847 protein-coding genes, 6 tRNA genes, 3 rRNA genes, 1 other RNA gene, 24 pseudogenes and 1 riboswitch (2 of these 882 cut by a window edge) are annotated in these 913641 nt (G+C 65.9%); of the genes and pseudogenes, 366 read left to right on the forward strand and 515 right to left on the reverse strand.

The genetic code is table 11. The features are described from left to right. From rfaD to gyrA, 11 genes and pseudogenes are all read right to left on the reverse strand, one after another. A protein-coding gene (rfaD, locus tag QM701_RS06300) for an ADP-glyceromanno-heptose 6-epimerase (RefSeq protein WP_415166238.1) crosses the window boundary here: on the reverse strand, window positions 1-161 show its start. Its footprint begins 835 nt before the window's first position; the window shows 161 of its 996 coding nt (coding positions 1-161); the start codon lies at window positions 159-161; its stop codon lies off the left edge, out of view. A 14-nt stretch (window positions 162-175) separates the two neighbouring features. Then, entirely contained in the window at window positions 176-1108 is a 933-nt protein-coding gene (gene rfaE1, locus QM701_RS06305) for a D-glycero-beta-D-manno-heptose-7-phosphate kinase (protein WP_415166239.1), read from the reverse strand. A gap of 11 nt (window positions 1109-1119) precedes the next feature. Then, window positions 1120-2286 (reverse strand): lipopolysaccharide assembly protein LapB, encoded by a 1167-nt coding sequence (gene lapB / locus QM701_RS06310; RefSeq protein WP_415169352.1) that lies wholly within the window; start codon window positions 2284-2286, stop codon window positions 1120-1122. A 58-nt stretch (window positions 2287-2344) separates the two neighbouring features. Further along, window positions 2345-2596, reverse strand: coding sequence for a LapA family protein (locus QM701_RS06315; protein WP_415166240.1), 252 nt, complete (start codon window positions 2594-2596; stop codon window positions 2345-2347). Window positions 2597-2720: 124 nt separating this feature from the next. Continuing rightward, window positions 2721-2993 (reverse strand): annotated as a pseudogene (locus tag QM701_RS06320) (integration host factor subunit beta); the annotation flags it as partial. Window positions 2994-3002: 9 nt separating this feature from the next. Further along, window positions 3003-4682 (reverse strand): 30S ribosomal protein S1, encoded by a 1680-nt coding sequence (rpsA, locus tag QM701_RS06325; RefSeq protein WP_415166241.1) that lies wholly within the window; start codon window positions 4680-4682, stop codon window positions 3003-3005. 150 nt (window positions 4683-4832) lie between these two features. Next, window positions 4833-6782 (reverse strand): bifunctional 3-phosphoshikimate 1-carboxyvinyltransferase/cytidylate kinase, encoded by a 1950-nt coding sequence (locus QM701_RS06330; protein WP_415166242.1) that lies wholly within the window; start codon window positions 6780-6782, stop codon window positions 4833-4835. Continuing rightward, complete coding sequence (locus QM701_RS06335; protein WP_415166243.1) at window positions 6779-7663, reverse strand: prephenate dehydrogenase; 885 nt, start codon at window positions 7661-7663, stop codon at window positions 6779-6781. Before QM701_RS06335 ends, QM701_RS06330 begins: the two co-directional genes overlap by 4 nt. Window positions 7664-7673: 10 nt before the next feature. Then, window positions 7674-8765: a histidinol-phosphate transaminase gene (gene hisC, locus QM701_RS06340; RefSeq protein WP_415166244.1), complete on the reverse strand. Its 1092-nt coding sequence runs from the start codon at window positions 8763-8765 to the stop codon at window positions 7674-7676. Window positions 8766-8789: 24 nt separating this feature from the next. Next, a complete protein-coding gene (gene pheA / locus QM701_RS06345) occupies window positions 8790-9881 on the reverse strand; it encodes a prephenate dehydratase (RefSeq protein ID WP_415166245.1) in 1092 nt (363 codons plus the stop codon). 96 nt (window positions 9882-9977) lie between these two features. After that, window positions 9978-12578: a DNA gyrase subunit A gene (gene gyrA / locus QM701_RS06350; RefSeq protein ID WP_415166246.1), complete on the reverse strand. Its 2601-nt coding sequence runs from the start codon at window positions 12576-12578 to the stop codon at window positions 9978-9980. Window positions 12579-12820: 242 nt separating this feature from the next. Between gyrA and QM701_RS06355 the strand changes: the two genes are divergently transcribed. The 3 genes from QM701_RS06355 to ubiG all read left to right on the forward strand — a co-directional run bounded on the left by QM701_RS06355 (window position 12821) and on the right by ubiG (window position 15670). Next, window positions 12821-14131, forward strand: coding sequence for a TRZ/ATZ family hydrolase (locus tag QM701_RS06355; protein ID WP_415169353.1), 1311 nt, complete (start codon window positions 12821-12823; stop codon window positions 14129-14131). An 89-nt stretch (window positions 14132-14220) separates the two neighbouring features. Continuing rightward, complete coding sequence (ompA, locus tag QM701_RS06360; RefSeq protein WP_415166247.1) at window positions 14221-14907, forward strand: outer membrane protein OmpA; 687 nt, start codon at window positions 14221-14223, stop codon at window positions 14905-14907. Window positions 14908-14971: 64 nt separating this feature from the next. Next, window positions 14972-15670 (forward strand): bifunctional 2-polyprenyl-6-hydroxyphenol methylase/3-demethylubiquinol 3-O-methyltransferase UbiG, encoded by a 699-nt coding sequence (ubiG, locus tag QM701_RS06365; RefSeq protein ID WP_415166248.1) that lies wholly within the window; start codon window positions 14972-14974, stop codon window positions 15668-15670. A gap of 9 nt (window positions 15671-15679) precedes the next feature. Here the strand turns inward: ubiG and queD are convergent, their stop codons facing one another. Then, on the reverse strand, window positions 15680-16129 hold the full coding sequence (queD, locus tag QM701_RS06370; RefSeq protein WP_415166249.1) for a 6-carboxytetrahydropterin synthase QueD: 450 nt from the start codon (window positions 16127-16129) through the stop codon (window positions 15680-15682). 80 nt (window positions 16130-16209) lie between these two features. Here queD and QM701_RS06375 point away from each other — a divergent pair, with 80 nt between their 5' ends. After that, complete coding sequence (locus QM701_RS06375; protein WP_415166250.1) at window positions 16210-17043, forward strand: radical SAM protein; 834 nt, start codon at window positions 16210-16212, stop codon at window positions 17041-17043. Here the strand turns inward: QM701_RS06375 and QM701_RS06380 are convergent, their stop codons facing one another. Then, window positions 17044-17349 carry a helix-turn-helix domain-containing protein gene (locus tag QM701_RS06380; protein ID WP_415166251.1) on the reverse strand — a complete coding sequence of 102 codons (306 nt, stop codon included), beginning with the start codon at window positions 17347-17349 and terminating at the stop codon, window positions 17044-17046. A 258-nt stretch (window positions 17350-17607) separates the two neighbouring features. Here QM701_RS06380 and QM701_RS06385 point away from each other — a divergent pair, with 258 nt between their 5' ends. From QM701_RS06385 to QM701_RS06405, 5 genes and pseudogenes are all read left to right on the forward strand, one after another. Then, on the forward strand, window positions 17608-18834 hold the full coding sequence (locus QM701_RS06385; RefSeq protein ID WP_415166252.1) for an aspartate kinase: 1227 nt from the start codon (window positions 17608-17610) through the stop codon (window positions 18832-18834). Between the two features lie 59 nt (window positions 18835-18893). Then, window positions 18894-18987: transfer RNA gene (locus QM701_RS06390), tRNA-Ser, on the forward strand. 76 nt (window positions 18988-19063) lie between these two features. Next, window positions 19064-19919: pseudogene (gene folD / locus QM701_RS06395) on the forward strand (bifunctional methylenetetrahydrofolate dehydrogenase/methenyltetrahydrofolate cyclohydrolase FolD). 24 nt (window positions 19920-19943) lie between these two features. Further along, the gene (gene purE, locus QM701_RS06400; protein ID WP_415166253.1) at window positions 19944-20441 is read left to right on the forward strand and encodes a 5-(carboxyamino)imidazole ribonucleotide mutase; all 498 of its coding nucleotides are present in this window, start codon (window positions 19944-19946) and stop codon (window positions 20439-20441) included. A gap of 13 nt (window positions 20442-20454) precedes the next feature. After that, complete coding sequence (locus QM701_RS06405) at window positions 20455-21474, forward strand: L-threonylcarbamoyladenylate synthase (RefSeq protein WP_415166254.1); 1020 nt, start codon at window positions 20455-20457, stop codon at window positions 21472-21474. Window positions 21475-21492: 18 nt separating this feature from the next. Here QM701_RS06405 and QM701_RS06410 read toward each other — a convergent pair whose 3' ends face one another. The 5 genes from QM701_RS06410 to QM701_RS06430 form a co-directional block, all read right to left on the reverse strand. After that, on the reverse strand, window positions 21493-22041 hold the full coding sequence (locus tag QM701_RS06410) for an SRPBCC family protein (RefSeq protein WP_415166255.1): 549 nt from the start codon (window positions 22039-22041) through the stop codon (window positions 21493-21495). Window positions 22042-22150: 109 nt separating this feature from the next. Further along, on the reverse strand, window positions 22151-22612 hold the full coding sequence (locus QM701_RS06415) for a CreA family protein (protein WP_415166256.1): 462 nt from the start codon (window positions 22610-22612) through the stop codon (window positions 22151-22153). A gap of 2 nt (window positions 22613-22614) precedes the next feature. Next, the gene (locus tag QM701_RS06420) at window positions 22615-23580 is read right to left on the reverse strand and encodes a DMT family transporter (RefSeq protein WP_415166257.1); all 966 of its coding nucleotides are present in this window, start codon (window positions 23578-23580) and stop codon (window positions 22615-22617) included. A 14-nt stretch (window positions 23581-23594) separates the two neighbouring features. After that, window positions 23595-24122, reverse strand: a complete 528-nt coding sequence (locus QM701_RS06425; protein ID WP_415166258.1) for a glutaredoxin domain-containing protein — start codon at window positions 24120-24122, stop codon at window positions 23595-23597. Window positions 24123-24133: 11 nt separating this feature from the next. Further along, window positions 24134-24361 carry a hypothetical protein gene (locus QM701_RS06430; RefSeq protein ID WP_415166259.1) on the reverse strand — a complete coding sequence of 76 codons (228 nt, stop codon included), beginning with the start codon at window positions 24359-24361 and terminating at the stop codon, window positions 24134-24136. A gap of 98 nt (window positions 24362-24459) precedes the next feature. Between QM701_RS06430 and msrP the strand changes: the two genes are divergently transcribed. Both msrP and msrQ read left to right on the forward strand, forming a co-directional pair. Beyond that, window positions 24460-25473, forward strand: a complete 1014-nt coding sequence (gene msrP, locus QM701_RS06435; RefSeq protein WP_415166260.1) for a protein-methionine-sulfoxide reductase catalytic subunit MsrP — start codon at window positions 24460-24462, stop codon at window positions 25471-25473. Continuing rightward, on the forward strand, window positions 25473-26150 hold the full coding sequence (gene msrQ / locus QM701_RS06440) for a protein-methionine-sulfoxide reductase heme-binding subunit MsrQ (protein ID WP_415166261.1): 678 nt from the start codon (window positions 25473-25475) through the stop codon (window positions 26148-26150). Before msrP ends, msrQ begins: the two co-directional genes overlap by 1 nt. On the opposite strand, the gene QM701_RS06445 is transcribed toward msrQ, so the two are convergent. After that, window positions 26098-26355, reverse strand: a complete 258-nt coding sequence (locus QM701_RS06445; protein WP_415166262.1) for a SemiSWEET transporter — start codon at window positions 26353-26355, stop codon at window positions 26098-26100. The genes msrQ and QM701_RS06445 overlap by 53 nt on opposite strands. 155 nt (window positions 26356-26510) lie before the next feature. Between QM701_RS06445 and QM701_RS06450 the strand changes: the two genes are divergently transcribed. Further along, on the forward strand, window positions 26511-27176 hold the full coding sequence (locus QM701_RS06450; RefSeq protein WP_415166263.1) for an HAD-IA family hydrolase: 666 nt from the start codon (window positions 26511-26513) through the stop codon (window positions 27174-27176). A gap of 156 nt (window positions 27177-27332) precedes the next feature. Then, window positions 27333-27761 carry a hypothetical protein gene (locus QM701_RS06455; protein ID WP_415166264.1) on the forward strand — a complete coding sequence of 143 codons (429 nt, stop codon included), beginning with the start codon at window positions 27333-27335 and terminating at the stop codon, window positions 27759-27761. A gap of 29 nt (window positions 27762-27790) precedes the next feature. On the opposite strand, the gene QM701_RS06460 is transcribed toward QM701_RS06455, so the two are convergent. Beyond that, window positions 27791-28348 (reverse strand): Spy/CpxP family protein refolding chaperone, encoded by a 558-nt coding sequence (locus QM701_RS06460; RefSeq protein WP_415166265.1) that lies wholly within the window; start codon window positions 28346-28348, stop codon window positions 27791-27793. Between the two features lie 19 nt (window positions 28349-28367). On the opposite strand from QM701_RS06460, the gene QM701_RS06465 reads away from it, so the two are divergent. Continuing rightward, entirely contained in the window at window positions 28368-28595 is a 228-nt protein-coding gene (locus QM701_RS06465; protein WP_415166266.1) for a hypothetical protein, read from the forward strand. A gap of 52 nt (window positions 28596-28647) precedes the next feature. Then, window positions 28648-29076: a DUF2059 domain-containing protein gene (locus tag QM701_RS06470; protein WP_415166267.1), complete on the forward strand. Its 429-nt coding sequence runs from the start codon at window positions 28648-28650 to the stop codon at window positions 29074-29076. Window positions 29077-29306: 230 nt separating this feature from the next. Here the strand turns inward: QM701_RS06470 and QM701_RS06475 are convergent. Beyond that, window positions 29307-29380: transfer RNA gene (locus tag QM701_RS06475), tRNA-Thr, on the reverse strand. 108 nt (window positions 29381-29488) lie between these two features. Between QM701_RS06475 and QM701_RS06480 the strand changes: the two genes are divergently transcribed. Then, entirely contained in the window at window positions 29489-31279 is a 1791-nt protein-coding gene (locus QM701_RS06480) for a GGDEF domain-containing protein (protein WP_415166268.1), read from the forward strand. Window positions 31280-31319: 40 nt separating this feature from the next. After that, window positions 31320-33122, forward strand: a complete 1803-nt coding sequence (locus QM701_RS06485) for an FkbM family methyltransferase (RefSeq protein ID WP_415166269.1) — start codon at window positions 31320-31322, stop codon at window positions 33120-33122. Window positions 33123-33152: 30 nt separating this feature from the next. Here QM701_RS06485 and QM701_RS06490 read toward each other — a convergent pair whose 3' ends face one another. Next, window positions 33153-35522 (reverse strand): tetratricopeptide repeat protein, encoded by a 2370-nt coding sequence (locus QM701_RS06490; protein WP_415166270.1) that lies wholly within the window; start codon window positions 35520-35522, stop codon window positions 33153-33155. Between the two features lie 322 nt (window positions 35523-35844). On the opposite strand from QM701_RS06490, the gene QM701_RS06495 reads away from it, so the two are divergent. The 8 genes from QM701_RS06495 (at window position 35845) to QM701_RS06530 (ending at window position 41610) form a co-directional block, all read left to right on the forward strand. Then, window positions 35845-36657, forward strand: coding sequence for a flagellin (locus QM701_RS06495; protein ID WP_415166271.1), 813 nt, complete (start codon window positions 35845-35847; stop codon window positions 36655-36657). Window positions 36658-36756: 99 nt separating this feature from the next. After that, window positions 36757-37125, forward strand: a complete 369-nt coding sequence (locus tag QM701_RS06500) for a flagellar protein FlaG (RefSeq protein ID WP_415166272.1) — start codon at window positions 36757-36759, stop codon at window positions 37123-37125. Between the two features lie 59 nt (window positions 37126-37184). Then, the gene (fliD, locus tag QM701_RS06505) at window positions 37185-38597 is read left to right on the forward strand and encodes a flagellar filament capping protein FliD (protein WP_415166273.1); all 1413 of its coding nucleotides are present in this window, start codon (window positions 37185-37187) and stop codon (window positions 38595-38597) included. A gap of 6 nt (window positions 38598-38603) precedes the next feature. Beyond that, window positions 38604-39008, forward strand: coding sequence for a flagellar export chaperone FliS (gene fliS, locus QM701_RS06510; RefSeq protein ID WP_415166274.1), 405 nt, complete (start codon window positions 38604-38606; stop codon window positions 39006-39008). 3 nt (window positions 39009-39011) lie between these two features. Then, window positions 39012-39290 carry a flagellar protein FliT gene (locus QM701_RS06515; RefSeq protein WP_415166275.1) on the forward strand — a complete coding sequence of 93 codons (279 nt, stop codon included), beginning with the start codon at window positions 39012-39014 and terminating at the stop codon, window positions 39288-39290. Continuing rightward, window positions 39290-40417, forward strand: coding sequence for a flagellar hook-length control protein FliK (locus tag QM701_RS06520; RefSeq protein ID WP_415166276.1), 1128 nt, complete (start codon window positions 39290-39292; stop codon window positions 40415-40417). Before QM701_RS06515 ends, QM701_RS06520 begins: the two co-directional genes overlap by 1 nt. Beyond that, a complete protein-coding gene (locus QM701_RS06525; RefSeq protein ID WP_415166277.1) occupies window positions 40395-40733 on the forward strand; it encodes an EscU/YscU/HrcU family type III secretion system export apparatus switch protein in 339 nt (112 codons plus the stop codon). Before QM701_RS06520 ends, QM701_RS06525 begins: the two co-directional genes overlap by 23 nt. A 91-nt stretch (window positions 40734-40824) precedes the next feature. After that, complete coding sequence (locus QM701_RS06530) at window positions 40825-41610, forward strand: flagellar brake protein (protein ID WP_415166278.1); 786 nt, start codon at window positions 40825-40827, stop codon at window positions 41608-41610. Between the two features lie 57 nt (window positions 41611-41667). On the opposite strand, the gene fliE is transcribed toward QM701_RS06530, so the two are convergent. From fliE to QM701_RS06545, 3 genes are all read right to left on the reverse strand, one after another. Continuing rightward, complete coding sequence (gene fliE, locus QM701_RS06535) at window positions 41668-41991, reverse strand: flagellar hook-basal body complex protein FliE (protein WP_415166279.1); 324 nt, start codon at window positions 41989-41991, stop codon at window positions 41668-41670. A gap of 61 nt (window positions 41992-42052) precedes the next feature. Continuing rightward, on the reverse strand, window positions 42053-43399 hold the full coding sequence (locus tag QM701_RS06540; RefSeq protein WP_415166280.1) for a sigma-54-dependent transcriptional regulator: 1347 nt from the start codon (window positions 43397-43399) through the stop codon (window positions 42053-42055). Between the two features lie 7 nt (window positions 43400-43406). Continuing rightward, on the reverse strand, window positions 43407-44618 hold the full coding sequence (locus QM701_RS06545) for a sensor histidine kinase (protein ID WP_415166281.1): 1212 nt from the start codon (window positions 44616-44618) through the stop codon (window positions 43407-43409). An 89-nt stretch (window positions 44619-44707) separates the two neighbouring features. Between QM701_RS06545 and fliF the strand changes: the two genes are divergently transcribed. The 16 genes from fliF (at window position 44708) to QM701_RS06625 (ending at window position 69088) form a co-directional block, all read left to right on the forward strand. Next, a complete protein-coding gene (gene fliF / locus QM701_RS06550) occupies window positions 44708-46429 on the forward strand; it encodes a flagellar basal-body MS-ring/collar protein FliF (RefSeq protein ID WP_415166282.1) in 1722 nt (573 codons plus the stop codon). Continuing rightward, on the forward strand, window positions 46416-47414 hold the full coding sequence (gene fliG / locus QM701_RS06555; protein WP_415166283.1) for a flagellar motor switch protein FliG: 999 nt from the start codon (window positions 46416-46418) through the stop codon (window positions 47412-47414). Before fliF ends, fliG begins: the two co-directional genes overlap by 14 nt. Before the next feature lie 13 nt (window positions 47415-47427). Beyond that, entirely contained in the window at window positions 47428-48111 is a 684-nt protein-coding gene (locus QM701_RS06560; protein WP_415166284.1) for a flagellar assembly protein FliH, read from the forward strand. 14 nt (window positions 48112-48125) lie between these two features. Then, on the forward strand, window positions 48126-49556 hold the full coding sequence (gene fliI, locus QM701_RS06565; protein WP_415166285.1) for a flagellar protein export ATPase FliI: 1431 nt from the start codon (window positions 48126-48128) through the stop codon (window positions 49554-49556). Further along, complete coding sequence (fliJ, locus tag QM701_RS06570) at window positions 49553-49996, forward strand: flagellar export protein FliJ (RefSeq protein ID WP_415166286.1); 444 nt, start codon at window positions 49553-49555, stop codon at window positions 49994-49996. Before fliI ends, fliJ begins: the two co-directional genes overlap by 4 nt. Before the next feature lie 84 nt (window positions 49997-50080). Beyond that, window positions 50081-51085 carry a flagellar hook-length control protein FliK gene (locus QM701_RS06575; protein WP_415166287.1) on the forward strand — a complete coding sequence of 335 codons (1005 nt, stop codon included), beginning with the start codon at window positions 50081-50083 and terminating at the stop codon, window positions 51083-51085. 70 nt (window positions 51086-51155) lie between these two features. Beyond that, window positions 51156-51692 (forward strand): flagellar basal body-associated protein FliL, encoded by a 537-nt coding sequence (gene fliL, locus QM701_RS06580; protein WP_415166288.1) that lies wholly within the window; start codon window positions 51156-51158, stop codon window positions 51690-51692. 3 nt (window positions 51693-51695) lie between these two features. Beyond that, window positions 51696-52694, forward strand: coding sequence for a flagellar motor switch protein FliM (gene fliM, locus QM701_RS06585; RefSeq protein ID WP_415166289.1), 999 nt, complete (start codon window positions 51696-51698; stop codon window positions 52692-52694). Window positions 52695-52697: 3 nt separating this feature from the next. Then, window positions 52698-53123 carry a flagellar motor switch protein FliN gene (fliN, locus tag QM701_RS06590; protein ID WP_415166290.1) on the forward strand — a complete coding sequence of 142 codons (426 nt, stop codon included), beginning with the start codon at window positions 52698-52700 and terminating at the stop codon, window positions 53121-53123. 212 nt (window positions 53124-53335) lie between these two features. Further along, window positions 53336-53815, forward strand: a complete 480-nt coding sequence (gene fliO / locus QM701_RS06595) for a flagellar biosynthetic protein FliO (RefSeq protein ID WP_415166291.1) — start codon at window positions 53336-53338, stop codon at window positions 53813-53815. A gap of 94 nt (window positions 53816-53909) precedes the next feature. Beyond that, on the forward strand, window positions 53910-54680 hold the full coding sequence (gene fliP / locus QM701_RS06600) for a flagellar type III secretion system pore protein FliP (protein ID WP_415166292.1): 771 nt from the start codon (window positions 53910-53912) through the stop codon (window positions 54678-54680). Further along, window positions 54677-54946 carry a flagellar biosynthesis protein FliQ gene (gene fliQ, locus QM701_RS06605; RefSeq protein ID WP_415166293.1) on the forward strand — a complete coding sequence of 90 codons (270 nt, stop codon included), beginning with the start codon at window positions 54677-54679 and terminating at the stop codon, window positions 54944-54946. The genes fliP and fliQ overlap by 4 nt, the downstream gene beginning before the upstream one ends. Window positions 54947-54952: 6 nt before the next feature. Beyond that, the gene (gene fliR, locus QM701_RS06610; RefSeq protein WP_415166294.1) at window positions 54953-55738 is read left to right on the forward strand and encodes a flagellar biosynthetic protein FliR; all 786 of its coding nucleotides are present in this window, start codon (window positions 54953-54955) and stop codon (window positions 55736-55738) included. Window positions 55739-56093: 355 nt separating this feature from the next. Continuing rightward, a complete protein-coding gene (locus tag QM701_RS06615; protein ID WP_415166295.1) occupies window positions 56094-57842 on the forward strand; it encodes a ShlB/FhaC/HecB family hemolysin secretion/activation protein in 1749 nt (582 codons plus the stop codon). A 19-nt stretch (window positions 57843-57861) separates the two neighbouring features. Continuing rightward, window positions 57862-67551, forward strand: a complete 9690-nt coding sequence (locus QM701_RS06620) for a hemagglutinin repeat-containing protein (protein ID WP_415166296.1) — start codon at window positions 57862-57864, stop codon at window positions 67549-67551. A 1135-nt stretch (window positions 67552-68686) separates the two neighbouring features. Next, a complete protein-coding gene (locus QM701_RS06625; protein ID WP_415166297.1) occupies window positions 68687-69088 on the forward strand; it encodes a GFA family protein in 402 nt (133 codons plus the stop codon). Window positions 69089-69133: 45 nt separating this feature from the next. Here QM701_RS06625 and QM701_RS06630 read toward each other — a convergent pair whose 3' ends face one another. The 12 genes from QM701_RS06630 to flgB form a co-directional block, all read right to left on the reverse strand. Next, a complete protein-coding gene (locus QM701_RS06630) occupies window positions 69134-69649 on the reverse strand; it encodes a hypothetical protein (RefSeq protein WP_415166298.1) in 516 nt (171 codons plus the stop codon). Next, a complete protein-coding gene (gene flgL, locus QM701_RS06635) occupies window positions 69649-70854 on the reverse strand; it encodes a flagellar hook-associated protein FlgL (RefSeq protein WP_415166299.1) in 1206 nt (401 codons plus the stop codon). Before flgL ends, QM701_RS06630 begins: the two co-directional genes overlap by 1 nt. A gap of 14 nt (window positions 70855-70868) precedes the next feature. Next, complete coding sequence (gene flgK, locus QM701_RS06640; protein WP_415166300.1) at window positions 70869-72884, reverse strand: flagellar hook-associated protein FlgK; 2016 nt, start codon at window positions 72882-72884, stop codon at window positions 70869-70871. Window positions 72885-72954: 70 nt separating this feature from the next. After that, window positions 72955-73893 (reverse strand): flagellar assembly peptidoglycan hydrolase FlgJ, encoded by a 939-nt coding sequence (flgJ, locus tag QM701_RS06645; RefSeq protein ID WP_415166301.1) that lies wholly within the window; start codon window positions 73891-73893, stop codon window positions 72955-72957. A 29-nt stretch (window positions 73894-73922) separates the two neighbouring features. Further along, window positions 73923-75050 carry a flagellar basal body P-ring protein FlgI gene (locus QM701_RS06650; RefSeq protein ID WP_415166302.1) on the reverse strand — a complete coding sequence of 376 codons (1128 nt, stop codon included), beginning with the start codon at window positions 75048-75050 and terminating at the stop codon, window positions 73923-73925. A gap of 19 nt (window positions 75051-75069) precedes the next feature. After that, on the reverse strand, window positions 75070-75732 hold the full coding sequence (locus QM701_RS06655; RefSeq protein WP_415166303.1) for a flagellar basal body L-ring protein FlgH: 663 nt from the start codon (window positions 75730-75732) through the stop codon (window positions 75070-75072). Between the two features lie 9 nt (window positions 75733-75741). Continuing rightward, window positions 75742-76524 carry a flagellar basal-body rod protein FlgG gene (flgG, locus tag QM701_RS06660; protein ID WP_415166304.1) on the reverse strand — a complete coding sequence of 261 codons (783 nt, stop codon included), beginning with the start codon at window positions 76522-76524 and terminating at the stop codon, window positions 75742-75744. A 20-nt stretch (window positions 76525-76544) separates the two neighbouring features. After that, window positions 76545-77285 (reverse strand): flagellar basal-body rod protein FlgF, encoded by a 741-nt coding sequence (flgF, locus tag QM701_RS06665; RefSeq protein ID WP_415166305.1) that lies wholly within the window; start codon window positions 77283-77285, stop codon window positions 76545-76547. Window positions 77286-77319: 34 nt separating this feature from the next. Further along, entirely contained in the window at window positions 77320-78567 is a 1248-nt protein-coding gene (gene flgE, locus QM701_RS06670; RefSeq protein ID WP_415166306.1) for a flagellar hook protein FlgE, read from the reverse strand. A 12-nt stretch (window positions 78568-78579) separates the two neighbouring features. Further along, on the reverse strand, window positions 78580-79257 hold the full coding sequence (locus QM701_RS06675) for a flagellar hook assembly protein FlgD (protein ID WP_415166307.1): 678 nt from the start codon (window positions 79255-79257) through the stop codon (window positions 78580-78582). A gap of 34 nt (window positions 79258-79291) precedes the next feature. Beyond that, the gene (gene flgC, locus QM701_RS06680) at window positions 79292-79696 is read right to left on the reverse strand and encodes a flagellar basal body rod protein FlgC (protein WP_415166308.1); all 405 of its coding nucleotides are present in this window, start codon (window positions 79694-79696) and stop codon (window positions 79292-79294) included. Further along, the gene (gene flgB / locus QM701_RS06685; protein ID WP_415166309.1) at window positions 79693-80100 is read right to left on the reverse strand and encodes a flagellar basal body rod protein FlgB; all 408 of its coding nucleotides are present in this window, start codon (window positions 80098-80100) and stop codon (window positions 79693-79695) included. The genes flgC and flgB overlap by 4 nt, the downstream gene beginning before the upstream one ends. Window positions 80101-80295: 195 nt before the next feature. Here flgB and flgA point away from each other — a divergent pair, with 195 nt between their 5' ends. From flgA to QM701_RS06700, 3 genes are all read left to right on the forward strand, one after another. Further along, on the forward strand, window positions 80296-80997 hold the full coding sequence (gene flgA, locus QM701_RS06690) for a flagellar basal body P-ring formation chaperone FlgA (protein WP_415166310.1): 702 nt from the start codon (window positions 80296-80298) through the stop codon (window positions 80995-80997). Window positions 80998-81092: 95 nt separating this feature from the next. Continuing rightward, window positions 81093-81374 carry a flagellar biosynthesis anti-sigma factor FlgM gene (gene flgM, locus QM701_RS06695; RefSeq protein ID WP_415166311.1) on the forward strand — a complete coding sequence of 94 codons (282 nt, stop codon included), beginning with the start codon at window positions 81093-81095 and terminating at the stop codon, window positions 81372-81374. A gap of 7 nt (window positions 81375-81381) precedes the next feature. Further along, the gene (locus tag QM701_RS06700; protein WP_415166312.1) at window positions 81382-81858 is read left to right on the forward strand and encodes a flagella synthesis protein FlgN; all 477 of its coding nucleotides are present in this window, start codon (window positions 81382-81384) and stop codon (window positions 81856-81858) included. 18 nt (window positions 81859-81876) lie between these two features. Here QM701_RS06700 and motD read toward each other — a convergent pair whose 3' ends face one another. The 16 genes from motD to motA all read right to left on the reverse strand — a co-directional run bounded on the left by motD (window position 81877) and on the right by motA (window position 98511). Beyond that, the gene (gene motD / locus QM701_RS06705; RefSeq protein ID WP_415166313.1) at window positions 81877-82665 is read right to left on the reverse strand and encodes a flagellar motor protein MotD; all 789 of its coding nucleotides are present in this window, start codon (window positions 82663-82665) and stop codon (window positions 81877-81879) included. 3 nt (window positions 82666-82668) lie between these two features. Further along, the gene (locus QM701_RS06710; protein WP_415166314.1) at window positions 82669-83409 is read right to left on the reverse strand and encodes a flagellar motor protein; all 741 of its coding nucleotides are present in this window, start codon (window positions 83407-83409) and stop codon (window positions 82669-82671) included. Beyond that, a complete protein-coding gene (locus QM701_RS06715; protein WP_415166315.1) occupies window positions 83402-84145 on the reverse strand; it encodes an RNA polymerase sigma factor FliA in 744 nt (247 codons plus the stop codon). Before QM701_RS06715 ends, QM701_RS06710 begins: the two co-directional genes overlap by 8 nt. A gap of 12 nt (window positions 84146-84157) precedes the next feature. After that, on the reverse strand, window positions 84158-85042 hold the full coding sequence (locus QM701_RS06720; protein WP_415166316.1) for a MinD/ParA family ATP-binding protein: 885 nt from the start codon (window positions 85040-85042) through the stop codon (window positions 84158-84160). Continuing rightward, on the reverse strand, window positions 85035-86351 hold the full coding sequence (gene flhF / locus QM701_RS06725) for a flagellar biosynthesis protein FlhF (protein WP_415166317.1): 1317 nt from the start codon (window positions 86349-86351) through the stop codon (window positions 85035-85037). Before flhF ends, QM701_RS06720 begins: the two co-directional genes overlap by 8 nt. Then, window positions 86348-88438, reverse strand: a complete 2091-nt coding sequence (flhA, locus tag QM701_RS06730; RefSeq protein ID WP_415166318.1) for a flagellar biosynthesis protein FlhA — start codon at window positions 88436-88438, stop codon at window positions 86348-86350. Before flhA ends, flhF begins: the two co-directional genes overlap by 4 nt. Further along, complete coding sequence (flhB, locus tag QM701_RS06735) at window positions 88431-89570, reverse strand: flagellar biosynthesis protein FlhB (RefSeq protein ID WP_415166319.1); 1140 nt, start codon at window positions 89568-89570, stop codon at window positions 88431-88433. The genes flhA and flhB overlap by 8 nt, the downstream gene beginning before the upstream one ends. 178 nt (window positions 89571-89748) lie before the next feature. Further along, entirely contained in the window at window positions 89749-91683 is a 1935-nt protein-coding gene (locus QM701_RS06740) for a chemotaxis protein CheA (protein ID WP_415166320.1), read from the reverse strand. A 10-nt stretch (window positions 91684-91693) separates the two neighbouring features. Next, on the reverse strand, window positions 91694-92581 hold the full coding sequence (cheZ, locus tag QM701_RS06745; protein WP_415166321.1) for a protein phosphatase CheZ: 888 nt from the start codon (window positions 92579-92581) through the stop codon (window positions 91694-91696). 1 nt (window position 92582) lies between these two features. Beyond that, complete coding sequence (cheY, locus tag QM701_RS06750) at window positions 92583-92972, reverse strand: chemotaxis response regulator CheY (RefSeq protein ID WP_415166322.1); 390 nt, start codon at window positions 92970-92972, stop codon at window positions 92583-92585. Window positions 92973-92998: 26 nt separating this feature from the next. Then, on the reverse strand, window positions 92999-93943 hold the full coding sequence (locus QM701_RS06755) for a chemotaxis protein (protein ID WP_415166323.1): 945 nt from the start codon (window positions 93941-93943) through the stop codon (window positions 92999-93001). Between the two features lie 27 nt (window positions 93944-93970). Next, window positions 93971-94942, reverse strand: coding sequence for a chemotaxis protein (locus tag QM701_RS06760; RefSeq protein ID WP_415166324.1), 972 nt, complete (start codon window positions 94940-94942; stop codon window positions 93971-93973). A gap of 171 nt (window positions 94943-95113) precedes the next feature. Beyond that, the gene (locus tag QM701_RS06765) at window positions 95114-95677 is read right to left on the reverse strand and encodes a chemotaxis protein CheB (RefSeq protein ID WP_415169354.1); all 564 of its coding nucleotides are present in this window, start codon (window positions 95675-95677) and stop codon (window positions 95114-95116) included. Then, window positions 95590-96615 (reverse strand): CheR family methyltransferase, encoded by a 1026-nt coding sequence (locus QM701_RS06770; protein ID WP_415166325.1) that lies wholly within the window; start codon window positions 96613-96615, stop codon window positions 95590-95592. The genes QM701_RS06765 and QM701_RS06770 overlap by 88 nt, the downstream gene beginning before the upstream one ends. Window positions 96616-96673: 58 nt before the next feature. After that, on the reverse strand, window positions 96674-97627 hold the full coding sequence (gene motB / locus QM701_RS06775) for a flagellar motor protein MotB (protein ID WP_415166326.1): 954 nt from the start codon (window positions 97625-97627) through the stop codon (window positions 96674-96676). Between the two features lie 26 nt (window positions 97628-97653). Continuing rightward, the gene (gene motA, locus QM701_RS06780; protein WP_415166327.1) at window positions 97654-98511 is read right to left on the reverse strand and encodes a flagellar motor stator protein MotA; all 858 of its coding nucleotides are present in this window, start codon (window positions 98509-98511) and stop codon (window positions 97654-97656) included. Window positions 98512-98698: 187 nt separating this feature from the next. On the opposite strand from motA, the gene QM701_RS06785 reads away from it, so the two are divergent. Continuing rightward, window positions 98699-99232 (forward strand): NUDIX hydrolase, encoded by a 534-nt coding sequence (locus QM701_RS06785; protein WP_415166328.1) that lies wholly within the window; start codon window positions 98699-98701, stop codon window positions 99230-99232. A 2-nt stretch (window positions 99233-99234) separates the two neighbouring features. On the opposite strand, the gene QM701_RS06790 is transcribed toward QM701_RS06785, so the two are convergent. Next, the gene (locus QM701_RS06790) at window positions 99235-100011 is read right to left on the reverse strand and encodes a TonB family protein (RefSeq protein ID WP_415166329.1); all 777 of its coding nucleotides are present in this window, start codon (window positions 100009-100011) and stop codon (window positions 99235-99237) included. A 314-nt stretch (window positions 100012-100325) separates the two neighbouring features. Between QM701_RS06790 and QM701_RS06795 the strand changes: the two genes are divergently transcribed. Continuing rightward, window positions 100326-100886 carry a hypothetical protein gene (locus tag QM701_RS06795; RefSeq protein ID WP_415166330.1) on the forward strand — a complete coding sequence of 187 codons (561 nt, stop codon included), beginning with the start codon at window positions 100326-100328 and terminating at the stop codon, window positions 100884-100886. An 11-nt stretch (window positions 100887-100897) separates the two neighbouring features. Here QM701_RS06795 and QM701_RS06800 read toward each other — a convergent pair whose 3' ends face one another. The 4 genes and pseudogenes from QM701_RS06800 to crcB all read right to left on the reverse strand — a co-directional run bounded on the left by QM701_RS06800 (window position 100898) and on the right by crcB (window position 104199). Further along, window positions 100898-101605 carry a hypothetical protein gene (locus QM701_RS06800; protein WP_415166331.1) on the reverse strand — a complete coding sequence of 236 codons (708 nt, stop codon included), beginning with the start codon at window positions 101603-101605 and terminating at the stop codon, window positions 100898-100900. Between the two features lie 176 nt (window positions 101606-101781). Next, window positions 101782-103081, reverse strand: a pseudogene (eno, locus tag QM701_RS06805) (phosphopyruvate hydratase). A 363-nt stretch (window positions 103082-103444) separates the two neighbouring features. Next, window positions 103445-103795, reverse strand: a complete 351-nt coding sequence (locus QM701_RS06810; protein ID WP_415166332.1) for a DUF190 domain-containing protein — start codon at window positions 103793-103795, stop codon at window positions 103445-103447. A 17-nt stretch (window positions 103796-103812) separates the two neighbouring features. Beyond that, window positions 103813-104199, reverse strand: coding sequence for a fluoride efflux transporter CrcB (crcB, locus tag QM701_RS06815; RefSeq protein ID WP_415166333.1), 387 nt, complete (start codon window positions 104197-104199; stop codon window positions 103813-103815). A gap of 209 nt (window positions 104200-104408) precedes the next feature. Between crcB and QM701_RS06820 the strand changes: the two genes are divergently transcribed. Together QM701_RS06820 and QM701_RS06825 are read left to right on the forward strand one after the other, a co-directional pair. Beyond that, a complete protein-coding gene (locus QM701_RS06820; RefSeq protein WP_415166334.1) occupies window positions 104409-105206 on the forward strand; it encodes a ZIP family metal transporter in 798 nt (265 codons plus the stop codon). A 19-nt stretch (window positions 105207-105225) separates the two neighbouring features. Further along, a complete protein-coding gene (locus tag QM701_RS06825; protein ID WP_415166335.1) occupies window positions 105226-105723 on the forward strand; it encodes a ZrgA family zinc uptake protein in 498 nt (165 codons plus the stop codon). Between the two features lie 6 nt (window positions 105724-105729). Here the strand turns inward: QM701_RS06825 and QM701_RS06830 are convergent, their stop codons facing one another. Both QM701_RS06830 and QM701_RS06835 read right to left on the reverse strand, forming a co-directional pair. Further along, window positions 105730-109086, reverse strand: coding sequence for a UvrD-helicase domain-containing protein (locus tag QM701_RS06830; RefSeq protein WP_415166336.1), 3357 nt, complete (start codon window positions 109084-109086; stop codon window positions 105730-105732). Between the two features lie 264 nt (window positions 109087-109350). Next, window positions 109351-109941, reverse strand: a complete 591-nt coding sequence (locus QM701_RS06835; RefSeq protein ID WP_415166337.1) for a hypothetical protein — start codon at window positions 109939-109941, stop codon at window positions 109351-109353. 440 nt (window positions 109942-110381) lie between these two features. Between QM701_RS06835 and QM701_RS06840 the strand changes: the two genes are divergently transcribed. After that, window positions 110382-110678 (forward strand): EF-hand domain-containing protein, encoded by a 297-nt coding sequence (locus tag QM701_RS06840; RefSeq protein WP_415166338.1) that lies wholly within the window; start codon window positions 110382-110384, stop codon window positions 110676-110678. A gap of 43 nt (window positions 110679-110721) precedes the next feature. On the opposite strand, the gene QM701_RS06845 is transcribed toward QM701_RS06840, so the two are convergent. From QM701_RS06845 to QM701_RS06860, 4 genes are all read right to left on the reverse strand, one after another. Beyond that, entirely contained in the window at window positions 110722-113478 is a 2757-nt protein-coding gene (locus QM701_RS06845; protein ID WP_415166339.1) for a PD-(D/E)XK nuclease family protein, read from the reverse strand. Between the two features lie 12 nt (window positions 113479-113490). Continuing rightward, window positions 113491-113814, reverse strand: a complete 324-nt coding sequence (gene fdxA / locus QM701_RS06850) for a ferredoxin FdxA (protein ID WP_415166340.1) — start codon at window positions 113812-113814, stop codon at window positions 113491-113493. A 97-nt stretch (window positions 113815-113911) separates the two neighbouring features. Further along, window positions 113912-115609, reverse strand: coding sequence for an NAD-binding protein (locus tag QM701_RS06855; RefSeq protein WP_415166341.1), 1698 nt, complete (start codon window positions 115607-115609; stop codon window positions 113912-113914). Window positions 115610-115624: 15 nt separating this feature from the next. Further along, window positions 115625-116008: a DUF6394 family protein gene (locus QM701_RS06860; protein ID WP_415166342.1), complete on the reverse strand. Its 384-nt coding sequence runs from the start codon at window positions 116006-116008 to the stop codon at window positions 115625-115627. A gap of 233 nt (window positions 116009-116241) precedes the next feature. Between QM701_RS06860 and trxA the strand changes: the two genes are divergently transcribed. The 4 genes from trxA to QM701_RS06880 all read left to right on the forward strand — a co-directional run bounded on the left by trxA (window position 116242) and on the right by QM701_RS06880 (window position 120242). Beyond that, entirely contained in the window at window positions 116242-116568 is a 327-nt protein-coding gene (gene trxA, locus QM701_RS06865; protein WP_415166343.1) for a thioredoxin TrxA, read from the forward strand. A gap of 220 nt (window positions 116569-116788) precedes the next feature. Continuing rightward, window positions 116789-118045 (forward strand): transcription termination factor Rho, encoded by a 1257-nt coding sequence (rho, locus tag QM701_RS06870; protein ID WP_415166344.1) that lies wholly within the window; start codon window positions 116789-116791, stop codon window positions 118043-118045. A gap of 122 nt (window positions 118046-118167) precedes the next feature. Beyond that, window positions 118168-118383: a 50S ribosomal protein L31 gene (rpmE, locus tag QM701_RS06875; protein ID WP_415166345.1), complete on the forward strand. Its 216-nt coding sequence runs from the start codon at window positions 118168-118170 to the stop codon at window positions 118381-118383. Window positions 118384-118514: 131 nt separating this feature from the next. After that, complete coding sequence (locus QM701_RS06880; RefSeq protein ID WP_415166346.1) at window positions 118515-120242, forward strand: ArnT family glycosyltransferase; 1728 nt, start codon at window positions 118515-118517, stop codon at window positions 120240-120242. Between the two features lie 21 nt (window positions 120243-120263). On the opposite strand, the gene orn is transcribed toward QM701_RS06880, so the two are convergent. Then, complete coding sequence (orn, locus tag QM701_RS06885; protein WP_415166347.1) at window positions 120264-120809, reverse strand: oligoribonuclease; 546 nt, start codon at window positions 120807-120809, stop codon at window positions 120264-120266. 44 nt (window positions 120810-120853) lie between these two features. Here orn and QM701_RS06890 point away from each other — a divergent pair, with 44 nt between their 5' ends. The 3 genes from QM701_RS06890 to QM701_RS06900 all read left to right on the forward strand — a co-directional run bounded on the left by QM701_RS06890 (window position 120854) and on the right by QM701_RS06900 (window position 123554). Next, window positions 120854-122137, forward strand: a complete 1284-nt coding sequence (locus QM701_RS06890; RefSeq protein ID WP_415166348.1) for a M48 family metallopeptidase — start codon at window positions 120854-120856, stop codon at window positions 122135-122137. Then, entirely contained in the window at window positions 122134-123006 is an 873-nt protein-coding gene (gene rsgA, locus QM701_RS06895) for a ribosome small subunit-dependent GTPase A (RefSeq protein WP_415166349.1), read from the forward strand. Before QM701_RS06890 ends, rsgA begins: the two co-directional genes overlap by 4 nt. A 134-nt stretch (window positions 123007-123140) precedes the next feature. Further along, window positions 123141-123554, forward strand: a complete 414-nt coding sequence (locus QM701_RS06900) for a ProQ/FINO family protein (protein WP_415166350.1) — start codon at window positions 123141-123143, stop codon at window positions 123552-123554. Window position 123555: 1 nt separating this feature from the next. On the opposite strand, the gene QM701_RS06905 is transcribed toward QM701_RS06900, so the two are convergent. From QM701_RS06905 to ccoN, 6 genes and pseudogenes are all read right to left on the reverse strand, one after another. Continuing rightward, entirely contained in the window at window positions 123556-124056 is a 501-nt protein-coding gene (locus tag QM701_RS06905) for a FixH family protein (RefSeq protein WP_415166351.1), read from the reverse strand. 20 nt (window positions 124057-124076) lie between these two features. Next, window positions 124077-125502: pseudogene (ccoG, locus tag QM701_RS06910) on the reverse strand (cytochrome c oxidase accessory protein CcoG). Window positions 125503-125554: 52 nt separating this feature from the next. After that, window positions 125555-126490: a cytochrome-c oxidase, cbb3-type subunit III gene (ccoP, locus tag QM701_RS06915; protein ID WP_415166352.1), complete on the reverse strand. Its 936-nt coding sequence runs from the start codon at window positions 126488-126490 to the stop codon at window positions 125555-125557. Beyond that, window positions 126487-126705, reverse strand: coding sequence for a cbb3-type cytochrome oxidase subunit 3 (locus QM701_RS06920; protein ID WP_415166353.1), 219 nt, complete (start codon window positions 126703-126705; stop codon window positions 126487-126489). Before QM701_RS06920 ends, ccoP begins: the two co-directional genes overlap by 4 nt. 5 nt (window positions 126706-126710) lie before the next feature. Then, a complete protein-coding gene (gene ccoO, locus QM701_RS06925; RefSeq protein WP_415169355.1) occupies window positions 126711-127319 on the reverse strand; it encodes a cytochrome-c oxidase, cbb3-type subunit II in 609 nt (202 codons plus the stop codon). Between the two features lie 23 nt (window positions 127320-127342). Beyond that, window positions 127343-128767 carry a cytochrome-c oxidase, cbb3-type subunit I gene (gene ccoN / locus QM701_RS06930; protein ID WP_415166354.1) on the reverse strand — a complete coding sequence of 475 codons (1425 nt, stop codon included), beginning with the start codon at window positions 128765-128767 and terminating at the stop codon, window positions 127343-127345. Between the two features lie 358 nt (window positions 128768-129125). Here ccoN and QM701_RS06935 point away from each other — a divergent pair, with 358 nt between their 5' ends. Both QM701_RS06935 and QM701_RS06940 read left to right on the forward strand, forming a co-directional pair. Continuing rightward, window positions 129126-129749 carry an OmpW/AlkL family protein gene (locus tag QM701_RS06935; RefSeq protein WP_415166355.1) on the forward strand — a complete coding sequence of 208 codons (624 nt, stop codon included), beginning with the start codon at window positions 129126-129128 and terminating at the stop codon, window positions 129747-129749. A 129-nt stretch (window positions 129750-129878) separates the two neighbouring features. Then, window positions 129879-130595, forward strand: coding sequence for a Crp/Fnr family transcriptional regulator (locus QM701_RS06940; protein WP_415166356.1), 717 nt, complete (start codon window positions 129879-129881; stop codon window positions 130593-130595). A 34-nt stretch (window positions 130596-130629) separates the two neighbouring features. Here the strand turns inward: QM701_RS06940 and ccoS are convergent, their stop codons facing one another. Both ccoS and QM701_RS06950 read right to left on the reverse strand, forming a co-directional pair. Continuing rightward, window positions 130630-130815, reverse strand: a complete 186-nt coding sequence (gene ccoS, locus QM701_RS06945) for a cbb3-type cytochrome oxidase assembly protein CcoS (RefSeq protein ID WP_415166357.1) — start codon at window positions 130813-130815, stop codon at window positions 130630-130632. Next, window positions 130794-133259, reverse strand: a complete 2466-nt coding sequence (locus QM701_RS06950; RefSeq protein WP_415166358.1) for a heavy metal translocating P-type ATPase — start codon at window positions 133257-133259, stop codon at window positions 130794-130796. The genes ccoS and QM701_RS06950 overlap by 22 nt, the downstream gene beginning before the upstream one ends. 205 nt (window positions 133260-133464) lie before the next feature. On the opposite strand from QM701_RS06950, the gene QM701_RS06955 reads away from it, so the two are divergent. The 5 genes from QM701_RS06955 to QM701_RS06975 all read left to right on the forward strand — a co-directional run bounded on the left by QM701_RS06955 (window position 133465) and on the right by QM701_RS06975 (window position 139350). Continuing rightward, a complete protein-coding gene (locus QM701_RS06955; protein ID WP_415166359.1) occupies window positions 133465-134388 on the forward strand; it encodes a bifunctional riboflavin kinase/FAD synthetase in 924 nt (307 codons plus the stop codon). A gap of 9 nt (window positions 134389-134397) precedes the next feature. Continuing rightward, window positions 134398-137226 carry an isoleucine--tRNA ligase gene (gene ileS / locus QM701_RS06960; RefSeq protein WP_415166360.1) on the forward strand — a complete coding sequence of 943 codons (2829 nt, stop codon included), beginning with the start codon at window positions 134398-134400 and terminating at the stop codon, window positions 137224-137226. Continuing rightward, window positions 137213-137725, forward strand: a complete 513-nt coding sequence (gene lspA / locus QM701_RS06965; protein ID WP_415166361.1) for a signal peptidase II — start codon at window positions 137213-137215, stop codon at window positions 137723-137725. Before ileS ends, lspA begins: the two co-directional genes overlap by 14 nt. A gap of 7 nt (window positions 137726-137732) precedes the next feature. Then, complete coding sequence (gene ispH / locus QM701_RS06970) at window positions 137733-138656, forward strand: 4-hydroxy-3-methylbut-2-enyl diphosphate reductase (protein ID WP_415166362.1); 924 nt, start codon at window positions 137733-137735, stop codon at window positions 138654-138656. 103 nt (window positions 138657-138759) lie between these two features. After that, window positions 138760-139350 (forward strand): hypothetical protein, encoded by a 591-nt coding sequence (locus tag QM701_RS06975; RefSeq protein ID WP_415166363.1) that lies wholly within the window; start codon window positions 138760-138762, stop codon window positions 139348-139350. Between the two features lie 25 nt (window positions 139351-139375). Here the strand turns inward: QM701_RS06975 and QM701_RS06980 are convergent, their stop codons facing one another. The 8 genes from QM701_RS06980 to bioB all read right to left on the reverse strand — a co-directional run bounded on the left by QM701_RS06980 (window position 139376) and on the right by bioB (window position 149294). Then, complete coding sequence (locus tag QM701_RS06980) at window positions 139376-139849, reverse strand: type IV pilin protein (RefSeq protein WP_415166364.1); 474 nt, start codon at window positions 139847-139849, stop codon at window positions 139376-139378. Next, a complete protein-coding gene (locus tag QM701_RS06985) occupies window positions 139806-144503 on the reverse strand; it encodes a pilus assembly protein (protein WP_415166365.1) in 4698 nt (1565 codons plus the stop codon). The genes QM701_RS06980 and QM701_RS06985 overlap by 44 nt, the downstream gene beginning before the upstream one ends. 12 nt (window positions 144504-144515) lie before the next feature. Then, window positions 144516-145064 carry a PilX N-terminal domain-containing pilus assembly protein gene (locus tag QM701_RS06990; RefSeq protein WP_415166366.1) on the reverse strand — a complete coding sequence of 183 codons (549 nt, stop codon included), beginning with the start codon at window positions 145062-145064 and terminating at the stop codon, window positions 144516-144518. After that, window positions 145061-146089, reverse strand: coding sequence for a PilW family protein (locus QM701_RS06995; RefSeq protein ID WP_415166367.1), 1029 nt, complete (start codon window positions 146087-146089; stop codon window positions 145061-145063). The genes QM701_RS06990 and QM701_RS06995 overlap by 4 nt, the downstream gene beginning before the upstream one ends. After that, a complete protein-coding gene (gene pilV, locus QM701_RS07000; RefSeq protein WP_415166368.1) occupies window positions 146089-146505 on the reverse strand; it encodes a type IV pilus modification protein PilV in 417 nt (138 codons plus the stop codon). The genes QM701_RS06995 and pilV overlap by 1 nt, the downstream gene beginning before the upstream one ends. Continuing rightward, window positions 146502-147053 (reverse strand): GspH/FimT family pseudopilin, encoded by a 552-nt coding sequence (locus QM701_RS07005; RefSeq protein ID WP_415166369.1) that lies wholly within the window; start codon window positions 147051-147053, stop codon window positions 146502-146504. Before QM701_RS07005 ends, pilV begins: the two co-directional genes overlap by 4 nt. Before the next feature lie 336 nt (window positions 147054-147389). Further along, complete coding sequence (gene bioC / locus QM701_RS07010; RefSeq protein WP_415166370.1) at window positions 147390-148289, reverse strand: malonyl-ACP O-methyltransferase BioC; 900 nt, start codon at window positions 148287-148289, stop codon at window positions 147390-147392. 15 nt (window positions 148290-148304) lie between these two features. Continuing rightward, window positions 148305-149294 (reverse strand): biotin synthase BioB, encoded by a 990-nt coding sequence (gene bioB / locus QM701_RS07015; RefSeq protein ID WP_415166371.1) that lies wholly within the window; start codon window positions 149292-149294, stop codon window positions 148305-148307. 71 nt (window positions 149295-149365) lie between these two features. On the opposite strand from bioB, the gene QM701_RS07020 reads away from it, so the two are divergent. Then, window positions 149366-150091: a ComF family protein gene (locus QM701_RS07020; RefSeq protein ID WP_415166372.1), complete on the forward strand. Its 726-nt coding sequence runs from the start codon at window positions 149366-149368 to the stop codon at window positions 150089-150091. Between the two features lie 13 nt (window positions 150092-150104). On the opposite strand, the gene QM701_RS07025 is transcribed toward QM701_RS07020, so the two are convergent. The 19 genes from QM701_RS07025 to QM701_RS07115 form a co-directional block, all read right to left on the reverse strand. Continuing rightward, a complete protein-coding gene (locus tag QM701_RS07025; RefSeq protein ID WP_415166373.1) occupies window positions 150105-151718 on the reverse strand; it encodes a methyl-accepting chemotaxis protein in 1614 nt (537 codons plus the stop codon). A 197-nt stretch (window positions 151719-151915) separates the two neighbouring features. Continuing rightward, window positions 151916-153055, reverse strand: coding sequence for a tetratricopeptide repeat protein (locus tag QM701_RS07030; protein ID WP_415166374.1), 1140 nt, complete (start codon window positions 153053-153055; stop codon window positions 151916-151918). A 16-nt stretch (window positions 153056-153071) separates the two neighbouring features. Further along, window positions 153072-153464: an ExeA family protein gene (locus QM701_RS07035; RefSeq protein WP_415166375.1), complete on the reverse strand. Its 393-nt coding sequence runs from the start codon at window positions 153462-153464 to the stop codon at window positions 153072-153074. Then, window positions 153403-153909 (reverse strand): ExeA family protein, encoded by a 507-nt coding sequence (locus QM701_RS07040; RefSeq protein ID WP_415166376.1) that lies wholly within the window; start codon window positions 153907-153909, stop codon window positions 153403-153405. Before QM701_RS07040 ends, QM701_RS07035 begins: the two co-directional genes overlap by 62 nt. A gap of 37 nt (window positions 153910-153946) precedes the next feature. Next, on the reverse strand, window positions 153947-155656 hold the full coding sequence (locus tag QM701_RS07045) for a secretin N-terminal domain-containing protein (RefSeq protein WP_415166377.1): 1710 nt from the start codon (window positions 155654-155656) through the stop codon (window positions 153947-153949). Beyond that, entirely contained in the window at window positions 155653-156072 is a 420-nt protein-coding gene (locus QM701_RS07050) for a hypothetical protein (protein ID WP_415166378.1), read from the reverse strand. The genes QM701_RS07045 and QM701_RS07050 overlap by 4 nt, the downstream gene beginning before the upstream one ends. Then, the gene (gspM, locus tag QM701_RS07055) at window positions 156057-156767 is read right to left on the reverse strand and encodes a type II secretion system protein GspM (protein WP_415166379.1); all 711 of its coding nucleotides are present in this window, start codon (window positions 156765-156767) and stop codon (window positions 156057-156059) included. Before gspM ends, QM701_RS07050 begins: the two co-directional genes overlap by 16 nt. After that, a complete protein-coding gene (locus QM701_RS07060; RefSeq protein WP_415166380.1) occupies window positions 156764-157459 on the reverse strand; it encodes a hypothetical protein in 696 nt (231 codons plus the stop codon). The genes gspM and QM701_RS07060 overlap by 4 nt, the downstream gene beginning before the upstream one ends. Then, complete coding sequence (locus tag QM701_RS07065; protein ID WP_415166381.1) at window positions 157456-158331, reverse strand: hypothetical protein; 876 nt, start codon at window positions 158329-158331, stop codon at window positions 157456-157458. The genes QM701_RS07060 and QM701_RS07065 overlap by 4 nt, the downstream gene beginning before the upstream one ends. 198 nt (window positions 158332-158529) lie before the next feature. After that, window positions 158530-158967 carry a hypothetical protein gene (locus QM701_RS07070; protein ID WP_415166382.1) on the reverse strand — a complete coding sequence of 146 codons (438 nt, stop codon included), beginning with the start codon at window positions 158965-158967 and terminating at the stop codon, window positions 158530-158532. A 35-nt stretch (window positions 158968-159002) separates the two neighbouring features. Beyond that, window positions 159003-159863 (reverse strand): type II secretion system protein, encoded by an 861-nt coding sequence (locus tag QM701_RS07075; RefSeq protein ID WP_415166383.1) that lies wholly within the window; start codon window positions 159861-159863, stop codon window positions 159003-159005. After that, complete coding sequence (locus QM701_RS07080; RefSeq protein ID WP_415166384.1) at window positions 159839-160324, reverse strand: type IV pilus modification PilV family protein; 486 nt, start codon at window positions 160322-160324, stop codon at window positions 159839-159841. Before QM701_RS07080 ends, QM701_RS07075 begins: the two co-directional genes overlap by 25 nt. After that, on the reverse strand, window positions 160314-160751 hold the full coding sequence (locus QM701_RS07085; protein ID WP_415166385.1) for a Tfp pilus assembly protein FimT/FimU: 438 nt from the start codon (window positions 160749-160751) through the stop codon (window positions 160314-160316). The genes QM701_RS07080 and QM701_RS07085 overlap by 11 nt, the downstream gene beginning before the upstream one ends. 1 nt (window position 160752) lies before the next feature. Beyond that, a complete protein-coding gene (locus QM701_RS07090) occupies window positions 160753-164121 on the reverse strand; it encodes a DUF6701 domain-containing protein (RefSeq protein ID WP_415166386.1) in 3369 nt (1122 codons plus the stop codon). Between the two features lie 27 nt (window positions 164122-164148). Further along, the gene (locus QM701_RS07095) at window positions 164149-164577 is read right to left on the reverse strand and encodes a type II secretion system protein (protein WP_415166387.1); all 429 of its coding nucleotides are present in this window, start codon (window positions 164575-164577) and stop codon (window positions 164149-164151) included. A gap of 25 nt (window positions 164578-164602) precedes the next feature. Then, window positions 164603-165175 carry a type IV pilin protein gene (locus tag QM701_RS07100; RefSeq protein WP_415166388.1) on the reverse strand — a complete coding sequence of 191 codons (573 nt, stop codon included), beginning with the start codon at window positions 165173-165175 and terminating at the stop codon, window positions 164603-164605. Between the two features lie 89 nt (window positions 165176-165264). Further along, complete coding sequence (locus tag QM701_RS07105) at window positions 165265-165711, reverse strand: hypothetical protein (RefSeq protein ID WP_415166389.1); 447 nt, start codon at window positions 165709-165711, stop codon at window positions 165265-165267. Between the two features lie 19 nt (window positions 165712-165730). Continuing rightward, the gene (locus QM701_RS07110) at window positions 165731-166957 is read right to left on the reverse strand and encodes a type II secretion system F family protein (protein WP_415166390.1); all 1227 of its coding nucleotides are present in this window, start codon (window positions 166955-166957) and stop codon (window positions 165731-165733) included. Between the two features lie 2 nt (window positions 166958-166959). Then, entirely contained in the window at window positions 166960-168666 is a 1707-nt protein-coding gene (locus tag QM701_RS07115) for a GspE/PulE family protein (protein ID WP_415166391.1), read from the reverse strand. 89 nt (window positions 168667-168755) lie between these two features. Here QM701_RS07115 and QM701_RS07120 point away from each other — a divergent pair, with 89 nt between their 5' ends. Then, a complete protein-coding gene (locus QM701_RS07120) occupies window positions 168756-169220 on the forward strand; it encodes a tRNA (cytidine(34)-2'-O)-methyltransferase (RefSeq protein ID WP_415166392.1) in 465 nt (154 codons plus the stop codon). A gap of 202 nt (window positions 169221-169422) precedes the next feature. On the opposite strand, the gene trpC is transcribed toward QM701_RS07120, so the two are convergent. From trpC to QM701_RS07140, 4 genes are all read right to left on the reverse strand, one after another. Next, on the reverse strand, window positions 169423-170235 hold the full coding sequence (trpC, locus tag QM701_RS07125) for an indole-3-glycerol phosphate synthase TrpC (RefSeq protein WP_415166393.1): 813 nt from the start codon (window positions 170233-170235) through the stop codon (window positions 169423-169425). Continuing rightward, on the reverse strand, window positions 170232-171260 hold the full coding sequence (trpD, locus tag QM701_RS07130) for an anthranilate phosphoribosyltransferase (RefSeq protein WP_415166394.1): 1029 nt from the start codon (window positions 171258-171260) through the stop codon (window positions 170232-170234). The genes trpC and trpD overlap by 4 nt, the downstream gene beginning before the upstream one ends. 3 nt (window positions 171261-171263) lie before the next feature. Beyond that, complete coding sequence (locus QM701_RS07135; protein ID WP_415166395.1) at window positions 171264-171827, reverse strand: aminodeoxychorismate/anthranilate synthase component II; 564 nt, start codon at window positions 171825-171827, stop codon at window positions 171264-171266. 234 nt (window positions 171828-172061) lie between these two features. Beyond that, a complete protein-coding gene (locus tag QM701_RS07140; protein WP_415166396.1) occupies window positions 172062-172232 on the reverse strand; it encodes a hypothetical protein in 171 nt (56 codons plus the stop codon). 288 nt (window positions 172233-172520) lie between these two features. Here QM701_RS07140 and QM701_RS07145 point away from each other — a divergent pair, with 288 nt between their 5' ends. Beyond that, window positions 172521-174803 (forward strand): nitric-oxide reductase large subunit, encoded by a 2283-nt coding sequence (locus tag QM701_RS07145; protein ID WP_415166397.1) that lies wholly within the window; start codon window positions 172521-172523, stop codon window positions 174801-174803. A 163-nt stretch (window positions 174804-174966) separates the two neighbouring features. Here the strand turns inward: QM701_RS07145 and trpE are convergent, their stop codons facing one another. The 13 genes from trpE to QM701_RS07210 all read right to left on the reverse strand — a co-directional run bounded on the left by trpE (window position 174967) and on the right by QM701_RS07210 (window position 187869). Next, complete coding sequence (trpE, locus tag QM701_RS07150) at window positions 174967-176442, reverse strand: anthranilate synthase component I (RefSeq protein WP_415166398.1); 1476 nt, start codon at window positions 176440-176442, stop codon at window positions 174967-174969. Window positions 176443-176601: 159 nt separating this feature from the next. Continuing rightward, the gene (locus QM701_RS07155; protein WP_415166399.1) at window positions 176602-177288 is read right to left on the reverse strand and encodes a phosphoglycolate phosphatase; all 687 of its coding nucleotides are present in this window, start codon (window positions 177286-177288) and stop codon (window positions 176602-176604) included. Window positions 177289-177296: 8 nt separating this feature from the next. Beyond that, on the reverse strand, window positions 177297-177986 hold the full coding sequence (rpe, locus tag QM701_RS07160; RefSeq protein ID WP_415166400.1) for a ribulose-phosphate 3-epimerase: 690 nt from the start codon (window positions 177984-177986) through the stop codon (window positions 177297-177299). Between the two features lie 54 nt (window positions 177987-178040). After that, window positions 178041-179633: an HD domain-containing phosphohydrolase gene (locus tag QM701_RS07165; RefSeq protein ID WP_415166401.1), complete on the reverse strand. Its 1593-nt coding sequence runs from the start codon at window positions 179631-179633 to the stop codon at window positions 178041-178043. Window positions 179634-179646: 13 nt separating this feature from the next. Continuing rightward, the gene (locus QM701_RS07170) at window positions 179647-180414 is read right to left on the reverse strand and encodes an MBL fold metallo-hydrolase (protein WP_415166402.1); all 768 of its coding nucleotides are present in this window, start codon (window positions 180412-180414) and stop codon (window positions 179647-179649) included. 139 nt (window positions 180415-180553) lie between these two features. Beyond that, window positions 180554-181258: an FHA domain-containing protein gene (locus QM701_RS07175; protein WP_415166403.1), complete on the reverse strand. Its 705-nt coding sequence runs from the start codon at window positions 181256-181258 to the stop codon at window positions 180554-180556. Between the two features lie 27 nt (window positions 181259-181285). Further along, window positions 181286-182083, reverse strand: coding sequence for a Stp1/IreP family PP2C-type Ser/Thr phosphatase (locus tag QM701_RS07180; protein ID WP_415166404.1), 798 nt, complete (start codon window positions 182081-182083; stop codon window positions 181286-181288). Window positions 182084-182230: 147 nt separating this feature from the next. Beyond that, window positions 182231-183190, reverse strand: coding sequence for an ornithine cyclodeaminase family protein (locus QM701_RS07185; RefSeq protein WP_415166405.1), 960 nt, complete (start codon window positions 183188-183190; stop codon window positions 182231-182233). Between the two features lie 62 nt (window positions 183191-183252). Then, window positions 183253-184095 carry an ABC transporter permease gene (locus tag QM701_RS07190; RefSeq protein WP_415166406.1) on the reverse strand — a complete coding sequence of 281 codons (843 nt, stop codon included), beginning with the start codon at window positions 184093-184095 and terminating at the stop codon, window positions 183253-183255. Then, the gene (locus QM701_RS07195; protein ID WP_415166407.1) at window positions 184092-185018 is read right to left on the reverse strand and encodes an ABC transporter permease; all 927 of its coding nucleotides are present in this window, start codon (window positions 185016-185018) and stop codon (window positions 184092-184094) included. The genes QM701_RS07190 and QM701_RS07195 overlap by 4 nt, the downstream gene beginning before the upstream one ends. A gap of 15 nt (window positions 185019-185033) precedes the next feature. Further along, window positions 185034-186140, reverse strand: coding sequence for an ABC transporter ATP-binding protein (locus QM701_RS07200; protein WP_415166408.1), 1107 nt, complete (start codon window positions 186138-186140; stop codon window positions 185034-185036). A 7-nt stretch (window positions 186141-186147) separates the two neighbouring features. After that, complete coding sequence (locus QM701_RS07205; RefSeq protein WP_415166409.1) at window positions 186148-187266, reverse strand: polyamine ABC transporter substrate-binding protein; 1119 nt, start codon at window positions 187264-187266, stop codon at window positions 186148-186150. Window positions 187267-187380: 114 nt separating this feature from the next. Further along, on the reverse strand, window positions 187381-187869 hold the full coding sequence (locus tag QM701_RS07210) for a disulfide bond formation protein B (RefSeq protein WP_415166410.1): 489 nt from the start codon (window positions 187867-187869) through the stop codon (window positions 187381-187383). A 151-nt stretch (window positions 187870-188020) separates the two neighbouring features. Between QM701_RS07210 and QM701_RS07215 the strand changes: the two genes are divergently transcribed. The 3 genes from QM701_RS07215 (at window position 188021) to QM701_RS07225 (ending at window position 190554) form a co-directional block, all read left to right on the forward strand. After that, complete coding sequence (locus QM701_RS07215) at window positions 188021-188740, forward strand: winged helix-turn-helix domain-containing protein (RefSeq protein WP_415166411.1); 720 nt, start codon at window positions 188021-188023, stop codon at window positions 188738-188740. After that, window positions 188727-190139, forward strand: a complete 1413-nt coding sequence (locus tag QM701_RS07220; protein ID WP_415166412.1) for an ATP-binding protein — start codon at window positions 188727-188729, stop codon at window positions 190137-190139. Before QM701_RS07215 ends, QM701_RS07220 begins: the two co-directional genes overlap by 14 nt. A gap of 211 nt (window positions 190140-190350) precedes the next feature. Continuing rightward, window positions 190351-190554: a hypothetical protein gene (locus tag QM701_RS07225; protein ID WP_415166413.1), complete on the forward strand. Its 204-nt coding sequence runs from the start codon at window positions 190351-190353 to the stop codon at window positions 190552-190554. A 221-nt stretch (window positions 190555-190775) separates the two neighbouring features. Here the strand turns inward: QM701_RS07225 and QM701_RS07230 are convergent, their stop codons facing one another. From QM701_RS07230 to QM701_RS07290, 13 genes are all read right to left on the reverse strand, one after another. Further along, window positions 190776-192101, reverse strand: a complete 1326-nt coding sequence (locus QM701_RS07230; RefSeq protein ID WP_415166414.1) for a mechanosensitive ion channel family protein — start codon at window positions 192099-192101, stop codon at window positions 190776-190778. Then, the gene (locus QM701_RS07235; protein ID WP_415166415.1) at window positions 192098-193354 is read right to left on the reverse strand and encodes an RsmB/NOP family class I SAM-dependent RNA methyltransferase; all 1257 of its coding nucleotides are present in this window, start codon (window positions 193352-193354) and stop codon (window positions 192098-192100) included. The genes QM701_RS07230 and QM701_RS07235 overlap by 4 nt, the downstream gene beginning before the upstream one ends. A 1-nt stretch (window position 193355) precedes the next feature. Then, the gene (locus tag QM701_RS07240; protein WP_415166416.1) at window positions 193356-194417 is read right to left on the reverse strand and encodes a DUF3108 domain-containing protein; all 1062 of its coding nucleotides are present in this window, start codon (window positions 194415-194417) and stop codon (window positions 193356-193358) included. 13 nt (window positions 194418-194430) lie between these two features. Then, complete coding sequence (gene purN / locus QM701_RS07245) at window positions 194431-195087, reverse strand: phosphoribosylglycinamide formyltransferase (protein ID WP_415166417.1); 657 nt, start codon at window positions 195085-195087, stop codon at window positions 194431-194433. Continuing rightward, window positions 195084-195806, reverse strand: a complete 723-nt coding sequence (locus QM701_RS07250; protein WP_415166418.1) for a hypothetical protein — start codon at window positions 195804-195806, stop codon at window positions 195084-195086. Before QM701_RS07250 ends, purN begins: the two co-directional genes overlap by 4 nt. A 217-nt stretch (window positions 195807-196023) precedes the next feature. Continuing rightward, a complete protein-coding gene (grxD, locus tag QM701_RS07255; protein WP_415166419.1) occupies window positions 196024-196347 on the reverse strand; it encodes a Grx4 family monothiol glutaredoxin in 324 nt (107 codons plus the stop codon). A 31-nt stretch (window positions 196348-196378) separates the two neighbouring features. Further along, window positions 196379-197239, reverse strand: a complete 861-nt coding sequence (prmC, locus tag QM701_RS07260; protein ID WP_415166420.1) for a peptide chain release factor N(5)-glutamine methyltransferase — start codon at window positions 197237-197239, stop codon at window positions 196379-196381. Continuing rightward, window positions 197229-198311, reverse strand: a complete 1083-nt coding sequence (prfA, locus tag QM701_RS07265) for a peptide chain release factor 1 (RefSeq protein ID WP_415166421.1) — start codon at window positions 198309-198311, stop codon at window positions 197229-197231. The genes prmC and prfA overlap by 11 nt, the downstream gene beginning before the upstream one ends. Before the next feature lie 2 nt (window positions 198312-198313). Beyond that, window positions 198314-199567 carry a glutamyl-tRNA reductase gene (hemA, locus tag QM701_RS07270; protein WP_415166422.1) on the reverse strand — a complete coding sequence of 418 codons (1254 nt, stop codon included), beginning with the start codon at window positions 199565-199567 and terminating at the stop codon, window positions 198314-198316. Window positions 199568-199674: 107 nt separating this feature from the next. Next, window positions 199675-200820, reverse strand: coding sequence for a YbdK family carboxylate-amine ligase (locus QM701_RS07275; protein WP_415166423.1), 1146 nt, complete (start codon window positions 200818-200820; stop codon window positions 199675-199677). Then, on the reverse strand, window positions 200817-202091 hold the full coding sequence (locus QM701_RS07280) for a cation:proton antiporter (RefSeq protein ID WP_415166424.1): 1275 nt from the start codon (window positions 202089-202091) through the stop codon (window positions 200817-200819). The genes QM701_RS07275 and QM701_RS07280 overlap by 4 nt, the downstream gene beginning before the upstream one ends. Before the next feature lie 85 nt (window positions 202092-202176). Beyond that, window positions 202177-202968 (reverse strand): gamma-glutamyl-gamma-aminobutyrate hydrolase family protein, encoded by a 792-nt coding sequence (locus QM701_RS07285; protein ID WP_415166425.1) that lies wholly within the window; start codon window positions 202966-202968, stop codon window positions 202177-202179. Between the two features lie 336 nt (window positions 202969-203304). Then, window positions 203305-204201 carry a LysR substrate-binding domain-containing protein gene (locus tag QM701_RS07290; RefSeq protein ID WP_415166426.1) on the reverse strand — a complete coding sequence of 299 codons (897 nt, stop codon included), beginning with the start codon at window positions 204199-204201 and terminating at the stop codon, window positions 203305-203307. A gap of 210 nt (window positions 204202-204411) precedes the next feature. On the opposite strand from QM701_RS07290, the gene QM701_RS07295 reads away from it, so the two are divergent. The 10 genes from QM701_RS07295 (at window position 204412) to QM701_RS07340 (ending at window position 215774) form a co-directional block, all read left to right on the forward strand. After that, a complete protein-coding gene (locus tag QM701_RS07295; protein ID WP_415166427.1) occupies window positions 204412-205161 on the forward strand; it encodes an SDR family NAD(P)-dependent oxidoreductase in 750 nt (249 codons plus the stop codon). Between the two features lie 140 nt (window positions 205162-205301). Continuing rightward, window positions 205302-206240, forward strand: coding sequence for a TRAP transporter substrate-binding protein (locus tag QM701_RS07300; protein ID WP_415166428.1), 939 nt, complete (start codon window positions 205302-205304; stop codon window positions 206238-206240). Beyond that, a complete protein-coding gene (locus QM701_RS07305; protein WP_415166429.1) occupies window positions 206240-206800 on the forward strand; it encodes a TRAP transporter small permease in 561 nt (186 codons plus the stop codon). The genes QM701_RS07300 and QM701_RS07305 overlap by 1 nt, the downstream gene beginning before the upstream one ends. After that, a complete protein-coding gene (locus QM701_RS07310) occupies window positions 206797-208056 on the forward strand; it encodes a TRAP transporter large permease (RefSeq protein WP_415166430.1) in 1260 nt (419 codons plus the stop codon). The genes QM701_RS07305 and QM701_RS07310 overlap by 4 nt, the downstream gene beginning before the upstream one ends. Before the next feature lie 14 nt (window positions 208057-208070). Continuing rightward, window positions 208071-208937 carry a sugar phosphate isomerase/epimerase family protein gene (locus tag QM701_RS07315; RefSeq protein WP_415166431.1) on the forward strand — a complete coding sequence of 289 codons (867 nt, stop codon included), beginning with the start codon at window positions 208071-208073 and terminating at the stop codon, window positions 208935-208937. 109 nt (window positions 208938-209046) lie between these two features. Continuing rightward, the gene (tkt, locus tag QM701_RS07320) at window positions 209047-211008 is read left to right on the forward strand and encodes a transketolase (protein WP_415166432.1); all 1962 of its coding nucleotides are present in this window, start codon (window positions 209047-209049) and stop codon (window positions 211006-211008) included. A 28-nt stretch (window positions 211009-211036) separates the two neighbouring features. Then, window positions 211037-211876 carry a transketolase gene (locus tag QM701_RS07325; protein ID WP_415166433.1) on the forward strand — a complete coding sequence of 280 codons (840 nt, stop codon included), beginning with the start codon at window positions 211037-211039 and terminating at the stop codon, window positions 211874-211876. Continuing rightward, window positions 211873-212886: a transketolase family protein gene (locus QM701_RS07330; protein WP_415166434.1), complete on the forward strand. Its 1014-nt coding sequence runs from the start codon at window positions 211873-211875 to the stop codon at window positions 212884-212886. Before QM701_RS07325 ends, QM701_RS07330 begins: the two co-directional genes overlap by 4 nt. 244 nt (window positions 212887-213130) lie before the next feature. Next, window positions 213131-214744 (forward strand): methyl-accepting chemotaxis protein, encoded by a 1614-nt coding sequence (locus QM701_RS07335; RefSeq protein ID WP_415166435.1) that lies wholly within the window; start codon window positions 213131-213133, stop codon window positions 214742-214744. A 76-nt stretch (window positions 214745-214820) separates the two neighbouring features. Then, window positions 214821-215774, forward strand: coding sequence for a TRAP transporter substrate-binding protein (locus QM701_RS07340; RefSeq protein WP_415166436.1), 954 nt, complete (start codon window positions 214821-214823; stop codon window positions 215772-215774). Between the two features lie 69 nt (window positions 215775-215843). On the opposite strand, the gene QM701_RS07345 is transcribed toward QM701_RS07340, so the two are convergent. From QM701_RS07345 to QM701_RS07360, 4 genes are all read right to left on the reverse strand, one after another. Further along, on the reverse strand, window positions 215844-216944 hold the full coding sequence (locus QM701_RS07345; RefSeq protein ID WP_415166437.1) for a sulfate/molybdate ABC transporter ATP-binding protein: 1101 nt from the start codon (window positions 216942-216944) through the stop codon (window positions 215844-215846). Window positions 216945-216997: 53 nt separating this feature from the next. Continuing rightward, window positions 216998-217882, reverse strand: a complete 885-nt coding sequence (gene cysW, locus QM701_RS07350) for a sulfate ABC transporter permease subunit CysW (RefSeq protein WP_415166438.1) — start codon at window positions 217880-217882, stop codon at window positions 216998-217000. Further along, window positions 217879-218712, reverse strand: a complete 834-nt coding sequence (cysT, locus tag QM701_RS07355) for a sulfate ABC transporter permease subunit CysT (protein ID WP_415166439.1) — start codon at window positions 218710-218712, stop codon at window positions 217879-217881. The genes cysW and cysT overlap by 4 nt, the downstream gene beginning before the upstream one ends. Before the next feature lie 111 nt (window positions 218713-218823). Continuing rightward, window positions 218824-219834, reverse strand: coding sequence for a sulfate ABC transporter substrate-binding protein (locus tag QM701_RS07360; RefSeq protein ID WP_415166440.1), 1011 nt, complete (start codon window positions 219832-219834; stop codon window positions 218824-218826). A gap of 188 nt (window positions 219835-220022) precedes the next feature. Here QM701_RS07360 and QM701_RS07365 point away from each other — a divergent pair, with 188 nt between their 5' ends. The 4 genes from QM701_RS07365 to QM701_RS07380 all read left to right on the forward strand — a co-directional run bounded on the left by QM701_RS07365 (window position 220023) and on the right by QM701_RS07380 (window position 223872). Next, on the forward strand, window positions 220023-221231 hold the full coding sequence (locus QM701_RS07365; RefSeq protein ID WP_415166441.1) for a class I SAM-dependent methyltransferase: 1209 nt from the start codon (window positions 220023-220025) through the stop codon (window positions 221229-221231). A 61-nt stretch (window positions 221232-221292) separates the two neighbouring features. Beyond that, window positions 221293-222315 (forward strand): TIGR01212 family radical SAM protein, encoded by a 1023-nt coding sequence (locus tag QM701_RS07370; protein ID WP_415166442.1) that lies wholly within the window; start codon window positions 221293-221295, stop codon window positions 222313-222315. Window positions 222316-222351: 36 nt separating this feature from the next. Further along, the gene (locus tag QM701_RS07375; protein WP_415166443.1) at window positions 222352-223233 is read left to right on the forward strand and encodes an FHA domain-containing protein; all 882 of its coding nucleotides are present in this window, start codon (window positions 222352-222354) and stop codon (window positions 223231-223233) included. A 108-nt stretch (window positions 223234-223341) separates the two neighbouring features. Continuing rightward, window positions 223342-223872 (forward strand): ORF6N domain-containing protein, encoded by a 531-nt coding sequence (locus QM701_RS07380; RefSeq protein ID WP_415166444.1) that lies wholly within the window; start codon window positions 223342-223344, stop codon window positions 223870-223872. Between the two features lie 39 nt (window positions 223873-223911). Here the strand turns inward: QM701_RS07380 and QM701_RS07385 are convergent, their stop codons facing one another. The 6 genes from QM701_RS07385 to QM701_RS07410 all read right to left on the reverse strand — a co-directional run bounded on the left by QM701_RS07385 (window position 223912) and on the right by QM701_RS07410 (window position 231203). Continuing rightward, the gene (locus QM701_RS07385) at window positions 223912-225426 is read right to left on the reverse strand and encodes a UxaA family hydrolase (RefSeq protein ID WP_415166445.1); all 1515 of its coding nucleotides are present in this window, start codon (window positions 225424-225426) and stop codon (window positions 223912-223914) included. A 137-nt stretch (window positions 225427-225563) separates the two neighbouring features. Further along, window positions 225564-227060, reverse strand: a complete 1497-nt coding sequence (locus tag QM701_RS07390) for a tagaturonate reductase (protein ID WP_415166446.1) — start codon at window positions 227058-227060, stop codon at window positions 225564-225566. A gap of 156 nt (window positions 227061-227216) precedes the next feature. Next, the gene (locus tag QM701_RS07395) at window positions 227217-228230 is read right to left on the reverse strand and encodes an alcohol dehydrogenase catalytic domain-containing protein (RefSeq protein WP_415166447.1); all 1014 of its coding nucleotides are present in this window, start codon (window positions 228228-228230) and stop codon (window positions 227217-227219) included. Between the two features lie 58 nt (window positions 228231-228288). Further along, window positions 228289-229572 (reverse strand): TRAP transporter large permease, encoded by a 1284-nt coding sequence (locus tag QM701_RS07400; protein WP_415166448.1) that lies wholly within the window; start codon window positions 229570-229572, stop codon window positions 228289-228291. After that, window positions 229569-230087 (reverse strand): TRAP transporter small permease, encoded by a 519-nt coding sequence (locus QM701_RS07405; protein ID WP_415166449.1) that lies wholly within the window; start codon window positions 230085-230087, stop codon window positions 229569-229571. Before QM701_RS07405 ends, QM701_RS07400 begins: the two co-directional genes overlap by 4 nt. 114 nt (window positions 230088-230201) lie before the next feature. Continuing rightward, window positions 230202-231203 carry a C4-dicarboxylate TRAP transporter substrate-binding protein gene (locus QM701_RS07410; RefSeq protein WP_415166450.1) on the reverse strand — a complete coding sequence of 334 codons (1002 nt, stop codon included), beginning with the start codon at window positions 231201-231203 and terminating at the stop codon, window positions 230202-230204. 219 nt (window positions 231204-231422) lie between these two features. On the opposite strand from QM701_RS07410, the gene QM701_RS07415 reads away from it, so the two are divergent. Beyond that, window positions 231423-233276 carry a sigma 54-interacting transcriptional regulator gene (locus QM701_RS07415; protein WP_415166451.1) on the forward strand — a complete coding sequence of 618 codons (1854 nt, stop codon included), beginning with the start codon at window positions 231423-231425 and terminating at the stop codon, window positions 233274-233276. 7 nt (window positions 233277-233283) lie between these two features. Here the strand turns inward: QM701_RS07415 and QM701_RS07420 are convergent, their stop codons facing one another. Beyond that, complete coding sequence (locus QM701_RS07420) at window positions 233284-233604, reverse strand: heavy metal-binding domain-containing protein (RefSeq protein ID WP_415166452.1); 321 nt, start codon at window positions 233602-233604, stop codon at window positions 233284-233286. Between the two features lie 99 nt (window positions 233605-233703). Between QM701_RS07420 and QM701_RS07425 the strand changes: the two genes are divergently transcribed. From QM701_RS07425 to QM701_RS07440, 4 genes are all read left to right on the forward strand, one after another. Next, window positions 233704-235404, forward strand: coding sequence for an autotransporter assembly complex protein TamA (locus QM701_RS07425; protein WP_415166453.1), 1701 nt, complete (start codon window positions 233704-233706; stop codon window positions 235402-235404). 2 nt (window positions 235405-235406) lie between these two features. After that, entirely contained in the window at window positions 235407-239069 is a 3663-nt protein-coding gene (locus tag QM701_RS07430; protein WP_415166454.1) for a translocation/assembly module TamB domain-containing protein, read from the forward strand. Between the two features lie 181 nt (window positions 239070-239250). Continuing rightward, window positions 239251-240342: an ADP-ribosylglycohydrolase family protein gene (locus QM701_RS07435; RefSeq protein WP_415166455.1), complete on the forward strand. Its 1092-nt coding sequence runs from the start codon at window positions 239251-239253 to the stop codon at window positions 240340-240342. Then, window positions 240339-240821 (forward strand): glutathione peroxidase, encoded by a 483-nt coding sequence (locus QM701_RS07440; protein WP_415166456.1) that lies wholly within the window; start codon window positions 240339-240341, stop codon window positions 240819-240821. The genes QM701_RS07435 and QM701_RS07440 overlap by 4 nt, the downstream gene beginning before the upstream one ends. 13 nt (window positions 240822-240834) lie before the next feature. Here QM701_RS07440 and QM701_RS07445 read toward each other — a convergent pair whose 3' ends face one another. The 3 genes from QM701_RS07445 to QM701_RS07455 are packed head-to-tail and all read right to left on the reverse strand — an operon-like array spanning window position 240835 to window position 242734. After that, entirely contained in the window at window positions 240835-241263 is a 429-nt protein-coding gene (locus QM701_RS07445; RefSeq protein ID WP_415166457.1) for an ExbD/TolR family protein, read from the reverse strand. A gap of 1 nt (window position 241264) precedes the next feature. Further along, window positions 241265-241999, reverse strand: coding sequence for a MotA/TolQ/ExbB proton channel family protein (locus tag QM701_RS07450; RefSeq protein WP_415166458.1), 735 nt, complete (start codon window positions 241997-241999; stop codon window positions 241265-241267). A 3-nt stretch (window positions 242000-242002) separates the two neighbouring features. Continuing rightward, window positions 242003-242734 carry an energy transducer TonB gene (locus QM701_RS07455; RefSeq protein ID WP_415166459.1) on the reverse strand — a complete coding sequence of 244 codons (732 nt, stop codon included), beginning with the start codon at window positions 242732-242734 and terminating at the stop codon, window positions 242003-242005. A 448-nt stretch (window positions 242735-243182) separates the two neighbouring features. Here QM701_RS07455 and QM701_RS07460 point away from each other — a divergent pair, with 448 nt between their 5' ends. From QM701_RS07460 to QM701_RS07470, 3 genes are all read left to right on the forward strand, one after another. Beyond that, window positions 243183-245399, forward strand: a complete 2217-nt coding sequence (locus tag QM701_RS07460) for a TonB-dependent receptor (protein ID WP_415166460.1) — start codon at window positions 243183-243185, stop codon at window positions 245397-245399. Further along, window positions 245399-246616: a PepSY-associated TM helix domain-containing protein gene (locus tag QM701_RS07465; RefSeq protein WP_415166461.1), complete on the forward strand. Its 1218-nt coding sequence runs from the start codon at window positions 245399-245401 to the stop codon at window positions 246614-246616. Before QM701_RS07460 ends, QM701_RS07465 begins: the two co-directional genes overlap by 1 nt. A gap of 73 nt (window positions 246617-246689) precedes the next feature. Next, on the forward strand, window positions 246690-246884 hold the full coding sequence (locus QM701_RS07470; protein WP_415166462.1) for a hypothetical protein: 195 nt from the start codon (window positions 246690-246692) through the stop codon (window positions 246882-246884). Here QM701_RS07470 and QM701_RS07475 read toward each other — a convergent pair. Beyond that, window positions 246866-247861, reverse strand: a complete 996-nt coding sequence (locus tag QM701_RS07475; protein ID WP_415166463.1) for a helix-turn-helix transcriptional regulator — start codon at window positions 247859-247861, stop codon at window positions 246866-246868. The two genes, QM701_RS07470 and QM701_RS07475, sit on opposite strands and share 19 nt — an antisense overlap. A 120-nt stretch (window positions 247862-247981) precedes the next feature. On the opposite strand from QM701_RS07475, the pseudogene QM701_RS07480 reads away from it, so the two are divergent. The 3 genes and pseudogenes from QM701_RS07480 to QM701_RS07490 all read left to right on the forward strand — a co-directional run. Beyond that, window positions 247982-248278, forward strand: a pseudogene (locus tag QM701_RS07480) (TonB-dependent receptor plug domain-containing protein); the annotation flags it as partial. Window positions 248279-248390: 112 nt separating this feature from the next. After that, window positions 248391-250220, forward strand: a pseudogene (locus QM701_RS07485) (FepA family TonB-dependent siderophore receptor); the annotation flags it as partial. A 5-nt stretch (window positions 250221-250225) separates the two neighbouring features. Then, entirely contained in the window at window positions 250226-251179 is a 954-nt protein-coding gene (locus QM701_RS07490) for an alpha/beta hydrolase (protein WP_415169356.1), read from the forward strand. Window positions 251180-251195: 16 nt separating this feature from the next. Here the strand turns inward: QM701_RS07490 and QM701_RS07495 are convergent, their stop codons facing one another. Together QM701_RS07495 and QM701_RS07500 are read right to left on the reverse strand one after the other, a co-directional pair. Beyond that, on the reverse strand, window positions 251196-252368 hold the full coding sequence (locus QM701_RS07495) for an amidohydrolase family protein (protein WP_415166464.1): 1173 nt from the start codon (window positions 252366-252368) through the stop codon (window positions 251196-251198). Window positions 252369-252462: 94 nt separating this feature from the next. After that, window positions 252463-253467 (reverse strand): TRAP transporter substrate-binding protein, encoded by a 1005-nt coding sequence (locus QM701_RS07500; protein WP_415166465.1) that lies wholly within the window; start codon window positions 253465-253467, stop codon window positions 252463-252465. Window positions 253468-253738: 271 nt separating this feature from the next. Here QM701_RS07500 and QM701_RS07505 point away from each other — a divergent pair, with 271 nt between their 5' ends. The 12 genes and pseudogenes from QM701_RS07505 (at window position 253739) to QM701_RS07560 (ending at window position 264239) form a co-directional block, all read left to right on the forward strand. Next, window positions 253739-254740, forward strand: coding sequence for a LacI family DNA-binding transcriptional regulator (locus QM701_RS07505; protein WP_415166466.1), 1002 nt, complete (start codon window positions 253739-253741; stop codon window positions 254738-254740). A gap of 183 nt (window positions 254741-254923) precedes the next feature. Further along, a complete protein-coding gene (locus tag QM701_RS07510) occupies window positions 254924-255814 on the forward strand; it encodes a MurR/RpiR family transcriptional regulator (protein WP_415166467.1) in 891 nt (296 codons plus the stop codon). 138 nt (window positions 255815-255952) lie between these two features. Next, the gene (locus tag QM701_RS07515; RefSeq protein WP_415166468.1) at window positions 255953-256204 is read left to right on the forward strand and encodes a hypothetical protein; all 252 of its coding nucleotides are present in this window, start codon (window positions 255953-255955) and stop codon (window positions 256202-256204) included. A 9-nt stretch (window positions 256205-256213) separates the two neighbouring features. Further along, window positions 256214-257476, forward strand: a complete 1263-nt coding sequence (locus tag QM701_RS07520) for an ABC transporter substrate-binding protein (protein ID WP_415166469.1) — start codon at window positions 256214-256216, stop codon at window positions 257474-257476. A 98-nt stretch (window positions 257477-257574) separates the two neighbouring features. Next, window positions 257575-258849, forward strand: a complete 1275-nt coding sequence (locus QM701_RS07525; protein ID WP_415166470.1) for an ABC transporter substrate-binding protein — start codon at window positions 257575-257577, stop codon at window positions 258847-258849. A 73-nt stretch (window positions 258850-258922) separates the two neighbouring features. Further along, on the forward strand, window positions 258923-259801 hold the full coding sequence (locus QM701_RS07530; protein WP_415166471.1) for a branched-chain amino acid ABC transporter permease: 879 nt from the start codon (window positions 258923-258925) through the stop codon (window positions 259799-259801). An 18-nt stretch (window positions 259802-259819) separates the two neighbouring features. Beyond that, window positions 259820-260809: a branched-chain amino acid ABC transporter permease gene (locus tag QM701_RS07535; protein ID WP_415166472.1), complete on the forward strand. Its 990-nt coding sequence runs from the start codon at window positions 259820-259822 to the stop codon at window positions 260807-260809. Next, a pseudogene (locus QM701_RS07540) lies at window positions 260806-261291 on the forward strand (ABC transporter ATP-binding protein); the annotation flags it as partial. The gene QM701_RS07535 and the pseudogene QM701_RS07540, both read left to right, overlap by 4 nt. A gap of 145 nt (window positions 261292-261436) precedes the next feature. Further along, window positions 261437-261535, forward strand: a complete 99-nt coding sequence (locus QM701_RS07545) for a hypothetical protein (protein WP_415169357.1) — start codon at window positions 261437-261439, stop codon at window positions 261533-261535. Continuing rightward, window positions 261528-262232 carry an ABC transporter ATP-binding protein gene (locus tag QM701_RS07550; RefSeq protein ID WP_415166473.1) on the forward strand — a complete coding sequence of 235 codons (705 nt, stop codon included), beginning with the start codon at window positions 261528-261530 and terminating at the stop codon, window positions 262230-262232. Before QM701_RS07545 ends, QM701_RS07550 begins: the two co-directional genes overlap by 8 nt. 157 nt (window positions 262233-262389) lie before the next feature. Further along, a complete protein-coding gene (locus tag QM701_RS07555; RefSeq protein ID WP_415166474.1) occupies window positions 262390-263547 on the forward strand; it encodes an efflux RND transporter periplasmic adaptor subunit in 1158 nt (385 codons plus the stop codon). Further along, window positions 263544-264239, forward strand: coding sequence for an ABC transporter ATP-binding protein (locus QM701_RS07560; protein WP_415166475.1), 696 nt, complete (start codon window positions 263544-263546; stop codon window positions 264237-264239). Before QM701_RS07555 ends, QM701_RS07560 begins: the two co-directional genes overlap by 4 nt. 135 nt (window positions 264240-264374) lie before the next feature. Here the strand turns inward: QM701_RS07560 and QM701_RS07565 are convergent, their stop codons facing one another. The 14 genes from QM701_RS07565 to QM701_RS07630 all read right to left on the reverse strand — a co-directional run bounded on the left by QM701_RS07565 (window position 264375) and on the right by QM701_RS07630 (window position 277727). Beyond that, a complete protein-coding gene (locus QM701_RS07565) occupies window positions 264375-265049 on the reverse strand; it encodes an RraA family protein (RefSeq protein WP_415166476.1) in 675 nt (224 codons plus the stop codon). 41 nt (window positions 265050-265090) lie between these two features. Further along, entirely contained in the window at window positions 265091-266611 is a 1521-nt protein-coding gene (locus QM701_RS07570; protein ID WP_415166477.1) for a tripartite tricarboxylate transporter permease, read from the reverse strand. 3 nt (window positions 266612-266614) lie between these two features. After that, a complete protein-coding gene (locus QM701_RS07575) occupies window positions 266615-267070 on the reverse strand; it encodes a tripartite tricarboxylate transporter TctB family protein (RefSeq protein ID WP_415166478.1) in 456 nt (151 codons plus the stop codon). 31 nt (window positions 267071-267101) lie between these two features. After that, window positions 267102-268076, reverse strand: a complete 975-nt coding sequence (locus QM701_RS07580; RefSeq protein ID WP_415166479.1) for a Bug family tripartite tricarboxylate transporter substrate binding protein — start codon at window positions 268074-268076, stop codon at window positions 267102-267104. Between the two features lie 67 nt (window positions 268077-268143). Beyond that, window positions 268144-269151, reverse strand: coding sequence for a hydroxyacid dehydrogenase (locus QM701_RS07585; RefSeq protein WP_415166480.1), 1008 nt, complete (start codon window positions 269149-269151; stop codon window positions 268144-268146). A 120-nt stretch (window positions 269152-269271) separates the two neighbouring features. Beyond that, complete coding sequence (locus QM701_RS07590; RefSeq protein WP_415166481.1) at window positions 269272-270183, reverse strand: LysR family transcriptional regulator; 912 nt, start codon at window positions 270181-270183, stop codon at window positions 269272-269274. A 147-nt stretch (window positions 270184-270330) separates the two neighbouring features. Next, window positions 270331-270996 carry a GntR family transcriptional regulator gene (locus QM701_RS07595; RefSeq protein ID WP_415166482.1) on the reverse strand — a complete coding sequence of 222 codons (666 nt, stop codon included), beginning with the start codon at window positions 270994-270996 and terminating at the stop codon, window positions 270331-270333. Between the two features lie 57 nt (window positions 270997-271053). Next, window positions 271054-271713, reverse strand: coding sequence for a ribulose-phosphate 3-epimerase (locus tag QM701_RS07600; protein WP_415166483.1), 660 nt, complete (start codon window positions 271711-271713; stop codon window positions 271054-271056). 14 nt (window positions 271714-271727) lie between these two features. Then, window positions 271728-272747, reverse strand: a complete 1020-nt coding sequence (locus tag QM701_RS07605; protein ID WP_415166484.1) for a Zn-dependent oxidoreductase — start codon at window positions 272745-272747, stop codon at window positions 271728-271730. 84 nt (window positions 272748-272831) lie between these two features. Beyond that, window positions 272832-273605: an SDR family NAD(P)-dependent oxidoreductase gene (locus tag QM701_RS07610; RefSeq protein ID WP_415166485.1), complete on the reverse strand. Its 774-nt coding sequence runs from the start codon at window positions 273603-273605 to the stop codon at window positions 272832-272834. A gap of 10 nt (window positions 273606-273615) precedes the next feature. Beyond that, window positions 273616-274698, reverse strand: coding sequence for a mandelate racemase/muconate lactonizing enzyme family protein (locus tag QM701_RS07615; protein ID WP_415166486.1), 1083 nt, complete (start codon window positions 274696-274698; stop codon window positions 273616-273618). A 50-nt stretch (window positions 274699-274748) separates the two neighbouring features. Next, the gene (locus QM701_RS07620; protein WP_415166487.1) at window positions 274749-276020 is read right to left on the reverse strand and encodes a TRAP transporter large permease; all 1272 of its coding nucleotides are present in this window, start codon (window positions 276018-276020) and stop codon (window positions 274749-274751) included. Beyond that, on the reverse strand, window positions 276017-276553 hold the full coding sequence (locus QM701_RS07625) for a TRAP transporter small permease (RefSeq protein ID WP_415166488.1): 537 nt from the start codon (window positions 276551-276553) through the stop codon (window positions 276017-276019). Before QM701_RS07625 ends, QM701_RS07620 begins: the two co-directional genes overlap by 4 nt. A gap of 157 nt (window positions 276554-276710) precedes the next feature. Continuing rightward, the gene (locus QM701_RS07630) at window positions 276711-277727 is read right to left on the reverse strand and encodes a TRAP transporter substrate-binding protein (protein WP_415166489.1); all 1017 of its coding nucleotides are present in this window, start codon (window positions 277725-277727) and stop codon (window positions 276711-276713) included. 375 nt (window positions 277728-278102) lie between these two features. On the opposite strand from QM701_RS07630, the gene QM701_RS07635 reads away from it, so the two are divergent. The 6 genes from QM701_RS07635 to QM701_RS07660 are packed head-to-tail and all read left to right on the forward strand — an operon-like array spanning window position 278103 to window position 283286. Further along, window positions 278103-279311, forward strand: a complete 1209-nt coding sequence (locus QM701_RS07635; protein WP_415166490.1) for an ABC transporter permease — start codon at window positions 278103-278105, stop codon at window positions 279309-279311. Between the two features lie 7 nt (window positions 279312-279318). Beyond that, the gene (locus tag QM701_RS07640) at window positions 279319-280521 is read left to right on the forward strand and encodes an ABC transporter permease (RefSeq protein ID WP_415169358.1); all 1203 of its coding nucleotides are present in this window, start codon (window positions 279319-279321) and stop codon (window positions 280519-280521) included. Between the two features lie 20 nt (window positions 280522-280541). Then, window positions 280542-281393: an acyl-CoA dehydrogenase gene (locus QM701_RS07645; protein WP_415166491.1), complete on the forward strand. Its 852-nt coding sequence runs from the start codon at window positions 280542-280544 to the stop codon at window positions 281391-281393. A gap of 25 nt (window positions 281394-281418) precedes the next feature. After that, window positions 281419-282060 carry an HPP family protein gene (locus QM701_RS07650; protein ID WP_415166492.1) on the forward strand — a complete coding sequence of 214 codons (642 nt, stop codon included), beginning with the start codon at window positions 281419-281421 and terminating at the stop codon, window positions 282058-282060. A 25-nt stretch (window positions 282061-282085) separates the two neighbouring features. Then, window positions 282086-282451 carry an arsenate reductase (glutaredoxin) gene (gene arsC, locus QM701_RS07655; protein ID WP_415166493.1) on the forward strand — a complete coding sequence of 122 codons (366 nt, stop codon included), beginning with the start codon at window positions 282086-282088 and terminating at the stop codon, window positions 282449-282451. Further along, on the forward strand, window positions 282444-283286 hold the full coding sequence (locus QM701_RS07660) for an alpha/beta hydrolase (RefSeq protein ID WP_415166494.1): 843 nt from the start codon (window positions 282444-282446) through the stop codon (window positions 283284-283286). The genes arsC and QM701_RS07660 overlap by 8 nt, the downstream gene beginning before the upstream one ends. 17 nt (window positions 283287-283303) lie before the next feature. On the opposite strand, the gene QM701_RS07665 is transcribed toward QM701_RS07660, so the two are convergent. Next, window positions 283304-283687 (reverse strand): nuclear transport factor 2 family protein, encoded by a 384-nt coding sequence (locus QM701_RS07665; RefSeq protein ID WP_415166495.1) that lies wholly within the window; start codon window positions 283685-283687, stop codon window positions 283304-283306. 165 nt (window positions 283688-283852) lie between these two features. On the opposite strand from QM701_RS07665, the gene QM701_RS07670 reads away from it, so the two are divergent. Genes QM701_RS07670 through QM701_RS07680 form a run of 3 tightly spaced genes read left to right on the forward strand, consistent with a single transcriptional unit; the run spans window position 283853 to window position 285833 of the window. Next, window positions 283853-284062: a hypothetical protein gene (locus QM701_RS07670; RefSeq protein ID WP_415166496.1), complete on the forward strand. Its 210-nt coding sequence runs from the start codon at window positions 283853-283855 to the stop codon at window positions 284060-284062. A gap of 44 nt (window positions 284063-284106) precedes the next feature. Continuing rightward, window positions 284107-284991, forward strand: coding sequence for a neutral zinc metallopeptidase (locus QM701_RS07675; RefSeq protein WP_415166497.1), 885 nt, complete (start codon window positions 284107-284109; stop codon window positions 284989-284991). Window positions 284992-285026: 35 nt separating this feature from the next. After that, window positions 285027-285833 (forward strand): peptidoglycan DD-metalloendopeptidase family protein, encoded by an 807-nt coding sequence (locus QM701_RS07680; RefSeq protein ID WP_415166498.1) that lies wholly within the window; start codon window positions 285027-285029, stop codon window positions 285831-285833. Window positions 285834-285863: 30 nt separating this feature from the next. Here QM701_RS07680 and QM701_RS07685 read toward each other — a convergent pair whose 3' ends face one another. The 6 genes from QM701_RS07685 to QM701_RS07710 are packed head-to-tail and all read right to left on the reverse strand — an operon-like array spanning window position 285864 to window position 292058. Continuing rightward, window positions 285864-286562 carry a GntR family transcriptional regulator gene (locus tag QM701_RS07685; RefSeq protein ID WP_415166499.1) on the reverse strand — a complete coding sequence of 233 codons (699 nt, stop codon included), beginning with the start codon at window positions 286560-286562 and terminating at the stop codon, window positions 285864-285866. A 54-nt stretch (window positions 286563-286616) separates the two neighbouring features. Next, window positions 286617-287897, reverse strand: coding sequence for a TRAP transporter large permease (locus QM701_RS07690; RefSeq protein WP_415166500.1), 1281 nt, complete (start codon window positions 287895-287897; stop codon window positions 286617-286619). Between the two features lie 4 nt (window positions 287898-287901). Beyond that, window positions 287902-288501: a TRAP transporter small permease gene (locus QM701_RS07695; RefSeq protein ID WP_415166501.1), complete on the reverse strand. Its 600-nt coding sequence runs from the start codon at window positions 288499-288501 to the stop codon at window positions 287902-287904. Window positions 288502-288514: 13 nt separating this feature from the next. Beyond that, window positions 288515-289252, reverse strand: coding sequence for a 3-oxoacyl-ACP reductase FabG (fabG, locus tag QM701_RS07700; protein ID WP_415166502.1), 738 nt, complete (start codon window positions 289250-289252; stop codon window positions 288515-288517). Continuing rightward, a complete protein-coding gene (locus QM701_RS07705) occupies window positions 289249-290862 on the reverse strand; it encodes an acyl CoA:acetate/3-ketoacid CoA transferase (RefSeq protein ID WP_415166503.1) in 1614 nt (537 codons plus the stop codon). Before QM701_RS07705 ends, fabG begins: the two co-directional genes overlap by 4 nt. An 8-nt stretch (window positions 290863-290870) precedes the next feature. Then, on the reverse strand, window positions 290871-292058 hold the full coding sequence (locus tag QM701_RS07710) for a thiolase family protein (RefSeq protein ID WP_415166504.1): 1188 nt from the start codon (window positions 292056-292058) through the stop codon (window positions 290871-290873). Between the two features lie 582 nt (window positions 292059-292640). On the opposite strand from QM701_RS07710, the gene QM701_RS07715 reads away from it, so the two are divergent. Then, window positions 292641-293666, forward strand: a complete 1026-nt coding sequence (locus tag QM701_RS07715) for a DctP family TRAP transporter solute-binding subunit (protein ID WP_415166505.1) — start codon at window positions 292641-292643, stop codon at window positions 293664-293666. Window positions 293667-293727: 61 nt separating this feature from the next. Here the strand turns inward: QM701_RS07715 and QM701_RS07720 are convergent, their stop codons facing one another. Genes QM701_RS07720 through QM701_RS07730 form a run of 3 tightly spaced genes read right to left on the reverse strand, consistent with a single transcriptional unit; the run spans window position 293728 to window position 299513 of the window. Then, window positions 293728-295131: an efflux transporter outer membrane subunit gene (locus QM701_RS07720; protein WP_415166506.1), complete on the reverse strand. Its 1404-nt coding sequence runs from the start codon at window positions 295129-295131 to the stop codon at window positions 293728-293730. Beyond that, window positions 295124-298291, reverse strand: a complete 3168-nt coding sequence (locus tag QM701_RS07725; protein ID WP_415166507.1) for an efflux RND transporter permease subunit — start codon at window positions 298289-298291, stop codon at window positions 295124-295126. Before QM701_RS07725 ends, QM701_RS07720 begins: the two co-directional genes overlap by 8 nt. A 10-nt stretch (window positions 298292-298301) precedes the next feature. Continuing rightward, complete coding sequence (locus QM701_RS07730) at window positions 298302-299513, reverse strand: efflux RND transporter periplasmic adaptor subunit (protein WP_415166508.1); 1212 nt, start codon at window positions 299511-299513, stop codon at window positions 298302-298304. 253 nt (window positions 299514-299766) lie between these two features. Between QM701_RS07730 and QM701_RS07735 the strand changes: the two genes are divergently transcribed. Beyond that, entirely contained in the window at window positions 299767-300417 is a 651-nt protein-coding gene (locus tag QM701_RS07735) for a TetR family transcriptional regulator (protein ID WP_415166509.1), read from the forward strand. Here the strand turns inward: QM701_RS07735 and QM701_RS07740 are convergent. From QM701_RS07740 to QM701_RS07755, 4 genes are read right to left on the reverse strand one after another with little or no spacing between them, the layout of a single operon-like run. Further along, window positions 300414-301244: a DUF4824 family protein gene (locus tag QM701_RS07740; protein ID WP_415166510.1), complete on the reverse strand. Its 831-nt coding sequence runs from the start codon at window positions 301242-301244 to the stop codon at window positions 300414-300416. The genes QM701_RS07735 and QM701_RS07740 overlap by 4 nt on opposite strands. Beyond that, window positions 301241-302311 carry a DUF2157 domain-containing protein gene (locus QM701_RS07745; RefSeq protein WP_415166511.1) on the reverse strand — a complete coding sequence of 357 codons (1071 nt, stop codon included), beginning with the start codon at window positions 302309-302311 and terminating at the stop codon, window positions 301241-301243. The genes QM701_RS07740 and QM701_RS07745 overlap by 4 nt, the downstream gene beginning before the upstream one ends. A 7-nt stretch (window positions 302312-302318) precedes the next feature. Further along, window positions 302319-303383, reverse strand: coding sequence for a pseudouridine synthase (locus QM701_RS07750; RefSeq protein ID WP_415166512.1), 1065 nt, complete (start codon window positions 303381-303383; stop codon window positions 302319-302321). Next, on the reverse strand, window positions 303383-303727 hold the full coding sequence (locus QM701_RS07755) for an FKBP-type peptidyl-prolyl cis-trans isomerase (RefSeq protein WP_415166513.1): 345 nt from the start codon (window positions 303725-303727) through the stop codon (window positions 303383-303385). Before QM701_RS07755 ends, QM701_RS07750 begins: the two co-directional genes overlap by 1 nt. Before the next feature lie 141 nt (window positions 303728-303868). Between QM701_RS07755 and QM701_RS07760 the strand changes: the two genes are divergently transcribed. After that, the gene (locus QM701_RS07760; protein WP_415166514.1) at window positions 303869-304975 is read left to right on the forward strand and encodes an HD-GYP domain-containing protein; all 1107 of its coding nucleotides are present in this window, start codon (window positions 303869-303871) and stop codon (window positions 304973-304975) included. Next, the gene (gene tcdA, locus QM701_RS07765) at window positions 304972-305778 is read left to right on the forward strand and encodes a tRNA cyclic N6-threonylcarbamoyladenosine(37) synthase TcdA (RefSeq protein WP_415166515.1); all 807 of its coding nucleotides are present in this window, start codon (window positions 304972-304974) and stop codon (window positions 305776-305778) included. Before QM701_RS07760 ends, tcdA begins: the two co-directional genes overlap by 4 nt. 36 nt (window positions 305779-305814) lie before the next feature. On the opposite strand, the gene QM701_RS07770 is transcribed toward tcdA, so the two are convergent. The 9 genes from QM701_RS07770 to tsaE form a co-directional block, all read right to left on the reverse strand. After that, complete coding sequence (locus QM701_RS07770) at window positions 305815-306768, reverse strand: MBL fold metallo-hydrolase (RefSeq protein ID WP_415166516.1); 954 nt, start codon at window positions 306766-306768, stop codon at window positions 305815-305817. 44 nt (window positions 306769-306812) lie between these two features. Further along, on the reverse strand, window positions 306813-307373 hold the full coding sequence (gene msrA / locus QM701_RS07775) for a peptide-methionine (S)-S-oxide reductase MsrA (RefSeq protein ID WP_415166517.1): 561 nt from the start codon (window positions 307371-307373) through the stop codon (window positions 306813-306815). Between the two features lie 147 nt (window positions 307374-307520). Next, window positions 307521-307634: ribosomal RNA gene (gene rrf, locus QM701_RS07780) — 5S ribosomal RNA — on the reverse strand. 88 nt (window positions 307635-307722) lie between these two features. Continuing rightward, window positions 307723-310608 (reverse strand): 23S ribosomal RNA (locus QM701_RS07785). Between the two features lie 236 nt (window positions 310609-310844). Continuing rightward, a tRNA-Ala gene (locus tag QM701_RS07790) sits at window positions 310845-310920 on the reverse strand. A 41-nt stretch (window positions 310921-310961) separates the two neighbouring features. Further along, window positions 310962-311038 (reverse strand) — tRNA-Ile (locus QM701_RS07795). A gap of 62 nt (window positions 311039-311100) precedes the next feature. Beyond that, window positions 311101-312640: ribosomal RNA gene (locus tag QM701_RS07800) — 16S ribosomal RNA — on the reverse strand. The 16S, 23S and 5S rRNA genes sit together here with 2 tRNA genes alongside, the layout of an rRNA operon. A gap of 519 nt (window positions 312641-313159) precedes the next feature. After that, complete coding sequence (locus QM701_RS07805; protein ID WP_415166518.1) at window positions 313160-314452, reverse strand: N-acetylmuramoyl-L-alanine amidase; 1293 nt, start codon at window positions 314450-314452, stop codon at window positions 313160-313162. After that, on the reverse strand, window positions 314407-314892 hold the full coding sequence (gene tsaE / locus QM701_RS07810) for a tRNA (adenosine(37)-N6)-threonylcarbamoyltransferase complex ATPase subunit type 1 TsaE (protein ID WP_415166519.1): 486 nt from the start codon (window positions 314890-314892) through the stop codon (window positions 314407-314409). Before tsaE ends, QM701_RS07805 begins: the two co-directional genes overlap by 46 nt. Window positions 314893-314928: 36 nt before the next feature. On the opposite strand from tsaE, the gene queG reads away from it, so the two are divergent. From queG to QM701_RS07825, 3 genes and pseudogenes are all read left to right on the forward strand, one after another. Beyond that, window positions 314929-316032, forward strand: a complete 1104-nt coding sequence (queG, locus tag QM701_RS07815; RefSeq protein WP_415166520.1) for a tRNA epoxyqueuosine(34) reductase QueG — start codon at window positions 314929-314931, stop codon at window positions 316030-316032. 135 nt (window positions 316033-316167) lie between these two features. Beyond that, a riboswitch (cyclic di-GMP riboswitch) is annotated at window positions 316168-316253 on the forward strand. Window positions 316254-316383: 130 nt separating this feature from the next. Then, window positions 316384-317227: pseudogene (locus QM701_RS07820) on the forward strand (DUF1631 family protein); the annotation flags it as partial. Window positions 317228-317347: 120 nt separating this feature from the next. Further along, a complete protein-coding gene (locus QM701_RS07825; protein ID WP_415169359.1) occupies window positions 317348-318661 on the forward strand; it encodes a DUF1631 family protein in 1314 nt (437 codons plus the stop codon). A gap of 27 nt (window positions 318662-318688) precedes the next feature. Here the strand turns inward: QM701_RS07825 and QM701_RS07830 are convergent. From QM701_RS07830 to QM701_RS07840, 3 genes and pseudogenes are all read right to left on the reverse strand, one after another. Then, window positions 318689-319532 (reverse strand): annotated as a pseudogene (locus QM701_RS07830) (sulfurtransferase). Next, a complete protein-coding gene (locus tag QM701_RS07835) occupies window positions 319529-319888 on the reverse strand; it encodes an STAS/SEC14 domain-containing protein (RefSeq protein WP_415166521.1) in 360 nt (119 codons plus the stop codon). The pseudogene QM701_RS07830 and the gene QM701_RS07835 overlap by 4 nt, the downstream one beginning before the upstream one ends. 31 nt (window positions 319889-319919) lie before the next feature. Continuing rightward, entirely contained in the window at window positions 319920-320645 is a 726-nt protein-coding gene (locus QM701_RS07840) for a DMT family transporter (RefSeq protein WP_415166522.1), read from the reverse strand. Between the two features lie 285 nt (window positions 320646-320930). Here QM701_RS07840 and QM701_RS07845 point away from each other — a divergent pair, with 285 nt between their 5' ends. Genes QM701_RS07845 through folE2 form a run of 4 tightly spaced genes read left to right on the forward strand, consistent with a single transcriptional unit; the run spans window position 320931 to window position 324811 of the window. Next, window positions 320931-321212 (forward strand): exodeoxyribonuclease VII small subunit, encoded by a 282-nt coding sequence (locus QM701_RS07845; RefSeq protein ID WP_415166523.1) that lies wholly within the window; start codon window positions 320931-320933, stop codon window positions 321210-321212. Then, window positions 321209-322126 carry a polyprenyl synthetase family protein gene (locus QM701_RS07850; protein ID WP_415166524.1) on the forward strand — a complete coding sequence of 306 codons (918 nt, stop codon included), beginning with the start codon at window positions 321209-321211 and terminating at the stop codon, window positions 322124-322126. The genes QM701_RS07845 and QM701_RS07850 overlap by 4 nt, the downstream gene beginning before the upstream one ends. Window positions 322127-322151: 25 nt before the next feature. Then, window positions 322152-324005, forward strand: coding sequence for a 1-deoxy-D-xylulose-5-phosphate synthase (gene dxs, locus QM701_RS07855; RefSeq protein WP_415166525.1), 1854 nt, complete (start codon window positions 322152-322154; stop codon window positions 324003-324005). A gap of 5 nt (window positions 324006-324010) precedes the next feature. Further along, window positions 324011-324811 carry a GTP cyclohydrolase FolE2 gene (folE2, locus tag QM701_RS07860; RefSeq protein ID WP_415169360.1) on the forward strand — a complete coding sequence of 267 codons (801 nt, stop codon included), beginning with the start codon at window positions 324011-324013 and terminating at the stop codon, window positions 324809-324811. 76 nt (window positions 324812-324887) lie between these two features. Here folE2 and rplS read toward each other — a convergent pair whose 3' ends face one another. From rplS to rpsU, 17 genes are all read right to left on the reverse strand, one after another. After that, window positions 324888-325268, reverse strand: coding sequence for a 50S ribosomal protein L19 (gene rplS, locus QM701_RS07865; protein ID WP_415166526.1), 381 nt, complete (start codon window positions 325266-325268; stop codon window positions 324888-324890). Window position 325269: 1 nt separating this feature from the next. After that, window positions 325270-326088 (reverse strand): tRNA (guanosine(37)-N1)-methyltransferase TrmD, encoded by an 819-nt coding sequence (trmD, locus tag QM701_RS07870; RefSeq protein ID WP_415166527.1) that lies wholly within the window; start codon window positions 326086-326088, stop codon window positions 325270-325272. Further along, complete coding sequence (gene rimM, locus QM701_RS07875) at window positions 326085-326630, reverse strand: ribosome maturation factor RimM (protein WP_415166528.1); 546 nt, start codon at window positions 326628-326630, stop codon at window positions 326085-326087. Before rimM ends, trmD begins: the two co-directional genes overlap by 4 nt. A gap of 4 nt (window positions 326631-326634) precedes the next feature. Then, entirely contained in the window at window positions 326635-326886 is a 252-nt protein-coding gene (gene rpsP / locus QM701_RS07880) for a 30S ribosomal protein S16 (protein WP_415166529.1), read from the reverse strand. Window positions 326887-327152: 266 nt separating this feature from the next. After that, window positions 327153-328085 carry a dihydrodipicolinate synthase family protein gene (locus QM701_RS07885; protein ID WP_415166530.1) on the reverse strand — a complete coding sequence of 311 codons (933 nt, stop codon included), beginning with the start codon at window positions 328083-328085 and terminating at the stop codon, window positions 327153-327155. A gap of 14 nt (window positions 328086-328099) precedes the next feature. After that, window positions 328100-328924 (reverse strand): SDR family oxidoreductase, encoded by an 825-nt coding sequence (locus QM701_RS07890; protein ID WP_415166531.1) that lies wholly within the window; start codon window positions 328922-328924, stop codon window positions 328100-328102. Between the two features lie 44 nt (window positions 328925-328968). Beyond that, window positions 328969-329766, reverse strand: a complete 798-nt coding sequence (locus QM701_RS07895; protein ID WP_415166532.1) for an HpcH/HpaI aldolase family protein — start codon at window positions 329764-329766, stop codon at window positions 328969-328971. A 39-nt stretch (window positions 329767-329805) separates the two neighbouring features. Beyond that, window positions 329806-330585: a FadR/GntR family transcriptional regulator gene (locus QM701_RS07900; RefSeq protein ID WP_415166533.1), complete on the reverse strand. Its 780-nt coding sequence runs from the start codon at window positions 330583-330585 to the stop codon at window positions 329806-329808. A gap of 135 nt (window positions 330586-330720) precedes the next feature. Continuing rightward, window positions 330721-331470 (reverse strand): amino acid ABC transporter ATP-binding protein, encoded by a 750-nt coding sequence (locus QM701_RS07905; RefSeq protein ID WP_415166534.1) that lies wholly within the window; start codon window positions 331468-331470, stop codon window positions 330721-330723. Then, the gene (locus QM701_RS07910; RefSeq protein ID WP_415166535.1) at window positions 331451-332107 is read right to left on the reverse strand and encodes an amino acid ABC transporter permease; all 657 of its coding nucleotides are present in this window, start codon (window positions 332105-332107) and stop codon (window positions 331451-331453) included. Before QM701_RS07910 ends, QM701_RS07905 begins: the two co-directional genes overlap by 20 nt. Further along, window positions 332104-332826, reverse strand: coding sequence for an amino acid ABC transporter permease (locus QM701_RS07915; RefSeq protein WP_415166536.1), 723 nt, complete (start codon window positions 332824-332826; stop codon window positions 332104-332106). The genes QM701_RS07910 and QM701_RS07915 overlap by 4 nt, the downstream gene beginning before the upstream one ends. Before the next feature lie 111 nt (window positions 332827-332937). Continuing rightward, window positions 332938-333753, reverse strand: coding sequence for a transporter substrate-binding domain-containing protein (locus QM701_RS07920; protein WP_415166537.1), 816 nt, complete (start codon window positions 333751-333753; stop codon window positions 332938-332940). Between the two features lie 270 nt (window positions 333754-334023). Continuing rightward, window positions 334024-334100 (reverse strand) — tRNA-Ile (locus QM701_RS07925). Between the two features lie 9 nt (window positions 334101-334109). Next, window positions 334110-336056 (reverse strand): RNA polymerase sigma factor RpoD, encoded by a 1947-nt coding sequence (gene rpoD / locus QM701_RS07930; protein WP_415166538.1) that lies wholly within the window; start codon window positions 336054-336056, stop codon window positions 334110-334112. Between the two features lie 69 nt (window positions 336057-336125). Next, window positions 336126-337850, reverse strand: a complete 1725-nt coding sequence (gene dnaG / locus QM701_RS07935) for a DNA primase (protein ID WP_415166539.1) — start codon at window positions 337848-337850, stop codon at window positions 336126-336128. Window positions 337851-337918: 68 nt separating this feature from the next. Then, the gene (locus tag QM701_RS07940; protein ID WP_415166540.1) at window positions 337919-338365 is read right to left on the reverse strand and encodes a GatB/YqeY domain-containing protein; all 447 of its coding nucleotides are present in this window, start codon (window positions 338363-338365) and stop codon (window positions 337919-337921) included. Between the two features lie 124 nt (window positions 338366-338489). Continuing rightward, the gene (gene rpsU, locus QM701_RS07945) at window positions 338490-338702 is read right to left on the reverse strand and encodes a 30S ribosomal protein S21 (RefSeq protein ID WP_012807257.1); all 213 of its coding nucleotides are present in this window, start codon (window positions 338700-338702) and stop codon (window positions 338490-338492) included. 131 nt (window positions 338703-338833) lie between these two features. On the opposite strand from rpsU, the gene tsaD reads away from it, so the two are divergent. Then, on the forward strand, window positions 338834-339859 hold the full coding sequence (tsaD, locus tag QM701_RS07950; RefSeq protein WP_415166541.1) for a tRNA (adenosine(37)-N6)-threonylcarbamoyltransferase complex transferase subunit TsaD: 1026 nt from the start codon (window positions 338834-338836) through the stop codon (window positions 339857-339859). Here tsaD and plsY read toward each other — a convergent pair whose 3' ends face one another. Then, entirely contained in the window at window positions 339860-340480 is a 621-nt protein-coding gene (gene plsY / locus QM701_RS07955) for a glycerol-3-phosphate 1-O-acyltransferase PlsY (RefSeq protein WP_415166542.1), read from the reverse strand. Window positions 340481-340587: 107 nt separating this feature from the next. Here plsY and QM701_RS07960 point away from each other — a divergent pair, with 107 nt between their 5' ends. Then, window positions 340588-340953 carry a dihydroneopterin aldolase gene (locus tag QM701_RS07960; RefSeq protein WP_415166543.1) on the forward strand — a complete coding sequence of 122 codons (366 nt, stop codon included), beginning with the start codon at window positions 340588-340590 and terminating at the stop codon, window positions 340951-340953. Here QM701_RS07960 and ybaK read toward each other — a convergent pair. Genes ybaK through QM701_RS07980 form a run of 4 tightly spaced genes read right to left on the reverse strand, consistent with a single transcriptional unit; the run spans window position 340946 to window position 344123 of the window. Beyond that, the gene (gene ybaK, locus QM701_RS07965) at window positions 340946-341431 is read right to left on the reverse strand and encodes a Cys-tRNA(Pro) deacylase (RefSeq protein WP_415166544.1); all 486 of its coding nucleotides are present in this window, start codon (window positions 341429-341431) and stop codon (window positions 340946-340948) included. The two genes, QM701_RS07960 and ybaK, sit on opposite strands and share 8 nt — an antisense overlap. 55 nt (window positions 341432-341486) lie before the next feature. Beyond that, window positions 341487-342404, reverse strand: coding sequence for a site-specific tyrosine recombinase XerD (xerD, locus tag QM701_RS07970; protein WP_415166545.1), 918 nt, complete (start codon window positions 342402-342404; stop codon window positions 341487-341489). Further along, window positions 342388-342858 (reverse strand): methylated-DNA--[protein]-cysteine S-methyltransferase, encoded by a 471-nt coding sequence (locus QM701_RS07975; RefSeq protein WP_415166546.1) that lies wholly within the window; start codon window positions 342856-342858, stop codon window positions 342388-342390. Before QM701_RS07975 ends, xerD begins: the two co-directional genes overlap by 17 nt. 8 nt (window positions 342859-342866) lie before the next feature. Beyond that, on the reverse strand, window positions 342867-344123 hold the full coding sequence (locus tag QM701_RS07980; RefSeq protein WP_415166547.1) for a glutamate-5-semialdehyde dehydrogenase: 1257 nt from the start codon (window positions 344121-344123) through the stop codon (window positions 342867-342869). A 117-nt stretch (window positions 344124-344240) separates the two neighbouring features. Between QM701_RS07980 and QM701_RS07985 the strand changes: the two genes are divergently transcribed. Further along, window positions 344241-344489, forward strand: a complete 249-nt coding sequence (locus tag QM701_RS07985) for a hypothetical protein (protein ID WP_415166548.1) — start codon at window positions 344241-344243, stop codon at window positions 344487-344489. A 50-nt stretch (window positions 344490-344539) separates the two neighbouring features. Here QM701_RS07985 and holA read toward each other — a convergent pair whose 3' ends face one another. The 29 genes from holA to rfbB form a co-directional block, all read right to left on the reverse strand. Beyond that, a complete protein-coding gene (gene holA, locus QM701_RS07990; protein WP_415166549.1) occupies window positions 344540-345565 on the reverse strand; it encodes a DNA polymerase III subunit delta in 1026 nt (341 codons plus the stop codon). Window positions 345566-345569: 4 nt separating this feature from the next. Continuing rightward, window positions 345570-346079: an LPS assembly lipoprotein LptE gene (gene lptE / locus QM701_RS07995; protein WP_415166550.1), complete on the reverse strand. Its 510-nt coding sequence runs from the start codon at window positions 346077-346079 to the stop codon at window positions 345570-345572. A gap of 22 nt (window positions 346080-346101) precedes the next feature. Continuing rightward, a complete protein-coding gene (gene leuS, locus QM701_RS08000) occupies window positions 346102-348726 on the reverse strand; it encodes a leucine--tRNA ligase (RefSeq protein WP_415166551.1) in 2625 nt (874 codons plus the stop codon). 98 nt (window positions 348727-348824) lie between these two features. Continuing rightward, window positions 348825-349748, reverse strand: coding sequence for a Wzz/FepE/Etk N-terminal domain-containing protein (locus QM701_RS08005; protein ID WP_415166552.1), 924 nt, complete (start codon window positions 349746-349748; stop codon window positions 348825-348827). 22 nt (window positions 349749-349770) lie between these two features. Next, window positions 349771-351201 carry a polysaccharide biosynthesis protein gene (locus QM701_RS08010; protein WP_415166553.1) on the reverse strand — a complete coding sequence of 477 codons (1431 nt, stop codon included), beginning with the start codon at window positions 351199-351201 and terminating at the stop codon, window positions 349771-349773. Next, on the reverse strand, window positions 351167-351697 hold the full coding sequence (locus QM701_RS08015) for a nucleoside-diphosphate sugar epimerase/dehydratase (RefSeq protein ID WP_415166554.1): 531 nt from the start codon (window positions 351695-351697) through the stop codon (window positions 351167-351169). Before QM701_RS08015 ends, QM701_RS08010 begins: the two co-directional genes overlap by 35 nt. Before the next feature lie 80 nt (window positions 351698-351777). Then, window positions 351778-352338, reverse strand: a complete 561-nt coding sequence (locus QM701_RS08020; RefSeq protein WP_415166555.1) for a sugar transferase — start codon at window positions 352336-352338, stop codon at window positions 351778-351780. 324 nt (window positions 352339-352662) lie between these two features. Further along, the gene (locus tag QM701_RS08025; RefSeq protein WP_415166556.1) at window positions 352663-353880 is read right to left on the reverse strand and encodes a glycosyltransferase family 4 protein; all 1218 of its coding nucleotides are present in this window, start codon (window positions 353878-353880) and stop codon (window positions 352663-352665) included. 15 nt (window positions 353881-353895) lie between these two features. Continuing rightward, window positions 353896-355035, reverse strand: a complete 1140-nt coding sequence (gene wecB, locus QM701_RS08030) for a non-hydrolyzing UDP-N-acetylglucosamine 2-epimerase (protein ID WP_415166557.1) — start codon at window positions 355033-355035, stop codon at window positions 353896-353898. Then, window positions 355028-356038 carry a polysaccharide biosynthesis protein gene (locus QM701_RS08035; RefSeq protein WP_415166558.1) on the reverse strand — a complete coding sequence of 337 codons (1011 nt, stop codon included), beginning with the start codon at window positions 356036-356038 and terminating at the stop codon, window positions 355028-355030. Before QM701_RS08035 ends, wecB (QM701_RS08030) begins: the two co-directional genes overlap by 8 nt. 18 nt (window positions 356039-356056) lie before the next feature. Then, window positions 356057-356926, reverse strand: coding sequence for a dTDP-4-dehydrorhamnose reductase family protein (locus tag QM701_RS08040; protein ID WP_415166559.1), 870 nt, complete (start codon window positions 356924-356926; stop codon window positions 356057-356059). Window positions 356927-357037: 111 nt separating this feature from the next. After that, window positions 357038-357241, reverse strand: coding sequence for a hypothetical protein (locus QM701_RS08045; RefSeq protein ID WP_415166560.1), 204 nt, complete (start codon window positions 357239-357241; stop codon window positions 357038-357040). Window positions 357242-357254: 13 nt separating this feature from the next. Next, complete coding sequence (locus QM701_RS08050) at window positions 357255-358340, reverse strand: hypothetical protein (RefSeq protein WP_415166561.1); 1086 nt, start codon at window positions 358338-358340, stop codon at window positions 357255-357257. 105 nt (window positions 358341-358445) lie between these two features. After that, entirely contained in the window at window positions 358446-359663 is a 1218-nt protein-coding gene (locus tag QM701_RS08055; protein WP_415166562.1) for a D-glucuronyl C5-epimerase family protein, read from the reverse strand. Beyond that, entirely contained in the window at window positions 359636-361525 is a 1890-nt protein-coding gene (asnB, locus tag QM701_RS08060) for an asparagine synthase (glutamine-hydrolyzing) (protein ID WP_415166563.1), read from the reverse strand. The genes QM701_RS08055 and asnB overlap by 28 nt, the downstream gene beginning before the upstream one ends. Before the next feature lie 135 nt (window positions 361526-361660). Next, window positions 361661-362839: a hypothetical protein gene (locus QM701_RS08065; protein ID WP_415166564.1), complete on the reverse strand. Its 1179-nt coding sequence runs from the start codon at window positions 362837-362839 to the stop codon at window positions 361661-361663. Between the two features lie 16 nt (window positions 362840-362855). Continuing rightward, entirely contained in the window at window positions 362856-364001 is a 1146-nt protein-coding gene (locus QM701_RS08070; RefSeq protein ID WP_415166565.1) for a lipopolysaccharide biosynthesis protein, read from the reverse strand. A 283-nt stretch (window positions 364002-364284) separates the two neighbouring features. Continuing rightward, window positions 364285-365379 carry a non-hydrolyzing UDP-N-acetylglucosamine 2-epimerase gene (gene wecB, locus QM701_RS08075; protein WP_415166566.1) on the reverse strand — a complete coding sequence of 365 codons (1095 nt, stop codon included), beginning with the start codon at window positions 365377-365379 and terminating at the stop codon, window positions 364285-364287. Then, window positions 365376-366473 carry a DegT/DnrJ/EryC1/StrS family aminotransferase gene (locus QM701_RS08080; RefSeq protein ID WP_415166567.1) on the reverse strand — a complete coding sequence of 366 codons (1098 nt, stop codon included), beginning with the start codon at window positions 366471-366473 and terminating at the stop codon, window positions 365376-365378. The genes wecB (QM701_RS08075) and QM701_RS08080 overlap by 4 nt, the downstream gene beginning before the upstream one ends. A 33-nt stretch (window positions 366474-366506) precedes the next feature. Next, window positions 366507-367082: a DapH/DapD/GlmU-related protein gene (locus tag QM701_RS08085; RefSeq protein ID WP_415166568.1), complete on the reverse strand. Its 576-nt coding sequence runs from the start codon at window positions 367080-367082 to the stop codon at window positions 366507-366509. Window position 367083: 1 nt separating this feature from the next. Beyond that, complete coding sequence (locus QM701_RS08090; RefSeq protein WP_415166569.1) at window positions 367084-368142, reverse strand: Gfo/Idh/MocA family protein; 1059 nt, start codon at window positions 368140-368142, stop codon at window positions 367084-367086. 8 nt (window positions 368143-368150) lie between these two features. Further along, the gene (locus QM701_RS08095; RefSeq protein WP_415166570.1) at window positions 368151-369449 is read right to left on the reverse strand and encodes a nucleotide sugar dehydrogenase; all 1299 of its coding nucleotides are present in this window, start codon (window positions 369447-369449) and stop codon (window positions 368151-368153) included. 631 nt (window positions 369450-370080) lie between these two features. Then, entirely contained in the window at window positions 370081-371520 is a 1440-nt protein-coding gene (locus QM701_RS08100) for a mannose-1-phosphate guanylyltransferase/mannose-6-phosphate isomerase (protein ID WP_415166571.1), read from the reverse strand. A gap of 32 nt (window positions 371521-371552) precedes the next feature. After that, window positions 371553-373016: a phosphomannomutase gene (locus tag QM701_RS08105; RefSeq protein WP_415166572.1), complete on the reverse strand. Its 1464-nt coding sequence runs from the start codon at window positions 373014-373016 to the stop codon at window positions 371553-371555. Window positions 373017-373029: 13 nt separating this feature from the next. Continuing rightward, the gene (rfbC, locus tag QM701_RS08110; protein WP_415166573.1) at window positions 373030-373569 is read right to left on the reverse strand and encodes a dTDP-4-dehydrorhamnose 3,5-epimerase; all 540 of its coding nucleotides are present in this window, start codon (window positions 373567-373569) and stop codon (window positions 373030-373032) included. Further along, the gene (gene rfbA / locus QM701_RS08115; RefSeq protein WP_415166574.1) at window positions 373566-374453 is read right to left on the reverse strand and encodes a glucose-1-phosphate thymidylyltransferase RfbA; all 888 of its coding nucleotides are present in this window, start codon (window positions 374451-374453) and stop codon (window positions 373566-373568) included. Before rfbA ends, rfbC begins: the two co-directional genes overlap by 4 nt. A gap of 17 nt (window positions 374454-374470) precedes the next feature. After that, window positions 374471-375346 carry a DNA ligase gene (locus QM701_RS08120; protein ID WP_415166575.1) on the reverse strand — a complete coding sequence of 292 codons (876 nt, stop codon included), beginning with the start codon at window positions 375344-375346 and terminating at the stop codon, window positions 374471-374473. Beyond that, window positions 375346-376242, reverse strand: coding sequence for a dTDP-4-dehydrorhamnose reductase (gene rfbD, locus QM701_RS08125; RefSeq protein ID WP_415166576.1), 897 nt, complete (start codon window positions 376240-376242; stop codon window positions 375346-375348). The genes QM701_RS08120 and rfbD overlap by 1 nt, the downstream gene beginning before the upstream one ends. Continuing rightward, entirely contained in the window at window positions 376239-377309 is a 1071-nt protein-coding gene (gene rfbB / locus QM701_RS08130; protein ID WP_415166577.1) for a dTDP-glucose 4,6-dehydratase, read from the reverse strand. Before rfbB ends, rfbD begins: the two co-directional genes overlap by 4 nt. A 104-nt stretch (window positions 377310-377413) precedes the next feature. Here rfbB and pgl point away from each other — a divergent pair, with 104 nt between their 5' ends. The 3 genes from pgl (at window position 377414) to QM701_RS08145 (ending at window position 381181) form a co-directional block, all read left to right on the forward strand. After that, window positions 377414-378136, forward strand: coding sequence for a 6-phosphogluconolactonase (gene pgl / locus QM701_RS08135; RefSeq protein WP_415166578.1), 723 nt, complete (start codon window positions 377414-377416; stop codon window positions 378134-378136). Between the two features lie 17 nt (window positions 378137-378153). After that, window positions 378154-379548 carry a glucose-6-phosphate dehydrogenase gene (gene zwf, locus QM701_RS08140; RefSeq protein WP_415166579.1) on the forward strand — a complete coding sequence of 465 codons (1395 nt, stop codon included), beginning with the start codon at window positions 378154-378156 and terminating at the stop codon, window positions 379546-379548. Window positions 379549-379690: 142 nt separating this feature from the next. Beyond that, window positions 379691-381181: a hypothetical protein gene (locus QM701_RS08145; protein ID WP_415166580.1), complete on the forward strand. Its 1491-nt coding sequence runs from the start codon at window positions 379691-379693 to the stop codon at window positions 381179-381181. A 4-nt stretch (window positions 381182-381185) separates the two neighbouring features. On the opposite strand, the gene QM701_RS08150 is transcribed toward QM701_RS08145, so the two are convergent. From QM701_RS08150 to ilvB, 5 genes are all read right to left on the reverse strand, one after another. Next, window positions 381186-382007, reverse strand: coding sequence for a YihY family inner membrane protein (locus QM701_RS08150; protein WP_415166581.1), 822 nt, complete (start codon window positions 382005-382007; stop codon window positions 381186-381188). A gap of 94 nt (window positions 382008-382101) precedes the next feature. Next, on the reverse strand, window positions 382102-382737 hold the full coding sequence (locus QM701_RS08155) for a phosphatidylserine decarboxylase (RefSeq protein WP_415166582.1): 636 nt from the start codon (window positions 382735-382737) through the stop codon (window positions 382102-382104). A 79-nt stretch (window positions 382738-382816) separates the two neighbouring features. Then, window positions 382817-383833, reverse strand: a complete 1017-nt coding sequence (ilvC, locus tag QM701_RS08160) for a ketol-acid reductoisomerase (RefSeq protein ID WP_415166583.1) — start codon at window positions 383831-383833, stop codon at window positions 382817-382819. Window positions 383834-383865: 32 nt separating this feature from the next. Then, on the reverse strand, window positions 383866-384357 hold the full coding sequence (gene ilvN, locus QM701_RS08165) for an acetolactate synthase small subunit (protein WP_415166584.1): 492 nt from the start codon (window positions 384355-384357) through the stop codon (window positions 383866-383868). Window positions 384358-384367: 10 nt separating this feature from the next. Continuing rightward, window positions 384368-386071: a biosynthetic-type acetolactate synthase large subunit gene (ilvB, locus tag QM701_RS08170; RefSeq protein ID WP_415166585.1), complete on the reverse strand. Its 1704-nt coding sequence runs from the start codon at window positions 386069-386071 to the stop codon at window positions 384368-384370. 82 nt (window positions 386072-386153) lie between these two features. Here ilvB and QM701_RS08175 point away from each other — a divergent pair, with 82 nt between their 5' ends. The 4 genes from QM701_RS08175 to QM701_RS08190 are packed head-to-tail and all read left to right on the forward strand — an operon-like array spanning window position 386154 to window position 388109. Then, entirely contained in the window at window positions 386154-386774 is a 621-nt protein-coding gene (locus QM701_RS08175) for an RNA polymerase sigma factor (RefSeq protein ID WP_415166586.1), read from the forward strand. Next, window positions 386771-387151: a DUF3619 family protein gene (locus QM701_RS08180; protein WP_415166587.1), complete on the forward strand. Its 381-nt coding sequence runs from the start codon at window positions 386771-386773 to the stop codon at window positions 387149-387151. Before QM701_RS08175 ends, QM701_RS08180 begins: the two co-directional genes overlap by 4 nt. After that, window positions 387121-387684, forward strand: a complete 564-nt coding sequence (locus QM701_RS08185; RefSeq protein ID WP_415166588.1) for a DUF3106 domain-containing protein — start codon at window positions 387121-387123, stop codon at window positions 387682-387684. The genes QM701_RS08180 and QM701_RS08185 overlap by 31 nt, the downstream gene beginning before the upstream one ends. Before the next feature lie 17 nt (window positions 387685-387701). Further along, on the forward strand, window positions 387702-388109 hold the full coding sequence (locus tag QM701_RS08190) for an RDD family protein (protein WP_415166589.1): 408 nt from the start codon (window positions 387702-387704) through the stop codon (window positions 388107-388109). Window positions 388110-388118: 9 nt separating this feature from the next. Here QM701_RS08190 and lptG read toward each other — a convergent pair whose 3' ends face one another. Further along, window positions 388119-389195, reverse strand: a complete 1077-nt coding sequence (lptG, locus tag QM701_RS08195; RefSeq protein WP_415166590.1) for an LPS export ABC transporter permease LptG — start codon at window positions 389193-389195, stop codon at window positions 388119-388121. Beyond that, window positions 389192-390271 (reverse strand): LPS export ABC transporter permease LptF, encoded by a 1080-nt coding sequence (lptF, locus tag QM701_RS08200; RefSeq protein WP_415166591.1) that lies wholly within the window; start codon window positions 390269-390271, stop codon window positions 389192-389194. Before lptF ends, lptG begins: the two co-directional genes overlap by 4 nt. Window positions 390272-390335: 64 nt before the next feature. Between lptF and QM701_RS08205 the strand changes: the two genes are divergently transcribed. From QM701_RS08205 to QM701_RS08235, 7 genes are all read left to right on the forward strand, one after another. Then, window positions 390336-391829, forward strand: a complete 1494-nt coding sequence (locus QM701_RS08205; protein ID WP_415166592.1) for a leucyl aminopeptidase — start codon at window positions 390336-390338, stop codon at window positions 391827-391829. Next, a complete protein-coding gene (locus QM701_RS08210) occupies window positions 391826-392254 on the forward strand; it encodes a DNA polymerase III subunit chi (protein WP_415166593.1) in 429 nt (142 codons plus the stop codon). The genes QM701_RS08205 and QM701_RS08210 overlap by 4 nt, the downstream gene beginning before the upstream one ends. Next, a complete protein-coding gene (locus QM701_RS08215) occupies window positions 392251-392718 on the forward strand; it encodes a hypothetical protein (RefSeq protein ID WP_415166594.1) in 468 nt (155 codons plus the stop codon). The genes QM701_RS08210 and QM701_RS08215 overlap by 4 nt, the downstream gene beginning before the upstream one ends. A gap of 108 nt (window positions 392719-392826) precedes the next feature. After that, entirely contained in the window at window positions 392827-395646 is a 2820-nt protein-coding gene (locus tag QM701_RS08220; RefSeq protein ID WP_415166595.1) for a valine--tRNA ligase, read from the forward strand. 70 nt (window positions 395647-395716) lie between these two features. Continuing rightward, entirely contained in the window at window positions 395717-396229 is a 513-nt protein-coding gene (locus QM701_RS08225; protein WP_415166596.1) for an HPP family protein, read from the forward strand. Window positions 396230-396252: 23 nt separating this feature from the next. Then, the gene (locus tag QM701_RS08230; protein ID WP_415166597.1) at window positions 396253-396714 is read left to right on the forward strand and encodes an acyl-CoA thioesterase; all 462 of its coding nucleotides are present in this window, start codon (window positions 396253-396255) and stop codon (window positions 396712-396714) included. Between the two features lie 118 nt (window positions 396715-396832). Beyond that, complete coding sequence (locus tag QM701_RS08235; RefSeq protein ID WP_415166598.1) at window positions 396833-397909, forward strand: AbrB family transcriptional regulator; 1077 nt, start codon at window positions 396833-396835, stop codon at window positions 397907-397909. Between the two features lie 67 nt (window positions 397910-397976). Here QM701_RS08235 and sucD read toward each other — a convergent pair whose 3' ends face one another. From sucD to QM701_RS08250, 3 genes are read right to left on the reverse strand one after another with little or no spacing between them, the layout of a single operon-like run. Continuing rightward, window positions 397977-398870, reverse strand: a complete 894-nt coding sequence (sucD, locus tag QM701_RS08240) for a succinate--CoA ligase subunit alpha (RefSeq protein ID WP_415166599.1) — start codon at window positions 398868-398870, stop codon at window positions 397977-397979. Window positions 398871-398884: 14 nt separating this feature from the next. Further along, window positions 398885-400045 carry an ADP-forming succinate--CoA ligase subunit beta gene (gene sucC / locus QM701_RS08245; RefSeq protein WP_415166600.1) on the reverse strand — a complete coding sequence of 387 codons (1161 nt, stop codon included), beginning with the start codon at window positions 400043-400045 and terminating at the stop codon, window positions 398885-398887. 47 nt (window positions 400046-400092) lie between these two features. After that, window positions 400093-400641 carry a DUF2889 domain-containing protein gene (locus QM701_RS08250; RefSeq protein WP_415166601.1) on the reverse strand — a complete coding sequence of 183 codons (549 nt, stop codon included), beginning with the start codon at window positions 400639-400641 and terminating at the stop codon, window positions 400093-400095. Window positions 400642-400863: 222 nt separating this feature from the next. On the opposite strand from QM701_RS08250, the gene QM701_RS08255 reads away from it, so the two are divergent. The 4 genes from QM701_RS08255 (at window position 400864) to QM701_RS08270 (ending at window position 404232) form a co-directional block, all read left to right on the forward strand. Then, entirely contained in the window at window positions 400864-401814 is a 951-nt protein-coding gene (locus QM701_RS08255) for an AEC family transporter (RefSeq protein WP_415166602.1), read from the forward strand. A gap of 101 nt (window positions 401815-401915) precedes the next feature. Next, window positions 401916-402116 (forward strand): hypothetical protein, encoded by a 201-nt coding sequence (locus QM701_RS08260; RefSeq protein ID WP_415166603.1) that lies wholly within the window; start codon window positions 401916-401918, stop codon window positions 402114-402116. Between the two features lie 125 nt (window positions 402117-402241). Further along, complete coding sequence (locus tag QM701_RS08265) at window positions 402242-402904, forward strand: response regulator (protein ID WP_415166604.1); 663 nt, start codon at window positions 402242-402244, stop codon at window positions 402902-402904. Next, a complete protein-coding gene (locus QM701_RS08270) occupies window positions 402901-404232 on the forward strand; it encodes a sensor histidine kinase (protein ID WP_415166605.1) in 1332 nt (443 codons plus the stop codon). The genes QM701_RS08265 and QM701_RS08270 overlap by 4 nt, the downstream gene beginning before the upstream one ends. Window positions 404233-404253: 21 nt before the next feature. Here the strand turns inward: QM701_RS08270 and QM701_RS08275 are convergent, their stop codons facing one another. Both QM701_RS08275 and QM701_RS08280 read right to left on the reverse strand, forming a co-directional pair. After that, window positions 404254-404463, reverse strand: a complete 210-nt coding sequence (locus QM701_RS08275; RefSeq protein ID WP_415166606.1) for a hypothetical protein — start codon at window positions 404461-404463, stop codon at window positions 404254-404256. Then, complete coding sequence (locus QM701_RS08280) at window positions 404435-405892, reverse strand: methyl-accepting chemotaxis protein (protein ID WP_415166607.1); 1458 nt, start codon at window positions 405890-405892, stop codon at window positions 404435-404437. Before QM701_RS08280 ends, QM701_RS08275 begins: the two co-directional genes overlap by 29 nt. A gap of 144 nt (window positions 405893-406036) precedes the next feature. Here QM701_RS08280 and QM701_RS08285 point away from each other — a divergent pair, with 144 nt between their 5' ends. After that, the gene (locus tag QM701_RS08285) at window positions 406037-407809 is read left to right on the forward strand and encodes a M61 family metallopeptidase (protein WP_415169361.1); all 1773 of its coding nucleotides are present in this window, start codon (window positions 406037-406039) and stop codon (window positions 407807-407809) included. A gap of 36 nt (window positions 407810-407845) precedes the next feature. On the opposite strand, the gene QM701_RS08290 is transcribed toward QM701_RS08285, so the two are convergent. Next, window positions 407846-409720, reverse strand: a complete 1875-nt coding sequence (locus QM701_RS08290; protein WP_415166608.1) for a methyl-accepting chemotaxis protein — start codon at window positions 409718-409720, stop codon at window positions 407846-407848. Window positions 409721-409811: 91 nt separating this feature from the next. Continuing rightward, window positions 409812-411146 (reverse strand): MATE family efflux transporter, encoded by a 1335-nt coding sequence (locus tag QM701_RS08295; protein ID WP_415166609.1) that lies wholly within the window; start codon window positions 411144-411146, stop codon window positions 409812-409814. 207 nt (window positions 411147-411353) lie between these two features. Between QM701_RS08295 and QM701_RS08300 the strand changes: the two genes are divergently transcribed. After that, window positions 411354-411542, forward strand: a complete 189-nt coding sequence (locus QM701_RS08300; RefSeq protein ID WP_415166610.1) for a hypothetical protein — start codon at window positions 411354-411356, stop codon at window positions 411540-411542. A 157-nt stretch (window positions 411543-411699) separates the two neighbouring features. On the opposite strand, the gene QM701_RS08305 is transcribed toward QM701_RS08300, so the two are convergent. Beyond that, window positions 411700-412383 (reverse strand): fumarylacetoacetate hydrolase family protein, encoded by a 684-nt coding sequence (locus QM701_RS08305; RefSeq protein WP_415166611.1) that lies wholly within the window; start codon window positions 412381-412383, stop codon window positions 411700-411702. Between the two features lie 24 nt (window positions 412384-412407). After that, window positions 412408-413154, reverse strand: coding sequence for a Nif3-like dinuclear metal center hexameric protein (locus tag QM701_RS08310; RefSeq protein WP_415166612.1), 747 nt, complete (start codon window positions 413152-413154; stop codon window positions 412408-412410). A gap of 43 nt (window positions 413155-413197) precedes the next feature. On the opposite strand from QM701_RS08310, the gene QM701_RS08315 reads away from it, so the two are divergent. Further along, entirely contained in the window at window positions 413198-414370 is a 1173-nt protein-coding gene (locus tag QM701_RS08315) for a trypsin-like peptidase domain-containing protein (RefSeq protein WP_415166613.1), read from the forward strand. 1 nt (window position 414371) lies between these two features. On the opposite strand, the gene tatC is transcribed toward QM701_RS08315, so the two are convergent. From tatC to hisB, 10 genes and pseudogenes are all read right to left on the reverse strand, one after another. Next, the gene (tatC, locus tag QM701_RS08320; RefSeq protein WP_415166614.1) at window positions 414372-415103 is read right to left on the reverse strand and encodes a twin-arginine translocase subunit TatC; all 732 of its coding nucleotides are present in this window, start codon (window positions 415101-415103) and stop codon (window positions 414372-414374) included. Between the two features lie 7 nt (window positions 415104-415110). Beyond that, entirely contained in the window at window positions 415111-415518 is a 408-nt protein-coding gene (tatB, locus tag QM701_RS08325; RefSeq protein WP_415166615.1) for a Sec-independent protein translocase protein TatB, read from the reverse strand. A gap of 70 nt (window positions 415519-415588) precedes the next feature. Then, the gene (tatA, locus tag QM701_RS08330) at window positions 415589-415819 is read right to left on the reverse strand and encodes a Sec-independent protein translocase subunit TatA (RefSeq protein ID WP_415166616.1); all 231 of its coding nucleotides are present in this window, start codon (window positions 415817-415819) and stop codon (window positions 415589-415591) included. Between the two features lie 11 nt (window positions 415820-415830). After that, a complete protein-coding gene (locus QM701_RS08335) occupies window positions 415831-416181 on the reverse strand; it encodes a histidine triad nucleotide-binding protein (protein WP_415166617.1) in 351 nt (116 codons plus the stop codon). An 11-nt stretch (window positions 416182-416192) separates the two neighbouring features. Beyond that, window positions 416193-416516, reverse strand: coding sequence for a phosphoribosyl-ATP diphosphatase (locus QM701_RS08340; RefSeq protein ID WP_415166618.1), 324 nt, complete (start codon window positions 416514-416516; stop codon window positions 416193-416195). Continuing rightward, a complete protein-coding gene (hisI, locus tag QM701_RS08345; RefSeq protein WP_415166619.1) occupies window positions 416513-416917 on the reverse strand; it encodes a phosphoribosyl-AMP cyclohydrolase in 405 nt (134 codons plus the stop codon). The genes QM701_RS08340 and hisI overlap by 4 nt, the downstream gene beginning before the upstream one ends. Then, window positions 416914-417676 (reverse strand): annotated as a pseudogene (gene hisF, locus QM701_RS08350) (imidazole glycerol phosphate synthase subunit HisF). Before hisF ends, hisI begins: the two are co-directional and overlap by 4 nt. Window positions 417677-417715: 39 nt before the next feature. Then, the gene (hisA, locus tag QM701_RS08355; RefSeq protein ID WP_415166620.1) at window positions 417716-418459 is read right to left on the reverse strand and encodes a 1-(5-phosphoribosyl)-5-[(5-phosphoribosylamino)methylideneamino]imidazole-4-carboxamide isomerase; all 744 of its coding nucleotides are present in this window, start codon (window positions 418457-418459) and stop codon (window positions 417716-417718) included. A 72-nt stretch (window positions 418460-418531) separates the two neighbouring features. Beyond that, on the reverse strand, window positions 418532-419182 hold the full coding sequence (hisH, locus tag QM701_RS08360) for an imidazole glycerol phosphate synthase subunit HisH (RefSeq protein WP_415166621.1): 651 nt from the start codon (window positions 419180-419182) through the stop codon (window positions 418532-418534). Continuing rightward, entirely contained in the window at window positions 419182-419769 is a 588-nt protein-coding gene (gene hisB / locus QM701_RS08365) for an imidazoleglycerol-phosphate dehydratase HisB (protein ID WP_415169362.1), read from the reverse strand. The genes hisH and hisB overlap by 1 nt, the downstream gene beginning before the upstream one ends. A 106-nt stretch (window positions 419770-419875) precedes the next feature. Between hisB and hisC (QM701_RS08370) the strand changes: the two genes are divergently transcribed. Continuing rightward, window positions 419876-420949, forward strand: a complete 1074-nt coding sequence (hisC, locus tag QM701_RS08370) for a histidinol-phosphate transaminase (RefSeq protein WP_415166622.1) — start codon at window positions 419876-419878, stop codon at window positions 420947-420949. 5 nt (window positions 420950-420954) lie between these two features. Continuing rightward, entirely contained in the window at window positions 420955-421647 is a 693-nt protein-coding gene (locus QM701_RS08375; protein ID WP_415166623.1) for a nitroreductase, read from the forward strand. 27 nt (window positions 421648-421674) lie between these two features. Here QM701_RS08375 and QM701_RS08380 read toward each other — a convergent pair whose 3' ends face one another. The 18 genes and pseudogenes from QM701_RS08380 to QM701_RS08465 all read right to left on the reverse strand — a co-directional run bounded on the left by QM701_RS08380 (window position 421675) and on the right by QM701_RS08465 (window position 439399). Beyond that, window positions 421675-424356 carry an MGH1-like glycoside hydrolase domain-containing protein gene (locus QM701_RS08380; protein ID WP_415166624.1) on the reverse strand — a complete coding sequence of 894 codons (2682 nt, stop codon included), beginning with the start codon at window positions 424354-424356 and terminating at the stop codon, window positions 421675-421677. A 39-nt stretch (window positions 424357-424395) separates the two neighbouring features. Further along, complete coding sequence (locus QM701_RS08385) at window positions 424396-425898, reverse strand: tripartite tricarboxylate transporter permease (protein ID WP_415166625.1); 1503 nt, start codon at window positions 425896-425898, stop codon at window positions 424396-424398. Between the two features lie 56 nt (window positions 425899-425954). After that, complete coding sequence (locus tag QM701_RS08390) at window positions 425955-426416, reverse strand: tripartite tricarboxylate transporter TctB family protein (RefSeq protein WP_415166626.1); 462 nt, start codon at window positions 426414-426416, stop codon at window positions 425955-425957. Between the two features lie 120 nt (window positions 426417-426536). Next, window positions 426537-427514, reverse strand: coding sequence for a tripartite tricarboxylate transporter substrate binding protein BugD (locus QM701_RS08395; protein WP_415166627.1), 978 nt, complete (start codon window positions 427512-427514; stop codon window positions 426537-426539). 208 nt (window positions 427515-427722) lie between these two features. Beyond that, entirely contained in the window at window positions 427723-429042 is a 1320-nt protein-coding gene (gene hisD / locus QM701_RS08400; RefSeq protein WP_415166628.1) for a histidinol dehydrogenase, read from the reverse strand. After that, window positions 429039-429683: an ATP phosphoribosyltransferase gene (gene hisG, locus QM701_RS08405; RefSeq protein WP_415166629.1), complete on the reverse strand. Its 645-nt coding sequence runs from the start codon at window positions 429681-429683 to the stop codon at window positions 429039-429041. Before hisG ends, hisD begins: the two co-directional genes overlap by 4 nt. Window positions 429684-429803: 120 nt before the next feature. Continuing rightward, the gene (locus QM701_RS08410; protein WP_415166630.1) at window positions 429804-432281 is read right to left on the reverse strand and encodes a sodium-translocating pyrophosphatase; all 2478 of its coding nucleotides are present in this window, start codon (window positions 432279-432281) and stop codon (window positions 429804-429806) included. Between the two features lie 181 nt (window positions 432282-432462). Continuing rightward, window positions 432463-433716, reverse strand: coding sequence for a UDP-N-acetylglucosamine 1-carboxyvinyltransferase (gene murA, locus QM701_RS08415; RefSeq protein ID WP_415166631.1), 1254 nt, complete (start codon window positions 433714-433716; stop codon window positions 432463-432465). Then, window positions 433709-433954 (reverse strand): BolA family protein, encoded by a 246-nt coding sequence (locus QM701_RS08420; protein ID WP_415166632.1) that lies wholly within the window; start codon window positions 433952-433954, stop codon window positions 433709-433711. The genes murA and QM701_RS08420 overlap by 8 nt, the downstream gene beginning before the upstream one ends. A gap of 3 nt (window positions 433955-433957) precedes the next feature. Next, a pseudogene (locus QM701_RS08425) lies at window positions 433958-434711 on the reverse strand (ABC transporter permease). Then, window positions 434708-435634, reverse strand: a complete 927-nt coding sequence (locus QM701_RS08430) for an ABC transporter ATP-binding protein (RefSeq protein ID WP_415169363.1) — start codon at window positions 435632-435634, stop codon at window positions 434708-434710. Before QM701_RS08430 ends, QM701_RS08425 begins: the two are co-directional and overlap by 4 nt. 33 nt (window positions 435635-435667) lie before the next feature. After that, window positions 435668-435958, reverse strand: coding sequence for an STAS domain-containing protein (locus QM701_RS08435; RefSeq protein ID WP_415166633.1), 291 nt, complete (start codon window positions 435956-435958; stop codon window positions 435668-435670). Then, a complete protein-coding gene (locus QM701_RS08440) occupies window positions 435955-436569 on the reverse strand; it encodes an MlaC/ttg2D family ABC transporter substrate-binding protein (RefSeq protein ID WP_415166634.1) in 615 nt (204 codons plus the stop codon). Before QM701_RS08440 ends, QM701_RS08435 begins: the two co-directional genes overlap by 4 nt. A gap of 23 nt (window positions 436570-436592) precedes the next feature. Beyond that, the gene (locus QM701_RS08445) at window positions 436593-436979 is read right to left on the reverse strand and encodes a VacJ family lipoprotein (protein ID WP_415166635.1); all 387 of its coding nucleotides are present in this window, start codon (window positions 436977-436979) and stop codon (window positions 436593-436595) included. 70 nt (window positions 436980-437049) lie between these two features. Then, window positions 437050-437253 (reverse strand): annotated as a pseudogene (locus QM701_RS08450) (MlaA family lipoprotein); the annotation flags it as partial. A 70-nt stretch (window positions 437254-437323) separates the two neighbouring features. Then, window positions 437324-437803, reverse strand: a complete 480-nt coding sequence (mlaD, locus tag QM701_RS08455; RefSeq protein ID WP_415166636.1) for an outer membrane lipid asymmetry maintenance protein MlaD — start codon at window positions 437801-437803, stop codon at window positions 437324-437326. Further along, the gene (mlaE, locus tag QM701_RS08460) at window positions 437803-438609 is read right to left on the reverse strand and encodes a lipid asymmetry maintenance ABC transporter permease subunit MlaE (RefSeq protein ID WP_415166637.1); all 807 of its coding nucleotides are present in this window, start codon (window positions 438607-438609) and stop codon (window positions 437803-437805) included. Before mlaE ends, mlaD begins: the two co-directional genes overlap by 1 nt. Next, the gene (locus QM701_RS08465) at window positions 438602-439399 is read right to left on the reverse strand and encodes an ABC transporter ATP-binding protein (RefSeq protein ID WP_415166638.1); all 798 of its coding nucleotides are present in this window, start codon (window positions 439397-439399) and stop codon (window positions 438602-438604) included. The genes mlaE and QM701_RS08465 overlap by 8 nt, the downstream gene beginning before the upstream one ends. Before the next feature lie 183 nt (window positions 439400-439582). On the opposite strand from QM701_RS08465, the gene QM701_RS08470 reads away from it, so the two are divergent. From QM701_RS08470 to QM701_RS08530, 13 genes and pseudogenes are all read left to right on the forward strand, one after another. Further along, a complete protein-coding gene (locus QM701_RS08470; RefSeq protein ID WP_415166639.1) occupies window positions 439583-441037 on the forward strand; it encodes a sigma-54-dependent transcriptional regulator in 1455 nt (484 codons plus the stop codon). Continuing rightward, window positions 441034-442353, forward strand: coding sequence for an AAA family ATPase (locus QM701_RS08475; protein ID WP_415166640.1), 1320 nt, complete (start codon window positions 441034-441036; stop codon window positions 442351-442353). Before QM701_RS08470 ends, QM701_RS08475 begins: the two co-directional genes overlap by 4 nt. 86 nt (window positions 442354-442439) lie before the next feature. Beyond that, window positions 442440-444242, forward strand: a complete 1803-nt coding sequence (locus QM701_RS08480; RefSeq protein ID WP_415166641.1) for a type II secretion system protein GspD — start codon at window positions 442440-442442, stop codon at window positions 444240-444242. Next, window positions 444239-445522, forward strand: coding sequence for a tetratricopeptide repeat protein (locus tag QM701_RS08485; protein WP_415166642.1), 1284 nt, complete (start codon window positions 444239-444241; stop codon window positions 445520-445522). The genes QM701_RS08480 and QM701_RS08485 overlap by 4 nt, the downstream gene beginning before the upstream one ends. A gap of 121 nt (window positions 445523-445643) precedes the next feature. Next, window positions 445644-445946: pseudogene (locus tag QM701_RS08490) on the forward strand (secretion system protein E); the annotation flags it as partial. Between the two features lie 148 nt (window positions 445947-446094). Further along, complete coding sequence (locus QM701_RS08495; RefSeq protein ID WP_415166643.1) at window positions 446095-447249, forward strand: GspE/PulE family protein; 1155 nt, start codon at window positions 446095-446097, stop codon at window positions 447247-447249. 5 nt (window positions 447250-447254) lie between these two features. After that, on the forward strand, window positions 447255-448457 hold the full coding sequence (locus QM701_RS08500) for a type II secretion system F family protein (RefSeq protein ID WP_415169364.1): 1203 nt from the start codon (window positions 447255-447257) through the stop codon (window positions 448455-448457). A gap of 6 nt (window positions 448458-448463) precedes the next feature. Then, window positions 448464-450005 (forward strand): hypothetical protein, encoded by a 1542-nt coding sequence (locus tag QM701_RS08505; protein WP_415166644.1) that lies wholly within the window; start codon window positions 448464-448466, stop codon window positions 450003-450005. Further along, entirely contained in the window at window positions 450002-450592 is a 591-nt protein-coding gene (locus QM701_RS08510; RefSeq protein ID WP_415166645.1) for a hypothetical protein, read from the forward strand. The genes QM701_RS08505 and QM701_RS08510 overlap by 4 nt, the downstream gene beginning before the upstream one ends. A 21-nt stretch (window positions 450593-450613) precedes the next feature. Continuing rightward, the gene (locus tag QM701_RS08515; protein ID WP_415166646.1) at window positions 450614-451075 is read left to right on the forward strand and encodes a hypothetical protein; all 462 of its coding nucleotides are present in this window, start codon (window positions 450614-450616) and stop codon (window positions 451073-451075) included. 63 nt (window positions 451076-451138) lie between these two features. Continuing rightward, entirely contained in the window at window positions 451139-452038 is a 900-nt protein-coding gene (locus QM701_RS08520; protein WP_415166647.1) for a hypothetical protein, read from the forward strand. Continuing rightward, window positions 452029-452781, forward strand: coding sequence for a type II secretion system protein (locus tag QM701_RS08525; protein ID WP_415166648.1), 753 nt, complete (start codon window positions 452029-452031; stop codon window positions 452779-452781). The genes QM701_RS08520 and QM701_RS08525 overlap by 10 nt, the downstream gene beginning before the upstream one ends. 81 nt (window positions 452782-452862) lie before the next feature. Beyond that, complete coding sequence (locus QM701_RS08530; RefSeq protein ID WP_415166649.1) at window positions 452863-454185, forward strand: adenylate/guanylate cyclase domain-containing protein; 1323 nt, start codon at window positions 452863-452865, stop codon at window positions 454183-454185. A 134-nt stretch (window positions 454186-454319) separates the two neighbouring features. On the opposite strand, the gene QM701_RS08535 is transcribed toward QM701_RS08530, so the two are convergent. The 10 genes from QM701_RS08535 to QM701_RS08580 all read right to left on the reverse strand — a co-directional run bounded on the left by QM701_RS08535 (window position 454320) and on the right by QM701_RS08580 (window position 464006). After that, entirely contained in the window at window positions 454320-454970 is a 651-nt protein-coding gene (locus QM701_RS08535) for a 2-dehydro-3-deoxy-6-phosphogalactonate aldolase (protein ID WP_415166650.1), read from the reverse strand. A 65-nt stretch (window positions 454971-455035) separates the two neighbouring features. Continuing rightward, entirely contained in the window at window positions 455036-456016 is a 981-nt protein-coding gene (locus tag QM701_RS08540) for a 2-dehydro-3-deoxygalactonokinase (protein ID WP_415166651.1), read from the reverse strand. A 79-nt stretch (window positions 456017-456095) separates the two neighbouring features. Next, entirely contained in the window at window positions 456096-457196 is a 1101-nt protein-coding gene (locus tag QM701_RS08545) for a PfkB family carbohydrate kinase (protein ID WP_415166652.1), read from the reverse strand. Window positions 457197-457323: 127 nt separating this feature from the next. Continuing rightward, the gene (locus QM701_RS08550; protein WP_415165608.1) at window positions 457324-458007 is read right to left on the reverse strand and encodes a bifunctional 4-hydroxy-2-oxoglutarate aldolase/2-dehydro-3-deoxy-phosphogluconate aldolase; all 684 of its coding nucleotides are present in this window, start codon (window positions 458005-458007) and stop codon (window positions 457324-457326) included. A 52-nt stretch (window positions 458008-458059) separates the two neighbouring features. Continuing rightward, complete coding sequence (locus QM701_RS08555) at window positions 458060-459340, reverse strand: TRAP transporter large permease (protein ID WP_415166653.1); 1281 nt, start codon at window positions 459338-459340, stop codon at window positions 458060-458062. Then, window positions 459337-459933, reverse strand: a complete 597-nt coding sequence (locus tag QM701_RS08560) for a TRAP transporter small permease (protein ID WP_415166654.1) — start codon at window positions 459931-459933, stop codon at window positions 459337-459339. The genes QM701_RS08555 and QM701_RS08560 overlap by 4 nt, the downstream gene beginning before the upstream one ends. A gap of 140 nt (window positions 459934-460073) precedes the next feature. After that, window positions 460074-460979 (reverse strand): TRAP transporter substrate-binding protein, encoded by a 906-nt coding sequence (locus QM701_RS08565; protein WP_415166655.1) that lies wholly within the window; start codon window positions 460977-460979, stop codon window positions 460074-460076. A 232-nt stretch (window positions 460980-461211) separates the two neighbouring features. Next, complete coding sequence (locus QM701_RS08570) at window positions 461212-461967, reverse strand: SDR family oxidoreductase (protein WP_415166656.1); 756 nt, start codon at window positions 461965-461967, stop codon at window positions 461212-461214. 48 nt (window positions 461968-462015) lie between these two features. After that, entirely contained in the window at window positions 462016-463023 is a 1008-nt protein-coding gene (locus tag QM701_RS08575; RefSeq protein WP_415166657.1) for a zinc-dependent alcohol dehydrogenase, read from the reverse strand. A 23-nt stretch (window positions 463024-463046) separates the two neighbouring features. Beyond that, window positions 463047-464006, reverse strand: a complete 960-nt coding sequence (locus QM701_RS08580) for a C-terminal binding protein (protein ID WP_415166658.1) — start codon at window positions 464004-464006, stop codon at window positions 463047-463049. A 552-nt stretch (window positions 464007-464558) separates the two neighbouring features. Here QM701_RS08580 and QM701_RS08585 point away from each other — a divergent pair. Beyond that, window positions 464559-465296: a GntR family transcriptional regulator gene (locus QM701_RS08585; RefSeq protein ID WP_415166659.1), complete on the forward strand. Its 738-nt coding sequence runs from the start codon at window positions 464559-464561 to the stop codon at window positions 465294-465296. A gap of 147 nt (window positions 465297-465443) precedes the next feature. Here QM701_RS08585 and dgoD read toward each other — a convergent pair. The 6 genes and pseudogenes from dgoD to QM701_RS08615 all read right to left on the reverse strand — a co-directional run bounded on the left by dgoD (window position 465444) and on the right by QM701_RS08615 (window position 470800). Next, window positions 465444-466593: pseudogene (gene dgoD, locus QM701_RS08590) on the reverse strand (galactonate dehydratase). Between the two features lie 67 nt (window positions 466594-466660). Next, entirely contained in the window at window positions 466661-467941 is a 1281-nt protein-coding gene (locus tag QM701_RS08595) for a TRAP transporter large permease (protein ID WP_415166653.1), read from the reverse strand. Continuing rightward, a complete protein-coding gene (locus tag QM701_RS08600) occupies window positions 467938-468534 on the reverse strand; it encodes a TRAP transporter small permease (RefSeq protein ID WP_415166654.1) in 597 nt (198 codons plus the stop codon). The genes QM701_RS08595 and QM701_RS08600 overlap by 4 nt, the downstream gene beginning before the upstream one ends. Window positions 468535-468678: 144 nt before the next feature. Further along, entirely contained in the window at window positions 468679-469683 is a 1005-nt protein-coding gene (locus tag QM701_RS08605; RefSeq protein WP_415166660.1) for a TRAP transporter substrate-binding protein, read from the reverse strand. A gap of 49 nt (window positions 469684-469732) precedes the next feature. Next, window positions 469733-470437 carry a FadR/GntR family transcriptional regulator gene (locus tag QM701_RS08610; RefSeq protein ID WP_415166661.1) on the reverse strand — a complete coding sequence of 235 codons (705 nt, stop codon included), beginning with the start codon at window positions 470435-470437 and terminating at the stop codon, window positions 469733-469735. A gap of 36 nt (window positions 470438-470473) precedes the next feature. Further along, the gene (locus QM701_RS08615; protein ID WP_415169365.1) at window positions 470474-470800 is read right to left on the reverse strand and encodes a PfkB family carbohydrate kinase; all 327 of its coding nucleotides are present in this window, start codon (window positions 470798-470800) and stop codon (window positions 470474-470476) included. Between QM701_RS08615 and QM701_RS08620 the strand changes: the two genes are divergently transcribed. The 4 genes from QM701_RS08620 to glgB all read left to right on the forward strand — a co-directional run bounded on the left by QM701_RS08620 (window position 470757) and on the right by glgB (window position 478544). Beyond that, window positions 470757-471542, forward strand: coding sequence for a hypothetical protein (locus QM701_RS08620; RefSeq protein ID WP_415166662.1), 786 nt, complete (start codon window positions 470757-470759; stop codon window positions 471540-471542). The genes QM701_RS08615 and QM701_RS08620 overlap by 44 nt on opposite strands. Before the next feature lie 267 nt (window positions 471543-471809). Next, window positions 471810-473984, forward strand: coding sequence for a dihydroxy-acid dehydratase (locus QM701_RS08625; protein WP_415166663.1), 2175 nt, complete (start codon window positions 471810-471812; stop codon window positions 473982-473984). Window positions 473985-474186: 202 nt separating this feature from the next. After that, entirely contained in the window at window positions 474187-476322 is a 2136-nt protein-coding gene (gene glgX / locus QM701_RS08630; RefSeq protein ID WP_415166664.1) for a glycogen debranching protein GlgX, read from the forward strand. Window positions 476323-476360: 38 nt separating this feature from the next. Beyond that, window positions 476361-478544 carry a 1,4-alpha-glucan branching protein GlgB gene (glgB, locus tag QM701_RS08635; RefSeq protein WP_415166665.1) on the forward strand — a complete coding sequence of 728 codons (2184 nt, stop codon included), beginning with the start codon at window positions 476361-476363 and terminating at the stop codon, window positions 478542-478544. Between the two features lie 49 nt (window positions 478545-478593). Here glgB and QM701_RS08640 read toward each other — a convergent pair whose 3' ends face one another. After that, window positions 478594-480750, reverse strand: a complete 2157-nt coding sequence (locus QM701_RS08640; protein ID WP_415166666.1) for a putative bifunctional diguanylate cyclase/phosphodiesterase — start codon at window positions 480748-480750, stop codon at window positions 478594-478596. Then, on the reverse strand, window positions 480740-481897 hold the full coding sequence (gene ercA, locus QM701_RS08645) for an alcohol dehydrogenase-like regulatory protein ErcA (RefSeq protein WP_415166667.1): 1158 nt from the start codon (window positions 481895-481897) through the stop codon (window positions 480740-480742). The genes QM701_RS08640 and ercA overlap by 11 nt, the downstream gene beginning before the upstream one ends. A 492-nt stretch (window positions 481898-482389) precedes the next feature. Here ercA and tkt (QM701_RS08650) point away from each other — a divergent pair, with 492 nt between their 5' ends. The 7 genes from tkt (QM701_RS08650) (at window position 482390) to kdpE (ending at window position 492653) form a co-directional block, all read left to right on the forward strand. Continuing rightward, window positions 482390-484393 (forward strand): transketolase, encoded by a 2004-nt coding sequence (gene tkt / locus QM701_RS08650; RefSeq protein WP_415166668.1) that lies wholly within the window; start codon window positions 482390-482392, stop codon window positions 484391-484393. A 291-nt stretch (window positions 484394-484684) separates the two neighbouring features. After that, window positions 484685-484777 (forward strand): K(+)-transporting ATPase subunit F, encoded by a 93-nt coding sequence (gene kdpF, locus QM701_RS08655; RefSeq protein ID WP_415166669.1) that lies wholly within the window; start codon window positions 484685-484687, stop codon window positions 484775-484777. Beyond that, complete coding sequence (kdpA, locus tag QM701_RS08660) at window positions 484774-486552, forward strand: potassium-transporting ATPase subunit KdpA (RefSeq protein ID WP_415166670.1); 1779 nt, start codon at window positions 484774-484776, stop codon at window positions 486550-486552. The genes kdpF and kdpA overlap by 4 nt, the downstream gene beginning before the upstream one ends. Window positions 486553-486930: 378 nt before the next feature. Next, a complete protein-coding gene (gene kdpB / locus QM701_RS08665) occupies window positions 486931-488652 on the forward strand; it encodes a potassium-transporting ATPase subunit KdpB (RefSeq protein WP_415166671.1) in 1722 nt (573 codons plus the stop codon). A gap of 23 nt (window positions 488653-488675) precedes the next feature. Further along, window positions 488676-489248, forward strand: coding sequence for a potassium-transporting ATPase subunit KdpC (gene kdpC / locus QM701_RS08670; RefSeq protein WP_415166672.1), 573 nt, complete (start codon window positions 488676-488678; stop codon window positions 489246-489248). 22 nt (window positions 489249-489270) lie between these two features. Beyond that, entirely contained in the window at window positions 489271-491961 is a 2691-nt protein-coding gene (locus QM701_RS08675) for a DUF4118 domain-containing protein (RefSeq protein WP_415166673.1), read from the forward strand. Then, window positions 491958-492653: a two-component system response regulator KdpE gene (kdpE, locus tag QM701_RS08680; protein ID WP_415166674.1), complete on the forward strand. Its 696-nt coding sequence runs from the start codon at window positions 491958-491960 to the stop codon at window positions 492651-492653. Before QM701_RS08675 ends, kdpE begins: the two co-directional genes overlap by 4 nt. A gap of 51 nt (window positions 492654-492704) precedes the next feature. On the opposite strand, the gene ulaG is transcribed toward kdpE, so the two are convergent. Further along, on the reverse strand, window positions 492705-493769 hold the full coding sequence (ulaG, locus tag QM701_RS08685) for an L-ascorbate 6-phosphate lactonase (RefSeq protein WP_415166675.1): 1065 nt from the start codon (window positions 493767-493769) through the stop codon (window positions 492705-492707). A 103-nt stretch (window positions 493770-493872) separates the two neighbouring features. Continuing rightward, on the reverse strand, window positions 493873-494910 hold the full coding sequence (locus tag QM701_RS08690) for a hypothetical protein (RefSeq protein ID WP_415166676.1): 1038 nt from the start codon (window positions 494908-494910) through the stop codon (window positions 493873-493875). Between the two features lie 154 nt (window positions 494911-495064). Between QM701_RS08690 and QM701_RS08695 the strand changes: the two genes are divergently transcribed. Together QM701_RS08695 and QM701_RS08700 are read left to right on the forward strand one after the other, a co-directional pair. Continuing rightward, window positions 495065-496573 carry an FGGY-family carbohydrate kinase gene (locus QM701_RS08695; RefSeq protein WP_415166677.1) on the forward strand — a complete coding sequence of 503 codons (1509 nt, stop codon included), beginning with the start codon at window positions 495065-495067 and terminating at the stop codon, window positions 496571-496573. After that, on the forward strand, window positions 496570-497397 hold the full coding sequence (locus QM701_RS08700) for a DeoR/GlpR family DNA-binding transcription regulator (RefSeq protein WP_415166678.1): 828 nt from the start codon (window positions 496570-496572) through the stop codon (window positions 497395-497397). Before QM701_RS08695 ends, QM701_RS08700 begins: the two co-directional genes overlap by 4 nt. An 84-nt stretch (window positions 497398-497481) precedes the next feature. On the opposite strand, the gene QM701_RS08705 is transcribed toward QM701_RS08700, so the two are convergent. Both QM701_RS08705 and QM701_RS08710 read right to left on the reverse strand, forming a co-directional pair. Further along, window positions 497482-498177, reverse strand: a complete 696-nt coding sequence (locus QM701_RS08705; RefSeq protein WP_415166679.1) for an L-ribulose-5-phosphate 4-epimerase — start codon at window positions 498175-498177, stop codon at window positions 497482-497484. Continuing rightward, on the reverse strand, window positions 498177-498902 hold the full coding sequence (locus QM701_RS08710; protein ID WP_415166680.1) for an L-ribulose-5-phosphate 3-epimerase: 726 nt from the start codon (window positions 498900-498902) through the stop codon (window positions 498177-498179). Before QM701_RS08710 ends, QM701_RS08705 begins: the two co-directional genes overlap by 1 nt. Window positions 498903-499454: 552 nt before the next feature. Between QM701_RS08710 and QM701_RS08715 the strand changes: the two genes are divergently transcribed. The 8 genes from QM701_RS08715 (at window position 499455) to meaB (ending at window position 509748) form a co-directional block, all read left to right on the forward strand. Then, complete coding sequence (locus QM701_RS08715) at window positions 499455-500399, forward strand: sugar ABC transporter substrate-binding protein (RefSeq protein WP_415166681.1); 945 nt, start codon at window positions 499455-499457, stop codon at window positions 500397-500399. 106 nt (window positions 500400-500505) lie between these two features. Beyond that, complete coding sequence (locus QM701_RS08720; protein WP_415166682.1) at window positions 500506-501513, forward strand: ABC transporter permease; 1008 nt, start codon at window positions 500506-500508, stop codon at window positions 501511-501513. Continuing rightward, a complete protein-coding gene (locus tag QM701_RS08725; RefSeq protein ID WP_415166683.1) occupies window positions 501510-503066 on the forward strand; it encodes a sugar ABC transporter ATP-binding protein in 1557 nt (518 codons plus the stop codon). The genes QM701_RS08720 and QM701_RS08725 overlap by 4 nt, the downstream gene beginning before the upstream one ends. Next, a complete protein-coding gene (locus tag QM701_RS08730; protein WP_415166684.1) occupies window positions 503063-504061 on the forward strand; it encodes an ABC transporter permease in 999 nt (332 codons plus the stop codon). Before QM701_RS08725 ends, QM701_RS08730 begins: the two co-directional genes overlap by 4 nt. 75 nt (window positions 504062-504136) lie before the next feature. Then, a complete protein-coding gene (locus QM701_RS08735; protein WP_415166685.1) occupies window positions 504137-505318 on the forward strand; it encodes an iron-containing alcohol dehydrogenase in 1182 nt (393 codons plus the stop codon). A gap of 127 nt (window positions 505319-505445) precedes the next feature. After that, entirely contained in the window at window positions 505446-506246 is an 801-nt protein-coding gene (locus QM701_RS08740; protein WP_415166686.1) for a sulfite exporter TauE/SafE family protein, read from the forward strand. Window positions 506247-506519: 273 nt separating this feature from the next. Further along, window positions 506520-508685, forward strand: a complete 2166-nt coding sequence (scpA, locus tag QM701_RS08745; protein ID WP_415166687.1) for a methylmalonyl-CoA mutase — start codon at window positions 506520-506522, stop codon at window positions 508683-508685. 37 nt (window positions 508686-508722) lie between these two features. Next, window positions 508723-509748 (forward strand): methylmalonyl Co-A mutase-associated GTPase MeaB, encoded by a 1026-nt coding sequence (meaB, locus tag QM701_RS08750; protein ID WP_415166688.1) that lies wholly within the window; start codon window positions 508723-508725, stop codon window positions 509746-509748. 13 nt (window positions 509749-509761) lie between these two features. On the opposite strand, the gene QM701_RS08755 is transcribed toward meaB, so the two are convergent. The 6 genes from QM701_RS08755 to hutU form a co-directional block, all read right to left on the reverse strand. Then, entirely contained in the window at window positions 509762-510313 is a 552-nt protein-coding gene (locus tag QM701_RS08755; RefSeq protein ID WP_415166689.1) for an NUDIX domain-containing protein, read from the reverse strand. Between the two features lie 62 nt (window positions 510314-510375). Continuing rightward, window positions 510376-511320 carry a formimidoylglutamase gene (gene hutG / locus QM701_RS08760; RefSeq protein WP_415166690.1) on the reverse strand — a complete coding sequence of 315 codons (945 nt, stop codon included), beginning with the start codon at window positions 511318-511320 and terminating at the stop codon, window positions 510376-510378. After that, entirely contained in the window at window positions 511317-512531 is a 1215-nt protein-coding gene (hutI, locus tag QM701_RS08765; protein WP_415166691.1) for an imidazolonepropionase, read from the reverse strand. Before hutI ends, hutG begins: the two co-directional genes overlap by 4 nt. Next, a complete protein-coding gene (locus QM701_RS08770) occupies window positions 512528-513130 on the reverse strand; it encodes a HutD family protein (RefSeq protein WP_415166692.1) in 603 nt (200 codons plus the stop codon). Before QM701_RS08770 ends, hutI begins: the two co-directional genes overlap by 4 nt. Further along, window positions 513127-514596 carry a purine-cytosine permease family protein gene (locus tag QM701_RS08775; RefSeq protein WP_415166693.1) on the reverse strand — a complete coding sequence of 490 codons (1470 nt, stop codon included), beginning with the start codon at window positions 514594-514596 and terminating at the stop codon, window positions 513127-513129. The genes QM701_RS08770 and QM701_RS08775 overlap by 4 nt, the downstream gene beginning before the upstream one ends. A gap of 195 nt (window positions 514597-514791) precedes the next feature. Further along, on the reverse strand, window positions 514792-516489 hold the full coding sequence (gene hutU / locus QM701_RS08780; protein WP_415166694.1) for a urocanate hydratase: 1698 nt from the start codon (window positions 516487-516489) through the stop codon (window positions 514792-514794). A gap of 146 nt (window positions 516490-516635) precedes the next feature. On the opposite strand from hutU, the gene hutC reads away from it, so the two are divergent. Beyond that, complete coding sequence (gene hutC / locus QM701_RS08785) at window positions 516636-517352, forward strand: histidine utilization repressor (RefSeq protein ID WP_415166695.1); 717 nt, start codon at window positions 516636-516638, stop codon at window positions 517350-517352. A 212-nt stretch (window positions 517353-517564) separates the two neighbouring features. Here the strand turns inward: hutC and QM701_RS08790 are convergent, their stop codons facing one another. Next, window positions 517565-519640: a molybdopterin-dependent oxidoreductase gene (locus QM701_RS08790; RefSeq protein WP_415166696.1), complete on the reverse strand. Its 2076-nt coding sequence runs from the start codon at window positions 519638-519640 to the stop codon at window positions 517565-517567. Window positions 519641-519680: 40 nt separating this feature from the next. Then, window positions 519681-520439 (reverse strand): TSUP family transporter, encoded by a 759-nt coding sequence (locus QM701_RS08795; protein ID WP_415166697.1) that lies wholly within the window; start codon window positions 520437-520439, stop codon window positions 519681-519683. A gap of 299 nt (window positions 520440-520738) precedes the next feature. Here QM701_RS08795 and QM701_RS08800 point away from each other — a divergent pair, with 299 nt between their 5' ends. Both QM701_RS08800 and QM701_RS08805 read left to right on the forward strand, forming a co-directional pair. Continuing rightward, complete coding sequence (locus QM701_RS08800; protein WP_415166698.1) at window positions 520739-521560, forward strand: mechanosensitive ion channel family protein; 822 nt, start codon at window positions 520739-520741, stop codon at window positions 521558-521560. After that, entirely contained in the window at window positions 521557-522144 is a 588-nt protein-coding gene (locus QM701_RS08805) for a nucleoside 2-deoxyribosyltransferase (protein WP_415166699.1), read from the forward strand. Before QM701_RS08800 ends, QM701_RS08805 begins: the two co-directional genes overlap by 4 nt. On the opposite strand, the gene QM701_RS08810 is transcribed toward QM701_RS08805, so the two are convergent. Then, window positions 522115-522327 carry a hypothetical protein gene (locus QM701_RS08810; protein ID WP_415166700.1) on the reverse strand — a complete coding sequence of 71 codons (213 nt, stop codon included), beginning with the start codon at window positions 522325-522327 and terminating at the stop codon, window positions 522115-522117. The genes QM701_RS08805 and QM701_RS08810 overlap by 30 nt on opposite strands. A 48-nt stretch (window positions 522328-522375) precedes the next feature. Between QM701_RS08810 and QM701_RS08815 the strand changes: the two genes are divergently transcribed. The 3 genes from QM701_RS08815 to QM701_RS08825 are packed head-to-tail and all read left to right on the forward strand — an operon-like array spanning window position 522376 to window position 523990. After that, the gene (locus tag QM701_RS08815) at window positions 522376-522903 is read left to right on the forward strand and encodes an HD domain-containing protein (protein WP_415166701.1); all 528 of its coding nucleotides are present in this window, start codon (window positions 522376-522378) and stop codon (window positions 522901-522903) included. Further along, a complete protein-coding gene (locus tag QM701_RS08820) occupies window positions 522900-523364 on the forward strand; it encodes a hypothetical protein (protein ID WP_415166702.1) in 465 nt (154 codons plus the stop codon). The genes QM701_RS08815 and QM701_RS08820 overlap by 4 nt, the downstream gene beginning before the upstream one ends. A gap of 20 nt (window positions 523365-523384) precedes the next feature. Then, complete coding sequence (locus tag QM701_RS08825; RefSeq protein ID WP_415166703.1) at window positions 523385-523990, forward strand: ACP phosphodiesterase; 606 nt, start codon at window positions 523385-523387, stop codon at window positions 523988-523990. A 4-nt stretch (window positions 523991-523994) separates the two neighbouring features. Here QM701_RS08825 and QM701_RS08830 read toward each other — a convergent pair whose 3' ends face one another. Continuing rightward, window positions 523995-524483 (reverse strand): MarR family winged helix-turn-helix transcriptional regulator, encoded by a 489-nt coding sequence (locus QM701_RS08830; protein ID WP_415166704.1) that lies wholly within the window; start codon window positions 524481-524483, stop codon window positions 523995-523997. A 256-nt stretch (window positions 524484-524739) separates the two neighbouring features. Between QM701_RS08830 and QM701_RS08835 the strand changes: the two genes are divergently transcribed. Then, window positions 524740-526635, forward strand: coding sequence for a DUF4914 family protein (locus tag QM701_RS08835; protein ID WP_415166705.1), 1896 nt, complete (start codon window positions 524740-524742; stop codon window positions 526633-526635). Window positions 526636-526694: 59 nt separating this feature from the next. Here the strand turns inward: QM701_RS08835 and QM701_RS08840 are convergent, their stop codons facing one another. The 3 genes from QM701_RS08840 to QM701_RS08850 form a co-directional block, all read right to left on the reverse strand. Further along, window positions 526695-528323 carry a methyl-accepting chemotaxis protein gene (locus QM701_RS08840; protein WP_415166706.1) on the reverse strand — a complete coding sequence of 543 codons (1629 nt, stop codon included), beginning with the start codon at window positions 528321-528323 and terminating at the stop codon, window positions 526695-526697. Between the two features lie 178 nt (window positions 528324-528501). After that, window positions 528502-529569 (reverse strand): Fic family protein, encoded by a 1068-nt coding sequence (locus QM701_RS08845; RefSeq protein ID WP_415166707.1) that lies wholly within the window; start codon window positions 529567-529569, stop codon window positions 528502-528504. Window positions 529570-529818: 249 nt separating this feature from the next. Continuing rightward, a complete protein-coding gene (locus QM701_RS08850) occupies window positions 529819-530820 on the reverse strand; it encodes a LacI family DNA-binding transcriptional regulator (RefSeq protein WP_415166708.1) in 1002 nt (333 codons plus the stop codon). 267 nt (window positions 530821-531087) lie between these two features. Between QM701_RS08850 and ptsP the strand changes: the two genes are divergently transcribed. From ptsP to QM701_RS08865, 3 genes are read left to right on the forward strand one after another with little or no spacing between them, the layout of a single operon-like run. Then, the gene (gene ptsP / locus QM701_RS08855) at window positions 531088-533574 is read left to right on the forward strand and encodes a phosphoenolpyruvate--protein phosphotransferase (protein WP_415166709.1); all 2487 of its coding nucleotides are present in this window, start codon (window positions 531088-531090) and stop codon (window positions 533572-533574) included. Beyond that, complete coding sequence (pfkB, locus tag QM701_RS08860) at window positions 533571-534554, forward strand: 1-phosphofructokinase (protein ID WP_415166710.1); 984 nt, start codon at window positions 533571-533573, stop codon at window positions 534552-534554. The genes ptsP and pfkB overlap by 4 nt, the downstream gene beginning before the upstream one ends. A gap of 43 nt (window positions 534555-534597) precedes the next feature. Continuing rightward, entirely contained in the window at window positions 534598-536337 is a 1740-nt protein-coding gene (locus QM701_RS08865; protein WP_415166711.1) for a PTS fructose-like transporter subunit IIB, read from the forward strand. A 148-nt stretch (window positions 536338-536485) separates the two neighbouring features. Here the strand turns inward: QM701_RS08865 and QM701_RS08870 are convergent, their stop codons facing one another. Together QM701_RS08870 and QM701_RS08875 are read right to left on the reverse strand one after the other, a co-directional pair. Beyond that, window positions 536486-537385: an NAD(P)-dependent oxidoreductase gene (locus QM701_RS08870; protein ID WP_415166712.1), complete on the reverse strand. Its 900-nt coding sequence runs from the start codon at window positions 537383-537385 to the stop codon at window positions 536486-536488. 72 nt (window positions 537386-537457) lie between these two features. Beyond that, window positions 537458-538687, reverse strand: coding sequence for a murein transglycosylase A (locus tag QM701_RS08875; protein ID WP_415166713.1), 1230 nt, complete (start codon window positions 538685-538687; stop codon window positions 537458-537460). A 230-nt stretch (window positions 538688-538917) separates the two neighbouring features. Here QM701_RS08875 and QM701_RS08880 point away from each other — a divergent pair, with 230 nt between their 5' ends. From QM701_RS08880 to QM701_RS08900, 5 genes and pseudogenes are all read left to right on the forward strand, one after another. After that, window positions 538918-539811 (forward strand): ATP-binding protein, encoded by an 894-nt coding sequence (locus QM701_RS08880; protein ID WP_415166714.1) that lies wholly within the window; start codon window positions 538918-538920, stop codon window positions 539809-539811. Further along, window positions 539808-540752 carry a Nudix family hydrolase gene (locus tag QM701_RS08885; RefSeq protein ID WP_415166715.1) on the forward strand — a complete coding sequence of 315 codons (945 nt, stop codon included), beginning with the start codon at window positions 539808-539810 and terminating at the stop codon, window positions 540750-540752. The genes QM701_RS08880 and QM701_RS08885 overlap by 4 nt, the downstream gene beginning before the upstream one ends. A gap of 37 nt (window positions 540753-540789) precedes the next feature. Continuing rightward, window positions 540790-541170, forward strand: a pseudogene (locus QM701_RS08890) (IS30 family transposase); the annotation flags it as partial. Between the two features lie 143 nt (window positions 541171-541313). Beyond that, the gene (locus tag QM701_RS08895; RefSeq protein WP_415166716.1) at window positions 541314-542483 is read left to right on the forward strand and encodes a porin; all 1170 of its coding nucleotides are present in this window, start codon (window positions 541314-541316) and stop codon (window positions 542481-542483) included. A 520-nt stretch (window positions 542484-543003) separates the two neighbouring features. Then, on the forward strand, window positions 543004-544224 hold the full coding sequence (locus QM701_RS08900; RefSeq protein WP_415166717.1) for a DUF4160 domain-containing protein: 1221 nt from the start codon (window positions 543004-543006) through the stop codon (window positions 544222-544224). 62 nt (window positions 544225-544286) lie between these two features. Here the strand turns inward: QM701_RS08900 and QM701_RS08905 are convergent, their stop codons facing one another. The 12 genes from QM701_RS08905 to QM701_RS08960 all read right to left on the reverse strand — a co-directional run bounded on the left by QM701_RS08905 (window position 544287) and on the right by QM701_RS08960 (window position 551379). Then, window positions 544287-544700: a type II toxin-antitoxin system VapC family toxin gene (locus tag QM701_RS08905; protein WP_415166718.1), complete on the reverse strand. Its 414-nt coding sequence runs from the start codon at window positions 544698-544700 to the stop codon at window positions 544287-544289. After that, window positions 544697-544957, reverse strand: a complete 261-nt coding sequence (locus QM701_RS08910) for a type II toxin-antitoxin system Phd/YefM family antitoxin (RefSeq protein WP_415166719.1) — start codon at window positions 544955-544957, stop codon at window positions 544697-544699. Before QM701_RS08910 ends, QM701_RS08905 begins: the two co-directional genes overlap by 4 nt. A 186-nt stretch (window positions 544958-545143) precedes the next feature. Then, window positions 545144-545722, reverse strand: coding sequence for a chromate transporter (locus QM701_RS08915; protein WP_415166720.1), 579 nt, complete (start codon window positions 545720-545722; stop codon window positions 545144-545146). Beyond that, entirely contained in the window at window positions 545719-546288 is a 570-nt protein-coding gene (locus QM701_RS08920; RefSeq protein ID WP_415166721.1) for a chromate transporter, read from the reverse strand. The genes QM701_RS08915 and QM701_RS08920 overlap by 4 nt, the downstream gene beginning before the upstream one ends. A gap of 109 nt (window positions 546289-546397) precedes the next feature. Then, window positions 546398-547492 carry a porin gene (locus QM701_RS08925; protein ID WP_415166722.1) on the reverse strand — a complete coding sequence of 365 codons (1095 nt, stop codon included), beginning with the start codon at window positions 547490-547492 and terminating at the stop codon, window positions 546398-546400. Window positions 547493-547849: 357 nt separating this feature from the next. Further along, the gene (locus tag QM701_RS08930) at window positions 547850-548146 is read right to left on the reverse strand and encodes a hypothetical protein (protein WP_415166723.1); all 297 of its coding nucleotides are present in this window, start codon (window positions 548144-548146) and stop codon (window positions 547850-547852) included. A gap of 107 nt (window positions 548147-548253) precedes the next feature. Next, on the reverse strand, window positions 548254-549252 hold the full coding sequence (locus tag QM701_RS08935; RefSeq protein WP_415169366.1) for an NAD(P)H-dependent glycerol-3-phosphate dehydrogenase: 999 nt from the start codon (window positions 549250-549252) through the stop codon (window positions 548254-548256). Next, window positions 549246-549692, reverse strand: coding sequence for an SH3 domain-containing protein (locus QM701_RS08940; protein ID WP_415166724.1), 447 nt, complete (start codon window positions 549690-549692; stop codon window positions 549246-549248). Before QM701_RS08940 ends, QM701_RS08935 begins: the two co-directional genes overlap by 7 nt. A gap of 27 nt (window positions 549693-549719) precedes the next feature. After that, window positions 549720-550163 (reverse strand): protein-export chaperone SecB, encoded by a 444-nt coding sequence (gene secB, locus QM701_RS08945; protein WP_415166725.1) that lies wholly within the window; start codon window positions 550161-550163, stop codon window positions 549720-549722. Between the two features lie 87 nt (window positions 550164-550250). Beyond that, complete coding sequence (gene grxC, locus QM701_RS08950) at window positions 550251-550523, reverse strand: glutaredoxin 3 (protein ID WP_415166726.1); 273 nt, start codon at window positions 550521-550523, stop codon at window positions 550251-550253. Beyond that, window positions 550520-550939: a rhodanese-like domain-containing protein gene (locus QM701_RS08955; RefSeq protein ID WP_415166727.1), complete on the reverse strand. Its 420-nt coding sequence runs from the start codon at window positions 550937-550939 to the stop codon at window positions 550520-550522. The genes grxC and QM701_RS08955 overlap by 4 nt, the downstream gene beginning before the upstream one ends. Window positions 550940-551028: 89 nt before the next feature. After that, on the reverse strand, window positions 551029-551379 hold the full coding sequence (locus tag QM701_RS08960; protein WP_415166728.1) for an ArsR/SmtB family transcription factor: 351 nt from the start codon (window positions 551377-551379) through the stop codon (window positions 551029-551031). A 55-nt stretch (window positions 551380-551434) separates the two neighbouring features. Between QM701_RS08960 and QM701_RS08965 the strand changes: the two genes are divergently transcribed. From QM701_RS08965 to QM701_RS08980, 4 genes are all read left to right on the forward strand, one after another. Continuing rightward, a complete protein-coding gene (locus QM701_RS08965; RefSeq protein ID WP_415166729.1) occupies window positions 551435-552748 on the forward strand; it encodes a murein hydrolase activator EnvC family protein in 1314 nt (437 codons plus the stop codon). 28 nt (window positions 552749-552776) lie between these two features. Continuing rightward, on the forward strand, window positions 552777-554177 hold the full coding sequence (locus QM701_RS08970) for a S41 family peptidase (protein WP_415166730.1): 1401 nt from the start codon (window positions 552777-552779) through the stop codon (window positions 554175-554177). Between the two features lie 182 nt (window positions 554178-554359). Then, window positions 554360-554620: a hypothetical protein gene (locus tag QM701_RS08975; protein WP_415166731.1), complete on the forward strand. Its 261-nt coding sequence runs from the start codon at window positions 554360-554362 to the stop codon at window positions 554618-554620. Between the two features lie 73 nt (window positions 554621-554693). Continuing rightward, on the forward strand, window positions 554694-555452 hold the full coding sequence (locus tag QM701_RS08980) for a HesA/MoeB/ThiF family protein (RefSeq protein ID WP_415166732.1): 759 nt from the start codon (window positions 554694-554696) through the stop codon (window positions 555450-555452). Here QM701_RS08980 and ribD read toward each other — a convergent pair whose 3' ends face one another. The 4 genes from ribD to QM701_RS09000 are packed head-to-tail and all read right to left on the reverse strand — an operon-like array spanning window position 555453 to window position 558985. Next, window positions 555453-556544, reverse strand: a complete 1092-nt coding sequence (gene ribD, locus QM701_RS08985) for a bifunctional diaminohydroxyphosphoribosylaminopyrimidine deaminase/5-amino-6-(5-phosphoribosylamino)uracil reductase RibD (RefSeq protein WP_415166733.1) — start codon at window positions 556542-556544, stop codon at window positions 555453-555455. It lies immediately after the preceding gene. Between the two features lie 19 nt (window positions 556545-556563). Beyond that, window positions 556564-557034 (reverse strand): transcriptional regulator NrdR, encoded by a 471-nt coding sequence (gene nrdR, locus QM701_RS08990; protein WP_415166734.1) that lies wholly within the window; start codon window positions 557032-557034, stop codon window positions 556564-556566. A gap of 6 nt (window positions 557035-557040) precedes the next feature. After that, entirely contained in the window at window positions 557041-558291 is a 1251-nt protein-coding gene (glyA, locus tag QM701_RS08995) for a serine hydroxymethyltransferase (protein ID WP_415166735.1), read from the reverse strand. 46 nt (window positions 558292-558337) lie between these two features. Then, the gene (locus tag QM701_RS09000; RefSeq protein ID WP_415166736.1) at window positions 558338-558985 is read right to left on the reverse strand and encodes a histidine phosphatase family protein; all 648 of its coding nucleotides are present in this window, start codon (window positions 558983-558985) and stop codon (window positions 558338-558340) included. Between the two features lie 242 nt (window positions 558986-559227). On the opposite strand from QM701_RS09000, the gene QM701_RS09005 reads away from it, so the two are divergent. Next, entirely contained in the window at window positions 559228-559824 is a 597-nt protein-coding gene (locus QM701_RS09005; protein ID WP_415166737.1) for a TRAP transporter small permease subunit, read from the forward strand. Beyond that, window positions 559821-561473, forward strand: a complete 1653-nt coding sequence (locus QM701_RS09010) for a TRAP transporter large permease (RefSeq protein ID WP_415166738.1) — start codon at window positions 559821-559823, stop codon at window positions 561471-561473. The genes QM701_RS09005 and QM701_RS09010 overlap by 4 nt, the downstream gene beginning before the upstream one ends. A gap of 54 nt (window positions 561474-561527) precedes the next feature. On the opposite strand, the gene QM701_RS09015 is transcribed toward QM701_RS09010, so the two are convergent. Beyond that, window positions 561528-562610: a TRAP transporter substrate-binding protein gene (locus QM701_RS09015; protein ID WP_415166739.1), complete on the reverse strand. Its 1083-nt coding sequence runs from the start codon at window positions 562608-562610 to the stop codon at window positions 561528-561530. A 111-nt stretch (window positions 562611-562721) separates the two neighbouring features. Further along, the gene (pmbA, locus tag QM701_RS09020; RefSeq protein WP_415166740.1) at window positions 562722-564095 is read right to left on the reverse strand and encodes a metalloprotease PmbA; all 1374 of its coding nucleotides are present in this window, start codon (window positions 564093-564095) and stop codon (window positions 562722-562724) included. Window positions 564096-564190: 95 nt separating this feature from the next. Here pmbA and yjgA point away from each other — a divergent pair, with 95 nt between their 5' ends. Next, a complete protein-coding gene (gene yjgA, locus QM701_RS09025; RefSeq protein WP_415166741.1) occupies window positions 564191-564700 on the forward strand; it encodes a ribosome biogenesis factor YjgA in 510 nt (169 codons plus the stop codon). Window positions 564701-564714: 14 nt separating this feature from the next. Here yjgA and QM701_RS09030 read toward each other — a convergent pair whose 3' ends face one another. After that, window positions 564715-566238 carry a hypothetical protein gene (locus QM701_RS09030; protein WP_415166742.1) on the reverse strand — a complete coding sequence of 508 codons (1524 nt, stop codon included), beginning with the start codon at window positions 566236-566238 and terminating at the stop codon, window positions 564715-564717. A gap of 178 nt (window positions 566239-566416) precedes the next feature. Between QM701_RS09030 and QM701_RS09035 the strand changes: the two genes are divergently transcribed. The 8 genes from QM701_RS09035 to QM701_RS09070 all read left to right on the forward strand — a co-directional run bounded on the left by QM701_RS09035 (window position 566417) and on the right by QM701_RS09070 (window position 574222). Beyond that, on the forward strand, window positions 566417-567103 hold the full coding sequence (locus tag QM701_RS09035) for a Crp/Fnr family transcriptional regulator (RefSeq protein WP_415166743.1): 687 nt from the start codon (window positions 566417-566419) through the stop codon (window positions 567101-567103). 16 nt (window positions 567104-567119) lie between these two features. Further along, window positions 567120-567584, forward strand: a complete 465-nt coding sequence (locus tag QM701_RS09040) for a SixA phosphatase family protein (protein ID WP_415166744.1) — start codon at window positions 567120-567122, stop codon at window positions 567582-567584. Between the two features lie 215 nt (window positions 567585-567799). Further along, on the forward strand, window positions 567800-568225 hold the full coding sequence (locus tag QM701_RS09045; RefSeq protein WP_415166745.1) for a pilin: 426 nt from the start codon (window positions 567800-567802) through the stop codon (window positions 568223-568225). A 90-nt stretch (window positions 568226-568315) separates the two neighbouring features. Then, complete coding sequence (locus QM701_RS09050; RefSeq protein ID WP_415166746.1) at window positions 568316-570259, forward strand: tetratricopeptide repeat protein; 1944 nt, start codon at window positions 568316-568318, stop codon at window positions 570257-570259. Window positions 570260-570284: 25 nt separating this feature from the next. Further along, the gene (locus QM701_RS09055; RefSeq protein WP_415166747.1) at window positions 570285-571163 is read left to right on the forward strand and encodes a glycosyltransferase family 2 protein; all 879 of its coding nucleotides are present in this window, start codon (window positions 570285-570287) and stop codon (window positions 571161-571163) included. 4 nt (window positions 571164-571167) lie between these two features. Next, the gene (locus tag QM701_RS09060) at window positions 571168-572274 is read left to right on the forward strand and encodes a glycosyltransferase family 4 protein (RefSeq protein WP_415166748.1); all 1107 of its coding nucleotides are present in this window, start codon (window positions 571168-571170) and stop codon (window positions 572272-572274) included. Beyond that, a complete protein-coding gene (locus tag QM701_RS09065) occupies window positions 572271-573179 on the forward strand; it encodes an NAD-dependent epimerase/dehydratase family protein (RefSeq protein WP_415166749.1) in 909 nt (302 codons plus the stop codon). Before QM701_RS09060 ends, QM701_RS09065 begins: the two co-directional genes overlap by 4 nt. Then, entirely contained in the window at window positions 573176-574222 is a 1047-nt protein-coding gene (locus tag QM701_RS09070) for a glycosyltransferase family 2 protein (RefSeq protein WP_415166750.1), read from the forward strand. Before QM701_RS09065 ends, QM701_RS09070 begins: the two co-directional genes overlap by 4 nt. Window positions 574223-574292: 70 nt before the next feature. Here the strand turns inward: QM701_RS09070 and QM701_RS09075 are convergent, their stop codons facing one another. The 6 genes from QM701_RS09075 to QM701_RS09100 are packed head-to-tail and all read right to left on the reverse strand — an operon-like array spanning window position 574293 to window position 580122. Continuing rightward, window positions 574293-574619: a hypothetical protein gene (locus QM701_RS09075; RefSeq protein ID WP_415166751.1), complete on the reverse strand. Its 327-nt coding sequence runs from the start codon at window positions 574617-574619 to the stop codon at window positions 574293-574295. Further along, window positions 574576-575157 carry a glycosyltransferase family 2 protein gene (locus QM701_RS09080; RefSeq protein WP_415166752.1) on the reverse strand — a complete coding sequence of 194 codons (582 nt, stop codon included), beginning with the start codon at window positions 575155-575157 and terminating at the stop codon, window positions 574576-574578. The genes QM701_RS09075 and QM701_RS09080 overlap by 44 nt, the downstream gene beginning before the upstream one ends. Further along, the gene (locus tag QM701_RS09085) at window positions 575150-576325 is read right to left on the reverse strand and encodes a hypothetical protein (RefSeq protein ID WP_415166753.1); all 1176 of its coding nucleotides are present in this window, start codon (window positions 576323-576325) and stop codon (window positions 575150-575152) included. The genes QM701_RS09080 and QM701_RS09085 overlap by 8 nt, the downstream gene beginning before the upstream one ends. Beyond that, entirely contained in the window at window positions 576250-578064 is a 1815-nt protein-coding gene (locus QM701_RS09090) for a class I SAM-dependent methyltransferase (protein ID WP_415166754.1), read from the reverse strand. Before QM701_RS09090 ends, QM701_RS09085 begins: the two co-directional genes overlap by 76 nt. Beyond that, window positions 578061-579332 (reverse strand): ABC transporter ATP-binding protein, encoded by a 1272-nt coding sequence (locus tag QM701_RS09095; RefSeq protein WP_415166755.1) that lies wholly within the window; start codon window positions 579330-579332, stop codon window positions 578061-578063. Before QM701_RS09095 ends, QM701_RS09090 begins: the two co-directional genes overlap by 4 nt. Continuing rightward, the gene (locus QM701_RS09100) at window positions 579322-580122 is read right to left on the reverse strand and encodes an ABC transporter permease (protein ID WP_415166756.1); all 801 of its coding nucleotides are present in this window, start codon (window positions 580120-580122) and stop codon (window positions 579322-579324) included. The genes QM701_RS09095 and QM701_RS09100 overlap by 11 nt, the downstream gene beginning before the upstream one ends. Before the next feature lie 149 nt (window positions 580123-580271). Here QM701_RS09100 and apaG point away from each other — a divergent pair, with 149 nt between their 5' ends. Beyond that, window positions 580272-580655: a Co2+/Mg2+ efflux protein ApaG gene (apaG, locus tag QM701_RS09105; RefSeq protein ID WP_415166757.1), complete on the forward strand. Its 384-nt coding sequence runs from the start codon at window positions 580272-580274 to the stop codon at window positions 580653-580655. On the opposite strand, the gene argJ is transcribed toward apaG, so the two are convergent. Together argJ and secA are read right to left on the reverse strand one after the other, a co-directional pair. Next, window positions 580652-581890, reverse strand: a complete 1239-nt coding sequence (gene argJ / locus QM701_RS09110) for a bifunctional glutamate N-acetyltransferase/amino-acid acetyltransferase ArgJ (RefSeq protein ID WP_415166758.1) — start codon at window positions 581888-581890, stop codon at window positions 580652-580654. The two genes, apaG and argJ, sit on opposite strands and share 4 nt — an antisense overlap. A gap of 91 nt (window positions 581891-581981) precedes the next feature. Further along, the gene (gene secA, locus QM701_RS09115; protein WP_415166759.1) at window positions 581982-584693 is read right to left on the reverse strand and encodes a preprotein translocase subunit SecA; all 2712 of its coding nucleotides are present in this window, start codon (window positions 584691-584693) and stop codon (window positions 581982-581984) included. A 177-nt stretch (window positions 584694-584870) separates the two neighbouring features. Between secA and QM701_RS09120 the strand changes: the two genes are divergently transcribed. Continuing rightward, window positions 584871-585314, forward strand: a complete 444-nt coding sequence (locus QM701_RS09120) for a DciA family protein (protein ID WP_415166760.1) — start codon at window positions 584871-584873, stop codon at window positions 585312-585314. On the opposite strand, the gene QM701_RS09125 is transcribed toward QM701_RS09120, so the two are convergent. The 22 genes from QM701_RS09125 to rsmI form a co-directional block, all read right to left on the reverse strand. Continuing rightward, window positions 585301-585489 (reverse strand): hypothetical protein, encoded by a 189-nt coding sequence (locus tag QM701_RS09125; protein WP_415166761.1) that lies wholly within the window; start codon window positions 585487-585489, stop codon window positions 585301-585303. The genes QM701_RS09120 and QM701_RS09125 overlap by 14 nt on opposite strands. A 13-nt stretch (window positions 585490-585502) precedes the next feature. Continuing rightward, window positions 585503-586432 carry a UDP-3-O-acyl-N-acetylglucosamine deacetylase gene (gene lpxC / locus QM701_RS09130; protein ID WP_415166762.1) on the reverse strand — a complete coding sequence of 310 codons (930 nt, stop codon included), beginning with the start codon at window positions 586430-586432 and terminating at the stop codon, window positions 585503-585505. A gap of 276 nt (window positions 586433-586708) precedes the next feature. Beyond that, entirely contained in the window at window positions 586709-587881 is a 1173-nt protein-coding gene (ftsZ, locus tag QM701_RS09135; RefSeq protein WP_415169367.1) for a cell division protein FtsZ, read from the reverse strand. Between the two features lie 42 nt (window positions 587882-587923). Beyond that, window positions 587924-589153 carry a cell division protein FtsA gene (gene ftsA / locus QM701_RS09140; protein WP_415166763.1) on the reverse strand — a complete coding sequence of 410 codons (1230 nt, stop codon included), beginning with the start codon at window positions 589151-589153 and terminating at the stop codon, window positions 587924-587926. Next, on the reverse strand, window positions 589150-589890 hold the full coding sequence (locus QM701_RS09145; RefSeq protein ID WP_415166764.1) for a cell division protein FtsQ/DivIB: 741 nt from the start codon (window positions 589888-589890) through the stop codon (window positions 589150-589152). The genes ftsA and QM701_RS09145 overlap by 4 nt, the downstream gene beginning before the upstream one ends. Window positions 589891-589914: 24 nt before the next feature. Next, entirely contained in the window at window positions 589915-590838 is a 924-nt protein-coding gene (locus QM701_RS09150; RefSeq protein WP_415169368.1) for a D-alanine--D-alanine ligase, read from the reverse strand. A gap of 2 nt (window positions 590839-590840) precedes the next feature. After that, complete coding sequence (gene murC / locus QM701_RS09155; protein WP_415166765.1) at window positions 590841-592229, reverse strand: UDP-N-acetylmuramate--L-alanine ligase; 1389 nt, start codon at window positions 592227-592229, stop codon at window positions 590841-590843. After that, window positions 592226-593293 (reverse strand): undecaprenyldiphospho-muramoylpentapeptide beta-N-acetylglucosaminyltransferase, encoded by a 1068-nt coding sequence (murG, locus tag QM701_RS09160; RefSeq protein ID WP_415166766.1) that lies wholly within the window; start codon window positions 593291-593293, stop codon window positions 592226-592228. The genes murC and murG overlap by 4 nt, the downstream gene beginning before the upstream one ends. Beyond that, a complete protein-coding gene (ftsW, locus tag QM701_RS09165) occupies window positions 593290-594450 on the reverse strand; it encodes a putative lipid II flippase FtsW (protein WP_415166767.1) in 1161 nt (386 codons plus the stop codon). The genes murG and ftsW overlap by 4 nt, the downstream gene beginning before the upstream one ends. Continuing rightward, window positions 594450-595817, reverse strand: a complete 1368-nt coding sequence (gene murD / locus QM701_RS09170; protein WP_415166768.1) for a UDP-N-acetylmuramoyl-L-alanine--D-glutamate ligase — start codon at window positions 595815-595817, stop codon at window positions 594450-594452. The genes ftsW and murD overlap by 1 nt, the downstream gene beginning before the upstream one ends. A 5-nt stretch (window positions 595818-595822) precedes the next feature. After that, the gene (gene mraY / locus QM701_RS09175) at window positions 595823-596911 is read right to left on the reverse strand and encodes a phospho-N-acetylmuramoyl-pentapeptide-transferase (RefSeq protein WP_415166769.1); all 1089 of its coding nucleotides are present in this window, start codon (window positions 596909-596911) and stop codon (window positions 595823-595825) included. Then, complete coding sequence (locus tag QM701_RS09180) at window positions 596902-598305, reverse strand: UDP-N-acetylmuramoyl-tripeptide--D-alanyl-D-alanine ligase (RefSeq protein ID WP_415166770.1); 1404 nt, start codon at window positions 598303-598305, stop codon at window positions 596902-596904. The genes mraY and QM701_RS09180 overlap by 10 nt, the downstream gene beginning before the upstream one ends. Continuing rightward, a complete protein-coding gene (locus QM701_RS09185; protein ID WP_415166771.1) occupies window positions 598302-599789 on the reverse strand; it encodes a UDP-N-acetylmuramoyl-L-alanyl-D-glutamate--2,6-diaminopimelate ligase in 1488 nt (495 codons plus the stop codon). The genes QM701_RS09180 and QM701_RS09185 overlap by 4 nt, the downstream gene beginning before the upstream one ends. Next, entirely contained in the window at window positions 599786-601537 is a 1752-nt protein-coding gene (locus tag QM701_RS09190; RefSeq protein WP_415166772.1) for a peptidoglycan D,D-transpeptidase FtsI family protein, read from the reverse strand. Before QM701_RS09190 ends, QM701_RS09185 begins: the two co-directional genes overlap by 4 nt. After that, window positions 601534-601806: a cell division protein FtsL gene (gene ftsL / locus QM701_RS09195; protein ID WP_415166773.1), complete on the reverse strand. Its 273-nt coding sequence runs from the start codon at window positions 601804-601806 to the stop codon at window positions 601534-601536. The genes QM701_RS09190 and ftsL overlap by 4 nt, the downstream gene beginning before the upstream one ends. 1 nt (window position 601807) lies before the next feature. Next, on the reverse strand, window positions 601808-602758 hold the full coding sequence (rsmH, locus tag QM701_RS09200; RefSeq protein WP_415166774.1) for a 16S rRNA (cytosine(1402)-N(4))-methyltransferase RsmH: 951 nt from the start codon (window positions 602756-602758) through the stop codon (window positions 601808-601810). Then, entirely contained in the window at window positions 602755-603201 is a 447-nt protein-coding gene (mraZ, locus tag QM701_RS09205; RefSeq protein ID WP_415169369.1) for a division/cell wall cluster transcriptional repressor MraZ, read from the reverse strand. Before mraZ ends, rsmH begins: the two co-directional genes overlap by 4 nt. Window positions 603202-603559: 358 nt before the next feature. Beyond that, entirely contained in the window at window positions 603560-604537 is a 978-nt protein-coding gene (locus QM701_RS09210; RefSeq protein ID WP_415166775.1) for a Bug family tripartite tricarboxylate transporter substrate binding protein, read from the reverse strand. Window positions 604538-604646: 109 nt separating this feature from the next. Beyond that, window positions 604647-605014: RNase P RNA component class A (gene rnpB / locus QM701_RS09215), an RNA gene on the reverse strand. 31 nt (window positions 605015-605045) lie between these two features. Continuing rightward, window positions 605046-605477: a hypothetical protein gene (locus QM701_RS09220; protein ID WP_415166776.1), complete on the reverse strand. Its 432-nt coding sequence runs from the start codon at window positions 605475-605477 to the stop codon at window positions 605046-605048. A 31-nt stretch (window positions 605478-605508) separates the two neighbouring features. Beyond that, a complete protein-coding gene (pyrC, locus tag QM701_RS09225) occupies window positions 605509-606543 on the reverse strand; it encodes a dihydroorotase (protein WP_415166777.1) in 1035 nt (344 codons plus the stop codon). 66 nt (window positions 606544-606609) lie between these two features. Next, window positions 606610-607449: a 16S rRNA (cytidine(1402)-2'-O)-methyltransferase gene (gene rsmI / locus QM701_RS09230; protein ID WP_415166778.1), complete on the reverse strand. Its 840-nt coding sequence runs from the start codon at window positions 607447-607449 to the stop codon at window positions 606610-606612. An 18-nt stretch (window positions 607450-607467) separates the two neighbouring features. Between rsmI and QM701_RS09235 the strand changes: the two genes are divergently transcribed. From QM701_RS09235 to QM701_RS09255, 5 genes are read left to right on the forward strand one after another with little or no spacing between them, the layout of a single operon-like run. Further along, window positions 607468-607827, forward strand: a complete 360-nt coding sequence (locus tag QM701_RS09235) for a YraN family protein (protein ID WP_415166779.1) — start codon at window positions 607468-607470, stop codon at window positions 607825-607827. Continuing rightward, window positions 607808-608182 (forward strand): HIRAN domain-containing protein, encoded by a 375-nt coding sequence (locus QM701_RS09240; protein WP_415166780.1) that lies wholly within the window; start codon window positions 607808-607810, stop codon window positions 608180-608182. The genes QM701_RS09235 and QM701_RS09240 overlap by 20 nt, the downstream gene beginning before the upstream one ends. 49 nt (window positions 608183-608231) lie before the next feature. Then, a complete protein-coding gene (locus tag QM701_RS09245; protein ID WP_415166781.1) occupies window positions 608232-608825 on the forward strand; it encodes a phosphoheptose isomerase in 594 nt (197 codons plus the stop codon). Beyond that, the gene (locus QM701_RS09250) at window positions 608822-609472 is read left to right on the forward strand and encodes a BON domain-containing protein (RefSeq protein ID WP_415166782.1); all 651 of its coding nucleotides are present in this window, start codon (window positions 608822-608824) and stop codon (window positions 609470-609472) included. The genes QM701_RS09245 and QM701_RS09250 overlap by 4 nt, the downstream gene beginning before the upstream one ends. Before the next feature lie 28 nt (window positions 609473-609500). Continuing rightward, window positions 609501-610004: an adenylyltransferase/cytidyltransferase family protein gene (locus QM701_RS09255; RefSeq protein WP_415166783.1), complete on the forward strand. Its 504-nt coding sequence runs from the start codon at window positions 609501-609503 to the stop codon at window positions 610002-610004. Between the two features lie 96 nt (window positions 610005-610100). Here QM701_RS09255 and QM701_RS09260 read toward each other — a convergent pair whose 3' ends face one another. Beyond that, on the reverse strand, window positions 610101-611087 hold the full coding sequence (locus QM701_RS09260) for an aldo/keto reductase (RefSeq protein ID WP_415166784.1): 987 nt from the start codon (window positions 611085-611087) through the stop codon (window positions 610101-610103). Window positions 611088-611193: 106 nt separating this feature from the next. Between QM701_RS09260 and QM701_RS09265 the strand changes: the two genes are divergently transcribed. Together QM701_RS09265 and QM701_RS09270 are read left to right on the forward strand one after the other, a co-directional pair. Further along, entirely contained in the window at window positions 611194-611967 is a 774-nt protein-coding gene (locus QM701_RS09265; protein ID WP_415166785.1) for an SDR family oxidoreductase, read from the forward strand. 44 nt (window positions 611968-612011) lie between these two features. Further along, window positions 612012-612614: a nitroreductase family protein gene (locus QM701_RS09270; RefSeq protein WP_415166786.1), complete on the forward strand. Its 603-nt coding sequence runs from the start codon at window positions 612012-612014 to the stop codon at window positions 612612-612614. Between the two features lie 78 nt (window positions 612615-612692). Here QM701_RS09270 and alaS read toward each other — a convergent pair. Together alaS and QM701_RS09280 are read right to left on the reverse strand one after the other, a co-directional pair. Beyond that, window positions 612693-615309, reverse strand: a pseudogene (alaS, locus tag QM701_RS09275) (alanine--tRNA ligase). A 188-nt stretch (window positions 615310-615497) separates the two neighbouring features. Beyond that, entirely contained in the window at window positions 615498-616787 is a 1290-nt protein-coding gene (locus QM701_RS09280; RefSeq protein ID WP_415166787.1) for an extracellular solute-binding protein, read from the reverse strand. Between the two features lie 166 nt (window positions 616788-616953). On the opposite strand from QM701_RS09280, the gene QM701_RS09285 reads away from it, so the two are divergent. The 3 genes from QM701_RS09285 (at window position 616954) to QM701_RS09295 (ending at window position 621045) form a co-directional block, all read left to right on the forward strand. Next, window positions 616954-617334 (forward strand): hypothetical protein, encoded by a 381-nt coding sequence (locus QM701_RS09285; RefSeq protein ID WP_415166788.1) that lies wholly within the window; start codon window positions 616954-616956, stop codon window positions 617332-617334. Between the two features lie 22 nt (window positions 617335-617356). After that, entirely contained in the window at window positions 617357-619471 is a 2115-nt protein-coding gene (locus QM701_RS09290; protein WP_415166789.1) for a DUF1631 family protein, read from the forward strand. A 140-nt stretch (window positions 619472-619611) separates the two neighbouring features. Beyond that, entirely contained in the window at window positions 619612-621045 is a 1434-nt protein-coding gene (locus QM701_RS09295; RefSeq protein ID WP_415166790.1) for a DEAD/DEAH box helicase, read from the forward strand. Window positions 621046-621090: 45 nt separating this feature from the next. Here QM701_RS09295 and QM701_RS09300 read toward each other — a convergent pair whose 3' ends face one another. Both QM701_RS09300 and QM701_RS09305 read right to left on the reverse strand, forming a co-directional pair. Next, window positions 621091-621852 carry a PP2C family protein-serine/threonine phosphatase gene (locus QM701_RS09300; protein ID WP_415166791.1) on the reverse strand — a complete coding sequence of 254 codons (762 nt, stop codon included), beginning with the start codon at window positions 621850-621852 and terminating at the stop codon, window positions 621091-621093. Between the two features lie 142 nt (window positions 621853-621994). Then, the gene (locus tag QM701_RS09305; RefSeq protein WP_415166792.1) at window positions 621995-622876 is read right to left on the reverse strand and encodes an HDOD domain-containing protein; all 882 of its coding nucleotides are present in this window, start codon (window positions 622874-622876) and stop codon (window positions 621995-621997) included. Window positions 622877-622977: 101 nt separating this feature from the next. Between QM701_RS09305 and QM701_RS09310 the strand changes: the two genes are divergently transcribed. The 6 genes from QM701_RS09310 to QM701_RS09335 all read left to right on the forward strand — a co-directional run bounded on the left by QM701_RS09310 (window position 622978) and on the right by QM701_RS09335 (window position 633326). Beyond that, window positions 622978-623529: a cob(I)yrinic acid a,c-diamide adenosyltransferase gene (locus tag QM701_RS09310; protein WP_415166793.1), complete on the forward strand. Its 552-nt coding sequence runs from the start codon at window positions 622978-622980 to the stop codon at window positions 623527-623529. A 160-nt stretch (window positions 623530-623689) separates the two neighbouring features. Further along, window positions 623690-627007 (forward strand): DUF2126 domain-containing protein, encoded by a 3318-nt coding sequence (locus tag QM701_RS09315; protein ID WP_415166794.1) that lies wholly within the window; start codon window positions 623690-623692, stop codon window positions 627005-627007. A gap of 150 nt (window positions 627008-627157) precedes the next feature. Next, window positions 627158-629692 (forward strand): circularly permuted type 2 ATP-grasp protein, encoded by a 2535-nt coding sequence (locus QM701_RS09320; RefSeq protein ID WP_415166795.1) that lies wholly within the window; start codon window positions 627158-627160, stop codon window positions 629690-629692. Between the two features lie 2 nt (window positions 629693-629694). After that, window positions 629695-630627, forward strand: coding sequence for a transglutaminase family protein (locus QM701_RS09325; RefSeq protein ID WP_415166796.1), 933 nt, complete (start codon window positions 629695-629697; stop codon window positions 630625-630627). A gap of 191 nt (window positions 630628-630818) precedes the next feature. Beyond that, window positions 630819-632234 (forward strand): circularly permuted type 2 ATP-grasp protein, encoded by a 1416-nt coding sequence (locus QM701_RS09330; RefSeq protein WP_415166797.1) that lies wholly within the window; start codon window positions 630819-630821, stop codon window positions 632232-632234. Window positions 632235-632390: 156 nt separating this feature from the next. Beyond that, on the forward strand, window positions 632391-633326 hold the full coding sequence (locus tag QM701_RS09335; RefSeq protein ID WP_415166798.1) for an alpha-E domain-containing protein: 936 nt from the start codon (window positions 632391-632393) through the stop codon (window positions 633324-633326). Here QM701_RS09335 and QM701_RS09340 read toward each other — a convergent pair. Further along, the gene (locus QM701_RS09340; RefSeq protein ID WP_415166799.1) at window positions 633275-634339 is read right to left on the reverse strand and encodes an integron integrase; all 1065 of its coding nucleotides are present in this window, start codon (window positions 634337-634339) and stop codon (window positions 633275-633277) included. The genes QM701_RS09335 and QM701_RS09340 overlap by 52 nt on opposite strands. A 143-nt stretch (window positions 634340-634482) precedes the next feature. Here QM701_RS09340 and QM701_RS09345 point away from each other — a divergent pair, with 143 nt between their 5' ends. The 6 genes from QM701_RS09345 (at window position 634483) to QM701_RS09370 (ending at window position 637716) form a co-directional block, all read left to right on the forward strand. Then, entirely contained in the window at window positions 634483-635004 is a 522-nt protein-coding gene (locus QM701_RS09345; protein ID WP_415166800.1) for a hypothetical protein, read from the forward strand. Between the two features lie 73 nt (window positions 635005-635077). After that, window positions 635078-635302 carry a hypothetical protein gene (locus QM701_RS09350; protein ID WP_415166801.1) on the forward strand — a complete coding sequence of 75 codons (225 nt, stop codon included), beginning with the start codon at window positions 635078-635080 and terminating at the stop codon, window positions 635300-635302. Window positions 635303-635382: 80 nt separating this feature from the next. Continuing rightward, window positions 635383-635739: a hypothetical protein gene (locus tag QM701_RS09355; protein WP_415166802.1), complete on the forward strand. Its 357-nt coding sequence runs from the start codon at window positions 635383-635385 to the stop codon at window positions 635737-635739. A gap of 9 nt (window positions 635740-635748) precedes the next feature. Further along, complete coding sequence (locus QM701_RS09360; protein ID WP_415169370.1) at window positions 635749-635829, forward strand: DUF1010 domain-containing protein; 81 nt, start codon at window positions 635749-635751, stop codon at window positions 635827-635829. 420 nt (window positions 635830-636249) lie between these two features. Continuing rightward, window positions 636250-636681, forward strand: coding sequence for a hypothetical protein (locus QM701_RS09365; protein WP_415166803.1), 432 nt, complete (start codon window positions 636250-636252; stop codon window positions 636679-636681). Between the two features lie 414 nt (window positions 636682-637095). After that, a complete protein-coding gene (locus QM701_RS09370) occupies window positions 637096-637716 on the forward strand; it encodes a hypothetical protein (protein WP_415169452.1) in 621 nt (206 codons plus the stop codon). Here QM701_RS09370 and QM701_RS09375 read toward each other — a convergent pair. Beyond that, a pseudogene (locus QM701_RS09375) lies at window positions 637679-637801 on the reverse strand (IS110 family transposase); the annotation flags it as partial. The gene QM701_RS09370 and the pseudogene QM701_RS09375 overlap by 38 nt on opposite strands. A 261-nt stretch (window positions 637802-638062) precedes the next feature. On the opposite strand from QM701_RS09375, the gene QM701_RS09380 reads away from it, so the two are divergent. The 23 genes from QM701_RS09380 (at window position 638063) to QM701_RS09490 (ending at window position 656096) form a co-directional block, all read left to right on the forward strand. After that, on the forward strand, window positions 638063-638368 hold the full coding sequence (locus tag QM701_RS09380; RefSeq protein ID WP_415166804.1) for a hypothetical protein: 306 nt from the start codon (window positions 638063-638065) through the stop codon (window positions 638366-638368). 93 nt (window positions 638369-638461) lie between these two features. Continuing rightward, a complete protein-coding gene (locus QM701_RS09385; protein ID WP_415166805.1) occupies window positions 638462-638767 on the forward strand; it encodes a hypothetical protein in 306 nt (101 codons plus the stop codon). A gap of 151 nt (window positions 638768-638918) precedes the next feature. Continuing rightward, on the forward strand, window positions 638919-639638 hold the full coding sequence (locus QM701_RS09390) for a hypothetical protein (RefSeq protein WP_415166806.1): 720 nt from the start codon (window positions 638919-638921) through the stop codon (window positions 639636-639638). Between the two features lie 30 nt (window positions 639639-639668). Then, entirely contained in the window at window positions 639669-640529 is an 861-nt protein-coding gene (locus QM701_RS09395; RefSeq protein ID WP_415166807.1) for a hypothetical protein, read from the forward strand. Between the two features lie 60 nt (window positions 640530-640589). After that, window positions 640590-640976: a hypothetical protein gene (locus QM701_RS09400; RefSeq protein ID WP_415166808.1), complete on the forward strand. Its 387-nt coding sequence runs from the start codon at window positions 640590-640592 to the stop codon at window positions 640974-640976. Window positions 640977-641091: 115 nt separating this feature from the next. Then, a complete protein-coding gene (locus tag QM701_RS09405; RefSeq protein ID WP_415166809.1) occupies window positions 641092-641553 on the forward strand; it encodes a GNAT family N-acetyltransferase in 462 nt (153 codons plus the stop codon). A gap of 72 nt (window positions 641554-641625) precedes the next feature. Next, window positions 641626-642285, forward strand: coding sequence for a LysE family translocator (locus QM701_RS09410; RefSeq protein WP_415166810.1), 660 nt, complete (start codon window positions 641626-641628; stop codon window positions 642283-642285). 306 nt (window positions 642286-642591) lie between these two features. After that, window positions 642592-643074, forward strand: coding sequence for a DUF2127 domain-containing protein (locus QM701_RS09415; protein ID WP_415166811.1), 483 nt, complete (start codon window positions 642592-642594; stop codon window positions 643072-643074). A 34-nt stretch (window positions 643075-643108) separates the two neighbouring features. Next, window positions 643109-643648, forward strand: a complete 540-nt coding sequence (locus QM701_RS09420) for a GNAT family N-acetyltransferase (RefSeq protein WP_415166812.1) — start codon at window positions 643109-643111, stop codon at window positions 643646-643648. A gap of 35 nt (window positions 643649-643683) precedes the next feature. Further along, a complete protein-coding gene (locus tag QM701_RS09425) occupies window positions 643684-644184 on the forward strand; it encodes a GNAT family N-acetyltransferase (RefSeq protein ID WP_415166813.1) in 501 nt (166 codons plus the stop codon). Between the two features lie 39 nt (window positions 644185-644223). Beyond that, the gene (locus QM701_RS09430) at window positions 644224-644643 is read left to right on the forward strand and encodes a thioesterase family protein (protein WP_415166814.1); all 420 of its coding nucleotides are present in this window, start codon (window positions 644224-644226) and stop codon (window positions 644641-644643) included. A gap of 138 nt (window positions 644644-644781) precedes the next feature. Continuing rightward, a complete protein-coding gene (gene fdnG / locus QM701_RS09435) occupies window positions 644782-647847 on the forward strand; it encodes a formate dehydrogenase-N subunit alpha (RefSeq protein ID WP_415166815.1) in 3066 nt (1021 codons plus the stop codon). Between the two features lie 90 nt (window positions 647848-647937). Then, complete coding sequence (fdxH, locus tag QM701_RS09440; RefSeq protein ID WP_415166816.1) at window positions 647938-648837, forward strand: formate dehydrogenase subunit beta; 900 nt, start codon at window positions 647938-647940, stop codon at window positions 648835-648837. After that, on the forward strand, window positions 648834-649454 hold the full coding sequence (locus QM701_RS09445) for a formate dehydrogenase subunit gamma (RefSeq protein ID WP_415166817.1): 621 nt from the start codon (window positions 648834-648836) through the stop codon (window positions 649452-649454). The genes fdxH and QM701_RS09445 overlap by 4 nt, the downstream gene beginning before the upstream one ends. 63 nt (window positions 649455-649517) lie before the next feature. Continuing rightward, complete coding sequence (locus QM701_RS09450; protein ID WP_415169371.1) at window positions 649518-650501, forward strand: formate dehydrogenase accessory protein FdhE; 984 nt, start codon at window positions 649518-649520, stop codon at window positions 650499-650501. Between the two features lie 79 nt (window positions 650502-650580). Further along, entirely contained in the window at window positions 650581-652005 is a 1425-nt protein-coding gene (gene selA / locus QM701_RS09455; protein WP_415166818.1) for an L-seryl-tRNA(Sec) selenium transferase, read from the forward strand. After that, the gene (gene selB, locus QM701_RS09460; protein ID WP_415166819.1) at window positions 652002-653924 is read left to right on the forward strand and encodes a selenocysteine-specific translation elongation factor; all 1923 of its coding nucleotides are present in this window, start codon (window positions 652002-652004) and stop codon (window positions 653922-653924) included. Before selA ends, selB begins: the two co-directional genes overlap by 4 nt. Before the next feature lie 8 nt (window positions 653925-653932). After that, a tRNA-Sec gene (locus QM701_RS09465) sits at window positions 653933-654028 on the forward strand. Window positions 654029-654154: 126 nt separating this feature from the next. Then, entirely contained in the window at window positions 654155-654376 is a 222-nt protein-coding gene (locus QM701_RS09470; protein WP_415166820.1) for a hypothetical protein, read from the forward strand. Between the two features lie 17 nt (window positions 654377-654393). Continuing rightward, on the forward strand, window positions 654394-654831 hold the full coding sequence (locus QM701_RS09475; RefSeq protein ID WP_415166821.1) for a glycine cleavage system protein H: 438 nt from the start codon (window positions 654394-654396) through the stop codon (window positions 654829-654831). After that, window positions 654824-655207 (forward strand): DsrE family protein, encoded by a 384-nt coding sequence (locus tag QM701_RS09480; RefSeq protein WP_415166822.1) that lies wholly within the window; start codon window positions 654824-654826, stop codon window positions 655205-655207. Before QM701_RS09475 ends, QM701_RS09480 begins: the two co-directional genes overlap by 8 nt. 125 nt (window positions 655208-655332) lie before the next feature. Further along, window positions 655333-655671, forward strand: coding sequence for a nucleotidyltransferase domain-containing protein (locus QM701_RS09485; protein ID WP_415166823.1), 339 nt, complete (start codon window positions 655333-655335; stop codon window positions 655669-655671). Beyond that, entirely contained in the window at window positions 655668-656096 is a 429-nt protein-coding gene (locus tag QM701_RS09490) for a HEPN domain-containing protein (RefSeq protein WP_415166824.1), read from the forward strand. Before QM701_RS09485 ends, QM701_RS09490 begins: the two co-directional genes overlap by 4 nt. Before the next feature lie 121 nt (window positions 656097-656217). Here QM701_RS09490 and QM701_RS09495 read toward each other — a convergent pair whose 3' ends face one another. From QM701_RS09495 to QM701_RS09525, 7 genes and pseudogenes are all read right to left on the reverse strand, one after another. Beyond that, the gene (locus QM701_RS09495) at window positions 656218-657597 is read right to left on the reverse strand and encodes a fimbrial protein (RefSeq protein WP_415166825.1); all 1380 of its coding nucleotides are present in this window, start codon (window positions 657595-657597) and stop codon (window positions 656218-656220) included. Between the two features lie 52 nt (window positions 657598-657649). Then, the gene (locus QM701_RS09500; protein ID WP_415169372.1) at window positions 657650-658279 is read right to left on the reverse strand and encodes a FimD/PapC C-terminal domain-containing protein; all 630 of its coding nucleotides are present in this window, start codon (window positions 658277-658279) and stop codon (window positions 657650-657652) included. Continuing rightward, a pseudogene (locus tag QM701_RS09505) lies at window positions 658161-660398 on the reverse strand (fimbria/pilus outer membrane usher protein); the annotation flags it as partial. The pseudogene QM701_RS09505 and the gene QM701_RS09500, both read right to left, overlap by 119 nt. A 104-nt stretch (window positions 660399-660502) precedes the next feature. Next, entirely contained in the window at window positions 660503-661195 is a 693-nt protein-coding gene (locus QM701_RS09510) for a molecular chaperone (RefSeq protein WP_415169373.1), read from the reverse strand. Window positions 661196-661315: 120 nt separating this feature from the next. Continuing rightward, window positions 661316-661936, reverse strand: coding sequence for a fimbrial protein (locus QM701_RS09515; RefSeq protein ID WP_415166826.1), 621 nt, complete (start codon window positions 661934-661936; stop codon window positions 661316-661318). Between the two features lie 116 nt (window positions 661937-662052). Then, window positions 662053-662817 carry a molecular chaperone gene (locus tag QM701_RS09520; protein ID WP_415166827.1) on the reverse strand — a complete coding sequence of 255 codons (765 nt, stop codon included), beginning with the start codon at window positions 662815-662817 and terminating at the stop codon, window positions 662053-662055. A 108-nt stretch (window positions 662818-662925) separates the two neighbouring features. Continuing rightward, window positions 662926-663579, reverse strand: a complete 654-nt coding sequence (locus QM701_RS09525; protein WP_415166828.1) for a fimbrial protein — start codon at window positions 663577-663579, stop codon at window positions 662926-662928. Window positions 663580-664102: 523 nt separating this feature from the next. Here QM701_RS09525 and QM701_RS09530 point away from each other — a divergent pair. Further along, complete coding sequence (locus tag QM701_RS09530) at window positions 664103-664522, forward strand: hypothetical protein (protein ID WP_415166829.1); 420 nt, start codon at window positions 664103-664105, stop codon at window positions 664520-664522. A 74-nt stretch (window positions 664523-664596) separates the two neighbouring features. Here QM701_RS09530 and aroG read toward each other — a convergent pair whose 3' ends face one another. From aroG to QM701_RS09550, 4 genes are all read right to left on the reverse strand, one after another. Next, window positions 664597-665673: a 3-deoxy-7-phosphoheptulonate synthase AroG gene (gene aroG, locus QM701_RS09535; RefSeq protein WP_415166830.1), complete on the reverse strand. Its 1077-nt coding sequence runs from the start codon at window positions 665671-665673 to the stop codon at window positions 664597-664599. Window positions 665674-665900: 227 nt separating this feature from the next. Beyond that, on the reverse strand, window positions 665901-667361 hold the full coding sequence (gene tldD, locus QM701_RS09540) for a metalloprotease TldD (protein WP_415166831.1): 1461 nt from the start codon (window positions 667359-667361) through the stop codon (window positions 665901-665903). 43 nt (window positions 667362-667404) lie between these two features. Then, entirely contained in the window at window positions 667405-668214 is an 810-nt protein-coding gene (locus tag QM701_RS09545; protein ID WP_415166832.1) for a carbon-nitrogen hydrolase family protein, read from the reverse strand. 48 nt (window positions 668215-668262) lie between these two features. After that, on the reverse strand, window positions 668263-672210 hold the full coding sequence (locus QM701_RS09550; RefSeq protein WP_415166833.1) for a YhdP family protein: 3948 nt from the start codon (window positions 672208-672210) through the stop codon (window positions 668263-668265). A 353-nt stretch (window positions 672211-672563) separates the two neighbouring features. Between QM701_RS09550 and glnE the strand changes: the two genes are divergently transcribed. Then, window positions 672564-675290, forward strand: coding sequence for a bifunctional [glutamate--ammonia ligase]-adenylyl-L-tyrosine phosphorylase/[glutamate--ammonia-ligase] adenylyltransferase (glnE, locus tag QM701_RS09555; RefSeq protein ID WP_415166834.1), 2727 nt, complete (start codon window positions 672564-672566; stop codon window positions 675288-675290). A 104-nt stretch (window positions 675291-675394) separates the two neighbouring features. On the opposite strand, the gene mscL is transcribed toward glnE, so the two are convergent. Beyond that, a complete protein-coding gene (mscL, locus tag QM701_RS09560) occupies window positions 675395-675820 on the reverse strand; it encodes a large conductance mechanosensitive channel protein MscL (RefSeq protein ID WP_415166835.1) in 426 nt (141 codons plus the stop codon). Window positions 675821-675882: 62 nt separating this feature from the next. Next, complete coding sequence (locus tag QM701_RS09565; RefSeq protein WP_415166836.1) at window positions 675883-677040, reverse strand: pyridoxal phosphate-dependent aminotransferase; 1158 nt, start codon at window positions 677038-677040, stop codon at window positions 675883-675885. Here QM701_RS09565 and QM701_RS09570 point away from each other — a divergent pair. The 5 genes and pseudogenes from QM701_RS09570 (at window position 677018) to QM701_RS09590 (ending at window position 681406) form a co-directional block, all read left to right on the forward strand. Next, window positions 677018-677233, forward strand: coding sequence for a hypothetical protein (locus QM701_RS09570; RefSeq protein WP_415166837.1), 216 nt, complete (start codon window positions 677018-677020; stop codon window positions 677231-677233). The genes QM701_RS09565 and QM701_RS09570 overlap by 23 nt on opposite strands. Next, the gene (locus tag QM701_RS09575; RefSeq protein WP_415166838.1) at window positions 677230-677964 is read left to right on the forward strand and encodes a flagellar brake protein; all 735 of its coding nucleotides are present in this window, start codon (window positions 677230-677232) and stop codon (window positions 677962-677964) included. Before QM701_RS09570 ends, QM701_RS09575 begins: the two co-directional genes overlap by 4 nt. Before the next feature lie 45 nt (window positions 677965-678009). Then, the gene (mtnA, locus tag QM701_RS09580) at window positions 678010-679092 is read left to right on the forward strand and encodes an S-methyl-5-thioribose-1-phosphate isomerase (protein ID WP_415166839.1); all 1083 of its coding nucleotides are present in this window, start codon (window positions 678010-678012) and stop codon (window positions 679090-679092) included. Next, on the forward strand, window positions 679085-679738 hold the full coding sequence (locus tag QM701_RS09585) for a class II aldolase/adducin family protein (RefSeq protein ID WP_415166840.1): 654 nt from the start codon (window positions 679085-679087) through the stop codon (window positions 679736-679738). Before mtnA ends, QM701_RS09585 begins: the two co-directional genes overlap by 8 nt. Continuing rightward, window positions 679735-681406 (forward strand): annotated as a pseudogene (locus tag QM701_RS09590) (NAD(P)/FAD-dependent oxidoreductase). Before QM701_RS09585 ends, QM701_RS09590 begins: the two are co-directional and overlap by 4 nt. A 41-nt stretch (window positions 681407-681447) precedes the next feature. On the opposite strand, the gene QM701_RS09595 reads toward QM701_RS09590, so the two are convergent. Then, window positions 681448-681576: a hypothetical protein gene (locus QM701_RS09595; protein WP_415166841.1), complete on the reverse strand. Its 129-nt coding sequence runs from the start codon at window positions 681574-681576 to the stop codon at window positions 681448-681450. Between the two features lie 6 nt (window positions 681577-681582). Between QM701_RS09595 and QM701_RS09600 the strand changes: the two genes are divergently transcribed. Continuing rightward, window positions 681583-681927, forward strand: a complete 345-nt coding sequence (locus QM701_RS09600) for a hypothetical protein (RefSeq protein ID WP_415169374.1) — start codon at window positions 681583-681585, stop codon at window positions 681925-681927. A 56-nt stretch (window positions 681928-681983) separates the two neighbouring features. Next, on the forward strand, window positions 681984-682190 hold the full coding sequence (locus tag QM701_RS09605) for a DUF3820 family protein (RefSeq protein ID WP_415169375.1): 207 nt from the start codon (window positions 681984-681986) through the stop codon (window positions 682188-682190). Between the two features lie 43 nt (window positions 682191-682233). On the opposite strand, the gene QM701_RS09610 is transcribed toward QM701_RS09605, so the two are convergent. The 5 genes from QM701_RS09610 to QM701_RS09630 form a co-directional block, all read right to left on the reverse strand. Further along, window positions 682234-682599 carry a type II toxin-antitoxin system RelE family toxin gene (locus QM701_RS09610; protein WP_415166842.1) on the reverse strand — a complete coding sequence of 122 codons (366 nt, stop codon included), beginning with the start codon at window positions 682597-682599 and terminating at the stop codon, window positions 682234-682236. Then, on the reverse strand, window positions 682586-682837 hold the full coding sequence (locus QM701_RS09615; RefSeq protein ID WP_415166843.1) for a type II toxin-antitoxin system Phd/YefM family antitoxin: 252 nt from the start codon (window positions 682835-682837) through the stop codon (window positions 682586-682588). The genes QM701_RS09610 and QM701_RS09615 overlap by 14 nt, the downstream gene beginning before the upstream one ends. Before the next feature lie 131 nt (window positions 682838-682968). After that, window positions 682969-684474 carry an acetyl-CoA hydrolase/transferase family protein gene (locus QM701_RS09620; protein ID WP_415166844.1) on the reverse strand — a complete coding sequence of 502 codons (1506 nt, stop codon included), beginning with the start codon at window positions 684472-684474 and terminating at the stop codon, window positions 682969-682971. A 404-nt stretch (window positions 684475-684878) separates the two neighbouring features. Next, window positions 684879-685331 (reverse strand): D-aminoacyl-tRNA deacylase, encoded by a 453-nt coding sequence (gene dtd, locus QM701_RS09625; RefSeq protein ID WP_415166845.1) that lies wholly within the window; start codon window positions 685329-685331, stop codon window positions 684879-684881. Continuing rightward, complete coding sequence (locus tag QM701_RS09630; RefSeq protein ID WP_415166846.1) at window positions 685328-685933, reverse strand: aldehyde dehydrogenase family protein; 606 nt, start codon at window positions 685931-685933, stop codon at window positions 685328-685330. The genes dtd and QM701_RS09630 overlap by 4 nt, the downstream gene beginning before the upstream one ends. A 199-nt stretch (window positions 685934-686132) precedes the next feature. Between QM701_RS09630 and QM701_RS09635 the strand changes: the two genes are divergently transcribed. After that, a complete protein-coding gene (locus QM701_RS09635) occupies window positions 686133-686867 on the forward strand; it encodes an IclR family transcriptional regulator (RefSeq protein ID WP_415169376.1) in 735 nt (244 codons plus the stop codon). Between the two features lie 21 nt (window positions 686868-686888). On the opposite strand, the gene pbpG is transcribed toward QM701_RS09635, so the two are convergent. Further along, on the reverse strand, window positions 686889-687968 hold the full coding sequence (gene pbpG, locus QM701_RS09640) for a D-alanyl-D-alanine endopeptidase (protein ID WP_415166847.1): 1080 nt from the start codon (window positions 687966-687968) through the stop codon (window positions 686889-686891). Between the two features lie 460 nt (window positions 687969-688428). Between pbpG and QM701_RS09645 the strand changes: the two genes are divergently transcribed. Then, complete coding sequence (locus QM701_RS09645; RefSeq protein ID WP_415166848.1) at window positions 688429-690267, forward strand: phosphoenolpyruvate carboxykinase (GTP); 1839 nt, start codon at window positions 688429-688431, stop codon at window positions 690265-690267. Between the two features lie 57 nt (window positions 690268-690324). Here the strand turns inward: QM701_RS09645 and QM701_RS09650 are convergent, their stop codons facing one another. After that, a complete protein-coding gene (locus QM701_RS09650) occupies window positions 690325-692070 on the reverse strand; it encodes an ATP-binding protein (RefSeq protein ID WP_415166849.1) in 1746 nt (581 codons plus the stop codon). 177 nt (window positions 692071-692247) lie between these two features. On the opposite strand from QM701_RS09650, the gene QM701_RS09655 reads away from it, so the two are divergent. After that, window positions 692248-692886, forward strand: a complete 639-nt coding sequence (locus QM701_RS09655) for a prepilin-type N-terminal cleavage/methylation domain-containing protein (protein WP_415166850.1) — start codon at window positions 692248-692250, stop codon at window positions 692884-692886. A gap of 76 nt (window positions 692887-692962) precedes the next feature. On the opposite strand, the gene QM701_RS09660 is transcribed toward QM701_RS09655, so the two are convergent. Then, window positions 692963-695143: a UvrD-helicase domain-containing protein gene (locus QM701_RS09660; RefSeq protein ID WP_415166851.1), complete on the reverse strand. Its 2181-nt coding sequence runs from the start codon at window positions 695141-695143 to the stop codon at window positions 692963-692965. A 193-nt stretch (window positions 695144-695336) separates the two neighbouring features. Here QM701_RS09660 and fbaA point away from each other — a divergent pair, with 193 nt between their 5' ends. After that, entirely contained in the window at window positions 695337-696410 is a 1074-nt protein-coding gene (fbaA, locus tag QM701_RS09665) for a class II fructose-bisphosphate aldolase (protein WP_415166852.1), read from the forward strand. Between the two features lie 35 nt (window positions 696411-696445). Here fbaA and QM701_RS09670 read toward each other — a convergent pair whose 3' ends face one another. After that, window positions 696446-696811 carry a hypothetical protein gene (locus QM701_RS09670; protein WP_415166853.1) on the reverse strand — a complete coding sequence of 122 codons (366 nt, stop codon included), beginning with the start codon at window positions 696809-696811 and terminating at the stop codon, window positions 696446-696448. A gap of 109 nt (window positions 696812-696920) precedes the next feature. Here QM701_RS09670 and QM701_RS09675 point away from each other — a divergent pair, with 109 nt between their 5' ends. Together QM701_RS09675 and QM701_RS09680 are read left to right on the forward strand one after the other, a co-directional pair. Next, the gene (locus QM701_RS09675; protein ID WP_415169377.1) at window positions 696921-698084 is read left to right on the forward strand and encodes a UbiH/UbiF family hydroxylase; all 1164 of its coding nucleotides are present in this window, start codon (window positions 696921-696923) and stop codon (window positions 698082-698084) included. Between the two features lie 32 nt (window positions 698085-698116). Next, the gene (locus QM701_RS09680; RefSeq protein ID WP_415166854.1) at window positions 698117-698833 is read left to right on the forward strand and encodes a DsbC family protein; all 717 of its coding nucleotides are present in this window, start codon (window positions 698117-698119) and stop codon (window positions 698831-698833) included. A 45-nt stretch (window positions 698834-698878) separates the two neighbouring features. On the opposite strand, the gene QM701_RS09685 is transcribed toward QM701_RS09680, so the two are convergent. From QM701_RS09685 to gltB, 9 genes and pseudogenes are all read right to left on the reverse strand, one after another. Next, entirely contained in the window at window positions 698879-700315 is a 1437-nt protein-coding gene (locus QM701_RS09685) for a phospholipase D-like domain-containing protein (protein WP_415166855.1), read from the reverse strand. Between the two features lie 251 nt (window positions 700316-700566). Continuing rightward, entirely contained in the window at window positions 700567-702027 is a 1461-nt protein-coding gene (locus tag QM701_RS09690; protein ID WP_415166856.1) for a CsgG/HfaB family protein, read from the reverse strand. Between the two features lie 78 nt (window positions 702028-702105). Continuing rightward, entirely contained in the window at window positions 702106-702738 is a 633-nt protein-coding gene (locus QM701_RS09695) for a hypothetical protein (RefSeq protein WP_415166857.1), read from the reverse strand. A 79-nt stretch (window positions 702739-702817) separates the two neighbouring features. Next, window positions 702818-703936, reverse strand: coding sequence for a hypothetical protein (locus tag QM701_RS09700; RefSeq protein WP_415166858.1), 1119 nt, complete (start codon window positions 703934-703936; stop codon window positions 702818-702820). After that, window positions 703933-704925, reverse strand: coding sequence for a hypothetical protein (locus QM701_RS09705; protein ID WP_415166859.1), 993 nt, complete (start codon window positions 704923-704925; stop codon window positions 703933-703935). The genes QM701_RS09700 and QM701_RS09705 overlap by 4 nt, the downstream gene beginning before the upstream one ends. Before the next feature lie 502 nt (window positions 704926-705427). Further along, window positions 705428-707257 (reverse strand): glutamine--fructose-6-phosphate transaminase (isomerizing), encoded by a 1830-nt coding sequence (gene glmS / locus QM701_RS09710; protein ID WP_415166860.1) that lies wholly within the window; start codon window positions 707255-707257, stop codon window positions 705428-705430. Between the two features lie 99 nt (window positions 707258-707356). Beyond that, window positions 707357-708715: a bifunctional UDP-N-acetylglucosamine diphosphorylase/glucosamine-1-phosphate N-acetyltransferase GlmU gene (gene glmU / locus QM701_RS09715; protein WP_415166861.1), complete on the reverse strand. Its 1359-nt coding sequence runs from the start codon at window positions 708713-708715 to the stop codon at window positions 707357-707359. A 200-nt stretch (window positions 708716-708915) separates the two neighbouring features. Continuing rightward, window positions 708916-710382, reverse strand: coding sequence for a glutamate synthase subunit beta (locus QM701_RS09720; RefSeq protein WP_415166862.1), 1467 nt, complete (start codon window positions 710380-710382; stop codon window positions 708916-708918). A gap of 2 nt (window positions 710383-710384) precedes the next feature. Then, a pseudogene (gene gltB / locus QM701_RS09725) lies at window positions 710385-715059 on the reverse strand (glutamate synthase large subunit). A 498-nt stretch (window positions 715060-715557) separates the two neighbouring features. On the opposite strand from gltB, the gene QM701_RS09730 reads away from it, so the two are divergent. Continuing rightward, window positions 715558-717150: a Re/Si-specific NAD(P)(+) transhydrogenase subunit alpha gene (locus QM701_RS09730; RefSeq protein ID WP_415166863.1), complete on the forward strand. Its 1593-nt coding sequence runs from the start codon at window positions 715558-715560 to the stop codon at window positions 717148-717150. 11 nt (window positions 717151-717161) lie between these two features. Beyond that, window positions 717162-718580 carry a Re/Si-specific NAD(P)(+) transhydrogenase subunit beta gene (gene pntB, locus QM701_RS09735; RefSeq protein WP_415166864.1) on the forward strand — a complete coding sequence of 473 codons (1419 nt, stop codon included), beginning with the start codon at window positions 717162-717164 and terminating at the stop codon, window positions 718578-718580. An 84-nt stretch (window positions 718581-718664) separates the two neighbouring features. On the opposite strand, the gene QM701_RS09740 is transcribed toward pntB, so the two are convergent. From QM701_RS09740 to QM701_RS09775, 8 genes are read right to left on the reverse strand one after another with little or no spacing between them, the layout of a single operon-like run. Next, the gene (locus QM701_RS09740; RefSeq protein ID WP_415166865.1) at window positions 718665-719780 is read right to left on the reverse strand and encodes a deoxyguanosinetriphosphate triphosphohydrolase; all 1116 of its coding nucleotides are present in this window, start codon (window positions 719778-719780) and stop codon (window positions 718665-718667) included. Then, on the reverse strand, window positions 719773-720861 hold the full coding sequence (gene aroB, locus QM701_RS09745) for a 3-dehydroquinate synthase (RefSeq protein WP_415166866.1): 1089 nt from the start codon (window positions 720859-720861) through the stop codon (window positions 719773-719775). The genes QM701_RS09740 and aroB overlap by 8 nt, the downstream gene beginning before the upstream one ends. After that, the gene (locus tag QM701_RS09750) at window positions 720849-721379 is read right to left on the reverse strand and encodes a shikimate kinase (RefSeq protein WP_415166867.1); all 531 of its coding nucleotides are present in this window, start codon (window positions 721377-721379) and stop codon (window positions 720849-720851) included. The genes aroB and QM701_RS09750 overlap by 13 nt, the downstream gene beginning before the upstream one ends. Continuing rightward, window positions 721372-723579, reverse strand: coding sequence for a type IV pilus secretin PilQ (gene pilQ / locus QM701_RS09755; protein ID WP_415166868.1), 2208 nt, complete (start codon window positions 723577-723579; stop codon window positions 721372-721374). Before pilQ ends, QM701_RS09750 begins: the two co-directional genes overlap by 8 nt. Continuing rightward, window positions 723576-724097: a pilus assembly protein PilP gene (locus QM701_RS09760; protein ID WP_415166869.1), complete on the reverse strand. Its 522-nt coding sequence runs from the start codon at window positions 724095-724097 to the stop codon at window positions 723576-723578. Before QM701_RS09760 ends, pilQ begins: the two co-directional genes overlap by 4 nt. Continuing rightward, window positions 724094-724768, reverse strand: coding sequence for a type 4a pilus biogenesis protein PilO (locus QM701_RS09765; RefSeq protein ID WP_415166870.1), 675 nt, complete (start codon window positions 724766-724768; stop codon window positions 724094-724096). Before QM701_RS09765 ends, QM701_RS09760 begins: the two co-directional genes overlap by 4 nt. Next, window positions 724765-725331: a PilN domain-containing protein gene (locus QM701_RS09770; protein WP_415166871.1), complete on the reverse strand. Its 567-nt coding sequence runs from the start codon at window positions 725329-725331 to the stop codon at window positions 724765-724767. Before QM701_RS09770 ends, QM701_RS09765 begins: the two co-directional genes overlap by 4 nt. After that, on the reverse strand, window positions 725328-726407 hold the full coding sequence (locus QM701_RS09775) for a pilus assembly protein PilM (protein ID WP_415166872.1): 1080 nt from the start codon (window positions 726405-726407) through the stop codon (window positions 725328-725330). The genes QM701_RS09770 and QM701_RS09775 overlap by 4 nt, the downstream gene beginning before the upstream one ends. A gap of 212 nt (window positions 726408-726619) precedes the next feature. Between QM701_RS09775 and QM701_RS09780 the strand changes: the two genes are divergently transcribed. After that, window positions 726620-728908, forward strand: coding sequence for a penicillin-binding protein 1A (locus QM701_RS09780; protein WP_415166873.1), 2289 nt, complete (start codon window positions 726620-726622; stop codon window positions 728906-728908). Here the strand turns inward: QM701_RS09780 and cyaY are convergent. Beyond that, a complete protein-coding gene (gene cyaY, locus QM701_RS09785) occupies window positions 728905-729231 on the reverse strand; it encodes an iron donor protein CyaY (RefSeq protein ID WP_415166874.1) in 327 nt (108 codons plus the stop codon). The genes QM701_RS09780 and cyaY overlap by 4 nt on opposite strands. Window positions 729232-729269: 38 nt before the next feature. Here cyaY and lptM point away from each other — a divergent pair, with 38 nt between their 5' ends. The 7 genes from lptM (at window position 729270) to QM701_RS09820 (ending at window position 737297) form a co-directional block, all read left to right on the forward strand. Next, on the forward strand, window positions 729270-729422 hold the full coding sequence (lptM, locus tag QM701_RS09790) for an LPS translocon maturation chaperone LptM (protein WP_415166875.1): 153 nt from the start codon (window positions 729270-729272) through the stop codon (window positions 729420-729422). Next, on the forward strand, window positions 729419-730675 hold the full coding sequence (gene lysA / locus QM701_RS09795) for a diaminopimelate decarboxylase (protein WP_415166876.1): 1257 nt from the start codon (window positions 729419-729421) through the stop codon (window positions 730673-730675). Before lptM ends, lysA begins: the two co-directional genes overlap by 4 nt. After that, window positions 730672-731808 carry an efflux RND transporter periplasmic adaptor subunit gene (locus QM701_RS09800; RefSeq protein WP_415166877.1) on the forward strand — a complete coding sequence of 379 codons (1137 nt, stop codon included), beginning with the start codon at window positions 730672-730674 and terminating at the stop codon, window positions 731806-731808. The genes lysA and QM701_RS09800 overlap by 4 nt, the downstream gene beginning before the upstream one ends. 6 nt (window positions 731809-731814) lie before the next feature. Continuing rightward, the gene (locus QM701_RS09805) at window positions 731815-734907 is read left to right on the forward strand and encodes an efflux RND transporter permease subunit (RefSeq protein WP_415166878.1); all 3093 of its coding nucleotides are present in this window, start codon (window positions 731815-731817) and stop codon (window positions 734905-734907) included. Window positions 734908-734913: 6 nt separating this feature from the next. Further along, on the forward strand, window positions 734914-735312 hold the full coding sequence (locus QM701_RS09810) for an RNA-binding S4 domain-containing protein (RefSeq protein ID WP_415166879.1): 399 nt from the start codon (window positions 734914-734916) through the stop codon (window positions 735310-735312). 88 nt (window positions 735313-735400) lie between these two features. After that, window positions 735401-736000, forward strand: coding sequence for a cysteine hydrolase family protein (locus QM701_RS09815; RefSeq protein WP_415166880.1), 600 nt, complete (start codon window positions 735401-735403; stop codon window positions 735998-736000). Between the two features lie 79 nt (window positions 736001-736079). After that, entirely contained in the window at window positions 736080-737297 is a 1218-nt protein-coding gene (locus QM701_RS09820; RefSeq protein ID WP_415166881.1) for an MFS transporter, read from the forward strand. 9 nt (window positions 737298-737306) lie between these two features. Here QM701_RS09820 and hslU read toward each other — a convergent pair whose 3' ends face one another. After that, entirely contained in the window at window positions 737307-738638 is a 1332-nt protein-coding gene (gene hslU, locus QM701_RS09825; RefSeq protein ID WP_415166882.1) for an ATP-dependent protease ATPase subunit HslU, read from the reverse strand. Between the two features lie 103 nt (window positions 738639-738741). Between hslU and QM701_RS09830 the strand changes: the two genes are divergently transcribed. Both QM701_RS09830 and QM701_RS09835 read left to right on the forward strand, forming a co-directional pair. Continuing rightward, window positions 738742-739068, forward strand: coding sequence for a hypothetical protein (locus QM701_RS09830; RefSeq protein WP_415166883.1), 327 nt, complete (start codon window positions 738742-738744; stop codon window positions 739066-739068). Further along, entirely contained in the window at window positions 739065-739901 is an 837-nt protein-coding gene (locus QM701_RS09835) for an HDOD domain-containing protein (protein ID WP_415166884.1), read from the forward strand. The genes QM701_RS09830 and QM701_RS09835 overlap by 4 nt, the downstream gene beginning before the upstream one ends. A 36-nt stretch (window positions 739902-739937) precedes the next feature. Here QM701_RS09835 and hslV read toward each other — a convergent pair whose 3' ends face one another. From hslV to QM701_RS09855, 4 genes are read right to left on the reverse strand one after another with little or no spacing between them, the layout of a single operon-like run. Next, the gene (hslV, locus tag QM701_RS09840) at window positions 739938-740474 is read right to left on the reverse strand and encodes an ATP-dependent protease subunit HslV (protein WP_415166885.1); all 537 of its coding nucleotides are present in this window, start codon (window positions 740472-740474) and stop codon (window positions 739938-739940) included. 9 nt (window positions 740475-740483) lie between these two features. Further along, window positions 740484-741719 carry an STAS domain-containing protein gene (locus QM701_RS09845; protein ID WP_415166886.1) on the reverse strand — a complete coding sequence of 412 codons (1236 nt, stop codon included), beginning with the start codon at window positions 741717-741719 and terminating at the stop codon, window positions 740484-740486. Window positions 741720-741759: 40 nt separating this feature from the next. Continuing rightward, the gene (locus QM701_RS09850; protein WP_415166887.1) at window positions 741760-742770 is read right to left on the reverse strand and encodes a CobW family GTP-binding protein; all 1011 of its coding nucleotides are present in this window, start codon (window positions 742768-742770) and stop codon (window positions 741760-741762) included. Continuing rightward, on the reverse strand, window positions 742767-743204 hold the full coding sequence (locus QM701_RS09855) for a Fur family transcriptional regulator (RefSeq protein ID WP_415166888.1): 438 nt from the start codon (window positions 743202-743204) through the stop codon (window positions 742767-742769). Before QM701_RS09855 ends, QM701_RS09850 begins: the two co-directional genes overlap by 4 nt. A gap of 137 nt (window positions 743205-743341) precedes the next feature. On the opposite strand from QM701_RS09855, the gene msrB reads away from it, so the two are divergent. Next, window positions 743342-743755, forward strand: a complete 414-nt coding sequence (msrB, locus tag QM701_RS09860) for a peptide-methionine (R)-S-oxide reductase MsrB (RefSeq protein WP_415166889.1) — start codon at window positions 743342-743344, stop codon at window positions 743753-743755. 4 nt (window positions 743756-743759) lie between these two features. On the opposite strand, the gene xerC is transcribed toward msrB, so the two are convergent. The 3 genes from xerC to dapF are packed head-to-tail and all read right to left on the reverse strand — an operon-like array spanning window position 743760 to window position 746159. Continuing rightward, the gene (gene xerC / locus QM701_RS09865) at window positions 743760-744671 is read right to left on the reverse strand and encodes a tyrosine recombinase XerC (RefSeq protein ID WP_415166890.1); all 912 of its coding nucleotides are present in this window, start codon (window positions 744669-744671) and stop codon (window positions 743760-743762) included. A 1-nt stretch (window position 744672) separates the two neighbouring features. Beyond that, window positions 744673-745332: a DUF484 family protein gene (locus QM701_RS09870; RefSeq protein WP_415166891.1), complete on the reverse strand. Its 660-nt coding sequence runs from the start codon at window positions 745330-745332 to the stop codon at window positions 744673-744675. Next, window positions 745329-746159: a diaminopimelate epimerase gene (gene dapF / locus QM701_RS09875; RefSeq protein ID WP_415166892.1), complete on the reverse strand. Its 831-nt coding sequence runs from the start codon at window positions 746157-746159 to the stop codon at window positions 745329-745331. Before dapF ends, QM701_RS09870 begins: the two co-directional genes overlap by 4 nt. A 127-nt stretch (window positions 746160-746286) precedes the next feature. On the opposite strand from dapF, the gene QM701_RS09880 reads away from it, so the two are divergent. Continuing rightward, window positions 746287-747174 carry a lysophospholipid acyltransferase family protein gene (locus QM701_RS09880; RefSeq protein WP_415166893.1) on the forward strand — a complete coding sequence of 296 codons (888 nt, stop codon included), beginning with the start codon at window positions 746287-746289 and terminating at the stop codon, window positions 747172-747174. Here QM701_RS09880 and QM701_RS09885 read toward each other — a convergent pair. Beyond that, window positions 747168-748721, reverse strand: coding sequence for an ArnT family glycosyltransferase (locus QM701_RS09885; protein WP_415166894.1), 1554 nt, complete (start codon window positions 748719-748721; stop codon window positions 747168-747170). The two genes, QM701_RS09880 and QM701_RS09885, sit on opposite strands and share 7 nt — an antisense overlap. 183 nt (window positions 748722-748904) lie before the next feature. Between QM701_RS09885 and QM701_RS09890 the strand changes: the two genes are divergently transcribed. From QM701_RS09890 to QM701_RS09930, 9 genes and pseudogenes are all read left to right on the forward strand, one after another. Next, complete coding sequence (locus QM701_RS09890; protein ID WP_415166895.1) at window positions 748905-750644, forward strand: carbamoyltransferase; 1740 nt, start codon at window positions 748905-748907, stop codon at window positions 750642-750644. Then, window positions 750641-751798 carry a glycosyltransferase gene (locus QM701_RS09895; RefSeq protein ID WP_415166896.1) on the forward strand — a complete coding sequence of 386 codons (1158 nt, stop codon included), beginning with the start codon at window positions 750641-750643 and terminating at the stop codon, window positions 751796-751798. Before QM701_RS09890 ends, QM701_RS09895 begins: the two co-directional genes overlap by 4 nt. Beyond that, window positions 751791-753053, forward strand: a complete 1263-nt coding sequence (locus QM701_RS09900; protein ID WP_415166897.1) for a hypothetical protein — start codon at window positions 751791-751793, stop codon at window positions 753051-753053. Before QM701_RS09895 ends, QM701_RS09900 begins: the two co-directional genes overlap by 8 nt. A gap of 245 nt (window positions 753054-753298) precedes the next feature. Then, window positions 753299-754495: an O-antigen ligase family protein gene (locus QM701_RS09905; protein WP_415166898.1), complete on the forward strand. Its 1197-nt coding sequence runs from the start codon at window positions 753299-753301 to the stop codon at window positions 754493-754495. A 301-nt stretch (window positions 754496-754796) separates the two neighbouring features. Then, window positions 754797-756617 carry a lipid A export permease/ATP-binding protein MsbA gene (gene msbA / locus QM701_RS09910; RefSeq protein ID WP_415166899.1) on the forward strand — a complete coding sequence of 607 codons (1821 nt, stop codon included), beginning with the start codon at window positions 754797-754799 and terminating at the stop codon, window positions 756615-756617. Next, the gene (locus tag QM701_RS09915; RefSeq protein WP_415166900.1) at window positions 756614-757621 is read left to right on the forward strand and encodes an NAD-dependent epimerase; all 1008 of its coding nucleotides are present in this window, start codon (window positions 756614-756616) and stop codon (window positions 757619-757621) included. The genes msbA and QM701_RS09915 overlap by 4 nt, the downstream gene beginning before the upstream one ends. Before the next feature lie 63 nt (window positions 757622-757684). Beyond that, window positions 757685-757900, forward strand: a pseudogene (locus QM701_RS09920) (glycosyltransferase); the annotation flags it as partial. Next, on the forward strand, window positions 757887-758435 hold the full coding sequence (locus QM701_RS09925; protein ID WP_415169378.1) for a glycosyltransferase: 549 nt from the start codon (window positions 757887-757889) through the stop codon (window positions 758433-758435). The pseudogene QM701_RS09920 and the gene QM701_RS09925, both read left to right, overlap by 14 nt. Continuing rightward, entirely contained in the window at window positions 758432-759166 is a 735-nt protein-coding gene (locus tag QM701_RS09930; RefSeq protein WP_415166901.1) for a TVP38/TMEM64 family protein, read from the forward strand. The genes QM701_RS09925 and QM701_RS09930 overlap by 4 nt, the downstream gene beginning before the upstream one ends. A 15-nt stretch (window positions 759167-759181) precedes the next feature. Here QM701_RS09930 and QM701_RS09935 read toward each other — a convergent pair whose 3' ends face one another. From QM701_RS09935 to QM701_RS09950, 4 genes are all read right to left on the reverse strand, one after another. Further along, the gene (locus QM701_RS09935; protein ID WP_415166902.1) at window positions 759182-760462 is read right to left on the reverse strand and encodes a TRAP transporter large permease; all 1281 of its coding nucleotides are present in this window, start codon (window positions 760460-760462) and stop codon (window positions 759182-759184) included. A gap of 11 nt (window positions 760463-760473) precedes the next feature. After that, complete coding sequence (locus tag QM701_RS09940; RefSeq protein ID WP_415166903.1) at window positions 760474-760971, reverse strand: TRAP transporter small permease; 498 nt, start codon at window positions 760969-760971, stop codon at window positions 760474-760476. Between the two features lie 198 nt (window positions 760972-761169). Next, the gene (locus QM701_RS09945; RefSeq protein ID WP_415166904.1) at window positions 761170-762195 is read right to left on the reverse strand and encodes a TRAP transporter substrate-binding protein; all 1026 of its coding nucleotides are present in this window, start codon (window positions 762193-762195) and stop codon (window positions 761170-761172) included. 116 nt (window positions 762196-762311) lie between these two features. Continuing rightward, window positions 762312-763664, reverse strand: coding sequence for an NAD(P)H-dependent oxidoreductase (locus QM701_RS09950; RefSeq protein ID WP_415166905.1), 1353 nt, complete (start codon window positions 763662-763664; stop codon window positions 762312-762314). Between the two features lie 394 nt (window positions 763665-764058). On the opposite strand from QM701_RS09950, the gene QM701_RS09955 reads away from it, so the two are divergent. Then, the gene (locus QM701_RS09955) at window positions 764059-764994 is read left to right on the forward strand and encodes a LysR family transcriptional regulator (protein WP_415166906.1); all 936 of its coding nucleotides are present in this window, start codon (window positions 764059-764061) and stop codon (window positions 764992-764994) included. 32 nt (window positions 764995-765026) lie between these two features. Here QM701_RS09955 and QM701_RS09960 read toward each other — a convergent pair whose 3' ends face one another. The 11 genes from QM701_RS09960 to QM701_RS10010 all read right to left on the reverse strand — a co-directional run bounded on the left by QM701_RS09960 (window position 765027) and on the right by QM701_RS10010 (window position 774718). Beyond that, entirely contained in the window at window positions 765027-765902 is an 876-nt protein-coding gene (locus tag QM701_RS09960) for an AEC family transporter (protein WP_415166907.1), read from the reverse strand. 30 nt (window positions 765903-765932) lie between these two features. Next, window positions 765933-766871, reverse strand: a complete 939-nt coding sequence (locus QM701_RS09965) for a DMT family transporter (protein WP_415166908.1) — start codon at window positions 766869-766871, stop codon at window positions 765933-765935. 20 nt (window positions 766872-766891) lie between these two features. Next, window positions 766892-767338: a type II 3-dehydroquinate dehydratase gene (aroQ, locus tag QM701_RS09970; protein WP_415166909.1), complete on the reverse strand. Its 447-nt coding sequence runs from the start codon at window positions 767336-767338 to the stop codon at window positions 766892-766894. Between the two features lie 63 nt (window positions 767339-767401). After that, window positions 767402-768235: a shikimate dehydrogenase gene (aroE, locus tag QM701_RS09975; protein WP_415166910.1), complete on the reverse strand. Its 834-nt coding sequence runs from the start codon at window positions 768233-768235 to the stop codon at window positions 767402-767404. 9 nt (window positions 768236-768244) lie between these two features. Beyond that, complete coding sequence (locus QM701_RS09980; RefSeq protein WP_415166911.1) at window positions 768245-769468, reverse strand: CaiB/BaiF CoA transferase family protein; 1224 nt, start codon at window positions 769466-769468, stop codon at window positions 768245-768247. 95 nt (window positions 769469-769563) lie between these two features. After that, window positions 769564-770019, reverse strand: a complete 456-nt coding sequence (locus QM701_RS09985) for a MaoC family dehydratase (RefSeq protein WP_415166912.1) — start codon at window positions 770017-770019, stop codon at window positions 769564-769566. A gap of 34 nt (window positions 770020-770053) precedes the next feature. Further along, window positions 770054-770440 (reverse strand): VOC family protein, encoded by a 387-nt coding sequence (locus QM701_RS09990; protein ID WP_415166913.1) that lies wholly within the window; start codon window positions 770438-770440, stop codon window positions 770054-770056. Between the two features lie 10 nt (window positions 770441-770450). Continuing rightward, the gene (locus tag QM701_RS09995; RefSeq protein ID WP_415166914.1) at window positions 770451-771389 is read right to left on the reverse strand and encodes a ketopantoate reductase family protein; all 939 of its coding nucleotides are present in this window, start codon (window positions 771387-771389) and stop codon (window positions 770451-770453) included. Between the two features lie 322 nt (window positions 771390-771711). Continuing rightward, the gene (locus QM701_RS10000) at window positions 771712-772722 is read right to left on the reverse strand and encodes a TRAP transporter substrate-binding protein (RefSeq protein WP_415166915.1); all 1011 of its coding nucleotides are present in this window, start codon (window positions 772720-772722) and stop codon (window positions 771712-771714) included. Window positions 772723-772802: 80 nt separating this feature from the next. Further along, complete coding sequence (locus QM701_RS10005) at window positions 772803-773828, reverse strand: NAD(P)-dependent oxidoreductase (RefSeq protein ID WP_415166916.1); 1026 nt, start codon at window positions 773826-773828, stop codon at window positions 772803-772805. After that, on the reverse strand, window positions 773714-774718 hold the full coding sequence (locus QM701_RS10010) for a Gfo/Idh/MocA family protein (protein WP_415166917.1): 1005 nt from the start codon (window positions 774716-774718) through the stop codon (window positions 773714-773716). Before QM701_RS10010 ends, QM701_RS10005 begins: the two co-directional genes overlap by 115 nt. A 102-nt stretch (window positions 774719-774820) precedes the next feature. On the opposite strand from QM701_RS10010, the gene QM701_RS10015 reads away from it, so the two are divergent. Beyond that, window positions 774821-775735, forward strand: a complete 915-nt coding sequence (locus tag QM701_RS10015) for a LysR family transcriptional regulator (protein ID WP_415166918.1) — start codon at window positions 774821-774823, stop codon at window positions 775733-775735. A 124-nt stretch (window positions 775736-775859) separates the two neighbouring features. Here the strand turns inward: QM701_RS10015 and QM701_RS10020 are convergent, their stop codons facing one another. After that, window positions 775860-776870: a TRAP transporter substrate-binding protein gene (locus tag QM701_RS10020; RefSeq protein WP_415166919.1), complete on the reverse strand. Its 1011-nt coding sequence runs from the start codon at window positions 776868-776870 to the stop codon at window positions 775860-775862. 379 nt (window positions 776871-777249) lie between these two features. Here QM701_RS10020 and QM701_RS10025 point away from each other — a divergent pair, with 379 nt between their 5' ends. Next, the gene (locus QM701_RS10025; RefSeq protein WP_415166920.1) at window positions 777250-778176 is read left to right on the forward strand and encodes a LysR family transcriptional regulator; all 927 of its coding nucleotides are present in this window, start codon (window positions 777250-777252) and stop codon (window positions 778174-778176) included. A gap of 18 nt (window positions 778177-778194) precedes the next feature. Here the strand turns inward: QM701_RS10025 and QM701_RS10030 are convergent, their stop codons facing one another. Then, window positions 778195-779130, reverse strand: a complete 936-nt coding sequence (locus tag QM701_RS10030; RefSeq protein WP_415166921.1) for a LysR substrate-binding domain-containing protein — start codon at window positions 779128-779130, stop codon at window positions 778195-778197. A 93-nt stretch (window positions 779131-779223) separates the two neighbouring features. Between QM701_RS10030 and QM701_RS10035 the strand changes: the two genes are divergently transcribed. From QM701_RS10035 to QM701_RS10050, 4 genes are all read left to right on the forward strand, one after another. Continuing rightward, entirely contained in the window at window positions 779224-780840 is a 1617-nt protein-coding gene (locus QM701_RS10035; RefSeq protein ID WP_415166922.1) for an acyl CoA:acetate/3-ketoacid CoA transferase, read from the forward strand. A gap of 2 nt (window positions 780841-780842) precedes the next feature. Further along, on the forward strand, window positions 780843-781274 hold the full coding sequence (locus QM701_RS10040) for a MaoC family dehydratase (protein WP_415166923.1): 432 nt from the start codon (window positions 780843-780845) through the stop codon (window positions 781272-781274). A gap of 88 nt (window positions 781275-781362) precedes the next feature. Then, on the forward strand, window positions 781363-782394 hold the full coding sequence (locus QM701_RS10045) for a DctP family TRAP transporter solute-binding subunit (RefSeq protein ID WP_415166924.1): 1032 nt from the start codon (window positions 781363-781365) through the stop codon (window positions 782392-782394). A 291-nt stretch (window positions 782395-782685) separates the two neighbouring features. Continuing rightward, window positions 782686-782961, forward strand: a complete 276-nt coding sequence (locus tag QM701_RS10050) for a hypothetical protein (protein ID WP_415166925.1) — start codon at window positions 782686-782688, stop codon at window positions 782959-782961. 39 nt (window positions 782962-783000) lie between these two features. On the opposite strand, the gene pobA is transcribed toward QM701_RS10050, so the two are convergent. From pobA to QM701_RS10140, 18 genes are all read right to left on the reverse strand, one after another. After that, entirely contained in the window at window positions 783001-784176 is a 1176-nt protein-coding gene (pobA, locus tag QM701_RS10055; RefSeq protein WP_415166926.1) for a 4-hydroxybenzoate 3-monooxygenase, read from the reverse strand. A 129-nt stretch (window positions 784177-784305) separates the two neighbouring features. Beyond that, a complete protein-coding gene (locus QM701_RS10060; protein ID WP_415166927.1) occupies window positions 784306-785145 on the reverse strand; it encodes a class III extradiol dioxygenase family protein in 840 nt (279 codons plus the stop codon). A gap of 2 nt (window positions 785146-785147) precedes the next feature. Then, on the reverse strand, window positions 785148-785501 hold the full coding sequence (locus tag QM701_RS10065) for a protocatechuate 4,5-dioxygenase subunit alpha (RefSeq protein WP_415166928.1): 354 nt from the start codon (window positions 785499-785501) through the stop codon (window positions 785148-785150). 16 nt (window positions 785502-785517) lie between these two features. Further along, window positions 785518-786531 carry an aldo/keto reductase gene (locus QM701_RS10070; protein WP_415166929.1) on the reverse strand — a complete coding sequence of 338 codons (1014 nt, stop codon included), beginning with the start codon at window positions 786529-786531 and terminating at the stop codon, window positions 785518-785520. Then, window positions 786528-787478: a Gfo/Idh/MocA family oxidoreductase gene (locus QM701_RS10075; protein WP_415166930.1), complete on the reverse strand. Its 951-nt coding sequence runs from the start codon at window positions 787476-787478 to the stop codon at window positions 786528-786530. Before QM701_RS10075 ends, QM701_RS10070 begins: the two co-directional genes overlap by 4 nt. Then, window positions 787475-788326, reverse strand: a complete 852-nt coding sequence (locus tag QM701_RS10080) for a class III extradiol dioxygenase subunit beta (RefSeq protein ID WP_415166931.1) — start codon at window positions 788324-788326, stop codon at window positions 787475-787477. The genes QM701_RS10075 and QM701_RS10080 overlap by 4 nt, the downstream gene beginning before the upstream one ends. Beyond that, complete coding sequence (gene ligA, locus QM701_RS10085; protein WP_415166932.1) at window positions 788319-788732, reverse strand: protocatechuate 4,5-dioxygenase subunit alpha; 414 nt, start codon at window positions 788730-788732, stop codon at window positions 788319-788321. Before ligA ends, QM701_RS10080 begins: the two co-directional genes overlap by 8 nt. Window positions 788733-788735: 3 nt before the next feature. Beyond that, entirely contained in the window at window positions 788736-789641 is a 906-nt protein-coding gene (locus QM701_RS10090) for an amidohydrolase family protein (protein WP_415166933.1), read from the reverse strand. Window positions 789642-789656: 15 nt separating this feature from the next. Then, window positions 789657-790994, reverse strand: coding sequence for a gallate dioxygenase (locus tag QM701_RS10095; protein WP_415166934.1), 1338 nt, complete (start codon window positions 790992-790994; stop codon window positions 789657-789659). 57 nt (window positions 790995-791051) lie between these two features. Beyond that, a complete protein-coding gene (ligK, locus tag QM701_RS10100) occupies window positions 791052-791741 on the reverse strand; it encodes a 4-carboxy-4-hydroxy-2-oxoadipate aldolase/oxaloacetate decarboxylase (RefSeq protein ID WP_415166935.1) in 690 nt (229 codons plus the stop codon). Between the two features lie 15 nt (window positions 791742-791756). After that, window positions 791757-792782, reverse strand: coding sequence for an amidohydrolase family protein (locus tag QM701_RS10105; RefSeq protein ID WP_415166936.1), 1026 nt, complete (start codon window positions 792780-792782; stop codon window positions 791757-791759). Continuing rightward, window positions 792779-793885 (reverse strand): 4-oxalomesaconate tautomerase, encoded by a 1107-nt coding sequence (locus tag QM701_RS10110; RefSeq protein WP_415166937.1) that lies wholly within the window; start codon window positions 793883-793885, stop codon window positions 792779-792781. Before QM701_RS10110 ends, QM701_RS10105 begins: the two co-directional genes overlap by 4 nt. A 176-nt stretch (window positions 793886-794061) precedes the next feature. After that, window positions 794062-794568 (reverse strand): GNAT family N-acetyltransferase, encoded by a 507-nt coding sequence (locus QM701_RS10115; protein ID WP_415166938.1) that lies wholly within the window; start codon window positions 794566-794568, stop codon window positions 794062-794064. Window positions 794569-794609: 41 nt separating this feature from the next. Then, on the reverse strand, window positions 794610-795047 hold the full coding sequence (locus QM701_RS10120; protein ID WP_415166939.1) for a GFA family protein: 438 nt from the start codon (window positions 795045-795047) through the stop codon (window positions 794610-794612). Window positions 795048-795125: 78 nt separating this feature from the next. Next, complete coding sequence (locus QM701_RS10125; RefSeq protein ID WP_415166940.1) at window positions 795126-795533, reverse strand: hypothetical protein; 408 nt, start codon at window positions 795531-795533, stop codon at window positions 795126-795128. Window positions 795534-795644: 111 nt separating this feature from the next. Further along, the gene (locus QM701_RS10130; protein ID WP_415166941.1) at window positions 795645-795923 is read right to left on the reverse strand and encodes a hypothetical protein; all 279 of its coding nucleotides are present in this window, start codon (window positions 795921-795923) and stop codon (window positions 795645-795647) included. 224 nt (window positions 795924-796147) lie between these two features. After that, window positions 796148-796594: a hypothetical protein gene (locus QM701_RS10135; RefSeq protein WP_415166942.1), complete on the reverse strand. Its 447-nt coding sequence runs from the start codon at window positions 796592-796594 to the stop codon at window positions 796148-796150. A gap of 223 nt (window positions 796595-796817) precedes the next feature. Next, entirely contained in the window at window positions 796818-797744 is a 927-nt protein-coding gene (locus QM701_RS10140; protein ID WP_415166943.1) for a LysR family transcriptional regulator, read from the reverse strand. Between the two features lie 215 nt (window positions 797745-797959). On the opposite strand from QM701_RS10140, the gene QM701_RS10145 reads away from it, so the two are divergent. The 12 genes from QM701_RS10145 to QM701_RS10200 all read left to right on the forward strand — a co-directional run bounded on the left by QM701_RS10145 (window position 797960) and on the right by QM701_RS10200 (window position 809537). Further along, a complete protein-coding gene (locus QM701_RS10145) occupies window positions 797960-799129 on the forward strand; it encodes an ABC transporter substrate-binding protein (protein WP_415166944.1) in 1170 nt (389 codons plus the stop codon). A gap of 166 nt (window positions 799130-799295) precedes the next feature. Next, window positions 799296-800153 carry a branched-chain amino acid ABC transporter permease gene (locus QM701_RS10150; protein WP_415166945.1) on the forward strand — a complete coding sequence of 286 codons (858 nt, stop codon included), beginning with the start codon at window positions 799296-799298 and terminating at the stop codon, window positions 800151-800153. Window positions 800154-800166: 13 nt separating this feature from the next. Further along, complete coding sequence (locus QM701_RS10155; RefSeq protein ID WP_415166946.1) at window positions 800167-801222, forward strand: branched-chain amino acid ABC transporter permease; 1056 nt, start codon at window positions 800167-800169, stop codon at window positions 801220-801222. Further along, on the forward strand, window positions 801219-801971 hold the full coding sequence (locus QM701_RS10160) for an ABC transporter ATP-binding protein (protein WP_415166947.1): 753 nt from the start codon (window positions 801219-801221) through the stop codon (window positions 801969-801971). The genes QM701_RS10155 and QM701_RS10160 overlap by 4 nt, the downstream gene beginning before the upstream one ends. Further along, window positions 801964-802671, forward strand: a complete 708-nt coding sequence (locus QM701_RS10165) for an ABC transporter ATP-binding protein (protein ID WP_415166948.1) — start codon at window positions 801964-801966, stop codon at window positions 802669-802671. The genes QM701_RS10160 and QM701_RS10165 overlap by 8 nt, the downstream gene beginning before the upstream one ends. Window positions 802672-802691: 20 nt before the next feature. Further along, window positions 802692-803264: a hemerythrin domain-containing protein gene (locus tag QM701_RS10170; RefSeq protein WP_415166949.1), complete on the forward strand. Its 573-nt coding sequence runs from the start codon at window positions 802692-802694 to the stop codon at window positions 803262-803264. Window positions 803265-803549: 285 nt separating this feature from the next. After that, a complete protein-coding gene (locus tag QM701_RS10175; RefSeq protein WP_415166950.1) occupies window positions 803550-804008 on the forward strand; it encodes a tripartite tricarboxylate transporter TctB family protein in 459 nt (152 codons plus the stop codon). Window positions 804009-804012: 4 nt separating this feature from the next. Continuing rightward, a complete protein-coding gene (locus QM701_RS10180) occupies window positions 804013-805515 on the forward strand; it encodes a tripartite tricarboxylate transporter permease (protein ID WP_415166951.1) in 1503 nt (500 codons plus the stop codon). Between the two features lie 37 nt (window positions 805516-805552). Continuing rightward, entirely contained in the window at window positions 805553-806557 is a 1005-nt protein-coding gene (locus tag QM701_RS10185) for a Bug family tripartite tricarboxylate transporter substrate binding protein (RefSeq protein WP_415166952.1), read from the forward strand. After that, window positions 806554-808182, forward strand: coding sequence for a sulfatase (locus QM701_RS10190; protein ID WP_415166953.1), 1629 nt, complete (start codon window positions 806554-806556; stop codon window positions 808180-808182). The genes QM701_RS10185 and QM701_RS10190 overlap by 4 nt, the downstream gene beginning before the upstream one ends. Window positions 808183-808248: 66 nt before the next feature. Next, a complete protein-coding gene (locus QM701_RS10195) occupies window positions 808249-809124 on the forward strand; it encodes a sulfite exporter TauE/SafE family protein (protein WP_415166954.1) in 876 nt (291 codons plus the stop codon). After that, window positions 809121-809537, forward strand: a complete 417-nt coding sequence (locus QM701_RS10200; protein ID WP_415166955.1) for a hypothetical protein — start codon at window positions 809121-809123, stop codon at window positions 809535-809537. The genes QM701_RS10195 and QM701_RS10200 overlap by 4 nt, the downstream gene beginning before the upstream one ends. A gap of 12 nt (window positions 809538-809549) precedes the next feature. Here QM701_RS10200 and QM701_RS10205 read toward each other — a convergent pair whose 3' ends face one another. Continuing rightward, window positions 809550-810710 carry an anaerobic sulfatase maturase gene (locus QM701_RS10205; protein ID WP_415166956.1) on the reverse strand — a complete coding sequence of 387 codons (1161 nt, stop codon included), beginning with the start codon at window positions 810708-810710 and terminating at the stop codon, window positions 809550-809552. A gap of 72 nt (window positions 810711-810782) precedes the next feature. Continuing rightward, window positions 810783-811523, reverse strand: coding sequence for a FadR/GntR family transcriptional regulator (locus tag QM701_RS10210; RefSeq protein WP_415166957.1), 741 nt, complete (start codon window positions 811521-811523; stop codon window positions 810783-810785). Window positions 811524-811694: 171 nt separating this feature from the next. On the opposite strand from QM701_RS10210, the gene QM701_RS10215 reads away from it, so the two are divergent. Then, window positions 811695-812450 (forward strand): SDR family NAD(P)-dependent oxidoreductase, encoded by a 756-nt coding sequence (locus tag QM701_RS10215; RefSeq protein WP_415166958.1) that lies wholly within the window; start codon window positions 811695-811697, stop codon window positions 812448-812450. Beyond that, entirely contained in the window at window positions 812447-813058 is a 612-nt protein-coding gene (locus tag QM701_RS10220) for a LysE family translocator (protein WP_415166959.1), read from the forward strand. The genes QM701_RS10215 and QM701_RS10220 overlap by 4 nt, the downstream gene beginning before the upstream one ends. Before the next feature lie 15 nt (window positions 813059-813073). Here the strand turns inward: QM701_RS10220 and QM701_RS10225 are convergent, their stop codons facing one another. The 8 genes from QM701_RS10225 to QM701_RS10260 form a co-directional block, all read right to left on the reverse strand. Continuing rightward, the gene (locus tag QM701_RS10225; RefSeq protein WP_415166960.1) at window positions 813074-814279 is read right to left on the reverse strand and encodes an AGE family epimerase/isomerase; all 1206 of its coding nucleotides are present in this window, start codon (window positions 814277-814279) and stop codon (window positions 813074-813076) included. 69 nt (window positions 814280-814348) lie between these two features. After that, window positions 814349-815362 carry a dihydrodipicolinate synthase family protein gene (locus QM701_RS10230; RefSeq protein WP_415166961.1) on the reverse strand — a complete coding sequence of 338 codons (1014 nt, stop codon included), beginning with the start codon at window positions 815360-815362 and terminating at the stop codon, window positions 814349-814351. Between the two features lie 15 nt (window positions 815363-815377). Beyond that, entirely contained in the window at window positions 815378-816274 is an 897-nt protein-coding gene (gene opp4C, locus QM701_RS10235) for an oligopeptide ABC transporter permease (protein WP_415166962.1), read from the reverse strand. Between the two features lie 11 nt (window positions 816275-816285). Beyond that, window positions 816286-817242, reverse strand: a complete 957-nt coding sequence (locus QM701_RS10240; RefSeq protein WP_415166963.1) for an ABC transporter permease — start codon at window positions 817240-817242, stop codon at window positions 816286-816288. Between the two features lie 63 nt (window positions 817243-817305). Next, on the reverse strand, window positions 817306-818913 hold the full coding sequence (locus QM701_RS10245; protein ID WP_415166964.1) for an ABC transporter substrate-binding protein: 1608 nt from the start codon (window positions 818911-818913) through the stop codon (window positions 817306-817308). A gap of 60 nt (window positions 818914-818973) precedes the next feature. Further along, complete coding sequence (locus QM701_RS10250; protein WP_415166965.1) at window positions 818974-819981, reverse strand: ABC transporter ATP-binding protein; 1008 nt, start codon at window positions 819979-819981, stop codon at window positions 818974-818976. Continuing rightward, window positions 819978-820982, reverse strand: a complete 1005-nt coding sequence (locus tag QM701_RS10255; RefSeq protein WP_415166966.1) for an ABC transporter ATP-binding protein — start codon at window positions 820980-820982, stop codon at window positions 819978-819980. The genes QM701_RS10250 and QM701_RS10255 overlap by 4 nt, the downstream gene beginning before the upstream one ends. Before the next feature lie 6 nt (window positions 820983-820988). After that, window positions 820989-821717, reverse strand: coding sequence for a FadR/GntR family transcriptional regulator (locus tag QM701_RS10260; protein ID WP_415166967.1), 729 nt, complete (start codon window positions 821715-821717; stop codon window positions 820989-820991). Window positions 821718-821892: 175 nt separating this feature from the next. Here QM701_RS10260 and yjjJ point away from each other — a divergent pair, with 175 nt between their 5' ends. After that, complete coding sequence (gene yjjJ, locus QM701_RS10265) at window positions 821893-823236, forward strand: type II toxin-antitoxin system HipA family toxin YjjJ (protein WP_415166968.1); 1344 nt, start codon at window positions 821893-821895, stop codon at window positions 823234-823236. 30 nt (window positions 823237-823266) lie between these two features. Here the strand turns inward: yjjJ and tyrS are convergent, their stop codons facing one another. The 3 genes from tyrS to QM701_RS10280 form a co-directional block, all read right to left on the reverse strand. Next, window positions 823267-824541, reverse strand: coding sequence for a tyrosine--tRNA ligase (gene tyrS / locus QM701_RS10270; protein ID WP_415166969.1), 1275 nt, complete (start codon window positions 824539-824541; stop codon window positions 823267-823269). 274 nt (window positions 824542-824815) lie between these two features. Continuing rightward, the gene (locus tag QM701_RS10275) at window positions 824816-825889 is read right to left on the reverse strand and encodes an Ldh family oxidoreductase (RefSeq protein ID WP_415166970.1); all 1074 of its coding nucleotides are present in this window, start codon (window positions 825887-825889) and stop codon (window positions 824816-824818) included. A gap of 148 nt (window positions 825890-826037) precedes the next feature. Beyond that, complete coding sequence (locus QM701_RS10280) at window positions 826038-827036, reverse strand: LacI family DNA-binding transcriptional regulator (protein WP_415166971.1); 999 nt, start codon at window positions 827034-827036, stop codon at window positions 826038-826040. Between the two features lie 255 nt (window positions 827037-827291). Between QM701_RS10280 and QM701_RS10285 the strand changes: the two genes are divergently transcribed. The 5 genes from QM701_RS10285 (at window position 827292) to QM701_RS10305 (ending at window position 833618) form a co-directional block, all read left to right on the forward strand. Next, window positions 827292-828785 carry a sugar ABC transporter ATP-binding protein gene (locus QM701_RS10285; protein ID WP_415166972.1) on the forward strand — a complete coding sequence of 498 codons (1494 nt, stop codon included), beginning with the start codon at window positions 827292-827294 and terminating at the stop codon, window positions 828783-828785. Window positions 828786-828792: 7 nt separating this feature from the next. Then, complete coding sequence (locus tag QM701_RS10290; RefSeq protein WP_415166973.1) at window positions 828793-829800, forward strand: ABC transporter permease; 1008 nt, start codon at window positions 828793-828795, stop codon at window positions 829798-829800. Window positions 829801-829870: 70 nt separating this feature from the next. Beyond that, window positions 829871-830839, forward strand: a complete 969-nt coding sequence (locus tag QM701_RS10295; RefSeq protein WP_415166974.1) for a sugar ABC transporter substrate-binding protein — start codon at window positions 829871-829873, stop codon at window positions 830837-830839. 79 nt (window positions 830840-830918) lie between these two features. After that, window positions 830919-831959 (forward strand): NAD(P)-dependent alcohol dehydrogenase, encoded by a 1041-nt coding sequence (locus tag QM701_RS10300; protein WP_415166975.1) that lies wholly within the window; start codon window positions 830919-830921, stop codon window positions 831957-831959. 30 nt (window positions 831960-831989) lie between these two features. Next, window positions 831990-833618 (forward strand): FGGY family carbohydrate kinase, encoded by a 1629-nt coding sequence (locus QM701_RS10305; protein WP_415166976.1) that lies wholly within the window; start codon window positions 831990-831992, stop codon window positions 833616-833618. A gap of 5 nt (window positions 833619-833623) precedes the next feature. Here the strand turns inward: QM701_RS10305 and QM701_RS10310 are convergent, their stop codons facing one another. The 4 genes from QM701_RS10310 to QM701_RS10325 all read right to left on the reverse strand — a co-directional run bounded on the left by QM701_RS10310 (window position 833624) and on the right by QM701_RS10325 (window position 838023). After that, window positions 833624-834382: a GolD/DthD family dehydrogenase gene (locus QM701_RS10310; protein ID WP_415166977.1), complete on the reverse strand. Its 759-nt coding sequence runs from the start codon at window positions 834380-834382 to the stop codon at window positions 833624-833626. A gap of 75 nt (window positions 834383-834457) precedes the next feature. Next, window positions 834458-835456, reverse strand: a complete 999-nt coding sequence (locus QM701_RS10315; RefSeq protein WP_415169379.1) for a substrate-binding domain-containing protein — start codon at window positions 835454-835456, stop codon at window positions 834458-834460. A 60-nt stretch (window positions 835457-835516) separates the two neighbouring features. Next, window positions 835517-836491, reverse strand: a complete 975-nt coding sequence (locus tag QM701_RS10320; protein ID WP_415166978.1) for an ABC transporter permease — start codon at window positions 836489-836491, stop codon at window positions 835517-835519. Window positions 836492-836508: 17 nt separating this feature from the next. Further along, complete coding sequence (locus QM701_RS10325) at window positions 836509-838023, reverse strand: sugar ABC transporter ATP-binding protein (RefSeq protein WP_415166979.1); 1515 nt, start codon at window positions 838021-838023, stop codon at window positions 836509-836511. Window positions 838024-838264: 241 nt separating this feature from the next. Here QM701_RS10325 and dhaL point away from each other — a divergent pair, with 241 nt between their 5' ends. From dhaL to trmB, 9 genes are all read left to right on the forward strand, one after another. Then, the gene (gene dhaL / locus QM701_RS10330) at window positions 838265-840037 is read left to right on the forward strand and encodes a dihydroxyacetone kinase subunit DhaL (protein ID WP_415166980.1); all 1773 of its coding nucleotides are present in this window, start codon (window positions 838265-838267) and stop codon (window positions 840035-840037) included. A gap of 141 nt (window positions 840038-840178) precedes the next feature. Continuing rightward, window positions 840179-840961 (forward strand): DeoR/GlpR family DNA-binding transcription regulator, encoded by a 783-nt coding sequence (locus tag QM701_RS10335; protein WP_415166981.1) that lies wholly within the window; start codon window positions 840179-840181, stop codon window positions 840959-840961. 157 nt (window positions 840962-841118) lie between these two features. Further along, window positions 841119-842747: an FGGY family carbohydrate kinase gene (locus QM701_RS10340; RefSeq protein ID WP_415166982.1), complete on the forward strand. Its 1629-nt coding sequence runs from the start codon at window positions 841119-841121 to the stop codon at window positions 842745-842747. Between the two features lie 164 nt (window positions 842748-842911). Further along, window positions 842912-845278: a penicillin-binding protein 1A gene (locus QM701_RS10345; protein WP_415166983.1), complete on the forward strand. Its 2367-nt coding sequence runs from the start codon at window positions 842912-842914 to the stop codon at window positions 845276-845278. 96 nt (window positions 845279-845374) lie between these two features. Next, the gene (locus tag QM701_RS10350; RefSeq protein ID WP_415166984.1) at window positions 845375-845944 is read left to right on the forward strand and encodes a PadR family transcriptional regulator; all 570 of its coding nucleotides are present in this window, start codon (window positions 845375-845377) and stop codon (window positions 845942-845944) included. Window positions 845945-845960: 16 nt separating this feature from the next. Further along, entirely contained in the window at window positions 845961-846380 is a 420-nt protein-coding gene (locus tag QM701_RS10355; protein WP_415166985.1) for a DUF3861 domain-containing protein, read from the forward strand. A 55-nt stretch (window positions 846381-846435) separates the two neighbouring features. After that, window positions 846436-846636 carry a sulfur carrier protein ThiS gene (gene thiS / locus QM701_RS10360; protein WP_415169380.1) on the forward strand — a complete coding sequence of 67 codons (201 nt, stop codon included), beginning with the start codon at window positions 846436-846438 and terminating at the stop codon, window positions 846634-846636. A gap of 69 nt (window positions 846637-846705) precedes the next feature. Further along, window positions 846706-847500, forward strand: coding sequence for a thiazole synthase (locus QM701_RS10365; protein ID WP_415166986.1), 795 nt, complete (start codon window positions 846706-846708; stop codon window positions 847498-847500). A gap of 23 nt (window positions 847501-847523) precedes the next feature. After that, complete coding sequence (trmB, locus tag QM701_RS10370) at window positions 847524-848225, forward strand: tRNA (guanosine(46)-N7)-methyltransferase TrmB (protein WP_415169381.1); 702 nt, start codon at window positions 847524-847526, stop codon at window positions 848223-848225. 18 nt (window positions 848226-848243) lie between these two features. Here the strand turns inward: trmB and QM701_RS10375 are convergent, their stop codons facing one another. Next, entirely contained in the window at window positions 848244-848798 is a 555-nt protein-coding gene (locus QM701_RS10375; protein ID WP_415166987.1) for an energy transducer TonB, read from the reverse strand. 43 nt (window positions 848799-848841) lie between these two features. On the opposite strand from QM701_RS10375, the gene QM701_RS10380 reads away from it, so the two are divergent. Then, window positions 848842-849990, forward strand: a complete 1149-nt coding sequence (locus tag QM701_RS10380) for an ankyrin repeat domain-containing protein (RefSeq protein WP_415166988.1) — start codon at window positions 848842-848844, stop codon at window positions 849988-849990. Here QM701_RS10380 and QM701_RS10385 read toward each other — a convergent pair. The 7 genes from QM701_RS10385 to QM701_RS10415 are packed head-to-tail and all read right to left on the reverse strand — an operon-like array spanning window position 849963 to window position 860948. Beyond that, entirely contained in the window at window positions 849963-851465 is a 1503-nt protein-coding gene (locus tag QM701_RS10385; RefSeq protein ID WP_415166989.1) for a YiiX/YebB-like N1pC/P60 family cysteine hydrolase, read from the reverse strand. The genes QM701_RS10380 and QM701_RS10385 overlap by 28 nt on opposite strands. 4 nt (window positions 851466-851469) lie before the next feature. Beyond that, window positions 851470-853992: a PEP/pyruvate-binding domain-containing protein gene (locus QM701_RS10390; protein ID WP_415166990.1), complete on the reverse strand. Its 2523-nt coding sequence runs from the start codon at window positions 853990-853992 to the stop codon at window positions 851470-851472. Between the two features lie 15 nt (window positions 853993-854007). Continuing rightward, on the reverse strand, window positions 854008-854874 hold the full coding sequence (locus tag QM701_RS10395) for a phosphatase PAP2 family protein (protein WP_415166991.1): 867 nt from the start codon (window positions 854872-854874) through the stop codon (window positions 854008-854010). Then, a complete protein-coding gene (locus tag QM701_RS10400) occupies window positions 854871-856073 on the reverse strand; it encodes a 1-acyl-sn-glycerol-3-phosphate acyltransferase (protein ID WP_415166992.1) in 1203 nt (400 codons plus the stop codon). The genes QM701_RS10395 and QM701_RS10400 overlap by 4 nt, the downstream gene beginning before the upstream one ends. Before the next feature lie 40 nt (window positions 856074-856113). Beyond that, window positions 856114-857976: an MFS transporter gene (locus QM701_RS10405; protein WP_415166993.1), complete on the reverse strand. Its 1863-nt coding sequence runs from the start codon at window positions 857974-857976 to the stop codon at window positions 856114-856116. A gap of 6 nt (window positions 857977-857982) precedes the next feature. Continuing rightward, complete coding sequence (gene aas / locus QM701_RS10410; RefSeq protein ID WP_415166994.1) at window positions 857983-860130, reverse strand: bifunctional acyl-ACP--phospholipid O-acyltransferase/long-chain-fatty-acid--ACP ligase; 2148 nt, start codon at window positions 860128-860130, stop codon at window positions 857983-857985. Window positions 860131-860141: 11 nt separating this feature from the next. Beyond that, the gene (locus tag QM701_RS10415; protein ID WP_415166995.1) at window positions 860142-860948 is read right to left on the reverse strand and encodes a hypothetical protein; all 807 of its coding nucleotides are present in this window, start codon (window positions 860946-860948) and stop codon (window positions 860142-860144) included. A 120-nt stretch (window positions 860949-861068) separates the two neighbouring features. Between QM701_RS10415 and QM701_RS10420 the strand changes: the two genes are divergently transcribed. Further along, window positions 861069-861842 carry a helix-turn-helix domain-containing protein gene (locus tag QM701_RS10420; RefSeq protein ID WP_415166996.1) on the forward strand — a complete coding sequence of 258 codons (774 nt, stop codon included), beginning with the start codon at window positions 861069-861071 and terminating at the stop codon, window positions 861840-861842. 69 nt (window positions 861843-861911) lie between these two features. After that, window positions 861912-862721 (forward strand): PEP-CTERM sorting domain-containing protein, encoded by an 810-nt coding sequence (locus QM701_RS10425; protein ID WP_415166997.1) that lies wholly within the window; start codon window positions 861912-861914, stop codon window positions 862719-862721. Window position 862722: 1 nt separating this feature from the next. Here the strand turns inward: QM701_RS10425 and hemW are convergent, their stop codons facing one another. From hemW to QM701_RS10450, 5 genes are all read right to left on the reverse strand, one after another. Next, complete coding sequence (gene hemW, locus QM701_RS10430; protein WP_415166998.1) at window positions 862723-863955, reverse strand: radical SAM family heme chaperone HemW; 1233 nt, start codon at window positions 863953-863955, stop codon at window positions 862723-862725. After that, window positions 863952-864542 carry an RdgB/HAM1 family non-canonical purine NTP pyrophosphatase gene (rdgB, locus tag QM701_RS10435; RefSeq protein WP_415166999.1) on the reverse strand — a complete coding sequence of 197 codons (591 nt, stop codon included), beginning with the start codon at window positions 864540-864542 and terminating at the stop codon, window positions 863952-863954. The genes hemW and rdgB overlap by 4 nt, the downstream gene beginning before the upstream one ends. Before the next feature lie 67 nt (window positions 864543-864609). After that, window positions 864610-865326 (reverse strand): ribonuclease PH, encoded by a 717-nt coding sequence (gene rph / locus QM701_RS10440; RefSeq protein ID WP_415167000.1) that lies wholly within the window; start codon window positions 865324-865326, stop codon window positions 864610-864612. Between the two features lie 7 nt (window positions 865327-865333). Then, entirely contained in the window at window positions 865334-866254 is a 921-nt protein-coding gene (locus QM701_RS10445; protein ID WP_415167001.1) for a PP2C family protein-serine/threonine phosphatase, read from the reverse strand. Next, entirely contained in the window at window positions 866251-867219 is a 969-nt protein-coding gene (locus QM701_RS10450; protein ID WP_415169382.1) for a serine/threonine protein kinase, read from the reverse strand. The genes QM701_RS10445 and QM701_RS10450 overlap by 4 nt, the downstream gene beginning before the upstream one ends. Window positions 867220-867318: 99 nt before the next feature. Here QM701_RS10450 and QM701_RS10455 point away from each other — a divergent pair, with 99 nt between their 5' ends. The 15 genes from QM701_RS10455 (at window position 867319) to QM701_RS10525 (ending at window position 879909) form a co-directional block, all read left to right on the forward strand. After that, window positions 867319-868185 (forward strand): YicC/YloC family endoribonuclease, encoded by an 867-nt coding sequence (locus QM701_RS10455; RefSeq protein WP_415167002.1) that lies wholly within the window; start codon window positions 867319-867321, stop codon window positions 868183-868185. A gap of 167 nt (window positions 868186-868352) precedes the next feature. After that, window positions 868353-869651: a tyrosine-type recombinase/integrase gene (locus tag QM701_RS10460; protein WP_415169383.1), complete on the forward strand. Its 1299-nt coding sequence runs from the start codon at window positions 868353-868355 to the stop codon at window positions 869649-869651. Between the two features lie 348 nt (window positions 869652-869999). After that, window positions 870000-870326: a type II toxin-antitoxin system RelE/ParE family toxin gene (locus QM701_RS10465; RefSeq protein WP_415167003.1), complete on the forward strand. Its 327-nt coding sequence runs from the start codon at window positions 870000-870002 to the stop codon at window positions 870324-870326. Then, on the forward strand, window positions 870323-870649 hold the full coding sequence (locus QM701_RS10470) for a helix-turn-helix domain-containing protein (RefSeq protein ID WP_415167004.1): 327 nt from the start codon (window positions 870323-870325) through the stop codon (window positions 870647-870649). The genes QM701_RS10465 and QM701_RS10470 overlap by 4 nt, the downstream gene beginning before the upstream one ends. A 128-nt stretch (window positions 870650-870777) precedes the next feature. Continuing rightward, entirely contained in the window at window positions 870778-871446 is a 669-nt protein-coding gene (locus QM701_RS10475) for a hypothetical protein (protein WP_415167005.1), read from the forward strand. A 187-nt stretch (window positions 871447-871633) separates the two neighbouring features. Further along, complete coding sequence (locus tag QM701_RS10480; protein WP_415167006.1) at window positions 871634-872383, forward strand: hypothetical protein; 750 nt, start codon at window positions 871634-871636, stop codon at window positions 872381-872383. 16 nt (window positions 872384-872399) lie between these two features. After that, entirely contained in the window at window positions 872400-872837 is a 438-nt protein-coding gene (locus QM701_RS10485) for a hypothetical protein (protein WP_415167007.1), read from the forward strand. Then, window positions 872837-873187, forward strand: coding sequence for a hypothetical protein (locus QM701_RS10490; protein ID WP_415167008.1), 351 nt, complete (start codon window positions 872837-872839; stop codon window positions 873185-873187). Before QM701_RS10485 ends, QM701_RS10490 begins: the two co-directional genes overlap by 1 nt. Then, complete coding sequence (locus QM701_RS10495; RefSeq protein ID WP_415167009.1) at window positions 873187-875445, forward strand: phage tail tape measure protein; 2259 nt, start codon at window positions 873187-873189, stop codon at window positions 875443-875445. Before QM701_RS10490 ends, QM701_RS10495 begins: the two co-directional genes overlap by 1 nt. A gap of 28 nt (window positions 875446-875473) precedes the next feature. Further along, on the forward strand, window positions 875474-875710 hold the full coding sequence (locus QM701_RS10500; RefSeq protein ID WP_415167010.1) for a helix-turn-helix transcriptional regulator: 237 nt from the start codon (window positions 875474-875476) through the stop codon (window positions 875708-875710). After that, window positions 875707-875955: a hypothetical protein gene (locus QM701_RS10505; protein ID WP_415167011.1), complete on the forward strand. Its 249-nt coding sequence runs from the start codon at window positions 875707-875709 to the stop codon at window positions 875953-875955. Before QM701_RS10500 ends, QM701_RS10505 begins: the two co-directional genes overlap by 4 nt. 309 nt (window positions 875956-876264) lie before the next feature. Then, complete coding sequence (locus tag QM701_RS10510; RefSeq protein WP_415167012.1) at window positions 876265-876546, forward strand: DUF3077 domain-containing protein; 282 nt, start codon at window positions 876265-876267, stop codon at window positions 876544-876546. Beyond that, window positions 876543-876773, forward strand: coding sequence for a hypothetical protein (locus QM701_RS10515; RefSeq protein ID WP_415167013.1), 231 nt, complete (start codon window positions 876543-876545; stop codon window positions 876771-876773). The genes QM701_RS10510 and QM701_RS10515 overlap by 4 nt, the downstream gene beginning before the upstream one ends. Then, entirely contained in the window at window positions 876770-877018 is a 249-nt protein-coding gene (locus tag QM701_RS10520) for a hypothetical protein (RefSeq protein ID WP_415167014.1), read from the forward strand. Before QM701_RS10515 ends, QM701_RS10520 begins: the two co-directional genes overlap by 4 nt. Further along, on the forward strand, window positions 877018-879909 hold the full coding sequence (locus QM701_RS10525) for a DUF927 domain-containing protein (protein ID WP_415167015.1): 2892 nt from the start codon (window positions 877018-877020) through the stop codon (window positions 879907-879909). The genes QM701_RS10520 and QM701_RS10525 overlap by 1 nt, the downstream gene beginning before the upstream one ends. Before the next feature lie 160 nt (window positions 879910-880069). On the opposite strand, the gene QM701_RS10530 is transcribed toward QM701_RS10525, so the two are convergent. Beyond that, window positions 880070-880210, reverse strand: coding sequence for a hypothetical protein (locus QM701_RS10530; protein WP_415167016.1), 141 nt, complete (start codon window positions 880208-880210; stop codon window positions 880070-880072). Window positions 880211-880240: 30 nt separating this feature from the next. Here QM701_RS10530 and QM701_RS10535 point away from each other — a divergent pair, with 30 nt between their 5' ends. From QM701_RS10535 to QM701_RS10545, 3 genes are all read left to right on the forward strand, one after another. After that, entirely contained in the window at window positions 880241-880597 is a 357-nt protein-coding gene (locus tag QM701_RS10535; RefSeq protein ID WP_415167017.1) for a hypothetical protein, read from the forward strand. 113 nt (window positions 880598-880710) lie between these two features. Next, entirely contained in the window at window positions 880711-881295 is a 585-nt protein-coding gene (locus tag QM701_RS10540; RefSeq protein WP_415167018.1) for a terminase small subunit, read from the forward strand. Between the two features lie 312 nt (window positions 881296-881607). Further along, complete coding sequence (locus QM701_RS10545) at window positions 881608-882054, forward strand: PPC domain-containing DNA-binding protein (protein WP_415167019.1); 447 nt, start codon at window positions 881608-881610, stop codon at window positions 882052-882054. A gap of 18 nt (window positions 882055-882072) precedes the next feature. Here QM701_RS10545 and QM701_RS10550 read toward each other — a convergent pair whose 3' ends face one another. Next, on the reverse strand, window positions 882073-882702 hold the full coding sequence (locus QM701_RS10550) for a response regulator transcription factor (RefSeq protein WP_415167020.1): 630 nt from the start codon (window positions 882700-882702) through the stop codon (window positions 882073-882075). Beyond that, window positions 882699-884255, reverse strand: a complete 1557-nt coding sequence (locus tag QM701_RS10555) for a cache domain-containing protein (RefSeq protein WP_415167021.1) — start codon at window positions 884253-884255, stop codon at window positions 882699-882701. Before QM701_RS10555 ends, QM701_RS10550 begins: the two co-directional genes overlap by 4 nt. Before the next feature lie 361 nt (window positions 884256-884616). Here QM701_RS10555 and QM701_RS10560 point away from each other — a divergent pair, with 361 nt between their 5' ends. From QM701_RS10560 to QM701_RS10575, 4 genes are all read left to right on the forward strand, one after another. Then, complete coding sequence (locus QM701_RS10560; protein ID WP_415169384.1) at window positions 884617-885942, forward strand: MFS transporter; 1326 nt, start codon at window positions 884617-884619, stop codon at window positions 885940-885942. Between the two features lie 38 nt (window positions 885943-885980). Continuing rightward, the gene (locus QM701_RS10565) at window positions 885981-886898 is read left to right on the forward strand and encodes an acetaldehyde dehydrogenase (acetylating) (RefSeq protein ID WP_415167022.1); all 918 of its coding nucleotides are present in this window, start codon (window positions 885981-885983) and stop codon (window positions 886896-886898) included. Window positions 886899-886908: 10 nt separating this feature from the next. Continuing rightward, on the forward strand, window positions 886909-887940 hold the full coding sequence (dmpG, locus tag QM701_RS10570) for a 4-hydroxy-2-oxovalerate aldolase (RefSeq protein WP_415167023.1): 1032 nt from the start codon (window positions 886909-886911) through the stop codon (window positions 887938-887940). 348 nt (window positions 887941-888288) lie between these two features. Then, on the forward strand, window positions 888289-889146 hold the full coding sequence (locus QM701_RS10575) for an alpha/beta hydrolase (protein WP_415167024.1): 858 nt from the start codon (window positions 888289-888291) through the stop codon (window positions 889144-889146). A gap of 134 nt (window positions 889147-889280) precedes the next feature. On the opposite strand, the gene allD is transcribed toward QM701_RS10575, so the two are convergent. The 13 genes and pseudogenes from allD to rng all read right to left on the reverse strand — a co-directional run bounded on the left by allD (window position 889281) and on the right by rng (window position 904777). Then, window positions 889281-890360, reverse strand: coding sequence for an ureidoglycolate dehydrogenase (gene allD / locus QM701_RS10580; protein ID WP_415167025.1), 1080 nt, complete (start codon window positions 890358-890360; stop codon window positions 889281-889283). A 130-nt stretch (window positions 890361-890490) separates the two neighbouring features. Continuing rightward, entirely contained in the window at window positions 890491-891768 is a 1278-nt protein-coding gene (locus tag QM701_RS10585; RefSeq protein ID WP_415167026.1) for an MFS transporter, read from the reverse strand. Between the two features lie 24 nt (window positions 891769-891792). Beyond that, window positions 891793-893022, reverse strand: coding sequence for a pyridoxal-phosphate-dependent aminotransferase family protein (locus tag QM701_RS10590; RefSeq protein WP_415167027.1), 1230 nt, complete (start codon window positions 893020-893022; stop codon window positions 891793-891795). Between the two features lie 165 nt (window positions 893023-893187). After that, window positions 893188-894126 carry a carbamate kinase gene (gene arcC / locus QM701_RS10595; RefSeq protein ID WP_415167028.1) on the reverse strand — a complete coding sequence of 313 codons (939 nt, stop codon included), beginning with the start codon at window positions 894124-894126 and terminating at the stop codon, window positions 893188-893190. Window positions 894127-894137: 11 nt separating this feature from the next. Continuing rightward, window positions 894138-894938, reverse strand: a complete 801-nt coding sequence (gene allE, locus QM701_RS10600; protein ID WP_415167029.1) for a (S)-ureidoglycine aminohydrolase — start codon at window positions 894936-894938, stop codon at window positions 894138-894140. Between the two features lie 2 nt (window positions 894939-894940). Continuing rightward, entirely contained in the window at window positions 894941-896212 is a 1272-nt protein-coding gene (locus QM701_RS10605; protein ID WP_415167030.1) for an MFS transporter, read from the reverse strand. 22 nt (window positions 896213-896234) lie between these two features. Then, window positions 896235-897455: an allantoate deiminase gene (allC, locus tag QM701_RS10610; protein ID WP_415167031.1), complete on the reverse strand. Its 1221-nt coding sequence runs from the start codon at window positions 897453-897455 to the stop codon at window positions 896235-896237. 35 nt (window positions 897456-897490) lie between these two features. Beyond that, complete coding sequence (locus QM701_RS10615; RefSeq protein ID WP_415167032.1) at window positions 897491-898306, reverse strand: DUF2877 domain-containing protein; 816 nt, start codon at window positions 898304-898306, stop codon at window positions 897491-897493. Window positions 898307-898327: 21 nt separating this feature from the next. Next, window positions 898328-901138 (reverse strand): acyl-CoA synthetase FdrA, encoded by a 2811-nt coding sequence (gene fdrA, locus QM701_RS10620; protein ID WP_415167033.1) that lies wholly within the window; start codon window positions 901136-901138, stop codon window positions 898328-898330. Then, window positions 901110-901328, reverse strand: coding sequence for a hypothetical protein (locus tag QM701_RS10625; protein WP_415167034.1), 219 nt, complete (start codon window positions 901326-901328; stop codon window positions 901110-901112). The genes fdrA and QM701_RS10625 overlap by 29 nt, the downstream gene beginning before the upstream one ends. A gap of 85 nt (window positions 901329-901413) precedes the next feature. Beyond that, a complete protein-coding gene (locus tag QM701_RS10630) occupies window positions 901414-902820 on the reverse strand; it encodes a PLP-dependent aminotransferase family protein (protein ID WP_415167035.1) in 1407 nt (468 codons plus the stop codon). 198 nt (window positions 902821-903018) lie between these two features. After that, window positions 903019-903291, reverse strand: a pseudogene (locus QM701_RS10635) (transposase); the annotation flags it as partial. A gap of 19 nt (window positions 903292-903310) precedes the next feature. Then, window positions 903311-904777, reverse strand: coding sequence for a ribonuclease G (gene rng, locus QM701_RS10640; RefSeq protein ID WP_415167036.1), 1467 nt, complete (start codon window positions 904775-904777; stop codon window positions 903311-903313). A gap of 126 nt (window positions 904778-904903) precedes the next feature. Here rng and QM701_RS10645 point away from each other — a divergent pair. Continuing rightward, window positions 904904-906113: pseudogene (locus QM701_RS10645) on the forward strand (peptidase U32 family protein). Between the two features lie 16 nt (window positions 906114-906129). Beyond that, complete coding sequence (locus QM701_RS10650; protein WP_415167037.1) at window positions 906130-907206, forward strand: hypothetical protein; 1077 nt, start codon at window positions 906130-906132, stop codon at window positions 907204-907206. On the opposite strand, the gene QM701_RS10655 is transcribed toward QM701_RS10650, so the two are convergent. The 9 genes and pseudogenes from QM701_RS10655 to QM701_RS10695 form a co-directional block, all read right to left on the reverse strand. Then, the gene (locus tag QM701_RS10655) at window positions 907194-908099 is read right to left on the reverse strand and encodes a PilZ domain-containing protein (RefSeq protein ID WP_415167038.1); all 906 of its coding nucleotides are present in this window, start codon (window positions 908097-908099) and stop codon (window positions 907194-907196) included. The genes QM701_RS10650 and QM701_RS10655 overlap by 13 nt on opposite strands. 85 nt (window positions 908100-908184) lie before the next feature. Continuing rightward, a pseudogene (locus QM701_RS10660) lies at window positions 908185-908806 on the reverse strand (Maf family protein). A 7-nt stretch (window positions 908807-908813) separates the two neighbouring features. Next, entirely contained in the window at window positions 908814-909284 is a 471-nt protein-coding gene (gene rlmH / locus QM701_RS10665; RefSeq protein ID WP_415167039.1) for a 23S rRNA (pseudouridine(1915)-N(3))-methyltransferase RlmH, read from the reverse strand. 104 nt (window positions 909285-909388) lie between these two features. Further along, window positions 909389-909751, reverse strand: coding sequence for a ribosome silencing factor (gene rsfS / locus QM701_RS10670; RefSeq protein ID WP_415167040.1), 363 nt, complete (start codon window positions 909749-909751; stop codon window positions 909389-909391). Window positions 909752-909758: 7 nt separating this feature from the next. Then, window positions 909759-910433 (reverse strand): nicotinate-nucleotide adenylyltransferase, encoded by a 675-nt coding sequence (nadD, locus tag QM701_RS10675; RefSeq protein ID WP_415167041.1) that lies wholly within the window; start codon window positions 910431-910433, stop codon window positions 909759-909761. Continuing rightward, entirely contained in the window at window positions 910423-911196 is a 774-nt protein-coding gene (locus QM701_RS10680; protein ID WP_415167042.1) for a BPSS1780 family membrane protein, read from the reverse strand. The genes nadD and QM701_RS10680 overlap by 11 nt, the downstream gene beginning before the upstream one ends. 11 nt (window positions 911197-911207) lie before the next feature. Then, window positions 911208-911945 carry a BPSS1780 family membrane protein gene (locus QM701_RS10685; RefSeq protein WP_415167043.1) on the reverse strand — a complete coding sequence of 246 codons (738 nt, stop codon included), beginning with the start codon at window positions 911943-911945 and terminating at the stop codon, window positions 911208-911210. A 34-nt stretch (window positions 911946-911979) separates the two neighbouring features. Then, window positions 911980-912315, reverse strand: coding sequence for a DUF2782 domain-containing protein (locus QM701_RS10690; protein WP_415167044.1), 336 nt, complete (start codon window positions 912313-912315; stop codon window positions 911980-911982). A 37-nt stretch (window positions 912316-912352) separates the two neighbouring features. Then, on the reverse strand, window positions 912353-913078 hold the full coding sequence (locus tag QM701_RS10695) for a TIGR00730 family Rossman fold protein (protein WP_415167045.1): 726 nt from the start codon (window positions 913076-913078) through the stop codon (window positions 912353-912355). Between the two features lie 16 nt (window positions 913079-913094). Here QM701_RS10695 and polA point away from each other — a divergent pair, with 16 nt between their 5' ends. Further along, window positions 913095-913641, forward strand: partial view of a DNA polymerase I gene (polA, locus tag QM701_RS10700; RefSeq protein WP_415167046.1) — the beginning only. The gene runs 2180 nt beyond the window's last position; the window shows 547 of its 2727 coding nt (coding positions 1-547); it begins with the start codon at window positions 913095-913097; its stop codon lies beyond the right edge, outside the window.

The following is a 913641-nucleotide window of genomic DNA, read 5'->3' on the forward strand; positions in this document are numbered from 1 at the left end:
TTGTCGAGATAGTCGGCGATCTCGCAGTCGACGAGGTTCTTGAACTTCTCGGCCCGCTTGAGGTTGTCGACGGCGATGATCCTGGTCACGCCGCGCTCGTTGAGCGCCTTGACGACGTTCGCCCCGATGAAACCGGCCGCGCCGGTGACGATGGTGTACATAGTGGGACTCCTTGCTAGTTCAGTGCGGCCGCCAGTTCGTCGCGGGTGACCACGGCCGTGCCCAGCTTGCCGACCACGATGCCGGCCGCGACGTTGGCCACGTGGATCGCCGGCGCCCAGCCGGCGCCGTGCGCCAGCATCACCGCCAGCGTGGCGATGACCGTGTCGCCCGCGCCGGACACGTCGAACACTTCGCGCGCCACGGCCTTCTCGTGGATCGCCCGGTCCGCCAGGAACAGCGACATGCCCTCCTCGCTGCGCGTCACCAGCAGCGCCTCCAGGTCCAGTTGGCCGCGTAGTTCGGCCGCCCGGCGCTCCAGGTCCGCCTCGTCCTTCCAGCGCCCGACCACTTCGCGCATTTCCGAGCGGTTCGGGGTGATCAGCGTGGCGCCGGCGTAGGCGGAATAGTCGTCGCCCTTCGGATCGACCAGCACGGTCTTGCCGGCGTCGCGCGCCAGCCGGATCATCTCGCCGATGTGCGTCAGCCCGCCCTTGCCGTAATCGGAAAACACCACGGCGTCGCAGCCGGGCAGGCGCCGGGCGAATTCGTCGAGCTTGGCGCGCAGCACCTCGTGCGACGGCCGGTTCTCGAAGTCGATGCGCAGCAGCTGCTGCTGGCGGCCAATCACGCGCAGCTTGACAGTGGTTGACACCGCCTCGTTGACGTGCAGGCTGGCGTCGATGCCGCCCTCGCGAGCCAGTTGCGCCAGCCGCGCGCCGGCCTCGTCCTTGCCGACCAGGGAGAGCAGCGCCACCCGCGCGCCGAGCGCGGCCGCGTTGCGCGCCACGTTGGCCGCACCGCCGGGACGCTCCTCGCTGCGCTCGACCTTGACCACCGGCACCGGTGCCTCGGGCGAAATGCGCGAGACGTCGCCGAACCAGTAGCGGTCGAGCATCACGTCGCCGACGATGAGCAGCCGGACGGAGGAAAGATCGGGGAGGGCCATGCGGAAAAATCCTAAGGTGCCAAGTCGAATTCTTCGGTGCGCTTCGGCGAATAGGTTTCCCAGCCGCCGCACGCCGGGCAGCGCCAATAGAACTGGCGCGCCTTGAAGCCGCAATTATCGCACCGATAGCGCGCCAGACGGCGCGTGTAGCCCTGCACGATGCCCTTGGCCAGGTCGAGATCGGCGCGCGCCTCGGGTGGGGCGATCAGCAGCCGCGCCTCGATCAGCTTGTCGAAGCCGAGCAGCGTCGGGTTGCGCCGCAATTCGTCGCGGACCAGCCCATACGCCGCTTCCGGCCCTTCCGCTTCGATCACCAGCTGGAAAACGACGTCGAGCAGGTCGAGCGACGGATAGCGTTCGAGATAGCCGCGCAGCAGCAGCAGCCCTTCCTCGCGCCGCTCCAGCTTACGGAACGCTTCGAGCAGGCGTTTGGCCACCAGCGCGAGATAAGGCGGGTCCTGCTGCTCGATGCGCTGCCAGCAGGCGATGGCCTCCTCCAGGCGCCCCTGCTGCGCCGCGATGTCGCCCTGCAGCAGGCTGGCGCGCACGCACTTGCGGTTGCGTTCGAGCGCGGACCTGAGGTGCTCGGCCGCCGCCTCCGGGCGGGCGCGCATCATCTCGGCCGCAGCCAGTTCGCAATGGTATTCGGCGATTTCCTTCTGCGAGGCGAAATCCGGCAGTTCGGCGGCGATGGCGATGGCCTTCGCCCAGTCCTTTTCGAGCTGGTAGATTTCGAGCAGGTTGCGCTTGGCGTCCTCGGCGCGCGGCGACTCGCGCAGCTTGTCGAAGATGTCCTCGGCGCGGTCGAGCAGGCCGGCCTTGAGGTAATCCTGGCCGAGCTCGGACAGCGCCTGCAGCTTGAGCTCCTCGGGCAGGTCGTCGCGCTCGATCAGGCTCTGGTGCATGCGGATGGCGCGCTCGGTCTCGCCGCGCCGGCGGAACAGGCTGCCCAGCGCGAAATGCAGCTCGACCGTTTCGGGATCGACCTTGACGGCTTCGACGAAGGCTTCGATCGCCCGGTCGGGCTGCTCGTTGAGCAGGAAGTTGAGCCCCTGGAAATACGACCGGGGCAGCGCCCGCGATTCGCGCACCAGGTGGCGGATGTCGATACGCGCCGCCGCCCAGCCCAGGCCGAAGAAAAGGGGAAAGAAAAGAAGCTGCCAGTATTCGAGTTCGATCATTTTTTTGTTCACTCGTCCGGTTCGGCCCGGCGCCGCCGGGCGAACGTGCCGCGGTTCAGGGCAGCGGCGTCTCCGCGATTTCGTCCCTGCCGCCGTCGGCCTTGCCGCGCTTCAGGCGCGAGATCTCGCGCTTCAACCCGAACACCGTGCCGAGCAGGGCCAGCACGCCGAGCGCCATCCCGCCGGCGAAGAAGGCGAGCACGACGATGATCAGCGGCGCCTGCCAGGACGTATCGAAGAAGAAATAGACGTTCACCGGGTCCGTGTTCTTCAGCGCAAAAGCCAGCAGAAACAGGAAGATGAACACCCGGCAACACCACAAGAGAACACGCATCGATTCCGACCTCCTGAAAGAAAAGGGCGGCAAAACCAGTTGCCGCCCGTTCATTCATCCGAACACGTCCGTCATTCAGACCGCTTTGATCGACTTGTTCGACGCGCTCCCGCAATTCCTTGCCAGCCTTGAAATGCGGCACCCACTTTTCCGGGACGCGCACCTTGTCGCCGGATTTGGGGTTGCGGCCGACGCGCGGCGGCCGGTAGTTCAGCGAGAAGCTGCCGAACCCCCGGATCTCGATGCGGTCGCCCTTGACCAGCGCCTCGGACAACGCATCGAGAATCATCTTGACCGCAAAATCGGCATCCTTCGCGACCAGTTGCGGAAACCGCTCGGCCAGCCGCGCGATCAGATCTGACTTGGTCATGCGAGGACCTTATTGCTGGCTGTTCAGCTTGGCCTTCAGCAAGGCGCCGAGGTTGGTCGTACCCGAGCTGACGCTGCTCTCGGCCGAGAACTTCTGCATGGCCTCGTGCTGCTCGGCCTGATCCTTGGCCTTGACCGACAGGTTGATGGAGCGCGTCTTGCGGTCGATGTTGATGATCATCGCCTCGACCTCGTCGCCTTCCTTGTACACCTTGGTCAGATCGTCGATACGGTCGCGCGAGACTTCGGAGGCGCGCAGATAGCCTTCCATGTCACCGTCGAGCGTGACCACCGCGCCGCGGGCGTCGACCGACTTGACCGTGCCCTTGACGATGGCGTTCTTCTCGTGCGTGGCGATGAAGCTGGTGTAGGGATCGCCGTCGAGCTGCTTGATGCCCAGCGAGATGCGCTCCTTCTCGGTATCGATGGCCAGCACCACGGCTTCCACCTCGTCGCCCTTCTTGAAGTTGCGGATGGCTTCCTCGCCCGGCGTCGACCACGACAGGTCGGACAGGTGCACCAGGCCGTCGATGCCGCCCGGCAGGCCGATGAACACGCCGAAGTCGGTGATCGACTTGATGGCGCCCTTCACCTTGTCACCCTTCTTGTGGTTCATGGCGAAGTCGTCCCACGGATTGGCGACGCACTGCTTCATGCCCAGGGAGATGCGGCGGCGTTCCTCGTCGATTTCGAGGATCATCACCTCGACTTCGTCGCCGAGCTGGACGACCTTCGACGGATGGACGTTCTTGTTGGTCCAGTCCATTTCCGAGACGTGCACCAGGCCTTCGATGCCCTGCTCGATCTCGACGAAGGCGCCGTAGTCGGTCAGGTTGGTGACCTTGCCGAACAGGCGGGTGCCCTGCGGGTAGCGGCGCGAGATGCCGACCCACGGATCTTCGCCGAGCTGCTTCAGGCCCAGCGAGACGCGGTTCTTGTCCTGGTCGAACTTGAGGATCTTGGCCTGCACTTCGTCGCCCACGGCCAGCACTTCGGACGGATGGCGGACGCGGCGCCAGGCCAGGTCGGTGATGTGCAGCAGGCCGTCGATGCCGCCCAGGTCCACGAAGGCGCCGTAGTCGGTGATGTTCTTGACCACGCCCTTGACGATGCTGCCTTCCTTGAGGTTGGAGAGCAGCGCCTCGCGTTCCTCGCCCACCGTGGCTTCGAGCACGGCGCGGCGCGAGACGACGACGTTGTTGCGCTTGCGATCGAGCTTGATGACCTTGAATTCGAAGGTCTTGCCCTCGTACGGCGTGGTGTCCTTGACCGGGCGCATGTCCACCAGGGAGCCCGGCAGGAAGGCGCGCACGCTGTTGGTCATGACGGTGAGGCCGCCCTTGACCTTGCCGGTGATCGTGCCGGTGACCAGCGAGCCGTCGTTGAGGGCCATTTCCAGAGCGTTCCAGGCGGCGACGCGCTTGGCGCGCTCGCGGGAGAGGCGGGTTTCGCCGAAACCGTTCTCCAGTTGTTCGATGGCGACCTGGACGAAATCGCCGACCGCGACTTCGATTTCACCGGCATCGTTGAGGAATTCGTCCCGGTCGATGTAGCTCTCGGACTTCAGTCCGGCGTTGACCACGACGAAATTCTGGTCGATGCGCACGACCTGCGCGGTGATGACCTCGCCTTGACGCATTTCCTGGCGGTTGAGGCTGGCCTCGAAGAGATCGGCAAAACTTTCCTGCATGGGGGTGGGATTGGTTGACATAGGAGATTGTGTGTTACCGCGTGATGCGGATGGGGTTGAGTTGAAACCACGTCGCCGGCCCGAGGGAAAATCGTCCCGGCGACACCGAAACGGGCCTGCGCAGCAACGCTGCTGCGCCATGCCCGGCTGCTACCCGGCCGTTCCACTCCATGCCAGGACCTGCGCCACGGTTTGGGCGATGGACAGGTCCGTCGTATCGAGCAGGTGGGCCTCTTCGCTTTGCTGCAACGGCGCCACGCTGCGTTGACTGTCCCGCAGATCGCGTTCGCGCAAGTCCAGCAAAAGAGGGGTAATACTAGCAGCGATTCCTTTTTCGATCAACTGCTTATAGCGCCTTTGGGCGCGCACCTCGACGCTGGCCGTGAGGAAAACCTTGGTCCGCGCGTCGGGGAAGACGACCGACGCCATGTCCCGGCCGTCCGCCACCAGCCCCGGCGCGCGACGGAACAGGCGTTGCCGGAAAAGCAGCGCCCGGCGCACCGCCGGCAGGGCGGCGACGTGCGAGGCGCCGATGGAAATGGCCTCGTGGCGGATGGCGTCGCCGACCTCCTCGCCGGACAGCCGGATCGAGTTCTCGCCGAACTCCGCGTCGAGCCCGGCGGCGATGCGGGCCACGCCCGCCTCGTCGTCCCAGGCCACGCCGGCCCGCTGCGCCGCCAGCGCGGTCAGGCGGTAGATGGCGCCGGAGTCGAGGTAATGCCAGCCCAGCGCCGCCGCCACCTTGGCGGCGATCGTGCCCTTGCCCGACGCCGACGGGCCGTCGATGGCGATCACCGGCACGGCCTGGGTCACCTCGGCGAAGCGGGCGAAGTAGTCGGGAAAGGTCTTGGCCACGCAGCCCGGCTCGTTGATGCGCACCGGCACGCCGCGCGCGGCGAGCGAGAAGCACATGGCGATGCGGTGATCGTCGTAGGTGTCGATGCCCTGGTGAGGCGAAACGAGCGCGGCGGGCGGCGTCACCCGCAGCCAGTCGCCGCCCTCCTCGACCACGGCGCCGAGCTTGCGCAGTTCGGCCGCCATCGCGGCGATGCGGTCGGTTTCCTTGACCCGCCAGCTGGCGATGTTCTTCAGCGTCGTCGGCCCTTCAGCGAACAGCGCCGCCGTCGCCAGCGTCATCGCCGCATCGGGGATGGCGTTGCAGTCGAGTTCGATGCCGCGCAGGCCACCGTTCTCCGGCCCGCTGGCCTCGATCCAGTTCGGCCCCAGGGCGATGCGCGCGCCCATTTGCGCCAGTGCGTCGGCAAAGCGCACGTCGCCTTGCACGGAGTCCTGCCCGACGCCCTCGACGCGCAGCGGCCCGCCGCCGATCGCGCCGAGCGCCAGGAAATACGACGCCGACGAGGCGTCGCCCTCGACGTAAACGACGCCGGGCGAGCGGTAAACGCAGCCGGCCGGCACGACGAAGCGTTGCCAGCCGTGCCGTTCGACCCGCACGCCGAAGCGTTCCATCATGGCCAGCGTGATCTCGACATACGGCCGGGAAATCAGCTCGCCGACGACTTCGATGGCCGTTTCCACGCCGGTCAGCGGCAGCGCCATCAGCAGGCCGGTCAGGAACTGGCTCGACACGTCGCCGCGGATGCGCACCGTGCCGCCCGGACGGATCGCCGCCGGGCGGATGTGCAGCGGCGGATAGCCCGCGTCGGCCGTGTATTCGATGTCGGCGCCGAGCTGGCGCAGGGCGTCGACGAGGTCGCCGATCGGCCGCTCGTGCATGCGCGGCACGCCGGACAGGCGGTAATCGCCGCCGCACAGCGCCAGGGCCGCGGTCAGCGAACGGAAGGCCGTGCCGGCGTTGCCGAGGAAGAGTTCGGCGCGCTTGACCGGAAAGGCGCCGCCGGCGCCGGTCAGGCGCCAGGCGTTACCGCCCAACGGCGTCATCGCCACGCCGAGCGCGCCCAGGGCTTCGCGCATGCGCGCGGTATCGTCGGATTCGAGCAGGTCGCGGATCTCGGTGCCGCCCTCGGCCAGCGCGGCGAGCAGCAGCACCCGGTTGGAGATGCTCTTCGAGCCGGGCAGGCGGACGCTGCCCCGCGCGGACAGCAGTTCCGGCAGGTCGATGGATTCCGGCGTGCTCATCTGGACTTGCTTCCGTCCCAGGCGCGCCGCGCCGCGCGCGCCACGTCGAAGGTCTTTTCCAGCACCGCGCCGTCGCCACGCGAGAGCGCGTCGTGCAGTTCGTCGAGCTGCTCCTGGTAACGGTCCAGCTCGCCGAGCAGGGCGACGCGGTTGGCCAGGCAGATGTCCCGCCACATTTCCGGATGGCTGGCGGCGATGCGCGTGAAGTCGCGGAAGCCGCTGGCGGCGAAATTGAAATAGAGTTCGCTGTCGTCCCGCACCGCCAGGCCGTGCACCAGGGCGAACGACAACAGGTGCGGCAGGTGGCTGACCGCGGCGAAGACGCGGTCGTGCTCCTCCGGCGTCAACTCGAAGAGCTGGGCGCCGCACCACTCCCAGGCCGAGCGGACGCGCGCGACGTTGAGGACCGGGTTCTCCGGCAGCGGCGTGAGCACCACTTTCTTGTGCTGGTACAGGTCGGCCCGCGCGGCCGCCGCGCCGCTGTTCTCCGCGCCGGCGATCGGATGCGCCGGCACGAACTGACCTGCCCGTTCGCCGAGATGCTCGCGCACCGCGGCCACCACGTCGGACTTGGTGCTGCCGCCGTCGGTGACCACGGTTTCCGGCCCGAGGTAGGGCGCGATGCGGGCCATGATCTCCGGCATCTGCCCGACCGGGGTGGCGAGCAGCACCAGATCGGCCTCCACGGTCTCCTGCCCCGGATTGATCCCGATGCGGTCGATGATGCCCAGGTCCAGCGCCTGCGTCAGGGTGGACAGGCTGCGTCCGAAACCGACGACTTCCTCGACCTGCCCGGCGGCCTTCAGCGCCAGCGCGAACGATCCGCCGATCAGGCCGACACCGAAGACGACGACCTTGCCGAATTCCGGCTCGGAACTCATCGGCCCGTCCTCATCCGCGGGCGGTCTCCAGCGCCTGCAGGAAGCGCCGGTTCTCCGCCTCGGTGCCGATGGTCACGCGCAGCCACTCTGGCATGCCGTAGCCGGCGACCGGGCGGACGATCACGCCCTGCCGCAGCAGTTTGTCGTTGACCGTGGCGGCGTCGCCGGCCCGGAAGGCGACGAAATTGCCGTACGACGGAATGAACTCGAAGCCGAGCTGGCGGAAGCCCGCGACCAGTTGTTCCATGCCGGCGCGGTTGAGCTCCTGGCTGCGCGCGACGAATTCGCGGTCGTCGAGCGCCGCCGTCGCCGCCGCCAGGGCCAGGTTGTTGCAGTTGAACGGCTGGCGCACGCGGTTCATCAGGTCGGCGATTTCCGCCGAAGCCAGCGCATAGCCGACACGCAGCCCGGCCAGGCCATAGATCTTGGAAAAGGTGCGCGTGATCACCAGGTTCGGGAATTCGCCGAGCCAGTCCTTGGAGTCGGCGCTCACCCTGGCCGGCAGATATTCGTTGTAGGCCTCGTCGAGCACCACCACGACGTCGCCGGGCAGCGCGCGCATGAATTCCTTGAGCTGCGGATACGGCACGAAGGTGCCGGTCGGGTTGTTGGGGTTGGCGATCCAGACGAGGCGCGTATCCGGCCGCACGGCGGCGCGCATGGCGTCGAGGTCGTGCCCGAACTCCCTGGCCGGCACGGCGATCAGCTCGGCGCCGACGGACAGCGAGGCCAGCGGGTACACCGCGAAGGCGTGCTGCGAAAAGACCGTCGAGCGCCCCGGCGCCAGGAACACGCGCGCCGCCATGTCGAGCAGGTCGTTCGAGCCGTTGCCCAGGACGATGCGCTCCCGCCCGAGGCCGGTATGCGCGGCGACGGCCGCCTTCAGCTCGAAGTCGTCGGGGTAGCGTTCCAGCGTGCCCACCGCCGCTTCCAGCGCGGCCCGTGCCTTCGGGCTCATGCCCAGCGGGTTCTCGTTGGACGCCAGCTTGACGATCCGCTCGACCGGGATGCCCATTTCGCGGGCCAGTTGGGTGATCGGCTTGCCGGGCTGGTAGGGCGAAATGGCGCGAACGTAGGGCAGCGACTGGTCACAAAGCGACATGCTCGAATCCTCGACGAAAGTGGTTCAGTAAACGGCGACGGGATACGACCCGAGCACCTTCAGGTAGGCGGCGCGGCGCGCCAGTTCGGCCAGTGCGCGGGCCACCCGCGGATCGTCGCGGTGCCCGTCGACGTCGACGTAGAACACGTACTCCCACAGCGTATGGCGCGCCGGCCGCGATTCCAGGCGCGTCATCGACACGCCGGCGTCGGAGAACGGCGCAAGCAGTTCGCACAGCGAGCCGGTGCGATTGGGCGCGGACATGATCAGCGAGGTCTTGTCGCGTCCCGACGGGCCGGCCTCCTGGCGTCCGAGCACGACGAAGCGGGTGGTGTTGTTCGGCTCGTCCTCGACGTTGCCGACGAGCACGGGCAGGCCGTAGCGTTCGGCGGCCGCCTCGCCGGCCAGGGCCGCCGTTCCGGCTTCCGCCGCGGCCAGCTGCGCGGCCTGGGCGTTGCTGCCGACGGGAATGCGCTGCGCCTTGGGCAGCGAGCGGTTGAGCCATTCATGGCACTGCGCCAGCGACTGCGCGTGCGAATACACCTTGGCGATGTTCTCCAGCGATGCCTCGCGGGTCATCAGGTGCTGATGGATGGGCAGCACGACTTCGCCGCACATCCTGAGCGGCGAGGTCATCAGCAGGTCGAGCGTGCGCCCGATCGCGCCCTCGGTCGAATTTTCCACCGGCACCACGGCGAAATCGGCATGCCCGGCCTCGACCTCGCGGAACACGTCGTCGATCGAGGTCTGCGGCTGCAGTTGCGCGGCGTGCCCGAAGTGCTTGGTGGACGCGCTTTCCGAAAAGGTGCCGAGCGGCCCGAGAAAGGCCACGGTCAGCGGCCGTTCGAGCGACAGGCAGGCCGACATCACCTCGCGGAAGAACCAGGTCACGCTCTCATCCGGCAGCGGCCCGGCGTTCATGTCCTGAATCCGCCGCAATACCTGCGCCTCGCGCTCCGGCCGGTAGATGAAGCCGCCCTCGCCGTGCGCCGCCTTGATCTCCCCGACCTTCTGGGCGCAGCGCGCCCGGCGGTTGAGCAGGTCGAGCAGTTGCGCGTCGATGGCGTCGATTTCGCCGCGCACTTCGGCGAGTTCCTTTTTCAGCGCGTCGCTCATGGCAATGCAGGTAGCCCTCTTCAGAAAAACCTTCCCCTGGTTGGACGGAGAAAATCCGGCCCGACGCCGATCGCGCGGCGCTTTCCAACAGCGCTATTATTCCCCGTCCTGCTCCGGCGCGGAATCCGCCGCATCCTTTTCCTGGCCGTTCTCGGCGTCGTCCTCGGACTCGACCACCTTCTCCAGGCCGGCCAGCTTTTCTCCGTCGTCGAGCGCGATCAGGGTCACGCCCTGCGTCGCCCGCCCGAGTTCACGGATTTCGGCCACGCGCGTGCGGATCAGCACGCCGCCAGTGGTGATCAGCATGATCTCGTCCTCGTCCTTGACCAGCCGCGCGGCGACGACCTTGCCGTTGCGCTCGCTGGCGGCGATGGCGATGACGCCCTGTTTGCCCCGGCCCGAGTGGCGGAAATCGGCCAGCACCGTGCGCTTGCCGAAGCCGTTCTCGGTGGCCACCAGCACCGTTTCCTGGTGGTTCTCGGCGACCAGCAGCGACAGCACCTGCTGCCCCTCGCCCAGCCGCATGCCGCGCACGCCGCGCGCCGTGCGGCCCATCGGCCGGACGTCCTCCTCGTCGAACCAGACCGCCTTGCCGGCATCGGAGACGAGCACGATGTCCTGCGTGCCGCTGGTGATCTCGGCGCCGATCAGGTAGTCACCCTCGTCGAGCGCCACCGCGATGATGCCGGCCTTGCGCGGATTGGAGAAATCCGACAGCGGCGTCTTCTTCACCGTACCCTGCGCGGTGCACATGAAAATGAAGCGGTCTTCGACGAATTCCTTGATCGGCAGGATGGCGTTGATCTTCTCCCCGTCCTCGAGCGGGAACATGTTGACGATCGGCTTGCCGCGCCCGGTGCGCGCGCCTTGCGGCACCTCGTAGACCTTGAGCCAGTAGACCCGCCCGCGATTGGAGAAGCAGAGGATGTAGTCGTGGGTGTTGGCGGTAAACAAATGGTCAACGAAATCGTCTTCCTTGACCGTCGCCGCCTGCTTGCCGCGCCCACCGCGCCGCTGGGCGCGATAGTCGGCGAGCGGCTGCGACTTGATGTAGCCCGAATGCGACAGCGTGACCACCATGTCCTGCGGCGTGATGAAGTCCTCGATGCCCAGGTCCTGCGTGTCGAGGACGATCTCCGAGCGCCGCTTGTCGCCGAACTGCGCGCGCACGACGTTGAGCTCCTCGGCGATGATCTCGGTGATGCGCTCCGGCCGGGCCAGGATGTCCATCAGGTCGGCGATGCGTTCGAGCAGTTCGGCGTAGTCGGCGACGATCTTGTCGCGTTCGAGGCCGGTCAGGCGCTGCAGGCGGAGTTCCAGGATCGCCTGCGCCTGCGCCTCGGACAGCAGGTAACCGCTCCGCGACAAGCCGTATTCGAGCCCCAGCCCTTCCGGGCGCGTCGCGTCCAGCGCGGCGCGCTGCAGCATCTCGCCCACCGTCGCCGACTGCCACAGCTTGCCCATCAGCCCGCGCCGGGCGTCCGCCGGCGTCGGCGAGGCCTTGATCAGGGCGATGATTTCATCGACGTTGTCCAGCGCCACGGCCAGGCCTTCCTGGATGTGCGCCCGCTCGCGCGCCTTGCGCAGGTCGAACACGGTGCGCCGGGTGATGATCTCGCGCCGGTGCGCCAGGAAGCAGTCGAGCATCTGCTTCAGGTTGAGCAAACGCGGCTGGCCGTCGACCAGCGCCACCATGTTCATCCCGAAGGTATCCTGCAGCTGCGTCTGCTTGTACAGGCAGTTGAGCACGACTTCCGGCACTTCGTTGCGCTTGAGCTCGATGACCACGCGCATGCCGGATTTGTCGGACTCGTCGCGCAGATCGGCGATGCCGTCGATCTTCTTCTCGTTGACCAGTTCGCCGATGCGTTCCAGCAGCGAACGCTTGTTAACCTGGTACGGCAGTTCGTCGACGATGATTGCCTGGCGGTCGGCGCTGCCCTTGATGTCCTCGAAGTGCGTGCGGGCGCGCATGATCACGCGGCCGCGGCCGGTCTGATAGCCCTCGCGCACGCCGGACACGCCGTAGATGATCCCGGCGGTCGGAAAATCGGGCGCCGGAATGATCTCGATCAGATCGTCGACCGTCATCTCGGGATCGTGCAGCAGCGCTAGGCACGCCTCGACCACCTCGTTGAGGTTGTGCGGCGGAATGTTGGTCGCCATGCCGACGGCGATCCCCGACGAGCCGTTGATCAGCAGGTTCGGGATGCGCGCCGGCATGATCAGCGGTTCCTGCTCCGAACCGTCGTAGTTCGGCCCGAAATCGACGGTTTCCTTGTCGATGTCGGTCAGCAGTTCGTGGCCGATGCGCGCCATGCGCACTTCCGTGTAACGCATCGCCGCCGCGTTGTCGCCGTCGATCGAACCGAAGTTGCCCTGCCCGTCGACCAGCATGTAGCGCAGCGAGAAATCCTGCGCCATGCGCACGATCGTGTCGTAAACAGCCGTATCGCCGTGCGGATGGTATTTACCGATCACGTCGCCGACGATGCGCGCGGACTTCTTGTACGCCTTGTTCCAGTCGTTGCCCAGTTCGTGCATGGCGTACAGCACCCGGCGATGCACCGGCTTCAGGCCGTCGCGCGCATCCGGCAGCGCCCGGCCGACGATCACGCTCATGGCGTAATCGAGATACGACCGGCGCATCTCGTCTTCGAGGCTGATGGGGAGTGTTTCTTTGGCGAAGATTTCCACGGCTCGTTCCAATTCGGCGACCGGTTGACCGGCGGGTACGGACTTCGGCACCGGCATTTTCGTTTTGTCGAACGCGCCATTCTAACACGCCGCCCATTGCTCCCGACGCCCGGACCGAATTTCCGGAAGATCGCGGGACAAAACCGGCGGGTTCCGAAGTAAGCTTATACGGCGTCCGGTAAATGCGAACCGGTATCACTCACCGCGAATAAACGAACAGCGAGCGAACTGCGCGATGCCCGATCCAGTTCGACCTACTCATCGAAGCCAGATGGATCATCCCCGTCGAACCGGCCGATACCGTTCTGGAAAACCACTCCGTCGCCATCGACAAGGGCCGGATTGTTGCTATTTTGCAACAGTCGGAAGGAAAATTTCGCTTCGCCCCGCGCGAAACCAGGCAACTGCATGACCATGTCCTCATTCCGGGCCTCGTCAATCTGCACACGCATGCCGCAATGTCCCTGCTGCGGGGCCTTGCGGACGATCTCCCCCTCGACGCCTGGCTGCGCGAACACATCTGGCCGGCCGAGGCGAAACACGTCTCGCCCCAGTTCGTGCATGACGGAACGCTGCTGGCCTGCGCCGAAATGCTGCGCGGCGGCATCACCTGTTTCAACGACATGTACTTCTTCCCCCAGGCGACCGTCAAAGCCGCGCGGGAGCTGGGAATCCGGGCCGTGGTCGGGCTCATCGCGCTGGACTTCCCGACCGCCTACGCCGCCGACGCGGACGACTACCTGGCCCGCGGACTGGCCGTCCGCGACGAATTCCGCGACAGCCCGCTGCTCGGTTTCTGCCTGGCCCCGCACGCCCCCTACACGGTCGGCGACCGCACGTTCGAGAAGGTGCTGACCCTCTCGGAACAGTGCGACATCCCCATCCACCTGCACCTCCACGAGACCCGCAAGGAGATCGAGGACAGCGTGAAGCTCTTCGGCGTGCGGCCGATCGAGCGGCTGCGCCGCCTGGGCCTGCTCGGTCCGGGGCTGATCGGCGTCCATGCCGTCCATCTCGAGGATCACGAGATGCAGCTGCTGGCCCAGCACGGCTGCTCGGTCGTGCACTGCCCCAGCTCCAATCTCAAGCTTGCCAGCGGCATCGCGCCGATCGAGCCGATGACCCGGAGAGGCCTGAACATCGGCCTTGGCACGGACAGCGCCGCCAGCAACAACCGCCTGGACATCCTCCAGGAAATGCGTCTGGCATCGCTCCTGGCCAAGGGTTCCAGCGGGCGGGCCGACGCCGTCGGCGCCCACCGGGCGCTGCGCATGGCCACGCTGAACGGCGCGCGCGCCCTCGCTCTGGACAAGGAAATCGGCAGCATCGAGGCCGGCAAATCGGCGGATTTGTGCGCCATCAAGATTAATGACTCCCTATTGGCACCGTGCTACGATCAAGCATCACTGCTTGCTTATTCGGCAGGACGTGAGCATGTATCAGACGTATGGGTAGCCGGAAAGGCTTGTGTTTCCAACGGAAGCCTGCTCCACTGCAGCATGATCGAGTTGAAAAATCTGGCGGCTTTGTGGCAGAATCGAATCCGTTCGTGAAATGGTTTTCTAGTCTTTCAACAATGAGTCGCAACAAGCCACTTGGACAAACCCGCAGGCTCTAATCAACACTAACGAGGTAAATCAAGATGAATAAAACAGCAAAACATTCCGCGATGGCCTTGCTGGCCGCAACCATTGGCCTGTGCGCCTCGTTGGCGCAAGCCCAGGCTGTTGATCGTGTCTACGCCATCGACGGCCGCGGCGAGGTCGTGATGGACCCGTACGGACTGTGCTGGCGGACCAACTTCTGGACCCCGGCCGCCGCCGCCAAGGACCCTGCCGGCTGCACGTGCGACAAGGACCTGCTGCCGAAGGAAGTCTGCGAGCCCAAGGCCGCTCCGGTCGCCGCCGCTCCGGCTGCTCCCGCTCCCGCTCCGGCCGCCGCTCCGGCCCGCGACAAGGTGACCGTCGCCGCCGACGCGCTGTTCGACTTCAACAAGGCTACCCTGCGCCCCGAAGGCAAGGCCAAGCTTGATGACGTCGTCGCCAAGTCCCAGCAACTGGTTCTCGAAGTGGTCATCGCCGTCGGCCACGCCGACCGCATCGGCAGCGCCGCCTACAACCAGAAGCTGTCCGAGAAGCGCGCCGCTTCGGTCAAGGACTACCTGGTCAGCAAGGGTATCCCGGCCAACCGCATCTACACCGAAGGCAAGGGCAGCAAGCAGCCGGTCACCAAGCCGGGCGATTGCAAGGGACCGAAGAGCCCGAAGGTTATCGCTTGCCTGCAGCCTGACCGTCGCGTCGATATCGAAATCATCGGCACCAAGAAGTAATCAGGTCCGATACAATGAAAGCCCTGCCTCGGCAGGGCTTTTTTATTGCCTTGACTTGACCGCCATGCACAACGCCGATCCTCACGAACTCGACAAATTCAGCCAGCTCGCTCACCGGTGGTGGGACCCGCAGAGCGAGTTCAAGCCGCTCCACGAAATCAATCCGCTCCGCCTGGGCTGGATCGACCGGCACGTCAAACTGGCCGGCAAGGCGGTGCTAGACATCGGCTGCGGCGGCGGCATCCTGTCCGAAAGCCTCGCCCAATGCGGCGCCAGCGTCACCGGCATCGACCTCTCCGAAAAGGCACTCGGGGTGGCGAAACTCCATCTCCTGGAAAGCGGCAGGACGGTCAACTATCGGCTGGTATCCGCCGAGGAACTGGCCCGCCAGATGCCCGGCGCTTTCGACGTCGTCACTTGCATGGAAATGCTGGAGCACGTCCCCGACCCGGCCAGCACCATCGCCGCGTGCTCGGCGCTGGTCAAGCCCGGCGGCCACGTCTTCTTTTCCACCCTCAACCGCAACCCGAGGTCGTATCTGTTCGCCGTCATCGGCGCCGAGTACGTTCTAGGGCTGCTGCCCAAGGGGACGCACGATTACGCGCGCTTCATCAAGCCGTCGGAACTTTCGCGCTGGGCCCGCAGCGCCGGACTGGAGCCGGACGAGCTGATCGGCATGACCTACAATCCGCTGAGCAGGAAATACAGCCTGTGCGGCGACACCGGGGTCAACTACCTGATGCACACGGTCAAGACCGCCTGAGCGCCCGCCTCACGCCTCCGCGCGGACCGCGTCGGCCCAGCAATTCGGGGTCTCGTACAGCCGCACCCGCTCCAGCCGCAAGTGATTGCCATAGGTGTCGCGGTAGGCCGCGTCGAGAATCCGGAATGCCTTCTCGGCCAGATTCTCGGCCGTCGGAATACAATCGAGAATTACCGTCTTGTGCCCCGGCAGGGAAGCGAGGAAGTCGACGACCGGCACGTCGCCTTCATAGACGAGGAACGCATGATCCCACAGGTCAACCAGATGACTTTTCGCCAGTGCCTTGACTTCGGAAAAATCCATGACCATGCCGTTGGCGGGGTCCCCCGCCTGGCGGATGATCTCGCCGGCAAGCGTCACTTCGAGCGCGTAGCGATGGCCGTGCAGATGCCGGCATTGGCTTTTGTGGTCGGGGATACGATGGCCGGCGTCGAATTCCAGGCGGCGGGTGACGAACATGGCGAACTCGGGGAAAAAAGCTGCGCGATTATATCACCGGGAACCGCCCCGATCCCCGCCACTCTCAGGTGATGCCAGCCATGCTCACCATCCACGACCACAGCCGCGACAGCGCCGGAATGAAGTACGTCTACCCGGTGGTTTCCCGCCGCGCGGGCGGCGTTTCGGTGGGCATCAACCTCAACGTGAACAATGCCTGCAACTGGGCGTGCATCTACTGCCAGGTTCCCGATCTCAAGCGGGGCGGCCCGCCCGCAATCGATCTGCCGCGGCTCGAAGCCGAGCTGCATGAATTCCTGCGCGAGGCGGTGTCCGGGGACTTTCTCGACAAGAACGCCCCGCCCGGCTTCCGGAAACTGGTCAACGTGGCCTTCTCGGGCAACGGCGAACCGACCAGCGCCCGCGAGTTTCCAGACGCTGTGGATATCGCCGGCCGGCAGCTCGAGCAATTCGGCCTGCTCGGCACCGTCAAACTGCGCCTGATAACCAACGGCAGCCTGCTGCACCAGGCGAGCGTGCAGCGGGGAATCGCCCGCATCGGCGAGCTGGGGGGCGAGGTCTGGTTCAAGATCGACCGGGGAACGGCCGCAGGCATCCTGCGCGTCAACGGCACGCGCACGACGCCCGGCAAGCTCCGCAAAGCGGTCTCGACCTGCGCGCAGCTGGCCCCCACCTGGGTTCAGACCTGCCTGTTCGCCATCGACGGCAAGCCGATCGATGCCGCTGAATTCGACGCCTATCTCGAACTCGTCGCCTCGATCAGGAACCGGATCGAGGGCGTGCATCTCTACGGACTGGCCCGGCCTTCCCTGCAGCCCGAAGCGACGAGGCTTTCGGCGCTCAGCGCCGAAAGCCTCTCATCGTTCGCCCAGCGCATCGCCGCACTAGGCGTACGGGTGATTGCAAACCCCTGATCAGCCGGCCTTCCTTTTGGCCTTGGCCGCCTTTTTCAGGGTCTTGTACAGATCGGGGTCCTCGCTCTTGAGGTAATCCACGATATCCACGTCCTCGCGCTTGATGCGCTGGATGTCGATCTGCTCGACATGGACCAGGCGAAGCAGCTCGCGCACCGGCCGCGGCATGTTGCGGCCGCTCTCATAACGCGATCCGCCGCTTTGCGTCACACCGATCTTCGACCAGAACTGCTGTTGATTCAAACCAAGCTTGCGGCGGATCTCGCGCGGTTCACTGGTTTTGTCGTTCGTTTTCGCTGTAGTCATTTGCATCCTTTCATTCGGCTGTCAGCCGTAGTTTTGGGTCCATTTCATACATTTCGATCGCCGCGCTTCCGCTCTCGCGACCTATAACTTTCGTTATAGTGCTGGAAGTATAGAACAGGAACATAAGCCATTGCAAGTAGCATTTAAGCACTTGTTTTGAATAGATTTGAGGGGGCCGAAAGAGGGGAATTTGCCTTGTCTTTCAAATAAATGTTGCGCTAGAATCCCCGACTTTCGTTACCAACTTCTGGATTGTGAATGGCTCTGATAGTGCAAAAATTTGGTGGCACGTCGGTCGCATCAACGGACCGGATCAAAAACGTTGCCAAACGGGTGGCCCGGTGGAAGGCCCAGGGGCATGACATTATCGTGGTTCCTTCGGCGATGTCGGGCGAAACCAACCGCCTGATCGCGCTGGCCAAGGAAATTTCCACGACGCCCGACCCCCGCGAACTGGACGTGATCGCCTCGACGGGCGAACAGGTGACCATCGGCCTGCTGGCCATGGCACTGAAGGAAGAAGGCGTCAAGGCGAAAAGCTACACCGGACCGCAGGTCCGCGTGCTGACCGACAGCACCTTTACCAAGGCGCGCATTCTGCAGATCGACGACGAGAGGATCCGCGAGGATCTCGCCGACGGATGCGTCGTCGTGGTCGCGGGCTTCCAGGGCGCCGACGAGGACGGCAACATCACGACGCTCGGACGCGGCGGCTCCGACACGTCCGCCGTCGCGCTGGCCGCGGCCCTGAAGGCCGACGAGTGCCAGATTTATACCGACGTCAACGGCGTCTATACGACGGACCCCCGCGTCGAACCCGAAGCGCGCAAGCTCGACACCATCACCTTCGAGGAAATGCTGGAAATGGCCAGCCTCGGCTCGAAGGTCCTGCAGATCCGCTCGGTCGAGTTCGCGGGCAAATACAAGGTCAAACTGCGCGTACTTTCCAGCTTCCAGGACGAAGGCGAAGGTACTCTGATTACTGTTGAGGAAGAAAAGCAAATGGAACAACCGATCATCTCCGGAATCGCCTTCAATCGCGACGAGGCCAAGCTCACCATTCTCGGGGTTCCCGATCGTCCGGGCGTCGCCTACCAGCTGCTCGGCCCGATCGCCGAGGCCAACATCGACGTCGACATGATCATCCAGAACGTCGCCAACGACGAAACCACGGATTTCTCCTTCACCGTCAATCGCGGCGAATACAACAAGGCTCTGGAAATCCTCAAGGGCACCGCCGAGAAGCTCGGCGCGCGCGGCGTGCAGGGCGACAACAAGATCTGCAAGGTGTCCGCCGTCGGCGTCGGCATGCGCTCGCATCCGGGCATCGCCAGCAAGATGTTCAACGCGCTGGGCCGGGAAGGCATCAACATCAAGATGATCTCCACCTCCGAAATCAAGATTTCGATCGTCGTCGAAGAGAAGTACCTGGAGCTGGCGGTGCGCGTCCTGCACAAGACCTTCGGCCTGGACAAGGCGGAGTAAGAAATCCGCTCCGGTTCGTTTGACCGATGGATACGGAAAGGCTATCATCGCGCCCTTCCGGAGACGTGGCCGAGAGGTCGAAGGCACTCCCCTGCTAAGGGAGCATACGGGCATAAACCTGTATCGAGGGTTCGAATCCCTCCGTCTCCGCCAACAAACCCGATAGCCGGCTATCGGGTTTTGTTTTTTCCGATCCGCTGCCCGCCTCATCATCTTTTGGATTCTCCTCATGACGGCAAAAATTCTCGACGGCAACGCTCTTGGACAGAAGCTGCGCGCCGGCTTCAAGCAACGCGCGGAGGAGCTCGCGGCGCATGGCGTGCGGCCGGGGCTGGCGGTGATTCTGGTCGGCGACGATCCGGCGTCCCAGGTCTATGTGCGCAACAAGGTCAATGCCTGTGCGCAGGCCGGCTTCCACTCGGAAAAATACGCTTACCCGGCGGACACGGAACCGCGCGCGGTGCTCGCCAAGATCGCCGAGCTCAACGCCGATCCGAAAATCCACGGCATCCTGGTCCAGCTGCCGCTGCCCCGGCATTTCGACGCCGATGCGGTGCTCGACGCGATCGCGCCGGAGAAGGACGTTCAACGGTTTCCGCGCGGAGAACGTCGGCGCCCTGATGCAGGGACAGCCGTGCTTCATTCCGTGCACGCCGTACGGGGCGATGAAGTTCTTCGAGGAGGCGGGCATCACGCTCAAGGGCAAGGAAGCCGTCGTCGTGGGCCGCTCGAACATTGTCGGCAAGCCGATGGCGATGCTGCTGATGCATGCGGGCGCCACGGTCACCGTCTGCCACTCGCAGACGCGCGACCTGAAGGCGCACTGCCAGCGCGCGGAAATCCTGGTCGCCGCCGTGGGCAAGCCGAAGATGATTACCGGCGACATGATCCGGCCGGGCGCCGTGGTCATCGACGTGGGCATCAACCGGCTACCGGACGGGAAACTTTGCGGCGACGTGGATTTCGAATCAGCCAAGGAAGTCGCCGCGTTCATCACGCCGGTTCCCGGCGGCGTCGGTCCGATGACCATCACCATGCTGCTGGCCAACACGCTGGAGAGCGCGGAGCGCGCGGCCAACGCCTGATCCACCAACCCACAGGAGACAATCATGTCGGATCAACCCCTCGTCGGCATCGTCATGGGCTCGGACAGCGACTGGCCGGTGATGCGCGCCTGCGCCGAAACGCTGAAGAAGTTCGGCGTGGCCTACGAAGCCAAGGTGCTGTCCGCGCACCGCACGCCGGACGCCGCGCTGGAGTACGCGGCGACGGCCCGACAGCGCGGCATGCAGGTGCTGATCGGCGCGGCCGGCGGCGCGGCCCATCTGGCGGGCGTCCTGGCCGCCAAGACGGAGCTGCCGGTGCTGGCGGTGCCGATGCCGTCCAAGCACCTGCAGGGGCTCGATTCGCTGCTGGCCATGGTGCAGATGCCCGGCGGCATTCCCGTCGCCACCTTCGCCATCGGCGAGGCCGGCGCGACCAACGCCGCCTTGTTCACGGTGTCCATGCTCGCCCTCGGCGACGCGGAACTGGCGCGCAAGCTGAGCGAGTTCCGCGCGCAGCAGACCGCCAAGGTGCTGGCCAAGACCCTGCCCGATCTGCCCTAACTTGCCGAGCAACGTGCCTGCTTCGATCTCCGCGGATTTGACGGCGGCCGTCCGGCTGCTGCAATCCGGGCAACTGGTCGCGTTTCCGACCGAGACGGTGTACGGCCTGGGCGCCGACGCCGCCGATCCGGCCGCGGTGGCCAGGATCTTCGCCGCCAAGGGCCGGCCGGCCGATCATCCCCTGATCGTCCACCTGCCGGGCGCCGCGTATCTGGACCAGTGGGCCCGCGACATTCCGCCGTCGGCCTGGGAACTGGCCGAAGCCTTCTGGCCGGGGCCGCTGACGCTGATCCTCGCGCGCGCGCCGGCCGTGCCCTACGCGGTCACCGGCGGACAGGAGACCGTCGGCGTGCGCGTGCCGGCGCATCCGCTGGCGCTCGCCCTGCTGCGCGCCTATGCGCAGGCGGGCGGCGGACGCCACGGCATGTGCGGCATCGCCGCCCCGTCGGCCAACCGCTTCGGCCGCATCAGCCCCACCGACGCCGCGCACGTGCACCAGGAACTGGGCGATGCCGTCGCCCTGGTCCTCGACGGCGGCGCCTGCGAGGTGGGCATCGAATCGACGATCCTGGACCTGTCGCGCAACGGCATGCCGCCGCGCCTGCTGCGGCCGGGGCACATCACGCCGGAACAGATCGGCAGCGTCATCGGCGAACGCCCGGAACTGCCGGAGGGCATGCAGGCGGACGGCATTCCGCGCGTCTCCGGTTCGCTCGACGGCCACTACGCGCCGCGCACCGCGATGCGGCTGGCGGCATCCGGCGATCTGCCGCGGGCGATCGGGGAAGCGCAAAGCCAGGGCAAACGCTGCGGCCTTTTGCTGCGCGGCCGGTTGGCGCCGCCGCCGGTCCATTCGCTGCGCCGCCTGCCGGACGCTCCGGAGGGTTACGCGCGCGGGCTCTACGCCGCCTTGCGCGAGCTCGATCAGGCCGGCAACGACGTCATCCTCGTCGAGGCCGTTCCCGCCGGTCCCGACTGGGCCGCCGTGGCCGACCGCCTGCGCCGGGCGGCACGCGGCGCGGGAACGGTCTAGCCGCCGATCCGCGGCGCCCTACAGCCGCTGCCGCTTTTCCATCTCGCCGGCCAGGGCGTGAAACTGTTCCTCGACCTCGTGCTGGATGAAGATCGCGCCGAACAGCCGGGCGAGCAGCGAATCGGGTTCGATCTCGGCGTGGTAATGGATCGAGGTCCCGTGGTTGGTCTCCGCCAGATCGGCCTCGCTTTCGAAACGCTTGGCCTGGCCCGAGATCTGCCGCACGACGATGCGTTTCATCGGTTCCATGCGCACTTTCCGCTCGGACAGGAAGCTGTAGGAGATGAGCCCGAAGCGCGCCGTTCCCTCCTGTTGCACGACCACGGTGTTTCCCTTGCGGCGGCTGATCCGGCTCGACCGGAGATTGCTCACCACGCCGGCCATGTTGTCGAAGTCGGTGAGCACGTCCCAGACGGTGCGCACCGGATACGGGAAGTCGATGTCCGCGTCGACGACGAAGGTGCCGCCGGACTGTGCCACGGCGACCTTCATCTCCGGCTCGGCCGGGCGCGCGGGCGAGGCGAAGACCAGCAGGAAACAGGCGAACAGGCGGACGAGCGCGATCATGATCGACTCCTGGCGATATGACCGCTGACCGGCCGCCGCGAGGCAAGTTCCTCGCTCCCCCGCGCGGCGATGCAACGCCTGGCCGCCATGCGCTACGGAATCGCCGGGCTCAACGCGCTCCCCACGGCATGACGGGAATCGTCGAGATGCTGTTGGCCGGCGCCCCCTCGATCAGCTTGCGGCTGATCGCCAGATAGACCAGCGTCCGGCTGGTGGCGTCCCACATGCGGATGACGCGCGTTTCCTTGAACAGGATCGAGGTGTCCTCGCTGAACACTACCTCGTTCTTCGGCAGCTTGTCGGGCAGGTTGATCGGGCCGGTCTGCCGGCAGGACAGGGAGAACTGCGAGGGGTCCTGGGCCAGCCCCAGGCTGCCCTTGACCCCGCCCGTGCGCGCCTGCCCGACGTGGCAGGTCACGCCGGGCACCTTGGGGTCGGTGAACGATTCGACGCAGACCTTGTGGTTGGCCCCGAGCAGCTTCCACTCGGTCGTCACGCAGCCGATCGTCTCGGCAAACGCGGACGCCGAATGCAGGGCGAGAAGAATCAGCGGGACGGCATGCTTGCTCATGATCACGGTCTCCTTCCGTCGGGGTCGGCGACTTCGGCCTGGACGGCGCCCGCCTGCCCGCCCGCAAAGCGGTCGCGGTGGCGCGTGACATACACGCCGCCGAACACGAACGCCGCCCCCGCGGCCTGCAGGGGGCCGAAAGTTTCCCCGAGCAGGAAATAGGCGGTGACGACGGCGAACACGGGGGTCAGGTTGTTGAACACCGAGGCGCGCGCGGTGCCGATCACGCCCGAGCCCCAGATCCACAGGAAATTGCCCAGGCACAAGCCGAACACGGCCGAAAACGCGACGCTGCCCCACGCCGGAACGGGCAGTTCCGTCCACGCCACGGCGCGCATTTCCGGCACCGACACGGCCACCATCAGCACGGTGGTGATGACCATCAGGGAGGCCGTCACCTGATACGTCGAATAGCGGTCGAGCAGTTCCCGCGAAAACACCGTGTAGTAGGCGTAGCCGACCTGCGAGCCGAGGATCAGCAGTGCGCCGATCAGGTGGCCGCCGGCCAGGCTCAGTTCCCGGCCGGCGCCGAGCACGATCAGGACGATGCCGGCGATCGAGCAGCCGATGCCGATCACCACGGCGCGGTTGATCGTGTCGAACCCGTAGAAGCGGTTGAGCAGCAGCACGAACACCGGCAGCAGGCAGAACATGAACGCCGCGTTGCCCGAGGTGGTGCGCTGGATGCCCTCGGTAAACAGGATCTGGAAAACGAAGAAGCCGAAAACGCTGGCGCGCAGCAGCCGCCCGAGATCCTCGCGCGTCGGCCGGCGGTAGCTGCCCGACAGCCAGAGGGCGAGCACCGCGATGGCGCTGCCGACGACCATGCGCGCCACGTTGTAGGGCAGCGGCGGAATGTGCTGCAGCCCGAGCTTGATGACCGGCGGGTTCATGCCCCACATCAGGGCTACCAGCAGGAGCATGCATTCGGCGAGCACCGTCCTCTTCCGGTCGGGCGCGGCGGCCATGGGCGGCGTCCGGCTCAAGAGGCGTTCATCCAGGGTTTCAACAGGGCGCGCAGCCGCGATTCGTCGTAGCCATGCACGACGTCCTCGCCGACCACGATCAGCGGCACGCCCCTGCCGCCGAGCTGGCGGTAGCCGTCGCGGCCGACGCTCGATTTCTCGATGTCCAGTTCGGTGTAGCGGATGCCCTGGGCCGCGAAAAACGAGCGCGTGGCGGCGCAATAGCCGCACCATTCGGTGGCGTACAGCAGCACGTCCGGCTGCTCCCCCCGCCGGGCGGACGCCGCCGCGAAGGTTTTCTCCTGCAGCACGGGCCGGACCGCCCAGACCGCGCCGCCGAGCACCGCGCAGACCAGCAGCCCCTTGAACAGGCCGAAGCCCTGCCTGCGCGGCGGGGCGGGCGGCGGCGCGTAGCGCCCGTACGCGCCATCGACCGCGGCGCCGGCGCCCTTGTTGTAGGCTTTCTCGCAGGCGGGGCATTGCCACTCGGGCGCGGTGTCGGTCGTTTGCCGGCGATGGCCGCAGTTCGGGCAGGTTCGGGACATGTGCGGACGGCTTATTTCCGGCTCTTCGCCTTGGCGTTGTCGGCCGACTTGTCCCGGCGCAGGCAGCGCGGATCGACGTAGGTCACTTCCAGCCGGACCCATCCCGGTCCCGGCGAGGTCTGCGCGCAGACCGTGTCGCCGGTGACGCTCTGCCACCGGTACCAGGGCGCGGGCTCGGCCCGCGCCGGCAGCGCGCAGGCGAGGAACAAAGCCATGGCGATCAACTCAAAAAGCTTCATGGAGCCACCCGTCGGATTCCATCCGGGATTCACCCGTAGGCATGAAGCTTCCATTGTATGATCAAACGCAAGCGAGGAACCGCGTGGAAAGGCCGATCATGAAACGCAACGACGAGTTGGGCCCGCAAATCCACAGCAGCGAGATCACGCCGCGCGCCGTTTTCGAGCAGCGCCGAACCCTCATCCGCGCCGCGGCGGCGGGCACGTTCGGCGTCGCCCTGGCGCCGTTCTTCGCGCGCCGCGCCCTGGCCGAGACGGCCAATCCGTCGCCCACCCCGTCACCCAATCCGGACAGCGCCAAGCTCGCCGCCGGCGTCAATCCGCAGTACGCGCCGAACGAAAAACTGACGCGCTACAAGGACATCACCACCTACAACAACTTCTACGAATTCGGCACCGACAAGGGCGACCCGGCGCAGCACGCCCATGCATTGAACACCCGGCCGTGGACCGTCGCCGTCGAGGGCCTCGTCAAGAAGCCGAAGGTTTACGACATCGACGAGCTGCTCAAGCTGGCGCCGCTGGAAGAGCGCATCTACCGCCTGCGCTGCGTCGAGGGCTGGTCGATGGTCATTCCGTGGATCGGGGTATCGCTGTCCGAACTGATCCGGCGCGTGGAACCGGCCGGCAACGCCAAATACGTCGAATTCACCACGCTCGCCGACAAGAAGCAGATGCCGGGGCTTGCCGTTCCCGTCCTCGACTGGCCGTACGTCGAAGGCCTGCGCCTCGACGAGGCCATGCATCCGCTGACCCTGCTGACCTTCGGGCTGTACGGCGAGGTGCTGCCCAAGCAGAACGGCGCGCCGGTGCGCATCGTGGTGCCCTGGAAATACGGCTTCAAGAGCGCCAAGTCGATCGTGCGCATCCGCTTCACCGAAAGCGAACCGAAGACCAGCTGGCACCTGGCGGCTCCGAACGAGTACGGCTTCTATTCCAACGTCAATCCGACGGTCAACCATCCGCGCTGGAGCCAGGCCACCGAGCAGCGCATCGGCGACGGCGGCGGCAGCGTCCTCTTCCCGCCCAAGCGCAAGACGCTGATGTTCAACGGCTACGCCGAACAGGTCGCGTCGCTGTATACCGGCATGGACCTGAAAAAGAACTTCTGATGGCGCCCGGCATCCCCGGCCCGGCCTTCGGCCTGCTGCGCCTCGCCGTCTTCCTCGCCGCGCTCGGGCCGCTGGGCCGCCTGGTCTGGCTCGGCATGCACGACGGTCTGACGGCCAACCCGCTGGAATTCGTGACGCGATCGACCGGGACCTGGGCGCTCGTTTTTCTCTGCCTGAGCCTGTCCATGACGCCGCTCAGGCGCTTCACCGGCATGGGGCAATGGATCAAGCTGCGCCGCATGCTCGGACTGTACTGTTTCTTCTACGCCGTGCTGCACTTCGCCCTGTGGTTCTGGATCGACCGGGGGCTCGACCCGGCCGCCATGTGGGAGGACGTGCTGGAGCGGCCGTTCATCACGGCCGGTTTCACCGCCTTCGTCCTGCTGATCCCGCTGGCCGCCACCTCGACCAAGGGCATGATGCGCCGGCTCGGCCGCCGCTGGGTGCAACTGCACCGGCTGGTCTACCTGATCGCCGTGGCGGCGATCCTGCACTACTGGTGGCACAAGGCGGGCAAGAACGATTTCGGCGAAGTCTCGATCTACGCGGGAGTCGTCGCCTGGCTGCTCGGCGTCCGGCTGTGGTGGGCCTGGCGCGACCGGCGGGCGGCGGCCGGCGGCCGCATCAGCCGTGGCGCAGCTTCAGGGCAAGCACCACGCCGGACAGGATCAGCGTGATCAGATTGGCGGCGATGATCGGCCAGGACGCCAGCAGCACGCCATACACCAGCCACAGGCCCACGCCGCCGGAAAACAGGATGTACATGCGCAGGGAGATGGCGTGCGTCTGCCGGGTTTTCCAGATGTGCAGGACCTGCGGCACAAAGGAGATCGTGGTGAGGCTGGCGGCAAGGTAGCCGATCCATTCGGCGAAAATCATCATGCGTTCCAAGACGGAGAAAAACGGCGACCGATGGCCCGGACGGCGCGCGTCGCCGCCGCCATCGTTTTGGTCGAGCCGCAAGAATACCACCCGGCTCTTGCCCGCGGACGCCGGAATCCGCGAGAATCGGGCAAGTTTCCACTGCGAGAATGCCAATGAGATTAGCTCCGCAAACCGAAATCCGCGCCGCCTGCCTCCTGTTCGACATGGACGGGACGCTGGTGGATTCCACCCGGGCCGTCGAACGTGTGTGGCGCAGGTGGGCCGAGGCACGCGGGATTCCATTCGAGAGCTTCCGGCACACCATGCACGGACGGCGCGCCATCGACACCATGCGCGAAGTCATCCCGCCGCATCTCGACCTGGCGAGCGAACTGGCGATCATCGACGGCGACGAACTGAAGGAAACGGAGGGGATCGTCGCCACGCCTGGCGCGGCCGCGCTGCTGGCGGCGATCCCGTCCGGCGCCTGGGCGCTGGTCACCTCCGCACAGCGCCCGCTGGCCCAGGTGCGCATGCGCGCGGCCGGACTCCCCTGGCCCGAAATCGTGATCTCGGCCGAGGACATCCACGCGGGAAAACCCGATCCTGAGTGCTATCTGCTCGCGCTGCGGCGCCTGGGCTGGAACGCGGACAGCGCCGTGATCTTCGAAGACGCGCCCGCGGGCCTCGCCGCCGGGCACGCCGCCGGCTGCCGGACCATCGCGCTGGCCACCTGCGCCACGGAGGCGACGCTGGCGGACGAGGACTGGCTGCCCGACCTGTCCCACCTGGCGCTGGCCGGCGTCGACGAAGGCGAACTGCGTCTGCGGGTCAAGTAATCGCACGCGGAAGCGTCGCCGTGTCGGCAACGTTTGCCGGCACGGCCGCACGTTGTTGCCGCCCGACGCGACCGGTGCATCGACGGCTCCGGCGCCGGACGGCATGGCATCGGTCTTGCTACGGACCATCAAGGCACAACCCTACGGGAGACACCGATGATGCGGATCGATAGCGCCGTTCATTCCGCCGGCTTGATGAATCGTCTGAATACCGTCGCCGCCGGCCGTGCTTCGGCATCGACGTTCGCTTCGACGTCGGCCGCAGCGGCCGGCGAGGAAAAGGCCGCCCGCAGCGACGGCACGAAGCCGACGACCGAAGAACTGCTGAAAAAACTGAACGAGTACATCGAAAAAGGGCCGGTCGTGGCCATGCGCGAGAAAATCCTCAAGTCGATGGGTCTGACCGAAGACGAGCTGAAGACGCTGCCTCCCGACGAGCAAAACGCCATCGAGGCGGAGATCGCGAAAAGAATCAAGGAAATGCTGCTGGAACAGCAGGAGGCGAAAAACACCCCGCAAAAAAGCAATCAGGCGACCACCATGGCGGCCGCCTTCTGGGCCGCGTCGGCAAAAAGCGCGATCTGACCACGCCGGACGGAGGTCGAAACGGGGATTCAGAAGCGCCCCGGCTCTCCTCTCCCCATGCCGCCCGGTCCGCCACGGCCGCCCGCACCGGGGCCGCCGCCTTCGCCGCCGGGCCGGCCCGCGTCGCCCGGGCAGACCGGCGCGGCGTACAGCGCCGGAACGGTGCCGGCCAGACGCTGGTCGGCGATCTTCTTCTGCCCGTTGTCCAGCGACCGGTACAGCGCCGCCGCCCGCTCCGCGATGTCCTCCATCGCCGCCAGCCGGTTGCGCGCCATATCCACCTTGCCGTCGATCTGCTGCGGCGCCGAGCGCGGCGAAGGCGCGTAGATTTCACGCTTGATCTGATCGGCCATCAGGCCGCCGACGCTGGCCTGATAGGCCTCCCACAACACCACCTGCCTTGGCGTCAGCTGCAGCGCCTGCGCCGTTTCGGCGAGCTGTTCCTGTAACTGGTCGATCGGCGACCTGCACGTCCCCTGGCCCGGCCCGCGATTGCCGCCATTCTCGGGACCGCGCCCGCCCATCGAGGTGCCGCAAGCGCTGACGAGCGCCGCCATCAGGAGGAAAACGCGAACCTGCTTTCTCATGCCGCCGCTCCGGAAAATCATGGGCGACGATTGTCCTGAAACCGGCTCCGCGCCGATAGGCCGAAAAGTGAAAAAACAGGTTAAATCACGCCCGATCTCGGGAACCGCCGCCCCGCCCGACAGCCGAGGCAAAACCGCATACATCCGCATCGTTCGGCGCTTCGGGCGCACCGCGTCGTTGTCCACCGTTGCCGGACTTGCCTTTGGCATGGGCTCCGGGCATCATGCGCGGCCGAATGTCTTTTGATTTTCATCAGGCATTACCGGTCATTTGCACGACACCAATCCCGGGAGGACACATGAAATACCTGCGCATGAGCCGGACGGCGCTGTTCGCGCTCGCCTTGGCGTTCGTTCATCACGCCCAGGCGGAAGACCAGGAAATCAGGGCGGCGGCCCGGCGTTACCTTGAAGCCGCACCGATGAAGTGGATGCTGGACGAGACTTATGCCGAACTGGCCAGGCAGTATCCTGGCGATGAGCCCCCTCAATTCATCGCCGACCTGCGTTCCGCCATTTCGCTGGAGAGAATGGAACAAATCGCTCTGGCTGCCATGGTCAAGACCTTCACCGCCGCCGAACTGAATGCGCTTGCCGATTTTTACTCCTCGCAGCACGGCGCCAGCGCAATGGCCAAATTCGGGACCTACATGACGGAGATCATGCCCTCCATCGAGCAGGAATTTCGGCGCGCCAGCGCGGAAATTCAGGCACGGAAGACGAAATGACGAAGTGTGACGCTTATGCGGCCTCTGCAGGCGGGTTATCTTGTACGGCTTGCCGCCGGGCTGTAGATTACGTGCTTCGGCGCCCGTAGGCCTGATTCACTCCATCGGTCGATTTGCCTCATGCCGGCGGATGTGCCGGCGCCAAGGCAAACCACTACGGACGCGATAAACAAAAAACCCCGCGATTTCGCGGGGCCGGGAACTGTGCGGAACCACGACGGATCATTTCCTGGTGCCCCCGGTCGGAATCGAACCAACGCCTGATGATTACAAATCAACTGCACGACCTTCATGCTACGGGGGCGGAACTGCCAGTCGAGGCGCGCATTATAGCTGAACGGAATCGGCCCGGCAGTCGGGGCGTGCCGGCCCATCTTCGGGCATATACACATTTTCTGAAACACGCATAACCATGGCGACACTGACCAATCCCGCCGAGATCGCGCGGGAGACGCTGAAGCAGATGATGATCCGGCGCATGGCGCCGTCGCCGGACAACTATCGCGCGATCTACAACGAGATCGCCGGCATTCCGGAAAAAACGGCCGAGGTTTTCCCCGAGCGCGAACTCAAAGCGCTGCTGCTCCTGCTGCCCAAGGAAACGCCGGCCCAGCAGGGGCTGGCGCGCCAGCTCGACCAGGCGCTCAAGAACCAGGATTGGGACGGCTATCGCAAACCACTGGCCGACTTCATCCGGGAACACAGCAGCGAGTCCGATCTCGCCTGGGGCGAGTTGATCGCCGAGTTCCTGCAGCAGTGGGAAACCAAACAGAGCGGATTCACGCAGGCGCGCAAGCGCGAATCGCTGGATCGGGTGCTGTCGGCCAGCGGCAGGAACAGCGAGCTGCTGTTCGGCCGGCTGCAGAACCTGACCCGCTCCTGGTCGATGGACGAGACGGCCGCCAATGACATCGAACTGGCGGACGAGGCGCGGGAGGCGGCCGCGACCGGCGCCGCCGCGTCGCCGCACGCCACGGCCGGCGCCCCGCTCAGCCGCGCCAGCGAACTGCTGCCCGAACTGCGCGAAACCTTCGTTTTCACGCTGGAGACCATCGTCACCGCGCTGCTCGATGACGAGCCCGAATTCGCCGCGCAGGCCAGGGCGTTCGCGACGGCCGTGCGCGGCGCCTCGACGCTGAAGGCCGTGCAGACGCTGCTCGCGGACATCAGGCGCTTCGCCTTCCAGCTCGAATTCGTCGCCGAGGACCGCGCCGAGCTGCGCACCGGGCTGCTCAAGCTGCTGCAGCTGATGATCGAGAACATCAGCGAGCTGGTCGTCGACGACCGCTGGCTGAACGGGCAGATCGGGATGGTGCGCGAAATCGTCGGCCGGCCCATGAATCTGCGCACGATCAACGATGCCGAGCAGCGCCTCAAGGAAATCATCTTCAAGCAGAGCCAGCTGAAACACAGCCTGGTGGAGGCCAAGGAAGCGCTGAAGCAGCTGCTGACCGGCTTCGTCGACCACCTCGCCGATTTCGCCGATTCGACCTCGGACTATCACGACAAGATCGAACACTGCGCCGAGAAGATCAGCCAGGCCAACGACATCACGCAGCTCGAGGACGTGCTCGACGAAGTCATCCGCGAAACGCGCATCATCCAGCTCAACGCCCAGCGCTCGCGCGACGATCTGCGCGCGACCAAGCAGCGCGTCGCGGCGGCGGAGCAGCGCATCAACGAACTGCAGGACGAGCTCGACCGGGCCAGCCAGCTGGTCCGCCACGACCAGCTGACCGGCGCGCTCAACCGCCGCGGGCTCGACGAGATCTACGAGAACGAGGTCGCCCGCGCCCGGCGCCGCCGCTCGCCGCTGTGCGTCGCGCTGCTGGACATCGACAATTTCAAGAAACTGAACGACGCGCACGGCCACGACACCGGCGACGCCGCGCTGATCCATCTCGTCTCGGTCATCCGGGAGACCCTGCGCCCGCAGGACACGCTGGCGCGTTTCGGCGGCGAGGAATTCATCATCCTGCTGCCGGACACCCCGGCCGAGGATGCCGCCAAGGCGCTCACCCGCGTGCAGCGCGAACTGACCCGGCGCTACTTCCTGGCCAACAACGAAAAGCTGCTGATCACCTTCAGCGCCGGGGTGACCGAAGTCCGCGCCGACGACACGCAGGCCGCCGCAGTCAAGCGCGCGGACGAGGCGATGTATACGGCGAAGACGGCCGGGAAGAACCGGGTCGTATCGGCTTGACGTCAGCGGAAAAGCGACCGCCGATGCCCGCTGCGACAGGTTGACGGCCGGATTTCAATGCGATCTACTTTGTCACTCTTTAAAAAAGCGCCCTGCCCGGCAGCACCATTCCCGTTGCACCGCAATCCCGGCCGGACGAACCGGCCCGACGCCGTTGCCACGCACACATTCAAAAACCCGAGGGAACCCAATGGACAACGTTTACCAGCTCGAACTCGAAAACGGGAAATGCATCTTCATCAACCCGCAGGACAAACGCGGCGTCGCACTTATAAATTCGCAAGGCCAGCTCAACTCGAATTCGAAGAAAACCTGGGTTTACCTTGCCAAGCTCCACCCCTGGGATTTTGTCATCGACATCGGCAGCAACTACGGGGAAATGGTCGTCGCCCTCGACCTCGAGAAAAAAACCAAGGTCTATTGCTACGAGGCCAATCCGGAACTGGCGGACAATTATCTGGCGAAAACGATTGCCGGACTGGGCAATGAAAACATTTCCCTGGTCAAGATCGCCCTGGGCGAAGAGGAAAAGGACGACGTCGATTTCTACATCGACACCGTATGGAGCGGAACGTCCGGCCTGTCGAAACAAACGTCGATGAAGCTCCACCACGGCCAGGACACCACGAAGGCTATCAAAACGAGAATCGGGACCTTGGACCGGGAAATCGCCCTGGCCGATGCCTCCGCGCTCATCAAGATCGACGTCGAGGGAAACGAAAAATCCGTCCTGCTGGGGGCCTTGAACAATCTGAAGTCGTGCCGGCACTGCCTGCTGATGTTCGAATCCCTGCATCTTTCCTACCAGGAATTCATCGACATCCACGCCCTGCTGCCGGACTACGAAATTCTGGCCTTCAACGTGGAAGCGCCCGGGCTGGCGAAAGTCCCGCTCGATTCAGAGGAAGCGTTCAACCGCTTTCGCGGCCTGAGCGCATTCAATCATCAGGATTACGTTCTGGCCAAGAACATCGACATTCATCTCAGCGCGCCACTTCCCATCCGCAACAAGAAATACGTCGTATACACGGCGCTCATCGGGGAGAGCTACGAAGAACCCAACCAGAATCCCTTCCCGGAAGACGAGAACTGCGATTACGTCTGTTTCACGAACATCCCCGGACTGTATAGCGACAAATGGAACATCGTGCCGGTGACTCCCTATTTTCCCCGCGACAACATCCGCAGCGCGCGCTACCTGAAAATCATGGGGCCGCTCCTCCTGGGGGATTATGAAGCGTCCTTGTGGATCGACAACAGCGTCAGTCTCAAAAAACCGCCCAGCCAGATCATCGACGAGTGGTTGTCCGACAGCGACGTCGCCCTGCCGGACCACAGTTTCCGCTCCAGCGTCGCCGCCGAATTCGAAGCCGTCGAATCCGCCGGTTTCGACGATCCGAGCCGCATCTACGAGCAATTGATCGCCTACGCCAATACGGACCAGCAAGCCTTGCTGGAAAAACCGTATTGGACCGCCATCATCGCCCGCAAGCACAACGACACCAACTTTTCCTTCCTCTTGAGATGGTGGTCCCACGTTCTCCGCTATTCGAGGAGGGACCAGCTTTCGTTCAATTTCGCCGCCAAAGAGGAACACCTGAATCCCAAACGCATCATGATCGACAATCATGCTTCCGAATTCCACGTCTGGCCGGCGATAAGAAACAGGAACAGGAAGCTCACCGCGGAGAAGATATCGAATTGCCTCAAGATTCCGTTCATGGACCTGGGCGCGATTCACAATGAACTGACCCGCCGCCAGATTCTGATCGAGAGCCTCAGCCTGGAACTGGAAAAAGCGAAGAAATCCTCTGCGGACCCGGGCAAACAGGCAGGTAACTGATCCCTGAAGGGGCGCCCACGCCCCTGCAAGTCAGCACCAGCGCCGCCACATGGCGCGGAAAGCCTGTTCCAGATGGTGCGCCATGCGGGGAGCGTCCATCAGCGGACTGGCCAGCATGCGCTCCCGCACACCGGCGCGCAGCGTTTTGAGCCGTTCCCGGTCGCGGGACAGTGCCACCGCCCGCGACACGTAATCGTCCTTGTCCGCGGCCACCAGTTCGCCGAGCCCGACGTTCTCCAGGATGGCCTTGCCCATCCTGGACACCAGCATGTCGCCGGGCAGGGTGACATACGGCACACCCATCCAGATCGAATCGTAGCCGGTGGTGCCGCCGTTGAACGGGAAGGGGTCCAGGCCGAGATCGATGTCGTTGTAGCTCTCGAAATAGGCGAGCTGCGGCTGAATGCCGAGAATCTCCAGGCGCTCCGGCCGCACGCCGTGGCGGGCGAACTGTTCGTGGATGTAGGCGATCAGGGTTCCGTCCCGGCCGCCGCGGGCGACCACGAGCAGGCGGGAATCGGGAGCCCGCTCGAGAATCTCCGCCCACAGGCGGATCGTCTCCTGGCTGGCCTTGCGGAAATTGTTCAGGCAGCCGAAGGTAAAGGGACGGCCGGTCCGCTCGCACGGCAATCCCGGCCGGATCGGCACGTCCGGAATCCCCGTGCGCACGCCGTAGCAGTCGGGCAGGGGCCAGGGCGTCTCGGAGCACCAGGCGCCAGCCTCCAGCACCGGGTCCGGCGGCACGATGATGTAATCGATCGCCGACATGCCGCTCGTGCCGGGAAAGCCCAGCCAGGTCACCACGATGGGCGTCGGCTTGCGCGCCACGGCCAGCAGACGGTTGCCTTCGGTGTTGCCGTTGAGATCGACCAGAATGTCGATCGCATCGCCCTCGATCAGCTTGGCCAGGGCCTCGTCGCCGATGGACACCACCTCGCGCCACAGACCGACCGCCGCGCGGCAGCGTTGCGTGACCTCGTCGGCGGCCGGCGAGTTGTAGTAAACGACGGATTCGACCTGCTCCGGATCGAGCTTGCCCAGGAAAGGCAGCACGAAGGCGGCCACCGGGTGCGTGCGGAAGTCGGAGGTCAGCCAGCCGATGCGCAGCTTGCGATCGGGGCGTCTGTCGCGGCCGGGGAAATCGTCGGTACGCAGATACTGCCGGCACAAGTGGGCGTCGAATTCCCGCGCCAGCTGCAGCACGTCCGCCGCCGTCGACTCGCTCGAATGCACCAGCACCCACAGCGAATTCACGTACGCCGTCGCCGACCTGGGATTGACCGCCAGCGCCTTGCGATACTCGGCCAGCGCCTCGACGTTGCGGGCCTGGTCGGAAAACCAGCTGCCCAGGTTGAGCAGGGCATTGACGTGGCGCGGATCGATGGCCAGGATGGTTTCCGCCGCCTGCCGCGCCTTCTCGCTCAGACCCAGTTTGGTATACACCACGATCAGCGTGTTCCAGGCGTTGAGATTCTCCGGCTGGCGGGCCACCGCCATTTCCAGGTTCTCGCGCGCCACGTCCAGCTGGCCGCGCGTGGTGAACAGCAGCCCCATGTGTTCGAAGATCCAGTCGTCCGAAACGCCGAGCTCGTGCGCTTTCTCCATGGCGTCGATCGCCGGAATCGTGTCGCCGCACTGCACCAGGGCGATGCCCAGCTTGGCCCAGACGTGAGGCGTATCGATGCCGAGCCCGGTCGCCCGCTGAAAATGATCCGCCGCCCGGCGCGAGTTGCCCTGGGACAGCTCGATGTCGCCGCAGGCCAGCGCCACGTTCGCCGAATCCGGCGCCAGGGCGAGCGCCTGCTGCGCGCACGGCACGGCCTTGTCGATCTCTCCCCTGACGCGATACAGGTCGGCCAGGGACAGCCAGGCGTCCGCGTAGCCGGTATCCATGCGCGCGGCCTGCTTGAAGTCGGCCAGGGCCGCATCCAGTTCGCCCAGGTGCTGCAACGCCATGCCGCGTAAACAATAGTGCGCGGCCAGCAGGTCCTTGCCGGCCAGCACCTTGTCCAGCACCCGGCGCGCCCCGGCCCAGTCGTCGGCGGCCACGTAGGCGCCGCTCAGGGCGCAGGCGATGGCGCTGTCCCTGGGCGCCAAGGCCGCCGCCCGCTCGAGCTGCGCCACGCCCTCGGCCACCGCGCCCAGCCGGCAAAACGACTCGCCCAGGCGCTGCCGGTACGACGCCGTGTCCGGGCTCAGGCCGGCGGCATGCGCGTAAAACGCATGCGCGGACTCGGCATCGCCGACCCGCGCGGCGATCTCGCCCAGGCCGTACCAGGCGCGATGGTTCTCCGGCTGGGCCGAGACCACGATTTCGAAAAGCTGCCCCGCCTTGTCGTAATCCCCCGCTTTCAAGGCCATCTCGGCCAGGCCCTGCTCGTGCATGCGCCGCGCTTTCATAACCCGTCCATTCTTGTTACCGGAGAGTCCGGTGATGCGGAAGTATAACGTCGGCCCGTTTCCCTTTCGCTTTCTTTGCCGTCAAAAAGGCCACCGTACCCGACCCTGAAAAACAGCAACAATCATTTTATTTACAACTACTTATGAACCAGTACAAGGCGGGTTCCGAGCCCCTTCCGCCGGGCGGCGGCCTGCGCCACGAAAAATGCCTAAAGTTCTCCAGGCCCCAACCGTTAAAGGTCACAAGCGGTGAAATCTTTTTCGCAACTCACATCGCTGAACAGGACCCACCCCTCGACTACGCTCTTCAAGGAGATCGAAAATGGCACTCACCATCAACACCAACATTGCGTCGCTGAATGCCCAACGCAATCTGAACACGTCGCAAAGCGCGCTCAAGACCTCTTTGCAGCGCCTCTCCTCCGGCCTGCGCATCAACAGCTCCAAGGACGACGCCGCCGGCCTGGCCATCGCCGAAAAGATGAGTTCGCAAAGCCGCGGCATGACCGTTGCCATGCGCAACGCCAACGACGGCATCTCCGTGGCGCAGACGGCCGAAGCCGGCCTGAGCACGGTCGCCACCCACCTGCAGCGGATGCGCGAACTGGCCACCCAAGCCGCGTCGGGCCAATACGATTCGACCAACCGCGCCGCCCTGGACAAGGAATTCAAGGCGCTGGCGAGCGAAGTCTCCCGGGCCATGGACGCCACCAATTTCAACGGCACGAAACTGCTCAACGGCAGCTACTCCGGCATCAATTTCCAGATCGGCGCGACGACCGGCTCCGAGTCGAAGATCGCCATCACCATCGGATCGGTCAACGTCACCAGCCTGACCTCGATCAGCGACGTCGCCGCCGCCACCGCCGCCATGTCCGCGCTGGATACGGCCATCGACACGGTCAGCAATAGCCGTGCGGACCTCGGCGCCCTGCAATCGCGCTTCGAAGGCGTGCTCTCGCAACTGTCCGCGGCCAAGGAAAACACCGATGCAGCCCGCAGCCGCATCATGGACGCCGACTACGCCGAAGAAACCGCGAGCCTGAGCCGCGCCCAGATTCTGCAACAGGCGGGCACGGCCATGCTGGCACAGGCCAACGCTCTTCCGCAGAACGTGCTGACGCTGCTACAGTAATTCTGGGATTCTCGACAGAGATAGATTCATCGGTTCGAGGCTGAAGCGCGTCGGCGGCAACGCAAACGCGCTTTCAGCGCTTCCGGAAGGAAAAAATTCATGTCCATCCAGTCCATCGGCTCTCTCGTTCAAACACCCGTCGCGCTGCCGGACACGCACGCCCAGGCCAAGTCAGTCAGGCAGGGTGAGAGCGTGGGCGGCATCAAGGATCAGACGGCGGCGCCCACGGCCGCCAGTCCCGCCACGCCGCAGGAACTGCAGGAAGCGGTCGACGGCATGAACGATTTCGTCAGCAGCCTGAGCAACACCCTGAATTTCAGCATCGACAAGGAGACGGGCCGTACCGTCGTCAAGGTGATCGACCGGGCCACGGACGAAGTCATCAAGCAGATCCCCGCCGAGGAAATGCTGGCCATCGCCAAGGCCATCGACAAACTGAAAGGTCTGCTCATCCAGCAGAAAGCGTAAAATCGGGCGCCTGGAAGGGCCGTTTCTCATTCAACCAAGCCAGTCAGGCAGGAGGCTCCATGGCTACTATCACCTCGCTCGGGACGGGTTCCGGACTGGAACTGGAGTCGCTGATCACCAAACTGATGACGGTCGAGAAAGCGCCCCTGACCGCCCTGCAAAAGAAGCAGACCGCCTACGAGACCAAGATTTCCGCCCTGGGCAAGCTGCAGAGCGTCCTCGCCACCCTGCAGACCAGCGCCCAGAGCATGAAGCCCGGCGTGCTCGAATCGGCCACGACGAAGTTCGCCGCCTATACCGCGTCGGTCGCCGACACCGCCGTGGCCAGCGCCACCGCGACCACCGGCGCCATCGCCGGCAACTACTCGCTCGAAGTGTCGAAGCTGGCGCAAGCGCAGCAGCTGCAGAGCGCCGCCTTCAGCAGCAGCACCACCAGCATCACCAGCGCGGGCGGCTCCCTGACCCTGACGCTCGGCACGCTGGCTGAGGACGGCACCTATACCGCCGACAGCAGCCGCAGCTACACCTTCAACCTCGCCGCCGGCGCCACGCTGAAGGACTTGCAGAACGCCATCAATTCCTCGGACGCCGGCGTATCGGCGACCATCGTCAACGGCAGCGGCGGAGCGCAGCTGGTGCTGACCAGCGGCGAAGGCACCAACAACGTCATGCAGCTTTCCGGCTCCGGCATCACCGGTTTCGACTACGACCCCGCCGCCACCGGCACGCAGGGCTGGACGCAAAGCAAGGCCGCCAGCGATGCCGCATTCACCCTGAACGGCATCGCGGTGACCAGCCACAGCAACACGGTCACCGACGCGCTCGACGGCGTGACGCTGGAGCTGACGGGCACGACCACCACCGCGACCACCCTCAAGATCGCCGAGGACTATTCCGCGAACATCCAGTCGGCGCTCGAATCGTTCGTCTCGGCCTACAACTCGGCCTATTCGACCATGTCCTCGCTGGGCGCCTACGACCCGGACACGCAGGTGGCGGGCGACCTGCAGGGCAACAGCACCCTGCGCTACGCCATGAACCAGATCCGGCAGGCCCTGTTCAACACCACCTCCGGGGACGACGATTCGGACTACCAGACGCTGTCGAACATCGGCGTCAGCATCAGCGCCTCCGGCACGCTGACCATCGACAGCACCAAGCTGACCGCCGCCGTCAAGGCGGACCCGGACGCCGTGGCGAACCTGGTCGCCAATGTCGGCACCAAGTACGACTCCATCGTGCAGAAGCTGATCGGCACCGACGACAGTCCCATCCCCGCCGCCACGAGCGGCTTGAAGAAGACGGTCAGCAACCTCGAAGACCAGCAGGAAAAACTGCAGCTTCGCCTAGAATCGATCGAAGCGCGCTATCGTGCACAATTTACCGCGCTGGACACGCTGATATCGTCGTTGAACACCACGGCGGACTATCTCACCAGCTATATTTCCAGCCTGAACTCGAACGACAAGTAATCGACCATGTTTGGGAAAAGCCTAAATCCCCTTTCCGCCTATGCCGAGGCGGGCATCGCCGCCAAAGTCCAGGCCGCTTCGCCGCACCAGCTGATCCTCCTGCTGTTCGACGGCGCCGCCACCGCCATCGCGGTGGCCCGCCTGCACATCGAGCAGAACGACGTGGCGCAGAAGGGGAAACACATCTCGCAGGCGATCGACATCATCAGCAACGGCCTCAGGGTCAGCCTGGACATGGAAGCGGGCGGCCAGCTCGCGGAACAGCTGTCGGCGCTGTACGACTACATGTGCCGGCGCCTGATCGCGGCCAATATCGGCAACGATGTCGTCGCCCTCGACGAAGTCGCGCACCTGCTCGACGAAATCCATTCGGCCTGGAAAGAGATCGCCCCGACGCACCCGGGCGCCTGAACCATGAGCGGCGGCCAACTGGCGGAAATCGAGGAACTCACCCTGGCCATGCAGGAAGCGGCGCGGGTCGAGGACTGGGACCGGCTCGCCGCTCTCGAAAGCAGGCGCGTCGCCCTCGTGCAGGCCATCGACCCGACCAGCCTGCGCACGCCCGAGGGACAGGCGGCGCTGGCCCGCATCGTCGAAAACAACGCGCGCCTCGTGCAGCGCCTGCAAGATCGGAAAAACGACATCGGTTTGCTGCTGAACGGACTGACAGGTCATCCCCGACGGGATAGCTGATGATTCCGCCCGACGTCGCCAGCCGCCTGCAAAGCTCCGCCGATGTCGCGCTCCGTCCCGTCGCCCCGGCGCAGGAGCTGACCGACAAGCTCGGCGGGCTGGACGTCGGCCAGCGCGTGATGGCCGAAATCCAGGCCATGCTGCCCAACGGCACCTACCGCGCGCTGATCAACCAGCGCAACATCACCCTGGCCCTGCCCTTCTCGGCCAAAAGCGGCGACACGCTGGAACTCCTGGTCACCGAATCCGACGGCAAGGCGGCGCTGGCCGTGGTTTCCCACCAGGCCAAGGACGGCGCCGCCCAGACGGCGCGCGAAGCCGTCTCGGCCACGCTGAGCCGGACGGCGCAATTCATCAGCCAGCTGGGTTCCCGGCCGGAAGAATCGGGCGACGGCCCGAAGGGCCTGGCGCTCAACAACAACCAGCCGATCGCCACGGCGCCGCCCCGCTCGGCCCAGGACATCCTGCCCCTGCTGAAGCAGGCGATCGCGCAAAGCGGCATGTTCTACGAATCGCATCAGGCCGAATGGGTCGAGGGACGCCTGCCGCAAAGCCAGTTGCTGCAGGAGCCGCAAGGCCGGCTGTCGGCCGCGCCGCAGCCCGGCGTATCGCCCGCGCCGGCCCGCGCCGAGGCGGATGCCGCCGTCCCCGGCACGGCCCGCGACCTCGCAGCGGCCGGCACGGCGGCGAGGCCGGCGGCCGATGCTGCCGCGCAGAACGCCGCGCACCTCGTCGCGCCGCAGGCGCAACCGATCGTCCAGCACCAGCTCGACGCGCTCGCCACCCAGAATTTCGTCTGGCAGGGACAGGCCTGGCCGGGCCAGACCATGCGCTGGGAAATCGAGGAGGACGGCAAGGGCCGGGAAGGCGCGGAGGACGAACCGGCAAGCCGCTGGCGGACCGGCCTGAAGCTCACCCTGCCGACGCTCGGCGGGATAAGCGCGCGCATCCAGCTCGAAGGCTCGCAGATGACGCTGGACATCCGCGTCGACGAAGCCGCAACCGGCGCGCGCATGCGCGCCGACGGCGCCACCCTGCGCCAGCGGCTCGACGAGGCGGGGCTGACGCTGAGCGCCTTCCACATCACGCACGGCGACACGGACCATGAGCAGGAAAACGCCGGATGAGCTGAAAAGCGCGGTGGCGCTGGCCTACACCCGGACCGACGCGGCGCCGCGCGTGGTGGCCAAGGGCCGGGGCATGCTGGCCGAACGGATCATCCTGCGCGCGCACGAAAGCGGCGTGTATGTCCACGAATCGCCGGAACTGGTTTCGCTGCTGATGCAGATCGACCTCGACCAGCGCATCCCGCCGCAGCTGTACATCGCCGTGGCCGAACTGCTGGCCTGGATCTATCGCCTGGAAAACGGCCAGCCCGCGCCCGCCGCGCCGCTGCTCTCGCCGCTGCCGGAAACGCTCGACAAAAAGACGCCCGCCGGCTGAGCCGCATTCCGGCGCATGCATGGAACCCCCGGTGATCTCCTGCTAGACTGCGCGGGCTTGGGAGGAACACGAAGGGATACAGTCGATCGCGATGGAAGAAACCGAACCCGTGAAAGCCGCGCCGCCGGTCTTCGAACTCGAGCTGCCCGACGATTACAGCCAGTACCTCCTGCATTCGCGGACGGAGGTGCTCGCCGTCCTGCGCTCGGTCGTGCAGAAGGGCGCGCTGATCACCGCCCATTTCGACCAGGGCCGCTCCTTTTTCCTGACGTCGATGATCGCGCTGCAGCCGGACGACGGCGAACTGATCCTCGACGTCGGCAGCAACGAGGAGATGAACGCCAGGGCGCTCAAGGCCGGCAAGCTGATCTTCACCACGGTGGTCGACAAGGTGAAGATCCAGTTCAGCCTGGAGCGGCTGCGGCGTACGGACTACCAGGGCCGCCCGGCGTTCGTCGGTGCCGTTCCGGGCACGCTGCTGCGCCTGCAGCGCCGGGAGTTCTTCCGGCTGGCCACCCCCGTCGCCACGCCGATCCGCCTGTGCACGACCCTGATGCCGGAAGGCCGGGCCGTCAACGTTTCCCTGCTGGACATCAGCGGCGGCGGCGTGGGGCTGATGGCTCCCCTCGACCTGGCCGGTCTGCTGGAACGGGGACGCATGCTGGAGAACTGCAGGATCATGCTGCCGGGCGAAGGCCTGCTGGCGGCGACCCTGTGCGTGCGCAACCTGTTCGATGTCACCACCCGCGGCGGTTCGCGCTACGTGCGCGTCGGCTGCGAATTCGTCGGCCTGCCCACCGCCCGGCTGACCGCCGTGCAGCGCTACATCATCCACGTCGAACGGGAACGCAAGGCGCGGCTGAACGGGCTGTCGTAGGTATCACAAAAAGAAAACGGCGCCCGCGGGCGCCGTCTCGTTCCGTGCCGCAACCCGTCACACGGACATGTTCATCACGTCGTGGTAGGCGGTCACCAGCTTGTTGCGCACCTGCACCATTTCCTGGAACGACAGGTTGGCTTTCTGCAGGGAGATCATCACGTCGTGCAGGTTGGCGTTGCCGTCGCCGGCGGCAAATTTTGCCGCCATGTCCTCGGCCTGCTGCTGGGTCTGGTTGACCTGCTCGATCGTGTTCTTCAGCACCTGCGCGAAATCGGTGCCGCCCGCGGCGGCTGCCGGCGTCTCGCCCGCCTTGCTGCCCGCCTGCGCCGCGGTGGCGCGCAGCACGCTCAACATCTGATCAAGGCCCTTGGTATCCATCGACTTCTCCAGATTCGTTCATCGCAATATACGCAAAAACCGCGCCATCGAACATCCCATCCTACTCGCTGAACAATCCCGCCTCGCGGTACTGTTTGAGCTTGTGGCGCAAGGTTCGTTCCGACATGCCGAGACGTTCCCCGGCCAGCTTGCGCGAGCCGCCGACCGCGGCCAGGGTCTCCAGGATGTGTTCGCGTTCGAGATCGCGCATGTTGTCGGTCCTCGGCGCCTCAGCCGAAACGAACGCCGCGGGGCTCGCCGCCACGGCCCGGGCGATCGGCGGCACCGCCAGATGCAGCGCCCCGGCCTCGACGGTGTCGCCGGCGGCCAGGATCACCGCGCGCTGCATCACGTTCTCCAGCTCGCGCACGTTGCCCGGCCAGGCGTGGCGGCGCAGCGCCTCCTCGGCCGACGGCGCCAGGCGCAGGCCGCTGCGGCCCGCGCGCCCGCCATGCTCGGCCAGGAAGCGCGTGGCCAGCGGCACGATGTCGTCGGGCCGCTGGCGCAGCGCCGGGATCAGCAGCGGGAAGACGTTCAGCCGGTAATACACGTCCTCGCGCAGCACGCCCTTGGCCACGGCTTCGGCCATGTCGCGGTTGGAGGTGGCGATCAGACGGATGTCCAGCGCCACCGGCTTCTTGCCGCCGACCCGCTCCACCTCGCGCTCCTGCAGCACGCGCAGCAGCTTGGCCTGCAGGGCGAGCGGCATCTCGGTCACTTCGTCGAGCAGCAGGGTGCCGTCCTGCGCCTGCTCGAACTTGCCGGCCTGCGCCTGCTGCGCGCCGGTGAAGGCGCCCTTCTCGTAGCCGAACAGCGTGGCTTCGAGCAGGCTGTCCGGGATGGCCGCGCAGTTGATAGCGACGAACGGGCCGTCGCGCCGGGCCGAATGGTTGTGGATGTAGCGCGCGACGACTTCCTTGCCGACGCCGCTCTCGCCGGTCAGCAGCACCGTGGTGTCGGTCTGCGCGACGCGGGCGGCCAGGGCGAACAGGTTGCGGCTGGCCGGATCGCTGGCCACCACGCGCTCGTCGTCGAGCGAATCCGGCAGCCGGTAGCGCGCCACGTGTTCGAGCAGCGCGCGCGGCTCGAACGGCTTGAGCAGAAAGTCGCAGGCCCCGGAACGCATCGCCTCGACCGCGCGGTCCACGTCGGCGTAGGCGGTCATCAGCACCACCGGCAGATGCGCGTGGCGGCCGCGGATCTCTTTCAACAGGGTGATGCCGTCCATCGGCATCATGCGCACGTCGCTGACCACCAGCGACACCGGCTGCGCCTCCAGCAGGCGCAGCGCCTCCGCGCCGCCCGGCGCCGACACCGCCGCCTGTCCGGCCAGTTCGAGCGTGTCGCAGACCGCCTCGCGCAGATTGGGGTCGTCCTCGACGACCAGTACGGGTAATCCTTGTGCCATGGCGTGATTATCGGACGTTTTCGTCCATTCCGGCGCCAACCGGCAGCGTCATCACGAATTCCGAGCCCGTGCCCGGCTTCGAGCTGACCCCGATCGAGCCGCCGTGCGCCCGCGCCACGCCGAGCGCGATCGCGAGGCCCAAGCCGGTGCCCTGCCCACGCGTGGTGAAGAACGGCTCGAAGATGCGGGCCTGCGTCTCCGGCGCCATGCCGATGCCGGTGTCGCGCACGCCGATGCGCACCTGCCGGCCCTCGACGTCGGCCCGCACGGCGATTTCCTGGTCCGCGCCGTCGCCGCCTTCGCAGGCCTGCAGCGCGTTCTCCAGCAGGTTGAGCAGCGCGCCGCCGAGCGCCTTGCGGCTGCCGGTCAGGATGGCGTCGCCGACGTCCGCCGCTACCCGCAGCGCGACGCCCTTTTGCCGACACAACGGCTCGACCGTCTGCACCGCCTCGGCGACCAGCGCGGCCACCGGCACCACGTCGCGGCCGAGGCTCTCCCCGCGCGTGAACAGCAGCACGTCCTGGATCAGGCGTTCGAGCCGCTTCAACTGTTCGGCGGCCTTGCCGGCGAAGCGCACCCGCGCCGCGTCCGCCAGCTCCGGCTGCGCCAGGTTGGCGCTGTACAGCAGCGCGGTGGCCAGCGGCGTGCGCAGCTGGTGCGCCAGCGAGGCGGCCATCTCGCCCATCGCCGCCAGCCGCTGGTTGCGTTCCAAGTTGGCCTTCAGCTCGTGCGCGGCGGTGATGTCGTGGATCAGCAGCAGGCGCCCGCCCGCCGAATCGAGCGGGCTTTCGGCGATCGCCACGCGGCGCGCGTCGAGCTGCCACTCGTCGGGCGCGTCGGTCGGCGACAGGCGGCTGCCGGCCAGCGCCGCCCAGTCGCCGCCGGCCAGCGCCTCGCCGAACATGCGCTGCGCCGCCGGGTTGGCCTCGCCGACCGTGGCCGCGCTGTCGAGCACCACCACCCCGGCCGGCAGGGCGTCGAGCAGCAGCGACAGGCGTTCGGACAGCGCCTCCTTTTCCTGGTACTGCCGGCGCAGTTCGCCGTTGGCCACCGCCAGCTCGGCCGTCAGCGATTCCACGCGGCGCTGCAGGGCCTCGTAGGCCTGCGTCAACTCCAGCGAAACCTGGTTGAAAACGTCGAAGGCGCGCTGCAGTTCCTGCGCCTTGGTTTCAGGTGGCTGCGTTTGCGCCGCATCGCCCATTTCGTTGGAAAATCCCATGCAATAAACAGCTACAATAGTAAGATAATTCTTAGCAAATAGCGCCTTTTGCTTGATTACTCTCAGAGTTTTGACCCACTATTGCACGCATGGCGGCGACCGGAACCGAATCCCCCTCTGCAGCGGCCACTGGCAATCCGCTGGACCGCGTGCGCCAGGCGCTCGGGCAACTGACCAACCAGCAGAAGATCCTGCTGATGGTGGCGATCGCCGCGCTGGTCGCCCTGCTCGTCGCCAGCAGCACCTGGCTCAAGCAATCCGACTACCGGGTCCTGTTCTCGAACGTTTCTGAACGCGACGGCGGCGCCATCATCGCGGCGCTCGACCAGATGAACGTGCCGTACAAGTTCAACGACAGCGGCAGCGCGATCCTCATTCCCGGCGGCCGGGTGCACGAAGTGCGCCTGCGCCTGGCCACGCAGGGGCTGCCCAAGGGCGGCAACGTCGGCTTCGAGCTGATGGAGAACCAGAAATTCGGCGTCAGCCAGTTCGCCGAGCAGGTCAATTACCAGCGCGGGCTGGAAGGCGAGCTGTCCCGCACCATCCAGTCGATCGGCGCGGTGCAGGCGGCGCGCGTGCACCTCGCCATTCCCAAGCCCACTGTCTTCGTGCGCGAGGAGCTCAAGCCGTCGGCCTCGGTGCTGCTCAACCTGTACGCCGGCCGCACGCTCGACGCGGCGCAGATCGCCGGCATCCAGAACCTGGTCGCCGCCAGCGTGCCGAACCTGGCGCCCGCCAGCGTCACGCTGATCGACCAGACCGGCGCCATGATCTCCCAGTTGAAGACGCGGCTGATGGAAGCCGGGCTCGATCCGGCGCAGCTCAAGTACGTCCGGGAGATCGAAGCCGCCGCGATCCAGCGGGTCGAGGACATCCTGTCGCCGATCCTCGGGCAGGGCAACTACCGCGTGCAGGTCGCCGCCGACATCGACTTCTCGCAGAGCGAACAGACCGCCGAGACGCACCGCCCGAACGCCGTGCCGCCCGAGATCAGCATCCGCAGCCAGCAGACCAGCGAATCGGCGAGCACCATGCCGTCGGCGCAGGGCGTGCCGGGCGCGCTCTCCAATCAGCCGCCGGTGCCGGCCACCGCGCCGCTGACCCAGCCGGCCGTGCCCGGCGCGGGCGCCCCGGCCGCGGCGGGTGCGCCAGTTCCCGGACAGATCAACGCTGCCGGGGTGCAGGCGCAGATTGCCAACGTCGGCCAGCCGATCAACACGCGCAAGGATTCGACGATCAATTACGAAGTCGACCGCACCATCCGCCACACCAAGCAATCGGTCGGCGCCATCCGGCGCCTGACGGCGGCGGTGGTGGTCAATCACCGCAAGGACGCCAAGGGCGCGGTCAAGCCGCTGGCCGAGCCCGAATTGCGGCAGATCAACGACCTGGTCAGGGAGGCCCTCGGCTTCAGCCAGGAACGCGGCGATTCCGTCTCGGTGGCCAACGCGGCGTTCACCGCCATCGACAAGGCCGAGGCCGAGCTGCCCGCGTGGAAGGACCCGGAAATGCTGGCGCTGGCCAAGGAAATCTTCAAGTACGGGCTGATCGCCGCGATCGCCCTCTACCTGCTGTTCAAGGTCATCCTGCCGCTCGTCCGCACCATGCTGCAGCCGCCGCCTCCCCCGCCGGCGCGCCAGCGCGTGGGCGGCAGCATCGACATCGTCGACGAGGAAGGCGAGGGACGGACGCCTTCGGCGGCCGAGGCGCTGGAGCAGAAGCTGGCGCAGGCCCGGGACATCGCGCAGCAGGACCCGAAGGCGGTCGCCAACATCATCAAGGACTGGACGAGCGCCAATGCCGGCGGATGACGGAATCGAAAAAAGCGCCATCCTGCTGATCGCATTGGGCGAGGACTATGCGTCCGAGGTGCTCAAGCACCTCGGCCCCAAGGAAGTGCAGAAGCTCGGCCACGCCATGGCGGCGCTGAAGACCGTGCCGCGCAACAAGGTGGAGTCCGTGCTGGCCGAATTCCACCAGACGGCGTCCGAAGCCGCCGCGGTGCACATCGATACCGAAGCCTACGTCCGCTCGGTGCTGACCAAGGCGCTGGGCGACGACAAGGCCGCCAACCTGATCTCGCGCATCCTGCAGGGCGGCGACACCAACGGCATCGAGGGGCTCAAGTGGCTGGACGCGCCGACCGTCGCCGAGCTGATCCGCAACGAGCACCCGCAGATCATCGCCACGATCCTCGTGCACCTGGAGAAGGACCACGCCAGCGACGTGCTCAACCACTTCACCGAGCGCCTGCGCAACGACGTCGTGCTGCGCATCGCCACGCTGGAGGGCATCCAGCCGGAGGCGTTGAAGGAGCTCAACGACGTCATGCTGCGCCTGCTCTCCGGCTCGGCCAACATCAAGAAGTCGGCGATGGGCGGCGTGCGCACGGTGGCCGAGATCCTGAACTTCATGGGCTCGGCCAACGAGACCACGGTGATCGACTCGATCCGCGAGTACGACCCGGACCTGGCGCAGCGCATCCTCGACGAGATGTTCGTGTTCGAGAACCTGCTCGACCTCGACGACCGGGCGATCCAGCTGCTGCTGCGCGAAATCCAGTCGGATTCGCTGATCCTGGCGATGAAGGGCGCCTCGGAGCCGCTGCGCGAGAAGATCTTCAAGAACATGTCGCAGCGCGCGGCGGAAATGCTGCGCGAGGACCTGGAGTCGCGCGGCCCGGTGCGCGTTTCCGAAGTCGAGAACGAGCAGAAGGAAATCCTCAAGATCGTCCGCCGCCTGGCCGACGAAGGCCAGATCGTGCTCGGCGGCGCCGGCGGCGAAGAGATGATCTGACGACGCCGCAGCCATGATCGGTTTCATTCCCAAGGAAAAACTCACGGCCTACCAGCGCTGGGAACTGGCGGCCTTCGACGAGGAAGAGCAGGCCGCCGAGCCGCCGGCACAGGCCGGCGCGCACGCCGCGGAAACGCCGCCGCAGGCGGAGGCGCCCGAGGAACCGCCGCTCGTCCTGCCCACCGCCGCCGACATCGAGCGCATGCACAACGAGGCGCACGAGCAGGGCTACGCGGCAGGCTACACGGAAGGCCTGGCCGAGGCGCAGGACGTCAGCGCCCGGATGGCGGAAATCCTGGACAGCCTGCAGCAGGCCGCCGGGGGAATCGAACAGCACGTCGCCGAGCAATTGCTGGCGACCGCGCTGGAGATCGCCAACCAGGTGCTGCGCCAGAGCCTGCAGGTCAAGCCCGAACTGCTCCTGCCGGTGGTGCGCGAGGCGGTGGCCGCGCTGCAGCTCAGTTCCGGCCATCCGGCGCTGCTGGCGCATCCCGACGACGCCGCGCTGATCCGCGCGCACATGGGCGAGCATCTGGCGCACAACAACTGGCGGATCATCGAGGACCCCGCCCTGACGCGCGGCGGCTGCCGGGTCGAACTGGGCGCCAGCGAAGTTGACGCGACCCTGGAAACGCGCTGGAAGCGCGTCGTCGAAACCATCGGCGCCGGCCGCGACTGGCTCGGCGACAAGGCCTGAGGACGGCGGACGCCATGAGCGGCAGCACGCAGAACCGCTACCTCGACCGCTGGAACGCCTTTCTCGGCACCTGCCAGGAAACCGTCGCCCAGGCCACGCCGCTGCTGCCCAGCGGCCACCTGACGCGGATCAACGGGCTGGTCATGGAAGCCGCCGGCCTGAAGCTGCCGCTCGGCAGCTCGTGCCGGATCATTCCCGTCGGCGGCTCGCCGGTCGAGGCCGAAGTCGTCGGCTTCAACGGCGAGCGCCTGTTCCTGATGCCGTCGGAAGACGTCTACGGCCTGTCGCCGGGCGCCCGCGTCGTCGCCCTCGAAGCCCAGGCCGTGCGGCCCAAGGTCGGCCAGCCCGCGCCGGCCCGGCGCCGGGCCGTGGACCGGGCCAAGCTGCTGCCGGTCGGCGAATCGCTGCTCGGCCGGGTGATCGACGGCGCCGGCCGGCCGCTCGACCGCCACGGCCCGCTCGTGGCCGACACGCTGCGCCCCTTGCAGGGCCGGCCGGTCAACCCCATGTCGCGCGCGCCGATCGACCATTCGCTCGATGTCGGCATCCGCTGCATCAACGCCCTGCTCACCGTCGGGCGCGGCCAGCGCATGGGCCTGTTCGCCGGCTCGGGCGTCGGCAAGAGCGTGCTGCTCGGCATGATGGCGCGCTACACCGAGGCCGAGGTGATCGTCGTCGGCCTGATCGGCGAACGCGGCCGCGAGGTGAAGGAGTTCATCGAGCAGATCCTCGGCGAGGAAGGCCTGCGCCGCGCGGTGGTGGTGGCCGCGCCGGCCGACGTCAGCCCGCTGATGCGCATGCAGGGCGCGGCCTACGCCACGGCGATCGCCGAGCATTTCCGCGACCTGGGGCGCCACGTGCTGCTGATCATGGATTCGCTGACGCGCTACGCCATGGCCCAGCGCGAGATCGCCCTGGCCATCGGCGAGCCGCCGGTGACGCGCGGCTATCCGCCCTCGGTGTTCGCGCGCCTGCCGCAGCTCGTCGAGCGCGCCGGCAACGGCGCCGACGGCGGCGGCTCGATCACCGCCTTCTACACCGTGCTCGCCGAGGGCGACGACCAGCAGGACCCGATCGCCGACGCCGCCCGCGCCATCCTCGACGGGCACATCGTCCTGTCGCGCACGCTGGCCGACGCCGGGCACTATCCGGCGATCGACATCGAGCAATCGATTTCCCGCGCCATGGTCAACCTGATCACCCCCGGGCATCTCGAAAAAATCCGGCACTTCAAGCAGCTCTACTCGCGCTACCAGCGTTCGCGCGACCTGATCAGCGTCGGCGCCTACGCCGCCGGCTCCGATCCGCTGCTCGACCAGGCCATCAACTTCTACCCGTCGTTCGAGCGCTTTCTCCAGCAGACGCTCACCGAACGCTCCGGCTTCGACGACAGCGTCGGCGAGCTGGCGGGCCTGTTCGGCGATCCGCGCGGAGCGAAATCATGACCCGACCCTTTTCCCTGCAGACCGTGCTCGACCTGATGCAGGCCCGCACCGACGAGGCGACGCGCAACCTGGCCCGCCTGATCGCCAGCGAGAAGGATGCGAAGGCCCGGCTGGACATGCTGCTGGGCTACCGCGACGAATACGCCGGCCGCTTCCGCGAGGCGGCGCAGAACGGCCTGACGCAGCGCGAGTGGCAGAATTTCCAGCACTTCCTCGGCCGCCTCGACGACGCCATCGAGCAGCAGCGCGGCATCGTCGCCATGCAGGTGCGGAATACCGCCGCCGGCCAGCTGCAGTGGCAGCAGCAGCGGAAAAAGCTCAAGGCCTTCGACACGCTGTCGGAGCGGCATTTCGCCAGCGAAAGCGCGCGTGAGATGAAACGCGAGCAGAAACTCCAGGACGAGTTCGCCGCGCGGAGCAAGGATCGCCCAGAACGTTGAGCCGGGGCCGCGCCCGGCCCGCAATGGCACGGATATTGCTGAATCGCCGTCAGCGCCAACGCATACCGCTTTCGGAACGCAGCCATGCCCATCACCCTCGTATCGGCCTTGCCCAAATCAGCCCCCCTGCCCGCGCCGGACGCCGCCGCGGGGACGGAAAGCACGGATGCGGTCCAGGATTTCACCAGCCTGCTGCTCGGCCAGCTGGCCGCCCTCCGTCCCGACGCGGGATCGCTGCCGGGCGCGGCGCCCGCAGCGGAGGCCGACGACTCCGCCGGCGGCACGGACGATGCCAGCGCCGCCGGCGATCCGTCGGCCCTGCTGGCCGCGCTGGCGCAGGCGCCTTTCGAGCAGCGCAGCACGCTCGCGCCGGCTGCCGCGCCGGCGGGCAACGAGACGACGGCCATCGCGGCCCACGCCTCGCCCGCGGACGCCAGCCTGGCGGCGGCCGGCCGCACGGCGCCGGACGCTTCACAGACGCTGCCCGCCGACCGGCTGCCGGCCGCGGCAAGCGAGCCGGCGGCAAAATTTGCCGCGCTCCCGGAGACCACCGCCGCCGCGACTCAGGAACCCGCTGCGCTTCCGGCCGCGGCCGCCGCCGTGACGCCCGGCGCGCACGCCCGGCACGACGACGCGCCGACGCTCCCCGTCGCCACCTCATTGCACGACCGCGACTGGCACGACGACTTCGCGCAGAAAGTGACGTGGATCGCCACCAGCCACAAGCAGTCCGCCGAGCTGACGCTCAACCCGCCGTCGATGGGCAGCATCCAGATCTCGCTCAAGCTCGACAGCGACACGTCGACCGCCACCGCCACCTTCGTTTCGAGCAATGCCGAGGTCAGGGAAACCATCGAGACCGCCCTGCCCAGGCTGCGCGAAATGCTCGCCGGCGCGGGCATCCAGTTGGGGCAGGCGCAGGTCAGCGCGGAATCGTTCCGGCAGGCGCCCGGCAACGGCCAACAGCCGGGCGGAAGCGCATCCCCATCGGGAAACGATATGGCTATACTTGCGCCTGATTCGCTGGCGGCCGGCGGTGCCACGACGGTGGTCGGCGCCGGACGCGGCCTGGTCGATACGTTCGTCTGAACACCATCATCGGGGGGACGGCCAGGCGCGGCGGATAATACGAGAAGAACACGAGCGAGGTTTCTAGCATATGGCCAAGGAAGCAAAACCCGAAGCGGCGCCGGAAGCGGCGCCGCCGAGGAAAAGCAAGAAGCTGCTGATCATCATCGCCGCGACGCTGGTGGTGATCCTGGCGCTCGGCGCGGCGGGCGCGTTCTTCCTGATACGCAAGCACAACGCCGAGAACGCCGAGGAAGAGACGGCCGCCGAGACGACCAAGAGCAAGAAGAAGGGCGGCAAGGAAGTGCTGCCGGTCTATGTGGCCATGGATACCTTCACCGTCAACCTCGTTCCCGAATCGGGCGACCAGTTCGTGCAGCTGATCCTCTCGGTCGAGGTCGCCGACGCGCCGGCTGGCGAACGCATCAAGACCTACACGCCCAAGATCCGCAACAACGTGGTGATGCTGCTCTCCGCCAAGAAGGCGTCCGAGCTGCTGACCAAGGAGGGCAAGGAAAAGCTGGCCGGGGAAATCCGCGAGCAGATGAACCACGTGCTGGCCCCCGGCGCGAAGGAAGACGACGCGCCGGTCAAGGAAGTCCTGTTCACCTCGTTCATCATCCAGTAAGCGATGTCCACCGATTTTCTCTCCCAGGACGAAGTTGACGCACTGCTCAAGGGCGTCACCGGGGAATCGGACGAGCCGGCCGCCTCCGACGAAGGCCAGGACGGCATCCGTCCGTACAACCTGGGAACGCAGGAACGGATCGTGCGCGGGCGCATGCCGACGCTCGAACTGATCAACGAACGCTTCGCCCGCTACCTGCGCATCGGCCTGTTCAACTACATGCACCGCACCACGGAGATTTCCGTCGGGCCGATCCGGGTGCAGAAATACAGCGAGTTCATCCGCAACCTCGTCGTTCCGACCAACCTCAACCTGGTCGCCGCCAAGCCGCTGCGCGGGACCTCGCTGTTCGTCTTCGATCCGAACCTGGTGTTCCTGGTCGTCAACAACATGTTCGGCGGCGACGGCCGCTTCCATACGCGCGTCGAGGGGCGGGACTTCACGGGCACCGAGCAGCGCATCATCCAGGGCCTGCTGAACGTCGTGTTCACCGAGTATTCGCGCGCCTGGAAGCCGGTTTACGAGATTTCCTTCGAATACATCCGCTCGGAGATGAACTCGCAGTTCGCCAACATCGCGACGCCCTCCGAGATCGTCATCTCGACCACCTTCTCGCTCGAATTCGGCGGCACGGCGGCGGACATGCACCTGTGCTTCCCGTATTCGATGCTCGAACCGATCCGCGACCTGCTCTACAGCGCGATGCAGAGCGACCAGCTGTCCACCGACCAGCGCTGGATCATGATGCTGCGCAAGCAGCTCAAGGACGCCGAGGTCGAAATCGTCGCCACGCTCGGCACGACCACCATCACGCTCGGGGAAATCCTGAAGCTGGAGGCCGGCGACATCATTCCGGTCAGCATCCCCGACCAGATAACCGCCTGCGTCGACGACGTGCCCGTGATCGAATGCACCTACGGCCAGCAGGGCGGCCAGTACGCGCTCAAGATCAACCGCTTCATCACACACGAAGGCGACGAACCGGCGCCTCAGAGGAGTTAATCCATGGCCGACGCGACCGACGGCAAAGCCGCAGACGAAACCAGCATGGACGACGACTGGGCGGCCGCCATGGCCGAACAGGCGCAGAGCGAGGCCGCGGCGACCCAGGCGCGGCCGGCGCAAATCTTCCCGTCCTTCGGCGACGCGGCGGGCAAAGCGTCGATGATGAACGAGCTGGACATGATCCTGGACATCCCGGTCCAGATCTCCGTCGAACTCGGCCGCGCCAAGATCACCATCAAGAACCTCCTGCAGCTCGCGCACGGCTCGGTGGTCGAGCTCGACGCCATGGCCGGCGAGCCGATGAGCGTGTTCGTCAACGGCACGCTGATCGCCCAGGGCGAAGTGGTGGTGGTCAACGACAAGTTCGGCATCCGCCTGACCGACATCATCACGCCCTCCGAGCGCATGCGGAAGCTCGGCCGCTGACGCGGCCGGCGGCCGCATGAATGCCTGTGGAATCCACGGGCGACGCCAAAGTATCCGTGCCGTCATTCCGGCTCAAGCCGGAATCCAGTTTCTCGGGGCACGCACCGGGTCCCGGCTTGCGCCGGGACGACGAGGTTTCCCGTTCAGGCGGCTTGGATTAAGATAGCGGGCGGTCTTCACCCGCCTTCCATCCATCGCCGACGAGCCGCCAATTGCCTCATCCCCCGCTGCACTCCCTGACCCGCCATGCCCGCTTGCCGGGCGCCCTCCGGACGGGCGGGCCGCTTCTCCTGGCGCTGATCCCGCCGGGGCTGGCCGCCGCCCAGACCGGCGCCGGCGCGATCCCCGAAACGCCCGCCCTGCCCGGCGGCGCGATGCTGCAGATGCTGTTCGGCCTGGCGCTGATCATCGGCGTGCTGTTCCTCGGCGCCTACCTGCTGCGCCGGCTCAACGGCGGCAGGGCGTTCGGCCACACCGGCCCCCTGCGCGTCGTCGGCGGGCTGATGCTCAGCCCGCGCGAGCGCATCGTGCTCGTCGAGGTCGGCGAGACCTGGCTGGTGGTGGGCATCGTCCCCGGCCAGATCAAGACGCTGCACACCCTGCCCAAGGGCGAGCTGCCGGCCGGCAAGGACGCGGAGAACCGCTTCGGGGCCTGGCTCAAACACGTGGCCGAGCGCAAGAATGGCAACTAGGGAAGCACCGATTTCTTCGTCGCCCTGGCGCAGGCCGGGGGCCGGTGCGTCGGTTCGCCTGGATTCCGGCTTTCGCCGGAATGGCGCATGGGGAATGGTTCAGCGCCTCCTCAGGCTCGCGCGCCGGCTGCCGCCGCTCATCGCCGTGCTCGCCCTGCTGGCGCCGCTGGCCGCGCTGGCGCAGACGGGCGGCTTGCCGGCGCTGACCAGCACGCCGGGCGCGGGCGGCAGCCAGACCTACACGCTGTCGATCCAGACGCTGATCACGCTCACCGCGCTGACCTTCATCCCGGCGGGCCTGCTGATGATGACCAGCTTCACGCGCGTCATCATCGTGCTGTCGATCCTGCGCCACGCGCTCGGCACGCAGACCTCCCCGCCCAACCAGGTGCTGGTCGGGCTGGCGCTGTTCCTCACCTTCTTCATCATGTCGCCGGTGCTGGAACGCATCTACACCGACGCCTACGTGCCCCTGTCCGAGAACCGGATCGCCTTCGCCGAGGCGGTCGACCGCGGCGCCGTGCCGCTGCGCGGGTTCATGCTCAAGCAGACCCGCGAGGCGGACCTCGGCCTGTTCGCGCGCCTGGCCAACGCCCCGCGCATCGCCTCGCCCGACGACGTCCCGATGCGCGTGCTCATTCCGGCGTTCGTCGCCAGCGAGCTGAAAACGGCCTTCCAGATCGGCTTCATCATCTTCATCCCGTTCCTGATCATCGACATGGTGGTGGCCAGCGTGCTCATGTCGATGGGCATGATGATGATGTCGCCCGTAATGGTGTCCCTGCCCTTCAAGCTGATGCTCTTCGTGCTGGTCGACGGCTGGCACCTGATGCTCGGCTCCCTGGTGATGAGCTTCGCCACATGACACCCGAAACCGTCATGGCCCTCGGCCGCCAGGCGATCGAAGTGGCCCTGCTGCTGTCCGGCCCGCTGCTGCTGACGGCGCTGGTCGCCGGGCTGATCGTCAGCATCTTCCAGGCCGCGACGCAGATCAACGAGGCCACGCTGTCGTTCATCCCGAAGCTGGTCGGCACCTTCCTGGTGCTGAGCCTGGCCGGCCCCTGGATGCTGCAGCTGTTCGTCGACTACATCCGCCAGCTTTTCGAGAAGATCCCGCAGCTGATCGGCTGATCGCGCATGCTCACCTTCACCTCGGCCGAGCTCGACGCGCTGATCGCGGCCTTCGTCTTTCCCCTGGCGCGCGTGCTCGCGCTGCTCGCCGCCGCGCCGCCGTACAACAACGACGCGCTGCCGGTGCGGGCGCGCCTGATCCTGGGTCTGGCCATCACCCTGGCGATCGCGCCGGCCATCGGCGCGGCAGGAACGCCGCCGGGCGTCGCCCCGGCCTCGGGCGCCGGGCTGCTGATCCTGGCCGAGCAGATGCTGATCGGCTACGCGATGGGCTTTTCCATGCGCCTGGTGTTCAGCGCGGTCGACCTGGCCGGCAACGTGTTCAGCACCCAGATGGGCCTCGGCTTCGCCACCAGCTACGATCCGACCAGCACCTCGCAGACCGCGGTCGTGTCGGAAATGATCGGCCTCCTGGCGCTGCTCATGTTCATGGGCATCGACGGCCACCTGATGGTCCTGTTGACCCTGGCGCAGAGCTTCCAGGCCCTGCCGGTCGGCACGCTGCCGGGCAGCGCCTCGTGGGCCAACATCGCCAACGCCGGCGCGATCGTCTTTTCGGGCGGCCTGCTGCTGGCCCTGCCGATCATCGTCGCGCTGCTCATCACCAACACCGCCCTCGGCGTCCTCGGGCGCGTGTCGCCGCAGCTCAACCTGATCGTCATCGGCTTTCCGGTGACCATCACCCTCGGCTTCGCCGCCCTCTACGTCTGCCTGCCCTACCTCATCCAGCCGCTGATGCAGCTGTTCGAGACCGGCCTGCGCTCGATGCTCGGGAATTTCGTCGCGCGGTGAATCATTTCGGGCGGCTGGCCGATTGAAGCGATGAGCCGGCAGGATCGGGAAGGGTACCCGGCCAAGTAGTCCGCCGATCGCGCCGAGCCAGTCCGGATTTCCTCCGGCGCGCCTGGCGGCCGTCATTTCATTGTCTTGGGAACAAGCCGCCGGCCCTGCCGGGCCGAGCGCGCCGGCCGGTCCGCATTCCGCGCTTGCGCGCTCCATATCCGAATTTTCGGTCCATTCGCCGACGACGGGGCCGAAGTCATATTCTTCGTGAGTAGTGAGTATTAGTTCTCATATCTCCCACGCATCCCGTGGCATAATCCTGCGCCATATTTTTTCCGGATGACGGCAGGTTGGGGTGCTGAACATGACGCGCGCAAACAATGACAAGAACAAGCGGCCGCCACGACAACGCCGCACGGGACGGACCGGCCGCCTGCTCCGGCTGCTCATTTCCCTCCTGTTCCCGTGCCTGGCCGCATCGGCCGTCGCGGCGACGCCGGAAGAAGCGGCGGCACAGGAAATCCAGCGCCAGCAGGAGCGCGAGCGCGCGCTGCGGGAGCAACTGGAACGCCGCCCCGACGTCCGCCTGCCGGCGGGCGAAGCGCCGGCCGCCGAACGTCTGCCCGAGCACGAAACCCCCTGCTTTCCGATTCACGAAATCCGCCTCGACGATGCTTCCGGCCGGTTCGCCTGGGCGCGCGAGGCGGCCGACCTGCCCGGCGATCCGGCGACGGGGCGCTGCCTCGGCAGCGGCGGCATCAGCCAGGTCATGGCCCGCCTCCAGAACGCCATCGTCGCGCGCGGCTACGTCACCACGCGCGTCCTCGCCGAACCGCAGGACCTCACCACCGGCGTGCTCACGCTCAAGATCCTTCCCGGCCGCATCCGCGCCATCCGCTTCTCCGCCGACAGCGACCCCCGCGCCACCGCCTGGAACGCCGTTCCCGCCGCGCCGGGCGACCTGCTCAACCTGCGCGACATCGAGCAGGCCCTGGAAAACTGGAAGCGCGTCCCCACCGTCGAGGCCGATATCCGCATCGAGCCGGCCGAAGCGCTCGGCGAAAGCGACCTCGTCGTCACCTGGAAGCAGGCCTTCCCCCTGCGCCTGACGCTCTCGGCCAACGACGGCGGCTCGGAGACGACCGGCAAGTACCAGGGCAGCGTCACCGTCTCCGGCGACCATCTGCTGGCGGCGAGCGACCTCTTCTACGCCACCTACAACAACGACCTCGGCGGCGGCCGTTCCGGCGACCGCGGCACGCGCGGGACCACCCTGCACTACTCCGTCCCCTTCGGCTACTGGACGCTCGGCGCCACCGGCAGCGACAACCGCTATCACCAGAGCGTCGCCGGCGCCAGCCAGGACTACGTCTACAGCGGCACCAGCAGCACCCTCGAAGCCCGGCTTGCGCGCCTCGTCTACCGGGACGCGGCGAACAAGAGCACGGTTTACCTGCGCGGCTACCTCACCCGCTCGCGGAACTTCATCGACGACACCGAAGTGGCCGTCCAGCGCCGGCGCATGGCCGGTTGGGAAGCCGGCGCCGAACACCGCGCCTTCTTCGCCGACGCCACGCTCGACCTCGACCTCGCCTACCGGCGCGGCACCGGCGCCTTCGCCGCGCTCGAAGCGCCGGAAGAGCCCTTCGGCGAAGGTACCGCCCGGCCGCAGCTCGTCACCGCCGAGGCGGCGCTCGCGCTGCCCTTCGAACTGCTCGGCCAGCGCCTGCGCTACAACGGCCGCTGGCGCGCGCAGTGGAACCGCACCCCGCTGGTGCCGCAGGACCGCTTCTCGATCGGCGGGCGCTACACCGTGCGCGGCTTCGACGGCGAAAGCGTGCTGATGGCCGAACGCGGCTTCCTGATCCGCAACGACCTGTCGCTGCCGTTCGGCGGCGGGCAGGAACTCTACCTCGGCCTCGACCACGGCCGGGTCGGCGGCCGGTCCGCCGACCTGCTGGTCGGACGCAGCCTCACCGGCGCCGTCCTCGGCCTGCGCGGCGCCTGGCAGCGGCTCTCCTACGACGCCTTCGCCGGCCGTCCCGTCGGCAAGCCGGCGCACTTCCAGACCGACCGCGTCACCGCCGGCTTCAACCTCACCCTTTCTTTCTGAAATACCTCCGGAGAACGCCATGAACCGAGATTTTTACCGTCATGTATTCAACGAGAAGCGCGGGCAGGTGATGGCGGTGGCGGAGAGCGCGGTGGGGGATGGCAAGGGGACGGGGGCGGCCGGGCGGCATGGGGCGGGGACGGCACGCTGGGCGCGGCTGCGGCGGCTCGGGTTCTGCCTCCTGGTGGCCTTCGGCGGGGCGGCGGTGCTGCCGGCGGCGGCCCAGGTCGTCGCCTACAAGGCCGCCCCGGCCGCGCAGCAGGCGACGATCCTGTCGGCCGGCAACGGCGTGCCGCTCATCAACATCCAGACCCCGAGCGCGGCGGGCGTCTCGCACAACACCTATGGCCAGTTCGACGTCGGCGCCGCCGGCGCCATCCTCAACAATTCCAGGAACAACGTCGCCACCCAGCTCGGCGGCTGGGTCCAGGGCAACCCCTGGCTCGCCCGCGGCACCGCCCGCGTCATCCTCAACGAAGTCGTGTCCAGCACCCCCAGCCTGCTCGGCGGCTATATCGAAGTGGCCGGCGACCGCGCCCAGGTCGTCGTCGCCAACCCGGCCGGCGTCACCTGCGCGGGCTGCGGCTTCCTCAACGCCCACCGCGCCACGCTCACCACCGGCACCCCGCTCCTCTCCGCCGGTACCCTCGACGGCTACCGCGTCGAGGGCGGCACGCTGCGCATCGACGGCGCCGGGCTGGACGCGCGCGGCGCGGACTATACCGACCTCATCGCCCGCGCCGTCGAACTCAACGCCGGCGTGTGGGCGCAGACCGTGAAAGTCACCACCGGCGCCAACCGGGTCGATGCCGCGCACACGCAGGCCGTGCCGATTTCCGGCGCCGGCCCGGCCCCGGCCTTCGCCCTCGACGTCGCCCCGCTCGGCGGCATGTACGCCGGCAAGATCGTCCTCGTCGGCACCGAGGCCGGCGTCGGCGTGCGCAACGCCGGCACGCTCGCCGCCTCGGCGGGGGAGGTGCTGGTCACGGCGGAGGGGCAACTGATCAACCGCGGCACCGTGGTGAGCGGCGAGTCCTCCCTGACCGTCGCCACCCGGGGCCTGGACAACACCGGCACGCTGGCGAGCGACGGCAATCTGACCGTGGCGAGCCGGGGCGACATCGACAACAGCGGCCTGCTGCACGCCGGGCGGGAACTGGTCCTTGCCACCGACGGGCAGCTCGCCAACCGCCAGGGCACGCTCGACGGCCAGCGCCTCGACCTGACGGCCGGCGTCTTCCGCAACGACGGCAGCGTGCGCCAGAGCGGCACGCAGGCGCTCGCCCTCACCGCCGCGCATCTCGACAACGCTGCGGCCGGGGTGATCGGCCACCTTGCCGCTCCCTCCGAGGCTGGCGGCGGTACGCCTTCGGGCGGGGCCGGGAGCGGGTCCGGCGCCGGGACCGAAACCGGCGCCCTCGCCGGCGTCCCCACCGCCAGCACGGCGGGCGGCACGCTCGCCGTGGACACCGCCGTCCCGCTCCCGCTCGCCGACGGACGCATCGCCGTGGGCACCCTGGCCAACACCGGCACCCTCGTGGCCAGCGGCACGTTCGCCCTCACCGCCACCAAGGCCCTGGACAACGCCGGCACGCTCACCCTTGACCGACTCACCGCCACGGGCACCGCCTTCCGCAACTCGGGCACCGTCACCGCCACGGATGCCGCCCTCGCCGCCGCCACCCTCGACAATCGCGGCGGCGCCCTCTCCGTGAGCGGCCGGCTCGCCGTCGCCGCATACGACCTGCTCAACGTCCGGGGCACCTTCGACTACGCCGGCGCCGACGCCCTGACTCTCACCCTCGCCGGCCGCTTCGACAACACCGAAGGACGCTTCGCCAGCAACGGCCACGGCCTGTCCCTGAGCGCCGACACCGTCGACAACACCGGTGGCGTCCTCACCCTGGCCGGCGACGGCATGCTGACGCTGACGAGCGGACAGCTCATCAACGCCGCCGGGACGATCCAGGGCCAGGGCGCGGTCACCGTGCACGCGGGCACGGTGAACAATGCGGCGGGGGTTCTTGGCGCCCAAGGCGCCCTGGTGGTCACGGCGGCCGGACTGGACAACACCGGCGGCCGCATTACGAGCGAGCAGGGCGGCATGCTCACGGTCGCCGGCGCGCTCGACAACCGGGGCGGCACGCTCGCCAGCGGCCAGGCGCTGACCATTCAGTCCGCCACGCTCGACAACCGGACCGGCGGCCGGATCGTCGCCAACGACGCGCTCGCCGTCACCACCACGACGGGGCGGCTGGACAACGCCGGGGGCACGCTCTCCGCAGCGAAGGCGCTGACGGTCACGGCGCAGGGCGACGTGGCCAACGCCGCCGGCCAGCTCGTCGCCGGCACCGACCTCACGCTGCGCTCCGAGGGCGCGCTCGACAACACAGCCGGCACGCTCGGGGCGGTCGCCGGGCGGCTCGACCTCAGCGCGGGCGGCGTCGTGACCAACACCAGCGGGCGGCTCGAAGCGGCCACGGACCTCGTCCTGGCGAGCCAGGGCCTCGGCAATGCCGGCGGCACCGTGCTCGGCAAAACGCTCACCGTCGACACCCACGGGCAGGCGCTCGACAACACCCAGGGCGTCCTCGCCGCCGAAACCACCCTGCAGATCGACAGCGGCGCCCTCACCAACACCGGCGGGCTGCTCCAGGCCGGCGGCGCCCTGACCCTCGATACCCACGGCCAGGCGCTGACCAACCGCGACACCCTGGGCGAGAACCTCGGCATTCGGGGACAAGGCGCGGTCACGCTCACGACCGGGGCAATGGACAACGCCGCCGGCCTCGTCAGCGCCGGCGACGCGCTCGCGCTCACCGCCACGACCCTGGACAACCGGAAGGGCCGCCTCGTCGCCCAAGCTGGCATGCGCCTGGACGCCACCGCCGCCCTCGACAACCGGGACGGCGACATCCAGACGGCCGGGGACCTTGTCGCCCAGGCCACCGGCCGGATCGACAATCGCGGCGGCCTGATCCGCGCCGCCCAGACCCTCGCCCTCTCGGCGGCCACGGTCGACAACGCCGGCACCCTGGACACCGGCCACGGCCTCGAAGGCGGCAGCGTCGGCATCGCGGCCGGCACGCTCGCCAACGCCGGCGGCGCCGTGCGTGCCAACACCGCGCTGACCGTCACCAGCGCCGGCACGCTCGACAATACCGGCGGCCTGATCAGTTCGCAGGGAACGCTCGCCCTCCTCGACGACAGCGCCGACCGCACGCTCGCCGTCACCAACACCGGCGGCACCTTCCTCGCTGGCAGCGCCCTTGCGTTGCGCGCCAAACGGCTCTCCGGCGACGGCAATGTCCTCTCGCACGGCGATCTGGCACTCGATCTCGTGGCCGACCTCCTCAACACGGGCGACATCACCGCCGCCCGCGACCTGCACCTGACCACGGCCGGCACGGTGACCAACCGCGGCACCGTCCAGGCCGGCGAGGCGCTTGCCCTGCAGGCGGCCGCGCTGGACAACGCCGCCACCGGCACGCTCGCCGGCGGTGCCCTCGACGTGCGCGTCACCGGCGCCCTGACCAACCGCGGCCTGATCGACGGCGGCGAAACCGTCATCACCGCCGGCACGCTCGACAACCTCGGCACCGGCCGCCTCTACGGCGACCACCTGGCGATTGCCGCCGGCACGCTGAACAACCTCGCCGAAGGCGGCACGGCGCCGGTGATCGCCGCGCGCGACCGCCTCGACCTGGGCGTGGGCTCCCTTGCCAACCGCGACGGCGCACTGATCTTCTCCGCCCAGGACCTGGCCATCGGCGGCGGCCTCGACGCCGACCGCCACGCCAGCGGGCAGGCCACCGCCATCGACAACGCCAGCGCCACCCTTGAAGCCCTGGGCCATCTGGTCCTCGACACGGCGAGCCTGACCAACCGCAAGACCGCCTTCGCCACCGCGACGGTGCCGGACACCGCGCCGCCCGCCGGCGCCGCCCCGCTCGACTACGCGCCCGGCCTGCAGTTCCATTGGCCGATCAAGGAATCGAGCGCCGCGATCTGGCGCGACTACGTCCGCGACCGCTACCTCAACATCCTCGTCAAACTCCTCGGCGGCGGTCCCGACGCCGTCCTGGTCGCCCTCTACAACCCGGCGCCGGCCGACCCGGACGCCCCGGCCCCGGACCCCGACGTGCCTCCCGTCACGCCCTCCGTGCGCGACGACTTCGTCAATGTCTGGGGCGACCTGGCCGGCTACGCCGGCCCGCTCGGCGGCGGCCTCGACGCCGCCACCCGCGCCCGCCTCGTGGCCGCCGTCAACGCCCAGGACCCGCAGACGCTGGCCGACTCCCGCCGCATCTGGCAGATCCTCCTCGACACCCTGGCCGCCGAACGCCCCGCCGCCCTCGGCCAGCTGACCGCCGCGCTGGCGGCGCAGGGCGTGGCCTCGACGGCCTACTGGCAGACCTGCCGGGACATCTACGACGACTGCAGCTACATCGACAACACGGCCGCCACGACCACCGCCAGGCGCGACGTGGTCACCGCCGATTCGCCGTCCGCGGTGATCCGCGCCGGCGGCGCCATGGCCATCGCCGCCACCGCCCTGGAGAACCGCTACAGCCTCATCCAGTCCGGCGGCGACATGGTGCTGACCGGCGCCACGCTGACCAACGTCGGCGCCGAACTCTACCGGGTGACCGACACCACCGCGACCACCCAGGACTGGCACTGGGTCAACAACGCGAAGGATTCGTGGACCTCCGCCTCCAGCACGCAGACCCTGATCGGCAGCGTGCCCGGCCAGATCGTCGCCGGCGGTACGCTCACCGGCAGCTTCACCGGGCGCATCGACAACGTGACCGTCCGGCAGAACGCCGCGCCGGTCGTCGGCGCCACCGGCAGCTCGCCCGGAACGGCCGGCGCGGGCGGCGTCGGCCAGGCTGCCGGCGGCGCCGGCGCGGCCGATGCCGCAACCTCCGCCGGGCAGGCCGCGCCGCGCGTCAGCCAGGTGACCGCGGCCGGCGGCGCCAGCGGCCCGTCCGCTGTGGTCGCCACGGCCGAGCCGACGCTGGCGCTCCCCGCCAACCGGCTGTACCACACCAATCCGGCCAGCACCGGCGGCTACCTCGTCGAGACCGACCCGCAGTTCGCCAGCTACCGGTCCTGGCTCTCTTCCGATTATCTGCTCCAGGCCCTGGGCCTCGATCCGGCGCTGACCCAGAAGCGCCTGGGCGATGGTTTCTACGAGCAGCGCCTGATCACCGAGCAGATCGCCCAGCTCACCGGCCGGCGCTTCCTCGCCGGCTACGCCAGCGACGAGGAGCAATACCGCGCCCTGATGGCCGCCGGTGCCACCGTCGCCCAGGCCTGGCACCTCATCCCCGGCGTGGCGCTCTCCGAGGCGCAGATGGCCCAGCTCACCACCGACATCGTCTGGCTGGTCGAGAAGACCGTCACCCTCGCCGACGGCAGCACCCAGCGCGTGCTCGTGCCGCAGGTCTATGCCCGCGTGCGCGCGAACGATCTCGACTCCTCCGGCGCGCTGATCGCCGCCGAGAACCTCCAGCTCCAGACCGCCGGCGATCTCACCACCAGCGGCACGATCGCCGGCCGCCAGACCGTGGTGCTCACCGCCGGGAACATCGCCGTGCAGCGCGGCGCCGTGGCCGGGCGCGACGTGGCCCTGCAGGCCGCCACCGATCTTGCCGTGCTCGGCGGCACGGTCGAAGCCGAGCGTACCCTGATCGCCACCGCCGGCCGCGATCTCACCGTGGCGAGCAGCACCGTCGACCGGACGTACGCCCCCAGCGAAGGCCGGGCCGTGCACGCCGCCGTGCAGACCACGGTGATCGACCGCGTGGCCGGCCTCTACGTCACCGGCGAGGGCGGCACCCTGGTCGCCGCTGCCGGCCGCGACCTGTCCTTGCTCGCCGCGGCCGTGGCCAACGCCGCCTCAGCCGACTCGGGCGGCGCCACCCTCCTCTCCGCCGGCCGCGACCTCACCCTCGGCACCGTCACCGAAACCAGCGCAGCGTCCACCTCCAGCAAGGGCAACCGCTGGCGCCAGGACACGCGCACCGAGGTCGGCAGCACGCTCGCCGCGGCCGGCGACCTGACGCTGGCCGCCGGCAACGATCTCACTGCCCGCGCCGCTTCCGTCGTCGCCGGCGGCGCGCTCGCCGCCTCGGCCGGGCACGACCTCACCATCACCACCGGCGAGGCCGCCCTGTCCTCCGAAGCCTGGAGCAAGAGCAGCAAGAGCGGTTTCTTCGCCAAGCGCTCCAAGGAACGCCTCGACACCCTCGACGAAACCACCGCGATCGCCAGCACCTTCTCCGGCAACACCGTGGCGCTCGCCGCCGGCAACGACCTCACCGTCAGGGGCAGTTCTGTCACCGCCGCGCACGACCTGGCCGCCACCGCCGGCCGCGATCTCATCCTCGACACCGCCCAGGACACCTCCCGCGAGACGCATTTCTACAAGGAGAAATCCTCCGGCCTCAGCGTTTCCTACGGCGGGATTTCCTACGGCAAGAGCGCGCTCAAGCAGAACGCCGACGTGGACACTGTCACCCAGGTCACCAGCACTCTCTCGGGCGAGAACGTCACCCTCGTCTCGGGCCGCGACACGGTGATCCGCGCCGCCGGCGTGCTGGCCGACAACGACCTCACCGTCCTGGCCGGCCGCAACATCGATATCCTGGCCGCCGCCAACACCCAGGACGTCGAGACGCACACCCAGAGTTCGTCGAACAGCATCGGCCTCACTCCCAACGCCTACGGCCGCTGGACGCTCTACGGCAAGAGTGCCGGCAGCCAGGACGCCGACGAGCACGTCGTCAGCCAGAGTACCAGCCTGCTCTCGGCCAACACCGGCGACCTCACCCTGCGCGCCGGCCTGGACAGCCAGTACAAGGGCACCGGCCAGGGCAATCTCCTGACGCAAGGCGCCGACCTGCTCGCGGGCGATGCCCTGACGCTCTCCGGCAACGCCGTCGCCCTGCTGCCCGCGACCGACGAAACGTCCAGCCACAGCCTGACCCAGAGCAAGAGCCTCACCGTCGGCGCCCGGCTGGCCGGGCCGATCGGCGAGATCATCGACACCCTCGGCCAGATGGCCGAGCGCGCCACCCACACCGACAACAACCGCCTGGAAGGCGCGCTGGCCTTGAAGGCCGGCTACGATGCCTGGAAGCTCTATGAGAACGGCGGCAAACTGGCGAGCGACGCCACCCAGGCGGCCAGCGACAACGTGGTCAGCAACAGCGGCGGCGCAGTCGTCGGCGCCAATGCTCAGGTATCCCCCGGCATCGGCGTCCAGGTCTATGTCGGCAGCAGCAAGAGCAAATCGGAATCCTCGTCCCACACCGCCACCGTCACCGGCACCAATCTGCAGGCGAAGACGATCAACATCACGGCGACAGAGACCGACCTCACGCTGGTCGGCGCCAAGCTGCAGGCCGAGGACATCGCCCTCTCGGCCCAACGCGACATTCTCCTCGCCGCCGCCGCCAATACCGGCGAACTCGCCAACAAATCGAGCGGCAGCAGCGCCGGCTTTGGCGTCACCGTGGCCTTCGGCGGCCAGCAGAACGGGCTCTCCTTCCAGATCAACGCCAGCCAGATAAAGGGCACGGCCAACGGCTCGGAGACCGTCTACGACAACACCCTGATCACCGCCAGCGATTCGCTCTCCGTCAAGAGCGGCCGGGATACCACCCTGAAGGGGGCGCAGCTCGCCGGCGAGTCGGTGCTTCTCGACGTGGGCGGCAACCTGCTGATCGAGACCTTGCAGGACAGCAGCGTCTACCACAGTAAGCAATCGAGTTCGGGCTTCAACCTCTCCATCTGCTGGTTCTTCTGCGCCGGTACGCCGGTCACCGGCAGCGTGGGCGCGAGCAAGCAGGAGATCAAGCACAACTACCTGTCCGCCGTCGGCCAGAGCGGCATCGCTGCCGGCGACGGCGGCTTCGACATTACGGTCAAGGGGCATACCGACCTCGTCGGCGCGGCGATCACCAGCACGGCGGAGACGGAGAAGAACCAGCTCACCACCGCCAGCCTCACCAGCCGGGACCTGGAGAACGCGCAGACGACAAAGTCTTCGAGCAGCAGCGTGAGCTTGTCCTACAGCGGCGGTAGCGCCCTCTCGACGCTCGCCTCCAACACGACGTCCAATCTCCTCGCCAACCTCTCCGGCAACGCCGCAATGCCGAAGAACCAGAACGAGACGAGCACGACCCAGAGCGTGATCAGCCCGGCCAACGTCACGATCACCGGTTCGGGCAATGCGGAGACTGAGGCCAGGAGCCAGACCATCGCCGACGAGCTCATGGCCCGCGATCCGGCCACCGCCAACGGCAGCCTGACCAACTCCCTTTCCCTGCAGCAGGCCCAAGTCCTCGAACAGAAGATCCAGAAGCAGAAGGAGAACCAGGAGGCCGGACAGCTCGTCGGGGCGGTGCTCTCGGGCCTGGTCGGGGATTATGCGCAGAAACAGGCGGCCGAACTGCGTGCCCAGGGCAAGGAAGAGGAGGCCAGGCAATGGGAGGACGGCTCGGCGATGAAGATCGCTCTGCACGGTCTGGCCGGCGCCATCGCCGCCAAGGTCGGCGACGGCGGCCTCGCCGCCGGCGCGCTCGCCGGCATGACCCAGGAAGCGCTGGCGCCCATCGTCTCGAAGTACCTGACCGACCAGGGCATCGTCCCCGGCTCGGCCGAATACACCAGCCTGATGCAGCTCGGCGTGACGCTTGCCGGCACCGCCGTCGGGGCCGCCACCGGTGGCACCCAGGGCGCCGCCACGGGGGCTTCCACGGCCTACGTCGGGGTGACCAACAACTATCTAACACATGACCAGATCGACCAGAAGAAGAAAGAACTGGCCGCCTGCAAAAGTGCTGCAGATTGCAAAGTTGTCGAAGGCAAATGGAAGGCGATTGATCAGCAACAAACTGCCGAGGCGCTGGTCTGCTTGACCAACGGAAAGTGCAATTCCGTTATGATGTCCGCTGATACACTCAAGCAAATCCGCGATCAACTACAGCAAGACTGCGCCACATTTTGCTCTGCTGACGCACTTGCTTCGCTCAAGGAACTTAACGGCTACTTCCTACCCAACGGTGATATCAATCAGGATGCGTTACGTACAGGCCAGTTCGATCTGGGCCGATTTACGAAGGCGGGTATTAATCTAGCCGGATCAGTGGCGGGGGTCGGTACGGGAGCCATTTTGACAACAGCGGGCGGAGCGATAGTTCTGGCACCGGACCCGACTGGCATATCCAAACCGGCCGGCGTACTTACTACTACGACAGGCATCGCGACATTAGCTGATTCCGGTTATGGGATTTATTCGAGTCTGGTCAACCTGTATCGAGCGACACAAGGAAGCGCGGTCTACCTCCCCGACAGCGGCACCGGTTGGCTGGCCAACTGGCTGGCGCCGGGCAATCAAACAGCGCAGGATATCGCACAGATCGCCTCGCTTGGGCTCGCCTTTGCGTCGGGACGCATGTACGTGGGGACGACACTAACGCATGGCGACAGCTTGCTCGCTCAATATATGCCGGCCACCATCGATGGCATGTTGAACTCCTCAGCCGCAGCGCCATCAGGAGCATTCAAGTTTGCATTGATTCCTAATACGAATTCCGGGACGTCGATGGCGTCTTGGTTCCTTGATCGAACACAAAGGTTGCAATTATTTAACAGTTATTATGATTCAGTCCAACGCATTGAAGGTTTACTCAAATAGTTGAGAGAAGGCTTAACAACATGTCCTTTAAATTATTTCAATTGTGTTTTGATTTTTTTGTCTATATTTTTTTTGCCATCGTGATTGGGCTTTGGTGGGTTCCTGACCTTATGAGAAGTAATGCAAATACATCGTTACTACTAGCGACATTAGCCTTGGTTATTGTCTCTGGAATGTTTTACAAGTCAGTAGTTTCGGCGAAAAAACGGCATTTTGCTTGGCCTTTATACTTTTACTCCATAATAGGTTTACTAACAGTATCCTGTTATTTATATGGAGTAATTTTTAAATGGTTATAGAATAGTAATTTAAGTTTTTTCCAACCTCGACCCACCGAATAATCTGAATTTTCCAATTCACTACGCCCCCTTTTGATTCCATACGAACAGTCTAGAACTGGCTAGCCATTACAAGATATTTAGTGAGGCTGGCGTGACAAATTTTTAAATTTATCATTACACCGGTGAAAAACTGAGGCATAGATCATGACTGATCAAGTACAGGATTTGGAATGAATACTTGGTGGAAATCTTGAGCAAAAAGATGCTAGGACTATTCCCGGAAAAGATGGTGTCACCACGCATGAGACTGTTTATTTCTCTGATGATGGAAAAAACAAATTCCGGAAGTAGTTTAAAAATATAACGTGTTTCACCAACACGTCTTATACAACGAAAGGAGGAGTCAATGAAGCTGGCTGTGATATTACTCCTCCAGATAGTCCGTTGTTTCATGAGGTTATATATCACGGTGATATTAATGGGTGGTGGAAGGACATGAAGAAGAAGCCAAAGGTCTTGGGTTGCTCCTTGCCAGAATCGAAGGTGATCAATTCGTTATTTCTGATGGGTGCTCATTTCCACTACCAGAGTGCAAGATTGAATTCACTTGAATAAATGACCCCGGCACCACCGACCACCGAAGGTGGTTGTAGTGAGGTATCCCAGTTTCCACGGACAGGTTAATTAAGCCCCGTGTTACCACTCACCCCTGATCAGATTTCGGCAAGCATTCATGGGCCAAAATGGTCGTAGCGAGGTGATTTTCCAATCAACCCCCTTTGAAGGTGTCTTTGATTGGTTAGACCTTGGGTCCGCCTATTAACTGTTGGGCCTGAATACAAATCTCATGGAGCATGTTAAAAACATACTATGGCAGTTGCCATTGTGGCGCCGTCACCTTCGAGGCCGATCTCGATCTCGCGCAAAGCTCTTACCGCTGCAACTGTTCCATCTGCAGGCGCAGCCGCTTTTGGCCGGCCGTGGCCAAACCCGAGAACTTCCGGCTCCTTTCCGGCGAGTCGGAGCTGACACAGTATTTGTTCAACACGAAGAAGAACCATCACTATTTTTGCAGGCATTGCGGCATCCGTGCTTTCGGCGTCGGCAACGACACGCCTATCGGCAAGATGTATGGCGTCAATCTCGGATGTCTCGACGATGTCACGGACGAGGAGTTGTCGAAGGTGCCCGTCACCTACGTTGACGGCCTGCATGATGAATGGCAGAGCGCGCCGGAGTTTTACAGCCACCTGTGAGCATCGGGCCAAAGGCCCTGCCGGTCATCATCGCGCGATGAACGTTCAGCGGGCTTTCACCAGCTGGATCGTGCCTTCCGAGACCTTGTAGGTGAAGGGCGTGGCGGATTCGATGCCTTCGGAGTAATCGAGCAGGCGGTAGCTCTCGTAGCCCTTCTCGCGCTGGAGCTGCAGCGCCCGGCGCTTGACGATCTGCATCGCCTCGCCGTCGCCGCCGACGCGGAAATGCTTGGCGCGCAGGGAGAGGCGGTAGGTTTCCGCGTCGATCGCCTGTTCCTTGATCGTCCAGTTCGGCGCCAGCGGGTCGTAGATGATGTACAGCAAGGCGCTGTTCTTGGGGTTGAAGACCTCTCCCGGCAGGCCGAGCGCGCTGACCGGATGTCCGAAGATGAGCAACCCGCCGGCGATCGCCGCGGTCTCGGCGCTCACCGCCACGTTCGGGGTGAGTTCCGCACCGGGCCGCGAGGCCGTTTCTCCCGACGGCTTCACGGATTCGATGGTGGTGCAGGCGGCCAGGTAGCCGAGCAGAGCGGCCGAGGCCAGGGCGAGCCGGGGCTTCATCACAGGTACTTGAACAGGCTCAGGGCGCTGATCTGGGCGAAGGAAGCCTGCGCGGCCTGCAGCTGCGTCTGCTGCTGGACGAAGGCCGAAATCGTCTCGGCATAGTCGATGTCCTGCAGGTCCGACAGGCGCGACTTGTACTGCAGCTCCAGCGCGTCGGAGACGCCGCTCAGCGAATCCAGTTCGTTGAGCCGCGAACCGACCGAGGCCTGTACCGACGAAACGCTTTCCAGGGCGCGATTGAGGTTGTCCATTTCGGTGTTCATCACGTTGCTCAGGGCGGCCCTGCCGCTGGCATTCCCCTCGACATCGGTGGAGAACGCATCGATCAGGTTCTGCAAGGTGCTGAAGATGCTCTGGTTGCGGCTCGCCGAGACGGAAAAGCTGTCGCCGGCCGCCGGCGTGCCCTGGAGCGTGAAGGTCACCCCGGCAATGGACGTGATGCTGCTGCCGGCGGAGTAGGTATAGCTGCCGACGACCGATCCCGTCGTCGTGTCGGTCACCGTGTAGTCGGTCGGCGAGGAGAACGCGATCGCATAGTCGTGGCCGGACCACGCGGTCGGATCGACGACGGAGCCGGAACTGATGACGCCGGTCCCGGTGTTGCCCGAAGCGGCGCTGAGGGAGAAGGTGCCGTTGCCGGTCGGGATGTTTACGAAGATGTCCCGGCCCGAGTCGCTGACGGCGATCTGGCGCGACGAGGCGACCTGCAGGCTGCGCTGCCCGTCGTCCCCGGCGTAGCTCACCGAGCCGTCGGAGGCGGTCTGGAAGGGCCGCGTGCCGCCCTGGTAGCCGGAAAACAGGTAATAGCCGTTGGCGTCGGTGCTGTTCGCCACGCCGAGCAGGAAATCGAGCTGGCTTTTCAGGTCGTTGGCGATGTCCTGGCGCTGGCTGTCGGAGTAGGAGCCGTTGCCGCCGGCGATGACCTGCCCCAGCACGTATTGGATGTTGTCCACCACGGACTGCAGCTGGCTTTCTTCGAGCGACAGCTGGCTCGAAGCGTTGGACTGGTTGTCCGAGTACTGCGCATTGACCGCCAGCGCCTGCGAGTTGAGCAGGACCTGCGCCGCCGCCACCGGATCGTCCTGCGCCGAGAGGAATTTCTTGCCGCTCGACAGCTGGTTCTGCAGCTTGTAGAGCTTGCTCTGCCCGTCCATGAGGCTGTTCGCCCCGGAGTGGAATATCTGGCTGGTGCTGATGCGCATGTCTGGATTACCTCTCAACTGATCTCGAGAATCGAGTCGAACAACTGGGACGCGATCTGCAGCATCTTGGCCGCGGCCTGGTAGGACTGCTGATACTGGATCAGATTCACCGCTTCCTCGTCCAGGTTGACGCCCGAGACGGAGTCCCGCGCCTCCTCGGCTTCCGTCAGCATGGTCTGCTGGGCCGCCAGGACGCTCTCCAGCTCGCTGCCCTTGTTGCCCATGCTGCTGACCATCTGCGCGTAGACGGTCGAGAAGCTCGCCGTGTTGCCGGCCATGGTCTTGCCCGTCTGCATCTTGGCCAGCAGCAGGACGTTCCGGTTGTCCGACACGCCGTTGGAATTGCGCGCGATGCTGAAGGTGTCGCCGTCCTTGGGCGTGCCGCTGATGGTGAAGCTGATTCCGGAAAAGGTGAAGGTGGCGCCGTTGGTGTACGGCACCGTTCCGGAGGCGTAGGTGGTCTCCACGCCGTTGACGGTGACCGTCACGGGATAGGCGGAGAAGCCGGAGAAGCCGCCGGTCGAACTGCTGTAGGTCAGTGTCACCGGTGAACCCGACGCCGGCGCCGTGTACCCGGTCGCCACGCTGCCCGACGAGATCGTCGCCGTGCCGGTGTTGGCCGTGCCGGCCGAGGCGAGCACCGGCGCCGCCACGGCGATCTGCCGGACGTCGGCGGCCAGGGTGGCGTTCACCGCGATGTTCTGCGCGGCGTTGCGGGTCGGCTGGATGATGTAGCTCGATCCCGCCACGAAGCTGCCGCTCGCCGAAAGGGTGAAGCCTTGCGGGCCCTGCGTGCTGGCGTTGACGGCCGTGTTCAGGTCGGCGATCGACGCGCCGCTCCACGACGCCTTGTCGGAAAGCCGCGTCAGGGTGAACGTCGTGCCGTCGTAGTCGAGCTGATAGTCGCTGGCCGTCAGGTTGGTGTAGAACGTCCCGTCGCTGCTGTACGACGGGTCGGAGAACGCGGCCGACACCGTCGCCGTGCCCGCCGGGTTGTTGGTGTTGGCGACAACCCTGGGCGTGCCCAGCGTGAAGAAATCAGCCACGAAACCCGCGTCGCCGGCGATGTTGCCGAGCAGGTCCTGCCCCAGCGCGTGCTGGGCATTGAACGCCAGGGCCACCGAGGCGGCGATCTGGCCGAGCGAATTGGCCGCCGCGTCGAGCGACCCGGAACGGTATTGCAGGACGCCGGAAAGCGCGCCGCCGCTGATCAGGGATTCCGGCAGCTCCTGCGTGCCGGCGGCGTTGACGATCGCCACCGTGAGCCGGGTGGGGTCCGAGGACGATGCCACGGCGGTCAGCGACGTCGCCGTGGTGCCCACCACCAGCGGCTGCCCGTTGCCGAAAAAGACGTTCAGCGAGCCGTTGGAATTGGTCGTCGTCTGCACGCCGACCAGCTTGTTGAGTTCGCCGATGAGCTGGTCGCGCTGGTCGTACAGATCGTTCGGCGGCTGGCCGTTGGCGGCCTCGGCGGCGACGATCTGCTTGTTCATCGTGGCGATCTGCTGCGCATAGGAGTTGATCGAACCGACGTAGCTCTGGACCTGGCTGTTGACGTTCTTGTATTGCGCGTCGATCTGCGAATTCAGGCTCTGGAAGCGCGACGCCAGGGCCTGCGCGGCCGAGACCATGCTCTGCCGGGTGGTCAGCGACGAGGGGTCCGAGCTGACCTGGTTGATGCCCGCGAAGAAATCCTCCAGCGCCGACTCCAGCCCGGCGTCGTCGTCCACCAGCAGATTGTTCAGTTCGCCGATCGACGTCGAATAGGATTCGAGCGAGCTGACCGACGCCTGCGCCTTGGTCACCTGCTTGGCCAGGAAGCTGCTGTAAATGCGCTCGATGGTCAACACGTGCGCGCCGTTGCCGACGTAGCCGGAGCCGGTCAGGGTGGCGACGTTGGACACCTGGATGATGCGCTGGCGGTTGTAGCCGTCGGTGTTGGCGTTGGCGATGTTGTGTCCGGTCGTCGCCAACCCGAGTTGCGCGTTCTGCAGCGCCGAGACGCCGATGCTGTAGATTCCTGAACCCATGGAATGCTCTCCTCTTCCATGCTGCTAACGGCAACTTTGCCGGATTATTGAGGGTGGCGGCCGCGCGGGCCTAGCCGACCAGCGCCTGCCTGAGCGTCGCCCCGCCGATGATGCGGCCGAGTTTGTCGGCGTAGTCGGGGTCGGTGGCGTAGCCCGATTGCTGCAGGGAACGAGCAAACTGCATGCCATCCTGCTGGCCGAGCACGCCCGAGAAACGGGAATTGCCGCGCAGCACCCGGGCGTAGTCCTGGAAGGCTTCGCCGTAGGAGCCATAGACGCGGAATTTCTCGCGCGTGCTGCGCGCCACGCCGTCCACGTATTCGGTGGTCTGCACCTCGACGGTCGGCCCCTGCCAGCCGCCGCCGGCCTTGATGCCGAAGACGTTGTAGGACGGCGCGCCGTCCGCCCGGCGGATTTCGCTCTTGCCCCAGCCGCTTTCCAGCGCGGAATGCGCCACCAGGAAATGCGGCGGCACGCCGAGCGTCTTCGCCGCCTCGACGGCGTACGGCAGGACGCGATTGACGTACTCGCGCCCGCCTTCGGCGGTTTCCACCGACCCGCCGCCGGCGCCGTTGCCGCCATTCCCGCCGACCCGCCCGGCGCCGCCGGCAAACACGGCGGCAGAACTTGCCGCCCGCTGCTCGGACAAGGCCTGCTGGAATTGCCCGAGCGCCGTGTTCAGCGCGTCGCCGTCCTGCGGCGTCATGCTGCGTCCGAGTTGCTGCTCGATCAGCTTGGCGAAGCCGAGCGCGTCTTTCGCCGCCAGGTTCTGGGCCAGCTGCTGGTCGAGGATCGCGGTGAAGAAGCGCGTCTGGTCGTTGTCCAGCAGGCCGTCCTGCGGCGTCGCGTCGCGCATGCTCTTCAGCATGGTCTGCAGCAGCAGCCCCTCGAACTGCCGGGCCGCCTGCCGGAGGCCCGCCTGCGGGTCTTCCTTGAGGGTCTGGCGCAGGTCCGCCGTGGTGCGGGTGTCGAGCACGAAACGGGGCGCGTTGAGGTCTCCGGCTTTCATGCGCCGAATACTAGCAATTTCCAGGCCGGTCAGATGACTTCCAGGTCGGCGCGCAGCGCCCCCGCCGCCTTCATGGCCTGCAGGATCGACAGCAGATCCTGCGGATTGGCGCCGAGCGCGTTGATCGCCTTGATCACCTCGGACAGGTTGGCGCCGGCCTTGACCGCCATCAGCGCGCCGCTGCCCTGCTTGATCGTGATCTCGGACTGCTGCGTGGTCACCGTCTGCCCGCCCGACAGCGGATTCGGCTGGCTGACCTGCGGTTCGGTGCTGACCACCACCGACAGCGAGCCGTGCGCGACGGCGCACGATTCGATGGTCACCATCTGGTTCATCACCACCGAGCCGGTGCGCGGATTAACGATCACCTTGGCCATCGTCCTGGCCGGCCGGATTTCGAGGTTTTCCAGGCGCCCCATGAAGGCCACTCGGGTGTCCGCGTCCTCCGGCGCGTTCACCCGGATCACGCGGCCGTCGAGCGCCTGCGCGGTGCCCTGGCCCATCTCGCGGTTGATCGCCTCGACGGCGCGCTGGGTGGTGCCGAAATCGGTGACCGCCATCTCGTAATGCACGTACGGCCCGCTGCCGAGCGCGGTCGGCACTTCCCGCTCGACCGTCGCGCCGGCCACGATGCGGCCGGCCAGCAGGTGATTGACCACCGCCCGGCTGCCGCCCGCCGACGCGCCGGCGCCGCCGACCATCAGGTTGCCCTGGGCCTGCGCATAGATCTGGCCGTCCGCGCCCTTGAGCGGCGTCATGATCAGGGTGCCGCCGCGCAGGCTCTTGGCGTTGCCCATCGACGAGACCGTCACGTCGATCTGCTGGCCGATGCGCGCGAACGGCGGCAGGTTGGCGGTGACCATCACCGCCGCGACGTTCTTCAGCTGCATCGACTGCGTCGTCGGCAGGGTGGTGCCGAGCTGCGCCAGCATGTTGATGATGCTCTGCGTGGTGAAGGGCGTCTGCGTGGTCTGGTCGCCGCTGCCGTCGAGGCCGACGACCAGGCCGTAGCCGACCAGCTGGTTGCTGCGCACGCCCTGTACGGTGGCCAGGTCCTTGAGCCGCTCGGAAGCGGCGGCGCCGCCCCCGATCAGCGGCAGGCAGGCGCAGGCCAGGACGGCCAGGCAGCGCGCGAATTTGCCGACGTTCTCGTTCATGATCCTGTCCATCCGGCCGTCAGAACGGCAGCACCGACATGAAGAAACGCGCCAGCCAGCCCATGACCTGGGCTTCGCTGATCGCGCCGGTGGCCTTGTATTCGATGCGCGCGTCGGCGACGTTGGCCGAGCTGATGGTGTTCGCCGTGCTGATGAAGTACGGATTCACCACGCCGGACAGGCGGATGTACTCCGTGCCGTGCCCGATCGACACCTGTTTTTCGCCGGAGACCAGCAGGTTGCCGTTGGGCAGGACCTCGATCACGGTGACCGTGATGTTGCCGGTGAACACGTTGTTGGCCGCCGCGTCGCCCTTGCCGGCCAGCGTGTTCTCGCTCTCCGCGGACAGCGCCAGCCCCTGCAGGGATTTGCCCGGCAGGCCGCTGACGGTGGGCACCGACGCGCTGATGCTGGTCGAGCGGTTGACGTTGGTGTTCGACTTGGTCGAGGCCGAGGTGGTCTCCGCGATCACGATGGTCATCGTGTCGCCGACGTAGCGGGACCGGCGATCCTCGAACAGCGTGCGCGACGCGCCCGGCTGGTAGATGCTGCCGTTGGCCGGCGGCGAATCGCCGCGCGCCGCCGGGCGCACGGTCATCGGCTGGTGCACGTTGGTCGGCGGCACGGTCTCGCAGGCCGCCAGCACGAGCGCCGAAACCGTCAGGAGGAGCAGTCTGGACATGGCCGCGTCTTACAGCTGGGTGAGCCGGCTCAGCATCTGGTCGGACGTCGAGACGACCTTGGAATTGAGCTCGAAGGCGCGCTGCGCCTGGATCATGCTGACCAGTTCCTCGGCCACGTTGACATTGGACGTTTCGACGTAGCCCTGGCGCAGCACGCCGGCGCCGTTCTGCCCCGGCGTGCTCGGGGTCGGCGTGCCGCTGGCGGCGGTTTCCAGATACAGGTTCTCGCCGATGCTCTGCAGGCCGCCGACGTTGATGAAGGTGGTCACCTGCAGGGTGCCGATCTGCGTCGTCGCGGTCGAGCCGGAGGTGACCACGCTGACCACCCCGTCCTTGGCGATGGTCACCGAGGTGGCGTTGGCCGGGATGGTGATCGCCGGCTGCACCGCGTAACCGCTGGAGGTGACCAGCTGTCCCTGGCTGTCGCGCTGCAGCGAGCCGTCGCGCGTGTAGGCCGTGGTGCCGTCGGGCAGCAGCACTTCCAGGAAGCCGGCGCCGTCGATCGCCACGTCGAGGTCGTTGCTGGTCTGCTGCAGCGAGCCCTGCACCTGGATGCGCGCCGTGGACACCGGCCGCGCGCCGGTGCCCAGCTGCAGGCCGGCGGGAATCTGCGTCGATTGCGAGGATTGCGCGCCGGGCTGGCGCACGGTCTGGTAGAGCAGGTCCTCGAACACGGCGCGCGCGCGCTTGTAGCCGTTGGTGCTGACGTTCGCCAGATTGTTGGCGATCACGTCGAGGTTGGTCTGCTGGGCGTCGAGGCCGGTGCGGGCAATCCAGAGGGAGCGGATCATCGTGGGGTTCGTCCTGTCGCTTAACTCATCGAAAGTATCTGGGTGGCCTTGCTGGCGTTGGCGTCGGCGCTCTGCAGCATCTTGATCTGCATCTCGAACTGGCGGGAGAGCGAGATCAGGCTGACCATCGCGTCCACCGGATTGACGTTGCTGCCTTCCAGGGTCTCCGGCGCCAGGCGCACGTTCTCGTCGGCCTCGGCCGGCTGCCCGCTGCGCGTCCGGAACAGGCCGTCGTCGCCGCGCACCAGCGTTTCCCTGGGCGGATTGACCAGCTTGATGCGGCCGACGTCGTTGGTGCTGTTCGGCGTGCCGAACAGGGGCACCACGGAAACGGTGCCGTCCGGCGAGATGGTGATCGAGTTGTCGGGCGGCACGGCGATCGGCCCGCCCTCGCTCAGCACGGTCAGGCCGCCGGTCGTCTGCAGCTGGCCGTTGGCATTGACCTGCAGGTTGCCCGCCCGGGTATAGGCTTCCCGGCCGTTGGCCGTCTGCACGGCGATCCAGCCGTCGCCGTGCACGGCCACGTCGAGCGGCCGGCCGGTGGCCATCATCGGCCCCTGCTCGAACACGTCGGCCACCGAGGCGTCGACCACGAAAGCGCGCGTCGGCGCGCCCTCGCCCTGCACCGGCACGGCGCGGAAGCGATGCTCCATGGCACGGTAGCCGATGGTCGAGGCGTTGGACAGGTTGTGCGCGACGCCCGCCTGCTGCACGAAGGCCTGGCGGGCGCCGGTCATCGCCGTGTAGATCAGCCGGTCCATGAAGTATCCGTCCGCGTCGCGTGGCTAGGGCGCGTCAGCGCAGGTTGACCAGGGTCTGCATGATCTGGTCCTGCGTCTTGATCGACTGCGCGTTGGCCTGGTAGTTGCGTTGCAGGGTGATCATGTTGACCAGTTCGGCCGTGAGGTCCACGTTGGACTCCTCGATCGCCGACGACTGCAGCATGCCGCGCGAGCCGGCCCCCGGCGTGCCGTCCAGCCCCTGGCCGGAGGTCGAGGTCGCCTGGTAAAGGTTGTTCCCCGCGTTGATCAGGCCGTTGGCGTTGGGGAAGGTGGTCAGCACCACCTGCGCCAGCTTCTTGGTCTGGCCGTTGCTGTAGTTGCCCAGCACGATGCCGTCCGTGCCGATGCTGATGCTGGACAGCGACCCTTGCGAGAAGCCGCCCTGGTACTGCGAATTCACCGTGCTGTCGCCGGCAAAGCTGGTCGAGCCGGTGAAGTCGATGTTCCAGTTGGGCAGCCCGCTGCCCAGCGGACTGGCGGCGCCGGTGGAAACGGTCCAGGTCGTCGGCAGGGCCATCGGCATGGTCGAGGTGAGCTGGCCGTTGGTGTCGAACTGCAGGCTGCCCATCGACTGCGGATCGGCTCCGTCCAGCGTGGCGTGGACGTCCCATTGCCCGGTCGTCGAGGTCTTGACGAAGTAGTAGGTGATGTTGTGCTCGACGCCCAGCGTGTCGTAGACCGTCTGCGCCGTCGAATAGGTGTAGCTCAGCGGATTGTTGTAGTTGAACGTGGTGACCGTGGGCACGTCCTTGCTCGAATCGAGGTTGAGCACCATCTCCGCGTCGCCGCCCAGCACGTCGCCGGTCGCCCGCGGCGCGATGTTGCTGGCGTCGAGGCGGATCTCGGCCGGCTCGGACGGCACGATCTCGCCCGTCGAGGTCGCCAGGTAGCCCATCAGGCGGTAGTTCTGGTCGTTGATGATGTAGCCCTGGGTGTCGGTGTGGAACTGGCCGTTGCGGGTATAGGCCACCAGGTTGTCGCGCGTCACCTTGAAGAAGCCGCCGCCGTTGATGGCGATGTCGAGCGTGTTGCTGGTGGTGGTGATGTTGCCCTGGGTGAATTGCTGGAAGACCGAGGACAGCGAGGTTCCGATGCCGACCTGCGAGGCGCCGCTGCCGCTCAGGGACGCCGCATACACGTCGGCGAAATGCCCGCTCGACGACTTGAAGCCGACCGTGCTGCTGTTGGCGACGTTGTTGCCGACCACGTCCAGCGCCTTGGACGACGCATTGAGCCCGCTCAAACCCTGTTGAAATGACATTGCTTACCTCTGCTAGAAAACCTGTTGCACGTCGTCGAAGTCGTACTGGCCCAGCGAGCCCAGATCGAGCACGAAATTGCCGTTCGTCGTCCGCGTAAGAGCAGAAACCGTGCCAAGCTGCAAGGCTTCGGCTGTGACCGACGACGAGCCCTTGGTCGCCGTGACCTTGAAGGTGTACGAGCCGTCCGCGGCGGTCGTGCCGGAACTGGTCGAACCGTCCCAGGAGAACAGCAGGTTGCCGGCGTCGGCCTTGCCGAGCGACTGCGTCTGCACCAGATTGCCCGACGAATCGTAGATCTTGACCGTCACCGTGTCGGCGGCGCTGGCCAGATTCACGCCGCCGTAGGCGTCGCCGTCGGACAGCGTGAGATGCGAGCCCGGCACCAGCACCGTCTTGCTGATCAGCGCCGACGCCTGCACGGCCTGCGTATCGGCCAGGCTGCTGACCAGCGAGTTGAGCGTGGTGTTGAGCTGTTCGATGCCCTGCACCGTGCTCATCTGCGCCAGCTGGTTGGTCACTTCGGTGTTGTCCAGCGGATTGAGCGGGTCCTGGTTCTCCAGTTGCGCCACCAGCAGGGTCAGGAAGCGGTTCTGGATGTCCTCGCTGGTCGTCGTGCTGCTCGTCGAACGGCTGCTCGAATTCAACGTCGCGAGCACGCTGCTCGATTTCGTGCTGTCAACCGTGGTCATTTCGGGTCTCCTCGGATTCCTGGTTCGGTCGCGCCTACTGGCCCAGCGTCAGGGTCTTCAGCAGCAGTTGCTTGGCGGTGTTCATCACCTCGGCGTTGGTCTGGTACGAACGCGAGGCGGAAATCATGTTCACCATCTCGTCCACCACGCTCACGTTGGGCATCGTCACGTAGCCGTTCTCGTTCGCCGCCGGATTGCGCGGGTCGTAGACCATCCGCCCCGGACTCGCGTCCTCGACGACCTGCTTGACGCGCACGCCCATGGCGTTCTGCCCGTCCACCGGCGTCGCCTCGAAGACCACCTGCTTGGCCCGGTAAGGCCTGCCGTCCGGCCCGGCCACGCTGTCCGCGTTGGCCAGGTTGCTGGCCACGGCGTTGAGCCGCAGCGATTGCGCCGTCAGCGCGCTGCCGGCGACCTGGAAGACGTTGAATACGCTCATGATTGCGCCTGCATGGCCGCCGTCAGCATTTTCAGCTGATGGTTGATGAAGGTCACGCCGGCTTCGTAGCGGACGGCGTTTTCCGAGAACTGGGCGCGTTCCACGTCCATTTCCACGGTGTTGCCGTCGGCGCTGGCCTGCGCGGGCGTGCGGTACATCAGCCGCGCCGGGCCGCTCTCGCCGGTGCCGGCCAGATGCGCCGGATCGGTCCGCGCCACCGGCAGGCTGCCTTCGCCGCGCCCGGCCACGGCCTCCTGGAGCGCGGACGCGAAGTCGAAATCGCGCGCCTTGTAGTTCGGCGTGTCGGCGTTGGCGATGTTTCCCGCGAGCACCTGCTGGCGATAGGCGCGCAGGCCCAGGGCCTGTTGCTGGAAAAAAAGCGCGTTGTCGATCTTGCTGGCCACGATGCCTCCGTTGCTCGGAACGTCCGGTTCCCTCACAAGCAACCCGCGTGCCATTCCCGCAGCAGGCCGCCCGGCGGCCTGAACGGCACAGGCCCTGCCGGCAAATCGGCAAATATTGCCGCTGCGTCCCGCCGTCCGGCAACGCCGGCCGATTTTGTTCGCCCGCGTCCGGCGATCTGGAGGCAAAATGGCGGCATGACACGCCTCACCTTCTGCCGCCGCACCGTTCTGCTGTTCATCGCCCTCTGGCCGCCCGCCGCCTCGGTCCTGGCGCAGCAGGCCGCGGCCCCGCTCTACCGCACCGTCGAAGACTATCTCCGCACGCAGACCCAGGGGCTGCCCGGCAAGACCAGCTACCGCATCACGCCGCTCGACGCGCGCACCCAGCTCGCCCCGTGCGACGCCTACGAGCCTTTCCAGCCGGCCGGCGCCGCGCCATGGGGAAAGACCACGGTCGGCGTGCGCTGCCTCGGGCCGGCCTCGTGGACGGTGTACCTGCAGGTCCAGATCAGCGTGCAGACCCGCTACCTCGTCGCGGCGCGTCCGCTGGCCGCCGGCCAGGTCATCGGCGAAAGCGATTTCGTCGCCCGCAACGGCGATCTGGGCACGCTTCCTGCCACGGTCCTGATGGACGCCGAGCAGGCGGTCGGCCGGACGGTCAGGATCGGCATCGCTCCCGGGCAGCCGCTGCGCGGCGATCAGCTGATCATTCCCTGGGCGGTGCAGCAGGGGCAGACGGTCAAGACGGTGTCCCGCGGCACGGGGTTCAGCGTCAGCAGCGAGGGCAAGGCGCTGAACAACGCGCAGGACGGGCAGGTGGTGCAGGTCAGGACGCCTTCCGGGCAGACGGTCAGCGGCATCGCCCGGTCCGGCGGCGTGGTCGAAATCATGTACTGAGTCCGCGGAACGCTCGGCGCGCCGGAAAAAATGCTAAAGTTGCGGCCACCTGCGCCGATAGAACGTGCAAGCACGAAATTTTTCGAGGCATGGCCATGAAGATCGAACAATCCACGAAACTGAACAACGCGCAATTCGTCAAGGAAGCGCGCGCCACGCCGGCGAAGAAAGCGGAAAGCGCATCCGACGAAGTCGAGTTGAGCAGCGTGGCGTCCCAGCTGGCCGCCTCCGACAGCGAGCCGGCGTTCGACGCCGGCCGCGTCGCCGAGATCAGGCAGGCCATCGCCGAAGGCAAGTTCTCGATCAACGCGGAGGCCATCGCCGACCGCCTGATCGCCTCGGCCAAGGAACTGGTCGGCTCCCGCCAGCAGTCCTGACCGGGCCATGGCCGGGGACCTCTCGGATTTTCTGGAAGTCATCGTCCGCGAAGCGGAACTCGTCGAGCGCTTCGTCCGCCTGCTGGAACAGGAAAAAACCCTGCTCACCGAGGGCCGCACCGAGGCGCTCACCATCGCCGTCGAGGAAAAGGAACGGCTCGCGGCGGACCTCAACGACCTGTCGCAGCAGCGCGCCCGCCATCTGATCGACCACGGCTACACGCCCGACCGCGCCGGCATGGCCGCCTGGGCGGCCGGCCACGCGCAGCACCAGGAAGCGGTCGCCGCCTGGAACCGCACGCTGTCGCTGGCCGCGCAGGCGAAGGAGCTCAATCGCGTGAACGGGCAGTTGATCCAGCTGCACATGCAGTTCACCGGACAGGCGCTCGAAATCCTGCTGCGCAAGGAAGGCAAGCTGGACCTCTACGGTCCGGACGGGCGGTCGACGACGTCGGGGGATCGGCAGATCAACGACGCCGTCTGAGCCGGCGCCCGTTTCGCCTCATCTTTCCGGCGCGCTGCCGCCGTCCATGTCGACTTCGCGGCCCTTCTCCGCCACGCTCGAATCGATCAGGATCGTCACCCGCCGGTTGCGCGCCCGGCCCTCGGCCAGGACGTTCGGCTCGACCGGACGGGTATCGGCGTAGCCGATCGCGGTGAGCCGGTCGGCGGCCACGCCCGAATCGGCGAACAGCCGCAGCACGGTGGTCGCCCGCACCGCCGACAGCTCCCAGTTGGAGGGGAATTGCGGCGTGTTGATCGGCACGTTGTCGGTATGCCCCTCGATGGTGATCGGGAAGTCGGTCGGCGCCAGCACCTGCGCGATGGCGCGCATGGCCTTGGACGAGGCCGGCTGCAGGACGGCCTGCCCCGGCGCGAACAGGATGCTGTCGTTGATCTCGATGGTGACGCCGCGGCTGGTCTCGATGATCCGCACCTTGCCCTGTTCGATCAGCGGCGCCATCACGTCGAGCAGTTCCCGGGCCACGTTGCGCATCTTGTCGCGGCGCTTCTGCTTCTCGACCTCGGCCTGCCGCGCCGCCTGGGGCTGTTTCTGCGCCATCGGGATCGGCGGCGTCACCACGATCGGCAGCTGCGTCGAGCTGTTGGCCTGGATGTTGCGGAACGCCGCGGTCATCGAATCGCTGAGAATCCGGTACTTGCCCTCGTTGACCGTGGACAGCGCGTACATGACCACGAAGAAGGCGAACAGCAGGGTGATGAAATCCGCGTACGACACCAGCCAGCGCTCGTGGTTGTCGTGCTCGTCCTCGCGTTTGCGGCGCGCCATGGGCTAGAAGATGTAGCCCTGCAGGCGGCTTTCGATGATGCGCGGATTGTCGCCGTTGGCGATGCCGACCAGCCCGTCGACGATCATCTCGCGCTGCACGATCAGGCGGTTGATGTGCGCCTTGAGCTTGTTCGCCATCGGCAGGAAGACGAGGTTGGCCAAACCGACGCCGTAGATCGTGGCGACGAAGGCCACGGCGATGCCCGCGCCGAGCTTGGACGGATCGGACAGGTTCTCCATCACGTGGATCAGCCCGAGCACCGCGCCGAGGATGCCGATGGTCGGCGAATAGCCGCCGGCGGCCTCCCAGATCCGCGCGGACATGCGCAGTTCCTGCTCGTAGGTGTTGATGTCCACTTCCAGCACCTCGCGCAGGCGTTCCGGCTCGGCGCCGTCGACCAGCAGTTGCAGGCCCTTGCGCGCGAAGTCGTCGCGCAGCTGGCCCATGGCGCCTTCCAGCGCGAGCAGGCCTTCGCGCCGGGAGAGCTGGCTCCAGCCGGTGATCTGCTTGATCAGCTGCCGGTAGTCGACCGACGGCGGGTACCACACCCAGCGCACCATGCGCATGCCGCGCATGAAAGTCGCGTAGGGGCTCTGCAGCATGACCGCGCCCATGGTGCCGCCGAGCACGATCAGCAGCGCCGTCGGCTGCGACAGCGAGCCGATGTGCCCGCCTTCGAGCACCTGCCCGCCGATGATGGCCACCAGCCCGATGGTCAGGCCGAGGACGCTGATCTTATCCATTCTTCCCGGCTTTCTTCTTGATCCCCGACTCCCCGAAGAGGCGCGCACGCAGGCGGGCGACCGCCTGCGCATGCAACTGGCAGACCCGCGACTCGGTGACGCCCATGACTTCGCCGATCTCGCGCAGATTCAAATCCTGCTCGTAATACAGGGCCATCATCAGTTTTTCCCGCTCGGGAAGCAACTCGATGCCCTGCACCAGCGACTTGCGCAGGTTCTCGTCCTCCAGGATACGGTAGGGATCGCCGGCGCTGTCGGCGAAATGCCGCTCCAGGAAATCCTCGCCGTCCTCCTCGACCAGGTCCTCGAACGAGATCACCTGATGCCCGCGCGCGTCCTGCAGCATTCTCTGGTATTCGGCCAGCGGCACGCCGAGCGCCGCGGCGAGTTCGTTTTCCGCGGGCGGACGGCCGAATTCCTGTTCGAGCCGGGCGATCGCCTGCTCGATCTGGCGGAACTCCCGGCGCAGGCTGCGCGGCAGCCAGTCGTTCTCGCGCAGCCCGTCGAGCATGGCGCCGCGCACCCGCTGCGCCGCGTAGGTTTCGAACTGCGCGCCCATCCCCGCCTCGAAGCGGTCGATGGCGTCGAGCAGCCCGATCATGCCGTTCTGCACCAGATCGTCGACCTGGACGCTGGACGGCAGGCGGGCCATCAGGTGATAGGCGATGCGCTTGACCAGGGGAGCGAAGCGCTGGACCAGATGATCCTTGTTGAACTGACCTGCGGCGTTGTACATGTTCTCTGCCGGTCAGGCGTAAATGGCGACCGGATCGATTTGCCGGCTCAAGTGTAGCAGGTGCTGGACGAATTGTTCGAGCCCGCCGGGTTCCCCGTCCGGCAGGCGCCACTCCAGCAGATCGCCGGCCAGGGCGCGGCAGGCCCTGGCCGCCGGCGACTCCGGATACAGCCCGACCACCGGCTGGCCGAGCGCGGCCGCCCGCTGCATGTGCTCGTCGAGCGGCACGCAGCCGGCGAACTCCAGCCGCGCGAAGCGCCGGCCGTGCGTGACCCGCGCGATGTTGCCGAAGACCGCGCGGCCCTCCTCCATGCCGCGCACCCCGTTGACCAGCACGCGGTAGTTGCGCCGGGCGTAGCCCAGGCTGACTTTCTTGATCAGGGCGTAGGCGTCGGTGATCGAGGCCGGTGTCGGCGCCATCACGATCACCGTGTCGTGCGCGGCCAGCCCGAGCGGCGAAAAGCCGAGCGGATGGTCCGGCGAGGCGTCGACCAGGATCACGTCCGGCGGCTCGTCCAGCGCGCACAGGCCGGCGAGCAGCGCCCGCTGCTGCGGCTCGCTCAGTTTCCCGAGCTGTCCGACCGCGCCCGCCGCCGGCAGCACCTGGATGCCCGGCGCGACGCGCAGCAGCACGTCGGCGACCGGCCGCGCGCCGTCGATGACCCGCGCCAGGTCGTGGCGCGCGACCGCGCCGAAGCAGGAGGCGATGGTCTTGCGTCCGGCGTTTTCGTCGAACACCAGCACGGACTTGCCCTGCTGCGCCAGACAGGCGGCCACGCCGGCGACCAGCAGGCTTTTGCCGACGCCCGGACTGCCCGCGGCGAAGGTCACCACGCGCAGGCGTTCGCGGGCAAACAGGCGCCGCAGGCCGGCGGCCTGGTCGGCGTACTCAGCCACGGCGGCTTCCGGCCGCGGCGGCGCCGGTGGCGCTGGCCATCACCAGTCCCGGTTCGAGGCCGCCCAGGCGGTGCGGCGACGATTCGGGCAGATCCTTGAACGCCCGGTGCAGCAGGTAGACCCGGTTGGGCAGATGCAGATCCTCGGGCACGCGCTGGCCGTTGGACACGTAGTGCAGCGGCAGGCGATGGCGGATGATCACGTCCAGCGCGGTGGCCAGGCTCGCCGCCTCGTCCACCTTGCTCAGGATGCAGCCGGCGAGATCCGGGCCGCTGTAGGCGCGCACTACGTCGTCCAGCGTGTCGCCGCGGCCGGTGGCGGCCAGCAGCAGCAGGCGCTTGACGCCGCTGTGCCCGAACATGGCGACCTGTTCCTCGACCATCCGGTCGCGCTGGCTCATGCCCATGGTGTCGATCAGCACCATGTGCTTGTGCTGCAGGCTGGCGAGGGTCTGCTGCAGTTCCTCGGCGTCCTTGACCAGGAAGACCGACACGCCGAGGATGCGCCCGTAGATGCGCAGTTGCTCGTGCGCGCCGATCCGGTAGCCGTCGGTGGTGATCAGCGCGACCTTGCTGGCGCCGTGGCGCAGCACGCAGCGCGCCGCGAGCTTGGCCGTGGTGGTGGTCTTGCCCACGCCGGTCGGCCCGACCAGGGCGTAGACGCCGCCGCGGTCGATGATGTCGTTCTCGCTGCCGATGGTCAGCAGCGCGCGGTCGGCAGCGCCCTTGGCCCAGCCGAGCGCCTGCGCGGCGTTGAGCTCCCGCGGCAGTTCGGCCAGCAGTTCGCGCGCCAGGGCGGGAGAGAAGCCGGCGTCCAGCATCTGGCGCAGGGTCTCCGTCTTGACCGGCTCGGCGCGCGCCTCCTCGCCCCAGGCGAAGCCGGCGAGGTGCCGTTCGACCATCTTGCGCAGCGAGCGGATTTCGTCCATCACCTCGGCGGGAACGATTTCGGCCTGCCGCGGCGGCGCGGCCGGATCGGCCGGCGGCGCGGAACGTTCGAACTGCGGCATGGGGCGCGGCGCCAGCGGCGGCGCGTCCTCACGCGCGACGGGCCGGGCGGCCGGCGGCACGGGAGCGGGCGCCGCGGCCGGGGCCGACAGGCGCACGGTGTAGTCGCCGCCCTGGCGCGGCGGCGCTTCCCGGCCTGCCGGGGGAACCATCATCTCCATGTCGCTCGCCGCCACCGCCATGATCTCCACGCCGCCGGGAATGGCGCGATTGGACAGGATGATGGCGTCCGGGCCGAGCAGTTCCTTGACCTTGCGCAGCGCATCCCTGGCCGACGAGGCGACGAATTTCCTGACGTTCATGCTTTACCCCCAATGATCGAGGTGACCTTGATGATCTTGTTTTCCGGCACTTCCGCATGGGCCAGCACCTTGAGTTGAGAAATGCCCCGCCGCAGGAAGCGCGAGAGCAGCGTGCGCAGGTTCCCCGAGACCAGCAGCACCACCGGCAGCCCGAGCGCCTCCTGCCGCTGGGCGGCCGCCGCAGTCTCGCGCACCAGCGTGTCGGCCAGGCTCGGCTCGATGCTGGCGCCGTCGCCGCCGCCGGCGATGGCCTGCAGCAGGATGCGTTCGAGCTGCGGATCGAGCGACATGACCTGCATCTCGTCGCCGGCGGGATAGAGCTGCTGGACGATCGAGCGGCCGAGCGCGACGCGCACCTGCGCGGTCAGCGCCTCCGCGTCCTGCGTGCGCGGCGCCCATTCGGCCAGCGTTTCGATGATGGTGCGCATGTCGCGGATGGGGATGCCTTCCTCGAGGAAATTCTGCAGCACCTTCTGCAGCACGCCGAGCGGCAGCACCTTGGGCACCAGGTCCTCGACCAGCTTGGGCATCTCCTTGGCCAGGTGGTCGAGCAGCGCCTGCGTTTCCTGGCGCCCGAGCAGTTCGCCCGCGTGCGACAGGATCAGGTGGTTGAGATGCGTCGCCACCACGGTGCTGGCGTCGACCACGGTGTAGCCGAAGGCCTGCGCCTGCTCGCGCGCGGCCACGTCGATCCAGATCGCCGGCAGGCCGAAGGCCGGGTCCTTGGTCGCCGTGCCCGGCAGCTGGCCGAGCACGCGCCCGGGATTGATCGCCAGCAGGCTGCCGGGAAAGGCTTCGCCCTGCCCGACCTCGACGCCCTTGAGCAGGATGCGGTAGGCGTTCGGCTTCAATTCCAGGTTGTCGCGGATGTGCACCGGCGACACCAGGAAGCCGACCTCCTGCGCGAACTTCTTGCGGATGCCGCGGATGCGCCGCAGCAGCTCCCCGTCCTGCGCCTTGTCGACCAGCGGAATCAGCCGGTAGCCGACTTCCAGGCCGAGCACGTCGACCGGCGCCACGTCGGCCCAGCTGGCTTCCTGCGCTTCGGTCTGCAGGCTCGCCACCGGCGCCGCCTGGACCTCGACCGGCTGTTCGCGCGCCTGCTTCTTGGACGTCTCCCAGGCCAGGAAGCCCAGCCCGCCGGCCAGCAGCAGGAAAACGAAGTTCGGCATGCCCGGCACCAGCCCGAGCATGCCGATGATCGCGCCCGACAAACCGAGCACCTTGGGGTTGTCGAACAGCTGCCCGAGGAACTGCTGCGACAGGTTCTGGTTGTCGCCGACGCGGGTCACCACCATGCCCGCCGCGATCGAGATGATCAGCGCCGGGATCTGCGCCACCAGGCCGTCGCCGATGGTCAGCAGGGTGTAGGTCCGGGCCGCCGTCGCCAGGTCGAGATCGTGCTGCAGCATGCCGACGAAGAGCCCGCCGATGACGTTGATGAACATGATCAGGATGCCCGCCACGGCGTCGCCGCGCACGAACTTGGAGGCGCCGTCCATCGATCCGAAGAAGTCCGCCTCCTCGGCGATCGTGGCGCGGCGGCGGCGCGCCTCGTCCTCGCCGATCAGGCCGGCGTTGAGGTCGGCGTCGATGGCCATCTGCTTGCCCGGCATGGCGTCCAGCGTGAAGCGCGCGGCCACTTCGGCGACCCGGCCGGCGCCCTTGGTGATGACCACGAAGTTGATGATCACCAGGATGGCGAAGACGACGATGCCGACCGCGTAGTTGCCGCCGACCAGGAAGTGGCCGAAGGCGTCGATCACCTGCCCGGCGGCGCCCGGCCCGGTATGCCCTTCGAGCAGGACGACGCGGGTCGAGGCCACGTTGAGCGACAGGCGCAGCAGCGTGGTGATCAGCAGCACCGTCGGGAAGACCGAGAAATCGAGCGGCTTCAGCACGTTGATCGCCACCAGCATGACGACGATCGAGATGGCGATGTTGAAGGTGAAGAACAGGTCGAGCAGGAACGGCGGCAGCGGCAGCACCATCATCGACAGCACGAGCAGGATCAGCAGCGGCCCGGCGAGCTGCTGCAGGCCGACGCGGCCGAGGAAATTCTGCAGGCTGGCGCTGGCGCTAGCCATCTACCGCCTCCGGCACCATGTCCGCGGGAACCGGGATGTCGCGCGGCGGGATCGGATAGTGGCCGCCCTGCTGGCGCCACCGCGAAAGCTGATAGACGTAGGCCAGCACTTCGGCCACGGCGGCGTAGAGCGGCGACGGAATCTCCCGGTCGAGCTCGGTGTGGCGGTACAGCGCCCGGGCGAGCGGCGGCGCCTCCAGCTGCGGCACGCCGTGCTCGGCGCCGATCGCGCGGATCTTGCGGGCGATCTCGCCCATGCCCTTGGCCACCACCTTCGGCGCGCCCATGCCGCTCTTGTACGCCAGCGCCACGGCGAAATGCGTCGGGTTGGTGACGATCACGTCGGCCGCCGGCACCGCGCTCATCATGCGCCGGCGCGCCGCTTCGCGCTGCAGGCTGCGGATGCGTCCCTTGACCTCGGGGTTGCCCTCCATCTCCTTGCTTTCGCGGCGGACCTCCTCCTTGGTCATCTTCAGCTTGTTATGGTATTGCCAGAGCTGGAACGGCACGTCGAGCCCGACGATGATCAGCATCGACAGCACGATCATCATGAAGCTGTAGTTGATCAGGTGGCCGGCATTGGCCAGCCCGGCGTCCACGGTCTGGCCGAGCAGCGCGACGATTTCACCGCGTTCGGCCCACAGCACGTACGCCGCGACGCCGCCGATCAGCGAGGCCTTGGCGACGCTCTTGACGAGTTCCAGCAGCCCCGACCAGGAGATCATCCGCGAGAAGCCCTTGAGCGGATTGAGGCGCCCGACGTCCGGCGCCAGCACCTTGAGCGAGAAGTTCCAGCTGCCGAGAAAGAACGGGGACAACAGCGCCGCGACGACCAGCGCCAGGACGAACGGACCGAAGGCGACCAGCGCGTCGAGCGAAATCTCGGCAAAGCGGGCGAGCATGAAGTGGGGATCGCGCAGGGCCTGCCCGTCGAAGCTCAGGCCGCGCCTGACGAGGGCCGTGGTGCGCTGCATCATCCAGCCGCCGACCATCCAGAACGCCCCCGCCGAAACCATCAGGATCATGAAGGCGCCGATCTCCCGTGAACGGGGGACCTGCCCCTCCTGACGGGCCTGCTCCAGCCGTCTCGATGAGGCAGGCTCTGTTCGTTCGAGATCGCTTTCTTCGGCCATCCGCAGCTTCCATTCGGTTAGGGCGTATTATATGAAAAAACTTTAAAAAATAAAGGAGTATGAGATTTTATTTAGGCTGATTCTCGAATAGTCGCGCGCTTGCAACAAGGCTTCCGCAAGGCAAAAAAATAGACAGGAGGCCGGAGCCTCCTGTCTAGTCGTTTGTTTCTATTGGAATTTACATCGAGAGTTCGAGCGTCTTCGAATGCCGGATGCCCAGATCGCGGTCGATATGGGCGTTCAGGTCGGCCAGAAGCTCCTTCATGTCGAGGATCAGCACGATCTGGCCGTTCGACAGCGTGGTCACGCCGGCCACCCCGCGCGGCCGGAAATCGTCGAGTGACTTGATCACGGCGTCGTCGCGCCCGGCGAAGCTGTCGACCGAGAGGATGAAGCTGCGTTCCGAAGTCTGCATCAGGACGCCGTACTCCGGCCTGCGCACCTGTGGCCAGCCCAGCAGGCGCGACAGCGCGACGACGGGCAGGACCTCGCCGCGCACCACCAGCGTCTCCTTGCCGCCCACTTCCTGCATCTTTTCCTTCTCGATGGGCAGGATCTCGCGCACCATCGACAGCGGCAGGGCGAACGGCTGGTCGCCGAGCAGCACCAGCAGCACCGGCAGGATCGCCAGCGTCAGCGGCAGCGAGATGATGAACACCGACCCCTTGCCGGGCTCGGAGCGGATCTCGACCGAGCCGTTGAGCTTCTGGATGTTGGTCTTCACCACGTCCATGCCGACGCCCCGCCCGGACACGGCGGAGGCCTGCGTCATCGTCGAGAAGCCGGGCAGGAAGATCAGGTTCAGGCTCTGGCGGTCGTCCAGCGTATTGGCCTCTTCCTCGCGGATCAGCCCCTTCTCGATCGCCTTGGCGCGGATGCGCTCGGGATTCATGCCGCGGCCGTCGTCGGCGATGATCAGCACGATGTGGTCGCCTTCCTGGCGCGCTTCCAGGCGGACGATGCTCTTGGTCGGCTTGCCGGCGGCCAGGCGCTCCTCCGGCGACTCGACGCCGTGGTCCACCGCGTTGCGCACCAGGTGCACCAGCGGATCGGCGAGGTCCTCGATCATCGTCTTGTCGACCTCGGTTTCCTCGCCGAGCAGGGCCAGTTCGACGTCCTTGCCCAGCTGGCGCGCCAGATCGCGGGCGATGCGCGGGTATTTCTGGAACAGCCGGCCGATCGGCTGCATGCGCGTCTTCATCACCGAGTTCTGCAGGTCGGAGACCAGCAGGTCGAGCTGGCTCACGGCCTGGTCGAGCGCGTGCAGCGTTTCCGCGTCGTTGCGTCCGGCCAGGATGTCGGCGCGCAGGCTGGTCAGGCGGTTCTTGGTCAGGCCGATCTCGCCGGACAGGTTGAGCACCTGATCCAGGCGCGCCGTATCGACGCGGATGGTCAACTCGCGCGTGGCGATCTTCTCTTCCGCGCGCCGCCCCGTGGTCGCGCCCGAGCCGACGAAACCGGGCTTGTCGGTCACGCGCCGCCCCTCGGGCGGGAAATGCGGCGTCATCTCGGCTTCCGGCACGACGTCGGTGCCGGAAGCCGGCTCGATCCGGGTGCCGGACTGGCCGGCCGGGGCCGCTGCGACGACCGCCTGGCCGGTGACGGCGGCGTGCAGCGCCTGCCAGTCGGGTCCGGCAGCCGGCGGCTCCGCCTGCGGCGACGGTGTAGGAGCGACGGCGGCGTCCGCCGCGGGCTCCGGTTCGGCGGCAGGGGCGGCGCTCTTTTCCTGCAGCGCGACACGCAGGGCGTGGATCACTCCCTCCGGCGCCGGCCGCGGCTGCATCGCCTGGCCGAGCTCGCCGAACATCGAGCGGACGCCCTGCGTCGCCGCCATGATGGTGTCCATCAGTTCAGGCGTCAGGCCCATCTCGGCGTTGCGGAGCTTGTCGAACAGGTTTTCGGTGAGGTGGCAGAGCGTCACCAGTTCGGTCGCGTTGAGGAAGCCGGCGCCGCCCTTGATGGTGTGGAAGCCGCGGAAGATGTCGTTCAGCAGGCGGCGGTCGCCCGGGTCCTTCTCCAGGTCGACGAGCTTGTTGTCTACGTCGGAGAGCAGGTCGCTCGCTTCCTGCAGGAAATCCTGCAGCAGGTCTTCCATGCCGGAAAAATCGCTCATGTTGAATCTCCTAGAATCCCAAGCTGTCGAGCAGATCGTCCACCTGCTGCTGGCTCACCACGACGTCGGAACGCCCCTGACCGTTGATAACGGGTCCGTTGAGCAAATTCTTGACCGATGCCGTGCGTTTTTCTCCGGGAATCGTTTCGATCAAGATGCTCATCAGCTGCGTTTCGAGGTCCTGGGCGAGCGACACGATCTTCTTGATGACCTGCCCGGTCAGATCCTGGAAATCCTGGGCCATCATGATTTCGAGCAGTTGCTCCTTGGTCGCCGCCGTCCGCTGCGGCACGGCGTTCTTGAGGAAAACGCGGGTTTCGCTGGCCAGCAGCTTGAAATCCTCGACGCCCATCTGGTTGGCGTACAGGGCGTCCCACTTGGCGGCCAGCAGCGCGGCGCCCGCTTCGAGCTCCTCCTGCAGCGGACTCGCCACGTCGGTGGCGTTCAATACCTTGCACGCGGCCTGCTCGGTCAGGTCGGCGATGTACTTCAGGCGGTCGCGCGCGTCGGGAATCGCGTTGACGGTTTTTTCGAGCAGCTTGTCGTAGCCCAGCGCGCCGAGTGTGTCGTGCAGTTGCCGGGCCATCTGCCCGACCTGGGTGAACACCTTCTTCTGGGTCGGCCACTCCGCGCCCGCGCCCGCACCTTCGCCTTCCGCGCCCTGCACGCCCTTGCCCTCGGACACGATGGCGTCGAACAGCGCCTGCAATTCCTGCGAATCTTCCGTCAGATCGTCGCTTTCCTGGGCCTGCTTCATCAGCGACGGCTTTTTTTCGGCGGCCGGCGGCGGAGCGGCGGAATTCGCTGGATTTGCCGATCCTCCCCCCACGCCCCCCGCAATGCTGTCGAACAGCGCCTCGAGTTCGGCCGAGTCGCCCGAAGAAGTCGTGTCGCTCATGTCAGACACCCATCTTGTCGAAGATCTTCTGCAATTTTTCCGCCAGCGTGGCCGCGGTGAACGGTTTCACGATGTAGCCGCTGGCGCCCGCCTGGGCCGCCGCGATGATGTTTTCCTTCTTGGCTTCGGCGGTGATCATCAGCACCGGCAGATGCGACAGGGACGGGCTCGAGCGGATGGCCTGCAGCAATTGCAGTCCGTCCATGTTGGGCATGTTCCAGTCCGTCACCACGAACTCGAAGCCCCCCGCCTGCAATTTCTGCAACGCGATGGCCCCGTCCTCGGCTTCATCCACGTTGGCGAAACCCAACTCCTTGAGCAGATTCCTGACGATTCGTCGCATGGTCGAAAAATCGTCCACCACCAGAATTCTCATTTTCGGATCAGCCATTGTTCATCGACTCCTGATTTTCTTTTCTATCGTTCGAGCAGGGGACGCAAGGTGTCCGCCAACACCTCGGCGTCGAATTTCGCCACGTACGCATCCACGCCGACGGCCTGGCCCATGGCGCGGTTGGCCTCCGACGACAGCGAGGAATGCATGACCACCGGAATGCCGTCGAAGCGGGAATCGGCCTTGATGTACTTGGTCAGGACGTAGCCGTCCATTTCCGGCATTTCGGCATCGACCAGGATCAGGCGCACTTCGTTGCGCAGGCTGATGCCGGTCTGCTGCGCGTGGGAGGCCAGCCCCTGCAGCCGGGTCAAGGCCTCGACCCCGTTGGTCGCGTGCTTGTGCTTGACGTGCAGCTTGTCGAACACTTCGGCGATCTTCTTGCGCGCGACCACCGAATCGTCAACGAAAAAGACGCCGATCTCCTCGGGTACCTGGGCCGGAGGCACGTCGACGATGACCGCCTCGCCGAAGGCGTTGGCCAGGATCTGTTCGACGTCGAGCAGGGAAACCAGCGTGCCGTTCTCCAGTTCGGTGATCGCCGTGATCAGGCCCTGGTTCGAGGACAGCACGCTTTCCGGCGCCTTGACCTTCTCCCAGTCAACGCGAATGATCCGGTCCACCTCGTGCACCAGGAAGCCGAGCGTGCGCTTGGAGTATTCGGCGACCATCATGGTCTTACCCTGCTCCACCGGCTTGTCCTGATGGTCGAGGAAGCTGACCAGCGAGAGCACGGGAATGACGTTGCCGCGTAGGGACACCAGGCCTTCGACGCCTTTCGGCATGTTGGGCGTGCGGGTGATGTGCGGCGTGCGTCCCACTTCGCGCACCTTGAACACGTTGATCCCGAAGGTTTCCCGGGTGCCCAGGGAAAACAGCAGGATCTCCATTTTGTTGGACCCCGCCAGCCGGGTCCTGGCATCGACGCTATCGAGCAGATTCTTCTTTTCAACCAGATCCGTTGCCATCGACATACTCCACGCTATAGTTGGACCTCATCCGTTCGCCTGGGCGACCGGGGCAGAGCCGAGCAGGCGCCGCGTCAGGATTTCCGAGAGTTTCTGGGGTTCGAACTTGGGCACGTACTCGTCAACGCCGACGGACTTGCCCAACTGCTGGTTGGACATGCCGGACAGGGACGAATGCATGATCACCGGCACCCCGGCGAAACGCGGATCGGTCTTGATCTTCTTGGTCAGGATGTAGCCGTCCATCTCGGGCATTTCGATGTCGGTCAGCACCAGGCTCACCAGTTTCGACACTTCCTGGCCCGAAGCCTGGGCATAGGCAGCGACCTTTTCCAGCTCCTCCCAGGCCGCGCGCCCGTTGATCGCCTCCACGTAGCGCACGTGCATCGCATTGAGCGTGCGCACGATCTGCTTGCGCGCCACCACCGAGTCGTCGGCGAAGAACACCGTCAGCGTCGAATCGTTCAGCGGCTTGATGTTGCGGTATACGACCTCGTCGTCGTACTTGGTGGTTTCCGAGAGGACCTTCTCGACGTCCATCATCATCACCAGGCGCCCGTCCGGCAGTTCCGTCACCGCCGTGACCAGGCCGCCCATTTCCGCCGTCATCATGTCCGGCGGCACTTTCATCTGGCTCCAGTCGAGGCGCAGGATGGTATCCACGCCTTCGACCAGGAAGCCCTGGGTGTGCCCGGCGTATTCGGTGACGATCATGATCGAGCGCGGCGAATCGGTCGTCACGCCCGCGTACTTGGCCAGATCGACCACGGGAACCAGGGCGCCGCGCAGGCTGACCATGCCTTCCACCGAAGCCGGCATCTCGGGCGCGGCGGTGATGGGCGGGGTGCGCATCACTTCGCGCACCTTGAAGACGTTGATGCCGAAGGTCTCGCGCCGTCCGGTGCGGGAATTGGTGCCGAGCGTAAACAGCAGGATTTCCAGTTTGTTCGTGCCAGCGAGCTTGGTACGCGCATCGATGCTTTTCAGCAGCTCTGACATTCGTGATCCCCTTTTTATGGTCGTGTGGCCGTGCCAACCACTAACGCGCATCTTAATCGACCGCCCGCCATTTCACCACATTCCTCCCCACAAACAAAGGCACGGAAGCGTTTGCCGCCGCGGCGCGGAGGCCTGGAAACGGCATGGAAGGGCATGCTTTTGCGGGAATTCTCAACCGAGGCGGCTGGCGGCAAGCACCTTCTGCGCCAGCGCGTCGAGCCCGGCGATCTCCTCGACCGCCCCGATCAGCGCGGCTTCCCGCGGCATCCCGTAAACCACGCAGCTGGCCTCGTCCTGGCCGAACGTCCGGGCGCCCGCCTGGCGCATGCGCAGCAGGCCGTTGGCGCCGTCCTTGCCCATGCCGGTGAGGATGACGCCGACGGCGTTCCGCCCGACGACCTCGGCGGCCGAGTCGAACAGCACGTCGACCGACGGCCGGTGGCGGTTCACCGGCGGCGTCCTGAGCAGTTCCGTGGCATAGCCGGCGCCGGTCCGGCGCACGCGCATGTGAGAATGCCCCGGCGACACGTAAACGGTGCCGGGGACCAGCGTTTCGCCGCCCTGCGCCTCGATCACCCGCGGCTGGCACAAGCCGTTCAGGCGCGCGGCGAAGGAGCCGGTGAAGGATTCGGGCATGTGCTGCACGATCAGCGTCGGCGGGCAGTTGGCCGGGAATCCGAGCAGGAAGGTCTTGATCGCCTCGGTGCCGCCGGTCGAGGCGCCGACGAAAACGATGCGGCCGAGGTTCGCCGGCGGCCGCGCCGCCGCGCCCGGCGCGGGAGTCTGCACACCCATGTCAGCGGGCTCCGTCCGCCAGTTCGTAGAACGGTCTTGCCCTGCGAGCGGAAGAGGTCCGCCGCGTGCAGGAAGCTCTCCGAATGCCCGGCGAACAGCAGGCCGCCGCGGTCCATCAGCGGCGCGAACCGCTTGAGGATCTTGTACTGCGTCGGCTTATCGAAATAGATCATGACGTTGCGGCAGAAGAGCGCATCCAGGGGGCCGCGCACGCTCCAGTTCGGTTCGAGCAGGTTCAGCCGCTGGAAGGTCACCAGCCGGCGCAGCTCGGGACGCACGGTAAACGAGCCGTCGTCGCCGCCCGCGTTCTTCAAGAAGAACCGGTTCAGGCGCTCCGGCGGCAGCCGATCCACCCGGTCGCGCGCATAGACGCCCTTCGCCGCCGTGGCGAGCACGTTCGTATCCAGGTCGGAGGCGACGATCGACACCGGCACGTTGAAGCTGTTGAAGGTTTCGACGACCGTCATGGCGATGCTGTACGGCTCCTCGCCGGTCGACGAGGCGCAGCACCAGATCCTGATCGACGGCTTGCCCTGCAGCTTCTTGAGGTGCGCGCCGAGGATCGGAAAGTGATGCGGTTCGCGGAAGAACGAGGTGAGATTGGTGGTCAGCGAATTGACGAATTTTTCCCACTCGGCCTTGTCGCCCCGCTCCAGCAGCGCCAGGTATTCGCCGAAGGTCTTCATGCGCGTTTCGCGCAGGCGCCGGGCCAGCCGGCTATACACCATGTCCTGCTTGGCGGACGAGAGCGCGATGCCGGCATGCTCGTAGATCAGCTTGCGGACCCGCTCGAAATCGGCCTGCGTGAAGACGAACTCACGCTCGCCGCTTTCACGTGGCGGCAGCGGCTTGCCCCAGGGCGCATTATTGGCGATCACGCACCACCTCTTTTCCGGCTTGTTTTCGTTCCGGCGGCTGTGAATTCCCCGCGCCGGGTCATTGTTTGGGTTTTTCCGCGCCCAGCACGGACGACGTTTCCTCGGAGCCGTCGACCGTCAGGGTGGCGTTCCCGTCTTCCATCAGCATGGCTTCCTCGGTCCGCTTGTTCAGCACCACGATATTGATGCGCCGGTTGGACGGACTCAGCGGATCGTTCCTGTCGAAGAGGACCATGGACGACAGGCCGACCACGCGCAGGACCTTGTTTTCGTCCATGCCGCCGGCGATCATCTCGCGCCGCGAGGCATTGGCGCGGTTGGCCGACAGTTCCCAGTTGGAAAACCCCTTCTCGCCGCCGCTGAACTGCGCCGCGTCGGTATGCCCGGAGAAACTGACCTTGTTGGGCACGGCATTCAGGGCCTTGCCGATTTCGCGCAGGATCACCTTCGAGTATGGCTTCAACTCGGCGCTGCTGGTGTCGAACATCGGGCGGTTCTTCTCGTCGATGATCTGGATGCGCAAGCCCTCGGTGGTCACGTCCATCAGCAGCTGGTTCTTGAACTGGCGCAGCATGGAGTTGTCGTCGATCAGCTTCTCGATGTTGCTCTTGAGCTCGTTGAGCGACATTCTCTCGCGCCGTTCGAACTCCTTGCGCAAGTCCTCGGTGCGCGCGTCCCGCGCGCTGGGATTGGTCCTTTTGTCGGTCTGGACGTCGCCCTGCTTGACCTGCCCCGAACTCCGGGAGAGGTCCTTGCCACCGCCTTTCAGGATGCTGGTCGCGTCGCCCGCGCCCGAGCCGCCGGAAAAGCTGACCTTCAGCGGATTCTGGAAATAATCGGCGATCCCCTTCAAGTCGCCGCTGGCCGTCGAGCCGAGCAGCCACATCAGCAGGAAGAAAGCCATCATCGCCGTCACGAAATCGGCGTACGCCAGCTTCCAGGCGCCGCCGTGGTGCCCGGCGGCGCCTTTCTTGATGCGTTTGATGACGATCGGACGGAGATCTTCGCTCATGCGGTATCCTCGGCACGCGGGCGGGCTTACTTGCCCTTGCGCGCCTTGAGCTCTTCCTCAAGCTCGATGAAGGTCGGCCGGTCGTTGGAGAAGAGCACCTTGCGGCCGAACTCGACCGCCACCTGCGGCGCGTATCCCGACATCGACGCCAGCAGCACGACCTTGACCACCTGGTAGATCTTCGACCCCTCGTGCGCCTTCTGCTCCAGCAGCGAGGCGATCGGCGAGACGAAGCCGTAGGAAATCAGGATACCGAGGAAGGTGCCGACCAGCGCGCCGCCGATCATCTTGCCGAGCACCGGCGGCGGCTCGCCGACCGAGCCCATGACGTTGACCACGCCCATCACCGCGACGACGATACCGAAGGCCGGCAGGCCGTCGGCCGACTTGGCCATGACGTGCCCGGGCACCTCCACCTCGTGGTGGTGCGTCTCGATCTCCATGTCCATCAGGTTCTCGATTTCCAGCGCGTTGAGATTGCCGCCGACCATCATGCGCAGGTAGTCGGTGATGAATTCCATGACGTGGTGGTCGTGCGAGATCGACGGATACTTGCTGAAGATCGGGCTGTCGTGCGGGTTCTCGACGTCGTTCTCGATCGACATCAGGCCTTCCTTGCGCACCTTGGCGAGCACCTCGAAGAGCATGGCCAGCAGGTCGACGTAGGCCGCCTTGTTGTATTTGGAGCCCTTGAACAGGCTGGGCAGCGCGCCGAGCGTGGCCTTGATGACCTTGAGGTCGTTGCTGGCGACGAAGGCGCCGAGCGTGAGCCCGACGATCGCCAGATACTCCATCGGCACCCAGAGCGCCGCCAGACTGCCGTGCACCGCGTAGGTTCCGAGCGACGCCGCCAGTATGATGAGGTAGCCGACGATGAGAAACATTCCAATCCTCCGGGACGCGCCGGTCCAGGGCGCAAATTCGTTTGTCGGGCGTCATTGTAACGGGATGCCGGGCCACGGGAAACAAGAGTAAAGCCGCCCCGGAACGGCAGCTGACACGAGACAGCGCCGTTGCCAACACGCCTGCGGGATCGGCTAGAATCGATCCCTACCCTGACGACGAGCGGACATGAATTACTGTACCCGGTGCGGCGCCAAAGTCGTGCTGCGCATTCCCGAAGGCGATTCGCACCTGCGCCACGTCTGCCCGCAGTGCGGCGAAATCCACTATCTCAACCCCAAGCTGGTGATCGGCTGCGTCGCCGAATGGGACGGCCGCGTGCTGCTCTGCCGGCGCGCCATCGAGCCGCGCTACGGGCTGTGGACGCTACCCGCCGGCTTCATGGAGAACGGCGAATCGACCGCTCAGGCGGCGATGCGCGAGACGGTCGAGGAAGCCTGCGCGCGCGTCGGCATCGAACGGCTCTTCGCGCTGGTCAGCATCCCGCACATCAGCCAGGTCCACCTGTTCTACCGCGCCCGGCTGCTGGACGCCGATTTCGGCGTCGGCGAGGAAAGCCTGGAGACGACGCTCTTCGAGGAACGGGAGATTCCGTGGGAGCGGCTGGCGTTCCGCAGCGTCGCTTTCTGCCTGGAGGCGTATTTCCGGGACCGCCGCGCCGGCGCCTTCGGCTTCCACGAGAGCACCCTGCCGCCGCCCTGAGCTTACCCGCCGTCGTCGAGACTGAAGGTGATCTGCTGCAGCATCCGAAAATCCCGACCTTTCAGCCCCTCGGGCAGTTCGGTGTGGCGGACCGCCTGGCGGAGCGTTTCGAGCGCCTGCTCGTCGAGAATCCTTTGCCCGCTCGACGCGCTGAGCGAGAGCACCGGCTCGGCGCCCAGGCGCCGGAAATCCAGCGCGATTTCCGCCGTCCCCTCCCAGCCGCGCTCCTTCGCCAGCGGCGGATAGCGCTTGAAGCGCCGGGCGCTGATGCCCAGGGCGAAGCGGTACTGGCGGAGGTCGTCGGCGCCGATCCCGTCCTGCCGCGCGGCCGCGCCGGACGGAGCGGCCGCCTGTGGCGCGCCGCCCGAGGCGCTCGCGGAACCGGCCTGGGGCGCCGCCGACGGCGCTGAAGATGCCGGCGCAGCTGCCACGGCGTCGGCGACGGCCGGCGGCGAAGGGGCCGCCGCGACGGCGACCTCCTGCGGACGTTCATCGGGAACCTCGAGTTTTCTGGCGGCGGCCTTCGGCCCCCTGGACGGCGCCGGCGCCTCGGCGCGGGCCGGCGCTTCCACGGCGGGCGCGGGACGCGGCGCGCTCACGGGAAGGGCGGGAGGAACGGGAGGAACGGCCGGGCGGCTCATCCCCACCACCCGGATGACCGCGGGCGGCGCCTCGATGCGCGCGGGCAGAATCCTGACCACGCCGACCAGCAGAGCGGCATGCACCAGCAGGGAAACGATCAGGGCACGCACCAGCGCGCGCCGGGGATGGAAGCGCATCGAAGAAAAACCGGACCGCCGGGAATGCGGCAAAGCAGACATGGGACCGGCGATGTTACTGCACAATCGGCGCGGCGCGCCACGCGGGCGATCCCGATGCGGCTTGCGCGGCAAACCGGCGCGGGAATGCGCCAGGTTTTTCCGTCCGGCATTTGGTGTTACATTGGTCGCCCCACGCGAGGCCGCGCGGCCCGTCCACCCGGAGCACCCCGACCGATGACCGACCACGGGAGCGTCCCTTCAGCCCGAGCGCCCGTTCCTCCGCGCATTTCCCTGCCGCGCGGCCAGTGATGGCCGCGCGCGGCGTATCGGCCATGGACCACCTGATCCGCGACTCCGCGCCGCTCGAACTGTACGCTTGGCTGGACGCTGACGCCGAGCTTCCCGGCTGGGACGTGCTGTCGGACAACCCCTTCAGCCTGCCCCTGCCCGAAGACAGCTTCACCACCGTGCAGAATTATTTCGCGGAATACCATCTGGAATACTACCGCCAGCGCCTGTTCAAGGAATTCCCCAGCCGCCTGCACGCGCTGCTGCTCTTCGCCACGCGCGTCGACGCCGAGAATTTCCGCGCCAAGCACCCGGCGCGCGTCTTCGGCAAGCATCTCGTGCCCGCCCGCAGCCAGGGGGCCTACGTCGTCTCGTTCCACGATTCGAGCTGGCTCGACTACCTGCGCCTGCCGCACAGCCTGAACCTGGCGACGCTCGATGAAGTGTCGAACCACTACTGGCGCGGCCGGCTGGTCGAGGAGATCGGCCTGCGGTTCATGGACGCCGCCTGGCGGGAGCCGCCGGTCATCGAGGCGCTGTTCCAGGGGACGCTCGAACTGGTGACCCATCATCATCACACCGGCTGGCTGCCCGGCTTTTCCTGAGCGGCCGCCGGTCAGTCCTTCGCGGGCGGCGACGCCGGCGCTTCCTTGCGCAGCACGTGCTTTCCCGGTTTTTTCTCCGGTACCGCCGGACGCGGCGGCGGCGGCCGCGGATGCTCCCACGCATGCCCCGGATAGGGCGGCCGGATGATGATCGGACGCGAATGGAAACGCACCGGCGGCGCGCGCATCACCACGTGGCCGCTGCCGTCCACGACGGCAACTTCGAGTTGCACGCCGCGATTCGCGGGCAGGTAGCCGTCCGGCCAGAAGCCGGGAGGAATCACGAATTCGGTCGCCGTGAACCGCTGGTTGACGGGCCGCCCGTCGATGCGCACGATGAAGGCGTGCCCCTCGCCCAGCAGCAGCGGGGGATCGACGGCCAGCCGGACTTCGAGCAGCGACGTGTCGCCGGCCACGCTGCCGCCGTCCGCCGGCTCGACGACCGCCAGGCTGCGGTACGCGGCGGCGGCTTCGGGACGCTGGCGTTCCGCCGGCCGCGCCTCCGTGCCTCCGGGCGGTTGCGTCGCGTGCGCCGGCACGGGTTCCGGCGCGGGGATCACGGTCAGCGGCTTGAGCGTCACCTCCTTGGCGCCGGGCTGCGGCTTGTCCGAAAACACCGGCCCGTTTTCGCCGCGCGTCACGTAAACGCCCTGGGCCGGCGCCTCCGCGCAGACGAAGGCCAAGCACACGGCGCAGGCGGTGAAGGGATGCAGCTTCATGGTCATCTCGAACGTAATCCGCCACGGAAAGCGGGGAAAAAACGCGCCCGGAATCAGGGCGCTTCGCCGCCAGTATCGGCCAGCGCCACGTGCGGCGCAAGACGCCCGCAAGCGCCGCCCGGAAATGAAAAAGGCATCGCAGAGCGATGCCTTTTTTGGTGCCGGAGTGCCGGCGATCAGAAGCCCGCGCCCTTGATCGACTTGAGGCCCTTGTAGATGGCCTTGGCGCCGAGCTGCTCCTCGATGCGGATCAGCTGGTTGTACTTGCAGATGCGATCGGTGCGCGACAGCGAGCCGGTCTTGATCTGGCCGGCGCCGGTGCCGACGGCGAGGTCGGCGATGAACGAGTCTTCCGTTTCGCCCGAGCGGTGCGACGAGATCACGCCGTAGCCGGCCTGCTGCGCCATCTTGATGGCGTCCAGCGTCTCGGTCACGGTGCCGATCTGGTTGACCTTGATCAGGATCGCGTTGGCCGCGCCCATGCCGATGCCCTGCTTCAGGCGCGACGGGTTGGTCACGAAGAAGTCGTCGCCGACGATCTGGACCTTCTTGCCGAGCGCCTTGGTGAACTTGACGTAGCCTTCCCAGTCGTTCTGGTCGAGGCCGTCCTCGATCGAGACGATCGGGTACTTCTTGCACCACTCTTCGTACTTGGCGATCATTTCGTCGGCCGTGAACAGCTTCTCGGGATTCGACTTCCAGAACTTGTAGCCCTGGCGGCCGCCTTCGTCGAACAGTTCGGAGGAAGCGCAGTCGAGCGCGATGGCGATCTGCTTGCCGGGCTTGTAGCCGGCGGCGGCGATAGCCTGCATGATCACTTCCAGCGCCTCGTCGTTCGACAGGTTCGGTGCGAAGCCGCCTTCATCGCCGACGGCGGTGACGTGGCCGCCTTTCTTGAGCAGGCTCTTCAGCGCATGGAACACTTCGGTGATCCATTGCAGACCCTGCGAGAAGGTCTTGGCTCCGACCGGCATGATCATGAATTCCTGGAAGTCGATCAGGTTGTCGGCATGCTTGCCGCCGTTGATGATGTTGGCCATCGGCGTCGGCAGGACGAATTCCTTGTTCTTGTGCAGCTTGGCGATGTACTTCCACAGCGGCATCTTGCTGACGCTGGCGGCGGCGACGGTGATCGCCATCGACGCGCCGAGAATGGCGTTGGCGCCGAGCTTGGCCTTGTTCTGCGTGCCGTCGAGCGCGATCATCGCTGCGTCGAGTTCGCGCTGCTTGAGCGGGTCCTTGCCCTTCAGCAGCTTGGCGATCGGGCCGTTCGACGGCTTCGACCGCCTTCAGGACGCCCTTGCCGAGATACACCTTCTTGTTGCCGTCGCGCAGTTCGCAGGCTTCGAATTCGCCGGTGGACGCGCCGGACGGAACCGCGGCGCGCGCCAGGAAACCGTTGTCCAGCAGCACGTTGACCTCGACCGTCGGATTGCCGCGCGAATCGAGAATCTGGCGGCCGACGACCTTGCTGATCTTGACGAAGGCGGCAGCCGGCTTGGCGGCGACGACGGTCTTCTTGACGGCGGCCTTGGCCGAGGCGGCCTGCTTGGCGGGCGCGGCCTTCACGGCGGCCTTCTTGACGACGGGCGCAGGCTTCTTGGCGGGCGCGGCCGGCTTGGCCGGAGCAGCTTTCTTGGCGGAAACGGCTTTCTTGGAGGTTGCAGCTTTAGCGACAGTGGCCATCTTTGGATTCCATGACAGAAGTTATAAAAAGGGAACGGCAGACACAAGGCCGTGATTATACAATGAAATATTTGCGGCCTGACCAGAGGCGGCGGTGATGCGGCGGCTTCATGACGGGCGTATCCGCGTTGGCCGCGGGCGCGCATGCCGCTTTCATCCAGCGGCCGGCGCGCGATCCTCGGCGTCGGGGTTGATGACGCCGAAACGCGCCGGAATCCGGGCATAGAACACGCGGATTCCCGCCGCGCAGACGATCTCCAGCAGGCGCTCCGCCTCGGCGTCGTTGACGATGAACTCCACCTCGACGACGACGCTGCCGGCCAGTTCGAGGAAGCGGTTCTCGTGCAGCAGGCGATGCCGCCCGAAGCCGCCGATGGCCTGGAACGCCGAGCCGCCCCGGATGTTCAGGCCGCAGGCCTGCTCCAGCAGCCATTCCCAGAGCAGGACGCCGTGATGACGCTGGCCTTCCTCGACGTAGAACCTGAGGAACGTTCCGTTTTCCATGATTCCCTCCGCTCTCTTCACAAAATGCGCCGGACGCCGTACACCGTGCCGATGCCGGCGAACGTCATGAGCACCGAGCCGGCCACGTGCCCCGCCGTCGCTCCGGCGGCCAGCAGCAGCTGTCCTTGCTGCAGCAGCACGGTGACTTCGCCCGAGAAGGTGGAAAACGTCGTCAGCCCGCCGCAGAAACCGGTGACGATCAGCAGGCGCCATTCCGGCGCAATGGCCGGATATGACGCGAAGCAGGCCATGGCGAGCCCGATGACGTAGGCGCCGATCAGGTTCGCCGCCAGCGTGCCCGGCGGGATGGAAGGAAACAGGGCATTCAGGCGGTTACCCAGATGCCAGCGCAGCAGCGCGCCCAGGGCCGCGCCGATGGCGATGGCGGCGATCGATTTCCACATGGCTTCAGTCAGCAGTCGGATGATTTGTGCGGCCGCGCGGCACGGACCGCCCGCGGGCGGTGCCGACTATACCACCGCGCCGCCGGCCGCGCCGTGCGCCGGCCGGCGGGCGAACGGACAACACGCTGGCAAATGCAACCACGTTGCAGTTGCCAGCGTGTTGTGTTTGAATGAGGCGCCCCGCTCCGACCCATTGCCCGAAGGCCCTCATGCCGTTTCCCCTGCCCGCCCAAATCGTCCTGGCCTGCCTGCTCGGCGGCGTGCTGAGCATCGGCGCCGCGGCGCTGATCATGTTCGGCCTGCCGCGCCGGTGGATCACGCTCACCGTCAGTTTTTCCACCGGCCTGCTGCTGGCCATGGCCCTGCTGCACCTGCTGCCGGAAGCCCTGGAAGGCGGGCTGACCCCGCACGAGGCCTTCTCCATTCTGCTCGGCGGCATCCTCGGCTTTTTCACCCTGGAAAAGATCGCGCTGTGGCGCCACGCGCACCACGCCAGCGGCGACCAGCACGCGGCAGAGGCGCAGTGCGAGGACCACACGCACGCCCACCATCACGCGCACGCCGCCAACGAGGGCGCCTTCGCCATCCTGGTCGGCGACGGGTTCCACAACTTCACCGACGGCCTGCTCATCGCCGCCGCCTTCCTTGCCGACCCGGCGCTCGGCTGGAGCACGACGCTGGCCATCATCGCCCACGAGGTTCCCCAGGAAGCCGGCGATTTCGCCATCCTGCTCGGCGCGGGCTGGAAGCGCGCGCAGGCCCTGTTCTGGAACATCGTCTCCAGCCTGACCGCCATCGTCGGCGGACTCGCCGGCTATTACATGCTCGACCGCGCCCGCGACTGGATTCCGGTGATCATCACCCTCGCCGCGTCGAGCTTCCTCTACGTCGCCATCGCCGATCTGATGCCCCGGCTCAAGCGCGAATCCACGTCGATCGGCTGGCACAGCGCGCTGCTGGTCGCCGGCATCGCCGTCGTGGTGCTGAGCAGCACCCATTCCCACTGACCCTTGCGGAGGAAAGCCCATGCACATCCGACACCTCGCCCTGATCGCCGCGCTGGCCGCCTGCGGCGCATACGCCGCGGAACACCACCATCAGCACCAGCATGGCGTCGGCCTGCTCGACGTCGAGGTCGAGAACGCGGAGATCGAGATCGAGCTCGACGTGCCGATGGATTCGGCCGTCGGTTTCGAGCACCTGCCGCGCAACGCCTCGGAAAAGGCGGCGCTGGCCAAGGCGGAAGCCGTGCTGCGCGACGCCGCGGCGCTGTTCAAGCCCACGCCGGCGGCCGGCTGCACGCTCGTTTCGGCCAAGGTCGAACTGCCCGACGGCGACGACAAGCACGAGGACATCGAAGGCGAGTACGTCTTCCGCTGCGCCGATCCGGCCGCGCTGAAGGGCATCGAGACCACGCTGTTCAAGCACTTCAAGCAGCTTTACCGGCTCGAGGCGGAATACTCGGGGCCCATGGGCCGGGGCACGGCGCGGATTACGCCCAAGCAGCCCGCGCTGACCTGGTAATCCGGGTCACGGATTCAACGCGGCCCACTCCACTTCGACCAGCGCCGCGTCGGCGAACAGCAGCGCGCCGCGCACCGCACGGCCCGGATACGCGGCGGCGACCACCCGGCAGTAGCCGGCGACCTGCGCCCGGTAGTCGGCGAGGCGCTGGGTATCGCTGCCCGAGCTCTTGTAGTCGAGCACCCACAGCCCGTCGGCGAACTCGACCAGTCGGTCGAGGCGCAGCAGCGCCCCGGCGCCGTCGGTGAATTCCACTTCGTTCCACGCCCGCAGATGCAGCTCCGGGGCGAAGAAGCGGCGCAGCGGCGCGGCCGCCAGCAGGCGCTCGGCGACCGGCAGCGCGCGCCGGTATTCGGCGTCGTCGAAGCCGAGCGCCTTCCACCAACAGCCTGCGTCGCCGCCCTGCGTGCGGCGTTCCAGCAAGGCATGCAGCAGGATGCCGAAGCGTTCGCCGCCCTGCGCTTCCGGCTTGCGTTCGCCGACGGCGGGCAGCGCCTCGGCCGCGCGGACCGTCTTCCCCGACGGCGGCGGAGCGTCCGGCAAGGCGGCCGTCGGCAGCGCATCGCCGTAGGCCGGCGCACCGCCCAATGCGCCGAGCGCCTTTTCCAGCAGGCGGTACGGCGTGCCGGCGGCAGACCGGGCGCTTTCGATGCCGCTGGCGATGAACACCTGGCGCGCCCGCGTCACCGCCACGTAGAGCAGGTTCAGCTCTTCGCGCCGTGCGGCCGCCGCCTCGGCGTCGAACAGCGCCTGGCGCGCCGCGCCGCGCTCCTCCTTGCGGCCGAAAAAGGAAAAGTGGCGCGGCGCGTCCTCGTCCGGCGGCCAGTCGACCAGCACGTCCCAGGCCTCGCCGCCGCGCGGCGACTCGTTGGCGCCGAGCAGCCAGACGATCGGCGCCTCCAGGCCCTTGGCGCCGTGGATGGTGAGGATGCGCACGCGGCCCGCGTCGTCCGGGCCGGCCCCGTTCCGTTCGTCCGGCTCCGCCTCGATCCGTCCTTCGTCCGGAGCATCGTTGGCGTCGGCCTCGCGCAGGTCGCGCAGCGCGTCGATGAAGCGCGGCAGGCTCGGGTAGCGCCCGCCTTCGAGATCGAGCGAGAGCAGCAGCAGGGCGCGCAGGTTGGCCTCGACGGCCGGCGCGGCGGCGGGCGGCACCGCCAGGCGATAGCGCGCCGGCACCTCGCCCTGGTGGTAGATGCGGTCGAGCAGGTCGTGCACCGGCAGCTTGCCGGCGACGCGCAGCCAGTCGCCAAGCAGGTGCGCCGCCCGCGCCAGGCGCGGGCCGGCGGCGCCCGCCTCGGCCAGTGCGACGAGCCGCGGCCACCACGGCGCACGGGCCGCACGGCCGTCTGCCGCCACGGCGGCCGCCACCGCCGCCAGATCCTCGTCGCCGCAGGCGAACAGGGGCGAGCGCAGCGCCTGCGCCAGCTTCAGGTCGTCGACCGGCGTGACCAGGAATTCGAGCAGCGCCACGATGTCGCGCACTTCCAGCGTGTCGAGCAGCCCGCCGCGCGCGCCGGCGTCGAAGGGAATCCCGGCCTCCGCCAGCGCGCGCTCGTAGCATGCCAGGTGCGTGCGCGAACGGGCCAGCAGTATGAAATCGCCATAGCGCGCCGGACGCCGGACGCCGCCGTCCGCGCCCTTGGCCTCGATCAGCCAGGCCGGGCCGCCGCGCCCCACGATCTCCGCGATCTTCGCCGCCAGCGCGGCGGCTTCCTCCTGGCGGCGCAGGTCCTCGGGCTCGACGTCCGGCTCGGCCAAGGGATCGCGCAGGCCGTCCCGCCCGGGCGCCGTCTCGCCGGCAACGCGCGCGCACAGCGGCAGCAGCTCGACGCGGCCCGGCAGGTTGCCGGCCAGCGAGGACTGCGCGCGGAACGGGGCGAATTCCGGCACGCCGAGAAACAGGGCGTTGACCACGTCGATGATCGGCGGCGCATTACGCCGCGTCGCGTCCTGCTCGCAGCGCACCGCCGCGAAGCCGCGCTGCAGGAAGTCCGCGGCCACCGCGAACAGGCGCGGCTCGGCGCGGCGGAAACGGTAGATCGACTGCTTGGGATCGCCGACCAGGAAGACGCGCGGCCGGTCCGCGTCCGAGTAGGCGTCGAACCACGCGCGCAGGATCTGCCATTGCAGCGGGTTGGTGTCCTGGAACTCGTCGAGCAGCACGTGCTTGTAGCGCGCGTCGAGGCGCGCCTGCAGGAAGGCCGCCGTGTCGGGCTCACGCAGCAGGCGCAGCACCTGCCATTCGGCATCGGTGAAATCGATCTGCCGGCGCGCGCGTTTGAACGCCTCGACGTGCGCCAGAAAGGCGGCGAACACGGCGCACGCCCGGCGGTTGAAGGCCAGGATGCGCTCGGCGGTCTGCCGCTCCAGGCACTCCAGCACGCGCTCGCCGAGGGCGGCATGCAGCGCGGCGAGGCGCGCGGCGCCGGCCGGCGTGAAACGCTTTTCCGCCGCCTTGTTCGCTTCCCGCTTGCGCAAGGCGTCGGACGCGGTCAGCAGCACCCCGCGCAGCAGCGCGAAGCAGGCTTCCCCGGCCGGCGCGGCCAGGGCTTCGCGCAGCGCCGCCGCGTGGCGCTGGTCGGTCGCCAGCTCGCTCATTTCGAGCAATCCGAGATACGCCTGCACGTCGTCCGCCCAGCCCGTGCCGAAGAACCCGGCCAGCGCCCCGCCCGGCTCGCCCGCACCGAGCCGTTCGCGCAGCGCGTCGACCACGCGCCCGGCGAGCGCCGGCCCGTCCTCCCCGGTCGCCGCGCCCAGCGCCAGCCATTCGCAGCGGCGATCGTGCGCCCGCCGCATCAGCCGGCGCACCGCCTCCAGTCCGGCGGCGTCGAGCAGCGCGACGAAAGCGCGCGTCGCCTCGCTGTCCGGATGCCGCGCCAGCTCGGCGGCGAACGTCTGCCACAGCTCGTCGAACAGGCGCGAATCGAATTCCGCCAGCGTCGCGCCGGCCAGGTTGGCCGACAGCGGCGCCGCATCGACGAGCTGCAGGAACCAGCCATGAAAGGTATTCACCGCCAGCGCCGGCTGCGCCGCCAGGACGTTCTCATAGAGCGCGCGGGCCGTGCGCAGGGTCGCCTCGTCCGGATTCACCCCGCGCTCGACGAGGAATGCCGCCACCTCCGCTTCGCCGCCCGTTGCCAGCAGCCGCAGCCAGTCGACCACGCGCTCCTCGATCTCGCGCGCCGCCTTGCGCGTGAAGGTGATCGCCAGGATCGCGCCGGGCGGCACGCCGGCCAGCAGCAGCCGCACGATGCGCGACGCCAGCAGCCACGTCTTGCCGCTCCCGGCACACGCCTCGACGACGACGCTGCGGGCGGGATCGAGCGCCTGGGCGGTCAGTTGGGAAATGGTAGAGGTAGACATCCAAGTTTCACGGCGGCAAATTCTTTCATTTCAAACACGGACATGGACGGGCTCAGGCCCGCGTAGCGAACATCCGAATCAAACGATGACGGACTGACCAACGATTCCCTCTTGGTTTTCAGCATTTGACAAGCTGCCCGGCAACTACCGACCCAAGACCGACATTCGCAATGAGAAAAGTTTAAGGCGAGGTATGCGGAGTCGGCTTGCTGGCATAACACCCCGGAGGAAAAGCTGCATTTTGATTAGCTGTCGGACGGTCATTTACTGGTTCTTCTTTTTGGCGTTATTCAATTCCGAAAGTCTCTCAGCGATCTCAATAGCAGCCGCCCGCCGGACTTTAGTTCTTCGTTCCATTTCCTTCCGTTCAATATCTCTCAAAGATAAAGAGGTTTTAGGATTTCGAAACAGCCATATGACCAGAAAGCTGCCAATAAAAATTGATGCGGGCAGGAGTGTCCATATCGCGTAAGTTGTACTGGCGTGGCCTTGAACAAAATAGACCAAGCGAAGAATGGTTCCGGTTCCAAAGGGAAACGCAGATTGAAAAGCAATTAGGATTGGCAAAGGATTTCCTGCAAATGGCCCATTTTTAGTCCACAGAGCAAAAACGGCGATGGTAGTAATACAAAGAGCCAGTACAGTTGGCAATGGTTGCGACAGTACATCGCCTAAACGACTGCATCCCCACCCGGAAGTGCGAGTTGCGGTATAGAACGTACAGAACAGTCCTTTCGGCATTCCTTGAGCCATGGAATAAGGGATTGGGTATACCTGGAAGAAGATCACAAAGTACCCGACAATCATTAGTCCTACGGCGATAACATTTACGATACGGCGTACGTCAATCATCATTGTCTAATCGATTGTAGAAAATGGTGGGGTTCCGAATGATGCCGTGGGTGAACAGCCGAAGCAAGTCATAGTCATATCCGCAAAGGAGACTTGCTTGCCATGGCACGACATATAAACGCTCAATTCCGGCCGGTCGAATTCGATAAGCGTGGACCGTGACGCAGGAAGAGATTCTGCACCCTCGCCGCTCCGCCTGTCGCCGTCGAACGACAGCGGAAATGCCCGATTCATCGGCGTTCGCGCCGATACCCGCCGGCGCGCGTCGCCGGGAAGCGACAGATAATCCCGGATGCAACATCGGGAAATCACTTCAACCGGTTGATTAAAAAAACAAACACACGGTCTGGCACGATGCATGCCCCTGCCTTGGCTGGAAGCCTGATTCGCCGATTCCGGCAGCGGCTTCCGCCCTTTCTTCATTCACACCTTGGAGGTAAAGCATGCTGAAACGAACCGCATATACGATCGTGCCGACCCGCATCCTCGCGCTGCTGGCGGCGACGGCGTCGTGCCTGGTGTTCCTGCCGGTGCAGGCGCAGACGGGCGCGAGCTCGCCGCCGGCCGCCGAAGTGGAGAGCTTCCCGGCGCTCGACGTCAATCATGACGGTTTCATCGACAAGCAGGAAGCGGCCGCCAGCGCCGCCGTATCCAAGGCGTTCGAATCCGCCGACACGAACAAGGACGGCCGTCTCTCCACGGCGGAATTCGCCAAGATCGCGCCGCGCCCGCGCCAGTAGCGGTGCGCCGGACGCTGCCCGCGGGAAAGTCGCGGGTAGCGCGTCAGGCGAAGTCCTTGCGGCACAGGCCGCGCATCTCGCACCAGCGGCAGACGCTGTCAACGCCATGCGCCGGCAGCGGCATTCCGCCGTGGATGGCGTCGAACGCGGCGGCCAGCCGTTCGCCCTGCCGGGCGGCGGCCTCGCGCAAAGCCGCTTCATCGTCGGCCGACACCACGGCGCCGACTTCCTCGTCGTCCAGGGCGACATACGCCGCCTGGACGGCATTTCCGTGCATCAAGGCATAGGCCGGCAGCTGCACGTCGTCGGCGAGGCGTTCCCGGACGGCCTTGGCCGATTGCGTCTTGTAGTCGTAGAGCGCGGCGCCGCCGTCCGCGCGGCCGTCGATGCGGTCGATGCGTCCGTACAGTTCCACGCCGCCGCCGTGCGCCAGCGGCAGCTCGCGCGCGACGCGCGTCTCGGCCTGCTCCCAGCGCCAGCCCGCCGCCTCCTGCGCGCGTTGCCAGGAAAGATACGCCGACAGGCGCTTCTCCCAGCGCAAACGCCAGCTGGTAGCCAGGAAATCGTCGGCCACGGCCGGGGCGAAGACGCTCTCCGTACACTCGCGCAGCGCCTGCAGCGCCTCTTCTTCAGGCAGGGCGGAAACCAGCGGGCAGCGCGCATGAAAGCGTTCCAGGACGCGGTGCACCAGCTCGCCGTACTCGCCCTTGCCCATGTCCTCGCTGACCTCGTCCATGGCGCCGAGGCCCAGCACGTGGCGGGCGAAGAAACGGTACGGGCAGGCCACCAGGCTGGCGTAGCCGCTGACCGAGACGCGCCGCGGCACCAGTCCCGGCGGCGCGACCGGCGCGGCGCGTTCGGTCCGGCGCGGCGCAGTGGCTGGATCGGCCCCCGCGTCGCCGCGCGGCGGCAGCGGGGGGCGATACAGGTCGTCGTTCCACGCCAGCCCGTGCAGCGTGGATAAAAGCGACAGTTCGGGCGCCGGCAGATTGGCTTCGCCGTCGCGCAGCGACTGCCAGGTCACCACCACGCGCGGCACCGTCGCCAGCAGCAGTTCGAGGTCGCGCTTGAGTTCGCGCTCGCCGTCCTCGCGCGTGCGCAGGCCGAGTTCGCGGCGCACCGAGGCGTTGAAGAACTCGGCGTGCCCGGCCGGCGCCAGCTGCCGCGCGTCGCCGCCGAGCAGCAGCGCGGCTTCGAAACGGCGCAGGCAGACGGCGTTGAGCGGCGTCACCACGATCGGGCTGGCGATGCCGACGTCGCGGAAGCTGGCGGCCTCGAATTCGCGGTCGAGCCAGTCGCGCCAGGCGTTGAAGGAGAACGGCGAGGCGTTGCCTGCGAGTTCCGCGCGGCGTTCTTCCAGCAGGTCGAGCAGCGTGCGGCCGGCGGCGTCCCCGGCCAGCGCGGGCAGCGCGCCGACGGCGTCGAGCGCCGCATGTAGCCGCCCCAGCCAGCGCGCCAGCGGCGCCGGTCCGGCGCGCAGCAGCGCTGCCGCGGCGGCGACGCGGTCCAGCAGCGCGAAGCCGAGCGGCTTGTCCGGCACGTCAGATTCGAGCAGCGCGCGGCGCACGCGCGCCAGGCCGGACTTGACCGACGCCGCGCGGGTCGCCGATTCCAGTCCGAACACCGCAGCCTTGCGCGCCTCCTCGCCGACGTCGGCGAAAACGAACGGCGATTTGCACAGATCGAGCAGATCGCGGTAGTAGGCTTGGCCGGCCGCCACTTCGATCAGCGCGTCAACCGCCGCCGCCGCGCGCGAGGTGGACAGCAGCCAGCCGGTCTCGTCGCTGACCAGCACGTTCTCGCGCTCCAGCAGCGCGCGCACGCGCCGCGCCGTCAGGCGGTCCTGCGCGATCAGGGCGATCCGGCGCAAGCCGTCCCGCAGCCAGGCGCCGACCTGCGCCACCGCCGCCCGCGCCTCCTGCTCGCGGCCGGCCGTCGGCACCAGCGCCAGGCGTCCGGTCAGCGTGGCGGCGGGGTACTGCCGCGCCAGCGCGTGCGCGCGTTCGAGCAGCGGCGCGGGCGCCTCTCCGGCGTCGGGCCAGGCCGCGGCGAGCGTCGCCAGCAGCGGCGTCGGGCATGCTTCACGCGGTTGCGGATAGAACACGTGCAGCGGCTGCGCCGCGCCGTAGCGGTGCAGGAAATCGCGCTCGGCCGGATCGAGCGCCTCGTCCGGCGCGGCGTCGAGCAGCACCAGCAGCGGCGCGGGCGCCTCCGCCAGCGCGGCGCGCCGGGCGAGTTCGGCGAGGCGCAGACGATAGACCGCCGCCGCATCGGGCGCGCCGGCCGCGCCCAGCGCCCGCCAGAGCTCGTGCACGACGCGCGCCTCGAAGGCCAGCGGCGCCGAGGCGCGCAGGGCGTAGGCCCGGCGCAGCTGTTCGGCCAGGCTGTCCTCGTCTGCCGGCAGCTGTACCGTCGCCGAGGTCAGCTCGTCGAACAGGCCGGCCATTTCGGCGGCGATGCCCCACAGCGCCGTCTCGTCGAACCAGCCCCGCTGGCGCAGCGCCTCATGCAGCAGCACCCGGCGCTCGCTTTCAGGCAGGGGCGTCGGGATGCCTGCGAGCGGCGCGCCGTTCGCCCAGTTGCGCAGGGTGTCGCAGCGGGGAAGCAGCAAGGGACCGGGCGCGGCACGCGCCAGCGCGGCGCGCAATTCGGCGGCCATCGGCAGCGCCGGCACGAGGATGCGCAGCGCCTGCAGATCCGGACCGGACCAGCGCGCCAGCACGCGCGCCGCCAGTTCGTCGAAGAAGCCCTCGCCCGGAGGCAAGGCCTGCGCGTTCAGCGCCTCCGCCGCATTCCGCATCGGCCCGAAAGGTCAGCGTTCCAGCTTGTCCAGCTTGTCGGGAATACCGTTCCAGGCATCGGCGTCGTCCAGCGGCGACTTGCGCTCGGTGAGCGTCGGCCAACCCGGAGCCAGTTGGGCATTCAGGTCGATGAATTGGCGCTGGTTGTCCGGCACGTCGTCCTCGGCGAAGATCGCCGACGCCGGGCACTCGGCGACGCACAGCGTGCAGTCGATGCACTCGTCGGGATCGATGGCCAGGAAGTTGGGACCTTCGTGAAAGCAATCCACCGGGCATACATCCACGCAGTCCGTGTACTTGCATTTAATGCAGTTCTCGGTGACGACATGAGTCATGGCGCGCCTCTCGGCTCCTTGGTGAGGTTGATAAAACTATAGCGCATTTGCGCGCAACGCTACGCGGCCCGCGGCACCGCCGCGCCCGCCGTTCATTTCAATCGCCATCGCGCAGCAACAGGCGGCGGAACAGCCAGCTGCGCGGCGGCTCCACGCCGGTGCGCACGTAGGCCAGCGGACTCGGTTCGAGCAGGAAGCGCCGCTGCAGTTCCTTTTCGCCGCGCTGGCCGGCGAACAGAATCCGGTCGCCGGACAGCAGGCGGGTGTTCTCGGGCGGCAGCGGTATCTCCTGCCGCTTGCGCAGCAGCAACAGCGGCACGGCGCGGAGCCGCTCGGGCGGCTTTTCCGGGTTGATCAGCAGATCGCCGATGGTCAGCGGCGGGTCGACGTCCGGCGCCAGCGCCTCGCGCAGGCCGGCGTACGACGCATAGCAATCGAACACCCACATGAACGGCACCTTGTCCCCGACGCGCTCTTCGAGCAGCGCGGCGGTCTGCCGGGCCATCTCGCCCGAATCCTCGTCCAGGTACTTGAGGAAGCGGATGAGCAGCGGCGAGGTGAGCAGTTGCCGCGCCTTGTGCGACACCACCTCCGCCTTGACGAAACGCAGGTTGGCCATCGATGCGTCGATCAGGCTGGCGTTGGCCACGTGCGCCTGCCGGATCACCACGTACACGGCGGGATTGATCGAACGCGCGCGGGTCACCGTGGCCAGGTTGAGCGCGTCGCTGTCGGTGCAGACGACGATGCCGACCGCCTTGCCGATCTCCGCCGCCACCATCTCCCGCGTCATCCCGCCCGTGTATTGCAGCGCCGCGCTCTCGCCCTGCTGGCGGGAATCGAGCTCGACGCGCGTGCAGGTCACGCCGGCGCCTTCGAGCGCGGCGACGAAATACTCGGGGAAGCTGCCCGATCCGAAGACCACCCAATGCCCCTTCGGCAGGTTGAGCGGCTCCGGGCGGACGCCGCCGGGCAGGCCGGAGAGCCATTCGATCACCCGCAGGCGTTCGGGCGAGCCCATGTCCAGGCGGATGTTGTTGGCGAAGCTCTGGAACGGATTGATCGGCTCGATGTTGCGGAACGACTCCAGGTTGGCCAGCGCGATCGGCGTATGCACCCGGGTGATGATGCGCAGCGACGGATTGAGCACGGTGCCGCAGATGGCCACCGACTGGTTGGCATCGTCGTTCCCGGCGAGCGCCACCATGGCCATGCACTTGCGGTGCGTCACGCCGGCGTCGACCAGCACGTCGGGCAGGCGCCCGTCCGCGGCGAGGAACAGCGGCAGATACTGGTACTCCTCGATCTCGATGCTGGCGGCGCGCTCGCCGCGCAGTTCGACCAGCACCATGCGCTGGCCCATGCGGTCGAGCATGCGCGCCAGCATGATGCCGCTCTGCCCGTAGCCGACGATCAGCACGAAGGGCTCCTGCAGGGCGGCGACGCGCAGGGCGAAACGGCGGCGGGCGACCGCGTCGCGCAGCGTCTGGTCCTGCGACAGATGGAAGATGCTGCCCAGCGCGTAGGCCCAGGCCACCACGCACAGGTAGATGCAGACGATGGTCCACACCCGCTGCGGATCGGTGAAGGTATTGGGCAGCTCGCCGAAGCCGATGGTGGTCGCCGTGTAGCTGATGAAATACAGGGCATGGAAAAAGCTCATGCGGGCGACATTTCCATCCCCGTTGACGCCGGGAATCAGCACCAGCCCCCATACCGAGACGGCATAGGCGACGATGAGCGCGATCAGCGGCCGGCGCAGCCGGCGCAGGATGACGAACAGGACTTCGTTCAAGCGGCGGCGTCCCGTTCAGCGCGTCTGGCGCAGCGTCTCGCTGATCAGCAGAATCACCGAAATCAGGTTGGCCAGCAGCGCGCCGCCGCTCAGCGAGACGATGGTCGACATCGTCCCCCCGTTCATCGCCAGGTGGCTGATGTGCACGTGCCACATCCAGACCAGGGACGCCGCCAGCAGCTGCAGCATGGCCACCATGCTGGTCGCCAGGTGGGTGGCGCCGATGTGCGTGCGGTCGCCGAACTTCATCACCAGGGCGATCAGGTTGACCACCACGGCGGCGAAAAGATGCCCGGCGTCGTGCTCGCTGAAATCGCTCAGTTCACCGATGAAGAAACCGAAATTCAGCGTGCATGCGAGAATTACGAAAAAACCGAAAATGACCTTTTCCAGATTCATGACCGCTCCCTGCCCCCATGCATTTTCGCTGCATGATACGGGCTCCGATTTGGGCTGTAAACGGCGGAAACCTAAGCCTTCGCGGCGTTTCGAAGCCGGCCGCCGGAGCGCCGCGCCGCGGGTCCGGCGGCCGGAACGGCGCTTCCAATGCCTTTTTTTTTTCGCTACGATAGAACTTCGGCCGGCCGCCGGCCCTCTTATTTGCCACTCCCCCTACCCCACGAGGCATCCCCATGAGTGAACACATTCACTACGTCACCGATGACACTTTCGCGGCCGAGGTACTGCAGTCGCCCTTGCCCGTTCTCCTTGATTTCTGGGCGGAATGGTGCGGCCCCTGCAAGATGATCGCTCCCATTCTCGACCAGATCGCGGAGCAGTACGCCGGCCGCCTCAAGATCGCCAAGCTGAACATCGACGACAACCCGTCCACGCCGGCCAACTTCGCGGTGCGCAGCATTCCCACGCTGATGCTGTTCAAGAACGGCAACGTCGAGGTCACCAAGATCGGCGCCCTGTCGAAGTCGCAGCTCACCGCGTTTATTGACAGCCATCTGTAAAATCGCTACGCTCCGCCTGAAAGTTTTTGGCTGCGCTTCCGGAGAACAGAAACAAACCAGCCCGGCTGGCACTTTCAGGCCCTGATCCAGTGCGTGATCCCGTAGCCGCAGCAACTCCGTAGCAACCTTCCCGGCCTTACCCAAACCTCTATACGTTCTGTTGACGTCACTCGCGTGACGAATTCCGGCCTACCCGGCTTTTCCTTTCCCGACCTCGCACATGCATTTATCCGAACTCAAGGCCTTCCATGTCAGCCAGCTGCTCGACATGGCCGTGGCCAACAACATCGAAGGCGCCAACCGGCTGCGCAAGCACGAACTGATCTTCGCCCTCCTCAAGAACCAGGCCCGGAAAGGCGAGACGATCTTCGGCGACGGCACGCTGGAAACCCTGCCGGACGGCTTCGGCTTCCTGCGCTCGCCCGACACCTCGTATCTCGCCAGCACCGACGACATCTACGTCAGCCCGAGCCAGATCCGCCGCTTCAACCTGCACACCGGCGACACCATCGAAGGCGAGATCCGCACGCCGAAGGACGGCGAGCGCTACTTCGCGCTGGTCAAGGTCGACCGCATCAACGGCGAGCCGCCGGAAGCCTCGAAGAACAAGATCCTCTTCGAGAACCTGACGCCGCTGCACCCGGAACAGCACATCCGGCTCGAACGCGACATCCGCGGCGAGGAGAACATCACCAGCCGCATCATCGACATCATCTCGCCGATCGGCAAGGGCCAGCGCGGCCTGCTGGTGTCCAGCCCGAAGAGCGGCAAGACGGTGATGATGCAGCACATCGCGCACGCCATCACCGCCAACCATCCGGACATCAACCTGATCGTCCTGCTGATCGACGAGCGCCCCGAGGAAGTGACCGAAATGACGCGCTCGGTGCGCGGCGAAGTGGTCGCCTCGACCTTCGACGAGCCGGCCACCCGCCACGTGCAGGTGGCCGAGATGGTCATCGAGAAGGCCAAGCGCCTGGTCGAGCACAAGAAGGACGTGGTCATCCTGCTCGACTCGATCACCCGTCTGGCGCGCGCCTACAACACCGTGCAGCCGGCTTCCGGCAAGGTGCTCACCGGCGGCGTGGACGCCAACGCCCTGCAGAAGCCCAAGCGTTTCTTCGGCGCGGCGCGCAACATCGAGGAAGGCGGCTCGCTGACCATCATCGCCACCGCGCTGATCGACACCGGCAGCCGCATGGACGACGTGATCTACGAGGAATTCAAGGGCACCGGCAACATGGAGATTCACCTCGACCGGCGCATGGCGGAAAAGCGGGTCTACCCGGCGATCAACGTCAACCGCTCGGGCACCCGCCGCGAGGAACTGCTGCTGATGCCCGACGTCCTGCAGAAGATGTGGGTGCTGCGCAAGCTGCTCTACAACATGGACGACCTGGAGGCGATGGAATTCCTGCTCGACAAGATCAAGGCCACCAAGAACAACGCCGAGTTCTTCGATTCGATGCGCCGCTGATGCCTTGATTCGATTGCAATCCGAGGAAAAAACAAGGATAATCCGCCGTTTTCCGGAGTCGGCCACCGACGTGGCAGCCGTTCATGTCGAGCCGCTCGAATTGACCAGAAGGAATTTCCCAGATGAAATCCGATATCCATCCCGCCTACCAAGAGATCGAAGTCACCTGCTCGTGCGGCAACGTCTTCAAGACGCAATCCACGATGAAGAAGGCGCTGCACATCGAAGTGTGCGCCGCCTGCCATCCGTTCTACACCGGCAAGCAGAAGATCATCGACACCGCCGGCCGCGTCGAGAAGTTCAACAAGAAGTACGGCACGAAAGCCAAGGCCGCCTGACCTCCGGTCCGACGGCGAGTTCCTGCGGACTCGGCAAAAAGGCAGCCGCCGGGCTGCCTTTTTTGTTGTGCGGATTCCGCCCAGGGCGCCGGACGGGCCTGGCGGAACAACGTGATCGAGCGCTTTGAGCCATGCCTTTTCTCGAGGAAAAACCACGCTTCAGAGGAATCTCCCTGCCGCCCGACGGCTGGGTGCTGACCGCGCTGCTCGTCATCTACATCTTCACCGGCCTGATCGGGCACGATCCCTGGAAGCACGACGACGCGATCTCCATCGGCATCGCCCATGACATCGCCCGGCACGGCAACTGGCTGCTGCTGCAGCTGGCCGGCCGCACCTACCCGGACGCCCCGCTCTACTACTGGCTGGCCGCGGCCATCGGCAAGGCGTTCTCCTGGCTGATGCCGTTCCACGACGCGGCACGCATGACCAGCGGCGTGTTCACCCTGCTCTCGCTCGAATTCATCCTGCTCGCCGCGCGCGAACTGCACGGACGCGAACACGCGGCGGCGGCGCCGCTGATCCTGGCGGGCAGCATCGGCTTCCTGTTCCACGCCCACGAAGCGCAGCCGATGCTCGTCGCGCTGACCGCCCACACCGCCGCGTACTGGGCGCTGACCCTGCTGCCGCGCCAGCCCCGGCGCGCCGCCGCGGTGTTCGCCGCCGCCTTCGCCACCGGCTTTCTGGCCAACGGGCTGCTGCCGGTGATCACGCTGCTGCCGGCCATGGCGATCGCCGTCTGGCGCTCGGAGAACCGCGCCCGCCACGCCGGCTGGCTCCTCGCGGGCGTCGGTGCCGCCGCCGTGCCCTGCGCCGCCTGGCTGCTGGCCGTTTACACCGCTTCCCCCGGCTACTTCGCCAGCTTCTTCCAGGCCGAACTGGCCACGCTGACGCTGCCGGCCAATCCGGCCGCCAATTTCCTGCGCTACGCCAACCTGCTGCTGTGGTATGCGTGGCCGGCCCTGCCGCTGGCCGGCTGGTCGCTGTGGTCGAAACGCCGGGGGCTCGGCGCCCCGGCCATCGCCCTGCCGGCGCTGTCCTTCCTGGCCGCCCTGCTCGTGCTGGCGCTGCTGACCTCGCTGCGCAGCGCCACGGCCCTGCTCGTGCTGCCGCCGCTGGTGCTGCTCGCGGCGGCCGGCGCCGGCGCCCTGCGGCGTGGCGCGGCGAACGCCTTCGACTGGTTCGGCATGGTGACCTTCACCTTCTTCGCCTGCATCGTCTGGATCGGCTGGAGCGCCCTGGTCTTCGGCTGGCCGGAGCGGCTGGCCCGCCAGGCCGTGCGCCTGGAGCCCGGCTTCGTCGGGACGTTCAGCGCGCCGGCCTTCCTCTTTGCGCTGGCGTGCACCGGCATCTGGTTCTGGATGATCGTCACCAGCCCGCGCTCGCCGATGCGCGGCATCATGCACTGGATGGCCGGGCTGACGCTGTTCTGGCTGCTGCTCGCCAGCCTGTGGATGCCGTGGATCGATTACGGCAAGACCTTCCGCGACGTCTCCGCGTCGCTCGCCAAGGCGCTGCCCGTCAGGACGGACTGCATCGCCGGGGCGGGGCTGCAGCTGTCGTTCCTCGCCACCCTGGATTATTTCGAAGACATCCGCATCATCCCGCAGAGGAGCGAGCGGGCCGCGGCCTGTTCCTGGCTGCTGGTGCAGGGCAACCAGCACAACCCGGCCGGCCTGGCCGAGGCGGGCTGGCGCCCGGCCTGGACGGGCAATCGCCCGAGCGACCGGCGCGCCGACGACAGATTCCATCTGTACCGCCGCGGCCGGAAGGCGGACCCGGCCAGCGACCTGACCGACCTCGCTCCCGTCAGCACGGAGCCGGACCCGGCCATCCCCAGCCGCGCCCGCACCGAATAGCGGCCGGCGCGCGGGCCGGGATCACGGCTTGATGAAGTGCTCCCGGTAATACTTCAGTTCCTCGATGGATTCGCGGATGTCGGCCAGCGCCGTGTGCGCCGACGCCTTCTCGAAGCCCTTGGCCACCTCGGGCTTCCAGCGCCGGCAGAGCTCCTTGAGCGTGCTGACGTCGATGTTGCGGTAGTGGAACCACGCTTCGAGCGCCGGCATGTAGCGCACCATGAAGCGCCGGTCCTGGCCGATCGAGTTGCCGCACATCGGGCTGATGCGCTGCGGCACGTATTCCTGCACGAAGGCGAGCGCCGCCGCCTCGACCGCCGCCTCGTCGAGGACCGACGCGCGCACCCGCTCGATCAGGCCCGACTTGCCGTGCGTGCCCTTGTTCCAGTCGTCCATCGCGTCGAGCACCGGCTCCGGCTGGTGCACCACCCAGACCGGCGACTCGGCGACGGTTTCCAGATTGCCGTCGGTGACGATGATCGCCAGTTCGATGATGCGGTCGCGCTCGGGGTCGAGGCCGGTCATTTCCATGTCCAGCCAGACGAGATGATTGTCGCTCTGTGCCATATAATCCGTTTCCACCTGTCAAAACCGCATTCTGGCACAGCTTGATGTCCGACTCCGCCGCCTCGTCCGTCTCCGCGTTTTCCCTGGCCTTTCTCGCCGCGCTGGCCCTGATGGCGGCCCTGCGCCTGTGGCTCGGCGCCCGGCAGATCGCGCACATCCGCGCGCACCGGGCGGCGGTGCCGGCACAGTTCGCCGACCGCGTTTCGCTCGCGGCGCACCAGAAGGCGGCCGATTACTGCATCGCCCGCGTCCGCTTCGGCCGGCTCGCGTTGGCCGCCGAGGTCGCCGTGCTGCTGGCCTTCACGCTCGGCGGCGGGCTGCAGGCGCTGCACGACTTCTGGTCGCCGCGCCTCGACGGCCTGTGGTACGGCGTGGCCCTGATCTTCAGCGTCACCGCCATCTCGGCCGCCGTCGACCTGCCCATGTCGCTGTATACGCAATTCGTCATCGAACAGCGCTTCGGCTTCAACCGGATGACCCTGCGCCTGTTCCTGCTCGACTTGGCCAAGCAGCTGGCGCTCGGCGCGGCCATCGGCACGCCGGTCCTGCTCGCCGTGCTGTGGCTGATGGCGCGCATGGGCGAGGCCTGGTGGCTGTACGTCTGGCTGTTCTGGTGCGGCTTCAACCTGCTGATCCTGTTCGTCTATCCGGCGTGGATCGCGCCGCTGTTCAACACCTTCACGCCGCTCGACGACGCGGCGCTGAAGGCGCGCATCGAAGCCCTGCTGGCCCGTTGCGGATTCGCCAGCTCCGGGCTGTTCGTGATGGACGGTTCCAAACGCTCCGCCCATGGCAACGCCTATTTCACCGGCTTCGGCAAAACCAAGCGCATCGTCTTCTTCGACACCCTGCTCGGTCGCCTCGAACCGCAGGAGGTGGAGGCCGTGCTGGCGCACGAGCTGGGGCATTTCAAGCACCGCCACATCGTCAAGCGCATCGCGCTGATCTTCGGCATGACGCTGTTCCTGCTGTACGCGCTCGGCCGGCTGATGCACGCCGACTGGTTCTACGCCGGCCTGGGCGTCACCGCGGAGGACGCCCGCAATACGGCGATGGCGCTGATCCTGTTTTTCCAGACCGTGCCGGTCTTCACCTTCCTAGCGACCCCGCTCGCCAGCCTGCTGTCGCGCCGCCACGAGTTCGAGGCCGACCGCTACGCCGCCGAGCACGCCGTCGCTGGCGATCTCACCAAGGCGCTGGTCAAGCTGTACGAGGACAACGCCGCGACCCTGACGCCCGATCCCCTGCATTCGCTCTTCTACGACTCACATCCGCCGGCCGCGCAGCGCATCGCGCGCCTGGCCGCCCTGTCCTCGCCGCCGTCTTGAAGCTCGAAGGAACGGTCATCGCCGCGCACGGGCGGCACTACCTCGTCGAACTGCCGGACGGCGGCACGCTGCCCTGTTTCCCGCGCGGCAAGAAAAGCGAGCTGGCCTGCGGGGACCGCGTCTCGGTCGCGCGCAGCAGCGCCACGCAGGGCGTCATCGACGCCGTGCTGCCGCGCCGCACGCTGCTCTACCGCTCCAACGAATTCCGGCAGAAGCTGATCGCGGCCAACGTCACCCGCGTCGTCGTCGTCGTCGCCACCGAGCCGTCGTTCTCGGAGGAATTGGTGACGCGCTGCCTGGTCGCCGCCGAAAGCCAGGACATCGGCGTGCTGATCGTGCTCAACAAGTGCGACCTCGCCGACCGCCTGCCGGCCGCCGAAGCCGCGCTGGCCCCGTTCTCCAGCCTCGGCTACCCGATTCTCCGGCTGTCCGCGCGCGCCGGCGCCGAGGCCTTGCGGCCGCATCTCGCGGGACAGACGGGGGTGTTCGTCGGCCAGTCCGGCATGGGCAAGTCCACGCTGATCAACGCGCTCGTCCCCGAGGCCAACGCCCGCACGCGCGAAATCTCCGAGGCGCTCGACTCGGGCCGGCACACCACGACGCACGCCGCGCTCTATCGCCTGCCGGGAGATTCATCGCTGATCGATTCGCCCGGACTGCAGGAATTCGGCCTGCACCATCTGTCCGTGCCGGAGATCGAGCACGGTTTCCGCGAATTCCGGCCCTGGCTGGGCAGCTGCCGGTTCCGCAACTGCCGGCACGACCGCGAGCCGGGTTGCGCGATCCGCGCGGCCGTCGAAGCCGGCGGCATCGCCGCGAGCCGCTACGCGGCCTTTCGCGCGCTGCGCGGGGAATCGCGCCCGTCCTGAAACGCTCTTCCCGCCGGACGATCCGGCGGCATACCGGTGTGCTCCGCACCGGCGTACCGGGTTCCGTTGCGCCGATCCGGCGTGGTAAGCTTTCGGGCGTCGGTATCGCCCGCCAATCCAGCCCTTCTCCACACATGACCACGCCCACCCCAGTCGCCAGCCCAGGACAGGAAGCACGCAGCCTGCTCAAATCCTTCCAGGAAAAATACCCGGTCTTTCGCGAGTTCAAACCGCTGGCCATCGGCATCGACAAGCAGCTGCTCGCCCAGGATGCCGGACTCAGCCGCAAGACGCTGCGCCTGGCGCTCGGCATGCACACCAACTCGTTCCGTTACCTGAAAGCGATGGAAAAGGCGGACCAGCGCTTCAATCTCGACGGCACGCCGGGCGGCGAAGTGCCCGAGGAGCATCGCCGGCACGCGGCCGACATCCTGCGCGAACGCTTCCGGAAGGAAGCCGAGCGCCGCAAGGCGGAGAAGGAAGCCGAAACCGCCGAACGGCAGCGCGCGGAAAAACTGAACCAGCTCGTGCAGAAGTTCGCCAAGTAGGTCAGCGGGCTGCCGCCGGAGCCGCCGCGTCCAGGACCAGGACGGGCTGCTTTCCGGCGTCCCACGCCGCCGAGAGGCGCCATTCGCCCGCGCCGTCTTCCAGCGAAACGTACCAGCGCCCGGCCGGCTCGTCGCCGAAGGCCGCCGAATAACCGCCGCCGTCGTCGCGCCGCAGCCGGAGCGTGTGATCGAGTCCGCTGCGGGTCGGGTGGGACAGTTTCAGGACCAGCGCCTCCGGCGCCGCGGCGGGAGCGCCGCGCAGGACGACGCGCATCATCTTCCGCACCGGATCGAAGCGCATCTCGGCACCGACGCCCAAGGCCGCGGCGCGCCGGTCGCGCGACGTCGCCTGATTGATCGCCAGCCCCTGCTTGTAATAGTCGTCGGCCACCAGGCCGTCGTCGCTGCGCACCGCCAGCCATAGTGTGATCCCTGCGGCGACGATCACCAGGAACGGACCGAGCATCAGCAGCCACGGCCAGCGGTGGCGATACCAGGGCAAGACCGGTTCGTGCTCCCGCTTCATGGCATGTAGAAGGTGGATTTTTCCTGCACGGCGACGGCGGCGTCGTCGCTGTCGCGCACGGCGAAGACGATCTTGTTCGATCCCTTCGGCGCGGCGCCGTCCTTGACCGAGGCGACCACGATGAAATCCTTGTTCGACGCGGCCGGCACCTCGGCGACCGGGTCGCCGACCACGGCGATGCCGTCGATGCCGCCGACCGAGATCGCGTAGCGACGCGCTTTTTCACCGGTATTCATGATGTGCAGGCGGTAAACGTTTTCGATCCGTTCGTCGTCGGCCTCGCGGTAGAGGGTGGCCCGGTCGCGGATGACGTCGACCTTGAGCGGAATGCGCGTGGCCAGGCTCCAGGCGGCGGCCGCGACGATCACCAGCAGCAGCGCGAGATAGGCCAGCGTGCGCGGCCGCATCAGGTGGGCGCCGATCTCGCGCGCCGAATAATGGCGGGCCAGCGCGTTCTCCGTCGAATAGCGGATCAGCCCGCGCGGCAGCTTGATCTTGTCCATCACCCCGTCACAGGCGTCGATGCAGGCGGCGCAGGCAATGCATTCGAGCTGCAGCCCGTCGCGGATGTCGATGCCGGTCGGGCACACCTGCACGCACAGGCCGCAATCGATGCAGTCGCCCTGCCGGGCGGCGTCGGCGGGGGCGTTCTTGCGGCGCGGCCCGCGCGGTTCGCCGCGCGCCGCGTCGTAGCCGATGATCAGCGTGTCCGGGTCGAACATGACGCTCTGGAAGCGCGCGTACGGGCACAGGTACTTGCACATCTGCTCGCGCATGAAACCGGCCATCATGTACAGGAAGGCGGAGTAGAAGCAGACCCAGAAGATCTCCCAGCCGCCGAGCGAAAAGGCGAGGACCGACGCCGCCAGTTCCCGGACCGGGGTGAAGTAGCCGACGAAGGTGAAGCCCGTCCACGCGGCAACGACCGCCCACAAGAGATGCTTGGTCAGCTTGAGCCGGAACTTGCGCGCCGACATGGGCTGGGCGTCGAGCTTCATGCGCGCCGGCCGGTCGCCCTCGACCTTGCGCTCGATCCACATGAAGATCTCGGTATAGACCGTCTGCGGACAGGCGTAGCCGCAGAACAGCCGTCCGCCGACGGCGGTGACCAGGAACAGGGCATAGGCCGAAATCACCAGCAGGACGGCGAGGTAGATCGCATCCTGCGGCCAGAAGACGCCGCCGAAGATGTAGAACTTGCGTTCGACGAGGTGGAAAAGCACCGCCTGCCGCCCGCCCCACTCCAGCCAGCAGCCGCCGTAGAACAGGAGCTGCGTCACCCAGACCATGACCCAGCGCCAGTTGTCGAACTGGCCGTTCGACGCTGCGCGCGTAGATCTTGCGGCGCTTCTCGTAAAGGCCGGTCGTGTCAACCGGCACCGCTTTGCTCCGTGGAGCCCGTACATCGACCGTCTTGTTCATGGCGCTACTGGACTACCGTAAAGGGCGGACTATACCGCCTTTGTGCGAACCGCTATCTGGCGGCCGCCCCGGAACTCAGGCTCAGGACGTAGGCCGCCAGCACGTGGATCTTGGCTTCGCCGAGGAAATCCTTCCAGGCCGGCATCTGGTTGGTGCGGCCGCCGGTGATGGTCTCGACGATCTTCGCCTCGGAACTGCCGTACAGCCACACCTTGTCGGTCAGGTTCGGCGCGCCGAGCGCCTGCATCCCCTTGCCGTCCGGGCCGTGGCAGGCGATGCACACCGCGGCGTAGCGCTCCTTGCCCTTGGCCGCCAGCTCGGCGTTGTGCGACAGGCCGGACAGCGAGCGGACATAGTTCGCCAGTTCGCGCGCGCCGGCTTCGCCGCCCACCGCGTCCGGGTTGCCGCCGTAGGGCGGCATCATGCCGATGCGGCCGCCGGTGATCGTCTCGACCACCTGCGCCGGCTCGCCGCCCCACTGCCAGTCCCGGTCGGTCAGGTTGGGGTAGCCCTTGTCGCGCGAACCCTGCGCGGTCGCGCCGTGGCACTGCACGCAATACGTCTGGTAGAGGCGCCCGCCCATCTCCATGGCTTCCTTGTCGCCGGCCATCGCCAGCAGATCCGCCTTCAGGTACTTCTCGAACAGCGGGCCGACCTGGGCGTCAACGCGCTCGACTTCCTCGCGGTATTCGCCGACCGACGTCCACTTCAATACGCCGGGGAAGCGCCCCAGGCCGGGATACAGGATGACGTAGACCAGCCCGAAGGCGACGGTGACGTAGAACAGCCACATCCACCAGCGCGGCAGCGGATTGTTGTATTCCTCGAGCGTTTCGTCCCACACGTGCCCGGTGGTCTCCGTCGTCGTCCCGCCGCCCTTCGGCCGCACCGTGCTCTGCGCCCACAGCAGGACGGCGCAGGCCAGGATGCTGATCAGCACGATCAGGATGACATACCAGTTCCAGAACTCGTTTACGAAATCGCTCATGATGTTTTCCCTGATGTTTTCCCCGGCTCCCCGCCGCCAGGCATGCCGCCGCGCTCGGCCCGCTCCGCCTCGACGTCCGAGAACGGCAGGTTGGCGGCTTCCTCGAAGCGTTGCTTGCTGCTCTTCGAGCCGTACGCCCACCAGACGATGCCCAGGAAGGTCACGAACGAGAGCACCGTCACGGCGGAGCGCAGATCGTTGATGTCGATGTTCATGGCGTTCAGCGGACGTTCTTCACTTCGAGGCCGAGCCCCTGCAGGTAGGCGATCAGCGCGTCCAGCTCGGTCTTGCCCTCCAGTTCCTTGGCCGCGCCGGCGATCTCCTCGTCGGTGTAGGGCACGCCGACCTTGCGCAGGGCGGCCATCTTGGCGCCCACGCTGCCGGCATCGGCCGGCGTCCTGGCCAGCCAGGCGAAGGCGGGCATGTTCGACTCCGGCACCACGTCGCGCGGATTGATCAGGTGGGCGCGGTGCCATTCGTCCGAATAGCGGCCGCCGACGCGCGCCAGATCCGGGCCGGTGCGCTTGGAGCCCCACTGGAACGGATGGTCGTAGACGAATTCGCCGGCCACCGAATAATGCCCGTAGCGCTCGGTCTCGGCGCGGAACGGCCGGATCATCTGCGAATGGCAGAGAAAGCAGCCCTCGCGGACGTAGATGTCCCGCCCGGTCAGGCGCAGCGGGTTGTACGGCTTGAGCCCCTCGACCGGCGTGGTCGTCGAGTTCTGGAAGAACAGCGGCACAATCTCCAGCAGGCCGCCGACGCTGACCACCAGGATGGTCAGCACGATCAGCAGGCCGAGGTTGCGTTCGATCGAGTCGTGCGTCAGTTTCATTTTCTTGTGTCTCCCTGTCAGGCGTGGTGTCCGGCGGGCAGCAGTACCGGCGCGTCCTCCGTCTTGCCGCCGGCCATCGTCTTGACCATGTTGTAGGTCATGATCAGCATGCCGGAAAGGAACAGCACGCCGCCCATCAGCCGGATGCCCCAGAACGGATAGGACACCTTGACCGATTCGACGAAGCTGTAGGCCAGCGTCCCGTCGGCATTCACCGTGCGCCACATCAGCCCCTGCATCACCCCGGAAATCCACATCGAGGCGATGTACAGCACGATGCCGATGGTCAACACCCAGAAATGCACGGTGATCAGCCGCACGCTGTGCATCTCCGCCTTGCCGAACAGGCGCGGCAGCAGGTAATAGATCGAGCCGATGGAAATCATCGCCACCCAGCCGAGCGCGCCGGAATGCACGTGGCCGATGGTCCAGTCGGTGTAGTGCGACAGCGCGTTCACCGTCTTGATCGACATCATCGGCCCTTCGAAGGTCAACATGCCGTAGAACGACAGCGAGGTGATCAGGAATTTCAGGATCGGGTCGTCGCGCAGTTTGTGCCAGGCGCCCGAGAGGGTCATGATGCCGTTGATCATGCCGCCCCACGACGGCGCCAGCAGGATCAGCGAGAAGATCATGCCCAGCGACTGCGTCCAGTCGGGCAGCGCGGTGTAGTGCAGATGGTGCGGGCCGGCCCACATGTAGGTGAAGATCAGCGCCCAGAAGTGCACCACCGAGAGGCGGTAGGAATAGATCGGGCGCTCGGCCTGCTTGGGTACGAAGTAGTACATCATGCCGAGGAAGCCGGCGGTCAGGAAGAAGCCGACGGCGTTGTGGCCGTACCACCACTGGACCATCGCGTCCTGCACGCCGGCGTAGGCGGAATAGGACTTGGTCAGCGACACCGGGATCGCCACGCTATTGACGATGTGCAGCAGGGCCACGGCCAGGATGAAGCCGCCGTAGAACCAGTTGGCCACGTAGATGTGCGATACCTTGCGCTTCCAGATCGTGCCGAAGAAGACGACCGCGTAGGACACCCAGACGAGGGCGATCAGGATGTCGATCGGCCATTCCAGCTCGGCGTACTCCTTGCCCGAGGTGTAGCCGAGCGGCAGCGTGATCGCGGCGAGCACGATGACCAGCTGCCAGCCCCAGAAGGTGAAGGCCGCCAGTTTGTCGCAGAACAGCCGCGCGTGGCAGGTGCGCTGCACCACGTAGTACGACGTGCCCATCAGCGCGCAGCCGCCGAAGGCGAAGATGACCGCGTTGGTGTGCAATGGGCGCAGCCGGCCGAAATGCAGGAAGCCGATGTTCAGGTCCGGCCAGACCAGCTGCGCGGCGATGATGACTCCCACAAGCATGCCCACCACGCCCCAGATGACCGTCATCACGGTGAACTGGCGCACGACCTTGTAGTTGTAGGCAGACTGAATTTCCGACATGGACCCCACCTCTCGATTTATCGAAGAAACCGGCTCGGCACGCTGTTTTCAGTATTTCCGAACGATGCCGGTAGCAGGCTAGCCACTCGCCCGCGGACCGTCAACCCGCCGCGGGCCGGCGTGTTCCCCGCCCGTTTCGCACGGCGGAAGAAACCCTGCCGATAATAGTGTTTTTTGCGCTTCTGGATTGATACAAATCAAACCGGAAGATACACCCCTCCTTGCCGAGCGTTGCAATTAGGCCACATTCCGGCTCGCTGCTCTACCCATTGATTGATATAGATCAATTTTTTTCAAGAGGAAGCATACAATTCCCCTGCGCGTCACATGGTCTTTTCAACTCACAAGGGAGGAACACATGCAAGGTTCACAAAAACTCGCCGCGCTCGGCGTCGCGCTGTGCGCGAGCTTCCCGGTGCTTGCCCAGCAGGCGCTGGAAGGCAACTGGATGGTGCGCGGCCGCGCGGTCTACCTGAACTTCGACAACGGCCAGAGCTCGGGCCTGCCGCTCGGCGGGACGACCAAGGTCGAAGCGGACAGCCGCTGGATTCCGGAAGTCAACATCAGCTACTTCTTCACCCCCAACATCGCCGCCGAACTCGTGCTGACCTATCCGCAGAAGATCGACATCGACGTCGGCGGCAGCAGGCAGGGAACGATCAAGGCCCTGCCGCCGTCGCTGCTGCTGCAATACCACTTCACCGACCTGGGCGCGTTCAAGCCCTACCTCGGCCTCGGCGTGAACTACACCCGCTTCTACAAGCGCGACCACATCCTCGACGGCGCCGCGTCGGTCGACAAGGACAGCTTCGGCCCGGCGGCGCAGATCGGCTTCGACTACGCGCTGTCCAGGAACTGGTCGATCAACCTCGACGTCAAGTACATCCGCATGGATACCGACGTGAAGGTCGGCGGCGCCAAGGTCGGCAAGGTCGACCTCGATCCGATGCTTTATGGCATCGGCCTCGGCTATCGCTTCTGAGCGCCGGCCGCCGCAAGTTCCGGCCCGCCCGAACGGCGGACCGGCTTGACCGCAGGCGGCAAGGCCGGAATACTGCGCGGAACGTCGACCCGTCCCGCGCTCCCGCACACACCGGCCCGGAACCCAACCGTGGAAAAACTGAGAATCTGCACCGCCTGGCGCAACAACGCCGGTTGCCTCGCCTGCGACGGTCGCGAGAATTCCTTTTTCGCGGGGCTGTCGCCGGACGCCATCGCCACGCTGCACGTGGACGTCAACAACACCGGCATCGCCTCCGACGAAGTCCTCTATCGGCCGGGCACGCGGGCCGAACATCTGTGGGTGCTGCGCACCGGCGCGGTCAAGCTGATCGCCGCCTCGTGGGACGGCGAACCGCGCATCGTCCGCGTGCTCAAACCCGGCGACGTGGCGGGCATGGAGGGATTGCTGGCCGGCAGCTACGCCCACACGGCGGTCACCGTGGGCGCCGTGCACGCCTGCCGGACGCCGATCCGCGCGATCCAGCGGATCTGCCTCGAACACGCGGGCTTCCAATGGAACCTGATGCAGAAATGGCAGGCCGCCCTGCGGGAGACCGAGCAATGGCTGGTGGACATGACCAGCACCGGCGCCGCCGCCCGCGTGCGCATGGCCCGCCTGCTGCTGCACCTGCGCGACGGCGACAGCAACCGCGTCTACAACTTCAGCCGCGAGGACCTGGGCCTGATGCTCGGCACCACCATCGAGACGGCCAGCCGGATCATCGCGGCGTTCCTGCGCGAACGCCTGCTGGTCAGGCGCGAGGCGGGCAGCCGCTTCTACGACGCGGATATCGTGCGCCTGGAAATGGTGGCGCACGGGCATTAGGGCGGCGGTCGGCCTGCCCCGCCCGGTTGCCGCCTCACCGTTCCTCCGGCTTCCCGTTCTCCGGTTCTTGCTCCCGCGCCTTGTCGTCGTCCATCAGCAGCCGATGGCCGGGGCCTTCGAGGTCGTCGAACTGCCCGCTGCGCAGCGACCACCAGAAGGCGGCGCCGATCAGGAACACGAGCACGACGGAAAGGGGAATCAGCAGGTAGAGGATTTCCATGCTAGCGCCCGTCCCGGGGCTGCAGACGCAGTGAATTGAGCACCACCAGCAGCGAACTGCCGGACATGCCGATGCCGGCCATCCACGGCGTGACGAAGCCGAGCATCGCCAGCGGCAGGGCCGCCAGGTTGTAGAACCACCGACCAGGCCAGATTCTGCCGGATGACGCGCAGCGTCCGCCGGGCCAGCCGGTAGCCGCGGCAGAGGTGGTCGAGGTTTTCCGAGAGCAGCACCAGGTCGGCCTGCGTGCGGGCCAGCTGCGCGCCGCCGCCCATGGCCACCGACACCTGCGCGCGGGCGAGCACCGGCGCGTCGTTGATCCCGTCGCCGACCATCGCCACCACCGCGCCGCCCTCCTGCAGCGCGACGACGTAGGCGTGCTTTTCCTGCGGCGTGGCGCCGGCCCGCACCGCATCGATGCCCAACGCGCGCGCGACGCGGGCGGCGACCGGCGCCGCGTCGCCGGTCAGCAGCGCCACCTGCAGCCCTTCGGCGCGCAGCGCGGCGATCATCGCCGCCGCGTCCGGACGGATGGCGTCGCCGAAGCGGAACAGCGCCAGCCAGCCCTCCGCATCGGCCAGCGCCACCGCCGTTTCCGCCCCGTCCAGCCGCGCCAGCGCCGCCTCGGGCAGCGGCTTGCCGTGTAATTCCCCGACCCAGTCCGGGCGGCCGATGCGCACGGTTTTCCCGTCCCATACCGCGGCCATGCCGCGGCCCGGCGTGTTGGCCGACTCGGCCACGCGCACGGCGGCAGGCCCCGCCGCCTCGCGCAGCGCCGCGCCGATGGCATGCTCGGAAGCGTGTTCCACACCCGCCGCCAGCGCCGTGCACGACGCGCCGTCGAGCCGGCCGAGCGGCAGCACGTCGAGCAGCGTTGGACGGCCGTAGGTCAGCGTGCCGGTCTTGTCGAACACGAAATGCGTCGCCCGCGCCAGCGTTTCGACGGCGTTGCCGCGCGTCACCAGCAGGCCGGCGCGCGCCAGCGCCCCGCTGGCCACGGTCAGCGCCACCGGCGTCGCCAGCGACAGGGCGCACGGGCAGGTCACCACCAGCACGGAAACGGCCACCCACAGCGCCTTGGCCGGCGCGACGAAGCACCACGCCGCGGCCGCCAGCGCCGCCACCAGCAGCACCGCCAGGATGAAGCGCGAGGCGACGCGGTCGGCCGCCTGCACGATGCGCGGACGTTCCAGCGAGGCCCGTTCCATCAGGCGGACGATCGCCGCCAGCCGCGTCGCGTCGCCCGCCTGCTCGACGCGCACGAACAGCGGGCTGTCGACGTTGAGCGCGCCGCCGATCACCGGCGCGCCCGGCGCTTTCGCCACGGGCGCGCTCTCGCCGGTCAGCAGCGCCTCGTCGGCGCCGCTGCGCCCCTCGACCACGCAGCCGTCGGCGGGGATGATCTCACCCGGCCGCACCAGCACCACGTCGCCGGGACGCAGTTCGGCGGCCGGCAGCTGCTCGACCGCGCGCTCGCCGGGGTAGCCCGGAATGCGCGCGGCGAAGGCCGGGGTCAGCCGGGCCAGCGCCTCGGTCACGCCGACGGCGCGCTGGCGGGCGGTCATTTCAAGGTAGCGCCCGCCGAGCAGGAAGAACACGAACATCGTCACCGAATCGAAATAGACCTCGCCGGATGCCGTCAGCGTGGCCCACACGCTGGCCAGGAAGGCCACGCCGACGCCGATGGCCACCGGCACGTCCATGCCCGCACGGCGCTGGCCGAGGTCGCGCCACGCGCCGCGGAAGAACGGCGCCGCGGAATAGCCGACCACCGGCAGGGTCAGCGCCAGGCTGGCCCAGCGCATCAGCGACTCGATGCCGGGCGTCATCTCGCCGTCGCCCGCCAGGTAGACCGGCACCGCGTACATCATCACCTGCATCATGCCGAAGCCGGCCACGAAGACGCGCCACAGCGCGCCGCGCCGCTCCTTGCGCGCCAGCGCCTCGCTGCGCGCCGCGTCGTAGGGATGCGCGCGGTAGCCGATGGCGGCGACGGCCGCCAGGACGGCGGAGAGTTTCGTTTGCGCCGCGTCCCAGCGCACGCGGGCGCGGTGCGAGGTGAAATTGATCTCGACGCCGAGCACGCCGGGCTGCGCGGCGACGTGTTTCTCGATCAGCCAGATGCACGCGGCGCACGTGATGCCTTCGACGATCAGCGCCGCCTCGCGCTCCGCGGCGTCCAGTTCGCGCACGAAGGTCTTCTGGAAGCCTTCATGGTCGAAGAGTTCCAGGCCGGCCAAGGCCGCCGGCATCGCCTCGCGCGGCGACTCGGGCAGGGCGTCGCGCTGGCGGTAGTAGTCGGCCAGGCCGTTGTCGACGATGGCCCGCGCCACGGCCTGGCAGCCGCCGCAGCACAGGCGCCGCGGCTGCCCGCCGATATCCACGGAAAAGCCGGCGGCGTCGGGAACCGGCAGGCCGCAGTGGTAGCAGAGGTCCCGACTCATGGTGGACAGAGGCTCGCAGGGAATGGAAAGGAAAAGGTGAGCGGTCCGTGCCGCGAACGCCGCAGTATATGCCACTTCCCGGCCCGCCGTTTTCGCCGCGGGAGGAGCGGACGCGCGCGCGGCCGCAGGCCCGAAGGCCGGCCAAAGGCGTTGAAACGCCGTTATAATTCATACCTTTTCCGTTTGTCCGACGATATCTCCCCCGATGCTCGTTTTTCGCGGTTTTTCCCGTCCGGTGCCCCGGGCCACGGCGTTGACCATCGGCAATTTCGACGGCGTCCATCGCGGCCATCGCGCCCTGCTGGAGCGCCTGCGCGCCGTTGCCGAACGCGAGGGCCTGGCGACCGCGGCGCTGACCTTCGAACCGCATCCCCGCGAATTCTTCACGCCGCAGGCGGCCCCGGCGCGTCTTTCCACGCTGCGGGAAAAACTGGAGATGCTCGCCGAGGAGGGCGTCGCGCTGGCCTGCGTCTGCCGCTTCAATGCCGCCTTCGCGGCGCTGCCGGCACAGGAGTTCATTGAACGCATCCTCGTCGGCACGCTGCAGACCCGCTACCTGATCATCGGCGACGATTTCCGCTTCGGCGCCCACCGCGCGGGCAGCTTCGCCACGCTGTGCGCGGCCGGCGAGCGCCACGGCTTCCGCGTCGAGCGCATGGAAAGCGTGATGGTCGACGGCGAACGCGCATCGAGTTCGGCCGTGCGCGCGGCGCTGGCCGCCGGCGAGATGGAACACGCCGCCCGGCTGCTCGGCCGGCCCTACGCGATCGACGGCCGCGTCGTACACGGCGACAAGGTCGGCCGCAGCCTGGGATTCGCCACCGCCAACATCCGCATCAAGCACGACAACCCGCCGCTTACCGGCGTTTTCGCCGTCGAGGTGCACGGCCTGCCGGACGGCCCGCACCACGGCGTCGCCAACCTCGGCGTCCGCCCGAGCGCCAACCGGCTCGCACGGCCGCTGCTGGAAGTGCACCTTTTCGATTTCGACGCCGACATCTACGGCGTCCACCTGAACGTCCGCTTCGTACACAAGCTGAGGAGCGAACAGCGTTTCCCGTCCTTCGCGGCGCTGCAGGCGCAGATCGCCCGGGACGCCGCTGCCGCGAGAGAGTATTTCAAGCACTGAGTAACCGCCATGGCCGACTACAAAAACACGCTGAACCTGACCGACACTTCCTTCCCGATGCGCGGCGACCTCGCCAAGCGCGAACCGCAGTGGGTGAAGGACTGGCAAGAGAAAAAGCTCTACCGGAAGATCCGCGAGGCCGCCAAGGGACGCCCGCGCTTCGTCCTGCACGACGGCCCGCCGTACGCCAACGGCGACATCCACATCGGCCACGCGGTGAACAAGATCCTCAAGGACATCATCGTCCGCTCGAAGACGCTGGCGGGTTTCGACGCGCCCTACGTGCCGGGCTGGGACTGCCACGGCCTGCCGATCGAACACCAGATCGAGAAGCTGCACGGCAAGCACATCCCCGGCGACAAGGTGCGCGAACTGTGCCGCGCCTTCGCCAACGAGCAGGTCGAGCGCCAGAAGAAGGACTTCATCCGCCTCGGCGTGCTCGGCGAGTGGGACAACCCCTACCTCACGCTGGCGTTCAAGACCGAGGCCGACGAAATCCGCGCGCTCGGCAAAATCCTTGAAAAAGGCTACCTGTACCAGGGCCTCAAGCCGGTCAACTGGTGCCTGGACTGCGGTTCGGCGCTGGCCGAGGCCGAGGTCGAATACGAGGACAAGACCTCGCCGGCCATCGACGTCGCCTTCGAGGTCCATCCCAACCACGCCGACAAGGTGGCCAAGGCGTTCGGCCTCGCCCACCTGCGCGCGCCGGCGTTCGCGGTGATCTGGACGACCACGCCATGGACGCTGCCGGCCAACGAGGCGGTGAGCGCCCACCCGGACTTCACCTACGATCTGGTCGAAACCTCGAAGGGCACGCTGATCCTGGTGCGCGAACTGGCCGAGGCGTGCCTCGCACGCTACGGGCTGCAAGGCAGCGTGGTCGGTTCGGCCAGGGGCGCCGCCCTCGAACACGTGCTGCTCAGGCACCCGTTCCAGCAACGCGACGTGGCCATCATCTGCGGCACGCACGTCACGCTCGAGGCCGGCACCGGGCTGGTGCACACCGCGCCGGCGCACGGCGCGGACGACTACCTGATCGGCAAGCAATACGGCCTGCCGGTCAACAACCCGGTCGGCGACGACGGCCGCTTCCTGCCCGCCACGCCCGCGCTGTCCGTGGCGCCGCTCGCCGGCAAGACGGTCTGGGAAGCCAACCCGCTGGTGCTGCAGGAACTCGAAGCCAAAGGCCGCCTGCTCAAGACCGAAAAGATCGTGCACAGCTACCCGCACTGCTGGCGGCACAAGACGCCGATCATCTTCCGCGCCACGACGCAGTGGTTCATCGGTATGGACCACCGCGCCGCGCTGCCCGGCGAGGTCGAGCGTACGGATCAGGACGAACCCGCGACGCTGCGCTGGATCGCCGAACGCGCCGTCGACGAGACGCAGTTCTTCCCGGCCTGGGGCCGCGCGCGGCTCGAAGCGATGATCAAGAGCCGCCCGGACTGGTGCGTTTCCCGCCAGCGCAACTGGGGGGTGCCGATCCCCTTCTTCCTGCACAAGGAAACCGGCGCGCTGCACCCGCGCACGCCCGAACTCATCGAGCAGGTGGCGCTGCGCGTCGAGCAGGCCGGCATCGAGGCCTGGTTCTCGCTCGACCCGCAGGAACTGCTCGGCGACGAAGCGGGCCAGTACCGCAAGATGAAGGACACGCTCGACGTGTGGTTCGACTCCGGCGTCACCCACCTTTCGGTGATGCGCGGCTCGCACGCGGCCGACTGCGCATTCCCGGCCGACCTGTACCTCGAAGGTTCCGACCAGCACCGCGGCTGGTTCCAGAGCTCGCTGCTGACCGGCTGCGCCATCGACGGCCGCGCGCCCTACAAGGCCCTGCTCACGCACGGCTTCGTGGTCGACGGCAAGGGCCTCAAGATGTCCAAGTCCAAGGGCAACGTGATCGCCCCGCAGAAAGTCTCCGACACCCTCGGCGCCGACATCCTGCGCCTGTGGACGGCGGCCACCGACTATTCGGGCGAACTGTCGATCTCGGACGAAATCCTCAAGCGCGTGGTCGAAGCCTACCGCCGCATCCGCAACACGCTGCGCTTCCTGCTCGCCAACACCGCCGACTTCAAGCCGGAACAGGACATGCTGCCGCCGGAACAGTGGCTGGAAATCGACCGCTACGCGCTGGCCATGACGCGCCGCCTGCAGGCGCAATGCGAGGAGGACTACGGCCGGTACGAATTCCACCGCGTCGTGCAGGCCTTGCAGACCTTCTGTTCGGAAGACCTCGGCGGCTTCTACCTCGACATCTTGAAGGACCGCCTGTACACCGCCGCCGCCGCCTCGCCGGCCCGCCGCTCGGCGCAAAGCGCGCTGTGGCACGTGACGCAGACCTTCGTCAAGCTGATGGCGCCGATCCTCACCTTCACCGCCGAGGAAGTCTGGCGGACGATCACCGGCGACGCCGACGATTCGATCATGCTGCACACCTGGCAGCCGCTGCCCGCGCTCGCCGACGAAGCCGCGCTGCTCGACAAGTGGAGCAAGATCCGCGGCTGGCGCGCCGACGTCACCCGCGCGCTGGAAGAACTGCGCATCGCCGGCAAGATCGGCTCGTCGCTGCAGGCGGAAGTCACGATGTACGCCGACGGCGAGAAATACGAGCTGCTGAACTCGCTGGCCGACGACTTGCGTTTCGTCTTCATCTGCTCCAAGACGCGGGTGATCCGTGGCGCCGAGGACAAGGTCGAATGCACGCCGCTGACGCACGCCAAGTGCGAACGCTGCTGGCACGTGCGCGAGGATGTCGGCGCCGACCCGGCGCACCCGGAAATCTGCGGACGCTGCGTCAGCAACCTGCACGGCGAGGGCGAACCCCGTGCCTGCGCGTAACATCAAGCCGTGGCTGTGGCTGGCCGGGACCATCGTCCTGCTCGACCAGCTCAGCAAATGGCTCGTCCTCGGGACGCTGCATCCCGGCGAGTCGCGCTACGTCGCGCCGTTCTGGAACTGGGTGCTGGCCTTCAATCCCGGCGCGGCCTTCAGCTTCCTGTCCGACGCCGGCGGCTGGCAGCGCTGGTTCTTCACCGTTCTCTCGCTCGCCGTCTCGGCCTGGATCGTGCTGCTGCTGCGCCGGCACAGCAGCGAATTCCGCCTGTCGCTGGCGCTCACGCTGGTGCTCGGCGGCGCGCTGGGCAACGTCATCGACCGCATCCGCTTCGGCGCCGTCGTTGACTTCATCCAGTGGCACGCCGCCGGCTACTACTGGCCGGCGTTCAACCTGGCCGACTCGGCGATCACGCTGGGCGCCGTCCTGCTGCTGTGGGACCAGCTGCGCACGAAACCGACAGCCGGAAACGTGGTCGAACCACCCTCCGACACATCCCGTTAGAACCCCTATGGAAGTGATCCTTGCCAACCCGCGCGGCTTCTGCGCCGGCGTCGAACGCGCCATCGCCATCGTCGAACGCGCCATCGAGAAATTCGGCGCGCCGATCTATGTGCGCCATGAGGTCGTGCACAACAAGTTCGTCTGCGACAGCCTGCGCGAAAAGGGGGCTATTTTCGTTGACGAACTGGACGACGTTCCGCAAGGCGCGACGGTTATTTTCAGCGCGCACGGGGTTTCCAGGGTTGTGCGCGAGGAGGCGGACAGGCGCGGCCTGCGCGTTTTCGACGCCACGTGTCCGCTGGTCACCAAGGTGCATAACCAGGTCGCCCGCATGCGCAAGGAAGGCATGGAAATCATCATGATCGGCCACAAGGGGCATCCGGAGGTCGAAGGGACGATGGGGCAGAGTGGCGGCGGAATGTACCTGGTCGAGACGGTCGACGACGTACACAACCTGCAGATCGACGAAAACACGCCTCTTGCCTATGTCACGCAAACCACGCTGTCGGTCGATGACGCCAACGAGGTCGTTTCCGCGCTGAGGAAGCGCTTCCCTGCTATCGTCGGCCCCAAAAGCGATGACATCTGCTATGCGACGCAGAATCGGCAGGATGCGGTGAAAAAACTGGCTGCACAATGCGAAACCATCGTCGTTGTAGGCAGCCCCAACAGTTCGAATTCAAATCGGCTCAAGGAAGTCGCAGTGGCCCGCGGCCGAAACGCCGTCCTCATTGAAGCGCCTGAAGACCTCGACAATGATCTGATTCTGGGCGCTCGATCTATAGGCATAACCGCGGGTGCGTCGGCGCCTGAGATTCTGGTCGAAAGGATCGTCGACCGGATATCGAAGCTATCACCCGGAATCCCTATGGCCGACGATACGGGTGTTGCGGAAAGCGTGACGTTCAGTCTCCCGAAGGAACTTAGTTGAGATAATCCGAACCAGTCTCGGCCTCCGAAATTTCCGTTGCGATAATCTCGGAACTGCTCTACCGTCACCTCGGAAATCACTAAAAAGCCTCGAACCAGCAACCATGCCTCTACGGCGGCGCCTCGTCATAGCCATCTCGCTTTCGGCGCTACTGCACGCTGCAGTCTTTTATTTCCTTGCCGTCATTCCTGATCATTCGCTCAAGCCTGCACTGACCAGCGAAGGCAGCAGGACAAGGGGCACCATCACCAACGTCTTGCCCGTCCGCCCACTGGGAATAACGAAAACGCCACATTCGCACTCGATTGATGGAAGAAGTCCGGTTACCGACGCTTTTCGAACGGACATTGAAAGATACGCAACAGGGATTATCAACCCGGAAGCACGAACCTCTCGAACTGCTCACGCTCCGGACACCTTTCTTCCCCAAGAATACCTTACCCGACAACCTCGCCCGGAAAGCGAACTCTCACTGGAGGACATACCCCAGCCTGAGCAGGCCGGCGTATTTCGCATGCGCATATGGATTGATCGCCGCGGAAAACCGTTATACATCGAAACCGAAGACACCACAGCAGCACCAGCAGAATTCGTCGAGCAAATCGCGGAACGCTTCAAGGCTGCCCGATTCATACCAGGAGAGCGTCACGGTCTTCCCGTCGCCTGCATCATCCGCATCGAAATAAGCTACTGACGCCCCAATCGCCGAAACCTGACGACTACCGGTTCCAACACTCCGCGCTGCCCAGAGATGCCCCGGAAACCGATTTCTGATTGCTCTGATTCAGAATCAGCGTCCCGCATTTATCACCGGCTTGCGCCCCCTTCGGCACAGCCCGAATCCTAAACGCAGTCGCCGTTGCAGTCTCAACGAAACTGATGTCATAAAACTTCGTCGAGCTGTCCTTGGGTGCTTCCGTCACCGGCAGCACTGCGTCAACGTAGGTACCGTTCTGCGTAAAGAATCGTTCCATGAACTGCGCATCTTCCAGGAGTACCGTTTTTGCATCGGCCCGGCGAGACCGAGCCACATACTCCTGGTAGCTCGGATAAGCCACAGCAGCCAATATCGCGACGATAGCCACGACCACCATCAGTTCGATCAGGGAGAAACCGCCACATTTCTTCATAAACAAAATCCCCTTCGCTTTACTGTAGTTGCCGCCATGCCGTGCGCGGCCGTGTCGTTGCACCCTTTTCCATGACTACTTCTACGCCACCGGTAGTTCCGCTGGCGATCTTGTACTCTTTTTCACCGGACGAAATGATGGCGGGGCTCTTGATGATCCCCTCCGACGACTTGATCGCGTTCGCGGGCACGGTCATCTGCACGCCACCAACTGTAACCGTCACGTAATCAGTATTGTTTATGACTCCGTCGCCATTGACATCGAACACCGAATAGGATGGCCGATTTCCAGTTTCCGAATCGAACTCCCAAATCCAGCTGGTTCCACCGAAATCGCACGGCGACGAACTAGGAATCATCGAAGTGAAAATCACACGTTTGTTTCGCAGAATCGGGTACGTCACTACCCTTTCCCCCGTGCTGGTGGTCAGATTCATGTACCAGCCCCGCTTGGCTCCTGTGCCTGACCAGGTGATGGCTCCCACGTCATCCGTGATTTTGTATTCCTCGCCGGACGCAGTGGTAGCCGCAAGAATGGAATGCTTCTGTAAAACACTGTCCTTTTCCGCTGCTGTGTCCACAGATGTTCCGGGTATCTCATCGTTACTTTCTATCTTGTCCCATATCGCATACAATGATTGCTGCGATGTTGTCGAATCGTCATCCTTCTCGAAATACTTTCCGGTACCGAAATAGATGAAATAACCGCCGCTGGGATGAGAACCGATCTCCAGCCCGCTAGTAATCGGCTGTCGTTTACCCGTATCGTCGAAGGCCGTAAACAACGGCTTGGGACTGGCAACGGTGCCATTATCTACTTTCCAGTTATCAGTATTCGCATTCGAGACGTCGAATTTCCAGAGATTTCCTTTCAGGTCTCCCGCGAAGATCGAAGACAATGCGCCGGTTCCCTGGTCGAATATAGCGGCTGGAGACGACAAACCATTCGGACTCGACGTCGACCCGTCATGGACATCGATCTTCTTGATCAGTGTGCCATCGCTAAGCTTGACGATGTATAAAACGGCTTTCCCTGTCGCCGACTCATAGCCATTACCGAAAACGGCCGCCCAGTCGCCATTAGCCATCCGCGCGATGACTGGCTGACCGAAGGTGTAGCCGAGATCGGCATCGCCGTTCTGGTCCGTACCGGCCAGATAGTCCTTATCCGTGAATTCCCACATCACGGCTTCGGCAGCACTGAGTGCCGCATAAGTCCCCTGCGTAGCCGAAACATTTGAACTTGCCGACGTTGATCCGGTTCCAACAAAACTCTTGGTCAGATCGAGGGCGAAAATTCCCTTACCCCCTGCGGCTGCGGCACCGACGACGATAGTTCTCCATGCAGCGCCGCTCCCCTTGTCGATATACGCATCACCCACGACGACGCTCCCGTCGAGCAGATATCGATGGGACATTCCGTAATTCATTAAATTTCGCAGAGGACTACTGTCGGTACCGCTTGAACAGCCTGTTGCTCCAGTCTCGTCCTGACAGATCAGCCAACTGGGCAGATAAGTAAATATCTCGTTCCCGTTCTGCGCATCAATAGCATGCATCATCCCGTCGTTTGAATTCACTACGATCAGCGGATTCTTGACTTGGCCGGAAGTGGCAACGAGTTTGCTATTGAAGAATGAACCATACGATTCGTTTCCCGCAATGGCACTCACGCCGTCATAATAAAAATTCTGCCCCCCCAGGAACACCGGATCGGAGTTGATGACATCGCCCATCAAGGACGTCGGTCGCGGACGGTACACTCCGCTGTCGAAGACGCCATCGCTATTGGTATCTTTCAGCTCCTGCGACTGGTCACCGCGCAAATAGTCCAACACCAGCGATGACGCCTCACCCGCGTTTGCATTATCAAGCGCTGCTTTCTGCTTGTCGGAGAGGTTGTTCCATTGGAAGTTAACTCCTTTTGGGCTTGCCGCACGATTGAAAGTATAGATACGACGATCCGATGCGCTCGGAAATTTGGCGGAGAGCCCGGCATCCCAAGCCAATGTTCCAACGGCACCGTTTTCATCGAGAGGATAGGCCAACACCTGCCCACTCCAGTCCGCAGCCTTGAATCTTGCCTGGTAGATAAACGTGCCGGTATCCAACCGCGTAGAGTTCGTCGCAATTGCCGACGATGACGACGGATCGCCGAGTGACTCCTTCAGCGCAGAACCAATCGCCAGATCCAGACCTGCGGGGTTGCGAACCTCGAAGAAATTGTCGGGAATCCCGTCCGAACCTGGGGTACGCGACGCATCGTTTATCTTGACATCCCAATTCGGCCATGCCGCGTACTTTGCGGTGTAATACAGTGGATTCTTCATGACTGCGGCACTACCCGATATCGAAGGCGTATAGGCCACCCAAGTCGGTGTCGTCCAGGACGAAACGGGCTTCGTAAATTCACTGTTGGCCAAATACGTCGCATAGTCCGCACTTCCGGGACGCAGCACGTTCATGACCGTTCCATCAGCCGACGTACCAGAAATGACATATCCGTACTTCAGCGCATGGCCTGCAGCGGCCGTCATCGACGCGACCTTAATATACAGAGTATTGCTTGCGGGGGTCGTCGGCATGCCGTTCGATCCGGCATAAGGAGCACACGCACTACCGACACAATAACGCAGATGCATGACGCCATCCATATCGTAGTCGTTGCCCCAGGTGGAGTCTTCCCACATGACCTTGAAGCTTCCTGCCGTCGATGTCGTTCCCGACTCAACTTCCAGATCGACCATGCTGCACGCTCGCCATCCGGCACCGGTCAAAGTTGCGCTTCCATTGGAGTTGGCTTGGCAGAATGGCATGAACTTTACGACATGCTCTCCCGCCTGTACCGAGAAATCGGGCAGGTTTTCCGCAAGAGCAATAGTGAACGTGCTTAGGGGTTGTCGCGCTGCATATTCAGGATTGGTTGCCCCCCAAAGAGTGGTACGTTTGCTGCTGTATCCTGGCCGCAAATCATATAGCCCCGACCCCAACGCCAACCCGCCCATGTGATAACTGCCGCCCACGCTCGGCATCTCAGGACAGACCCCGGACGCCAGCGCCAACGAACTCAACGTCTTTTCCGAACACGTCGATTGGTAATTCGATTCGCCGGTGACGCTGCCGATCATGAAATCGCCGCTCAGGTTCTCGTGCGACGAATCGGCCATCATATTCGTCAATTCTGCGGTGGTCTTTGCCCACCCCAGATCGTGCGCTGTCTCGTCGTAGTCGAACGAGTTCAACCCGGTCGAAATCATGACAATGTTTGATTTTGCACACCATTCCGTGGCAGGAATCGGGTCCTTCCATGAAAGCTGAGGCAAGCCCGCCACGAAACTGGAATCACTACCATTGAAAGCCGTGGTGGGCGATGCCCCACTCGGCGACGACGCGGTACTCGTCGTTGCATTCCCGGCCCTCAGATATCGAAGCGATTCCAGATACATTTCCGAAATCGGGTTACCCCAGTCGATACATTGCCCGTTGTTGAAAGATGTCGTACCTGGGCTGTTACACACGCTGTCATACTTGTTGCCATCCCATCCGACAATCCGCAATCGGTTCAAGGTTCCGATGATTCCACCCGTGGACGGCAGATCGTCCGCCGACGACGCGCTTCGCGCCAACCCTTGTTTGTTGATGAACGTTCCGTTACAGAAATCGACTTCGTCCTCCGAACCGGAGACGAAGCCTTCGCCGGAAACGGAGCAGTCGTAGTTGTTGGGGTACTTTCCGCTGCTATTGCTCAAGCGGCCGATATTCTTCCGAAGAACACCGCCCGATTTGTTGTGTGCCCAGCTTCCGGTCATCAATCCGAACTTGAGGCTCAACGATACGTCGGCGTCGCCATACTGCTGCAGCAGCCCGATCGGCTTCTTGGCGGTCCCTTTAGGATAGGACTTGCACTTCGGCCCGGGGCCGTTGATTGTGTCGGTCCCGCCCCCATCGTCACACACCTTGACGCGGACGTTCAATGTCGTGCGCAAACTGCCCGGCTTCGTCCCGCTCCCCGTCCCACACTGCGGATGCTCGTTCGCTGCCCATAGGCGGTACTGCCCATTGGCGATTTGCATGACAGGAGGATTGGTCGAAGACTTCGATGCCGAACTGCCGTCATTTGTCAGATTGCAGAAGCTGATCGCGGACTGATCGTTGTACGGTGTGAATTTGTTCATCTCGGCGGTCGTGCCTGCATTGAACACCTTGGCGAACGCGTGCACGTCGCGGGGCAAGTGGGCACGCTCGAGGACCGTATCGCTTTCCGTATCGGTCGAGCGATAGCCGCCGTACATCACCTTCCGCAACACATCGACCCGCGTCATGCTCGCCCAATTGAGCAGATTGCCGCTCCATTTGTTGCTGCAGACGTATTGCGTTTTGCTGGCCGTGCTTCCATTCGGGAAGGTGACGGTGACGCTTTCCGTAGTCGCTGCCGCGGTCGCTTCGAAGCGATTGTTCTGGTACGTGTAACACTTTCTCGGATTGAAATACCCGTCGTATTCGATATACGGCACGAACGACGTATCGAGGAAACCATCGCCGTTCAGGTCCGAGTAGTCCGAATACGCCTTCATGAACAGTTGATGATCGCGAGAAGCCACCAGCATCACGCGCGGGTCGGCCTGCGCGCTGATGAAGAGCGGATCCTGGGCAATCACGCCGGCACCTGCGCTTGCAGCTGACAGTAAGGCAATCCACGCGGAAACGATTCTTTTCACGATGAGCTCCTCTTAACTGCAACCGCGGTCATAAAATGCTTGGAGAATTACGACGGCCTCCGTCGTTCGGCCTTGGCCGCGGGCAGTAATCTTGTAAATGGTCTTTGGTGCTGGTGGCGGCCACTTGACCGAACCGCCCGCGCACGAAACCGTCTGATACTCCTCGATGACATACCGGGGCTGTGCCTGTCCCGACAATACGGCGTTTGCTTCAGTTGCAGCGACGGATTTAGTGTTCCAGTCATGCGTATCCTGCCAGTAATCCTCTTCCGTCTGCCCGCTGGGCGACGTATCGAGTCCCTTGAAGTAAGCGCCCGACTCCCCGCCTGTTGCCGTGAACGAGGGCAGGACCGCACTCGAAAGGAATTCCTGCGCCTCGCGCAAGGCATACTCCGCGGCTTCGAAGGCCAACGCGCGGTCCCTCGTATTTCCCGCCATACGCTCTTCAAACACGCTGGTGTGCATCACGCTCAACGCGAGGATCGTGATCATGACGAGTATCAGCAGCGACATGATCAGGGTGATCCCCCGTTGCCTCTGGTTGATGAGTCCTTTTTTCATGGCAACCGATTCCTGATGCCGATATTGGTAACGAAGTCGCGCTTCAAACGCCTATCGGTAACCGATACGCCGTTGTAGGTATAGGTCTTGTTTTCCGCACCACTGTTGTCAGCTTCACTGCGCACTGAAAACCGCACCCTTATCCCCATCACCTGGTTCCAGTCGGCCACGGCGCCCAGCGTCGATCCAGTCGTCGTGATCTCGGAGTCAGGGGTACCATTTGCGTCCGTATCGGTTTTCACCGACAAGACCTGCATGTCATACACGTTTCCTGCAATATCGCTGACAACCGTCGTCGCACCGTTATGAGTAATCTCATACAACATCGGCTGATTGAGGTCGGGATGGATACCGACGAAGAACTGCTTCTCTCCAAAGCCAAAAACAACGGCCTCGGTTCCATATATTTTGGAAAAACTTGCTTCTTTATTCTTGGAACTCGCGTGCTCGATGGTCACCGGCGCCGTAGTACCCACATTAGTCGCAGCAAAAATATCCACGTTTGAGCAATCTGCGATCACCAGAACTTGATTCGCCTGCCAACCACAGGGATTGGTACCAACTTTAATCGCATCGGCGTTTGCCGTCATTTTTTCGGTCAGATTTTTTTGGCACGAACCGATCCCCTGGACCTGAATCACATCCGTCCCCGCTACGCGAGTAATGGCCGTCGGATTGATCCAGCCGGTGCCATTATCGAAAACTCTAATGCTATCGATGGGCACAGCCACATCGACGACATCATCCTTATTCAAATCGACAATGCTGTGCGGCTCAATATCCAGCGAATTGGCGCAACCGGTATAACCCGCCTGCCGGATTTCCCGTGCCAGCCGTTCCATAGCGATACGACCGTCCTCCTGAATGCGCGCCACTGCATCGTTCGCATTAAAAACCGGCCTGGAATTGATGAACGTATAGAGAACTCCCCCGAGAATCAGCAACCCGAGCGCCATGGCGATCAAGATTTCGACGATCGAAAGCCCCGCCTGAGCCAGTCTCGATCTGCTTGGCGTGCCGCGCATCAGAGTTCTCCCCGAAAAACAAACTGCTCGGTGGCACCGCCTCCAGCCGCCTTCGAATCGTCCCACTGAATGGTGATCGTGAAGAATGTCGTATTCGTCATGGCCACCGTCCCCACGCCTGCCGGTAGGGTGCCGACTGCGGCCTGCCATTCGAGCTTATCGTTCGCCGCGATCGAATTGGTCGCAGTCACGCTCGTGCTGTATTCACCATTCAAGGCTATCTGCCGGTTGACGCGCATCCGCTCCGCGAGGTCGTAGGCCAGAAAGCTCGCTTGCGTCCGGTACTGCGAACTCTGCGTGTTCTTCAACCCGTTGGTCAGCAACCCGGCGACGCCAAGCAAACCGAAACATATAATGACGATGGAAACAAGTATCTCGATCAACGAGAAACCATGCTGGACCTTGTTCCGACTCATGGACACACCCCGCCTTCTGCAACCCGTATCCTTCCGGATGAGGCAACCGACACAACACGGGACGTCCGGCCCGGAAGACAGACGGTGACATTCCCCGTCGCCCCCAGGTTCGAAGCACCCGTCGGCATAAACTGAACCGAGTTCTGCAAATCCGGCACGGAACTACCCGCCATCGACACGCCGCCAGCAGGCGAATCAAACACTTTTATCGGGGATGCTGCGGTCGCATGGATAATCCAACCGATCGACCAGTCCCCATCGGTTGTGCAGTTTTCTTTATCCAGACTTTTGCAGACGGTGACATTTGTGCCCAGTTTTACCGATTCACTCCGGGCTGTGGCGAAAGCCGCCGAGAGACTGTTCGCCGCTGATTGAATCCTTAGCCTTTCCATAACCCCCTGGAAGGCGGGCATAGCCAGTATGGTCAGAATGGCGAGCAGCACGACCGTAATCATCAACTCGACCAATGTGAAGCCTGCGTTCAAGCGTTTCTCTGAGAACATGGCCTCAGACTCGCAATGATTATTTGTTCTGCCGAGAATCTTCATCCATCCCTCGCCAAGACGCCTAGAAAACTGGGAAAACCTCCAATCCTCACAGGAATGCACTTTACGGAAACCGTCAGGCATAGGGGATAGCAATAGAACGAACGGTCTTGCTCACACGACAAATGGACGAAACGATATAGAGTTGCCGTTCATACGCAACCTGGACTATCTCCCGTATCTCGCCATTTTCGTGCGGGTAAACCAGGGCGAATCTGCGATGTGCCGATTACGCCGATGTTACGAAAAAAGCCCGCGCGAGGCGGGCTAGAGGAAAGATGACGCCGCCAACTGGAGTCGGGCTGTTGACTTCCACATTATGAACAGTCCCCGACCTCCCTAACCGAGAGGTCGCCGCTTCGTATCCAGCCGGATCACCGCCCGCCCATCCCCAATCGTCCTCGGCTCGACTTTCCACGCATGGCCGTAAACCACTTCGAAGGTCGCCGGCAAGCGCCCTTCAGTACGCAGTTTTTCATACGCGGCGCAGGCGACCTGCCAAGCCTGCTTCCCCATCAATCCGCGCCGGCGCCCGATCACCGCGCAGCTCGAACCGCTCCGGCGCAGTTCGCTGAAAAGCGCGTCCGTCGAAGGGTAGGTCACCGTCAGTCGTTCCGCGTCCATTACCGGATCGGCGAAGCCGCATTCGACCAGCATGTCGCCGTAGTCGTGCATGTTGACGAAGCGCAGGGTGTGTTCGTAGCCGTCTGAAAAGCAGGCGCGCAGTTCCTTCAGGGTGTCCGGACCGAAGGTGGAAAACATCAGCAGGCCGCCGACTTCCAGCGTCCGGTGCATTTCGCGCAAGCCGGCCAGGGGATCGGCCAGCCAGTGCAGCATCAGGTTGGACCAGACCAAGCCGGCCGCGCCCGTGCGCAGCGGCAGCGTTTGCGCATCCGCGGCCAGCAGGGAGGCGCGCTTCGGTCCGCGCAGGAAAGGCAGCATCCAGCGCAGGCGCGAACGCTGCCGATCGCCGACGCGCAGCATCGCTTCGGAAATATCCACGCCGACGATCCCGGCGTGCGGATAGCGCTCGCCGAGCGCGGCCAGGCTGGCGCCGGTGCCGCAGCCCAGATCGACGATGGCGCCGGGCTGGATCTTCACGTAGTCGAGCCGTTCCAGCATGCGCGCGGCGATCTCGCGCTGCAGCACCGCCGCAGCGTCGTAGCCAGCCGCCGCCCGGGCGAAGGCGCGCCGGACCTGGCGCACGTCGACCAGCGGCGTGACCGGGGCGGCGGGCATCAGGAAATCCGGACCTTAAATCGCCCGCAGTCCGAGCTTCTCGAACAGCGACTGGTCGGCGTTGATATCGAGGTTGCTCGCCGTCAGCAGCTTGTCGCAATAGAAAATCGAGTTGGCGCCGGCGAAGAAGCACATCGCCTGCATTTCCTGCGACATCGCCTCGCGGCCGGCGGACAGGCGGACGTAGCTCTTCGGCATGGTGATGCGCGCGGCGGCGATGGTGCGCACGAACTCGAAATTGTCGATTTTCTCGGACGCCGCCAGCGGCGTGCCCGGCATCGCCACGAGATTGTTGATCGGCACCGATTCCGGCGGCGGATTCATGTTGGCGAGCTGGGCGACCATCGCCGCGCGGTTGCGGCGCGATTCGCCGAGCCCGAGGATGCCGCCGGAGCAGACCTTGATCCCCGCCGCGCGCACCTGCGCGATGGTGTTGATGCGGTCCGCGTGCTTGTGCGTGGTGATCACCTTGTCGTAGAACTCGGCATCGGTGTCGACGTTGTGGTTGTAGTAATCGAGCCCGGCCTGCTTGAGTTTCTGCGCCTGTCCGTCCTTGAGCATGCCCAGCGTCACGCAGGTCTCCATGCCGAGCGCCTTGACCTCGCTGATCATCTGCGTGACGACTTCGAGCTCCTTCTCCTTCGGCCCGCGCCAGGCGGCGCCCATGCAGAAGCGCGTGGCGCCCTTGGCCTGGGCGGCCTTGGCGGCGGCCACCACCTCCTCGACCTGCATCAGCGCCTCGCGCTCGGTGTCCGTCTTGTAGCGCACCGACTGCGAGCAATAGCTGCAATCCTCGGGGCAGCCGCCGGTCTTGATCGACAGCAGCGCCGACCGCTGCACCGCGTTCGGATCGAAGTTCTCACGGTGGACCTGATGCGCGCGGAAAAGCAGATCCATCAGGGGCATCTGGTAAAGTGCTTCGACCTGCGAGACGGTCCAGCGGGTGCCGGGCGTCGTCGACGCCGCGGTGCTTGCCAAGGGCGAAACTGCAGAGAGCGTATTCATGGGAAACCCCTCGAAACGAGGAAGCCCGGCGGAGAACGGCCAACGGCGATCCCTACGGGACTGATTAAAAAGTGAGCATTCTAACCCAAAACCGGAGCCTGCTCGTCCGCGCCCGGAACCTCGCCGGACGCGCCGTAAACACCCTCCTGGCGCAGGATTGCCTGCTCTGCGGACAGGCCAGCGACCGGGAAATCCTGTGCCGGGCCTGCGCGGGCGACCTGCCGCGCCTTCCCTCGCCCCGCTGCCCGCGCTGCGCCTTGCCGACGGCCGGGGGAGAGACATGCGGACGCTGCCTCGCACATCCGCCACATTACGACCGAACCCTCGCCGCTTTCAATTACGGATTTCCGCTGGACAAGCTGATCCAGTCCTACAAATACGGCCATCGCCTGGCGCTGGCGGGCTATTTCGGGCGAGAACTGGCGGCGCTGGCGCCGGCGGCGGCGGCCGATCTGGTCGTGCCGTTGCCGCTGCACCCCGCCCGGCTGCGCGAACGCGGCTTCAATCAGGCGCTCGAACTGGCGCGTCCCGTCGCGGCGGCGCTCGGGCTGCCGCTCGATGCCCGGACATGCACGCGCATCCGCCACACGCCGGCCCAGGCCGGCCTGCCGTGGCAGCAACGCGAGCGGAACATCCGCGGCGCGTTCCACTGCGCGCAGGACCTCTCGGGCCGACGCATCCTGCTGGTGGACGACGTGATGACCACCGGCGCTTCGCTCGACGAATGCGCGCGCACGCTCAAGCTGCACGGCGCCGCCGAGGTCGCGCTGCTGGTCGTCGCCCGGACGCTGCCCTGAGCGGCGCCCGCGCTCAGAGCCGATAAACGCTCACCACGCCGAGCATTCCCTTGGCCAAACGGTCGAGATCGTTCGCGGCCTGCGCGCTGTTGCCGGCCGCCGCGCTGCTTTCCTCCGACATCTGGGCGATCCGCTCGACCTGCGTCGCGATGTTGTTGGTCGCCGTTCCCTGTTCGCGAATGGCGTCCGCGATTTCCCCGACCATATCCACGGCATTGCGGCTGCTGGTGCCGATCCGCTGCATCACCGCGTTGGCTTCCCGCGCGCTTTCCACGCCGGCGTTCACCTTGGCGACGACGCTTTCCATGCCGGTGACGGCGTCGCTCGCGCCGCTGCGCATGGCGCCGATGGTGTTCGCGATCTCCTGCGTCAACGCAGCCGTGCGTTCGGCCAGCTTGCGCACCTCGTCGGCCACCACGGCGAAGCCCCGCCCCTGCTCGCCGGCCCGCGCCGCCTCGATGGCGGCATTGAGCGCCAGCAGGTTGGTCTGGTCGGCCACGTCCTTGATCACCTGCACGACGTTGGCGATCTGCTGGCTGTGCTGTTCGAGCCCGTGGATGAGCCGCGCCGCTTCGTGCACGGTGCCGGCGATGTCCTGGATGCCGCCTGAGGTCTGGCCGATGGTTTTTTCCCCGGACGCCGCCAGATCGCCGGACTCGTTGGAAAGGCGGCTGGCCTCCTGGGCGCGCTCGGCCACGTGATTGACGCTCACCGTCATTTCCTCGACCGTCGCGGCCATGCTGGAAGCGGCTTCGCTCTGCAGATGCGAGGCGGTCGCCACCTGGGTCGACGTGGTCGCCATGGCGTTGGCCGCGGCGGCCACCTGCCGGGCATCATCGGCAATCGACTTGAGATTGGCCTGCAGCCGGTCGAGCAGTTTGTTGAACGCATCGCCCGAGGTGCCGAGCTCGTCCATCCGCGTGACGCCGATGCGCGTGGTGAAATCGAGCGTGTCGCTGACCTGGTTCATCAACCGGCTCAGCCGGTTCATGCGCTCGCGGATTTCCCGGATCAGCAGCCCGCCGGTCACGCCCGCCACCGCGATGGCGGCCACGATGATCGCGATCTGCACCCACCGCTCGCGGTCGTAGTCCTCGCGGTTGTCCTGGCGCAGGCCGTCGGCGTACTGGCGGACGTGTTCGGCGAGTTCGTCCACCACCTTGATCAACTCGGTCGACAGGCCGCCGAGCATCTGCGTGGCGGCCTGAATGTCGTTCGCCGACGATTTTTCCAGGACCGCCTGGTTTCTCGCCACATACGTGGCCAGCGCCGCGCGGCTGGCCTGGATCAGTTTCCTGTCGCCGTCACCGGTGGCGAACTGCTGTTCGTAGCGGTCCAGATCCTTCCCGATCGACTGCGCCAGCGCGGCCAGCCGCCCGGCCGCCGCGGATTTCGATTCCGCCGAAGCGGAGAGCAGGTGATCGCGCACGGTCATGCGCGACCGCTCGATGGCCGCGCGGATGTCGCCCAGCAGCTTGATGCTGGGAATGGACCGGTCCTGCACGAATTCGAAGCGCGACTGCGCGGCCCCCAGTCCCCACAAGGCGTAGCCGCCGACGATAACCAGCGAGACCAGCGCCACTGCCAGGGTGAATGTGATACGCGAGGCAATCGTGAGCCTGTTCATTTTTGTCCCCTCCCAGGAAATACGGCCGCACACCATCGGGAATGCGCAGCTTGCCAAGTCCGGAAGATGCGCTGCGCATGGGCAGGATCGTAGCTTATTCCCGTAAAAGACCACAACCGGCCCATGGACAAAGCAAGACGCGGAGGCGGTCCGCGGACGGCGCCGCGGCACGACGGGGGCGGCGCCGGCCCGGCCGCTTATTGTTGGCGCAGCTTCTGCTCGACCAGCGCGGCCAGTTCCCGGGACAGGTTCCCGCATTGCCGCGCGCGCTGGAAAGCGGCGAGCGCCTGGTCGTTGCGCCCCTCGGCTTCCATCGCCAGCCCCAGGCCGAGCCACCAGCGCCCGTCGTCCGGCGCGAGGCGGGTCGCCGCCTGGTACAGGCTGGCGGCCTCCTGGCCGTTGCCGAGGCGCTGCTGCAGATGCCCGGCGAAACCCAGATAGTCGGCGTTGCCGAACGCCGCCGGCAGCGAATTCTGCAGCGTCAGCGCGGCGCCGGCCGGATCGCCCCGGTCGACCTGCAGGCGCGCCAGCGTCATCGCCCAGCCGATCTGCGCGGGCTGGCCATGCAAGCCCTCCCGCAGCACCTCCACCGCCTCGTTGACCTGCCGGGCTTCGAGCAGCAGCCGCACCAGCAGCTGGCGCGCGGCGACGTGCAGGCCGTCCGCGCGCAGCGCATCGCGCAGAATCTCCTGCGCTTCGGCCGGCCGGCCCTGATCAACTGCCGCAATCGCCTTGCGGTAAGCCGTCTCGGCCCGATCTTGCGGCGGCACCGCCGGCTCGCTCTTCTCGATCGAAACGCGCTTCGCGGCGCGGTTTTCCGCGGGAGGCGTTTCCACCGTTTTTTCCACCCGGACGGGAGCCGCCTCGGCCTTGTCCGGCAAGGCCGCCGCTTCCCGCTTCGCCGGTTCGTTGCGTGGGGCTTCGACCGGCGCATCGGCCCGCCGGGCGGACACGGCAAGCGTTTCGGATTCGCGCGGGGCTTCCGCCCTGGCCGCGGATATCTCGGCCGGCACGTCCTTCCCTGCCGGCTCCGGCACAACCGGCTCGGCGGCGGGAACGGGCGCCGGCGCCACATCGGCCTCGGTCCGCACGGCAAGCGGAGCGGGTTGCGTGGCGACGGGCGGCGCGGGGGGAACCACCGGCGCCGCCGGTTCGCGCAGCGCGAAATAGACAGCCAGCGCCGCCACGCCAAAACCGGCCAGCGCCGCCAGCATCCACGGCAGGCGCGAAGGCGGCGCGGCCGGCAAGGGCCGCACGTCGTTGGGCAGATTCGCTCCTACGCCGTGCGTTTCACGGCGCGCATCGAGATCCTGCAGCATCCGGTTGATCAGACTCATGCTTTATCCATCGTCCTCACGGCCAGCACGGCCAGCCGATGCTTCTCGCGCCTTCGGTGTCCCGGCGCGCCATCCGCACGTGGCGCACCCTGACCCTCTGCCGGCCTTCGCCATACACCGCCATCAGCGACTTGTGCGCCAGGATGTTGAGCAGGCGCGGCGTGCCGCCGCTGGCCCGGTGCAGGGCGCGCAGCGCGGCCCCGGAAAACAGTCCCTCGCCGAGGTAGCCGGCGACGCGCAGGCGGTGCGCGACGTAATTCGCCACCTCGTCCTTCCCCAGCCCATGCAGCCGGTAATGGAAGGCGATGCGCTGGCGCAGCTGGCGGATTTCCGGCCGGTTCAGCTTTTCATCGAGCTTCCGGCTGGCCGAACAGGACGATCTGCAGCAGCTTGCGCTTCTCCGTCTCAAGATTCGACAGCAGGCGCAGCGCCTCCAGCGTCTCGACGGGCATCGCCTGCGCCTCGTCGATGAGCACGGCCACCGGCTTTTCCGCGCGGGCGAAGCCGAGCAGCGCCCCGTTGATCTCGCGCAGCAGATGATAGGAATCGAAGCGCGCCGGCTCCGCCACGCCCAGTTCCTCGGCCAGCGCGCGCAGCAGCGTGTCGGCGCCGAAACCGGGATTGGGCAGGTAAGCGGTCACCCACTCGTCGCCGAGCGCCTGCAGCAGGCGCCGGCACAGCAGCGTCTTGCCGGTGCCGACCTCGCCGCTGATCTTGACGAAGCCCTCGCCGGTGCCGAGCGCCAGCAGCAGCGTGTTGAGCGCCTCCTGGTGGCTGCGCAGGGAATAGGCGAAGCCGGTATCCGGCGTGATGCCGAACGGCAGCTCGCGCAGGCCGAAATGCTTCAGGTACAACGTCCGCCCCGCCTTTCCGGCCGCCCCGCCCCGCTCACTACCGCGGCGCCGGCAGGGAGAGGCGCGGATCGAGCTGGCGCACGCGCTGCTCGGTCTCGGCCAGATCGTCCTTCCAGCTCGATTCGTTGCGGATGACCGTCGGCTTGATCAGGATCACCAGCTCGCTCTTCTTCAGGTAGCTGCTCTTGGTGCCGAACAGCCAGCCGACGCCGGACGCCCTCGACGCGCCGGGCAGGCCGGTGCCGCCGGAACTCTGCTCCTGCTTCATCAGCCCGCCGATGGCCACGATGTTGCCGTCCTGCACGCGCACGATGCTGTCGGTCTCGTTGACCGAGCTGCTGGCCAGCGGCAGCGTGTAGGTGCCGAGCGAACCGAGGTTGATCACCTTCTGGCTTTCCGTCACGTTGCTGATCGACGGATGTACGTGCAGGACGATGCCGTTCTCGCCGTCGATCTGCGGCGTCACGTCCAGCGCGATGCCCGAGAAGAAGGGCTGCAGGGTGATGGTCGGCGTGGTCACGTTGCTGCTGCCGGTCGAGGTCACGGTCGAGCTGACGTTGGTCACGAAGAAATCGTCGGTGCCGACCTTGAGCACCGCCTTCTGGTTGTTGATGGTGGCGATGCGCGGACTGGACAGCACCTGCACGCTGCCCTGCGTCTCCAGGAAGTTGAGCAGCGAGGCGAAATTGGCCGCCTGGAAGGCCAGGCCGAAGAAGCCCTGGCCGAGTTCCGTGGCCACGGCGGAGCCGGCCTTGCCGGCCGTCATCGTCACGTCGCCGGTGGACATCGCCCCCGAGGTGGTCAGGCCGGCGCCGGGATTGACCGAGCCGACCGAATAGCGGTGGTTGCCGCCGCCGAACCACGCCCAGTTGATGCCGGCCTGGAATTCCTCGTTCAGGCTCACTTCGAGAATCTTGGCTTCGAGCATGACCTGCCGCTCGACGATCACCTGCGTCATGCGCAGGTAGTTCTCGACCGCGCGCAGGTCGGCCGGGAACGCCTTGACCAGCACCACCCCCGATCCCGGATTGACGATCACCGAGCGGCCGTCCTGCGCGCCCACGATGCTGGTCAGCGCGGCGGAAAGATCGTGCCAGAAATCGCTGTTCTGCGAGGTCTGGATCTGGCTGCTCGGCACCACCGTGAACGACGTGTTCGAATTGCCCGCCGGCACGCCCTGCGCCGGCTGGCCGGGCGTCGTGTTCTGCTGCGACGAGGAGATCGAACCCGAGGTCACGCGCACGTCGGACTGCCCCTGGCGCTTGCCGGCCAGATAGTTGAGCTGGAAGATGCGCGTCTGCAGCGTGTTCGGCTGGATGTAGATGCGCGTGCCCTGGATCTTGAACTCGTAGCCGTACAGCTCGCGCAGCGTTTCCAGCACCTCGCGCACGGTCACGTTCTTCAGGTTGACCGTCACCGTGCCGGAGACCTCCGGCGCCACCAGCATGCTGTAGCGCGTGCCGCTGACCAGCGCCATGAACACCTGCGCGGCCGGCGCGTTGCTCACCGCCAGGTCGAAGCGCGGCTCGGCGCGCTTGGCCGAATCCGGCAGGTCGAGCTGCAGCGGCGGCAGCATGGCCTGGTTGACCGCCTCGTCGATGCGCTTCGTCTGCGAAGCCGCCGCGCCCTGCAATTCCTGGCCGACCCGGTCGAACGTCGCGCCCGGCGCCTTCTGGTGCGAAGCGCACCCGGCCACGGCCAGCACCAGCGGCGCCAGCGCCAGCCACAGAATCTTTCTCAACATCATGGTTTGCTCCCGCTCCGCGTCCCGCCGGACGCCTGAGCCCTGTTCCTGGTAACGATAGGTGTCTTCTCGATGCCCGGCGTCAGGAACAGGCGCTCGATGCCCGCCGGTCCCTCCAGCACCGCCTCGCGCTCGGTCACGCGGATCAGGCGGCTGTCGCCGTAGTATTCGCCGACGCGCACCAGCCGCCCGCCGATCACCGCCAGCGGCCTGCCCTTCTTCGGCAGCACGACCGATTCGAGCACCGGCCCGGAGGGCGCCGCGGCCGGCGCGTCGCCGTCCTGCGCGTAGCCGGCCGGCGGCCGCGTCGGATCGGCGAGCGGCGACTGCGCCGCAGCCGGCGCGGCCGCCAACCCGGCCATCAGGCCCGCCGCCAGGCAGGCCCTGAAACGAAAGCGGCAAGTCAAACGATCAGCCATGCGCGATCCATGCTCAGCGAATAAACGGTCAGGGTGAGGACGAGGTGCGGATGCCGTTCGGCCGACAGCGCCACGCCGCCCCACAGAAGCTTCATGGGCGACTTCTCCAGGCGCGCGAGGTAGGCGGCCAGTTCCTGGTAGCCGCCTTCCAGCCGGATTTCCACGCCGTGGCGGTACAGGCCGCCCGCCTTGCCACCCGGCGCGGACGCCGCCGCGGCCTTGTCCGCCTGGGCGCCGGCCTTTTCACCTTCGCCCGCCTCCGCGTCCTTCCCCGGGAACGGCGTCGCCGGCAAGGTTTTCAGGCTGAGCAGGCGCAGGCCGCTGCGTGTGCCGATCATCTCTTCCAGCAGCGCCGCCATCCTGTCCGGCGGCACCAGCGCGCCCTCCAGCGCCTGCAGGCGGCCTCCCAGCGCCTCGAGCTGCGCCCGCAGCGCGTCCAGCTCGGCGCGCGCCGCCACGTCGGGATGACGGTTCGGCGCATCCAGCGCGGCCACCTGCGCCTGCATGTCGGCCAACTGGGCGCGCGCGCCGGCGGCGCCGCGCTCGGCCGCCTGCCCGCGCTGCAGCGCCGGCTCGATGAACAGGAGATGACCGAGCAGCACGATGCCGCCGAGCAGCGCCACGGCCACCAGCCAGCGCTCCCGCCGCTGCAGCGCGTCGTAACGCGCCGCCGTTTTCAGCCACCAGGATTTCATTGCCCGCGCCCTCCCGCCGGGCCTTTCGGCCCCTCGACCGCGCTCTCCGAACGCAGCACGAATTCCACGAAACGCGGCGGCGCGGCGGCCGTCTTCCCGGACGTCGGTTCCGGCGCGGCGGCGCCCTCATCCTTGAGTTCCCGGTCGAGCATCTCCAGCCCGGCGAAGCGGCGGCCCCGGAACGCGGGTTCGCTGCCCAGCCGCTGCACGTAGGCGGGCAGCACCGCGGCATCCAGCGTCCGCCCGCGGATCTCGATCGCCTCGCCGCCGCGCGCCACGGCAAACCCGGTCAGCCAGAGGTTCGGATTCGCCCGCGCCTGGCGCGCGAATCCGGCGAAAATCTCCGAAAACCCGCCGGCGCTGCCCAGGCGTCCGGAATCGAGCTGTTCGACCGCCGCCTTGCGCGCCGCCAGCGTTTCCTTCACCTTTTCCAGTTCCCCGGCGAGCGCCGGCGACGTGCGCCGCTCCGACACCGCCTTGGCCAGGGCCGTCAACTGCGCCTGCCGTTCGCCGACCTCGGCCTGCAGCTGCGCCGCCGTCGTCTCCTTTTGCGCCGCCTCGCGGTTCGTCCACACGGCACCGGCGGCCACCGCCGCCAGCAGGACCAGGGCCGCCACGCCGACATGGCGGCCGGAGGCCAGTTCACGGCGCGGGCGCAGGCGCTCCTCGTAAAGATTGATCTGCTGGCTCATGCGGCGGCCTCTCCGGCGCGCAGGGCCGCGCCGATCGCCAGCAGGTTCCTGGCCTGGCAGGCCGGATCGCGCAATGCCGGCACGTGCGGAAAATCGACGGCCGCCGCCAGATCCATCTCCTGCACCGGCACATAGACGTTTTCCGCCAGTTCGGCGGCCAGCCCCTCGACGCGCGGATACGCGGCCAGCACCATCTTCGAAACGGGAAAGTGGCTGTACTGCCGGTCGAAGTTGTCCAGGCTGCGCTGCATCTCCAGCACCAGCCGCTCCCGCGCGCGGGCGGCCCGCTCGGGATCGTCCGACGCCATCTGGCGGGTGGTGATCTCGCTGCGGCGCACGGCCACCAGCTCGCCGCGGTAGGTCAGCGTCAGCCGGCTGCCGCTCTCGTCGAGATGCAGGAAAGCCAGGCCGCGGTTCTCGTCCTCCAGCAGCGCGGCGACGTTGCGCTGAGCCAGTTCCGGCACGTCGATGGCCGCCAGCGGCACGCGCGCCTCCTCGAACGGCGCCGCCCGCGCGCGCACCGCCCGCTCGGCGGCGGACACCAGCAGCACGCCGGCCGCGCGGCCCGACAGGCCGTCGCTCGGTACGTCCAGCACGCCGAGGCACGCCGTCTCCACCGGATAATCGGCCAGTTCGCGCAGGGACCAGCGCAAGGCCTCCCGCCGCTCCTCCCTCGGCACCGGCGGCGCGTCGAACTGCGCCACCTGGTAGTCGCCCTCGCCCATCAGCGTCGTGCAGCGATAGGTCTTGAGCTGGCGCGCGGTCCGCAGGCGCCGCAGGGCTTCGGCCTCCCCGCCTTCGAGCGCGAAACTGTCCAGTTGCACGACCTCGGGGCGCCGGCCGGGATGGCGGACCGCATGCGCCAGCGTCATTTTTCCCTCACGGGAAAGGATCGCCAGCCAACCCGGTTTCTGCGCTGAGGAAAGGAACGAAAACATCCGGAAGCCTTGCTTATAATTTTGTCGAAAGATACCGATTAAGCTACTCAAAAACAAGGGAAAATTCCCTTGTTCCGGAAAATTTCCGGAGGGTTTGTACGCTCTGCATAGTTTTCAGTTCGCCACATCGTTTCAGTTGTTCGTTGCCAGTACCACCCGCGTTCTTTCGACGTATCCCGCCCCGGCCACTTGGGCACCGGTCGCCGGACAAGCGGTTGCGGGACAAGCCACCGCCGTGATCCGATACACCCTCACGACCCTTGCGGTGCCAGCCTCCGTCTCCCCTTCGTTGTAGCTCCATGCATTGCAGGTCACCGTCACATAGAGGCCGGTCTGCGCGGAGAGATTGAGCGTCGCCGTGCGCGTCCCTGTGTCGCACGTTCCCGCCGCCGCCCAGGACTGCGTATGCAGCGCCTTGAACAGGCCCCACTCATTACCGGCCCGTGCCGCCTGCCAGGCGCGCGCCGATTGAATATCCTGGGCCGACGTCAACTGTTGCGCCGAACCGACTGCCACGATGGCTGCGGCAAACGCGGCAAGGATTACCAGGATGACGATGGCAGCGATCATGCCGAATCCTCGCTGCCTGCAGGAGAACCTCCGAGTCATGGCACATTGTCCACGTGGACGCCGTGCGCCAAGGCGACACTCTCGCCAGCGCTGGACAATTCCAGGCGCATCCAGACGAAACCGCTCTGCTGGGTCGCCCCCTGGTTCGGGCTGTAGATGAAAGAGCACCCCGCGACGTTGTTCGCCACTGCGGCTCCGGTGGTGGCGGCGCAGACCGTGGCCTGATTCGCTCCGAATCCCGCCACGGTGCGGTAAAGCGTCGCCCCGACGCAGTTGTAGAACACCGTCTGCTCGGCATTGGCTACGACGACGAAACGCCCGCCGTCGTAGCCCTGCGGAAATTGCGTACCGCCGATCCTGATGCGATGCTGGCCGTCCGTACTTCGAGGCGCTGACGGCACCTGCGTGATCTGCGCCCGATTGGTCCCGGTGTAAACGTCACCGGCGTTCTGGTTGTCCACGACCACCCAGTCGCCCACGGCCGGCGTGATAGACAACGGCGACAATACGTCGAACACCGTCGTCGTCTGCGCCACGTCGAGCGGGGCGCTGCAGGTTCCCGACGGGGTACAGGGCAAAGCGCCGGAGTCGTTCACCGTATCGGAGGCCATGCGGTAGCGTCCGCCGGCGATCGTCGGCACCAACTGAAAGCACGTCGCTGAAACCGAGCGGATCGAATTCGGCACCGCCCGCCGAATATCCTGGGCCATCCGCCGGAGGGCCGTATCGGCCATGTCCGTCAACCCGGCCCGCCGGCCGGTATCGAAATAGGCATCGACGGATGGCCGGAAAAACACGGTCAGCACCGCCGCCAGGATACCGGTGATGACGATCACCATCACCAGTTCGACCAGGGTAAAACCGCGAGGCCTCATAGCGCGTAGCCCGCCCGCCATCCGTCGAGCGTCAAGGATTCGGCGCCATGCGTCACTGTCACCGTCACCTGCTTGACATTGCCACCCGCCACATCCCCGAGACTGGCGGCGGCGTTGACGGCCACCCGCACGTTGTAGGCCGACAGCCCGGTCACGGCTGCCCCGTCGATGTCGCAGACTCCATTCGTCGCATAGCCGTTGTAATCCGATACGTCATTGAACGCCGAGCGGGCGGCCGCGGCCGTTCCGCAGGCCACGAGCACATTGCCGGGAGCCGTGCCGCTGACGGCAAACGGCTTCAACAACGCCTCCTCCAGCATTTCCTCGGCAATCGACAGCATCTGTTTACGGATCAAAGGATCGGCGCTGGAACGTACCGTCGTGGTGAACGCCACGATCACTCCCGCCAGCCCGACCCCGATGACGACGATCGCGACGATCATCTCGACCAGCGTAAACCCGCCTGTGCGCCTAGAAAACATTACCGGTCACCCCCACCACGGTAATGCTCGCCGCGCCTGAAATATTGATGGTCCGGTCGGTTCCGCTGCCGTCGGCGGCGAAGTTCAACGCCGCAGGCAAGGGGGCGAATGCCACCGACGCATCGTCGCTGGCCACCTGACTACCGTTCGATCCCGGAACGGTCAGCGCCGTGTCGCATGTGCCGTTTTTATCCGTATCGATCTGAAAGGCGACGGTCAACGTATCGGGAAAAGTGACGCACACCAGGCGGCGATGGCTGGCTGCCGTCTTCTGGGCGTAGCGCAGCGCGGCCAGCACCCGGTCGTGGAACGATACGGCGCGAAAACCCGAGGTATCCATGCGCGGCACCGCGACTGCGGCGAGAATGCCGACCATCACGATGACCGCGACGAGTTCGACCAGCGTAAATCCGCGCACCCGCCGCATCTCAGAACAACTCCCGGACGTGGATCATCCGGCGTGTTTCCGGCGCATAGACGCCGAATGTGGCACGGGCTGAAGGATTTCCGAGGACACCCGACCACAGGTACTGCAGCCAGGGCGCTTTGGCCGTCGTCGACGCAGGCCCCGCGCCACCCACCGCCACGCAACGGTTGCCCGAGGCCGTAGCTCCGAGATTGAGCGCGATGTCCGTCGAGCCATGATTGCCCGCTCCTGGCGCGGCCAGAGTCAGCGTATAGTTCGGCGCCGTGCCGGCCACGCTGATCGCCGTCTCGCACGCACTCAGCGTCGTGGTCGGAAAGGCGAAGGAAAAATCGGACGCCTGGATCGCCGTGCACGTATCGGCGTTATTGGCAACCCACGATTTTCCGCTCCAGTATTGAATCTGCATCGGCAACTGGAGCGCTGACTTTTCCGTCCCGAAGGCGTTCGACAGCGTGATGCGGCCGTAGCGCAGCGGCGTGCTCGCCGTCTGGACCTCCGTCGCCGCCGCCATCGTCACGCCGTCGGCATCGACCGGCAAGGCGGTTACGGTCACCGCCGTCTCTCCCGTCAGATTCGTGGGACGGCTCACCTGGTGCTTGGCGCTGACGGAGGCCACCCCTTTGACCCACGTTCCCGTCGGAGCCGCCGTGCTGGCAGTCAATGTCGTCCCGTCGGGCAAGGACGCGCTGGTCGCGAAGCCGAATCCCGGACTGGCCGACGACGCCGGCGCCGCCCCCCAGGTGGTCAGCCCCAACTTGGCCAGGTTGCCCGCATAGTTCTGCGTCGTGGCATTGGCGGCGTTCTGCGCGGCCAGGGTAAAGGGAGTCAGGAAACCGTCCTGGCCGAAGTAGGAAAAGGATGTCCCGCAGGCGGGCGTGACCACGCCCGGCGTGATCGCAAAATGGTCCGGAATGAAGCGCCCGATCGTCGCCGTATTCTGCGTCAGACCAAAATTGCATCCATACTTCCCGCTGCTGTCCTTGGTATTGCTATAGCTACCCCGGACGCAATCGTTCTGCGTCGTCGGGCTATCCACGGCGGTCCATGTATCGTCGTACACGCCGCGTGGAGACGTGGTGTCCGACGCCGGGTCATACCCGGCCAGCCTGAACCCGCCCACCTCGCTGTAAGTGAAGTCCGATCCACTCGCGGTCGAGGCCCCGCTTGCGGACGTCGCCGCCGGGAATGCCACCGGAACGACCTGTCCCGCCACCGTTGCCGGCGAAACCGGAACGATTGCCGCATTGTTGATCGACGCCTTTCCGGTATAGCCACTCGCCACGCCGTTCACCCCGGAAGTCGTCAGCTTCAGCGAAAAGTTGCCGCTTCCCGCCTTGAACGCCGGCGAACCGCCTGTGGCGGCATTGGTCGCGTCGCTAGAAACCACCGAGGTAATGCTCAGCGGGCGTACCGCGAAAGAATCGGTCGAGCAGGCAGTCGTCGTACTGTCGGAAATAATGGCAACCAGCTTGCTGTACGCCGTATTCAACGTAAAGTCAGCGGATTGCTTCTGTCCCTTGTCTGATGAAGTGAAGGCCAGTATCTGGCTGGCCACCGCGGTCTTGGCCCTGCAGGTGGAATTGCAGTAGCTCGTCGAGGTGCTGGTTAGTTCGCACACGCCGTCACTGTTATCTACCAGTTTGACCGTCACGTTGCTGCCGCTGAAGGCATACGTGGTGACGATCTGGTTATCCTTCAACGCCGCCACATTCAGCTTGAAAGGCTTGCCGACCACCTTGGTGTAAATATGGCCGGTCAGATAACTTTGTACCGCGACAGGGGAAGACGCGCTACCCGGCGTGCCGTAAGCCTCGTCGATGGCGTTGAACGACGACGCCACGCCTCCGGTCGGAGGGACGATGGTCAGCGCACAGATACGCAGACCGGAAATCTCGTGGATATTGGTGCTTGATCCGGTCGACCCTGTGAAGGACACCTGCCAGTTGGCCGGAACCGCAGCCTGGGTGGCGCCTTGCGTTTTGGCGGCCGAATAAACGTCGGAAATGGAAATCAGGGAGGCATAGCCGGAACCTGTATCCCGGTTGACCGCGATCGAAGTGCTCGTTGGCTCGTTCCGCGCGTCGACGATGAGCTGATAGTAATAACCGTGCGACGGCGTAACGGAATCGCTGTCATCGATCTGGGGAGACAAGGCGTTCGTCCCGGCCAGCCAGGGATAGCCGCTCGTTCCCGAACCGGAACCGCGGATACCGACCGATTGCGGCCTGGACCCCGGCCCGCCGACGCGCGACTCGGTCGGGTTCTGGAAATTGCCGTATTCGTCGAAGGCCACGCCGATCCAGCCGCCGGCAAACCCCTTGATCGACGGCTTCTGCGCGTAGCCCAGAGAACCGCCGTAAGCGCCCGGCACGGCGGGCACCGAATAATCGGACAGAGTGACGGCCATGCCGTCGGCACCGTTCCCGTTGTACGCGAATTGCTGGAACTCGACCGAGATATAGTTCCCGGAAGCCGGGAAGATACCCGGCACGGAAGCCGCCTTGGCGTTTTCCGTGGTGTTATTGGTCAATCGCAAATAGCCGGGGTTGACGATGCTCGGGAGGATGCCCGTGCTGTCGCTGGTCGACACGATCCAGTTGGAATCGAAAATCGGCGACGGATTGAGCGCCGAGCGGTTAAAGTTGTCGCAGACGCAAGTCAGGCCGGACGGCACGTTGGAGGGCGGAGTGCAGGGCGGCGTGTAGTTGACGAAGATCTGGATCGCATCGACGCTGACCGTCCGTGAGGAGCTGTAACTATTGACCGTGGAAAAGACGACGCCGAAATTGGCGGAGTTGATCTCGCTGACGCTCCAGGTGCTTCCCCACAGGTCTGATGCTCCGCCATGCGCTTCCGTCACTTCGCTCGTGGTATAGGCGGTGGTCGTCGCCCGGCTGGAACCGACGATCGCTGCGTTCTTGAGCAGATACACCGCCGCATCGCGAACTCCCGAGCCGGTCGCGGAACTCACGGTACGCTCGACATCAACCCTCACGCCGTTGATCGTGGAACCGGAGGGGATCGCAAAACCGAATCCAGTGCACTTCAGATAACTGGAAGACTGCTTGCTGGGAAGCGTCACCGTCGCATAGGAATCGTCGCTGGTTCGCGCCCGAGTGGGATTACCCCACGGTTGATTTCCGACAGACGTGTCGTTCACGCACGAAGTCGGACTCCCCAAGGCCACCGCGGCCAAGGCAGTGTTTCCTAGCAGGCAGGCGAACATAAGAAACAGCCCGCCGACTAACCAGCCCCCGACGTACCTATTCTTCATCGCCGAGCCGAGCACACGATGGAAAATCGACGCCGTGACTTTTAAAAAATCACGACGTCGAAATCCATAAATTCGAGGCTCCAGGCAATCGTCCATCTTTCGCAGATGGTTTTACGTCAATTATTACTGGCTACAAATGACCGTTGCAGTTTGCGCATCTCCCTTGTTCCCTCGAATAGCGCAGGTTACCGCAGTGCCTGGAGCAGACGTACCTGCACAACTTCCAGTTCCGGCTGCCACGTTATATGTGTTCGAGGTGGTAGGTACGGTAGTTGCTGTTGCCAACGTGATCCCGCTAACGAATGGCTGGAGCAAGGTATGTGTACACACGTCGGCAACATTAAGGGTTTTCGTACCCTTACCTACCAAGTTAGCTGCGTAATTCACCGATGTTCCAGAGGCAATGGCTCCTGCCACTCCCTGCGTAGCGGCGTTGCCTGCTTCTGTTGTCATATCCACAAACTTAGGAATCGCCGTCGCCGCCAGAATCCCCAAAATGACGATCACCACCACCAGCTCGATCAAAGTAAAGCCGCGCTGCACTGTTTTCATACTTCTTCTCCTCTGTAAAAAATAATCAACAACCCGAAATCGTCAGCCCGCTGATCGACGCCGCGACGTTGGCGGCGTTGGGCTGGGCGTAGGTGAAGGAACAGTTGGCGGCGTCCGGCGCGCCGAGCACGCCGAAGGTGGCTACCCCCCCGCCGGGGGCGTAAGTGTAGCCTTCGGCTTCCAGCTGCGCCTGCGTGGGATTGAAAATCCCGGTTAAGCCGGCCGCCGAAAGAATGCCGGGATCGCCGCCGAAACCGCTGACCACCGGGTAGCCGAATACCATGTGGATCAGCCCGCTCTCGGTGCACACCGTGCCGGTGGCGCCGTTGCTGTTGGTCGCCGTGCCTCCGCCGCCGGGGCAGGCCACGGCGTCGGCGATGCCGCCGCGCGACAGGGTGGTGGCATGCACCAGCGTGGAGGCCGCCATCACGCTGCCGCGCGCCGCCTGCAGCTTGGCGATGCGCGCGTCGCGCTGCAGGTTGGTGAAGCGCGGCAGGGCCACGGCGGCGAGGATGCCGAGAATGATCACCACGACGATCAGTTCGATCAGCGTGAAACCCCGTTGCCGGGGGCGGTGTTGGGTTGGCTGGCGTTCCATGGGCGACATAACGGTTTCCTCGTCCGGTTCTTGAATCTTAAAATGCCGCACCCTGCCGGATGCGGAATTAAGTCACATTCCTACTGCATTTATTGAAATTTTTTTGGAATATCCACGCGCAACAGGCCGATGCCGCCCAGGCTGCCTTGCGCCCCGGCCGCTTCGGCGCCGCGCACCAGGCGGAAGCGCGCTTCGCGGCCGGAGCGGTAGCGGTACGCCAGCTCCTGCCGGCGCGTGTCGAAATACCAGACGCCGCCGTCCGCCGGCGCCGCGTCGCGTTCGCCGAGGTAGTTCTCGGGCGCGCGGCCGGCCCAGACCACGGGGTTGCGCGAATCCGGCAGGCGTCCGCCGACGGCCTGGTGGTGCGCCAGCCGGTCGAGCAGTTCGACGCGCAGCGCGGCCGCCTCGGACTGCATCGCGGCGTCCTCGAACCCGGCGCGCGCGCCGTCGAGCCGGTCCAGCAGCAGGAAGGCCAGCACGCCGATGATCGCCACCAGCACCGGGAATTCGTATCGTCTCGCCGCGCGCCTGTCCATGTTTCGCCGTCCATGGCGGTCAGCGTTTGAGCGCCACCTTGCCGAGGTCCCACATCGGCAGGAAGATGCCGAGCGCCAGGATCAGCACGAGGATGCCGAGCAGCACGATGAGGATCGGTTCGATCTGCTGGCCGAGCGTCTTCAGTTCGTACTCGACTTCCTGCCGGTACATGTCGCCGATCTCGTTCATCATGTCGTCGACCGCGCCGGATTCCTCGCCGACGGCGATCATCTGCAGCACCACCGGCGTGAAGATGCCGGAGCCGATCGCCGCGCGCAGCAGGCTTTCGCCGCGCTCGACGTTCTCGCGCATGCCCTCGACGCAGCGCGAGACGTAGCTGTTGTCCACGGTGTGCGCCGAGTTGGACAGCGCCTGCATGACCGGCACGCCGCTGCGGATGCCGAGCGAGAAACTGCGCGCGAAGCGCGACAGCGCGGCCTTGTGCAGGATCTTGCCGGCGATCGGGATGGTCAGCGAGAAGCGGTCCCAGGTGTAGCGCCCGGCGGTGGTGCCGACCCAGGCGCGGAAGGCGGCGACGACGCCGATCACGCCGCCCAGCAGGATCGGCCAGTACTCGACCATGAAACGGGAGAAGCCGAGCAGCGCGCGGGTCATCAGCGGCAATTCCGCGCCGAAGCCGGCGAACACCCTGGCGAAGGCGGGGATGACCCAGATGTTGACGATGACGATGGCCGCCGCCATGGCGAGCACGACGAACATCGGGTAGCGCAGCGCGGAGCGGACCTGCTCGCGCATATAGCGTTCGAACTCCAGGTGCTCGAACAGGAGGAAGAAGATTTCTTCGAGCAGGCCGGTGGCCTCGCCGACGCGCACCATCGACAGGTAGAACGGCGAGAAGACGCGCGGATGCCGGGCCAGCGCCTGCGACAGTTCGCGCCCGGACTCCAGGCTTTCGCGCACTTCGCCGATGACCCGCTTCATCTCCGTGTTGATCGCCGCGTCCTGCAGCCCGGCCAGCGCGCGCATGATCGGCACGCCGGATTTGAGCAGCGTGTGCATCTGCCGGCTGAACAGCAGGAGATCGACGTGCCCGACCTTCTGCCGGAACGGCCACGCCGGCCCGGATGACGTTTTCGTTCCCCGCCCCCGCGTTTCCCGTATCTCGACCGGCGTCAGCCCCTGCCCGAGCAGGACGTCGGCCACCGCTCCGGAGGCGACGCCGTCGAGCGTCCCTTCCACGAGAGCGCCGCCGGAATTGCGCGCCTTGTAGGCGAAGGTCGGCACGTTCAATCCTCGAACTGGTTGCTGACGCGCATGGCTTCATCCACCGTCGTGCGGCCCTTGGCGACGAGGCGCACGGCGTCGCGGCGGAGGGTTTCGCCGGCCATCTGGCGGCGCGCGGCGAGGACGAAGGCGCCGGGGTCGTCGCTGTTGATGGCGCCGACGATCTCGTTGGTCATTTCCAGCATTTCGAAGACGCCGGCCCGGCCCTGGTAGCCGGTGCCGCCGCAGTGCGTGCAGCCGCGCCCGTGCTGGTAGCGGCGCTCGTCGACGGCGTCGTCCAGTTCGTAGCGCAGCCACTCGCGTTCGTGCGGGGCCGGCGCGTACGGTTCGGCGCAGTTCTCGCAGATCACGCGCACCAGCCGCTGGGCCAGCACGAGCTGCAGCGACATGGCCACCATGTAGCGCGGCACGCCCATGTCGAGCAGGCGGATCGGCGTCGAGATGACGTCGTTGGTGTGCAGGGTCGACAGCACCATGTGGCCGGTGATGGCCGCGCGCATGCCGATTTCCGCCGTCGTCTGGTCGCGCATTTCGCCGACCAGCACGATGTCCGGGTCCTGGCGCAGGGCGGAGCGCAGCACGCGCTCGAAGGTGAGGTCGATCTTGTCGTGCACCTGCACCTGGTTGATGCCGGGCAGGCGGTATTCGACCGGGTCCTCGACGGTGATGATCTTCTTTTCGGTGGTGTTGAGCTCGGCCAGCGCGGCGTACAGCGTGGTGGTCTTGCCGCTGCCGGTCGGGCCGGTGACCAGGACCATGCCGCTCGGCCGGTGCACGGCGTGGCGCAGGCGTTCGAGGATGCGCGGCGGCATGTTCAGGCGGTCGAGGCCGAGCAGGCCGGTGTTCTGGTTGAGCAGACGCATGACGACCGATTCACCGAACTGCGTGGGCATGGTCGAGATGCGCACGTCGACCGTGGTGTTGCGCACCTTGATGGCGAAGCGCCCGTCCTGCGGCAGGCGCTTTTCCGAGATGTCGAGGCCGGACATCAGTTTCAGGCGCAGCGCCAGCGCCGGGGCGATCTTGGCATCGGCCTCCATCTGCACGTGCAGCACGCCGTCGATGCGGAAGCGCACGCGCAGCGAGCGGTCCTGCGGCTCGATGTGGATGTCGGAGGCGCGCGAGCGCATGGCTTCCTCGAACACCGTCTGCAGCAGCTTGACGACCGGCGCGTCCTCGACGCCGGCGGTGGCGCCGAACAGGTCGCCGAATTCGACGGGGACGTCGCCGAGATCCTCGGTCAGTTCCCGCGCCAGGCCGGTGATTTCCTCGGTGCGGTGATAGACGCGGTCGATCAGCGCCAGCAGCTGGCCTTCGGCGACGACGGCCAGTTCGATGTCGCGGCGCAGCAGGCGGACGAGTTCGTCGAACGCCTGCAGGTCGGTGGGATCGGCGAAGCCGACGCGCAGCCGGCCGTCGACCTCGTCCAGCACGACGGCCCGGAAGCGCCGGGCCTGCGCCTCGGGCAGCAGATTGATCAGTTCCTGGCGGGGATTGAACAGCTTGAGGTCGACGTAGGGCGCCCGCAGCTGCCGCGCCAGCGCCTGCGCGATCGCCACTTCCGTGACGAAGGCGCTTTCGACGACAATACGCCCCAGCTTGCGGCCGCTGCGCTTCTGCTCGTCGAGCGCGAATTTCAGCTGCTCGTCGGTCAGTAGTCCTTGCTGGATGAGCAGGTCACCGAGGCGGATTTTCTCCGGGCGCGCCATAGTAAGTTCCAGTATTTTCTAGGTTTTCTGTATAGCTGACTGATTTTAGCGGTTTTTTATCTTTTGCAAAGCACTTTCTGGAGTTCCGTTTGACCGCCGTCGTCCTGTTCCAGCCCGAGATTCCGCCGAACACCGGCAACGTGATCCGCCTGTGCGCCAACACTGGCACCGAACTGCATCTCGTCGAGCCGCTCGGCTTCCGCTGGGAGGACCGTTCGCTCAAGCGCGCGGGGCTCGATTACCACGAGTTCGCGCGGGTCTTCCGCCATGCCGGCTGGGTCGAATGCAAGGCGGCGCTGGCCGGGCGGCGCCTGTTCGCCATCAGCACGCGCGGCGGCGTGCGGCCGGACCAGACCGCCTTCGACCCCGCCGACGTGTTCGTCTTCGGCCGCGAAACGAGCGGCCTGCCGGACGAGGTAATGGCCGAATTCCCGCCGGAGCGCCGCCTGCGCCTGCCGATGCTGCCCGGCCAGCGCAGCCTCAACCTCTCCAACGCCGTCGCCGTGACGGTGTTCGAAGCCTGGCGGCAGCGGGGGTTCGAGGGCGGGGTGTAGAAAAGATCTAACCACGGCGGGCACGGCGAAAATCGGGAAAGCGCGTCATCGGCATCGACCACGGAGAACGCGGGGGGAATGTCTGGAATTGTGTGGCGCTCGGCCACGCCGCACAATCAGAGCATTCGTATCTTCTTGGTTGAAAAAGATTTTGCCTTTCGCCGTGCCCGCCGTGTCCGCCGTGGCTAACTCATCCCGCCGTTCATCCGAACAGCGCCGCGAGCCCTTCCCCCGGACTCGGCTGGCGCATGAAGGCTTCGCCGACCAGGAAGGCGCCTACCCCGTGACGGCGCATCAGGGCGACGTCGTCGGGGCCGAGGATGCCGCTTTCGGTCACCACGATCTTGTCCGCCGGAAGGCGCGGCAGCAGGCCGAGCGTGGTCTGCAGGGAGACCTCGAAGCTGCGCAGGTCGCGGTTGTTGATGCCGAGCAGCGGCGTCGCCAGTTGCAGCGCCCGGTCGAGCTCGTCGCCGTCATGCACCTCGACGAGGACCGCCAGGCCGAGCGCGCCGGCGACGGCTTCGAGTTCGCGCATCGCCGGCAGGTCGAGCGCGGCGGCGATCAGCAGGATGGCGTCGGCGCCCATCGCGCGCGCCTCGTACACCTGGTACGCATCGACCACGAAATCCTTGCGCAGCACCGGCAGGGCGCAGGCGGCGCGCGCCGCCTGCAGGTACTCGGGCGCGCCCTGGAAGAACTGGCGGTCGGTCAGCACGGACAGGCAGGCCGCGCCGTGCGCGGCGTAGTCGGCGGCGATCTCGGCCGGCCGGAAATCGGCGCGGATCACGCCTTTCGACGGACTGGCCTTCTTGATCTCGGCGATCACCGCCGGCCGTCCGGCGGCGATCCTGGCGCGGATGGCGCCGACGAAATCGCGCGGCGCGGGCTGCGCCTCCGCTTCAGCGCGCACGGCGGCAAGCGGCTTACCGGCGCGGGCCGCGGCGATCTCCTCCTGCTTGACGGCGAGAATCCGCTTCAGGATGTCCGGCGTGCCGCCGGCGCTGCCCGCGCTCATGCCGCGCAGTCCTGGGTGAAGCGCGCGAAGGCGTCGAGCTGGGCGCGCGCGGCGCCGCTGGCGATGGCTTCGCGCGCCAGGTCGATGCCGTCGCCGATCGACGCGGCCCGGTTGGCGGCATAGAGCGCCGTGCCCGCGTTGAAAACGACGATTTCGAGCGCCGTGCCGGGCACGTTGTCGAGCACCGACAGCACCATGTCCTTCGATTCCGCGGAATCCACCACGCGCAGCGTGCGGTTGGACGCCATGCGCAGGCCGAAGTCCTCGGGGTGGATTTCGTATTCGCTGACCTTGCCGTCCTTGAGTTCGCCGACCAGCGTCGCCGCGCCGAGCGAGACTTCGTCCATGCCGTCCTTGCCGTGGACCACCAGCACGTGCCTGGCCCCGAGCCGCTCCATGACGCGCACCAGGATGCCGACGAGGTCGGGATGGAAGACGCCGAGCAGCGAATTCGGCGCGCCGGCCGGATTGGTCAGCGGCCCGAGGATGTTGAAGATGGTACGCACGCCCATCTCGCGCCGCACCGGGGCGACGTTCTTCATCGCCGAGTGGTGGTTGGGGGCGAACATGAAGCCGATGCCGGTCGCGGCCAGGCATTCGCCGACCTGCTGCGGCGTCAGGTTGATGTTGACGCCGAGCGCCTCGAGCACGTCGGCGCTGCCTGACTTGGAGGACACGCCCCGGCCGCCGTGCTTGGCGACCTTGGCGCCGGCCGCCGCGGCGACGAACATCGATGCCGTCGAGATGTTGAAGGTGTTCGCCCCGTCGCCGCCAGTGCCGACGATGTCGACGAAATTGGCGCTGTCGGCCACTTCGATGCGCGTGGACATTTCGCGCATCACCTGTGCGGCGGCGGTGATTTCGCCGACGGTCTCCTTCTTGACCCGCAGGCCGGTGATGATGGCTGCGGTCATCAGCGGCGAGAGCTCGCCGCGCATGATCTGGCGCATCAGGTCGAGCATTTCGTCGTAGAAGATTTCGCGGTGTTCGATGGTGCGCTGCAGCGCCTCTTGCGGATTGATCATGGCTTACCTCGTAAGAAAGTTTTTCAGCAGGTCGTGACCGTGCTCGGTCAGGATCGATTCGGGATGGAACTGCACGCCTTCCACGGCCAGCGTCTTGTGGCGCACCCCCATGATCTCGCCGTCGTCGGTCCAGGCCGTGATCTCCAGGCAGTCCGGCAGCGTCTCGCGCTCGATCGCCAGCGAGTGGTAGCGCGTACAGGTGACCGGATTCGGCAGACCGCGGAAAACCCCGGTATCGGAGTGATGCACCGGCGAGACCTTGCCGTGCATCAGCCGCTTGGCGTGCACAACGCGGCCGCCGAACGCCTCGCCGATCGCCTGATGGCCGAGGCACACGCCGAGCAGCGGAATCCTGCCGGCGAACTCGCGGATCGCCGCGAGCGAGATGCCGGCCTGGGCCGGCGTGCACGGGCCGGGAGAAACGACCAGGAATTCAGGGTCGAGGCGGGCGATTTCGGCGACGGTGACGGCGTCGTTGCGGAACACCTTCACCTCCTGCCCGAGCTCGCCGAAATACTGGACGAGGTTGTAGGTGAATGAATCGTAGTTGTCGATCATCAGCAGCATATCTATTCCATGTCGGTAATTGGATGAAGTTGCCAGCGAATGGGCCGGACGGTCTGACGACCGCACGCGGTCCGATTTTCGCAACTCATTTGCCCCGTCTTGCGGGGCCGCCCCGACGTCCCGTCAAGCGGGAAGGGGCAAGCGGAGAGAGGTCGTATGGCGGACTACCGCCACCAGCGACCCGAGCAGAACCGAAGGAATAGGAAAGAGTGCTGCATACGGGGGATTTTACCTTCAGAGCGGATCGATGACTACTCGCTGCACGTCAATTTCATGCATCGCGCCACCGCTGGCGATGAATCGGCCGGCACGCGGGAATGCCGGGCGGCGCGGCGCGAACAGGGTCGCAACGACCATAAAAGGTAAATAGAACCCTTTTATCTCACGGTACAAAACACCGTTCAATTTTCAATCCTCTGATTATTAAAATTATTTTTCCTGGCACGACTCTCGCGTAGGCAAACGCCGAGTTCACACAAGACCAAGGAAAACGATGTTCCGGCGTCCATGACGCCGGCGCCCCAGTTTCCATAGTTTCTTTTCCACGTACCCAGGAGCAACGATGAAACGCATCGACCCATCCGCGGAACGGCATGCCCGCCACGCCGCCCCGCGGGACCGCCGACCGGCCGAAAACGACACCCTGTCCGGGCGCTTCGCGCCGGCAGCCACGCTTTGACCAAGGAGAGACGCATGGGCTCGTACAAGAGACTCTGGTTCACGCTGATCGGCGTGCTGATCGTCACGTTTTCGCTGCTGGGCTACTACGGCGCCGAGGTTTACCGGCAGGCGCCGCCGATTCCGGCGCAGGTCGCCACGCAGGACGGCAAGGTCTTGTTCACCAGGGACGGTATCCTCGACGGCCAGACGGCCTGGCAGTCGGTGGGCGGCATGCAGCTGGGCTCGATCTGGGGCCACGGCGCCTACCAAGCGCCCGACTGGACGGCCGACTGGCTGCACCGCGAGCTGACCGCCTGGCTCGACCTGGCCGCGCGGCAGGCGCACGGCAAGGACTACGCCGCGCTCGACGGGCCGACGCAGGCGGCACTGCGCGAGCAGCTGCGCGAGGAATACCGCGGCAACCGCACCGACGCGGCGGACGTGCTGAAGATTTCGGACCGCCGCGCGCAGGCCATCGCGCAAACTGCCGCGTACTACGACAAGCTGTTCTCCGACGCGCCCGAGCTGCAGAAGAGCCGCGAGCACTTCGCCATGAAGGAGAACACGCTGCCCAGCGCCGAGCGGCGCCAGCAGCTCACGCAGTTCTTCTTCTGGACCGCCTGGGCGGCCGCCACCGAGCGGCCGGGCCACGACGTGACCTACACCAACAACTGGCCGCACGAGCCGCTGATCGGCAACCAGCCGAGCGGCGAGAACGTCGTCTGGTCGATCACCAGCGTGGTGGTGCTGCTGGCCGGCGTGGGCTTCCTGGTGTGGTGCTGGGCCTTCCTGCGCCAGCACGAGGAGCCGCTGCCCGAGCCCGCCGCGCGCGATCCGCTGACCGTCTTCGCGCTGACGCCCTCGCAGCGCAGCCTGGGCAAGTACCTGTTCCTGGTGGTGGCGCTGTTCGTCTTCCAGGTCTTCATCGGCGGCTTCACCGCGCACTACACCATCGAGGGGCAGAAGTTCTACGGCCTCGACGTGTCGCAGTGGTTCCCGTACGCGCTGACGCGCACCTGGCACATCCAGTCCGCGCTGTTCTGGATCGCCACGGGCTTTCTCGCGGCCGGACTGTTCCTGGCGCCGCTGATCAACGGCGGCAAGGACCCCAAGTACCAGAAGCTCGGCGTCAACGTGCTGTTCTGGGCGCTGGTGCTGGTCGTGGTGGGCTCCTTCGCCGGCAACTACCTGGCCATCCGCCAGGTGATGCCGCCCGAGTGGAACTTCTGGCTCGGCCACCAGGGTTATGAATATGTCGACCTCGGCCGCCTGTGGCAGATCGGCAAGTACATCGGCATCCTGCTGTGGCTGGTGTTGATGCTGCGCGGCGTGGTGCCGGCGCTGCTCAAGAAGGGCACCGACCGCAACCTGCTGGCGCTGCTGACCGCCTCGGTCGGCGCCATCGGCCTGTTCTACGGCGCCGGCCTGGCCTACGGCGAGCGCACGCACCTGTCGGTGATGGAGTACTGGCGTTGGTGGGTGGTGCATCTGTGGGTGGAAGGCTTCTTCGAGGTCTTCGCCACCACCGCGCTGGCCTTCATCTTCTCCACGCTCGGCCTGGTGTCGGTGCGCATGGCCGGCGCGGCGAGTCTGGCCTCGGCCTCGCTGTTCATGCTCGGCGGCATTCCCGGCACCTTCCACCACCTGTACTTCTCCGGCACCACCACGCCGGTGATGGCCGTCGGCGCCAGCTTCAGCGCGCTGGAGGTCATGCCGCTGATCGTGCTCGGGCACGAGGCCTGGGAGAACTGGCGCCTGAAGACGCGCGCGCCGTGGATGGAGGAACTGAAGTGGCCGCTGATGTGCTTCGTCGCCGTGGCGTTCTGGAACATGCTCGGCGCCGGGGTGTTCGGCTTCATGATCAACCCGCCGATCTCGCTGTACTACGTGCAGGGCCTGAACACCACGCCGGTGCATGCGCACGCCGCGCTGTTCGGGGTCTACGGCTTCCTGGCGCTGGGCTTCACGCTGCTGGTGCTGCGCTACGTGCGGCCGCACTACGCATTCAACGCGGCGCTGATGCGCACGGCGTTCTGGGGCCTCAACGCGGGCCTGGTGCTGATGATCTTCACCAGCCTCCTGCCGATCGGCTTCATCCAGTTCCACGCCAGCGTCAGCCACGGCCTGTGGTACGCGCGCAGCGAGGAATTCCTGCAGCAGCCGCTGCTGCACACGCTGCGCTGGGTGCGCACCTTCGGCGACCTGGTGTTCATCGGCGGCGCCGTGGCGATGGCGCTGCAGGTGGTGCTGGGCCTGCTGGGCAAGGCGCCCGCCCTGCCGGAACCCGGCCGGCGGCTGAGCGAGGCGCGCGGCTGATCGAACGGCCGCTATTGACCAGGGAGGTCGCGGAAAAGGCGAAATAATCAACCACAACGACACAACGGGCACAACGACACAACGGGCACAACGAAAAAACAAGATTTTGTCTTTCGTTGTGCCCGTTGTGTCGTTGTGGTTAAAACGCTTTTTGCTTTTCCGTTCAGTCGAAGCGCGTGTCGAGCCCGTTCTCGGCCAGCTCGGCGGCGCGCAGCACGGCGCGGGCCTTGTTCTGCGTTTCCTGCCATTCGGACTCGGGCACCGAGTCGGCGACGATGCCGCCGCCGGCCTGCACGTGCAATTGGCCGTCCTTGACCAGCGCGGTGCGGATGGCGATTGCCAGGTCCATGTCGCCGTGGAAGCCGAGGTAGCCGACGGCGCCGGCGTAGATGCCGCGGCCGCTCGGCTCCAGTTCGTCGATGATCTCCATCGCCCGCACCTTCGGCGCGCCGGACACGGTGCCGGCCGGGAAGGTGGCCTTGAGCACGTCGAGCGCGTTCAGCCCCGGCTGCAGCTTGCCCTCGACGTTGGAGACGATGTGCATCACGTGCGAGTAGCGCTCGATGGTCATCTTCTCGGTCAGCTTCACCGTGCCCACACGCGCCACGCGGCCGGTGTCGTTGCGGCCGAGGTCGAGCAGCTGCAGGTGCTCGGCGCATTCCTTCTCGTCGGCCAGTAGCTCGGCCGCCAGCGCCTGATCCTCCTCGAAGGTGGCGCCGCGCTTGCGCGTGCCGGCGATCGGCCGCACCGTCACCGTGTCGCCTTCCAGGCGCACCAGGATTTCCGGCGACGCACCGACGACGTGGAAATCCTCGAAGTCGAAATAGAACATGTACGGCGACGGATTGAGCGAGCGCAATGAACGGTAGAGCGCCAGCGGGCTCGCGCCGAGCGGCTTGCTCATGCGCTGGGACAGCACGACCTGCATGATGTCGCCGTCGGTGATGTACTGCTTGGCCCTGACCACGGCCTCCTTGAAGCGCTCCTGCCCGAACACCGAGACGGCCGGCTGCGAGCCCGCCGGCTGCTCCGGCGGCACGGCCACCTGTTCGCGCAGCCGGGCGAGCAGCACCTTCAGCCGCGCCTGCGCCTTCTGGTAGGCGCCGGGCACGCCGGGCTCGGCGAAGACGACTAGCGTGAGCTTGCCGGACAGGTTGTCGACCACCGCGATCTCTTCGGAGAGCAGCAGCAGGATGTCGGGGACGCCCGGCTCGCCGGGCTTGCGCCCTTTTTCCAGGCGCGGCTCGATGTAGCGCACGGTGTCGTAGCCGAAGCAGCCGACCAGGCCGCCGCAGAAGCGCGGCAGGCCCTGCAGCGGCGCGGCGCGGAAGCGCGCCAGGTAGTCGCCGATGAAGTCGAGCGGATTGACGTTCTCGGCGCGCTCGGCGATGCGGTCGCCGGTGAGCACCAGCACCTGCTGCCGGTTGACCACGATGCGCGTGGGGCTGGCCAGCCCGATGATCGAGTAGCGGCCGAAGCGCTCGCCGCCCTGCACGGATTCGAGCAGGTAGGTGTACGGGCCGTTGGCCAGCTTGAGATAGATCGAGAGCGGGGTGTCGAGATCCGCGAAGGTCTCGAGGGTGACGGGGATGCGGTTGTAACCTTCAGCGGCGAGCTGATCGAATTGGGCTTCTTTCATGAAACGACTCCACGAACGGGAACTGCAAGACGGGACGCGGCACGCGCGGGCGTGCCGGAACGGAGGCTAGACTTTCCGGCAGGATCGCCAGGGCCACGCCTCCGCCCAGAATGCGGGCTCGGGATGCAGGTTGCGGAGAGTTGCGTTCATGCGTTCGGATTACGCTGCTCGATGACGGATCAGCCCGGCGGCCGAAACAATGCTCGGGACTATAGCATCACAATCCAGCTCCCGCACGTCGCGCCCCTCGTTGTAGCCGTAGGGCAGCAGGAAGACGCGGCAGCAGGCCGCCCGCGCGGCCAGGAAGTCGTTGACCGAATCGCCGATGAACAGCGCGTCGGCCGGCGAGACGCCGAGGCGGCCGCAGGTCCACACCAGCGACATCGGATCGGGCTTGTGCCGGGGCAGGTTGTCGCCGCTCACCACCACGGAGAAGAACTCCGCCAGCCGGGTCATTTCCAGCAGCGGCCGGGTGAAGGCCTCGGCCTTGTTGGTGATCACCGCCATCGGCAGGCCGGCGGCGCGGATCGCTTCGAGCCCTTCGCGCACGCCGGGGAAGAACTGCGTGCGCCGGCCGTTCTCGCGCGCGTAGTGCCGGCGGAAGCTGGCGAGCGCGTCGGGCGGGGCCGGCGCATCGTCCTCGGCCACGTCCAGCGAGCCGGCCAGCGCGCGCTTGACCAGATTGGCGATGCCGCGCCCGACGTAGCTGCGCACCGCCTCTTCCGGCAGCGCGGGACGCCCGAGGTCGGCGAGCATGGCGCAGACCGCGGCGTGCAGGTCGGGCACGGTGTCGAGCAGCGTGCCGTCGAGATCGAAGAGGACGGCGCGGACGTCTACGGTCGTCATCGCGCGCCTCACACCCGCGCCAGCTGGGCGCGCATGGCCGCGATCACCGAGTCGTAGCGGTGCGGATCGCTTTCCTTGCCGGCCTCGTAGATCGCCGAGCCGGCGACGAAGGTGTCGGCGCCGGCCAGGGCGATGGCCGCGATGTTGTCCACCTTGACGCCGCCGTCGATCTCGACGCGGATGCGGCGGCCGGTTTCCTGTTCGTAGTCCTTGATCCTGGCGCGCGCCTGCTGCAGCTTGGTGAGCGTGGCGGGGATGAACTTCTGGCCGCCGAAGCCGGGGTTGACCCCCATCAGCAGCACCATGTCGAGCTTGTCCATCACGTAGTCCATGTAGTGCAGCGGCGTCGCGGGATTGAACACCAGCCCGGCCTGGCAGCCGCACTCGCGGATCAGCGACAGGCTGCGGTCGACGTGCTCCGAGGCTTCCGGATGGAAGGTGATGACGTTGGCGCCGGCCTCGGCGAAGTCGCCGATCAGGCGGTCGACCGGCTTGGCCATCAGGTGCACGTCGATCACCGCCTGCGTCAGCGGCCGGATCGCCTTGCACACCACCGGACCGATCGTCATGTTGGGCACGTAGTGGTTGTCCATCACGTCGAAGTGGATCCAGTCGGCGCCGGCCGCGATGACGTCGACCACTTCCTCGCCGAGCCGCGCGAAGTCGGCCGAAAGGATGCTGGGAGCGATGAGATACATGGGTTCCGCCTGCGAAAAAAACCCTATTCTACCGTGCCGCGGCGGCGCGGCAGCTCAGTCGGAGACGTCGATCTGCGCGGGATCGAGGTATTCGCGGGCGTATTCCAGGTACACCTTGCGGCGCACGAACACCGCGTGGATGTCCGGATCGATGTGCCCGTTGCGGCTGAAGTTCTCCAGGATGCGCAGGGCCTCGGACAGCTTCATGCCCGGCTTGTACGGCCGGTCGCGCGCGGTGAGCGCCTCGAAGATGTCGGCGATGCCCATGATCCGCGCCTGCACCGACATTTCGTCGCGCGTCAGCCCGCGCGGGTAGCCGCGGCCGTCCATGCGCTCGTGGTGGCCGCCGGCGTATTCCGGGACGTTCTTCAGGTGCTTCGGCCAGGGCAGCGATTCGAGCATCTTGATGGTGGCGACGATGTGGTAGTTGATCATCTCGCGCTCGGCCGCGGTCAACGTGCCGTGGCGGATGGTCAGGTTCTCGATCTCGTCGTCGGAGAGGAAATCGACCTCGTCGCCGTCGGGATCGGTCCAGCGGTAGCGCCGCGAAATCCGGCGCACCCGCTCCTGGTCCTCGGGCCGCATCGATTCGCTGCCCTTGTTGACCTGCGCCAGGAAGGCGCGGTCCTCGGCGATGCGCTGCAGCTTTTCCTCGTAGTCGCGCGTCGCCGCGCGCGGGTCGGCGCCGGCCTGCAGCGCGCGCAGCATGGCCAGCTCGGCGTCGCGCCGGACCACCTCGAAGCGGGTGTCGATGAGCTCGATGCGGTCGCAGATGGTCTGCAGCTTGGTCGCCTTGTCGACGATGTGCACCGGTGTCGTCACCTTGCCGCAGTCGTGCAGCAGGCCGGCGATCTTCAGCTCGTGCCGGTCCTTGTCGTCGAGCGTGAAGCCGGCGAGCGGGCCGCTCTCGGTGGCGGAGACGGCCTCGGCCAGCATCATGGTCAGCGCCGGCACGCGCTGGCAGTGGCCGCCGGTGTAGGGCGACTTTTCGTCGATCGCCAGGTTGATCAGGGTGATGAACGATTCGAACAGCTTTTCCAGCTGGTCGACCAGCAGGCGGTTGGTCAGCGCCACCGCCGCCTGCGAGGCCAGCGACTCGGCCAGGTGCCGGTCGGCGTCGGAGAACGCGCCGACCGCGCCGGTTTCCGGATCGATGGCGTTGATCAGCTGCAGCACGCCGATGATTTCGTTCTCGTGATTCTTCATCGGCACGGTGAGGAAGGACTGCGAGCGGTAGCCGGTGCTGCGGTCGAAGGCCCGCGTCCCCGAGAAATCGAAGCCCTGCTCGTGGTAGGCGTCCGCGATGTTCACCGTGCGCGCATGCAGGGCGCAGTACGCCGCCACCATCGAATTGTTCGCCTCGCCGTTCTCGTGGTACAGCGGCAGGTCGCTGAACTGGGCGGAAATCGGCAGGCCGCTGATGCCGCCGAACGCCAGGTTCAGCGAATCGGTGCGCACGATCTCGAAGTGCAGCGTGCGCCGGTCTTCGCTGACCCGGTACAGCGTGCCGCCGTCGGCCCGGGTGATCGCCTTGGCCGCCAGCAGGATGCCTTCGAGCAGCCGCGCGAGGTTGGCCTCGTTCGACAGCGACACGCCGATGTCGTTGAGCTGCGCGTAGCGCTGGGAAAGATCGACGGGTGGCGTCACGCGGCGGCCCCGCTCAGAACTCGAAAACCTGGCCGTGGCGCAGGATGCCCGGCGGCGGACGCCCGCCCGGCTTGCCCAGCTCGCCGGCGATGACCTCGCTCTGCCCCGGCTTGAGGTGCGTGACGTACACCTCCGCCGGCACGGACAGCTTGTCCAGCTCCGCGAACAGCAGGCGCGGGCACAGGTGCTTCGAAATGCGCGCCAGCGCCTCCTCGCGGTCCGAGAAGGCCGTCTCGATGATCAGGTAGCGCAGGTTGGCGATACGGTTGACCACCGGCCAGAACTGGTCGTTGGCCGTGGTGTCGCCGGTGAACACCAGGCTGGCGTCGCCGGAGTCGAGGTGGTAGCCGACGGCGGGCACCGTGTGCTCGGCCGGCACGGCGGCGATGCCGCGCCCGCCCAGGCGGACCCGCTGGCCGACGCGGATCGTCTCGTATCGCATGATCCGGCGGTCGCGGATGGCGATCTCGCTGAAATCCGGCCAGATGGCCCAGTTGAAGATGTGCGCGCGGATCGCCTCCAGCGTCGCCGCGGTGGCGTGGATGACCACCGGCGCATCGCGCAGGTCGGCCACCGAATCGATCATCAGCGGCAGCGCGGCGATATGGTCGAGATGGGAATGGGTGATGAACACGTGGTCGATGGCGGCCAGCGCGGCGAGCGGCAGGTCTGTCAGGCCGGTACCCGCGTCGATCAGGACGTCGTCGTCGACGAGCAGCGAGGTGGTGCGCAGGCCCTGCCCGCCGATGCCGCCGCTACACCCCAGTACCCTGACTTTCATCCGCCCGTCCCCCGGTTTTTCGACGCCCCGCCCCGCTGCCGGTTCAATCCCGCAATCGGACAAGCTTAGCCGGCCGGCCGCCGCCGCGGCGAGGAACTATGTCACGCGGACCGGCCGCCCGCGGGGGCGCCGGATCGCGTCATCCCTTCAGGAAGAACTCCATCTTGATGCCGGCGATCTCGATCACGTCGTGATCCTTGAGCGGGTGCGCCTGGGCGTCGAGCGTCTGCCCGTTCACCGCCGGGAAGCTCGCCCCCTCGACGTGCGTGATGAAGTAGCCTTGCGGCCGCCGGGCGATCACGGCGACCTGCCGCCCCGGCTTGCCCAGGGTGGTCAGGGTCTTGGTCAGTTCCAGCTCGCGGCCGGCGTTGGCGCCGTTCAGCACCTGGATGGCGCCGAGCGCGGCCGGCGCCGCGGCGGGAACCGGGACGGCCTGCGGCGCGGGGGCGTCCCCGGCGCGCGGCGGCGCGGCCGCCGGGGCCGGAGCCGGCGCGGGCGTCAGCATGTTCGGCCGCAGCACCATGGTCCGCTCGTAGTCGGGATCGGCCGGCGCGGCGGCCTCGGCGATGTACTTGAGCTTGTATTTGCCGAGCTCGACGACGTCGCCGTTCTTGAGGAAGTGCTTCTTGATCGGCTGGCCGTTCACCAGGGTGCCGTTGGTGCTGTTCAGGTCCTCGAGAAACGAATCGTTGAGGATGGTCACCACCGCGGCATGCTCGCCGCTGATAGCCAGGTTGTCGATCTGGATGTCGTTGGACGGGCGCCGGCCGATCGTCATGCGCTCCTTGTTCAGGCCGATTTCCTTGAGGACCAGGCCATCCATGCTCAGTATCAGCTTTGCCACTGTCCGCCTCCCTGTTCTTGGCTTTCCCTACTTGTTGTCCGGGCTCTCGGGGAAGGCGTGGTGCACCTTCACCAGAATGACCGAAACGTTATCACGCCCGCCGTTGTCGTTGGCCATCTGGATGAGCTGATCGGCGGCCAGTTCCAGGTTGACCGACAGCGTCTGCAACGCCAGCAGGATTTCGTCGTCGGGCAGCATGTCGTTCAACCCGTCCGAACAGAACAGGTAGAGGTCGCCCGGCAGGACGTCGTATTCGTGGATCTCCGACTCCACCGCGGGTTCCACGCCGAGCGCCCGCGTCACCAGGTTCTTGTTCTGCGAGAAGCGCGCCTCCTCGACGGTGATCAGGCCCTGGTCGATCTGCTCCTGCAGCAGCGAATGGTCGTGGGTCACCACCGTGAACTGGCCGTCGCGCAGCCGGTAGAGCCGGGAGTCGCCGATGTGCGCCACGGCGACGCGGTCGTCGGAGAACAGGGCCATCACCAGCGTGGTGCCCATGCCCGAATACTGCGGCTCGCTGAGCGCGGCGTTGTAGATCGCGGTGTTGGCCTGGCCGATGCACTCCTCCAGGCAGCGGCTGGCGGACGGCCGGCCGTCGGCGGCGCCCCGGACGGGCTCGAAGAAGGACGTTTCGAGCGCGGAGGAAAGGAAGGAGGTGGCCATGCCGCTGGCCACCTCGCCGGCGTTGTAACCGCCCATGCCGTCGGCCAGGATCACCACCCCGCGGGCCGGATTGACGAAGACCGCGTCCTCGTTGTGCTCGCGCACCAGTCCCGGATCGGTCCGGGCGACGATTTCGAGCGCCCCGCTCATCGTGCTGACCACGTCATCTCCCCGTCAAAAACACGCCCGCTTCTCCCGCGGGCTCGCAAGTTTCGGCGAGCATTCTCCTAGCAACACGCGAAGGCCGTCAATCGGCGCGGCGAAAATCGGCGCCGCCGGTACCGGCCGTCAGACCCGCGCCGCCGCCGGTCAGGCGCCGTACGGCAGCTCGATACCCAGTCCCTGCTCGCGCGCCAGGGCCTCCAGCCGGACGGCCACCGCGATGTCCTGGATGGCCATGCCCTGCGATTCGAACAGGGTGATGTCCTCGGGCTTGGCGCGGCCCGGATGGCGGCCGAGGATCACGTCGCCCAGTTCGACCAGCTGGCGCTCGGAGAGCCGCCCCTTTTCGAGCAACGGCAGCAGGTCGCCGGCCTCCTTGAGCGCGGTGTCAACGCTGTCCACGACGATCGGCCGGCAGAGCTTGAGCACGTCCTCGCCGACCTCGCGGCGGATCACCGAATTGGAGCCCGCCGCGTTGATGTGCGTGCCCGGCGACAGCCAGGCGGCGTCGAACAGCGGATTGGCGGCCGTGGTGATGGTGCTGACGATGTCGCTGCCGCGCACCGCGTCCTCGGGCGACGCCGCCGGCACGACGTCGAGCCCCAGGCGATCGGACATCCTGGCGCAGAAGGCGGCCAGGCGCTCGGCGTTGCGCGCGAACACCTTGACCCTGCGCAGCTTGCGCACCGCCGCCACCGCCTCGATGTTGCCCTCGGCCTGCCAGCCCGCGCCGAACACGCCCATCACCTCGGCATCCGGCCGCGCCAGCCAGCGCGTGGCCACGCCCGAGGCGGCGCCGGTGCGCATCATGCCCAGGTAGTCGGCCGCCAGCACCACGCGCAGGGCGCCGCTGGCGGCGCTGAACACGTGCACCAGGAAGCGCACGCCGGAGCGGTTGCTGGTGTAGGCCTTGTAGCCGATCGCGTCGCGTCCGGGCAGCGCGCCCTGCAGGATGTGCAGCGCGGTCTGCGGCAGCCGGGTGCGCTGGCGCGGGACGTCCACGGCCCGGGCCAGGGACAGCTCCGTGTGCGCCTCTTCGACCGCCTCCAGGGTCAGCGGCATGGTCAGCAACTGCCGCACATCGTCTTCATTCAGGAACAGCGCCATATATCCTCCGAAAGTTGGTTCAATCGCGGGTCATGCAAACTTGCGCGCCGCCCGGCGCCCGTTCAGTGAAACCGCTGGGCGGCGGCCATCTCGTTGGCGCGGCGGCGTTCCTGCTGGGCGATCATGTAGCTGGCGATCGCCACGCCGATGGCCACGATCACCACCACCACCGTGGCGATGGCGTTGACCGACGGATTCAGCCCCAGCCGGGCGCGCGAGAAGATCACCAGCGGCATGGTGGTCGACCCCGGCCCGGACAGGAAGGCCGAGAGCACCACGTCGTCCAGCGACAGCGTAAAGGTCAGCAGCCAGGCCGACAGCAGCGCCTGGGCGATCATCGGGATGGTGATCAGGAAGAACACCTGCCAGGGCTTGGCGCCCAGGTCCTGGGCGGCTTCCTCCAGCTGCGGGTTGAGGTCCTTCAGGCGCGCGTGGATGACCACCGTGGCGTAGGCCATGCCGAGCAGCAGGTGGCCGAGCCAGATCGTCACCATGCCGCGTTCCGGCACGCCGAGCAGCCGCTGCAGGGAGACCAGCATGAGCAGCAGCGACAGCCCGACGATGACCTCCGGCATGACCAGCGGCGCGCTGACCATGCCCGAGAACAGCGTGCGGCCGAAGAAGCGGGGATAGCGGTGCAGCGAGGCCGCCGCCAGGCTGCCGAGCACGACCGCCGCGGTGGCGGTCGAGGTGGCGATCTGCAGCGACAGCCACAGCCCTTCCTTGAGGTCGGTGTCGGTGGTCAGCGCCTGGTACCAGCGCAGGCTGAAGCCGCCCCACACGTTGGGCACGCTCGACTCGGTGAAGCTGTAAACCACCAGCGCGACGATCGGCAGGTAAAGGAAGCCGTAGACGGCGGCCATCCACAGCCGGGACAGCATCCTGGCCCTGCGCTCCGTTCTCACGACGCCTCCTCCCGCACGCGCGCCTGGTTGCGCCCGAAGATGGCGAGCGGCACGATGATCACCAGGATCATCACCACGGCGACGGCCGAGGCCATCGGCCAGTCGTTGTTGGAGAAGAACTCGTCCCACAGCACGCGGCCGATCATCAGCGTCTCCGGGCCGCCGAGCAGTTCGGGGATGACGTATTCGCCGACGCAGGGGATGAACACCAGCATGAAGCCCGCGACGATGCCCGATCTCGACAGCGGCACGGTGATCCGCCAGAACGCCTGCCACGGCGTGGCGCCCAGGTCCTGCGCGGCCTCGATCAGGCGCAGGTCCATGCGGGACAGCGTGGCGTAGAGCGGCAGCACCATGAACGGCAGGTAGGTGTAGACCATGCCGAGGACCAGGCTGAACGGGCTGTACATCAGCTGGTCCGGCGACGGGACCAGGCCGAGCCAGGCCAGCACGTGGTCGAGGCCGGAGGCGTGGATCGGCGCGCCGACCCAGCCGTTCGGTTCGAGCAGGCTCTTCCAGGCATAGACGCGGATCAGGAAGCTGGTCCAGAACGGCAGCATGACGCCCATCAGCAGCGCCGGCTGCCAGCGCCGCTCGCTGCGCGCCATGAAGTAGGCGAAGGGGTAGCCGATCGCCAGGCACACCGTCGCGGTGATCAGCGCGTACTTGACCGACACCAGGTACGTGGCGAAATACAGGTCATCCGTGACCAGCTGCACGAAGCTCGCCAGGTGTACGCGGAAGGTCAGCACGTCGTCCGAGAGCGTCAGCAGCGGCGTGATCAGCGCCCCGTCCATCTGCGCCAGGCTGATGCGCAGCACGAGCAGGAAGGGCAGCAGGAAGAAGATGGCCAGCCAGACGAAGGGCACGCCGATCACCGCCGTGCGCGCCCCCGGCTTCCAGTCACCACTCAGGAAGGGCATGGCGGCGATCCTCGCTCAGAAGGTGAGCACGACCTGCGCCGACGGCGGCCAGCTGGCCCACACCGTGTCGCCCCAGGTCGGCTTGCCTTCGCGGTAGCGCTGGTCGTTTTCCTCGCTGACCTTGAGCCGGGCACCGCTCGGCAGGTCGAGGAAATAGACGCTGTAGCTGCCGAAGTAGGACATTTCCTGGACCACGCCGCGCACGCGGTTGTGCGGCCCGGCGGGCTCCTCGCGGGAGAGGTAGATCTTCTCGGGCCGCAGCGCCACGCTGACTCCCATGCCGACGTGCCCGGTGATGCCGTGCCCGACGAAATGCGAGCAGTCGGCGCATTCGATGGTCACCGAGCTGGCCTGGTCGTCGACCACCACGCCGTCCATCAGGTTGACGTTGCCGATGAAGTCCGCGACGAAGCGGCTGTTGGGCGTCTCGTAGAGTTCACTGGGCGTGTCCACCTGCAGCAGCACGCCCTCGTTCATGACGCCGATGCGGTCGGCCATGGTCATGGCCTCTTCCTGGTCGTGGGTGACCATCACGCAGGTCACGCCGACGTCCTTGACGATGTTCACCAGTTCGATCTGCGTCTCTTCCCGCAGCTTCTTGTCCAGCGCGCCGAGCGGCTCGTCGAGCAGCAAGAGCTGCGGCCGCTTGACCAGGCTGCGCGCCAGCGCCACGCGCTGCTGTTGCCCGCCGGAAAGCTGGTGCGGCTTGCGGCCGCCGAAGCGCTCCAGCTTGACCAGCTTGAGCATCGCCTCCACCCGCTTGGCGATCTCGTCCTTGGGCAGGCCGTCGCGGCGCAGCCCGAAGGCGATGTTGTCCCACACCGACAGGTGCGGAAACAGCGCGTAGGACTGGAACATCATGTTGATCGGCCGCTCGTAGGGCGCCAGCCCGACGATGTCCTGTCCGTTCAGGACGATCTGTCCCGAGGTCGGCGTTTCGAATCCCGCCAGCATGCGCAGCAGGGTCGTCTTGCCGCAGCCTGATGAGCCGAGCAGGCCGAAGATTTCCCCACGCGCGATGTCCAGGCTGACGGCATCGACCGCCCGCACGGCGCCGAAATCCTTGACCACCTCCCTGACTTGCAGGAAATGCTGGTCCGAGTCGGAAAGGATGGCCGCCATCGCCGCGCTATCGGTTGGATTTGAAGTTGGTGAAGGTCCGCGTGATGATGCGCCGGGTCGCCTGGTCGGGAACGCCGGGCGCCAGCATCGTTTCGAGCACGGCGGCCGACGGGAACACCGCGCTGTTGCCGGCGATCTCCGGCTTGACGAACTTCAGCGAGGCCTTGTTCGGGTTGGCGAAGAAGACCGTGTTGGTCAGGCTGGCGTGCACTTCCGGACGCATGATGTAGTCGATCCACTTGTGCGCGTTGTTAACGTTCTTGGCGTCCTTGGGGATGGCCATCACGTCGAAGAACAGCAGGCCGCCGCTCTTCGGCACCAGCACCTGGACGTTCTGCCCGGTCTTGTTCTGCCTGGCCCGGTTGGAGGCGATCATGATGTCGCCGGACCAGCCCAGCGCGACGCAGATGCTGCCCTTGGCCAGCTGGTCGATGTAGTCGGAGCCCGAACCGACGAAGCGCGTCACGTGGGGACGCACGGCCTTGAGCATCTTGCCGGCCTCCGTGTAATCCGCCTGCTCCGTGCTGTACGGATTCTTGCCGATGTAATGCAGGGCGATGGGCATCACCTCCGAGGCCGAATCGAGGATCGACACCCCGCACTTCTTCAGCTTGGAGGCATATTCCGGCTTGAACACCAGGTCCCAGGCGTTGTCGGGCAGCGGCGTGCCGCCGAGGGCCTGCTTGACCTTGTCCCCATTGATGCCGACCGTCGTGTAGCCCCACAGCCAGTTGACCAGGTACTCGTTGCCCGGGTCCATCTTGGCCAGTTGGGCCTGGATCGCCGGATCGAGGTTCTTCAGGTTGGGCAGCTTGCTCTTGTCCAGCTTCTGCAGCAGGCCCGCGGCGATCTGCTGCTTGGCGAAATGCGAGCCGGGCACGACCACGTCGTAGCCCGAATTGCCGGCGACCAGCTTGGCATGCAGCGATTCATTGCTGTCGAAGATGTCGTAGCGGACCTTGATCCCGGTTTCCTTCTCGAAATTCTTGATGGTGTCCGGGGCGATGTAGTCCGCCCAGTTGTAGATGTTCAGGACTCCCGCCTCCTGCGCCGTCGCGGCGCCGGCGGCCAGCATGACGGCGGCCAGGACGGCCAGCCGCTTGCACCCCATGGAACGCATCTTCATCGATGGTCTCCTCGCAGGAAAACAGAACCGGAAAAAAGCACGATATGATACCGAAACCCCGCGCCGTCAACACGGGGGAAGCTCACGAAAAAACGGCCGCCGGAAACCCGTCGATTACCGTACCGGCCGGCGGAACAGCGCCCAGAGCGACACGCCGAACAGCACGCAGAAACACACCCCCGACCAGTTCGCCAGGGACAGCCCGAGAAACACCCAGTCCTTGTCCTTGCACAGGCCGGTCACCATGAACATCGACGGCCACACGCTCCCCAGCCAGTCCACCAGCCGCTCGACCAGCGTCGGATCGCCGAAACCGCATTCGACCGCGTTTTGCGGCGCATATTGCATCCAGCTCTGCTCGCCGGCCGCCAGCACGCCGCCCAGCGCCGCCAGCGCCGCCAGCAGCGCCCACGGCCGGCGCCACCTCGGCAGCAGCGCCCCGGCCAGCCCGACACAGGCCAGGACCATGTACAGGAAACGCTGGAAGTTGCACCAGTAGCAGGGCTGCAGGCGAAACGCCTCGCCCAGCGCCAGCCCGCCGGCCAGCAGCCCCAGCGACACGGCGGCCAGCCCGCCGAAGATCCCTCTGTCCGAAATACGCATGCGTTCATCCCATGGCCCGATCGACGGCAGATTCTAGCAGGCCGGCCGGCGCTCCATCGCGCGGATCGCGGCGGGTTGGCCGCCCGCGCCGATCATCGAGTATCATTCTTCCGTTATTTACCCTTCGTTGCCGCAACGTCTCCACTACGCCATGAAAACACGCATCCTGCTGGTCGAGGACGATGACCGCCTGGCCAAGCTGACGGCCGAATACCTGCAGAAGAACGACTTCGACGTCACCATCGAGGCGCGCGGGGATACCGCGGAGACGCGCATCCTGAGCGACGACCCGGACCTGGTGATCCTGGACATCATGCTGCCGGGCAAGGACGGCTTCGAGGTCTGCCGCTCGGTGCGCGCCCGCTACAAAGGCGTGATCCTGATGCTCACCGCGCGCGACGAGGACCTCGACCAGATCCTCGGCCTCGAACTGGGCGCCGACGACTACCTGGCCAAGCCCGTCCAGCCGCGCCTGCTGCTGGCGCGCATCAAGGCCCTGCTGCGCCGCACGCCGGCGCCGTCCGAAACGGCGGACGCCCCCGGCGAAAACAGCGAAGCGGCGGAACTCTCCTTCGGCAACTTCCGCATCAGCCAGGCCACGCGCAGCACGCACCTCGGCGACGAGACGATCGACCTGACCACCGCCGAGTTCGACCTGCTCTGGCTGCTCGCCCTGCATGCGGGCAGCATCCTGTCGCGCGACGACCTGCTGCAGCAGCTGCGCGGCATCGGCTTCGACGGCCTCGACCGGTCGATCGACGCCCGCATCTCCCGGCTGCGCCGCAAGCTCGGCGACGACCCGGAAAACCCCACCCGAATCAAGACCGTGCGCGGCAAGGGCTACCTGTTCAGCAAGCATGACTGGCAATAGCCGCAGCAGCAGCCTGCTCAACATCTTCGGCCGCTACAAGCACACCCCGTGGCGGGGCGGCTACAGCCTGTCGCGCCTGTTCCTCAGCTTCTACCTGCTGGTGATGGGCTCGTTCGTGGTGGTCGCCTTCGTCGCCGACTTCGTCATCTCGTCGGCGCTCAAGGGCATCACCGACGACTACACCAGCCGCTTCATGCGCGGCACCATCGTGCTGATCGAGGACGCGCTGTTCCAGAAGCCGCGCTCGGAATGGTCGACGCTGATCAAGGAGCTCGACTCGCAGTTCTCGTACCGCCTGAACATCGTCAACCGCTGGTCGCTCAAGCTCAAGCCCAAGCAGGCGGAAAAGCTCGACGCCGGCGAACTGGTCGTCGACTCCGACGGCGACATCATCTATCACCGGCTGAAACAGACGCCGCAGATCCTGGTGGTCGGCCCCTTCACCCCGGACGCCAACTCGGACCGGCCGCGCGCCATGCCCTTCGACCTGCGCATCCGGCTGCTCACCTGGAGCCTGATCGGCCTGTTCGTGGCGGTCGCGGTGTGGTTCTGGGTGCGCCCCTTCTGGCGCGACCTGGAAGCCCTGCGCAAGACCGCGCGGGCGCTCGGCGAAGGGCATTTCGAGCGGCGCGCGCCGGAAGCCAAGAGCAGCGCCTTCGACCTGCTGACCGAAACGATGAACGGCATGGCCGAGCGCATCCAGCGCCTGATCGCCTCGCAGAAGGAACTGTCCAGCGCCATCTCGCACGAACTGCGCACGCCGATCTCGCGCATGCGCTTCGCCCTCGAAATGCTGGCCGAAACGCCGGAGAAGGAAGAGCGCGAACGCCTGTGGCAGATGATGGAGGAGGACCTCGACGAACTCGACGAACTGATCGAATCCAGCCTGGCCTACTCGCGCTTCGAGCGCGAGCAGCCGGAGCCCCACCTGAAATCGATCGAGTTCGCCACCTGGCTGACCGAGGAGGTCGACTCGCTGCGCATCCTCTCGCGCAACCTGGAACTGTCGATCGACACCAGCGCGCTGCCGGCCGGACAGTGCGTCGAGCTCGACCTGAAGAGCATGCCGTACGCCATCACCAACCTGCTGCGCAACGCCCTCAAATACGCCAAGAAGCGCATCGTGGTCAGCGCCGAGGTGGTGGGCAGGAACATCCGCGTGCACGTCGACGACGACGGCATCGGCATCCCGCCCGACGAACGCCAGCGCGTGTTCACCGCGTTCATCCGGCTGGACCGCTCGCGCGACCGCACCACCGGCGGCTACGGCCTGGGCCTGGCGATCGTCCGGCTGGTCATGGAACAGCACGGCGGCACCGCCTTCGCCGACGATTCGCCGATCGGCGGCGCGCGCTTCACCCTGAGCTGGCCCCTGTTACAAAGCGTCACACAATCCTGACGAAAGCGCCAAAGACAGCCTTTTTGGTGCTGACTATAGTTTCCGCCTCATTGATAAGTCCGATGGAGAATCCTGGCATGCTCCCGCGCTTTCAACCTCCCCTGCTTCGCGCCAAGAGCACGTCCCGCCAGGACGCCGGCGACCGTTCCACCGGTCCGGCCCATAGCGTCGCCGTTCCCTGTACCCCGCAACCGGCCAGGAAAACGCAAGCTTGAGACCAGCATCTTCCCGGCCGACGAAATTTCCCCTCGCCGAGGGCATCGGCATTTTCGTCGGGATTCTCGCCTGGGACCTGTTGAGCGAAGGCCGCCTCAATCTCTTCAAAGCGCTGTTGATCGCCGTCCCGTGCACGCTGGTGTGGTACGCCGTCCGCTGTTGGAAACACGCCAACCGGACGGAAAAATGGCGCCATTGAGCGCCGCGCGCAGCTTCCGGAACCGTTACAGTCCGTCACGCAAACGCCGCACAAGGCCAACAGACCGGCGGGCCCGCCTTCCCTATACTGCAAGCGTTGCTTCAGCGTCCCCCGCTGGCAATGTTTGACCCTCCCTGACCCATCGCAACGATGGGATTTATGTCCCGAACCACACCGGTTCGGGATTTTTTTTGCCTGCGCGGCGGCGAGGCGGAATCGCGTCAGGCGGGCGCGGCCGGCGCCGGGCGCGTCTCCTCCGGCGCGTTCGGCAGCATCCGCACCTCGCGCTGCGGGAAGGGAATCGAGATGCCTTCCCGGCGGAAGACGCGCAGGATTTCGAGGTTGATGTCCGAACGCACGCCGCCCGTTCCCAGTTCGGGATCGCCGACCCAGAAGCCGAGCTCCAGCATGATGCTGCTGTCGGCGAATTCGGTGAGCATGACGCCCGGTGCCGGATCGGCGAGGACGCGCCGGTGCGTCCTCGCGATCTCGACCATGAGATTCATGGCGTGCTCGACGTCGGTATCGTAGGCGACGCCGACGGTGGTCGCCACGCGGATGCGGTTGTCCGAGAACGACAGGTTGCGCACCATGTTTCCCACCAGATATTCGTTGGGAATGATCACCTCCGTGCCCGAGAGCATGCGCAGCACGGTGTAGCGCGTGGTGATGCGGGTCACCGTGCCGGTCGTCTTGTCGTCGAGCGCGACCAGGTTGCCGAGCCGGATCGAGCGGTCGAGCAGGATGATGAAGCCGCTCACGTAGTTGCTGGCGATGCGCTGCAGGCCGAGGCCCAGGCCGACCGCCAGGGCGCCGCTGAAGACGGACAGCGCGGTCACGTCGATGCCGAGCAGCGACAGGCTGAGCAGCAGGGCGATCACCGACAGCAGCGCCTTGGCCAGCCGGGCCAGCACTTCGCGCAGGTTGGCGTCCATTTCCCGCACCGCCGCCAGGCGGCGCTCGATCACGCTGCCGACCCACAGCGCGGCGAGCAGCGTGACGCAGACGGTCACCGAGCCGTGCAGCAGCGTCCACAGATCGAGGCGCTGCCGGCCGACGCTGAACGAGACCTGTTCGAGCCCTTCGATGACGTCGTCCGACAGGCCGGTCATCTCGATGATCATGCCGCCCCAGATGACGAAGGCCGCGAAGCGTTCGAAGTTGCGCAGGAAGCTGCCGTGCGGAAACACGCCGCGCAGCACGTACACGAAAATGCGCACCAGGACCCACGAGACGAGCAGCAGGGAGGCGACGCTGAGCAGCGCCAGATGGCCGACGCCGAGATGTTCGAGGACGCGGCGCAGCACCCCGGCCAGGATCAGCGCGATCAGGGGAAAGGCGATGCGCTTGATGCTGCCCGCGCCGAAGGCGAGCAGCGCGTTGTGCCCATTCAGGACGTGCGCGTGGCTGTTGCGCCGCAGGCGGTAGGCGAGCCACCAGGAGATGCCGAGAATCGCCGCCAACGCGCCGAGCAGCCAGTAGAACTCGACGGAATTGAGGTCGCCCCAGAGATGATTGAGCAGGGCGAAGATTTTTTTCTCGCTCATCGACGCTCCATGACCGCGGCAAAGAAACCGTCCGTGCCGTGCCGGTGCGGCGCCAGGCGCAGGCGCGCGCCGGTCTCGACGGCGATGCCCTGCCCGCTCAACACGTCTTGCGCGGACACCGGCGCGAATTCGGGATGTTCGGCGAGGAAGCCGTCGACCACGCCGTCGTTTTCGGCGTCGAGCAGGCTGCAGGTGGCGTAAACCAGCCGCCCGCCCGGTTTGACCAGCCCCGCCGCCGCGCGCAGGATCGAGGCCTGCTTGGCGGCCAGCTCCGCGACGCTCTCCGGCGTCTGGCGCCATTTCAGGTCGGGATTGCGGCGCAGGGTGCCGAGGCCCGAACACGGAGCGTCGACCAGCACGCGGTCCAGCTTGCCGGCCAGCCGCTTGATCTTGACGTCATGTTCCGAATCGATGCGCGCGGGGTGCACGTTGGACAGCCCGGAGCGGGCCAGGCGCGGCTTGAGCCTGGCCAGCCGCTTCTCGGCCACGTCGAAGGCGTACAGCCGCCCCTGCGAGTGCATCATGGCGCCGAGCTGCAGGGTCTTGCCGCCCGCGCCGGCGCAGAAATCGGCGACCATCTCGCCGCGTTTGGGCTGCAGCAGGAAGCCGAGCAGCTGGCTGCCTTCGTCCTGCACCTCGATGCCGCCGTCGAGGAACAGCGGCTGGCGCGCCAGCGAGGGCTTGCCGGCCAGCCGGATGCCGAGCGGCGAGAAGCGGCACGGCTCCGCCTCGATGCCGTCCGCGCGCAGTCCGTCCAGCACGGCCTCCCGCCCGGCCTTGAGCGTGTTCACCCGCAGGTCGAGCGGCGCCGGCTGGTTGAGGCTGGTCGCCAGTTTTTCCAGCTCGTCCGCCGCGAACTGGCGGGCCAGCGCGTCGAACAGCCAGTCCGGCAGGTCGAGGCGGACCGCCGCCGGCAGTTCGTCGAGGCGGACGGCCTTGGCCTGCCCCAGCCATTTCGCCTCGGTTTCGCTCAGCACCGGTTCCAGCTCGCGCCGGTTCAGGCCCTGCCCGAAGGCCAGCGCGGCGAGCACCAGCCGGCGCGAGACGACCTCGTCGAGGCAGCGCGCCGACAGCGAGCGTTTGCGGCGCAGCACCGCGTACACCGTCTCGGCGATGAAGCCGCGATCCTTGTGGCCGAGCTCGCGATGCTGGCGGAAATAGCGGGAGACGACCGCATCCGCGGCGAACGGCGAGCGCAGCAGCTCGGCGAGCAGCGCCTCGGCGTGCTTCAGGACGGCAGGGGAAAAACGCATGTCATTGTTCCAGCAGGATTTGGGTGGCCGACTGCACGTACACGCCGCCCTTGTTGTCGATGTGGCGAATTTTAACCGGCAGCAGCCGGTAATCGTAGGCCAGCCAGATCTCGGTGGTGGTCTCGCCGGGCAGCCGCAGGTGGCGGGCGCGCAGGGCGCCCAGCGGAATCTCGATGTCCTCGTCGCCCAGGTATTCGACGCGGAAGACCGCGTATTTCTTGCCCGTGGCGAGCGGCAGCGCGGCGGTCCCGCCCGGCGCGAGGTCGGCGAAGCCGAGCTGGTAGAAGACCGACAGCAGGTCCTGCGTGCCCGGTTCGAGCGCGTGCTCGCTGCGGTCGCCGATGCGCAGGCGCATGGTTTCCCAGTCGAACAGCGCCCGCTCGCGGCCGAGGCGCCCGTCGCGCAGGACGCCGAAGGCATCCGGCCGCAGGCCGCGCGCCGTGACGCGCCCGACACTCTCCATTTCCAAGCTGACCGAGCGGAGCAACCACGCCAGCCCCGTCGTCTCGGCCGACGAGGACAGGCGATAGCGGTCCCCGTCGAGTTCCCATTCCTGGCGCGCGACGCCGATCTCGAACCCCGAGTCGCCGCGATCCACCCGGAAGCGGATGCTGCCGCGCGGCGGCAGGCGTTGTTCGGACGGCCCGGCCGCCGCGGTATCCGGCGCGGCCGGGCTGCCGCTGCGCGCGGCATCCGGCGCAGCGGGACCGGCCGCGCCTGCGCCGTCCGGCGCCGGCGGCGGGGACTCCACGGGCGCTTGTACCGTGGGCGCGGAGGATTCCGGCGCGGCGGGCACGGCCAGGATGCGCGGCCGGGGCGCCGCGGGCCGGCTGGCGGAGGGCGTCCGTGCCGCGGGTTCCGCCTTGCGCGGCGCGGGGCGGAGCTCCGCCTCGCGCGGCGAGGGCGCGGGCGGCTGGACCTTGGACGGCTCCGGCGCGGGGCGCAGTTCGGCGACCAGCGCGGGCGCCTCGGGTTCGGGCGCCAGGTCGATCTCCGGCCCGAACAGCGCGGCGGCGTGCAGGCCGAGCGAGGCGAGGAAGGCGAGGAAGAGCGCGACGGGCATACGGCCCATGCCGCTAGCGGCGCTCCCGGAGGGCGGGCGAAATCAGGCAGCCGTCCGCGTCCTGCCCGGCGGCCAGCTCGACGCGCCCGCCGGCGAGGCGCAGGCGGCCTTCGGCGAACCAGCGCACGGCCAGCGGGTAGAGGCGGTGCTCCTGCGCCAGCACGCGCGCCGCGAGGCTGGCCGCGTCGTCGCCGTCGAGCACCGGCACGGCGGCCTGCGCGATGATCGGGCCGTGGTCCAGCGCCGGCGTGACGAAATGCACCGTGCAGCCGTGGATGCGCACGCCTTCGTCGAGCGCGCGCTGGTGCGTGTGCAGTCCGGGAAAGGCCGGCAGCAGCGACGGATGGATGTTGATCAGCCGGCCGGCGTAGCGCGCCACGAAGCCGTCGCCGAGGATGCGCATGAAGCCGGCGAGGACGACGAGGTCGGGCGTAAAGGCGTCGATCGCCTCGGCCAGGGCGGCGTCGAAGGCGTCCCGCCCCGCATGCCGGGCGTGGTCGACGACCCGCGTCGGAATGCCGCGCGCCGCGGCGAATTCGAGGCCCGGCGCGGCGGGACGGTTGGCCAGCACGGCGGCCACACGCACGGGCAGCGTGCCGGCGGCCGCGGCGTCGATCAGCGACGCCATGTTGCTGCCGCGTCCGGAGATGAGGATGACGATGGATTTCATTTGATTCCCAGCGCACCGACGGGCAGGAAGACCGCCGTGGCGACAGTTTGGGTCAGCCGCGTGATCGAGCGGCCGTGCCGGTCGGCGACGATCTTGGACATGAAGTCGAGCAGACCGATAACGCGGCCGAACTCGCGCTCGAAGCTCAGGTTGGGGTTGCTCCGGTCGAGCTCGTTGGAGGCCAGCAGCGCCTGCCCGCCCGGAGTGCGCGTCGAGGACATCTTCCACACGGCGATCTCGACGTTGCGCGCGCAATTGTAGAGTTTCTGCTCGTCGAGGGCGTCCAGCACGTAGAAATCGTCCTTGTGTTCGAAGGCCGCGTCGACCATGCCGATCAGCCCGGCCATCACGGCCAGCACGCGATCGCCGGCATAGTCGGCGCTGAAGGCGTACAGCGCGGCGGCGCCCTCGCGGCGCCCGCCGAGTTCGGGGAAATCGGTGCGGCCCGAGAACAGGCGGCTGACCGCCGCGTCTAGGCTAGGCTGGCCGGATTTTTTCCATTCCCCCGGATTGCGCCGGTAGAGTTTTTCCGCCACCCGGCGCAGTCCGGCCATCACTTCGGCGCGGTTGGCGTCGATTACCCGGTCGATTTCCGTCTTCGCCAGGTAGCGCGGCTCGAAGCGCGTTTCCTTCTGGCCACCGGCGCCGACTTTCGTCGCGCATCCGTCGAGCGCGAAAAAAGTCAGGAAAAACAGGAGGAAGGCGGCGATTGTCGGCATCCGGGAATGATAGCGCGGAAAACGCGGCCGCAGACGGGGCGCCGCTCGGTGCACTCCCTCCCCTTCAAGGGGAGGGCCGGGGTGGGGATGGGGGAAGTGTCGGCAAACAGCAGGAATTCCCGCACCGAATACCCCATCCCCCACCCGGCCTCCCCCTTGAAGGGGGAGGAGTCGAGGCGTTCCGCATGCGTGCGATGGCCCTGCCGCCGCGACAAACTCAGTCCGGAGCCGCCAGCCCTTCGAGCAGTTGCTGCAGCTCGCCGCTCTGGTACATCTCGCGCATGATGTCGCAGCCGCCGACGAACTCGCCGCGCACGTAGAGCTGCGGAATGGTCGGCCAGTCGGAGAAGGCCTTGATGCCTTCGCGGATCGCCGGCTCCTCGAGCACGTTGACGCTGAAGAACAGCGGCAGGTTGCAGGCCTGCAGGATCTGCACCGCGGTGGCCGAGAAGCCGCACATCGGCGCGCGCGGCGTGCCCTTCATGTAAAGCACCACCGGATGGCCGGTTACCTGTTCCCTGATGATTTCCTGTACGTCCATGTGAAAGAACCTCTCGTAAAAAAGAAAAATTTCAGGCGGGCCGCCGGCCGCCGCTGACCCGCTCTATGCCCGCGTCGTCCCGCCACGAGGCCGTTTCCAGGAAACCGGCCCGTTCCAGCAGCTTGCGCACTTCGACCGCCTGATCGTAGCCGTGTTCCACCAGCAGCCCGCCGCCGGGCGCCAGGTGCGCCGCCGCCCCGGCGACGATGCGGCGGAGGCAGGCCAGCCCGTCGCCGCCCGCGACGCCGTCGGTGAGCGCGTGCGGCGGCTCGAACGGCAGGCCGTTCAGCGCGAGGTGCGGATCGCCGTCGGCCACGTACGGCGGATTGGAGACGACGAGGTTGAAACGCTCATCGCCGAGCGGCGCGTACCAGTCGCCCTGCAGGAAGCGCACCGTTGCGCCGTGCCGCGCCGCGTTGGCCCGCGCCACGTCGAGCGCGGCGGCGGAGACGTCGACCGCCGTCACCGCGGCGCGCGGACAGCGGCGCGCGAGCAGCACCGCGACGATGCCGGAGCCGGTGCCGAGGTCGACGACGCGCAGCGCGTCCAGGCCCCGCGCCGCCAGCGCCTGCGCCGCGAGATCGACCAGCAGCTCGGTCTCGGGACGCGGGATCAGCACCGCCGGGCCGACCGCGAACTCCAGGCCGCCAAACCACGCGCTGCCGACGAGATAGGCCAGCGGCTCGCCCGCCGCCCGGCGCGCGGCGAGCTCGGCGAAACGCGCGGCTTCGGCCGGCGTCATGGCGCGTTCGGGGTGCGCGATCAGGTCGGCGTGGGTGCAGCCGCAGACGTGTTCCAGCAACAGCCGGGCGTCGAGCCGCCCGATGCTCCCGCCGGCCTGACGCCACGCCTCGCCCAGGCGCGCCGCCGCGCGGCGGCAATCATCCGGCATCGGCCAGCGCGGCCAGCTGCTCGGCCTGGTGCTCGGTGGACAGGGCGTCGATCACGTCGTCGAGGTCGCCGTCCATGATCGCGTCGATCTTGTACAGCGTCAGGTTGATGCGGTGGTCGGTCACCCGGCCCTGCGGGAAGTTGTAGGTGCGGATGCGCTCGGAGCGGTCGCCGCTGCCGATCAGGCTCTTGCGCGTCGAGGCGATCCGGGCGTGCTGCTCGCGCTCCTGCGCGTCGCGGATGCGCGCGACCAGCACCGCCATGGCCTGCGCCTTGTTCTGGTGCTGCGAGCGGCCGTCCTGGCATTCGACGACGATGCCGGTCGGCAGGTGGGTGATGCGCACCGCCGAGTCGGTCTTGTTGATGTGCTGGCCGCCGGCGCCGGAGGCGCGGAAGGTGTCGATGCGCACGTCCGCCGGGTTGATCTGCACGTCTTCGAGCGCGTCGGCTTCGGGCATCACCGCGACGGTGCACGCCGAGGTGTGGATGCGCCCCTGCGCCTCGGTCTCCGGCACGCGCTGCACGCGGTGGCCGCCGGATTCGAACTTGAGCCGCGAATACACGCCGGCGCCGGCGATGCGCGCGATGACTTCCTTGTAGCCGCCGAGCTCGGCCTCGCTCGCCGAGACCACCTCGACCTGCCAGCGCCGGCGCTCGGCGTAGCGCGTGTACATGCGGAACAGGCTGCCGGCGAACAGCGCGGATTCGTCGCCGCCGGTGCCGGCGCGGATTTCCAGGAAGACGTTGCGTTCGTCGTTGGCGTCCTTGGGCAGCAGCAGCCGCTGCAGTTCGAGTTCGAGCGCCGGCAGGCGGTCCCGCGCCGCCCGCACTTCCTCCTCGGCCAGCTCCTTCATCTCGGGGTCGGCCAGCATGTCCTGCGCCGACGCCAGATCGGCCTCGGCCTGCTGCCACTCCTTGTACAGCGCGACGACCGGGCCGACTTCGGCGTGTTCGCGCGTCATCCGGCGGAACTGGTCCAGGTCGCGCGTGGCCTCGCCGCTGGCCAGGATGCGGTCGAGTTCGTCGAGCCGGCCGACCAGGCTCTCCAGCTTGTCGCGAATGCTTTGTTTCATCGTCAGTGCGGGTCGTGATGCAGGTTGAACAGCTTGGCCACCAGCGCGCGCAGCTCGCCGCGGTTGCCCTCGGACTGGTTCAGGGCCTGCGTCGGGGCATGCAGGTATTTGTTGGTCAGGCGGTGCGACAGCTGTTCGAGCACGGCGGCCGGCGCCTCGCCCCGGGCCAGCAGCTTGAGGGCGTGCTCCATCTCGTGGCGGCGCACGCGCTCGGCGTTGTCGCGCAGGACCCGGATGAGCGGCACGCTTTCGCGCGTCTGCAGCCAGTGCAGGAAGTCGTCCACGCGCAGGTCGACGATGGCCTCGGCCTCGCTCACCGCCGACTGCCGCGACTCGCGCCCGGACTCGACGATCTGCGCGAGGTCGTCGACCGTGTAGAGGAAGACGTCGTCGAGTTGCCCGACTTCGCGTTCGACGTCGCACGGCACCGCCAGGTTGACCATGAAGATCGGCCGGTGCCGGCGCGCGCGCACGGCCCGCTCGACCAGCCCCAGTCCGATGATCGGCAGCTGGCTGGCCGTGCAGGAGACGACGATGTCGAATTCGGCGAAGCGCTCGGCCACGTCCTCCAGGCGGATGGCCGTGCCGCCGCATTTCTCGGCGAGTTCCCGGCCGCGGTCGACAGTGCGGTTGGCGATGACGATGCGCTTCGGGTTCTGCGCCGCGAAATGCGTGGCGCACAGGCCGATCATCTCGCCGGCGCCGATGAACAGCACGTTCTGCTCGGCGATGCTGCCGAAGATGCGTTCGGCGAGGTGCACGGACGCCGCGGCCATGGACACGATGTTGGCGCCGATGGCGGTGCCCGAGCGCACGTCCTTGGCCACCGAGAACGATTGCTGGAACAGCTTGTTCAGCGTGGTGCCGAGCGCACCGGCCTCGCGCGCGATGCGCGCCGCCTCCTTCATCTGGCCCAGGATCTGCGGCTCGCCGAGCACCATCGAATCGAGCCCGCTGGCCACCCGGAAGGCATGGCGCACCGCCTCGCGGTCGGGGTGGGTATACAGGTAGGGCTCGATCTCGCGCAGGGGCACGTGCCGGTATTCCGAGAGCCAGCTCGCCGCGGCGCGCGGATCGTCGGCCTGGCAATACAGTTCGGTGCGGTTGCAGGTTGACAGGATGGCCGCTTCGAGCACCCGCCCGCTGCCGGCCAGGTCGCCCAGCGCCAGGCGCAGTTCCTCGGCGTGAAACGCCACCTGCTCGCGCACCGTGAGCGGCGCCGTGCGGTGGTTGATGCCGAGAGTGAAAAGCGCCATGCCGTCGATGGATCAAGGAGGTTGCGCGGGGTTGCGAATGCCCGCGGAAGGGAGGCGATTATAGCACCCGCCCCCGGCCGATCCGGCACGCGGAGGCGGGCGCGAACTCAGGCGGTGGACGGGCGCGTGGCGGCAAAGCGTTCGGCGGAATCGCGCACCACGTCGTTCAGGTTCTTGTGCGCGACCTGCCGGGCGCGCAGCCAGTCCGAGCCGGTCGTGCCGGCGAGCAGCGCGGTGCGCAGCACGTCCAGCCAATGCCGGCAGCCGAGCGCCCTGGCGTCGTCGCCGAGCGCGTCGAGCAATTCGCGGAGGATCGTGCGCAGGTCCTCCTGGGCGCGCTTCTGCGGGCAGGAAATCCGCGCGTCGAAGCCGTAGCGGCAGGCCTGGAACTTGTTGTAGCGGGCCACCTGCAGCGCGCCGCCGGCGTCGAAGGCCGGCCGCTCGCGCAGCAGCTTGCGCGCCAGGCACTGCGCGAACGCCGCCAGCGCGGCGGCCTGCACGATGTCGAGCGGCGTGTCGCAGACGCGGATCTCGACCGTGCCGTATTCGGGCTTCGGCCGGATGTCCCAGTACAGGTCCTTGATGCTGGCGACGATGCCGCAGTCGCGCAGGAATTCGAAATGCGCCAGGAAGCCGTTCCAGTCCGCCAGTTCCGGGCACTGCCCGCTGAGCGGGAAGGCCGACACGGCGTTGAGGCGCGCCGACTGGAACAGGGTATCGACGCCGTCGACGTACGGCGAGGACGCCGACAGGGCGATGAAGTACGGCACGTAGGGGCCGAGCGCCTGGGTCAGCCACACCGCGTCGTCGGCGCTGGCGCAGCCGATGTGGATGTGCTGGCCGAAGACGGTGAACTGCTTGGCCAGGTAGCCGTAGCGTTCGTAGGTCATTTCGTAGCGCTCGCCGGGCGAGATGCGCCGGTCCGGCCAGGAATGGAAGGGGTGCGTGCCGCCGCCGCAGAGGGCGATGTTGTTGCGCGCGCATTGCTCGACCAGCAGGCCGCGCAGGGCGTCGAGATCGGCGGCGATGGCGTTGACCGAGGCGCGCGCCTGCGTGTTGATCTCGATCATGCTCTCGGTGATCTCCAGCTTGACGTCGCCGTTGGCGCCGTCGTGCTGCGCGGCGCGCAGCAGGTCCGAGGCGCCGCGCGTCAGGTCGTAGTCGCGCGTGGTCAGCAACTGCAGTTCGAGCTCGACGCCCAGCGTCAGCGGCTCGCTGCGCGTGAACTCCAGCGTATCGTTGGTATCGCTCATAGGGTCCCTCCGGGAATTTCTTTTTCAACCGCCGTCTCGCCGGCGCGGTTCAGGGCGAAGCGGCACAGGATCGGACCGGCCACGTCCATGATCGCCGCGGCGAAGAAGGCCAGCTGCAGCGAGGCGTTGCCGATCTCCGGGTAGAGCCGGCCGGCCTCGAAAACCATGAACACCGCGGTGGCCGACAGCGGCTGGATGCCGACGCCGGCCAGCAGCCGCTTGCCGACCGGCAGGGTGCCGCCGGACAGCGCCATGGCCAGCAGCTTGGCCGCCGCGCGCACCAGCAGCAGGCCGAGCGCCTGCACCACCAGCAGCCAGGAGGCGTCGCGCCACTGCAGCGAGGCGCCGACCACCACGAACAGGATGATCGCCAGCATCCAGTGCCCTTCCGGCAGGCTGGTGTAGCTGAGCACCCGGTCCTCGTCGCGGAAGGCCAGGATGACGCCCATCAGGAACAGCGTGAGGAACACCGGCACGCCGAGCATGCGCGCCACGCCGACCGCCAGCAGGGCCATCGCCACCAGCACGAAGACCTGCGCCAGCGAACGCTTGGGCAGCTGGCCGGCGATGACCAGCGCCAGGCGCGAGGCCAGCCAGCCGATCAGGCAGGCGCCGCCGCCGGCCCACAGCGGATGCACCAGCGTGACCACCCACGAGAGTTCCTGCTGCGCGTGCACGATGCCGAGCACGACCACGAAGATGATGAAGGAGGCGGCCGAGCCGAGCGCCGAATACATCATGACGCGCTCGGTGACCTGCCCCTGCGCCCGCGATTCCTCGATGATCAGCAGCACCACGGCCGGCGCCGAGGCCATGGTCACCGCCGCCGTCGCCGCAGCCCACGCCGGTTCGAGCCCGACCGCCAGGTAGGCGAACCAGTAGATCGCCATGAACGACAGCACCACGTCGCTCACGCTGCCGCGCAGCAGGTCGCGGTTGCGCAGCAGCCAGCGCAGGTCGAGGCGGCGGCCGGCTTCGAGCAGCAGCAGGCCGTGCGCCGCGTCGGCGATCGGCCGCAGCTGGGCCAGGATGTCGGTGTTGATCCAGCCGAGCAGCGGCGGCCCGAACACGGTTCCGGCGACCACGTAGCCGAGCACGCGCGGCCAGCCCCAGCGGCCGCGCAGCCACTCGGCCACCAGCAGGCCGGTGACCAGCAGCAGGCTGAGCAGCGCCAGCGTGTCGATCCGCGCGGGAAACGGCGGCAGGAAGTACAGCGTGTCCTGCAGCGCCGTCCAGGCGTCGCGGAAGGGGGCAAGGAAGGATGCAATCATCTTCGGTCACTCCTTGATGGTGATCGGCAAATCGTTCGTATCGAGCCGGCCGGCGGCCGGCCGCCGCGTTCTCCCCGCGGCACGCTCACCAGCGGCGTCCGCGCGCGGCGGCAAGGAACTCGTCGAGGATCGGCGTGCAGTCGAGCAGCTCCGACGATCCCGGCGGGTGGAACTCGGGATGCCACTGCAGGCCGAGCACGTAGGGTTTGGTTTCCAGGCGCACGGCCTCGATCACCTCGTCGTTGACGCTGGTGGCCTCGACGCGCAGGCCGCGCCCCAGCGTCTTGATCGCCTGGTGGTGGATCGAGGTCACCCGGCCGCCGGTCATGCCCGGATACAGCTTGGCGAACGCCGACGACCCGCTCCACGTGACGCCGTGCGCGTGGCGGTCGAAATCCTCATGCACGTGCGAGGCGGCGTTCTCGACCTGCAGCACGATGTCCTGGTGCAGCGTGCCGCCCAGCGCCACGTTGATCAGCTGCGCGCCCCGACAGATGCCGAGCACCGCCTTGCCCGACTCCATGAACTCGTGCAGCAGCTCCATCTCGTATGCGTCGCGCACGCGGTCGCCGGCCCAGTCCGGATGCAGCGGCTCCTCGCCGTAGCATTGCGGCGAAATGTCCGCGCCGCCCTGCAGGACCAGGCCGTCCAGGTACTCCGCGTAATCGCTGAGGCGGATGCTGCTGCGGTGCACCTGGCCGTCGCCGCTGACCGACGGGATCATGAACACCATCACGTCGCGCGACATCACCCAGTGCGCGACCGACTGTTCGAGGTATTGCAGGGACTTGGACTGGATGCCCCGGGCGCCGGCCTGGGGATGGTAAATCCTGGCCGACAGGCCGATGCGCAACGGACGCTTGCTCATGATCGCCATGATCTCCTTTCCGGGTCGGGCCGGCGGCGCGCCATCCCTCGCGCCCGCCCCGCGGCGGCGTCCGACGGCCCGCCGGACGGCTCGCGCACCTCTTTTTTAAACATCCGCGCCGCCGGCCGTCGCGGCCGCGCCCGCGGAGAAGAACCGGAGCCGCATCGCGCCACGCGCCGCCTCCGCCTGCACGCTCCGCGCCGGGGATCGGCGGAAGGATTCGCGCGCGGCCGCAGCCTGCCGGCCCGGCCTGGAAACGGCGCCCGCAGCGGCTCCGTCGGTTTGAAAGGCTCAAACTTAATCGAAGACGCGGCCCGGCGCAACCTGCCGGACGCTTGGGAAAACTCACTCGGCGGGCGTCGTTTCCGCCTGCCCGCGCATCCAGGCCGTGAACTGCGCGACCTCCGGGCGCTGGGCGTGGCGCTCGGGATAGACCATGAAATGCGCCTTGATCGGCAGCGACCAGGCGGGGTGGAACACCGGCCGCAGCCGCCCGGCCTCGATGTGCTGCGAGGCGAGCCGGTCGCTCTCCAGCGCGATGCCCAGGCCCTGCATGGCGGCCTCGATCGACATCGAGGCGCGGTCGAAGCGGAAGGCGAAGCGCTCCGGGATGCCGATCAGCGAACGGCTGGCGAACCACGCGGGCCATTGCACCAGGTTGACCGTGGACTGGATCAGCGGGCGCTGCAGCAGGTCGGACGGCACGTACACCGGCAGGCGGGCGAGCAGGTCCGGGCTGGCCAGCGGCAGGATGCGCTCCTCGAAGATCGGCTCGACGACCAGGTTCGGCCACTCCGGCACGCCGTAGCGGATATCCACGTCCACCTGCCCGAGCGCGAAGTCCGAATGCACCGGCGAGGCCGACAGCGACAGCGAAATGTCGGGAAAGGCGCGCACGAACTGGCCGAGGCGCGGCATCAGCCAGAGGCTGGCGATGCTGGTGCTCGAATGCACGTAGAGCGCGTTGCGCACGCCCTTGCGCACGTCGTTGGTGGCGTTGCCGATGGCGCCGAGCGCGCCGGCGACGCGCTTGAGGTAGCTCTCGCCCGCGTCGCTCAAGGTGATGCCGCGCGGCGTCCGCTCGAACAGCAGGAAGCCGAGGAACTGCTCCAGCTTGGCGATCTGGTGGCTGACCGCCGAGGGCGTCAGGTGCAGCTCCTCGGCGGCCCGCGCGAAGCTCAGCCGCCGCGCGACCGTCTCGAAAGCCACCAGCGCCGAAAGAGGGGGAAGATCGGTCCGCATCGCGCGCTCACCTCATGAAAAATATTCAACCGGTGTTCAAAAAACATCGTTTGTGTTCATGTCACAAGGCGGGGATTATCTGCGCCAGCACACGACCAAAGCAACCGGCCGGAGGGTCGCGGCGGGTGCCGGCGGCGGTTCCGCGCCGCTGCCGTGACCGTGCGTCCCCGGCCATACCGACACCGAACCACCCAGAAAAAAGGAGCAAGGATGTTACTAGCAAACCGCGTAGCGATCGTCACCGGCGGCGCCGGGGTCAACGGACTGGGTTTCGCCTCGGCCCGCATGATGGCCGAACAGGGCGCCAAGATCGTCATCATCGACCTGGCCGCGGCCAGCCCCGACAAGGCGGCGGCGCTGCTCGGCGGCGAACACCTCGGGCTGGCCGCCGACATCACCGACAAGGCGCAGTGCGAGGCCGCCGTGCGGCAGGTGCTCGACCGCCACGGCCGCGTTGACGTGCTGTTCAACAACGCCGGCATCACCCAGCCGCGCAAGACGCTGGACATCACCGACGCCGATTACGACGCGATCCTCGACGTCAGCCTGCGCGGCACGCTGCACATGTCGCAGGCGGTCATCCCGGCCATGCAGAGGCAGAAGTCGGGCTCGATCATCTGCACTTCCTCGGTTTCAGCGCAGCGCGGCGGCGGCATCCTGGGCGGCCCGCACTACTCGGCGGCCAAGGCCGGCGTGCTCGGGCTGGCGCGCGCCATGGCGCGCGAGTTCGGACCGGACAACATCCGCGTGAACTGCATCACGCCCGGCCTGATCGCCACCGACATCAACAAGGGCAAGATTCCCGAAGACCGCCGCGCGTCCATCCTCGAATCGATCCCGCTCGGGCGCATCGGCGACCCCGACGACATCGGCGGCGTCTGCCTGTTCCTGGCCAGCGACCTGTCGAAGTACCTCACCGGCGTCACGCTGGACGTCAACGGCGGCATGCTGATCCACTAGCAACGCAAGGTTGTTTGCAGGGCCCTCGCGTGGCCGATCCATCCGGCCACGCCTTTTCTTCAACTACAAGCGCCCTCACCACGGCGCACAGGAGGAATCAAACGATGACACGCAACCGACTTGGTTTTTTTGTGGGGCTCATGGTTTTTGCTGGGGTGGCGTTCGCGCAGCAGCCGATCAAGGTCACGCTGGGGCACGGGGCGGCGCCGGGCAATCCGCGGCATGAGGCCGCGATGCGCTTTGCCGAGCGGGTCAAGGAGAAGACCGGGGGACGGTACGAAATCTTCGTGGCGCATTCGGCGATGCTGGGCGACGACGCGGCGATGGTCACCGCGCTGCGCTCGGGCTCGCTCGACATGTCGGCCAACAGCCAGGGGCCGGTGGCCGCGGTGGTGCCGGAGTACGCGGCGCTCGGGCTGCCCTTCCTGTTCGCCGACATCGAGAAGGCCTGGACGCTGCTCGACGGCGCGGTCGGCAAGGAGCTGGCCGACAAGACCGCGGCCAAGGGCATGGTGGTGCTCGGCTACTGGGACAACGGCATCCGCCAGATCACCAACAGCAAGCGCGCGATCAAGGCGCCGGCCGACGTCAAGGGCCTGAAGATCCGCACCCCGGCCGATCCGGTGACGGTGGACATCATGCAGGCGCTCGGCGCCGACGCGCAGCAGATCAAGTTCGCCGAACTGTACGTCGCGCTGCAGCAGGGCGTGGTCGACGGCCAGGAGAACCCGCTGACCAACATCGTCTCGTCCAAGCTCTACGAAGTGCAGAAATACCTGTCGCTGTCCGGGCACAAGTACGAGGTCACGCCGTTCCTGATGGGCAAGCGCGCCTGGGACAAGCTCAACCCGGCCGACCAGAAGGTCTTCCAGGAGGCGGCGGCCGAAGCCACGCAGCTGCAGCGCAAGCTGTCCAAGGAAGCCGACGAGAAGCTGCTGGTCGAACTGAAAGGCAAGGGCGTGCAGATCGACACGGTTGACCGGGCGCAGTTCGTCGCCGCCACCAAGCCGGTGTACGACAAATGGACCACCGGCCCGATCGGCGATTTCGCCAAGCGCGTCGTGGAAGCGGCCAAGTAATGGAGCGCGCGTCGCAACCGTACCCGCCCGGGGCCGACGCGCGGCACGCGCCGCCGGCCCTGGCGCAGGCCCTGCGCGGGCTCAACGCCGTCATCGGCGCGCTGTGCCGCGGCGTGCTCTACCTGACGATGAGCGTGGTGTTCGTCATCCTGAGCGTGAACGTCGGCCTGCGCTACGCGGCGGGCACCAGCCTGTCGTGGGCCTCCGAGCTGCCCGAGATGATGTTCCCCTGGCTGATCATGGCCGGCGTGGTGCTGGCCGCGCAGCACGGCTCGCACATCGCCGTGGTGATCCTCACCCAGCGTTTCCCGGAGGCGCTCCGCCGCTGGGTGCTGAGTTTCGGCTCGCTGATCGTCGTCGGCATGTACGCCTACCTGGTGGTGCAGGCCTGGCCGCTGATGGAAATCGCGCACGACGAGAAGACGCCGATCATGCAGGTGCCCGGCTCGGTCACCGTGTGGGCGCTGATGCTCGGCTTCTCGCTGCTCGCCGTGGTGGTGCTGTCCCGCCTGTACGGCCTCTGGCATCCCGAGCACGATTCCGCAGGAGGGCACTCATGACCGCCATCATCATCACCCTGTTCGTCCTCGCCGCGCTGATCTCGATCCCGATCGCGCACGCCCTGGTACTGGCCGCGGTCGGCGGCCTGCTGATCATCGACCGCGTGCCGGTGCACCTGGCCATCGAGCAGATGATCAACCAGATGCAGAGCTTCCCGCTGATCGCCATCCCGTTCTTCATGCTCACCGGCGCGCTGATGGTCAGCGGCCGGCTCGGGCAGAGCCTGGTCAACCTGCTGTCGATGATGATCGGCCGGGTGCACGGCGGCCCGGCGCAGGTCGGCGTGCTGTCCTCGACGATCTTCGGCGGCGTCTCCGGCTCGGCGGTGGCGGACGCCTCGGCGATCGGCTCGATGCTCATTCCGTGGCTGAAGAGCCTGGGCTATCCGGCGCCGTTCGCCGCCGGCACGCTGGCCGCGGCGGCGACCATCGACATCCTGATCCCGCCGTCGATCCCGATGATCATCTACGCGCTGGTCTCGGGCGCGTCGATCGGCTCGCTGTTCGTCGCCGGCATCCTGCCGGGCCTGCTGATGTGCGCCTGCTTCATGGGCATCTGCTACGTGCAGGGGCGCCGCCGCAACTTCCCGCGCGACACCACGCCGTTCTCCTGGGACGCCTTCTGGGTGCTGTTCGGCCAGGCCGGGCCGGCGCTGGCGATGCCAGTGCTGATCATCATCTTCCTGCGCTTCGGCATCGCCACGCCGACCGAGGTCAGCGTGATGTCCACGCTCTACGCGCTGGTGGTCTCCGGGCTGGTCTATCACGACCTGACGATCGTCAAGATCAAGGCGGCGCTGGTCGAGGCGGGCATCGCCACCGGCGTGGTGCTGCTGATCATCATGGCTTCCAGCGTGGTCGGCTGGGTGGTGACCTACGAGCAGTTGCCGGCGCTGTTCACCACCTACGCCACCGAAACCCTGCGCTCGCCCTGGCTGATCATCCTGGCGATGAACCTGATCATGCTCGGCACCGGCATGTTCATCGACCTGCCCGCCGCCGTGCTGCTGCTCACGCCGATGTTCGTGCCGCTGGCTTCCGCCGTGGGCATGGACCTCATCCAGCTGGGCATCATGATGATCGTGAACCTGTCGATCGGCCTCTACCACCCGCCCATCGGCACGACGCTGTTCATCACCAGCTCGATCGCCAAGGTGCGCATCGGCGACGTCGTTTATGAACTCGTCCCCTTCTACGTCGTCGCCTTCCTCCTCCTTCTCGGTTTCGCCTACCTGCCCTGGCTGACCATCCACTGAAAGACGCAAAGACCATGACCACCGATCGCATCGTTTCCATCTCGGCGGCGCCGTACGACGGGTATGGGTTTCCGGAGGTGCTGGACAGTCTGGCGTCGTGCGGGGCGAAGCACGTGGAGCCGGCGTTCATCGTCGGCTACACGGGCGCCTTCGACGAGTCCGCCTTCACGCCCGCCCAGGCCCGGCAGTACGTGGCCTGGCTGGCCGGGGCGGGCGTGAAGTGCCACGCCTTCTCGTCGCACATCGACCTCGGGCGGGAGGACGCGGTCGAGGTCTTCAAGGGCCGCATGGACTTCGCCGCCGCGCTCGGCGCCCGGGTGATCAACACCAACGCCGCCGCGCGCGCCTGGAGCGGGCGCTTCTTCCGCAATATCGAACCGCTGGTGCGCCACGCCGAGCAGTTGGGCATGGTCATCGGCCTGGAGAATCCGGGCGACGGCAGCGACAACCTGATCAACACCGCCGCCGACGGCATCGCCCTGCTCGACCGGCTCGGCCATCCTAACCTGCGGCTCAACTACGACGCCGCCAACACCGTCTCGCACCGCCCGGTTGGGAAGCCCGGCGGCGTGATTCCGGCGGAGGATGCGTTGCTCGCCATGCCGTACTGCGGGCACGTGCATATCAAGGACGCCAGGGTGACGCCGGACGGCTACTTCTTCACCCCGCTCGGCGCAGGCGACATCGGCTGCGACCGGATCGTGCGGGCCGTGGCGAAGACCGACCTCGCCCTCTCCGTCGAAATCCCGCTGCGCCTGCACCGCGGGCCGGACGCCCGGCCGGTCCGCCGCCCCGAGCCGGTGCCGCGCGCCGAAATCGAATCCGTGGTGCGCGCCGCGCTGGCCTTCGTCGAACGCCATCTGCACGACGCAGCGGAATAAGCCTGGAGATGCCATGAACCGCGCCATCGACACTCCGGACCGGGTCGTCGGGAAAACGCCGGAAACGTCGTCGCGGCAGCGGTCCGCCTGAACGGCCGACGGACTCGCCGTGTCCCCGACCGACCCGCGCGCCGACGCCCTCCGGGCGCTTTCGCTGGATGCGGCGCTGGCGGCCGGCGCGGGCCATCCCGGCATGCCGATGGGCATGGCCGAGGCCGCCGTGGCGCTGTGGGGCGGCCACCTGAAGCACAACCCGCTCGACCCGCGCTGGCCGGACCGCGACCGCTTCGTCCTGTCCGACGGCCACGGCTCGCTGCTGCTCTACAGCCTGCTGCACCTGACCGGCTACCCGCTGCCGATGAGCGAACTCAAGCGTTTCCGGCGGCTGCACAGCATGACGCCCGGCCACCCGGAAGTCGGCTATACGCCGGGCGTCGAGGCCAGCACCGGGCCGCTCGGCCAGGGGCTGGCCAACGCCGTCGGCATGGCGCTCGCCGAGCGGCTGCTGGCGGCCGAATTCAACCGCGACGGTTTTCCGGTCGTTGACCACCGGACCTACGCCTTCGTCGGCGACGGCTGCCTGATGGAAGGCATCAGCCACGAGGCCGCCGCGCTCGCCGGGGCATGGCGGCTCGCCAAGCTGACCGTGCTCCACGGCGACAACGGGACTGCCGGCGACGGGTCCGCCGACGACACCGCGGCGCGCTTTCGCGCCTGTGGCTGGAACGTCATCGACGAGGTCGACGGGCACAGCGTCGCCGCCGTCGACGAAGTCCTGCGCGCGGCGGCGGCGCAGACGGAGAAGCCGACGCTGATCCGCTGCCGGACCGCGATCGGCCAGGGTGCGCCCACCGACGCCGGCGCACCACCCGGCGCGGCGGAGATCGCCACGGCGCGCGCGGCCTTGGGCTGGCGGCATGCGCCGTTCGAAATCCCCCGCCCTCTCTACGACGCCTGGGATGCCCGCCAGGCGGGCGCGACCCGGCAAGCGCGCTGGGAGGCGCTGATGGCCGCGTACCGCGCCAAGCATCGCAAGCTGGCCGCCGAGTTCGACCGCCGCCAGCGCGGCGCGCTGCCCGACAAGTTCGCCGCGCGTGCCGCCCGCCAGGCCAAGGCACTGCAGGCCCAGGGCGCGGCGCTGGCGACGCGCGAGGCCAGCCGGGAGGCCATCGCCTTCTTCGCCAGAACGATGCCCGAACTGATCGGCGGCTCGGCCGCCCCGAACGGCTCCAGCCTGACGCGCTGGCCGGCCGCCAGGCCGTTCCGGCCCGGCGCGGGCGGCAACTACCTGCACTACGGCGCGCGCGAGTTCGGCATGGCGGGCATCATCAACGGCCTGCAGCTGCATGGCGGCCTGCGCGCCTTCGGCGGCGCCTTCCTGGCGTTCTCGGACTACGCGCGCAACGCCCTGCGCATGGCCGCGCTGATGCGCCTCAATTCGATCCACGTATTCACCCACGATTCGATCGGGCTCGGCGAGGACGGGCCGGCGCACCAGCCGGTCGAACAGCTCGCCGCGCTGCGCCTGATCCCCAACATGGACGTCTGGCGCCCGTGCGACGCCGTCGAAACGCTGGCCGCCTGGCAGGCCGCGCTCGAACACGCGCACACGCCGACCAGCCTGGTGCTCAGCCGCCAGGAGCTGCCGTGCCAGAGCCGCACGGCGCAGCAGGTCGCCGACATCCGCAAGGGCGGCTACGTCCTGCGGCGCGAGGGCGGGCCGCTGCGGGCGATCCTGATCGCCACCGGCTCCGAGGTACAGATCGCCGTCGCGGCCTGGCAGGAGCTGGCCGCGCGGGGCGTGCACGCGCGCGTCGTCTCGATGCCGTCGTGCCACGTCTTCGACCAGCAGGAGCCGGCCTACCGGCACACCGTGCTGCCGTTCACCGTGCCGGCGCTGGCCGTCGAGGCCGGCGCCACCGCCGGGTGGGGCAAGTACGTCGGCCGCCACGGCGCGGCGATCGGCATCGACACCTTCGGCGAGTCGGCGCCGGCCGGCGAGCTGTTCCGCCATTTCGGCATCACCGCGGCGCGCACCGTCGCGGCGGCGCTGAAACTGATTTCGCATTGACCCGCAACGAGGAGAAACGAGGACAGACATGACCGACACCACATCGATCGCCGCGCTCGCCGAGCGCGCCCGCCGCATCCGCCTGCACGCGCTGCGCATGGGCGAAGTCCAGGGCCAGGGCTACATCGCCCAGGCGCTGGGCATCGCCGACGTGCTGGCGGTGGCCTATTTCCACGCCATGGCCTACCGGCCGGACGATCCTGAATGGGAGGGCCGCGACCGCTTCCTGCTGTCCAACGGCCATTTCGCCATCGCGCATTACGCCGCGCTGTTCGAGGCGGGCGTGCTGCCGATGGACGAGCTGGAGACCTACGGCTGCGATGACAGCCGCCTGCCGATGTCCGGCATGGCCATGTACACGCCGGGCATGGAGGTCTCCGGCGGCTCGCTCGGGCTCGGCCTCGGCATCGCCGTCGGCATGTGCCTCGGACTCAAGCGCAAGGCGTCGCGGTCCGTCGTCTACAACCTGCTCTCCGACGGCGAGCTCGACGAAGGCTCGACCTGGGAGGCGGTGATGTCCGCCGGACACTGGCGGCTGGACAACCTGATCGCGCTGGTCAACGTCAACAACCAGCAGGCCGACGGCCCGTCGCGCCAGATCCTGAATTTCGAGCCGCTGGCCGACAAATGGGCCGCCTTCGGCTGGCACGTCCAGCGCGTCGACGGCAACGACCTGCGCGCCGTCGTCGCGGCCTTCGATGCCGCGCGCGCCGGCGCCGATCCGCGGCCGCGCGTGATCCTCTGCGACACGCGCATGGGCCGGGGCGTGCCGTTCCTGGAAACGCGGGAGAAGAACCATTTCATCCGCGTCAACGCCCACGAGTGGCAGCTCGCCATCGATCAGTTGAACAAGGGAGACGTGCAATGAGCGCCCGCACCACGAGCAAGGATTCCGCCAAGCCGCGCCTGACCACCTCGGCGATGATCGCCTCGATCGCCGGCGCGGGCCAGCGCACCCGCAGCGCGCCCTTCGGCCACGCGCTAGCCGCGCTCGCCGCCGAGCGCCCGGAGATCGTCGGCCTGACCGCCGACCTGGCCAAGTACACCGACCTGCACGTCTTCGCCAAGGCGCATCCCGACCGCTTCTACCAGATGGGCATGGCCGAGCAGTTGCTGATGATGAGCGCCGCCGGCATGGCCAAGGAAGGCTTCGTGCCCTTCGCCACCACCTACGCGGTGTTCGCCGCGCGCCGCACCTACGACTTCATCCACCAGACCGCCGGCGAGGAGAGGCTCAACGTCAAGATCGCCTGCGCGCTGCCCGGCCTGACCACCGGCTACGGCCCCAGCCACCAGGCCACGGACGACCTGGCGATCTTCCGCGCGATGCCCAACCTGACGGTGATCGATCCCTGCGACGCGCTCGACATCGAGCAGGCGGTGCCGCAGGTCGCCGCCCACGCGGGGCCGGTGTACATGCGCCTGCTGCGCGGCGAGGTGCCGCTCGTCCTCGACGAGTACGACTACGCCTTCGAACTGGGCAAGGCCAAGCGCCTGCGCGACGGCGGCGACGTGCTGATCGTCGCGTCCGGGCTGATGACCATGCGCGCGCTGGAAGCGGCGCGGCTGCTGGCGGCCGACAAGGTCGCCGCGGCGGTGGTGCACTGCCCGACGATCAAGCCGCTCGACGAGGCGACGCTGCTGCGCGAGGCGGGCGTGCCCGGCCGCCTGGTGGTGGTGGCCGAAAACCACTCGCTGATCGGCGGGCTGGGCGAAGCCGTCGCCGGCCTGCTGCTGCGCAACGGCGTCGCGCCGTCCCGCTTCCGGCAGATCGCGCTGCCCGACGCCTACCTCGACGCGGGCGCCCTGCCCACGCTGCACGAGCGCTACCGGATTTCCGCCGAAGCCATGGCCGCGGACATCCGCGCCTGGCTCTGAGCGCCCGCCGCGCCGCGCGGAGTCCGCCGGACGGCCGCCCGGCGCCGGCCTTCCCCGGCCGGCGTCCGGAAACCCCGGCGGCGCCTCGCGCCGGGGTGCCGCCCCCATGACGCCGGGAAGACGGGCGCCGCCGCGAAGCGCCCGGCCGGAGGCCGCCGGACGAAAATCTTTCCGCCCATAATTGCAAAACATATTTTACAAATGTAGCGTTCACCTCTTTCAAGCAAGAAGAAGAGGGCATCGAATGACCATCGCGCAACGTCTCATCGCACTCATCGCCACCTCGCTGTGTTGTCTGCTGCTGTTGGCGGGCATCAGCCACCTGCAGACGGACAAGGTGTTCAAGGCCGCCAACTATGCCAACGAGCAGGCCATTCCCAGCCTCGAAGCCATCACCCGCACGATCATCTCCTACCTCCAGATCCGCACCCGGGTCCTGCACCACGCGGTGACCAACGATCCGAAGATCAAGCTGCAGAACGAGAAAAAGCTCGAAGAAGAGCTGGCCCGGCTGGACGACGACCTGAAAAACTACGAAGCGCTGGTGTCCGATGAAGAGGACAAGCGCCGGCTGGACATCGAGAAGAACCTCCTGACGACCTACAAGAACGGCATCGACGTGGCCATCGCCGCCTCGCGCAACTACGAGAACGAGCGCGCGCTGGAGGAACTGGAAAACGCGCGCGAGAGCGGCGACCGCCTGACCGAAGCCTTCCTGGAGCACATCAAGTACAACGAGGAGCTGGGCAAGCGGGCCGCCGCCACGGCGCTCGAATCGAAACAGGCGTCGACGCGCACCTCCGTGGCGGTCTTCCTGGGCGCGCTGGCCGTGCTGGTGCTGGTCGGCGTCACCACGCTGCGCAGCCTGACCTCGCGCCTGGCCGCCGCCAACGCCTCCGCGGCGCGCATCGCGGCGGGCGACCTGACCGAAGCGCGCGACCTGCGGCGCACTTCCGACGACGAAGTGGGCCGCCTGCTGCGCTCGCTCGAAACCATGCGCCTGGAACTGGCGCGGATCATCGGCGAGGTCGCCGGCAACGCGGAGAACGTGACCTCGTCCGCCAACCAGCTGGAGAATTCGGCGGAACAGGTCGCCGCCAGCACCGAGAACCAGACGGCCTCCACCGCCGCGGCCGCGGCCGCCGTCGAACAGCTGACGGTGAGCATCGACCACATCGGCGCCAGCGCCGAGGAGGCCAGCCGGCGCGCCGTCGAGGCCGGCGACAAGGCGCTCGCCAGCGGCCGCCAGGTGGATACGGCGGCGACGCGCATCGCCGAGGTCTCCGAGCACGTCGGCCACACCTCCAGCCAGATGCAGGCGCTGTCCGAGCAGGTCCAGCAGATCGGCAACATCACCGTGGTGATCCGCGAGATCGCCGAGCAGACCAACCTGCTGGCGCTCAACGCCGCCATCGAGGCGGCCCGCGCCGGCGAGCAGGGACGCGGCTTCGCGGTCGTGGCGGACGAGGTGCGCAAGCTGGCCGAGCGCACCACCACGTCGATCCGCGAGATCGGCACGGTGATCGCCAGCATCCAGGACGGCGCCACCGCCGCCGTCGACAGCATGCGCGCCAGCCGCGACGCCGTGGTCAACGTGGTCGGCGTGGCCCAGGAAGCCAGCCGCTCGATGGCGGAGATCCGCGACTCGGCGACCACCGTGCGCGACTCGATCGAGACCATTTCCGACGCGCTGCGCGAGCAGAAGACGAGTTCGGTCGAACTGTCCCGCAATGTGGAAGCCATCGCGCAGACCGCCGAGGAAAACTCGGCCGCCGTGGAGTCGGTGTCGGGCACCGTACACCACCTCGCCGATCTCTCCGGCGCGCTGAAGACGAGCGTTTCCCGCTTCCGCCTGTAGCCTGTTGCCCCCTCTTTACAACGTAGAAGAACTGGAGAACCCGATGAAGGCGCCCGCACGAACGGTAATCTTTCTCTTGAGCGCACTCCTGCTGTGCCTGCCGCAGGCATTCGCCCAGAGCCCCCTCACCCTGACCCTCGGCCACGGCAACGCGCCGAACAACCCCAAATCGAAGGCCGCCGAGCAGTTCGCCGAGCTGGTCAAGGAAAAGAGCGGCGGCAAAATCACCGTGGCCATCGAAGGCGGCGCCAAGCTGGGCGACGATCTGGCGATGATCATCTCGGTGTCGACCGGCAAGCTCGACCTCAGCATCAACTCCCAGGGCGCCGCGTCCTCGCTGGTCCCCGACCTGTCGGCGATCGGCCTGCCCTACGCCTTCGCCACCTCGGCGAAGGCCTGGGAAGTGCTGGACGGGCCGATCGGCCAGGATCTGGCCAAGAAGCTGGAGGCCAAGGGCGTGATCGTGATCGGCTGGATGGACAACGGCATCCGCCAGATCACCAACAGCAAGCACCCGGTGGTCAAGCCGGAAGACATGATCGGGCTGCGGATACGCACCACCACCGACAAGTCGATCATGGACACCATGACCGTCCTCGGCGCCTCGCCGGTGCCGATGAATTTCAGCACCGTCTACGACGCCCTGAAGCAGAAATTCGTGGACGGCCAGGACAACCCGCTGGCCAACATCCATTCGGCCAAGCTGCACGAGGTGCAGCAGTACATCTCGATCACCAACCACAACTACAGCGTCGCGCCGTTCGTCATGAGCCGCCAGGCGTGGGAGAAGCTGTCCTCGGACCAGCGCGGCTGGATCAAGGCCGCGGCCCAGGATGCCACGGCCGCGCAGCGCAAGGCGATGGCCGATTCCGACGTGCTCCTGCTCGCCGAATACGAGAAGATGCCGTCGGTCAAGGTCAACAAGGCCGATCAGGCCGCCTTCAAGGCCGCCGTCAAGAAGGTGTGGGACAACTGGGAACTGAAGCCCTTCGGCGCCTTCGTCAAGAAGCTGCGCGCCGTGTCGAACTGACCGCGGCGCGGGAAGGAACGAAAGGCCGGAAGCGTTTCGTTCCTTTTCCGGGTTTCGCCGCGGCCGGACTCAGATCCCCGAGCCGCCCTCTTCCAGCGCGTCGGCGGGCACGTTGAACACCTTGACCTGGCGCGGCTTGAGCCAGACACGCTGGCCTTCCTGCAGGCGCAGCACGTTGGCCCGCTCGCGCGTCAGTTCGACTTCCACCAGTTCCGAGGCATGCGCCAGCTCGACCCGCACCAGCGGGCCGATGGCGTGCACGTCCTGCACCATCGCCTCGATGCCGCCGGCCAGCGGCGCGGCTTCGATATCAATGTCGTGCGGGCGGACGAAGGCCAGCGCCTGGTGGCCGCGCTCGCCGGCCGGCGGTTCGGCCGCCTCCGGCGCCTCGCCGTCGGCGTCGCGGGCGATCTCCGCCCAGGCCCCATGCACGCGGTTGCGGAAGACGTTCACGTTGCCGAGGAACTGGTAGACGAACGGGGACGCCGGATTCGAATAGACCTCGTCGGGCGTGCCGATCTGTTCGATGCGCCCGTGGTTCATCACCACCACGCGGTCGGCCACTTCGAGCGCCTCTTCCTGGTCGTGCGTGACGAAGACGCTGGAGATGTGCACCTCGTCATGCAGGCGGCGCAGCCAGCGGCGCAGTTCCTTGCGCACCTTGGTATCGAGCGCGCCGAACGGCTCGTCGAGCAGCAGCACCTTGGGCTCGACGGCCAGCGCGCGGGCCAGCGCGATGCGCTGGCGCTGGCCGCCGGAGAGCTGCGACGGATAGCGCTCGGCCAGCCAGTCGAGCTGCACCAGCTTCAGCAGGTTCGTCACCCGGCGATGGATCTCCGCCGGCGAAGGCCGCTCCTGGCGCGGCTTGACGCGCAGCCCGAAGGCCACGTTCTCGAACACCGACATGTGCCGGAACAGCGCGTAGTGCTGGAAGACGAAGCCGACCTTGCGTTCGCGCGCGTGCAGGTGCGTGGCCTCCTCGCCGGCGAAGCTGACGTGGCCGCTGTCCGCCGTTTCCATGCCGGCGATGATGCGCAGCAGCGTCGTCTTGCCGCAGCCCGAGGGGCCGAGCAGCGCGACCAGCTCGCCGGTCGGGATGTGCAGGTTGATGTCGTCGAGCGCGACGAAGTTGCCGAAGCGTTTGCCGACGCCGTTGATTTCTATGCTCATGGTTTCTTATCCTGAAAACTCGAAATTCCGGCCGGGGCCGCCGCGTTCCGCACTCATTCCGTCCTTTCCGGCGGCAGGTCCGCGCGCAGCGTCGCGGTCTCCTGGCGCATCTTCCATTCGACCAGCGTCTTGGCCGCCAGCGTCACCAGCGCCAGCAGCGCCAGCACCGAGGCGGCGGCGAAGGCGCCGACCGCGTTGTACTCGTTGTAAACGATCTCGACGTGCAGCGGCAGCGTGTTGGTCTCGCCCCGGATGTGCCCGGAGACCACCGACACCGCGCCGAACTCGCCCATGGCCCGCGCGTTGGCCAGGATCACGCCGTAGAGCAGGCCCCAGCGGATGTTCGGCAGCGTCACGCGGAAGAACATCTGCCGGCCCGAGGCGCCGAGCGACACGGCCGCCTCTTCCTCCTCCCTGCCCTGCGCCTGCATCAGCGGGATCAGCTCGCGCGCGACGAAGGGGAAGGTGATGAACAGCGTGACGATGACCATGCCCGGCAGGGCGAAGACGATCTTGATCTCGTGCGCGGCCAGCCACGGGCCGAACAGCCCCTGCGCGCCGAAGATCAGCAGGAAGACCAGGCCGACGACCACCGGCGAGACGGCGAACGGCAGGTCGATCAGGGTGATCAGCAGGCTCTTGCCGCGGAAGTCGAACTTGGCGATGGCCCACGACGCCGCCACCCCGAAGGCCACGTTGAAGGGCAGCACGACGAGCGCGATGAACACGGTCAGCCCGATCGCGGACAGCGTTTCGGGATGGCGCAGCGCCTCGGCGTAGGCGCTCCAGCCGCTGGCGAAGGCTTCGGAGAACACCGCGACCAGCGGCACGCCGAGGAAGAAGAACAGGAAGCCCAGGCCGACGGCGGTCAGCGCCAGCCGCAGCCAGGCCGGCTCGGCGGCGGCCTGGCGCACCCCGGACACGTTCCCGGCGCTCACAGGCTCACCCGCTGGCGGCCGTGGTGACGGTTGGCGGCCCACCACTGCAGGCCGTTGACCGCCAGCAGCAGCACGAAGGAGATGGCCAGCATCACGCAGGCCAGCGCGGTGGCGCCGACCACGTCGTACTGTTCGAGCTTGGAGATGATCAGCAGGGGCGTGATCTCGGAAACCAGCGGCATGTTGCCGGCGATGAAGATGACCGAGCCGTATTCCCCGACCGCGCGCGAGAAGGCCAGCGTGGAGCCGGTCAGCAGCGCCGGCAGGATGCCCGGCAGCAGGACGCGGCGGAAGGTCTGCAGGCGCGTGGCGCCGAGCGTGGCCGCCGCCTCCTCGACTTCCGGCTCGATGTCCTCGATCACCGGCTGCAGGGTGCGCACGACGAAGGGCAGACCGATGAAGGTCAGCGCGACGACGATGCCGAGCGGCGTGAACGCCACCTTCAGCCCGAGCGGTTCGAGATAGCGCCCGATCCAGCCGTTGCCGGCGTACAGCGTGGCCAGCGTGATGCCGGCCACCGAGGTCGGCAGGGCGAACGGCAGGTCGACCAGGGAATCGATGAAGCGCTTGCCGGGAAACGGGTAGCGCACCAGCATCCAGGCCACCACCAGCCCGAAGAAGGCGTTGATCGCCGCGGCCAGCAGCGACGCGCCGAAGGTCACCCGGTACGCCGCCAGGGCGCGCTCGCCGGTGGCCACGTCCCAGAACTGCGCGAAGCTCAGCGTCCCGGCCTTGAACACCAGGCCGGAGAGCGGCAGCAGGACCAGCAGCGAAAGATAGGCCAGCGTGAAGCCCAGGGACAGGCCGAAGCCGGGAAGCACTCGTTTCATGGCAGAAGGTTCTTTTTTTTGACCACGGCGGCACGGCGGACACCGCGAAAAGGCAAAAACTCTTTCTTGAATTTCGCCGTGCCCGCCGTGTCGCCGTGGTTGAACATGCGCTTATTTGCTCTGATAGATCTGGTCGAACGAACCGCCGTCCTTGAAGTGCGCCGGGAAGGCCTTGCTCCAGCCGCCGAAGACCTCGTCGACCGAGAAGGTCTTGATCGCCGGGAACTGGGCGGCGTGCTTCTTGAGCACCTCGGCGTCGCGCGGGCGCAGGTAGTTCTGCGCGGCGTTCTCCTGGCCGTCCTTCGACCACAGGTACTCCAGGTAAGCCTGCGCCAGCTTGCGCGTGCCCTTCTTGTCCACCACCTTGTTGACGATCGCCACCGGGAACTCGGTGAGGATCGACAGCGAGGGATAGACCACGTCGAACTCGCCCTTGCCGAATTCCTTGGCGATCAGCTCGGCCTCGCTCTCGAACGACACCAGCACGTCGCCCATCTTGCGCTGCATGAAGGTCGTCGTCGCGTCGCGGCCGCCGGAGGCGAACAGCGGCGCGTTCTTCAGCAGCCTGCCGACGAACTCCTGCGCGGTCTTGTCGTTGCCGCCCGGCTGCTTGAGCGCGTAGCCCCACGCGGCGAGGTAGCTGTAGCGCCCGTTGCCGGTGTTCTTGGGGTGCGGCAGGATCACCTGCACGCCGGGCTTGACCAGGTCATTCCAGTCCTGCAGCCCCTTAGGATTGCCCTTGCGCACGATGAACACCATCGTCGAGGTGTAGGGCGAGGCGTTGTTCGGGAACTTCTTCGCGTAATCCTTGGCCACCAGGCCCTTCTCCGCCAGGAAATCGACGTCGGAGGCCTGGTTCATGGTCACCACGTCGGCTTCCAGCCCGTCGGCCACGGCGCGCACCTGCTTGGTCGAACCGGCGTGCGACTGCTTGAGCTCGATCGACTCGCCGGTCGTCTCCTTCCAGTGCTTCTGGAACAGCGGGTTGTAGTCCTTGTAGAAATCGCGCGCGACGTCGTACGAGACGTTGAGCAGGCTGGTCTCGGCCAAGGCCGGCAAGGCGCCTGCCAGCAGCCCGGCGGCCAACGCGCCGGCAAACAGTTTGCGAATCGATCCTGACATTTTTCGCTCCTTGAGAAAGTCGGCGGGGAAACGCCACGCGCCCACTATATCGGCGCCACTTAGAACTACAAAGCCTATTTATTTATTTGTTTATACCTGTTAGATATATAAGTCCTCTTATGGCACTTACCGGAGGTTTTTACTATCGTAAGCAATGGATATTTTTCATTTCACGGGAGAAGCCGCCGATGTTCTGGCAATCGCGTCTTGAAAAACTCGCCGCGCAGCTGCGCACCCACGACATTCCGGTACGCATCGAGCTGTGGGACGGCGTGCATTTCGACCTGGGCGACCCGGTCAAGGTGGTGATCCGCGTCGTGGCGCCGGCGGGGCTGCGGCACCTGGTGCTGCCCAGCCTGGATTCGCTGGGCTCGGCCTACGTCGAGGGGCTGCTCGACGTGGACGGCGAACTGGCGGACATCTTCGACGTCGCCGCCTGCCTGGCGCGCCACGCCGTGCGGCCGGCCGGCCGCTTCGGGCACGTGGTGCGTACCGTGCGCCACACGCGCCGGATCGACGCCGACGCCATCGCCTACCACTACGACGTCTCGAACGATTTCTACCGCCTGTGGCTGGACGAGAACATGGTGTACTCGTGCGCCTATTTCAAGGAGCGCGGCAACACGCTGGAACAGGCGCAGATCCAGAAGCTCGACCACGTGCTGCGCAAGATCCGCGTGCAGCCCGGACAGCGCCTGCTCGACATCGGCTGCGGCTGGGGCGCGCTGATCCTGCGCGCGGCGCAGCAGTTCGGCGCGCGCGCCACCGGCATCACGCTCTCGCGCAACCAGTACGAGCTGGCCCGCGAGCGCATCGCCGCCGCCGGGCTGGAGGACCGCTGCGAGGTGCTGCTCGCCGACTACCGCGACATGAGCGGAAAGTTCGACCGGGTCACCAGCATCGGCATGTTCGAGCACGTCGGCCTGAAGAACCTGCGCGCCTACTTCGCCAAGGTGCGCGACCTGCTGGCCGACGACGGCATCGCGCTCAACCACGGCATCACCTCGACCAATCCCGACTCGGGCGAAGTCGCCTGGGGCGGCGGCAGCTTCATCCACCGCTACGTCTTCCCGCACGGCGAACTGCCGCACATCAGCCTGGCCCTGAAGGAGATGAGCGCCGCCGGGCTGGAGGCCTTCGACGTGGAAAACCTGCGCCGCCACTACGCGCTCACGCTCGGCCACTGGGCGCGGCGGTACGAACGCGCGGCGGAGAAGATCCGCACCCTGGTCGACGAGCGCCGCTACCGCATCTGGCGCATGTACCTGGCGGGCTGCGCCTATTCCTTCGAGCACGCCTGGACCTCGATCCACCAGGTCCTGGTCGTCCGGGCGGACCATCCGGAGACGGACAGGCTGCCGCTCACGCGCGATTTCATGTACGGGGAAACTGCCTGACGCGCTCGGGGTCAGTATCATCGCGTACCACCGATTGCCACCGCCGAGACGGATCACCCTGATGGCCCATCCTGCCCCGCCACCCGACGCCGCCGCCCCGCCCGAAGACTTCGGCGGGCGCCGCTACAACGCCTACAACGACTGGGTGAAGCGCGCGCACGGCGGCCGCCTGCAGAAGATTTCCATCGATGCCGGCTTCACCTGCCCGAACCGCGACGGCACGCTCGGCGTCGGCGGCTGCACCTTCTGCAACAACGACGGCTTCACGCCCGCCTATCTGCGCGAGCGGCGCGGCATCCTCGCCCAGATCGACACCGGCATCGCCTTCATGCGCCGCCGCTACCCGGACACCAAGGCTTTCCTGGCGTATTTCCAGAGCTATTCCAACACCTACGGCGACCTCGCGCGCCTGCGGGACTGCTACGAAACCGCGCTCGGCCACCCGGACATCGCCGGCCTGGTCGTCGGCACCCGGCCCGACTGCCTGCCCGACGAGGTGCTCGACTACCTCGCCGGCCTGGCGCGGCGCGTGCCGCTGGAACTGGAGATCGGCATCGAGTCGTGCGACGACGCGGTGCTGCGCGACTGCCTGCGCGGGCACGACTTCGCCTGCACGCAGGACGCCATCCGGCGCGCGGCGCGGCGCGGGCTGTCGGTCACCGGCCACCTGCTGCTCGGCCTGCCGCTGGAGACGCGCGAGACGCTGATCGCAGGCGCCCGGGCCCTCGCCCGGCTGCCGCTCGACGCGCTGAAATTCCACCAGTTGCAGATCATCCGCGGTACGCGGCTGGCCAACCGCTACCGCGCCGACCCCGCCAGCGTCCCGCTGCTGAGCCCGGAGGCGTACCTGGACGCGGTGATCGACGTGCTGGAACACCTGCCGCCGGGCATCCGCATCCAGCGCCTCGGCAGCGAAGTCCCGCCCGCGCAGCGCGTGTCCCCCGATTGGGGCATCCGGCTGTCGCGCTTCCCGGCCATGCTCGACGCCCGCCTGGGCGAACGGGAAACCTGGCAGGGACGCCTGTTCCGCCCCGCCGCCGGCGCCGCAGGCAAAACGGAGGCGTGCTGCTACTATGCGGGGTAAAACAGCCCTATCGAAGAACATCCGCCTACCGTCGCCATGATCAGATCACGCAGCAAGCTTTTCCTCCATGCCAAGGTGGCGCGCACCGGAACGGACGGCGAAACCTTCGACGACGCCCAGGCGGGGCACCCCATCGAACGGCGCCTGAACCGGATCGAACGGGTCGCCGCCGCTTATTACGGACAGGTGGACCTGCGCTTCGACGACGGCATGCTGGTCACCTTCGACTCGGCGGACGGCGCCGTGCTCGGCGCCTGCGAGATGCAGCACCGCTGCGCCGTGCTGCCGCAGGTGTCGCGCCAGAAGCTGGCGCTGCGCATCGGCATCCATCAGGGGCTGGTCCGGCAGCGTTCGAAGGACCTCGCCGACGACGCCCGCGAGATCGCCTCCCGGCTGGCCCGCATCAACGACGGCATCCTGATCTCGCGGGAGATGGGTACCGGCCTCGGCAAGGAGCTGAGCCGGCTCGCCCGCCCGCTGGAGGAAGCGGACGCGGACACGCCCGTCTTCGTCATCGACTGGCGGCGCGAAATTCCCTCGGGCGCCTACGGCGGCGAATCGTTCTGGCCGACCTCGATGCATTCGCTGCCGGCGAGTCCCTACGTGTACCTGCACTTCGGGCTGAAAATGCTGGAAGTCTCGGAGAACAACCCGGTCGCCACCATCGGCCGCGACCCGGCGAGCGACCTGGTGCTCACCGACATCCACGTCTCCCGAAACCATTGCCGGATAGAGCGCACGGCCAAGGGCGTCCTGCTCACCGACTCCAGCACCAACGGCACCATCGTGCTCGGCGAGGGCGCGCAGGAACGCCTGGTCAAGAACGGCAGCGTCGCGCTGGAAGGCCGCGGCATGATCTTCTTCGGCCGCCCGTTCAAGGGCGAACGGCGCGGCGGGATTCGCTACGAGTCGTTCTGATTCCGCTGTCCGGCCAGCCGCCACAGGCCGGGAGGAACGGCGTCGCGATTGATGCAAAAGGCATGACATGTCATCATCGCGCATGACCATGCGACTGATGAGGCGCCAATGAATCCAGCCACTGCAGCTCCCGAAGCCATCTCGCAGCGGATTCTCTTCGTCCGCGGCTACAAAGCCATGCTGGACGCCGAGCTTGCCCGGCTCTACGGCGTGCCGACCAAGCGCCTGAACGAGCAGGTCAAGAGGAATCGCGAACGGTTCCCGGAAGAGTTCATGTTCCAGCTGACCACCGAGGAGTTCGACGACTTGAGGTCGCAATTTGCGACCTCAAGTTCGCCACACGGCGGCAGGCGTTCCCTGCCCTACGCCTTCACCGAGCACGGGGCGATCATGGCGGCGACTGTCCTGAACTCGCCGAAGGCCATCGAAATGAGCGTGTTCGTCGTCCGCGCCTTCATCCGGCTCAGAGAAACGCTGGCCGCCCACCAGGACCTCGCCGCCAAGCTGGAGGCCCTGGAACGCAAGGTCGGCAGCCATGATCAAGCCATTGCCGGGCTGATCGACGCCATCCGGCAACTCATGGCCCCGCCCGAACCGAAGCAGCGCCGCATCGGGTTCATCACCGGAGAAAACGGCTAGGCCGGACGGCCCGAGCCGCTTTCCCCCGGAAGGACGGCCCTACATCACCGCCCCGACCTGCCACGGCAGGAATTCGTCGTTGCCGTAGCCGAGAACCTCGCTGCGCACCTTTTCGCCGGAGGCGTGGCGGATGATCGCGTTGAAGATGCGCTGGCTGATCTCGGCCATCGGCGTGCCGTCGATCAGGTCGCCGCAGTTCACGTCCATGTCGTCGCGCATGCGCTCGTACAGCATGCTGTTGGTCGCCAGCTTGATCGTCGGCACGCCGGCGCAGCCGAAGGCCGAGCCGCGCCCGGTGGTGAAGCAGATGATCTGCGCGCCGCCGGCCGCCTGGCCGGTCGCCGACACGGGGTCGTAGCCCGGCGTGTCCATGTAGACGAAGCCCTTAGCGTCGATCGGCTGGGCGAACAGGAAGACGCCGTTCAGCGCGCTGGTGCCGCCCTTGGCCACGGCGCCGAGCGATTTTTCGAGGATCGTCGTGAGGCCGCCGGCCTTGTTGCCGACCGACGGGTTGTTGTCCAGCTCGCCGCCGGTGCGCGCGCAGTATTCCTTCCACCAGGCGATGCGGTCGATCAGCTTCTGGGCGATTTCGGGCGTCCTCGCCCGCCGCGTCAGCAGGTGCTCGGCGCCGTAGATTTCCGGCGTCTCGGAGAGCACCGTCGTCGCGCCGTGCGCCACCAGCAGGTCGGACGCGCCGCCGAGCGCCGGGTTGGCGGTGATCCCGGAATAGCCGTCCGAGCCGCCGCAGTTGAGGCCGACGATCAGGTTGCCGACCGAGGCCTCCTCGCGCTTGTACTGGTTGGCCTTCGGCAGCATGCCCTCGACCAGTTCGATGCCTTTGCGGATCGCCGCCGCCGTGCCGCCCTCGGCCTGCATGATCACCTGCTGCAGCATGCCCGGCTCGTGCTGGCCGATCGCCTCGACGAGCGGGCCGATCTGGTTCTGCTCGCAGCCCAGGCCGACGAACAGCACGCCGGCGAAGTTCGGGTGCTTGGCGAAGCCGACCATGGTGCGGCGCAGGATCTGCATGCCCTCGCCGTTCACGTTGATGCCGCAGCCGAGCGGGTGCGGCAGGGCGATCACGCCGTCGACGTGGGGAAACGCCGCCAGCTTCTCGCGTGTGAAGTGGTTGGCGATGGCGCGCGTCACCGTCGCCGAGCAGTTCACCGAGGAGATCACCGCGACGTAGTTGCGCGTGCCGACCTTGCCGTTCGGGCGCTTGTAGCCCAGGAAGGTGGCCGGCCGCGCCACCTTCGGCAGTTCATGCACGTCCTGGCCGATGCTGTAGTCGCGCTCGAACTCGCCCATGCCGAGATTGTGCGAATGGACGTGCTGCCCGGCGGCGACGTCGGCCTTGGCGAAGCCGATGATCTGGTTGTAGCGGCGGACGGGGTCGCCCGTCTTGAGATCGTGCGCGGCCATCTTGTGGCCGGGCGGGATCATGTCGCGCACGGTCACGTTCTCCGAATCGATCGCCGTGCCCGGCACCAGCTGCCGGGCCGCGATCAGCACGTCGTCGTTGGGATGCAGGCGAATCACGGTGGGTTGGGTCATGTTGTGCTCCTAAAACGAATTAACCACAACGACACAACGGGCACGACGAGAAACAGGAAAAAACACCGAATCGGTCTTGCCTTGCGTTTTCGTCGTGTTCGTCGTGCACGTCGTGGTTAAAAACTACTTCCTCCAAATCAAAGCTCGCTCATGGCTGTTTTGACCCCGGCCGCCTCGATTCGTGCCAGCGCTGCGGCCGTCTGTTCGGCGAGGCCCGGCACCTTGGTCAGGTCCTCGCCCCACAGGCGCGTATCGGCGAGCAGCGTCGCGGCCACCTGCGCGGGATCGGCGGCGCCCGACCAGGCGGCGTTCATGATCGCCAGGATGTCGGCGTTGTCCTTGATCGGGTAGGCGCCTTGCGCGCGCCGGCCTTCGTACTCGCCGTTGGCGGTGAACGTGCCGTGGTAGAAGTGGAGCAGCGCGGCCAGCGAGAACGACAATCCGGCCGGCGCCTTGCCATACTTGGCCGCGTAGTCCTTGACCGTCGGCAGCACGCGCACCTGCCACTTCGACACCGAGTTCAAGGCGATCGAGATCAGCTCGTGGCGGATGTGCGGGTTGGCGAAGCGCTCCATGATCGTCGCGGCGTAGGCCTTGCGCTCGGCGTCGGGCAGCGGCACGAAGGGGACGATCTCGTCAAACATCACCTTGTCGAGATACTTCGAGACCACCGGGTCCTCGGTCATCTCGCGCACCGTATCCAGGCCGGCGCAGAACGACGCCAGCGAGCTGGCGGTGTGCGCGCCGTTGAGGATGCGCACCTTGCGCGTACGGTACGGCTGCAGGTCGTCGGTCCACACCACGTCGAGCCCGGCCTGGTGCAGCGGCAGTTCCTCGGCGAGCCGCGCCGGGCCTTCGACGACCCACAGCAGGAAGGGCTCGGCGGCCACCGTCAGCGGATCGCGGTAACCGAACTCGGCGTACAGCGCCTCGGCCTCGGCCGCCGGGAAGCCGGGGACGATGCGGTCGACCAGCGTGTTGCAGAAGACGTTGTGCTGCTCGACCCAGGCGGCGAACCCGGCCGGCAACTGCCACGCCTCGGCGAACTGCAGCACGTAGCGCTTCAGCTTCGAGCCGTTGGCCTCGATCAGTTCGCACGGCAGGAACACCAGCCCCGACTCGGGCGAGCCGCCGAAGGCCTGGAAGCGTTCCAGCAGCAGCGCCGTCACCTTGGCCGGGAAGTTGGCCGGGCACGTGCCTTCGACGCGCGCTTCCTCGACGTAGGCGATGCCGGCCTCGGTGGTGTTGGAGACGACGAAGCGCAGCGCCGGATCGCGCATCGTGGCGAGCATCGCGTCCCACTGCGCGTAGGGATTGAGCGTGTCCTTGACGCAGCTCACCAGGCGCTTCGACTGGACCGGCTGGCCGTTCTGCACGCCGCGCAGCAGGACGGTGAACAGCTGGTCCTGCGCCTTCATCAGCTCGGCGATGCCGCGTTCGAGCGGTTGCGCAATGATCACTTCGCCGTTCATCAGGCCGGCGCCGTTGGCCACGTCGACCATCCAGTCGACGAAGGCGCGCAGGAAATTGCCGTCGCCGATCTGCAGGATGCGCGTCGGCTTCTGCGCGGACGGCTTGGACGTTTCGACGGCCAGCTTGCCGGCGGCAAGCAGGGCTCTGTTCAGGCTGTTCATTGAGGGCTCTCCAAATATTTTGTCGTAAGAAGGCGTGACTCCGCGCCGGCGTCCGCGGGCATCAGGCGGGCACTATCCTATTGCCCCCGGCCGATGTCCAATACCGATTGAACATCCGCGTATGCAAGGCACGCATGGCGGCGTACCGGCCCGGATTCACAGGACGCAGGTCACCTTCAGGTACTTTTCCGGGTGCGCCGCGATGTCGGCGACGATCGCCGGCGTCTCGTCCATCGACACGGTCTTGGTCAGCAGCGCCTCGACGTTGACCTTGCCCTCGGCGATCAGGCGCAGGCTCTCCGGAAACTGGCCGACGCTGTTGCGCGAACCGCGCACGGTCAGCTCCTTCTTGGTAAATAGCGCCGTCGGCATCGGGATGTCGCCCTTCGGCCAGCCGACCAGCGCGATGTGGCCGGCGTAGGAGACGTAGTCGACCGCGCCGCGGATGGCGCGCGCGTCGCCCGAGCATTCGATGACTGCCTCGGCCATCCGCCCCCCGGTGATCGACAGGATGCCGGCCACCGCGTCGGCGCCCGCCGGATTGACGGTGTGCGCCACGCCCAGCGAGCGGGCCAGCGCCAGCCGCTCGTCGACCGGATCGACGACGATCGGCACCGCGCCGAGGGTCAGCGCGTACTGCGCCGCGAGCAGCCCGATCTGGCCGGCGCCGGTGACCACCACGTGCTGGCCGGCCGCGACTTCCGCCTGCTGGACGGCGTGCATGGCGATGACCAGCGGCTCGGCCATCGGGACGAGGTGCCAGGGAATGCCCGCCGGCACCTTGTGCAGCAGGTGGCGCGGATGCGACACGTATTCGGCCATGCCGCCCTCGATGTGCACGCCGCGCACGGTGAGGTTCTCGCAGCAGTTGGTGTGGCCGATCGAGCACGGATAGCACTTGCCGCAATACACGTAGGGTTCGAGGATGACGCGGTCGCCGACCTTGAACTCCTGTTCGTCGTCCGCCACCTCGACCACCTCGCCGGCGATCTCGTGGCCGATGACGCGCGGATAGGACACCAGCGGATTGACGCCCTTGTAGGCGCCGATGTCGGACCCGCAGATGCCGGCGCTGCGCACCTTGATCAGCACCTGCTCCGGCTCGCGCCGTTGCTCCGGAACGTCGACCAGCGAAATGTCGCCGGGCTGCTTCAAACAGACTGTCTTCATGATTTCTCCAGCATTGCAGAAGGCGCGGCGGCGAACCGCCGCGCCGGAACTTCCGGGCCTACATCGGCACCCAGTTGGCCAGCACCAGGGAGAGCGGCGGGTAGAAGGTGGTGACGGCCAGGGTCACGCCGAGGGCGACGTAGAAAGGCAGAATTTCCTTCATGTACTCGTCCAGCTTGACCCCGGTGAGGTTGCAGGTCAGGAACATCGTCGTGCCGAACGGCGGCGTGATGGCACCGATCGACAGGTTGAAGATCATCATGATCCCGAAGTGCACCGGGTCGATGCCCAAGGCGTGCACCGTCGGCATGAACAGCGGGGTGAGCACGATGATCGCCGCGTTGCCGTCGAGGAACATGCCGACCAGGATCAGCAGCGCGTTGATGATCAGCAGGAACACCGTCGGACTGTCGGAGAGGCCCATCAGCAGTTCCGTCGTCTGCGCCGCCACGCCTTCCCAGGTGAGTATCCAGGCGAAGCCGGCCGAGGCCATCAGGATCAGCATGATCGAGCCGTTGGCCCGCGCCGATTCGGCCAGCGCCGTCTTGACGTCGGCCCAGCTCGTCTCCTTGTAGGCGAAGCCGACGATCAGCGCGTAGATGCAGGTCACCGCGCCCGCCTCGGTCGGCGTGAAGATGCCGTAGCGGATGCCGCCCAGGATCAGCACCATCAGCATCAGCCCCCAGAAGGCGTCGAGCGAGGCCTTGCCGATTTCCTTCAGCCCGGCCATCTTCGGCCGCGTCGGCTTGTAGCCGCGCTTACGCGCCACGTAGTCGACCGCCACCATCAGCAGGATCGTGCACAGGATGCCCGGCCCCATGCCGCCCATGAACAGCTTGCCGATCGAGGTGTCGGAGACGAAGCCGTAGATGATCAGGCCGATGCCCGGCGGCAGGATCGGCCCGAGCAGCGCCGAGGCCGAGGTCAGCGCGGCGGCGAACGGACGGCTGTAGCCGTTCTTGCACATCTCCGGCACCAGCACCTTGCAGATCATCGCCGCGTCCGCCAGGCCCGCGCCGGACGGCCCGCCGATCAGCGCGCCGAGCACCACGTTGGTCTGCGCCAGGCCGCCGCGCATGTGCCCCGACAGGGCGTCGGAGAGGATCAGCAGCCGGTTGGTGATGCCGGTGTAGTTGAGGATCGAGCCGAGCATCATGAAGAAGGGAATGGCCAGCAGCGGCAGGTTGTCGGCGCCGCCGATCATGCGCTGCACGACCATCACCGCCGACATGTCCTGGGCGATGAAGAAGTAGGCGAAGGTCGCCGCGCAGACGGCGAAGGCCACCGGCACGTTGATGGCGAACAGCGCCAGCATCAGCAGAAAGGCGATCAGCACGCTCATGATGCGACCTCCGGGGCGTCTGCATCGAGCGCGGGGGTGTTCTGTTTGCCGCGCAGGCTGTTCCAGAACATCCGCCCGTAATACATCAACATGAACGCGCAGCTGACCGGGATCGAGGCGTCAACGTAGCTGTAGGGAATGCCGAGGATCGGGGTGAGCTTGGTCTGGCCCTTGATGGTCAGCTGGATGCCGTAGTAGATGAGCAGGACCAGCGTGACCAGCACCACCACGTCGGCGACGAGGCCGGTGATGCGTTGCCACTGCGGCGAACAGCGCCGTACCAGCACGTCGATCGAGCAATGCCCCTCGACGTGCACCACCGCCGAGGCGCCGAGCATGGTCAGCCAGACGAAGGTGAACACCGTCACCTCCTCCACCCACCCCCACGGCTGCCCCACCACGTAGCGCATGAACACGTTGGCGCACGCCAGCAGAATGATGAACGCCATCGCCGCCATGCCGAAGAAATTATCGACCTTTCTGACGAGGTCGTAGAACGCTTGAAAAATCCTCATACGAGTCACCTGTATCGGGCGCGACAGCCCATGCCCGCCCTGTTCGGGGGACACGCCGGACTGCCGGGCGGAAAAGGAAGCAGGCGGGCGCGGGCGCCCGCCCGGGAGCGGCGATTACTTCGAACCGATGATCGAATAGACCTTGTTCATCACTTCGGGCGGGAATTCCTTGGCGAAGCGGTTCGGGAAGTCCTTCATCGCGGTCTTGAAGGCGGCGCGGTCCACCTCGACCACCTTGACGCCGGCCGCTTCCATCTTCTTGACGGCGTCCTTGTCGGCGATCTCGTTCTCCTTGTCGAGGAACTTGCCGGCCTCTTCGCCCGTTTCCTTGAGCATCTGGACGACTTCCGGCGGCAGCTTCTTGATGAAGCTGGTGCCGGCGATCCAGGAGGAGAGGTTCACCTGATGCCGGGTCATCAGCAGGAACTTGGCGCCTTCGAACATCTTGCCGCCGTAGAGCACCGGGATCGGGTTCTCGGCGCCGTTGATCACACCCTGCATCAGCGCCGGGTAGGCTTCGGCCAGCGGCATCGGCGTCGCCGTCGCGCCCATGGCGTTCATCATCTCGTTGGACAGGCGGATGTTCGGCACGCGGATCTTCAGGCCCTTGAGATCCTCGGGCTTGGTCGCCGCCTTGGTCGCCAGCATGTTGCGCACGCCGTAGATCCACTTGCTATGCACGATGTACAGCCCCTTGGCTTCGAGCTGCTTGGACAGGTCCTTGAACAGGTCGCTGTCGACCAGCTTGAAGAGCTGTTCCTGGTTGTCGTAGATGTACGGCAGATAGGTGACGCCGAAGGCGGGCACGTAGTCCATCAGGAAGCCGCCGTCGGAAATGGTGATCACGTTCGAGCCGATCGTCAGCTGCTCGGTCACGTCCTTCTGCGAACCGAGCTGCGAACTCGGGAAGTACTGGAACTCGACCTGCCCCTTGCTGCGCTCCTTCATCAGCCGGCCCCATTCGCGCACGGCCTTGTCGTTCGGCTCGCCGACGTTGTTGCCGTAGGCGATCTTGATCTTGATCACGTCGGCGGCCAGAGCGCCGCCGGCCCCCACACACATCGCCAGCCCCAGGGCGCAAACGGCCATCTTCTTGCTGAATCCCGAAAACATCATGGTTCCCCTCCGATTGGTTGTCACGGACCGGTAACGAGACCGGCCTTGCGTCGCGGGACTGCGTGCAGTCCGCACATCCATGATAGCAAGGCACATGCCAGAAATAAGCCATTGATTCGTAAAGGTGGCCCTCTACGGTTATTTCAATATTGAAACATCTGAAATTGCATTTATGAAATTACTGCGCTAGCCTCTCGTCCCTCTTCCGGAGAAAACGCCATGCCCTCCATCCTGCTGCTCAGCCCGATGCAAAGCCTGTCCGAAGCCGCGCCCGAGATCGCCGCCGAACTGGGCATCGCGCTGCGCGTCGAAACCACCGACGACGCCGGCGCCGAAGAGGTCGTGCGGCGCCATCCCGAGGTCGAGGTGGTCGTCTCGCGCGGCGGGCTGGCGGAACGGGCGGCCCGCATCGAAGGCATCAGCGTCGTCGAGATCGCCATGTCGCTCAACGAACTGCTCAGCAACGTCAGCGCCCTGACCGCGCGCGGGCTCAAGCGCATCGGCATCGTCAGCCGCGCCAACCTGTTCAGCGGCGCGGTCGGCGACTTCCGCATCCTCGACGCGCTGGTCAGCATCCACCCGCAGCCCGACGAGGAGGGCATCCAGGCCAAGGTGCGGGAACTGGCCGACCAGGGCTTCGAGGCGATCATCGGCTGCCGCGAGGCCTACTCCACCGCGCGCGAACTCGGCGTCGAGGCCGTGTTCCTGGAAAGCGGCCGCACCTCGATCAAGGCGGCCCTGCAGGAAGCCATCCGCATCATCCGCGCCAAGGAGCGGGAAAAGCTGCAGGCCGCCCAGCTCGCCGCGATCATCGACAACATCGACGAGGCGGTGATCGCCTTCACCCCGGACCACGAGGTCAACTTCTTCAATCGCCACGCCAGGCGGCTGTGCGCCATCAGCCCGGCGAGCCCGCCCGATTTCGAGCACGCGCTGTCGATCCTCGACTCGGGCGAAAAGGAGCAGGTCACCTCGATCAACGGCAACAACGTGATCGCCCGCAGCATCCCGCTCGCATTCGACGACGGCGTGCGCGGCAAGGTAGTCACCCTGCACGAGGTGGCGCGCATCCAGGCGTCGGAATCGAAGATCCGCTCGTCCTTCCACAAGAAGGGGCTGTACGCGCGCTACCACTTCAAGGACATCGTCGGCGACTCCGAAGCCATCCGGCAGCTCACCGCGCGCGCCAAGGTCTACGCCGGCCACGACTCGAACCTGCTGATCTACGGCGAGACCGGCACCGGCAAGGAAGTCTTCGCGCAGAGCATCCACAACCACAGCCGGCGCAAGTCCGGGCCGTTCGTCTCGGTCAACGTCGCCTCGATCCCGCCGAGCCTGCTCGAAAGCGAACTCTTCGGCTACGTCGACGGCGCCTTCACCGGCGCGCGCAAGGGCGGCAAGCCGGGCCTGTTCGAACTGGCGCACGAGGGCACGCTGTTCCTCGACGAGATCGGCGAGCTCGCCCCGGAAATCCAGAACCGCCTGCTGCGCGTGCTGCAGGAGCGCGAGATCATGCGCATCGGCGACGACAAGATCATCCCGGTCAACGTGCGCATCATCTCGGCGACCAACCGCGACCTCTTCGCCCAGACGCAGAACGGCACCTTCCGCCAGGACCTGTATTACCGCATCCACGTCGTCGGCCTGCACATCCCGCCGCTGCGCGCGCGCACCGACGATATCCCGCAGATCTTCGAGCACTACCTGCGCCGCTTCGCCGGCCAGGCCGGCCGCGAGATGCGCCTGGCGCCGTCGGCGCGGGAGGCGCTCAAGTCCCATTCGTGGCCCGGCAACGTGCGGCAGCTGCGCAACGTCGCCGAAGTGGTGGCCTACGGCCATGACGAGCAGATCGAGGCCCGGCACATTCAGGAAGCCCTCGGCGAACAGGAGTACGTCCCGGCCGAGGCGCGCTTCATCACCATCCCGGAAAGCGCCTCGCTCAAGCAGATGGAATCGGCGATCATCCGCAACCTGCTGGCCAAGCACCCGGCCGACGAAGTCTGCGCCCGCCTCGGCATCAGCCGCGTCACGCTGTGGCGGAAGATGAAGAATTTCGCCTCGGCGCCGGTCTAGCCGGCGCTCACTCCACGACCACCGCCGTGCCGCTCGCCGTGACCATCAGCATGCCGTTCTTTTCGCCGAGCACCTCGTAGTCGAAATCCACGCCGACCACCGCGTTGGCGCCCTGCTCGGCGGCCTGTTCGGCCAGTTCGTCGAGCGCCAGTTGGCGCGCCTTGCGCAGTTCCTTCTCATAGGTCCCGGAACGTCCGCCCACCAGATCGCGGATGCCGGCGAACATGTCCTTGAAGACATTGGCGCCGAGAACGGCCTCGCCGGCGACGATGCCGCAGTAGCGGACGATGCGCCGGCCTTCCAGGCCGGGAGTGGTGACGAGTTGCATGGCACGTGCCTTTCGTTGTCGATCATCGGGAAGAAGGCGCCGGCGGCCCGGCTCGGAGGCGCGCATGGCGCGGCGGAGACTTCCCGGTAGAATAAACCGATGCCCGTGCAATGCAAATTCCTCCGCCGCTGCCTCCCCCTGCTGCTGATGCTGATCGCGCCGATCACTTCCGCCGCCTCGGCGGCCATCGTCCTGGAAGGGCCGGACGAACTGGTCGCGCTGATGCAGCCCCACCTGCCCGACGATCCGCCCGCGCCGCAGCGCCTGCAGGCCATGCTGGAGGAAATGCTGGCCACCGAAGGCTATTTTTCGCCGACCTTCGAGGTGTCCGAAGCGGCAGGCGTCCGGCGCGTGCGCATCGATCCGGGGCCGCGCACGCGCGTCGCCGACGTGGCGGTGGACATCGACGGCCCGGTCGCCGGGGAAACGCGCAAATCGCTGATCGACGGGTGGCGCCTGCCCGCCGGCCGGCCGTTCCGCCAGCAGGACTGGAGCGAGGCCAAGCAGCAGGTGCTTTCGGGCCTGCTCGCCGTGGCCCACGCCGACGCGCGCCTGGTCGACAGCGAAGCTTCGATCGACACGGAGGAGCGGCAGGCGCACCTGACCGCCCGCTACGACGCCGGTCCGCCGTACCGGTTCGGCGCGCTGCGCACCAGCGGCCTGTACCGCTATCCGGACTCGCTGGTCGAGCGCTACAACCGCGCCGTCGAGGCCGGCGAGCCGTACCGGGAGGAAAAACTGGCGGAGCTGCAGAGCGCGCTGCTGGCCACGCCCTATTTCAGTTCCGCCCGCGTCACCATCGACCGCGACGGCGCGGTTCCCGGCGAGGACGGCTCGCGCGTCGTGCCGGTGGACGTGGACGTCCGCGAACGCCCGGCGCACCGCTTCGGCTTCGGCGCGGGCGTCAGCTCGAACACCGGCGCGCGCGTCGAGACCAGCTATCACACGCCGAACCTGTTCAACCAGGCCTGGGTCCTCGACAGCGGCCTGCGCCTCGAACAGAAGCAGCAGGCGCTCTACGCCGACATCAACCTGCCGCCGGACGAACGGAACCGCCGCCACGCCGTCGGCGCGCTGATCGAGAAGACCGACATCCAGGGCCTGCGCACCGACCGCCACGCCCTCGGCGTGCAGACGACCCAGCAGCGCGGCAGCATCGAGCAGCGCCTGTCGCTCAACTGGGAGCGCGAACGGCTGCGCCCGGACGGCGAGGAGGCAACCACCAACAAGGCGCTGGTGCCGAACGCCCAGTGGACCTGGCGGCACGTCAACAACGCGCTCGACCCGCGCCGCGGCACCGTGCTGCAGGCGCAGATCGGCGGCGGCTCCAAGGCGCTGCTCTCGGACCAGAACTTCGTCCGGCTGCACGGCCGCTGGCTGCAGTACATCCCGCTCGGCGAGCGCGATTCGCTGGCCGTGCGTGCGGAAGGCGGGGCGACGCTCGCGCCGTCCCGCGACGGCATCCCGCAGGACTACCTGTTCCGCGCCGGCGGCACCGGCTCGGTGCGCGGATACGCATACCAGAGCCTGGGCGTCGACGAGGGCTCGGCGACGGTCGGCGGACGCTACCTCGCCGTGCTCAGCGTCGAGGCCACGCACTGGATCTCGCCGACCTGGGGCATCGCCGCCTTCGTCGACGCCGGCGACGCGGCGGACCGCCCCGGCGATCTGAAACCCGCCGTCGGCTACGGCCTGGGCGTGCGCTGGAAGAGCCCGGCCGGCCCGATCGGCGCCGATCTGGCGTACGGCCAGCGGGACGGCGGGTTGCACGTGCACTTCGCGCTGGCGATCCCGTTCTGACCATGGCGCGCGCCCGACGCTACTGGTGGCTCCTCCTGCTTCCGCCGCTCGCCGCCGCGGGCGGCGCGGCCTGGCTCGCGGCCAGCGAAAGCGGCCTGCGCGCGACGGGCCGCCTGCTCGCCTCGGCCTCCGGCGGCCAGTTCGCGGCCGACGGCCTGCGCGGCCGCCTGCTCGGGCCGCTGTCCGTCGGCGAACTGCGCTGGCAGTCGGAAGGACTCTCCGTCACGGCGCGCGGCGTCGAGCTCGACTGGACGCCGGCCGCGCTCCTCCGCAGCCGGCTGGAAATCGGCGAGCTGCGCATGGCGTCGCTGGCGGTCGACACGTCCGGACCGGCCGAGCCGGCCTCCCCGCCGCCGGACGACCTCACGCTACCGCTGGCGGTCTCGATCCGGCAGGTCGCGATCGGCGAACTGCGCTGGGACGGCGCGCCGCCGGTGACCGGAATCGCCGCCCGGCTGGCGAGCGACGGGCGGCGGCACGCGGTCGAGGATCTCGCGCTGCGCGTCGCCGACGTGGCGGCCACCGGCCGACTGGCCCTGGACGGCCGCGCGCCGTTTCCGCTGGAAGCGCGCGCGGAGGTGAGCGGAATGCTGGCCGAACGCCCGCTGGCGCTCGCCGCCGAGGCCGGCGGCACGCTGGACCGGATCGACCTCTCCGTGCGCGCGCTGCAAGGCGTCGACGGCGAGGCGCGCGCCACGCTCACGCCGTTCGCCGCGCTGCCGTTCAGCGAGGCCGAGGCCGACCTGCGCAACATCGACCCGTCGGCCTGGCTGGCCGGCGTGCCGCGCGCGCAACTGGACGTCGCGGCGCGGCTGAAGGCCGAGGGCCAGGACGGCGCGACGCCGGCCGGCACCCTGCGCGTCACCAACCGCCTGCCCGGCCCGCTCGACCGCCAGCGCCTCCCGCTCGCCTCGGCCTTCGTCCGCGCGGTTCCGGACGGCGACGCGGTACGGCTGGAAGACGTGGCGCTGGCGCTCCCCGGCGGCGGCGCCCTGCGCGGCGGCGGACGCTGGTCCGAGGCGACGCTGACGCTGAATCTCGACGCGCGCCGGATCGACGCCGCGCGCCTGCTCTCCAGCCTCATCCCCACGCGCTTTGACGGCCCGCTCGCCCTGTCGCTCGCCGCCGAACGGCAGAGCGCCCGGCTGGCGTGGCGCGACGCGCGCGTCCGGCTGGCGGCGGATGCCGAACACGCCGGCGGCACGCTGACCGTCAAGGCGCTCGAACTGGCGGCCGGCGACGCGCTCCTGTCGGCCACGGGTCATCTGCAGACGGAGGGACGGCAGACGTTCGCCGCCAAGGGCACGCTGCGCCGCTTCGATCCGTCCCGCTTCGCCAAGGTGCCGGCCGCCAGCATCGACGCGGACCTCGAAGCGCAGGGGCAGCTCGGCCCGCAGCCCGTCGTCGAGGCGCGCTTCGCGCTCGGAGACAGCCGCTACGCCGGCATGCCGCTTGGCGGGCAGGGCCGCCTGTCGCTCGCCTGGCCGAGAATCCACGACGTGGACGTGACGCTGAGCGCCGGCCCGAACCAGCTCGCCGCGACGGGCGCCTTCGGCCGGCCCGAGGACCGCCTGAGCGTGCGCATCGACGCGCCCCGGCTGGCGCCGTTCGGCATCGACGGCGCGCTGCGCGGGCGTTTCGAGCTGGCGGGAACGCCGCAGCGCCCCGCCCTGACGCTCGACCTCGCGGCGCCGCGCCTCGCCCTGCCGGAAGTCGGCACGCTCGCCGGGCTGACGCTGCGCGGCGGGCTGGCCGGCGAGAGCGACTCGCCGCTCGACCTGGAACTGGCGCTGGAACGCTTCACCCGCCCCGGCGACGAGGCATCCGTGCAGGCGCTCAAGGCGCGGGTGTCCGGCAGCAACCGCGCGCATCGCCTCGAAATCGACGGCGCCATCCTGGCCTCCGGCCAGCGGCGGCAAGTGCGCCTCGCCGCCGAGGGAGGACTCCTCGACGGCCGGCGCTGGCTCGGGCAGTTGCGCGAACTGCGGCTCGCGGCGGACGACGGCCGGCCGCGGCTGGCCCTGCGCCAGGCGGCGCCGCTGGACATCTCGCCCGCCGGCGGGTCGATCGGTCCGCTGGCGCTGGCCGGCAGCGACCCGGAGTGGACGGCCGAACTGCGCGCCAGCGCCGACGCCGACCGCCTCCGCGCGGAGGCCAGCATCGACGGAAAGCAGTTCGGGCAGCTCGCCGCCCAGCTCCAGGCCGGCATGCGCGGCCCCTGGCAGTTCGCCGCCGACCAGCCCTGGCAGGGCCGCCTGCGCCTCGACGTCGGCGACCTGTCCTGGCTCGGCCAGCTGCTCGGCGAAGGCTGGCAGGCAGGCGGCAAGCTCTCCGGCGCGCTGGAGATCGCCGGCACGCCCGCGCAGCCCCGGCTCGACGGCCGCCTCGACGGTGACGGACTGGCCCTGGGCCTGCCCGAACAGGGCCTGCGCCTCGCCGACGGCAAGCTGGCCGCAGAATTCGACGGCAGCCTGCTGCGCATCACGCGCCTCGGCTTCGCCAGCATGCTGACCGAACCGCCGCGCGCGCTGCGCCAGGCGCTCGGCGACACGGCGGCGCGCTTCGCCACGCCGGGGCGCATCGACGTCTCCGGCGAGCTGCGCCTCGGCGACGGCGCCACGGCGGAAAACGCTTTCCTCGACGTCCGCCTCGACCGCTTCGGCGCCTGGCAGCTATCCGACCAGTGGGTCGCCGTCTCCGGCACCGGCCGCGTTTCCTGGCGGGCGGACGCGCTGGGCGTGACCGGCGAGCTCGGCGTTGACGCCGGCTACTGGCAGCTTGCGCCGGCCGGCATGCCCCGGCTATCGGACGACGTGGTGATCAAACGGCCGGGCGCGGCCGCGCGCGGCGACCGGCGGCTCAACCTCGACCTCGATCTGAAGGCCGACCTGGGACGCCGCTTCCTGTTCCGCGGCGCTGGCCTGCAGACCTGGCTGGCCGGCGACGTGCGCCTGAACGCGCGCGGCCGCGACCTGCCGCGCGCCAGCGGCACGATCCGCCTGCGCGACGGCCGTTTCGACGCCTATGGGCAGCAGCTCGACATCGCGCGCGGCTTCCTCACCTTCCAGGGCCTGCTCGACGATCCGGCGCTCGATGTGCGCGCCGTGCGCAAGGGGCTGGCCGTCGAACCCGGCGTGCAGGTCAGCGGCACCGCCCGGCGCCCCGTCGTGCGCCTGGTTTCCGACCCCGAGCTGCCGGATACCGACAAGCTGGCCTGGCTGCTGCTCGGCCACGGCGCGGAATCGATGGGCGCGGGCGATGCGGCGCTGCTCGTTTCGGCGGCGGGGGAACTGCTCGGCAACAACTCGGGCGGCGTGGTGCAGCAGTTGAAGAGCACCTTCGGCATCGACGAATTCGGCATCCGCCAGGGCAGCATCGGCGGCAACGGCGGCCCCACGCCGACCAGCCGCATCGTCGGCGGCGGCGTCGACACCACCGCCTCTGAAGGCAGCATCCTGAGCGTCGGCAAACGCCTGTCGGCCAACGCCACGCTGGCCTACGAGCAATCGCTGACCAAGGCCGAGAGCGTGGTCAAGCTGACCGTCAACCTCACCCGCCGCTTCGCCGTAATCGGGCGCGCCGGCAGCGACAACGCGGTGGACGTCCTCTACACGCTGACCTTCGGCCAACCGCCGCGCCGCCCGGACGCGCCCGCGGAAAGGTAGCCCCGATACCGGCGCGCCCGTCCTCCATGCGCGGCCCGGTGCAGGATTGGCGCGGAACGGCGGGCCCCGGCCCTTGTCAATCACGGGCAGGCGAATTCACCGCACGAATCCGGCGCCGGCACGGGCAGGCGCCATGCCGGCGATTTTCCATCGGCCACTCTCCACGAGCGAAGGGACTCCAATGTCCTCGATTTCACTTCAAGACCGCGCGACCGGCGCGCTGATGGGCGCCTTCATCGGCGATGCCCTGGCGCTCGGTCCGCATTGGTATTACGACCTCGATCAGCTGCGCGCCGACTACGGCGCCTGGATCAGCGACTACAGCGCGCCGAAGCCCGGCCGCTACCATGCCGGGATGCAGGCCGGGCAGTCCTCGCAGGCCGGGGTGCTGCTGCGCCTCACCCTGGAGTCGCTGCTGGCCAGCGGCGGCTACGACGAGGCGGATTTCTGCCGGCGCATGGACACGGCGTTCTTCCCGCTGATCGACGGCACGCCGATGAACGGTCCCGGCGGCTACACCAGCCAGTCGATCCGCGAGGCGTGGCGAAAGCGCGTCAAGCAGGGCCTGCCGTGGGGACAGGTCGGCGGCAACGCGGATACCACCGAGGCCGCCGAGCGCACCCTCGCCATCGCCGTCCGGTATGCGCTGCAACCGCACGACCTCGCCTCGGCGGTGGCGCGCAACACGCTGCTGACCCAGACCGACGGCACGGTCGTGGCGATGACCGTCGCCTTCGGGGCGATTCTCGGCATGCTGGTCGAGGGGCATGCCCTGGACGGGACGCTGTCGGACAAGCTCATGGCGCGCGTGAAATCGGGAGAACTGCCGTTCCATTCCGTGACCAGCGACAACCTGCAGGCGCCGCTCCCGGACGCGGCGGAAGCGCCGAGGCTCGGGCGCTTTCCGTCGCCGGACGCGCTGCTCGGCCCGTCCTTCATCGCGCGCGCGGCGGTCGATCCCGATATCCGCATCGAACCGGCGTGGAAGGCCTCCCTGGTGTACGGCCTGCCTTGCGCGATCTATCACCAGTTTCCCGCGGCTTACTATCTGGCCGCGCGCTTCAGGGACGACTTCGAGTCCGCCGTGCTGCACGCGGTCAACGGCGGCGGCCAGAATCAGGCGCGCGCCATTCTCACGGGCGCCCTGGCCGGCGCTCAGACCGGGCTGGCGGGCATACCGCAACGCTTCCTGGACGGCCTCGAAAATAGCGCCGAACTGCTTCACTCGGCGCGTGAGCTGGCCCGGCAGATGACCGAACCGGACGCCACATGAATGCGTTCCACCAGCTCAGCGCGACGAGCCTGCGCGGCCAGAACATCCCGATGAGCGACTACGCGGATCAGGTGGCTCTGGTCGTCAATACGGCAAGCCAATGCGGCTTCACGCCGCAATACCGGGGACTGGAAGCCCTTTATCGGAAGTACAAGGAGCGGGGATTCGTGGTCCTGGCCTTCCCCTGCAACCAGTTCGGCCATCAGGAACCCGGCAATGCGGATGCGATCGCCAGGACCTGCCAGATCGATTACGGCGTGAGTTTCCCGGTGTTCGCCAAAACCGACGTCAACGGGCCGGATGCGCATCCGGTGTTCAAACTGCTCACGGCAGCCAGGCCGGGATTGCTCGGCCCCGGGATTCGCTGGAATTTCACCAAATTCCTGATCGGACGCGACGGGCAGGCGCTCCGCCGCTTTGCGCCGTTCACCCGGCCGGAAAAAATCGAACCGTTCATCCGCGCCGCGCTGGAGCGGTAGCGGCGCTCCGGGGTCACTCCGGCCGGCCCGTGCCGGGCTGGGTCACGAAGCCGATCTTGGCGACGCCGGCGCGGCGGGCGGCGCTCATGGTTTCGGCGACGGCCTCGTAGCGCGCGGCGCGGTCGGCCATCAGGTGCAGCTCGACCTGCGCGTCGCGCCCGGCTGCCTCGCGCAGGCTTTCTTCCAGTGCCGGAATCGCCACGGCCCGGCCGTCGAGGGAGATTTTCCCGTCGGCGTCGATGCGCACCTGCAGGGTGCTGGGCTTGTGCTCGACCGGCGCGCTCGACGCGCGCGGCAGGTCAACGTTCACCGAGTGCGTGAGCAGCGGCGCGGTGATGATGAAGATGATCAGCAGCACCAGCATCACGTCGACCAGCGGCGTGGTGTTGATCTCGGCCATCGGCGCCTGTCCGCCGGAGGAGTTGAAGCTGCCCATCGCCATGTCAGGCTTCCCCGGAAGCCAGCCGCGCGCGCAGCGGATGGATCTGCGCGCTGTTGGCGGCGAACGGCTTGCCGACGGTGAAGAAGGCGTGCAGGTCGTGCGCGAAAGCGTCGAGGTCGGCCATGATCACCCGGTTGGCGCGGGTGAAGGCGTTGTAGGCGAACACCGCCGGCAGCGCCACGGCCAGGCCGGCGGCGGTCATGATCAGCGCCTCACCGACCGGGCCGGCCACCTTCTCCAGCGCCGCTTGCCCCGAGATGCCGATCGCCACCAGCGCGTGGTAGATGCCCCACACCGTGCCGAACAGCCCGACGAAGGGCGCCGTGGCGCCGGTCGTGGCGAGCAGCGTCAGGCCGTTTTCCATGGCCGCCTGCGTGGTCTGCAGCTGCTGGCGTAGCGCGCGCTCCATCTGTTCGGCGGGGTCGAAGCGCGACAGCAGGCGGCCGCTGGCGGCCTCGATGTCGCTGTTGCAGCAATGGGCCTGCATCGCCAGCTGCACGTAGGGGCTGTCGGCGCCGGCCTCGCGCAGTTTTTCCAGGCCGGCGGCCACCGACTCGGCGGCCCAGAACGCGCCGACGCAGCGCGCCGCGCGGCGCAGGCGCCACCAGTCCCAGGTCTTGGACAGGATCAGGTACCAGCTGGCCAGCGACATGACCAGCAGGAGTACCGCCACCGAATGCGAGATCGCATCGCCGCTCGCCCAGAGGTGGGCGAAACCGAAAGAGTTTTCCTGCATGATTTACTGCTCCAACTTGAAAATGATGGGAACCAGGACCCAGCTCTGCACGGGCGCGTCGCCGCGCCGCGCCGGGATGAACTTCCATTGGCGGACCGTGCGCAGCGCGGATTCGTCGAGCCGCGCGCTGCCGGAGGAGGTCTTGACCTCGACGCTGCCGGCGGTGCCTTCGGGCGTCACCAGCACGCGCAGGAGCACCTTGCCTTCCTCGCGCATCTTGCGCGACATCGGCGGATACGGCGGTGCCGGATTGCGCAGGTAGTCGGCGTCGAAGCGCGCCTGCGATTCGCCGCCGCCCTGCGCCGCGCTGCCGGTGGGCGTGCCGGCGGACGCATACGCGCTGCCGCTCGCCGCGCCGCCGCCAGAAGCCGCCGCCGGCTCGCTGGCCGGCGCCGGCGGCGTGGAGCTGGTGGGCGCGGCCGGCGCCGGGGCCGTTTCGGCGACGGGCGCCGGGACGGGCGGCGGCGCCTTCACGGCCGGAGCGGGCTTCGGCCGCACGGGCCGCGGCCGTTCCGGCTCGGGCGGCGCCGCGGGCCGGGCTGGCGGACGGGCGATGGATTCCTGCGCGGCGGGCGCCATCGGCAGCATTTCGACCATCATGACCTTGTCGTCCGTGGGCGGCACCGGCGACCTGACCAGGGTCAACATCACCAGGAGCAGCGCGTGCGCGCCCATGACGAAGCCGAACAGGCCGCTGCGCTGCACGCCGCTGTGTACGAAAAGCGCGGCGCTCATGCCCGCCGCCCGAAAGAACACGCGGCGGCCGGGTGCGCAGCCACGTTCAGCACCGTTCCCGGATCGGTCAACGCCGAACCGGCATCACGCAAAACCGCCGCGCACATGCGAAAAAACTTCCGAAACACGAATGGAGTCCTGTCCGATGGGGCTCAAGAATGATTCACCGACGGTCGACCGTGCCCTGCGATCGAACCTGGCCGCATATTATCATAGATAACGATAATTATTATCATTGACAAAATAAATTTCCTTGCGGAGAATCCCGCCCCGTTGCCACCTTCGAGCGTCCGACGAGCGTCCCTGGCACCCCGCCGTGAATGCCGTGCCCCTTTCCGCGCGCTTCGCGGGACGGCGGACAGCCGGCTTTGCCGCATTCCGGGCAGTGTCGCGCCGGGCGCCCGACGGCCGCCTTTCCCCCTCCACCCGACGACCGGAAGACCGACAGATGAACCCCCATACCCTCGCCACCGACACCCACCGCACACCCGTGCGCCTGACCCCGCTCGCGGCCGCCGTGCATCTCGCGCTCGGCGGACTCGCGGCGGCCGCTTTCCCGGCGCAGGCGCAGAACGCCGAAAAGACCCTCGGCGCCGTGGTCGTGGAGGCCAGCGCCGACGCTTCCGGCGCGGGGCTGACCAAGCCCTACGCCGGCGGGCAGGTGGCGCGCGGCGGGCGCGTCGGCCTGCTGGGCAACCAGGACGTGATGGACACGCCGTTCAGCACCACCGCCTACACCAGCGAACTGATCCAGGACCAGCAGGCGCGCAGCGTCGCCGACGTGGTGCAGAACGATCCGTCGGTGCGCGTCGCGCGCGGCTTCGGCAACTTCCAGGAGCTGTACGTCATCCGCGGCTTCCCGGTGGGTTCCGACGATACGGCCTACAACGGCCTGTACGGGCTGCTGCCGCGCCAGTACGTGGCGGCCGAACTGCTCGAACGGGTCGAGGTGTTCCGCGGCGCCAACACCTTCCTCTCGGGCGGCGTCGGTGTCGCCTCGGGCTTCGGCATCGGCGGCACGATCAACGCGCTGCCCAAGCGCGCGCCGTCCGAACCGCTGACGCAGGTCACCGCCGGCATCGAGAGCGGCGGCCATGCCTACGTCGCGGCCGACGTGGCGCGCCGCTTCGGCCCGGACCAGCGCGGCGGCATCCGCATCAACGCGGCGCAGCGCGACGGCGACACGGCGGTCGACGACGAGCGGCGCGAACTCGGCGTCTTCGCCATCGGCGCGGATTACCGCGGCGACAGCTTCCGGGTCTCCGCCGACGTCGGCCACCAGAACCACCGCATCGATGATCCGCGCCCGAGCGTCACCCCGAGCGGCGGCATCCCCGACGCGCCTGGCGCGAGCGACAACTTCGCCCAGCCGTGGACCTACTCGCTGGAACGCCAGACCTTCGGCTCGCTGCGCGCCGAGGTCGACCTCAACGAGAACGTCACCGGCTGGATCGCCGGCGGCCTGCGCGACGGCCACGAGAAGAACCGGCTGGCCAACCCGACCGCCACGGCCGACGGCGCGACCACCGCCTACCGCTTCGAAAACGTGCGCGACGACCGCATCAAGACCGGCGAGGTCGGCCTGCGCGGCAAGCTGTCCACCGGCCCGGTCGGGCACACGCTGGTGGTTTCCGCCGCGGCCTTCGACAGCGAATCGCGCAACGCCTGGGCCATGTCCTCCGGATTTTCCGGCGATCTCTACGATCCCTTCGACGTGGCCATGCCGGCGGCGAACTTCTTTACCGGCGGCTCGATGAGTTCGCCGAAGGTCACCGAGCGCATCCGCTCGCACAGCGTCGCGGTGGCCGACACGCTGGCCTTCGCCGACGAGCGCGTGCTGCTCACCGTCGGCGCGCGGCGGCAGAACTTCGCGCAGAAGAACTACAACTACAACACCGGCGCCAAGGAATCCGACTACGACGAGAGCCGCACCACGCCGATGGCCGGCATCGTGTTCAAGGCCACGCCGCAGGTCTCGCTCTACGCCAACTACATCGAGGGGCTGACCAAGGGCGACACGGCGCCGGGGACGAGCGGCGGCGTGCCGGTGACCAACGCCGGCGAGTCGCTGGCCCCGTACGTCGCCAAGCAGAAGGAAATCGGCGTCAAGTACGACGGCGGCCGGATCGGCGGCACGCTGTCCTTCTTCTCCACCGACAAGCCCGTCGGCATGGTCGAGGACAACGTCTTCAAGGACGCCGGGCGGCAGCGCAACCAGGGCATCGAAGTCAGCGCCTTCGGCGAGCCGATGCGCGGCGTGCGCGTGCTCGGCGGCGTCAGCTTCCTCGACGCGCGCCTGAAGAAGATGGCCGACGAGAGCCTGGAAGGCAACCGCGCCATCGGCGTGCCCAAGCGCCAGGCCAACCTCGGCGCGGAATGGGACGTGCCCGGCGTCGCCGGCCTGACGCTGAGCGGGCGCGTGGTGTACACCTCGTCGCAGTACGCCAACGAGACCAACACGCTGAGCGTGCCGTCGTGGACGCGCCTGGACCTCGGCGCGCGCTACCTGACCACCGTCGCCGAGCAAATCGTCACCTTCCGCGCCCGCGTCGACAACGTCACCGACCGCGACTACTGGGCCTCGGCCGGCGGCTATCCCGGCGCCGGCTATCTCGTGCTGGGCGCGCCGCGCACCTTCATGCTGAGCGCCACGGTCAACTTCTGATGTCGTCGCGCGCGCTGCGCGGGTGGGGCTGGCTGCACCGCTGGAGCAGCCTGGCGTGCACGCTGTTCCTGCTGATCCTGTGCCTGACCGGGCTGCCGCTGATCTTCTCGCACGAGATCGGCGAGCTGACCCGGCCGGGTTTCCAGCTGCCGCCGATGCGCTCCGACGCCCCGCGCGCGCCGCTCGACGCGGTCGAGGCGGCCGCCCGGGCCGCGCGGCCGGGCCTGGTGCCGCTCTACTTCTTCGCCGAGGAGGACGCGCCGGACCTGTGGTACGTCAAGCTGGACACCCGCACGGACACCGACGAGCGCGACGCCGTGCTCTTGGCGTTCGACGCGCGCACCGGCGGCCTGCTCGGCGCGCCGCAGCTCGGCACCGGCTTCATGGGCGTGATGTACCGCCTGCACGTCGACCTGTTCGCCGGCCTGCCCGGCAAGCTGTTCCTCGGCGCGATGGGCGTGCTGTTCGTGCTGTCGCTGGTTTCCGGCGTCGTGCTCTACGCGCCGTTCATGCGCCGGCTGGATTTCGGCGCGGTGCGCCGCGACCGGCCGGCGCGCATCCGCTGGCTCGACCTGCACAACCTGCTGGGCATTGCCACGCTGGCCTGGGCGCTGGTGGTCGGCGGCACCGGTGTGATCAACACCTGGGCCGAACTGATCCTCAAGTCCTGGCAGACCGAGCAGATGCAGCAGCTGGCCGCCGGCCGGGCCACGCCGCTGCTCGCTGCCGACGGAAAGGCGATACCGGAGCGGGAGCGCGTCCAGCGCGTGCTCGAACGCGCCACCCGCGCCGCGCCGCACATGCGCCTGTCGATGCTGGCCTACCCTGGCACGCTGCTCGGCACGCAGCAGCATTTCGCCGTCATCCTGCATGGCGACACGCCGCTCACCGCCCGCCTGCGCCAGTCGCTGCTCGTGCATCCGGAGACCGGCGAAGTGCTGCAGGCCAGCGCGCGGCCGTGGTACGTCACCCTCTTCCAGCTCTCGCAGCCGCTGCACTTCGGCGACTACGGCGGCCTGCCGCTGAAGATCCTGTGGGCCGCCCTCGACCTGATCGCCATCGCCGTGCTCGGCAGCGGGCTGTACCTCTGGCTGGCGAAGCGGGGCGCGCACCGCGCCGGCCGGGGAAAAGCGGTTGACCACGGCGAACACGGCGAAAAGACCGGAGATTTTTCGGGACGGCGCGATCGTCCGGCAGTGCGTGGCACGAAAGCCTGAAATCCTGTTTCTCGCCGTGCCCGCCGTGTTCGCCGTGGTTGAACAAGGCCTTTCGTAAACGCAGGAGTCTCTCATGCACGGCTATTGGAGAATCTTCCGCATCCCGCTGCTGCTGGCCGCGCTCAACGTCGTCGGGCTGCTCGCCGCGCTGATCGGCGACGGCATCGGCGACGCGGTGTCGTGGGTCGCGCTGGGCATCGTCGTCTGGGTCGCGCTCGCCTACCGCGCGGCGGCGCCCCGGCGGCGCGCTCAGACCCGCGCGCGGTAGGTTTTCGGCGGCAGCCCGAAATGGCGGCGGAACGCCGTGGAAAAGTTGGCCTGGCTGGCGTAGCCGGCGATTTCCGCGGCGCGCGCCACGCTCGCCCCGTCGTGCTGCAGCGCCCACGCGGCGCGGCGCAGGCGGCCGGCGCGCAGATAGTCGAAGATCGTCGCACCGAAGGCCTGCCGGAACTGCCGCTGCAGCGTCGTGGCGTTGCAGCGCATGGCGCGCGCCATCTCGGCCAGGCTCAGCGCATCGGCGCCGCCGCTGTCGAGCAGGTCGCGCAGGCGGCACGCCCGCGCATGCTCGTCCGGGCGTAGGCCGGGCGGCGACGCCTGATCCGGCGACGCGGTGCAGGCGAACGCCTCGGCGACCAGTTCGAGCATCCGGCTTTCCAGATACAGCCCGCGCAGCGGCCCCTGGAAGGCCGCCGGATTGAGCAACTGCTCGGCGATCGCCACCGCGCGCGGCGTCGGCGTCCAGCAGCGCACTTCCAGGTGGCCCGCCGCCGGGGCCGGCAACTGGCGGCCCGAGGCGAACCATTCAGCCGTCAGCGTCACCACCACCAGGCGCTGGCGCTCGCCGGCGGCGCAGCGGCGCTCGAACTCCTCGGGCCGTTCCAGGCACAGCACGACGCCCTGCGGACGCGCGTCCCGGCCGCAACCCGCGTTCATCGGCAGCTCGCGCCGGCCCAGCCGCACCTGCGCGTCGCCTTCGAGCTTGACCAGCACCTTGACGCACTTGCCGGGGATCACCGCGCGCATGACGGAAGAATGGGGATGGACGACGTCGGCGCAGCGCAGGTGCACGCCCTCGCGCAGGCAGCGCACCGAACACTCCCCGCATGCCGGCACGCACGGAGCGCCGCCGGCCGATGCGGAATCGCGCTTTTTCCGGCCGGCGACGGCGCGCGCCAGTGCCGACTCCGGCGCCTCCGTCTCGCCCGGACCCGGCGGCGCGGCGTCCTCGTTCGCTCGCTCAAACATTTTTCTTGTCCCGCCAAACAAATTCTTTACCGGATTTTGCCATACTTCGCGTCTTATTTAATGAGAATCATTTCTATTTACCGGCACGCCCTTCCGGGCGGGACGACACCTGGAGAAGACATGCGCACATTGTTCGATGGCAACCATATCCGGCCGATCGCCCTCGGCCTGATCCTGGCCTACGGCGGCCTCCCCGCCGGCGCCGCGGAAAAGGAAACCACCCTGGCCGACACGGTCGTGCTGGGCACGGCCGAGCAAACCCTGAAGCAGGCGCCCGGCGTATCGACCATCACCGCCGAGGACATCGCCAAGAAGCCGCCGGCCAACGACATTTCGGAAATCATCCGGACGATGCCCGGCGTCAACCTCACCGGCAACTCGCCGAGCGGCCAGCGCGGCAACAACCGGCAGATCGACCTGCGCGGCATGGGCCCGGAGAACACGCTGATCCTGATCGACGGCAAGCCGGTCGAACAGCCGCTCGTCCGTCCGCTACGGCTGGCGCGGCGAGCGCGACACGCGCGGCGACAGCAACTGGGTGCCGGCCGAGCAGATCGAGCGCATCGAGGTCATCCGCGGCCCGGCCGCGGCGCGCTACGGCAGCGGCGCGGCCGGCGGCGTGGTGAACATCGTCACCCGGCCGGCGACCGACGAATGGCACGGCCAGGTCACCGCCTACGCCAACCTGCCCGAGCATTCCGAGGAAGGCGCGACCCGGCGGGCCAACTTCGGCCTGAGCGGGCCGCTGTCGGAAAACCTGTCGCTGCGCCTCTACGGCAACCGCAACAAGACCGACGCCGACGACCGGGACATCAACGCCGGCCACCAGTCGCCCGGCTTCGCCAGCTCGCTGCCGGCCGGCCGCGAGGGCGTCAACAACAAGGACCTCGGCGGACGCCTGTCGTGGAAGCTGGTCCCCGGCCAAACGCTCGACTTCGACGCCAGCTACAGCCGGCAGGGCAACATCTACACCGGCGACACGCAGAACGTGGGCAGCAACGCCACGGTGGACAGCATGATCGGCAAAGAGACCAACCGCATGGAGAAGCGCACCTACGCGGTCACGCACAAGGGGACCTACGACTTCGGCAGCTCGCTGTCCTACGTGCAGCTGAGCAAGACCGAGAACTCGCGCATCCAGGAAGGCCTGGTCGGCGCCCTCGAAGGCATGTTCGCCGCCGGCACGCCGAACTTCGTCACCAACGACCTGAAGGAATGGACCGCGCACAGCGAGGTGAACGTGCCGTTCAAGGCCGGCTTCGACCAGGTGCTGACCGCCGGCGTCGAGTGGGCCGAACAGAAGCTCAGCGACCCGACCTCCAACACGCAGGCCACCACCTTCGGCACCATTCCCGGCGTGTCCAGCACCGGGCGCAGCGGCAAATCGTCGGCGAAGATCCTCTCGTTCTTCCTGGAGGACAACATCGACCTGGGGCATGCCACGCTGCTCACGCCGGGCGTCCGCTTCGACCGGCACAGCGAGTCCGGCGACAACTGGAGCCCGGCGCTCAACCTCACCCACGGGCTGACCGACACGGTCACGCTGAAAGCCGGCATCGCCCGCGCCTACAAGGCGCCCAACCTGTACCAGAGCAACCCGGACTACCTGCTCTACAGCGCCGGCAACGGCTGCTACACGGTCGGCAACGGCACCACCGGCTGCTACCTGATCGGCAACGACGACCTCGACGCGGAGACCAGCGTCAACAAGGAACTCGGCCTCGAATACAAGGCCAACGACCTCGCCGCCGGGATCACCTGGTTCCGCAACGACTACCGCGACAAGATCCAGGCCGGCACCACGCCCGTCGCCATCACCGCCACCGGCAACCGCGCCATCTACCAGTGGACCAACATCCCGAAGGCGGTGGTCGAGGGGCTGGAGGGCAGCCTGCGCTTCCCGGTGACGCGCTCGCTCGACTGGATCACCAATTTCACCTACATGCTGCAGTCGAAGAACAAGACCACCGGCGACTACCTGTCGATCATCCCGAAGTACACGGTCAACTCCTCGCTCGACTGGCGCATCAACGGCCAGGCCGGCGCCTTGTTCGCCGTCACCTGGTACGGCAAGCAGGAGCCGATGAAGTACGACTACAAGGGCAACCCGGTGACCGGCACCTCGGCCAACTCGCTGTCGCCCTACGCCATCGCCAGCATCAGCGGCCACTACGCCTTCTCCAAGAATGTGACGCTCACCGGCGGCATCAACAACCTGTTCGACAAGCGCCTGTTCCGCGAGGGCAACTCGGTGTCCGTCACCTCCACGCCGATCTACGGCACCAGCGGCGGCGCCGGCGCGGCGACCTACAACGAGCCGGGCCGGACCTTCTATCTGGCGCTGACCACCTCGTTCTGAGCACCATGCGGCCGTCCGCGTCCGCCGCCGCGCTGGCCGTGGCGGCCGTCCTGGCCGGTTGCGCGGCGCCGGCCTGCCGGGCCGCCGGCGAACCGGCGAACGGCACGCCCCGCCCCGGCTACGCCGCCGAGCGCCTGCCGCTCGCCGCGGAGTACGCGGGACACCGCTACCGCGTTTCCATCCTGCGCCCCGCCGCCGCGCCCGCGGCCGAGGCGCCGCCGGAGGGCCATCCGGTGCTGTTCATGCTGGACGGCAACGCCGTGGAGCAGGATCTCGCGGCGCTCCTCGCGAGCCCGGCGGACATGGACGGCATGCCGCCGGTCATCGTCACCCTCGGCTACGAGACGGACCGGCGCTTCGAGGTGCGGGCCCGGGCCTACGACTACACGCCGGCGCTGACGCCGGGCGCCGAGGAAACCGACCCGCTGGACGCGACGCGCCGCACCGGCGGCGCCGACGGCTTCCTGGCCTTCATCACGGATGAAATCCTGCCGGCGCTCGCCCGGCGATTCCCGGTCAACGCGCGCCGGCTGGGCCTATGGGGACATTCCTACGGCGGACTGTTCGTCCTGCACACGCTGTGGAGCGCGCCGGAACGCTTCCGCTGCCGCATCGCGGCCAGCCCTTCGCTGTGGTGGCGCGACGGCCTCCTGCTTGCCCGGCTGCCGGAGTATGGCGAACGGCTGGCCGGCCAGCGCTTCTCCCTGCTGATCACGCGGGGCGGCGCCGAGGCGAATCCCCCGCCGGACCGGCAGGAGCCGTCGGCGCGTTCGCCGCGGCGGGAACGCATCATGGCCGGCGCCCCGGCCGACGCCGTCAGGGAATTCGCCGCGCGCCTGGGCGATCTGCCCGGTGCGGACGTCGGCTATCTCGAACTGCCGGAGCAGACGCACGGCCAGGCGTTTACCGCGTCGCTGCTGCCGTCCCTGCGCTGGTTCGCTGGCTGCGCCGCGCGGTGAACCGGCCGCCGGCGGGCTAACCCTCGTTCGGCAGGTGATAGAAGGACCGGCACGGCAAGAGCTGGCCGTCCCGCAGGACCAAGCGCGGCTCCAGCAGGCGCGTCGCGCGCCGGACGTTGCCGGCGGTGCCGTCGAAGAAGGTGAACTCGCCCGCGACCTCTTCCAGGACGCTGATGTTCGCCGCGCGCCCCGTTGCCAAGCTGCCCCACTCGCGCTCGACGCCGAGCGCCCGCGCCGGATTGCACGTGGCGGCCGCGATGACATCGCGGAGCGGCATGCCGAGGCTGAGGAACTTGGACAGGGTGACCAGCAGGCTCTGCACATGCACGACGCCCAGCGACGAGAGGTCGGTGGAAATAATGTCGGGCGCCAGCCCGCCGCGCAGCAGGGTCTCGGCCGCCTTGAAGCTGAAATTGTTCTTGCCGTGGGCGCAGTCGAGGATGACGCCGCGCTCCTTGGCCTCTCTCAGCTCGGGAAAGATATCCCCGTCCGGCAGGACCATGCCGCCGGGCCGCCAGGTCATGTAGTGGCTGACGATGTCGCCCTTGCGCAGCCGTTTCAGCACGGCCCGGCTGAAGGTGTCCTGCGGATCGTTCTCCGTTCTCGGCCGGAAGTTGCCGAGGTGGATCATCAGCGGCAGGTTCAACTCCTGCGCGGCGTCGAGCGAGAGCTGGACGACGTCCGGGCGAAGCTCGATCAGCGGGTCGAAAATGCGCAGCTTCAGCCCCTTGATCACGTCCCGGTTGGCCTCCACCACGGCTTTCAGCAGGGGGAAGTCAACGTCGTGGAGCGTGCGGATTTCCGGCGGATGGAGCTGGCCGGTCGAGGCGACGTTCAGGAAGAAGGCCATCGCCGTGCGCACCCGCCCGAAATACATCTGGCGCAAGGTATGGAAATTCGCCGCGCCGGCCGAGCCGGCATCGCCGACCAGCAGCACGCCGGCATCGACGCCGGCCGTGTCGGGATGTACCGCGTGGCCGGCGAAATCGAGCGCCGGGTGGCAGTGCGCGTCGATCAGGCCGGGAACGACCAGCTTGCCGGCGAGCGGATAGGTGACCCTGGCCTGCTCCGGCGGGATGCCGGCCTCCAGACGGGCGATGATGCCGTCCTCGACGGCCACGTCGAGGATGCCGTCGATGTTCTGTGCGGGGTCGATGACCCGGACGTTTTTCAGAAGAATGTCGTACACGTGGCGTTCCTGCGAAACGGTCGTAAACGGCGCCGCCGGCCGCGCCTGGCGGCAAGCGTCGGTGCGGAGGCCGGGACGGCCTCCGCCGGCGGAGCTAGCGGGCGGCGCGCGCCTTGTCGATCTCGGCGTAGAAGCCCCTCACGAAATCCTCGCCGATCTGCGGCGCGAACTTGGTGATCACCGGCCGGACCTTCTCCTGAATCCTGGCGAGTTCGTCCGCCGGAATCGAATTCACCTGCACGCCGGCGGCCTCGAATTTGCCGATCGCCTCCTTTTCGCCCTTGTCGAGCAATTCCCGCTGGTACACGCCGGCCTCCGCCGCGGCCTTGGCCACGCCGGCGCGGTCGGCGTCCGACAGCTTGTCCCAGAACTTCTTGGACACGACCAGCGCGGAGGGCGTATAGACGTGGTTGGTCAGCGAAATGTACTTCTGCACTTCGTAGAACTTGTTGGAATAGATGTTCTGCAGCGGGTTTTCCTGCCCGTCGATGGCCTTGATCTCCAGCGCGGTGAACACTTCGGAAATCGCCATGGGCGTCGGATTGGCGCCCAGCGACTTCCAGGTCTCCAGCGCCACGGGCGTGCCCATCACGCGCACCTTCAGCCCGTCGATGTCCGACGCCTTGACCACCGGACGCTTGCTGTTGGACAGGTTGCGGAAACCCAGGCCGGTCCACGCCAGCCCGACCACGCCCGCCGGTTCGAGCTTCTCGAAAATTTTCTTGGACGACGGCCCGTCGAGCAGCGCGTAGGCCTCCCGGGTGTCGGCGAACATGAACGGCAGATCCCATATCTGGATTTCCTTCACGCGGCTGGACAGGGGCGTCAGCACGCCGATGTAGAACTCCAGCGTTCCCGCCTGGAGCGCCTGCAGCATCTTGTCGTCGCTACCCAGCGTGCCGCTGTGGTAGACCTTGATGTTGATATTATTATTGGTGTATTTCTGCGCCAGTTCGGCGAACCGGTTCATCGCCACGCCCTGCGCATAATCCTCGGGCATGAAATGGCCCAGCCTGGCGCTGATTTCGGCGCTCGCGCCGGAAGCCAGCAAGGCAAGGACATGAACCAGAACGAGCCGCCGGAAGATCCCTTTTTTCATATCCGCTTCCCCCAAGAGGAGCCGCGACATCGAACACGCGCCGCCGCCCGATTTTCCCGATTGCAGTTTGACCGCCCTGATGTTAGCGCATACATATCACGAAATCAAGCTGCCTAGTTCGTCGTGCGGATCGGCTTAACACGCTGTTTATACGCTTGATTGATGCCTGAGTCCGGTATTTAAAATAAACTGATGTATCCGATAACATCGTGAATATCTCCCTGATATGGCAGGAAAACCGAGTGAAGAAAACTGCCCCGAAGGCAGCGCATTGACCGCCCGGCCGCGCCTGAGCGACGTCGCCCGCGCCGCCGGGGTGTCGACGATGACCGTGACCCGCGTGCTGCGCGCGCCGGAGAAAGTCGCGCCCGAGACGCGCGAGAACGTGCAGCGCGTCCTGCGCGAGACCGGCTACACGCCCGACCTCCTGGCCCGCGGGCTGGCGTCGAAGCGGTCCGGGCTGGTCGCCGTCATCGTGCCCGTGCTGACCAATTCGCTGATCGCCGAGATCGTGCAGGGCCTGACCAACGCGCTCGCCCGGCAGGGCCTGCACGTGGTGCTCGGGGTGAGCGACTTCCAGCTCGACGAGGAGGAGGAACTGGTCAAGGCCTTCCTGTCGCGCCGCGTCAACGCCATCTACCTGTCGGGCGTGATCCGCTCGCCCGCCTCGCGCGCCATGCTGCTGCGCTCGGGCATCCCGGTGGTCGAAGGCGGCAATCTCGGCGCCGACCCGATCGACATGGCGGTGGGACATCCGAACCTGGCCGGGGCGTACGCGATGACCCGGCATCTCGTCGAGCGCGGCTACGACCCGATCGGCTACATCGGCGTGCAGGCGCGCGACAACGACCGCGCGATGGACCGGCGGCGCGGCTTCGAAACCGCCCTGCTCGGCGCCGGCAGGACGCCGGACCCCGGGCTGTGCGTCGAAACGACGCTCGACCTGACCGGCGGCGCGCGCGCGATGGCCGAACTGCTCGCCCGCCCCACCCGGGCGCGCGCCGTCTTCTGCTACAGCGACGTGCTGGCGGCGGGCGCCCATTTCGAATGCCAGCGGCGCGGCATCCTGATCCCGGACGGACTGGCGATCGCCGGCTACGACGACCTGGAGATCGCCCGGCAGATCACGCCCGCCCTGACCACCCTGCGCGTTCCCTGCTACGAGATCGGCGAACGCGCCGGCCAGCTGATCTGCCGGCGGCTCGCCGGCGAACAGGTCGAGGAAAGGATCGTCAACACCGGCTTCGAACTGGTGGTGCGGGAAAGCACGTAGCGCGTGCCGGATCGCCCGCAAAATCAAAAAGAACGTTTGTTCTATACTGCCGGGCGGTTCGGGCACCCGTATCGGGAAACCCGAATCCGCCGGCCGCGCGGATGAACGCCGGAGCATGTTTCATCGACTCCCGGCTTCCGGCTTTTTCGGAGCGTCCCCCAACATCACGAGGAATCGCGACGCATGAATCAGGCTGCCAACTACGAAGAGCTGAAGGCGATCATCACGCGGACCTACCCCGACATGTCCGGGCACCTCAAGCGCATCGCCCGGTTCGCGCTGGAGCATCCGAACGATCTCGCCCTCGGCACCGTGGCCGCCGTCGCCAGATCGGTCAACGTGCAGCCGTCCGCCGTGATCCGCTTCGCCAACGCCCTGGGGTACAGTGGCTTTTCCGAAATGCAGCGGATATTCCGGGGAAACCTGCTGGAACGGTCGGACAACTACCGCGAACGCATCAGCCAGATGCGCAGCCGGCGGGCGGATGACGACCGGGGCGCCGCCGGCGTGCTGCACCGGCTGGTCGCCGACACCGTCGGTGATCTCGGGCAGATGGAGGAGAACATCCCGCCCGCCGACATCGCCGCCGCCGTCGGACTCATCGCCACCTGCCCGCGCATCTTCGTCCTGGCGCAGCGGCGTTCGTTTCCGATCGCCAGCTACCTCGGCTATGCCCTCGGCCGCCTGGAGCTGCGCACGCATCTGCTCGACAGCGTCGGCGGCATGCTGCAGGAAAGCCTCGGCTCGATGTCGCCGGGCGACGTCCTGATCGTCGTCAGCTTCCGCAGCTACGCGCCGGAAGTGGTCGATGCGGCGGTCAAGGCCAACGCCGCGGGAGTCGCGGTAATCGCGATCACCGACGGGCCGCTCTCGCCGCTCAAGAACTGCGCGCGCGTCTGCCTGGAGGCGGCCATGGATTCGACGCGGGAGTTCCGTTCGCTCGTCGCGCCGATGTGCCTGGCCCAGGCCCTGGTCGTCGGAGCCGGCTACCATCTGGCCGAGCAGAAAAAAGCGCCGCCCGCGAAAACCGGGAAACCCCGCCGGAAGGCGCCGCGCAACGCAGCCGCGGCCTGAGTCGCGCGGCCGATCCCTGCCCGGGACGGAGGCGCGGCCATCCATGCATCCATGAATCGACGGCCAAGCCGGTCGTTTCGTCGGTTTCACCAAAAATTAGAACAATTGTACTATTGACTTATTAAAGTAGAACGTTCATTGTTTACCGCAGGTCATATCCCGGATTTGCGCGGACGCATCAGCGGCGGCTGGCGGCCCTCCGGGCATCGTCCCGCGCATCCTGAAAAAAGAGCCGGCATCCAGACACGGCGCGCGCCGGACGACGCAACCGGCCGTCAAGAAGGAAATTGCAGCGAGAGGGGAAACGGTTTCGATGCGGCGCAAGACGACTCGTGCGCCGGCGCCATCTTCACCAACGAGAACACGGTTGCCAAAAAACCGGATCGATGAGGGGGAACCATGAAGAGGATGTTGTTCGCAACGCTCCTGTCGACCGCCGCGCTGGCGGCGTCGATGCCCGCGGCGGCGGCCGAAGCCAGGGAGGTCAGGGTCGGCGTCCTGCTGCCGCTGACCGGCTCTTCGGCCGAGACGGGCAAGATTTCGAAGAACGGGATCGAGCTCGCCATCAACACCATCAACGCCCAGGGCGGCATCAAATCGCTCGGCGGCGCCAGGCTGGTGCCGGTGTACGCCGATTCCGCCGGCAAGCCGGAAACCGGCGTGACCGAGATCGAACGGCTGATCGTCAAGGACAAGGTCAATGTCCTGGTCGGCCCGTACAACAGCAACGTCGCCGCGCCGACGGCGGAAGTCGCCGAGAAGTACTCGACGCCCTACATGCTCACCAACGCGGTGGCCGACGGCATCCTGCAGAAGGGCTACAAGTACGTCTGGCGCGCCAACCAGAGCGCCTCGGGCGACGCCATCGACCTGATCGCCTTCCTCGCCGACGCCGGCAGGACGGCCGGCAAGCCGGTGAAGAACATCGCGCTGGTGTATGAAAGCACCGACTGGGGCAGCTCGACGGCCGAGGCGTTGAAGAAGCGCGCCCAGGAAGCCGGCATGAACGTGGTCGCCGCCATGGACTACCCGGCCAACACGGCGGACATGACCTCGATCGTGGTCAAGCTCAAGAGCCTGAATCCGGACGTCGTCCTGACCATGTCCTACCTCAACGACGCGCTGCTGTTCACCCGCACCGCCCAGGAAATGCGCCTGAACAGCGCCATCCTGGCCGCCAGCGGCGGCTTCTCGCTGCCCGCCTTCGTGGACAAGTCCGGCAAATCGGCCGAGTACGTGATGACGCTGTGCAGCTGGAAGCCGGACATCCTGAACAGCAAGCCGGCGGCGTCGAAAAAGCTGAACGAGGACTACAAGGCCAGGTACGGCACCGATTTCAGCGACTATTCAGCCAACGCCTGGATGTCGGCGATGGTGCTGTTCGACGCCGTCGAGCGCGCCGGCAGCCTCAAGCCGGAAGCGATCAAGGCGGCGATGGACGCGACCGACATCAAGGGCGATCACGTGGCGCTGTCGCTGCACGCCTACGACGGGATCAGCTTCAACCAGGAAATCCGGGGCATGCGCAGCCAGAACATCCATGCCCGCCAGGTGATCGTGCAGGTCCAGAACGGCCGCTTCCGGATGGTCTGGCCGTTCGACATGGCGCCCAAGGACGTGCGGCTGAACTGGCCGATCCCCGCCTGGAGCGACCGCAAGTAGCCGCCGCCGGCCGGCGCGCCCCGCGCGGCAGCTCCCCGGCGACGGCATCCCGCATCCGCGTTTCGCAAAAACCGTATCACCCTGCTAGGAGGGAAAACATGAAAAAGGCAATGATTGCAACGGTCCTGTCGGCGGCGCTGGCCTTGCCGCTGGCGTTTTCGACCCCCACGGCCGCCGCCGCGGATGCCAAGGAAGTCAAGATCGGCATCCTGCTGCCGCTGACCGGCTCCTCGGCCGAAATGGGCAAGCTGTCCAAGAACGGCATCGAGCTGGCGATCAACACGATCAACGCCCAGGGCGGCATCAAGTCGCTCGGCGGCGCCAAGCTCGTGCCGACCTACGCCGACTCTTCGGGCAAGCCGGAAACCGGCGTGACGGAAATCGAGCGGCTGATCGTCAAGGACAAGGTCAACGCCCTGCTCGGCCCGTACAACAGCAACGTCGCCGCGCCGACCGCCGAAGTCGCGGAAAAATACTCGATGCCGTACATGCTGACTAACGCGGTGGCCGACGGCATCCTGCAGAAGGGCTACAAGTACGTCTGGCGCGCCAACCAAAGCTCATCCGGCAACGCCATCGACCTGATCGGCTTCCTGTCCGACCTCGGCAAGAAGAGCGGCAAGCCGGTGAAGAACATCGCGCTGGTGTATGAGAGCACCGACTGGGGCAACTCATCCGCCGAGGCGCTGAAGAAGGTGGCCCAGGAAGCCGGCATCAACGTGGTCGCGGCGATGGACTACCCGGCCAACACGGCGGACATGACCTCGATCGTGGTCAAGCTGAAGAGCCTGAACCCGGACGTGGTCATTCCCATGTCGTACCTGAACGACGCCCTGCTGTTCACCCGCACCGCCCAGGAAATGCGCATGAACAGCGCGATCCTGGCCGGCGGCGGCGGCTTCTCGGCGCCGGCCTTCGTGGACAAGGCCGGCAAGTCGGCCGACTACGTGATGACGCTTTCCGGCTGGGACCCGGACATTCTCAGTTCCAAGGCGGAAACCTCGAAGAAGCTGAACGACGACTACAAGGCCAAGTACGGTACCGACTTCAGCGAGTATTCGGCCAACGCCTGGATGTCGGCGATGGTCCTGTTCGGCGCCATCGAACGCGCCGGCAGCCTCGCCCCGGACGCGATCAAGGCGGCGGTCGACGCCACCGACATCAAGGCCGGCGATCCGGCGCTGGCGCTGCATCCCTACGACGGCATCACCTTCAACCGGGACGTGCGCGGCATGAAGAGCCAGAACAACTTCGCCCGGCAGGTGATCGTCCAGGTCCAGAACAAGAAGTTCCGCATGATCTGGCCGTTCGACATGGCGCCGAAGGACGTGCCGCTGTCCTGGCCCGTGCCGGCCTGGGGCGAGCGCAAGTAAGGACGCGCCCGCGCGACGACGACGCCAGCCGGTTCCGGCCGGAACCGGCTGGCCGCCACGAAAGAGGGATTCAATGGACGCAATCATTCAAGCAGGCACCAGCGGACTGCTGATGGGCGGCATCTACAGCCTGATCGCCATCGGCCTGAGCCTGGTGTTCGGCGTCATGCGCATCATCAACTTCGCCCACGGCGAATTCCTGATGATCGGCATGTACCTGAGCTACTGGCTGATCACGCTGCTCGGCCTGGACCCGTACCTCGCCGCGCTGATCGTCACGCCGGTCCTGTTCGGCATCGGCTACCTCTTCCAGAAGGGGCCGCTGAACACCATGCTGGTGCGGGAAAAGTCGCGCGAGCCGCTGAGCATCCTGCTGTTCACGGCGGGCCTGTCGCTGGCGCTGCAGAACGTCGCGCTGATCGCCTTCGGCGCCGACGCCCGCGCCGGCAACACCGACTACACCGGCACCACCTTCGACGTCCACGACGTGATCATCTCGACGCCGCGCTTCTACGCCTTCGCCATCTCCATCGTGTGCACCCTGTACGTCTTCTGGCTGCTGAACAAGACCGAAATCGGCCGGGCCATCCGCGCCACCTCGCAGGACCGCAACACGGCCAAGCTGATGGGCATCAACGAGAAGAAGATCTACTGCATCGCCTTCGGCCTGGGATCGGCGCTGGTCGGCATTTCCGGCGCGCTGCTGGTGCCGTTCTACTACGTGTTCCCGACCGTCGGCGGCGTCTTCGGCCTGCGCTCCTTCATCATCGTGGTGCTCGGCGGCATCGGCAGCATCAAGGGCGCCTTCCTGGGCGGCATCCTCATCGGCCTGGTCGAGGCGCTCGGCACGCAGTTCATCAGCCCCGCCTACGCCGAAATCCTGGTCTTCATGATGTTCGTCGCCGTCCTGCTGTTCAAGCCGGCCGGCCTGTTCGGCCTGGAAAAATCCTGAGCGCGGGGGAGAGACAGCATGCAGAAAAGAAACCTGGCGATGCTCGGGGCCATCCTGGCGGCGGTGGCGCTGCTGCCGCTCGTCGAATCCGATCCGTATTTCCTGCAGGTCTTCATCATGATCATGCTGTTCGCCTACTGGGGCGCCGCCTGGAACATCATCAGCGGCTTCGGCGGACAGATGTCGCTCGGCCACGCGGCCTTCGCCGGGATCGGCGCCTACACCTCGACCGTGCTGTTCATCAGCTACGGGCTTTCCCCGTGGCTCGGCATGCTGGCCGGCGGGCTGGTGGCGGGCGGCTTCGGGCTGCTGATCGGCTATCCGTGCTTCAAGCTGCGCGGCACCTATTTCACGCTGGCGACGATCGCCCTGCTCAACGTCATCCGCATCCTGGTGCTGGCCAACCAGACCGTGCTCGGCTTCGAAATCCGCGGCGCGCAGGGGCTGTCGGTACCGTGGCGCGGCAACAGTCTGGCCAACATGCAGTTCCTCAACAAGGTGCCTTATTTCTACCTGATCCTCGGGCTGCTAATCGTCGTCCTGCTCGCCTCGTACTGCATCAAGCGATCGCGCATGGGCTACTACCTGGCGGCGATCAAAACCAACCAGGAAGCGGCCAACTCGCTCGGGGTCAACGTGACGCGCTACAAACTGCTGGCGCAATTCATCAGCGTCTTCTTCACCGCCATCGGCGGCACGTTCTACGCGCAGTTCATCCTGTTCATCGACCCGCAGCGTCTGCTCGGCTTCGACCTGTCGCTGGAAATGGCGATCATCGCCCTGATCGGCGGGCAGGGCACGGTGCTCGGCCCGGTGCTCGGCGCGGTCATCCTCGTTCCCGTGGCGGAAATCACCCGCGCGCACATCAGCGGAGACTTGGCAGCGTTGCCGGTGATCATCTACGGCCTGGCCCTGATGCTCATCATCTACTACCTGCCCGAAGGCATCAGCAAATACCTCGGCCGGTTCTACAACAAGCCGGCCGCCCGGCGGGGAGAAGGAAAATGAACGACCGCCTGCTGTCCGTCGAAGGCGTCACCAAGAAATTCGGCGGCCTGGTCGCCGTCAACAACGCCGACCTGCACGTCCGCAAGCACGAAGTGGTGGGACTGATCGGTTCCAACGGGGCCGGCAAGACGACCCTGTTCAACCTGATCGCCGGCGATTTGCAACCGACTTCCGGCAAGGTCGTCTACCAGGGCCGGGAAATCCAGGCGCTGCCGCCCTATCGCATCTGCCGGCTGGGCGTGGCCCGCACCTACCAGATCGTCAAGCCCTTCTCCGAACTCACCGTCCTGGAAAACGTCATGGTCGGCGCCTTTCTGCGCCGTTCCCGCACGTGGGAAGTGCGCGACCACGCCGAAGAGGTGCTGAAAACGGTGGGGCTGATCGAGCTGCGCCACGTGGTCGGCAAGGATCTCAACCTGCCGCAGCTCAAGCGCATGGAACTGGCCCGCGCGCTCGCCACGCAGCCCGAACTGCTGATGCTCGACGAGGTGATGGCCGGACTCAACCCGGTCGAAAGCGCCAAGGTGATCGAGCTCGTGCGCAGCATCGGCGAGCGGGGCACCACGCTGCTGATCATCGAGCACGTGATGAAGGCCATCATGAGCCTGTCCCACCGCGTTCTACGTCATGAATCAGGGGAAGGTCATCGCCGAGGGCGCGCCGGAGGACGTCGTGCGCAATCCCGAGGTGATCAAGTCGTACCTGGGAGAACGCGCGCATGCTTAACGTGAACGATCTGAACGTCTTCTACGGCAACTTCGAGGCGCTGCATTCCGTCTCCCTGACCATCGGCGCCGGCGAAATCGTCGCCCTGCTGGGCGCCAACGGCGCCGGCAAGTCGACCACCATTAACACCATCTCCGGCCTGACCGAACTGCGCGGCGGGACGATGACCTACGACGGCGCCGACCTGGCGGCCATGCCCGCCCACGAGCGGGTCGCCCGGGGCGTCATCCAGGTGCCGGAAGGCCGCAAGCTGTTCCCCTTCATGACCATCCTGGACAACCTGCTGATCGGCTCCTTCTCGGAAGGCACGCGCGCGCGCCGCGCGGAGACGCTGGAGATGGTCTACGAACTGTTCCCCAAGCTGGCCGAACGCAGGAACCAGCTGGCCGGCACGCTTTCCGGCGGCGAACAGCAGATGTGCGCCGTGGCGCGCGGGCTGATGGCGCAGCCGAAAATCCTGATGCTGGACGAACCGTCGCTCGGCCTGGCGCCGATCATGGTCGAGACGATCTTCGAGGCCATCGTCAAGATCAACAAGCTGGGCACCTCGATCCTGCTGGTCGAGCAGAACGTGCTGTACGCCCTGGAGATCGCCAACCGGGGCTACGTCGTCGAAACCGGCCGCACCGTGCTGCAGGGCACCAGCGCCGAACTGAGCAGCAACGAGGAATTGCGCAAGGCGTATCTGGGGCTTTGACGGCGCCGCCGGCATACCGACGCCGGACGGCGGCACGCGATGATTCCGGCGGCCGGGCGGCCTGCCGCTCCGGACGGGCATCCGGAACTTGTCACTGCATTCCTTTTGCCCCACCATGCCGCCTTGATCACCGCTCGCCGCCTTCTCCCCCCGCGCCATGCCACCCCGAATCCGCCGTACGCTCATCGTCCTTGCCTTCGTCGCGGCGGCCGCCGCCGCATTCTGGTGGTTCACCCGCCCGCAGCCCGCCGCCGTCGTCGTCCATGAAATCGACCGGGGCAAGGTCGAGGCCAGCATCGCCAACACGCGCGCCGGCACGGTGGAGGCCTGCCTGCGCACCAAGCTGTCGACCATCGTCGGCGGGCGCATCGAAGTGCTCAACGTCAAGGAAGGCGACCGGGTGCGCAAGGGCCAACTGCTGATGAGGCTGTGGAATGACGACCAGCAGGCGCAGAGCGCGCTGGCGCAGACGCAGGTGGCGACGGCGCGGCAGCGCGTGGCCGAGGCCTGCGCGCAGGCGGCCAACGCGGCGCGCGAGGCGGAGCGCCAGGCGGCGCTGCGCGACAAGGGTTTCGTCTCCCCCTCGCGCGAGGAATCGGCGCGCACCGAGGCCGACGCGCGACGCGCCGGCTGCGAGGCGGCGCGGGCCGACGTGACGCAGTTCCTAGCCAGGGTCGCGGCCACCCGCGTCGAGCTCGGGCGCACCGTGCTCTACGCGCCGTTCGACGGCATCGTCGCCAAGATCGTCGGCGAGATCGGCGAATACTCGACGCCCTCGCCGCCCGGCGTGCCGACGCCGCCGGCGATCGACCTGATCGACGACTCCTGCCTCTACGTCGAGGCGCCGATGGACGAGATCGACGCCCCGAAGATCCGCCCCGGCCAGCCGGTGCGCATCAGCCTCGACGCGCTGCCCGGGCGCTCCTTCCCCGGCCGGGTGAAGCGCGTCGCGCCGTACATCACCGCCGTCGAGAAGCAGGCGCGCACGGTGGACATCGAGGCCACCTTCGACGACCCGGCGGCGCCGGGCAGGCTGCTCGTCGGCTACAGCGCCGACGTGGAGGTGATCCTCGAAGCGCGGGAGAACGTGGTGCGCGTGCCCACCTCGGCGCTGCTCGAAGGCGGCCGCGTGCTGGTCGCCGGCAAGGACGGCACCCTCGCCGAGCGCCGCATCAGGACCGGCCTGTCCAACTGGGAATTCACCGAGGCGCTGGCAGGACTGGACGCCGGCGAACGGGTCGTCACCTCGCTGGAGCGTACCGGCGTCAAGGCCGGGGCGGCCTACACGCTGGAAGAAAAACCGCAAGGCCGATGATGGACGGACCGCTGATCGCGCTCTCCGGCATCGAGCGCGTCTTCCATCTGGGCGACAGCGAAGTCCACGCCCTGCGCCAGCTCGACCTCGCCATCGCCGCGGGCGAATACGTCGCGGTGATGGGGCCGTCCGGCTCGGGCAAGTCGACGCTGCTCAACCTGCTCGGCCTGCTCGACCGCCCCAACGCCGGCACCTACCGGCTCGAAGGGCGCGACGTGACGACGCTCTCGCCGGTCGAGCAGGCGCGCGTGCGCAGCGAGCGCATCGGCTTCGTCTTCCAGAGCTTCCACCTGGTGCCGCGCCTGACCGCGGCCGAGAACGTCGCGCTGCCGATGGTGCTCGCCGGCATCCCGCCGGCCGAGCGCCAGCGGCGCGTCGAGTGCGCGCTGCACGACTACGGCCTCGCCAACCGCGCCGGACACCGTCCGGACCAGCTTTCCGGCGGCCAGCGCCAGCGCGTCGCCATCGCCCGCGCCACGATCATGCAGCCGGCCATGCTGCTCGCCGACGAACCGACCGGCAACCTCGACCGCGCCACCGGCGAGGAAGTGATGCGCCTGTTGGAAGAACTCAACGGCCGGGGCGTCACGCTGATCGTCGTCACCCACGACGTAGGCCTCGGCGAGCGCGCGCGGCGGCAGCTGCGCATGGAGGACGGATGGCTGCGCCACGACTCCGCGGGCGACGCCTGACACGGCGTCTCTCAGGGGAACACCGATTCATTCGTCACCTCGGCTAATCCGTCATTCCGGCGAAAGCCGGAATCCAGGACGGCCGACGAACCGGCCCCCGGCTTGTGCCGGAATGACGGATCAGCGTACCGTCCGTCAGGTCACGACCTCGCACCCCAGGCGGGCAAGCGTCGCGTCGACCCAGGCGCGGTCGTCCCGCCCCGCGAGGATCGCCTGCATCTTCTTCTCCTCCAGGGCGTGCTTCTTCACGGCGGCCTCATACACCGCGTCGACCTGGTCGTAAGGCACGCAGAGCAGGCCGTCCTCGTCGCCGATGATCAGGTCCCCCGGTTCGATGACCATGCCTTCGATGGCGATCGGCACGTTGATCTCGCCGGGGCCGTCCTTGTAGGGGCCGCGATGGCTGATGCCGGCGGCGTACACCGGCCAGTCGCCCGCCTGGATGGCGGCCACGTCGCGCACCGCGCCGTACAGGACGATGCCGGCCAGTCCGCGCACCCTGGCATGCGCCACCATCAGCTCGCCCATCAGCGAGTTGGTGAGATCGCCGCCGCCGTCGACCACGATCACGTCGCCCGGCGCGGCCATGTCCAGTGCCTTGTGGATCATCAGGTTGTCGCCCGGCCGCGTCTTGACGGTGAACGCGGGTCCGGCCAGCGCGCCGCCGCCGTGCATCGGACGCAGCCGGGCGCCGCCCGCCGTCATGCGGTTCATGCAGTCGCTGACGTTGGCCACGGGCAGTTCGCGAAAACGCCGCACGGTCTCGGCGCCGACCGCGCGCCGGCGGGGAAGAATGCGGAATCCGATCATGATGGGTCCTTTCGTGATTGGGAAATCGTGGAGTCCGACGCTCAGCGCGTAGCGTCCGCCTCGGGCTCCTCATAGACGACGCGCTTGCGGCGCCGGATGGCCGGCATGGCCATGCTGGCCAGCAGCAGGACGGCGGCGACGATGAAGAACAGGCTCAGCGGACTGCGCAGGAAGACGAGCGGATCGCCGCCGGAGAGCAGCAGCGCGCGGCGCATGTACTCCTCCATCATCGGGCCGAGCACGTAGCCGAGGATCATCGGCGCCGGCGGGCAGTCCAGCCGCGCCAGCACGTAGCCGAGGACGCCGACGGCGGCGCAGACGTACACGTCCACCACGTTGCTGTTCACCGTGTAGTTGCCGAAGGCGCAGAACATGATGATGCACGGGAACAGCCAGCGGTAAGGCACCGCCAGCAGGCGCACCCAGACGCCGACCAGCGGCAGGTTGAGCGCGACCAGCATGACGTTGCCGACGAACATGCTGGCGACAAGCCCCCAGAACAGCTGCGGATCGCGCACCATCACGGTCGGGCCCGGCTGCACGCCGTACATGACCAGCGCCCCGAAGATCAGCGCCATCGTCGCGCTGCCCGGGATGCCCAGGGTCAGCGTCGGGATGAACGTGGTCTGTGCGGCGGCGTTGTTGGCCGCCTCCGGCGCGGCGACGCCCTCGACCGCGCCGGCGCCGAAACGCGCGGGATCTTTCGCCATTTTCTTCTCGACCATGTAGGCGGCGAACGACGACACCGTGGGGCCGACGCCCGGCAGCATGCCGAACAGGCCGCCGACCGTGGTGCCGCGCAGCGAAGGCGCCAGGATGGCCTTGAACTCCGCCCAGCTCATCATCATGCCGGAGACCTTCGAGGTGAACACCTCGCGCATTTCCTTCTGGCCCAGGTTGTGCACCACCTCCGGCACGGCGAACAAGCCGACGGCGAGGATCGAGAAGCCGATGCCGTCCGCCAGTTCGGGCACGTCGAAGGTGAAGCGTTCGGCGCCCGAATTCACGTCGGTGCCGATCAGCCCGAGCAGCAGCCCGAACACCACCATGCCCAGCGACTTGGCCAGATCGCCGCTGGAGAGCACCGTCGCGGAAACGAGGCCCATCAGCATCAGGGCGAAATAGTCCTCGGCGCCGAACTTGATCGCCCAGCTCGACAGCGGCCCGGCCAGCGCGGCGATCAGCAGGGTGCCGATGAAGCCGGCGATCACCGAGGCCAGCGCGGCCGTGGCCAGGGCGTAGCCGGCCTTGCCCCGGCGGGCCATCTGGTAGCCGTCCAGGCTGGTCACCGCCGAGGACGCCTCGCCGGGCAGGTTGACCAGGATGGCGGCGGTCGAGCCGCCGTACTGGGCGCCGTAGTAGATGCCGGCCAGCATGATCAGCGCGGATACCGGCGGCATGCCGAAGGTGATCGGCAGCAGCATCGAGATCGTCACCAGCGGTCCGACGCCGGGCAGGACGCCGATCAGGGTGCCGAGCAGGACGCCGATGAAGCAGTAGCCGAGATTGCTCAGCGTCATCGCCACGCCGAACCCCAGGGCCAGGTTGCTGAGGAGTTCCATGGCTCAGAACCTCCACGCGAAGAGCGGAAAATTCATGTTCAGCCCCCAGACGAAGACGGCGACCGAGAACAGGCACATCAGCGCGGCCAGCGCCGCCACTTCCCGGAAGCGGAACTCCGGCCCCGCGGCGGCCGAGGCGAAGACGAGCACGCCCATGGCCGGCACCAGGCCGACCCGTTCGACGAGCAGGCCGAACAGCACCATGGCCAGGGTCAGGATCGCCAGCGGCCGGAACGCCCACGCCGCGCGGGCCGGGCCGCCGGCGCGCAGTCCCCGGGCCGCGATCCACAGCCCCAGCAGGACCAGCAGCGCGCCGAGAACGCGCGGGAAGTATCCCGGCCCCATGTCGAGCAGGGTGCCCGCCTCGTAGCGGCGGGCGACGACGAGCGCCAGCGCGCCGAACAGCACGAAGACCGCCCCCGCCAGCGTATCCTTGTTTTGCCACGATCCCGAAGCCATCCCGCCCTCCTCGTCCCGGCCGCGACCGCCCTCAGCGCGGCTTGATGTTGGCCTTCTCGATCACCGACCGCCATTTCGGCACGTCGGACTTGATCAGGTCGACGAATTCCTCGACGGTGCCCGTGCCGGTATGTACGTCGGCGCCGCCGTTCTTGAGCTGCGCCTGGACGGCCGGGTTCTTGAGCACGGCGTTGATCTCCTTGTTGAGGCGGACGACGATTTCCCTGGGCGTGCCGGCCGGCGCGACGACGCCCCACCAGGTCACCGCCTCGCCGCCCGGATAGCCCAGCTCGACGATGGTTTGGGTGTCGGGAAGCTCCGCCTGGCGCGCCTTGTCGAACACCACCAGGCTTCTTGCGGTGCCTTCCTTGATCTGCGGCATCAGCGACGCCACCGTGGCGATGAACAGGTCGATGCGCCCGCCCAGGAGGTCCGGCAGGGCCTGCGAGGTCCCCTTGTACGGAACGTGCAGGAACTTGGTGCCGGACAGCTGCTGCAGCAGTTCGCCCGCCAGGTGCCCGCTCGTGCCGACGCCGGGCGAGGCGAACTTGATCGATCCGGGGCTGGCCTTCGCCGCGGCAAGGATGTCGTTCAGCGATTTGTATTTCGCATCCTTGGCGACGATCATCACCATCGGCGCCGAAGCCGTCAGCACGACCGGCGCGAAATCCTTGACCGGATCGTAATTGCCGGTCCCGAGCAGGGGGTTGATGACCAGATTGGCGTTCTGCGCCATGACCAGCGTATAGCCGTCCGCCTTGGCCTTGCCGCCCAGGCTCAGGCCCAGGCTGCCGCCGCTGCCGGGCTTGTTGTCCGGCGCCAGCGCCCAGCCCGTGGCCTTGCCGAGTTCAGTGGAAATCACCCGCGCCACGAGGTCGGTTCCTCCGCCCGGCGGGAACGGCACGATCATGCGGATCGGCTGGCTCGGATACTTGTCCTGAGCGTTGGTCGCCGCGCACAGCGCGGCCATCAGAATAAAGGCACTCACCCTCCACAGCTTTTTCATGAACCCTCCCGGCAGGATCGGAACTACGACAGGAACGACAGCCGGCGGCCGCCGGCGCGTGGAACGCTCAGGCGGTGGCGCGCTCGGCCGCGCCGACCAGATTGCGCGGAACGGGGGCGCCGCCGTCGAGGATATCGACGACCTGCCGCGCGGCCATGAGCGCCATGGTCCGCGTCGCCCCGTGCGTGACGCCGGCGACATGCGGCGTGACGAGCAGGTTCGGGGCGCGCCATAGCGGGTCGTCGGGCGCCGGCGGCTCCTGCGCGAAGCTGTCCAGCCCGGCGCCGCCGAGCCGGCCTTCCCGCAGGGCGGCGCCCAGATCGGCCGCGTCGACCAGGCCGCCCCGCGCCGTGTTGACCAGGATGGCGCCCGGCTTCATGCGCTCGAACTGCGGCCGGCCGATCATCCCGCGCGTCTCGTTGGTCAGCGGGCAATGCAGGCTGACGACGTCCGCCTCGGCCAGCAATTCGTCCAGCGTGCGCCCTATGGCGGCGTCGAAGGAGCGGATCGCCGCCTGTCCGTGCGGGTCGTGCGCGACGATCCGGAAGCCGAGCGCCCGCCCCATCCGCGCCACCTCCTGGCCGATCGAGCCGAAGCCGACCAGGCCGAGTACGCTCCCCTCGATGTCGCGCCCGACGAAAGTCGGCTTCAGCCACCGCCCGCCCTTGGTCGAGGCGTCCAGATGCGGCAGTTCCTTGAGCAGCGCCACCGCCAGCGAGAGGGTCATCTCGGCGACCGCGCGGGCATTCGAGCCGGTCGCGCGCACCACCGGAATGCCCCGCTCGGCGGCCGCCTTGAGGTCGACGTTGTCCACGCCGACGCCATGCTTGGCGATCACCCGCAGCTTGGGAGACGCCGCGATCACCTCCTCCGTGATCCGCCCCTGCCGGATGATCAGGGCATCGACCTGCCACCGGGCGACCTTCCCGGCCAGTTCGTCGGACGGCGTGTAGGGCGGCGAAAAAATCACGTCGACATCATGGTCGTTCAGCAGCCGCACGGCGTCCGGCGCCAGTTTTTCATGTGTGACCAGCACGCGCCGCGCGCGCCGCAACTCGGTTTCGCTCATCGTCATCACCTCGCCTGTCATGCGGCCTGGATACCCGGCCGCGTTTTCTTGTGGTTACAACGATGATGAACGACCCCGATTGATTTGTGAAATGCATTAATTACATATATAAATGTACTATTTTCATCAATCGCCGCCCTGCGCCGCCCGCCCCCGCAGGAACGTGCGCCGGATCAGGTCGTACAGCGCCCGGGCGGCGGGCGTCAGCGTTTCGCCCTGCCGCCGGACGAGAAACAACGGCCGGTCGATCACCGGGTCGACGATGGGAATCTGCACGAGGTCGCCGCCGAGCGGGTTGTCCTCCTTGGCCACCAGGATGGCGACGCCCAGTCCCGCGCGGGTCAGGCAGAAGGCGCTGGCGAAGTACTCGACGACGAAGCGCGTGCGCACGTCGACGCCGGCCTGCCGCAGCTGCGCTTCCATCAGCGTCCGGTGGCCGCTGTCGCCGCCGAGCGTGATGAGGTCGAACGACGCCAGCTCGGCCCAGCGCACCGAAGCCCGGCCGGCCAACGGGTGGTCCTTGCGGCAGTAGGCGACGATCGGGTCGCTCTGCAGCACCTCGGTATGCAGATCGGGATGGCCGGCAGGCCGCACGTGCAGCCCGAATTCGGCCTGCCGCAGCAGGACGGCCTCCACCGCCAGGGCACTGCTGCGATCGAGGATCAGCACGCGGTTGGCGGGAAAACGCCGCGCATACTCGGCGAGGATCGACGGCAGCCGGCCGAACATCAGGGATGGCGGCGAAGCCATCGTGACGTCGCCCATCGAGTCCCTGGACTGCAGCCGCAGGCGCTCGAAGGATCGCTCGAATTCGTCGACCAGGCGCTTGGCCTCGGGCAGGAACGACCGCCCCACGGACGACAGGGCCACGACGCGCGTGGTCCGGTCGAGCAGTTTGAGCCCGAGGTAGGCCTCCAGTCGCTGGATGCGCCGGGTCAGCGCCGTCTGCGTGAGATGCAGTTTTTCGCCGGCCTTGTTGAAACTGCCCAGTTCCGCGATCTGGATGAAGGCTTCGAGCCCGTCGATGGGATGCTTCATGGCGAGTCGTATCCGTTGGCATGTCGTGCGGGCATTATCGCTCCCGCGCGGCAACGCAACAGGCGAATGGCTCGGGCCGGCGAATCGGCCGGAGCATTTTTCGCCACGACGGCCGGATCGATGAACGGATGTTCCGGGCCCGCCGCCTCAGCGGGCGTGATCGAGCAGGTTGCCTTTCGAGGTCAGCAGGTGCTCGCGCATCCGCTCCGCCGCCTGATCCGGTTTCCCGGCGGCAATTCCTTCGAAAATCGCCTCGTGCTGCAATAACGACTCCTGCGTGTCGAGGTCGCGGTCGATATACAGCCGCGACAGGTGCAGGTGGATCATGAGGTGGTTGTACGCCTTGATCGCCGGCTCGTTCCCGGTGCCGGCGATTATGGCCTTGTGGAAGGCCTCGTCGGCCTCCGAGAAGCCGCGAAAGCGGGAGTAGTGTTTCGACAGCACACCCTCTTTCATGGCATCGACTGATTCCTGCAGGATCGCCAGTTGCTCCGGCGGACGCGCCCGCGCCGTTTCCGCGGCTGCCCAGGGCTCGACCACCAGCCGGTAGTCATAAAGCTGCTGGAAATATTCGAGCGACGGGATGTCGGCCACGAAGAATCCGACATACGGCTCCGCCCTCAACAATCCTTCGGCGACGAGGCGCCCCAGCGACTCGCGGATCGGGGTGGCGCTGACCGACAATTCCCGGGCCAGTTCATCGACGTTCAGATTGCAGCCGGGGCTGTAGGTACGGTCCAACACGCGCTCCTTGATCACTTCCATCACTTGATCAAGCATGTTGACGCGCCTGATTTTCGGCTTGGTGGCCACCGCCTCACTCCTGATGACTGATATATATCATATATGATACCCCATCCCGGCCTCCGGTCAGCCGACGATCGTCCTGATCCGGTCGATTATCTGGCCGTATTCGGCGATTTCGCGCCGGTGCAGAAAATCATGGCCGACGACGAATCCATCCAGGTCGAGCTTGGCCAGACGTGCGATGGAATCAAAATTCAGGCCGCCGTCGAGGAATACCTTGAAATCGTAGCCGGCCCGGAGAGCGCAGACCCGCTGGATTTTCCTTTCCATGGTGTCGATGAACTTCTGCCCGCCGAAGCCGGGATTGACCCCCATCATCATGACGTAGTCGACCATCGGCCAGAACTCTTCCAATGAGGGCAGCGAGACGCCCGGATTGACGGCCATTCCGGCCTTTTTGCCAAGCGCGCGGATGCGGCTCAGGGTGCGGGCCGCGTGCCTTTCCGAGTCCGGATGGATATAGATGATGTCGGCCCCTTTCTCGGCGAACATCTCGATGTAGCGGCCGGGGTTCTCGATCATCAGATGGACGTCGATCAGTTTGCTGGTGTGCCGCCTGACGGTTTCGAGATCCTGGAAACTCAGGGCGTAGTTCTGGACGTAATTGCCGTCCATGAAATCGACATGAAAGATGTCGGACGGCGTCGCGTCGAGCGCCAGCACCGAATCTTTCAGATGGTCGAAGTCGACACTGTAGATCGACGGGCAAAGCATTCTTGGCATGGCGGATTTCCTGGCTATTTGGTGTCGAGGACGATCTTGTAGCACTCGGCGGGCGTGGTCTCGATGGCGTGGAAAGCCTGCCCGACGTCGGCCATCGGAAAGCGGTGGCTGATCAGTTTCTCGGGTTTGAGGAGGCCTTCTCCCATCCACCGGATGACGTCGCCGAACAGCTTGTTGTTGAGCCGCGAGGCGTAGACGGTCAGTTCCTTGGCATTGAGCAGGCGCTGCGAGACGCAGGAGGGCTCGCTGGAGAAGCCCATCAACCCGATGCGCGCGGCGGGCGCGGCGATTTCGGTCGCTTGCGCGAGGATGGACGGATGGCACGCCGCGTCGATGATCAGCGTGGGCTGGATGTTTTCGGCGGCGAGATACTCCTTCAGATCGCTTTCCGCGGTGTTGAGCACCGCGTCGGCCCCGCACTCCTTCGCCAATGCAAGCCTGGAGCCCAGCCGGTCGACCACGATCAGGCGTTCGACGCCATAGACCCATTTCAGCGTCTGGATCAGGGTCAGACCGATCGGACCGGCGCCGTACACGAGCGCGATGTCGTGGCCGAAGGCGCCGGTGCGTTTGAGCATGTTGGCGGCGATCGAGAAGGGTTCGACGAGCGCCGCCGCCGCATCCGAAATGCTGTCCGGAACCGGATAGGCGTTTTCCACGGGAGCGCAGCAGTATTCCGCGAAGCCGCCCTCGCGATGCACGCCGATGACCTGCAGGTTTTTGCAGACGTTGGGCCGGCCGATCATACATTGATAGCAGTGCCCGCACGAGATCGCCGGGTTGACCGAGACGCGGGTGCCGATCAGGGCCGGCGACACGCCCTCCCCGACGGCGTCGATCACTCCGGAGAATTCATGGCCGATGACACGAGGGTATTTAACGAACGGGTGCGTCCCGTGATAGATGTGCACATCGGACCCGCAGATGCCGGCGCTGCGCACCCGGACTCTCACTTCGCCGGGCGGAGGAGCCGGTATCCCGGTTTCGGATACACGCAGCTCTTTCGGTCCGCTGACCAGCACGCTTTTGCCCATGATTCAACTCCAGGTTAATTCGTCTGCCGCGTGCGCATGAAAAATCGGAACGGCAGAGAATCGGTTAAAAAAAGAAGGGAAACCTCAAAAGCCAAAACTCAGGGCGCCGCCATCGACGGCGAAGTCCTGGCCGGTGATGTAGCGGGCGGCGTCGGAGACGAGGAACCAGATCATGGCGCCCACGTCGTTCCGGGGATGGCCGTAGCGATGCAGGGGCATGCGCCCGACGATCTTGGCCAGGCGCTCCGGATCGGCCACCACCTGGGTCATGTGCGTCTTGATCCAGCCCGGCGCGACGGAGTTGACCAGGATGTTGTCGCCGGCCCACTCCACGGCGAGGCCGCGGGTGATGCCGGTGACGGCCGACTTGGTGGAGCAGTACGGCGCCACCTCGGCGAACCCGAGATGCGCGGCCATCGACGAGATATTGACGATGCGGCCGACGTGCTTCGACCTCTTGAGGAACGGATAGCACTGCCTGGCCATGAAGAAGACGGATTCGACGTTGGTGCGGTGGATCTTTTCCCACCATTCCCGATCGACGTCTTCGGCGCGCACGCGCTTCGTTATGCCGGCGTTGTTGATCAGGAAATCGATCCCCTCGCGGCCGGCGATTTCCTCCACCGCCCTTTTCACCTGGTCGGCATCGGTCACGTCGACGGCGCGGTCGATCACGTTGGGATTCAGCGGGAAATCGACTCCATCCCCTTGCGTGGGCCGCCGGCTGAAGTTGTAGACCTTGGCACCGGCATCCGCCAGCAGGTGCGCAATGCCCAGCCCGATTCCCGAGGAGGCGCCGGTGACGATTCCGACGCGGCCGTCGAGGGAGAAAAAATGCTCGAGAACATCGGCTTTCATCGGGGGCTCCTCACCGGATTTCCGTCAGGAATTTCTTGACGAAGCCGAACCCCCAGCCGTCGCCCTGGCGCGGGTAAGCGAAGCCGTCCTCGATGCGCATCGTGTTGTCGATGATCGGATCGATCCAGTCGAAGGATTCCGCGCCATAAGGATGCGGCATCGTGCACAGCAGCGGGACGTCGTAATCCTTGTAGTAATGCGGCAGCACCGGGATGTTGTGCGCGTGCGCCAGCATCGCCGACTCGCGCCACGGCTCGACGCCGCCGATGCGGATGATGTCGGGCTGCCAGAGGTCCAGGGCGTTGCGTTCGATCAACGCCTTGAGCGGCTCCATGTCGTACTCGCGCTCGCCCATCGCCAGAGCGATGCCGGTCTTCTGCCGCAGCAGCTGGTAGCCGGCGAAGTCGGTATGCACGATCGGCTCCTCGAACCAGTGGATGCCGATCTCCGCGGCCAGCGTCGATAGCTTGATCGCGTTGGGCAGGGACATGCCCTGGTTGGCGTCCATCATGATGTTCAGGTGCGGGCCGACGGCTTCACGTACCCTGCGCAGGCGCGCGATGTCGCGCTCCAGGTCCGGCGAGCCGACCTTGATCTTGACGGCGCGCAGCCCGCGCGACTTGTAGTCGAGCACCTCGGCCAGCAGTTCGTCGTCCGAGTAGGACAGCCAGCCGCCGCTCCCGTAAACCGGCACGCGGCTGACGGTGTTGCCCAGCACTTTCCAGATCGGTTGGCCGAGCGTCTTGGTCCAGGCGTCCCACATGGCGACGTTGAGGGTGGCCGCTGCCCATTTCTGCAGGCCGTTGTTGCCGAAGTACTCGTGCTCGCCGGCGATGTCCTGCAGGAACCGGCCCGTCTCGCAGGCGTGGTAGCCGTGCGCCAGCAGGGCATCCCGCGCGTCCTTCATCGCCCCTTCGATGGCGTGCGGCGAATAGTGGAACGACAGCAGATAGCCCTCTCCCGTGATGCCGCTTTCAAGCACGACCTCGGCGACCAGAAACGCTATTTCCGAAATCGTGTGCGTGGCGTCGGCGATCGGCTTGGTCAGCGGCGACACGGCCCGGTACAGGTTGACTTCCTTGATTTTGCTCATGACTTATTTTTCCTTGACAGTATTCGATGGAAACGATTGCCGCGGCCCGGCTAGCCCTTGAACATCGCCGGCAGCACCAGCGACACCCACGGGATGTACGTGAGAATGCCCAGCACGACGACCAGCATGCCGATGAACGGCCACACTTCCCGGACGATCTCGCCGAAGCGGACCTTGGTGACCGAACTGGAGACGAAGAGCAGCACGCCGACCGGCGGATGCACCTGGCCGATGGTCAGGTTGACCAGCAGCACGATGCCGAAATGGACCAGATCGACATGGAACAGATTCAGCACCGGGATCAGGATCGGCACCAGGATGATCATGATCGCCAGCGTCTCCATGAAGCAGCCGAGGACCAGCAGGACGATGTTCATCAGCAGCAGGATGACCCACGGCTTGTCGGTCGCGTGCGTCAGGGCCTCGGCGAGCATCTGGGGCGCCTGCGCGATGCCGATGAACCAGCTGAACGGCGCGGCCGCGGCGACGATCAGCAGGATGACGGCGGTTTCCTTGGCGGTCTGCAGCAGGATCGCCGGGACGTGGGACCACTTGAGCGTTTTGTACACGTACAGGCCGACCAGCAGCGAGTAGAACGCCGCGACGCCGGCGATCTCGGTCGCGGTGAACACGCCCGCCCGGAAGCCGCCGAGAATCAGGATCGGCATCATCAGCGCCCAGGACGCCTCGCGGGTGGCGCGCTTCAGGCGGTTCCAGGCGAACGACGCTTCCGTGGGGAACTGGCGCTGGTGCGCGACGTAGGCGACGATGGCCATCATGCCGCCCGCCATCAGCAGGCCCGGCAGCAGCCCGGCCCAGAACAGGTCGCCGAGCGAGATGTTGGCCTGCCAGGCGTAGATCACCATCAGCGTCGACGGCGGGATGATCGGCCCCAGCGTCGCCGCCACCGCGCACAGCGCCGCGCCGAAGCCCTTGCCGATGCCGGAGCGCACGAATTCCGGCCCGAACACCCGCGACAGCGCGGAGCAGTCGGCCACCGAGGAGCCGGAAATCCCCGACAGGAAAACCTCGCCGACGACGACCGTGTGCGCCGTGCCGCCCCGGATGTGTCCGATGAATGCGCGCGTGAAGCCGAACAGACGTTCGCTGATGCCCGAGTCGTTCATCAACGAACCGGCCAGCGTGAACAAGGGAATGGCCAGCAGCGGGAACGACTGGACGCCGGTGACCACGCGCTGCGCGACGACCGACAGCGGCACGCCCTCCAGGCCGATCACCAGCAGCGAGGAACCGAGCATGGCCAGGGCGATCGGCAGGCCGGCCACCAGCAGGACGGCGAACGTGATGAGCAGGAGCGTCATTGCAGGCCCTCCTCTTTCATCACCAGCACTTCGGTCTCGTCGCGGAACACCGGCGCGGCGCCGAATTCCATCCAGGCGCGCAGCACGTGCATCAGCATCAGGGCAAGGCCGACCGGCATGGCCGACACGAACCACGCCCGCGAGACGCCCATCATCGGCGATTCGACGATCGCCTCCTGGAGCACCTGATCGATGCAGCTGTAAACGGCCGCCGCGAGGATCACGCTGCCGACGAGCACCGTGACCGTGTTGAGCCAGTTGAATTTGGCCATGCGGAAAACCGGGGCCATGACGTCGATGCGGATGTGCATCTGCGACCTGACCGCGGCCGCTGCGCCGACGAAGACCATCCAGGTGAGCAAGGCGACGATCAGCTCTTCGCCCCAGGTCAGCGGGGCGTTGAACACGTAGCGCAGAAACACCGAAAGCATCACCAGCAATGCGATCAGTCCATGCAGCGAAAGCACGAAAATGTCCTCGACCTTGGCCACCGCATCGTCGATCCGGCTGAAGGTCTTGCAGAAAACACCCATGGGGGGCTCCATTGAGAAAGAAAGTATTCCAATAACCGTTGATCGGCCCGGCACCCGCCCAGTCGCTTGGCAAGCTGGAGACGCACCGGGCCCGACACCGGCGTGCGCCGGCGTCTCGAATCGCTCCGCTTCCTGAAATCAGTCCTGGGCCGACGGGCTACTTCGTCGCATCCACCGCGGCGCGAATCCGCTGCAGGTTTTCCGCGCCCCACCGCGATTCCATGTTCTTGTAGACGGGCGCCATCTTGGCGGCGAAGGCGGCGCGGTCAGGATTGGTGATGGCGGTCTTTCCCGTTTTGCGGATCTCTTCCAGCATGCTCGCTTCGAGATCCTGCTGCCCCTTGGTGTTCTTCTCGGACAGCTTTTCCGCTTCCTCGATCAGGATCTTCTGCATCTCCGGCGACAGCTTCGCCAGCGAACGCTTGTTGATGATCAAGGTGTTGTTCTGGAGCATGTGCCGGGTCATCGCCAGATGCGGCTGCACTTCATAGAACTTGCGCGTGTAGATGGTGGGAATCGGGTTTTCCTGCCCATCCACCAGCTTCATCTGCAAGGCGGTATAGACCTCGCCGAAGGGAATCGGCGTGGGCGCCGCGCCCATGGCCTTGATCATTTCGACCCAGACCGGCGATTCCGGCACCCGGATCTTCATGCCGGCCATGTCCTCCGGCTTGTTCACCGCGCGGGTGCCGGTGGTGACGTTGCGCCAGCCCCAGTACCAGATCTTGGTCAGCATCTCGATGTTGTGCTTGTCCCGCAGCTCGTCGAACAGCGGCTGGAATGCCGGGCCGCGGATGACCTTCTCCGCCTGCGCCCAGTCCTTCCAGAGAAACGGCGCGCTGGCGACTTCGAGCGCGGGAACCAGGATCGCGAGCCCCGACATGGCGGATTCGGAAATATCGAGCGCGCCCGACTTGACCTGCTGGATCAGGTCGTTTTCCTTGCCCAACTGCTCGCCGGGGAACAGCAGGATCTTGACCTCGCCGTTGGTGCGCTTGCCGACGTTGTCCGCCAGTTCCTGGAACAGCACGAATCCCAGTTCGCCGGGCGTCTTGCCGTGGCCGAAGCGCAGCGTGGTGGCCGCCGTGGCAACGGTTGCCGCACCGGACAAGGCCGTCAAGACCAGCGCCGCGGCGATGGAAGCAAGGATTTTTCTTGAATTGAAGCAACGCATAGACCCTCCGTCTTTGAGAAATGACAACGCCTGACACCCCCGATCCAAGCCGCGCTTGCTACCCTGAAATGCACCGCATGAAGCCAGGGCCGTTCGATTCAAGCCGGCAGGATCACAACCCATACAATATATCATATAGGATATAGTTGCACTAAGGATTCTTTCTGTCAAGCGTGATCCGTATTTTGTAAACGGCAGGCGCCCGGCCGCGTGGCGGCGGCTGCGGGGCAAGGAAGGAAATCGGCACTGGCGGGACGGCAAAGGCATAATACGCAGCCGGCCCGATGCGGTGGCGCCGACGATTTTCCACCGCGGCGGGCACGTCTTTCCCGCGCCGAAAAACCCGATGCCGCCACGCTCCGTTCCGCCCGCGCCATGCGTGCTCCCGACCTGATCCGCTTCGCCCGCGGCGCCGCCGCCGGCAGTCCGCTGCGCTCGGCGCTGCTGGTGCTGGCGATGGCCATCGGCGTGGCCGCCGTGGTGGTGCTCACGGCGCTCGGCGACGGGGCGCGGCGCTACGTGATCGACCAGTTCTCCTCGCTCGGCACCAACCTCGTCATCGTCCTGCCCGGCCGTTCGCAGACCGGCGGCTTCAATCCCGGCAACGCCATCACCAGCACGCCGCGCGACCTGACCGTGGACGACGCGCAGATGCTGCTGCGCGCGCCCGCCGTGAGCCGCGTGGCGCCGCTCGCGGTCGGCACCTCGGAGATCAGTTTCGGCGGCCGCCTGCGCGAGGTGATGGTGGCCGGCACCACCGCCGAATTCGTCGAGGTGCGCCGCCTGGCGCTGGCGCAGGGCCGCTTCCTGGCCGCCGGCGACTGGCGGCGCGGCGCCTCCGAGGCGGTGATCGGCGCCAAGGTGCGCGACGAGCTGTTCGGCGCGGAGCCGGCGCTCGGCCGGCTGGTGCGCGTCGGCGACCGGCGCTTCCGCGTGGTCGGCGTGATGGCCGTCAGCGGCCAGGGCCTGGGCATGAACACCGACGAGCTGGTGATCGTGCCGGTGGCGCTGGCGCAGGCGATGTTCAACAGCAACACCCTGTTCCGCATCCTCGTCGAGGCGCACGGGCGCGAGAGCATCGAGCCGGCCAAGGCGCAGGTCGCGGCGATCCTGAAGCAACGCCACGAGGGCGAGGAGGACGTCACGGTGATCACCCAGGACGCGGTGCTGGCCACCTTCGACCGGCTGCTCGGCGCGCTGACCCTGGCCGTGGCCGGCATCGCGGCGATCAGCCTGGCGGTGGCCGGCATCCTGGTGATGAACGTGATGCTCGTCGCAGTCGCCCAGCGCACCGCCGAGATCGGCCTGCTCAAGGCGCTCGGCGCGACCGGCGGCGCCATCCGCGCGGCCTTCCTCGCCGAGGCGGCGATGCTCTCGCTGGCCGGCGCGGCGATTGGCTACCTGCTCGGGCAGCTCGGCGCCGCGGCGATCCGCCAGCTCTACCCGGCGTATCCCGCCTATCCGCCGGACTGGGCGGTGCTCGCCGGGCTGGCCACGGCGCTGGTCACCGGCGTGCTGTTCGGCGTGCTGCCGGCGCGCCGCGCGGCGCGGCTCGATCCGGTCGAAGCCCTGGCCAAGCGGTAGCGCCATGATCCGCCCGGCCGATTCCCTCCACCTCGCCCTGAGCGCCATCGTCGCGCACCGGCTGCGCAGCTTCCTGACGCTGCTCGGCATCGCCGTCGGCATCGCGGCGGTGATCCTGCTCACCTCGATCGGCGAAGGCATCCACCGCTTCGTGCTCTCCGAATTCACCCAGTTCGGCACCAATCTGCTGATGATCGAACCGGGCAAGGTGAAGACCTCCGGCCCCAGTCCCACCGGCATCCCGACCTCGGTGCGCCCGTTGACGCTCGACGATGCGCGCGCGCTCGAACGCCTGCCGCACGTCACCGGCATGACCGCCGTGGTGTGGGGCAACGCCGAGGTGCGCGGCAACGGGCGCGTGCGCCGCACCTCGGTTTACGGCGAGAGCGCCGACATGCCGCGCATGTACCAGATCAAACTCGCCACCGGCCAGTTCTTCCCCAAGGACGAGGCGGAGAACGCGCGCCCCTTCGTGGTCCTTGGCGCCAAGCTGAAGAGCGAGCTGTTCGGCGCCGAGAACCCGCTCGGCGCGCGGGTGACGATCAGCAACTACCAGTTCCGGGTGATCGGCGTGCTCGAACCGAAGGGCCAGTTCCTCGGCGTCGACCTCGACGAGCTGGCCTACGTGCCGACCGCGCGGGCGCTCGAGATGTTCAACCGCGACGGGCTGATGACCATCGTCCTGGCGTACCGGGAAGGCATCCCGGCGGCGCGCGTCGCCGAGCCGGCCAGGACGCTGCTCAAGGCGCGCCACGGCCGCGAGGACTTCACCCTCACCACGCAGGAGGACATGCTGCGCACCCTGTCCAACATCCTCGACATCCTGACCATGGCCGTCGGCGCGCTGGGCAGCATCTCGCTGCTGGTCGGCGGCGTCGGCATCGTCACCATCATGACCATCGCCGTCACCGAGCGCACCGGCGAGATCGGCCTGCTGGTCGCGCTCGGCGCGCCGCGGCGCACGATCCTCGGGCTGTTCCTCGGCGAGGCGGTGGCGCTCTCCGCGCTCGGCGGCGTCGCCGGACTGGTCCTCGGTTTCGGCCTGGCGCAGCTGATCCACCTGCTGGTGCCGGCCCTGCCGGTGCACACGCCGCTGGCCTTCGTCGCCGCCGCCTTGCTGATCTCCCTGGCCATCGGCCTCGCCGCCGGCGTGCTGCCGGCCCGGCGCGCGGCGCGGCTGGACCCGGTGGAGGCCTTGCGGGCAGAATAGGCGTTCCGAGGAGGACCGCCATGAGCCGGATCGACATCGAGCATCTCCGCACCTGGATCGGCCGGACGCACGTCAACGAGGACGTCATCGCCCCGCGCCACGCCCGCCTGATGGCGGCGACGATCGACCTGCCCGACCCGGCGCGCATCGCCGACGGCGCGCCGCTGCCGCCGCTGTGGCACTGGCTCTATTTCCTCGAAGGCCTGCCGCCGGGCGAACTCGGGCGCGACGGGCACCCGGCGCGCGGCGGCTTCCTGCCGCCGGTGCCGCTGCCCAACCGCATGTGGGCCGGCGGCCGCGTCGCCTTCCTGGCGCCCGTGCCGATCGGCGCGCGCGTGAAAAAGGTCTCCAGCATCCTCAAGGTCGACCACAAGGTCGGCCGCTCGGGCGATCTGGTGTTCGTCACCGTGCTGCACGAAATCCGGTCGCTCGCCGGCGAGCCGCTGATCCGCGAGGAGCACGACATCGTGTACAAGTCCGCCGGCCGCCCGCCGGCGGCCGCCGACGCGCAGCCCGCCGCCGCGGCGCCGTTCACCAAGACGTTCACGCCGACCTCGACGACCCTGTTCCGCTACTCGGCGCTGACCTTCAACGGCCACCGCATCCACTACGACCTGGACTACTGCCGCCACGTCGAGGGCTACGCCGACCTGGTCATCCACGGCCCGCTCAACGCCACGCTGCTCGCCGGCTTCGCCGAGGACGCCAGCGGCCGCCGCGTGCGCGAGTTCAACTACCGCGGCCTGGCGCCCGCCCTGCTCGGCGAGACGATCACCCTGGGCGCGACGATCGACGGCGACCGCGTGGCGCTGGCCGCGACCCTGGGCAGCGGCGTGCGCTCGATGGAAGCCGAGGCGCGGCTGGTGCCCTGACCGCGCAGCCGACCGGTCCCGCGCCATGTTCTCGCTCTACGGCCTCAGCGGCCCGCTCTTCACCGGCACGCTCGAAGCGCTCGGCCGCCTGCCGCCCGTCACGCGGCGCGGGCCGGCCGCGGCCGTGCGCGCCGTCGAGGAACGGATCGAGTCCGCCGAGGGCGGCGCCGCGCCCGCCGCCCAGACCACCCCCGCGCGGCAGGCCGTCGAGGCCTACCAGTCCATGCTGCCGGAAAATCTCGAACGCGGCCCGCTGTACCACGCCGAACAGATCATGCAGCCGCGCGTGATCACCGTCGGCGCCGACGACGACGTGGCGCGCGCCTGGCACGTGCTGGTCGGGCACCAGATCCACCAGGCGCCGGTGCTCGACGCCGGCCGGCGGCTGGTCGGCATCGTCAGCGAGCGGAACCTTCTGACCACGCTCAATGTCGAGGACGGGCAGGTGCGCGACGTGCTGCAGAAGCGGGTGGCCGACGTGATGACCACGCCGGTGGTGGCGGCCCATCCGCTCACCGACATCCGGCGCATCGCCCGCGTCATGCTCGAACGCAACGTCGACGGCGTGCCGATCGTCGACGACGGCGGCGCGCTGGCCGGCTTCGTCTCGCGCAGCGACATCCTCAACGCCGTGGTCAGGGACCCGCCGCTGAGCATGTGGCGGTAGTCCGTTCAACTTTCATGGAGGCATCATGGCCCGCAACGAGGAAGACGTCGTCATCTACCACAACGCCCGCTGCTCGAAGAGCCGTTCGGCCTGCGAGATCGTCGCCGGCCAGGGCGTCGCGGCGCGCGTCGTCGAATACCTGAAAACCCCGCCGAGCCGCGAGGAACTGCAAGCCGTGCTGAAGAAGCTCGGCATGCGGCCCTCCGAACTGGTGCGCCGCGGCGAGGACGTGTTCAAGGAAAACTACGCCGGCAAGACGCTGAGCGAGGAACAGTGGCTCGACGCGCTGGTCGCCCACCCGATCCTGATCGAACGCCCGATCGTCGTGCGCGGCGACCGCGCCGTGGTCGGCCGGCCGCCGGAAAAAGTGCTGGAACTGCTCGATGACTAGGGTCGGAGCCGGGTGGACTGCACGCGCCCGCCGCGCCGGCGCCGTGCTGCTGCCGTGTCTGGCGCTGGCCCTGCCCCTCGGCCCGGCGGCCGCGCAGGACGCGGCGGCGGAAGCCGGCAAGGTCCAGCGCATCGCCACGCGCGACGGCGTCACGGTGCCGGTGTACCTCGTCCGCCGCGCCGACGCGCAGGCCACGGTGGTGCTGTTCGCGGGCGGCGCCGGCGGCTATGGCAAGATCGGCGAGGACGGCTGGCCGGCGTCGGACAACTTCCTGATCCGTACCGGCAAGCTGTGGGCGCGCTACCCGTTCAATGTGGCCATGGTCGGGCGGCCGTCCGACGGCATCGATCTCGGCCAGGGTGAAGTGCGCGCCGGCGACGCCCATGCCGCCGACAACGCGGCCGTTTTCCGCCAGCTCAAGGAGGATATGCCGCAGCCGCTGTGGCTGGTGGGCACCAGCATGGGCACCATTTCGGCCGCTGCCGCGGCGATCCACGACACGGAGGCGCTGGTGGCCGGCATCGTGCTCAGCTCGTCGGTCACCGCCGACCGCATCCCCGGCACCGTGCCGAGGCAGGCCCTGGACAAGATCCGCGTGCCGACGCTGATCATCCACCACGTCGACGACGCCTGCCGGATCTGTCAGCCGGCCGCCGCCCGGCAGATCGAGGGACAGCTGAAGAACGCCCCGATCCACCAGACGCTGATGGTCAGCGGCGGCTCGGGCGCCAGCGGCAACCCCTGCCAGGCGCTGCACTACCACGGCTTCATCGGCATGGAGGAGCAGGCGGTGGAGCTCATCGCCCGCTGGATTCTCAAGCCGGGCGCGGAGTGAGCCGACCCGGCCGGGGCTCAGAGCATGCGCGGAATCTGCGACGAATGATGCTGCAGGATCGGCCTCGGGCGGGAAAGGTCGAGCAGGTAGCTGAAGCGCGCCTCGAAGCTGAGCAGTTCGCCGTCGACCGCGAAGCGCCAGCAGTAGATGCCGGTCATGGCGTGGATGCTCTCGGTGATGCGCTGCACGTCGAGCGTCTTCTCGTGCAGCGCGATGCTCAGTTCTTCCCGGCCGCACAGCCGGGTGAAATAGTCGCGGATGGTTTCCGGCCGCCCGAGCAGGCGGTTGGAGAAGGTCGGGATGACCACGGCGCACTCGTCGTAAAGCGCCAGCAGGCCCACGAGATCGCCGGAATTCACGGCGTCCATCCAGTCCTTCAGAAGCTGTCGAGGTTCTTTCATGGGAAGCGGTCTTTCTGAAATGGCGGTCCCGGTCCGCGCCGGGCCCGCGCGATGGACAGCGGCGGCCGGCGATAATTCAACCGGAGCCCCGCGGCGCGTCCTCTTGAACCGCGGGCGGCGCGCGCGGACAATCGGAATTTTCGGAATGTGACGAGGCGAAACGCGATGACCGGTGGAGGATGGAGCTGCCCGCACGAACTGGACGGCCATTGCAGCAAGGTCAGGAACCTGCCCTGCGATCCGGGCATGAAGGGCTGCGAGCTGTATGGGCGCTACGTGTTCTTCGATGCCGGCAAGAACACGCGGCTGGAACAGAAGAAGGCGCGCGAGGCGCGTGCGGGCGAAACGCGGCCGGCCTCGCGGACCGATGACTGAGCGCCGCGCGCCGCGACCGGCGAATCGTTCAAGGAAGGAAACATATGCGACTCGATGACCAGGACGAAAGCGGCAACGTCGAAGACCGGCGCGGCGAGGGATACGGCGGCGGCGGCCGGGGCGGCTTCGGCATCGGGCGCGGCGGCATCGGCATCGGCACCATCGCCGTGGCCTTCGCCGCCAGCTATTTCCTCGGCATCGACCCGATGCTCGTGCTCGGCATGCTTTCCGGCGGCGACGTCGCGCCGACGCAGACCCAGGCGCCCGCGCGCAAGCCGCCGGCCGATGACGAGATGGCCCGCTTCGTCGGCAAGGTGCTCGGCAGCACCGAGGAAACCTGGAGCCAGATCTTCAGCGAGAACAACGCCCGCTACCGCGATCCCAAGCTGGTGCTCTTCTCCGGTGCCACGCCCACCGCGTGCGGCACCGGCCAGTCGGCGATGGGGCCGTTCTACTGCCCGGCCGACCAGAAGGTGTACATCGACCTTTCCTTCTACCGCGACCTCAAGGAACGCTTCCACGCGCCCGGCGAATTCGCCCAGGCCTACGTGATCGCCCACGAGGTCGGCCACCACGTGCAGAACCTGCTCGGCATCTCGGACAAGGTGCGCCAGGCGCAGCAGGGCGCCGGCCAGGCCCGCGCCAACGCCCTGTCGGTGCGCCTGGAACTGCAGGCCGACTGCTTCGCCGGCGTGTGGGGCCACCGCGCCGACGCGGCCAAGGGCATCATCGAACCGGGCGAGATCGAACAGGCGCTGACCGCCGCCTCCGCCATCGGCGACGACCGCCTGCAGCAGCAGACGCAGGGCCGCATCGTGCCGGAGTCGTTCACCCACGGCACCTCCGAACAGCGCATGCGCTGGTTCAAGCGCGGACTGGACTCGGGCGACCTGCGCCAGTGCGACACCTTCAAGGCCGCCTCGCTTTGATCGGCAGCCGCCGGCGGTGGCGGCGCATCGCCGCCGTGCCGGTTCTCCTCCTGCTTTCCGCCCTCTCAGCCTGGGCGCTGCCGCTGGCCGCGAACGTTCCCGGCGGCGTCGCGCTGCTGCCGCTCGGCACGGTCCTCGAAAGCCCCGACCCGCCGCAAGCGTGGCTGGATCAACGGCCGGTCTGGGTCGCTCGGGAAAACGGCCGCTGGATCGCCGTCGTCGGCATCCCGCTCGATGCCTCGCCGGGAACGCTCGCGCTGAAAGTCAGCATCAGCGGAGAGACGCGCGAACTGCCATTCGAAGTCCGCGACAAACGCTACGCCGAACAGCGCATCCGGCTCAAAAACGACCGTCAGGTCATTCTGTCGCCCGACGACGAACGGCGGGCGCTGGCCGAGATCGAGCGTATCCAGGCGCTCAAGAAATACTGGCGGCCGGGCAGCGGCCCGCAGGCCGACTTCATCCTCCCGGCCGACGGCCGCCTCGCCAGCCGCTTCGGCCTGCGCCGCTTCTTCAACGGCGAACCGCGCGCGCCGCACAGCGGCCTCGACATCGCCGTCCCGCGCGGCACGCCGGTCAAGGCCGCGGCGGACGGCCGCGTACTCGCCGTCGACGACTACTTCTTCAACGGCAAGACGGTCTTCGTCGACCACGGCAACGGGCTGCTCAGCATGTACTGCCACCTCGACCGCATCGACGTGGCGGCCGGCGAGGCCGTCGCGCAGGGCCAGCCGCTCGGCCGCTCCGGCATGACCGGCCGCGCCAGCGGCCCGCACCTGCACTGGAGCGTCGTGCTCAATGGCGCGATGGTCGATCCGGAACTGTTCGTGCCGCGGCGTTGATCCGCGCGGGCCGGTGCGCGGCGGAGGCGGTCAGGCGTCGGGCGTCACCAGCACGCCCGCCGAGACGATGAATGCGGCCGCGCTCTCGATGTCGGTCTTGATGGCCTTCTTCGCGGCCGCGCCGTCGCGGCGGCCCAGGGCGTCCACCAGCAGCGAATGGCTGTCGATCGCGGCCCGGTTGTTCAGCCGTCCGACGCCGACGCGCAGGTCGTAATTGAGGATCGGGCCGATGCGCAGCCACAGCGCCTCGATCAGCTGCAGCAGCATCGGCATTTCCGCGGCCTGATAGACGGCGAAGTGCAGTTCCTTGTTCAGGTTGATCAGGCGCGAGCCGTCCGGCTGGTTGCGCGTCATCTCCTTCGTGAAGTCGGCGTCGATCTTGGCGATCCGGCGCGTCGCCTCCTCGGTGATCAGCTGCGCCGCCGTTTCGGTCGCCAGCCCTTCGAGGTTGATCCGGATGCGGGTGATCTCGCGGAACTGGCTGACCGTCATCGACGGCACGCGGATCGTCCGGCTCGGCCCCACTTCCAGGGCCTGCTCGGCGACCAGGCGCTGCATGGCCTCGCGCACCGGCATCACGCTGACGCCGAAGGCCTCGGCCGTGGCGCGCAGCGAGATCGGCTCGCCGGGCATCACCCGGCCGCTGATCAGCAGGTCCTTGAGCTGCTGGTAAACGTCGGTGCTCAGGGTCTGGCGCCGCAAGGGCTTCATCAAGTCGGAAATGGGCATGGGGAAAGGCGCGAACTATCCAAATATCTGTGATCACTATACCAGACTTCGGAATCAGCCCGTCAGGAAGCGCATCGGCACCAGCACGAGATCCGGGAAAACGATGAGCAGCGCCATCACCACCAGTTGCGCGAGCATGAACGGCCAGACGCCGACGATCACGCGATCCATCTTGACCTGGGTGACGCCGCAGACGACGTTGAGCGTCGTCCCGACCGGCGGCGTGACCAGCCCGATCGCGTTGTTGATGACGAAGACGACGCCGAAGTAGATCGGATCGATGCCGGCCGAGACCATCACCGGCACGAGCACCGGCGTCAGGATCAGGATGGTCGGGGTCATGTCCATCGCCGTGCCGATCGCCACGACCAGGAGGTTCACGATGACCATCAGCAGGATCTTGTTGCCCATGAACGGGCGCAGCATCTCGACCACCTGCTGCGGAATGTCGGCGATGGTGATCAGCCAGGCGGAAACCAGCGCGGAGGCCACCAGGAACATCACGATCGCCGCCGTCTGGCCGGCCTGCGCGAGGACGCCGTAGATCTGCGCGACCTTGAGATCCCTGTAGACGAACATGGAAACGAAAAGCGCGTAGGCGGCGCAGACGACACCCGCCTCCATCGGCGTGAAGACGCCGAACTTGAGCCCGAACACCAGGATGCCGGGCATGACCAGCGCCCAGGCGCCGTCGCGCAAAGCCCGGAGGACTTCGGCGGCGGAGGCTTTCGGCGGCATCTCCAGTTCCATGTCCCGGGCCATCCACCACCATGCGACGGTGATGCCGAGGGCGATCAGCAGGCCGGGGACGATGGCGGCCATGAACAGCTTGGTGATCGACAGGCTCGCGGTGACGCCGAACAGGATCAGATTGGCCGACGGCGGCACCATCGGCCCGATGATGCTGCCCGAGGCGATCAGGCCGGCCGACTTGGCCGGGTCGTAGCCGGACTTGATCATCATCGGGAACAGCAGCGCCGACATGGCCGCCGCGTCCGCCGCCGCCGAGCCCGACAGCGAGGCCAGGATGCACGAGGCGACGATGGCCACGTAGCCCAGGCCGCCGCGGATGTGGCCGACCAGCGCCATGGCCACGCCGATGATGCGCCGGGACATGCCGCCGGCGTTCATGATGGTCCCGGCGAGCATGAAGAACGGGATGGCCATCAACTGGAAGCTGTCGGCGCCGTGGATCAGGTTCTGCGCGACGACCTGCGTCTCGAACATATCCATGTGCAGCATCAGCGCGACGCCGCAGACGATCAGCGCGAAGGCGATGGGCATGCCGAGCGCCATGGCGCCGCAGAGGGAGAAGAGAAAGATGGCGACGGTCATGGCCTCAGTCCTGGTGGGGCTTGCCGCCTGCCGCAAGCCGGGTGGTTTCGCGTTCCATGGCGTGCCGCAGCCCGGCGATGGCGTGCTCGTCGAGCTCCTCCTCCGACTCCTTGACGCTGATCAGCTCGGCGTCCCGCAGCCGGCCGGCCAGCGCCAGGTACAGGTTCCTGAGCAGGAGCGCGGCGGCGGGCAGGCTGAAGAACACGCCGGCGCCGTAGAAGAACAGCCCGATCGAGAGGCTGGAGGCGGACGCCTGGGCATGGAGGTTGATGGCCGCCTGCTCCCAGCTGCCGATGCCGAACAGCGCCACGCAGAAGAGCATCAGCAGGTGGCTCAATATGTAGCAGAAGCGCTTCCCCGCCGCCGGCAGCCGGGACACGACCGTGTCCATGCCGAGGTGGGTGTTTTCGCGCATGGCGATGATGGCACCGGTGTAGGTGAGCCAGACGAAGGCCCAGCGCGAGAGTTCTTCCGACACCGCGATGCCGGAATTGAACCCGTAGCGCAGGATGACGTTGCCGAGGATCAGGACGACCATGGTGCTGATCATGAAGACCACCAGGAACTTCAGTGCCCGGAAATAGGCGTCGATGAGCGGGTTCATGCGGGCGCCCCTGCTACAGCACCATGCCGCCGCTGACGTTGATCACCTCGCCGGTGACGTAGGCCGCCTCGTCGGAGGCCAGGAAGGCGACGACGTTGCCGATGTCCTCGGCGGACCCGGCGCGGCCGGCGGCGATCTTGCCGACCATGATGTCCCACACCTTGGGTGGCACGCCGCGCGTCATGTCGGTGTCGATGAAGCCCGGACAGACGGCGTTGCAGGTGACGCCCTTCCTGGCCAGTTCGCGCGCCGCCGTCTTGGTCAGCCCGACGACGCCGGCCTTGGCGGCGGCGTAGTTGGCCTGCCCGAAGTTGCCGAGCCAGCTCATCGAGGCGATGTTGACGATGCGGCCGTACTCCTTCTCGCGCATGAGCCGGGCCGCCAGCCGCGTGCAGTAGAAGGTGCCGGTCAGGTTGACGGCGATGACCTGCTCCCAGTCCTCGTCGCTCATCTTGTAGAGCTGCCCGTCGCGGTTGATGCCGGCGTTGTTGACCAGGATGTCGACACCGCCGAAGGCCGCGACCGCCGCGGCGAACAGCGCCTCGACTTCGTCCCGGCGGGCGACGTTCGCCCTGGCCGGCACGGCGGCGCCTCCGGCCGCCGCGATCTCCGCCGCCACCGCCGCCGCGTTCTCCTCCACGAGGTCGGCCACCACGACCCGCGCCCCTTCGGCCGCCAGCTTCAGCGCGATGCCCTTGCCAAGTCCGCGCCCGGCGCCGGTGACGATGGCTGCCTTGTCCTTCAGTCTCATGCCTGATCTCCTTGTGCGAATGTTTTTCGATGGTTGGCGAACAATCTCTCGCGCAGGCCGAAACGGCCCTCGCGGTAAATCGCCGGATCGATGGTCTTCAGCGCGGGCGAGATGGCCGGCCGGAATTCCATCTGCGACAGGACGTCGCGTTCGAGGTCGACGCCGGGCGCGATCTCGATGAGCACCGGCCCCTCGGGGCGCAGTTCGAAGACCGCGCGCTCGGTGACGAAGTGCACCTTCTGCCCCTTGCGGCGGGCGATCTCGCCGTTGAACGAGACCTGCGCCACCCGGGCGACCAGCTTGCGCTCCGAGCCTTCCCTGACGATCGTCAGGCGGTCGCCGGAGAAATCGACTTCCAGCCCGCGCGCGGTGAACGTCGAGCAGAAGATCACGTGGCCGGCGTTCTGGGTGATGTCGATGAAGCCGCCGCAGCCGGTGCAGCGGTCGCCGAACTTGGTGGCGTTGACGTTGCCCGCGGCGTCCATCTCGCCGGCGCCCATGAAGGTGAAGGGCACGCCCATGCCGTTGTAGAAGTCCATCTGCACCGGGTGTTCGAGCAGCGCCAGCGTGTTGCGGGCGATGCCGAAGTCGACGCCGCCCTCGGGAATACCGCCGTAAAGCCCGGATTCGACGGTGAGCAGGATGTCGTCGGCCAGCCCCTCCTCGGCGGCGATCGCGCCGATCACGTCGTTCGGGATGCCGGTGCCGAGATTGATCGCCGCGCCCGGCAGCAGCTCCATCATCGCCCGCCGGCCGATCGCCTTGCGCACGGACAGCGGCAGCGGCCTGACCGCCGCCTCCGGGATCACCAGATCGCCGCACAGCGACGGGTCGAAGAAGAAGCTGCTCGACTGGCGATGATCGTTCTCCGGGTCGTCGCAGACGACGACGGCGTCGACGAAGTAGCCGGGCACCACCACGTCCTTGGGATGCAGCGTGCCCGTGCGCGCCAGCCGCTTGACCTGCACCAGCACCTTGCCGCCGAAGCGCTTGGCGGCCAGCACGGCGCCGATCGCTTCGAGCTTCATCGCCTCCTCCTCGCAGGTGACGTTGCCCATCTCGTCGGCGGTGGTGCCGCGCACGATGACCACGTCCAGCGGGATCGCCTTGTAGAACAGGTAGTCCTCGCCGCCGTAGCGCATCACCTCGACGAGATCCGGCAGCGGCCGGGTGCGCGCGTTCATCTTGCCGCCTTCCACGCGTGGGTCGATGTAGGTGCCCAGCCCGACCTTGCTCATCTTGCCGGGCAGGCCGCAGGCCATGGAGCGGTAAAGCTGGGCGAGCTGTCCCTGCGGCAGGTTGTAGGCCTCCACCTTGTCGCCGGTGATCAGTTCCATCCATTTCGGCGCGAGCCCCCAATGGCCGCCGATGACCCGCCGCGTCATGCCCTCGTGCGCGAAATGCTGGTTGCCCCGCACGCGGTCGCTTTGCCCCGAGGCGTGCACCAGGGTGAGATCGCGCGGCGAGCCGCCGTCGAGGAAGCGCCGCTCGATCGCCGTGAGGATGCTCTCCGCCGCGCCGACCAGGGTCATGCCGACGGTCGCCACCGTCGCACCGTCGCCGATCATGGCCGCCGCCGCGTCGGCCGAAACCACGTTCGCCTTCAACATGGCCGGGCTCATGCCTGCAGGTTTTCGAAGACGGTGGCGATGCCCTGCCCGCCGCCGATGCACATGGCGATCACCCCGTAGCGCGCCCTGCGCCGTGCGAGCTCGTGCATCAGGCGGACGGCGAGGATGGCGCCGCTCGCGCCCACCGGGTGGCCGAGCGCAATGGCACCGCCGTTGACGTTGACCTTCCCGGCCGGGATGTCGAGGTCGCGCACCACGGCCACCGCCTGCGCGGCGAAGGCCTCGTTGATCTCGAAGAGGTCGATATCGGCGAGCGACAGGCCGGCCTTCTCCACCGCCTTGCGCGTTGCCGGCGCCGGCGCGAAGCCCATGATGTCCGGGTCGTTGCCGACCACCGCCTGGCTGACCACGCGCAGGCGCGGCGTGGCGCCGAGCGCTTCGGCGCGGCGCCGGCTCATGACCACCACGGCGGCGGCGCCGTCGTTGATGCCCGAGGAATTGGCCGCCGTCACCGTGCCGCCGTCCTTGAACGCCGGCTTCATGCGCGCGAGGTTGTCCAGGGTGATGCCGAAGCGCGGATGCTCGTCCTGGGCGAAGGTCTTCGTTTCCTTGCCCTGGCGGATTTCCAGCGGCAGGATTTCATCGACGAAGCGCCCGGCCTTGATCGCCGCTTCCGCCTTCTGCTGGCTGGCCAGCGCGAATTCGTCCTGGTCCTGGCGCGAGACGCCGAAGCGGCTGGCCACGTTCTCGGCGGTGACGCCGTTCGGATAGCCGCCCAGCGGCCAGGTGAGGATCGACAGCAGGCCGTCCTCCAGCGTCTCGTGTCCGAACTTGTTGCCGAAGCGGTGCCTGCGGATGTAGTGCGGCAGCATGCTCATGTTCTCGGTGCCGCAGGCCACCACGACCTCCGCCTCGCCGGCCCGGATCGCCTGCGCCGCCGAGTTGATCGCCTGCAGGCCGGAGCCGCACTGGCGGTTCACCGAATAGGCCGTGGTCTCCTGCGGCAAGCCGGCCTTGAGCATGCACACGCGGGCGATGAAGCCGCTCTCGGCGACCTGCCCGACGTTGCCGACGATGACCTCGTCGACCCGGTCCGGCGCGATGCCGGCGCGGCGCACCGCTGCCGCGATCACCGCGCCGCCGAGATCGTGCTGGTGGAACTCCCTCAGGCTGCCGCCCATCGCGCCGACGGCCGTGCGCACGCCGCCGACGATCACCACTTCGTTTGCATTCATTTTCAGTCGTCTCCGTATGTTTCCACTCGATGGACATGCCGCGTCGGGCACGTCCTGTTTTGATTATTTATCTTTGATCTGTGATCACATAAGGCAATTTAGTGACCGCCCTTCCGTTTGTCAACATCCCGGCATCTTTTCCCTCGCATTTTTTTGGCACGTCAGTTCCCGCCCCTGCTCCGGCGAGGAGGAACGAGCGACGGGAACGGATTTTTTGCAGCCTGCGCAGCGGACCGGGGAATCAGGCCGGCCGGAGGACGGCCGCCTGGACCGGCCGGTGCGACAGGGACTGCCCCAACCTCAGGCGCCGCGACGAAGCGTACCGCGGCGGAAGAAAACGTTGACACCGTACTTTCCGGGCTATACATTCATTTCGCGTACTACTGAGATCACAGATCATAGATTTAATATCATAGATCGATCCGGCATGACGCGAAAACGCATCTGCAAGCACTGAGGGTCGTTCCGCCAGTCAAGAAAACAACCGGACTCCGCCGCCGCACGCACCGCCCTACCGGGGGACGGCCGCTTGATGGCCGATCGAACGTTTCGTAGGCAAAGACTTAGGATAGGAGATACCAAATGAAGATGAAGCGTTGCAGTCCCGCGAGAATCCTGATGGCCGCCGGCGTGCTGGCCGCATTTCTTGCTCCGCCCGGAAGCGCGGGCGCCGCCGAAATCCGCGAGCACAACTTCCGCTTCGCATCGGCCCAGACCAGCGAGCATCCCTTCACCATCGCCGCGCAGCGCTTCGGCGAGATCATCGCCCAGAAGAGCGGCGGCAAGATGAAGCCGAAGCTGTACGCCGGCGCCACGCTCGGCGGCGATGCGCAGGTCATCTCGTCGCTGCAGGGCGGCACGGTGGATGGCACCTTCGTCACCGCCGGGCTGATTTCGCCGATGGACAAGAACTTCGGCATTTTCTACCTGCCGATGATCTTCCCGACGCCCGAAGAGGCCGACAGGGTGGTCGACGGGCCTTTCGGCAGGAAACTGCTCGACCGCCTCGGCAACCAGGGGCTGGTTGGCCTGGCCTTCTGGGAGCATGGCTACCGGGACGTCAGCAACACCAAGCGGCCGATCGTCAAGCTCGAAGACTTCCAGGGCCTGAAGCTGCGGACCATCCAGATTCCGATCATCGTCAACATCTACAAGGCCCTGGGCGCCAACCCCGTCCCGCTGGCGTGGACGGAAGTCTATACGGCGCTCGAGGTCAAGGCCGTCGACGGCCAGGAGACCGCCATCCCCAGCTTCCACACGGCGCGCCTGAACGAAGTGCAGAAGTATCTTTCGTTGACCAACGTGGTCTACGATCCGCTGATCGTCCTGTTCAGCAAGAAGACCTGGGACCGCCTGAACGCCGACGAGCAGAAGATCCTGGCCGACGCGGCCCGCGAAGCGACGCTGTTCGAACGCAGGATCAACCGCGAGATGATCGATTCCGTCGTCAAGTCGCCGAGAAGCGGCCTCGCCGTCAATGACGTCTCGCCGGCGGAAAAGAAGCGGATGCGCGAACGCCTGCAACCGGTGATCGATACCTATTCCAAGGACTTCGATCCGCAGCTGCTCGGCGAATTCTGGTCCGAACTCGCCAAGGCGCAAAAATGAATCCGGCCCGTCCTCGCACGGAGGACGGGCCGGCAGGAAACCGACGGCGACCGCGCCGGCGTTATTCCGCGCCGCCGCCCAGCGCAGCGTACAGCTGAATCTGGGCGGCGAGCTTGGCGAGGCGCAGCGTCACCAGCGATTGTTGCGCGGCGAAGTGCGAGCGCTGCGCGTCCAGCACGGTCAGGAAACTGTCGATCCCGCTGTTGTAGCGCCGCTCCGCCAGGCGATAGGTGTCGCCGACGGTGGCGGTCAGGGATTCCTGCGCCGCCAGCTGTTCGTCGATGGTGCCGCGCACGGCCAGCGCGTCGGCCACTTCGCGGAACGCCGTCTGCACCGCCTTCTCGTATTGCGTCAGCGCGATCTCGCGGTCCGTCTTGCTGACGCGCAGCGCAGCCCAGAGGCGTGTGTCGAAAATCGGCAGCGAGAACTGCGGCGCGAACAGCCAGGTTCCCGACTGGCCCTCGAACAGGCGCGACAGCTCGCCGCTCGCGGTGCCCACCGAGCCGGTCAGGGTGATGCGCGGGAACAGCGCGGCCCGCGCCGCGCCGATCGAGGCATAGGCGCCCTTGAGGCGATGTTCGGCGGCAATGACGTCGGGGCGCAGCAGCAGCACCTCGGACGACACGCCGGCGGCCACGTCCTTCAGCATGCCGGCGGCGACCAGGTTGGGCGGCAGCAACGCCTCGGGCACCGGCGCTCCGGCAAGCAGAACGAGCGCGTTCAGATCCTGCGCGGCCAGCTGCGTGTAGCGCGCCACGTCGGCGCGCGCCGTGTCCACCGGGATGCGCGCCTGTTTCAGATCCAGCTCGGACACCGTGCCGACGTCGAAGCGCCGCTTGACCAGGCCGTAGGCGGCCTGCTGGCTCTCCAGCGTGGAACGGGCCAGCGCCAGGTTTTCCCGGTCGGCGGCAAGCGCGAAATAGGTCCGCGCCACCTGGCTGACCAGGGCGACCTGCGTGCTGCGCCGCCCTTCGTCGGTCGCCAGGTATTCCTCCAGCGCCTGGTCCGAAAGGCTGCGGATGCGGCCGAAGAAATCGAGTTCCCACGCGGCGAAGCCGAGATCGGCGCTGTACTGCGTCACCGTGCGCGGCTGTCCCGGCTCGATGAGGTCCGCCGACCGGCGCTGCCGCGTCTTGCCGCCTTCCGCCGTGAACGACGGGAAGAGATCGCCGCGCTGGATGCCGTACAGCCCCTGCGCGCGCTCGACGTTGAGCGCGGCGAGGCGCAGGTCGCGGTTGTTGTCGAGCGCCTGCTGGATGATCTTCTGCAACGCGGCGTCGGCAAAGAACTCGTGCCACTTCAGATCGGCGGCGCGGGGCGCATCCTGGGCGTCCTGGACGTAGGCGGCGCCGGCGGGCCATTGCGCGGCCACCGGAGACCCGGGCCGCTGGTACTCGGGCGCCAGCGTGCAGCCGCCGAGCACCAGCACGGTACCGAGCAGCGTCGAAAAAGAGACTTTATTCATGAGCATTTCCTTCCACCATGGCGGTGTCTTTCCGGTTGCCGTTGCGCAGGCTGATGGCCTTGTAGATCATCACGTAGAACAGCGGCGCGAAGAAAATCACCAGCACCGTCGAGGTCACCATGCCGCCGAGCACCGCCGTGCCGATCGCCGTCTGGGCGCCGGCGCCGGCGCCCCTGGCCAGCGCCAGCGGCAGCACGCCGAAGCCGAAGGCCAGCGAGGTCATCACGATCGGCCGCAGGCGCAGCTTGGCGGCTTCGAGCGTCGCCTCGATCAGGCCGACGCCGGCCTCGACCTGCGCCTTGGCGAACTGGACGATCAGGATCGCATTCTTCGTCGTCAGGCCGAGCGTCGTCAACATGCCGATCTGGAAGTATACGTCGTTCGGCATCGAACGCAGGCTGGAGGCGATCACGCCGCCGATCACGCCGAGCGGCAGCGTGAGCAGGATGGCGATGGGGATCGGCCAGCTTTCATAGAGAGCGGCCAGGCACAGGAAGATGACAAAGAACGAGAAGGCGTACAGGATCGGCGCCTGAGAGCTGGCCATGCGCTCCTGGTAGGACAGCCCCGTCCACTCGAAGCCGATGCCCTGCGGCAGCTTGGCCGCCATTTCCTCCATGGCCTGCATGGCGTCGCCGGTGCTGTAGCCCGGCGCCGGTTCACCCCAGATGTTGACCGACGGGAAGGCGTTGTACCGTTCCAGCTTCGGCGCCCCCTGCACCCACTTCGAGGAAGCGAAGGCGGTGAACGGCACCATCTTGCCCTGGGTGTTGCGCACCTGGAGTTTTTCCAGGTCCGTGGGCAGCATCCGGTACGGCGCGTCGGCCTGCAGGTAGACTTTTTTCACCCGGCCGGCCTGGATGAAGTTGTTGACGTAGGTGCCGCCGAACGACGCCGCGATGGTGTCGTGGATGGTGCCGATCGGCACGCCCAGCGCGCCGGCCTTGTCCCAGTCGATGTCGACGTGATACTCGGCGGTGTCCTCCATGCCGTTCGGCCGCACCCGCACCAGCCGGCGATCCTGCGCCGCCATGCCGAGCAGCTGGTTGCGCGCGGCGATCAGCTGCTGGTGCCCGACGCCGCCGCGATCCTGCAGCTGGAAGTCGAAACCGCTGGCGTTGCCCAGTTCGACCACCGCCGGCGGCGGGAAGGCGAAGACCATCGCTTCCTTGATCTGGGAGAACGCCCCCATGGCCCGGCCGGCGACGGCCTTGGCCTTGAGCTCCGGCGAGTTCCGTTCCTTCCAGTCGCGCAGCTTGACGAAGCCCAGCCCCATGTTCTGGCCCTGGCCCGAGAAACTCATGCCCGAGACGCCCATGACCGACTCGACCGCGTCCTTCTCCTTTTCCAGATCCGCGCGGGCCTTTTCCACGACGTCGAGCGTCTGTTCGAGCGAAGACCCGGAGGGCAGGATGGTCTGCATCATCAGGATGCCCTGGTCCTCGTCCGGCAGGTAGGCGGTCGACATGCGCGCGAACAGGAAGCCCAGCCCGGCCACGATCAGCACGTACACGACGACCGAGCGCAGCCGGCGGGCGAGCACCGCGCCCACCACCTTGACGTACCACTCCCTGAAGCCGAAGAACATGCGGTCGAACCACATGAAGAACGGGCGCAGGAACCAGATCGCCGCTTCCGCCGGCTCGTGCCCCTTGGGCACCGGCTTGAGCAGCGAGGCGCAGAGCACGGGCGTGAGGATCAGGGCGACGACCACGGAAAGCAGCATCGCCGCGGCGATGGTGATCGAGAACTGCCGGTAAATGACCCCGGTGGAGCCGCCGAAGAAGGCCATCGGCATGAACACCGCGGCCAGCACCACGCCGATGCCGATCAGCGCCGGGGTGATCTGTTCCATCGAGCGCGCCGTCGCGTCCCACGGCTCCGCGCCCTCCTCGGTCATGATCCGCTCGACGTTTTCCACGACCACGATGGCGTCGTCCACCAGCAGCCCGATCGCCAGCACCATGGCGAACATGGTCAGCATGTTGATCGAGAAGCCGAACAGCGCGAGCACGGCGAAGGTGCCGAGCAGCACCACCGGCACGGCGATGGTCGGGATCAGCGTGGCGCGGATGTTGCCCATGAACAGCCACATGATCAGGAAGACCAGCACCACCGCCTCGACCAGCGTCTTGACCACTTCGTTGATCGCCACCTTGGTGAACGGCGTGGTGTCGTACGGGTAGATGACCTTCATGCCCGGCGGGAAGAACTCCGCCATTTCGTTGAGCTTGTTCTTGACGTTGTCCGCCGTCTGCAGCGCGTTGGCGCCCGCCGCCTGGCGGATGGCCAGCGCGGCCGACGGCTTGCCGTTGTAGTTGGCGATGACGTCGTAGCGCTCGGTGCCGAGCTCGGTGCGGCCGATGTCCTTGATACGCACCACCGAACCGTCGGCGCTGGTGCGCAGCGGGATGGCGGCGAACTGTTCGGGCGTCTGCAGCAAGTGCTGGATGACGATCGCCGCGTTCATGCGCTGCCCGGGCACGGCCGGCGCGCCGCCGAGCTGTCCGGCCGAGGCCTCGACGTTGTAGCTGCGCAGCGAGGCGATCACGTCGTCCACGGTGAGCTTGTACTTGGTCAGCTTGTCCGGATCGACCCACACGCGCATGGCGTATTGCGACCCGAAAATTTCGACTTCGCCGACGCCGGAGACGCGCGACAGGATCTTTTCCAGGCTCGACTGCGCGTAGTCGCGCAGGTCGTCGCCGTTCATGCTGCCGTCCTCGGAAATGAGGCCGACGACCATCAGGTAGTTGCGGGTCGACTTGCTGACCTTGACGCCCTGCTGCTGGACCACGTCGGGCAGGCTGGCCATGGCCAGCTGCAGCTTGTTCTGCACCTTCGACCAGGCGATGTCCGGGTCGGTGCCCGGCGCGAAGGTCAGTTCGATGCGCGCCGCGCCGGAGGACGAACTGCTGCCCGACAGGTAGATCATGTCGTCCAGGCCGGTCATCTTCTGCTCGATGATCTGCGTCACCGTGTTTTCCACGGTCTCCGCCGAGGCGCCCGGATAGAACGCATCGACCGCGATGGAGGGCGGCGCGATCGGGGGATATTGGGAAATCGACAGGCTATGGATCGCCAGCATGCCGACCACCATCATGGCGATGGCGATGACCCAGGCGAACACCGGCCGCTGCAGGAAGTATTTCGATAGCATCGCGGACTCCTTACTTCGTCGCCGGAGCCGGAGCCGGAGCCGGTGCGGCCGCCGCCGGAGCCGCCGCGCCGGCGGGGGCGAACGGCACCGGCTTGACCGTGACCGGCGTCCCCGGACGCAGCATCTGCAGCGACTGGACGCCCTCGACGATGACCCGGTCGCCCGATTTCACGCCGCTGGTGACCAGCCACTGGTCGCCGACTTCGCGTTCCAGGGTCAGCAGGCGCATCTCGACCTTGTCCTCGGCGTTGGCGACGAACGCGTAGGGCTCGCCCTTGGCGTTGCGCAGCACGCTCTGCTGCGGTATGCAGATGGCCTGCTCGTTAGTGCCTTCCCTGATCTCCGCGCGGACGAACATCTCGGGCAGAAGAATGCCCTTGGAATTCGGGAAGACCATGCGCAGCACCACCGAACCCGTGCTCGGCTCCACCGAGACGTCGCGGAACTGCAGCGTGCCTTCCGGCCCATACGGCGTGCCGTCCTCCAGGATCAGCTTGACCTTGTTCAGATCCGCCCCGTTGGCCTGCAGATGGCCGGACTCGAAACGCCGCCGCAGGCGCAGCAAATCGCTGGTCGATTGCGTCACGTCGACGTAGATCGGATCGAGCTGCTGGATGGTCGCCAGCGCCGTCGCCTGGAACGCCGTGACCAGCGCGCCGTCGGTCACGCTGGACTTGCCGATGCGCCCGGAGATCGGCGCCGTCACCTTGGTGTAGCCGAGATTGATGCGCGCCGTCTCGACCTGCGCCTTCCAGGAGGCGATTTCCGCATCGACCTGCTTCAAGGCGGCGTCGGCATCGTCATGATCCTGCTGGCTGACGGCCCGGTCGGCCAGCAGATCCTTGACGCGCTCGGCCCGCGCCCGGATCGAATGCCGGCTGGCCTCGGCCCGCGCCAACCCCGCCAGGGCGGTGTCCAGGGCCGCCTGGAAAGGCGCCGGATCGATCTGGTAAAGCACCTGCCCGGCCTTGACCTCGGCCCCCTCGGTGAACAGGCGGCGCTGGATCAGCCCATTGACCTGCGGACGGATCTCCGCGATGCGCAGCGGCGCCGTGCGGCCCGGCAACTGCGTCGACAGCGTCAGCTTCTGCGGTTCGACGGTCACCACCGAGACCGCTGGCATGGCGCCGGCGCCCGCCGGCGCCGGCCCGCCCCGCCCGCAGGCAGTCAGCAGCAGCGCGAAGACGAGGGCGGCAACGGGAGCACGATACTTGTCAAGCATGGGCGTTTCCTTTGCAGGTGACGGACGGGGCATCGCCGTCACATCGACTGCGCGATGCACGGCAACGGACGCCTCAATCTCATTAAAAAGGGGGATCGGATACGGAAACCGAAAGAAACATTGTACATAAATTTTGACATACATTCTTGTATGTATGAAATATGTTGTAAAATGTTTCTTGTTGGATGGCGAGGCGATTGAAAGTGCAAGTGCAGGCGCACTCGCCGGAAACACCAGGGAGGAAGGAGGTCGCATGGTCAGGAAAACCAAGGAAGAGGCGCTCGCCACGCGCAGCGCGATTCTGGATGCGGCCGAGATCGTTTTCCAGGAACGCGGCGTCAGCCGGACGTCGCTGGCCGAGATCGCGGCCGCGGCGGGCGTCACCCGCGGCGCCGTCTACTGGCATTTCACCAACAAGGTCGACCTGTTCGACGCCATGGTCCAGCGGATTTTCGGCCTGATGGAAGCCAAGCTGGAGGAACTGCAGGCCACGCGCCACTACGACGATCCCGCCGAACTGCTGCGCGAGCTGGCGCTGCATTTCCTCGACCGCGTGGCCAACGATCCGCGCTACTTCCGGATCATCGAGATTTCCTGGCACAAATGCGAATACGTCGGCGAACTGGTGGAAATCCGCGACAAGCATTTCGAGCGCGGAAACTGCTTCCTCGACATCAGCGAAACGGCCTTCCGGGCCTCCCGGGAACTCGGCTGCCTGTCGCCGCGGGTGGACCCGCGCACCGCCGCCATCGGACTGATGGCCGTGGTGGATGGACTGGTGGCCAACTGGACGCTCGACCGATCGTCGTTTCCGCTGGTCGACACCGGCACCGAGATCATCGACGGCTATTTTTCCGGACTGCGCGCCCGGCGCCCGGACGGCGCCGCCGATCGGAACGGTTAACGGTCTTCCACGCGCAGCTGCGCGATCCACGGTTCGAGCCGCCGGCCGAACGCCACGCCGGCGGTGAACTTCCACGGCGTCGGCGATTCGCTCAGCAGCGGCCGCAAGGCGTACGGCACATTGATCCCGGCGATGTCGACCGCACTCACGTAGCCGCGCAGCGGGCCGTCGCCGCGCTCGCCGCTCCACGACGGCCGGACCTGCCCGCGCACGATGGCGTACCGCGCCCGGTCCGGATATCCGGCACGCAGTTCGGCAAGATCGCGTCCCGCGTCGACCACGAACAGGCGGCTGTTCTCCTTTTCCTCGCGGGCAAGCCGGTCCGCCGCGTTCTTCAGGCGGGCCTTTTTCTCGTTGCCGTCCGGCATTGCCGCCAGCGCCGCTTCTTCCTCGGCCAGCTGCCGCCGCGCCCCTTCAAGCGAGCGCTGGTACGCCTCGCCGTCCAGTTCCAGGACGAGCAGCACGCCGCGGGCCAGCGTGCGGTCGTTCCGGCGAAAAGCGCCGGACGCCTTCGACACGTCGAAGCCGAGGCGCTCCATTTTCGCCTTGTCCAGCCAATCGGGCGCACCGCCGCCGGAGAATTCTGACCCTCTCCAGCGGCCGTCGACGCGTTCACCCGGCACCGCGACCCGCCAGTTCAAGGCCAGGGCCAGGCCGCTGTTCTCGCGGTCCGCGCCCCGCCAGGGCGGGCGCAGCTCGCGCTGCGACAGCGCCAGCCGGCTCTCCGCCTCGCCCGTGCGATTCCACCACGCGCCGCCGAGTGCGACGACATTGGTCAGCACGATGGTCAGCAGCGCGGCCAGCTGCAACGGAACGCCGGGCTTCACGGCACCCTCTCCGCGTGCGTACCGCCGCGCAGCCGTTTCATCACCAGCAGGACGAGCACCGCCGTCAGGCCGAGGATCAGGAAGAACAGGTATTTGGGTAGCAGCTCCCACCACCAGTCGTAGAACTTGGTGTAGAGAAAGACCACGAAGAAAACGACGCCCGTATTGGCCGTCTCCGCCCATTGCCGGTTCAGGCCGAGCCAGATGACCAGGGCGCTGAAGACGAAGCCGGCGAGCTGATAGCCGTGTTCGACGGTGGACGCCGGCCAGTCCAGATAACTGGCGCGCCCCCAGTGCGAAAGCACCAGCACCGGCAGGAAAAAGGCGAGCAGCCCCATCAGCCGGTAGACCGCCGGGAATTGCTCGCGGCGCTCGTGCCGGAAGCACTGCGGCAGGACGAACAGGGCCAGCGCGGCGGGGATGAAATTCTCCGGCCGTTCGCCGAAATGAATCCAGTACACGCCGCTCCACGTCCCGACCCGCGCCGCCAGGAAGGCGATCAGGCAGGCGAGGCCGGCCACCAGCAGCAGGCGCAGGTCGCACAGGTAGGCCAGCAGCAGGCCGTAGACCGCCCAGGGCAGCAGGGCGTGGTCGGACGGCGTGACGTTGAAGATCTGGCCGATCATGGCCACGTTGAGCACGAAACAGGCGAAGGCCACCATGGCCGCGAGCTTGGTGAAGTAGCCGACGGCGTCGCGCGCACGGAGGAACAGGGTCGCGGCGAAGGTCGCCAGCGACGCAGCGGCCAGGATGCCGGCCTGCGCCTCTTCGGGGAAAAGTCCCCAGAACTGGCGGAACAGGAAGAACACGCTGGCGGCCAGCGCCAGCGCGCCGAGCAGCGAGGCGATGCGCATGCCCCAGGACAGCTGGCGCGAGCGCACATCGACGTCGATGTCGAACGATTGCGCGAGGCGCGCCAGCAAGCCCTCGTGATGCGCGGCCAGCGCCTGCCGCTGCGCTGCGTTCAGGGACAGCGCGCCCTCCTCGGCCAGCTGCTCCAGCTCCTTTCGGAACGCCCGGATCTGGTCGGCGCGCCGCTGCGCCGCTTCCCGTGTCGTCAGGCTCATGGGGCCGTCAGAACGTCTCGTTTTCCCGCAGGTAGCGCCATTGCCCGAGCGGCAGGTCGCCCAGGCGGACCGCGCCGATGCGCACGCGCTTGAGGCCGACCACGCGCAGCCCGACCAGCTCGCACATGCGGCGGATCTGGCGCTTGCGCCCTTCGTTGAGGATGAAGCGCAGCTGGTCGTCGTTCAGCCATTCGACCCGGGCCGGCCGGAGCGGCTTGCCGTCCAGCGCCAGCCCGTGGTTGAGCAGCGCCAGCCCGCCATCGACGAGCCGGCCTTCCACGCGCACTAGGTATTCCTTCTCGACCTTCGAGTTTTCGCCGATCAGCTGCCTCGCCACGCGCCCGTCCTGCGTCAGCACCAGCAGGCCGGTCGAATCGACGTCCAGCCGGCCGGCCGGCGCCAGCCCCTTGAGATGCGAGGCATGGAAGAGCGGCGTATCGGCGGAGCGCTGCTGGTTTTCCGGCCGGACGAGCACGATCGCAGGCTGGCATCCCGGCTCCGGCTGGCCGGAGACGTAGCCGACCGGCTTGTGCAGGAGGATCGTCATCTGGCGCTGCTGGACGGCGCGGGCCTGCGCGTCGAGGGAAATCTTCGCCGACGGATCGACGCGCGTGCCGAGTTCGGCGACCCGCTCGCCGTCGACGTAAACCCAGCCGCGCACGATGAACTCGTCCGCCTCGCGCCGGGAGCACAAACCGCGCTCGGCCATCAGCTTGGAGACGCGCACGCCGGCGGGATGATTCTCCGGTTCCGGCCGGGATTCGCCGCGCACGCCAGGCGACGTATCGGCGACCTTCGCCGCTGCCTTGGGCCTGGGCGCGGGCGGCGGTTTCGGGCGAGCCGGCGCCACCGCGGGCGGTTGCCCGCCGGGGCGCTCGCCGCGTCTGGCCGGGGATTTTTTCCGCCAGTCGATCTTGGCCGTACTCGCCGGCTCCGCGGCTTCCGCCTCGGCCGGCACGCGCCGCGCGGTGTTTCCAGTGCCGCGCACCGGCTTGCGGCGCGGGTTGACCGGACGCTGCTCGCCGTCCGCGCGCACCGGCAGACCGAGGGTCTTGCGTCGCGACTCGGGCATCAGAGGATGTCGAGCAGCTCGATCTCGAACACCAGCGTCGCATTCGGCGGGATGACGCCGCCGGCGCCGCGCGCGCCGTAGCCCAGGTGCGGCGGAATGGTCAGCTTGCGCACGCCGCCGACGCGCATGCCCTGCACGCCTTCGTCCCAGCCGGCGATGACGGTGCGCTGGCCGAGCGCGAACTCGAACGGCTCGTCGCGATCCCTGCTCGAATCGAACTTGGCGCCATCGGTCAGCCACCCCGTGTAGTGCACGCTGACGAACTGGCCCGAGGCGGCGGCGTCGCCGTTGCCGACCCGCACTTCCTCGATCTGCAATCCGGATTCCGTGGTCGTTGTGGACATGGTTCAGGCCTCCTTGCGCTACGACGAAGCGCGAAGTGTAGACCAGCACGGCATCCCCGGCCAGCGCAATTTGCCCGGCCGCGTCGGAAAATCCCCGCCTTTCGGCTAAACTTGGCGCTTGTTCCTGCCCAGGGAGACGGCATGGATATCAGATCGATAATTACGCCGGAGATCAGGGATTTTCACGCGCTGGACGAATTCGCCGAATCGCTCTACGACGCCGCGCCCGGCATCGAGCGCGACATTTCCTGCCTGCGGCAGGCGTCCGGCGACCGCCAGACCATCGGCAATCTCTTTCGCGCCCTGCATAACATCAAGGGCGACGCCGGGCTGTGCCGGATCGAACTGGCGGTCGCCGTCGCGCATCCGATCGAAACCCTGCTCGCCCGCCTGCGCAACGGCGAGATCGCCTTCAGCGACACGCTCGCCGAAGCGATCCTGCTGGCCGTCGATCGGCTCGAACTCGCCGTGGAGAGCCTGCGCGCCCGCCGGCCGCTGGAAAATCTCCGCCTTCTTGCCCTGGTGCAGGGGCTGGAAAGCCTGGCGGCCGCGTCCGCCGGCGACGTACACGCGGTTGCTGGGCAGTTGATCGAGACCGTGACGGATTTCCGCCCCGCCGCGGAGCCGGCGAACTTCGGGCGCGGCCCGGCGTCGAGCTCGATCGAACGTTCGCCGACTCAGATCGGCGACGACCTGCTGTTTTTCCGTTCGCTCGCCGACCAGCTCGAAAGCCGCTCGCCGCTGTTCAAGGGCCGCACCCTGCGGCTTCTCCGCCTCGCCGCCGAGACCAACCAGATCCGGGGCAAGATCGTCGATCCGATACAGCTGGAAGCGGCCATCTACATGCACGACGTCGGCATGATGTTCCTGCCCGAAAGCGTCTGGCTCAAGGTCGAGCACATGACCCCCGAGGAGCGGACGCTGCTGCGCAACCACCCCGGCCATGCCGCCGGCCTGCTGTCGCGCATGGCCGGCTGGGGAGCCGCCGCCGAGATGGTGGCGCAGCATCACGAAATGCCCGACGGCCGGGGCTACCCGGAAGGCATCGCCGCACCGGCGATCTGCGACGGCGCCAAGATACTGGCCATCGTCGACGCCTTCGAGTCGGTCATGCTCAAGCACGCCAGCCGCGGCAGGAATCGCTCGGTGCTGCGTGCCGTCGCCGAGATCAACGCATGCGACAACCAGTTCGCCCCCGAGTGGATCGAGCCGTTCAACCAGGTCATCCACCGCACCATCAACCCATGAGCGCCGCAGCCGCCAGCGGAGAAGAACCGGATTTCGAGCGGCGCTTCGGCGGCGTCGGCCGCCTTTATGGCGCCGGCGCGCTGCAGCGCTTCCAGGCGGCCCGCGTCGCGGTGGTCGGCATCGGCGGCGTCGGCTCCTGGGCCGCCGAGGCGCTGGCGCGCTCGGCGATCGGCCGCATCGCGCTGATCGATCTGGACATCGTCGCCGAATCGAACGTCAACCGCCAGATCCACGCGCTCGACGGCGCCTTCGGCAAGGCCAAGACGGACGCCATGGCCGAACGCATCCGCGCCATCAACGCGGCGTGCCGCGTCGAAACGATCGAAGACTTCGTCACGCCGGAAAACGTGGCCGCCCTGATCGGCCGCGATTTCGATTACGTCGTCGACGCCATCGATCAGGTGCGCACCAAGGCGGCCCTGATCGCCTGGTGCGCCCGCCACGGCCTGCCGCTGGCCACCGCCGGCGGAGCGGGCGGACAAACCGACCCGACCCGGATCGGCATCGCCGACCTCTCGCGTACCGTGCAGGACCCGCTCCTGGCGAAAGTGCGGTCCCTGTTGCGCAAGGAATACGGCTTCACGCGCGATCCCAAGAAAAAATTCGGGATTCCGGCCGTGTTCTCGACCGAGCCTGTCCGCCATCCGGAACGGGGAGACGCCTGCGCGGTGCAGCCGGGCCCGGCCGGGCTCAATTGCGCGGGCTATGGATCGTCGGTCTGCGTCACCGCGTCGTTCGGATTCTTCGCGGCCGGCGCCGCGCTGAATTATATCGCCCAGGTTGGAACAGCCGTTGGGCGATGAACCGGCGACCGCCGTGTTGCACGGCCGAAAGTGAATTCAACCCCGCGCTGCCTCGCCGTCAAGCCAGACTTCCAGCCCCTGGGCATTGATTTCGATGTCCTGGGTCAACAGCGCCAGAATTTGTTCGCGTCCGAGCGCACACCCGATGGCGCGGATTTCCTCGACCAGAAGATCGGCCAGATCGCTGCAAATGCCCGCATGGCGCGCGCTCCCGGCGTTACGGTGCCGCCGCGCGATGGCCACGTAGGCATCGATCAGGCGATGCAGGTCCGAAACGATCCGCGCCACGCCGGTCACTTGGCCGAAATGCGTCAGGTAGCACACGCCGGGATCGCAGCCGAGCAGCATGTCGATCGACGCATGCATGTCCTCGGGACTGAACTGGACGGGCGTCGTCCCGGGAAAGACGAAGCGTTTATTCCCCGCGTCGAACTCGGGATACGAGACCCCCAGCGCGTCGCCGGTGAAGATATGGCCGGTCCGCTCATCGCGGAAGCATACGTGGTGGCGGGCATGGCCGGGCGTATCCAGGACGCGCAGCCCGCGGCCGGCGAGATCGATGCGCAGGCCGTGCGTGGCCTCGACAATGCGCCCGGCGTCTATCGGCAGCACCTCGCCGTAGAGCCGCCGTATCTCGTCTTCGCCATACACCGCCGCGGCTCCGGCAATCAATCGCGACGGATCGACCATGTGACGCACGCCGCGCGGATGCACCGCCAGCCGCGCATTGGGAAACGTCCGCATCATCAGCCCTGCGCCACCGGCATGATCGAGATGGACGTGCGTCAGCAGGACATGATCGACCTGATCGGCTGTGGCCCCGAGTTGTTCGAGCGCGCACAGCACCCAGGGCAGGGAATGATTCGTCCCCGTATCGACCAGAGCGATGCGCCCGCCCTCCTCGATCACGTGAACCGCCGCAAACCGGGGGCGCAGGTAATGGGCATCGACGGCATGGATGCCGTTTCCGTAAGAAATCAGGCCGTTCATGAGAGAAAAAACCGAAGAAACGCGACTCGCCAATTATCCGCGATTCACCGGCTGTCTTCGCTCGTTCTGATCAATCGGCGGAAGTGCTTCCGCAACTTCGACAATTTGGGCGAAATCACCGCCTGGCAATACGCCTGCTCGGGGTTCTGCCGGAAATACCGATGGTGGTAATCCTCAGCGGGATAGAACGGCTGCTCCGGCAGCACCTCCGTCACCGCCGGAGTTCCCTGCGGATTCTCCGCATCGAACGCGGCGATCGCCTTTTCCGCCGCCGCCTTCTGCTCGACGGAATGATAGAAGATCACCGATCGATACTGTGAGCCCACGTCATGCCCCTGACGGTTCGGCGTGGTCGGATCGTGAGTCGCGAAGAAGACTTCGAGCAGCGTCGTGAAATCGACCCGCAGGGGATCGAACATGATCCGGACGACTTCGGCATGCCCGGTGTCTCCGCGGCAAACCTCGCGATACGAGGGATTCCCGAGCGCACCGCCGGAATACCCCGGCACGACGGAAAGAACTCCTTCGATCTGCTCGAAAACCGCCTCGGTGCACCAGAAACAGCCGCCTCCGAAAGTGGCGATTTCGCTGTCCCGTTCAGTCATGGTATCTCTCTCAAGGCAAGACAAACCATATGACCGGCGGCAAAGAAAAAAGCTCCGCCGCAGACTCTCCCAGGAGAGCGGCACGGTTTTATTCAGCCAAATAAAAAGCCCTCTGGCCTGTGAAGGCGAGAGGGCTTTGAGAGGGGAGCCTGGCGGTGACCTACTTTCGCACACGAGCTGTGCACTATCATCGGCGCGACTTCGTTTCACGGTCCTGTTCGGGATGGGAAGGGGTGGGTCCGAAGGGCTATGGCCGCCAAGCATAACTTGTCCGCACGGCCGGTGGGCCATGCGCAAAACGGGAGAAGGTTGGTTGCAATTGCAGCGTCGAGTTGCTGCGCAAGGTTATAGGATCAAGCCGCACGGGCAATTAGTACTGGTTAGCTTAACGCATTACTGCGCTTCCACACCCAGCCTATCAACGTCGTGGTCTTCGACGACCCTTCAGGGGGATCGAGTCCCCGGGGAAATCTCATCTTGAGGCGAGTTTCACGCTTAGATGCTTTCAGCGTTTATCTCTTCCATTCATAGCTACCCGGCGATACGACTGGCGTCATAACCGGTACACCAGAGGAATGTCCACTCCGGTCCTCTCGTACTAGGAGCAGGCCCCCTCAAATTTCCAACGCCCACGGCAGATAGGGACCAAACTGTCTCACGACGTTTTAAACCCAGCTCACGTACCACTTTAAATGGCGAACAGCCATACCCTTGGGACCGGCTACAGCCCCAGGATGTGATGAGCCGACATCGAGGTGCCAAACACCGCCGTCGATATGAACTCTTGGGCGGTATCAGCCTGTTATCCCCAGAGTACCTTTTATCCGTTGAGCGATGGCCCTTCCATACAGAACCACCGGATCACTATGACCTACTTTCGTACCTGCTCGTCTTGTGGGACTCGCAGTCAAGCACGCTTTTGCCATTGCACTATTAGCACGATGTCCGACCGTACCTAGCGTACCTTCGTACTCCTCCGTTACACTTTGGGAGGAGACCGCCCCAGTCAAACTGCCTACCATGCACGGTCCCAGACCTGGATTCACAGGCCATGGTTAGAACCTCAAACAAATCAGGGTGGTATTTCAAGGACGGCTCCATGAGAACTAGCGTCCTCACTTCAAAGCCTCCCACCTATCCTACACAGACCGGTTCAAAGTCCAATGCAAAGCTACAGTAAAGGTTCATGGGGTCTTTCCGTCTAGCCGCGGGGAGATTGCATCTTCACAAACATTTCAACTTCGCTGAGTCTCAGGAGGAGACAGTGTGGCCATCGTTACGCCATTCGTGCAGGTCGGAACTTACCCGACAAGGAATTTCGCTACCTTAGGACCGTTATAGTTACGGCCGCCGTTTACCGGGGCTTCGATCAAGAGCTTGCACCCCATCACTTAACCTTCCGGCACCGGGCAGGCGTCACACCCTATACGTCCACTTTCGTGTTTGCAGAGTGCTGTGTTTTTATTAAACAGTCGCAGCCACCTTTTCACTGCAACCCTTTCAGCCTTCGCGAGTAAATCGCTACAACCTACCAGGGCGCACCTTTTCCCGAAGTTACGGTGCTAATTTGCCGAGTTCCTTCTCCTGAGTTCTCTCAAGCGCCTTAGAATTCTCATCCTGCCCACCTGTGTCGGTTTGCGGTACGGTCTCTTCATAACTGAAGCTTAGAGGCTTTTCTTGGAAGCAGGGTATCAATCACTTCGCGGTACAAGACCACTCGTCGTCACGCCTCATCTTAGCCCGGCGGATTTGCCTACCAGGCACGACTACACGCTTAAACCGGGACGTCCAACACCCGGCTGACCTAACCTTCTCCGTCCCCCCATCGCATTACAAAGAGGTACTGGAATATTGACCAGTTTCCCATCGACTACGCTTTTCAGCCTCGCCTTAGGGGCCGACTCACCCTGCGCCGATGAACGTTGCGCAGGAAACCTTGGGCTTTCGGCGAGCGGGCTTTTCACCCGCTTTATCGCTACTCATGTCAGCATTCGCACTTCTGATACCTCCAGCAGCTTTCACAAGCCACCTTCAACGGCCTACAGAACGCTCTCCTACCATATGTACAAGTACATATCCGCGATTTCGGTGCATAGTTTGAGCCCCGTTACATCTTCCGCGCAGGACGACTCGACCAGTGAGCTATTACGCTTTCTTTAAAGGATGGCTGCTTCTAAGCCAACCTCCTGGCTGTCTAAGCCTTCCCACCTCGTTTCCCACTTAACTATGGCTTGGGGACCTTAATCGGCGGTCTGGGTTGTTTCCCTCTCGACACCGGACGTTAGCACCCGATGTCTGTCTCCCACGCTCGCACTCTTCGGTATTCGGAGTTTGCAATGGTTTGGTAAGTCGCGATGACCCCCTAGCCATAACAGTGCTCTACCCCCAAAGGTGATACGTGAGGCACTACCTAAATAGTTTTCGGAGAGAACCAGCTATCTCCGGATTTGTTTAGCCTTTCACCCCTATCCACAGCTCATCCCCTAGTTTTTCAACACTAGTGGGTTCGGACCTCCAGTGCGTGTTACCGCACCTTCATCCTGGCCATGGATAGATCATCCGGTTTCGGGTCTACGCCCAGCAACTAATCGCCCTTATCAGACTCGGTTTCCCTACGCCTCCCCTATTCGGTTAAGCTCGCTACTGAACGTAAGTCGCTGACCCATTATACAAAAGGTACGCAGTCACCCCTTGCGAGGCTCCCACTGTTTGTATGCATGCGGTTTCAGGATCTATTTCACTCCCCTCCCGGGGTTCTTTTCGCCTTTCCCTCACGGTACTGGTTCACTATCGGTCGATTACGAGTATTTAGCCTTGGAGGATGGTCCCCCCATGTTCAGACAGGGTTTCACGTGCCCCGCCCTACTTGTCGCAAGCTCAGTACCACGATCGGGTTTTCATGTACGGGGCTATCACCCACTACGGCGCCACTTTCCAGAGGCTTCCATTAACGCGATCGCTATCACTTGCAGGCTGGTCCCATTTCGCTCGCCACTACTCTGGGAATCTCGGTTGATTTCTTTTCCTCGGGCTACTTAGATGTTTCAGTTCACCCGGTTCGCCTCGTGCCCCTATGTATTCAGAACACGATACTCCTTGCGGAGTGGGTTTCCCCATTCGGACATCTCCGGATCAAAGCTTCATTGCCAGCTCCCCGGAGCTTTTCGCAGGCTTGCACGTCCTTCTTCGCCTGTAATCGCCAAGGCATCCACCACATGCACTTAGTCGCTTGATCCTATAACCTTGCGCTCTCTTGCGAGACCGCGAAGCTACAGGCAACTCGTTTGTGCAACTTCTTGCTAGCTGTAACAAGAAGTTGTCGATGCAATTACAACCGTATCACTGGCCTTGGTTTGTCGGCAGCCAGCGATACAACCTTCTTCCATTTTGTTAAAGAGCGTACAGATTTTCATCCGTCAGAAGTAAATACTGGACCCAGTACTTACTTCTGACCCCGGAAATCCCAGGCAATGGTGGAGGATGACGGGATCGAACCGACGACCCCCTGCTTGCAAAGCAGGTGCTCTCCCAGCTGAGCTAATCCCCCGATCAGATCTCCGCCGCTTGAACACCTCATCGTTCAAACGTTGGTGGGTCTGGTTGGAATCGAACCAACGACCCCCGCCTTATCAAGACGGTGCTCTAACCGACTGAGCTACAGACCCTCCGTCTGTACCGCATGTGACGATCGATAGGTTGTGGGTTCTTGATCCCGGTTTTTCTCTAGAAAGGAGGTGATCCAGCCGCAGGTTCCCCTACGGCTACCTTGTTACGACTTCACCCCAGTCACGAACCCCGCCGTGGTAAGCGCCCTCCTTGCGGTTAGGCTACCCACTTCTGGCAGAACCCGCTCCCATGGTGTGACGGGCGGTGTGTACAAGACCCGGGAACGTATTCACCGCGGCATGCTGATCCGCGATTACTAGCGATTCCGACTTCATGCAGTCGAGTTGCAGACTGCAATCCGGACTACGATCGGCTTTCTGAGATTAGCTCCCCCTCGCGGGTTGGCAACCCTCTGAACCGACCATTGTATGACGTGTGAAGCCCTACCCATAAGGGCCATGAGGACTTGACGTCATCCCCACCTTCCTCCGGTTTGTCACCGGCAGTCTCATTAAAGTGCCCAACTGAATGATGGCAATTAACGACAAGGGTTGCGCTCGTTGCGGGACTTAACCCAACATCTCACGACACGAGCTGACGACAGCCATGCAGCACCTGTGTCCAGGCTCCCTTTCGGGCACCCCCACCTCTCAGCAGGGTTCCTGGCATGTCAAGGGTAGGTAAGGTTTTTCGCGTTGCATCGAATTAATCCACATCATCCACCGCTTGTGCGGGTCCCCGTCAATTCCTTTGAGTTTTAGCCTTGCGGCCGTACTCCCCAGGCGGTCAACTTCACGCGTTAGCTACGACACTAAGAGGTTTAACCCTCCCAACATCCAGTTGACATCGTTTAGGGCGTGGACTACCAGGGTATCTAATCCTGTTTGCTCCCCACGCTTTCGTGCATGAGTGTCAGTAATAGCCCAGGGGGCTGCCTTCGCCATCGGTATTCCTCCACATCTCTACGCATTTCACTGCTACACGTGGAATTCTACCCCCCTCTGCCATCCTCTAGCCGTGCAGTCTCAAATGCAGTTCCCAGGTTGAGCCCGGGGATTTCACATCTGACTTACACAACCACCTGCGCACGCTTTACGCCCAGTAATTCCGATTAACGCTCGCACCCTACGTATTACCGCGGCTGCTGGCACGTAGTTAGCCGGTGCTTCTTATGCGGGTACCGTCATCTACACTCGGTATTATCAAGTGCAATTTCTTCCCCACCGAAAGAGCTTTACAACCCGAAGGCCTTCTTCACTCACGCGGCATGGCTGGATCAGGCTTGCGCCCATTGTCCAAAATTCCCCACTGCTGCCTCCCGTAGGAGTCTGGGCCGTGTCTCAGTCCCAGTGTGGCGGATCATCCTCTCAGACCCGCTACGGATCGTCGCCTTGGTAAGCCTTTACCTCACCAACTAGCTAATCCGACATCGGCCGCTCCAAAAGCGCAAGGCCTTGCGGTCCCCTGCTTTCCTGCTCACAGAATATGCGGTATTAGCGTAACTTTCGCTACGTTATCCCCCACTCTCAGGTACGTTCCGATGTATTACTCACCCGTTCGCCACTCGCCACCAGGTGCAAGCACCCGTGCTGCCGTTCGACTTGCATGTGTAAGGCATGCCGCCAGCGTTCAATCTGAGCCAGGATCAAACTCTTCAGTTCAATTCCTGTTAAAACTCTCGCTTGACGTCCTTCCAACTGCAAACCCAAGTTCCCTCAAGTCCGCAGCCTTCCTACTTCGCGCGAGCTTCCAATCTCTTAATAACCCACTTACGCAGGTCATCCCAAAGACCAAAAACCCACACCTATCAATCGTCTCATTTTTAAAGAACATTCAAAACAACCACTTAGTTGCTTTGTCGCTTGCGTCAGCAGCGAAGGCGCACATTATACAGAGGATTTTTAATCGGTCAACTCTTTTCAGAATTTATTTTTGTCTCGCCCGAAGGCAATCAAAAATCCGCAACCCTTTGATTTCCCTGCAATTTGTTTGCTGCGCCAGCAAGGAAAGATGCGCATTATACAGAGCCAGGAAGGAGCGTCAACACATTGGCAGCAAAAAATTGAGACATTTTTGCAACAAACTGCGTAAGCGCCTGTTTATGAAAAACAATGAGGCGGAAAAAAGTGGCGGCGGAAGGCCGGCCGCCTCTTTCCACGACCGGCCATCCGGGGCGGCAATCAGTCCAAGCGGGCCAATTTGGACTTGGCCAGGGGCGGATTTTTCGCGAAATAACGGCGAATGCCCGCCATGATGGCGTCGGCCATCTTGTGCTGGTAGGCCTCGTCGTTCAGGCGCTTCTCTTCCTCAGGATTGGAAATGAACGCCGTCTCGATCAGGATCGACGGAATGTCGGGCGCCTTCAGCACGGCAAAGCCGGCCTGTTCGACGCTCGCCTTGTGCAGGCGGTTGATGCCGCCGAGTTCCTGCAGGACTTCCCTGCCCAGCTTGAGGCTGTCGTTGATCGTCGCCGTCTGGGACAGGTCGAGGAGCGTGCGCGCCAGGACCGGGTCCCGGACGTCGAGATTGACGCCGCCGATCAGGTCCGCCTCGTTCTCCTTTTGCGCCAGGTAACGCGCCGCGGAACTCGACGCGCCGTTCTCGGAAAGGGCAAACACCGAGGAGCCGTTGGCATCCGGCCGGACGAAGGCGTCGGCATGAATGGACACGAAGAGGTCCGAGCGGATGCGGCGCGCCTTCTGTACCCGCATGTGCAGGGGGACGAAGAAATCGGTGTCGCGCGTCAACACGGCGCGCATGTTCGGCTCGCTGTCGATCCTGGCCTTGAGCCGTCTGGCGATGGCCAGCGTGACGGTCTTCTCGTAGGTGCCGCCGCGCCCCACCGCGCCCGGGTCCTCGCCGCCGTGCCCGGGGTCCAGCGTGATGGTCACCAGACGGTCGACGACCGCCCGGCCGGGGCGCTTGCTTTCCGCCTTGGCCACCTCCGTCGCGTCGTCCTGTTTTCCCGGATCGTCATTCCGTTCGTTTTTCTCCAGCAACTGCATCAGGGGGTCCGGAGGTTCGAGCGGGTAGACGTCAAGCACCAGCCGGTGGCCGTAGTTCCCCACCGGCGGCAGTTCGAAGACCTGCGGCCGCACCTCGTTCTTCAGTTCCATCACCAGGCGCACCACGCCGGGCTTGAAACGTCCGGCGCGCAGGAGCTTGATGTTGGGGTCGTTGACGCTGATCTTGTTCGACAGGCTCTCGAGGACGTTGGTGAATTCGATGCCTTCCAGATCGACGACCAGGCGTTCCGGGTTCTTGACCGTGAAATGGGAGAATTTCAGCGGCGCCCCGAGCTCGATCGTCACCCGCGTGTAGTCGGCGGCCGGCCATACCCTGACCGCGAGCACGCCCGGCTGGCGGTTTACCGCTGCCTTGCCGACTGGCGTGACCAGCAGCAGCAACGACGCGCCGGCGAACTTGATCAGTCCTCGCCTTGGCAGGCGGGGTTGGCGAGGGCCGTCAGACATTTGAGCCCTCGTTCCGAGCGGGCAAGCAGTTCGACGATCCGTCCGGCGCATGCATCGTGGGCCGGGAAACGCAAATGGAGCGCAAGATCGGCGGGCGGGACGAAGCCGGCCGCTTTCTCGGGCCACTCGACCAGACACACGGCGTCATCGCGGAAATATTCGTCCAGCCCGGCATCGGCAAACTCTTCTGGATCGCTGAAACGATAAAAATCAAAGTGATACCAGTATATGCTCGAAACTACGTAAACTTCAACCAGTGTGTAAGTAGGGCTTTTCACGGGACCGGCGTACCCCAAGGCCCTGAGCAGGGCGCGCACCAGCGTGGTCTTGCCCGCACCGAGGTCGCCATCGAGCCATACGACCATACCGGGCATGAGCAACGGAGCGAGCTGGCGGCCCAGCGCCACGGTCGCCGCTTCATCGGGCAGTTCCCGTTTCAACGATCCGGGCGCGCGGGACGGACTAAGATGCTGGCTATGCACACGAGGCACTCCAATACGGCCGCCGACGGCGGCTTCGACGCGGCGGCGCTGGTCGGAAAGATCAAGCGGTGGGGAAAGGAACTGGGGTTTTCCTCGATCGGTATCGCCCGCGCCGATGTTTCCCAGGCGCCCATACGACTCGAACGCTGGCTCGGGCTCGGGCGCCACGGGGAGATGGATTATATGGCCAAACATCGCGAACTGCGCGCCAGGCCTGAAGTGCTCGTTCCCAACACGGCATCGGTCATCTCGGCCCGCCTGTCTTACTGGCCGCAGGCGGCCGACAGCGCCCGGGTGCTGGCCGACAAGGAGGCCGCCTACGTTGCGCGCTACGCGCTTGGCCGCGACTATCACCGGAAAGTTCGCCAACAGTTGCAGCGGCTGGCAACGCGCATCGGGACGGAACTGGCGGCGACGCAGCCCGACCTTCCCTTCACTTATCGGGTATTTTCGGATTCCGCGCCGGTGATGGAGGTGGAGTTCGCGGTGCAGGGGGGTATTTCGTGGCGAGGCAAGCACACACTCACCCTGTCGCGGGACGGCTCGTGGCATTTTCTCGGAGAAATCTACACCTCGCTGGACCTGCCCGCCGACGCGGCCATCGACGAGCACTGCGGCACCTGTTCCCGCTGCATCGAGGTCTGCCCGACCTCCGCCATCGTCGCGCCCTACGAACTCGACGCCCGGCTGTGCATTTCCTACCTGACCATCGAGCTGCACGGCCCCATCCCTCTGCCGCTGCGCCCGTTGATCGGCAACCGCATCTATGGCTGCGACGATTGCCAGCTTTGCTGTCCCTGGAACCGCTTTGCCAAGATCGGCGATCCCGACTTCGCGGTGCGCAACGGACTGGACGACGCGAAGCTCGTCGACCTGTTCGCCTGGGACGAGCAGGAGTTCGAACGGCGCCTCGCCGGCAGCCCCATCCGGCGCATCGGCCATGAGCGGTGGCTGCGCAACATCGCGGTCGCGCTGGGCAACGCGGACCCGACGGAGGAGATCCGGGCCGCCCTGCTGGCCCGCCGCGATCATCCGTCGGCGCTGGTGCGCGAACACGTGGCCTGGGCGCTGGCGCGGGTCGCCGGCACGGACTGGTGAATTGCTTGATTTTCAGGCATTTTCCTTTAGTATTTGGTGGGTACGCTCCGTCTTCGTCCCGCGCCGGTCTCTGAACTGCGGCGCGCGGTGCGGGGCGATGCGAGAAACCGACCGGCCCCCGCATCGGTGCCGGTCTCTGAAACAGGGCAAAGCCGTCGAAAGGCGGCGACGCAAAGCCACCGGCCTACAGTCGAGACGACCAAGGTAGCGGGGCCACCAGAAAACGAGGTCGATCGTGCACCGTAACGTCAAGACATCCCGTGCCGTCAGGCGGACGAAACCGGCTTTTGCGCCCGGAGCCGCCGCCCTTCCAGAACCGCCGGCGGCCGTCGTCCGCGTGAGAGCGACATCATGACGCAAGCGGGTTCCAACGCCAGCCGGGTCGTCTCCCTGAGCGCCCTGGGGCGCGTCCGCAGTCCGGGCCAGCGGCTGCTCACCGAATGCCGCGAGCGGCTGGTCGATGGCCTGTGCGATTGGCTGCGCGGGGTCTCGGCGGCCGTTTCCGAAGAACTCTTCGTGCTGGCCGATTCCACCCGGGAGCGCCTGCGGCAGACGCGCTATCTGGACCTGCGCGCCGACATCGAACGCGATTGGCAACACCTCGTCGAGTCCTTCCGCCGCAACGTGTCGTCGGAAATCGAGCGCCGCCAGGATCAGGCGGCGACCGGCGGCGAGACGCCGCAGGCCCCGCTGGAAATACCCGATTTCGAAGGGCTGCAGCTGGTCGACGACGCGGAGCTTTCGGAGCGCATCGTCGTGCGCGAGTTTTCGGCGCAGTTGGCCGAGACATGCGACGAGGAGATGTATACGCTCAACCGCCGCGTCGCCGTCCTGCTCGGCCATGACGAAAACCAGGACGCCCAGGACAATCCGCTGGGACCGCCGGCGATCTGCCAGGCGCTTTCCGATTCCTGCGGTTCGATCGGCGCCGACGCCGAATCGCGCCTCATTCTGCTGCGCCGGCTCGAACGCCATCTGCATCTTTCCCTGCCGGGGGTTTATGGACAGATCAACGCATATCTGATCGAACGCAACATCCTGCCGGATCTCAAGCGGACGTACCGGCGCAACCTGCCGGCGGGAGGCGCCGCCGCCGGCATCGCGGGCAGTTCTGCCGGCGATCAGGCGCCGGGCATGCCGCCGCTGGCGGAACCCGCTATCCTGGAGGCGCTGCAGCGGCTCGCCGTGGCGCGCGCGGCGCAAGGGCCGGCCGGCGCCATCGCGAATTCCGGCGCGGGCTTCCAGGCCGCGCCCGCATCGCCGCCGATCGCGGAGACGCCGCCAGCGTTCGACGCGGCGACGGTCGAACCGCCTGCTGCTCGCGTCGCTGAACGAGTATCAGCATGGCCCCGCGCGTCCGGACGGCGTCCTCGTCAACCACGTCAAGCAGGTCCGCGACTCGGAGGAAGCGAAACAGGCCAGCGGTCTGGAAGCCGTGACGATGGATATCGTCGCCATGCTGTTCGACCTCATCTTCGACGACGCGCGCATCCCGATCGGCATCAAGGCCCTGATCAGCCGGCTGCAGATTCCGGTGCTCAAGGTCGCCATGCTCAATCCCGGCTTCTTCGGCGACCGCCTGCATCCGACGCGGCGTTTCCTGGCCGGCATTTCCGGCATCTCGACCCGCTGGGGCAGCGCCGTCGACGAAAGCGATCCGTTCTACGTCAAGCTGTCCGATCTGGTCGAACGCATCCAGCGGGAATTCGAGGAAGACGTCGATATTTTCGGACAGGCGGTCGATGAGCTGGAAGCGTTCGTCGACGAACGCGAAGCCGAGGAAAACGACACGGCGCTGGCCGCCGCGAACGTCGTCATCCAGCATGAAATCGAAGCCGACGCCTGGGAACGCGCCCAGCAGGCGGTTCGCTCGTTCCTGCGGAGCGCGCCGCAGCCCGCCGCGGTGGCCGGTTTCCTGGAAGAACACTGGATCGCCGTCCTGCAGCGGATCGCGGTGGACGGCAGGAAGGCCGAAGCGGACTGGGAATCCGCCATCGGCGTCATGCAGGATCTGGCGTGGAGCGTCACGCCCAAGAAACTGCCGGACGATCGCCTCAAGCTGATCGACCTGCTTCCCCGCCTGCTGGCGGCGCTCAACAAGGGACTGGACAGGATCGACGGCGATCCGGCGCAGCGCCGCACCTTTTTCGATGCGCTGGTGAAACTCCACTCCGCCGCACTCAAAGGGGAATCCGCCGGGCAGCTTGCCGAGGAAACGCCGCCAGCGGCGCGCCAGGAGGAGTCGCCACCCGCCCCGGAGGAGGAAGGCGATCTGCTGGTCATGCGCAGCGTCGACAACGGCGTCCAGGTCGAGGAAGTCATCCTCGTCGGCGCGCCGCCCGTGTGGCGCGACGGCGATCGCGACATCTTCCAGCAGGTCAACGCGCTGAGACGCGGCGACTGGGTGGAATTCATCGACGAGGGCCAGACCAGCCGCGAACGCCTGAACTGGATCAGTCCCCAGCGCGGCATCCTGCTGTTCAGCAACCACCGCTCGGCCAAGGCCATTTCGATCACGCCCGACGCGCTGGCCAAGCAGATCCGCGACGGCAAGGCGGCGATCGTGCGCGACGAGGCGATTTTCGAGCGCGCGCTGAACGGCGCGCTCGAATCGATCAATGCCTTCTAGAACCGGACCGGCCGGCGAAACGCGCGATCAGCGGGCGACGGGACGGCCGGGGTCGGCGCACCACTCGCTCCATGACCCCGCATAGAGCCGCGCGCCCGGCAGGCCGGCCACTTCCATGGCCAGCAGGTTGTGGCAGGCGGTAACGCCCGAACCGCAATACATCACCACCTGCTCCGGCTCGGCCCCGGCGAGAATGCCGAGAAACTGCTGGCGCAATTCCGCCGCCGGCCGGAACGCTCCGGCAGCGTCGAGGTTGTCGCGGAAGCAACGGTTGCGCGCTCCGGGGATATGCCCGCCCACCGGGTCCATAGTCTCGTTTTCGCCGCGGAAACGGTCCGGACCGCGGGCGTCGATCAGGCAGACGTCGTCCTTCCCGAGATTTGCCAGAACCTGGTCCGCCGTAACCACCCAGTCGCGCAGGCGGACTTCGAATTGCGCAGCAACGGGCGGCGCGGGCGGCGCGGCCGTCACCGGCCGTCCCTGGCCGATCCACGCCCCGATGCCGCCGTCCAGCACGGCGACGCGGTCGTGGCCCAGCCAGCGCAGCAGCCACCACAGCCGCACGGCGTACATGCCGCCGTCGTCGTCGTCAGACGACCACCTGGGTCCGTTCGTTCACACCGGCCGCGCCGAGCTTCGCGGCCAGGGCCTGAGGATCAGGCAGGGGATGGCGGCCGTTCCGCCCGTTCATCGGCGCGGACAGGTCCCGGTCGAGGTGCATGAAGACGGCGCCCGGCAGATGCCCCTCGGCATAGGCCTTTTCACCGTACGCGGGGTCCGTCAGGCGATGGCTGCAATCGAAGACCCGCCAGTCGGGATCGGCCAGATGGGCCGCGAGTTCCTCGCACGAAACCAGCGTCGAGAACGTCATTCGGCGACCTCCGCCGTGTCGAGCCAGGCGGTCGCCTCGGCGTCGCTGTCGAACACCTTCATCTCGGCGCTGACGAAGATGTGCGACAGCCAGGCGCTCCACGCCACCCACTGGCTTTGCGTGACGACGGCGATGCGCTTGAAATCGTTCGGATGCGCGCGGGCGAAAACGATGTCCTCCCAAGCCACGTCGACGGTGAAATCCGCCATTTCCCGCAAGTCCATGAGCAGGTCGACCGGGCCTTCGAAACGCACCTTGTAGTTCACCAACTCCTCGAATTCCTTGAAATCCGCCAGCGTGAACTCGCCGTAAACGTTAACCAAGACGCGGTTGTTTTGATGCTGGATGACGATCATGGCCACACCTCCTGTGCGGCCGAGTTTAACATCAGTCCTGATCGGCGGGATTGGCCCGGGAAAACCACGTCGCCACCACCCCGCTGGCCACGATCAGCGCGATCGCGGACCAGGCTCCGGCGCTCAGCGTCTCGCCCCAGAACGCCGCCCCGAAAAGGCTGGCGAAGATCACCGTGGTGTAGGCCAGGCTGGCCGACATGAGCGTGTTGCCGCGCTTGTAGGCCCGGGTCATCACCAGCTGCGCCAGCGTCCCGAACGTGCCGACGCCGAGCAGCAGCATCCCGCCCCGCTGGTCGAGCGGATGGAACTCGAAGAACAGCATCCAGACGACGGCCAGCACCGTCGACACGAGGGCGAAATAAAAGACGATCCGCTCCTCCCGTTCGCCGCGCTCGCCCAGTTCCTTGACGTTGAAATACGCCACGCCGGCGATCATGCCGCTGGCCAGCCCGATGATGCCCCCGAGCAGCTGTTCGGCATGGAAGGACGGGCGCAACAGCAGGGCAACGCCGGCGAATCCCAGCACCAGCGCGAAGATCATTCCGCCGCGCAGGCGGACCTTGCCGAGCAGCGCCAGATAGAGCGCCAGGAACAGCGGCGAGGTATAGGAAAGGGTCACCGCGGACGCCAGGGGAAGCATGCTGATCGCGTAGAAATAGAGCATCAGCGAAAAGCAGCCGCTGCCGCTGCGCCGGACGTGGAGCATCCACAGCGGCGTCCTGACGGACAGACCGCGCGCCCGCATCAGGATCAGCATGAACAGCAGGTTGAGGAACGAGCGGTAGAAGACGATCTCGGCGGCCGAGTACTGCGTTGAACGCCAGTTTTACGCACACGCCCATGCTGGCAAAGAAAAAACTGGCGACAATCATCCACAAGGACTGCATGGCCGTCTCGAAGCTGGAGGGAAAGCGTCCTGCCGGAATGCGCCGAACCGGGATCGGCGGCAGGGAAGCGCCATTCTATTCCCATTCGGCCACCTTTCCAATTGACCGAAGTGCTATCCTTGGGCTATTTTTCAATGTTTTAGCGGTTGTACGCCATGGTTCGATCACAGGTTGCGGAAAAGGACGCGAACGAGTTTCCCGCGTCGGCGGTACCCCCGGACACCCCGTTCGAGGCGGCCCTCGCGGAGCTCGAACGGATCGTGCAGGACATGGAAGGCGGACAACTCTCCCTGGAAGAATCGATCTGCGCCTACCGCCGCGGCAGCGAACTGCTCCGGCATTGCCAGCAGCAGCTCGGCGAGGCGGAGCGCAGAATCCAGATCTTCGAGAAGGGCGAATTGCGCGACGCGAACCTGGACGGGGAGACGCCCCGATGACCGCTTCCGTCGCCGCCGGCGCCATTCGTCCGGCCGTCCAGGAATGGATGGCCTCCGTCCAGGAGCGCGTCGAACAGGCGCTCACGCGCCATCTGCCGTCCGCGGAAGCCATTCCGGCGCGCCTGCATCAGGCCATGCGCTATGCGTGCCTCAACGGCGGCAAGCGGGTGCGCCCGCTGCTGGCCTTCGCCACCGGCGAAATCTGCGGGGCGCCCGCGGAGAAACTGGAGATCGTCTCCTGCGCGCTGGAAATGATCCACGCCTATTCGCTGGTGCACGACGACCTGCCGTGCATGGACAACGACGTGCTGCGGCGCGGCCGGCCCACCTGCCATGTCGAATACGGCGAGGCGACCGCGCTGCTGGTCGGCGACGCCCTGCAGACACAGGCGTTCGAACTGCTCGCCCGGGAAAACCTCGGCGCCCCGGCCGTTCAACTCGAAATGCTGCGCTGCCTGGCGCGCGCCAGCGGTTCGCTGGGCATGGCCGGCGGCCAGGCGATCGACCTCGACGCGGTCGGCCGCACGCTGGAACTGCCGGAACTTGAGCTGATGCACGCCCTCAAGACCGGGGCGCTGATCCGCGCCGCGGTGACGCTCGGCGCGCTCTGCGGCGAACCGCTGCCCGACGCGGCGGTCAAGGCGCTGGATCGTTTCGCCAAACGCGCCGGCCTGCTCTTCCAGGTGGTCAACGACATCCTCGACTGCACCGCCAGCACGGCGACGCTCGGCAAGACCGCCGGCAAGGATTCGGCGGCGGACAAGCCGACCTACGTGGGCCTGATGGGGCTGGAACCGGCCCGGGAATTCGCCGGCCAGCTCCGGGAGCAGGCACTCGCGTCGCTAGAGACGTTCGGCGACCGCGCGCATCGGCTCGTCGAATTGACCGACTTCATCGCCCGCCGCCAGTTCTGACGGCCTGACTCGCGACACACGCACCATGGACACCTATCCTCTGCTCGATACCATCGACCATCCCGCGCAGTTGCGCGAACTCGACCGGAAGCAACTGCGGCAACTGGCGGAGGAACTGCGCGCTTTCCTCGTGGAATCGGTCTCGCGCACCGGCGGCCACCTCTCATCGAACCTCGGCACGGTCGAGCTGACCATCGCCCTGCACTACGTGTTCGACACGCCGAACGACCGGCTGGTCTGGGACGTCGGCCACCAGACCTACGCGCACAAGATACTCACCGGCCGCCGCGCCGGGATGGCCAAGCTGCGCGGCCACGGCGGCGTGTCGGGATTCCCCAAGCGCTGCGAAAGCCCGTACGACACCTTCGGCGTCGGCCATTCCTCGACGTCGATCTCCGCGGCGCTCGGCATGGCGCTGGCCGCCAAGCTCAACGGCGACGCGCGGCGCACGGTGGCCATCATCGGCGACGGCGCCATGTCCGCCGGACAGGCGTTCGAGGCGCTCAACAACGCCGGCGTGGCCGACGCCGACATGCTCGTCATCCTCAACGACAACGACATGTCGATTTCCCCGCCGGTCGGCGCGCTGACCAAGTATCTCGCCCGTGCCCTGTCCGGCAGCACCTTCAACGCCGCCCGCCGCGCCGGCGAAAAGGTCCTCGGCGTCTCGCCCTCCCTGCTCGAATTCGCCAACCGCGTGGAAGAGCACGTCAAGGGCATGCTGACGCCCGGCACCCTGTTCGAGGAGCTCGGCTTCAACTACATCGGCCCGATCGACGGACACGACCTCGACTCGCTGATCCCGACGCTGCAGAACCTGCAGAAGCTCAAGGGCCCGCAGTTCCTGCACGTGGTCACGCGCAAGGGCCAGGGCTACAAACTGGCCGAGGCCGATCCGATCCTGTACCACGGCGTGTCCAAGTTCCAGCCGGAGATCGGCATCGAAGGCAAGTCCGGCGGCAAGCCGACCTACACCCAGGTCTTCGGGCAATGGCTGTGCGACATGGCCGCCGTCGAGCCCCGGCTGATCGCCATCACGCCGGCCATGGGCGAAGGCTCCGGCATGATGGAATTCGCCGCACGCTTCCCCGAGCGCTATTTCGACGTCGGCATCGCCGAGCAGCACGCGGTGACCTTCGCCGCCGGGCTGGCGTGCGAGGGCATGCGTCCGGTGCTCGCCATTTATTCGACCTTCCTGCAGCGCGGCTACGACCAGTTGCTGCACGACGTCGCGCTGCAGAATCTGCCGGTCGTCTTCGCCCTCGACCGGGGCGGACTGGTCGGCGCCGACGGCCCGACCCACCATGGCGCGTTCGACCTCTCCTACCTGACCTGCGTCCCCAACATGGCCGTCATGGCCCCCGCCGACGAGGAAGAGTGCCGCCGGATGCTGACCACCGCATTCCGCCACGACGGCCCCTGCGCGGTGCGCTATCCGCGCGGCACCGGTCCGGGCGTGGAGACGCAACCCACGTTGGCGGACATTCCCTTCGGCAAGGGCGAGATACGGCGGCGCGGCAAGGGCGTCGCCCTGCTCGCCTTCGGCAGCATGTTGACGCCCGCGCTGCAGGCCGCCGAGGAGTTCGACGCCACGGTCGCCAACATGCGCTTCGTCAAGCCGATCGACCGTGAATTGATCGCCGAGCTGGCGCGGGAACATTCGCTGCTGATCAGCATCGAAGAAAACGTATTGATCGGCGGCGCCGGCGCGGAAGTCGCCCGCGTTCTCGACGAGACGGGCAGCCCGGCGCGCCTCGCCAGGATGGGGCTGCCGGACCGCTTCATCGATCACGGCGATCAGTTCAGGCTGCTTGCGGAAGCCGGGCTCGACAAGGCCGGCATTCTCCGCACCGTGCAAACCTATCAGGACAGACAATGAGCAACATGCAGACCCCCGCCGCCATGGTGGACGTGCAAGGCCTCGCCGATACCCGGCGCATCGCCATCAATCGCGTGGGCATCAAATCCATCCGTCATCCGGTCAAGGTGCTCGACCGCTCGGGCGGCGTCCAGCACACTATCGCGGTGTTCAGCATGTACGTCGGGCTGCCGCACAATTTCAAGGGCACGCACATGTCGCGCTTCGTGGAGATTCTGAACAGCCACGAACGCGAAATCTCGGTGGAGAACTTCCCGGCCATGCTGCGCGAGATGGTCCGCAAGCTGGAGGCAGAAACCGGGCACATCGAGATGAACTTCCCCTATTTCATCAACAAGTCCGCCCCGGTTTCCGGCGTGCAGAGCCTGATCGACTATGACGTCACCCTGATCGGCGAGATCTGCCACGGCGAGATCGCCTCGACGATCAAGGTCGTCGTGCCGGTGACCAGCCTGTGCCCGTGCTCCAAGAAGATCTCAGACCGCGGCGCGCACAACCAGCGCTCCCACGTGACGGTCACGGCGCGCATCCTCGAACACGTATGGATCGAGGAAATCGTCCAGCTGGTCGAGGCGCAGGCGTCGTGCGAGCTTTACGGCCTGCTCAAGCGGCCCGACGAGAAGTACGTCACCGAGCGCGCCTACGACAACCCGAAGTTCGTCGAGGACATGGTGCGCGACGTGGCCGCCAAGCTCAACGCGGAAAACCGCATCGGATCGTACGTCGTCGAATCCGAGAACTTCGAGTCGATCCACAACCACTCGGCGTACGCGCTGATCGAGAACGCCAAGCGCCAGCCGGCGTAGTTGACGCGCCCTCCAGACGACACAAGGGGCCGGTTTTTGCCGGCCCCTTGTCTTTGCAGAAGAACGGAACTGCCGCTTATTCGGCGGCGGCCTTCTTCGTCTTGTGCGACAGCTTTTCCTTGATGCGCGCCGACTTGCCGGAGCGCTCGCGCAGGTAGTACAGCTTGGCCCGGCGCACGTCGCCGCGGCGCTTGACCTCGATCGACGCCACCAGCGGGGAATAGGTCTGGAACGTCCGCTCGACCCCTTCGCCGGAGGAGATCTTGCGTACGATGAAGCTGGAGTTGAGACCGCGGTTGCGCTTGGCGATGACCACGCCTTCGTAGGCCTGGAGACGCTCGCGCGAACCTTCCTTCACCTTGACCTGGACGACCACCGTGTCGCCGGGAGCGAATTCCGGAATCGTCTTGCCCAGACGGGCGATTTCTTCTTGCTCGAGTTGCGCTATCAGATTCATTTTAAGACTCCTTTGTGTTTTCCTGACCGCATTGCTCCTGATAATGCCGCAGGAGTTGCGTTTCCTCTTTCGACAGCGAACGCGCCGCCAGCAAATCCGGCCGCCGCTGCCACGTCCGCCCCAGCGCCTGCATCAGGCGCCAACGGCGGATTGCTTCGTGATGCCCGGACAACAACACGTCCGGCACCCGCGCGCCTTCGTAATCCTCCGGCCGCGTATAGTGCGGGCAATCCAGCAAGCCCGCGACAAACGAATCCTGCGTTGCCGATTCGGCGTCGTTCAGCACGCCCGGCAACTGCCTGACGATGGCGTCCAGCAGGGCCATCGCCGGGATTTCGCCGCCCGAGAGCACGAAATCCCCGATCGAAATCTCCTCATCGACGCAGCGCTCGATCAGGCGCTCGTCGATCCCTTCATAACGACCGCAGAGAAGGATCAGCCCTTCTCCCGCCGTCACCTCGCGCACCATCTCCATCACCCGCCGATGCGTCAGCGGCGCGCCTTGCGGCGACAGATACACGACCCGGCTCCGCTCCGCGCCGGCCGCACGCTGCCGCTCGCCGGCCGCACGCAGCGCCGTTTCCAGCGGCCCGGGCATCATCACCATTCCCGGTCCGCCGCCGTACGGACGATCATCGACTGTTCGATAATTGTCCGTGGCGTAATCGCGCGGATTGGTGCATTCCAGGCTCCAGCGCCCTTCCTCCAGCGCCCGGCGCGTCACGCCCGACTGCGTCACCGCGGCGAACATCTCGGGGAAGAGCGTCACCACGCCGGCAACGAAACACGCCCCCGCATTCTCCCGCCCGGCGGGACTCACCAGTCGGCTTCCCAATCGACCAGGATACGCCGCCCCGGCACATCCACGTCCCGGATGACGGCGTCCACGAAAGGAAGCAAGCGCTCCCTGCCTTCCCCGTCATCCACCCGCAACACGTCGTTGGCGGCCGTCCCGATCAGCCCGGCGACCTGTCCGAGCGACTGCCCCTGCACGTTCACCACGTCGAGTCCCAGCAGGTCGCCCCAGTAGTACTCTCCGCTTTCCGTCGCCGGCAGCTCCACGCGCGGCGCGCCCACCAGCATTCCCCTGAGCGCCTCCGAAGCGTCGCGGTCGACGATCCCTTCGAGCGTCGCGACCAGCACGCCGGACTGTTCCCGGCAGCGCATCAGGCGCACTCGGCGCCATGCTTCCGGCGCATCGCCTTCACGACCGAGCCACCAATGCGGCAGCGCCCCCCAGGAGCGCGGATCGTCGGCGAACGGATGAACTTTTATCGCACCGCGCAAACCGTAGGAATCGACGACCTTGCCGAGCACGACGATGTCGGCAGGCGGCTGCGCGCCGGTTCCTTCCCCGGCCAACGGATCAGGCCACCGCCTTGACGGACTGCTTGACCAGACGGATCACGGTCGGCGACAGTTTGGCGCCCTGCTGCTGCCAGTAGGTCAGCCGGTCGGCCGCGACACGCAGGCCTTCTTCATTGGCCGAAGCGACCGGGTTGTAGAAACCGATGCGCTCGATGAACCGCCCGTCGCGACGGGTACGCGAATCGGCCACAACCACGCTGTAGAAAGGACGCTTTTTCGCGCCGCCACGAGCCAGACGAATGACTACCATAGGTTTTCTCTTCCGAATCCAGAAAAAGTGCGAGATTATAACCAAAATTTCTGATTGTCGATAGCGCCTGTTCCCGCAAAAGAATCAAGGTCATAAACGGGTTCCCGGCGGTGGCGCCCATGCTTTTGTAATAGCCGCCACGGCTCACGAGGATCGGGCCGAGGCGGCTGCGGGGCCGTCGCGTTTCTCGCGGCAAACCGTATTTCATGTGACCGCCGAGGCGCGAATCGCGGCAAAAAAAACCGGAGCGAACCCGGCGACAGGGTTTACGCTCCGGGCCCCGTGCTGCGGGACATGGAACTCAGGCGCCTCTCTATAGAGGCTCTCCGAGATTCTTTTCCAGAACGGCCCTCACCCGCGCCTTGTCGGCATCCGAAAGCGGCTTGAACGGCCCCCGGCACGTACCGCAGTTGAACGCCTCGCAGTTGCATCGCGTACTTCACCGCGTTGAACACGCCGACGTCGACCAGCGTTTCCACGATTTCGTTGGCCTCGCGCTGCAGACGGAAGGCTTCGTCGACGCGGCCGGACAGGAAGGCGTCGCGCAAGGCGACGAACTTGCGCGCCATGAAGTTCACGGTACTGCCGATCATGCCGGACGCCCCCATCGACAAGCCCGAAAGGAAGGCCTCGTCGTAGCCGTTGAGTGCCACCAGCCGCGGATGATGCGCGAGGATGCGCTCCAGTTCGTACATGTTGGTGTTGGTGTGCTTCAGCGCGACGACCAGCGGGTGCTTGAACAGCTCGCGGATGCCGCCCTGGGTCATGTTGATGCCGGTGAACGCGGGAATGTTGTACACCACCAGCGGCATTTCGCTGGCTTCGATGAGATCGCGGTAGTAGCCGATGATCTCTTCGGTCGTGTATTTGAAGTAGATCGGCGGCACCGACGAAATCGCGTCGGCGCCGTGCTCCCTGGCGTGGCGCGACAGCCGGATCGCGGCGTCGGTGCCGCCGGCGCCGGTGTGGACGATGACCTTGAGCCGGCCGGCCGCCCGCCGCAGCACGGTCTCGGCGATCCGCATGCGCTCGTCCTCGGTGAGCAGGAAGGATTCCGCCGTCGAGCCGCCGACGTACAGGCCGTCGACGCCCTGGCCGATCTCGTAGTCGACGAGCGCATCGAGCGCCGGATAGTCAACCGCGCCGCCGGGCCGCATCGGCGTCGGCAGCGCCGGGTAGATACCGCGCAGATCTTTCATGTCGGCGTCCTTTCCTACCAGCTGGTCCAGCCGCCGTCGATCACCAGGTTGGACCCGGTCATGTAGCGCGAGGCGTCCGAGGCCAGGAAGACGATGGCGCCGTTGAACTCGTTCTCCTCGGCCATGCGCCCGATCGGCATGCGCGCGCAGTAATTGGCCTGGAACTCCGCGTCCTGGGTATCCCGGCGCACGCCCGAGGGGGTGAGGATGTTCACGCGCACGCCCTTGCGCCCCCAATACGTGGCCAGGTAGCGCGTAAAGTTGTAGAGACCCGATTTCGAGGCGCTGTAGGCCACGGGCTTGATGAACGGCCGGCCGGTCTTCTTCTCCTTGTAGGCGTAGATGTCCTGCACCGGCGAGAGCATGCCGTAGATCGAGCCGATGTTGACGATCGAGCCCCGTCCGGCCTGGGCCATGGCGCCGCCGACGACCTGGCAGCACAGGAAGGTGCCGGTCATGTTGATTTCGAGCACTTCCCGCCAGACTTCCTCGGGGAAGTCCTCGAACGGCCCGGAGACTTCCGGCGGCGCGCTCGGCTGGGTGTCGATGCCGGCGTTGTTGATCAGCACGTGCGGCACGCCCCATTTTTCGGTCACCTCGGCCAGCCCGCGCCGGATCGACGCCTTGTCGGCGATGTCGACGGCGCAGAACATGAGCCGCCCCGGATCGACGGGAAAGCGTTCGCGCAGCACCGCTTCGTCCGGGATGCGCCGGTTGAAGACGGCCACCCTGGCGCCCCGGTCGACGAATTCGAGGGTGAACTGGCGGCCGATCTGGCCCAATCCGCCGGTGACCACGATGACGCGGTCGGTAAGATCGAATACATCCTTGCGATTCATTTGTTTTCCTCTCTCAAGAAAGCGAAGGGCCGCCCCGGGGTGGCTCAGCCGGCAGCCCTGGCGGCCTCCGCGGCGCGCTGGCAGCCCTGATTGAGGAACATGACGTCGTTGCCCAGGATGATCATGTCGACCCCTTTCTTGACCAGGCTGGCGGCATTTTCCGGCGTCGGCGGAATGCATGGCGCCATGACCTTGATGCCGCGCCGGTGGCACTTTTCGATCAGCTCGTCGAGCCGCGCGTTGACCTCCGGATTCGACATGGAATAGTCGATCGGAATCTGGCGGGACAGCGAGTAGTCGGCCGGGCCGAAGTTGATCACGTCGATGCCCTCGACCTCCAGGATCTCGTCGATGTTGTCGAAAAACTCGAAGCTCTCCGCCATCGGGATGACCAGGGTGTTCTCGTTGGCGCTCTGCGTGTAGGCCGACCACTTGAAGCCCGGTCCGCCGAAGCCCGCGGAGCGGACCGAACCGTCCCCGCCCCGGCGTCCCTGCGGCGGGAACTTGGCCGCCCTGACGATGGCACGCGCCTGGTCGGCCGTGTTGACCTGCGGAATGATGACGCCCGCGGCGCCCAGTTCCAGGGATTTCCGGATGTCCCATTCGATCGTGCCGCGCACGCGGATCAGCGGCGCGATCCCGGCCACCTTCGCCGCCAGGATCAGCTTCTCCATGGCCAGGTCGATCTGGAAGGGCGTGTGTTCCGCGTCGATGAAGGCGAAGTCCAGACCCCAGTTACCGGCGATTTCGACGATCGCACACGTTCCCGTGTACATCGTGACGCCGAACGTAGGAGCGCCTTGCTCAAGTTTCGCCTTGAGGGGAATCTTTTCCTGCGACATAGCTCATCCTCCAATATGTAAAGAAGCCACCGCTGACGTTCAAGCCGTCTGCCACTTGTTGTCGAGCGCCACCCGGACGTAATGCGCGCTCCCCTCGATGTGCCGGCGGATCGAGTTCCGGGCTCCGTCGGCGTCGCCCTGCTTGATCAGGCGATAGATTTCATCGTGCTCGGCAAAGGCCGCATCGAGCGACTTCTTCGGCACGCGGCTGCTCACGTTGATCGTCTCGGTGATCAGGGCGAACAGGTTGTTGTAGAAGACGTTCAGGATTTCGTTGCCGACCGAATGGACCAGCCCGAGATGGAAGGCCGCGTCGCACGCGGTGAAGAGGGAGAAATCGTTGGCGTCGACCGCCTTGCGCATGCCGGCGATGGCGTCCTCGACTTCCCCGTTGACGGCGGCGTTTCCTTCGCCGACCGCCAGGCTGCCCACCGCCTCGACTTCGATGATCCGGCGCACGTCCATCAACTGGACGAAATAGTCGGACTTGTGCGACAGATACTGGCGCACGGTCACGGCGAGCGAGCCGAGGAATTCGCCGACGTCGTCGCGCACCACCAGCGCCCGTTCGCCGTGCTTGCGCCGCACCAGCCCCTTGGTTTCGAGTATCTGGATCGCCTCCCGCACCGAGCGGGTGCTGACGTTGAAGGCCTCCGCGATCTCGCCCTCGGCGGGCAGGCGCTCGCCTATCGGCAGTTCGCCGGAGAGGATCTTCGACTCGAAGGCTTCGACGACCGGCACGTACAACTTGTCTCTGTCGGGTCTTTTTCTCGGGAGCGCGGACGGCTTGCCCGAGCTTGACGACTTGAGCGATTCCATTTTGTGAGTCACCTCAAACATATGAATTTTTCAAGACGGCATTCCGCGCCCTGACGCGGATGCCGCCGATCCCCGTGTTGAACGGCATGCCGTTCATGTTTTTTTCCAAACCGCGACGAAACACGATCACGCCGCCTATTTTCCCGACTCCACGCCCGCCTGGATGAAGCGCCTCAATTCCTCGGTCCGCGGCTCGGAGAAGATCTCCTTCGACGGACCCTGCTCCCATATCTTTCCCTGGTGCATGAAGACGGTGGTGTTCGCGACCTGGCGCGCGAACCCCATTTCATGCGTGACCAGGATCATGGTCATGCCGGATTCGGCCAATTCGGCGATGGTCTTCAGGACTTCGCCGGTCAGCTGCGGGTCGAGCGCCGAGGTCACCTCGTCGAACAGCATCACCTTCGGCTTCATCGCCAGCGAGCGAGCGATGGCGACGCGCTGCTGCTGGCCGCCCGAAAGCTCGTCCGGATAGGCGCCGGATTTGTCCAGCAGCCCCACCCGCTGGAGCGTGGACCGGGCCGCTTCCCAGGCCTCGTCCTTGCCGGTCTTCTTCACCACGCGCAGCGCCAGCATGATGTTCTCGGCGACGTTGAGATGGGGAAACAGGTTGTAGCTCTGGAACACCATGCCCACTTCCTGGCGCAGGCTGCGCAGGTTCTTGTGATGGCCCCCGCCGGGGACGATCTCGTAGCCGGCGACCTGGATGCTCCCACCCTGGATCGCTTCCAGGCCGTTGATGCAGCGCAGCATCGTGCTCTTCCCCGACCCGCTCTGCCCGATGACGGCGATGACTTCGCTGGTCTTGACCGAAAGGCTGACGCCATTGAGCACGCACAGCGCCCCGTAGGATTTTTTCACGTCGTTAAGTTGTACCGCGTACACGTTTGCCTCGCTGGAGATATTCACTGTAATAGGACAACGGGTAGCAAATGACGAAATACATCGCGGCGACCGTCATAAACACTTCGAACGGCTGGAAAGTCATGTTGTTGAGGAGCTGGCCGGCGCGGGTCAGCTCGACGAAGCTGATCAGGGCGGTGACCGACGTGTTCTTCACGATCTGGACCATGAAGCCGACCGTCGGGCCGAGCGCTATGCGGAACGCCTGGGGCAGGATCACGTGCCGCAGTTTCTGCGGCAGCGACAAGGCCAGCGAATCCGCCGCCTCCCACTGCTGGCGGGGAATGGCCTCGATGCAGCCGCGCCAGATGTCCGCCAGGAACGCGGTGCAGTAGATCGACAGCGAGATGACCGCGGCCGCCAGCGGCGGGAAATAGAAGCCGAGAAAGCTCAGGCCGTAGTAGGCCAGGAAGAGCAGGATCAGCAGCGGCGTCGCCTGTACCAGCTCGATGTAGCCCGCGATCGCGTAGCGGACGGGGCGCGGCCCGAGGCTCCGGAGCAGCGCGAAGACGAGGCCGAGAATCCCGCCGATGACGAAGGTCAGTCCGGACAGCGCCAGCGTCCACAGGGCGCCGCGCAACAGGATCGGCAGGCTCGACAGGCCGAAGGACTGGATCATGCCTGCACCCTTTCCCGCCGGACGGCAACCGCCTCGGTCATCCGGAAAGCGGCGGCATCCTTCCTGCGGAAGAGCCACAACCCGATCAGCCAGTACGCGAGGCGAAAGACGAAGGTCAGCACGACGTAGATGGCGCCGGCGATCAGGAAGGTCTCCAGGCTGCGGAATGTCAGCGACTCGACCTTGGAGGCGGCGAGCGTCAGCTCGTTGGCCGAAATGGCGCAGACCACGCTGCTGCCCAACAGAGTCAGGGTCAGCTGCCCGGTCAACGCCGGGTAGATGACTTTCAGGGCAGGCACGATGACCACGTGCCGGATGACCTGCAGGCGGGTCAGGCCGAGCCCAAGCCCCGCCTCGATCTGCGATTTCGGGATCGCGCCGAAGCCGGCGCGGAAGATCTCCGCGGAGTAGGCGCCGAGGTTGAACGAAATGGCGATGATCGCCGACGTATCGGCCGTCAGCTGGACGCCGATGTACGGCAGGCCGAAAAAGAACAGGAACACCTGGACCAGCAGCGGCGTGTTGCGGATCAGCTCGACATAGGCGCGCGCCAGCCCTTTCACCCACCTCGGCCCGTGGTCGCGGAGCAGGGCGACCGCCAGACCGATGGCAAGCCCGCAGACGATGCCCTGCCCGGACAGGAGAACCGTATTGATGGTGCCGTCCACGAACTCCGAGCTGCGCGCCAGAACCGCGCCGAAATGCATTTCGTATGCCATGTCGAACCCAACGGAAGAGGTGAAGAAGCCGACCGGCCCGGCGCCGGCAACGACGGACGGCGCCGGAGAGGGCGCCGGTCGAACCGGCGACCCGAGACCTCGCGCGGACGCTCAGAAAGTCGGCAGCTTGCCTCCCGGAATGGGCACGCCGACCCATTTCTGATGCAGCGCATTGAGCCGGCCCGTGACTTCCTCGTAGTAGATGAAGTTGTTGAGCCACTGGTGCAGCTGCGTGGCGTCCTTGCGGACCGCCATCGACCAGTAGAGGGTGAACAGCGGCACCGCCGTCTTGACCTCGAGGTTGGTGAGGTTGCGTTTCTTGATGACGTCGTTCGCCACGGTCGCCACCGCCGCGGTCGCGTCGACCTGGCCCGAGATCAGCGCCTGCATGGCCAACGCATCGTCGTCGAAGCGCACCACCTGCAGCCCCTTGATGTCGAAGCCGCTGACCGCGACGTCCTGGGTACTGCCCTTCGGCACCGAGACCCGCTTGCCAGCGAGATCCGCCAGCTTGTTCAGCGGCATGTCCTTGCGGGCCACGAAGCGCATGTCGTAGGCCCCGTACGGGTTGGTCATCAGGAACAGCTTGGCGCGCTCGGGCGTCGCGGTCATGTGCGCGATGAGCATGTCGACGCGGCCGGACTCGAGCGCCGCGGCGCGCGAAGCGTTGTTGACCGGCACGACCTCCAGCTTGACCTTGAGGTTCTGCGCCACGTCCCTGGCGAGGTCGACCAGGAAACCGTCCGTCTGGCCGCTGGCATCGATCACGTCGTACGGCGGGATGCCAGTCAGGACGCCGATGGTGATTTTTTCCTTCTTGACGATATCGTCGATGGTCTGCGCGCCGGCAGACATCGCCATCGTCGCGGTGACTGCCCCCATCGCCATGACGGCGGCGCTGCGTTTCAGGAATCCGATCCAGCTCATGAGCCCCTCCTAAGAAGTTATGAACACCCAGATCCTCATGCGGTCCCGCATGACTTCAACCAACTGTTTCCGAAAACACCTCCGAGAAAAAACACGACATCGAATTGCGCGGCGAGCGCAATAAACTGATAAGGAGCGCTCAAGCAACACACTACCTCTGACATATTGCATATGTCAACAGTTGCTTCAGAAAAAAACGTGTGTTGGCTGCTTGGCACGGAAACCCAAAAGAAAAACGCCACGTAATCTGCTGATTACATGGCATTTTATTGGTGGGCCCGCACGGACTCGAACCGTGGACCAAAGGATTATGAGTCCTCTGCTCTAACCGACTGAGCTACAGGCCCGGAAACCGATCAACTATTGCTGCTGTCCAGGAAGCTGCGCAGTTTGTCCGAACGCGACGGATGGCGCAACTTTCTGAGGGCCTTGGCTTCGATCTGACGGATACGCTCGCGCGTGACGTCGAACTGTTTGCCGACCTCCTCCAGCGTGTGATCGGTGTTCATCTCGATGCCGAAACGCATGCGCAGCACCTTGGCCTCGCGCGGCGTCAGCGTGTCGAGCACGTCCTTGGTGATCAGCCGCAGGCTGGAGAACAGGGCCGCGTCGGTGGGCGCCAGCGTAGCGGCATCCTCGATGAAATCGCCGAGATGCGAATCGTCGTCGTCGCCGATCGGCGTCTCCATCGAGATCGGTTCCTTGCTGATCTTGAGGATCTTGCGGATCTTCTCCTCCGGCATGTCCATCTTCTTGGCCAGGGTCGCCGGATCGGCCTCGATGCCGGTCTCCTGCAGGATCTGGCGCGAGATGCGGTTCATCTTGTTGATCGTCTCGATCATGTGCACCGGGATGCGGATGGTGCGCGCCTGGTCGGCGATCGAGCGCGTGATGGCTTGGCGAATCCACCACGTGGCATAGGTCGAGAATTTGTAGCCGCGCCGGTATTCGAACTTGTCGACCGCCTTCATCAGGCCGATGTTGCCTTCCTGGATCAGGTCGAGGAACTGCAGGCCGCGGTTGGTGTATTTCTTGGCGATCGAGATGACCAGACGCAGGTTGGCCTCGGTCATCTCGCGCTTGGCGCGGCGCGCCTTGGCTTCGCCGGTGGACATCTGCTTGTTGATGTCCTTGAGTTCCTTGAGCGGGATGCCGATGCGATCCTGCAGCGCCAGTAGCTTCTTCTGCTCTTCCTTGATGTTGGGCGCGTTGCGCGCGAGCACCGACGCATAGGCCTTGCCCGAGGATGCCTCGATCTCCTGGTCCGCCCATTCGAGGTTGAGTTCGTTGCCGGGAAAAATCTTGATGAAGTGCGGGCGCGGCATGCGCACGGTATCGACGCAGATGCGCTGGATCTTCCGCTCGCAGGCGCGCGCTTCCTCGACCATGTTGCGTACCGAATCGCAAAGGCGCTCGATGGTCTTGGACGTGAAGCGGATGCCCATCATTTCCTCGGAAATCTTTTCCTGGTACTTGAGATAGGTCTTGTCCTGCGAGCCCTTCTTGGCGAGCGCGCCATGGGCCTTGGCGTAAAAGCCCTTGATGGCCCCCAGCTTCACCAGCGCGTCTTCCTTGAGCTTGATCAGCGACGCGGAGGCGGCACCTTCGCTGCCTTCGCCGTCGTCGTCCTCTTCGTCCTCGACGCCGGCTTCGTCCTCTTCGGGCAGTTCGTCGAGAATTTCCTCCTCGGCGTTCGGATCGATCAGGCCGTCGATCAGTTCGTCGATGCGCATTTCGTCGCGCGTGATCTTGTCGGCGCAGTCGAGAATCTCGGCGATCGTCGTCGGGCAGGCGGAAATCGCCTGGATCATGTGCTTCAGGCCGTCCTCGATCCGCTTCGCGATTTCGATCTCGCCTTCGCGCGTCAGCAGTTCGACGGAGCCCATTTCGCGCATGTACATGCGCACCGGGTCGGTGGTCCGGCCGAATTCGGAATCCACCGTCGACAGCGCCTGTTCGGCCTGCTCCTCGACATCGGCGTCGTCCGCGGCGACGGCCGGCGTGGTTTCGGACATCAGCAGGGTTTCGGCATCCGGCGCCTCGTCGTAGACCTGGATACCCATGTCATTGAAGGTGCTGATGATGCTTTCGATCTGTTCGGCATCGACCACATCGTCCGGCAAATGGTCATTGACTTCCGCATAGGTCAGAAAGCCACGCTCCTTGCCCAGCTTGATCAGCGTCTTGAGCCGTGTCTTGCGCGTCTCCTCGTCGATCGGAGACGGCTGGTTTCCGATCTGCGCCAGAAGCTCGGCGGCTTTGATCTTCGCCGACTTGTTGTTTGCTGCCTTTTCCCTTGCCATGACCTGTTCCCGGTTAGCGATCCACTGGAAAAACCTTAGATTTTACCATAACTTACCCAATTCGCCGCGCTACACGCGCCCGCCCAGCGCCTGCAGGTAGTGTGCCTTTTCCTCGCTCGACAGACCGGCCACGCCGAGCTTCGCCACCTTTTCCTGGAGCACGGCGAAAGCCCGCTTCCTCTCGGCTTCCAGCAGCCGGTCGATCGCACCGCTGAACTCGGCATCGATGTCCTCTTCGGCAAACGGTTGCTGCATTAGTTCGGCCGCCGCCTCGCCCAGGACGGCCTCATCCTCGCTGCCGCGCAAACGCTCCAGCAGCGCGGCATACGCCGGGATTGGATCGCCGCACTCCAGCACCGTCGAGCACAGTCTCGCGATCGCGCGCGCCTCCTCCGAATTGGCGGGCAGCGCCTCCACCGGCACGCGCCGGACCAGTTCGGGCTTCTGCAGCAGGAGGCGCAGCAGCGGGCGCAGCAGCGAGGGCGCCGGACGCGACGCTCTAGCCGGCGCCGGGCGCGCCACGGGCTTCAGATCGCACAAGCGTTCCACCTCGACCTGCGAGAAGCCGCTGGCCTCGGCCAGCCTCTTGACCAACTGTAGCCGCAATAACGGTGTTTGCAAGCGGCCGAGCAGAGGCTTGGCCTCCGCCACCAGCCGGGCCCGCCCTTCGGCGCTGGTCATGTCGCAATGCGCGGCCAGCTCTTTCAGCAGGAACTCGGAAAGCGGCATGGCCTGCGCGACCAGCCGGTCGAAGGCCGCCGCCCCGTGCGCGCGCACGAAGCTGTCCGGGTCGTCGGCTTCCGGCAGGAAGACGAAGCCGATGGTCTTCTGTTCGGGCAAGGCTTCGAGGCTGTTTTCCAGCGCCCGCCAGCCGGCCTTGCGCCCCGCGGCGTCGCCGTCGAAACAGAAAACGAGGCGGTCCACCTGGCGCAGCAGTTTCTGCACGTGGGTCGCGGTCGTCGCCGTGCCCAGCGTCGCCACCGCGTTGCCGATGCCGTGCTGCGCCAGGGCGACGACGTCCATGTAGCCCTCCACGACGATCGCCGTATTCTTCTCGCGCAGGGACTGGCGTGCCTGCGGCAGGCCGAAGACCTCGCGCCCTTTCTCGAACAGCGGCGTTTCCGGCGAGTTGAGGTACTTGGGCTCGCCTTCGCCGAGCACGCGGCCGCCGAAGGCGATGATTTCGCCCTTGGGGTTCATGATCGGGAACATCACCCGGTCGCGGAAGCGGTCGTAGAGCCGCCCCTGGTCGCTGCGCAGCACCAGACCGGCCTGCTGCAGGCCGGCGACAGAGTAGTCCTCGAAGGCCGAGGCCAGATTCTGCCAGCCTTCCGGCGCATAGCCGATGCCGAACTTCTGCGCGATCTCACCGCTGACGCCCCGCCGCTTGAGGTAGGCGATCGCCTTCTCGGAGCGCTTCAACTGCTCGTAATAGTACTTGGCGGCGCGCGCCATGATCTCGGTCAGCGCCTGCACCCTCGGCCCGTCGTGCGGCCTGGCGTCGTCCTCCGGCACCTGCATGCCGGCCCGCGCCGCCAGTTCCTTGACCGCCTCGACGAACCCCTGTCCGGAATACTCCATGAGGAAGCCGATCGCCGTGCCGTGCGCTCCGCAGCCGAAGCAATGGTAGAACTGCTTGGTCGGACTGACCGTGAACGACGGCGTCTTCTCGTTGTGGAACGGACAGCATGCGGCGTAGTTGGCGCCCGCCTTGCGCAAGGGAACGTACGCATCGATCAGATCGACGATGTCGATCCGATGCAGCAATTCCTGGATGAAGGACTCCGGAATCACTTCTGGGACGGGAAATGGAACGCGCGCATCAACCCGTGGAAGTCATTCCACATTTCGGCGCCGCCTGGTCAGCGCGCCAGCGCGGCTTTGACCCGCTTCGACACGTCGGTCATGTCGGCCCGCCCCGCCAGGCGCGGCTTGAGCACGGCCATGACCTTGCCCATATCGCCCGGCGCGGCGGCGCCGGTTTCGGCCACGGCGGCGGCCACCGCCGCGTCGATCTCGTCGCTGGAAAGCCCGGCGGGCATGTAGGTCTGCAGCAGATCCACCTCGAACTTCTCGGCGTCGACCAGATCCTGGCGGCCGGCGGCCTGGTACTGGGCGATCGAATCGCGGCGCTGCTTGAGCATCTTGTCGATGACGGAAACCACCGCCGCATCGTCGAGCTGGATGCGTTCGTCCACTTCCTTCTGCTTGATCGCCGCCAGCAGCAGGCGGATGGCCGCCAGCCGCGCCGTTTCCCTGGCCCGCATGGCGGCCTTCATGTCTTCGTTGATGCGTTCTTTCAGGTTCATCTCGAGACTCCTTGCTAAAACCGCCCGCCGCCCGCAATGGCGGACGGCGGCGGATCGATTCCTACAAACGCGAAAAGCCGCCCATCTTCGGACAGGCGGCTAATCGGCGATCAGGAATCCGGAATCAGTACAGCTTGGGCGGCAGGGTCTGGCTGCGCATACGCTTGTGATGGCGCTTGACCGCAGCGGCCAGCTTGCGCTTGCGTTCGGCGGTGGGCTTCTCGTAGAACTCGCGGGCGCGCAACTCTGTCAGCAGACCGGTCTTCTCGACCGTACGCTTGAAACGGCGAATGGCCACCTCGAACGGCTCGTTTTCCTTAACGCGAATGGCAGGCATTAACTCTATCCTAGGTTCAAGATTCGACGGACAACAAAATGAGCCAAGTATTATAAAGGAACCCGCCGTAAAAAACCAAGAGAGATTCCTGCTTTTTTTGAAACCCCCAGCCGTCGGGTAGAATGCCGGCCATGCTCATCCTCGGCATCGAATCCTCCTGCGACGAAACCGGCGTCGCGCTGTACGATACGGCAGGGGGCGGCCGCCTCCTGACCCATGCCCTGCATTCCCAGATCGCCATGCACCGGGAGTATGGCGGGGTCGTTCCGGAACTCGCTTCGCGCGATCACATCCGGCGTACCGTGCCGCTGCTGCGCACGGTGCTGGACGCCGCTGGGCGCACGCTGCGGGACATCGACGCGGTGGCCTATACGCAGGGTCCCGGCCTGGCCGGCGCGCTGCTGGTCGGCGCGGCGTTCGCCGAAGGGCTGGCGGCGGCGCTGGACGTACCCACGATCCCGCTCCATCACCTGGAAGGGCACCTGCTGTCGCCCCTCCTGTCCCGCCGGCCGCCGACGTTTCCCTTCATCGCCCTGCTCGTTTCCGGCGGCCACAGCCAGCTGATGCGGGTCAACGGCGTCGGCCGCTACCAGCTGCTCGGCGAAACCCTCGACGATGCAGCCGGCGAGGCCTTCGACAAGACCGCCAAGCTGCTCGGACTGCCCTACCCCGGTGGCCCGGCGCTGGCGGCGCTGGCCGAACGCGGCCGGCCGGACGTCTGCCAGTTCCCGCGCCCGATGCTCAATTCGGGCGACCTCGATTTCAGCTTCAGCGGCCTCAAGACCGCCGTGCTGACCCATGTGCGCGCAATCGGCACGCCCGACGAGCAGCAGCGCGCGGACATCGCGCGCGGCTTCCAGGACGCCATCGTCAACGTGCTGGTCAAGAAGTCCATGCGCGCGCTCAGGCACGGCGGCCTCAAACAGCTCGTCGTGGCCGGCGGCGTCGGCGCCAACCGGGAATTGCGGCGCCGCCTGGACGAACGCGCCGGCAAGGCGCACGTAGCGGTCTTCTATCCGGAATTCGAGTTCTGTACCGACAATGGCGCCATGATCGCGCTGGCCGGCGCGCTGCGCTGCCAGGCCGGCCTTTCGCTCAAGCCGGCGGGCGCGTTCGCGGTGCGGCCGCGCTGGCCGCTGAACGAACTGACCGGCTGATCAGGCTTTCTTGCCGGCGCCGATCTTCGGTTCGGTCCCGGCCATCAGACGCTGCAGGTTGGCCCAATGCTTGACGATCAGGGCGAGCGCGATGATGCCCACGACCATCGCCGGAATGCCGCCGCCCCAGAGCATGATGGCGACCACGGGCGCGGCGGCGGCGGCCACCAGCGCGGCCAGCGAAGAGTAGCGCAAGGTGAAGGCGACGGCCAGCCAGATGCCCAGCGTGATCAGGCCGAGCAACGGGTCGAGGGCGAGCAGCACGCCGGCAGCCGTGGCCACGCCCTTGCCGCCCTTGAACTTCAGGAATACCGGATAGAGATGGCCGAAAAACACCGCCAGCGCCACGGCGCCGACCAATCCCTGCGCAAACCCGAATTTCGGCCCGTAGGTCTGCGCCAGGAAGACGGCCAGCCAGCCCTTGGCCATATCGCCGAGCAGCGTGCAGACCGCGGCGGCCTTGTTGCCGCTGCGCAATACGTTAGTGGCGCCGGGATTCTTCGAGCCGTAGCTGCGCGGGTCGGCCAACCCGAACAGCCGGCTGCACACCACCGCGAAAGGCACCGACCCCAGCAGGTAGGCGGCGAGGACAGCGAATGCGACGATCAGAAATTCGGACATAGGGCTTCCCCAAATCGGACACGGCGGCTGAGGTAGAATGCGCGCTCATCCGGTGCGACCCTCCCGGCACCGAGCCGCGATTCTACACCGACCCGCCCGGCGTAAAAATGGACATCATCTTTATCGACGAACTGCGCATCGCCACCCTGATCGGCATCTACCCGCGCGAACAGACCGTGCCGCAGACGCTGGAGATTTCGCTGCAGATCGGCACCTCCACGGCGCATGCGGGCAGCAGCGACGACATTCGCGACACCATCGATTACGCGGCGGTGGTCGAACGCCTGCGCGCCGACTTGGAACAGCGCCACTTCCACCTGCTGGAGAAGCTGGCCGAGCACGTCGCCGGGGTGGTGCTCGACGACTTCGGCGCCGCCTGGGTGCGCGTCTCGGTCGCCAAGCCCGGCGTCATGCGCGGCGTGCGCCGTGCCGGCGTCGTCATCGAGCGCGGCCGCCCGGCGCAGACTACTTGAGCGCGACGTCCACCACCTTCGGCGCCAGGGCGCGCATCAGGTCGTGCGGATGCACGCCGACCAGGAAACCGCGCCGGCCGCCATTGATGTAGATCAGCGGCAGATCGAGAATCGTCTTCTCGATATAGACCGGCATTTTCTTCTTCGTGCCGAACGGGCTGGTGCCGCCGACCAGGAAGCCGCTGTGCCGGTTGGCGACTTCGGGCTTGCAGGGCTCCACCCGCTTGCAGCCGATCTGCCGCGCCAGTTCCTTGGTCAACACCTTGCAGTCGCCGTGCATGAGCACGATCAGCGGTTTGGCCGACTCGTCCTCCATGATCAGCGTCTTGATCACCGCGTGCTCGTCGACGTTCAGTTCGCGCGAGGAAACCCGCGTCCCGCCATGCTCCTCATACGGGTAAAGATGGCTGGAATAGGCGATTCCATGTTGGTGCAGGAACCGGGTCGCCGGGGTTTCGGGAGAGTTTTCGGATTTCATGATGTTTTCGGGACAAATCGCTCGCCACCGAAAGCATAGCAGGATACGCCCCGGCTCAGCCGCGCGGATGATGCTGCGCATGCAGCGTCTTCAGGCGCTCCCGGGCGACGTGGGTGTAGATCTGCGTCGTCGAGATGTCCGAATGCCCGAGCAGCAGCTGCACCACGCGCAGGTCGGCGCCGTGATTGAGCAGGTGCGTGGCGAACGCATGACGCAAAACGTGCGGCGACAGCCTTGCCGGCGCGATCCCGGCTGCCTCGGCATGGTGCTTCGCCAGCTTCCAGAACGCCTGGCGCGTCATGCCGTCGCCGCGCCCGGTCACGAACAGCGCGTCGCTCCGGTGGGCGCCAAGCAGCTCTGGCCGCGCCTCGTCGAGATACCGGCGCAGCCAGTGAACGGCCTGTTCGCCGAGAGGCACCAGGCGCTCCTTGCTGCCCTTGCCGAGCACCCGCACGACGCCCATGTCGAAGCTGATCTCGTACAGCTTGAGGCCGACCAGCTCGGAGACGCGCAGGCCCGTCGCATACAGCGTCTCCAGCATGGCGCGGTCGCGCAGTCCGCGCGGCGCGTCGACGGACGGGGCCACCAGCAACGCCTCGACGTCCCGTTCCGACAGCACCTTGGGCAGGCGCGCCGGCTTGACCGGCATGGCGAGCTTCAAGGTCGGGTCGCGGCCGATCCGGCCGCGCGCCAGCAGGTAGCGGTAGAAGCGCCGCAGGGTCGAGATATAGCGCGCCTGCGACGACGCCCGCCGCGTGCGCGAGAGCATGGCTACGAAATCAGTCAGCGCGGGATCGTCCACCTCGCATAGCGGCGGCTGCCGGCGTTCCGCCAGCCAGCGCGCCAGATGCGTCAGGTCGCTGCGGTAACTGGACAGCGACGCCTTGGCTAGGCCATCCTCCAGCCACAGCGCGTCGCAAAAGGCGTCGATCTCGGCGAGATCGGCGGGATTCGCCTCAACGGCTGCGCTCATGCGCCAACAGCCAGCGCTTCACGTCCAGGAAGAAGTCGCCGCCCTGCCGGGCGAACCCGCCGAGGCCGCCGCCGGCCGCGATCACGCGGTGGCACGGTACGACCACCGGATACGGATTGGCGCCGCAGGCTTGCCCCACGGCGCGCGGCGCGCTCTTGATGGCCTTCGCCACATCGCCGTAGGAGCGCGTCTGGTGGCTCGGAATCTGCGCGATCTGCTCCCAGACGCGGCGCTGGAAGCGCGTGCCGGCCGGTTGCAGGGGCAGGCAAAAGGCAAAGTCGGCGTCGGCCAGGTACGCGCGTAGCTGGCGCACCGCCTCGGCGGCCAGCGCGTTCGTCGGCGCCTGTTCGGCGCGCGGCGGCAGGAATTCGAGCGCCAGGATCTCGGCCTCGTCGCAGCGCACGCCGAGGCAGAACGTCGGCGCGGCGACGACGGCCTGGAACGGCTTTTCCATGGGCGCGCTCATCCCCTGACCTGCCCCGTGCCGAGCACCACCCATTTCTGGCTGGTCAGCCCTTCCAGCCCGACCGGACCGCGCGCATGGATCTTGTCGGTGGAAATGCCGATCTCCGCCCCCAGCCCGTATTCGAAGCCGTCGGCAAAGCGCGTCGAGGCATTGACCATGACCGACGCCGAATCGACCTCGCGCAGGAAGCGCAAGGCCCGGGTGTAGTTTTCGGTGACGATGGTGTCGGTATGGTGCGAGCCGTAGCGGTTGATGTGCGCGATCGCTTCGTCGATCCCCTCCACCACCTTGACCGAGATGACCGGCGCGAGAAACTCGCTGGCGTAGTCTTCCTCGCTCGCCGGCAGCGCCTCTTCGACCAGCGCCCGCGTCTCGGCGCAGCCGCGGATTTCCACGCCCTTGGCGCGCAGCATCGCCGCCACCGGCGGCAGCAGATCCGCCGCGCGCGCGCGCGCCACCAGCAGCGATTCGGCCGTGTTGCAGGTGCCGTAACGCTGCGTCTTGGCGTTTTCGACGATGCGCACGGACATTGCCGCCTCGGCGTCGTCGTCGAGGTACACGTGGCAGTTGCCGTCGAGGTGCTGGATCATCGGCACCCGCGCCTCGGCGAGCAGGCGCGCGATGAGCCCCTTGCCGCCGCGCGGCACGATCACGTCGACATGCTCGCGCATGGTGATCAGGCAGCCGACCGCCGCGCGGTCGGTGGTATCCACGACCTGCACGGCGTGCCGCGGCAGCCCCGCCGCCGCTAGGCCCTCATGCACCAGCGCGGCGATCGCGCGGTTGCTGCGGATGGCCTCCGAGCCGCCGCGCAGGATGGCCGCGTTGCCCGATTTCAGGCACAGCGCCGCCGCGTCGGCGGTGACGCCCGGCCGCGCCTCGTAGATGATGCCGACGACGCCCAGCGGCACCCGCATCCGGCCGACCTGGATGCCGCTCGGCCGGAACTTCAGATCGGTAATCTCGCCGACCGGGTCGGGCAAGCCCGCCACCTGCTCGATGCCCGCGGCCATGGTGGCGACGCTTTTCGCGGTCAGCGTCAGGCGGTCGATCATCGCCGGCACCATGCCGGCGGCGCGCGCAGAGGCAATATCTTCCCGATTCGCCTCAAGAAGTGCGCTAGAATCGCGTGCTATGGCTCCGGCCAAGGCACTCAGCGCCGCGTTCTTGGCATTGGCGTCGGCGCGGGCGATATGGCGGGAGGCCTCCCTCGCCTGCGAGCCGACGGTCATCATGTACTGCTGGATATCCATGGCCATCCGGTTCGTTCGTCAGGTAAAGACTTCATTATAGCCAGCGCAGGTTTCTTGAATTGAACCATTGAATAAAAACGCACTCCTATGCTCACAGTTACTTCATTAGCATCCGATATGGGCAAAAAGCTGATTCTTCCCGCCGAAGTCAAAATCTGCGCGACGTGCAGTTTCTGGGACGGGGAAAGAAAGATCGATCCTGAGTTGGCCGTCGTCGTCGTCGAGGAGGGCTGCAAGGGCGAATGCCTGGTACAAAGCAAATGCTGCCAGGCGCTGAACGACGAATTCGAATGGCGCGACGACTGTCTGTGGGAACACCTCGCGCCGGATGCGCCGGAAAACGACAAGAAGAACAACCCGGACTGACCCCGGCCCCAACCTCACATCCATCGCGGCACGCCGATCGCCGCGGCAGGTCACTCTTCTCCGCAGGAAAACTGACGTCCGGACAGCATCAGGCCGAGACGCAGAAACTCATCCCAGACGTCCCCCGCTCCGATCCCTTTGACCAGCCGGTCGATACGGGCCGCAAACCGCACTGCCGCCCTAGCCTGATCGTTGCCGATCCGCTGCATGGCTTTCTTGAACAGCGCCTGCCGCGCGCCCCACACCCGCGCTTCCTTCAACACCAGATCGACGGGACGGCCTGCGGCCACGCCGGCCTTGGCCTGCGCCAGCGCGCGCACTTCCTCGGTCATCGCCCATAGCACGAGCGGAGGCGCCTCGCCTTCCTGGCGCAGGCCTTCCAGGGTTCGGGCCAGGCGCGTCAGATCGCCCGACAGCAAGGCTTCGCGCAAGCCGTCCAGGTCATAGCGCGCGACGTTCAGCACGGCGTCGCGTATCTGCTCGAACGACAACTTTCCTGGCGGATACAACAGGCCGAGCTTGAGAATTTCCTGGTGCGCCGCGAGCAGGTTGCCCTCGACGCGCTCGGCGATGAAGCGCAGGCCTTCCCTGTCCGCGCCTTGCTGCTGGCGTTGCAGGCGCCCGGCGATCCAGGCCGGCAGGTCCCCGAGATTCGGCGGCGTCAGCTTGATCGTCGCGCCGGCTTCGGTCAGCGTCTTGAGCCAGACGGCCTTTTCCTCGCTCCAGTCGAGTCCCGGCAGCGTCACCAGCAGCAGCGCATCCGGCGACGGGCGCGCGCAATAGTCCTGCAGCGCCGCGCTGCCCTCGCGGCCCGGCTTGCCGGTCGGAATGCGCAGATCGATGAGCTTGCGCCCGCCGAACAGGGACATGTTGCAGGCGGTGCTGCCGAGGTCGTTCCAGTTGAAGCCGGCGATCGCCGTCAATACCTCGCGCTCGGCGAAGCCTTGCCGCCGCGCCGCGGCGCGCACCGCATCGGCGGCTTCGATGACCAGCAGGGGTTCGTCGCCATAGACGGTATAGATGGGCTGCAGAGCCCTTTCGAGATGGGCGGCGAGCTGCTCCCCCCTGAGCTGCATGGTCTTATTCCGTCTCGGCCGGCGGCTTCGGCTTGGCCGTCACCAGGCGGCGCATCAACTGCTGGATGAGGTCGCTTTCCATATCGCGCCACAGCAACTCTTCTTCCTGCGTCTTGGCCAGCGTCGCCGAATCGGCGTAGCTCACGTCGCGGGTCAGTTCGACGTACGCCTGCGGCACCAGATCGCGCCCCTTGGCGTTGACGATCCGATAGGCATAGCGGTAGCGCAGGCGTTTCTCGCGCACGCGTCCGGAACCGGAAAGAGACATGATGATGGAATCGCGCCATTCGCCCGCCGGGATGAACGAGGCCTGCGCATCCTCCGCGGTCTCCGCGACCCGCGTGCCTCCGGAGGCGCGGATTTGCCGCTTGAGCCCGGCGCCGATCACGTTGTCTCCCGCCGCGACGTAGATGCTCTCGTAGGGCAGCGAATACGCCCCGCGCAGCTGGAAGCCGCAGCCCGACAGCGCCAGCACCGCGCAGGCGAAGACGACGTCGCGAACCAACCGGATCATGCGTATTCTCCGCAAACGGCGTTCAAACCACGATGTTGACCAGGCGCCCGGGTACGACGATCACTTTCTTCGGCGCCTTGCCTTCGAGATGTTTCTGCGCGGCGTCGCAGGCAAGCGCCGCCGTCTCGATCGCGCCCTTGTCCGCGCCGGCCGGCACGTGCAGACTGCCGCGCAGCTTGCCGTTGACCTGCAGCACCAGCTCGATCTCATCCTGCACCAGGGCGCCGGCGTCGGCTTGCGGGAACGCCTGTGCGCCCGCTGCCTGGCCCGGACGCAGCTCGGCGTACAGCGCTTCGCAAATGTGCGGCACGATCGGATACAGCAGCAGCGCGACCGCTTCCAGCGCCTCCTGCCGGACCGCGCGGGCCGTTGGCGAATCCTCGCTCAGCTTGGCGTAGGCATTGAGCAGTTCCATTACCGCGGCGATGGCCGTGTTGAACTGCTGCCGGCGACCGTAGTCATCGGCGACCTTGTTGATCGTCTGATGCAGCTGGCGCCGGAACGCTTTCAATTCAGCCGACAGCTCGCCGCCGGCGAAGGCCGACACGGCGCCCGCCGAGACGTGCTCGAAAACGATGCGCCAGACCCGTTTGAGGAAGCGGTACGCGCCTTCCACGCCGGCATCCGACCATTCCAGCGACTGGTCAGGCGGCGACGCGAACATGATGAACAGGCGCGCCGTGTCGGCGCCGTACTGGTCGATCAGCGCCTGTGGGTCGACGCCGTTGTTCTTCGACTTCGACATCTTCTCGATGCCGCCGATGAGCACAGGCTGCCCGTCGGCGCGCAGCGTGGCGGCCACCGGGCGGCCGCGCTCGTCACAGGTCAGCTCGACGTCGGCCGGGTTGATCCAGGTTTTCTTGCTTTCGGCGTCTTCGCGGTAGAAGGTCGGCGCGACGACCATGCCCTGCGTCAGCAGGTTGGCGAACGGCTCGTCGAGTTTCTCGGCATCGAACAGACCGACGTCGCGCATCAGCTTGGTCCAAAAGCGCGAATACAGGAGGTGCAGGATGGCGTGCTCGATGCCGCCGATGTACTGGTCGATGCCGCCCTTGCACCAGTAGGCGACGCGCTCGTTGACCATCGCCTTGTCGTTATCCGGGCAGCAGTAGCGCAGGAAGTACCACGACGACTCGACGAAGGTATCCATCGTGTCGGTTTCGCGCCGCGCCGGCTTGCCGCATTGGGGACAGGTGCACTCGTAGAATTCGGGCATCTTCGCCAGCGGGCTGCCGGCACCGGTGACAGTCACGTTTTCCGGCAGCACGACCGGCAACTGGTCGTCGGGCACCGGCACGTCGCCGCAGCTGTCGCAGTGGATGATCGGGATCGGGCAGCCCCAGTAGCGCTGGCGCGAGATGCCCCAGTCGCGCAGGCGGAACTGGACTTTCTTCCCGCCGAGTTCCAGACCAGCGAGATCGGCGGCGATGGCATCGACCGCGGCCTTGTAACCGAGCCCGGTGTACTTATCCGAATTGACGCAGTAGCCGTCCTTGGTGGCGTACCACTCCTGCCAGGCATCGGTCGAGAACCCGAGTTCCTTGCCGTCTTGCCTGGCGCCCACCGACTGGACGATCGGAATGCCATATTTTTTGGCGAACGCGAAATCGCGTTCGTCGTGCGCCGGCACGGCCATCACCGCGCCGTCGCCGTAGCCCATCAGCACGTAGTTGCCGACCCACACTTCGACCTTTTGGCCGGTCAGCGGATGGGTGACGAAAATGCCGGTCGGCATGCCCTTCTTGTCCATCGTCGCGAGGTCGGCCTCGGCGACGCCGCCCTGCTTGCACTCCTCGATGAACGCGGCGAGCTCGGGATCGCTCTTCGCCGCATGGGTCGCCAACGGATGTTCGGCGGCCACGGCGACGAAGGTGACGCCCATGATCGTGTCGGCGCGGGTGGTGAACACCCAGAGCTTCTCCGCCTTGCCGTCGAGTTCATACGGGAACGCGAAACGCACGCCCTCGCTCTTGCCGATCCAGTTCTTCTGCATCAGTTTGACCTGCTCCGGCCAGCCCGGCAGCCGGTCGAGGTCGGCCAGCAGTTCCTCGGCGTAGGCGGTGATCTTCATGTAGTACATGGGGATCTCGCGCTTCTCGACCAGTGCGCCGGAGCGCCAGCCGCGCCCGTCGATCACCTGCTCGTTGGCCAGCACCGTCTGGTCGACCGGGTCCCAGTTCACCGTGCCGTAGCGCTTATACACCAGCCCCTTCTCGAACAGACGTGTGAACAGCCACTGTTCCCAGCGGTAATACTCGGGCCGGCAGGTCGCCAGTTCCCGCTCCCAATCGAGCGCGAAGCCCAGGCGGTTGAGCTGCCCCTTCATGTAGTCGATGTTGGAGTAGGTCCATTGGGCCGGCGGCACGTTGTTCTGGATCGCCGCGTTCTCCGCCGGCATGCCGAAAGCGTCCCAGCCCATCGGCTGCATGACGTTGAAGCCCCGCATCTTGTGGAAACGGCTCAGCACGTCCCCGATCGTGTAATTGCGTACGTGCCCCATGTGCAGCTTGCCCGACGGGTACGGGAACATCGACAGGCAGTAGTACTTGGGCTTGCTTGCATCCTCGACGGCGCGCGCCGCACCGGTCTTTTTCCAATGCGCCTGGGTGGCAAGTTCGATTTCTTGGGGCTGGTATTTTTCCTGCATGGCTGGAGGGATTGGAAATGAACTGAACGCTGGATTATACGCGGTTCAAGCGTCCAAGGCCGCGCGGGCTTTGGGTTCACTCGTCCTCCAGGCCGGAACTACACAGCACTACGACGCTCGCGCGCCCGTTTCCAAGCATCGGCAACAAAGACCCACATCACACCAACCAGTAGGCCCCCGACTAGTCCCAGCGCGAGCAGAAGAGCCTTTTTCGGCGAGGCCGGCTTGTCAGCAACGAAAACCGACTCGATCGCCCTTACCGGCTGGGTCGCTGGTGCTGCAAGCGCGGTCTCCAAGGCCATGATCATCTGCCTTTGATTGAATGTATCCGCCTCTTTCTCAATCCGCAACGAAGTAACCAGCGCAAGCTGCGTGAAGCGATCATCCTTCACGGAAGCGCTGGACATCAGCTTGGTCAGACTCTCCAGGTCGCGCTCAGCGCTGGCCAGTTTCTCCCGACTGATCGCCAGATCGGTGCGCATCCGTGCGATGGCAGGCTGCGCTAGGTCGGCGTGCACCTTGCCGAGCTGGCTGATGACTGCCTCCGCTTTTTTCTGTGCGGCCTCACGGGTTGGACCGCTGGCGCGCAGATCAATTAACGGCACCTGCTCCGACCCTAAGGTAGCTTTAATGACCTGGAGCGTTAAATCGTGGGCCGATCCGGAATTAGATCGCGTAATATCCGCCGCCCACTGCCGATCACCCAAAGTTTCGGCCACTCGACTCTGAAATGCCGACGTCTTCATTCGCTCAACCGTTTGCATGGGAGTTTCTATCGGTATCCCAGTGACCTTGAGTTGGCCGACTTGGCCACCTTGACCAAGCGGACTGATCTGACCGACCAAGCCAACCTGGACGATAGCGACGGCCTCATACTTTGACGGAATTGAGAAAATCGCACAAAGCGCTACCGCGACACCCAGCGCCGTTATACCCAGCACGATCTTCCAGCCTTCACGCAATCTTTGCAAAAGATCGAACAGGCTGATTTCGTCCTCTTCCACAAACTGCATTTCGTTCATCGACAATCCTTATCATCAGAATTCAGTGCAATACCGCGTCCTTAGCCTCCCCGGCAGCCAACGTCTCCCACAAGAGCAGGTTTTCGTCATGCCGTGTCGGCGTATATTCGTGCACCAGTGAAGCCAGCAGTTCCAGTACCTGCTCGTAAGCGAAAGACTGACACGCCACATCAAGCACAGTCAGGCGTTCTTCCAATATCGGCCAGGGAAGCTCATGCTCGTAAGCACGCATGATCAGCGGATGGGCCGTTCCCTCCACGTTCTTACCGATCAGCAGCTCCTCGTAAAGCTTTTCGCCCGGGCGGAGTCCGACGATCTCGATCGCTATGTCGCCGTCCGGCCTGTGCTCGTCCTTTACCGTCAAGCCGCTCAAGCGGATCATGCGCCGCGCCAAGTCCATGATCCTGACCGGCTGCCCCATGTCCAGCACGAAGACCTCGCCTCCCTGGCCCATCGCCCCAGCCTGGATCACCAGTTGCGCCGCCTCCGGGATAGTCATGAAATACCGCGTGATCTCAGGATGGGTCAAGGTGATCGGGCCACCTGCCGCGATCTGCTTGCGAAAAAGCGGCACCACGGAGCCCGACGAGCCCAGCACATTGCCGAAACGCACCATGCAAAATCGCGTTTTCCCTCCATTTCGCGCCAACCCCTGCAGGACAAGTTCGGCCAGCCGCTTGGTCGCACCCATGACGTTGGTCGGCCGCACCGCCTTGTCGGTGGAAATCAGCACGAAGGTCTCGACACTGGCGGCCAGTGCTGCTTCTGCCATTCGCCGCGTCCCCACGACATTGTTGCGCACACCTTCGATCGGATTGTGCTCGACCAGCGGTACGTGTTTGTATGCCGCCGCGTGATACACCGTGTGCACGCCGAAGCTTTTCATGATGCGCTCGTTCCGATGCAGGTGAATCACCGACCCGAGCAAGGGAATGATTTCGACCGGCAAGTTCTTACTCGCGCACAGCGCCGACAACTCCTGCTCGATCGAATACAGCGCGAATTCCGAAAGCTCCATCAAGACCAGCCGCAAAGGTTTCATGCGGATAATCTGACGGCACAGTTCGGAACCAATCGATCCTCCCGCCCCTGAGACCAAGACCACCTTGCCCGTAATACACTTACCGAGCAAGCTTAAATCCGGGCTCACGGGATCTCGACCCAGCAGATCGTCGATCTCCACCTCGCGAATCGACTCTGCCGTAATGCTCCCACTCACCAATTCCGACATGCTCGGCAGCAGCTTCACCTTGCGCTGCAGATACTCCAGGCTGTTAATGATTTCCGCACGCCGCTGGCGGCTGGCCGACGGAACGGCAAGCAAAATCTCTTCAACATTCTTTGCCACGATGATGTCAGCAAGCTCATCAGGCGAATGGACGCGCAGTCCGGCGAGCTCGATGTTCTGGATGACCGATTTATCGTTCGACAAACGCCACGGGCAAATAATCACGCCCCGCCTTCAGGGCTAGTGCTAGCTGTGTTCCTGAGCGCCCTGCCCCATAGATTACGACCGGTTTGCGCGAGTCCTGCTGGCGCTCCGCGCGAAGGAAATAGCTGCGCGCCAGAAAACGCGTCGCACCCACATAGACGATAGCCAGGAGCCAATAGATTCCAAGCACTCCCCGAGACAATCCTGTGGAATGCGTCAAGGCGGCAAGCGCCGCCAGCAACAACACTGAAAGCGTCACGCCGCCAGCAACAACAGCCAATACCCGGTCCTCCATGAACCGAATCACGGCGCGATACAAACCTAACCGGACGAATATCGGAATCGCCAAAATCGGTGCCGCAAACATTTGCCAGCCATAGCTGGAATAATCCGGAGTCAGCGTTTCAAACCGGAGCGCCAATGCAGACCAAAAAGCAAAAAAAAGCAGCACATAGTCCGTCACAACCGCAACAAGTTGCTTTTTTCGCCGCGACAGTTTCAAGAATGTCTTTAGCATCGATTGCAGTTTCTAAGGTCACTATTTAATAATCAAGCATGCTATCAGCAGCTTGCTTAAAAAACGTATGGAAGTACTCATCAATGCGATACTCCTTCCCGATGCAGCACTTTGATGAAGGTCATCCAGAGGATCTTTATGTCGAACCCAAAAGACTGCCGTTGCAAATATTCGACGTCGAGCTTCACTTTCTCTGATATAGGCAATTCATCCCTTCCATTAACCTGTGCCCAGCCCGTCAAACCCGGTACCAGTTCGTGCACCCCATACCTCGTACGTAACGAGATAAGATCATCCTGGTTGAATAGCGCCGGGCGAGGCCCGACGAAACTCATATCCCCTTTGAGGATACTCCACAACTGTGGCAACTCATCCAAGCTGGACTTACGCAAGAAGGAACCAATCGGCGTCAGGTGTGCCTTTGGATCTTGAAGCAGATGGGTCGCAACAGCCGGGGTTCCAACACGCATGCTGCGAAATTTCGGCATCCTGAAAATAGCATTGCTTTTTCCTACGCGATCTGACCAATACAGGACAGGGCCATTCGACGTCAGGCGTACCAAGATAGCAACAACCACAATGGGCAACGCTAGAACCGCTGCAGCACACACGCCAAGAAGGAAATCAAACAGACGCTTCATTAAGAACAATCAAAAAAAGCATATTTTAACCGCCCGATGCTTACTGCGATTGAATCCAGTGCGCCGCTGTCCTCCTTAATCTTCGTCGACAGTAATAAGCGGTATCCAGTCAAGGTCTTGGTCTTGCCGATATCCACCTGCAACGAGCCGCAAAGACGCTGAGCGACACCTGGTCGGCCAATCAACTTTGCACCTAGCGCGATCAAGCCCACCGGCACCGGAATCAGCCGGGCTGGTCTGCCCGGCGCAGAGTCGATGCATCCGTGCCACCGAGGCGCATACGCCTCGCCCCAAGGAAACCAGAAGCGCCTGTCAATAAAATCATCAACGTTTCGTCCGAGTCGCCAAGAGTGCTTCTTTCAAATTTCGAGCTAAGAAACGTGGCTCGAAGTGGTTCTCGTAGTAGGCGCGAGCGTTCTCCCCCATTTCTTCGAGCACATGGGTTGGTGAGTCTCTCAACTTCCTTATTGCGCAAGCCAGCCCGAAAACATCTTCTGCGGCCGACGCAATACCCGCTCCCGCCTCAAGAATGACACTCGCCCCCTCGCCATCAAGTGATGCAATAATCGGCTTTCCAGCAGCCAAGTAGGCCTGCACCTTGCTCGGCACTGTTTGATTGATGATTTTGTTCCGCACCAGACTTACAAGAAGAGCCGAGGCACTCGACATAATTGAAGGCATTGCCGAAAGAGGGAAACGTCCGGGCAAACGCACATTAGACAAATTTCGACGTGCAATTTCCGATTTAAGCCATTCACTACGACTCCCACTGCCAACTAAAATCAGCGTGATGTCCTTTTCATCCAACAAAAGCTCGGCGGCACCAATGATCGTCTCGAGTGATTGCACCGTCCCTAGGTTTCCGGCAAATACCACATTGAATCCAGAACCGAAACCTAGCGGACACTTGGCACCAACATCCGAATCCGAAAATGCAAAATCTCCGGGATTTGGGTGATAAAGAACTGGCGTATTTCCGGCCATCGCTCGGACCGGTTCAATGAAGGCCCGAGATTGAACCAAAAGCAAATCATTTTTCCGATATATCCACTCTACAAGCCACGAAACCGCAACGAGTAGCTTTGGGTTATGCACGAAACCAGCAGCACTCAAGCTTTCCGGCCATAAGTCTTGAATCCATGTGACCAGGGAGGCTTTTTTAAAACGCGCGAGCCAGATAGCGGGTATCGCCTGCAAGATGGGCGACAGCCCAAACACGAATAATTTGTCAATTGGACGGCCACGCAACAACCAAGAGCCAAATACCGTGGCGCATAAAATGAAGGACAAATAGTTAAGTAACAAACGTAGCGCGCGACCATTTCCTCTTGGAAAAAGCGGCACCCGAAAAATCGTCACGCCATCGTGCTGCTCGACCCCCACCGACCACCAGGAGTACCCTTTGAAGGGCACGCCGTCCGGGTAGTTGGGCTGGCCCGTCAATACCAGCATCTCGCAGCCTTCGTCTCGAAGTGCTTGCACAACCTCCGTGATACGAAAAGTTTCCGGCCAGTAATATTGGGAAACGACGAGAACGCGCATAAAGGTACGTCCAGCTTAAGCCACTTCTGGCTTATGCCAGATCTTCCGATTCACGAAATCCGTATAGCTCTGAACAATACGCAGCACCTTGTCTGAAACGTTGTTCGGCGAATAATCATCAACCAGACGAAGCACGCGATCTTCACCGCGCGGTTGGCCACCGAGAATGGCCAATCCTTGCATGACGCGATCGACGCTCAAGCCAACCATCATTACTGCCGCCTCCTCAAAACCTTCCGGCCGCTCGTGAACCTCGCGCAGATTGAGGGCCGGGAAGTTAAGGATGGACGATTCTTCCGTTACAGTTCCGCTATCCGACAGGACACAACGCGCCTCGGTTTGCAACTTGATGTAGTCGAGAAAACCAAATGGTTTCAGGAACCGGACCAGCGGATGCGCTTCCAGGTTCATGACTTCCAAGCGCTTGCGGGTACGCGGGTGAGTCGAAACAATGACCGGTTCTTGATATTTTTCAGCTAGGGAATTCAGAATATGGAAGAGCCTTCTGAGATTTTCCGGCGAGTTTACATTCTCTTCGCGATGAGAACTCACCACGAAGTAACGGTGTTGAGCCAATCCCAAGCGATTGAGGACATCCGATGCCTCGATACCCAGCCTGTAATGCTCAATTACCTCCCGCATAGGGCTGCCCGTCTTGATTACCTGGTCCGGCGGCAGCCCCTCACGCAAGAGGTATTCGCGGGCAATCTCGCTGTAGGTCAGGTTGATATCCGACGTATGATCGACGATCCGGCGATTGATCTCCTCCGGCACGCGAAAATCGAAGCAGCGATTACCAGCCTCCATGTGGAAGATGGGTATCTTGCGTCGTTTGGCCGCGATCGCCGCCAGGCAACTGTTGGTATCGCCCAGCAACAGCAAGGCGTCCGGCTCATACTGTTGCAGCGCCTTGTCAGCAGTCATGATCACCTGTCCGATCGTCTCAGCCGCCGTAGCCCCGGCCGCTTCAAGAAACATGTCAGGCTTGCGTATCCCCAAGTCGCTGAAAAACACCTCGTTCAACTCGTAATCGTAGTTCTGGCCGGTATGCACGATGAAGTGCTCGCAATGCTGGTCCAACTTAGCCATGACTAGCGACAGTCGGATGATCTCGGGCCGAGTCCCGACGATCGTCATTACCTTCAACTTACGCATTGACAGCCTCCCGAATGATATCCAGCTTCATCAGGGTTTTCTTGACGCCCTCGACATCGAGGCGTTCGGTGTTGTGCGAGGTGTAATCATCCAACGTCGAAACGTCAGTTTCCCCTTCGACAAAATACTTCGCGTAGTTCAAATCTCTAGAATCTGCAGGCACCCGGTAATAATCTCCCAAATCTTCGGCCCGGGCCATTTCTTCACGAGACAGCAGCGATTCGTAAAGCTTCTCCCCATGTCGGGTGCCAATGACCCTGATTTCGTTGTCCCTGCCGAGCAATTCCTTGATCGCCTGAGCCAAGTCGCCCACAGTGGATGCAGGCGCCTTTTGGACGAAGATATCGCCCGGACGTGCATTTTTGAACGCGTACAAAACCAAGTCTACTGACTCCTCAAGAGTCATGAGAAAACGGGTCATGCTTGGATCGGTTATCGTCAACGGCTTGCCCGACTGGAGTTGATCCATAAACAGGGGAATCACGGAACCGCGTGAAGCCATCACGTTGCCATAGCGTGTCGCCGAAAGAACTGTCTTGCCGGGATCACACAAGCGCGACTTGGCCACCATCAACTTCTCCATCATCGCTTTGGAAATACCCATCGCATTGATAGGGTAAACCGCCTTGTCGGTACTCAATACCACGCACCGCTTAACCTCGTTGGCAATCGCCGCGCGCATCACATTTTCGGCCCCTAGCACGTTGGTGCGAACCGCCTCCATGGGATAAAACTCACATGATGGGACCTGTTTCAACGCTGCAGCATGGAAAACGTAGTCAACGCCGCGGAGCGCGTCATGGATACTGTCGTAGTTCCGTACATCACCGATGTAGAACTTGAGCTTTTCGCTATTCAAAGCGATGCGCATATCTTCCTGCTTTTTCTCATCGCGGCTAAAAATCCGAATTTCGGAAATATCGGAATGCAGGAAACGCTGGAGAACTGCATTGCCGAATGAACCGGTACCCCCGGTGATTAACAAAACCCTGTCGTTAAACATAAAACCCACTCAAAAAAATCACGAAAAATCACACATGTCCCGAATCAACTCTGGCCACGAAGCCGGCCGGAATCCTGTTTCGCTTCTGAATCTAGATGAATCCAGCGATCGATCGATCACAAGCTGATCATCCGGTTCGATATCGATCTCTTTGCCATACACGCGCGCAACCAGCTTAAGGAGGTCATACTTATTTATCGGCTCAGCAGACAGATGGAAGAGGCCATGCAGATCCGGACGAGGAAGGACGTAGTCTCGAATAATACGGGCGACGACCACGGTTGGAAGGCCGGAAAAAATCGCCTTTCGATAGCCTTTCACGGGCCCATTCTGCGACATGAACCAGCCGATCAAACTTCGGGTGCCATCGAGTTCATGACCAATAATCGAGGTACGCAAGGTAATCGCATTCGGATAGTCCACTTCCCCAAGATATTTTGAACGCCCGTAAAGATCCTTTGCGTCCGAGAAATCTGTCTCGACATACATGCCTTTCGCACCGGAAAACACACAATCTGTACTCAGGTGAACGAGACGCGCTCCACTTGCAGCACACAAACGTGCCAAACGATGGGGAAAAAGCGCATTGATCGGTAAAGCCATCAGCGGGTCATCGACCTCGGACAATTGCTTCACCAAACCGACACAGTTGATCACCACATCGGGACGCAATTTGGCGAACAGCGAAACAACACTGTCGAGATCTGTTGCGTCAGCCGTTATCGCAATGTTCCGCTGCAAATCAGATGGCAGCAAGGCTGCGGAACGCACACTACGAACAGTACCAGTCACTCGCATTCCGGGCGAGCCTGCCAGCACTCTCAACACGGCATTTCCCAACATTCCGGATGCGCCAAGCACAAGCACATTGCCAGCAACACTATTCACCGAATTTTCCCTTCTTCATAATTAGATCACCACAAGGTATTCGCAAGAACGGTCAACTGGTTTTCAAAACAGGCGGTAAACGCATACCGATTCCATATCAGCGGCCAATCCTCACCGAACCAGCTCTTCCACCTTTTTTATCACCTTCAGCGCCTGATAATTGCGTTTGAATTGATCCAGATAGCTCATATTCGGAACAACCTTTGGCGCCCTTCCCGCCTGGACTGCCCTTAGAAGTCTCTGTTTTATTTTCGCAACATCGTCGCCATAGTAATCTCCTGTGCATGATTGGGCGATCATCTGAGCGGCAATCATGTCATCTGTTACCCTAACAGCGAGAATTTCCGTGCCGGATATCAAGTATTCGAAAATCTTTCCGCTTACAACGCCGGTCGTTTAACCCAATCCCAGCAACCACGGGTTTTGATCCAAGAAAAAGCAGAAAATCGGCTTTTCTTTGAATTTCAAGAATCTCATTGCGAGGAACTTTTCCGCACCTGACGATAAAATATTCGACCAATCCATCGCTAGCCAACGGGAAATTATCTAGGGCCGAATAATCACCATAGAACCGGATCTCTAGTTCCCCTTGTTTGAGCAACCCGCTCTCTGAAAGCTCTTTGATTGCCTGAAACAAAGGGGTCGGATCCTGCAAACCTGGCAAAATGCTTCCAGCATAGACAATTGTGACTTTTGCGCTTGTCTTTCTTTCTGAAGCCTCGACTCTTTCAGTGATTGCAATTTCTTCATCATCGAAGCCATTAGGAATGGTAAGAAAGCGGTTGCCTCCGTGAATTGACCTTAACTCAGTGACAAGCGGCTCATTGATGGAAATGATGATATCCGCCGACCGAAGAACAAATTTTTCATGCATTTTTTCCAGAAATCTGATTGGCGCACAGCCAGGAAAAATCGGGTTGCCACTCCAAAGATCACGGTAATCAGCAACCCAAACCGAGCTCTTGTCGGATGCCTTGATGACGGCAGCCGCACTGTGTGCCGTATATGAGGGAACCGTAGAAAAAACGCACTGATACCGCATTTTCTGAATCAGGCGAGCACCAAAATACGCCGCTCTCGGCCACCACAAAACTCTTGGATCAAGATAATTGCAAAGGAACCTGCGCTTCAGCCAATACTGAAACTGGACAATTTTCCGCTTCAGGCCGGTGGCTCCTTTGGCGTAACCTTGCGAGTCCGATGACTGTTGGCCTCCAATTAAAAATGGGGACACCTGAAATACCCGGATGCGCTCATTATCTTTAATCCCCGCAGGAAGTTCGCCACGATATGGCATCGTAATCACGTCAACATGGTGATCCAGTTTCGCCCAATATTTCACGAATGCATTGACGCGCAAGACGCCGACACTGGTTTCTGGCCCAAAATAACTAGAAACAACGAGTATATTCATATGAAATTCTTTGGAAACCCGCTTCCAAAAATCATGTCAGTTTGGATTTACATATAAACGAATGTTATATTTGCGATGGCTAGGATATGTATGAAGCGATGTCCATTATTTTTTCGGACTTGGGTTGGATTTCATAAACTCTCTGGCCGACAAGCGAATAAAGAGTTCATCTTCTACGAGACATTTTCCCCATTTTTCTGCATAAACGTTAAAAATAGGGTCTGATGTAATTGCATGAATTACGCGTAATTGTTCAATTATAAATTGCTGATATGCTCCTGTTACGAAATCCACGCGATTGTCCTGTGAATAAACAGACCAACAATCGACATCATATTTCGGCAACTCTGAACGCAACGCCAAAACGCCTTCGTCAAACATTGATTTTGCGAACTGCTCGCCTGTGACTCTATAAAAATCCCATATACCGAACAAAGCCCAAATGTGGCCGTTAAGAACATGGCTTGGGTTTTCTATATTCGGATACTCTTCATAAAAAACCCCTTTTTCCATTTTCACGGACAGCCCATCTTTTTTCGTCGGTCTTTTTAACCACTCCAAAGCCTTTCTGGCTGCATCCAAATAGCGAGGATCCGTGCTCAACTGGTACTCTCTGAGTAGCACTGAAATTCCCTGACTTTGGGTGAGTGCAGATATCCAAGGTGCCTTCAGACTCCTTGATGGCAAATCGAAATTCCAGTTCCATCGACCATCGACATGGTTCAGAAGGAAATATTCAGCCCGGCTCCGGAACGCATTGAGCGCGGCGGAATCGTTGAAAGCTCTTGCCGCGTCGAAATACGCCAGCGCGCATTGGGCTTTCGCTGTGGGGTTATTTTCGAAATTCAAAAAAACTTGCCTATCATTGCTTGACACTTCACAGCTTAAGACAGTCATTTGCTTGATGGAAGCCGGCAATCTACGAATGTAATAGTAGCCGAGTCTGCTCTCGAACAGGTCGAGAAGCGTAGCGGTCTTTAACTCTTCAACGCTTATTGGCGAACCAAAACGCTTCAGGTAATTCCGATACCAATTACCCCCTCCGACCGATTCGAGCCAAGTCCTGACCTCGACAGCTCGTTTTTCAAGCTGATCCTGCCCGGTCCTGCCTCGAGGTTTGTTGCTACCCAGCGTCCTGATGGCAATCTCAACAATCTGCTTGTCGGTTATATATTGTGCTGTCTCGATTGGAGAGGCATAGGTTTGCTCTCCGTAGCACGTTAAAGCAATTAGAAACGCTAAAGAAAGCTTCGAGAATCCTCCTTGAAGGCCTCTGAGCTTGAGATAGCAACAAATCACGTATTGATCCTCAGTTGATACCATCTATAGAAGTTGATCCAGCGCCAAACCTGCCAGCCGAATGGCCTTCGCCCGCCAATGATCTGGTCGAACTCCTTTAGTAGAGCTTTCTGGTCGAGGAAAGGCAATTCAATATCCGAGCCCAGCCAACCTCTAATAGTATCCGACATACCAAAAAACCACTCGCGCTCAGGGGTCGCAAAGCCGATCTTGTCCTTCCTGTCCAGAATTCTGTCAGGAACTATCCCTCGCATTGCCGCACGAAAAATGGACTTGCTCTCGCCGTTGTCTGCAACCAGATGCTGCTCTGGAAGGGAAAGGAGAAATTCGGCCATCTCGATCGTCAGGAACGGGACACGGCTCTCTACGGAAAAATGCATCGAATTGCGATCAGCATGACGGAGCAGCGCAGGCAGTCCTTTCACTGTCAGTGCATCACGCAGGGCGCTCATCATGCGGCGCCTCTCTGCATCTGAACTGCCTGTCCTGCTTGGCCACTCCAACTTGACGCCCGCTTCTCGCAACACCTGAGTATTGATCCAGTCCGGCGCGCTTCGCTGGCCAGCGAGATTCCGCAAAACGTCGTGAAGTGCTCCGTCAGTCAACTCGCCAACAAGACGGGCCGCCCCACCGCGCCAGGTTCGACCAGGCCACTTCGACCAGCTTTTCAAAAAGCGAAGCACACCGATATAGTCGCGGCGATCGACCAAGCTATGCAAACGTGGTCCCGGGTATCCGTGATAACCACCGAGCAACTCGTCGGCGCCCTGCCCATCCAGAGTGACCGTCACGCCATTTTCGCGCGCAAGCTTGAAAACACGGTATTGGGCATAAATGCTCGTACTCCCAAAAGGCTCTCCTTGCGCCACGATCATATCGTCCAGATCCCGGACCAACTCTTCCGAAGTGACGCGCACCTTATATGCGCGAGAGCCCACGTACGAACAAACGTCGTCGACCCACATTTCCTCGGATACGGCGCTATCTGCCGCTATGTAGCTGAAAGTATTGATGGTTGCTTCCGGTTCAAGACAGCGCATGGCACAGACCACGGCTGACGAATCCAAGCCACCAGACAACGCGGCCCCCAACGGTACATCGCTGCGCAGGTGCAATCGAACGCTGTCGAGAAACAAACTGCGTAGATGTTCTGCTGCATCTGCGAAAGAAAGCGAAGAGCGTTGAGAGATGTCGGGCTTCCACCAGTTTTCCTGGCTGGTCAGACCACTTCCCAGCTGGACGGTTAGCAGATGTCCAGGCCTAAGGTGCCGAACATCACGAAAGAACGTCCGCTCGCCGCTGTCGTAAACTGCCTGCACCAGGTAGTCATATGTCTGCTGAAGATCGAGTTCCGGCTTACCTTCCCGAATACAATTCAGCGCCGAAACCTCGGACGCAAATGCGAAGCTGTTTTGCGTGCAGCAATAAAAAAACGGTTTAATTCCAAATGCATCTCTGACACAGGTAATGGTCTGTTGGAGACGATCGAAAATTACGAATGCAAACATCCCAACGAGCCGAGGAAGACAATCTGCACCCCAATGTCGCCAAGCCACAAGCAAGACTTCGGTATCGGAGTCGGATCTGAATACGTACCCGGCAGCCAACAGTTCACGCCTTAGTTCCCGATAGTTGTAGATTTCCCCATTGAACACGATGGAATAACGTCCATCAATAGAGGGCATGGGCTGATGACCGCCCGAACTCAAGTCGATAATCGAAAGACGAGTATGCCCGAGATATAGCTTTCCACCAGGCTCAAGTTCAAAACCTTCGTAACCTTGGTCGTCGGGGCCACGATGGCGCATCGCGAGCAGTGCATTGGACATCCGAAGCTCGACATTCCTGTCAGGGACAGAAAACCAAGATCCTACAATTCCACACACGGCGATTCACCCAAAAAAGAGAGCTTCAAATTACGCTCCAATCAGTATCGATATTAATCAAATGAAATAACATTGAAACACTGAAATAACAGATTCCAAATATTAAATGTGTGGCCACTCTGCATCTTGTACGCATCAGAACCGTACAGGGCTCCGGACAACAAAGAGCGCTGAGAATAAAAAAATTAAAAGAAAACCGCTGCTGAACAGGTTGCCAAAAAACCCGGACACATAAAGTCCAAATGCAAACAGCGGCCAAATAGCACGCAAAGCAATATCATCACTGCTACGCATGTAATTGAAAATCCTTCCAATAGCTATCGAAATAAGCACAACACCAAGAATGCCGAAATTGATATAGGCATCAATAAAAAATGCGGCGTTGGCCGAACCAGTTCCACTTTCTGTTTGGCCCCATTGATAAGCGAATACTTCCCTTTCGAAATACAATCTCTCCGTCCCGAAGAGGCTCGAAAATATGCCAGTCGTCGCACCGTAAAGTGGCTCGCTTCGATATGTATCCAAATAATAGGAAAGCGAATCTGCCGCAGTGAAGACAGGGACGGAAAACGCTCTCCAGACGAGATATTCACCAGTTCCCGAAGGGCGGTACGTATTTGAAAAGTAGAACTCATCCGGTGCTATCGATTCACCGGACCCGAAACCCGACACAACTGCAAGTCCATACACGAGTGCCAAAGACGCCAGCGAGATTCCGAACAGCGTTCCACGATTGGCTTTCAAGTTACCAAACATAACCACCGCCAAAGGAATGATAGCTTTGATAAAGTAAACTTTCTCGATAAAAATCAAACAATAGACCAGAAAGGCATAAAATAATCGCCACCTCCAAGGGTGTCGTTTGCTGAACATGAGGGCCAGCGCATATGGAACAAACGTGCTGGTAAGCAGCGCATTGAAATATGGAAGAATAGACTCCCAACCCACCCGGGCTTTCAAGAACTGCTCCCGCAAATCGACCAGAACTTCCGTATCCGCCCCGGAGAACCAAGCCAGCAGTGGCACAGCAGGCGCAGTCGCCACCGTATAAGCTACTACTGTAAAGAATAAAAGGAATACTGCAGACAGAAAATGGTTCGCGTTAATCTTTATCTTTTGGAGCCTTCCGGGCAGGTCGAATATACGAACCTTGCTAGCTAAAAAGACACTTAAAGCTGACACGATCGCGAGCCATAAGACATCTAAGTAGAACCGATTCGCGGTCTCGACGTATGCGACCACTGGAACCAAACCGTAACCAATAAGCAGAGAGGCCGAGAAAAAGGCAGCAGGCGAGATATTGTCGATTTTCATGTCCAAAACCGCCTGATTATTTCAAGCCAAGCTGGTACCGATCGACGCGGCGAACCAAGAAATAAGCCAGAAGGAAATACGTCAGATACATCATGAACTCGCTGCAGACCAGAGTTGCAAGGAGATAATCGAGGGAGGCACCTGATCGTCCGAGAAAAACCGCTAATGCCGTTACAACGAAGTAACTGACCTGCCAAAGCGCGACCAATCCAATTCTGCCATACAGCAGAAAGACGGAAGACATCGGCGAAACGATCGTTCGGAAGACAACTGGCAAAATCACCAGGATCAGGAACATGGTATCTGTCCGCCAGCCATGTCCAAGGAAAACTGCCAATGCCCAGTCTCCCACAAAAACGATCACCACAACGGTAAGGCAGGCAAGTATGACGAGGTTCCGAAATACTCTGAGAAAGAGGGGGGTGAGAGGGGTGCTCGCTCTGATCAGGTCGCCTGCATGCTTCAGAAAGACCTGACCAACCGCCAGACCAACCAACATAAGCGGGGCGCCAATCAGGCGCTGGACTTGAGAATAGTTACCTCCGCCTGCCGTGCCAAAAATTGAAACAATCGCCAATAGGGGTAGCGCTTGCGTCAATGTATCCAGCAACGACACTGGCGCAAAGAAGACTGGATAACGCCAAGCGCGCCGGCAGGCATCGATTGAATCGCGCCAACCCGACACCAGTCCGAGCCCTCGAAAGGCGCGCGTCCCAACCAATAACGCAACAATCCAGCTAGTCGCCAGAGCAACAGAAAGATCACGGACAAGAAGCCACGCGATACCGGCAAAAGCGGCGGGCTGTACCACTTTGACAAATGCGGCAAGAACAAAATCACCTCGGCGCGTGCAGAGAGAATTCGTGACCGCTGTGACCCCTTGCATGATGGCTACGATGGCGATTGCCAACCACGCACCATCGGCAAACGATGATTTGAGCTGGTTGATCTCTTCCGGCAGCAGAGCGACAGCGCCTAGTGCCAGCGGCGCGACGATGACTGGCAGGATCAGCGCCAACCTGCTAATGGCAGACACGTCGTCGGCTGGAACAACGGGGATGGCGCTGTCCAGGCGAAGGGAGGAAACCGAAGCAATCACAGCAGCGCATGAAACGATAGCGGCGTACCCCCCAAACTGGGCAGGCGTGTAGATTCTCGCCAACACCGGTGTCGAAAGCAACGCTACAACCTGCCCGACCCCGATTCCTGCGGCGGAAACGACTAAGTCCCGCCGCATTGCCAAACCGCTGCCCGTAAGAAGAAATCCCGCAGCCCGTACTCCCCGGCAGTATCGCAGAAATGCCTGTTTAGAGAATGCGGCGATACAATAACTTCTTCTACCTGCTCTGCCGACAGCCCAAACCACGACGGCAAATATGTAGGATCGGAAGTCAAACCGACAACTACCACATAGCCGCCCTTTGGGACGCGCTTTTGAGACTCAGCTAACAAGATACGCCCGATGCCAGAACCAAGGCCTCTACGATATTGACACTCGCCTTACCGTTACCGTAGGGCGCCACTCCCTGGCAGCCTTCTTTCGCACCGATCACGGCGCTGACGATTTTATCCGTATCCGCCCCCACCAGTACATTCCAACGCGCCGAGATGGTTTCGGTCCACTCGGTCTCGTCGCGCATAGTCACGCACGGCACTCCATAGAAGAATGCCTCCTTCTGGACACCACCGGAATCCGTCAGGATGACCTTGGCCGCCTGTTCTAGGGCCACCATGTCCATAAATGGCATGGGATCGGTAATGCGCACCCTCCCCAAACTATCGTCCAGCCCGCTTTCCACCAAAAGCTTGCGCGTTCTGGGATGGACCGGAAGAACGACCGGAAAACGCTCGGAAAGTCTCGCGAGCGCTTCGACGATCTGCCGCAGCCGCTGGTGGTCATTCGTGTTTTCGGCACGATGGCAGGTAGTCAGCACAAAGCTCCTTTCCTGCAAGTCCAGTTGATCGAGTATCCTGCTTTGCTCCCGGGCGCGCTGCCGATAATGCATGGCCACGTCGAACATGACATCGCCGACATTGCTCACCCCCGCAGTGATACCCTCGGCAACCAGGTTACCAACCGCTGTTTCGGTCGGGCAGAATAAGAGTGTCGAGATGCGGTCGGAAACGATCCGATTCACTTCCTCCGGCATACGCATATTGAACGAACGTAGCCCGGCTTCGACATGCGCAACCGGGATGTGCAATTTGACTGCAGCCAATGCGCCGGCCAGTGTGGAGTTGGTGTCGCCATAAACCAGCACCCAATCCGGATGTTCATCAAGGAGAACCTTTTCCACAGCCTCCAGCATACGTCCGGTCATCGCACCATGCTGACCACCGGAAATCTCCAGATTGTACTTGGGCTCCGGAATATCCAGTTCATCGAAGAAGACTTTTGACATGTTAGCGTCGAAATGCTGGCCGGTATGGACCAGCACCTCGGAGACCCGGTCCGAGAATTTATCGCAAATGGCTCGCGATATGGCCGCTGCCTTGATGAACTGCGGGCGAGCACCGACGATAGTGACGATCTTGATCATCGATTGGCCTCGAGGAGAACCTTGACGATAGCATCCTGAACGGTTTGATCCAGATCCGCAGACATGGGGAGACTCATCACACGAGTTGCACATCGTTCCGAGCGGATCAGGTCGCCGCTAGCTCGGCAGAGGGCCTTGTAGGCCGGTTGTGAATGCAGAGTCACAGGGTAATGGACGGCTGTCGGCACCCCCGCGACCTTCATTCTCTCCTGCACCTCCCCACGGTTCTCGACGATCACTGTGTATTGCGCGAAGACGCTGGTACGATCGGAACGCTGTGTGACGATGGAAAGCTTATCTGCCAACAGTTCGTTGTAGCGTGCGCCAACCCTCAGTCGTTGCTCGACTTCCCATTCAAAGCGCTCCAACTTGGCCAGGACAACAGCGCACTGCAGCGTATCCATCCGCCCGCCAACCCCGATTCGGGTATGCACGTAGCGCCTTTCCTGACCGTGGACACGAATTTCGCGCATAGCTTTGGCCAAATTGCCGTCACTGGTGAAGATGGCCCCACCATCACCGTAACAGCCCAGCGGTTTGCTCGGGAAGAAACTGGTGCAGCCTATGGTGGACAGATTACAGCTCTTCCTGCCCTTGTACTCGGCGCCAAAGCTCTGAGCAGCGTCTTCGACGACCATCAGACCATGCCGGGTGGCGATGGCATTGATCTCGTCCATGTCGGCAGGTTGCCCGTACAGACTGACCGGCATGATAGCCCTAGTCTTCGGCGTAATCGCGGCTTCAACTAGCCTAGCGTCAATGTTGCAGGTATCCGGTTCGATATCTACGAAGACTGGGGTAGCACCAAGCAAGGCAATGACTTCAGCGGTAGCCACGAAGGTGAATGGGGTGGTGATGATTTCGTCGCCCGGTTTGATGCCGATAGCCATCAGAGAGATCAGGAGCGCCTCGGTGCCACTTGCAACGGTGATGCAGTGCTTGGCGCCAGTGTAGGCTTCTAGCTTTTCCTCCAATTCTCGGACTTCCGGTCCCATGATGTACTGGCCATGGTCAAGCACTCTCTGAATGCGGGTATCGATGGAGGCTTTGAGCGCCTGATATTGGGTTTTCAGGTCAATAAATTGAATTTCCATGCTGTTTTCCAATTCTGTAATTTCGTGATGATTTCATTCAACCACCAATGTCGTTCCTGTCAGCTTGTAGGTTTTTCCGGTGGCCGGACACTTGATGGAAGCATCGCCTTTGAGCGGCAGATCCAGTCTTTCGCCATGCTCGCTTATCCAACCGATTTGCCGGGCCGGAACGCCGGCCATCAAGGCATAGGGTTTGACATCGCGATTGACTACTGCGCCGGCAGCGACAAACGAAAACTCGCCAATAGTCACCCCGCAAACGATGGTACAGTTGGCGCCCAATGTGGCTCCCCTCTTCACCTTGGTCACCCTGTACTCGTCCTTGCGGGTGACAGCCGAGCGCGGGTTGTACACGTTGGTAAAAACCATGCTCGGGCCGCAGAAAACGTCATCTTCAAGATGCACTGCATCGTAGATGGAAACGTTATTCTGCACCTTGACGTTGTTGCCGATAGTGACATCGTTGCCAACGAACACGTTCTGGCCGAAGGAGCAATGTTGGCCAATGCGTGCACCACCGCAGATGTGGGCAAAATGCCAGACTCGGCTGCCGTCGCCAATAACAGCGCCCTCGTCCACGATTGCAGAGGGATGAATGGTGACCGCCATTTCAGTAATCCAGCGGCAAGGCAACCCGCTTGCCATCGCGCGCGGAGAGATAGGCGGCAATCAGCGTTTCGAGCGACTTGAGACCTTCGCGGCCATCGGTTTCAGGCTCCTCTTCGCCGCGCATGACCTTGATCACGTTTTCGTAGTAAAGCGGGTGACCGAAGCCGTAGACGGATGTGGTCTGATAGCTGGCTGTGGCGATCTGATCATCTTCCGGTAATTTCTCGGCAAATTCCCAATGCTGAATCTCGTTGACTGCGACACCTCCAACACGCACGCTGCCTTTCTCGCCAAGAATCGTGATGCTGCCTTCCAGATTTTTCGGGTAGGTCAGCATGGTCACGTTCATTGAACCCAGTGCCCCGGAACGCCAGCGGATACTCAGGACACCCGTATCCTCGACTTCGATGTGCCGTTCCAAGGTAGCCGTGTAGGCTTGGATGCTTTCAATGGGACCAATCAGCCAGTCGAGAAGATCAACGTAGTGGCTGGCCTGATTCATGAAGGCGCCGCCGTCGAATTCCCACGTCCCGCGCCACTTGGCGCTATCGTAATACTCTTGAGGACGCGTCCAGAACACATTGATGTTGACCATGTAGATACGACCGAATCGATTTTGCTCGACCGCGCGCTTCAAGAGTTGCAAGGTAGCGTTGCGCCGGTTCTGCTTGACGACAAAGAGCCGTACCCCAGCATCGTCGCAAGCTTTGACCATGTTCAACCCATCGTGCCAGTGCGTAGCCATTGGCTTTTCGGTCATCACATGGCGACCCGACTGGGCAATTTCTATTGTCTGTTCAGGGTGGAGGCCGCTTGGCGTGGCCAGGACGATCACATCCGCGGTGGTGGTCTTGAGCATCTCGGTCATACTCAAGTGCCCTTTGGCCTTCGTCCGCTGGATCGCTCTATCGAGCGCAGCATGGTCAACGTCACAAACATCGACAATTTCAACTTGTTCGGCGTGCCTCTCCATTGCGCCGAAGTGATTGGCAGCGATGCGTCCGCAACCAACAAGTGCCATACGAATCTTGCGATCGGTAATCGTAGGATAATTACGCATTGTTTCTCCTAAAGGCGAAATACGGTGAAGCCTGCACGAGTGGCGGCATGGCGGTCAAACAAGCATTTCAGGTCGGCCAGCACCGGTTTTCCCCCACGGCAAAATCCGCGCAGCTTCGACACATCTCCATGCCTGAATTGATCGTGGGCCACGGCAACAATCAATGCATCAACCTGATGTTTAGCATCAATGGTATCAAGTTGGATACCGTACTCGTGGGCCACCTCGTCGGCATCTGCCCATGGATCCGAAACAACCACTTTGACCCCCCAGGCTTTCAACTCGCGCACAAGATCGGCGACCTTGCTGTTACGAATGTCCGGACAGTTTTCCTTGAACGTGATGCCCTGCACGCCGACAGTGCTGTGTGCAACGTTGATGCCATTCTTCAGCATCAGTCTGATCACGTTACGGGCTGCATAGCGCGCCATATTGTCGTTGATGCGACGTCCTGCGAGAATGACTTGGGGATGATAGCCAACTTCCTCTGCCTTGTGAGTCAGGTAGTACGGATCAACACCAATGCAATGCCCGCCGACCATACCCGGACGGAAATGTAGAAAATTCCATTTGCTGCCAGCTGCTTCAAGCACTTCGAGCGTGTCTATACCAAGGCGATCAAAGATAACTGACAACTCGTTGACCAACGCGATATTTAGGTCACGCTGTGTGTTCTCAATAACCTTCGCGGCCTCAGCTACTTTCAAACTGGCCGCCGGAAAAGTGCCTGCACTTATGATGCTTCCGTAGAGAGCATCAACGGCCTTGGCGACCTCTGGCGTAGAGCCGCTAGTGATTTTCCTGATCTTGGTCAACGTATTTAACTTGTCGCCTGGATTGATACGCTCCGGGCTGTAGCCACAGAAAAAATCCTGGTTAAATTTGAGACCGGAGTGCTTTTCCAGCACGGGGACACAAATCTCTTCGGTGCACCCCGGATAGACCGTTGATTCGTAAATGGCCACTGCCCCAGCTTTCATCACTTTCCCGACCGTCTCGCTGGCCTTAATCAATGGGTTCAGGTCTGGACGATTGACCTTATCGACCGGTGTCGGCACCGTAACGATGAAAATGCCGCAATCGGCAATATCTTCATGGCGATTGCTGAAGGAAAGCTGCTTCGCCGCGGCAAGTTCCTCCGCTGTAACTTCAAGAGTACTGTCTATGCCTGACTCCAATTCCTCAATACGCGATAGATTGATGTCGAACCCGATTACAGGCCGAGACTTGCCGAATTCTACGGCCAGTGGCAAACCGACGTAGCCCAGACCGATGATCGCTATTTTCTTGTCATCTAACTGCACCATAAACTCCTTATTCCTCGGATAAATACGTCAGTTTGCGAAAGGTAGATGCGGCAATTTTTCCATGCTCTTCGGCACCAATTTCGCTCAAGTGGTGATTGTCATCATAGATAAGCGCTCACCGAAGAGCGGCACATTGGCAAACAATTCATAGACAGAATGGTCCACGAAACCGGGATATCGGCGGCCTCCCTCAGACAGGGAAGAAATAGCAAATTCATGGTTAAAAGCAGCTTCGGTTGATAAGAAAGCCGATGCTAGAGGAGGGAAAGGTAACGCATAATTATATCTGAGTTCATCACAACTGACATATCGATCATCGATCTAGCAGGGCCGAAGCATTAACACTCGTCCACAATCAAGAGTTTATGACGACAAGGTCTACACCTGGATGAGTTGGACCTACTTTTGCCCTTTGGGTAAGAGGTGAAAGAGGCGGGCATAGCCGAGCTGATCGAGCGGGTTACGGATTTGCCGGATCCGCGAGTGCCGGATATCTCCTAGCAAGGTTTCCGGATCTAGATTTCCGGACTGATCGGCCGCTACGAACGGCGAGCACAAGTGTCCCCTTACACCAGAACGACTGACGCAGGATGCGATTGCGGCACAAATCGCGGAGCCAGCCCACTTGGCATTATCTCCCGTAAACATCGTCGAAACGCACGATATCGTTTTCCCCCAGATACGACCCTGACTGAACTTCGATCATCTCGAGCGGCATGTATCCAGGATTTTCCAGCCGGTGTTTCGTGCCTAGGGGAATGAAGGTCAACTCGTTCTCGCTGACGAGGTACGACTCCTCGCCACGCGTCACTTTCGCCGTGCCGCGTACGACGACCCAGTGCTCGGCCCGGTGGTAGTGCAGTTGTAGAGACAGGCTGGCGCCGGGCTTGACGACGATGCGCTTAACCAAGAAACGCCCACCGCTATCCACGGAGTCGTAGAAACCCCAAGGGCGAAATACCTTGCGATGCAGTTCGCCTTCTGTGCGACCTGCGCGCTTGAGGTGGTCTACGATCTTCTTCACTTCCTGCGTCCTGTTCTTGTGCGAAACCAGGATCGCATCGGGTGTCTCGATCACCACCACGTCCTCGATACCCACGCAGGCCACCAGACGGTTGGACGACATGGCCAGCGTGTTGCGACAATCATGCAGCACGACGTCCCCCTGCATGACGTTACCGTCGTCGTCCTTGGGCAGGACTTTCCATAGCGCGTCCCACGCCCCAACGTCCGACCAGCCAGCCGACAGAGGAATCACCACCGCCATTGGCAGCTCCAGTTTCCCCTCGGTAATGCGCTCCATCACGGCGTAATCGATCGAGTCCGACGGACATTGCGCAAACGCTTCCTTGTCGACCCGCAGGAACATGCCGTCGACCGTCCCCCGATCCCATGCCATTTGGCACGGTCCCGTGATATCCGGCCGGCAGACACTGATCGCCGACAGCCATATCGAGGCGCGCATCATGAACAGGCCGCTGTTCCACAGATAAGAACCATCGTCGAGATACGATTGCGCCTTATCCAGATCCGGTTTTTCCACGAAGCGCGCGATCTCGCAGGCCGCATTCTTCCCGTAGGACGGACCGGTCTGGATGTAGCCGTAACCGGTTTCCGGCGCATCGGGCGTAATGCCAAAGGTCACCACGGCGCCCTCGTCCGCCAGCACGGCCCCGTAACCCACCGCTTCCTGGAAGGCAAGCGTGTCGGTGATCACGTGGTCGGCGGGCATCACCAGCAGGATGGGATCGGCGCCCTCGCGCATGGCGGCCAGCGCGGCGAGGGTCAAGGCGGGTGCCGTGTTGCGGCCGAAGGGCTCCAGCACGATCGGCCCGTCCTTGCCCATCAGCCGCAATTGCTCGGCGATCACGAAGCGGTATTCCTCGTTGCACACCACCATCGGGGAACATAGGTGGACGTCGGCGATACCGTCCACACGGCGTATCGTGGCCTGCAGCAAGGTATCCTCCCCGCCGATCAGCGATAGCAACTGTTTGGGGTGTTTCTCACGAGACAGCGGCCACAGCCGGGTACCCGATCCGCCGGAAAGAACCACGGGTTGAATCAGCATGGGAATCTCCACATTAATCGTCGGATTACAGGTCAGGCACGTGCCCGATCCGCGAGAAGTTTGAAACGCCTCAAGCCTTCCAGAACCAGTTCCTTGGCACGTTCAGGCGTTTCGGATTCGGCGTAGCACCGCAGTTCGGGCGCATTGCCCGAGGGCCTGAAGTGAACGATGTCGCCGCCGGCGAAGAACATCCGCAAGCCGTCGGTCTGGTCCAAGCGTACCAGTTTGCCGTAGAGGCAGCCCAATAGCTCGTCGATCAACGTAACCGAGGACGCAAGCTCCGACAACAGCCTTCGACTGGTCTCGGTCGGAAAATCCTGCGCGCGATCGCTGGCCGTGAAACGCGGCGGCAAGCCGAGCGTGAGGCCAGACAGCCTGCAACCCTTCTCACGCGACATGGACAGCAGACACAGCATGGGCAGGACGGCATCGCGCGTCGGCAACGGGCCGAGAATTCTGCCTGCTTTCTCGATCGCCGTGCCGACGAGGAAACCACCGTTCGGTTCGAAACCGACGGTAGTGCGGCCGCCCGCGGCTACCAGCGTTTCCATGGCCTCGATGACGTAGGGCGAGCCGATGCTGGTCCTGACCACTTCGCCAAACGCGCCGCATCGTTCCACGGCCGTGTTGCAGCTCACCGTGGTGACGACCGCCTGCGCCCGCAGATACTGCGCGCACAGGATTCCAACGATGTCTCCACGCAGCCATTGGCCGCGCTCGTCGCCGACGAGCGGCCGGTCGGCGTCGCCATCGGTGGAGACGATCGCGTCGAGGCCGTACTGGCCGGCCCAGCCGCTCGCGCGCTCGACGTCGTCGTGGCTGACGGCTTCGGTATCGATGGGAACAAAAGCGTCGGTTCGCCCCAGGGAGACGACGCTTGCGCCAAGCGTTTCCAGGAGATCGCGCAAGAGGTCGCGCGCCACGCTGGAATGCTCGTAGACACCGAGCATCATGCCGTCGAGGCATTGTTCCGGAAAGAAACACAGGTAGCGGTCGATGTAACACCGGCGCGCCTCGGGATTGACGGCGGGCAGATCGATCGCCAGCTCGCCTGAGGGCAAGGCGACGACGGCGTGGGTGATGTTGCCTTCATCCGCTTTGGTGATTTCGCCGGAGGTCCAGTAGAACTTTATCCCGTTGCGATCGAACGGGATGTGGCTGCCGGTCACCATAATAGCCGGTACGCCCTTCATCTGCGCGTACCACGCCAGCGCCGGAGTCGGAATTGCACCACAATAATCCACCGCCAGGCCCGCATGCCGTATTGCCGCCGCGCAGGCTGCTGCGATGCCGGGACTGCTGGGCCGCAGGTCGATCGCCAGGGCGACGGCGCCAGCCGTGGCGGAAACGGCTTGCAGAAAGGCCGAGGCATAGGCGAAGCAGACTTCGCTGGTCATGTCTGCGGCCAAACCGCGTGCGCCGCTGGTACCGAAACGCACACCGCTGCTTTCCATCAGATCGCGGATGGCGATCGTCCGTTGCTCGTTGTCGTTCACACCAAGCTCTCCATTATTTAGTGCTCAGCAGTGGAGGATTTTCCGCATCCTTTTCCGAGACGACCGGCTCGCCCACCAGCGGCCAGGGGATGGCCAGTTCCGGATCATCCCAGCGGATGCCGCGCTCGTACTCCGGCGCATAGTACTCCGTCGTCTTGTACAGGAACTCGGCATACTCGCTCACTACGAGAAAGCCGTGGGCGAAGCCCGGCGGAATCCAGAGCTGCCTATGATTCTTGGCCGACAGCACTTCCGCGACCCATTGGCCGAACGTCGGCGAATCCTTGCGGATGTCAACGGCGACGTCGAAGACCTCACCCGCCACGACCCGCACCAGTTTACCTTGCGCCTTCGGCGGAAGCTGGTAGTGCAGACCGCGCAGGACGTTCCTCGCGCTGCGCGAATGGTTGTCCTGGACGAAACGGACGTCTAGGCCCGTGAGCCGGCGAAACGTCTCCTGGTTGAAGCTCTCGTAGAAAAATCCGCGCGCATCGCCGAACACTTTGGGTTCGAGGAGAATCACGTCGGGGATGGCGAGCCGCGTGGCCTTCATGCGATCACCCTGTCCGTGAGCAAGCCCTGCAGGTACTTGCCGTATCCCGATTTGGCGAGACGGGCGGACGTTCTGTCGAGTTGCGCGTCGTCGATCCAGCCGTTGCGCCAGGCGATTTCCTCCGGGCAGGCGACCTTGAGCCCCTGCCGGTTCTCGATGGTGTGGATGAACTGGCTGGCTTCGAGCATCGATTCGTGCGTGCCGGTGTCGAGCCAGGCATAGCCGCGGCCCATGGTTTCCACGCTGAGTTCGCCGCGTTCCAGGTAGAGCCGGTTCAGGTCGGTGATTTCGAGTTCTCCGCGCGCGGACGGCTTGATGGTCTTGGCCAGTTCGACGACGCGGTTATCGTAAAAATACAGACCAGTCACTGCGTAGCGGGATTTCGGAGCTTTCGGTTTTTCTTCGAGGCTGATCGCGCGCCAGCGGTCGTCGAATTCGACGACCCCGTAGCGCTCGGGGTCGTTGACCGCGTAGGCGAAGACGGTCGCCCCGGACTCCTGGCCGGTCGCGCGCTGCAGCAACGCCGCGAAATCATGGCCGTAGAAAATGTTGTCGCCGAGCACGAGGGCCGAGGAGCTGTCGCCGATGAACGACTCGCCGATCAGGAAGGCCTGCGCAAGCCCGTCTGGGGACGGTTGTACGGCATAGCCGAGATCAATGCCCCATTGGCTGCCGTCGCCGAGCAACTGCTCGAAGCGCGGTGTGTCCTGCGGCGTCGAAATGACCAGGATGTCGCGGATTCCCGCCAGCAGCAGGGTGCTGAGCGGATAGTAGATCATCGGTTTGTCGAAGATCGGCAGCAGTTGCTTCGACACCACCTGCGTCGCCGGATACAGGCGGGTGCCGGAGCCGCCAGCCAAGATGATGCCCTTGCGGGTTCCCATGTTCAGCCTCTTCAGAATCAATAATTGTCATTGTCGCGTATTCGATGATAGCTGGCGAAACGCGGAATGCCACGGTCAGTCAGATCCCGATAACGAAACGTGACGACCGTGCCGATCGGTGGCGGATTACGGCGCAGCGCGTCACTCAGGCCGCTGCCCAGGTTGAATTCAACGCCGTCGTCAGTGCGTACCCGCAGCGCGCCGAGCATTTCCTTGTACTTGCCCTTGCCGGGAAGATGCCCGATCACAATCGCTTCGGCATCCTGCAGGGATTTCATTTTCAGGAGGTCGTCGCTACGCCCCGTGGCATACGGGGCATCAGCGCGGTGCAGCATGAGCCCTTCCCCGCCGGCGTGCACCACACGCGCCAGTCGCTGGTCGAGTTCCTTGCGGCTGCCGACCTCGGACTGCTCGACCGCCCGCAGCCAGGGGACGGCCGCTTCGTCGACGATCCGCCGCATGGCCCGTGCCCGCTCGCGAAACGTGCCCGGCGCCTCGGGCAACTCGAAGATCATGTAGCGCACCTCGCGCCATTCGGCGTCGACGGGCTTTTCCTTGCGTACGACCCCGGTCAGGCGCTCGAAGCGGCCACGACCGGCCCACAATTCGCCGTCCAGCGACCGGGCTGGGAATTTCTCCACGAACCAGGCCGGCGCGTTGAGCGCTCCGCCGCGGCGCGTCCTCAGCGTGCGGCCGTCCCAGAAGGCGCGGATGCCGTCGAGTTTCTCGCTGACCAGATAACGGGTCACGTCCGTATCCGCGCCGATCGTTTTGGCCAGCAGCAGTTGAGGCGCATCGTCGGCCCGGGCGGAAAGGACCACGCACGAAACCAGCGCCAGAACCCACAGGACCAGCCTTTGCCCCGCCGACAGACCGGTGCGCGCGGTACGCATCAGCCGGCCGGCAATTCGTCGAGCAGGCGCCGGACCCCGTCGCGCCAATCGGGCAGGTGCAGGCCGAAGGCGCTGCGTAACCTGGCCGTATCGAGCCGGGAATTGAGTGGCCGCCGGGCTGGCGTGGGGTAGGCGCTGGTCGGAATCGCCTCAATGCGTTCGGGCCGGACGTGGAGCGGCCGTCCGGCCTCGCGCGCCTGTTCGATCACGAAGCACGCATAGGCGTGCCAACTCGTCTCGCCGGCCGCGGCCAGGTGATACAGTCCCGCTAGTTCCGGCCGGCCGGTGACGGCCCGCAGGGCGTGCGCCGTCACGTCGGCCAGCAGGTCGGCCCCCGTCGGCGCGCCGATCTGATCGCCGACCACGCGCAGATGGTCACGTTCGGCCGCGAGGCGCAGCATGGTCCTGGCGAAATTCGCCCCGCGCGCGGCATACACCCAACTGGTGCGGAAGATCAGGTGCCGCGCGCAGCCGGCCACGGCCTGCTCGCCGGCGAGCTTGGTGCGGCCGTAGACGCTCAGCGGACCGGTCGGAGCGTTTTCCGCGCGCGGCGTGTCGCCGCTGCCGTCGAACACATAGTCGGTCGAGTAATGCACCAGCCAGGCGCCGAGCTTCCCTGCTTCCTCGGCCAGGACGGCCGGCGCCCGGGCGTTGATCGCCTGCGCCAGCTCGGGTTCCGATTCGGCCTTGTCCACCGCCGTGTACGCGGCCGCATTGACAATGACCTCCGGCGCCACGCGGCGAACGGTTTCGGCCAGCCCGGCCAAGTCGGTGAAATCGCCGCACAGGCCGTCCGCGCCTTCCTGGTCCAGCGCCACGATTTCGGCCAGCGGCGCCAGGCTGCGCTGCAGTTCCCAGCCGACCTGGCCGTTCTTGCCGAACAGGAGGATTTTCATCGGCTTCTGTCCGCGTAGTTCTTTTCCAGCCAGTCGCGGTACGCGCCGGAGCGGACGTTGGCGATCCAGTCCGGGTGATCGAGATACCAGAGCACGGTCTTGCGGATGCCGGAGGTGAAGGTTTCGGCCGGGCGCCAGCCCAGTTCGCGCTCGATCTTGCCGGCGTCGATGGCGTAGCGCCGGTCGTGGCCGGGACGGTCGGCGACGTAGGCGATCTGGCCGCCGTAGGATTTGCCGTCGCTCCGCGGGCGCAGTTCGTCGAGCAGGCCGACGATGGCGCGCACGATGTCGAGGTTGGGCTTTTCGTTCCAGCCGCCGATGTTGTAGGTCTCACCCGGCCGGCCGGCGTCGAGGACGCGGCGGATGGCGGCGCAGTGATCGCTCACGTACAGCCAGTCGCGGATCTGCATGCCGTCGCCGTAGACGGGCAGGCGCTCGCCGGCCAGCGCGTTGACGATCATCAGCGGGATGAGCTTCTCGGGAAACTGATACGGGCCGTAGTTGTTCGAGCAGTTGGTGGTCAGCGCCGGCAGGCCGTAGGTATGGTGATAGGCGCGCACGAGATGGTCGGACGCGGCCTTGGAGGCGGAATACGGGCTGTTGGGCTCGTAGCGGTGCGTCTCGGCGAACGCCGGCGCGCCGGCCGGCAGCGAGCCGTAGACTTCGTCGGTCAACACGTGCAGGAAGCGGAATGCCGCTCTTCCGGAATCATCCATCGCCGCAAAATAGGCGCGCACGCATTCGAGCAGGTTGAAGGTGCCGACGATGTTGGTCTGGACGAAATCCCCCGGCCCGTGGATCGAGCGGTCAACGTGGCTCTCGGCCGCGAAATTGATCACCGCCCGCGGTTGGTGCTTCTCCAGCAGGCGTTCGATCAGCCCCCGGTCGCCGATGTCGCCCTGGAAGAAGGCGTAGCGCGGATCGCCGCGCAGGCCGGCGAGATTCTCCAGGTTCCCCGCGTAGGTCAGCTTGTCCAGGTTGATGACCGGCTCGTCCCGCGCCTCAAGCCAGTCGATGATGAAATTGCTGCCGATGAACCCCGCGCCGCCCGTCACCAGAATGGTCATTACGCCCCTCCGAGTCTTGTTTCCAGTTCGCAGGGATAGAATCATAACGATAGCCTTATGAATCTGACAATTTTCCGAAGGATCAGGCGATGAAACCGGGCATCATGGCAACCCAAACGTGTCGTTGGCACTACGCCTCCGATGACGGAGCGTTCCTGCGACAGGCCGCGGCGGTGGTCCTCGCGACGGCGGAATCAGCGATCCGGGAGCGCGGCCGCTTCCATCTCGTGCTGGCCGGCGGCAACACTCCGCGCCGGCTCTATGAGGCGCTCCGCGCCGCCCAGGCGGACTGGACGGCCTGGCACCTCTATTTCGGCGACGAGCGCTGCGTGCCCGAGGACGACCCCGAGCGCAATTCCCGCATGGCCTTCGACGCCTGGCTGTCCCACGTCCCCGTCCCGCCCGCGCAGATCCACGTGATCCAGGGCGAACTGGGCGCGCGCGCGGCGGCCGCCGCCTACGCGGCGTCGCTGCGCGGCCTGGGTGATTTCGACCTGGTGCTGCTCGGCCTCGGCGAGGACGGCCATACGGCCAGCCTGTTTCCCGGGCACGACTGGGGCGCTTCGGCGGACTCGGCGGATGCGTTGCCGGTAGTCGACGCGCCCAAGCCGCCGCCCGAGCGCGTGACGCTGAGCGCCGCGCGCCTGAGCCGCGCCGGCAAGGTGCTTTTCCTGGTGAGCGGCGCAGCCAAGCGCCGGGCGCTGGCCGACTGGCGGTCCGGCCGGGCCATTCCGGCCGCCGCGATCCGCCCGCCGGCGGGCGTGGACATGCTGGTGTCCGCGGAACTTCTCGCACCCGCCGCGGCCAACCCGAACGGTGCTCAATAATCGACGAGGCAAATCAGATGACCACGACCCCTCCCCGACAATCCGACGCGCTGGTGCTTTTCGGAGCAACGGGCGACCTGGCCTACAAGAAGCTGTTCCCCGCACTCTATGCCATGGTCAAGCACGGCGCCCTCGACGTGCCGGTCATCGGCGTCGCTTCCCCGAAATGGCAGGAAGCCCAGGTGCGCGAGCGGATCGCCCGGAGCCTGGAGGAACACGGCGGCATCGACGACGCCCAGGCCTTCGACCGCCTGCTGGCGCGCTTCCGTTTCGTCGGCGGCAACTACAACGACGCCGGCACCTTCCAGGCGATCAGGAACGCCCTGCCCGACGCGCGGCGCCCCACCCATTACCTGGCCATTCCGCCGGGGATGTTCGAAACCATGATCAGCGGGCTGGGCGCCTCGGGCCTGGCCGACAACGCCCGGGTCATCGTGGAGAAGCCATTCGGCCGCGACCTGGCCTCGGCGCGCGAACTGAACCGCATCGCGCTGGCCGTCTTTCCGGAGGATGCGATCTTCCGCATCGATCACTACCTGGGCAAGGAAGCGATCATGAACATCCTCTATTTCCGGTTCGCCAACTCGTTTCTCGAACCGATCTGGAACCGGAATTACGTCGAAAGCGTCCAGATCACCCTTTCCGAGAAATTCGGCGTGGAAGGCCGGGGCGCGTTCTACGAGACGGCCGGCTGCCTGCGCGACGTGATCCAGAACCACCTGTTCCAGATCGTCGCGCTGCTGGCCATGGAGCCGCCGGTCTACCGCGGCTACGGCGCCGTGCAGAGCAAGACGGCGGAGATATTCCGCGCCATGCGGCCGCTCAAGCCGTGCGATCTGGTGCGCGGCCAGTACGCGGGCTACCGGGACGAGCCGGGCGTCGCCCCGGAGTCGGACGTCGAAACCTTCTGCGCGCTGCGGCTGCACATCGATTCGTGGCGCTGGGAGGGCGTCCCCTGGTTCCTGCGCGCGGGCAAGGCCATGGCGGGCACGGTGGCGGAAGTCGTCGTCCAGTTGAAGCGGCCGCCGCAGCGCCTGTTCGAGGACTGCGTCACGCCGGACGACCGGGCCAATTACGTCCGCTTCAGGATTTCCCCGAGCGCCGCCGTGGCCCTGGCCGCGCGGGTCAAGACGACCGGCAAGGAATTCGTCGGCGAACAGCACGAGCTTTACCTGCTGAACGAACGCTCGGGCGAAGCCTCGCCCTACGAGCGGTTGCTGACCGACGCGATGGCCGGCAAGGGCGCCCTGTTCATCCGCCAGGATGCCGTCGAGGCGGCCTGGGCGGTGGTCGACCCGGTGCTCGCCAATCATCCCCCGGCGCTGGCCTATCCCCGCGGCAGCTGGGGACCGCCCGAAGCGGACCGGCTGGTCGAAGCGCACGGAGGATGGAACAACCCCGCAATCGGCTGAACACCGGCGGTTCCGCTCCGCCCGGACTCCGGCGCGGCTGAACGCCCCGGCCATCCCCCGAAACCCCTCGTTCGCCGGCCGGCCCGCTCCGGACGCCCCGCGCCCACGTTATACTCCGCGCCTATTTTTCGCCCCGCTCCCCATGCCCACTCCTGACTCAGCCGCCGCTCCGGCCAACGCCGCCGGCGAAGAAGCCTCCCCGCCGCGCCCGATCGATCCCGCCACGCCGGCGCCCCAGGCCGACGCCGACGGACTCGGCGACGTGCTCGACCATCTGCGCCAGCTGAAAACCCCCGGCGCGGCGCACGCACAGGACGCATCGATCCTCGACGGGCTTTACACGCGCAGCATCGCCGCCGTCGAGGTGTGCCTGCCGGCGCTGGCCGAGATCTCCCTGCCCATTCCCCGCAAACCCAGGCAGTCCCTGCGCAAGATGCAGGAAGCGCTGGCGGCCCTGGCCGGGCTGCTGCTTGCCGCGACGGCGGACGGCATGCCGGCCGACGGCGCCCGCCCGCTGGCGCTGTGGCGGGCCCTACACCTTCTTTCCCGGCACCTGCTGATCAGCAGCCTGACGGCCTCGCCGCCCGGAGCGGGCATCTGGCGGCGCCTGCACCAGGCGTACGCGCTGGCCGACCGGCACGGCGCCGCGCACGCCGTGCCGGCGGGAGCGGCGCGCTCGCCGCTGGACGAGTACTACGCGGCGATCCTGCTCGGCTGCGCCCAGCCGACCTCGTTCACCAGCCGCGAAGTCATCTTCCTCGACGCCTATCTCGAACGTTTCTCCGAACGGGTCGACACCCACCACGGCGACCCGGCGGGCAGCCCGGTCACCTTCTGGATCGATCCGGACAGCGACGCGCCCGCCACCCCGTACGCCCGAAAGCCGCCGACGCCCGAAACGCCGGTGCGCAGCTTTTCCTGCGGCCGGCTGGCCGCCCTGCTCGAAACGCAGCTGGCCGCGCTGGAGGACGGCACGCCGCCGGAAGACCTCGACCTCCCGCTTTTCGCCGCCACGGCCGCCGGCCAGGGCGTGCTGAACCGGCTGATCAATCTCTGGGGCAACCCGGGCAAGCGGCGCTTCCCCCGGCGCCGGCAGAACTACCGCGGCGAGCTGTGCCTCGGCTTCGACAACCTCTGCCGCCTCTACCGCCCGGTGCCGCAGCCCGTCGAAACGTCCGCCTGGATGATCACCAACGAAAGCCCGGACGGCTATGCCGTGATGCACCTCGCCGGAAAGACGCGGGCGATCACCGTCGGGGACGTCGCCGCGCTGCGCACGGAAACCGGCGACAACTGGCAGCTCTGCATCATCCGCTGGGCGCTGTCGGAGAACCAGGAGCACCTCGAACTCGGCCTGCAGATCCTCTCGTCCCGTGCCTACACGGCGGACGTCGCCCTGCCGGCCGAAACGGAGGAGGCCACGGCCTGCCGCCGGCCTGCGCTGGTCCTGCCCGCCGCCCCCGTCCTGCGCCCGCACGAGGCGCTGGTCGTGCCCTCCGGGGCGCTGGCGGGACGGTCGAAGAACCTCGTCCTGGTCGTCGAGCGGGACCGCGTCGAGGTGCGCGAGATCAGCACCGCCCGGTGCGACGAGCAGAACGGCGTGATCGAGCTGTACGGGATCGTGCCGGACTAGGGTTTCAGCGTCCGCGCCGGAACTCGGGCAAGGTGACGACGACCAGCGCCCCGAGCAGCACCATGGCCCACGACAGGTACAGCCACAGCAGAAAGATCGGCACCGTGGCGAACGCCCCGTACACCAGGGTGATGGACGGGAAATACGCCAGATAGAGCTCGAACCCCTTCTGCATCAGCAGAAAGCCGAACGCCGCGAAGAAGCCGCCGTACAGCGCGTCGGACAAGCGCACGCGGGCGTTGGGCACGGCGAAATAGAGGCCGGCGAAGAACACCGCGGCGACGAACACGCCGGTGGCCTTGGACAGCAGCTTGTGCAGCCATGCCTGTTCGATCACCAGCCCGGACGACAGCGAGACGGCATACGAAACGCCCGCCACGACGTAGGCGACGGCCAGCGGCCACAGCACGATCAACGCCGCGTACAGCACGAAGCGCCGCCACCACGAGCGTGCCCGCGCCGTTTTCCAGACGTTGTTGAACGCATGCTCGACGGTGTGCAGCAGGGCGAAGGCGGTCGCCACCAGCACCAGCAGGCCGGCGACGGTGACCTTCAGCGCCTTCTGCGAGAAGTCGAGCACGTGTTCGACGATCAACCCGGCGCTGCGCTCCGGCAGCATGGTGCGCATCATGTGGTCCAGCTGATCGACCATCGACAGGAACGACGGCATGGCCGACATGACGCCCAGCACCACGGCGACCAGCGGCACGATCGACAGCAGGGTGGTGAACGCCAGGCTGGCGCTCGCCTGATCGAAATTCTCCTCGGTGAAGCGGCGGAACACCCGGACGAAAAACCGGCCGGCGAGACGCAGCCGAGGGTTCATCACGCGCCGTCCATCGGCATATCGGCCGGCGCCCTGGCGCGCCCAACCACGGACATCGACATTGACGGCCTCCCGGCGAATGCGGCGGCGGACCTCAGCCCAGTTCGGCGAGGACGCTGCTCGACGCGGAGACCCGCTCGCCGATGACCACCTTTACCTGGGCGCCGAGCGGCAGGTACACGTCGAGGCGCGAACCGAAGCGGATGAATCCGTAGCGCTGGCCCGCCGCCAGATGCGTTCCCGCATCGACGTAATTCAATATCCGCCGCGCGATCAGCCCGGCGATCTGGACGCAGGTGACGTCCTGCCCGTCCGGCGTGCGCAGGTGCAGCGCGCAGCGTTCGTTCTCCAACGACGCCTTGTCCAGGGAAGCGTTGAGAAAGGAGCCCGGCTGGTACCACTTCTGCTGGACCGTGCTCTCGACCGGCGCGCGGTTCGAATGCACGTTGAACACGTTCATGAACACGCTGACCTTCAGCGCCCGGCGGTTCAGGTAGGGATCGTCCGCCTCCTCGACCACCACCACCCGGCCGTCGGCCGGCGACACCACGCTCTTCGGCCCGCCGGCCACGACGCGCGCCGGATCGCGGAAGAACTGCAGGCAGAAAACGAAGACCAGCCAGAACGGCAGCGACCAGAGCCCGGCGGCGGACGCCAGCAGCGCCAGGAGCAGCGAACCGGCGATGAACGGCCAGCCCTCCCTGGCAAGAATCGGATGCGGATAATTCATCGAAGGCGTCGAGGAGTCGGGTTGGAAGGCCGGCGCCGGGACGGAGGACCGCGATCCTCCGCCGCCCGCGCCGGAACGCTCAGTTCCTGGTCTGATCGACCAGTTTGTTCTTCTTGATCCACGGCATCATGTCGCGCAGCTTGGCGCCCACGATCTCGATCTGATGCTCGGCCATCAGGCGCCGGCGGGCCGTCATCGACGGATAGCGGTTCTGCCCTTCCTGGATGAACATCTTGGCGTACTCGCCGTTCTGGATGCGCTGCAGGGCGGTGCGCATGGCATAACGCGACTCTTCGTTGATGACTTCGGGCCCGGTCACGTACTCGCCGTACTCGGCGTTGTTCGAGATCGAGTAGTTCATGTTGGCGATGCCGCCCTCGTACATCAGGTCAACGATCAGCTTGAGCTCGTGCAGGCACTCGAAATACGCCATTTCCGGGGCATAGCCCGCTTCCACCAGCGTCTCGAAGCCCATCTTCACCAGTTCGACGGCGCCGCCGCACAGCACGGCCTGCTCGCCGAACAGGTCGGTCTCGGTCTCCTCGCGGAAGGTCGTCTCGATCACCCCGCCCTTGGTGCCGCCGTTGGCCGCCGCGTACGACAGGGCGATGTCGCGCGCCTTCTTCGAATTGTCCTGGTAGACCGCGATCAGCGACGGCACGCCGCCGCCCTTCAGGAACTCGGAGCGCACCGTGTGGCCCGGCCCCTTCGGCGCGACCATGATGACGTCCAGGTCGGCGCGCGGCACCACCTGGTTGTAGTGGATGTTGAAGCCGTGCGCGAAAGCCAGCGTCCCGCCCTTCTTGATGTTCGGCTCGACGTCGTTGTAATAGACGGCCGGGATGTTCTCGTCCGGCAGGAGCATCATGACGACGTCGGCGCCCTTGACCGCCTTGGCCACTTCCTCGACCTTGAGCCCGGCCTTCTCGACCTTGCCCCACGACGCGCCGCCCTTGCGCAGGCCGACCGTCACCTTGACGCCCGAGTCGCTCAAGTTCTGCGCGTGGGCGTGGCCCTGGGAACCGTAACCGATGATCGCGACTTTCTTGCCCTTGATCAGGGAAAGATCGGCGTCCTTGTCGTAATAAACCTTCATGTCATTCCTTTCGCATGAGAAAAACGTGAACATCAGACTTTCAGAACCCGTTCGCCGCGGCCGATGCCGCTGACGCCGGTGCGCACGGTTTCGAGGATGAGGCTCTCGTCGATGGCCTGGATGAACGAATCGAGCTTCGACCCGCTGCCGGTCAGCTCGATCACGTAGGTCGCGTCGGTCACGTCGATGATGCGCCCTCGGTAGATATCCGCCATGCGTTTCATTTCCTCGCGGTCCTTGCCGGACGCGCGCACCTTGATCAGCATCAGCTCGCGCTCGATGTGCGCCGCTTCGGAGAGGTCGACGACCTTGATGACGTCGATCAGCTTGTTCAGTTGCTTGGTGATCTGCTCGATGACCTCGTCGCTGCCGGAGGTCACGATGGTCAGCCGGGACAGGGAACTGTCCTCGGTGGGAGCGACCGTCAACGTCTCGATATTATACCCGCGCGCCGAGAAAAGCCCGGCCACCCGCGAGAGCGCGCCCGCCTCGTTTTCCAGCAGGATTGAAATGATGTGTCGCATGCTGTCTCCCTTACAGATTCTCGTCGGCCAGGACCATTTCGGACAAGCCCTTGCCCGCCGCCACCATCGGGAAGACGTTGGCTTCCCGCGCGGTGCGGATGTCGAGGAACACCAGGTCGTCCTTGTGCTCGACGAAGGCCTTCCTGAGCGCCGGCACGACCTCCTCGGGCTTCTCCACGCGGATGCCGACGTGGCCGTACGCCTCGGCCAGTTTCACGAAATCGGGGATCGAATCCATGTAGGTCTGGGAATAGCGGCGGCTGTAGAACATTTCCTGCCACTGGCGGACCATGCCGAGATAGCGGTTGTTGAGGTTGATGATCTTGATCGGCAGGCCGAACTGCTTGGCCGTCGACAGTTCCTGGATGCACATCTGGATCGAGCCGTCGCCGGTCACGCAGGCCACCTGCCTGTCGGGATGGGCGAAGGCGGCGCCGATGGCGTAGGGCAAGCCCACGCCCATGGTGCCCAGTCCGCCCGAATTCAGCCAGCGGCGCGGCTGGTCGAACTTGTAGTACTGCGCCGCCCACATCTGATGCTGGCCGACGTCGGAGGTGACGATCGCCTCGCCGCGCGTGATCTCCCACAGCTTCTCGATCACGTACTGCGGCATGATCGCGTCCTTCATCGTGTATTTCATGCACTGCCGGGCGCGCCAGCCTTCGATTTCCGCCCACCAGTCGGCGATGTCCTTGCGCTCCCGCTCGGTCTCCAGCAGGCGGATCATCTCTTCCAGCACGTCGGACACGTTGCCGACGATCGGCACGTCGACGCGCACGCGCTTGGAGATCGAGGACGGATCGATGTCGACGTGGATGATCTTGCGCGCGATGGCCGCAAAGTCCTCCGGGTTGCCGATCACCCGGTCGTCGAAACGGGTGCCGATGGCCAGCAGCACGTCGCAGTGTTGCAGCGCCATGTTCGCCTCGACGGTGCCGTGCATGCCGGGCATGCCGAGGAACTGCCGGTCGGTGCCGGGATAGCCGCCCAGCCCCATCAGGGTGTTGGTGATCGGGAAACCGAGCAGCCGCGTCAGGCGGGTCAGCTGCTCCGCCGCGTTCGCCAGGACCACGCCGCCGCCGGCGTAGATCATCGGCCGCTTGGCGCCCACCAGCAGCTGGACTGCCTTCTTGATCTGGCCGGAGTGGCCCTTGATCACCGGATTGTACGAGCGCAGCTTGATTTCCTTGGGGTAGTCGAACTTGCACCGGGCGGCCGTCACGTCCTTGGGCACGTCGACCACGACCGGCCCCGGACGCCCCGTGCTGGCGACGTAGAACGCCTTCTTGATGGTCACGGCGAGGTCCTTCACGTCCTTGACCAGGAAATTGTGCTTCACGCAGGGCCGGGTGATGCCGACGGTGTCGCATTCCTGGAAGGCGTCCTGGCCGATATAGGTCGTCGGCACCTGCCCCGAGATAACCACCAGCGGAATCGAATCCATGTAGGCCGTGGCGATGCCGGTCACGGCATTGGTCGCGCCCGGCCCGGAGGTCACCATGGCCACGCCGACGCGCTGCGTCGAGCGCGAGAATGCATCCGCCGCGTGCACCGCCGCCTGCTCGTGGCGGACCAGGATGTGCTTGACCTTGTCCTGCTTGAACAACTCGTCGTAAATATGCAGAACCGATCCGCCGGGATAGCCGAAAACGTATTCAACCTTTTCTTCCTGCAGGCACCTGATTACAATTTCCGCACCGGTCATCATGGTCATGGTTCTTCTCGCCCTACAAAGAAAAATTGCTGGAAAAAGCTCGCAACGTTAAAGCCTGGGCCATATTTGGTCAAGACTGCCGTTGTTTGTCGACCTTATTCCAGAGGTAATCCCACACCCGTCCCCAAGGAATCGAATTCTGGCCAGCCCACGCGAACTGTCGGATTTTCTTGCCGCCACCGAGCGACGCGCGTTCAAGCAGGCGATGTTCGCCGTGCGCAACGAGGAGACGGCGCTCGACATCGTGCAGGATTCGATGATGAAGCTCGCGGAGAAGTACGGCGACCGGCCGGCCGAGGAACTGCCGATGCTGTTCCAGCGCATCATCCAGAACACGATCCGCGACCATTACCGGCGCAGCAAGGTGCGTTCGCTGTGGACCACGCTGCTCTCGGCCTTCTCTTCCGGGGAGGACGACGACTATGATCCGCTGGAAACGCTGGAGGTCGATGCCGAGGCGCAGACGCGGGATTCTCCCGAAGGACAGCTCCAGCAGGCACAACTGCTTGATATAATTGAGAAAGAAATAATGCTTCTGCCGGCACGTCAACGCGAAGCCTTCCTCATGCGTTACTGGGAGGACATGGACGTCGCGGAAACCGCTTCGGCGATGGGTTGCTCGGAAGGCAGCGTCAAGACGCACTGTTCGCGCGCGACCCACACGCTGGCGAACGCATTGAAGGCAAAGGGAATCACGTTATGAACGAGCAGCATTTCGCTTACAAGGTCAGACAGCATCTGAACCGCGGGGCGCACGACCTCCGCCCCGAGACGCTCGACCGGCTGGCCGCCGCCCGGCAGGCGGCGCTCGCCCGCCAGAAAGAGGCGATCGCCCATCCGGTGCTGGCGGCGGCGGGCAATTTCTTCTCGTTCCGTTTCGGCGATTTCCGCTTCAGCCAGACGGTGGCGGCCCTCGCGCTCCTGCTGTGCGCCCTTTATTCGACTTTCTGGATCGCCGACCAGCGCGTGCAGGAATTGGGCGACATCGATTCGGCGATCCTTTCCGACGAGTTGCCGATCGGCGCCTTCACCGACAAGGGTTTTGCCGCATGGCTCGACAGCAAATCGTCGGCGGAGTAATACTGGCCCTCTTCCTCGTTGCACCGGGCTGGACGCAGACGACCAGCCCGTCCATCATCGCGACCCCGCCGCAGCCCACCTGGAGCGAGCTGTCGGTCCCGCAGAAAATCATCCTGGCGCCCTTGAGCGACGAATGGGATTCGCTGGAGGCCTTCCGCCAGAAGAAATGGCTGGGTATCGCCGCGCGCTTCCCTTCGCTGAGCCCCGAGGAGCAGCGCCGCCTGCAGGGGCAGATGCAGGAATGGCGCCGGCTCACGCCCGAGGAGCGGCAGGTGGCCCGGGAGAACTACAAGAGCGCGAGCCGGCTGCCCGCCGACAAAAGGCAGGAACTCAAGCAGAAGTGGGAGGAGTATTCCAGCCTGCCTGAGGAAGAAAAGGAAAAACTCAAGAAACAGGCGTCCGGCAAGCAGGCCAAGCCCCTGGTGCCGGCCGTGCCCGCCATCCCCGCCCTGTCTCCGGCGGCGCGCTTGCCGATCTGGGAGGCAGGCGCGGCAAATCCGCTGCCCGTCCTGCCATCCCCCGTGGAACCGTGATGGCGGCGGCTGGCGCCGTGGCAGTTCCCGGAGTCTGCCGCCGGCTGGCCAGCCTGGGCTATGAAACCCTGCTGGTGCTCTGCCTCCTCGCCGTCGCGCTGCTGCTGCCGCACGTCCTGATCGGACATTTCCTGCACCGCCTGGCGACGCCGTTCGTGCTGTGGGCGCACCTGTTCCTGGTGCTGCTGATCTATTTCGTCGGACTGTGGACGCACAAGGGGCAGACCCTGGCCATGCGCACCTGGCGCCTCCGGCTGGTGGACCGCGAGGGACGGGCGCCGCGCCCGGGGCAGGCGCTGCTGCGCTATCTGCTCTGCTGGCCCAGTCTGGGACTGCTCGGCGTCGGGATACTCTGGGCCTGGCTCGATCCGGACCGCCAGTTCCTGCACGACCGGCTCGCCGGCACCCGCCTCGTCTGCTGCTGAGCGGCGGCCTCAGCGCCGCTCGAACCACCAGATCATGCCGATCGCCGCCAGCATGAACAGGGCTGACGGCGCGATCGCGCTGAGGAAGGGCGACCAGCTGTTGATCGCGCCGAGATTGGAGAACAGCCCGTTCAGCATGTGGAACAGCACGCCGATCATCACCCCGGAGAAAATCTTCAGGCTGACGCCGCTCACCCGGTTGTGGGTGTAGCCGAAAGGCAGGGCCAGGGCGACCATCACCAGGGCGGCCAGCGGATAGATCAGCTTCTTCCACATGGCGATGTCGTAGCGCTGCGTCTTCTGCTTGTTCTCGGCCAGATGCCGCGTGTAGGCGGCCAGGTGGGTCAACGACATTTTCTCGGGCGAGACCATCAGCACGGAGAGAATATCCGGGTTGAGCGCGGAGCGCCATTCCAGGTCCGGCATCTTCTCCAGGCGGGCGCGATCGTCCTCGATGTGGGTGCGCACCACGCCGGACAGCCGCCAGCTCGCCGGCGGCAGGTAAACGCCCTCCTCCGCCTCCGTCACCGAACGCAGGCGGGCATCCTCGCCGAATTCGTAGATGCGGATGCCGCGCAGGCGGGTATCCGGCAGCACCGTACGCACGTTGATGAAGCTGCGCTCGTCCCTGACCCACAGGCCGCTGTGCAGGTCCTGCGCCACGGCCTTGCCCTTGCCCTGCAGCTTGAGCTGCTGCGCCGCCCGCTCGGCCGGCGGGGTGACCACTTCGCCGACCAGGAAGGTGGCCACGGCGAAGACCGTGGCGATGGCCAGCAGGCTGGACAGCAGGTCGCCCGTTGACATCCCGGAGGCGCGCAGCACCGTGATCTCCGAATGCCGCGCCAGCGACGACAGCGCGTACAGCGTGCCGATCAGCACGGCGACCGGCATCAGCTCATAGATGCGGCCGGGGACGCGCAGGAGGACGAAAATGATGGCGTGATGCAGCTGGTACGAGGCGGAGCTGCCGACGTTCTTGACCTCGTTGATCATGTCGAAGAAGCTGAACAGCGCCAGGAACGCCGCCAACACCAGCAGGACGCCGGCGACCACTTCGCGCGTCAGGTAGCGGCGATAGATTTTCATCGGAAGAAGCGCGCGAAGGAAAGCACCGCGATGCGCCGGAAGAACAGGAGCGGCAGCAGGCAGAACATGAACAGGTGGATGCCGAGCAGCCCGGCCACGAAGGAGATCCGGCCGCTGGCGACCCAGGCCTGGCCGACGGTCATCATGTTGTTGTAAACCAGGTAGCCGAGCAGCGCGAGCAGGAAATTGGCCGAGCGTCCGGCGCGCGGATTGACGAACGACAGCGGGATGGCGAGCAGCGCCAGGATGATGGCCGACACCGGCATGCTGATGCGCCAGAGCAGCTCGGCCTGGTAGGCGCGGGAATCGTTGCCGATCAGATCCAGCGTCGGCGTGTTCCGCGGCGTCTTCTCGATGCCGCGCGCTTCCTTGGTTTCGACGCGCACGGCGTAGCGCGCGTACTCCATGATGCGGAATTCGGGAGAGCCCGGCTGCATTTCGTAGCGCCGGCCGTTCTGCAGCACGATGAAGCGGTCGCCGTTCTCGGCGAACTCCTGGTGCCCGGTGGCCGCCATGGTCACGCCGAGGCGCTGGTTCTGCATCGAGCTGACGAACACGTTCCTGACGAAGCGCTCGTCCTCGGAGACGCCCTCGACGAAGATCACCCGCTCGCCGGAGGAGGATTCCTGGAACGCGCCCGGCGTCACCTGGCCGGCGTCGCGCCGCGTTTCGAGGTTGCCCCGGTATTCCGCGCTTTTCGACAAGGCCCACGGCGAGACGAAGAGCGACAGGACGGTGATCGCCAGCACCAGCGGCATGATGAACACCAGCACCGGCCGCACCCAGGCGGTCAGCGAGACGCCGCAGGAGAACCACACCACCATCTCGGAATCGCGGTAGTTGCGCGACAGCGCCAGCAGGATGGCGATGAAGGCCGCCAGCGCCAGCAGCGTCGGGATGTAGTTCAGCGCCGAGAAGCCGAGCAGGGCGGCCACCGCCTCCGGCGCGATCGACCCTTCGGCGGCGTCGCCCAGCAGGCGGATCAACTGGGTCGTCAGCAGGATGGCGAAAAGGGCGATGAACACGCCGGCCGCCGACTGAGTGAATTCGCGCCGGATGGCGCGCTGGAAGATCATCTTTTGACTTGAAAGAAAAACTGCAGTGATAATCGGCTTCTTCGATCCCGAGGAGGAGAAGCCGGTGGAATTTAGCATAAAAAACAGGAACCCGGAGCAGCGGCGCAGCGGCTGCCTCGTCCTCGGCGTGTTCGAGGCGCGCGCGCCGTCGCCCGCCGCCTGGCAGGCCGCCGAGGAGACCCGGCGCTTCCTCGCCGGCGTTCTCGCCAGCGGCGACATGGACGGCAAGGCCGGCAGCACGCTCATGCTGCGCGGAATCCCGGCGCTCGACAGCGAGCGCCTGCTGCTGGTCGGCCTCGGCAAGGAAAAGGAATTCCGCGACAAGGCGTACTGCGCGGCGATCCGCGCCGCTGTCAAGGCGTTGCGCGACAGCGGCGCGACCGACGCCACGCTGCTGCTCACGCGCATCCCGGTGAAGCAGCGCAGCGCCGCGTGGCGTATCCGCCAGGCGGCGGCGGTGGCCTGCGAAACCCTGTACCGCTTCGATCGCTTCAAGAGCAAAAAGGACGACGAGCGGCCGCTCGCCAGCCTCGGCTTCGCGGTGGATGACCGGACCGGCGAGGCCGCCGCCGCGCAGGCGCTGGCGCAGGGACTGGCGATCGGCGAAGGCGTCGCCCTGGCGCGCACGCTCGGCAACCTGCCGGGCAACGTGTGCACGCCGGCCTATCTGGCCGAAGCCGCGCAGCAAATCGCCGAGGAACACGAGCTCGACAGCCAGATCCTCGAACAGGCCGACATGGAAGCGCTCGGCATGCATTCGCTGCTGTCGGTGGCCAAGGGCTCCCGCCAGCCGCCCAAGCTGGCCGTCGTGCATTACCGGGGCGGCAAGGCCGGCGACAAACCCGTGGTGCTGGTCGGCAAGGGCATCACCTTCGACACCGGCGGCATTTCGCTCAAGCCCGGCGAAGGCATGGACGAGATGAAGTTCGACATGTGCGGCGCGGCCAGCGTGCTCGGCACCCTCAAGGCGGCGGCGCTGATGCGCCTGCCGGTGAACCTCACGGTGCTCGCTCCGTGCGTGGAAAACATGCCGGGCGGCGCGGCGAGCAAGCCCGGCGACATCGTCACCTCGCTCTCCGGCCAGACCGTCGAGATCCTCAACACCGACGCCGAGGGCCGGCTCATCCTGTGCGACGCGCTGACCTATGCCGAGCGCTTCTCGCCGGCGGCGGTGATCGACGTCGCCACGCTGACCGGCGCCTGCGTCATCGCGCTCGGCCACGTCGCCACCGGCCTGTTCGCCAACGACGACGCGCTGGCGGAAGAACTGCTCGCTGCCGGCGGCGCGGCGTTCGACCGGGCCTGGCGGATGCCGCTGTGGGACGACTACCAGGAGCAGTTGAAGAGCAATTTCGCCGACCTGGCCAACATCGGCGGCCGGCCGGCGGGAAGCGTCACCGCCGCCTGCTTCCTGTCGCGCTTCGCCGGCAAGTTCGCCTGGGCGCACCTGGACATCGCCGGCACGGCGTGGAAGTCCGGCGCGGACAAGGGCGCCACCGGGCGGCCCGTGCCGCTGCTGACGCACTTCCTGCTGGCCCGGGCCGGGAAACTGCGTTGACCCAGATCTTCTTCTATCACAACGCCGCCGACCGCATCGCCGCGGCGGCGGCTCTGCTCGGCAAGGCCTGCCGGCAGGGCAAGGCGGTGCTGGTCTATGCGCCCGAGACCGAGCTTGCCGGGGCGCTCGACCGGCAGCTGTGGATCGCCCCGCCGACCGGCTTCATCCCGCACGTGTTCGGCACCTCCCCGCTCGCCGCGGAAACGCCGATCGTGATCACGGCGGACGCCACCGCGTCGGCGCAGAACGAGCGCCTGCTCAACCTGTCGTCGGACGTGCCGCCCGCATTCTCGCGCTTCACCAGCGTCATCGAGGTGGTCGGCCGGGACGGCGACGACCGGCTGTCCGCGCGCGACCGGGTGAAGTTCTACAAGGATCGCGGCTACGCGATCCAGTACTTCGACCTCGCGGAGAAGTCCGCATGAGCCATCAGGACGACGACGTCGGCTTGCCCATGCCGTCCCGGCGGCGGCGCAGTTTCCTGGCGACGCGGCAGAGCGAGCGTCCCGCCGCGCCCATGCCGGGGCCGGCGCCCGCCCCGGCGCCCGTCATTCCGGCGCCGCCGGAAGAGGACGACCTGCCCGTCCTGACCGAAGTCGTGCCGGGCGAGGAGGCGGAGGCAGCCGCAGCGCCCGCCGCGCCGCCGTCGCCGCCCGCGGACGCCGCGGCGGAATTCGAAGCCTGCGTCGAGGAACTCGCCGCGCAGATGGCCCAGGCCATCGAGCGGCAGATGGCCTGCGAACTGCCGATGCTGATCGAAGCAACGCTGCTCAACGCCGCCGAGGCGCTGCGCGAAGGCTTCACGTTGACGACGGAAGTCGCGCTGCGCGACTTTCTCGCCCAGCGCAAACAGATGCAGCTGCCGCTCGACGGACCCGGCCCGAAGTAGCGCCGGCGCGCCGGCAAACGGGCCTCGGGAGTCCTTTCCGGCGACGGCCCGCCCGGCGCGATCCGGTATAATCGCGGACTCTCTTCATCCCCTTCCCACACCCGATCTATGGAACTCGCCAAGAGCTTTGAGCCGGCCGACATCGAGCGACGCTGGTACCCCGAGTGGGAGGCCAAGGGCTACTTCGCCGCCGGCCTCGACGCGCACAAGTCCGGCGCCTTCTGCATCCTGCTGCCGCCGCCGAACGTCACCGGCACGCTGCACATGGGGCATGGCTTCAACCAGGCGATCATGGACGCGCTGACCCGCTACCACCGCATGCGCGGCGACAACACGCTGTGGCAGCCGGGCACCGACCACGCCGGCATCGCCACACAGATCGTCGTCGAACGCCAGCTCGACGTGCAGGGCATCTCGCGCCACGACCTCGGCCGCGAGAAGTTCCTCGAAAAGGTCTGGGAGTGGAAGGAGTTCTCGGGCAACACCATCACCCGCCAGATGCGCCGCCTCGGCACCTCGCCGGACTGGACGCGCGAGCGCTTCACGATGGACGCCGGGCTGTCGAAGACCGTCACCGAGACCTTCGTCCGTCTTTACGACGAGGGGCTGATCTACCGCGGCAAGCGCCTGGTGAACTGGGACCCGGTGCTGCACACCGCCGTCTCCGACCTGGAAGTGGTGAGCGAGGAGGAAGACGGCTTCATGTGGCACATCCGCTACCCGCTGGCCGACGGGTCCGGATCGCTGACCGTAGCCACCACCCGCCCGGAAACCATGCTCGGCGACACGGCAGTGATGGTGCATCCGGAGGACGAACGCTACCGGCATCTGGTCGGCAAGACGGTCAGGCTGCCGCTCGCCGACCGCGAGATCCCGATCATCGCCGACGCTTACGTCGACCTCGAATTCGGCACCGGCTGCGTCAAGGTCACGCCGGCGCACGACTTCAACGACTACGCGGTCGGCCAGCGCCACAAGCTGCCGATCATTTCCATCCTGACGCTGGACGCGAAGATCAACGACAACGCGCCGGAGAAGTACCGCGGCATGGACCGCTTCGACGCGCGCAAGGCCGTCGTCGCCGACCTCGAAGCCGCCGGCGTGCTGGTCAAGGTGGACAAGCACACGCTCAAGGTGCCGCGCGGCGACCGCACCGGCGTGGTCATCGAACCGATGCTCACCGACCAGTGGTTCGTCGCCATGAGCAAGCCCGGCGCGGACGGCACCAGCATCGTCGGCAAGGCGCTCGACTGCGTCGCTTCCGGCGAGATCAAGTTCGTGCCGGAGAACTGGGTCAACACCTACAACCAGTGGCTGAACAACATCCAGGACTGGTGCATCTCGCGGCAATTGTGGTGGGGCCACCAGATTCCAGCGTGGTACGACGAGGCGGGCAACGTCTACGTCGCGCACGACGAGGCCGAAGCCAGGGCGCAGGCCGCCGCCCAGGGCCACGCCGGCCCGCTGACGCGCGACCCGGACGTGCTCGACACATGGTACTCGTCGGCGCTGTGGCCGTTCTCCACGCTCGACTGGACGCCCGCATGGCCGGCGCAATCGAACCCGGCGCTCGACCTCTACCTGCCGTCGACGGTGCTCGTCACCGGCTTCGACATCATCTTCTTCTGGGTCGCGCGCATGGTCATGATGACCCGGCACATCACCGGCAAGATTCCGTTCAAGCATGTCTACGTGCATGGCCTGATCCGCGACGCGGAAGGCCAGAAGATGAGCAAATCCAAGGGCAACGTGCTCGACCCGATCGACCTGATCGACGGCATCGGCCTCGAAGACCTGGTGGCCAAGCGTACCACCGGCCTGATGAATCCGAAGCAGGCGCAGCAGATCGAAAAGCGCACGCGCCGGGAATTCCCGGAAGGCATCCCGGCCTTCGGCACCGACGCGCTGCGTTTCACCTTCCTCTCGCTGGCCAGCCCGGGCCGCGACATCAAGTTCGACCTGCACCGCTGCGAGGGCTACCGCAACTTCTGCAACAAGCTGTGGAACGCCACCCGCTTCGTGCTGATGAACACCGAGGGCCAGGACTGCGGCATCGACCCGCAGACGCCCGACATCTGCCCGGAGCACCTGCATTTCTCGTTCGCCGACCGCTGGATCGTCAGCCGCCTGCAGCGCACCGAGGCCGAGGTCGCGCAGCACTTCGCCGACTACCGCTTCGACCTGCTCGCCCGCGCCATCTACGAGTTCGTCTGGGACGAATTCTGCGACTGGTACCTCGAACTGGCCAAGGTGCAGATCCAGAGCGGCACCCCGGAAGAGGCCAAGGCCACGCGCCGCACCCTGCTGCGCGTGCTGGAGACCGTGCTGCGCCTGGCGCATCCGCTGATCCCGTTCATCACCGAGGAGCTGTGGCAGGCCGTCGCGCCGCTGGCCGGCCGCAAGACCGGCGATTCGATCATGCTCGCCGCCTATCCCAAGGCCGACCCGCTGAAGATCAACGAAGCCAGCGAGGCCAAGGCGCAGCAGCTCAAGGAACTGACCTACGCCTGCCGCAACCTGCGCGGCGAAATGGGCATCTCCCCGGCCCAGAAGGTGCCGCTCGTCGCCAGCGGCGACGCCGAGGTGCTGCACCGCTGCGCCCCGTACCTGAAGGCGCTGGCCAAGCTGGCGGAGGTGGACATCGTCGAGCGCATGCCGGAGGACGCCAACGCCCCGATCGCGGTGATCGGCGAAATCCGCCTGATGCTCAGGATCGAGATCGACGTCGCCGCCGAAACCGAGCGCCTGGCCAAGGAAATCGCCCGGCTCGAAGGCGAGATCGCCAAGGCCGGCGCCAAGCTCGCCAACGAGAGCTTCGTCGCGCGCGCGCCGGCGCAGGTCGTCGAACAGGAGAAGAAGCGCCTTGCCGACTTCACCGCTACCGTCGAGAAGCTCAAGCCGCAGCTCGCGCGGCTCAAGCGCGGCTGACCGAACGGAACCCCCACCCACTTTTCCGAAGAGGTTAACGGCCGGCCGCGCCCGGCCTGCGCACAGCCCCATGCATCGCCGTTCAACCGTCCGCCTGCTCTGGTGCATGCTCGGCATCGCCGCCGGCATCGGACTGGCGCTCGCCGTTTCCGGCCCGCCGGCGTCGCCGCTGCTCCTGGCCTCCCTCGGCGGCACCGCCGTCTTTCTCTTCGGCTTCACCCGCGCGCCCGCCGCGCAGCCCCGCGCGCTGCTGGGCGGGCACCTCGGCGGCGCCCTGGTCGGCATCGCCTGCTACAAGTTCTTCGGGGATGCGCTGTGGGTGTACGTCCTGGCCCAGGCCCTGGCGCTCGCGCTGATGCTCACCACGCGCACCGTGCATCCTCCCGCCGGGGCCAATCCGATCCTGATGATCCATGCCCACGCGGGCTGGTCGGCGCTGGTCCAGCCCGTGCTGCTGGGCGTCGCCGCCCTGGCGCTGGTCGCCGCTGCCTGGAGCCGCCTGTATCCCGGCCTCGCCCGCTACCCGGTTGACGCAGGCGCGCCTTCGCCCGTCCATCTCAGCTGGGGCGGCTGGGGGGAATGACGGTCCCGCTCCGGAAATCGCCCATGCCCGCCGTCCACATCAAGACCATCCGCGTCGCAGCGGATTCGATCGACGTGCACGGCCACGTCAACAACCAGGAATACCTGCGCTGGATGCAGGAGGCGGCCATCGAGCATTCGGCGCTGCAGGACTGGCCGATGGCGCGCTACCTGGAACTGGGCGCCTCGTGGTACGTGAAGTCCCATTTCATCGAATACCTGCGCCCCGCCCTGCTGGCGGATGAAATCCTGGCGTGCACCTGGATCGCGGGCATGGACAGCCGCAGTTCGCCGCGCAAGACGGTTTTCCTGCGCCGGGCGGACCGGCGGATGCTGGCGCGCGCGGAAACCCAATGGATCTTCGTCGATCTGGCCTCGGGGCGCCCGCGGGCGATTCCTCCGGCGCTGCGCACGGCCTTCGCGACGATCGATTCCGAGGAGGCGGCGCTGGCCGAGATCGACGGGCAATTGCCGTCCCCCGCGTGAACGCCGAGCGGCGCGGCCGGGCTGCCGTTGACCCGCACGTTATAATGGCGGGATTTCATCGCCCTTGCAGCCTCGGCCGCCACGGCCGTCCCTCCGATTTTCCCTGTCCAGAAACACCATGTGCGATCAAGGCAACCGCTACCCGTCCCTGAAGCGACATCCGCCCTTTCTTCATTGGGCCGTTCTGCTGGCCCTGTCCCTGGCCTTCGCCCTGGCGTTCGACGCCATCCGCCTGCCGGCCGCCCTGCTGCTCGGCGCGATGCTGGCGGCGATCCTGGTGGCCATCGCCGAAGGCGCGCCGCGCATCACGCGCAAGCCCTTCGTCATGGCCCAGGGCGTCGTGGGCTGTCTGGTGGCCCGCGGCATCTCGCCGGAAATCCTGGTCTCGCTGCGCGACAACTGGCTGATGTTCGTCTCGGTCACCGTCGTGGTCATCCTCGTCTGCGCCGCGATGGGCTGGATTCTCGCGCGCAGGCAGGTCCTGCCGGGCACGACGGCGATCTGGGGCTGCTCGCCCGGCGGCGCCGCGGCGATGACGCTGATGGCCGACGCCTACGGCGGCGACATGCGCCTGGTGGCGGTGATGCAGTACCTGCGCGTGATCATCGTCACGGTGATGGCCACGGTGGTCTCCCATTTCTGGATGGGCGGCGCCCACCCGGACCACGGCGTGTTCTCCAACTGGTTCGCCAGCGTCTCCCCGGCCGGACTGGCCGCCACGCTGCTGCTCGCCGGCACCGGCTCGCTGCTGGCCAACTTTCTCAGGATTCCCGGCGGGCCGCTGCTCGGGCCGCTGGTCATCGGCAGCATCCTGCAGGCCAAGGGGCTGCTGGCGATCACCCTGCCGCCGTGGGTGCTGACCCCCACCTACATCATCCTGGGCTGGAGCATCGGCCTGCGCTTCACGCGTCAGGCCTTGACCCAGGCGGCGCAGGCGCTGCCGTCGATGATCGTCTCGATCGCCTGCCTGGTGCTGGCGTGCGCGGGCATCGCGCTGGCGCTCACCCGGCTCGCCGGCATCGACCCGCTGACGGCGTATCTGGCCACCAGCCCGGGCGGCCTGGATTCCGTCGCCATCATCGCCGCCACCGCGGGCGTGAACATCCCCTTCGTCATGGCCTTCCAGACCGCGCGGCTGCTGCTCGTGGTCATGACCGGCCCGGCGCTGGCCCGGTTCATGGCGCGGCGGTTCTAGAACTTCGCCCGTAAAAAAGCCGGCGGCGCTTGCGCGCACCGGCTTCGGTCCCGTGGCGGCGGGCGGTTCAGAGCAGGCTCTTGAGCAGCCGGCCCATCTCCGACGGATTGCGGGTGACCTTGAAGCCGCATTCCTCCATGATCGCCAGCTTGGCTTCCGCCGTGTCGGCGCCGCCGGAGATCAGCGCGCCGGCGTGGCCCATGCGCTTGCCCGCCGGCGCGGTGACGCCGGCGATGAAGCCGACCACCGGCTTCCGCATGTGCTCCTTGCACCAGTAGGCGGCTTCCGCCTCGTCCGGGCCGCCGATCTCGCCGATCATGATCACCGCGTCGGTCTCCGGATCGTCGTTGAACATCTTCATCACGTCGATGTGCTTGAGGCCGTTGATCGGGTCGCCGCCGATGCCGACCGCCGACGACTGGCCGATGCCGAGTTCGGTGAGCTGCGCGACCGCTTCGTAGGTCAGCGTGCCGGAGCGCGAAACGACGCCGACCCGCCCCTTGCGGTGGATGTGGCCGGGCATGATGCCGATCTTGATTTCGTCGGGCGTGATCAGGCCGGGGCAGTTGGGGCCGAGCAGCAGCGTCTCCTTGCCGCCCAGGGCCGCCCTGGCCTTCATCCGGTTGCGCACGATGAGCATGTCGCGCACCGGGATGCCTTCGGTGATGCAGATGACGAGGTCGAGGTCGGCCTCGACCGCTTCCCAGATGGCGTCAGCGGCGCCGGCCGGCGGCACGTAGATGACCGAGACGGTGGCGCCGGTCCGCGCCGCGGCCTCCTTCACCGAGCCGTAGATGGGGATGTCGAAGATGCTCTCGCCCGCTTTCTTGGGATTGACCCCGGCGACGAAGCAGGCCTTGCCGTTGGCGTACTCCTGGCACTTTTCGGTGTGGAACTGGCCGGTCTTGCCGGTGATGCCCTGGGTGATGACCCTGGTGTCCTTGTTGATGAGGATCGACATGTTCTGGTTCTCCCTTACTGGACGGCGGCGACGATCTTGGTGGCGGCCTCGGCCATGGTGTCGGCCGCGATGATGGGCAGGCCGGATTCGCGCAGGAGCTGCTTGCCGAGCTCCTCGTTGGTGCCTTTCATGCGCACCACCAGCGGCACGCCGAGCTGCGTCTGGCGCACCGCGGCCATGACGCCGTTGGCGATGGTGTCGCATTTCATGATGCCGCCGAAGATGTTGACCAGGATGCCCTTGAGCTCGCGGTTCTTGAGCATGATCTTGAAGGCCTCGGTCACCTTCTCGGTCGAGGCGCCGCCGCCGACGTCGAGGAAGTTGGCCGGCTCGCCGCCGAACAGCTTGATCGCGTCCATGGTGGCCATGGCCAGGCCGGCGCCGTTGACCAGGCAGCCGATGTTGCCGTCGAGCGAGATGTAGGCCAGCCCGAACTTCGAGGCTTCGATCTCGTTGGGGTCTTCCTCGTCGAGGTCGCGGTAGGCGAAGATTTCCGGCTGCCGGTAGAGCGCGTTGTCGTCGAAGTTGAACTTGGCGTCGAGCGCCTTGACCGTGCCGTCGCCTTCGAGGATCAGCGGATTGATCTCGGCCAGCGCGGCGTCGGTCTCCATGTAGCAGGTGTACAGGCCCTTGAGCAGGGCCACGGCCTGCGGCAGCGAGGCGTCGGGGATGCCGATGCCGGTGGCGAGTTCGGCCGCCTGCGCGTCGGTGAGGCCGGCGAGCGGGTCGATGTACGCCTTGAGGATCTTTTCCGGGCTGTGCTGGGCGACTTCCTCGATCTCCATGCCGCCCTCGCTGGAGGCCATCATCACCACTTTCTGCGAGGCCCGGTCGGTCAGCGCGGCGACGTAGTATTCCTTGCGGATGTCGGCGCCTTCCTCGACCAGCAGGCGCCGGACCTTTTGCCCCTCGGGGCCGGTCTGGTGGGTGACCAGCTGCATGCCGAGAATCCGGCCGGCGTACTCGCGCACTTCGTCGAGCGACTTGGCGACCTTGACGCCGCCCCCCTTGCCGCGCCCGCCGGCGTGGATCTGCGCCTTGACCACCCAGACCTTGCCGCCCAGCGTCTCGGCCGCCTTCACCGCCTCATCCACGCTGGCGCAGAACACGCCGCGCGGCACCGTCACGCCGTATTTCCTGAGCAGTTCCTTCCCCTGATATTCATGTATTTTCATTGGCACCCTCTTGTGAAATTTGCATTGCAGGCTTTGGGCAGGAGCCCCTACCCCGGGGTTTGGCTGCGGTACCAGCGCGGATAGTAGCGCCTGACCACCTCCGAATCTGTGGAAAGTGCATGACAACGGTCGAGGTGAAAAGGTTTCTTTTCGTGCTCGCCGTGCTTCGCCTCGCCGGCGAAGGTCTGGTAGGCCGCGGTCGGCAGGGCCATCAGCAGCTCGCTCAGATGCGCGCAGCCGCGGGTGTCGCCGAACAGCGCCTTGACCGCCTTGAGGAATCCCTTGAACAGGTTCAGCCCGATGATCTGCCGGTAATCGGGCACGATCCGTTCGCACACGCCCATGAACGGGGTGTAGTCGGAACTGGCCGCGACGTTGACCACGTTCATCGCGCCGTCGATGGTCACGCGCACGCTGATGTCATGGATCGGCTCGCCGCGCCGGCGCACGCCGTTGCGCAGTTCGAGATCCTGGTCCTTGACGTTGACCAGGCGGCCTTCGATGTCCCACAGGCCGTCGTCGCGCTTGAAACCTTCGAATGTGATGGAACGCCGGTGCTTGCGCGAGCGCGCCGCCGTTGCGGGTGGAAGAGGCATCTTGAAATCCGGTTTTGGTGGCTTTGGAGCCGTAAGAATAAGACGGCGGCGGCAATCGGGCCAGCGCTCCCGCCGTCGGGTCCGTCCGCCGTTCGAGGCCGGGCGGCAAAAATTGTTCCCGAACCGCGGCGCGCGCCGCCGCCTCGCCTATAATCTGCCCCCATCGTCCACCCGCGCACTCTTCAGGCCGTCACCGGCGGAAGGCGCTTCCCGTTTTTCGTCATGCTCGACATTCTGACCGTCACGGCTCCCATCTATCTGGCCATCGGGGTGGGTTATCTGGCCGCGCGCTGCGGCCTGTTCGACAAGACCGAGCTGCGCGCGCTCGGCAAATTCGTGTTCAATGTCGCGCTGCCGGCGATCCTGCTCAACGCGCTGCTGCAGCGCCGTTTCGGCGAGACGCTCAACCTCACCTACCTCGCCGCGTACGCCGCCGGCTCGCTGGTGAACGCCGCCATCGCGCTGCGCTGGGCGCGCCGCCTCGCGCCGGACGCGCCGAGCGCGCGGCCCTACATCGCCATGGGCGCGACTTTCTCGAACAGCGGCTTCGTCGGCTTCCCGATCATGCTGCTGGCGCTCCCCGCGGTCGCCGGCGTGTCGCTGGCGCTGAACATGCTGGTCGAGAACATCCTGCTGCTGCCCCTGCTGCTGTCGCTGGCCGACCAGCACAACGCCGCCGCGCAAAGCCGCTGGGCCGCCGCCAGGCAGTCCCTGCTCGGCCTGCGCAAGAATCCGCTGATCCTCGCCATCGCCGTGGCCGTCACCCTGTCGCTGCTGGAAGTCAGGCTGCCGGCCACGCTGTCCCGGACGATCACGCTGTTCGCCCAGGCCAGCAGCGCCATCGCGCTATTCACCATCGGCGGCACCCTGTACGGCATGCCGTTCAAGGAACTGGGCGCCAAGGTCGCGGCGATCACCGTCGGCAAGCTGGTGCTGCATCCGCTGTGCATCTGGCTGGCGCTGGTGCTGTGCGTGCGGGCCGGCCTGCCGGCGCTGCCGCCCGACCTGTACGCCGCCCTGCTGCTCACCGGCACGCTGCCGATCATGAGCATCTACCCGATCCTGGCCATGCGCCACGGCCACGAGAAGTTCTGCGCCGCCGCGCTGCTGGCGACGACGGTGCTGTCGTTCTTCACCCTGAGCGGACTGCTCATGGCGTTGGGCAATCCGTGAACCGCCCCGCGCGGCCGTTAAGCGTCCGGTAAGTTTCGCCGAGGAAAATGCGTGTCAGCCCGGCAAGCGTGCCGGGCGCCCACCCACTGAAGGAGACCCGCATGAACAAGACCCTGATCGCCGTGCTGACGGCTGCGTCCATTTTCGCCTTCGGCGCCGCGCAGGCCGCCGACGCGACGGCTCCGGCCAGCCCGGCCGCCGAAGCGACCGCCCCGGCCAAAGCCAAGCCCGCCAAGGCGAAGAAAGTCGCCAAGCAGAAGAAGGGCAAGACCGCCAAGAAGGCCGACACCACCGCGAAGTAACGCACCACGCGCCGCAGCGAAAGGCCGGAACGTTTCCGGCCTTTTTCTCTTCTGCCGGGGCAACGGGCGCAGTACCATTGCCCGGCGCGGCAAGTGCGGAGACAGTCTCCTGGCGGACGGACACCTTGAAAATACTGCTGGCCGAAGATGACCCGATGATCGGCGACGCCGTCGAGCAAGGACTGCGCAACGCCGGCTGTTCGGTCGACCGGGTGCGCGACGGCAAGGCCGCGGAACTGGCCGTGCGCACCGGCACCTATGCGCTGCTGGTGCTCGATCTCGGCCTGCCGCGCCAGGACGGCCTGGCCGTGCTGAAAAAGATGCGCGACGCGGGCAACACCCTGCCGGTGCTGGTGGTCACGGCGCGCGGCGCGGTGGAGGAGCGGATCGCCGGCCTGAACCTGGGCGCCGACGATTACCTGGCCAAGCCGTTCGACCTCGACGAACTGGTCGCGCGCATGCGTGCGCTGGTCCGCCGCCATGCCGGGCGGGCGCGCACGGAGATGCGCCTGGGCCCGCTCAGCCTCGATCCGCACCGCCGCGAAGTCCGCCTGGACGGCGCGGCCGTCGAGCTGGCGCAGCGCGAATTCGCCCTGCTCGAAGCCCTGCTGGAGATTCCCGGCGCCGTGCTGTCCACCGAGCAACTGGAGGAACGGCTCTACGGCTGGGGCGAGGAGATCGCCAGCAACGCCGTCGAGGTGCACGTCCACCGGCTGCGCAAGAAACTGGGCGCCGCCTGGATCAGGAACGTGCGCGGCGTCGGCTACCGGCTGGTCGAACCGGCGTGAACTCGATCCGCCGCAACCTGTTGAAGTGGCAGATCGGCGCGCTGCTGGCGACGGGCCTGCTGGCCAGCCTGATCACCTACGCGCTGGCCTGGAACGCCTTCAACCAGATGCGCAACGACGGGCTGGTCCAGATCGCCTATTCGATCGTCCGCCACGGCCTGGTCGAGAACGAGGGGGACGGCGCCGAGGAAGAGGACGCCTCCGACAAGGGACAGTTCGTCAGCCAGATCTGGGGCGACGACGGCGAGCTCGTCTACACCTCGCTGGACAACGGCGGGCCACCGCGCCAGAAGCCGGGGCACCACACCCTGAGCTGGCGCGGCGAAACCTGGCACGTCTACACGCTGGAAGACGGCGGCGTGACCATCCAGGTGAGCAATTCGGCGGCGCGCCACTACCCGCTGTTCCGCAACATCGGACCGTGGCTGCTGCTGCCGCTGACCCTGATGACCGCCGTGCTGGGCGGCCTGATCTGGCTGGCCGTCGGCCGCGCCCTGCGGCCGCTCGACAAGGTCCGCGCGGAAATCATGGGGCAGGCCGTGCCCAGCCTGCGCACGATGGAGACCAGGGATCTGCCGACGGAAGTCGCGCCGCTGGGCGAGGCGCTCAACGCGCTGCTGCAGCGGCTGGAACAGGCTTTCGCGACGGAGCGCGACTTCATCGCCAACGCAGCGCACGAACTGCGCACGCCGCTGACCGCCGTCCGCCTGCAGGCGCAGCTCGCCGATCAGGCGCGGGACGCGGCGCAGCGCGCCGCTGCGCTGGACCAGCTGCGCGCCGGCGTCGACCGCGCCGCGCACGTGGTCGAGCAGCTCCTGCAGATGGCCCGGCTCGAACCCGACGCGCAGCAGTTCACCTTCGCCGAGGTGCGCCTCGACCAGCTGGCCAAGAACGCGGTCGCCGACTTCTCGCCGCAGGCCGAGGACAGGCGGATCGACCTCGGCGTGGGCACCTGCCGCCCGGTGCGCCTGTCCGGCCACGCGGAGAGCCTGCGCATCCTGCTCTCCAACCTGATCGAGAACGCCTTGCGCCACACCCCGGCCGGCGGACGTATCGACGTCGACGTGGACGAGGAGGACGGGCTCGCCCGGCTGGACGTCGCCGACAGCGGCCCCGGCATTCCGGAGGAATTCAGGGAACGGGTGTTCGACCGCTTCTTCCGCCTGGCCGGCTCGGACACGCCGGGCAGCGGACTGGGCCTGCCCATCGCCCGGCAGGCGGCGCGGCTGCACGGCGGCGAGATCACGCTCGGGGAATCGCCGGCCGGCGGATTGCGGGTGCGCGTCGCGCTGCCGACGCAGGCGGCAGGGCCGGCCGCGCCGCGCTAGGCCGGCCCCTCCGGCGGCGGCCTACACCACGAACTGGTTGGCCGCCTTGTTCATGCGATCGACGATGCCTTCGAGCCGGATGACCATGGACTGCGTCTGATTGACCACGGCGACGTTCTGCTCGGTCATGCTGGCCACCTGCTCGACGTTGCGCGCGAGCTGCGTCATGGCCTCCTGCTGCTCGCTGGAGGCGTGCGAAATCTCATTGACCCGCTGGATGGTGCCGCCCATTTCCTCGTCGATGCGCTGCAGCGCGCCCTGCGCCGAATGGACCAGCTCGACCCCCTCCTCGACCTGCGCCGCGCCGGCGCGCATGCCGTTCAACGGCCTTCTGCGTCTCGGACTGGATCAGGCCGATCATCGTGCTGATCTCCTCCGTGGCCCGCGCCGTGCGCTCCGCCAGCTTGCGCACCTCGTCGGCCACCACGGCGAAGCCGCGTCCCTGCTCGCCGGCCCGCGCCGCCTCGATCGCCGCGTTCAACGCCAGCAGGTTGGTCTGATCGGCGATCTCCTTGATCGAGCCGGCGATCTGGCTGATCTCGGCGGAGCGCTGCCCGAGCGCCTCGACCTGCCCGGCCGAGCGCTTGACCGTCTCGGCCAGCGAGTTGATGGTCTGGCACGCCTCGTCGGAACGCTGCACGCCGGAACGCGACACCTCGCCGGCGCTGGCCGCGACGTCGCGCGTCGAACGCGCGTGTTCCGCCACTTCGCCGATCGACACGGTCACCTCTTCCACGGCGGCGGCGGCCGACGAGGTGGCCTCGTTCTGATGCTCGGCCGACTGCATCACCGCGCGCATGCCGGTCTCGACTTCCTGCGTGCTCTGCCGCACGTGCAGCGCGGTATCGGCCATGCCCTGCACCGTGGCCTGCACCGACGCGACGAAAGCGTCCATCTGCCGGGCCACGACGCCGATCTGGTCGTCGCGGGCGATCGACAGGCGCTGCTTCAGGTTGCCGGACGACAGCACCGAGTGCAGCCAGCGGCCGATCGCATCCAGGTCGCGCCCGACCCGGGGCGCGAAATAGCCGACGAAATACAGGGCGTAGAGCACCGAGAAGCCGATCAGGAGCTGCTGCGGTAGCCGCAGGAAGGCTGGCTCGTCCAGCGCCATCCGGGCCGCTTCGGTCAGGCCCAGGGCAAGCACCAGCACGCCCATGAAGGCCATCTGCGCGCGCAGGGACAGCAGCGCCGCGACCAGGGGCGGCCGCACGCGCACGGCCCGGCCGTGGCTGACGGCCCATTTCTTTTCGCCCGCGTTGATCCGGGCATAGGCCTTTTCCGTGGCGGCGATTTCCTCGCGCGAGGGCCGGCTGCGCACCGACTGGTAGCCGACCACCTGGCCGTTCTCGCGCACCGGCGAGACGTTCGCCACCACCCAGTAGAAGCCGCCGTCCTTGCGCCGGTTCTTGACGATGCCGCGCCACGGCAGGCCCGCCTTCAGGTCGCGCCACAGGTCCGCGAACGCCGCCGACGGCATGTCGGGATGGCGCACCATGTTGTGCGGCTGGCCGATCATTTCCTCATGGGAAAAGCCGCTGATCTGGCAGAACGCATCGTTGGTCTCGGTGATCTGCCCTTTCAGATCGGTCCGCGAATAAATGAATTGATCTTCCGGAAGCAGGGTCTCCGCATTCGTCACCGGCAGGTTCTTGCGCATTTTTTTCTCTTGGATGGATGAAAAAAGTCCGTCCGGCAAGGACGGCCTCCCGACAAACCGCTTTCAGCAAATGGCGGAATGCATTATAAACAGGCCGCATCCGCCAAAATCACGCCACGCGAAGAATTCTGCCTGTTGCCGATCATGCCCGCCACGCCCATCCGTTACGCCCTCCGCCCGACGCATCCCGCCGCCCACCGCTTCATGGTGTCCTGCACCGTCGCCGCACCCGACCCCGCCGGCCAGCGCTTCGCCCTGCCGGCCTGGATTCCGGGCAGCTACCTGATCCGGGATTTCGCCCGCCACATCGTCGCCATCCATGCCGAAGCCGGCGGCAAGGCCGTCCGGCTGGACAAGCTGGACAAGCACACCTGGCGCGCCGCGCCGGTCCGGGCGGGACTGGCGCTGACCGTGACCTGCGAAGTGCACGCCTGGGATCTCTCGGTGCGCGGCGCACATCTGGATCAGACGCACGCCTTCTTCAACGGCACCAGCGTCTTCCTGCGCGTGCTCGGGCAGGAATCCGCGCCGTGCCTGGTCGAGCTGCTCCCGCCCGAGGGCAAAGCCTTCGCCGCGTGGCGCGTCGCCACCTCGCTGCCGCCGGCGGCCGGCGAAAAAGGCGGCGCCAGACGCCACGGCTTCGGCCTCTATCGCGCCGCAGACTACGACGAACTGATCGACCACCCGGTGGAAATGGGCACCTTCACGCTGATCGCCTTCGACGCCTGCGGCGTGCCGCACGAAGTCGCCATCACCGGGCGCCACGACTGCGATGCGGAACGGCTGGCCGCCGACCTGAAACGGGTGTGCGAGTGGCAGATCCGCTTCTTCGGCGAACCGGCGCCGATGGCGCGCTACGTCTTCCTCGTCACCGCCGTCGGCGAGGGCTACGGCGGACTCGAACACCGCGCCTCGACAGCGCTGTTGTGCGCGCGCAACGACCTGCCCTACCCCGGCATGAAGGGCCTGCCGGAAAGCTACCGCACCTTCCTCGGCCTGTGCAGCCACGAGTACTTCCACACCTGGAACGTCAAGCGCATCAAGCCCGCCGCGTTCGTGCCCTACGACCTCGACCGCGAGAACTACACCACGCAGCTCTGGGCGTTCGAGGGGATCACCTCGTACTACGACGATCTGGCGCTGCTGAGGAGCGGCGTCATCGCGCGGCAGGACTGGCTCGACCTCACCGCCAAGACCCTCGGCAACGTCAGGCGCGCGCCCGGCCGCCTGCGCCAGTCGCTGGCCGAATCGAGCTTCGACGCCTGGAGCAAGTTCTACCGGCCGGACGAGAACACGCCGAACGCGGTGGTCAGCTATTACGCCAAGGGCGCGCTCGCGGCCCTGGCGCTCGACCTCACCCTGCGCGCCGGAACGCGCGGCAGGACCTCGCTCGACGACGTCATGCGCGCGCTGTGGCGGCGTTTCGGGCAGACCGGCAGCGGCGTCGGCGACGACGACCTGCGGCGGATCGCCGAGGAACTGTCCGGCCTGGACCTCGGACGCTTCTTCGCGCAGACCATCCACGGCACGCGCGACATTCCGCTGGAGAAGCTGCTCGCCCCGTTCGGCGTCCGCCTGGCGTGGGCCAAGGCCAAGACGCCCGCGCTCGGCGCCAAGACCGCCAGCGAGGGCGACGAGCTCCGGCTGGCGACCGTATACGACGGCGGACCGGCGCAGCAGGCGGGGCTCTCCGCCGGCGACGCGCTGGTCGCCGTGGACGGCCTGCGCGTCACCGCGAAGAACCTCGACGCGCTGCTCGGCCGCCGCCGGCCGGGCGACACCCTGGCCGTCCACGCCTTCCGGCGCGACGAACTGATGCGTTTCGAGCTTACCCTCGGCGCGCCCGGCGACGACGCGCCGCGCCTGGACTGCGACAAGTCCGCCAACGCACTCCGGCGCGCCTGGCTGGGCGGGTAAGGCGGGAAGTCCGCCCGCCTTACCCGGCGCCGCGCGTCACACCTTGAACTGATCCATCCGCACCCGCACGTCCTGCGCCAGTTGATGCAGCCGCGCGGTTTCGCTGCGCGTCTCCTGGATCGCGGCGTCGGCGCCTTCGGTCATTTCGTGCATGCGCGCGATGTTGCGGGCGATCTCCTGGCTGGCGAGCGACTGCTCGGAGGTGGCCGAGGCGATCGAAACCAGCGCCTGCTCGACGGCCTGCGCATTGCGTTCGATGTGCGCGATCGAGCCGGTCACCGCCTGCGACTTGTCCACGCCGCGCTGCACCTGCTGCATGGCCTCTTCCATGCTGCCCACGGCCTGCTTGGTTTCCGCCTGGATGAGGCGGATGGTGTCGCCGATCTCCACGGTCGACACGCCGGTCCGCTCGGCCAGCTTCCTGACCTCGTCGGCCACCACCGCGAAGCCGCGCCCCTGCTCGCCGGCCCGCGCCGCCTCGATCGCCGCGTTAAGCGCCAGCAGGTTGGTCTGGTCGGCGATCTCCTTGATCACGCCGACGATGTTGCTGATCTGCGCCGAGCGTCCGTCCAGTTCGCGCAGGACGGCTTCGAGCCGGCGGACCGTCGTCGAGATGCGGGAGATTTCCTCGGCCGTCTCCACCATCTCGCCGGACAGCTGCTGCGACGCCCGGCCCGCGTCGCGGGTGAGCTGCTCGGCATTCTTCGCGGCATCGGCGATGTGGCCGATACTCACGGTCATTTCCTCGACCGCCGCCGCCGTGGCGTTCGCCGAGGCGGCCTGCTCCTTCGAGCCCGCGCCGATGTGCTCGGTGGCCCTGGCCACGCGCTCGATGCCCGCGAGCAGATTGCCGGCGTCGGCCTTGATCTCGCCGACCATGCCGCGCAGGATCGCCGCGAAGCGGTTGAAGGCGTCCTTGGTCTGCCCGACCTCGTCCCGGCTGTCGACCGGCAGGAGCACCGTCAGGTCGCCGCCGCCCGCCGCCATGGCGCGCATCGTGTCGCGCAGCGAGGAAATGCCGTTCATCAGGCGCGCGATCCCGAACGAGGTGGCGAAGAACGCCACGATCAGGCCGGCGGCCATCAGGCCGAGCATGCTCATCATCAGTCGGTCGACGGAGGCCATCGCCGCCTCCTCGGGGATGACGATGCCGAGCTGCCAGCCCGTCTCGCCGACCGGAAACAGCGCCGTCAGCACGGACCGGCCGCCCAGCGTGCGCGGCCGCACCTGGCCGTCGGCCTGGACCGCCGCGGCGTCGAAGCCGGGCAGCACCTCGGCGATCTTCTTCATGCCGGAATCCTTGGCCGGATGGGCGATCACCTGCCCCTCCCGGGTGATCAGGAAGGCATAGCCGTCGCCGGGCAGCCGGGCCGACAGGATTTCGTCGACGATGCGCTGCAGCGTCACGTCGCCACCGGCCACCGCCACCACGCTGCCGCCGTCGCGGCGCGCCTGGGCGAAGGTGATGATCGGCTTCTTGGTCGCCGCGTCGATGTAGGGCGCGGAAGCGATCGCGCCGGGCGAGGCGATCGCGGCCACGTACCAGGGGCGCACGGTCGGATCGTAGCCCGGCGGCACGGGCGTCGCCCCGGAGAACTGGGTCATCGTCTTGTCCGGCTGGCCGATGTACATGTCGTCGAAGCCGCCCGCGTCCCGCGCCTGGTCGAGCACCGGCTTCAGCTCGGCGGCGCCGAACCGCCCGAGCGTCGAGGCCACCACGGCCTGGCGGGAAGTCACCCATTCCGTGACGAAGCTGACCTTCGCAGCGGCCGCCTGATCGATCTGGCCGCGGATCGAATCGACCAGCGCGTCGCGGCTTTTCACGTAAGCCACCCCGCACAGCGCCACCGAGATCACCAGCATGACCAGCAGCACGAAAGCGACCATGCGCGCCTTGAGAGACTTGCCCATCCTTTTCCCTTTTGATTCGGTTGAAAAACTCGTGAAGCAGCCCCACGACCGGTGCCCGCGAAGCAAGTTTCCGGCCCGGCCGGCGCGCCGGTTAACGGCGCTGCGCGCGGGCCACCCGCCACAGCAGCCAGCCCAGGAAAAGTGCCGCGAAAACAAGGCTCAGCAGCGACGCCAGCCAGAAGCCCGCGGCGCCCATCGGACGCGGCGCGCGGAACGCCAGCCACCACCCGCCGGACAGCCCGACGCCCCAAAAGGCGGCGACATGCACCAGCATGGGCAGGAAGGTGATCTTGTAGCCGCGCAAGGCGTGCGCGGCGACCGTCTGCACCGCGTCGAACACCTGATACGCCGCCAGATAGGCGATCAGCGACAGGCCCACGCCGCGCACCACCGGATCGTCGGTGTAGGCGTCGACCAGCGCCGTCCGGCCGCACCACAAGGCCGCGCCGAACGCGGTGGAAACGAGGCCGGCGACGCACACGCCGGCCAGCGCGGACACGCGGGCGCCGCGCCAGTCGCGCGCGCCGGCGGCCTGGCCGACGCACGGCAGCGTGGCCAGCGCCAGGGACAGCGGCAGCATGTAGCAGATTCCCGCCAGGTTGGCGACGACGCGGTGGCCGGCCACGACCTGAGTGCCGAGCTGCGCGACGAACAGCGCGATGAAAGTGAACGCCGAGATTTCGACGAAGCCCGAAAGGCCCATCGGCACCCCCAGCCGCAGCAGCGTCCGCTGCATCTCCAGGCGTGGCGGGCGCCAGCCGTGAAAGAGCCGGTAGGCCCGCAGCCGCCCGCTGGTGCGCATGTACGCCAGGCCGGCGGCCAGCGCCAGCCAGCCGATCAGCGCGTTTGAGGCGCCGCAGCCGAGCGCGCCGAGCGGCGTGCCGCCCCATGCGCCGGAAACCAGCGCGCGGGCCAGCAGGCCGTGCACCAGCGTGCACAGCAGCGAGATGGCCATCAGCGGGCGCGGCTGGCCGACGGCCACGCAGAACGCATAGAACGCGCGATAGAGCAGCGACGCGGGCATGCCCCACGCCAGCGCGGCCAGATAGCCGCGCACCTTGCTCTCGACGCCCGGTTCGAGCGACGACAGGCCGAGCAGCGGGTCCGGATGGAGCAGGCACAGCACGCCGGGGACGGACAGCGTAAGCGCCAGCCAGAAGCCCTGGTGCAGCACGCCGGCGAGCTCGCCGTCCCGCCCCTCGCCCTTGAGGTGCGCGACGGTCGGCGACACCGCCTGCACGACGCTGGACAAGGCCAGGATGACCGCAACGTAGATGCCGCTGCCGACGGCGACCGCGGCCAGATCCTCGGTGCCGAAATGCCCGAGCAGCACCGTGTCGATCACCATCATGCCCATCGACGCCAGCTGGGCGATCAGCATCGGCCAGGCATGGGCGACGATCAGGCGGGATTGATGGAAGAACATCGGCAACGGGACGGCACGAAAAAGCCGGTCAGCCTAACGCAAATCCGCCGCGCCCGGAATCCCCGGCCTGTTACACACGCACGCGGAACGTTACACAAGCCCGAAGAAGAGGCTACAGACCGGAATCCCCACGGTTGTTAGCATCCGTCCGGTCAGATGAAAAAAATTCTCGTCTGGCGACGATCAACCCTCCAGAAAGGAAACGTCATGGAAATCGGCAACTATCTCCTGAACCACCCGGTCGAGTACCACCTGCTCTTCGCCGTGGCCTCCATCGCCCTCGGCGCGGCCGTGATCAAGCTCTACACCCTGGCCGCCAAGGCCGGCGAAGCGCTGCTGGGCAAGCGCGGGAATGCCGGCGCGCTGCCCGGCCGCCACGCGCTCGAAGCCCGCTGAGCCCGCAGGCCATGGCCTGTATCCACCCGACCGGAATATAGCGTTTCCCCCCGGCCAGGCATCCTTCCAGCGATGGAACGCGCTTGCCTGAAACATGCCGGCATCCGGTCGGGTTCTTTCCTGCCCTGAACCCATTCCACACGCCAGTTCCGGCGGCTCAGACCAGTTCGATCTTCAGCCCCCCCACGCCGTCGATGCCGCATTCGAGCGCATCGCCGCGCGCCACGGTCGATACGCCCGCCGGCGTCCCCGTGAAGATCAGATCCCCGGCGGCAAGCGTGACGTACGAAGACAGATTGGCGATGACTTCGGCGACGTTCCAGGTCATTTGCGCGAGATCCCCGTCCTGCCGGACGGCCCCGTTGACCTGCAGCCAGATGCGCCCCTTATCGGGATGGCCGCATTGGGCGACCCGCGTCAGCGCGCCGAGCGGCCCGCTCTGATCGAAGCCCTTGGCCATTTCCCACGGCCGCCCCTTTTCCTTGGCCTGCGCCTGCAGGTCGCGCCGCGTCAGGTCGATCCCCACGGCATAGCCGAAGACATGCGCCAGCGCTTCTTCCACGGGAATGTCCGCGCCGCCTTCGCGCAGCGCGACGACCAGTTCGACCTCGTGCTGCAGGTTGGCGGTGCGCGGCGGATAGGCGATCCTGCCGCCGCCCGGCACCAGGGCGTCCGCCGGCTTGCTGAAGAAGAACGGCGGCTGGCGCCCGTCGCCGCCCATTTCGACGGCGTGCGCCGCGTAATTCTGGCCGACGCAGTAAACCCGGCGCACCGGGAACACGGCCTCGCTGCCGGCGACGGGAAGAACGGCCGGTGCGGCCGCAGGAACGACGAACTCCATGATTTCTCCTTGCTGTCAAAAATCCTAGACGGGATTGTCGATATCGACGAACTCGCAGTCGAGGCCGAACTTCGCCGCGAGGTGGCCGGCCAGCGCCTGCACGCCGAGCCGCTCGGTGGCGTGGTGCCCGGCGGAAAGGTAGGCGACGCCGCTCTCGCGCGCCAGATGGACCGTCTGCTCGGAAATCTCGCCGGACAGGAAGGCGTCGACACCGAGCGCCACGGCCTGCTCGAAATAGCCCTGGGCGCCGCCCGAACACCAGGCCAGGCGCTCGATCCGGCGCGCCGGGTCGCCGATGGTCAGCGGCGTACGCCGCAACGCGCCGGCGACGCGGCGCTCCAGTTCGGCCAGCGTCTGCGGCGCGGCGGGACGGCCGACCCAGCCGATGTCCTGTTCGCCGAACCGCCCTTCGGCCCGCCAGCCCAGGAGCTCCGCCAGGCGGGCGTTGTTGCCGAGTTCGGGATGCGCGTCCAGCGGCAGATGGTAGGCGACGAGGTTGATGTCGTGCGCCAGCAGCGTCCGCATGCGCGCCTTGCGGAAGCCGGTCACCCGGCCGTCCTCGCCGCGCCAGAACCAGCCGTGGTGCACCAGCAGCGTGTCGGCGCCGCGCTCGACGGCGGCGTCGATCAGCGCCTGGCAGGCGGTCACGCCGGCGACGATGCGCGCGACCTCGCCCGCGCCTTCCACTTGCAAACCGTTTGGGCAATAATCCCTGAACCGCGCCGCTTCGAGCAGTTCGTCCAGATACCGTACCAGTTCCTCGCGTCTCATCCCGACTCTTATCCCGTTTCTTCCGCTATCGAAAACGCCATCCATGCGTAAACTCTGGCTGATTTTTGCACAAACCGTCACGATCAGTCTCGCCGTGGCCTTCGTCGTCGCCACGATCCGGCCCGAATGGCTGGGCGACCTGCCCTGGCCCGCGGCCTCCCGGCCCGAGCCGGCGGCGCCCGGCGCGGCCGTGCCGCCCGCGGCGAACTCCTTCCGCGAGGCGGCGAAAAGGGCGCTGCCCTCGGTGGTGCACATCTTCACCTCGCAGAAAGTGCGCGCGCCGCGCCACCCGCTGGCCGACGATCCGCTCTTCAAGCACTTCTTCGGCGACGAAGGCGAGCTCGACGATCCGCGCAAATCGGGGCTGGGTTCCGGCGTCATCGTCAGCCCGGACGGCTACGTGCTCACCAACTACCACGTCGTCGAAGGCGCCGACCAGATCGAGATCGCCCTCGACAACGGCCGCACGCACAAGGCGCAGCCGGTCGGCGGCGACCCCGAGACCGACCTGGCGGTGCTCAAGCTGCTGCCGGGCAAGGACGGGGCGCAGGCGTTCCCGGCGATCGACCTCGGGCGCATGGAAGACGTCGGCGTCGGCGACGTCGCGCTGGCGATCGGCAATCCCTTCGGCGTCGGCCAGACGGTGACCATGGGCATCATCTCGGCGCTCGGCCGTTCGCACCTCGGCATCAACACCTTCGAGAACTTCATCCAGACCGACGCCGCGATCAACCCCGGCAATTCGGGCGGCGCCCTGGTCAACGTCAACGGCCGGCTGATCGGCATCAACACGGCGATCTATTCGCGCTCGGGCGGCTCGCTGGGCATCGGCTTCGCCATCCCGATCTCGACGGTGCGCAGCGTCATGGACGAGATCATCCGGACCGGCTCGGTCACGCGCGGCTGGATCGGCGTCGAGGCGCAGGAGATCACCGAGGAGCTCGCCGAATCGTTCAACCTGCCGGACACGGACGGCGCGCTGATCGCCGGCGTGCAGCGCGGCAGCCCGGCGGACAAGGGCGGCGTCAAGCCCGGCGACGTGCTGCTGGCGGTGGCCGGACAGCCGGTCAAGGACCCTCAGGCCATGCTCAACCTGATCGCCGCGCTGAAGCCGGGAGAGACGGTCGCCTTCACCTTCCGCCGCCAGAAAACCCCCGTGCAACTGCCGATCCGCATCGGCAAGCGGCCGCCCCTGCGGCGCGACGGCCGGGAATGAGCTAGTCGCCGCCGGCCGCCGGCTTCTGCACGAAGCGCGCCATCTGCATGCCGAGCTCGTAGAGCAGGCACAGGGGCACGGCGAGCATCAACTGCGACACCACGTCGGGCGGGGTGAAGATGGCGCCGACGACGAAGGCGCCGACGATCACGTAGGGGCGCCATTCCTTGAGCGTGCGCAGTTCGACCACGCCGACCATGACCAGCACCACCACGATGATCGGCACCTCGAAGGCGACGCCGAACGCCACGAAGGTGCTCATGACGAAGGACAGGTATTTCTCGATGTCGGTCATCCAGGCCACGCCTTCCGGCGCGATCCTGGCCATGAAGCCGAACACCGTGGGAAACACCAGGAAATAGGCGAAGGCCATGCCGACGAAGAAGAGCAGCACGCTGGCCGCGACCAGCGGCAGGGCCAGGCGCTTCTCGTGCGCGTAAAGCCCCGGCGCGACGAAGGCCCAGACCTGGTACAGCACGTACGGCAGGGCGATGAGGAAGGCCACCATCAGCGCCACCTTCATCGGCACCAGGAAAACGCCGACCACGTCGGTGGCGATCATCTGCCCGCCGGCCGGCAGCTTGGACAGCAGCGGCTGCGCCAGCAGCGAATACAGATCCTTGGCCCAGGGGAACAGGCAGATGAAGATGATCGCGATCGCCAGCAGCGCGCGGATCAGGCGATCGCGCAGCTCGACGAGGTGGGAAAGAAACGACTCCTCCGGCAGCTCCATGGCGCCTTCACCCCTTGGCCGCGGGCAGCGACGCATCCTGCCGCGGAGCCTCGGCCGGTGCCTCGCCGGCCGGCTCGCCCGCGGCCGGGGCCGCGTCGGGCGACGGTACGGCGTCCTTGATGTCGGCCTTGATCGAATCGACGGTCTGCCCGACGCCCTGTTCGATCGCCTGCACTTCGCTGGAGATGCTGCGCTCGAAATTGCGCGCCGACTCCTGCACTTCGGACTGCAGCTTCTTCAACTCGTCCAGCTGCATCTCGCGGCTGATGTCCGCCTTGACGTCGCCGACGTAGCGCTGCAGCCGCCCGAGCAGCAGCCCGGCGGTGCGCGCCACCTTGGGCAGCCGCTCCGGCCCGATCACGACCAGCGCGACGATGCCGATGACGATCAGTTCCGAAAAGCCGATATCGAACATGGGAATGGAATCTGAAGACGCGAACGGCCCGGCGGGCGCCCGGAATCCCGCCGCCCGGCCGCGCCGCGCGTCACGACTTGACCTTGTCCTTGACTTCGCCTTCTATCGTCTGCCCGTCGGCGATCTGCTGCGGCGGCGTGTCGGCCGGCTTGTTCTCGGCCGTGCCGTCGCGCATGCCTTCCTTGAACCCCTTGACCGCGCCGCCCAGATCCTCGCCGATGTTGCGCAGCTTCTTGGTGCCGAACACCAGCACCACGATCAGCAGGACGATCAGCCAGTGCCAGATACTGAGACTTCCCATGAGTTTTCTCCTTAATTCCGCTTGAGCATCGGACCGACCGGCTCCGGCCCGCCCACCACGTGCGCATGCAGATGCGGGACTTCCTGTCCGCCGACCCGGCCGTTGTTGATGATGACCCGGAAGCCGTCCGGGCTGCCGTTCTCCTCGGCCAGCCGCCTGGCCACCGTCAGCATGCGGCCCAGCACGGGTTCGTCGTCGGCGGTCACCGTCTGCAGCGAGACGATGTGGCGCCTCGGGACGACCAGCAGGTGCATCGGCCGCGCCGGGTTGATGTCGTGGAAGGCGATCAGCAGGTCGTCCTCGTACACCTTGCGCGACGGTATTTCACCGCGTGCGATTCTGCAAAACAGGCAGTCTTCCATGCGTTATTCCTTCATTTGGCGGCGCGCGACTTCTTCTCGTCGATGCCCGACGTGCCTTCGCGGCGCTGCAGTTCGCCGAGCACCTCGTCGGCGCCGATGCCGTAGAAGGTCAGCAGCGCCACCATGTGATAGAGCAGATCGGCCGATTCATAAACGATGTTCTCCCGTTTGCCGTCCTTGGCGGCCATGATCAGCTCCGCGCCCTCCTCGCCGATCTTCTTCAGGATCGAGTCCGGCCCCTTGGCGAACAGCCTCGCAGTATAGGACTTTTCCGGGTCGGCGTTGCGCCGGGAGGCCAGCGTTTCTGCAAGGCGTAACAATACTTCTGTGCTCATCGCGCGTAGATTTCCTTCGGATTCTTCAAAACCGGGTCGGCGGCCACCCAGCGATCGCCCCGCAGCTCCAGGAAGAAGCAGCTTTCCCGTCCCGTATGGCAGGCGATCCCGCCGACCTGCTCGACCGCCAGCAGCAGCACGTCGCCGTCGCAGTCGGCCCGGATCGACCGGACCCGCTGCACGTGGCCGGACTCCTCGCCCTTGCGCCACAGGCGCCGGCGCGAACGCGACCAGTACACGGCATGGCCGCTGGCCACCGTCTCCTGCAGCGCTTCGCGGTTCATCCAGGCGAACATCACCACGCGGCCGCTCGCGGCATCCTGGGCGATGGCCGGGATCAGGCCGTGCTCGTCCCATTTCAGGGCGTCCAGCCAGAACAGGCGGTCGTCCAGATCGCTCACAATCGTACCTCGATGCCGCGGTCGCGCATGTATTCCTTGGCCTGGCGCACCGTGTATTCGCCGAAGTGGAAGATGCTGGCGGCCAGCACGGCGTCCGCGCCGCCGAGCGATACGCCGTCGGCCAAATGCTGCAGGTTGCCGACGCCGCCGCTGGCGATCACCGGCACGTTCAACGGCGTCCGCCACGGCGCGCGTCAGGGCCAGGTCGAAACCGTTCCGGGTGCCGTCGCGGTCCATGCTGGTCAGCAGGATTTCGCCCGCGCCCAGCTGCTGGACGCGCCGTGCCCACTCGACGGCGTCGAGCCCGGTGGCCTTGCGCCCGCCGTGGGTGAAGACTTCCCAGCGGCCGGGCGCCGCCTGCTTGGCGTCGATGGCCACCACGATGCACTGGTTGCCGACCTTGGCGGAGGCCTCGGCGACGAGGTCGGGATTGGCGACCGCCGCCGTGTTCATGCTCACCTTGTCGGCGCCCGCATTGAGCAGGCGGCGGACGTCGGCCACCGTGCGCACGCCGCCGCCGACGGTCAGCGGAATGAAGACCTGCGCGGCGCAGGCTTCGACGATGTGCAGGATGATGTCGCGCTGGTCCGAGGACGCGGTGATGTCCAGGAAGGTCACCTCGTCGGCGCCCTGTTCATCGTAGCGGCGGGCGATCTCGACCGGGTCGCCGGCGTCGCGCAGATCGACGAAGTTGGTTCCTTTGACGACCCGCCCGGCGGTGACGTCGAGGCAGGGGATGATGCGTTTGGCGAGGCCCAAGGCTGATTTCCAGTAATGCGCTCTGTCGGAGGGACGCGCTCAGGCGCCGGAGATGCGGTCGGCCTCGGCCTGCGCCTGGGCGAAGTCGAGCGAACCGTCGTAGATGGCGCGCCCGGCGATGGCGCCGGAGATGCCCTCGCTCTCGACGGCGCACAGCCGGCGGATGTCCTCGATGTCGGACAGGCCGCCGCTGGCGATGACCGGAATGTGCAGCGACTGCGCCAGCTTGACGGTGGCTTCGATGTTGATGCCCGAGAGCATGCCGTCGCGCCCGATGTCGGTGTAGATGATGGCCTCGACGCCGTAGTCCTCGCACTTCCTGGCCAGGTCGATCACGTCGTGCTTGGTCAGCTTCGACCAGCCGTCGACCGCCACCTTGCCGTCCTTGGCGTCGAGCCCGACGATGATCTGGCCGGGGAAGGCGCTGCAGGCGTCGTGCAGGAAACCGGGATTCTTGACCGCGGCCGTGCCGATGATGACGTAGCCGACGCCGTTGTCGAGGCAGCGCTCGATGGTGTCGAGATCCCGGATGCCGCCGCCCAGCTGGACCGGTATCTCGTCGCCGACGGCTTCGACGATGTCCTTGATCGCCTTCTCGTTCTTGGGTTTTCCGGCGAACGCCCCGTTCAGGTCGACGACGTGCAGGCGGCGCGCGCCCTGTTCGAGCCAGCGCGCGGCCTGTTCGCCCGGCGAATCGGAAAACACGGTGGCCTCTTCCATGAGTCCCTGCTTGAGACGGACGCACTGCCCGTCCTTCAGGTCAATCGCGGGAATGATCAGCATTTTGCGAAACGGAGGTGGTTGGGAAAAAGAATTAAAGGGTGGACGCATTCGTACGGAACGCGCGTCCGCGCCTCAGGGCGTCCACTCGACGAAATTGGCCAGCAGCGCCAATCCGGCCTGGGCGCTTTTCTCTGGATGGCATTGAATGGCGAAGATATTATCCCGTGCCACCGCACCGGTAAAGGGGATGCCGTAGCGGGCGGTGCCGGCGATGCAGTCCCGGTCCGCCGGGTCCACGTAGTAGCTGTGCACGAAATAGAAGCGCGCGCCGTCGTCGATGCCGTTCCAGAGTGGATGCGACCGGGTCTGCTCGACTTCGTTCCAGCCCATGTGCGGAACTTTCAGGCGGCTGCCGTCCGGCGCCACCATGCGGTCCGCCGGGAAGCGGCGGACGCGCCCCGCGAAGACGCCCAGACCGGGCACGTCGCCTTCCTCGCTCCGCTCGAACAGCATCTGCAAGCCGATGCAGATGCCGAGGAAGGGTTTGTTCCTGGCCGCGTCGAGCACGGCCGGACGCAGGCCGCGCGCGTCGAGTTCGCGCATGCAGTCCGGCATCGCGCCCTGGCCGGGGAAGACCACCCGCCCGGCGGCCGCCACCACGGCCGGGTCGGCCGTGACCACCACCTCGCGCCGGCCGGCGACGTGGATCAGCGCCTGCCAGACCGAGCGCAGGTTGCCCATGCCGTAGTCGACGACGGCGATCGTTCCGGCCGCATTCGCCATCAGAGCGCGCCCTTGGTCGACGGCACGCTGCCGGCCGCGCGCGGGTCTGCCTCGACGGCCATGCGCAGGGCGCGGCCGAAGGCCTTGAACACCGTCTCCGCCTGGTGGTGCGCGTTCTCGCCGCGCAGGTTGTCGATATGCAGGGTCATGGCCGCGTGGTTGACCAGCCCCTGGAAGAATTCGCGCACCAGGTCCACGTCGAAGGCGCCGATCGTCGCCCGCGTGAAGCCGACGTCGAACGCCAGTCCGGGGCGCCCGGAAAGGTCGACGACCACCCGCGAGAGCGCCTCGTCGAGCGGCACGTAGGCGTGCCCGTAGCGGCGGATGCCCTGCTTGCCGCCGAGCGCCTGCTTCAGCGTCTGCCCGAGGGTGATGCCGATGTCCTCGACGGTGTGGTGCGCGTCGATGTGCAGGTCGCCGCACGCCTCGACCTCCAGGTCGATCATGCCGTGCCGCGCCACCTGTTCGAGCATGTGATCGAGGAACGGCACGCCCGAGGCCAGCCGGCTTTGCCCGGTGCCGTCGAGGTTCAAGCGCACCGTGACCTGGGTTTCCAGGGTGTTCCGTGTCGTCTCGGCCTGCCGCATGATGTCGTCCAACGCTCGATCGTCCGCAAATCCGGGCCTCTGGAGCCCGGCGTCAGTGGCGCATGATACCATTTGAAGCTCCGTGCGCATCCACCCCCGAGCCGCCATGAGCCACTACTGGAGCCCTCTCGTCCACAGCCTGACCCCGTACGTCCCCGGCGAACAGCCGAAGCTCGCCGACCTGGTCAAGCTCAACACCAACGAGAATCCCTATCCGCCGTCTCCGCGCGCGGTCGCCGCGATGTGCCAGGAACTGGGCGACGACGGCGCGTCGCTGCGGCTCTACCCGGACCCCAACGCCGACCGGCTGAAACAGGCCGTGGCCGAACATTTCGCCGCCTTCGCGCTGACGCCGGCCCACGTCTTCGTCGGCAACGGCTCGGACGAAGTCCTGGCGCACGCTTTCATGGCGCTGCTGAAGCACGACCGGCCGATCCTGATGCCGGACATCACCTACAGCTTCTATCCGGTCTATTGCCGGCTGCACGGCATCGACAGCGTGCCGGTGCCGCTCGACGAGAATTTCGCCATCCGGGTCGACGACTACCTGCGCGAGAACGGCGGCATCGTCATCGCCAATCCGAACGCGCCGACCGGGCAGCTGCTGCCGCTCGCCGACATCGCGCGCCTGGCCGAGGCGCATCCACGCTCGGTGCTGGTGGTCGACGAGGCCTACGTCGATTTCGGCGGCGAGACGGCGGTGGCGCTGGTGCGTCGGCTGCGCAACCTGCTGGTGATCCGCACGCTGTCCAAGTCGCACGCGCTGGCCGGCCTGCGCGTCGGCTACGCGGTGGGCGATCCGCTGCTGATCGAGGCGCTCGAACGCATCAAGAACAGCTTCAACTCCTATCCGCTCGACCGCCTGGCGATCGCCGGCGCCACGGCCGCGCTGGCGGACGAGGCCTACCTGGAACAGACCCGGCAGGCGGTGATGCGCAGCCGGGCCGAGCTGACCGCCGGTTTGACGCGGCTCGGCTTCGACGTGCTGCCGTCGGCGGCGAACTTCATCTTCGCCTGCCATCCGCAGCGGGACGCGGCCGAGCTCGCCGCAGAGCTGCGCCGGCGCAGCGTCATCGTGCGCCACTTCGCGCTGCCGCGCATCGACCAGCACCTGCGCATCACCATCGGCACCGACGCGCAATGCGCGCGCCTGCTCGCCGCGCTGGCGGAAATCCTCTGACCGCCATGGCCGCCCGCGAGGAACTCTCCGTCGACCAGGCCATCCGCAGCCGCCGCTCGGTGCGCCGCTTCCTGCCGACGCCGGTGAGCGCCGACACCGTGCGCGAGTTGCTCGACCTCGCGGCGCGCGCGCCCTCCGGCACCAACGTCCAGCCCTGGCGGGTGTACGCCCTGGCCGGCCCGGCCAAGGACGCGCTGAGCCGGGCCATCCTGGACAAGTACCTCACCTCGGGCATCGACGGCAAAGGGCTCGACTACTATCCGGAACGATGGATCGAGCCGTGGATTTCCCGGCGCCGCAAGGTGGGCACCGACCTGTACGCGCTGCTCGACATCGGCAAGGGTGACAAGGAAAAGATGACCCGGCAGTGGGCGCGCAACTACCTGTTCTTCGACGCGCCGGTCGGCCTGATCTTCACCACCGACCGCATCTTCGGCCACGGCATGCTGCTCGATCACGGCATGTTCATGGAGAACCTGATGCTCGCCGCGCGCTCGCGCGGGCTGGACACCTGCCCGCAGGCCGCGTTCACCGACTTCCAGGACACCATCCGGCGGACGCTCGGCCTGCCGGAAAACGAGGTGGTGCTGTGCGGCATGTCGCTCGGCTACGCCGACCCGGACGCGCCGGAAAACCGCCTGCACACTGACCGCGTGCCGGCCGACGGCTTCACGGATTTCCGCGGCTTCGCGCCGTAAAGCGCCGGGCGCGGCGCCGCGCACCGCCTAGCGCACGGTCTTTCCTTCCCCGAGCAAATCCTCCGGCGCCAGCGTGGCGAACAGGTGCATGCCGCGCGCGACGATCCCCGTCCATCCGGTCTGATGGCTGGCGCCCAGGCCGGCGCCGTTGTCCCCGTGGAAATATTCGTAGAACAGTATGTAGTCGCGCCAGTGCGGGTCGGTCTGGAATTTTTCCGTGCCGCCGAAAACCGGCCGCCGTCCGTCCGGGCCGCGCAGGAAGATCGCGTTGTTGCGCCGCGAGATTTCCTCGGCGATGCGGTACAGCGACATCAGGCGCCCGCTGCCGGTCGGGCATTCGATCTGGAAGGATTCGCCGTAGTAGCTGTAGTACTGCAGCAGCGCCCGGATGACCAGGGCGTTGATCGGCGCCCAGATCGGCCCGCGCCAGTTGCTGTTGCCGCCGAACATGCCGCTGTCCGATTCGGCGGGCTGGTAGTCGACGCGGTACGTCTGGCCGCCGGCCGCGAAGACGTAGGGATGCGCTTCATGGTGGCGGGACAGCGAGCGGATGCCGTAGGCGCCGAGGAATTCGTCTTCGTCGAGCACCTTGGCCAGGACCCGCCTGAGCTTGTCCTCGTTCAGCACCGAGGCGAGATGGCGCCCGCCGACGCCGGGGACCCGCGAGTCATGCACGGCGGCCATCAGTTCGGGACGCGCGGCGTTGAAATGGCGATACCGCTCGATGATTTCCGGAAAGCGCTGCAGGAGTTCGCCGTCGAAGGTGGCGACCGCGCACATCGGCAGCAGCCCGACCACGGAACGCACCTGCAGGCGCTGCGCGCGGCCGTCCGGGTAGCGCAGGACGTCGTAGAAGAAGCCGTCCTTCTCGTCCCACATGCATTCCTCCTCGCCGCCCTGGAACATCGACGAGGCGATCCACAGCGAATGCTGCATGAACTTCAGCGCCATGTCGGCGTAGGAGTCGTGGTGCCGGGCCAGCTCGAACGAGATGTCGAGCATGTTCAGGCAGAACAGCGTCATCCAGGCCGTGCCGTCCGCCTGTTCCAGGTAGCCGCCGGTCGGCAGCGGCGCGCTGCGGTCGAAGACGCCGATATTGTCCAGCCCCAGGAAGCCGCCTTCGAACAGGTTGCGGCCGTTGCGGTCCTTGCGGTTCACCCACCAGGTGAAATTGAGCAGCAGCTTCTGGAAGGAGCGTTCGAGCCACTGCATGTCGGCGCGGCCGCTGGCCTTTTCCAAGCGATGGATGTAGTTCGTCGCCCAGGCATGCACGGGCGGATTCACGTCGCCGAAGTTCCATTCGTAGGCGGGAATCTGGCCGTTCGGGTGCATGTAGTGCTCGCGCAGCATCAGGGCCAGCTGCTGCTTGCTGAAATCGGGGTCGACCAGCGTCAACGCCTGCATGTGGAAGGCGAGATCCCAGGCGGCGTACCACGGGTATTCCCACTTGTCCGGCATGGAAATGATGTCGGCGTTGTACATGTGGTGCCAGTGCTCGTTGCGCGAGGACTGCGCGCCCGGATGGGCGAGGCTGTGGCCGCGCTCATCCAGCCATTTGTTCACGTCGTAGTGGTAGAACTGCTTGGTCCACAGCATGCCCGCCAGCGCCTGGCGGAAGACGCGGGCCTGGTCCTCGTCCAGTTTCGCGGGCGTCAGGTGCGCGTAGAAGGCGTCGGCGTCGCTCTGCCGCTGCGCCATCATCTTGTCGAAGGATGCTCCGAACGGCCGGGCCATCTTTTCCGGGGGCGCGTCGCAGAGGCGCAGCCGCAGCGTGCGCGACTGCCCGGCGGGCACGGTAAGCACGTGGTGCGCGGCCGCCTTGGTCCCGGTCATGGCCGGGTTGACGGCGCCGGCTTCCCCGTCGACGACGTGGCGGTGAATGCCGTCCTTGACGAAGGGCGAGGCGTTCGGCGTGCCGAAGAGGCGTTCGTTGTTCGTCTCGTTCTCGGTGAACAGGAGTTCGGGCGCGCCTTCGCAGTACAGGTAGCGGGTGCCTAGCACAGGATGCGCCGCCTCGATCGCGGCCGGCGCCCCGGTCCGCGGCGCACAGAGCAGCACGGGGCGCTCGCCGCCGTCGCCCCACGACCAGGTGTTGCGGAACCACAGCGTCGGCAGCACGTGCAGCGTGGCGTCCTCCGGCCCCCGGTTGGCCACGGTGACCGTGATCAGCACGTCCTCGGGACCGGCCTTGGCGTATTCGACGAAGCAATCGAAGTAGCGGTCGTCGTCGAAGATGCCGGTGTCCAGCAGTTCGTATTCGAGCTCGTGGCGCGTGCGCCGCCGGTTGGCCTCCACCAGCTCGTCGTACGGATAGGCCGCCTGCGGGTACTTGTAGAGGAAACGCATGAAGGAGTGCGTCGGCGTCGAGTCGAGGTAGAAGTAGTACTCCTTGACGTCCTCGCCGTGGTTGCCCTGGCTGTTGGTCAGCCCGAACAGGCGCTCCTTGAGGAAGGCGTCCCGGCCGTTCCACAGCGCCAGGCAGAAGCACAGCAGCTGCCGGTCGTCGGAAATGCCGCCCAGGCCGTCCTCGCCCCAGCGGTAGGCGCGCGAGCGCGCCTGATCGTGATTGAAATAGTCCCAGGCATTGCCGTCGTCGCTGTAATCCTCGCGCACCGTGCCCCACTGCCGCTCGCTCAGGTAGGGCCCCCACTTTTTCCAGGCCGCGGTCTTCCGGCGATCTTCCTCCAGGCGCTTGATCTCGGATGTCATTGCCTAACCTCCTTGACGGAGAGCGGGTATGGAACGGCGTCAATCTCCCTGGAAGGCTTCCTCGCGCTTTCTGGTCAGCGCGGGCAGAGCGGCCACGACGACCGCCACCACGCCGATGGCCAGCAGGGTGGCGCTGATCGGACGCTGCAGGAAGACCATCGGATCGCCGCGCGAAAGCAGCAGCGCGCGGCGCATGTATTCTTCCATCAGCGGGCCGAGGATGAAGGCCAGCAGCATCGGCGCCGGTTCGCAGTCCAGCTTGACGAAGATGTAGCCGACCACGCCGAACAGCGCCATCAGATAAACATCGAACTGCGTGTTGTTCAGGCTGAACACGCCGATGCAGCAGAACACCAGGATCGCCGGATACAGCAGCTGGTACGGCACGCTGACCAGCTTCACCCACATGCCGACCATCGGCAGGTTGAGCACGACGAGGAACAGGTTGCCGATCCACATCGACACGATGATGCCCCAGAACAGCGCCGGCTGCTCGGTGATCACCGACGGGCCGGGCTGGATGCCCTGGATGATCATCGCGCCGATCATCAGCGCCATCACCGGGTTGGACGGAATGCCGAGGGTCAGCATCGGGATGAACGAGGTCTGCGCGCCGGCGTTGTTCGCCGACTCGGGCGCCGCCACCCCTTCGATCGCGCCGCTGCCGAATTCAGCGGAATTCTTGGACACCTTCTTCTCGATCGCGTAGGCGGCGAACGAGCCGAGGATCGAGCCGCTGCCCGGCAGGATGCCGAGGAACGAGCCGATGGCCGTGCCCCTGATGATGGGGCCGATCATGCGCTTCCAGTCCTCCCGGCTCGGCATCAGGCTGGTGATCTTGCTGACCATCACCGACCGGTCTTCTTCGTTCTCCAGGTTGCGCACCACCTCGGCGATGCCGAACATGCCCATGGCCACGACCACGAAGCCGATGCCGTCGGCCAGCTGCGGCAGGTCGAAGGTGAAGCGCTGCGCGCCGGAATTGACGTCGGCGCCGATCATCCCGAGCAGCAGGCCGAGGACGATCATCCCGAACGCATGCAGCAGCGAGCCCCGGGCCAGCACCATCGACGCCAGCAGGCCGAGCACCATCAGCGAGAAGAATTCAGCGGGGCCGAACTTCAGCGCCACCGACGCCAGCGGCGGCGCGAACAGCGCCAGGATCACCGTCGCCACCGTCCCGGCGATGAACGAACCGATCGCCGACGTCGCCAGCGCCACCCCGGCGCGCCCCTTGCGCGCCATCTGGTAGCCGTCCAGGGCAGTCACCACCGAGGCCGCCTCGCCCGGCAGGTTGACCAGGATCGACGTCGTCGAGCCGCCGTACTGCGAACCGTAGTAGATGCCGGCCAGCATGATCAGCGCCGAGACCGGCGGCAGGCCGAAGGTGATCGGCAGCAGCATGGCGATGGTGGCCGTCGGCCCCAGTCCCGGCAGCACGCCGATCAGCGTGCCCAGGAAAACGCCGACCAGGCAGTACAGCAGGTTGAGCGGCGAGGCCGCGGTGGCCAGCCCGATTCCAAGGTTGGTGATGAGTTCCATGCTTTCTCCGCAAATCTTTCACGAGACGGCGGCGCACTCTCGCGGCCGCCGGCCGATCACTGCCCGAACCACGGCCCCAGGACCGGCAGCGGCACGCCCAGGCCTTTCAGGAATACCAGGACGCAGAAGACGGTGATGCCCGCCGCCATGAGGATCGTGCTTTTCCAGCGGAATTTGACGCTGGCGCTGGAACTGACCAGCACCAGCACCGGCAGCGCCACCGCCAGCCCGGCGCCGCGCACGAGCACGCCGAACAGCACGATGGCCAGCGTGATCAGCACCATTCCCCGGATGGCGAAGCTGCCCGCCGGCGTGCCGGTCTTGACGAAGGAACGCACGAGCGAGACGACGCCGATGCCGATCAGCAGGATGCTCAGCAGGGTTGGAAAATAGGCCGGCCCCATTTTTCCGGCCCGGCCCATGTCGAGGTCCTGGCACAGATAGACGGCCACCGAACCGACGGCAATGTAGATGATCCCGATCCACAATTCCTTGGGATTGCGAACGATACGCTCCAACGCCACCTCCTCATCGTTGTTCGACCCGTCCCTGCCGCTCCCGCCGCGACGGCGGGAAGGCATGGCTCCGGTTTCGCGGTGCAGCTTGCCCGGCCGCGTCCCCCGCGGCCGGAAAGAACGTCAGTCGGCGTAGACGCCGGCCTTCTTGATGATCGGACCCCAGCGGTCGATTTCCGCCTTGAGATGCGCGCGCAGCGCCTCGGGCGTCGCCCGTTCCTGGGCCACCGGCTCGGCGCCGAGATCGGAATAGCGCTGCTTGAGGTTGGCGTCCTTGAGGGCGTCCTGCAGCGCCTTGGACAGCTGGTCGACGATCGGCTTCGGCGTGCCCTTGGGCGCGTACAGGGCGTGCCAGACCGAGACCGTGAAATTCGGCAGGCCGGCTTCGCTCACCGTCGGCACCTCGGGCATCGAGGCAATCCGCTTGGGCATGGTCACGCCGTACACCTTGATCTTGCCCGACTTGATGTGGCTCGTCGTGTTGGTGGTCTGGTCGCACATGAAATCGACGGTGCCGCCGAGCAGGTCGTTCATCGCCGGCCCGGTGCCCTTGTACGGCACCGTGGTGAGATCGGTCTGGATCTCGCTCATGAACAGGATGCCGCACAGGTGCGAGGCCGAGCCGATGCCCGCGTTGGCCATGTTGACCTTGTCTTTGTTGGCCTTGACGTAGGCCAGCAGTTCCTTGAAGTCCTTGGCCGGGAAATCCTTGCGCGAGACGAAGGTCATGGCGCCGTCGTTGATCAGGCCGATCGGCTCGAAATCCTTGATCGGATCGTAGGTCAGCTTGCGGTAGAGCGCCGGCGCGGTGGAGTGGCCGATGTGATGGACGAACAGCGTGTAGCCGTCCGGAGTGGACTGCGCCACCCGCGCCGCGCCGATCGTGCCGCCGGCGCCGCCGACGTTCTCGATGATGATCTGCGTCTTGAGCGAGGCGCTCATGGTCTGGCCGAGGATGCGGGCGATGGTGTCCGACGGTCCGCCCGCGGCGAACGGCACGACGATGGTGATGACCTTGTTGGGATACTGCTGGGCCCCCGCCGCCGACGCCCACAACGCCACGAGAATGCACGCGATCGACCTGGCAATTCTTTGGAACATACCCGACCTCCTCCGTAGTTATCGATTGTTGAAGCGGAAGGGATATATCCGCCAGCGCCTTCCGCCAAAGCTGCTCCTGCGACCCGCGCGAACCTGCGCAGGTCCGTGCGGGCCATTATCACACTCTGGCGGGATTCTTCACAATCGAAATGCGGATCGCCGCAGCGTCGCGCGCGGTCCGGCCGGCCGGGAGCCGGACGGCTCCGGTTCAGTCCTCCGGCCCGCAGCGGTATTCGGCGGAGCGCGCGTGCGCCGGCAGGCCCTCGCCCGTGGCCAGCACCGCGGCCACGCGGCCGAGCGTCCCGGCGGCTTTTTTGGACACCCGGATCAGGCTGCTGCGCTTCTGAAAGTCATAGACGCCGAGCGGCGAGGAAAAGCGCGCGCTGCCGGAGGTCGGCAGGACGTGGTTCGGCCCGGCGCAGTAGTCGCCGAGCGACTCGGAGGTGTACGGGCCGATGAAGATGGCGCCGGCATTGTGGATCTTGTCGACCCAACGTTCGGCGTCGGCGATCGACAGTTCGAGATGTTCCGGCGCGATGCGGTTGGCGACCGCGCAGGCCTCGTCGAGATCGCGCACCGTGATCAGCGCGCCGCGCCGCTCCAGGGCGCTGCGGATGATGTCCCGGCGCGGCATCGCCGGCAGCAGCCTCGCGATGGACTCGGCGACGCGCCCGACGTAGCCGGCGTCGGGGCACAGCAGGATCGACTGCGCCAGTTCGTCGTGCTCGGCCTGCGAGAAGAGGTCCATCGCCACCCAGTCGGGATCGGTGCTGCCGTCGCAGATGACCAGGATTTCGGACGGCCCGGCGACCATGTCGATGCCGACCACGCCGAACACGCGGCGCTTGGCCGCGGCGACGTAGGCGTTGCCCGGCCCGACGATCTTGTCGACCGGCGGGATCGTGCGCGTGCCGTACGCCAGGGCGCCGACCGCCTGGGCGCCGCCGATGCAGAACACGCGGTCCACGCCGGCCAGCGCGGCCGCGGCCAGCACCAGCGGATTGCGTTCGCCGCCCGGCGTCGGCACCACCATGATCAGTTCGCCGACCCCGGCGACCTTGGCCGGAATCGCGTTCATCAGCACCGACGAGGGATAGGCCGCCTTGCCGCCCGGAACGTACAGGCCGACCCGGCCGAGCGGCGTCACCTTCTGGCCGAGTAGGGTGCCGGCCAGCGCGCCTTCGGTTTCCTCGTACTGCCAGCTTTGCAGCGGCTGGCGCCGGTGGTAGGCGCGGATGCGCTGCGCGGCCGTTTCGAGCGCCGCGCGCTGCGCTTCCGGCAGCGACGCCAGGGCGCTTTCGAGCACCTCGCGCGACAGTTCGAGTTCGGCCAGCGATTGGGCCGACACGCGGTCGAAGCGCCGGGTGTATTCGAGCACGGCCGCGTCGCCGCGCGTCCTGACGTCGGCGAGGATGGCGGCAACGGCCTGGTCGACCGCCTCGTCCTGCGCCGCGTCGAAGGCCAGCAGGGCGTCGAGCCGCTGCACGAAATCCGCGTCGCCGCTGGCCAGGCGCTTGACGGCGATCATGGCTCGACCGCCCCGGCGATGGCGTCCATGATCGGCACCAGTTTCTCGCGCTTGAGCTTGAGCGCGGCCTGGTTGACGATCAGCCGCGACGAGATGTCGATGATGTGTTCGACGGCCACCAGATTGTTGGCCTTCAGCGTCCCGCCGGTCGACACCAGGTCGACGATGGCGTCGGCCAGCCCGGCCAGCGGCGCCAGTTCCATCGACCCGTAGAGCTTGATCAGGTCGACGTGCACGCCCTTGGCCGCGAAGTGCTCGCGCGCGATGTTGATGTACTTGGTCGCCACCTTGAGGCGGGCGCCCTGGCGCACGGCGTGCTCGTAATCGAAGCCGGCCGGGATGGCGACCATCATCCGGCACTTGGCGATCTTCAGGTCGAGCGGCTGGTACAGCCCCTCGCCGCCGTTCTCGATCAGCACGTCCTTGCCGGCCACGCCGATGTCGGCCGCCCCGTACTGCACGTAGGTCGGCGCGTCGGTGGCGCGCACGATGACCACGCGCACGTCGTCGCGGTTGGTCGGGATGATCAGCTTGCGCGAGGTTTCCGGATTCTCCAGCGGCTCGATGCCGGCGGCCGCCAGCAGCGGCAGGGTCTCTTCAAAGATTCGGCCCTTCGACAGGGCGATGGTGATGCCATCCACGGCGTGCTTCCTGCGCAAAAAGAAACGATTCTACCGTAAGCTCCGGCCGGCGGCCCCGACGGCCGCGGTAGACGAAAAAAGGCCGTCGCAAGGACGGCCTTTCCGGAAACGCTTCGCGGCTTACTGGTGTTCGATGCGCATGCCGTAGAAGCTGCGATACACGAACACCAGGTTGAGCACCAGGAAGACGGCGGCCAGACCCCAGGCCAGGCCCTGCTGCCCCTGCGCCACCAGCCCGACGGCCATTTCCACGGCGAGCAGGCCGAACAGGGTGGTGAACTTGATGATCGGGTTCATGGCCACCGAACTCGTATCCTTGAACGGATCGCCCACGGTGTCGCCGATCACCGACGCGGCGTGCAGTTCGGTGCCCTTGGCGCGCAGCTCGGTCTCGACGACCTTCTTGGCGTTGTCCCAGGCGCCGCCCGCGTTGGCCATGAACACCGCCTGGTACAGGCCGATGATGGCCAGCGAGATCAGGTAGCCGATGAAGAAGAACGGTTCGATGAAGGCGCAGGCCAGCGTGCCGAAGAAGACCGCCAGGAAGATGTTGAACATCCCCTTCTGCGCGTACAGCGTGCAGATCGCGACGACCCGCTTGCTGTCTTCGACGTTGGCCTTGGTCGAGCCTTCGTCGAGCTTCATGTTGAGCTTGATGAACTCCACCGCGCGATAGGCGCCGGTCGACACGGCCTGGGTGGAGGCGCCGGAGAACCAGAAGATCGTCGCGCCGCCGGTGATCAGGCCGAGCAGGAAGGGCGGATGCAGCATCGACAGGTGGCTGACGTTGTCGGTCAGCCCGTTGGTCAGCAGCATGATGATCGAGAACACCATGGTTGCCGCGCCGACCACGGCGGTGCCGATCAGCACCGGCTTGGCGGTGGCCTTGAAGGTGTTGCCGCAGCCGTCGTTTTCTTCCAGCAGCGCCTTGGCCTTGTCGAAATCGATGGCGATGCCGAACGAATCCTTGATCTCCCTCTCGATGCCGGGAATCTGCTCGATCGTCGACAATTCATAGACCGACTGCGCGTTGTCGGTGACCGGGCCGTAGCTGTCGACGGCGATGGTCACCGGTCCCATGCCGAGGAAGCCGAAGGCCACCAGGCCGAACGAGAACACCGCAGCCATGACCGTGGCCTTGGCCGGGTCGGGATTGATCACCTGCGCGAGATCGCCCTGCGAGACGAGGTACGCGCCGGTCATCAGGCCGACGATCACCACGCCCATCCAGAACGCGGAGAAGTTGCCGGCGGTCAGGCCCGACAGGATGTTCAGGCTGGCGCCGCCCTCGCGGGAGGCGGTCACGACTTCGCGCACGTGCCGCGAATTCACCGAGGTGAACACCTTGACCACTTCCGGGATGATCGCGCCGGCCAGCGTGCCGAAGGTGATGATCAGCGAGAGCTGCCACCACAGGTCGGCGTACATCTTGCCGCCGATGGCGATGTTGCCGATCAGCAGCTTGGAGACGATGAAGGTGATGAGCAGCGAAACGATCGAGGTCACCCAGACCAGGGACGTGAGCGGCGCCTCGAAGTCGAAGCCCGCGGCGTTTCCGAACTTGGCCTTCATGACCATTTCGTTGCCGATGTACGAAATGCCCGAGGCGACGATCATCATCACGCGCATAACGAAGATCCAGACCAGCAACTGGACCTGCACCGCGGCTTCGGGCACCGCCAGCAGGATGAAGCTGATCAGCGCCACGCCCGTCACGCCGTAGGTTTCGAAGCCGTCGGCCGTCGGACCGACCGAGTCGCCGGCGTTGTCGCCGGTGCAGTCGGCGATCACGCCCGGGTTGCGCGGGTCGTCCTCCTTGACCTTGAACACGATCTTCATCAGATCCGAGCCGATGTCGGCGATCTTGGTGAAGATGCCGCCGGCGATGCGCAGCGCCGCGGCGCCCAGCGACTCGCCGATGGCGAAGCCGATGAAGCACTTGCCGGCCAGCTCGGGCGAGATGAACAGCATGATGCAGAGCATGATCAGCAGCTCGGTGGAGATCAGCATCATGCCCACCGAAATGCCGGACTTCATCGGGATCGAATAGACCGGGAAGGCCTTGCCTTCCAGCGAGGCAAACGCCGTCCGGCTGTTGGCCAGGGTGTTGATGCGGATGCCGAACCAGGCGACGCCGAACGAGCCGGCGATGCCGACCAGCGAGAACGCCAGGATCAGCACCACCTCGCCCACCGCCATGTGCTGCACCCAGCCGAAGTAGGCGACGATGATGATGCCGATGAAGACTTCGAGCAGCAGGATGAACTTGCCCTGCGTCTGCATGTAGGTCTTGCAGGTTTCATAGATGAGCTCGCTGACCTCGGCCATCGAGCGGTGCACCGGCCGGGACTTGACCTGGCCGTAGATGACCGCGCCGAACACCAGCCCGGCGAGGCACACGAGCAGGCCGTAGGCCAGCAGCTGCCAGCCGGTCATGCCGCCCAGGAAACTCGCCAGCGCGGCGTCCTTGAGGTTGGGCAATACCAGATTCGCCTCGGAACTGGCGAACGACGGCTGCGCGAAAAAGACGGACAGCAGGAACGGTAAAACACCTGATAACTGCTTCTTCCCCTGAAGCGTGATGCAAGGGTTTTTCATCGTTATGTCCTTACGAGGTTGGAAATTCGGCGTGGATAATGGGTCGCCAGACGGCGTTATTGTTCTCGCGGCAGTCTACACCGCCAATTTCCGCGCGACAACGCGGGAGGCCTCGAAAACGCATCCATCGAAGCCTCCCGGCCGGCCGGGAAAACAGGGGAAGGCGGCGCCTCGACGCGCCTTAACGCAGCCGCCGCACGTTGGCGCCCAGGCGCCTCAGTTTTTCCTCGATGTGCTCGTAGCCGCGGTCGAGGTGGTAGATGCGCTCGATCAGGGTCTCGCCCCGCGCCACCAGGCCGGCGATGACCAGGCTGGCGGAGGCACGCAGATCGGTGGCCATGACCGTGGCGCCGTCCAGCGCCGGCACGCCGGTGACCACCGCGTTGCTGGCGTCGATACGGATGTCCGCGCCGAGGCGGATCAGCTCCACGGCATGCATGAAGCGGTTCTCGAAGATCGTCTCGCGGATCACCGCCGCGCCCTCGGCCACGCAGTTGATGGCCATGAACTGCGCCTGCATGTCGGTCGGGAAGGCCGGATAGGGCGCGGTGCGCACGCCGACCGACTTGAGGCGGCGCGGCGCCTTCAGCGCGATCGAGTCGGGCCGGCATTCGATCGCGCAGCCCGCTTCGCGCAGCTTGCCGATGACGGCGTCGAGCAGCGCGGCGGAGGTGCGCGTCAGCACGACGTCGCCCCGCGTCGCCGCCGCGGCGCACAGGTAGGTGCCGGTCTCGATGCGGTCGGGCATGACCGCATGGTCGGCGCCGTGCAGCCGCTCCACGCCCTGGATGCTGATGCGGTCGGAACCGGCGCCGGCGATGCGGGCGCCCATCGCCGTCAGGCAGTTGGCCAGGTCGACGATCTCGGGCTCGCGCGCCGCGTTTTCGATGACCGTCTCGCCCTCGGCCAGGACCGCGGCCATCATCAGATTTTCCGTGCCGGTCACCGTCACCATGTCGGTCACGATGCGCGCGCCCTTCAGGCGCGGCGCCCGGGCGAGCACGTAGCCGCCCTCGACCCGGATCTCCGCGCCCATCGCCTGCAAGCCCTTGATGTGCTGGTCCACCGGCCGCGCCCCGATGGCGCAGCCGCCGGGCAGCGACACCTTGGCCTCGCCGCAGCGCGCCAGCAGCGGCCCGAGCACCAGGATCGAGGCGCGCATGGTCTTGACCAGCTCGTAGGGCGCCACGGGATTGTCGAGCTTGCCGCTGTCCAGCGCCAGCATGCCGTTGTCGCCCATGGTGACCGCGACGCCCATCTGGCCGATCAGGCGCAGCATGGTCGCCACGTCGTTCAGCTGCGGGATGTTGGTCAGGTTCAGCGTATCGCCGCACAGCAGGCTGGCGCAGATGATCGGCAGCGCCGCGTTCTTGGCCCCGGAGACGGCCACTTCGCCGACGAGCGGAGCGCCGCCCTCGATCAGCAGCTTATCCACGGAGCGCGCTCCATTCCTCGGGCGTCAGGGTTTTCATCGACAGCGCGTGCAGTTCGCCGCTGTCGAAATACGGGCGCAGCAGGGCGTTGACCGCCTGCTGGCGCTGCACGCGGCTCTTGCCGGCGAACCGTGCGCTGACGATCAGCGCCTCGAAATGGTCGCCGTCGCCGTCGACCTGCAGCGCCTCGCACGGCAGGCCGCCGGCGATGATGGTCTTGATACGTTCGGGATGCATCATGGCTCAATACCTCAATTTGTAACCCCGGCGCAGCAGCAGCAGCGTGCCCCCGCCCACCGCCAGGAAGGAGGCGGACGCGACGGCCAGGCTGAGCAGCGGCGGCGCGTCGGAGACGCCGAAAAAGCCGTAGCGGAAACCGTCGATCAGGTAGAACACGGGGTTCAGATGCGACGCCGTCTGCCAGAACGGCGGCAGCGAATGGATGGAATAGAAGACGCCGGAGAGCATGGTCAGCGGCAGGATCAGGAAATTCTGGAAGGCGGCCAGCTGGTCGAACTTGTCCGCCCAGATGCCGGCGATCATGCCGAGCGCGCCCATGATCCCGCCGCCGATCAGCGCGAAGGCGAGAATCCAGGACGGCGCCGCGAACTGCAGCGGCGCGAACCACGCCGTCACCGCCAGCACGCCCGCGCCGACCATCGCGCCGCGCAGCACCGCCGCGCCGACGTAGGCCAGGAAGAACTCGCCGTAGGAAATCGGCGGCAGCAGCACGAAGATGATGCTGCCGGTGACCTTGGCCTGGATCAGGCTGGACGAACTGTTGGCGAAGGCGTTCTGCAGCACCGACATCATCACCAGCCCCGGCACCAGGAACGCCGTGTAGCGCAGGCTGTTCGACCTCGACGCGGTTTTCCAGCACGTGCGCGAAGATCAGCAGATAGAGCAGCGCGGTCAGCACCGGCGCCGCGACGGTCTGGAAGCCGACCTTCCAGAAGCGCAGCACTTCCTTGTACAGCAGGGTGCGGAAGCCGCTCATCGCGCCGCCTCCGCCGTTTCGACGCCCTGCCCGCGCATCACCTCGATGAACACGTCCTCCAGGTCGGTGGTGGTCATGCGCATGTCCCTGATCGGGCAGCCCGAGGCGCGGACCGCGGCGAGCAGCGGCTCGACCTCGTCGAAGCCGCCCAGCAGGAAATTCAGATAGCCGTCGCCGGGCACGGCGCGGCGCGCCACCGCGTCGGGCAGCATGCAGCCGGCGTCCACCCGCAGCCCCAGCTTGTACACGGAGAAGCGCTCCAGCAGGTTGCGCGTCGAATCGAGCGCGACGATGCGCCCCTGCTTGAGCATGGCGATGCGCCCGCACAGCGATTCGGCCTCTTCGAGGTAATGCGTGGTGAGAATGACCGTGTGCCCCTCCTCGTTCAGGCGCCGCACGAACTGCCACAGGCCCTGGCGCAGTTCCACGTTGACGCCCGCGGTCGGCTCGTCGAGCACGATGACCGGCGGCTTGTGCACCAGCGCCTGCGCCACCAGCACGCGCCGCTTCATGCCGCCGGACAGCCGGCGCATGTTGGTGTCCGCCTTGGCCGTCAGGTCGAGGTTGTCGAGAATCTCGTCGATCCAGTCGTCGTTGCGGCGGATGCCGAAATAGCCGGACTGGATGCGCAGGGTCTCGCGCACCGTGAAGAACGGATCGAACACCAGCTCCTGCGGCACGATCCCCAGTTGCCGGCGCGCCTCGCGATAACGATCCTGCACGTCGAACCCCATCACGCTCACCGTGCCGGAATCCGGGCGCACCAGGCCGGCCAGGCAGGAGATCAGGGTCGTCTTGCCGGCGCCGTTGGGGCCGAGCAGGCCGAAGAACTCGCCTTCGCCGATGCGCAGGGAGACGCCGTCCAGCGCCTGCACTTCGCCGAAACGCTTGGTGAGCTGCTGAATCGAGACGGCCACGCCCATGGCTCGCGCAGAAGACACCGCGACGCCCGCCGCTCAGGCCAGCGGAAGCGACTCGTTGACGCCGTACAGGTCGGCGAGGCTGAGCAGGCTCGCCGGAGGATTGGCCACGCGCAGCGCCGTCCCGCGCGCGGCGGCGGAGCGCTGCAGTCCGAAGAGCACGGCCAGGGCCGAGGAATCGACCTCCTGCACGGACGCCAGATCGATCACCACGTCCTTGCCCGGCTCCGCGCCCAAAAGGCCGCGCCCCGCTTCGAGCAGGGCGCGCGCATTGGCGATGACCATCGGCGAGGCCACCCGGTACGTACTGCCGTCCTTGTCGATCATTTCTTGCCGGCTTCGAGCTGCTTGTTCTTGTCGGACAGCATCTTGATGAGGCCGTCGACGCCGTTGGCGCGCACTTCCTGGTTGAAGGTGTCGCGGTAGTTGGTCACCAGGCTGACGCCCGCGACGATCACGTCGAACACCTTCCAGCCGTCGGGCTGCTTCTCGAGCGCGTAGTCGAGCTGGATGGGCCGCCCGCCCGGCTGCAGAATCTCGGTCTTGACCACCACATCGGCGTCGCCCGCCGGCAGCTTGGTCGGCTTGTAGCGCACGGTCTGATCCTTGTAGCTGGTCAGCGCGTTCGAATACGTGCGCACCAGGAGGATGTTGAATTCGTCCGTCAGCCGCTTCTTCTGCTCGGCGTTGGCCTTGTTCCAGTCGCGCCCCATCGCCAGCGCCGTCATGCGGCGGAAGTCGAAGTGCGGCAGCACCTTGGCCTCGACCAGCTCGATGGCCTTGCGCGTGTTGCCGCTCTGGATATCCTTGTCCTGGCGGACGATGGTCAGCACTTCCTCGGTCACCTTCTTGACCAGCGCATCGGGAGAATCCTCCTGCGCAAACGCGGCGGAAACGCTCAGCACGAGCCCCAGGAGGAGGGAATAAAAATACTTCATGGCATCGAATCCGGTAAAAGCGCTCAATCTTCTTCCTTGATGGGCGGCGGGTTGCCGTCATGAACGGCGTTGCGCCGGTTCTGGAAATAGGCGTCGCGAATATAGTTGTACTTGTCGAACGCCGCTTCCTCGATCACCTTGTCGGCCGGCAGCAGGCTCGCTCGCAGGTCGATGAAGCGGATTCCGATCAGGGTATTGCGCGCGGAAACGTCGTGCAGATGCACCACCGGGTCGGCGGAGGCATCGACGGCGAAGCCGAACGTGTCGCGCACGTTCCGCGGGCCGATGATCGGCCAGAACAGGTAGGGGCCTTCGCCGACGCCCCACTTGCCGAGCGTCTGGCCGAAGTCCTCGGCATGCTTTTCCAGGCCGAGGTCGCTGGCCACGTCGATCAGGCCGACGATGCCCACCGTCGAGTTCGACCAGCACGCGCCCGACGTCGGAGGCGCCCTCGGTCACCTTGCCCTGCAGGAAGTTGTTCACGGCGATCCACAGGTCGGCGATGTTGCCGAAGAAATTCCCGATGCCCGTCTTGACCGGGCCGGGCAAAACGGCGTCATACCCCCTGGCGACCGGCTTGACCACCACGTCGATGCCCTCGTTGACCGAGAACATGGCCCGATTGAACCCCTCGAAAGGGTCCCTGGGGTTATTCGCCGTGGTCGCGCACCCCGCCATACCCATGGCCGCGGCAACTGCGAGGACGGCAACGCAACGCTTGGCACGATGACTCTTCACGAACGGTCCTTTCCGGTCACTTGTTGTCAGGAGTCTCTGGGGTTTCGGACGCCTTGTTGAACATGAACTGGCTGATCAGCTTTTCCAGCACCACCGCCGACTGGGTCTTGGCGAAGGTGTCGCCGGCCTTGAGCATCTTCTCGTCGCCGCCGGCATCGAGGCCGATGTACTGCTCTCCGAGCAGACCGGCGGTCAGGATCGAGGCGAACGTGTCCTTGGGAAACTGGTAGCGGCCGTCGATCGTCATCGTCACCAGGGCCTCGTAGGTCTGCGTATCGAAGCGGATGTCCGCCACCCGGCCGACCACGACGCCCGCGCTTTTCACCGGTCCGCGCACCTTCAGGCCGCCGATGTTATCAAACCTGGCGGTCAGCTGGTACGTTTCGGCAAAGTTGGCCGAGGAAAGGTTCCCCACGCGCAACGCCAGGAACAGGATCGCGGCACAACCGAGCGCGACGAAGAACCCTACCCACAGATCAAGCAGCTTGCGACTCATCAAACCCCCCGGAACATGAACGAGGTCAATACGAAATCCAGCGCCAGGATGGCCAGCGCCGAGTACACCACCGTTCGTTTGATCGAACTGGAAACGCCCTCCGCCGTCGGGACGGCGTCGTAGCCCTCGAAAACCGCGATCAGCGAAACCGCGACACCGAAAACGAAGCTCTTGACGATGCCGTTCCAGACGTCGAAGCGGAAATCCACCGATCCCTGCATCTGCGACCAGAACGCGCCTTCGTCGACGCCGATCAGCACGACGCCGATCAGGTAGCCGCCGAACACGCCGATGGCCGAGAACAGTGAAGCCAGCAGCGGCATGGAGATGACGCCGCCCCAGAAGCGGGGGGCGACCACGCGGGCAATCGGATTGACCGCCATCATGTCCATCGCGGTCAATTGTTCGGTCGCCTTCATCAGGCCGATCTCGGCGGTGATCGACGAGCCGGCGCGCGAGGCGAAGAGCAGCGCCGCCACCACCGGCCCGAGCTCGCGGGTCAGGGACAGCGCCACCAGCACGCCGAGCGCCTCGGACGAGCCGTAGCGCTGCAGGGTTTCGTAGCCCTGCATGCCGAGCACCATGCCGATGAACAGGCCGGACACCAGAATGATCAGCAGCGACTGGAAGCCGCAAAAGTAGATCTCGCGGATGGTCAGGTGCAGGCGGCGGAACGACTGGCCGGAATACACCAGGATCATCATGAAAAAACGGGCCGCGAAGCCGAGCGTCTGCAGCCCGTTGTTCAGACGATGGCCCAGCGCGCGGATCAGCTCGATCACGAAAACGAACACCCCGTCACGCATTGGCTACCTTCCGCATCAGCTCCTCCTCGAAGGGAACGGCCGGGTAATGGAAATGCACGGGGCCGTCGGCCTCGCCGAACACGAACTGATGCACGAACGGATCGGTCGAGGCGCGAATCTCGTCGGGCGTGCCCTGGGCCATGATCTGGCCGTCGTTCACGAAATACACGTAATCGACGATGAGCAGCGCTTCCTGCACGTCGTGGGTCACCAGCAGCGTGGTGGCGCCCAGCGCGTCGTTGAGCCGGCGGATCAGCTGGCCGATCACGCCCATGGAGATCGGATCGAGCCCGGCGAAGGGCTCATCGTACATGATCAGCATCGGATCGAGCGCGATCGCCCGGGCCAGCGCCACGCGCCGGGCCATGCCGCCCGACAGCTCGGCGGGCATCAGCTGGTGCGCGCCGCGCAGCCCGACGGCGTTGAGCTTCATCAGCACCATGTCGCGGATGAGCTCCTCGGGCAGGTCCGTGTGCTCGCGCATCAGGTAGGCCACGTTGTCGAAAACGGAAATGTCCGTGAACAGCGCGCCGAACTGGAACAGCATGCCCATGCGCCGGCGCATGGCGTAGAGCTCGTCGTGCGTCATCCGCGGCACCGACTGGCCGTCGACCAGGAGCTCGCCGCTGCTGGGCTTCAGCTGCCCGCCGATCAGGCGCAGCAGGGTCGTCTTGCCGCAGCCGGAGTTCCCCATGATGGCGACCAGCTTCCCGCGGGGGATCTCCATGTCGATCCCCTTGAGGATCGAACGATCGTCGTAGGCAAAATTGACGTCGGTAATCTTGACCAAGCACTCCGCCGGCACAAAGGTATCCTGAGACAGAAGAAACGCGCATTATACCCTAATCGATATGCCATCGTGGAACCCCCCTCATCGCGGCGGCGCGGGCCGGCATTCAGCGGCGCCCGGCGTGCCCTCCGCGCATTTATGAAATAATGGAACGTCGCGTTCACCGGATACCGCAGACACGCCATGACTGACGCCGCATCGACCGTGCCCGGCTGGAAGCCGCTGCTGCTCATCGTGGACGACGATCCGCTGATCACCGACACGCTGGTCTATTCCCTGAGCCCGGCGTTCGAGATCGTCACCAGCCACTCCCGGCCGCATTGCATCGAGCTGCTGCGCGGACTGCGGCGTCCGCCCGAGCTGGCGCTCGTCGATCTCGGGCTGCCGCCCTTCCCGCATCGGCCGGACGAGGGTTTCGCGCTGATCGCGGACCTGCTCGGCCTGTCGCCGTCGATCAAGATCGTCGTCCTCTCGGGGCAGGGCGACGCCGGCAACGCCCGCCACGCCCGCGCGCTCGGCGCGGCCGACTTCGTGGCCAAGCCGTGCAGCCCCGGCGACCTGCGCGCCATCCTGCGCCAGGCGCTCAGCTACCGCGCCCTGGAAAAGCAGCAGGACACGCCGCTGACGACGCCGCTCATCGGCGCCAGCCCGGCGATCGAGAAGCTGAAACTGCAGCTGCAGCAATACGCGGATTCGCCGTTCCCGGTATTGATCGAGGGCGAATCGGGCACGGGCAAGGAAATCGTCGCCGGCAGCTACCTGCATCACCACACGCAGCGCGGCGGCAAGCCCTTCTTTGCGCTGAACTGCGCTGCGATCTCGCCGACGCTGGTCGAGCCGACGCTGTTCGGCTACGCGAAAGGCGCGTTCACCGGCGCCACCGCGGCGAAATCGGGGTATTTCGAGGACGCCGCCGACGGCACGCTGTTTCTCGACGAGATCGGCGAACTGCCGCTGGAACTCCAGGCCAAGCTGCTGCGCGTGCTGGAAAACGGCGCCTTCCACCGGGTTGGGGAAACGCAGGAACGCCTGAGCCGGGCCCGCATCGTCGCGGCGACCAACCGCGACCTGCGCAAGGAAGTCAAGGCCGGCCGCTTCCGCGCCGACCTCTACTACCGCCTGTCAGTGTGCACGGTCAGCGTGCCGCCGCTGCGCGAGATGGGCGACGACAGGCTGCTGCTGCTCGACCATTTCCGCCATCTCTACGCAGCGCAGGCGCAGCGCCCGGCCTTCGAGTTCTCCACGGAGGCGCGGGAATGCTGGAGCCGCTACGGCTTTCCCGGCAACGTCCGGGAACTGCGCAACATCGTCATCCGGCTGACCGCCAAGCATCCGGGCAGGACCGTGGGCCGGGCCGAACTGGAGGCCGAGCTAGACATCCAGGAAGAACCGGCGCCGGCGGTCCCGGAGGTTCCGCCCGCCGCGGCGTCCCGCCCGGACGATCTGCTGGAAGCCGCCATCGCCCGCCTGCGGCAGCCGCCGTTCAGCCTCGACCGGCTGCTGGCCGAAACCGAGCAGAACTACATCGAGGCGGCGCTGCGCCTGGCCAACGGCAACGTCAGCCAGGCCGCGCGCCTGCTCGGCATCAACCGCACCACGCTGTACAACCGGATGGAATCCTCGGCCAGGGAGCCATGATGTATCTCGAACACTTCGGCCTGCGCGAAGCCCCGTTCAGCATCACCCCGCACACCGAATTCTTTTTCGCCGGCGCCAACCGCGGCGCCACGCTCGAGGCGCTGATCTACGCCATCACGCACGACGAGGGCATCGTCAAGGTCAGCGGCGAGGTGGGCAGCGGCAAGACCATGCTGTGCCGGATGCTGCTGGAGCAGTTGCCGGAGCACGTCGAGACGGTCTACCTCGCCACCCCGTCGCTGTCGCGCGAGGACATCCTGCTGGCCATCGCCGACGAACTGGGGATCGAGCTGCCCGGTTCCCGGACGCACCAGATGATGCGCGCCCTGCAGGAGCGCCTGCTGGAAATCTACGCCGCCGGGCGCCGGATCGTGGTGATGATCGACGAGGCGCACGCCATGCCGGCGGAGACGCTGGAGGAAATCCGCCTGCTCTCCAACCTCGAATCCAGCCGCCACAAGCTGCTGCACATCGTGCTCTTCGGCCAGCCCGAGCTCGACGAACGCCTGGGCGCGAAGGACATGCGCCAGTTGACGGACCGCATCACCCACCACTTCGCGCTGGAGCCGCTGCGCCGCGACGACGTCGGCGCGTACCTGATGTTCCGGCTGCGCGCCGCCGGCTATCGCGGCCCGGACCTGTTCACGCCGCCGGCCGTCCGTCTCCTCGCCAAGGCCTCGCAGGGGCTGACCCGGCGCATCAACATCCTGGCCGACAAGGCACTGCTCGCCGCCTTCTCCGACGGGAAACACCTGGTGGACGCGCGCCGCATGCGGGCCGCGATCCGCGACGCCCGGTTGTCCCCGATGGCCGGGCGCCGCCGGGGCTTCCTTGCCGGAGCCGGCGTCGCGGCCTGTGCCGTCGCCGCGCTGTTCCTCTGGCGGATCGGCACGGAACGGCCCGCGGATCCGCCGCCCGTGCCCGAAAAGGCGGCGGGCGCGCCGGTTCTCGCGGTCGCCGACGACCTCGCGGCGCCTCCGCAGCCGCCGGCCGGCCGCGCGCCGACGCTCGGCGAGCGCATCGCGGCGACCGAGACATGGCTGAAAAACACGCCGCGCACGCATTACTCGATTCAGCTGCTGAACACCGACGCCAGCAACCTCGCCGATGTCCAGCTATTGGTCGACGAGCTCGCCGCCCGGCTCGATCCGCAGCAGATCCGCGTCTACCGCGCGCGCCAGGACGGCGGCGATCGTCTCGGGGTCATCTACGGCGACTATGCGACGCGCGGCACGGCCCAGGCCGAGCTGGCGGCGCTGGCCCGGATCAGCCCGGCGGGCGCCCCGTCGATACGCGCCGTCGGCAAGCTCCGGTAGCAGGAATCAATCGATACAAATCAATCACTTGAAGAAAAAACTTTACGTGATATGATAATTTCGAATTCTACCGGACGACAATAATCATGCTCAGACCCGCCGGCGCAATCCTGACCGTGTTTCTCGTCGCGGGCTGCGCTCCCGCGACACTGAACGGCGGGCCGTCCGCCGGACACCTGCGCGCCGACGAGGCCAGGGCGCCGGAAGCCAGGGACTCGATTCCCGCGCCGGTGCAGCAGGCGGTTCCCCTGCCGCGCCCGAAGGCCGCCGGCCGGACCGAGACCTACAGCGTGGTGGTCAACAACGTCAAGGTGCAGGACCTGCTGTTCGCCCTGGCCCGCGACGCCCGGCTGAACGTTGACATCCATCCGGGCATTTCGGGCAGCGTCACGCTGAACGCCATCGACCAGACGCTGCCGCAGCTGCTCAGCCGCATCGCCAAGCAGGTTGACATGCGCTTCGAGCTCGACGGCCCCAATCTCGTGGTCATGCCCGACTCGCCCTACCTCAAGCACTACCGCGTTGACTACGTGAACCTGGCCCGCGACGTCACCGGCACGGTATCGACCAATACGCAGATCTCGACCAGCGCCCTGACCACCAGCCAGGGCAACTCGACCGGCGGCAACGTCTCGCGCATCCAGATCGAGAACAAGTCGAGGAACCGCTTCTGGGAATCGCTGGAGAAGAACCTGAAGGACCTGCTGCACGAAACCGACAAGATCTTCCCCGAAGGCTCCACCGAAACTGTCGTCGAGCAGAACACGGCGCAAAGCACCACCGGCACCGGCGCGCCGCCGACCGCAGGCGCCGCCGGCCGCGGCGTCCAGGCGCAGCAGACCCTGGCCGGCAGCCCGAATCCGGCGTCGCTGCAGAACACCGGCGCGACCGTGGTCAAGCGGATGACCTTCCGCGAGGCCGCCTCGGTGATCGCCAGCCCGGAAACCGGCGTGATCGCCGTGCGCGCCACCTCGCGCCAGCACGAGAAGGTGCAGGAATTCATCGACCGCGTCATGCGCAGCGCCCGCCGCCAGGTGATGATCGAGGCGACGATCATCGAGGTCGACCTGTCCGACAGCTACCAGCAGGGCATCGAATGGTCGAAGGTGGCCACCCAGACCGGCTTCTCCCTGACGCCCGCGACCAACACGCAGAACGCCGGCTCGACCGTCTCGCCGTTCAGCCTGACCTACCGCAACGTATCCCGCGGGCTCGACGTGTTCGTTGACATGCTGCGCGGCTTCGGCACCACGAAAGTGCTGTCCAGCCCGAAGCTGACGGTGCTGAACAACCAGACGGCGACGCTCAAGGTCTCCGAGGATTTCGTTTACTTCAACGTCAAGCAGGACATCGCCGCAGGCAACAGCAACACCAACGCGGTGACCACTACCACCACCACGCCGCAATCGGTGTCGATCGGCTTTTTCATGAACCTGACGGCGCAGGTCGGCGACGACGACGTGGTCACGCTCAACGTCCGGCCGTCCATCTCCAGCATCTCCGCCCTGAAGCAGGACCCCAATCCGGCGCTCACCGTGGCCAACGAGGTGCCGCAGATACGCACGCGCGAGATCGAATCGATGATGCGCGTGCAGAGCGGCGACGTGGCGGTGCTCGGCGGCCTGATGGAAGACCGCATGGAAAACAAGAGCGGGCGCTTCCCCGGCGTCGGCGACATTCCGCTGATCGGCGAAGTGTTCACCACGCGCAACAACGCCTCGCGCAAGACCGAACTGGTCATCGTGCTGCGCCCGACGGTGATCCGCGACGCCTCGATCAACGGCGACTTCAGCCATCTGGCGACCTCGCTGCCGGGCAGGGACTTCTTCGTCACGGACAAGGTCTATGAGCCCTTCTCCGGCCCCAACCTGCAGGAGCCGCTGCGATGAGCCTGCTGATGGAGGCGCTCAGGAAAGCGGAGGAAGCCAAGCGCCAGGCCGGGAGCGAAAACGCGCCCGCCGCGCCGGGCACGGCCGAGGCGGCCTCAGCGGCCGCCGCCGAACCGACCCTGACGCCGCCGCTCGGCGCGCCCGCGTCCAATTCGCCTGCCGGCCCCCTGCCCAATCTGTCGCAGCATTTCGACGCCGTCGATGCCGATCTGGCTGCCGTCTCGGCCGGCTCGGCGCCGAAGCGCCCGCCCGCCGCAGAAAGCCACGCGGAGGAACGCGCCGCCGCGCGCAACGTCTTCGCCGTCAAGCAGCGGCCCGCGACCAGTAGCACGCTGTGGCTGATCGCCGGCGCGGGGCTGCTGACCGTCCTCGGCATCGGCGGGTATTTCTGGTGGCAGTTGCAGTCCCTCCAATCGCCGGGCACCGGACGCCTGGTAGCGGCGCCCGCCGCCACGATGGCCGCCGCGGCCACGCCGGCACCTGCGCCTGCCGCACTCGCCACGCCTGCCGTGTCGCCGCCCCCGCCTCCGCCGGCCGGCGCGAGCGGCGCCGTCCACCCGGCGCCCGAGGCCGGTTCGCCGCTCCCGTCCGGCGGCAAGTCTCCGGCGCCGACGTACGCCGCCGCGCCCCAGGCGCCGGCCCGCGCCGCCCCGGCGGCCGCGCCGCAGCGGGAACCGGCCGACGCGGCGCTCCGCCTGACGCGCACCAGCCCGCGCACGAACACCACGCTCGAACGTGCCTACGAGGCGCTGCAGGCCGGCCGCAACGACGAGGCGCAACGCGATTACGAACTGGCGCTGCGCGCCGACGGCAAGAGCACCGACGCCCTGCTCGGCCTCGCCACCCTCGCCGCGCGGCAGGGCCAGACCGACCGGGCGCACGCCTACTATCTGCGCGCGCTCGAAACGGACCCCAGCGACGCCACGGCCCGGGCCGGCGTGCTCAGCACGGGCCGGCAGGGCGACGATGACGGCGCCGAGAGCCGCCTGAAGACTTCGCTGGCCGGCCAGCCCGATTCGCCCTCGCTGCTCTTCGCGCTGGGCAACCTGTACGCCCGCCAGCAGCGCTGGCGCGAAGCCCAGCAGGCGTATTTCCAGGCCTACGCCGGCGAGCCCGACAATCCGGACATCATCTTCAACCTGGCGGTCAGCCTGGACCACCTGCGCCAGGACCGGCTGGCCGCCCAGTACTACCGGATGGCGCTGGACGCCGGCGGCGCCCGGGCCGCGACCTTCGACCGCGCGCGGGTCGGCGCCCGGCTGCTGGAACTGCAACCGTGACCGCCGCACGCCCGCGCGCCCGCCCCGGATGAACGCGCCCCAGCCACGCCAGCTCGGACAGGTCCTGATCGCCAAGGGCATCCTCAGCGAGGACCAGCTGCGCATCGCCCTGCTCGAACAGATGAAGTCCAACCAGCCGGTCGGCAAGCTGCTGGTCTCGCTGGGCTTCGTCACCGAGGCGACGCTGCGCGACGCGCTGTCGGAGAGCCTCGGCAAGCAGAGCATCGACCTGTCCAACGCGATCATCGATCCGTCCGCGCTGGCGCTGGTGCCGCGCGAGCTGGCCAAGCGCCACCATCTGCTGCCGCTCGACTACGACGAGGACCATCAGCGCCTGACCGTCGCCACCTCCGACGTCAACGACATCGTCGCCCTCGACCGCATCCGCGCCCTGGCCCGCCACGCCATCGAGATCGACACGCTGCTGGCCGGCGAAACCGAGATCGACCGGGCCATCGACCAGGCCTACGGCTACGAGCTGTCGATCGACGGCATCCTGCACGAGATCGAGACCGGCGAGATCGATTTCCGCGGCCTGCAGTTCGACCTCCGGCGAATACAGCCAGCCGGTCGTGCGCCTGATCGACTCGATCCTCACCGACGCGGTCAAGCGCGAGGCTTCCGACATCCACTTCGAGCCGGAAAGCGGCTTCCTGCGCATCCGCTACCGCATCGACGGCATGCTGCGCCAGGTCCGTTCGCTGCACCAGTCCTACTGGCCGGCGATGGCGGTGCGCATCAAGGTGATGAGCGGCATGAACATCGCCGAGAACCGCGCGCCGCAGGACGGGCGCATCACGCTCAACATCCGCGGCCGGCAGATCGACTTCCGCGTGTCCGCGCAGCCGACCATCCACGGCGAGAACATCGTGCTGCGCATCCTCGACCGGCAGAAGGGGCTGGTGCCGCTGGAAGGGCTGGGGCTGACCGAGCGGCAGCTCAACCTGCTCAAGCTGATGATCGCCCGCCCGGAAGGCATCATCCTGCTCACCGGGCCGACCGGCAGCGGCAAGACGACGACGCTCTACTCGATCCTCAACCACATCAATTCCGAGGGGCTGAACATCATGACCCTCGAAGACCCGGTCGAGTACCCGATGGCGCTGGTGCGGCAGACCTCGGTGGCCGAATCGGTCAAGCTCGACTTCGCCAACGGCATCCGCTCGATGATGCGGCAGGACCCGGACGTCATCCTGGTCGGCGAAATCCGCGACGCGGAGACGGCGGAAATGGCCTTCCGCGCGGCGATGACCGGGCACCAGGTCTATTCGACGCTGCACACCAATTCGGCGATCGGCGCCATGCCGCGCCTGCTCGACATCGGCGTGCTGCCGGACATCATGGCCGGCAACGTGATCGGCGTGGTCGCCCAGCGGCTGGTGCGCCGCCTGTGCCCGCACTGCAAGACGCCCTACCAGGCCGAGGACCACGAAGCGCGCCTGCTCGGCCCGGCCGACGCGCCGCGCCCGGTGCTGTTCCGTCCGTGCGGCTGCGAACGCTGCGACTTCCAGGGCTACCGCGGACGTCTGGCAATCATGGAAATCCTGCGCATGAACGCCGAGCTCGACGAGCTGGTGGCGCGCCGCGGCACCGCGCGCGAGATCCGGCAGGCGGCCACGCAGATCGGCTTCGTGCCGCTGGCCGACGACGGCCTGCGCCGCGTGCTCGACGGGTCGACCTCGCTGGAAGAGCTCGCCCGCGTGGTCGACCTGACCGACCGGATGTAGCCGCGATGCCGCTGTTCAACTACCGGGCGATCGATTCCGACGGCCGCGCCGTGGCAGGCCGCCTCGACGCGATGAACCTGATCGACCTCGAAATGCGCCTGAAGCGCATGGAGCTCGACCTGGTCGACGGCGCGCCGGTGAGCGCCCGCCACCTGTTCGGCGCGAAGAACATCCCGCGGCGCGAGCTGATCCACTTCTGCTTCCACCTCGAACATCTGGTGCGGGTCGGCGTGCCGATCCTCGACGGGCTCGCCGACCTGCGCGACAGCCTGGAAAACCCGCGCTTCCGCGAGATCATCGCCAGCCTGGTCGAGGGCATCGAGGGCGGGCAGACGCTGTCGCAGGCCATGGAGGCGCACCCGCGCGTGTTCGGCAAGGTCTTCGTCAGCCTGATCCGCGCCGGCGAGGCGAGCGGCCGACTGCCCGAGGTATTGCGCAACCTGACCGACACGCTCAAGTGGGAAGACGAACTCGCCTCCCAGACCAAGAAGCTGGCCATGTACCCGGCCTTCGTCGGCGCCATCGTGGTCGCCGCCACCTTCTTCCTGATGATCTACATGGTGCCGCAGCTCAAGCAGTTCGTGAAGAACATGGGGCAGGTGCTGCCGCCGCAGACCCGGGCGCTGTTCTTCGTCTCCGACCTGCTGGTCGCCTACTGGTACGTGGCGCTGGCGATACCGGTCGTCCTCTTCGTCGGGATCAGGCTCCTGCTCGGCGCCAATCCGCTGGCCCGCCTGCGCTTCGACGGCCTCAAGCTCAGGCTGCCGCTGATCGGCGAGATCCTGCGCAAGATCGTCCTCTCGCGCTTCGCCAACACCTTCGCCCTGCTCTATTCGTCCGGCATCCCGATCCTCGACGCGGTGCGCACCACCCAGCACGTGGTCGGCAACCTCGTCGTGCAACGCGGACTCGAGCGCGTCGAGCAGCTGATCGGCGAGGGCCAGAACGTGACCTCCGCCTTCCAGCGCACCGGCTTCTTCCCGCCGCTGGTGATCCGCATGCTGCGCGTCGGCGAAAGCACCGGCGCGCTCGACGACGCGCTGGCCAACGTCAGCTACTTCTACAACCGCGACGTGCGCGAATCGGTCGAGAAGGTGCAGCAGCTCATCGAGCCGATGCTGACCCTGCTGCTCGGCAGCCTGCTCGGCTGGATCATGCTCTCCGTGCTGGGGCCGGTTTATGATGTCATCAGCCGCATCCAGACCTGACTTCCCATGAGACCCCAGCGCCTGCTCTACCTCGGCACGCACCAGATGGCCGCCTACCACTGGCGGCGAGGCGCGCTGGCCTGCGAGGCGACGTTCCCGCCGACCGAGGCCGGCGTGCAGCAGTTCGCGCGCTACCTCGCGGAGCATTCGAAAAGCGTTTTTTCGCTGCTCGCCAACGTCGCCGAGGAAGGGTTTCACATCGAGACCATTCCCTACCTGCGCGGCGCCGACCGCCAGACCGTCATCCGGCGCAAACTGGCGCAGACCTTCTTCAACACGCCGCTCAGCGCGGCGGCCTCGCTGGGGCACGAGAAGAACCGCCGCAAGGACGAGCGCCTGCTGCTCGCCGCGCTGTCCAGCCCGGCCTTTTTCCAGCCGTGGCTCGACGCCATCCGCGCCGCCGACGCCGCGCTGTCCGGCATTTTTTCCCTGCCGCTGCTCGCCCCGGCGCTGCTCAGGAAACTGCGCCTCCCGCCGGAGCCCTGCCTACTGCTCTCGGTCCAGGACCAGAGCATCCGGCAGAGCTTCTTCGACAAGGGCGAGCTGCACTTCAGCCGCCTGACGCCGCTGCAGCACAGCAGCATCGCCGGGATCGCCCAGGCCTTCGCCGCGGAATCGGTCAAGCTGCAGCAATACCTGTCCAGCCAGCGCCTGATCGGGCGCGGCCAGGCCATCACCGCGCACATCCTGGCCCATGCCGGCGCCTTCAAGGCGATCGGCAACAGCTGCGTTGACACGCCGGCGGTCCGCTTCAACGTCCTCGACATCAACGAGTGCGCGCGGCGTGCCGGCCTCAAGACGGAACTGCCGGACTCGCACGCCGAGCCGCTGTTCCTGCACCTGCTGGTCGCCGACCCGCCGGGCGTGCAGTTCGCCGGCGACGAGCTGCGCCACAGCTTCCGCATCGTGCAGATCCGGTCGCTGCTCCAGGGCGCCGGGGCGATGACCCTGGCCGCCTGCCTGCTGCTGTCCGGAAAATATCTGTTCGACGCCCATCAGATCGGGCAGGACGCCGAGGCGCTGCGGACCGAGTCGGCGCTCGCCCGGCAACGCTACGCCGACATCGTCAAGACCTTCCCCAGCGTGCCGACCGATAACGAGACGCTGAAGAGCGTGATCGACCGCTACCTCGTCCAGGAACGGCGCAGCACCGCGCCGGACGGGCTCTACCGGGAAATCAGCCGCGCCCTGCAGGCCGAGCCGTCGATCGAGATCGACCGCCTCGACTGGAGGATCGGCGGCGCCGACCCCGACGCCGCGGGCTCCGGCAATCCGGCCGCGAACGTCCCGCCGGTACCGGAAGGCAGCGAGAGCATCGTCGTGCGGGGAACGCTGCGGCTCGGTCCGAACGCCACCACCCGCCAGCTGCTCGCCGCGTTCGGCCGCTTCGTCGAGGCCTTGCGGGCCGACGCGAAGTTGCGGGTGGACGTGCTCCAGCAGCCGCTCGACATCGCCTCCGGCACCTCGCTGCGCGGTGGCGACGCGGTGCGCGAGGAGGAAAAACCGCGCGATTTCAGCCTGCTCGTCAGCCGGAGGATCGAACCGTGAAATTCGGGCCGCACGATCTGCGCAGGCTGCAGGCCGGCCTGTTCGTCATGGTGCTGGCGGTCGCGCTCGGCGCCGCCGCCGTGGTGTTCTCGCGCGACCGGATCGCCGCCGCGCAGGCGGCCTTCACCGCGGCGCAGGGCCAGCGCAACGAGATCGACGGCAAGCTCCGGCAGGTACGCAACGAGGAAAACGAAATCCGGCAGAAAGCCGCCCTGTTCAACAGCCTCCAGGCGCGCGGCGTGATCGGCGAGGAGCCGCGCCTGGAGTGGGTCGAACTGCTCAAGGAAATCCGCGACCGGCACCGCCTGATCGAAGTCCGCTACGAATTCGCCCCGCAGCACGCCCTGGACAAGGCGCCGGCGGGGGCGCTCGGCCTCTACGCCAGCACCATGAAGCTGCAGGTGCGCCTGCTGCACGAGGAAGACCTGACCCGGCTGCTCGGCGACCTGCGCCGGCAGGCCCGCGCGCTGATCCAGGTCAGGCGCTGCGACGTCGCGCGCCTGCCCCGCACAGGCGCGGACAACGCGCTGCAGGGCCTGCTGCAGGCGGACTGCGTGATCGACTGGATCACGGTGCGCGAAGTTTGACAAAAGCAAGGTGAACGCGAAATGAACCCGCCGCGCCATCGCGCTTCCCGCCGGCCGCACGCCGCCCGGCTGCTGTGCGCGCTGCTGCTGGCCGCCGCGCTTCCGGCGCTGGCGGCGGCGCAGGAACTCGGCCGCCTGTTCTTCACCCCGGAACGCCGCGAAGCGCTCGATCGGCAGCGGCAGTTCAACCTGCCCGAACGCCGGGAAATCCCGGAAGACCCGACGCTGACCATCGACGGCGTGGTGACGCGCAGCAGCGGCCGGCGCACGGTGTGGATCAATGGCGTCGCGCAGGACGACGCGCGCGCCGACGGCGGCGTCGCCGTCACCCCCGGCCGCGCCAACCCCGGCAAGGTCGTCGTCCGCCCCGAAGGCGGCCCGGCGGCCAAGGCCAGCGTGGGCGATACGGTCAATCGGAGCACGGGCGAAACGGCTGATCTGCTGGGTGGCGGCACGCTCAAAATACGGCCTGCGGCGCGCTGATCCATGTTTTCGACAAGGCAGGGTATCGCTGTCCGCCAACGTGGCGCGGCGTTGCTGGTTCTCATGCTGCTGTTTTTCCTTGGCTCGATGTCATGGCTGTTGGCGCAAGGCAACGCTGAGGCCCTGCGCCGAACGCTGGAGGGCACGACGGCCGCAGCGATGGCCGAGGCGAAAGCGGCACTGATCGGCCGCGCCGCGCAGGACGACAATCGCCCCGGCAGCCTGACGTGCCCCGATACCGATGATGACGGAGTGGCCAACCAGGTCGGCGGCAACTGCACGGCCTACATCGGCCGCATCCCATGGAAAACGCTCGACATGGCGGATGTGCGCGATGGTTGGGGAGAACGGCTGTGGTACGCGCTCTCTCCGGAATTGCGAGACAATCCAACCGCCCAGCCGATCAACCCGCAACAGGCCCTGCAACTTTCGCTCGATGGCACGGCCAATTACGCCGCGCTGATTTTTTCCTCCGGCCCGCCCCTGCCCGGCCAGAACGGGCGGCCAAGCAACGCGGTGGCGGACTATCTTGACGGGGTCAACAACGACGGGGATTTCGCTTATGTCTCCGGACCGCGCTCTCCTCTGTTCAACGACACTGTGCTGGCCATAACGCGCGACGACGTCTTCCGGGCCGCGAACATGCGAGTCCTGGCTGAAATCCGCGGCCCCGACGACAACGCTGCCGGCGCTCCCAGCCATGGCCTGCGCCGTTTTCATGCCGACAACGGCATGTTTCCCTGGGCGGATACGGACCAGGACGGTGACGCCAACGCCGGCGAGAGCGCAGGCCGCCCGCCTTACAACAGTCTCAATCTCGACCCGGCCACCCTGGCCTGGTTGAATGCCAACAAATGGCCGGAATTGGTATCCTACCAACGCACCAGCGCCAATTCGGCCATCATCAGGATTGGCGACAAGCAGATGACCGTCATCCCCTGCCCGAGTTCTCCATGCCCGTGACCCCGACCCGTTTGGCAAAACTTTCAGGTTCCATGAGCCAGTCCGGTTTTACCCTGGTCGAGTTGTCCATCGTGCTCATCATTGTCGGACTGCTCGTCAGCAGCCTGATCCCGCCGCTCTCCTCGCGAATCGATCAGCGCAACTACAACGAGACGCGGCAACAGCTCAGCGAGATACGCGAGGCACTGATCGGCTTTGCGATCGCGAACGGACGTTTGCCACGGCCGGCGATATCGCTTGCTGACGGCACAGAGAACCCAAACGATTGTACAAACGATATGCAATGTACTGGTTATATCCCTTGGACCACGCTTGGCGTAAAGAAAACTGACGCGTGGAACAAAATGATTCGCTACAGCGTTACGTATACCTATGCAAAAAATAATGTGCTTTTTCCTCTAACTGACTATGCGAGTAAGAAAGTCAAAACTCGAGATAGCAATGGTGTTGCCAGCTATTTGATTGGTGACGATGACCATGCCTGCAGCAAAGACTACCGTTGCGCCCCCGCAGTGATCTTCTCCTTCGGGAAAAACAACTGGGGGACCACGCCTGAAGGTACAGCCATCGCCGACAGCTCGGCAACCAACGCGGATGAAGATGCCAATGCAGCCGCGACGACCGTGTTCTTCGCCCGCGACCCGTCGGACGTTCCGAACGGCGGAGAATTCGACGACCTCGTCGTCTGGATTCCGCCCTATGTCCTCTTCAACCGCATGATCGCCGCCGGCAAGCTGCCCTGACATTCTCTCCGGATGCATAGTCCGGTTGACCCTGCCCGCCGTTTAGAGTCAAATCGCGGGACCTTTCCGCCCGATGACGCCATGGCCCCTTCCGACAGCCTCGCCGACAGAATCCGCCGCGCCGGAATCCTGCCGACGGATTCCGGGGAGGTGCGGCTGCAGAAGACCCTGCTGATTTTCGCCACCGGCCTGATCAGCTTCGCCTCGATGTTCTGGCTGTTCATCTACTGGCAGCTCGGCCCGCAGATTTCCTCGACGATCCCGTTCCTCTTCCAGCTGCTGCTGATCGGCAACCTCGCGTTCTATCTGAAGACGCTCCGCTTCGAGTTCTTCCGCCAGACGCAGCTGGCGCTGTTCCTGTTCATGCCCTTCGTCGCGCAGTGGAGCATGGGCAATTTCATCACCGCCAGCGGCCTGAGCCTGTGGGCGCTGCTGGCGCCGGTCGGGGCGGTGCTGGTGATCGGCGCGCGCGAGGCGCTGGCGTGGTTCTTCGCCTATGTCTTCCTGACCGCGCTGTCCGGCGGCTTCGACTATTACCTGGCGGATGCCGCGCTGCCGGCGCCGGTGAAGATTCCGCCCAGCACGACGGTGTTCTTCTTCGCGCTCAACTTCACGGCGGTGTCGACGCTCGTCTTCGTGCTGCTGCGCTACTCGGCGATCGAGAAGCAGAAGGCCCAGTCGCGGCTGGAGGAGGCGCATCGCCTGCTGCAGCTCGAACAGGAACGCTCCGAGCGGCTGCTGCTGAACATCCTCCCCGGCCCGATCGCCGAACGGCTGAAGAACAGCAGCCAGACGATCGCCGACGGCTTCGCCGACGTGTCGGTGATGTTCGTGGACATCGTCAATTTCACCCGCATCGCCGAGGGGATGACGCCGCAGCAGGTCTTCTCGATGCTCAACCGGGTGTTCTCGTCGTTCGACGAACTGGCCGAGAAATACGGGCTGGAGAAGATCAAGACGATCGGCGACGCCTATATGGTCGCCGGTGGGCTGAACGACCAGCGCGAGGATTTCACCGAGGCGCTCGCCGATCTGGCGCTGGCGATGCGCGACCTGCTGGAGCGGGACTTCCAGGTCAACGCGATGCACCTCGAAGTGCGCATCGGCATCGGCAGCGGCCCGGTGGTGGCCGGCGTGGTCGGCAAGAAGAAATTCATCTACGACCTGTGGGGCGACACGGTAAATCTGGCCAGCCGCATCACCAGCGAAGGGGTTCCCGGCATCGTGCAGGTCGACGAGACCACCTACCGCAAGCTGCTGCCGTGCTTCGAGTTCCAGGCGCCGCGCACGCTCCACCTCAAGGGGAAGGGTGATACGGTCGTCTATCGCGTCATCGGCAGGAAGGCGGCCGCGGACGGTTCGCTGGCGGAGTCGGCGGGCGGCCGGGCCTGCGCGCTGCCCTAAAATTCGTCACCCCGGCAAAGGCCGGGGTCCGGTTTGTCGGCTTTCCTGGATTCCGGCTTTCGCCGGAATGACGAATGCGGAATATTTCAGTGTTTCCCTGAGACCTCCCGCGCGTCGATCCGGGCGCCCTTCCCTCAGCGGCCGGACAACGCCCGCCAGCCCGCGACGAAACGCCGCCCGGCCTCGGCGACCGCTTCCGCCGTCATGCCCGGCTTGTACAGCGCCGAACCGAGGCCGAAGCCAGTGGCGCCGGCATCCACGTAGGGCTGCATGTTGTCCGGCGTGATGCCGCCGACCGGCAGCAGGCGCGTGCCCTTGGGCAGCACCACGCGGATCGCCTTGAGAATCGCCGGCGTGACGAGTTCCGCCGGAAAGATCTTCAGCGCGTCAGCGCCGGCCGCCAGCGCGGCGAACGCCTCGGTCGGGGTGACGACTCCCGGCGCGCAGATGAGCCCCGCCTCCTTCGCCGAGCGGATCACCGCGGTATCGGCGTGCGGCATCACGACCAGTTCGCCGCCGCAGTCCTTGAGCTGCCAGACCTGGTCGATCGACAGCACGGTCCCCGCGCCGACCAGCGCGTCGGCCGGCAGGACGCGCCGGATCGCCGCGATGCTGGCGAACGGGTCCGGCGAATTGAGCGGCACTTCGATCAGGCGGAAACCCGCCGCATACAGGTCGCGGCCGATGCCTTCGGCCTCGTCCGGGCGGATGCCGCGCAGGATGGCGACCAGCGGCAGCGCGGCGTTGGCGGCGGCGAAGCGCTCGTTCAGGATGGTGTCGGACATGTCGTTCTCCTCGTGTCGATAGGGGATGCCGGACGGCATCCGGCAGGCCGGCGGCGAAACGGGCGTCAGCGGTGCCCGCCGCCGACCCGCCCGGCGGCCAGCGCCAGGTTCCACAGGCCGGCCGGCGCCGTGTTGTCGAGCACCGCGTCGGCCGCACGGCCCATGAAATGCAGGGAGTGCGCATAGCGCCGGCACAGCGAGGGCGCGCCGATCATGACCAGCGGCACCTGGGCGAGATCGCCGGCGCCGGCGAGTCCCGACACGAGTTCATGGCCGATCAGCAGGCCGGACAGGTAGTCGGCCAGCGACGCGGCGGGCAGCCGGCCGGTCAGCCCGAGCGTGCGGGTACCGAAAATTTGATGAGACAGGTCGCCCGGACGGCTGTCGCGCGCGACCGACAGCCCGAGTTCGAAGGCTGCCTCGTCGGTTTCGCGGGGTTTTTCCGCCGCAGCGGGCATCAGCCGGCCGAGGATCGAATGCTGGCTCAGGACGGCGAACAGTTCGCCGGTCAGGTAGGAGGCGTAGCGGACGATCCGGCCGTCCTCGATCTGCGCCCATTTCGAATGCGTGCCGGGCAGCAGCATGCAGGAACGCGCCGCCCAGGCGGGATGATCCAGCAGCGCGCCGGCGATCTGGATTTCCTCGCCGCGCATCACGTCGGGCAGTTCGCCGGGTTCGTCAAACAGGACACCCGGCGCGATCAGGATATCGGGCCCCAAACCGCTGGGCACCGCCACGCTCTGCCCGGCCAGCGTGCCGATGTCGGCCGGGCAGCGTACGTAGGGCGCCTCCTTCCAGCCCTGGGCGCTGCCGACCATGCCGCAGGCGACGATCGGCAGTTCCGGCCACTGCCGCAGCCAGTCTCCGGCGATCGCGGCGAAGGCCTGTTCGTAGCCGGGCGTGCCCGGCTGCGGCAAATGCTGGATGCCGTGCGCCGACTGCCGCGTTTCAATGACTTCGCCGTCGCGCATGAGGAACGCGCGCAGGCTCGACGTGCCCCAGTCGAGGGCCAGGAGTTGCGGGGAGAGCGGGGTTTGCGGGTTCATGGTTCATCGGCGCCGGAGCGCTTGATCAAGGGTTGGAAACCAGGGAAAAAATCGCGAACCCGCATGATACCCGCGAACGCTAGCGAATGACGCGCGCCCCCTTGCCCTTCATGGCGGCCTCGACCTCCTCGACGCGGACCATCGAGGTGTCGCCGGGGGTGGTCATGGCCAGGGCACCGTGCGCCGCGCCGTATTCCACCGCCGCCTGCGGCCCCTTGCCTTCCAGGAAACCGTAGATCAGCCCCGAGGCAAACCCGTCGCCTCCGCCCACCCGGTCGTAGATCTCCAGGTCGTCCCGCTGCATCGACTGGTACAGCTGCCCCTGGTAGTACACCAGCGCCGACCAGTCGTTGAAGGTGGCCGTCGTGGCCTTCCTCAGCGTGGTCGCCGCCACCTTGAAGTTGGGGAACGCCGCGACCGCGGTCTGGATCATCTTCTTGAAGCTTTCGGTCTCGATCTGGGTGAGGTGTTCGTCCGCGCCTTCGACTTCGAAGCCGAGGCAGGCGGTGAAGTCTTCTTCGTTGCCGATCATCACGTCGACGTTCTTGGCGATGGTGCGGTTGACCCGCTGCGCCGCCTCCTTGCCGCCCTGGCTCTTCCACAGGGAAGCGCGGTAGTTGAGGTCGTAGGAGACGACGGTGCCGTATTTCTTGGCGGCTTCGACCGCTTCGATCACCGCTTCGGCGGTGTTGCTGGCCAGCGCGGCGAAGATGCCCCCGGTGTGGAACCAGCGCACGCCTTCTTCACCGAAGAGCTTTTCCCAGTTCACTTCGCCGGGCTTGATCTGCGAGGCGGCGCTGTTGCCCCGGTCGGAGCAGCCGAGCGCGGGCCGCACGCCGAAGCCTTTTTCGGTGAAGTTGAGGCCGACCCGGGTGTTCTTGCCGAGGCCGTCGAAATCGCGCCAGATGACGTGGCTCAGATCCACGCCGCCTTGCATGATGAAGTCTTCGACCAGCCAGCCGAGGTCGTTCTTCGGCAGGGCGGTGACCACGGCGGCGCGCTTCTGCCAGCATTTCTTCATGGCCCGCGCCACGTTGTATTCGCCGCCGCCTTCCCACACCTGGAAGCTGCGGGCGTTGCGCACCCGGCCGAAGCCGGGGTCGAAGCGCAGCATGACTTCGCCGAAGGAGACGCAGTCCCAGCGGGCTTCGCTGGCGGGTTTGATGATGAGTTCGCTCATGGGGGTGTCCTCAAAAAAGCAGGTTTAACCACGACGTGCACAACGCACACAACGAGAAGCCAAACAAAATGATTTCGTCGTGCCCGTTGTGTTCGTTGTGGTTAATAGGGGTTGATGGGTGTCCGCCTTACTTGGCGAGTTCGGCCTTGATGCGCTTGACCAGCGCGATGGTCTGCCGGACGTTCTCTTCAAGACCCTTGTAGTCCTTGGCGTCGAGCAGCTTCTTGGTGATCAGGTTGGAGCCGACGCCGCAGGCGACGATGCCGGCGCCGAACCATTTGCGCAGGGACTCTTCGGTCGGCTCGACGCCGCCGGTGGGCATGATCCGCGTCCAGGGCATCGGGCCCATCACGCTCTTGACGAAGTCCGGGCCGCCGACCGAGGCGCCGGGGAAGACCTTGATCAGTTCGCAGCCGAGTTCCTGGGCGTCGCCGATTTCGCTGGCCGAGCCGCAGCCGGGGCTGTAGGGGATGCCGCGCCGGTTGCACACCTTGGCCACTTCGGCGTTGAGCAGCGGGCCGACCACGAACTTGGCGCCGTAGGCGATGTAGAGCCCGGCCGTCGGGGCGTCCACCACCGAGCCCACGCCCATGATCACGCTCGGGTCGGCCTTGGCGAAGTGCTTGGTCACCCGCAGGAAGACGTCCGCGGCAAAGTCGCCCCGGTTGGTGAACTCCACGCACTTCGCCCCGCCGTTCGCGCAGGCCTGGATCACGTTCACGCACACCTCTTCATCCGGGTGGTAAAACACCGGAATCACCGATTGGTCCAGCATCGCCAGCAATACCGACAGCCTGTCTTTCGTTGCCATTTCTTTCTTCCTTTCAGTCACGTCGAACAAATAAACCGTCCCGCCCGGCCGTCTACCGCGTCATCCAGTGCAGAGGCAACATGACGATATCTGGGAAGAGGACGAGCAGGAACATCACGATGGTCTGGGCGATCATGAAGGGAACGACGCCCTTGATGGCCCCGCTCATCGGAATGCGCGCCACCCCGCAGACCACGTTCAACACCGTCCCCACCGGCGGCGTCACCAGCCCGATCGCGTTGTTCATGATGAACAGCACCCCGAAATACACCGGGTCGATCCCCGCCTGCTTCAGCACCGGCATCAGCACCGGCGTCATGATCAGAATGGTCGGCGTCATGTCCAGCGCCGTCCCCACCAGCAGCACCAGGATCATCAGCACGAAGGTCATCAGCATCTTGTTGCCCATGAACGGGGCGACCATCTCGGCCAGCTGTCCCGGAATGTCCGCCGCCGTGATCAGCCACGCCGACACCCCCGCCGCCGACACCAGAAACATGATCACCGCCGTGGTCTCCGCCGCCCGCAGGCACAGCCCAAAGAGCTGCTTGAACTTGATCTCCCGGTAGATCACCGTGCCCGCGAACAGGGAGTACGCCGCCGCGATCACCGCCGCCTCGGTGGGGGTGAACATGCCGGTCTTCAGTCCGCCGATGATGACCACCGGCAGCACCAGCGCCCAGGAGGCGCTGCGCGTCTCTTGCCAGCGTTCGGCCTGGCTCCGCTTGGCTTCGATGCGCATTTCGTCGTGCTTGATGCACCACCGCCAGGCAAGCATGATCGACAGGCCCATCAGCACCCCCGGCACGATGCCGGCGATGAACAGCTTGGTGATCGACACGCCCCCCGTGACGCCGTACAGAATGAGGGCGATCGACGGCGGAATCACCGGGGCGATGATGCCGCCGCAGGAGATCAGCCCGCACGAGCGGTTGACGTCGTAGCCGGCGTTGCGCATCAGGGGGATCAGGACCGCGGCCAGCGCGGCAGTGTCGGCCACCGCCGAGCCCGACAGCGAGGCCATGACGATGGCCGCGACCACCGCCACGTAGCCCAGCCCGCCCCGGATGTGTCCCACCCAGGCCATGGACATGGTGATGATCCGCCGTGTCATGCCGCCGGCGTTCATGAATTCGCCGGCCAGCATGAAGAAGGGCACGGCCAAGAGCGGGAAGCTGTTGGCCCCGTCCCACATGTTCTGGATGACGATCTGCGGGTCGGTCATCCCCATGTAGTACATCATGGCGAGCCCGCAGCCGATCAGCGCAAAGGCGATCGGCATGCCGAGGGCCATGAGCGCGAGCAGCGAGGCGATAAAGACAAAGACGGTCATGCTTGGGGTCCTCCGGGACGGACGGCGTGGCTTTTTTCCTGGGCGTCAAGTTCGCGTTCGACTTCGTGCGCTTCTTCCAGGCCTTCTTCCTGCACGTCGATGAGTTCGCTTTCGGCCACCTGCCCGAAGGCCAGGCGCGCCAGGTTGGCGATGCAGATGAGGGTGATCGCGGCGCCCGTCAGGTAGCTCACCCCGAACGCCCAGAGCATGCTCATCTGCATCACCGGCGAGGCGTTCGCCGCAATGATGTCGTGTTGCAGCCACGTGCCGTACAGCATGTACAGGCTGCACAGGGCCATGATCGCCTGGCTGATGCCCCAGCACACCTTCCGCCCCAGCACCGGCAGCGCCGCCACCACCATGTCCACCCCCAGGTGCGCGTGCTTGCGCATCCCCACCACCGCCCCAATGAACGTCATCCACACAAAGGCGTACCGCGGCAGCTCTTCCGATACGTCTATCCCGCTGTTCATAAAAATCCGCATCATCACGTTGATGAACACCAGCACAAACATCACCAGCAGGCACACCACCATGATCACTTCCAGCAGACGGTAAAACCCGTCATTCACCCGGCTTAACAGTTGGTTCATAGAGATTCCTCGTGCAAGGAACAGGCAACTACGGGCGGCGAACCCCTCGGCCTTGCGGACGAAACACCCTCCGCCCAGAAATATCCAAAAAAACGGGGAAAGCCTGTCGCCGCTTCCCCCGTCCGGGATTGCTCCGACTCTTACTTGCCGTTGCGGACCTTTTCGATCTCCGCGTAGAACTCTTTCACGAAGTCCTCGCCGATGAGCTTGGTGTAGTTGTCGACCACCGGCTTGGTCTTCTCGCGAAGTTTCTGGATTTCTTCCGGCGGCAGCACGTCGACCAGGGCGCCGGCGGCCTTGAGCTTGCCGATGACGTCCTTGTTGGCGGCGTCCATCAGGTCGCGATGGAACTTGACCGCTTCGAGCCCCGCCCTGTGCATCGCTTCCTGATCCTCGGGCTTGAGCTTGTCCCAGAATTTCTTGTTGGCCACGATGCCGCACGGCGTATAGACGTGGTTGGTGATGGTGATGTACTTGTTAACTTCGTGGAACTTGTTCGTGTAGATCAGGATCAGCGGATTCTCCTGGCCGTCGATGGCCTTGATCTCCAGCGCGGTGAACACCTCGGAGAAGGCCATCGGCGTGGGATTGGCGCCCAGCGCTTTCCAGGAATCCATCGCCACCTTGTTGGGCATGACGCGCAGCTTCAGGCCTTCGATGTCCGCCGCCGTTTTGACCGGCCGCTTGCTGTTGGTCAGGTGGCGGAAGCCGGCTTCCGTCCAGCCCAGGCCGACCAGTCCCAGCGGCGCCATCTTGTCGAAAACCTTCTGGCCCATCTTGCCCCACATGACGGTATCGACTTCCTTGTAGTTCTGGAACAGGAAGGGGAAATCGAAGATGCCGAGCTCCTTGACCGCGCCGGCGATCGCCGCGAACGCCCCGTAATACATCTCCTGCGTGCCGGCCTGGGTGACCTGCAGCATCTTGTCGTCGCTGCCCAGCGAGGCGCTGTGGAAGACCTGGATCTTCACCCGGTTGTCGGTGTATTTGCCGACGAGTTCGGCGAACTTGTTCATCGCCACCGCCTGCGGGTGCTCTGGCGGCATCGAATGTCCCAAACGTCCGGTGATCTGCTGCGCGAACGCGGCCGCGCACAAACTCGTTCCTACGACTGCGATGAGCATTTTGCTCAGGATTTTCTTGGAAAACGCTGTCATGTCTGACCTCCTGTTGAACTGCGGTTGTTACGGCGAAAAAGCTTGAATCGGTAGTTATGTATCGCTTCGTCGTTGCGGCCGGCGTCCCTCGCTGCCGGCCAACGGGAATCCGGGGCGCAGCCTAGCGCCCCAGCCACCCGCCGTCGACGGTGAGGGTGGTGCCATTGACGTAGTCGGACGCGGGCGAGGCGAGGTAGAGCACCGCCCCCACCATGTCCTCCGGCCGGCCCCACCGCCCCGCCGGAATCCGCTCCAGTATCTGCCGGCTGCGCGTCGCGTCCGCCAGCAGCGCCGTGTTCATCTCCGTCTCCATGTACCCCGGCGCGATGCAGTTCACGTTCACCCCCCGCCCCGCCCATTCGTTGGCCAGGCTCTTGGTGAATTGCGCCACCCCGCCCTTGCTCGCCGCGTACGCCGGCACCGTCAGCCCGCCCTGGAACGAGAGCAGCGAGGCGATGTTGATGATCTTGCCCCGCCCTTGCGCCAGCATGCCCTTGCCCACTTCCTGGCACATGAAGAACACGGCGTTCATGTTGACGCCGATCACGAAGTCCCAGTCCTTTCTCGGGAACTCGGTGGCCGGGTGCCGGCTTTGCACGCCGGCGTTGTTCACCAGGATGTCGATCCGGCCGAAGTCGGCCTGGATGCGGGCGATCAGCGCCGGGATGCCGTCGATGTCGCCCAGGTCGTGTTCGTAGAAGCCGCCGCGCACGCCCTGCGCGGCGATCCGGTCGAGCAGGTCGGGGACCGGCGTGCGGCCGACCACGGCGACCGATGCGCCGGCCTGGGCGAGGCCGAGCGCCATGGCCTGGCCGAGGCCCCGGCTGGCACCGGTGACGAGGGCCACCCGGCCCTGGAGGTTGAAGAGGTCGTGCATGTGTTTTTTTCCTTGTGTCTTTCCTGGTGTGCTTGCGGGGTCCGGGGCTCAGCCGAGCTGGAAGATGAGCTTGATGGCGTCGGTCTTGCCACTGAGCAGTTGGCCGAACTGGTCCGGGGCCTCTTCCGGGGCGGCGACGGTGAGCAGGCGTTCGAAGTCGATGCGCCCGCTCTGCAGGATGGCGATGGCGGTTTCGAAGTCGCGCCGTTCATACACCCGCGTGCCGATCAGGGTGAGTTCCTTGAATTCGATCTTGAGCAGGTCGACTTCGGCCGGTTTCTTGTAGGAGCCGACGACGACGCCGGTGCCCTGCACGCGCAGGATGTCGAGGATGCTGGTGTGCACGCTGGGGTGGGCGGCGCAGTCGAAGGCGAGGTCGGCCTTGCGGCCCTGGGTGTGTTCCAGCACCTTGGCGCGCAGGTCGTCCTTGACCGCGTCGATGACGGTGAAGCCCAGCTGCCGGGCGACGTCGAGCCGGTGCGGGTTGGCTTCGACGACGATCACCCGGTTGGCGCCGAAGTAGCTGAGGCACCCGGCGACGCACAGGCCGATCGGGCCGGCGCCATAGACCACGGCGGTGTCGCCCGGACGGTAGCCGGAGCGGGCCACGGCATGCACGCCGACGGCCACCGGTTCGATGAAGGCGCCGAGCTTGAGGGAAAAATCGGCGGGAATGGGCAGCACCTTGTCTTCGGGCACCTTGACGTAGTCGGCCATACCGCCGTCGCAGTCGATGCCGATCAGCTTCAGGGTGTCGCAGACGTGGGCGTAGCCGTTCCGGCACGGCTGGCAGTGGCCGCAGCTGAGCAGCGGGTAGACGGTCACCGGGGTGCCCGGCGGCAGCGTGCTGTGGCCCTTCTCGATCGTGCCGGAGAACTCGTGGCCGAGCACCAGCGGCGCCTTGGCCCGCGGATGCACGCCCTGGTAGATGATCATGTCCGAACCGCACACCCCGGCGTAGGCCACCTTGATCAGTACTTCGCCCGGACCCACCTCCGGCACCGCCTTCTCCTCACACGCCACCTGCTGCGCCGCCTTGTATTGAATGCTTTTCATCCCGCGCTCCCCGCCTCGGTGCTTCACCATTTATTGACCCAGTTCGTCGGGATGCCGGTCGTCAGCATCTCGGCGGCGGCCAGCCCGGCCTTTTCCTGGATCGACCGCACGCTGGCCTCCGAATACCAGCCGGTATGGTCGGTGAGGATGACGTTGTCGAGGCCGATGAGCGGGCAATCGGCGGCGATCGGCTCCTTGTCCAGCACGTCGAGGGCGGCGCCGAAGATCCTGCGCGCCTTGAGCGCCTCGGCCAACGCCATCGTGTCGATCAGTCCGCCGCGCGACGTATTGATCAGGCAGGTGCGCTCGTTCATCAGCGCCAGCGTTCGCGCATTGACGATATGGCGCGTCTCGGGCGTCGCCGGCGCGTGCAGCGAAATGATCTGCGCCGCGCGGCAGATTTCCTTGAAGCTGGCGCGCCTGACGCCGTGCCGGGCCGCCAGTTCGTCGGAGATGTACGGATCGCACACCAGCACGTCGGCGATGCCGAAACTGCGCATGCGCTGCAGGTAGGAAAGGGCGATCCTGCCGAAGCCGACCAGGCCCAGCGTCGAGTCGGCGATGCGGTACATCGGCTCCTTCTGGGCGATGTTCCACTGCCCTGCCTTGACCTGCGCGTCGCGCGTCACGACGCGGCGCATCAACGCCAGCGTCAACGCCACCGCATGATCCGCCACCTCGATGTCGGCGCCGTAATCCGGAATATTGGCCACCTTGATGCCGCGCTTCCTGGCCGCCTCCAGATCGATGGTATCGACGCCCACCCCGTACCGGACGATGCCGCCGCCTTCGCGCAGGCGGCCGATCGCTTCCGCGTCGAGGACCGGGATATCGCGCACCATCACGATGTCCAGCCCGTCGAGCATGCCCAGCAGTTTCGCTCGATCGCCGCCCCAACGCAGGACGCGCACCTCGGCCCCCAGCGGCTCCAGGATTCCCGCCTCGACGCTGTGGTCGTTGTATCCGGGCTCCGCTATTCCCACGCGAAGCGCCCTGCCCGCGCGATTCTCCGAACGACTACCGTTACTTGCAACAATCATTCCAACACCCTGATTTTATATTGAAACCCGTTTGGAAGCGCAGGATTTTGCCAACCCTCCGCCCTTGAAATTTTGTTATCTAGGACTTCAATATACACTAATTAGGATACAAGTAAACACAATTTAGGATACCAATTAAAAAATCTAGGATACCTGTCAGCCTTGGCTGGCGTATCATGCGCCACGCCGGATGTACTCGCACCCACGCGGGCCCGGACCGTTTTCCATGAATTCCGAAGGATGGGCGCCGGCCGTTTTTTTTCAGCAAAGACAATGCCTTCCAGCCGGACCGCGGGTCGGCGGCATGCTAGGCGGCAGTACCCGCCATGCAATAAAATGGCGTTGTTTTCACAGACCTCGGCCAACTTCGCCAACCGACATTTCGACGGGCTCCAAGCGATGCGACAGCCGGGACTTGGGCGGACCGAAAGCCGAATTTGCCGGGCACGGACGATCGATTACAACCGGATGAAACCGACTGTTCAGGGATACGATTTGACAAACCTAGACAATTCCCCGCGAGCGCGTGGCGAACCGCTGGCCGCGCGGATCACGGCGCGCCTGAAGCAGGCCATACTGGATGCCGAGTTTCAGTTCGGGGAAGCGCTCTCCGAGGACAAGCTGGCGGCGGCGTTCGGCACGAGCCGGACCCCCGTGCGCAGCGCATTGACCGCGCTGCAGGTGCAGGGGCTCATCGAAATCAAGCCGCAGAGCGGCAGCTTCGTTTTCGTGCCCACGCGGCAGAACCTGGAAGATTTGTGCGAGTTCCGGACCCTGCTGGAACTACAGGCGCTCACGCTGAGCATCAATCGCCGGCGGGATGAGACCATCGCGCTGCTGCGCAACGCGAGCAACCGGATGGAAGAGGAAAAGCTGGAAGGCGACTGGCAGGCGGTCGCCCAGACCGATTCGTCGTATCACCGGGCGATCGTGCAGAACTGCGGCAACATCTACCTGCTCGAATCCTTCGAACTGGTGGCCGCGCGCGTGGATGCGATCCGCACCCGCATCACCATGGCGCTCGGGGAAATCCGCGCCCGCGCGATGAACGAGCACGTCGCCATCATCGATGCGCTGGAGGAAGGCAAGCTGTCCAAGGCGAAATCCATCCTGCGCTCGCACATCATGACGGCCCTGTCCTCATTCGACATGGCCTGCAAGGAAGGCACGTTCAACGCGAAGAACGCCGACAAGAGCTTCCCCTTCGACGGTCTTCAATTGAATTCGGATTAGCCGGATTTCCTGCTCCGGCACGGCGGACGGAAATCCGCCCGCGGAAAAATCCCCGTAAATCCGGCCGGCGCGGTTCCGGGCCTTGCCCGGTCCGGAATACCGCTCCGCGCGGCGGCCGCTACGCGACGCCCGCCGTGGCGCCCGCGCCTACCATTCGGCGACGGCGCCGTCCGCGTGCCGCCATACCGGGTTGCGCCAGTCCGGCGCCTGTTTGCTGCGTTCGACCACCAGCGCCTCGTTCGACTTCGACGCCGAGCCCCGGCTTCTTCGGCGGCAGCATGTAGCCGTCGTGGAACTGGAAATCCTCCTTGTTCAGGACGTAATCCATCAGCTCGGCGCCCTGGTTGTAGTGGATGCCCATGCTCTGTTCCTGCAGCACCGCGTTGCGCGCGACGAAATCGACGTGCAGGCAGGAGGCCAGCGCCAGCGGCCCGAGCGGGCAGTGCGGCGCCAGGCCGATATCGTAGGCCTCGGCCATAGCGGCGATCTTGAAGCATTCGGTGATGCCGCCCGCGTGCGAAAGATCCGGCTGGACGATCGACAGGCCGCCCGCCGCGAACACGCGCTTGAAATCGAAACGCGAGAACATGCGCTCGCCGGCGGCGATCGGGATGTGCGTCATTTCGGCCAGGCGCGGGTAGTACTCCGCCTGCTCGGCGAGCACCGGCTCCTCGATGAAGAGCGGGCGGTACGGTTCGAGCTCCTTGATCAGCACGCGCGCCATCGGCGCGGCGACACGGCCGTGGAAATCCAGCCCGAACTCGATCGCGTCGCCGAACGCCGCGCGGATTTCCGCCACCACGGCGACCGCCGCATCGACGGTCCGGCTGGTGTCGATCAGGCCCATCTCCTCGCAGCCGTTGAGTTTGAAGGTATCGAAGCCGATCGCCTGGAGCTTCCTGATGCCGGCGATCACGTCGGCCGGACGGTCGCCGCCGACCCAGCTGTACATCTTCATGCGCTCGCGCACCAAGCCGCCGAGCAGTTCGTAGACCGGCGCGCCCAGCACCTTGCCCTTGATGTCCCACAGAGCCTGGTCGATGCCCGCGATCGCGCTCATCAGGATCGGCCCGCCACGGTAGAAGCCGGTGCGGTACATCGCCTGCCAGATGTCGTTGATGCGGGCCGGGTCCTGGCCGACGACGTATTCCGACAGTTCGTTCACGGCCGTTTCCACGCTGCGCGCGCGGCCTTCGATGACGGGTTCGCCCCAGCCGGTGACGCCTTCGTCGGTCTCGATCTTGAGGAACATCCAGCGCGGCGGCAGGCGGTAGGTGGTCAGTCTGGTTACTTTCACGGCACGAATCTCCTGGCAAAAAAGACGACGCCGGCATGATAGATCATGCCGGCGTCCGCGCAACGGCTCAGCGCGTCATCCAGTGCAGAGGCAACATGACGATATCTGGGAAGAGGACGAGCAGGAACATCACGATGGTCTGGGCGATCATGAAGGGAACGACGCCCTTGATGGCCCCGCTCATCGGAATGCGCGCCACCCCGCAGACCACGTTCAACACCGTCCCCACCGGCGGCGTCACCAGCCCGATCGCGTTGTTCATGATGAACAGCACCCCGAAATACACCGGGTCGATCCCCGCCTGCTTCAGCACCGGCATCAGCACCGGCGTCATGATCAGAATGGTCGGCGTCATGTCCAGCGCCGTCCCCACCAGCAGCACCAGGATCATCAGCACGAAGGTCATCAGCATCTTGTTGCCCATGAACGGGGCGACCATCTCGGCCAGCTGTCCCGGAATGTCCGCCGCCGTGATCAGCCACGCCGACACCCCCGCCGCCGACACCAGAAACATGATCACCGCCGTGGTCTCCGCCGCCCGCAGGCACAGCCCAAAGAGCTGCTTGAACTTGATCTCCCGGTAGATCACCGTGCCCGCGAACAGGGAGTACGCCGCCGCGATCACCGCCGCCTCGGTGGGGGTGAACATGCCGGTCTTCAGTCCGCCGATGATGACCACCGGCAGCACCAGCGCCCAGGAGGCGCTGCGCGTCTCTTGCCAGCGTTCGGCCTGGCTCCGCTTGGCTTCGATGCGCATTTCGTCGTGCTTGATGCACCACCGCCAGGCAAGCATGATCGACAGGCCCATCAGCACCCCCGGCACGATGCCGGCGATGAACAGCTTGGTGATCGACACGCCCCCCGTGACGCCGTACAGAATGAGGGCGATCGACGGCGGAATCACCGGGGCGATGATGCCGCCGCAGGAGATCAGCCCGCACGAGCGGTTGACGTCGTAGCCGGCGTTGCGCATCAGGGGGATCAGGACCGCGGCCAGCGCGGCAGTGTCGGCCACCGCCGAGCCCGACAGCGAGGCCATGACGATGGCCGCGACCACCGCCACGTAGCCCAGCCCGCCCCGGATGTGTCCCACCCAGGCCATGGACATGGTGATGATCCGCCGTGTCATGCCGCCGGCGTTCATGAATTCGCCGGCCAGCATGAAGAAGGGCACGGCCAAGAGCGGGAAGCTGTTGGCCCCGTCCCACATGTTCTGGATGACGATCTGCGGGTCGGTCATCCCCATGTAGTACATCATGGCGAGCCCGCAGCCGATCAGCGCAAAGGCGATCGGCATGCCGAGGGCCATGAGCGCGAGCAGCGAGGCGATAAAGACAAAGACGGTCATGCTTGGGGTCCTCCGGGACGGACGGCGTGGCTTTTTTCCTGGGCGTCAAGTTCGCGTTCGACTTCGTGCGCTTCTTCCAGGCCTTCTTCCTGCACGTCGATGAGTTCGCTTTCGGCCACCTGCCCGAAGGCCAGGCGCGCCAGGTTGGCGATGCAGATGAGGGTGATCGCGGCGCCCGTCAGGTAGCTCACCCCGAACGCCCAGAGCATGCTCATCTGCATCACCGGCGAGGCGTTCGCCGCAATGATGTCGTGTTGCAGCCACGTGCCGTACAGCATGTACAGGCTGCACAGGGCCATGATCGCCTGGCTGATGCCCCAGCACACCTTCCGCCCCAGCACCGGCAGCGCCGCCACCACCATGTCCACCCCCAGGTGCGCGTGCTTGCGCATCCCCACCACCGCCCCAATGAACGTCATCCACACAAAGGCGTACCGCGGCAGCTCTTCCGATACGTCTATCCCGCTGTTCATAAAAATCCGCATCATCACGTTGATGAACACCAGCACAAACATCACCAGCAGGCACACCACCATGATCACTTCCAGCAGACGGTAAAACCCGTCATTCACCCGGCTTAACAGTTGGTTCATAGAGATTCCTCGTGCAAGGAACAGGCAACTACGGGCGGCGAACCCCTCGGCCTTGCGGACGAAACACCCTCCGCCCAGAAATATCCAAAAAAACGGGGAAAGCCTGTCGCCGCTTCCCCCGCCGTCGGGGCTATTCCCGATCCCTTATTTGCCCGAACGCACCTTCTCGATCTCGGCCTGGAATTCCTTGAGGAAGTCCTCGCCGATCTGCGGCGCGAATTTGGCGATGACCGGCTTGACCTTGTCCTGGATCTTGGTGAGCTCGGCCGGCGGGATGGCATCGACCTTGACGCCCGCTTCGCCGAATTTCTTGATCACGTCCTTGTCGCCATCGTCGAGCAGCTGGCGCTGCAGGAGCCGGGCCTCGTCGGCCGCCTTCTGCACGCCCGCCTTGTCGGCGTCCGAGAGGCCTTCCCAGAACTTCTTGGAGACGACCAGCGCCACCGGCGTGTATACGTGGTTGGACAGGGAGATGTACTTCTGCACTTCCTGCATCTTGTTGGAATACATGTGCACCAGCGGGTTTTCCTGGCCGTCGATGGCCTTGATCTCCAGCGCGGTGAACACTTCGGCGAAGGCCATCGGCACGGCGTTGGCGCCCAGGGTCTTCCAGGTTTCCAGCGCCACCGGGTTGGCCATGACGCGGATCTTCAGGCCGTTGATGTCTTCGAGCTTGGTCACCGGCCGCTTGCTGTTGGACAGGTTGCGGAAGCCCATGCCGGTCCACATCAGGCCATGCACGCCGATCGGATCGAGCTTGTCGAGGATCTTCTTGCACGCCGGGCCGTCAAGCACGGTGTACACTTCCTTGGTGTTGGCGAACAGGAACGGCAGATCCCACACCTGCACTTCCTTGACCCGCGCCGAGAACGGGGCCAGCGTGCCGATGTAGAACTCCTGCGTGCCCGACTGCACGGCCTGCAGCATCTTCTCGTCGCTGCCCAGCGTCGCGCTGTGGAAGGCCTTCAGCTGCACGTTGTTGTTGGTGTACTTCGCCGCCAGTTCGACGAACTTGTTCATCGCCTTCGCCTGCGGGTGGTCTTCCGGCATCGCATGCCCCACGCGGCCCGTCACCGCCGCAAGGGCGCTTCCGGCCGAAAACGCTCCGAGCATCACTGCCAACGCGACTCGTTTGCATACCCCATTCATCTTCGACTCCTCGTAAATTAAGAATTGACTTCCGGTACAACAACAAAAACTAAACCGACACCTCCGCCTCGTCGAGCATCGCAACGGCTCGGCTGGCGGTATGCGTCACCATGCGCCGCGAGGCTTCTTCCGCGGCGCCCGGATTCTTGCAGCGAATGGCATCGAACAGTTCGAGATGCTGGCGCACCGTCCGATCCATGTGCGCGGCCCCGGTCTCGAACGTGAAATCGAAGATGGCCCGCTGCAGGGCGCTGACCGCGTCGCTCAACTGCTGGATGACCAGATTGTGCGAGGCCACCAGCACGGCGCGATGGAAGCGGATGTCCGCCTCGTGGAACGCCTCGACGTTCATGCGGTTGGCCGCCATCGCGTTGAAATTGGCCTCGATGTCGACCAGGTCCACCGCCGTCGCCCGTTCCGCCGCCCAGCGCGAAATGGTCGGTTCGATCAGGCTGCGCACCTCGATCAGCGAACGCACCAGCTCCGGACTCGCGCCTTTTTCCAGGACCCATTCCAGCACGTCGGCGTCCAGGTAGTTCCACTGCTCGCTGGGCATGACGAACAGGCCGCGATGGGGCTGCGCGTCGATCAGCCGCTTGGTGGACAGCATCTTGATGATTTCGCGCATGACGTTGCGCGACACCTCGAACCGGTTGCACAGCTCGGCCTCGGAAGGCAGCGCCGTCCCGGGCTCGTATTCGCCCTGGGCGATCTGCCTGCCGAACAGCCGGAACAGCCGCTCCGTCTTGGTCATTCGCCTCTCCCCTCGCGCCGGGTTCTGACTGCCCGTTCAGCGCTGGACGCGCGCCGATCCGCCCTGGGCGAACGCGCGCACTTCGGCCAGCGACGCCATCGTCACGTCGCCGGGGAAGGAGGTGAGCAGCGCGCCGTGCGCCCAGCCCAGCTTCAGCGCGTCTTCCGGCTGCTCGCCGCTCAGCAGGCCGTAGAAGAAGCCCGCGGCGAAACCGTCGCCGCCGCCGATGCGGTCGTAGACGTCCAGCTCCGCCGTCGGCGCGGCGTACGTCCGGCCGTTTGACCCAGGCCACCGCGCTCCAGCTGTGGCGGTTGGTCGAATGCACGTCGCGCAGGGTCGTCGCCACGATCTTGATCTGCGGATGCTTCTCGATGACGCTGTCGATCATGCCGAAAAAGGCGCTCGGATCGAGCTTGGATTTCGCGGCCACCTCCGGCCCGGCGATGCCCAGGCTTTTCTGCAGGTCCTCCTCGTTGCCGACCAGCACGTCGACGTGCTTGAGAATCCGGTCGAGCACCGCCACGGCCCGCGACTCCCCGCCGGCCACGTTCCACAGCTTGGCCCGGTAGTTCAGGTCGAGCGACACCACGGCGCCGGCCGCCTTGGCGGCCTGCATGCCTTCCACGATGACGTCCGGCGTCGTCTCGGAAAGCGCCGCGAAGATGCCGCCGCTATGGAACCAGCGCACGCCGCCGGCGAAGATTTCCTGCCAGTTGAAATCGCCCGCCTTGAGCAGGCCGCCGGCCTCGTTGGCGCGGTTGTAGAAGACGACGGGCGGACGCACGCCAAAGCCGCGGTCGCTATAGACCGTGGCCATGTTCGGCCCGCTCACCCCGTCGTGCTTGAAACGCTTGTAGAAGGGCTTCACGCCCATGGCGCGGACCGCGCCGTCGATCAACTCGCCGACGGGATAATCGACCATGGCCGTCACGATGCCCGTCTTCATGCCGAAGCAGTCCGCCAGGTTGGCCGCGCAGTTGAACTCGCCGCCGCTCACGTGAATCCGGCATTCTGTCGCCTTGCGGAACGGCACCACCCCGGTGTCCAGACGGTGGATGAGCGCCCCGAGCGAAACGAAGTCCAGCGCCCCCCCGGGAAGAATTGACAGTCCTGTATTCATGTTTCCTCAGTTCGATGGTTGACGGTGAAAAACAGCCGATGAACAGGTTTTTCTCACTCCTGCGGACCTGCGGAAAAACGACGCCGACATCCTTCTGGCGTATCGGTTGTTACAGTCTGTCACCGAATATGGGTCAATGTCAACACGGTTATAGTACAATCTATAAAAAATGCACTACAAACCTCGGACAGGCCCTGCCGGCCTGCCCTTTCGCCGACTCGAACGTCCCGGACTCCTTCCATAAAAGCCGATATGAACGCCAGCACGACCGTCACGCCCGAATTCGCCGACCTCTTCGTCGAGGAGGCCGCCAACCCCTTCCGTGCCTGCATCCAGGGGCTGGCCAACGAACCGGTCACCGTGCTGGCGCTGCTCCGGCGCGCCGAAGCCTTGCTGCGCCGCGAGCCGGACTTCGCCGGGCTGGGCGACTATTCGCAGCGCCTCATCGTTGAGCGGCTGGCCGGCGGCCGGCCGCGCGTGTGCATCATCCAGGGCTCGGCGGACCATCCCGCGCACCTGTTCGACCATGAACACGCCCTGCGCGCCGCGGCGCGCATCTGGCAGAACGGCGGCGTGCCGTTCACCTTCGGCCTGCCGGTGATCTGCGACGGCACGGCCCAGAGCAACATCGGGCAAAGCTATTCGCTGGCCTCGCGCAACCACACCGCGATGACGGTCAACATCAATTTCGAGGGCCACAGCTATCACGCCGCCTACGTCATCTCGGGCTGCGACAAGTCGCCGACCGGCATCCTCTCCGGGCTGGCCGCCGCCGACCGGGCGCGCCGCGAACCGCAGCGCGGCGCCGCGCCGGTGTGGGCCGTCTTCGTCCCGGCCCACGTGCTCAAGGGCGGCAGTATCCCCGCCGGCACGCGCCGCAAGCTGCAGGACGTGCAGGACGCCGCGCGCGCCGCCGGCGACGCCCAGCTGGCCGACGACATCGAGGAAAACTGCCGCTACATCCTGCAATGCTCGTCGGACGAAGCCTTCCTCGGCATGCTCAACCGCGCGGTCGAGCAGCACCTGATCGACCGCCCGGCCGCCGACGCGATCCTCGACGAACTGGCCGCCGCCACCTGCGACGACAAGGGCGGCATCTGCGCCTTCAACGGCACCGGCAACTCCACGCGCACGCTGGTCTCCGCGCTCGGCTTCGTGCCGGAAGGCTCGGAACTGCTGGTGGACGAGGCGCCGACCGCGCTGATCGCGCGCAACGTCAACCAGCTGTTCCGCCTGATCAACAAGCCCGAATATTCCGTCTGCGAAATCCTCAGGCACAACTACGGCAACGCCGTGCGCATCCACAACGCCACCGGCAGTTCGAGCAACCTGATGCTGCACATGCCCTGCGTCATGCGCCACGCCGGCTTCGACGTCTCGCTGTTCGACTACGAACGGGTACGCGACGCGCATCCGGTGCCCGACGTCTTCGCGCACAGCCTGACGGAAGGACGCGACACCTTCGTGCTCGCCGAACAGGCCCGCGCCGGCCTGCACCACGGCATGACCAGCCTGTACAAGGTGCTCCAGGACCTCGGCGTGCCGATGCGCTGGGACGCGCCGACGGTCACCGGCCGCTCCTGGGGCGAGCGCGTCGCGGCGCTCAAGGAAGCCGTCTCGCCCGCCCTGCCGCAGGAGCGCTCGGTGATCCGCCTCAAGCCCGTCCGCGACATCTCCGGCACCGACATCATGCGCGGCAACTTCTTCTCGTCCTGCACGCTCAAGGTCTCCGGCCTGTCAACCGACGCCTACGAGCGCTTCAACGGCAAGGTCTTCGTGGTGCGCTACTACGAAAACGAAATGCAATGCACGCAGGACCTGCGTTCCAGCAGCCTGGAGCAAACGCTCTGCGCCATGCCCGAACTGACGCCGGACGTCCTGGCCGCGTTCCGCCGCTTCAACGGCACGCCGGCGGACGAGGACGTGATGGCGATGGTCAGCAACGGCACGCTGGCCTTCGCCTTCATCATCGCCGGACAGGGCCCCCGCGCCTTCGGCATGCCGGAGATGTTCGCCCCGAGCCAGTACCTGCGGCACCACGGCGTGGTCGAAAGAACGTCGATCATGGTCACCGACGGCCGCTATTCCGGCGTCACCAAGGGCGCCTGCGTCGGCCACATGGTGCCGGAAGCCTTCGAAGGCGGCGGCATCGGCACGCTGGTGAGCGGCGACCTGCTGTGGGTGCGCCTCAGCGACAAACGCATCGACCTGCTCGACAAGGACGCCTTCCTCGCCGGCGGCATCGCGCCGCTGCCCGACGCCCCGTTCGAGGCGCGCCGGGAACTGCTCGAACGCCGGCGCGCCGCCATCGAGGCGCGCCAGCGGCAGATCGCGGCCTGCAACATCCTCGACAGCGTTTCCAGCGCCGAATACGGTGCCGTGCCCCTGGCGGTGCACCGGCGCGCGACGATTCCCTGGTCGTTCTGACGCGTCCACGGCGTTCGCCGGGCGCGCTGCGCCGCCCGGATCGTCCGCCGCGTGAAACCTCATGGCCATGAACTTGCCCGATAATGGCGACTGAATCGGCCGGCTGATCGAGGATCGCGGCGCGGGCGGCGGCCCCGCCGCGAAAAAACTTTTCGGCCGCCTCCCGGTCGATCGTTTCTTCCTTCACGACAGACGACATGCCATGATCACCAAGACACGCATCAGCGTATTGCCCGGCCAGCCCTATCCCCTGGGCGCGACGTGGGACGGGAGCGGCGTCAATTTCGCGCTGTTCTCCGAACACGCCTGGAAAGTCGAGCTGTGCCTGTTCGATCCGCGCGGACGGCGGGAGGTCGAGCGGATCGTCCTGCGCGAGCGCACCGACGGCGTGTGGCACGGCTACCTGCCCGGCGCGCGGCCCGGCCAGCTCTACGGCTACCGGGTGCACGGCCCGTACGAACCGGAGAACGGCCACCGCTTCAACCCCAACAAGCTGCTGCTCGATCCCTACGCCCGCGCGGTCGGCGGCCGCCTGCGCTGGCATGACGCCGACTTCGGCTACAAGATCGGCGCGAAGCGCGAGGACCTCTCGTTCGACTGGCGCGACAACGCGGTGCTGATGCCCAAGGCGCAGGTCGTCGATCCTGAGTTCGACTGGGGCGACGACGCGCCGCCGGCCACGGCGTGGAGCGACACCGTCATCTACGAGCTGCACGTCAAGGGCTTCACCATCCGCCACCTCGACGTGCCCGAGGCGCAGCGCGGCACCTACGCGGCGCTGGCCAGCCCGCCGGTGCTGGCGCACCTGCGGCAGATCGGGATCACGGCCGTCGAGCTGATGCCCATCCATCTTTTCGTCGACGACCGGCACCTGCTCGCGCGCGGCCTGCGCAACTACTGGGGCTACAACACGCTCGGCTTCTTCGCCCCGGACCCGCGCTACGCGGCCACCGGCGACGCGGTCAACGAATTCAAGTCGATGGTGAAGGCCCTGCACGCCGCCGGCATCGAGGTGATTCTCGACGTGGTGTACAACCACACCGCGGAAGGCAACCACCTCGGGCCGACGCTGTCCTTCCGCGGCATCGACAACGCCGCCTATTACCGGCTGATGCCCGACAACCCGCGCTACTACCGCGACTACACCGGCTGCGGCAACACGCTCGACACCACGCACCCGCGCGTGCTGCAGCTGATCGCGGATTCGCTGCGCTACTGGGTGCGCGAAATGCATGTCGACGGCTTCCGCTTCGACCTGGCGGCGACGCTGGCGCGCGAGGCGCACGAATTCGACCGGCGCAGCGCCTTCCTCGACATCCTCCGCCAGGACCCGGTGCTCTCGCGGGTGAAGCTGATCGCCGAGCCCTGGGACGTCGGCGAGGGCGGCTACCAGGTCGGCAATTTCCCCGGCGGCTGGAGCGAGTGGAACGCCAAGTACCGCGACGCGGTGCGCGCCTTCTGGAAAGGCGACGGCGGCCTGATCGGCGATCTGGCCAGCCGGCTGACCGGGTCGAGCGATCTCTACGCGCACAACGGACGCCGCCCGTACGCCAGCGTCAATTTCATCACCGCGCACGACGGCTTCACCCTGCACGACCTGGTGAGCCACGAAAAAAAGCACAACGAGGCCAATGGCGAGAAGAACCAGGACGGCGAAGCGCACAACCTGAGCTGGAACTGCGGCACGGAAGGGCCGACCGACGATCCGGAAATCCTCGCCCTGCGCGCCCGCCAGAAGCGCAACCTGCTGGCCACGCTGTTCCTCTCGCAGGGCGTGCCGATGCTCGTCGCCGGCGACGAGATGGGGCGCACCCAGGGCGGCAACAACAACGCCTACAACCAGGACAACGAAATCAGCTGGATCGACTGGGACCTCGAAGCCGAGGACCGGGCCTTCCTGGACTTCGTCTGCCGCGTCGTCGGCCTGCGCCGGCAGCACCGGATCTTCCGCCGGCACAGCTTCTTCAGCCCGCACGGCTCGGGCGGCGGCGACAAAAACATCCTATGGTTCAATCCGGAGGGTCTGGAAATGAGCGACGCCGAATGGAACCAGGGATTCGCGCAATGCCTCGGCATGTATCTCGCGGGCGATGCCATCGGGGAGCACGACGAACGCGGCCAGCCGGCGAGCGACGACGATTTCCTGCTGCTGATCAACGCCTACCACGAGACGATGCCGTTCCAGATTCCCGGCTTCCAGGGGCACCGGCGCTGGCGGATCGCCATCGACACCGGCGACCCCGGCATGCAAAATGCGGAAAAATACTACGCCCGAGGCGGCATCATTCCGCTGCAGGGACGCTCCCTGGTCCTGTTGCGGCAAATCCGCCGGACGTAGCCCGCCCCATCCGCGTTCATTCACAGGAAGGAAGAAACATGCCCCAGTCCTCGCTCGCCAGCGCCTTGCGGCAGATCGCCGAAGCGCGCCACCACGATCCCTTCTCCGTCCTCGGGCGCCATCATGCCGAAGGGAACGACGCCGTCGTGCGCGTCTTTCTGCCCGGCGCGGCGGAAGTGCGCATTGCCGAAGGGGACCGGGTCATGGCGCGCAAGCCGGGCAGCGACCATTTCGAATGGCGCGGCGACGGCCGCGACCTGCCGCCGCACTACGGCCTGATCTGGCGCGACGGGCAGGGCCGGGAGCACTTCGCGCGCGACCCGTATACGTTCATGCCGCAGCTCGGCGACCTCGACCTGCACCTCTTCGCCGAAGGCAGGCACCGCCACGCCGGCAGCTTCCTCGGCGCGCACGAGCACGAGGCCGACGGCGTGGCCGGCGTGCTGTTCGCCGTGTGGGCGCCCAACGCCGCGCGGGTCAGCGTGGTCGGCGACTTCAACGCCTGGGACGGACGGCGCCATCCGATGCGCGTGCGCGGCGGCAGCGGCCTGTGGGAACTGTTCATCCCCGACCTGGAGCCGGGCCAGATCTACAAGTACGAGATCCGCAACCGCGAGAGCGGCGAAATCCTGCTCAAGGCCGACCCCTACGGGCAGCGCCACGAGCTGCGCCCGCGCACCGGCACGATCGTCCCGCACCGCGCCGGCTATGCCTGGGGCGACGGCGACTGGATGGCCCGGCGCCGGCAATACGACTGGCAGCACCAGCCGATGTCGGTGTACGAGGTGCATCTCGGCTCGTGGCAGCGCGACGCCGAGGGCGGCTTCCTGGATTACCGCGCGGCGGCGCACCGCCTGGTGGACTACGTGCTGGACATGGGCTTCACCCACGTCGAACTGCTGCCGATCACCGAGCATCCCTACGATCCGTCCTGGGGCTACCAGGTCACCGGCTATTTCGCGCCGACCAGCCGCTTCGGCGATCCCGACGACTTCCGCTACTTCGTCGACCATTGCCACCGCAACGGCATCGGCGTGCTGCTCGATTGGGTGCCCGCGCATTTCCCCAAGGACGCGCACGGCCTGGCGCGCTTCGACGGCACCGCGCTCTACGAGCACGCCGACCCGCGCCTCGGCGAGCACAAGGACTGGTCGACGCTGATCTTCAATTTCGGGCGCAACGAGGTGAAGAGCTTCCTGCTTTCCAGCGCCGTCTTCTGGCTGGAGGAGATGCACATCGACGGCCTGCGCGTCGACGCCGTCGCCTCGATGCTCTACCTCGACTACTCGCGCGAGGAAGGCGAGTGGGTGCCCAACGCGCACGGCGGCCGCGAGAACCTGGTGGCCATCGACTTCCTGCGCGAACTGAACGTGGCCGTGCACCAGCAGTGCCCCGGCATCCTGATGATCGCCGAGGAATCGACCTCGTGGCCGCAGGTCAGCCGGCCGACCTACCTCGGCGGCCTGGGCTTCGACCTCAAGTGGAACATGGGCTGGATGAACGACACCCTGCGCTACATGGCGCACCAGCCGGTCCACCGCCAGTACCACCACGGCATGCTGACCTTCAGCATGCTGTACTGCTTCACCGAGAATTTCATGCTGCCGTTCTCGCACGACGAGGTGGTGCACGGCAAGGGCTCGATGCTCCACCGCATGCCCGGCGACGAGTGGCAGAAGCACGCCAACCTGCGGGCGCTCTACGCCTACCAGTTCACCCATCCGGGCAAGAAGCTGCTGTTCATGGGCACCGAGTTCGGCCAGGGCAGGGAGTGGGACAGCACCGGCATCCTCGACTGGTACGTCCTGGACTATCCGCTGCACCAGGGCATGCAGCGCCTGGTGCGCGACCTGAACCGGCTGTATCGGGCCGAACCGGCGCTGCACCGCCACGAATTCGACTGGCAGGGCTTCGAGTGGATCGACTGCAACGACGCGCAGCAGTCGGTGATCAGCTACCTGCGCAAGGGCAACGACGGCGAACAGCTGGCGGTGGTGCTCAACCTGACGCCGGTGCCGCGGCGCGATTACCGCATCGGCGTGCCGTGCGGCGGGCGCTACCGGGAAGTGCTGAACACCGACGCGGCGGTCTACGGCGGCAGCGACGTCGGCAACGGCGCCGGCCTGCTCGAAGCCGAGGAAAAGCCCTGGATGGCCCGCGCGCATTCGCTGGTCCTGACGCTGCCGCCGCTGGCGGCGATCGTGCTGGCTCCGGCGGGCTGAGGCGGCCGGCCGCAGGCGCGCCCGGGCGCGGCGGCAAGCCCGCGGCGCGCTACGGCGGCCCCGCCAGGAAGGCCGCGAAGGCCTCGGCGGGAACCGGGCGCCCGCACCAGAAGCCCTGTACCTCGTCGCACTCGTAGCCGCCCAGCGTATCGAGCACCTGCTGCGTCTCGACGCCCTCGGCGATGGTCTTCAGGCCGAGGCTGTGCGCCATCTGGATGATCGCGCGCACGATCGCGGCGTCCTCCGGGTTGGAGACGAGATCGCGGACGAAGGTCTGGTCGATCTTCAGCTTGTCCACCTCGAAGCGCTTGAGGTAGGACAGGCTCGAATAGCCCGTCCCGAAATCGTCGATCGACAGCTTGATGCCCATGTGCTTGAGCCGCTTGACCGTGGACAGCATGTGTTCGCTGTCGCGGATCAGGATCGATTCGGTCAGTTCGAGCTCCAGCTGTTCCGGTGCGAGGCCGGAATCGGCCAGCGCCCGGGCCACCGAGCGCTCGATGTCGCCGCGCTTGAACTGCACCGCCGACAGGTTGACCGCGATCACCAGGCCCGGCGCGCCGGCGTCGCGCCAGCGGGCCGCCTCCCGGCACGCCTCGCGCAGGACCCAGTCGCCGATCTGCACGATCAGCCCGGCCTCCTCGGCCACCGGGATGAAGCGCCCCGGCGAGACCAGCCCGAGATCGGGGTGGTTCCAGCGGATCAGCGCCTCGGCGCCGATCAGGCGCCCGCTCCGCAGATCGAACTGGGGCTGGTAGTGCAGCACGAACTGCTCCGCCTCGACCGCCCGCCACAGGCCGGCGTGCATGGTGATCTGCTCGACCGCGTCCTCGTTCATCTCCTGGTTGAAGAAGCGGTAGGCGTTGCGCCCCGAGTCCTTGGCCCGGTACATCGCCATGTCCGCCCGCTTGAGCAGCGCCTGGAAGTCGGCGCCGTCCTCGGGATAGATGGCGATGCCCACCGAGACCGAGATGGTCAGCTCCTTGCCTTCGATCGCGTACGGCTGCTGCATGCTGTCCATCAGCTCGCCGAGGAAGGTGACGATGGCGTCGGGCTCGGCCAGGTTGGTCAGCAGCAGGTGGAACTCGTCGCCGCCCTGCCGGCTCACCGTGTCGGTCTTGCGCACGCGCTTGAGCAGCCGCCCGGCGACGTTGACCAGCAGCCGGTCGCCCGCGGCGTGCCCGAGGAAATCGTTGATCGTCTTGAAGCGGTCGAGGTCGAGGATGAGCAGCGCGATCTTGGTGCCGGTGGTGTTGGAAAAGGCGATCGCCTGCTGCAGCCGGTCCTTGAGCAGCAGCTGGTTGGGCAGGCCGGTCAGCGCGTCGTGGTAGGAAAGGAATTCCGCCCGCTCCTCGGCCCGCTTGCGCTCGGTGATGTCGGAAAGTATCCAGATGCTGCCGTCGTCGGGATGCTCGGGGTCGATGCAGCGGCCCGCCAGCTCGCCCCAGAAATGGCTGCCGTCGGCGCGCGCCATCGGCTGCGAGACGGAGAACGTCCGCCCCTGCCCGAGCCGGCCGTAGGCCTCGCTGCCCACGTCGCGGAACGCCTCGTCGCTCTCGTAGAGGATGCGCGTCGAATGGCCGTTCATGCCGCCCATCGGATAGCCGAAAATCTCTTCCATGCGCCGGTTGCACAGCACGATGCGGCGGTTGCGCACCATGGCGATGCCGACCAGCGCGTTGTCGAGCAGGGCCTCCTTCTCGGCCAGCAGCGCGTCCGCCATGTCCTGCGCCAGCTTGCGCTCGGTCACGTCGCGGCCGACGATCACCCCGTAGCTGCGCCCGTCGAGTACCGCCAGCCGGTACGACAGTTCGAGCCAGATGGTGCGGCCGTCGCGGACGAATTCGGTGATGTCGGAATGGGCCGGCAGCTCGGCCAGCGAGGCGGCGGATTGCGCCTCGCGGCGCAGCGTTTCGAGCACGTCGGCCGCGTCGCCCAGGCCCAGCGAGGCGAAGGGCCGGCCGAGCAGGCTGGCGGTCGGCTGCCCGAGCAGGCGGCCGAGCGCCGCGTTGGCGTCCGAGACGTCGCCTTCGGGCAGCGCCACCATCACCACGCAGTCGGTGGTGCGGTCGAGCAGGGTGCGGAACCGTTCCAGCCGGTCGAGGTTCTCGCGCAGCTGCGGATAGTAGCTTTTGCGGAAGGAGCGCTCGCCCAGGCCGATGATCTGGTCCTTGCGCCCGTCCCAGTCGTCGGTGTCAGGTGGCATCGCCGTAGATCGCCTGCGCGTCGCCCGGCGAGACGCGCCTCGGGTTGGTAAAGATGCAGGCGTCCTTCACCGCGTGCGCCGCCAGTTCCGGCAGATCGGCCGCGCGCACGCCGCGCTCCGCCAGCCCGCCGGCGATGCCCACGCGGGCGCGCAGGGCGGCGAGCTCGCCGGCGAGGCGCAGGGCGCATTCGCCGTCGCTCATTCCGCGCGCGTCGATGCCGAGTTCGGCGGCGATCCGGCGGTAGCGCTCCGCCGCCGCCGGGAAATTGAAGCGGACCACGTGCTCCAGCAGCAGCGCGTTGCATTCGCCGTGCGGCAGGTCGAGGAAGCCGCCGAGCGGATGCGCCAGCGCATGCACCGCGCCGAGGCTGGCGTTGGAGAACGCCAGGCCCGCCTGCAGGCTGGCCAGCGACATGTTCTCGCGCGCCGCGACGTCGCCGGGCGACCAGACGGCCGCTGCGAGGTTGTCCCGGACCAGCCGGATCGCGGCCAGCGCGTGCACGTTGACCACCGGCGAACTGGCCGTCGACACGTAGGCCTCGATGGCGTGGGTCAGCGCGTCGATGCCCGTGCAGGCGGTCAGATACGGGTCCAGGGTCAGCGTCGTTTCCGGGTCGACGAGCGCCACGTCGGGCACCACGGTCTTGCTGATGATCGCCATCTTGTAGCGCGCCGGCGAGTTCACGATGATGCAGAACTGCGAAATGTCCGCCGACGACCCGGCGGTGGTCGGCAGGCAGAGCAGCGGCGGCCCCGGCACCTCGACGCGGTCGATCCCCTCGAACTCGCCGATCTCCCGGCCGCTGGCATGCACGATGCCGATACCCTTGGCGCAGTCGATGGCGCTGCCGCCGCCGAGCGCGACGATCACGTCGCAGCGCTCGCGGGCGTACACCTGCGCGCCGGCCATCACTTCGTGATCCTTGGGGTTGGGGGTCAGGGCGGTGAACACCGCCGAGGAGATGCCGGCCTCCTCCAGGTCGCCGCGCACGGTGTCGAGCCAGCCGGCCTTCACCACGCCTTCGTCGCTGACGACCAGCACCCGCCGGGCCATCATGTTCCGCGCGTAGAAGCCGACCCGCCGCCGCGAACCCACTCCGAAGATGAACTCCGGCGCCACGAACTTGCGCATTTCGTAGAGAGCCATGCCTCCTCCGTCTTCCGCCCCTGGCGGGCGGCACCACCCGATGCCGAGGATGAATGAGATACCCTTCCCGACACTTTAGTCCGCAAAACGCGCTTCGGGCAAACCGCGGTCCGTTTCCCGGTATACTTCGCGGCATGCCCCAAGGCGTCGGATTCCCGCGAGTCCGCGCTTCCCGCCCCGGCCGGAAAACCGGCTTTTTCCCGCCATCCCCGTTCCGCAGGAGACCTGCCAGGAGACCCCGATGAACCGCCGGCCGGTCGTCCGCGACGTCGATGGAACCCGGCCCGACGACGCGCCGCGGCGTTTCGCGCCGTGTTTCGTACTGACAGCGGCGTCACATTTGGATAAAATGAAATACTTTTGTAAAGGCAACCAGCGTCAAATCATCCGCGGGGCCCGTCCGGCGCCGAGGCGGCATTGAGGCAGCATCCAGGCCGCTGCGCAGGCATGGCAACCCGTTCCGTTCATCTCTCGTTTCAGGAGTAAAGACTCATGGTTTCTCAGGCTTCACTGGCGAACGCCATCCGCGTTCTGGCCATGGACGGTGTGCAGGCGGCCAACTCGGGACATCCGGGCGCTCCGATGGGCATGGCGGAAATCGCCGTGGCGCTATGGAAACGCCACCTGAAACACAACCCGGCCGATCCGAAGTGGGCGGACCGGGACCGCTTCGTGCTGTCCAACGGGCACGGCTCGATGCTCCTCTACTCGCTGCTGCACCTGACCGGCTACGACCTGCCGCTCGACGAGCTGAAGCGCTTCCGCCAGCTGCACAGCAAGACGCCCGGCCACCCCGAATACGGCCACACGCCCGGCGTCGAAACGACCACCGGCCCGCTCGGCCAGGGCGTCAGCAACGCCATCGGCATGGCGCTGGCGGAAAAGCTGCTGGCCGCCGAGTTCAACCGCGACGGCCACGCGATCGTCGACCACTACACCTACACCTTCATGGGCGACGGCTGCATGATGGAGGGCGTCTCGCACGAAGCCTGCTCGCTGGCCGGCACCTGGAGGCTCTCCAAGCTGATCGCCCTGTACGACGATAACGGCATCTCCATCGACGGGCACGTCAACGGCTGGTTCACCGACGACACGCCGAAGCGCTTCGAAGCCTACGGCTGGAACGTCATCCGCGCCGTCGACGGCCACGACGTTGACGCCGTCGACCGCGCCATCGCCGCGGCCAAGGCGCAGCACGACAGGCCGACGCTGATCTGCTGCAAGACGGTGATCGGCAAGGGTTCGCCGCACAAGGCCGGCACGCACGACGTGCACGGCGCGCCGCTGGGCAAGGACGAGGTCGCCGCCACGCGCGCCGCGCTCGGCATCACCGACGGCCCGTTCGAGGTGCCGCAGGACGTGTACGCGGCGTGGGACGCCCACGCCGCTGGCGCGCAGCAGCAGGCCGCCTGGGCGGAGAAGTTCGCCGCCTACCGCCAGGCCTACCCCGAACTCGCCGCCGAATTCGAACGCCGCATGAAGAAGGACCTGCGCGCCGATTACGCCGCCGCGTCGGCCGAGGCGCTGCAGGCCATCGCCGCCAAGGGCGAGACCATCGCCACGCGCAAGTCGTCGCAGAACGCCATCCAGGCGCTCGCCCCGGTGGTGCCCGAGTTCCTCGGCGGCTCGGCCGACCTGGCGCCGTCCAACCTGACGCAATGGAAGGGCTGCTGCGAGATCAAGCCGGACACCATTGACCAGGGCGGCAACTACATCCATTACGGCGTGCGCGAGTTCGGCATGGCCGCGATCATGAACGGCGCCGTGCTGCACGGCGGCTTCCGCCCCTTCGGCGGCACCTTCCTGATGTTCTCCGAATACGCGCGCAACGCCATCCGCATGGCCGCGCTGATGCGGATCAACCCGATCTACGTGTTCACCCACGACTCGGTCGGCGTCGGCGAGGACGGCCCCACGCACCAGCCGATCGAGCAGACGGCCACCCTGCGCATGATGCCCAACCTCGACGTGTGGCGCCCGTGCGACAGCGTCGAAGCCTTCGTCGCCTGGCAGGTCGCGCTGGAGCACCGCGCGACGCCGACCGCGCTGATCCTCACCCGCCAGAACCTGGCGCACCAGCCGCGCGACGCCGCGCAGATCGCCGCCATCCGCAAGGGCGGCTACGTGCTCAAGGACTGCGCCGGCACGCCCAAGGCGGTGATCATCGCCACCGGCTCGGAAGTCGCGCTGGCCGTCGCCGCGCAGCAGACGCTGGCCGAGAAGGGCATCCCGGTGCGCGTCGTGTCGCTGCCCTCGTCCTTCATCTTCGAGCAGCAGGACGCCGCCTGGCGCGAGGCCGTGCTGCCGCGCGGCATTCCGCGCGTCGCCGTCGAGGCGGGCGTGACCGGCTACTGGCGCCAGTACGTCGGCCTGGAAGGCGCGGTGGTCGGCATCGACCGCTTCGGCGAGTGCGGCCCGGCCGCGCAGGTCTTCGAGTTCCTCGGCATCACCGCGGCCAAGGTGGCCGAAGCCGTCGAGGGCGTGCTCGCCGGCTGATCGGCCCGCCCGCTCCATGAACGAGACCCGGCGCCGGCGCCGGGTCTTTTTTTTCGTCCCGCGACATCCCCGCATCCCGTCGCCGGCAGCGACGGCGCGCCGCCGCCTTTACGTTTTCTTGACGGCGGACGCCCATATCTTGCTGCCATCTTGACGCGCGGCCGCCTAGCATGAGTCCGTCAAAACAACCGCGGAATCTGCCATGGATATCGCCTTGCTCGCGCTCCTCGGAGCGCTGGTCGCCCTGACCATCGGCCTTGCCGCCGGCTGCGCCCGGCTGGGAGGCGGCCGATGACCTGGCTCTACGTTCTCGGCGGCCTCGCCGCCGCCGGCCTGCTGGTTTACCTGGTCGCCGTACTGCTCAAGCCGGAGGACTTTTCATGACCACGCACGCCTGGACGCTGCTCGGCCTCTTCATGGCCGTCCTGCTGCTTGCGATCAAGCCGGTGGGCGTCTACCTCGCCAAGGTGGTGGCCGGCGAGTTCGGCTTCGTCCGCAGAACCGAGCGGCCGCTGTACCGCCTGTGCGGCATCCGGCCGGACGAGGAGATGGACTGGCTGCGCTACGCCCTGGCCATCATCCTGTTCAACGCGGTCGGCGTGTTCGCCGTCTATGCGCTGCAGCGCCTGCAGGCATGGCTGCCGCTCAATCCGCAGGACATGGCCAACGTTTCCCCTGACTCGGCGTTCAACACGGCCGTCAGCTTCGTGGCGAACACCAACTGGCAGGGCTACGCCGGCGAGGCGACGATGAGCTACCTGACGCAGATGCTCGCGCTCACGGTGCAGAACTTCCTTTCCGCCGCCACCGGCATCGCCGTCGCCGCCGCGCTGATCCGCGGCTTCGCGCGCCATACGGCGGCGGGCATCGGCAACGCCTGGGTGGACCTCGCGCGCATCACGCTGTACGTCCTGCTGCCGATTTCCCTGGTCTACGCGCTCTTCCTGGTCAGCCAGGGCAGCATCCAGAACTTCGCCGCCTACCAGGACGTGGCCACGCTGGAGGTCGTCAACTACGAGACGCCCCGGCTCGACGGCGCCGGCCAGCCGGTCCGGGACGCCGCCGGCGCGATCGTCGCCGATCCCGCCGCGACGCGGACGCAGACCCTGGCCATGGGGCCGGTGGCCTCGCAGGAAGCGATCAAGATGCTCGGCACCAACGGCGGCGGCTTCTTCAACGCCAACTCGGCGCATCCCTACGAAAACCCGACGCCGCTGACCAACTTCGTACAGATGCTGTCGATCTTCCTGCTGCCGGGCGCGCTCTGTTTCACCTTCGGACGCATGGTCGGCGACACGCGCCAGGGCTGGGCCTTGCTGGCGGCGATGGCGGTGATGTTCGTCGCGCTGGCCGCCGCGGCGATGTACTACGAGCAGCAGGGCAATCCGCTGCTGTCCACGCTCGGCGTCGACCCGGCGGCCGGCAACATGGAGGGCAAGGAAGCCCGCTTCGGCATCGCCGACTCCGGCCTGTTCGCCGCCGTCACCACCGCGGCCTCCTGCGGCGCGGTCAACGCCATGCACGATTCGTTCACGCCGCTCGGCGGCATGGTGCCGCTGGTCCTGATGCAGCTCGGCGAAGTGGTCTTCGGCGGCACCGGCGCCGGCCTGTACGGCATGCTGGTCTTCGCCATCCTGGCGGTGTTCATCTCCGGGCTGATGATCGGACGCACGCCGGAATACCTCGGCAAGAAGATCGAGACCTACGAGATGCAGATGACTTCGCTCGCCATCCTGGTGACGCCGCTGCTGGTGCTGATCGGCACCGCCGTCGCGGTGATCGCCGCCGACGGCCGCGCGGGCGTCGGCAACCCCGGCGCGCACGGCTTCTCGGAAATCCTCTACGCCTTCACCTCCGCCGCCAACAACAACGGCAGCGCGTTCGCCGGGCTGTCCGCCAACACGCCGTTCTACAACACGCTGCTCGGACTGGCCATGTGGTTCGGCCGCTTCGGCGTGATCGTGCCGGTGCTGGCCATCGCCGGTTCGCTGGCCGCCAAGAAGCGCCTGGCGGTCACCGCGGGCACGCTGCCGACGCACGGGCCGCTGTTCGTGGCGCTGCTGATCGGCGTGGTGCTGCTGGTCGGCCTGCTCAACTACGTGCCGGCGCTGGCGCTCGGCCCGATCGTCGAGCAGCTGATGCTCTTCGCCGCCCATTGACCATTGACCGGAGAACGACGATGACCCGCAAGACGTTCGCCCTGTTCGACCCGGAACTGGCCGTCCCCGCCATGCTGGACGCCTGCCGCAAACTCAACCCGGCCGTGCAATGGCGCAATCCGGTGATGTTCGTGGTCTATGTCGCCAGCCTGCTGACCACCGTCCTGTGGCTGCACGCGCTCACGGGACAGGGCGAGGCGCCGGCTGGCTTCGTGCTCGCCGTGGCCCTGTGGCTGTGGTTCACGGTCCTCTTCGCCAACTTCGCCGAGGCCCTGGCCGAAGGGCGCAGCAAGGCGCAGGCGGCCTCGCTGCGCGGGCTGAAAAAGGAAACCTGGTCCAAGAAGCTGTACGCGCCGCGCGTTGAACGCGCAATGGAAAATGACGCCGGCCGGCGATCTGCGCAAGGGCGACGTGGTGCTCGTCGCGGCGCAGGAAGTCATCCCGGCCGACGGCGAAGTCATCGAGGGCGTCGCCTCGGTCGACGAGTCGGCGATCACCGGCGAGTCGGCGCCGGTGATCCGCGAAGCCGGCGGCGACTTCTCGTCGGTCACCGGCGGCACGCGCGTGCTGTCCGACTGGATCGTCGTGCGCGTCACGGCCAATCCGGGGGAAACCTTCGTGGACCGCATGATCGCCATGGTCGAGAACGCCAAGCGCCAGAAGACGCCGAACGAGATCGCCCTGACCATCCTGCTGGTCGCGCTGACCATCGTTTTCCTCGGCGTGACGGTCACCCTGCTGCCGTTCTCGCTGTTCGGCGTTGACGTCGCGCAGGCCGGCACGCCGGTCACCATCACCGGGCTGGTCGCGCTGCTCGTCTGCCTGATCCCGACGACCATCGCCGGCCTGCTCTCGGCCATCGGCGTCGCCGGCATGAGCCGCATGATGCAGGCCAACGTCATCGCCACGTCCGGCCGCGCGGTCGAAGCGGCGGGCGACGTGGACGTGCTGCTGCTCGACAAGACCGGCACGGTCACCCTGGGCAACCGCCAGGCGTCGGACTTCCTGCCCGCCGACGGCGTCAGCGAGGCCGAACTGGGCGACGCCGCGCAGCTCGCCTCGCTCGCCGACGAGACGCCCGAGGGGCGCAGCATCGTGGTGCTGGCCAAGCAGCGCTTCCAGCTGCGTGAGCGCGACATCCACGCGCTCGGCGCGCGCTTCGTGCACTTCACGGCGCAGACGCGCATGAGCGGCGTCAACCTGGGCGAGCGGCAGATCCGCAAGGGCGCGGCCGACGCCATCCGGGCGTTCGTCGAGACGCAGGGCGGCAGCGTCCCGAAATCCGTGGCCGCCGGGGTCGACGCGGCGGCCCGCCGCGGCAGCACGCCGCTGGTGGTGGCCGACGCCGCCGGCGGCAAGGTGCGCGTGCTGGGCGTCATCGAGCTGAAGGACATCGTCAAGGGCGGCATCAAGGAGCGTTTCGCCGAACTGCGCCGGATGGGCATCAAGACGGTGATGGTCACCGGCGACAACCGCATGACGGCCGCCGCCATCGCCGCCGAGGCCGGCGTCGACGACTTCCTCGCCGAAGCCACGCCGGAGGCCAAGCTGCAGCTGATCCGCCGCTACCAGGCCGAGGGCCGGCTGGTGGCGATGACCGGCGACGGCACCAACGACGCGCCGGCGCTGGCCCAGGCCGACGTGGCGGTGGCCATGAACACCGGCACGCAGGCGGCCAAGGAGGCCGGCAACATGGTGGACCTCGATTCCAATCCGACCAAGCTGATCGAGGTCGTCGAGACCGGCAAGCAGATGCTGATGACGCGCGGCTCGCTGACCACGTTTTCCATCGCCAACGATGTCGCCAAGTACTTTGCCATCATCCCGGCGGCGTTCGTCAGCACCTATCCGCAGCTGGCGGCGCTCAACGTCATGGCGCTGGCCAGCCCCGCCTCGGCGATCCTCTCGGCGGTGATCTTCAACGCCCTGATCATCGTCGTCCTGATCCCGCTGGCCCTGCGCGGCGTCAAATACCGGCCGCTCGGCGCCGCCACGCTGCTGCGGAACAACCTGGCGGTCTACGGCCTCGGCGGCATCGCCGCCCCGTTCCTCGGCATCAAGCTGATCGACCTGCTGATCGCCGCCGCCGGCCTGGCCTGAAACGGCACCGAAAGGAGATATCCGTGCATAACCTGTTGCGTCCCGCCGTCAGCCTGTTCGTGCTGCTGAGCGTAATCACCGGCCTCGTCTATCCGCTCGTCGTCACCGGTCTCGCCCGCACGGCCTTTCCCGAGGCCGCCGCCGGCAGCCTGATCGTCCGGGACGGCCGGGCGGTCGGCTCCCGCCTGATCGGGCAGCATTTCGCCGACCCGAAGTACTTCTGGGGCCGGCCCTCGGCGACCGCGCCGATGCCGTACAACGCGGCGGCCTCGGGCGGGTCCAACCAGGGTCCGCTCAACCCGGCGCTGGCCGAGGCGGTCGAGCGCCGGATCGCGGCGTTCCGCGCCGCCGACCCGGACAACGCGCAGCCGATCCCGGCCGATCTCGTCACCGCCTCCGCCAGCGGCCTCGATCCGCACATCAGCCCGGCGGCGGCGGCCTACCAGGCCGAGCGCGTGGCGCGCAGCCGCGGTCTCGACCCGGCCGTCGTCGGCTTGTTGATCGCGCAATATACCGAGGGCCGCCAATGGGGTATCTTCGGCGAGCCGCGGGTCAACGTGCTGGCCCTGAACCTGGCGCTCGACGCCCGCCGTTAGCGGGAGCGCCCAAGGGAGACGAATGGAGAGCGAACGCCCCGATCCGGACGCGCTGCTCAGCCGGGTGCAGACCGACGCAGCCCGGGCCGGGCGCGGCCGGCTGAAAATCTTCTTCGGCGCCTCGGCCGGCGTGGGCAAGACCTACGCGATGCTCGGCGAGGCGCGGCAGCAGGTCCTGCGCGGCATCGACGTGGTGATCGGCGTGGTCGAGACGCACGGCCGCGCGGAAACCGAGGCGATGGCCGACGGCATCGAGCGCCTGCCGCCGCGTGAAACCGCCTACCGCGGCCGCGTGCTGCGCGAATTCGACCTCGACGGCGCGCTGGCGCGCCGGCCGGCGATCATCCTGATGGACGAGCTGGCCCACTCCAACCTCGCCGGCGGGCGCCATCCGAAGCGCTGGCAGGACGTCGAGGAGCTGCTCGACGCCGGCATCGACGTCTATTCGACGATCAACGTGCAGCACCTCGAAAGCCTCAACGACATCGTCAGCGGCATCACCGGCATCCGCGTCTGGGAAACGGTGCCGGACCGCGTCTTCGACGAGGCCGACGAGGTGGTGGTGGTCGACTTCCCGCCCGACGAGCTGATCGAGCGCCTGCGCCAGGGCAAGGTGTACCTGCCCGAGCAGGCGCGGCTAGCGGCGCAGAACTTCTTCCGCAAGGGCAACCTGCTGGCCTTGCGCGAACTGGCCCTGCGGCGCACGGCCAACCGCGTCGACGACGAGATGCAGGCCTATCGGCGGCGCAATTCGACGGTGCCCGTGTGGCCGACGCGCGAGTCCCTGCTGGCGTGCGTCGGCGCCGACGCGCGCGCCGAGAAGATCGTGCGCCGCTGCGCGCGCCTGGCCGCCCAGTTGGACGTGCCCTGGCATGCCGTGCACGTGGACACGGGGAGCGGCGATGCCGGCGCGCGGCAGCGCCAGGAGATGCTGCGCGTGCTGCAGCTGGCGCAGGAGCTCGGCGCCACCACGGCCACGCTGTCCGCGCCCGCGGCGGCGCCGGCGCTGGTGCGCTACGCGCGCGAGCACAACCTGTCGCGCCTGGTCATGGGGCGTTCGCACCGGCGCTGGCGCCGGCCCTGGCGGCCGACGATCGGCGAGGCGGTCGAGGCGGAGGCCGGCGATCTCGACATCCTGCGCGTCGCCCTGCCGCGCGCGGAGAAGCCCGGCGGCGACGCCGGCGAAGGCGTGCGCCGCGCCGCCCTGGCCGGGCGCTGGCACGGCTACACCGCGGCCGTGGCCGCCTGCGGCGCCGTCGCCGTGCTGGCGGCGCCGCTGCAGGAGAGGATAGAGCAGGCCAACATCGTCATGCTCTTCCTGCTCGCCGTCGTCGCCGTCGCCCTCGTCTTCGGACGCGGCCCGGCGGTGCTCGCCGCGTTCGTCGGCGTCGGCCTGTTCGATCTTTTCTTCGTCCCGCCGCGCTTCTCGTTCGCCGTCAGCGACATCCAGTATCTGATCACCTTCGCGGTCATGCTCGTCGTCGCCCTCGTCGTCGGCCAGCTGACCGCCGGCCTGCGCGTCCAGGTGGCGGCGGCCACCGGACGCGAGCGGCGCATCCGGGGGCTGTACGAGATGTCGCGCGAGTTGTCGGCGACGCTGCTGGCCGAGCAGGTCGCCGAGATCGGAGCCCGCTTCCTGGCCGCCGAGTTCGGCTTCAGATCGGCGGTCCTGGTCGCCGACGACAAGGACCGCCTGCAGGCCATGCCCGGCGCCACGGCCGACGTCGATCCGGGCGTGGCGCAGTGGGCGTTCGAGCGCGGCGTCGCGGCCGGCCGCGGCACCGATACGCTGCCGGCGAGCGCGTGCCTGGTGCTGCCGCTCAAGGCGACGATGCGGCTGCGCGGCGTGCTCGCCGTCGACCCCGGCGAGCCAGGGCTGCTCGACCCCGAGCAGCGGCGCGCCCTGGACACCTGCGCGTCCCTGATGGCCATTTCCATCGAGCGCATCCATTACATCGACATCGCCGGCAGGACGACCGTGCAGATGGAATCGGAGCGTCTGCGCAATTCGCTGCTCTCGGCGATTTCGCATGACCTGCGCACGCCGCTGGCGGCGCTCGTCGGCCTGGCCGACACGCTGCAGATGATGCAACCGCCCCCCGCCGGAGCGCAGCGCGAGGTGATCGACTCGATCCGCAACTCGGCGATACGCATGAACACGCTGGTCGGCAACCTGCTCGACATGGCGCGCCTGGAATCGGGCGCGGTGCGGCTCAACCGGCAGTGGCAGCCGCTCGAGGAGGTGATCGGCAGCGCGCTGGCCGCCTGCGCGCCGGTCCTGGCGGCGCGCCCGGTCACCGTCGACCTCGCGCCCGACCTGCCGCTGCTGCATTTCGACGCGGTGCTGATCGAGCGCGTGCTGGTCAACGTGCTGGAAAACGCGGCCAAGTACACCCCGGAGAACACGCCGATCGACATCCGGGGACGGGCGGCAAGCGAAAACGTAGTGCTGCGGATCGACGATCGCGGACCCGGCCTGCCGTCCGGACGCGAGGAGGCCATTTTCGAAAAGTTCGAGCGCGGCCGCCGCGAAAGCGCGACGCCGGGGGTCGGCTTGGGGCTGGCCATCTGCCGCGCGATAATGCGGGCGCACGGCGGCGGCATTCGCGGCGAAACGCGCCAGGGCGGCGGCGCCAGCTTCATCCTCACCCTGCCGCGCGGCAGGCCGCCGGCCGAAGACGGCAGCGACGCACTCCCGGACGATTCCCCATGAGCGAAAACAAGATCCGCATACTCGTCGTCGAGGACGAAGCCGACATCCGGCGTTTCGTGCGCCTGGCGCTGGAGAGCGCGGGGTACGAAGCCCATGAGGCCGACGGCGTCAAACGCGGCCTGATCGAAGCCGGCACGCGCCGGCCGGAGCTGATCATCCTCGATCTCGGCCTGCCCGACGGCGATGGCGTGGACTTCATCCGCGAACTGCGCGCCTGGGCGGCCATGCCGGTGATCGTCCTGTCCGCGCGCAGCACGGAGGGCGACAAGATCGCCGCGCTCGACGCCGGCGCCGACGACTACCTGGTCAAGCCCTTCGGCGCCGGCGAGCTGCTGGCCCGCGTGCGCGCCCAGGTCAGGCGGCACGCCTGTACGGACGCGGGAAAGCCGCTGGTCTGCTTCGGCGACGTCCGCATCGACCTGACCCGCCGCCTGGTCGAACGCGCCGGCCGGCCCGTCCACCTGACGCCGATCGAGTACCGCCTGCTCACCTGCCTGTCCGCGCAGCCCAACCGGGTGATCACGCACCGGCAGCTGCTGCAGTTCGTCTGGGGACCGGGGCATGCCGAGGACACGCACTACGTGCGCGTGCACATGGCCAACCTGCGCCGGAAGATCGAAGACGACGCCTCGCGGCCGAAGCACATCCTGACCGAATCGGGCATCGGCTACCGCTTCGTCCCGGAGGCATGAAAAAACGCCCCCGCCGTCTGCCGGCGGAGGCGTTGCGGGCGATCCGGCCGCCTACAGGAACGACGGGAACGGCAGATCCGTTTCCTTGGTGAACACGTCCTCGAAGCCGCGGAAGTAGTGGAATTCCATGTCGTCCTTGTTGTCCGGGAAGACGAACTTGCCGCCGACCTGCCAGATGTAGGGCTTGAACCGGTATTTCAGGCGGTCCTTCTTCATCTTCCACAGCATGGTGATCTCCATCGGATCGGCCATGAAGTTGGTCCAGATGTCGTGGTGGAAGGGGATGATCACCTGCGTGTTCAGCGCCTCGGCCATGCGCAGGATGTCCGACGCGGTCATCTTGTCGGTGATGCCGCGCGGGTTCTCGCCGTAGGAACCGAGCGCCACGTCGATCTGGTGCTCGTTGCCGTGCTTGGCGTAGCCGTTGGAATAGTGCGAGTCGCCGCTGTGGTAGAGGTTGCCGCCCGGCGTCTTGATCAGGTAATTGACCGCCACCTCGTCCATGTCGATCGGCATCTTGCCCTTGGCCGTTTCCTCCTTGGGCAGGGTGATGGCCATCGTGCGGTCGAACGCTTCGAGCGCCAGCAGCTCGATGTCGCCGACCCTGACCGTGTCGCCCGGCTTGACCTGGATGATGCGGTTTTCCGGCACGCCCCACTTCTTCCACACCTCGGCGCACGACTTCGGGCCGATGAACGGCACCTTGGCGTCGCAGTTCTTCAGCACCGCCGCGGCGACGTTGATGTCGATGTGGTCGTTGTGCGTGTGCGTGGAGACCACCGCGTCGATCTGTTTGATGGCGAACGGATCGATGACGAAGGGCGAATAGCGCAGGTTGGGCTGCAGCGCGACGCAGCCGCTCATACGCGCCATCTGGTGATGCGGGTCCATCAGCGGATTCTTCATCGAGCGCTTGCCGGTGCCGCACCACAGGTCGATGCAGATGTTGGTGTTGCCCTCGGTCTTCACCCAGATGCCGGTGCAGGCCAGCCACCACATGGCGAAGGTGCCGGGCTTGACCACCTCGCGCTCGATCTCCTCGTTCAGCCACGTGCCCCATTGCGGGAAGGTGCTCAGCACCCACGATTCCCGGGTGACTTCGTCCACTTTTGCCATGCGGTTCTCCAATCGGTTGTCCGTTGACGCTATTTGATAAGACAATTCCGATTATATTGAATTAAATGATCGATTTCAATATCAAAATGATCGTTTCGACAGCTTACGACGGCGTCACGAAATACAGGGCGGCCTCGGCCTTCTCGCGGTTGGCCGAAACCAGGATGTCGCGCCCCTGCTCGTGCAGGACGTAGGCGTTGCTCGGCCCGACGCCTTCCTCGATCAGCACGGCTTCGAGCTCCAGCGGCGCCTTTTGCCTGGCCCGCACGTAGAACAGCTGCTGCTTCCCACGCCGGCAGCCGCCGATGAACACCGGCTCGCCGGCCAGCGTCGCGCCCACCACCACGTGGTAGAACTCGGTCACTTCCGGGTGCTCGAACACCCGCACGAAGCGCCCGTCGATCCGCTTGTAGACGCGGAAGTATTCGCCGTGGAAGGCTTCGATCGTGGCGAATTCGAGCTCGCCGTCGCCGTCGATGTCGATCGCGGAAATGTCGCTGATCGGCCAGTCCATGAACTGGCGCACCTGCCACTCGCCGTCCGGCGCCTGCGGCGGCGTGACCTCGAAGGCGCCCTCGTCGCAGGTGACCAGCCCGCGCATCACGCCGTCCTGCACCAGCCGGCTGTAGCCGTGGTTCTTGGTCAGCCCGTCCTTGAGCACGCGCACCTGCAGCGGGCCGACGCCCGTGTATTCGCCGACCCAGATCTTGCCGGGATTCGACCAGTCGTCCTTGGCGGCCTTGGTCGTGGCCAGCGTGCAACCGATGAAGTAGTGGCGGCCGCCGACGGTGAGCAGGTCGAAGCGGTGGATGTAGGGCAGGTGCAGGATGTCGGTGACCTCGTACTTCTCGCCGGGCAGCGGGCGCACATGCACGACCTTGGCTTCCTCCCAATCGAACATGCGGAAGAACTTCTGCACCGCCAGGAATTCGCCGTTCGTGCCCGGAATCGGCACGATCGACATGGTGCCGCCCGGCCCCTCCCAGACCGCGTGGCTCCGCGTATAGTCGGGCGCGGACCAGGCCAGGCAGGCGCCTTCGCCTTCGGTGGCCAGCAGGATGCGCGTCTGGCCGTCGACTTCGATGCTGTTGCAGGAGTAGCAACGGTTCAGCGTTGCCAGGAAGCGCTTTTCGATTTTCATCCGGGGACCTCGCGAAATTCGTCGAACAAAACAATTGGCCTTTTCAGCTCTTGATTCTATATCATAATGTACATTACAAAACCACATATCGATCAAAACGATCGAATTGCGGCAGCGGCAAAAGGTCGCCGGCCATGAACGCAGCGAGGAGCGGATGAAAGGGGTCATCACCGTCGATATCGGCACCACCAGCATGCGCGGCGCGCTGTACGACGCCGGCGGCCGACTGGTGCACATGGACCAGCAGGACAACGCCCCGCGGTATTTCAGCGACGGCCGGGTCGAGCAGGATGCGTCGGCCTGGCAGGCGATCCTGCCGAGGGTGCTGAAAAGCTGCGCGGACGCCGCCGGCGACGCCGGCCTCGCCCCCGCCTGCATCGCCGTGACCGCGCAGCGCTCGTCGGTCATCCCGATCGATCGCGACGGCACCCCGCTGCATCCGGCGATCATGTGGCAGGACCGGCGCACCGCCGAGCTGGTCGAGGCGCTGCGCGAGCACGACCCGCTGGTCTACCGGACGACCGGGCTGAAAATCTCGCCGGTGTTCTCGGCCGTCAAGATGACCTGGTTCAGGCGGCACCGGCCCGACATCTGGAACCGCACGCACAAGATGATCGGCATCCAGGACTGGACGCTGTACCTGCTGACCGGCCGGCTGGTGACCGACCACACCTTCGGCAGCCGGACCAACCTGCTCGACCTGCGTACCCGGCAGTGGGACGCGGAACTGCTGCGGCTGTTCGGCGTGCCGTCCGCTATGCTCTGCGAGCTCGTCGCGCCCGGCGCGATCGTCGGCGGGCTGCTGCCCGCCCGCGCGGCCGAGGCCGGGCTGCCGGCCGGCCTGCCGGTGGTCACGGCGGGCGGCGACCAGCAATGCGCGGCGCTGGGGCTCGGCCTGTTCTCCGGCGAGCGCGCCGTCACCAACACCGGTACCGGCTCCTACCTGATCGGGCACAGCGACCGGCCCGCGCTCGACGCGCAGATGCGCACCGCCTGCAACGTTGCCGCCGTGCCGGGCGCCTACGTCGTCGAAGCCGCGGTGCTGACCTCGGGCACCATCTACCGCTGGTTTTCAGAGCTCGGCTTTGCCGGCGGGGACGACGGCGCGCCGGTCTTCGCACGGCTGAACGCCGAGGCCGCGACGGCGCCGCCGGGCGCCAACGACCTCCTCGTGCTGCCCCACTTCCGGGGCTGCGGCGCGCCCTACTGGGACCCCGCGGCGAAGGGCGTCTTCTACAACCTGACGCTCGCCACCACGCGCGGCGAAATGGCGCGCGCGATCCTCGAAGGCATCGCCGTCGAGATGAAGGAAAGCCTGGAACTGGTCGAGGCGCTGTGCGGCCGCGTCGATTCGGTCAGCGTGTCCGGCGGGCTGACCCGCTCGGACCTGTTCAACCAGATCCAGAGCGACGTGTTCGCCCGGCCGGTGGTCCGTTTCGGCAACGGCGAGGCCACCTCGCTCGGCGCCTGGATCGCCGGCGCGGTGGCGTGCGGCATCGAGGCGGACCACGCGCGGGCCTTCGCGCGCGCCGTGGCTCCGGGTTCTTCGGTATCATACCGGCCGGACCCCGCGAACCGGCCGATCTACGAACGCCAGTGCCGCCGGGCGCGAGCGCTTTACCGGGCGCTGGCGACGCCCGAATTCCGGGAGCAGATCCAATGACCATTCCGACGTCCGACGGCGCGGGCAAACAAGCGACGACGATGAAGATCAGCAACTATCGCCACAAGAAGATCCTGGAAATGCTCTACCAGCGCCAATCCGTCTCGGCCGACGAGCTGGCGGCCGAATTCGGCGTCTCCAAGATCACCATCCGCCGCGACCTCGACGCGCTGGCCGGGGAGAACCTGCTGGAGCGCACGCGCGGCGGCGCCGTGCTGGCCTCGGGCCTGCGCCTGGAGGAATTCTTCGACCAGAAGGACCACCTGTCCAAGCGGGAAAAGAGCCTGATCGGCCGCTACGCCGCGTCGCTGGTCGCCGAGAACGAGACCGTCTTCGTCAACGCCGGCTCGACCACGCTGGAGGTCATCCGCCACCTGCGCGGCAAGAAGGTGCGCATCGTCACCAACAACGCCGCCTGCCTCGGCATCGACTTCGACGCCGACCAGGAACTGATCCTGCTCGGCGGCGACTACCGCGCGCCGTCGAAGTCGCTGGTCGGCGACCTGACCATCGCGGGGCTGCACAGCATCTTCTCCAGCGTCACCTTCCTCGGCATCAACGGCGTCAGCATCAAGAAGGGCTGCACCTCGGCCGTGCACCAGGAAACGGCGGTCAACAAGGCGATGATCGAGAATTCGAGCGGCAAGGTGATCATCGTCGCCGACCACACCAAGATGAACTGCGTCTCCAGCTTCCTGACCTGCCCGCTCAACCGCATCGACATGATCGTCACCGACTGGATGGCCCCGCCCGCCTTCTGCCAGGAGATCGAGGAACAGGGCATCTGCGTGGTGCGCGTGGAAGAAAGCGACCCGGCCGGCTGAAGCGGCATGCCGGCATTCACCGCGCTGGCCCCAAAGAAAAATGCCGCCCGGTTCGGGGCGGCATCGTCATCCGGTCAAAAAACCTCAGTTCTGCCCGTAGTACGCGCCCGGCCCGTGCTTGCGGAAGAAGTGCTTGTCGAGCAGGTGCTGCGGCATCGGCGGCAGGTTCGGATCAATCTGCAGGCTGGCCATCGCCATGCGCGCGACGAGTTCCAGCACCGCCGCGTTGTGCACCGCGTCGTGCGCGTCGGCGCCCCAGGCGAACGGCCCGTGGTTGGCCACCAGCACGACGGGCATGTTCTGCGGGTCGATGTTCCCCTCGCGGAAACGGGCGACGATCGCCAGCCCGGTCTCCGCCTCGTAGGCGCCGGCGGTCTGCGCCTCGGTCAGCAGGCGCGTGCAGGGGATCTCGCCGTAAAAATAGTCGGCATGCGTGGTGCCCAGCGCCGGGATGCCCTTGCACGCCTGCGCCCACACCGTGGCCCACGACGAATGCGTGTGCACGATGCCGCCGAGCGACGGGAAGTGGCGGTACAGCTCGACGTGCGTCGGCAGGTCCGACGACGGACGCAGCGCGCCCTCGATGACCTGTCCCCCGGCGTCGACGACGACCATGTCCTCGGCCCGCATCGTCTCGTACGGCACGCCGCTCGGCTTGATGACGATCGCCCCGCTGTCCGGGTCCCGGCCGCTGACGTTGCCCCAGGTGAAATCCACCAGCCCCAGCCTGGGCAGTTCCAGGTTGGCTTCCAGCACTTCCTTTTTCAGATTCTCCAGCATCACGCATATCCTCCCAGTTTCAGACGTTCGCCGATCCATTGCCTGGCCAGGGCGATCTCCCGCAGCGGATCGGCGGCCTTCTCGGTCCACATTTCGATCATGAACGGCCCGGCGTAGCGCAGCTCGTGCAGCACCTCGAAGCAATGCACGAAGTCTACCGTGCCCTCGCCGAAAGGCACGTCGCGGAACGCGCCCGGAAAGTTCGGGCCGACCGGCCTGGTCTCCTTCACGTGGATGCCCACGATATGGTCGATGCCGAGCCGCAGCTCCCGTTCCACGTCGTTGCCCCAGGCCGTCAGGTTGCCGAGGTCGGGATAGACCAGCAGCCACGGCGACGGCAGGCGCTCCTTGAGCGCGAGGTAGCGGGAGATCGAATTCATGAACGGCGTGTCCATGATCTCCAGCGCCAGCGTCACCTGGTGCCGGGCCGCCTCGTCCACGGCGCGCTCCATCCCCGCATAGTACCGCTCGCGCGACTCGCGCGTCGTCGGCTCGTAATACACGTCGTAGCCGGCCAGCTGGATCACCCGGATGCCGGTATCGGCGGCGAAGCGGATCGCCTTGGCCATGAACTCCTCGGCCTGCGCGCGGATCGCCGGATCGGCGCTGCCGAACGGAATCTTGCGGTGCCCGGAGAGGCACATCGTCGGCACCGGCACGCCGCACTCGCGCGACGCGCGGATGAACTCCAGCCGCTCCTGCATCGACCAGTCCAGGCGCGCCATGCGCTCGGGCGTCTCGTCGAACGGAAATTTCCAGGAAATCGTACCCGGCGGCCCGCGCCGCGTCGAAGCGTGCGGCCCAGCCCATGTCCTTGGGCAGGGCCTTCTCATAGATTCCGATTGGGTTCTTCATCGTTTTGGGTCCATTGGGAAAGGCGGTCTATCCGGATTGCAGCCAGCGAGTGTAAAGGCAAAACGCCCAAACTGATCGGTCTCTCCATAAAATGATTGCCCCGCTCCGGCCGTCTTCGCGCCTGCCGCCGGACAAGCGCAAATTGAGTCGATCAACGATCGTATTGATCATATAATGCTTGCAGAACACGAACAATTGCGAACATCGCGGAAAACCGTCCGCACCGCCGCATTTCGCGGCATTTGCCCCGCCAATCGGGCGCGCGCGGCCTGACCGCCGCATAACCCGCTGATTGATATGCGTTTTATTTCCACAAATAACGCTTGCAAAAAACGACAAGCTGACTATAAAATAGTTCCATAAACGATCATTATGATCGTTTACCCAAGACTTTCAAACATTCCAGACAACGGAGGGGGAAAATGGCAAGGACAAAATGGATAGCGACGGTCGCGGCGCTGGTCGGCATGACGTGCGGCCTCGCCCACGCGCAGCAAACGATCAAGATCGGCTACCTGCCGAGCACGGTCGGCCAGGCGCTCACGCAGGCCTGGAAGACGGGCATCGAAAACACGCTGAAGGGACAGCCCAACGTCACCATGCAGGCGCTCGACGCGCAGATGAAGGCCGAAATCCAGGTCACCATGATGGACGACTTCATCAACCAGGGCTACAACGCGATCATCCTGCAGCCGATCGACGCCGCCGCGCTCACGGCCAGCGTCAAGAAGGCCGAGGGCAAGGGCATCCCGGTCATCACCCTGAACACCGACACCAAGCTGCCGCACGCCGCCTGCGTGACGATGGACGACACCGGCGCCGGCCAGCTCGTCGGCGAGCAGATCGGCAAGGCGCTCGGCGGCAAGGGCAACGTCGCCATCCTGCAGTCGCCGCCGGGCGCGCAGGCCGGCGTCGAGCGCGAGAAGGGCTTCCGCGCCGCGCTCGCCAAGTCCTATCCGGGCATCAAGATCGTCGGCGCGCAGAACGGCCAGTGGAACAAGGACAAGGCCATCGAGGTAATGAACAGCTTCCTGCAGGTCAACAAGGACCTGGACGCCGTCTTCGCGGTGAACGACAACATGGCCGAGGGCGCCATGATCGCCGCCGAGTCGGCCGGCCGGCTCGACAAGATCCGCATCTGGGGCTTCAACGGCCAGAAGAGCACGCTGGCGCTGATCGAGCAGGGCAAGATCACCGGCACCGCCTACACCAACGCCTACAACCAGGGCGCGACGGCGGCCAAGTACGCGCTCGACCTGCTCTCCGGCGCGAAGAAGAAGGGCGACAAGACCGACATCGTCATCGTCCCACCGTTCGCCGCCACCAAGGAGACGGTCGCCCAGATCAAGACTGACGAGCGCTGGTAAGCCCTTCCCGTCCATTGCCGCCGAGGCGTCCGCGGCGGAACCCGAGGTTCCGCCGCGGCCCGCCCGGACGTTTCTCCCAGGAATCACACGACCCGGAGGTCGCATTGTGTCGGTCAGTGCCATACGACGCCTCATCCTGACAGGGCTGCTGGTCGCCATCGGCGCCGTCCTGTCGCTCGCCAACCCGACGTTTCTGACGGTGGACAATCTGATGACGCTGCTGCAGGAGGCGTCGTTGACGGGGATCATCGCGATCGGGTTTACGCTGGTGCTGATCACGGCGGGGATCGACATGTCGATCGGGGCGGTGGTGGCGATCACGGCGATGATCTGCGTGAACTTCATTTCGCACACGTCGCTGCCGGCGTACGTCTACATTCCCATCGCCCTGGCGGCCGGCTGCGCGGTGGGCTGGGTCAACGGCCTTTTCATCACCCGCTTCAAGCTGCCCGAATTCATCGTCACCCTGGCCACCCGGGGGATTCTGGCCGGGCTGGCGCTGATCATCGCGGTCAAGGACGACCAGGGCTTCGTCAAGAACGTGTTCATCGAGGACAGCCTGTTCCTGGCGCTCGGCGAGACCGTCGGGCCGGTGTACCTCGTCACCCTCGTCTTCTTCCTGCTCGCCGTGCTCACCCAGTTCTTCCTCAAGCGCACGCGCGCCGGCACCAACGTCTATGCCAGCGGCGCCAACCCCACCGCCGCGCGCCTGTCCGGCATCAACACCGACCGCACGCTGATCGGCGTGTACATGTTCTCCGGCTTCTGCGCCGCGCTCTCCTCGATCTTCCTGTCGGCGCGCATGATGACCGCCATGCCCGAATTCGGCATCGGCTCGGAGATGGACGTGATCGCCTCGGTGGTGATCGGCGGCACCCCCTTCACCGGCGGCGTCGGCGACATCTGGGGCACGGTCATCGGCACCCTGTTCCTGGCGCTGATCAAGAACGGCATCCTCAAGCTCGGGCTCTCGCCCTACATCCAGCCGATCGTCATCGGCGGCATCATCGTCGTGGTGGTCGTGGTCGACGTCTGGTACAAGGCCTTCGCCGAGAAGAAGGCCACCCGGGCCGCGCGCCGCAAGGCCCTGGCCGGCCAGGAGGCAAACGCATGAGTCTTCGAGACACCCCCGCCCGCGGCGGCGCCGGCGGCGACCTGCTGCTCGACTGCCGCGGCATCGACAAGAACTACAACGGCCCGCAGGTGCTGAGCCAGGTCGACTTCTCCCTGCGCCGCGGCGAGATCCACGCCCTGGTCGGCGAAAACGGCGCCGGCAAGTCGACGCTGATCAAGATCCTCACCGGCATCACCCCGCGCAACGCCGGCCGCATCGTCTTCAACGGGCAGGAGGTGCCGGTCGAGCACAGCAAGACCGCCTCGGAAAAGCTCGGCATCGCGGTCATCTACCAGGAACTGAGCCTGATCCACGGCATGACCGTGGCGCAGAACATCTTCCTGACCAAGGAACCCCTGCTGCCCGGCCTGCCCGTCATCGACGTGCGCAAGATGAACGCCCTGGCCCAGGCGATGATCGGGAAATACGGCTTCGACCTCAAGGCCACCGACGTCATCGACACCCTGCCGATCGCCCAGCGGCAGACCGTGGAAATCCTGAAAGCCCTGTCGAACCAAGCTGCGCTGATGATCATGGACGAGCCGACCAGCTCGCTGACCGCGACCGAGAGCGAACGGCTGTTCAAGATCATCCGCCTGCTCAAGAGCGAAGGCATCACCGTGGTGTACATCTCGCACCGCATGGAAGAGGTGTACGACCTCTCCGACCGGGTCACCGTGCTGCGCGACGGCAAACTGGTGGCGGTGCTCGAAGGCGAGGCCATCAGCCCGGCCGGGATCATCCGCCTGATGATCGGCCGCGAGCTCACCGCCGACGAATCGCACCATCAAATGGTGAACAAGAAGGACCGCGAGGTGGTCCTCGACGTCGCCGACCTGCGTTCCGCCGGCAAGCTCGACGGCATCTCCTTCACCCTGCACCGGGGCGAGGTGCTCGGCTTCGGCGGCCTGGTCGGCTCGGGCCGCACCGAACTGATGCGCGCCATCTACGGCATCGACCCGTTCGACAGCGGCCGCATCCGCTACCTCGGGCAGCCGTACGCGCCCACGGTGGAAAAGTCGATCGCCGGCGGCTTCGGCTTCGTGCCCGAGGAGCGGCGCCTGCAGGGCATCATGGGCGCCATCTCGATCACCGGTAACATCGGCGTGCCCAACCTCGACGCGATGGCCGGCGCGCTCGGCGTGGTCAACGGCGCCAAGGAGCTCGAACTCGCGCAGCGGGCCATCACCCTGCTCAACGTCCGGCCGGCCGACCCGGACGCGCCGGTCGGCACGCTCTCCGGCGGCAACCAGCAGAAGGTGGTGGTCGGCAAGTGGCTGATCCGCGACTTGAAGCTGCTGATCGTCAACGAGCCCACCGTGGGCATCGACATCGGCGCCAAGGAGGAGATGTACCAGACCATCGAGCGCCTCTCCCAGCAGGGCGTGGCGGTCATCGTGATCTCCTCCGACCTGCCCGAGCTGACCCGCCTGTCGGACCGCATCATCGTCCTGCGCAAGGGCCGCATCATCAAGGAATTCACGCACGGCGTGGTCACCGAGGAGGAGGTGCTGCGCGCCGCCTCGGGCCTCGTCGACGGGAGCGTTCAATGACCCCGACGTCCAGACTGAAGAACCTCGCCGGCGAGCTGCGCCTGTTCGGCGTGCTGCTGCTGCTCATGCTCATCCTGTCGCTGATCTCCGACCGCTTCCTGACGGTGGACAACCTGACCAACGTGCTGTGGTCGGTATGCCTGATCGGCATCATGTCCACCGGCGCGATCTACGCCCCGGTCACCGGCGGCATCGACCTGTCGGTCGGCTCGATGGCGGCGCTCGCCGGGATCATCGCCAACGTGCTGATGAACGGCTTCGGCCTGCACTGGGTGCTGGCGCTCGTGGTCACGCTGGGCTTCGGCGTGCTGATCGGCTGGGTCAACGGCATCGTCACCACCCGCTTCCTGGTGCCGGCCTTCATCGTCACCATGGCCGCCAAGACCTACCTGTTCGGCCTGGCCATGCTCATCTCCAACGGCGACCAGATCACCATCATGCAGCCGCAGCCCTTCCTGGCCATCGGCGTCGGCAAGCTGTTCGGCATCCCCATCCCGATCTACCTGATGGCCGCCCTGGCCATCCTCAGCCACGTCCTCCTGAAGCACACCGTGTTCGGCCGCCAGGCCATCGCCGTGGGCGCCAACGAGGTCGCCGCCCGGCTCTCCGGGGTCAATCCGGACCGCACCCGCATCTACGTCTATATCCTCTCCGCGCTCACCGCCACCGTCGCCGGCATCGTCATGGCCTCGCTCACCCAGCAGGCCTACGCCATGAACGCCTCCGGCTACGAGCTCGACGTGATCACCGCCATCGTCGTCGGCGGCACCAGCCTGATGGGCGGCAACGGCTCCGTCCTCGGCGCCCTCATCGGCGCCATCATGGTCGGCTTCATCAACAACGGCCTCAACCTCCTCGACATGCCCTCCGCCTTCCACCCCATCGCCACCGGCTGCGTCATCCTCCTCGCCCTCATCCTCAACCACGGCGTCTCCCTCCCCAAACTCTTCAGAAAGTGGGTCTCACGACCCGGCACGGCCGAAGCGCTCAAATAACAAAAACGACGCGGTGATGGCATAGAATCCCGGGCTGGTCCCGGGATTTTTTTCAACCGACACGCCGCCCACATCATGAGCATCGCCGACTTCACCTTCGCCCGCCTCCCCGAGATTCATTTCGGCCCCGGAAAACTCTCGCTGCTGCCGCGCCTGATCGCCCGCTACGGAACAAGCGTCCTGCTGGTCACCGGCTCCGCCTCCTTCGCGCGTTCGGCCAGCTACGCGCGCCTGACCGGGGAGCTCGCCCGCAGCGGCATCCGGCTCCTGCACTGCTCGGTGGCGGGAGAGCCGTCGCCCGGGTTCGTCGACGCCACGGTCGCGCGGCATCGCGGCGCGGGCATCGGCTGCGTGGCCGGCATCGGCGGCGGCAGCGTGCTCGACGCGGGCAAGGCCATCGCCGCAATGCTGCCGCAGGAAGGTTCGGTCGAGCCCTTCCTGGAGTGCGTGGACACCCGCAAGCACGACGGCCGCAAGGTGCCCTACATCGCCGTGCCCACCTCCGCCGGCACCGGCGCCGAGGCCACCAAGAACGCGGTGCTCAGCAGCATCGGCCCGGACGGCTACAAAAGCTCGCTGCGCCACGACAACTTCGTGCCGGACGTGGCGCTGGTTGACCCCGAACTGGCGCTCAGCTGCCCGCCGGACGTCACCGCCGCCTGCGGCCTCGACGCGCTGACGCAGCTGCTCGAAGCCTACGTGTCGAACAAGGCCTCGCCGATGACCGACGCGCTGGCCCTCGACGGCCTGGGCCACGTCGCGGCCGGCTTCCTGCGGGCGTACGAGAACGGCGGCGGGGATCTTGCCGCGCGCGGCCACATGGCCTACGCGGCCCTGCTCTCCGGCGTCGTCCTGGCCAACGCCGGACTCGGCGTGGTGCACGGCTTCGCCGGGCCGATCGGCGGTTTCTTCCCGATGCCGCACGGTGTCGTCTGCGGCACGCTGCTCGGCGCGGCGACGCGGCTCAACATCGAGGCGCTGCGCCGGGATGCGGCCGGCCACCGCGTCGCGCTCGAAAAATACGCGCGCGCCGGCGCGCTGCTCGCCGGCGAACCGGCGGCCGGCACGGACGCCGGCTGCGACCTGCTGGTGCGAACGCTCGACCGCTGGATCGCCGCCACCGGCATCGCCCGGCTGTCCGCCTACGGCGTCACCCGCGACGATTTCCCGCGCCTCCTCGACCGCGCGAACAACAAGAACAGCCCGGTCACGCTCGACCGCGAGGAGATGCAGGCCATCCTCGCAGCGCGCCTGTGAGCGCCTCCGCCCGGCCGCCCGAAGGAGGCGCTCTTCCTTGGGGAGGATGTCGCGTCGCGACAGGAAGGTAGTCCGGTAAGCTAGAATCCGGCCCCACGCACCGGAAACGCGAACAAGGAGAAAAACCATGGAAGGGTGGCTGGCCTACGTCGGTCTGGGACTGTTCACCGGCTTTTCGGCCGGAATGCTGGGCATCGGCGGCGGGCTGGTGATGGTGCCGGCGCTGACCATGATCTTCACCGCCCAGGGCGGATTTTCGCCCGGCGTGGCGCTGCACGCGGCGCTCGGCACGTCGATGGCCGTCATCCTGTTCACCTCGCTCTCCAGCCTGCGCGCCCATCACCGGCACGAGGCCGTGCTCTGGCGCGTGGTCTTCCAGATCGCGCCGGGCATCCTGTTCGGCACGCTGCTCGGCACCCTGATCGCCTCGCGCATTCCGGCCAGGCCGCTGGCGCTCATCTTCGCGCTGTTCGTCTGCATCGTCGCCGTGCAGATGGCCTTCAACTTGAAGCCCAAGGCGGCGCGCGAGCTTCCCGGCGCGCTCGGCGTGTTCGGCGTCGGCACCGGCATCGGCGCGGTGTCCGCGCTGGTGGCCATCGGCGGCGGCGCGATGACCGTGCCCTTCCTCACCTGGTGCAACGTCAAGGTGCAGAAAGCCATCGGCACCTCGGCCGCCGTGGGCTTCCCCATCGCCGTCGGCGGCACGCTCGGCTACATCTACAACGGCTGGGGCAACGCCGCGCTGCCGGCCGGCAGCCTGGGCTACGTCTTCCTGCCCGCGCTGCTGTGGATGATCCCCTTCAGCATGCTGGCCGCGCCGCTCGGCGCCCGGACCACCCACCGCCTGCCGGTCGCCACCCTGAAGCGCATCTTCGCCGGGCTGCTGATCGTGCTGGCCGCGCGCATGCTCTGGAAACTTTTCGCCTGACGCGCCGGTCAACCCGCACCTCGCAGACATCAGGCACGCATCCCCGTAGAAAACCCGCCCGCTTTCCACGCAACCGGCATTTCGGATTTCCGCAGTTCGACCTCCGAAGGCCTTGTTTCGCCTTGCCGAGCCCCACCCGGTGGGGTAGCATTGCGGGCTCACGGCGAGGTTTCAACCGCATTTCGGTGCCTGCTGCATCCTGCTGCATTCCATTGACGACCGCATTTTCGGTTGAAAAAACGCCTCGAGTTTTTCTTCCTGAAAGGTAAAGTCATGTCCACCGAGAACAAGCCTGTCTTTCCGGATTCTTCGAATCTGGACGCCTGGAAAAAAGCCGCCACCAAATCCGCCCCCGGCGGCGACGTTGAGAAGCTGAACTGGCACACTTCCGAAGGCATCGTCGTCAAGCCTCTGTACACCAAGGCCGACGTCGCCGACCTGCCCTACACCGACACGCTGCCGGGCCTGGCGCCCTACATCCGCGGCCCGCAGGCCACCATGTACGCCGTCCGTCCCTGGACGATCCGTCAGTATGCCGGCTTCTCCACCGCCGAAGAATCCAATGCGTTCTACCGCAAGGCGCTGGCCGCCGGCGGCCAGGGCGTTTCCGTGGCCTTCGACCTGGCCACGCACCGCGGCTACGACTCGGATAATCCCCGCGTCGTCGGCGACGTCGGCAAGGCCGGCGTGGCGATCGACTCGGTCGAGGACATGAAGATCCTGTTCGATGGCATTCCGCTGGAAAAGATCTCGGTCTCGATGACCATGAACGGCGCGGTGCTGCCGGTGCTGGCCGGCTACATCGTGGCCGCCGAAGAACAGGGCGTGCCGCAGGACAAGCTGTCCGGAACCATCCAGAACGACATCCTCAAGGAGTTCATGGTTCGCAACACCTACATCTACCCGCCGAAGCCGTCGATGAAGATCATCGCCGACATCTTCGGCTACACCGCGCAGCACATGCCGAAGTTCAACTCGATCTCGATCTCCGGCTACCACATCTCCGAAGCCGGCGCCAACCAGGCCATCGAGCTGGCCTTCACGCTGGCCGACGGCAAGGAATACGTGCGCACCGGCATCGAATCGGGCCTGGACGTCGACGATTTCGCCGGCCGCCTGTCCTTCTTCTGGGCGGTGGGCATGAACTTCTACCTCGAAATCGCCAAGATGCGCGCCGCGCGCCTGCTGTGGCACCGCATCATGAGCGGCTTCGGCGCCAAGAGCCCGAAGTCGATGATGCTGCGCACGCACAGCCAGACCTCCGGCTGGTCGCTGACCGAGCAGGACCCGTACAACAACGTGATCCGCACCACCATCGAAGCCATGGCGGCCGTGTTCGGCGGCACCCAGTCGCTGCACACCAACGCGCTCGACGAAGCCATCGCCCTGCCGACCGCGTTCTCCTCGCGCATCGCCCGCAACACGCAGATCGTCATCCAGGAAGAAACCAAGATCTGCAACGTCGTCGATCCGTGGGCCGGCTCCTACATGATGGAAAAGCTGACCCAGGACATGGCCGACAAGGCCTGGGCGATCATCGAGGAAATCGACCAGATGGGCGGCATGACCAAGGCCGTCGAATCCGGCTGGGCCAAGATGGAAGTCGAGAAGTGCGCGGCCGAGACGCAGGCGCAGATCGACTCCGGCAAGAAGGTCATCGTCGGCGTCAACAAGTACAAGCTGGCCAAGGAAGACCCGATCGAGATCCTCGACATCGACAACATGGCCGTGCGCGAGTCGCAGATCACCCGCCTGAAGCAGATCCGCGCCACGCGCGACGCCGCCGCCGTGCAGGCCGCGCTCGACGCGCTCACCGAATGCGCCAAGACCGGCCAGGGCAACCTGCTCGACCTCACCGTCAAGGCCATGCGCCTGCGCGCCACGGTCGGCGAAGTGTCGGACGCGCTGGAAAAGATCTTCGGCCGCTTCCGCGCCAACAACCAGACCATTTCGGGTGTTTACGGAGGTGTCGTGCAAGGTATCGAAACGTGGGAATCGATCAAGGCGGACGTCGAGAAATTCGCCGCCGAACACGGGCGCCGGCCGCGCATCATGATCGCCAAGCTCGGCCAGGACGGCCATGACCGCGGCGCCAAGGTGGTGGCCACGGCCTACGCCGACCTCGGCTTCGACATCGACGTCGGCCCGCTCTTCCAGACCCCGGAGGAAGCTGCCCGCCAGGCCATCGAGAACGACGTGCACGCCATCGGCTGCTCGTCGCTCGCCGCCGGCCACAAGACGCTCGTGCCGCAGCTGGTCGAGTCGCTCAAGGCGCAGGGCGCCAACGACATCATCGTCTTCGCCGGCGGCGTCATCCCGGCCCAGGACTACGATGCGCTGTTCGCCGCGGGCGCCAAGGCCGTTTTCGGTCCGGGCACGCGCATCGAGGATTCCGCCCGCAAGGTCCTGGAAGAAATCAAGAAGGCCGCCAAGGCCTAAGACGTACGTTTGTTCGTTTAGCAGGAGTCAGTAGCAGATGGATGCGAGTGTCTCGTCCGCAACTCATCTCGATGCCGTCGACCAGCAGCTGGTGGATGGCGTCCTGGAAAAACAGCGGCGAGCGCTCGCCAAGACCATCACGCTGATCGAATCGACCCGCGCGGATCACCAGCAGCGCGCCCAGAAAGTCATCGGGGCGCTGCTGCCGCACACGGGCAAGGCCATCCGCGTCGGCATTTCCGGCGTGCCTGGCGCGGGCAAATCGACCTTCATCGAGGCGCTCGGCAATTACCTGATCGACCAGGGCCACCATCTCGCGGTGCTCGCGGTCGATCCCTCATCCTCGGTTTCCGGGGGCTCGATCCTCGGCGACAAGACGCGCATGGAATCGCTGTGCCAGCGCGTCGAAGCCTTCATCCGGCCGAGCCCCTCGGCGGGATCGCTGGGCGGCGTCGCGGCCAAGACCCGGGAAGCCATGCTGGCCTGCGAAGCGGCCGGCTACGACGTGATCATCGTCGAGACCGTCGGCGTCGGACAGAGCGAAACCACCGTCGCCGGCATGGTCAACATCTTCACCCTGGTGCAGTTGCCCAACGCCGGCGACGACCTGCAGGCGATCAAGAAAGGCATCGTCGAGATCGCCGACCTGGTAGCCATCAACAAGAGCGATATCGATCCGAAGGCCGCCGCCGTCGCCCGCGCGCAATGGGGGCAGGCGCTGCACATGCTGCGCCCGACCTCGCCCAACTGGCGCCCGCCGGTCATCAACGTCAGCGCGCTCAGGAAGGAAGGCGTGGCCGAGTTCTGGAAGGAGATCGAGCGTTACCGCGAGGTCACCACGCAGTCCGGCGAATTCGAAGCCAAGCGCAAGAAGCAGGCGCTCGACTGGATGTGGAGCCTGATCGAGGCCGGCCTGCACCAGCTGTTCCGCAATCATCCTCAGGTGCATGCCGCCCTGCCGCGCCTGACGCAGCAGGTCGCCAGCGGCCAGACCACGCCGAACGCGGCGGCGCAGCACCTGCTGTCCTACCTCGAACCTGGCGACAGCGCGGCGAACATCTGACGCGCGCCGGCGTTCAGAGCACGCCGCGCATCCTGAGCAGGCCGAACGCCGCGACGGTCGTGGCGTCCCTGATCACGCCGTCCGCGATCATCCTCTCGAACTCGGCAAGCGGGAAAGCCCGGGCGATCAGCCCCTGCTCCTCGACGCCGAGCGCCTGGCTGCCTGCGCTGAGGCCAGTCGCCAGGAAAATGTCGTACCCCTGCGCCGAGTAGCCCGGCGCCAGGGCCAGATGGCCGACGTGGGTCAGCGTCCGGGCGCTGAGGCCCGTCTCCTCCCGCAGTTCGGTTCTCGCCACCTCCAGGGGCGTGGCGTCCGCGTCGTTTTCGAGGCTGCCCTGGGGCAGTTCCCAGAAACGCCCACCCAGCGGGTAGCGGTACTGTTCGACGAGATGGATGGCGCCGTTCTCGATGGCAGCGATCACGGCGAAATTCGGCTTTTCCACCACGCTGTACAGGGCTTCCGAGCCGTCCTGCCGGCGAATATGGTCTTCCCGCAGCCGCATCCAGCGATTCTCGTAAACGAGCCGGCTGGCGATGCATTCGATTTCCTTGACAGGCGCAGTCATGGCGGACCTCCTTCCTCGCGCACGAGCGGGGATATTGCCACGACTGCCGGGAACGGCCCCGCTCATTTTCCGCCGCGCTGGACGATCCTCGCCGCCAGGCGGGCGGCGACCCTGGCGGTCAGGCCGTCGCGGTCGAATTCCGGGTTGAGTTCGGCGATGTCCGCCGCGACCAGCTTGCCGCAGCCGGCCGCCTCGTCGATCAGCGCCTCGACGCCGGCCATCGGCACGCCCAGCGGCGCCGGAGCGGAGACGCCGGGGGCGACGCCGCCGGGCAGCACGTCGAGGCAGATGGTCAGGTAGACGGCGTCGCAGGCGCGTATTTCCTCGGCCAGCTGCTCGCAGGCCGAACGCAGCCCGCTTTCGCTCTGCAGCGCCTCGTCGAGCCAGTACCTGACGCCGAGCGCGTCGGCCCGGTCGAACAGGGCGCGGGTGTTGGCGAAGCGGCTGATGCCGAAAACGCGGTAGTTGAACGGCCGGCCGCGTGCCGCGCTCCATTCCTGCATCTGCCGGAACGGCGTGCCGGAGTTGGCCTGCGCGGCGACGCGCAGGTCGAAGTGGGCGTCGAGGTTCACGATCAGCAGGCGCAGGATGCCGGGCCGGGCCCGCATGATGCCCTGGAAGGTACCCCAGGCGACTTCGTGCCCGCCGCCGAGCACGACGGGCAGGCAGTCCTGCCGGAGGGCCGCGGCCACCCGCTCGGCCAGTGCCTCCTGCGCCGCTTCCAGCGCGTGCGCGCCGAGGCCGGCGTCGCCCAGGTCGAAGACGGCCGGCTCGTCGAGGACCGGCAGGTTGCCGAGCGCCTGGCGCAGGGCCTGCGGCCCGCGCGCCGCGCCCGGCCGTCCGGCGTTGCGGCGCACGCCCTCGTCGACCGGAAAGCCGATCAGCGCGCAGCCGCCGCGGCTGTCGGCGGTGAAGTCCCGCACGTGCTGGTGCCAGCGGGTGCTGACGCCGGATTCCTGCGTGTCGACCCGGCCGGTCCATTTGAAGGAGGTCTGCTTCTTCATCATGAAAGCTCCTGTCCCGCGACGATGAGGCGGCTGCATGGCCGATGCCCGAACCAGTAGGCCAGTTCGCGCGGATGGTCGAGCTGCCAGACGGCCAGGTCCGCGCGCAGGCCGGGGGCGAGCTGCCCGCGATCAGGCAGCCCCAGCGCCCGTGCGGCGTTGACGGTGACGCCCCGCACCGCCTCCAGCGGGGTCAGGCGGAACAGGGTGCAGGCCATGTTGATCGTCAGCAGCAGCGACGAACCCGGCGAGGTGCCGGGATTGTGGTCGGTGGACACGGCGATCGGCACGCCCGCCGCGCGCAGCGCGGCGACCGGCGGCAGCCTGGTTTCGCGCAGGAAGTAGTAGGCGCCGGGCAGCAGCACGGCCACGGTGCCGGCGGCGCGCATGGCGGCGATGCCCGCCTCGCCGAGGTGTTCGAGGTGGTCGCACGAGAGCGCGGAGAACTCGGCGGCCAGCGCCGCGCCGCCCTGGTCGGACAGCTGCTCGGCGTGCAGCTTGACGGGCAGGCCGAGCTGCCGGGCCGCCGTGAACACGCGCCGCACCTGCGCCGGGCTGAAGGCGATGCTTTCGCAGAAGGCGTTAACGGCGTCCACCAGCCCCTGCGCGTGCAGCTCCCGCAGCCAGGCGCAGAGGGCGTTGACGTAGTCGTCGGCGCGGCCGGCGAACTCCGGCGGCAGCGAATGCGCGCCCAGGAAGGTGGCGCGGATGCTGAGGCCGGTCCGCTCCTGCAGGCGCCGCGCCACGCGCAGGCAGCGCGCTTCGTCCGCCAGCGTCAGGCCGTAGCCGGACTTGATCTCCAGCGTGCCGACGCCCTCGCCCAGCCAGTTGCGCAGGCGCCGCCCGGCGGCGTCGAGCAGTTGCGCCTCGTCCGCCGCGCGGGTGGCCGAGACGGTGGACAGGATGCCGCCGCCCGCCCGGGCGATCTCAGCGTAGCTCGCCCCTTCCAGGCGCAGCTCGAACTCGTTGGCGCGCTGCCCGCCGTAGACCAGGTGGGTATGGCAGTCGATCAGCGCCGGGGTCAGCAGCGCGCCCTGCAGCACGTGCTCGGCCTGTACCTCGCGCGCCAGTGCAATGGGCAGCTGCGCCTCCGGCCCGAGCCAGGCGATCCTGCCGTCGCGGCTGAACAGCGCGCCGTGTTCGATGAGTCCCCAGTCGTCGCCGGCCAGGGTGCAGAGGGTGGCGTTCCGGTACAGCGTGGGTAAGGTTTTCATGCGTGCGCCTCGTCCTGCAGGTAGTAGAGCCACCAGCCCACGGTCTCGGAGCCGGCGGCGGGATCGTCGGGTTCGAACCACCAGCGTGATGGCCGCGCGCGCTCCTGCCACAGCAGCGCGCAGGCCGGCAGGCGCGTCTCGCGGTCGTCGGTGATCCAGCGCCCGGCGGTCAGCGTAAGCAAGCCCGCCTGCGCGTCCGCCGGGGGCATCCAGCACTGTGAGACGACCGCCGGCAGCATGCCCGCCTGCCCCTGCCGGGTCATCAGGTTCAGATCGCGCACCGGCCCGTCGAGCAGTTCGCAGAAGGGCGCCAGTGCGCCGTCGAACTCCACGCACGGAGCGCCGCGGCGCAGGACGGCCGGCGCGCCGGGCAGGGCGAGCCGGATGCCCGCGCCGTCCAGGATCGCCAGGCAGCGCGATACGCCGGGAAACGCGGAAAACACGCCGTCCCGCTCGACGTCCGCCATGCTGATGCGCAGCCGCCACCGCTCCGGGTCGGGCCACGCCAGCAGCTCGCGGGTGACGCCGCCGCCGTTGCGCCAGATCTGCAGGGGCCGCTCCTGCGCCAGGACGACCCGGACCTCGGATGCGGCGTTCATGATTTACCGGGCGCCAGCGCCTTGACCAGCGCGGGATTTTCATCGGCCGGCTTGTCCGGCGCCGCGAACGGGATGGTCCGCTCGGGCACGCTCGTGGTGCGGCGGGCCCACGGATAGTAGACCAGCGCGGTGAACGCCAGGCTGACGATCCACGAGATGTCGGCGCCGTCCAGCCAGATGGCGACGGGTCCCTTGTACAGCTTCTGGTTGAGGAACGGGATCTGGATCAGCACGCCCAGCGTGTAGCAGACCAGCGCGACCTGGTTGTAGGCGCCGTACCGGCCCTGCGACGTGTAGAGCGCGGGAATGTCCACCTTGCCCTTGGAAATGCAGTAGAAGTCGATCAGGTTGATGGCGCACCACGGCGTGAAGACCATCAGCAGCAGCAGGACGAAGTTCTTGAAGTTGTTCAGGAAGTCGGCGCTGGCGGCGAGCGCGACGACCATCGACAGCAGGACGAAGCCGACGACGTAGGCGGTGCGCACGCGCTGCGACACGGAGCTGCGGTTGTTGAAGGCGCTGACCGTGGCCAGGATGGACATGAAGCCGCCGTAGGCGTTCAGGCAGTTGACCGTCAGCTTGCCGCAGACGATGAAGACGTAGATCAGCGCGGCGAAGGCCGGCCCGGCCAGGTCGCCCATGAAGCCGACCTGATCCTTCAGGAAGTTGCCGCCGCAGGCGGCGACCAGCACGCCGAAGGTCATCGCGCATTGCGCGCCGATCACGGTGCCCAGGAAGGTCGCCCAGAAAATCGAGCGGGACGGCGTATCGGCGGGCAGGTAGCGCGAATAGTCCGCGGCGTAGGGCGCGAAGGTCAGTTGCCAGCCGGCCGACAGGGCGATGGTCAGCACCAGCATGGCCAGGCTGAACGGCTTCTGCCCGAAGGCGCCGGGCACGTCGTAGTGGGTGCCGAGCTGGGTCGCCAGGTAGATGAAGCCGGCGATGCTCAGGATGCTGGCGACGCGGCCGACCTGGTGGATGAGCTTGTAGCCGACCAGGGCGATCAGCGCGGTCATCAGGCCGAAGATGATGATGCCGGTCGAGGCCGACTCGAAGCCGAAGATCTTGTTGATGGCCTGCCCGGAGAGCACGGTGCCCGTGGCGGCGAAGCCCAGGTACATGATGATCACCATGATCAGCGGCAGGGCCGCGCCCTTGACGCCGAAGCGGATGCGGCTGGAGATCATCTGCGGCAGGCCGAGCCGGGCGCCCTGCGACGAATGCAGCGCCATGACGGCGCCGCCGACCACGTTGCCGATGAACAGGCCGATGATCGCGGACAGCGCCTCCGAGCCGAAGACGATGGCCAGCGCGCCGTTGACCACCGCGGTGATCTGCAGGTTGGCGCTGAGCCACAGGGTGAACTGGCTGGACGGCTTGCCGTGGCGGGCCGATTCCGGAATCGCGTTGATCGTGTTCGATTCCAGCACGGCGGTTTTTTGCTTGGGGTGGTTACCTGAGTTCATGAAAGAGGCTCCTCCATAGTTGGTTTGATTCGTTCCTCTAAACGGCAGGCATTGCGGTGGATCGGGGCCGAGCCCCGACCGGTTTCATTTCTTTGGCATATCCCTCCGCGGAGCGCACTCGTCCGCGGGCAGGGAAATCCCTGCCCGAAGACGGTGCTACGGAATGGAACGGCGGCTAGGCCCGGGACGGAGCGGTCAAAGCGCCATCGGCAGCTTCAGGCCGAAGCGGCGGGCGCACTCCACGGCGCTCTCGTAGCCGGCGTCGGCGTGGCGCATCACCCCGGAAGCGCAGTCGTTGACCAGCACGCGCGCCAGGCGCTGCGCGGCGGCGTCGGTCCCGTCGGCGACGATGACCATGCCGGCGTGCTGCGAGTAGCCCATGCCCACGCCGCCGCCGTGGTGCAGCGACACCCAGGTGGCGCCGCCCGAGGTGTTGAGCAGCGCGTTGAGCAGCGGCCAGTCGGACACCGCGTCGCTGCCGTCGCGCATGCTCTCGGTCTCGCGGTTGGGACTGGCCACCGAGCCGGTGTCCAGGTGGTCCCGGCCGATGACGATCGGCGCCTTGAGCTCGCCGCGCTTGACCATCTCGTTGAAGGCCAGGCCGGCGAGGTGCCGCTCGCCCAGGCCGAGCCAGCAGATGCGCGCGGGCAGGCCCTGGAACGCGATGCGCTCGCGCGCCATGTCCAGCCAGCGATGCGTCGGCACGTTCTCCGGGAAGAGCTCCTTGATCTTGGCGTCCGTGCGGTAGATGTCCTCGGGGTCGCCGGACAGCGCCACCCAGCGGAACGGCCCCTTGCCCTCGCAGAACATCGGGCGGATGTAGGCGGGCACGAAGCCGGGGAAGTCGAAGGCGTTGCTCACGCCTTCGTTGAAGGCGACCTGCCGGATGTTGTTGCCGTAGTTGACGGTCGGCACGCCCATCGCCAGGAAGTCGAGCATGGCCCGGACGTGCTCGGCGCAGCTCTGCGCGGCCTGCTGCTGCAGTTCGGCATGGCGCTGCGGGTCGCGCCGCGCGTCCTGCCACTGCTCGACGGTCCAGCCCTTGGGCAGGTAGCCGTTGATCAGGTCGTGCGCCGAAGTCTGGTCGGTGACCAGATCGGGACGGATGCCGCCCGCCCGCGCGCGCTTGACCAGTTCCGGCAGGATTTCCGCCGCGTTGCCGCACAGGGCGATGGAGACCGCCTCCTTGCGCGCCGTGTGCTCCCGGATCATCGCCAGGGCTTCGTCGAGATCCCTGGCCTGCTTGTCCACGTAGCGGGTGCGCAGGCGGAAATCGATGCGGCTCTGCTGGCACTCGATGTTCAGCGAACAGGCGCCGGCCAGCGTCGCCGCCAGCGGCTGCGCGCCGCCCATGCCGCCCAGGCCGGCGGTGAGCACCCAGCGGCCGGCGAGGTTGCCGCCGTAGTGCTGGCGGCCCGCCTCGACGAAGGTTTCGAAGGTGCCCTGCACGATGCCCTGGCTGCCGATGTAGATCCACGAGCCGGCCGTCATCTGGCCGTACATGAACAGGCCCTTGCGGTCGAGTTCGTTGAAATGGTCCCAGTTCGCCCACTTGGGCACCAGGTTGGAATTGGCGATCAGCACGCGCGGCGCGTCGGGATGCGTCTTGAACACGCCGACCGGCTTGCCGGACTGGATCAGCAGCGATTCGTCGGCCTCCAGGTGCCGCAGGGCGTCGAGAATCCGGTCGAAGCACTCCCAGTTGCGCGCCGCGCGGCCGATGCCGCCGTACACCACCAGATGCTGCGGGTTCTCGGCGACGTCCGGGTCGAGGTTGTTCTGGATCATGCGGTAGGCGGCCTCGATCAGCCAGTTCTTGCAGTGTAGCTGCGTGCCGCGCGGGGCGTGGATGACGCGGTTGGTGTCGATGCGTGGATCGGTAAGTGCGTTCATGCGACCTCCTCTGTTGGTCTTGGTGGGTGGTGAAATGTATATATGTTTCTTGTTGTTTTTGTAATTGGTATATACATTTAAATCCTCTTTGAATATTGCTGTCAAGATAAAATTTCAGGTTTCATTCAGCGGGAGGCGGCAGCCCCATGTCCAAGCGGATCGTCGGCGACGATGCCCCGGCCTATCGGCGGATCAAGGCCTACGTGCTCGACAGCATCAATCAGGGCGCGCTGAAGGAAGGCGACCTGATTCCCTCGGAGAAGGCGCTGGGAGAACGGTTCAAGGTCTCGCGCATGACGGTCAACCGGGCCATGCGGGAATTGAACGACGAGCAGGTGGTGGTGCGCGTGCAGGGTTCGGGTACTTTCGTCGCCCCGCAGAAGGTGCAGGCCACGGTGATCGAGCTGCGCAACATCGCCGACGAGATCGCCGCGCGCGGGCACGCGCACCAGAGCGAGCTGCAGCTGCTCGAACGGGTCAAGGCCGGCGAGGCGCTGGCCCGGAAGTTCGGGCTGCCGGCGCAGGCCACGCTGTTCCATTCCATCGTCGTGCATCTGGAGAACGGGCAGCCCATCCAGCTCGAAGACCGCTACGTCAATCCGGCGGTCGCCCCCGACTACATGCGGCAGGACTTCAGCCGCCTGACGCCCAACGCCTACCTGACCGAGGTCGCCCCGCTGCAGGGCGTGCAGTTCATGATCGAGGCCTGCCTGCCGCCCAAGCACGTGGGGGAACTGCTGCACATGGCGGAGAACGAACCCTGCCTGCTGATGCGCCGGGTGACCCGCGCGCACGGCCAGACGGCGACCCTGGTGGCCTTGTGGCACCCGGGATCGCGGTATCAGTTGACGGGCGGTTACTAGTCGCTGGCGCCTCTCCCTTCAAGGGGAGAGAGAAAGGCAAGGGCTTTTTAACCACAACGAGCACAACGGGCACAACGAAAAACGAGAAACAAGATTTTGCTTTTCGCCGTGCCCGCCGTGTCGCCGTGGTCAATTAAAGATTTTGTCTTTCGTCGTGCCCGTTGTGCTCGTTGTGGTTAAACGCCCTTTTTCAAAACCCTCCCACCAATATCCTACCGCTCCGCCCGCAGCCACACCGCCGTGTCGTGGTAGGCCGCGCCGCCGTTCGGGTAGCCCGGTTCGGCGCCGACCAGGACGTTGATCCCGATGCCGTTGACGAAGCACTCGTGCGGCCATTGGCTCTCGACTACCAGCGTCGCGGGCTGGACGCCGTCGAACAGGCGGGCATGCAGGCGCACGCTGCCGCGCCGGTTGCCCAGGCGCACCAGCTCGCCCTCGCCGATGCCCAGGTTCGCCGCCGTGCGCGGGTGCACCAGCACGGTCGGCCGCACCTGGCCGGCGCGCGAGCTCGCCGTCTCGCTGAAGGTGGAATTGAGGAAATGGCGCGCCGGCGCGGGTACTAGGCGGAACGGCGTCTCCGCGCACACGTCCTCGATCACCGCCAGATGATCGGGGAAGGCCGGCATCAGCGCGTGGTCCGGGCCGACGGCCGACCAGTCGGGCGCGAAGCGGAAACGCCCGTCGGGATGGCCGAAGCCGTCGAGGAAATGCGCTTTTTCAAACGGCGGCGCGCAGTCGAGCCAGCCGCGTTCCAGCAGCTCCGCGCGGCCGGGCTTGCCCGAATCGCGCAGCAGGCGGTCGACCAGCGCGCCGGCATCCAGGCCGAAGGCGGGATGTTCGACGCCCAGCCGGGCCGCCAGCCCGGCGATGAAATCGTGGTTGGAGCGGCACTCGCCGGGCGCGGCCAGCGCCGCCCGCGCGGCCTGCAGGAAGGTGTGGCCGGAAGCCTGGTAGAGGTCGTCGTGCTCGGCGAACATGGTCGCCGGCAGCACCACGTCGGCGAGGCGCGCGGTGTCGGTCATGAACTGCTCGTGCACGCAGACGAACAGGTCCTCGCGCAGCAGGCCGTGCCGCACCGCCGCGCTTTCGGGCGCGACCATCGCCGGGTTGGTGTTCTGGATGAGCATCGCCGTCACCGGCGGGCCGCCGCGCAGGGCGGCGGGTTCGCCGGCCAGCACGCGGCCCAGCGCGGCCATGTCGAGCTGGCGCGCCGCCGGGACGTCCCGGTCCAGGCCGTTGAGGAAGCGGCGGTCGAGGCCGTAGATGGCGGCGTGGCCGTACAGCGCGCCGCCGCCGCGCTCCAGCCATGCGCCGGTGACCGCCGGCAGGCAGGAGACGGCATGCATCGCCGCGGCACCGTTGCGCTGACGGGTGAAGCCGTAGCCGACACGCAGGAAGCTGCGCCGCGTCGCGCCGTACATCCGGGCGAAGGCGACGATCTCCTCGGCCGGCACGCCGGTGATCGCCGCCGCCCATTGCGGCGTGCGACTCGCCAGATGCGCCTCGACGGCCGGCGAAAAATCGGTGTGGCGCGCGAGGTAGGCGCGGTCGGCCAGCCCCTCGGCGAGCAGCACGTGCATCACCGCGCAGGCCAGCGCGCCGTCGGTGCCCGGCTTCAACATCAGGTGCAGGTCCGCCTTCTCGGCGGTCGGCGTGCGGTAGGGATCGACCACCACCAGCCGGGCGCCGCGCGCCTTGCGCGCCTTCTGCGCCCAGCTCATGAAATTGACCTGGGTATGTACCGGATTGCCGCCCCACACCACGATCAGGTCGGAATCGACGACCTCGCGCGCGTCAACGCCGCGCTTGACGCCGACGCCGGCCTGCCAGCCCGCGTCGGCGAGCGCCACGCAGAAGGTCTCGTGCTGCCGCGACCAGCCGGCCAGATGGCCGAGGCGGCGCAGCGCGGCGCGCTGCACGAGGCCCATGGTGCCGGCGTAGTGGTACGGCCAGACGGTCTGCGGGCCGAATCCGTCCGTGGCGCGGCGCAGGTTTGCCGCGACGAGGTCGAGCGCGTCGTCCCAGGATATCGGTTCGAAGCGCCCGTCACCCTTGGGCCCGACCCGGCGCAGCGGGCGCATCAGGCGGTCGGGATTGTTGGCGCGCTCTGCGTAGCGCGCCACCTTGGCGCAGATCACGCCGTCGGTGTAGGGCTGCTCGCCGCCGCGCACCCGGCCGAGCCGGCCGTCGGCGGCCACTTCCAGGCGCAGCGCGCAGACGCTCGGGCAATCGTGCGGGCAGACGCTGGGGACGAAGGCGGCACGGGCCGCGTCCAGGCGATCGTTCATGGCGTTTTCCGGAGACAAAGCGCCATTCTTCCACACTCGCTCATCCGCCGGCGCTGCGCAGCAGGGAAATCGCGCCGAGGATCACGATCGCCTCCATCACCCCGGCGTGGATGCGGGCCGGAATGCGCTTGAGCAGCCAGCGCGCGGCGAAGGCGCCGGGCGCCGTGCAGGAACCGACCAGCAGGCCGGTCAGCGCCAGATTCAGGTCCAGCGCCGCGAGGCTGCCGAACAGGCCGACCTTCACCGCGCCCATGATCACCGAGACGAGCGCGTCCGTGGCGATGAGCGCGCTGCCGGAAAGGCCGGCCGACATCAGGATCGAGATCAGCAAGATGCCGGTGCCCGACATGCCGCCGTTGAGGAAGCCGAACCCCCCGCCCGCCAGGATTTGCGCCCTGGCGGAGAAGCGCTGCCGCGCGCGGTCCAGGAGCCGGCGCAGCGGCACGCTGAGCAGCAGGAAGGCGCCGAGCAGCACGGCAACCCAGCGGGCGCTGAGCAGGGTGTAGCTGTAGGCGCCCGCGATGCAGGCCGGCAGACCGAGCATGAGCATGCGCCGCACGTGCGCGCGATCGACGCTGGCGCGGAAGGCGACGACGCGGCTGCCGTTGTTGAACAGCATCGCCACGGCCATGACCGGAACGACGTTGGCCACACCGACCAGCGGCGCCAGGAAGGCAGGCAGGACGAGGCCCGTGCCGAAGCCGGACAGGCCGCCCAGGACCGAGGCCAGGAACGCGACCAGACAGGCCAGGGCGAACTGCGCAGGACTCGCGAGGACCGTCTGGAGCAGTTCGGACATGGGGATTCGGTGGCAGAGCGCGGAACCCGGGATTATAAAGAGAAAGCCGGCGGCCAGGCCCGGCGCATGAAAGGCCCGCTGCTGTTCCCTGACAATCGTTTGAACGTGCACGCCCTTCCCTTCAAGGGGAGGGTTGGGGTGGGGATGGGGTAGGCGCCCAGCCTGGCCCCGCCACAACCCCATCCCCCTCCCAACCTCCCCCTTGAAGGGGGAGGAGTTGATGCGTGCGCCTGCCCCGCCGCCGTTCCCGCTGCGCTACACTCGCACGCTGTATGCGAACGCTCTTGGGGAAAACACACATGGGAGAACAATTCCAGTCGCTCGACCAGGTCAAGGCCTCGGCCATCGACATGGCCTTGCGCTTCGGGCCGAAGCTGATCGTCGCCGTGCTGATCCTGGGCGCGGGCTACCTCGCCGCGCGCTGGGCCGGCGGCTTCACCGGCCGCCTGCTGCGGCGCTTCCGGCTCGAACCGCCGGTGCGCGCGCTGATCGAACGTGTCGCCCAGGTGCTGATGTTCGGCCTGTTCGCGATCATGGCCATGCAAAACCTCGGCGTCGAACTGTTCCCGCTGATCGCCGGCCTGGGCGTGGCCGGCGCGGGCGTCGCGCTGGCCCTGCAGGGCGTGCTCGGCAACGTCGCCGCCGGGCTGGTGATCATCTTCACCCAGCCGTTCCACGTCGGCGACTACATCTCGATCGCCAGCGAGGAGGGGGAAGTGCTCGACATCAGCCTGTTCAGCACCACACTCGGCCACACCGACCGCTCGAAGGTGGTCATTCCGAACCGCAAGATCGTCGGCGAAATCCTGCATAACTGCGGCAAGATCCGCCGCCTGGCGCTTTCGGTCGGCATCGCCTACGACAGCGACGTGAGCGCGGCATTGCAGCTGATCGACGAGGTCCTGCGCGCCAACCCCAAGGTGCTGCAGACGCCGGCGCCGGTGGTCGGCGTGGTCCGGCTGGCCGACGCGAACATCAGCATCGGGATCAATCCGTGGGTCGCCGTGCCGGACTACGAGGCGGCGCTGAACCAGATCAACCAGGCGGTACTCGAGACTTTCCGCGCCAACCGCATCGCCCCGTCGGTGCCGCAGCGCGCGGTGCGGATGCTGGAAGCATGACGGCGATCGTCTATCTCGCCGGCCCCGGCGTCTTCCGTCCGGATGCGCACGACCTGGCGCAGGCGCAGAAGGCGCTGTGCCGCCGCCATGGCTTCGAGCCGCTGCATCCGGCGGACCCGCCGGCGAGCCAGTTCGCCGCGCGGCCCGCGCCGGAATCGGCGCGCATCTACGGCGCCAACCTGGAGATGATCCGCCGCGCCGATGCGCTGCTGGCCGACCTGGACCCGTTCCGCGGCCCGGAAGCCGATCCGGGCACGGCGTTCGAGATCGGCTTCGCCGCGGCTCTGGGCAAGCCCGTCGTCGGCTACGTCGCCGCGCCCGATTGCGTCAGGCAGCGCGTCGCGCGCCTGCACGGCCCGATCGCCCGCTGCCCGGACACGGGCGCGTGGCGCGACCGCGACGGCAATCTGATCGAGGATTTCGGCCACCCGGCGAATCTGATGCTGGCCGAAGCCTGCGCCGCGATCGTGGCGGGCGGCTTGGAGGCGGCGCTGCTCTGGCTGCGCGAGCGCGACGCGGCGCTCCGCGCCGGGCTCGGGACGCGCGCCGGGGAATCACTGCGCGGATTCGCGATCGAACGTTGAACCGGGCGCGGGCGTGAACTTGACCATGAACTCCGCCTTTTCGCGAACGCACACCCGGTTCGGGTTATCCTCCGGGTGATAGACGATCACCGGCGTGCCGTCGCGGACGTTGGTGCAATCGATGCCCTCGGCCAGGACGACGTAGCGCTTTCCGTTCTTTCTGTTGATGTAGCAGGTATGCATTCCGATCCCCATAGCGGCGAACGGCCGTTCCTCCGAGACGGCACGACCGTGAACCGCCTGATTTTCGCCCTCGCCTTCGCCGCGCACAAGCACCGCGACCAGCGCCGCAAGGATGTCGCCGCGTCGCCCTACATCAACCATCCGATCGCGCTGGCCGACGTGCTCGCCAACGAGGCCGGCGTGGACGACGAGGACGTGCTGATCGCCGCCATCCTGCACGACACCGTCGAGGACACCGACACCACGGCGGACGAGCTGCGCCGGACCTTCGGCCGCGCGATCACGGAGCTGGTGCTCGAAGTCACCGACGACAAGTCGCTGCCCAAGGCCGAGCGCAAGCGCCTGCAAGTGGCCGGTGCCGGGCGGCTCAGCCGCGGCGCCCGGCTGGTGAAGCTGGCGGACAAGATCTGCAACCTGCGCGACATTGCCCGCAGCCCGCCCGCGGGCTGGCCGCTCGAACGGCAGCAGGCGTACTTCGACTGGGCCAAGGCGGTGGGGGACGGCCTGCGCGGCACGCACCCGCGGCTCGAACAACTCTTCGACGAGGCCTTCGGCGCAAGGCCGGCACACCCATGAAAAAGACATTCCTCGCCGTGGCGCTCGCGTTCGCGTGTGCCTCGGCTTCCGCCATCGACATTTCGGAGGCGACGGTCAACACCTTCGTCGCCCGCAAGCTCGCCGAGAAGCGCCAGCGCGACGTGCAGGTGCTCGATCCGAAGATCAGGCTGCTGGACGGCTACGCGACGCTGTGCGCCACCCTGCGCTCCAGACTGGTCGTCGGCGACGTCAACTTCTGCGCCGACATGACGCCGAAATGGCGGCCGGAGACCGGCTCGCTGCTCGCCTCGCGCATGGCGCTGATTTCCTTCCACGCGCCGGGCATGCGCGAGCAGGACGTCGCGCTGCTCAAGGAGCTGGTCAACCAGATCGTCCTGCCCCGGCTCGAAGGCGTCGAGATCTATCGCGCCGACGACTTCATCGGCAAGCAGATCTCCGACGTGAAGGTCCTGCCCGGCCGGCTGGACGTCTCGATGTAGGCGGCATCCGTTCCGGCGCCATGAACTTTCTTGCGCACGCCCTGCTGGCGGGAGACGCCGACGCCGACCGCGTCGGCGGCGTCATCGGCGACTTCGTCAAGGGGCCGCTGCCGGCTGGACTGCCGCCGCCGCTCGCCGCCGGCGTGGCGCTGCACCGGGCGATCGACGGCTTCGCCGACCGGCATCCGGCCTTCATCGCCAGCCGCGCCCGCATCGGCCCGGCGCGCCGGCGCTTCGGCGGCGTGCTGGTCGACCTGTTCTACGATCATCTGCTGGCGCGCGACTGGGACACCCATTGCCGCGAACCGCTCGCCGCCTACGCCGCCCGCGTGTACGCCGCGCTGGCGGCCCACGCCGCCGAACTGCCGCCCGGGGCGCGGGAAACCGCCGGGCGCATGCGCGACGGCGACTGGCTGACCTCGTACCGCAGCGCCGCCGCCGTCGGCCGGGCGATCGACCGCATGTCGGTCTACCGCATCCGCCGCGCCAATCCGCTGGCCGGCGGCATCGAGGAATTCCTCGCCGACGCCGGCGGTTTCGCCACGGACTTCGCGGCCTTCCTGCCGGACGCGCTGGCCTTCGCCGAGGACTGGCGCCGCTCGCGTTCCGCCGGCGCGCGGGAATAAGGGCTCAGACCGCCACGTCGTCGAAGCCGCCGGCGTCGGCGTGCGGCGGTCCCATTTCGAGCGCGTTCGACAGGTTCGCTTTCACCGTCTGCAGGATGTCCGTCAGGTACTGCTGCTGGTCGGCGGAAAGGCCGCGCAGCATTTCGTCGCGGGCATGCAGGATCACGCCCTCGACCTCGACCAGCAGCTGCCTCGCCCGCTCCGTGAGGTGGATGCTCCACAGGCGCCGGTCGCCCGGAATCTGGCGCCGCTCGATCCATCCGCTTTTCTCGATCTGATCGATCAGCCGGCCGGCGGTGGACTTTTCGATTTCCAGCTCGTGCGAAATCTGCGACTGCGACAGCCCTTCGTGGTTGGAGAGGATGGCCAGCACCGCCCACTGCGCGCGCGACAGGCCCAGGGGCTGCAGGCGGCGGTCGATCAGCTTGCGCAGCAGCCGCGCCGTGTCGGTGAGAAGAAAGCCCGGACCCCGCTGTGAGTCATGGATGATCATCGATGCAACCTCGTTTTCGGACGCGCCATGATAGGTCCCGCACAAGCCGAACGCCAGCGCCCGGAGGGGACGGTTCGTCCCATATAGTTAGCTTGCTTACTATTGTCTTTCTTATGTTATGCTAGCACACGATGATCTTGACGACCAAAGCTTTCCGACGTCCCGCTGCCGCGCAAAGGCGGCCTCGGCACCGTTTTCCGGCCATTTCCGGTTTTCCCTCCCTCTTTTCCCTTCTTTCTTTCAGGAGCAATCGACCATGAACAAAGTGGACGTCGGCTTTCGGATTCCCCAGTCCGTCCAGGAAATTCTTGCGGCGTGCCCGAAGTACACCGTAGCCTCGACCTGGCAGCAGCTGCACGAACTGGCGACGCGCGACGCGGTGAACGGCATACACGAGGTCGCCTACGACGTGCCGGGCCGCGGCCGGGTGCTGGAGGCGACGGTGTGCCGCGTGAAGAACGGCGTCGCCGCCAATTACGTCGATCCGTACATGCGCCGCCGCGATCCGGAGTGCATGCTCATCGCCGACGAGCTACCGACCGACAAGACCCGTTTCGAGGACCACTACGGCGAATCCTTCGAGGCCCTGCGCGCGGAAACCTTCGCGTGGCTGAAGACGCAGGAGCTGGCGCTCTTCCCGTTCATCGCCGGCGCGCCCGGCATGGGCGCCGACGCGCTGGTCGTGGCCCCGGCGAACGCCGGCTTCTTCGCGCTCGGGCTGGCCCTGCTGCAAGGGATTCTGGACGGCGACAGCCTGCCGCCGGACTTCGATCCCAAGGCCGTGATCTTCGTCGCGCCGCCGTTCCGCCACACGCACTTCAATGGCAAGCAGATGGTGGTGCATAACCGGCGCCCCGGACGGCACGAACTGTTCAGCTACAACCTCTATCCGGGCCCGAGCGCCAAGAAGGGCATCTACGGCGTGCTGCTCACCCTCGGCGAACGCGAGGACTGGCTCACCGCGCATTGCTCGGCGGTGCAGGTCATCACTCCCTACGCCAACAAGCTGTGCATCATGCACGAGGGCGCCAGCGGCGGCGGCAAGAGCGAGCTGCTGGAGCAGGTCCATCGCCAGAGCGACGGCGGCCTGCTGCTGGGCGTCAACACGCTGTCGGGCGAACGCCGCACCATCGTGCTGCCGCACAACTGCGAACTGCGCCCGGTGACCGACGACATGGCCCTGTGCCATCCCTCGCTGGCCAAGAACGACGGCCGCCTGGCGCTGATGGACGCCGAGCAGGGCTGGTTCGTGCGCGTCAACCACATCACCCGTTACGGCACGGACCCCAACCTGGAACGGATGACCATCCATCCGAGCGAGCCGCTGCTGTTCCTCAACATCGAGGCGCAGCCGGGAAGCACCGCGCTGATCTGGGAGCACGTCGAGGACGCGCCGGGCAAGCCCTGCCCGAACCCGCGCGTGGTCATTCCGCGCAAGGCCGTTCCCGGCATCCACCAGGGCGCGGTGAACATCGACGTGCGCAGCTTCGGCGTGCGCTGCCCGCCCGCCAGCGGCGCCCATCCGACCTACGGCATCATCGGCCTGTTCCATCTGCTGCCGCCGGCGCTGGCCTGGCTGTGGCGCCTAGTGGCGCCGCGCGGCCACGCCAATCCCAGCATCGTCAGCGCCGAGGGCATGAGTTCGGAAGGCGTCGGCTCCTACTGGCCGTTCGCCACCGGCCGCATGGTCGACCAGGCCAACCTGCTGCTGCGTCAGATCGTCGACACCCCGCGGGTAAAGTACATCTTGACGCCCAACCAGCACATCGGCGCGTGGGAAACCGGGTTCATGCCGCAGTGGATCGCCCGCGAATACCTGGCCCGCCGGGGCGGCGCGAAGTTCTCGCCCGACCAGGTGATGCCATCGCGCTGCCCGCTGCTCGGCTTCGCGCTCAAGAGCGTGGTCATCGAGGGGCAGACGATTCCGGGCATCCTGCTGCGCGTGGAGAAGCAGCCCGAGGTCGGCCTGGCGGGCTACGACGCGGGCGCGCAGATCCTGGCCGACTTCTTCCACCGCGAACTCCGGCAGTATCTCGACCCCGACCTCGACCCGCTGGGCAGGAAGATCATCGAATGCTGCCTCGCCGGCGGTTCGGTCGAGGACTACATGGGGCTGCTGCTGCCGGAATCGGTGCTGGTCGACGACCTTTGAGCGTCGAACGGCCGGCGAAGACCCGGCCGCTTTTTTCCCGCCGCGCGCGACGCCGGGCACTAGACCTTGAAGCGCGACACCAGCGCCTGCATGCCGTGCGCCGTGGTCAACATGGAGCCGGAAGCGCGCGAGGTTTCGTTGGCGACGGCGTTGGCCTCCTCGGCCTGGGTGGCGATGTCCTCGATCTTCCTGGCCACTTCGGTAGACGCCGAGGATTGTTCGCGCAGGGCTCCCGCGACGTCGCCGACGAGTTTCGCCACGCGCTGGGCCATTTCGTGCATGCGCGCGATCGCCTCGCCCGCCTGGCCGGCGTATTCCACGCTGCTGTCGACCAGTTGCACGCCCTGCGACACGCCGGACACCGCGAGTTCGGTGGAATGCTGCATGGCATCGACCATCCGCGAGATTTCGCCGGTGGACAGCGCCGTGCGCTCGGACAGCTTGCGCACTTCGTCGGCCACCACCGCGAAGCCCCGGCCGGCTTCGCCGGCGCGCGCCGCCTCGATCGCGGCATTGAGCGCCAGCAGGTTGGTCTGATCGGCGATGTCCTTGATCACCCCGACGATGTTGGAGATCTTCCCGGATTCCTTCTTCAGGCTGTCCATTTGCGTGGCGGCGTCCCTGACCACGGCGGCCGCCTCGCCCACCTGCTTCACCAGCTGCCCGATGGCCTCGTGGCCCTCGTTCGCCTGGGTGCCGGACGCTTCCGCGACCGAGGCGGCTTCCCGGGTATTGTCGGCCACGATGTTGATCGAGACGGTCAGTTCCTCGACGTTGGCGGCGATCGCCGAGGCGGCGCTGCTCTGAATGCTGGCCGACTGGTTCAGCTGGCCGACCGCATCGTCGAGATCGCGCGCCGCGCCGAGGATCGACCCGGCGCTGTCGGTGGTCTCGCGCAGGGCGTTCCTCAACGCGCGCTGCATGTCCTTCATCGCCCCGATCAACTTGCCGACCTCATCGCCGCTCGCCGGCGGCAGTTCGACCGTCAGGTCGCCCCGGGCGATTTCTCGGGCCGCCTGCACGGTTTCGTCGAGCCGGCCGGAAATGCGCCGCGCGACGAGGAAGCTGCACGCCACGGCCAGCGCCACGCCGATCGCCAGCGCCGCCAGCCCGCCGACAGTGGCCGTGGCGATCCGGCTTTCGGCGTCGGCCGAAGAATGCTCGGCGCCTTCGCGGTTGAGCTTGAGCAACGCGTCGGTCTGGTCGCGCAAATAGTTGGCCCGCTGGACCCATTCGGTCTTGCGCAGCTGCTGCGCTTCATCCGCCCTGCCCGCCTTGGACAGCGCGACCGCCTCGTCGACGATGGCATGGTACGCGGCGGCGCCTTTCACCGCCTGCTCGTACGCCGCCCGTTCGGCCTCGTTCGAGACCAGCGGCGCGTAGTTCTTCAATGCCGCGGCGAGTTCCGCGTCCAGATCGTTCAGCGACTTCTCGATCTTGCCCTTTTCGTCGTCGCTGCCGGGCAGCATGTATTCCAGGCTGCGCACGCGGTAGCGCAGGCGCAGCTGGCTGATTTCGCCCGCCGCCTGCACCGACGGCAGCCAGTTCCTGGCGATTTCCTCCGTGCCCCGCCCGACGGCCTTGATCTGCACGAGGCAAAAGACGATCGCCGCGATGAGCACGCCACCGCTGATCAGAAAATTGATCATGAGCTTGCCGCGCAGGCTCAGATTGTCGAACCATCCCATGGTGCCTCCCCGATAGTACTTTTTGACCCTGGCCCAGCATACATGGATTCATTCGACATTAGTAGCGGCTGCCGCCCCGTTCCCGCCCCGGGCCGGCGAAGGCGATCAGGCCCGTGATTCGCTCTGGTGATCTGTCTGCCTGAACAGGGTTTCCTGTTTGAGTCCGCCTTCGCTCATTTCAGTCGCCCAACAAAATCCGGTTCAGCGCCAGATTGATGTAGTAATTGCTGCGCCCCATCCGCTTCTTCTGCACGAAGCCGCCGGCATCCAGTGCATCGAGATATTTGGTGGCGGTCAGGCGCGACACGCCAAGGTCGCGTTCGATGAAGCCGATTTTGGTATAGGGATGCATGAACAGATTGTTGATCAAGTCCTGGCTATAGAATTTGTATCCGGCGCGGATGCGGTGCTTGTAGTCGAACAGGGCATCCTTGATCGCGTGGATTGTCCGGACTGTCTGCCCGGCGGTCTTTTCCACGGCATCCAGCATGTACAGCACCCATTCTTCCCAGGCATCGGCATCTCGCACGGCTTGCAGCAGGCGGTAGTAATCCGCCTTGGTGCGTACGATATGGCGTGAGAGATAGAGCACCGGCACGTCGAGCAACCCTTCTCTGACCAGGTAGAGCACGTTCAGGATGCGTCCGGTACGGCCATTGCCGTCGTAGAACGGGTGGATGCTCTCGAATTGGTGGTGGATCAGGGCCATGCGGATCAAGGGATCGACAGGAAAACGCTCGCCGTCGTTAATGAAGCGTTCCAGGTCGCTCATCAGCGCCACGATCTCCGCAGGGTCTTGCGGCGGCGTATAGACCGTTTTTCCTGCCCAGGTCTTGAGCGCCGTGCCCGGCAACTTGCGGAAACCGGCATTGTTGCGCTCCAGCTCCGCCTGAATATCGATGATGTGATTGGCGGTAATCAGGCCGCTATCACGTACCTGCCGATAACCGAGGTGCAAGGCCTGCCGATAGCGCAGAACTTCCTTCGCTGCCGGACTGGCCAGGGCTTCAGGCAATACGTCGTCCTTGAACAATTCGTCGTGGGTGGTGACGATGTTCTCGATTTCCGAACTGTCCTTGGCCTCCTGCAAGCCAAGCGTGTTGATCAGAATGCTCTGATTCGGAATGGAAGCGGCGATCCCCTTCAATTCAGCCAACGCGCGGCTGGCAGTGGCCAAGCGTTTCAGAATCGGCGGCGTATCGAAGCGGGCGGGGTCCAGCGTTTCCAGGGACGGCAAGAAAGTCATGGCGGCAGGCGATCCAGGGCAATATGTATAAAAATACGATTTTTATATACACGTTGCCTGGCACATGTTTAAGGAATCTACATTTTCATACACAACCAACAGAACGCATATAAAAACCGGCATTTTTTATGTATGTCACGCACGACATGCAAAAAAATTTGAATTTTTTGCCCACTTTCTTTTCTGGACACGATACGGCTCGGCCCGGTATCGAAGGGCCAAGTATTCTGGGCGACCTACCGTCTGGATTTACACAGTCTTGGTATTTGAGGCGGCGCTCGATCCCCGCACCAGCAGCTCGCCGCGCAGCACGATGCGATGCACCGCCTGCTCCGGCTGGGCGATGCGGGCGAGCAGGCGTTCGATGGCCGAACGGCCGATGTCGTAGGTGGGCTGCGCCATGACGGTGATGGCGGGAGTGACGACGCGGGTCCACGGCATGTCGTCGAAGCCGGCGAGGGCCACGTCGTCGGGAAAACGCAGCTCCGCTTCGCGCAGGGCCTGCACCAGTCCGAGCAGGATCAGGCCGCTGCTGGCGACCACGGCGTCCGGCAGCGCTCCGCCCCCCTGGAGGAAGCGGCGCATCGCCGCCTGCGCCTCGTCGGCCGTGGGTTTGAGCGCCTGGGCGATCGGCGCCAGCCCCGCGCCGGCCAAGGCCTCCTGGTAGCCCTGCAGGCGCTGGCGTCCGGTGGCGCTGGCGGCGCCGTAGAAGAAGGCGATGCGCCGGTGCCCGGCGTCGATGAGGTGGCGCACCAGCCGCTGCGCGGCATCGACGTTGTCCAGCACCACCGCGTCGGCGGGCGTGTCGTTTTCGCAGCGGTCGACGAGCACCACGGGAAAGGGGAAATCCGCCGGGCGATAGCGCGCGAGCAAGGACAGGGTCGGCGACAGGATGACGCCGGCGACGTTCTCGTCGCGCATCATGTCCAGGTAGAAGCGTTCCTTCTCCGGGTCCTCGTCGGCATTGCACAGCATCACCCGCATGCCGTGGGCGTAGGCCACGTCCTCGACCGCGCGGCCGACCTCCACGAAATACGGATTGCGAATGTCCGAGACGATCAGCCCCAGCGTGTCGGTACGCCGCGAGCGCAGCCGCCGGGCGGCGAGATTCGGGCGGTAGCCGAGCGCCTCGACGGAGGCCATCACTCGCTCCCGCGTCGCCTCGCTCACTCCAGGCAGGCCGGCGAGCACCCGCGACACCGACGCGACCGACAGGCCGGCATGCTTGGCAACATCCAGAATTCGGACCATCCGCATCACCTTTTTGGAAAACGATTACCATGAACTTACGGGCGAATTATGCCTTAAATTCCCGAAGGAGAACGAGAGTTACGGTACTTCCAGTCGCACTCGAAGTCTTTCGCACGCCTGAGAAATAAACACAATAAATTGATTAATATAAATTTAATTTGAATCCCGGACGAATCGTGCGGATCGTTTCAGAAACTGATTGACAACGAAAATGTAATCGATTACAAATGCGCTTATCCAATCAACTCTAACTATCCTGGGGGTCAAATGGAAACGATTACGAAAAGCTGCGTCCTCATTCAGGCTCCGGTGCAGACCAAGGAAGAGGCCATCCGCCTGGCCGGCCGGCTGCTGGTCGACGCGGGCTACATCGCGCCGCCCTACGTCGACAGCCTGATGCAGCGCGAGGCGGTCTCCAACACCTTCCTCGGCGCCGGCGTGGCGATTCCGCATGGCATGATCGAGGACCGGCACCACGTGCTCCACACCGGCATCGCCGTGCTGCAGGTGCCGGGCGGCATTCCCTGGCAGGAAGGCAAGGAGGCGCGCCTGATCGTGGCCATCGCCGCGCAGTCCGACGAGCACATCGCCATCCTGCGCCGCCTGACCCGCCTGATGCAGCAGGCAGGCGCCATCGACGAACTGGCGACGTGCACCGACCCCGGCCGGATCGTCGCCGCGCTGACCGACACGCCGTACGTGCCGCCGGCCGCCGCCGCGCCGTGGCCGGCCGACGCGCGCCTGGAGCTCGTGCTCGATTACCCCAACGGCCTGCACGCCCGGCCGGCGACGCGCTGGGTCGAGACGGCCCGGCGCCACGCCGGCGTGCTGCGCGTGTTCAAGGACGGCGAGCACGCCGACGCCAAGTCCCTGAGCGAACTGCTCAGCCTGGGCATCACCCGCGGCCAGAAGCTCGTTCTCGCCGCGCGCGGGGAGAACGCCGGCAACGCCGTGCGCGACCTCGCCGAAACGATCACCCGCCTCTCGGCCGAGGAAATCGGCGACGCCGAACGCGCCCGCGCCGCGGCCGAGCGCGCGCGGGCCGATGCTCCCGCCTGGAAGCCGGACGCCGCCGGGCGCCAGCAACAGGGCGTCGCGGCCAGTCCGGGACTGGCCGTCGGCCGCATCGCGCGTCACCAAAGCAGCGCCCTCGCCGTGACCGACGCCTCGGCCGGCGCCGTGGCGGAAGGCACCGCGCTCGAAGCCGCGCTCGCCCGGGTGGCCGCCGAACTGGGCGAACTCGCAGGCGAGACGCGGCGGCGCCTCGGCGCGGGCGAGGCGGCCATCTTCGCGGCGCAGCGCGAGCTGATCTCCGACCCCGTGCTGATGCGCGCCGCCTACGGCGAGATCATGCGCGGCCACGGCGCCGCGTGGGCGTGGAAAAAGGCGCTCGACGCGCGCGTCGACCGGCAGCGCCGGCTGCCCGACCCGCTGCTCGCCGCCCGCGCGCTGGACCTCAAGGACGCCGGCGAGCGCGTGCTCGCCGCGCTGCTCGGCGTCGAGCGCCGCGCCATGGTCCTGCGCGAGCCGACCATCCTCGTCGCCGAGGACCTGACGCCGTCGGACACGCTGCAGCTCGACATGCGCCACGTCGTCGGCCTGGCGATCAGCGGCGGCGGGCCGACCTCGCACACCGCGATCCTGGCGCGCACGCTGGGCCTGCCGGCGCTCGTCGCCGCCGGCCCCTCGCTGCTGGCGGTCGACGACGGCGCCGAGGCGGTGATCGACGGCACCGCCGGCTGCCTGTACCTGGACTGCACGGCGGCGGACCTCGACAGCGCGCGCGCCGCCATCGCCGCGCAGGCCGAGCGAAGCGCGGCGATGCGCGCCGACCGCCACCAGCCGGCGGTCACCGCCGACGGCCACGCGGTGGGCATTTTCGCCAACGTCGCCAACGCCAGGCAGGCGGCCGACGCAGTCGCGGCCGGCGCCGAGGGCGTCGGCCTGATGCGCACCGAATTCCTGTTCCTCGAACGCGACAGCGCGCCGGGCGAGGACGAGCAATACGCGGCCTACCGCGACACGCTCGCCGCGCTCGCGGGGCGCCCGCTGATCATCCGCACGCTGGACATCGGCGGCGACAAGCAGGTGCCCTACCTCGACCTACCGCGCGAGGAGAACCCCTTCCTCGGCGTGCGCGGCGCGCGCCTGCTGCTCGCCCGCCCGGAATTGCTGCGCACCCAGCTGCGCGCCCTTTACCGCGCGGCGGCGCACGGCTCGCAGCCTGGAGCACTCTCGATCATGTTCCCGATGGTCACCCGCATCGCCGAGGTCACCGCCCTGCGCGCCGAATGCGAGCAGGTACGCGCCGCGCTCGGCGCGCCGAAGGTGCCGCTGGGCATCATGGTCGAGGTACCGGCCGTGGCGGTGATGGCCGAACGTTTCGCCAGGGAAGTCAACTTCTTCTCGATCGGTACCAACGACCTCACGCAATACGTGCTGGCCATGGACCGCCAGCACCCGCAACTCGCCGCGCAGGCCGATCCGCTCGATCCGGCGGTACTGGCGCTGATCGGCGCCACCGCCGCGGCCGCCGGCAAGGCCGGCATCCACGTCGGCGTGTGCGGCGGGCTGGCCGGCGACCCGCTCGGCGCGCGCATCCTGACCGGGCTCGGCGTCAGCGAGCTGTCGATGAGCGCGCAGGACATCGCCGCCGTGAAGACCGTGCTCCGCGCCGAGACCTTCTCCAACCTGCAGCAGCTGGCGCAGCGGGCGCTGGCCGCGCGCGACGCCGCGGAGGTGCGCGCGCTATGAGCACCGTCCAACGTCCGGCGGCGGATGCCGCCGTCCTCTGCGTCGCACTCAACCCGGCGATCGACCTGACCATCGAGGTCGCCGGCCTGCGCCCCGGCGAAGTCAACCGCGCCCGGCGCGCCCAACAGGACGCCGGCGGCAAGGGCATCAACGTGGCCTCGTGCCTGGCCGACTACGGCGCCGGCGTGGCGGTCACCGGCCAGCTCGGCCGCGACAACCCGGCGCTGTTCGCCGCGCTGTTCGCGGCCAAGGGCATCGCCGACCGCTGCCTGTACATCGACGGCAGCACGCGGGTGAACGCCAAGATCGTCGATCCGGCGCAGGGCCAGACCACCGACATCAACCTGCCCGGCCCCGCGCAGACGCGCGCGGAGATCGACGAGCAGATCGCGCGCCTGGAAAGGCTCATCGACGAACTCGCGCCGGCGCTGCGCTGGGCCGTGCTCTCCGGCAGCCTGCCGCCGGGCTGGCCCGACGACGTTTACGCCACGCTGATCCGCCGTGTGCACGCCAACGGCGGCCGGGTGGTGCTCGACACCAGCGGCCGGGCGCTCACCGCCGCGCTCGCCGCCGCGCCGGAGATCGTCAAGCCGAACCGCGACGAGCTGGCCGAATGCCTGGGCCGCCCGCTCGCCTCGGCGGCGGACGCCACCGCCGCCGCGCGCGAACTGCTCGCCGCGCATGCCGGCATGCGCCTCGTCGCCGTGTCGATGGGCCGGGAAGGCGCGGTGTTCGTCACGCCGGACGCGGCGCTGCTCGCGCATCCGCTCGACGTCGAACCGATCAGCTCGGTCGGCGCCGGCGACGCGATGGTCGCCGGCATCACCGCCGCCCAGCTCGACGGCCTGCCGGTCGACGCCTGCGCCCGCCTGGCGACCGCCTTCGCCGCCGCCAAACTGACGCGCCTCGGCCCGCACCTGCCGGCGCCCGCAACCGTGCGTTCCCTGGCAGAAAAAGTCGGCCTGACCCGCCAAGGCTAGTTCCGGGGAACCCATTCACACCGTTTTCCACAAGGAGGCTCAAATGGCAACAATCGTAGCGGTCACTGCCTGCCCGACCGGCATCGCGCACACCTTCATGGCCGCCGAAGGGCTGGAACAGGCCGCGGCCCGGCTCGGGCACGCGATCCGGGTCGAAACGCAAGGCTCGATCGGCACGCAGAGCACGTTGACCGGCGAGGAAATCGCCGCCGCCGACGTCGTGCTGATCGCCGCCGACACGGCGATCGAGAAGACGCGCTTCGCCGGCAAGCGCATTTACGAAACCGATACCCGCAGCGCCATCGACAATGCCGCCGCCGTCATCCTGGCGGCCTTGCAGCAACCGGCCGCGCCAGTTGCCGGCGAGACAGCCGCCGCCCGCATCGTGGCGATCACCTCGTGTCCGACCGGCATCGCGCACACCTTCATGGCGGCCGAAGGGCTGCAGCAGGGCGCGGCCAGGCTGGGGCACACGATCAAGGTGGAAACGCAGGGCTCGGTCGGCGCGCAGAACACGCTGACCGACGACGACATCGCCGCCGCCGACATCGTGCTGATCGCCGCCGACACCACGATCGACACCAGCCGCTTCACCGGCAAGCGCATCTACGAAACCAACACCAAGAGCGCCATCAACGACGGCGCCGCGGTGGTACGGACCGCGCTGGCACAGGCGGCGGTCAAGGACGGCGCCGGCGCGGAAGGAACCAAGGATCTCGCCGACCAGGCGCTGGCCGCCAAGGCCGCGCAGTCGGCCGCCCGCACCGGCGTGTACAAGCACCTGATGACCGGCGTGTCGTACATGATCCCCTTCGTCGTCGCCGGCGGCCTGCTCATCGCGCTCGGCTTCGCCCTGGGCGGCATCTACGTGTATGACGACGCGCACAAGGGCACGCTGGCCGCCAACCTGTTCTGGATCGGCAAGGCCAGCTTCCAGCTGATGGTGCCCATCCTCGCCGGCTACGCGGCCTTCTCCATCGCCGACCGGCCGGGCATCGCGCCGGGGATGATCGCCGGCGTGATCGCCGACGGCGTCGGCGCCGGCTTTCTCGGCGGCATCGTCGGCGGCTTCATCGCCGGCTACGCGGTGCGCTGGCTCAACCAGGCGATCAGGCTGCCGCGCACGCTCGAAGGGCTCAAGCCCGTGCTGATCCTGCCCTTGCTGGGCGCCGCCGTCACCGGCCTGCTCATGTACTACGTGGTCGGCGGCCCGGTCGCCGCCATCCTGGCCGGTATCTCGGCCTGGCTGAAGAGCATGCAGGGCAGCAGCGCGGTCGTGCTCGGCATGCTGCTCGGCTGCATGATGGCCTTCGACATGGGCGGGCCGGTCAACAAGGCCGCCTACACCTTCGGCACCGGCCTGCTGGCCAGCCAGATCTACGAGCCGATGGCGGCGATCATGGCCGCCGGCATGACGCCGCCGCTGGGCATCGCGCTCGCCACCATGCTCTTCCGCAACCGCTTCTCCTCCGACGAGCGCGAGGCCGGCAAGGCCGCCGCCGCGCTGGGCATCTCGTTCATCACCGAGGGCGCCATCCCGTTCGCCGCCAAGGACCCGCTGCGGGTGATCCCGGCGATCATGCTCGGCTCGGCGGCGACCGGCGGCCTCTCGATGGCGTTCGGCGCGCAGCTGCACGTGCCGCACGGCGGCATCTTCGTCCTGCCGATGCCCAACGCCGTATCCGGGCTGTTCGGCTACACCATCGCCATCGTGGCGGGCACCGTCATCACCGCGCTGGCGCTGTTCGTGCTGAAGAGGCCGCTAGCGAACGTAGCGGGCTGAAGCCCCACCAACTCCTCCCCCTTCAAGGGGGAGGCCGGGAGGGGGATGGGGTGGTTCATACCTCCGCTTCTACCCCATCCCCACCCCGGCCCTCCCCTTGAAGGGGAGGGTGAACAGCAGAGAAGCCTCTACCGGCGACGCCGAAACCTCACTCCTGCTTCCCGCGCGACGCCGCGTACTGCGGATCGAGCAGCGCGCTGACGTAACGCTCGCCGTGGCCGGCGTCCACGGCCTCCTCGAACACCGCGCGAACCCGCTGCGCCAACGGGCTCGGCCCGCGCGGCGACTCCTCGGCCATTTCGCAGAAATAGCTGGTGTCCTTCAGCGCGTTGCGCAGCGAGAAGCGGCTGCCGTCGAAATCGCCGTCGAGCGCCGGCTTGACCATCTTCTCCAGCGTGCCGGAGCGGGCCGCGCCGGTCTCCATCACCGCGTAGAGCGCCTTCCAGTCGACGCCGCTCTCCCGCGCCCGGCCATAGGCCTCGGCCAGCAGCGCGCCGGTGCCCTGGGTGACGAAGTTGTTGAGCAGCTTGGCCTGATGCCCGGTGCCGATGCCGCCGATGCGATGGACGACCTTCGAATAGCACGCCACGATGGCGCGCACCCGCTCGAAATCCGCGTCGTCGCAGCCGACCAGCGAACCGAGCCGGCCCGCCGCCGATTCGTTCGGCCCGCCCGTCACCGGCGCGTCGGCGTAGCGCACGCCCTTTTCCCCGAGCAGCGCGGCGACCTGCCGGCTGATTTTCGGGCGGGAGGTCGTCGCGTCGATCACCAGTTGGCCCCGGCGCAGGCCCGGCAACAGGCCGTCGATCACGGCGCGTACCGTGTCGGCGTTGCTCACGCACATCACCACGGCGTCGCACGCCTCGGCGAGCGCGCGCAGGTCGTGCGTCTCGCGCGCGCCCTGCTCCAGCAGTTCGTCGATCCCTTCGCGGTTGCGGTGCACATACACGCTCAACGGATGCCCGGCCCGCAGCAGATACAAAGCCATACCCCGGCCCATCAGGCCCGCGCCGATGAAGCCGATGCGTTCACGTTCGTTATTCGACATTCCCTATCCTTTCCAGACTCACACTGATCATTCGAACGCGGATGGCATCCCGTCGGGCGCCTCCGTCGCGTGTCAAGGCGTCGCCACGAAATCCGTCGGCAGCAGCACCCACATCTTGCCCTGCTGCTTCATCCGCCCCGCCTGGGCGCCCGCTTCGGCGCCGAAGCCCCAGAAGAAGTCAGCGCGCACCACGCCGCGAATCGCGCCGCCCGTGTCCTGCGCATGCACCAGCCGCGTCAGCGGCGCCGCCGAAAGCGGCTGGGTGGTGGACAAGAACACCGGCGCGCCGAGCGGCACGTAGCGCGGGTTGACGGCGATGCTGCGGCCCGGGGTGAGCGGCACGCCGAGGGCGCCCTGCGGCCCGTCGCTGGCATTCTGCGGACGCGGCATCTCACGGAAAAACACGTAGCTCGGATTGGCGTCGAGCAGCTCAGCCAAGCGCGACGGATTGGCCCGCGCCCATGCCTGGATACCCTGCATCGACGCCTGTTCGATCGGCAGTTCGCCGCGGTCGGCCAGCACCCGGCCGATCGCCTTGTAGGGATGGCCGTTCTGATCGGCGTAGCCGAGCCGCACCATCTTGCCGTCCGGCAGCCTGACCCGGCCGGAGCCCTGGATTTGCAGGAAGAACAGCTCGACCGGATCGTCGACCCACAACAGCACCTTTTCGGGATAGATCTTCGCCAGGCCCCGGTCGGCGATTTCGGCGCGCGAATAGTAGGGAACCACCCGGTTGCCCACCAGCCGGCCGCGCAGGCGCATGTTCTTCAGATCGGGCAGCACCTCGGACAGGTCGATGGTCAGGAGATCGGGCGGCACGCCGAGCACGGGCTGCGCATATTTCGCCGTGCGCGTGCGCGAACCGCGCAGCAGCGGCTCGTAGTACCCGGTCACCAGCCCGTCGGTCGAACCGTCCGGATTGGTCAGCAGGTAAGGCGTGAAATGGCTTTCGAAGAAGCGGCGGATCGCCTGCGCGTTCTTGCCGGGCAGCGTGCGCGCCTCCTCGCAGACGGCGCTCCAGGCCGGCCATTGCGGCTTGCCGGCGAGCCCGCGGCAGGATTGCAGGAAGGCCGGCCAGGCGGCGGCTGGATCGTCGACGTCCCAGCCGGGCACATCGCTCCAGCGCGCCGGCTGCAGCGGCTTGGCCGGCGGCGGGGCGGGCGCGGCGGGCGGAGTTCCGGCCGGCGCGGCCGGGCATAGCGGGCAGGACGGACACGCCGGCTTCGCCGCCTCCTCGACCGTGGCGCACGCGGCAAGAAGCGCGCAGAACGCCAGGGCAAGCCACGGCGCGCACCGTCCCACACCTCCCCCTTCAAGGGGGAGGCCGGGAGGGGGATGGGGCACGCGCTCCGACAGCGTCGAATCCAACCACGACCGGACCGCGCGGCTACCCCATCCCCGCCCCAACCCTCCCCTTGAAGGTGAGGGAGAGGCGGCCGTGCGATCGCCCTGCAATGCACACTTGAGCATTTGGCTTTTGTTCATGCTTTGGCTACAGTTCGATGTTTCCCGAGCCAGCAAGTATACCCCCCATGAGCACCGCCCCGTCCCCTCTGGCCTCTTTCCTGGAACGCGCCGAGCACCTGCTGGCGCGTCTCGAACCGCTGCTGCCGCCCGCCTCCTCCGAGCCCGACTGGCAGGCCGCCGTCGCCTTCCGCTGGCGCAAGCGCGGCGCCGCCCGCTACCTGCAGCCCTTGCCGCGCCTCTCGGCGATCCGCCTCGCCGACCTGCACGACATCGACGACCAGAAAGCGCGCATCGACGCCAACACGCGGCAGTTCGTCGCCGGCCGGCCGGCCAACAACGTGCTGCTCACCGGCGCACGCGGCTCGGGCAAATCGTCGCTGATCAAGGCGCTGCTCAACGAATACGCCCCGCGCGGCCTGCGCGTGATCGAGGTCGAGAAGCACGATCTCATCGACCTGCCGGACATCGTGGATCTCGTCGAAGGGCGGCCCGAGCGCTTCATCGTCTTCTGCGACGACCTGTCGTTCGACGCCGGCGACGCCACCTTCCGGGCGCTCAAGGTCGTTCTCGACGGCTCGCTCGCCGCCGCGCCGGACAACGTGCTGATCTACGCCACCTCCAACCGGCGGCACCTGATGCCCGAATACTTCGAGGAAAACCTGGAAGCGCACAGCGTCGGCGAGGAAATCCACCCCGGCGAAGCCATCGAGGAAAAGATCTCGCTGTCAGAACGCTTCGGCCTGTGGCTCTCGTTCTACCCCTTCGACCAGGAAGCCTACCTCGACATCGTCGCCCACTGGCTGCGCTCGTTCGGCTGCACCGACGCCGAGATCGCCAGCGCCGAGCGCGACGCGCTCAACTGGGCGCTGCAGCGCGGCTCGCGCAGCGGCCGCGTGGCGTGGCAGTTCGCCAAGGACTGGGCCGGCGCCCGCCGCCCGCGGCGCGGACGCGGCAAATGAGCCGCATCGTCGAAGTATCGGCCGGCGTGCTGCTGCGGGAAACCCCGGCCGGCACCGAATACCTGCTGGCGCAGCGCCCGCCGGACAAGGTCTATGCCGGCTACTGGGAATTCCCCGGCGGCAAGGTCGAACCGGGCGAGTCCTTCCGCGACGCGCTGGTGCGCGAACTGCGCGAGGAACTCGGCATCGCCATCACCGCCCCCGCGCCCTGGCTATGCCGCGAGTTCACCTATCCGCACGCGCGGGTGCGCCTCAAGTTCTTCCGCGTCACCGACTGGCACGGCGAAATCCATCCGCACGAACACACCGGCGCGGTGTGGACCCGCCTCGGCGACACGCCCGCCGTCACGCCCGTACTGCCCGCCAATGGCCCGATCCTCCGCGCCCTCGCTCTGCCCGACGTCTACGCCATCACCAACGCCGCCGAGAACGGCATCGACGCCGAACTAGAACGCATCCGCCAAGCCCTTGCACGCGGCGTCCGCCTGCTGCAACTGCGCGACAAGACGCTCGCCGCCCACGAACGCCATCACTTCGCCGAAAAAGCCGCATCCCTCGTCGCCGCCGTCCCCGGCGCCCTCCTGCTGGTCAACGACGACGAAGCCCTGGCCCGGACCATTGGCGCCGGAGGCGTTCATCTTTCGTCGTCACGCCTGCACGCTCTCTCCCAGCGGCCTGACTTCCAGTGTGTGGCTGCCTCCTGCCACACACACGCCGACCTCGCCCGCGCCGAGCAACTCGGCGTCGATTTCGCGGTACTGGGCCCCGTCCTGCCGACCGTCACGCACCCGGAATCTTCCGGCATCGGCTGGGACGCATTCGCGCAACTGATCGAACACGCCGCGATCCCGATCTTCGCACTCGGCGGCATGTGCCGGGAGTCGTTCTCCATAGCGCAGGCGCACGGCGCACACGGAATCGCAATGTTACGCGGCTGGTAAGAACGGCCGGACGCTAATTCCGATTTTCGATTCGTATGTCGAACGCCAGACACGCTATCCCATGCTGGTGAAAATTCCGGCGAAAGACACCGAAACGGTGGTCGAAGCGTTGATCAAGCACGCCAGCAAGTTGCCGCAGGAGCTGTACAAATCGCTCACGTGGGACCGGGGCAAGGCGCTGGCCGATCACCGGCGATTTACGCTGGCCACCGATATCAAGGTGTTCTTCTGCGATCCGCAGGGCCCTTGGCAACGCTGATCGAATGAGAATACCAACGGCTTGGTAAGGCAGTACTTGCCCAAGGGGCTCGACCTAAGCTCCTACTCGCATGCCAAGCTCAATGCGATTGCACGACGATTGAACGAACGCCCCAGGCAAACCCTAAACTACGAAGCGCCCGCACAGCAGTTTTACTAAGCTGTTGCATCGACCGGTTGAATCCGAAATGCAAAGTGGCCAAATCGCCGCAACTCTCTGCAACTCGCCAGATCGCCGCAAGAATACCTCATGTAAAAGAATCCTTTTCTCTCTAGAACTAGCGAGCCGGAGAGAAATTCACAATGCAAAAGAAAATCATCGCACTGGCAGTCGCCGGTCTGGTTTCGGGCGTTGCCTTCGCGCAAACCAACGTGACCGTGTATGGCTTGATTGACCAAGCCTACGTTTACAGCAAGAGCGACAACGGACTGACGGGCGCCAATTCTGGCGATTACAAGTATAGCGGCCTGAAGGATGGCGGTTTGAATGGTTCGCGTATCGGATTCAAGGGCGAAGAAGCGCTGGGCAATGGCCTCAAGGCGATCTTCACGTTCGAAATCGGCAAAGATGCAGACAACGAATCCTCTACCGTCAACTTCACCAACCGCCAATCCTTTGTTGGTCTGAACGGTAATTTCGGTACCTTTACGGCCGGTCGCCAGTACAATGCGGCGGCACTGTTCTATGCGAAGAACAACTCGAATGACGTGACCGGTGTCATGCCGGTGAACTCGCTGCAAGGGCAGAACCTCAGTCAGATTCGTAGCGGCGGCGGTACGGCACGCCAGGAAAACGTGCTCAAATATGTTTCACCGAACTGGTCGGGCTTTACGGTGGGCGCCAGCTACTCGTTCGGCGAGCATCCTCAGACGGTGAACACGCTCAACAGTAACAATGCCTCCATTTACGACAAGCGCGTGGATGTGACCGATAACGGACGTTATTCCGTTGCGGCCGATTACTCCAACGGCCCCTTCAATATCAGCGCAGCTTATGCCGTGGTCGATGGCGCGCGTGGTACGACCACCTATAGCGCAGCGGAAGGCAAGGATGTCAAGGAATGGTTCGTCGGCGCTGGCTTTGACTTCAAGGTAGTCAAGCTGTATGCGACTTATCAGGACCTGAAGAACGACAACGACACACTAACTACAGTTACCGACCAGAAATTGTGGTCGGTTGGTCTGTCAGCTCCTGTTAGCACCATGGGCAAAGCTTACCTTGAGTATGCCAAGTTGGATACTGATACGGATAACGGCTTTAATAACAATGCGAACGCTCGCTTTGATGGTGCTTCGAAAGGATGGGGTGTTGGCTATGAGCATTACCTCTCCAAGCGCACCACGCTGTATACGCAATTCTCGCAAATCAAGCATGACAACGATGTTGCCAGCACCGGTACGTGGGTTTCCGGCGCTGCTGCTCGTGGCGAGAAGCAAACCAACTTCATGGCCGGTCTGCGTCACACTTTCTAATTTGACGGACCTCCGCTGTGAAAACGGGCGCTTCAGCGCCCGTTTTTTTATGCCTTACTTCAATGCAAATTTCATTAAATCCAATATTGTCTGCGCATAAAACCTTCGAGCGAACGGAGAAGTTGGCGAGGCGAGATGGTAACCGGGCAGCCATTTTGCCACCGAGCAGATAAAGAAAATCAGTCAACTGACTGATCCTTTGTAAGTATCCCGTAAATTTAAAAATAAACAAAAAAATAACTGGAGAGGTCAATGACCTTTCCCCGTGGACAGCAGCGTTTCTTCCTGCTCGAGAATGCATAGATGTACGTCGCTTGCCATGGTTCTTGCTGCTTTCCGGCGTGATGAAATAGCCGTTGTAGGCAACCGTTCAGTCAAAAGCAACTGTCCTGAGACTCTTCTCCTCACCGCGCGTCGAGTTCTATGTAGAAGACCGTTTAGCGATTGCGATAAATTCGTCGATTTTTTTCGTGAGGCTGCGATGCTCCCTTTCTCCTACTCGAAACTCTTTGATTTGTGGATGAATACCGCAATACGGCGTGAAACTACGGTGGATGATTACCGGAAGGTATTCGTGTCATTTGCTAGATTCGTACAGGGGAAAGAACTGGCGTCGATTGCCCGCGTAGACGTGCTCGGTTTCCGCGATTTTCTGGCGACGCGAGGGCAAAGCCCAACAACCGTGAGCCGCAAGATCGGCATCCTCAAAACACTGTTCCGCGTCGCACGCGACTATGAGTTGTTGAAAGCCAACCCTGCCGAGCAGGTCCGGACCGTGTATACCCCCCGGCAGAAATCCCGCGTCGCGTTCAGCCCGGAGGATCTGTCACGCATTTTCAATTCTCCGATCTACACCGACAACTACCGGCCGGTAGCCGGTGGAAAGGAGGCCTGTTACTGGCTTCCGCTGCTCGCGCTCTTCACCGGCGCGCGTGTGGAGGAACTCGCCCAGTTGCTCGTGGATGATATCCGGCCCGTCGAGGGGCTGGGCTGGTACATCAACATCAGCGACGAAGCCGAGCACAGCCAATTGAAAAACGCCGCATCGCGCCGCCGCATTCCGATACACCGGACGTTGGTAGATTGCGGCTTCCTCAATTATGCACAGTCGGTACGCGACAGCCGCTTCCTTTTTCCAGAGTTGAAGCCGAATCCACGCCAAAAGCTGGGAGGCTATTTCAGCACCTTCTTCTCCGGATACCTACGCAAACGGATATGCATCACGGACACGAGGAAAGTCTTCCACTCGTTCCGGCACACCTTCAAAGACATCTGCCGCCGGGTCGGCATCGACGAGGCCGTCCACGACGCGCTGACCGGGCACACGGCGCCGCATGCCGGACGGCGCTACGGCAACGAGCACTATCCCCTCGAACCGCTTTTTGCCGCCATCGAGCAATTCGAGGTCCAGGGCCTCGATCTGTCGCACCTCTACACCGCTACGCCAAGTTCCCACATCCCGAAGCCCGACGGCAAGATGATCAGCGCCTACTACGGGATCGTGATCGCCTTTTGCCAGACCCGCGGCAATGCGCGAATGCCGCCCTGCATCCATGCCCGCTGCCATGGCTCCGAGGCGTCGTTTTCGATCCCCGACAATACGCTCCTCTCCGGAACGTTCCCATTCGCCAAGCAAGTGCTCGTCCAGGCCTGGATCGAAATTCACCGCGAAGAACTGATCGCCAATTGGGAAAATGGAAAGTCCGGCGGGGACTTTTTCCGTATCGACCCGCTGCGCTGACAGCCCGAATGTCCGCCGGACAAAATCAGTATCGGGAACCGTTACGGAGGACGGATCGAGCGTCACGCCTCCCAAGGATTGATGATCTGCACGCCAAGTCCCGCGAAATCCCGAGTGTTGCGCGTGACCAGGGTCAGACCGTGCTGCAAGGCCGTGGCGGCTAGCAGTCCGTCGATGACGGGCAGCATCCGTCCGGCGGCGGCCTGCACGCGGCCCCAACGGTCGGCGGTTTGTGCGTCGATGCCTAGCAGCCTGCCGACAAACCAGTTGGGCAGGTCCACCTCCAGCCAGTCTAGGAGTGCCTGACGGAATGCGGGATCGGCGACACCCTCGATGCCCTTGCGGATTTCGCCGAGGCACAGCACGGAGAGGTACAGCGATGGGCGCGGACGCGCCTGCATCCACGCCACGACGTTCCCGTCGGCCTTGCGGTTGCGCAGCTCAGACAGGACGTTGGTATCGATGAGGTAGCTCAAAACGCGATCTCGCGCGGCAGGCTGCCTGGGCCACGGTCCCGTTCGAACGCGATCTCATCGTGTCCCGCCAGCGGCGAGGCGCGCATGAAATCCAATAGCGACTGCTCATTGCCGGATAGCCGGTCGAACAGTTCACGCGACACCACCACTGCTACGGAACGCCCGTGCAGCGTGATGTCCTGCGGCCCTTCTTGCGCCGCATGCTTGACCAGTTCCGAAAACCGCGCCTTGGCGGTCTGCATCTGCCAGCTTTGCATGATCGGCCTCCTGAAACCCCATAATTCTGACTAGACTAGTCTGAATAATACCGAGTTCAGTGTTTATACTCAAGCACCATCATCCAGCACGCGGGCCGCGACCCGGTGATCTTCTGCAGTTGTCCGCCTACGTGGAGGCGCCGGTGCCGTAACGATCCGGGCGGAAGACGATGACTTTTTCTTGCATCAAACCCAGCCGAGAACTCCAAGGATGGCGCCGGTACCGAGCAGCCACAAGAGATGAATCCGCGTGCGCCAGACAATCAGCGCGGTCAGCGCCGTGAGCAGGTAGAGCGGCCAGTGTTCTCCGGGAGCGCCCTGTCCGTCGGCCATGATCCAGCCGGTACCGATCAGCAGGGAAATCACCACCGGGCTCATGCCCTGCTTGAAGGCGCGCACCGCCCGCCGGTCGCGGTTGCGCTGTCCCCACTTGGCCGCCATATAGGCGAGCGCGCTGCTCGGCAGCAGCAGGCCGATCGTGCTGAGCGCCGCGCCCAGGGCCGCCGTGGCGTAACCGCCGGCATTCACGCCGATGTTCCAGCCCATCAGCGTCACGAACAGCACGTTCGGTCCGGGGGAGGCCTGCGCGATGGCGATCGAGGCATTGAATTGCGCGTCGCTCAGCCAATGCTGGCGGTCCACCAGAAAGCGATGCATCTCGGGCAGCGTGCAGACGGCGCCGCCCACGGCCAGCAGCGAGAGCGAGAGAAAATGCCCAAGCAGCCCGAACCAGTCGCCCCACAGCATGACGATCGTTCCGCTCATGCGCCGAGCCTCCGGTACGCCAGAAAGCATGCCACCAGCCCAGGGCCGAGGAGAATGTAGACGAGGGGGAGGCGCAGCAGGGCGATACCGGTAAATGCTGCCGCGCCGAGTGCAGTGCAGAGCGGCGGGCCCAGCGGATTCGTTTTCAGCGCCGCAAACAGCTTGAGGCCGGTAGCGATGATCAGGCCGGCCGCCACCGCGCCCATGCCGCGCAGCGCGCCGACGACGGCCGGATGATTTCCCCATTGCACGTAGCACAGCGCCAGCGACAGCACGAGCAGCATCGGCACCGTGACCAAGCCCGCCACGCCGACCACCGCCCCGCGCCAGCCGAAATAGCGGGAACCGATGCCCAGGCACAGGTTGATCACGTTCGGCCCCGGCATGATCTGCGCGACCGCCCATTCCTCGACGAACTCTTCCTGGGTCAGCCAGCGTCTGCGTTCCACCAGTTCGCGCTGCACCACCGCCACCACGCCGCCGAATCCCTGCAAGGCAAGCAGGGTCAGGGCGACGAACAGTTCCGTCAGCGAGCGCGGCGCCGCTGGCGAAGACTCAGACTCCATGATGATCGATCCCCGGGCTGGTCGTAATGAAGGCCGTCATTATGAAGCCGTGCACAAAAAAACGGGCGCCGAAGCGCCCGTTTTCACGATCTTCTCTGACGTAGTCAGATTAGAAGAAGTGGCGGATACCCACGGAGAAGTTGGTGCTGTTCTCGCCAGCGAACTGGGTAAGCGTGGCGTTACGAACCTTCCCGTAGCCCCAGCCGATACCGTCGTCGTTCTTGACGCGCGAAACGGCCGTGTAGATCTTGGTCCGCTTCGACAGGTCGTAGTCGTAACCGAGGCCAAAGCCCTTGGCCTTGCCATCGTCACGTTCGTCAGCCTTGAATTGCGTGTATTCCGCACGGACCGTGCCAGCTTGGCCGACCGGAACGGAGAGGCCCAAGGACCACAGCTTGTGCTTGGCATCATCAACCGTAGCCGTGCCGTCGTCCCTCTTCTCCTGCATGTAGTTGGCGTACAGCTTGACAACCTTGAAGTCGAAGTTGCCGCCGATCGCCCACGACTTGGCGCCGCCGACATTGGCGTCAAGACCGGTGATGGGGTTGGTGCCGTCGTTGTCCAACACTTCTTGATACATCGCGGTCAAATACAGCGGACCGTTGGCATAGTTCACGCCGAGGCCGACCTTGCTGGCGTCGGTCGAAGCATCGCTGTAGCTGTCGCGAACGTTTTCGCCGAAGCTATAGATGGCGCGAACATTGAGACCGGCCATCGTCGGGCTGCTGTACGCGATCGAGTTATTCCAGCGCGCCGTGCCGCCGGTGCTCATCGTGCTGAACGTCCAGGCGTTGTCCAACGCCAGGTTGGTCGGGTACACGGTGGTGATGTCGTTCGAGCTGGTGGCGCCCAGGAAGATGTACGACGGAGCGGCTTGACGGCCCAGGGTCACGGCACCGAAGTTGCCGGACAGACCGACGAAGGACAGACGGGTTCCGCTGATACCGGCATTCTCACCAATGTCGATGCTGCCGAATTCGTAGGTGAAGATCGCCTTCAGGCCATTGCCCAGTGCTTCTTCGCCCTTGAAGCCGATACGGCCGCCGTTCCATCCGCCGCTTTCAACGCCGCTGAACTTGGCATCACCCAGCTTGGAATAGGTGTAGTTGGCATCGGCAACGCCATAAATGGTCACGTTGGTTTGCGCGAAGGCAACGCCCGAAACCAGACCGGCGACTGCCAGTGCGATGATTTTCTTTTGCATTGTGAATCTCCTCTAGGTTTAAGGTCGGCAGCACTTGATGCACCACCAAACTGGACCTCTCATTGATGAGAAGCTGTCCGAATCATCGCAAACGAGACACCCAGGGGCAACCTTGGCGCCACACTCGGCAGGATTGAGCGGTGCTTGTGTTGTGTAATTGCAACAATTCGGAGGGCTTCGGTCCGCCCGAGAATGCCCGATTTTTCTGGCTCTGACGGTGTGCAGGAGACTCGCTGCGCTTTGGGCGCGAGTCTGTCAGAAGACCTTAAGCGCGCGCAGCAAGTTCTTCGAAAGAAGCACGACCTTCGGCAGATCGCGCACATTCTTCACGGCATCGACGAGTGCTTTTTCTGCGGCTCACGCGAACTTCCGTACTGGCAGCGCCGGAACGTGATCGATGCTGGATAGCCCGAGGCGGTAGTGCCAGTAAGCCCAGGAGCGCGGGTTGAATTGTCCGGCCTCGGCGTGGATCAGGACTTCGCGCAACACGTCGTCGCCGACCTGCGAGGCGAGCGCCTGGACGTCGGCGTAATCACCGATGTCCATCACCTGGGCGATGATCCGTTCCGGCATGGCCAACGCCTCCTCCGGGGTTTTCCACCAGACGTACTTGCTGGCGAGCGGCGCCAGTATTTCCCGATTGACCTGGACCACGCGAGCCTCCCGCGTTGGTGATTTTCGACCGTTTGAATTGTACTCGGGCGATACGCTGGGGAAGGCGGCCGATTCCATTTCCCGCCGCCGTCGAATTTTCCGTTCGGCTAGACGGCTTCGACCTTCGGATCGCGCCCGAGTAGTTTCTCGACCGCGTCCAGGGCTGATTCTCCCCGATGCAGGATGGCGTCCACGGCGTCTGTGATCGGCATGTCGATGCCGAGGCCACGGGCCAGCGCGGCGACTTCGCGCGCGGTGCCGACGCCTTCGGCGACGTGGCCCAGTTCGGCGAGAATCTGGGACAGGGGTTTGCCGGCCGCCAGCGCGAGCCCGACGCGGCGGTTGCGCGAGAGGTCGCCGGTGCAGGTCAGGATCAGGTCGCCCATGCCGGCGAGGCCCATGAAGGTGCCGGGCTGGCCGCCGAGCGCCACGCCGAGGCGAGTGATCTCGGCGAGGCCGCGGGTCATCAGCGCGGCGCGGGCGTTGTGCCCGAAGCCGAGGCCGTCGCTGATGCCGGCGGCGATGGCCATGACGTTCTTCACCGCGCCGCCGGTTTCGGCGCCGATCAGGTCGTCGTTGGCGTAGACCCGCAGGCGCCCGCCGTGCAGTTCGGCGGCGATGCGGCGGGCGAATTCGCCGTCGTGCGATGCCAGGGTGACGGCGGTGGGGAGGCCTTGGGCGACTTCCTCGGCGAAGCTGGGGCCGGTCAGCACGCCGCAGGCGATTCCCTCGCCGAATTCTTCGGCCACCACCTGGTGCGGCAGCTTGCCGCTGTCCGGCTCGAATCCCTTGCAGACCCAGATCGTCGGGACCGCGGCGCCCAGATCGCGCAGTTGCCGCAGGGTGCCGCGCAAGCCGGCCAGCGGCGTGGCGAGGACCAGCAGTTCGGCTGTCGCGACGGCGGCGGCGAGATCGGCTTCGATCCGCACGGCGGCGGGCAGGGAAATCCCGGGCAGGAAACGGCGGTTCTCGCGCTGCGTCCGCATGTCCCGGACGACGTCGTCTTCGCGCGTCCACAGGGCGACTTCGTGCCGGGCGCTCAATACGATCGCCAGCGCGGTGCCCCATGCGCCGGCGGCAATGATGGACAGCCTCAAATTCAGAATCCCCAGACCTGGCCGGCGCGCACGAAACCTTCCTGTCCGTCGGCGTGGCGCACCTTGATCCAGCCGCCGGGCAGCGCTTCGACGTAGTCCAGCGAAACATTCCGCTCGGCTTCGAAGACCAGCGGCGCGGCTTCCTCGGGTTTTTGCTGGACTGCCGCCCGCTCGGCCTTGACGATGATCGTGCGGCGAGCGGCCAGGTATTTTTTCTCGATCCAGGCCAGGCTGCCTTCGGCGTCGCGCACCTTGACCCAGGTGTCCAGGCTGACCACGACTTCCACCGGCGTGCCGCGCCGGACGACGAAGAGCTTGGCGCCCTTCACCGACGGCGCGTCGTAGAGCACCGTCGCCGATTCCACCGTGCGGTATTCGATGGCCTGCGCCGGCAGGGAAAGGCCGGCCAGCAGCGCAAGCAGGGCAAAGATCGGCGGTCTTCTGGACACGGCGGTACTCCTCGTCGATGCGTTGAATCAGGCGTTGGCCGTCTGCTCCTGCTCGGCGCGCGCCGCGTACATGGCCTCGAAGTTGACCGGCTGCAGCACGACCGGCGCGAAACCGGCGCGGGTCACCGACTGGGAAACGGCTTCGCGGGCGTACGGGAACAGGATGTTCGGGCAGGCGATGGCCAGCAGGGGCTCGATGTTTTCTTCCGGCACGTTGCGGATGCGGAAGAGGCCAGACTGGCCGACTTCGACCAGGAACACGTTCTTCTCGCCGATCTTGGCCGTCACCGTGGCGGTCAGCGTGACTTCGAAGATGTCGTCGCCGACCTTCAGAGCGCCGGTCTGCAACTGGAGGCCGATTTCCGGCGTCTCCCGTTCCAGGTAGATGGCCGGCGCGTTGGGCACTTCCAGCGACAGATCCTTGATGTAGAGCTTTTCGATGGCAAACGAGGGGGCTTCTTGTTCGGTCATGATAGGGGTCTTCTTGGTTGGGTTGGGTTGGGGTGTGGTGAAACCGGGACGGACCGGCCGCACAGAGGCCGCCCGGTCCGTTTCGGCTCAGTCCGTTTCGCCGGCAAGCAGCGGCAGGAGCTTGCCGGCCTGATCGAGGGCGATCAGTTCGTCGCAGCCGCCGACGTGGGTATCGCCGATGAAAATCTGCGGCACCGTCCGGCGCGACGTTTTTTCCATCATTTCGACGCGCCGCTGCGGGTCGAGGTCAACCCGGATCTTCTCGATCTCGGCCACGCCCCGCGCCCGCAGGAGGTTTTCGGCGCGGATGCAATAGGGGCAGACGGCCGTCGAGTACATGACGACACGCGGTGCGCTCATTTCTTCGCTCCTTTCCGGACGGGGAGGCCGGCCGAGCGCCAGCCGGCGATGCCGCCCGCGAGGTTGCTGACCTTGCCGAAGCCGAGCTTTTCGAGTTGCTTGCAGGCGCTGGCCGAGCGCGCTCCGGTCTGGCAGACGAGGATCAGTTGCCGATCCTTCAGTTTGTCGAGTTCCGCCGCGCGCGCTTCGAGCTGATCCATGGGAATGTTGCGCGAATCGGGAAGGTGGCCGCCGACGTATTCGTCGGAGCCGCGCACGTCGATGACCTGCGCGTCCTCCCGGTTGATCAGCAGGGTGGCCTGCGTCGGGGTCAGGCCGGCGTTCCCGCCGGGGCCGCGCAAGGTGAGGAAGAGCAAGGCGCCGCCGCTGCCCAGCGCGAGAAGGACGAGAAGGATGTTGTGCTGAATGAATTCCAAGCGACGCTCCAGAAACAAGGGACGGTTAACGAATGTAAGCGAATGCTCCGCGGGAGGATTCCCGCCGCAGCGGCGGTCCGCTGCGCGAATCAAGCGCCACAGAAGACTTCCTGCATCATGCCGATCAATTGCAGAATGCGCGCGTCGCCGACGCGGTAGTAAACGCGGTTGGCGTCCTTCCGCGTGACCAGCACGCCCTTGTTGCGCAGGATGGCGAGATGCTGGGAAATGTTGCTTTGCGAGGTGCCCACGGCATCGACGATTTCCTGGACACAGGCTTCCCGATCACCGAGGACGCACAGGATTTTCAGGCGCAGCGGGTGCGAGATCGACTTGAGCGCGCGCGCCGCAAGCTCGATGTGCTCCTGCTTTTCGATCAAATTGACCTCTTTGATCACGGTGCCAGCCCTCGTGGTCTCTCGTTGAATAGAGCGAATCATTATAGAATAATTCCCGATTCCGGGGACGCCCCCTGAGCCACGCCCCGATCCGCGCATGAACGTTTCCCCTCTCGCCAGAATTCCCGCCGCGTCTGCATGCCGCCGGGCCGTGCCGGTTTTCGTCGTGGCGTGCGCCCTGCTGACGGCGCCTGCCGCGTCGGCCGCGGGAAAAGACGCCGCGCCGCCGACCCGCGCCGAGGTCACGGAAAAGAAGACCGATCTCAAGGAATTGCGCGGCCAGATCGACTCCCTGCGCAAGAAGATGACCGCTGCCGAGGGCCAGCGCGCCAGCGCGGCCGACCAGGTCAAGGACATCGAGCGCGAGATTTCCGCGACGCAGCGGGAACTGCACAATCTTTCGGGGCAGAAGGACAGGCTGCAGGCGACGCTGAAGGATCTCGGCAGGCAGGAGCAGGCGCTCTCGGGACGCCTGGACGAATTGCATGCGCAACTGGAAAACCTGGTCTATCGCCAGTACCTGCAGGGGCAGCCCGATGCCCTGCGCCTGCTGCTCGACGGCGAGGACCCGAGCCAGATGGCGCGCGACCTGTATTACCTGGGCGCCATCGGGCGCGCCCGCAAGCACTTGCTGAGCGAAACGGAGACGCTGCTCGAACGCAAGCGGACGCTGGCCGAAGACATCCGCGAACGGGCCGGGGAACTTTCTTCGGTCGAGGCCCGGCAGCAGGAACAACATGCCCGGCTCGTTGCCCAACGCGAGCAGCGCAAGGAGGTGCTGGCCAGGATTTCGTCGCAGATCTCCGAGCAGCGCAAGGAAATCGGCAACCTGCAACGGGACGAGAAGCAGCTCGCGCAGTTGGTCGCGCGGCTGGACCGGATCATCGCCGCGCGGCCGGCGCCGCGCAAGGAGAGCCCGGCGAAGCCGGCGGCGCCGGAAAAGCGCTCGCCGGCGGGCCGCGAGAGCGCGCCCGAGGTGGCCAACGAGCGCACGCCGGAAGCCTTGCCGGCCGGCAGTTTCGCGGCCTTGAAGGGCAGTCTGCGCCTGCCGGTGCGGGGTACGCTCACCAACCGCTACGGCAGCGCGCGCCAGGAGGGCAGCACGTGGAAAGGGTTGTTCATCCGCGCGCCGCAGGGCAGCGACATCAAGGCCATCGCCGGGGGGCGCGTGGTGTTCGCCGACTGGATGCGCGGGTTCGGCAACCTGCTGATCGTCGATCACGGCGGCAGCTATCTGTCGATCTACGGTTACAACGACGCAGTGCTGAAGCAGGTCGGCGACAGCGTACGCGGGGGTGATTCGATTGCCACGGCGGGCAACAGCGGTGGCAATCCAGAATCGGGTTTATACTTTGAATTGCGTCATCAGGGGCAACCGATCGATCCGCTGCAATGGGTCAACCTCAAATGACATGGGCAATTTTCTTGGAGCGCGTTCGATGGGCAAGTTGAAACAAGCGGGTCTGGTTTGCGCGGGTCTGGCGGGCGGCATCCTGATCAGCCTGCAATTCTCGGCGATGGCCGAAAAGGAGGCCCGGGCCACGCTTCCCGTCGAGGAACTGCGCACCTTCGCGGAGATCTTCAACGCGATCAAGCAGGGCTACGTCGAGCCGGTCGAGGACAAGAAACTGATCACCCACGCCATCAGCGGCATGCTCTCCAACCTCGACCCGCACTCGGCCTATCTCGATGCCGACGCGTTCAAGGATCTGCAGACGAGCACGCAGGGCGAATTCGGCGGCCTAGGCATCGAGGTCGGCATGGAGGACGGCCTGGTCAAGGTCATCTCCCCGATCGAGGACACGCCGGCCGACCGGGCGGGCGTCAAGGCCGGCGACCTGATCTTCAAGCTCGACGACAAGCTGGTCAAGGGCATGACCCTGACCGACGCGGTCAAGCGCATGCGCGGCAAGCCGAAGACGCAGATCAAGCTGTCCATCATCCGCAAGGGCGAGCCGCAGCCGCTCGAGATCACGCTGACGCGCGAGGTGATCAAGGTCCAGAGCGTCAAGTCCAAGCGCATCGACGACCAGTACGGCTACCTGCGCATCACCTCCTTCCAGGAGAACACCGCGCCGTCCGTGGTCAAGCATCTGAACGACCTCTACAAGCCCGGCTCGCTCAAGGGCCTGGTGCTCGACCTGCGCAACGATCCCGGCGGGCTGCTCAATTCGGCGATCGGCGTCACCGCCGCCTTCCTGCCGTACGGCACGCTGGTTACCTCGACCGACGGCCGCGTGCCCGACGCCAAGCACCAGTACTTCGTGAATCCCGAGGATTACCTGCGCGGCAGCAAGGAGGACTTCATCCGCAACATCCCGGTCGAGGCGCTGAAGGTGCCGATGGTGGTGCTGATCAACGGCGGTTCCGCCTCGGCGTCCGAGATCGTCGCCGGCGCCCTGCAGGATCACAAGCGCGCGGTGGTGATGGGCACCACCAGCTTCGGCAAGGGCTCGGTGCAGACCATCATTCCGCTGCCCGGCAGCACGGCGATCAAGCTGACCACGGCGCGCTACTTCACGCCGTCCGGGCGCTCGATCCAGGCCAAGGGCATCGAGCCGGACATCGCCGTCGAGGAAACGCCCAACGGCGTGTCGGCCATGCGCCTGCGCGAAGCCGACCTGGAAAACCATCTGGAGAACAACCGTGAAGACGGCAAGGACGCCGCGCCCGTCAAGCCGCAGGCCAAGACGCCGGCGAAGCCGAAGACGGGGCCGGCCAAGGATGGCGATGACGAGGGCTTCGAGCCGCCGGGCCGCGAACTGGCCTCGAAGAAGGATTATCAGCTGAATCAGGCGATCAACCTGCTCAAGGGGCTGCAGATCATCCAGAGCAAGTAGCGCCGCCGGGGAGAGCGCATGAAGCGTCCGGTCGAAACGCCCAGGAAACCGGAGCCGATCCGCAAGGAGCGCAGCCTCCGGTTCGCCGAATTTCCCCCCGGTCAGGTGCCGGAGGCGGCGGACTTCTCGGCGGGCTGGCCGGACTGGAAATCCATCCCCGCGTCGCCGACCGCTCGATCACGGTGGCCTACGACCTGCACGAGCACTCGCTGGAGGAACTCGAATCCGCGCTGCAGGACAAGGGCTTCCACCTGGAATGCTCGCTGCTGAACAAGCTGGTCCGCGCGCTGATCTACTACGTCGAGGAAACCGAGATCCACAACCTCGCCGCGCCGCGCCGCCTGCTGAAGAAATCCCAGAACGAGGCCTACACGCACGCCTGGGAGCGCCATCCGCACGGCGACCACGACGATACGCCCCCGGAGTGGCGCGAATACAAATGATCCCAAACCGGACGGGAAGCGCGGCACGCGCATCGCCGTCCGGGACTTTCCTTTTCCGCCACACTTTCCGCGCATGAACGACGAACAACTGCTCCGCTACAGCCGGCACATCCTGCTCGACCCGATCGGCATCGAGGGCCAGGCGCGCATCGTCGGCGCGCACGTGCTGATCGTCGGGGCCGGCGGCCTCGGCTCGCCCGCGGCCTTCTACCTCGCCTCGGCGGGCATCGGCAAGATCACGCTGGCCGACAGCGACACGGTGGACCTCACCAACCTGCAGCGGCAGATCCTCCACACCCAGGACCGCATCGGGCAGGCCAAGGCGCTGTCGGGCCAGGCGACCCTGGCGCGCATCAACCCGGAGGTTGCCGTCGTCCCGGTCACCGAACGCCTGGCCGGGGAGCGGCTCGCGGCGCTGGTCGCCGGGGCCGACGCGGTGCTCGACTGCTGCGACAATTTCGACACCCGCCACGCCGTCAACCGGGCCTGTGTCGAACATCGCGTGCCGCTGATCTCGGGCGCGGCCGTGCGCTTCAGCGGGCAGGTCTCGGTGTTCGATCCGCGGCGGGCGGATTCCCCCTGCTACCACTGCCTGTTCCCCGAGGGCGAGGACGTCGAGGAGATGCGCTGCGCGGTGACCGGCATCTTCGCGCCGCTGACCGGCATCATCGGTTCCGTGCAGGCCGCCGAGGCGCTCAAGCTGCTCAGCGGCGCCGGCGAGCCGCTGGTCGGGCGCCTGCTGCTGCTCAACGCCCTGACGATGGAATGGCGCAGCGTGCGCTTCGGCAAGGACCCGCACTGCGCGGTCTGCGCCGCGCGCGGCAATCCGTGATCAGCGCGGCTTGAAGCGGGCCAGCACGCGCAGGTCGCCGCCGACCATGCGCAGATCGTCGATCGCCAACTGCCGCCTGCCGTCGAGCGAGGCCAGTTCGGGCAGGTCGAACATGCCGCGCGCCTGGTCGCCGATCAGGCAGGGCGCCAGGTAAAGCAGCAGTTCGTCGACCAGGCCGGCTTCCAGCAGCGCGCCGTTGAGCCGGCTGCCGCCTTCGACGTGCACCTCGTTGATGCCGCGCCGGCCGAGTGCCGCCAGCAGCGCCGCGAGGTCCACCCGCCCGGCGCCGTCCGGCAGGGGCAGCAGTTCGGCGCCGCGCCGCCGCAGCTCGGCGGCGTTGGCGCCGTCTTCGCTGGCGGTCGCCAGCAGGAGCCGGCCCTCGGCCAGCACGCGGGCGTGCGGCGGAAGTTCGAGCCGGGCATCGACCACGACTTTCAGCGGCTGCCGCCCGGTCGCCACGCCGCGCACGTTGAGCTGCGGATCGTCCTCGCGCACCGTGCCGATCCCGCTCAGGATGGCGCAGGCGCGCGCCCGCCAGCGGTGCCCGTCCTGGCGGGCCGCCGGCCCGGTGATCCACTGGCTGCTGCCGTTGCGCAGGGCGGTCTTGCCGTCCAGGCTGCCCGCCAGCTTCAGCCGCACCCACGGCCGCCCGCGCGACATGCGGGCAACGAAGCCGACGTTGAGTTCGACCGCCGCCGCCTCCAGCAGCCCGCATTCGGTGGCGATCCCGGCGGCGGCCAGCGCGGCCAGCCCGCGTCCGGCGACCTGCGGATTGGGGTCCTGCATGGCGGCCACGACGCGCGCCACGCCGGCGCCGATCAGCGCGTCCGCGCACGGCGGCGTGCGGCCGTGGTGGCTGCAGGGTTCGAGGGTGACGTACGCCGTCGCACCCCGCGCGGCCGCGCCGGCCGCCGCCAGGGCGTGCACTTCGGCATGCGCCTCGCCCGCCCGCCGGTGCCAGCCTTCGCCGACGATCTTCCCGTCCCTGGCGATCACGCAGCCGACGCGCGGATTGGGCGTGGTGGTGAACAGCCCGCGCCGCGCCAGCCGCAGGGCGCGCGCCATGAAATCGTGGTCGGCGGCGCTGAACATGGCGGCAGGAGGCGGCGGGTCAGCGAATGCGCCGCGGCACCGGGCGCGAGACTTCCTTGACGAGATCGGAGAATTCGTCGACGTCTTCGAAGTTGCGGTAGACCGAGGCGAAACGGACGTAGGCGACCTTGTCGATCTTTTTCAGTTCGCGCATGACCATCTCGCCGATCTTCTCCGAGGGAATCTCGCGCTCGCCCTGGGTGAGCAGCTTTTCCTCGATGCGCAGGATCGCCGCGTCGACCGCCTCGACCGTCACCGGCCGCTTGCGCAGGGCCAGCCACAGGCTGGCGGAGAGCTTCTCGCGGTCGAAATCGACGCGCGAGCCGTTCTTCTTGACCACCTGCGGCAGGCGGATTTCCGCCCGCTCGTAGGTGGAGAAGCGCTTGTCGCAGGACAGGCAGCGCCGGCGGCGGCGCACGATGTCGCCGTCCTCGTTGATGCGCGTATCTGCGACCGTCGTGTCGGACGCTCCGCAGAACGGGCACTTCATGCCGGATCAGGCCCCGTAGACCGGAAACTTCCGGCACAGCGCGGCGACCTTCTCGCGCACCTGCGCCAGCACGGCCTCGTCGTTCGGCGCGTCGAGCACGTCGGCGACCAGGTGCGCCACTTCCTCGGCTTCGAGCTCGGTGAAGCCGCGCGTGGTCATGGCCGGCGTGCCGATGCGGATGCCGGAGGTGACCATCGGCTTCTGCGGGTCGTGGGGGATGGCGTTCTTGTTGACCGTGATGTGCGCCTTGCCCAGCGCCGCCTCGGCTTCCTTGCCGGTGATGTTCTTGGCGCGCAGGTCGACCAGGAAGACGTGCGACTCGGTGCGGCCGGAGACGATGCGCAGGCCGCGCTCCTCGGACAGCACGCGCGAGAACACGCGGGCGTTGGCCACCACCTGTTCCTGGTATTCGCGGAACTCGGGCGTCGCCGCTTCCTTGAAGGCCACGGCCTTGGCGGCGATCACGTGCATCAGCGGGCCGCCCTGCAGGCCGGGGAAGATCGCCGAGTTGATGGCCTTCTCGTGCTCGGCCTTCATCAGGATGACGCCGCCGCGCGGGCCGCGCAGCGTCTTGTGCGTGGTCGAGGTGACCACGTCGGCGAACGGCACGGGATTCGGATAGCAGTCGGCGGCGATCAACCCGGCGTAGTGCGCCATGTCGACCCAGAAAATCGCGCCGACCTCCTTGGCCACCTTGGAGAAGCGCTCGAAATCGATGCGCAGCGAATAGGCGGACGCGCCGGCGATGATGATCCTCGGCTTGTGCTCGCGGGCCAGTTCCTCCATCGCCTCGTAGTCGATCTCTTCCTTTTCGTTGAGGCCGTAGGCGACGACGTTGAACCATTTGCCGGACATGTTCAGCGGCATGCCGTGCGTGAGGTGCCCGCCTTCGGCCAGGCTCATGCCCATGATCGTGTCGCCGGGCTTGGCGAAGGCCATCAGCACGGCCTGGTTGGCCTGCGAGCCGGAGTTCGGCTGCACGTTGGCGGCGTCGGCGCCGAACAGCTTCTTCAGGCGGTCGATGGCGATCTGCTCGGCCACGTCGACGTACTCGCAGCCGCCGTAGTAGCGCTTGCCCGGATAGCCTTCGGCGTATTTGTTGGTCAGCTGCGAGCCCTGCGCCTCCATGACCGCCTTGCTGACGTAGTTCTCGGAGGCAATCAGTTCGATGTGCTCCTCCTGGCGGCGATTCTCGCTCTCGATCGCCCTCCACAGGTCGGGATCAACTTTTGCCAGGGTGTCTTTCGCTGAAAACATCGTCCGCCTCACAAGCCATTGAAAAGATGCAAATCATACCGGATCGCTATATCCGCGTCACGAACGGCGCCTGCGCCATGCCGGCCAGGTGCGCGGTGTCGCCCCACGAGTCGAGCCGCCAGCGGTCGCCGTCCACGGCCAGCCAGTTGATGGAGGCGTTCGGCAGGGGAAAATCGCGCGGCCGTTCCATCGGCACGCCATGCACGCGGCGGTACACCAGATCGAGCACGCCGCCGTGCGCGACGACGGCGATGGTCTGCCCGGCATGCCGGCGCGCCAGGCGGGACAGGCAGGCGACGACGCGGTCGAGGTGCTGGCGCAGGCTCTCGCCGCCGGGCAGCACGTAGTCGGCGCGGCGGGCGGCCAGCGCCTCGGCCACGGCCGCGTCGCCGGCCAGGATTTCCTCGCGCGTCTTGCCCTCGCAGCAGCCGAAATTCCGTTCCCGCAGCTCGGGTTCGAGCCGCAGCGCGAGCCCGAGCGCGTCGGCGAGCGGCTGCGCCGTCTGGCGGGCGCGCAGCAGGTCGCTGCTGTAGAGCGCGTCGAAGCGCTGTCCGGCCAGCCGCCCGGCGAGCGCTTCGGCCTGCGCCAGGCCCGACCCGTTGAGCGGCAGGTCGCGATGTCCCTGGATGCGCAGCTCGGCGTTCCACGCCGTCTCCCCGTGACGGATCAGGCAGATTCTCGCCTCTTCTCGCACGTTCGATTCCTTATCCAAAAAATCTTTCATAACAATGGCGTACCACTCACAAACGATGCCAAAACCTCCCGGCAGCGGTGAATCCATGCAATAATTGCGCGCTGTTTGCGGGCCGGGCACACCAAATACTCCCACAAGGACCTCATGCCGCCCGTTCAAGCCCACGGGTGCGATCCACCCGTTTCCTTGTCCTTGCAAACGCGCGAAATTCTGAATTCTGCCATCAGACAAGGATTTTTCCAGTGAACGCCCTACTCACGCTGTCGCGCCAAATCGACGCGTTGACCGAACGGATCGGCAAATCGGCCATCTGGATCGTGCTGATCGTCGTGCTCGTCAGCACCGGCAACGCCATCATGCGCTACGCCTTCAACTACAGTTCCAACGCGCTGCTGGAAATCCAGTGGTACCTGTTCGGGCTGATCTTCCTGCTGTGCTCGGGGTACACGCTGCTGCGCAACGAACACGTGCGCATCGACCTGCTGTCCGCCAAGCTCTCGAAACGCGGCCAGACCTGGATCGACATCCTCGGCATCCTGTTCTTCCTGATGCCGATGGCCATCGCCATCCTGGTCCTGTCCTGGCCGGTCTTCCTGCATACCTTCGAATCCAACGAGATGTCCAACAGCGCCGGCGGGCTGATCGTCTGGCCGGCCCGGCTGATGATCCCGGTCGGCTTCGCGCTGCTGATCCTGCAGGGCGTCTCCGAGCTGATCAAGCGCATCGGCTTCCTGCGCGGGCTGTGTCCCGATCCGACCGAGAAGCGCAACGCCAAGAGCGCCGAGGAAGAGCTCGCCGAAGTGATCCAGGCGCGCAAGGCGAAGGGAGAACGGCGATGACCGAGTTCCTGATCGCCAACATGGCGCCGATCATCTTCGCCTCGATGATCGTCTTCCTGCTGCTCGGTTTCCCGGTCGCCTTCGCGCTGGCCGCCAACGGCGTCGTCTTCGGGCTGATCGGCATCGAGCTCGGCCTGCTCGGGCCGCAGCTCTTCCAGGCCCTGCCCGACCGCATCTACGGCGTGATGGCCAACGAGACGCTGCTGGCCGTGCCGTTCTTCACCTTCATGGGGCTGATCCTCGAACGCTCGGGGATGGCCGAGGATCTGCTCGACACCATCGGCCAGCTGTTCGGCCCGGTGCGCGGCGGGCTGGCCTACGCGGTGATCTTCGTCGGCGCCCTGCTCGCCGCCACCACCGGCGTGGTCGCCGCGTCGGTGATCTCGATGGGCCTCATCTCGCTGCCGATCATGCTGCGCTACGGCTACGACAAGCGCCTGGCCTCCGGCGTCATCGCCGCGTCGGGTACCCTGGCGCAGATCATCCCGCCCTCGCTGGTGCTCATCGTGATGGCCGACCAGCTCGGCAAATCGGTCGGCGACATGTACAAGGGCGCCTTCATCCCGGGCCTCGTGCTGACCGGGCTGTATGTGCTCTACGTCATCCTGCTCTCGTTCATCCGTCCCAAGTGGGTGCCGGCGCTGCCGCCCGAAGCGCGGATCTTCCGCGAGGCGAACGGCAAGACCGGCGGCACCTCGCTGCTGATCCTGGCCGCCATCTCGGTCGCCGCGGGCATCGCCTTCGGCAAGACCCGCCCGGACGAGATGCCGCTCGACGAAGTGATCGTGCTGTGCACCATGGTCGGCATCGCCGTGCCCTTCGTCATCGCCTTGATCAACCGGGGCTGCAAGCTCGGCCTGCTCTCGGCGATGGCGGAAAAGGTCACCTTCGTGCTGATCCCGCCGCTGGGCCTCATCTTCCTGGTGCTCGGCACCATCTTCCTGGGCATCGCCACGCCGACCGAGGGCGGCGCCATGGGCGCCACCGGCGCGCTGCTGATGGCCGTGGTGCGCAGGCGCCTCGACGGCAAGCTGCTCCGGCAGGCCATGGAAAGCACCGCCAAGCTGACCACCTTCGTGGTGTTCATCCTGATCGGCGCGCGCGTCTTTTCGCTGACCTTCTACGGCGTGGACGGCCACCTGTGGGTCGAGCACCTGCTCGTCGGCCTGCCCGGCGGGCAGTACGGCTTCCTGATCGTGGTCAACCTGCTGGTGTTCGTGCTGGCCTTCTTCCTCGACTATTTCGAGCTGTCGTTCATCGTCGTGCCGCTGCTTGGGCCGGTCGCCGAAAAGCTGGGCATCGACCTGATCTGGTTCGGCGTGCTGCTCGGCGTCAACATGCAGACCTCGTTCCTGCACCCGCCGTTCGGCTTCGCGCTCTTTTTCCTGCGCTCGGTCGCACCGGCGTCGGTCAAGACCAGCGACATCTACTGGGGCGCCATTCCCTTCGTCTGCATCCAGATCCTGATGGTGATGCTGGTCATCCTGTTCCCGCAGATGGTCACCGTGGGCATGGACAAGGCGCAGGCGGTCGACATCAACTCGGTGGAAATCGTGTTGCCGGACACCCACTACGACGACACGTCGTCCGAACCGCCGACGTTCCCCGAAGAGGAACCGGAGGCCGCGCCGGAAGGCGAGGAAAAATAGGACTCAACAAAAACGGGGGCATCGCCCCCGTTTTTGTTTTGCCGCCATCCCCGCTCAATTCTTGCGGCTGTACATGAACCGCGCGTACTCGTTTTCCGCCACCCGGTACCAGAGATTCTGGTCGTTCAGGAATTTCTTGTAATCCTCGTAGATCTTTTTGAACTCGGGGTTGGCGGCCGAGGTTTCCGCGTAATACTCCTGCGCGGCCTTATAGCTCGCTTCCATGACGTCCTTGGGGAAGGGCAGCAGCTTGGTGCCCGAAGCCAGCAGCTGCTTCAGCGCCACCGGGTTCTTGGCGTCGTAGCGCGCGCACATCTCGGTGTCGGTTTCGGCGCAGGCCGCCTCGATGATGGCCTGGTATTCCTTCGGCAGCTCGGCGAATTTCTTGGCGTTGATGTACGTCGAAATCTGCGGGCCGCCTTCCCACCACGCCGGGTAGTAGTAGTACTTGGCCACCTTGTTGAAGCCCAGCTTCTGGTCGTCGTACGGGCCGACCCATTCGACCGCGTCGATCGTGCCCTTTTCGAGCGCCGGGTAGATGTCGCTGCCGGCGATCTGCTGCGGCACCACGCCCATCTTGGCCAGGACGGCGCCGGCCAGCCCGGCGACGCGCATTTTCAGGCCCTTGAAATCGGCGACGCTCTTGATCTCCTTGCGGTACCAGCCGCCCATCTGCACGCCGGTGTTGCCGCTCGGGAAGGACACGATGTTGGACTTGGCGAAGAAATCGGCCATCAGCTTGGCGCCGTTGCCCTGGCGGTACCAGGCCTTGATCTGGCGGGCGTTCATGCCGAACGGGATGGCCGTGTCGATGCAGTACGTGGGGTCCTTGCCGAAGTAGTAATACGAACAGGTGAAGCCGATTTCAACCGTGCCGTCCCTGACCGCGTCATGCACGCCCGGGCCGGGAACGATTTCGCCGGCGGCGAACAGCTGGATCTGGAACTTGCCGCCGGACATCTCCGCAATGCGCTTGATCAGGAACTCGGCCGAACCGTGCAGCGTATCCAGGCTTTTCGGGAAGCTCGACGCCATCCGCCACTTGATCGCCGGCGCGTTCTGGGCGAGCGCCGGAGCGGCAACGGCCCCCGCGGCGAGACCGACCCCCGCCTGCTTCAAAAAGGAACGTCTTTCCATGATTTATTTTCTCCGTATGTGGTAAAGCGACCGTCAGACAACCGTTGGATTATAGACAAAGCCCGCCATGCCATTCGGGCTTTCGCGCGCCGCCGGCCGGCGCGCGGAAAGTCAGCCGCCGGCGACCTTCATTTCGCCGACCAGGATCGAGCCGACCTGGCGCGAGCCGCGCACCAGCACGTCGTTGCCGACCTCGGCGATGTCCAGGAACATGTCCCGCAGGTTGCCGGCGATGGTGATTTCCTCGACCGCATGCCGGATCTCGCCGCCTTCGACCCAGTAACCGGCCGCGCCGCGCGAATAATCGCCGGTCACGTAATTGATCCCGTGCCCGAGCAGTTCGGTGACCAGCAGGCCGCGCCCCATCCTGGCGATCAGCCCGCGGAAATCGTGCGCGCCCGGCTGCACGATCAGGTTATGGCAGCCGCCGGCGTTCCCCGTGGTCTGCATGCCGAGCTTGCGCGCCGTGTAGGCGCTCAGGAAATATCCCTGCAGTTCGCCGCCCACCACCACGGAGCGGTCGCGCGTGGCCACACCGTCGTTGTCGAACATGCTGCTGGCCAGGGCGCCGGGCAGGTGCGGGCGCTCGTCGATGCGCACGCCGTCCGGGAAAACGCGCTTGCCGAGGGAATCCACCAGGAAGGACGTCTTGCGGTACAGGCTGCCGCCGCTCGCGGCATGCACGAAGCTGCCGATCAGCGCGGCGGCCAGCGGCGCCTCGAACAGCACCGGCACCTTGCACGTCCTGATCCGGCGCGGACCGAGCCGGGACAGCGCCCGCCGGGCCGCATAGTCGCCGATGGCCTCGGGCGAGGCGATCCGCTGCGGGTCGCGCGCGGTGGAGTACCAGTCGTCGCGCTGCATGCCGTCACTTTTGCCGGCGATCACCGAGCACGAAAGGTAGTGCCGCGAGGTCGGATAGCCACCCATGAAGCCGAGGCTGTTGGCGGCGATGAACTGCCCTTCCTGGATCGACACCGTGGCGCCTTCCGAATTGCTCACCAGCGGGCTGACGGCGAACGCCGCCTGTTCGCAGCGCCGCGCCAGATCGGCCGCCTCGTCCACCGACAACGGCCAGGGATGGTACAGATCGAGGTCGGCGAAACCCTGCTCGGGGTTGGCCAGCAGTTCGTTTTCCGGCAGCCCGGCACAGGCGTCCTCCGCGGTGTAGCGGGCGATGTTGAGCGCGGCCTCGACCGTCTCGCGCAGGGCGGTCCGGGAAAAGTCCGAGGTGCTGGCGTAGCCCTTGCGCTGGCCCAGGTAAACCGTCACGCCGATGCCTTTGTCGCGGTTGTGCTCGATGGTCTCGACGTCGCCGCAACGCACGGTCACCGACTGCCCGAAGCCCTCCGAAACGTCAACCTCGCAATCGCTGGCGCCCGCCTGGCGCGCATGGCCGAGCACGTCCTGCGCCAGGGAACGAAGCGTGTCGAGCGAATGGCCGAAGCGGGCCTCGTGGACGATCGGAACGGATTTTCGGGGCATGGGGCTGAGGAGGAAGCGGCAAAGTCGTTATCATAGCAGCCCGCGCCGCGTTCTCCCGTCCGGGCGGGCGCGCCCAACCAGCAAGGCAAAGGCCGATGGAACATCCCGACGACGAACCGGTTTACCTCTCCAAGACCCGGCGCAAGCGCGCCATGGAGGAACTGCAGGCGCTCGGCGAGGCGCTGGCCGCGCTGCCCGCCGACCGGCTGAAGAAGATCGATCTCCCCGAGGATCTGCGCGAGGCCGTCGGCACGGCGCAGCGCATGCCCCGCCAGGACGAGGCCCGGCGCCGGCAGATGCAGTACATCGGCCGACTGATGCGCAACGTCGAAACCGAACCGATCCGCGCCGCCCTGGCGGACGCGCGCGGCGACTCGGCGGCCGAGACGGCGCGGCTGCACCGGATCGAGCGGTTGCGCGAGGCACTGCTGGCGGACGAGACGGCGCTGCACGAGATCGCCACCCTTTATCCGGGCATCGACCTGCAGCATCTGCGCTCGCTGCGCCGCGCGGCGATAAAGGAAAAGGAGCAGGACAAGCCGCCGCGCAACTACCGGGCGATCTTCCAGCTGCTCAAGGACGCCGAGCTGAACGAAGCGGACTGAGGGCGGACGCCACCTCAGGCGGAAAGCATCTCCCGATAGCGGCCGACCTCGAAGCCGCCGCCGGTTTCCTCGAGTTCCACCGGCGCGAGCATATGGCGCCGCTCGTCCTGCACGAACTCCAGGTTCTGGCGCACGTCGAAACTGCCCGGCGGCAGCACCAGGCGAACCTGCTCCGCCGCCGCATCCTCGCGCAGCCAGATGCCGGGAATGGCGTCGGTGGCCGACAAGCCCGAGGTGCGCGGGCGCAGCTCGACGCTCTGCGCGTTGCGCGAAAGCGTCTGGATGCCGATGCTGGCGCGCGCATCCGCGTGCACGCTGCGGCGCCTGACCACGCCCAGCACCCAGTTGTCGCCGCCCTCCGGCTGCAGGCACAGCAGCGAGCCGATGGTCAGCCAGTCGCCGGCCGCCTCCGTGCCGGCGCTGAAGCCGCCCAGGCTGACGTTCTCGACGACCCAGCTTTCGGCCGACCGCTCGACGCCCAGCCGCGCCACGTTGCCGGCGAACACCGCCAGGCTGCTGTCGAAACCCTGCAGCACGGCCATGCGCGTCTTGGCCGCGTGGCGCACGTGCTCGCGCTGCGGCGGCACGGGCGCCCAGTACAGCGCCAGATGCCGCAGCACCTTGAGCAGCGCCGCCGGCGGATACTCCGCCCCGAGGTTGAGCTCCACTGGGATCGTGCCCCGCTCGACGGCGTGCATCAGTTCATCCAGCGCCTGCGACACCGTGCCCGGCTGGAAGAAGCGCAGGCCGGGCGACAGCTGCGCGGGCGGACGGACCAGCCGCGTCGGCGGCAGGGCGCTGGCGGCGTCGATCCAATACACGCTTTCCGGCAGGCACTCCGCGCCGAAGATGAAGCCGGGCAGAAAATGCGTGATCAGCCGGTCGGCCAGTTCGATCTCAAGCGGCAGCAGCGTGCCCATCGACGACGATTCGCGCACCAGCGTCTGCAGATACTGCTGCGCCACGCTGGTCGACCCCGCCGCGCCGGGGTACATCTGCACCGGTTTCTGCGCGTAGCCGCCCGCTTCCGCCGCGAGATAGGGCAACCCGAGCCCGCGCCACAAGTCCTCGCCGATCACGCCGTAGCGGTAATCGATCCATTTGAGCTGGCTCGCACGCGCCGCCAGGAGCCGCGTCGCGGCAACCGGCACGTCGCCCTTGAACACCTCGCCGCCCTTGGTTTTCGGATTCATCGCGAAGCGTTCGACGCAGCGCGCGTAAAGCCACGAGACTTCGCCCCAGTAATTGAAGCACATCGTCCACAGGCGCCGCTCCTCGTTCTTCGACAGGCGCGGGGTGCGCAGATAATGCCGCGTCAACCGGCGCAGGTGCGGCTGCGCCGCTTCGTCGAGGCCGCTGACCACCGCATGGAGATGATCCAGCCGGAAATCGTCGGCCAGCCGCAGGGACTCGAACCAGCCATAGACCTCGTCGATCGCCTTGAACGCATCCGGCGGCAGCTCGGCCAGCACACGTTTGAACTCCCTGGCCTCGCCGAGAGGATGATCCGGCCGCGTCGAAAAGAAATTCAGCATCATGGCACCCCGTTCCGCCGGAAAGCCTCCCGGCCACACGCGAGAAAAAGCACGCTCAGGTATTCCGGCAGTATAAGGCGATCCGGCGGCGCCGCAAACCGGTACGGTCGCCGCCCTCGTCTTGCCTCGCCCGCCGCGCCGTGCGACGATCCATGCATCCAACGTATCCTGCCATCCGCCCATGCCCGAACGCGATATCTCCATCGAAACCCTGCTCGCGCGCATCCCCCTGTTCAGCGGCCTGAACCCCGAAGAAATCGCCGGCATCGCGCGCGGCACCCACGAACTGCATGCCGCCAAGGGCGACATCCTGTTCCACAAGGGCGACCAGCCGACCGGCTTCCACCTCATCGCCACCGGGCAGGTCAAGCTCGGCTTCACCTCCGCCCAAGGCTCCGAAAAGGTCATCGACATCATGGGGCCGGGCCAGACCTTCGGCGAAGCCGTGATGTTCACGGACAAGCCCTACCCGGTCTTCGCGCAGGCGCTGGCCGACTCGCGCCTGTTGCACGTCTCCAAGCGGGTCATCGTCGACGGCATCGAGCGCGACCCCGGCTTCGCCCGCAAGATGATCGCCTCGCTCTCGGTCCGCCTGCACCACCTGATCACCGACGTCGAATCCTATTCGCTGCACTCCGGCCGGCAGCGCATCATCGGCTACCTGCTGCGCGACAACACCGAAACCGACGCCCGCGCCCTGACCATCACCCTGCCCACCAGCAAGGGCACCATCGCCTCGCGCCTGAATCTGACTCAGGAACATTTCTCGCGCATCCTGCACGAACTGTCGGAAGCGGGGTTGATCGTCGTCGAGGGCCGCCGGATCACCATTCCCGACGTCGAGAAACTGCGCGGATACGATCTGTGACTTTGAGGAGACGCTCATGGACCTCCTGCTCTGGCGCCACGCCGAAGCCGAAGACGGCACCCCCGACAGCCAACGCCGGCTGACCCCGCGCGGCGAAAAACAGGCGCAGCGCATGGCCGCCTGGCTCAAGACGCACGCGCCGAAAGACATGCGCATCGTGGCCAGCCCGGCCAGGCGCTGCCAGCAGACCGCGCAGGCGCTTGGCCTGCCGTTCGAGACCGATCCGCGCCAGGCACCCGGTAGTAACGTTACCGATCTACTCGCCGCGATTCACTGGCCGAGCAGTTGCGGCGGCAAACGCAACGCCATTCTCATTGTTGGTCATCAGCCAACACTGGGACAAGCCGCCGCGTTACTACTTTCGGGCAGCGAGGCTGACTGGCCGATCAAAAAAGGCGCGCTGTGGTGGCTCTTGCTGTCCACGCGTGCCGGCAGAACGCAGGCTGAGTTACGCCTTGCCATTTCATCCGAAAGGCTATAAGACCGACGACGCTGCGTCGTCTTATCAAATGTAAATTGGCGTTTTTTGCCCCCTAACCTGACGAAAAACGTCACATTCTCTGGGTCCAAAGCAACGATTTCTGGAAAATTTCAGAAAAACACCCCTGGCATATGAATTGCTTTGCACATTACAGGCGTTCTAGCAAAGGACTCCCAATCCAGACAGACTGCAGTGTTTATTTCTAGGAGATACAAATGAAACGCGTTCAACAAGGTTTCACCCTGATCGAACTGATGATCGTCGTCGCTATCATCGGCATTCTCGCGGCGGTTGCCTTGCCGGCCTACCAGGACTACACGGTTCGCGCCAAAGTTTCTGAAGTCGTGCTGGCTGCCTCCGGAGGGAGAACCTCGATTGCTGAAGCCTACCAAACTCTAGGACACATGCCAGCTGTTGCTTCAGCTGGCATTTCAAGCCAAGCCTCTGATTATGTGTCAGGTGTTGTTTACACCAGAACGTCAGACACGGTGGGGGTAATCACCGCGACTGCGACCGCAAAGGAATCCAAAATCTCCGGGCTCACGATTACCATGACAGGTACCGCCGATGCGAACGGTGTAGTTACTTGGGTGTGTAACGGCACTATCGACCAGAAGTATAAACCGGCCAACTGCCGCTAATTCCCAATTGCGTTTTACGTATACTTAGCTCTATACCAAAAAATGCCCTACTCTGTAGGGCATTTTTGGTTTTTACGTATAGGAATCCCTTTGATCTTCGTCGCCAATCAACGTCGAAGCACCTTCCCGCTCTGTTCAATCGTTACAGGAAGCGCGTTGCTTGTGACCCTATTATTTGCAGTCTATTGGCCGGGATTGCATGGCGACTTTTTTTTTGACGATACACCTAGCATTCTTACGCCAGACGGCGTGCGAATGACTTCACTTTCATGGGCATCATTGCGCGATGCCTTCTACTCCGGCACAAGCGGCCCCCTACTACGACCGATCGCACAACTCAGCTTTGCACTTAATTACCTTTGGAGAGGATTCGATCCATTCCTCTTCAAGATCACCAACCTGGCCATTCACGTTACCAACACACTGCTTGCATTCATCTTTGTGTATCAACTAATGCAGCGGGGAGAGCACACAAATAAGCGCCATTGTGCACTCGAAGCAGCAATAATTACCGCGCTTTGGGCGCTCCATCCTATTCAGCTTCTCGCCATACTGCACGCCGTCCAACGCATGACCAGCCTATCCGCTGGGTTCCTTCTGCTTGGATTGATACTGCATCTGCAGGCAAGGGATGCGGAATCGCCAACGCGAAAAGCGATGTTGTTTGCTGGCGCCTGGCTTGCCTGCTGGCCGCTCTCGATTCTAAGCAAAGAAACAGGTCTTCTTTTTCCCTTCCTTGTGCTTATCTGTGAATTTTTTTACCCCCATACCTTAGGCAAAAGGCAAGACACATTCACCCGCGGACTCGCATTGGCCTGTGTCATTTCCGCGCTCTCTGCCATCATTTATCTCCTTTTGCCGGCGGGGAGGTGGATTCTCGCTGGTTACGATTTTCGGCCATTCTCGCTTTCCGAACGATTGATGACCGAGGCTCGCGTTCTGTGGAACTATGCCGATCTGCTCATCGCCCCACGCTTCCATGTTTTCGCTATTCACCACGACGACATTCCGATTTCAAGTGGACTGCTATCTCCTCCCACAACCCTAATCGCGCTGATCGCATGGACTGCGGTCCTGCTTCTGGCTTGGCTTTGCCGAAAAAAGCAGCCTGCTGTCTCATTCGGAGTTTTCTGGTTTCTCACCGGACACGCTCTCGAATCGTCCTTTCTCCCGCTCGAAATCGCCCACGAACACCGAAACTACCTTCCCTCACTGGGACTAATTTTTGCTGGGGTTGTTTCAATCTCTCAACTACAGAAAAGGGTAATCAAGACAAAAGCTGTCATTGCCATTATCACGGTCATTCCTCTAGCATATTTTAGTCTCATAACGGCCCTTCGCGCTCATGAATTCGGGGATACACTCAGACTGACGCAGATGGAAGCGAACAATCACCCAAACTCTCCACGTGCCCAAAATACGGCAGGATCGGCACTGGCCGCCTTGCCCCAGGCACGAGATCCTATCTCCCCCATTCACGCACTCGCTCGCTATCACTATGAGGCAAGCACAAGACTTTCCCCATCCGAAAAAGGCAGTCTGCTTGGCTTGATCAACCTCGAATGCAACGCCGGGCTAAAACCAAGCCCCCCTTTGATTCAGGAACTGGAGAAACGCCTGGCATCTCCTCCGTTCGCCCCCGGTGACAGGAATATTCTTTTCAGCATCAAGGAGACGGCAACAACATCACCAACGTTTTGCCTGACGCGTACCGACGTAGACGCGCTGTTTTCCGGAGCGTTCAGCAATCCTTCCGTTACCCCGTGGGTAAAAGCCATCATTCATTCATGGTATGCGGACTATCTGTGGCTGAATCAGCGGGATTTCCTTCTTGCCAAGAGAAACCTTGAAGATTCATTAACACTGTCCCCCAATAACCCCAGTAATCAACTCAAGCTAGCACAGTTGTTTTTCCTTTCTGGCGAACACGGCAAAGCCACAGCACTCCTTAAGCAATTGCGCGCCGCGCGGTTAAACCAAGGAGAACTCCGTACGTTAAACGAGTTACTCGCCGCCACAAAACTTGCGGACTGATAGGCCGAGCATTTATTCTAGGTCGATGGGCAAAATAAACATTTCACTCGTCATTCCTGCGCGAAACGAATCGGCAGGATTGAAGCGCATTCTTCCTCAGCTCCGAGAATTAGCACTCAATACGGAGATCATTGTCGTTGATGACGGTTCGACTGACAACACGGAGGAAGCAAGCGTCAACGAAGGCGCCGTGGTTATAAAACACCCCTATCCTATGGGCAACGGCGCTGCAATAAAAACCGGCGCCCGCGCGGCAAAAGGCGACGTGATCGTCTTCATGGACGCTGACGGCCAGCACCAGCCGGAAGACATTTCCGGACTGCTGCAAAAATATTCGGAAGGCTACGACATGGTAGTCGGCGCACGTCTGCCCGGCTCACATGCGGGCCCCCATCGCGCCGTCGCCAACGATTTTTTCAGCCATGCCGCCAGCTGGATGGTCAGGCATACGGTCGAGGACCTCACTTCGGGATTTCGCGTCGTCAATGCGAAACGCTTCCGCCAGTTCCTCTATCTCATTCCGAATGGCTTCTCCTACCCGACGACGATCACCATGAGTTTCTTCCGTGCCGGGTATCGCGTCGCCTACGTACCGATTCACACGCCGCGCCGCATCGGCAGGAGCCATATCCGCCCGTTTCGGGACGGCGTGCGCTTTCTCATGATCATCATCAAGATCGGCACGCTCTTCTCTCCGCTCAGATTGTTCCTGCCGATCAGTACCGGTTTCTTTCTCACAGGACTCGGTTATTACATCTATACGTTCTTGAGTGCCGGCCGCTTCACCAACATGAGCGCGCTCATGTTTACGTCAAGCATTCTCACGTTTCTTATCGGTATCGTGTCGGAACAGATTTCGGCTCTGCACTACAAGGATATCGACGGAACGAACGACAAGGATTGAGTACGTGCGGCTTCTGATGACGAGCACATCCTACCCGGTCTCTGCTGAAGACTGGCGAGGACGCTTCATCGCCAGCCTCGCCGCGGCGCTGGCGATGAAGGACGTGGTTTCCCTGTCGCTCTGGGCACCGTCGGGCGACCTGCCCAATGGAGTCGTTTCGGCAACTACTCAGGCCGACCGCAAATGGCTTGAACGATTGTCCGAACAAGGCGGCATAGCCCACCTCCTGCGGACAAAAAAAACCAGGGCATTAAGCTCAGCCACGGTGCTGCTGTGGCGTCAGAACCGCGCTTTTCAGCGAGATCCCCCTGACGTCGCACACGTTAACTGGTTACAGAACACCCTGGCGCTCTGGGGTACGACGATTCCAGCGCTGATCACCGTTCTCGGCAGTGATTTCGCGCTGCTGCGAGTGCCCGGCATGCGGTTCGCCTTGCGTTCTGTTCTGCGCCAGCGTCGGGCGATTCTTGCCCCGAATGCCGAATGGATGATCGATGAATTGGAACGGTCATTCGGCGACCTAGCTGAAGTCCGGCCTATCCCATTTGGTGTGGATAGCCCATGGTTTGATGTCGTACGGCAACCGCAGCTTCAAACTCCTTGCCAGTGGATCACCGTCACCCGCCTGACGAAAAACAAAATCGGCGATCTGTTTGCCTGGGGTGAGGGCCTCTTCGGTGACAATCGCCGACTGCATCTCTTCGGCCCGATGCAGGAGCAAATTGAGATTCCGAGTTGGATCGACTACCACGGTCCGACGCATCCTGCCGAACTCCTGCGCGACTGGTTCCCCAAAGCCCGTGGCTTGATCACGTTGAGCCGCCACGACGAAGGCCGGCCGCAAGTCATGATGGAAGCCATGGCGGCAGGACTTCCGGTCATCGCATCGGATTTACCGGCTCACCGCAACCTGATCACTCAAAAGGTGAATGGATGGATCGTCCCAGCGCGTGAGGCGCTCACCGAAGCGCTCGCCCATCTCGATGATGACGCAGCAAACCAAGCCCTTGGCGCCTCTGCCCGGCAATGGACCAAGGAACACATCGGCACTTGGGAAGATTGCAGCCAGCGTTATATACGGGCCTATGTAGACCTGCTGGAAACGGCATGAGCCCCCCAGAGAAAATTCTCTTGATCGGTGGTACGGGCTTCATCGGCCGTGCACTGGCACTGCGCCTAGCCGCCAAAGGGCACAACGTGCATGTGCTGTCCCGAACAGGTTGGAGAAACACGCCCTCTCCTCCGGGGGTCTCGGTGCACCATGCCGACCAGGGCAATGCCGAAAGGCTCGCCCCGCTACTGGATACATGCTGCCAAGTCTTTCACCTCGCGGCGGCAACGACGCCTGCTGATACCGTCTGGCAACCCGCTCGCGAAGCGGAACAAAACCTGCTGCCAGCTTTGCGTTTCCTCGAATGTGCGCAAAATTTTCCGGACAACCGCTATTTCTTCTTGTTGACCGGCGGGGCCTTGTACGGGGAAGCAGCCCGAGCTGCTGAGGATACACTGCCCCACCCGATCTCCTACCATGGTGCCGGGAAATTCGCTCTGGAGCAGTTTTTTGGCGTACTGGGCCAGCGCCATCCCGGCAGACTGACCGTCCTGCGCCCGAGCAACGTTTACGGCCCGGCGCAACCCTTGCGACCAGGCTTCGGCATCATCCCGACGCTGCTCGAAAGAGCACGCGACGGAGAATGCATCACAGTCTTTGGCGACGGTAGCGCCGTCAGGGACTATCTTTACATCGACGACTTGGTGGACGCCTGCCTGCACGCCATGGCAGGTCCAGCCGGAACCTATAACCTCGGTTCCGGCGAAGGCTATTCGATCAATCAGTTGCTGGACATGATCGGGTATATGACGGGTAAACCGCTCCGAATCGACTACCAGCCTGCTAGAGCATCCGACGTCCAGTGCATCGTGCTGGACACGCGTCGCGCCCAGGAGCATCTTGGTTGGCAGCCACGGGTTGGGTTGCTGGAAGGGCTTCAGAGATGCTGGCGGGGATGCGCATGAACCCGTACAGCGCATCTCACGAAGGACCGCCCTCGTCCCCACTTGTATCGGTATGCATCGCCAACTACAACGGCATGGAAGTCATCGATGATTGCATCCAGTCAATATTAAACCAAGCCGGCTCGATACCCCTGGAAATACTGGTCCATGATGACGCATCGACCGATGGTTCGGTTGACCATATCAAAGCACTGTACCCGGATGTAAAACTGATTGAGAGTCCATGCAACGTCGGCTTCTGCATTGCCAACAACCGCATAGCCGCCATCGCTAAGGGCCATTACCTCCTGTTGCTCAACAACGATGCGGCGCTGCTGCCCGACGCGCTGGGCACGCTGCTCGCTGAAGCGCAACGCCTGGGCCGGCCCGCCATCCTCAGTCTGCCGCAATACGACGCCGACGGCGGTGAACTGCTCGATATCGGCAGCCGGCTCGATCCTTTCTACAACCCGGTGCCAAACCGCGATCCGGCACGCAACGATGTTGGCATGGTAATGGGTGCCTGCCTGTGGGTCGATCGGTCATTATGGCGTGACCTCGGCGGCTTTCCAGATTGGCTCGGCTCAATCGGCGAGGACATGTACCTATGCTGCTGTGCGCGCTTGGCCGGCCATCCGGTGCGCGCACTCGGCACCTCGGGCTACCGGCACCGCGTCGGCAGGAGCTTTGGCGGCGGCAAGGTGGTGGCGGGCCGGCTCGCCACCACATTCCGCCGGCGTACGCTGTCGGAACGCAACAAGACTTTCGTCATGGCGACAACCTGCCCGGCCCCCGTGGTGCTGTTGCTGCTGCCGCTTCATCTGGCCTCGCTGTTGCTTGAAGGCGGCCTGCTTTCGCTGCTCAAACTGGATATCCGCTATCTACAACAGATCTATCTGCCGGTATTTGGCATGCTGTTCCGGCATGGCAATGAAATCCGCATGTCCCGGAAAGCAACACAAAATAATCGCCGTCTGGACAGCGCCGACTTTTTCGCGGTGTTTGATTGCTGGCCATATAAATTGCGCATGCTAATCCAACATGGATTGCCACGACTAAAATAGTTTCCTTGGAAAATCCGTCTTTGGCTAATTCCCTGCTTTCGATAGAAGGCTCGGCCTTTAAAGGGGCTATTTAGGCACGACCAACCAGGTGCTTGATCCAGGTTTGCAGAATCAGCTCGAGCCGTACGCAGTAACGGAATAATAAACGCCACAGGAAGGATGATCTTTGATCCTTTTCTGCGCGCAAGCGTGCCAGGAGGGCAAAATAAATAGTTCTGACATTTTCTGGACGAGAGAAAAAGTCAATATTATTCTCAAACAAGCACCCGAAGGCCCTTCGCTCTACTGCACGATTATCGTCTTTCAGGCGAGCCGTTCTGGATTTCGGTTTTACGCGGTAGTTGAACAATATTTCATCGATACGATGAACGCCACCTCCCATTGCCAGAATTTTCATCCAAAAATCGTAGTCCTCCATGCCGTTCAACCATGTTATTGCTGTAGCCGTTTACTGCTTCCCAAGTGGAACGTCTAAACATTGCAGTGGCGAAAATCATATTTTCAATAACAAATTTTTCAGCATCAAAAGACGGAAGCTTCCATTCGCCACGTGCTAGGCCAAACCAGCTTACCCGGCAGTAGACGATTTGCAGATGAGGGTTATCCTCTAGTAATTTCCAGGCTTTTTCGACGTAAGTTGGCATAATGCGGTCATCTGCATCCAACGGCAGGATGTATTTTCCACGAGCCCGGCAGATAGCAAGATTGCGTGCCGCCGCCGGACCACGACACTGCGCGGCGCGAATCACAACCAGCCGAGGGTCCGTGGACAACTCCTCGATCAGCTTTACGGTATTTGGGTCGGTCGACCCATCATCCGATAAAATGACTTCGACACCGTGCGCGGTTTGCATGAAAGCGCTCGAGAGGGCCTCACGCAAATAGGCACCGTCGTTATGGCATGGAATAACAATCGAAACGCTAGGATCAGACATGGCGCTGGATCCATTTGCGGATGAGAGATTTCAGCCGGTTTCTCCTAAATACAGAAAAAAGAATACGGATGTTGCTCAACAAAAAAGGGTTACGCAGGTCGCTCCCATAACATTCCCTCCAGACGATCCGTGCATTCCTCCAAACACCTTTTCCGGAAAGAAAATTACGATAAGACCAAGCGATCGGCTTAAAAATATTCTCCTGGTGAGCTTTACACGCAGCGGCATATTCACCGGCGAAAGCCTCAAGCAGAACAGAGTTGTCTTTTGCCCAACGACCAATACAGCGATGGAACATGTTGCTGTCGAATCCGGAGAAATGAGCGAAGCGCAACGGTTTATCGTTGACGAGATATGTCCCAGATGCATCTCGAGAAAGTTTGCGGTCCATAAGCGACCATGTAGCGAAGTTATAGCCAGGTTCGCGCAACACTTCGGTATTGAAGAAGCAGGGAAGCAGGTTGATCCACTTCTGATCGGTAAATATGCCGTTCGGTATATCATCGTAACAGGCGTAATCGAGGCGTGCAGCCCACCAATCGATAAAACGTATTGTTTCCGGATGCCGTCGTACAGCCAGAAAACCCAAATTGAAAACTCCATGGCGCAAGGCGCTCAATTCCATTTCTAAATTGCCGGGCGTTTCGAGGTGCGGTGTCACAACGATTGGTGATTTTTCAAGTAGTTCATGAAGCTCATGGAAAGGAGAGTAGACATAAGTATCGGGATCAAGATAGAAAAAATAGTCGGTTGACGGATACCTGAGATATAGATGGCGCAGCAAGGCGGCCTTGATGGCAGTGGCTGCTTCTACAATCGAATAGCGGAAAACCCAAGCATCGAATTGACCGTTTTCCATCAACTCATGCGCCAAGACTACAACATCGACTTCTGCATGATTTGAGATATTGAACTCTCGAGGCAGTTCGCGCTCGACTAAGCCAATTACGTAGAAACTGTTCGGGTATGATTTTTTGATCGAAGTGGCCAAGGCAAGCGCTTTGCCTAGGTAATTGGTGCATATAGATGTGTAAAAGATAGTAGGAGGCAAGATGTCTTGCCCATCAATTCGCTGCGCTTGGATAGATTGGGTCATGTCTTCTGGATTTTTTTGTTGAGCGTGCGCCATATATAAGAAATAAAGCGCAAAGGTTTTGAAAGCTGCCATGAAAGAGTCGATTTGACACGAACTATTTCATCATCTAGATAGGCGATTCTGTTTCTAGAAAACTCCCCCAACAGGTAATCACTGAGGTGACACCTACAACCACCATTTATTACTGTTCTAAGCTTTTCGAAATTCTCTGTTTCGTTACCGCCATAGATGAGAGTACATAGTTCGGATTCACGTCGCATTGCATCAGTAATTTGTCCATCGGTAAGGTAGATGCCATTTACTGAAGCTACCTTGACTATGAGTTCTCGAAGAGTCATCTTCACCAATGCCGGAGATGTTGGAGAAAATCCGATGGAATTATTCAGTCCTCGCACAATCAACCAATACAAAGGAATATACCCTTCGATTTCCCATTCCTGGTCGATTCGATGCAGGCGGCCATCTGATGCGCGGATACAGTTCTGTGGGATGACGTTAACCCAATCACCAGGTAGAACAGGGCCATTTTCGCCGACAGAAGAATGGGCAAGCAATAGATCAAACCACGGCGCCACCCATTCGAGGACCCCGGAGATACCCTCGCCACGCGCTAGTCTTTGCTGCAACTCCAGAAGGTAAGGGCGACCCACAATGTAATCACAAACGGTATTGGCTCGATGCAATAATCCGCCGGTGGAAAAATTGACTTTCTTCGCCGAAAAATCGGGATGTAAGTATCGCTTTTCTACGACCATCCTGTCGCTTGAACGGACAAAGCTTGTTTCTGTCGCATAAGCCAAAACTCTGTTCGTCGTGTAAGTCTCGGCCCGCCAGTCAGCCCCAAATTTGCCAAAAGCGTCTTCCGTAGCCGCCGCGAGGATTAGGAAAGAATTAGCTAATTGTGGCAATAGACCATTATCAATTATTGGCCGCCAGGCGAGGTTTTCGTGGAAATTGGGGTGAAACTCGCCTTCCCCATTGCCGCTCGCCATCCCCGCAAGCAGAGCGGAGGCATCAAAACCTGGAGTGGAGAAGGCGGTATCCGAGAGGATAACCCGCGGCAGTTTGTAATCTGGAAAGGGGTAATAAAACCGATGACACATTAGGCCAGCCGTCGCCAATTTTTTCTCCAGCGCGACACGACCGAATGTCGTTGGTTCGTTATCACGATAAAGGCCATGGAGGCCGTAATATGGGGTACCAAGATGATCTTCGGCACAACCGTTGAGGTATTTCAAACCCAGTTGGTTCTCAATGGCCAGGAATAGCACTCCATTTTTATTAAGAAAACTACGCGCATGGGAAAGGCAGCGACAAACGGGATCGTCCCCTTCAATGAATTTTGGAGCATATTCAAGAACACCTATTAGCAGAACGAAATCGAATTTTTCAGTACTGGAAAAATCGATAAAATTGTCGCAATAAACTCTCACATTGGTCAGATCACGACAGCGCTCTGCAGCAATTCTTGCCCTCTGCACGCTGCCTTCCACTGCGGCAACGTCAGCGCCACTCTCTCCCAAATATCGGGTTATCGCTCCGCAACCGCAGCCAAGCTCCAACACTCTTTGCCCTGCACCAATGCTAAAAGGTCGTAGCAAATTATGGCGACAGATAGAGAAATGATATTCCGTCGGCCAGTCCACAATGGCACTTGCGAGTTCTTTGGATCCAGAGGAAACGTCTAAGGCTCGCTTGATGATATTGAGCAAACTGCGCTCAAACTCTTCGCCATCGGAATAATCGAAGAAGATAGCTTCCGGACGCACCCACACATTATCGCGCGAATCGAGGGCATAACCAGAAATCATGAAGCATCTCTCAATATAAAACGTGGTGCGAAGTCAGTCCTGCCGTCTGCATCACATGGTCGTGCAATGCTGAGCGTAATCACATCGTAGCGCCTGTCGTGCGGTAGAATACCTGCATCTGTTTTGCTAACAACACCAAGTGAAAGTAAATAACCACCTTCATCGAGAAACGGATTGAAATAGAAGGCTATTTCGATATGTTCCTTTGCTCTCAATGTGTAAAGCTGACCAGCAGATAAGTCCTGTGAATTGACCGACAAAACAATCGCACCAGTTAGTGACTTTATTGTCATGCCAAAGATCACCCCACCCAAATCATTATGGGAAGTAACTGTTATCTTCAACTCCACAGTACTCCCGGGCGATAGATAAGTCGGATTTTCTCTTCCATCTTGAACAATTCTAATGTTTTCGATACTGGCCGCACCATCTCCCCAGCGGGTTTCGGCAGAATTGTAAGCAGGATGACGACATAGCTCAGTGCCGCTATCCCGGCCGGATGGCACATCCGGGATTGTCGTGTATCCAGGCATTGCGCACATGGCTAGGTAGCGAGACAAAGTTGAGTCAGGAGCATCATCGGCGACGAGCCCTCCTGCATGTAACATCATCGCGCGATCACAGTAATGGGCAACTTGCTCAAGCGCATGTGTAACCAACAAGATGGTGCCTCCTCCACCACGAATTGCAGCGATACGCTCAAAGCATCGCGCCTGAAAACGTGCATCACCAACCGCTAAAGCTTCGTCAACCACGAGGATATCCGGTTCGACACTGATCGCGACCGCAAACGCCAGTCGTACAAACATCCCGCTTGAATACGTCCTGACCGGCTGATCGACAAACTCGCCAATGTCGGCAAATGCAGCTATTTCGTCGAAGCGGACGTCCATCTCTCCTTTCGAGATACCCATTACCGCCCCTTGGAAATAGACGTTCTCCCTCCCTGTAAACTCCGGGTTGAAGCCGGCGCCCAGTTCCAGCAGCGCGGAAATCCGCCCATTAACTTTCACCGACCCTGTCGTTGGCTTGAGAATCCCGCAAATCAGTTGCAGCAGCGTGCTTTTACCGGAACCGTTTCGCCCAATGATGCCGACTGTCTCCCCCTTCTTGATGTCGAACGAGACGTCGTGCAGGGCGGTAAATTTATTGTGGTATTTCTTCATCCCCAGCGAGAGGAACTGCATGATCCGATCACCGGGGTGGCCGAAAAGCCGATAGGTTTTACCGAGATTGCGCACCGAGATGGCGATATCGTCAGAGGACATCGGCGAACTCCTCGCGGCTACGCTGGAAGAAGACAAACCCGAGCATCACGACGGCCACAGAACTCAGAAACGCCCAGCCCCACGCGCCCCTATCGAAGGGCGACCCCGACACAAGTGCTCGCGATATCTCGATGACATGCCCCAGCGGGTTGAAGCGGTAGAAAGGGCGCAGCATTTCGGGAACCGCGCTGACTGGATAAAAGACGGGCGAGAGGAACATCAGCATCTGGATGAAGACGGGGACGATCTGGCTCATGTCCTTGATGAAGACGCCCCATGCGCCGAGGAACCAGGCAAAGCCCATGGCCAACAGCACGACCGGCAAAGCCAGGAACGGGAGAAGCAAAGTCTGGAAATGGAAATGCCCCGTCCACACGAGGGCGACAATCAGGATCAGGAAATTGAAGAATGCATGCACCAACGCCGCGCCTAGCGGAACGAGCGGAAGTATGTGCACCGGGAAAATGATCTTTTTCACGAAGCTCGGGTAGCCGCGCACCGATGCAGGAGAACGCGATACCGCTTCAGAAAAGATATTGAACACGATAAGCCCGCTATACAGGAGCAGCCAGAATGGCAAAACACTTTCTGTCTGCACCGCGCGTGCCTGGAAAACCTGGCCAAAGACGTAGGCGAAAATGGCGAGCATCAGCAGAGGGCTAAGGAAAATCCACAGCACGCCGAACATCGCTCCGCGGTACCGCAATAGTACGTCACGCTTGATGAGTTGCCCGAGCAGATAACGGTGGCACCAAATCTCTGTCAGAATGCGGAGCGGGCTGAAAATCATGGTTTCGATATTTTGGTTGAAGAGTCCATGTATGCAGTATTGACTGCTGTCATACCATGAACTTAAGGGAATATAACTCAGTCTGATCGGAGCAACTCGTTTTCATGAGAGAAGGTGTTCTTTCTCGATCCTTGAAACCAGTTTTTACCATGGCCAACAGCAAAAAATACCAAATTGACGTTTCCGCCGTTCCGCAATATATCTCTGAACAATCCGACCCGGGCAGAGAGCGTTACGTGTTCGCCTATACGATCACTCTCGAGAACGTTGGGACTGTGGCAGCGCAGTTGATCTCGCGCCACTGGCTTATCACCGATGGCAATTCGAACGTACAGGAAGTGCGTGGACTGGGTGTGGTTGGCGAGCAGCCTTTACTAAAGCCTGGAGAGAAATACGAATACACCAGCGGCTGCCAGCTCGACACGCCGGTCGGCATCATGCGTGGCACGTATCAGATGATGGCCGAGGATGGCACGGCCTTCGAGGCGGAGATTCCGGCGTTTACCCTCACCATCCCGCGGGTTCTGCATTAACTCCGGTAGTCGGCGTTGATCTTCACGTAGTCGTACGAAAGATCACAGGTATACACGTTGGCACTGGCCTTGCCGCGGCCGAGGTCGACGCGGACGATGATTTCCTTGGACTGCATGACGCGGGCGCCGTCTTCCTCGCGGTACGAGGCGGCGCGGCCGCCTTTTTCGGCCACCAGCACGTCGTGGCCGGCGCTGCTGAGCCAGACGCGGACGTTGTCGACGGCCAGGTCGTCGACGCGGGCGTAGCCGATGGCGGCGAGGATGCGGCCGAGGTTGGGGTCGGAGGCGAAGAAGGCGGTCTTGACCAGCGGTGAGTGGGCGATAGCGTAGCCGACGGCCCGGCATTCCTCGCGGTCACGGCCACCCTCGACGGCGACGGTGATGAACTTGGTGGCGCCTTCGCCGTCGCGCACGATGGCCTGCGCGAGTTCGCGTGCCACGCCGACGACCGCCTCGCGCAGTCGGGCGTAGCCGGGCGCCGCGGCGTCGGCGAACGTGGCACCGGAGCGGCCGGTGGCGATCACGATGAAGGAGTCGTTGGTCGAGGTGTCGCCGTCGACGGTGATGCAGTTGAACGACTCGTCCGCCGCCTCACGCACCAATTGCTGCAGCAGCGGCGCGGCGACGCCGGCGTCGGTGGCCACGAAGCCGAGCATGGTCGCCATGTTCGGCTTGATCATCCCGGCGCCCTTGCTCATGCCGGTGACGGTGACCGTTTTGCTGTCGATCTCTACCCGGCGCGACGCGGCCTTGGCCACGGTGTCGGTAGTCATGATGGCGTGCGCGGCGGCGTGCCAGCGGTCGGCCTGGAGATCGTCCCGGCAGCGCGGCAGGGCGGCGACGAGGCGGTCGACCGGCAGCGGTTCGAGGATCACGCCGGTGGAGAACGGCAGCACCTGGCCGGCGTCGACGCCGAGCAATTGGCCGACGGCCGCGCAGGTGTCCTGAGCGGCGCGCATGCCCTCGTCGCCTGTGCCGGCGTTGGCGATGCCGGTATTGATCACCAGCGCGCGGATGTCCCGGCCGCTGGCGAGGTGCTGGCGGCAGAGATGCACGGGCGCGGCGCAGAATCGGTTTTGCGTGAATACGCCGGCGACCGTCGCACCCGACTCCACTTCCAGCAGGGTGAGGTCGCGCCGGTCCGCCTTGCGGATGCCCGCCTCGGCGACGCCCAGGCGGATGCCGGCGACGGGGAAGAGTTTTTCGGGCGCGGGGGTGGCGTAATTGACGGTCATGTTCGATCAACCTCCAGATACAAAAAGAGGTACAGGGGAAACGCGGTCTTGAGTTCCTCTGTGCCTCTTTTCGAGCGTTATGGCGAAACGGTCAGCTCAGCTTGCCGTGGCACTGCTTGTACTTCTTGCCCGAGCCGCACGGACACGGGTCGTTGCGTCCGATCTTCTGGCCGGCGTGCAACGGCGGCAGGGGCTCGCTCTCGGCGGCAGCGGCAGCGGCCGCCAGCGCTTCCTCGTAGTCGGCGTGGTGGTACTGGACGTTCTGCACGGCGGCCTGTGGCGCGGTTTCCTGGACGTCCTCGGTGCGCACCTGCACGGTCACCAGCAGGCGGGTCACTTCGGCGCGCACGGAGTCGAGCAGCATCTGGAACAGCTCGAAGGCCTCGCGCTTGTATTCCTGCTTGGGGTTCTTCTGGGCGTAGCCGCGCAGGTGGATGCCCTGACGCAGATGGTCGAGCGCGGCGAGGTGTTCGCGCCAGTGGGTGTCCAGGCTCTGCAGCATCACGTTGCGTTCGAACGGGCGGAAGGCGCTGGCGCCGACCAGTTCGACCTTGGCCTGGTACGCGGCGTCGGCCTGCTCGATGATGCGCTTGAGGATCGTGTCGTCGTTGAGCGTCGGTTCGTTCTTGACCCAATCGGCGACGGGAACGGTGAGCAGCAGCTCGGCGGCCAGTTCCTTCTCCAGCGCCGGCAGGTCCCACTGCTCCTCGACGCTGTCCGCCGGCACGTGGCGGCGGAAGGTGTCGGTGAGGACGCCGTGGCGCATGGCGGTGATCGTCTCGCCGATGTCCTCGGTCTCGAGCAGTTCGTTGCGCTGCGCGTAGATCACCTTGCGCTGGTCGTTGGCGACGTCGTCGTATTCGAGCAGTTGCTTGCGGATGTCGAAGTTGCGGCCTTCAACCTTGCGCTGCGCCGATTCGAGCGAGCGCGAGACCATCGGATGCTCGATGGCTTCGCCTTCGGGCATCTTCAGGCGGTCCATGATCGCCTTGAGGCGGTCGCCGGCGAAGATGCGCAGGAGCGGATCGTCGAGCGCCAGGAAGAAGCGCGAGGAGCCCGGATCGCCCTGCCGGCCGGAACGGCCGCGCAGCTGGTTGTCGATGCGGCGCGACTCGTGGCGCTCGGAGCCGATGATGTGCAGGCCGCCCGCGGCGACGACCTGGTCGTGCAGCTTCTGCCAGTCGGCGCGCAGCGCGGCGATGCGCGCATCCTTGGTCGCTTGGTCGAGCGACTCGTCGTCGCGGATGGCCGAAATCTGCTTCTCGATGCTGCCGCCGAGCACGATGTCGGTACCGCGGCCGGCCATGTTGGTGGCGATGGTGATCATGCCCGGACGGCCGGCCTGCACCACGATCTCGGCTTCCTTGGCGTGCTGCTTGGCGTTGAGCACCTGGTGCGGCAGCTTCTCGCGGTCGAGCAGGTTGGAGAGCAGCTCGGAGTTCTCGATCGAGGTGGTGCCGACCAGGACCGGCTGCCCCTTCTCGCGGCAGGCGCGGATGTCGGCGATGATCGCCGCGAACTTCTCGTCGGCGGTGCGGAAGATCTGGTCGTTGAGGTCCTCGCGGACCATCGGCAGGTTGGTCGGGATGACCACCGTCTCCAGGCCGTAGATCTGCTGGAATTCGTAGGCTTCGGTGTCGGCGGTGCCGGTCATGCCGGCCAGCTTGCCGTACATGCGGAAGTAGTTCTGGAAGGTGATCGAGGCCAGCGTCTGGTTCTCGTTCTGGATGGCCACGCCCTCCTTGGCCTCGACGGCCTGGTGCAGCCCGTCCGACCAGCGGCGGCCGGACATCAGGCGGCCGGTGAACTCGTCGACGATAATCACCTCGCCGTTCTGTACCACGTACTGCTGGTCGCGCAGGAACAGGGTGTGCGCGCGCAGGGCGGCGTAGAGGTGGTGGATCAGCAGGATGTTGGCCGCGTCGTAGAGACTGCCGCCGGCCAGCAGGCCGACGCGGCCGAGGATTTCCTCGGCGTGCTCGTGGCCTTCCTCGGTGAGCAGCACCTGGTGCGCCTTCTCGTCGACCCAGTAGTCGCCGGGGCCGTTTTCCTCCTGGCAGCGGGTCAGCATCGGCGCGACCTGGTTCATGCGCACGTACAGGTCGGTGTGGTCCTCGGCCTGGCCGGAGATGATCAGCGGCGTGCGCGCCTCGTCGATCAGGATCGAGTCGACCTCGTTGACGATGGCGAACGAGAGCTTGCGCTGCACGCGGTCGGTCGCCGCGTAGACCATGTTGTCGCGCAGGTAGTCGAAGCCGAATTCGTTGTTCGTGCCGTAGGTGATGTCCGAGGCGTAAGCCGCCTGCTTGTCGTCGTGCGGCATCTGCGACAGATTGACGCCGACGGTCAGGCCCAGGAAGCGGTGCAGGCGCCCCATCCACTCGGCGTCGCGATTGGCCAGGTAGTCGTTGACCGTGATCACGTGCACGCCGTTGCCCTTCAGCGCGTTGAGGTAGCAGGGCAGCGTGGCGACCAGCGTCTTGCCTTCGCCGGTGCGCATTTCGGCGATCTTGCCGTCGTGCAGGACCATGCCGCCGATCAGCTGGACGTCGAAATGGCGCATGCCGAGCACGCGCTTGCCGGCCTCCCGCACCACGGCGAACGCTTCGGGCAGCAGCGCGTCGAGCGTTTCCCCGTTGGCCAGCCGCGCCTTGAACTCGGCCGTCTTGCCGCGCAACTCCTCGTCGGACAGCGCGCTGACGCCCGGCTCCAGCGCATTGATCTGGCGGACGACGGCGGAGTACTGCTTGATCAGCCGATCGTTGCGGCTGCCGAAAATCTTCTTGAGTAAGCCGGAAATCATTCTGGAGTTGGCGAAGGCGCGTTAAAAGCGACGATTCTACCATGCGCCTCCCGGCTGGGGCGGCGGCGCGCAGTCCGGTGCGCGCCCGGCGGAAAGCGTGGTGTAGTATGCGGAACCTGGACGTTTCCAGGCGGCCGGAAAGCCCTTTTGGCGCACGAACGGATTCCCTGCCCTTTCATGTCACGGATGCCCCACACCCTCGAAGACTTTCTCGACTCAGCGGACGGCGCCGACGGCGTGCTGGCGCATGCGCGGCGGCTGCTCCGGCTGGCGCGGCTCTATCAGGAAATCGCGCCGGCGCACCTGTGCCGGGCCAGCCGGTTGGTCAATTACAAGGCGGGAACCGTGGTCATCCACACGGCGAACGGCGCGACGGCCGCCAAGCTGCGCCAGCTGGCGCCCACCCTGGCCGACGGCTTTGCGAAGCGGGGGGTCGAGTGCAGCGGCGTCCAGGTCAAGGTGCAGGCGCCCGAATTCCAGGCCGAGGCGCGGCTTCCCGCGCAGAAGCCCTTGTCCGGACAGGCGTTCCGGACGCTCGGGGACCTGCGCGACGCGCTGCCCGACTCGGAACTGCGCCGGGCGGTCGACACGCTGCTGCAGCGGTCGGCTAAACGGGAATGACCGCGAAACGCTCGAGAATCAGCAGCGCGAAGACGAGCAGCGCCACCATCACGGCGTAGCGGAAGATGCGCCAGGAAAAATTCAGATAACTGGGGTTGCGCGTCAGCAGGTAGGCTCCGAAGCCGCCGATGATCGTGATCAGGGTCACGATGCCGAGCAGGCGCAGCAGCCACATGCCGGCGATGCGCTCAGTGCGCCGGCTGCGCCAGCCAGCGGACGACGGACTGCGGCGCGCGCGCCTCGTCCTCGAAGGTCACCAACTCCCAGGCGTCGGGATGGGCGAGCAGCTCGCGCGCCAGCAGGTTGTTCAGCGCATGCCCCGACTTGTGCGCGGTGAACGCCGCCAGCAGGGGGTGCCCGAGCAGATAGAGGTCGCCGATCGCGTCGAGCACCTTGTGCTTGACGAATTCGTCGCCGTAACGCAGGCCGTCGGCGTTGAGCACGCGGAACTCGTCGAGCACCACCGCGTTGTCCAGCCCGCCGCCCTGCGCCAGACCGTTCTCGCGCAGCCACTCGACTTCCTGCATGAAGCCGAAGGTGCGCGCGCGCGCCACTTCGCGCACGTAGGAATGCTCGGCGAAATCGATGGTCACTTCCTGGCCGGTGCGGTCGATGGCCGGGTGGTTGAAGACGATGGAGAAGGTCAGCCGATAGCCGTCGTAGGGATCGAAGCGCGCCCACTTGTCGCCGCTGCGGTCGCTTTCGCGCACCTCGATGCGGCGCTTGATGCGGATGAATTTTTTCGCCGCCGGCTGCTCTTCGATGCCGGCCGACTGGATGAGGAAGACGAAAGGCGACGCCGAGCCGTCGAGGATCGGCACTTCGGCGGCGTCGAGATCGACGTAGGCGTTGTCCACGCCCAGGCCCGCCAATGCGGACATCAGGTGTTCGATGGTGCCGACCTTGGCGCCGTCGCGCTCAAGGCAGGAACACATGCGCGTATCGCCAACCTCCAGCGCGGATGCCGGCAGGTCGACCACCGGATCGAGATCGATGCGCCGGAAGACGATGCCGGTGTTCGGCGCCGCCGGACGCAGCGTCATGTTCACCTTGACGCCCGAGTGCAGGCCGACCCCGGAAGCCCGGATCACCGATTTGAGCGTGCGCTGTTTGAGCATGTGTTTGAAAAAATTGGGAATTGGCGGATTGTAACACAGCCCGCCAACTCCCTTTTGCAGAGAAAGAAAGAGTTACAAAGCCTTTACCCGGTCTAACGGCCGAGCGAGCGCGGTGCAGGCCAGGCGCGGACGGCCGCCGCATGGCGGGGCCATGCAAGGTCGGCCGCAACGCCGCATGAGCGCCCCGTCCGGCCGCCCGAAGGGGTGCTCATCCTCCCTCGGGGAGGATGAGCGCAGCGACAGAAGGGCAGTGCCTTGGTCAAGCGCGGCCGGCCGTCAGTCGGCCTGCTTGCGCAGGAAGGCCGGAATGTCGTACCGGTCGACGCCGCTGTTGGCCAGCGCCTCGACGGTCGTGCTGCGCCCCTTGCGCACCACGGCCGGCACGTCGAGCTGGCTGTAGTCGATGCCGCCGCCGTGCGCGTAGCCGCCGTCGGTGCCCGTGGCCTGCACCACGGGCGTGTTGATCACCTCGAACGGCTGGCGCTTGGCCTGCTGCTGGCCGAGGCCGGTGGCCACCACCGTCACGCGCAGTTCGTCGCCCATGCCCTCGTCGTAGACCGCGCCGAAGATGATGTGCGCGTCGTCGGCGGCGAATTCGCGGACGGTGTTCATGACCTCGTTCACTTCCTTCATCTTCAGGCTGCGCGACGAGGTGATGTTGACCAGCACGCCCTTGGCGCCGGAGAGGTTGACGCCTTCGAGCAGCGGCGAGGCGACGGCCTGTTCGGCGGCGATGCGCGCGCGGTCGACGCCCGAGGCGTAGGCCGAGCCCATCATGGCCATGCCCATCTCGCCCATCACCGTGCGCACGTCCTCGAAGTCGACGTTAACGAGGCCCGGGAAGTTGATGATCTCGGCGATGCCGCCGACGGCGTTGCGCAGCACGTTGTCGGCGGCCTTGAAGGCCTCGTCCATCGACACGTCGTCGCCGAGCACGTCCATCAGCCGGTCGTTGAGGATGACGATCAGCGAATCGACGTGCTTCTGCAGTTCGGCGATGCCGGCTTCGGCGATCTTGGCGCGCTTGCCTTCGAAGGCGAACGGCTTGGTCACCACGGCGACGGTGAGCACGCCCATCTCGCGCGCCACCTCGGCGACGATCGGCGCCGCGCCGGTGCCCGTGCCGCCGCCCATGCCGGCGGTGATGAACGCCATGTGCGCGCCTTTCAGCGCGTCGGCGATCTGCTCGCGCTCGCTGACCGCGGCGTCGCGGCCGACTTCCGGCTTGGCGCCGGCGCCGAGCCCGGTCTTGCCCAGGCGCAGCTTCTTGTGCGCCACGCTGCGTTTCAGTGCCTGCGCATCCGTGTTGGCCGCGACGAACTCGACGCCCATCACGCCCTCGCGGATCATGTGATCGACCGCATTGCCGCCGGCACCGCCGACGCCGATCACCTTGATCACGGTCTCGGAATCGGCGACGGCGTCTTCCTTCTCGATGATTTCAAACATGGTCATGGCCTCTCTCCTCTGCAAAAAACTTTAAAAAACCGGTTAAAAATTCTTTTCGAACCAGGATTTCATCCATCCGAAAATCTGTTTCACGTCGCGCGTCTCGCGCACCTTCAGCCCGCGCTTCCTTTGCGTCAGCGCCTCCAGCAGCAGGCCGTAGGAGGTGGCGAAGCGCGGCGACTGGATGACGTCGGCCAGCGCGCCGGCATACTTGGGCACGCCGAGGCGCACCGGCATGTGGAAGACTTCTTCGCCGAGCTCGATCATGCCGGGCATCACCGCCGAGCCGCCGGTCAGGACGATGCCCGACGAGAGCACCTCCTCGAAGCCGGAGCGGCGCAGTTCGGCCTGGATCAGCTCGTACAGCTCCTCGACGCGCGGCTGGATGACGTCGGCCAGCGCGCGGCGCGACAGCTTGCGCGACGGCCGGTCGTCGACGCCCGCCACGTCGAGCACGTCCTCCGGGTCGGCGAGGTCGGACAGCGCGCAGCCGAACTTGCACTTGATGTCCTCGGCCTCACGCGTCGGCGTGCGCAGCGCCATGGCGATGTCGTTGGTGATCTGGTCGCCGGCGATCGGGATCACCGAGGTATGGCGGATGGCACCCTGCGTCCACACCGCGAGGTCGGTGGTGCCGCCGCCGATGTCGATCAGGCACACGCCGAGATCCTTCTCGTCCTCGGAGAGCACGGCGTAGCTCGACGACAGCGGCTGCAGCACCAGATCGTTGACCTCCAGCCCGCAGCGGCGCACGCACTTGACGATGTTCTGCGCCGCCGACACCGCGCCGGTGACGATGTGCACCTTCACTTCCAGGCGGAAGCCGCTCATGCCGATCGGTTCGCGGATGCCGTCCTGGTCGTCGATGATGAATTCCTGGGTCAGGATGTGCAGGATTTCCTGGTCGGCCGGGATCGGCATGGCGCGCGCGGTCTCGATCACGCGCTCGACGTCCATCGGCGTCACTTCCTTGTCCTTGATCGCCACCATGCCGTTGGAGTTGAAGCTGCGGATGTGGCTGCCGGCGATGCCCGTGTAGACGTCCTTGACCTTGCAGTCGGCCATCAGCTCGACTTCCTGGATCACCCGCGAGATCGTCGCCACGGTGTCCTCGATGTTCACCACCACGCCCTTCTTGAGCCCGCGCGAATCCTGCGAACCCATGCCGATGATGTTGAGCCGGTCGTCCGGACTGACCTCCGCCACCAGGGCCACGACCTTGGTCGTGCCGATGTCCAGGCCGACGATGATTTCCTTGTTTTCCCTGCTCATGGTTTCCCTTTGCTGTCACTTCCCGGCGCCGCGGCCAGTGCGTTCACTTTCAGCGCGAACCCCTTCGGATAGCGCATGTCCACGACCTCCGGCCTTTTCTTGGCCGCCGTCAGGATCGACGGATAGAACTCCACGAAACGTTCCAGGCGTTCGCGCACCGACGCCTTGGCCTGCTCGCGGCCGAGCTCGACGATCATCCCGTCGTCCAGCGTGAGCTGCAGCGCCAGGCGCGGCGACACCTTCAGCACGCGCGGCACGCGCCCGGTCGGCTTGAGCAGGTCGGCGGCCTGCCGGCAGTAGCCCAGCATCTCCGGCACGAAGCTGACCGGTCCGCTCAGCGACGGCAGGTCGCCCGGCGGCGCGCTGATGCCGGCCGTGAAAATCTCGCCGTGCGAGTTCACCAGCTGCCCGCTCGACTGGTCCCAGAAGGCCACCGGCACGTGCTCCTCGATGCTCACCTCGATGCTCGCCGGCCAGCGCCGCCGCACCTCGGCCCGCCGCACCCAGGGCACCTGCTCCAGCGACTGCCGGAACGCTTCCAGGTTGACGCTGAAAAAGTTGCCGCGCAGGCTGTCGGCCAGCGCGCGCTCCAGTTCGGCGCGCCGCACCGCGTGCAGTTCGTTGGTCACCGCCAGTTCCCGGATCGGGAAGAGCGGCAAGCGCGCCGCGCCGATCGCCACGGCCACCAGCAAGGCCGCCGCACCCGCCGTGAAGAGCAGGTCCGCGACGTCCTTCATCAATTGCGGCCGGTTCCACATCGATCATCCCAACGCCGCCAGCGCCAGCACGCGCACGACCAGTTGCTCGTAGGACAGGCCGGCGACCCGCGCGGCCATCGGCACCAGCGAGTGGTCGGTCATGCCCGGCGAGGTGTTAACCTCCAGGAAATACGCATTCCCCTCCCCGTCCATCAGGAAATCGACCCGTCCCCAGCCGCGGCAGCCCAGCACGCGGAAGGCTTCCAGCGCCTGCGCCCGCAGTTCGCGCTCGCGCTCCTCCGGCAGGCCGCAGGGGCACAGGTAGCGCGTGTCGTCGCGCAGGTACTTGGCCTCGTAGTCGTAGAACTCGGTCGCCGGCTCGATGCGGATGATCGGCAGCGCCTCGTCGCCGAGGATGGCCACGGTGTACTCGCCGCCGAAGACGCCCTGCTCGGCCAGCACCAGCGCATCGTGCTTCGCCGCCTCGGCGTAGGCCGGCTGCAGCTCGCCCGGCCGGCTGACCTTGGTCACGCCGATCGACGAGCCTTCGCAGGCCGGCTTGACGAACAGCGGCAGGCCGAGCTCCTTTTCCACGGCGGGAAAATCGCTCGCCGCCGTCAGCATGGCGAACTCCGGGATCGGCAGCCCGACCGAGCGCCACAGTAGCTTGGTCCGCCACTTGTCCATGCCGACCGCCGAGGCCATCACGCCGCTACCGGTGTAAGGGATGCCCATCAATTCGAGCGCGCCCTGGATCGTGCCGTCCTCGCCGTAGCGGCCGTGCAGCATGATGAAGGCGCGGTCGAAGCCGGCCAGCTCGTCGAGCCGGCGCTCGGCCGGATCGAAGGCCTCGGCATCGACGCCCTGCCGCTGCAGGGCGTCGAGCACGCGCGCGCCGCTCTTCAGCGAGACGGCCCGTTCGGCCGACTTGCCGCCGAACAGCACGGCCACCTTGCCAAACTCGGACATACCGGAACCCTTCGTCATGCTCATGCTCCCGCCAGCTTGCCCGGCACGCCGCCGATCGAGCCGGCGCCCATGGTGATCACCACGTCGCCGGCGCGCGCCACGTCGAGGATCGTGCGCGGCATGTCGGCGATGTTCTCGACGAACACCGGATCGACGCGGCCGGCGACGCGCAGCGCGCGCGCCAGGGTGCGCCCGTCGGCGGCGACGATCGGCGTCTCGCCGGCGGCATAGACTTCCGCCAGGATCAGCGCGTCGACCGAGCCGAGCACGCCGACGAAATCCTCGAAGCAGTCGCGCGTCCGCGTATAGCGGTGCGGCTGGAAGGCCAGCAGCAGGCGGCGGCCCGGGAAGGCGCCGCGCGCGGCGGCGAGCGTCGCGCGCATCTCCGCCGGATGGTGGCCGTAATCGTCGATCAGCGTGCACGTCCCGCCGGCGGGCAGCGCCACCTCGCCGTAGCGCTGGAACCGCCGCCCGACGCCCTTGAACTCGGCCAGCGCCTTGGCGATGGCCGCGTCGGGCACGCCGACCTCGCTGGCCACGGCGATCGCGGCCAGCGCGTTGAGCACGTTGTGCATGCCGGGCAGGTTCAGCGTGACCGGAAAGCGCGTCACGCTGCCGTTGACGCGCACGCAGTCGAACCGCATGCAGCCGTCCGCCGCCGTCACGTTCTCGGCACGCACGTTGGCCGTTTCGTCCAGGCCGTAGCTGACGATCTGCTTCGACACCTGCGGCATGATCTCGCGCACGTGCGGATCGTCGGCGCAGAGCACCGCGACGCCGTAGAACGGCAGGCGCTGCAGGAAATCGACGAAGGTCTGCTTGAGCCGCCCGAAGTCGTGCCCGTAGGTTTCCATGTGGTCGGCATCGATGTTGGTGACGATGGACAGCACCGGCGACAGGTACAGGAAGGAGGCGTCCGACTCGTCGGCCTCGGCCACCAGGAAGTCGCCCGAGCCGAGCCGGGCGTTGGCGCCGGCCGCGTTGAGCCGGCCGCCGATGACGAAGGTCGGGTCCATGCCGCCCTCGGCCAGGATCGACGCCACCAGGCTGGTGGTGGTCGTCTTGCCGTGCGTGCCGGCCACGGCGATGCCGCGCTTCAGGCGCATCAGCTCGGCCAGCATCTGGGCGCGCGGCACCAGCGGAATCTTGCGCGCGCGCGCGGCCTGCACTTCCGGATTGTCGTCCCTGACCGCCGTCGACACGACCACGGCGTCGGCGTCGCCGACGTTCTCGGCGGCGTGGCCGGCGACCACGCGGATGCCCAGGCCGGCCAGCCGGCGGGTGGTGGCGTTGTCCGCCAGATCCGAACCGCTGACGCCGAAGCCCAGGTTCGCCAGCACTTCGGCGATGCCGCTCATGCCCGAACCGCCGACGCCGACGAAGTGGATGTTCTTGATCTTGTGCTTCATGACTTGCAAATCTCCTCGCATACCCGCGCCACCGTCGCCGCCGCCTCCGGCCGGGCCAGCGCGCGCGCGCATTCGGCCATGCGCAGCAACTGGCCGCGCGTGCAGTTGCGGATCTCGGCGACCGATTCCGGGGTCATTTCGTCCTGCGGCAGCAGCACGGCCGCGCCCGCGGCCGACAGGAAGCGCGCGTTGGACGTCTGGTGATCGTCGACCGCGTGCGGGAACGGCACCAGGATGCTGGCCGCGCCCGCCGCGGCCAACTCGGCCACGGTCAGCGCGCCCGCGCGGCACAGCACCAGGTCGGCCCATTCGTAGGCGCCGGCCATGTCCTGGATGAAGGCCACGCAGTTGGCGCGCACGCCGGCCGCCGCGTAGTTGGCTTCGAGCGCCGCCAGATGCTTCTCGCCGGCCTGATGGACGACCGTCGGCCGCTGCGCTTCCGGAATCAGGGCCAGCCCCTTGGGCACGATCTCGTTGATCGCCGCCGCGCCGAGGCTGCCGCCGAGCACCAGCAGATGCAGGGGCTCCGCGCCGTCGCGGCCGGCGAAACGCGCCGCCGGCTCCGGCAGCGCGGCGATCTCCGGACGCACCGGATTGCCCGCCCACTGGCTTTTCGGCAGGGTGTCCGGAAAGCCGCAGACGATGCGGTCGGCCACTTTGGCGAGCACGCGATTGGCCAGGCCGGCGATCGAATTCTGTTCGTGGATCACCAGCGGGCGGCCGAGCAGCACGGCCATCATGCCGCCGGGGAAGCTGACGTAGCCGCCCATGCCGAGGACCACGTCGGGCCTGATCCGGCGGATCGCGCGCAAGGCCTGCCAGAAGCCGGAAAGCAGGTTGACCGGCAGCAGCAGCTTGCGCAGCAGGCCCTTGCCGCGCAGCGCGGCGAAGCGCACCCAGGCCATCTCGTAGCCGCGCGCCGGCACCGTGCGCGCCTCGAAGCTGTCCGGGTTGCCCATCCAGACGACCTGCCAGCCGCGCTCGCGCAGGAGGTCGGCGACCGCCAGACCGGGGAAGACGTGGCCGCCGGTGCCGCCGGCCATGACGAGGAGCGTCCTGCTCATAGCTTCGCCCCGCGCATCAACTGCCTGTTCTCCCAATCCACCCGCAGCAGCACGGCGAGCGCCACGCAGTTGGCGAGGATGCCCGAGCCGCCGAAGCTCATCAGCGGCAGGGTCAGGCCCTTGGTCGGCAGGAGGCCCATGTTCACGCCCATGTTGATGAAGCCCTGCACGCCGAGCCAGATGCCGACGCCCTGCGCCACCAGCGCCGGGTAGAGCCGGTCGAGCGCGACGCACTGCTGGCCGATGACGAAGGCGCGCTGCACCAGCAGCGCGAACAGGACGATGACCGTGACCACGCCGGCGAAGCCGAGCTCCTCGGCGACCACCGCGAGCAGGAAGTCGGTGTGCGCCTCGGGCAGGTAGAACAGCTTCTCGATGCTGGCGCCGAGGCCGACGCCGAACAACTCGCCGCGCCCGAAGGCGATCAGCGCGTGCGAGAGCTGGTAGCCGCGCCCGAAGGCGTCGGACCACGGGTCCATGAAGCCGAAGATGCGGTCGCGCCGGTAGGGCGAGACGATGATCAGGATGGCGAAGGCCGCCACCAGCACGACGATCAGGATGGCGAACAGGCGGGCGCGCATGCCGCCCAGGAACAGGATGCCGATGGCGATCGAGATGATCACCACGAAGGCGCCGAAGTCGGGCTCCTTGAGCAGCAGCACGCCGACCGCCACCATGGCTGCGGCCATCGGCAGGAAGGCCTTCTTCAGGTCGTGCATGTGCGGCATCTTGCGCACGGTGTAGTCGGCCGCGTAGAGCACGGCGAACAGCTTCATCAGTTCCGACGGCTGCAGGTTGGCGACACCCAGCGCCAGCCAGCGGCGCGCGCCGTTGACGTCGCGCCCGACGCCCGGAATGAGCACCAGCGCAAGCAGCACGAAACCGGCGACGAACAGCCACGGCGAGATCTTCTGCCAGGTCTGCAGCGGCACCTGGAAGGCCAGCCCGGCGGCAATCAGCCCGATGACCAGGAACACCCCGTGGCGGATCAGGAAATAGGCGGGGTGGTTACCGGTGTGCTTGCCGGCCTCGGCGATGGCGATCGACGCCGAATACACCATCACCATGCCGAGCAGCAGCAGGATCAGGCCGCTCCACAGCAGGGTCAGGTCCACCTCGGACGGCAGGCGGCGGCGGGCGTCGAACGCGGGCAGCATCAGCGCGCCTCCGCCTGCAGGGTGCGCACCAGCCCGACGAACACCTCGGCGCGGTGGGCGTAGTTGCGGAACATGTCGAAACTGGCGCAGGCCGGCGACAACAGCACCGCGTCACCCGGCCGGGCGACGGAGGCGCACCAGCGCACGGCGTCTTCCAGGTCGGCGCAATGGCGCAGCGGCACGCCGCAGCCGGCGATCGCCTGCCCGATCAGCTCGGCGTCGCGCCCGATCAGCGCCACGGCGCGGGCGTGCTGCGCCAGGACGGGCGACAGCGGCGCGAAATCCTGCTCCTTGCCCTCGCCGCCGAGGATCAGCGCCACCTGGCGGCCCAGGCCCTGCACCGCGGCCTGCGTCGCGCCGACGTTGGTACCCTTCGAGTCGTCGTAGTAGGACACGCCGCCGATCTCGGCGACGAACTCGACGCGGTGCGCCAGCCCCTTGAACTCGCGCAAGGCGGGCACCAGCGCGGCCGGTTCCACGCCGACGGCTTCACACAGCGCCAGCGCGGCCATGGCGTTGGCCGCGTTGTGCAGCCCTGTCAGCTTGAGTTCGACCAGCGCGGCCAGCCGCTCGCCGCCGCGCACGATCCAGCCGTCGGCCAGACCGTAGTCGCCGGCCGACGGCGCCGGATTCAGGCCGAAGCTCACCGTCCGGCGCCCGGCGCGCGCCCAGGCCCGGCAGCGCGGGTCGTCGCGGTTGAGCAGCATCACGCCGTCGCCCTGGAACACGCGCTCCTTGGCGGCGGCGTAGCCGTCCATGCCGGCGTAGCGGTCGAGGTGGTCCTCGCTGACGTTGAGCACCGTCGCGGCGTCGGCGTCCAGCGCGTGGGTCGTTTCGAGCTGGAAGCTGGACAGTTCGAGCACCCACACTGCAGGCAGGGCGCCGGCGGCGAGCGCGGCCATCAGCGCGTCGAGCGCCGAGGGCGAGATGTTGCCGCAGGCCACCGCCGGCACGCCGGACCCGTTGAGCAGGTGGGCGGCCAGCGCCGTGGTGGTGGTCTTGCCGTTGCTGCCGGTGATGGCGATCAGCCGGCTGCGCGGCGCGTGGCGCCGGACGCCCCGGGCGAACAGCTCGATCTCGGAGACCACCGGCACGCCGCGCGCCAGGGCCGCCTGCACCTGCGGCGTCTGCACCGGCACGCCGGGCGAGATGGCGATCAGGTCGACGCCGGCGAAGGCGGCGTCCGCGAATTCGCCGGCCACCAGTTCCGCGCCCGGCACGGCGGCGCGCAGCGCCTCGACGTTGGGCGGCGCCTGCCGGCTGTCGGCCACGCGCACTGCGGCGCCCTCGCGCGCCAGCCACTTGGCCATGGCCAGGCCGCTCTCGCCGAGGCCGAGCACCAGCGCGTGTTTATCGGAGAATTCCATGGCGGTCAGCGGATCTTGAGCGTGGACAGGCCGGCCAGCACCAGCATGATGGTGATGATCCAGAAGCGCACGACGACCTGGGTTTCCTTCCAGCCGCCGAGCTCGTAGTGATGGTGCAGCGGCGCCATGCGGAAGATGCGCTTGCCGCCGCTGTGCTTGAAGTAGAGCACCTGCGCCGCGACCGACAGCGTCTCGGCGACGAACACGCCGCCCATGATCGCCAGCACGATTTCCTGGCGCACGATCACCGCCACGGTGCCGAGCGCCGCGCCGATGGCCAGCGCGCCGACGTCGCCCATGAACACCTCGGCCGGATAGGCGTTGAACCACAGGAAACCCAGCCCCGCGCCGGCCATCGCGCCGAGGAACACGGCCAGTTCGCCGGCGCCGGGGATGTAGGGCAGCAGCAGGTAGCGGGCGAAGACCGAACTGCCGGCGACGTAGGCGAAGATGGCGAGCGCCGAGGCGATCATCACGGCCGGCATGATCGCCAGTCCGTCGAGGCCGTCGGTCAGGTTCACCGCGTTGCTGGTACCGACGATCACCAGGTAGGTGAGGATGATGAAGCCGATCGAGCCCAAGGGATAGGCAATCGTCTTGAAGAACGGCACGATCAGTTCCATCTGCGCCGGAACCGTCGACGAGAAGGCGAGATACACCGCCACCAGCAGGCCGAGCACCGATTGCCAGAAATATTTCCAGCGGCTCGCCAGTCCCTCCGGATCGCGGTAAACCACCTTTTTCCAGTCGTCGTACCAGCCGATCGCGCCGTAGCCGAGCGTGACGATCAGCACCACCCAGACGTAGCGGTTGGTCAGGTCGCCCCAGAGCAGCGTGGTGATACCGATTGAGATCAGGATCAGCACGCCGCCCATGGTCGGCGTGCCCGACTTGGTCAGGTGCGTCTGCGGCCCGTACTGGCGCACCGCCTGGCCGATCTTCTTGGCCGCCAGCCAGCGGATCACGCGCGGCCCGGCGATGAACGAGATGACCAGCGCGGTCAGCGCGGCCAGCACGGTGCGCAGCGTGATGTAGTTGATCACGCCGAAGCCGCGCACGTCCTGCGCCAGCCATTGCGCCAGCATCAGCAGCATGATGGTTTCTCCTGTTCCTTCGGGGTGATGGCGTCGATCACCCGCTCCATGCGCATGAAGCGTGAACCTTTGACCAGCACGATCGCCTCGGGGGTCAATTCCGCGAGCAGCGCGGCGACGAGATCCTCGAACTTGCGGAAATGCTCGCCGCCGACGCCGAAGTTCCGCGCCGCCAGCGCGCTCGAATCGCCGAAGGCGAGCAGGCGGTCGACGCCCTGGCTCTTGGCGTAGCCGCCGATCTCGTCGTGGAACTGGCCGGTCATGGCGCCGATCTCGCCCATGTCGCCGAGCACCAGGATCTTGCGGCCGACCGTGGCCGCCAGGACGTCGATGCCGGCGCGCACCGAATCGGGATTGGCGTTGTAGGTGTCGTCGAGTACCAGCGCGCCGTGCAGCCCGGCGCGGCGCTGCAGGCGCCCCTTGAGGCCGCGGAAAGCCGCCAGCCCCTGGCGCACCGCCGCCAGCGGCACGCCCGCCGCCAGCGCCGCCGTCGCCGAACCCAGGGCGTTGCGGGCGTTGTGCGCGCCGGGCAGGGCCAGATCGACCTCGATGCGCTCGCCGCCGGCCGTGATCGCCACGCGGTTCTCCAGGCCGTGCGTGCGGCATTCGCCGGTCACGTCGGCCTGCCCGCCGAGCGAGAAGCACAGCCGCCGGCAATGGGCGCTCTGCGTGCGCCACAGCGCGGCCCACGGATCGTCGGCGTTGAACACCGCCACGCCGTCCGCGCCGAGCCCGGAGAAGATGCTGCCCTTCTCGGCGGCGATCACGTCGAGCGTGCCCATGCCTTCGAGGTGGGCGCGCTGGGCGTTGGTCACCAGCGCCACCGTGGGGCGGCCGAGGCGCGCCAGATAGGCGATCTCGCCGGGATGGTTCATGCCCATTTCGACCACCGCCGCGCGGTGGCCGGCGCCGAGCCCGAGCAGGGTGAGCGGCAGGCCGATGTCGTTGTTCAGGTTGCCCTGGGTCGCCAGCACCGCGTCGGCGCCGAACGCCGCCTGCATGATGCTGGTGATCATTTCCTTGTTGGTGGTCTTGCCGTTGCTGCCGGTCACGCCGATCACCGGCAGGTCGAAGCGCGCCCGCCAGCTGGCCGCCAGCTCACCCAGCGCGATGCGCGTGTCGGCGACCACGATCAGCGGCAGCCCGTCGACCGCGCCGGCCGCCCGCAGGGCCGCCGCGCCGGCGGCGTCCGCCACGGCCGCGGCGGCGCCGCGCTCATGCGCCGTGGCGACGAAATCGTGGCCGTCGAACCGGTCGCCGCGCAGGGCCACGAACAATTCGCCGGCCGCCACGCTGCGGCTGTCGGTCGACACACCGAGAAAGGCCGCGTTTTCGCCGTCCACCGTGCCCGACATCGCCCGCGCGGCGCTGGCCAGATCCATCTGCACGCTCATTCTTTTCCCTCCCGCCGTGCGTTCAACGCGGCCCGCGCTTCGCCGACGTCGGAGAACGGGCGGCGCACGCCGGCGATTTCCTGGTAAGGCTCGTGCCCCTTGCCGGCCAGCAGCACCACGTCGTTCGCGGCGGCGGCGCCGATCGTCCGGCGGATCGCCGCGCCGCGGTCGGCGATGACTTCGGCGTCGGGCACGGCGACGCCGATCTCGGCCAGGATCGCCGCCGGGTCTTCGCGGCGCGGGTTGTCGCTGGTGAGCACCACCCGGTCGGCCAGGCGCCGGGCGACTTCGCCCATCAGCGGACGCTTGCCCCGGTCGCGGTCGCCGCCGCAGCCGAACACGGCGATCAGTTGCCCGCCGCGCGCCGCGGCCGTGCTGCGCAGGGCGCCCAGGGCATTTTCCAGCGCGTCCGGCGTGTGCGCGTAATCGACGACGACGAGCGGCTCGCCCTGCCCGCCGACAGTTTCCAGGCGTCCCGGCGGCGCCGGCAGTTCGGCGCAGCGCGCGGCCACCTCGGCCGGCGTCAGGCCGGCGTCGAGCAGCACCGCCGCCGTGGCCAAGAGGTTCGAGACGTTGAAGCGGCCGACCAGCCGCGTTTCGACGCGGGCGCGGCCGTTCGGCGCGGCGAGCGTGAAGCGCAGGCCGCCGGGCGCGTCCTCGACGGCCTCGGCGCGCACCACGCCCTGGCGGTCGGCGCCCCGGCCTTCCTGCGTATAGCCGACCACGCGGCTCGCTGAGGTGCGCTGCATCAATTCGCGCCCGCAGGCGTCGTCCAGGTTGACCACCGCCAGACGCAGGCGCGGCCAGCTGAAGAGCTTTTCCTTGGCGGCGGCGTAGTTTTCCATCGAGCCGTGGTAATCGAGGTGATCGCGCGTCAGGTTGGTGAACACCGCCACGTCGACCCGCGCCCCGTCGAGGCGCCCTTCCTCAATGCCGACCGAGCTGGCTTCCAGCGCGCAGGCCTGCGCGCCCTGGTCCGCGAAATCGGCGAGATAGCGCGCCAGCATCGCCGCCTCCGGCGTGGTGAAGCCGGTTTCCGCCTGCCCGTCGGGGAAGCCCGCGCCGAGCGTGCCGATCACCGCGCAGCGGCGCGGATGCAGCCGGGCCAGCCACTGGCTGATGCTGGTCTTGCCGTTGGTGCCGGTGACCGCGATCAGCGACAGGCGCTCGCTCGGCTGGCCGAGCACGGCATGCGCCAGCGGTCCGCAGAGCCGGCGCAGGTCCGGCGCGCCGAGGTTCGGCAGACGCCATTCGTCGCGCCAGGCGAAGCCGTCGCCGGACTGCCAGAGCACGGCGGCGGCGCCGCGCGCGATGGCGTCCGGGATGTAGTCGCGCCCGTCGGCGGAGCCGCCGGGGAAGGCCGCGAACAGGTCGCCGGGCCGCACGCGGCGGCTGTCGTCGGCCACGCCGCGCGGCTGCACGCCCTGCGCGGCCAGCTCGCGCAGCAGCGCCGACACGTCGGCGAAACACGGCGCCGCGCTCACAGCCTTTCCCTTTCCGCACGGCCGTTGCGCGCGGCGGCCTGCACCACCGGCGCGTCCGGCAGGACGCCGAGCGTGCGCAGCGCGCCGCCCATCACCCGCGAAAACGTCGGGCCGGCGACGTCGCCGCCGTAGTGCACGCCGGCGCTCGGCTCGTCGATCATCACCGCCACCACCAGCCGCGGATCGGACACCGGCGCGAAGCCGACGAACGACGCCACGTATTTCTTGACGTACTGCCCGCCCTCGATCTTGTAGGCCGTGCCGGTCTTGCCGCCGACGCGGTAGCCCGGAATCTGCGCCTTCGGCGCCGTGCCGCCGGGCTGGGTGGCCATTTCCAGCATGGCCCGCACCTCGCGCGTGGTCTGCTGGCTGAACACCGGCGTGGCGCGCACCGGCGCCCCGTCGGTCTTGGTCAGCGTCAGCGGGATGATGTCGCCCTCGCGGGCGAAGATGGTGTAGGCGCGGGCGAGCTGCATCAGCGACACCGACAGCCCGTGGCCGTAGGACATGGTGGCCTGCTCGATCGGCCGCCAGGATTTCCACGGCCGCAGGCGGCCGGTGACCTCGCCGGGGAAGCCCAGTCCGGGCGCCTGCCCCAGCCCGATGGCCTCGTACATGTTCCACATCTGTTCCGGCGTGAGCATCGCGGCGATCTTCGCGGTGCCGACGTTGGACGATTTCTGGATCACCTGCGCGACGGTCAGCGGGCCGTGCGGATGCGCGTCGGAGATCGTCGCCGTGCCGATGGTCAGGCGGCCCGGCGCGCAGTTGATCACGGTGTCGAAGCGCACCTTGTTGGCCTCCAGCGCCAGCGCCGCGGTGAAGGGCTTCATCACCGAGCCGGGCTCGTAGGTGTCGGTCAGCGCGCGGTTGCGCAGCTGCGCGCCGGTCAGGCGCTCGCGGTTGTTCGGGTTGTAGGTCGGCCAGTTGGCGAGCGCCAGGATTTCGCCGGTGCGCACGTCGGCCACCACCACGCCGCCGGCCTTGGCCTTGAAATCCTCGACGGCCTGCTTGAGCTGGCTGTAGGCGATGTACTGGATTTTCGAGTCGAGCGCCAGGTGGATGTCCTTGCCGTCCTGCGGCGAGCGGATCGAACCGACGTCCTCGACGATCTGACCGCGCCGGTCCTTGATCACCGAACGGCTGCCGGGATGGCCGAGCAGCTGGCCCTGGAACGCCAGTTCGACGCCCTCCAGCCCCTTGTCGTCGACGCCGGTGAAGCCGACGATGTGCGCCGTCATCTCGCCGGTCGGGTAGTAGCGGCGGTATTCGCGGTCCTGGCCGATGCCGGGCAGCTTCAAGGCCGCCACCCGCTCGCCGATTTCCGGCGGCAGCTGGCGCTTGAGGAAAACGAAGGTCTTGTCGCTGGCCAGCCGGCGCGCCAGTTCCTTGACGTCCATTTCGAGCAGGCCGGCCAGCTGGCGCGTCTGCTCGGGCGTCAGCCGGGCGTCGGCGGGAATGGCCCAGATCGACTTCATCGGCGTGGATACGGCCAGCACGTCGCCGTGGCGGTCGGAAATCCGGCCGCGCGAGGCGGAAATCTCGAGATCGCGGCGATAGCGCGATTCGCCTTTCTCCTGCAGGAAATCCTCGTTCAGCACCTGCAGATAGAACGAGCGCCCGATCAGCACGGCGAAACTGGCCAGGATCAAGAGCGCCATCAGGCGGGAGCGCCACGCCGGCAGGCGCAGCTTGAGCACCGGGCTCTCGGCGAATTTATGCGCGCGCGCGCCGTTGAAATTCATCATCGCCCGCCTCCGGGTGCGGCGGTGAGAATCCGGGCCGGTTCCGGCACGCGCATTTTCAGCTTCTCGCGAGCGATCTTCTCGATGCGCGGCGAAGTCGCCCAGGTCGACAGTTCGAGCTGCAGCTGGCCGAACTCGACCTCCAGCTGGCGGGCGCGCTCCTGCTCGGCCTCGATCGCCTGGAACAGCTTGCGCGCCTTGTGCTGGGACGTCACCAGGCCCAGGGCGCAGACCAGGATGGCGAGCAGCAGCAGGACGTTCAGGCGCACCATTTCAGGCCGCCCTCCGTGCCGGGCCGCCATCCAGCCGTTCGGCGACGCGCATCACGGCGCTGCGCGCGCGCGGATTGGCCGCCACCTCCTCGTCGCCGGCCTTCACCGGCTTGCCGACCAGGCGCAGGCGCGGCAACGGCAGTTCGGCGGAACGCAGCGGCAGATGCTCGGGCAGCATGTCGCTCGACTGCTCGCGCATGAAATGCTTGACGATGCGGTCCTCGAGCGAATGGAAACTGATCACCACCAGCCTGCCGCCGGTCTTCAACACGTCCACGGCCTGCGGCAAGGCTAGCGCGAGCTGCTCGAGTTCCTGATTGACGTGAATCCGTAGAGCCTGAAAGGTACGCGTCGCCGGATCCTGGCCGGGCTCGCGGGTCCGCACGGCCTCGCGTACGAGCGCGGCGAGCTGGTGGGTGGTTGCAAGAGGCCGCTCGCTCCGAGCAGCCACAATCTTCTTTGCAATCTGGAAAGCAAACCGTTCTTCGCCATAATTTCTGATCACCTCCGTAATTTTCTGCACGTCCGCCGTCGCCAGAAACGACGCGGCGGTCTCTCCCTGCGTGGGGTCCATGCGCATGTCCAGCGGCGCATCGAAACGAAAGCTGAACCCCCGCTCCCCTTCATCGATCTGCGGCGACGACACGCCGACGTCCAGCAGCACGCCATCCACCGCCGTGCAGCCGGATTCCCGCGCCGCCGCCGCCAGCTCGGCGAACGGGCGATGCAGCGCCGAGAACCGCCGGTCCGCGATTTCCCGCGCCGCGGCGATGGCCTGCGGATCGCGGTCGAGCGCCAGCAGGCGCCCGTCCGGCCCCAGCCGTTCGAGAATCGCGCGCGCATGCCCGCCGCGCCCGAACGTGCCGTCCACGTAGATGCCGGAGGATTTGATCGCTAGCGCCTTGACCGCCTCCTGCAACAGCACGGTCCGATGCGCCGGGACCATGCTCACAGCGCCAGGTCCTCGAGCCCCGGCGGCAGCGAGTGGTCGCCCATGCCCAGAAAGACCTCCTGCTGCTGTCGCCAGCCGGCATCCGACCAGATTTCGAAATGCGTCCCCTGACCGACCAGCCAGACCTGCTTTTCGAACTGGGCGAACTGCCGCAGCTCCGGCGACACCAGCAGCCGGCCCGCCGAGTCCAGGACTTCGTCGCGTGCGTTGCCGACCAGCAGGCGCTTGATCGCCGCCGACTGCGGATTGAGGCTGGACGCCGCCAGCACCTTGTCCCGGATGGGCTCCCAGGCGGGCGCGGGATAGAGCAGCAGGCAGCGATGCGGATGCGCGGTCAGCACGAGCTGCCCCGCCGACGCGGCGGCGAGCGTCTCGCGGTGCCGAGCCGGGATGGCCAGCCGCCCTTTGGCGTCGAGACTCAGCGCTGTCGCTCCTTGAAACATCACATCCACACTCCTGCCCATGTGGAAGAGTCTACTCTCCCACTTTTTACCACCACGCCCCACTTTAAGTTAAAAACGTCAGGTATGGCAAGAGGTTTTTTGCAGTTTTTTTCAATGACTACAAAGACTTAGAGCGCATTTCAATAAATTGCCTTTGAAAAAATACTCTTTAAAAACAAAGTGAAGAAAAATTTATTTAAAGTAATTTATCACCAGACGTGGTACGGAAAGCGTTCGGGAACCGTGTGGCAAAAAAATACCCGGATGCATGAAGGCAAAAAAAAGCGGCAGGCTCTTTCCGGAGCCTGCCGCTGCCGTTGCGAAAACTATTTGCCGGTTTTTTGCTCCCGGCGCGCCGTCAATCGGGCTTGATGCCGGAACGCGCGATCACCGCCGTCCATGCCGCCGTCTCGCTCTTGAGCAGCGCGGCGAACTGTTCGGGCGATCCGCCCGCGACTTCCGCCCCGCCGGCCAGCAGCTTCTGCTTCACTTCGGGGGTTTCCAGGATCTTGCCGATGGCCTTGTTCAATTGCAGCACCACTTCCTTCGGCGTGGCGGCCGGCGCGAGGAAGCCGTTCCACGTGGTCGCATCGAAGCCCGGGTAGCCCTGCTCGGCGATCGTCGGCAGTTCCGGCAGCGCGGCCGAACGCTTGGCGTTCGACACCGCCAGCAGCTTGACCTTGCCGTCGCGCAGCAGCGGCTGCACGTTGGACAGGGCGGCGAAGAGCACCTGCACGTCGCCGCGCCCCAGCGCCAGCGAGGCCGCCGGGCCGCCGTTGAACGGGATATGCAGCAGGAACGTGTCGCTCTTCATCTTGAGCAGTTCCATGGCCAGGTGCGACAGCGAGCCGTTGCCGACCGAGGCGTAGTCGATCTTGCCCGGCCGGTTCTTGGCCAGCGCCACCAGTTCCTTGACCGAATTGACCTTGAGATCGGTACGCACGGCGAGCACGTTGGGCTGGGTCACGGCCAGGATGACGGGCGCGAAATCACGCTGCGGGTCGTAGGGCAGCTTGGAAAACATCGACGGCGCCACGGTGATCGGGCCGTTGTAGGCGAGCAGGAAGGTGTGCCCGTCGCGCGCCTTGGCCACGGCGTCCGCGCCGATCGTGCCGCCGGCGCCGCCCTTGTTGTCGACGATCACCGTCTGGCCAAGCATGCCACCGAGCTTTTCGGCGACCAGCCGCGCCACGATGTCGACCGAACTCCCGGCCGGCGTCGGCACCACGAAACGGACCGTCTGCGTCGGCCAGGTCTGCGCCTGCGCGCCCATCGGCAGCACGGCCGCGACCAACGCGGCGCGCAGCGCCTTCCCCAAGCGAATGCTGTTCAACATTTCCCTCGTCCTTTGTGAATGAGATCGGAATACCCGGCAACGGGAACCACCGGGCAGTGTACCACCGTGAAAACATCGCCGCCTTCATCGGCGGCGGTGAATGAAAGAAGTGGGAAGCCGGCCGATAAGCCGGGTTCTGTCGTGGGCAACCATTCCTCTAGGCGCACCGTTGCCGATGCGCTCGAGCGGCCTACCCGGAAGCAGCGCGAGCCACGCCATGCGCTTCCCTATTTGGCCTTGCTTCGGATGGGGTTTGCCGTGCCGTCCGTGTCGCCACGTCCGCGGTGGGCTCTTACCCCGCCGTTTCACCCTTGCCGTTCCGGGTTGCCCCGGACTTGGGCGGTCTACTCTCTGTTGCACTTTCCGTCGCCTTCGCCTCGCGGCTTATAGCGCCCGGCCGTTAGCCGGCATCCTGCTCTGTGAAGCCCGGACTTTCCTCCCCGCGCCGAAGCGCGCAGCGGTTGCCTGGCCGACTTCCCGCAGCCATTATACGCGGGCCGGCCGGCGTTCAGTTGGCCGCGGGCGGCACGGCGCCGGGCGCGGCGGAGAAGACCAGGCTGTCGCCGCGCATCTCGAAGGTGCCCATCAGGGGCCCGGTGCCGCCCTCCGGCACGGCGTCGAGCCTGGCGAAGCCCTCGCAGGTGCGCGTCTCGACCACGTACATGCGGTTCTCCTGGCGCAGAATCCACGCATCGTTGCCCGGCGCGAAAACCTCGACCTTGGCGTCGAGGCCGGCTTCCGGCATGGCGTGCCGGCGCATGCAGTCGGGCATGCGCGAGGCCACCACGGCGTACTCGGCCTTTTTCGCCCACGGCGCGCCGATCACCCGGATCAGGCTCAGCGAATGCGCACCGCCCTTGATCTCGAAGGTGGCGCGCTGATCCGAGCACGCGGCGAGCAGCGGCAGCACAAGCAGAGGGAGCAGGCGGGCCAGGCTCACGATGATTCTCCTTTCGATCGGGCGCGCGACATCAACCGACCAGCTTCCACGCCACCGGCTCGCCGGCGCGCAGGGGCACCAGCTCGCCGCCGTCGGCGTACGGCAGGCTGGCCGGCACGGTCCAGGTTTCCTTTTCCAGGGTCACCGATCCCTGGTTGCGCGGCAGGCGGTAGAAATCGGCGCCATGGAAGCTGGCGAAGGCTTCCAGCCGGTCCAGGGCACCCGCCTGCTCGAACGCCTCGGCGTACAGTTCGAGCGCCGACAGGGCCGTATAGCACCCCGCGCAGCCGCAGGCGGCTTCCTTGGCATGGCGCGCATGCGGCGCCGAGTCGGTGCCGAGGAAGAACTTCGGGCTGCCCGACGCGGCCGCCCGCAGCAGCGCCGCGCGGTGCGTCTCGCGCTTCAACACCGGCAGGCAGTAGTAATGCGGGCGCACGCCGCCGGTGAAGATGGCGTTGCGGTTGTAGAGCAGATGATGCGCAGTGATCGTCGCCGCGACGTTGTCGCCGGCGGCGGCGACGAATTCGGCGGCTTCCCGCGTGGTGATGTGCTCGAACACCACGCGCAGTCCGGGATGCCTCTTGAGCAGCGGCTGCAGCACGGTCTCGATGAACACGCGCTCGCGGTCGAACAGGTCGATCGCCGGGTCGGTGACTTCGCCATGCATCAGCAGCGGCATGCCGGCCTTCTCCATCTCGGCGAGCGCCGCCTCGCATTTGCCGAAGTCGGTCACCCCGGCGTCGGAATTGGTGGTGGCGCCGGCGGGATACAGCTTGACCGCCTTGACGAAGCCGCTGTCCAGGGCGCGCCGGATTTCGTCGGCCGGCGTGTTGTCGGTGAGATAGAGCGTCATCAGCGGCTCGAAAGGCGCGCCCTCCGGCAGCGCGGCCAGAATGCGCCGCCGGTAGTCGGCGGCGGCGGCCACGGTGGTGACCGGCGGGCGCAGGTTGGGCATGACGATGGCGCGCGCGAACTGGCGGGCGCTGTGCGGCAGGACGGCGCGCAGCGCCTCGCCGTCGCGCAGGTGCAGGTGCCAGTCGTCGGGGCGGGTGAGGGTGATTCGCATGGTGTTCGTTCCGGATCGAATGCCTGAATTCTAGTTGAAAGCCGGGCGCGCCACGATGGGCGGCGGCTACTTGCGCAGCTGCAGCGCCCGCTCGTACAGCGCGTTCTTCGCCGCGCCGGTGATGGCGTGCGCCAGCTTCGCCGCCTGCTTGACCGGCAGCCCCTCGTCGAGCAGCAGTTGCAGGACCCGCTCCCCTTCGCCGTCGTCGCCGGCCGGCGGCGCGCCGGAGACGATCAGCACGAACTCGCCGCGCCGGCGGTTGGCGTCCGCTTCCAGCCAGCCCGGCGCCTCGCCGAGCGGGCAAGCATGGACGGTTTCGAACAGCTTGGTCAGCTCGCGGGCCAGCACCAGCGTGCGCCCGGGCCCGAACACGGCGAGCAGCGAGGCGACCGTCTCCGCGATGCGGTGCGGCGCCTCGTAGAACACCAGCGCGTAGCGCAGGTCCGCCAGTTCGCGCAGGGCGTCTTCCCGCTGCCGCGCCTTGGCGGGCAGGAAACCGTAGAACAGGAAATGCGGTTCTGCCAGGCCGGAAGCGGACAGCGCGGTCACGGCCGCGCACGGCCCCGGCAGCGGGACGATCCGGTGGCCCGCCGCGCGCACGCGCGCCACCAGCCGGGCGCCGGGGTCGGAAACGGCCGGGGTGCCGGCGTCGCTGATCAGCGCCACCGACTCGCCTTCGTCCAGGCGGGCGACGACCTGCTGGGCCGCGGCCTCCTCGTTGTGCTCGTGCGCCGCCAGCAGGCGCGCCGCAACGCCGAAATGCCGGAGCAGCGGCGCGCTGTGCCGCGTGTCCTCGCACGCCACCCAGGCGACGCGGCGCAGCACCTCGACCGCGCGCGGCGTCATGTCCGAGAGGTTACCGAGCGGCGTCGGCACCACATATAATGCGGGGGATTCTTCTGTCATGCGTTTTATCGGGCGGCGATGAACGACAACGATACCACGACGCACCTCGGCCAACGCGCCGAAGACCTGGCGGCCCGCTTTCTCGAACGGCGCGGCCTGGCGGTGATCGCGCGCAACCACCGCTGCCGCGGCGGGGAAATCGATCTGGTCTGCCGGGACGGCCGGACGCTGGTCTTCGTCGAAGTGCGCCTGCGGCGCAACGGCGACTTCGGCGGCGCCGCGGCCAGCATCACGCCGGCCAAGCAGCGGCGCGTCGTCCTCGCCGCGCGGCACTACCTGAGCGCGACGGGAAGGCACTGCGACGCCTGCCGTTTCGACTGCGTCCTGCTCGACGGCAAGCGCCTGGAATGGATCAGGGATGCGTTTGCCGCGGACTAGCCTCGCCGTGCTCTGGCTGCTGGCGCCGGCGGCGGCCGCCGCCGAATCGGTCGGAATGCTGGTGCAGAACTCGCCGCTCGCCGGCAGCCAATACTATGCGGCCAGCAAGGTATGGGACGAGATCCGCGCGGGTGACCGCCTGACGCTGGTGCGCGAGGCGGACAACCGGCACGACCGCCACGCCATCCGCGTCGAATGGCGCGGCCACAAGCTCGGCTACGTGCCCCGCGCCGAAAACCGCGCCGCCGCGCGGGCCCTCGACGCGGGCGAACGGCTGGAGGCGCGCGTCACCCGCCTGCGCGACGACCCCGATCCCTGGCGGCGGATCGAATTTTCCGTGCATCTGATTCTGTAGGCTCGTAGTGCTAGACTAGCGCTCCGTCATCGCTACCCGTAATCGACCCATGGACCTGATCTCACGCATCGGCCAGCATTTCACCGACAGCGCCCAGACCAAGCTCGACGCCATCGAGGCGCTGGCCGCGCCGATCGCCGGGGCCGTCGAACTGATGGTCGCCACGCTGGTCGGCAACGGCAAGATCCTGGCCTGCGGCAACGGCGGCTCGGCCGCCGACGCCCAGCATTTCGCGGCGGAGCTGGTCGGCCGTTTCGAGATGGAGCGCCAGGGCCTGGCGGCCGTCGCCCTGACCACCGACAGCTCGATCATGACCGCGCTGTCCAACGATTACGGCTACAAGGCCGTCTTCGAGCGGCAGGTGCGCGCCCTCGGCCAGCCCGGCGACCTGCTGCTGGCGATTTCCACCTCGGGCAATTCGCCGAGCGTGGTCGAAGCCGTCCGCGCGGCGCACGACAACGACCTGCGCGTGGTGGCGCTGACCGGCAAGGGCGGCGGGGACATCGGCCGCATGCTGCGCGACTCCGACGTGCATCTGTGCGTCCCGTCCGACCGCACCGCCCGCATCCAGGAAATTCATCTGCTGACCATCCACTGTCTGTGCGATGGCATCGATTGCCTGCTACTAGGAGTTGAGGAATGAAAAAGAAGCTGCTTGCCGCGCTGCTGCTCGGCGCCACCGTCCTTCCGGCCCTGCAGGGTTGCTTCCCGGTCGTCGCCGCCGGCGTCGGCACGGGCGTCATGGCCACGCTCGACCGGCGTTCGCTGGGCACGCAGACCGAGGATGAATCGATCGAATGGAAGGCCGGCTCCCGCGTCGGCGACAAGCTGCGCGACCGCGGCCACTTCAATTTCACCAGCTACAACCGCAAGGTGCTGATCACCGGTGAAGTGGCCTCGGAGGAGTACAAGGCCGAAGCCGAACGCATCGTGGGAGGGATCGCCAACGTGCAGGGCGTGCACAACGAACTCGTCGTCGGGCCGTCGTCCTCGCTGACCGACCGCAGCAACGACTCGTTCATCACCTCCAAGGTCAAGAGCCGGTCGGTCGACAACGGCAAGTTCAACCCGCTGCACGTCAAGGTGGTCACCGAGGCCGGCACCGTGTTCCTGCTCGGGATGCTCACCCAGGCCGAGGCGGACGCGGCAATCCAGGTCGCCCGCACCACGTCGGGCGTCAGGAAGGTCATCCCGCTGTTCGAGACGATCACGCCGGCCAGGGCGCGCGAACTCGACGTCTCGCAGCCCGACCAGAGAGCCGCGCCCGCCGCCGAATCCAAGGCGCCCTGACGGAACGGGGACTGTTTCCCTCGATATGATGCCTGCTCTTCCCGACGCCTATCCCGCCCCCGCCTTCGAAGCCAAGATCGCCGCCCCGGACGACCTCGCCGCCCGCCTGGCCGCGCTGCCGCGCCCGCTGGTGTTCACCAACGGCTGCTTCGACATCCTGCACCGCGGCCACGTCACCCTGCTGGCGCAAGCACGCGCGCTCGGCGCCTCGATGGTGGTCGCGCTCAACACCGACGCCTCGGTCAGACGCCTGGGCAAGGGCGACGACCGGCCGGTCAACGCGCTGGCCGACCGGCTGGCGGTGATGGCGGCGCTCGAATGCGTCTCGCTGGTCACCTGGTTCGACGAGGACACGCCGCTCGCGCGCATCCTCGACTGCCGCCCCGACGTGCTGGTCAAGGGCGGCGACTGGCCGGTCGAGAAGATCGTCGGCAACGCCGAGGTCAGCGGCTGGGGCGGCCGGGTGGTGTCGATCCCGTTCATCCACCAGAAGTCCACCACGGCGCTGCTGGAAAAGATCAGGCGGCTGTAGCCGGCTTCCGAAAAACGCGCGGAGGCGCGGAGCGCACGGAGTTTCCGGTCTTTCTCCGTGCCCGCCGCGGTCAGCTTTCCACCGCCGTATCCGCCGTCAGGCGATCGCCTCGGCGTCCCGGCGCATCGCCGCAATGTCCGCCGCGTCGAGGACGAGGTCGCCGCCCTTGGCGTTGTCTTCGATCTGGTGCAGCTTGCGCGCGCCGCACAGGACGTTGACGTTGCTGCCGTTGCCCTGCGCCGCCGTCCAGGCGATCACCAGCTGGGTCATCGTGCAGTCGTACTTGCGACACAGCGGCGCCCACGTGTCCGCCAGGGCCACGATCTTCGGCAGGTTCTCGGGCTGGAACCATTTGACCCGGCTGCGCGCCGCGCCCATGTGCACCTGCGAACCGTCGGTGATCTTGCCGGTCAGGATGCCGCGTTCGAGCGGGGAATAGGCCTGGAAGGTCACGCCGTACTGGCTGCACAGGCCGAACAGGCGGTCGCCGACGCCGCGGTCGAGCATGCTGTATTTTTCCTGGATCAGGTCGAGCTGGCCGGCATGCACGTATTCGAGGAACTGCGCGTCGCTCAGGTTGGAGGCGCCGATCGCGCGGATCTTCCCCTGCTGCTTGAGTTCGGCGAGGCAGCCCATGGTGTCGGCGATCGGGCAGGGGAACTCGGGCAGTTCCTGCCAGTGCACGATGTAGATGTCGATGTAGTCGGTCTGCAGGCGGCGCAGGCTCATCTCGATTTCCTCGACCAGCCGTTCCGGGCGCGTGTTGCGCACGATGCGCGTGCCGTCGCGCTCCATCATGAAGGCGCCTTCCTGGATGTCCCAGCGCAGCCCGCATTTGGTGGACAGCACGTAGTCGCCGCGCCGTCCGGCCAGCGCCTTGCCGACCACCTCCTCGCTGTGCCCCAGCCCGTACGCCGGCGCGGTGTCGAGCAGCGTGACGCCGAGTTCGCGCGCGCGGTGGATGGTACGCACCGATTCCGCGTCGTCGCTCGCGCCCCACATGCTGTCGCCACCGATGGCCCACGCCCCGATGCCGACGACCGACGCTTCGATTCCCGATTTTCCGATTTTCATGGTACGCATCGACACACTCCTTGTTCTGGCGAAAACGGTATTATCCCTCGTTTTTTTCGGGTGTCCGGCGGGCACGGCATCTTCATTTGTTCATCTCTCTCCAAGGAAGCGAAACATGGAATCATCGGAAAAACTGTTCAGGCTCGACGGGCGCCGCGCGCTGATCACCGGCTCGACCCAGGGCATCGGTCTGGCCCTGGCCTACGGCCTGGCCGGCGCAGGCGCCACCGTGGTGCTCAACGGCCGCGACGCGGAGCGCGTGGCGGCGGCCGCCGAAAAAATGCGCGCCGACGGCTGCGCGGCCGAGTGCGCCGCGTTCGACGTCACGCAGCAAGCCGCGGTCGCCGAGGCGATCGACCGCGTCGAACGGGACTGCGGCCCGATCGACATCCTGATCAACAACGCCGGCATCCAGCGCCGCGCGCCGCTGGAGGACTTTCCGGGCGAACACTGGGAGGCCATCCTGGCCAACAACGTCAGCAGCGTCTTCTACGTGTCGCAGGCCGTCGCCCGGTACATGATCCCGCGCGGCCGGGGCAAGATCATCAACATCTGCTCGGTGCAGAGCCAGCTCGGCCGCCCGACGATCGCGCCCTACACCGCCTCCAAGGGCGCCGTCGCCAACCTCACCAAGGGCATGTGCGCCGACTGGGCGAAATACGGCATCCAGGCCAACGGCCTGGCGCCCGGCTATTTCGCCACGGAGATGAACAAGGCGCTGGTCGAGAACGAGGATTTCTCCGCCTGGCTGTGCAAGCGCACGCCGGCCGGACGCTGGGGACGGGTCGAGGAACTCAACGGCGCGGCGATCTTCCTCGCCGCCGATGCGTCGAGCTTCGTCAACGGCCAGATCATCTACGTTGACGGGGGAATGACCAGCTGCGTCTGAGTGCGGCCGCGCTACAATGCGCGGCTTCCCAGGACTTTCACCGCATGCCCATGACTACCCGCGAAACCGCCGTCGTCGCCCTGCCGCCGCCGGCAACCGAGGGCGGCAAGCCGCTGCTGACCACCATCCGCGAGCGCCGTTCGAGCCGCGCCTTCAGCGACCGGCCGCTCCCCCCGCAGACCCTTGCCAACCTGCTGTGGGCCGCCATCGGCGTCAGCGATCCGGAGGGCGGCCGGCTGACCGTGCCGAACGCCCGCAGCCGCCATGAGATCGACGTGTTCGTGATCACCGCGGCCGCGACGTACCGCTACGACATTCCGCGCCACGCGCTGGAGACGGTGGCCACGGCCGACCTGCGCGCGCTCGCCGGCAAGCAGGATTTCGTCGCCACCGCGCCGGTCAATCTGATCTACGTCGCCGACTACGCGCGGATGCCCGACCTCACCGCCGAGCAGCAGCTGGTGTACGGCTCCACCGACGTCGGGTTCAGCGTGCAGAACGCTTACCTCTACTGCGCCTCGGCCGGACTGGCGACCGTGGTGCGCGGCTCGGTCGACCGCGAGGCCCTGGGCCGGGCGCTCGGGCTGGGACCGCAGCAGCGCATCATCCTGGCGCAGTGCGTCGGGTGGCCCGCCGCCGCTGCCTGAACCCGCCAACCGGAAGACGGGCAAAAAGAAGCGGCCGTGCCCGCCGGGGACGGCCGCCGCATGCCTTGCAGGCGAGGCTCAGAGGCGCTGCTCGACCCAGCCCTGGACCGAGGCCAGCGCCGCCGGCAGCTTGTCCGGCTCGGTACCGCCGGCCTGCGCCATGTCCGGGCGGCCGCCGCCCTTGCCGCCGACCTGCTGGGCGACGAAATTGACCAACTCGCCGGCCTTGACCTTGCCGGTCAGGTCGGACGTCACGCCGGCGATCAGCGTCACCTTGCCGCCGCTGGCCGTGGCCAGGACGACCGCCGCGCTCCTGAGCTTGTCGCGCAGCTTGTCCATCGTCGCGCGCAGGGCGTTGACGTCGGCGTCGTCCAGCGTCGCCGCCAGGACCTTGGCGCCTTTCACCGCGACGGCCCGGTCGACCAGCCCGTCGCCCTGCGCCGCCACCTGCTTGCTCTTCAGCAGCGCCAGTTCGCGTTCGAGCTGGCGCACCTGGTCGAGGATCGAATAGACGCGGGCCTGCACGTCGCTGGGCTGCACCTTCAGCGTGCCGGCCACGCCGCCGAGCGCCGTTTCCATGCCTTGCATATAGGCCAGCGCGACGTCGCCGGTGATCGCCTCGACGCGGCGGATGCCGGCCGCCACGCCGCCCTCGGCGACGATGGTGAACATGCCGATGTCGCCGGTGCGGCGGACGTGCGTGCCGCCGCACAGTTCGCGCGACGAGCCGATGTCGATGACCCGCACCATATCGCCGTACTTCTCGCCGAAGAGCATCATCGCGCCGAGCTTCTGCGCTTCGTCGATCGGCATCACGCGGTGCAGGCAATCGGCGTTCTCCAGGATCTCGGCGTTGACGATGTGCTCGACGCGGCGGATTTCCTCGTCGGTCATCGGCTGGCCGTGCACGAAGTCGAAGCGCGTCTTGTCCGGATCGACCTGCGAGCCCTTCTGCTGCACGTGTTCGCCGAGCACCTGGCGCAGGGCCTTGTGCATCAGGTGCGTGGCCGAATGGTTGCGCATGGTGCGCTTGCGCGCCACCAGGTCCACCCGGGCGCTCACCATGTCGCCGACCTTGAGGCTGCCGGTCTTCAGCACGCCCTGGTGGCCGAAGACGGCGGCCTGGATCTTCTGGGTGTCCTCGACCGCGAAGATGCCCTGCGCCGACTGCAGCACGCCGCGGTCGCCGACCTGGCCGCCGGATTCGGCGTAGAACGGCGTCTCGTCGAGCACCACCGTGCCGGCGTCGCCCTCGTGCAGTTCGCCGACCGGCGAACCTTCCTTGTACAGCGCCAGCACCTTGCCCTTGAACTCCAGCGTGTCGTAGCCGCGGAAGGTGGTCTCCGGCCCCTGGTACTCAAGGGCGGCGGCCATCTTGAACTTGCCGGCGGCGCGCGCCAGCTCCTTCTGGCGGTTCATCGCCGCCTCGAAACCGGCGGCGTCCACGGTCACGCCGCGCTCGCGGCAGATGTCGGCGGTCAGGTCGAGCGGGAACCCGAAGGTGTCGTGCAGCTTGAAGGCCGTCTCGCCGTTGAACACGCCCTTGCCGTCCATCGCCGCCAGTTCGCTTTCGAGGATGGCCATGCCGTGCTCGATGGTGGCGAAGAAGCGGTCCTCTTCCTGCTTGAGCACTTCGGTGACGCGCTTCTCGCCGCTGACCAGCTCCGGATAGGCGCCGCCCATCTCGGCGACGAGGTCGGGCACCATGCGGTGGAAGAAGGCCGCCCGCGCGCCGAGCTTGTAGCCGTGGCGGATGGCGCGGCGGATGATGCGGCGCAGCACGTAGCCGCGCCCCTCGTTGCCGGGGATCACGCCGTCGGCGATGAGGAAGGAGCAGGCGCGGATGTGGTCGGCCAGCACGCGCAGCGACGGGCTCGCCATGTCCGCGCCACTGGTTTCGCGCGCCGCGGCCTTGACCAGGTTCTGCAACAAGTCGATGTCGTAGTTGCTGTTGCACGTGCTGCAGCACCGCGGCGATGCGCTCCAGGCCCATGCCGGTGTCGACCGAGGGCTTGGGCAGCGGATGCATGACGCCCTGATCGTCGCGGTTGAACTGCATGAACACGTTGTTCCAGATCTCGATGTAGCGGTCGCCATCCTCGTCGGGCGAGCCGGGCGGCCCGCCGGGGATGTGCTCGCCGTGGTCGTAGAAGATCTCGGTGCACGGGCCGCACGGCCCGGTGTCGCCCATCATCCAGAAATTGTCGGAGGCGTAGCGCCCGCCCTTGTTGTCGCCGATGCGCACGACGCGCTCGGCGGGCAGGCCGATGACCTTGTGCCAGATCTCGTAGGCTTCGTCGTCCTCGGCATAGACGGTCGCCCACAGGCGGTCCTTGGGCAGCTTGAAGACCTCGGTCAGCAGTTCCCAAGCGTAGGCGATCGCGTCGCGCTTGAAATAGTCGCCGAACGAGAAGTTGCCGAGCATCTCGAAGAAGGTGTGGTGGCGCGCGGTGTAGCCGACGTTTTCCAGGTCGTTGTGCTTGCCGCCCGCGCGCACGCACTTCTGCGACGTCGTCGCGCGCGAGTAGGGCCGCTTGTCGAAGCCGAGAAAGACGTCCTTGAACTGGTTCATCCCGGCGTTGGTGAACAGCAGCGTCGGATCGTCGTGCGGCACGAGCGAGCTGGAAGCCACGATCTGGTGGCCCTTGGACTCGAAGAACTTGAGGAAAGTCTCGCGGATTTCGGCGCTTTTCATCGGTGTCGATCCCCATCACGGGCAGATTTCAGGGACCGGAATTCTAGCACCGAATGCCCCTCGGCACCGGCGCCGAAGCGCCCGCGCGACGCCGCTAAGCTGCGGAATGCGCAATAAAAAACCCGCCGGAGCGGGTTTTGGCGCGGGGCGCGTCGGGCGGGCGGTCTCCCGCCCGCGTCCGGCGCCTCTCACTTGCCCGGCTTGGCCTTGGCCAGCATGGCCTGCAGCACGGTGTTGCCGCGCTGCACGGCGTTGTCCAGCGCCTCCTTGGCCGGCTTGCGGTTGGCCCACACCGACTCCAGTTCCTCCTCGACGATCCGGCGCACCGACTCGATCTGCGAGACGCGCACGGCCGGCGCGGCGGCCCGGCTCTTGAGCTGCTCGTAGGCCACCTGCAGGCCGTGCAGGTCGGCCTTCAACAGCTTGCTGCCCGCCGCGGCGCGCGCCACGCTGGTCATCGGCAGGAAGCCGCCGGCCAGCGTCAGGTCGATCTGCACCTCCGGGCCCATCACGTAATTGACGAACCTGGCGACGCCCCGCGTCTCCGCCGGCTTCAGCCCCGACGCCACCCACAGCGACGCGCCTTCGGCCAGGGTGTTCTTCGGCGCGCCGTATACGTCGTCGTGATAGGGCAGCGGCGACACGCCGACGTTCTCCTTCTGGCTCTCCGACAAGGTCGCGAACAGCGAGGACGAACTGGTCAGCATGCCGCACTCGCCGTTGACGAAACGCTGGTCGGCCTCGTCGCGCCGGCCGAAGTAGCTGAAATACTTGGCCTTGAACCAGGTCGCCATCATCGCCACGTGCTTGACCTGCAACAGGCCGTTGAAGGCCAGCCGGCCCTTGGCGTCGTTCACGTCGGCGCCGTTCCAGGCGCTGATGTTGTCGATCAGGATCAAGGCCGGCCAGGACGTGGTGTAGGCGCACTGGCTGCCCGCCGCGACCAGCTTGCCGGCGGCGTCCTGCGTCTCGGCCCAGGTCCGGGGCGGCGAGTCCGGATCGAGGCCGGCCTTGCGGAAGGCCTGCTTGTTGATGTACAGCACCGGCGTCGAAAAGGCGACCGGCAGGGCGAACAGCTGCCCCTTGGCGTTGACCAGGTTGCCGCCGCGCAGCTCCGAGGACAGCCTGGCCGCATCGAGCGGCATCTTGGCCTCGCTCATCACCTGGTGCAGCGGCTTGAAGCTGGCCTTGTTGAGCAGGAAGCGCGCGTATTCCTCGTTGGTCACCAGGTTGAGCTGCTTCGGCGCGTCGCCCTCGGCGCGGCGGACCAGCTTGACCTTCACGTCCTTGCTCTGCTTGTTGAAGTTCTCGATGAACGGCTCCAGGCGTTCGGCCTGGACTTCGTCGAGCTGGTGCGACATTTCCAGCTCGACCGGCCCGGCCGCGGGTACGGGCGCCGGCGCCCGGGCAGGCGCGGCCGGCGCTGGAACCGACAAGGCGAGAAAACCGGCAGCCACGGCCACTTTGACGAAAGACATTGCGCATCCCCTGAAAATTCGATCAAGGGGCGCATTATAGGACCGGAAACGACCGAGGGTGAGCGGCGCCTCCATGCGGCGGCGGCGCATAGGCCATCGCCGTTTCATCAGGTCTCTGATTTATGGTAGAAATGCCGGATTCTTTCCAACTCCACCGGGACACACCGTGCCAGAAACGCCTTGGACCTCGTTGCGCGCCTCCCTGATCGCCGCGGTGCTGGCCGTGCTGCTGTCCGGCTGCGACATCGTCCAGCAGCAGATGGGGATCGAGAACCCCGCGGCCAAGGCGGCGCGCGACGACGCCGAAGGGCGCGCCGTGGGCGGCGCCTGCCGGCAGTCCGGCCGCGCCATCGAGGACTGCTACGCCATCTATGCGTGGCTGCCCAAGGCCTCGATCTACGAGGGCTGGCGCGACATGGACGCCTACATGCGCGAGAACAAGCTGGAGACGGTCGAGCCGCAATTGCCGCCCGTGTCGCCGCCGGGAGCGCGCAAGCGGGCCCAGCCGGCCGACGGCGGCGAAAAAGCCGCCAAGAAGTCCTCCTGACGCCCGTTCCGGGACGCTGATCATGCCTGATACGCCGAATACGTCCACGACCGCCCTCCCGGGCGATCCCTTTTTCATTCTCAAGGAATGCCGCGAGCTGTTCGTGCGCCGCCTGACCGAGCTCGCCCGGCAGAGCGGCGTGCGCGCCCCTGAAATCCTCGAAGCCGTGGGGCGCGAGATCGGCGCCGCGCACGACGAACTGGCGGCCGCCGAGGGGCACGGCGGCTTCGACGAGACGCAGGGGCTCACGGCGTCGCGGATATCGCTCGTCGGCAACGACGACCTCGAACTGGACATCCGCATCGGCGAGATCGCCAACCACCTGCGGGACGACAAGAACATCGACCACTGGCACGCCCAGCTGCGCTACATGACGCTGCTGCAACGCCGCCGCATGACGCCGGACGAGAACCCGGTCGGCATGGAACCGATCCGGCGCGGCCTGCGGGTGCTCTGCCGCGAAAGCTCGGGCAACCTGGACCAGCACCTGGAACGCCTGCAGCGCCTGGAGGAACTGCTCAAGCTGCGGCTGCCGGAGATCTATCTGGAAATCAACCAGTTGCTCGACCAGCGGGGCATCAAACCGGTGCCGGTGCAACTGGTGCGGCAGGCCGGGAGCGCCGCCCCGTCGTCCGGCTCGCTGGCCGGCGGCAGCGCCGGCGACAATCCCCTCGCCGCGCTGCAGCAGACGATGCAGCGGCAGGCGGGAACGGACATTCCCTTTGCGGGCGTCTCGCCGGGCGCCGGCGCGGCCGGCTCCGGCGGCAATTTCGTGATGGACGCCTCGGCCCTGGTGATGCTCAACCACCTCATTGAACGCCTCGACGTCATCGAAAGGCAGCACGTCGGCTCCGCGCTGGCGGCCGCCGAAACCGAGAACGAAGCCGGCGGCGGGCCGGCGCTGCGGCCGCTCAGGTCCGGCGATCTCGACCTCCCCGCCGGCAAGCCGACCGCCATCGTCCTCGACACGCTGTCGCTGATCTTCGAATCCATCTTCGCCTCGCCCGACCTGCCCGACGCGATCAAGACCATGCTCAGCCGCCTGCAGATTCCGCTGCTGAAAAAAGCCATCCTCGACCCGGACTTTTTCAGCGACGTGAAGCATCCGGCCCGGCAACTGATCAACCGCCTGGCGCGAGCGGCGGTCGGACTGCCGCCGGACACGCCGCGCGATCACCCGTTGTGCCGGAGCCTTGCCGAACTGACGGAAACCGCCCGATCGGCGCTGGAAAGCAGGGATGGCGATCTGGCGCCGGTCCTGGCCGGGCTGGACGCGCTGATCGCCCGCCGCGACGAGGCCACGCGGGAGGCGGCTCAAGCCTGCGCCGGGCAGGTCCGGGATTACGAGCGCAATGAAACCGCGCTGGCTGCGGCCCAGAACTGGCTGCAGAAGGCGCTGGCCCGCACCCGCGAGCCGGCAGTCGTGCATTTTCTCTCGGTGCACTGGGTGCGGGTGATGCAGGACGCCTGCCTGGCCGGCGGAGTCGGCGGCGAGGCCTGGAAGGAAGGCGAATCCGTCGTCAACTACTTGCTGTGGAGCATCCTGCCGAAACGCACGCCGGAGGAGCGGCAGAAGCTGACGGCGCTGATTCCCGCGCTGATCAGGAAGATCAATGCGGGTTTGGACGGGATCGCGGTGCCCGCCGAGCAGCGGCAACCCTTTCTCGATGCGTGTTTCGTACTGCAGACGAACGCCTTGCGCGGCAGGCCGAACAAGGGCGGCGCGGCACCGCCGTCCCACGCGCCGAACGCGGCGCCGGCGGCAGCCGCCGTTCCGGGCACCTTCCCGCCCGCGCGCATCCTCGAAAGAGAGGGCAAGTGCGTCCAGTATTTCGGCCGCACCGCCCTGCCCGCCGTCGCCCCGCGCGGCGGCCCGGCGGTCGCCCCCGGCGACTGGCTGTCCTTCCGCATGCCCGACGACATGGTCTGGTGCGGCATGGTCTGCTGGCAGAGCGAGGAGTCGCGCACGCTGCTGCTGTTCAACCCGGCATGGAACGATGCCGTCGCCCTAGCGCCGCAGATCGTCGAACAGCAGCTGCAGGCGGGAACCGCGCGCGTCGTTTCCGGCCTGTCGCTGTTCGACACGGCGGCGGAACAGGCGCTCGGGCGGCTGCGCAACGACCGGCACGAAAAGTGAAGAGGCGCCGGCTTCACCGCCGGACCTCTTCCGCGCCTCTTCCAGCCGCGCAATCGATCCCGCGCCCGATGCTCCCGGCCAAAGCGTGTATAATCCGCCCCCTATCCCGTTGATTTTCTACTTATTCGCAGGCGCTTTCGATGCGTTTTGATGAACTCGGCCTCGCGCCCGAGCTGTTACGAGCTGTTTCCGACCAAGGCTACACGACCCCGACACCGATCCAGGCGCAAGCCATTCCGATCGTTCTCTCCGGCAAGGACCTGATGGGCGGCGCCCAGACGGGCACCGGCAAGACGGCCGCCTTCACCTTGCCGCTGCTGCAGCGCATTCTTCCCTTCGCCAACCCCAGCCCCTCGCCGGCGCGCCATCCCGTGCGCATCCTGATGCTGGCGCCGACGCGCGAACTGGCGATCCAGGTTTACGAATCGGTCAAGGACTACAGCAAGTACCTGCCCTTCCGCAGCCTGTGCGCCTACGGCGGCGTGGACATCAAGCCGCAGATCGAGGAAATCCGCCGCGGCATCGAGGTGCTGGTGGCCACGCCGGGACGCCTGCTCGACCTGGTCGAGCAGAAATGCCTCAATTTCGGGCAGGTGCAGGCGCTCGTGCTCGACGAGGCCGACCGCATGCTGGACATGGGCTTCATCCCCGACGTCACGCGCATCATCAACCTGCTGCCGGTGCAGCGGCAAAGCCTGCTGTTCTCGGCCACCTTCTCCGAAGAGATCAAGAAGCTGGCCGACCGCATGCTGCATTCGCCGGTGCTCGTCGAGGTCGCCCGGCGCAACACGGTGTCCGAAACGATCACCCACCGCGTCCACCCCGTCGCCGCCGCGGCCAAGCGCGCGCTGCTGGTGAAGCTGCTCAAGTCGGCGGAATTCAACCAGGTGCTGGTGTTCACCCGCACCAAGATCGAGACCAACCGCCTGGCCCGCGACCTGCAGCGCGCCGGCATCGCCGCCGATTCGATCCACGGCGACAAGAGCCAGCTGGACCGGCTCAAGGCCCTCGAGGCGTTCAAGGACGGCACCACGCTGGTGCTCGTCGCCACCGACGTGGCGGCGCGCGGCCTGGACATCGACGAACTGCCGCACGTGATCAACTTCGAGATTCCGCACACGCCGGAAGACTACGTGCACCGCATCGGCCGCACCGGCCGCGCGGGCAAGACGGGCACCGCCATCTCGCTGGTTTCGGCCGACGAGGTGCAATACCTGGTGGACATCGAGAAGCTGATCAAGATGCAGCTCGAACAGGTGATCGTGCCCGGCTTCGAACCGGAATACGACTACGAATACCCGCCGAGCGGCAAGAAAAAGCCCCGCCGCCGCTTGGCGTCGCCGGAAGTCGCGCCCGCCCTGCGGCCGCCGCGCGAGCGCTCCGGCGGACGCGGACGCACCAGCCACATCGCCCCGGACGGCTTCGATTTCAGCAAGCCGTACGAGAGCGCGGAACCCCACCCCGTCGCCGCGCCCGCCGACGCCGAGAAGGCGCGCGCCATGGCGCACCCGGAGCATCCGCACAAGCCGCGCCGCGTCGTCGCCGCGTTGCTCGGCGGCCTGGGGCGGAAATAGCCGGCGCCGCGCGCGTCCAGCCCAAGCCGGCGGCAGCCGGCTTTTTTATTTCGTCTTTTGGGGCAGCGCCAGCAGCTTGATGACCACCAGCGACACGTTGTCGCCGTCGCCGCAGGCGCGCTTGCGCGCGCGGTTGATCAACAGATCGGACGCGGCGCGGGCCGAATGGGAGGCGACCACGGCGCCGAGCTCGGCGTCGCCGAAATAGCCCCACAGGCCGTCGGAACAGAGCACGAAGGCGTCGCCCGCCTGCAGGTCGGCGGCCTCGCCGTGGTCGATGCGCGGCGGTTCGTTGCCGCCGAGCGAGGTCAGCAGGATGTTGCGGTTGGGATGCACCTGCGCCTGCTCCGGACTGATCCGGCCCTTGGCCACCAGGCTTTCGACGTAGGAATGATCGGTGGTGCGGAAGAGCAGGCGCTCGCCGCGGAAACGGTACATGCGGCTGTCCCCGCAGTGCGCCCAGCTGACTTTCCCCGGCTGCAGCAGGAGCATGACCGCCGTGCTGTGCGGGTCCTTCTCGTTGATGAAGCGCGACGCCTTGATCAGCACGTGCGCCTCGTTGAGGCTCGCTTCGAGCAGCTCCACCGGCGCCTCGCTGCGCGCCGAGAACTGTCCCAGGTTGGCTCCCGCCGTGTGCAGCACCTGCTGCGCGGCCAGCGCGCCGCCGGTGTGCCCGCCCATGCCGTCCGCCACCACCGCCAGCGCCACGCCGCCGCCCTTCGGGTGCGGCAGCAGCGCGACGCGGTCCTGCTGCTCCCTGCGGTCGCCCTGGTGCTGGGCGACGCAGGCGTCGATCATCATGGCCATGGTGGAATTCGGGCGACGGTCAGGTCATGGGTGGCGGTTCGGGCAGGCAGGATACCATCCCGGCGACATGGTTTTCCGCGCCGCGGCGCGCCGTTCGTCCGGGGAAAAGCGCCATCCGGCGTCCCATCCGGCGGCACCCGGATCAAAGGTTGGCGGCGGCGTGGTGCCGTTCGAGGACCACGTCGATCAGTTCGGGCAGCGTGTCCTCGCCCATGCCCAGCTCGTCGAGCACCTCGGCGTGCACGGCGGCCCACTCCGGGTCGGGGAAATGGAGGTCGAGGTGATGGAGATGGATCGCCAGCTGCAGGATGGCCACCATGGTGCGCGCCGCGTGGTTCTCCAGCCGCGCGATGTCGTGGTGGAAGCGGATGGCGTCGCAGATGAAGTCCGGCAGTTTCCAGTGCTTGCCGACCAGGTAGCCGATGACGCAGTGATCGGCCTCGAAGCGCCGGTCCTCCTCGGCGAGGTCCGGCCAGCGGCCCGGTTCGTCGAGCCGCATGTCCTTGCAGTAGGTGGGGAAGCGCTGCATCAGCACGGGCACGCCGCAATCGTGGAACAGCCCGGCCATGCAGGCCTGGTCCGGGAAGATGTTGCACACCGCCACGCGCTCCGCGGCGATCAGCATGGCCAGTTCCGAAACGGCGTGCGAGCGCGCCCAGAACGCCTCGAACGCCTTGCGGTTGTGCTTCGCCGGCACCGCCGACACCAGCACGATGGCGCGCACCAGGTTGACCGTCTGCTGCAGCCCGATCGCCTGCAGGATGTGCTCGACCGACTCGAACGGCTGGAAACGCCGGTAGGAGGCGTTCCTCACCACCTTGAAGAGCATCGCCACGAGGCCGGGGTCGTGCGCCAGCAGCCGGGCGTAAACGCGCACGTCCGCCGCGCCGTTCGCCAGTTTTTCCTGCAGTTCCTGCAGCACGCGCGGCTGCGGCGGCAGGGTCACGCCTTTTTCGAGCAGCCGCCCGATCCCCTTGCTTTCGTCCCCGGAAAGGGTCGCCAGCAACGCTTCATCCAACGCCATGCCATCCCTCGCTGCAGTGCCGAAAGGCGGACGAATCCGTCGGAACCTTTGGCTTATAATCGGTCTCACCTCACCCCGCCATTCTCCTCAGGAAGACCGCCATGGGCAACCGCCTCAGCAAGATCGTCACCCGCACCGGCGACGCCGGCACCACCGGCCTCGGCGACGGTTCCCGCGTCGCCAAGGACAGCCTGCGCATCGACTGCATCGGCGAAATCGACGAACTCAACTCGTGCCTCGGCGTGCTGCTCGCGGAGGAACTGCCGGAGACGATCCGCCCGGCCCTGCTGCGCATCCAGAACGACCTGTTCGACCTGGGCGGCGAAATCTGCATCCCCGGCTCGGCGATCATCAGCGAGGAGCACGTGCTGCGCCTCGAAGAACTGGTCGGCCGCTTCAACGCCGGCCTCAGCCCGCTCAAGAACTTCATCCTGCCCGGCGGCACCCGCCCCGCCGCGCTGGCGCACCTGGCGCGCTCGGTGTGCCGCCGGGTCGAGCGCCGCGTGGTGAGCCTGGGCAACGGCGAGCCGGTCTCCGAATTCGCCCGCAAGTACCTCAACCGCCTGTCCGACCTGCTGTTCGTGCTCGGCCGCTCGCTCAACCAGGTGGACGGCCAGGGCGACGTGCTCTGGGTGCAGGCGAAGGATCGCTGACTCGCGCGGCACGCACCGTCCTGGGTGCTGCGCCGGAGACGGCGCACCCGTCCGGGGCGCCCCCGGCGTGGCCGCCGGCGCAATCGCCTCCGTTGCCGCTGGCGGACGATGGCGCGGCTCTTGCTAGCCGGAGTGGGGTCCCCTTGCCCCGGAGTCAGTCGTGTCGATCCACGCCGCTCTCAACCACGTCACGCACTACCGCTATGACCGGCCCGTCATCCTCTCGCCGCAGGTCGTCCGCCTGCGCCCGGCGCCGCATTGCCGCACGCCGATCCTCAGCTATTCGCTGAAGGTCTCGCCTGGCGGACACTTCATCAACTGGCAGCAGGACCCGCAAGCGAACTATCTCGCGCGCCTGGTCTTTCCGGAAAAAACCCGCGAGTTCAAGGTCGAGGTCGATCTCGTCGCCGAGATGTCGGTGATCAATCCTTTCGATTTCTTCCTCGAACCCGGCGCCGGGGAATTCCCCCTCGCCTACGAGCCGGGCCTGCGCCACGAACTGCAGCCGTTCCTGGAAAAACTGCCGGCCACGCCGCTGTTCAAGGCTTTTGTGGATGGCATCCCGCGCGAACCGACATCGACCGTCGACTTCCTCGTTGCGCTCAACCAGCGCGTGCAGCGCGCCATCGGCTACGTGATCCGCCTCGAACCCGGCGTGCAGGCGCCGGGCGAAACGCTGGTCAAGGCCTCCGGCTCGTGCCGCGACTCGGCCTGGCTGCTGGTCCAGGTGCTGCGCCATCTCGGCCTGGCTGCGCGCTTCGTCTCGGGCTACCTGATCCAGCTCGCGCCGGACGTGAAGCCGCTCGACGGTCCGGCCGGCACCGACAGGGATTTCACCGACCTGCATGCCTGGTGCGAGGTCTACCTGCCCGGCGCCGGCTGGATCGGCCTCGATCCGACGTCCGGCCTGCTCGCCGGCGAGGGGCACATCCCGATCGCCTGTTCTCCCGAACCGTCGTCGGCCGCGCCGGTCACCGGCTTCACCGAGGCGTGCGAATGCGAGTTCTCGCACGTCATGAAGGTCGAGCGCGTGTGGGAGGCGCCGCGCGTCACCAAGCCGTATACCGAGGCGCAGTGGGCCGGCATCGAAGCGCTCGGCCGGCGCATCGACGCCGACCTGGCCGCCGGCGACGTCCGCCTGACCATGGGCGGCGAACCGACCTTCATTTCGATCGACGATCCGGACGGCGCCGAATGGAACACCGAGGCGCTCGGCCCGACCAAACGCGCCCACGCCGCCGAACTGTTCCACCGGCTGCGCGAAAAATACGCGCCGCGTGGCCTCGTGCACTTCGGCCAGGGCAAGTGGTATCCCGGCGAGCAGCTGCCGCGCTGGTCGCTGAACTGCTTCTGGCGCCGGGACGGGCAGCCGCTCTGGCGCGACGCGGCGCTGATCGCCGACGAGACGCGGAACTACGGCGCCGACGCCGAACTGGCCGGCCGCTTCCTGCGCCGCGTGGCCGAACGCCTGGAGCTCGACGCCCAGCACGTCTTCCCGGCCTACGAGGATGCGTTCTACTACCTGTGGCGCGAACGGCGCCTGCCGGTCAACGTCGATCCCTTCGATGCGCGGCTGGACGATCCGCTCGAACGCGAACGCCTGGCGCGCGTGTTCGCGCAGGGGCTGGACGCCGTCGCCGGCCACGTGCTGCCGGTCGCGCGCGGCGCGGCCAACGGCCGCTGGCAGAGCGGCCCGTGGTTTCTGCGCAGCGAGCGCTGCTACCTGATCCCCGGCGACTCGCCGATCGGTTATCGCCTGCCGCTCGACTCGCAACCCTGGGTCGCCGAAACCGATTATCCGTACGTCGCCACGCCCGATCCGACGCGGATCGTGCCGCCGCTGCGCGCGTACGCGGAGATCCGGCACCGCCTCGACGAACGCGCGCTGGCCGCGGCGCGCGACGGCGGCCCGCCGGCGGGCGGCGCCACGTTCGAGCACTGGCCGCAAAGCAAGGAATCCGCCGCCTGGATCACCCGCACGGCGATGTCGGCGCAGGCGCGCAACGGGGTGCTGTACCTCTTCATGCCGCCGACGCAGGAGCTCGACGACTACGTGGAACTGGCCGCCGCCGTCGAGGCCGCCGCCGCGGAGCTGGGCGCGCCGGTCATCCTCGAAGGCTACGAGCCGCCGCGCGACCCGCGCCTGGCCAAGTTCAGCGTCACGCCCGACCCCGGCGTGATCGAGGTCAACATCCAGCCGTGCGCCGACTGGGACGAACTCGTCGAGCGCACCACGCATCTCTACGAAGCCGCCCGGCTGTCGCGCCTGACCACCGAGAAGTTCATGCTCGACGGCCGCCACACCGGCACCGGCGGCGGCAACCACTTCGTGCTCGGCGCGGCCGCGCCGCTCGACTCGCCGTTCCTGCGCCGGCCCGACCTGCTGCGCAGCCTGATCGGCTACTGGCACAACCACCCGTCGCTGTCCTACCTGTTCTCCGGCCTGTTCATCGGCCCGACCAGCCAGGCGCCGCGCGTCGACGAGGCGCGCGACGATGCGCTCTACGAACTGGAGGTCGCCTTCGGGCAGTTCCCCAAGGCCGGCGCGGACGTTGCGCCGTGGCTGATCGACCGGCTGCTGCGCAACCTGCTGATCGACGCGACCGGCAACACGCACCGCGCCGAGTTCTGCATCGACAAGCTCTACTCGCCCGACGGCGCCGCGGGGCGCCTCGGCCTGCTCGAAATGCGCGCCTTCGAGATGCCGCCGCACGCGCGCATGTCGCTGGCCCAGCAGCTCCTGCTGCGCGCCCTGGTCGCGCGCTTCTGGCAGGCGCCCTACGCGCCGGCGCGGCTGGTGCGCTGGGGCACCGAGCTGCACGACCGCTTCATGCTGCCGCATTTCGTGCAGCAGGACTTCGCCGACGTCCTCGCCGAACTGGATGCCGCCGGCTATGCCTTCGATCCGGCCTGGTTCGCGCCGCATTTCGAGTTCCGCTTCCCGGTGCACGGCCGCTTCGCCGCGCAGGGCATCGAGGTCGAGCTGCGCCACGCGCTGGAACCCTGGCACGTGATGGGCGAGGAAGGCGCCCCCGGCGGCACCGTGCGCTACGTCAACTCGTCGGTCGAGCGCCTGCAGGTCAAGGCCACCGGCATGGCCGGCGACCGCTATGTGCTGACCTGCAACGGCCGCCCGCTGCCGCTGCGCGACACCGGCCGGGTCGGCGAGTTCGTCGCCGGCGTGCGCTATCGCGCGTGGCGGCCCGCCGCCTGCCTGCACCCGACGATCGGCGTGCATGCGCCGCTGACCTTCGACCTGGTGGATACCTGGATGCGGCGCTCGCTGGGCGGCTGCCAATACCAGGTGGCGCATCCCGGCGGGCGCAACTTCGAGCGCCACCCGGTGAACGCCTACGAGGCGGAGGGCCGGCGCCTGGCGCGCTTCTCGGCGCTCGGGCACACGCCGGGGCGGATCGAGATCGAGGACGAAGCGGGCAACGCGGACTTCCCGTTCACGCTGGACCTGCGGCGCCCTTGAGCAACACGTTCAGACACGGCGGTCGCGGAGAGGACCCGGGACTTCAGGCGGCCCCGTCGGGTGACCCCGTAGCCGCCACAAAAACCGGCTCTTTCGCTTTTCGCCGCGTCCGCCGTGGTGAAATACGTTTTTGACCGACGACTCCGCACCATGCCGCGCACCCTGCTCGCGAACTATCCGCGCAAGACCGACCGCTTCGATGAGATGCTCGCCGACAACGGCCGGCTGCGGCCGTCCTGGCGGGTTTTCTTCGATCATCTGGACAGCGCCACGCCGGCGCAGATGCGCCATCAGCTCGACTACGTCCGCCGGCGCATCCTGGAGAACGGCGTCACCTACAACGTCTACGCCGACCCCAAGGGCGCCGACCGGCCATGGGAACTCGATCCGCTGCCGCTGATCCTGTCGCAGGAGGAATGGAGCGGCATCTCGGCGGCCGTGACGCAGCGCGCGCGCCTGCTCAACGCCCTGCTCGCCGACCTCTACGGCGCGCAGGAACTGCTGCGCGACGGCAGCATCCCGCCGGCGCTGGTCTACGGCCACAACGGCTTTCTCTGGCCCTGCCAGGGCATCCGTCCACCCGGCGACACCTGGCTGCACCTCTACGCCGCCGATCTCGCGCGCTCGCCCGACGGGCGCTGGTGGGTCATCGCCGACCGCACGCAGGCGCCCTCCGGCGCCGGCTACGCGCTGGAGAACCGGGTCATCGTCTCGCGCCTGTTCCCCGAGAAGTTCCGCGAGCTCGGCGTGCATCACCTGGCCCAGTTCTTCGCCGCGCTGCAGGAAAGCCTGGCGCACTGGGCGCCGCAGGACGGCGACGGCGCCAACCCGCTGGTCGTGCTGCTGACGCCGGGACCGTACAACGAGACCTACTTCGAGCACGCCTACCTGGCGCGCTACCTCGGCTACCCGCTGGTCGAGGGGCAGGACCTGACGGTGCGCGAGGACCGCGTCTACCTGAAGACTCTGACCGGCCTGAAGCGCGTGCATGCCATCCTGCGCCGCCTCGACGACGATTTCTGCGATCCGCTCGAACTGCGCGGCGATTCGGCGCTGGGCGTTCCCGGCCTGCTGCAGGCCGTGCGCGCCGGCACGGTGCTGGTGGCCAACGCGCTCGGCAGCGGCCTGCTGCAGTCCGCCGCGCTGCCCGGCTTCCTGCCCGGCGCCTGCGAAAAACTGCTCGGCGAGACGCTGCGCATGCCGTCGGTCGGCACCTGGTGGTGCGGCGAGCAGGCGGCCCTGGAGTTCGTGGTCGAGCACCTCGACCGGCTGGTCATCAAGGGCGCCTTCCCGTCGCAGCGGCTCGATCCGGTCTTCGGCAGCGACCTGCGGGGAGCGCCGCGCGACGAGCTGATCGAGCGCCTGCGCGCCCGGCCGCAGGCCTACGTCGCGCAGGAACTCGTGCGCTTCTCGCAAGCCCCCTCGTGGAGCGCGCCGCACGAGCGCCGCCTGCTGCCGCGGGGCGTGGCGCTGCGCGTCTACGTCGCGGCCACGCCGCAAGGCTACCGGGTGATGCCCGGCGGACTCACCCGCGTCACCTCGGCGACCGACGCGCGCTTCATCTCGATGCAGCGCGGCGGTTCGAGCAAGGACACCTGGGTGCTCAGCGACGAGCCGGTCAACACCTTCAGCCTGATCAAGCCGATGATCGGCAAGGCCGATCTCGTCCGCAGCGGCAGCAACCTGTCGTCGCGGGTGGTCGAGAACCTATTTTGGTTCGGACGCTACACCGAGCGTTGCGAGGACATGGCGCGGCTGCTGCGCATCGGCCTGTCGCGGCTGGTCGACGCGGGCACCGAGGACGACACGCGTGCCCTGATGTCGGCCTACGAGACCGGGCGGGCGCTGAAGCTGCTGCCCGAGGCGCCGGGCAAAAAGCCGAGCCGGCGCGACGTCGAGGGGCAGCTGCTGGCCGCGTTGTGCGGCGGCGAATGGGGCGACGGGCTGGCCGGCGGCATCCGCCGCCTGCTGTGGGTCGGCGCGCAGGTGCGCGAGCGCTTCTCGCTCGACAACTGGCACGCGCTCAACCGCCTGCAGCACCAGCTGCAGGCGTACGCCAAGACCCGGCCGGCGCTCGGCGAGGCGCTCGCCTTCCTCGACCAGCTGCTGCTCGCCACCTCGGCGCTGGCCGGCTTCGCCATGGACGACATGACGCGCGACGACGGCTGGCGTTTCCTGATCATCGGCCGCCGCATCGAACGCCTGATCTTCCTGGCCGACGCCATCGCCCAGTTCCTGCGCCTCGAATCCACGCGCGCCCCCGGCTGCGTGGAATGGCTGCTGGAACTGGCCGACAGCATCATCACCTACCGTTCGCGCTACATGGCGCAGCCGGAACTGCTGCCGGCGATCGACCTGATCGTCCTCGACGGCGCCAACCCGCACGCGGTGCTCTTCCAGGCGCAGACGCTGACCCGCTACCTCGGCCGCCTGGAAAGGGAACTCGGCAGCCTTCCCGGCGAGGCCGGCGGAGACGCCCTGCGCGCCGGCCTCGCCCGCCTGCGGACGTTCGACCTCGACCGTTTCGACCAGCGCGATTCCCCGGCCCGCCGGAACGGCGGCGGCCGCGAACTGGCCGGCCTGCTCGACGGGATCGCGCAGGATGCGGCGAATCTTTCCGACCGGCTGGCCATGCGCTACTTCACCCACGTCGGCGACGTCGGCCGGCAGACGCTGGCGGCCTGAACATGAACGCCCCGGCCCGCTACCACGTCGTCCACGAGACGCGCTACGACTACGAGAGCCCGGTCTCGATCTCGCGCCAGCACCTGCACCTGACGCCGCGCGACTGCCCGTGGCAGACCTGCCTGGAACACGCCGTGAGCATCGACCCCCGCCCCGGACTCGAAGCATCGCGGCACGACGCCTTCGGCAACCCGGTGCTGCAGTTCGCCATCGAGTCGCCGCACGCCAGCCTGCAAGTGCGCGCGGCGAGCCGCATCGAGGTGCGCCCGCGCCGGCCCGCGGCCCGCCTCGCCGGATCGCCCGCCTGGGAGCGCGTGCGCGACGCCCTCGTCTACGGCGCCCGCCCGGTCCGCCTGGACGCCAGCGCCTACCTTTTCGAATCGCCGTACGTCCGGGTCAAGCGCGAGTTCGCCGCCTACGCGGCGCCCTGCTTTCCCCCCGGCCGCCCGCTGCTCGAAGGCGTGCGGACGCTGATGGCGCGGATTCACCGGGAGTTCGAGTTCGACCCGCAGGCCACCACCGTGGCTACGCCCGTGCTCAAGGTGCTCGAGGACAGGCGCGGGGTATGCCAGGACTTCGCACACCTGATGCTCTCCTGCCTGCGCTCGCTCGGGCTGCCGGCGCGCTACGTCAGCGGCTACCTGCTGACCCGGCCGCCGCCCGGCAAGCCGCGCATGGTCGGCGCGGACGCCTCGCACGCATGGATCTCGGCGTACTGTCCCGGCGCGGACGGCGATGCGTGGGTCGACTTCGATCCGACCAACGACCTGCTGCCCGACACGCAGCACATCACCCTGGCCTGGGGCCGCGACTTCGGCGACGTGTCGCCCTTGCGCGGCGTGATCCTCGGCGGCGACGCCCACGCGCCGGAGGTCGCCGTCACCGTCACCCCCTGCGGGGAAGAGCCGTCCGCGGACCGGGACGGCACGGAATAAGCCGGCGCCCGCCTTCCCGCCCGCTTTTTCCGGGAACGTTCCGCCTTCCCGTGGCGCGATTGGTGCGCCGCCGCCCAACGTTGGTGCATCGCCCGCGCGCCCCGGCGCCAAAACCCGCTTGCGCGCGGGGATTTGGCGGATGGCACGTTTTCTGCTGCTAACCCATCGCTTCCATGGCTGCGGCAACGATCATGACAACCACGTTCTTCAACGAAATGTACGATGCGGCGGGAGCGGTGAGGTCCCACTACCAGGCCTATGCCGACTGGCTGGCCGCCACGCCGGAGGAGCGCATCGCGCGCAAGCGGGCCGAGGCCGACATCGCTTTCCACCGGGTCGGCATCACCTTCGCCGTGTATGGCGAGGAAGCCGGCAAGGAACGCCTGATTCCCTTCGACATCGTCCCGCGCATCATTCCCGCCGGCGAATGGCATGAGCTGCGGAACGGCCTGCGCCAGCGGGTCAAGGCGCTCAACGCCTTCCTGCACGACATCTACCACGGCCAGGACATCCTCGCGGCCGGGCGCATTCCGCGCGAGCAGGTCCTCGACAACGCACAGTTCCGCCCGGAAATGCGGGGCGTGGACGTCGCCGCCGGCATCTACGCGCACATCGCCGGCGTCGACCTGGTGCGCGCCGGCGCGGGAGAGTATTACGTGCTGGAGGACAACCTGCGCGTGCCGTCCGGCGTGTCCTACATGATCGAGAACCGCAAGATGATGATGCGGCTCTTCCCCGAACTCTTCGCGCGCAACAAGATCGCGCCGGTGCAGCATTACCCGGACCTGCTGCTGGAAAACCTGCGCACCGTCGCGCCGCACGGCGTCGAGGACCCGACTGTGGTCGTGCTCACGCCGGGCGCCTACAACAGCGCCTACTTCGAGCACACCTTCCTGGCGCAGCAGATGGGCGTCGAACTCGTCGAGGGCCGCGACCTGTTCGTCAGGGACGAAACGGTTTACATGCGCACCACGCAGGGACCGCAGCGCGTCGACGTGATCTACCGCCGCCTCGACGACGATTTCCTCGACCCGCTGGCCTTCCGCAAGGACTCGATGCTCGGCGTGCCCGGACTGCTCGCCGCCTACCGCGCCGGGCGCGTGACGCTGGCCAACGCCATCGGCACCGGCGTCGCCGACGACAAGTCGATCTACCCCTACGTGCCGGAGATGATCCGCTTCTACCTCGGCGAGGCGCCGATCCTCAACAACGTGCCGACCTACATGCTGAGGAAATCCGAGGACCTGGCCTACACGCTGGAGCACCTGCCCGAACTCGTGGTCAAGGAGGTGCACGGCGCCGGCGGCTACGGCATGCTCGTCGGCCCGGCCTCGACGAAAGCGCAGATCGAGGACTTCCGCCGGCGCATCGTCGCCGCGCCGGAAAAGTACATCGCCCAGCCGACGCTGGCGCTGTCCGGCTGCCCCACCTTCGTCGAATCGGGCATCGCCCCGCGCCACGTCGACCTGCGCCCGTTCGTGCTCTCCGGCAGGAACATCGAGATGGTGCCCGGCGGCCTGACGCGCGTCGCCCTGCGCGCAGGATCGCTGGTGGTGAATTCCTCGCAGGGCGGCGGCACCAAGGACACCTGGGTACTCGAAGACTAGCGCTCAGCCACGATGAATCAAACGAACCTTTCAAAATCCGTCATTCCGGGCCTGATCCTGAATCCAGCGACGCACCGCCGGATTCCGGCTTACGCCGGCATGACGTGGTTATCCTCTGTTTTCCATATGACTGGACGCTAGGGACGGGAGAAGGACATGCTGAGCCGCACCGCCGACCACCTCTACTGGATGTCGCGCTACACCGAGCGCGCCGAGAACCTGGCCCGCCTGCTCGACGTCACCCACCAGATGTCGCTGGTCCCGAAATCCGTCGAGGCCGAGAACCAGAACTGGGGCGCGATTCTCGCGCTGAACAGCCTGGAAGCCCGGTTCGCCGAGTCCTACGACGAGATCAACGCGGAAAACGTCCTGCGCTTCATGGTCATGGACCCGAACAACGTCTCCTCGATCTACAGCTGCCTGCGCGCCGCGCGCGAGAACGCCCACGCCGTGCGCGGCACGCTGACCGCGGAAACCTGGGAAAGCTGCAACATGACCTGGATCGAAGTGCGCGGCCAGCGCTTCGAGCAGATCACGACCGCCGGCATCGGCCAGTTCTTCGAATGGGTCAAGCTGCGCTCGGCGGTGATCCGGGGCGTCACCTTCGGCACCATGCTGCAGGACGAGGCGCACCACTTCATCCGTCTCGGCGGCTACCTCGAACGCGCCGACAACACCGCGCGCATCCTCGACGTGAAGTACCACGTGCTGGACGGCGACGACGAGGAAACCAGCGATTTCTACCAATGGGGCGCCCTGCTGCGCTCGCTGTCCGCCTTCGAGGTCTACCGCAAGGTTTACCGCGACGTCATCACCCCGGCGCGCGTCGCCGAACTTCTGATGCTGCGGCTGGACATGCCGCGCTCGCTGCACGCCTGCATGCGCGGTGTGGTGCGCGTCCTTGAAGCGATCAAGAACGGCCAGTCCGCCGAAACCGAACGCCTCGCCGGCATCCTGCACGCGCACATCCACTACGCGCGCATCGACGACATCCTCAAGGACGGCCTGCACGAATACCTGACGGATTTCATGGATCGCATCTACGAACTCGGCGACGGCATCGGCCGGGATTTCCTGGTGCCGGCGGAGTAGCGCCGGAGCCGATCACGCGGCGGCCAATCGATCCAGCGGACCTGCCACCCGCGCCCGCCGCGATTCAGCACGTGCGTGTAGATCATCGTGGTCGACACGTCCGAATGCCCGAGCAATTCCTGGACCGTGCGGATGTCGTAGCTTGACTTCAGCAGGTGGGCGGCGAAGGAGTGTCGCAAGGTATGCGGTGTGGCGGGCTTGTCGATCCCGGTATTGCGCACGGCCTGCCGAATCGCCCTTTGCACCGACTGATCCATCATGTGGTGGCGGCGCACCGCTCCTGAACGCGGGTCGACCGACAGCCCGGCCGACGGAAAAACGTACTGCCAGCCCCATTCCCGCCCGGCCGACGGATACTTGCGGTCCAGTGCGTAGGGCAAGTACACCTCGCCGTGGCCGGCCGCCAGATCCCGACGGTGCAACTCGCGCACCCGCACCAGATGTTCGCGCAATTCCGATTCAAGCGCGACCGGCAGCATCGTCACCCGATCCTTTGCCCCCTTGCCGTCGCGTACCAGGATTTCACCACGCCCGAAGTCGACGTCCTTCACCCGCAGACGCAAACCTTCCATGATGCGCATGCCTGTTCCATACAGCAGGCGCGCAACGAGACCGGCGGTGCCTTCCATGCTGGACAGCACCGCGGCAACCTCACCATGCGTCAACACCACCGGCAACCGCCTGGATGTCTTGGCGGCCTCGATCTTGTCCAGCCACGGCAATTCGACGCCAAGCACCTCCTTGTAAAGAAACAGCAAGGCGCTCTTGGCCTGGTTCTGAGTCGATGCCGCGACTCTCCCCTCCACCGCAAGATGCGACAGAAACGACTGCACCTCCTCCACACCCATTTCCCGCGGATGCCGCTTGCCAAAATGCCGGACAAATCGTTTAATCCAGTCGCCGTACGCCTGCTCGGTACGCATGCTGTAGTGCTTGAAACGAATTCGTGCCCGGACCTGATCCAGCAATCTTGGCGGCGAAATGGGGGCGACAAATGACGGTTTTTCTGGCATTTTAGGCTCTATTAAATATCGAACAACTCCATGATTGAATTGATCTTATCATATACAACTGTATTTATATACAGCATAATTTACCATTTTATACGTCATGACGAAAAGTTTTCCGTCATTGGCCATACTTAACGTTCGGCACCATGAAAAACGATCAGTTGCTCCGACTCAACTTTGATGGCTGGCCGTTGCCGGATGCTTACCTTCTGGAGCTTGGTCGCGTTTGCGCACTTTGGGCAACGCTTGAGTCTTTCCTGAACACGTGTATCGGGAAGCTAGCGGGTTTCAACGACCTATTCGACCCCAAAGCATTCATTCTCGTCACCCATTCAAGCTTTCCGCAACGACTAGATATGTTGGCTGCGCTCTGTGAGCAGTTGCTTAACGAGTTTCCGAATCTCAAGGGGTATGGGGCTGTAGTCCAGCAGCTGCGCCAAGCTCAAAAGCTCCGGAATGACTACATGCACTACGGTATGGCGCTAAACCCTGAACTCGGTAAAGTGCAGATGGCGAAGGGCACTGCTCGCGGTTCCGTCAAAGTGGGCGTTGAAACCGTAACGGTTGCAGACCTAAGAAGGGCTACCGTAGCAATTCACGAAGCCAATCTCGCGCTGTATAAGCTTGTTCTTAGCCGCACGATTGAACCTATATGGTCGCGCAAATGACGCCGAACCCTGCGGTCAACCGGACCTTGCGCATAAAGCCGCGCAAGGCCGGTTACCTTGAACGTTAGGTGACATGAAGCGCAGATCTCGTTCGGGCATGCTGGATCACAGCGACGAAGCGGCTGCAATGTCGCAAGAAGAGTTCGAGTCCGAGATTCAGCGTTGCGTGTGGGGCGCGGAGAACGGTGGCACTTCTCAAGGGCGGAAATCGTATTTCAAGCGGCTGGTGTGGCTTGAGAAGCAGCGCGAAGAATTGTTCGGCATCACCGCGCCCAGGCGGGCATTTCGGGAGCGATAAACATGTCATCTAACCTGTCATTCCAGCGGACCGGCTTCGCCGGCCGCTGAACTCAATCGTTAGTCCTTAAGGAGAGAGGGATGGAAAACGAAACTTATCTCGCAACAATCAGTGGGCTATCGACACTTTTAGGACGGCCTCAGTTACTTACTAGTGGCAATGGTGCACGTTTTACATCGGCAACTAAAGGTAAAGTCACCGTTTACCACAGAGACATTGCCGCCGGAAACCAGACAGAAGTAGCATTTCACATTGTTTCAATGGCACACCGTCTCGGAACTTCCGAGTCCGAGTTTCGCGCTCTTGTTCAGGTATGGAAACAGCAAACAGGCCGTTCCGTACAGATGAACCAGCAATATATTTGGCCGCGCGTTGGGCTTTCCAGCCCTGAGCAAGCAGCGACTTTAATCACACTGATCCAATCAAGAATTGAGTAGTCTTTTTTTATCCAAACTTATTCATGCGTTGGGTCTAACCCGGCGCTCAAGCCGACCCGCCTACAGCGGGCGGCTTACCTAGGCCGTTAGAGCGACAAGCGTGCGATCAGGGACCACTACTTTCTTTGCAGCCAGTCTGGGTGCTGTCTCAAGCACCATCTGTCTCGCTGTTGTCTTCTTGCTTAATTTTTCTTGGCTTACCGGCCTTGTCGTTTTGTCCGGAACTCCTACCGCAACACTTCTTTTCTGGGTGCTTCCTTCAAGTTTTCTATATTCAGTCCTTCCTGAGGGCGGCGGCCCGGCTACGGTACTGCTTTTTTCATTTTCCGCATGGCTCCAGTTCGCCATCCTATTTTCTATCATGTCTTATTTTCTGCTGAAGCGGCGCTCTAACAAGGCGCTCAACCCGGACGCGCGGCAAGAGCCGCACGCCGGTTAGCTTCGTTAGGGGCTTCCACATCACCTATGACCGAACGAGTCCAAAAACTGAAAACACCGCAGGAGTGTGCGGTGTTCGAGAAGAACGTCACGGAGCGCGGTCGCCCAGATCTTGCGGTGGCCGCACGCAAGCGGGCGCTTGAACTTCGGGCTGAACAATATGGGGCAACCACCGAAGTTGAGAAAGAGTGCCTTGAGGCTGTATATGCCTATGAACGGGTTTTGTCCGCGAAAAACGGAAAAAATACGCGGGCGTCTCGCACTTGGCAGATGATCGAGCGTCACGGAATCATTGGCGCAGTCGAACGTGCCGTGAATCGAGATACCGAAACCATCGGCTTCACAGAGCTTCTCAATATGGGCCTAGAGGATTACGCTTTTGAATTAGTAGTTGTGCGTCATCCAGACCTGTTTTCAGCCGAAGCAGTCCAACACTCACAGGCTCGCGTCGAAGAGTGGAAAAATCGCCCCCAACCCGGCAGTCAACCGGACGCTGCGCAATAAAACCGCGTAGCGCCGGTTACTTCCACGTTAGGTACTATGGATCTCCGTTCTTCGATTCAATGGGCCGAGAGCGAAATTGAAAAACTTCCTCCCGAGCTACTGTGGCGAGACTCTGTTCTTGCCTAGCTTCGATACTGTGCTGCTGTGGTGGATGGACAGGATTCGCCCGATCGCCTGGAAAAACTGACGATGGGTTGGATTGTTAGTCGAGAGTTGGATGGCTACGAACCCGACACTCTTCAAAAAACGGTATCTCAAATATCTTATGACTTACAGCAGCTCTATCTTTCCTATGCAGCAAAGGTGCGTCTTGGTATTCACTGTAGCACCTAACACTTCGGTCAAGAGGGACGCTCCGCCGGCGAGCCGGCTCCGCGCCCCTTACCTCTAACGTTATACCTCACTGGAGCCCATATGCATGACATGCTGAAAGAAAAACAGAAGACACGCCTTAGTCTCCTCCACAAGTTGTATGAACTCTCTGGCGGAGATCAGCACCAGTACATTAATGGAGGAGTTCTGGCCGAGGCCTGTGGCATCTCAGATACAGATCAGTTTAAGACCGCCATAGACTATCTGGAGGGCGAGTACCTTGTCGAAACAAAGCGAGTTTCGATGGGAATTCCTGCACTGCTTCGCATAAAACATGCAGGCGTTGTGGAAGTTGAGGGGGCATTCTCCAAGCCGAACGAACCAACATCACACTTCATGCCTGTGAATGTGCTCTATGTAAATCAAATGGTGGGTTCATCGATACAGCAAGGCACAATTAACAGCACCCAAACATCAACCATTTCCTTTGAAGTTGGAGCCATCGAAGAACTGCGAAAGTTCGTTGAAGTTGCATCCACTCTTATTGCCACCACAAACCATAGCGATCTGGCTTGGCAAGAAATTAAAGCTGAAATCGATACTCTCCAAGCTCAGTCCGAATCACCAAAACCGAAGGTGACAATTGTTCGTGAGTGCTTGAATAGCATAAGTCGCCTGTGCGAGGGAGCCGCAGCAGGTGCTCTCTTGCTACCTTCGGCTTGACCAACACCGCCTTCCCTAGATTATCCACTCCATGAATCGCAAACACGTTCTTGGCAAGATCGACCCCAACCGTAATAATGCTCATGGACTTCCACTTTCGTGGTTTCAAATGGACGACTTCGACATCACCATTTTGGCACTTCGTTGCCGCGCGGCTTCAATTCCGCTCCCTCGGGACGGGGAAGTCCCTTTCATTCGTTAGGCATACAGCAAATGCCCATGTTCACATTTGGCCGAAAAACCGAAACTGACGTAGTGCTTCGGCGGCACGGAGGCCCGGAAAAGGCGGGAATGATCGTCGCTGTCGTAGAACGCAGTTCACGATTTGCTGGAAGGAAAATCGTCCGTGGAGGATGTCGAGACCGTCCTAACCTCTGCGATCATAGAGGGAAGGCGCGACATTTGGGATGCGGCAGGCACGTGGCTTTTGAAAGTGCAAAAGTATTACCCATCCGTTGGTCACGTATGGATTGATCTCGCAAAACATCCTGATGCAGAAGTACGTTATCGGGTCGCCTGTCACATCATTGATCTGCCAGAGGCCACATGCACGGAGGTATATGCGTTGCTCAAGGACGACAAAAGCAAAAAGGTGCGAACCCAAGCCGAAGGCAAGTGGAACTACCGGCAGAACCCGGAAAAATATGCCTAACAATTCCGTCGAGAGGGATGTCCGCAAGCTGCGCTTGCGGTTCCCTTCGCCTTCGGCTCCGGCCGCCCCTCACGTCAAACGTTAGGCGCTCCAATGGCAAAGTTTCCATTTTCAGACTTACATAGCTTTAAAGATTATGTTGGCTTCGTAGGCATGTGCGCACCCGACCAATTCCCAGCGCGAGAGGGGGTAGATCCGGAGTATCAGTGGTCACTTGACCTAGCTTTCAAAGGACTTTACGAAGGACTTTCCTACATAAATCGCAAGAAAGTCGTGTATGAGGCATGTACTGTACTTTTTAATGAGGCTTACGAACTTTACAAGAATGGCGATAGTCAAGGCGGTTACTTTAAGGTCAATGAAGTGCAAAAATTAATTAAAAAAATCCCATCTCAATGAGAAAGCCTAACCAAGCGTTCAACGCGGACAGCTTGCAGAGGGGCATTTACTTCGCAAATTTTGCTCCCCGCTGCAAACCACTTCGCCGGCAGGCCGGCTCCGTTCTGCCGGTTAACTTGGCGTTGGGCCAGAAACAGAGGATCTTCCATCAGTGTCTTCCATTGACATTCATTCAGTGATGCGGAATCTGGCCACAAGACGGCCAATATTCCATTCCGAAGCGGACTTTCAACATGCACTGGCATGGGAACTTCATGCTTTGGACCCTAGCCTTGAGATCAGATTAGAAGTACCAGCGAACTACAAGTCCCAATCTAGGGCCTTCATTGATCTCTTGGCTCGTAAGGGCAGAACCACAATCTTCTTTGAGCTTAAGTACAGGACGATAAATATATCTATTGAGCACAAGGGAGAAACGTTCAATCTCAAAACGCAAGGTGCTCAAGATCAAGGCTCATATGACTTCTTGAAGGATATCTCCAGAGTAGAGTCATTTGTAAATAGCACTAAGCCTGCTTTGGGGTACGCAATCATGCTAAGTAATGACAGAAGATATTGGACGCAGAGAAGAGGTATAAATCCGATTGATGCTGATTTTCAGCTTCTTGATAATCGCGTCCTGTCGGGGCAGTTGGGTTGGGCGGCACATGCTGGTGTAGGCAGCATAAAAAGGAGAGAATCTCCTATAGATTTAGAAAGAAGTTATCCAATTAAATGGCTTCCATACTCAGAGATCGCAGGTTCCAATGCTTCTCAGTTTAGGTACTTGTCTCTGGAAGTTACTGCTGAAGGGCAGACATGTGAAGTTGCCCAACAAGGCACTCCAGCCGACGTCCTTGCCGCCGCTTCGCGTCGTCAAGGCCGCGGCTGAGTTTGGGTGTTAGCCTTACCTGGAGAGATTATGGCAACGGCCACAATTGCAGCGCCAATGTTTGGCGACAAGCTGTATCAGGAGCGCGCGCGATCTGCGTTTCCGCTCTTGGTGAGACAAGCTGAAGCAGCTACGCCAATTTTCTATTCCTCGTTGGCACGCGAACTTGGCATGTCGAATCCGCGCAACCTAAACTATGTGCTTGGTTGCATCGGACAAACGATTCAACATATTTCGCGGCAAAAGAACGAGCCTATTCCCCCAATCCAGTGTCTGGTGGTCAATAAGGCTACCGGCTTCCCGGGAGAGGGAATCGGTTGGTTCGACATAAAGATGGATGACTTCTCGTCACTTCCATTGAAGAGACGAAGAGAGGTCGTTCAAACGCAACTTCAACGAGTCTATGACTATCCACTATGGTGCAACCTGCTTTCAGAGCTTGATCTAACCCCCGTTGAGACAAACTTCACTGGCGCGGTACGGGCGGCTTCCTCTTACCGTGGAGGTGGCGAGAGTGTCGAGCACAGGAAACTAAAGGAGTTTGTCGCCGCTAACCCTTTAGTGGTCGGCCTGCCAGCCTCAACATCTAAAGGGGAAACTGAAGTTCCATTGCCTTCCGGCGACTGCCTTGATGTGTCTTTCCAAGCCAAGTCTCTTTGGGTAGCGGTCGAGGTGAAATCCGCCATATCAAGCGAGGCCGATATCACCCGTGGCATCTTCCAATGCGTCAAATATCGTGCAGTACTTGATGCGGCGTTGCTGGCTGAGCGTCGCCCTCAGAATTCTAGGGCCATTCTTGTGCTGGGTGGCAGCATGCCCTCAGACCTTCTTCCGCTGGCAAACCTGCTGGGCGTTGAATTCGTCCATCAAGTTTCTGGCGGGCAAGGCTAACAATTCATTCAAGCCGACGCCGCTTCGCGGCGCGGCCTAATTCAGGCGTTAGGTGTATCCATGAAGAAACTACTTCCTCTACCGCTCATCTGTCTTGGAGTAACTACTGTGCACGCAGGCACCGGCCTCGATTTCTCTGATGTAACCAGCCGAGAAAAAGCAGAAGCGCTTCACGCGCACGGAAAGCTCGAGAAAATTCTACTTTTCCCAAGCGAGTTTGGAGGGAAAGACATCCCGCAAAACTCGGTATTTGTTCCTCCTAGCATTTCAGAAATCAAGAACCGTCTCACCGGTACTCTTGTTCGGTTTGTAGGTGAGGGGCAAATCAACAAGCTCACAGTCGAACCTAAGTACAAGGGTGACAGCTTCATTCCGTCACGCATCAAGATGCGCGCATGGCATACAGACAAAAAAGGGGAATTCACCCCTTCTATCGAAGTTTGGTAGCAGCCCTGAGCACACCTAACACCACATTTAAAAACGCTCCCTCCGGTCGCTCGGACGCGCCGTAAGCGGCGCGCCGTTTAATTCACGTTAGGCGGCAGATTCAAGGATGAACACCATGCACATCGAGACCCGAGTTGACGATTTGTCTTCGCCTGCGGTGCAGGCTTTGATCACAGAACACCTCGCAGGCATGAACACCAATTCGCCTCCGGGTCACGTCAAAGCGCTCGCGCTCGATAGCTTGCGCCAGTCCGACATCACGTTTTGGTCCGCGTGGTGCGGCCAGAGCCTCTGTGGTTGCGGGGCGCTCAGAGAGCTCGACAGTTCAAGCGGTGAGATCAAGTCCATGCGGACACGGGCCGCTTTCCTTCGAAAAGGCGTTGCTCAGACGGTTCTCAACGAAATCCTACGCATGGCGCGCAGCAGAAAGTACAAGCGTCTGTACCTTGAAACTGGAACAGGCCCAGCATTCGCTGCCGCCCACTCGCTGTATCTCCGTAACGGCTTCAACTGGTGTGGCCCATTTGGCAACTATGACGCTACCGACTTCAACGTCTTTATGGAGAAAACTCTATGAGAGCGCTGCCGCCGAACCATTCCCTCCAACGGACATTTGACTCAGCCATCCGCACACGGCCGTCTGCGTCAAATGCCGCTGAGCTTTGTCGTTAGCCCTGTCATGCTCGGCACTCACGATCTCGCTCTATTCGTCGTATCCGGCCTGCTGCTCAACATCACGCCTGGGGCTGACTCGCTCTACATAGCTACCCGTAGCATTACTCAAGGCGTCAAGGCTGGTGTTGTCGCCGCCCTCGGCATCGGTCTCGGTTGTTACGTTCACATCTTTGCTGCCGCTTTAGGGCTATCGGCAGTTCTCGCCACTTCCACCGCCGCATTTACTTTCGTCAAGCTGGTGGGTGCCGCCTATCTCGTTTATGTCGGGCTATCGCTTCTCCGCACTCGCCCGGCTCTGGCGCAGTCCTTGGGCACCGTTGCCGCCGCGCCCTTGCGTACCGTCTTCACGCAGGGTTTCCTCACCAACGTCCTGAACCCGAAGGTCGCTCTGTTCTTCCTGGCCTTCGTGCCACAGTTCATTGATCCATCGGCCCCCAACAAGCCGCTCGCCTTCTTTTTTCTGGGCGTTATCTTCAATTTCAATGGCACGCTCTGGTGCCTCTTTTTGGCGTGGGCCGCTGCTCGTCTAAGCTCTTTCCGCGTCGGTCGTCATATAGCTACTTGGCTTGGACGGAGCGTTGGCGCGGTCTTTATCTACCTTGGAGTTCGCCTTGCACTCACCAAACAGGGCTAACCGGGAAATCGTGAGGGACGCCAGTCAACCGGCAGATCTCCAAGCTTGCCGCTCCGCGCGGTGCCCTTCACTGCGGTCGCTGGACGCTGCGCGATAAAACGCCGCGCAGCACCGGTTCCTTCCGGTCTCCTGTGGCACGCACTGCAACACTGGAGGCTGATTGCATCTACGCCGCCTAACACCTCAGATATGAACTTCCCCAAATAATAAGGAGGTTGATCAATAGTCCCGCATTCGTCCAGGCCGCGCCATGCACGGCCACCCGGTCGTACAATGCCAGCGTTTCCCTGCAACGACATGCCCACGATGACCTCAGGCATTCCATCTTCCTCGTCGCGGCGGGCCATCCGGGCCATCGCCTTCGTCGAGGCCTTCAAAGGTGTGGTCGTCCTGGCGGCGGCGACCGGCCTGCTGGCGCTCATCCACAAGAATCTCAACGATCTGGCGGCGCAACTGGTGCATTACTCTCATCTGAACCCGGCCTCCAAGTATCCGCACATTTTTCTGGACGCCGTCGCGCACCTGCCGCAGACCCGCCTGCTCTGGCTGGCCGCGGGCGCCGCGGCCTATGCGCTGGTCCGGCTCGTCGAAGCCTACGGCCTGTACCGCGAACGCGCCTGGTCCGAATGGCTGGCCGCGCTGAGCGGCAGCCTGTACGTTCCGATCGAGATCGCCGAACTGGTGCGCAAACCCTCCCTTATGGGCGGCATCGTCCTCGCCGTCAACGTCGCCGTGGTGGCGATCATGGCGCACGCTCTCGTGCAAAGACGGCGCGCCCGTAGCGCCTGACCATCCACCTCCACGCTCACGCCGGGACACCGCCATGCCCATCCGCGAAGCCTTCCGCGACGAAGCCGCCACTATCGCCCGGATCATCGCCGAGTCGAACCGGGACGTTGCCGCGCGCTTCGGCCTCACCGCGGAGAACTGCGCGAAGCATCCTTCGTTATGCACTCCGCAGTGGGTCGAGGCCGACCTGGCGCGCGGCGAACGCTATTTCGTCTTCGTCGACGCCGGCGCGCCGGTCGCCTGCGTGGCCTACGAGACGGTGGACGCTCAACTGGCCTACCTGAACCGCCTGTCGGTGCTGCCGGCATACCGGCGGCGCGGGATCGGCGCGGCGCTGGTCGCCCACGTGATCGGGCTCGCACGCGCGGCGGCCATCCCGGCCGTCAGCATCGGCGTCATCGGCGAACACGCCGACCTGCAGCGCTGGTACCGCGCGCTGGGGTTCGTCGACGGCGAGACGAAGCGCTTTCCGCACCTGCCGTTCTCCGTGAAGTACATGCGCCACGCGGTCCGGACCGACGACGCCCCGGCGACGTCTGACGGAACGCCTTGCAGCGCCGCGGCGAAGGCATAGAATCCCGCACTTCGCCATCCACGCTGGAGCGGGCAATGCTCATCCGTCCCGAAATCGCCGCCGACCACACGGCGATCGCGCGCATCAACATCGTGGCCTTCGCCGACCACCCGCACAGCCGGCAGACCGAGCACCTGATCGTGGCCGCGCTGCGCAATGCGGGCGCGCTCACGCTCTCGCTCGTCGCCGAGGATCGGGGAGAGGTCGTCGGCCACATCGCCTTTTCCCCGGCGCTGATCGACGGCGAGTCGCGCAGCTGGTTCATCCTCGGCCCGCTGGCGGTTCTCCCCGAACGGCAGAGGGAAGGCATCGGGTCGCGGCTCGTCTGGGCCGGCATCGGGGAAATCCGCCGGCTCGGCGGCGCAGGCTGCGTGCTGGTCGGCCCGCCCGGCTACTACCGGCGCTTCAGCTTCCGGCACGACGGCGGGCTGCGGATCGAGGGCGTCCCGCCCGAGTACGTGCTCTGCCTGCCGCTGCGGGAAGAGACGCCGCGCGGTGCCGTCACGCACCATCCCGCATTTCTGGCCGATGCGTAGAATGTCGGCGCCGCCACCGATTTCATCCCCGGAGCCCCCATGAAAGACACGCTGCGCCCTGGCATCGCCTGCACTCACGTGTTCGCCGTGCCGCCTTCCAAGACCGTCCCGGCGCTCTATCCGGAGGCCGAGGAGTTCCGCGTCATGCCGGAGGTCTTTGCCACCGGCTTCCTGGTCGGGCTGCTCGAATGGGCCTGCATCAAGGCGGTCAATCCCCATCTCGACGCGCCGCGCGAACAGACGGTCGGCACGCGCATCGACATCAGCCACGAAGCCGCCACGCCCGCGGGCTTTACGGTCACCGCCCGCGTCGAACTGGTGGCGGTGGAAGGGAAGAAACTCGTCTTCGAGGTCGAGGCGCACGACGGCAAGGAATGCATCGCGCGCGGACGCCACGAGCGCTTCGTCATCGACCGCGAGAGATTCGACGCCCGGCTGGCCGCCAAGCGCGCCACCTGACCGGAGCGCGGCGCCTGCCCGATGCGTCGGGCTGGATTGATTCCAAATCAGCTTCTAGAATGGGCTTCTGAAGTTGCGTTACATCTGTTGATTGTTTCAGGCGTGGTTCAAGGTCGTAACCGATAAGGAGAAGACTCGATGAACGTGACACGGCGACAGTTTTTCAGAGTATGCACTGCGGGGCTCGGCGGGTCCTCCGTCGCCATGATGGGTTTCTCGCCGACGGCGGCCCTGGCCGAGGCTAGGACCTTCAAGCTGACCCGCGCCACCGAAACCCGCAACACCTGCCCCTATTGTTCGGTTTCCTGCGGGGTGCTCATCTACTCCACCGGCGACAAGTCGAAAAATACGCGCGCCGAGATCATCCATATCGAGGGCGACCCGGACAACCCGGTCAATCGCGGCACGCTGTGCCCGAAGGGCGCGGGCCTGCGCGACATGGTGCAGAGCGCCAACCGCCTGAAGTGGCCGGAGGTGCGCGAGCCCGGTTCCAGCGAATGGAAGAAGATTTCCTGGGACGAGGCGTTCGAGCGCGTCGCCAAACACATGAAGGCCGACCGCGACGCCAATTTCGTGGCGCGGAACGCGGACGGCCTGACCGTCAACCGCTGGCCGACCACCGCTTTCCTCGCTTCCTCCGCGGCACCCAACGAGACCGGTTACCTGACCGTGAAGACGATTCGCGCGTTGGGTATGACCTCGATCGACACCCAGGCGCGCATCTGACACGCTCCCACGGTGGCCAGTCTGGCTCCGAGTTTCGGGCGTGGTTCGATGACCAATCACTGGGTCAACATCAAGAACACCGATCTGATCTTCGTCATGGGCGGCAACCCGGCCGAGGCGCATCCGTGCGGCTTCAAATGGGCGATCGAGGCCAAGAAGACGCGCAAGGCCAAGCTGGTGGTGGTCGATCCGCGCTTCAACCGCACGGCGTCGGTGGCCGACTTCTACGCGCCGCTGCGTCCGGGATCGGACATCGCCTTTCTCGGCGGTGTCATCAACTACCTGATCGCGAACGACAAGATCCATCACGACTACGTCAAGGCGTACACCAACGCCTCGTTCCTGGTCGATCCGGGTTTCAAGTTCGAGGACGGGATTTTCTCCGGCTACAACGAGGAGAAGCGCGGCTACGACAAGTCGACCTGGGCCTACCAGCTCGACGTGAACGGCTTCGCCAAGGTCGATGAAAGCTGGCAGGACCCGAACTGCGTTTGGCAGTTGATGAAGGCGCACTACGCGCGCTACACGCCGGAAATGGTCGGCAAGGTCTGCGGCACGCCGAAGGACGCCTTCCTCAAGGTCTGCGAGTACATCGCCGGGACGGCCGCGCCGGACAGGACGATGACCAGCCTGTACGCGCTGGGCTGGACCGAGCATTCGGTCGGCTCGCAGAACATCCGCTGCATGGCGATCATCCAGCTGCTGCTCGGCAACATGGGCATGGCCGGCGGCGGCATCAACGCGCTGCGCGGGCACGCCAACGTGCAGGGCATCACCGATTTCGCCCTGTACGCCCAGCAGCTTCCCGGTTACCTCGCCGCGCCGACGGACGCCGACAAGGACCTGCCGAGCTTCCTGGAGAAGAAGACGACCAAGGCGCTGCGCCCCGGCCAGATGAACTTCTACCAGAACTTCCCGAAGTGGTACGTCAGCCTGCAAAAAGCCTGGTGGGGCGACGCGGCGACCCGGGACAACGGCTTCGCCTTCGACTACATGCCGAAGCTGGCCGGCGCCTCCGACGTGCTGTCGATCTTCGACGAGATGTACCAGGGCAAGATCAACGGCTTCCTCTGCCAGGGCTTCAACCCGCTCGCCTCGGTGGCCAACAAGCGCAAGGTCGGCGATGCGCTGGCGAAGCTGAAGTACATGGTGGTGATGGACCCGCTGGCGACGGACACGTCCGAGTTCTGGAAGCCCTACGGCGAGTTCAACGAGGTCGATCCCGCCAAGATCCAGACCGAGGTCTTCCGCCTGCCGAGCACGCTGTTCGCGGAGACCGCCGGCAGCTTCACCAATTCCGGCCGCGTCATCCAGTGGCGCTGGAAGGCGGCGGACGGGCCGGGCGACGCCAGGGACGACACCGAGATCCTGGCGACGCTGTTCCTGAAGCTGAAGGAGATGTACGCCAAGGACGGCGGCGCGTTCGCCGAGCCGATCCAGAAACTGACCTGGGCGTACCGCATCCCCAACAAGCCCTCGCCCGAAGAGCTGATGATGGAGTACAACGGCCGGGCGCTGGCCGACGTGACCGATCCGAAGGACGCCGCCAAGGTGCTGGTCAAGGCCGGCGAGCAGTTGCCGGGCTTCGCCATGCTGCGCGACGACGGTTCGACGACCTGCGGCAACTGGATCTATTGCGGCGTCTGGTCGCAGGCCGGCAACAATTCGGCCCGGCGCGACAACAGCGACCCGTCCGGCCTCGGCCAGACCCTGAACTGGGGCTTCGCCTGGCCGGCCAACCGGCGCATCCTCTACAACCGCGCCTCCTGCGATCCGGCGGGCAAGCCGTGGGACGCCAAGCGCGCGGTGCTGCGCTGGGCGGGCAAGGCGTGGGGCGGCAACGACATTCCGGACATGCGTCCGGACGCGGCGCCCGAGGAGAACGTCATGCCGTTCATCATGAACCCGGAAGGCGTCGCCCGCCTGTTCAGCCGGGACCTGATGGCCGAAGGGCCGTTCCCCGAGCACTACGAGCCGTTCGAGACGCCGCTCGCGGCCAATCCGCTGCACCCGGACAATCCCAAGGCGCTCAGCAATCCCGCGGCGCGGGTGTACAAGGGCGACATGGAGGCGTTCGGCAAGGCCACGGAATTCCCCCACGTCGCCACCACCTACCGCCTGACCGAGCATTTCCACTTCTGGACCAAGCAGTCGCGGATCAACGCGATCATGCAGCCGGAGCACTTCGTGGAGATCGGCGAGGAACTGGCGAAGGAGAAGGGCATCGTGGCCGGCGACCGGGTCAAGGTGCGTTCGAACCGGGGCTTCATCAAGGCCGTCGCCGTGGTGACCAAGCGCATCAAGGCGCTGGAAATCGACGGCAGGAAGGTGCACACCGTCGGCATTCCGATCCACTTCGGATTCAAGGGGGCGACGCGGGCGGGCTTCATCACCAACACCCTGACCCCGTTCGTCGGCGACGCCAACACCCAGACGCCGGAATACAAGGCGTTCCTGGTGAACATCGAGAAAGCGTAGGAGGCACCATGACGACCCCCATACTCACTACGTTCGCTGCCCCCCGAGGGGGCCACGCCTCCTTCGAGGCGGCTCATCAGGAGGCGTGACATGGCACTGCAATCGCTCGACATCAAGCAGCGTTCGGCGACCACCACGCCCGCTCCGCAGGCGCGCCAGACCCTGGAGGTCGCCAAGCTCATCGACGTTTCGGTCTGCATCGGCTGCAAGGCCTGCCAGGTCGCCTGCATGGAATGGAACGACCTGCGCGACGAGGTCGGCCACAACGTCGGCGTCTACGACAACCCGACCGACCTCACCGAGCACTCGTGGACCGTCATGCGCTTCGCCGAGGTCGAACAGGACAACCGGCTGGAGTGGCTGATCCGCAAGGACGGCTGCATGCACTGCTCCGATCCGGGCTGTCTCAAGTCCTGTCCGGCGCCCGGCGCGATCATCCAGTACGCCAACGGCGTGGTCGACTTCCAGCAGGAGAACTGCATCGGCTGCGGCTACTGCGTCACCGGCTGTCCGTTCAACATCCCGCGCATCTCCAGGACGGACGGCAAGGCCTACAAATGCACCCTGTGCTCGGACCGCCTGGCGGTCAACCAGGCGCCGGCGTGCGTCAAGGCCTGCCCGACCGGCGCCATCCAGTTCGGCGGCAAGGAGGACATGAAAGACTACGCCGGCAAGCGCGTCGCCGACCTGAAGGAGCGCGGCTACGCCAATGCCGGGCTGTACGACCCGCCGGGCGTTAGCGGCACCCACGTGATGTACGTGCTGCACCACGCCGACAAGCCGGGGCTGTACGCCGGCCTGCCGCCGGACCCCGGCATCAGCCCGCTGGTCGCGCTGTGGAAAGGCGCGGCCAAGCCGCTGGCCACGGCGGCGCTGGGGCTGGTGGCGCTCGGCAGCCTGTTCCACTACGTGATCAAGGGACCGAACGAAGTCTCCAGGGAGATCGAGAAAGAGGTGGAAAAAGAGGTTGAAAAGGAGGGGACGCCATGATCCGGGACCCAAAAGACCTGCAACGCTACACCGCGGCCGAACGCGCCAACCACTGGGTGACGGGCATCTGCTTCATCCTGCTCATGCTCTCCGGGCTGGCCTTCTTCCACCCGGCGTTCTACCCGCTCACCCTGCTGTTCGGCGGCGGCGTCTGGGCGCGGATTCTGCATCCCTTCATCGGGGTGATCCTCGCCCTGGCCTTCGTCATGATGTTCTTCCGCTTCTGGCGGCTGAACGTCATGACGCGCACCGACGTGGAATGGCTGCTGCGCATCCGGGAAATGATCGACGGCAACGACCACAACATGCCCGAACAGGGCAAGTACAACGGCGGCCAGAAAATCGTCTTCTGGGGCATGGCCGTATGCATCCCGGCGCTGGTCTGCTCGGGGCTGGTCATGTGGCGCAGCTACTTCGACTTCCCCGTCGGCGTGGTGCGGGTGGCGGTGGTCGTGCACGCGGCGGCGGCGATCGTCATGATCATGATCGCCATCGTGCACGTGTACGCGGCGATCTGGACCAAGAACACCATCCGGGCCATGTGGTACGGCACGGTCACGCGGGCCTGGGCCAAGCAGCACCACCGCGCCTGGTACCGGCAGATGACCGGGCGATGATCCGCTCCTCCAGCGCGACTCGCGAACAGTGCGGCGGGTCGTTTTTTTGAGGCTGGCATGGCGATGACGCGATCGATCGAACCCCTCTCCTCCGTCAACCTCCCGCCGGGCATCCTGCTGCCGGACGCGAAGCGGCTGTTCGCGCGGCGGCAGGCGCGGTTCGCCGCGCTCGCCCCCGGCCATGCCCTCGGCGACTGGCTGGCCTATCTCGGGCGCCTGACCGGGGCGCAGCACGAAGGCTGCCTCTCGATCGCGCCGGACCTGCCTCTCCCTCCCCTTCAAGGGGAGGGCTGGGGTGGGGATGGGGTGCGAATGAGGGTCGAGCCAACGTGGCCCGTGACACCCCATCCCCCACCCAACCTCCCCCTTGAAGGGGGAGGGGTTACCCCGCTCGACGCCGCGTCCTACCCCCGCCCCGCCGTCTGGATCGACGTCGCCCGACATATCGCCGCCTCGCTGGCCGACGCTTCCCCGCAGTCGATGCGGGCGCGCATCGCCGCCTTCCGAACGCTTGCCCCGGAACGGCTCGACGCTCTGGCCGGCGCGCTCGTCGACGGGCGTCCCGATCCCGCAGCGCTGCCCGAATGCACGCTGGTCGCCGCCGCCCTGCAGACCGTGTGGACCGTGCTCGCCAGCCGCCTCGACGCGAACGCGCTGCCGCGCCCCGACGCGCCCGACCGGTGCCCCGCCTGCGGCAGCCCGCCCGTCGGCAGCGTCCTCAGAACCTCGGCCCAGGTCAACAACCTGCGCTACCTGCACTGCTCGCTCTGCAACACCGAGTGGAACGTGCCGCGCGCCACCTGCACCGCCTGCGCCACCGACCGGGCCATCAGCTACCGGCAGATCGAGAACGGCGACGGCGCGGTGCGGGCGGAATGCTGCGACCACTGCCGCAGCTACCTGAAGATCTTCGCGCAGGAAAAGGACCCGGACGTCGACCCGGTGGCCGACGATCTGGCGACCGTATCGCTGGACCTGCTGGTCGACGAGGCCGGCTATTCAAGGAGCGGCCCCAACCTGCTCCTGCTCGGCGGAGCGGGTGCATGACCTAGAGATAAAAAACGGCGCCGGCATGCAGCCCGCCGGCGCCTCTGATCGAACTTTTCTGCCCGGTCCGGGTGAAAACATGAACAAGACAATCCAGCTTCCCTCGGTCAACCGCCTGCTGCAGCGCAGCGGCGCGCTCGTCGCCGATCACGGCCGCCCCCTCGTCACCGCCTGCATCCGCGCCGAACTGGCGGCCGGCCGCGCCGGTGCGCGCAACGGCCTGCCTACGCCGGACGAGGCGGAATTGCTGCTGGCCGTCGCATCCCGCGTCGCCCGCGCGGCGCGCCCCAACCTGCGGCCGGTGTTCAACCTGACCGGCACCGTGCTGCACACCAACCTCGGCCGTGCCCAACTGGCGGACGAGGCCATCGCCCTGATGGCCGACGCGGCGCGCAGCCCCTGCGCCCTGGAATACGACCTGGAATCCGGCGCGCGCGGCGACCGCGACGACCTGTTCGCGCCGCTGCTGCTGGAACTGGTCGGCGTCGGCGCGCCGGATTTCGCCGCCACCGTGGTCAACAACAACGCGGCGGCGGTGCTGCTCGCCCTGAATTCGCTGGCGCGCGGCAAGGAAGCGATCGTCTCGCGCGGCGAACTCGTCGAGATCGGCGGCGCCTTCCGCATCCCCGACGTGATGCGCCGCGCGCAGGCCCGGCTCGTCGAAGTCGGCACCACCAACCGCACCCACGCGCGGGACTACGCCGAGGCGATCGGCCCGAAGACCGCCCTGCTGATGAAGGTGCACACCAGCAACTACGCCATTTCCGGCTTCACCCACGCGGTCGCCGAGGCGGACGTCGCCGCCCTCGGCCACGCCAGGAACCTGCCGCTGCTGGTCGACCTGGGCAGCGGCACGCTGGTCGACTTCGCCGCCTACGGGCTGCCGCCGGAGCCCACACCCCAACAGTCCCTGGCCGCCGGCGCCGACCTCGTGACCTTCTCCGGCGACAAGCTGCTGGGCGGACCGCAGGCGGGAATCATCGTCGGGCGCGCGGCATTGATCGAACGCATCAAGAAGAACCCACTGAAGCGCGCGCTGCGCGTCAACAAGACCACGCTCGCCGCCCTCGAAGCCACCCTGCGCCTCTACCGCGACCCGGCAACCCTGACGCAACGCCTGCCCACGCTGCGCCTGCTGACCCGCCCGGAATCCGCCGTCGCGGCTGCCGCCGCCCGCCTCGTTCCGCCCTTGCAGGCCGCGTTGGGTAACCTCGTGGCGGTCGCCTGCGAGCCCTGCCTGAGCCAGATCGGCAGCGGCGCGCTGCCGGTCGAACGGCTGCCATCCGCCGCGCTGGTCCTGCAGCCGCCCGGAAAGCATCCGGGCAAGACCCTACGGCGGCTGGAGGACGCCCTGCGCCGCCTGCCCAGGCCGGTGATCGGGCACGTGCGCGACGACGCCCTGTGGCTCGACGCGCGCTGCCTCGAAGAACCCGACGAGGCCGCCTTCGTCGCGCAACTGGCCGCGCTACCGCGCCTGCTGGCCGAAAGCGGAGGCGCGCCATGATCGTCGGCACCGCCGGCCACATCGACCACGGCAAGACCGCGCTGATCAAGGCCCTGACCGGCACCGACTGCGACCGCCTGCGGGAAGAGAAGGAGCGCGGCATCACCCTCGACCTCGGCTACGCCTACCGCCGCCTGCCTGACCCCGGCGGCGCGGACCCGGTGCTCGGCTTCGTCGACGTTCCCGGCCACGAAAAGCTGATCCACAACATGCTGGCCGGCGCCACGGGCATCGACTTCGCCCTGCTCGTCGTCGCCGCCGACGACGGCCCGATGCCGCAGACTCGCGAACACCTGGAGATCATCGACCTGCTCGGCATCCGCGCGGGCGCCGTCGCGCTGACCAAGACCGGCCTCGTCAACCCGGCGCGCCGGGACGCAGCAATCGGTGAAATCCGCGCGCTGCTGGCCGGCGGCGCGCTCGCCCCGGCGCCCGTCTTCCCGGTCAACTCGCTCGCCGGCACCGGCATCGACGCGCTGCGCGCGCATCTCGAACAGACCGCCCGAACGCGGACGGCGCAGGCATGCTCGGGGCGTTTCCGCCTCGCGGTGGACCGGGTGTTCACCCTGAGCGGCGCTGGCACGGTGGTGACCGGCACAGCCTCCTCCGGCAGCGTCCGCGTCGACGCGCGCCTGATGCTTTCCCCCAACGGGCGGCCCGTGCGCGTGCGCAGCCTGCGCGTGCAGGGCGAACCCGCCGAGCAGGGCCGGGCGGGACAGCGCATCGCCCTGGCGCCGGCCGGCGTGGAGAAGAACGATGTGGAACGCGGCATGTGGCTTCTCGACCCCGCGTTGCATCGGCCGCAGCGGCGCTTCGCCGTGTCGCTGCGAGTGCTGCCGTCGCAGCCGCCGCTGCGGCACTGGACGCACGTGCATTGCCACCTGGGCGCCGACGACGTCACCGGCCAGGTCGCGCTGCTCACGGCGGAAACGCTCGGCCCCGGCGAGACCGGCTTCGCGGAGCTGGCGCTCGAACGCGACGTGAGCGTACTGATCGGCGATCGTGTCGTCCTGCGCGACGCGGCCGCGCGCACGACCCTGGGCGGCGGCACGGTGATCGACGTCTTTCCGCCGACCCGTAAAAAACGCAGTCCAGAACGCCTGGAACTCCTGGCTGCCCAGGCCACCGGCGACCCCGGCCAAGCCCTGGCCGCGCTGACCGCGCAATGCCCCGCCGGCGCCGACCTCGACCGCCTGGCGCTCGGCTTCAATCTCGGCGACGACGAACTCGCCGCGCTCTGCCGCGCGCTCGACCTGCGCGTGGTGGCCGGCACCGCGTTCTCGCCGGCGCGCTGGCGGCGGCTCGGCGACGACGTGGTCGACGCTCTGGCCGCCGAGCACCAGCGCCAGACCGACATGCCCGGCGTCGAGCGCGACCGCCTGCGCCGCCTGACCCTGCCCGCGCTGGCGCGCCCGGCCTTCGACGCGCTGCTGGCCGAACTCCTGGCGCAGGCACGCGTCGCGCAGACGGGCGCCTGGCTGCATCTGCCGGAACACCAGGTCCGGCTCGCGCCGCAGGACCGCGAACTGTGGGAAAGGATGATGCCGCTGCTCACCGTCCAGCCCTGCAACCCCCCGCGCGTGCGCGACATTGCGCGGGACACCGGCCTGCCCGAGGACACCGTGCGCACGGTGATGAAACGCGCGGCGCGGGTCGGCGAAGTCTATCCCGTCGCCCACGACCACTACTTCCACGCCCGCGCCGTCGCCGACCTCGCCCGGCGCGTCGCCGACCTCTGTGCCGAGGACGGCGCCGCCCGCGCGGCCCGCCTGCGCGACGGCATCGGCGGCGGGCGCAAGGTGGCGATCCAGATCCTCGAATTTTTCGACCGCATCGGCTACACTCGGCGCGTCCGCGATGCGCATGTCTTGCGCCACGCCGCGGCCGACGGGCGGCAACAGTTCTTTTTCAACCCATGAACGGCGACGGAAGAGATCGTTCCCCGGTGGGGCGGCCGGTCTTCAAAACCGGTAGGACCCGTCAAACGGGTCCGGGTAGGTTCGACTCCTGCTCTCTTCCGCCAACGCACCTGTCACCCCCTCTCCTCCCCCTTCAAGGGGGAGGCCGGGAGGGGGATGGGGCAATCAGCACAAGAGGAAACAAGCGTGCACCAATTGACCCCCAAAACCATTCGGAATAACCACCGCCGATGAAGGACTATCTGGAAAATCGCTGGATCAGAACCGGAGCCGGACTCGTCGTGATCGGCTGGCTGCCGCTCTGGGCGATCGTTTTCCTTGCCGCCATCGGCCTGTGGCCCGATCCGAATCCGAACCCCGTCGGCCCCGGCCTGCTCTTCTTCCTGACTTCCTGGCCGGCGCTCATCTGCCTGGGCATCGGGATAGTCCAGGTCCGGCGTCAACGGCATTGAGGCGGAGGCGTATGGCCATGACGATGCGACAGGCATGCATTGACGAAATCCCCGCCGACCGCTGGTACTGCCGCGAGACGAACATGTGGGTGGCGTACCGCGCGGGAGAAGTGCTGATCGGCGCCACGCGCTTCGGGCTGCGCCTGGCGGGCGAGGTCATCGCGTTCACCGCCAAGCCCGACGGCGCCCAAATCCGGCGCGGCAAGGGCATGGCCACGATCGAATGCCACAAGACCGTGCTCGCGGTGCATGCGCCGGTGTCCTTCACGATGCTCTCCGGCAACGCGGCGGCCGAGGAGCGGCCGGCGCTGATCAACGCGGACCCCTACGCAGCCGGCTGGATGGCCCGCGGCCGGCCGCTGGACTGGGCCGGCGAAATGGCCGCGCTGTGCGACGCGGCCGGCTACCGGCGGCACGTCCGTTCGCTCGACCCGGAGGCCTGCCGCGATGACTGAACCGAAAGGACTCGCCATCCTGATCTGCTCGCCCGGCGTCGATCGGCCGGACCTCTGCGTCACGCCGCTGGTCCACGCCCTCGTCGCCCGCGCCATGGACTGCGAGGTCGAAGTCCATTTCGCCGGGCCCGCGATCCGCTGGCTGGTCGAAGGCGTCTCCGACGCGCGGTACCCGACGCCGGCCAGGGAAAAACCGATCCGCGCCTTCATCGAGGAAGCCGCCGCCTCCGGCGTCCGCCTGCTCGCCTGCAGCATGGCGCGATCGGCCTGGGTCGCGGACGGCGAGCGCCTCGTCCCGGAATGCGCCGGCGCCGTGGGCGCGGCGGCCTTCGTCGCCCGCACGCTCGATCCGGCCTGGGGGACGATGGTTTTCTAGCGGCCGGGTGAGGGATCGGGGCGCAAAACCGAACGCTTTGCCGTCATCGGATAAAACCGTGCCTTGGTGTTGCCCATCGAGTGGTGTATAGATACGATGAAACTGGGTTTCTTTTTGAGCTTGCCATGAATCGCCTTGACCATGACACGGAGGAAGCTGTCCGCCGCTTCCTCGCATCGATTGCCGGACGCTACGACGTGGCGGGAGCCATCGTTTACGGCAGCCGCGCCCGAGGCACGCACACCCCGGATAGCGATGCGGATGTTGCTGTACTCCTGCGGGGCGAACATCAACGTTTCCTGTCCGCCAAGCTGGACATGGCGGATGCCGCGTTCGACATCCTGCTCGAAACGGGCATCCTCATCTCGCCGCTTCCCGTCTGGCTCGACGAATGGGAACATCCGGAGGACTACTCGAACCCCACCCTGCTGCGCAACATCCACCGGGAAGGGGTCCGGCTATGAGCAATCGCCGATTCACGCCCGGCGCATTGATGGCGAAGGCCGATACGGCATGTGCGTCCGCCCGCGCGCTGCTCGAACTGGGGGACGTGGATGGCGCGGCCAACCGCGCTTACTACGCCATGTTTGACGCCGCCCGCGCCGCCTTGCTGGCGTCGGGTGCTCCGATCGAGCCGGATAGTATTGGCCGCACGCACAGCGGCCTGATCGGAGCATTCGGCAACTGCCTCGTCAGGAACGGCCCCGTGCCGAAAGAAATCGGACGCCTTCTCAACCGGGCACACGAAGTCCGGCTGGTTGCCGACTACAACGGCAATTCCGTCGAGTCCGCCGATGCCATGGAAATGGTGAAACAGGCGGAAATCTTCGTCGCTGCCATGCGCGCCCAATTCATGCCGGACGAATCCGGCGATGACGATCACGCTTAAGCAAGCATTTGGTCAATTTTTTGCCCAAATCATCTGCCTGACCCTGCCCCGTCGCATTCAACCGCTCGCCATCCTGACACGACTGGCCGACCGCGGAGTACTGGAAGGCCCGGCGGCTGCCTCACTTGAATACGATGCTCAACAGCGCATCCGCCTTGACGTTGCCGGGCTTGATGGGATCGGTGGTGGTTCTGATGTATTCCACGATGAGGTCCGCACCGCCTTTTTGCAGTTGTTTCCCCGGCTGATCCAAGTCCATGGAATATGTTGAATCCTGCTTTGTCCTAAGCACTTCGGTACCCTTGGTGGTCTTGAGTCGAATCTGTACGCCCACGCCTGCAGCAGCCGGCTCCGGCGTGTCCCGCGCCAGCACAAGGACATTATTGTTGTTGCTTGTGGAGTCGTTCAGGTCGGAGATATTCAGGTGATAGTTCCTCTTTTTTTGATAAGGACACGTAAACCTAAGGCTGACTTCCTTGCTGCCCGCGGTCGAACCTTTGCCGCCAAACTCGTCGGCGGCGACTTCGCTCAACTCCACTGTGTAGTTCCCCTTATAAGGGCCGCCAATGATGGCCTCTCCCCCGCCAAAACTTAAAGCACAGGTGGAAAGAACCGTTCTCAGCCTTCTGATGATGATGTTGTCGTCGAGAATGTTCGCCTGTATTGTCTGATTGAGGCAACCCGCTACCTGTTTCTTCACCTCGCCGATGATGTTCGGGTTTTGTTGCGCCTTTATATACCATGCCTTTCTGAAATTCCGGCAATGGTTGTCATGGCTGGTGAGTTCGCCGTTCCAGAAGGCTGCGTCCGCATAGCTGAATCGAAATACCCTGCCCCCTCCCCCTGCCCCTACGTCCTCGCCCCATGACTTGCCGATCTTGACGTAACGATCGGTTGAAACAAGGGAGTATTCAAGGGTTACGACCCCGCTGATTCTGTCATTCGACAAGGCCGAGGCGGGCGCTATCTGCATTCTGTGGTCTTTCGCTTTTCCTTTCGCGTAGGCCCGGCCAATATCAAAGCCTGGGCTGGGGCCGCGCTCTCCCCAGAAAGGATCGATCGCCTGGGCGTAATTGGCTTCTATGCTCGCCACCACGATCCTCATGCCGACTCCGGCAATACCGCTTTCGAATACGACGTTGGTGCCGTCATCGTACAGATCGTCGTTCAGAATACCGCTGTCGCTTGAGAAGTCGAACGAATATCCGGTGTTACCCTCATGGCCGGGATATTGCATCATGTTCCGTCCGCAGGAGTAAATCAGTCTCTGCGTGACCACGGGAGCAAGCACGGTGCCGATGGGCGGCTGGGTGTTGGGCAGATGGATATCGCCTCCCGATCCGAAGCTGATCTCCTCCGGGTCCGTAGTCAACACATCACAATATTGAGTTTCTGGATTGAAAAGCTCGCCGGCAGCCGCCGGCTGAACGAGCGACGCGATCAGGAGGACGGCGGCGCCGGCGAATGCCGCCAAGCGGCCGGAGGTTCTGTAAGTCGTCATATAGGTTCTCCGCGTGTGCATGTCCGTGTCTTCGAGGTGCGGCGGGCGCGCGTCAGGACGGGCGGTCCACCGGTGCCGGCAGGGAGGCGGCCTGCGGCGCGCGCCGGCAGACGAGGTCCAGCGTCTCGAACGGCAGGCCGCCGGACGCGCCGGGCTGTTTCCGGGGCGGCAGGCCGTAGTTCAGCACGCAGTCGGGCGCCCCGCCTCCCCGGCGCACGGTGAAGGTGCCGCCCGTCTCTTCGCCGAGCACAAACAGCCGCCCCGCCTGGGCGACCTGCGCGACGATGCGCTCTTCGGCGTCCAGCACCTCGGCGCCGAACGGCAGGGGCGCGCCCTTTTCGTCGGTAGCGCTGATCAGCACGCTGCGCCCCACCCGGGTGGCGAACGTGGCCTTGACCACGGCGCCCGACCGCGGCACCACCTGCAGGCGCGTGGTTTCGAACTGCACGTCCGGCGAGGCGCCGGCGGCGTCGATGCTGATGTCGTTGATGCGGTAGGGCGACAGGCCGCCCACCAGGGCATAGCCGTCGCTGTTGATCCTGGACGAGTAGTTCGACCGTGGCGCCCGCCGCGCCGGGCGCTTCGACCAGGGCCAGCGTGTCGCCCATGTGCCGCGCCAGGGTGAAGCCGCCGCCGTGCGCCGCCAGCGCCCCGGACGCCCCCAGTGAGTAGTGCTGCCCACCGCCCCCGTTGCGGCCGTAGCCGCCGCTCAGCGAAGCGTAGGGGCCGCTCCAGTTGAGCGAACCGGAGAAGGACGGCCGTTCCCCGCCGTGGAGGAACCCGCCGCCGCCCAGCGAATAGGACAGGGACGGCACCTTGTCCACGCTCCCCGACAGCACGGCGGTGGCCGACGCCGGGCCGTCCCGCCCTTGCGAGACGCTGCCGTGGACCGTGCTGCTGCGCGCGCCGGGCATGCCGAGGGGCAGGGAGAAGTTGATGAAGTACTGGTTCTCGAAACGGCCGGAGTCGTTGTTGCGCGTGCGGCTGGTGCCGATGTTGAATGACACGGCGCCCAGGCGGTTGCTGTAGCCCATCTGGTAGGAGGTGACCGGCGACCGTTCCCGCCCCCAGTAGTCGTAATACTGGCCGCTGACGTACACGGACCCCCACCGGTCGCCGAGCGGCTGGCTGATCGACAGCTGGAGCTGGCCGCGCGCGCGCAGGGTGTCGGACCAGCGCTGCGTCCGGCCGAGCACCTGGCCGGTGAATTGATTGACGATCTCGCCGGTGTTGGCGTCCACGCGCGGATCGACCCATTGCCCGGTGGCCGGGTCCATGACCTGCCCGACCGGCCGGTCCGCGGGCGAGGGATGCCTGGCCTGGTCGTTGAGCTGCACGGCGTCGGAAAGGCCGATGTATCCCGCGCTGGAATAGCGGTAGGTCATCAGCGTGAAATTGGTCCGGGTCGCCTCGATCATCTTGCTGTAAGCGGCGCGAATGCTGTAGCCGCTCAGCGCGCCCACGGGATTGGCGAGGCGGGCGCGCGAGAAGGTGGTGTCGAGCGAGACGGCGCCGATCGGCGTCCCGAACGCCCCGCCGAGCACCACGGACCGGAACAGGTTGCCGTTGGTGAATTGCAGCCCGGCGTAGGTGGTGAGCCAGTTGTTGATGCCGCGCTGGACGAGCGCCTGCACGAACAGCGGCGACTCGCCGCGCAGCCCGAGGACGTCGCCGCGCACGCGGCCGGCCTCGGCGGAATAGCGCCACAGGCCCGGACGCATCAGGTTCGGCACCGCCGCATAGGGCACGGTGAAGCTGTGCGAGCGTCCGTCGGCCTCGATCACCTCGACCTGCAGGTCGCTGCCGTAGCTGATGGAGCTCAGATCGTCGATCTCGAAGGCGCCGGCGGGCACGGTGGTCTGGTAGATGATCAGCCCGTTCTGCCGCACTTCGACGCGCGCGCTGCTGTTGGCGATGCCCCGGATCACCGGGGCATACTCGGTCTGCCCCGGCGGCAGCATGTTGGTGTCGGTCTCCAGCCGCACGCCGAGATACGGAGCCGCGCCGAAGAACTCGCCCCGGCCGAAATTCTCGCCGATGGTCAGCGAGGACTGCAGCGCCGTCACGTCGCGCTGCGCATAGAGCGAGCCGTTGCGCCAGGTCGACGCGGTCTTGTTGCCGCCGTTGAGCATCGACTGGGTGCGCACGCGCCAGCCGCCGAGACTCAGCGAACCGTTGATGCCCAGGAAGTAATTGCTCATGGTGTCCATGCCGTGCCCCGGATCGCTGGCAAAGGCGCTGAACGTGTAGTTGAACACGCCCGCCGGCACGCCGTCGTCCCAGCGGTCCGGGGAAACGAAGCCCCGGGGCTGCCGCTTCAGGCTGATCTGCGGGATCGAGATATTCAGTTGCAGCCGGCCGGCGTCATAGCGCACCACGGCGCCGGGAATCAGGCCTTCCACGTCGAGGCAGGGCGCCTCCAGATCCTTGCCGGCGGCCAGCAGCGCGTCGACGTTCACCTGGAACTCGGTCAGCATGCCCTTGCCGATGCAGGCCGTGGCGCTGGCCTCCGGCGTCGGGGCGGTGAAGGCCAGCGTCCGGCGGCCCACGGGAATCTGATTGACCAGGATGTCAACGCTGTACGCGCCGGCCGGCACGTAATTGCCCCGGCGGTAGCGGGACACGTCGATGCTGCCGCCGCTGATGCGCAGAAACGCCTCGTTGAATTCGACGGATTCCGTCTCGGCGTCCGGAGCGCTCGCGGCGGTGCGCTCCGCCGCCGCCGCGAGGCCCGGAGCCGCCCCCGCCAGCATGCCGGCGAGGCAGGACAGCAGGCACTTGCGTGAGAGAAAGAAATTCATCGGCCGAACAAAAAACCAGGTTGAGCGATCCCGCCGAAAGCGCCCGGCCAGCCGCCGGGCGCCCCGCCGGAACGGATGTCAGCGCGCGAGCGGCGCTTCGCGCGTCACGAAGCCTCCGGCGTCGTTGATGTAGGTGTATTCCACCTTCTCGCCCGCCACGGCGGCGGCCGCGCCTTGCAGCGGCAGCAGCGCCTTGCCCCTGGGCGGACGACGTTGACGGTGTCGTTCTCCCCCAGGTCGCCGCCGTCCGCGCTCTTGAGCCTGACCTCGGCGAGCGAGGCGGTGAAGCCCGACGGATTGATGCATTCCAGCGCGTAGCCCTCGCCATCGGCGACCAGGCGCCATTGCAGGTTCTCGGCGGCCTGCACCGGGTCGCCCGACAGGCCCTGGGGACGGTAGAACAGCTTGATGCGCGTGCGCACGGCGAACTGGAGGTAGCTCCGGCTCTCCTCCGTCAGCTTCGGCTTGGGAGGGATTTCCAGGACGTTGAGGTAGAACAGGCTTTCCCGGTCGTCGGGCAGCGGCGCGCCGTTGAACATGACGCGCAGGGACTGCCCGCCGCCGCCGTCGATGCGCGCCATCGGCGGCGTGACGAGGAAGGGCGCGCGGCTCGACTGCGCGTTTTCCTCGGCCTTCCCGGAATCGATCCACGCCTGCATGAGCCGGACCGCACCCTGGCCCGTGTCCTGGTTCAGCACGTTCACCGAGACCTCCCGCGCGCCGGACGGATAGATGACGCGCGTCCCGAAGATCTGGAGTCCCGCATGCGCGCCCTGCGCGCCCGCCAGGACGAGCATGAGCACGGAATATCCGAGAAGACGGGCCGGCCGGCGCATCGATTTACCGTGTGCGCGAACAACGCCGGTATCCCGCTCATCCGGCGCCGTCAGACCGGAGCGAAGGCTGCAGGCACGCATTTACTTCATATCCACGGCGAAAGGGATGCTGGTCTGGAAATCTCCCGCGGTGACCGTGCCTGTCGTGCGGAATTGCACCAGGAAATTGAACGCAGCGGTGTTTGCGCCGTTGGTTCCTTTCGGCATGTTGTTGCTGCCTGGGCCTGCACGGAAATCGATGGGAGTCGTGCCGGCAGCCCCGCCCGTCGGGGGTGTCCCACCTACCGTTGCCCGGACGACCGCCACCAGATTCAAGGCCGCTCCGGTGGTCAGGCTGTTTTTCAGATGGCCCGACGACGAATCGATGTTCGGACTGCTGGTATCAAAGGACAGCGTCAGGCCCTTGCCTGAATCCGGCGCCGTGCAGCCGGTCAGGTTGACCATGAAGTTTTTCCCGCCCAGATACGAACCCGTGCCACCGAGGTTCGCCGTACCCGTCGAGAATGTTCCCAGCGGCACGGTGATGAGATTGCCAACTCCCGAAGTCACGTCACTATCGCCCGTCACGCCGATAGTACAAGTCAGGGACTTGATCTTGCCGGTGATCGTGAGGGTCCCGTCGGCCGCCTGGGCCGGCCCTGCCATGAATGCGGCAGCTGCAATCGATGCGATCGCCGCCGTGCGAAGAAACACTTTTTTCATCCAGAACTCTCCTGTTGATTCCCTTGGCGAAGTCCTGCTGCATGCGAGGATTCGCCTTTCAAATACGTGCCGCCGCCGGGCAGGCATGAACGCCGGCCGGCCGGGCGAGCCCACCATCAAGGCGACAGCGGCCGTTCCCTGACGACGGGGACTCCGTAATCGTTGATCACGTCGAACACCACTTTCGTGCCGGCCGGCTTGCCGGGCCCTCTCAGCGGAAACACCTGCCGGCCCTTGGGCGGACACATGGAACCGCTGATGTTTTCGTCGACGGTGCGGCCATCGTCCTGGACACGAGCGTCATTGATCGAGACGTTGTAGACGCCCGGATTGGTGCATTCCAGCGCGTAACCGTCGCCCTGGCCGACCACTCTCCATTCGAGTTCGTCGGCGGCCTGCAGCGGATCGCCGGGCAGGTTCTCGGGCCGGTAGAACACCTTCATTCGCATGCGCACGGCCAATTGCAGGTAACTTTCCCCGGCCGGCGGTTTCCGGGGCACCTCCAGCATGTTGAAGTAGAAGACGCTCTCCCGGTCCTGCGGCAGCGGGGCGCTGCCCGTGTACATCAGGCGGATCGACTGCGACTGCCCGCCGTCGATGCGCGACAAGGGCGGCGTCACCACGAACGGCGCCGTCGTGGTCTGAGCGGTCGTCTCCGGGTCGCCGTCGTCCACCCAGACTTGGACGAGCCGTGCGGCATCCTCGCCCGTTCCGGTGTTCCGGAGATTGACGGTGACATCACGCTCCTGTCCGGGATAGACCACGCGCGTGCCGTCGATCTGCACGCCCGCGTGGACCGCTGGCGCCATCGCGGCCATCGCCAGCGCCGGAACGAGAAACGAGGCAAGACGGAGTCCGGATTCGGAATGAAATTTGTTCATCTGCGCACATCCATTTGGCGCCCTGGCGCCAACTTGAATCGGAGAAAACGCGCCCCGCGCCCGGCAAGCAGCGGACTGCCCGTGGCAAAGGGCGCGCCTGAGTGAAACTCAGTTGTAATTTATGGTGAACTTGACGGCGCTCGTAAATTTGCCGGGCATCGCGTTGGCGAGCGGAGAACTGTATTGGGCCAGATAACGCAACTTGGCCACTCCTGTTGCCCCGAGGGGGTCGGGTACTGCCCACGGCTGCTCCACTGGGCTGGTAAGCATGACGATCGGGTCGGTTCCAGTCGGCGGCGTACTGCTGTCACCGGTTGGTGGAGTCGCCGGTCTCGCCGGAGCACGCAGGACGATAAAGACGCCGGTAGCAGCGCCAGTCGATTCCGTGTTCTTGAGAAGCTTGCCCGTCGAGTCGATCGAATCACCGATAGGCTCGAAGAACACGCTAAGCCCTTTGCCGGACGAAGGGGTGCAAGTGCCAGACCCGGAATCCTTCAGAATGATCGTTACGGCGGTGTTGCCAGCGTAACGGTCGTTTAAATTGGTTTTATTGATCAACGCCGGGTCGATGGTAGGCATCTGGACTGTGAGGCTGCCCGAACCACTCGCGCCGTCGCCACCGCCGATATCGCAGCCGCCGGACTTCAACTCGCCTTTGAAAGTAAGCGTTCCGTCATTCGCGGCCAGCACCAGTCCGGACGTAGCCATGGCGGCGATGCCCACGGCGAGACCCAATGGTTTGAAACATGACATTTTCTTCATGATGTGATTTCTCGATTCAGGATGAAAGGGTTTCCGCTCGGCCAGGAGTTCCACCAGGAGCGGCGCGAGCGGAAGAGAAGAACCACTCGCGGCCGGAGCGAGCTCCAACCGCGACCGGGACTGTAGGATCACCCCCCCCCCCCCCCCCCCCGCACAATCAGACCATTCTGATTTTTCTCAAACGTCATTTATTTTTTACGTTTTTTTAGTCGTATGGTATTTAACTCAACCGGTCATAAAACGATTTCCCGCCGGGTTTTATTCGTGCTTGAAAATCGTTTTGGCGGATGGATCGTATGATTTAAGTATTAGTATTTCATTCGCTGTAAAGAATGAAATAGACATTTTTCTTGCCGAGTAAGATTCGGAAATGGTGTTCCGATCCACTTGGACGTAGATCGAACGTTGAATGTCTTTGGAATTTCTCTGATACGTGAGGGTATCAGCGGCGGGAGATCAAGCCGGATGTATCCCCGGTGGCCGATCTGAATCGAATCGCATTCGATGGGAATTGCGACGTTCAATGGCGCAAGGCCAATCCATACTTCAGGGCTGCGCGACGCGCAGGAGCCAGTGTCTGCTGATCACACCGCCCGGCGAGCGCCATGGCCCGGCTTGGAAGATGCACAAATTGCCGCGAATGGATGCCCGCGGTTCAGTGCCAAACCGGTCGGATGGACTACTTTTTTTCCGTTTCCCTGATTTATTTTGGACAATGGCTTGCCGGCCACGCTATTTGGTCGGCGACATGCCGCGCATCGGCCTATACTGGATCAGCACTTGCTTTTCGCAGGCGCATAACAGGAGCCATATCATGGGCAAGGCAAAAGAGAGCAGTAAGGAAGCGAAGAAAAAACCCCTGAAAAACGCCAAGGAAAAGAAGGCCGCCAAACAGGCCAAGAAGCATGCGTCGGACGTTGTTCCGCTGCTGACGCCCCATTAGGGCAGATTTATCCAATCTCCTCCGGGGAGTAAATCCTTTCTTACCCCTCCGATACGCGGCTCAGCAACTTCGGATTAGCCAGCCGCAGCCGCCAGACGCCGCGCCCGCACGCCCTGGGCCAGGATTTCCAGCAGCGCCACCGAATCCTCCCAGCCGAGGCAGGCGTCGGTGATGCTCTTGCCGCGTTCGAGCGGCTTGTCCGGTTCGAGGTTCTGGCGTCCTTCGACGAGGTGCGATTCGACCATCGCGCCGATGATCCGGTCGTCGCCGGCCGCGAGCTGGGCCGCGACGTCGCGGGCGACGTCGAGCTGGCGCTTGAAGTCGCGGTTGCTGTTGGCATGCGACAGGTCGATCATGAGACGCGCCGCGAGGCCGGCGGCGGCGATCTCGCGGGCCGCGGCGTCGACGTGCGCGGCGTCGTAGTTGGCCTCCTGGCCGCCGCGCAGGATCACGTGGCAGTCTTCGTTGCCGCGCGTCGAGACGATGGCCGAGTGGCCGCCCTTGGTCACCGACAGGAAGTGGTGCGGCGAGCGCGCGGCGCGGAGGGCGTCGACGGCGATGCGCACGTTACCGTCGGTGCCGTTCTTGAAGCCGACCGGACACGACAGGCCGGAGGCCAGCTCGCGATGCACCTGCGACTCGGTGGTGCGCGCGCCGATGGCGCCCCAGGCGATCAGGTCGGCGGTGTATTGCGGGGTGATCGTGTCGAGGAATTCGGTGGCGCAGGGCAGCCCCAGTTCGTTGATTTCGAGCAGCAGCGAGCGGGCCAGGCGCAGGCCTTCGTTGATGCGGAAGCTGTGGTCCAGGCGCGGGTCGTTGATCAGGCCTTTCCAGCCGACGGTGGTGCGCGGCTTCTCGAAGTAGACGCGCATGACGATCAGCAGGTCCTTCTCGAAGCGCGGCACGGCGTCGCGCAGGCGCCGCGCGTATTCACGCGCGTCGGCGACGTCGTGGATCGAGCAGGGGCCGATCACCACCACCAGGCGGTCGTCGGCGCCGTGCAGCACGCCATGCACCGCCTGGCGGCCGGCGAACGTGGTCTGCGCCGCGGATTCACTCGCCGGAAATTCGCGCAGAAGGTGCGACGGCGGGGCTACCTCGTTGATTTCCAGGATACGGACGTCATCGGTGTTCGGCGTGCTGTACGGCATGCTTTGCTCGCTCCCTTTTCAATTGTTTCGACCCGAAAGGCTTAATTTAACCACGGCACGCAGGGCGACCGCATGGTTCGGCAGGCAAAGGGACGGCGAGCGGGTTTTCCCTCCCCTTCAAGGGGAGGGTCAGGGTGGGGATGGGGTGAACGGCGTCGCGGCTGGAGTCACCCCATCCCCCTCCCAACCTCCCCCTTGAAGGGGGAGGAGTTTACGGGGTGCGGTCTTCAGGCCGTGCCGCCGACGGTCAGGCCGTCGATGCGCAGGGTCGGCTGACCGACGCCGACGGGGACGCTCTGCCCGTCCTTGCCGCAGACGCCGATGCCGGGGTCGAGCTGGAGGTCGTTGCCGATCATCACCACCTGGTTCATCGCTTCCGGCCCGTTGCCGATCAGCGTCGCGCCCTTGACCGGGTAGGTCACCTTGCCGTTCTCGATCATGTAGGCCTCGGACATCGAGAAGACGAACTTGCCGTTGGTGATGTCCACCTGCCCGCCGCCGAAATTGACGGCGTAGATGCCCTTCTTCACCGACTTGATGATCTCCTCGACGCTCTTGTCGCCGTTGACCATCGTGGTGTTGGTCATGCGCGGCAGCGGCAGGTGCGCGAAGGATTCGCGGCGCGCGTTGCCGGTCACCGGCACGCCCATCAGGCGGGCGTTCAGGCTGTCCTGCATGTAGCCGCGCAGGATGCCGTCCTCAATCAGCACGGTGCGCTGCGTCGGGTTGCCCTCGTCGTCGATGTTGAGCGAGCCGCGCCGGCCGGGGATGGTGCCGTCGTCGACCACGGTGACGCCGCGCGCCGCCACGCGCTTGCCGACGCGGCCGGCGAAGGTCGAGCTGCCCTTGCGGTTGAAGTCGCCTTCGAGGCCGTGCCCTACCGCTTCGTGCAGCAGGATGCCGGGCCAGCCGGGGCCGAGCACCACGGGCATGCGCCCGGCCGGCGCCGGGCGGGCGTCGAGGTTGGTCACCGCCTGATGCACCGCCGCGCGGGCGTACTCGCGCAGCACGTCGTCGCTGAAGAAGCCATAATCGGTGCGCCCGCCGCCGCCCGACGAGCCCTGCTCGCGCCGGCCGTCCCGGCCCTCGACGACGACGGTCATCGACACGCGCACCAGCGGCCGCACGTCGGCGGCCAGCCGGCCGTCGCTGCCGGCGACGAGAATGACTTCGTACTCGCCGGCCAGATGCGCCATGACCTGCGCCACGCGTGGGTCCTCGGCGCGGGCGAAGGCTTCGAGCCGTTCGAGCAGGCGCACCTTGGCCGAGGCGTCGAGCGAGGCCAGCGGATCGTGCGGCAGGTACAGCGCGTGCCCCGCCTGGCGCTGCTTGAGCGCGCCGGCGCGCACGCGCCGCTGCTGCCCGGCCGCGGCGATGGCGCGCACCGTCGAGGCGGCATCGGCCAACGCCGGCAGGCTGATGTCGTCGGAATAGGCGAAGGCGGTCTTCTCGCCGCTCACGGCGCGCACGCCGACGCCTTCGTCGATGTTGAAGCTGCCCGACTTGACGATGCCCTCTTCCAGGCTCCAGCCCTCGGAGCGGCTGTACTGGAAATACAGATCGGCGTAGTCGACCTGGTGGGCCGCGATGCGGCCGAGCACCCGGGTCAGTTCCTTGACGTCGAGTCCGTAGGGCGTGAGCAGGGTCTTGCTGGATTGCTGGAGCAGGGCGGGGTTGCTGGCGGTCATGGCGTTTCCGTAGGTCAAAATCGGGGATTGATGCCGGGCGGCGTTACAGCACCCGGTGCGCGAGCGCCGGCAGGCTGGCGCGGACTTCAGCGATGCGCGCGTGGTCGAGTTCGCCGATGACCACGCCCTCGCCCTTGTCGCGCCGGGCGATCACTTCGCCCCACGGGTCGATCAGCATGCTGTTGCCGTGCGTCTCGCGCCGGTTCTCATGCACGCCGCCCTGGCCGATCGCCAGCACGTAGCACTGGTTCTCGATGGCGCGGGCGCGCAGCAGGATTTCCCAGTGCGCGCGCCCGGTCACTTCGGTGAAGGCTGCCGGCAGGACCAGCAGGTCGATCTCGCCGAGCGCGCGGAAAAGCTCGGGAAAGCGCAGGTCGTAGCAGATCGACAGGCCGATCCGCCCGAACGGCGCGTCGAAGGTCACCGGCTGGCGGCCGGGCTCGATGGTCGCGCTCTCGTTGTAGCACTCCTCGCCCTTCTGGAAGCCGAACAGGTGGATCTTGTCGTAGCGCGCCACGCGCACGCCCTGCGGGTTGAACACCAGGCAGGTGTTCAGCACCTTGTCCGGCACGCTGGCGACCAGCGGCAGCGAGCCGCCGACCACCCAGACGCCGTGCCGGCTCGCCGTCTCGGCGAGGAACTGCTGGATCGGTCCGTCGCCGTCGGGCTCGCGCACGGCGATCTTGTCGGCGTCGCGCCGGCCCATGATCGGGAAGTATTCGGGCAGCGCGACCAGTTCGGCGCCTTCGGCGGCGGCGCGGGCGATCAGCGCGGCGGCGGTGCGCAGGTTTTCCTCCACGCGCGGGGTGGAGATCATCTGGATGGCCGCGACGCGGGCGTTTTTCGGATTCATGTTCGACTCATCGGGTGATTGGTTCATGGATTGGAAACTCCCGGCGGACTAGCGGTTCCCGGCCGGCGGCGTTTCGCCGGCCGGAGACGCGCCCAGCTTCTCGGCCTTCGGATCGTCCCAGGTGCCGGTGATCAGGTAGCGGTAGCCGAAGACGGTGCCCAGCGGATTGCGCAGCACCTTGTTGGCCAGCCACGTCGCCACGCCGGCCGCCGGGTGCACCATGGCCATGCCGACCGCGGCGGTGTCGCCGATCTCCGGCTGCACGGTCACGTCGAGGCGCTGCGTTTCGCGCGCCAGATCGACCTCGCCGCGCATCAGCACGCGCGCGGACGGACTATCGATCTGCAGGTGATCGGTGCGCATGATGCCCTTCTGGACGGCCAGCTTGCCGGCGATGGCGTCGAAGGCCAGGCCTTCGCTGAACACGTCCTTGAAGTCGAGGGAAATCCGGCGCGGCAGGTTCTGCAGGCTGATCAGGCCGAGCAGCTTGCCGGCGGCGCCCGGATCGAGCTTGAGGAACTGGCCCTTGGCCGCTTCCAGCTCCAGGTCGCCGTTCATCGTGGCGTAGTCGAGCTCGGTCGGCGCGCCGTTCCACGCCAGGTTGCCCTGCAGCCGCGCCGTGCCGGCCCGCACGGTGCCGGGATAGCCCATGCGCGCGAGCAGGCTGCCGACATCGCCGCTGTCCAGCTTGAAGTTGAGCTGCGTGCGGCTGGCGCCGCCGGCCTGCTGCCAGCTGCCCTTGCCGGTCAGCGTGCCGTGCGGATTCGCCGCCTGGATGCGGGTGAGGTTCCAGCCGGCGCCGTCGTTGCTCGCCTGCACGTCGAGGCGGCCGAAGCGCAGCTGGCGCACGGAAAAATCGTCGGCCACGACGTCCAAAGCCGGCAGCCGGCGCGTCGGCTCGCCGGCCTCCGTCCCGGACTGCGACGGCAGGCGCTCGACGGCCAGCCGGGCGAGGCGCGCGACCAGCCGGCCGTTGCCGGCGCCGTTCCAGGTGAGGTCGCCCGCCGCCTGCCGCGCATCGAGCCGGATCTTCCACTGTCCCTGCGCCGCGGCGGCGGACAGGTCGACGTCGTTCCAGGCCATGCCGCGCACCAGCAGTTCGCCCGCCTGCACGGCTACCGCGTCGGGCGACCACGCGGACGCGGCGCCGCCCTGCTCGCCGGCCGGCGCCGCGTCGAACAGCCGGCGCCAGGCGTCGAGGTCGAGGCGCTTGGCCGTCACCCCGAACGCCAGCCCTTTCTCGGGCAGGCGCAGCGCGCGGCCGACGGCGACGGCACCGCGCTCCGGCACGAAGCCGTCGGGCGTGCGGCGGCGGACGACCTGCGCGCTCAGCAGCGAACCGAGCGTGGCGTCGATCTGGTCGCGGACCTCCGCGTCCGTCCGCGCGCCGTTGCCCGCCGCGGGCAGCAGCCGTTTTTCGAAGCGCAGCGGCAGCGCCTCGCCCGAGGCCTTGGCGAACGGCTCGGGCAGGGTCGAGGCGAGTCCGACGAGGTTCGATTCGACCACCAGGTCGGCATTGCGCCCGTTGATGCGGATTTCGCCCCGGTACGGCGTCGCTCCCGACAGGGCGGCCAGCGCCGGATGCGCCGTTTGCCGGCGCAGCTGGGCGATGTCCGCCGAGCCGTCGGCGGTGATCAGCACGCGGCCGTCCTTCTGCAGGCCGCCCCGGATCTTCAACGGCCCGCCGAACAGCGAGGCGTTGATCTCCGGCACGGACAGGTCGTTGCCGGAAAAGCGCAGGCTGCCGTTGACCTGGCGCAGCGGCGGCAGGGCCGCGTCCACCGTCACTTCGTTGTTGGCGAAGCGGTAGGTGCCGGCCACCTTCGAATCCTTGAGCTTGGCCTCCTCGAGCGGGATGCTCAGGTCGATGTCCAGGCGGCCGCTGCCGGCGGCGCTCATGCCTTCGGTGAAGTGGTCGATCTGCTCGGCCACCGGGCTGCGCTCGATGAATTTCAGGAACTCGGAGGTCGGGCCGTCGGCCTGCCCCTTGACCAGCAGCACCGACACCGGGGCGTCGAAGTCGGGAATGCGCACCTGCGTGTTCGACAGGCGCGCGCCGAGGATGCGGCCCTGCTGCGCCTCGATGGTCATGCCGTTGCCCTCGAAGCGCAGGTCGCCGGCGATGCCTTCGATGCGCGGCCAGCCGGTGCCGTAGTCGAGCGTCGCGTCGCGCGCCTTGACGGTCACCAGGAACTGGCCGAGGCGCTTGTCCAGGAACGGGAAATCCTTGAGGTCGCCTTTCAGGATCAGCTTCGCCTCGGTGGCCCGGCCGGCCAGCAGCGAATCGCGCAGCCAGTGGCGGGCGCCCCGGTTCACCACGTTCGGCAGGTAGCGCCAGACGGCGCGCGCGTCGGCGCGGGTGAGCGCGGCGGTCATGTCGATGACGCCCGGCCCGTCGTCCGCCGCGCGGTACGTGCCCTTGGCCGAACCGGCGGCGTCGCGGCCGGCGAAGTCGGCATGCGCCAGATCGACGGTCAGCACGCCGCGCTCGATCTTCCAGCTGGCCTGCGCGTTGAGCGAATCGAGCCGGGTCAGCGACTCCTCGAAGACCGCCGGCAGATCGATCGACGCCGCGCCCGAATGCAGGACCACGCGGCCGCCTTTCTCGCTGGCTTCGAGCGCGCCGGTAAGGCCCGAAAAGCCGGGGAAACGGCCCGCGGCGCGCACGCCGAGGTTCTGGATGCCGGTTTTCAGCGAGTAAGCCTGCACTTTTTCGGCGTCGCCCGACCAGCGCGCGCTCAGGGCGCTGACCTGCCCGCGCGGCGCGTAGTCCTCGAACAGCCGCCGCAGCCGGGCGTCGAACGGCAGATAGGCGGCCAGGCGGGCCAGCGCGCCGAGGTCCAGGCGGCTGGCGCCGGCGCTGCCGGCGCGGACGCCCGAGTCCGGGTTCGCCCGCCATTCGACCTCGAAATCGGCCGGGTCGATGCGGATCGGGCTCTCGTCGCCGTCCGGGCCGCGCACCGCCGTGCGCGACAGCAGCGCGACCTCGTGCCCTTTCACCGCGACGCCGTCGGCCGGAAAGCTCGCCTGCAGCCGGCCGGACATGCGTTCCAGCTCCAGCGCGGGCAGATCGTCGCCGAACTGGAGATTGACTTCCCGCAGCGACACGTCCGCCGTCGCCTCGCGCAGGGCGCCGTCGGCGAAGGTCAGCCAGGCGCGTACCGCGCCGCGTCCGTGCGGCAGCGCGACGGGATAATCCACCCAGCGGTTCCACACCGCCAGGTCGGCGTAGTCGATCTCGGCGAAGGCCTGGCCGCGCCATTCGTCGAGCGCGTCGAAATCGCCGCCGCGGAAGTCGCCGCGCACGTCGATGCGCGAGGCGAAACCGTCGGGAGGCAGCGCCGTGACGCCGAAGCGGTGGCGGCTGCCGTCGTTGTCGAGGGCGATGTTCACGTCTTCCATGATCAGCGCCGGCGCGCCGCGCAGCTCGTCCTCCCAGACCAGCGTGGCGCCGTTGATGCGGATGCGGTGCTGGTCGAGCACCCACGACGAGACGCCGCTGCCGCCGCCCTCGCGGCCGAGCGGAATGCCGGCGATGAAGAAGCGGCCGTCGCCGGCGCGCCGCATGTGCAGCGTCGGCTCGTCGATGCGCAGCACGCGCAGGCGCAGCTGCACGGCCGCCACCGACCACCACGAGAGCACCGTCTCGACGCGCGAGAAAGCGAGCGCCGGCCGCCCTTCGGCGTCGGCCACGCGGACGTCGTACAGGGTGAGGTCGGGATTGATGCCGTCCCAGCTCGCCTCGATGCGGCCGATGTTCACCTGCTGCCCGATGCCGTCGCCGACCAGCCGCTCGATGAGCGGACGGTAGTTCTCGACGTGCGGCAGGATCGCGTAGCGCAGCGACAGGACGAGCAGGATGAACAGGAAATAGACGATCCAGAACCCCCACACCAGCACGCGCGCCGCCCGCCGCGCGAGCGGATGCGTGACGAACGGCAGCAGGAAGGCGAAGCGGTGGTAAACCGCCGCGCGCAGGCCGTCGTTGCGGTTCATGAGGTCTCCGTCGGCGGGAAGCCTTGCGGGCAGAGGCATGGCACGAACCCCCGCATACCGGAGGCGCCCCACGCTCCTCCCCCTTCAAGGGGGAGGCCGGGAGGGGGATGGGGTATTTCCTGCGGCACCGTCACGCACCGAGACAAAGCGCTTACCCCATCCCCACCCCGACCCTCCCCTTGCAGGGGAGGGAGAAGCGGATGCGCGCCGGGGCGATGGCCCCGGCTTTGCCTGATCTCGAGAAACGTCATTAGAATGCTGCGATACCTTCAACCCGTCGGAGCGCCAATTGTAACGGCTTTGACAGCGGCAGGCCGTGGCCGCCCTCCCGCGCACGCACCCGATCGACCGACATGCACGCATCCACCTTTCCTGAATCCTGGCAGCCCGCGCTGCTGCACAGCCGCTTCCTGCGCCAGCTGCTTACGGCGCGCCCGGACGTCGTCGACTGGCTGTGTGAGCATGCCGAGGCGCCGCTGTCCGGCGGCGCGATGCGCGATTTCCTCGACGCCGAGGCGATCGCCGACGAGGAGGGCCTGAAGCGCGCGCTGCGCCGCCTGCGCCAGCGCGTGATGGCCGTGCTGATCGTGCGCGACCTCGGCGGCCGGGCGCCGCTCGCCGAAGTGGTCGAGACCATGACCGCGCTGGCCGACGCGACCACCAACCGCGCGCTCGACTTCCTGCACCGCCGGCTGGCCGCGCAGTTCGGCGAGCCGCTGGACCAGCAGGGCCGGCCGCAGCGCCTGCTGGTGATCGGCATGGGCAAGCTCGGCGGGCGCGAGCTCAACGTCTCGTCCGACGTCGACTACATCTTCGTCTATCCGGAGGACGGCGAGACGGCCGGCACGCCCGACGGCGGCAAGCGCATCGAGGCCTTCGATTTCTTCACCCGCCTGGGCAAGCGGCTGATCGCGGCGATCGACGAGATCACCGGCGACGGGCAGGTGTTCCGCGTGGACATGCGCCTGCGGCCGAACGGCGATTCCGGGCCGTTGGTCGGCTCGATCGTCTCGCTGGAGAACTACTTCATCGCCCAGGGCCGCGAATGGGAACGCTACGCCTGGATCAAGGCGCGGGTGATGAACGAGGGCGACAACCTGCAGCCGGAATGGGCGGCCATGCTCGAACGCATCGCCCGCCCCTTCATCTACCGCAAGTACCTGGACTTCGGCGCGATCAACGCGATGCGCGACCTGCACGCGCAGATCCGCCGCGAGGTGGCGCGCCGCGACCGGGCCGACCACATCAAGCTCGGCCCCGGCGGCATCCGCGAGATCGAGTTCATGGCGCAGGTCTTCCAGCTCATCCGCGGCGGCCGCGATGCGGCGCTGCAGATCCGGCCGACGCTGCAGGTGCTGCCGCTGCTGGTCGCCCGCCGCCTGCTGCCGGCCGAAAGCGAACGCGAGCTGGTCGAGGCCTACGGCTTCCTGCGGCGGCTGGAACACCGTCTGCAGTACGTCGAGGACGCGCAGACGCACATGCTGCCGACCGACGAGGCGGAGCGCGCGCAGATCGCCCGTTCCATGGATTTCGCCGACTGGCCGGCGCTGCGCGCGGTGCTGGAAGCGCACCGGCAGCACGTGGCCCGGCACTTCGAGGAGATCTTTTCCGACCCCGAGGACGGCACGCACGCCCTGGCCGGCCTGTGGTTCGAGCAGATCGAGGGCGACGACGCGCTGGAGACGGCGGGCAATCTCGGCTTCCGCCGTCCGGCGGCGATGCTGGAGCGCCTGCACGCCTTCCGGCAGAGCGCCAAGTACCAGCAGCTGGCCGCTCCGATCCGCGAGCGGCTCGACGCCATCGGCCCGCGCCTGATCGAAGCCGCGGCCGCCACCCGGACGCCCGACGCCACCTGGCAGCGCGGCCTCGACCTGATCGAGACGATCGGCCGGCGCGGCGCCTACCTCGCGCTGCTGCAGCAGCATCCGCAGGCGCTGACGAAGGTCGCCGAGATCATCGGCAGCTCGGCCTGGGCCGCCACCTACCTGATCCGCCACCCGATCCTGCTCGACGAGGTGATCGATCCGCGCCTGTACGACGTGGCCACCGACTGGGACGGGTTCAAGCACGACCTCGACGCGCGCCTGGCCAGCGAGTCCGGCGACACCGAGCGCGAAATGGACGTGCTGCGCGAGGAGTACCACGCGCAGGTCTTCCGCCTGCTGGCGCAGGACATCGCCGGCCTGCAGACGGTCGAGCGGCTGGCCGACCACCTGACCCAGCTGGCCGACATCGTCGTGCAGACCACGCTGGACCGCTGCTGGAATCTCCTGCGCGAACGCCATCCGCACCCCGACCGGCCGCCGAAGTTCGCGGTCATCGCCTACGGCAAGCTGGGCGGCAAGGAGCTGGCCTACGGCTCGGACCTCGATCTGGTGTTCCTGCACGACGATCCCGAGCCCGGCGTCGGCGAAATCTACGCCCGCCTGGTGCGGCGCATGAGCACCTGGCTGTCGAGCCAGACCTCGGCCGGCATGCTCTTCGAAACCGACTTCCGCCTGCGGCCGAACGGCGACGCGGGCCTGCTGGTCTGCTCGGTGGAGGCGTTCCGCGAATACCAGCTGACCAAGGCCTGGGCCTGGGAGCACCAGGCGCTGACGCGCGCCCGCTTCTGCGCCGGCGACCCCGAGGCCGGCCGGCGCTTCGAGGCAATCCGCCGGGAAATCCTGCGCCAGCCGCGCGATCCGGAAAAACTCAGGCAGGACGTGCTGGAGATGCGCCAGCGCATGCTCGACGCGCACGCCTCGAACAGCGACGAGGTCTTCGACATCAAGCAGGACCCGGGCGGGCTGGTGGACGTCGAGTTCATCGTGCAGTTTCTCGTCCTCGGCCACGCGCATGCGCACGAAGCGCTGTGCGGCAACCTCGGCAACATCGCGCTGCTGCGCATCGCCGCCGAACTGGACCTCATCCCGGCGCCGCTGGCCGAGCAGGTGCGCGACATCTATCGCGAATACCGCCGCATGCAGCACGCCTTCCGCCTGGACGGCATCCGCGGCGTCCGCATCGAACGCGACCCGCATCGCAGGAACATCGAGACGGTGCGGAAGCTGTGGTCGCTGGTGTTCGAAAAAGATTGACCACAACGGCACGGCGGGCACAACGGAAAAGAGTTGGTTTTCCGCCGTGCCCGCCGTGCCGCCGTGGTTAAAACGATTTTTGGCTTTTCTCCGCGCTGATCGCCTTACTTCTTCAGACTGTCGCGGATTTCGCGCAGCAGCACGATGTCTTCCGGGGTGGCCGGCGGCGGAGCGGCCGGTTCGGCTTTGCGCAGGCGGTTCATCTGCTTGATCATCATGAAGATGATGAAGGCCAGGATGACGAAATTGACCACGATGGTGATGAAGTTGCCGTAGGCGAACACCGGCACCTGGGCTTTCTTGAGCGCGTCGAGCGTCATCGCCGTGCCGGGCGGCACGTTGCCCAGCACCACGAACATGCCCGAGAAGTCGAGCTTGCCGCCCATGATGAACGCCACGATCGGCATGATCAGGTCGGCGACGACCGAATCGACGATCTTGCCGAACGCGCCGCCGATGATCACGCCGACGGCGAGATCCATGACGTTGCCCTTCATGGCGAATTCTTTGAACTCCTGCATCATGCCCATACGGCCTCCTGAAAGAAAAAAAAGATCGAGAACGACCGGGAAACACCCTTGCGCAACGCCGCCTAAAGCCGGCGCAGCCTTTCGCCGGCCGCGGCCAGCGTGGATTCCTGCTTGGCGAAACAGAAGCGCACCACGCGGTCGTCCCGCCCGTCATGATGGAACACCGAGACGGGGATCACCGCCACGCCGATTTCGCGCGTCAGCCAGACGGCGAAATCGCGGTCCGGCAGGTCCGAGACGGCGTCGTAGCGCGCCAGCTGGAAATAGGTGCCGTGGCACGGCAGCAGCTCGAACTTCGTCCCGCGCAGCTGCTCGCGGAAAAAGTCGCGCTTGTGCTGGTAGAAGGCGGCCAACCCGAGATAACGGGCCGGATCGCGCATGTAGTCGGCGATGCCGATCTGGCACGGCGTGTTCACCGTGAACACGTTGAACTGGTGGACCTTGCGGAACTCGGCCATCAGGTCCGCCGCGCCGAGCACGTAGCCGACCTTCCAGCCGGTGATGTGGTAGGTCTTGCCGAACGAGGAGACGACGATGCTGCGCGTCGCCAGCAGCGGATGCGCGGCCACGCTGAGGTGGCGCCGCCCGTCGAAGACGATGTGCTCGTAGACCTCGTCCGCCAGCACCACGATGTCGGTGTCGCGGGTCAGCTCGGCCAGGGCGTCCAGGTCGTCGGCCGTGAGCAGGCTGCCGGCCGGGTTGTTCGGCGAGTTGACGATGATCATGCGCGTGCGCGGCGTGATCAGCGCGCGCACCTCGTCCCAGTCCGGCCGGTAGTCGGGGAAGCGCAGGCGGGCGTAGACGGCGCGCCCGCCGACGGTCTCGACGGCCGGCACGTAGCTGTCGTAGAACGGGGCGAAGACGATGACCTCGTCGCCGCCGCGGACGAAGGCGGCGATCGCCGTGAACAGCGCCTGCGTGGCCCCGGCGGTGACCGTGATCTCGTGGTCCGCGTCGTAGCGCGCGCCGTGGAGCGATTCGACCTTGCCGGCGATCGCCTGGCGCAGCTCCGGCAGCCCGGCCATCGGCGGGTACTGGTTGCGCCCGTCGTTCATCGCGCGGGTCACCGCCTCGAACAGCGCCGGTTCGGCCTGGAAGTCGGGGAAGCCCTGCGAGAGGTTGATGGCGCCGCAGTCGGCCGCCAGCTTCGACATCACGGTGAAGATGGTGGTGCCCACCCAGGGCAGCTTGGAATCGATGGCCAGCGAGGTGGAAATCATGGGAGTCGGCTGCCGTGCAGAAGAAGGAAAACGATGGCTACTCTACGGCCACGCGCGTGGCGAAGCAACAAATGTGGAGCGGCGCAAACATTTTCGCCGATCGGTATGGCGCATCGCGAACCTCGGCTTTACCATTGCGTCCAATTCAGGGAAACCCGGCGGCAAGCGCCACGCACAGCGTAACGAACCATGAACGAGACCTATTCCGAAAAGGACATCGAACGCTGCACCTTGACCAACCCCCACGAGATCGTGTTCCAGCTCAAGAGCCTGATCAAGCGGGGAGACAGGGTTTCGGTCATCTTTCAGGAAGGCCGGCAGAGCTTCCTCACCATCCTCATGGACGTGTCGCCCCGGGAGGGCCTGTTCTACTTCGACATCGGCGGCAGCAAGGAGGTCAACCAGGCCTTCCTGCACGCGGAGAGCTGCACCTTCACCACCTTCGTCGAAGGCATCCGCATCCAGTTCTCGGCGAAGGGCTGCCGGGAAGCGACGCTGCGCGGCGAAGCCGCGTTCGCCGCGCCGATTCCGCAGGCCATGCTGCGCCTGCAGCGGCGCGAGACCTTCCGCCTGCAGCTGCCGAGCGCCAAGCCCTTCACCTGCCGCGTCCGGCGCGGCACGCCGAAGGAAGAGCTGCTGCCGCTGCACGACATCTCGGTCGGCGGCATCGGCGTCCTGACGGCCTCGCCGCTGAACTACGCGCAGATGGAGACGCTGGACAACTGCTGGCTCGACCTGCACGAGAACGGGATGATCCGTTGCGCGCTGGAGATCCGCTACGTCATGGCCACCGAAGGCCGCACCGGCAAGCCGCTCTGGCACATGGGATGCAGGTTCGTCGGCCTACCGCCGATGGACGAGATGCAGATCCAGCGCTTCATGGCCCGGATCGAAGCCGAACGGCGGGCGCTGGCCTCGGGCTGAACGGTCTCGCGGGAAATTCCCGCCCGCTGGCTTAAAATCCCGCCGATGAAGCCAGACACCCCGTTCATTCCCACCATTCGCGCCACGGCGGACGGCGCCGTGGAAATCATCGACCAGACCGCGCTGCCCCACGCCTGCCGCATCGTGCGCCTCGCCTGCCTGGAGGACGCCGAGCAGGCGATCCGCGGCATGCAGGTGCGCGGCGCGCCGCTGATCGGCGTCACCGCCGCCTACGGCGTGGCGCTGGCGCTCGCGCGCCGGGACGACGACCGCACGCTGGACGCGGCCGTCGCCGCGCTGGCCGCGACCCGCCCGACGGCGGTCAACCTGGGCTGGGCGCTGGCGCGCATGCGGGCGCGGCTGGCCGCGCTGCCCGCCGGGGCGCGCGCGGCGGCGGCCTGGCACGAAGCCGCCGCGATCGCCGACGAGGACGCCGAGCAATGCCGCCGCATCGGCGAACACGGCCTCGCCCTGCTGCGCCCGCTCGCGGCCAGTCGCGGGCGGCTCGACGTGATGACCCACTGCAACGCCGGCCGGCTGGCCACCGTCGATTTCGGCACGGCGCTGGCGCCGATCTACGCCGCGTTCGACGCGGGCATCGAGACGCACGTCTGGGTCTCCGAGACCCGGCCGCGCAACCAGGGCCTGCTCACCGCCTGGGAACTGCAGCAGCGCGGCGTGCCGCACACGCTGATCGCCGACAACGCCGCCGGACTGCTGCTAGCGCAGGGCAGAGCCGACGCGGTGATCGTTGGCGCCGACCGCATCGCCGCCAACGGCGACGTGGCCAACAAGGTCGGCACTTACCTCAAGGCGCTCGCCGCGCGCGCGGCAGGCGTGCCGTTCTACGTCGCCGCGCCGCGCTCGACGATCGATTTCTCCTGCCCCGAAGGCGACGCCATCCCGATCGAGGAGCGCCACGGCGACGAACTTCGCGTCGTCCAGGGTGTCAACGCAGCCGGCCGGCCCGATGCGGTCCGGGCGATTGCCGCCGACAAGGCGGTCGCCAACCCGGCGTTCGACGTCACGCCGGGACGCCTGATCGACGCCATCATCACCGAACGCGGCGCCTGCCCGGCAACGGCCGACGGGCTGCGCGCGCTTTACCCGGAGACCCACGATGCCTGAACTGCGCCGGCAACTGATCGAAACGGCCCGCCGCATGGCGCCCGCCAACCTCAATCGCGGCACGGCCGGCAACCTTTCCGTGCGCGCCCGCGAGAACGGCGAGGACGGCTACCTGATCACGCCGAGCGGCATGGATTACGACGTGCTGGTGCCGGAGGACATCGTGTTCATGCGCCTCGACGGCACGCCCGACGGCCGCCGCAAGCCGTCGTCCGAATGGCGCCTGCATCACGACGTCTACACCGGGCGGCCGGAAGCCGGGGCCGTCCTGCACGCGCATTCGGCGTTCGCCACCAGCCTGGCCTGCCTGCGCCGCGACATTCCGCCCTTTCACTACATGATCGCACGCTTCGGCGGCGACACGATCCGCTGCGCGGACTACGCCACCTTCGGCACCCAGGCGCTGTCCGACCACGCGCTCGCCGCCCTGCGCGGCCGCTGCGCCTGCCTGCTGGCCAACCACGGCCTGCTGGTGTTCGGGCGCACGCTGGAGCAGATGTTCGCCCTCGCCGTCGAATTCGAGGCCCTGTGCGAACACTACTGGCGCGCCTGCCAGCTCGGCCAGCCGGTGCTGCTGCCGCCTGAGGAAATGCAGGCCGTGCTGGCGAAGTTCGCCACCTACGGGCAGCAGGATTCCGCCGCATGATCCGCATCAACGAGATCAGGCTGCCGCTCGACCACCCACCGGAGGCCCTGGCCGCCGCCGCGGCACGGCGCCTGGACCTGCCCTTGGCGGACATCCGCCGCTTGGCCGTATGCAAGCGCAGCCACGACGCGCGCAAGAAGAACGCGCCGACCTTCATCTACAGCCTCGACGTGGAGGTTACCGACGAGGCGCGCCTGCTGGAAAAACTCGCCGGCGACACGCACATCGGGCCGGCGCCCGACATGACGTACCGCTTCGTGGCGCGCGCTCCCGCGCAGCCGGACAAACGGCCGGTGGTCGTCGGCTTCGGGCCGGCCGGCATCTTCGCCGCGCTGGTGCTGGCGCAGATGGGTTTCCGTCCGCTCGTGCTGGAGCGCGGCAAGGCCGTGCGCGAACGCACGCAGGACACCTGGCGGCTCTGGCGCGAGAACCGGCTCGATCCCGAATCGAACGTCCAGTTCGGCGAAGGCGGCGCCGGCACCTTTTCGGACGGCAAGCTGTACAGCCAGGTGCGCGACCCGCGCCATCTCGGGCGCAAGGTGCTCAGCGAATTCGTCAAGGCCGGCGCGCCGGAGGAAATCCTCTACGTCGCCCGGCCGCACATCGGCACCTTCCGGCTGGTGGCCATGGTCGAGCGCATGCGCGCGGAAATCGAAGCGCTCGGCGGGGAAATCCGCTTCCAGAGCCGCGTCGACGGCCTCGTCATCGAATCGGGCCGCATACGTGGCGTGATACTCGCCAGCGGCGAGCGCATCGCCGCCGACCACGTCGTGCTGGCCCTCGGCCACAGCGCCCGCGACACCTTCGCCATGCTGCACGCCAGCGGCGTGTTCATGGAAGCGAAGCCCTTCGCCGTGGGCTTTCGCATAGAGCATCCGCAGACGCTGATCGACAAGGCCCGGCTCGGTCCCAACGCCGGCAACCCGCTGCTCGGCGCCGCCGACTACAAGCTGGTCCACCACGCCGGCAACGGGCGCTCGGTCTACAGCTTCTGCATGTGTCCCGGCGGCCAGGTGGTGGCCGCCACCTCCGAGGAGAACTGCGTCGTCACCAACGGCATGAGCCAGTACTCGCGCGCCGAACGCAACGCCAACGCCGGCATCGTGGTCAACGTTTCCCCCGCGGATTTCGGCGGCGGCCCCGGCGACCCGCTGGCCGGCATCGCCTTCCAGCGGCGGCTCGAAGCGCGCGCCTTCGAACTCGGCGGCGGCACCTACGAGGCGCCGGGGCAACTGCTCGGCGATTTCCTCGCCGGGCGCCCGTTGAACGCGCCTCGGTTCGGTCGTGCCGTCGTACCAGCCCGGCGTGCATCTGACCGACCTGTCGACGGCGCTGCCCGACTTCGCCATCGCCGCGATCCGCGAGGCGATCCCGGCCTTCGACCGGCAGATCCGCGGCTTCGCGCTGCCCGACGCGATACTGACCGGCGTCGAGACGCGCACCTCATCGCCGCTGCGCATCACGCGCGGCGACGATCTGCAGAGCGTGAACGTACGGGGCCTCTACCCGGCCGGCGAAGGCGCCGGCTATGCCGGCGGAATCCTGTCGGCGGGAATCGACGGGATCAGGATCGCCGAGGCCGTGGCCTTGCGGATCGCGGCCGCCGCCGGGGAAGCGCCCGGCCCGCTCCCTTCCGCGGTGGTAAAATCCGTCGCGGAAACGCCGTAGCCCGATTGGAGAAGATGCCGTGAACACCCCGCCCGACCTGCTCAAAGCCATCCGGACAGGTCGAACTCGCCGCCGTCGTCGCCGCCCTGGACGCCGGCACGCCGGTCGAACTGGACGACGGCAAGGGCGATCCCGGCCTGCCCCTGGCCATCGCCTGCTTCCTGGGCCACGCGGAAATCGTCCGCGAACTCGCCATCCGCGGCGCCAAGGTCAACTGCGGCGACAACCGCCAGCCTAATTCCCCGCTGTCGATGGCCGTCCGGGCCGGCCGGACCGAAGTGGTCAAGGTGCTCATCGAGCACGGCGCGGAAGTCCCCGAAGGGATGGAAACGGGGCTGCGCAAGGACGAATTGATGCTGGCCCGCTGGAAGGCGCAGCATCTCGACGCCGGCAAGGCCGCCGCCGCGGCCCCCGGCCCGGTCATCGAGGAAATCCAGGTCGGCGGCTGCTACGGCACCGACACCGACGTGCTGAACGCGGAAATGCGCCGCGCCGTCGAAGCCCTCTCCCCCAAGAAATAGGGCCGCCGCCCTTGCCCGATCGCCCCGCGCCTTCCCTCCGCGCCGATTCCGAAACCCTGGCGCGGCTGGTCGCCGTCGCCATGCCGTTCGGCAAATACAAGGGCCGCGCGATCGCCGACCTGCCGGGCCATTACCTCAACTGGTTCGCCCGCGCAGGCTTCCCGCCCGGCGAACTCGGCCGGCTGCTCGCGCTCATGCACGAGATCGACCACAACGGCCTGAAGGAACTGCTCACCCCGCTGCGGAAGGCGGCGCCTCGCTGACCTGCAGCGTTCGTCCGCACCGCCGGCCGGGCGGCAGGTTGATTCACGGCGAGAGTTTGCCCTTGACGGTTTTTGCCAGTTCGGCCACCTTTTCGCCAAGCCGCGTCAGGACCGAGCGGTAAACCATGCCGTCCTCGCGCTTGTCGACCGCCATGACCATCACGATGAGCCGGTCGTCCTCGACGCCATAAACCAGGCGATAACCTTGCTTCCTGAGCTTGATCTTGTAGTACCCCTCAAGCTCGCCGTGCAGCGCTCCGCCGGGAACATGCGGATTATCCAGCCGCTTGCGCAGCAGGTTGCGCATCGGCTCCTTCACCGAGCCGTCCAGGTCCTGCCACTCCTTCAGCGCCGAGGGGACGAAGAAAAGCCGGTACTTGTACTTCCGCGTCGGCTCAGATTTCGTCAACGTTGACCTCGACCGCGTGCTCCTTCTCGGCCACTCGCGCCATCACGGTGCGATAGAGGTCGTGGTCCGCCAGTTCTTCCAGCATCGCCTGGAACAATTTCGGCTCCACCATGTAAAAGGCCGCCTTGTTGTGGTTGAGGACGGCCACCGGCCGGCTGTCGGCCGCGCGCAACACCGAAGCCGGATTCTTCTTGAACTCGGACATGCTGACCGTGAAATCCGAAAGAATGGTTTGCATGAAACGGCTCCTATATTAGATACAAATTCAGCTACATAATAAGCTCTTAACAAGACAAAGGCAATTCGCCACCTAAAAAAAAGGGCCTCCGCACGGGAGGCCCTGAGTCATGGCAAGCGCGCCGAGCGGAATCAGTCGCGGTAGTCCTGCCAGTTGATGTTGCGCATGTCGCCCGTGGTGCGGAACTTGCGGTGCATGGCGAACGCCATAGACAGCGACATCGGTTCGTGGATGTTCTTGTCCATCCGCTCCAGATATTCGCGCAGCTGGTCCTTGTAGTCCGGATGCACGCAGTTGTCCACGATGATCCGCGCGCGCTCGTGCGGGTCCTTGCCGCGCAGGTCGGCCACGCCCTGCTCGGTGATGAGCACCTGCACCGAATGCTCGCTGTGGTCCATGTGCGAGGCCACCGGGACGATCGCGGAAATCATGCCGTTCTTGGCCGTGGACGGGCACGAGAAGATGGAGATGTAGGCGTTGCGGGTGAAGTCGCCGGAGCCGCCGATGCCGTTCATCATCGTCTTGCCGAGCACGTGCGTGGAGTTCACGTTGCCGCCGAGGTCCATCTCAAGCGCCGTGTTCATGGAGATGATGCCCAGGCGGCGCACCAGTTCCGGGTTGTTCGAGATTTCCTGCGGACGCAGCACCAGCCGCTTCTTGAAGTATTCGATGTCGGCCACGACCTTGCTCATCGCCTCCGGACTGAGCGTCAGCGAGCAGGTCGAGGCGAACTTGCAGCGGCCGTTCTCGAGCAGCGGGATGACCGAATCCTGGAGCACCTCGGTGTACATCTCGAACGCCGGGATGTCCGTGCTGCGCCCGAGGGCCGCCAGCACCGCGTTGGCGATGTTGCCGACGCCCGACTGCAGCGGCAGGAAGCTGGCCGGCACCCGGCCGCTGCGGATTTCGCTGACCAGGAAGTCGGCGACGTTCTGGCCGATCTGGTCGGTCACCGGCGTGGCTTCGTCGAAACCGCCCGATTCATCGGCGAGGTTGGTGAACACGACGCCGACGATCTTCTTCGGATCGACCACGCAGATCGGCGAACCGCAGCGGTCCGACGGGCTGTAGATCGGGATTTCGCTGCGGCCGGGGGGGTCCTTCGGTTCGAAGATGTCGTGCAGGCCGAGCAGCGAGGTCGGATGCTTGGAGTTGAGCTCGATGATGACCTTGTCCGCCACGCGCAGGTAGGTATTGCTGTTGCCCACCGAGGTCGACAGCACGACGCCGCCGCCCGCCGTCAGGTCGCAGGCTTCGACGACGGCCCAGTTGACTTGGCCGAGGAAACCGTAGCGCACCTGCTGCGCCACCGCCGACAAGTGCATGTCGACGAAGCGCACGTTGCCGGCATTGATCTGCTTGCGCAGCGTGGCGTTGCCCTGGTAGGGAGCACGGAAGCTGATGGCTTCCGCCTCGGCCAGCGCGCCGTCGAGCGATTTGCCGGTGGAAGCGCCGGTCAGCACGCCGACCTTGAACGGCCGGCCGGCGGCATGTTCGCGGCGCGCCTTCTGCGCCAGCGCGAACGGCACGGCCTTGGCCGCGCCGGCAGCGGTGAATCCGCTGAAGCCGATGTTATGGCCATCCTGGATCATTTCCGCCGCTTCTTCGGCGGTGAGAATCGGAAACGGTAACGCCATTGGTCACACTCCTTGTCTAATTGATGATTGCGATCGTAAAAAAACAAAAAGCGCCTACGTGTTGCACGCGGCGCGAAATATCGTGGAAAGCAGCGGCAAACCGGCCGGCCTCGCGGCCGCCGTCGGCCCGGCTCGCGCCGGTGGCGGCGGCATGCGGGTCCGACGGACATCGCGGGCGATTATAGCCCTCGCCCCCCCTGCCGGCAAACCGGCGAACAGTTCCGGAACAGGCCATGCCCTCCCCCCGAAGCATGATCGGCTGATGCGCACGAAGACCCGCCGGCGCCTTGCGGCGCCACGCCCGCCCTCACGGGAGGCGCGAAGTCCGTCAAGATGCTAACGCGAATCCCGCCGAGAACAATTGCGGTTTTCCACAAGCGCGGCGGCGTGCGCGAAAGGCCCGCTCAGGAGCGTTCGGCGGAATCGATGCACAGGGTCACCGGCCCGTCGTTCACCAGGCGCACGACCATCTCGGCGCCGAAGACGCCGGTCGGCACGGGACGCCCGAGGTCGGCTTCGAGCTGCCGCACGAAACGGTCGAACAGCGGCCGCGAAACGTCGGGCGCCGCGGCGCGGCTCCACGACGGCCGGTTGCCCTTGCGCACGGAGGCGTACAGCGTGAACTGGCTGACCGCCAGCACGTCGCCGCCGGCATCGACGACGCTGCGGTTCATCACGCCGGCCGCGTCGTCGAAGATGCGCAGGCGCGACAGCTTGCCCGACACCCAGGCCAGATCCTCCGCGCCGTCGCCCGCCTCGAAGCCGGCCAATACCAGCAGGCCCGGCCCGATGGCGCCGACCGTTTGCCCGTCCACCTCGACGCTGGCGGAGGCGACGCGCTGCACCACGACCCTCATCGCGCCACGCCCCCGGCGGCCGGCGACCAACTGGCCACGACCTCGTCCGCCGCGTAAAGCACGTTGATCGTGCCGTGCGGGAAGCCACAGTGCCCCGACAATTCGGCCAGGGCGAACACGGCCGACGGAGAGGCCAGTGCGGGGAAAACGATTAGCGCCGCGCCTCCGGCCAGCGCGGTAACCGCCGGTTCAACGAATTCGGCAAGCGCCCCCGAGACGACGGCGACCCCGTCGGCGGGACACGCCGCCGGCTGGCGCAGCAGCGAAACGACGCGCGCGATTTCCTGGTCGGCGTCCGCCGGGTCCCGGCCCGCCTCCTCGGCGATCAGCGCGGCGAAATGCGCGGCCAGTCCGGACAGCGCCTCGCCCAGCGCCGCGAGCCGCTCCCGCCGGCCCGCCTCGCCGAGGCCGGTCCACGCCGGCAGGCCGGCGCGGGCGGAGCGCAACGCTTCCTCGAAATCCGCGCGTCCGCACAGCGGCACCCGGCGCACGACGACGCCCGTGGCCGGATTGCGCACTTCATGGAAGGCCGGCGCCACTCTGAGGACGGCACGCCCGTCGAGCCACAGGGGAATCGCGTAAACCGCTCCGCTACGCTGCATCGGCTCCCCACGAAAGGTGTTTCGCAACGCTCATGATGGTAAGATGATTGGCCGCACGCGCTTGGCGGGGTCCGGCCGGTACGGGCAAGACGGGGACAGTCCGGCAATGAACGACCGCCGCAAGACAAGACGCGAATCTTACAGGATTGCACAGGTGGAACAAGCAGAAGCTAAGGGATCGATCCAGGTCATCGAGCGCATGATGTCCCTGATCGATGCGCTGGCGGACACGGCGGAACCGATGTCGCTCAAGGCCTTGTCCAGGCTTACCGGACTTCACCCCTCCACGGCGCACCGGATTCTCGCCGCGATGACGCAGTCGAGGCTGGTCGATCGCTGCGAAGCGGGCACCTACGGGCTGGGAATCCGTTTCCTGGAACTCGGCAACGTCGTCAAGTCCCGCTTCAGCATCCGCGACACCGCGTTGCCGGTCATGCAGGAACTGCATGAAGCCCTCGGCGAGGCCGTCAACCTGGGCATCCGCGACAAGGACGAGATCGTCTACCTGGAGCGCACGTCCAGCGGGCGCTCGCTGGTCCGGGTGGTGTACCTGATCGGCGCGCGTGCGCCGCTGCATCTCACCTCGCTGGGCAAGCTGTTCCTCGCCGCCGACAGCGCGACCAACGTCCGGGCTTACGCCGAACGCACCGGCCTGCCCGGCAAGACGCCGCACTCGCTGACGAGCTTCGAGCAGCTCGAAAAGGAACTGGAAACGATCCGCCGGGACGACCTCGCCTACGACAACGAGGAAGCCGAGCTCGGCCTGCGCTGCATCGCCGCGCCGATCCGCAACGACGAGGGGACCGTGGTCGCCGGACTGTCGATCTCGGCCCCGACCGAGCGGCACAATCCCAACTGGACGGATCAGCTCAGGCAGGCCACGGCGTCCATCTCCCAGGCGCTGGGGTATCGCCAGCGCGCGGCGCGCTCCTGAGGGGGCTTCGCCGAAGCGGAATCAGCCCCGCGGTTCGAACGACGCCTGCTGCGCCCGGACGCCGCCGCGCGAGGCGTGCGTGGTTTCCATCCAGCGCTTGATCCGGTTGGCGTCTCCCACGCGGGTCAGCTTGCCGACGGAATCGAGCAGCACGATGACCACCGGCCGGTCCGCCACGCGCGCCTGCATGACGAGGCACTTGCCCGCCTCGTTGATGTATCCCGTCTTGGACAGGCCGACGTCCCACGCGGTGCTCTTGACCAGCGGATTGGTATTGTGGAACTCCAGCTGCCGCCCGGCGATCTCGACGGCTGCGCCTGGCGTCGTCGAGAACTCGCGGATGAGGGGATAGCGGTAGGCGGCGGCAACCATCTTGGCGAGGTCGTGCGCGGTCGAGACATTGTTGCTGGTCAGCCCGGTGGGGTCCTCGAAACGTGTATCGGTCATGCCGAGCGAATGCGCCTTGCCGTTCATCGCCGCCAGGAAGGCGGACACCCCGCCCGGATAATGCCGCGCCAGCGCGTGCGCGGCGCGGTTTTCCGAAGACATCAGGGCCAGCAGCAGCGCCGTCTCGCGCGTCATGCTCGCGCCCACCTGGAGGCGCGAGCGGCTGCCGCGCAGGTAGTCGACGTCCTCCTCGGACACGGTGACGCGCGCCTCCAGATCGGGCGAGCCGTCCAGCACGACCATGGCGGTCATCAGCTTGGTGATCGAGGCGATCGGCACGATGGCGGTGGCGTTCTTCTCGAACAGCGCCCCGCCGCCGCCCTGCTCGATGACGAGCGCCGCGCCGGACTTCACGTCCAGCAGCCGGTCCTCATGCGGGCGCACGCCCGCCGCCGGCACGACGGCCCTGACCAGGGAGGCCTTCTTGACCGCCGGAGCTTTCTTGGCCGCCGGCGCCTTGTTCGCCTTTGCCGCTACCGCCGGCTTGGCCGCGGCGCGGCGGAGTGTGGGCGGAGCGTCCTGTTTTTTCTTGCCCGCGGCGAGAGTCTGCTTGGTGCGGGAGGTCGAATTCGAGTTCGCATCGCTCTTTTTGGCGGCGTAAACGGTACTCATCGGCACCAGGCCCAGCCCAACCGCCACAAAAAGAGCCACCATCGGCTTCAACCTGCCTGACATACCCACCCTCGTTTACGCGCCAAAACACTGAAAAAGTCTAGCAGTCACATTGAAAAAATCAAGAAAAATAATGAGATAGATACAAAAATTAAGAAACGACATAAAAACCGCCCAATTATCATTCGTCTAGATCGAGGGCGTCATGCCGTCCTGGAAAGCGAAACCGCCTGCCCGCGCGGGCGGGTGCGGCCGGGCGGCGCCAAGGCTGTCGGTTTTCCGAAATGATGGTAAACTCGTTTGCTGAGCAACGTGGTAATGATGTCTAGCCAATCCTGATGTTGCAAAAATTTCGGGCTGATGCGGAAACTGGCGGAGTGGACGGCTTTCGGTCATCCTCCGTCTTTCCGAAACGGGGAGCCGGTTCCGTTCGTTCAGTCCCCGCGCGTCGCACGACGGGCACACCGTTTTTTCAACCGTCCTACTAAGTGAGTGTATTGCCATGACACAAACCGTATCAATCAATGCTCCTGACTACGTCAAGCACGAAGGCCTGAAGAAGTGGGTTGCCGAGATCGCCGCGCTGACGACGCCCGAGCGCGTCGTGTGGTGCGACGGTTCGCAGGAAGAATACGACCGCCTGTGCCAGGAGCTGGTCGACGCCGGCACCTTCATCAAGCTGAAGAAGCGCAAGAACTCGTTCCTCGCCTTCTCCGACCCGTCGGACGTCGCGCGCGTCGAGGACCGCACCTACATCTGCTCCGAGAAGAAGGAAGACGCCGGTCCGACCAACAACTGGGAAGATCCGAAGAAGATGCGCGAGATCCTCGGCGGCCTGTTCAAGGGCTGCATGAAGGGCCGCACGATGTACGTGATCCCCTTCTCGATGGGCCCGATCGGCTCCCCGATCGCCCAGATCGGCGTCGAGATCAGCGACTCGGCCTACGTGGCGGTCAACATGCGCATCATGACGCGCATGGGCAAGGCGGTGTTCCCGGTGCTCGGCACCGACGGCACCTTCGTGCCGTGCGTGCATTCGATCGGCGCGCCGAAGGAGCCCGGCCAGAAGGACCCGAAGTGGCCGTGCAACCCGACGACCAAGTACATCGTGCACTATCCGGAAACCCGCGAGATCTGGTCCTACGGCTCCGGCTACGGCGGCAACGCGCTGCTCGGCAAGAAGTGCCTGGCGCTGCGCATCGCCTCGAACATGGCCCGCGACGACGGCTGGATGGCCGAGCACATGCTGATCCTCGGCGTCGAATCGCCGAAGGGTGAGAAGCACTACGTCGCCGCCGCCTTCCCGTCGGCCTGCGGCAAGACCAACTTCGCCATGCTGATCCCGCCGAAGACCCTCGAAGGCTGGAAGATCACCACCATCGGCGACGACATCGCCTGGATCAAGCCGCGCAAGGACAAGGACGGCGTCACCCGCCTGTACGCCATCAACCCGGAAGCCGGCTTCTTCGGCGTGGCGCCGGGCACCAACGACAAGACCAACCGCAACGCCATGGCCTCGCTGGCCGAGAACACCATCTTCACCAACGTCGCGCTGACCGACGACGGCGACGTGTGGTGGGAAGGCATGGGCCCGGCTCCTGCCCACGCCATCGACTGGCAGGGCAATGACTGGACCCCGGAAATCGGCAAGGAGAAGGGCGTCAAGGCCGCGCATCCGAACTCGCGCTTCACCGCGCCGGCTTCGCAATGCCCGTGCATCGACAAGGATTGGGAAAACGCCGACGGCGTGCCCATCTCGGCCTTCCTGTTCGGCGGCCGCCGCGCCTCGACCGTGCCGCTGGTCTGCCAGACCGCCGACTGGGAACACGGCGTCTACTCCGCCGCCACCCTCGGCTCGGAAACGACCGCCGCCGCCTTCGGCGCGCAAGGCGTCGTCCGCCGCGACCCGTTCGCCATGCTGCCCTTCTGCGGCTACCACATGGCCGACTACTACAGCCACTGGCTGAAGATGGGCTCCGCGCCGAGCAAGGCGGTGCCGATCTTCCTGGTCAACTGGTTCCGCACCAACGAGAAGGGCGAGTTCGCCTGGCCGGGCTTCGGCGACAACGCGCGCGTACTCAAGTGGATCATCGAGCGTTGCGAAGGCCGCGTTGCGGGCCGTGAATCCGTGCTGGGCGTCATGCCGAAGTACGAAGAAATCGACTGGAGCGGCCTGGAATTCTCGCCGGAACAGTTCGAAGCCGTCACCAAGCTCGACAAGCAGACCTGGCTCGCCGAACTCGAAGGCGTCAAGGAGTGGTTCGCCAAGATGGGCGACAAGCTGCCCGCCAAGCTCGCCGCCATCCGCGACGAACTGGAAACCAAGTTCAAGGCCGCCTGAATGCTGCCATAGCCACACGAAGCCGCCTCCGGGCGGCTTTTTTTTGGGTCGAGAAATTCAGGAAGCCGCGCGCTTCGCCAGTTCGAAGCAGACGCGGCCGTCGGCATTGTCGGCGAGGCGCAGCGCATACCCCTGCGCATCGGCCTGGCACGCCGCATTCAGCAGCCCGATGCCGAAGCCGCTCTCCGACGCGACCGGCGCCTGGAACAGCCGGGCGGCCAACGCCTCATCGAGCGCGCTGCCGTCGTCGCTGACGCGCAGCACGCCCGCGTCCCGCGCGAGCGACACCTCGATCCGCAGCCCGCTTTCGTTCTGCAGCTTGATCAGCGCGTTGTGCAGCAGGTTGTCCGCCACGCTGTCGAACAGCCCGGCGGGAAGGCGCGCTGCAGGGTCGAACGCCGCCGGCGCGTAGCGAATCCGCGCGTGGGAAAAGCGCTGCCGCAAGGCCTCCCACCAGTCGGCCGCGGGCATCTCGTCGTCGTGCGCGGCGGGATTCCCCGCGTCCGGCGACTGCGGCTGCAGCTTGGCCAGCGTCTGGTGCAGCCGGCGGCCGATCTGCGGCAGCTGGCGGCGGACCAGATGCTGCAATCTCGCCGCGTCCTCCTCGCCCGACATCTCCATCAGGTAGCACAGGCTGTCGAGCGACTGGAGCAGATTCTTGACCTCGTGCGTCACCCGCGCCCCGGTCTCGTGCACCGCGCGCAGATAGCTCATCCGCTGCAGGGCCCTGGCGCGCCACTTGGCCAGGTAATACTCGCAGGCCACCCGGGTCAGCAGATGCAGGTGCCAGACCAGCACCGGGCTCAACGCATGGCGCGCGTAGATCGTCAGCATCAGCGGCCGGTGCGGGAATTCCCGCGCATGCGCCGACGGCTTGCCGAAGGAACCTGTGCCGGCGTCCGCGCCCGGCGCCGGCGACCATGCCCCGCCGACCACCCAGGGCAGGTCGAGCAGCAGGCGCTCGCCGACTTCCTTCAGGAAACGGTCCGGATCGTCCTCGCGCTCGGCGCACTCCACCAGCTGCCGCAGCCAGGTGTCGAAAGGCAGGCCGATGGTCAGCAGGTACTGCGAAAGGAAGGCCCCGACGCCGCTGAAGCCCGGCCGGGGATTCCACGCCCAGGCCACCACCAGCAGCAGCACGGCCATCGAGATCACGGTGCGGAACAGCGCCTCGAAATACAGGTGCCTGGCGAGCAGCATGAAGGCCAGGCAGCCGAGCACCAGCACGGAAATCAGCAGAAAGATGAAAACGCCGTAGTAGAAATCGAAGATGCCCTGCCGCAGCTGCTCCGGTTCCTGCGGCCGGGGCAGCAGGGCCATGCCCAGGAACAGCAGGGGTGCGCCCCAGGCGAACGGCGCCTCCAGCGACAGGCCCACCAGCGCGGGCTCGGGAACGACCTTCGGCACCAGCCAGACGAGCACGGCGGCGATCAGGTAGGCGAACGCCAGCAGATAGAAAATCCGCGTCGGGCGATGGCTGACCAGCATCACCCGCCCGCCCAGCAGCGCGGCCAGGACGGCCACCCAGACGATCAGCAGCCACCAGCCGAACAGCCACGCGCCGATCGCCAGGGCCGCCACGATGAGCAGCAGGTTGCCGTAGTCGAGCCGGCGTTCGGTGCGGATGAACGGCTGCCAGAGGATGAAAAGCCCGACGTCGACGAACCAGCAGGTCAGCCCGACCGGCGATTGCCCGCCCGCCATCAGGGTCAGATGCAGCACGACGAGCATCCCCAGCAGCAGCCAGCGCTGGCGTTCACGCAGGAAATTGCCGAACCGCTCCAACGAAGCGAATGCGCTCACCCCAGCCTCCCCAAACTGTCCGGAAACTGACACTCGGACCAAAACCAGACGGATTTCCGACACTCCCGTCGAGATTCGGTCATATTCTTTTACAATCCCGGAAAAAAACCGCTATTTTTTTGGCACGGCAAATGCTTGGCGTCTTTGCCACAATTCACGTCACGGACGCAAAACAACATGAAAAACATGAAGAAAATGCAATCCGGCTTCACGCTGGTCGAGATCGCCATTGTACTCGTCATTATCGGCCTGCTGCTGGGAGGGGTGTTGAAGGGTCAGGAACTGATCGCCCAAGCAAAAATCAAGAATGTGGCGAATGACCTAAACGGGCTTACCGCCTCGATTTATTCTTATCAGGATCGGTACAAGCGCTTTCCCGGCGATGATCCGGGTGCAACCCGCTGGGCTTTGATTACTGCAGCAGGAGACGGCGACAATGTCGTGGAAGGAAATTACAACTCCACTACAAATACGGACGAAAGCCGTCTGTTCTGGGCAGAGCTACGACTCGCCGGCTTCGTAGCAGGTGCCACGGATAGCCTTGCCAATGCAGCGACGCAACCGGTCAATGCGGCGGGCGGCATCATGGGAGTACAGCACGGAGGACTTGGCTTATCCGGGCTCGTGATCTGTTCAGGCAGTCTGCCTACAAAGATCGCCCAATCCATTGATAGTCAGTTTGATGATGGTAATTCAAAGACAGGAAGTGTCCGCGCGATGCTTGAAACAACGCCGCCGACACAAGTAGGAGCAACGCCGGCGGACAAATACGACGATAACGGCACCAATCTTTATGTTTTATGCAAGAACGTATGATTTCAGATTCATTCTTTCTCTGTAAAAAAGCCCACAATAGTGGGCTTTTTTACAGAGGTGCCAAATCAAACGATGACTAAACTGCCGTCAGCTTCGCATACTCCAGCGCCAGCCACTTCATCCCGTGCGCGCCGAAGTTGACCTGCACGCGCGCGTCGTTGCCGCGGCCTTCGGCGGCGACGATGACGCCGAGGCCGAACTTGGCGTGCTGGACGTTCTGGCCGATGCGGAAGCCGCCGACGGTTGCCGCTTCGCCGCTCCGTGACGCGGCGGCGCCTCCGCTGAACGGCGCCGCCGCCGCGTAGGCCGGCCGGGCGCCGACCGGCCGCAGCAGTTCGGCGGGCAATTCCTCGAGGAACAGCGACGGCACGCAGTAGCGCGTCTGGCCGTGCAACATGCGCGTCTGCGCGTGGGTGAGATAGAGGCGCTTCCTGGCGCGCGTCACCGCCACGTACATCAGCCGCCGCTCCTCTTCCAGCCCGTCGCGCTCGTTCGCCGCGTTCTCGTGCGGGAACAGGCCCTGCTCCAGGCCGGTGATGAACACCGCGTCGAACTCCAGGCCCTTGGCGGCGTGCACGGTCATCAGCTGCACCGCGTCCTGGCCCTCGCCAGCCTGGTGTTCGCCGGCTTCGAGCGAGGCGTGCGCGAGGAAGGAGGCGAGCGGGTCGGCCTCGGCCGGATTGGCCAGCGTGCCGTCCTCGTCGCGCAGGAAGCTGGCGGCCGCGTTGATCAGTTCGTCGAGGTTTTCCAGCCGTTCGCGCCCTTCCTTCTCGCCCAGGTAATGCTGGCGCAGGCCGCTCTTTTCGATCAGGTGGTCGATGATTTCCGGCAGCGGCAGGCCCGCCGTCTCGCCGCGCAGCGCCTCGATCAGGCGGATGAAGTTGCCGACCGCCGCGCCGGCCTTGCCGGACAGGCTCGCGGCCGCGTTGTACAGGCTGGAGTTGGCGCGGTGCGCCGCTTCCTGCAGGGCTTCGAGGCTGCGGCTGCCGATGCCGCGCGTCGGGAAGTTGACCACGCGGGAGAAGGCCGTGTCGTCGTCGGGGTTGGCGATCAGGCGCAGGTAGGCGAGCGCGTGCTTGACTTCCTGCCGGTCGAAGAAGCGCAGGCCGCCGTACACGCGGTACGGCACGCCGGCGGTGAACAACTGGTGTTCGAGCACGCGCGACTGGGCGTTGGAGCGGTAGAGCAGCGCCAGCTGCTGGCGCGGCACGCCGTCGCGGATCAGTTCGCGCGCCTCGTCGACGATGAAGCGCGCCTCGTCGAGGTCCGAGAAGCCTTCGAAGACGCGGATCGGTTCGCCGGCCCCGGCCTCGGTCCACAGGTTCTTGCCGAGCCGGCCGCGATTGTTCTTGATCAGCGCGTTGGCCGCGTCGAGGATGTTGCCGTGCGAACGGTAGTTCTGTTCGAGGCGGATAACGTTGGCAACCTTGAATTCGCGCTCCAGGTCGCGCATGTTGCCGACCTCGGCGCCGCGGAAGGCGTAGATGCTCTGGTCGTCGTCACCGACGGCGAACAGGCAGGCGCCGTGCGCAGGGGGCGTACCGCCATCGTGGCCGGCGAGCAGCTTGAGCCAGGCGTATTGCAGGCGGTTGGTGTCCTGGAATTCGTCGACGAGGATATGCCGGAAGCGTTCCTGGTAATGCCGGCGCAGCGGTTCGTTGCGGCACAGCAGTTCGTGGGTGCGCAGCAGCAGCTCGGCGAAGTCGGCGACGCCCTCGCGCTGGCATTGCGCGTCGTATTCGGCGTACAGCTCGACGCGGCGGCGCGTGTAATCGTCGTACACCTCGGCCTGCGCCGCGCGGATGCCCTGCTCCTTGTGCGCGTTGATGAAGCCGGCCAGTTCGCGCGGCGGGAATTTTTCCTCGTCGACGTTGAGGTTCTTCAGCAGGCGCTTGATCGCCGACAGCTGGTCGGCCGAATCGAGGATCTGGAAGGTCAACGGCAGGCCGGCCTCGCGGTGATGCGCGCGCAGCAGGCGGTTGCACAGCCCGTGGAAGGTGCCGATCCACATGCCGCGGGTATTGATCGGCAGCATCGCCGACAGGCGCGCCAGCATTTCCTTGGCCGCCTTGTTGGTGAAGGTCACGGCCAGGATGCCGTGCGGACCGACCTGCCCCGTCGAGATCAGCCAGGCGATGCGGGTGGTCAGCACCCGCGTCTTGCCGCTGCCGGCGCCGGCGAGGATCAGCGCGTGCTGCGGCGGCAGGGTGACGGCGGCGAGCTGTTCGGGGTTGAGCGAGGCGAGAAGGTCGGACATGGGCGGCGGCGCGGAAAGGCAAACGGGGATTATAAGCGCCGGCCAACCGCCCGACGCGGACGCATGGAATGGCCGGGCGCCGCGCCGCAAAACCCCTTCGTTACAAATGTCTTATCCGAATCACAAATTGACCGTGCCGCGCCTTCGGAAGTACGATTACGGGCTCGATCAACAGACATTGGAAGTGGAAGCCATGAATGCCTCCCAGGTGAAGCCGGGCGTTATCGCCGGTGATGATTTGCAAGCCCTTTTCGCGTTCGCCAAGGCCAACAAATTCGCGCTGCCGGCCGTCAACGTGATCAATACCAGCACGGTCAACGCCGTCATGGAAACCGCCGCCGAGATCAAGTCGCCGGCGATCATCCAGTTTTCCAACGGCGGCGCCCAGTTCTACGCCGGCAAGGCGCTGAACAACGACGGCCAGCGCGCGTGCATCGCCGGCGCCGTCTCGGGCGCGCAGCACGTCCACGCCCTGGCCGGGATGTACGGGGCCAGCGTCGTCCTGCACACCGACCACGCCGCCAAGAAGCTGCTGCCCTGGATCGACGGCCTGCTCGACGCCGGCGAGGCGTACTACAAGGCGCACGGCAAGCCGCTGTTCAGCTCGCACATGCTGGACCTGTCGGAAGAGCCGCTGGCCGAGAACATCGAGATCTGCCAGCGCTACCTCGAACGCATGAGCAGGATCGGCATGACCCTGGAGATCGAACTCGGCGTCACCGGCGGCGAGGAGGACGGCGTGGACAACAGCGGCGTGGACAGCTCCCGGCTGTACACCCAGCCGGAGGACGTGGCCTACGCCTACGAGGAGCTCTCGCGGATCAGCCCGCGCTTCACCATCGCCGCCTCGTTCGGCAACGTGCATGGCGTCTACAAGCCGGGCAACGTCAAGCTGCAGCCGATCATCCTGAAGAATTCGCAGGAATACGTGCAGAAGAAGTTCGGCACCGGCGCGCAGCCGATCGATTTCGTCTTCCACGGCGGCTCGGGCTCGACGCTGGAGGAAATCCGCGAGGCGATCTCCTACGGCGTGATCAAGATGAACATCGACACCGACACGCAATGGGCCTTCTGGGACGGCGTGCGCGGCTTCTACCAGAAGAACGAGGGTTATCTGCAGGGCCAGATCGGCAACCCGGAAGGCGAGGACAAGCCGAACAAGAAGTTCTACGATCCGCGCGCCTGGCTGCGCAAGGGCGAGGAATCGTTCAAGGCGCGCCTGAAGCAGGCGTTTACCGACCTGAACAACGTCGGCACGCTCGGCTGATCCGCTTCGCTCCCGCGCTCAACGACGCCGGTTCCTCAGGAACCGGCGTTTTCGTTGGCGCGTCCGGCCGGCAACGCGCCGACCGTGCCCCGGCGCCCGCGCTTGAGCAGCTTTTCCAGGCGCCGCCCGGCTTCGCGCGGCGTCGCGCAGAACTGCCCGGCGAAGACGTTGCAGGCGGCCCAGCGCCCGCCGGGAAGGAGAATCGCCGCCACCTGCCGGCCGCCGTCGACCCGCGCCAGCACGCAGCGCGCGCCGCCGTCCGCCCAGGCGGCGGCCACCAGGTCCAGCGCCTCGTCCTGCGGGACGTGCAGGCCGATCAGCGCATCGATCGGCGAATCGTATTCGGCGCAGATCGCGGCGGGGAAATAGACGTGGCGGCAGGCGCCCGGGCACTCTTCCATGAGCGCAGGTTCTAACACTCCGCCGCGTTCTTGTAAAACGTCCGCCCGGCGAGGCACAATCGCCGTTTCCCCGAGCCACTGCTGGAGCCCATCCACGATGCCGTCCGACCTGCAATACGACCTGGTGATCGTCGGCGGCGGCCTCGCCGGTCTTTCGCTGGCCTGCGCCCTGCGCGAGACGCGCCTGAAGATCGCCCTGGTGGAACCACTGCCCGCGCCCGCGCGCCCGGAGGGCTGGGACGTGCGCGTCTATGCCGTCACCCCGGCCAACGCCGGATTCCTGCAACGCATCGGCATCTGGAAACATCTCGACGGCACGCGCATCGCCCCGATCCACGCCATGCGGGTATTCGGCGACGCCGGCGCGCGGCTCGATTTTTCGGCCTACGAATCCGGCCTGGAGGAACTCGGCTGGATCGTCGAATCGTCGCTGATGGCGTGCGAACTGTGGGAGAACGCCAAGCGCCAGGGCAATGTGACCGTGTTCCGCGGCGTTGCGCCGGCCGCGCTGGAGGTGCGGCCCGAAGCCGTCGCGCTCGGTCTGGCAGATGGGCGGACGCTGGGCGCGAAGCTCGTCGTCGGCGCGGACGGGCGGGATTCCTGGGTGCGTGGGGCGGCCGGGCTGGCGGCCGAGGACCGGCCCTACAGCGAAATGGGCGTGGTCGCCAATTTCGCCTGCGCCAAGGCGCATCGCCACATCGCCCGCCAGTGGTTCCGCCACGACGGCGTCCTGGCCTGGCTGCCGCTGCCGGGCGAGCGCATTTCGATGGTCTGGTCCACGCCGGACGAACATGCCCGCACGCTGCTGTCGCTGCCCGAGGCGGCCCTGTGTTCGCGCGTGAGCGCGGCCGGCAACGACGAGTTGGGGCCGCTGGCGCTGCTCACGCCGCCCGCCGCCTTCCCGCTGCGCCTGCTGCGCGTGCCGCAAACGATCGCGCCGCGCCTGGCGCTGATCGGCGACGCCGCCCACGGCATCCATCCGCTGTCCGGGCACGGCATCAACCTCGGCTTCCAGGACGCCCGCGCGCTCGCCGGACTGCTGGCGGCGGCGCCCGAATGGCAGGACCTCGGCGGCGAGCGCCTGCTCGCGCGCTACCGGCGCGCGCGCAAGGAGGAGACCGTGCTGATGCAGACGGCCACGCACATGCTGCATGAGCTGTTTCATGAGACACTACCCGGCCTGGGTGCCCTGCGTAACGCGGGACTGTCCCTGACCAATCGGCTCCCCTGGATCAAGGACCTGTGCGTTCGCTACGCCGTCGGCGCCTTGTAATTCCGGTTTTTCCTATTTCTTGGAGATGGACCATGTTGAAGACCCTTTTTTCGCTTGCCCTGGCACTCGTTTTCGGTCATTCGGCGCTGGCCGACGAGGCCGGCGTGAAAAAGGCGATCGAAGCCAAGCTCGGCGGCAGCAAAGTCACCAGCGTCACGAAGACCGGCTATCTCGGCCTGTATGAAATCTATGCCGACGGCCAGATCTTCTATACCGACGAGAAGGTCACCGCGATCCTCGCCGGCTCGCTGATCGACGGCAAGACCATGAAGAACGTCACCGCCGAACGCATGCAGAAGCTGTCGGCGATCAATTTCTCCGAATTGCCCCTCGAACTCGCCATCAAGCAGGTACGCGGCGACGGCAAGCGCGTGTTCGCCACCTTCGAGGACCCCAACTGCGGCTACTGCAAGCGCCTGGCCAAGGACATGGTCAAGCTGGACAACGTGACCATCTACACCTTCCTCATGCCGATCCTGTCGCCCGATTCGCTGGAGAAATCCAACCGCATCTGGTGTTCGTCCGACCGCGCCAAGGCGTGGGTCAACTGGATGGTCGACGGCAAGGTGCCCGCCGGCAAGGGCGACTGCGACACGTCCGCCGTGCGCAAGACGGTCGAACTCGGCCAGAAGATGGCGATTTCCGGGACGCCCACCCTGTTCTTCAAGGACGGCACGCGCGTGCCGGGCGCCGTGCCGCTGGCGCAGATCGAGAAGAAGCTCGACGACCCGAACACCTCCATCCAGTAAGCGTCCGGCCGGGCGGCGGCAGCGGGCAAAGGCCCGTCGCCCCGGCTACAGTTGGAAGGCCAGCCAGAGCAGCAGGCCTTCCGCCACTTCCCGCATCAGGCCCGGACGGCGGTAGAGATAGGGCCGGCATTCCTTGCGCCGCGCCTCGACCCAGCGCGCGAAAGCCGCGACGGCCGGCTGATCGTAGAACGCGATCATCATCTCGTAGTTGAGAAAGAGGCTGCGGCCGTCGAGGTTGGCCGAGCCCGCCAGCGCCAGCTCGTCGTCGACCAGCACCGCCTTGGCATGCACCATGCGCGGATGCAGCCAGACGCGCGCGCCGGCGACGACCATGTCGCGCAGGGCGCGGTGGCGCGCGAAATCGGCCAGCCGGTGGTTCGATTTTTCGGGCATCACCAGGTCGACCTCGATGCCGCGCCGGGCGGCCAGCGTCAGCGCGGTCAACAGCGACGACTCGGGCACGAAATACGGCGTCACCGCGAGGATGCGCTGGCGCGAGGTGAAGCAGGCCGAGACCAGCAGGGTGAAGATGGTGTCGTCCGGCCGGTCCGGGCCGCTGTCGACCAGCTGCGCCAGGGCCGGCGTCGCGCCGGGCGCGCCCCGCACGGCGGCGTCGGCGCAGGGCGGCGCTTCCTTTTCGATGGCGAAGGCCCAGTCCCGCTCGAACTGCCCGCGCGCCTGCGCCACCAGTTCGCCGGCAAGATCGAAGGTCAGGTCGATCCACGGCGTGCGCCGCAGGAACGGCCGGGGATCGCCCTCGAAATATTCGGCCGCGAGGTTCCGGCCGCCGCACCACAGGATTTTCCCGTCGGCGATGACCATCTTGCGGTGATTCCGCAGATTGGTCCGCCCGCGTTTGGGCGAGCGGAACGGCGGCACGAAACGGACGACCTCGATGCCCGCGTCCGTCAGCGGCTTCATGTCGAGATAGCCGCCCAGGTAGATGCCGATGCCGTCGATCAGCAGGCGCACGCGCACGCCGGCGCGCGCGCGCCGTTCCAGCAGCTGCAGGATTTCGTCGCCGAGCACGTCCCGGCCGATGAGGAAGGTGGACACGTCGAGGCTGTCTGCGGCGCCGGCGATGATGCGGCGCAGCGCCTCCAGCGCCTGCGCGCCGTCCGCATGGATGTTCAGCGCATCGTAGGACACCGGATCGGGCAGCCCCATCGCCGCGCCTAGCTGCAGCGAACGGAGCATCGTCGGATAGGCGGCGGCGGCCGAGACGGCGACCGGGCGCGGCTCCGCCGGCATGCGGGAGGCCACCACCTTGCGGCTGCCGAAGGCGAGGTAGAGCGGCAAGGCGACATAGGGCACCAGCAGGATGCCGAGCACCCAGGCGATCGCCGCCGACGGATGGCGGCGCTGGTTCAGCGTCTGCGAGGCCCCGACATAGACGGCCAGGCCCACCATCACCAGCAGGAGATCGAGCAGCTCCCAGTTCTCGCCGATAAAATCCGTCGCCAGTTCGATGACCCCCTCCATGGACAAGCCTCTCGCACCGGGCATCGCTGGACATCGCCGTTCCCGCTACCCGGCTTCGGGAACACGCTCGAACGACTTGCCGCTCCCCGCGGCCACGGCTGACGAACGGCCGCCGGACAGTCGTTGCATTCTTTTTTAAAGCAAGCGAGATGCTACGTTAAAAATGCCGAAAACCAAGTTGACCAGGATGAAAACGCAGCGGTGAGAGTATAAGGCCGGCCGGGCCGCCGGTGCGGCGGCCCGCGTGGACGTTACCAGTCGTCCTGGCCGGCGCTCTTTGCGGAGGGCGCTTTCGGGTTGGATACGGGGCCCTGGCTGCGCGGCGCCTTTTCTCGGCGGGCGCCTGGCGCGGCGTCATTTTTCTCCGGGGCGCCGTTTGCCGCTTTCCGCTCCGCCGGCAACGGCTCGCGCAGCTGCAGCGAACCCGCCGCGACCTCGTCCAGCGCGATGACGACGTTTTCCAGCGTCGCATAGGACAGGGTCGGCGTCACGCGATCCACCACGAGGTCGCAGCACGGCGATTCCATCCGGCCCAGCGATTGCCCGGTCTGCGGGTCCTTGATTTCCTTGCCCAGCAGGTAGACGCGATACCGCGATTTTTCCCTGAGCACCGTGCCGCCCTGGCTGAGCACGACCTGCTTGCCCGTGCGCTCGACGATGGAGATCGGAAAGCTGCGCAGCAGGATCGCTTCCGTCGCCTTCCTGACCAGATCGCTTTCCATCGCCGCCGCGGTCTGGTTGGCATCCACGCCGCGATCCAGCGTGGTCGGCCCCTTGGCCTCGGCATTGCCTTGCAGCGTCGAGGCCTGCTGGATCTGCCGCGTGGCGACGTTGACCAGCCGCTGCGACAGCGACCAGCCGCCGGCATAGCTCACCAGTTGGCGATCCGAGGTCTGCAGCTGGCGCACGTTCCGGTGGTAGGCGAAGCTGTTGATTTCGCCGATCCAGATCAGATCGGCCGACAAGGCCTGCCCCAGTTTGGCGATGTGGGTGTTGGCCGTATCGCCCGCCGAAATCATGTCGAGCTCGCCCTGGATCTCATCGGTGAACTGGCGGTCGAGCACGGTGAAGCGCCCGGTCTGGGTCAACGCGTCGACGATCTGCCGCCGGATGCCATCCAGCACCTCCCGCGCCGGCACGTTCCGCCCGCCGACGTCGAACGTCTGCTGCTTCGCGCGCAGCGGCGCGACGACGATCCTGATCTTGCCGTCGTCGGCGGGCGCCTGGAACTTGGCGATCCTGGCTTCGATGTCGACGACGTATTGGGCGCTCTCCCTGGTCGGCGCCTGGATGTTCAGGACCTTGAAGGACGACACGATGCCCTGCGAGCGGGCGACGATTCGGTCGGCATACGCCTGGCCGCGTAGCGTCGCCTCCGCCCTGGCGGAATCGTGTCCCTGGCTCGACTGGACATCGACGGTGGCGACTGCTTCGGCCACCACGTTGAGATTGGCGCTCGCCGCCTGGACGCTGACGCCGTTGACCTGCATCACCGCGTTCTTGAGCGCCTCATTGACCGCGGCGCCCGGCGTCATGCCCACGCCCTTGGCCGTTACCGCCTCCTGCCTGATGCCGCCGACGTCAAGGAGCGGCGCTGCCTTGTCCGCCGGCGCGGCGGCGGGAGCTTGCGGCGGTTTTTCGGGCGCGGGAGCCGGCTTGTCGCAGGCGCCCAAGGCGCAGGCGATCAGCACGCAGAGAAATGTCTTTTTCATGATGATGGATTCCGGATGAAAGAAGGGGCCCGGACGATCGGCGCCGGACCCCGTTCGCAGCCCTGCGGCGGGCGAAATCTAGATGGCGGCCGTGGCGTCGGCGGCTTCCTTGGGCACGGGGATGTTGTTGGCCTTGGCGAAGTCCATCGAGCTCTTGAGCGTGCTGGCCAGGTTCCTGATCGAATCGGGCAGCGTCTTGACCACGTAAAGGGCCGAGGTGGTCGAGCCGCCGATGGCCGACGGACCCGGCTTGAATCCGGAAGCTTCCTTGCTCATCGCGGCATACTGGACGATGCCGCGGCCCAGATCGGCCATGCCCGCGGCGAACATTTCCTTGCTCTTGGCGTCCATCTCGACCTTGCCGCCGGCCAGCCGGGCCTCGAGCGCCTTGCTGCTTTCGGTCTGCGACTTGACCGACTCTTCGAGCGCGTCCTTGGTCGCGCCTTCGGTCAGGTTCTTCGCCTGCAGTTCGGCGCGGTCGGCTTCGTCCTTCAGGCCCACGGCGCGCAGCATCTTGATGTCGGCGTTGTTGACGTGCTTCGAACCGGCCACGTAGCGGCTGACGATGCCCTCGGGCGTCACCGATGAGCCCGGAGACGCGGAAGCCATGCCCGGAATGGTCTTGGGCAGGTTGCCGAACTGGGCCGAAACCACCCCGGAAAGCGCGCAAAGGGAAGCGCCGAGAAGCACTGCTGCGAGTCTGTTTTTCATCGATTCCATCCTGTCGTCGTTGTGATTGCAATAAGTGTTCGGAAAAACTCCACGGGCCGGGCAGACGGCTCGCCGCTACTCAGTGGATACCGGCGGCGTTCATGCGGCTCACCACCTCGCGGGCGGCGGCCAGCGAGGCGTCCTTCAACGCCTTGCCCGCGGCCGCCGCATTGTCCGGGCTGACGCCGAAATACTGGACGGCGGGCACGGAGGCGACTTCGCGCGGGAAATTGGCGGACACGTCCAGCACGCGGCCGGTCACCGTGACCGCCACCCGCTGCATCCCCGTGGCGTCGTCCCGCATGGGGATGCCCACGTCGAGCGTGGCCAGCACGAGCAGCGGAATCTGGTTCTTGCGCATGGACGCGACCACGGCGCGCAGGGTTGACGGCGCCAAGTCGTTGCCCGCCGAGAAGTCGTCGTTCACCGCCTTCATGTCGCCGTCCTGCAGGACGAATTCGGGCTCGGCGACCTGGAAGCCGCCCTGGGAGAACACGCTGGTGATCGACGTCTTGGCGTTGTTCATCGGCAGCAGGCGGTAGGAGACCTGATCGGCCTTGCGGGTGGTACTGCCGCCGGTTTCGATCTGCTTGGCGTATTTCTCCTTGGTGGAGGCGCTGTCCTGGCGCGAGGCCGAGGTGTCGACCCGGTTGCCGCGGATGCGTTCGTCCTCGGAGCCCTTGGTGGACTCAGAGCTCTCCGCCGAGGCTTCCCGGGTCAGCTCGGCGCGCTTCACGACGCGGGCGTCATACGTACGCACGCTGGCGGCCTCCCGCCCGACGAAGACGTACACCAGCGGCGAGTTCTGCGCCGCCGGCCCGGCCTTGGCCGTCGGGCTGCTGCGGCGGATCGTCGAGCGCAGCTTGGCGACGTTGAGTTCGACGCGGACGGATACGGAGTACTTCTTCATGCCCTCCTGCACCTGCTCGTTGATGACCGTGCTCGACAGGATGAACTTGTCGAGATTCGCCTCGATCGCCGGCTGGATGGCCTCGAAATTCTCGGACTCGGCTTCGCCGTTTTCGGCGAAGTAGCGCTCGACCGCGGCCACCTGCGCGGCCTTGAACGCCTTGTCCTTGTCCTCGGCCGACAGGCTCCAGCCGTAGGAGACGGTGCCGACGCCCTTGGAGGCGACGACCTGCGCGTGGCACTGGAACGACAGCGCCAGCGCCGCTAGGCATAGCCATAGTCTCTTCATTTGCAGCTCCTTATGATTTTCTGTGCAGCTTCCAGCTGCGAAGTGATGTCCTTGGCCGACGCCGCGGTGCCGATCCACCTGCGGTCCGGCGCGCCGTGCTCGGCAAAGAACGCGGAAAGCTTCAGGTACAGGCCGTTGATGGCGTCCTTGTAGCCGGGGAAATCGTCGCTGGCGACCTGCGAAACGGGCACCACCACCGACTCCCCGTTCTTGAGATCGGAATTGATGAAGTCCGTCCCCAGGCTGGGCTCGTAGAAGCGGAGATTGGAGTAGACGCCGTACACGTAGGAGATGCCGACGTTGTTCTCTTCGAGCTTCTTCTTGACGAAGCCGTTGATCTTTAGGTCGAACAGGTAGTCGCCCTCGCCGATCTTGAGCTTGAAGTCGTCGCCGTTCTCCAGGCGCATCATCATGACGCCGTCGACGGCGCCCACGCCGTTCGGCAGCAGCGGCGCGCCGGTTTTCGCGGAGAGGATCGAGGCGAAGGCATCGGCGACCATCGCATTCGCCATCGCCGGGGTCTGGCGGAACGGCTCCGGCATCATTTCCAGTGCCTTGGGCGCCACCTCGGCGCGCTTGACCTGCAGCGTCTTCGTCCCGTCCCTGGGCAGCTCGGCCGAGGCCAGGCGGCGGGCGAACAGGCTGAGCATGCTCTGGCTGCCCTCGCCGACGAGCAGGTCTTCGACGAACTGCCCGATCCGCGCCGGAGACGGCGCATTCGGGGTCGCGTCGAACAGGACGGTGCTCAACGGATAAGTGCGGACGACGGTCTGTGCCTTGTAGTCGAAGATGAGCAGGTTGCCGCGCAGGTTCACGAAGGTCTTGTGGTAACTGCCGTAGTTCTCGCTGGAAACGATCTCGTCGGTGAGGACCAGGACGACCATCAGGGCCTGGTCGCCCTGCTTGAGGTTGACCAGCGTGCCGGCCGGCGTCAGCTCGAAGCCGGCCGGCCTGACGCCACCGGAACGCTGCAGCACCTTGGCCGACAACGAATTCTTTTCGGCCTGATGACGCTCGAAAATCCTGTAGCTGTGGGGGAAGCGCTGGGGAGCCGTCTTGAAATCGCCCGCGAAAGCGAAACCGGCAAGCGTTGCCTCGGCCGCATGGCAGGAAAATGAAAAAAACATCAGCAGCGGGACAATGAAGCGTCCCAAAACATGACGAAGGGTAAGCATGGAGGCGGCGGCTCGAATTTCGCAAAGCCCCGGATTATAGACGAATGACTTCGTACTATGCAATCCGACAATGCATTACGGATTCAAGGCGTATCGTATAGGCATAGCCTGGCGCGGGCTCCGACGCGGGCGCCAAACCGTCGCCAAGCCTCAGCTTCGCGCCACGGACGATTCATGAACGGAATTGGCCGGCAAGGAATCCGGATGCGGGCACGCATGCTCACGGAGATATCTCTCCGTGCTTTTCCCGCCGCGCGCGGGGATGCCCCTGTGCGATTTTTGCCCGCCCGGACGGATGGCCGTCCGGGCGATGGCGTCACTCCACGGTGACCGACTTGGCCAGGTTGCGCGGCTTGTCGACGTCCGTGCCGCGTACCAGGGCCACGTGATAGGCCAGCAGCTGCAGCGGCACCACGTGCAGCAGCGCGGAAAGCTGCCCGTAATGCTCGGGCAGGCGCAGCAGGTGCACGCCGTCGGTCGCCGCGATCTCGCTGTCGGCGTCGGCGAAGACGTAGAGCTCGCCGCCCCGCGCCCGGACTTCCTGCAGGTTCGACTTCAGCTTTTCCAGCAGCGCGTCGTTCGGCGCCACGGCGATCACCGGCATGTTCTTGTCCACCAGCGCCAGCGGGCCGTGCTTCAGCTCGCCGGCCGGGTAGGCCTCGGCGTGGATGTAGGTGATTTCCTTGAGCTTGAGCGCGCCCTCCAGCGCGATCGGGTAATGGCGCCCGCGCCCGAGGAACAGCGCGTTCTGTTTCATGGCGAAGTGCTCGGCCCATTCCCGGATTTGCGGTTCGAGTTCGAGCACGCGCGCAACGGCCATCGGCAGATGGCGCAGGTGCTGCAGCTCGGCGGTCTCGATGTCGGCGGTCAGCCGTCCGCGCAGCTTGGCGATGACCAGGGTCAACAGGTACAGCGCGGCCAGCTGCGTGGTGAACGCCTTGGTGGACGCGACGCCGATCTCCGGGCCGGCGCGCGTGATGAAGCGCAGGTCGTTCTCGCGTACCAGCGAGGATTCCGGCACGTTGCAGATGCACAGCGTGCGCTGCATGCCGAGCGATTTCGCGTGCTGCAGCGCGGCCAGCGTGTCCGCCGTCTCGCCCGACTGGGACAGCGTGACCACCAGCGTGCGCGGATCGGCGACCGGCTCGCGGTAGCGGTACTCGCTGGCCACCTCGACGCTGCAGGGCACCCCGGCCAGCGCCTCGAGCCAGTAGCGGGCGACCAGGCCGGCGTGATAGCTGGTGCCGCAGGCGACGATCAGGACCTGGTCGATCTCCTTGAGCGTCTCCTCGCAGCGGGCGCCGAAGAGGCCCGGCTGGATGCTATGCACCGTGCCCAGCATTTCCAGGGTGTTGCCGAGCGCCGTCGGCTGCTCGAAGATTTCCTTCTGCATGTAGTGCCGGTACTGGCCGAGTTCGACCGCGTCGGCCGAAAGGTGCGTCTCGGTTTCGGGGCGCACCACCGGCGTGCCGTTGACGCGCGTGATGCGGTAGCCCGTCTGCGTCAGTTCGGCGCAGTCGCCGTTCTCCAGGTAGACGATGCGGCGCGTCACCTGCAGCAGGGCGGAGGCGTCCGACGCCGCGTAGTTGCCCTCGGTCGACAGGCCGAGCAGCAGCGGCGAGCCTTCGCGCGCGACGATCACGCGCTCGGGCTCGGACTCGCGCAGCACGGCCAGCGCGTAGGCGCCTTGCAGCTGGGCGATCGCCGCGCGCGTCGCGGCGAAGAAATCCGGGTCCTTCTTCAGCTCGAAGGCGATCAGGTGGGCGACCACCTCGGTGTCCGTGTCCGAGGTGAACGCGTAGCCCTCGCTCTTCAGGCGCGCGCGCAGCGCCTCGTGATTCTCGATGATGCCGTTATGCACGACGGCGAGGCCGCCCGAGATGTGCGGGTGGGCATTGCGTTCGCACGGCACGCCGTGCGTCGCCCAGCGCGTGTGGGCGATGCCGGTGCGGCCGTCGGCATGCGACGCCTCGGCCTGGGCGACCAGCTCGGCGACGCGGCCGACCGCGCGCAGGCGGTGCAGTCCCGTCGCGTTGATCAGCGCCAGCCCGGCCGAATCGTAGCCGCGGTACTCGAGCCGGTGCAGCCCTTGGAGAAGAACGGAAACGATGTTGCGGTCCGCAACCGCTGCGACGATGCCACACATGATTTATCCCGTATGGAGTGGAAGGAAGAAGGACGCTGCCGAACGGGATTTTACTCCCCTGCCCCGCTCCGCGCCGCCGGCCGCGTCTTTAGCGCGTCTTCACCGGCCCGCCTTCACCGGCCTTTTCCAGCCGGTGATCGAGGTCTGCCGGGCGCGCGAGATGGTCAGGCTGTCGGGCGGCGCGTCCTTGGTCAGCGTCGTGCCGGCCCCGAGCGTCGCCCCGCGGCCGACCGTCACCGGCGCCACCAGCTGGGTGTCCGAGCCGATGAAGGCGTCGTCCTCGATGATCGTCCGGTGCTTGTTGGCGCCGTCGTAGTTGCAGGTGATCGTGCCGGCGCCGACGTTGACCCGGCTGCCGATCGTGGCGTCGCCGATGTACGCCAGGTGGTTGGCCTTGGAATGCGCAGCGATGGTGCTCTTCTTGATCTCGACGAAGTTGCCGACGTGCACGTCTTCCGCCAGTTCGGTGCCCGGACGCAGGCGGGCGAACGGCCCGATCATGCCGTCGGCGCCGACGACCGCGTCCTCGATGTGCGTGAACGCCGCCAGTCGCGTCCCGGCGCCGATGCGCGCGTTCTTCAGCACGCAGTTCGGGCCGACCTCCACCGCCTCGTCGAGCACGACCTCACCCTCGAACACGCAGTTGACGTCGATGAACACGTCGCGCCCGCAGCGCAGCTCGCCGCGCACGTCGATCCGCGCCGGATCGGCCAGCCGCACGCCCTGCTCCATCAGCCTTTCGGCCCCGGTGCGCTGGGCGATGCGTTCGAGCTCGGCCAGCTGCACCTTGCTGTTGACGCCGAGCACTTCCCATTCGTGCTCCGGGCTGGCCGTGCGCACCGGCAGGCCCGCCTCGACGGCCATGCCGACGACGTCGGTCAGGTAGTACTCGTTCTGGGCGTTGTCGCTCGACAGCCGGCCCAGCCATTCGCCGAGGCGGGCGGTCGGCATGGCCATGATGCCGGTGTTGATCTCGCGGATTTTCTTCTCGTCGGCGCTGGCGTCCTTCTGTTCGACGATGCGCACGACCTGCCCGGCGGCATTGCGCACGATGCGTCCGTAGCCTTGCGGATCGGCCAGTTCGACGGTCAGCACGGCCAGCCCGTCCGCTGCCGCATGCACCAGCCGGTGCAGGGTTTCGGCCCGGATCAGCGGCACGTCGCCGTAAAGCACCAGGGTCGTCCCCTGCCCGTCGAGGCAGGGCAGCGCCTGGCGGACCGCATGCCCGGTGCCGAGCTGCGGCTCCTGCAAGGCCCAGGACAGGTCGGGCGCGGCGAGCGCCGAACGGACGGCGTCGCCGCCGTGGCCGTAGACGATGCACAGGCTGCGCGGCGACAGGCTGCGCGCGGTGTCGATGACGTGCGACACCAGCGCCTTGCCGGCCAGGGGATGCAGGACCTTGGGCAGATTGGAATGCATGCGCTTGCCTTGGCCGGCAGCGAGGATGACGATGTTCATGGTTGGACCTTCTTCGTTTTTTCGACGGATGATCTGCCTGCCCGGAGGGGACCGCTCCGGGGCTCGGCGCCCCGGCGGACAGGCAGGCGTTACTATGCCACAGCCGTGCGCCGGCCGAGAAAAAGCCGCCTCGCCGGCGGGCGGCGAGGCGGCGAGGCGGCTTTTTGCGAGCGTTTTTCCGGGACCCGGACCCGCGTTTCTCAGCGCGGCAGCGTGGAGCTGCCCATCAGGAAGGCGTTGACTTCCCGCGCGCACTGGCGCCCTTCGCGGATCGCCCAGACCACCAGCGACTGCCCGCGGCGCACGTCGCCCGCCGCGAACACCTTGGCGGCGCTCGTCGCGTAGCAGCCGGGGCCGTCGGTCGCCGCCTTGGCATTGCCGCGCACGTCCTTGTCCACGCCGAAGGATTCGAGCAGGCTGGACACCGGGCTGACGAAGCCCATGGCCAGGAAAACGAGATCCACCGGCAGGGTCCGCTCGCTGCCGGCGACTTCGCTCATCTTGCCGTCCTTCCACTCCAGATCGACGGTGCGGATGGCCTTGAGCACGCCCTTCTCGCCGATGAACTCCTTGGTGGCGATGGCAAAGAGCCGCTGCGTCTGGCCTTCCAGGTGCGACGAGGAAGTGCGCAGCTTGAGCGGCCAGTAGGGCCAGGTGGTCGCCTTGTTTTCCTGTTCCGGCGGCTGGGGCAGCAGTTCGAGCTGGGTCACCGACGCGGCGCGATGGCGGTAGCTGGTGCCGACGCAGTCGGACCCGGTGTCGCCCCCGCCGATCACCACGACGTGCTTGCCCTTGGCGCTGATCGGGTTGGACTTGCCGCCGGCGATCTGCCGGTTCTGCGGAATCAGGAACTCCAGCGCGGCGTAGACGCCTTTCAGCTCGCGGCCAGGGATCGGCAGATCGCGCGGCGTCTCCGAGCCGGCGGCGAGCACCACGGCGTCGAATTCCTGGCGGATCTTCTGCGCGGAGACGTGCTCGACGGCATCGTTGGCGACGCCGGCGGGAACCTCCTTGCTGCCGACGATGACGCGGGTGCGGAAAACGACGCCCTCGGCCTCCAGCTGCTTGACGCGGCGCTCGATCAGCGCCTTGTCGAGCTTGAAGTCGGGGATGCCGTAGCCGAGCAGGCCGCCCGGCCGGTCGTTCTTCTCGAAGACGGTCACGTCATGGCCGGCACGCGCCAGCTGCTGCGCCGCCGCCAGCCCGGCCGGGCCGGAACCGACGATGGCCACCTTCTTGCCGGTCCTGACCTTGGCCGGCTGGGGCACGATCCAGCCCATCTGCCAGCCCTTGTCGGCGATCGCGTGCTCGATCGACTTGATCCCTACCGGTTCGTCGTTGATGTTGAGCGTGCACGCCTCCTCGCAGGGCGCGGGACAGATGCGTCCGGTGAACTCGGGGAAATTGTTGGTCGAGTGCAGCACCTTCAGCGCCTGCTCCCAATTGCCGCGGTAAACCAGGTCGTTCCAGTCGGGGATGATGTTGTTGACCGGGCAGGCGTTGTTGCAGAACGGAATGCCGCAATCCATGCAGCGCGACCCTTGCACGCGCGTCTGCTCGTCGTTGAGCGTGGCGACGAACTCGCGGTAGTGCTTCAGACGAGCTTCGGCGGGCTCATACGCCTCCGACAGACGCTGACGTTCCAAGAAACCAGTCGGCTTTCCCATTTTTAAGCGGCCTCCAATTGCTTTTGCGCGGCCAACTCGGTGAGCGCGCGACGATACTCATGCGGCATGACCTTGACGAACCGGGCGCGGTAGTTCGGCCAATCCTCCAGGATTCGCCGCGCCACCTGGCTGCCGGTGTACTTGGCATGCTGCTCCACCAGGCCCTTGAGCAGGGCCTCGTCGGCCATGCCCAGGTGGCGGACGTCCACCTTGCCGTGGCCTTCGAGGTCGTCCCCCGCGTCGCTGCCCTTGCGCGCGGCGAACTCCTCGGCGACCGGCTCCAGGGCGACCTGCGCCATGTTGCAGCGGGATTCGAAGGTGCCCTCCTCGTCGAGGACGTAGGCGACGCCGCCCGACATCCCGGCCGCGAAGTTGCGCCCGGTCATGCCGAGGACGACGACCGTGCCGCCGGTCATGTACTCGCAGCCGTGGTCGCCGACGCCTTCGACGACGACCGTCGCGCCCGAATTGCGCACGGCGAAACGCTCGCCGGCGACGCCCGAAAGGAACGCCTCGCCTTCGACGGCGCCGTACAGGACGGTGTTGCCGACGATGATGTTCCGGTTCGATTCGCCGGGGAAGGTCGGGCTGGGCCGCACGACGATGCGGCCGCCCGAGAGGCCCTTGCCGACGTAGTCGTTGCCCTCGCCCACCAGGTCCAGCGTGATCCCGCGCGCCAGGAAGGCGCCGAAGCTCTGCCCCGCGGTGCCGCGCAGCGCGACGTGGATGGTGCCGTCGGACAGGCCGGCGTGCCCGTACTTCTCGACGACGCGGCTGGACAGCATGGCGCCGACGGTGCGGTTGGCGTTGCGGATCGGCAGTTCGATGCGCACCGCCTTGCCCTTTTCCAGCGCCGGCTTGGCCAGTTCGATGAGCTGGTTGTCAAGCGCCTTGTCCAGGCCGTGATCCTGTTTTTCGCAGTGCAGGACCGGCTCGCCGGCGGCGGCCGCGGGCCGCTGGAAGATGCGGCTGTAGTCCAGGCCGCAGGCCTTCCAGTGCTCGATGCCCTTCTTCATGTCGAGCAGGTCGGAGCGCCCGATCAGGTCGTCGATCCGGCGGATGCCGATCTGCGCCATCAGCTCGCGCAGTTCCTCGGCGACGAAGAAGAAATAGTTGACCACGTGCTCCGGCTGGCCGGTGAAGCGGCGGCGCAGTTCCGGGTCCTGCGTGGCCACGCCGACCGGGCAGGTGTTCAGATGGCACTTGCGCATCATGATGCAGCCGCTCACCACCAGCGGCGCGGTGGCGAAGCCGAACTCGTCGGCGCCGAGCAGCGCGCCGATCAGCACGTCGCGCCCGGTCTTGAGCTGGCCGTCGACCTGCACGCGCACGCGGCCGCGCAGGCGGTTGAGCACCAGGGTCTGCTGCGTCTCGGCCAGGCCGAGCTCCCACGGCGAACCAGCGTGCTTGATCGACGACAGCGGACTGGCGCCGGTGCCGCCGTCATGGCCGGCGATCACTAGGTGGTCGGCCTTGGCCTTGGTCACGCCGGCGGCGACCGTACCGACGCCGACCTCGGAGACCAGCTTGACGCTGATCGAGGCGTTCGAATTGGCGTTCTTCAGGTCGTGGATCAGCTGCGCCAGGTCTTCGATCGAGTAGATGTCGTGGTGCGGCGGCGGCGAGATCAGCCCGACGCCCGGCACCGAATGGCGCAGGAAGCCGATGTACTCGGACACCTTGTGTCCGGGCAGCTGGCCGCCCTCGCCCGGCTTGGCGCCCTGGGCCATCTTGATCTGCAGCTGGTCGGCGTTGACCAGGTATTCGCTGGTCACGCCGAAGCGGCCGGAGGCCACCTGCTTGATCGAGGAGCGCAGGCTGTCGCCCTTCTTGAGCGGATAGTCGCGTTCGATGCGCCCCTTGCCGACGATGTCCGACACCATCTGGCCGGCCTTGACCGGCTTGAAGCGCGCCGGGTCCTCGCCGCCCTCGCCGGTGTTCGAGCGCCCGCCGATGCGGTTCATGGCGATCGCCAGCGTGGTGTGCGCCTCGGTCGAGATGGAGCCCAGCGACATGGCGCCGGTGGCGAAGCGCCGGACGATGTCCTTGGCCGGCTCGACCTCGTCGAGCGGCACGGCCGGTCCCGCCGCCTTGATCTCGAACAGGCCGCGCAGCGTCATGTGCCGCTGCGACTGGTCGTTGATGATCCGCGCGTAGTCCTTGTAGCTGTCGTACTTGCCGCTGCGCGTCGCGTGCTGCAGCCGGGCGATGGCGTCCGGCGTCCACATGTGCTCGTCGCCGCGCACGCGGAAGGCATAGTCGCCGCCGACGTCGAGCGCGTCCTGCAGCACCTGCTCCTGGCTGAAGGCCTGCCGGTGCAGGCGGATGGCTTCCTCCATCACCTCGAACACGCCGATCCCCTCGACCTGCGACGAGGTGCCGGTGAAGTACTTGTTGACCATCTTCTTCTGCAGGCCGATGGCCTCGAAGATCTGCGCGCCGGTGTAGGACATGTAGGTCGAGATGCCCATCTTGGACATCACCTTGAGCAGCCCCTTGCCGATGCCCTTGACGAAGTGCTTGACGGCCTTTTCGCGCTCCTTGGGGTCCTTGCCGGCCATCTGCTCGATCGTTTCGAGCGCCAGGTAGGGATGGACGGCCTCGGCGCCGTAGCCGGCGAGCACGGCGAAGTGGTGCGTCTCGCGCGCCGAACCCGTCTCGACCACCAGGCCGACGCGGGTGCGCAGCCCGCGCGTGACGAGGTGCTGGTGCACCGCGGACAGCGCCAGCAGCGCCGGGATGGCGACGTTGTTTTCATCGAGCTTGCGGTCGGAGACGATGAGCAGCCCGCAGCCGCGCATCACCGCGTCCTCCGCCTCGGCGCAGAGCGAAGCCAGCCGCGCCTCGACGCCTTCCTTGCCCCAGGCCAGCGGGTAGCAGATGTCCAGTTCGGCCGAATGCACCTTGTCGTCGGTGTAGGCGGAAATCTTGCGCAGCTTCGCCATGTCGGCGTAGGTCAGCACCGGCTGCGACACTTCCAGCCGGTACGGCGGATTGATCTCGTTGATGCCCAGCAGGTTCGGCTTCGGGCCGATGAACGAGACCAGCGACATGACCAGCTGCTCGCGGATCGGATCGATCGGCGGATTGGTCACCTGCGCGAACAGCTGGCGGAAGTAGCTGAACAGCGGCTTGTTCTTGTGCGACAGCACAGCGAGCGGCGAATCGTTGCCCATCGAGCCGACGGCTTCCTCGCCGGTCTTCGACATCGGTTCGAGGATGAACTTGATGTCCTCCTGCGTGTAGCCGAACGCCTGCTGGCGGTCGAGCAAAGCGGACGCGCACTTCGGCGCCGCGGCCTCCGGCACGTCGAGGTCGTCGAGCTTGATGTTGATGCGCGCGACCCAGTCCTGGTAGGGCTTCTGCCGCGACAGCGTTTCCTTGAGCTCGACGTCGTCGATGATGCGTCCCTGGTCCATGTCGATCAGGAACATCTTGCCGGGCTGCAGGCGCCACTTCTTGACGATCTTCTCTTCCGGAATCGGCAGCACGCCGGCTTCCGAGGACATCACCACGTAGTCGTCGTCGGTCACCAGATAGCGCGCCGGACGCAGGCCGTTGCGGTCGAGCGTCGCACCGATCTGGCGCCCGTCGGTGAAGGCCACCGCCGCCGGGCCGTCCCACGGCTCCATCATCGCCGCGTGGTACTCGTAGAAGGCGCGCCGCTTCTCGTCCATCAGCGTGTGCGCTTCCCAGGCCTCGGGGATGAGCATCATCATCGCGTGCGCCAGCGTGTAGCCGCCCATCACCAGCAGTTCCAGCGCGTTGTCGAACGACGCGGTATCCGACTGGTTCGGGTAGATCAGCGGCCAGATCTTGTCGAGGTCCGGCCCGAGCAGCGGCGACGAGGTGCCCTTTTCGCGGGCGCGCATCCAGTTGTAGTTGCCGCGCAGCGTGTTGATCTCGCCGTTGTGCGCGATCATCCGGAACGGATGCGCCAGCGGCCACGTCGGGAAGGTGTTGGTCGAGAAGCGCTGGTGCACCAGCGCCAGCGCCGAGATGCAGCGCGGGTCCTGCAGGTCGAGGTAGTACTGGCCGACCTGGTCGGCCAGCAGCAGGCCCTTGTAGACGATGGTCCGCGCCGACATCGACGGCTGGTAGAACTCCTTGCTGTGCTCCAGCCCGAGCTCGCGGATGGCGTTGGCCGCGCGGCGGCGGATGATGTAGAGCTTGCGCTCCAGTGCGTCGGTGACCATCACGTCCGGACCGCGGCCGATGAACACCTGGCGGATCACCGGCTCCAGCGCGCGCACCGCCGGCGACATGGGCATCGCCCGGTTCGACGGGAACGTCGCGCCAGCCCAGGATGACCTGGCCTTCGGCGCTGACCGCGCGCTCGATCGCCTCCTGGCAGGCCAGGCGCGACGCCGATTCCTTGGGCAGGAAGACCATGCCCACGCCGTAGTCGCCCGCGCGCGGCAGGGCCACGCCCTGCCTGGCCATTTCCTCGCGCAGGAACTGATCGGGAATCTGGATCAGGATGCCGGCGCCGTCTCCCATCAGCGGATCGGCGCCCACGGCGCCGCGATGATCGAGGTTCTTCAGGATCAGCAAGCCCTGCTCGATGATCGAATGGCTCTTCTGGCCCTTGATGTGCGCTACAAAACCGACCCCGCAGGCGTCGTGTTCGTTGGCCGGGTCATAAAGCCCCTGCCGCTCAGGTACCGCCGAGTTCATCACGCTTGAATCCTCATAGAGACTAAAAAACCACACCAAGGCCCAGGCGTCCTCCAAACGTCAAAAAAGCCGGCGTGAGCCAGCTTTATCATAGTTTTCGGACGGCCGTCGAGTATATCTCGAAACGCCTAGGGTTTGAAGAAAATTCACGAAAAGCACAATGATCTTCCAAAGCGTCACGAACTCGCTACAAGCGGGGATTTCCCCGTAAAATACCGGGGCTCAATGAGGTATCGGCGAGTGAACTTTATTGAGCGGCGAAGACATGTTAAAGTAAAGCTTAATTCGATGAACAGTAATTAATTACGATAAACGTCGAATGATCCGGTTCCCAACAACTTGAACACGCATGTCATCGGGCACGCAACGCCCCGGCTGGCCGACCGGTCGCGGCGTACCCGCAACTTGTCGAACCGGATTCGCGATTCACACGAGAGGCGGGAACCGCGCAGCCGGCGGTTTTTGCCATTTTTTTCGAATCGAGTCATGGAGATCTGAATGTCACTGAGTATCGGAGTTCCACGTGAGGTTTATCCTGGGGAGAAACGTGTCGCTACCGTTCCCGAGGTCGTCGAGAAGCTGATCAAGCTTGGGTTCAGGGTGTCGATCGAGTCCGGCGCGGGCGATGCCGCCCATTGCAGCGACGATGCCTACCGCGCCGCTGGCGCCGAGATCGTCGACAGCGCGGCGGCGCTGTGGGCGTCGTCCGATATCGTCTTCAAGGTGCGCGGACCGAGCAGCGAGGAAGTCGGCCTGCTGCGCGAAGGCGGCACCTTGATCTCCTTCATCTGGCCGGCCCAGCATCCCGAGCTGATGCAGCAGCTCGCCGCCAAGAAAGCCACGGTGCTGGCCATCGATTCGCTGCCCCGCCAGTTGAGCCGTGCCCAGAAGATGGACGCGCTGACCTCCATGGCCGGCATCAGCGGCTACCGCGCCGTCATCGAGGCCGCCAACGCCTTCGGCCGCTTCTTCAACGGCCAGATGACCGCCGCCGGCAAGGTGCCGCCGGCCAAGGTCTTCATCGCCGGTGCCGGCGTGGCTGGCTTGGCGGCGATCGGCACCGCCGCCAACCTGGGCGCCGTGGTGCGCGCCAACGACACGCGCGCCGAAGTGGCCGATCAGGTCAAGTCGCTGGGCGGCGAATTCGTCAAGGTCGATTACGAGGAAGAAGGCTCGGGCGGCGGCGGCTACGCCAAAGTCATGAGCGAGGGCTTCCAGCAGGCCCAGCGCGAGATGTACGCCAAGCAGGCGCGCGAGGTGGACATCATCATCACCACCGCGCTGATCCCCGGCAAGCCCGCGCCCAAGCTGATCACCGCCGAGATGGTGCGGAGCATGAAGCCCGGCAGCGTCATCGTCAACATGGCGGGCGAACAGGGCGGCAACTGCGAGCTGACCGAGCCCGGCCAGGCCGTGGTCAAGCACGGCGTCACCATCATCGGCTACACCGACCTGCCCAGCCGCCTCGCCAAGCAGGCCTCGACGCTGTATGCGAACAACCTGCTGCGCCTGACCGAGGAGCTGTGCAAGACCAAGGACGGCATCATCGACGTCAACATGGACGATGACGCCATCCGCGGCCTGACGGTGATCAAGGAGGGCAGCATCACCTGGCCGCCGCCACCGCTCAAACTCGCCACGCCGCCCGCCGCCAAGCAGGCGGCCGCGCCGGTCCCCGTGGCCGCCAAGAAGTCGGCGCACGGACATGGCGGCGGCGAGCCGATGCCGGTCGGCAAGATGGCCGTCATCGTCGGTATCGGCGCCGCGCTGTTCTGGCTGATCGGCGCCTACGCGCCGGCGGCGTTCCTCGGCCACTTCACGGTCTTCGTGCTGGCCTGCTTCATCGGCTACATGGTCGTCTGGAACGTCAAGCCGTCGCTGCATACGCCGCTGATGAGCGTGACCAACGCGGTCAGCAGCATCATCGCCATCGGCGCGCTGGTGCAGATCGCCCCGCCGCTCGCCGCCGACATCTCCCGGCCTGACGTGGTCATCCGCTGGCTGGCCGTGGTCTCGATCGCCCTGGCCACCATCAATATGTTCGGCGGCTTCGCCGTGACCCGGCGCATGCTGGAAATGTTCCGCAAATAAGGAGAAAGAACATGTCTGCAAGTTTGGCTACCGTCTCCTATCTCGGAGCAACCATCCTCTTCATCCTGTGCCTGGGCGGTCTCTCCAACCAGGAAACGGCCCGGCGCGGCAACCTCTACGGCATGATCGGCATGGCCATCGCGGTGCTCGCCACCGTCTTCGGCCCCCGCGTCGGCTCCGCGGGCCTGTCCTGGATCATCGGCGCGATGGTCCTCGGCGGCGCGATCGGCCTCTATGCCGCGCGCGTCGTGCAGATGACGCAGATGCCGGAACTGGTCGCGCTGATGCACAGCCTGGTGGGTCTGGCGGCGTGTCTGGTCGGGTACGCGAGCTACGTCAACACGTCGATCGTGTTTTCCGGCGCGGAGAAGACGATTCACGAAGTCGAGATCTACGTCGGCATCCTGATCGGCGCGGTGACTTTCTCGGGATCGCTGATCGCGTTCGGCAAGCTGTCGGGCAAGATCGGCGGCAAGCCCGTGCTGCTGCCGGGCCGCCATCTGCTCAACCTGATCGGGCTGCTGATCGTCATCTACTTCGGCCGCGAGTTCCTGCACGCCGAAATGGGACAGGCCGTCGTGCCGCTGACCGTGATGACGATCGTTTCGCTAGCCTTCGGCGTGCACATGGTCATGGCCATCGGCGGCGCCGACATGCCGGTCGTCGTGTCGATGCTCAACAGCTACTCGGGCTGGGCGGCGGCGGCCACCGGCTTCATGCTCGAAAACGACCTGCTGATCGTGACCGGCGCGCTCGTCGGTTCGAGCGGCGCGATCCTGTCGTACATCATGTGCAACGCGATGAACCGCAACTTCCTCAGCGTCATCGCCGGCGGCTTCGGTTCCGACGGCGCCAAGCCGGCGCCGGCGGCCAAGGACGGCACCCAACCGGCCGGCGAGGTCACGCCGGTGTCCGCCCAGGAAACCGCGGAAATGCTGCGCGAAGCCAAGAACGTGATCATCGTGCCGGGCTATGGCATGGCGGTCGCACAGGCCCAGCACATCGTCTATGAAATCACCTCGTACCTGCGCGAGAAGGGCGTCAACGTGCGCTTCGGCATCCACCCGGTGGCCGGCCGCATGCCGGGCCACATGAACGTGCTGCTGGCCGAAGCCAAGGTGCCGTACGACATCGTGTTCGAAATGGACGAACTCAACGAGGACTTCCCGGACACCGACGTGGCGATGGTGATCGGCGCCAACGACATCGTGAACCCGGCCGCGCAGGAAGACCCGACCAGCCCGATCGCGGGCATGCCGGTTCTTGAAGTCTGGAAGGCGAAGACCTCGATCGTGATGAAGCGCAGCATGGCCTCCGGCTACGCCGGCGTCGACAATCCCTTGTTCTACAAGGAAAACAACCGCATGCTCTTCGGCGACGCCAAGAAGATGCTGGATGAAGTCCACGCCGCGCTGGTGAGCGGCGCCTGATCGGGCCGCGCGCTCAAACCGAAACGCCCGCTTGCGCGGGCGTTTTTTTTACGCCAATGGCAGAGGAATCCGGTTGCCGGCGGATCAGATCTCGCCGACGGCAAACAGCCGTCGATGCTCCTTCATCGCATACCGGTCAGTCATTCCGGCGATGTAGTCGGCCACCCGGCGCGGCTGGTTGTCGCCGCTGCGATAGGCCGGCGGCAGCATGCGTGGATCGTCGAGAAACGCCGCAAACAGGTCGGCGACGATCCGTTGCGCCTTGCGCGTCATGCGCAGCACTTCGTGGTGCTGATACAGATTCTTCCTGAGGAAACGCTTCATTTCCTGCTGCGCATCGTCCATTTCGTCGGAGAAGCCGACCAGCACGCCGGCCTGCCGCACGTCATCGAGCGTCTGCGGCAGGCAGCGGGAGATGTTGGACGTAGTCATGTCGATCAGATCGCACACCAGCGCATTGATCATCCGCCTGACGGTTTCGTGAACCAGCCGCCGTTCATCGATTGCGCCGTAGGCGTCCCTCACCGACGCCCAGTTGCGTTCGAACAGCGAGACTTCCTTCAGTTGATCGAACGACAACAGCCCGGAGCGCAAGCCGTCGTCGATGTCGTGGTTGTTGTAGGCGATTTCGTCCGCCAGGTTGCAGATCTGCGCTTCCAGCGAAGGCTGGGTGCGGTTGATGAAGCGCTCGCCGAGATCGCCGAGGCGGCCCGCCGTGGCGACGGAACAGTGCTTCAGGATGCCTTCCCTCGTTTCGAAGCACAGATTGAGGCCGTCGAAGGAAGCGTAGCGCTGCTCCAGCTTGTCCACGATGCGCAGGCTTTGCAGGTTGTGCTCGAACCCGCCGTAGTCACGCATGCACTCGTTCAACGCATCCTGCCCGGCATGTCCGAACGGCGTGTGCCCGAGATCGTGGGCCAGCGAGATCGCCTCCGCCAGATCCTCGTTCAGGCCGAGCGCGCGCGCTATGCCCCGGGCGATCTGCGCCACTTCCAACGTATGGGTCAAGCGGGTGCGGAAATGGTCGCCTTCGTGATTTACGAAAACCTGAGTCTTGTATTCGAGCCTGCGGAAGGCCGTCGAATGGACGATCCGATCGCGATCCCGCTGGAATTCGCTGCGATACGCGGGAAACGGCTCGGGGAAACGCCGCCCGCGCGAACTGTCCGCCGAGACGGCGTAAGGCAGCAGCTCAGCCATCGGCGGAACGGGCCGCGATGGCGGCCCGGATCTGGGCCAGCGAAGCGTCCTCGCTGACCACCGCCTGGCCGATGCGCCGCAACAGCACCAGACGCAGCCGGCCGTTCTGCACTTTCTTGTCGTGCTGCATCAATTCGAGATAGCGATCGGCACCCATCGCCGGCCCGCTGACCGGCAGGGCGGCGCGCGCGAACAGGGCCTCGGCGCGCGCGACGTCGCCGGCGTCGAGCCAGCCCAGGATTCTCGACAGTTCGACCGCCATCATCGTCCCCGCGGCCACCGCCTCGCCGTGCAGCCACCGGCCATACCCCAGCCCGGCCTCGATGGCGTGCCCGAAGGTATGGCCCAGGTTCAACAGGGCCCGCTCGCCATGCTCGCGCTCATCGGCCGCGACGACCTCGGCCTTGTTCCGGCACGAACGATGGATCGCCTGCTCCAGGGCATCCGGTTCCTTCGCCAGCAGCTTCTCGATGTTGCCTTCCAGCCACTCCAGGAAAGGCAGGTCGCGGATGAGCCCGTACTTGATGACTTCGGCGAGCCCGGCCCGCAGTTCGCGGTCGGGCAGCGAACGCAGGGTCTCCGGATCGATCAGCACCAGCTGCGGCTGATGGAATGCCCCGATCATGTTCTTGCCCGACGGATGATTGATGGCCGTCTTGCCGCCGACCGAGGAATCGACCTGCGCCAGCAAGGTCGTGGGAATCTGGATGAGCGGCGCCCCGCGCTGGAAGCAGGCCGCCGCGAAGCCGGCCATGTCGCCCACGACACCGCCTCCCAGGGCCACCAGCGTGGTCTTCCGTTCGCACGAATGCTCGATCAGGGCATCGAAAATCCTGTTCAAGGTTTGCCAATCCTTGAATTGCTCGCCATCGGGAAGGACGATTTCGACGACCTGGCAGCCCTTTTCGCGCAGGCGCCGCGCAAACGCTTTCAGCAAAAGCGGCGCCACGGTCTCATTGGTGACGACCGCCACCTTCGGCTGAGCAAAGTGCGCCAGCAGCACATCCATGCTCTGCAGAATCCCGCTCCCGATATGAATGGGATAAGAACGGGCGCCGAGCTCGACCGTCAGGACTTCCATCGCTCCGACAACTCCTTGAGCAGATACTGGAGAACCCCCTGGGCGCTCATCCGCCCTCCGTCCACGACGAGACTCGCCACCTCCCTGTACAACGGGTCGCGCACGGTGAAAAGCTGGGTCAGTTTCGACAGGGGATCAGCAACCTGGAGGAGAGGCCTGTTCTTGTCGTGGCGCGTTCTTTCCCAGAGCATCTGCGGCTGGACGTTGAGATAGATGACGAAACCGCTCGCCCGCATGTTGACCCGATTTTCCTCGCGCAGCACGCCGCCACCGCCGGTCGCCACCACCAAGCCATTTTTCGCGGAGGTTTCCGCGATGACCTGGGATTCGCGCTTGCGGAAACCATCCTCCCCTTCGATTTCGAAAATCGTCGGGATGCTCACGCCGGTGCGCGCTTCGATTTCCTTGTCCGTGTCGACGAAACGCAAGCCCAAGCGCTTGGCCAACGACCGTCCAATCGTCGTTTTGCCCGCCCCCATCAAGCCGACCAGATAGATGTTTTCGGAGAATTTATCCACCGTCCAATTCTACCGCAGGGCTCCAGCAAAAATAGCGACAAAAAAAACCGGCATTTGCCGGTTTTTCTTGTCCGCACTTCCCGCTCAGCGAAGCGCTAGCCCTTCGTTCGACGATCTTCGGCGTAATAAAGACCAGCAGTTCCGTCTTGTCGTCGATCCATTCACGGTTCTTGAAAAGCCAGCCGATGTACGGCAAATCGCCGAAGACGGGAATCCGGTAAGTCGTAGTGGACTTTTTCTGCGTGTAAATTCCGCCGATGACGACCGTGCCGCCGTTCTCCACCAGAACCTCCGTCTTGACGTGCTTGGTGTCGATCGCCACCCCCGAACCGGTGGACAAAGACGTATTGGGCGTATCCTTATTGACGTCGAGCGACATCGTCACCCGGCCGTCCGGCGTAATCTGTGGCTTTACTTTCAGCGAAAGATTGGCCTTGCGGAAGGAAACGCTGGTCGCGCCCGAACTGGTCGCCTGCTGGTAAGGAATCTCGACCCCCTGCTCAATGATCGCCTCGACTTGGTTGGTCGTCATCACTCGCGGGCTGGAAATAACCTTGCCTTGTCCGTCGGACTCAAGCGCGGATATTTCGGCATCTAGGTACTTGGTGTATTTCGAGTTGAACAGTGTGAATTCATAGGTTCCCGCGGTGCCAGACCGTGGCGAGGCCGGTAGATTGACCGAGCCCAAGCCCCCAGTCCGGCTACCGGAATTGATCCAGCCCAGATCGGTACTTTTGGTGTAGGTGGTGGATATCTCTCCGGTATTGCTGTCTTTGGTGGTCGTCTTGGTCACTGCCCCCGTGCCCAGCCGAATGCCGAGGTTCTTGGCAAAGGAATCGCTCGCCTCGACAATCCGTGCCTCGATCATGACCTGCCGCACCGGTACGTCCACCTTGGCGATCATCGCCCGCACATCTTCCAGGCGGCTCGGCGTATCCTGGACGAACAGAATGTTCGAACGATCATCGAGCAGGGCGCTGCCGCGCTTGGACAAAAGCGTCTGTTTCGGATCGACCAGCAGTTTCTTGACGTCCTCGCCCTTGATGTAATTCATCTGGAAACTCTCGGTCCGCAAAGGCTCCAGGTCTCCGATCTGGACTTTCGACTCGAACTCCAGCTTTTCCTTGGTGGCGATTTCCTCGCGCGGGGCAACCAGAATAACGTTGCCGTTCTTGCGCATGTCGAGGCCCTTCTGCTGCAGGATGATGTCGAGCGCCTGATCCCACGGGACATCCTTCAGGATAAGCGTGATCGAACCGCCTACTGAATCGCTGACGACCACGTTCATGCCGGTGAACTCGCCGATGACCTGCAGTAGCCGCCGCACTTCAACGTTCTGGAAATTGAGCGACAGCTTTTCCCCCTGGTATCCACCGCGCGATCCCTGAACCAGTTTGTTGGGATTCTCGATGATCGGCTTGACCTCGATGACGAACTGGTTATCCGTCTGGTAGGCATTGTGTTCCCACAAGCCTTTCGGCACGATGGTCATCCTCACGTTCGGGCCTTGTTGGACGGTGCTCACGGAAACCACCGGCGTCGCAAAATCGGTGACGTCAAGCTTCTTGCGCAGCCCCTCGGGAACGCTGACCTTGATGAAATCGACGATCAGCGACTGCCCTTGCTGGCGTATATCGATGCCGGCGTTCGAATCGCTCATATCCACCGAAATACGCGCTTCCCCGTCCTTCCCCCGGCGAAACGCGACATCCCTGATGGTGTTCATTGCCGCCGTTGCGGCCTGCCCTTGCGAGAAATGCTCCACGGGCCGGTCTACCCCTCCATCCTGCCAGGCTTTGCCCGTACTCGGCGTCAAGGCGAGCAGCAAGGCATTTCCCTCAATGGCGGTTTCGTAATTCATTGTCCGATTGAGGTTGAGCACGACGCGGGTCCGATCGTCCGACTGAACGATATTCGCGCTTCTCAAGTCGCCCTCATTGAAGGTCTGCGCGGTTTTCCCCGTGCCGTTCGTGACGCTGGGGAAATCCAGGGCGATGCGCGCGGGAGAAGCCACGCTGAAGCCGGACGGCGGCGCGGTCAAGGGTTGCTTGAACGTCAGCTTGAGGTTGAGGACGCCATTCTGCTGGACCACCCGCATCGATTCGATAGAGTTTGGCTTGGCTTCCTGCGCCCTGATCGCCGACCAAGGCAGCATGAACAGGGCGGCGAGCCCCAACGCGTAGTATCCGATCCGTTTCACTTGGTTCCCTCCTGTCCCTGCAACAGCAGGGAACTCATTCGCTCAATCCAGTCACTCGCGGCATCCTGAACAAGTTCCTTCAGGACGACTTCCGATTCGCTGACCTTGGTGATCACACCGAAATTCTGGCCGAGATAATTGCCCGTTCTCACTTGATACAAGGAGCCGTCGGCCTGAATGATGGCGTAGGAGACATTCTTGCGCGTCATCACCCCAACAAACTTCAGGGATTCGAGCGGGTACGCCTCCAGCGGCTCGCGCGGCCGGTCGAAATCGGGCTGCGCGCCGCCGCCGTTTTTCTTTCTCTCGGGAGTAATCTTGGCCGGTTTGAAAGGGTCGACCAGATTTCCGGCATCGTAGGCGACCGGCTCGTAGGGTTTGACCTGAGGCAGCGGCGGAACTTTCCCCTTGAGATTCTTCGATGCCTCATTCATCCATTGACGCAGGTCCTCATGGTCGCTCTCTGCCGAACAGGCGACCAGCAATGCGCAGCAGGCCAGGACTAGAAGTTTTTTCATTTCTTCCCACCCTTGGCGGCTTGCTCGGCCTTTCTCTTGGCGGCCAACTCTTCCTCATCCAGGTAGCGGAACGTCTTGGTGACAGCGTCCATGACCAACGTCCCATCCTTGGCCTGCTGATTCGGCACGATCGAAATATTGTTGAGCGTCACGATTCTGGACAGCTTGCCGATGTCGCCGGCGAATGCGCCGAAGTCATGATAATTGCCCGTCAACCGGACATTTATCGGCAACTCGGCATAAAAATCCTTGACCACCTCGGCCCCTGGCTTGAAAAGCTCGAATTGCAGGCCGCGGCCCATGCCCGACTGGTTGATTTCCACCAACAGCGATTCGACCTCCGACTTGTTGGGTAATTGTTTCAGCAAGGCTCCGAACGAGCGATCGATTTCGCTCAGCTGCTGGACGTACAGGTCGCGATTCACGGCCTGCGTCTTCTTGTCCACGAATTGTTCCTTGAGCTTGAGCTCATCCTGCTGGCGCTGCGCCAGCGTCTCGAGCTGTTCGCTCCACCAGAACCACCAGCCGAAGAACAGTATGAGAACGAACAACCCCAGCAGAACGGCAATGCGCGGAGCCAGCGGCCAAGCCCCGACGTCTTTCGGGTTGAGATTCCGGAAATCATCCAGAATCGCCTGGACGTCAATTTTCGCCAATGAGGGCGATTTCATTTCTTACCCCCCTCCTGAGTTGAAGTCCGCTTGATAGCCGCGTTCATGCTGAATTCGTTGAGCCGCCTTTTATCCACGGTGATCGCCTTGATCTCCACGAGTTGGGGCTTTTCGAGCCATGGCGAAGCTTCGATGTTGCGCATCAGCGTGGACACGCGCGCATTCGACTGGGCATATCCGATCAGTACGATCTTCGTGCCATCCTGCTTCAGCGAACGGATGTACACGCCTTCTGGCATCTGCTTGGTCAGTTCGCTCAATAGCCGCACCGCCTCCGCCCGGTCCCGCTGCAACGACTCGATGATCTGCTTGCGCGCCAGCAATGCCTGCGTCTGATCCTTGAGCCGCTTGATTTCGTCGATTTGCTTGTCGAGCAGCGCGATTTCCTTCTTGAGAAAATCGTTGTTCGCCTCCTGCGCCGCGATGTAGCCATCGATGATGGAATACACCAGAAACACGATGAGGCAGGCAAGAATCGATACCAGGCCGAACAAGCCATAGAATTGTTGCCGTTTGGCTTTGCGTTTTTCTTCCCGGTAGGGAAGCAGGTTGATCCGCATCATTCGTCGAACCTCCGCATTGCCAGGCCACATGCGATCATCAATGAAGAGGCATCCGCCAACAGGCTGTTGGCTCGCACGCGTTCCGAAAGCACCATGTCGGCAAAGGGATTGGCCACGATGGTGTTGATCTGCGTACGCGACGCGATCACTTCATCGCTTCCCGGAAGCACGGCGCACCCGCCCGACAGCACGATATGGTCCACTTTGTTGAACTGCGTCGATGTGAAGAAGAATTGCAGCGCCCGGGATACCTCCAGCGCCATGCTTTCCACGAAGGGCTGGAGCAACTCGGCCTCGTAGTTGTCCGGCAGGGCGTTCCTGCGTTTTTCCGCCTCCGCCTCCTCGAACGTCATGCCATAGAGCCGCGCGATGTCCTGGGTCAACTGGTTGCCGCCGAACGCTTGCTCGCGCGCATACAATTGCTGCCCATCGCGCAGCACCGTGAGGCTCATCACGTTCGCCCCCACGTCGATCAGCGCGACGATCTGCCCTTTGCCGCCGTCCGGCAGCTGCTTCAGGATCAGATCCAGCGACGAGAGCACGGCATAGGACTCGACGTCCATGACCACCGGCTTCAGCCCCGCCGACTCGATGGCGGCTACCCGATCCTCCACCTTCTCCTTGCGCGAGGCGGCGATCAGCACTTCCAGTTCGTCCGGGGAAGACGGCGCGGGACCCAGCACCTGAAAATCGAGGTTGACTTCGTCGAGGGCGAACGGAATGTACTGGTTGGCTTCCGACTCGACGAGCAGTTCCAGCTCCTCTTCCCTTTGGCCGGCGGCCACGATGATCTTTTTCGTGATTACATGCGAGGCTGGAAGCGCCGCCGCCACCAGCCGGGTCGAGGTCGCCAGCTTTCTCCAGGCGCGCTTGATTGTTTCCGCGGCGGCCTCCAGGTTGACGATGTTGCCGTCGGCGACGACGTCTCTCGGCAGGACCTCGATCGCATAGCGATCGACCCGATACCCGCTTTTTCCGTCGCTCGCCAACTCGACCATCTTGACGGCGGACGAGCTCATGTCCAGTCCGATCAGGGAGCGCGCCTTGGAGCTGAAGATCGAAAGATCAAATTGCAATTCGCGGTTCCTCCCAAAAAACCCTTAAATAATTAGTAGTTAGCGAGGTTATGCATAATCCACTTTAAATACTAACAACAAGCATTCGGCAAGTAAACCATTTTTACGTCATCCACGCGCATAACTTGAGAGTCCCTGAGTTTTCTGCAACTGTTGGAGCGTCGGCGGTGTGTTTATAATCGAAAATTGCACTTTCAGGACATTCACCCCTTATGCTCTCCCGCTGGGTTCTTTACCCTCTCCTCGCCTTGCTCGGGTTGGTGGCGATCGCCATCGCCATGATTTCCGTCGTCCTGGTCCTGACCTATCCGAATCTGCCGTCGCTGGAAATCCTCACCGACTATCGCCCGAAAATCCCCCTGCGGGTATACACCGCCGACGGTCACCTGATCGGAGAATTCGGGGAGGAGCGCCGCGCCATCGCGCGCTTCGACGACGTTCCCGCCATTATGAAGCAGGCCATCCTGGCGGCGGAAGACGAGCGCTTCTACCAGCACGGCGGCGTCGACGCGCTGGGCATCGTCCGCGCGGCCGTCAGCAATCTGCTCGGCGGCGGCAGGCGGCAGGGCGCCTCGACGATCACGCAGCAGGTCGCCAAGAACTTTTTCCTCTCGTCCGAAAAAACGTATTCGCGCAAGCTCTACGAGGCCCTGCTTGCCTTCAAGATCGAGCACAGCCTCACCAAAGATCAGATTTTCGAGCTGTACATCAACCAGATCTACCTCGGGCAACGCGCTTACGGTTTCGCCGTGGCCGCGCAGGTCTACTTCGGCAAGCCGCTGAAGGAACTGACCATCGCGGAAGCCGCCATGCTCGCGGGCCTGCCGAAGGCGCCGTCCGCGTTCAACCCGGTGGTCAACCCGAAACGGGCCAGTCTGCGCCAGCAATATGTATTGCGGCGCATGCGCGAACTCGACTTCATCGACGCGGCACAGTACGAGGCCGCCCTCAAACAGCCGCTGATCATCAAGCGGGAAACCAACGAGTATGCGGTGCACGCTGAGTACGTCGCGGAAATGGCGCGGCAAATGGCGGCGGAACGCTTTCCGGAGGACGTCTACTCCAGGGGCCTGCGCGTCTATACGACGATCACGCGCGCGGACCAGGAAGCCGCCTATGCCAGCCTGCGCCGCAACGTCTTCGATTACGACCGGCGGCACGGCTATCGGGGCGCAGAAGCCTACGCCGACCTGTCCGAAATCAAGTCGGAACAGGACGAGGCGCTCGACGAACTGCTACAGGACTACCACGACAGCGAGGACCTGCACCCCGCCGTGGTGCTGCAAGCCGATACCAAGCAGATTCGGGCGTATCGCCGGGGCGGCGAGGTGGTCACGATCACCGGCGACGGGCTCAAATTCGCCGCGCGCATGATCGACGACAAGGCCCCGGCCAACAAGCGCCTGCGCCGCGGGGCGATCATCCGCGTGCAGAAGGACGACAAGGACAACTGGCGCATCATGCAGATGCCCGAGGTCGAGGCCGCGTTCCTGTCCGTCGACCCGCACAACGGGGCGATCCGCTCCCTGGTGGGCGGCTTCGACTTCGGCCGCAACAAGTTCAACCACGCCACCCAGGCCTGGCGGCAGCCGGGATCGAGTTTCAAGCCTTTCATCTACTCCGGCGCGCTGGAGAAGGGATTCACGCCCGTGTCCATCGTCGAGGACGAGCCGATCAGCTTCCCCGCCTCGGTGACCGGCAGCCAGGCGTGGGAGCCCAAGAACTACGACGGCAAGTACGAGGGGCCGATGCGCCTGCGCACGGCGCTGGCGAAATCGAAAAACATGGTGTCGATCCGCCTGTTGCAGGCCAGCGGCGTGCATTTCATCCAGGACTACGTCACCCGCTTCGGTTTCGACGCCGACAAACACCCGGCCTACCTGACCATGGCGCTCGGCGCCGGGTCGGTGACGCCGTGGCAGATGGTCACCGCCTACTCCGTCTTCGCCAATGGCGGCTACAAGATCCAGCCGTTCATCGTCAGCCAGATCCGCGACGAGAAGGATCAGGTCCTCGCCGAGGCGCAGCCGCTGACCGCCGGCGACGAGTCGCTGCTGGTGATCGATCCGCGCAACGCCTACCTGATGGACAGCATGCTGCGCGACGTCGCCACCTACGGGACGGCGGCGCGGGCGTCGGCCACGCTCAAGCGCCGCGATCTCGCGGGCAAGACGGGGACCACCAACGAACACGTCAACGCCTGGTTCTGCGGCTACCAGCGCACGGTCGTCGGCTGTTCGTGGATCGGCTTCGACCAGCCGAAGAACATGGGCGGCGGCGAAACCGGCGGTTCCGCCGCGCTGCCGGCGTGGATCGGCTACATGGGCAAGGCGCTCAAGGACGTTCCGCAGACCTTCATGCCGGTGCCCGACGGACTGGTGGCCATGGACGTCGCCGGCTCGGGCAAGGGTCCGGCGAAGGAGTATTTCTACAAGGAAAACGTGCCGGTGACGCTGGAACCCGAGCCGCCGCAGGACGAAAACGCGAAGCCCGTCGATTAATTCCTGGCGGGCAGCTCGACGCGGCGCCCCGCCTGCGCCGAAATCAATTCCGCCAGGACGGCCATCAGTTCACGGCCGTCCCGTGTGCCTTTCCAGGCCGCGCCGTCCCAGCGGAAGTGGAAGCCGCCGGCACGCGCCGCCACCCACATCTCCTGCGCCGCGGCATGGCGGTTGACGACGATCTTGCTGCCGTCGTCGAATTCGATCTCCAGCACGCCGCCGCCCGCGGTCGAATAATCGAGGTCGGCGCCGCTCGCCTCGAGCCCGTGTTCGATGTCCGCCAGCGCCTGGTCGGCCAGAACGACAAATTCGCTATCGCGCATACTGTGTTACCATCCTCCGTCCTTGATTTTCCTACGCCATGCGCAGATATCTTACGCTCTCGCTGCTGCTGTCCGTGATGGCATTGAACGCCTGCGGAACGCGCGGTTCCCTTTATCTGCCCTCGCCACCGAAAACCCCGCCGCCGGCCGCCCAACCGGACCCCGAGACGGCCAAGCCAGCCAGTTCATGAACGCACCGACTTCGCCCTTTCAGCTGAAGAACGATCAGCTCTGCGTCGAATCCGTTCCGTTGACGGAGATCGCCGGGCGCTTCGGCACGCCCTGCTACGTGTATTCGCGCGCGGCGCTGGAAGCGGCGCTGGACGAGTTTCTGGCCGAACTGGCGGGCGTCGACGCGCAGGTATGCTACGCCGTCAAGGCCAACTCCAACCTCGCGGTGCTCGACGTGCTGGCCCGGCGCGGCGCCGGCTTCGACATCGTCTCCGGCGGCGAGCTCAAGCGCGCGCTGGCGGCCGGCGGCGACCCGCGCAAGATCGTCTTTTCCGGCGTCGGCAAATCGGCGGAGGACATGGCGCTCGCGCTGCGCACCGGCATCCTGTGCTTCAACGTCGAATCCGCACCCGAACTCGAACGCCTCGACGGCGTGGCCGCGGCGCTGGGCGCGCGCGCGCCGGTCAGCCTGCGCGTCAACCCCGATGTCGACGCCAAGACGCATCCGTACATCTCGACGGGACTGAAGGAAAACAAGTTCGGCGTCGCCTACGAGGACGCGCTGGACATCTACCGCCGCGCGGCCCGCCTGCCCAACATCGAAGTGACCGGCATCGACTGCCACATCGGCTCGCAGTTGCTCGATCCCGCGCCCTTCGCCGAGGCGCTGGACAAGCTCCTGCTGCTGGTCGACCGGCTCGCCGCCGAGGGCATCGCCCTGCATCACATCGACCTGGGCGGTGGACTGGGCATCCGGTACGGGGACGACGCGGAGCCCACCGTGAAGGGCTATCTCCGGCCGCTGCTGGACAAGCTGCGGGGACGGCCGCTGCAGATTTTGCTCGAACCCGGGCGCCGGCTGGTCGGCAACGCCGGCGTGCTGCTCACCCGCGTCGAGTACCTCAAGCCCGGCGAGGTGAAGAACTTCGCCATCGTCAACGCCGCCATGAACGACCTCGCGCGCCCCGCGCTGTACGACGCCTGGCACGACATCGTGCCGGTCCGCCCGCGCGACGAAGCGCCGCGCCGCTGGGAAATCGTCGGCCCGATCTGCGAATCCGGCGATTTCCTCGGCCGCGACCGGGCGCTGGCCCTGGCTCCGGGCGACCTGCTGGCGATCCTGTCCGCCGGCGCCTACGGCATGACCATGAGCTCGAACTACAACACCCGGCCGCGTGCCGCCGAAGTCATGGTCGACGGCGAGCGGGCGCATCTCGTCCGCCGGCGCGAGACCGCGGAGGAACTCTACGCGCTGGAAAGCCTGCTGCCGTGAAACGCCTGGCGATCCTCTGCGCCGGCGTGCTGGCCATCGCCGCCTGCTCGGAGAACGGCAACGGCAAGAAATCTGAGCCGCCCGCGGTGCCGGTCACGGTGGCCGCCGCCACCTTGCGCGACATTCCGGTAACCCTGCAGGTCGTCGGGCGTTCGGAGGCTTTCGAAAGCGTCACGCTCAAATCCCGGGTCGACGGCCAGGTCGACGCGGTGCTGTTCACCGAGGGCCAGCACGTCAACCAGGGCGACGTGCTGATCCGCCTCGACCCGACGGATTTCGCCGCCCGTCTCCAGCAGGCCGAGGCGACGGCCGCGCGCGACGAGGCGCTGACCGCCAAGATGCGCGCCGACACCGCGCGCTACACCGCGCTCAAGGAGCGCAATTTCGTTTCCGAGGAAAAGGTCAACGACGTCCGCACCAACGAGGCGACGGCGGCGGCCAACCTGCGCGCCAGCAAGGCGGCCGTGGAAGTGGCGCGCCTGCAGCTGTCCTACGCCACGATCCGCGCGCCGATCACCGGCATCGTCGGCGCCCGGCTGGTCTTTCCCGGCTCGGCGGTCAAGGCCAACGACGTGGCGCTGGCGGTGGTCAACCGCGTGCGCCCGCTGCTGATCAGCTTCGCCGTTCCGGAAAGGTACCTGCCGCAGATCCGCGCCGTCCGGCAGGACAGCGGCCTGAAGGTCGACATCACCGAGCCCGCCGACGCCTCCCGGCATTTCGAGGGCACCGTGCGCTTCATCGACAACACGGTGGACGCCAGCACCGGGACGATCCTGCTCAAGGCGGAACTGCCGAACAAGGACGAGGCGCTGATGGCCGGCCAGTATCTCAACGTGGCGCTGGTCCTCGACACGCTGAAGCAGGCCGTGAGCGTGCCGAGCAACGCCGTCCAGCAGGGGGCGGAAGGCAACTACGTGTACGTGCTCAAGGAGGACGGCCACGTCGACCTGCGCCGCGTCGAGGCGCTCGCCGCGCAGGACGGCTTCACGGCGGTGCGCGGCAACGTCAAGGCCGGCGAGGCGGTGGTCACCGACGGGCATCTGCGGCTGACTCCGGGCGCCCGGGCCAAGGTCCGGGACAAGGCAGCGGGCGGCAAGGAAGACGAGACGTCCAGGGCAACCCAACCGGGGTAAACACGCATGCAGCTGCCGGAACTATGCATTCGCCGCCCGGTGATGACCACGCTGCTGATGGCGGCCTTCATCATTTTCGGCCTGATCGCCTACCGGGCGCTGCCGGTTTCCGAGCTGCCCAACGTCGACTTTCCGACCATCTCGGTGACGGCCAGCCTGCCCGGCGCCTCGCCGGAAACCATGGCCTCGGCCGTGGCCACGCCGCTCGAAGGCCAGTTCTCGACCATCGCCGGGCTCGAATCACTGAGTTCCACGAGCGCCCAGGGCACGACCTCGATCACCCTGCAGTTCTCGCTCGACCGCAACATCGACGCCGCGGCGCAGGACGTGCAGTCGGCCATCGCCACGGCGCAGCGCAAGCTGCCGTCGAGCATGCCGACGCCGCCGTCGTTCCGCAAGGTCAACCCGGCGGACTCGCCGATCTTCTTCATCGCCCTGTCGTCGCCGGCGCTGCCCCTGCCGGTGGTCAACGAATACGCCGAGACACAGCTCGCGCAGCGGCTGTCGACGGTCACCGGCGTGGCCCAGGTGCTCGTCTTCGGCTCGCAGAAATACGCCGTGCGCATCCAGGCCGATCCCGACCAGTTGGCCTCCCGCGGCCTGGGCATCGACGAGCTGCGCCAGGCCATCGTGCAGGCCAACGTCAACCAGCCGCTCGGCCAGTTCGACGGCGAGCACCAGGCCTTCTCCATCAAGGACAACGGCCAGCTGCTCACGGCGGCGGCCTACCGGCCGCTGATCGTGGCCTGGCGCAACGGCGCGCCGGTCCGGCTGGAGGAAGTCGCCACCCCGATCGACAGCGTCGAGAATTCCCGCATCGCGGCCTGGAACGTCGACAAGCGCGCCATCGTGCTGGCCATCCAGCGCCAGCCCGGCGCCAACACCATCGAGACCGTCGACTCGATCAAGCGCACGCTGCCCGCCTTCCAGGCCAGCCTGCCGGCGTCGATCGCCATGACCACCCTGTACGACCGCAGCATTTCGATCAGCGAGTCGATCGTCAACGTGCAGTTCACGCTGGTGCTCGCCGGCTTCCTGGTCATCCTGGTGATCCTGCTCTTCCTGCGCAATCTCTCGGCCACGGTGATCCCGGCGCTGGCCCTGCCGATCTCGGTGATCGGCACCTTCGCCGTGATGCACGTGCTCGACTACAGCCTGGACAACCTGTCCCTGCTCGCCCTGACGCTGGCGGTCGGCTTCGTCGTGGACGACGCCATCGTCATGCTGGAGAACATCGTCCGCCACATCGAGCTGGGCGAGACGCCGCTGCAGGCGGCGATCAAGGGCTCGCGCGAGATCGGCTTCACCATCGTCTCGATGACGCTCTCGCTGACCGCCGTGTTCATCCCGGTGATGTTCATGAGCGGCATCGTCGGGCGCCTGCTGCACGAGTTCGCCGTCACCATCTGCGCCTCGATCCTGGTCTCCGGCATCGTCTCGCTGACCCTCACGCCGATGCTCTGCAGCCGCTACCTGAAACACGCGGCGAACGAGGAGCACGGCCGGGTCTTCCGGGCCTTCGAACGCTTCTTCGCCGCCCTGCTCGCCGGCTACGAGAAGACCCTGCGCGTGGCGCTGCGCCATCCGCGCATGGTGGTGTTCGGCTTCGCGCTGTCGGTGCTGTTCAGCGGCCTGCTGTTCAGCCAGATTCCCAAGGGCTTCCTGCCGAGCGGCGACAGCGGGCAGATCACGGCCACCACCGAGGGCGCGCAGGACATCTCCTTCGCCGCCATGGCGGAAAAGCAGCGCGCCATCGCCGCGATCGTCGCCGAGGACCCGAACATCCGCTCCTTCATGTCCTCGGTCGGCCCGACCAATTCGCGCCCGACGCTCAATTCGGGCTCGCTCAGCCTGATGCTCAAGCCGCGCCACGAACGCGCGCTGTCGGCCGACGAAATCATCCAGGAACTGCGCCCCAAGCTCGCCGCCGTGCCGGGCATCCGCGTGTACATGCAGAACCCGCCGGCCATCCGCATCGGCGGCCAGGTGACCGCGGCGCAATACCAGTACACGCTGCAGAGCACCGACCTCGACGAGCTCTATCAGTGGACCAACACGCTGCTCGAACGTATCCGGCAACTGCCGGGCTTCATCGACGTCACCAGCAACCTCAACAACAGCGGGCCGGTGGTGGCGCTGGACGTGGACCGCGACAAGATCGCCGCGCTCGGCCTGACCTTCGGGCAGGTCGAGGACGCCCTGCAGAGCGCCTTCAGCGCCCGCCAGATCTCGACCATCTACGGCACCACCAGCCAGTACCAGGTGATCCTCGAAGTGTCGCCCGAATACCAGCTCGATCCGTCCAAGCTCTCCCGGCTCTACGTGCGCGCCTCCAGCGGCAAGCTGGTGCCGCTCGATACGGTGACGCGGGTGGCGCGCCGCACGCAGGCGCTGACCATCAACCACCAGGGCCAGCTGCCGTCGGTGACCATCTCGTTCAACCTGCTGCCCGGCATTTCGCTCGGCGACGCGGTCAACAGCCTCCAGTCGCTCGAACAGGAAATGCGCCTGCCGGTCTCGCTCAACACCAGCCTGCAGGGCACGGCCCAGGCCTTCCAGTCCTCGCTGCAGGGGCTCGGCATCCTGCTGCTGATCGCCGTGCTGGTGGTCTACATCGTGCTCGGCATCCTGTACGAGAGCTTCATCCACCCGCTGACCATCCTCTCCGGCCTGCCCTCCGCGGCGCTCGGCGCGCTGATCACGCTGATGCTCTTCGGCATCGACCTCAACCTCTACGCCTTCGTCGGCGTGATCATGCTGATCGGCATCGTCAAGAAGAACGCGATCATGATGATCGACTTCGCGCTCGACCGGCAGCGCAACGAGGGCGCCCCGGCCTTCGACGCCATCTTCAAGGCCTGCCTGATCCGCTTCCGGCCGATCATGATGACCACCATGGCCGCGCTCGTCGGCACCCTGCCGATCGCCCTGGGCATCGGCGCCGGCGCCGAGGTGCGGCAGCCGCTGGGCATCGCCGTGGTCGGTGGGCTGATCGTCTCGCAGTTCCTCACGCTCTACCTGACGCCGGTGGTATATCTCTACCTCGACCGGCTGACGCAGCGGGAGCAGGCGGCCCACGTCGCCGGCAGCTCGCTCTGACCGCCGATGGCCGAACATGACGCGGCCGGGAGCCTGCGCATCGACAAATGGCTGTGGGCCGCGCGCTTCTTCAAGACCCGCTCGCTGGCCACCGAGGCCATCCACGCCGGACACGTCCGCCTGAACGGCCAGCCGCCCAAGCCGGCCCGCGAGGTCCGGCCCGGCGACACGCTGGACATCGCGCTCGGCCCGATGCGCTGGACCGTTGTCGTGCGCGCGCTCAACGAGCAGCGCCGGCCGGCCGCCGAAGCGCAGCAGCTCTACGAGGAGACCGCCGAAAGCCGCGCGCGGCGCGAGGCCGTGCGCGAAAACCTGCGCCTCGCGCCGGCGCCGGGCAGCGACCTGCGCGGCCGGCCGACCAAGAAGGCACGGCGCCAGATCCGCGGCTTCAACGAGTCGTACTGAGCGGCCTGCCGCGCCGGACGGCGCCGATTGCGGTTACCATACGCGCTCTCCGTTCCCCTCCCGTTCCCCATTCCGCTTGCGCACGACCATGGCCGCCTTCACCACCGAAAACGCATTGCTGCTGATCGACTTCATCAACGAGATCGTGCATCCCGACGGCAAGCTTGCCGGCAAGGGCTACGCCGATTTCGACGCCCGGCACGGCGCGCTGGAACGTGCCGGCCGCCTGCTCCAGACCGCGCGGGACGCCGGCTTCGCCGTCATCCACGTCGGCGTCGGCTTCTCGCCCGACTACAAGGAGCAGCCCGAAGCGTCGCCGCTCTTCGGCGGCGCGAAGAAATTCGGCGTCCTGCAGAGCGGCACCTGGGGCACGCAGTTCCACGCCGCGACGGTACCGCTCGCCGGCGAGGCGGTGCTGACCAAGCACCGGGTCAGCGCCTTCTTCAACACCCCGCTCGAACTGCTGCTGCGCACCTACGGCGTCAGGAACGTGTTCATCGCCGGCTGCGCCACCGACATGGCGGTGCAGAGCGCCGCGCGCGACGCGCACGACCGGGATTTCGCCTGCCGCGTGGTCGGCGACTGCTGCCTCGCCGCAAGCGACGAGGACCACCAGCAGACCCTGCGCCTGCTCGCCAAGCTGGCCCGCATCGTCACGCTGGACGAAGTCGCCGCCGGCCAGGCCTAGCCGGCAACGCCCTCCCCCGGCGGCCGGAACCCCCCGGCGCCGGGCGCCTCCAACAGCACCGCTTTCGAAAGCCCTGCTCATGTTCCGTGCCCTCGACACGCCGCAGACGTGGATCGTCACCCTGTCCGCCGCCGGCATCCTGCTGATCACCATGGGCGCGCGCCAGTCGCTCGGACTGTTCGTCGCGCCGCTCAACGCCGGTATCGGCGTCGACATCGCCTCGATCAGCCTGGCCCTGGCCATCGGCCAGTTCGTCTGGGGCGCCATCCAGCCCTTCGCCGGCGCGCTGGCCGACCGCTTCGGCCCCGAGCGCGTGCTCTACGGCGGCCTCGCGCTGCTGGCCGTGGGCAGCGCGATCACGCCGTGGTCGGGCGGCACGCTCGGCCTGATCGCCTCGCTCGGGCTGCTTTCCGCGATGGGCTCCGGCGCCAGCAGCTTCTCCGTGCTGTTCGGCGCGGCGGCCAACCGCCTGCCGCTGGAAGCGCGCGGCACCGCCTCGGGCATCATCAACGCGGGCGGCTCGTTCGGCCAGTTCATTTTCGCGCCGATCCTGCAGAAGCTGATCCAGGCCATCGGCTGGATGGGCGCCATGTGGTCGCTGGCGCTGATGGTGCTGGCCGCCGTGCCGCTGGTGCGCAACGTCGCTCCCGCCTCCACGCATGCCCGCCCGGCCGGGCACGGCGACGGACACGGCCCCTGGCGCAGCGTCAAGGAAGCGATGCAGGACCGCAGCTACCTGCTGCTGCACGCCGGCTTCTTCACCTGCGGCTTCCACATCGCCTTCCTGGTCACCCACCTGCCCGGCGAAGTCAACCTGTGCGGCCTGCCGCCGTCGGTGGCCAGCTGGTCGCTGGCGATCATCGGCCTGGGCAACGTCTTCGGCAGCCTGTTCGCCGGCAACTGCGTCGCCCGCTATCGCAGCAAGTACATCCTGTTCTGGATGTACGGCTCGCGCGCGCTGCTGATCGCCCTCTACCTCGCCGCGCCGCGCACCGATCTCACGTTCTACCTGTTCGCCGCGGGGCTCGGCTTCACCTGGCTGGCGACGGTGCCGCCGACCGCGGCGATCGTCGGCAAGCTGTTCGGCGTGCGCCACCTCGGCACGCTGTTCGGCCTCACCCTGCTGTCGCACCAGACCGGCGGCTTCCTCGGCGCCTGGCTGGGCGGGCTGGCCGTCACGCGCTACGGCGACTTCTCGTGGATGTGGTACGCCGACATGACGCTGGCCGGCCTCGCCGCGCTGGTCAACCTGCCGATCCGCGAGGCGCCCGTGGCCGCGCAGCCGCAGGCGGCCTGAAATCGCCGCCTACAGCACGTAGCGCGACAGATCCTCGTTGCGCGACAGCTCGGTCAGGCGGGCGTCGACGTAGGCCGCGTCGATGAGGATCGTCTCGGCGCCCTTGTTGCCGGCGCTGAACGAGACCTCTTCAAGCAGGCGCTCCATCACCGTATATAACCGGCGGGCACCGATGTTCTCGGTGCGCTCGTTGACCGACCACGCCACTTCGGCCAGGCGCTGGATGCCTTCTGGCGTGAATTCGAGCGTCACGCCCTCGGTCGCCAGCAGGGCCTGGTACTGCATGGTCAGGCAGGCGTCGGTCTGGGTCAGGATGCGTTCGAAATCGGCGACCGACAGCGAGTCCAGTTCCACCCGGATGGGGAAGCGCCCCTGCAGCTCGGGAATCAGGTCGGACGGCTTGGCCAGATGGAAGGCGCCGCTGGCGATGAACAGGACGTGGTCGGTGCGGATCATGCCGAACTTGGTCGACACCGTCGTCCCCTCGACCAGCGGCAGCAGGTCGCGCTGCACGCCCTGGCGCGAGACGTCGGCGCCCTGCGCGTCGCTGCGCGAGGTGATCTTGTCGATCTCGTCGAGGAACACGATGCCGTTCTGCTCGACGTTGCGCACCGCCTCCAGCTTAACCTCCTCGTCGTTGACCAGCTTGCCGGCCTCCTCGTCGATCAGCAGCCGGCGCGCCTCGGCGATCTTCAGCTTGCGCGATTTCTTGCGCGCCCCGCCCATGTTCTGGAACATGCCCTGGATCTGCGAGGTCAGCTCCTCCATGCCGGGCGGCGCGAAAATCTCGGCCTGCAGCGCGGCGCCCGCCACCTCGATCTCGATCTCCTTGTCGTCGAACTCGCCTTCGCGCAGCTTCTTGCGGAATTTCTGGCGGGTGGCGTTGTCCTCGGCCGGCGCCGCCTCGTTGTAGAAACCGCCGCGCGCCGGCGGCAGCAGCGCGTCGAGGAGGCGTTCCTCGGCGGCGTCCTCCGCCCGCATGCGCACGCTCTTCATCGCATGCTCGCGGCCGCTCTTGACCGCGATCTCGGCGAGGTCGCGGATGATCGTCTCGACGTCGCGGCCGACGTAGCCGACCTCGGTGAACTTGGTCGCCTCGACCTTGATGAACGGCGCGTTGGCCAGCCGCGCCAGGCGGCGGGCGATCTCGGTCTTGCCGACGCCGGTCGGCCCGATCATCAGGATGTTCTTCGGCGTGATTTCCTGGCGCAGCGGCTCATCCACCTGCGCCCGCCGCCAACGGTTGCGCAGCGCGATGGCCACCGCTTTCTTGGCCTTGCCCTGGCCGACGATGTGCTTGTCGAGTTCGTGCACGATTTCCTGGGGTGTCATCTGCGTCATGTGCGTTCTGCCTGAAGCCGTTTCAAGTGCACTATGTTCTCATCGGGCAGGCGATGTGGCAAACTCGTCGCCTCAGGTCAACGCCGAGCGACGCCATCCGCAGATGTCCAGCAAGCAACGCATCATGTGCCTCGCCCCAGGGCGCGCAGCGCCCGGAATGGTGCTGGCGAAGCCGGTCCACGACCGCGAGGGCGCGGTCCTGCTGACGGCCGAGACCGCGCTCGATTCGGCCGTGCTCGAACGCCTGATCCGGCGCGGCATCGAGGCCATCTCGGTGCGCGTGCCCGACCTGCGCGACGAGGAGACGATCGCCCGCGAGCTGCTCGACGTGCGCGCCCGCATCGACGTGATCTTCCGCGGCCCCGGCAGCGCCGCCCGGAGCCGCCTGCGCGACGCCGTGCTGGACTACCGGCTCGAGAACGCCCGATGAGCGTCCCTTCCCTCGACCAGCTCCTCGACCACGCCGAAACGCTGCCTTCCCTGCCGGAGGTGGTCGCCTACCTGATCCGCGCGCTCGGCGACGACAACGCCGACCTGGAGACGCTGGCGCATCACATCAACTCCGATCCGGCCATCGTCGCGCGCCTGCTGGCGGCCGCCAATTCAGCCTCGTCGGGCCTGTCCAAGCGCGTGCACTCGGCCGGGCAGGCCTTCCTGCTGCTGGGCGCCGACCGCATCGCCAACATCGTCCTCGCCTCGTCGCTGATCTGCCGCTACGACGTGCATGCCTCGGGCTTCAGCGCCCGCCTGCTCTGGCGGCATTCGCTCGGCGTCGCGGTCTGCGCCCGCGCGCTGGCCGAGCAGAGCGGGATCAACCCCGAACTGGCCTTCACCAGCGGGCTGCTGCACGACATCGGCCAGCTGCTCATGTACACCGCCAGCCCGGGCCCTTTCCTGAAGGCGCTCGACCACCATCAGAACGACGACATACCGCTGTTCGAGGCCGAGCGCATGGTGTTCGGATACGACCATTGCGAGGCCGGGCGGGTTTTGGCCACCGCCTGGAAGCTGCCCTCGGACATCGTGGACGCGATCGCCGCCCATCACGAGCCGGACGGCTTCAGCAGCGAGGTCGGCGATCTCGTGCACATCGCCGAATGCCTGAGCCACGCGCTCGATCTCGGCGAGCTGCCGAACAACCGCGTGCCCGAGCTTTCGGAACTGGCGTGCGCGCGCTTCGGCCTGTCCTGGCCGAAATTCACCTCCCGCTTCGCGGAAATCGAGGCGCGTTTCGACGACTTCCGGGCGGCGCTGGGAATCTGACGCCGTTGCGGCCGGCCACGGCGGCGCGCCGCGCGCTCAATCCAGCGTTTCGATGGTGTAGTTGTGGTTGGTGTAGATGCACAGGTCGCCGGCGATGTCGAGCGATTTGCGGACGATCGCGGCCGGCTCCAGCTCGGTGTTGTCGATCAGCGCGCGCGCCGCGGACTGGGCGAAGGCGCCGCCCGAGCCGATCGCCAGGATGCCCTGTTCCGGCTCCAGCACGTCGCCGTTGCCGGTGATGATCAGCGAACTGTCCCGGTCGGCCACGGCCAGCATCGCTTCCAGGCGGCGCAGGGCGCGGTCGCTGCGCCAGTCCTTGGCGAGCTCGACGGCCGAACGGATCAGGTTGCCCTGATGCTTGTCCAGCTTGGCCTCGAAGCGTTCGAACAGGGTGAAGGCGTCCGCCGTGCCGCCGGCGAAACCGGCGAGAATCCGGTCGTTGTGGATGCGCCGCACCTTGCGCGCGCCGGCCTTGACGACGATGTTGCCGAGCGTCACCTGCCCGTCGCCGCCCATGGCCACCTGCTGGCCGCGGCGCACGGAAAGAATCGTCGTACCGTGGTATTGCTCCATGGATTCACCTCAATGTTTCGCGAAGACCACGGAGGCCACCGCGGTCAGCCCGACGACGCGGAAAAGCTCGGCCACCAGACGGTTGGGGTGGCGGAAGACGATCTGCTTGCCGGTGCCGCGCACGGTGGTCAGCACGTTGAGCAGGGCGCCGGCGCTGATGAAGTCGATGCGCGTGAGCCTGGCGCAGTCGATCAGCAGCGCCTCGTGCCCCTGCACGAAGGCCGGCAGATCGCCGAAACGCGACGACCTGATCTCGCCGCTCAGCGCGTACGCATCGTCGTCCTCGGCGGCGTTCTCCGCCGCCTGCGCCGGCGGCTCGGGCTCGGCCACCCGCCCGGCCTCCCAGGACGGCGGCGATTCCTCGAAAGTCACCGCGTAGTCGATCGCCAGGTCCTCGAAAACCTCCTGCCGCCCTTGCTGCTGGAACAGTTCGAGCAGCAGCAGCCAGCATTCCTTGCCCGCCGCCGGCTGTTCGTTCCTGCCCGCCTCGATGCCTTCCTGCACCAGCTGGGCCAGGGCGTCCCGGCCGAGCAGTTCGACGCCGAGCCGGTTTTTCCTGGCGTGCGAGAGGAGTTCGAGGAGGCGCCCGCAGCCTTCCGGGTCGGCCCGCTTGACCTTGGACAGGTCCAGGCGCAGCGCGGGACCCTTGTCCAGCGCCCGCCGCACGGCTTCGAACGACGCGGCGTTGCCGCCCAGCAGGTCGCCCTTGAAGATCATGCTGCCGCCCCGGCCCGTCGCCGCCTTCGCCGCATCCTCGCGCTCCGCGCCCCAGCCGGGGGGAGACTTTTCGAAGGCGCGGGCGTATTCGATGCCCGTCGCCTCGAAGGCCGCGTGCTGGCCGGTCAGCCGGTAGAGGTCGAACAGCATCAGCCACAGGCGTTCCGCCGGGCCGGACGGCTGTTGTTTCAATGCCTGTTCGAGGACCGCCTGCGCGGCCGCGTCCTGGCCGTTGGCGAACAACACGGCGGCCTCCTCGGCCGGCGCGTTGACCGGATCGAAGTCGGCATTGACCTGGAAATCGAGCGAGGACTGGGAGAGGCTGAATTCGAGGTCGGAAAACGCGCTCAGGGATGTGGTCTCGAGGCTTTCATCGACGGGCTGCTCCGCCTCGGGCGGCGGCGCCTTCTCGTCCCGCGCGTCGTCACGGCCGGCGCGCGCCTCCTTGTTGCCGGCGGCCGGCCTGGGTACGGCAGCCGGCCGGGTGATCATCTTTTCCGGCTGCTTTTTGAAGAAGGAGAAAACCATGGCCTGAAGAATCGATGTGCGGCGGAAGCGGACGTTTCTTTTAACACATCCGCTGGCGCTCTGCAATTACGCCGGCATCCGCCGCCTGGCTTTGCCGCAATCCCTGCTCGATGATCCCGCCCGGCAGATCGCGGCCGATGAACACCATCACGCTCCGGCGCGCTTCGCCGTCGGCCCAGTCGGCGCCGGCGCTGGCGCCCATCAGTTCGTGCACGCCCTGGATGATCACCCGGAAAGGCCGCCCGGCCACCGCCAGCACGCCCTTGTAGCGCAGCAGGTCGGGGCCGTACACGCGGGCGATGGCGGCGAGGAAATCCTGCAGGCGCTCGTCGTCGAAATCGCGCTCGCCGCGAAAGACGAAGGAGCCGATGCGGTCCGCGGGATGATGCGCATGCCCGCCCGCGAGGAAGCCGGGATCGACGGCGAGCGCGGCGTCGAGGTTGAAGCCGCGGATGTCGAGCAGGCCGGACAGCGGCACCCGGCCGAACGGCGCGACCGCCAGTTCGGCGCGCGGGTTGATCCGGCGCAGCCGGCGGATGAGCGCGTCGACCCGGAAGGGAGCCAGATCGGTCTTCGAGAGCAGCAGCCGGTCGGCGAAACCGACCTGCACCTGCGCCTGCTCGTGTTCATCGAGCTGGCGCATGGCGTGGACGGCGTCGACCACGGTGACCACGGCGTCGAGCAGGTAGCGCCGGGCGATCCGCTCGTCCAGGAAAAAGGTCTGCGCCACCGGCCCCGGATCGGCCAGCCCGGTGGTTTCGATCAGCACGCGCTCGAACGCCAGTTGGCCGGCCTCGCGCTTGTCGGCCAGCTCGCCGAGGATGCGCACGAGATCGCCGCGCACCGAGCAGCAGATGCAGCCGTTGTTCAGCTCGATGATCTGCTCCTGGCCCGACACCAGCAGTTCGCCGTCGATTCCGGCCTCGCCGAACTCGTTCTCGATGACCGCGATCTTCTCGCCGTGGCGTTCGCTCAGGATGCGGTTGAGCAGCGTCGTCTTGCCGCTGCCGAGAAAGCCGGTGACGATGGTGGCGGGAATCGGCGCGTTCATCTCGCCCCCGCCGAGCACCGGGCGCAGACGCCGCGCAGGTCGAAGTCCATGCGCGTCAGCGAAAAGCCCGACGGCAGTTCGGGCACGACCGGCAAGGAAGCGTCGAGGCAATAGACGCCGCCGCAGAGCTCGCAACGGAAATGCACGTGCGTCGCATGCTCGCCGACCGACGCGGCGGAAAAGCGGAACACCCGGCTGGCGTCGGCGTTCTTGTGCGCCAGGCCGCTGTCCACGAGCCAGTCGAGCACGCGGTACAAGGTCACCCGGTCGAGCGCCATGTCGCCCAGCCGCGTCTCGATCTCGGCGTGCGACAGCGGCGCCGGCGCCTCGCGCAGGAGACGCAGGACGCGGATGCGCGCCGGCGTGGCGCGCGCCCCGCAACGGCGGATGTGCTCGGCAACGGCCGACGGGCCGGCTTCGGCTTGGGCAGCCATGACGTAACTCCCTGCAACGACGAACCGGAAGGATTAAAGCACGTCCGCACGCCACTCGCAACGCTGTTGCAAATGCAACAGGAACCACCACGGCAAGGTGGAGCCTAACTGGCACGCTCCGTTTCGAGGAATCGTCCATGCCGCCGATCAAAAGCCGGGCCGAATGGGCTGCACTGCTGCCGCCGGAAACCTATCGCATCCTGTTCGAGGAAGACACCGAGCACGCCTGCAGCAGCGTGCTGCTCACCGAAAAGCGCGACGGCACCTTCGTCTGCGCCGCCTGCTTGCAGCCGCTGTTCGACAGCCGCGCGAAATACGAGAGCGGCACCGGCTGGCCGAGCTTCCGCGAGGCCCTGCCCGGCGCGGTCGACACGAAAACGGATTACAAGCTGCCGTATCCGCGCACCGAATACCACTGCGCGCGCTGCGGCGGCCATCAGGGCCACGTCTTCGACGACGGCCCGCCGCCGCAAGGGACGCGCTACTGCAACAACGGGCTGGCGCTGGCTTTCGTGCCGCGCGGAGAGCCGCTGCCTGAACTGCGCGGCTGAACCGTCACTTGCGCCGCGCGCGCGGATGCGCCGCGTCGTACACCTGCGCGAGGTGCTGGAAATCGAGGTGGGTGTAGATCTGGGTCGAGGCGATGCTGGCGTGGCCGAGCATTTCCTGCACCGCGCGCAGGTCGCCGGACGACTGCAGCAGGTGCGAGGCGAACGAATGCCGCAGCATGTGCGGATGCACGCCGACCGGCAGGCCCTGCGCCAGCGCGCGCCGCTTCAGCCGCTCCTCGACCACGCGCGGATGGATGCGCGCGCCGCGCTGGCCGACGAACAGGGCGGCTTCCTCGGGCCGCGCGACCTCGGCGCGCCGTTCCAGCCAGCGCCGGATCGCCTCACACGCCTTGCCGCCCACCGGCACGATGCGGGTCTTGTTGCGCTTGCCGAGCACGCGGATTTCGCCGTTGGCCAGATCGGGCAGGCATGAAAGGTCGAGCGACGCGAGTTCGGCGAGGCGCAGGCCGGAGGAGTAGAACAGCTCGAACATGGCCTGATCGCGCGCGGCCAGCGCGTCCTCGTCCGCCTCGCCGCCGTCACGGTCGAGCAGGCGGTTCGCCTCGTCGGGCGACAGCGCCTTGGGCAGCAGGCGCGGACGCTTGGGCGCCTTGACGCCGTCGACCGGGTTGGCGGCGACCCCGCCCTGCATGCCCAGCCAGCGGAAGAAGCCGCGCCACGCCGAGAGCAGCCGTGCCAGCGAGCGCCCGCCCAGGCCGGCGGCGTGCAGCTGCGCGATGAAGCGGCGCACGTGATGCGGCTGCAGGCTCTGGTAGGTGACGCGCCCCGGCAGTTCGCCGAGCAGGCGGTCGAGCACGCGCAGGTCGCGCTGGTAATTACTGACCGTGTGCGGCGACTGCCGGCGCTGGTGGGCGAGTTCGTCGAGGTAGCGGTCGACCGGCGCGGACGGGTCCATTTCAGGGCAGGAGCAGCACCCGCGCCAGCGCCGCGGAGGCCATCTCGCCGAGCCGCTCCAGGTACAGCGTGCCCATGCCGGCATAGAAGCGCTGCGGGTCCTCGCTGCCCAGCGCCAGCATGCCGATCGTGCCGCCGCCGTTGCGCAGCGCGATCAATCCCTGCGAGCGCACGTGCGGCGCGGCGGCGCCGAACCACGACGCGGTTTCGAAACCGGAGGTCGAACCGCAGTACGGCTGCGCCAGCGTTTCGGCGAAGGACTGCAGCTTCTCGCTGACATCGGCGAACTCGGGCAGTTCGGCGGCGTTCGCCGGCCGCTGCCACAGGCGCAGGGCGAAGAGCGGGATGGCGAAATCGTCGCGCAGGTGGAAATTCAGGGTGTGGATCACCGACTGGAAGCTGCCCGCCGCGACGATCGCCACACACAGGCGATGCATCTTTTCGCTGATCACGTCGTTTTCCTCGCCGAACTGCATCAGCTCGGCCATCTTGCCTTCCAGCTGCCGGTTCTTGTCGCGCAGCGCCAGCATCTGCCGCTCGGTGATCGAGATGGTGCGCCCGCCGTGCGGGTGCGGGATGACCATGCGCGACACCAGGTCGGCATGCTCCTCGAAGAACTGGGGATGATCCTGCAGGTACTGGGCGACTTCTTCCGACTTCATAGTTCGATTTCTCCGGTGAATACGGTGACGGCGGGCCCGGTCATCGACACCGGCGCGCCGATGCCCTGCCAGGCGATGGACAGTTCGCCGCCGCGCGTCTCGACGCGCACCGGCGAATCGAGCAGGCCGCGCAGGATACCGGCGACGACGGCGGCGCAGGCGCCCGTGCCGCAGGCCAGCGTCTCCCCGACGCCGCGTTCGAAGACGCGCAGGCGGATCTGCCGCCGCCCGGCGACCTGCATGAAGCCGGCATTGACGCGCTGCGGAAAGCGCGGATGCGCCTCGATCAGCGCGCCCTGCGCCGCGACCGGCGCGGCGTCAACGTCGGCGACCACCTGCACGGCGTGCGGGTTGCCCATGGATACGGCGGTGATGTCCACGCGCCGCCCGTCCACGTCGAGCGGCTGGACGACTTCGGCGGAGGTACTGACGAACGGAATCCGCGCCGGTTCCAGCACCGGCACGCCCATGTCGACGGTCACCTGCCCGTCGGCTTCGAGCCGCGGGCTGATCACGCCGCCGAGGGTCTCGACGCGAATCTCGCGCTTTTCGGTCAAGCCCTGCTCATGCACGAAGCGCACGAAGCAGCGCGCGCCGTTGCCGCACTGTTCGACCTCGCCGCCGTCGGCGTTGAAGATGCGGTAGCGGAAATCCACGTCCGGATGCCGCGCGCGCTCGACCAGCAGCAACTGATCGCAGCCGACGCCGAAATGGCGGTCGGCGAGAAAGCGGATCTGCGCGGGCGTCAGGGCGATCGTCTGGCGGACGCCGTCGATCACCACGAAGTCGTTGCCCAGCCCGTGCATCTTGGAAAAGCGGAGTTTCATCGGCGGCCGCTGCCTGTCGAGGGGAATCGCTGCATTATATACGGGCGGCGGAGGGGCCCCTATGGAACGCCGCGGCGATTCGGCTCTACAATGCCGCCGGTCCGCCACCGACTCCCACCGCCGCCCGATGCTGCGTAACCTTTCGAGCCAACCCGTCGTCTTCCTGTTCTGGCTGCTGCACTTCCTGCCGCTGCCGGTGCTCGCCGCCTGCGGGAACGGGCTCGGCCGGCTCTTCTTCCTGCTCGGCCGCCGGCGCCGGCAGGTGGTGCGGATCAACCTCGAACTGTGCTTCCCCGAACTGTCCGCCGCCGAGCGCGAGGCGCTCGCCCTGGATCATTTCCGGGTGCTCGGCCGCTCGCTGCTCGAACGCGGCGTGCTCTGGTGGGGCAGCCACCGGCGCCTGGAGCGGATGATCCGCATCGCAGGCACCGAAAAACTGCGCGCCCAGCTTGACGCCGGCCGGCCGGTCATCCTGCTCGCGCCGCATTTCGTCGGGCTCGACGCCGGCGGCGTGGCCGTGGCGATGCGCTTCGACTCGCTGAGCATGTACGCCGAACAGGCCAATCCGGTGTTCGACCGCCTGCTGCTCAACGGCCGCCGCCGCTTCGGCGATCAGCTGCTGCTGACCCGCCAGGACGGCATCCGCGCCACGGTCAAGGCGATGAAGTCCGGCCGGCCCTTCTACTACCTTCCCGATCTCAACGCGCGGCGGCGCGAGGCGGTTTTCGTGCCCTTCTTCGGCGTGCCGGCCGCTACCACCGCCGGCCTCTCGCGCCTGGCGCGCGCCGCCGGTGCGGCCGTGCTGACCTGCGTGACGCGCGTGCTGCCCGGCGGACAGGGCTACGTCACCGAGATCGGCGACGCCTGGGCAGATTTCCCGACCGCCGACGCCGAAGCCGACACGGCGCGGATGAACGCCTGGATCGAGGCCGCCGTGCGCACCATGCCCGAGCAGTACTACTGGGTGCACCGGCGCTTCAAGACGCGCCCGGAAGGCAGCCCCCTCATCTACTGAGTGGCAGCGTCGGCGCGTGGACGCCGCGTCAGCCTGACCAGCCGCAGGTCGTCGGCCTGCCCGAGCGGTTCCACGGACACCTCCGGCAGCGACGGCACCGTTTCGCCGACGAAGCCGATCTCGGAATGCTTCTCGAGCAGCGCCGGCAGATCGGCCTCATCGACCGGCGGCACCACGCGGCCGGCGTAGAACGACAGTTCCCCGCGCCCCGGCCGGGGACCGGCCTGGTACAGCGGCGACAGCGCCGCCGCCTCGCGCATCAGCGCCTGCGCCGCCACCTTGTGCGGTTCCTTCGACAGATGCGCCTCGCTGAACAGGAAGGCCATCGCCACCAGCCCGGCGGCGAGCAGCATCGGCGGCGACGGCCGCCGCACGCCGGCCAGCCAGCCCAGCGCCAGCGGCGCGACGGGCAGCGCCAGCCAGAGCGGCGACGGCGCTTCGGACGTCCGGCGCAGGACGAAGACGACGCCCGCGACCACGGCCAAGCAGAGCGTGGCGAACAGGACGCGGTTCAGCTTCAGGAAGCCGCCCTCGGCGACGGCCAGGTAGTGGCCGAGGATGATCGCCAGCGGCGGCGCGAACAGCAAAGCGTACTGCATCTGCTTGTTGATGGTGGCCGTGAGCAGCACGAACACCGTCGCCAGCCAGATCCAGGCGAACCTCGCCAGCGCCGGCATGGCGGCGCCCCGCCGGCGGTACGCCAGCCAGCCGGCCGGAACGAGCAGCACGCTCCACGGCGCGAAGAACCCGAACCCGTTGGAGAGGTACCACCAGAGCGGCTTGGGATGGTTGCCGCTGATGAAGGTCTCGTCGATCTGCCGGCCGAAGAAGAGCTGCGCGGCGTCGGGCAGCGTGCCGAAGATCCAGGCGTACCAGCCGAACGCCGCGATCAGCATGGCCGCCACGCCCGGCGCGCTGAACAGGGCCGCGAAGCCCCGCCAGCCGCCGCCGCGCCGCCGCTCGGCGAAGGCCAGACCGGCCAGGGCCAGTAAAGGAATCGACAGCCCCGCCGGCCCCTTGGTCAGGAAGCCCAGGCCGAGCGCCAGGCCGAACAGCAGGCGCCGGAACGGCTCGCGGCGGCCGTGGGCGACGATGTCGAAACCGAGCCGGCAGGCGGCGCCGATGCACAGCAGCAGCAGGGCGTCGGCCTCGCCGCTGCGGAAATAGCGCAGGCCCAGATAGGACAGGACGAGCACGATGGCGGCGTTGCCCGCGGCTTCCATCCCGAGTTCGCGCCTCGTCCAGGCCCAGATCAGCACGGCCAGGCCCAGGCCGGCGAGCGCGGAGGGCACCCGCGTGGCCACGGCATCCGCGCCGGCGAGCCGGTAGCTCGCGGCGGTCAGCCAGTAGGGCAGCGGCGGCTTCTGCAGGCGCAGCTCCCCGTTGAAACGCGGCACCACCCATTCGCCGCTTTCCAGCATTTCCCTCGCCGTCTCGGCGATGCGCACTTCCTGGATTTTGTAAACCGGCCGCTCGCCCAAGCCCAGGAACAGGGCGGGGACGAGCACCAGCAAAAGCACCAGCAGCGTCTTCAAGGTGTCATGCATACACGGTCCATGCGCGAACAGGCGGCCGCTGCCGGCGCTCCCGGCGGCCGTGCCGCTGAAAAGCGGGCTACTTTACTCCGATTCACTATCGCGGGCACGCGGGAAGGTATACTCACGGATCGATCGGCGCCGCCGTTCCGGCGCCGGCACTCAACCCGACCTTGCGAGAGCAGAACCTTGGCATTGACCGTACTTGGACTTTCCGGCGCGCTGACCCACGATCCCTCGGCGGCGCTGTACATCGACGGCAGGCTCGTCGCCGCCGCGGAGGAGGAACGCTTCGTGCGCGACAAGCACGCGAAGAACCGCATGCCCTACGAGGCGGCGAAGTTCTGCCTGCAGTTCGCCGGCATCAAGCCGGCCGACGTCGATGCGGTGGCCATTCCGTTCGCGCCGATCGGCTTGGGCGGGAAAGCGCGCTGGCATTACGCCAAACGCTATTGGTACGCGCCCGACCGCTCGCTGGATGCGATCCTCACTGGCAACCGGCGCTTCCACCGCTACCGGAAACGCATCGAATGGTGCCTGGTCCAGCTCGGCTTCGACCTCGCCAAAATCGAGATCGTGCCCGTCGAGCACCACCTGGCGCACGCCGCCAGCGCCTACCACTGCTCGGGCTTCCAGGAAAAGACGGCGATCCTCGGCATCGACGGCAAGGGCGAGTACGCCACCACCTTCTTCGGCTACGGCGAGAACGGCGTCATCCACAAGATCAAGGAGTTCTACGATCCCGATTCGCTCGGCGGCCTGTACGGCGCGCTGACCGAGTTCCTCGGCTTCGAGATGCTCGACGGCGAATACAAGGTCATGGGCATGGCGCCCTACGGCGACCCGCACAAGTACGATTTCTCGCGCCTGGCCAAATTCGAGAACGGCGAACTGGTGATCAACACCGACTACGCCAACGTGATCGGCCTGCGCCGCTACAAGGAGCAGGGCAAGGGCTTCTATTTCTCGCCGAAGCTCGTCCAATGGCTCGGCCCGAAGCGCGTCGGCGACATCGCCGACGATCCGTACATCCACTACGCGGCGAGCATGCAGAAGCTGTTCGAGGACGTCTCGCTGCAGATGCTCGACTACTACCTCGGCGACATCCTGCGCGAAACGGGCAGACTGGCCTTCGCCGGCGGCGGCGCGCTGAACGTCAAGCTCAACCAGAAGATCATCGCCCGGCCGGAGGTCAAGGAGCTGTTCGTGCAACCGGCGGCCAGCGACGCCGGCACGGCGGTCGGCGCGGCGGCCTACGTCTCGGTCGCGCGCGGCGTGCCGGTCGAGAAGATGGAGCATGTGTACCTCGGCCCGTCCTACAGCAACGAGGACGTCATCGCCGCGTGCGCGCGCCATCCGGCCCGGCCGCAGTGGCGCAGGATCGACGACGTGCCCGTGGAGGTGGCGAAGATCCTCGCCGCCGGCAACCCGGTCGCCTGGTTCCACGGGCGCATGGAATTCGGTCCGCGCGCGCTCGGCGGGCGCTCGATCCTCGGCTGCCCCAGCGTGCCCGGCGTCGCCGACCGGATCAACGCGCAGATCAAGTTCCGCGAGCGCTGGCGCCCGTTCTGCCCGAGCATGCTCGACACGGTCGGCCCGCAGATGCTCGGCAGCGACCATCCGGCGCCGTTCATGACCTTCACCTTCGAGGTCGCGCCGGGCTGGAAGGAGCGCGTGCCCGAAGTGGTCCATGAAGACGGCACCTCGCGCGCCCAGGCCCTGCAGCGCGAGCACAACCCCCGCTATTACGACCTGATGGCCGAGCTCGAAAAGCTCACCGGCAACGGCGTCGTGCTCAATACCTCGCTCAACCGGCGCGGCGAGCCGATGATCTGCTCGCCGACCGACGCGCTGAACATGTTCTACGGCTCGGACCTGGAGTACTTGGTCATGGAGGACGTGCTGGTAACCAAGTATCTTCGAGAACTTGTATGATTAGCGAAGCAAAACACCCCGAGCAACAGCAACCGTGGGTGCTGCAATTCTGTCATGGCTATGATGGTCCCTTTCTCGACTGTGCACGACAATACGCTGCGCTGTTCACAGGAACCGTCTTCAAGGTGTGCACGGTTTACTTAACTGGTGCCCCCAAACCGGAGGTTGAAGTCGGGTCAATGTCTGACGAAGTGATCTTTCTCGGTTACTCCAGTCGTGACGTTCGAGGACTCAAACTTCAAGCAATCCGGCATTTCAGACGTATCGCGTCATCGCGGGATTTTAGACTCTGCATTGCTCACCGTTTCAAACCAACCTATATCGCCTTGCTCGGCAGCAACATTCCCGTCATCGGAGTACAACACGCTTTTGGGGTGTATTCGAAACGCCCTCGCCAGTTTTTTGCCAATCTGTTCAAAACTCGTTTGACCTTGTTTGGAGTCTCCAATTCTGTACGCGATGACATACGCACACACTTTCGTAGTTGGCCTGCTGAGCAGATTGAGACACTATACAACCGCATCGATATCCAAGCTGTTCAATCCCAACAAGAATCCCGTCAAGATGCGCGGGCATCTCTCGGTCTGCCGCAAGATGCCTGGGTAGTCGGCAACGTGGGACGACTGCATCCTGACAAAGACCAAGCCACATTGATCCGTGGTTTCGCCATCGCATTGACCAAATTGCCCGCTGGTAGCTTGCTGGCGATAATGGGCAGCGGCCCCTTGGAAACATCGCTGAAAGATCTAGCGGCGCAGTTAGGTGTAGTTGAGCACGTACGCTTTCTTGGCCAAGTACCGAATGGCCGGCGATATTTCAAGGCATTCGATGCTTTCGCGCTGACGTCCGACCACGAACCTTTTGGCATGGTGTTGCTAGAGGCCATGGCAGCAGGCATCCCGATTATTTGTACCGACTGTGGAGGCGGCCGAGAAGTCGCACAAGAGGTCGGCGATCTGGTGCCACTCGGCGATGCCGATGCTTTGTCTACGGCTTTGGTGCAACTGGCACAGATGTCTCCTGAGCAGATTCAGCTTATCCGTGAACGCATGCAGGCAGACCTCGAACAGCGTTTTTCTGATCAAGCAATCCGGAAGACATTCTGGTCACTACCCGCGCTGTCAAGTTACGCCGACAAAACCAACCATGCATAACATAGACGACAACCCCTGGAAAACAAAAGCAATTGCATTGGATCAATTTCGCTGGGCGCTGTTACGCGAAAGCCATGGTTGGCTTGGTAGCGCGTTACGCTTTCTCCGAGATGCAATAGCCGATGGATGGTTCGGTCTGCGAGCCAAGTATCGGTTGGCCACAACTATTGATGCAGAATCGTGTGATTTTCTGCTCCTGCAATCCGCTCCTAAAATCATTGGATTACGACGCAAAAAACTGCTGATCGACGCATTGCGCCAACGCGGCCACTATCTGATCGAGACAGCACTGCAAGAACGACGTGACATTTGCGCAAACCGCCTAGTTACCTTTCCGCCATACCCAACGCCATTGCGTTATTTCGGTTATGCCGCTCACGCCGCCTGGATTGTTGAACGATATCAACCACGCGTGTTGCTAAACGACCGCAACGGGAGTCTTTATTCGCCGTTTCTACATCTTGCTCTCAAGACTAAGCAGTGCCCTCTCGTACATTTAGCACATGCTACGACAGTGGAGAGTTCCCGTCGTTTGAGCATGAATGACTATGATTACTACTTATTGTTTGGCCCAAGCTCTCTGGAAGCTTTGCGTAACCGGAAGCTGCGTTTCGGCACATCGACGGCAGTTCTGACTGGATCACACATGGTCGACCACAGCTTCGATCTTCCTCCCGCAAACCCGACGGCGCGGACCCTGCTGGTTCTGGGTGTCGGACCGGACAAGGAAAAGGAAGCCGGTTATCAGCGCACCTATGAACTGCTTCGTGAATGGGCGTGCGAACAGCCGCAATACCAGATACTGGTCAAACGGCATCCGCGCAGTTCAGTGCCGTTCTGGCAAGAAACGGCGCAAACGCTGAAAAACGTCAAAATACTGCCGCCCGAATGTTCACTCGCACAAGGTCTGGAACAAGCCAGCCTAGTAGTGAACATCATGTCCAATGCGGTAATCGAAGCAGGATTGGCAGCTCGACCAGTGATCTACTGCAACCTGAGCGACGATTGCGATATTTTTAATCAGGAGCGATTTTTCGGCCCTGTGGTAACCAGCTTGGTAGATATCCATTCACGAGTAGAGGAAATCGAAAAAAACTTCCTCGCCCATGTGGAGAAAGCGAGAGCTTTCGCTCTTTTCCATCTCGCACATGGATCACTAGGGCTCGAAAAAACCATCCAGACCATCGAAAGTTTATGGAGGCGCTCAACACTGCCAGAAGACATTGAACAGCATCTTCTGCCTGGGACACATTAGGACTGGACTGAGCAGGAAATGGGCAAAGTAGCCTTGAGATTTCGGCTAATAGACAATAAAAACTTTCCTGTATGACAGAGATGTTTACGTAGCGCTTATAGTTATTTTGCTTGGCTCTGGATTCAAAACTCTCCAACGACGCCGATAAAGGCTCGCAGACATAGAAAATTACACAAAGCCATCGTCCGCTCACTCGATGGCTCCACAAGGAATGTATAGCAATGAGGCATGATGGAGTAGCAGTAATGAGATGGGCTCGCCCGATTGTAGCGTTCGGTCTGCTAGCCTACTTGGCTTCATTCTTTTTTCTTGCTCCGACTCCACAGAAAACACTCTTTTATTTGCTGATTGCAGCACCCAGCATCATTCTGCTCTCTGATTTACGACAGTTACTACTACAAAAAAGATATAGAACACCTACCTTGTTCGTTCTGTGCTTTATCGCCTATTTCGCATTGAGTTCGCTTTGGTCAAGTGAAGGGACGCTGGGAAACGGTCTAAAACTGGCCTTCTGTATCCTATGCCTTTTGGTAGCGGTCCATTCGACGATGAACATGTGTGGCGAATCAGGAACGTGGATTCGCTATTTCATATTGGCCGTTGGCTCTTGTGCAACCTGTCTTTATGCTTTTTTATTTATTGAAAAGATGTTTTTGGCTACAGAATACGCAATAGAGGCATCGCGAAGATACTCTCTTAGCATACTTAGTGGCTGGGGGGATAGCAACCCGATTAATACAGCGATGTACTTTGGTCTGTTGCCTCTGACTGCATGGTGGTCCTTTCCACAGAGTCGGCCACAGATCAAGATCGGCTTGCTAATTCTAACTACCATCAGTGTGGCAATAATGTTTCTATCGCAAAGCCGAGGCCCTATTTTGTCTTTAGCTGTCACGCTGCTTCTGATTTCTATATTCAGATGGAGCAAGGATGACTTGATACTCTGGGGAGTCCTGTTGAGCTCGGGACTAATGGCTATTCTGATTTTCAATCTAGCTCCGTTGATTGTCGATAGAGCCTATTCGCCCAACTATCGTACTGAAATCTGGATGAACGCTATTCAGTTAATCAAAGACAATTTGTTTTTTGGACAAGGACTTGGAGATTCCGCCGGCATTCCTCTTCCGACAGACACCCAAAACAGAGTAACCGTCACTCACTCGCATTCCTCGATTCTTGATACATTCAGAGTTGGTGGATTGGTAGGAGGAGTTCTTTTTCTTGCCATGCTTCTCTCAATTACTTGCCGGCCATTGGCAAAGAATGAAGAACGCCCTTTTTTTGTTTTTTGGCTGATTTTCGGGTTGCTATGCCTCTCGACCAACGGTCGAGCTCTGCTGATACGCCCTTCAATAGAGTGGTTTGCATTCTGGCTTCCGCTGTTCTTTGTCCTTTTCAGTCCAGCCGAAACCGGAGCCAAGAAAGGTGCGCAGTATTGCTAAGCAGTTCTATTCGTCAAGTCGATCCCGGCTACAGCTCATTCAGTAAAAAGACATATTTGGGACGGATTTGCAAAAAGCACTTTTATGTCTCTACAGCACGTAGAACGCGGCAACATTCCTGTCTTGACGAAACATTCCGCTCCTCTTTCATTAATTTCTCGCTTGTTTGCTTGTCTGGGAAACATCAATAATGGAATCATTGGCTTCGAAGCGGCTTCAGAGTTTCATGACCGACTCGCCATATCCCCTTCTATATAGACGCGCTGTTTGTCTTGAGAGACATAAACCTGTCAACCAATAAATGCCCGATAACCGAACTGTCCATCGATCTTCCAAGCCGCCGATTTCTTCGATAAGGATATACCTTCGGCTGCTCCGCTACCTGCAGCCTTTTCTCGGCCTGTTCGCCATCAGCCTGCTGGGCTTCATCATCTTCGCCTCGGCGCAGCCGATGCAGGCCAGCATTCTGAAGTTCTTCGTGGACGGATTGACCGAGCCGGGGACGTCAACGTTCCACGACATCCCCGCGCTCGGCGAGCTCGACCTGGCCTACGGCGTACCGCTGCTGCTGATGGCGATCGTCTTCTGGCAGGGCGTCGGGTCGTATCTCGGCAACTATTTCCTTTCGCGCGTCTCGCTCGGGCTGATCCACGACCTGCGCATCGCGCTGTTCGAAAGCCTGTTGCGGCTGCCCAACGCCTATTTCGACCAGAACAGTTCGGGCCACCTGATCTCGCGCATCACCTACAACGTGACCATGGTCACCGGCGCGGCGACCGACGCGATCAAGGTGATCATCCGCGAAGGGCTGACCATCGTCTTCCTGTTCGGCTACCTGCTGTGGATGAACTGGAAGCTGACGCTGGTGATGGTCGCCATCCTGCCGGTGATCGGCCTGATGGTCGGCAACGCCAGCCGCAAATTCCGCAAGCAGAGCAAGAAGATCCAGGTGGCCATGGGCGACCTGACGCACATCGCCTCGGAGATGATCCAGGGCTACCGGGTGGTGCGCAGCTTCGGCGGCGAGGAGTACGAGGCCGGCCGCTTCCGCGCATCGAGCGAGGCCAACACGGCCAAGCAACTGCGCATGTCGCGGACCTCGGCGATATTCACGCCGGCCTTGCAGCTGGCCACCTTCGCCACCATGTCGGTGCTGCTCTTCCTGGTGCTGCTGCTGCGCGGCGACGCCTCGGCCGGCGACCTCGTCGCCTACATCACGGCGGCCGGGATGCTGCCCAAGCCGATCCGCCAGCTGTCGGAAGTCAGCTCGACGATCCAGAAGGGGCTGGCCGGCGCCGAGAGCATCTTCGCGCAGCTCGACGAGCCGCCGGAGGCCGACCGCGGCACGGTGGAGCGCGAGCGCGTCTCCGGCCGGATCGAGATCAGGAACCTGTCGTTCAGCTACGACGGCAAGCACCGGGTGCTGGACGACATCGACATGACGGTCGAGCCGGGGCAGATGATCGCCCTGGTCGGCCGCTCCGGCAGCGGCAAGTCCACGCTGGCCGGCCTGATTCCGCGCTTCTACCGCCACGAGCACGGCCAGATCCTGATCGACGGCGTCGACGTCGAGGATTTCACCCTGCGCAACCTGCGCCGGCACATCGCGCTGGTCACGCAGCAGACCTCGCTGTTCAACGACAGCGTGGCCAACAACATCGCCTACGGCGACCTCGCCGGCACGCCGCGCGAAAAGATCGAGCAGGCCGCCGAGGCGGCCTATGCCAGGGAGTTCATCGACAAGCTGCCGCAAGGCTACGACACGCTGGTCGGCGAGAACGGCGTCCTGCTGTCGGGCGGCCAGCGCCAGCGGCTGGCGATCGCGCGCGCCATCCTGAAGGACGCGCCGATCCTGATTCTCGACGAGGCGACGTCGGCCCTCGACACCGAGTCGGAACGGCACATCCAGAAGGCGCTGGACCGCGTCATGCAGAACCGCACGACGCTGGTCATCGCCCACCGCCTGTCGACCATCGAGAAAGCGGACGTGATCATGGTCATGGACCAGGGGCGCATCGTCGAACGCGGCTCGCACGCCGAACTGCTGGCGTTGAACGGCCATTACTCGCGCCTGCATGCCATGCAGTTCAACGAGGCAGCGGAAGAAGGAGCGGCAACGTGAAGATCCTGGTCACCGGCGCCGCCGGCTTCATCGGCATGCACGTCGCCCGCCTGCTGCTCGAACGCGGCGACGAGGTGGTCGGCATCGACAATCTCAACGATTACTACGACCCGCGGCTCAAGCACGCGCGGCTGGACCAGCTCGCGCCGTACTCCCGGTTCTGCTTCCGCCACATCGACGTCGCCGACGCGCCGGCGGTCGCGGCGCTGTTCGCCGGGGAGTGCTTCGAGCGCGTCGTGCACCTCGCCGCGCAGGCCGGCGTGCGCTATTCGCTGACCAACCCGCAGGCCTACGTGCAGAGCAATCTCGTCGGCTTCGCCAACATCCTCGAAGCCTGCCGCCACAACCACGTGCGGCACCTCGTCTATGCCAGCAGTTCGAGCGTCTACGGCGCCAATGCGCGCATGCCGTTCTCGGTGCACGACGAGGTCAACCACCCCGTCAGCCTCTACGCCGCGACCAAGAAATCGAACGAGCTGATGGCGCACAGCTACAGCCACCTCTACGGCCTGCCGACCACCGGGCTGCGCTACTTCACCGTCTACGGACCGTGGGGGCGGCCGGACATGTCGCCGTGGCTGTTTACCAGCGCGATCCTCGCCGGCCGGCCGATCGACGTGTTCAACCACGGCCGCATGCAGCGCGACTTCACCTTCATCGACGACATCGCCGAGGGCACGGTGCGCGTGCTCGACCGGATCGCCGCGCCGAACCCGGACTTCGACGCCGCCGCACCCGACGCGGGCAGCAGCCGTGCGCCGTACCGGGTATACAACATCGGCAACCACCAGCCGGTGGAACTGATGGTCTTCATCGAGACGATCGAGCGGGCGCTGGGCATGGAAGCCAAAAAGAATTTCCTGCCGATGCAGGCGGGCGACGTGCCGGCGACCTACGCCGACGTCGCCGACCTGGCGCGCGATACGGGCTTCGCACCGAAAACGCCGCTGGCGGAGGGGATCGCGCGCTGGACCGCATGGTTCCGCACCTACGTCTCCGGGTAGAATATGCCGTTTGCCGTCAGCCCCCCGACGGCCGGAACCAAACAGACCAGATCCGACAAAGCGATGACTTCACCCGCCAGCATCCCCGCGACCGCCAGCCCGAGGCTTTCGGTGGTCGTCCCCGCCTACAACGAGGAAGAAAACGTCGTGCCGCTGGCACGCGAGATCGTCGCCGCGCTGGCGGGGCTCCCCGGCGGCTTCGAACTCATCCTCGTCGACGACGCCAGCACCGACGCGACGGCCCGCCTCATCCGCGAATTCGGCGATCCCCGCGTGCGCGGCGTGTTCCACCGCGTCGAACTGCGGGCAGAGCGCCGCCGTGGCCAGCGGCTTCCGCGCGGCCCGCGGCGAATGGGTCGGCACGCTGGACGGCGACGGGCAGAACGATCCGGCCGACCTGCCCGCCATGCTGGAACAGGCCGTCGCCGAGGGCGTCAACTGCGTGACCGGCGTGCGGCGCCGGCGGCAGGACACCTTCATCCGCCGCGTCTCGTCGAAGATCGCCAACGGCTACCGCAACTGGATCACCGGCGACCAGGTCAGCGATAGCGGCTGCGGCATCCGCGTCGTGCGCCGTGCCGCGCTGCGCGAGATTCCGGTGTTCAACGGCATGCACCGCTTCCTGCCGACGCTCCTGCGCGGGCAGGGATTCAGCGTCGTCGAGCGCGCCGTCAACCATCGCGAGCGCCTGCGCGGCGCGTCCAAGTACGGCGTGCATAACCGGCTCTGGCGCGGCATCCGCGACTGTTTCGGCATCCGCTGGTACCTTTCCCGCGCGGTCAGGTCGGAACGCATCGCCGCGCAGGAAAAATGACCTCGCCCGCGCCCGGCGGCGCCGATTTCCCCGGCGCGGACGAAACAGCCGCCGACGCTCCGGTGCCCGACCTGGAGCAGGTGGCCGGGAACACCTCGCGCAAGCTGCTCATCCTCTTGAGCGCCGGCGCGATCCTGCTCTACCTGTTCAATGTGACGCCCATCGGCCGGCAGATCCGCGACTGGGACACGCTCGCCGCCATCTTCAACGCGCCGGGCTGGCGCGGCGAACTCCATTTCATCGCCATCAGCACCCTGCTGACGGCCGCCGGGGTGCCGCGCCTGCTTTTCTACGCGCTGGGAGGCTTCGTCTTCGGCTTCTGGGAAGGCCTCCTGTGGTCGCTGTGCAGCAGCCTGGCCGGCTCCTTCATCGCCTTCCGCGCCGCCCGCTGGGGCGGCCGCGCATGGCTGGTCGAACACTTCGGCCGGCGCCGCTTCTTCAACCGCATCGCCCACGCCGAGCCGACCGTCGCCTCGGTCGCCCTGATGCGCATGCTGCCGGTCAGCAACGCCATCATCAACTTCGGGCTGGCGCTCAGCCACGCCGGCAACCGCGCCTTCCTGCTCGGTTCGCTGCTCGGCTTCCTGCCCCAGGGAATCGTCGCGGCGATCATCGGCAGCGGCATCGCCAAGGACGTGCCCTGGGCCGGCGCCTGGCAGATCGGCGGCGCCGGCATCCTGCTGGCGGGCCTGTTCGCCTGGAGCAAAAAGCGGCGCTCCGGGCGTTCCTGAGTCTGACGGTGGCGGCTACATCAACCAGCGCGCCGGCACCGTTACCAGCGCAGGGAAGAAGACGAGGATGAACATGAGGACGGTTTCGGCGAGGAGGAAGGGCCAGACGCCGATGATGACCTTGTCGAGGGATTCCTTGGAGACGCCGGCGACGACGTTGAGCACGGTGCCGACGGGCGGGGTGAGGAGGCCGAGGGCGTTGTTCATGATGAACAGCACGCCGAAGTAGTAGGGATCGATGCCAGCCTGCTTGACCACGGGGACCAGGATCGGGCCGAGGATCAACACGGTGGGCATCAGGTCGAGGGCGGTGCCGACGATGACCACCAGCACCATGATCACGAACATCAGCAGGATCGGGCTGTCCATGAACGGCTGCAGCAGCGTCATCGTCTGCGACGGAATGTCGGCGACCGTGATCAACCAGGCGGACACCATCGCCGACGCCACCAGGAACATGATCGTGCTGGAGGTCTTCAAAGCGGCGAGCATCAGGGCCGGGATGGTGCGGTAGTCGAGCTCACGGTAGATGAAGATGCCGGCAAACATCGAATAAAAGACGGCAACGACGGCAGCCTCGGTCGGGGTGAACACCCCGGCCCGCATGCCGCCGATGATCACGAAGGGCAGCACCAGCGCCCAGACTCCGTAACGCAATGCCTTGAGAAACCTGCCAAGATCGAAGTGCTGGTGACTCCCGCCTCCGGGTTCCTTCTTGGAAATGACCCACCACGTGCCAGCCAAGGTCAGTGCAAACAGGAAACCGGGGAAGATTCCGGTCATGAACAGTTTCGTCACTGATAACTGGGTCGTAACCCCAAACACCACAAGCGGTATGGATGGTGGAATGACCGGAGCGATACAGCCGGCCGTGGCGATCAGGCCGGCGGAACGCGGCACGTTGTAGCCGCCGTTGCGCATCATCGGAATGAGCAGGGCGGCCACGGCGGCGGTGTCGGCCACCGCCGAGCCGGAGATGCTGGCCACCACCGCGGCGGTGATGATCGCCACGTAGCCGAGCCCTCCACGCACGTGTCCGGCCAGGGCGTCGGCAACCTCGACAATACGTTTCGATAAGCCGCCAGCGTTCATCAGTTCGCCGGTGAGCATGAAGAAGGGCACGGCCATGAGCGGATAGTTGTTGGCGCCTTCGAGCAGATTCTGGGCAACGATCTGGGTATCGAAATTGTCCATCTGGATCATCATGGCGACGCCACAGATGAGCAGGGAGAAGGCGATCGGGGCGCCAAGCGCCATGGCCCCGAGCAGCGAGAAAAGAAATGTGGCAATGGTCATGAGCGCGCCCCTTATTCGCCGACGCTGCCGCTATACGGCTCGAGTTCTTCGCGGCTCATCCGCCCGCTGACCTGGCGCCACAAGCCGTAGGCGAGAACGATGGCAATGCCCACGCACGAAATCAGCAGGCACAACTGGACATATCCCATCTTGATTCCGAGGACCGGGGAGCGATCGTCCATGGCGATGACGACCTGCTTGAAGGCGCCGTCCACCAGCAACAGACAACAGGTCAAGGTAAGAGCATCAGCAAGGAAACGGCAGATTCGCTGGCCGCGTTCGCCAAGGCGGGCCACGACGCTGCTCATGCCAAGGTGCCCGTGGTCCTTCATCACGACGAGCGCGCCAATCAGCGTCAGCCACATGAACAGGAAGCGCGACACCTCTTCCGAAAACACGATCCCGGAGTTGAAGCCGTAACGCAGCACCACATTCCCGAAGACCAGCACCGCCATGACTCCGAACATGGCGACCAGCATCCACTCGACCAGTCTGATGAGTTTGTTCAAAAAAACCATTTCCTCTCCCGATATGCAGAAAATGCCGCCCACGCAGCGGCAGGACGGTTGTGCTTTTCGATTCGACGCCGCCGAACGCCATTCCCCGAGGAGAATGTCCCGTCCCATCTCGCCACGGCGTGATGTGCGCACGTGCGACGGTGCTACTGCCGGGTCTCCATCGCCCGGCAGGCCGATCCTGTTATTCGCTTATTTGCTGGTGGCGCGGATTCGCTCGAGCTCGGCGTAGACTTCCTTGACGATGGCTTCGCCGATCTGCTCCCTGGCCAATTTTTCGGATACCGCCGTAAGCTTCGCCCGCATGCGTTCCACCTCTTGCGGCGGTACGTCGTTGACGATGGCCCCCTTGGCCTTCACCAGTTCCAGAGCCTTCTTCTCCATGTCGCGCGAGACCTGGCGCTGGTAGTTGCGGGTTTCGTCGGCCGCCTCCCTGAGCAGCTTGCGCTCATCGTCGTTCAATTGGTCCCAGATCTTCTTGCTGACGAGCACGATCAGCGGGTTGTACTGGTGGCGCGTCAAAGAGAGGTATTTCTGCACCTCGTAGAACTTGTTCGATTCGAACACGGCCGTCGGATTCTCCTGGCCGTCGACGGCCTTGGTTTCGAGAGAGGTATAAACCTCGGTGAAAGGCATCGGCAGCGGGTTGCTGCCCAGACCTCCGATCGACTCGATGATCATCGGCGATTGCGAGACGCGAATCTTCAAGCCCTGAAAATCCTCCAGCCTGGCGATCGGTCGCTTGCTGTTCGACACGTTGCGGAAACCATGGTCCCAATACACCAGCCCGACGAGTCCGGGCGGCGCCTTTTCCATGAGTTTCTGCCCGACTTTTCCGTCGAGCAGCTCGTCGGCTTCCTGGAAATTGTTGAACAGGAACGGCAAATCGAAGACGGCGAATTCCTTGCTGAGGCCGACGAGCAGCCCCGGGGGCAGCACTGTCATGTCGATCGTGCCGCTGCGCAACGCCTGGACCGTCTGCATGTCACCGCCGAGCATCGCTGCGGGAAAACTCTTGATCGTTATTTTCTTGTTGCTTTTCTGGCTGACCAACTCCGCGAACTTCTGTACGCCGGCCTCGAAATGGCTTTCCTTCGGTTGGACGTGCGAGAAGCGGAAAGTACGTTCCCGGATTTCCGCGCCATTGGCGGCGATCGAGCCGACCATGAAAACGGGCAGGACCAGACAACACAGCAAAGCGGATACGGATGCATTCATGGCGATTCCTTTGATTTTGATTGATCAAGCAGAACGAATGGACATCAACAACACCTGATGGCCGGATTTCGCCCCCTCCCCCAGGGGCATCGAAATCCGGCCGGAGCGCAACGCGCCTACAGACCGAGCTCCTTGCGGAACAAGGCTTCCATCTCGCGACGGACGCCGACGGCCTGTTTGGCCGGATCGAAATCGACGTCGCACCAGCGAACCGGCTGGCCGGCCAGCACGTCATTCTTGAGCACCATGTTGTGCGCGAGGCCGATCGGCAGCGCGCCGAGGCGCAGCGAATCGGCCGTCTGCATGAGCTTGCCGTAGACCGTGAAGCCGCCCTCGCCGTCCAGTTTCTCGCCAGCCTTGAGCGTGCGCTTGGCGGTCGCCGCGACGTCGCCGCGCCAGTCGCCGGTCGCCCCGGTCGCCTCGCCACGCAAGGCAATGGTCGCCACCGAGATGCCCAGTTCCAGGCCGATCAGGTGATAGGGCTTGTACATCGCGGCATAGCGGCCCGTGCTGTCGGTCTTGAGGCCGTATTGCGCGAAACAGTCGCGCACGTAGTTCGACGGCGCCTCGAAAACGGCATACACGCCCCAGCGCAGATCGCGATAGACCGGCCGGCCGTCGCGCTCAATCGAGGAGACCACTTCCACCATGCCTTTCTGCGGCAACGTACCCCCGTCGGAGAAGGGACGCAGGATGTGCGGCAGGTCATCGACGCCGCACGGCGGGAATTTCAGGCCGTCGGACGGCGCGGTCAGTTCGCAGCCGTTGGCGACGGCGGCCATTTCCAGCGCCGACTTGGTCCCGTCGAGGAAAGAGTTGAACATCTGGGCATTGAAATCGCCGCCGGCCACCTGGGCTTCGGTAAAGCCATAGTGCCCCCACACCGTGTCCGGCGTCGATTGATGGTAGATCGGCAAGTACTTCGTTCCCTTGCCGGCGCATATCACTTCCATGCCGATCGTGCGCGCCCAGTCTACGAGCTCGGCGATCAAGGCCGGCTGGTCGCCGGAGGCCATGGAATAGATGACGCCGGCTTCCGCCGCCCGGCGGGCGAGCAAGGGCCCGGCCAGGACGTCGGCCTCCACGTTGACCATGATGATGTGCTTGCGATTCGCCGCGCAGAGCAGCGCATGATGAATGCCCGCCGCCGGACTTCCCGTCGAATCGATGACCACATCGACGAAGTCGCTGGCGATCATGGCATCGGCGTCATCGGTGATAAACGTCTTCCCCGTCCGTGCAGCCTCCTGCAGCGACTTGGCCTCGAAGCGATCCGCCTGCCAGCCGACACGCGTCAACGATGCGCGGGCGCGATCCGGCGAAAGATCAGCGACACAGACGAGATGAATCCCAGGGGTCCGCGGAGCCTGCGACAAATACATCGAGCCGAACTTGCCGGCGCCGATGACCGCCACTCGGACAGGTTTACCTTGTTCGGCACGAGCCTTGAGTTTTTGAATCAGCGACATGAACTTCTCCCGTTAAAAAACACGTCAACAAAACGATCACCAACATTTTCTTGGCGCAAAACGTCCCCGGTGCCTGGCACCCCATTTGGCGCCGGCATATCTTTCAATCATTCGGAATCAATCAGGCGGAAGCCAGGTCGATTTACTGGCGATCTAGCCAAGGAACGGCCCGGTTATCGGGCAGCGATCGTCCCGTCGCCCGATTGTTCTTGCCCTCTGTTTGTGCCAACATCCCTCCCACATTTTTCACGCGCTCCCTCGTGAAGAACTGCGCCATCCTTGTCTTTTCTGCCCTGCCAACCGACGGACTCCGGCGAAGGCGTGGAAAAATCCTATCAGCACGAATTCGGAATAGGAATGCGAAAAATGGCAGACCTCGTGTGCAAAAAATCCCATGCCTAAGTTCGACTGGAACGATCTGCAGGCTTTTCTCGCGCTGGCCCGGGCGGAACGGATCACGGTCGCCGCGCAGCAGATGGGCATTGACCATTCGACCCTGAGCCGCCGGATAGCGTCGCTGGAGTCGGCCATGGGCGTTCCTCTGTTCGACCGGCGAAAGGAGGGGTGTTTTCTGACGCCGGAAGGAAAGCATCTTGTCGAAGACGCGGAAGCCGTCGAGGCGTTGACCTTGCGCATGCGTTCGCGCTTCGAGGACGAATCCGCGGGGCTTACGGGAAAAGTCAGAATCGGCACGCCGGAAGGGTTCGGAACCTATTTCCTCGCGCCGCGCATCGCAAAAGTCAGCGACCTGTATCCGGGGCTCGAGATAGAGCTCGTCGCCAACCCGCGTCATTTCTGCCTTTCCAAGCGGGAGGCTGATCTTGCCGTGAGCATGGGACCGCCCGAGGACGGCCGTGTCTATGCGCGCAAGCTGGTCGATTACTCACTGGGTCTTTACGCTTCGCGCACCTACTGCGATTCACGTCCGCCCATTCGTTCACGCGAAGACCTCGAGCATCATCGCTGGATCGGCTACGTCGAAGACCTGATGTGGACACAGGAGCTGAACTACCTGCCGCAAGTCTCCAAGAACATCGCTCCGCCACTGCACATTTCCAACGTCATCAGCCAGATGACCGCGATGCTCGGGAGCGCGGGAATCGGAGTGCTGCCTGTTCTACATGGCCCGCAACGAATCCTCACTCGTCCGCATCTTGCCGGAAACCGTCCGGTTGCTGCGTTCGTACTGGTTGATCACCCACGCCGACACGCGCAGCTTCGCGCGCGTCAGATTGATGTCCGACTACCTCGATCAGCAGTTGAGCGACGTCGGCAAGGAATTCTGGCTGGATTGACGATCAAGCCGGCTCGGAAAAACGAACTGGACTAGGCGGATGTTCAGGCGCCCCCGGCTCCACGCCGTCAAAGACGTAAGGCCAGCGCGAGCGGAATGAAGAACAGGGCCGAGGCATTGCCGATCATGACGATCGCCGCCACCTTGTCGGGCTCGCAACGGTAGCGGTCGGCGAAGATGAAGCACGAGACTGCCGGCGGCAGCGCCCCGAAGAGGAACAGGATATCCATATCCGGCTTGCTCAGGCCGGCCAGCAGACCAAACGCCCACGCCAGCAGCATCCCCGTCACCGGCGTGACGATCGCCCCGACGGTACCGATCCCCAACATCGTCCCGACCCACGTCGACGCGAGGCGCACGCCAAGCGAGAAAATCATCAGTCCGAGGGAAATATCGGCCAACAGCTTGCATGCGGACAACACGGGCGGCCACAAGGCAACGCCGCTCAGGCTGACGGTCACGCCTAGCGCGGCGGCGATCAGGAACGGTTCGCGCCACATCGCGGCAAGGGAAACCCGATTTCCCAGCAGCCAGGGAGACAGTGAAAACTGCATCACCGTCAGGATCAGCATCATGACCACGGCGGCGCCTAGCGCCTGATCGCCAAAGGTGAACAACATCAACGGCAGCCCCATGTTGCCGACGTTGTTGAACATCGCCGTCGGCACCAGGGTCCTCGGATCGATCCGCAGAAGACGCGCCACTGGCCATGCCAGCATCCCCGAACCGACGACGACCACGGTGCAGCCGATGGCGATCGGAAGGTTGTCCGCAAGGTTGAACGATTTCCCGGCCAGCGCCGTGAAGATCAACGCCGGGAGGAATACCTCCATGTTCATCCGGTTGGCCGCCGCCATGTCCGAGCCGCGTTTGCGGGCATACAGGTAGCCGGCCATCACTACTGCGAAGAGGGGAAAAACAATGGAGACGATGCGGTAGAGCATGGAAAAACCCGTGTTTCGGATGCCCCTCGTTCAGCTTGCGGCCTGCCCGGCCATCCTGCCCGCCTGCCGGCGGCGCGACGCGGCGACGAGCAGCCCGCCGGCGACCACGACGGCCATGCCGACCAGCGTCACGGCGTCCGGGAAGTCGCCGAAGACGAGCACGCCGAGGATGCTCACCCACAGGAGCTGGATGTAGGCGAATGGCGCGAGCAGCGAGGCCGGGGCGAATTCCAGCGCCTTGATCGTCGAAAAGTGCCCGATGCCGGAGGTCACGCCGATCAGGGCGAAGAAGAACAGCCCCTTCGGCGTCGGATCGAGCCATGCGAAAGGCAGCGCCACGCTCATCGCCAGCGAGCCGACCAGCAGCACGCAGAACAGCGAATTGAGCGAACTCTCCTTGCCGGCAATCAGGCGCGTGAAGATCTGGTACGACGAGAAGCTGAACGCCAGCCCGAGCGGCAGGAAGGCGGCCGGGGTGAACAGTCCCCCGCCGGGCCGCACGATGATCAGCACGCCGGAAAAGCCGAGCAGCACCGCCGCCCAGCCCAGCGCGGAAACCTTTTCGCGCAGGAAGAGCACCGCCAGCACGGTGAGCAGGACGGGATGGATGAAGCTGATGGCCTGCGCCTCGGCGATCGGCATGACGCGATAGGCGAAGACGATGAAGATGGTGCCGGCCGTGAGCAGCACGCCGCGGATCATCTGCACCATGGGAAAGGCGGTGCGCAGCATGCGCGTGCCGAACCTGGGCAGGAACACGGCCAGGAGCAGCACCAGCGGCACGAAATAGCGCGCCCACACGATCATCATGACCGGGTACTCGCGCGCCTGGTATTTGGACAGCGTGTCGACGACGGCGTAGGCGACGGTGGCCAGCAGGGCCATCAGGATGCCGCGCCCCGCGTGGGGGTGCTCGGGATGCGCCGGGGGTGTGGGTGGTGCCGTCGCTGCCGTCGTGCCTGAACCCATCGCCCCCCGCGCTCCCCGTTTTATTTCTTCGTGGCCTGCACGTCGGAAACGGCCGCGCGCAGCGCCATCAGGTAGGCATCCACGCCGATGCCGCAGATCTGCCCCTTGACGATCTCGGCGAAGCACGAATGGTGGCGGAACGCCTCGCGCGCGTGGATGTTCGACATGTGCACCTCGATCACCGGGCAGGTCAGGATGGCCAGCGCGTCGCGGATGCCGTAGCTGTAGTGCGTCCACGCGCCGGCGTTGATCAGCACGGCGTCGACGCCGTCGAAGTAGCCCTTGTGGATGCGCTCGACCATCTCGCCTTCGTGGTTGGTCTGGAAGCTTTCGATCTCGGCGCCGAGTTCCTTGCCGAGGTCGACCAGCTTCTGGTCGATCTGCGCCAGCGTGATCGTGCCGTATTGCTTCGGATCGCGCTTGCCGAACATGTTGTGGTTGATTCCGTGCAGCATCAGGATTTTCATGATGGACCTTTCAGTCTGGGTTGAACGATACAGTAAATCGGTCGTGCCGGCGGCATATCTGCGCTACGCGAGCGGCACCGTCAGCGTCTTGATCAGGTCGGCGGTTGCCGGGCGGACCCCGCGCCACCAGGCGAAGGCCTCGGCCGCCTGTTCGACGAGCATGCCCACGCCGTCGGCCAGGCGCGCTCCCCCGGCGCCGCGCGCCAGGCTCAGGAACGGCGTCAGGCCCTTGCCGTAAGCCAGCTCATAGACCAGCGAGGCGTGCGCGAAGACGCGGGTGTGCACCGGCGGCAGTTCCCCGCGCAGGCTCGCCGACGTGGCGTTGATCACCAGGTCGAAGTCTGCCGCCGCGTCCGCGAGTTCCGGGTAGGAGGCGTAGGCGAACTCGCCTTCGGCGTAGGGCTTGAACTGTTCGAACAGGGCCTGCGCCTTGCCGAGCGTGCGGTTGACCAGGAGCAGCCGCGCCGGCTTCTGTTCGAGGAAGGGCAGCATGGCGCCGCGCGCCGCACCGCCGGCGCCGAGCAGCAGCACGCGACTGCCACGCAGCGGCGCGCCGAGGTTGTGCACGATGTCGCGGGTCAGGCCGATGCCGTCGAAGTTCTGGCCGAGAATCCGGTCGCCTTCGAATTTCAGGGCGTTGACCGCGCCGGCGAGGCGGGCCTGTTCGGTCAGGTCGGTCGCGTAGGCGAAGGCGTCGAGCTTGAACGGCGCGGTGACGTTCATGCCGCGGCCGCCCGCCCGGCGGAAGGCTTCCGCGTCCTCGCGGAAGCCGCCGGGGCGGCCTTCGATGGCCGTGTATTCGAGGTCCTGCCCGCTTTGCCGGGCGAAGGTCTGGTGGATCAGCGGCGATTTGGTGTGCCCGATCGGATTGCCGATCACCGCGTACTTGTCGGTCATGGCCCTCTCCTACGTGCCGGCGGCAGCCTCGGCGTACAGCACGCCTTCGGCGACCATCGCCTCGATCTGCGCGGGCGAGTAGCCCAGGCTGGCCGCGACGTCGCGGTTGTGCTGGCCGAGCAGCGGCGCCGGCGTGGTGATCGTGGTATCGCACTCCGAGAAATGGAACGGCAGGTTGCCCAGGCGGATCGGGCCGAGCACCGGGTGCTGCTGCTCGACGACCATGCCGCGCGCCTGGATCTGCGGATCGGCCAGCACCTCGTCGATGTTCTGCACCTTGGCGCAGGGCACGTCGATCCCGTCGAGGATGGACAGGCATTCCGCCACCGTGTATTGCGCGACCCACGCGCGCACGATGCCGAGGATTTCCAGCCGGTTGGCGTTGCGCCCCGCCTGCGTATGGAAGCGCGCATCGCCCGCCAGCGCCTCGCCGCCGATCAGGGTGGCCAGCCGCTTCCAGGCGTCGTCCACCTGCGCGGCGATGACCACGTAGCCGTCCTTTGCCGTGAACACGCCGTAGAGCGTGGAGTTGGGCAGGTCGTGCCCGGTCTGCTGCGGAATGTCCTGGCCGCCGGAGAGCGTGTAGCACTGGATGGCGTATTCGTGCATCGAGACCAGGCAGTCGTACAGCGCCAGGTCGATGTGCTGGCCGCGCCCGGACTTCACCCGGCCGAGCAGCGCGGCGCAGATGGCGCCGACGGCGTTGGCGCCGGTGTACATGTCGCCGAGCGCGATGCGTAGCAGCGGCGGCGCCTCGCCGGGCGAGCCGACCATGGCCATGATGCCGCTCTTGGCCTCGGCGATCAGGCCGAAGCCGGGACGCGGCGCGTCCGGGCCGGTGTGGCCGTAGGCCGAGACCGAGCAGTAGACCAGCCCCGGATTGGTCTTCGCCAGGTCTTCATAGCCGAGCCCGAGCTTCTTCAGCGCGCCCGGCCGGTAGTTCTCGACGAACACGTCGGCCGAGTTAACCAGTTTCTTGATCAGTTCCAGCCCGCGCGGGTCCTTGATGTTGACGCACAGCCCCTGCTTGCCCATGTTCTGCTGCAGGTAGTAGCCGCTCTGGCCGTTGACGAGGTAGGCGTGCGAGCGGCCGGCGTCGCCCTCCTTCGGACGCTCGACCTTGATCACCTCGGCGCCGAGCGCCGCCAGGCAGCGCGAGACGAAGGGGCCGGCCAGGAAGTGGCTGTAATCGACGACGCGGATGCCGGCCAGGGGGAGTGGTTGGGTTGCCATGGCTTGTTTTCCTTTTTGGATTCGTCATTCCGGCGAACGCCGGAATCCAGCGAGTTCAACGCCTGGACCCCGGCTTGCGCCGGGGTGACGGTTGCTCAGTCTTTCGGTTTGCAGGGAACCATCACGCGGTGCTCGCCCTTCTGGACGACCTCGCCGCGCTGGTTGATCAGCTCGACCGGCACGATGACGATGCCCCAACCCGGACGGCTCTTCGATTCACGCACGCTGGCCACCTGGAACTCAATGTGGCAGGTGTCGCCGATCTTGATCGGCAGCACGAAGCTCCATTCCCAGCCGAGCGACATGCCCGGCTGGAAGCAGTATTCGCTCTGCGTCTTCAGGCCGTCGGCCACCGACAGTCCGAACAGGCCGTGCGCGACGCGCGTGCCGAACGGCGTCTTTCTGGCGTATTCCTCGTCGACGTGCACCGGCGTGAAATCGCCGGTCAGTTCGGCGTAGGCGTTGATGCGCTCCTCGGTGAAGGTGTAGGACGGGCTGATGCCCTTGTCGCCCACCTTGATTTCGTCGAAATAAAGTTCTTTCTTGGCCATGCTCATTCCCCCTCGAAGTCTGTTCGGTCGGTTCTCAGGCGCGCGGCTGGACGGCCAGCGCCTCGGCGACGGAGTTCGCGTGCGCCTGCATCAGTTCGAGCTCCAGCCCGTCCGGCAGCGCCAGCCAGTTGCGTCCCATCGGCAGTTCGCGGACGCCCCACCTGGCGGCCTCGGCGAGGACCGCTTCGAGGTCCTCGACCATGATCCCGAGGTGCGCCAGGCGCCCTTCCGGGCCGTTGAAGTCCGGATCGACGTTGAACTGCATGCCGCCAATGGTCCACGCCTTTTCGGGCTTGCCTTCCGGCCCCATGAGTTCGCGCACGGCCATGCCCAGCACGTCGCGGAAGAAACGGAGATGCCAGTCGATGTCCCTGACCTTGATCGCCACGTGCTCGACGTAGGATTTCCTGCCGTAAGCCATGCTCCGCCCCCTAGCGTTTGCCGAAGTGTTGCTGGAAGTTCTCGATGCCCTTGGTGAGGGCCACCAGCGTCTGGTTGACCGGCGTGGCGATGCCGGAGCGTTCGCCCCAGCGCACCACCGATCCGTTGATGAAATCGACCTCGGTGATTTCGCCCTTTTCCAGGCTTTGCAGCATCGAGGTCTTGAATCCGGCCGGCAGGCCCTCGGCCGCCAGATCCCAGAAATACCTGGGGTCCTCCGAGACCAGCCCGATCTCGTTGGCCCTGGCCACGGCGATGCCTTCGGCGACCGCGGCCAGCGCGGTCTGCTCGATCTCCGGTACCTTGTACAGCCAGCCGTAGGGCAGGCGGGTGATCGCGCACACGGCGCCGGTCGCCACGTTGACCAGCAGCTTGTCCCACATCGTCCCGTAGATGTTCGTACTGGCGGTGGCGAGCAGGCCGGCTTTGTTGAATTCGTCGACCACGGCCAGCAGGCGCGGCGTCAGGCGGCCGTCGAGCTCGCCGATGTAGGTCTGCTTGCCCTTGTAGCCCGAGACGATGTGGCCGGGTTCGAGGAACACGCCGCCGACGTAGGTCTTGGCCGCCAGCACGTGCTCGCGGCCGACCACCTCGGCCAGGATTTCCTCGTGCCCGAGCCCGTTCTGGATCGACATCACCAGCGTGTCCGGGCTCACCAGCGGGCGCGCCGACTCGATGGCCGCGCGGGTGGCCGCGGACTTGACCAGCACGATGACCAGGTCGACCGGGGCAAGCCCCTCGCAGCTCGTATAGGCCTTGATCCCGACGGTTTCGTCGCCGTCGTCGAAGCGCATCTTCAGCCCGTTGGCGTTGATCGCGTCGACGTGCGCCTGGAAGCGGTCGACGAAAATCACGTCCGAACCGCCCCGCGCCAGCACGCCGCCGATCGAACAGCCCAGGGCGCCGGCGCCCAGCATGCAAATCTTCATTGTTGTTCTCTCTTTCCGCCAACGGCGTTGCTGAAGGACACGCGAACTTTAGTCAGCGCGACCAATAGTGTGAACGCAATAAATAAAATATTTCTCATTGTGTTTGGCAATAAATAACTACAGAGACCCTTGCGGGACGCGGATTCCATGGCACGGAGCAGATCGTTTCGTGTAAGCCGCCGTCGTCAAAAAAACGCACTTCCCTGTTGCTGCCCAAGAAAGTGCGGGAGCACAACTGCGCTCAAACGGGATGCAGCGGATACAGGTTGCCGAAAAGATCGCACGTAATGATTCGTTATCGAATTGACGCTGCGATGGCGAATTATTTTTTGCGTCCTTTTTCGAGTTCCTCCTGCAACTCCTTGACGAGTTCCGGACCGACGCTGGCGGCGAACTTGTCGATCACCGGCCTGACTTTGGTACGAATCTTGGCGATCTCGTCAGGCGGCAATACCGTCACCGTCATCGTCTTCTTGAGGTTGTTCAGCGACTCCTCCGCCAGTTTCCGCGCGTTCTCGCGCTGCCACTTGGTGGCTTCCGCCGCCGTGGCCATCAGGAGGTTCTGCTCGTCTTTCGTCAGCGTGTCCCACTTCTTCTTGCTCGCCAGCACCGACTGGGGGTTGTACATGTGATTGGATACGGTCAGGTATTTCTGGACCTCGTTCAACTTGCTCGTTTCAACCACGGAGAATGGATTCTCCTGGCCATCGATGATCTTTTGCTCAAGTCCCGTATAGACCTCGGTCATCGGCATCGGCACGGCATTGGCGCCGAGTGCGTTGAACGTGTCGATGTAAACCGGCGACTGGATCACGCGGATTTTCAGGCCATTGATATCTTCGACCTTGCTCAGCATGCGTTTGCTGTTCGTGATCTGGCGAAATCCCAATTCCCAGAAGGCGACGTTGATCAGCCCCTTGGCCGGCAACAAGTCGGCCAGTTTCCTGCCAAACGCGCCGTCAAGAATCGGATCGGCTTCCTTGCCGCTTTCGAACAGGAACGGGAAGTCGAAGATGGCGAATTCCTTGACCTGCGTCTGCAGAATCCCCGAGTTCATCGCCGTGAAATCGATGGTGCCGCCCTGCACGGACGAAAGCGCCTGCACATCCGCCCCGAGCACACCGCTCGGAAAAATCTTGAGGATCAGCTTGCCGTCGCTCTTTTCCCTGAGCAATTCGGCCCATTTCTCAGCCCCCATCACCGAAGGATGCCCCGGTGCTCCGGTGATGGCAATCCGGAAGGTGTGGGCGTTGACCTGCGCCTGCACGGCCGTCGCGCAACAAACGGTGAATAGCGCTGCAGACACATGCCGGGTTGTTTGCTTCATATTCATGTTTGCCTCCTGAGTCTTAATGGGCCTCAAAGCGGAGAGGCCATCCGGATGAAAAACGCCGCACCTCGCCTGCTGCTGCTTCAGGCGCCGCGCTTGACCTCGATGCCGACGATGTCCTCAAGCACCTTGATCAGGCATTGGTTGTCTTCGTCGGGAAACTTGGTGATGCCGGCCTGAAAGAATTGCTTCGCCGTTCCGGTCGTCATCATCGGCGTGCCGCATTCCTCGGCCAGCGCCAGGGTGATCGTCAGATCCTTGTAGGTGTTGACGATGTTGGAGCCGGTGCCCTTGAACCTGCGGTCCATGACGGCAGGAATCGCGCCCTGGAACAACGGCGTGTTGGCGACGCTAGTACCGATCACGGAGAACAATACCTCCGCGCTGACGCCGGCCTTGACGCCGAGCATCATGGCTTCGAACATTCCGGAATAGATGCAGCCGACCAGCCCTTGCATGCAGGCCTTGACAATCTGTCCCTGGCCGACTTCCGCGCCGACGAAATTTACGTTCCTGGCGATGGCGGCAAAAACGTCGGCGCAACGGTCGAAGTCTTCCCTGCGGCCGGAGGCCATCAAGGTCAGCGCCCCGGCTTCCGCGCCCTTTTGACCGCCGGACACCGGGCAATCGATCACGGTGACGTGACGTTCTCCGGCCTGTGCCGCGAGTTTCTTCACCGCCGCGCTGCCGATCGTGGCCGTCACCACGATGATGGAGCCGGGCTTCATGGTCTCCAGCAGGCCGTTTTTCCCGGTGATCACCACCGTGGATTGGGCGGCGTTTACGACCATGACGAAGACCACCTCCGAAACGGCGCCCACGGCCGCCGCGTCCTTGCACTTCTTTCCACCGAGCCTGGCCAGGCTTTCCAGCGCCTCGCCATTCATGTCGAAACCGGCGACATCGAATCCCTTGGCGGTCAGATTCTTCGCCATGCCCATACCCATGTTGCCCAAACCGATGATTCCAATATTTTTCATGGTCGTTCCTTTGTTCAAAGCGCTACGGTTGCCTGTGTCCGCGCCGCTTCCAGAATGGCATGCGAGACCTTCAGCGTTGCCAGGGCGTGCTGTCCGGAGGCCGTCGAATCGACGCCTTTTTCCATGCATTCGATGAAATATCTGTTGGCGTTGAAATATGACGGACATGTCGTGAAGTTATAGATGTCGTTCAACTTGACGACTTTTTCGTGGGCCATGTCCTGGGTGCGGATACGCAACCGAGTGAAATCGAACAGATCGTCGCCTTCGAGGATGACCGTTCCCTTGGTGCCGAAAACGCCGCGCGAGCTTCCCTTCAAGTAGGAGGACCAGCTGGCGTTGATGACGCCCATGGCTCCGTTCCGCATGGTGAACAGGACGTTGGCGTTGTTGTCGAATTTCGGGGCATCGGCGAACGTGCCGCGCACATCGGCCTTCACCGTGGAGACGGGTCCGACCAGTTGATAAATCATGTCGATATCGTGCGACAGCGATTCGATGCTCATGCCGCATACGGTGTCGGCCTTGCGCCGCCACGTGTCGTTCTGCGTCCCGGCATTGCCGCCCAGCATGCCCATGCGGTTGACGAAGACGTTGACGACGTCGCCGATCTCGCCGGATTCGACCACCTTGAGCAATTCCTGGAAGCCGGCGCGGAAGCGGTGATTGAAGTCGATCATCAGCCGGACGCCGTTGGTACGCGCCATTTCGACCAGGATTTCCGCGTCGGCGACGGTAATCGCCATCGGCTTCTCCATGACGACATGGCAGCCGGCCTCCATCGCAATCCTCGCGTAATCGATGCGGAAGGACGGCGGGGTGCAGATATGCACCATGTCCAGCGACTGCACGATTTCCGCAAGATCGCGGACGGCCGTCGTAGCGTATTTGTCCGCCAGCTTCCTGGCGCTTTCCTGATTGACGTCGATGACGCCGCAGATCTTTATGCCCAGTTTCGTCAGTGCTTCCGCATGACAGTAGGCGATGGCGCCGGCGCCGACGACCGCGGTTTTTTTCATTCTCGCTCTCCTCCTGGTGATTTATCCAAGCACGTGAGCGAGTCTAATACGAACCAAATGATATATTATCCATCAATCAGTTCTCTTATTAGGAACCAAATAATGGATATTGATCCGCAGCTATACGATCTGCGCCTTTTCAGTACGGTGGCCCGCAAATCCAGCTTCGTCGCCGCGGCGAGGGAGTACGGAGTGGCGCCGACCTTCGTCAGCAAGCGGATTTCCATGCTGGAGCAATCCCTTGGCGTCAGGCTGTTCAACCGCACCACGCGGCAGGTCAACCTGACGGACGAAGGATCGAAGGTGTACCAGTGGACTCAGAAAATCCTTGAAGACGTCGAAGGCATGCAGAACGACGTCTCGGAAACCAAGAGCGAACCGGGCGGACCGATCCGCATAAGTTCCAGCGCCAAACTGGGCCGGGTGCATCTGACTCCGGCGCTGTCCCGCTTCAAACACCGCTACCCGAAAATCGACGTCTGGCTGGAACTGCTCGACCGCCGCGCCGACTTGATCGGCGAAGGTTTCCACCTTGACATTCGCGCCGGCGAGGTGCGCGAACATCATCTCATCGCGCATCGCATCATGGCCAGTTCGCGCATTCTTTGCGCGGCGCCGGCCTATGTTGCGAAATACGGCATGCCGCGCAGCGTCGCCGATCTCGCGCACCATGAATGCGTATTGCTGCGGGAGCGCGAAGAGCCCTTCGGCACCTGGCGCATGACGGGGCCGCGCGGTTGGGAATCGGCCAAGGTTTCGGGCAGCATGGCGTCGAATGACATCGACGTGGTGCTGGACTGGGTCCACGCAGGGCACGGGATCGCGTGCAGCGCCGACTGGCTGTTCGCGGCAAGCATGAACAACGGATCGCTGGTGAGGGTACTGCCCGAATATCACCAGCCGGCCGATGTACTTGCCGTTTCCTCGTCGCGCTCGGCCCAATCAGCCAAAGTGCGGATTTGCCTGGAATTTTTGAAGGAACAGATGAGCTTGCGGAAAGAGGGCATATCGCAATGAAGCCGCTCATTTGATCGCCATCGCCTGGAATTGAAATTGCCGTTCAGCGCCAGCTGAACGGCAATGAACCATGGCCTCTTGCGGGGCTCGACCTCGGCGTCCGAGCGCCGATCGCTATGGCGGCTTACTTCTTGCGGCCCTTCTCGAGTTCGGTCTGCAGTTCCTTGACCAGATCCGGCCCGACGTTGGCGGCGAACTTGTCGATCACCGGCTTGATCTTCACGCGGATCTTGGCGATCTCGTCCGGGGACAGCACCGTCACCGTCATCGTCTTCTTCAGGTTGGCCAGCGATTCCTCGGCCAGCTTCCGGGAGTTTTCACGCTGCCATTTGGTCGCTTCGGCCAGGGTCGAGGTCAGCAGGGCCTGCTCGTCCTTGGTCAGCGCGTCGAACTTCTTCTTGCTTGCCAGCACCGATTGCGGGTTGTAGATGTGGTTGCTGACGGTCAGGAATTTCTGGACCTCGTAGAACTTGCTGGTCTCGATGACGGAGAACGGATTCTCGTGTCCGTCGATGATCTTCTGCTCCATCGCCGTATAGACCTCGGTGATCGGCATCGGCACCGCGTTGGCGCCCAGCGCGTTGAACGTCTCGATGTAGATCGGCGACTGGATCACGCGGATCTTCAGGCCGGCGATGTCCTCCATCTTGTTGATCGCGTGCTTGTTGTTGGTCAGGTTGCGGAAGCCCAGTTCCCAGTAGGCCAGGTTGTACAGATTCTTGGCCGGCGTCAGGTCGGCCAGCTTCTTGCCGAACGGGCCGTCGAGGATCGGATCGGCCTCCCTGCCGCTCTCGAACATGAACGGGAAGTCGAAGATGGCGAATTCCTTGACCTGCGATTGCAGGATGCCCGAGTTCATCGAGGTGAAATCGATGGTCCCGCCCTGCACGGCCGACAGCACCTGCACGTCGCCGCCCAGCACGCCGTTCGGGAAGACCTTCAGCGTCAGCTTGCCGCCGCTCTTTTCCTTGAGCAGCTCAGCCCACTTCTCCGCGCCCATCACCGAAGGATGGCCCGGCGCGCCGGCGATGGAGATGCGGAACGTGTGTTCGTTCACTTGCGCGTACCCCGCCGAAGCCGCCAGCCCGCCGAACAGCACGATCGTGGCGACACCCGCGTATTTCGTTGCTTGCATGTTTGTCTCCTTGAAGAATGCCGGCCTCGAAACGGCGAGGCCCTCCGTTAACACCTGCCTTTGCAATCCCTTCCCTCAGAAAAAAAGGGCCTGCCGGCCACGCCAAAAAGAATTTCGCCGGCAGGCCACCGAGGCCAAATGCTGACGCACTGGCTTCAAACCTTTTGCCAAGCACGGGTGTACACAACGGCAAAAGGGCGCTACAAACCGGCATGGGCGAATGGTCGCGGTAGGCCGTGAAATCTCCCGGCACGCCTCCCCCGATACGGCCATTCTCCCTTCCCGTTCAAAGCCTTACTGAAGGATTGGAAGACTGTAATCAGCCCCTGGCAGGACGTCTATGCAATAATAGAAATCCGTTCCATTGCGTTTCACAATCATGAAAAAAGACGCCGCACCGGCGCCGCTGCTCGACGCCCACCTGCTCCAGCTGTTCGAGCTGATCTACGACACGCGCAGCGTGACACGCGCCGCCGAACAGCTCGACCTCGCCCAACCGACCGTCAGCATCTGGCTCGGCAAGCTGCGCCGGCAGCTCGGCGACCCGCTGTTCGTGCGCACGCCGTCGGGCATGCTGCCGACGCCCGAGGCGGACGCGCTGATCGGCACCGTGCGCCAGGCGCTCGAATCGCTGCGCTATCTGGCCCAGCGCGAGGCCCGGTTCGAGCCCGCCACCAGCGAGCGCCGCTTCCGCATCTGCATGACCGACGCCAGCCACATCACCCTGCTGCCGCAACTGCTCGCCCACGTGCGCTCGGTGGCGCCCGGCGTGCGCCTGGGCGCCGAACGCATCGACGAGCGCACGGCGCAGCGGCTCGAAGCCGGCGAGGCCGACCTCGCGCTCGGGCTGATTCCCGAGCTGGACGCCGGCTTCTACCAGCAGAGCCTGTACAACCAAGACTGGGTGTGCCTCGCCAACACGCGGCATCCGCGCATCGGCGAGGCGCTGAGCCGCGAAATCTACGCGCAGGAGGGGCACATCAACATCGTTTCGGGAACCGGCCACCGCCTGCTCGACGCCAGCCTGGAACGGCATCACCTGGAGCACCGGGTGGTGCTCGAACTGCCGGGCTTCCTCGGCCTGCCCGCCATCGTGTCGACCACCGACCTGCTGGTGACCCTGCCGCGCCACATCGGCGAAACGCTGGCGCGGCTCTACGGACTGCGCGTCTTCCCTTGTCCGATCCCGATCCCGGGGTTCACCGTCAAGCAGCACTGGCATTCGCGCTACCACAACGACCCCGGCAACCGCTGGCTGCGGGAACTCTGCGCCAGCCTGTTCCTGCGCGACAGAAGCGGCGAATAAGGGCGGTCGGGAACCGGATCACTCGCCGGGATCGGCGGAGGGCCGGATCAGGGCATGGGGTCCGCGGGTCATCTGCTCCTGCAGGAAGCGGACGCACGCGCGCAGCTTGGGCGAATCCGCCAGGCGCGTCCGGCAGACCGCCCACACGTCGGCGGGCTGCCAGTATTCATGGAGGAACTGGACCAGTTCCCCCGACTCCACGCTGTCCCGGACGTCGCGGTCCGACACGAGCAGGATGCCCTGCCCCGCATGCGCCCAGATGCGGGCGATGTCCGCGTTGTTGGTGGACATCGTGCCCATGGCTTTGACGGTCTCGATGCCGTTCGGGCCATGCAGGCGCCAGACGCCGAAGGCCTGGTCGCGTTCGCGCAGGATCAGGCAGTGGTGCCGCGCCAGTTCGGCCAGCGAGCCGGGACAGCCGTGGCGTTCGAGATACGCCGGGGCGGCGCACAGGATGCGCTTCGAGGCCAGAATCCGGTGGGCATACACGTGCGGCTCGGTCACCTCGCCGATGCGGATGTCGATGTCGATGCCTTCGCGGATCAGGTCCACCGGATGGTCCGTCACTTCGAGCCAGATTTCCAGCGCCGGGTAGCGCCGGGCCAGCTCGGACAGGATGGGCGCCAGATGCCGCCGCCCGACGCGGAACGTGCTGGTGATGCGCAGCACGCCGTGCGGCTCGACGTCCCGGTCGCTGATGTTTTCCACCAGGCCTTGCGCGGCCTCCAGGATTTTCTTCGCCCAGACGTAGGCGGCCTCCCCTTCTTCGGTGATCGCCACCTGCCGGGTCGTCCGGTGAAAGAGCCGGACGTTCAGCGTCTTTTCGAGGATGGCGATGCGCTTGCTGATATAGGCCGGCGACTTGCCGAGCTCGCTGGCCGCCACCGCGAAGCTGGGGCGGCGCACGACTTCGCAGAAGAGGCCGAGATCGGAAAGCAGCGGCAGATTATCCATGATCCGTAGACAGTGAATTAATAATTAGCCTGATTATATCCACATCCGCTTCCTATACGATGCGTCCCGTACGGTTCCAGGGACACATCGAAAATGCGCAGCACCAGAACGGGAACACGGGTACCGCAGCTTTCCGCCGATCAGGCCATCGAGCTCGTCCCCTCGGGCGCGACGGTCGCCCTCTGCGGCGCCGGGGGCGGCGTGGTCGAACCCACGGCGTTGATCCAGGCGCTCGTCCGCCGATTTGAAACGAGCGGCCAGCCCCGCAACCTGACCTTCTATCACGCCACTGGCATGGGCGACCGCGCCGAGCGCGGCATGTCCGTGCTGGCCAAAGCCGGACTCGTGCGCCGCGTCATCGGCGGGCATTGGGCGCAATCGCCGCGCCTCGCCGAGATGGCCCAGGACAACCGCATCGAAGCCTACAACCTGCCGCAAGGCGTGATGAGCCAGCTGCTGCGCGCCGCCGCCGCCCGCCAGCCCGGCATCCTGACGCACGTCGGGCTGGGCACCTTCATCGACCCGCGGCAGACCGGCGGCAAGCTCAACGAAGTCACCACGAAGGACATCGTCCAGGTGATGGCGGTCGACGGGCGGGACTACCTGTTCTACCGGACGATCCCCATCGACGTGGCGTTCATCCGCGGCACGACGGCCGACGCCGACGGCTACGTCAGCATGGAGGACGAGATCTGCTATCTCGATACCCTGGCCATGGCCCAGGCCGCGCACAACAACGGCGGCATCGTCATCTGCCAGGTGGGAAAGGTGGTCAAGGCGCGCAGCCTGCACCCGCGCAGCGTGCGCATTCCCGGCTTTCTGGTCGATGCGCTGGTGGTCGTCCCCGAACAGACGCAGTTGTACACCGGTACCAGCCGCTTCTTCTCCGGCGACTTCATCATGGAGGAAGGCGACGCCGCGCCGCTGCCGCTCACCGAGCGCAAGCTGGTGGCGCGGCGGGCGCTCATGGAAATCGGCCCCGGCGACGTCGGCAACGTCGGCGTCGGTATCGCCGACGGCATCGGCGTGGTCGCCCGCGAGGAAGGGGTCAACGAGGACTTCACCCTGACCGTGGAAACGGGGGCTATCGGCGGGGTCGGCGCGCAGGGCATCTTCTTCGGGGCCACCGTCAACCTGCAGGCGCTGATGGACATGCCGTCGCAGTTCGACTTCTACGACGGCGGCGGGCTCGACGCGAGCTTCCTCAGCTTTGCCGAGTTCGACCAGTCCGGCAACGTCAACGTGCATCGCTTCAACGGCAGGATCGTCGGCACCGGCGGCTTCATCGAGATCTCGCAGAACAGCCGGAAAGTGGTCTTCTGCGGCACGTTGACCGCCGGCGGCCTGAAGGTTTCATTCACCGGCGGCCGGCTGCGCATCGAGCAGGAAGGCAAGTTCCGCAAGCTGGTCGCCGCCGTGCCGGAAATCACTTTCAACGGGGCGGACGCGGCCCGGCGCGGCCAGGAGGTCGTGTTCATCACCGAGCGCGCCGTCTTCCGCTTGACGCCCGACGGCGTCGAACTGTCCGAAGTCGCGCCGGGCATCGACATCCGGCGCGACGTCCTGGCGCACATGGAATTCACGCCCAGGATGGCCAGCCCCGTCAAGACCATGGATGCGCGCCTGTTCCGCGCCGGGATCATGGGGATCGGGGAGGAATGGCGCAACCAGCGGGCCCGGCCCGCAATTCAAACCCATCAGGAGAAATGACCATGACCCCAGGTTTGCCGCTGAAAACGGGAGACACCTGCTCCTTCACCAAGACCGTCAGCGAATCGGACGTTTATCTGTTCGCCGGCATCACGGGAGATTTCTCGCAGGTGCATACCAACGAGGAATTCATGAAAACGACGCCCTACGGGACGCGCATCGCGCACGGCATCCTGTCGCTGGCCATTTCCTCGACCGCCTCGACGCTGATCCAGGTGCAGCAGAAGGCCGAGATTCCGAGCGTGTCGTACGGCTACGACCGGCTGCGTTTCGTCAAGCCGATCTTCTTCGGCGACACCCTCACCGCCCGGTACACGGTGACCGAGACCGATCCGGCCAGCATGAAGACCTTCGCCAAGGTCGAGGTCTTCAACCAGAAAGGCGAACTGTGCACCGTCGCCCAGCACATTCTCAAGTTCCTTCCCCCCGCGTGATTGTTCCGAAGAGAGCCGATTCCGACGCGCCGGCCGCAGGCCGGATCAGGAAACACCCGGTAATTCACAACATTGATAGGAGAGTTCCATGGTCAAACGGATTTCACCTTTATTCGCCGCGATAACCCTGTCCGCCGGCCTCTGGGCGTCGGGCATGCAAGGCGCGGCCGCGCAGGTGGGGAACCACGTATTCCGGATTTCCGCCGCCAACAGCGAAACGCACCCGCAAAACCAGGGCGGGATCAAGTTCGCCGAACTGGTCGAGAAGAAGAGCGGCGGCAAGATGACCGTCAAGATATTTTCGAACGGCGTGCTCGGCAACGACCTGCAAAGCCTTTCCGGGCTGCAGGGCGGCATCCTCGACATGATGATCGGCACCCTCAACAACATGGGAGGCAGCGTCAAGGAAAACCTGGTGCTGGAATTTCCGTTCATGTTCAAGTCCGCCGAAGAGGCCGACTTCATCATGGACGGGCCGATCGGCGACAAGCTGAAGGACAAGATGGCCGACAAGGGCGTCATCACCCTGTCCTTCTTCGAACTCGGCTTCCGCCACTTCCACACCCGCAAGGGACACCCGATCAGGACCGCGGACGACTTCAAGGGCCAGAAGCTGCGCGTCCAGACCACGGCCGTGTATGTCAACCTGGTCAACGCGCTGGGCGCGAACGCCACGCCGATGGGTTTCTCGCAGACCTTCTCCGCGCTGGAGACGGGCGCCATCGACGGCATGTCGAACCCGTTGATCAACGTCCTGGACGGCAGATACTACGAAGTCTCGCAGTACCTGGCCATCACCAACCACGTCTATCAGCCGTCCTTCCTGGCCATGAGCAAGAAGGTCTGGGACCGGCTCACGGCCGACGAGAAGAAGATCCTCCAGGAAGCGGGCGCCGAAGCGAGCGTCTATCAGCGCAAGGTTTCGCGCGAAGTCAACGCCAGGGCGCTGGACGAACTCAAGGCGAAGAAGATGGAAGTCACCGTGCTGCCGCCGGCCGAACTGGACAAGATGCGGGAGCGGCTGAAGCCCGTGATCGAAAAACACACCCAGCTCATCGGCCCCGCCTTCGTCGCCGAAGTCATGTCGGAACTCGAAAAATATCGCGGCACGCACAAATAATCCGCAACTACCACCTCCTTTGGCCGGCCATCGGATGGCCGGCTTTTTTACTGAAGAAATCCCGCCTCAAGGCCGCTTGCCCATCAAAGAACTGGGCCAGATGCCGCTGAAAACGGCCCGGCGATCTGCCTATTTTCCGGGCAGTTCCGAAATTTCCTTTTCCATGAAGGGGCTGAGCGTGCTTTCCAGGTCTTATCCACAGGTTTGTCCCGGCGTTCTGTGGGGTAATTCGGGGAACGATTCCGCCGAAAAGAAGTATCAGTCATCACAGGGTCAGCCAAGGAGGGGGAAATGGACACACGGGAAGCGAAACCGGGCCGCAACGGGGCGCTGTCGCTGCGCGCGGCGGCGGAACTGATCGCCGGCGAATCGCTGTCGATCCACGACGCGGAGGTGATGCTGGTGCACGCCGTCGAGCACGGCGAGCTGGCCGCCGACATCAAGCGCTGGGCGACCGAGCAGTGGGCCGGCGACGGCCTGCCCGGCAACATCAATCACCAGGAGACGTCGATCACGCGGGCGGATCTCGAAGCCTGGCGGGAACGCCGGCTCGGCGCGGGCCGGTAGCCTGCGCTCGTTCGGCCGCGCCCGGATTCCGCCCGGCGCTCAGTCCGCGAACGGCAGCCCGACGTAGTTCTCCGCCAGCGTCGTGCGCGCCGCCAGGGAGTGCACGACGTAGTCGAGTTCGGCCTCCAGCGCCTTGCGGTCGAAGGCGTTGGTGTCCGGGAAGCGGTGCAGCAGCAGGGTCATCCACCAGGAGAAGCGTTCCGCCTTCCAGATGCGGCTCAGGCAGCGCTCCGAATAATGGTCGATGCCGGACGTGCTGCCGTGGTAGAAGTCGACCAGCGCGCGGGACAGGTAGCGCACGTCCGAGGCGGCCAGGTTGAGGCCCTTGGCGCCGGTCGGCGGCACGATGTGCGCCGCGTCGCCGGCCAGGAACAGGCGGCCGAAGCGCAGCGGCTCGGCGACGAAGCTGCGCAGCGGCGCGATGCTCTTCTCGATCGACGGTCCGGTGACCAGCGTTTCGGCGGTCTGCGGGTCGAGGCGGCGGCGCAGTTCGTCCCAGAAGCGCTCGTCGGGCCAGTGCTCGACGTGCTCGGAGAGCGGCATCTGCAGGTAGTAGCGGCTGCGCGTATGCGAGCGCATGCTGCACAGGGCGAAGCCACGCTCGTGCTTGACGTAGATGAGTTCCTCGGAGGCCGGCGGCGTGTCCGAGAGCAGGCCCAGCCAGCCGAAGGGATAGACGCGCTCGTAGTTGGCGATGGCGTTGCGCGGCACGCTGGCGCGGCAGACGCCGTGGAAGCCGTCGCAGCCGGCGATGAAATCGCACTCGATCTCGTGCGTGGCGCCATCCTTCACGTAGCGCACGCGCGGATGGTGCGAATCGAAGTCGTGCACGCTGACTTCCTTCGCCTCGTAGACCGTCTTCAGGCCGGCGGCCAGGCGCGCTTCCATCAGGTCCTTGGTCAGTTCGGTCTGGCCGTAGACCATCACCGTCTTGCCGCCGGTCAGGCCGTGCAGGTCGATGCGGTGGCGGCGGCCGCCGATGAGCAGGTCGATGCCCCGGTGCACCAGCCCTTCGGCGTGCATGCGCCGGCCGACGCCGGCCTCGTCGAGCAGATCGACCGCCACCTGCTCCAGCACCCCGGCGCGAATCCGCCCGAGGACGTATTCCGGCGTATGCACTTCGAGAATGATCGCGTCGATCCCCGCCTTGTGCAGCAATTGCCCCAGAATCAGGCCGGCCGGACCGGCGCCGACGATGGCGACTTGTACGCGCATGGAATTCCCCTCCTGTTTTTCGTTCCGGAAACCCGGTTCAACCACGGCGGCGCGGCGAGATGACCAGAACAAATTCTCGCCTTTCGCCGTGCCCGCCGTGTCGCCGTGGTTAGCCGCCTTTCTCCGTTTTCATACCGCTTCGAGAACCATCAGCCCGGTGGCCGTGTTGGAGATCGGCACGTGGTAGTTGGCATGCACCTTGTTCACGTCCCCCGGCAAGGCGCCGCGCGCGGTCAGCCACATCAGCAGTTCGACGCCCTGGGTGCCGGTCAGCTCGACTAGATCGGGAATCGAATAGCGCGTCACCCACAGCGGATCGCCGACCAGCTTTTCCATGAACAGCTGGTCGAATTCCCGGTTGATGAAGCCCGCCCGCTGCCCGTCGAGCTGGTGCGACAGGCCGCCGGTGCCGACGATCACCACCCGCGCGTCGCTGTCCCACGATTCGACGGCGCGGCCGATGGCCAGCCCCAGCTTGAAGCAGCGCGCGGGCGTCGGCAGCGGGAACTGCACGGTGTTGATGCATACCGGCACGGTGCGCACCGGGCAGGGCGACGGCCCCGGCCACAGCAGTTCCATCGGCAGCGCGAAGGCGTGGTCGACCAGCATTTCCTGGCAGGTGGTGAGGTCGAATTCCTCGGCGATCAGCGCCTCGATCAGGTGCCAGGACAGGTCAACGTCGCCGCGGTGCGGCGGCAGCGCGGGCAGGCCCCAGCCTTCGTCGGCGTTGCGGTATTCCGGCGCCGCGCCGACGGCGAAGGTCGGCATCTTGTCGAGGAAGAAATTCAGCCCGTGGTCGTTGTAGATGACCACGGCAACGTCCGGCCGGGCCTTCGCCAGCCAGTCGCGCGCGGCATGGAAGCCGTCGAAGAACGGCTTCCAGTACGGCTCCTGCTGCCGCTTCCTGGCGATGGCGCCGCCGATGGCGGGGACGTGCGAGGTGGTGATGCTGCCGACGATGGTGGCCATGATCATCCTCCCGCATTGGCCAGTTTGGCCTTGAACGCTTCCTTGCTCATACCGGTCTGTTGCGCGCCGATGTCCTGCATGTCCAGCCCGAAGATTCCGGCGAACTTGGCGAGGTAATAGACGTTGCCGCCCGCGGCGAGCAGTTGCAGGACGTTGCGGCTGGCGATCGCCGCGCGCTGCTCGGGGGTGAGCCCGTACTTCGTGCAATACGCCTCCTCGTCGCGCACGAACTCGGCGCGGTTCTCCGCCGAGTTGAACGAGAAGCACATCTTGTTGAGCGCGTAGCCCTTGCGCGCCTGCGCCCCGTCGAACAGGGTGGTGCCGGGAATCTCATGCCTGGGTTTCGGACTGCTCATGGTTTTCTCCCTGCGGTCAGGCCGCGTCGAACGTCTCGGTGTCGATGTCCTTCTGCGTGGTTTCGTTGTAGCGGTGACCGGCAACCGTGCGCTGGTTGATCAGCCGGTCCAGGCGGGTGACGATCTCCGGCGTCAGCGACACCGCCGCCGCGCCGACGCTCTCCTCCAGGTGCCGCGGATTCTTCGTGCCGGTGATCGGGACGATGAACGGCGCCTTGGCCAGGACCCACGCCAGCGCCAGCTGCGCCATGGAGCAGCCGGCCTCGGCGGCGATCTGCCGGTACGGCTCCAGCAGTGCGAGGTTCGTGCAGAAATTCGCCGGCTGGAAGCGCGGCATGCCGAGGCGGATGTCGCCCGGCTCGAACTGCGCGGCCGGGTCGTACAGCGCGCCGGTGAGGAAGCTGCGCGCCAGCGGGCTGAAGGCCACGAAGGCCGCGCCGAGTTCGCGGCAGGCGTCGAACACGGCGATCTCGGGCTCGCGCGTCCACAGCGAATATTCGCTCTGCACGGCGGCGACGGGATGCACCGCGTGCGCCCGCCGCAGCGTCGCCGCCGACATTTCCGAGACGCCGATGCAGCGGATCTTGCCGGCGCGCACGAGGTCGGCCAGCGCGCCGACGCTGTCCTCGATCGGCACCCGCCGGTCCAGCCGGTGCAGGTAGTAGAGGTCGATGACGTCCGTGCGCAGCCGGCGCAGCGATTCCTCGCAGGTCCGCCGCAGCGTCTCCGGCCGGTTGTCGACCACGCGCCTGCCGTCCACGCCGGTCACGCCGCACTTGCTGGCGAGCACGATCCGGCCGCGGTGCGGCTTGAGCACGCGCCCGAGCAGCGCCTCGTTTTCGCCGAAGCCGTACAGCGCCGCCGTGTCGAAGTAATCGATGCCGAGGTCCAGCGCGCGCAGCAGCACCGCTTCCGCGACTTCCGGCGACGGCGGCGCGCCGTAGTTCTCGCTCAGGCTCATGCAGCCCAGGCCGATGGCGGAAACGTCGAGCGGCCCGATGCGCCGGCGCGGCAGGCTCATCGCGTTCATCCCGCCGCCTTGAGCTGCGTTTCGAGCTGGTGCAGCACGCGGTAGCACGGCAGCACCCGGGCGATGCCGGCGTTCGGCTCGCGGCCCTCGCGGATGGCGGCGATGAATTCGCGGTCCTGCAGCTCGATGCCGTTCATCGACACGTCCACCCGCGACACGTCGATCTTCTCCTCCTTGCCGTTGAACAGGTCGTCGTAGCGCGCGATGTAGGTGCCGTTGTCGCAGATGTAGCGGAAGAAGGTGCCGAGCGGCCCCTCGTTGTTGAACGACAGCGACAGCGTGCAGATCGCGCCGGTGCTGCTCTTCAACTGGATCGACATGTCCATGGCGATGCCCAGCGCCGGATGGATCGGCCCCTGCAGCGCGTTGGCGGCGACGATCTCGCCGCCGGTCTGGTAGGCGAACAGGTCGACCGTGTGCGCGGCGTGGTGCCACAGCAGGTGGTCGGTCCAACTGCGCGGCTGGCCGAGCGCGTTGATGTTGGTGCGGCGGAAGAAATAGGTCTGCACGTCCATCTGCTGGATGTTCAGCTCGCCGGCCGCGATCTTCTTGTGCAGGTACTGGTGGCTCGGGTTGAAGCGGCGCGTGTGGCCGACCATGCCGACGAGGCCGGTTTCCTGTTGCAGGCGGGCCACCGCCTCGGCGTCTTCCAGGCGGTCGGCCAGCGGGATTTCCACCATCACGTGCTTGCCGGCGCGCAGGCACTGCATGGCCTGCGCGGCGTGCATCTGCGTCGGCGTGCACAGGATCGCAGCTTCGACGCCCGGTTGCGCGAGGGCTTCGGCCAGGTCGGTGGCGACGTGGCCGACGCCGAAGCGCGCGGCGACCTCCTGCGTGGCGTCGCGCCGGGCGCCGACCAGGGAGACGACTTCGACGCCGTCGATGTTCCGCAGGGCTTCGAGGTGCTTGACGCCGAAGGCGCCGGCACCGGCGAGGACGAGTTTCATGGGTTCTCCAGGATGATGTGGCCGACGGCCGTGTTGGACGCCGGCACGTGGTAGAAGCGGTAGATTTCCCTGGCGTCGGCCGCCAGCGCGCCGCGCATGATCAGCCACATGACCAGCTCGATGCCCTCGGACCCGGCTTCGCGCACGTAGTCGAGGTGCGGGATGCGCGCCAGCGCGGCGGGGTCGCGGGTGAGGCCGTCGAGGAAGGCGGTGTCGAACGCGCGATTGATCAGCCCGGCGCGCGGCCCCTGCAACTGGTGCGACATGCCGCCGGTGCCCCAGATCATCACCTTGAGGTCCGGCTCGAACGACTCGACCGCCTTGCGGATGGCCCGGCCGAGGTTCCAGCAGCGGTTGCCGGTCGGCGGCGGATACTGCACCACGTTCACCGCCAGCGGGATGACCTTGCACGGCCAGTGAAAGTTGGAAGCCGCCGGCTGCCCGAACATCAGCGACAGCGGCACGGTCAGCCCGTGGTCAACTTCCATCCGGTTGACGATGGTCATGTCGAACTCGTCGAGGATGGTCGACTGCGCGATGTGCCACGCCAGCTCCGGATGCCCTTCGACGACCGGCACCGGGCGCGGCCCCCAGCCCTCGTCGGCGGGCGCGAACGATTCGGCGCAGCCGATGGCGAAGGTCGGGATCAGTTCGAGCGAGAAGGCCGAGGCGTGGTCGTTGTAGACCAGCACCACCACGTCCGGCTTCTGTTCGGCGATCCAGCGCTTGGAAAATTCGAAGCCGGCGAACAGCGGCTGCCAGTACGGTTCCTGCGTCTTGCCCTGGTCGATCGCCGCGCCGATGGCGGGCACGTGCGAGGTGGCGACTCCGGCGACGATCCTAGCCATGCGCTTTTCCTCCCTTCTCTCCGTCCTTTTTGCTGCGGTTGCCCTCGGGCGAACGGCCGCCGGCGACCATCATGGCGCGGTATTCGTCCTCCGACACGCCGGTCATCTTCGACGCCAGGTTCTGGAACGAATGCCCGTCGGTGGCGCCGATCTTGGCCAGGAAATAGATGTTGCCGCCCAGCGCGAGCAGCCGGTTGTAGTCGCGCGCGAGCACGGCCTGGCGCTGTTCCTCGCTCATCGGGAACTTCTTCAGGTAGGCCGCCTCGTCGGCCTTGAACGCGTCCCGGTTGGCCGCCTTCATCAGCGACATGCAGAACTGGTTGAGGTGGAACCCCAGCCGCGACTGGGTCGCGTCGAACACCACGGTGCCGGGGATGTCCTTGAACGCCTCGTTGTAGTCGGTCATGGCTCAGCTCCAGTACAAGCGCATCGGGTTGTCGACCAGCAGCTTGCGCTGCAGTTCGGGCGTCGGCGCGATGCGCGGGATGAAGTCAACCAGCAGGCCGTCGTCCGGCATGTGGTCCTTGAGGTTCGGGTGCGGCCAGTCGGTGCCCCACAGCACGCGGTCCGGGAACTCCTCGACGAGGCGCCGGGCGAACGGCGCCACGTCGCGGTAGGCGTCGCGCTCGCCGTCGAGCGCCCTGGGCCCGGTGACGGACAGCCGCTCGGGACAGGTCACCTTCGACCAGACGTTGCCGTGCTCGCGCAGCAGCTTGAGGAACAGCGCGAATTCCGGCCCGTCGACCGGCTTGCTCACGTCCGGCCGGCCCATGTGGTCGACGACCACGATAGTCGGCAGCGCGGTGAAGAAATCCCACAGCTCCGGCAGGTCGGCGGCCTCGAAATAGACCACCACGTGCCAGCCGAGCGGCGCGATGCGCCGGGCGATTTCCTGCAGCTCGTCCCTGGGCGTGAAGTCCACCAGCCGCTTGACGAAATTGAAGCGCACGCCGCGCACGCCGGCCGCGTGCAGCTCGCGCAGCTCGGCGTCGGAGACGCCGCGGCGCACCGTGGCCACGCCGCGCGCGCGCCCCTCGGCGGCGCACAGCGCGTCGACCAGCGCGCGGTTGTCGGCGCCGTGGCAGGTGGCCTGCACGATCACGTTGCGCGCGAAGCCGAGATGGTCGCGCAGGGCGAAGAGCTGTTCCTTGCCCGCGTCGCACGGCGTGTACTTGCGCTCCGGCGCGTAGGGGAACACCTCGCCCGGCCCGAACACGTGGCAATGCGCGTCGACCGCGCCCGGCGGCAGGCGGAACAGCGGCTTCGACGGATGGGCGTACCAGTCGAACCAGCCGGGAGTCTTCTCGAAACTCATGTCAGTCCTTCTCCATCAAGACGGCGAAGCGATTCCGGCCTGTTCCGTCGCCGCGCCGTCCGGTTTTGCCGAATCCCAGACCGCGCCTTTCGCGGCGGCGCCGCCGGCGACCGAATACATCACCTTGGCGTTGCGCGTCTTCAGGAATTCCTCCAGCGGCTCGCCGCGCATGGCGGCGTAGATGTGCAGGTTCGAGACGCCCACCGCCGCGCCGAGTTTCTCGAGCATGAAGAAGATGACGCCGTAGTGGATCATCCCCCGCCAGTCGCGCTGCCGCACGAGCTGGCGTTCCTCCTCGCTCAGCCCGGCCTCGGCGAACGCCGCTTCCTCGTCTGCGAGAAAACGCGCCCGGTGTTCGGGAACGATCATGCGGTGCAGGAACCTGTTCAGCCGGTACGCCTTGAGGCTGGCGGCGTGATCGAACGGGTAGGTGCCGGTCAGCCGTTCCGCGCCCTGCAACTGCCGCTGCATGCGCTGGCGGTGCCGTTCATGGCTGGCGGCTGGGACGTCGGCGGCTTCGTTCTCCAGCAGCAGGGTGGCGATTCCGGTCATCGACGGCAGGTAGTAGGTGCTGTGCACCTTCCTCACGCTGGCCGACAGCGCGCCGCGCATGATCAGCCACATGATGACCTCGGCGCCTTCGAGGCCGCCCAGTTCGGCGTACTCGGCGTGGGTCATCGCCGCGAGGGCGGCCGGATCGTGCGTGATGGCGTCGAGGAACTGCTTGTCCCACGACACGTTGTTGAAGCCCGCGCGCTCACCGTGCACCTGGTGCGACAGGCCGCCGGTGGCGACCACGGCGACGCGCAGGTCCTCGGGATAGCTCTCGATGGCCCGGCGCAGCGCCTGACCCAGCTTGTAGCAGCGCGCCGCCGTCGGGATCGGGAACTGCAGCACGCCGACCTGCAGCGGCACGATGCGCGTCGGCCAGTGCGCGCCGTCGCGTTCGAGCAGCACCGACATCGGCGAAAAGAAGCCGTGGTCGAGCGGCTTGTCCTGGAAGAAGGACATGTCGAACTCGTCCGTCATCAGGCTGACGCCCACGTGCCGCGCCAGCTCCGGGTGTCCCGGCGCCGGCGGCAGTTCGCGCCGGCCGCCGCCCTCGTCGGCGACCGCGTATTCCTGGTCGATGCCGAGCGCGAAGGCCGAATAGTGATCGAAGAAGAAGGAAGTCACGTGGTCGTTGAAGATGTAGACCAGCGCATCCGGCCGCTTCTCCTTGAGCCACGCGCGGATCGGCTCGAAGCCCTCGAAGATCGGCGCCCAGGCCGGATCGTTCTGCTTGTGCGTGTCGTAGGCGAAGCCGATGGTGGGCGTATGCGAAACGCCGATGCCGCCGATGATTGTAGCCATGTCCTGGGTCCCCCCTGTCGGGCCGGCGCCGTTGCGCGGCGCCGGGCGATGCTTTCGTCAATCGATGTAGCGCAGCCCGGCCTTTTCCAGCGCCTCGCGCATCTTGTACATGTCCAGGCCGAGTTCGCCGGCGGCGAAACGGCTGCGCTTCTCCGCCTCGCCGGCCTCGCGCGCCTCGGCGGCGTCGGCGGCCCGCGCGGCGATCGCGCGCGGCACCACGACCACGCCGTCGTCATCGGCGACGACCACGTCGCCCGGATGCACCAGCGCGCCGGCGCAGACCACCGGCACGTTCACCGAGCCGAGCGTGGCCTTGACCGTGCCCTTGGCGTTGACCGCGCGCGAGAACACCGGGAAGTCCATCCCGGTGAGCGACTTCACGTCGCGCACGCCGGCGTCGATCACCAGCCCGACGCCGCCGCGCGCGCGGAACGAGGTGGCCAGCAGCTCGCCGAAAAAGCCATCCTCGCAATCGCTGGTGCACGCGGCCACGATCACGTCGCCCGGCCGCAACTGTTCGGCGGCGACGTGCATCATCCAGTTGTCGCCCGGCTGCAGCAGCACCGTGACCGCCGTGCCGCACGTCCGGGCGCCGGGATAGATCGGCCGCATATACGGTTTCATCAGGCCGACGCGGCCCATGGCCTCGTGGATCGTCGCCACGCCGAAGCGCGCCAGCTTGTCCACGGCCGCCCGGTCGGCGCGTTCGACGTGGCGTTTGACGATGCCCAGATCGTTCATGCTCATGCCCTCGCCCATGCCTTACTTCCCCCTCGCCTTGAGCACCGCGTCGAGCCGCGGATAGACGCGGCGGACGTTGCCCTCGTAGATCTTGTGCCGCTCCTCCGCCGTCAGCGCGGCGGCCTCGATGTAGCGCTTGGTGTCGTCGTAGTGGTGTCCCGTCTCCGGATCGATGCCGCGCACCGCGCCGATCATCTCCGAGGCGAACAGCACGTTGTCGACCGGGATCACCCTGGTCAGCAGGTCGATCCCCGGCTGGTGGTAGACGCAGGTGTCGAAGAAGACGTTGTTGAGCAGGTGTTCCTTGAGCAGCGGCTTCTTCAGCTCCTGCGCCAGCCCGCGGTAGCGCCCCCAGTGGTACGGCGCCGCGCCGCCGCCGTGCGGGATGACGAACTTGAGGTCCGGGAAATCCCTGAACAGATCGGACGTCAGGCACTGCATGAAAGCCGTCGTATCGGCGTTGATGTAGTGCGCGCCGGTGGTGTGGAAGCAGGCGTTGCAACTGGTGCTGACGTGGATCATCGCCGGGATGCCCAGCTCCACCATCTTCTCGTACAGCGGATACCAGTGCCGGTCGGAAAGCGGCGGGCTGGTCCAGTGGCCGCCGGACGGATCGGGATTCAGGTTGATGCCGACGAAGCCGTATTCTTTGACGCACTTCTCCAGTTCGGGAATGCACGTCGCCGGATCGACGCCCGGCGACTGCGGCAGCATCGCCGCGCCGATGAAGTTGTCCGGGAACAGCTGCGAGACGCGGTAGCACAGCTCGTTGCAGATCGCCGCCCACGTCGCGCTGGTGTCGAAGTCGCCGATGTGGTGCGCCATGAAGCTGGCGCGCGGCGAGAAGATGGTGAGGTCCGAGCCGCGCTCGCGCATCTTCGCCAACTGGTTGGTCTCGATGCTCTCGCGCAATTCGTCGTCGCTGATCCGCAGGTCGCCGGCCTTCGGCGCGAGCGCCGCGTCCTTGAGCCCGGCGATCTGCCGGTTGCGCCAGTCCTCCAGCGCCTTGGGCGCCGTCGTGTAGTGGCCGTGGCAATCGATGATCATGCGGATTTTCCTTTCCAGACCGAGGCGGGTACCATCGCCTCGCCGCGCATCAGCAGGCGCGCGGTGCGCAGCAGCGCGGCGCGGGTCACGTTCTGCGGGTTGGCCGGGTCGACCTCGAGCTCGACGGTGAACTCCCCGGTCGGATGCTCGACCGAGACCGCCTTGCGGTTGCCGGCGGGCAGCCTGGCGATGCCGGCCGTCACCGAGCCTTCCAGCACGCAGGCCGTGCCGACCGTCACCGCCGCCAGCACGCCGATGGCGTCGTGGCAGACGTGCGGGATGAAGCAGCGCGTGGCGACGCTGCCGCCGTCGCGCGGCGGCGCGATCAGGCACATCTTCGGATAAGTCTTCTTCGCCACATCGCCCAGCCCCATCAGCACGCCGGCCTTCAGGCGCAGGGCTTCGAGCTTCGTTTTCAGCTCGTCGTCGGCGTTCATCTCGGCCACGCCCTCGTAACCGGTGCGGCCGAGGTCGGCGGCGCGCATCATGACCAGCGGCATGCCGTTGTCGATGCAGGTGACCCGCAGCGCGCGGACGCCGTCGACCTCGATCTCATCCAGCACCCGCCCGGTCGGCAGCAGCCCGGAACACACCGAGCCGGCGGTATCCAGGAAGCTGATGCGCACCGGCGCCGACGTGCCCGGTACGCCGTCGATGCGCGCGTCGCCGTCGTAGCTGATGCGCCCGCCCGGCGTCTGCACGGTGATGTCGGACTGCATGTCGGTGTTCAGCGTCAGCACGCGCAGCGTGGTCGTCTCGCCCTGCGCCTCGACCAGCCCGGTTTCCAGAGCGAACGGCACGACCGCGGCCAGCATGTTGCCGCAGTTGGGCGTGGTATCCACCACCGCCTGCTCGACCATCACCTGCGCAAAGAGGAAATCGAGATCGACGCCGTCCGTCCGGCTGCGGCGCACGATGCCAACCTTGCTGGTCAGCGGATGCGCACCACCCAGCCCGTCGATCTGCCGGCGGTCGGGCGACCCCATCGCCGCCAGCAGCACCCGGTCGCGCGTCTCCACGTCCGCCGGCAGGTCGTCCTCGAAAAAGAACGGCCCACGCGACGTGCCGCCGCGCATGAAAAGGCAGGGAATCGCTGTTTGCATCTCGGCCCCCGTTTCGTTGACGGTGCCATTCTGAACACGCCGACGCGGCCGTCCAAGCCATGGAGCGCACTACTAGCTATCGCGTTTTGATATGGGCGTGCGAAGCGTCGGCCGGAGCGGACCCAAGCCCCGCACACGCAGTCGGAATCAAAACGCCCTATTTTTCTGGCGTAGGGTCAGCCGTGCGACAACGGCGCGGCGTCTGGCGGCGAGACGAGCAATTTGAGCTTCATGCCCTCGTGCGAGGCGACGAAGCCCAGCGACTCGTAGAACCGCCTGGCTTCCGGACGCTGCTTGTCGGTGGTGAGCTGGACCAGGTGGCAACCGCGTTCTCGTGCCCTGGAGATGGCCCAAGCAAAGAGCTCACGGCCAAGGCCCGAGCCGCGGAAATGGCTGGCAACCCGCACCCCTTCAATCGTCGCGCGCCACCCGCCCTGATGGGTGATGTATGGCGTGAAGGTCAGCTGCAGGACGGCCACGACCGCACCGTCCGGTCCCTCGGCCACGACGAGCTCGTTATTCCGGTCCTGCTCGATGGCTTCAAATGCCCTTTGGTACGAGTCAGGCAGAGGATCGATAAAACGCTCGCGTTGGGCGCCAAGCGGGTCGTCCGCGAGCATGCGAACGATGTCCGGCAGGTCGCTTGCGAGGGCGGGGCGAATGTGCAGTAGCGGTGCGGTCATGGGGTTTTGGGTTGCCTCGTATGAACTAAGCAGAGGTCCGTTTACGTTTGTTTGGCATCCGCATGCAGGAGCGTGATGAACTCGAAAAGAACTGGCAACTCGTCATAGCATGTTCCTTGAAGAGGTGCAGAGTCCCATGAGGCTTTGGAAGCCACGCACAGATGGGCAACGATTTTCAGCTCGTTGTTACCCTCGAGCAGCCCGGCAGGAACCCAAAAGCAAGGCAGATTCCTAAGCGGATTGGGTACGGCAGAACCGCAAATGGAACAGAAGTCAGAGCGGAACCCTGATTCTTTCTCCCACGAAGAAATGGACTCAACGCCACGAAGCCACCGAAACTTTTCGTTCGGAACGATTGTGGCGGCATTGGACAGCGAGCCGCCCTGCCTTCTGCAGAGCGAGCAATGACATTGGTAGAGCTTGAAATGCTCTCCATCAATTTCAAACTCGACTTGTCCGCAGAGGCAATGGCCGCGCATGTCGTCTCCGATGATGTCTCGCTATAAAAATACAAATCTTTCTGGCCCCATTGGCACTGGTCCGCCCGATAAGATAGGTCAGGCATCAGCTCGCAATGCCTGACCTGAACGCAGAAAATGGTTCATCCGCGACTCCCAGTCCTGCATGAACTTCGCGTAATAGGTTTCAGTGAAGTCGCCGACAAAGGCGTCTCCATCCGGCCCCAGACTCGTATGCATGTAGGTGACCTGCGCTTCACAGCCGCCGGGTACGCCGCGAAGCTGGATCGTGAGGCGGCACGCGGTCACGGACGGCGTGATCTTCAGTATCTCCACGAATCCGTTCTCGGGTTCATACCGCGTGATGTACCAGACGGCGTCGGTCGGCGAAGCCGGCGTCGTGAAGACGCAATCGGCCTCCGCGCACCCTGCCTCCGATACGACGAGGATGGGGTCCCAGCCATGTATCCAGTCCGCCTCTCGAACCGGGCACAACAGCGGGAACACTGCCTCCGGCGTACCCACGAGGCGTTGCGTGAAAGTTCGGGTGACACGGACAGGCTTTGCGAGCTTCATAGCGTGGCAGCAGACGTGTGTGCTGAGGTCGAACTATAAGCGTTAGGCGGCGTCACGCCGCCATAGCACATGCATGTCTCCATCCACGAAGCCGATGCCAATACCCACCTTACTGCGCAGCACGTCAGACTTGGAGCCGTCGGCAATGTATGCGGTAACCAGATCTATCAGTGTCTTGAGCCACATCTGCCAGTCCGGACCGGCCACGGCAAAGGGAACTTCAAAAATTTCCTCTCCCGTTGAGAACGTCTCGGCGGAAGGCCAGTAGTCTGTGCTCGGATTTTCACCTGGCAGGAACGCTTCGGTTCCGACGAGTTGCACGTGAACGGAGTCCGTGCCCTCGTAGAGATTGAAGTGAAATGCTTGAGTGCCAGCAGGCATGGGTTGAGACAGTACGTTGTCGAGCCAAGAGAATAAGTCTGCTTTGATTGAACTAACGGGTAGTGTCATAAGCCGCCTAACGTAGAGCTAACCGGCGCTGCGCGGCTTTATCGCGCAGCGTCCAGCGACCGAAGGGAGCGAGGTTGAGCGCCATGTTAGGAGTTCTACCTTAGTACCGATACCAACTGCCACAATAACGGCATGGGCACTATCAATAGGAGCGTTGCGATAAATAAGCCGAGCGCGATCATTGCTGAGTGTTTAAATGAGGTAAACAAAAGTGCAACCAGCACTGCTAGGTCTCCCCAAACGCTAACTACATAAATTGGATAGAAATATCGTGCTGTTGATACGGCCGTAAACAGAATGGTGGCAAGGGCAATAGGTTTCCATTCGGTCAATTTGGAAATTGTCAGGCTTCCTAAGCCATAAACTATGGCCGCGAATTGAACGCAAAAAACAATCGCCCTGGTAGGCGTCTTGAAATACGTATATAAGATATTCGCATAAGAGGCGAGATCGAAAGTTAGCTCATGTGAAATTGCAATAAAACGGAAAATTAATGCGAAACCTAGAAGTGAAGCCCCAATCATGATCTGTCGCAATTCCACCGGCCCGCTCCTAACTATCAATAGGAATCATGACGCAATATTCTCTGTCATGACGTATAAAACAGCGAATGCTTTTTTGCCGACAACAAGCTCCACTGTCTTTTGGATGTTTAAAAATAGCAAAACAGTGCAGACGACCGCTTTAAGCCCGTATCCACACTATCTGCCCCTGGCCGATCGTTGCCTACCCCTTGAAGAGATGGGTCCCGCTTCCCGGCGAACATTAAAGAACTGCCCCGTCCTGCTTCGCCGTAGCCACCACCAGTTCCTGCAGCATCCGGAAGGCCTGCCGCCCGAGCGGCGTGGCGGGTTTGTGCGCCGAGACGGCCAGGAAGAACATGCTGGTCAGCGCGGGTTTGGTCAGCGGCCGGAAGCTGAACGCCTCCGGGCGTCCGGAGGCGCGCAGCGCGGTGCGCGAGAGGACGGCGTAGCCGTAGCCGGCGGCGACGAGGTCGAGGATGGACTGCACGCTCGACACTTCGAGGCCGACGTCGAGCTTGAGCGAGCATTGCGCAGCCTGGGTTTCCAGATGCTTGCGCAGGACGTGGCTGCGCTCGGGCAGGACCAGCGGGTATTTGATCAGTTCGGCGAAGGGGATCGGCGCCTGTTTTCCGGGCTTGCCGGCCTTGCCGCCCTGCGCGGGGCCGACCAGCCCGAGCGGTTCGTCGAGCAGCGGCGTCACTTCGATGGCGGGGTTCGGCTCGGGGTTGAGCACCAGCCCGAGGTCGACGCGGCCGGTGGCGATCCATTCGGTGAGGTGCGCGGAGAGGCCTTCGACGATGACCAGCCGCGCCTTGGGCAGCGCGCGCCGGAAGCCTTCGACGAGCGGCAGCGTCAGCACGCGCCCCATGCTCGGCGGCAGCCCGATGACGATGCGCCCGGCGGGCACGTCGCGCGCGGCTTCGATGTCCTCGGTGGCGCGGGCGACCAGCTGCAGGATGCCGACGCTGTGGTCGAACAGGCGCTTGCCGGCTTCGGTGAGCACGACGCCGCGGCCGGTGCGGGTGAGCAGCGTGACGTGCAGGTCGGTTTCCAGCAGCCGCACCTGCCGGGAGAGCGCGGGCTGCGCAATGTTGAGGATCAGGGCGGCCTTGCTGAAGCTGCCGAGCTCGGCGACGCGCACGAAATATTCCAGCTGCTTGAGGTTCATTGTTGTCTTCTCCCCGATGCCCCGCGGCCGGCGGGCTATAACAGAACACTATAGCTACTAGTGCCGAAGCTGGATTGTTCGGCGGTCCGATGCGCTGCAATATGCTCCCCAGGCAAGATTGGGCGGATCGGCGCATCCCGTGCCGGGCGGCCTTCCAATCATAGTCCAGGCACCTCGGTCTGCAAATCGGGGCAACCAAATCAAGGAGGCGAAACATGAAGCATCTGCAGAAGATCGTCGCCGCGGCCGCCCTGGCCCTGGCCATGTCGGGATCGGCGCTGGCCGCCGACCTCAAGATCGGCCTGATCGTGCCGATGAGCGGGCCGTTCGCCTCGCATGGCAAGCAGATCACCAACGGCATCAAGCTTTATCTGGCGCAGAACGGCGACACCATCGCGGGACGCAAGGTGCAGATCATCCTCAAGGACGATTCGCCGGGCACGGCGGGCGACGCGACCAAGCGCCGGGCGCAGGAGCTGATCGTGCAGGACAACGTGGACATCCTGACCGGCTTCAGCCTGACGCCGGAGGCCTTCGCCGTGGCGCCGCTGGCGACCGAGGCGAAGAAGCCGATGGTGGTGATGAACGCGGCGACGTCGGCGATCACGACCAAGTCGAACTACATCGTGCGCACCTCGATGACGCTGCCGCAGGTCACCGCGCCGATCGCCGACTGGGCGGCCAGGAACAACATCAAGAAGGTGTTCACGCTGGTGGCCGACTACGGTCCCGGCCACGACGCGGAAGGCCAGTTCAAGAAGTCCTTCACCGCGGCCGGCGGCGAGATCGTCGGCGAGGTGCGCGTGCCGGTCGGCAACCCGGACTTCGCGCCGTACCTGCAGAAGGTCAAGGACACCAAGCCCGACGCGGTCTTCCTGTTCGTGCCCAACGGCGAGATGTGCATCACCTTCATGAAGGGCTTCCAGGAGCGCGGGCTCTCGCAGGCGGGGATCAAGCTGATCGCCACCGGCGACCTGCTCGACGAGGACGTGCTCGACGCGATCGGCGACGCGGCGCTCGGTGTGATCAATTCCTTCCACTATGCCGAAGCGCACAAGTCGCCGGAGAACGAGGCGTTCACCAAGGCTTATTACAAGGCCTACCCGAAGGACCGCCCGAACTTCATGGCCGTCGGCGCGTACGACGGCATGCACCTGATCGCCGAGGCGCTGAAGAAGACCGGCGGCAATGCCGACGCGGACAAGTTCATCGAGGCGGTGAAGGGCATGAAGTGGACGAGCCCGCGCGGCCCGGTGATGATCGATCCGGCGACGCGCGACATCGTGCAGACGGTGTACGTGCGCAAGGTGGAGAAAGTTGACGGCAAGCTGCAGAACGTGGAATTCGACCAGGTTAACGAAGTCAAAGACCCGGGCAAGCAATGACGAAAATGATCTGACGCGCAGGAGTCAGAGGGCGTCGCCCCGGCGGAAGCCGGGGCCCAGGGGGCGCGCAACCGCCCTTGCTGGATTCCGGCTGGCGCCGGAATGACGATGGATCGGGCAAGGTCTTTTCCGGATCACGGGCAACTTCGGCGGGGGAATTCAAATCATGACCATCCTGTTCGACGGACTGGCGGAGGGCATGCTGCTGTTCCTGATCAGCGTCGGCCTGTCGGTGACGCTGGGGTTGATGAACTTCGTTAATCTCGCGCACGGCGCACTGGCGATGCTGGGCGGCTACGTCTGCGCGCTGCTGCTTTCGCGCGCCGGTACGCCCTTCCTGCTCGCCGCGCCGATCGCGGCGGCCGCGGCGGCGCTGGCCGGCGTGGTCCTCGAACGCACGCTGTACCGGCGGCTCTACGGCGCCTCGCATCTCGACCAGGTGCTGTTTTCCATCGGGCTGACCTTCATGGCGGTGAGCACGGCGCATTACTTCTTCGGCGCGCAGCAGCAGCCGTTCGTCCTGCCCGACTTCCTGAAGGGGCAGATCAACCTGCCGGGGCTCGACGTCGGCGTCTATCGGCTGTTCCTGATCGTCGTCGGCGTGGTGCTGACCGCCGGGCCGCAATGGCTGGTCGCCAGCACGCGCTTCGGCGCGCAGTTGCGGGCCTCGGTGGACAATCCGCGCGTGGCGCGCGGGCTGGGGATCAACGTCGACCGGGTGTTCACCCTGACCTTCGCGCTCGGCTCGGCGCTGGCCGGGCTGGGCGGCGCGCTCGGCATCGAGATGCTCGGGCTCGATCCGGGCTTTCCGCTCAAGTACATCGTCTATTTCCTGATCGTCGTGGCGGTCGGCGGCAGCGGCAACATCAAGGGCTCGCTGCTGGCCGCGCTGATGCTCGGCGTGTTCGACGTGGCGGGGAAATACTATCTGCCGCAGGTGGGGGCCTTCGTCATCTACGCGGTGATGGTGGTCATGCTAATCGTCCGGCCGCAGGGCTTCTTCGGCCGCGCTTTGACTCGATGACGACGGAGAACGCATGGTGCGAGAGCCGGCTTTGTTCGATTCCCTGATGCGGCCCTTCGCGGCGCGAGACCACCTCGAAGCCGCCCGGACCGTTCCCGACCTCGCGCCGCTGCGCGGAGCGGCGGCGTGGCGGGCGCCCGAGATCGTCTTCTGGCTGATTCCGCTGCTGGCCTACTTCCTGTTTCCCAAGAGCCTGGCCCTGCTCTCGCAGATCGCCATCACGGCGTTGTTCGCGCTGTCGGTGGACCTCATCCTCGGCTACGCCGGCATCGTCTCGCTCGGGCATGCCGCGTTCTTCGGACTCGGCGCCTACGCCGCCGGGCTGCTGTCCAAGTACGGTTTCGGCGATCCGCTGCTGGGGCTGGCGTTCAGCGCGCTGGTGGCGGGCGTGGTGGGTTTCCTCACCAGCTTCCTGGTGCTGCGCGGCACGGACCTGACGCGGCTGATGGTCACGCTGGGCGTGGCGATGATGCTCTACGAGGCGGCCAACAAGGCGACCGAATTCACCGGCGGCGTCGACGGCCTGCAGGGCGTGGAGATGACCCCGGTGCTCGGCGTCTTCGGCTTCGACCTGTACGGCAAGACGGCCTACTGGTACAGCGTGGCCGTGCTGTTCGTGCTGTTCTGGGTGGCGCGGCGCATCGTGCACAGCCCGTTCGGCATGTCGCTGCGCGGCATCCGGCAGAACGTGGCGCGCATGCCGGCCATCGGCGCCCCGGTGCATGGCCGGCTGGTGGCGGTCTATACCCTGGGCGCCGCCTACGCGGGCGTGGCCGGCGCGCTGCTCACCCAGACCACCCAGTTCGTCTCGCTCGACGTGCTGTCCTTCACCCGCTCGGCCGAGATCATGCTGATGCTGGTGCTCGGCGGCACGGGCTGCCTCTACGGCGCGCTGATCGGCACCGCCGTGTTCATGGCGGCGCACCATCTCCTTTCCGGCCTCAACCCGCAATACTGGCAGTTCTGGCTGGGTGCGGTGCTGGTGCTGATCGTGCTCTTCGCGCGCGACGGCATCATGGGCCTCGCGCAGCGCCTGCGGGAGCGGCTGGCGCGGAGGGCGAAGCCATGAACGCCGTGCTGCAGACCCGCCATCTGAGCAAGAAATTCGGCGCCTTCGCCGCCACCAACGACGTCACGCTGAACGTCGAACACGGCGCCCGCCACGCGCTGATCGGGCCGAACGGCGCCGGCAAGACGACGCTGATCAACCTGCTCACCGGCTTCCTCGAACCGACCGCCGGCGAGGTCTTCCTCAAGGGCGGCAACGTCACGCGGCTGGCGCAGCATCAGCGCGTCAAGCGCGGGCTGGCGCGCACCTTCCAGATCAACCGCCTGTTCGCCGACATGACCGTGCTCGAATCGGTGACCATGGCGGTGTGCGAACGCCTGGGCTTCGGCTGGAACTGGTGGCGGCCCGTCGGCCGGCACGACGCGGCGATCGACGAGGCGGCCGACCTGCTGGCCTCGCTGCGCCTCTCCGACGTGGCCAACGAGAAGACGCGCAACCTGGCCTACGGCCGGCAGCGCCTGATCGAGATCGCGCTGGCGCTGGCCGCCAAACCGCAGGTGCTGCTGCTCGACGAGCCGGCGGCCGGCGTGCCGACCAGCGAGAGCCGCGAGCTGTTCGAGACCATCGCGCGGCTGCCGCGCGACGTGACGATCCTGCTGATCGAGCACGACATGGATCTCGTCTTCCGTTTCGCGGACCGCATCTCGGTGCTGGTGAACGGCGGCCTGCTGACCGAGGACACGCCGGAGGCCATCGCCAGGGACAAGCGGGTCAAGGAAGTCTATCTGGGCGAGGCGATCCATGGCTGAACTGCTCAAGGTGGAAAACGTCTGGTCGGGCTACGGCGATTCCATCGTACTCGAAGAGGTCTCGTTCGCGCTCGACGAGGGCGACAGCCTCGCGCTGCTCGGGCGCAACGGCATGGGCAAGACGACGCTGCTGTCCACGCTGATGGGCGCCACGCGCTTCAAGTCCGGGCGGATGGTTTTCCAGGGACGCGACCTCGCGGCCGTGCCCGGCCACGCCCGCGCGCACCTCGGCCTCGGCTGGGTGCCGCAGGAACGCGACATCTTCCCCTCGCTGACCGTCGAGGAAAACCTGACCGTCGTCGCCCGGCCCGGCCCGTGGAACCTGCCGCGCGTCTACGAGATGTTCCCGCGCCTGGAGGAACGCAAACGCAACATGGGCAACCAGCTTTCCGGCGGCGAGCAGCAGATGCTGGCGATCGCCCGGGCGCTGATGCTCAACCCGCGCCTGCTGCTGCTCGACGAGCCGCTGGAAGGGCTGGCGCCGCTGATCGTGCAGGACCTGCTCGGCATCATCGGGCGCATGGTCGGCTCGGGCGATGTGGGCGTCATCCTCGTCGAACAGCACGCGCACCAGATTCTTCCCATGACCCGCCAGGCGCTGGTGCTCGAACGCGGGCGCGTCGTCTACTCCGGCGAAAGCCGGGAACTGCGCAAGGACCGCGAGCGGCTCGACCGCTGGCTCGGCGTCGGCGGACACTGAGACGCCCGGAAGGTGAGGCCATGAAAACCATCGACATCATCCACGACGAACACCGCGCGCTGGCGTCGGTGCTGCAGGCACTGCGCTTCATCGTCGACGGCATCCGCGAGGGCCGGATGCGGCCCGACTTCCGGCTGCTCTCCGCAATGGTGGACTACATCACGCAGGTGCCGGAAAAGGTGCACCACCCCAAGGAGGACGACTACCTTTTCCCGAAGCTGCGCAGCCGCTCGCAGGAGGCGGCGGAGCTGATCGACACGCTGGAGGAGCAGCACAAGGACGGCTACCGCATGACCAACGCGCTGCTGCAGGCGCTGATCCACTATCAGAGCGTCGGCGCGCCGGGATTCGCCGGGTTCGACGAACTCGTGCAGGAGTACCTGGATTTCAACTGGAAGCACCTGAACCTTGAAGAGAGGGAACTCCTGCCACTGGCCCGCCGGGCGCTCGGCGAGGACGACTGGCGCGAGCTCGACGCCGAGTTCAGCGCCAACTTCGATCCCTACAAGGGCGCGGCGGGAGAATATGCGGAGCTGTTCCGCAAGATCGTCAACCTGACGCCGGCGCCCTACGGGCTCGGATCGGCGGTGTGAGCGCGCGGGAACGCCGCCCTCCATCCGGCTGCGGACCCCGCCCATTCCGTCGCCCCTGAATTTCCGGAAAACAGTTTAAATCGACCCGCGGCCGGCCTCGGACAGGCCGCCGCGGTGACGCTCGTACGCGCGCCGTCCATCGCGGCTTCGCGCCCTGGGCTTGCTTCGGCCGGCAAAACGAAACCGATTGACTCCGGATCGGAAACGCCTATACTGCCAACTAGATTGTTACTTTAAGCAGGGCCGTTCGAACTATTTAGAAAACAAACCACGAGGGGGGCCGACGTGACTACGCCCAACATCTGGAACAAGGATCTACTGGCCGGACTGCTCTTCATCGGCATCGCCCTGGGTTTCCTGGCCGTCGGGCGCGATCTCGAAATCGGCGCCGCGCTGGACATGGGGCCCGGGTACTTTCCCGCCGTCATCGCCGGGCTGCTGGCACTGCTCGGGCTGGCCGTGACGCTCGGCGCCTTGAAGAACCGCGCCGGGAGATCCCTTCCCCGGTTCAAGTGGAAACCGCTCGCGATGGTCGTCGGCGCGCCGCTGATCTTCGCGGCGCTGGTCGACTTCTTCGGCCTCGCGCCGGCGCTGATCGCGGCCGTCTGGTTTTCGACGCTCGCCAGCCGTCCGTGGCATGCGTGGAAATCCCTGGGCCTGTCCGTGCTCATCGCGGTCTTCTGCTGGCTCGTCTTCGCGCTGGCCTTCGGCATGCCCATTCCGTTCGTCAAATGGCCGGGGTAAGAACATGGACCTGCTGACCAATCTCTCGATCGGCTTCGCCAATTCGTTTTCGTGGCTGAACATCGGCTACTGCTTCATTGGGGCGCTGCTCGGCACGGTCATCGGCGTGCTGCCGGGGATCGGGCCGACCATGACCATCGCGCTGCTGCTGCCGGTCACCTTTTCCCTGCATCCGCTCTCCGCGCTGATCATGCTGGCGGGCATCTTCTACGGCGCGCAGTACGGCGGATCGATCACCTCGATCCTGATCAACCTGCCCGGAGAAACGTCGTCGGTGGTGACCGCGCTGGACGGCTACCAGCTCGCCGTACAGGGGAAGGCGGGAGCGGCCTTGGCGACCTCGGCCATCAGTTCGTTCATCGCCGGCACCATCGCCACGCTGGCGATAGCCGCCATGGCGCCGCCGCTGGCCGCTATCGCGCTGAATTTCGGCGCCGCGGAATACTTCTCCCTGATGGTGCTGGGACTGATCGTTTCCGTCTCGCTGTCGAGCGGTTCGGTCGTCAAGGCGGTGGCGACGACCCTGATCGGCGTGCTGGTCGGCCTCGTCGGTACCGACGTGACCAGCGGCGTGGAGCGCTATACGCTCGGCTTGTCCGACCTTTACGACGGCATAAATTTCGTGCCCATCGCCATCGGCATGTTCGGACTGGCGGAGATCGCGCGGAACCTCGGCAATCCTGAAACCGCCATGTCCACGCGCTCGCACCGCCTGAGTAGCCTCCGGCTCGGCTGGACCGAACTGCGGTGCATCGTCTGGCCGTCGCTGCGCGGGACCGGGCTGGGCTCGCTGCTCGGCATCCTTCCCGGCGGAGGCGTCGTGCTCGCCTCCTTCGCCTCCTACGCGCTCGAAAAGGCGGTATCCAGGACGCCGGAGAAATTCGGCAAGGGCGCTCTGGAAGGCGTCGCCGCGCCGGAAGCCGCCAACAACGCGGCGGCGCAGACCTCCTTCATCCCGATGCTCACGCTCGGCATTCCCTCGAACCCGGTCATGGCCATGACCATGGGCGCGCTGCTCATCCACGGGATCGCGCCCGGCCCCCGGATCATGACCGATCAGCAGGTGCTCTTCTGGGGCCTCGTCACCTCGATGTGGATCGGCAATCTCCTGCTACTCGTCCTGAACCTGCCGCTCGTCGGCATCTGGGCGAAGATCGCGGAAGTGCCGTACCGCGCACTCTACCCGTCGATCATCGCCATCTCTTGCGTGGGGTCGTACTCGATCGGTCTGAAAACCACGGACGTCCTGATCCTGGCCGCGTTCGGCGTACTTGGCTACGTGCTCGTCGAACTCGGCTGCGAGCTGGCGCCGATGCTGTTCGGCGTCATCGTCGGGCCGATGATGGAGGAATACCTGCGGCGTGCGATGGCCTTGTCGCAGGGCGATCCGTCGATCTTCCTCACGCGGCCCATCAGCGCGGCACTGCTCGCCGCCGCCGCCGTGGCGATCGTATTGACCGCCTTGCCGAAAATACGCAATCGAAGGTCCGAGATCTTCGTCGACTAGCGGCAGCCGTACTCATCCAACCGGGAGGGAATGCGCCATGAAAACAGCGTGCACGTGCGGAAATCGATCCATCAATCGCGTCGGGACAGGCCTGCTGCTCGGCGCGCTGTTCCTGCTGGCGGCGCTGGCCTCGCCCGGCGCCTCGGCGCAGGCGGTCAGCGGCCCGGTGACGATCGTCGTGCCGTCCGATCCCGGCTCGGCGCCGGACGTGCTGGCGCGCATCCTCACCGCGCCGATGTCCGAACGGCTCGGGCAGCCGGTGATCGTCGAGAACCGGCCCGGCGCCGGCGGCAACATCGGCGCGCTCGCCGTCGCCAAAGCCAAGCCGGACGGCCGCACGCTGCTGATGGCGACGGTCAACATGACCATCGTGCCCTGGATGAAGAAGCCCCATCAGTTCGATCCGGCCGCCGACTTCACGGCGATCGGCCAGATCGCCTCGGTGCCGATGATCGTCGTGGTGAATCCCACCCTCGGGCCGAAGAGCATGGCCGAGCTCGTCGCGCTGGCGAAGAGCAAGCCGAACGGGCTGGCCTATTCCTCGCCCGGCATCGGCTCGCTGAACCATCTGGCGACGGTCCTGTTCGCGCAATCGAGCGGCATCAAGCTGAACCACATCCCGTACAAGAGCGGCGCGGCGTCGACCACCGCCGTACTCGGCAACGAGGTGCAGCTGTTCTTCGCGGGCATGCCGCCGGCGGTCCCGCACGTCAAGTCGGGCGCGCTGCTCGGCCTGGCGGTCACGGCGAAGAGCCGCTCCGGCATCACCCCGGACGTGCCGACGCTGGCCGAGGCCGGCTATCCCAACCTCGAATCGGACGCCTGGTACGCGCTGCTCGGGCCGAAGGACGTGCCGGCCGCCCTCGTTGCGCGGCTGAACGAGGTGCTGCGCGAAACGCTCGAACTGCCGGCGGTGAAGGCGCAGTTCACCAACCTCAGCGCAGAAGTGCGCACCAGCGATCCGCCATCGATGGCGAAGCTGCTGAAGGACGATTCGACGCGCTACCAGAAGCTGGTGGAAGAGCTCGGCCTGGCCAAATGACGTCGGTCCCGAACGCTTCCCTGGTTTCGCCCGCCGGGCGCCGTCCCAACTTCCTGCTGATCATGACCGATCAGCAGCGGGCCGACCACCTCGGCGCGTACGGGAACGCGCTGCTGCGGACGCCGTGCATCGACGCGCTGGCCCGCGACGGCATGGCCTTCGACCGGTTCTACGTCGCCTCGCCGGTCTGCATGCCCAATCGCGCGGCGATCATGACCGGGCGTATGCCGAGCGCGGCCGACGTGCGGATGAACGGCGTGCCCCTGCCGCTATCGACGCGATCGTTCGTCGAAGCCCTGCGGGAATCCGGCTATCAGACGGCGCTGATCGGCAAGGCGCATTTCCAGAACATGACCGAGGCCGAGCCCGCCGCGATGCCGGGACAGGACGCCATTCCGCGGACGCGGCAGGGGGATTTCGATCTGCGCGACGGCCCCGGATACGGCAACGAATCCCCGCTGTCCTGGCGCGACCCGGCGTTCAAGGTGCGCCTGCCGTACTACGGGTTCGAGGAGGCGGCGCTGTGCCTGGAGCACGGCGATCAGGTCGGCGGCAGTTTCGCGCGCTGGCTGGAGGCAAGCGGCGTCCGGCTAGCGCGCGCGGAACGCCCCGCCGGACCGGACGCGGAAGGCGCTTCGATCGTGGCGCCGCAGGCATGGCGCAGCTCCCTGGATGCCGAGCACTATCCGACGGCGTTCGTCGCCGACACCACGATACAGTGGCTGCGGACCCACGCGCAGCGCGATCACGACCGGCGCGCGCCGTTTTTCCTGCAATGCTCGTTTCCGGACCCGCATCATCCCTTCACCCCGCCGGACCCGTACTGGTCCGCGTATGCGCCGGACGACGTGGCCCTGCCGCCGTCCTTCCATTGCCCGCTGAATCTGGCCCCGCCGCACAAGCGCGCCATCCACGAGGAATTGCTCAAGGGGGCGAGGAAAACCACCGGATCGCGGGTCATCGCCGTCGACGAGGCGGAGGCCCGCCAGGCCATCGCGTTCAACTACGGCGCCATTGCCATGATCGACGACGCAGTGGGGCGGATCATGTCTTCCCTGCGCGACCTCGGCCTGCTGGACGACACGGTAGTGATCTTCATGAGCGACCACGGCGACTTCATGGGGGACCACGGCCTGCTGTTCAAGGGACCGCTGCATTATCAGAGCGTCATCCGCATGCCGTTCATATGGCGCGATCCCCTGTACGGGAACGCCGGGCGGCGCTGCGGTTCGCTGGCTTCGGCCATGGACGTCGCCCCGACCATCCTCGATCGCGCGGGCGTGCAGCCTTTCAACGGCATACAAGGGCGATCGCTGATGCCCCTGATCGGCGGCCGGGGCGGCTTCACAGAGTATCCCGGCGTCCTGATCGAGGAGGAATGCCACCGCAGCGTTCCCGGCCTGCCCGATCCGCCCCGGGTCAGGACGCTCGTCACGGATCGCTGGCGCCTCTCCGTTTACCAGGGGACGCCGTGGGGCGAGCTTTACGATCTGGCGGAAGACCCGTGGGAAACGCGCAACCTTTTCGAGGAAAAAAAGGCGCTGCGCGCAGAACTGCTCTGGGAATTGAGCCGCGAGATGATCAGGCTCGCGCCCAATCTGCCGCTGCCGATGAAAATGGCGTAACCGCATGCCTCCCGCGCCCGCCGCGCGAGGCTACAAGCATCGGCCCCCACTCTCCGAAACACCGCCATGACGACCCTGACCGCCATTTTTTCGGACGCCGCGACGGCCTGGTGGATATGGCCCCTGCTGCTTCTGCTGGCCTGCTTCCTGATGGGTATCGTCGCTATCCCGGCGGGGATCGGCGGCGGCGTGCTCTACGTGCCGCTCGTCTCGGCCTTTTTCCCGTTCCATCTGGATTTCGTGCGCGGCGCGGGCCTGCTGGTCGCGCTCGCCAGCGCGCTGGCCGCCGGGCCGTCGCTGCTGCGCGGGGGCATGGCGCATCTGCGCCTGTCGCTCCCCCTGGCGCTGGTGGCTTCGACCAGTTCCATACTCGGCGCCCTGGCCAGCCTCGCGCTCGCCACGTTGACCGTGCAGATCGCCCTGGGCGTCGTCATCCTCGGCGTCGCCGGCCTCATGCTGCTCGGCAACCCGGATCGGCCGGCCGTGCCGCAGGACGCCGACGCGCTGGCCTCAGCGCTGTCGCTCAACGGCATCTACCACGACCGCTCCACCGGCACCCTGCTGCCCTGGCGGGCCACGCGGACGATTTCCGGGCTCGTCCTGTTCGCCGGCATCGGCTTCCTGGCAGGCTTCTTCGGCATGGGTGCGGGCTGGGCCAACGTGCCCGTCCTCAATCTGCTCATGGGCATACCGCTCAAGGTCGCCGCCGGCACGTCGAGCTTCATCCTGTCGCTGGTCGACTCGACGGCGGCGTGGATCTATCTGAACCGGGGCGCGGTGCTGGCCATCATCGCGGTGCCGTCGATCGTGGGAATGATGCTCGGCGCGCACATCGGCGCCAGGCTGCTCGGAGTGATGAAACCGTCCAGCGTGCGGCGGCTGGTGCTGGTCATGCTGTTTTTCTCGGGAATACGCTCCCTGCTCAAGGGGCTGGAAGCATGAACGCGGACGACGCGGCCACACGCCTCGATGCGTCGCTGCATCAGCGCTATGCCTCGCTTCTTTTCTGGGGATCGCGGCTGTCGTTCGTTTTCCTGGTCGCTTCCTTTTACGCCTATCTCTCCAAGGCGCTGCCCAGCCGCGTCGCGCCGGAACACCTGAGCCTTTACTGGGGCTACCCGCTCGACACCTTTCTCGAGCGCACCAACACGCCGATCGGCTGGGAGTGGCTGCGCCACGCCACGTGCGGCGAGTTGGCCAGCCTGACCGGAATCGCCATCCTGGCCAGCTGTTCCGCACCCTGCCTGCTCGCCGTGTCCTGCGTGTTCCTGCGGCGGAAGGACAGGATTTATGCGTCGCTGTGCGTCCTGCAGGTGGTGATCATGACGCTGGCCGCGTCCGGCATACTCGGCTGAGCAGACGTTCCCCTACCGGAACAGACGACTTTCCAGTTTTCGACAGGAACCGGTCGCCTTCGCATAAAAGAGCTTCATGCCGGGGCACAGATAATTGAGCCCCGGCTCCCCCGTCGGCGCGCGGGCAAACCGGTTCTTCGGGCATTCGCCCCAGCACAGGCGCAGGTAAGCGCAAGCCTTGCAGTACGCGGGCAGGGTCGAACTCTTGGCCAGGCCGAATCGCCTTTGCCGCTCCGAGTTCACGAGCTCGGCGGCATCGGTGCGCAGGATGTTTCCCAGCAGGAAATCCGCATAGCCGAAGTGGTCGCAGCTGTACATGTCCCCGTTGTGCTCCAGCATCACCGCATGCCCGCAATACTGCCCATTGACGCATTTCATCGCGCCGTGGCCGAACATCATGGAAATGACGTTCTCGAACTGATCGACGAACACCCGGCCGAAATCCCGGCGCATCCACTCGTCCCAGATTCGGCACAGGAACCACCCCCAATCCTCGGGCAGCACCGACCACTCGGTGACCGCCAGCCGGCTCGGCGCTTGCTTCCCGCCGCCGGCGTGATCGCCGTGGACGGCCTGCTCGAAGCCCGCCGGTTCGACGCAGGGAATGAACTGAATCATCCGGGGGCGAACCTCGTCCCGCAGAAACCGGTACACCTCCAGCGCCCGTGTCGCATTGACCCGATTGACCACGGAAAGCGAGCAGAAGGGAATCTCGAACCGGCGCAGCAGCTCGACCGAGCGCATCACCCTGTCGAAGGTCGGTTTCCTTCCCGCGCTGTACCGGCAGGCGTCGTGCAGTTCGCGCGGCCCGTCGATGGAGATTCCGACCAGGAAGCGGTGCGCCTTCAGAAAGGCGCACCACGCTTCGTCCAGCAGCACGCCGTTGGTCTGCAGGTCGTTCTCGACCGCCTGCCCCGGCTTCTTGTATTTCTCCTGCAGCTCCACGACGCGCTCGAAAAAGGCCGTGCCCATGATCGTCGGCTCGCCGCCCTGCCAGGAAAAGACGACCTCCGGACCCGTGTGCGCCGCGATCGTCTGGCGAATGTATTCCTCCAGGACCCGCTCGCTCATGCGCGGTCGTTCCGGCTGGCCCAGGCCGTCCTTTTTGTGCAGGTAGTAGCAATAGGCGCATTCCATGTTGCACTGCGCCCCGGCCGGCTTGATCATGGACATGAAGCCCGGCAATCCGGTAGCCGGTGTTTTCTCTGGCATGGCGGGTAAAGACACGAGCCGGACGGCCTCGGATCAGCGCTTGCGGAAACTCTTGGTGGCCTGGAAGTGCGACAGGGTTTTCTCCCGCGCGCCCGCCACATTGCGCTGCCTGATGGCCTCGAGAATCCGCGCGTGCTCTTCCTCGGCGTTGAGCAGCCGTTCATGGTAGACGCCCTTGTCGACGTTGGCCTCGAAGGACTCCCTGAACTGCATCATTTCCGAGATCAGCAGGGTGATCACCGACTTGAGCGCCGAGTTTCCGGACAACTCCGCGAGTTTCAGATGGAATATCGGGTCCACCGCGTGCGGACCGGGGCCGGACTTCATCTTTCCGTAGATGTCCTCGTGTAACGCCTGCAATTCCTGGATTTCGCGGTCGGTCGCGTTCTCGATCACCAGTTCGGCCGCGTACGCTTCGAGCACGGAACGGACGTCCGCCAGGTCGTCGAAATTCCGGTTGTCGATCCGGATCACGTTGGACAGCAATCCGCGCAGCATCTCGACGCCCAGGTTGGCGACATAGGTCCCGCTCTGCGGAACGGTCTTCACGATGCCGTAGGTTTCGAGTCGCCGCAACGCCTTGTTGATCGACCAGCGCGGAATCTCCAGCTTTTCTTCCAGCAGTTTTTCGGAGGGCAGGCGATCGCCGGGCTTCAGCAGGCCCGCGTCCACCAGATCCCTGATCTGCTCGACGACGGCGTCAACGAGATCCGGCATCTCGACGGGCTTGAAATGCTGGATCAATTGTTCGTGCTTGGGGTTTTGCCTGCGCATTTTTCGACCTGCGATTCCTGGGGTTTGCCTGCGACGTTGACCATGGATTTCCGCTTCGATTGTACCTCCTCGAATGGCCCGAAAACGCCCGGAAGGCCTTGATAAGCCGGTCACCGGAAGGAATCGCCCCGGCCCCGGAGTACACTGGCGTTTTTCGCGAAGGAGAAGCACATGATCGTTCTGATTACCGGCGCCAGCGCCGGTTTCGGCGAGGCCATGGCCCGCCGGTTCGTGGCCGGCGGCCATCGGGTGATCGCCGCGGCGCGCCGCGCGGACCGTCTGGCGAAGCTGCGCGAGGAGCTCGGCGAGGCGCTGCTGCCGGTCGCCATGGACGTCACCGACCCGGCGTCGGTCGAAGGCGGGCTGGCGCAACTGCCGGCGGCGTGGACTCCCATTGACGTGCTGGTCAACAACGCCGGCCTGGCGCTCGGCACCGAGCCCGCCCAGCAGTGCTCGCTCGCCGAATGGACGACGATGATCGACACCAACGCCAAGGGCCTCGTCACCGTCACGCACGCTCTGCTGCCGGGGATGGTCGCGCGCGACCGCGGGCTGATCGTCAACATCGGCTCGATCGCCGGCAACACGGCCTACCCCGGCGGCAACGTCTACGGCGCGACGAAGGCCTTCGTCGAGCAGTTCACCCGCAACCTGCGCGCCGACCTCGCCGGCACCGGCGTGCGCGCGACCAACATCGCGCCGGGGCTGTGCGGCGGCACCGAGTTCTCCAACGTGCGCTTCCGCGGCGACGACGCGGCCGCCGCCAAGGTCTATGCCGGCACCGTGCCGCTGACCGCCGACGACATCGCCGAAACCGCCTACTGGATCGCCACGCTGCCGCCGCACGTCAACATCACCCACCTCGAACTGATGCCGACCTGCCAGGGCTACGGCAGCATCGCCATCAAGCGGGCGGAGCCGGCGTGAGCGCCGAATTCCTGCTCACCTCGCTGGTCGTCGTGCTGATTCCCGGCACCGGCGTGCTGTTCACCGTCTCGGCCGGGCTGTTCCTCGGCAGGCGCGCCAGCCTGTACGCGGCCCTCGGCTGCACGCTGGGCATCCTGCCGCACCTGCTGGCCAGCGTGCTGGGGCTGGCCGCGCTGCTGCACGTCAGCGCCATCGCCTTCCACCTGTTCAAGCTGGCCGGCGCCGCCTACATGCTGTATCTGGCCTGGACGACCTGGCGCGAGCGCGGCGGCCTGTCGCTGGACAGGCCGGAGGATGCGGGAAGCGCCGGGCGTATCGTGTGGCGCGCGGTGCTGATGAACGTGCTCAACCCGAAGCTGACGATCTTCTTCCTGGCCTACCTGCCGCAGTTCATCCCCGCGGGGACGGCTTCCCCTTTGCCGCAGATGCTGGCGCTCAGCGCCGTGTTCATGGCCATGACGCTGGTCGTCTTCATTTTCTACGGCCTGCTCGCGCACGCGGCACAGCGGGCCGTCCTCGGCTCGCCGCGGGTGCAGGACTGGATGCGCCGGGGATTCGCCGCCGTCTTCGCCGGCCTCGGGATCAACCTGGCGCTGGCGGATCGCTGAACGGGGTGCAACCGCTCAGCTCTCCAGGGTTTCCAGGATGGCGTAGCAGGCGCCGGTGGTGTGGTAGTCGACCTTGCCGGCCGGACTCTTCTCGTCGGTGGTGTTGACGTTTTCCCGCGTCAGCAGGCGGAACCAGGCGCCGTGCTCATGATCGATCCAGTGCTCCCAGCAATACGCCCACAGGCGGTCGTACCAGTCCCGGTACGCGGCCTTGCCGGTGCGCTGGCCGAGCACGGCCGCCGTGGCCAGGCTCTCGCACTGCACCCAGTGGTACTTGCGGTCGTCGCAGATCGAGAAATCCGGCGCGAAGCCGTAGTACAGGCCCCCGTGGCGGTCGTCCCAGGCGCGGCGGAAGGCGACGTCGAACAGGGTCTCGGCGCGCTCCAGCAGCCAGGGCAGCGGCCGCCGGCGCTCGATCAGGAGCAGCAGCCGCGCCCATTCGGTGAAGTGGCCCGGCTGGTAGCCCCAGGGCCGGAAGATGTTGGACATGTCGTGGCGGTTGTACTCCCAGTCAACTTTCCACTCCGGCGTGTAATGCTCCCAGATCATGACGCCGTCGGTTTGCGCAGCCAGGCGCTGGTGCACGGCGGAGGCGACCTGTACGGCGCGGTCGAGGAAGCGCGCATTTCCGGTGGCCGCGAAGGCGGCGAGGCAGGCTTCGGTGGCGTGCATGTTGGCGTTCTGGCCGCGGTAGGGCGAGAGGACCCAGTCGGGGCTCGTCTCGTCGGCGTACAGGCCGAAATCGGGCTGCCAGAAACGCCGCTCCATCAGTTCGAAGGTTTCGTCCAGCCAGTCCGCCGCACCGGCGATTCCGGCCTGCGCGGCATGCGCGTAGGCGAGCAGCACGAAGGCGAGGCCGTAGCAATGGTTCGTCGCGTCGAGCACGCGCGCCTGCCCGTTTTCCCAATGCAGCACCCACGCATAGCCGCCGGTGGCCGGATTGCGATGCGCGTCGCGCAGGAAGGCGACGGCGCGGCGGGCGTTGTCCAGGTAGGCCGGCGTGTCCGGAAAGTGGCGCGCGGCCATGGCCCACAGGAAGACGTAGCGCGCGCTGCTCACCAGATGGCGCGTATGCGCGTCGAAGACGGTGCCGTCGTCTTTGAGGAAATGGTAGAAGCCGCCGCTCGGGTCGATCGCGCGCGGGTGATAGAAGGACAACGTATGCCGCACGTGGTCGAGCAGCGTCTGGCGGCGGTGGAAATCGGGAGCAGCGGGAATCATGTGGGGGCCTCGCGGGTTGTTCGGTTTTTTACGGCGTGAATGCCGGTCAGATGCCGAGGAAACACAGATTCATTCGTCACTCCGGCGCAGGCCGGGGTCCGGTTCGTCGGTTTTCCTGGATTCCGGCTTTCGCCGGAATGACGAATGTTGAATGTTACAGCGCCTCCCTAACTCATCCATTCGATGAAGCCGAGTTCGTCCAGTCCCCGGCGCAGCGCCTCGATCTCGTCCGCGCGCATCGCCGCCAGCGGCAGACGGGTCGGCCCGCAGTCGAACGCCGGCGAATTTCATCATCGCCTTGAGCGCGGGCAGGGGGCGGTATTTCTGCGCCAGTTCCACCATGCGCACCGAGAGCAGTTGCAGGCGCCGCGCCTCGTCCAGGCGGCCGGCCTCGAAGTGCTCGCGGATGCGCCGGTAGAGCGCCGGCGCCAAGTTGTAGGTGCTGCCCACCGCGCCCGCCGCGCCGGTGGCCAGCCCGGCGAGGTACATCTCGTCCACGCCGAACACCATGTTGAAGTGCCCGCCGTCCAGCGCCGCGCACGACTGGAATTCGTAGAGCGTCGGCGACGTGTACTTTATGCCGGCAAGATTCTCGATGCGCTCCTTCGCCTGGGAAAGGAACTCGGTCATGGACAGCGCGACGCCGGTCAGGTGCGGGATGTGGTAGTAGTAGAACGGCAGTTCCGGCGCCGCCGCCGCGATCTCGGCGACGCAGCCGACGAGGCCGGACACCGACCCCGGCCGGAAATAGAACGGCGGCGTGGCGGCGACCGCCGCCGCTCCGGCGGCCTGCGCATGCGCGGCCAGTTCGCGGCAGTCGGCCAGCGCGGTGTGGCCGACGTGGGCGACCACCGGCACGCGACCGGCCGCCGCCTTGAGGAAGGTTTCCAGCACGGACTTGCGCTCCTCCGTGGTCAGCGACGAACTCTCGCCGGTGGTGCCGCAGACGAACAGCGCGTCGATACCGAGCGCCAGCAGCCGCTCGACTAGCGGCGCGACGGCGCCGGGGTTCAGGCGGCCGTCCTCGTGCATGGGGGTGAAGGTGGCCGGAACGAGGCCCGTCATCCAGAATTTTTTCGCCATCATTTTCTCCACGGATCAATGCGTTGAACGGGGGTCGAGCGCGTCGCGCAGACCGTCGCCGATGAAGTTGATGCTCAGCACCGCCAGGGCGATCATCAGGCCGGGCGCGAGCCACAGCCAGGGCATGCCTTCCAGGATGGTCTGCGACTGGGCGTCCTGCAGCATGTTGCCCCAGCTCGGCGTCGGCGCCTGCACGCCGAGGCCGAGGAAGGACAGCGACGCTTCCTGCAGGATGGCGTTGGCCATGCCGAAGGTGGCGGCGACGGTGACCGTGCCCACGACGTTGGGCAGCAGGTGGCGGAACATGATCTGCGCCGGAGGAACGCCGATCGAGCGCGCGGCGAGCACGAACTGCTGCTCCCGGAACGACAGGAACTGGCCGCGCACCAGCCGCGCGATGCCCGGCCAAGTCAGCCCGCCGATGACCAGCATGGTGTTGTAGATGCTCGGCCCGAGCACGGCGGCGATGGTGATGATCATCACCAGCGAGGGGAAGGCCATCACCATGTCGGTCAGGCGCATCAGCAGCATGTCGGTCCTGCCGCCGGCGTAGCCGGAGATGCCGCCGACGAGCACGCCGATGAAGGTCGAGATCGACACCGCCACCAGTCCGACGGACAGCGAGACGCGGCCGGCGTGCACGATGCGCGACCAGACGTCGCGGCCGGTGGTGTCGGTGCCCAGCCAATGCGCCGCGCTCGGCGGCTGGCTCATCGACGCGAGGTCGAGCTCGATCGGCGAATAGCGCTCGATCGCCGGCGCGAGCACGGCCAGCAGCACCATCACGCCGAGCACGGCGAGACCGAGGACGGCCAGCCGGTGCCGGAAGAAGCGCTTGCGCGCCTTGGCCCACAGGCTTTCGCCGGCCGGCGCCGCCGCCAACGTCCCGCTTGGTGAAAGAAGTGCGGCCATGTTCGTGTTCCTCAGTCGTAGCGGATGCGCGGGTCCAGGAAGCTGTAGGCGATGTCGGTGAGCAGGTTGCAGGCCTGCACGACGACGGCGGAAAACAGCACGTAACCCATGATCACCGGCGAATCGCGCCCGGTGACCGCGCCGATGAACATCAGCCCGATGCCCGGCCACTGGAAGATCATCTCGATGATCACCGAGCCGCCGAACAGCACCGGCAGCGTCAGGCCGACGACCGTCACCACCGGCAGCAGCGCGTTGCGCAGGATGTGCCGCACGATCACCAGGCGTTCGCGCAGGCCCTTGGCGCGCGCGGTGCGCACGTAGTCGTTGTTCATCACTTCCAGCACGCTGGTGCGGGTGTAGCGCATGAAGGTCGCCGTGCGCACCAGGCCCAGGGCGAGCGCCGGCAGGGCGAGGTGGCGCAGGCTGTCGGCCAGCGAGAAGGGCGCCCCGGCGGTGGCGATGCCCGAGGTCGGAAAAATGGGCAGTTGCAGGGCGAACGCATAGACCAGCACCATGCCGAGGAAGAAATCCGGGATGGAGACGCCGGCGAAGCCCAGGAAGGTGAAGGTGTAGTCGGTCCTGGAATACTGCTTGAGCGCGGAGACGACGCCCATCGCCACGCCGAGCGCGACGGCGATCAGCAGCGCCGTGCCCATCAGCCACAGCGTCGCCGGGATGCGCGCCGAGAGGATGCCGATGACCGGCTCGCCGGTCTGGAACGAATAGCCCAGGTTCCCTTGGAGCAATTGCCCGAGCCAGCGGAAATACTGTTCGTAGACCGGCAGGTCGAGGCCGAGCTGACCCCGGCGCAGCCGGATCAGGTCCTCGGACTGCGGGGTTTCGGTCGAGATCATCGCCAGCACCGCGTCCCCCGGCATCTGCGAGGCGACTAGGAAGACGATCAGGGTGATGCCCAGCAGGATCGGAATGCTGACCAGCAGCCGGCGCAGGATGTAGGTGGCCATCTCAGGCGTTCCCGGAGAGAGGCCGGCCGATGCCGGAGCGCGGCGCCGGCCGGCGGAGCGTCATTACCTGACGTCCCACTTTTCGACTTCGTTGTAGACCGGCAGGTTGAAGATCAGCGTGGGCATCTCCGCGTAATGCTCGGTCGCCCCGATCACCCGCTTGCTGAAGGCCATCGGCCGGACTTCGTACCACAGCCAGCCGCGGAACATCTCCTCGTTCAATATCTTGGAGATTTCCTGGTAGTAGGGCGCCCGCTTCTCGCGCACCGACTCGGTCAGGCCCTGGTCGTACAGCTCGTCGATGCGTTTGTTGCAGTAGCCGAACGAGAGCTGTGCGCCGCAGGTGCTGGTCAGCGCGCCGAGCGACGGATCGAGCCCCTGGCCGTTGGCGAAGTAGCCCATTTCGAACTTCCCGTCGTTGTATACCGTCTGGATTTCGGCGGGGTTGAGCAGACGCGGCACGATGTTGACGCCGACCGCCGCGAGATAGGCCTGGATCGCGGTGACGGTGTCCTTGTTCACCTGGTCGGCGTAGTAGTAGATGAAGTCGACCTTGCGGCCCGGGTCCCAGCCGGCTTCCTTGAGCAGTTGCCGGGCCTTGGCCGGATCGTACTTGTACGGGTTGAGCGACGGCGACTGCGCCCAGGCGGCCGGGAACATGGTGTTGGAGATCTTGCCCGTGCCCTTCTTGACCGTGGCGATGATCTTCTCGCGGTCGATGGCGTAGACCATGGCCTGGCGCACCCGCGCATCCTTGAGGAAGGGCTGCGCGAAGTTGAACTGCAGGTAGGTCGGCAGGCCGGCGTCAACGTTCGGCAGCACGTTCAGCGTCGGCACCTTCTGCAGCCGCTCGATGTCGCTGACCGGCACGCCGCCGCCTTCATACGACATCACGTCAACCTCGCCGGCGACCAGCGCGTTGAGGATGCTCGGAATGTCGGCGAAGATGCGGTAGATGATGCGGTCGGCCTTGGGCGGGCCGAGGAAATAGTCGTCGTTGCGCACCACCTCGACGTACTGGTCGGGCACGTACTTCGCCCATTTGAACGGCCCGGTGCCGACGCGGTTCTGCGTCCAGTACGGCGCGCGCGCCAGTTCGGAGGGCTTGACGCTGTCGAGGATGTGCTTCGGCAGGATCGAGAAGTAGATCTGCTTCAGCTCGACCCACAGCGGACGCGGCCCGTTCAGCTCGAACTTCACCGTCAGGTCGTCCACCTTGGACACGCCGGCCAGGCTCGTTGCCTTGCCCGAGCGGAAATCCTCGTAGCCCGCGATGTCGGACAGGTTGTTGGCGATGATCGACGCCGCCGCCGGGTTGGCGTAGGTGTTGTAGGAAAAGACCACGTCGTCCGCGCTGAAGGGCTTGCCGTCGTGCCACTTGACGCCCTTGCGCAGCTTGAACAGCCAGGTCTTGCCGCCGTCCGGCGTGCTCCACGATTCGGCGAGCAGCGCCTTGACCCCGTCGCCTTTCCAGGTGACGTGCGCCAGGCCCTGCAGCACGGTCTCGTCGAGCCGGTTGCCGCAGGTCGTGTACAGCGGACCGGCCATGCAGCCGGTGCGGAAGGCCTGGCGAATGGTCTTGTCGGCGGCCGCCTGCGCGGTCGCGGCAAGGGAGAATGCGGCCATCAGCGCGGCCCCGGCCGCCAGGGTGAACAATTTGCTTAGTCTCATTGCGTTTGACCTCCTGGTGAAATTGAACGACGGATGCAGGGTTGATACCGGCGCGGCCGGTCACGCGTGGTGGCAGGCCACCCAATGCGGCGGCGACGGGCCGGAGGGCGCGGCGATCACGCGCAGCACCGGGTCCGTCGTCCGGCACTCCGCCGTGGCGATCGGGCAGCGCGGATGGAAGCGGCAGCCGCCCGGCGGGTTGGCCGGGCTGGGCACGTCGCCCTTCAGGACGATGCGCCGGCGCCCGCGCTCGCGCCGCGGATCGGGCGTCGGGATCGCCGATAGCAAGGCCCGCGTATACGGGTGCAGCGGCGTGTCGAACACCGCGTCGCGGCCGCCGATCTCGACGATGCGGCCGAGATACATCACCGCCACCCGGTCGCTGAGGTAGCGCACCATCGACAGGTCGTGCGAAACCATCAGGTAGGTCAGGCCGAGCTTGCCCTTCAGGTCGGCCATCAGGTTGACCACCTGCGCCTGGATGGATACGTCGAGCGCCGAGATCGGCTCGTCCGCGACGATCAGCGCCGGCCCGGTGGCCAGCGCCCGCGCCAGCCCCACGCGCTGGCGCTGCCCGCCGGAGAACTCGTGCGGATAGCGGTTGATGAAGGACGGATCGAGCCCGACCAGCCGCATCAGTTCGGCGACGCGGTCGCGGCGCTCGGCCGGCGTGCCGATGCGGTGCACGGCCAGCGGTTCGACGATGATGCTGCCGACCGTCATGCGCGGGTTGAGCGAGGAATACGGGTCCTGGAAAACCATCTGCATGTGCCGGCGCGAGGCGCGCAGCTCGCGCTCGCCGAGCGAGGCGACGTCGCGGCCTGCGAACAGGACGCGGCCGGCCGTCGGGTCCAGCAGGCGCAGCATGGCCAGCCCGGTGGTCAACTTGCCGCAGCCGCTCTCGCCGACTAGCCCGAGCGTCTCGCCGCGGTGCAGGTCGAAGGACACGCCGTCGACCGCCCGCACGGTGCCGGTCTGGCGCCGCAGCAGGCCGCGCCGGATCGGGAAGTGCACGTGCAGGTCGCGCACTTCCATGAGCGGCGCGCCGGTGTCCGCACTGGCGCTCATGCTGGGCCTCCCGCGTTGTTCCAGTCCAGCGCCTCGCCGGCCCGGAAGCAGCGCACCAGCCGGCCCGGCCGGACGTCGTCGAGCGGCGGCAGCGCCTCACGGCAGCGTGGCAGCACGAACGGGCAGCGCGGCGCGAACGGGCAGTCGTCCGGCGGCCGGCGCAGGTCGGGCGGCATGCCCTCGATGGCGTACAGGCGGCCGTGGCCGCGCCCGTCCAGCGTGGGGATCGCGCGCAGCAGCCCGCGCGTGTAGGGATGCAGCGGGTCGGCGTAAAGGTCGTCGACCGGCGCCTGTTCGACGAGGTGTCCGCCGTACATCACCGCCACCTTGTCCACCACGCCGGCGACCAGGCCGAGGTTGTGGCTGATCCAGATGACCGCCATGCCGAGCCGGGCGCGCAGTTCCTCGATCAGCTCGACGATCTGCGCCTGCACGGTCACGTCCAGCGCGGTGGTCGGCTCGTCGGCGATGAGCAGCGCCGGATCGCAGGAGAGCGCCAGGGCGATCATCACCCGCTGGCGCTGCCCGCCGGAAAACTGGTGCGGAAAATCGTCCAGCCGTTCGCGCGGCTTCGGCAGCCCCACCAGCGCCAGCATCTCGGCGGCGCGGTCGCGCGCCGCGCGGGCGCCGAGGCCGAGGTGCTCGCGCAGCCCCTCGGTCATCTGCAGGCCGATCGTCAGCACCGGGTTCAGCGAGGTCATCGGGTCCTGGAAGATCATGGCGATGCGGCGGCCCCGGATGCGGCGCATCTCCTCCTCGGACAGGCGCAGCAGGTCGCGCCCCTCGAACAGCACCTCGCCGGCTTCGATGCGGCCCGGCGGGAAGCGGACGAGGCGCATCAGCGACATCACCGACACCGACTTGCCGCTGCCGCTCTCGCCGACGATGGCCATCGACTCGCCCTCGCCGAGGTCGAACGACACCCCGTTGACCGCATGGATGACGGCGCCGTCCATGTAGAAGCGGGTGACCAGGTTGCGCACCTCCAGCAGGCGCCCCATCGCGTCCTACTCCGCCGCGTCGCCGGAGGTCTGCTCCGCGGGACCGGCGATGGCCTGCTGGAAGCGCCGCTCGATGTTGCGGAAGTGGCGGCTCAGGAGCTGCCTGGCGAGCGCCGCGTCGCGCGCCTTGACCGCCTCGAACAGATCGCGGTGGGCGCGCACGGTGAGCATGGGGTCCGCGTCGCCGGGGACCGTGCGCACCGCCAGGGCGTTGTAGACCACCCAGAAGATGTCGATCAGGCTGAGCAGCGAGCCGTTGCCCAGCGGCTCGTAGAGCAGGCGGTGAAAGGCGCGGTCCTCGTCGGCCGTCGACGCCCCGGCCAGGGCCTTTTCCTCCCAGGGTGCGAACAGGCGCTCGATGCGGTCGAGCTGCGCGTCCGAAATGATCCCGGTCACCACGCCCAGGGCCGACTCTTCGAGCCATTCGCGGATCTGCAGGATTTCCGCCGCGCGCGACGGCTGGAAGGCGAGCCCGAACGACAGGAAGCCGAGCACGGAATCGAAGTTGAACTCGCGCACGCAGACGCCCTCGCCATGCCGCGACTCCACGATGCCCAGCGATTCGAGCGACTTCACCGCCTCGCGCACCGAGCCCCGGCTGACCCCCAGATCCTCGGCGAACTGCCCCTCGGGCGGCAGCAGATCGCCCGGACCCAGGCCCTTTTCGGTGATGTAGAGCTTGATCCGGTCCTGGATGATCTGCTTGAGCCCCGGTTCCCGAGCACGCTTGGTCATACGCCCATCCCTGTTATTAGATATCCGACAACTGGCACATGAAGTTATCGGATATCTGATGAGGTGTCAAGCATCGCGGAGAAGATGCGGACGACGAACGCTCAGGCCTCGACGGGAAGCGGCAAACGCCCTACAATATTTATTCTACTATCTATTCATATTTCCATTCACGACGATGTCTCCGCACGCCGAAACGATCCGCCTGCGCCTTTCCGGCGGTCCGCTGTCCGCGCGCCAACTGGCTGAAAACATGGGAATCAGCCAGCCGACGGTATCGCGCGCGCTGGCCGAGCTGGGGGACGAGGTGGTGCGCATCGGCGCGGCGAGATCCATTCATTACGCGCTGCGCGACACGCTGCGCGGACTGCCCGACATCCCCGTGTACCGGATCGATGCGGCAGGCCGCGTGCACCGGCTGGGCGTGCTGGTGCCGGTTCGCCCGCAAGGTTTCGTGACGCGGCGGGAGGACGGAGCCGCGCTGTACAGCGAGAACTTGCCGTGGTGGCTGGCCGACATGCGCCCGCAGGGCTATCTCGGCCGAGCCCTGGCGCGCCGCCACGCGGCCGAACTGGGGCTGCCCGAACGGCTGGCCGACTGGACCGCCGCCCACGCCCTGCGCGCCTTGCTGGCCTACGGCCATGACGTGGTGGGCGACCTGCTGCTGGGCGACGCCGCCCGCGACCGTTTCATCGCCGGCCCGGTCGCCGGACCGATTTCACTGGATGAGAAAACCGAGGCCTACGTTCGCCTGTCCCGGGAAGCCGTGCGCGGCGAAGTGCCGGGCTCGTCCGCCGGCGGCGAGCAGCCGAAGTTCGCCGCGTATGCCATGACGCCCGGCGGCGCCCGGCACGTCCTGGTGAAATTCAGCGAGCCGGAACCCGGCCCGGTCACCGAACGCTGGCGGGATTTGCTGCTGGCCGAGCATCTGGCGCTGGAAACGCTCGGCGAAGCCGGCGTCCCCGCGGCCCGGACATGGATTCTGGATAGCCAGGGACAGCGTTTCCTGGAAGTCGAGCGCTTCGACCGGATCGGCGCTCTGGGCCGGCGCGCCGTGTTTTCCCTGACGGCGCTGGACGCCGAATTCGTCGGCGAAGGCCGGTGGGGCGGATGGCCGCCGATCGCGCAACGGCTCGCCGGCGAGAACGTGATCCGCCGGGAGGCGGCGGCAGACGCCTGCCTGCTGTGGGCCTTCGGGACCCTGATCGGCAACAGCGACATGCACGGCGGCAACCTGTCCTTCATGGCCGGCGACGAACGCCCTTACGGCATCGCGCCCGCCTACGACATGACGCCGATGGCCTTCCAGCCCCGCGCCAGCGGCGGCCTGCCCGACACGCTGCCCGCCGCGAACGTCCAGGCCGGCGTGCCGAACGACGCGTGGCGCCGCGCGCTGGTGCTGGCACAGGCGTTCCTCGCGCGCCTGCGGGTGGCGGATTTCAGCCGGGGATTCCAGCCCTGCCTCGCCGCGCTCGCAGGCCATCTCGCCACCGCCGGCGCCAGCATCGGGCGGCTGGGATAACACTCTTCCCGGCGCCCCCTTCCCGGCGCTTCAGCGCCAGCCGATCAGCGCGTAGTTCTTCTTGCCCCGCCGCAGCAGGGTGAAGCGGCCGAAGCGGCGCTCGGCGTCGGCGATGCGGTGATCCAGCGCGTCAACCTTGAATCCGTTGACCGCCACGCTGCCGCTCTGCAGGAAGCCGCGCGCCTCGCTCTTCGACTTGGCCAGCCCGGCGGCGACCAGCGCCTCGATCAGGCCGTCCGCCGCGCGTTCCAGCGCCACGCCGGGCACGCCGTCCTGCGCCAGCTGCTCGAAGTCGGACTCGGTGAGCGATTCCACGCTGCCCGAGAACAGGCAGTGGCTGATGCGCTGCGCCGCCTCCAGCGCGGCCTTGCCGTGCACCAGCTCGGTGGCCTGCTCGGCGAGGATGCGCTGCGCTTCCGGCCTCTTGCCGCTGTCCCGGTCGGCGGCCTCGATGGCCTCGATCTCGGCGACCGGGAGGAAGGTGAAGTAGCGGAGGAACTTGTAAACGTCGGCGTCGGCGGTGTTCAGCCAGAACTGGTAGAAGGCGTAGGGCGAGGTCTTCCTGGCGTCGAGCCAGACGGCGCCGGATTCGGTCTTGCCGAACTTGGTGCCGTCCGCCTTGGTCACCAGCGGCAGGGTCAGGCCGAAGACGTGCTGCTGGTTGAGGCGGCGGGTGAGGTCGGCGCCGGCGGTGATGTTGCCCCACTGGTCCGAGCCGCCGATCTGCAGCGTGCAGCCGTGGCGCCGGTTGAGCTCGGCGAAGTCGTAGCCCTGCAGCAGGCTGTAGGAGAACTCGGTGTAGGAGATGCCCTGCTCGTCGCGGCTGATGCGCTGTTGCACCGATTCCTTCTTGATCATCGCGTTGACCGAGAAGTGCTTGCCGATGTCGCGCAGGAAGTCGAGCGCGCCCATCGGGCCGAACCAGTCGTAGTTGTTGGCCATGACGGCCGCGTTGGGCCCCTCGAAATCGAGGAAGGGCGCGACCTGGCCGCGGATCTTCTCCACCCAGCCGGCGATGACCTCGGGCGTGTTCAGCTTGCGTTCGGTGGCCTTGAAACTGGGGTCGCCGATCATCCCGGTCGCCCCGCCGACCAGCGCGATCGGCCGGTGCCCGGCCTGCTGGAAGCGCCTGAGCAGCAGCACCGGCACCAGGTGCCCGAGGTGCAGGCTGTCGGCCGTCGGATCGAACCCGCAATACAGCGTCACCGACTCCCGGGCCAGCAGTTCATCGAGCGCGGCGGCATCCGTGATCTGGGCGATCAGGCCACGGGCGTGCAGGTCCTGGAGCAGGGCGGACTGGTACATCGGGTTCTCCACGAGTGGGCGGCGCAGCGGCCGCGACGGTCAAGACAAGCCGGAAATTCTAGCATGCGGCGGACGCGCCGCTCCGGCGGCGCGGCATGCCTGCAGAGCGATCGCACGAAGGCATCGGCGATCTCTCCTGGTGATGCCAAAGCACGATTTCGTGCACACATCGTCGTCCCGACGCAGGCCGGGACCCGGTTCGTGCCCCGCAAAACCGGATTCCGGCTTGCGCCGGAATGACGGCACGGGGGCGGAGCGACGTGCACCGCCGCAGTCAGGCCCGCAGCGCCGCCGGCAGATTGTCCACGCCGAGGCGCGCGGTCCACTCGCGCATCTGCACGGCCAGGCCGGGCTCCACCGGGATGCCGCCGGCGCGCCGCACCGCTTCCTCGCGCAGTTCCGGATCGCCGGGCATCAGCGGCGATCCCGGTTCGCCGGCGAGCGCGCGGGCGATCTGCTCCACGGTCGCCGCCAGCGTGTCGCCGCCGGCGAAGCGCGCGGGATCGAGCATCAGGAAGAACGCGCCGAGGCGGCGCGGCTCGTCGAGCGCGGTGAACATGTTGGAGATGGTCGGCCCCCAGGGATTGGCGTTGAGCGGCCCGCACAGCAGGTCGATCATCAGCGCCAGGCCGTAGCCCTTGTGCCCATACTCGGCGCCGCCCAGCGGCGTCAGGGCGCGCGCGGCGTGCGCGTCGGTGGTCAGGCGGCCGGCGCCGTCGTAGGCCACGCCCGGCGGCAGCGGATGGCCCTCGCGGCGGGCGTTCACCACCCGGTTGAAGGGAATCGAGGTGGTCGCCATGTCCAGGCAGGCCGGCTCGTGGCCGGCGCGCGGGAAGGCGATGGCGATCGGGTTGGTGCCGAAGAACGCGCGCGTGCCGCCGTGCGGCGCCGCTATCGCGTCGGCGTGGGTGAAGGCCACGGCGATCAGCCCGGCGCGCGCCGCCGGCCGCGTGTACAGCGCCATCGCGCCGCAGTGCGAGGAGTCGGTGACGCCGACGGCGCCGACGCCGGCGCGGCGCGCCAGCTCCGCCGCGACCGCGGCGGCCCGGTGCGCGACCACGATGCCGTGCCCCTGGTCGCCGTGCACCTGGGCGGTCGCCGGGCCGGTCTCCTTGACCGCGATGGCCGGCCGCGCCTTGATCGAGCCGCGCGTCAGGCGCTCCATGTAGTGCGGCAGGCGGGCGATACCGTGCGAGTCGATGCCCCACAGGCTGGTCTGCACCAGGCTGTCGGCCAGCTGCCCGGCGTCTTCCGGCGGCATGCCGAGCCGTTCCAGGCAGCGGCGCGCCCAGGCGGCGAGGGAGTCATGGGGGGTCGCTACGCTGCCTTCGATGATCGGCTGGCTCATGGCTGCGGCTTCATTCCTTCTGCATGGGATTCGGGAGCGGAACGCGGTTCCATCGTCAGCCGGCAGTATAGAAGATCGTCCGTGGCGGCGACAATTCGCGGGAGCGCGCGGCCGTGCCGCCGGGAAGGAAGACGAACCGGCGGCCGCCCTATTTCAGGCGGTCGATGATCTGCACGTCGAACAGAATTTCCGTCTTGGTCCGCCGGCCCACGTGGCGGTTCTCGGCCAGGTGGATGATGCGCTCCACCGCCTGGCAGCCGATCTCGACGGTCGGCTGCGTGATGACCGAGACCGGATACCTGAGATAGTCCAGCCACTTGTTGTCGTCGTAGGTGAGGATCTTCAGCTCCTCGGGAATGCGCAGCCCCAGATCCTCGACCACGGCGATCACCTGATAGCAGAGGTCGGAGGTGCCGCAGAGCAGGCCGTCCGGGCGGTGCTCCGCCAGGAATTCCTTGATCAGGTGGAAGGAATCCTCCTTGCTGTACCGGAGATGGAGCACGCGGGGCGCCTCGCCCGGAAAGTGCTGCATCGCTCCCAGCCGGTAGCCGGCGACGCGCTGCTGCATGGTGTACACCGTCTCGGGATAGCCGATGAAGCCGATCCGGCGGCAGCCCTTGCCGGCCAGGTATTCGGTCCCGCGCAGCGCGCTGTCGGCGTTGTTGATGCCGACGAACGAGGTGTTGTGCCGGGCATACTGGCGGTTGACCAGCACCACCGGCACGTCGGCCGCGCGCAGCGGGCCGGGATACGGCCCGAGGCCGACGGGGGCGATGATCAGCCCGTTGACGTTCTTGTTCAGCATCATGCCGATGTTGCGCGCTTCCTTTTCCTCGTCGTCCGCCGAGTCGCAGAAGAGCACCGAGATGTTGTTCTCCGAGGCGATCGTCTCGATCGTCTTGACCAGCAGGATGTAGTAATCCTCCTGGATGTCCGCGGTGATCACGCCGATGCGGTCGAGCGCCGGCTTCTTCTGGCTCTGCCGGCTTTCCGGCTGCTGGTAGTCCAGTTCCTCGAGCGTGCGCAGCACGAGTTCCCGCGTCTCCTGCGCGACGTTCCGCGTCTTGCTGATCACGTGCGACACGGTGGTGACGGACACGCCCGCCTTGAGGGCGATGTCCTTCATGGTGACCGGCTTCTTGTTCATGGCCGCGAATACTACACCAAACCCACCGCGCCCAAAGGTAAATTTGCGCATTCAGTTTTTAATTTGCGCAAATTATTGTGCCGATAAAGGACTTTCCATTGCGCTAATGCATGGAGCGGCGCCTTGCTCCGGCTGCACAGCCTTCGAAAACAGCCGCATGGCCCGGAAAAAAACCTGGCTAAATTTTGCGCATGTTTTGATTGACAAAGCCAAAATCAAATGGAAAACTTTGGCAAAACAATACGGAGGGTTGCAATGGGCGACGTCCCCCTGCTCGAACTGCGCGGGATCGAGAAGCTGTTCCCCGGCGTCAAGGCGCTGAGCGACATGAGCTTCTCGGTCAGGCCGGGCAGCGTGCACGTGCTGTGCGGCGAGAACGGGGCGGGCAAGTCGACGCTGTGCAAGATCATCAACGGCGTGTATCAGCCCGATCGCGGCACCATCCTGGTCAACGGCCGGCCGACGGTCATGCGCGACCCGCTCGCCGCGCGGGCGCACGGCATCGCCATGATCTTCCAGGAGCTCAACTTCGTCCCGGAACTGACCGTCGAGCAGAACCTCTTCCTCGGCTGCGAACCGGTCAACCGCTTCGGCAAGATCGACTGGCGGCGCATCCGCCGCGAGACCGCCGCCCTGCTCGCGCAGGAAGGATTGCCCTACGCGCCGGACGCCCGCCTGAAGGACCTGTCGGTCTCCGACATCCAGATGCTGGAAATCATCAAGGCGATCTCCTGCGAGGCGAACATCCTGATCATGGACGAGCCGACCTCGGCGATCAGCACCCGGGAAGTCGAGCTGCTGTTCCGCAAGATCGGGGAACTGCGGGCCAAGGGCGCCGGCATCATCTACATCTCGCACAAGATGGACGAGATTTTCCGCATCGCCGACGAGATTTCGGTGCTGCGCGACGGCCGCCTGATCGACACCCGCCCGGCCGCCGAGCTCGACATCGACACGGTGATCCGCCTGATGGTCGGGCGCCGCATGGAATCCGTCTTCCCCGAACGGCGGCCCCGCCCGCCCGGCCCGCCGGTGCTGGAAGTCGCCGGCCTGAGCCGCGGGCGCGCCTTCCGCGACGTCGGCTTCACGCTGCATCGGGGCGAGATCGTCGGTTTCGCCGGGCTGATGGGCGCGGGCCGGACCGAGGTGGTGCGCGCGCTGTTCGGCCTCGATCCCGGCAGCGCGGGCACGCTCCGCATCCACGGCAAGGAGGCCGCCATCCGCGACGTGCAGGACGGCATCGCCCACGGGCTGGCCATGGTCTCCGAGGACCGCAAGCGCTTCGGCATCGTGCCGGTGCGCGACTGCAAGGAAAACATGTCGCTCGCCAGTCTCAGGAAGATCATGCGGCCGTGGGGCCTCGACCACCGCCTGGAACGCGAGCGCGACGGCCGGATGAGCCGCCGGCTCAATGTCCGGACGCCGTCATTGGACACGCCCATCGCGTCGCTGAGCGGCGGCAACCAGCAGAAGATCGTCCTCGCCAAGTGGCTGCTCTGCGCGCCGGAAATCCTGCTGCTCGACGAGCCGACGCGCGGCATCGACGTGGGCGCCAAGTTCGAGATCTACACGCTGATCGCCGGACTGGCCGACGAGGGCAAGGCGATCCTGATGATCTCGTCGGAAATGGAGGAGCTGATCGGGGTGTGCGACCGCATCTGCGTGATGGCCAAGGGCCGCATCGCCGGCGAACTCGCGCGCCCGGACTTCTCGCAGGAAAACATCATGAAACTCGCGCTGACCGGATGACCCGCCCATGACCCGCAAAACCGCCCTGCCGGCCCTGTTCGCCAGGCTCACCTCGAAGTACAGCATCTACCTCGTGCTGGCCGCCATGCTGGTCGTCTGCAGCCTGCTGAGCGACGCCTTCTTCTCGGCCAAGAACCTGTCCAACATCTCCCGGCAGATCTCGATCACCACCATCATCTCGTTCGGCATGACCATGCTGATCATCGCCGGCATGATCGACCTCGCCGCCGGCTCGGTGATGGCGCTGGCGGGCATCCTCGCCGTGGCCGCCTACAAGGCCACCGGCTCGCTGCTCGCCGGCATGCTGGTCGGCATCGCCGTCGGCGTGGGCTGCAACATCGTCAGCGGGCTGATCGTCACGCGCTTCCGCACGCCGCCCTTCATCGCCACGCTGGCCATGATGACCTCGGCGCGCGGCGCCGCGCTGCTCTACACCAACGGGCAGAACATCTACCAGCTGGAGGAATTCACCGTCTTCGGACAGGGCGACGTCCTCGGCATGCCGACGCCGGTGCTCTTCATGGCCGCCATCGCGCTGCTCGCCTGGTACCTGCTCAACTACACCCGCTTCGGCCGGCACCTCTACGCCATCGGCGGCAACGAGGAGGCGGCGCGCGCCTCCGGCATCAAGGTCAACGCCACCAAGATGCAGGCCTACGCCATCAGCGGCGCCTTCGTCGGGCTGGCCGGAGTGCTCTTCATGTCGCGGGTCAACGCCGGCCTGCCGAACGCCGGCATCGGCTTCGAGTTCGACGCGATGACCGCCTCGATCATCGGCGGCACCAGCTTCTCCGGCGGCGTCGGCACGGCCATGGGCACGCTCGTCGGCGCCTTCATCATGGGTTTTCTCAACAACATCATGAATCTGCTCGGCATCCAGTCGTACCTGCAGCAGATCATCAAGGGCGGCATCATCGCCATCGCCGTGGCCTACGACGTCATGTCCAAGAACCGCCGGACGGCAAGCCAGCTCGGCGACATCGAGGAGCGGGGAAAGGAGGTGCCGGGCGGGTGAAGCGACGCACGCATCGCGCTGTTGGATCTTTCTCAATCTGCAAGCCAACCGACACATCGAGGGGAACCCCATGAAACTGACCGGAAAACTGGCGCTCTGCCTGGCGAGCGCCTGCCTGCTGACGTCCACGGCGGCCTGGAGCCAGGCGCCGGCGCCCAAGAACGGCAAGACCTACCGCATCGCCTACATCGCGCGCGCCCAGGGCGATTCGTTCGCCGCCTGGCTGGCGGACGCGGTGGTCAAGGAAAGCAAGAAGTACCCGGACACGCAGGTCACGGTGTTCGACGGCCAGAGCAAGAACGAACTGATCGCCTCGCACATCGAGAATGCGGTCACCAGCAAGTACGACCTGATCCTGCTGCAACCCTTCGACTCCGAAGCGCAGGTCGCGCCGGTCAGGGACGCGGTCAAGGCCGGCGTCAAGGTGGTGACGGTCAACAACCGGGTTAACGATCCGTCGATCCCGGCGGTCGACGCCGACCCGATCCAGCAGGCGGAGGTCAACGCCAAGCTGGCGGTCAAGCAGGTGCCGCAGAACGCCAGGGTCGTGGTGCTGATGGGGCCGGCCGGCAACATGCATTCCGACAAGCGGCGCGAAGGCTGGAAGAAGTACTTCTTCGACCAGCGCAAGGACGTCAAAATCGTCGGCGAACAGATCGCCAACTGGAACAAGGACGAGGGCATGCGCCTGATGGAAGACTGGCAGCAGGCCAACGCCAGGATCGACGCCATCGTCTCGATGAACGACAACATGGCCGCCGGCGCGCTGGAGGCGGTCAAGGGTTCGGGCAAGCCCTTCCCCTTCGCCTACGGCGTCGACGGCACGGCCGAAGCCTGCCTGAAGATCAAGTCCGGCGAGATGACCTCGACCTCGCTGCAGAGCGCCTACGCGCTGGCCGAACTGTCGGTGAAGATGAGCCACGACCTGCTCACCGGCCAGAAGGTCGCCACGCCGCAGTTCATCACCGCCGAACTGATCACCAAGGACAACGTCGACAAGTTCATCCAGATGCACAAGGAACTGGGCAACCTCAAGTAGCCGGCCACCGGCGGCAACCTTCAACCTTGCGGCGGCCGCCGTGCCGGCCGCCGCCCGACCTCTCATATTGGATACCGTGATGAAAGCCCTGTTTCTCGACCGGACGGACAAGCTCACCCTGCGCGACGAACCGCTGGACCAGCCGCTGGGTGACGGCGACGTGCGGATCAGGATCGTCAACGTCGGCATCTGCGGCAGCGACGTCCACTACTACCGGCACGGCCGCATCGGCGGTTTCGTGGTCGACCAGCCGATGGTGCTCGGCCACGAGGCCAGCGGGGTGGTCGTCGAGGCCGGCCGCCGCGTCGGGCACCTCCAGCCCGGCGACCGCGTGTGCATGGAGCCCGGCATTCCCGACTACGGCAGCCGCCAGACGCTGCAAGGCATGTACAACCTCGATCCCGACGTGCGCTTCTGGGCGACGCCGCCGATCCACGGCTGCCTGCGCGAGTCGATCGTGCATCCGGCCAACCTGACCTTCAAGCTGCCGGACAACGTCAGCTTCGAGGAAGGCGCGCTGGTCGAGCCGCTGGCGATCGGCGTGCACGCGGCGAAGAAGGCGCGCATCGCCCCCGGCGACACGGCGCTGGTGCTCGGCGCCGGCACCATCGGCATCGTCACCGCGCTGGCCGCCGTCGCCGCCGGCTGCAGCCACGTCATCGTGGCCGACGCCAAGCGGGAAAAGCTCGACTTCATCCGCCGGCACTACGACGCGCGCTTCAGCACCTTCGACATCACCGCCGGCGATCTGAAGGCGCACGTGCTCGCCGCCAACCCGCAGGGCGTCGACATCGTCTTCGAAGCCAGCGGCAGCCCGGCCGCGATCCTCTCCGCCACCGGCTTCCTGGCGCCGGGCGGCAAGGTCGTGCTGATCGGCATGCCGCAGGAACCGGCGCCGATCGACATCGTCGAGGCGCAGTGCAAGGAGATCGAGTTCGTCACCATCTTCCGCTACGCCAACGTTTACGACCGCGCCATCAAGTACATCGCCTCGGGCCAGATCGACGTCAAGCCGCTGATCACCCACCGCTTCGGCTTCGACGAGGTCGAGGACGCCTTCCGCTTCGCCGCCACGTTGCCCGGCGACGCGATCAAGATCATGATCCGCCTGCCCGGCTAAGGCCGGCTGCCCGCCACCAGGAGACCCGCCATGCCGACTGCCGCCCGCACGACCCTCGGACTCGACGCCAGCACCCAGAGCCTGAGCGCCGTCCTGCTCGACGCCGCCACCGGCGAAACGCTGTGGAGCCGTTCGCTGGCCTACCGCGACGACCCCCGGCTGGCCGGCTACGGCTTCGAGCACGACACGCTGATCATCCCGCCCCGCGAGCCCGGCGAGGCGGAGCAGCCGCCGCGGCTCTTCGTCGCGGCGCTCGGCGCGATCCTCGATGATCTACGGGATTCCGGCCGGGACGTGGCGGCCATCGCGGCGATCAACACCTCCGGCCAGCAGCACGGGCACGTTTACCTGGGCGACGCGGCCGAGCCGCTCTTCCGCGGCCTGCACGCAGCGGACGGCGCCGGCAGGGCGCTGGTCTCGCGCCTCGACGGCGCCTTCGCCTACGGCGGCGCGCCGATCTGGAAAACGGCCAACACGGCGGACGAGGCGGAACACATCCGCGCGCGCGCCGGCGGCCGGGCGGCGCTCATCGCGCGCACCGGCAGCGACATGCCGCTGCGCTTCTCCGGCGCGATCCACCGCAAGCTCGCCGGGCGCTACCCCGCCGCCTACGCGGCGACCCGCCGCATCGTGCAGCTGTCCAGCCTCGTTCCGGCGCTGCTCGCCGGCGACTGCGCGATCCCCCTCGACTTCGGCAACGCCTGCGGCACCGGGCTGATGAACTACCGCGCCCGCGCCTGGGACGCGGCGATGCTCGACGCCGCCGCCCACGATCTGCCCGGCGGACCCGGCGCGCTGGCGGCCAAGCTGCCGCCGCTGGTGCATCCGCTCGCCGTGGTCGGCCGCATCGCCCGCTATTTCCAGGAACGCTACGGCTTCGACCCGGAGTGCCGCATCCTCGCCGGCTCCGGCGACAATCCGCAGACCAAAGTGCTGGCCGGCGGCGACCTGCTCAGCCTGGGCACCAGCTTCGTCTTCATGATCTCGACGCCGGACGGCGGCGTCGATCCGACGGGCGCGGCCAACGCCATGTACGACGGACTGGGCCGCCCGTTCAACTTCGGCTGCCGCACCAACGGCGCGCTGACCTGGGACCGCCTGCGCCGCTTCCACGGCCTCGCCGCCGTCGACCACGCGGCCGGCGAGGCCGCGCTCGCCGCGACCGGCGCCGGCAGCCGCCTGCGCTTCTGGCATCCCGACGCCGAGTCCTTCCCGGTCATCGCGGCGAATCCCGAAATCGTCAGGCTGGACGAAGGCCCGGCGGATTTCGCCGGCGATTATGCGGGCGTCGTCGACAGCGCGCTCGGCCTGGTCTACCGCTACGGCAAGAAGATCGGCAAGGCGGCGCCGGCGGACGATCCGATCAGCGTCTGCGGCGGCCCGTCGGCCAGCCCGGAAATCATGCGCCGCGTCGCCGCCCTGTGGAACCGCCCTGCCGTGCGGGCTGGGCAGGCGGGCGCCGCGCTCGGCGCGGCGGTGGCCGCCGCCGTCGGACTCGCCCCCGAGGAAAGCCGCGACGCCGTGGCCGCCGCGCTGCGCTCGGCGATCCTCGCCGGGGCCGCCGTGATCGCGCCCGATGCCGAACTGGCGCGCCGCTACCATGCGCCCGGCGGCTTCCTCGACCGCCTCGAAACCGCCTTCGAGGAATTGCGCCGGTAAAGCCGTTACTGAACGGTGTAGCCCCCGTCGATCACCACGTTCGCGCCGGTCATTATCCGGGCATGCTCGCTGACCAGATACAGGACGGCCGAGGCGATCTCCTCGGGCTGGGCGAAGCGGCCGACGGGAATCTTCCGCTTCATCGCCGCGCCCGTTTCGCCGGCCCAGGCCTTTTTCCCCAGCGCCGTTTCCACCACGGTCGGCGAGATGGCGTTGACCGTGATGCCGGACCCCGCCCATTCGATCGCCAGGACTTCGGTCATCGACACCAGTCCCGCCTTGCTGGAGCAATAGGCCACGTGGCGGTCGAGCGCGACGACGCTGGCCTGCGAGGCCAGGTTGACGATGCGGCCTTCGCCCTTCTTGGCCATGATCCGGGCCACCGCCTGGGACAGGAAGAACGGCGCCTTGAGATTGACCGCCATGGTCGTGTCCCATTCCTGCTCGCGCACGTCGGCCGCCTTGTCGAGCAGCGCGACGCCGGCGTTGTTCACCAGGATGTCGATGGTGCCGTACTTCTCGACCGCCCGGTCCACCGCCGCCTGGATCTGCGCCAGATCGGCGACGTCGCAGGCGATCGCCAGATGGTCGCCGGGCAAATCTTCCGCCGCCCTGCGCACGTCCCCGCTCAGGTCGAGCATGACCAGCCGGGCGCCCTGGGCCGCGAACAGCGCGGCGATCGCCTGGCCGATGCCCGCCGCGGCGCCGGTGATCAGCGCGACCTTGCCGTCGAGCCGGAACCCGGCTTCAAACGCATTCGTCATTGGTTTCTCCATTTTTTCCGCAAAGTGCCAGGGCACGCGCCGGCGGCGCGCCCCATGGCTCGAACCGCCCGCCGGCTACTTGCGCTCCGCCAGCAGCGCGTCGGCGTTCTCCCTGGTGATCGGGGTCCAGGGGATGTCGTACTGCCTGGCCGTGCCGTCGCCCCACGCCAGCCCCTGCGCCGCGTACTTCTGCCAGATCGCCGAGCGCGGCTGATAGGACGGCCCGGCGATGTGGCGCAGCAGCACGTCCAGCCCGCCCTGCGCCTGCGCTGCGGCGTCCTGCAGCACGCTGACCATGTCCCCGGCCTTGACCGCGCGCACCGCGTCGGTGACGCCGTCGATGCCGGCGGTGGGAATCTTCTTGGGATCGAGGCCCTTGGCCTTGACCGCCTCGATCGCGCCCAGCGCCATCTCGTCGTTCTGGCCGATGATCCCGTTGATCCTGCCGGCGTGCGCGGTCAGCCAGTTCTCCATCAGCGACAGCGCCTCGGCGCGCGACCAGTTGGCCGTCTTCATTTCGAGCACCTTCACCTCCTTGTATTTGGCGAGGACGTTCTGGTTGCCCTTGCGCCGCTCGATCTGGGCCGACTGCCCGATCGGGCCTTCGAGGATGACCACGCTGCCCTTGCCGCCGATGGCCTTGATCACCGACTCGGCCTCCATCTCGCCGGCGATCACGTCGTTCGAACCGACGTAGGCGGTCAGCTTGTCGCTGTTGACCCGCGTGTTCGACCCGACCACGGGGATCTTCGCCGCCGCGGCCTTTTCGACGCCCGCCGCGCCGGCCTCGATGTCGATCGGCACGAACAGGATGCCGTCGTATTTCTGGGTGACCATGGTGTCGAACTGGTTGTTCTGCGTCAGCGCGTCGTAGTTGCCGTCGAACACGGTGACCTTGACCGTGCCGTCCTTGACCAGCGGGTGCGCCGACAGCGCCTTGGCCCACATCTGCATGAACTCGCCCTTGAGACCGTAGACCGCGGCGCCGATCTTGTACGTCTTCTTCTCCTGCGCCAGCGACGTGCCGGCGGCCGCGATGGAAATCGCCAATGTCATGGCTACGAGTTTCAGGATTCGCATAACGTCTCTCCGTTGGGTAAGGGGTGCTGCGGTGGAAACTGCGGAAGGGCGGGCTCAGCCCGGTTTTTTGCGGGACACGTCGAGCAGCACGGCGGCCACGATGATCGTGCCCTTGATGACCTGCTGGTAGTACGACGACACGCCCATCAGGTCGAGCCCGTTGTTGATGACGCCGATGATCAGCGCGCCGACCAGCGTGCCGGACAGCGTGCCGACGCCGCCGCTCAGGCTGGTGCCGCCGATCACCACGGCGGCGATGGCGTCGAGCTCGTAGGCCACGCCGGCCTGCGGCAGCGCGGAGGTGGTGCGCGCGGCGAGGATCTGGCCGGCCAGGGCGGCGAGCAGGCCGGAAATCGCATAGACCGTGAAGATCACCCGGCGCGTGCCGATGCCGCTGGTCTTGGCGCTGCGCTCGTTGCCGCCGACGGCATAGACGTAGCGGCCGAAGGTGGTGTATTTCAGGATGAACCAGAAGATGAGGAAGGTGATGCCGAGGATGATCACCGGCACCGGGAGGCCGCCGACCATGCCCTGGCCGATGGCGCGGAAGTCCTGCGACAGGTTGGCGATCGGCATGCCGTCGTTGTAGATGAAGGTCAGGCCACGGGCCACGCTGAGCATGCCGAGCGTGACCACGAACGGGGCCACCGCCAGCCGGGCGACCAGGAAACCGTTGACCGCGCCGAGGGCCAGCCCGACCGCCAGCCCGGCGGCGATGCCGACGATGGCGGCGTGCGGCTCGCTGCCCGTCACCAGACTGCCGGCGACCAGGCCGCTGAGCGCCAGGATGGAGCCGACGGAAAGGTCGATACCCCGGGTCAGGATGACGTAGGTCATGCCGATGGCGAGGATGCCGTTGATCGAGGTCTGGCGCAGGATGTTGGTCCAGTTGCCGAGGGTCAGGAAATTCTCGTTGATCGCGCTCAGCCCGCCGCACAGCGCGGCGAAGGCGATGAAGATGCCGTAGTCCTTGAGCAGGTGCCGGACGCGGCGGTGGTGGGCCAGGGGCGCGGAAACGGCGGAAGTCATGGCTGGGGCGTTCCTGTTCAAGAGGCGAGATGAAGAAGTTCTTCCTGCGACGCCCGGCGGCCGTCGATCACCGCGGCCAGCCGGCCCTGCCTGAAGATCGCGATGCGGTCGCCGACCTCCAGGACTTCCGGCGCCTCGGACGAGACCACGACGACCGCGCCGCCGGCGGCGGCGAATTCGGCGAGGAAGGCGTACACCTCGCGCTTGGCGCCCTCGTCGATGCCCCGCGTCGGCTCGTCGCAGAGCAGGCAGACCGGCCGGGTCGCCAGGCATTTCGCCAGCACGACCTTCTGCTGGTTGCCGCCGCTCAGTTCCGAGACGTCCATCTCCGGGCTGGCCAGCCTGACGCGCATGCGCTCGATCAGCCCGCGTACCAGGGCGCGGTCCCTGGCGCGGTCGATATAGCCGGCGCGGGACAGCTCGGGCAGCGCGGCCAGCGTGGTGTTGAAGGCGACCGACGAACTGAGCACCAGCCCGGTGGCCTTGCGGTCCTCGGTGACCAGCGCGAGGCCCCGCCGGATGGCCTGCCGGGGATTGCCCGCCGGCAGCGGCCGGCCGCGCAGCGCGACGCTGCCGGCGTCGGGCCGGGTGATGCCGAAGGCGCAGTTGAGGAATTCGCTGCGCCCGGAGCCGATCAGCCCGTAGATGCCGAGCACCTCGCCGCCGCGCACGTCGAGCGAGATGTCCGCGAATTCGTCCCGGCGGCCGAGGTTCCTGACCGACAGCACGACCTCCCCGCCGGCGGCGGCCGCCGGACGCGCGCCGGCGTTCAGCTCGCGGCCGACGATCTGGCGCACCAGATGCCGGCGGTCGATGTCGGCGAGGCGCCCCGTCTCGATGAAGCTGCCGTCCCGGAAGACCGTGTAGCGGTCGGCAATGGTGAAGATTTCCGAGAGGCGGTGCGAAACGTAGATGATCCCCGCGCCCTGGGCGGAGACCTTGCGTATGGCGTCGAACAGGATCTCGGTCTCGTTCTCGCCGATGGCCGAGGTCGGCTCGTCCATGATGACGATCTCGCTCTGGTGGCTGAAGGCCTTGGCGATCTCCACCAGCTGCGTCTGGGCCAGGCTCAGGCGGTGCATCGGCGCGCGCGGGTCGATGTCGAAGCGCAGCCGTTCGAGCAGCCGCCCGGCCCGTTCGAAAAGCGCCGGGTAGTCGACCACCACGCGCAGGCGCTTCGGCTCGCGGCCGAGGAAGATGTTCTCCGCAACGGTCATGCCGGGAATCGGCGACAGCTCCTGGGTGATGATCGAGATTCCGGCGCGCAGCGCGTCGTCGGGGCCGGCGAAGTGTGCCTCGGCGCCGCGCACCTGGATCGAGCCGGCGTCGCGCTGGAGAATGCCCATCAGGATGTTGAGGAAGGTCGATTTGCCCGCGCCGTTGCCGCCGCACAGCGCATGCACGCTGCCGGCCCGCAGTTCCAGGCAGCCGTTCCTGAGCGCCGGCACGCCGTTGAAGCTCTTGGCGACCCCGTGCGCGAGGACCAGCGGCGCGGACGCCGGCGCCGGACGCGGCGCCTCTGCGGCAGGCATCGGATTCATCGCTTCGCCAGGCATCTCGCCCCCGTTTCCCCATGGTTTCATGCGTCGCGCCGGACCCGGCCGCGCGCCGCTGATTGTTGCCGTATTGTTCAACTGGAAATCATAAATGTCAACAGTATAATCACGTAAAGGGGAAATATGCTGATACTTGACTCATACCACTTGCTCAGTTCAATCATATTGTGATCTGATGTGATCAATTAACCACCATTCAACAGGGAGCTCATACATCATGGCGATGAACAGAATCATCAATGACGCGGATCTCGTGGTCGAAGACATGCTCAAGGGCTGGCTGGCGGCGCACGCCGGCGCGGTCGTGGGCACGGACAACCCGCGCGTGGTCAAGCGGGCGCGCGCGCCGGAGGCGGGCAAGGTGGGCGTGGTCACCGGCGGCGGCTCGGGCCACGAACCGGCCTTCCTCGGCTACGTCGGCGAAGGGCTGGTCGACGCCGTGGCCATCGGCGAAATCTTCTCCTCGCCGACGGCCAAGAGCTTCCTGGACGCCATGCGCGCGGCCGACGGCGGCGCCGGGGTGGCCTGTCTCTACGGCAACTATGCCGGCGACAACATGAACGTGAAGATGGCCATCGGGATGGCCGAGCGCGAAGGCATCACGGTGAAGACCGTGGTCGCCAACGACGACGTGCCGTCCGCGCCACAGGGCGACGAGGCCAAGCGGCGCGGCGTGGCCGGCGAAATCCTGATGTGGAAGGTCGGCGCGGCCCGCGCCGCGCAGGGCGGCTCGCTGGACGAGGTCATCGCCGCGGCGCAGAAGGCCATCGACAATACCCGCAGCATCGGCATCGGGCTGTCGGCGTGCATCATCCCGGCCGTCGGCCACGCCAACTTCACCATCGAAAACGGCACGATGGAAGTCGGCATCGGCCATCACGGCGAGCCGGGCATCGACGTGCGCGCCACGGTCAGCGCCTCGGCCATGGCCGACCTGATGCTCGACGCGGTGCTCCCCGACCTGCCGTTCGTGGCCGGCGACCGCGTCGCCGTGCTGGTCTCCGGCCTGGGCGCGACGCCGGTCATGGAGCTCTACATCCTGTACGGCGAGATCGCCCGGCGCCTGGAAGCGCGCGGCATCGCCGTGGCCTTCAACACGGTCGGCAACCTGTTCACCTCGCTCGAAATGATGGGCGTCACGCTGACCGTGATGCGGCTCGACGACGAACTGGAAAGCTGCCTCAAGGCGCCGTGCCGCTCGGTCGGCCTCAGCGTGGCCGGCGACCTGGCGCCCGGACGCGCCTATCACGGCGCGGCGGGCGGCGCCGCGCGGGCCTCGGCGGTTGACGGCACGGCCGGCGCGAGCCACGCCGCGGCCGCCCCGCGCGCCCTCGCCGGCCCGACGATCGCCCTGAACGAGGCCGGCGACGTGGTGCGCGACCTGATCGCCACGATCAACGCCAACCGCGCCTATCTCTCGGAGATCGACGGCCTGATCGGCGACGGCGACCACGGCATCAACATGAGCAAGGGCTTCACCGGCTGCGGCGTCCGCCTCGACGCGCTCGGCGCGGCGGCCGACCAACTGCCGAAGGCGCTCGAACAGCTCGCGCGGGCCCTGATGGACGACATCGGCGGCTCGATGGGGCCGCTGTACGGCAGCTTCTTCCTCGGCCTGGTCAACACGCTCTCGACGCACGCCCGGATGGACGCCGCGCTGTTCGGCGAGGCCCTGGCGGCGGCCGTGGCCAACGTCCAGGGCATGGGCCAGGCGCAGGTCGGCGACAAGACGCTGATCGACACCCTGGTGCCGGCGCGCGACGCCTACCGCGCGGCGCTCGTCGCCGGCGCCGGCTTCGCCGACGCGCTGCAGGCGATGAGCCGGGCCGCCGAGGCCGGCAAGGACTCGACCAAGGAGCTGCAGGCGCGCGTCGGCCGCTCGGCCCGGCTCGGGCCGCGCTCGATCGGCGTGCTCGACGCCGGCGCCACGTCCTGCTGCCTGATCCTGCAATCGATCGCTGCCTCGCTGCAACGACACCTCGCCCGCTGATCCGCTCTCGCCGGGCTTTCCCCACGACCGCCAAGCCCCTTGCGCGGTCGTTTTTTTGGCCGCTTGCTTTCCGGCGGCAATGGCATCAGGCTGGCGTCGCTTCGCGGCCGGCGGGGCGCAGAAAAAAACAGGAGCCGCACGATGAACGAACCCGAACGCTGGAAAAAAATCGTCGAAATACTCAACAAGCGCCAGTTCGCCACGGTCAAGGACCTCACTGAGATCCTGGATTCCTCGCCGGCGACGGTCCGCCGGGACATCGCCAAGCTGCACGAGACCGGCCGGGTGCGCAAGGTCTTCGGCGGCATCGCGCTGGCCGGCGGGGCGGCGCCCGAACACACCCCGGCCAAGCCGTTCGAGGCCAACCGGCTGATCCACATCGACAAGAAGGAAGCCATCGCCGCCGAGGCGGAGAAGCTCTGCCAGGACGGCGACTCGATCATCGTCCTCGGCGGCACCTCGTGCTTCCTGTTCGCCCGCCGCCTGGCCGGCCGCGGCATCAAGATCTGCACCAATTCCATGCCGCTGGCCGCCTGCCTGTTCGAACAGAGCGCCTGCCACCTGACCGTGGTCGGCGGGGAACTGCACCGCGAACCCGGCATCCTGTATTCGCCGGACACCCCGGCGCCGGGCTTCTACGCCTCGCGCCTGTTCATCGGCGCGCAGGGCATCAACGGCAGCGGCCTGCTGGAGTCGCATCCCGGCGTGGTGCGGGCGGTCAACGCCCTGCAGGAGCAGGCCGACGAGGTGGTCGTCCTGGCCGACAGCAGCAAGTTCGCGATCAAGGCGCGGCACATCTCGCTGCCGCTCTCCCGCATCAGCACCCTGATCACCGACGCGGGCATCACCGACGAGGACGCGGACATGCTGAGGGGCGCCGGCATCGACGTGGTGATCGCGCCGACGCCGGCACCGGACGAGTAGGAAAGCACGGGAACCGGCATGGCGCGAACGCCATGCCAGGCGGATCGTTAGCGATTATCATCGTCGCTTCCGGACGGGCCGCGTAGGCCGCGTCCGGCCGTTCGCGCCCCGTCCGTCCGCGGCGGCGGCGCCGCACCGACGCAACGAGGAGAACCCGATGCCGCCCGCCGACCATACCACCCTTGGCCTGGACGCCAGCACCCAGAGCATCAGCGCCGTGCTGCTGCGGGCCGATACGGGCGCCGTGCTCTGGCAGCGTTCGCTGGCCTACCGCGACGATCCGCGCCTGCTCGGCCTCGGCTTCGAGCACGACACGCTGATCATGCCGCCGCGCGAGCCGGGCGAGGCCGAGCAGCCGCCGCGCCTCTTCCCGGCCGCGCTCGACGCCATCCTGGACGAACTGCGCGGCGACGGCGCGAACACCGCCGCCATCGCCGCGATCAACACCTCGGCGCAGCAGCACGGCCACGTGTTCCTCAACGGCGAGGCGCCCGCCGCGTTCCGCCGGCTGCACGCACCCGGCGCGCGCGTCCCGCTCGCCGCGCGGCTGGCCAACGTCTTCGCCTACGGCGGCGCGCCGATCTGGAAGACCGCCAACACGGCGGCCGAAGCCGGGCTGATCCGCGCGCGGGCCGGCGGCGCGGCGGCGGTCATCGCCCGCACCGGCAGCGACCTGCCGCTGCGCTTCTCCGTCTCGGCGCAGCGCAAGGTGGCGCTGCGCTACCCGGCGGCCTACGCCGCGACGTGCCGCATCGTGCAGCTTTCCAGCCTGATCCCCGCGCTGCTCGCCGGGGACTGCGCGATTCCGCTGGATTTCGGCAACGCCTGCGGCACCGGGCTGATGAACTACGGCCGGCGCGCATGGGACGAGGCCATGCTCGACGCGGCGGCCGGCGACCTGCCCGGCGGCCCGCGCGCGCTGGCCGGCAAGCTGCCGCCCCTGGCGCATCCGCTCGCCGTGGTCGGCCGGATCGCCGCCTATTTCCAGGAAAGGTACGGCTTCGGCCCGGACTGCCGGATCGTCGCCGGCTCCGGCGACAACCTGCAGTCCAAGGTGCTGGCCGGCGGCAGCCTGCTCAGCCTGGGCACGAGCTTCGTCTACATGCTGTTGACGCCGGACGGCCGGATCGACGAAAGCGGCACGGCCTGCGCCATGTACGACGCGCTCGGCCGCCCGTTCAACATCGCCTGCCGCAGCAACGGCGCGCTCACCTGGGACCGCCTGCGCGCGCTGCACGGACTCGGCCGCCAGGACCATGCCGCCGGCGAGGCCGCCCTGGCCGCCGCGCCGCCCGGCGGCGGCCTGCGCTTCTGGCACCCGGACGCCGAATCCTTCCCGCTGATCGACGCCTGCCCCGAGGTGATCCGCCTGGACGGCGGCCCGGCCGATTTCGCCCATGACTACCCGGCCGTCGTCGACAGCGCGCTGGGCCTCGTCTACCGCTACGGCCGCAGGATCGGCGACGCCAGCGGCGAGCCGGTCAGCGTCTGCGGCGGGCCGTCGGGCAGCGCCCAGATCATGCGCCGCGTCGCCGCCATCTGGAACCGGCCCGCGGTCCACGCCGGCCAGGCCGGCGCCGCCCTCGGCGCGGCGGTGGCCGCGGCCGTGGCGCTGATCCCCGCCGAGGAAGAAGCGCGCCGCGACGCCCTCGCCGAAACGCTGCGCGACGCGGTCCGCGCCGGCGGCGCGGCGGTCGCCCCCGAGCCGGATTGGGTGCGCCGCTACCACGCGCCCGGCGGGTATCTCGACCGGCTGGAAGAGGCCTTCGAGAAGCTGCGCGGCTGAAGCGCCCCGCGCCGACCTGCGAGAAACAGACTCCTCCCCCTTCAAGGGGGAGGCCGGGAGGGGGAGGGGGTTGTACCGGCGACGGCGCGTTCAAGTCACGCATCCCCCCGAAGGGGTTATCATCCCGCGACAACGATGACGACGCCCCGTGCGACTCCCCGGCCATGAACCCGATTCCGCCCCTGCTTGAGACGATCAGGCAGGCGCTGGCGCGCAGCGCCAGCGCGGCCGCGCCTTTCCTGGCACGGGCGACAACGCGCCTGCGCGCCTTCTCCCGGCGGGACGCGCTCATCGCCCTGGCCTGCCTGCCGGGGGCGCTGCTGCTGTACACGCTGCTGCTGATCCCGTTCACCCCGAGCATCAGCGACATCCGCAAGGCCGCCACCGAACGGCCGGCGCAGATTCTCTTCGCCGACGGCAAGAAACTCGCCGAATTCAAGCAGTCGCACCGCGAGTGGGTGAAACTGGCCGACATCTCGCCGCACGTGGTCGACGCCCTGATCGCCACCGAGGACCACCGCTTCTACCAACACCACGGCATCGATTTCCGGCGCACTGCCGCCGCCCTCTTCTACACCGCCAGGGGCGACCGCCAGGGCGGTTCGACGCTGACCCAGCAGCTCGCGCGCAATCTCTATCCCGAGGAGATCGGCCGCGCCCCGACGCTGACGCGCAAGCTCAAGGAAGCCATCACCGCGCTCAAGATCGAGGCGGTGCACAGCAAGGACGAAATCCTCGAAACCTACCTCAACACCGTGCCCTTCCTCTACAACGCCTTCGGCATCGAGATGGCGGCGCGCACCTATTTCGACACCTCGGCCGACCGGCTCGGCGTGCTGCAGAGCGCCACGCTGGTGGGCATGCTCAAGGGCAACAGCTACTACAACCCGGTGCTCAATCCCGAACGCTCGCTGCAGCGGCGCAACATCGTGCTGGCCCAGATGGTCAGGCGCGGCAAGCTGCGGCCGGAGCAGCTCGAATCGCTCAGGAAGGTGCCGCTGCGCCTCGACTTCGAGCGGCAGTTCGAGAAGACCGGGCCGGCGCCGCATTTCGCGCAGTATCTGCGCAAGTGGCTGATCGCCTGGGCCGACCGCAACGGCTACAACATCGCCAGCGACGGCCTGGTGGTGCACACCACGCTCGATTCCCGGCTGCAGGCGCTGGCCAACCAGGCGGTCGAGCAGCACGGGCTGCAGCTGCAGGGCCTGGCCGACGCCGCCTGGGCGCGGCGCTCGGTGTGGAACGTCAAAAACGGGCTGGTCGATACGCTGGTGCGCGAAACGCCGGAGTACCGGGCGGCGCGCACGGCCGGCCGGACGCACGAGCAGGCGGTCAAGGAACTCGCCGCCAACCCGGCGTTCCTGCCGACGCTGCGCCAGCAGAAGACGACGATCCAGGCCGGCTTCCTGGCCGTCGACCCGCGCGACGGCCAGATCAGGGCCTGGGTCGGCAGCCGCGACTTCGACCGCGACGCCTTCGACCACGTGCAGCAGGCGCGGCGCCAGCCGGGCTCGACGTTCAAGCCCTTCGTTTACGGCGAGGCCTTCCGGCAGGGCCTCGGCCCGGAAACCACGCTGGTCGACCAGGCCGTCGAAATCCCGGTCGGCGGCGGCGAAGTCTGGCGCCCGACCGACGGCAAGCCGCCCAGCGGCAAGGAGATGAGCCTGAGCGACGGCCTCGCGTACTCGAAGAACACCATCACCGCGCAGCTGATGCAGAAGGTCGGGCCGGCGCGCGTCGCCCGGCTCGCGCGCGCCATGGGCGTCCGCCAGAGCCGGCTGGAAGCGGTGCCCTCGCTGGCCCTGGGCACCAGCCCGGTATCGCTGTGGGAGATGGTCGCGGCGTACGCCACGATCGCCGACGCCGGCCGCTACCGCGAACCGGTGATGGTCACCCGCATCGAGGACCGCGACGGCCGCGTGATCGAGGCGTTCGCCCCGGCCGCACCCGAGGAGGCGCTCGACGAACGCACCGCCTACACGCTGCTCGACGCCCTGCGCGGCGTGATCGACCGCGGCACCGGCAGCGCCGTCCGCTCCCGCTTCGGCATCCGCGCCGACGTGGCCGGCAAGACCGGCACCACGCAGGACGGCGCCGACGGCTGGTTCATCCTGATGCATCCGCAGCTCGTCGCCGGCGCCTGGGTCGGCTTCAACGATCCGCGCATCACGCTGCGCAGCGACTATTGGGGACAGGGCGCGCACACTGCGCTGCCGATCGTCGGCAGCGTCTTCCGCGGCGCCCTGCGCGCGCGCCTCATCGACGCGCGCGAACGCTTCGCCGCGCCCGACGAGAGCGGCCTGTGGCAGCGCCTGTCGGCCCGCGTCGGCGGCTGGTTCGAGGACTGGTTCCCCGCCGCGCCGCCGGAGCCCCCGAAGAAGGCACCGGCCCCGCCGCCTCCCCCGTCCTCGCCGGCGCCGGACGCCGACCCGCTGCAGGAAGTCATCGACCGCATCCTCGAAGAGGAGAAGCGCGCGGACGCCATCGAACGGACCGCCCGGCAAGCCCTCGAAGACGCGCCGGCGAAGTAACCGGCGTTTCCGCCTCCCGAAATCTCCGCGCTGGAGTTGACTTAGACACGATCAAGATATATCTTGTTAGTGTCTAAACACATCTGGAGGTAAAAAATGCATTTCTTCTCCCAATCGCACAGGGGTCATGGACATCGCTGCTCCGAACGGGGCGGGCGCCCGGACATCCGGCCGGACTTTCCCTTCGGTGGCGGCGGCGGACGGCGGGAACGGATCTTCGCGTCCGGCGACCTGAAATTCGTGGTCCTGCACCTGCTCGGGCAGAAACCCGCGCACGGCTACGAAATCATCAAGGCCATGGGCGACCTCGTCGGCGGCGACTACACGCCGAGTCCGGGCACCATCTATCCGACGCTGACCATGCTGGAGGACCTCGGCTGGATCACCTCGGCCCAGCAGGAGGGCGGCCGCAAGGAGTACCGGATTTCCGCCGAGGGCCAGGCCCGGCTCGACGAACAGCGCGAGACGGTCGAACGCATCCTGGCCCACCTGGGACACGTCCGGAACCGGGCGCACGGCCGGCGCCTGCCGGAAATCATGCGCGCCATGGAAAACCTGAAGACGGCCTTGCGCCTGCGCCTGGGCGACGATGCTCCCGATCCGGCCGTGGCGCGCCGGATTTCGGAAATCATCGACCGCGCCGCCGTCGAGATCGAACGCTGCTGAGGCGGAAGGAGAGGCCATGAAACAGCATCGCTACCGCATCACCGTCGAGCCTCTCGCATCCGCGGACGGCGCGCCGCTCTCCCCGCCGCTCTCCCCGCCGCTCTCCCCGCCGCTCTGCTTCGAAGCCGCGTCGCACGACGAAATCCTGGGGCTGGTGCAGCGCGCCGGCCAACGCGCCGGCTTCGTCGGCGACGACGCCGCGGCATTCACCGTCGGGCTGAAGCTGCTGGGCGAGGTGATGCTCCGGCACCGGGATAACCCGCTGTTCGAGGAGTTCCGTTCGCACTTCGGCCAGTTCATGAAGCGTCTCAAGAAAGGTCCCGCCGCCGAACCGCCGCCCGCTTCCGGCGCCGCGCCGGCCGGGCGGCCCGACGGCGTGCTCGCCCGCTGCGACGGCGCCGTGGAACGCTTCTTCGACACCCTGCGCTGTTCCTGAGCACGCCGCGTCCCGGCCGGATCGCCGGGGTGCGCGCATGCTAAAATCCCGACCCATGGTCATTTCACTCAATGGCGAGTCCCGCCAACTCCCGGAGCCTCTCACCGTGGCCGCGCTGGTCGAATCGCTCGGCTACGCCGGCAAGCGCATCGCGGTCGAGCGCAACGGCGAAATCGTGCCGCGCGGCCGCCACGCGGAAGTCGTCCTGGCGGACGGCGACCGCCTGGAGATCGTCGTCGCCGTCGGCGGCGGCTGACCGCGTTCCGCCGCCGGCCCGGCCGGCGGCGAAGGCTTCCTTCCGTTTCTGTTTCCTCATGGGGATGTCATGGATACTCAACTGCACAGCCTGACGATCGCGGGCCGGACCTACCGCTCGCGCCTGCTGGTCGGCACCGGCAAATACAAGGATTTCGCGCAGACCCGCGCGGCGATCGACGCCTCGGGCGCGGAGATCGTCACCGTCGCCATCCGGCGCGTGAACATCGGCCAGAACCCCGGCGAGCCGAACCTGCTCGATGCGCTGCCGCCGGCGCAGTTCACCATCCTGCCGAACACCGCCGGCTGCTACACCGCGGACGACGCGGTGCGCACGCTGCGCCTCGGCCGCGAACTGCTCGACGGCCACCCGCTGTGCAAGCTCGAAGTGCTCGGCGACCCGAACAACCTGTTCCCGAACATGCCGGAAACGCTGAAGGCCGCCGAAATCCTGGTCAAGGACGGCTTCCAGGTGATGGTGTACTGCGCGGACGACCCGATCCAGGCGCGCATGCTCGAAGACCTCGGCTGCGTGGCGGTGATGCCGCTCGCCTCGCTGATCGGCTCCGGCATGGGCATCGTCAATCCGTGGAACCTGCGCCTGATCATCGACGCGCTCAAGGTGCCGGTGCTCGTCGACGCCGGCGTCGGCACCGCGTCCGACGCGGCGGTGGCCATGGAGCTCGGCTGCGACGGCGTGCTGATGAACACCGCCATCGCCCACGCCAGGGACCCGGTGCTGATGGCCAGCGCCATGAAGAAGGCCGTCGAGGCCGGCCGGGAAGCCTTCCTCGCGGGGCGCATGGCGCGCAAGTACTATTCGGCCGATCCGTCGTCGCCGACCGCCGGCCTGATCGGTTCGTGAGCGCGGATTTGGCAAATCCTGAGCTGGACCGGGAGCGGGAAGGCGCCTATACGGCCGGGCGCGCCGGCCACATCCGCAGCTTCGTGCTGCGCCAGGGGCGCGTGTCCAACGCCCAGCGGCGCTACCACGACGAGATGATGGCCAAGGTCGGCATCCCCTACGCGCCGGCGCCGCTCGACCTCGACGCCGTGTGCGGGCGCCGCGCGCCGCGCATCCTCGAAATCGGCTTCGGCATGGGCGAGACCTCGGCGGCGATCGCCGAGGCCCATCCGCAGACTGACTACATCGGCGTGGAAGTGCACACGCCGGGCGTCGGCAGCCTGTGCAAGCTGATCGCCGAAAAGGGGCTGGCCAACCAGCGCATCATCCAGCACGACGCGGTCGAGGTGCTGCGCGACATGATTGCCGAACGCTCCCTCGACGGCGTGCACATCTTCTTTCCCGATCCCTGGCCGAAGGCGCGCCACCACAAGCGCCGGCTGATCCAGCCGCCGCTCGTCGCCCTGCTCGCCAGCCGGCTGAAGCCGGGCGGCTACATCCACTGCGCGACCGACTGGGAGAACTACGCCGAGCAGATGCTGGAAGTGCTCTCGGCGGAACCGTCGCTGCAAAACACCGCCGACGGCTACGCGCCGCGCCCGGACTACCGGCCGCTGACCAAGTTCGAGCAGCGCGGCCTGCGCCTCGGGCACGGCGTGTGGGATCTGGTTTTCACGCGCGCCTGAGGCGGCGGCGCGGCCCGCTCATTCCAGCCGGAACGTGTAGTGCCAGACCCCGGATTTTCCGGGCAGCCGCCCGACCGCGTAGAATCCCTTGACCGCCGCGTTGTCCAGCAGCGGGAAGCCGCTGCTGACGACGACGCGGACGTCCTCGACGCGGCCGTCGCCGGCAAGCTCGACGAACAGATCGACCGTGCCCTCCTGGCCGAGTCTCCATGCCTGCTCGGGATAGAGAACGTATTCGGCCAGCTTCCTGCGCACGGCCTCCGTCTCGCGCGGAGCGGCCGGTGCGCGGCGGGACGGTGCGGACGCTTCCTTCGGGCGGGGCGGCGGAGGCGGGGATGCCGGCTTGGCCGGCTGCTCGTCCGCCAGCGTATTCTTGAGCAGCGTGTCCGCGACGGGCGGCGGCTCCAGCAGCTTCGCCAGGTCCGGCAGGGGCCGCAGCGACGCCTGCAGCGGCGGCGCGGGCCGCGGCTGGGAGGCCGGGAACGCGCCCGAGAACAGCAGGCTGCCGTGCAGGACAAGCGAAAGCGCAAGGGCGATAATCAGGCGGGCGGACATGTGGCGGGTATTGTGCAACAAATGCCGCCACCCGGTTGAAAGCGAAGGCAAAGGAAATTCGATGCGAAAGATTCTGGCGAAAGGCGGCGTGCTGCTGCTGGGCATGGGCCTGCTGCTCGGGCAGGCGCTGGCGGCGCTGCCCGACCCGGTGACGTTCAGCTGGGCGGTGGAGCGCGGCGACGTGGCCAAGGTGCGGAGCTGGCTCGACGAAGGGCTCGATCCCGAATTCCAGGGCCAGCAGATCGGCACCGGGCTGATGAGCGCCGCTTGGCACGGCAACATCGAGATGATGCAGCTGTTCCTCGAACGCGGCGCCAATCCGCGGCGCGCCAACCGCAACGGCGAGCAGGCGCTGCAGCTGGCGGCGTGGAACGGGCACCTGGAGGCGGTGAAATGGCTGCTCGACCACGGCGCCCCGCTGAACCGCGACGGCAACTACTGGGGCGCGCTGCACTACGCGGCGTTCAACGGCCACAAGGAACTGGCGCGCTACCTGGTCGAGCGCGGCGCCAACGTCAACGCGCGCGCACCCAACGGCTCGACGCCGCTGATGATGGCCGCGCGCGAAGGGCGCGAGGAACTGACGACGCTGCTGCTCGAAGCGGGCGCGGATACGAAGTCGAGGAACGACTGGGGCGACACGGCGCTGACGCTGGCCATGCGCTACGACCATTACCGCGTCGGCAAGATGATCTCCTCGCCCGAGGAGTTCGCCATCGCCGTCAAGGCGCCCAAGGAGGATTTCGGCGTGCCGTCGCGCTCGGCGTCGGCGCCCAGCGAGATCGAGGAACTGCTGGCGAAGATCCGCGAGGCCGAGGCCACCGGGCAGCCGAGCGAGGAACTGCACGCGCAGTTGCGCCAGCGGGTCAACGAGATGCGCGCGCAGGCCTTCGCCCAGCGCGAGGTGCGGCGGCCGGCGCCGCTACCGTACCGGCCGAACTCGATCGTGGTCACCGCCAAGCGCAACCAGTTCGGCGGCGAGCGGGCGCAGATTACCGCCACCGACCGGACGGGCAGGAAGGCGCCCGCGCCGGCCCAGGCGAAGAAGGGCCAGGCCGTGCCGACGATCAAGGTGACGCCGGTCGACCGCGGCGCCATCCAGGCGCGCATCGCCGAGCTGATGCGCCAGATCCGCCTAGCCGAGGCCCAGGGCCGGCCGGCGGCAGCCCTGCGGCAGGAGCTCTACGACGCCGTCGAGGCGCAGAAATAGCCGGCCGCCGCCGCATCAGGCCGGCCGGGCGCCACGTCGAGCAGGCGCGCGAGCGTGTCCGGGATCGCCGCCGGATCGACGGGAATCGCCCGCCCGCGATGCCCCGCGAGCAGGAACGCCACAGCTGACCAGTCCGCCGGGCTTTCCCCCAGGTCCGCCAGGAACTGCCGGGCGATGTCGTCGACGGTGAGCGTGTAGCGGCCCATCCGCTTGACCAGCGCGAAGCGGAAGGGGCCGTGGTTGTGCAGCGAGCGATACACCAGCTCGGAGCAGACGACGTGGCTGCTCCGGTTGAAATCGAAGTCGAAATCGTAGGGCTTGCCGAAGTGTTCGCAGGCGCGGGCCAGCCGTGCCCGGGCCGCGTCCTCGTCCTCGCGCGGCCGCAGCGCCAGCGCGTGGTCGCAGGCCAGCACCTCCTCCAGCGGCCGCATCACCACGCCCGCGTGCTGCGCCTCCAGCACCCAGCCGCGCGGCGCCGCCGCCTCCCGGCTGGCCTCGATCGCCCGCCGGACCGCCGGATGCGCGGCCAAGCCCCGGCGTTCGAGCTCGGCCGGCTGGCCGGCGAAGATGGCCACGTGGCCGAAGAAGCCGGGCAGCAGCGCGGTCGTCGCCTTGTGCTCGGTGCGCGTCAGCAGCAGGTCGCCGGGGCGCAGGCGGCGCGCCAGGTAGTCGAGCGCGGGCGCGTCGATCGCCGGCCGGTAGTCGAGCGTGGTGCGCATGCGCGCCACGGCGTGCCCGAGCAGCGCCTGCGCGCCCCAGCCCGTGGCCCGCAGCGGCGCGAAGAACAGGCGCCAGGTGCTGCGCCGCTCGTACTGCAGGCGCTTGCGCAGCGTCGGCCAGAGCAGGCGCCGGCACCGCGCGCGCAGCGTCCCGATCTGGCGGACGAAGTCGCCCAGCAGCGGGTCCCGGTCCAGGCCGTGGCGCCGGACCGCCTCGGCCTGCGACCGCCAGAAGCGGTCGCCGAGCCGGAACAGGAGCAGGTAGCGCAGCGAGCAGTAGGTCTCCACGACTTCGTCGAAGAACCCCGCCTCGACGCCGAAGCGCGCGTCCGGCTCGTTGAGCTTGTCCCGCACCAGCCGGTGCGGATCGCAGACCTGGATGAAGCGCAGCGATTTGCCGTACATCATCAGCGCGGCGGCGTAGCCGAGGATGAATCCCTTGAGCCGGACCAGCGGATCGCGCTCGCGCGGGTAGTGCACGTAGCGCCACACCGCGGAAAACGTGGCCAGGCGGTAGTTGCGGTAGGAAAGGAGCATCTGCCGCACCCGGTCGTCCTCGTCCGGGGTGAAGTAGCCGCGCCGGCCGGCCTGGGCGGCGGCGACCGCCCGGTCGTACTGCGCTTCGAGCGCGGCCATGCCCGCGAAGATGCCGCGCAGGGTGCGCGCGTCGCGCTCGATGTGCGGCGCGAACGAGGCGTAGCGATCGCTCTCGACCAGTCCGGGGCCGCCGAGCAGCAGCCGGTGCCAGTGGCTCATCGGCCTACGTTCCGGCAACCCGCCGCACCGTGCCCCGCGTGCCGTCGACCTCGACGCGCTCGCCGTTGGCCAGGCACTGCATGATGCCGCGCACCGCCATGACCGCCGGCTTCTGCATTTCGCGGGCGGTTACCGCGCCGTGCGACAAGGGGCCGCCGGATTCGGTGATGACCGCGCTGGCACCGTAGAAGAGCGGCGTCCACGCCGGGTTGGTGGTGCGCGCCACCAGCACCGCGCCTTTCGGGAAGCTGCCGAAATCCTCCGCGCCGCGCAGCAGGAAGACCGGGGCGACCGCCTTGCCGGGGCTGCCCGGGATGCCCGTCCAGGCAGCGTCCGCGCCCGGCGCGCCGGCTTCGTCCGCCGCGGCGTCGCCGCCCGGCATCCAGGCCGGGGAGCGTTGCCTGGCGTTTTCATAGACACGCTTGTTGGCGGCGATCTGTTCGGCAAGCTCGGCCCAGCGCGCCGGACCGGGTTCGAGGATGGCCTGCCCGAGCAAGGGCACGCGCGCGAAAAACACGTCCATCGGCGCGTCGATCAGCCCCAGCTCGACCAGGCGCGCACCGAGCTCCCGCAGGGCGCGACGCAGCGGCAGGGTGAGCCGCGTGGTCTGGTAGTGTTCGAGGTCGTCCAGGCTGGTGTAGATCTGCGCAAGCCGCACCACCTCGGTGACGAAGTAGCGCAGATCGTCGGACACCCGCTGCTGGACCGCGAACAGCGTCTCCTGCATGCGCACTTTCAGCTGCCGCTCATTGGCGCGCGGGTTGAGCAGTTCGCCGCGGGCCATGACGCGCAGCGTGTCGAGCACCACGCCCGGCGCTTCCAGCCAGGTCGGCACGTAGGGATCGAACTCGATTTCGCGGTGGCCGTGCTCGGCCAGCAGGCGGTCGAACGCCGCGACGAAGCCGGGCAGCGCCGGCGCCACCGTGGTCCGCCACTGGTCGAGGATTTCCTGCGTGCCGTGGGCCGCGAAGAATTCCGCGTGCTCGCGCACCATGCCGGCCAACTCGTTGAGCTGGGCGTTGATGGCGCCGGTCTTCGTGTCGCAGTGCGCGAGCAGCGCGTCGAAGGCCGCGGCGGCCTGCGGCGGCCCGAGCACCAGCGCCAGGATGCCGTGCAGCACCTTGTAGAGGACGCGCTGGGTGATCGAGATGGCGATGTTCGGCAGGAAATAGCGCGCGCCGGTCTCGCTGATATCGAGGACGTGCGCCCACAGCGCCTTGAGCCCCAGCCCGGCCAGCGGCATGGCGTTGAATTCGCCGAGGCGCAGCAGGTAGCCGTCGAGGTCGCGCGACCAGTTCACCGGCAGTTCCTGCACCCAGCCGTACTTCTGGCGGATCAGCGGCAGCAGGGCGCGCAGCTCGTCGAGCGAGCGCAGCGCCAGCGGCACGCCGTCGGCGTACAGGCTGACGGCGGTCTGGTTGCCGTAGATGTAACCGTCGAACATGGCGAACCACTTGCCTTCGAACGGCGGCAGCCCCATCAGCCTGAACGAGTGGTTGAGCGAGCGGTGGAAGCCGTCCTCGACCAGCTCCCAGGCCAGCGGCGACACCGGGTTGGGGAAGCGTTCCGCCGACTCGTCGCGCGTCCAGCGCGGCGATATCGAGGTGATCGGCCGGGATTGCAGGACGTGGATCGCATCCTGCGCGATCGCCCATTCGATGTCCTGCGGAAAGCCGTAGTGCGCTTCGATGGTTCTGGCCAGCGCGGCCATCTCGCTCAGCCGCGCCGCGTCGAGCGAGGGCGCGCCGCACTCGGCGCCGTGGATCTCCACTTCTTCCGTGCCGCCGCCGGGCAGGGAGCGGATCTGCATCGTCTTCTCGGCGATGCGCGCCGCGACGACGGCGCCGCTCGCCTTGTCGAGCTGCCAGTGGTCGATCTCCGCCTCGCCGCTGACCACCGATTCGCCCAGCCCGTAGTTGGCGTCCACCACCGCCTTGTCGAGTTCCCCGGAGACCGGGTCGACGGTGAACAGCACGCCGGCCACCTCGGCCTGCACCATGCGCTGCACCACCACGGCCATCGACGTGTCGAGGATGCCGACGCCCACCTGGCGACGGTAGGCCAGCGCGCGGTCGCTCCACAGCGACAACCAGCACTGCTTGACGAACTCCTCCACCCGGCCGGGCGGCACGTTGAGGAAGGTGTCGTGCTGGCCGGCGAAGGCGGCCGCGGCGGTGTCCTCGGCGGTCGCCGAGGAGCGCACCGACACGGATTCCGCCCCGTCCAGCGCGGCCACGGCGGCGCGGATCGCGGCGGCGACCTCCGCCGGCAGGGGCAGCTCGCGCAGGGCGGAGCGGATGGCCTCGGCCTGCGCGCGCAAAGTCTCCGGCGCGGCGAAGTCGAGCTGTCGGACCCGTTCGGCCAGCCAGCCGGCCTGGCCGATGAACAGGTCGTAGGAAGCCCGCGTGACGATCACGCCGCCGGGCACGCGCAGGCCGAAGCCGGTCAGGCGCGCCAGGTTGGCGCCTTTGCCGCCGGCAACGCCCACATCCTGGGCGCGGGGATCGGAGAAGGGAAGAACGTACATGATGAACGGGCCTCGTCAGGAAGGGTCGGATTGGGCGGCGAGCCCGCCGGCCGGGGCGCCCTGCCGCTGCCCGGCGTCGGCCAGCAGGAAGGATGCCCCGGCCAGCGCGGCGCCGGCGAGCAGGTCGATGCAGTAGTGGTAGCGCAGGTAGATCGTCGACGCCCACAGCACGACGATCAGCGGCGTCAGCGCGAGGCCCAGGCGGCGATGGTCGCGCAGCAGCGTCAGCCACAGGAACAGCGACACCGCGACGTGCAGGCTGGGGAAGACGTTGACGTGGTTGCTGCCGCGGCTCACCATCAGCGCGTTCAGCGCCGTCGGCCAGCCGCCTTCGATGGGCGTCGAGAAGCGCCCGGCCATGGCCACATACGGCCCCGCCGCCGGCACCAGCACGTAGCCGAGGAAGCCCAGCCCGTACACGGTGAACAGGCCGCGATAGCAGCGCGCCAGGTGGGGACTGCGCAACAGGTAGAACACCAGCGCGCCGAACAGCAGGACCATGAAGGACATGTAGCCGAGGCTCATCAGGTCGCTCAGCCACGGCGTGATCCACGGCTCCATGCGGAGGCTGAGGTTTTCGCCGACCAGCAGGGCGTCGAGGCCGGCCAGCGCGTCGTCGGCGCGCCACGCGGTGGCGTCCTTGATCGTCGGCCCGAGCAGGGTGAAGGCCAGGTTCATCGCCAGCGGATAGTAGGCCCAGCCCCAGCGGCGCCCGCGCGCGTCCGGCCGGCGCGTCTGCCGCCAGGCCCAGGCGAACGCGGCCAGCAACGCCAGCCAGCCGGCCAGCAGCGGCCAGGCCATCGGCGCCGGCGTGAACACCGTGCCGCGCACCAGGACGACGACGAGAAAGGCCAGCCAGCAGGCTTCGTGCAGTTGCATCATGCGTCGCCTCCGGCGGCGATGCGGCGGCGGGCCTCGGCCACGATGGCGGCGTGCGCGGCGAGCAGTTCCCGCCGCCGCTGCGGCGGCAGGCGCCGGCGGTTGCCGAGCGCGATGGACAGTTTCCGCCAGCGGTACACCGCGCGCAGCCCGGCCAGCGAGACGCCCAGGTAGGCCGCCGCCGCGGCCCAGCCGCCGAGGAACAGGCCGGCGGCGGCCATCGCCGGCACCCACAGGTAGGCCGTCCCGACGCCGGCCAGCGTCCGCCACAGCGCGACGACGTTCGGCGCGTCGGCCAGCCGCCGGGGCGCGAGCCGCGCGGCGATCAGCACCGGCAGGTTGAGCGCGGCGGCCGCGCCGAGCAGCGGCGTCAGGCACAGCCACGGCAGCAGGTACAGCGCCGGCCGGCGCGTCGGCACCAGCGGCACGCCCTGGTGCAGGCGCAGCCCGTCGGTCCGCGCGGCGGCGCGCAGCGCCTCCCACGCCGCCGGCGACGCGCCGTGCATGGCATGCAGCGCCCGGGCGTAGGCGATGTCCCGCTGGCCGAGCGTCGCCGCGTAGGCCAGCGTCTCGGTGGCGGCGCGCTCCTCCGGCGTGTCGCAGTCCAGGCCGACGGTTTCCAGCCCGCGCGTGACGGCGCGCATGATCTCGGCGGCACGCGGCCGGCCCGTGAAGACGATGGCCGCGCCCACCTCGACGTCGACGTCGCTTTGCCATTCGGTCGCCGCCTCGTAGTGCGCGGCCAGCGGCACCACCGTCAGCGCCGGCAGGCGTTCGAGCGCGGCCTGGACCAGCAGCGCGATGCCGGCGTGGAACTTCAGATGGCGCGGTCCGAGCTCGCTCGTCCCCTCGGGGAAGAACATCAGCTGCCCGCCGCCGGCCAGGTGCTCGACGCAGCGGTCGAACGACGCCGCGTTGTCGACGCGCGCGCCGTCCTGTTCCCGGTCCTTGGCCCGCACCAGCTCGATGCCGTCGAAGATCAGGCGCATCCAGGGCCGGCGGCGCAGTTGGCTGGACAAGGTGGCGCGGGCGCGCGGGACGACCTGCCGGTACACCATGCCGTCGATCGCGCCGTTGCGGTGCAGGCAGGCGTAGAGCACCGGCCCGCCCTGCGGCACCGGCGCGCCGCTGGCCCGGACCCGGTGGAAGGCGAAGCGGGCCATGTTCCGGTACAGGAAGGCAAACCACGCTCGCTTCAGCATGCGCGTTCCCCAGCGCGAGGCAGGGCGCGGCGGCCGGCGGTCATGGCGCCGCGCCCTTGAGCGCGCGCACGGCGGCGGCCAGGGCGGCGGCGTTGACGCTGCCGGCCGCCAGCGGGGCGCCGGCGGCGACGGCGATCCTCTGCGCGAAGCGCAGATGCCGCAGCCGCCCGCCGAGCGTGCCGTGGCGCCGGGAGAACAGGCTGCCCCACAGCCCGGACAGCGCCAGCGGCACGACCGGCGCCGACACGCCGGCGACCACGCGGTCGAGCCACGGCTGGAACGGCCGCATTTCGCCGTCCGTGGAGACGCCGCCTTCCGGGAAGACGGCGACCAATTCGCCGGCGGCCAACGCGGCATGGATCGCGGCCAGGGTCGCCGCATCCGGCTCCGCGTCGACCGGGATCGCCCGCCCCTGCCGGAGCAGGAAGGACAGCACCGGCATGGCGAAAAAGCGCCGGCCGATGACGAAGCGGATCGGCCGCCGGCAGGCCGCGGTGATCACCAGCGAGTTGACGTAGCTCACGTGGTTGCAGACGAGCAGCGCCGGCCCTTCGTCGGGGATCGACTCCACGCCCCGCTTCTCCAGGCGGTAGAGCGAGTGCACCAGCAGCCAGACGACGAAGCGGATCAGGAACTCGGGCACCAGCCGGTAGATGTAGACCGCTACCACGGCGTTGCACAGCGCGGCCACGCCGAACAGCGCGGGGATCGACAGCCCGCTCGCCAGCAGACCGGCCGCGGCGCCGGCGCCGATCACCATGAACAGCGCGTTGACGATGTTGTTGGCGGCGATGATCCGGGCCCGGTGGCTGGCGTTCGAGCGGACCTGCATCAGCGCGTAGAGCGGCACGATGAAGAAGCCGCCGAACAGGCCGATGGCGAACAGGTCGGCCAGCACGTGCAGCGTCAACGGCATGGCCAGCAGCGCCAGCGTCGGCAGCGTCTGGGACGGTGGCGCGGCGGGCGAGGCGAAGGCCAGGTCGAGGCCGAAGACGGTCAGCCCGAGCGAGCCGAAAGGCACCAGCCCGATCTCCACCTGCCGCGCCGACAGGCGTTCGCAGAGCAGCGACCCGAGGCCGATGCCCAGCGTGAACACGCCGAGCAGCAGGGTGACGCTCGCCTCGCTGCCGCCCAGCACGTTCTTCGCGTAGGCCGGGAATTGCGCCAGCAGCAGCGCGCCGAACAGCCAGAACCACGAGATGCCGAGGATGGACAGGAAGACCGTGCGGTTCTCGCGGGCGAAGCCGATGTTGTGCCAGGTTTCGGTGATCGGGTTGGGATTGATGCGCAGCCCCGGCTCGGGCGCCGGCGCGGCGGGGATGCCGCGGCTCGCCGCGTAGCCGGCCGCGGCGGTGGCCAGCCCGGCGCCGGTGATCCACAGCGTGCCGCGCTCGCCGCCGGCCAGCAGCCCCCCGGCCAGCGTGCCGAGCAGGATGGCGACGAAAGTGCCGGCCTCGATCAGCGCGTTGCCGCCGACCAGCTCGTCCTCGCGCAGGTGCTGCGGCAGGATGGCGTATTTCACCGGCCCGAACAGCGTCGAGTGCAGGCCGAGCAGGAACAGGCTGGAAAGCAGCAGCGCCAGGCTGTGCAGCCAGAAGCCGGCGCCGGCGATCAGCATGATGGCGATTTCCAGCAGCTTGACGAGGCGCGCCAGCCGGGCCTTGTCGTACTTGTCGGCCAGCTGCCCGGCCGTGGCGGAGAACAGGAAGAAGGGCAGGATGAAGATGCCGGCGGCGAGGTTGGCGAGCAGTTCGGGCTGCAGCGCCGTCCATTGCGCGGTCTGGAAGGTGAGCAGGACGATCAGCGCGTTCTTGAACAGGTTGTCGTTGAAGGCGCCGAGAAACTGCGTCCCGAAGAACGGGCCGAAGCGGCGCGCGGCGAGCAGGGAGAACTGGGAGCTCATCGCTGCCTACTCCTCGCCGGCCGGCGCGGTTTCGGCCAGGCGCTTGAGCGCGACGTAGTCGGTCTTGCCGGACCCCAGCAGCGGAATCTCCGCGATGCGCCGGACGATGCGCGGCACCGCCAGCTCGGGCGAGCCGGCGGCCCTGGCGGCGGCGCTCAGGCGCTCGCGCGTCAGGTCCGGCGCGGTGGTGAACAGCACCAGCGCCTCGCCCTTGGCGGCGTCCGGGCGGGTCGACGCGGCGTGGGTGAAGCCCGGCGCGGCGGCGGCCGCGTTCTTTTCCACCACCTCCAGCGAAATCATCTCCCCGGCGATCTTGGCGAAACGCTTGAGCCGGCCGCGGATGTGCAGGTAGCCCTCGCCGTCGCATTCGACCACGTCGCCGGTCGAATACCAGCCCTCGCCCAGCGAAGCGGGCGGGCGCAGCACGCCGGGCTGGTCGAAGAGCAGGTAGCCCTTCATCACGTTCGGGCCTTTCACGTGCAGCTCGCCGCCCTGCGCGATGCCCGGGACGGGCTCGATCTCGCATTCCATGCCGGGCAGCAGCTGCCCGACGCTGCCGCTGCGGCAGGCCATCGGCACGTTGACCGCGATCACCGGCGCGCACTCGGTCACGCCGTAGCCTTCGAGGATGCGGATGCCGAACTTCTCGATCCACTGCGCGCGCACGTCCTCCGCGAGCTTCTCGGCGCCGGCCACCACGTAGCGCAGCCGGCCGAAGTCGTAGGGATGCGCGTACTTGCCGTAGTTGCCGAGGAAGGTCGAGGTACCGAAAAGCACCGTGCAGTCGCGGTCGTAGACGATTTCGGGAATGATCCGGTAGTGCAGCGGGCTCGGGTAGAGGAACACCTTGCAGCCGGCGACCAGCGGCAGCAGGACGCCGCAGGTCAGCCCGAAGGAGTGGAACAGGGGCAGCGCCACCATGAACTTGTCGCGCGGCATGAAATCGGCCACCGCGCGGATCTGCGCGACGTTGGCGAGCAGCGAGTCGTGCGAATGCACCACGCCTTTCGGCTTGCCTTCCGAACCCGAGGTGAACAGCACCACGGCCGCGTCGCCGGTGGCCTGCGGCACGGCGGCGCCGGCCGGGAAAAGCAGGCGCCAGAGTATCCACAGCTTGTCCAGCGGCCCGATGTGCCGCTTGAAATCCTCGAGATAGAGGATCGAGATGCCATCCAGCTGCGCGAGCACCGGCGCCAGCCGCGCCTTGTTGACGAAGCCGCGCGAGGCGACGATCGTGCGGATGCCGGCCGCGGTGCACGCCGCGCGCATGCCGTCCGCGCCGGCCGTGTAGTTGAGCATGGCCGGCACGCGCCTGCCGAGCGACAGGCCGAGCACCAGGCCCAGCGTCGGCGCGGCGTTGGGCGTCAGCACGCCGACGATCTCCCCCGGCGCGGTCAGGCGCCGCGTGACCCGCGCCAGCGCCAGCGCCATCCTGAGCAGCGAGCCGTAGGACTCCTCGACCAGCCGGATGTCCTCGACCAGCTTGTACTGCGCGCCGAAGGTCTTCCTGCCGTCGAGGAAGGCCTCGAACAGGGTGCGTTGCGGGCGCGTCGCCACCAGCATGTCGAGCAGGACGCGGCGCATCAGCTCGCCGGACCGGCGCCGGCGCTCCTTGGCCGACGGCAGGTCGGGCATCGGCAGCGTGCGCCGGGGCAGCACGGAGATCGTCACCTTGGGGAACAGCTTGCGCGGATAGACGCCGGCCAGCCGCCCGAAATAGCTGCGCGCCGCGCCGTCGATGCGCACCGGCACGATGGTCGCGCCGGTACGCGCGGCGACGAAGGCGGCGCCTTCGTAGATCTTCATCAGCGAGCCGGTCTTGGTGATCCGCCCTTCGGGGAAGATCACCACCGGCTGCCCGCTCTCGACCAGCTTGACGATCTGCTTCATCGCCAGCGGGCTGGCCGAATCGATCACCAGATGCGGGATGAAGCGCAGCAGGAAGGAGAAGAACGGATGGTCGGCGATCTGGGTATGCACCACGAACACTGCGTCGACCGGCATCATCAGGCCGATCAGCAGGCCGTCGATGAACGATTCGTGGTTGGCGACGATGAGCGTCCGCTCATTGACGAACACCGAAGTGTCGCCGGTCATCTCGACGCGGAATACGAGCCGCAAAACGAGGCGCAACAAGGTCCTGGAGATCATCATCACACCCCTTTTCAATGGTTGGCCGCCGCCGGGCATCCGCCGCGGCGCGCGGCTTCCCGTCCCTCCGCGCCGGCACGCGGGTCCGCTGCGCGTTGGACCAACCGATTCACGATAAGCGCCGCGGCGGCCGTCGCCAGCAGGTGCTTCGCCGTATGGCCGGTCAGCAGGTGCAGGACGGCGCCGAGCTGGTGATCGTGGAGCTCGGCCAGCTTGGCGGCGACGTATAGTAGCAGCGCCATGCCAAATGCACTACGGTCCGCGCGCGGGCTGTCATGCAGCCATTGCCACAGGGGAATCAGGACCAGCGGGGCGGCCTGCAGGAGCAGGTAAGGGCGCAGATCGCCCGTGCCGGCGGGCCCGGAAAAATACCACCACGCCACGCTCGCGGCGCCGCACCCGGCCAGCCCGAGGGTCGGCCATTTGTCGTCCCGTCCGCGCGTGTCGCCCCACACGCCGGCCAGCAGTCCGGCGCAGGCCAGCGCGATCGGCAGGCGGTCCCAGACCAGGCGGGCGTCGGTCGGCGCCCAGTGATACCACGCCGAACCGAACGCGGTCAGGAACAGGGCGACCACGAACAGCCGGTAGCCGGCCCGCTCCGCCCAGAGCGCCGAGCCCGCCAGCCCGCGCCAGCCCCACAGGGCGATCAGCGCGAAGCCGAGGTTGGAGGCGACGTCCGCGAAATGCGGAATGCCCAGGCGTAGCGTGCGGTCGGCGAAATCATGGTAATCGGCGGGCTGGACGATCGGGCCGTGCCACAGGGCGGCAAGCGCCATGGCGGCGGCGACGGCGGCGGGAAGGTGGCAGCGGAAAGCTCTCATGCGCGTTCTCCTGGAAAAAAACAGTGCGCGCAGCTTGCAGGACGTTGGACGGAAAATATACCAATACGAGAATCGTGCCGTGTATCATCCAAAAAAGTAGCTTAATACGATACTTTCTCCATGAACGAGATCGACCAGCTGGTGCACACGCTCAAGCGGCGCCTGAAGAGCCAGGGAATGACCTATCGCGATCTGGCCAAGGCGCTCGGGCTCTCCGAAGCGAGCGTCAAGCGCCAGTTCGCCGCGCGGCGCTTCAGCCTCGACCGCCTCGTCGACATCGCCAACCTGCTCGGCTACACGCTGGCCGAACTGGCGCAGGACGCGGCGATCACGGAAAACCGCCTGCATACGCTGACCGAGGCGCAGGAAAAGGAAGTCGTCTCCGACACCGGGCTGCTCCTAGTCGCCGTGTGCGTGCTCAACCAGTGGGAGATCGGCGACATCGTCGGCACCTACCGGCTGACCGAGGCCGAATGCATCCAGAAGCTCGCCCGGCTCGACCGGCTGCGCCTGATTACCCTGCTGCCGGGCAACCGTGTCCGGCTCAACGTGGCGCGCGATTTCGACTGGCTGCCGCGCGGCCCGATCCGCGCGTTTTTCCGGGAGCAGGGGCTGGCGGATTTCCTGACCGGCGCCTTCGCGCACGACGGCGAGGTGCTGGCGTTTTCCCACGCCATGCTGACCGGCCCCGCGACAGCGAAGATGCAGGCAGAAATCCGCAAGCTGCGCCAGAAATTCTCCGAACTGCACGCGGAAAGCCTGGCGTCACCGCTCGCCAGGCGCACGGGCACGGGCCTGCTGCTGGCCATGCGCGCCTGGGAGATCGAGGCGTTCACCCGGCTGCGGCGGCAGCCGGCCGGAACGCGCGCCGATTCCGGAAAAAGTGTGCACTAATTCACAGTGCGGTTCGCGACGGCGCACTAGACTACCGCCGTCATCGTGTCTTTTCCTGAAGGGACCGCCATGAGAACCGTTCCGTTTTCCGCGTTCGCCATTGCCGCGACCGTATCGGGTTCCGCCTTCGCCGGGATCGTCGTCGATGGCAATCTGGCCGACTGGCAGATCAACAAGACCACCTGGGTGTCGTCGCTGGCCGGCGTGCACTCCACCATCGAGGACAGCACGGGCAGCGGCGCCTACTACCTGAATCCCGGCTACGGCGGGCAGGCCTACGACGCCGAGGCGATGTACGCCACGTTCCGGGACGGCAAGCTGTTCATCGCGCTGGCGACCGGCCACAATCCCCTGACCGTCAACAATCCCAACGGCAACGTCTATGCCGCCGGCGACTTCGCCATCGATTTCGGCAAGGACGGCACGTACGAACTGGGGATCAACGTGGTCAACAACTTCACCGGCGGCGTGCTCGGCGGAATCTACGGTTCGCCCATCTGGGCCTACGGCCTCTGGGATGCCGCGGGCAACGAGACGCACAACGCCGCCAGCGTGGACAAGACGCACCCCACGTCGCTGCTCGGCGGATCGCTGCTCGGCCTGGCCACCTACAGCTACACCACCACCGGCGCCACGGGCTACGGCAGCCAGAAAAACGACACGCACTACTTCTATGAAGTCAGCCTCGATCTCGACGTGCTGCGCAAGGCCGGCTGGGACGGCGGCGCGTTCGACATCCACTGGACCCAGAACTGCGCCAACGACAACATCCTGGTCGATCCGGGCCAGTACGTGCCGGAGCCCGGCTCGCTGGCGCTGGCGGGCGTCGGCATGATCGGCCTGCTCGGCGGCGGCCTACGCCGCCGCTCGCCGCGCTGAACTAGTCCAGGAACATCTCCAGCAGGCGGTTGAGGAAACGCCGCCCACGCGGGGTCGGCGCGATGCGTCCGGCCTCGCGCACGAGCAATCCCTCGTCTTCCGCGCGGCGCAGGATCGTCTCGACGGCGATCAGCGGCTGCGCCGTGCGCGCCTCGAACAGCGCGGCATCGAAGCCCTCGTTGAGGCGCAGTGCGTTCATCATGAACTCGAAGGGCTGGTCGGCCGCGCCCACCGAAAACTCGTCCTGCAGCGGCTGGCCTGCGGCCACTCCAGAAAGGTACTGCTTCGGCTGCTTCCAGCGCATCTGCCGGCGTACTTCCCACGCCTTGCCGTCGTGCAGCGTCAGTTTGCCGTGCGCGCCGGCGCCGATGCCGATATAGTCGCCGAAGGTCCAGTAATTGAGGTTGTGCCGGCATTGACGTTCCGGCCGGGCGAACGCCGAGGTTTCGTAATGGACGAACCCGGCCTCGGCCAGCCGGGCTTCGATGGCGTCCTGCATGTCGGCGCAGCGGTCGGGATCGGGCAGCGCGGGCGGCGAGACGGCGAACGCCGTGTTCGGCTCGACGGTGAGCTGGTAGCAGGACAGGTGCGTCGGCGCGAAAGCGAGCGCCTGCTCCACGTCGGCGAGCGCCTGCTCGACGGTCTGTCCCGGCAGGCCGTACATCAGGTCGAGGTTGAAGTTGTCGAAGTGATGCGCGGCGAGCGCCGCGGCGCGCCGTGCCTGAGCGGCGTCGTGGATGCGGCCGAGCGCCTTGAGCTGCGCCGGATCGAAGCTCTGGATGCCGAGCGACAGGCGGTTGACGCCGGCCGCGCGGAAGGCGGCGAACTTGTCGGCCTCGACGGTGCCGGGGTTGGCCTCCAGCGTGATCTCCGCGCCGTGCACCAGCTGCAGGCGGGTGCGGACGGCGGTGAGCAGCGTGTCGAGCGCCTCGGCAGAAAGCAGGCTCGGCGTGCCGCCGCCGAGGAAGACGCTGACGATCCGGCGGCCCCAGACGAGCGGCAGCGCCGATTCCAGGTCGGCGATCAGCGCGGCGACGTACTCGGCTTCCGGCAGACCGTCGCGCAGCGCATGCGAATTGAAGTCGCAGTACGGGCACTTCTGCACGCACCAGGGAATGTGCACGTAGAGCGACAACGGCAGCGGGGTGCGGAATTCCAGCGCGCCGGGGTGCGCCGACGGAGCCGCGGCCGCCGGCCGGATCGGGATGATGCGCGCGGCTTTGCGCTGGGTCATGCGCGGCGGGTTTGCAGCCGGTCCACCAGCAGCGCCAGCGCCTGGCCGCGATGCGACCGGCGGTTCTTCTCGGCGGCGTCGAGTTCCGCCACGGTCATGCCGGCGTCCGGCAGGAAGAAGTAGGGGTCGTAGCCGAAGCCGCCCGCCCCGCGCGGCACGTTGACGATCTCGCCGTGCCATTCGCCTTCGGCGATGACCGGCTGCGGATCGCCGGCGTGGCGCACGAAGACCAGCACGCAGACGTAATGCGCGCGCCGGTCGGCCTGCCCGGCGAGGTCGGCAACCAGCTTTTGATTGTTGCGCTCATCCGACTTCGGCTCGCCGGCGTAGCGGGCCGAGTAAACGCCCGGCGCGCCGCCGAGCGCGTGCACGCACAGCCCGGAATCGTCGGCCAGCGCCGCCAGGCCGGTCGCCGCCGCGGCGTGCCGCGCCTTGGCCAGCGCGTTCTCGACGAAGGTGCCGTGCGGTTCCTCGCACTCGGAGACGCCGAGTTCCTGCTGGGGAATCGTCTCCCAGCCGAGCGGCGCGAGCAGCGCGCCGAATTCGCGCAGCTTGCCGGGATTGTTCGAGGCGACGACGAGTTTCATGGCGGATTCCTGTGCAACGGGCGCGGCGCAAATGCGTTTGCGCCGCGTTCGATCGAAAGAGAGAGGCTCACCCCGCGAGGGCGGCCTTCTGGAAGGCGACGAGCTGCCGGATGCCGGCCTCGGCCAGGTCGACCAGCCAGTCCATCTGCGCGCGCGTGAAGGGCGCGCCCTCGGCGGTGCCCTGGATTTCGACGATGCCGCCGGCGCCGGTCATCACCACGTTCATGTCGGTGTCGCACGCCGAATCCTCGGGGTAGTCGAGGTCGAGCACCTGCTGGCCGTCGAAGATGCCGACCGAGACGGCGGCGACGTGGTCGCGTAGCGGGCTGGCCGCGAGCTTGCCCTGGGCGACCAGTTCCGCGCAGGCGTCGTGCAGCGCCAGCCAGGCGCCGGTGATCGAGGCGCAGCGTGTGCCGCCGTCGGCCTGCAGCACGTCGCAGTCGAGCGTGATCTGGCGCTCGCCGAGCGCGGCGAGGTCGGTCACGGCGCGCAGCGAGCGGCCGATCAGGCGCTGGATTTCCAGGGTGCGCCCGGACTGCTTGCCCTTGGCCGCCTCGCGCGCGGTGCGCGTATGCGTCGAGCGCGGCAGCATGCCGTATTCGGCGGTGACCCAGCCGCGCCCCTGGCCGCGCAGGAAGGACGGCACGGATTCTTCGACGCTGGCGGTGCACAAAACCTTGGTGTTGCCCATTTCGATGAGCACGGAGCCTTCGGCGTGGCAGGTGAAGCGGCGGACGATGCGCACCTCGCGCAGTTGCGCGGGCTGACGTTGACTGGGTCGCATGAATTTCCTATTTCGAATACTTCTGGATGGTGGAACGGATTTCCTGGATGGCGCGCTCGATTTCGTCGTCGGTCAGTTCGGTCCTGTACTTCGGGTTGCGGCCGAATTCGTCGAGGCGGGTGGTGATCGCGCCGAGCGGCATGGTCTGGGTGTGGATGGTGGAGGAATTGCCCGATCCCGGTTCGACGTAATTGTCTTCCCAGCGGACGGCGACGATGGACAGGTTGTCGGCGTTCTGCCCGCCGCGCCCGTCGGCCTGCTCCATGAGCTCCGGCACGGACTTCATCAGGTTTTCGTTCTTCAGCGCGGCGGCCAGCAGGTCGTCCGGGTAAAGCCCCCACAGGCCGTCGGTGCATAGGGCCACGACGTCGCCCGCTTCGAGCGGGGTCTTGCGCGACAGCTCGATGTCCGGGTCCTGCCGGCCGCCGAGGCAGCTGTACACCTTGTTGCGGTCCGGATGGAACGGGGCCTGCGCCGGGCTGATCATGCCCTGGTCGATCAGCAGCTGCACCCGCGAATGATCGCGCGTGCGCGTCAGCACCCGGCCGCCGCGGATCACGTACAGGCGCGAATCGCCGGCGTGCGCCCAGTAGGCGATGCTGTCCTGGATCAGGCAGGCGACGCAGGTGGTGCGCGGCGAATCCTGCAGCTTGTGGGTGTCGGCGAAGTCGAGAATGGCGCAATGCGCGTTGAGCATCGTCCGGTTGATGAAGGAGAACGGATCGTGGATATTGGGATTGGCTTCGCGCTGGAACGCTTCCGTCACGCACTGCACGGCGATCTGCGCGGCGACCTCGCCGTAGTAGTGCCCGCCCATACCGTCCGCGACCACCATCAGCAGCGCGTCGCGCGAGTAGCAGTGGGCCAGCCGGTCCTCGTTGTTCGGCCGCTTGCCGGGCCGGCTTTCCTGGTAGATGGTGAATTTCACTTCGGTTCAGCCTTTCCCTTGAACTTGCCGACCACGTGATCGAGCCAGGTCTTCTTGCCGGTAGCGGCCGCCAACGCCACCTTGGGCTGATCGACCGGTTCCGTCAGCGCCTTTTGCAGGGCGAAGGCGCTTTGCGGGCGATAGAGATGGTTGAGGCACAGGCACCAGTCGATGGTTTCCAGCAGCTGGTCCGAATACTGGCTTTCCCAGCGCACCATGGCCGGCACCAGGCGGTCCTTCTCCTCCCGGCTGTCGGCCGCCTGCGGCGCGGCAGCCGACAGGCAGGCGTACATCGAGGCGCCGACGCTGTAGATGTCGCTCCACGGACCGAGCAGTTCGCGCTGATGGTAATGCTCCGGCGAGGCGAACCCCGGCGTGTACATCGGCTTGAGCATCGGCGTATCGGTGGCGAGCGTCTGCCGCGCCGCGCCGAAGTCGATCAGCACCGGCGTATAGTCGTTGCGCATGTAGATGTTCGACGGCTTCAGATCGAGATGCAGCAGCTTGTGCGAATGCACCTCGCGCAGGCCGTTGAGCAGCTTGGTGAACACGTTGCGCATGAAATTCTCGGTGATCACCGCGCGGTTCTTCTGGATGAATTCCTGCAGCGTGCGGCCGTGCTCATATTCCATCACCATGTACACGGTGTTGTTGGCGCGAAAGAAATTCAGCACGCGGATCACGTTCGGGTGCGACAGCTTGGCCAGCGCCCGCCCTTCCTCGAAAAAGCACTTCATGCCGTAGCGGAACGCGGGCATGTGCTCCTCGGCGATGACCGGCTTGATCTCGCCCTCGGCGCGCAGGGCCAGGCTGTTCGGCAGATACTCCTTGATCGCCACGAACTGTCCTTCCCGGTTGGTCGCCAGGTAAACGATCGAGAATCCACCGAGGGAAAGCTGATGCTCTATGCGGTATTCGTCGAGCTGGTAACCGGAAGGGAGCGCGTGGTTGGCTTGTTGCACCATCAGTATCGAAGCTATCATGTGAATTCCGGCCATTTTCGGGCTTTGCCGGTGGGCTGTAAAGCCGACCGGCGTTTCGCACACAACCCTCTCGGACCCCCCATGATCTACAGCATGACCGGCTATGCCGCCAGAACGCTCGACCTCGAATGCGGTGCGCTGAGCATCGAACTGAAAAGCGTCAATTCCCGCTACCTGGACTTCCAGTTCCGCGTCTGCGAGGAACTGCGCGTCACCGAACCCGCGCTGCGCGAACTGTTCGGCGCGCGCCTGGCACGCGGCAAGCTCGAATGCCGCCTGGGCTTTTCAGCGGCGGCCGCGCGCGCCCAGCAGACCGCGCTCAACGCCGACCTGCTGCAGCGGCTGCGGACCCTGGAGGCGCAGGTGCGCAGCCAGCTGCCCGACGCCGCACCGCTGACCGTCAGCGACGTGCTGCGCTGGCCGGGCATGTTCGGCGACGAGTCGCTGGACAGCGAAAAGCTCGTCGCCGCCGCGCTGGCGCTGGCCAAGGAAGCCCTCGACGACTTCACCGCCAGCCGGGCGCGCGAAGGCGGCAAACTGGCCGCGATGATCCTCGACCGCGTCGAGCGCATGCGCGAACGGGTGCGCGACGTCGAGCCGCGCATTCCGACGGCGCAGGCCGCGTTCCAGGAAAAACTCAAGCAGCGCCTGGCCGAGGCGCTGGGTTCGGCCGACGACGAACGCATCCGCCAGGAAGTCGCGGTGTTCGCGGTGCGCATCGACGTGGCCGAGGAGCTGGCGCGCCTGTCCACGCACCTGGACGAGGTCGAACGGGTGCTCAAGGCCGGCGGCGCCTGCGGCAAACGCCTCGATTTCCTGATGCAGGAACTCAACCGCGAAGCCAACACGCTGGGCTCCAAATCCGTGGTCGCCGAGATTTCGCAGACGGCGATGGACCTCAAGCTGTTGATCGAGCAGATGCGGGAGCAGATCCAGAACCTTGAATAGTGTCTCAGGACGTATCAGGATATCGCATCAAAAAAGTAAAAGCCGCTAACCATGCGGCTTTTAGCTTATCTGGACGTTGCAGAACGAATCAGGAAAGCGCATTATTTGTGTGTACCCAAGCGTGTACCCATGGGGTTTACAGGTAGTTTTGTGGGTACACAGTGCAGATGCGGATTCCGGGTGAGGCGATGGGCAGACTGACCGACATTCAGATACGGGCCTGGATCAAGGCCGACGAGCGTTTCGAGGGGCGGGCGGATGGTGAGGGCCTGTACCTGCGCTTCCGGGAGAACGACAACGTTCCGAGCTGGCGCTATCGCTACCGCTTCGACGGCAAACAGCGGGTCATGAACCTGGGGACCTATGCCAAGGTATCCTTGGCCGAGGCCCGGAGGATCGCCAAGGAGCTGTCGGCACGGGTTTCCCTGGGCCATGACGTGGCCGGCGAGAAGCAAGAGAAGAAGCGCGAGGCCCTGGCCAGGATCGAGGAAGCCAGGAATGCCCTCACGGTCGCCCAGCTCGCCGACGAGTATTTCGAGCGCAATATCCTGGGGCGCTGGAAGCATCCCAACATCGTCCGGTCGAGGATCGAGAACGACATCAAGCCCGCCATGGGCAAGATGCGGGCCGACAGCGTGAAGCCTCGCGATGTGGATGCCATGCTGCAGACCGTGCTCAAGCGGGGCGCCCGCACCGTGGCCAATGACGTGCTGCGCTGGACCAAGCGCATCCTCGACTACGGCATCAAGCGCCAAGTGCTCGAAACCAATCCGGCGTCCGCCTTCGACCTGGGGGATGCTGGCGGCAGGGAAGAATCCCGCGATCGCTGGCTGACGGCCGAAGAGATCGGCAAGCTGTTCGCGGCCATCCGTGACAAGGCCGGGACCTTCACCATCGAGAACCATTACGCCGTCCGCCTGCTGCTCATGCTGGCGGTGCGCAAGGAAGAACTGATCGCCGCCACCTGGCCCGAGTTCGACCTGGATAACGCCGTCTGGCATCTGCCGGAGGAACGCACCAAGACCGGCACGCCGATCGACATCCCCCTACCCGCCCTGGCCGTCGATACCCTGCGGGAATTGAAGCGCCTGGCGGCGGGCAGCGCCTATGTCTTCCCGGCCCGCAAGATGCAGAACCGGATGATTCCGCACGTCGACCTGAACACGCTGAACGCCGCCCTGGGCAAGCACATCAAGCCGGTACTGGCGGCCGATGGCGTGCCGAACTTCACCATCCATGACTTCCGCCGCACGGCGCGCACACACTTGGCCGCCCTGGGCGTCGAGCCACACATCGCCGAGCGTTGCCTCAACCACAAGATCAAGGGTGTCGAGGGCATCTACAACCGCCATGACTACTTCGAGCAACGACGAATCGCGCTCAATCTGTGGGCATCCTTTCTTGAGAATCTGGAACGCGGTAGCGCCTGGAATGTGGTGCCGATGAAGCAGGCAAGAAAAGCATGATTCGCCCGCCCGTTTTCCTCCTTGTTTACCTCTTCCCTGTTTTTTTACTGGGACAACTGGGACACTGGGTGAAAAATCGTCTGTATCCGTTGCCATTACTTGGTTTGAGCTGTCCCAACAGGGGTGGGACACTGGCCCTTTTTGATGGGACACACTGGGACACTTTGGCCCCGATGCGCCGTCCTGCGACGTTCTGACAATGAGCATGGATGGCCCATTCGAGCGCGGGCGGGCAAGTGAAAGCGTGATTTTTGGCGCAAAACCGGTCCCGCCTGCCGCCACCCATAGCGGAGATTTTACCGATGCTGGGCATGTGGGAACTATACAAAATCCGATATACTCGAAGGCATGAAGCCGGTTGAATTCTGCGGGGATGCGCTGGACGCACTGCGGGCCTTTCCGATAGGTGCGCGGCGGGAAGCGGGTTACCAGATAGACAAGGTGCAGCACGGGCAGGAGCCGGACGACTGGAAGCCGATGAAAGCCATTGGCGCCGGGGGGCGGGAAATCCGTGTTTGGGATGAGTCCGGTACCTTTCGCGTGATCTACGTGGCCAAGCTGGCGGATGCCGTCTATATCCTGCATTGCTTCCGGAAGAAAACCGAGCAGACGAGCGAGCGGGATATCACCCTGGCCCGCAAGCGATACAAGGAATTGATGGAGCAACGGCGATGAGCGATAACCGATTTGCAAGCGTATGGGATGCCCTGGAGGACACCCCCCAGGAGGCCGCCAGCATGAAGGCGCGGGCGGAGTTGATGCGTGGTCTGCAAGCGTGGATCAAGCGGGAAGGGCTGACCCAATCCGCCGCGGCCGGCTTGCTGGGTGTGACTCAGCCCCGCGTGTCCGACCTGATGCGGGGGCGGATCAGTCTATTCTCCACGGATGCCCTGATCGACATGGCAGCGACGGCGGGCCTATCCCCGCAGGTGACCCTCAAGCAGCGCCGGCCAGCCGGGGGGCGGAAAATTGGTGCCGACCATGCCTTGTCCGCGTGATCCGGTGGCCGGTTTGCCGAAAGTGACGCGGGCGGCGCTGCCGCACGCACATGGCGGGTAGGTGGCGACAGGTAACGAGTTTCGCAGGGTCCAGTATGGTTGATTTTTCGTTATGGGAGCCCACGGACTTGATGACGCTTGAAGTGGCGGCGCATTTGTTTGCACAGATTCCACCTGACTTGTATGTAGCTGCAGTGGATGTATTGCCGAAAGAGCGTGTACCAGCATGCTTGTTGGCATTGCTCTCACGATATCGAGGAACAGCAAGTACCATTGGTGGGTCGCTGGAAGAGTTTCTAGCCTTCTACAGAAAAGTAACCGCGGCGACTCGCGGGCCTTTACCAGAGGCGTTTACTGGCCTCCCAGTTGAACGACTCATGAAACTTTCGAAAAGTGGCGCCGAATCGATCGACGACTACCTTCTGAAGGTCAGGGAAATAGTCGAAGATGTCGGCGGCCTGAACATTGCCGAGATCGCCATGCTCATCCTCCTTGCTCAAGGAGCTACAGAAGCGGAAATCCTTTCTCGCTTTCAAAAACAGAGGGCAAAAAAGCCGCGTAACCGCAAACCCTCCCCGTGTTCGGCTGCCGCATTTGTCAAAGCAGTGCGCAAAGAGTCAAAGAAACAAAAATGGAATACAGCATGGAGCTGGCTGGAGGTTGACAAACAGTTCGACGGCTTCGAGGTCATCAAGGTTACGGAGAAAAATATTCAATACAAGTACGACGGCAAGGACTGTAAACCGATAGCGAAGAGTACATTCATCAGGCGTTGGCAGGTGACAGAAAAAAAGTAACGGATTACCGGGTACGCGTGCATACGTCTGCACACCTACCCGGCTAAATATCCGAGGCGTGGTTTTGAATGGCAACACCCAAATGACACATCCGGGAGTTGCCAGCGATGTCTTACGAAACAATTTTTAGCTCACCACGCCGAGGGCGTTGCACGCCAGGTCATAGGACTGTCATGGGGGCGGGCATATGATCACCCCCACATTCAAACTCACCGGCCTGGACGCCATCATCAAGTCCCTTGAACGCACCGATAAGCAGGTGCGGTTCGCTGTGGCCAAATCTCTGACGCTGACGGCGAAGGCCGTGCAGTCCGATCTGACAACAGAGATGAAACGGGCGTTTGATCGCCCCACGCCCTATACGCTGCGATCGACTTTCGTCAAAAGCGCCACGCGCGACAACCTAACGGCCGTTGTCGGCATCAAGGACATGCTGCCCGCCAAGGCGGCAGCATCCCCGGCTGAGATCCTGGGGCATCAGTTCCGCGGCGGTGGGCGAATTCGCAAGAATCTTGAGAACTACCTGATCAAAGCCGGCCTGCTGGGCTCTGGCGAATTTGTTGCCCCCGGCACCGGCGCGCGGTTCGATCAGTTCGGCAACATGAGCCGCGGCCAGGTGCAGCAGATCATTTCCCAATTGCGCCTGGGAATCGATCCTCACGTCTGGACATCGAAAAGCAAGCGCAGCCAGCGAAATATCGCGAAGGCCGGGCGGATTTTCTGGTCTCGCGGCGGAGTTCGCGATGCCCATCTGCCACGCGGAGCGTGGATCGATATGGGCGGGAGTACAGGCCTGCGACCCTTGCTCATGGTGATCAATCGTCCCTCCTATCGGCGGCGTGTCGACATCGACCAGATCGCGGCCGCGTCGGTAAAGCGGAACTGGGATCGGATTTTCGAAACGGCGTTGGTCGATGCCTTCGCCACGGCGCGATAGCCGCAAAGGAGGAATCATGCTCACAAGCCTTGCCGCGGTTCGAGTGGTCTATCTGCCTGGCCGCGTCGTCACGGTCCGCGAGTTGTCGGTTGCCGAGGTGCGCGCCTGGGTCATGGAGATTGAGGCCGGAGAACCTGCCGAAGCATTCCACGCTATGCCGTTCGACGGCTTCAGCCTCGCCGACCTGGCACGCATGTCGAATGCCTCGATCCTCCAGTTGGAGGCCTATACGCCGTCCGAGCTGGAACCGCTGGTTTCCGCCGCCCGGTCACTCAACCCCGACTTTTTCAGGGCCGACGTGCCCCGCGGTGAGACATGCCGAAGCGATGAAATCGATCGTGTCTGCTGCGCTCTCGTGGCGCACGGCCATAGCGGTGTCTGGCAATACCCCTGGAAAACCTACCTCACGGCGATCAAATCCGCCACAGGCGATATTTCTCAAAGGAGAAGCTGATGCAAACCCGAACTGTCACTTGCGATACCCGCACTTTTACGGCTCACGAACTGAGCGTCGCCGACATGCATACATGGTACGCCGGACTATGCATTCCCGGCGGTCCGTGCGACGTCGTTGACGAACTCGCCCTGCCGGACATCAGTTTGGGCGACTTGGCACGAATCTACCGCTGCGAGACGAAGGAGTTCGATTCGCTGGTCTATCGGGAACTGGAAGCTCTTGCCGCCGCCGGCCGTGAGATCAATCCATGTTTCTTCCGCATGCGCGCCCTGGTCTCCGAAACCATGCAGATGCTTAGTGAGGCGCTGAGCACGGGCTTTCCGACCATCCCTGACGCGGAGGCATGATGCAAAAGCTACAGGTTGAGATCGGCGCCAATAACCGGCCCTTGAAGGAGACTCTGAGCGAATCGAAAGGACTCCTGAACAAATTCAGCCAGGACGTGGCGGCAGTGCGTTCCCTCGCGGCGGTGTCGCTGAGATCGAACGGCGGCGGGCTGGCGATGCTTGGGCTGAAAGGCTTTGCTGGCGTGGCCGGGGTTGCCGCAACGGCGGGCGCCGCGGTGCTGAAGTTTGCCAACCAGACAGCCGAGGCCACGGAACAGGCCGGGAAGATGGCCGAACAATACGGCATCGGCGCTGAGCAGTTGTCGCGCCTGGCATACGCCGCGAACATCGCGAATGTCAACGTAGGGACGCTGGGGCAGGGACTGAAAGGTCTGAGCGTCAAGATGCGCGAGGCGGCGAGCGGCAGCGAGGAGGCCAAGGCTGTATTCAAAGCCCTTGGCGTCGAATACGCCGATGCCGCCGGCAGGCTGCGTCCTGTCGAAGCCGTGTTGATGGATGTCGCCGACGCGTTCAAGCGCATGCCGGACGGCGCGGAGAAGGCGGCGCTCGCCACCAAGCTCATGGAAGAGGCCGGCATAAAGATGATCCCGGTCCTGAACCAAGGCGCCGACGCGATCAAGCGATGGGCGGATGAGGCCGCTCGGCTCGGCCTGGTGATCACCCCGGAGCAGCTCAAGGCGGCGAGGGAATACGAAGAGAACATGCGGCGAATCAGCGCCGCCGCGGAAGGGCTTAGAAGGGAAATCGGCAACGGCGTGGTTCCGGCCATGGCGAATTTCAGCACCAAGCTGTTGGAAAATCGCTCCGCCGGTCTCGGGTGGTGGGATTCCTTCCTGGCATCCTTTACCGGCTCCAGCGACCCTGCCGAGCGTGTTGCAGAACTCACGCAAAAAATGAACGAACTGCAGGCGATACAACAACGGATGGCATCGTTCGGCGTCCCCCGCAACAAGGGGGTTGACGATGAGATTGGCCGTCTACAGAAAGTGATCGATGCTTTCGGCACCAAGGCCAAGGAGCTGGCGTCTCGCCGCGAAGCCGAAGAGGCAAGCAGCGCCGGCAGGCGGGCCGATATCGAACAGAAGCTCGTCAACAAGAAAACGGCGCTGGCAAAGTTGATGACCTACATCGCGACGGGTGAAGGCGGCAAGATCGAGGCTAACGAGAAGGCAAGCGTAGAGCGTCGCATCGCGGAGCAGCAAAAGTTGGTGGATGCGGTATTGACGGCTTGGAAAAAGGCAACAGACGAGGCGGAAAAGGCGCGCACCGCGGCCAACAAGCTGAAGCAGGACGCGGCGGATGTCCGGCAGGACAGTCAGGACCAGGCGAATGCGCGGCGCAACGCCGGCTTGCCCGAGGAAGAGAAGAGCGCGAAGGCCGAAGCCGACGCGTTGAAAGCGTCCGAAGATGCCCGCTTCAATGCCAGCAATGCCCTGTTTGCCGCACTGCACGGCCGCGCCGAGAACGCGGCCAAGTATGCCGACCAAGCCCTCAGGGATGCCGAACGGGCCACGAAGCTGGCCAATCAGATCACTGATGACAAAAAAGCGGCCGATTACTTGGAGAACGCCGGGGAGTCGAAAGCCCGTGCACTGGAGGCGCAGGCCAAACTCAAACTGAATGAAGCGGATGAGGCCGACAAGCGGGCCGCTGATCTGACGCAGCAATTCGCCGATGTGAGGCAGCAGCTCGCCGACCTGCAGCAACAGGCGCGCGCGATTGAAGTCACGGTGGAGATCGCCCAGGCCAAGGCCACGATCGCCGACCTTGAGGCGGAACTGGACAAACTGCCTGACTCGAAAACGGTAACGGTCAACGTGGTGACCAACGGAGCGGTGCCCGCGGTCGCCGCCGGTACTCAGCAGGAGACCGTCCCGACCGGCCACGCCCGCGGAGGGCTGATTCAAGGCCCGGGGACGAGCCTGAGTGACAGCATTCTTGCGCGCCTGTCGAACGGCGAATACGTCATGCGGGCGGCGGCCGTCTCCCATTACGGGATGAGCTTGATGGATGCCATCAACCGCTTGCGCCTGCCGCGCTTCGCCTCCGGCGGCCCGGTCGGGTTCCCCGCCCAAAGCGTGATACGCAACTTGCAGATACCTGCAGTGCCAAGTGCGAAGAGCGTCAGTTCGTCGCCAACCCCGATTACTTTGGTTCTTGATGGCCAGAAGTTTCCGGTCCAGGCAAAACAGGACGTTGCCAGGGAACTCACCACCCTGCTTAAGCGTGAAGCCCTCAAACGGGGCGGACGCCGCTGATTCCCCCTCTCCCTGAAAGGAACAAACAATGTCTCAGACTCCTGATTCCACCTCTGCCGGGGGAGTATCGCTGGAGAAGATCCCGGCGGCCGCGCGTCGCATGGGTGTCAGCATCAGCCAGTTCTACCGTATTGCCAAGCGCGACGGCCTGCGCATCATCAAGGTGACGGATCGCGCCTCGGCTGTTCCGCAAGCGGATGTCGACGCCTGGATCAACGAGCGTATCAATCGGCATCCCGTAGCCGGAAAGGCGGTGGCGGCATGAGCAGGCAAGATGAATGTGGCCTGCGGACTGCACTGGCGGATATCGCCTCCTACGTTTACGACTGCGATATCTATGCCCTGTCGGAAGAATCACAGGCCAGTTTTAAAGCGCAGATTGCCCGCGATCACGGCGAACTGCTTGGGATGATGCTGCAGGCAGAAATGCAACTGGAAATCGCATCCGAGTTGGGCAGGGTGGCCGACGCGCTCGAAGCAATGGCCGACACTTTGCATCCGCGGGGATAGCCATGCTGGCGGGGTCGGCTTGCTGGCGCGGGATGGCCTCTGTCAAGGAGTGGTGTGATACCCACTTGACCCGCCCGCCCCACCAGCCTGATACTGCGGGTTCTCTCAAAAACGTAAGCAGTACTCCGGCATATTCGCTGCAAAGCCGGTTTTTTTGCGCCCCGCATTCCGCCCGTCGTGCGTTCGCACGTCCGGCCCGGTCATTGGGGGTGTCGGGTATCCGTAAGGACCCGGACGCGCTTACGTGCGTTGAGAGCACCCCCACCCCCTTTCGGGTGGTTCTCAATCTCGAAACGTAAGGAGGCCATCATGGCTGCTAGTTCCCCCCAAGGCGTTACCACGTCTTTTCCGTTTCTCTCCTGCAATTCCGCTCAAACCCCATTGTTCTCGGTTAATCCAGGTATCTCCAGCGAGGATGCGCTGTCGATGGCGTCGTGTTTCCTCGACGACGCCATGCGGGTGATGGAGAATGATGAAGAAATAAATCACGCGGCGCACCGCCTGGTAACGATGGCGAAGGCGGCTTTGGATTCTGTGATCAGCGGGATGGTTGAAGACACTCCTGCTGCCGAGAAAGAGGGTGCAGCATGAGCTCATCCCATATAGAGCCCCGCAAGCTGGCCACGTTCTCATTCCCCGAGGACCTGGACTTCGATCCGTCCGACTATGCCACGGGTTTCAACACGATAGCCAGCCTTGCATCGCGTTGCCTGAATTCGCGTGGAGGAACGGTTAATCACGATCTGCTGTGGAGCATCATCAAGCTCTCTGAAAACTACTATCGTGAGCTCAGTTTAGTCAGTGAGGTGCAACGATGAACGCCAAGACCACACAAAATGCCGCCGAGCTGAAGGGCGAAATAGACAAGCTGCGTAGGCGCCTGGAGCATGCCGAATTTATATTCGACACGCTTCGTTTTATTGCGCCACACGTTGACGAAGATGCTGGAAACGTACAGTTGACGTCGCATTGGGTGGCAGTAGTCAACGCCCTGGCATTTCACGGCCAGCACGTCATCCACGGGCGGGGCAAGGAAGATGCGTCCGACGAGGTGAGCGAGTAATGCCGAACGCCAGCCAGTTCAAGGCAGTCGCATCCGCCGCCCTGGCGCGTTTCGATACCGTCATGGACTGGCTGGGCCTGTCCGGCGGCAAGAACGCCGGGCGGGAATACCTGCCGCTCAATCCCAAACGCGAGGACTACGCGCCCGGCTCGCTTTCGATCAACCGCGACAAGGGTGCCTGGATGGAGGGCGCCACGGGCGACAAGGGCGGCGATCTGGTCAGCCTGGCCGCCTACATCTGGGATTGCTCGAACAACGAGGCCGCCGAGCGCCTGGGCAAGCGGTTGGGCATCGACATGCCAGACCGCCAGAAACGCGCCAGAAGCAGCGCGGGCGGGGCGGCCAACACTAAGGCTTCGCCCGCCCCGCCCAAGGCCACCGGCGCGCCAGAAAAGGCCCCGGCACGTACCGACGATGGCGAGTGCGTAATGCCGGTGCCGGCCGATGCGCCGCCCGCCCCGCCGGCGCACCCGCGGCACGGTCCGCCGGCTGCCCGCTGGGCGTATGTCGACGCCGCCGGCGCGGTGTGTTTCTACCATGATCGCTACGAACCGGCGGGCGAGCGTAAGCAGTTCGCCCCGCTTTCCCTGTGGCGCATGAAATCCGGCCGGCTGGTCTGGAAGTGGAAGGCGCCGACCGAGCCGCGCCCGCTGCTGGGGCTGGATCGCCTGGCAGCATGGCCGGATGCGGTGGTCATCGTCACCGAGGGCGAGAAAGCCCGCGATGCGGCGGCGCTGCTGCTGCCGGACGCCGTGGCTATGACCTGGGCGGGCGGCGCGCAGGCTGTCGAGAAGGCCGATTGGTCGCCGCTGGCCGGCCGCACGGTGTGGCTGTGGCCGGACGCCGACGAACCCGGCAGGAAGGCCATGGTGAAGGCCGCCAGGCGCTTATCCGAGGCCGGGGCGGACAGCGTATCGTCCGTGCAGCTCGACGCCCTGGCAAAGGCCGCAGGCGCGTCCGCGGGCGTGGCTACGCTGACGGCCGGCGAGCCGCTGGCCGAGGGCGACGACGCGGCCGATCTGGTCGCCCGCGGCTGGACGGCGGCGCACCTCGACGTGCTGATCCAGTCCGGTGAATTCGTCACCGACATCGGCGACGCATCCCCGGATTCACCGAACGGGCAGAACCAAAATGATGAAGGCACGGCAGCGGCGGTGCCGGCCACGGCAAAGCGCGGTTTCCGTCTCGATCATCGCGGCGTGTGGTTTATCGACGTGAATCGCGAGGGCGAGGCCTGCGCACCGCGCTGGATATGTGCCCCGCTCGACATCCTGGCCCGCGTGCGCGATCCGCACAATTGCGGCTGGGGGCTGCTCGTCGGCTTCGAGGACCCGGACAACCGGCCGCACAAGGAAATCATCCCGGCCCGCTCGTTCAACGGCGAGGGGCTGGAAGCCACGGCCCTGCTGCTCGATCGCGGCCTGTCCATCGCCCCCAAGGGCCGGCCGCTGCTGCTCGAATACCTGCAGACGGCCAGCCCGCACAACCGCGCCCGCGTGACCAACCGGACCGGCTGGCACGAGGCCGACGAAGGCCGGGCCTTTGTCCTGCCGGATGGCGCCTTCGGCCAGGGCGGGCAGGAATGGATCTTCGAGAGCGATTCCCCGGCCGGCAACACCTTCAAGCAGAAAGGCACGCTCGACGGTTGGAAAGCCGAGGTCGGGCGGCGCTGTGCCGGCAATTCCCGGCTGGCATTCGCCGTCTCGATGGCGTTCGCCTCGCCGCTCCTGCACCTGGCCGGCGCCGAGTCGGGCGGCTTTCACCTGCGCAGCAATTCGAGCGACGGCAAGACTACGGCGCTGCGCGTGGCTGCCAGTGTGTGCGGCGGGCCGGAATACATGCAGCGCTGGCGCTCGACGGACAACGGCCTGGAAGCCCTGGCCATGCAGCATTGCGATGCGCCCTTGCTGCTCGACGAGCTGGCCCAGCTCGATCCGAAGGCGGCCGGCGAAGTGGCCTACATGCTGGCCAACGGTTCGGGCAAGACGCGGGCGGGCAGAAACGGCGGCATGCGGGCGCGCGCCGACTGGCGCCTGCTGTTCCTGTCCGCCGGCGAGATCGGCCTGGCCACGCACATGGCCGAGGCCGGCAAGCAGGCGCGGGCCGGGCAGGAGTTGCGCCTGGCCGAGATTCCCGCCGATGCCGGCGCCGGTCTCGGGCTGTTCGAGGCGCTGCACGACAGCGGGAACGGTGCCGACTTCGCCAAAGCGCTCGATCAGGCGACGCGCAGACACTACGGCAGCGCTTGGCCGGCCTTCTTGAGGCGCCTCGTAGGAGAAGATGCCGGCGCGATCATGAACGCACTGCAGGAGGCGCAGAAGGCTTTCGATCGCCACTATCTGAGCCAGGATGCAAGCGGTCAGGCGCGCCGGGTGGCGAACCGCTTCGCCCTGGTCGGCGCGGCCGGCGAGTTGGCCACGTGCTGGGAGATCACCGGCTGGCAGCCCGGCGAAGCCATGAAGGCGGCCGGCGTCTGCTTTGCCGCCTGGCTGGCCAACCGCGGCGGCGAAGGTAATCAGGAGGAACGCGCCATGCTGGCCCGTGTGCGGGAATTCCTGCGCCGCTATGGGGAGTCGGCATTCACCGATTGGGACCGGCCCAGCATGACCGACACGCATGCGCCGGTGCGTTCCGACCGGGCGGGCTGGCGCCGGCACGATGAAGCCAAGGATGAAGTGCACTTCTTCATCAGCGTTGAAGCCTTCCGTGCACGCGTCTGTACCGGCTTCGATCCGGGGATGGTGGGCCGGCTGCTGCTCGCACGTGGTTTCGTCGAAGCGGGGACGGAAGCCGGGCGGGCGCCCTGGCAGGTGAAACAGGGTATTCCCGGCGAGGGACGGCCGCGCGTGGTGCATGTCCTGCCGGCCCTGTTCGAGACCGAGGATGCTTGACTGGGATAACCTGATCGGGCCGCTCGCCCACATTCTCGGAACGTCGCAGGACGGCGCATCGGGGCCAAAGTGTCCCAGTGTGTCCCATCAAAAAGGGCCAGTGTCCCACCCTTGTTGGGACAGCTCAAACCCAGTAATGGCAACGGATACAGACGATTTTTCACCCAGCGTCCCAGTTGTCCCAGTAAAAAAACAGGGAAGAGGTAAACCAGCGGACAAAATAGACGACGATGCGGGCGGGGCGGCGGCGCAGCCGCAACACCTTCGCGCAGGGATGAACGAGGATGGCAGCGAGTGCCACCCGATCCATCCGGCTGCCGTACTGCTGGTCATGGCATGGGCACGGTCCAGGCAACTGCCAAAGAACGAACGGGCCGCCCTGCTGCTCGGCCTGGAAACCATGGCGCCGGCCGAACAGGTCAGGCACTGGCACCGGGTCTGCCTGCAGGACGGCTTGAAGCCCTGGCAGATACTTTGCCTGCCGGCGCCGATGTCGGGTAAGGACTGCACGATGTGCCAGCACCTAACCACGCGGCACGAGTCGATCGGCAAGGGGCGGGTGCAGTATCAGTGGGCGTGCGGTCTCGGCTATCTGATCCTCGAAACGGGGCGGGGTACGGAACGGATATGGATCGCACCGCCGGAGTGCAAGAGCTTTGAGCGCTGGTATCCGTCCGACTGGCGGTAGGTGGGTACGGGTCCTTCCAGTCGAGCGCCTGCACGGGTAATGCGATGCCCGCCTTCTCAGTGTTCATCAGCTTTTGCGGATAGGTTGAGGGTTTGGTATAGGAGACGGATGGCATGAAGATGAAAGAGCTTTGTTACGCATTGGGCATCAGCGAGGCCATGGGCTACCGCCTGAAGAAAGATGGCATGCCGACGTACTCCATCGAGGCGGCGGAAAAGTGGAGGGCGAAGCACCTGGATACCTTGAGGACCAAGAATCACCGGTCGGACGGTAACACCGGGAAGAAAGCCGGAGTTGATGCGCAGGCGGCAATAACCTTCGATGGATGCCAGTCCCGGCAGGAGGTTGCTGACAGACAAGGAACGGATGGCCCGATCGATCTACTTACTGAGCGAGCGATGTTGGCACGGGCGCAGCGAGAGGGGCAGGAAATCAAGAACGAAGTGGCGCGCGGCACGTACGCGCCGATTGAGATTCTGGCCGATGTCCTGGCGGATGCCTCGCAAGCCGTTGTTGATCGCCTGGACCAGATACCGGCCGGCATTGCCCGCGTCTGCCCTGACTTGCCTCAAGCCGTGCGTGACCTGATCATGACGACGATCGCCGAGGCCAGGAACGAGATGGTACGGAAAGCGGTCTTGGCGGGAATGGATGCGCTTGATCCCGGCGACGTACAGGAAGATGATGGTCCCCCGTGAGGCCGATCTGTGGAATGCGGGTCCTTCCGGAAAAAAGGCATTACGGGTAATGCAAACCCCGGACTTTCGCCAGTTTTCTGTTCAAAGGCAATGTAAGTAAGTGGGTGCCTGTATCTGGGTGGTGGTAAGTAAGTAGTTGGGCATGCGTGGGCTCCAGTGTTCAAAGAGTGCCGTTTTGCCCGCCCAAGGCTCTACACTTCAAAAAAATGTGTACCCAAGCGTGTACCCACAAGGAAGTACAAAAACAGCAAACCGCTTAACCACGATGTTTCCATGCCATACTTAGGATTCAGATCCAGGAGTGATCCATCCATGAAGTACTCGCAAGCCTCGCCCGGGCGCGTATTCGTCATCCGGCTGGAAGACGGCGATATCGTGCATGCGTGCCTGGAACGCTTCGCCCGCGAGCAGAGCGTCTCGGCGGCCGGGCTCATCGCCCTGGGCGACGCCGACGCGGGCAGCCGGCTGATCGTGGGGACGGAGGTGGGCCGCGCCGATCCGCTGGTGTTCGTCGAACGCCTGCTCGACGAGGCGCACGAGATCGCCGGCGTGGGCACCATCTTCCCCGACGAGCAAGGCAATCCGATTCCGCACGTGCACATGGCCTGCGGCCACAAGGATGCCGCCCTCGTGGGCTGCATCCGCAACGGCGTGAAGGTCTGGCACGTCATGGAAATCATCGTCGTCGAGCTGCTCGACAGCACGGCCGTCCGCCGTTTCGAATCCGGGCTGCCTGGCTTCAGGCTGCTGAACCCCTGATCCCGGTCCGCCTGGGAACTACGTATCGGAAGGCTTGGCGGCGAGACCGAACCTCGCCAGTTCGATCACCGATGTGGCCCCTATTTTTTCCATGACCCGACTGCGGTGTACTTCAACGGTCTTGATGCTGATTCCCAGGTGGTCGGCGATCTGTTTGTTGAGCATTCCCGCAAGTATGCCATCGAACACCTCGCGTTCTCGCGAGGTCAGCCGGTTGAGCCGGCGCGTGGCGTCCTCGCTTCTCTGCATGCGCCTTTTGTTTTCCTTTTCGACAGCGACGCAGTGGTCGATGCGCGAGAACAGATAGACGTCGTCAAGGGGTTTCACCAGGAAGTCGACGACGCCTTTACGAAAGGCTGATATGGCCATGTTGAGATCGCCGTGCCCGCTCATCACCAAGGTGGGTACGTGGATTCCGCCGTTGACCAGGCGTTCATGGAGATCCAACCCGCTGGCGCCCGGCATGCGGACATCGACCAGCAGACAACCGAACAGTACCTGTTCGCAAATGCTCAGAAAACTCTCTGCCGAAGCAAAGGCCTGTACCAGATAGCCGTGCGATTGCAGCAACCAGACCAGCGATTCGCGGAAGTCGTCGTCGTCATCCACCACGTAAATGGTGTAGGGCACATCATCGAGGGGAGTCATGGCTGAGCCGTTTCGCAAGGGAGCGTGAAGTGAAATATGGCGCCTCCTGCCGAATTGGCGCTTATCCACAGCCGGCCGCCATGAAATTCGATGATCGAACGGCAGATGTTGAGCCCCATTCCCATGCCGTCGGGTTTCGTCGTGAAGAAGGGCCGAAATATCTTTTCCCAGTGCTCCGGGGCGATTCCCGGCCCCTGGTCGATCACCTGGGTTTCGACGAACGAACCGACCTGTGCCGAGGTGATCGTCAGCTGCTGTTCATCCGAGATACCGGCCTGCATGGCATCGATGCTGTTGCGGATGAGGTTGAGCACCAACTGCTGGATCATGATTCGGTCGGCCATCACGCGCGCCAGCGACGGCGGCCTGTTTACCAAGATGCTGATGCCTTGGCGCCGAGCGGCGAGTTCAGTCAGCTCGACGGTTTCGCCGATGATCTCGCCGAGGTCCTGCGCGTCGAGCACCGGTGCGCTGCGTCGCAAATAGGTGCGAATGCGCGTGATGATCATAGCGGCCCGCACGGCCTGAGCCGTGGCCTTGCGCATCGGTTCGAGCACGGCTTGCCGGTCCGCCACGCCCTCTTCGAGCAGGGTGACGCAACCGCGGCAATAATTGGTGATCGTCGCCAGCGGCTGATTGAGTTCATGCGCCAGGCTGGTCGCCATTTCGCCGACGGTAATCAAGCGGGAAGTCTGTTCCAGGCGCACGGCGCTTTCATGCTGCTGCTCCAGCCAGGCGGCACGTTCTTCGGCGACAGCGATTTCCTTGCGTCGCGATTCGAGCTGCAGGGCCTCGAATTCACGGCCGGTCTGCTTAAAAATTTCCAGGGCGCGCGCGATGTCCCCGATTTCGTCGGAGCGTTCCTTGCCATCGATCTGGACCTCGTAATCCCGTTCGGTCAAACGCCGGATAACTCGGGTCAGTTGCTCCAGGGGTTTCGTCATTCCGCGCGAGATGAGAGTCACCAGTCCCCCCGCAATCGCCACCACCACGAAAAAGCCGGCCAGCAGATGCGATAGGATGTCGCGGATTTCACTGTCCACGTCATCGAGATAGACCCCGGTACCGAGCAGCCATTTCCAGGGCATGAAGGGCAGGATATAGGCAGCCTTATTCACGCTGATCTGACTATCCTCTTTTGGGAATTTGTAATAGACCGTACCGCCGCCGCGCAGCGCCGTGTCGCGCTGCATGCGGACGAACTGCTTGCCGTCGCTATCGACCTCGTCGGTAAAGTTGCGCCCTTCCCACTCCGGAATGTTCGGCAGCAGGATCGAAACACAGTCGAAGTCATCGACAAAAAAATACTCGTTGTTGCCGTAGCGCAAGGTACGCAATTCGTCCAAGGCCTCCTTCTTGGCTCGCGCTTCATCGATCTCGCCGTTCTGGAAGCGTTGGTACTGCCATTGCAGAACTCCTCGGCCAACCTCGGCCAAGTACCGAATTCTGGCGACCCGATCCTCGATCATCTGCTGACGCACCGAATGCATGGCAATCACCGTCAGTACGATGAAGCCCAGCAGGCTTACCAGACCAACGAGCAGCAGGCGCATGCGGATCTTCAGCCGCTGATGAACAAAAAGTGCCAGGCGGGAACTCACAGGGGAAAGCATATGGCATGGATTCAAATGAAGAGGGCAATATCGGTCGACCTGCCGGCCGAGCTAATGCGGACAAAATACTCCAAGTGGCACGCCTCCTCCAGCCCCGGCAAGAGGCTCTTTCGCGGGGCCAGGGTAAACCCTAACTAGGGCGCCCCCTAATTACCGGGCGGTACGGATTTCCTTAAATTTTTGTTGCGCCATGGCTGCCGGACGGGATTCGTCATGACAGCCATCGGCACGGGGGAAATTACCGAGAAATATTCAGGAATGGAGGTTTCTGATGTCAAATACGAATACTGCGGCAGTGAGCATGGTGCCCGACGTACCCGGCGACCTGCCCGTCACCAAGGCCGATCTGATCGATGACTCCACGCGCCGCAGGGCGCTGCTCGGCAGCGCGGTGGGGAGCGCGGTGGAATGGTACGACTATTTCCTGTACGGGACGATGGCCGGCCTGGTCTTCGCTCCTTTGTTCTTCCCCGCGGCAGATCCGGTTTCTGCGCAGATGCTGGCGCTGGCATCGTTTGCCCTGGCTTTCCTGATCCGGCCGATCGGCGGCATCGTCTTCAGTCACATCGGCGACCGCATCGGCCGCAAAAAAACGCTGGTGATGACGCTTTCCATCATGGGGCTGTCGACTTTCGGCATCGGCCTGATGCCGACCTACGACTCGATCGGCATGTGGGCTCCGGTTCTGCTGACCCTGCTGCGCTTGTTACAGGGACTGGCGCTGGGCGGCGAATGGGGAGGAGGACTGTTGATGGCAGTCGAGTATTCGCCCAAGAAACGCCGCGGCCTCTACGGCGCCATTCCCCAAACCGGCGCGCTGTTCGGCTTGGCGCTCGGCAACCTGACGGCATCCGGGGCCAACGCCATTTTCACCAACGAACAGTTTCTGAGCTACGGCTGGCGCGTGCCTTTCCTGCTGTCGGTGCTGCTGGTCTGGCTCGGGCTGTGGATTCGCAACGCCGTCGCCGAGACCCCTTCGTTCAACAAGGTCCGCTCGGAAAGAAAGACCGCGCGCGTGCCGCTGATCGAAACGCTGAAACACCACTGGCCCGCGGTCCTGACCACGATCGGCGCCAAATTCCTCGAAACCTCGACATTCTTTATTTTTGCCACGTTTTCGCTGACCTATGCGATCAAACTGGGCTTCAGCCGCGGGATCGCGCTCAACGCCGTACTGATCGCCGCCATCGTCGCCATCCCGGTAATGCTCGCCGTCGGCGCCATTTCGGACTACATCGGCCGCCGCAAGATGTACTCCGCCGGCGCCGTCTGCATGATGGCATATGCCATACCGTTTTTCTGGATGATGAACCAGAAGTTGACAACCCTGCTGATTCTCGCCGTGGTCATCGGCTTCGGCGTGATCTGGTCGATGTATGGCGCGGTGCTCGGCACATTGTTTGCGGAAAGCTATCCCGCGGACGTGCGCTACACGGGCGTTTCCCTCGGATACCAGATCGGTGCCGCCATCGTCGGAGGCCCCGCGCCGCTGATCGCCACGTGGCTGTTGAAGGAGTACGACGGCAGCTATGTCCCGGTAGCCATATTCATCATGATCTGCGGCGTGATATCGCTGATTTCGATCGCCTTTTCCAAGGATCGGCACGGCCAGGAACTCGACGACTGAGGCCGGGCGGCTCTATTCACCGAACGGAGAAACGCAACATGAAGAAAATCGGATGTGCCTTGATCGGGCCGGGCAATATCGGCACCGATCTGCTCTACAAACTCAAACGCAGTCCGCTGCTCGAACCGGTCTGGATGGTCGGCATCGACCCCGGTTCCGAAGGTCTGGCCAGGGCCCGCGCGTTCGGCCTGAAGACAACGGCCGAAGGCGTGGACGGACTGCTGGCGCACGTCGCCGCCGACCGCATCCAAATTGCCTTTGACGCCACGAGCGCCTATGTGCATGCGGAAAATTCGCGCAAACTCAACGCGCTCGGCGTCCTGATGATCGACCTTACTCCAGCGGCGATCGGACCGTTCTGCGTGCCGCCGGCCAATCTGCCGGAGCACGTAGGCCGCGGCGAAATGAACGTCAATATGGTCACCTGCGGCGGGCAGGCGACGATCCCGATGGTCGTCGCCGTCTCGCGCGTTCAGCCGGTCGCCTACGGCGAGATCGTCGCCACCGTCTCGAGCAGGTCCGCCGGCCCCGGGACGCGCAAGAACATCGACGAATTCACCCGGACCACCGCCAGCGCCGTGGAGAAGATCGGAGGCGCCAAGGTCGGCAAGGCGATCATCATTCTGAACCCGGCCGAACCGCCGCTGATCATGCGCGACACCGTGCATTGTCTGACCGAGGGCGAACCCGATCGCGAAAGGATCACGCAATCGATTCACGCCATGATCAGGGAAGTCCAGAAATACGTGCCCGGCTACAAGTTGGTCAACGGCCCCGTCTTCGACGGCAGCCGCGTTTCGGTGTTCCTCGAAGTCGAGGGCCTCGGCGATTACCTTCCGAAATATGCCGGCAACCTCGACATCATGACCGCTGCCGCCGTTCGCACCGCCGAGATGTTCGCCGAGGAACTCCTGGCCGGTCGGATCGAGCTGCAAGCTGCCAAAGCCATAGTTTAGGGAGACGAAAATGAACCTTCAGGGTAAGAAAATCGCCGTCCACGACATGACCTTGCGTGACGGCATGCATCCGAAACGCCACCAGATCACTTTGGAGCAAATGAAAGCCATCGCTTCCGCCCTCGACGCGGCGGGACTGCCGCTGATCGAGGTCACCCACGGCGACGGCCTCGGCGGCGCCTCGGTCAACTATGGTTTCCCGGCGCACAGCGACGAGGACTACCTGGCCGCCGTCGTACCGCTGATGAAGAACGCCAAGGTCTCGGCGCTGCTGCTTCCCGGCATCGGCACGGTCGACCACCTGCGCATGGCATGCAACCTGGGAGTGACCACCCTCCGCGTGGCCACGCACTGTACCGAGGCCGACGTTGCCGAGCAGCACATCGCCCTGGCACGCAAACTGGGACTCGACACCGTCGGTTTCCTGATGATGGCGCACATGAATTCGCCGGAGGGACTGGTCGAGCAGGCCAGGCTGATGGAGGGTTACGGCGCCAACTGCATCTACATCACCGACTCGGCCGGCCACATGCTGCCGGACGACGTGACGGCGCGGATTTCGGCGGTACGAGCGGCGCTCGCTCCGGACACCGAACTGGGTTTCCATGGCCATCACAACCTGGCCATGAGCGTGGCCAATTCGCTTGCCGCGATAGGAGCCGGCGCCACGCGGATAGACGCGGCGGCGGCCGGACTGGGGGCCGGTGCCGGCAATACGCCGCTGGAAGTGTTGGTCGCGGTAAGCGCGCGCATGGGCATCGAAACCGGCATCGACCTGTACAAGGTACAGGACGTGGCGGAAGATCTCGTGGTGCCGATCATGGATTTTCCGATCCGCGTCAACCGTGACGCCTTGACCCTTGGCTACGCCGGCGTTTATGGCTCCTTCCTGCTTTTTGCCAAGCGCGCGGAAGCGAAGTACGGCGTCCCGGCCCGTGAAATACTGGTCGAAATGGGACGCCGCGGCATGGTCGGCGGCCAGGAGGACATGATCGAAGACACGGCCATGACGTTGTCCAAGGCCAGGACCACCCCGGCGTAACCGTGGTCGAGTTCCGACGTCAAGCCGCGCTACCCGCCTCACAACAACACGAGGTCGTAGTGTGCTCTGTCATTGCAACAACACCAGTGTTATGCCTGAAAATGTGTCTCACAACTGCCGTAACGCAAGTTGGCCGGGCCGATAGACGATTGCGGCGCTGCATTTCATGAAGATCCACGTGATGTACAGAGTTATCAGCTTGGCGAACGCGGCGTAATGAGGGTGATAATTGACGTGTAGCGTTCCATAGCGGTGCGGTAGCTAAAGCAAGGGCTTTCGAGTTTCGACCCATTCTAGCTCTGACTAAAACCCCAAGCACACCGCATACCTCTTGAGTGGAGAAAATCAATGCAAGAACCCGAGATATTTCGATTTGCATCAGGCAAAGGCATTGAGTTGAAAATGACGCTTTATCGTTCAGAAGCTCCTCACAAGAAAACAACGATTCTTTATTTCCATGGAGGTGGCTTGATATATGGAACGCGAAATGATTTCCCGGCGAGTTATCTAAAAAGATTCTTACACGCTGGATATGATTTTCTTGCTTTAGACTACCCATTAGCACCCGAGTCCAACTTGGACACTATCCTTGAGACGTCCAATGAGCTGGTTATTTTCTATCTAGAAAATAACCAAAGCTTACTTGACTTGAGCAACGAAAATTACGTTCTGTTCGGACGGTCCGCAGGGGCTTATCTCGTTTTCATGCTATGCGACTCGGTGCGGAGAAACGGCATCACGCCTCCAAAGGCGCTTATTTGTCTTTACGGCTACACAAGGCTGGACGAGGAGTCATTTCTTGCTCCGAGCAAGTACTACAAGACTTTCCAGAACATAGATTTACTACATTTGGAGAGGATGGTTGGTGACAGTCCGATCACAAACGGCTCAATCAACGCACGATTCGCACTCTATGTAGCGGCACGCCAGGATGGGACATGGGTAAAGACGCTTTGTGGCAATGAGTCTCCTCAAACATATTCACTGGACACCCAAAGCCTCGCAGCCCTCCCTCCAACAATCCTGTCCGCGGCCACGATGGATCCAGACGTTCCTTATAGAATGTCCAAGTCACTAACAAGGGTCATTCCCGACTCAAAACTTATAACAATTTACAGTGAGACACATGATTTCGACAGAGATACCAGCGACCCCACTGGCCTATCGGTGTACAACGAGATCATTCAGTGGATGGATAATCTGTAACATAAAAGCACATGTCATTTAATGAATAAATTTTAAGTCCTCGAGATCCATTCGACCTTCGAGAAACAGGCTCGTCAGAAATTTCCGCCTCCCTTATCAACAAGACGAACCTCTTTCCCTCTCACGCACAATGCTTAGTCCTGAGAATCCGAAGCGAAAGCACTCTTCCCGTCATATCGGTCATAGTGGACGTCATCGCTGACCAGGTAATCATGGATTTCCTTGACGATCGGAATTCCATTGCGGGCATACCCCTCGGCCACCGCCTCCGAGGACTCGCCTGGGACGAGAACCTTGCCGCATCCCTCTGCCGGGCGTAGCTCGTGGATTTCCTCAACCATCCGGCCAAGATAGCTGGCAAAGGTGTCCATTCCCCCAAAGAATTCAGGATTGATCACCAGATGAATCTGCCCGAGATCGCGACCGGCTGACAGATCGGCGTACATGGAACTCACATGCTTTCCGAAGGGAACACCGAGCATCGACCCGCACAAGATATCGACCATCATCATCAACCCGTACCCCTTGGGGCCGGCAATGGCCAATAGACCTCCGACCGCAAAAGGATCGGTTGTCGGGCGACCGGCACTATCCACGGCCCAGGTCGGCGGAATCTGCTTGTTCTTCGCTCTGGCGTCCAATATCTTGCCCCAGGCGCCAACCGTAGTCGCCATATCGAATACGATCGGAGGACGCCCTGCACAAGGCGCGGCGAATCCAATCGGATTGGTTCCAAAATAGGGCTCCGCCGATCCATAGGGAACCACCATCGGGTCGGACTGGCACATCGACATCGCGATCAGATTTTCATCGGTCGCCATTCTGAGGAAATAGGATAGCGTCCCGCAATGCCCCAACTTGCGCATACCGACAAAACCGATCCCGTTCTCTTTCGCCATCTTGATGGCTTCAACCATGCCATTCCTGGCCACCACCATGCCTACGGCGTTATCCCCCTCGTAAACGCCGGTACAGGGACCTGTCTTGCGAAACGAGAAATTCGGCTTGGCGTTACTCCCACCTTTGGCAATACGCTCGGAGTAATACTCGACACGAACCGCACCGTGCGAGTGGACACCCCGGCTATCTGCGTAGCTGAGATGGTTGGCGACTTCATCAGCGTGGTCTTCCGGCAATCCGGCCTTCATTACCTTGTTCTTGATCAGCCGGTGCAACTCTTCCTTTTCAACGAAAACGACAGCCTGCTCATTCATCATCAATCTCCTTTGTCTGATTGATCCGTCAACCGCACCGGATCGTAAATTTCAAAGAAAACATGTTGCGCGACCTGCCGGCGACCACGACCGCTGTCGTCAGCGAATCGCATTGGCGTAGGTTCAAAAATCAGCTGCTGGCGATATCGCTGCTCTTGACCGTCAACGCCACAAAGACCGATGCCACCGTTCCTGCAATCAGGAACATGAAAGCCATGTCGAACGATCCGTGATTCAGATCAATCAGGTAGCCCATCACGAAGGGAGAAACAAATCCCGCCACCTGCCCACCGAAATTCACCGTGCCCGAGCTGGCGCCCATGATTTCGGCGGGGATAGAGTCGACCACCAACCCCCAGAACGCCGCAAAGGCCACGAACATGAAGAATGCCGACACGCATTGAGCAACGACCGCCATTTCCGCGGCGGCCACGCTGAACGTCAGATACAGGCAAAAGGCGGCGACCATGGCGGCCGGAATAAACAACCATTTTCTTGAGCCCTTGAACCGGTCGGAAAGGTAGCCTCCGAGCAACATGCCAAAAGTCCCGACAAAGAACGGCAGAGAGCCATACACCCCGGTTTGCAGGAGAGAAAACCCTCTAACCTTCATCAGATAAGACGGCAACCACGAGATGAACCCCCAGAAGGTAATGTCGAAGAAGAACCAGATCAGCACCATCTGCCACAGGACCGACGTCTTGAGAAAATCCTTGAAGGTGATTCCCGTTCCATCCGACTTTTGAGCAGCCTTCATCACGTTGGCTTCGGCATTCAACTCTGCCAGGTCTTCTGGCGTGACATGCGGATGCTTGCTTGGATCGTCTTTGATATAGACCCAGATCGCAAGGGCCACCAACATTCCGGGGATTCCCAATGCGATGAAGACCGTGCGCCAACCGTAGGCCGCGATGATCCCGGCGGCGACCAGGGACGCGATAGCCGGGCCAAGCGTATTGACCGACCCTTGAATTGCGGTTGCCGTCGCCTTTTCCTTCGGCGGGAAATAGGTGGCAATCGTCTTCCAGGACGCCCCGGGGAAACACCCTTCGCCCACGCCAAAGATAAATCGGCAGAACAGCAGAACTGCGAACGAAGAAACCATCCCGGTGATGCTCGTGAAAATCGACCACCAGACAATGGCAATCGCCAAAACCCGCCTGGGGCCGAATTTGTCGGCAAGCATGCCGCCTGGAATCTGGAAGAGCGCATAACCGGCAAAAAACGTGCTCAGAATAATCCCTTGGGATGCCGCATCAAGCTGAAAATCCTTGCTGATGAACGGCAAGGCCACGCTGATTACCATCCTGTCCAGGAAAGAGAACAGCCAACCAAGCCATAAAATGCTGAGCACTGTATATCTGGCTTTCCATCTGAAACCAGACTGAACCGCCATACTGATCGTCATAGCCCCCCTCCCTTTTTATATCGTTTATTGATGCTTGCTGTGATACACATCCAATGCGGCTTGAAGCGCCTCCCCTGCGTTGATGCTTGCCCCGTTTCTGATCAATACCGCTTCCAGGGCGGCCAATACATGAAGAACATTCTTTTGACGACAGCTATAGCCCATCGTGCCGATCCGCCAAATCTTGCCCTTCAACGGCCCGAATGAACTGGCAATTTCGATGTCGAAGTCATTCAGCAACATGCTGCGTACTGCCTCGCCGTCGATCCCTTCCGGAATATTCACGGCCGTCACCACGGGAAGTTTGATTCCGGCGTCGCCATAAAGCGAAAGCCCCATCGCCAGCAAGCCGGAAACGAGCGCCGATTCGTGCAACTTATGCCGGCTGAAGCGAGCTTCCAGGCCTTCTTCCAGGACGATGCGCAACCCCTCCCGCAGCGCATACAGCATGGATGTCGCTTCAGTATGGTGATTCAAACGAGTCGGGCTCCAATAATCCATCAACTGGCTCAAGTCGAAATAATTCGTCCGGATAACGCGATCAGACCACCCCGCTTGCGTAGCGTTGTCGGCCAAACCACGCTCGATTCTTTTTCGCTGCAAGAGTATTTTTTCGACACGGGAATTGAATGTGATCGGAGCCATGCCGGACGGGATGGAAAGGCACTTCTGAGTTCCGCCGATCGCAGCGTCGATCATCCACTCATCGACCTTGACCGCCGTCCCCCCGATGGTTGCGACGGCATCCACGACGAACAGCGCATCAGCCTTCCGGCAAGCGGCTCCGATTTCCTTGAGCGGCTGCATGCAAGCGGTCGATGTTTCACCGTGAACCATCGCCACAATTTTTGGACGAACCTCATTGATCTTTTCGATCACCGTTTGCGGCGGGAAGACCTCGCCCCAACTCGTCTCCAGCGTAACGATTTCTGCGCCGTAGCGTTGCGAGATCTCCACCAGCAAGTGTCCGAATCGCCCGTAAATCGGAACCAGCACCACATCGCCCGGCTCGATCAGGCTCGCCAGAACCGCCTCGATACCCGCACGCGACGTGCCGTCAATTGGAAAAGCCCACTGATTATCGGTTTGAAAAACCTTTCTCAGCATGCTCATCGTTTCGTTCATGATCGCGATGAATTGCGGGTCAAATTGCCCGAGGACAGGAGTGCACATGGCACGCAAAACCCTTGGATCAACCTCAACCGGCCCCGGTGTCATGATCGTTCTGAGTGGAGTATTCAAGTCTCGATACATAGCCTCATTCCATATCATTTGCATATAAACAATTACTGATCGGATCAGTTATCGTGGCCGCCATTCTCCGCCATGTTGGAAAACCCAAAACTCAAGCCACCTAAAGTGAAAAGCAGTGCCTACACCAACATGGCACCGTTCCTCTCATAATTCGCGCTCCAGCAGCTAATCGGAACAGATCACCGTTCCACCGCCTTTCGTCACTGCTTGATATGCGTTTTCCAGCGATGTGATAATGGCCTCCCGGCCGGAACCCGAAGTGACAAACCGGATCGCCGCCTCGACCTTCGGCAACATCGAACCGGGGGCAAAGTGCCCCTCTTCAATGTATTTCAACGCCTGGGGGACGGTAATGCGTGACAGCCATTCCTGGTTCGGCTTGCCGAAATTGATCGCCACCCGCGGCACGGCAGTCAGGATGATGAAGGTATCCGCGGCAATCACGTCGGCCAGTTTTGCAGCGGCCTTGTCCTTGTCGATCACGACGTCCACGCTGTGGAGCAGGCCGTCCTCGCGATAGACGGGAACCCCGCCACCCCCGCAGGCAATGACGACATCGCCGTTTTCCATCAGGCAGCGAATCGTCCCCTTTTCTTTGATGTCTATCGGATCGGGCGACGGAACGACGCGCCGGAAACCGCGACCGGAATCCTCGATGAAGGTATGCCCCTTCTCCTTCGTGATGGCGTTCGCAGCCTCTTCCGTATAGAACAGGCCAACCGGCTTGGTCGGTTTCTTGAATGCCGGATCAAGGCGATCGACGATGACCTGAGTAACGGCGGTAAACACGTGCGTCGTCATTCCCTGCGCGCAGAAACTGTTCTGCAGCGCATTTTGCAGATGGAAGCCGATATAGCCCTGGCTCATTGCGCAACATTCCGCGAACGGCATCGCCGACACGTTGGGGTTCTGGCCGTACGCCAACTCAAAAGCCAGGTTGATCATCCCGACTTGCGGCCCATTGCCATGTACGATGACGATGCTATAGCCATCCCTGACAAGACTGACAATATTCCCCGAGGCGGCCAGAACGGCCTCTTTTTGCTCTTCAGGCGTGCTGCCAAGCGCATTCCCACCCAAAGCGATCACCAACTGTTTTCCCATGATAATTGCCTTTAACGAGACGGGTCCGACAACACGACGTCTCTGTTGCAGTCCTTGGAATACACATAGGCAAATGGCTCATCTCGCCCAACCGCATAGCAAGCTTGCAGGCAATACGCCCCCATGAAGATGTAGTCCCCCTTTTTTACGGGAAGCCATTGATTGTCCAGGTTGTACATTCCCTGACCACTCAGGCAATAGGCGCCGTGTTCCTGGACGTGCGTTTCGATATAGCCGTGCGACGCACCTGGCTTGAAACTCAGAATGTGAAAATTGCAGTCGAAGGCCAGGTCTTTCGGCAAGAAATCCTTGATCAGGACATCCTCCATCCCTTCGTATTTCGTCCATTCCATGGCCTCGGTATCACCGACGACGACGTAGGGAGCGACACCCTCCAAAGGCACGTAGCGGCGCTTGTACAGGAATGCTTTCGCCGGTTGGCCGCTCCGGTTGTGGAAATACAATTTGACGCCGGGAGGGCAGTATGCAAAGCCGCCGCTCGACAAGGAATGAGTTTTTTCACCGGTACCGACAGACAAAGCCCCCTCAATCAGAAAAAAGAGAACCTCTTCCCCGTCGGCGCCGAATCCTTTCAGATTCGAGCCTTCCGGATGAATGGTCACCAGATAGTCAACAAAACTGGCGCCCAGCTTTGGCGACCCGAGAATCGTCACATCGCAATTCTCGAAGCCCGGGATCATGTTTTTGACCAAGCCATCGGGCTCAAGCAAAGCGAACATCCCGGCCTTGATTACCGACCTGTTGTGCAGAAGTTCCGGCCGGTAACCAACAACGTTATTTTGATAACCCACGATCACACCCCCTTGAGCGCTTTTCGCTTGCCGGCGTTGGCGGCATAGAACGTGATTGCACCGATCAACAGGAGAATCGCCCCCAGATAGAACCCCCAGACGCCGGAACCCGTCTTGTCGATGATGTAGCCCGTAAGCGCCGGAGCCACGACCGACGACGACATGCCGAAGAAATTGAACGTGCCCAAGGTTGTCGCCATGTTCTTCTTGTCTGCCTGGTCGGACACGTAGGAGATGAGTACCGGATCAACTGCCATTTTCCCGAGGAAGCCGTAAAGCAGCAAAACGATGCCAAACGTCGTGGTGTCCGGCGCGAACATCGAAAAGCCGATCAGGACAAACGCTGCAATCTCAAGGAACAGAATGACTTCCGCCTTCTTGTCGCGCTTCCTGTCCGACAGGTGGGCGAAGAACAACGCACCGGGAACCGCGGTCACCGCAATCATCGATACGACGAGTCCGACCATGCCGCCTTTGATGCCTCGCTCGGCTTCCAGGAACTTCGGCAGCCAGGTAACGATCATGTAATACGCATAGCACGTAGTGAAATAGAGGAAATAGCAGGTCACCAGGGAAAGCCTGAAGATGGAGCCTTTTGATTTTTCTTCAGTCGCATTCGCTGCCGACGTCTTGTTCACCGAAGCACCTGGAGCCTGCGCGACCTTGCTCGGTTCGACAATGGCGAAGGCAAACCACAGGACGAGAAAAACCAGAAGACAGCCGGAGACGACAACCATCGTCTGCCACGGCAAGCCAAGCGTCTTCACCATGTAGCTCGATCCGGTCATGCCGAGAATCATGCCCAGTGCGGAACCGCTGTTGACGATGGCCGTCTGCAAACCCTTCTTCTCCGCAGGAACGTGCTGCGAGGTCAAGGAATAGGCGGAACCATAGTACGTACCGCAGCCCACCCCGGCCAACACCGCGCCGATATAGATCATCATGATGGAATCGGCATAGGCAATACTGAACACCCCTGCCGCGAAAATGCTAAATCCGGGAATCAGGACCCTCTTCTGCCCAAAGCGGTCCACCAGGAAGCCGGACGGAATCTGTAGTGCCGTGTAACCAAAGAAATAGCAGGACGCGATCAGTCCCATTGCGGCATTTGTCTGCGGGCCGATGGTCGCCTGAATTTCCGGGTAAATCGGCGACAACATGGCGCGATAAATCCAGATAATCGTCCATCCCATACAGAACGTGAAAACGAGCAGTTTCCAGTAGTTATCTGGATACGAAGCTCTCATTCCGTCTTTCAGTGCCACCGTATTCATAGTGAATCCTTTCACCGATTGATTAGTAAGCCAATTCGTGCAGGGTATAGGCCAACGCTTTGATCCCGACGCAGAGATCTTCAACCTTGGTGTCTTCCGCCGGGTTGTGACTGACGCCGCGAATGCTGGGCACGAAGATCATGCCGGTCGGTACCCGGGGCGCGAAAATCTGCGAATCGTGCCCCGCGCCGCTGTGCATGACCTTGTAATTCAGTTTCCTGTCTTGACACACGCACTCGATAAAGCCGACGATTTTCGAATCCATCGCCACGGGCTTCTCGTTCATCCAGTTGTCGATTTCGATGCCGATGCCGCCCTTGGCCGCGATGTCTCTCATGTCGGCCTCCAGAAGCGCGGTGAAGTCCTGCAGGAAAGCCGCGTTCGTGTGACGGCAATCCATCGTGAACAGCGTTTCCCCGGGAACCACATTGACGGTATTCGGCTTCGGCACCACTTTGCCGAACGTCAGCACCAGGGGATCTCCGGCGGCCTTGGCCTTGTCCAGGCAATGCGTGATGATGCGAGACATGCACTCGACGGTATCCTTCCGGTAGCGCATCAACGTCGTTCCCGCGTGATTCGCCTCGCCTTTCAGCGTAATGTTGTATCGCTTCTGCCCCACGATGGAGCTCACCACGCCGACGGTATAGTTCTCTTCCTCAAGGAAATTGCCTTGTTCGATATGCAGTTCGACAAAGGCTTCGATATCCGTTCTGGCCCGTCCATCGCCGAAATCGAAACCGCAGTTCCGCATCGCCTCGACGAACCCGACGCCTTGGCCGTCCTTCAACGCCTCGACGTCCTCTTTCTTTGCCAGACCGAAAATATTCTTGCTCCCCCAGAAAACGTAGGGGAAACGTGAGCCCTCTTCTTCGGCCATCGAGATGATTTCCAGGCTTTTCTTCGGGCGACCATAGGTTTCAAGCAGCTTCTTGACGGCCAGATATCCGCCAAAAATGCCCAGTTGGCCGTCCAGTTTTCCACCCCGGACAACCGTGTCCACATGGGACCCCGTCGCAATCTTCCTTTCCGGAGACTTGCTGCCGACCAGCGTTCCGAAAAGATTTCCGACCGCGTCAAACCGGCATTCCATACCCAGCGACTCGAATTTCGCCTTGAGTTCCTGCTGCGCCTTGAGCCAACTCGGCGAATACAACAGCCGGGTCGTTCCAGGCCCGGTGTCATCGCTGATCGAGGATAGCCAATCCATGATCTGCCGGACTTCCCCAACTTCAATATCCATCTCCCCCTCCTTTGGAGTTATCTGCAACGCGAGAACTACCTTGTTAAGAATTTCAACCCCAGGAAAAAGCCAAACAACGTATCCATTCCAGACGTATGGCCGAAAGAAACCACGCTCTCCACGTGTTGCTGAACCGCCAGCGAATCCCCGCTATCCATCATTGCTGCGAGCTGCACAAGATGCTCGCTCACATACCCCAAGAGCATCGCTTGGAGATAGGCGACACTGACCCTGGTCGTCGTGTTCTCGTTGATTCCCGTGGCGATCGCCTTTTGCCAACTGGCGTATTCGCCGAACAACATGAGCGCCAGCGTGAATCCGAGCAGCAGGTCGTCGCCGCTCGGCGTCAGCCCCGGCCCCCGCCCGGCGAAATAACTCACGAGTTTGCAATTGGCGTCGAGATCCGCTTTGCCTGAATTCCAGAGCAGTTCCAGCCGCTCGCAATCGTCCTCCGCGCAACCAAGCCCAGTTGCGTGTTCGAGTCCCATGGCCGCGAGTTGCCGAAACACCGCCGTACCCGTAATGGCGGATATGTCGCACTTGACCTTGGGCAAACTGAGGTCGACGTTGCGCAGCCCGGACAGATCGATGGTCATCACGCCCGCAACGCTGTAGATGAACAACCGATCCGATTTATAGACAACCAGATCCCCTTTCCTCACCTTCGAGAGCAGATCGCTCATCCGCTCCGCAGTCACCGCCAGCCCAAACGCCGACAAAGGCGCCTCGCAACTCCCGACGAAAACCAGCTGTGTCGGGAATTGCACGTTGAAGCCTTTGGTGAAAACGCTGTGCACTGCGCCAACCTCTTTCCGGTCGCGAAGGTACTGCAGCAGCAGATTGCTTTTCATCTCATCGGGCGATGTGCAAGGTCAGTCGACTTCGATGCCCTGCTTTTTGGCGTAAGCAATGATCGCCTTCTCGAAACAGGCGAGCGGTGCCCGCACCGTACCGGCCCCGATCTGCCCGACTCCGGCTTGCTTGTGCGCAATGCCGGTGTTGATCAGCGGGGTGATTCCGGTCGCGACCACCTTTCTGACGTCGATCCCCAAACAGCTTCCCTTGAAATCCCACGTCGGGATCGTCCATGTCGGATTGTTTCCGATACAGATCTCACTCATCTCGTTCGAAACCCGCAAAGCGTCCTGGAAGCCGCCGGCGCCGACAAATCGGGTTACTCCGGGCGCGGCAACCATGGCCATTCCGCCAACGCCAACCGTTTCGGTGATGGCGCTGTCGCCGATATCGGGATTCGCATCGTCCGCCGTATAACCAGTGAAATACAGTCCGTTCGGCGTATTGACGGGAGCTTTGAACCATTCGTCTCCCATGCCGCTGATTCTCACGCCAAATTCGCGGCCATTTCTCGACATCGCGGTCACCACGGTGCCGCTGGTCACCTTGCGGGCGCTATCCATGATCGACTTGGACACCGCCATCATGACATTCAGGAAGAACTGATCGGTATCGGCGAGGAACGTGATCACCTTGAACTTCTCTTGCCCGCCGATATCGAGCTGCGTAATCAGCGGCGCCATTTCTTTCAGGAAGATCAGGGATGCCGCAATATTTCTCTGGTGAAATTCATCACCCATGGTGATCGCACGGGCAATCAGTACATTGAGATTCAACCCACCCTCTTTTGTCCGCAGCGCCTTGGACAAAACCGGGCCAAGCGAATCTCTCATCCACTTCAGCCGGTTGACGACATCCGCCGAAAAGGCGCCAAATCTGAGCACCTTTCCGATGCCTTCATTCATGATGCAATAAGCCGTCGTGTCGTCCAGACGATTCTTCACGACCAACACCGGCATATTGCCCGAGGTGATTCCGCCCATCGGCCCCACGGCGCCGACATGGTGACAGGGAGTGAATGACACCCCGCCGTTTTCCAGCAGCCGCTTTGCGCCAGGCTCGTCGTCCGCCCAGCCTTCAAACAGCACGGCACCGACACACGACCCTTGCATCGGCCCCGTCATATCCCGATATTCGATGGGCGGCCCCGCGTGCAGCAGCGCACGGCCATTCAGGACATCGATCACCGATTTTGCCGGGACGACATCGACCAGGAACGGTTGTGCATCCTTGATTCTTTCAATGACTTGGCCGTTGGCGACGTCGATTTGCTCCATCCGCGAAAGGAGATTCAGCAGTTTGATCAACCTCTTGTTGCCACCGGCGGCGGGTTTCCAATCGTATTGCACGGCGCGACCGCCGTAGGCCACGATGGAATCGGTAAAGCTCGTGAGACCGATATTGACAATGCGCGGCTTCGTATTCAGCAGATCCACGACACTCTCGCTTGCCCTGGGCAGCGCCTTCTTCGCTGCTGGCGAAGACACGAAACGCTTGTCGGCCTCCACGGCGTCAACACCTTTCAGCTTGAGCGCCAGTCTGACCGCTCGATCGTTACTTGCCTCGACGAGCACGCCGCATCCTTTCAGCGTGTCAATCGCCGCCTGATAGTTCTGCGGGTCATGCGGCGTCCCGCAAACCGTGGCCACGAAATGCAGTTCACGCCCGCTCCGTCGTGCGCTATCCCGAGCCTCCTTGATCGTGCCCGCCAGCGCCCCGGCCATGTCGGGATGAGAACCATAGCCAAGCACGCAGTCGATCAGAATGACTCCGGTATTGACCTCGGCTGCGCACTCCCGGATCTTGTTGATTCTGACTTCCGGATCGATCATCGGATGCGGCTTGCCTTGGGTATAGATGTCGTCACCCAGATCCAGAACTTCGTAGCCGTCGGCATTGAGGATGTAACCCGCCTCCTTGCCCAATTTCCCGAGATCCAGCGCTTCCGCGATCAGCATGGCGGCCTCGGCCGCCAGCGTGCCGCCGGAATAGAGCCCTTTGACCGTTTTCTCCGGAGCCAGAGACGCCTGGATCTCGTTTGCCAGCTGCTGCGAATAGTTGCTTTTGACATCGCGACCGAAAGCCAGATCGACCGCGATCATCGCCGTTTCCTCGAGCGTGTGCGCGAAATGGACGCGCCCCTCGTGATGATCGGGCTTTTCCCCCAGGAAGATGGCCACCACTGGTTTCGTCAGGCTGTGCAGCAACTCGACGATTTCATCCCGAACCTTCGTGGCCGGCGGTTTGGAAATGACCACGATGACGTCGGTCGGATCGTGTTCTTCCAACCCGATGATGGCGTCACGCACCGTGATGGCACCAACCTCTTCGCTCAAGTCCCGGCCACCGGTCCCGATGGCATGAACGACGCCGCCTCCGAGACGATCGATGATGGTGGTCACCTCTTGAATCCCGGTACCGGAGGCACCGACGATACCGATGTTCCCCGGCCGGACCACATTCGTAAACGCCACCGGAATCCCGCCAATGACACCGGTGCCGCAATCCGGCCCCATCAGCAACAGGCCTTTTTCGTGCGCCTTTCTCTTCAGCCGGACTTCATCATCGATGGAAATATTGTCGGTAAATGAGAAAACATGAAGCCCCTTGTCGAGCGCTTTCTCAATCTCATCCGCGGCATATTCTCCGGGTATGGAAAATAGCGCCATATTCGCATCGGGCATTTCCTGCAAGGCCGCGTCAATGCTTGCCACGCTCTTGGTGCCGGTGCTTTGCTTCTTGACCGCTAGGTCATTCAGGAACCGGGCCGACTCTTCGAGAACACGCTCGACGTTCTTCTCATCCTCCGTCTCGACGGCAATAACCATGTCGTTGGGAGCGGCGTCCGCCGCTTCCGGAGTCGAACAAACCGCTGCTTTTCAGGATTTCCTTGTTGGCATCCGTCCCCATCATGACGGAACACTTCGACACGCCATCGAGCGTATTGATGGCGTTGGTAAGCAGCATCAGATTGATTGAATCCTGATAGCTATTCTTCCTGATGACCGTGTATAGCATTTCAGCCCCCAAATTATTATTCGTTCGTCATTTATAGAACAGCGCGGCGAGACCCGGGAAATACCGCGCCCAGACCAGAAACGACCTAATCTGGTATCAACTTCGCCAAACGCTGCAAGGCATCTTCAATTCGTTCGCTCCAAGGCAGGCCGCATGCCAGTCTCATGCAATTCGTATAGCGGCCGCTCGCCGAGAACATTTCCCCCGGAACGAAGGTAATGCCCGCCGCAACCGCTCTTTGGTGCAGCAACATCACATTCACCTCTTCAGGCAGGGCAACCCAGAGCACAAAACCGCCCATCGGATCGGTAATTCGCGTTTCGGCCGGGAAATAGCGCACAACCGCATCGCGCGTTCTCGCCACCTGCTCTCCAAGGTGCCGACGAAGCGTTCTGAGGTGCGCATCAAATCCACGGGAATCGAGCAGTTCCGCCAACACGCGCTGCGTCAATGGATTGGTCTTTCCACTGGTAAGCGCCTTTTGCAGGGAAACATCGGCAAAACGCTTCCCTGCCGCCACATAGCCAACGCGCAGCGTCGGGCTGACCGTTTTCGAGAAGGAGCTACAGAGGATGGTATTGCCGCTCTTGTCGAAAGCATAAATCGGCCGTGGCCGCTCGACGGTAAAACAGATGTCGCCGTAGATATCGTCCTCGATGAGCGGCACCTTCCGAGAGGAAAGCAAACGTGCAATCGCTTTCTTGTTTTCGTCGGGGATGATGCACCCGAGGGGATTATTCCCGTTGGAGATCAGGATGCATGCCGCAACCTCTCCGTTTTTGGTCGCGGAATCCAGCGCCTCCACGGAAACACCGGTCTCCGGATGTGTCGGCAGCTCCAGTGCCTTCAACCCCATCGCTTCAAGCATCTGGAGCATGACGTAGTAGGTCGGCGATTCGACGGCGACGGTATCGCCGGGCTTGGTAACCGCCTGAAGGCTGAGTTTCAGTGCTTCCGTACAAGAATTGGTCGCGATGATTTCATCGGGAGACACCGTGTATCCGCAATCCAGCGAACGGCGGACAATCGACTTGGCAAAGGCCTCCTCGCTATGGCTGCCGTCGCTGAATCCGGCCAGGAGCTTTGCATGCTTCCGCGCCAGACTCGCGTAGAGCCGCCCGAGGCGTGTTATGGGCAAGAGCTCGGGAGCCGGCGAAGCCGATCCGAACGGCACCGCCTTCGGCGCCCCGTTGGCCCGCAGAATCTCCAGCATGCGATGGATGATGCCCACTTCGACGGGGGTGGGTACGATATCGCTGCTTTCGATCTCCAGAGGCCGAGCAATTCTTGACTTGACGTAGTACCCGGACTGCGGCCGAGCTTCTACGAGACCTCTGCTTTCGAGAACCCGGAGCGCCTGAATGACCGTCGAGGCCGACAACTTGCGCTGTTGCGCAAGACGTCGCACCGACGGCAACCGATCTCCGGGACGAATCTGACCCGCGCCGATTAGCGTAATGAATTCCTGAGCAATGCTCTCATAGATATGCATGAATTCATTATGGGTTTGTGCACTGTGCTACACCACATACAGTTTGGCGTTTTTTCTTGCAACACAGTTTGGAAAGGTGCGACAACGTTTTTGCACTTCGGCAACGCGGACGACTTTTTTTCAGGATCAATGAAACGGAACGCGGCTGCACATGGAAACGAGGGCACACGACGCTCAGCACCTTCGACAACGCCTGGTCTAGAGCATGTTCTGAACGATGTTCACGGCATCGGTGAGGTGGGGCAACCCGAGGCAGGCGAAGGCCGGATAGTGCGATCCGGCCAAGGTTTCGGGCAGGCGCCCGTAATCCCGGGCCAAGCGGCGAAAGCGGGCGGCCCAGCCGAAACTGCGCTCGACGACCCGGCGGCGCGGGAGCAGCACGAAGCCGCGCCTGGCCTCCGGGAGCTTGACGACCTCCAGGGCGATCCCGTGCGCACGAGCGGCTTCGGCGGCATTCTGGCCGGATGGCCCTGGTCGGGGCCCAAGGTGATCAGAGCAAAACGATGTCGTACTGCTCCTGCGTGTAGCTCGGCTCCGCCTTCAGCGAGATCGGCTTGCCGATGAAGTCGGAGAGCATGGCGAGGCCTTGCGATTCCTCGTCGAGGAAGATGTCGGTCACCGCCACGCCGGCCAGGATGCGGAACTCGCGGGCGTTGAACTGGCGGGCCTCGCGCAGCAGTTCGCGGAGGATCTCGTAGCACACGGTGCGCGCGGTCTTGACCTCGCCGCGCCCGTTGCAGGTCGGGCACTCCTCGCACAGGATGTGCGCCAGCGATTCGCGCGTGCGCTTGCGCGTCATCTCGACGAGGCCGAGCGCGGTGAAGCCGTTGACCGTCAGGCGCGTGTGGTCGCTGGCCAGCGCCTTGTTGAATTCGTCGAGCACCGCGGCCTTGTGCTCCTCGCTGTCCATGTCGATGAAGTCGATGATGATGATGCCGCCGAGGTTGCGCAGGCGCAGCTGGCGGGCGATGGTGTGCGCCGCTTCGAGGTTGGTCTTGAACACCGTTTCGTCGAAGTTGCGCACGCCGACGAAGCCGCCGGTGTTGACGTCGATGGTGGTCATCGCCTCGGTCTGGTCGAAGATCAGGTAGCCGCCGGACTTCAGGTCGACGCGCCGGGCCAGCGCCTTCTCGATCTCCTGCTCGATGCCGTACAGGTCGAACAGCGGGCGCTCGCCGATGTAGTGGTTGAGCAGCGGTCGCACCGCGGGCGTGTACTCCTTGGCGAACGACGACAGCTTCTGGAAGTTCTCGCGCGAGTCGATGACGATGCGCATGGTGTTGGCATTGACGAAATCGCGCAGCACGCGCAGGCCGAGCGACAACTCCTGGTACAGCAGGCCGGGCGGGGCGACCTTCTTGGCCTCGGCCTGGATGTCGTACCACAGCTTGCGCAGGTATTCGATGTCGTTGGCCAGCTCCTCGTCGGTGGCACCCTCGGCCATGGTGCGCACGATGTAACCGCCCGGCTCGTTGCCGGGAACCAGCCGCGCGATGCGCTCGCGCAGGGCCTCGCGCTCGTTCTCGTTCTCGATGCGCTGGGAGATGCCGATGTGCTTTTCCTGCGGCAGGTAGACGAGCAGGCGGCCGGCCACCGATATCTGCGTTGACAGCCGCGCGCCCTTGGTGCCGATGGGGTCCTTGATGACCTGCACGACGATGCTTTGCCCCTCGTGCAGGATGTGTTCGATCGGACGCGCGGCTTCGCCGGCGCTGCGCGGCTCCCATATGTCGGCGACGTGCAGGAAGGCGGTGCGCTGCAGCCCGACGTCGACGAAGGCCGACTGCATTCCGGGCAGGATGCGCACGATGCGTCCGATGTAGATGTTGCCGACCAGCCCCCGGCTGGCGTTGCGCTCGATGTGCAACTCCTGGACGACGCCCTGGTACATCACGGCGACGCGCGTTTCCTGCGGAGTGAAGTTGATCAGTATGTCTTCAGGAAAAGTCTCTGGCATGAATGGTGGTTGCACAAAAGCGGTTAGAATCCGTGGTTTGCTGCATTTTACCCGGAAAGCCCGATCTTGCCCGCCGCCGTCCGCCCCGTCCCCGAACTGCTCGCCCCCGCCGGTTCGCTGGCGATGATGCGCGCCGCCCTGGCCTTCGGCGCTGACGCCGTTTACGCGGGCCAGCCGCGCTACAGCCTGCGCGTGCGCAACAACGAATTCGGCAGCCTGGAGCGGCTGGGCCGGGCGATCGCCGAGGCGCGCGCGGCGCGCCGGAAGTTCTATCTGGTCAGCAACGTGGTGCCGCACAACGCCAAGGTGCGCACCTACCTCGCCGACATGGCGCCCGTCGTCGCGCTCGCGCCGGACGCGCTGATCATGGCCGATCCGGGCCTGATCGATCTGGTGCGCGAGCGCTGGCCGGACCTGCCGGTGCATCTTTCCGTGCAGGCCAACACCGTCAACTTCGCCGCCGTGCGCTTCTGGCGGCGGCTCGGCGTCGCGCGCGTCATCCTCTCGCGCGAACTGTCGCTCGATGAAGTCGCCGAGATCCGCCAGGAATGCCCGGACGTCGAACTCGAAGTCTTCGTGCACGGCGCGCTCTGCGTAGCCTACTCCGGGCGCTGTCTGCTGTCCGGCTACTTCAACCGGCGCGATCCGAACCAGGGCACGTGCACCAACGCCTGCCGCTGGGATTACCGGGTCAAGCCCGCGGCGCGGGACGCCGCCGGCGACGTGTGGCTGCTCGAGGAGCGCGAACGCCCCGGCGAACTGATGCCGGTCGAGGAAGACGAGCACGGCACCTACATCATGAACTCGAAGGACCTGCGCGCGCTGGAGCACGTGCAGCGCCTGGTCGACCTCGGCGTCGATTCGCTGAAGATCGAGGGACGCACCAAGTTCGACGTACTACGCGGCGCGCACGGCGCAGGTCTATCGCCGCGCCATCGACGACGCGGCCGCCGGCCGGCCGTTCGATCCGCGCCTGCTCGGCGAGCTCGAAGGGCTGGCCAACCGGGGCTACACCGATGGCTTCTACCAGCGCCACCACGCGGCCGCAACGCAGAACTACCTGCGCGGCCATTCGGAGTCCGGGCGCAGCCTCTACGTCGGCGACGTGGCCGGCTGGGACGCGGCGCGCGGTTTGGCCGAGGTCGAGGTCAAGAACCGCTTCGCCGTCGGCGACCGCATCGAGGTGATCCATCCGTCTGGCAACCTGGAGCTGCGGCTCGAACGCATGGAAGACGCGGACGGCGCGCCGATCGCCGTCGCGCCGGGCAACGGCCACCGGGTGTGGATCGGCCTGCCCGGAGAACTGCCGGGCGCGCTGCTGGCGCGGTTCGTCTAGGGTTTTCGCCAACGCCATGCCCGGCCACCTTTTCGTCGACATCTCCTCGCACGGCTTCGGCCATCTGGCGCAGGCGGCGCCGATTCTCGACGCGCTGGCGCGGCTGCGCCCCGGCCTGCGGCTGACCGTCCGCTCCGGCCTGCCGGCGGAGAAGCTGCGCGCGCGCATCGCCGCGCCGTTCGAGCTGCTGCCCGGACGCAGCGATTTCGGCTTCGTCATGGTCGACGCCGTGCGCATCGACCTCGCCGCGACCGGCGCGGCGTATCGCGCCTGGCATGCCGGCTGGGACGGACGCGTCGCCGCCGAAGCGGCGTTCCTGCGCGAGCTGGCGCCGAACCTGGCACTCACCGACGTGGCCTACCTGCCGCTGGCCGGCGCGGCGCGGGCGGGGATTCCCGCGCTGTCGATGTGCTCGCTCAACTGGGCCGACCTGTTCGCCCATTTCTTCGGCCGCGAAGCCTGGGCCGGGCCGATCCATGCGCAAATCCTGGCGGCCTACCGGAGCGCCGCCTGCTTCATCCGGCTGACCCCGGCCATGTTCATGCCCGACCTGCCGAACGCGCGCGCCGTGGCGCCGGTGGCGGCGCCGGGCCACGAACGCCGCGCGGAATTGCACGAACGGCTCGGCGCGGCGACCGGCGAGCGCGTCGTGCTGGTCGCCTTCGGCGGCTTCGACAAGGATTTGAACGCAGCCGCCTGGCCCGTCACGCCCGGCGTGCGCTGGCTGGTGCCGGCAAGCTGGGGAATCGCACGCGGCGACATGGCGGCGATCGAGGCGCTGCGGATGGATTTCACCGACCTGCTGCGCAGCGTCGACGCCGTGCTCACCAAGCCCGGCTACGGCACGTTCACCGAAGCCGCCTGCAACGGCGCGGCCGTGCTTTATGTGCGCCGCGAGGATTGGCCCGAACAGGACTGCCTGATCGAATGGCTGGAAAAGAACGCGCGCTGCCGGGAAGTCGCTGCCACGGCGCTCATGCGCGGCGAACTGGCGGACGATCTGGCGAGACTGTGGCATCAGGCCGCCCCGCCGGCGCCGGTCCCGCGCGGCGCGGAGGAAGCCGCGCGCCTGCTCGCGTCCTACCTGCCGTAGTTGAGCAGCCCGGCTTTCAGTTCGAGCAGGTCCAGCGGAGCGAAGGGGACGAGCCGGCCTTCGCGGATCTGGCCGTCGAGCCCGAGGACGCAGGTTTCCGCCGAACGCCGGACGACCGACCCCTTGACCGAGTAGCGCCGCTCGGCCTCGCCGAGGCGGATGTCCACGATCATGGCGTCGCCTTCGTGGATCGCCGGCACGGCCCCCCGCTCGCCCAGGCGGATGCGCACCTCGGCGTCGGAAATATCGACCAGGGTGCATTCTCCCGTGTAATTCTCCGCCGGCAGCAGCGCCGTCACCGGCACGTTGATGCGGGTGCGCGGCTTGCGGCGCTGGTCGGTGACCGCCAGGGTGTTCAGGTCCGGCGTCAGCAGGACCATGTTCATCTGCGCGTACGGGCCGTCGCGCAGGACGACCTGCTTGGCGACCTCGGTGTTGACCGTCGAAACGCCTTTCACGCCGGCGTTCGAAATCAGGGAAATGTTGTTGCCGGCGCTGAACTGCCCGTTGCGGCTGATCTGGGCGCGGCGCAGATAGTCCAGCTTCATCTCCAGGTCCGAGGTGTCCGGCACCAGCATCTGGAAGGTGCGCAGGCCCGTGGCGGGCAGGCGGACCTTGTCCTCGTCTCCCCGGAAGACGGTCGGCAGGCCGTCCCGGTCCGTCTCGATCGATTCCATCGCATATACGAAGTGGCCGTTGGCGCAATAGGCGACGACCAGCGTGTCGAGCACGATGTCCTTGTTGAATTCGGGGTAATAACGCAGTTTCTTGCCGATCGGGAAGAACTCGATCAGCGTCCTGATCCGGCCGAGGTCGACTCTCTCCCGGCCGTGGGCGGCGTGCGCAGCGTCACTGGAGGCGCCGTGGCTTTTGCCGAAAAGGCTTTTCAGCATGATTCAGAGTCCAGCATGCATTTGCTAGCGCGCACTCTACCGGAAAACCGGCGGCGCGCCTATCGGCTTCCCTGCCGGCGGCACCTCAGAGCGGGAAGCCGAAGCGCTTGAGCAACAGGGCCGTTTCATGGAGCGGCAGGCCCATCACGCCGCTGTAGCTGCCGGCAAGATGCTCGACGAACATGCCGGCGCGGCCCTGGATACCGTAGGCGCCGGCCTTGTCCATCGGCTCGCCGCTGGCGACGTAGCGCCGGATGTCCGCCTCGCCGATCGCGCCGAAGGTCACTTCGCTGACCGACACGGCCGATTCGATCGCATGCTCGAAGGCGACGGCGACGGCGGTCAGCACCCGGTGCGTGCGGCCGGAGAGGCGGCGCAGCGTGTCCCGCGCCTCGGCGGCGTCGGCCGGCTTGCCGATGATCTCGCCGTCGAGCTCGACGGTGGTGTCGGCGGCCAGCACGACCTGCGGCACCAGCCGGCGGATGTCGACCACGCACCAGCCGTGCTCCGCCTTGGCGCGGGCGATCCGTTCGACGTAGCGGGCCGGGGTCTCGCCGGCATACGCCGTCTCGTTCAACATCGTCGCGGCGCGGCGGCTCGCGAAAGAACAGGGTGTCGAACTGGACGCCCATCTGCGCCAGCAGTTCGCGGCGGCGTGGGCTGCGTGACGCCAGGTAGAGCCTCGGATTGCGCGTGTCGAACGGCATGTCGGAACTAACCTTCGCGATGGTAGGGATGGTTGCGGACCACGCTCATGGCGCGGTAAAGCTGCTCGCATAATACCAGCCGGGCCATGGTGTGTGGCAGGGTCAGGCTGGACAGGCGCAGCGTGGCGTCGGCGCGCGCCTTGATTCCGTCGTCGATCCCGTCGGCCCCGCCGATGATGAAGGCGGTGTCGCCGCCTGCGCGCATCCAGGCTTCGAGCCGTTGCGCCAGTTGCAGCGTGGTCAGGTCCGCGCCGCGCTCGTCGAGCACGACGGTGCGGGAAAATCCCTGTAATGCCGCCAGCAGGCGGACCTTCTCGGCGGCCAGCAGCTGCTCGCGGTTTTTCGCGCCGCGCGGCTCGGGCTTGATCTCGACGACGGACAGCGGTAGTTCGCGCGGCATGCGCTTGACGTACTCGGCGCAGCCGGCGGCGACCCAGGCGGGCAGTTTGTGGCCGACGGCGAGGATGGTGAGTTTCACGGCGCGCCCGGCAGGATCAGACGCGGCGGCACGGCGGCCGCCACGCCGGTCCCGTGCTCGGCATCGACATGTTGGCGGGGCGGGCCGGTGCTATCGGGACGGTTTCAGGCGGCAGCGTCCGCGATCCTGCGCACGCGCTCGGGCCCCTTGCCGCCCCACAGCTCTTCGAGCGCGTAGTAGCTGCGGATGGCCGGCTGCATGATGTGCACCACCACGTCGCCGAGGTCCACCAGCACCCACTCGCCGGCTTCCTCGCCTTCCGTTGACAGGATCTCGGCGCCCGCTTCGCGCACCTTGTCCTCGACGTTGCGCGCCAGGGAACGGACATGGCGGTTGGAATCGCCGCTGGCGACGACGATGCGTTCGAACAACGGGGTGAGCTTACGGGTGTTGATGACCTCGATGTCCTTGCCCTTGATGTCCTCCAGGGCGGCGACGACGATTTTTTCGAGCTGTGCGGCTTTCATCGGCAGTTCAATTCTCCGTGTAGTAGCGATGTTCATGGATGTGGGCGATCACGCTGTCCGGCATCAGATAGCGCGGGCTTTGTCCCTTTGACAGCAGGGAACGGATGCGGGTTGCCGAAATGTCCAGCGGCGTCATGGCGAACGTGGCGATGCACCCGGCCGGGGCGGCGGCCAGCCGCGCCGGGTCCGCGCAGAAGCGGCGGCGGAATGCCGCGGCCAGCTCAGAGTCCAGGCGCTCGGGATCGACCGAATAGCCGGGACGATGCGCGACGGCGACGTGCGCCAGCTCGAACAGGCACTCCCAGCGGTGCCAGCCGGCCATGCCGGCGAAGGCGTCGTTGCCCACCAGCAGCACCAGCGGCCGGTCAGCGCCGCAGGCGTCCGGCCGGCGTAGCCGTTCGAGCGTCGGCACGGTGTAGCTCGGTCCCGGCGCTTCGACCTCCGCCGGGTCGAGCTCGAAGCGGGGGTTGCCGGCGATGGCCGCGCGCACCATCTCCAGCCGCTGCCGCGGCCCGACCCGCGGCGTGTCGCGCAGGGCCGGCCGGCCGGCGGGAATCCAGCGCACGCTTTGCAGGCCGAGCGCGTCGGCGGCTTCCTCGGCGAGCCGCAGATGGCCGAAATGCACCGGGTCGAAGGTTCCGCCGAAAATGCCGAGCGGCTGGCGCGCTGCCTCAGGACGCATCTTGCATGCCGACGAAGATGTCGCGGTAGCTGATGTAGAAGCTGGCGTACAGGGTCGGCAGGAGGATCAGGCTGACCATCACGGTGAGCATCGTCGGCAGCAGCTGGCCGACGCCGTCGCCGCCGCCGAGCAGGCCGTCGATCAGGCGCGGGACGAACACGCCGATGATCCCGATGGTCAGCGAATACAGCAGGAACGGACGCCAGTTGCGCAGGCAGGCGACCAGGCTGAAGAACAGCGACTTGCCGGCGGGCATGTCATGCCAGGCGACCAGGACCGGGGCGAACCAGAAGGCCAGGATGATCGGGATGAGCAGGACCACGGTCAATTGCGCGGAAATGAACACCGAGGTCTTGTCCAGCGCCTCGCGGGCCGGCGCCTCGCCCATGACCAGCATGCGGAACAGCAGGCCGCCGTCGAATAGCGCGGACAGGCCGAGCACCACCAGCGTGGCCAGCACGTAGATGACGCCGAGGGTCAGCAGCGTATGCAGGTTGCGATGGAAGCCCGAGAAGAGCACCTGCGGCGGCAGTTCCTCCTTCCTGTCGATCAGCCGGCAGGCGTTCATCAGGCTGACCGAGAACGCCGGGATGAGGAGGAAGCTGGCCAGCTGGCCGAACAGGGGAATGGCCGAAACGACGGCCATCGACAGCCAGTAGCCGAGCACCAGGAAGCTCAGCAGCGCGGGCCGGTGCTGGAAGATGGAAAAGCCTTCGACGAGCCAGCGCAGTCCTCGCGCGGCCGGGAGTATCAATGCTTGCATGGGGGGCGGAATCAGTGGGCCACGAACACGTCCTGGTAGGAGGCGTAGGCCGTCCCGGCCAGCACGGGGATGAGAACGAGAAATCCAAGGCCGACCGGCAGCGCGGCGAAAAAGCACAGGACGAAGGCGATCAGGCCGAGGATCAGGAAAGGCAGGACGTTTTTCAGGCAGGCGCCGAAACTGGCCTTGCACGCCTCGACCGGCGGCATGCCGTTGAACAGGACCAGCGCCGGGGCGAACCACATGGACATCCACAGCGGGATGAACAGCAGCGAGGAAAGCAGCAGGGCGAAGAGCGAGCCGCCGAGCAGGAGGCCGAGCCCGGCCGCGCCCGGCAGCATCAGCCCGCCGGCCACGGAACCGCTGAACAGGAACAGCACGACCAGCTTGATGACGAAGGCGGCGACCATGAAGATCACGCCCAGCATGATCAGCGGCGTGGTCCGGGTGGAGAAGCCGGCCGTCAGGTCGGCCAGGCCGAAGGTTCCCGCGTCGGCGGCGCGGCGGCACATGGCGAACAGGCCGGCGGCCAGGATCGGCGCCAGCAGGCCGGCCAGCAGCGGCCCGGCCAGCCACACGGCCATCAGCGCGAGGAAGCCGACCAGCAGGATCGCCGCGCTGGCCACCCACAGGCCGGGGTTGACCATGAACACGGTCCAGCCGAGGCGCAGCCAGGCGAAGACGGCGTCGATGCCGACCGCGCGGCTGCGGCCGTCGAAGGCCGGGGCGGGAATGGGGAAGTGGCTCATCGCCGCGGGATTCCTCGACGGGAACCGGTGGGCGTCAGAAAGTGCCGATGACCCACTGCGGAATGCTCAGTCCGGGCGTGCCGGGCCCTTCCTGGGGCACGAAGGAACCGTCGCCGCGCTGGTCGACGAGGATGTACGGCTCGCCGCGCAGCGGGATGACCCGGATCTTGTACAGCTTGCCGTTGACGCGGTATTCCTCGATGGTGGCGCCTTCGCGCTGGCGGATGGTGACCTGCGGTTCCACGGTGTCGTCCAGCGGCATCAGGGCCGGCGGTCTGGTGTCGGGCGCGGCGGGCGTCCCGGCGGTCTGCGCCCAAGCCGGAGCGGTTGCGACGGCCAACGGGACGAGAAGGAAATGAAGGCTGCGCATGACGGGATATCCGGGCGAACTATCAGTATCGATTGTATTACAGATTGAGCAACTTCTCCCGTTCCGCCGGCAGCGGCGCGAAGCCGGTGCGCTCGTAATGCCTGAAGATGGCTTCAACCACCTCGTCCGGCTGGTCGATGACCTGGATCAGCCCGACGTCCTCCGGGGAAATCACCCGCTCGTCGACCAGCGTGGTCCTGAACCAGTCGACCAGGCCGCGCCAGAACGGTTCATGCACCAGGATGATCGGGATTTTCTGGCTCTTGCCGGTCTGGATCAGGGTCAGCGCTTCGAGCAGCTCGTCGAGCGTGCCGAAGCCGCCGGGCATGACCACGTAGGCGCTGGCGAAGCGCACGAACATGTACTTGCGCGCGAAGAAGTGGCGGAAGCTCTGCGAGATGTCCTGGTAGCCGTTGGCGCGCTGCTCGTGCGGCAGCTGGATGTTCAGTCCGACGCTCGGCGAGCGGCCCTGGTAGGCGCCCTTGTTGGCGGCCTCCATGATGCCGGGGCCGCCGCCCGAGATGACCGAGAAGCCGGCGTCCGAGAGCTTGCGCGCGATCGTTTCGGTGAGCCGGTAGTGCGGCGAATCGGGCGGCGTGCGCGCGCTGCCGAAGATCGACACGGCCGGGCGGATCTCCGCCAGCCGCTGCGCGGCCTCGACGAACTCTGACATAATGCCGAACACCCGCCAGGCCTCCTGCGAGGCCGTGAATTTCGAGGCGTTGGGGTCCGCCAGGTGCGGAATCTTTTCTTTTTCGCTCATCGCTCGCTTCCGAATCATGCCTACCTTGCTGCTGGTCGACGGATCGTCGTATCTCTATCGCGCCTTCCACGCCCTGCCCGACCTGCGCAACACGCAGGGGGAGCCGACGGGCGCCATCTACGGCGTGCTCAACATGCTGCGCCGGCTCGACGCCGACACCCGGGGGCAGGACGTAGCTTACAAGGCTTGCGTCTTCGATGCCAAGGGCGGGACCTTTCGCGAGGAGTGGTATCCGGAGTACAAGGCGAACCGGCTGTCGATGCCCGACGAGCTGGCCGCCCAGATCGCGCCGATCCACGCCTGCATCGAGGCGTCCGGCTGGCCGATCCTGATGGTCGACGGCGTCGAGGCCGACGACGTGATCGGCACGCTGTCCCGCTGCGCAGCCGCGCAGGGCCTGCGCGTGGTGGTGTTGACCGGCGACAAGGATCTGGCGCAGCTGGTCGACGCGCGCATCACGCTGGTCAACACGATGAGCAACGAAACGCTCGACGAGGCCGGCGTGCTGGCCAAGTTCGGCGTGCCGCCGGAACGCATCGTCGATTACCTGACGCTGGTCGGCG

The sequence above is a fragment of the Propionivibrio sp. genome (assembly GCF_047602565.1).
In the GTDB taxonomy this organism is placed as follows: Bacteria; Pseudomonadota; Gammaproteobacteria; order Burkholderiales; family Rhodocyclaceae; genus Propionivibrio.

Excerpts from the sequence above, each read along its gene's own strand:
- QM701_RS07060 (WP_415166380.1), bottom strand. The coding sequence starts at position 157,459 with ATGAGCCAGCAGATCAATCTTTACGAGGAGCGCCTGCGCCCGCGCCGT.
- fliD (WP_415166273.1), top strand. The coding sequence starts at position 37,185 with ATGGCTACTATCACCTCGCTCGGGACGGGTTCCGGACTGGAACTGGAG.
- QM701_RS07385 (WP_415166445.1), bottom strand. The coding sequence starts at position 225,426 with ATGACCCAACCCACCGTGATTCGCCTGCATCCCAACGACGACGTGCTG.
- QM701_RS06835 (WP_415166337.1), bottom strand. The coding sequence starts at position 109,941 with ATGATGATTGACGTACGCCGTATCGTAAATGTTATCGCCGTAGGACTA.
- cyaY (WP_415166874.1), bottom strand. The coding sequence starts at position 729,231 with ATGCGCGATAGCGAATTTGTCGTTCTGGCCGACCAGGCGCTGGCGGAC.
- QM701_RS10115 (WP_415166938.1), bottom strand. The coding sequence starts at position 794,568 with ATGACCGCACCGCTACTGCACATTCGCCCCGCCCTCGCAAGCGACCTG.
- QM701_RS09855 (WP_415166888.1), bottom strand. The coding sequence starts at position 743,204 with ATGGCTGCCCAAGCCGAAGCCGGCCCGTCGGCCGTTGCCGAGCACATC.
- QM701_RS07395 (WP_415166447.1), bottom strand. The coding sequence starts at position 228,230 with ATGAAGACAGTCTGTTTGAAGCAGCCCGGCGACATTTCGCTGGTCGAC.
- fliI (WP_415166285.1), top strand. The coding sequence starts at position 48,126 with ATGAGCGGCAGCACGCAGAACCGCTACCTCGACCGCTGGAACGCCTTT.
- QM701_RS06675 (WP_415166307.1), bottom strand. The coding sequence starts at position 79,257 with ATGACCACGGTTGACAGCACGAAATCGAGCAGCGTGCTCGCGACGTTG.
- QM701_RS09040 (WP_415166744.1), top strand. The coding sequence starts at position 567,120 with ATGGACCTCCTGCTCTGGCGCCACGCCGAAGCCGAAGACGGCACCCCC.
- QM701_RS10365 (WP_415166986.1), top strand. The coding sequence starts at position 846,706 with ATGGATACTCAACTGCACAGCCTGACGATCGCGGGCCGGACCTACCGC.
- QM701_RS09700 (WP_415166858.1), bottom strand. The coding sequence starts at position 703,936 with ATGAAGAGACTATGGCTATGCCTAGCGGCGCTGGCGCTGTCGTTCCAG.
- QM701_RS09030 (WP_415166742.1), bottom strand. The coding sequence starts at position 566,238 with ATGATGCTGAATTTCTTTTCGACGCGGCCGGATCATCCTCTCGGCGAG.
- QM701_RS09450 (WP_415169371.1), top strand. The coding sequence starts at position 649,518 with ATGACGCGATCGATCGAACCCCTCTCCTCCGTCAACCTCCCGCCGGGC.
- QM701_RS07325 (WP_415166433.1), top strand. The coding sequence starts at position 211,037 with ATGACCGACACCACATCGATCGCCGCGCTCGCCGAGCGCGCCCGCCGC.
- QM701_RS10305 (WP_415166976.1), top strand. The coding sequence starts at position 831,990 with ATGCCGACTGCCGCCCGCACGACCCTCGGACTCGACGCCAGCACCCAG.
- QM701_RS07500 (WP_415166465.1), bottom strand. The coding sequence starts at position 253,467 with ATGAAAAAAGGGATCTTCCGGCGGCTCGTTCTGGTTCATGTCCTTGCC.
- QM701_RS09980 (WP_415166911.1), bottom strand. The coding sequence starts at position 769,468 with ATGGCAACCCAACCACTCCCCCTGGCCGGCATCCGCGTCGTCGATTAC.
- QM701_RS08895 (WP_415166716.1), top strand. The coding sequence starts at position 541,314 with ATGCAAAAGAAAATCATCGCACTGGCAGTCGCCGGTCTGGTTTCGGGC.
- QM701_RS10420 (WP_415166996.1), top strand. The coding sequence starts at position 861,069 with ATGAACGAGATCGACCAGCTGGTGCACACGCTCAAGCGGCGCCTGAAG.
- rpsU (WP_012807257.1), bottom strand. The coding sequence starts at position 338,702 with ATGCCTGCCATTCGCGTTAAGGAAAACGAGCCGTTCGAGGTGGCCATT.
- QM701_RS08925 (WP_415166722.1), bottom strand. The coding sequence starts at position 547,492 with ATGCAAAAGAAAATCATCGCACTGGCAGTCGCCGGTCTGGTTTCGGGC.
- QM701_RS09265 (WP_415166785.1), top strand. The coding sequence starts at position 611,194 with ATGGAATCATCGGAAAAACTGTTCAGGCTCGACGGGCGCCGCGCGCTG.
- QM701_RS06975 (WP_415166363.1), top strand. The coding sequence starts at position 138,760 with ATGCCTCTACGGCGGCGCCTCGTCATAGCCATCTCGCTTTCGGCGCTA.
- QM701_RS08805 (WP_415166699.1), top strand. The coding sequence starts at position 521,557 with ATGACGGCGATCGTCTATCTCGCCGGCCCCGGCGTCTTCCGTCCGGAT.
- hisD (WP_415166628.1), bottom strand. The coding sequence starts at position 429,042 with ATGATCGCCGTCAAGCGCCTGGCCAGCGGCGACGCGGATTTCGTGCAG.
- QM701_RS08230 (WP_415166597.1), top strand. The coding sequence starts at position 396,253 with ATGCCCGCCGTCCACATCAAGACCATCCGCGTCGCAGCGGATTCGATC.
- QM701_RS08300 (WP_415166610.1), top strand. The coding sequence starts at position 411,354 with ATGGAAATCGGCAACTATCTCCTGAACCACCCGGTCGAGTACCACCTG.
- QM701_RS07590 (WP_415166481.1), bottom strand. The coding sequence starts at position 270,183 with ATGAAGCATCCCATCGACGGGCTCGAAGCCTTCATCCAGATCGCGGAA.
- QM701_RS10040 (WP_415166923.1), top strand. The coding sequence starts at position 780,843 with ATGACCCCAGGTTTGCCGCTGAAAACGGGAGACACCTGCTCCTTCACC.
- QM701_RS06880 (WP_415166346.1), top strand. The coding sequence starts at position 118,515 with ATGCCTTTTCTCGAGGAAAAACCACGCTTCAGAGGAATCTCCCTGCCG.
- QM701_RS08220 (WP_415166595.1), top strand. The coding sequence starts at position 392,827 with ATGGAACTCGCCAAGAGCTTTGAGCCGGCCGACATCGAGCGACGCTGG.
- QM701_RS08035 (WP_415166558.1), bottom strand. The coding sequence starts at position 356,038 with ATGTTTAACGACAGGGTTTTGTTAATCACCGGGGGTACCGGTTCATTC.
- glnE (WP_415166834.1), top strand. The coding sequence starts at position 672,564 with ATGCACGCATCCACCTTTCCTGAATCCTGGCAGCCCGCGCTGCTGCAC.
- QM701_RS10060 (WP_415166927.1), bottom strand. The coding sequence starts at position 785,145 with ATGGCCACCATCGTCGGCAGCATCACCACCTCGCACGTCCCCGCCATC.
- QM701_RS09945 (WP_415166904.1), bottom strand. The coding sequence starts at position 762,195 with ATGAATGCATCCGTATCCGCTTTGCTGTGTTGTCTGGTCCTGCCCGTT.
- murC (WP_415166765.1), bottom strand. The coding sequence starts at position 592,229 with ATGAAGCACAAGATCAAGAACATCCACTTCGTCGGCGTCGGCGGTTCG.
- QM701_RS07025 (WP_415166373.1), bottom strand. The coding sequence starts at position 151,718 with ATGAACAGGCTCACGATTGCCTCGCGTATCACATTCACCCTGGCAGTG.
- mtnA (WP_415166839.1), top strand. The coding sequence starts at position 678,010 with ATGAAGCCAGACACCCCGTTCATTCCCACCATTCGCGCCACGGCGGAC.
- QM701_RS07940 (WP_415166540.1), bottom strand. The coding sequence starts at position 338,365 with ATGAACCTGAAAGAACGCATCAACGAAGACATGAAGGCCGCCATGCGG.
- QM701_RS06860 (WP_415166342.1), bottom strand. The coding sequence starts at position 116,008 with ATGAATCTGGAAAAGGTCATTTTCGGTTTTTTCGTAATTCTCGCATGC.
- selB (WP_415166819.1), top strand. The coding sequence starts at position 652,002 with ATGATCGTCGGCACCGCCGGCCACATCGACCACGGCAAGACCGCGCTG.
- QM701_RS10275 (WP_415166970.1), bottom strand. The coding sequence starts at position 825,889 with ATGAGCCAGCCGATCATCGAAGGCAGCGTAGCGACCCCCCATGACTCC.
- ercA (WP_415166667.1), bottom strand. The coding sequence starts at position 481,897 with ATGGCTCTCTACGAAATGCGCAAGTTCGTGGCGCCGGAGTTCATCTTC.
- QM701_RS07720 (WP_415166506.1), bottom strand. The coding sequence starts at position 295,131 with ATGAATAAAGTCTCTTTTTCGACGCTGCTCGGTACCGTGCTGGTGCTC.
- cheZ (WP_415166321.1), bottom strand. The coding sequence starts at position 92,581 with ATGAGCGACACGACTTCTTCGGGCGACTCGGCCGAACTCGAGGCGCTG.
- QM701_RS09835 (WP_415166884.1), top strand. The coding sequence starts at position 739,065 with ATGAGCGTCCCTTCCCTCGACCAGCTCCTCGACCACGCCGAAACGCTG.
- QM701_RS10340 (WP_415166982.1), top strand. The coding sequence starts at position 841,119 with ATGCCGCCCGCCGACCATACCACCCTTGGCCTGGACGCCAGCACCCAG.
- glgB (WP_415166665.1), top strand. The coding sequence starts at position 476,361 with ATGCCCCAGTCCTCGCTCGCCAGCGCCTTGCGGCAGATCGCCGAAGCG.
- QM701_RS06530 (WP_415166278.1), top strand. The coding sequence starts at position 40,825 with ATGGAAGAAACCGAACCCGTGAAAGCCGCGCCGCCGGTCTTCGAACTC.
- tkt (WP_415166668.1), top strand. The coding sequence starts at position 482,390 with ATGGTTTCTCAGGCTTCACTGGCGAACGCCATCCGCGTTCTGGCCATG.
- QM701_RS09900 (WP_415166897.1), top strand. The coding sequence starts at position 751,791 with ATGCATAACATAGACGACAACCCCTGGAAAACAAAAGCAATTGCATTG.
- QM701_RS08705 (WP_415166679.1), bottom strand. The coding sequence starts at position 498,177 with ATGCTGGAGAATCTGAAAAAGGAAGTGCTGGAAGCCAACCTGGAACTG.
- flgL (WP_415166299.1), bottom strand. The coding sequence starts at position 70,854 with ATGCGCATCAGCACCAGCCAGATATTCCACTCCGGGGCGAACAGCCTC.
- QM701_RS08285 (WP_415169361.1), top strand. The coding sequence starts at position 406,037 with ATGCCCGCCACGCCCATCCGTTACGCCCTCCGCCCGACGCATCCCGCC.
- QM701_RS09850 (WP_415166887.1), bottom strand. The coding sequence starts at position 742,770 with ATGAACGCGCCGATTCCCGCCACCATCGTCACCGGCTTTCTCGGCAGC.
- mraZ (WP_415169369.1), bottom strand. The coding sequence starts at position 603,201 with ATGTTTCAAGGAGCGACAGCGCTGAGTCTCGACGCCAAAGGGCGGCTG.
- QM701_RS06380 (WP_415166251.1), bottom strand. The coding sequence starts at position 17,349 with ATGACTACAGCGAAAACGAACGACAAAACCAGTGAACCGCGCGAGATC.
- QM701_RS08015 (WP_415166554.1), bottom strand. The coding sequence starts at position 351,697 with ATGCTAAAGACATTCTTGAAACTGTCGCGGCGAAAAAAGCAACTTGTT.
- QM701_RS09385 (WP_415166805.1), top strand. The coding sequence starts at position 638,462 with ATGGCAAAGTTTCCATTTTCAGACTTACATAGCTTTAAAGATTATGTT.
- QM701_RS09085 (WP_415166753.1), bottom strand. The coding sequence starts at position 576,325 with ATGGCAGCTTTCAAAACCTTTGCGCTTTATTTCTTATATATGGCGCAC.
- QM701_RS08575 (WP_415166657.1), bottom strand. The coding sequence starts at position 463,023 with ATGAAAAGCATTCAATACAAGGCGGCGCAGCAGGTGGCGTGTGAGGAG.
- QM701_RS07280 (WP_415166424.1), bottom strand. The coding sequence starts at position 202,091 with ATGATTGCATCCTTCCTTGCCCCCTTCCGCGACGCCTGGACGGCGCTG.
- QM701_RS10525 (WP_415167015.1), top strand. The coding sequence starts at position 877,018 with ATGCCGAACGCCAGCCAGTTCAAGGCAGTCGCATCCGCCGCCCTGGCG.
- QM701_RS07665 (WP_415166495.1), bottom strand. The coding sequence starts at position 283,687 with ATGAAAGAACCTCGACAGCTTCTGAAGGACTGGATGGACGCCGTGAAT.
- QM701_RS07635 (WP_415166490.1), top strand. The coding sequence starts at position 278,103 with ATGCGTGCTCCCGACCTGATCCGCTTCGCCCGCGGCGCCGCCGCCGGC.
- trxA (WP_415166343.1), top strand. The coding sequence starts at position 116,242 with ATGAGTGAACACATTCACTACGTCACCGATGACACTTTCGCGGCCGAG.
- hisA (WP_415166620.1), bottom strand. The coding sequence starts at position 418,459 with ATGCTGATCATTCCCGCGATTGACCTGAAGGACGGGCAGTGCGTCCGT.
- glgX (WP_415166664.1), top strand. The coding sequence starts at position 474,187 with ATGATCACCAAGACACGCATCAGCGTATTGCCCGGCCAGCCCTATCCC.
- fliP (WP_415166292.1), top strand. The coding sequence starts at position 53,910 with ATGGTTCAGCGCCTCCTCAGGCTCGCGCGCCGGCTGCCGCCGCTCATC.
- QM701_RS10335 (WP_415166981.1), top strand. The coding sequence starts at position 840,179 with ATGAACGAACCCGAACGCTGGAAAAAAATCGTCGAAATACTCAACAAG.
- QM701_RS08470 (WP_415166639.1), top strand. The coding sequence starts at position 439,583 with ATGACTGACGCCGCATCGACCGTGCCCGGCTGGAAGCCGCTGCTGCTC.
- QM701_RS06900 (WP_415166350.1), top strand. The coding sequence starts at position 123,141 with ATGACCACGCCCACCCCAGTCGCCAGCCCAGGACAGGAAGCACGCAGC.
- trpE (WP_415166398.1), bottom strand. The coding sequence starts at position 176,442 with ATGAAAGAAGCCCAATTCGATCAGCTCGCCGCTGAAGGTTACAACCGC.
- fliE (WP_415166279.1), bottom strand. The coding sequence starts at position 41,991 with ATGGATACCAAGGGCCTTGATCAGATGTTGAGCGTGCTGCGCGCCACC.
- QM701_RS08830 (WP_415166704.1), bottom strand. The coding sequence starts at position 524,483 with ATGATCATCCATGACTCACAGCGGGGTCCGGGCTTTCTTCTCACCGAC.
- QM701_RS07730 (WP_415166508.1), bottom strand. The coding sequence starts at position 299,513 with ATGCTTGACAAGTATCGTGCTCCCGTTGCCGCCCTCGTCTTCGCGCTG.
- QM701_RS06490 (WP_415166270.1), bottom strand. The coding sequence starts at position 35,522 with ATGAAAGCGCGGCGCATGCACGAGCAGGGCCTGGCCGAGATGGCCTTG.
- QM701_RS08960 (WP_415166728.1), bottom strand. The coding sequence starts at position 551,379 with ATGATTCGCTCTATTCAACGAGAGACCACGAGGGCTGGCACCGTGATC.
- QM701_RS07560 (WP_415166475.1), top strand. The coding sequence starts at position 263,544 with ATGATGGACGGACCGCTGATCGCGCTCTCCGGCATCGAGCGCGTCTTC.
- nrdR (WP_415166734.1), bottom strand. The coding sequence starts at position 557,034 with ATGAAGTGCCCGTTCTGCGGAGCGTCCGACACGACGGTCGCAGATACG.
- QM701_RS08090 (WP_415166569.1), bottom strand. The coding sequence starts at position 368,142 with ATGCGTAATTATCCTACGATTACCGATCGCAAGATTCGTATGGCACTT.
- QM701_RS06620 (WP_415166296.1), top strand. The coding sequence starts at position 57,862 with ATGAACCGAGATTTTTACCGTCATGTATTCAACGAGAAGCGCGGGCAG.
- QM701_RS06995 (WP_415166367.1), bottom strand. The coding sequence starts at position 146,089 with ATGCGCGGCACGCCAAGCAGATCGAGACTGGCTCAGGCGGGGCTTTCG.
- QM701_RS07920 (WP_415166537.1), bottom strand. The coding sequence starts at position 333,753 with ATGAGCTGGATCGGATTCCTGAAACGCAGCGCCGCCGTCATGGCGATG.
- QM701_RS07645 (WP_415166491.1), top strand. The coding sequence starts at position 280,542 with ATGAGCCGGATCGACATCGAGCATCTCCGCACCTGGATCGGCCGGACG.
- lptM (WP_415166875.1), top strand. The coding sequence starts at position 729,270 with ATGCGCAGATATCTTACGCTCTCGCTGCTGCTGTCCGTGATGGCATTG.
- QM701_RS06450 (WP_415166263.1), top strand. The coding sequence starts at position 26,511 with ATGAGATTAGCTCCGCAAACCGAAATCCGCGCCGCCTGCCTCCTGTTC.
- QM701_RS06545 (WP_415166281.1), bottom strand. The coding sequence starts at position 44,618 with ATGGGATTTTCCAACGAAATGGGCGATGCGGCGCAAACGCAGCCACCT.
- trpD (WP_415166394.1), bottom strand. The coding sequence starts at position 171,260 with ATGATCAATCCGCAAGAGGCGCTGCAGCGCACCATCGAACACCGCGAA.
- QM701_RS07045 (WP_415166377.1), bottom strand. The coding sequence starts at position 155,656 with ATGATGTTGAGAAAGATTCTGTGGCTGGCGCTGGCGCCGCTGGTGCTG.
- QM701_RS08820 (WP_415166702.1), top strand. The coding sequence starts at position 522,900 with ATGAAAAAGACATTCCTCGCCGTGGCGCTCGCGTTCGCGTGTGCCTCG.
- fdrA (WP_415167033.1), bottom strand. The coding sequence starts at position 901,138 with ATGGTTATTGCCGTCGAGACGGAGGATGAGAAGAACGTCGAGCGTGTT.
- QM701_RS10120 (WP_415166939.1), bottom strand. The coding sequence starts at position 795,047 with ATGCGCGGCCATTGCCTCTGCGGACAAGTCGAGTTTGAAATTGATGGA.
- QM701_RS09950 (WP_415166905.1), bottom strand. The coding sequence starts at position 763,664 with ATGTCGCTGATTCAAAAACTCAAGGCTCGTGCCGAACAAGGTAAACCT.
- QM701_RS08735 (WP_415166685.1), top strand. The coding sequence starts at position 504,137 with ATGAGCATCGCCGACTTCACCTTCGCCCGCCTCCCCGAGATTCATTTC.
- QM701_RS10685 (WP_415167043.1), bottom strand. The coding sequence starts at position 911,945 with ATGAGCCACTTCCCCATTCCCGCCCCGGCCTTCGACGGCCGCAGCCGC.
- QM701_RS10045 (WP_415166924.1), top strand. The coding sequence starts at position 781,363 with ATGGTCAAACGGATTTCACCTTTATTCGCCGCGATAACCCTGTCCGCC.
- QM701_RS09810 (WP_415166879.1), top strand. The coding sequence starts at position 734,914 with ATGGCCGAACATGACGCGGCCGGGAGCCTGCGCATCGACAAATGGCTG.
- arsC (WP_415166493.1), top strand. The coding sequence starts at position 282,086 with ATGGCCCGCAACGAGGAAGACGTCGTCATCTACCACAACGCCCGCTGC.
- QM701_RS10520 (WP_415167014.1), top strand. The coding sequence starts at position 876,770 with ATGAACGCCAAGACCACACAAAATGCCGCCGAGCTGAAGGGCGAAATA.
- QM701_RS06385 (WP_415166252.1), top strand. The coding sequence starts at position 17,608 with ATGGCTCTGATAGTGCAAAAATTTGGTGGCACGTCGGTCGCATCAACG.
- QM701_RS07985 (WP_415166548.1), top strand. The coding sequence starts at position 344,241 with ATGGGCAAAAAGCTGATTCTTCCCGCCGAAGTCAAAATCTGCGCGACG.
- QM701_RS07755 (WP_415166513.1), bottom strand. The coding sequence starts at position 303,727 with ATGTCCACAACGACCACGGAATCCGGATTGCAGATCGAGGAAGTGCGG.
- QM701_RS10545 (WP_415167019.1), top strand. The coding sequence starts at position 881,608 with ATGAAGTACTCGCAAGCCTCGCCCGGGCGCGTATTCGTCATCCGGCTG.
- pilV (WP_415166368.1), bottom strand. The coding sequence starts at position 146,505 with ATGAGTCGGAACAAGGTCCAGCATGGTTTCTCGTTGATCGAGATACTT.
- kdpE (WP_415166674.1), top strand. The coding sequence starts at position 491,958 with ATGAGCGAAAACAAGATCCGCATACTCGTCGTCGAGGACGAAGCCGAC.
- QM701_RS08625 (WP_415166663.1), top strand. The coding sequence starts at position 471,810 with ATGAACGCCAGCACGACCGTCACGCCCGAATTCGCCGACCTCTTCGTC.
- QM701_RS07710 (WP_415166504.1), bottom strand. The coding sequence starts at position 292,058 with ATGAATGCAAACGAAGTGGTGATCGTCGGCGGCGTGCGCACGGCCGTC.
- QM701_RS10500 (WP_415167010.1), top strand. The coding sequence starts at position 875,474 with ATGTCTCAGACTCCTGATTCCACCTCTGCCGGGGGAGTATCGCTGGAG.
- QM701_RS09880 (WP_415166893.1), top strand. The coding sequence starts at position 746,287 with ATGCTGCGTAACCTTTCGAGCCAACCCGTCGTCTTCCTGTTCTGGCTG.
- QM701_RS07525 (WP_415166470.1), top strand. The coding sequence starts at position 257,575 with ATGAAAAAGGCAATGATTGCAACGGTCCTGTCGGCGGCGCTGGCCTTG.
- QM701_RS07840 (WP_415166522.1), bottom strand. The coding sequence starts at position 320,645 with ATGCTGATCCTGATGCGGGCGCGCGGTCTGTCCGTCAGGACGCCGCTG.
- QM701_RS07205 (WP_415166409.1), bottom strand. The coding sequence starts at position 187,266 with ATGAAGATGCGTTCCATGGGGTGCAAGCGGCTGGCCGTCCTGGCCGCC.
- QM701_RS10025 (WP_415166920.1), top strand. The coding sequence starts at position 777,250 with ATGAAAAAAGACGCCGCACCGGCGCCGCTGCTCGACGCCCACCTGCTC.
- QM701_RS06845 (WP_415166339.1), bottom strand. The coding sequence starts at position 113,478 with ATGCGGAATGCGGCGGAGGCGCTGAACGCGCAGGCCTTGCCTCCGGGC.
- QM701_RS09545 (WP_415166832.1), bottom strand. The coding sequence starts at position 668,214 with ATGAATCCGAAAAACGCCCGCGTCGCGGCCATCCAGATGATCTCCACC.
- QM701_RS08695 (WP_415166677.1), top strand. The coding sequence starts at position 495,065 with ATGAAAGGGGTCATCACCGTCGATATCGGCACCACCAGCATGCGCGGC.
- QM701_RS07610 (WP_415166485.1), bottom strand. The coding sequence starts at position 273,605 with ATGAAAGCCGATGTTCTCGAGCATTTTTTCTCCCTCGACGGCCGCGTC.
- QM701_RS08560 (WP_415166654.1), bottom strand. The coding sequence starts at position 459,933 with ATGAACCAACTGTTAAGCCGGGTGAATGACGGGTTTTACCGTCTGCTG.
- QM701_RS10650 (WP_415167037.1), top strand. The coding sequence starts at position 906,130 with ATGCCCGGCCACCTTTTCGTCGACATCTCCTCGCACGGCTTCGGCCAT.
- flhB (WP_415166319.1), bottom strand. The coding sequence starts at position 89,570 with ATGGCCGAAGAAAGCGATCTCGAACGAACAGAGCCTGCCTCATCGAGA.
- QM701_RS09780 (WP_415166873.1), top strand. The coding sequence starts at position 726,620 with ATGCTCTCCCGCTGGGTTCTTTACCCTCTCCTCGCCTTGCTCGGGTTG.
- selA (WP_415166818.1), top strand. The coding sequence starts at position 650,581 with ATGAACAAGACAATCCAGCTTCCCTCGGTCAACCGCCTGCTGCAGCGC.
- QM701_RS07005 (WP_415166369.1), bottom strand. The coding sequence starts at position 147,053 with ATGAAGATTCTCGGCAGAACAAATAATCATTGCGAGTCTGAGGCCATG.
- QM701_RS10010 (WP_415166917.1), bottom strand. The coding sequence starts at position 774,718 with ATGAAAAAAACCGCGGTCGTCGGCGCCGGCGCCATCGCCTACTGTCAT.
- QM701_RS10615 (WP_415167032.1), bottom strand. The coding sequence starts at position 898,306 with ATGAAAAGCAATCTGCTGCTGCAGTACCTTCGCGACCGGAAAGAGGTT.
- QM701_RS09080 (WP_415166752.1), bottom strand. The coding sequence starts at position 575,157 with ATGTCTGATCCTAGCGTTTCGATTGTTATTCCATGCCATAACGACGGT.
- QM701_RS10155 (WP_415166946.1), top strand. The coding sequence starts at position 800,167 with ATGGTGCGAGAGCCGGCTTTGTTCGATTCCCTGATGCGGCCCTTCGCG.
- QM701_RS06520 (WP_415166276.1), top strand. The coding sequence starts at position 39,290 with ATGATTCCGCCCGACGTCGCCAGCCGCCTGCAAAGCTCCGCCGATGTC.
- QM701_RS10210 (WP_415166957.1), bottom strand. The coding sequence starts at position 811,523 with ATGCGCAGGCAAAACCCCAAGCACGAACAATTGATCCAGCATTTCAAG.
- QM701_RS06630 (WP_415166298.1), bottom strand. The coding sequence starts at position 69,649 with ATGAAGCCCCGGCTCGCCCTGGCCTCGGCCGCTCTGCTCGGCTACCTG.
- dhaL (WP_415166980.1), top strand. The coding sequence starts at position 838,265 with ATGGCGATGAACAGAATCATCAATGACGCGGATCTCGTGGTCGAAGAC.
- QM701_RS09730 (WP_415166863.1), top strand. The coding sequence starts at position 715,558 with ATGTCACTGAGTATCGGAGTTCCACGTGAGGTTTATCCTGGGGAGAAA.
- QM701_RS08550 (WP_415165608.1), bottom strand. The coding sequence starts at position 458,007 with ATGGCAACGAAAGACAGGCTGTCGGTATTGCTGGCGATGCTGGACCAA.
- wecB (WP_415166557.1), bottom strand. The coding sequence starts at position 355,035 with ATGCGTAAGTTGAAGGTAATGACGATCGTCGGGACTCGGCCCGAGATC.
- QM701_RS07845 (WP_415166523.1), top strand. The coding sequence starts at position 320,931 with ATGGTTCGATCACAGGTTGCGGAAAAGGACGCGAACGAGTTTCCCGCG.
- glmU (WP_415166861.1), bottom strand. The coding sequence starts at position 708,715 with ATGAACATCGTCATCCTCGCTGCCGGCCAAGGCAAGCGCATGCATTCC.
- QM701_RS08080 (WP_415166567.1), bottom strand. The coding sequence starts at position 366,473 with ATGGAAATTCAATTTATTGACCTGAAAACCCAATATCAGGCGCTCAAA.
- QM701_RS09765 (WP_415166870.1), bottom strand. The coding sequence starts at position 724,768 with ATGAAATCGCCCTCATTGGCGAAAATTGACGTCCAGGCGATTCTGGAT.
- xerC (WP_415166890.1), bottom strand. The coding sequence starts at position 744,671 with ATGGACCCGTCCGCGCCGGTCGACCGCTACCTCGACGAACTCGCCCAC.
- QM701_RS08380 (WP_415166624.1), bottom strand. The coding sequence starts at position 424,356 with ATGACATCCGAGATCAAGCGCCTGGAGGAAGATCGCCGGAAGACCGCG.
- QM701_RS07100 (WP_415166388.1), bottom strand. The coding sequence starts at position 165,175 with ATGGAACGCCAGCCAACCCAACACCGCCCCCGGCAACGGGGTTTCACG.
- QM701_RS10290 (WP_415166973.1), top strand. The coding sequence starts at position 828,793 with ATGACCCGCAAAACCGCCCTGCCGGCCCTGTTCGCCAGGCTCACCTCG.
- rfbC (WP_415166573.1), bottom strand. The coding sequence starts at position 373,569 with ATGAAGGCCACGCGGCTCGCCATCCCCGACGTGATTCTCCTCGAACCC.
- mraY (WP_415166769.1), bottom strand. The coding sequence starts at position 596,911 with ATGCTGCTGATGCTGGCGCAATGGCTGGCGCAGGACGTGCGCGGCTTC.
- ccoN (WP_415166354.1), bottom strand. The coding sequence starts at position 128,767 with ATGTCGGAAATTCAGTCTGCCTACAACTACAAGGTCGTGCGCCAGTTC.
- rpoD (WP_415166538.1), bottom strand. The coding sequence starts at position 336,056 with ATGGCAAGGGAAAAGGCAGCAAACAACAAGTCGGCGAAGATCAAAGCC.
- flgM (WP_415166311.1), top strand. The coding sequence starts at position 81,093 with ATGAAGATCGAACAATCCACGAAACTGAACAACGCGCAATTCGTCAAG.
- QM701_RS09480 (WP_415166822.1), top strand. The coding sequence starts at position 654,824 with ATGACTGAACCGAAAGGACTCGCCATCCTGATCTGCTCGCCCGGCGTC.
- QM701_RS07895 (WP_415166532.1), bottom strand. The coding sequence starts at position 329,766 with ATGTCGCAGGAAAAGATTCCCCTCAAGGCGAAACTTGAGCAAGGCGCT.
- QM701_RS08770 (WP_415166692.1), bottom strand. The coding sequence starts at position 513,130 with ATGAACGCCGCATCCGAGGTCCGGGTCGTCCTGGCGCAGGAGCGGCCC.
- QM701_RS10465 (WP_415167003.1), top strand. The coding sequence starts at position 870,000 with ATGAAGCCGGTTGAATTCTGCGGGGATGCGCTGGACGCACTGCGGGCC.
- QM701_RS10030 (WP_415166921.1), bottom strand. The coding sequence starts at position 779,130 with ATGGATAATCTGCCGCTGCTTTCCGATCTCGGCCTCTTCTGCGAAGTC.
- QM701_RS07185 (WP_415166405.1), bottom strand. The coding sequence starts at position 183,190 with ATGGCGCTGTTCCTGAATGAAGACGATGTGCGGCAGTTGCTGACCATG.
- queD (WP_415166249.1), bottom strand. The coding sequence starts at position 16,129 with ATGTTCGTCACCCGCCGCCTGGAATTCGACGCCGGCCATCGTATCCCC.
- QM701_RS06790 (WP_415166329.1), bottom strand. The coding sequence starts at position 100,011 with ATGCGCTTCCATCCCCGGCGCGCGCTGGTGCGTGCCCTGATCGTTTCC.
- pntB (WP_415166864.1), top strand. The coding sequence starts at position 717,162 with ATGTCTGCAAGTTTGGCTACCGTCTCCTATCTCGGAGCAACCATCCTC.
- QM701_RS10255 (WP_415166966.1), bottom strand. The coding sequence starts at position 820,982 with ATGGGGCGCCTGCTGGAGGTGCGCAACCTGGTCACCCGCTTCTACATG.
- QM701_RS07155 (WP_415166399.1), bottom strand. The coding sequence starts at position 177,288 with ATGACGACCGTAGACGTCCGCGCCGTCCTCTTCGATCTCGACGGCACG.
- QM701_RS07170 (WP_415166402.1), bottom strand. The coding sequence starts at position 180,414 with ATGAAAGTCAGGGTACTGGGGTGTAGCGGCGGCATCGGCGGGCAGGGC.
- QM701_RS10555 (WP_415167021.1), bottom strand. The coding sequence starts at position 884,255 with ATGCGCCTGCTGCTCGTTGGTCTGGTAAGCCTGCTGGGCTTCATCGTA.
- aas (WP_415166994.1), bottom strand. The coding sequence starts at position 860,130 with ATGATGATCTCCAGGACCTTGTTGCGCCTCGTTTTGCGGCTCGTATTC.
- sucD (WP_415166599.1), bottom strand. The coding sequence starts at position 398,870 with ATGTCGATCCTCATCAACAAGGACACCAGGGTCATCACCCAGGGCATC.
- QM701_RS09310 (WP_415166793.1), top strand. The coding sequence starts at position 622,978 with ATGGGCAACCGCCTCAGCAAGATCGTCACCCGCACCGGCGACGCCGGC.
- hemW (WP_415166998.1), bottom strand. The coding sequence starts at position 863,955 with ATGACCCAGCGCAAAGCCGCGCGCATCATCCCGATCCGGCCGGCGGCC.
- lpxC (WP_415166762.1), bottom strand. The coding sequence starts at position 586,432 with ATGCTCAAACAGCGCACGCTCAAATCGGTGATCCGGGCTTCCGGGGTC.
- QM701_RS10535 (WP_415167017.1), top strand. The coding sequence starts at position 880,241 with ATGGCATGGGCACGGTCCAGGCAACTGCCAAAGAACGAACGGGCCGCC.
- secA (WP_415166759.1), bottom strand. The coding sequence starts at position 584,693 with ATGATTTCCGGCTTACTCAAGAAGATTTTCGGCAGCCGCAACGATCGG.
- QM701_RS08755 (WP_415166689.1), bottom strand. The coding sequence starts at position 510,313 with ATGACTGCGCCTGTCAAGGAAATCGAATGCATCGCCAGCCGGCTCGTT.
- QM701_RS07670 (WP_415166496.1), top strand. The coding sequence starts at position 283,853 with ATGACCGGTGGAGGATGGAGCTGCCCGCACGAACTGGACGGCCATTGC.
- QM701_RS10625 (WP_415167034.1), bottom strand. The coding sequence starts at position 901,328 with ATGCTATACACGGTCATCAGGAAGAATAGCTATCAGGATTCAATCAAT.
- QM701_RS10230 (WP_415166961.1), bottom strand. The coding sequence starts at position 815,362 with ATGGCGAAAAAATTCTGGATGACGGGCCTCGTTCCGGCCACCTTCACC.
- QM701_RS09510 (WP_415169373.1), bottom strand. The coding sequence starts at position 661,195 with ATGCTCGTCCTGGCGGGCGCGCAGGGCGCGCATGCGGGACTCCAGATC.
- QM701_RS06460 (WP_415166265.1), bottom strand. The coding sequence starts at position 28,348 with ATGAGAAAGCAGGTTCGCGTTTTCCTCCTGATGGCGGCGCTCGTCAGC.
- flhF (WP_415166317.1), bottom strand. The coding sequence starts at position 86,351 with ATGAACGTCAGGAAATTCGTCGCCTCGTCGGCCAGGGATGCGCTGCGC.
- QM701_RS10020 (WP_415166919.1), bottom strand. The coding sequence starts at position 776,870 with ATGCAAGCAACGAAATACGCGGGTGTCGCCACGATCGTGCTGTTCGGC.
- flhA (WP_415166318.1), bottom strand. The coding sequence starts at position 88,438 with ATGGCTAGCGCCAGCGCCAGCCTGCAGAATTTCCTCGGCCGCGTCGGC.
- QM701_RS08065 (WP_415166564.1), bottom strand. The coding sequence starts at position 362,839 with ATGAAAATCGACAATATCTCGCCTGCTGCCTTTTTCTCGGCCTCTCTG.
- QM701_RS08790 (WP_415166696.1), bottom strand. The coding sequence starts at position 519,640 with ATGAACGATCGCCTGGACGCGGCCCGTGCCGCCTTCGTCCCCAGCGTC.
- QM701_RS09520 (WP_415166827.1), bottom strand. The coding sequence starts at position 662,817 with ATGAACAAATTTCATTCCGAATCCGGACTCCGTCTTGCCTCGTTTCTC.
- QM701_RS07565 (WP_415166476.1), bottom strand. The coding sequence starts at position 265,049 with ATGATCGGATTCCGCATTCTTCCCCGCCGGCGCGCGGTCGGCGCCGAG.
- QM701_RS08120 (WP_415166575.1), bottom strand. The coding sequence starts at position 375,346 with ATGCGTACCGCGCGCACCGGTCTGTCGGCGGGGCAAAGGCTGGTCCTG.
- QM701_RS10540 (WP_415167018.1), top strand. The coding sequence starts at position 880,711 with ATGAAGATGAAAGAGCTTTGTTACGCATTGGGCATCAGCGAGGCCATG.
- QM701_RS07445 (WP_415166457.1), bottom strand. The coding sequence starts at position 241,263 with ATGGCGATGGGCAGCTTCAACTCCTCCGGCGGACAGGCGCCGATGGCC.
- QM701_RS08290 (WP_415166608.1), bottom strand. The coding sequence starts at position 409,720 with ATGGGCAAGTCTCTCAAGGCGCGCATGGTCGCTTTCGTGCTGCTGGTC.
- pgl (WP_415166578.1), top strand. The coding sequence starts at position 377,414 with ATGGCAACCCAAACGTGTCGTTGGCACTACGCCTCCGATGACGGAGCG.
- QM701_RS10225 (WP_415166960.1), bottom strand. The coding sequence starts at position 814,279 with ATGATTCCCGCTGCTCCCGATTTCCACCGCCGCCAGACGCTGCTCGAC.
- tldD (WP_415166831.1), bottom strand. The coding sequence starts at position 667,361 with ATGACCGCCAGCAACCCCGCCCTGCTCCAGCAATCCAGCAAGACCCTG.
- QM701_RS06990 (WP_415166366.1), bottom strand. The coding sequence starts at position 145,064 with ATGAAAAAAGGACTCATCAACCAGAGGCAACGGGGGATCACCCTGATC.
- QM701_RS08880 (WP_415166714.1), top strand. The coding sequence starts at position 538,918 with ATGAGCACCGCCCCGTCCCCTCTGGCCTCTTTCCTGGAACGCGCCGAG.
- QM701_RS07135 (WP_415166395.1), bottom strand. The coding sequence starts at position 171,827 with ATGCTGCTGATGATCGACAACTACGATTCATTCACCTACAACCTCGTC.
- QM701_RS10185 (WP_415166952.1), top strand. The coding sequence starts at position 805,553 with ATGAAAACAGCGTGCACGTGCGGAAATCGATCCATCAATCGCGTCGGG.
- QM701_RS10190 (WP_415166953.1), top strand. The coding sequence starts at position 806,554 with ATGACGTCGGTCCCGAACGCTTCCCTGGTTTCGCCCGCCGGGCGCCGT.
- QM701_RS10405 (WP_415166993.1), bottom strand. The coding sequence starts at position 857,976 with ATGAGCTCCCAGTTCTCCCTGCTCGCCGCGCGCCGCTTCGGCCCGTTC.
- QM701_RS09190 (WP_415166772.1), bottom strand. The coding sequence starts at position 601,537 with ATGATGAATTTCAACGGCGCGCGCGCGCATAAATTCGCCGAGAGCCCG.
- QM701_RS07250 (WP_415166418.1), bottom strand. The coding sequence starts at position 195,806 with ATGCCGACAATCGCCGCCTTCCTCCTGTTTTTCCTGACTTTTTTCGCG.
- QM701_RS07090 (WP_415166386.1), bottom strand. The coding sequence starts at position 164,121 with ATGGACGATTGCCTGGAGCCTCGAATTTATGGATTTCGACGTCGTGAT.
- QM701_RS07620 (WP_415166487.1), bottom strand. The coding sequence starts at position 276,020 with ATGACGCTCCTGCTCATCACGTTCGCCGTCCTGCTGGTGGCCGGCCTG.
- QM701_RS07605 (WP_415166484.1), bottom strand. The coding sequence starts at position 272,747 with ATGGGCAAAAGCGTGCTGGTCAGCGGACCGAAAGAGCTGCGTGTATCC.
- QM701_RS07470 (WP_415166462.1), top strand. The coding sequence starts at position 246,690 with ATGCACGGCTATTGGAGAATCTTCCGCATCCCGCTGCTGCTGGCCGCG.
- aroQ (WP_415166909.1), bottom strand. The coding sequence starts at position 767,338 with ATGAAAATCCTGATGCTGCACGGAATCAACCACAACATGTTCGGCAAG.
- QM701_RS10285 (WP_415166972.1), top strand. The coding sequence starts at position 827,292 with ATGGGCGACGTCCCCCTGCTCGAACTGCGCGGGATCGAGAAGCTGTTC.
- QM701_RS06800 (WP_415166331.1), bottom strand. The coding sequence starts at position 101,605 with ATGAAGCTGCATCCCTTCACCGCCTGCGCCGTGTGCTTGGCCTTCGTC.
- QM701_RS08155 (WP_415166582.1), bottom strand. The coding sequence starts at position 382,737 with ATGAATTATCCGCATCCGATTCTTGCCAGGGAGGGCTGGCCGTTCATC.
- QM701_RS07535 (WP_415166472.1), top strand. The coding sequence starts at position 259,820 with ATGCAGAAAAGAAACCTGGCGATGCTCGGGGCCATCCTGGCGGCGGTG.
- leuS (WP_415166551.1), bottom strand. The coding sequence starts at position 348,726 with ATGCAGGAAAAATACCAGCCCCAAGAAATCGAACTTGCCACCCAGGCG.
- QM701_RS09125 (WP_415166761.1), bottom strand. The coding sequence starts at position 585,489 with ATGTGGCTGCTGCGCCTGCTCGGCATCGTGACCCTGATCACGATCATC.
- QM701_RS08700 (WP_415166678.1), top strand. The coding sequence starts at position 496,570 with ATGACCATTCCGACGTCCGACGGCGCGGGCAAACAAGCGACGACGATG.
- allD (WP_415167025.1), bottom strand. The coding sequence starts at position 890,360 with ATGAATGAGCAGGCTGTCGTTTTCGTTGAAAAGGAAGAGTTGCACCGG.
- QM701_RS08375 (WP_415166623.1), top strand. The coding sequence starts at position 420,955 with ATGGCCGCCCGCGAGGAACTCTCCGTCGACCAGGCCATCCGCAGCCGC.
- QM701_RS10350 (WP_415166984.1), top strand. The coding sequence starts at position 845,375 with ATGCATTTCTTCTCCCAATCGCACAGGGGTCATGGACATCGCTGCTCC.
- QM701_RS09335 (WP_415166798.1), top strand. The coding sequence starts at position 632,391 with ATGCTGAGCCGCACCGCCGACCACCTCTACTGGATGTCGCGCTACACC.
- QM701_RS09330 (WP_415166797.1), top strand. The coding sequence starts at position 630,819 with ATGACAACCACGTTCTTCAACGAAATGTACGATGCGGCGGGAGCGGTG.
- QM701_RS09830 (WP_415166883.1), top strand. The coding sequence starts at position 738,742 with ATGTCCAGCAAGCAACGCATCATGTGCCTCGCCCCAGGGCGCGCAGCG.
- dapF (WP_415166892.1), bottom strand. The coding sequence starts at position 746,159 with ATGAAACTCCGCTTTTCCAAGATGCACGGGCTGGGCAACGACTTCGTG.
- motD (WP_415166313.1), bottom strand. The coding sequence starts at position 82,665 with ATGGCGCGCCGCAAACGCGAGGACGAGCACGACAACCACGAGCGCTGG.
- QM701_RS09475 (WP_415166821.1), top strand. The coding sequence starts at position 654,394 with ATGACGATGCGACAGGCATGCATTGACGAAATCCCCGCCGACCGCTGG.
- QM701_RS06330 (WP_415166242.1), bottom strand. The coding sequence starts at position 6,782 with ATGAGCACGCCGGAATCCATCGACCTGCCGGAACTGCTGTCCGCGCGG.
- QM701_RS10510 (WP_415167012.1), top strand. The coding sequence starts at position 876,265 with ATGGCTGCTAGTTCCCCCCAAGGCGTTACCACGTCTTTTCCGTTTCTC.
- QM701_RS07210 (WP_415166410.1), bottom strand. The coding sequence starts at position 187,869 with ATGCGTATTTCGGACAGAGGGATCTTCGGCGGGCTGGCCGCCGTGTCG.
- QM701_RS09485 (WP_415166823.1), top strand. The coding sequence starts at position 655,333 with ATGAATCGCCTTGACCATGACACGGAGGAAGCTGTCCGCCGCTTCCTC.
- QM701_RS09960 (WP_415166907.1), bottom strand. The coding sequence starts at position 765,902 with ATGCTCTACCGCATCGTCTCCATTGTTTTTCCCCTCTTCGCAGTAGTG.
- QM701_RS08920 (WP_415166721.1), bottom strand. The coding sequence starts at position 546,288 with ATGGAGTCTGAGTCTTCGCCAGCGGCGCCGCGCTCGCTGACGGAACTG.
- fliG (WP_415166283.1), top strand. The coding sequence starts at position 46,416 with ATGCCGGCGGATGACGGAATCGAAAAAAGCGCCATCCTGCTGATCGCA.
- ftsL (WP_415166773.1), bottom strand. The coding sequence starts at position 601,806 with ATGGTGCGCCTGAACGTCCTGCTGCTGCTCGCCATCCTGGTCTGCGCC.
- QM701_RS09320 (WP_415166795.1), top strand. The coding sequence starts at position 627,158 with ATGCCGCGCACCCTGCTCGCGAACTATCCGCGCAAGACCGACCGCTTC.
- holA (WP_415166549.1), bottom strand. The coding sequence starts at position 345,565 with ATGCAGCTCAGGGGGGAGCAGCTCGCCGCCCATCTCGAAAGGGCTCTG.
- QM701_RS07075 (WP_415166383.1), bottom strand. The coding sequence starts at position 159,863 with ATGGCGGGCGGGCTACGCGCTATGAGGCCTCGCGGTTTTACCCTGGTC.
- QM701_RS09550 (WP_415166833.1), bottom strand. The coding sequence starts at position 672,210 with ATGAACCGCAACGACGGCCTGCGCGCGGCGGTTTACCACCGCTTCGCC.
- zwf (WP_415166579.1), top strand. The coding sequence starts at position 378,154 with ATGACCACGACCCCTCCCCGACAATCCGACGCGCTGGTGCTTTTCGGA.
- tyrS (WP_415166969.1), bottom strand. The coding sequence starts at position 824,541 with ATGTACCAGTCCGCCCTGCTCCAGGACCTGCACGCCCGTGGCCTGATC.
- QM701_RS07420 (WP_415166452.1), bottom strand. The coding sequence starts at position 233,604 with ATGCAACTCGTCACCACTCCCGGCCTGGAAGGCCGGCGCATCGTCCGC.
- msrB (WP_415166889.1), top strand. The coding sequence starts at position 743,342 with ATGCCGCCGATCAAAAGCCGGGCCGAATGGGCTGCACTGCTGCCGCCG.
- sucC (WP_415166600.1), bottom strand. The coding sequence starts at position 400,045 with ATGAAAATACATGAATATCAGGGGAAGGAACTGCTCAGGAAATACGGC.
- QM701_RS07195 (WP_415166407.1), bottom strand. The coding sequence starts at position 185,018 with ATGCCCTTCCTGAGTGGTGACTGGAAGCCGGGGGCGCGCACGGCGGTG.
- QM701_RS10150 (WP_415166945.1), top strand. The coding sequence starts at position 799,296 with ATGACCATCCTGTTCGACGGACTGGCGGAGGGCATGCTGCTGTTCCTG.
- rpsA (WP_415166241.1), bottom strand. The coding sequence starts at position 4,682 with ATGCAGGAAAGTTTTGCCGATCTCTTCGAGGCCAGCCTCAACCGCCAG.
- flgC (WP_415166308.1), bottom strand. The coding sequence starts at position 79,696 with ATGAGCGTATTCAACGTCTTCCAGGTCGCCGGCAGCGCGCTGACGGCG.
- QM701_RS06810 (WP_415166332.1), bottom strand. The coding sequence starts at position 103,795 with ATGGAAAACGGAACGTTCCTCAGGTTCTACGTCGAGGAAGGCCAGCGT.
- lysA (WP_415166876.1), top strand. The coding sequence starts at position 729,419 with ATGAACGCACCGACTTCGCCCTTTCAGCTGAAGAACGATCAGCTCTGC.
- QM701_RS07475 (WP_415166463.1), bottom strand. The coding sequence starts at position 247,861 with ATGTTTGAGCGAGCGAACGAGGACGCCGCGCCGCCGGGTCCGGGCGAG.
- QM701_RS07510 (WP_415166467.1), top strand. The coding sequence starts at position 254,924 with ATGAATCAGGCTGCCAACTACGAAGAGCTGAAGGCGATCATCACGCGG.
- QM701_RS07240 (WP_415166416.1), bottom strand. The coding sequence starts at position 194,417 with ATGCCCGTCGCGCTCTTCCTCGCCTTCCTCGCCTCGCTCGGCCTGCAC.
- QM701_RS07360 (WP_415166440.1), bottom strand. The coding sequence starts at position 219,834 with ATGTCAGGATCGATTCGCAAACTGTTTGCCGGCGCGTTGGCCGCCGGG.
- QM701_RS08505 (WP_415166644.1), top strand. The coding sequence starts at position 448,464 with ATGAGACCCCAGCGCCTGCTCTACCTCGGCACGCACCAGATGGCCGCC.
- QM701_RS09990 (WP_415166913.1), bottom strand. The coding sequence starts at position 770,440 with ATGGCTTACGGCAGGAAATCCTACGTCGAGCACGTGGCGATCAAGGTC.
- QM701_RS07890 (WP_415166531.1), bottom strand. The coding sequence starts at position 328,924 with ATGAATCGCAAGGATGTATTCGATCTTACCGACCGCGTCATCGTGGTC.
- QM701_RS06760 (WP_415166324.1), bottom strand. The coding sequence starts at position 94,942 with ATGTCAGAGCTGCTGAAAAGCATCGATGCGCGTACCAAGCTCGCTGGC.
- QM701_RS08605 (WP_415166660.1), bottom strand. The coding sequence starts at position 469,683 with ATGAATGGGGTATGCAAACGAGTCGCGTTGGCAGTGATGCTCGGAGCG.
- QM701_RS09645 (WP_415166848.1), top strand. The coding sequence starts at position 688,429 with ATGACACAAACCGTATCAATCAATGCTCCTGACTACGTCAAGCACGAA.
- ftsA (WP_415166763.1), bottom strand. The coding sequence starts at position 589,153 with ATGAGCAGGGAAAACAAGGAAATCATCGTCGGCCTGGACATCGGCACG.
- meaB (WP_415166688.1), top strand. The coding sequence starts at position 508,723 with ATGGATGCGAGTGTCTCGTCCGCAACTCATCTCGATGCCGTCGACCAG.
- QM701_RS10690 (WP_415167044.1), bottom strand. The coding sequence starts at position 912,315 with ATGCGCAGCCTTCATTTCCTTCTCGTCCCGTTGGCCGTCGCAACCGCT.
- ilvC (WP_415166583.1), bottom strand. The coding sequence starts at position 383,833 with ATGAAGGTTTATTACGACAAGGACGCCGATCTTTCCCTGATCAAGGGC.
- rpe (WP_415166400.1), bottom strand. The coding sequence starts at position 177,986 with ATGTATCTCATCGCTCCCAGCATCCTTTCGGCCGACTTCGCGCGGCTC.
- QM701_RS07330 (WP_415166434.1), top strand. The coding sequence starts at position 211,873 with ATGAGCGCCCGCACCACGAGCAAGGATTCCGCCAAGCCGCGCCTGACC.
- QM701_RS09685 (WP_415166855.1), bottom strand. The coding sequence starts at position 700,315 with ATGGAGGGGGTCATCGAACTGGCGACGGATTTTATCGGCGAGAACTGG.
- ribD (WP_415166733.1), bottom strand. The coding sequence starts at position 556,544 with ATGTTCAGCGCCGCCGACCACGATTTCATGGCGCGCGCCCTGCGGCTG.
- QM701_RS10470 (WP_415167004.1), top strand. The coding sequence starts at position 870,323 with ATGAGCGATAACCGATTTGCAAGCGTATGGGATGCCCTGGAGGACACC.
- QM701_RS06415 (WP_415166256.1), bottom strand. The coding sequence starts at position 22,612 with ATGAGCAAGCATGCCGTCCCGCTGATTCTTCTCGCCCTGCATTCGGCG.
- QM701_RS08150 (WP_415166581.1), bottom strand. The coding sequence starts at position 382,007 with ATGAACCCTCGGCTGCGTCTCGCCGGCCGGTTTTTCGTCCGGGTGTTC.
- QM701_RS07295 (WP_415166427.1), top strand. The coding sequence starts at position 204,412 with ATGTTACTAGCAAACCGCGTAGCGATCGTCACCGGCGGCGCCGGGGTC.
- QM701_RS07760 (WP_415166514.1), top strand. The coding sequence starts at position 303,869 with ATGGATATCAGATCGATAATTACGCCGGAGATCAGGGATTTTCACGCG.
- QM701_RS09425 (WP_415166813.1), top strand. The coding sequence starts at position 643,684 with ATGCTCATCCGTCCCGAAATCGCCGCCGACCACACGGCGATCGCGCGC.
- QM701_RS09680 (WP_415166854.1), top strand. The coding sequence starts at position 698,117 with ATGTTGAAGACCCTTTTTTCGCTTGCCCTGGCACTCGTTTTCGGTCAT.
- QM701_RS07065 (WP_415166381.1), bottom strand. The coding sequence starts at position 158,331 with ATGACGCTGGCGCATGCGGTCCGCCATCCCGGCCGGCGCCCCGAGGTC.
- prmC (WP_415166420.1), bottom strand. The coding sequence starts at position 197,239 with ATGCCGGATGATTGCCGCCGCGCGGCGGCGCGCCTGGGCGAGGCGTGG.
- QM701_RS09325 (WP_415166796.1), top strand. The coding sequence starts at position 629,695 with ATGAACGCCCCGGCCCGCTACCACGTCGTCCACGAGACGCGCTACGAC.
- QM701_RS07695 (WP_415166501.1), bottom strand. The coding sequence starts at position 288,501 with ATGAACCCGCTCATCGACGCCTATTTCCGGGCACTGAAGTTCCTGGTG.
- QM701_RS10205 (WP_415166956.1), bottom strand. The coding sequence starts at position 810,710 with ATGTCCATGATCAAGCCGGCCGGGGCGCAGTGCAACATGGAATGCGCC.
- fabG (WP_415166502.1), bottom strand. The coding sequence starts at position 289,252 with ATGAGACTGAAGGACAAGGCAGCCATCGTCACCGGCGCCGGGCGCGGA.
- QM701_RS07405 (WP_415166449.1), bottom strand. The coding sequence starts at position 230,087 with ATGAGGATTTTTCAAGCGTTCTACGACCTCGTCAGAAAGGTCGATAAT.
- ileS (WP_415166360.1), top strand. The coding sequence starts at position 134,398 with ATGGCCGACTACAAAAACACGCTGAACCTGACCGACACTTCCTTCCCG.
- QM701_RS06525 (WP_415166277.1), top strand. The coding sequence starts at position 40,395 with ATGAGCAGGAAAACGCCGGATGAGCTGAAAAGCGCGGTGGCGCTGGCC.
- QM701_RS08440 (WP_415166634.1), bottom strand. The coding sequence starts at position 436,569 with ATGAAGTATTTTTATTCCCTCCTCCTGGGGCTCGTGCTGAGCGTTTCC.
- QM701_RS06795 (WP_415166330.1), top strand. The coding sequence starts at position 100,326 with ATGGACCACCTGATCCGCGACTCCGCGCCGCTCGAACTGTACGCTTGG.
- QM701_RS07070 (WP_415166382.1), bottom strand. The coding sequence starts at position 158,967 with ATGATCGCTGCCATCGTCATCCTGGTAATCCTTGCCGCGTTTGCCGCA.
- QM701_RS09720 (WP_415166862.1), bottom strand. The coding sequence starts at position 710,382 with ATGGGAAAGCCGACTGGTTTCTTGGAACGTCAGCGTCTGTCGGAGGCG.
- QM701_RS07430 (WP_415166454.1), top strand. The coding sequence starts at position 235,407 with ATGGCGCGCGCCCGACGCTACTGGTGGCTCCTCCTGCTTCCGCCGCTC.
- QM701_RS10160 (WP_415166947.1), top strand. The coding sequence starts at position 801,219 with ATGAACGCCGTGCTGCAGACCCGCCATCTGAGCAAGAAATTCGGCGCC.
- mscL (WP_415166835.1), bottom strand. The coding sequence starts at position 675,820 with ATGGGCATGATGCAGGAGTTCAAAGAATTCGCCATGAAGGGCAACGTC.
- QM701_RS06840 (WP_415166338.1), top strand. The coding sequence starts at position 110,382 with ATGCTGAAACGAACCGCATATACGATCGTGCCGACCCGCATCCTCGCG.
- QM701_RS07960 (WP_415166543.1), top strand. The coding sequence starts at position 340,588 with ATGGACATCATCTTTATCGACGAACTGCGCATCGCCACCCTGATCGGC.
- flgF (WP_415166305.1), bottom strand. The coding sequence starts at position 77,285 with ATGGACCGGCTGATCTACACGGCGATGACCGGCGCCCGCCAGGCCTTC.
- QM701_RS08865 (WP_415166711.1), top strand. The coding sequence starts at position 534,598 with ATGGCAACAATCGTAGCGGTCACTGCCTGCCCGACCGGCATCGCGCAC.
- rpmE (WP_415166345.1), top strand. The coding sequence starts at position 118,168 with ATGAAATCCGATATCCATCCCGCCTACCAAGAGATCGAAGTCACCTGC.
- ompA (WP_415166247.1), top strand. The coding sequence starts at position 14,221 with ATGAATAAAACAGCAAAACATTCCGCGATGGCCTTGCTGGCCGCAACC.
- glyA (WP_415166735.1), bottom strand. The coding sequence starts at position 558,291 with ATGTTTTCAGCGAAAGACACCCTGGCAAAAGTTGATCCCGACCTGTGG.
- QM701_RS08850 (WP_415166708.1), bottom strand. The coding sequence starts at position 530,820 with ATGGTCCGAATTCTGGATGTTGCCAAGCATGCCGGCCTGTCGGTCGCG.
- QM701_RS07285 (WP_415166425.1), bottom strand. The coding sequence starts at position 202,968 with ATGGCGATCATGAGCAAGCGTCCGTTGCGCATCGGCCTGTCGGCCAGG.
- QM701_RS08180 (WP_415166587.1), top strand. The coding sequence starts at position 386,771 with ATGAACGAGCAGCATTTCGCTTACAAGGTCAGACAGCATCTGAACCGC.
- ccoS (WP_415166357.1), bottom strand. The coding sequence starts at position 130,815 with ATGGAAATCCTCTACCTGCTGATTCCCCTTTCCGTCGTGCTCGTGTTC.
- aroG (WP_415166830.1), bottom strand. The coding sequence starts at position 665,673 with ATGCCGTACAGCACGCCGAACACCGATGACGTCCGTATCCTGGAAATC.
- QM701_RS06740 (WP_415166320.1), bottom strand. The coding sequence starts at position 91,683 with ATGAGCGATTTTTCCGGCATGGAAGACCTGCTGCAGGATTTCCTGCAG.
- QM701_RS08045 (WP_415166560.1), bottom strand. The coding sequence starts at position 357,241 with ATGATTGCCGCTCAGATGATCGCCCAATCATGCACAGGAGATTACTAT.
- QM701_RS10200 (WP_415166955.1), top strand. The coding sequence starts at position 809,121 with ATGAACGCGGACGACGCGGCCACACGCCTCGATGCGTCGCTGCATCAG.
- QM701_RS10170 (WP_415166949.1), top strand. The coding sequence starts at position 802,692 with ATGAAAACCATCGACATCATCCACGACGAACACCGCGCGCTGGCGTCG.
- QM701_RS10095 (WP_415166934.1), bottom strand. The coding sequence starts at position 790,994 with ATGGCTACAATCATCGGCGGCATCGGCGTTTCGCATACGCCCACCATC.
- rsmI (WP_415166778.1), bottom strand. The coding sequence starts at position 607,449 with ATGACAGAAGAATCCCCCGCATTATATGTGGTGCCGACGCCGCTCGGT.
- QM701_RS06410 (WP_415166255.1), bottom strand. The coding sequence starts at position 22,041 with ATGATCGCGCTCGTCCGCCTGTTCGCCTGTTTCCTGCTGGTCTTCGCC.
- QM701_RS06920 (WP_415166353.1), bottom strand. The coding sequence starts at position 126,705 with ATGAACATCGACATCAACGATCTGCGCTCCGCCGTGACGGTGCTCTCG.
- QM701_RS06755 (WP_415166323.1), bottom strand. The coding sequence starts at position 93,943 with ATGGCAACGGATCTGGTTGAAAAGAAGAATCTGCTCGATAGCGTCGAT.
- QM701_RS10485 (WP_415167007.1), top strand. The coding sequence starts at position 872,400 with ATGCTCACAAGCCTTGCCGCGGTTCGAGTGGTCTATCTGCCTGGCCGC.
- QM701_RS09695 (WP_415166857.1), bottom strand. The coding sequence starts at position 702,738 with ATGAAAAACAGACTCGCAGCAGTGCTTCTCGGCGCTTCCCTTTGCGCG.
- ispH (WP_415166362.1), top strand. The coding sequence starts at position 137,733 with ATGGAAGTGATCCTTGCCAACCCGCGCGGCTTCTGCGCCGGCGTCGAA.
- scpA (WP_415166687.1), top strand. The coding sequence starts at position 506,520 with ATGTCCACCGAGAACAAGCCTGTCTTTCCGGATTCTTCGAATCTGGAC.
- tsaD (WP_415166541.1), top strand. The coding sequence starts at position 338,834 with ATGCTCATCCTCGGCATCGAATCCTCCTGCGACGAAACCGGCGTCGCG.
- QM701_RS07615 (WP_415166486.1), bottom strand. The coding sequence starts at position 274,698 with ATGAGCAAAATCAAGGAAGTCAACCTGTACCGGGCCGTGTCGCCGCTG.
- QM701_RS08020 (WP_415166555.1), bottom strand. The coding sequence starts at position 352,338 with ATGAAGCGTCTGTTTGATTTCCTTCTTGGCGTGTGTGCTGCAGCGGTT.
- hutU (WP_415166694.1), bottom strand. The coding sequence starts at position 516,489 with ATGAACGCACTTACCGATCCACGCATCGACACCAACCGCGTCATCCAC.
- QM701_RS06445 (WP_415166262.1), bottom strand. The coding sequence starts at position 26,355 with ATGATGATTTTCGCCGAATGGATCGGCTACCTTGCCGCCAGCCTCACC.
- QM701_RS09470 (WP_415166820.1), top strand. The coding sequence starts at position 654,155 with ATGAAGGACTATCTGGAAAATCGCTGGATCAGAACCGGAGCCGGACTC.
- QM701_RS09430 (WP_415166814.1), top strand. The coding sequence starts at position 644,224 with ATGAAAGACACGCTGCGCCCTGGCATCGCCTGCACTCACGTGTTCGCC.
- QM701_RS07455 (WP_415166459.1), bottom strand. The coding sequence starts at position 242,734 with ATGAGCGCCGCGCTTTTCGTACACAGCGGCGTGCAGCGCAGCGGCCTG.
- QM701_RS08310 (WP_415166612.1), bottom strand. The coding sequence starts at position 413,154 with ATGAGACGCGAGGAACTGGTACGGTATCTGGACGAACTGCTCGAAGCG.
- aroE (WP_415166910.1), bottom strand. The coding sequence starts at position 768,235 with ATGACCGACAAGTACGCGGTGATCGGCAATCCGATCGGGCACACCAAA.
- QM701_RS10395 (WP_415166991.1), bottom strand. The coding sequence starts at position 854,874 with ATGATGCAACTGCACGAAGCCTGCTGGCTGGCCTTTCTCGTCGTCGTC.
- fbaA (WP_415166852.1), top strand. The coding sequence starts at position 695,337 with ATGAATGCCTCCCAGGTGAAGCCGGGCGTTATCGCCGGTGATGATTTG.
- QM701_RS06465 (WP_415166266.1), top strand. The coding sequence starts at position 28,368 with ATGGGCGACGATTGTCCTGAAACCGGCTCCGCGCCGATAGGCCGAAAA.
- QM701_RS08225 (WP_415166596.1), top strand. The coding sequence starts at position 395,717 with ATGCATCGCCGTTCAACCGTCCGCCTGCTCTGGTGCATGCTCGGCATC.
- QM701_RS10240 (WP_415166963.1), bottom strand. The coding sequence starts at position 817,242 with ATGGCCACCTACATCCTGCGCCGGCTGCTGGTCAGCATTCCGATCCTG.
- QM701_RS07770 (WP_415166516.1), bottom strand. The coding sequence starts at position 306,768 with ATGAACGGCCTGATTTCTTACGGAAACGGCATCCATGCCGTCGATGCC.
- QM701_RS10590 (WP_415167027.1), bottom strand. The coding sequence starts at position 893,022 with ATGTATCGAGACTTGAATACTCCACTCAGAACGATCATGACACCGGGG.
- ccoP (WP_415166352.1), bottom strand. The coding sequence starts at position 126,490 with ATGAGCGATTTCGTAAACGAGTTCTGGAACTGGTATGTCATCCTGATC.
- QM701_RS10000 (WP_415166915.1), bottom strand. The coding sequence starts at position 772,722 with ATGAATATGAAGCAAACAACCCGGCATGTGTCTGCAGCGCTATTCACC.
- QM701_RS09885 (WP_415166894.1), bottom strand. The coding sequence starts at position 748,721 with ATGCATGACACCTTGAAGACGCTGCTGGTGCTTTTGCTGGTGCTCGTC.
- QM701_RS07440 (WP_415166456.1), top strand. The coding sequence starts at position 240,339 with ATGAATGCGTTCCACCAGCTCAGCGCGACGAGCCTGCGCGGCCAGAAC.
- rsfS (WP_415167040.1), bottom strand. The coding sequence starts at position 909,751 with ATGAAAGCCGCACAGCTCGAAAAAATCGTCGTCGCCGCCCTGGAGGAC.
- QM701_RS09965 (WP_415166908.1), bottom strand. The coding sequence starts at position 766,871 with ATGGGTTCAGGCACGACGGCAGCGACGGCACCACCCACACCCCCGGCG.
- QM701_RS10245 (WP_415166964.1), bottom strand. The coding sequence starts at position 818,913 with ATGAGACTAAGCAAATTGTTCACCCTGGCGGCCGGGGCCGCGCTGATG.
- QM701_RS08340 (WP_415166618.1), bottom strand. The coding sequence starts at position 416,516 with ATGAGCACAGAAGTATTGTTACGCCTTGCAGAAACGCTGGCCTCCCGG.
- QM701_RS09660 (WP_415166851.1), bottom strand. The coding sequence starts at position 695,143 with ATGTCCGACCTTCTCGCCTCGCTCAACCCCGAACAGCTCGCCGCCGTC.
- queG (WP_415166520.1), top strand. The coding sequence starts at position 314,929 with ATGCACACGAGGCACTCCAATACGGCCGCCGACGGCGGCTTCGACGCG.
- QM701_RS08835 (WP_415166705.1), top strand. The coding sequence starts at position 524,740 with ATGAACAAAGTGGACGTCGGCTTTCGGATTCCCCAGTCCGTCCAGGAA.
- msrP (WP_415166260.1), top strand. The coding sequence starts at position 24,460 with ATGAAACGCAACGACGAGTTGGGCCCGCAAATCCACAGCAGCGAGATC.
- QM701_RS10455 (WP_415167002.1), top strand. The coding sequence starts at position 867,319 with ATGATCTACAGCATGACCGGCTATGCCGCCAGAACGCTCGACCTCGAA.
- QM701_RS08595 (WP_415166653.1), bottom strand. The coding sequence starts at position 467,941 with ATGACCGTCTTTGTCTTTATCGCCTCGCTGCTCGCGCTCATGGCCCTC.
- QM701_RS08250 (WP_415166601.1), bottom strand. The coding sequence starts at position 400,641 with ATGCCTCTTCCACCCGCAACGGCGGCGCGCTCGCGCAAGCACCGGCGT.
- QM701_RS09770 (WP_415166871.1), bottom strand. The coding sequence starts at position 725,331 with ATGATGCGGATCAACCTGCTTCCCTACCGGGAAGAAAAACGCAAAGCC.
- QM701_RS09815 (WP_415166880.1), top strand. The coding sequence starts at position 735,401 with ATGGCCGCCTTCACCACCGAAAACGCATTGCTGCTGATCGACTTCATC.
- QM701_RS10585 (WP_415167026.1), bottom strand. The coding sequence starts at position 891,768 with ATGACGATCAGTATGGCGGTTCAGTCTGGTTTCAGATGGAAAGCCAGA.
- yjgA (WP_415166741.1), top strand. The coding sequence starts at position 564,191 with ATGGAACATCCCGACGACGAACCGGTTTACCTCTCCAAGACCCGGCGC.
- msbA (WP_415166899.1), top strand. The coding sequence starts at position 754,797 with ATGCCCGATAACCGAACTGTCCATCGATCTTCCAAGCCGCCGATTTCT.
- QM701_RS09760 (WP_415166869.1), bottom strand. The coding sequence starts at position 724,097 with ATGAAAAAACTTCTAGTCCTGGCCTGCTGCGCATTGCTGGTCGCCTGT.
- QM701_RS06455 (WP_415166264.1), top strand. The coding sequence starts at position 27,333 with ATGATGCGGATCGATAGCGCCGTTCATTCCGCCGGCTTGATGAATCGT.
- QM701_RS10110 (WP_415166937.1), bottom strand. The coding sequence starts at position 793,885 with ATGCAAACAGCGATTCCCTGCCTTTTCATGCGCGGCGGCACGTCGCGT.
- lptE (WP_415166550.1), bottom strand. The coding sequence starts at position 346,079 with ATGATCCGGTTGGTTCGCGACGTCGTCTTCGCCTGCGCGGTGCTGGCG.
- orn (WP_415166347.1), bottom strand. The coding sequence starts at position 120,809 with ATGGCACAGAGCGACAATCATCTCGTCTGGCTGGACATGGAAATGACC.
- QM701_RS07745 (WP_415166511.1), bottom strand. The coding sequence starts at position 302,311 with ATGAGCCTGACGACACGGGAAGCGGCGCAGCGGCGCGCCGACCAGATC.
- QM701_RS09345 (WP_415166800.1), top strand. The coding sequence starts at position 634,483 with ATGAAAAACGATCAGTTGCTCCGACTCAACTTTGATGGCTGGCCGTTG.
- QM701_RS07305 (WP_415166429.1), top strand. The coding sequence starts at position 206,240 with ATGGAGCGCGCGTCGCAACCGTACCCGCCCGGGGCCGACGCGCGGCAC.
- QM701_RS10215 (WP_415166958.1), top strand. The coding sequence starts at position 811,695 with ATGATCGTTCTGATTACCGGCGCCAGCGCCGGTTTCGGCGAGGCCATG.
- QM701_RS10505 (WP_415167011.1), top strand. The coding sequence starts at position 875,707 with ATGAGCAGGCAAGATGAATGTGGCCTGCGGACTGCACTGGCGGATATC.
- QM701_RS10565 (WP_415167022.1), top strand. The coding sequence starts at position 885,981 with ATGAAGAAAATCGGATGTGCCTTGATCGGGCCGGGCAATATCGGCACC.
- QM701_RS07300 (WP_415166428.1), top strand. The coding sequence starts at position 205,302 with ATGGTTTTTGCTGGGGTGGCGTTCGCGCAGCAGCCGATCAAGGTCACG.
- QM701_RS07580 (WP_415166479.1), bottom strand. The coding sequence starts at position 268,076 with ATGAAAAAGCTGTGGAGGGTGAGTGCCTTTATTCTGATGGCCGCGCTG.
- QM701_RS08095 (WP_415166570.1), bottom strand. The coding sequence starts at position 369,449 with ATGGTGCAGTTAGATGACAAGAAAATAGCGATCATCGGTCTGGGCTAC.
- QM701_RS09370 (WP_415169452.1), top strand. The coding sequence starts at position 637,096 with ATGCATGACATGCTGAAAGAAAAACAGAAGACACGCCTTAGTCTCCTC.
- QM701_RS08710 (WP_415166680.1), bottom strand. The coding sequence starts at position 498,902 with ATGGCGCGCCTGGACTGGTCGATGCAGGAGCGGCTGGAGTTCATCCGC.
- QM701_RS06955 (WP_415166359.1), top strand. The coding sequence starts at position 133,465 with ATGCTCGTTTTTCGCGGTTTTTCCCGTCCGGTGCCCCGGGCCACGGCG.
- hutI (WP_415166691.1), bottom strand. The coding sequence starts at position 512,531 with ATGAAAACCTTACCCACGCTGTACCGGAACGCCACCCTCTGCACCCTG.
- nadD (WP_415167041.1), bottom strand. The coding sequence starts at position 910,433 with ATGCGTCCTGAGGCAGCGCGCCAGCCGCTCGGCATTTTCGGCGGAACC.
- QM701_RS08145 (WP_415166580.1), top strand. The coding sequence starts at position 379,691 with ATGCCCACTCCTGACTCAGCCGCCGCTCCGGCCAACGCCGCCGGCGAA.
- QM701_RS07235 (WP_415166415.1), bottom strand. The coding sequence starts at position 193,354 with ATGCGTTTTTCCCCTGCCGTCCTGAAGCACGCCGAGGCGCTGCTCGCC.
- QM701_RS10630 (WP_415167035.1), bottom strand. The coding sequence starts at position 902,820 with ATGCATATCTATGAGAGCATTGCTCAGGAATTCATTACGCTAATCGGC.
- QM701_RS08570 (WP_415166656.1), bottom strand. The coding sequence starts at position 461,967 with ATGCACGACCTCTTCAACCTCCAGGGCCGGGTGGCCCTCGTCACCGGT.
- QM701_RS08775 (WP_415166693.1), bottom strand. The coding sequence starts at position 514,596 with ATGAACTCAGGTAACCACCCCAAGCAAAAAACCGCCGTGCTGGAATCG.
- QM701_RS06710 (WP_415166314.1), bottom strand. The coding sequence starts at position 83,409 with ATGGATAAGATCAGCGTCCTCGGCCTGACCATCGGGCTGGTGGCCATC.
- ftsZ (WP_415169367.1), bottom strand. The coding sequence starts at position 587,881 with ATGTTTGAAATCATCGAGAAGGAAGACGCCGTCGCCGATTCCGAGACC.
- wecB (WP_415166566.1), bottom strand. The coding sequence starts at position 365,379 with ATGATCAAGATCGTCACTATCGTCGGTGCTCGCCCGCAGTTCATCAAG.
- msrA (WP_415166517.1), bottom strand. The coding sequence starts at position 307,373 with ATGACTGAACGGGACAGCGAAATCGCCACTTTCGGAGGCGGCTGTTTC.
- QM701_RS07975 (WP_415166546.1), bottom strand. The coding sequence starts at position 342,858 with ATGGAAAAGCCGTTCCAGGCCGTCGTCGCCGCGCCGACGTTCTGCCTC.
- QM701_RS06615 (WP_415166295.1), top strand. The coding sequence starts at position 56,094 with ATGACGCGCGCAAACAATGACAAGAACAAGCGGCCGCCACGACAACGC.
- QM701_RS08255 (WP_415166602.1), top strand. The coding sequence starts at position 400,864 with ATGCTCGACATTCTGACCGTCACGGCTCCCATCTATCTGGCCATCGGG.
- QM701_RS06825 (WP_415166335.1), top strand. The coding sequence starts at position 105,226 with ATGCACATCCGACACCTCGCCCTGATCGCCGCGCTGGCCGCCTGCGGC.
- QM701_RS09290 (WP_415166789.1), top strand. The coding sequence starts at position 617,357 with ATGCCTGATACGCCGAATACGTCCACGACCGCCCTCCCGGGCGATCCC.
- QM701_RS10035 (WP_415166922.1), top strand. The coding sequence starts at position 779,224 with ATGCGCAGCACCAGAACGGGAACACGGGTACCGCAGCTTTCCGCCGAT.
- QM701_RS09305 (WP_415166792.1), bottom strand. The coding sequence starts at position 622,876 with ATGGCGTTGGATGAAGCGTTGCTGGCGACCCTTTCCGGGGACGAAAGC.
- QM701_RS08215 (WP_415166594.1), top strand. The coding sequence starts at position 392,251 with ATGAGCCATCAGGACGACGACGTCGGCTTGCCCATGCCGTCCCGGCGG.
- QM701_RS08715 (WP_415166681.1), top strand. The coding sequence starts at position 499,455 with ATGGCAAGGACAAAATGGATAGCGACGGTCGCGGCGCTGGTCGGCATG.
- QM701_RS08005 (WP_415166552.1), bottom strand. The coding sequence starts at position 349,748 with ATGAACGAAATGCAGTTTGTGGAAGAGGACGAAATCAGCCTGTTCGAT.
- QM701_RS10250 (WP_415166965.1), bottom strand. The coding sequence starts at position 819,981 with ATGAGCGCCAGTGCGGACACCGGCGCGCCGCTCATGGAAGTGCGCGAC.
- QM701_RS08100 (WP_415166571.1), bottom strand. The coding sequence starts at position 371,520 with ATGCTGATTCAACCCGTGGTTCTTTCCGGCGGATCGGGTACCCGGCTG.
- aroB (WP_415166866.1), bottom strand. The coding sequence starts at position 720,861 with ATGGAAGTCCTGACGGTCGAGCTCGGCGCCCGTTCTTATCCCATTCAT.
- QM701_RS08870 (WP_415166712.1), bottom strand. The coding sequence starts at position 537,385 with ATGTCGAATAACGAACGTGAACGCATCGGCTTCATCGGCGCGGGCCTG.
- QM701_RS09295 (WP_415166790.1), top strand. The coding sequence starts at position 619,612 with ATGCGTTTTGATGAACTCGGCCTCGCGCCCGAGCTGTTACGAGCTGTT.
- QM701_RS09870 (WP_415166891.1), bottom strand. The coding sequence starts at position 745,332 with ATGAAGTCGGAAGAAGTCGCCCAGTACCTGCAGGATCATCCCCAGTTC.
- rfbB (WP_415166577.1), bottom strand. The coding sequence starts at position 377,309 with ATGACCATTCTGGTGACGGGCGGCGCGGGGTTCATCGGCAGCAATTTC.
- fdxA (WP_415166340.1), bottom strand. The coding sequence starts at position 113,814 with ATGACTCATGTCGTCACCGAGAACTGCATTAAATGCAAGTACACGGAC.
- QM701_RS09490 (WP_415166824.1), top strand. The coding sequence starts at position 655,668 with ATGAGCAATCGCCGATTCACGCCCGGCGCATTGATGGCGAAGGCCGAT.
- QM701_RS09495 (WP_415166825.1), bottom strand. The coding sequence starts at position 657,597 with ATGACGACTTACAGAACCTCCGGCCGCTTGGCGGCATTCGCCGGCGCC.
- QM701_RS07630 (WP_415166489.1), bottom strand. The coding sequence starts at position 277,727 with ATGCGTTGCTTCAATTCAAGAAAAATCCTTGCTTCCATCGCCGCGGCG.
- QM701_RS10560 (WP_415169384.1), top strand. The coding sequence starts at position 884,617 with ATGGTGCCCGACGTACCCGGCGACCTGCCCGTCACCAAGGCCGATCTG.
- QM701_RS09015 (WP_415166739.1), bottom strand. The coding sequence starts at position 562,610 with ATGGAAAGACGTTCCTTTTTGAAGCAGGCGGGGGTCGGTCTCGCCGCG.
- QM701_RS09445 (WP_415166817.1), top strand. The coding sequence starts at position 648,834 with ATGATCCGGGACCCAAAAGACCTGCAACGCTACACCGCGGCCGAACGC.
- QM701_RS06480 (WP_415166268.1), top strand. The coding sequence starts at position 29,489 with ATGGCGACACTGACCAATCCCGCCGAGATCGCGCGGGAGACGCTGAAG.
- QM701_RS10280 (WP_415166971.1), bottom strand. The coding sequence starts at position 827,036 with ATGAACAAGAAGCCGGTCACCATGAAGGACATCGCCCTCAAGGCGGGC.
- pobA (WP_415166926.1), bottom strand. The coding sequence starts at position 784,176 with ATGCGCGTACAAGTCGCCATCGTCGGCGCCGGTCCGGCCGGCCTGATT.
- QM701_RS08610 (WP_415166661.1), bottom strand. The coding sequence starts at position 470,437 with ATGACCAAGACGGAGCGGCTGTTCCGGCTGTTCGGCAGGCAGATCGCC.
- QM701_RS10310 (WP_415166977.1), bottom strand. The coding sequence starts at position 834,382 with ATGACGAATGCGTTTGAAGCCGGGTTCCGGCTCGACGGCAAGGTCGCG.
- QM701_RS06560 (WP_415166284.1), top strand. The coding sequence starts at position 47,428 with ATGATCGGTTTCATTCCCAAGGAAAAACTCACGGCCTACCAGCGCTGG.
- QM701_RS08025 (WP_415166556.1), bottom strand. The coding sequence starts at position 353,880 with ATGCGCGTTCTCGTCGTTTCCCAATATTACTGGCCGGAAACTTTTCGT.
- QM701_RS09035 (WP_415166743.1), top strand. The coding sequence starts at position 566,417 with ATGCCCGAACGCGATATCTCCATCGAAACCCTGCTCGCGCGCATCCCC.
- QM701_RS07735 (WP_415166509.1), top strand. The coding sequence starts at position 299,767 with ATGGTCAGGAAAACCAAGGAAGAGGCGCTCGCCACGCGCAGCGCGATT.
- kdpB (WP_415166671.1), top strand. The coding sequence starts at position 486,931 with ATGACGCCGGCCGGCGATCTGCGCAAGGGCGACGTGGTGCTCGTCGCG.
- QM701_RS07435 (WP_415166455.1), top strand. The coding sequence starts at position 239,251 with ATGTCCTCGATTTCACTTCAAGACCGCGCGACCGGCGCGCTGATGGGC.
- QM701_RS08555 (WP_415166653.1), bottom strand. The coding sequence starts at position 459,340 with ATGACCGTCTTTGTCTTTATCGCCTCGCTGCTCGCGCTCATGGCCCTC.
- QM701_RS08885 (WP_415166715.1), top strand. The coding sequence starts at position 539,808 with ATGAGCCGCATCGTCGAAGTATCGGCCGGCGTGCTGCTGCGGGAAACC.
- pmbA (WP_415166740.1), bottom strand. The coding sequence starts at position 564,095 with ATGCCCCGAAAATCCGTTCCGATCGTCCACGAGGCCCGCTTCGGCCAT.
- QM701_RS07345 (WP_415166437.1), bottom strand. The coding sequence starts at position 216,944 with ATGAGCATAGAAATCAACGGCGTCGGCAAACGCTTCGGCAACTTCGTC.
- flgE (WP_415166306.1), bottom strand. The coding sequence starts at position 78,567 with ATGTCATTTCAACAGGGTTTGAGCGGGCTCAATGCGTCGTCCAAGGCG.
- QM701_RS09350 (WP_415166801.1), top strand. The coding sequence starts at position 635,078 with ATGAAGCGCAGATCTCGTTCGGGCATGCTGGATCACAGCGACGAAGCG.
- QM701_RS08540 (WP_415166651.1), bottom strand. The coding sequence starts at position 456,016 with ATGAACCCGCAAACCCCGCTCTCCCCGCAACTCCTGGCCCTCGACTGG.
- QM701_RS06495 (WP_415166271.1), top strand. The coding sequence starts at position 35,845 with ATGGCACTCACCATCAACACCAACATTGCGTCGCTGAATGCCCAACGC.
- QM701_RS10345 (WP_415166983.1), top strand. The coding sequence starts at position 842,912 with ATGAACCCGATTCCGCCCCTGCTTGAGACGATCAGGCAGGCGCTGGCG.
- QM701_RS08965 (WP_415166729.1), top strand. The coding sequence starts at position 551,435 with ATGAACGTTTCCCCTCTCGCCAGAATTCCCGCCGCGTCTGCATGCCGC.
- QM701_RS07335 (WP_415166435.1), top strand. The coding sequence starts at position 213,131 with ATGACCATCGCGCAACGTCTCATCGCACTCATCGCCACCTCGCTGTGT.
- fliF (WP_415166282.1), top strand. The coding sequence starts at position 44,708 with ATGGCGGCGACCGGAACCGAATCCCCCTCTGCAGCGGCCACTGGCAAT.
- QM701_RS07290 (WP_415166426.1), bottom strand. The coding sequence starts at position 204,201 with ATGCGGACCGATCTTCCCCCTCTTTCGGCGCTGGTGGCTTTCGAGACG.
- msrQ (WP_415166261.1), top strand. The coding sequence starts at position 25,473 with ATGGCGCCCGGCATCCCCGGCCCGGCCTTCGGCCTGCTGCGCCTCGCC.
- QM701_RS06700 (WP_415166312.1), top strand. The coding sequence starts at position 81,382 with ATGGCCGGGGACCTCTCGGATTTTCTGGAAGTCATCGTCCGCGAAGCG.
- QM701_RS10515 (WP_415167013.1), top strand. The coding sequence starts at position 876,543 with ATGAGCTCATCCCATATAGAGCCCCGCAAGCTGGCCACGTTCTCATTC.
- rpsP (WP_415166529.1), bottom strand. The coding sequence starts at position 326,886 with ATGGTAGTCATTCGTCTGGCTCGTGGCGGCGCGAAAAAGCGTCCTTTC.
- QM701_RS07570 (WP_415166477.1), bottom strand. The coding sequence starts at position 266,611 with ATGGAACTCCTCAGCAACCTGGCCCTGGGGTTCGGCGTGGCGATGACG.
- hisB (WP_415169362.1), bottom strand. The coding sequence starts at position 419,769 with ATGCGGCAGGCCGAGACGACACGGAACACCCTGGAAACCCAGGTCACG.
- cysT (WP_415166439.1), bottom strand. The coding sequence starts at position 218,712 with ATGAAACGAGTGCTTCCCGGCTTCGGCCTGTCCCTGGGCTTCACGCTG.
- QM701_RS10385 (WP_415166989.1), bottom strand. The coding sequence starts at position 851,465 with ATGAGCCACTGGCACCGGCTGCTGCTCGGCGGCCCCGGACTGGTCGAG.
- QM701_RS09145 (WP_415166764.1), bottom strand. The coding sequence starts at position 589,890 with ATGAAGGACGTCGCGGACCTGCTCTTCACGGCGGGTGCGGCGGCCTTG.
- QM701_RS07805 (WP_415166518.1), bottom strand. The coding sequence starts at position 314,452 with ATGTCTGACGGCCCTCGCCAACCCCGCCTGCCAAGGCGAGGACTGATC.
- hisH (WP_415166621.1), bottom strand. The coding sequence starts at position 419,182 with ATGGCGAATGCGGCCGGAACGATCGCCGTCGTCGACTACGGCATGGGC.
- QM701_RS09690 (WP_415166856.1), bottom strand. The coding sequence starts at position 702,027 with ATGAAAAAGACATTTCTCTGCGTGCTGATCGCCTGCGCCTTGGGCGCC.
- QM701_RS06655 (WP_415166303.1), bottom strand. The coding sequence starts at position 75,732 with ATGTCCAGACTGCTCCTCCTGACGGTTTCGGCGCTCGTGCTGGCGGCC.
- QM701_RS06890 (WP_415166348.1), top strand. The coding sequence starts at position 120,854 with ATGTCCGACTCCGCCGCCTCGTCCGTCTCCGCGTTTTCCCTGGCCTTT.
- QM701_RS09935 (WP_415166902.1), bottom strand. The coding sequence starts at position 760,462 with ATGACCATTGCCACATTTCTTTTCTCGCTGCTCGGGGCCATGGCGCTT.
- QM701_RS09250 (WP_415166782.1), top strand. The coding sequence starts at position 608,822 with ATGAAAAAGAAGCTGCTTGCCGCGCTGCTGCTCGGCGCCACCGTCCTT.
- QM701_RS07390 (WP_415166446.1), bottom strand. The coding sequence starts at position 227,060 with ATGAACAGCCTGAACAGAGCCCTGCTTGCCGCCGGCAAGCTGGCCGTC.
- QM701_RS08600 (WP_415166654.1), bottom strand. The coding sequence starts at position 468,534 with ATGAACCAACTGTTAAGCCGGGTGAATGACGGGTTTTACCGTCTGCTG.
- QM701_RS09525 (WP_415166828.1), bottom strand. The coding sequence starts at position 663,579 with ATGAAGAAAATGTCATGTTTCAAACCATTGGGTCTCGCCGTGGGCATC.
- pbpG (WP_415166847.1), bottom strand. The coding sequence starts at position 687,968 with ATGGTGGCTCTTTTTGTGGCGGTTGGGCTGGGCCTGGTGCCGATGAGT.
- flgK (WP_415166300.1), bottom strand. The coding sequence starts at position 72,884 with ATGGGTTCAGGAATCTACAGCATCGGCGTCTCGGCGCTGCAGAACGCG.
- QM701_RS06950 (WP_415166358.1), bottom strand. The coding sequence starts at position 133,259 with ATGAGTCGGGACCTCTGCTACCACTGCGGCCTGCCGGTTCCCGACGCC.
- QM701_RS10320 (WP_415166978.1), bottom strand. The coding sequence starts at position 836,491 with ATGACTTCCGCCGTTTCCGCGCCCCTGGCCCACCACCGCCGCGTCCGG.
- dmpG (WP_415167023.1), top strand. The coding sequence starts at position 886,909 with ATGAACCTTCAGGGTAAGAAAATCGCCGTCCACGACATGACCTTGCGT.
- QM701_RS08800 (WP_415166698.1), top strand. The coding sequence starts at position 520,739 with ATGGGAGAACAATTCCAGTCGCTCGACCAGGTCAAGGCCTCGGCCATC.
- QM701_RS08640 (WP_415166666.1), bottom strand. The coding sequence starts at position 480,750 with ATGCCACCTGACACCGACGACTGGGACGGGCGCAAGGACCAGATCATC.
- QM701_RS09570 (WP_415166837.1), top strand. The coding sequence starts at position 677,018 with ATGGCCAGCGAGGTGGAAATCATGGGAGTCGGCTGCCGTGCAGAAGAA.
- rfaE1 (WP_415166239.1), bottom strand. The coding sequence starts at position 1,108 with ATGGCCCTCCCCGATCTTTCCTCCGTCCGGCTGCTCATCGTCGGCGAC.
- QM701_RS10105 (WP_415166936.1), bottom strand. The coding sequence starts at position 792,782 with ATGATCATCGATTGCCACGGCCACTACACGACGGCGCCCAAGGCGCTG.
- QM701_RS09635 (WP_415169376.1), top strand. The coding sequence starts at position 686,133 with ATGATGTCCCTGATCGATGCGCTGGCGGACACGGCGGAACCGATGTCG.
- QM701_RS07885 (WP_415166530.1), bottom strand. The coding sequence starts at position 328,085 with ATGAAAGATCTGCGCGGTATCTACCCGGCGCTGCCGACGCCGATGCGG.
- QM701_RS07215 (WP_415166411.1), top strand. The coding sequence starts at position 188,021 with ATGAAAACACGCATCCTGCTGGTCGAGGACGATGACCGCCTGGCCAAG.
- fliS (WP_415166274.1), top strand. The coding sequence starts at position 38,604 with ATGTTTGGGAAAAGCCTAAATCCCCTTTCCGCCTATGCCGAGGCGGGC.
- QM701_RS07980 (WP_415166547.1), bottom strand. The coding sequence starts at position 344,123 with ATGGATATCCAGCAGTACATGATGACCGTCGGCTCGCAGGCGAGGGAG.
- QM701_RS09090 (WP_415166754.1), bottom strand. The coding sequence starts at position 578,064 with ATGATTTCTGGTTATGCCCTCGATTCGCGCGATAATGTGTGGGTGCGT.
- QM701_RS09010 (WP_415166738.1), top strand. The coding sequence starts at position 559,821 with ATGACCGAGTTCCTGATCGCCAACATGGCGCCGATCATCTTCGCCTCG.
- QM701_RS07835 (WP_415166521.1), bottom strand. The coding sequence starts at position 319,888 with ATGATCGTCATCCAGCATCAAAACAACCGCGTCTTGGTTAACGTTTAC.
- QM701_RS07380 (WP_415166444.1), top strand. The coding sequence starts at position 223,342 with ATGAATCCAGCCACTGCAGCTCCCGAAGCCATCTCGCAGCGGATTCTC.
- QM701_RS08275 (WP_415166606.1), bottom strand. The coding sequence starts at position 404,463 with ATGGGCGGCACCATCCAGCGGGTCAATGAGATTTCGCACGCCTCCAGC.
- QM701_RS07115 (WP_415166391.1), bottom strand. The coding sequence starts at position 168,666 with ATGGCGCGCCCGGAGAAAATCCGCCTCGGTGACCTGCTCATCCAGCAA.
- pheA (WP_415166245.1), bottom strand. The coding sequence starts at position 9,881 with ATGAGCGACGCGCTGAAAAAGGAACTCGCCGAAGTGCGCGGCGAAATC.
- ybaK (WP_415166544.1), bottom strand. The coding sequence starts at position 341,431 with ATGAAATCCGAAAACTCTCCCGAAACCCCGGCGACCCGGTTCCTGCAC.
- QM701_RS07650 (WP_415166492.1), top strand. The coding sequence starts at position 281,419 with ATGTTCTCGCTCTACGGCCTCAGCGGCCCGCTCTTCACCGGCACGCTC.
- QM701_RS09075 (WP_415166751.1), bottom strand. The coding sequence starts at position 574,619 with ATGAAAATTCTGGCAATGGGAGGTGGCGTTCATCGTATCGATGAAATA.
- pfkB (WP_415166710.1), top strand. The coding sequence starts at position 533,571 with ATGAGCACCGTCCAACGTCCGGCGGCGGATGCCGCCGTCCTCTGCGTC.
- QM701_RS09150 (WP_415169368.1), bottom strand. The coding sequence starts at position 590,838 with ATGACGAAGGGTTCCGGTATGTCCGAGTTTGGCAAGGTGGCCGTGCTG.
- QM701_RS09955 (WP_415166906.1), top strand. The coding sequence starts at position 764,059 with ATGCCTAAGTTCGACTGGAACGATCTGCAGGCTTTTCTCGCGCTGGCC.
- rfbA (WP_415166574.1), bottom strand. The coding sequence starts at position 374,453 with ATGGGAACCCGCAAGGGCATCATCTTGGCTGGCGGCTCCGGCACCCGC.
- QM701_RS09655 (WP_415166850.1), top strand. The coding sequence starts at position 692,248 with ATGAAAAACATGAAGAAAATGCAATCCGGCTTCACGCTGGTCGAGATC.
- ilvB (WP_415166585.1), bottom strand. The coding sequence starts at position 386,071 with ATGACCATGATGACCGGTGCGGAAATTGTAATCAGGTGCCTGCAGGAA.
- QM701_RS10065 (WP_415166928.1), bottom strand. The coding sequence starts at position 785,501 with ATGAGCAGTCCGAAACCCAGGCATGAGATTCCCGGCACCACCCTGTTC.
- QM701_RS08980 (WP_415166732.1), top strand. The coding sequence starts at position 554,694 with ATGAACGACGAACAACTGCTCCGCTACAGCCGGCACATCCTGCTCGAC.
- QM701_RS09210 (WP_415166775.1), bottom strand. The coding sequence starts at position 604,537 with ATGTTGAACAGCATTCGCTTGGGGAAGGCGCTGCGCGCCGCGTTGGTC.
- QM701_RS08305 (WP_415166611.1), bottom strand. The coding sequence starts at position 412,383 with ATGGAGTTCGTCGTTCCTGCGGCCGCACCGGCCGTTCTTCCCGTCGCC.
- QM701_RS09355 (WP_415166802.1), top strand. The coding sequence starts at position 635,383 with ATGGAAAACGAAACTTATCTCGCAACAATCAGTGGGCTATCGACACTT.
- rng (WP_415167036.1), bottom strand. The coding sequence starts at position 904,777 with ATGCCAGAGACTTTTCCTGAAGACATACTGATCAACTTCACTCCGCAG.
- QM701_RS10140 (WP_415166943.1), bottom strand. The coding sequence starts at position 797,744 with ATGAACCTCAAGCAGCTGGAATATTTCGTGCGCGTCGCCGAGCTCGGC.
- QM701_RS10380 (WP_415166988.1), top strand. The coding sequence starts at position 848,842 with ATGCGAAAGATTCTGGCGAAAGGCGGCGTGCTGCTGCTGGGCATGGGC.
- ubiG (WP_415166248.1), top strand. The coding sequence starts at position 14,972 with ATGCACAACGCCGATCCTCACGAACTCGACAAATTCAGCCAGCTCGCT.
- cheY (WP_415166322.1), bottom strand. The coding sequence starts at position 92,972 with ATGGCTGATCCGAAAATGAGAATTCTGGTGGTGGACGATTTTTCGACC.
- apaG (WP_415166757.1), top strand. The coding sequence starts at position 580,272 with ATGGCCAACAGCAAAAAATACCAAATTGACGTTTCCGCCGTTCCGCAA.
- QM701_RS09100 (WP_415166756.1), bottom strand. The coding sequence starts at position 580,122 with ATGATTTTCAGCCCGCTCCGCATTCTGACAGAGATTTGGTGCCACCGT.
- grxC (WP_415166726.1), bottom strand. The coding sequence starts at position 550,523 with ATGAGCGCACCGCGTGTCGTCATGTACTCGACGGCCGTCTGCCCCTAT.
- arcC (WP_415167028.1), bottom strand. The coding sequence starts at position 894,126 with ATGGGAAAACAGTTGGTGATCGCTTTGGGTGGGAATGCGCTTGGCAGC.
- QM701_RS07310 (WP_415166430.1), top strand. The coding sequence starts at position 206,797 with ATGACCGCCATCATCATCACCCTGTTCGTCCTCGCCGCGCTGATCTCG.
- QM701_RS08730 (WP_415166684.1), top strand. The coding sequence starts at position 503,063 with ATGACCCCGACGTCCAGACTGAAGAACCTCGCCGGCGAGCTGCGCCTG.
- QM701_RS07550 (WP_415166473.1), top strand. The coding sequence starts at position 261,528 with ATGCTTAACGTGAACGATCTGAACGTCTTCTACGGCAACTTCGAGGCG.
- QM701_RS08335 (WP_415166617.1), bottom strand. The coding sequence starts at position 416,181 with ATGGAAGACTGCCTGTTTTGCAGAATCGCACGCGGTGAAATACCGTCG.
- QM701_RS07725 (WP_415166507.1), bottom strand. The coding sequence starts at position 298,291 with ATGCTATCGAAATACTTCCTGCAGCGGCCGGTGTTCGCCTGGGTCATC.
- QM701_RS07750 (WP_415166512.1), bottom strand. The coding sequence starts at position 303,383 with ATGCCCGAGTCGCGACGCAAGACCCTCGGTCTGCCGGTGCGCGCGGAC.
- glmS (WP_415166860.1), bottom strand. The coding sequence starts at position 707,257 with ATGTGTGGCATCGTCGCAGCGGTTGCGGACCGCAACATCGTTTCCGTT.
- QM701_RS08910 (WP_415166719.1), bottom strand. The coding sequence starts at position 544,957 with ATGCAAAGCTGGCAGATGCAGACCGCCAAGGCGCGGTTTTCGGAACTG.
- QM701_RS07410 (WP_415166450.1), bottom strand. The coding sequence starts at position 231,203 with ATGATGTTTTCGGGATTCAGCAAGAAGATGGCCGTTTGCGCCCTGGGG.
- QM701_RS06470 (WP_415166267.1), top strand. The coding sequence starts at position 28,648 with ATGAAATACCTGCGCATGAGCCGGACGGCGCTGTTCGCGCTCGCCTTG.
- QM701_RS08845 (WP_415166707.1), bottom strand. The coding sequence starts at position 529,569 with ATGACTTTCTTGCCGTCCCTGGAAACGCTGGACCCCGCCCGCTTCGAT.
- QM701_RS10050 (WP_415166925.1), top strand. The coding sequence starts at position 782,686 with ATGGACACACGGGAAGCGAAACCGGGCCGCAACGGGGCGCTGTCGCTG.
- QM701_RS07520 (WP_415166469.1), top strand. The coding sequence starts at position 256,214 with ATGAAGAGGATGTTGTTCGCAACGCTCCTGTCGACCGCCGCGCTGGCG.
- QM701_RS09235 (WP_415166779.1), top strand. The coding sequence starts at position 607,468 with ATGAACGACAACGATACCACGACGCACCTCGGCCAACGCGCCGAAGAC.
- QM701_RS09180 (WP_415166770.1), bottom strand. The coding sequence starts at position 598,305 with ATGAGCGTGCAGATGGATCTGGCCAGCGCCGCGCGGGCGATGTCGGGC.
- kdpF (WP_415166669.1), top strand. The coding sequence starts at position 484,685 with ATGACCTGGCTCTACGTTCTCGGCGGCCTCGCCGCCGCCGGCCTGCTG.
- QM701_RS09895 (WP_415166896.1), top strand. The coding sequence starts at position 750,641 with ATGATTAGCGAAGCAAAACACCCCGAGCAACAGCAACCGTGGGTGCTG.
- QM701_RS09400 (WP_415166808.1), top strand. The coding sequence starts at position 640,590 with ATGAAGAAACTACTTCCTCTACCGCTCATCTGTCTTGGAGTAACTACT.
- QM701_RS09070 (WP_415166750.1), top strand. The coding sequence starts at position 573,176 with ATGAACCCGTACAGCGCATCTCACGAAGGACCGCCCTCGTCCCCACTT.
- QM701_RS08315 (WP_415166613.1), top strand. The coding sequence starts at position 413,198 with ATGCGTAAACTCTGGCTGATTTTTGCACAAACCGTCACGATCAGTCTC.
- QM701_RS07050 (WP_415166378.1), bottom strand. The coding sequence starts at position 156,072 with ATGGCTGATCGTTTGACTTGCCGCTTTCGTTTCAGGGCCTGCCTGGCG.
- QM701_RS06650 (WP_415166302.1), bottom strand. The coding sequence starts at position 75,050 with ATGAACGAGAACGTCGGCAAATTCGCGCGCTGCCTGGCCGTCCTGGCC.
- QM701_RS09530 (WP_415166829.1), top strand. The coding sequence starts at position 664,103 with ATGGCGCAAGGCCAATCCATACTTCAGGGCTGCGCGACGCGCAGGAGC.
- purE (WP_415166253.1), top strand. The coding sequence starts at position 19,944 with ATGTCGGATCAACCCCTCGTCGGCATCGTCATGGGCTCGGACAGCGAC.
- QM701_RS07400 (WP_415166448.1), bottom strand. The coding sequence starts at position 229,572 with ATGAGCGTGCTGATCGCCTTTCTGCTGATGCTGGCGCTGTTCGCCATC.
- rdgB (WP_415166999.1), bottom strand. The coding sequence starts at position 864,542 with ATGAAACTCGTCGTCGCCTCGAACAATCCCGGCAAGCTGCGCGAATTC.
- murD (WP_415166768.1), bottom strand. The coding sequence starts at position 595,817 with ATGGAATTCTCCGATAAACACGCGCTGGTGCTCGGCCTCGGCGAGAGC.
- QM701_RS10090 (WP_415166933.1), bottom strand. The coding sequence starts at position 789,641 with ATGAGTTTCGAGAAGACTCCCGGCTGGTTCGACTGGTACGCCCATCCG.
- rph (WP_415167000.1), bottom strand. The coding sequence starts at position 865,326 with ATGCGACCCAGTCAACGTCAGCCCGCGCAACTGCGCGAGGTGCGCATC.
- QM701_RS07200 (WP_415166408.1), bottom strand. The coding sequence starts at position 186,140 with ATGGCGGCCATCCTTTCCGACTCGGACCAGCATTTCCTGCAAGTCAGG.
- QM701_RS09405 (WP_415166809.1), top strand. The coding sequence starts at position 641,092 with ATGCACATCGAGACCCGAGTTGACGATTTGTCTTCGCCTGCGGTGCAG.
- QM701_RS09515 (WP_415166826.1), bottom strand. The coding sequence starts at position 661,936 with ATGAAAAAAGTGTTTCTTCGCACGGCGGCGATCGCATCGATTGCAGCT.
- QM701_RS10605 (WP_415167030.1), bottom strand. The coding sequence starts at position 896,212 with ATGAATACGGTGGCACTGAAAGACGGAATGAGAGCTTCGTATCCAGAT.
- QM701_RS09300 (WP_415166791.1), bottom strand. The coding sequence starts at position 621,852 with ATGGCCATGATGATCGACGCCTGCGTCGCCCAGCACCAGGGCGACCGC.
- QM701_RS08545 (WP_415166652.1), bottom strand. The coding sequence starts at position 457,196 with ATGAGCGAACTCATCATCAAACCCGCCAGCGAAGCCCGCTGGGACTGC.
- QM701_RS08900 (WP_415166717.1), top strand. The coding sequence starts at position 543,004 with ATGAATACCGCAATACGGCGTGAAACTACGGTGGATGATTACCGGAAG.
- QM701_RS07915 (WP_415166536.1), bottom strand. The coding sequence starts at position 332,826 with ATGGCATACGAAATGCATTTCGGCGCGGTTCTGGCGCGCAGCTCGGAG.
- QM701_RS09255 (WP_415166783.1), top strand. The coding sequence starts at position 609,501 with ATGCCTGCTCTTCCCGACGCCTATCCCGCCCCCGCCTTCGAAGCCAAG.
- fliQ (WP_415166293.1), top strand. The coding sequence starts at position 54,677 with ATGACACCCGAAACCGTCATGGCCCTCGGCCGCCAGGCGATCGAAGTG.
- dxs (WP_415166525.1), top strand. The coding sequence starts at position 322,152 with ATGGACACCTATCCTCTGCTCGATACCATCGACCATCCCGCGCAGTTG.
- QM701_RS08565 (WP_415166655.1), bottom strand. The coding sequence starts at position 460,979 with ATGCCGCCAGAGCACCCGCAGGCGGTGGCGATGAACAAGTTCGCCGAA.
- QM701_RS07690 (WP_415166500.1), bottom strand. The coding sequence starts at position 287,897 with ATGACCGTCGCCATCTTTCTCTTCTCCCTCTGCGGCGCCATGGCGCTC.
- purN (WP_415166417.1), bottom strand. The coding sequence starts at position 195,087 with ATGAAATCCATCGTCATCCTCATCTCCGGACGCGGCAGCAACATGGCG.
- QM701_RS08475 (WP_415166640.1), top strand. The coding sequence starts at position 441,034 with ATGATGTATCTCGAACACTTCGGCCTGCGCGAAGCCCCGTTCAGCATC.
- QM701_RS06820 (WP_415166334.1), top strand. The coding sequence starts at position 104,409 with ATGCCGTTTCCCCTGCCCGCCCAAATCGTCCTGGCCTGCCTGCTCGGC.
- fliN (WP_415166290.1), top strand. The coding sequence starts at position 52,698 with ATGGCCGACGCGACCGACGGCAAAGCCGCAGACGAAACCAGCATGGAC.
- QM701_RS09270 (WP_415166786.1), top strand. The coding sequence starts at position 612,012 with ATGCCCATGACTACCCGCGAAACCGCCGTCGTCGCCCTGCCGCCGCCG.
- QM701_RS06625 (WP_415166297.1), top strand. The coding sequence starts at position 68,687 with ATGTTAAAAACATACTATGGCAGTTGCCATTGTGGCGCCGTCACCTTC.
- QM701_RS08915 (WP_415166720.1), bottom strand. The coding sequence starts at position 545,722 with ATGAGCGGAACGATCGTCATGCTGTGGGGCGACTGGTTCGGGCTGCTT.
- tcdA (WP_415166515.1), top strand. The coding sequence starts at position 304,972 with ATGAGCGCCGCAGCCGCCAGCGGAGAAGAACCGGATTTCGAGCGGCGC.
- tatC (WP_415166614.1), bottom strand. The coding sequence starts at position 415,103 with ATGGAGCTGCCGGAGGAGTCGTTTCTTTCCCACCTCGTCGAGCTGCGC.
- QM701_RS08840 (WP_415166706.1), bottom strand. The coding sequence starts at position 528,323 with ATGGGATGGTTCGACAATCTGAGCCTGCGCGGCAAGCTCATGATCAAT.
- QM701_RS09575 (WP_415166838.1), top strand. The coding sequence starts at position 677,230 with ATGAACGAGACCTATTCCGAAAAGGACATCGAACGCTGCACCTTGACC.
- QM701_RS08410 (WP_415166630.1), bottom strand. The coding sequence starts at position 432,281 with ATGAAAAACCCTTGCATCACGCTTCAGGGGAAGAAGCAGTTATCAGGT.
- QM701_RS08530 (WP_415166649.1), top strand. The coding sequence starts at position 452,863 with ATGGCCCCTTCCGACAGCCTCGCCGACAGAATCCGCCGCGCCGGAATC.
- QM701_RS09045 (WP_415166745.1), top strand. The coding sequence starts at position 567,800 with ATGAAACGCGTTCAACAAGGTTTCACCCTGATCGAACTGATGATCGTC.
- QM701_RS08050 (WP_415166561.1), bottom strand. The coding sequence starts at position 358,340 with ATGAATATACTCGTTGTTTCTAGTTATTTTGGGCCAGAAACCAGTGTC.
- QM701_RS07530 (WP_415166471.1), top strand. The coding sequence starts at position 258,923 with ATGGACGCAATCATTCAAGCAGGCACCAGCGGACTGCTGATGGGCGGC.
- QM701_RS10575 (WP_415167024.1), top strand. The coding sequence starts at position 888,289 with ATGCAAGAACCCGAGATATTTCGATTTGCATCAGGCAAAGGCATTGAG.
- prfA (WP_415166421.1), bottom strand. The coding sequence starts at position 198,311 with ATGAAACAAAGCATTCGCGACAAGCTGGAGAGCCTGGTCGGCCGGCTC.
- flgJ (WP_415166301.1), bottom strand. The coding sequence starts at position 73,893 with ATGAAAGCCGGAGACCTCAACGCGCCCCGTTTCGTGCTCGACACCCGC.
- plsY (WP_415166542.1), bottom strand. The coding sequence starts at position 340,480 with ATGTCCGAATTTCTGATCGTCGCATTCGCTGTCCTCGCCGCCTACCTG.
- QM701_RS07450 (WP_415166458.1), bottom strand. The coding sequence starts at position 241,999 with ATGCAGGAAAACTCTTTCGGTTTCGCCCACCTCTGGGCGAGCGGCGAT.
- ptsP (WP_415166709.1), top strand. The coding sequence starts at position 531,088 with ATGGAAACGATTACGAAAAGCTGCGTCCTCATTCAGGCTCCGGTGCAG.
- QM701_RS09260 (WP_415166784.1), bottom strand. The coding sequence starts at position 611,087 with ATGCGTACCATGAAAATCGGAAAATCGGGAATCGAAGCGTCGGTCGTC.
- QM701_RS06785 (WP_415166328.1), top strand. The coding sequence starts at position 98,699 with ATGAATTACTGTACCCGGTGCGGCGCCAAAGTCGTGCTGCGCATTCCC.
- QM701_RS07625 (WP_415166488.1), bottom strand. The coding sequence starts at position 276,553 with ATGGGTGTTTTCTGCAAGACCTTCAGCCGGATCGACGATGCGGTGGCC.
- QM701_RS08385 (WP_415166625.1), bottom strand. The coding sequence starts at position 425,898 with ATGGAACTCATCACCAACCTTGGAATCGGGCTGGCCACCGCGGCCTCG.
- hslU (WP_415166882.1), bottom strand. The coding sequence starts at position 738,638 with ATGACGCAGATGACACCCCAGGAAATCGTGCACGAACTCGACAAGCAC.
- QM701_RS07600 (WP_415166483.1), bottom strand. The coding sequence starts at position 271,713 with ATGCCAAGAATGCTTTGCCCGTCGATCTACAGTGTCGACTTCGACCAT.
- tatA (WP_415166616.1), bottom strand. The coding sequence starts at position 415,819 with ATGGGAAGTCTCAGTATCTGGCACTGGCTGATCGTCCTGCTGATCGTG.
- murG (WP_415166766.1), bottom strand. The coding sequence starts at position 593,293 with ATGAGCAGGACGCTCCTCGTCATGGCCGGCGGCACCGGCGGCCACGTC.
- QM701_RS06430 (WP_415166259.1), bottom strand. The coding sequence starts at position 24,361 with ATGAAGCTTTTTGAGTTGATCGCCATGGCTTTGTTCCTCGCCTGCGCG.
- folE2 (WP_415169360.1), top strand. The coding sequence starts at position 324,011 with ATGCAGACCCCCGCCGCCATGGTGGACGTGCAAGGCCTCGCCGATACC.
- QM701_RS08395 (WP_415166627.1), bottom strand. The coding sequence starts at position 427,514 with ATGTTCCAAAGAATTGCCAGGTCGATCGCGTGCATTCTCGTGGCGTTG.
- QM701_RS07220 (WP_415166412.1), top strand. The coding sequence starts at position 188,727 with ATGACTGGCAATAGCCGCAGCAGCAGCCTGCTCAACATCTTCGGCCGC.
- ulaG (WP_415166675.1), bottom strand. The coding sequence starts at position 493,769 with ATGGCAAAAGTGGACGAAGTCACCCGGGAATCGTGGGTGCTGAGCACC.
- QM701_RS10075 (WP_415166930.1), bottom strand. The coding sequence starts at position 787,478 with ATGAAACTCGTCCTCGCCGGTGCCGGCGCCTTCGGCGTCAAGCACCTC.
- QM701_RS10300 (WP_415166975.1), top strand. The coding sequence starts at position 830,919 with ATGAAAGCCCTGTTTCTCGACCGGACGGACAAGCTCACCCTGCGCGAC.
- QM701_RS07315 (WP_415166431.1), top strand. The coding sequence starts at position 208,071 with ATGACCACCGATCGCATCGTTTCCATCTCGGCGGCGCCGTACGACGGG.
- motA (WP_415166327.1), bottom strand. The coding sequence starts at position 98,511 with ATGTTTCTCATCGTCGGCTACCTCATCATACTGGCGGCGTCGCTCGGA.
- thiS (WP_415169380.1), top strand. The coding sequence starts at position 846,436 with ATGGTCATTTCACTCAATGGCGAGTCCCGCCAACTCCCGGAGCCTCTC.
- QM701_RS08435 (WP_415166633.1), bottom strand. The coding sequence starts at position 435,958 with ATGATCGACAAGGACGGCAGTACGTACCGGGTGGCCTCGCCGATGGTC.
- QM701_RS07545 (WP_415169357.1), top strand. The coding sequence starts at position 261,437 with ATGAATCAGGGGAAGGTCATCGCCGAGGGCGCGCCGGAGGACGTCGTG.
- QM701_RS09280 (WP_415166787.1), bottom strand. The coding sequence starts at position 616,787 with ATGTCTTTCGTCAAAGTGGCCGTGGCTGCCGGTTTTCTCGCCTTGTCG.
- QM701_RS06420 (WP_415166257.1), bottom strand. The coding sequence starts at position 23,580 with ATGGCCGCCGCGCCCGACCGGAAGAGGACGGTGCTCGCCGAATGCATG.
- hemA (WP_415166422.1), bottom strand. The coding sequence starts at position 199,567 with ATGGCGCTTTTCACTCTCGGCATCAACCACCGCACGGCGCCGCTCACG.
- QM701_RS09985 (WP_415166912.1), bottom strand. The coding sequence starts at position 770,019 with ATGGCCAAGAAAGAACTTTATTTCGACGAAATCAAGGTGGGCGACAAG.
- QM701_RS10165 (WP_415166948.1), top strand. The coding sequence starts at position 801,964 with ATGGCTGAACTGCTCAAGGTGGAAAACGTCTGGTCGGGCTACGGCGAT.
- QM701_RS10070 (WP_415166929.1), bottom strand. The coding sequence starts at position 786,531 with ATGAACGCGATGAGCCTGCCGCGCCGGCGCATCGGGCCGCTCGACGTT.
- QM701_RS10450 (WP_415169382.1), bottom strand. The coding sequence starts at position 867,219 with ATGGTGCAACAAGCCAACCACGCGCTCCCTTCCGGTTACCAGCTCGAC.
- QM701_RS08430 (WP_415169363.1), bottom strand. The coding sequence starts at position 435,634 with ATGGGCGTGGCCGTCTCGATTCAGCAGCTCACCAAGCGTTTCGGCGAA.
- QM701_RS08485 (WP_415166642.1), top strand. The coding sequence starts at position 444,239 with ATGAGCCTGCTGATGGAGGCGCTCAGGAAAGCGGAGGAAGCCAAGCGC.
- ilvN (WP_415166584.1), bottom strand. The coding sequence starts at position 384,357 with ATGCGACACATCATTTCAATCCTGCTGGAAAACGAGGCGGGCGCGCTC.
- QM701_RS07030 (WP_415166374.1), bottom strand. The coding sequence starts at position 153,055 with ATGAGTCTGATCAACCGGATGCTGCAGGATCTCGATGCGCGCCGTGAA.
- QM701_RS06575 (WP_415166287.1), top strand. The coding sequence starts at position 50,081 with ATGCCCATCACCCTCGTATCGGCCTTGCCCAAATCAGCCCCCCTGCCC.
- QM701_RS06715 (WP_415166315.1), bottom strand. The coding sequence starts at position 84,145 with ATGTACAACGCCGCAGGTCAGTTCAACAAGGATCATCTGGTCCAGCGC.
- fdxH (WP_415166816.1), top strand. The coding sequence starts at position 647,938 with ATGGCACTGCAATCGCTCGACATCAAGCAGCGTTCGGCGACCACCACG.
- QM701_RS09055 (WP_415166747.1), top strand. The coding sequence starts at position 570,285 with ATGGGCAAAATAAACATTTCACTCGTCATTCCTGCGCGAAACGAATCG.
- QM701_RS07465 (WP_415166461.1), top strand. The coding sequence starts at position 245,399 with ATGTCGTCGCGCGCGCTGCGCGGGTGGGGCTGGCTGCACCGCTGGAGC.
- QM701_RS08480 (WP_415166641.1), top strand. The coding sequence starts at position 442,440 with ATGCTCAGACCCGCCGGCGCAATCCTGACCGTGTTTCTCGTCGCGGGC.
- QM701_RS07375 (WP_415166443.1), top strand. The coding sequence starts at position 222,352 with ATGATCAGATCACGCAGCAAGCTTTTCCTCCATGCCAAGGTGGCGCGC.
- ligA (WP_415166932.1), bottom strand. The coding sequence starts at position 788,732 with ATGACCGACTACAACGAGGCGTTCAAGGACATCCCCGGCACCGTGGTG.
- bioB (WP_415166371.1), bottom strand. The coding sequence starts at position 149,294 with ATGAATACGCTCTCTGCAGTTTCGCCCTTGGCAAGCACCGCGGCGTCG.
- allC (WP_415167031.1), bottom strand. The coding sequence starts at position 897,455 with ATGGATATTGAAGTTGGGGAAGTCCGGCAGATCATGGATTGGCTATCC.
- QM701_RS07080 (WP_415166384.1), bottom strand. The coding sequence starts at position 160,324 with ATGTTTTCTAGGCGCACAGGCGGGTTTACGCTGGTCGAGATGATCGTC.
- QM701_RS09805 (WP_415166878.1), top strand. The coding sequence starts at position 731,815 with ATGCAGCTGCCGGAACTATGCATTCGCCGCCCGGTGATGACCACGCTG.
- QM701_RS07900 (WP_415166533.1), bottom strand. The coding sequence starts at position 330,585 with ATGGAATCGCTCAAGTCGTCAAGCTCGGGCAAGCCGTCCGCGCTCCCG.
- QM701_RS07085 (WP_415166385.1), bottom strand. The coding sequence starts at position 160,751 with ATGCGGCGGGTGCGCGGATTTACGCTGGTCGAACTCGTCGCGGTCATC.
- hisC (WP_415166622.1), top strand. The coding sequence starts at position 419,876 with ATGAGCCACTACTGGAGCCCTCTCGTCCACAGCCTGACCCCGTACGTC.
- kdpA (WP_415166670.1), top strand. The coding sequence starts at position 484,774 with ATGACCACGCACGCCTGGACGCTGCTCGGCCTCTTCATGGCCGTCCTG.
- QM701_RS06500 (WP_415166272.1), top strand. The coding sequence starts at position 36,757 with ATGTCCATCCAGTCCATCGGCTCTCTCGTTCAAACACCCGTCGCGCTG.
- QM701_RS08235 (WP_415166598.1), top strand. The coding sequence starts at position 396,833 with ATGTGCGATCAAGGCAACCGCTACCCGTCCCTGAAGCGACATCCGCCC.
- QM701_RS07585 (WP_415166480.1), bottom strand. The coding sequence starts at position 269,151 with ATGACGATGAGCGAAACCGAGTTGCGGCGCGCGCGGCGCGTGCTGGTC.
- QM701_RS06515 (WP_415166275.1), top strand. The coding sequence starts at position 39,012 with ATGAGCGGCGGCCAACTGGCGGAAATCGAGGAACTCACCCTGGCCATG.
- QM701_RS07660 (WP_415166494.1), top strand. The coding sequence starts at position 282,444 with ATGACTAGGGTCGGAGCCGGGTGGACTGCACGCGCCCGCCGCGCCGGC.
- QM701_RS07850 (WP_415166524.1), top strand. The coding sequence starts at position 321,209 with ATGACCGCTTCCGTCGCCGCCGGCGCCATTCGTCCGGCCGTCCAGGAA.
- QM701_RS07275 (WP_415166423.1), bottom strand. The coding sequence starts at position 200,820 with ATGAGCGATACCAACGATACGCTGGAGTTCACGCGCAGCGAGCCGCTG.
- QM701_RS10295 (WP_415166974.1), top strand. The coding sequence starts at position 829,871 with ATGAAACTGACCGGAAAACTGGCGCTCTGCCTGGCGAGCGCCTGCCTG.
- QM701_RS10015 (WP_415166918.1), top strand. The coding sequence starts at position 774,821 with ATGGATATTGATCCGCAGCTATACGATCTGCGCCTTTTCAGTACGGTG.
- pyrC (WP_415166777.1), bottom strand. The coding sequence starts at position 606,543 with ATGCGAATCACCCTCACCCGCCCCGACGACTGGCACCTGCACCTGCGC.
- QM701_RS10390 (WP_415166990.1), bottom strand. The coding sequence starts at position 853,992 with ATGTACGTTCTTCCCTTCTCCGATCCCCGCGCCCAGGATGTGGGCGTT.
- QM701_RS10355 (WP_415166985.1), top strand. The coding sequence starts at position 845,961 with ATGAAACAGCATCGCTACCGCATCACCGTCGAGCCTCTCGCATCCGCG.
- QM701_RS09620 (WP_415166844.1), bottom strand. The coding sequence starts at position 684,474 with ATGGCGTTACCGTTTCCGATTCTCACCGCCGAAGAAGCGGCGGAAATG.
- QM701_RS10325 (WP_415166979.1), bottom strand. The coding sequence starts at position 838,023 with ATGCCTGCCGCAGAGGCGCCGCGTCCGGCGCCGGCGTCCGCGCCGCTG.
- QM701_RS08675 (WP_415166673.1), top strand. The coding sequence starts at position 489,271 with ATGGAGAGCGAACGCCCCGATCCGGACGCGCTGCTCAGCCGGGTGCAG.
- QM701_RS09995 (WP_415166914.1), bottom strand. The coding sequence starts at position 771,389 with ATGAAGATTTGCATGCTGGGCGCCGGCGCCCTGGGCTGTTCGATCGGC.
- QM701_RS08535 (WP_415166650.1), bottom strand. The coding sequence starts at position 454,970 with ATGTCCGACACCATCCTGAACGAGCGCTTCGCCGCCGCCAACGCCGCG.
- QM701_RS10490 (WP_415167008.1), top strand. The coding sequence starts at position 872,837 with ATGCAAACCCGAACTGTCACTTGCGATACCCGCACTTTTACGGCTCAC.
- QM701_RS09120 (WP_415166760.1), top strand. The coding sequence starts at position 584,871 with ATGTCACGGATGCCCCACACCCTCGAAGACTTTCTCGACTCAGCGGAC.
- QM701_RS09340 (WP_415166799.1), bottom strand. The coding sequence starts at position 634,339 with ATGCCAGAAAAACCGTCATTTGTCGCCCCCATTTCGCCGCCAAGATTG.
- QM701_RS10180 (WP_415166951.1), top strand. The coding sequence starts at position 804,013 with ATGGACCTGCTGACCAATCTCTCGATCGGCTTCGCCAATTCGTTTTCG.
- QM701_RS07145 (WP_415166397.1), top strand. The coding sequence starts at position 172,521 with ATGGGCTCGTACAAGAGACTCTGGTTCACGCTGATCGGCGTGCTGATC.
- grxD (WP_415166419.1), bottom strand. The coding sequence starts at position 196,347 with ATGGACGTACAGGAAATCATCAGGGAACAGGTAACCGGCCATCCGGTG.
- QM701_RS08500 (WP_415169364.1), top strand. The coding sequence starts at position 447,255 with ATGCCGCTGTTCAACTACCGGGCGATCGATTCCGACGGCCGCGCCGTG.
- QM701_RS10400 (WP_415166992.1), bottom strand. The coding sequence starts at position 856,073 with ATGCTGAAGCGAGCGTGGTTTGCCTTCCTGTACCGGAACATGGCCCGC.
- mlaD (WP_415166636.1), bottom strand. The coding sequence starts at position 437,803 with ATGAGTCGCAAGCTGCTTGATCTGTGGGTAGGGTTCTTCGTCGCGCTC.
- QM701_RS10415 (WP_415166995.1), bottom strand. The coding sequence starts at position 860,948 with ATGAGAGCTTTCCGCTGCCACCTTCCCGCCGCCGTCGCCGCCGCCATG.
- hutG (WP_415166690.1), bottom strand. The coding sequence starts at position 511,320 with ATGATGAAGAAGCAGACCTCCTTCAAATGGACCGGCCGGGTCGACACG.
- fliL (WP_415166288.1), top strand. The coding sequence starts at position 51,156 with ATGGCCAAGGAAGCAAAACCCGAAGCGGCGCCGGAAGCGGCGCCGCCG.
- QM701_RS09395 (WP_415166807.1), top strand. The coding sequence starts at position 639,669 with ATGGCAACGGCCACAATTGCAGCGCCAATGTTTGGCGACAAGCTGTAT.
- trpC (WP_415166393.1), bottom strand. The coding sequence starts at position 170,235 with ATGAGCGCGGGCAGCGCCGGCGGCACGCCGGACATCCTGAAGCGGATT.
- QM701_RS08970 (WP_415166730.1), top strand. The coding sequence starts at position 552,777 with ATGGGCAAGTTGAAACAAGCGGGTCTGGTTTGCGCGGGTCTGGCGGGC.
- QM701_RS09845 (WP_415166886.1), bottom strand. The coding sequence starts at position 741,719 with ATGGTTTTCTCCTTCTTCAAAAAGCAGCCGGAAAAGATGATCACCCGG.
- hutC (WP_415166695.1), top strand. The coding sequence starts at position 516,636 with ATGTCCAAGCGGATCGTCGGCGACGATGCCCCGGCCTATCGGCGGATC.
- QM701_RS08055 (WP_415166562.1), bottom strand. The coding sequence starts at position 359,663 with ATGGTATCAACTGAGGATCAATACGTGATTTGTTGCTATCTCAAGCTC.
- ligK (WP_415166935.1), bottom strand. The coding sequence starts at position 791,741 with ATGAGCATGAACGATCTGGGCATCGTCAAACGCCACGTCGAACGCGCC.
- QM701_RS10655 (WP_415167038.1), bottom strand. The coding sequence starts at position 908,099 with ATGCTGAAAAGCCTTTTCGGCAAAAGCCACGGCGCCTCCAGTGACGCT.
- QM701_RS07675 (WP_415166497.1), top strand. The coding sequence starts at position 284,107 with ATGCGACTCGATGACCAGGACGAAAGCGGCAACGTCGAAGACCGGCGC.
- QM701_RS08085 (WP_415166568.1), bottom strand. The coding sequence starts at position 367,082 with ATGGCGGTCACCATTCATCCCTCTGCAATCGTGGACGAGGGCGCTGTT.
- QM701_RS08810 (WP_415166700.1), bottom strand. The coding sequence starts at position 522,327 with ATGCATACCTGCTACATCAACAGAAAGAACGGAAAGCGCTACGTCGTC.
- QM701_RS09095 (WP_415166755.1), bottom strand. The coding sequence starts at position 579,332 with ATGTCCTCTGACGATATCGCCATCTCGGTGCGCAATCTCGGTAAAACC.
- QM701_RS06540 (WP_415166280.1), bottom strand. The coding sequence starts at position 43,399 with ATGGCACAAGGATTACCCGTACTGGTCGTCGAGGACGACCCCAATCTG.
- QM701_RS08620 (WP_415166662.1), top strand. The coding sequence starts at position 470,757 with ATGCACGTCGCGCAGGGTCGTCGCCACGATCTTGATCTGCGGATGCTT.
- QM701_RS06425 (WP_415166258.1), bottom strand. The coding sequence starts at position 24,122 with ATGTCCCGAACCTGCCCGAACTGCGGCCATCGCCGGCAAACGACCGAC.
- QM701_RS09065 (WP_415166749.1), top strand. The coding sequence starts at position 572,271 with ATGAGCCCCCCAGAGAAAATTCTCTTGATCGGTGGTACGGGCTTCATC.
- QM701_RS07370 (WP_415166442.1), top strand. The coding sequence starts at position 221,293 with ATGGCCCATCCTGCCCCGCCACCCGACGCCGCCGCCCCGCCCGAAGAC.
- QM701_RS10080 (WP_415166931.1), bottom strand. The coding sequence starts at position 788,326 with ATGGCTAGGATCGTCGCCGGAGTCGCCACCTCGCACGTGCCCGCCATC.
- QM701_RS09410 (WP_415166810.1), top strand. The coding sequence starts at position 641,626 with ATGCCGCTGAGCTTTGTCGTTAGCCCTGTCATGCTCGGCACTCACGAT.
- xerD (WP_415166545.1), bottom strand. The coding sequence starts at position 342,404 with ATGAGCGCAGCCGTTGAGGCGAATCCCGCCGATCTCGCCGAGATCGAC.
- QM701_RS09615 (WP_415166843.1), bottom strand. The coding sequence starts at position 682,837 with ATGCAAACCATTCTTTCGGATTTCACGGTCAGCATGTCCGAGTTCAAG.
- mlaE (WP_415166637.1), bottom strand. The coding sequence starts at position 438,609 with ATGCGTGACGGGGTGTTCGTTTTCGTGATCGAGCTGATCCGCGCGCTG.
- hisC (WP_415166244.1), bottom strand. The coding sequence starts at position 8,765 with ATGTCGCTTTGTGACCAGTCGCTGCCCTACGTTCGCGCCATTTCGCCC.
- QM701_RS07685 (WP_415166499.1), bottom strand. The coding sequence starts at position 286,562 with ATGCCCATTTCCGACTTGATGAAGCCCTTGCGGCGCCAGACCCTGAGC.
- QM701_RS07095 (WP_415166387.1), bottom strand. The coding sequence starts at position 164,577 with ATGAAAACAGTGCAGCGCGGCTTTACTTTGATCGAGCTGGTGGTGGTG.
- QM701_RS07415 (WP_415166451.1), top strand. The coding sequence starts at position 231,423 with ATGCCCTCCATCCTGCTGCTCAGCCCGATGCAAAGCCTGTCCGAAGCC.
- QM701_RS09240 (WP_415166780.1), top strand. The coding sequence starts at position 607,808 with ATGCGTTTGCCGCGGACTAGCCTCGCCGTGCTCTGGCTGCTGGCGCCG.
- yjjJ (WP_415166968.1), top strand. The coding sequence starts at position 821,893 with ATGTCTCCGCACGCCGAAACGATCCGCCTGCGCCTTTCCGGCGGTCCG.
- fliM (WP_415166289.1), top strand. The coding sequence starts at position 51,696 with ATGTCCACCGATTTTCTCTCCCAGGACGAAGTTGACGCACTGCTCAAG.
- QM701_RS06830 (WP_415166336.1), bottom strand. The coding sequence starts at position 109,086 with ATGTCTACCTCTACCATTTCCCAACTGACCGCCCAGGCGCTCGATCCC.
- QM701_RS10145 (WP_415166944.1), top strand. The coding sequence starts at position 797,960 with ATGAAGCATCTGCAGAAGATCGTCGCCGCGGCCGCCCTGGCCCTGGCC.
- rplS (WP_415166526.1), bottom strand. The coding sequence starts at position 325,268 with ATGAATCTGATAGCGCAACTCGAGCAAGAAGAAATCGCCCGTCTGGGC.
- QM701_RS06935 (WP_415166355.1), top strand. The coding sequence starts at position 129,126 with ATGCAAGGTTCACAAAAACTCGCCGCGCTCGGCGTCGCGCTGTGCGCG.
- lptF (WP_415166591.1), bottom strand. The coding sequence starts at position 390,271 with ATGATCTTCCAGCGCGCCATCCGGCGCGAATTCACTCAGTCGGCGGCC.
- QM701_RS06375 (WP_415166250.1), top strand. The coding sequence starts at position 16,210 with ATGCTCACCATCCACGACCACAGCCGCGACAGCGCCGGAATGAAGTAC.
- QM701_RS06335 (WP_415166243.1), bottom strand. The coding sequence starts at position 7,663 with ATGAGTTCCGAGCCGGAATTCGGCAAGGTCGTCGTCTTCGGTGTCGGC.
- QM701_RS08295 (WP_415166609.1), bottom strand. The coding sequence starts at position 411,146 with ATGTTCTTCCATCAATCCCGCCTGATCGTCGCCCATGCCTGGCCGATG.
- QM701_RS07490 (WP_415169356.1), top strand. The coding sequence starts at position 250,226 with ATGCGGCCGTCCGCGTCCGCCGCCGCGCTGGCCGTGGCGGCCGTCCTG.
- QM701_RS07425 (WP_415166453.1), top strand. The coding sequence starts at position 233,704 with ATGCCCGTGCAATGCAAATTCCTCCGCCGCTGCCTCCCCCTGCTGCTG.
- QM701_RS08525 (WP_415166648.1), top strand. The coding sequence starts at position 452,029 with ATGCCCGTGACCCCGACCCGTTTGGCAAAACTTTCAGGTTCCATGAGC.
- QM701_RS09420 (WP_415166812.1), top strand. The coding sequence starts at position 643,109 with ATGCCCATCCGCGAAGCCTTCCGCGACGAAGCCGCCACTATCGCCCGG.
- flgG (WP_415166304.1), bottom strand. The coding sequence starts at position 76,524 with ATGATCCGCTCCCTCTGGATTGCCCGCACCGGCCTCGACGCCCAGCAG.
- argJ (WP_415166758.1), bottom strand. The coding sequence starts at position 581,890 with ATGACCGTCAATTACGCCACCCCCGCGCCCGAAAAACTCTTCCCCGTC.
- opp4C (WP_415166962.1), bottom strand. The coding sequence starts at position 816,274 with ATGGCCGCACTTCTTTCACCAAGCGGGACGTTGGCGGCGGCGCCGGCC.
- QM701_RS10695 (WP_415167045.1), bottom strand. The coding sequence starts at position 913,078 with ATGAGCGAAAAAGAAAAGATTCCGCACCTGGCGGACCCCAACGCCTCG.
- QM701_RS10550 (WP_415167020.1), bottom strand. The coding sequence starts at position 882,702 with ATGACTCCCCTCGATGATGTGCCCTACACCATTTACGTGGTGGATGAC.
- QM701_RS09905 (WP_415166898.1), top strand. The coding sequence starts at position 753,299 with ATGAGATGGGCTCGCCCGATTGTAGCGTTCGGTCTGCTAGCCTACTTG.
- QM701_RS10260 (WP_415166967.1), bottom strand. The coding sequence starts at position 821,717 with ATGACCAAGCGTGCTCGGGAACCGGGGCTCAAGCAGATCATCCAGGAC.
- hslV (WP_415166885.1), bottom strand. The coding sequence starts at position 740,474 with ATGGAGCAATACCACGGTACGACGATTCTTTCCGTGCGCCGCGGCCAG.
- QM701_RS07460 (WP_415166460.1), top strand. The coding sequence starts at position 243,183 with ATGAACCCCCATACCCTCGCCACCGACACCCACCGCACACCCGTGCGC.
- QM701_RS07105 (WP_415166389.1), bottom strand. The coding sequence starts at position 165,711 with ATGGACAGGCGCGCGGCGAGACGATACGAATTCCCGGTGCTGGTGGCG.
- QM701_RS08420 (WP_415166632.1), bottom strand. The coding sequence starts at position 433,954 with ATGATGCATCCCGAACGTATCAAGACCATCATCGCCGGCGGCCTGCCG.
- QM701_RS07910 (WP_415166535.1), bottom strand. The coding sequence starts at position 332,107 with ATGATCCAGTCCTTCGGCCTGTCGAGCCTGCCGATCCTGTTGCGCGGC.
- QM701_RS08795 (WP_415166697.1), bottom strand. The coding sequence starts at position 520,439 with ATGTCCGAACTGCTCCAGACGGTCCTCGCGAGTCCTGCGCAGTTCGCC.
- QM701_RS10195 (WP_415166954.1), top strand. The coding sequence starts at position 808,249 with ATGACGACCCTGACCGCCATTTTTTCGGACGCCGCGACGGCCTGGTGG.
- QM701_RS08515 (WP_415166646.1), top strand. The coding sequence starts at position 450,614 with ATGAACCCGCCGCGCCATCGCGCTTCCCGCCGGCCGCACGCCGCCCGG.
- motB (WP_415166326.1), bottom strand. The coding sequence starts at position 97,627 with ATGAGCGAAGATCTCCGTCCGATCGTCATCAAACGCATCAAGAAAGGC.
- QM701_RS10495 (WP_415167009.1), top strand. The coding sequence starts at position 873,187 with ATGCAAAAGCTACAGGTTGAGATCGGCGCCAATAACCGGCCCTTGAAG.
- QM701_RS07555 (WP_415166474.1), top strand. The coding sequence starts at position 262,390 with ATGCCACCCCGAATCCGCCGTACGCTCATCGTCCTTGCCTTCGTCGCG.
- bioC (WP_415166370.1), bottom strand. The coding sequence starts at position 148,289 with ATGCCCGCCGCCCCGGTCACGCCGCTGGTCGACGTGCGCCAGGTCCGG.
- QM701_RS09415 (WP_415166811.1), top strand. The coding sequence starts at position 642,592 with ATGACCTCAGGCATTCCATCTTCCTCGTCGCGGCGGGCCATCCGGGCC.
- dtd (WP_415166845.1), bottom strand. The coding sequence starts at position 685,331 with ATGAGGGTCGTGGTGCAGCGCGTCGCCTCCGCCAGCGTCGAGGTGGAC.
- QM701_RS08725 (WP_415166683.1), top strand. The coding sequence starts at position 501,510 with ATGAGTCTTCGAGACACCCCCGCCCGCGGCGGCGCCGGCGGCGACCTG.
- QM701_RS10680 (WP_415167042.1), bottom strand. The coding sequence starts at position 911,196 with ATGCAAGCATTGATACTCCCGGCCGCGCGAGGACTGCGCTGGCTCGTC.
- QM701_RS09930 (WP_415166901.1), top strand. The coding sequence starts at position 758,432 with ATGACCTCGCCCGCGCCCGGCGGCGCCGATTTCCCCGGCGCGGACGAA.
- QM701_RS07230 (WP_415166414.1), bottom strand. The coding sequence starts at position 192,101 with ATGAGCGAGAAAAAAATCTTCGCCCTGCTCAATCATCTCTGGGGCGAC.
- QM701_RS07365 (WP_415166441.1), top strand. The coding sequence starts at position 220,023 with ATGTTCTGGCAATCGCGTCTTGAAAAACTCGCCGCGCAGCTGCGCACC.
- tatB (WP_415166615.1), bottom strand. The coding sequence starts at position 415,518 with ATGTTCGATATCGGCTTTTCGGAACTGATCGTCATCGGCATCGTCGCG.
- gspM (WP_415166379.1), bottom strand. The coding sequence starts at position 156,767 with ATGAAATCCTGGTGGCTGAAAACGGCGGCGCGTTACGACGCGCTGCAG.
- crcB (WP_415166333.1), bottom strand. The coding sequence starts at position 104,199 with ATGTGGAAATCGATCGCCGCCATCGCCATCGGCGCGGCCCTGGGCGCG.
- QM701_RS10005 (WP_415166916.1), bottom strand. The coding sequence starts at position 773,828 with ATGCATGGAAAAAGGCGTCGATTCGACGGCCTCCGGACAGCACGCCCT.
- QM701_RS09585 (WP_415166840.1), top strand. The coding sequence starts at position 679,085 with ATGCCTGAACTGCGCCGGCAACTGATCGAAACGGCCCGCCGCATGGCG.
- rho (WP_415166344.1), top strand. The coding sequence starts at position 116,789 with ATGCATTTATCCGAACTCAAGGCCTTCCATGTCAGCCAGCTGCTCGAC.
- QM701_RS10425 (WP_415166997.1), top strand. The coding sequence starts at position 861,912 with ATGAGAACCGTTCCGTTTTCCGCGTTCGCCATTGCCGCGACCGTATCG.
- fliJ (WP_415166286.1), top strand. The coding sequence starts at position 49,553 with ATGACCCGACCCTTTTCCCTGCAGACCGTGCTCGACCTGATGCAGGCC.
- QM701_RS08825 (WP_415166703.1), top strand. The coding sequence starts at position 523,385 with ATGAACTTTCTTGCGCACGCCCTGCTGGCGGGAGACGCCGACGCCGAC.
- fliR (WP_415166294.1), top strand. The coding sequence starts at position 54,953 with ATGCTCACCTTCACCTCGGCCGAGCTCGACGCGCTGATCGCGGCCTTC.
- QM701_RS09245 (WP_415166781.1), top strand. The coding sequence starts at position 608,232 with ATGGACCTGATCTCACGCATCGGCCAGCATTTCACCGACAGCGCCCAG.
- ftsW (WP_415166767.1), bottom strand. The coding sequence starts at position 594,450 with ATGCTGCCCGCGTTCGACGCCCGCCGCCGCCTGCCGTCCGAGGTGGAC.
- QM701_RS09820 (WP_415166881.1), top strand. The coding sequence starts at position 736,080 with ATGTTCCGTGCCCTCGACACGCCGCAGACGTGGATCGTCACCCTGTCC.
- QM701_RS07715 (WP_415166505.1), top strand. The coding sequence starts at position 292,641 with ATGAAGATGAAGCGTTGCAGTCCCGCGAGAATCCTGATGGCCGCCGGC.
- QM701_RS08740 (WP_415166686.1), top strand. The coding sequence starts at position 505,446 with ATGGAAGGGTGGCTGGCCTACGTCGGTCTGGGACTGTTCACCGGCTTT.
- rfbD (WP_415166576.1), bottom strand. The coding sequence starts at position 376,242 with ATGAAAATCCTCCTGTTCGGCAAGAACGGCCAGGTCGGCTGGGAACTG.
- lptG (WP_415166590.1), bottom strand. The coding sequence starts at position 389,195 with ATGAAAATCTATCGCCGCTACCTGACGCGCGAAGTGGTCGCCGGCGTC.
- QM701_RS07705 (WP_415166503.1), bottom strand. The coding sequence starts at position 290,862 with ATGTTGAAGGCGAACGTGGTTTCGGCCGACGCGGCGGCGGCCATGATC.
- QM701_RS08690 (WP_415166676.1), bottom strand. The coding sequence starts at position 494,910 with ATGAAAATCGAAAAGCGCTTCCTGGCAACGCTGAACCGTTGCTACTCC.
- QM701_RS09740 (WP_415166865.1), bottom strand. The coding sequence starts at position 719,780 with ATGGCTGAGCTGCTGCCTTACGCCGTCTCGGCGGACAGTTCGCGCGGG.
- QM701_RS08280 (WP_415166607.1), bottom strand. The coding sequence starts at position 405,892 with ATGCGCAAGAACCTGCCGGTGACGAATGCGGAGACCCTGCTTCCGGAA.
- QM701_RS10460 (WP_415169383.1), top strand. The coding sequence starts at position 868,353 with ATGCGGATTCCGGGTGAGGCGATGGGCAGACTGACCGACATTCAGATA.
- secB (WP_415166725.1), bottom strand. The coding sequence starts at position 550,163 with ATGACCGAACAAGAAGCCCCCTCGTTTGCCATCGAAAAGCTCTACATC.
- QM701_RS08185 (WP_415166588.1), top strand. The coding sequence starts at position 387,121 with ATGGCTCGACAGCAAATCGTCGGCGGAGTAATACTGGCCCTCTTCCTC.
- QM701_RS08260 (WP_415166603.1), top strand. The coding sequence starts at position 401,916 with ATGAACAAGACCCTGATCGCCGTGCTGACGGCTGCGTCCATTTTCGCC.
- QM701_RS07575 (WP_415166478.1), bottom strand. The coding sequence starts at position 267,070 with ATGGCTTCGGGATCGTGGCAAAACAAGGATACGCTGGCGGGGGCGGTC.
- QM701_RS08520 (WP_415166647.1), top strand. The coding sequence starts at position 451,139 with ATGCTGCTGTTTTTCCTTGGCTCGATGTCATGGCTGTTGGCGCAAGGC.
- flgA (WP_415166310.1), top strand. The coding sequence starts at position 80,296 with ATGACACGCCTCACCTTCTGCCGCCGCACCGTTCTGCTGTTCATCGCC.
- QM701_RS09565 (WP_415166836.1), bottom strand. The coding sequence starts at position 677,040 with ATGATTTCCACCTCGCTGGCCATCGATTCCAAGCTGCCCTGGGTGGGC.
- QM701_RS09630 (WP_415166846.1), bottom strand. The coding sequence starts at position 685,933 with ATGCAGCGTAGCGGAGCGGTTTACGCGATTCCCCTGTGGCTCGACGGG.
- QM701_RS10480 (WP_415167006.1), top strand. The coding sequence starts at position 871,634 with ATGATCACCCCCACATTCAAACTCACCGGCCTGGACGCCATCATCAAG.
- QM701_RS09670 (WP_415166853.1), bottom strand. The coding sequence starts at position 696,811 with ATGGAAGAGTGCCCGGGCGCCTGCCGCCACGTCTATTTCCCCGCCGCG.